Raw genomic sequence first — 922,746 nt, 5'->3', positions numbered from 1 at the left:
GATGTAAGTATAATTTTAGCGATTTTTGGCTACAATCAATTGTTGTATTTCTACGGATTTTATTTTGTGCTAATCTTCTTAGATTCTCTATTTCAGAATAAGAATTTGTATGTAGCTTTTTTAAGTATTTTTACTTCTTTAACCCAGTTTTTAGGATATGGATTAGGGTTCTTAGAATCGAAGTTTTATCCAATGAAAAATAAATAATTTTTATAAAGGTATCGACTGCGCTCGACCAGACATTGAATTTATTAAAAGAACAACATCAATTAAAGAGTTTTTAGATTTCTCTTTTTTTATTTAAAGAACTCCTTAGATTTTTCCCAATACACATCCATTTCAGATAAGGACATATCAGAAAGATCTTTGCCTTCTTCTTTAGCTGCTTTTTCTAAATATTGAAAACGATTAATAAACTTCTTATTCGTTTTTTCTAAAGCATTTTCAGGATTTACATCAATAAAACGAGCATAATTAATCATCGAAAATAAGACATCACCAAATTCTTTCTCAGTGTTCTCTTTGTTTCCTGCTTTAATTTCTTCGTTTAATTCAGTTAGTTCTTCTTGTACTTTTTCCCAAACTTGTTCGGGTTTTTCCCAATCGAAACCAACACCTGCTACTTTTTCTTGAATTCTACTTGCTTTTACAACAGCAGGTAACCTTTTAGGAACGCCTTCTAAAACAGATTTGTTTCCTTCTTTTAATTTTAGTTGTTCCCAATTACGTTTTACTTCTTCTTCCGTTTCTGCAACAACATCACCATAAATGTGAGGGTGTCTGTGTATTAGTTTATCGCAAATTGAATTGGCAACATCAGCAATATCAAAAGCTTTCTTTTCGCTTCCGATTTTAGAATAAAAAACGATGTGCAAAAGCACATCGCCTAATTCTTTTTTTATTTCTTGTAAATCATTATCTAGAATTGCATCAGCAAGTTCGTACGTTTCTTCAATAGTAAGATGACGTAAACTTTCTAAAGTTTGTTTTTTATCCCAAGGACACTTCTCTCGAAGATCATCCATAATATCTAACAATCTATTAAAAGCAGCTAACTGATCTTCTCTAGAATTCATAATTATGATTTAGCTTCAACTTCTTCAGTAGCTTTAGTTTCTTCAACTTTAGAAAAATCCATTCCAGCTTTGACTAATGCGTTAAACCATTGAATTACTTTTTTAATGTTAGAAGCATACACTCTTTCTTCATCATAACCAGGTAAAACTTCAGCGAAAAAAGCTGTTAATTTTTTGCTACTTTCTTTATGAGAAATTGCTTCTTTTCCTTCTGTTTTTTCATACATAGAAGTAAGAACGTCTAATAAAGGCACATCTTCTTCGTACGTGTAGATAGCAATGTTTTCTAATAAACTTACGTTTTGAGTAGCGTTAATTGCTAAACGTTTATTGTCTACTAAAGATTCTGCAATTACTGCATTTTTAGATTGAGAGATTACTTGAAATAATCCTGGTTTTCCTGTTACGCTTATAATTTTACTAAATTCCATTTTGTATATTTTTATGTCTTTTTAGACTATTTACCTTTTTTTGCATTTGGAAAACGCATTCTATAATCTGCGTTAATTTTCCCTTTAGAAATATTTTCTAATTTCTTTTTTATCAACCTTTTTTTAAGAGTTGAAAGTTTATCTGTAAACAAGATTCCATCAATATGATCATATTCATGTTGAAAAACTCTTGCAGCTAAACCATCTAAAACTTCAGTATGCGTTTTAAATTCTTCATCTTGATACTCAATTGTAATTTCTGGTTGACGAAAAACATCTTCTCTAACATCAGGTATACTTAAACACCCTTCGTTAAAAACCCATTCTTCACCTTCTTCTTTTATTATTTTAGCATTTATAAAAACTTTATTAAAGTTTTTTAAAGCCTCTCTATCTTTTTCAGATAAATCTTCATCATCAGCAAAAGGAGAAGCATCAATAATAAACAAACGAATTGCTTTACCAATCTGTGGTGCAGCTAAACCAACACCAGAAGCATTGTACATCGTTTCCTTCATATTAGAAATTAATTTTTCTAAATTTGGGTAATCTGCATCAATTTCAGTTCCTACTTTACGTAAAACTGGATCCCCATAAGCTACTATTGGTAATATCATTTTCTTTTTTTTAATGTCTGCAAAAGTACAATTTAGAATTACGAATTACGAATTTTGAATTAGGAATTTTGAACAGTTACACAATTAAACGATTCAACAATTACACAGTTTATTTATTATATAAATATGACTGTAATATGATAGTTGCACTAATTTCGTCAACTAAAGCCTTATTTCTACGTTGTTTTTTATTTAAACCACCATCAATCATTGTTTGAAAAGCCATTTTTGAAGTAAAACGTTCATCAATTCTTAGTAAAGGAATTTGAGGAATTTGTTTTTCAAGCTTTTTTAGAAAAGGAAGTATCAAAGCCTCACTTTCACTATCAGTATTATTCATTTGTTTTGGTTTACCAACTATAAATAATTCGACTTTGTTTTTAGAAATATATTCTTTTAGAAAAGAAATTAAATCATCGGTGTTTACTGTTGTTAAGCCAGAGGCAATAATCTGAAGTTCATCAGTTACTGCTATTCCTGTTCTTTTTTTACCAAAATCGATGGCGAGAATTCTACCCAAATTAAATGTTTTTTGCAAAAATAAAAAGTTATATTTTAATAATAACAGATTAATTAAAATATTATCAATTAGTTAACTAAGTTTTTTTTAAATAATACGCTGTAATTGTAGAATTGTATTTTAAACAACATGGAATAATCTGTTTAAAAAACGTATATTCGTCCCGCTTTTTGCGGATAGATTTATATTTGCAGAAATTAATTTATTAGTATGAAAGACATTAGAATAATCATAGAGTCAGCTTGGGAAAACCGTGAGTTGTTAAAAGAAGAAAATACAATTAATACCATTAGAAAAGTTATTGATTTATTAGATAAAGGAGAATTAAGAGTTGCAGAACCAATTGATGGTGGATGGCAAGTTAATGAATGGGTGAAAAAAGCCGTTGTTTTATATTTTCCAATTCAGAAAATGGAAACTTTAGAAGCTGGTATTTTTGAATATCATGATAAAATGCCTTTGAAAACAAATTATGCTGCACAAGGAGTTCGTGTTGTTCCTGGAGCATCTGCTCGTCAAGGTTCATATCTTTCTGCTGGTACTATTTTAATGCCAAGTTATGTAAATATTGGTGCTTACGTTGATGAAGGAACGATGATTGATACTTGGGCTACAGTTGGTTCTTGTGCTCAAATTGGTAAAAATGTTCATCTTTCTGGAGGTGTTGGTATTGGTGGTGTTTTAGAACCATTACAAGCTGCACCAGTAATTATAGAAGATGGCGCTTTTATAGGGTCTAGATGTATTGTTGTAGAAGGTGTAAGAGTAGGTAAAGAAGCTGTTTTAGGCGCGAATGTTGTATTAACAATGAGTACTAAAATTATAGATGTAACAGGTGATGTGCCAGTTGAAACAAAAGGTGCTGTACCACCTCGTTCTGTTGTAATTCCTGGAAGTTACACTAAAAAGTTTGCTGCTGGAGAATTTAATGTACCATGCGCATTAATTATTGGAAAAAGAAAAGAAAGTACCAACAAAAAGACATCTTTAAACGATGCTTTGCGTGAATACGACGTTGCAGTTTAAGATTTAAAATAGCTATGACAAAGATTACTGCAATTATACCAACTTTAAATGAAGAGATTCATATAGCTGATGCTATCGCATCAGTAAGTTTTGCTGATGAAATTATTGTTATAGATTCTTTTAGTACTGATAAAACTATAGAAATAGCTGAGAAGTTAAATGTAAAAATCATCAAACGAAAGTTTGATGATTTTTCTTCTCAAAAAAACTTTGCTATTGACCAAGCAAAGCATACATGGATTTATATTTTGGATGCTGATGAGAGAGTTACACCAGAAGTTGAAGTTGAAATTATAGAAGCTGTTAAGAATCCAAAAGATTTTGTTGGATTTTATGTAAGAAGAACTTTTTATTTTTGTGATAGAAAAGTAAATTATAGTGGGTTTCAGAGAGATAAAGTTATTCGTTTATTTCTAAAAGAAAAATGTAAATACAATGGTCTTGTTCATGAAAAAATTTCAGCAAATGGTAAATTAGGTTTTTTTAAACATAAAATTGACCATTTTTCATATAGGAGTTATGATCATTACATATCTAAAATGAATCATTATGCTGCTATAAGAGCAAAAGAATTACATGAAAAAAAGAGAAAAGTAAATATCTATCATGTAATGATAAAACCTGCTGCTAGGTTTTTTATACATTATGTAATTCGCCTTGGGTTTTTAGATGGATTTACAGGTTTCTTAGTGGCAAATACACAAGCTTATGGTGTTTTAACAAGATATATTAAGTTATGGTTTTTAAATAATAAGAAGCATTAATATGCAAGAAACTAAAGATATTATTGTTGATGCTGTTATTACTTGGGTAGATGGAAATGATCCTGTTCATAAAGCTAAAATGGCTAATTATATAGAGAATAAATCTTCTTTAAATAATAAGTCAGTTAGAATGCGTTATGACCAAGTAAATGAAATTGAATTTGCTGTAAAGTCAATTTTAAAAAATGCAAAATTTGTACGGAATATATTTATTGTTACAGATAATCAAACACCAGAATTTTTAAAAGATACAGAAAAAGCTGAAAAAGAGTTTCCTAATGTTTTTGTTATAGATCATAAAACAATTTTTGAAGGGCATCATCAATACTTGCCAACTTTTAACTCTATGTCTATAGAGTCTCTGCTTTATAAAATACCAAGTCTATCAGAGTGTTTTGTATACTTAAATGATGATTTTTTTCTAACAAGAGAAACAAGTAAGTCAGATTTTTTTATTGATGGTAAACCAATAATAAGAGGTGAATGGACTTCTTTTTATGAAGATATTTGGTATAAAAAATTGCAATTATTAATCTATAATTTAATAGGTAAAAATGAAAAAGTAAATGCTTTTGGTTTTAAGAAAAGTCAACAATTAATAGTGAAAAAGCTAGGTTTTAAAAAGTATGTTAGATTAGATCATACATTTACATCTTTAAGGAAATCTACATTTAATACGTATTATCAAGAAAACAAGAAGATGTTAGATAGTAATATTAAATATCGATTTAGAAATTCAAATCAATACGTACCCCAATCCTTAGCAGCTCATTTAGAAATAAAGAATAATACTTTTGTTCTAAAAAATGATTATCAACTTGTTTATTTTCAAAATTATAAAAAACCTTTTTTTTGGATTAAATATAAGCTTAGAAAAGCATTGAAAAGTGATAACAAACTATTTCTTTGTATGCAAAGTTTAGATCAGTGTCCTGAAGAAAAATTAAGCTTCATAAAAAAATGGCTTTCTAATAAATACAATTGATTTAATAGAAATTATAAATCAATTTAAAAAGGCTATTTAGATACTTTTTTATTGTTAAAATACAAATACTTTGTAGTGTGATAATAGGCAGATAAAAGGCTATCCATTTGCTGTGTAATATTCGGTTTATCTAGCTTAATATCTTTAATTATATTTGACTGTAAACTAAACAAACTTGCTTTTTTAGAGATGTTCGTTTTTTCATAGTAAAATCCATCTTTTATAAGACCGACAGCTTTTTCTCCTTTGCTTTGAATGTATACAAAAGCAGCAGTATTTATTGCAGTACTGTCTAATAGATTTCTTCCTAAAGTGTAGTTTGTATAATCGATTTTCGCTAAACCTGTAGCTGTAGGAAAAATATCAATTAATTTAGCATACTTATCTATAACTTGAGGTTTTATGTATTTTGGGGCATTAATAAAAAACGGAACATGATGTACTTGAATACCTAAATCATCTTCATTGTTTTTTAAGAAATTTAACTTTTTCATTCCTCCTCTATGATCTCCAAAAAAGACAAAAATAGAATTGTCGTAGTAACCAGATTCTTTTGCTCTTTCTAAAAAACGAGCAACATTAAAATCTAAATAACGAATTGCATTTAGTTGGCCTAAAGATCTAAAACCTCCTGTAAGTAATGTTTCTTCATCAATATCATCTTCTAAAATAGGTGTATAGCTTTCTTTTTTATCAGGTACTGTAAAAGGCATATGATTTGTAGCTGTTTGAATGTAAGTAACAAACGGCTTTCCTTCATCGTATAATTTTTTTAATCTTTTGTCAGCTTCTTTAAATAAGTCGTAATCATCAATTCCCCAAACATCAGCTCTATTTACTTCATCAAAACTGCCTTCTTCATAAATTTTCAATCCTTTTATGTTTGATTGAAAAACACCTCTAATATTTGCCCAATTTGCAGATCCTCCAATAAAATATGATTTTTCATATCCTTTAATTTGATCAAAAACAATACGTTGATCAATAATCATTGGGTTTCTAGAAGCTGTTTTAACATCTTCAATATCTGGCAAGCCTGTAATACTAGCAAAAACACTACCAGCAGTACCAGGTTTATGTACGTAAAATTTAGAAAAACTCAAACTTTCTTTAATAATTGAATCCATTTTAGGAGTACTATTCAATGGGTTTCCATAGAAACTCATTGGCGCTGTTCCTACTGACTCTAACATTACAAAAACAATATTCGGCTTTTCTTTATAAGGATTTTTAAAAGTTACTTTTTGCTCAAAATTAATAGTGTCTTGTGGTAAATTTAAGTGTTTTGCAATTACAGGGTAATAGGTTTTGAATTTCTCAATATCTACACCTTCGCTTCTAAAAGCAAAACTGTCGAAAAAATATAAAACAGGATTTAAAGCAAATTGATTTGCCGAATTATTTTTTGAGAAAAAAGCTTCACTCCAACGTAAAGGATAATGTGTTACACTATTATAAACACCAAAAGATAAGAGTAGAAATGTTGATGTAAAAAAAGCAAACTTTATTTTCTTTGTTATTTTTTGATGTGCTTTTGAAAAGAACTTATACAAGAAGCCCGAAAATTTATAAATGATAAAAGATAAAACTAATAAACCAAAAAGGCCTTTGTAAACAGGGTAGCTTTCAACCAAAACCTGACTAGATATTTTAAAATTACTTAAGAAGCGTAGTGAAGAAGCATCTAATCGAATGGCTAAATACTCATAATACCCAAAATCAAATATGTAAAAAAGGGTAAGAATTAAGTATATTGAAACTAGATAAAAATTTGCTATTTTCTTATAAATAGTGTTTTTGAAAAATTTATAGTTTGTAACTAAAACGAATATTGCTAATGGAAAGAAACTAAGAATAGCTAATTTTAGATCAAAACGTACACCTAGAAAAATTGCTTTTTGTATCTCTTTTGCTGAAGCACCGTCTAAATTAGTGAAAAATAGATAGAAAAAAAATCTAAATAAAAGAATAAAAATAAAAAGGGAAAATACATTTGTAAAGATGTATTTAATGTAATTAGGAATTTTTAAAAACATGTGTTTTGTATAAATTACAAATGTACTATTTTTACAATTACTTAAAATATAAATATTCATTTTAATAAATAGTAATTCCAATTTTGTGAGATGTTTATTATATAGTAAATTCGCGACAAAATAAAGTAAATACAAAATCATCAATTATTTTAAAGATTGATGTAAATACTATTTAGGTCTTAAGAGCGTAAAATAAATGCAAAAGCAATTCTATAAAGAAGCAATTTCTTCAGAAATATTTAATGTAATATCTAAAGCATCAAAAGAACTACAAGTTGATAGCTATGTAATTGGTGGTTTTGTGAGGGACTTTTTCCTGAAAAGAGGAACAGCAAAAGATATTGATGTTGTAGCAATTGGAAGTGGAATTGAGTTAGCTCAAAAAGTTTCTAAACTATTACCAAACAAACCAAAAGTACAAGTTTTTAAAACCTACGGAACAGCAATGTTACGTTATAAGGATGTAGAAATTGAGTTTGTTGGAGCAAGAAAAGAATCGTATTCTGAAGATAGTAGAAATCCTGATATAACTGAAGGAACTTTACAAGATGATCAAAATAGAAGAGATTTAACTATAAATGCTTTGGCATTAAGTTTAAATGAAGATAATTTTGGCGAATTATTAGATCCTTTTAATGGAATTGAAGACTTAGATAATAAGGTGATTAAAACACCTTTAAATCCTGATATTACCTATTCTGATGATCCTCTTAGAATGATGCGTGCAATTCGTTTTACAACGCAGTTAAATTTTAATATTGATGCTGAATCTTTAGAAGCAATTACTAGAAATGGTTACAGATTAAAAATAATTACTCGAGAAAGAATTATTGTTGAATTGAATAAAATTCTAGCATCACCAAAACCTTCAATTGGTTTTTTATTGTTAGAGAAAACAGGATTATTAAAACAAATTTTACCTGAATTAGTTGCTTTAAAGGGAGTAGAGGAAGTAGAAGGTCAAAAGCATAAAGATAATTTTTATCATTCATTAGAAGTTGTAGATAATATCTGTGAAAATACAGAAGATGTTTGGTTGCGTTGGGCAGCTTTATTACATGATATTGGAAAAGCACCAACAAAAAGGTTTAGCCAAAAAGTAGGTTGGACGTTTCATGCTCATGAGTTTGTAGGCTCTAAAATGGTATATAAATTATTCAAGCGTTTAAAAATGCCAATGAATAATAAAATGAAATTTGTTCAAAAAATGGTCATGCTAAGTTCAAGACCAATTGTTTTGGCAACTGAAGTTACAGACTCTGCTGTTAGACGTTTGGTTTTTGATGCTGGTGATGATATTAATTCTTTAATGACATTATGTGAAGCTGATATTACTACAAAGAATCCAAAGAAATTTAAACGTTACCATCAGAATTTTGAGATGGTAAGAACTAAAATTAAGGAAGTAGAAGAAAGAGATCAAGTTCGTAATTTTCAACCTCCAGTTACTGGTGAAGAAATTATGAAAGCTTTTAATTTAAAACCTTGTCGAGAAATTGGGCAAATAAAAGAAGCAATAAAAGAAGCCATTTTAGAAGGTGAAATACCAAATGAAAAAGTAGCTTCTTATAGTTTTATGATTGAAAAAGGAAAATCTTTAGGATTGAAAATTGATTAAGATATTTTAATTTCTATAAGAGTAAATTATAGACATAAAGAAAGACCAATACTTTTAAAGTATTGGTCTTTCTTTTTAAGATATATTCTTTTAACTTAAAGACTGCATTGTTACTAACTTAAAGTATTCTCCTTTTTTAGCTAGTAACTCTTCATGTTTTCCTTGTTCTACAATGGCACCTTTTTTCATTACAACAATCTTATCTGCGTTTTGAATAGTAGATAATCTGTGTGCAATTACTAAAGAAGTTCTGTTTTGCATCATTTTTTCTAATGCAGTTTGTACCAATTGTTCAGATTCTGTATCTAAAGCAGAAGTAGCTTCATCTAAAATCATAATTGGTGGATTCTTTAAAACGGCTCTTGCAATAGACAAACGTTGTTTTTGTCCGCCAGAAAGTGTTCCTCCTCCATCACCAATATTAGTGTTGAATTTTTCTGGTAAATCTTGGATAAACTCATTTGCATTTGCAATTATTGAAGCTTCTAAAATAGCTTCATCAGTTGCGTTTTGAGTTCCTAGTTTTATGTTGTTAGCTATTGTATCATTAAATAAAATAGAATCTTGAGAAACAATTCCCATTAAACCTCTCAAAGATTTTTTTGTAACGTCTTTAATGTTTTTGTTATCAATTAAAACAGCTCCTTTATTAACATCATAAAAACGAGTAATTAAATTTGCTAAGGTAGATTTTCCACTTCCAGATTGTCCAACTAAAGCAACAGTCTCCCCTTTTTTAACAGTTAAAGAAAAGTCCTTTAAAACATACTCATCTTTGTATTTAAAAGAGATGTTTTTAAATTCAATTTCGTTTTCAAAGTTCTCTTTCACAATAGCGTTTGGTTTGTCTTTAATACTGTTTTCAGTATTTAAAACTTCCATTATTCTTGCTGCAGATGCTTCTCCTTTCTTTATGTTGTAAAATGTTGTAGTGATTAATTTAATCGGATTTAAAACAGTGTAAAATAAGAGGATATAACCTAAAAACTTACTAGAATCTAAAGGACTCGTTTTGTTTAAAACTTCAACACCACCATACCATAGAATCGCAATAATTGTTGCAGATCCTAAAAATTCACTCATTGGTGATGCTAAGGTTTGTCGGTGAAAAACACTTGTTGTTAACTGTCTAAATTTCAATGTAGAATTATTGAATTTTTCTTCAATAATTTTTTCAGCATTAAAACCTTTTATGATCCTTAAACCAGTCAATGTTTCTTCAATAAAGGAAAGAAAATTACCTGTTTCTTTTTGAGCTTTTTCTGATTTAGATTTCAACTTTTTACTAATTGATGATATTATAAATCCAGAAACTGGTAATAAAATAAATACAAAGAGCGTTAGTTGTACACTCATAAAAAGCATAAGACTTATTGAGATAATAACAGTTAAAGGTTCTCTAACAATTACTTGTACCGAACTCAAAATTGAATTTTCAACTTCCTGAACATCAGATGTCATACGAGCAATAATATCTCCTTTTCTTTTTTCTGTAAAGTAAGATACAGGCAATTCTACAATTTTATTATAGAGTTTGTCACGTAAATCTTTTACAATTCCCGTTCTTAAAAAAGTAATTACATATGATGCTAAATACCTAAATAAGTTTTTTAGAAAAAAGAGTGAAAGTGCTAATAAGCAAATAAATAACAGTGTATTTATTTGCCCTTCATTTTCTATTTTTTGAGATATAAAATAATTAAAACTATTTTCAGCATAAGTACCAAAACTAGAAATACCTTCATAAATAGGTTTTGTAATTACTTTTTCTTCTTTACCAAATAGAATATTTAGAACAGGAATAAAGGCTAAAACAGATAGCACATTAAAGAGCGCATAAAAAATATTGAAAAGAATATTTAAAAGAGTAAACTTCCGATATTTCTTTTCATATTTTAAAATGTCTTTGAAATAACTCATTAATTCAATTCCATTTCTTTAATAATTCTTTGAATTTTAGCATCTAAAGCTGCTTCAGTTGTTTCAGCATTTTTTGCTGAATCTAAAGAAGTATTTACACTAAAATAGAATTTTATTTTTGGTTCTGTTCCACTTGGTCTTGCTGCAATTCTTGTTCCTGATTCAGTTTGATAAATTAAAACATTAGATTTTGGTAAATCAATGTTTGTTACTTCTCCAGTAATTAAGTTTTTTCTTGTTGAAGCTTGATAATCTGAAAGTGTTTCTACTTTTTCACCATCAATTTCAGTTAATGGATTGTTTCTCATATCACTCAACATTTGCTGAATTTCTGAAGCACCATTCATTCCTTTCTTAACGATAGAAATTAAGCTTTCTTTATAAAAGTTATTTCTAACATAGACTTTTAATAACTCTTCGTAAAAAGAACTTCCATTTTGTTTTGCATAGGCAGCAACTTCACAAGCTAACAATGTTGCAGTAACGGCATCTTTATCTCTTACGAAATCTCCAATCATATAACCAAAACTTTCTTCACCACCACCAATGAAATCCATAGATTCATTGTCTCTAATCATTTTAGCAATCCACTTAAAACCAGTTAAACCAACTTTAGTTTCTACTCCATAACTTTCTGCAGCTTTATTTACCAATTCTGTAGATACGATTGTAGAACCTACAAATTGATTGCCGTTAATTTTACCTTCTTCTTTCCATTTTTTTAGTAAGAATTCAGTCATAACAACCATAGTTTGGTTACCATTCATCAACTTCATGTTTCCATCTAAGTCTCTAACAGCAACACCTAATCGATCACAATCAGGGTCTGTACCAATAACAATATCAGCTCCAATTTTATTAGCTAACTCTGTGGCCATTTTTAATGCTTCTGGTTCTTCTGGGTTTGGAGATTTCACAGTTGGAAAATCACCATTAGGTACTCTTTGTTCTTCAACAATATGCACATCTGAATAACCTGCTTTAGCTAATGCATCAGGTACAGAAACAATTGATGTTCCGTGTAAAGAAGTAAATACTATTTTTAAGTTTTTTCTATCTATATCATTTGATAAACATCCGTTTTTAACAGATCCATCAATAAAAGCATCATCTACATCTTTACCAATAACTTCTATTAAATCTTCGTTTGCAGTAAACTTAATTTCAGAAAAATCTAATGAATTTACATTTCCAATAATTCCACCATCATGAGGAGGAACAATTTGTCCACCATCTGCCCAATATACTTTGTAACCATTATATTCTGGCGGATTATGAGAAGCTGTTAAAACAATACCAGCATCACAACCTAAATGACGAACTGCGAATGATAATTCTGGAGTTGCACGTAAATCTTCGAAAAGAAAAACTTTTATATTATTTGCAGATAAAACATCTGCTACAATTTTAGCAAACTTTTTACTATTATGTCTACAGTCAAAAGCAATTACAACGCTTCGTTGTTCTTTTTTTACATTATCTATTAAGTAATTAGATAAACCTTGAGTTGCTCTACCTAATGTATATTTATTAATTCTATTAGTTCCTGCGCCCATTACTCCACGCATTCCACCAGTTCCAAACTCCATGTCTTTGTAGAATCTATCTGCTAAGGCATCAGGGTTATTGTTGATTAAATCATTTACTTCAGCTTGAGTTTCAGCATCAAAAGTTGATGTTAGCCATTGTTTTGCTTTGTCTAAAAAATCTTTCATAGAATTAAAATATAGATTACTAAATTGAATTACAAATATACAGATTAGAAATTAATCTTTTCTTTAATAGTATAGTGTTTTTCGTTGCTTTTTGTTTTTATTATGAGTTCTCCAATAAAGCCTGCCAAAAATAATAAAGTCCCTAATATCATAGAAGTAAGTGCTATGTAAAACCAAGGATTATTAGTAACTAAAATCGTTTTTATACCATTAAAAACATTGTATAGTTTGTAGGCTCCAATGTAAAATGCAGAGGTAGTTCCGAATAGAAACATTAATGTTCCCCAAAGACCAAAAATGTGCATGGGTCTTTTTCCAAATTTGGATAAAAACGAAATCGTAATTAAATCTAAAAAACCGTTAACAAAACGATCTATTCCAAATTTAGTTTCTCCGTATTTTCTTGCTTGGTGTTGTACTACTTTTTCTCCAATTTTAGTAAAACCTTCATTTTTAGCTAAAACAGGAATGTATCTGTGCATTTCACCACTTACTTTTACCGATTTTATAACCTCATTTTTGTAAGCTTTTAATCCGCAATTAAAATCGTGTAATTTTAATCCTGAAGTTTTTCTCGCAGCAGCATTAAATAATTTTGAAGGAATATTTTTAGTGATAACGTTATCATAACGCTTCTTTTTCCAACCAGAAATTAAATCGAAATCCTCTTTTATAATTAAATCGTATAATTCAGGAATTTCATCTGGATTGTCTTGTAAGTCTGCATCCATGGTAATAACAACGCTTCCTTTTGCGAGTTCGAAACCAGCATCTAAAGCTTGAGATTTACCATAGTTTTTTTTAAAACGAATTCCTTTTACAGGTTCGTTTTTAGATGATAGTTCTTCAATAACTCCCCAAGAGTTGTCTGTGCTACCATCATCGATAAAAATAATTTCATATAAATAACGATTGGATTGCATAACTTTTGCAATCCAATCGTGTAATTCTTGTAAAGATTCATCTTCGTTAAGAAGTGGTATTACTACCGAAATATCCATGTTTATTTGTTCTAAAATTTAAAGTTGTAAAGTTAAAATTTTGAAAAGGATTATTACAAAAACTTTCAAATTTTATAAACGAATTAACTTTTAAATTTATTTAGTAGGCATCTTCTTCAGAATGTTTTTTTACAGCAGCAATAATTGCTGATACAACAAAACCAATAAAAGTCATAAATAAAAGACCAAGTGCGTCTCCAATTATTGTTCCTTGAAATTTACCTTGCATTTCTAATTGAGCATCAATTTGTTCTTCTGATAAACCACTATCTACTAAACCAGTTCTTGTAACTTCTTCTACTTGTTTGTAAAAGTCAGGTTCAATAAAACCAGTAAATATGTGCTGATAAATAAGACTAATTACAGTACCAATAAGAATAATTCCAATTCCAATTTTAACTCCTTGAGACCAGCTCATAAAACCGCCATTGTCTTTTTTAAATTTAGAGATACCAATTATTGGAAAAGCAATAACAATAACTACTAAGATAGCAAGACTGATATAACCAGCTGTTGGATCAAGATGCATGCCTAAAGCATACGTTATAAGACTCGTTAATACTAGGATTAATCCATAATATAGACCGTTGTTTAATATTATACTTTTACTACTTGCTTGATCTTCCATTTTATCTAATTTAGTTAGTTATACAAATATATTGATTTCATTTTGATAGTTTTTCTTTTTTATAAATTATTGTCAGCTATCAGAACAATACATTAGTATTCAGGATGTTGAAATTGTTACAAAAAAATTTTACTTTTTTTAATTGTTTTAATAAAAATGTGTTGTAAATTTGCAGCGGCAAGTCCTACACAACTAGCTCCCTTTGAATCCTCCAGGGCGGGAACGCAGCAAAGGTATTAGGTTGTAGCGGTGTGATGTAGGTAGCTTGCCATTTTTTATTTCTCTAATTTAATTCTGAATCTCTTCAGAATTTTTCTTTTTTATAGCAGTTATTAACTTTCTCCTTTTTAGTTTTCTTCAGTTACTTTTAAGATATTTGTAAATCTATTCAAAGATTAAACGATTGTTTATTTAAAGGTTAATTTTTGATTTTTTTAATAATTTAATTTATTTAATAATAACATGTCTAAAGTTGTATTAATTACTGGAGCTTCCTCAGGAATCGGAAAATCTATTGCTACTTTTTTATCTGAAAAAGGATATAAAGTTTACGGAACAAGTAGAAATCCTAAAAACACAGCAGATTTTTCTTTTGAACTGATTGCTTTAGATGTATTAAAAGTAGATACAATTAATAGTGCTATCGATTTAATAATCAAAAAAGAAGGAAGGTTAGATGTTTTAGTAAATAATGCAGGTATGGGAATTACAGGTCCTATAGAAGATACACCAACTGACGAAATGCGTGCCGTTTTTAACACCAATGTTTTTGGTGCAATTGATGTTATGAAAGCTGCTTTACCACAAATGCGCAAACAAAAATCGGGTACAATTATCAATGTAACTTCTATTGCAGGTTATATGGGTTTGCCTTTCAGGGGATTATATTCTGCTACAAAAGGAGCTTTAGAAACAATTACTGAAGCAACAAGTATGGAAGTAAAGCCTTTTGGAATTAAAGTTGTAAACGTTGCTCCTGGAGATTTTGCGACTAATATTGCAGCAGGAAGATATCACACGCCAGTTTTTGAAAAATCTGCTTATAAAGAGAATTATCAAATGAATTTAGATTTGATGGATGCTCATGTAAGTGGTGGTATGGATCCTTTAGAAATGGCAAAAGCGGTTCATAAAATTATAATTTCGAAAAATCCTAAGATTCATTATAAAGTTGGTGGATTTATGGAAAAATTTTCAATTGTTTTAAAACGTATTTTACCTGATAGAACGTATGAGAAAATTTTAATGAATCATTATAAATTATAAGTTACTTTGTTCATAAATGATAGAAAAATAGACATGATTAGCCTTAATTATAGATGATGTCTAACTATCTTTGCATACAGATTAATTAAAATAAGACAACAAAAATAATATTATGAAATTTTTTATTGACACTGCAAATTTAGAGCAAATAAAAGAAGCGCAAGCTTTAGGTATTTTAGACGGAGTAACTACAAACCCATCTTTAATGGCTAAAGAAGGAATTACTGGTGAAGCGAACATTATTAACCATTACAAAGAAATTTGTGAGTTGGTAGATGGTGATGTTTCTGCAGAAGTAATTTCTACAGATTTTGAAGGAATGGTAAGAGAAGGAGAGGCTTTAGCAGCTTTAAACCCTCAAATTGTGGTAAAATTACCAATGATAAAAGACGGTGTAAAAGCGTGTAAATATTTTTCTTCTAAAGGAATTAAAACAAACGTAACATTGGTGTTTTCTGTAGGTCAAGCTTTATTGGCGGCAAAGGCAGGTGCAACTTATGTTTCTCCTTTTTTAGGTCGTTTAGATGATATTTCTACAGACGGAATGAACTTAATTTCTGAAATGAGACTTGTATTTGATAACTATAAATTTGAAACTCAAATTTTAGCTGCATCTGTACGTAATACTATGCATATTGTTAATTGTGCAAAATTAGGATCGGACGTTATGACTGGACCTTTAAGTGCAATCGAAGGTTTGTTAAAACACCCTTTAACAGATAGTGGTTTGGCTCAATTTTTAGCAGATTACCAAAAAGGAAACTAACCAACGCAGTTGGTTTTTATATATTAAAGTCAGAATGTAGAAAAGTTGTTTTTTACTTTCTGACTTTTTTGTCTTCAATAATTTTTTAAGTTTGCAGCTTAGTCGCTTACCAATAATTTTAAATATAATTATTAGAAGCTATTTCCTGCTTTCCATTATATCTTTTTATTTCTGTCATTGCGAAGTTTACTTTTTGTAAACTGTGGCAATCTCTTAATTAAAAACAGATTACTTCGTTCCTCGTAATGACGCTTTTCTAAAAAGACTATAAAAAGGATGTCATTTCAATCAGGGCTAAACTTGTTTAGAAACGAATAGCTAATAAATAAAATTAAAGAGTCGTTAACTTTCTAAGTAATAAATGAAAGTTTGCGGCTTTTTTGTCTTCAATAAATTTTTGACTTTGTAACTTTGCAGCTTTGCAACTAGTTTTAAAAAATACAGTTGCAAAGTCGCAAAGTTTAAAATAGTTACAATTTGTAAATACTTTTAAACTTTAGGACTTTGTCACTTTGTAACTATAATATGTACCCAAAGAAACCTTTAGCACAAATTGTAATTTCAGCTTGTCGTCAATTTAATATTGATACCGTTGTTATTTCTCCAGGTTCACGTAATGCTCCTTTAACGGTTGGTTTTTCTAATCATCCAGAAATTGAAACATTAAGTGTTGTGGATGAGCGTTGTGCTGCTTTTTTTGCTTTGGGAATTGCGCAACAAACTCAGAAACCAGTTGCAATTGTTTGTACTTCGGGTTCTGCTTTGTTAAATTATTATCCTGCAATTACAGAAGCTTTTTATAGTAATATTCCGTTAGTTGTAATTTCTGCAGACAGACCAAAACATTTAATTGATATTGGCGACGGACAAACGATTCGTCAAGAGAATGTGTTTGAAAATCATATTTTGTTTTCTGCAAATTTGGTCGAAGACTCAAAACTCAAAACTCAAAACTCAAAACTTATTTGTGAAGCTTTACAAATTGCAGTTTCGCAAAAAGGACCTGTGCATATAAATGTTCCGTTTGATGAACCTTTGTATGAAACTGTAAGCGAGTTAGATACTGTCATTGCGAACAAAGTGAAGCAATCTGTAGATGAGATTACTTCGTCGTTTACTCCTCGTAATGACGATACAGATTATAATAAACTTGCTTCAATTTGGAATGCATCAACTAAAAAAATGATTTTAGTTGGGGTTAATTATCCGAATGAAGATTTACATAAATTAATAGATATTTATGCCAATGATGATGCTGTTTTAATATTAACAGAAACAACATCTAATTTACATCAAGAAAAGGGGGTAGATTCTATAGATCAATTAATTTTTTCTTTGGATGAGCAGCAGTTTGAGGCTTTAAAACCAGAAGTGTTAATCACTTTTGGAGGAATGATTGTCTCTAAAAAAATAAAACAATTTTTAAGAAAATATCAGCCAAAACATCATTGGAATATTGATGCGGAAAAGTCAATAAATACGTTTTTCTGTTTATCAGAATTTATTCAAATAAAACCAGTAGATTTTTTTAGAAATTTCAATTTGAAGATTACTGAAATTGAAAGTGATTATCAAAAGAATTGGTTGCAAATTCGTGATGAAAAACGTGAGAAACATTCAGCGTATTTATCAAAAGCACCACATTCCGATTTTAAAGTTTTTGAGCAAATTATAAAAAGTGTTCCTAATAAGAATCAGTTGCAAATTAGTAACAGTTCAATTATTAGATATGCACAATTGTTTAGTATCGATAAAACAAACAATGTTTTCTGTAATAGAGGTACAAGTGGAATTGACGGAAGTACTTCTACAGCAATTGGAGCAGCGTTTGCAAATAAAAATCAGACTGTTTTTATAACAGGAGATTTAAGTTTTTTCTATGATAGCAATGCTTTGTGGAATACTAATATACCTGCTAATTTTAGAATTATAGTCATTAATAATTCTGGAGGAGGAATTTTTAAAATTATTCCAGGACCAAAATCGACCAATGCTGCAAAATATTTTGAAACGCCACATTCTTTAACTGCAGCACATTTATGCAAAATGTATGGGCTAGATTATTTAAAAGCAACATCAACAGAAACAGTAACAGCACAATTAAAAGGTTTTTATGAAACATCAGAAAAACCAAAAATATTAGAAATCTTTACGCCAAGTGAAGAAAATGATTTAATTTTAAAAGAATATTTTAAATATATATAGTAATGGATTTACACGAGGACTTTAGAGAAGAAGACGATAATTTACAAGATGGAGAAGAGAATTCTCAAGAAGGAGAAGACAACTCTCAAGAACCAGAAATGTACTTGAAAGAAGGTGATAAAGTTAGCTTAGTAATCGAAACTGAAACAGGTTTGGGGTACACTGTTTTTATCAATGAAGAATTTGATGGTTTACTTTTTAGAAGTGAAGTTTTTCAGGAATTAGAAGAGAATATGGAAGTTACTGGTTACATCAAACAGATTCGTGAAGACGGGAAAATTGATGTTTCTCTTCGTCCACAAGGTTTTAGAAATGTAATTGATTCTGATGTAGATAAAGTACTTTCTAAGTTAAAAGATAGTAGAGAAGGTTTTCTGTTACTTACTGATAAAAGTTCTCCAGATTCTATTCGTTTTCACATGAAAATGAGCAAGAAAGCATTTAAAAAAGCAGTTGGTAATTTATACAAGCAAAAACTAATAACTATTGAATCTGATAGAATAGTATTAGTTAAATAATTAGTTTACAGTTTTCAGTAACAGTAAACAGTTTGACTGGAAACTGCTACTGAAAACTGCTGACTTTTTTTACATTCCACCAAGTCTTAAAATATTTTCATAAAAAGCGTCAGAATTTGGGTCAGCAGGATCCATTTTTCCATACCCGATTTTATAGTATTTTAAGGCTTTTTTAATTTGTTTTCCACTTTCATAATATCTACCAATATAGTAATCACCTAAAGGAGAACTCGGAAATAATTTTAAAATCATTTTACCAAACTCACGTAATTGATCTCCGTTTTCCTTTTCAATAATTATACTTTCTACAGCGTAAATATCACGTTCTCTAATTCCTAAATTACTTCCAAAAAGGAACTCAATTTCTAAATATTTATTTTCTAAATAAGAAATAGCATCAAGAGGAGAGAGGTCTTTTATATTTTTCTCAAATTCTTCTTTTGAAATTGCAGAATAAATTTCAAAGATTTTATTAATAGCTCTCGGAATTGCTTCACTCATCGCAGAAACACTACTCGAAGTTGCAATAGTATCATTTATAATATTAAAATTCTTTAATTTAAGAGATGATAAACCTGTTTGTAATTCCCCAATTTTAGTTTGCTTTTTTGCTGAAAAGGAAGTGGAATTATTCGTGTACAAATAAAAGGTATTATCTTCTTTTTGGAATTTTGTTAAATTATAAGACTGAAATTGTTGTCCTACAAAATCTGAAAAAGTTGGATTGATACAGATGTATGAATTGATAATCGGAAGAGATTCACTTAAATAATGACTAATTAAATTAGCGGAAGTTCCTTCTCCTACTAAAGAAATAAAAGGAGAAGTTCTGTAGTTACTTTCCATGTAAAAAATAACTTCATCTCTTACAAATTGATAAAAAGCAGTATTGCTTGCTGTTAAATTACCATTGTTTGTATTAAAATACGTGTCTTTTTTTCTGGTTTTCCCCATAGAAATACCTACAACAATTTGTTTTGGCGCTTTGTCTTTTGCCGCAAATAAAACGGAGTTGCCAACATAAGCGTCAAATAAGTATTCTGCATCAAAGACAACAGCAAGAGGGTAGTTTTTAGCATCCTCTTTTTCATACCCTTTTGGTAAATAAATTTTAAGGTTTCTTGTAGTTCCTAATATGTCTGATACTAAGTTTTTTTCAATTAATTTTTGTGAAAATCCACTAAAGAAAAAAAGTATACATATTAGGGTGAACGATTTCTTTATCATAAATTTGAATCTTTTATTTTTGTAACCAATTATTTTGTTCTTCTACAAGAACGTCCAAAATACAAAATTATGATACAACCCGAGTGGAAAACTGTGAAAGAATACGAAGATATTACGTATTCTAAATGCAATGGAGTTGCTAGAATAGCGTTTAACAGACCAAATGTTAGAAACGCTTTTAGGCCTAAAACTACCAAAGAATTATATGATGCTTTTTATGATGCTGGCGAAGATGTAAACATTGGAGTTGTACTACTTTCTGCGGAAGGACCAAGTACAAAAGACGGAGTGTACTCTTTCTGTTCTGGTGGAGATCAAAAAGCACGTGGTCATCAAGGTTATGTTGGTGATGATGGCTATCACAGACTAAATATATTAGAAGTTCAACGTTTAATTCGATTTATGCCAAAAGCAGTAATTGCTGTGGTTCCTGGTTGGGCAGTTGGTGGCGGACATAGTTTACACGTTGTTTGCGATTTAACTTTGGCTTCTAAAGAACATGCTATTTTTAAACAAACAGATGCAGATGTAACTTCTTTTGATGGAGGTTATGGTTCTGCTTATTTGGCAAAAATGGTTGGGCAAAAAAGAGCAAGAGAAATTTTCTTTTTAGGAAGAAATTATTCAGCGCAAGAAGCGTATGATATGGGAATGGTAAATGCTGTGATTCCTCATGACGAATTAGAGTCTACTGCTTATGAATGGGCACAAGAAATTTTAGAAAAATCGCCAACATCAATAAAAATGTTGAAATTCGCAATGAATTTAACGGATGATGGAATGGTTGGTCAGCAAGTTTTTGCTGGTGAAGCAACTCGTTTGGCATATATGACTGATGAAGCAAAAGAAGGAAGAGATGCTTTTCTTGAAAAAAGAAAACCAAACTTTCCTAAAAAATGGATACCATAGGTTTCAGTGGGCAGTGAATTAGTATTCAGTACACAGTCACAGTTTTCAGTAAAGTAATGGAGTATATTCCATTGTTAAAGAGTATTAAATAAACACAAGAGTATTTCCCCCCTTTGGGGAAATTAAAAGGGGCTTATATGAAATCACAAGTAGTTACTTTTTTAATAAAATGTCCAGATCAAAAAGGATTGGTAGCAAAAATTACCAGTTTCTTTTATGAAAAAGGATTCAATATTTTAAGTTGTCAGCAATACGTAAATTCTATTGAAGACACTTATTTTATGAGAGTTCGTTTAAATGCCGAAGGAACAAATATTTCTAAAGAAGATTTAGAAAATAACTTTTTAGAGTTGGCGACTCCTTTAAAATTCGATTGGTCTGTAAATTATGGAGATAAAAAACAAAATGTAGCTATTATGGTTTCTCATACAAGTCATAATTTATACGATTTGTTAGAGCGATCTAAAGAAGGACGTTTAAATTGTAATGTGACCATGATTATTAGTAATCATAATAAATTAAGACACATTGCAGATATGTTTAATGTGCCTTTTTATCATTTGCCAGTTACAAAAGACACAAAAGAAGATCAAGAAGCTCAGGTAATACAATTGCTAGACACAAATGAAGTTGATTTGGTAATTATGGCAAGGTATATGCAAATTTTATCTGCGGATTTTATCAACCATTATCCAGAGAAAATCATCAATATTCATCATTCTTTTTTACCCGCTTTTCAAGGAGCAAATCCTTATAAAAAAGCCTATGAAAGAGGAGTGAAGCTAATAGGAGCAACAGCACATTATGCAACAGTGGATTTAGATGAAGGTCCGATTATTGAGCAAGATGTAAAACCGGTAACACATGAAAGTACGCCAACAACTTTAAAGAGAATTGGTGCTGATATAGAAAAATTGGTATTGGCAAAAGCGGTTAAAAACCATTTAAACCATCAAATAATTGTTTCAGGAAATAGAGCAATTGTCTTCCCAGAAGCAGGTGAATAAACTAGTAAGCAGTTTTTAGTAGGCAGTTTACAGTCGAGAGTAAATCAGTTAACAGTTTTCAGTCAACAGTAATCAGTTAACCTAAATAAAATTTTAAGTTAATTAATTTTAAGAGTATAAAATTAACACAAGAGTGTTTCTTCCCTTCGGGAAGATTAAGATGGGCTTTTTTATGAAAATAATCTGTATTGGGCGCAACTACGCAAAACATATAGAAGAATTGGCAAATGAAAGACCAGAAAATCCTGTTGTTTTTTTAAAGCCAGATTCTGCTATTTTACCAAGGAAAAATCCGTTTTTTATTCCGCCATTTTCTGATGATGTTCATTATGAAGTAGAGGTTTTGGTGAAAATTAATAAAGTTGGTAAACATATAGATGCAAAGTTTGCACATAAATATTATGATGAAGTTGGTTTAGGAATCGATTTTACAGCAAGAGATGTACAAGCAAAATGTAAAGAAAAAGGATTGCCTTGGGAAAAAGCAAAAGCATTTGATGGAAGTGCAGTTGTAGGAGAGTTTTATCCGAAGGAACAATTCGATTTAGAAAATTTAAAGTTTCAATTATATAAGAATGATGAAATTGTTCAAGACGGAAACACAAATGCTATGTTGTGGACTACCGATGAACTAATTTCTTATGTTTCTCAATATTTTACCTTAAAAAAAGGAGATATTATTTTTACAGGAACGCCAGCAGGAGTTGGAAAAGTTGTAGAGAATGATGTTTTAAAAGGTATTATTGAAGGAAAAGAGGCTTTTAATATTAGAGTTAAATAAGTTAGAAAGTAGCAAAGTAGCAAAGTAGCAAAGTAGCAAAGTAGCAGAGGTGCAAAGTCAAAGTTTGTTCTTTTGATATTATAATAAAGAAAAAAAAATACACAAAAAGAAGATATTGATAGAATAGGGAAGTAAGTTTTCTATTTAGAATGACTTAATAACCAATCATAAATATCTTGTCCACCATAAACTCTTCTCCAAGTTTCTACATGATCTGTATCTTCATGAACAGTTAGTCTAACTTTATGATGACCCAACTCTTTTAATTTATTTACTCCAGTGTAAAAATATTCTGCTGGTACTGCTGTGTCTTTTCCGCCAGCAATATTCCAAATTGGTAGTTTCGCTTCTGCAATCGGTTTTATCAAATCTGGAAAAGCATATCCTACTACAGGATTTATTGCAGCAAATTTATCAGGATATTTACTCGCAGTTTGCCAAGTACCAAATCCACCAAAACTTAAACCAGATAAATAAACTCTTTTATCATCAGATTTATAGTCTTTTAGTGTATTGTCTATCATGTTTATTAAATCTTCTTGTACATTATTCCATCCATATTTATTAATGAAATTTATGGTGACTTCTGGTATTGAGTCATTTACAAGGCTATGTAGTTTTTTAGATGTAAACCTAGGTTCTGGTCTTGTAGGAACACCAACTTCTAATCGTCTCGGAATAGATGCTGTAGTTCTATTTGTAATATAATCGATTCCTAATTTATCCATATCAAACATATGTAATTGTGGAGCGATAATAATAAAAGGCAAATCTCTTTTTTGTACCCAAGCTTCATATAAAGGTCCGTGTATTTGTACATAATCTAATTCACTTTTACCATTTCCACGCTCACCATTTCCGTGTAGAAACATTAAAATTGGCCAATCTTTGTCAGATTCTTCATATCCTTTTGGTAAGTATAAAAAGTATTCACGTTCTGCATTGTCTAAAGAACTTGTGTAAGGAACACGTACTAATTGTTCTTCAGATTTTTTTAGATTAATTGAAGAACAAGAAGTTATAAAAACGGACATAATGATGAGTAAATAAGATGTGACTTTCATTTTTATTTTATTTATTCTCAAATTTAATTAAAATATTGATTCTTGTACCTACTTTTGTATGCATAATAATATAGTATGCAAGCAGAAATAATCACTATTGGAGATGAGATTTTAATTGGTCAAATTGTAGATACAAATTCTCAATTTATTGGTCAGCAATTGAATAAAATCGGAGTTTCAGTATATCAAGTAACTTCTATACAAGATGAAGAACAACACATTCTAAATGCTTTTAAAGAAGCGCAAGAAAGAGTGGATATTGTTATTATTACTGGAGGTTTAGGCCCTACAAAAGATGATATCACCAAAAAAACAATTGCAAAGTTTTTTAATGATGTTGAGGTTATAGAATATCCAGAAGTTGTAGATCATATAAAAGGACTCTTTAAAAAGATAAACCATCCTTTTAAAGAAATTCAAAGAACACAAGCGCAACTACCATCTAAAGCAACTTATTTACAAAACGATTTTGGTACAGCACCAGGAATGTGGTTTTATGAAAACGAGACTGTCTTTGTGTCACTACCAGGAGTTCCTTATGAAATGAAAGGTTTAATTACTAGTCAAGTTTTACCAAGAATTCAGAAGCAATTTAAATTACCTTTTATCATCCATAAAACAATTATGACTTATGGAGCAGGCGAAAGTATGATTGCAGAAAGAATTGAAGATTTTGAAAACAATTTACCATCCTATATAAAGTTAGCTTATTTGCCATCATTTGGTAAAGTTAGACTGCGTTTATCCGCCAAAGGCGAAAACAAAGAAATTCTAGAAAAGGCGTTAGATGAAAGAGTGGATGCTGTTTATAAAATAATACCAGAAATAATTACAGGTTTAGACGATGATAGTTCTTTAGAGAAAAGAGTCGGTGAGTTGTTAAAGAAAAGTAATACGACCATTTCTACGGCAGAAAGTTTAACAGGCGGACAGATTGCAGCTACTTTAGTTTCAGTAGCAGGTTCATCTGCTTATTATAAAGGGAGTATTGTAGCTTATTCTGCAGAAACAAAGATGAATCAATTAAATGTTTCACCAGAAACGATTAAAAAACATACCGTTGTTAGTAAAGAAGTAGCGTTAGAAATGGCAAGAGGAGTTAAAGAAAAGCTACAAACAGATTATGCAATTGCTGTAACTGGTAATGCAGGACCAACAACAGATGATACAGATAAAAGTGTAGGCGTTGTTTTTATTGCTTTTGTGTCTGATACTAAAGAGGTAGTACAAGAATTTAATTTTGGTCAACCAAGAGAAAAGGTTATCAATAGAACCGTAAGCAAATCACTAGAAATTCTACAAAAAGAAATTCTTTAAAAATATGTGAAATTGTTTTGTTCAAATTTAGAATTATTTGTACATTTGCACCTCGTTTAGAGATAACACTATAAATACTGTCGAAAAGATGTCTAGAGTTTGTGAATTAACAGGAAAAAAAGCAATGGTTGGGAACAATGTTTCTCATGCCTTAAATAGAACCAAGAGAAAGTTTGACGCTAATCTAATGACCAAGCGTTTTTACATTCCAGAAGAAGATAAATGGATTACTTTAAAAGTATCTGCATCAGCTTTAAAAAATATAAACAGAAAAGGTATTTCTGCAGTTATAAAAGAAGCTAGAGTTAACGGATTTTTAACTAAATAAGCTCAAGCGATTTAAAATTTTATACAGATGGCAAAAAAAGGAAACAGAGTTCAGGTAATTTTAGAATGTACGGAGCATAAAGCTTCAGGAGAAAGAGGTACATCTAGATACATTACAACAAAAAACAAAAAGAACACTCCAGATAGAATGGAAATTAAAAAATTCAACTCTATCTTAAAGAAAATGACTGTTCACAAAGAAATTAAATAATTAAACTATCTAGAACTCAGAAAAGAGCACATAGATTAAAAAACATAGACAATGGCAAAGAAAACAGTAGCATCGTTACAGACATCTTCAAAAAGATTAAGTAAAGCTATCAAAATGATAAAATCTCCAAAAACAGGAGCTTACACTTTTGTAGAATCAATCATGCAACCAGAAAAAGTAAACGACTTTTTAGCTAAAAAGTAAGTTTTACTACATAAAATATTGAAAACTACTTTCTAATTTAGAAAGTAGTTTTTTTTGCGTCTTATAATTATGTATTTTTGGGTATTACCTTAATGACAATTTGACCAAAACCAACAATTGGCACGTTTTTTAACGTACTGTTGTATAGCATAAAAAATAAAAATGAGTTTTTTAAAAAAAATATTTTCAAAAGAGAAAAAGGAAACCTTAGACAAAGGACTAGAAAAGTCTAAAGAAAGTTTCTTTGGTAAATTAACAAAAGCAGTTGCAGGTAAATCTAAAGTAGATGAAGATGTTTTAGATAATCTAGAAGAAATTTTAGTAGCTTCTGATGTTGGTGTAGATACAACTCTTAAAATTATTAATAGAATAGAAGCAAGAGTTGCTAAAGATAAATACGTTGGTACAGATGAACTGAATAAAATTCTTCGTGAAGAAATTGCAGGTTTATTGTCTGAAACCAATCTTGGTAATGAAACCGAATTTACGGTTCCAAATATTTCTGTAGATAAAGAGGGCAATAAAATGCCTTATGTAATAATGGTTGTTGGTGTAAATGGTGTTGGTAAAACAACGACTATTGGTAAATTAGCAAGCCAGTTTAAAAAACAAGGTTTAAAAGTAGTTTTAGGAGCAGCAGATACTTTTAGAGCAGCAGCAATAGATCAATTACAAGTTTGGGCAGATAGAACAGATGTACCAATTGTAAAGCAAGAAATGGGTTCTGATCCTGCTTCTGTAGCTTTTGATACGTTAACTTCTGCAGTTAAACAAAATGCAGATGTTGTTATTATAGATACAGCAGGTCGTTTACATAATAAGGTTAATTTAATGAATGAGTTGACAAAAATTAAACGTGTAATGCAGAAAGTAGTAGACAACTCTCCACACGATGTTTTATTAGTGTTAGATGGTTCTACAGGACAAAACGCATTTGAACAAGCAAAACAGTTTACATTAGCAACAGAAGTAACTTCTTTAGCAGTTACCAAATTAGATGGTACCGCAAAAGGTGGTGTTGTAATTGGTATTTCAGATCAGTTTAAAATACCCGTAAAATATATTGGTGTAGGAGAAGGAATAGACGATTTACAAGTGTTTAACAAACATGAGTTTGTAGATTCTTTTTTTAAGTAGCACTTTAAAATTTCATATAAAACTAAAAACTCCTTTTACAAATTGTAAAAGGAGTTTTTTTATGTTTAAAATTGATGAGAATTTTTACAGGTTGGCAAGAACTAGTAGATAATTAAATGCAGCTTAAGCTTGTCTTTTTTTGGTTTGATATGAAATAAAAACAGATAGAGTAAGAAAGTGCAAGTGTAATTATTAAAGAAATAATCCCTATTAAAAGATTTCTATTTTGTTCTTTTCGGAATTGAGTTTTAATACGTTTTCTAATTTCTAGTTTTTCAATTTTCAACATTTGAGTAATTTCAGTCTGCGTTTCAATCCGAAAACTTTTTCAATTCAGATTGAGTGAATAATTCCGCAACTTGCTAAATTCCGTACAATATTTTGTTTTAAAAGAAACTTCCGATTGTAATCACTGTACAAATAGCTAATGCTAAAACACTAAATGTTGTGATTAAATTTCTTTTATTTTTTATTAAATATTTTATTCCGATTACTAAAAAGACAATTTGAGCAAGAAGAAATGGTATTGTCAACATTTCTCTAAAAACTCCGATTAAAACAGAATCAATTTTATAAATCTTAATTAGCCAAATGAGTATAAAGTAAGATACAATTCCAAAATTCACAATTATCAAGTTTCTATTTGTTATTAATTTCCTCATTTTATTTGGTTTTGAGTTCGTTTTGCAGTGAATGGCAACGTGTTATAAAGCAATTTTTTATTCAAGTTATTGTGTGTTGTTAATGTTTTTTCATTCCCATAATCATTTCAGAACCTTGTTCTTTTATTGAAACAATTAACTTGTTTTTTGTTACCGAAATTAGTTTTTGTTCGGCAATTCCGTCTAAATCATTGGTTTTTATAACGTTGTTGTACCTCGTTATTTTTTAATTTCTCTCAACATTTTAGGTATTTCATCGTAATCGGTATACCAAATTATAGAAACACCTAATTCTCTCATAATTTCCTCATTTAGGTTATGGTGTCTATCTAAGAATTTTTTAGCTCCATCAATATTGTCAATTACTTGCTTTTCTTTGATATGAGTAAAACTATCAACAGTAAGACGTTTCATAAATGCAAAGTGACGTGTTTTGTCACTATTTCTCGATGCAATGTCTAGTAGTCTTCTCAAATTAGGATCTGTCATTGATAAGCCAACCATTAGACAATTATTATCTCTCAAATTTGATAGTTGAACTAAATTAGACCAATGATAGGAATCTGAATAAATTAAGTGATATCCTTCCTCTGAAAAAACTAAAGTGCTTTTGTCTAATGATTCATAAGTTTCTGTTTTTTTAGGTAAAAATCCGTGAACGTGAAAAACAGGTAATTCATCAGGGTCAATGAAATCATTGTCAGTATATATACTGTGATGTTGAATGGATTGAGATTCTAACTGTCTTTCTATAAGGTCGTCAAAATTATAAGTTACTACTGATTTAATTTTTGCACCTGTTCTTAGTGGCATACACATTTCCACAATTGACTTTATTAACTCTGAGTCAAGTCTTTTATTTTCATCTCGCAGTTTGTAAAGATTTTTCGTTATTGTTTTTGTAAACTCCTCAGATTCTGTGTTTCTATTATCTAAGCCTTTTCTTAAATATCTTGCAGCCATTAAAGCTGAAGGCTCATCAATTTCATTTAGTCTATTCACAATTTGATTAATGTCAGAATCCATAATTTTTGATTCGTTATCGAATTCATTCGTCAAGTAAGTTACAAAGAGAGAGTTTAGTAATGTATTCCAATCTGGCATTCCTGCGCTACTTGAAACGCCTGCTCCTAAAAAGAAAGAGAATTGTCCCTTTTTATATAATCTATTTAATAATTCAATTTTTTCTTGACGTTCTTTCTTCCAGTCTTTAGAACTTTGAACTACAGCAGATTCGATTCTTAATGAAAAAAGGTTATTCGCAATTTTATTAGCTTCTTTTCTGTTTTTAGCGACAATTTTATTAATTTCTTCTGGACCCCAAAAAAATATTTTGAATGATAGCTTGTGTTCCTTAAAACGACGAGTAAGAAAATCCCTGAATTTCGCTGATATTGGGCTAGATGTTATAAATAATAAATTAGAGAAAGGTTCTTTTTCCTGTATTTTCGATTGAACACGAATTATATGGTCAATTAATCGAAGTGGTGAAATTCTTTCTAAATTAAATTTTATTTCAATTTGTGTTGCATCTATTATTTCTTCGATTCCTAGTGGTGCGTATGCATCAAATCCAATTCTTCTCGGTTGAGATATAAAAGGTTTGTTTGTTTTTTCAAGATGTACTTTTAGAAGATTAAGTATGAATGTTTCAAATGTGTAATGTCCTCTGTGTCCATCATTAATGTCAATTTTTTTTAAAAGGTCATCTATTAGCATAGTTTGGATTTAATGAGGTACAACGTATTTGTGTTATGGAAAGTTGCGGTTTTGTGCGCGAGGATTTTCCACCGGAAAATCAAAGTGTGCAAAAATGTAACTACCTTTGGTAAAGCACTAACTTAGCAATTTTTTATACACGGTGTTGCCATTTCGTTGTTTTTTCAGTTTGTTATTATTCCGCAAAATTTCGTTTTACTATTTTCTACGTTTGAGTAAATTCGTTTAGTATCAAATTCTTATATTCTCAATTAATATTTATGTTAGTTTTAAGTAAATGGAAAAAAAGTTCCTTTAAAAAAATAGTAACTTATTTCTATTAAAAACAGCACAACAACTATTATTAAAACTTTTTTAAAATATTTTTTCATTTTATTTGTTTTCAGATTGTTATTATTTCAACAAAATTCGATTTCCCGATTTCCCGATTTTCTGCATTTGAGTAAATTTGGTTTGCATTTTATTCCGCAATATTTTTTCAATTCCGATTGAGTAAACAATTCCGAAACTTGCTAAAATTCTGATTATTTATTTTCTTTTTTCTTTATATCTCTAATTGTAATTAACATTGCTAAAATCAAAAGCACATTTGAAACAATTCCCGCAAAAGGTCCTTTTTTTAAATTATTAAAATCAAGTTCAGAAATATTATAAATCATAAGTGCAATACTCGAAATGATTATGAAATATATAAAATAAAATTTTTTCATTTTTCGTTCAATTTTTGTTTCAGTTTTGAGTGCGTTCCGCCAATGAATGGCAACTCGTTATATAACAAGTTTTTTATTCAAATTATTAAGTGCGGTTAATGTTTTTTCATTCCTATAATTATTTCAGAACTTTGTTCTTTTATTGAAACAATTAGCTTGTTTTTTGTTCATAAAATTGGCTTTTATTAGGAATTAATTTTATACTGTTAGCTGTAATTTTTTATTCATTTGGAATATTCTTTTCTTTGCAATATTTTTCAATTTCAGAATCGTTTTTAAAATAATCGTCACAAAATCCATCAAGTTCTTTTTCTGTTGATTCTGTGTATTTTTCATTAGCAGTTAAAAGTTTTTCAGTTTGAATAATGAATTTTTCAAAATCTGAATTTATTTTACAAAGCTTGTCAATTGTCTTAAAATCTAATTCTTTATATTTTGAAGGGAAGAGTATTTTACTTTCATATGGGTTATGTTTTAATTCGATTATTCCAATTCCAAAAGATTGATTTAATCTTTCCATTTCTTCATTTAAACTATCTGCAATTTCAAATGCAACTAAATAACCATAATTTGCCCAACTTGAATTTGATACCGCTTGAAAGAATGTTTTTTTTAGTTCATAATCAGTGTTTATTTCTTTTTTAACCTCATATGATGTGATTTTAAAAATATCAGCTCTATTGACAGCTTTTAAAAGTGTTTGACTTGCTTTTGATTGAAGGTTTAAAAAACTTATTCCAACTAAATCTGGATGAATCCATTTTTGATGATTATCCCTACTATTTTTCGATTGTTCATGAAATATTGTTTTGGAATAAACATTATTACTTTTCAAATATGTACTTAACAATAAATGTAAATCTCTTTCGGCGTATGAATTCTGTTTATTTATCCTTTTTACTGTAGGTTCAATTTGAGTCAGAACTTCAATTCCTATTTCAGGTTCGTTTTTTGTTAAATAATATGAAAATGTTCCGTTTTTTCCTTTGACTCTTTTTACGCGAGAATCTCCATTTCTTATAAAATCTCCTAATAAAGCGGAAACTGTTGCTGGAGGCGTTTTTGCATCTCCAAAATCATAGTAATTATTTTTAATTATATGTTTACAAACTTGATTTGAAATTGTCAAGCTTTTTAGATCACTTAAACTTTGTAAAATAGCTTCTTTTATTGTCATTCTTTATCGTTTCAGTTTAATTACTTAATTCTAATATGCAAACGTTTATAATGCTATATATCAGAAATTAGCCAAGTTCTTTCTTGCTACTAAATAAATCAACAATAAACTCCTCTTACTAAGTATAAGAAAATTATGTGTTTATTTTAAATGTGTTTATGAATTCTTTCATAGCATATAGAAGAATTAACCCCATAAATCTAATGAAAATACTTGAGCAAGAAGTATTTAAAGACAATTATTTTAAACACAAATAAAAAGGGCATTTATTATGTTTTCTAAGAGCCCTCAAAATTGTATGCGGACGAAACTTTTATCGCATCAGTATGCAACTCACATCTCATCAGCATCGGACATGTATTTCATCAGTATGTAATTCCGGTACTTATAAGTAATTGTTTTATAGGTAGTTATAGTGTGTGTTTTTAAAGGGTTTTTAAGCCACTTTTATACCGTGTTTCTAATCAATTACCGCATTTATTTTCGCCCATAAATCATCATCAAAATTAGACAATGCAAAATTGGAATTTTCAGCAGATGCTCCCATTCTAATAATTACTAATTTTTTAGAAGGAACAACATATATTTTTTGGTCGTTTTTACCCAAAGCAGCAAAAAGATCATTAGGTGCATTTGGTATTAATTTACCATTAAATTGAGCTTGTGTTGCAGGTAAATGATAGCTCTCTTTTCCGTTTAACCACCACAAATAACCATACGCTTTATTAATAGTTTGAGAGGTATTTGTTGCTTCGTTTAAAAAAGATTCAGAAACAATTTGTGTGTCTTCCCATTTTCCATCCGCAGAAATTAACAAACCAAAACGTGCCATACTTCTTGTGTTGCTCCAATAAACACTTAAATCGTTAACATTTGTCCAAAGACCAGACATTCCTATTTTGTCTTTTAACTTGGTGTTAAAATAATTTGTAAAAGTGGTTTTGCTTGCGTTTGCAACAACATCTTGCATTTTTACATATACATTATGATATGCCCAACGATTTTCTGCGTCTGCAACGTATTTTAAGTTTTCAGGAGAAACGTCATCACCCAAACTATCATCTAAACCAGAAGTCATCGATAATAGGTTTTTACAGGTAATTTGGTTTTCTTTTTCAAGAGAAGTGCTTGTCCAACCAGTTCCTAAATAATCAGAAACTTTATCATTTATATTCAATAAGTTTTCATCTTGTGCAATGCCAGAAACGGTTGCTGTTAATGTTTTACCTGCACTTGCCCAATACCAAGAAGCGGTAGCGGTATGATTGTTAAAATATTCTTCAACCACAATTTTACCGTTGTAAAGAATCATAAAACTTTTGGTGTTTTTTTCTTCTAGAAAATCGAGTAAAGGTTGCAATTGATTTTCATTCCAATTTAAAGCTGCTATTGATTTTGTTTCCCATTCCGAAGAATTTAATGGCGGAAAATAAGTCTCCTCTGTTAGGTTTTCATCAAGCATATCTGAATCAACATCTTTTTTTGAGCAAAAAGAAAACGTGAATAAAAATAAAAGTAATAACGAATAGACTTTGGTTGAATTCATTTATAAGATATTATGTAGCTTAAGACTTCTCTTTTTGCAAAAGGTTTAAAACATTATATTTGGATACTAAATGGAATATAATGAAAAAATTACTTTTATTAGGGTGTTCGCTTTTCTTTTTAATGGCTTGTAATGAGAAAAAAGCAACCGTTTTTTTTAAAAAATATGATGAAACTTCAGCATTAGAAATGCAGCAAGATCATGAAAAGGTTAGAATGCAATTTAAATTAATTCAGTCTAAGTATTTAGATATGAATGCCGTTTTTAAGCCTTTTGAAAAAGATTTAGCTTCTTTTTCAGAAGAAAGTTATACGAGCTTAAAGCCTTTAATTTTAGAACAAGATATTCCTACGCTTCAAAAAAGTATAAAAAAAGGAAAGCTTTCGTATGAGAAACTCACACTTTTTTATTTATATAGAATTAGAAAATTTGAAAGCGATAGCATTAAATCTTTAAATGCCATTATTGCATTGAACCCGAATGTTGTTATAGAAGCAAGAGAAAAAGATAAAAATTTAAAGGAGTTATCGTCTGATTATTCAGTGTACGGAATGCCAATTTTGTTAAAAGATAATATTAATACCAAAGAAATGCCTACAACTGCAGGAGCAATTGCTTTAGCAGAAAATAAGAATACAGAAGATGCTTTTATCGTAAAAAAGCTAAAAGAAAATGGCGCCTTAATTCTAGGGAAAGTTAATTTAAGTGAATGGGCCTATTTTTTCTGTTCTGGTTGTCCTTTAGGATATTCTGCTATTGGTGGCCAAACCTTAAATCCATATGGAAGAAAAATATTTGAAACAGGAGGCAGTTCTGCAGGAAGTGGCGTTGCAGTGGCAACTAATTATGCTGTAGCTGCTGTTGGTACAGAAACATCAGGTTCTATAACATCACCTTCAAGTCAGAATTCAGTTGTGGGTTTAAAACCAACAATTGGTGTTTTAAGTAGAAGTGGTATTGTTCCAATTTCTTCAACATTAGATACTCCAGGGCCAATGACAAAAAACGTTATAGATAATGCCATTTTTTTAGATGCAATGTTAGGTTATGATAAAGAGGATTCTAAATCAATAAAAAATAAATATGATTTTAATCTATTTGATGCCTATGAATTTAATTTTGTAAAAACGAGAATAGGAGTTTTAAAACCTTTATTAACAGACTCTATTTATGCTTCTACCATTGAAAAAATAAAAAAAGCCGGAGCAGAAATAGTTGAAATTACACCGCCAGAAATTACTTTTGATGGTTTTCTTACATTATTAAATATTGATATGAAACACGATTTGCCTAAGTATTTATCAAACAATACAGATACAGCTATTCATCTAAAAAGTGTAAGTGATATTATTGATTTTAATAAAAAAGATTCTATTTTAAGAGCGCCTTATGGCCAACAATTGTTTGACGGGATTGTAAAAGATTCAACAACATTAGAACAACTAGAAATTGTAAAAGTTACTTTAAAATTAGAAGGAGAAAAATATTTACAAGCTTTAAAGAACGATAAACTAGACGCAATTTTGTCGATTAATAATTATCATTCTGGTATTGCAGCTGTGTCAAAACACCCAACATTAACGGTTCCTATGGGATATAAGGAGTCTGGAGAACCAGTAAGTTTAACTTTTATTGGGCAACCTTTTTCTGAAAGAAAATTATTAGAAATTGGTTATGCCTTTGAACAATTAACCAAAGCAAGAAAAATGCCTGAAAACTATCAATAGAAATAATTTTTATTCATTTTAAAAGAACTATTTTTGCATCCGCTTAAAACACTATATCATGCGTACAAAAACCATCAAAAAAAATAAAATTAACGTTGTTACTTTAGGTTGTTCTAAGAACATTTACGATTCAGAAGTTTTAATGGGACAATTAAAAGCCAATGGAAAAGAGGTGGTTCATGAAGATCCAGAAGATGATGGTAACATTGTTGTAATCAATACTTGTGGATTTATTGGTAAAGCAAAAGAAGAATCTATTGATACTATTTTGCATTATGCGAAAAGAAAAGAAGCAGGTGAAATTGATAAAGTTTTTGTTTCTGGTTGTTTAAGTGAACGTTATAAACCAGATTTAGAAAAAGAGATTACAAACGTAGATCAGTATTTTGGTACGCACGATTTACCAAACTTATTACAAGCATTAGAAGCAGATTATAAGCACGAATTAATTGGTGAGCGTTTAACAACAACACCAAAACATTATGCATATTTAAAAATTGCAGAAGGTTGTGATAGACCTTGTTCATTTTGTGCAATTCCTTTAATGAGAGGGAAACATGTTTCTACTCCGATTGAAGATATTGTTACTGAAGCAACAAAATTAGCAGCAAAAGGAATTAAAGAAGTAATGTTAATCGCACAAGATTTAACGTATTACGGATTAGATATTTACAAGAAAAGGTCTCTAGCAGATTTACTTGAAGCGTTGGCAAAGGTTGAAGGAATTGAATGGATTCGTATGCATTATGCTTTTCCTACAGGTTTTCCAATGGATGTTTTAGAAGTGATGAAGCGTGAGCCTAAAGTATGTAACTATTTAGATATTCCTTTACAACACATTAATACTGAGTTGTTAAAATCTATGAAACGTGGTACAACGCATGAGAAAACGACTGCGTTAATTCATAAATTTAGAGAAACAGTGCCAGAAATGGCAATTAGAACTACGCTAATTGTTGGGTATCCTGGAGAAACAGAAGAAATGTTTCAAGAATTAAAAGATTGGGTAGAAGAAATGCGTTTTGAACGTATGGGCGCTTTCGAATATTCTCATGAAGAAAATACTGGAGCGTATGTTTTAGAAGATGATGTACCTGCAGAAGTTAAGTTTCAGAGAGTAAATGAAATTATGGAAATTCAATCTCAAATTTCTTGGGAATTGAATCAAGCAAAAGTAGGTAAGACTTTTAGATGCTTGTTTGATAGAAAGGACGGAGAGTTTTTCTACGGAAGAACAGAATCTGATTCACCAGATGTAGATAATGATGTTATTGTAGATGCTAAAGAACATTATATTAAAGTAGGTGAGTTTATCGATATTGAGATTCATGAAGCTGGAGATTACGATTTATATGGAACGCCAGTTGTGAAACAAGAAAAGCCAATTCCTTTAAATCAGAAAAGAAAATAAATAATTAAAAATCCTGCTTTAAGTAGGATTTTTTTATACAAATTGTTGTTATGAAAAAAACGTATTTTAATTGGAGTTCTGGTAAGGATTCTGCATTGGCACTTTATAAAATTTTACAAGATGCTGATTATAATGTAGATTTATTAGTCACCACTGTAAACAAAGATTTTAATAGAGTTTCTATGCATGGTCTTAGAAATGAGTTGTTATTTAAGCAAGCTGAATCTATTGGAATCAACTTAAAAACGATTGAGTTTCCTGCGGATGTTACCATGAGTTTGTATTCTGAAATCATGAAAGAAGCCATGGATTCTTTGGTTGAAAAAGAATATTCTCATACTATTTTTGGTGATATTTTTCTGGAAGATTTAAAAGCATACAGAGAAACCAAATTAGCAGAAGTAAATATTAAAGGCGTGTATCCGCTTTGGAAAAGAGATACAAAAGAAATATTACAAGAATTTTTAGACTTAGGTTTTAAAGCAATTACTGTTTGTGTAAATGCAAAGTTGTTAGGCGAGGAGTTTGTAGGTAGGGTTATAGATGAACAATTTATAAAAGACTTACCAGAAAATGTAGATGTTTGTGGGGAAAATGGTGAGTTTCACACCTTTGTTTTTGATGGGCCTATTTTTAAGAATCCAATTGATTTTACTGTAGGCGAAAAAACGCTTCGTTCATACACTTTGCATGACAATGATGATGACAATTGTTATCAAGCTAAAAAAGAAGATGCAAGCCACGATACAAGTTTTTGGTATTGTGATTTGACTTAGTTTTAATTTCGAATCTTTTTATAAAATATAAAAACCCGATCTATTGATCGGGTTTTCTTATGTTTAAAGCTAATTTATTTAGTACTTCCTGTTTTTTCTTGTATTACTTTTGTCATATAATCGGTTATTTGAAACAATTCATTATAAGCTGTTGTATGTTGTTGTGCAGCTTCTGCTAAAAATTGTTTATAAGGATCTAAGCTATTATCTACCTTAATATATTCATGATCTAAAGGACTTCCATCACCTAACAATTGTGTGTATTCACCTCCTTGAGATTTTGTTAAGGCACGTTGTGTAACATTGGTAATAAAAGGAGTCTTTTCTATTCCAAAAGGAACATATATGCTTGGTATTTTCTTAAGTAAAGAATCTTTCCAAGCATGAGGAACAATATCACTTGTATTCCAAAATCTTACTGAATCTGTAGCCATTATTTCATTGTAATGTTCTGCAAAAACGGCGTCACCAGGTGTTGGACCAGCTGTAGACATACAAGAAACATTACTAGCATAATTAGGATTATAATTTATAGAAGCAGGATTTGAAAATTCATCATTAATATATAATGCAATAGAAGGTGATAAAGCACCACCTAAACTATGACCAGTAACTTTTATAGAATTTTTTTGGTTTAAAAGTGGGCTAATAAACTCTATAAAGCTTTTACCTGTGGAAGTATCTTTCATATTAAATAAAATATTTATCCCAGAATAAGTTCCTTTTGATATTTTACCATAATTAGTACTGTCTTTATTTAGAGTTATTTTATTCCATGCAACCATTTCATCAGCTTCAACAGCACAATCTTCAACTTTCCAATCATATAATGATTTAGGGTTGGTGCCTGCAATAGCAATAATATATTTTGTTGGATCATCTACAGAGTTGGCAATAAACATAGAGTTTTTTGAAATCCCTTTTAAACCAGTAGCAACTTGAGGTCCCCAAACAATTTTCCATTCACCTATATCTGAAATTATTCTCGGGTCAGTTAGAATTTCTTGTGTTTTCTTTTTTGTCCATTCTTCAATAGTTTCTGATGTTTGTGTTGGGTCATAATTAGAACTAATACTAGATAACATTGATAGGGAAAAAGTTACTCTTTGTTCTTTGCTAATTTGAGTTTTCATAAATCTATTTATTTTATACCAAAACTACCTTTTAAAGATAAGTATTTAACAGGTAGAAGTACTTGAAATAAAAATAGGATGCTTGTACCTTGATATAGAGCAGTTTACTTGTGGGATTGTAATAAAAAAAAACCACTCAAACGAGCGGGTTTTATGTTTTATATAAATATTATTTACTTCAATTTATCAGAATTTAAAAGGAAAACTGCATTGGCTACAAATAGTTTTCCGTTTTCCCAAAAAGATCTAAATAACGGATTGTCTACCATATAGATAATGCTTCCGTTTCCAATTTTTTCTTCACCAAATAATAAAGATTCAGGAACATTTTTTACAGCCATACTACCTGCATAACCAGAAATGTTTTTTGAATTTTCGTTAAAGTACCCAATATTATTTCCGTCTTTTAAATACTCGTAAGAAGTTCCGCTTAATTTTAATGAAAAATAGGTTTTATCATAACCAAAAGCCAAAGGATGTGTATTGTCTAAAGTGCTATTAAAAACACTCCCAGTAATTAAGTTTGCAACACTTTTACGCTCTCTATCTGCAAAGGGAGTTAAGTTTGCTTTTATCGAATCTTTTTTTGATTTTTTCTTTTTTAGAGAGAATTCTTTATTATCAGCAAAACTATTTAATGCATTTCCTATAGCAATTAATGTTCCACCAGAACGCGTCCATTTTTTTAATTTCTCTAATGTAGTTTTTGTTAATACTTTACGATAAGAACCGCTAGGTATTATAATTACATCGTATTTAGAATAGTCTAAATAACCAAAAGCATCAGAATTTATGTTGGTAATTGGGTATTGTAATTGAGTTTCAAAGAAATGCCAAACTTCACCAAAATTTAAAGAAGAAGTTCCTTTACCAGACAATACTGCAATTTTTTGTTGGTTGATAGGTTTTACAGAAGCTGAACCAAAATCTACTCCAGAAGATACAAATCCTGAATTTACAGCAGCCATTTCTCTTTGATGTTTGTTTGCGATATCTACTAATTTTACATCAAAATCATTATTTCGATTATCATTTCTTAGAATAATTAAAGTTCCTCTTTTATAAGATTTACCTGCGATAGAAAAAGGTTTTTCAGAAAAACGAGGTGTAATATCAGCTTTTAATAAAGCACCTAAAAAAGTAGCATCTTCTAAACTATTCCATTTAGAAATGTATGCATAGGCGTTTTTATCAATAGTATTGGTAATCAAATTTGTTTGGTTGCTTTTTGATGAACTTACCTTGTTTTTAGAAGCAATTGCTTTAAAGCCATGAGCGTAAGGTAAAGACCAAGAAGTAATATCGTAGGTTAAAGAATCTACTAACTGTGTTTTAGGTTCAAACAATACTTTTACCATTTTTCCTTTTGACTGATTTGTATGAATCACCAAATCGGCAGCAGAAACAGTCATTTTCTCATCTTTTTGAGTTGAATAATCATACCCTTTTACGGTTCCATTTTTAGTGTTTTCGTATTTAATTTCATGCGTATCTAATAATGCTTTTAAACGATTTGTTTTGTCTTCATTTTCGTTTTTTAACACATAACTCTTGTATTTAAAGTTATTGTTGTCAAAGAATTTCACGAATTCAGTATTTAATTTATCAGCATTATTTGAAGAAATTTCTACAGTAGATAAACCTGTTGTTAAATGATGTGTTGCTCTATCTTTTAAGGTTAATACTTCGCCTTCGTCCGTATTAATTCCTAATCCTGCCATTCCATGACCAGCTTGTTCGTAGGTCATGCCAATTGCACCCATATACGTTGGGTACGTGTCTCCATAACTTGGGTACAATAAATCGAAACTTTCTTTTGTAAAATATAACCAACCTTCTTTATCGAAATACTTCGCGTGATTTTTTCCTACTTCTACTTGAAAATCACGTTGCCAATCAGAAATAATTTCATGAAAAGGTGCTGCTGCAGGAGCAAAATAATAAGGACTATTTATGTATTGTTCGTGAAAATCTACATGAACATGTGGCATCCATTTGTTATAAATAGCAATTCTTTGTTCAGATTCTACTTGTGTAGCCCAAGCCCAATCTCTATTTAAATCGAATAAATAATGATTTGGTCTTCCAGAAGGCCAAGGTTCTACATGTTCTTTTCCTTTTTGATCTGTATTAAAAGGTGTACTTTTTACTTGATTGTACCAATTTACATAACGGTCTCTTCCATCAGGATTTAAACAAGGGTCTATAATAACAATTGTATTTTCTAACCAAGCTTTTTTTGTAGTTACTAATTCGTAAAGTGTTAACATAGCTGCTTCTGAACTAGAAGCTTCGTTACCATGAACGTTATAACTTAACCAAACGATGGCTTTCTTATTTTTAGCATTTCCAGAAATGATACCTGTTTGAGAAAGATTATTTTTTCTGATATTCTCTAAATCCGCAATATTTTCTTTTGAAGAAATGTAACTCACATACAAAGGTCTGTGCTCATTGGTTTCTCCATATTTTTCTAATTTCACATTAGATAAAGTACTGCTTACATATTTAAAATAGTCTACAACCTTATGATGTCTTGTAAAACGAGCACCAATTTCATATCCTAAAAACTCGGAAGGAGATTGTAAAGTTTGAGAAAATAAGCTTCCGATTGTTAAGAAAGCAGTGATAAAAAGGACTTTAATTTTCATAAAAATGCGTTTGGAAATCAAAAGTAAGAATATATTTTTTTGTTTTTCAGCAGATTGATTCATTATCTTGTTAAAACTTTGTTAGATTGAATATTGATTTACGACTTAACATCAAAATTTAGTATTTTTGATATATGACTACAAACGAAAGTGATTGTAAAATTACTGATCCAGACATCAATTATAAAAAACATTGGAATACCGCTTATTTAACTAATTCTACAGAAAAATTAGGTTGGTATGAAGAAAACTCAGAGCAAACTTTAGCGTTAATTAAAGAAACAAGAATCTCTAAAAGAGCTACAATTTTAAATGTAGGTTCAGGTTCATCTACGTTAATTGATAACTTATTAGAAGCAGGTTTTACCAATATCATTGCAAATGATCTTTCTGATGAATCTCTAGATTCTCTTAAAAACAGAGTTGGTGATAATAATGAAATTCAGTTTTTGGTTGATGATATCATAAGTCCAACTAAATTGAATGAATTAAAAAATATTGATTTATGGAATGATAGAGCAGTGCTACATTTCTTTTTAAAAGACGAAGAAACGTCAACATATTTTAACTTATTAAAGAAAGTTTTAAGTCCTAATGGGTTTGTTATTATCGCTGTTTTTGCAAAAAATGGAGCAGAAAAATGTTGTGGTTTACCGCTAAAAAGATATGATATAGATATGTTGCAAAAAGAGTTAGGAAAAGAGTTTGAACTCTTAAAAACGTTTAATTATACATTTGTAAATCCTTTTGGAGGAGAAAGACCTTATATTTACACACTGTTTCAAAGAAAGAATTAAAAAAGAATGAAAGTAACACATATTCCTTTTAAAAACACGGGATTTTTCTCTAAAACAATGTTAGATTATTTAGAGAAGAATGTAGAGATCCAACCTTTTTACAACAACTTTCCAGATATTTCTGGTTTCCATAATCAGATAGAAGAGAAGCAAAAATCATTTCGTTTACAATCGAGATTGGTGTTAGTTGATGCTTTAAGAAATCAGTATAAAGACTTTACCGTTTCTGAAAAAACGAATGATTATATTGATAGTTTAAAGAAACAAAATACCTTTACAGTAACTACTGGTCACCAATTAAACCTTTTTACTGGACCTTTATATTTCTTATATAAAATTCTTTCTACCATTAATTTGTGTGAAGAATTATCAGAAAAATTTCCTGAGCAAAATTTTGTTCCAATTTATTGGATGGCAACAGAAGATCATGATTTTGAAGAAATTAATTATTTTAATTTCGACGGTAAAAAAGTATTGTGGAATAGAGAAGATGGGGGAGCAGTAGGGAGATTTTCGACAGATGGTTTAGAAGACGTTTTTGATGTTTTTTCGAATCATTTAGGAAATTCTAGAAATGCAGCATTTATAAGAAACTTGTTTTCTGAAGGATATTTAAAACATAATAATTTAGCCGATGCAACGCGTTACATTGCAAATGAATTGTTTAGTGAATACGGTTTGGTCATTATTGATGGTGATGATGCTAATTTAAAGCAATTATTTAATCCGATTGTAAAAGACGAATTAGAAAACCAAACTTCTTTTAAAGCAGTTTCTAAAACAATTACAGCTTTAGAAAAAAACTATAAAATTCAAGTAAACCCAAGAGAGATTAATTTGTTTTATTTGGGTGATGATTTTAGAGAACGCATCATTTTTGAAGACGGAATTTATAAAGTTAACAATACAGCGATTACTTTTTCGAAAGCTGAAATTTTAAAAGAGGTTGATGAAAACCCGAAAGCTTTTTCGCCAAACGTAATTATGAGACCTTTGTATCAAGAAGTTATTTTACCAAACCTTTGTTATTTAGGTGGAGGAGGAGAAATGGCGTATTGGTTAGAGTTGAAGGATTATTTTGAAGAAGTTCAAATTCCTTTTCCTATTTTATTGTTACGTAATTCTGTTCAAGTCGTTTCTGAAAAACAAGTAAGTAAGCTTAAAAAGTTAAATATTTCTTTTGAAGAGCTGTTTTTAAAGCAATATGATTTATTGTCAAATAAAGTAATTGAAAACTCTGAGATTAAGGTTAACTTTGACGCCAAGATTCAGTTCTTAGAAAAGCAGTTTTTAGAATTGAAAGAAATTGCAAAACAAACCGATGTTTCTTTTGGAAATGCAGTAAATGCACAAGAAAGAAAACAAGTTAAAGGATTGCAAAATCTGCAAAAACGTTTGTTAAAAGCAGAGAAAAAAAGACAAAAAGATTTAGTTGATAGAATTACTCAACTTCAAAATGAAATTTTACCAAACCAAAGTTTAGAAGAGCGACAACGTAACTTTTCTGAATATTATTTAGAGTATGGTTCTTCATTTATAAAAGCGTTAAAAGGTGCTTTAAAACCTTTACAATTAGAGTTTACAGTACTAGAATTATAATGAAAGAAAAAGGCCTACACCCAAAGAATAATTTCAAAAATGGATATAATTTTGATGAGTTAATTGTCAAAAACCCAGCATTAAAAGAGTTTGTTGCTAAAAACGAGTTTGGTACTGTAACCATAGATTTTTCAAATCCAGAAGGAGTAAGAGAGCTTAATAAAGCTTTAATATGTTCTTTAGATAAAATTTCTAATTGGAATTTTCCTAAAGAAAATTTATGTCCTCCAATTCCAGGACGTTTAGATTATATTCATTATTTGGCAGATTTACTTTCATTTAAAGGTGAAGCTAAAATTTTAGATATCGGTACAGGAGCAACGTGTATTTATCCACTTTTAGGTGTTTCTGCTTACGATTGGAACTTCGTAGCAACAGACATCGATTTAGATTCTTTAGATATTGCTCAAGATATTATTGATGATAATAAATTGAGAGGAAAAATTGAATTACGTCAACAATTAAAAGAAGAAAATATTTTAAAAGGTATTATCGTTGATGGAGATTCTTTTACAGCTGTAATGTGTAATCCGCCTTTTTATAAATCGGCAGAAGAAGCACAAGGAGCAAATGGTAGAAAATCTAAAAATTTAGGAAACAACGCTGTTAGAAACTTTGCTGGTAACAATAACGAATTATGGTACATTGGTGGAGAAAAAGCCTTTTTACATAATTATTTATATGAAAGTTCTTTATACAGAACGTCTAGTAAATGGTTTACAAGTTTAGTTTCTAAGAAAGACAATGTAAAAAGTTTAGAAAAGTCATCTAAGAAATTAGGTGCTACTGAATTTAAAGTAATTCCGATGCAACAAGGAAATAAAGTAACTAGAATTGTAGCTTGGAAGTTTTAGATTGATATAATTATGAGGAAGAATAACGAAGTAATCTGTTTTTAAATAGATTGATTTAATCTTCACTATAAAAATTAATATAGGCACATAGAAAACAGAATTTTGTTTTTTATGTGCCTATTTTTATGTTGAAAATTTTGGAAGTAATTTTTAAAGAGTTCAAAACTAGAAATTAATTGACTAGTTGTCGTAAGCAATTTTAGAAACTCTCGAACTGAAACGACATTCACTCATTCAAAAGGTGTGTTTACTAAATTATAGTTTTTTAAAAGAACTGAAAAAATTACTTTCGATTGAAATAAATCGAATTATGAATAACCAAATAAGACTGATTTCAATAATGTTACTTATGATTTTCGTTTGTTCGTGTGCAACTCAAAAACCCACTTACCGAGCAAATAATTCTAAAAGGATTATAATTGTTGAGAATGACTCAATATTGAGGTATACCGAATTAATCGGTTGTTTAGGAAACTCAAATACTCTGAATTATAAAAAAGAAAATGGTTTATTAAAAGTGTCTGGAATTGCAGACACAAAACAAATAGGAATTTTTAGTCTTGCAACAGACTTATATGGTTCTGAATTAAAAATTGAAACGGATAGTTTGATCATAAAACGAACAGGAGAAATTTTTTACGAAGACAAGTTTTTAAAAACAAAAGCTGATCGAAAATTTCAAGAGTTTTATATTGTTTTAAACGACAAAGATAAAAAAATCAAGAAATCAAATTTTAAACGAATTTTAACTAATCTAGATTTAGAAAATTACACAAGTGTAGAAATGGACAAAGATGATGCTAAAAGAGAATACGGAATTGACAAAAAATATAAAACATTAAAATTAGTGCGGAAATAAGAACTGCCTAGAACAATGAGTGTAATTCATTGCTAGGCTTAGTAATTGTCCGACAATATTTCTTTATTTTTAAACCTGATTTCTAGTCCGAAAATACTACTGGATTTGTCGCGACGAAATTATACTCTAACCTGTTAGGGCACGTTTTTTATTTCTGGCAGCATTTTATTCAATTCAGAATATTTTTCTAAATTAACTAAACTATCTCTTACCTTAATTAATTGTTCAACAAGCATTATATTAACCTTGAGTGCTTGGTTTTCATTTATTCTTTCATAAAAATCAAGTTCTTTAGAATCATCTAATATAATTTTTGATTTATTTATCAATAGAATCTCTTCTCTTAAAATCTTAAAAAGTTCTTTTGTTTCATATGATTCACTTTTAAAATAATTAATTTGTTTTAAAATATCTATAGGCAATGCATATTGCCAATTAACTAAAGTTCGAGAATCACCGTTATACCTATATCTGTCTCTTGCTTTTAAATTATGAATGATAATTTTTTGAAGAATAATTGTATCAATTGATACTTTTTTATCTTCTGCAAAAGATTGTTTTATATTCCAAATCTGTCGAGTTGAACTCCAAGTTTTTCTTTTTTTAATAGCCTCTATCGCTTTATTATTAAATTTGATACCATATTCCTTTTTAGATTTAGATATTATGTCTTGAGTATATTTAAAAGAGTTTTTATATCTACTAAAGTATGTTTCATTAAGTATGTTTTGGTCTACCGTAATTGTTTTATTTAATATAAAAATTGTTATTAATGAGATGATTAGAGAAAATAATACCCATTTTCCAGTTCGATATACAAGTCTAACTAAAAACCAATTTTGAGTAAAAATTACAATTGGTATAAGAATGAATAAAATAGAATGTTCTTCATATAAGTTTATTGGATCATCATAAAAACTTGAAACTTTACCTAAAATCAAGAATAAAAAAAGACAACCTAATTGAGCTGTTAGAAATAAAACTAACCAAAAAAATAATTGAGTATTAGTTCTAACTTGTTGTTTATAAATTTTATGCTTTCTCTTTTTATTTACCGAAGTTCCCATCCAAACCCAAATAGTAATAGAAAGCCCTAAAACAGTAGAAAGAGAAGCAAAAAAATAATTGAAGAAGGCTAATTCTTTACTTTCAAAAATTAATAAATCTTCTGATAAACTTGTTAAACATCGTATAAGTTCTCTTGTTTTATTAAAGATTAAAGAGATTGTATTAGCGAATATAAAACCAGAGATGACTCCAAACCAAAAACGTCGCTTTCCTATATTCTGAATTGAAATTTCATCTTTTTTGAAGTCTATTTTTTTCATTCAATTTCTAATTCGTATTTTTAAAGGAATATGTTTTTACATATTATATTACAAACAGTGTAGAATTAACAACCCTGTTTTTTTTAAAGAATATCTAATTAAAAACGATATCTTCAATTTTATACTTTTTACAAATAAAATGTAAAATAGTATAGACTAACATATGCACAAATACCAAGCAGATAAAAGCATATAAAGGCACTCCAAATATTTGATAGGGCCAATAGTACGTCCAAACACCTAAGTAAATTGTAATGACTTCACCAAAAGCAGGCAGAATTAATGCCAATACAATTGCCAAAAGAATCTTGTTTTTCTGAGTTTGCGCTGTTAATAGAGGAATTAAATTTCGTTCTAATTTATATAAGTAATGAAAAGCTAACATCCACGCAAAAGGCAACCACAAAGGTAGCTCTCTTGTCACTTCATGATATTCCCAATACCCATTTGCAACTCCCCAAGTTTCACCAACAATTCCACCAAAACCAGTAAGTAACATACCCACTAGAAGCAACCAATTTTTATTTGTCCTTGGCTGAATGATTTCTTTGTAAATATTATGTACAATTTTCAGGATTAAGATTCCTGCAATTATAGCATCATATTCTTTTAAAACCCCAATAAGGATTCCTGCAATAATTAACTTAACAAGCGCTTTAAGTGTTTCTGTAAAAAACTTTTTTTTATATGTGATCAAAGTTCTAGTCTTGTTTTTTTAATTTTTGATATTTTTTTTCATAGATATTATAAGAAACATAATAGGTAAGTAGAAAATAAACACTAAAAATAGTAAGAAATTTAAATGCGAAGTTTAAGGTTAAAAAACCTTGTAAACTTTCTATTGCTTGAAAAACAATACTAAAAGGAATTGCAAAATAAAGACTTTGTAGAATAGCGTATTTAACTCTATTGCCTCTTTTAGTTTCCCAATATTTTATAATGCTATCGTTTTTTTGTTGTTGTTTTTCTGTAGGATTCATATCTTATTTTTATAAGATTCCAAATATAAAAAAAACCGAAGGAAATTCCTTCGGTTTTAAAACGCTTATTTTTTTATAATTTCCTATAAATTAGGAATTACTAACTCTTGTCCTACTTTAATAAGATTTGGGTTCTCTAAGATGCTTGTATTAGCATCAAAGATTGCAGTGTATTTCATTGCATTTCCATAATAATGTTTTGATATTTTAGCTAGGGTCTCTCCACTTTTTACAGTATGTTTAGCAAAAATAGAAGTATCAGCTACTTCAATATTTGTCATGATATCAGTAGGGTTTTCTCCACCGATTTCTTTTATCTTATCCCAGAGAAGGTTTTTTTCATATTGGTTTTTAGCTCTTCCTGTAACGTGTAAAACTCCATTTTCTTCTTTTACATTTCCATTCTCAATAGCTAACTCTTCTCCTAAATCTAATACTCCTTGATACTTTATTTTCATGCCTTTATTTATGATTTAGTTCAAAAATAAAAAAATCGAAGCTACTAGCTTCGGTTTTTCGATAAATGGTTCCATTTTATAGTTGAACACCCTTTTTTTCAATCAGAATGACAAATAAAAAAATATTCTACAAATGTATCACTTCATCATAAGCATCTGCAACTGCTTCCATAACAGCTTCACTCATAGTTGGGTGAGGGTGAATTGTTTTTAAAACTTCATGTCCTGTAGTTTCTAATTTACGTCCTAAAACTGCTTCAGCAATCATATCAGTTACTCCAGCACCAATCATATGACAACCTAACCATTCTCCGTATTTTGCATCAAAAATTACTTTTACAAAACCATCTGTAGTTCCAGCTGCTGTAGCTTTACCAGATGCAGAAAAAGGAAATTTACCAACTTTTAATTCGTAACCTGCTTCTTTTGCTTTTGCCTCAGTCATACCAACAGAAGCAATTTCTGGAGTAGCATATGTACAACCAGGAACGTTTCCATAATCAATTGGTTCTGTATGTAAACCAGCTAATTTCTCAACACAAGTAATTCCTTCTGCAGAAGCAACGTGTGCTAAAGCTTGTCCAGGAACCACATCTCCAATTGCATAATAACCAGGAATATTAGTTTGATAAAAATCATTTACTAAGATTTTATCTCTGTCAACAATAATTCCAACATCTTCTAAACCGATGTTTTCTATATTCGATTTAATTCCAACTGCCGATAATAAAATATCTGCTGTTAAAGTTACTTCTCCTTTTTTAGTTTTTACAGTAGCAACAACTCCTTCACCAGAAGTGTCAACAGATTCTACAGAAGAATTTGTCATTACTTTAATACCCGATTTTTTAATTGATTTTTCAAATTGCTTAGAAATATCAATATCTTCTACAGGTACTACATTTGGCATAAATTCTACAATAGTAACATCAGTTCCCATTGAGTTATAAAAGTGTGCAAACTCAACACCAATAGCACCAGAACCTACAACAATCATAGATTTTGGTTGCGTTGGTAAACTCATTGCTTTTCTATAACCAATTACTTTAACACCATCTTGTGGTAAGTTTGGTAATTCTCTAGAACGAGCACCAGTTGCAATAATAATATTGTCTGCACTATATTCAGTTACTGTACCATCAGTAGCAGTAACATCAACTTTTTTACCGTTTTTAATTTTTCCAAAACCGTCAATAATATCGATTTTGTTTTTCTTCATCAAGAAAGCAACACCTTTGCTCATTCCATCTGCAACACCACGACTTCTTTTAATAACAGCTTCAAAATCTTTATCAATTGCTTCCGCTTTTAAACCATATTGGTCTACATGTTTTAAATAATCGTAAACCTGAGCAGATTTCAACAATGCTTTTGTTGGGATACACCCCCAGTTTAAGCAAATTCCACCTAAGTTTTCTTTTTCTACAATGGCAACTTTAAAGCCTAATTGAGAAGCTCTAATCCCAGTTACATATCCTCCAGGTCCACTTCCAATAATAATGATGTCGTATTTCATAATTGTAATTTATCTATGTTGATGTTGTTCTTTTTTGGGCGTTTTAACAGGCTTTCCGTTCTATCTTTTGCAGAAAAAGCAAAAGGATGCCACTTCAATCCTTAACGCGTGCTAATTTACTAACTTTTACGCTTACTGCCAACTGCATACTGCAACTGTTCACTAATTTTTACATTCTCTCAGGAACTTTTATTCCTAATAATAAAAATGCAGATTTTATAGTATCAGCAACTTTCTTAGACAATTGAATTCTAAATATTTTTTTATCTAAATTTTCTTCCCCTAAAATATGTACATTCTGATAAAAAGAATTGAATTCCTTTACCAAATCATACGTGTAATTTGCAATAATTGCTGGCGAATAATTTGCAGCAGCTTGTTGCACCGTTTCTGGGTATAACTCTAATTGTTTTAATAACTCTTTTTCCTTTTCGTGTAAGTCTATAGTTACAGGTTGTGAATAATCAAAATCTGCTTTTCTAATGATAGATTGAATTCTAGCATACGTATATTGAATAAAAGGACCTGTGTTTCCTTGAAAATCTACAGAAGATTTTGGGTCGAATAAGATTCTCTTTTTAGGATCTACTTTTAAAATGAAATATTTTAAAGCACCTAAACCAATTGTTTCGTACAATTCATTTTTTTCAACATCAGAATAACCATCTAATTTCCCTAACTCTTCAGAAATAGTTTTAGCCGTTTCTGTCATTTCTACCATTAAATCATCAGCATCTACAACAGTTCCTTCTCTAGATTTCATTTTTCCAGAAGGTAAATCTACCATTCCGTAACTTAAATGATGCAATTGCTTCGCCCAATCAAAACCTAACTTTTTCAAGATTAAAAACAATACTTGAAAATGATAATCTTGCTCATTACCAACAGTATAAACCATTCCTCCAACATCTGCATAATCTTTTACACGTTGTATGGCTGTACCAATATCTTGCGTCATATAAACTGCAGTTCCGTCTGAACGTAACACAATTTTTTCATCTAAACCATCTTCAGTTAAATCACACCAAACAGAACCGTCTTCTTTTTTATAGAAAACACCTTTCTCTATTCCTTGTGCAACCACATCTTTACCTAATAAATAGGTGTTACTTTCATAATATAGGTTGTCAAAATCTACACCCATACTTTTGTAAGTAACATCAAAACCAGCATAAACCCAAGCGTTCATCTTTTTCCAAAGTGCAACTACTTTTTCATCTCCAGCTTCCCATTTCAACAACATTTGTTGTGCTTCTAATATAAGTGGAGCTTGTTTTTTAGCATCTTCTTCAGAAATACCAGATGCAACTAAGTTGCCTATTTCTTTTTTATATTCTTGGTCGAATTTTACGTAGTAATTACCAACTAATTTATCACCTTTTAAACCTGTAGATTCTGGAGTTTCTCCGTTTCCAAACTTTTCCCAAGCCAACATAGATTTACAGATATGGATTCCTCTGTCATTAATAATCTGTGTTTTGTAGACCTTTTTACCTGCAGCTTTAATAATTTCTGCAACAGAATATCCTAATAAGTTATTACGAACATGCCCTAGATGTAAAGGTTTGTTGGTGTTTGGAGATGAATATTCTACCATCATTGCTTTTTCATCCGCCTTTGGCGAAACAAAACCGTACGTAGCATCTGTATAGATAGTATTGAAGAAGTTTGTGTAAAAAGAATCATCAACCACTAAGTTTAAGAACCCTTTTACTACGTTGTAATTTGTAATTTCTGGTACATTTTCTACAACGTATTTTCCTAAATCTTCACCAATTTGAACAGGATTTCCTTTCTTGTAGCGTAATAAAGGGAATACTACTACAGTAATATCTCCTTCAAACTCTTTTCTGGTTGCTTGAAATTCTACCGTTGGAATTTCTATATTGTATAAAGCTAAAAAACCTTCTTTTACTTTGGTTTCTATAATGTTTTGAATGCTCATCTAGTCTTGAAAATTGAAATGCAAAATTACATATTTTTATTTGTTTTTTAGAATGATTTTTGGTCAAGAATAATTGTATTTTTGCAGCATGGAAAAACGCTTGCAACAACTCCCAAAATTAGCAGAAGAAGCTAAAAAAGAAAGTCTTAAATATTTTTCGAACATAAAAAGAAGAGTTCCTAAGAACTTTGATTATGTTGTGCAAGAGTTGCATGATGCTGAGTTTGAAAAAACAGATTGTTTAGATTGTGGAAATTGTTGTAAAACTACGAGTCCAATTTTTACAGATAAAGACATAGAGCGTATTTCTAAGCATTTAAAGATGAAGGTTGCAAATTTTGAAAAGCAATATTTAGAAAGAGATGAAGATAATTTTATGGTGTTAAAAACGGCACCTTGTTCTTTCTTAGATGAAGCTGATAATAGTTGTACTATTTATGATGTTCGCCCAAAGGCTTGTGCAGAATATCCTCACACAAATAGAAAAAAGTTTATAAATATTTCTGATTTAACGGTTGCAAATACAGCTGTTTGTCCTGCTGCATATTCTATTGTAGAAGCATTAAAAAAAGCTTTACCAATGGTTTCTAAAGTAAAGAAGAGAAGGAGTTAAATTGTAAAAATGTTAATTATATCTAAAAATATAATTTATACCAATTTTGGCACACAATTTGCTAATATAAAAATGAAAACAAAGTAGTTAATTGTTTTTAGTTTGAAAAATTTGGTTAGTTGATTAAAAAAACCATCTCTTATGAGATGGTTTTTTAGTTTTTAGAAGTTTAGGGATCAATCAACTTAATATTATTTAAAATTACAATGTTACTTCTGCACTTTCATTTTTAATTGCTTTTTTAAACCACTTTGCAGATTTTTTAGGAATTCTTTCTAAAGTTTCAAAATCTACATAATGCAAACCGAATCGTTGTTCATAACCAGAAGACCACTCAAAATTGTCCATAAAAGACCAAGCAAAATATCCTTTTAAGTTTACGCCTTCATCAATTGCTTCTTTACAGGCAATTAAATATTTTTGGTAAAACTCTAATCTTTCTTGGTCATCAATCTCACCATTTATTAATTTATCGGGATATGCACAACCGTTTTCTGTAATGTAGATGTTTGGTTTATTGTAACGTTCATCGATCCATTTTAATAATTTTTTACAACCCCAAGGCACCACTGCCCAGTCCATTAAAGTTACTTTCCAATCTTTATCTACAGATAAATCTACATCTTGGTCTTCAGAAATACCACCATTTCCATTCACGGCTACTTCTTTTACAATTCCGTCTGAATTTTCAGCATACATGGTTGTGTAATGATTCAATCCAAAAAAGTCTGAAGTACCTTTTATCAATTCTTTTTCTTCATTAGAAAATTCAGGAAGACGTTCTTTTAGTCTTTCTTTCATCACTTTAGGGTAATCACCTTTATAAATAGGATCTGCAAACCAAGCAACAAAAAACTCAAGCGCTCTTTCTGCTGCATCTTTATCCTCTTTGCTATCAGTTAAAGGTTCTCTCCAATCACAATTATTTGAGATTCCGATTTCTCCATTTTGATACGAATATTTTTCTCGATATAATTGTACGGCTTTTGCATGTGCTAAAATTAAATGATGTGCCGCCAAATAAGGTTCTGAATTCGAAACTCTACCTGGAGCAAATGCACCTTGTCCGTAGCCTAAAATAGAAACTACCCAAGGTTCATTTAAGGTAATCCAGTTTTTTACGCGGTTACCAAAGCGATCAAAACATACATTTGCATATTCTTTAAAATATTCAGTAATATCTTTGCTTAACCAACCATCATTTTCTAGTTGTAAGGCCAAAGGTAAATCCCAATGATATAAAGTAACCCAAGGAACTATATCAGCTTTTAAAAGTTCGTCAATCAATTCTGAATAAAACTGAATTCCTTTTTCATTAACGGTGCCTTTTCCTGTTGGCATAATTCGAGACCAAGCAATTGAAAAACGATATGCTTTAACACCCATATCTTTCATTAATTGTATGTCTTCTTTAAATTTATGATAATGATCACAAGCAACATTACCCGTTTCACCATTATTTATTTTACCAGGAATGCTACAGAAAGCATCCCAAATAGAGGGACCTTTACCATCTAAATCACTCGCACCTTCAATTTGATAAGAAGATGTTGCTGTTCCCCAAACAAAATCTTTCGGAAATTTATTCATAAGTATATAATATCAATATTTTTAAAATCTATTTTTCTTGTAATCTTCTTGCATTTAGTTCTAATGTAATTTCATCTAACTTTGATTCTGTCAGCGGATAAAAGAACATTACAATAGCTGTTAAAATTGTAATTACTGAAGGAATCCAACTCATTAACATCACAACTCCTGGTAAAGCGCCTTCTATGGCAACTGAATCTTGACCACTATAATGAAATGCTGCTAAAACCAACCCTATAATTGCGCCTGCAATTCCTCCTCCAAATTTTGTTGCAAAAGAACCTGCGGAATATACTAAACCAGTTGCTCTTCGTCCGTTTTTAAATTCTGAATAATCTGCAGCATCACCTAACATTACAAAGAATAAAGTGGGTAGAATTGCAGCACCAAATTCAGAAATAATACCTAGCGTAAAAATCAGAGTAATATCATTTGGTCCACAAAAAATTAGTAATGCATTTACACCTCCAGAAAATAATAAAGCATAAATGAATAACATACGTTTCCCAAATCTTTTTCCTAACGAAGCGGTTGCCATTGCACCTGCTATAGAAGCCAACATTAAACCAACCATAAAACTTGCTGCTAATAATTGATCATTTAAATAATGGGTAAAATAGACCACAACGATTCCTTGTTTTATAGAATTGTAGACATTAAATAATAAACCAATAGCAAGTAAAAATAACCAAGGTTTATTAGAAATTAAATCTTTTAAATCTTGTTTTAAATTGGTTTTTTGCTCTTTTGGAGGTAATACTCTCTCTTTTGTTGAATAGAAAGTAATAATCATAAACAGGGTTAAGAAAATGGACATCACATACATAGAATTACTATACCCTTTTTTCTGATCAATAATTGAAAAAGAAGCTTCAGTAAGACCTTTTTCTCCTTCTACAATAAATGTGTAATTTTTATTGGCTTCTATGGTAAAACTTTTTCCTTTTGTTGGTGTATTTTCTTTTTTGTCAAGAGTATCCCAAGTGAATAAAGCAATACCATCTTCTGTTTTAATATTTGCATTTAATACATCTTTAGGAGCAGATATTTCAACTTTAAACCTTTCAGTATCTAATTTATCAACCTTAATAGTTGGGTTTACATTACCAAAATAGGCAACTAGAAAAAGTAAGGCTCCTTGTACCAACATTCCACCACCAAATGCACCCACCATTCTAAAAGAACCAATGCTTGTTCTTTCTTTATCATTACCAGTCATTACTGCCATTAAAGCTCCATAAGGAACATTATTTGCTGTATAAATTAATGTAAAAGCAATGTAGGTGATGTACGCATAGATAATTTTACCTGTCGGGTTTAAATCGGGACTAGAAAAAAGTAATGAAAGACTGATTCCTAATGGAACTGCGGTCCATAAAATCCAAGGTCTGAATTTTCCGTATTTTGATGTAGTTCTGTCTCCAATAATACCCATTAAAATATCACTTATTCCATCGCTAAAGCGGGAAACTAGCATTAAAAGTCCAACTGTTGCTGGATGCAAACCAAAAACATCCGTATAAAATATAAACAAAAAAGCAGCGACACCTCTCCAAGCTATATTGGCAGCACCATCACCTAGCGCATATCCTACTTTTTCTTTTAATGGAACTTTGTTTATATCTAGCATCTTCTAATTGTATAAGTTGTTTAGTGGTTAAGTAGTTGGTTTCTATTTATATAAAATAGGCAGTCGTAAATCTTTTTTTAGTTTTTGATTAATTCAATTTCTAATTCTTCCAAAGACTTCCCTTTAGTTTCTGGTAATATTTTTAACATGATAAAAAAGCCAACGAATGCGATAGCTCCAAACACGAAAAATGTAAAGGCATTTCCTAAATGAGATAATTCCCAAGGAAAAACGAGTTGTACTAAAGAACTAATTAATGAGTTGATGAAAGCAATAACTCCTATTGCCAAACCTCGATATTTTATTGGATATAATTCTGATAATAAAACCCACATTACTGGTCCTAATGAGAATGCAAAACAAGCAATAAAACCTAAAATCCCTATTAATATTAAGTTGGCATTAATTGTTGTTGCAGCTTCTAAAATAGCGCCGTCATTTTTACTATAAATCTTATTTCCTAAAGCAGCTTTTACTTCGTTCTTGAAGGTAATATCGTCTTTATATAATGTATCTGCTAAAGGCAATAATTTTTGAGAATCAGAAAACTCAAATTGATTAATTTTTTCTTTTGATAATTGATACGTTGCTTGATTAAAACCATAAGCACATAACAATAAACTAATAGCAATACCAGCTGTACCAATTAATAATAAAGGTCTTCTACCCATTCTATCAATTAAATAAATAGCTACAAAAGTAAAAATAACGGAAATTGTGCTTAATAAAACTCCAGAAGAAAAAGCAGCGTCTGTACCAATACCTGTCTGTTTAAAAATGGATGTTGCGTAAAAATATACAGCGTTAATACCAGTAATTTGCTGTAAAACACCAACAACCAAACCAACGACTAAAATAAAGCGTAAAGAAGGTTTTAAGATGTCTTTAATTTTTAACTCAGATTTGTTTTTTTCTTTTAGAATATTTTTTTCTATGGCAGCAATTTCTAGACTTCCTCTTTCTGAACCGTGAATTTTATTTAGAACTTTTTTAGCTTCTTCAAAGCTTCCTTTTAAATACAACCAACGTGGACTTTTAGGAACAAAAAACAATAAGATAAAATAGAAAACAGCAGGAATAAATTCTACACCCAACATCCATCTCCAAACATTTTCATCCGTTAAAAAAGCACTTTCTTGCGTATTGTATTTATTGAAAAAATAATTGCTTAAAAAAGCGGCAAAAAATCCAAAAACGATGTTCAGTTGTTGTAGAGAAACCAATTTCCCTCTATTTTCTGCTGTAGAAATTTCTGCAATATAAATGGGAGCTAAAACTAAGGCAGCACCAAAAGCAATACCACCAATAATTCTTGCTATATACAGCATTTCGTAAGAAATAGACAAAGCAGATAAAATAGCAGATATTGCATACAGGAAGGCTACAAAAATTAGTAGTTTTTTTCTTCCTATTTTATCACTTAATCTCCCGGAAAACAACATTGCAAACATTGCAGCAAATGAAGGAGCACTTACTACCCAACCAGATTGTATTTCATTTAAATTAAATTCTGGTCCTGCATAAGACATGACTCCAGATATAATTCCAGCATCAAAACCAAATAGAAAACCACCTAAAGCTACTATAAAACTGATAAAAATAGTATATGTTTTATTATTCATAATTGTTATTCAATCTTTAAAAATAAGTTTAATAAATTATTGATTGCATTGCACGTGGAGCGATTTCAACTTCCGTTTCACTATCTCCAACAATCAGTTTATAAACTATTTTGGAATCTGTTTTATTCATAACTACAGTTACAATTTGTCCATTTTTATTTTTAAAAGAAGTGCTTTCTATTGTTGTTCTACTCGTTGTTGTACTAACACGTAAAGCACCCGGTTTTATAAATTTAGAAAAGTGACCGATGTAATAATAAGTTGGTGTATATATTAACTCTCCAGTTTTTGTATTTGCATGAATTGGTGCAAAACAGAAGTTCTGAACGTGATTTGGCCCACCTCTTTCATCTAATAAGATATTCCAATCTGTCCATCCTACAACTCCGCTATTAAAATCATTTATCATAGAATTTCCATAACGTTCTGCATTTGGCCAAAACTGTAATTTTTCAATATCAAATTTTTCTTGACAACCTTCTGTAAACAATATGTTTTTAGTAGGATAAGATTCATTTATGTTTTTCAAGTTATCATATTTTGGCAAACCACCAGTCCAAGTTTCATACCAATGAAAACCAATTCCCCAAGCATATTTTGACGCTTCTGGATCTTCGAAAATAGTATTTGCTCTGTCGGAAATTAAATCTCTATTGTGATCCCAAACAACAATGTTTTTATCACCTAAACCTTCTTTTTCTAAGGTTGGTCCTAAATAATCCTTTAAAAAATCTCTTTCTTCTGCGGCAGTGTAAATACAAGATTCCCATCTTTGAACTGCCATTGGTTCATTTTGAATGGTTAACCCCCAAACAGGAATTCCTTCTTTTTCGTAAGCTTTAATAAATTTCGCATAATAATTTGCCCAAGATTGTCTAAACTCTGGAAGTAATTTACCACCATTTAACATGTTTTTATTAGTCTTCATAAAAGCTGGGGGACTCCAAGGACTTGCATAAAAAACGACATCGTCTTTAATTAATTCAATAGCTCTTTTAATTAAAGGAATTCTTTTTTTTCTATCTTTTTCTATTGAAAATGTTTTTAAATCTGCATCTCCTTCATCAATATACGTATGACTTCCCAAACCAAAATCACTACTGTGAATACTCGTTCTAATAATATTATAACCAATACCATCTTTACCATATAAGGATTGTAAAAATTTGTTTTGTTGAGAATCATTCAACTTAGAAAACACTTCAGAAGAAGCGTCAGTAATAGCACCTCCAATTCCTAAATATTTTTGAAAAGTCTTATTTGGATTTACAAAAACTGCAACTTCAGTTTCTAGGGGTTGTATTTTTTCTTTAAAAGTTAATTCATTTGTTTTAGTTAACCTTAAATTGGTGTTTCTTGCTGTTGTATAAACTTGAATTTTTTGATTCAAATAATTAATTTCAGGCAAGTTTTTTGTTTTATTCTCTTTTTTAACTGTCGGTTTTGAGCACCCAATTATTAAAACTAAGAGGATTATTATATAATTTTTAAAGTTCATATTATTTACACTTTTTAGAAATTATTGTTTTACTAAATTTATCTTTCTCTTTGGAAAAATCATTAATTAGTTCTTGATTTTGATGAATTTTTAATCATTATTATATAAGTACTAAAGTATTCTAAACTTGAAAACAACAAAAACTTATTTATGATACATCTAAAGCAAAAGATAGCTCTAATGTGTTATCAGCATGTAAAAAATTAGACTTTTAAAGGAATTGCAACAAATGTTATAATCTTAGTTGAATTAGTTTTATTCATATATCTTGTTAAAAAGTAGTTTTATCAAAAAACAGACAACAGTAAATTAATTATCAAATATGAGAGTAGCGTTTAAAAAAAATATTTCAATACTAACTTTTATTTTATGTCTTCATATTTCATTTATAAATGGACAAAATAAAATACCACAAATTCAATTAGAAAAAAATCAAACTAGTTCTGTATATATAGAGGCAAAAATAGATAGCATTATTGCTGTTTTAACGCTTGAAGAAAAAATAGCATTGACTCATGCACAATCTAAATTTAGTACAGAAGGAGTTTCTAGATTAGGGATACCAGAAGTATGGATGTCTGATGGACCTCTTGGAGTTAGAGAAGAAATTCTTTGGGATGATTGGGGAGAAGCAAATTGGACGAATGATGCAATTACAGCTTTTCCTGCTTTAACTTGTTTAGCTGCAAGTTTTAATCCTGATTTATCTGGAGAATATGGTTTTAGTTTGGGAGAAGAAGCTAGGTATAGAGAAAAAGATGTTTTATTGGGGCCAGGTGTAAATATTTACAGAACCCCATTCAATGGTAGAAACTTTGAATATTTAGGGGAAGATCCTTTTTTAGCTTCAACGATGGTTGTTCCTTATGTTAAAGGTGTTCAAAAAAATGGAGTTGCAGCTTGTGTAAAGCATTTTGTGTTAAACAATCAAGAACATTTAAGAGATAAAATTAATGTAGAAGTTAGTGATAGAGCATTACATGAAATTTATTTACCTGCATTTAAAGCCGCTGTACAAAAAGGAAAAGTTTGGTCTCTTATGGGGGCTTATAATAAATTTAGAGGTCAGTACACAACACATCATAAAATTTTGAATAAAATTTTAAAAACAGATTGGGGTTTTGATGGTGTTGTAATAAGTGATTGGGGGTCTGCACATAACACAAAAGAAGCAGCTTTATATGGCTTAGATATGGAGATGGGTACAGGAACTGATGGTTTAGGCGTAAGTAAAAAAGATAATTATAACTATTATTATTTAGCAAATCCATTTTTAGAAGCCATTAAAAAGGGGGAGTTAAGTGAAGATTTATTGGATGATAAAGTGCGTAGAATTTTAAGATTGGTGTATCGTACAAACTTAAATCCAAACAGATCTTTAGGAAAGTTAAACAATAAAGAACATCATGAAGTAGCAAGAAAAGTAGCTACAGAAGGGATTGTTTTATTAAAAAATGAAGATAATTTTTTCCCTATAGAAGACAAAAAAGGAGTAACAATTGCTGTTATAGGAGAAAATGCAACAAGAAATATGACAAGGGGTGGAGGATCATCTCAATTAAAACCTCTTTTTGAAATATCTCCCTTAGAAGGGATTAAAACAAGATATAAAAATGCCACTATAATTCATACAATGGGTTATGAGTCTGGTGCTTCTGCCTACAATGCAGCACTTCCTGCAACTTTAAATCAAGATTCTTTATATGTAAAGGCAATTGAAGTTGCTAAAAAAGCAGACATCGTTCTTTTTATAGGTGGTTTAAATAAAAGTTATCATCAAGATACAGAAGGAGGAGATAGAAAAGTTTTTAAATTGCCATTTGGACAAGAAAAATTATTAAACGGAATTTATGAAGTTAATAAAGAAGTCGGATTTTTATTAGTAACAGGAAATGCTGTAGAAATGCCTTGGGTTTCTAAAACGAAAGGAATTTTACAAACTTGGTATTTAGGAAGTATGGCAGGTCATGCAATTGCAGATATTGTTAGTGGAGATGTAAATCCTTCAGGGAAACTTCCTTTTTCTTTTCCGAAGAAATTAAAAGATAATGGAGCGCATTCTTTTGGCGAAACTTCGTATCCTGGAGATGGCGTAAATCAATATTATAAAGAAGATATTTTAGTTGGGTACAGATGGTTTGATACAAAGAAAATAGTACCTCAATATGCTTTTGGTTTTGGTTTGTCTTATACTGATTTTGAAATCTCTGATGTAAAAGTAAATCAGAAAAAATATGCTAATAAAGACCAAATAAAAGTAACTTTTAATGTTTCTAATACAGGAAATAGAGAAGGAGCTGAGGTTGTACAATTATATATTGGTAAACATAAATCGAAAGTAAAAAGAGCTTTAAAAGAATTGAAAGGTTTTACGAAAGTATATTTAGAAAAAGGTGAGCAAAAAACAGTTACAATTTCTATTGATGCATCAGAATTAGCATATTATAATACTGAAGTTTCTGATTGGTCTGTTGAGAAAGGAACTTATTATTTGTATGTAGGAAATGCATCAAATAACATAATAAAAAAGATAAAGTTTGATTTGGATTAATTTGAGTTAGTAAATGTGGAAAGCAGTATAAAGTTACTTTATATTGCTTTTTTTTAAACTTTTTAGAGTGAAAAATAAGAACTTAATAATAGTCATTTTTATTTCTTTTTGTTGTAGCTGTAAACCGGTAAAATCATCTACAATAACCTCAGAAATTGAACTTAAATCAGTTTTAGAAAATGTTGATAGCTTATTGATTAGAAATGCTTATAAAGCTACTAATAATTTAGAGTTACCTTATAGATTATTCACTCCAAGCATTCATCAAAATAAAAAGATTCCATTGGTTATTTTTCTTCACGGAAGAGGAGAAAGAGGTACAGAAAATGGCGCACGAATTTATAGAAACGCAGGAATAATTATGAACGAAAATTCATTAATAACTCCACAATCACAAGCAAATTATCCATGTTATATTTTAGTTCCCCAATGTTCTAATAAGACCGAAAATAAGAATGGGCAAAATGGATTGGAAATTCACCAAAAACACCATTTAAAGGTTTGGGTAAAGATGGTTCCTATATTATGAATCCAATACCATCAGAATCTGGTGAAGCTACATTAGAATTAATAGAAAAAATAATTTCAGAGAAGGCAATAGATACATCTCGAGTTTATATAACAGGTTTATCTATGGGAGGTTTTGGAACTTGGGATTTTATAGCAAGAAAGCCTAATTTATTTGCAGCAGCAATACCAATGGCAGGATATTCTGATCTTAATCAAATAAACAAAATAAAAGAAATTCCTATTTGGATTTTTCATGGAAATAAAGACAAATGGAATCCTGTTGAAGGTTCAAGAAAAATGTATTCTCTTTTATCTAATGTAAATAAAGATGTTAGATATTCAGAATATAGTCTTGGTCATAGAGACACATTTAAAAAAGCTTTTCAAGAGGCAGAATTAATTCCGTGGATGTTTTCAAAATCTAAAAAACAAAATTAAAAAATGATTAAAAAAGTATCGCTTTTAATTTTTTCAATTTTATTATTTGCTTGTAATTCTAATAAAGAACAAAAGGTGGACAAAGTAACAGCATCAAAAAAAGTAGCAACACTAGAGTATGAAATTGAAGCTACTTTGGGAGAAGGTGCTATATGGAATTATAAAACCCAAGAATTATATTGGATTGATATTGAAGGAAAGCAATTAAATATTTACAATCCAAAATCCAAAATTAATAGAACATTAAATACAAACTCTAGAATAGGTACCGTTGTTCCTTTTACTGAAATCGAAGCTTTGATTGCATTAGAAGATGGTGTTCATAAAATAAATCTAAAAACTGGTGAAAGTAATTTATTCACCGATATGAAAAGCGAATTACCTGATAGTAGATTAAATGACGGAAAATGTGATCCTGCAGGAAGGTTTTGGGTTGGCTCAATGCATTTTAATAAAGAAAAAGGAAAGGCAAATTTATATACAATAACATCAGAAAATATTTTAGAAAAGAAGATTGATAGTGTTACAATTTCTAACGGTATTGTTTGGACTTCGGATAAAAAAACAATGTATTACATCGATACACCAACTTCTACAATTAAAGAGTTTGATTATAATAATGAAACAGGTGAAATATCAAACGGAAAAATTGCAGTTGAAATTCCAGAATCTTTAGGTTTTCCTGATGGAATGACCATTGATGAAGAAAATATGCTTTGGGTTGGTATGTGGAATGGAAATGCGGTGATCAGATTTAATCCAAAGACAGGAAAAGTACTTTCTAAAATAGAAGTTCCTGCTCATAATATTACTTCTTGTGCTTTTGGAGGAGAAAACTTAGACATCTTATATATAACTACTGCAAGTGTAGATATGACTGAGAAAGAAATAAAAAAATATCCTTTAGCAGGATCTGTATATAAAGTGAATCCAGGTGTTAAAGGAGTACAAAGTAATTTTTATAAACAAAGTAAATAAACCAAACGATGAAAAAAACATTCCTTTTACTATTATTGGTAGTAGTTGTTTTAGGTTGTAAAGAAAGCAAACAGACGTTTGTGAAAGATACAACTCATGAAAAAAAGATTGATGCGTTAATTTCTAAAATGACGCTTGAAGAAAAAATAGGACAAACCAATTTAAGAGGCGTTTCTAGTAGAGCAAAATCGTTACCAGAAAATTTAAAAGAAGCTGTAAAAAAGGGGAATGTTGGAGCTTTTTTAAATATTATGAACCTAGATTATGTGGATGAATTACAAAGACTAGCTGTAGAAGAAAGTCCAAATGGAATTCCATTAATTTTTGGAAGAGATGTTATTCATGGTTTTAAAACTATTTTTCCAATACCATTGGGATTAGCAGCAACTTGGAATGCACAAATAGTAGAAAAAACTTCAGAAATTTCTGCTTTTGAAGCTTCAGCAGCAGGAATTAGATGGACGTTTGCACCGATGTTAGATATTGCTAGAGATAGTCGTTGGGGAAGAGTAGCAGAATCTCCAGGAGAAGATCCATATTTAGCTACAATTTTGGGAGCAGCATATGTTAAAGGGTTTCAAGGAGAAGACTTAAGTAATCCATTTAGAATGGCAGCTTCTGCAAAGCATTATATTGGTTATGGAGCAGCAATTGGTGGTAGAGATTATAATACGGTTAATTTAAATGAACCTCTTTTAAGAAATGTTTATTTACCTCCATTTAAAGCTGCTGTAGATGCTGGTTCTGCAACTGTAATGAGTGCTTTTAATGAGATAAACGGAATTCCTGCAACAGGTAATAAATATCTGCTAAAAGATGTTTTAAGAGATGAGTTACATTTTGATGGTTTTGTAGTTAGTGATTGGGATTCTGTTATAGAAATGGTCAGTCATGGTTTTGCAAGTGATGAAAAACACTCAGCAGAATTAGCCGCAAAAGCAGGATTAGATATGGAAATGACTAGTCAGGCTTATGAAAATCATTTAAAAGAGTTAATCGAAGAAAAGAAGGTAACTATAGAAGAATTAAATGAGTTTGTTCGAAATATTTTACGCGTTAAATTTAGATTAGGGCTTTTCGAAAATCCATATAGAAATAAAGAGCATACTGGTAATTTTTATGCTGAAAATCATATAAAAGAAGCTAAAAAAGCAGCAATAGAAAGTACAGTATTATTAAAAAATAAGAATTCTATTTTACCAATATCAGAAAAAACAAATGTTGCAATTATTGGTCCTTTGGCAAATGCGCCACATGAACAATTAGGTACTTGGGCTTTTGATGGAGAAAAAGAGCATACAAACACACCTTTAGATGCTTATCAAAAAGCAAATGCAAATTTTAAATTTGCAAAAGGGGTAGATTATAGTCGAGATAAATCAAAAAAAGGATTTAAGGAAGCGATTGATATTGCAAAAAAATCTGATGTTATTTTATTTTTTGGAGGTGAAGAAGCTATTCTTTCTGGTGAAGCACATAGTAGAGCAAATATGGATTTACCAGGAATTCAAGAAGAATTGATACATGAACTTGCAAAAACAGGAAAACCTATTGTTTTAATTATCATGGCAGGTAGACCAATTACAATTACGAATATTATAGATGAAACAGAAGCCGTTTTAATGGCATGGCATCCAGGAACAATGGGAGGTGAAGCTTTATATGAAATTATTAATGGAATAAAAGCTCCAGAAGGTAGATTGCCAGTTTCTTGGCCAAAAACAGCGGGACAATTACCGTATTTCTACAATCATAAAAATACAGGGAGACCTGCAGATAGTGTAACCTTTATTCCGATCGATAAAATTCCAGTTGCTGCTTGGCAAAGTTCTTTAGGAAATAAATCTCATTATTTAGATGCTGGTTTTACACCTCATTTTCCTTTTGGTTATGGTTTATCGTATACTACTTTTAGATATTCTGATTTGACAATTTCTAAGGATAATATCAATTTTAGTGAAGATTTAGAAGTGAAGTTTTCTTTAACAAATACAGGAACTAAAGACGGTAAAGAGATTACTCAATTATATATTCAAGATATTGTAGGTAGTATAACTAGACCTATAAAAGAATTAAAAAGGTTTCAACATGTTTTCTTAAAAAAGGGAGAAACAAAAGAAGTTTCTTTCAAAATATCATCTAAAGATTTAGAATTTGTGAATCATAAAATTGTGAAAGCAGCAGAAGAAGGTCAGTTTAATCTTTGGGTTGGCCCAAATGCAGCACAAGGTTTAAAAACATCTTTTACGCTTAAAAATAAATAAACTTTTTATTAAAAAATAACTGTCAAAAAGGAACTCTCTTTTTGACAGTTATTTTTTTTTAGACAAATACTATTATGATAGATTTTACTCTTATTTCTGCAGTTTTTATTGGAATAGCTATTTTACTTATCTTAATTCTTAAATTTAGAATTCCTGCTTTCATTGCACTTTTAATTGCAAGTATTTCTGTTGGAATATTTTCAGGAATGGATCCTTTAGATATTATCCGCACTATAATAGAAGGTATGGGAAATACTTTAGGTTTTGTAGCTACAGTTGTAGGATTAGGGGCAATGTTTGGAGCAATTTTAGAACACTCTGGTGGTGCTGAAGCTTTGGCGAATTATTTATTACATAAATTCGGAGAAAAAAATGCTTCTTGGGCACTGATGATAACAGGTTTTTTTATTGCAATTCCTGTTTTTTTCGATGTTGCATTTATCATTTTAGTCCCATTAATCTATTCACTGCAAAGGAAAACTAAAAAATCACTCTTGTTATATGCAATTCCTTTATTATCAGGTTTGGCAATTACGCATGCATTTATTCCTCCAACACCTGGACCAGTTGCTGTTGCAGATATTTTAAAAGCAGATTTAGGTTGGGTTATCTTCTTTGGTTTTATTGTAGGAATTCCTTCTGCTATTATTAGTGGACCATTATTTGCAAAATATATTTCAAAAAAAATATTTGTTGAAGCACCTAAAATAGATGACAAACAAAATCATAAAGAATCTCCTGCAGTAGGAATGATACTTGCTATAATTGGTATTCCTATTATTTTAATAGTGAGTAATACCGTTTTAAATAGCCCTTTATTCGATGAAGGTACTATTCCTGAAAATGTTAAAAACTGGTTGCAAATGATTGGGCATCCATTTACCGCATTAATAATTGCTAATTTAATTGCATGGTATTTATTAGGAATTAAAAGAGGTTATCATAAAGAAACGTTATTAAAAATAACAACAAAATCTATGGAAGCTGCAGGTATTATTATATTATTAACTGGAGCAGGTGGCGTTTTTAAACAAATTTTAATAAATACAGGAACAGGTACAATGCTTGCCAATTATTTTGCAGATAAAGGTATAAGTATTCTTGTCTTTGCCTTTTTAGCTGCAGTAATTGTAAGGGTTTTACAGGGTTCATCAACAGTTGCAATGATAACTTCTGCTGGTATTACAGCGCCTTTATTAGCGGATTCAATTACAGAAATAGACAAAGCACTTTTAGTAATTGCAATAGCAGCTGGAGCCTCAATAATGTCTCATGTAAATGATAGTGGCTTTTGGTTAGTAAGTAAATATTTAAATATTGACGAAAAACAAACGTTTAGAAGTTGGTCTGTAATGACAATTATTTTATCGCTCGTTGGTTTTAGTTGCGTAATGATATTATCATTTCTTCTCTAAATCTATTTTTCAATTTTTAAGTATTGTACTGCATCATTATTTTTACCAATGATAATGTAATGTTCATTATTAATTGTTATTTCAGACATTTCTTTTACATCACCAGAAGTATAAAAACCACTTTCTAAGACAGAAGTTGGTTTAAATGTTCCATCTCCTTTTCCTTTTAAAAACACTCCATAACTAGCGTCATTTCTTGGCGTTTCAACTTCTGAATTATGTAAGTTACCCGCAATAATAGCATCTAGTTTTCCATCTTTATCATAATCATTCACCAATATTTTTTGAATGCTAGAAAATTGAGCTTCAATAGGAAGTTTGTGAATTGCAAAAGTATCGCCTTTGTTTTCTAAATAAATACTTGCAAAAGATTTTACTTGATAATGTAAAGCATTTTCTAAATTTTGTTTTCCATAAACATCAACTAAAGTAGCTTGAGAAAATTCATTGTAATCTTTAAATTTATTCTTGATTCCTGGTATTTGTTGAGATGAACATTGTCTTCCACGAAGTGGATATTGTTTCCCTTCATTATAATAACTTAAAACAATGTCGCTTTTTTTATTGTTATCAAAATCATTGACATAAATATCAAAAGTTTCATTCTCAGTGGCTTTGTATTTATAGTTTAAGCCATTATTTCCTAAAATGTAGTCTATATCACCATCATTGTCAAAATCTCCTTGATTAATGCTCCACCACCAACCAGTAGTGTCTTTTGTTAATCTCATTTCTTCAGAAACTTCAGTAAAAGTTCCTTTGTTATTTTTGAAAACTCTTATGTTCATCCATTCGCCAACAATAATAATATCTTGCCAAGAATCATTATTAAAATCAGTAATAACAGCACTTGTTGCCATTCCTAAACCTGAAAATAGGGTAGTAGAGGTGTCTTCAAATTTAATGTTTGAAGGAGTCGAATTATTTTTAAGTAAATAACATGTTGCGGGTAAAGGGTATTTTCCAGAGACTTGTCTACCAAGAACTAAAACATCTTGTTTGCCATCTTTATTATAATCTAATTGATATGCTTTAGAGCCACTACTAGAAAATTTAGGTAAACTATTTACCAATTTTTTAAAACCACCTTTTCCATCATTTTCATAGAATCTATCTTGTAACATTGATGAGTTTTGAGCATATTCATAACCACCACTAACCACATATAAATCTTTATCACCATCTAAATCAGCATCAAAAAATAATGCTCCTAAATCTTCAGAAAGTTTGTCTTTTTCTATAGTTGGAATTTCAGCCTTTATAAAATTGCCTTCTTTTTGTAAATATAATTGTGATGGATTTCCAAAAGAACCACCGATAAAATAATCATCTAAACCATCATTATTTACATCTGCAACTGCTAGAGCAGGACCTAAAGTTGACATTTTGTGAGGCAATAAAACTTGTTTGTCAAAATCGTTAAGCTCGTTTTCTTTATGTTTTGGTTGTAGTAAATTATCTACTTCTGTAAATAAAGTTTTTTTTTTGTTGATTATTTTCTTGTTGAGGTTTGGCTTAGCATCAGCATAATTAATTGTCAATAATTGATTTGCTTTTACGTTCTTTAAAACTTGAATGTTTCCATTTTGCCAAATAATTTTTAAACTGTCAATTTTTTCATTTTTATTTAATCCGAAATGAATTTCTGGTGCTACTGAAGATTGATAACCTCTTGTTAGCGTTAATTCTTGCATTTGTTTTTTATCAGCAGTAAAAGCATAAATTCTGGTTCCTAATCCGAATTTATTTTTAGAAGATCCATTCAGTTTTATTTTTAAATAGTTAGCTTTTTCTGAATTATTGTTATTGAAGATAGTAGCTTTATCATCTATATTATTTACAATGATTTCTAAATCTCCATCATTATCTAAATCTGCATAAGCAGCTCCATTAGAAAAGCCTTTATGTTCTAAACCCCATTTTTTGCCAACATTATTAAAGTTGAGGTTTCCTAAGTTTTGAAAAGTGAAATTGTCAATCTTTTCACTCGGAATCATTTTGTTTTTTTCTAATAATGAATATTTATCATATTCTTTATGTCCAATTTTTTTGAAAAAATCTTTGTTATTAACTTCTCGTCTTGTTCCGTTTGTAATATATAAATCTTTAAATCCGTCATTATCAAAATCAGCAAATAAAGGACCCCAACTCCAATCTGTAGAAGACATTCCTGCTAATCTTGAGATATTTGAAAACTCAGGAATTCCATTTCTTATTAAACCCGAATTCAATTGTAAACAGTTGTGCATATATTGATTATGAAATCCATATAAAACCGTTTCATAAAACAATTCCGGATTCATACTTGCCATATTTGCTTTCTGACGACGGTTATTATTAGATTCCATATCAACTTGAAAAAGGTCTAAAAAACCATCATTATTAATATCAGAAACATCAATTCCCATTCCGTAAAAAGAAGTGTGAGAAGTCGCTTCTTTTACAATTTCTTTAAAAGTTCCATCTTTATTGTTGATGTAAAAAAAATCTGGAGTACTATAATCATTAGAAACATAGATGTCTTGCCAACCATCATTATTGATATCTGCAGCCGAAACACCTAATGACAAGCTATAATTTTTTACGCCTGCTTGTTCTGTAACATCTGTAAAAGTATTTCCATCATTTCTAAATAATTTATTAGATTCTGCAAGTGTTGCATTGTCCTTTTTGTTTTTATAAATAAAGTTAGATGTTGATTGATGTGTAATAGGGTAGTTTGCAATATAAAGATCTAAATCTCCATCATTATCATAATCAAAAAAAGTTGACTGCATTGAGTTCGCTGTGTCATCAATGTTATATTCTTTTGCTTTTTCTGTAAACGTATTATTTTGATTATTTATAAAAAGCTGATTGTTTTTAATGCCGTTTTTACCTGCAACCGAACAATAAATATCTAAATAACCATCGTTATTTACATCTGTCATTGTTGTACCTGTATACCATCTATTATCTCCAGAAATGTTTGCTTTTCCTGTAATATCTTCAAAAAGTAAGTTGCCTTTGTTTAAATATAATTTGTTTGGTACTTGGTTTCCTGTAAAGAAAAGGTCTATAAGACCATCATTATTAATATCACCAACAGAAACACCACCTCCAAGATAAATAGAAGCGTATTTAAAATAATTTAAAGAATCTGTTTCTGTTATATTATTACTAAAGTTGATATTGGTTTTATCTGATGAAATTTTAGAGAATAAAGTAGTTTCTCTATCTTTAGTTGAACAGCTAACGAAAATTACTATTAGAAATAAAAAACTGAATGCTCTTAACATTAGATTATTTTTTAGGTTGCTATAAAAATAAATAAAGCAGTATGAAATTACGATTCATACTGCTTTATTTTCCTTAATTCAAAATGAGGGACTTTAATATATTAATATCCAGGATTTTGATCTGCATCAGATAATTCTGAATTTTTATCAATTTCTGTAATAGGAATAGGAAATAAGTCATTTGTAGAAGTATAACCAGTTCCAGATAATTCTGTTGCAGCTTTACCCCAACGTACTAAATCCCAGAAACGTTGACCTTCATGAGCTAATTCTAAGAATTTTTCATTTACAATTGCGTCAAATAAATCGTCTCCAATTAAAGAAGTTGAAACATCTGCTAAACCTGCTCTAAACCTTACTTTGTTTAATTCAGTTCTTGCTTTAGCATCTTGTCCGTCTTTATTATAAGCCTCTGCAGCTAATAACAATACTTCTGCATAACGATATAATCTATAGTTAATTCCGTAGTTTAATTCTTTAACACCACCTTCACTTGTATCTTCTAATTTTGTACCGTATTTAATTCTTATAGCACCTTCATAATCCCAAATAACTCCTCCAGCAGCAGCAGTAGGGTCTACAGATCCACCAGCACTAATTAATTCAGCTTCTGTCATAAGAGTTGCAGCTTTTCTTTCAGTATCACCTGCTGCATCAAAAGCATCTACTAATTTACTAGTTGGTAAGTTAAATCCCCATCCATTAATAAGTCCAGAACCTGTAACGTCAAAAATACCATCACCTCTAGGTCCCATTAATTGTATGTGTAAATTACTTTCATTTCTACCTCCCCAAGCAAGGTTACCCCAATCTCTAGCAGATGTAGTTACAAATCCCATTTCAAATAATGATTCGATTCCGAATTCATGATCTACACTCCAAACATCTTCAGATTTTGCTTCTAAATCTACAGCAGGATTGCTAATTACAGATTCAAAGAAAGGTATTGCATCGCTATATTTTTCTTGAAAAACTAATACTTTACCCATTAATGCTTCTGCAGTTTCTTTAGAAGCTCTAAAGCTATCTGAAGCTCCTTTTCCAGGTAAACCATTAATTGCAGCAGTTAAGTCACTTTCAATTTGAGTATACACATCTGCTCTTGATGATTTTGCAATTCCAAAATCTTCTGCTTTTTCAGGTACTGTTAATCTTAATGGTATATCACCAAACATAGTTGTTAATTCAAAATAACACCAAGCTCTCATAAATTTTGCTTCCGCTAAAGCTCTATCTTTATTAGGTAAATTACCATCAGTAATATTATTAATAACTAAATTAGATAATGCAATCGTTCTGTAAAAAAGATCCCATACACTAGTGATAGACGGATTAGAAGAAGATACATTTGTATAATCATCTATGTTTTGAAGTTGAGTTTGATCTCCAGAATTACCACCAGCAGCATTTGCATCATCTCCAGGAAGTAATTTTACAAGAAAAGTACTACTCCAGTCCTTACTGTAATTATGCTGCATTAAATCATAGATACCTATAATAGCAGTTTCTACATTTTCTTCTTCAAGAAAGAATGTTTCTAGCTCTTCTACGTTTATTCTAGGGTTTTCTGTAAACTCATCATTACAAGAAATTATTCCTAGAAAAAGAACCACAATAATTGTTAAAAATGTTTTTTTCATAATATGTTATATTTTTTTATTAAAAGTCTAAAGAAAGTCCAAATACTGCTTTTGCAGCTGTAGGATAAAATCCTCTATCTACACCTATAGAATTATAGTTAAAATTCCCAATTTCAGGATCTAAACCTTTATATCCTGTAAAGGTAAAATAGTCATCTAGAGATACATACATTCTTAAGTTTTTTACATGTATTCTGTTTGTTATGTGCTCAGGTAAAGTATATCCAAATTGAATTTGTTTAATTCTCATGAAAGAACCATCTTCTACCATTAAATCTGTATCATAAGATGCAATTACACTTGCTGCTCCAGGAAAAGAAGCTACATCTCCAGGGTTTTGCCATCTTTCAGTAAAAAAGTGTACTGGTTTGTTTGTAATTGCTCTAGAAGGTTGGTGATAAGTTGAAATTATATCATTACCAATTGTACCTTGAAATTGTAAGTTAAAATCAAATGCTTTATAACCTAAGCTAATGTTACCACCAAATAATACATCTGGATGTGGAGAACCTATGTTTGTTTTATCAGCATTTGTAATACCTGCTACACCATCTGTATCTACAATTATAACTTCACCAGTAGCTGAATCTATTCCATTTGTTTTATATCCATGGAAATACCAAGAAGGTTGTCCTTCCATAAATCTTGTAATTCCATCTGCATTTTGAGGAGCACCAGCACCAGTAAGGTAAGAACCTTCTTCAACAATAAGAATTTCTGTTACTTTATTTTGTAGAGTTGATAAGTTTGCATTAATGTTATATCTAAGACCACCATCTGTAGTATCTCCATAACCAACTTCAAATTCAAAACCTTTGTTTTCTATAGTACCAGCATTAAATTCATTAGATACAAAACCTGCAGAACCAGGAGTAATTAATGATCCATCATTAACAATTGCATCTCTAGTTGTTTTTACATAATAATCCATAGAAAAACTTAATCTGTTATCGAATGCTCTTAAATCTACACCTAAATCTAATTGTTCTGATGTTTCCCAAACTAAATTTGTATTTGAATATCCTGTAATTTGTGCACCAGTAAACCCTAAATAATCAATGTTTTGACCATTAAGAGTTGAAGTAATATATGTTTTGTCTGAGTTACCACTTAAGTTACTTCTACTTCCGTTTTGTCCCCAACTTGCTCTTAATTTAAAATAATCGATTTTAGAATCATCACTCCAAAAATCTTCTTTTGAAGCTACCCAACCTGCTGAAAATGCAGGGAAAGAACCAACTTTATTAGCAGTAGGGAATTTATCTGATTTATCTCTTCTTATAGAAGCTTCAAATAAATATTTACCTAAATAATCATAAGATAATCTACCAAACATAGAAACCATGTTATCTGGAGAAGGATCTATTTGATTTACTTGTGTATTAAAGTCAGGTAAATCAAAATCAAAGCCTGTAAAATTAGCAATAGCAGTAGAACCACTTCTAGATGTTGGTGTTTTAACTCTTGTGTTTTCTGCTGAATATCCTGCTAATAATTTAAAATTATGATTACCCAGCGCTTTTTCATAAGAAGCAAAGTTTTCCCACAACCATCTTTTAGATTCTACAATACTTTGAGAACCACTATAAGTAGTGTTAGATGCTATAGATGATACATAGTAAGGGTTAATTGTATTTCTTGTATCCCATTGATTTTCATCATAACCAAATCTAGTAGTAAATGAAAAGCCTTCAAAAGGTTTAAACTTCAAATAAGCAGAAGTTAATAATTGATAAGAATCTACTGTTGTTTTAGTTATTTCATTTGCATACGCAACAGGGTTTATTACCTCTCCATTAGAATAACTCGGGTATCCATATACATTACCATTTCTATCTCTTAATAACGGCACTCCGTTATCGATTGAGTTTTGTCTAACGATAGCAGGTACTTGTCCGTTAGCATAAGTTAAGGGAGTTAATGGGTCTAAAATAAGCATGTTTTGTATTACACCTCTTGTATCACTATTTTCTGGGATTCCACTTTTATCAGAAGAAGAATATGTAGCGTTTACACCAACTTCTAACCATTTAGCAACATCACCTTTTAAATTTACTCTAAATGTAGATCTTTCGAAAGAAGAGTTTCCTCCGTCAATAATACCATCTTGGTTTAAGTGAGAAGCAGAAGTATAGTAAGAAAAATTATCTGTTGCTCCAGATAAATTAATATCATTTCTATGCATAATTGCAGGAGAAAATGTTTCGTCTATCCAATTTGTATCATATCCATTATCTACAACACTTGTTATACCAGCTTCATTCATGTAAGTAACAAATTGTGAAGCATTCATTAGCTCCATATCTGTTCTTAAAGTTTGAATACCTAATTGAGAATTAAAAGATACTTGTAATCCTCCTTTTTTTCCTCTTTTTGTTGTTATAATAACAACACCATTTGCACCTTCTGTACCATATATTGCAGCTGAAGCAGCATCTTTTAAGATTTCAATATTTGCAATATCTGATGGAGCAATATCTGCAATAGATGATGCTTTCATTCCATCAACTATAAATAAAGGTTGAGAATTTCCACTAGAACCAGTTCCACGAATTCTTATCTTTGCTCCAGAACCAGGAGAACCAGAAGAAGAAGATACTGTAACACCAGATGTTCTACCTTGTAAAACAGCTTCTACTCTTTGGTTTGAAGAACTTTTAATTTGTTTTGAGTCAATACTTGATATTGCTCCTGTAACCAAACTTTTTTTCTTGCTACCATAACCAACAACTACAATTTCATCTAAAGACTCTAGATTATCTTGTAAGACTGCATTAATTTTAGTTTTGTTTCCTACAAGAATTGTTAGGGAATTCATTCCTAAATAAGAAAAAATTAACTCGTTGTTAGGAGAAACACCAGATAAAGAATAGTTACCTTCAAAATCGGTATTTGCACCTTTGGTTGTTCCTTTAATAACAACTGATACTCCGGGTAAAATGTTTCCTGAGGAATCTGTTACCTGACCAGTAATTGTCTTGTTTTGCGAAAAAACATTCTGCATACATAATATTAGGCATGCAATAATCGTGACTTTAAATTTTATCATCATTCATATTAATTGGTTAATTAAAAATACTTTTTTGACTAACAGTACAAAGAAAAAGAAAGAACTTAATTAGATATTATTAAGTATTAATACTAGTAGCAATAACATAAATATTACTAGTAATAGCTCGTATAATAATTTTTTTTTTAAGTCTTTTTGCTTCATATGCATTGTTGTACTATCCAAATATATAAGAACAAAATCATCTTTTTTAACACAGAAAAAACAGAGTTTAGAACTATTGTTGCTATTTAACCTTTATTTAACACGGATGCTACATTTAATTCATTTGGCGCAACATCTGTACTATAGTGTTATTAGGAGTGTAACAAATTAATAATCAAACATATTTGTTATTTATACTGTAAAATAATTAGTACTAATAATTGTTTTCTAATTCTAGATCTCAGTGTCCTTTTTAGTTTCTATTTCAGAAGGTAAGACCCCAAAATGTGCTTTAAAGCATTTCGAAAAGTAAGATGGAGAAGAAAATCCAACACTAAAACAGGCTTCACTAATATTAGCGCTACCAGCATCTAGAATTTGCTTTGCTCTTTCTAATCTTATTTTTCTAATAAATTCATTAACAGTTTGTCCTGTTATGGCCTTAATTTTTCTATATAATTGACTCCTACTCAGTTTTAATTGAGAAGCCAATTCTTCTACACTTAAATTAGAGTCAGATATATTTTTATTTATATAATCTAATAATTTTTTTATGAATTCTTTGTCTATAGAACTTGAGTTTACTTTATCATCAGCACCACTTATTGCTCCAAAGAATTTATCAAAAATTAATTGTCTACTTGTTATTAATTGTGATAAACGGAGTTTCAATAATTTTAAATCAAAAGGTTTTACCATGTATGCATCAGCACCATTTTCTATCCCTTCAATTCTGTTTTCAATGGTAGTTCTTGCTGTTAACATAAGTACAGGAATATGACTTGTAGATGCATCCGTTTTTATGGATTTACAAAATTCAAATCCATCCATTTCTGGCATAACAACATCAGTAATTATAGCATCTGGTAAAGTTTCTTTTGCAATTTTAATTCCTTCTTTACCATTAGTTGCAACAAATACTTTGTATTCATTACTTAATTCATTTTTTAAGTAATCTATTAATTCTACATTATCTTCAACAATTAAAATTGTTTTTGTTTTATTAATAGCGGTATTATCTGTTGATTGCACTTCTGTTTCATCTGGAGTAATTAATAAGAATTGATCTTTTACATTATCTATTTTATCATTTTTATAAATAATTTGGTTTTCTGTATAATGATCTTTACCTATTGGTAATAGAATTCTAAAAGTAGTTCCAGAACCAACTTTACTTTCAACTTCAATTTCTCCTTTATGAAGATAAACAAAACTCTTTACTACTTCTAAACCAATTCCTGTACCACCTATATATGTTTTGTTTTGATCTTCTACTTGGTAAAAACGTTCAAATATTTTTTCAACTTCCTCTTCATTTAAACCTTTTCCAGTATCAGAAATTAATATTTCTATAGCCTTTACGGGTTCTTGTGAATTAAATAAAGGTAACTTATGTAATTTATCATTAGAAAATAATTCAATAGTAATAGCACCTCCTTTTGGAGTTGCTTTAATGGCATTAGATAAAAGATTAAAAATTATTTTTTCTAACATTTTCTCATCTGCCCAAACAGTTATGTCTAATACATCAGAATCTACACTTAATAATATGTTTTTTGTTCTTGTTTCTTCTTTAAAGTAGTTAGAAATATTTTTTGTAAACGGAATTAGATTAATTTTACTTGCTCTAATTTTCATTTTATTATGCTCTAACTTTCTAATATCCATCAACTCATTAATTAGTCTGTAGAGTCTGTTTGTGTTTTTGTAAATAATAGCATGTTTATTTTTAACACTTTGAGGAAGATTTAGCTCTTTGTTTCTGATAATGTCTTTAATCGGGTTAATAATTAGGGTTAAAGGAGTTCTAAATTCATGAGAAATATTCGTAAAAAACTGAAGTTTCTTTTTGTTTAATTCATCGTTTTGTACTTGTATTAAACGCTCATTTTTTAGTATTTCTTTTTCTTTTATTCTCTTTTGAGTTAAGCGATTTAAGAGGTAAACACAAAAAAGAAAAGCTAGCACATAAGAGATTACTGCCCAACTTGTTTTCCACCAGGGTGGAAGAATTATTATTTTTAATTCTAGTGGTACTTCGTTCCAAACGCCATCATTGTTAGAGGCTTTCAATTTAAAAATATAACTTCCTTGATCTAAATTTGTGTATGTTGCACTTCTTTTATGACCAACGTAGTTCCATGTTGTTTCATAACCTTCTAAATAATAAGCATAATTATTTTTTTCGGGTCTTGTGTAATTTAAACCTGTATACTCAATTGTAAAAACAGATTGTGTATGTGTTAAACTAATACTTTTAGTTTCTGAGATTACTTTATCTAAAGGTGAGTTTTCAGTTTGAGGAATCACTTTTTCATTAAACAATTTAAAATCTGTTAAATGTAATGATGGTATCGTCGAATTTGTTTCTAATTCTTTAGGTAAAAAGTAATCTAGCCCTTTATAATTACCAAAATATAGCGTTCCTTTTTCATCTTTTAATACAGCTCCAAAATTAAAATCATTAGATAACAAACCATCACTAGAAGTATAATTTGTAAACTTTTTATCCTTTAAAGATATTTTAGTTAAACCATCATTACCACTTACCCAAATATTATTTTCTTCATCTTCAATGATAGCAGAAACATTTTCTTCAACCAATCCTTTAGACTTATTAAACCAGGTAAAAGAATCTTCATTTTTGTTATATCTGCAGAGACCAGCACCTCTTGTACCAATCCAAATATTATTATCGGATGATTCATAAATGGAAAGTATATGGTTTACATCAGATAAATAACCATACTCTTTTTGCATCCTCGCTCCTAAAGCAATTATTTCAAATTCATCATTTTCTAAATCTTTTATTTTAAACAAACCATCTGCTGTACCAGCCCAAATAGTGTTGTCAGAAGAAACAAAGACCCTCATTATTTTACTATTTAAAGACTTATGTTTAAGAAATTGTTTAGAATCGTGTTTTTTAAATTTCTTTGAATTTAAATTATAAGAATAAAGTCCTTCAAAATAAGTAGCTATCCAGATATTACCTTTAGAATCTTCAGAAAAACTTCTAATTGTATTTGAGTTAAATTTTGATGCAGTATTGGTTTTATTATAATTGATAAATTTTTTAGACCCATTTTTTAAAAGAAAAATACCGTTATCCCAACTTGCAGCCCATAAATTATTTTTAGAATCTAAAAATAAACTTACAATATAATCTGACTTAAGACCAGAATAGGGTTTGTTTGTTTCTTTATTTATATGTGTTATTTTTGATGTTTTTGGGTTGTAAAGATCGATACCGCCACCATCTGTAGAAAGCCACAAATTACCTTTTTCATCTTTAACAACACTACTTACTGATGATATGTTTAATGAGTTGGTTTTATTTGGTGAACTTTCAATACTTTTAAATTTATCAAATAGTTTATCACTAACAGCAATACCGCTATTAAAATATCCCATCCAAATTCTATCATTTTTGTCGATAAAAAGTTCCCAAATAGAATTATGTAATATGCTGTTTTTTTCTGTTTTACTAGAAACATATTTTTTTATGATTTTATCATTTTCATCAATATGAAAAAGCCCATCATTCTCAGTACCAATCATTATTGTATTGTCTGGTAACTGAATAATTTCCATTATTTTTCGAGAAGTAAAATCAAACTTATTTAAACTTACAATATTATTGTTTCTGTCATTTGTTAAACCACATTTGTAAATACCTTCATCTACTTCAAAACCAATCCATAAATTATCTTTATTGTCTAAAAATAAAACTTCAATAGATTTGTTAATCGTTTTTTGATTGTCTGCAAACAATCGTGTGTTTATTAGCTTATTATGAATAATGTCAATTTCCTTTAAACCACGGTCTGTACCAACAAAAGTTTTTCCTTGTCTAGTATGTTTAATACTACGGATACTTATATCTTTAGTAACGTTATTTAAAATCTTATCGATTTTAAGTGTATTAATATTTAATTTATATAACCCTTTTCTATTTGTACCAATTAATAAGTTACCAAAAGAATCTTCTTCAATTGCAAAAACATTCTCTTTATAATTATTTTCTGAATTTAATCTTACTTTTATAAACTGATCTAAACCTCTAATGTAAAGATTTAAACCATCTTCTGTACCAAACCAAAGTCTTTGCTTACTATCTATAAAAGAACATTGAACAAGGTTATTACTTAAAGAATTAGTGTCTTCAAAGTTAAATTTATAGGGTGTATAATCGATGCCATCAAATTTATAAACCCCTGTACCGGTGGTTCCAATCCAAATAAAACCGTAATGATCTTGAATAATACAAGAAACTCCAACTTTTGGTATACCTTCTTTAATATTTACAAAATTATGCTCTTTGTAAGTTTTTTGTGCGTTGGTGTGTATGCATAAAAAAAAGAATAGTAAAGCAGATAATTTTTTCATAAAATAATAACTTTATTGCGTATTGTAATATTACATTTTTTAACCTAATTATCCCAAATAGATTCAAATTCTTCTAGAGATTTTCCTTTAGATTATGAAATAAATTTAATATTATTTTTTATTAAATTATTTAATTGACGTTTTATTAAAAATATGATTTCAATCTTTAAAGATAGTTTTACACATTAAAAACAACTACAACAGAATGAACATCTAATAGAAGAGATGTTGTTTTTAATACATAAAAAGGAGTGAAACCGAGAAAAGTAGTGGGTAGGACTAAGTAAAATTTAAATAGGAATTTTTTTATGGCGTTCCCTAAAGGTCGCGCTTTCATTACTCGCTTTTTTTTGTTTTTCGATAAATCTCAAACAAAAAAAGAGCTCAAACATACCATTCAATCGCTAACGCAAATTGTCTGCTAGCGAATCGTTTTGCTAAAAGTTTATAGAAAGTTTGCGTTAGCGATTACTCATCCTTTAATATTTTTGTTGAAATCGTGAATGCTATGCATTTGAAACGGCATCCTTTTTATGTTGAATTTTTTCAGTATAAAAAGATACAGTGGAAAGCGCGACCTTTTTGGGGAACGTCCAAATATTACGCAAATTTAATTGACTTCGAAGGATTGATTTTTGTAATGATGTAAGAAGGAATAATCAACATTAAAAAAGACATAATTAACGTACCAATATTTAGCAATAAAATGTAAGTAAACGAAATGTGAACTGGCATTGTAGTTACATAATATGTTTCAGGATTAAGCGTAATTATTTTAAAGTAATACTGAATAAAAATAATAGACAAACCAATAATATTTCCCCAGAAAAGTCCTTTTAAGATAAGGTAAGAAGCATTGTATAAAAATATTTTTCTAATACTTGTATTTGTGCTTCCTAATGCTTTTAAAATACCAATCATTTGTACGCGTTCTAGAATTAAAACCAGTAAAGCGGTTATCATATTAATACCAGCAACAAGAATCATAATGGCAATAATAAACCATACATTGTTATCGAAAAGTTTAATCCATTCAAAAACGGTTGGGTAGCTGTCTAAAATAGTTTTGCTATTTAAAGTTGCGCCAATATTACTGTAAATTTCTTCTCCTTTTTCTGTAATGTTATCAAAATTATCTAAAATAATTTCGAAACCACCAATTTCGTTTTCTGTCCATTTATTAAGCTTCTGAACCTCTCTAATATCACCAATCATCATGCTTTTATCGAATTCTGCAAAACCAGAATTGTAAATTCCTACAATGGTATATTTTCTATTTGATGGTAATTTACTTGTTGCAGTTTTTAAGAAAGTAGCTAAAATAGTGTCGTTTAATTTTAGTTGTAAACGATTTACAATTGTTTGTGATAAAAGAACTTCTTTAGTTCTTGGTAGTTTTAAATTTGGAGTTCTACCTTCTAATAAATACTCTTTAAAGAAAGTCCAATCATAATCTGTAGAAACTCCTTTAAAAATAATACCTTCAAATTCGGTTTTTGTTCTTAAAATTCCGCCTTTGTTTGCAAAAACCTGAATATTTTTAATTCCGTCTACATTTTTAAACTTCGGATAAAAATCTTGGTCTTTTTTTATAGGTACTGTAGAAACATCAGAATTATTGGCATCGTAATTGATAATTTGTACGTGGCCTTTAAAACCAGCCAGTTTATCGCGAATTTTATTTTGCAAGCCAGCACCAGTTGCCACAGCAATTAGCATAATAATAATTCCTAACGCAATTGCAGTGATTGCAATTTTTATTATTGGCGATGAAATGCTATTTTTATACTTTTTGCCAGCAATAATGCGTTTTGCAATAAATAACTCGTAATTCAAATTGATGATTGATTTTAAACCTTTCAAAAGTACATATTTATTCTTATTTCTAATGCTGAATTTTCAGCTGATTTCTTGCGCTCAAAGTTCTGGATTAAAAGTTAAAAAGTCGAACGTTAAAAAGGAAAAAGCTGAAAACCTAATAATTAAAACAGGAGCAGAAAGAACCAATTTATACGTAAACTTGCTAAAGGGGAAGTATGTTGCTGTGGTTGCAAACCAGACTTCAGTGTTGTCGCTTTTACAAAGAGCAGAAGTTGCGCCTAATATTATGGGGTCTAAAAAAGTTACACAACATTTAGTAGATTATTTGCATAATTATAATGGCATAAACGTAAAAAAAGTGTTTGCACCAGAACATGGTTTTCGTGGAAAAGCAGATGCTGCTGAACTTGTAAAAGATGGTTTTGATACTAAAACAGGTTTAAAAATTGTTTCTTTATATGGGAAAACTAAAAAACCTTCTGCTAAAGAATTAGAAGGAATTGATGTTGTGGTTTTTGATATTCAAGATGTTGGAGCGCGTTTTTACACTTATATTTCTTCTCTACATTATGTGATGGAAGCTTGTGCTGAACTCGGAATCCGAGTGATAATTTTAGACAGACCAAACCCAAATGGACATTATGTTGATGGGCCAGTTTTAGAAATGGAACATACCTCTTTTGTTGGTAAACATCCTGTTCCTGTTGTTTATGGAATGACAATTGGCGAATATGGACAAATGATAAATGGTGAAAAATGGCTTAAAAACGGAATTCAGTGTGATTTAACAGTAATTCCTTTGGCTAATTATACGCATGATTCTGAATACAGTTTAACGATAAGACCTTCACCAAATTTACCAAATGATAAATCTATAAACTTGTATCCCAGTTTAGGTTTTTTTGAAGGAACCATCATTAATGCAGGTAGAGGAACAGAGTTTCAGTTTCAAAGATATGGAGCTTCATTTTTTCCTAAAAGCAACTTTAATTATATTCCAAAACCAAACTTTGGTTCTAAATATCCAAAAGAAAAAGGTAAACTTTGTTATGGTGTAGATTTAAGTAATATAGAAAAATTAAGTGCTATAAATTTAGAATGGCTAATTGATGCGTATCAGAAAACACCAAAAACAGAAAAATTCTTTGGAAAAACGTTTACGATTCATGCAGGAAATACAAAACTTCAAAAACAAATTGAGCAAGGTTTGTCTGAATCAGATATTAGAAAAACTTGGGAGAAAGATTTGGAGGCTTTTAAATTAATTAGGAACAAATATTTGATTTATGAATAATTTTTTATTCTTGATTGCGCATGAATCCATACTTCAAAAATAAATGAAAACAATCCATCAATATTATGTTTATCTTTTGGCAAGCAAAATTAGAGGAACATTATATATTGGTGTAACAAATGATTTACAAAGAAGAGTTTACGAACATAAAATGGGAATCAAAAAAGGTTTTACTCAAAAATATGGTGTGAACAAATTGGTTTATTTTGAGACGTTCCAAAATATTGAAGAAGCAATTACAAGAGAAAATAATATGAAGAAATGGAAACGTGCTTGGAAAATTAAATTGATTGAAAAAGAGAATATTCAATGGTCGGATTTATCTAAAGATTGGTATGATACTATTTTATAATATATGTCATTCCTGCGTAGGCAGGAATCCAAACTAAGACTTTAGAATACCGAAAAGTTAATTTTTAAAATAAGTAATTGTTTTAAATGAATTTTTAAGTGCTGTTCTATTTACCAATTATAGATTCCTGCGTACGCAGGAATGACAAAATGGTGAGAAGAATTTTTATATAACAAACTCAGAAAACAAGATTAGAATAACCGTAAATTCAAATACTTTTGAGTTATTACTGATCATAAATTAGTAGATTAAATTATATCTATTTTTATATCTTTAATAATTTTGGAATCATATAAAGATGCAATATCAGAAATATCTCCAATTTTAATTGAAAAAGGTTCTAATTTACTCGTTTTTAAAAGGATTCGAAATTCTTTTTGAAATTCAAAATTTTTAGATTTATGAAATAAAGTCATTTCAGATTTATCAATACCAAAATCATGGTATTTTACTAAATCCCAATTAAAACTTACATTCTGTTTTTTTAATTCATTTTGAATTCTCTTTAAAAATTCTCCAACCTTTTCAATTAAAACACAATGTGTATAATCGTCATTCATCATTCGCTCATCTATTTTATATCTTTTTTCATTTATAATATTACTGTATCTTAAAGCATAAAGACAATAAACATTACCTTCTAAATTATTATAAAAACCTCTCATTTGAGCAGTCTTAATTTTCATTTTTATAGGTTTTTTACTTTTAGGATTAATAGTCAAAATATGATTTTTTTCTTCACTGAAATTTTTGATTGATATTGTTCCTTCTAGTTTATCAGCTATAAAACCGTCTTTATCTAATTTTTGAAAATAAGATAAAGGATTGCAATAAATTGTTCCATTTTTAAGTAAATCATTCATATTCTTTTCGGAACCAAATTTCATTAAAAAACCAATATCCATAATTTAATTTATTTCATCTAAGTTAGTTGGTTTTCTAGATCCTAGAAAAGGCTGCTTCAATAGTTCTTTTAAAGAAGAATTTTTAACTTCATCGGGAAAAGTATCTACTCCATAGATGATTTTTTCACGATCCATTTCCATATACGTTCCTAAAAGTCTGTCCCAAATAGAAAAGATATTTCCGTAGTTAGAATCTGTATAAGGCAACTTATAATGATGATGAATTTTGTGCATATCTGGAGACACAATAAAGTAACTTAGAAGCTTATCCACCTTTGGTGATATTTTAATATTTGCGTGTGTAAATTGTGTGAAAATTAAAGAGATAGATTGATACATCATAACAATTGCAATGGGAGTTCCTACTATAAAAACACCTAATAATGTAAATGCAAAACGGATGACACTTTCTATTGGGTGGTGTCTGTTTGCTGTTGTTGTATCTACTTTATGATCTGAATGATGTACCAAATGTACCATCCACAAAGGTGTTATTTTGTGTTCTGTAAAATGTGCTAAATAAGCACCGAAAAAATCTAAAAACAAAACTCCTAAAACAACATATAACCAAAGTGGCATTTCTGGTAACCAGTTAATCAAACCAAAATTATTGACCTGAACCCAATCTGCAGATTTTAATAATAAAAAAGCTAATGAAAAGTTGATGAGTATGGTTGTAAACGTAAAAAATAGATTAGGAAAAGCGTGTTTCCATTTTTTATAATCAAATTTAAATAACGGAATTGCGCCTTCTAAAAGCCAGAAAAAAGTAATTCCGCCGACTAAAATTAAACTTCTATGTGCAGAAGGAATTGTTTCGAAATAATTAAAGATGGTTTCCAAATTGATTTTTATTTTTTACTAAAATAGTGAAAATTGGGTAAGTCATAAATTCAAATGTGTTTTCGAGTTATATCAGTATTAAAATTTGTAATTTTGAAAACTAGAAATAAGCTACTCAAATTAATTCTAGTAACCCATGTACAAATCTATTGTAAGACCAATTTTCTTTTTATTCGATCCAGAAAAGATTCATTATTTCACTTTTTCTTTAGTAAAAACACTGTGTAAAATTCCTTTTGTTTCTTCAATTTTTAGAAGTTTATACGTTGTTGAAGACAAACGTTTAGAAAGAACTTTATTCGGAATTACTTTTAAAAACCCTGTTGGTTTAGCCGCTGGTTTTGATAAGAATGCTGTTTTATACAACGAATTAGCAAATTTTGGTTTCGGTTTTATTGAAATAGGAACTGTAACTCCAAAAGGACAAGCAGGGAATCCTAAGAAAAGATTATTTAGATTAAAGGATGATCAGGGAATTATTAATAGAATGGGTTTTAATAATGACGGAATGGAAGCTGCCATTAAAAACTTAAAGAATAATAAAGGCAAAGTTATTATTGGTGGAAACATTGGTAAAAATACAGCAACAACTCCAGAAAATTATACAGAAGATTATTGTGAGGTTTTTAAAGAATTACATCCTTATGTAGATTATTTTGTACTGAATGTGAGTTGCCCTAATGTTGGGAGTCATGCAAAACTGAACGATAAAGACTATTTATTAGAGTTGATTTCTGCTTGTAAAGAACTAAATTCTAAAGAAGAAATACAAAAACCAATCTTATTAAAAATTGCTCCGGATTTAAATAATATGCAATTAGATGAAATTATAGATTTGGTAAATGAAACAAAAATTGATGGAGTAATTGCTTCTAATACTTCTACAAATAGAGAAAATCTAACAGTTTCTAAAGAGCGTTTAGCAGAAATAGGAAATGGTGGAGTAAGTGGGCAACCTGTAAAAAATCAAAGTACAGCTGTTATTAAATATTTAGCGGATACTTCTAATAAATCTTTTCCTATTATTGGAGTAGGAGGTATTCATTCAGAAAAAGATGCTTTAGAAAAGCTGAATGCAGGTGCAGATTTAGTGCAAGTGTATACAGGTTTTATTTATGAAGGACCAGGTTTGGTGAAACGTATCAATAAAGCAATTTTACAACAATCTTAATTTCTAATAAATTATATTTATTTTGCAGTAAATAATAATACGCTTTTACTGAATGTTCGAAATTCTCATTTCATTTGCAATAGCAACTTCTATTTTATCACTTTCTCCAGGACCTGATAATATTTTTGTACTCACACAAAGTATTGTTAATGGCACAAAATATGGTTTGGCAACCGTTTTTGGATTAATGTCTGGTTGTTTGGTTCATACTACGTTGGTTGTTTTTGGTGTTTCTGCAATCATCAAAGAAAATGAAAGTCTTTTTTTTGTCATCAAACTAATAGGAGCAAGTTATTTGATTTTTCTGGCTTATAAAGTTTATAAAAGTGATTCTAAAATAGTATTGTCTAATGACTCTGTAAAAAAGGAATCTGTACTTCAGTTGTTTAAAAAAGGATTTATAATGAATGTTTTAAATCCTAAAGTTGCTTTATTCTTTTTAGCTTTTTTTCCTCAGTTTTTGTTTTCTAAAACTATTTCTACTGTCATTCAATTTTATACTTTAGGAGGAATATTTATTTTAGTTTCCTTTATTGTTTTTGGAATTATAGCCGTTTTAGCTGGAAGTATCTCTAATTATTTAAAAGAACATTCTAAAGTAGGTGTTTACTTAAAATGGGGACAAATAATTGTATTCTGTTTTATTGCAATTATGATTTTACTGTAAGTTTATTTTTTATTGCTGATACTTTATTACATATGTATTATCTAAGATTTGTAACAAAATTGAATTCAACTCGTCTTATATATGTAACCAACTAAATATATAAATGAGTTTTTTTAGAGTTTTATTCACCATTATTTTTCCTCCACTTTCTGTAATAGACAAAGGTTGTGGATCATTCTTTATTATCTTTTTACTAACACTTTGTGGATGGATTCCTGGAGTAATAGGAGCGTTGGTAATTTTAAATAATCCTAAGAATTAAGTTATTCTTTAATAAAACCAATTTCTTTTTTCGTTAAAAGAATTTCAGTTTCTTTATTTTTATTTAAAGGTATGTAATCGTAGAGAGCCTTATCTAAATTTATTTCTTTTGCTTTTTTATTTTTTTTACCTTTTTCTGTATTGGTAATTAAAAATTTTTGAGAACTAAAGGCTTTACTTTTTTCATTGTTTATTGTTAAAAAACCATTTAATTCAGATGTAAAGTAACTTAAAGAATATTTGTTTTTAAATTTCTTAAAAAATAGTTCAACTTTATGTTTCGTTGTTTCTGAGGTATAACTAATTTTTGATTTTCTTGAAAGACTAACCTTTTTATTGTCTTTATAGACCATATTTAGAAGTATGTATTTTATACTTTTTGTTTTATTATCTATAGAAATAATAGAGTTTTTATAGTTGAATAAATTTTTTCCATCTTCAAAATAATCAGCATCAAAATTAATATCTGTTGTTTGTATATTTTTATTAATGGAGTTTATATATACATCTTTGGTATGATGTGCCAATAGTATTAAATTGAAATTTAAATTTGAAAACTTTATTAGAGGAATGCTTTTAAGGAAGCCTCCATTTCTTTCATCTTTGTCTGATGAAGTTATTTTAGAATAGTCAACTTTTTCTAAAGATAATTTATTTTGTTTTTTTACTTCAGTATTTAATTCAAAGAAATTATATCTTGTCCACCATTTATATTGAGCTTGAAATAGCCTTACAATTTTGTCATTTATTTCAAAGTTTTCTTTGTAGGTAAGAGTATTTGTTAGTTGACCATTATAATAATACTTCTTATAATTATCTAATACTTGCTTTAATTTGTTCTTTAAATCATAATCATATAGAACAATTTCATCTAAAGTATTTAAAGTTGGATGAATAAAAAGGGTGTCTTTTGTAAATAAGTTTTTAGAAGAGTATACTCTATTTTTATAGTTAATATGACTAATGTAAATAGAGTCTTTTTGTAAGTTTATTTTTACAATTCCATCAGCATTACTAATATTTCCAGTAGATGAATTAGAGTAAGTAATATGAACTAAGTCTATAGGTTCTTTTGTTAGTGAATCTAAAATAGTAATTGTTTTAGATTGACAAAAACTACCGATAGAAAATAATAATAGAATAAAAGATAAGTTTTTCATATTTCTATTTTATCAAAAACAATACCAAGTTTAAGAAACCTGCTCTCCATTTTTAATACCTTTTGAAGCTTGTAATAAAACAACGTTTCCTTCAGTATTATAAACCCCAATTACCAAAACTTCACTCATAAAATTAGCGATTTGTCTAGGTTTAAAGTTGATAACAGCAGAAATCTGTTTATTCAGTAAATCCTCTTTAGAATATAAATCTGTTATTTGAGCACTCGATTTTTTAATTCCTAAATCTCCAAAATCAATAGTAAGTTGATATGCTGGTTTTCTTGCTTTCGGAAAATCATTGACTTCAATTATAGTTCCTATTCTAATATCAACCTTTAAAAAGTCTTCAAAAGTAATTTCTTCTTTCATCTTAATTTTTCTTTTTTCCTAATTTCTGAATTACCCACAAAGGACCAATTAATAAAAATTCTAAATCTTTTAAAAATGAAGGCTTTTTTCCTTCCACTTTATGTCCGTAAAATTGACCAATCCAAGCTAAAACAAAAATTGTAATTGATGCATATAGTAAGTTTACCTGGTTGCCTAACCAAAAATTAGCAATAATAGAAATTAGAATAACAAACAGCATTTCAATTAAATACCAAAACCCTAATCGTAAATAAAAAATAGAAATAACAAGACCAACAATTACTGCCCAATTTTCTAGTAATGGGTTAGATAAATTGAAGGTGTTTTCTAAAAACGTTGTTGGTATACTCATAAGCAAACCAATAACACTAAAGAAAATTAATGGAACACAAACATAATGTATGGCTTGGTTTGTTTCGTTTTGATGACTTACAGCATACTCATCAAAATATTCTTTGGCAGTTTTCATATATCTAAATTAAAGGTTGAAAGATAAGAGTTTTTATAAAAAGAATATTAAAACAGAAAATAACTGCTATTTCCAATTTTTTCTAATCATCAATTGTTCAATATGTGCATAATGATGTTGACAATGCCATGCATAAATTCCGATATTTTCTTTTAAACTAACTTCTTCATTTCCTGAAGGATGAATAAACGTTTTTTCTAAATCATTATCCGTTAAATCTCTTAAAAAATAGACCCATTTAGAATGCAACGCTTTTAAAGCATCAATAGATAAAAAGATAGGCGCAGATTTAGCATCATTTAATTCGGCCCAAATTTCTTCATAATAAGCCTTAATTACAGGTTTGTTTTCTGTTAAAGCCCATTTAAAACGTGTGTACGAATTATGATGACTATCATAACAATGATGTATCACTTGCCTAATTGTCCAACCACTTTCTCTGTAAGGAGTATCTAGTTGATTTTCTGATAAATCTCTGGTTAAAAATTCTAATTCTTGAGGAAATCGTTCTAAATCAGAAATCCAATCTTCAATATTTTTTTTAGTAATTTTTTCAGGGATATCTGCTTGTCCTATTGGGTATTTTAATTCTTCTATTGTCATTTATTTTTCAGTTATTTTCTTTAAGAAACGTTTAGAATTTCTGTTTTCTGGGTTTATAGACAAAGCTTTTTTAAAGTTAACAATTGCATTTACAGTATCTTTTTTTAGAAAATAAGCTTCACCTAAACTATCAAAAACGTTTGAGTTTTTTGGGTATAAGATAGCATTAATTTTAAAAATTTCTATAGCTGCATCAAAATTATCTTTTCTAATATATTTATATCCTAAACTATTTAAAGTACGTTGTTTTATAATTGGACTCAAAGAATCTTTTTCTTGGATCTTTTTAAAAGCGATTAAAGCTTTATCAAATTGGTTGGTTTCAAAATATTCATTGGGTGTTTTTTCTCCATTTTTCATTTGTCTAAAATGATATTTTACACCTTCATGTTCCGTTTTTGGAGCTAATTGAATATGCATTTCTGGTTGACTTACAAACATCATTTTTTCGTTCAATTCTTTCATGTAAAAAGAACTATCATTTACTTTTAATAGCTCAATGTCATCATTACCACGCCATTTTGCATGTAATGTTTGTTCTTTAAAGTAGATTTCTATTACTTCATTGGCATTAAATAAATAACGACCTTGAGTGGAGGTAATAAATTCTTCAGAATTTTTTTGTGATGTACAACTCGCTAATAATAAAAGTGCAAATAATGGATATAGAAATTTTTTCATAGTTATTGGTTTGTTAAAATGACTCTCTATTTTAGACGACTAATTTATAGGTTTTGTTACAAATTTTAACCTAAAATTAAACTATTACTTAATATCTAGGTCAAAGAATAAACTATTATATATGAAGTTATCTTCTTTTACAATCATTATACTCTGTCTGTTTTTAATAAGTTGTGGTTTATCAAGCATTAATACAGAAGACGAAATAGAGGAAATCGAAATACCTGTTACTTCTTCTAAACCCAATATTTTGTTAGTTATTGCAGATGATGTAAGCAAAGATGCAGTTCCTAATTATACAGAAGGTAGCACAAAAGCAAATATGCCAATTCTACAAGATTTAATGAATACCGGAATTACGTTTGATAATACTTGGTGATATTCAGTTTGCTCACCAACTAGAGCTTCTATTATTACTGGTAAATACGGAATTAATACGGGTGTTTTAAAAGTTGATGATCCTATTTCTACAAATGAAATATCTTTACAAAAATATATAAAGGATAATTCTAACGATGCATAATCAACGGCAATTATTGGTAAATGGCATTTATCAAAAGATGCAAACGATCCTATAAAAATGGGTGTAGATTATTATGCAGGGATTTTAAATGGAGGTGTTCCTGATTATAATAATTGGACGTTATATGAAAACGGAACAAGTTCACTTTCTACAGAATATGCAACCACAAAATTAACAGATTTAGCTATTGATTGGACAGCACAACAAACAAAGCCTTGGTTTTTATGGATGGCATACAATGCTCCTCATACACCTTTTCACTTAGCGCCAACAGATTTACATTCTCAAGGAAGTTTACCAACAGATGATGCTTCTATAAACGCAAATCCTTTACCTTATTATTTATCAGCTTTAGAAGCTTTAGATACAGAAATGGGGCGTTTTCTTAGTAGTTTATCCGCAGAAGAAAGAGCAAATACAATTATTATTTTTATTGGTGATAATGGCACGCCAAACAAAGTTGCTCAATTTCCTTATGAAAAAACCAAAGCAAAAGGAAGTTTATATCAAGGAGGAATTAATGTGTCAATGGTTGTGTCTGGAGTTGGAGTAGATAGAATTGGGATAAGAGAAACTGCATTGATAAGTTCTACAGATCTGTATACAACAATTGGGAATATCGCAAGCGTTACAACTACAGAAATTTATAACAGTACAAGTTTTTACGATTTATTTACTGATAAAAAGCAACCAAAAGAGAATTTGTCTATTCAGAAAAAGAAGATGTGTACACTATTAGAAGTGCTAATTATAAATACATAAAGTTTAATAATGGCACAGAAGAACTTTACCAACTGTCTATAGATGCTTATGAAGATTCTAATTTAATAGGAACAACGTTGTCTACAGAAGCTTCAACTGCAAAAACTTCTTTAATAACAGAAGCAGATAGTATTAGAAACTAAGGTTATTAGTAAACTAGAGTAACCTTAGATGTATACTGTTTGATTATTTTTATTATTAACTTAATTTATAAAAAGTAAAAACAGGCTAAGAAAATTCTTAGCCTGCTCTTTGTATTGATAAACCCCCTACAGTTTATCAAAAAGTTTAATAATTATTAATGTCTTCCTCTTTCAATAACGACTCTCCCTGTAAAAATTTCACCACCGGTTTTAATTTTTACAACATAAACACCTTCACGTAATCTATTACTCCCCATAGTTACGCTGTTTTCTCTTTTACAGTCTCTTACATATCTACGTTGAATAAGTCTACCATGTAAATCGTAAAGTAATACCTCTGCTTTATTTTCAAAGTTTTCTAATTTTACTCTAAAGTAACCAGTAGAAGGGTTTGGGTAAATATTCACATCCGTTACAATTTCAGGTTCTACATAAACTTCAGTAGCACAAGTAGCTTCACAACCACCTAATACATCACCATGTTTTAAATGACCGTATACAGCATTTTTACTCACAGTAAGTAAAATATCTTTACTGTCATGATATGTATGTCCTTGGTGATCATTATCATGTTTTCCTTTGCTTGATTTATGATGACCTTTTTGACCATGACCACAATGATGTGAATGACGATGATGTGTATGATGACAAATAATTACTTTACCATTAAATCTACCATGTCTGTCTTTCGCTCTAGCATCAATTACACAAACTTCTATAGAAGCAGTTGCTTGACAACCATTAGCATTGGTAACTACAACAGTGTAAGTTGATGTAATTTCTGGAGTAACTTTAGGATTTTTATCTGTTGAAATTACGTCACCAGATTCATCTGTCCATTCATAACTAAATCCAGATCCACCACTTACTTCAGTTTTTAAATACGTGCTATTTGAGTATCCTAAGAAAACAGTATTTTTCTTTTGTCCATTAGCAGTGTAAAAGTCGTCAATAGAAATTACCGGAGTATCTCCTAATACATTTACGATTACAGACTGTGTTGTTGTGTTACCACTTTGGTCTGTAACAGAAACTTGTACTGTGTTTTCCCCAAGGTTATCACACCCAAAAGTATCAATATCTAAACTCGTACTTGCTATACTACAATTGTCACTGCTAATTACAGTTCCTTCTGGTACGGGTAATTGCTCACAATTAGAGATATCAAAACTAAAAGAACCTTTTTCTTTTTTACCTTTCTTATTGATGTAGTAGAAAGAAGTATATAATCCATAATTACCGTTTTCTAAGTTAGCATTATCACCAACTTGAACACCATACTTTTTATATTTCTGAATAAGTAAAGTTTCATTACCAGCATTGTTACCAGCTCCTGTTAATTTACTTCCTTCAGCCAATTGATAATACATCCAATCTTTATAACTATATCTGATAGTTCTTTTCGATCCTTTGTACTTTCCTTTTTGAGCAGACCAATCTGTCCAGTTTTTAGGATTCTGTAAATTTAAAGTTACTTCCCAAATGTCATTAACATCCTCAGGATTAACAAGTGTTCCTGTAACAACCATTGAACCATCAAGGTTTTTAATTACACTACCTTGGTTTGCATCAAAAGAGAAACAAGCATCTTTTTTGTTGTATTTATCATCGTCATCGTCATCGTCATCATCATCATCATCATCATCATCATCATCATTTTTGGATTTCTTACCTTTTTTATGATAAGAATTATGTTTAGATTTATTGTAATCTTTTAAACACATTGCGTGTTCATCAGCATTTGTTACTGTACAGCTATCACCTCTTAGAACATCATCTTCTGTTAAGATTAAAACATCTTCTGGAGTAATGGTTGCACTTCCATTTGCATCTAAAGTTACAGATACACTTTGAGTACCAACAATAGGAGCAATGTTATCAATAACAGTTACAATCGCTTGATTAGAAGAAACATTACCATTCACATCTGTTACTGTTAAAATAACAGTATTCTCACCAAGATTAGCACAATCGAAACTAGTAATATCAAGCGCTACGCTTTGAATACCACACGCATCATTTGAACCATTGTCTATATCCGAAGGTACAATAGAAGTATTTCCGTTTTCATCTAAAAACACATTAATATTTTGTGTAATTACTTGAGCAGGCACCGTATCATAAACAGTTACTATTGCAGTTGTTGCATTTGTGTTTCCGCTAGCATCTCTAACAGTTAATGTTACTGTATTTTCTACATCTACATTGTTACAACCAAAAGTTGTAATATCTAAAGATGTTGTGAATGTACAATTGTCAAAAGAACCATTGTTTACATCTGAAGGAACAATTGTTGCCGCTCCATTTACATCTAATTGAACAGTAATGTCTTGAGCAATTGCAGTAGGATTGATAGTATCACTTACAGTAACAGTTGCTTGATTAGAAGCACTGTTTCCGTTAACATCGATTACTGTTAAAGTAACCACGTTAGCACCTACATTTGTACAATCGAAATTGTCTTTACTTAAAGATAAACTTGCAATAGCACAATTATCAAAAGAGCCATTATCAATCATAGCAGGTGTAATGCTTACATTACCATTTGCATCTAAAAGAACTGGAAGGTCTTGAGTAATTACAGCTGGATTCACATTATCTTCTACCGTTACAATTGCTGTTTGAGTTGAAACATTACCATTGTTATCAGTTACTGTTAATGTTACTGTATTATCACCAACATTTGCACACGTAAATGAAGTTGTGTCTAAAACTAAAGATTGAATACCACAAGCATCAGAAGAATCATTATTAACAAGTTCCGCAGTTGTCGTTCCGTTACCAGAAGGATCTAACTGAACCGTTACGTTCTGTGTATTCGCAATCGGGTTTACATTATCTTCTACCGTTACTATTGCAGTTTGAGTAGAAACATTATCATTATTATCAGTTACCGTTAATGTTACCGTATTTAAACCGATATCATTACAAGTAAAAGAAGTAGTATCTAAAACTAAAGATTGAATTCCACAAGCATCAGAAGAACCATTGTCAACAAGAACTGCTGTTGTAGTTCCGTTTCCTAAAGCATCTAACTGAACAGTAACGTTCTGTGTATTCGCAATCGGGTTTACATTATCTTCTACTGTTACAATTGCAGTTTCTGTTGAAACATTACCATTGTTATCAGTTACAGTTAAAGTTATCGTATTATCACCAACATTTGCACATGTAAAAGAAGTTGTATCTAAAGCTAAAGATTGAATTCCACACGCATCAGAAGAACCATTATTAACAAGTTCTGCTGTTGTAGTTCCATTACCAAGAGCATCTAACTGAACCGTTACGTTCTGTGTACTTGCTATTGGATTCACATTGTCTTCTACTGTAACATTTGCCGTTGCTGTAGATTCATTTCCATTAACATCTTTAACAAGTAGAGTTACTGTATTGTTGTTGCCAACGTTAGAGCAATTATAATCTTTTGTACTTGTTGATTCTGCACTATAAGTTGCAGTAACATAAAGTCTTTTATAAGTACCACCACAAGGATCTCCAAAAATTCCATTGTTTGCAGGAATTGTTACAGAGTTTTGCCCTAGAGCATAATTTTGTACAATAGATAAACTATTGCTTGCATGACAACTTCCAATTGTAAAATCTCCATGACTATCAACTGGTGTTCCATAACTTGCAAAAGTAATTCCATCAATTACACTACCATTAGGAGCTTGTAATATTAAGTTGTTACCTTCTAAAGTAGTAGCGTTAATAGTCCCTGATCCAGCAAAAGCAACACTTTCTATTTCACAATTATCAAAAGAACCATCATTAATCATATCTGGTGTAATTGAAGCATTTCCAGAAGCATCTAATTGAATGGTAATGTCTTGTGCAATAGCAGTAGGAGCAATATTATCTTGAACGGTTACTATTGCAGTTCCAGAAGCAGTGCTACCTAACGTACTTGTTGCAGTTAAAGTTACTGTAACTGGTATTCCAACATTAGAACAATTAAAAGATGAAATATCTAGTTCTAAACTTTCAAGACCTACAACTGAACTAGAGCCATTATCTATTTGCTCTGGTGTAATAGAAATATTTCCATTCTCATCTAATACAACTGTAATATTTTGCGTAATCACAACAGGTACAGGATCAATTACTGTAACTAGTAAAGGAACCGTAGTTGCGTTTCCACTTGCATCAGTTCCTGTTAATTGAACTGTTACTGGGCTGTTAATTGCATCCGTAGCTCCAAATGTATCTTGGTTAATCGTATAGGTTACAGTTCCACAATTGTCTGACCCATTATCTAACACATCTTCCGGTATAATTGAAACTGTTCCGCTAGCGGTTAAAGTAACAGAGACGTTTTGTCCAACAACTGTTGGTGCAAAAGTGTCGAGTACAATTATATTAGCGATTGCGGATGAAGCATTATTTGAAGCATCTGTAACTGTTAATGTCACTTCTATTGCTTTACTCTCTATTGGTGCTCCTTCAAATGACCATGAAGTTCCTGTTATTGTAAGGTGGTTTCCATTTCCTGAATAATCCGTAAGCGTGGTACCTTCATTGGCCTCAATTTTAAAATAAGCCTCAAGTCCAACAGAATTTGCATCAATACAAAAATCTTTGAAATCATTAATCTCAGCGTTAGTTCTTTCAGTGCTCCATATTCTCACATCATCAATAAGACCTGTAAAGCTCTGACCATATTCGGTTGAACCTCCAATACCCAAAGTAATATCGGGTGTAATAGAACGTGTTGTTCCTGAAACTACCGTTTCAACTCCATTAACATAGAACTTACCGGAACCATTATTCGCTTTATCAAAAGTAAAAGCTACATGAGACCATTCATTGTTTGAAACAGTAGGTCCAGTATATAAATATTGTGCGCTACTGGCTCTTCCTTCATACCATACCTCAGCATATATCGTATTATTAACGATATACAAGTCGTAATCACCAGCCTTTCTAATGATTGAATTAACTGCCCCACCGTTTTGTTTTACCCAAGCTTCCATGGTTAGCTGATTCAAACCTAGGTTTTGAATGTTATCTCCATTGGCACCAGAGGCAATACCTGTACCATTAAATGCAATTGATGAATCAGAGCATGAAACACTAAAATCACCACAATCAAAAGTATTTTTATCTATAGCATATGTTAATGTTCCTCCACAATTATCAAAAGAACCATTATCAATCATATCTGGAGTGATAGAAGCGTTTCCGTTTGCATCTAATTGTACAGTAATATCTTGTACGATTGCAGTTGGTACAGTAGTATCTTGTACAGTAACAACTTGCGTTTGAGAAGCAGTATTACCGCTTTCATCCGTAGCTGTCCAAGTTCTGGTTAACGTATAGTCGTTATTAGAAATACCGTCTGCTCTTGTTTCATTAAAAGTTACTAAAGGGTTCGGACAGTTATCCGTTGCAGTAATTGTAGCCGCATCTGGTACGGTATCACATTCAACCGTTACATCAGCAGGAATTGCAACTAAAACAGGTGCAATGTTGTCTACCACAGTTACAGTTGCTGTAGCATTGTTTCCTTGATATAAAGCAAGGACTTCTGCAGCTGATAATGTTTTATCAAAAATCATTGCTTCATCAATATGGGCATCTAAAGAACCAATTTGACTATTAGAACTATTAATAAAATGCCTTGCGCCAAATATAATCTCTGCATTATTTTCATACCAACTTGTTCTATTACCTATGTTGTAAGTACCATAAAAAGAACCATTTCTATATAATGATATTATAACACTTTTTTTACCTTTTTGATAAGTAATAGCAACCATTATTTTTTCATTAGCAGATGATTCTGCGAAACCTGGATTAAAATCGCTAGTTCGTAGAAAATTGGAGCTACCATTCATCCATCTGTTTGCTTGTCTTTCTGCATAAATAATACCATCAAACTCGTCAGAATTAATAGCGTCTAAGGTAATTGCAGAACCAGATCTTAAGTTTAAATCATCTAAAGAAAGAAAAGAAACTAATGTTTTGTCACTAATTGTTGGGCCAGAATACGAAGAAGTTCTAGCCATACCTCCATTATTAACATCTAATTCTCCATTAGATATAGAAGCATTCCCAGAAACAATTAAGTCTCCCCAGTTACCTGTTAAGTCTTTTAATTCATTACCAGTATCAAATTTCCAATGTCCTATTAAATTAGAAGGTATAGTTCTTACATTTCCAGAAGCATCATTTGCTGTTAAGGTTACTGTATTTTGACCAATATTTTCACAATTGAAGTCTGAAATATCAATTGACATGTCAGTAATACCACAATTATCAGAAGAACCATTGTTAATCATTTCTGGAGTAATAGAAGCATTACCATTTTCATCTAGTTCAACTATAATATCTTTAGTGATAACATTTGGAATAATAGTATCTTGAACAGTAATAACTTGGCTTCTAGAATTGGTATTTCCGCTTTCATCTGTAGCAGTCCAAGTTCTTGTTAATGTATAATCGTTATTAGAAACCCCATCTATTCTTGTTTCGGTAAAGTTTACTGTAAGATTTGTGCTGCAATTATCTGTTGCTGTTACATTTGGTATAGTTGGTACTAAATTACATTCAACAGTTACATCTTCTGGATCACTATTAAAAATTGGACCAGAATTGTCTTGTACAGTAACAATTTGAGTTTGAGAAGCAGTGTTTCCACTATCATCTGTAGCAGTCCAAGTTCTTGTTAATGTATAATCATTATTAGAAGTCCCATCTGTTCTTGTTTCTGTAAAAGTTACTGAAGGATTCGGACAGTTATCCGTTGCAGTAATTGTAGCTACATCTGGCACAGTATTACATTCAACAGTTACATCTGCAGGAATTGCAACTAGAGTAGGAGCAATGTTATCTTCAACGGTTACAATTGCTGTAGCAGTTGATTGATTGCCGTTTACATCTGTAACTGTTAGTGTTACTATATTACCAGAATTATTTAGTGTGTTCCCAGCTACCCAGTCAGAATTGGGGTCCATTTGATTTAATGTTCCAATATTTCCAGATTTTATATCTGTTGTTGTATTACCTGAACCGTCTTCTAAATTGAAATAATAAGATAAATCACTTTCTGAAACACTAACACAACTGTTGTAGTTGTCTTTAATTTCATTTGCAGAACGTTCCTTATTCCAAATTCTAATTTCATCTAATTGACCATTTAAGTTTCGACCACCAAGTGCAAACTGACCTAAGAAAGTTGCTGCATTGGTTTCTTGATTAACAACATTAAAAGCCTGAACAAAATCTCCATTGAAGTAAATTTTAGATCCACTTGAATTTTGAGTAACAGCAATATGTGTCCATGTATTTAAAGAAATAGTTGCATTAGTAGTTACTAAACCTATTCCTCCAAATCTGTATAAAGAAATTCCTCCTGAAGGAGCTAGCATAATTAATACGCCATTATTAGAAGATTCTTCATCTCCAAAAAGCCAAGAACCAATACCTGCTTGAATACTTCTGGGGTTTACCCAAAACTCTGCTGTATATTCGCCTGGAGTTCCAGTTGAAATATAATTAAGATCTCCAAGATTAACATCATCATCTATTCCGTCTAAATCTAAAGAGAAATTTGACGAACAAGAAATACCACCAGCACTTATATTGTCACAATCAAAAGTGTTTTTATCTATAGCATATGTTAATGTTCCTCCACAATTATCAGAAGAGCCATTGTTAATCATATCTGCAGTTATAACAGCGTTTCCGTTTGCATCTAATTCGACAGTTATGTCTTTTGCAATTGCAGTAGGTAAACTAGTATCTTGTACAGTAATAATTTGAGATTGAGACACTGTGTTACTACTTTCATCAGTAGCAGTCCAAGTTCTTGTTAAGATATAATTATCATTAGAAGAACCATCTATTCTTTCTTCATTAAAACTTACTTCTGGGGTTGTAGTAAAATCATCTGTTGCAGTAATTGTAGGCGCCGTTGGTACAACATTACATTCTACAATTGTATTAACAGGGATATCTATTAAAGTTGGTGGAGTAATATCTACAACAGTTACTACTCTAGTTATTGGGGCAGATGTGTTTCCAGAAGCATCTACTGCTGTGTATGTAAGTGTGTAATCACCTAGAACACTTGTATTAACTGTTCCAGAAACTAATACTGCAGGGTTATCATCACAAAGGTCTGTTGCTGTAGCTCCAAGATCTGTATAAGTTGAATTACCATTAACAGATTCAGTTGAATTACCATTTAAAGTTAAAGTTGGTGCAACTGTATCTGGAGAAGTTGTTGAGAAATCTGCCCCGAAAACAAAATTAACGTAGTTTTCATAAACTAAATAGTCAAATGAAAGACTAGAAAACGTACCATTCATTCTTACAATAGCATATCCCTCAGTACCTGTAATTTGAGTTGGTGAGTTTTGAACTACTGGTGTTACTCCTACATGTGTAGACCATAAAATTTCAACAGGTGCACTAAAATTAATAGGCACAGAAATTGGACCACCACCTATTGAAGAAAATACCAAAACTGGATTGGTCATTGGGCTCGCAAAAGTTAATGTATTAGAACTAGGTTCTATATTTTGAATAGTTGGATTACTATTAGGAACATTGTATGACGCTGGAAATGTACCATGAGAAAATAGATTAGTAGTAGTTCTTACATTTACAGAAGATGTATATGTATAGCCTACTCCGTTTATTGTTCCTGTAGCAACTTGTCCATTAACAGTTGGTGCATTAGACCAAAAGAAATTAGAATCTGTACAGCCATCAGTATTTACAACAGCAGTTTGTCCGTTTATTTTTACTTGTGCTCCAGTTAAGTTATTACCAGAAGGACAATCATCAAACTGAACAATTACAAGTCTGTTAATTTCTCCTGGCATAGCTAATGAAGCATAATTAGCAGTAACTGCTGTTTGACCTAGTTTAATTTCGCCAATAAAATCACCATTTGGATGCGCCGAATTAAAAATATAAGCTCTTGCTCCATCATCTGCAGCAGAGAAACTAATATTTAAATCAGAAACATTAAAATTTGAAGGTATGTTTAAAAAAGTTTCAAAATATGTGAAATCAAGTTGATTGAGACAACCTGTTAATATAGATCTAACAGAATAGTTTATTCCCCCAGTTGCGTTAACAGGAGCAAGTTCCCAGTTAGAATCTGATGCTTCAGGAATATTTGCTAAGCTATATGCTGCAGGGTTTCCATGAAAACCAACGGCATAAGAAATTGCTCCAGCTCCTTTATTCATTTTCCATGGTGATATTGTGACCTGAGAGGATATGGTGTAGATAAATGATAAAAAGAATAAAGTTAAAAATAACTTTAAATGTTTAGAAAGTAATATTTTGTTCATAATAGATAAGTTTGGTTAGTAATAATTTTGGGTTGATAATATTTGTTGTTAATTTTTTGGACGTATTTATCCTATTAAAAAATAGAAATAAAATTTTTTAAATCTAAATTAGAAATCAATTAATTCAATAATTGTAGGATGTTTATAATCTGTTAGAAAATAGCTAGAAGAATTGTGTATTCATTTATAAGATTTTAAAAGAATATAGGGATCACTTAGGTTAGTTTTTGGTTCGTTAGTGTAAAAGTATGTGTTAAATTCTGTTAAAAAAAGAATCTGTTTAAAAACGGGTATTAATACGCGGTGCTTAAAAACTGAATTATGGCACCTGCTTTTTACTTAAATACAAATATGTTAAATGAAAGTTGAATTTCCTAAAAACACTAGGGTGGTTTTTCCTACCCACCTACCTTAAGTATTTGTTTTTGAGTGCTTTGTTGTTTTTTTAATAAAGATGCTTTTTCTTTTAATTCATTTCTATTGCTCACGTTTAACTTATTGTAAATATTACGAACGTGATATTTAACCGTGTTTTTAGAGATAAATAATTTTTCACTAACCTGAGTATTATTTAAGCCTTCGAAAATTGCTTTTAAAATGTCAATTTCTCTTAAAGTAAGCGGATTAATTACTAACTTATTTTCCCTTAAAAGATAAAAATAAGTTTCTTTAGGTTGAGGTTCGTTTTTTAAAGGCAATTCAGTTTCAGGGTTTTCAATATGGTCTTGTAGACTTATTATTTTTTTATTTCCTTCTAATTCACTATTATCCATTTTAAAGCTAAGAGCATAAGTAAATACAAAAATATCTAACCAGCTTGCAATTTTTATAATGAGCATTTCTCCATGAACTTCCCAAAACCCAAAAGGAAAACCTATAATAAAAAATACGGCAAAAGGAACGATTAGTAAATAACCTAAAACATAAAAACGTGCATGTGGTATCTGTTTTAGATAATAAAACCCAAAAAACCACAAAATTGGGAATAGAGATATTCCTATAAAATCACCAATTGCAGAAAAAACAAAGTTATTTGTAGAAAAATATAATATGTAAAAGACAAGCACTAATGCTGGAAAAACAAAAAATAACCTTGTAATTAATGGATGTCTTTTGTTGAGGTCTAAGAACTTTATAGAGAATAATAAAAACCAAATTTCGTTAGAGAAATGAGTTAAAAACTCTAGTTTATAATAGAAAGAATTTCCTCTAAATAGGTTTATTAAAGAACCATCATATAATAAAAAAGTAATCATTAAAGACAAAAGAAACAGCATGTAGAATAAGTAGCTATTATCTTTTAACTTTAAATAGAAAAAGAAATTTAAAAAGATAATTACAATACAAGTACCGTAATAAAAACTATTAATTACTTGTTTGTTAGAAATATATGAAGTAAATTTTTTTTCTGAGATAATTTTTAAAGGAAAGTTAGCTTCTTTTTGGAAATTTACTTTCAGATAAAATATTCGGTTTTCTTCAGGATTAATTTTAAAAGCAGGAAACTTATAATCTACAGGAATTTCTTCTCTACCAATATTATTTCCTGTAGATACTAGATACTCTAATTTAGTATCTACAAATTTATAGATACCAATTTCACCTATATTATGTACTGGTAAATAGGCAATTAGTTCTTTGTTTTTTAATGATTTATTTACGGTTAATTCAAACCAGTATTCACCATTAGAAACACCAAAGCTATTGCTTTTTGGCATCTCTTTAAACTCATTTAGTAGCACATTCTTATGAAAATCATTATTGTTGTTTTCATAATATAACAACTTGAAATCTACTTGTTCATGTTTAATTTTTTGAGATTCAGAAATTTTTTGAGCGAAGTTTTTTTGAAAAAAAACAACACAAAATAGTATGAGTAAAAACCGTACTTTATTATTTATATACAAATTGGGGAATAATTTGATGGTTAAATTTTATGTAGCAATTTTTATCTAAATTTTTAATCTTTAAAATAATAACGATTAAAAAATAGGTTCAAAAAAAAAGTAATAAAAAATTATGCCCTAAAATTTAAAAAAAGTAAAGTTTTTAGTTTCTTGTAATTAAAAAAAAGTTTCATTTGGATAGTTTTGGTTATTGCAAAAGTAGTGAAAAAATTAACTATTTTTAACTTAAAACAAAAAGGGGGTATTAATACCTGTTTTTAAAACAGCTTTTATACGGTTTGTAATTGATTGTAGGTTAAGTATTTTTAAATAATATTAAAATTAATTAGTAACCATAAAAATTTTTAAAGTCATTTAAAAACTAGTAATAAAACAGGTTATTTATTAGCATTTATAAGACTTTGTATCACTTTAGAAGTAAGTTCTTGGTTATTTAATTGTGGCCAACCTTCCCAGACAACAATACCATCAGGATTAATAATAATACAATGTGGAATCCCTTTAATTTCTAACTCATTACTCGTTCTTCCTTTTGTGTCAATAGCACTATAATATTTAATGGTAGCCTTTTTAAATCTCTTAATCTTAAATTTAGACTCCTTACTAATACCAATAACAACCAAATCTTTTGCAAACTCTTTACTAAAAGCATTCATTTCTGAAATTCCTTTCACACAAGGCCCACACCAAGTTGCCCAAAAATCAATCAAAACAAATTTATCTTTAGTATTGGGTACTTTAGTTAACCATTTTTCTACCACTAAATCTGGTGCTTTTTTATTCATAAAAGACTTTGCCCATAATCGTTTCTCTTGAGCATAAGAAGTCATAAAAAAAAGGCTGATAAATAATAATGTAATTTTTTTCATAGATTTTTAAATATAGTGATTTTTATGTTTTTTTTTGAAAATTGGCTTTTATTAAGTTTTTATACTGCATAAGGTTCTTTTTTAATTCATAATCAGAAAGAATAAAAGAGAGAATTTATAAATACGCAAAGTGTGTTTTTAAAAGTACACACGACTTTATTGGTTAGTTAAAATACGGTTACAAGAAGAAATTGAAAGTCTTTTTAAGAATTAAATTATATATTGACATCTAAAAAGTACATAGTTACCCTCCATAATAGCAGTGTTTTAAAGGAAAAATTAAAAGTAAAAATATTTTCATTTTTTTTTTTGCTTTTGTTTTTTGTATTCAAAAATAATTTACATTTGATTAACTTATTTAAGTCAAATGTTACGTTTTTCTTATTTCGGAAGTAACTCTCAATCGGAGAATGATAGTTACATGGCATTTTGGAAATGCAACGAAAAAATTAAGGTATCTCCATTTTCAATTCTTCAAGAATTGCAGCTTTTCTCAAAGTTGCACGTAGTTTACTTGCAAATATTACAGTGATAACATCCTTTTTATTAGGGTTATAATTTCTATTCTAAAACTTTTTTTTGTTTTAGTTCAGACGGATTTATCGTACAATTAATTTAAAAGTAAAAGTGAACACAAAATATATAGATTTAGTCGAGCAAACGTTCGATTTTCCTCAGGAAGAATTCAAAACAGAAAATAATAAATTGTTTTGGCACGGAATTAATTTAATGGAATTAATAGAAGAATATGGCTCTCCATTAAAATTTACTTATTTGCCAAAAATTTCAGAAAATATCAATAAAGCAAAAGATTGGTTTCAAGAAAGTATCAATAAACATAACTATAAAGGAAAATATTTTTATAGCTATTGTACAAAAAGCTCTCATTTTAAACACATTTTACATGAAGCTTTAAAAAATGATATTCATATAGAAACATCTTCTGCTTTTGACATAGATATTGTAAATAATCTTAAAAAAGAAGGTAAAATAAAAGACGATACGTTTATTATTTGTAACGGATTTAAGCGTGATCAATACATCAAAAATATTGGAGGTTTAATAAACTCTGGTCACAAAAATGTAATTCCGATTATTGATAATTACGAAGAAATAAATCTATTGTTAGATGAAACAGATAAAAAAATAAATGTTGGTATTAGAATCGCTTCAGAAGAAGAACCAAAATTTGAGTTTTACACATCTAGACTTGGTATTGGCTATAAAAACATCGTTTCTTTTTATGAGCGCGAAATAGCTGGTAACAAACAAGTAGATTTAAAAATGCTTCATTTTTTTATCAATACAGGCATCAAAGACAACGCATATTATTGGAACGAATTGATGAAATGTTTAAACGTTTACATCAACCTAAAAAAAGTTTGTCCAACTTTAGATAGTTTAAATATTGGAGGCGGATTTCCTATAAAAAATTCATTGGGTTTTGATTATGATTATCAATATATGATTGATGAAATTATCAACCAAATAAAACAAGCTTGTGATGAAGCAGGAGTAGAGGTGCCAAATATTTTTACAGAGTTCGGAAGCTTTACAGTGGGAGAATCTGGCGCAGCTATTTATGAGATTTTGTATCAAAAGAAACAAAATGACAGAGAACGTTGGAACATGATAAACTCTTCATTTATAACTACTTTACCAGATGCTTGGGCAATTAATAAACGTTTTATTATGCTGCCAATTAATAAATGGAATAAACAATACGAACGTGTTTTATTGGGTGGTTTAACATGTGATAGCGATGATTATTACAACTCAGAGCAACATGTAAACGGAATCTATTTGCCTGTTTTTGAAAAAGAAAAACCATTATATATCGGCTTTTTTAACACAGGTGCGTATCAAGAATCTGTTGGAGGTTTTGGAGGATTACAACACTGTTTAATTCCGCATCCAAAACATTTAATCATAGACAGAGATGAAAACGGAAATATCACAACAAGAATATTTAAAGAGCAACAAAAAAGTAGTGAAATGCTTTCTATCTTAGGATATGGAGAACCAGTTAAAGAAGAAAAAAATACAGTAGCATTAACAAAATAAGAAGTAGTATAATACTTCAATAAATAAAATGGCAACAAATAAAACCTATGCAGGAATTCCACAAGAATATGGAAACCTACCAACATCAAAAATAGTATTAATTCCAGTTCCTTATGATGGAACAAGTACTTGGCAAAAAGGAGCAGATAAAGGGCCACAAGCTTTTTTAGATGCATCAGAAAATATGGAATTGTATGATATTGAAACAGATTCTGAAGTTTATAAAGAAGGGGTGTATTTAGCACATCCAATTTATGAGAATTCTTCGCCAGAGAAAATGGTAGAGAAGGTACATGAGATTACTAAAAAATATATCAACAGAAATAAGTTTGTGACTGTTTTTGGTGGAGAACATTCCGTTTCTATAGGAACTATTAGAGCATTTAATGAATGTTTCAATAATATTTCTGTGTTGCATATAGATGCGCATGCAGATTTAAGAAAAGAATATGAAGGCTCTTCTTGCAATCATGCTTGTGCTGTTTATGAAGCAAATGAAAATACTAATTTAGTACAAGTTGGTATTAGAAGTATGGATGTTTCTGAGAAAAGAGTAATGAATCTTGACAAAGTGTTTTTTGCACATGATATGGCTGTAAATGAAGATTGGATGGATGATGTTTTAGATCAACTTACTGGTAATGTTTTTATTACGTTTGATTTAGATGCGTTAGATCCTTCAATTATGCCAAGTACAGGAACTCCAGAACCAGGAGGTTTATTATACTATGAAACATTAGAATTCTTAAAAAAAGTGTTTACAGAACGTAATGTGGTCGGTTTTGATATGGTTGAACTTTGCCCAAATTCTAAAGAAAAATCTTCAGACTTTTTAGCAGCAAAATTGTATTACAAAATGTTAAGCTATAAATTTTCTTCAAAAATGGAAGATGAAGAAGATTATGATAATTCTAAAGATGCATTTAGCAAATTATCAAAATTTAAAGATAATGACGACGATTTTTAATTTCTGATGAAAATAGAAAATATAGAAAATATTGAATTGCAGTATTTAACAATTCACGATTATCAAGAGTTAAAACAAGCAATGATTGAGGTGTATTCTAATATGCAAAGTACCTATTGGGAAGAATCTCAAATACAATCATTAATTACAAAATTTCCTGAAGGGCAGGTTGTTATAAAAATAAACGGCGAGCTTGCAGGTTGTGCTTTGTCTTTAATGGTAGATTATGATAAGTTTGATGATCATCACACATACAAAGAAATTACAGGAGATTATACGTTTAGTACGCACAGTAATTCTGGAGATGTTTTATACGGAATAGATGTTTTTATAAAACCAGAATTTAGAGGTTTACGTTTAGGACGAAGATTGTATGATTATAGAAAAGAATTGTGTGAAAAATTAAATTTAAGAGGAATCGCCTTTGGAGGAAGAATTCCTAATTATCACAAACATTCAGATTCAATTTCACCTAAAGAATACATAGAAAAGGTAAAACGTAAAGAAATTCATGATCCTGTTTTAAACTTTCAAATCTCTAATGATTTTCATCCCTCAAAAGTGATGAAAGGCTATATAGAAGGAGATGCAGATTCTAATGACTTTGCCGTTTTATTAGAATGGGACAATGTGTATTATAAAAAAGAAACTGTAAAAGCGGTTATAAAGAAAAAAGTAGTTCGTTTAGGTTTAATACAATGGCAAATGCGTTTGTATAAAGATTTAGAAGAATTAATGCAGCAAGCAGAATATTTTGTGGATGCAGTTTCTGCCTATAGATCTGACTTTGCCTTGTTTCCAGAGTTTTTTAATGCGCCTTTAATGGCGGATAATAATCATCTTCCAGAATCTGAGGCAATTAGAGAATTGGCAAAATATACACCAATAATTGTTCAGAAATTTTCTGAGTTGGCAATTACCTATAACATTAATATTATTACAGGTAGTATGCCAGAATTAAAAGATGGTTTGTTGTATAATGTTGGTTATATCTGTAAAAGAGATGGAACCACAGATAGATATGAAAAACTACACGTAACGCCAGATGAAGCTAAAGTTTGGGGAATGCAAGGAGGAAATGAGTTAAAAACCTTTGATACAGATTGTGGTAAAATTGGTGTTTTAATTTGTTACGATTCTGAGTTTCCTGAGTTAAGTAGAATTTTGGCAGAAGAAGGAATGGATATTTTATTTATCCCGTTTTTAACGGATACACAAAACGGATATTCTAGAGTACGACATTGTGCACAAGCAAGGGCTATAGAAAACGAATGTTATGTTGCCATTGCGGGTAGTGTTGGTAATTTACCAAAAGTAAATAATATGGACATTCAGTTTGCGCAATCTATGGTATTTACACCGTGTGATTTTTCTTTTCCTGCAAACGGAATAAAAGCAGAAGCAACCACAAATACAGAAATGATTTTAATTGCTGATGTAGATTTAGACTTATTAAAAGATTTAAATCAATTTGGAAGTGTACGTAACTTAAAAGATAGAAGAACAGATCTTTTTGAATTAAAAAAGATAAATAAAATTAAAAATGATTAATACAAATACAAAACCAATTTCAGAATTTATAGAAAAATACTTTTTACACTTTAATGCAGCAGCTTTAGTAGATGCAGCAAAAGGGTACGAAGCACAATTAAACAAAGGTTCTAAAATGTTAGTTTCTTTAGCAGGAGCAATGAGTACTGCTGAATTAGGGAAAATTTTTGCAGAAATGATTCGTAAAGATAAAGTGCAAATTATTTCTTGTACAGGCGCAAACTTAGAAGAAGATATTATGAATTTGGTAGCACATTCTCACTACAAACGGGTTCCTAATTATAGAGATTTAACGCCTCAAGATGAGTGGGATTTATTAGAAAAAGGACTAAATAGAGTTACAGATACGTGCATACCAGAAGAAGAAGCGTTTAGACGTTTGCAAAAACATATTGTAAAAATATGGAAAGATGCAGAAGCTAAAGGAGAACGTTATTTACCTCATGAATACATGTATAAATTATTACTTTCTGGCGTTTTAGAAGAGTATTATGAAATAGATATTAAAGATTCTTGGATGTATGCTGCTGCAGAAAAAAACTTGCCAATTATTTGTCCTGGTTGGGAAGATTCTACAATGGGTAACATTTTTGCTTCGTATGTTTTAAAAGGAGAATTAAAAGCAAGTACTGTAAAATCTGGAATTGAATACATGACATTTTTAGCAGATTGGTATACAGATAATTCAGAAAACGGAATTGGATTTTTTCAAATAGGAGGAGGAATTGCAGGAGATTTCCCTATCTGTGTGGTACCAATGTTATACCAAGATATGGAAAAACCAGAAACTCCTTTTTGGAGCTATTTCTGTCAGATTTCAGATTCTACAACCAGTTATGGATCGTATTCTGGAGCTGTACCAAATGAGAAAATTACTTGGGGTAAATTAGATATTGATACGCCTAAGTTTATTATAGAAAGTGATGCAACGATTGTTGCTCCATTAATATTTGCTTATTTATTAGAAATGTAGCATCGCAGATGTTTTTATTATAAAAGCTGAATTGCTAATTTTTAACTTATAATTAAAAAATCACAAAAAATGTCTTAGAAAGGCAGATGAGATATTTTTAGGCGATTGAGGAATCTTAATAGAGATTTCTCTTCGCTCATTCTTTTCTCATTAGAAATAACAAGTTGAATATTAATTTTAAAGCGGAGTGTTATTCCGAAATGAGTCTTTTTTGACGATTGAGGAATCTCATACTAATTGAATAAATTATTATAAAATGAAAAGAGTAATCGTAGAGTACGCAAAGTTAACCACTGATATATTAGATATGTTGGTAGATAAATATCCTGATGGATATGATTATAGCGATATTATTTCCTTTAAAAATGCCAAAGGAGAAACCATAAAAGCGGTTGAGGTTAAAACTGAAGACACCGTGTATTTAGTTAAAATTAGTTCTAAGTTAGAACAAGTTATGGAAGATTATGTAGAAGATGAAGATTCTTTTGATGACAATGATGATTTTGATGTAAATGATTTAGAAGATTAACTTTAAGTAATGAAAAAGCTCGGAAATTATTCCGAGCTTTTATTTTGATAACTTCAGAAAGATATGTGTTGTTTTAATTTCTTAGAATCGACGTTTATTGAAGTTAGGTTTTATTAAATTGATCAATTGTTTAAAAGCGAAATTTACTTTTTTATTTCGTTATACGTTCCCATTCTTTTTCAATCTTATTTAGTTTCAATAAAAAAGGTATTAATAATGCTAGTTCAAGTCTAATTTGGATATTAAAGCCATCATTTAAGTATGGTAAAATCAGCATTGAAATTGCGCAAATTATGATGCCGACGATTGCATCTATTTTTCCAAGTTTAATTGCAAAATCTTTTTCAAACCAAAGAGAAAATGCGGTAATTCCTTTTAAGATTCCAACTGTAATTACTAACATTCCGATAACTGAAAAAGGTTCGTTAGTTTCAAACCCATAAAATGCTAAAGATGGTTTTATATTAGTAAAGCCAAGGAGTAAGCAAACAAAAGCTAGAAGACCAAAAATCATAAATATCCAGCAAAATACTTTTATCCACCAAGGAAGCAATTTTTTCCTTCTTTTATTCGTTTCAAATTCATCAAATGAGTTTTCATTTATGTTGTTTTCGTTCATCGTTTTTTGAGTCTTTTGTAATAACTTGAATGTTGTTATGTTATGGGTAATAGGAGAGAATAAAAAAGCTACTACTTTGATTAAGTTAAAATTAAGCGTTTTTTTACACGTCTTAAGTGTCGTGGTTTTAATTCGGATTAAACTCAATGTTGAAATGAGTCTTTAAATAATCCTCTATTGTTCCCATTCCCATTTCCTTTCTTCTTTCGTTTACAGTTTCAGGATTTTCTAACTTATACAATTTACCGTTTTTTATCTGTGAACCATATATTTGAGGTTCACCTTCATCCATTAAGATTCTATCTTTCATCAATGCATATTGCTGTTTAGATAAATCTCCATTTTTTACAGCTTTCTCTATCTGAGGAAAATACTTTTTTCTATGCTTTTCAGTAGTATGTTGTAGCCCTAACCATATTGCAGTCATATGTTTTTGAGTTACTTCCTTTAATGTTGGCATACCACACTTTTCAATAATGCTAATTACTAATTCTTGATTCTTGTGATCTTCTTTAGCGTATTTTATGAGTTTATTTGACTTTCTAATCCTTTGATCACTTTCATAAACTTCGTTTAAAATTTGACGTTTTTTACTACAATCTACTTCAATAATATTTACTGACCCTACATAGACAAATTTATCTCTATTCATATAAAGGAATATTGATATCATTAAAACAAGAGCGGTTAATATGCTAAAGAATATTTTTCTTTTTTTCATTTCTATTTTTTAAAAATATTAAATTCAGAGTGATTTTTTTAGCTTTTACCCAACGTTTTGTATATGATTTGTTGCGTGGTTAAGCACGTAATTTAGCAAATAAAAACCGAATAGAAAATCCGCGAGGATTTTCGTAAGTAGGCTAGAACTAGCAATAAATTATATACGGTGTTGTAGTGCGTTTTTATTTCGTTATTTCCTTAAATCTCTTTATTAATCTCTTATATGAATTCGGTAAATTTTGATGTGGTAAATTTGTAATAACATACAAAAGCAATTCTAATTTCTTTAAGCCACCTTCAAAGTTTGTTAAAAGGTTATTTGTATTTCTATCTGCTTGTGGAATATTTAGTTTTTGAAAAATTAGATTTTTGGCAGTTGTTGAAGCAACTAAATCCATTTCCATATTATATTTCATACATAGTACGTCAAATTCCAAAGTTAAATCAAGTGCGCGACTATGATTTGATGTTAATAAACCTTCAATCTGTGTTCTTTTAGTTTGATTGTTTAAAATCTCAGAAATTAATGTCTCTGTCTTAAATGTATTTTTATAGTTGAAAAAACCATTTGCATAACGACTATTTGCTTTACTTCCATTTTGATAGTCAAAGAAAAAATCTTTGTCAATTATCATTGTTTTGGGAATCTTTAAATCTCTTAAAAGATAAAAAGCGTATTTTAAAGAAGATATTCCACTAAGTTCAAGAACAGAAATTCCGTTTCTTTCAATGATAACATCTTTTAATTTAAGAAGGTTTCTGAAAACTTCAGAATCAGTAGGGCTTTCAGTTACAATTACGTGATTAGCAAAAAAGAATTCTGAATTTCTAAATTTGTGAAATTTATCATATTGTAAAGTATGTAAATTGTAATTCGACCAAAACTGAGAATTTAATTGATGTATTGTAGTTTTAAAACTTCTTTTTTCATCTTTCTCCTTTCTTACTAATACAATTTTTGTGTGGTCTAATTCATCTATTAATACAGTTGAGTGAGTTGTGAAAATTAATTGTAAATCATTATTATCTGTTTCATCTAAAAGTGCAAAAATTAATTCTTTTTGTGCTTGAGGATGAAGATTTATTTCGGGTTCTTCAATTCCAATTATAAAATTAGTGTGATTTAATTTGGCTAAATATCTATAAATTGAAATAGCAACTAAACTTTGTATTCCACTTCCACATTCTTCAAGTTTGAAGTTTTGTCCTTCTTCAACTATTTTTATGGCAAGGTCATTAATAAAAAGTTCATAATTTAAAGGAAATCGACTGTCAATTTCTAAACTAAAACCTTTCTTAGCAAGATACATATCTTCAATTCCTTTAGAGACTTTACTAAGAGCATTCTTTTTGAAATACTTAAAAGCATCTTTAACTTTAGGGCTTAATGTATCTCTTTTGGCTGTATGATTTGTGAAAAAGTTGTCTAAAAGTCTTTTAAGAATTGTTATTTCATCTTGACCTTTATGTTTTGCTCCTCTTTCAGTTGGTATTAAAACGAATTGGACATCTATAAATAGTTCTTTTACAAAATCTTCACTTGCTATTTGAAAACTTCCATTGTTTTTTACTGAATATTCTAATCTATTTCGTTGCTTATTAAATTCTTGTTTAATACATATTTCTCCATTGTTAGAGAAAGTATTATAAATTGCTTTATTTGGTACAGATTCAAAGTCAATTATAATTCTGGGAACTGCTCTTGTAGGTGAGTACAAGTTAGTTCCGTTTATAAAATTGTGAATTTCAATATCTGGGTTAAAAAATGAATTAAGTGCGCGCATTAACGCAGACTTTCCCGAATTATTTTGTCCGACAATTCCAGTTATTTGATTAAAATGAAATTTTCCATTTTCTACTGACCGAAATTTTGATATGTGAATGTCCTTTATTTTCATCGTTTCTCAAATGCACTACAACTAGCTTATATACATACTTTAATTACTCATATTCTCCATCTACAGGAAAATATGAATATAATATCATTTATTTTGTGGAAATTCTTTCATAGCAAAAAGGAAGAATTTGTCTCTATAAAGATAGTAAAATAAAGAGTTTGTTAAAGATTAACTTATCAACAACAACGGTTTATAAGTTATAGGTTTTGTTGTCTAAAGAAAAGATTGTTTCAGTAGCTGTCAATGGAAAAGAATAAAGAATACTAAAAAGCACGTTTGTGTTTTTTATTAAAGGTTTAATGATGTGTAGTAATTATGTACTAAACACGTCTACATTTTATGAATGTTTGTGCTGTTTTTACTTTAGCATATATCAATAGAAAAGATAGACCGCAAAAGTGAAACATATTTTCATTTTAAGGAATCTTAAAAAAGGATGCTAAAGCAATCACAATAAGGTAAATTAAAAAACTCCTTTTAAAGTTTAAATAACTTCAAAGGAGTTTTATGGTTTTTAATTCAAGAAAAGGTCTAACTCCTCTGAGTTCGTTTTATCAGAAAATTCTTTAATCTTAAAGGTTAATTTTTTTAGCTTAGTTTGCACTAAAGGATCTATTTCAGATTCGGGAGTTTTGTTTAATAACTCTTTTATTTCAAGCTGTCTTTTTAATATAGATCGAAGATATATTTTGTTTAGAGAAACTTTCTTATTAATTTCTATTAATAAAAGTCCAACATTAACAGTTACTAAAGAGTCTTGATCTTTCACTTTCTTTTTTGCGCTCATTTTATATTTGTTTTAAATGTTTATAATTCAGGTTATTAATGAGTGGTTAAAGCAGGCTAGTTTGCATACATATTTTTTATTATTCAAATCTTCCATATATAGGAAAATATGATAACAATATAATTTCTTAGTAGAAATTCGTTTATTGCAAAAAGAAAGAGTTGGTGGTACATAAAGATAGTAAAATAAACGGTTTTTTAAAAAGTTTTTTAAAGATTATTTTATCAACAAACAACGGTTTATAAGTTGTTGGTTTTGTTACCTAAAGAAAAGATTGCTTCGTTACTGAATCAAGTTCAGCATAAACCCTTGTAATGACGAAATAAACTTCCTGCGCTAACCCGACATACTTATACTTTTCTAAAAATTCAATTTTTACGGAATGGCAAGTATCCAAAGCTTGTCCTCAACTCGATTGTGCTGAACTTGTTTCAGTATTCATCAATGGAAAAGAAAAAAGAATAAAAGCACGTCTACATTTTTATTAAAGGTTTAATGCTTTATAGTAGTTCTGTTCTAAACCCGACCTACTTTTATTATTCGTAAAAATTCAATTTTTATGGAATGGCAAGTGTCCAAAGAGCTTTTGCGGTCTGGACACGGGAATGAAATAAAAAGTAGAATTTGAGAATAATAAAATAAGTCTAGATTTTTGGTTCTTTTCATCAATGGAAAAGAATAAAGAATAAAAGCACGTCTACATTTTTATTAAAGGTTTAATGTTTTATATAAGTTCTATACTAAACCCGACCTACTTTTATTATTCGTAATAATTCAATTTTTACGGAAGGGCAAGTATCCAAAGCTTGTCCTCAACTATTTTGTGCTGAACTTGTTTCAGCAGCAGTCATTGGAAAAGAATAAAGAATAATAAAAAACACGACTATATTTTTATTAAAAGTTTGTGTAAAATTTGATTCAATATTCATCAATCAAAAAGAAAATAAGATAAATTCAAACTATCTTTACAATACAAATTAAAAGAAAAATGAAAGTAGTTACACTTACCATCAATCCTGCTTTAGACAAAAGCGCTACAGTAAAAGAAATGATACCTTTTGATAAGTTAGAATGCGATGATATTACGTATCATCCAGGAGGTGGGGGAATTAATATTTCGAGAGTTTTACACAGATTAGCAATAGAAAGTCATTGTGTGTTTCCTTATGGAGGTAAAACTGGTGAACATTTAAAAGAATTGTTACAAGAGCAACATATAGAAGTGTATGCAACACCAATTTCTATTTGGACACGAGAAAATTTTGCGATTTTTAATACAGCAACAGGTTTACAATACAGGTTTGGAATGCCAACAGATTCGTTTTCTGAAAGCGAAATGAAACAATTAGAAGCCTTGGTAAATGAGCAAGTTGCCGATGGAGATATTTTTGTAATTAGCGGAAGTTTGCCAAAAGGATTGCCTGTAAATTATTATTCTAAAATAATAAAACAATTAACTGCTAAAGGAGTAAAAGTAATTGTAGATACTTCTGGACCGGTGTTTAACGAAGTATTAAAAAACGAGTTGTTTTTAATAAAACCAAATCAAAAAGAATTGGCACGTTTAGCAGGCGTAGAAAGTCAAACAAAAGAAGAACAAGAAGCTTTTGCTTTAAAAATGGTTGCTGATAATATTGCACAATATGTAGTTGTTTCTTTAGGAAAAGATGGCGCATTTATAGCGCACAAAAACGGCGTAGATTATGTTGAAGCACCTGTAATTTCTGTAAAAAGTACCATTGGAGCAGGAGATAGTATGGTTGCAGGTTTAATTTACGGAATTGTAAAAAATGAAACTCCAAAAAATATGTTACGTTGGGGAGTTGCTTGTGGTGTTTCGGCTACTTTAAGCGAAGGATCAGATTTAGCACACAAGCACAATATAGATGCTGTTTTAAAACAATTGTAATTGTCATTGCGAGGAAACGAAGCAATCTCCTTAAAATTAAAACTAAAATAATAGTTTGTCATTCCCGTGAAAACGGGAATCCATACAAATCTAATAAACGAGTAAGTAATAAGATTGCTTACTCGTTTCTTATTTATAATGAAGTTTTTAAATTTTGATTGAAAGATTAATTATTAGGAAACTTCTGCACTAAACCCGACCTATTTTTATTATTCGTAGGAATTCAATTTTTATGCAATAAAAAGTAGCATTTCAGAAAAATAAATAAGTCTAGATTTTTGGTGAAGCTTGTGCTTAACTTGATTCAGTATTCATCAATGGAAAAGAATAAAGAATAATAAAAAACAGATCTACATTTTTTTTAAAGCTTTATTGATGTGTAGTATTTCTGTACTAAACCCGACATACTTTTACTATTCGTAATAATTCAATTTTTGATGGAATGGCAAGTGTCCAAAGAGCTTTTGCGGTCTGGACACGGGAATGAAATAAAAAGTAGAATTTCAGAATAATAAAATAAGTCTAGATTTTTGGTTCTTTTCATCAATGGAAAAGAATAAAGAGAAATAAAACACGTCTACATTTTTATTAAAGTTCATACTTAATTTGATTCAGTATTTATCAATAGAAAAGATAGATCGAAAAGTAATAAATATCTACTTCTTATTGATACTTAAGAAAGCTTTCTAAAGCAACTATAATTAGAAAAATTAAATAGATTAAATACCTCAAAACAAGAATAATTTTTAGATTTGTAATGCGTATAATGCAAAACAAAATAGAATATGTTTAAAGGAGTAATTTTTGATTTAGATGGTACACTTGTAAATTCTTTAGAAGATTTAACAAGCGCAATAAATGTAGTATTAAAACAACATAGTTTTCCTACACATAGTGTTGCAGCTTGTCAGAGTTTTATAGGGCATGGACTTAGAGATCTTGTTGTTAAGTCTTTGCCTAAAGAGTATCAAAATGAAGAATGGGTGAATCGTTGTTTTAATGAAATGATGGTAGAATATCGTGTTAACTGTACCGTAAAAACCAAAATGTACGATGGTATTAGTGATTTATTAGATGAGTTAACGGCACGTGGATTAAAATTGGCAGTATTTTCTAATAAGGCAGATGAATTAACCAAGAAAGTAGTAAAAGAGGTAATGCCTAAATGGAATTTTGAAGTTGTTGCTGGTTTAAAAATAGAAGCGCTAAAAAAACCAAATCCTACAGTTGCATTAGAAATTAGTGAAAAGACAGCAATAGCTGTAGAAGACTTCATTTTTGTTGGTGATACAGATGTAGATATGATAACAGCTAAAAGTGCAGGTATGCATCCAATAGGAGTCGTTTGGGGTTACAGAACAAAAGAAGAGTTAACTGCTAGTGGCGCAAAATTCATTTTAGAAACTCCGTTAGATTTAATCAAAGCTTTATAAGTAAAGTAAGGTAAATTTCAAAAATTATAGAGAGACTTCATCGTAAAACTGATTTCTTAAGTAAGATAAAAAATACTGTTTTTATAAAATAATAATACTTCATAAAATTAATAGACATCGTATTTTTTTGTAAGTTAATTAATTGTATATCAATACAATAAGAATGTGTTTGAGAGTTGGGTATAATGTATCGAAACGCTTTTAGTCTAATGCAACTCTATAAAATCTTATTTTTGGTAACTGATTATAATTTGAATAATTAAAGAATATAAAAATGGCAAATACATTATTTGACAAAGTATGGGATTCACACGTTGTTCGTCAGGTTAAAGACGGACCAGATGTGTTTTTTATAGACCGTCATTTTATCCACGAAGTTACAAGCCCTGTAGCTTTTTTAGGATTAGAAAGTAGAGGAAACAGTGTTGTATATCCTGCACGTACATTCGCAACGGCAGATCACAACACACCAACAATAAATCAACATTTACCTGTAGCAGATCCTTTATCTGCAAATCAGTTAGATGCTTTAGAAAACAACGCTGCTAAACACGGTATTTCACACTGGGGTTTAGGAGATGTAAATAACGGAATTGTACACGTTGTTGGTCCAGAAAACGGAATTACGTTACCTGGAGCTACAATTGTTTGTGGAGATTCTCATACATCTACTCATGGTGCTTTTGGTGCTATTGCTTTTGGTATCGGTACTTCTGAAGTAGAAATGGTATTGTCTACACAATGTATCATGCAAATGAAACCTAAAAGTATGCGTATTAACGTAAACGGAAAATTAGGTTTAGGTGTAACGCCTAAAGATGTTGCTTTATACATTATTGCAAAACAAACTACTTCTGGTGCAACTGGATATTTTGTTGAATATGCAGGTGATGTTTTTAAAGACATGTCTATGGAAGGTCGTATGACTGTGTGTAACTTATCTATTGAGATGGGAGCACGTGGAGGTATGATTGCTCCAGATAGTAAAACTTACGAATATTTAGAAGGTCGTGCTCAAACTCCTAAGGGAGCAGATTGGGACACCGCAATGAAATATTGGGAAACTCTTTATACAGAAGAAGGAGCAGAATTTGATGTAGAATTTAATTACGAAGCATCAGATATTGAACCAATGATTACGTATGGAACAAACCCAGGAATGGGAATGGGCGTAACAAAATCGATTCCTACTGCAGAAAGTTTAGAAGGTGGAGTAGATACTTACAGAAAATCTTTAGGATATATGTCTTTTAATGAAGGAGATTCTATGATTGGTAAACCTATTGACTTTGTATTTTTAGGTTCATGTACAAACGGACGTATAGAAGATTTTAGAGGATTTTGTTCTATTGTAAAAGGAAGACAAAAAGCTGCTAATGTTACAGCATGGTTAGTTCCAGGATCTCATAAAGTAGTAGATCAAATAAAAGCAGAAGGTTTAGATAAGATTATTACAGACGCAGGTTTTGTTTTAAGAGAACCAGGTTGTTCGGCTTGTTTGGCAATGAATGATGATAAAATTCCAGCAGGAAAATTATCTGTTTCAACATCAAACAGAAACTTCGAAGGAAGACAAGGACCAGGATCTAGAACATTATTAGCATCACCTTTAGTTGCTGCAGCATCTGCAGTAGAAGGAGTTGTTACAGATCCTAGAACAATTTTAAATCCTAACGCTTAATTATAAAAAACATGGCTTACGATAAATTTGACGTACTAACAAGTACAGCATATCCTTTACCTACAGAGAATGTAGATACAGATCAAATAATTCCTGCTCGTTTCTTAAAAGCAACTGAGCGTAAAGATTTTGATATTAACTTTTTCCGTGATTGGAGATTTGAACAAGATGGAACGCCAAAAGCAGATTTTCCTTTAAACAAAGAAATTTATGCAGGTTCTAAAATATTAGTTGGAGGTAGAAACTTTGGTTCTGGTTCTTCTAGAGAGCACGCAGCTTGGTCTGTGTACGATTTTGGATTACGTTGTGTAATTTCATCAGCATTTGCAGATATCTTTAAAAATAACTGTTTAAACGTTGGGGTTTTACCTGTACAAGTTTCAGCTGAATTTGCAGATACTTTATTTGCAGCAATTATGGCAGACGCTAAAACAGAAATTAAAGTTGATTTACCAAACCAAACTGTAACTTTAGTTGCAACTGGTGAGTCTGAATCTTTTGTAATTAATACTTACAAAAAAGACAATATGTTAAACGGTTTTGATGATATTGATTATTTAAAAAACATCGAAGACGAGATTACTGCTTTTGCTAAAACAAGACCATTTTAAAAAATATTTTTTAAGATTGCAATATGGCAAGAAGAAAGATTGAAATAATGGATACGACACTGCGTGATGGAGAGCAAACATCAGGAGTGTCGTTTTCAGTTTCTGAAAAATTAACAATCGCAAAATTATTACTTGAAGAATTAAAGGTAGATCGTCTAGAAATAGCATCTGCAAGAGTTTCTGAAGGAGAATTACAAGCCGTTAAAAAAATAACTTCTTGGGCTATTGAACATGATTTTTTAGACAAAATAGAAGTGTTAACTTTTGTTGATGGAGGAAAATCTATAGATTGGATGATTGATGCTGGCGCTAAAGTTCAGAATTTATTAACCAAAGGTTCTTTAAATCACTTAACACATCAACTTAAAAAAACACCAACACAACATTTTGAAGATGTAAAAGCTACTATTGATTTAGCAGCAAAGCATGATATTAAAACCAATGTGTATTTAGAAGATTGGTCTAACGGAATGCGAAATTCAAAAGCCTATGTTTTTGAATATTTAGATTTCTTAACTTCTCAAAATGTAGAACGTGTTTTATTACCAGATACTTTAGGAGTTTTAACTCCTGAAGAAACGGCGAATTTTATTACTGAAGTTCGTGAGAAATACCCAACAACTCATTTCGATTTTCATGGTCATAATGATTATGATTTAGGAGTTGCCAATGTTATGGAAGCTGTAAAAGCAGGTGCAAACGGTTTGCATTTAACCATAAATGGGATGGGAGAGCGTGCTGGAAACGCACCAATGGCAAGTGTAATTGCAGTAATCAACGATTTTTTAAAAGAGATTGAAATTTCTGTAAATGAAACTGCTTTAAATAAAGTAAGTAAATTGGTAGAAACATTTTCAGGATTTAGAATTCCTGTAAATAAGCCAGTTGTTGGCGCAAATGTTTTTACACAAACTGCAGGGATTCATGCCGATGGAGATAATAAAAACAATCTCTATTTTAATGATTTAATGCCTGAGCGTTTTGGAAGAAAACGTAAATATGCTTTAGGAAAAACATCTGGGAAAGCAAATATTCAAAAGAACTTACAAGATTTAGGTCTAAGTTTAAATGATGAAGAGCTTAAGAAAGTTACCCAAAGAATCATTGAATTAGGAGACAAAAAAGAAGTCGTTTCTCAAGAGGATTTACCTTATATAATTTCTGATGTTTTAGATAGTGAAACTATTGAAAGACGTGTAGTTGTAGAAAACTACGTTTTAGGTCATGCTAAAGGAATGAAACCATCAACAACTTTACAATTAAAAGTTGAAGGAGTACTATATGAAGCACACGCACAAGGAGATGGGCAATTTGATGCTTTTATGAATGCGTTGCGTAAATTATATAAAAGACATAGTAAAAGAGATTTACCTGCTTTAATAGATTACGCAGTAAGAATACCACCAGGAAGTAATTCAGACGCTTTGTGTGAAACAATTATTACTTGGAAATTAGAAGAAAAAGAATTTTTAACACGTGGTTTAGATTTAGATCAAACAGTATCTGCAATTAAAGCCACAGAGAAAATGCTTAATATTATTTAAAAATTAAACATTAAAAGATTTAATAATTGAATCTTTTAATCATTCAATAAACAATAAACAAATGAAATTAAATATCGCATTATTAGCAGGAGATGGTATTGGACCAGAAGTAATTGATCAGGCAGTAAAAGTATCAGATGCAATTGCTAAGAAATTCAATCACGAAATTACTTGGAAACCAGCTTTAACTGGTGCTGCTGCAATTGATGCAGTTGGTGAACCTTATCCAGATGCAACACATGATATTTGTGTGGCTTCTGATGCTGTATTATTTGGAGCAATTGGGCATCCAAAATACGATAATGATCCTTCAGCGACAGTTCGTCCAGAACAAGGATTGTTAAAAATGCGTAAGAAATTAGGTTTATTTGCAAATGTAAGACCAACATTTACGTTTCCTTCTTTATTAGATAAATCTCCTTTAAAAAGAGAAAGAATTGAAGGAACTGATTTGGTTTTTTTACGTGAATTAACTGGAGGTATTTACTTTGGTGAAAAAGGTAGAAGAGATGGTGGAGAAACTGCTTTTGACAATTGTGTTTACACAAGAGCAGAAGTACAAAGATTAGCTGTAAAAGGTTTTGAATTGGCAATGACTCGTGGTAAGAAATTATGTTGTGTTGATAAAGCGAATGTTTTAGAAACTTCAAGATTATGGAGAGAAACTGTACAAGCTATGGAAAAAGATTATCCAGAAGTAACTGTTTCTTATGAATTTGTTGATGCAGTTGCAATGCGTTTGGTACAATGGCCAAATAGTTACGATGTTTTAATTACTGAAAACTTATTCGGAGATATTTTAACAGATGAAGCTTCTGTAATTTCTGGTTCTATGGGATTAATGCCTTCGGCTTCTGTAGGAACTGAGAATGCTTTATTTGAGCCAATACATGGTTCTTACCCACAAGCAACAGGATTAAATATTGCAAACCCAATGGCTACAGTTTTATCTGCAGCAATGATGTTTGAAAACTTTGGTTTACAAGAAGAAGGAAAAGCAATTAGAGCAGCTGTAAACAGTGCTTTAGATGCAGGTTTTGTTACTGAAGATTTAGCAGACGGAGGAAAAGCTTACGGAACTAAAGAAGTAGGAGACTGGTTAGCAAAAAATATCTAGTATTTACTAGTTTATATATATTTAAAAAGGTTCGCATTTTGCGAACCTTTTTAAGTTTTATAGAATTTCTTTTGGGAGTATTTTTCGCGTCCAAGTTTTTATACGTTTGTATTTACTGACTTCAGAATCTGGGTTGAATTTTAATGTTGTTTCCCAAGAATTTTCTGGTTTAAATTCTATTTCCATTCCTTTTAATACTCCTTTAGATATCTCGTCAGAATTAACGACTACAATACATTCTGTGTTTAGGTTAGCGCTTCTAGGATCTAAATTAAAAGTTCCAATTACTGTTATTTGGTTATCAATAACCATAGACTTTGCATGCAGACCAAAAATGGGTTTGTGGTTTAGTTTTTCTTGTAATTCGCCTGTCATTATTTTTGTTCGCTCTGCAGCATCAGGTCTAAATTCAAAGATTCTAATTCCTGTTTTAAGTAATTTATTTCTATCGGTTTGATAACTACTAAAAGCTTCTACATTATCTGTTGAAGCTAAACTATTTGTCAATATTCTAATTTTTACTCCACGTTTAACAGCTTCTTTAAATAAGTTTTGAGCCAATTCTGTAGTAATCAAATAGGGTGTTTGAATGTCTATGGATGTTTTTGCTTTTTTAATCAAATTAATTAAAGCAGTTGTAGAAATACCTCCACCGCCTAAACCATTAGAACCGTCATTTTTACCTGGAAGATCTGAAATAAAAGAAATATCGTCTAACCAAATTAAATTTCCAGATTCTTGAATGTTCTTAAATGTAGTTGGTAAAGTTGCTATTCTTTGTCGTATTTGCGGCCAAAAATTATCTGGATTACAAGCGTATTCATGTAGATTTTTAAACTTATTTGTTGAATAGATGTTTTTAGGTCTTTCATCTACAACCGTTGTTACGTTTTTACTTAAATAACTTTCCCAGAATTGATTAAATGAACTTTGTACTTTTTTAGATTCTTTACCAATTAATAAAATATCTCTATCTCTAAAATTATATTCGTGATCATAATCAAAGTATTCATCCGCAATATTTCGTCCACCAGTAATCACAACTTTACTGTCTACAATAAACGTTTTGTTATGCATTCGTTGATTTGAGCCTCTAAAATCTGTTGAGAATTTATGAATCTTATTAAAAATATTCTTCCCTAAATTAACTCCTGGGTTATATATTTTTACTGAAATGTTTTTGTGAGAAGCAAATGTTAAAATATCTTCTATGTCAGAATCCACCATAATATCATCTACAATGATTCTTATTTTAACACCTCTGTCTGCAGCTCTAATTAGATAATCACAGGCAATTAAACCAACATTATCCGTAGAAAAAATAAAGTATTGAATGTCAATCGTTTTTTCTGCATATTCTGTTAACCATGCTCTAGCAACCATAGAACCACTCCCGTCTTCTAAAACATAAACGCCTGTTTTCTTTTTCAGAAGTTCGGCAACATCTTTTAGTTCTTTTGAAAGTGTTGTACTGTCATTTCTATGAATATTAGAACAGAAATCATTTTCTGATGCTAATTGTTTAGTTTTATTACAAGAAAAAAATAATAGTAAAGTAACTATATAACAATATTTAAATTTTAAAGTTAACATGATGTTTTTATGTAAAATGAAAGGTTAATATTGCTAGGGTATTGGTAAGTGACTTGAATCAGTATTTAGCGAAGTTATATTTTTTAAACTTATAAACCCAAAAGATAAATGGGTGTTCTTTAATTAGAATCGTTTAATGCTCCTTTTGATTATAAATTATTATTTTATCAGAATAAGTAAATGAATAATAATCTTTATCTATTTTTTAGCATCAACATAAAATATAAAGTTTTTTTTATTAGTATTTTATAATTTATGCTACCCATTCAATTGAGTTAATACTTATTACGTTGAAGTTATTCTTTATTGTAAATATAAAGGAAGTATTAAGTAAATTAACACTTGTTATAAAAAGAACAAGGACTAATTTTTTCTTCTTAACTTATTTGTAATCTGTTAAGATTAATCCATAAAAAAAGCTCTCTAATTTAGAGAGCCTTTAGCATTAATTTTATCTTTTTCCTTTATTTTTCTATAATGAATGTAAGTACCAAATACAATTGCTGCGAAGAACAAAAAGATGATACCATTATCAATTGGTAATGTAGGTAATCCAGGTGCTCCTGGTCCTCCAGCTCCGGGTGGTGGAGGGATAGACGAGGTCATCGCCTTTAAAAAAGTAATCATTAGGGGTAGGGGATTAGGGGTTACTTTATAATTATTTTTTTCGAAATTTTTCCTTTGTTAGTAGTTATTTTACATATATATACTGATTTTGAAATTGAATTTATTTTTAATTTTATTTGTTTTTCATTATTTTTTAAAATTTTCCATGAGTTTATTTTTTGACCTAAAATAGAGTATAATTCAATTTTAGAGATTGTAATGTCATCGTTAAGTTTGATGTTAATTTCTTTATCTAAGTTGTCGTAAAAGAGAGATAGATTTGTTGAAAGAATATTGTCATCTATTCCTAAAACATATTGTTGTTTGTCTGTAAATGTGATAAAGAATCGACCACCATATTCTCCTTTTTCTAGGTCTATAATTGCTTTTTCATCATGTAAAGGATAGAATTTATTTTCTAATTTATCAAACAAGTATATTCTTTGGTTATTTATATTTGATTCATCAATTTCTATCGAAATTTCATTATCTTTTTCTAAAACAATCTCTAAAGGAACACTTAAATTTAGAGAGATTTCTTGTACTCCAGTAATAATATATTTATAATCATAATTTGGGAATTTCCAGTAAATATCTGTACTTGATAAGTCAAAAGTTTGGCTATCATAACCATTATCATAGTCAAAGCTATTATTAGAGTTAAATGAAATACCAATTTGACGATGCATTTTTTTATCTTCAGAATTGGTAAAATTCATTCCAAATTTAATAATAGGTAAGTTAGGTGTGTTTGTTTTTTCAGATTTAAAAAACACAGATTCTGCACCTTTAGTTTTGTACTCTCTTTGACTATTATTGAATACTACTGGTCCACCATCTGAATCACCATTAATAAAAAAACTTTGTCCTATTGGAATGTAGTTTTCAGGCGCAGTGTAATTATCAATACTACCTAATCCTGGTAGAGAATTTTCCGAGTTAGTCGCTAAATTAAAGGCTGAAACACCCATCGCTATGTTTCTTGATGCAAAACCACCATTATAACCATCATATAAGTGACCGGCAGTTGCTGAACTTACTGTATCTTCTTCTCCAACATGTTGCCAGAAATATACAGTTCCCTCTATTGAATTTTCATTATCTTCTATAAACTTCTTTACACTCATTGATGAAGGGTAAGGATTACCTACCAAATAAGCTTCTTCAGCTCCAATGGCTGTAGTTAATTCCCCATCATTTGGTGTGCCTACAAAAGTGTAGTTTTGTGCAATACCAGGACCTTTTAAAGTAAAACCATCCGTATTAGGTATGATTCCTGAACTTGTTTTTTGAACCCAATTAGAATAAGATCCATCTGCACTTGCATAAGAATATATCCAATAATTCGCGATTTTTATAGGGCTACCACTTCCTCCATCATAACCAGAAACAAAATCGATATCTAGTGGATTAGAAGTAGCAGAAGTTGGTATAGTACCATCTTTTAAAACATTTGCAACTGTATAGGATCCACTTCCATTTCCAACAGGAGAACTCATGTAATTATATCTATAGATACTTGCTTGTAAAGAGTTTTGGTCTACATACAAATTACCAGATCCTGATGTTTTTGTAGTAGAATTATGTAGTTGTATTAATTGTGATGTACCTGCTAAACGAATTTCACTTGAGGAATCTAAAAATATAATATCATCTGTAACACGTAAAAAATTATCTGTAATTGTAAGCTTTTTTCCAGAATCTATGATTAATTCATTTGCACTTAATACAGTAGATGTTGTTAGATCTTCTAATATTAGAACTCTTCTAGTAATATCAGGAAAACCATTACTCCAACTTCCTGCAAATCTACTAGTAGGGTTTATTCTATGTTTTCCTAATGACATATTAGATTCTGCATTTGCACTTGTAATTTCTGATAATAATGGAGCATGTGGGTGTCTTTCTGCACCACCAATTTTATAGGGATCTAAATTGTCGTCTATAAATGCAATCCATTCTGTTTCTGTATAATCTTCATTTGTAATTTTTACGTCATCAGTTCTAACGTATGATGTATTGTTCGAAATACTGTTTGTAGTGTCATACCTATTTTTCCAAGAGGTTGTTGTTGTAGATTTTGGGTGTGTAAGTAGTAAGATATCATCTCCATCTCCATCATCAATATTTATAATATTAGTGTTAGAAATTAAAACTGATTCTCCAGGAAGTATGTCTGCAGGAATTGTATAAATTTCATCCGGAACAAGATTTGTTTCAGATCCATCTTTATTAGAAAATAATGAAAATCTTATGGTATTTGCTAGAATAGAATTTGTAGTATGAATATTTGTTACTTCAATAACTTTATTAGATACTGTTTGATGTATTTGTGTAATCATTGGGGTACCAGAAACATGTGCATCTCTATAATCTACGTCTCCAATTGTAAATACATCTTCATCAGCGTCTAAAAGTGTTGTAGGATCATCTATACTTGCATTTATATCTGTAAAATCGTCTGCTGGAAATAATGAATTGTCTAATCCATTATCACCAAAAGTTCCATTAGATATCCCATCATCATCTATGTCAATTGTATAACCTACTTCCTTTGTATCCCATTCACCATCTTCATCCGAATCTAAATCAGTATAATCTGCGTTTCCAAATCCATCAGTATTAACAGTTGACAAACCAGTACCATAAGCTGTATCTAATCCATTTAATGTGTAAATCTTATTTGGAGCAATATAATCTATAGTTGTTTGTGCTTCAATATTATCTGGTATTCCATCGTTATCAGAATCTAGATCTCTTTCGTTTGGTATACCGTCTCCATCAAAATCTAAGCTATCAGAAAAACAAGAAATATCTTCAGTGCTCCAAACAAAATTGTCCATACCATGTAGATCAACATAGGTGCCACTAACAGTACCGTTTAAAACTTTGTGAACAATAGATACTTTTTGAATTTTTGTAGAAGAAATAAAACCTATAGTAGATTCTGTGTTTTGGCCAACCACCATAGTACCTCTACTAATATCATTACCATCAAAAATGTTCACACTTGCCACTGCATCATCTCCAATAAAACCGCTTTCAAAATAAGCAACAAGTTTTGAGTCTGCAAAAACTTCATATCTAACGACTAAATCTGCTGGGTCTTGAGTTGTATCTAAAATGTCTGTTAAATCGAAACTGAATGCATGTACAGATGTGGTAAAGTTAATGTCAATAGAGTAAACCTCTCCCGTAGCTAATTCAATTGATGGTTTTATGTATAAAGCATCTCCAGTAGTACCAGATATAAATGCCCCCCCAGTTGTTCTTCTAAATTCATTTCTACGTGTTGTTGGGTTTGCTGCATTGGTATTATATGATAGGGATCCATTTGTAAAAGTAGCTGCACTTGTTGTAGCGTATCCTTCTGCGCCAGTGCTAGAAAAGTTAAAATCGTTATTACCATTTAAAACAGTTAAATTTAATCCTTTTGCATAAGCTCCTTTTTCAAAGCCAGATTCTATGTAACCAATTCCGTTATTAGAATTCCCACCGATAACGTATATATCGTAACCTTCATCTGAATACTTAATTCTATCTATTTCTGGTTCTGCAGCTCCTTGTTTTATACAGCTTTCATCATCATTTAAGATTCCATCGTTATCAATATCAACATCAACATCATCAGGATAAGAATCACCATCAGTATCTTTTGAGTTTATGGTAAATATTGCAGAAATAAAAGTAATATTATATTTAGGATTGTTTACGTTTAGTAAGCTTCCTTGATTTATATTGTAATCAGCTACTATCTCACCTGCATCTCTAGTTAATTCCCCAATTAAAGTATCACCACTGTCTAAAGCTCCAGATGTAATTGTATAAGTTAAAGTTGGATCTGTATCTCCAAAGTCTTTGGATTGTCCAGAATCTGCAGTTATTGTAATTGGTATTCTAGGTGTTCCAGGATTACTACCGATTACTACATTGTCTATTGATATATCAGATCTGTAATCTGTTCCACAAATACCTTCATATCTAAGAATAATACTCTGACCATCATAAGCTCTTAAATCTATGATTTCTGATAACCAACCATTACCTTGATTTCCAGAAATAGAATGAATATCAGCAAACGATACTCCGCTATCAGTACTTACTGAAATATTTAGCGTTCCCATTGTTGTACTTCCTCCAGTAGAATACATATGGTAGTCAAAAGAAATTTGTGCGTCTATTTCACCTGAAAAATCGACTATTTTTTGAAAGTATGCATTATCTCCTGAAATTCTTGGATCAGATCCTTCTATGTACATAAACCAAGTACCATCTGAAGCACCACTTTGTGGTCCAGTTCCACCAGAAGGAGTATTGGTTTCTCTATTTGTCCAATTAAAAATATCTCCAGTAGTATTTGTCCAGCCATCTAAGGAGTCCTCAAAACTATAACCTATAGTATTTGTAGGAACAGGAAGAGGTATCGTTGGAGCAACGGTGTAAATTGTAGCTTCCCAACCAGATTCTGTAACAGATGTATCTGAATAGAATTCGAAATGTAATGCATTATCTGTATTAGTGGATGTAATAGTACCTGGTGAATTTGAACAAAAAGTACCTAATAAGGTTGCACTATTAGTAAGTCCATCATATATTCTTAAGCCATCATAACTACAAGATGCATTGTCTTCTACATTCCAAGATGTAAAGTTAATCTCAATTGGGTTACCATCTGAAGATTTAAATGTAACGGAATAGTTTTCATTATCACCATAAGATCCTCCTGTATTTCCAGAGTCAAAAAAGTTACCTGAATTAGTAGTAATAGTTTGCCCATTAGAGAAATTATTATTTAAAAAATAATTAGTTTGTGCTAAACTATTAAGGCTAATGAAAAAGAATATAAATGGTAACAACAACCATTTACTTTTAGATTTAGGGATCATAAAGTAATTAATTTAGGGTATTAAAAAACTTAAAGTATTTTAATATTTATGCTAATATATGAAAATATTTTAAGTTCGTAAAAAAAGTAATACTAGTTTTTTATATTATTTTTTAGCTTTTTCAACCAATTCTATCTTTTCGAGAGAAGTTTTTGTTGTAAAAATACCATAATTAATAGTGACACTTTTTCTTTCAATTTTATCAATAGTACCTATAGAATTAGAATCTATAATTCGAACTCGGTCGTTAATTTGGTAAATGTATAAAGACTTTTCTTTAGCTATTTTAGCTTCCTCTATTTTCTTTTCTTTTCTAACTTCTACTACCTTTTGTAAAACCTCTTTTTCTACTTTTTTAATAATTTCTTGCTGTTTTTTTTCTTCAACTTTAGCTTTTTGTTTTTGAGCTTTGGTTTTAAGTTCTAAAGGTTTTTTCTTTATCTGCTTAACTTTTAAATCTGCAACCCATTTATTAAAATTAGTATTTAACTCCTTTTTGTTATTGGTTTGAAAGTATTTATTAAGCAGTTCATTTGTTTTTCTACCTAATGAAAGCATTTTTTGGTTTTGGTCATACAATTCTTGAAAACCAGATAATTTATCTTGCATACGTTGCTCTTTTTCTTGCAAATTATCTATATGCTTTTGACCTTTTGAATGTTGGTTCTCTAAATTATCAGAGTTTTTTTGCAGTCTATTACGTTCCTTTTGTAATTTAGAAATCGTTTTATCTAAGCGTATTTTTTCTGTTTCTACACGTTTTTTTGCTTTGTTGATAATACTAAACGGAATTCCGTTTTTCTGTGCAACTTCAAAAGTAAAAGAGCTACCTGCTTGTCCAATAAAAAGTTTGTACAAAGGCTCTAAACTGCGTTCGTCAAATTGCATGTTTGCATTGGTAACGTTTTCTAATTCGTTTGCTAACACTTTTAAATTAGAGTAGTGGGTTGTTATAATTCCGAATGCTTTTTTATGATAAAACTCTTCTAAGAAAATTTCTGCCAAAGCACCACCTAATTCAGGGTCAGATCCTGTACCGAATTCATCAATTAAAAACAAAGTACTCTCATTACATCTACGTAAAAAATTACGCATATTTTTCAATCTATAACTATAAGTACTTAATTGATTTTCAATAGATTGGTTATCTCCGATATCTGTTAAAATAGCATCGAAAATATAAGTTTGACTGCGTTCATCTACAGGGATTAAGATTCCACTTTGTATCATTACTTGTAGTAAACCAATTGTTTTAAGCGTAATACTTTTTCCACCAGCATTAGGACCAGAAATAACAATAATTTGTTGTTTCTCATTCAATTCTATAGATTGAGCAACTGTATTTAAGTTTTGCTCTTTATTTTTTTTCCATAAAATGGGATGATACGCATTTTTAAATAATATTTTCTTTTCATTTGATATTTTTGGTAAAATAGCATTCATTTCTTGTGCATATTTTGCCTTAGCACCAACAATATCAGTATGAATTAAAAAAGCAATATATTCTTCAATTAAAAAAACAGAAGGACGAATTGTAGCTGATAAATCACGTAAAATTTTTACAATCTCCTGTTTTTCATCATAAATTAAGTTTTGATATTCTCTTGAATAAGAAAGTGTTGCTTGTGGAGCAATATAAACGATGTTTCCAGACTTTGAAGCGCCTAGTAAACTACCAGCAACTTTTTTTCTATGCATTGCAGAAACGGCTAAAACACGTTGATTGTCTACAACAGTTTCTTTAATATCATCTAAATAACCAGAAGCAATAGATTTAGATAAAGCACTAGAAAAACTAGCCCCAATTTTTCCTCTAACGTTATTTATATCTTTTCTTATTTGTTTTAAGGTTTCTGATGCATTGTTTTTTACTTCTCCAGAAATGTCAATAACCTTTTTTATTTCATCATCGACAAAAGTGGTGAATTCTATTTCTTGTGAAAGCTCAAAAAATGTAGGAAACTGAATTTTGAATTTTTTAAAAAACTTAATTAGTTCGTTAACAGTAAGAGAAGTAGTTGCTATTTTTAAAAAAGCGTCTGTTTCTATAAAACTATTTTCTATAGCTAAGCGTTTTACACTTTCTATAATATTATCAAAATTATGATTTGGAACTCTATTTTCGCTTTCGAAAGAAGATACATATTCATTAACTAAATATAACTCTTTAAACAACGTTTTTTTATTGCTAATTGGTTCAATTTCGAGCACCTGTTCTTTCCCTAAACCAGAGATACAATATTCTGCAACATGTTTTAAAACTGTTGTAAATTCGAGATCTTGTAATGTTTTTTTTGATATACTTTTGTTCAATGTACTATCTTTGAGATTCATGCAAAAATAACAAAGAATGCAAAGAAACCTTTCAGAATCTTGGAAAAATATTTTACAGCAGGAATTTGATAAACCCTATTTTAAAGATTTAACCAATTTTGTGGTTTCTGAATATGCAAATCAGGAGTGTTTTCCAAAAGAAGACGAAATTTTTGCTGCGTTTAATTTTTGTTTTCTCGATGATTTAAAAGTGGTTATTATTGGTCAAGATCCTTATCATGACAAAAACCAAGCAAATGGATTGTGTTTTTCTGTAAAAGACGGAATAAAACATCCTCCTTCTTTAAAAAATATTTTTAAAGAGATTGCGACTGATTTAAATCAAGAAATTCCAGAAAGTGGAAACTTAGAAAAATGGGCAGAACAAGGCGTTTTATTGTTAAATGCAACATTGACAGTAAGAGCACATGAAGCTGGAAGTCATCAGAAAAAAGGTTGGGAAACTTTTACAGACGAAGTGATTAAACAGATTTCTAAAGAAAAAGAAAATGTTGTTTTTTTACTTTGGGGTAAATTTGCTGAAAGTAAAACGAAATTGATTGATGTTGAAAAACATACAATTCTTACAGCTCCACATCCATCACCATTAGGAGCTTGGAGAGGTTGGTTTGGAAGTAAACATTTTTCTAAAACGAATGCGTTTTTACAAAAATCACAAAAAGCTACGATAAAATGGTAGGTAAAACTGTTTGATTGTAATAGGGTAATAAAATTGCTTCTATGATTTCTTCTGTGGTGTCTGGATATGCGACCTCAATAAAAGAATTTGAATGAATCCATTTTGCAATTTCAAGAATTCTCCTTCTATTTAATTTTTTGATGACAGAAACGCCCATTTCTTTTAAAGCTAATGCATTACATTGTTGTTCATATTGGTTTTTCATTGGTATAACCATCAGTTTTTTCTTAAGATACAAAGCTTCAGAAGGTGTTTCAAAACCTGCACCACAAAGAACACCTGCAGAAGAACTCATACTTTTTATAAAATCGAATTCATTAATTGGGTAGATTATAATGTTTTTTTTAAAGATTAAACGGTTAACTTCTTTAGAAAATATATGCCATTTTACAATAGGTATTTTAGATAATATTTTTACAATTTTATCAACTTTATAAGAAGGTAGATAAACAGTAATATGGCCTTTGTTACTTATTTTTGTAGTTCTAATCTTCTTCCTAATAATTGGTGTAAAAGTTGCTGAACTATAAGGTTTAAAGTGAAAACCAAAACGTACATTAGAAGGTGCGTAGTATTTTAAAATATATTTTTCAAACTTATATTTTCCATATTTAGGAGAGGCAGCATCTAAAACAGCATTTTGGTGACTTAAAGAAATAATATTTACTTTGTTTAATTTTGCTGCCCAAGCTGAAATTGGTTCAAAATCGTTTATAATTAAGTCATAATCTTTTATTGGTAGCTTCTTTATTTCTTTGTAAAAACGGCGTAATTTCATCTTCTTAAAACTTTGCAAAAAGTCAATGCCTCCTTTTTTACCAAATGTAAAATTTAAACCTTTTAAATTGTATTTGACATAGAAACCTAATTCTAAATTATTTTCATTTCCGCTAATTAAAATATCTAATTCACCTTTTTCTTGAAGAATAGGTATAATTTCTTTAGCTCTTGTTAAATGACCATTTCCAGTACCTTGAATCGCATATAGTATTTTCATAAATATTATTTTAGTGGTTTTTGAATATCAAACTCCTTTAATAACTCTTCAAATAGAAAATTACTTTTTCCTTCTTTGTTTAAAATCTTTAATTCTTTTTTGCTTAACTTTTTTTCATTTTTTTTGGCTATTTCATCATTTGCATATTCATACAAATTCCACTTTTGATCTGTATATTCTAATGCTGTTAAATTCTCTACCCAATCTCCAGAATTTAAATACATCGTTTTTCCTTTTGGAGTTGTAATTTCTTTTATTTCTGGTTGATGAATATGTCCACAGATTACATAGTTATAATCATTTTCAATAGCAATATCCGAAGCCGTTTTTTCAAAATTATTAATAAACTTAACGGCGCTTTTTACACTGTTTTTTATCTTTTTAGAAAGGGATAATTTACCATAACCTAAAAGATTGCTTAACCAGTTTATGCAAGTGTTTATAAGGATTAAAACATCGTATCCTTTTCCACCTAATTTTGCCAGCCATTTAGAATGTTGCATGGTTACATCAAAAACATCTCCGTGAAATATCCATGCTTTTTTATCATCAATATTTAAAATGAGTTTGTTTAAAATTTTAAAGTTTCCTAATTGGAAACCTTTAAACTTCCGTAACATTTCATCATGATTTCCTGTGATGTAATAAACTTCAGTTCCTTTAGATAATAGTGTGGTAATATGCTTAATTACACTCATATGAGACTTAGGAAAGTAATGTTTGTTAAATTGCCAAATGTCAATAATGTCGCCATTTAAAATCAATACTTTTGGTTGAATTGTTTTTAAGTAATTTAATAACTCAGTAGCTCTACAGCCATAAGTACCTAAATGTACATCTGAAATTACGACATAATCTAACGTACGTTTTTTTTGTTTTTTCATTTAAAAAAAAAGATTAGTAAAGAGGTTTATTCTTTCCTTATTAATACTTGTGTTATTAATAATTTTTATAAGAATGATAATTTTTGAGGAAACAGTAGACAAAAGTATTTGTATTAAAGTTTCTCAAACATACAAGTCTAATGTTTTGTTTGGGTAAAATAATTATGAAAAAAAGGTAAGGTGAGTTTTATGAAATTGTTTACTTAAAGTTAGTTTAATGTTTTGCTTTTCAGTAAATTAAAGCATAAAAAAAATCCGCTAAAAAGCGGATTCATTGAATTTGAAATTAAGAATCAAGTAGGTTTTAAGAAAAATCTATCTGATTTAATGTTGTTTGAATAGTTGTTGTATTATCTGCTAACCCACAAGAGCTAGAAGTGCTTCTACAAGAAGAAAAACAAAGGATTCCTAAAATACAAACTGCAATAAATACTACTTTTTTCATTGATAATGGTTTTATAGGCTAAATGTACATATTTTTTATGAACTCACCTGAATTTTTCTTCTCTTCGATAACGTTAAACTGCACCATTTTATTTTGTATGCGAGTAACTAAATTTTTTGTGATTGGTTTGCCATCATTCCATTCTGTAATTTTTAACCATTGCTGAATGTCTTCTAATTGTTGCTCGTATCTTTTTGCTAGAATTTCATCAATAGTATTAATTTTTTTGAAGTCTTTTGTTTGATAATTTATAATATCTAAAACTTTTTTTACTTCGTCAAAATTATTTTCTAAAACTTCATTTCTAACAGCAACCACAAAACAAGGCCATGGAGTAGGGCAGTCATCAACTCTTCTAAAAGTACCATTATCTACCAATGGTTTTGTAGTAAAATGTTCCCACATAAAATAATCTGCTTCACCATTTGTAAGTGCATCAATTCCGCCTTGTAAATTACCAATTACTTTAAACTTTAACTTTGAAACATCCCAACCTTGGTTGTGTGCATTTACAATTGCCATTAAGTGAGATCCAGAACCGAATCTACTAATCGCAATTGTTGCATGCTCTAAGTCTTCAATATTTTTAAAAGTTGATTTTGCACCTACATGAATTCCCCAAATTAAAGGAGATTTTACAAATGTTTGTACAATTTTAGATGGATTTCCTGCAGCAATATCTTTAATAATACCTTCTGTTAAAACAATAGCAATATCTACTTCGCCACTTCTTAAGGCTTTACACATTTGACCGGTTCCACCAGGGAAATCTTGCCAACGTAGGTTGATATTTTGCTTACTATATTCTTTGTTTTTTAAGGTTAAATACCAAGGATAATTAAAGTGTTCTGGAACTCCACCAACTTTTAAGTTAGTCATTTATTCAACTAATTTTTCAAGTGCATATTCTATTAACTCTGCCACAACTTTTCCTGGGTTTTCACTAAAAGTACCATCGGCTCTATTTGCAATAATTGCATTGATAGAACATGAATTATGACCTAATAATTTTGACAACCCATAAATAGCAGATGTTTCCATTTCTAAATTGGTAATTCTGTGTTCATTAAATTTGAAACTATCAATTTTATGGTTTAAATCATTGTCTTGTATCGCTAAACGTAAAATTCTTCCTTGAGGACCGTAAAAACCACCTGCAGTGGCAGTTATCCCCTGAAAAGTTTTGTCAGATTTTAATTTATTTTCTAACTCTTTACTATTCTCAATTATAATTGGATATGATTTTTTAGCACTCCAATTGGTGTGTTTTACAAATGCATCTTCAATATCAGGATTCGAAATTGTATCAATCTGGTAGGAGTGAAGCATTCCATTTAAATCTAAACCATGAGAACCAATAACAAAAGAATCTACAGGAATATCTGCTTGTAATGAACCCGAAGTTCCGATTCTAACAATATTTAAAGAAGTCAGCTTCTCTTTTGGTTTTCTTGTTTCTAAATCGATGTTTACAAGTGCATCTAATTCATTAACAACAATATCAATATTATCTGGCCCAATACCAGTAGAAATTACTGAAAATCGTTTGTTTTTATAAGTTCCTGTTGTGGTTTTAAATTCACGTTTTTGAGTTGTAAACTCTATAGAATCAAAGTGTTTCGAAATTTTATCAACTCTATCTTGATCGCCAACAAATATTATATTTTTAGCAATATGCTCTGGTCTTAAATTTAGATGATAAACACTTCCATCAGGATTTAAGATAAGTTCGGATTGTTTTATAGACATTTTTATGATGTAATTTGTAATAGTTTTTCGGATTGATTATTGAATAAAAAACTATATTTTTTTGCTCCACCAAGATACGAATTTTCATCACGAAGTTCACTATAAAAATTCATTTGGTTTTCTAATACTTTTTTGCCTTTTCGAGATAATTTTACAGGATTAAAAGAAGTAAATAACTTTTGTAATTGTTCTATTTGGTGTTCGTATTGGATATCTCCAAAACCATAGGTAGTTTGGTTTTTTAATAATTTATGAACTAATTCATCTTTAGATGAAAGTTGGTGTGTATTTGCAGTTTCTAAAATTGTATTTTCAATTGAATTTAAGCCATTTTTAATGGAAGGAAATCTTAATAAATGTGCTTCTATAGCTGCTGCTAAATATTGAAATGGTGACATTGGGTTAAACTTATAAACAGCTTCTAACCTTAATGGACTATCAGAACAATATAATTCCCAAATATAGTCTGCGTACTCAATATCATCTTGTGTTAAATCTACTCTATTTTTGTAATGTTGATGAATTTGATTCTCAGTAAGTTCAGACAAACCTTTTAGTTTTTTTGAACCTTTTATTTTTCCACTACAAACTAAAGAAATATGATATCCTTTTCTGTATTTTTTTAACCAACTAATAACAGCAATCATGTTAATTTGACAAAATAAATCGTGCTCAAACCACAACACTATTTCTTTGGTTTCTTTTTTATTACAGAGGTTTCTGTATTCTTTAAGTGTGTAATTAATAAACTTTTTTTTACTAATATTATAGGAAGATTTTAAAAAAGAAAATCTGTTTTTCCAGAAGGTTTCACTACCAACATCTGTTGTTGTTTTTCCTTCACACAACATTTCTCTCCAGGTAATAAAATCTCCTGAAAAATGAAGTTTTTTTAGATAGTTTGTAGTACTATCTCCATTGGTTATATGTAGAATAGAAGAACTCATAATTAAAAAAGAACGTTATTAATGATTTTTTATTGTAGTGTTGATTAATTTTTAACCGCCTACACGTTTCACCTTGAAACCTTTATCTTTTAACATTGTCATTATTCGGTCTCTAAAATCTCCTTGAATAATGATTTTATCGTCTTTAAAACTTCCTCCAACAGAAAGTTTTGTTTTTATTTCTTTTGCCAACATTTTAAAGTCTGATGTTGCACCAGTATAACCTTCTAAAATAGTAATTGGTTTTCCTTTTCGCTTTTCGTATTTGCAAATAATTGGGTCGTCTTGTAACCAAATATTCGACTTTTCTTTTACAGGTTCAGCAGTTTCTTCGTGCTCAGGAAAAAGGTTTTTTAGTTGATCTTTAAAATCCATTCTGTTCAGTTTGCAGTATTCAGTTCTCAGTTTTCAGTGAGTAACTAACTGTAAATTTTAATTATTTATTATTCTATTTGTTGGCAATTAAGTCTAGCCCTGATTGAAACGGCATCCTTTTTTTATTTTTCTTAAAAAAAGATATAGTGAAAAGCAGGAAATAGCTACTTATAAAAATAGTTTGCAGTAGCAGTATTCAGTCAGTTTTGTACTGTAAACTGCGCCTGCTAACTGATTACTATTTTTTCAATCCTAATTCTCTTAAACGTTGATCTAGAAATTCTCCTGCAGTAATATCATCAAACTGTTTTGGGTTTTCAGCATCAATACAATTTTCTAAAACATCTAGTTTCATATCTGATATTGGATGCATAAAAAACGGAATTGAATAACGAGAAGTTCCCCACATTTCTTTTGGCGGATTTACAACTCTATGAATGGTAGATTTTAGTTTGTTATTACTGTGGCGAGATAACATATCACCAACATTTATCATAATTTCATCTGGTTCTGCCATGGCATCAATCCAATCTCCTTTATGATTTTGTACTTGTAATCCTTTTCCTTGTGCGCCCATTAATAAAGTAATTAAATTAATGTCTCCATGAGCAGCTGCTCTTTCTGCACCTTTAGGTTCTGTTTCTATTGGTGGATAATGAATTGGGCGTAAAATACTATTCCCGTTTTTAATATAATTATCAAAATACGTTTCTTCTAAACCTAAGTGTAATGCTAAAGAACGCAATACGTATTTAGCTGTTTTCTCTAACATTTGATACGTTTCTTTACCAACTTCATTAAACTTAGCTAATTCGTTTACAGTAACGTTTTCTGGATACTCTTTTGCGTATTTAGAATCACTGTCTACATATTGTCCGAAATGCCAAAATTCTTTTAAATCGCCTTCTTTTTTACCTTTGGCAGATTCTTTACCAAAAGAAACATAACCACGTTGACCACCAATTCCAGGAATCTCGTATTTCTCTTTTGTTTCAACTGGTAAATCAAAAAAGTTTTTTATTTCGGTATATAAACTTTCTACTAATTTATCATCTAAAAAATGACCTTTTAAAGCTACAAAACCAATATTTTCGTAGGCATGACCAATTTCATCAATAAATTGTTGCTTTTTGCTTTTATCTGAAGATAAGAAATCTGCTAAATTTACACTAGGTATTTTATTCATACTATTATTTTTTATAAAAAACGGATGATAAAGTTACTAAAAATTCAATAAACCTGAATTTTTATTTCTTTTTAAAAGGAATTAAGTAGGTAAGTGTATAGTTAAATCCAAAACCGGTTCCGGTTTCAAATATTCTATTAAACCCTGGAGAATACAATGTTTTAAAATTATCTGGTTCTTTTACACTCATCATAACTTTGTAAGAACCACTAAATGTGATAAAGAAATTTTTAAATGTTTCTACTTTTAAACCAAAAACTAATTCTGACCAATGTGCACTTAAATCGGATGTTGTTAAAGGAGTCGTAATGCTATTTGCAGGGAAATATTGCGAATTAACATTAGGAGTGTAGCTATTTAAAGTTTGCTCAAAAAGACTAAAACCATAACGATATCCTATAAAGATTTCGTTGTTCATATCTAGCCAGTTTTGGTAAGCATTATAATTGAAACCAAGTCTTATATAATTTCCTTTTGAGGTTGAGTTTGTATAATCTTCTTCGCTAGTTTCTTCTTCATAACCAACTTCTGCAGCGATATATAGATTTTTTTTAATTCTATAATCTCCTACAATTTCTAAACCACTATAAGTACCACTAAATTGTGATTTTATAGGTTTGCTAATATCTATACCTAACCTTAATCCGTAATTCGTCTTATAAGTAATAGAATCTGTTTTAGAATCTATAAGTGTGTCCTTTTTTTGTTCTTGTGAGAATCCATCAACAAAAACAAAAAGTAAACAAATGCTAATGATATATTTGTACATGTGCTTCATCTTGATTTTCTATTGTTGTTAATGTCTCTGGAGTAAAACTTTTAATCCAAGTATTATCTGATGAAAAAGTAACCTCATTAAAAACTACTTTGTAACCGCAAGATCTAGAAACGTATTCTTCTACAGGAGTGTAGGTTATTGTAAACTGATTTATAACACCCTCTTTTGAAAAATTATAGACAGTTTCTGTTGTAAGACTATTTAATGGTATGGTAATCGTATTTATAGTCTGATTTTCATAAATAAAGTCTGTTTTTCCTTCTGCCCAAACAGATAATTCTGTAACATTCTTTAAAGTTTCTTTATTTGAATCATCATAAAAGTTTATAACTAAACTTTCAGTTACAGGGTTTTTTAAACAAAAATCATCTTTTTCACAAGACGTATTTATGAGTAAAAGGATACCTAAAAGAAACATTATTTTTCTCATATTACTCTTCAACTTCTACAATTATATTAATAGCTTCTGCTAATTTAAAATCTAATTCAGTAACACCATAAGCATCGTGTGTTTTTAGTGTGATGTCTAAAGTATTATAATTATTTGTCCATTCTGGATGATGATTTAAAGCCTCGCATTCAAAAGCAATTCTATTCATTGCAGACATACAATCTTTAAAATTGTCGAATTCAAAATCAGTATGTAAAGCATCATCATAATACTCCCAATCAATAAGGTTTTCTAATCGAGTTTCAATTTCTTTATCTGAGAGTTTTTTCATTTTTGAAAAGTTAATGATTTTCAATCGGTTTAATGTTTATTTGTTAAATCGTTTATGCGTTCAGTTGTGAGTTGCGTAAAGAGTTTAACATATTTGTAATTTTTTCTAATTTTTGTCTTGCTAAAATATAATCATTTTCAGAAATATAACTTAATTCTGTATAAATTAATAGTTCTTTAACTCTTCTCAAACAAAACAACAGTCTCAATATGAGAAGTATGAGGAAATTGATCTACCAAACTAATTTTTTTCATTTGATAACCAGCTTCTCTTAACAATTCTGTATCTCTTGCCTGCGTTGCAGGATTACAAGAAACATAGACCATTCTGTCTGCGTTTAAATTGATTATTTTTTGCAATGTTTTTGGTGCTATTCCTGCTCTAGCAGGATCTAAAATGATGGTTTTTATTTTATCTTGATATTCAGGATGTGCAATTAAGAACTTACCAACATCTGCAGCATAAAACTGTAAACCTTCTATATTATTTCTTTTTGCATTTTTTTCTGCATCTTCAATTGCCGAAGCAACAATATCTACACCAACAATTTTTGCGTTTTCACTTTTAGAAGCTACAATCTGACCAATAGTCCCTGTTCCACAGAATAAATCCATAACAACCGTATTGTCTACTTTAGATTTGTCTTCTAAAACATATTCTACAACCTTATTGTATAGCTTTTCTGCACATTTTGGGTTTGTTTGAAAAAAGCTTTTCATACTAATTTCAAAATTTAAACCTAACAACTCTTCTACAACTTTATCTTTTCCATACACTAAATCGATAGTTCCAGAAGTAGCAATTGTTCTATCGCCAGTTTCATCGTTAATGGTATGCAATAAACCTGCTAAACGTTCTCCAAAAATGTCTTTTAGAAAAGAAGCGAATTTCTGTAAATCGAAATTTTCTAATTCGGGTGATGTTGTTACTAAGTTGCATAATAACTCATCTGTTTTAAAAGATTTTCTAACAACAAAATATCTGAAGAAACCTGTCTTTTTTGGTCCATGCCAAGGTTCTAAACCTGTTTCAATACAATATTGTCTAATATCTTTTAGACTGTCTTCCATTTGCTTGTCAAACAAACCAGAATCTTTCTCTAAATTATCTCCCATCCACCAAACTCCACGTCTTTTAAAACCTAAAGTGAATTCGTCTTTATCGCGTTTTGTAACTCTATCATACCCAATAGCAGAAAAACCATATTCCATTTTATTTCTATAGTGAAATACATTTGGCGAGGTTACAAACTCATCAAAAAGATCTTCAATATTTTCTACTTTTCCTATTTTTTTGAATAGTGTAAGCGTACTTTCTTTTTTATATTGATGTTGTAATTCTATAGGTAGCTGAATGTAAGGCGCTCCAGGAATGTCTTGAAACGGAACTTCAACTTCATCTTCAGAAGGTTCTAAAACATCTATTAATTTAGCTTCCGCATAGTTTTTACTCGATTTATTAATTTGTGCTTTTACCAATTGACCTGGTAAAGTATTTGGAACAAAAATGACAAAACTACCTTCTTCAGATTTTATTCTTGCAATTCCTTTTCCTCCAAAAGCGTAATCCTCAATTCTTAATTCTAAAACTTGATTCTTCTTTACAAATTTATTTCGTTCTCTACGTGGCATTTTTAATTGTTTAGGAGTTGCAAAATTAAGTAAAATATGGTTTGATGAAACAAAAAAGACCACTCATTTGAGTAGTCTTTTTTATAAAGTAACAATTCTATTTATTGTCCTGCTTCTTTTTCTGCTTGTTTTACCATTTCTTCATTTGCTACAATCGCAAATTCTACACGTCTATTTTTACTTCTTCCTTCTTCTGTTTCGTTAGAAGCAATAGGATCATTTACACCTAAACCTTTGGTTTCAATTCTTGCAATATCAATTCCTTTAGCTCCTAAATAACTTTTTACAGAACTAGCTCTTTTAGCAGAAAGTGCTTGGTTGTATTCAACTTTACCAGTGCTATCTGTATAACCATAAATAACAATATTAGTGTTTTTATAATTACTAAGAACAGGAACCAATTTGTCTAAATTAGTTTTTGCAGTTGCAGATAAAGTAGATTTATTTGTGTTAAAACGAACGGCATTTTCACCTAAAGTCAACATAATACCCTCACCAACTCTTTCTACTTGAGCTCCAGGTAATGCTTCTTCAATTTCTCTTGCTTGCTTATCCATTTTGTTACCAATAACACCACCAGTAACACCACCAATTACACCTCCTAAAATAGCACCTAATTCAGAATTTTTACCATTTCCGACATTATTACCAATTACAGCGCCCAAAATTGCACCTGCTGCTGTACCAATAGTAGCACCTTTTTGAGTATTACTTGCGTTTTTAACAGCTTCACAAGATATAATGCTTGTAGATAAAAGTAATATTGATAAACTATAAATTATTGTTTTTTTCATTGTATATTTTTTTATGATTATTTTCTTTGAAATGAGTACGTAATGTTTTTTGTTTCTCCTGCAACGTTAATTCTGTCAACTAAATCGAAACTTGTTTCTGTAATGTTATTTATGCTTAAAACAAAACCATTAGTAACTTCTTTAGCTTTATAATTATTGATAAACTTAAAAACAAAATTTCCATCTTTATTAATGTACCAAGTAATTGGTGAACTAAAATCTTTACAAGTAGTATCTGGATTGTTAATTTTCATTTCACCTTTATTGTTGTTAGAAATAAAGCTCCAATTACTTCCAATAAGACATTTAGAATCCCCTAAATTAAAAGAAGTGACTTTCAAATAATCTGATCCTGGGAAACTTACAGAAGTAATTGTAAAATTTCCTTTTAACATTCTTTCTGTTTTGTTGTCTAATTTTGTATTAACTATCGATGTGGATTTACATCCAATCATAGCAGTTAAAAATAAGAGAATACATAAGGTTTTTTTCATAATATATTAAATTGTTTTATATGTAAAGTTACGAAAACTATAACGTGATATTTTATTATAGTTCCATTTTTTAGACACAAAAAGTAACTAAAGGGTCACTATTATTTGTGGAATTATTTTTGTCGTAAAAGATTGCATCTGATAACTAAAAATGTATATAATATTTCATTTATCTTTAAAAGTGAAAATAAATTGAACCTTTTCATTTTAGAAACGTCTATGTAGTGTAATTGATTATGAAAAACACCAATAACTTATCAGATGTAACTTTGATTGAAAAATATCAAAAAGGAGATACAAAGGCATTTAAAATTATGTAATCTGGCTTTTTTTATTGTAAAAGATGCGGATGTTGCTAAAGACATCGCGCAAGAAAGTTGGATCATCATTATTCATAAATTAGAAACTTTACAAGAGACAAGTAAATTTAAAAGTTGGGCAATTAGTATTGTAAACAGAAGAGCAATAGATTGGATAAGAACTAATAACAGAGAACGAATTAAATTAGAAAAAAGTTTTAATGAAAGTGAAAAAGAAGATTCATTTTCTAAGGTTGACGATACTACTGCTATTAAAAAAGTGCTTTTAGAAGCTATTGAAAAACTATCCGTAGAACATCAAATGGTGCTTCGTTTGTTTTATAAGGAAAGTTATAGTTTAAAAGAAATTAGTGATTTGCTACAGATTTCAATCGGAACCACAAAATCAAGATTATTTCACGCAAGAGAAAAATTAAAAACAAAATTAAAACATTCACGTCATGAAAGATAATATAGAAGAAATAGACCAATTAATTAAAGAAACGTTAACCCAAGAAGAATCTAAATTTTACGATGGTTTAGAAGAACAAGATTTGTTTGCAAGTGTAAAAGGATTGTTTAATGGCAAACTAAAATGGATGATAAGCCTCTTATTCTTTGTCAACTTTATCATATTAGGTTTTTTAATTTATTCAATGATGCAGTTTTTTGAAGCAACAACAACTTTCGAATTGATAAAATGGGCAGCTGCAAGTTTTTTATGCATATTAATGATGTCTATGTTAAAACTTTTTTCTTGGATGCAAATGAACAAGAATGCCTTACTTAGAGAAATAAAGAGATTAGAATTATTGATGATTTCTTCTCAAAAAAAGTAAGTAAAGAAAGTTTGTTTTTTAGTGATTTTGGTTCTCGATGAAAAGTTAAACCTAGAATAGAAATGCTTCTTTGTTGTGAAGAAATTAAAACGAAAAAAAAAGAGTTTCTCCTTATTACGGAAAAAACTCTTTTGCACTGTAGGGGGAATGGGGGTAACTACTCGATACTCATAATGTATTCAGAAATAGCTTTTAAATTTTCTACTTTCATTGGTTTCGTAATGCTAAGGTTTGCTTGCATAATTGCTGTCTGACCAGGCTTTGTGTCTACAATAGGTTTGCTTTTTCCTTGTAAAAAAGTGACAATATTACCTTCTTCAATTTTGTATTTTGCAGCGATATCTTTTAAAGCAGGACCTATTACTTTTACTTGTTCTTTATGACAAGTATTGCAGGTATTGCTATTAAAAAGTTTTTTTCCTTTTTCAATAGCAGTAAGTGTTATTTTATTTGAAGTCTTTTTATCCTTCTTTTCAGTACAACTGAAAAGAGTTAAGGAAACCAAAGCAATACCAAGTATAATTTTTTTCAAGATGATGGTTAGGTTGAAAAATCCAAGTCCAAATTTAAAAGAATAATTATTTTATTAACATGATAAAAGTCACATTAATTAATTTCACTACTTTTGTAAAACTTCGGGGATGATTTCTTTCCCACGCTGAATTTTCGAATCTTTCGAAAGGATAAAGGTAGAACAGGAATGGTTATTTAATTATAAACATTTAAAACAAAAACAATGGCTGTTTTAGGCAAACTGACTTCGCAAGAAGCAATCGAATTAGAGAACAAATATGGCGCACATAATTATCATCCACTTCCAGTGGTTTTGAGTAAAGGTGAAGGCGTGTATGTTTGGGATGCTGAAGGAAAAAGATATTATGATTTCTTGTCAGCATATTCTGCTGTAAATCAAGGGCATTGTCATCCGAAAATTGTGGATGCAATGGTAAATCAAGCAAAAACGTTAACATTAACTTCTCGCGCATTTTACAATGACGTGTTAGGTAAATATGAAAAATTTGCTACAGAGCTTTTTGGGTTCGATAAATTATTACCAATGAATACTGGTGCAGAAGCTGTAGAAACGGCATTGAAACTAGCAAGAAAATGGGCGTATGAAGTAAAAGGAATTGATGAAAATAAAGCAGAGATAATTGTTTGTGAAAACAACTTTCATGGAAGAACAACTACTATTATTTCTTTTTCTAATGATCCTGTTGCTAGAAAAAACTTTGGTCCTTATACAAAAGGATTTATTAAAATTGAATATGATAATCTACAAGCTTTACAAGAGGCTTTAGAAAGTAATAAAAACATTGCTGCATTTTTAGTAGAACCTATTCAAGGTGAAGCTGGAGTTTATGTTCCTTCTGAAGGATATTTAGCCGCTGCAAAAGAATTATGTGTAAAACACAATGTATTGTTTATTGCTGATGAAGTACAAACAGGAATTGCAAGAACAGGACGATTATTAGCCACTTGTGGAAATTGCTCTTGTACAGAGAAAAATTGTTCTGGAACTCCTGAGGTAAAAGCAGATATTTTAATTCTTGGTAAAGCATTGAGTGGTGGAGCATATCCTGTTTCTGCTGTTTTGGCAAATGATAGTATTATGAATGTGATTCAACCAGGAAATCATGGTTCTACGTTTGGTGGAAACCCAATTGCTGCTGCTGTTGCTATTGCTGCTTTAGAAGTGGTTGCTGACGAAAAATTAGCAGAAAATGCAGATTATTTAGGGAATATCTTTAGAACGGAATTAGCTGCTTTTGCAAATGAAAATGAGTTAGTAAAATCTGTAAGAGGTAAAGGGTTGTTAAATGCTGTTTTAATTAACGATACAGAAGATAGTTCTACTGCTTGGGATATTTGTATGAAACTTCGTGATAACGGATTATTAGCAAAACCTACACATGGAAACATTATTCGTTTTGCGCCACCTTTGGTCATGAATGAAGCTCAATTAATGGATTGTATTTCAATTATTAAGAACACAATTTCTGAGTTTAAGAAATAGATATTTATAGTTACTATTTAAGCCACAAAATCACAAATATAAACTTGTGATTTCGTGGCTTCTTTTTTTTGTTTATTTTTGATGAGAACTAAACGACTATAGTAACATTATGATAAATAATCCTATTACACAATTAGAGCAGCTAACGTTAACTGGTGCTTCAAAAAACTTTTTAAAAGAAACTGCTAGATGGGCAAAATTCTTAGCTATTATAGGTTTTATTTTAATCGGATTGATGTTGGTTTTTGCCGCTTTTTCTACCACAATTTTTGATATGGCTGCGAAAATGCAACCAGGAATTCCAGATAATTTAGGGTTAATAATGGCAATTACGTATTTAGTTTTAGCAATTATCTACTTTTTTCCTGTGTATTATTTACTACAGTTTTCTAACAAAATGAAAAAAGCAATTTCTACAAAAAATGATGAAACATTAGCAAACGCTTTTGAGATGTTAAAATCACATTATAAGTTTATTGGTGTGTTTACCGTTATAACATTGTCTTTATATGTTTTGTTATTTATTGTTTCTTTAATGGGAGCTTTATAAAATATTGAATCTAATTGATAAAAATAGAGCACTCTATTTTCTATCTGTTATAAAAGTAAAATAAAAAAGGGAAGCATTCAGCTTCCCTTTTTTTATGATTTAAAGAACTTTAATCTTTTTTCTTCTTACCAAATAATCCACCTAAAACATCTTTTACTTTATCGGTAACTTTATCTTTTGCATCTCCTTGTTTGGTAGAATCTTTCTTTGTTGTTCCGATTCCTATAAGATCTTTTATTTTGTCTTTTCCTTGGTTTATCAAGCTGTTTTTTTGTTTTTCTACTAAATCTTTTATTAAAGTAGCAGTAGCATCTTTCATGTTTGATGAAAAACTAGGACTTCCAAAACTACCGGTTAAACTTCCTTTTACAGGAATACTCTTTACTGAAGCAGCATCTGAAGGCGTTAATTTTGCAATTAAATTGGTAACATCTGTACCTAAATATTTTACAGGAACATCAAAAACAATATCATAATTCATCGAATTATCAAAACTATGGTTTCCTGATACTAATACACCAATATCCTTATATTTTAATGGAATCGGTTTTACGTTTACTTGTCCGTTTTCAAAGGATAGTATTGCATTAATTCCATCTAAATTTAATTTATCTAAACTGATAAAATCAACCTTATCTCCTAATAAAGAAAGTACTTTAGAGTTACTACTGTTTAATTGTGGATTTAATAATTTTCCAAATAAATCACCAGTAATGGTTTTTAAATTAGGAGTCATATCATCATTCAAATTACCAGAAACTTTAATGGTAGAATTTATTTTACCTTCAATTGTTTTTGCAATAGGAGCAATCGATTTTAACATGTCTAAAGTTCCAAAAGAATCACTAATATTTAATTGTTTTAAATCTAAATCCATGTTGAATTTAGAAGTCGTTCCTTTTGTAGAAACAGTTCCATTAAAACCAATATTTCCACCAAATACATCCGTTTTTAAGTTTTTAAGATCAACAGTTTCATCATGAATATAAAGGTCTCCAGAAACGTTAGCAAGGTTGATGTTATCATACACCACTTTTTTAGCATTTGCTGAAAATTTTACATCTAAAAAAGCAGGGATTTTTAACGTAGAAGAAGGTGCTTTATTGGTATTTGTGCTTTTATCAGCAGCAATAAAATCTGCCACAATAAGGTTGTTAGAATTTAGGTTGAAATTTCCTTTTAAGACTTCATCTTTAAAAATAAACGCATAAAAATTATCAAGGTTTCCTTTTATAGAAAGATCAGAAGTACCTGTTTTTGCTTCAAATTCATTTAACTTTATGGTATTTGAATTAAAAGAAACCGAAGTTTTGTTGATAAAAAACGGATTCGCAACATCTGTTCCTTCATATTTAAAATCGCTAACCGTAATTTTTCCTGAGTTTTTTATGTTTTCATATTTCCCTTTTTCAACAGAATTCATATCAAAATTGGTGGCAACATCAGCATGTAAAATACCCGCCAATTCTTTTTCTAAAGGCGCAGGATACACTTTACCAATGTTCGCTAAATTAAGAGTTCCTTTTGCTGTGATATCTATTTTTGGATTGGTCGTAATATTTTTAACGCTTCCATTTGCAGAAAATACATCTTCATCAATTTTAAAATTCAGTTTATTAATAGCAATATAGGTGTCTTTAATAAGACCTGTTTTGTTTACTATTTTAGAATCGATGTTTATATTCTGAACAGCTTTTGGTAAATCTGCATATTTAAAGAAGGCGTTTTTAGAAGAAATGTTAATGTCAAAAGCAGGAATTGTTTTATTAGACAAAGTTCCTTTTACAAGACCATTTACTTCAAAATTTCCTTCCGTTTTTATGGTGTTTAAATTACCTGCATATTGTTTAGGCAACAAAGCCAAGGCATTTTTAAAAGAAGAAGTTGGCGTTTTAAAACGAAGATCATATAATTGATTTTCATCAACTAATTGAATAAAACCATCAAACTCTAAAGGCAATTGATTAATGTAACCCGTATTTTCTTTAAAGGTGTATTTGCTGTTTTTTAAATCGATTCCAAGAACAGCATCTAGAGAAATTTTTACTTTACTGATGTAATTCGTTTTGTCTAAATCGAAAGATAAAAAACCAGTAGTTTTTGTGTCTAAATTAAAAATATCTTCTGCAAAATTTCCTTTTCCAGTATGGTTTATGTTCTCTAAACTTAGTTTTGTGTTGTTACTTCTGTCTATGTAGTTAAAATTGATATTGGCAAACTCATAATCTTCAATATTTAAAGAGAATGAACTGTCTGAAGTAGTCGTTGTCGTTTCTTCATTGGCGATGGCAATATCAAAATTTCCATCTCCTTTTTTATTGAAAATGATATTTATATTTCCATCATTAGAAGCAATACTTTTAATGGCAATTGTTTCATCCGATTTTTTAAAAAGCTCCGTAATTTTCATTGCTAAACTCAGTTCTTTTGCATTGAATAAAGTATCACCCACAAAAGGAGCTTTGTTGGCAACAGCGATATCATTTACAGTTAAACTAACTAAAGGGAAATTCTTTAAAAGGCTAAGGTTTGCGTCCTTAAAAGTTACATTCGCATTAATGTTATTATTAATGGTTTTAGCAACCATTTCTACAATTTTATCCTTAAAAAAATAAGGAATAGAAATTAGCGCAATCATTAAAATCAATACAATTGAAACTCCCCATTTAAGGACTTTTTTCCCTAAAGATTTTTTCTTCTTTTCAATATTCTCCATCTTTCTTTCCTTGATTTTTTATCGATTGCAAAAATACACTATAGCAATTAGTTACTATGTTTATAGAACGTTAAATATAAAGTGTCTGCTAAAAAAAAATAGGATATATCTTAAAAAGAAGTATCCTATTTATATGTTTGTTTTTTGTTACTTATTGACCAAAAATTTCATCGACCCTTTGCTCCATTAGAGCTGGATCTTGAATTGCATCCCAACCAATTTTGTATAAAATCCATACAATTGTTAAAATGAAAATGGTGTTTATAATAATTCCTATAATTCCCATTATTTTTCCAGTAGAAGCATTTCCTACGCTATTATAATTTTCAGGATTCTCATTAAACTCTTTCGTTGCTTTGTTACCTAGAACAACTGCGATTATTCCTAAAGGCAATCCAATAACTCCGTAACAAATACAGGTTACTAATGATAAAATTCCGAGTACTAATGCCGTTTTTCCGTTTGGTAATTCTTGTCTTTCCATTTTCTTTTTTTATTAAATAGTAAATATTGGTTTCATTTTAATGTAATAACTAACAATAATTATTAAGACGTTTATAATAGCGAATGTTACTATTATTTTGCGGCTGTTTTTCAGTTTCAATTTTCTATTGATCAATAAAAAAAAACCAAATAATAGCAAGGTGTAAATTGCAGGATACATTTTATATGCAAGCAAAAATTCACCACGAATTAAAAGCATAAAAGCTCTTTGAATTCCACAACCTAAACAATCGACTCCAAAGAGCGATTTGTTTAAACAAGGTAATAAAAAATCGTCTGTTAGTAAAAACATGCGCGTTATTTAAACATGTCCATTCCTGGTATGTTTGGCATACCGCTTTTAGCAGCAACAGCCATTTCTGCTTCATTAATTTTTGTTGCTTTTTCTATCGCTTTATTTAAAGCAAGAATTAAGTAGTCTTCTAATTCTTCAGCATCAGAAAGTAGTGCGTTATCAATAGAAATCGCTTTAATTTCTCTATTTGCAGTTAGTGTTATTTTTAGTTTTCCATCAGCAGCAACTTCATCAACCAAAACCGAGTTTAATCTAGTTTTTGTTTCTTCTACTCTTTTCTGCGCATCTTTAATGCTGTCCATCATTCCAGATAAGTCTCCAAACATAGTTTTTTGTATTTTATAATTTACTACAAATTTAGTGCTTTATAAGGAATTGAAATCACCTAAAAATGAGAAAAATAGTTATTCTTTTCTTTGTTTAAGTCTTACATTTGCAACCGCTTGTAAAAATGAGACCATGAAAAGTACGGATGCAAAAATTCCTGTAGCAATTAAAGAAGCTACAAAATTAGAGAAACACGGAGATGTAAGAGTAGATGATTATTTTTGGATGCGTTTGTCTGATGAACAAAAAAATGCAGCAGAAAAGGATGCGCATGCTCAAAAAGTAGTTAGCTATTTAGAAGAAGAGAATGCTTATTATGAAGAGGTTACAAAGCTAACCAAACCATTTGAAGGAGAATTGTTCGAGGAAATGAAAGGTAGAATTAAAGAAGATGATTCTTCTGTGCCTTATAAAGACAATGGTTATTTTTATATTACAAGCTATAAGATTGGGAATCAATATCCTATATATAGCCGTAAAAAAGAAAACTTAGAAGCAAAAGAAGAAGTGCTTTTTGATGTAAACGAAATGGCAAAAGATTTCGATTACTATCAATTAGGAGGATTAAATATTTCTAATGATAATAAACTCGTGGTTTTTGCAACAGATACTGTAAGTAGAAGACAGTATTTTTTACGAATTAAAAACCTTGAAACTGGCGAAATTTATAAAGATATTATAGACAATACATCAGGTGGTTCTGTTTGGGCAAATGATAATAAAACTATTTTTTATACCAAAAAAGATCCTGTAACTTTACGTAGTTCTAGTGTGTATAGACATGTTTTAGGTACACCAACCTCTGAAGATGTAGAAGTGTATCATGAAAAAGACGATACCTTTGGTACCTATGTAACAAAATCTAAATCAGATAAATATATTATCATCGGTTCTTACAATACGATTTCTACAGAATCTCAATATTTAGATGCTGATACTCCAACGGGCGAATTTACAATGATTCAGCCAAGAGAAAGAGATTTAGAATACAATGTATCACATTTTGGAGAGCATTTTTACTTGTTAACCAATAAAGACAATGCCATCAATTTTAAGTTGATGAAAACGCCAATTGCTAAAACAAGTAAAGAAAATTGGGTAGATGTAATACCCCATAGAGAGGATACCTTATTAGAAGATTTTTCGATTTTTAAAGACTATTTAGTATTAGAAGAACGAACTAATGGTTTAAATAAAATAAGAATAAAACGTTGGGACAATAAAGAGGATTATTATTTGCCTTTTAACGAAGAAACCTATTCGGTAGGCGTATATGCAAACCCAGATTTTGATACCGATATTATTCGTTATTCCTACAATTCTTTTACTACACCAAGTTCGGTGATCGATTTTAATATGAACGATCAATCAAAAGAGGTTAAAAAAGAGCAAGAGGTTTTAGGAGGTAAATTTGATAAAGAAAATTATATAGGAAAACGTGTTTGGGCAACAACTAGAGACGGCAAAAAAGTAGCAATTTCTTTGGTGTACCATAAAGATACAGAGCTTACTAGTAACACACCTGTATTACAATATGCGTATGGTTCTTACGGATATACCATACCAGATAGTTTTTCTACCACACGTTTAAGTTTGTTAGACAGAGGTTTTGTATATGCTTTAGCACATATTCGTGGAAGCGAGTATTTAGGTAGAGAATGGTATGATGATGGTAAAATGTTGCACAAGAAAAATACCTTTAACGACTTTGTAGATTGTTCTCAATATTTAATTGATAACAACTACACATCACCAAAACATTTATATGCAATGGGTGGTTCTGCAGGAGGTTTGTTAATGGGCGCAATTGTAAATATGAACCCAGAATTGTATAACGGAATTATAGCTTCTGTACCTTTTGTTGATGTTGTTTCTACCATGTTAGATGATAGTATTCCTTTAACAACAGGTGAATATGACGAATGGGGAAACCCAAATGACAAGGAATATTACGATTATATAAAATCGTATTCACCTTATGATCAAGTGGTACCTAAAGACTACCCGAATATTTTGGTAACTACTGGTTTTCATGATTCACAAGTACAATATTGGGAGCCTGCAAAATGGGTTGCCAAACTACGTGACTTAAAAACGGATACTAATTTATTGATGCTAGATACCAATATGGATGCTGGCCATGGAGGCGCTTCTGGTCGTTTTGATGCCTTAAAAGAAACCGCTAAAATGTACACCTTCTTTTTAGCTTTAGAGGATAAAATAGGCGCTGTAAAAATTAAGTCTTAAAAACAGTTTACATATTTAAGTATTAAACGTACTTTTGCGTTTGAAATCAAAGAAAAAATAAGTGTCATTGCAAGCGTAACGAAGGCGTTTTTTATATTAATAACAGCCATTTTAGTATCGTTTACTTGTAATGACATTTACTTTGAGAATCGTTTTAGAATGACTAGAAATAACGGAATTACAAATTCAATATTAGATTTAGTAGGTGAAACTCCGCTAATAAAACTCCATCAGATTACTAAAAATCTACCGGGTAATTATTACGCAAAGTTTGAAGCTTTTAATCCAGGACATTCATCAAAAGATAGAATTGCTATACATATTGTAGAGGATGCAGAAAAAAAAGGCATTCTTAAAAAAGGAGCTACTATTGTAGAAACTACTTCTGGTAATACAGGTTTTAGTTTGGCTATGATTAGTATTGTTAAAGGATACAAATGTATTTTAGCAGTGAGCGATAAATCTTCCAGAGATAAAATAGATTTACTAAAATCAATGGGGGCAGAGGTGCATGTATGTCCTGCAAACGTGCCGCCAGAAGATCCTAGATCTTATTACGAAGTTGCGAAAACTATCCACAGAAAAACAAAAAACTCAGTTTACATCAATCAGTATTTTAATGAGCTTAATATAGAAGCACATTATAGAACTACAGGCCCTGAAATTTGGGAACAAACAGCTGGTGAAATTACGCATTTAGTTGTGGCAAGTGGTACAGGAGGTACTATTTCTGGTACAGGGAAATACTTAAAAGAGCAAAACCCAAACGTTAAAGTTTTAGGAGTAGATGCGATTGGTTCTGTGTTAAAAAAATATCATGAAACCAAAGAGCTCGATTTAAATGAGGTAAGTCCTTATAAAATTGAAGGATTGGGTAAAAACTTAATTCCTACAGCTACCGATTTTGATGTTATTGATATCTATGAAAAAGTATCTGATAAAGATGCTGCCTTAGAAGCAAGAAATATTGTTAAAAAAGAAGGGATGTTTCCTGGCTATACAAGTGGCGCTGTAATGCAAGCTGCCAAACAATATGCTGCGAAAAATATGTTTACAGAAGATAGTTTTGTCGTCTTAATTTTCCCAGATCATGGGTCTCGTTATATGAATAAAATTTATAGCGATGAATGGATGAAAGAAAACGATTTCTTATAAGTAGAATTCAATCGTTCACAATTTGATAAACTGCAAAAAAAGCGGTTACTTTGCAGTTCGAAGAAAAACAAAAAAAAGAGAACATGGCGATAGATTTATTTGAAAGAATAGAAGCTGATAAAGGACCTTTAGGTAAATGGGCAAAACAAGCTGAAGGCTATTATGTTTTTCCTAAACTAGAAGGACCTATTTCTAATAGAATGTCTTTTAATGGTAAAAAAGTAGTTACTTGGAGTATCAATGATTATTTAGGTTTAGCAAATCATCCAGAAGTTTTAAAAGTAGATGGTGCTGCGGCTTCAGAACATGGTATGGCATACCCAATGGGTGCTAGAATGATGTCTGGTCATACAGCGTTTCATGAACAACTAGAGAAAGAATGTGCAGAGTTTGTTGAAAAAGATGCTGCTTATTTAGTGAATTTCGGATATCAAGGAATGGTATCTGCAATTGATGCTTTGGTTACTAAAAATGATATTATTGTGTACGATATGGATACGCATGCATGTATTATAGACGGTGTTCGTCTGCATGCTGGTAAACGTTTTGTGTACAAGCATAATGACATGGAGAGCTTTGAGAAAAACATTAAGCGTGCTCAAAGAATGGCAGAAAAAACTGGAGGAGGAATTTTAGTAATTTCTGAAGGAGTTTTTGGAATGCGTGGAGAGCAAGGTCGTTTAAAAGAAATTGTAGCTTTTAAAAAAGAATATAACTTTAGACTTTTAGTAGATGATGCTCATGGATTTGGAACGCTTGGAAAAGACGGAAAAGGAACAGGAGTAGAGCAAGGGGTACAAGACGAAATAGATGTTTATTTTGCAACGTTTGCAAAATCTATGGCAGGTATTGGAGCTTTCTTTGCAGGTAATAAAGAAGTAATACAGTATTTACAATACAACATGCGTTCTCAAATGTTTGCAAAGTCGTTGCCAATGGCAATGGTAAAAGGAGCATTAAAACGTTTAGATATGTTGCGTACAATGCCAGAATTAAAAGAAACTTTGTGGAGAAACACAAATGCTTTACAATCTGGTTTACGTACTGCTGGTTTCGATTTAGGAACAACACAAACATGTATTACACCGGTGTTTTTAAAAGGAGATATTCCAGAAGCAATGGCAATGGTAAATGATTTACGTGAAAACCACGGAATCTTTTGTTCTATTGTAGTGTATCCTGTAATACCTAAAGGATTAATCATTTTAAGATTGATACCAACTACCACACATACACAAGAAGATATAGATGAAACAATTACTGCTTTTTCTGCAATTAGAGAATTGTTAGAAAACGGTACTTACAAAAAGGTTGCAGCTTCAATGATGTAATTCAATTTGATAAAATATTTTTTTAAAACCTCACAGCAATGTGAGGTTTTTTTTGTGCTCTTGTAATTACATTATCCTGTCATTGCGAGTTTACGAAGCAATCTCATGAAGCGAACTGTCATTCCGAGCGAGTTTACGACGAGGAATCTCGTTATTAAGAAACTAGAATCAAAGAGATTTCTCAATCGTTCCTATGGTCACTCATTTCGAAATGACATTTTGGTGGATTTCATATTTACTGTCATTTCGAGGCTACTTGAAAGCAAAATGCATTTTGATTGAAAGTAACTAGTGTAGCTATGGACGTGGCAATCTTATGAAGAGTATGGGCAACGATAGACAGATTGTTTTAGCTAAAAGCTTCGAAATGACTTTAATTATCATCAGATTGGTATTCCTACAAATACCTTTTACAAAAAGTTTATAAATTTTTATTTAACCTGATGTGAGTCATTGTGTTATGTGGTTTTTATGTGTTCTTTTATGTAAAAATAAAATGATGTTTTTAACGGTTGTTTTACTTCTTTTTTTTGCCCTTGTATTGTACCTATTATTTATGCCAATGCAACTTTTTATAGATACAAGTACACAACAATATTATGCAGAAATAAAAGGCCTTACTAAAGTTAGTATAGAACCTCATAAAGAAGATGTCTTGCGAATAAAGCTTCGCGTTATTTTTTTTACCTTTTATGTGTATCCCTTTAAAAGTAAACCGATAAAAAAAAAGGGAGTAGTTGTAAAAGAAAAGGCAAAAAAGAAACCTAATAAAGTTGCTTTTAGGAAGGTTTTGAAGCTATTACAAACCTTTACCATAAAACAGTTTCGGTTACAATTAGATACTGGAGATTGTATTTTAAATGCCAAGTTGTATCCAGTAGTTGCATTTTTAAATTTTTATACAAAAGGGAATGCAAACATCAATTTTCAAAATATAAATGCGTTGACTTTAGAAATAGAAAATCGACCATACGATATTATAAAATTATTTATAAACCATTAAAAATAAAATATTATGGAATTACATTTCGAAGAATTATTAGAAAAAATTACAGATTTTATGAAATCTGAAGCAAACACCAATACTGTAATAGGTGAGCAGTTTGATTTAGGAGAATTTAAATGTGTACCTGTTATTAAAGTAGGTATGGGATTTGGTTCTGGTGGAGGAGAAGGAACAGATCCAAAAACAAAAGGAAAAGGGCAAGGTATAGGAGCAGGCGCTGGAGTTGGTATAGAACCTATTGGTTTTTTAGTTACAAAGGGTGATCAAATTTCTTTTGTTGAAGCTGGAAAAACTCACGGGTTGGCGGCAGCATTTGAAAAAATACCAGATTTAATTGAAAAAGTTGTTCAAAATAAAAAGGAGCAAACTGTTTAAAAGCTAGTTTGTGAGTGCTTTTTAAAAACTGAATATGAATTTCTCACATTCAGTTTTTTTATGGAAAAGAATTTCTAAGAACTATTTTAAGACTTTTTTTATAACTCTAAACCGCTACATGATTCATTATAAATTCGTTTAAAAGTGTTTTTAGTTGTTGAAGAAAAATGTCATAATAATTAGAATTTTTTAACATCAGTATACTCATTATTAAGAACTAAAATCACTGAGATTTCTCAATCGCTCCTATGGTCACTCATTTCGAAATGACATTTTGGTAGATTTCATATTTACTGTCATTCCGAGCTAGTTTGCGACGAGGAATCTCATGGTTAAGAACGATTAAAAAACAAATCACACCTTGTACATCATTAGACTATTTTAATAAAATAGTAGCAGAAAATAAAACATGTTTTTTTACATGTAAAAGTGTTTTTTTTTTTTTTTAGCTGTAATTATTAGGTAATGAGTTTTTTATGATGTATATGGTTCAGTAATTATATCAACAAAATGATGATAACCTGTTAAAATATTTCTTCCAAAACTATACGAAGAAGTTTTAAAATCTGACACCTATAGAAAAGGGGAGGGAGCAAAAGTTGCTAAAGATATTGATGGATCTCTTTATGATAAAAAACTTACAGGAATGGCAGGAGTAAGTAATATTGGAAGTGATAGAAACTGGACAGGTAATGTTTTTTTACAAGCCAATTGGTATGGATTTGGAAGACTAGCTTGGAATCCCAATTTAAAAGCCAAAGAGATTGCTGATGAATGGTTAAAATCAACTTTTTCTAATGATGATAACTTTGTAAAACCTATTCAGAAAATGATGTTAGACTCTAGAGAAGCTGTTGTAAATTATATGACACCTCTAGGATTACATCATATCATGGCTACAGGTCATCATTATGGACCTGGACCTTGGGTTGCTAATCTTTCTAGACCAGAATGGAATCCTGTTTATTATCACAAAGCAGATGCTTTTGGTTTCGATAGAACACCTTCTGGTAGTAATGCTACCTCACAATATGCTTTAGAAGTTGCAGAAATGTATAATGACCTTGCAACTTGTCCGGAAGAATATTTACTATGGTTTCATCATGTTTCATGGAATTATAAACTTAAAAATGGAAAGACTCTTTGGAATGGAATGGCCTTAAAATATCAAGAAGGAGTAGATCAAGTGGCACATATGGTTGATACTTGGCAAAGAATGGAGACTTATGTAGATGCGCAACGTTTTAAGGAAATAAATATGTTGTTAAACATTCAATTTAAAGAAGCCAAATGGTGGCGTGATGCGTGTCTTCTTTATTTTCAACAATTTTCTAAAATGCCTTTACCTAAAGATGTAGAAAAACCAACTAAAACCTTAGACTATTATAAGAGTTTAAAGTTTCCTTTTGCGCCAGGTAATTAATCAGATAGAAAAAATAGGTAGTAGCTAATTCTGAAGAATGCACATTGTATTTGAAAGAAAATCTTATGGCAACTGAAAGCAGATTTTTGAATATTTAATAGATGAAATTTCTTTAAATTATTCTTTCTAGTAGCCAATCATGCTACTTACATTTTTAAGAAATTTATCACATTTATCTAATAAATGGCCATAAAAAAACCTCATCATTTTAAAATGATGAGGTTTATATATTTTGTACTTAAGTTTTCTAACTTTCTCTACGTTTTCTTCCGAAACCACCAGATGATCTTCTTTCTCCAGAACCACCACCAGAACTTCTGTCTGCTCTATCAGGTCTATCAGAAGAAGGACGTCTGTCAGATCTTCCTCTACTAGAAGAATCTCCGCCTCTTGGAGAAGAAGAACCGCCTTCTCTACGTCTTCCAAATCCACCACCTTCTTTTTTACCAAATGGTTTTCTACCACCACCGCCACCTCTTCGGCCGCCACCGCCACCAGAACGTTCTTTCTTCGTAATCTCAATGTTTACTGAGCGTCCGTCAAAATCAGGTTGGTTGCTTGCAAAAGCTTCTAATGTTTTGTCTTCGTAATCTTTATCTAGTTCAAAGAAAGAAAAAGTATCTAAAATATCAATAGATCCAATTTCTACTTTATCACCAATATTCTGTTCGTTAATTAAACCAATTAACTTACCAGGATTTAAATTGTCTTTTCTACCAATATTGATAAAGAAACGAGTCATGTTTTCATTAACCGTTCTAGCTCTAGAGTTTTCTCTAGAAGATAAATCGTTTAAATCTTTAGAGTTTTCATAATACTTTAACATCGTATTAAATTCTAAAGAAACAAACTTTTTGATGATATCTTCTCTATCTAAGTCTTCTAGTTTTTCGTAAATACTTGGTAAAAACTCCTCCATTTCAGATTCGTTTATTTCAGTATTATGAACTTTATCAATTAAATTCATTAATTGATTTTTAACGATTTCTTTTCCAGAAGGAACTTTACCTTCTACAAATTTCTTTTGAATGATTTTTTCGATCTGGCGTAATTTACCTTTCTCTTTTCCATTCGCTAAAACTATAGAGATACCTTTGTTACCAGCTCTACCAGTTCTACCACTTCTGTGTGTGTAGTTTTCTATTTGATCTGGTAATTTATGGTTTATAACGTGTGTTAATTCAGTAACATCTAATCCACGAGCAGCAACATCTGTAGCTACTAATATTTGAATTGTTTTCTTTCTAAATTTACCCATTACAGAATCTCTCTGTTGTTGAGATAAATCTCCATGTAAAGAATCTGCACTGTAACCATCCTTAATTAAGTTATCTGCAACTTCTTGAGTCTCTCTACGAGTTCTACAAAAGATAATTGCATAAATATCAGGATTTAAATCTGCGATTCTTTTTAATGCTGGGTAACGAGTTCTTTCTGTTACAGAATAATACTCATGACTTACATTTTCTGAACCTGCATTTTTTTGACCAGAAGTAATTTCTATTGGGTTGGTCATATAGTTTCTAGCAATAGACTCTACTTCTCTAGGAAAAGTTGCTGAAAACAATAATGTTTGTTTAGTATCTGGAGTTGCTTCTAAGACTTTATCTAATTCGTCTTTAAAACCCATGTTTAACATTTCATCAGCTTCATCTAAGACTAACCATTGAACGTTTCCTAATTTTAAAGCTCTTCTTTTAATTAAATCTACTGTTCTACCAGGAGTTCCAACAACAATTTGAGATCCTTTTTTTAAAGATCTAATTTGGTCTTCCATACTAGAACCTCCATAAACTGTAGTTACCTTAATTTTAGGTAAATATTTACAAAAGTCTTTAATGTTATTACCAATTTGAACTGCAAGTTCTCTAGTTGGCGATAAAATAATTGCTTGTACATTACCACTATTATCATCTAAAAGTTCTAATATTGGTAAACTAAAAGCAGCAGTTTTACCTGTACCTGTTTGTGCAAATGCTTTTAAATCGTCTGTTGAAGAGATAATTTGAGGAATTGCTTTTTCTTGAATAACAGTTGGCTTTTCATATCCTAAATCTGTTAATGCTTTGTTGATAGGTTCTTTTAAACCTAATTCTAAAAATGTTGACATACTGTGTTTTTTTGTAGATTCACAGAACGCCCACCTGCAAACCCGATTATAAATTGGACTTGATTTTTAATGAGTTAGACTCAAATTAAAAATCCTGCAAATATACAGTATTATTCTAAAGTATGGTGAGTAAATGTTATTTACTTAAATTTTTTAATTCTGAAGATAGTTTTTTAGAAGTAATAGAAGCAAAACCATTTGTTATAATTCCTTTTTTATTGATCAATATAGATCTAGGCATCTTACTAGTTAAGAAATTATTAGCCTCACTTTTTGGGGTGATAAAAAACTGGGTTTTAATATCTAATTTATGAATTCTATCAGTACTATTTCCATCAATTTTTATTTGAAGAAACTGAATGTCTGGAAATTTTTGTGATAAATAATTTATTCTAGAGGCTATATAAGTAGGACTTACATATTCTGGATTCCAAAAGAATAAAAAAGAATCCTTATTTTTAGTAAGATCTTTTATAGAGTGAATTCCGTTGTTTAAGTCATTAATAATAAAGTCTGTTATTTTCTGACCTTTATGCAACGCTTTACTGTCTAATAAAAGTTGTCTTACATGGTCTTTATCTTTTTTACTTGTGCTAGTATCAAAATACGCATTAAAAGCATCTTTATTGGCAGCACAACTAGATTTTTTAAAGAAATGCCCAATAACAGTTTGTTTTAGAAAAGCATTTTTTGAAGCTTCAGATTTTATGTTATTATCTATCGTTTTTAATAAATCTATTGTAAAATCTGATGAATATTCATTGGTCATTGGTTTATGACCTAAAGAATACGTTGTGTTGTACAAGAAGTTTCTAACATATATAGAATAAGGTGGGTAATACATTAGAGAATCATTACTTGTGCTAACCATTTTTCTATGATTGTAGAAAGAAGGATCAACGTTATGAAAATCTGTTTTATTACTATATTTTACATGTGCTATAGGGTACCTTTCTACCCTTGCATAAATGGGGAAGGTGAGTGCTACTTTTAAAACATGATTAAAGCCATCCGTTTCATCTGGATGATTTAAAATATATTCTTGATAGGTTTGTTTTTTTAAGGAAATTAGAGAATCTATTTTTACATGAAACTCATTAGGTTCTAATTTATTTAACAGATAAAACATTTTATTGTCTTTTTCTTCTTCTAAAAAACAATCAATTAAAATATTATTTCTTTCAGCTCCTTTTCCTGCAAAAACGATTGATTCATCAAAATCCCAGGTATTTAAACGTAACATTAAACTGTCTTGTGGTTCTAAATAGATGTATTGGTTTTCATCACCATGCTTAAAATAATACAAACCTTCATTGGCATTATTTAGTTTTCCTATAAACTTATTGTCTTTTCCTAAATACATGGTATCTATGACTTTATCCATAGAATATAAAACAACAAAATTAGATTTTGGATTTATAATTTTACCTCCAAAATAAGTAGCTGTACTTTTAGAAGTAGCATCGCAGCTTACAAAGGTTGTAACTGCAAATAATATAATAAAATAAAATAAATATTTAAGCATACATTTTGGGAATCATTACTTTTATTACAAATTTAGGGATTCATGTGAGCTCTTGTTGTTAATTCATTGTTAAAAAAGTTCTTAAAAAAGGCATAAAAAAAGGAAATAATATTTATTAAAATGCATTGAATATCAAGGGGGAAAGATAAATCAAATTTGTACTTTTGCAGAAATTTTAAAAAAATAGAGTATGTTATCAGTTTCTAACTTATCTGTACAATTCGGAAAACGAATTTTGTTCGATGATGTAAATACCAAATTTCAATCAGGAAATTGTTATGGAATTATTGGCGCAAATGGAGCAGGAAAATCCACTTTCTTAAAGATTATTTCTGGTGTTCAAGAACCAACTTCTGGTCAGGTTCATTTAGAGAAAGGAAAAAGAATGTCTGTTTTAACGCAAGATCATTATGCTTTTGATGAATTTCCGGTTTTAGAAACAGTGGTTATGGGTAACACAGAGCTGTTTAAAATTAAAAAGCAAATAGATGATTTATATGCTGATTATACTGATGAAAACGCAGAAAAGATTGGTGAGCTTCAAATAATTTTTGAAGAAATGAATGGTTGGAATGCAGATTCTGATGCAGCAGCAATGTTATCTAACTTAGGGATCTCTGAAGATTTACATTATACATTAATGAAAGATTTAGATGGTAAACAAAAAGTACGTGTATTAATTGCACAAGCACTTTTTGGAAACCCTGATGTTTTAATAATGGATGAGCCTACCAATGATTTAGATTTTGAAACAATTGCTTGGTTAGAAAACTTTATTGCAAACTTTGACAACTGTGTAATTGTGGTTTCGCATGATAGACACTTTTTAGATGCAGTTTGTACACATATTTCTGATATTGATTATAGTAAAATAAACCATTATTCTGGTAATTATACTTTTTGGTATGAATCTAGTCAGTTAGCAACAAGACAGAGAGCACAACAGAATAAAAAAGCAGAAGAGAAAAAGAAGGAATTAGAAGAATTTATCCGTCGTTTTTCTGCAAATATGGCAAAATCAAAGCAAGCAACTTCTCGTAAGAAAATGATCGAGAAATTAAATGTTGATGAAATTAGACCATCAAGTAGACGTTATCCTGCTATTATTTATAAAAGCGATAGAGAAGCTGGTGATCAAATTTTAAATGTAGAAGAATTATCAAAAGAATTTGAAGGAGAAAAATTATTTGATAAAGTGCATATCAATTTAAATAAAGGAGATAAAATTGCTGTAATCTCTAAAAACTCTAGAGCAGTTACTGCTTTTTATCAAATTATTACCGGTAATGAAAAAGCTGATTCTGGTAAATTTGATTGGGGAGTTACAACAACACAGTCTTACTTACCTTTAGATAACTCTTCTTTTTTCCAAGACGGAGAATTAAATTTAGTTGATTGGTTAAGACAATACGCACAAACTGAAGAAGAACGTGAAGAAGTTTTCTTAAGAGGGTTTTTAGGAAAAATGATTTTCTCTGGAGAAGAAGCTTTAAAGAAAAGTAATGTACTTTCTGGAGGAGAAAAAGTACGTTGTATGTTATCTAGAATGATGATGAAAAGAGCGAATATCTTAATTTTAGATGAGCCAACAAATCACTTAGATTTAGAATCGATACAAGCATTAAATAACTCATTAATTAACTTTACAGGAACTGTTTTGTTTACGACTCATGATCATGAGTTTGCACAAACGGTTGCTAACAGAGTAATTGAGTTAACACCAAAAGGAGTAATTGATAGACATACTTCTTTTGATGATTATTTATCAGATCCAAAAATTAAAGAATTAAGAGACAAAATGTATTCTTAATAATTTATATTATTCATAAAAAAAAAGGAAGCTATTTAGCTTCCTTTTTTTTGTTTTAATGATGTGTGTTTTTACAATGTCTTCCATGACTATTGTTGTGTTTATTTCCATGATGACTAGAACCATGACCACGCCCACGACCGTTTTTCTTTTTAATTAACTTTTTATAAATAACTTGTTTTTTAGATTTAATTTTTAAGAAATATCTACCAGATCTTAACCAATCAAAATTAAATGTATTCACTCCTTTTTCTAAGCGATGTTTAAAAACGAGCGCTCCGTACTTATTAAAAACAAACAGTCTTCCTTTTAAATTAACTTCAATATTTGCAATATCTCTGGTAGGATTAGGATAAACAGATGCTATTAAATCATCAATAGGTGTAACAATAGGTTCTGGTATTTGGGTTTGATATGTATTGGTAATTACTGGCGGATTAAAGTCGAAATAAATATTTGCGGTATTATCTATAACATCACCAATGGCAAAACTACTTTTGGGTTTAATTTTATAATAAATCCAACCATGACTCCCTGGTTCGTTAGAAGTACTGTCTGCTAAATGAATGTTTTCAAAAATAAAATCTATTTTATTGTTGTCTGTAATTGAGATTCTATAAGTATGACTTGCAGTTATTGGTTGAAAAGTATCCCAATCTAAATCTGAATCTAATTCGTTATTCACAACAATATTTATTGCTGATGCAGTACCCGTATTTTGAAAACGAATTCTATAGTTTAAATAATTTGGCACTTCATTTTCATCGATGAAGTTTCCTTCTAAAGCAATAATATCATTTGGGTCATAAGAACCAATTGTAGTATCTTCATAATTAATAGTATTGTCTGTTGGGTTTGCATCTCCTGTAGTTGGGTTTATTGTGCAATTATAAGATAACACATCTCCATTGTTAACGGGGTTTATGAGATCTGTTGGTCTATTAATTTCGAAAATAACATCAATATATTTTTTCTCAAAAGGGTTTAAGTTTGAATAATTCCAACTTAATGAGTTGGTGGTTTGATTTATTAAGGTTTCTGAAGAATTGATAAATATTTCTTTAGAATCATCAAAAGTTAAATTAATATCTCCGCTTAAAATAGTGGACCCTAAATTTTCGTAAAAAACTCTAACGGTAGTTTGAAATCCTGGTCTAGATTCTGTTAGTGGTAAAATACTTACTTTAACATCATTAACTACGGAATTTGCTGTGATACAAAAATCTACATTTTGAGTTGTTCCAGAACCTGTAAAGTTTACATTTTGAGAGGTTGGTGTTACTGAAAAGAAACTAGGTAAATTTGGGGAGATATCTACGGTGTTATTAGCTTCTTGAGTATACATTAAATATTGACCATTGTTATTGGTAAATGTAACATTAGAAGTATTCGTACTTATATTCGTTAGCTTTGTATTGATAGATTTGGTATCTGAAGGATCGCATCCATCAGCATTAAAATCGAAAGAAACGGTACCAGTTATTGTATTAGAATTTGTTGGTATGAATGAGCAAGTATCTGAATAATAAGATTGTACATCTTTATTAATAAAAGTAGAATTCGCATACGTAATATCATCAACACAAATTAAGTTTAGGTTGGGGTTATTATTAGCATTAAATCTACTTGATAACATTGATGTGTTATTTCCATTTTTTAAGTTTAAACTAGTTAACTGGTTGTTATTAGCATATAAAGTGTGTAAACTTGTTTGTCTAGATACATCTAAGTCAGTAATAGCATTACTACCACAAGCTAATGTATTTAGTAATGTATTGTTGGTTAAATCTAAGCTTACCAGTTGTGTACTAGCACAATTTAAAGTTGTTAAAGCAGTATTATTTAATACATCTAATCCATTTGTAAAAGGGTTATTTCTACAATCAAAATGTGTTAAACCAGAATTATTAGAAATATCTAAATTTGGTATTTGATTTACAAAACACTTAAGAGTTGTTAATGTATTCGTATTAGGTAATGAAAGCGTATTGATATAATTATTATCACAAACTAAACTGATTAGCGCTGTATAAGGAGAAGCATCTAATGTAGTTAATTGATTTCTACTACAGTTTAAAGATGTTATGGTATTAGTATTAGGTAAAAGTAAGTTACTTAGATTATTACTTGCTAAATTTAGATTTGTTAGTGATGTATAAGTAGATAAATCAAGTAATGATAAGTAGTTTCCAGAAGAATTAAGTGAACTTAGAGCACTTGATGTTGGTAAAATTAAGGATGTAATTCCATTTGAGAACCCCATATAATTTATATTGTTGGAACAATTTAGATACGTTAATTGTGTTAATGCAGAAACATCCAATGTGGTTAAATCATTTTCAATACAAGTTAAAGACGTTAGATTTACAAAAGCTTCAATACCAGTAAAATCATAAATTCCTTCTTGGACAAATATTCCTCCACCAATACCAAAAGGATCATTTGGATCTGGCATAAAATGTTCTTCTCTGTGATGATAGGAAACATCAAGAGTTGTTATAGCTGCTGCTTCTGTTATAGATATTTCATAATCGAAGTTAGTATCTATTCTTGGAGAATAGTTTAGTAATGCTTGTTTAAATTCATTGTCAGGAATAGTAACATTTTGTGAACTTGAAATTGAAGCAAACAATACTGCTAAAATTATTAATAGATGTTTTAGTACTAATGTTTTCATAGTAAATGGTTTTAGTTTTTAACAAAAGTATTGCTAACACTAATAAAAACTATCAGGATAAACACCCTTAATTATTTAGTAAAACACTAAAAAAGAGGAAGCTTTTGGCTTCCTCTTTTTTTATAATAAGTAAAACTAGTATGTTTTATTTCTTCTGTAAAGGACTTATAATCTTCACATCAGAAAAAGAAATAGCGCCTCTAATAACACCATCAATAGTCTTTTTTAAAGCTTCTATTAATTGCATTTTTAATTGCGATTTATGATAAATCAAACTCACTTCTCTTGCAGGAGGAGGGTTTGTAAATTCGCGTAAATGGCTTTTATCAACATCATTTAAATCTAAGGTATGTAAATAAGGTAATAACGTCATTCCTAAACCTTCTTTAGAAAGTTTAATTAAGGTATCAAAACTTCCGCTTTCTAACTGAAATCCTTTTTTATTATCAATTTTATGAGTTGTGCATAAATTAATTACACTGTCTTTAAAACAATGCCCATCTTCTAATAACAAAATATCTCCCATTTCTAATTCATCCGCAGTTATTTTTGTGTTCTTAAAAAGTCTATGATTTTGTGGTACTAAGCCTACAAAAGGTTCGTAATACAAAGGTCTTTCTATAATAGTTTCGTTTTCTAAAGGAGTAGCAGCAAGAGCAGCATCAATATGACCGTCAGATAATTTTCTTATAATTTCTTCAGTCGTTAATTCTTCTATAATCAACTTTACTTTTGGGTATTTTTTAGTGAAGTTTTGTAGAAACATCGGTAATAAAGTAGGCATAACTGTTGGTATTATTCCTAATTTAAATTCACCTCCTATATATCCTTTTTGTTGGTGTACAATATCTAAAATTCGATTGCTTTCATCAACAATAACTTTAGCCTGTTCAACAATCTTTTTTCCTACTTCGGTCAATTCAATTGGTTTTTTAGAACGATTGAATATTTTAATACTTAACTCCTCTTCTAATTTTTGTATTTGCATACTCAGAGTAGGTTGAGTTACATAACTATGCTCTGCAGCAACCGTGAAATTTTGATATTCTGCAACAGATAAAACATATTTTAATTGAGTAATTGTCATGTCGTATAAAATTTTTTGATAAAGATATTAAAACTATCAATAATAATTATAGGTTATCGTGTTTAATTTCTTATAAATTTGAAGTATCAAATAAAACAAGCAAAAATGAATAAAACGATATTAGGATTAGACAAACAAGAAACGGCTAATTTAGTTACTGAATTAAACGGATTACTAGCAAATTTTCAAATTTATTATCAAAATTTAAGAGGTTTACATTGGAATATTAAAGGTAAGAATTTTTTTGAATTACACGTAAAGTTTGAAGAATTTTATACAGATTCTCAAATTAAGATTGATGAAATTGCAGAACGTATTTTAACCTTACAAGGAAAGCCATTACATACATTTACAGATTATTTAGAAAAAGCAACTGTAGTAATTGGTAAAGATATTTCTAATGATGTAGAAGGAGTCGTTTTGGTGGTGAATTCACTTTCAGAATTATTAAAAAACGAACGTTTAATTTTAGAATTATCTGATAAAGCAGCAGATGAAGGTACAAACTCAATGATGAGTGATTTTATAGCTGAACAAGAAAAAACAATTTGGATGTTAAACTCTTGGTTGGGTAAATAAAATTAATGTCTGTTCGAGCGCAGTCGAGAACTATTAAGTTTTCTATTGCGCTCAAAGAGATAAAAATCAGTTTTTATTTTAATAAGTATGTTATTCCAACTTCAAAACCTAGAAACGTATATCCGTTATTTGGTGTTTTAAAATCAAGATTAGAAACGTGTCCAATATTGCTGCCAATATATAGAGCTGTTTTTTTAGTAGTTTTATAAGACAATCCTAAAGATCCATTTTCTATAAAAGTAAATCCTTTTGCCAACCGTTCTGTCCTAGTTTCTATTTTTGCCACCCCTAAACCTGCTGTAATTCGAACATCTAAATTTTTAAAAATCTCTCTTTTTAACGCAAATCCTAATTCAAAAGCATATAAACGGATCGTTTTAGGTGTTGTAAATTCAGTTCTTTTGTTTTTATAATCTTCTTCAGAAGGCAAAACAAAGTGAATGTTTGTCAACTGATGTTTAATAATTTGAATTTGAGGTTGAACAATTAATTCAATTCCCCAATTTTTCCAAGTTCCTAAATCATAAAAAGCTTGTAACTTATAAATGTATGTTGCATAGGTGTAATCTAAATCATCAAACAAAATATTGTCTTCATTCGCATAATTATAAAGAAATCCAATTTTTTTAATGTTTAGGATTCCTTTTTTTGTCTCTTGAGCAGACAAAAAAGATACAGTAAAAATAAAGGAAATAGTTAAAAATATATTTCTCATGTTGACTAGTTTTCCTGAGGAAAACTTATGAATTAATTGTTAATATCATATAAGAATTTACCCACAACTTCACCACCATTATAAACCTTTTCAACAATATAAATAGCTGAAAAAACAATGATGCTTAAATTAATCATTAATTTTTCTTTTTTTGATAAAGCTTGGTATTTCGCAATAGCTTTATCAACAAAAAAATCATTTTCTTGGGTTTTCATATTATAGTTTTTTTATATTAACTTTTTCTAAATAAACATTTTTGCTACTTTTTCAGCCTTTCTACTTTCTGAATAATCGTAAAAACCTTCACCAGATTTTATACCAAGTTTTCCTGCCATTACCATATTTACTAACAACGGACAAGGAGCGTATTTTGGGTTTTTAAATCCGTCATGTAAAACATTTAGAATTGACAAACACACATCTAAACCAATAAAGTCTGCTAATTGCAAAGGTCCCATTGGATGCGCCATACCTAACTTCATAACCGTGTCAATTTCTTCAACACCAGCAACATTATTATACAGCGTTTCAATAGATTCGTTAATCATTGGCATTAAAATTCTGTTTGCCACAAAACCAGGGTAATCATTTACTTCAACCGGAATTTTATGCACCTTTTTAGAAAGTCCAACAATTGTTTCCATCACTTCATCAGAAGTATTATAGCCTCTAATAATCTCTACCAATTTCATAATCGGAACAGGATTCATAAAATGCATTCCAATTACTTTTTCGGGTCTGTTTGTTGCAGCCGCAATTTGAGTAATAGAAATAGAAGAAGTATTGGTTGCTAGAATTGTATGTTCAGCACAAACTTCATCCAACTCTTTAAAAATTTTAGTTTTTAAAACAGAATTTTCAGTGGCAGCTTCAACAACCAAATCAGCATTTTTAACACCTTCTTTAATAGAAGTAAATGTGCTAATATTTTGCAACGTTTGAGTTTTATCAGCTTCAGAAATTTTTTCTTTAGACACCATTCTGTCTAAATTTTTAGCAATAGTTGCCATTCCTTTTTCTAAAGAAGCTTCAGAGATATCGATTAAACGAACCTTATAATTAAATTGTGCAAATGTGTGAGCAATACCATTTCCCATGGTTCCTGCTCCAATTACTGCTATGTTTTTCATACTAAAAGCCCATCCTAACCTTCCCGAAGGGAAGGAATTTTTACTCGGGCGAATAAAAAATTTGTGATTAAAAAGTTTTACTAAATTCCAAAAACGGTAATTCTTATAGTTTGTTTATAATTAACTTCTATCCTTAAGAGTGTTTCCTTCCCTTTGGGAAGGATTAAGGATGGGCTTTTAAAAACAATCAATAATCATTTGGGCTACTCTTAATGCTTCTGTAGCTTGGTTTAATGTAACTACAGGAGTAGTCTTATTATTAATAGCATCTGCAAAAGTTTCCAACTCATCTAAAATAGCATTGTTGTTTTCTACTTCAGGATTTTCAAAATAGATTTGTTTTTTAACACCTTCTGCATTTTGTAAAATCATTGCAAATTCATCTGGGTTTTTAGGAACATCTTTCATTCTTACAACTTCAGATTCTTTACTTAAAAAGTTAACAGAAATATAAGCATCCTTTTGAAAAAATCTTGTTTTACGCATGTTCTTCATTGAAATTCTGCTTGCCGTTAAATTAGCAACACAACCGTTTTCAAATTCAATTCTTGCGTTTGCAATATCTGGAGTGTCAGAAATAACAGCAACTCCACTAGCATGAACATTTTTAACTTCAGATTTTACAACAGAAAGAATAATATCAATATCATGAATCATTAAATCTAACACCACAGGAACATCCGTTCCTCTAGGATTAAACTCAGCTAATCGGTGACATTCTATAAACATTGGGCTTTCAATCTTATCTTTTACTGCTGTAAATGCAGGATTAAAACGCTCTACATGACCAACCTGACCTAAAATGTGGTATTGGCTTGCCAATGTTTTTATTGCTTCTGCTTCAGAAACTGTTTTTGTAATTGGTTTTTCAATAAAAATATGTCTTCCTTTTTCAATAGACTTTTTCGCACAATCAAAATGTGATAATGTAGGAGTTACAATATCAACAACTTCAACAGCTTCAATTAAAGCTTCTATGGTTTCAAAAGAAGTGTAACCAAATTCTTTGGCAACATTTTTAGCGTTTTCTTTAGAAGGATCATAAAACCCTACTAATTCATATTTATCAGATTGTTGTAACAAACGTAAATGAATTTTCCCTAAGTGACCAGCACCTAATACTCCAACTTTAAGCATATAATATATTTATAAGTCTTTGAGAACAAGGCGAAATAATCTTTTTTTGAGTCGAGATTATTTCTCCGTAAAGACTTTGAATTAGTGTATTCCGATTTTTAAAAATCAGCCAAAAACAAAGATACAATTTTATGCCTATTTATATGGATTAATTACTATTTTACACTCCAGAAATTTGTTAAAATTGAGAGATACATCTAAACACCAAGGACTTAGAAACCAACTTGCTAACGTATTAAACGCAAAAGGTATTGTTGATGAAAACGTACTGAATGCAGTACGTAAAATTCCACGCCATTTATTTATTGACAGTAGTTTTGAGTCACACGCTTATCAAGACAAAGCTTTTCCTATTGCTGCAGAGCAAACCATTTCTATGCCATATACAGTTGCCTTTCAGTCGCAAACTTTAGAAGTTAAGTCAGGTGAAAAGGTTTTAGAAATTGGTACAGGTTCAGGGTATCAAACAGCGGTTTTGTTAGAGTTAAAGGCAGAAGTGTATTCGATTGAAAGACAACGTGAGTTGTTTAAAAAAACATCTCTTTTTCTTCCAAAGTTAGGTTATAATCCTAAGAAATTTATTTTTGGTGATGGTTATAAAGGTTTGCCAGAACAAGCACCTTTTGATAAAATTATTGTGACTGCTGGTGCGCCCTATGTACCAAAACCATTATTAAGTCAATTAAAAGTAGGAGGTAGATTATTGATTCCTGTTGGTGATAAAACACAAATAATGACGTTGTTTATTCGTAAATCTGCAAAAGAATTCGAAAAACACGAATTAGGAGATTTTGCTTTTGTACCAATGTTAGAAGAGAGAAATTGATATTAGGTTCAAAGGTTCAAAGGTTCAAAGTTGCAAAGGTACAAAGGTGAAGAGTTTCAATGTTTTCATTTTTGCTAAAAACTAAAAACTAAAAACTAAAAACTAAAAACCAAAATTTCCTAGTGTTCTTTTTTGACGTTTCCTATAGAACCATTTTTAGTAGGAGTGAGCTCATAGATAAAATTAGGTTGTAATTTTTCTATTTCTCGATGAGAAACAAATAAGATTGTTGTAGTACTTTCTGCTACAATTTTATTAATTAAATTCACAATAATTGTAGTTCCTTTATGGTCTAGGTTGATAAGAGGTTCGTCTAAAATTAACAAAGGCGGATGTTTAATCATGGCTCTCGCAATTAAAACCAATCTTTCTTCTGCAGTCGTTAAGTTGTTAAATGGAGTGTTTCTTTTATTTTCTAAATTTAATAACATCAACCATTCATCAGCTAATTTAATTTGTAGCGTAGATGGTGTTTTGTATAAACCAACACTATCAAAAAAACCAGAGAGCACCATGTCAATTACGGAAAATCTCCTTTTAAACAACTCTAATAGGCTAGGACTAAAATAGCCTATTTTCTCTTTTATTTCCCAAACACTTTCTCCAGAACCTTTTTTCTTGCCAAATAAATAAATTTCTTGTCGAAATGCTTTTACGTTATTTCCATAAATCATCGATAAAATTGTGGTCTTTCCAGACCCATTGGGTCCTGTTAAAAGCCAAAATTCATTTTTATTGATGGTCCAATTTATGTTGTTTAAAATGTTTTTATCATCATAATCGACGCATACATTTTGGAATGATATTAACTGTTCTGGTATATTCTTATAAAAAGTGATTGGTTTAGGAATCTCTCCTTTAAAGATAAAGTTAGTTTCTTCAAAAGGATATTTATCTAAAGGAATAGTTGTGGTAATTTCATTATTTTCAATTTCTAAAACATGCGTAATTATTGGCAATATTTCATCTTTTCGATTGAAAATTTGAATTAAAACAATATCTGAAGATAATGCAATAAGACTTTCTTTTAAATTAGAAACAGCTAAAGTATCTAAGCTTTCAAAAGGACTGTCTAAAATTAAAAAAGCTGGTTTTTGTTGCAGTAGGTAATTGAGTAATGCTTTTTTTTGCTCACCACTAGACAACGTTCTAATACTTCTGTTTTCTTTAATCGTTAGCGTTTGAATGCTGTGTCTGGCCTCTTCTTCTATATAATTATCTAAAACAGTATTTGAAAATAAAAGACCTTTTTTGTTTTCCAAATTAGGTAAACAATGAAGGCCTTTTAAAATGTTTGCTACTAATTTACTGTTAGCAGAAATATTTCTATTATTAATAGTGAAGTGGAGTTGCTTCATGTTTTTTATATTCGTATTGATACGGTATTTGTAATTAATAGTAAAAGCTATTCAATTGCACGATACCAGTTTTGTGTACGATATAAAAAGGCAATATAACCTCTTACATTCAGCTTGTTCTTATTGTCTTCGTCTAACCAAATTTTACAATCATATTCTTTTCCTTTTTGAGGATCTAAAATTGTACCATTTTTATATTCGTCACCTTTCTTTTTCATCCCTTCAACAATTACCATCCCTAAGATCAATTTATCTTTTTTATCTCCTTCACATTTATCACAAACAGCATCTTGACGATCTTTGTTTAATACTTTAAGAACCTTACCATAAATTTCACCGTTTTCTTCATAAAGGTTAACGATAGATTTAGTTTCACCAGTTTCATCATCAACTGTTTTCCAATTACCTAAAATTGATTGTGCATTTATTGTTACTGCAAACATTAATAGTGCTAAAGTAAAAATTGATTTTTTCATAATTTTTTATTGTTTTGTATTCGTATTGATAATGTGTTTATAAAAAATTGTAATATTGGTTATTGAACTCTTTCCCAATAAATAGTTTTACCAAAAAGAGGAATACCTGCATACCCTCTTACTTTTAACTTATTCGGTTTTACTAATTTTATATAAACATTAAAATAATTTCCTTTTCTAGGGTCTAAGCCATAACCACCAGACCATTTATTATTGCTTTTTTGCTCTAATTTATACAAAATATGCATACCTAATGCTGGTTTGTCTTTTTTACTTCCTGTGCATAAAGTACAAAGAGCAACTTTCTTTTTAGGGTCAGTAATGTCAATTATTTTTGCAAAAACTTTTTCGTTTTTTTCATAGATTTCAACAACAGAATCTATTTCTCCGGTTTTTTCATCTCTTGAGTTCCATTTTCCAACAACTGTTTGAGCATTCATAAAAACTGTAATTAACAATATTAATATAGTAGTAATTTTTGTTTTCATATTAATCGTACTGAGCATTAAAATTATTTTCCCATTTACCTTGTACTCTTAGAACTTGTTCAATAACATCTCTAACACAACCTTCACCACCTTTTTTGTAAGAAATATATTTAGAAATTCCTTGTATTTCTGGAGCAGCATCATTTGGGCAAGAAGGTAAACCTACTAATTTCATTACTGGATAATCAGGAATATCATCTCCCATATACAACACATTTTCAGGTTTTAAATTATACTTTTCTACCAATTCTTTGTATTGTTTAATCTTATCATGAGCGCCTAAATAAATATCCTTTATTCCTAAATTTGCCAATCGAGTTCTTACTCCTTCATTTTTTCCGCCAGAAATAATACAAACATTAAGGCCTTTGTCTACTGCCGTTTTTAAAGCGTAACCATCCTTAATATTCATATGTCTAACCAACTCACCATCTGGCATAATAGTTACCATTCCGTTTGTAAGAACTCCATCTACATCAAAAATTAAAGTGTTTATTTTAGGTAATAACTGTTTGTAACTAATTTCCATTCTGGATTGATTTTGTAATGATTTTATAGATTTTTTGTTGCTCGTTATTTAGCAAATCTAAATGATTTTTTATTGTTCTTTTATCGTTTCTAATTGCAGGTCCTGTTTGTGCTTTTTCTGGTGATAAAGTTTCAATTTTTAAAGCTGTTTCTTTAATTAAAGGTTGCAGAATTTCAAAGGGCACATGATATTCATTGCAAACATCGTTCCCAATTTTATACATATGATTTGTAAAGTTATTTACAAACACAGCGGCAACATGCAATGCTTTACGTTGTTCCGAATTTACAGCGTATATTTTTTTACCAATTAATTTCGCTAATTCTTCAAGTAATAAGTAATTACTTTCATTATCAGCTTCTAAACAAAAGGGAACTTCATTAAAATCGACTTTTTTATCTTTAGAAAAAGTTTGTAGCATATAAAAAACACCTTTGTTTGTTGCGTTTTTTAATTCATTGATAGAGCAAGATCCAGATGTATGCACAACAAAAGGGTTTTTAATTTTTGATGAAACTTCGGCAATTGCATCATCAGAAACTGCAATAATTGTAATGTCTGCTTTCGGAATATGTTCTAACTTCCTAGAACTGATTTGTGTAAACACAATAGTATCAACACTTAAAAAAGTATTGTATAAATGTGTGGCAACATTTCCTTTCCCGACGAGTAAAACTGATATCATAAAACGAAGATATTGAAATTATAGATAATATATAGATTTGATTTTCTTAATTTGGCAGATGTAAAAAAGTTTATTTGTGAAAAAGTTTATTTGTTTGTTGGTTGTGGCTTTGTCTCTTTCTTCTTGTGAGAAAAAACAAATTTCTATTTTGCCTTTTGAAGTAACTAAAGATGTTTCTTGTGGTGATTTGTATGATGGCGGTTATAAAAGAAGTTTTGGTGTTGATGTTATTTTGATTGGTAAGAAAATGAATGACACAACAATTTATTATCAAATTGATATTCCTCCAATAAACCCTGAAGAAATTATTTTTTATAATTCTAATGAAAACATTTTAACTGTAATTGATACTTTAGATAGGGTGACTAAGTATGACAAATATTTAGAAAAGGATGCTTTAGAATTAAGTGATTCAATTTATGAATTGGTTTGGCAAGATATAAATCTGCAGAAAAACGATGTTTGTGATGAAGGAAATGTAAGTTGGAGGAATTTTATCTTAGGGTTAAAAAAATCTGAAACAATAAATTATAGAAATACTATTGATACAACAAAATATAAAATTTTGGATGTAGAAAAAGAATCTCAATATTTAATAGACCAATTTGATGTGGTTAATTTAATTACAAAAGACACTTTTAATTGTTCAGTGTATAAACAGAATAAAAAATATTATTTTTCATCAACTTTTACATTAATAGAATATGAATAAAAAACTAGGAATAAACACAACTTGTGTTCACGTTGGCGAAGTAAAGGATGAACAGTTTAAAGGAGCAGTTTCTCCAATATATACTTCAACTTCCTATGCGTTTGATGGTGTAGATGTAAAACGTTATCCACGTTATTTTAATACGCCAAATCAAGAAATGTTGCACAAGAAAATTGCGGCTTTAGAAAAAACGGAAGATGCATTGATTTTTGGTTCTGGAATGGCAGCTATTTCGGCAGCTTTATTTGCTTTTTTACAAAAAGGAGATCATGTTGTGGTACAGCAAGTTATTTATGGAGGAACGTATAATTTTATTGTTTCTGAATTTGAAAAATTCGGGATTGAATATTCTTTTACAGAATCTGATAAAGTGGAAGATTTTAGGTCTTTAATTAAAGAAAATACCAAAGTTTTATATATAGAAACGCCTTCGAATCCGTTATTAGGAATTACAGATATGAAAGCTATTTCTGGGTTGGCTAAAGAACACGGAATTCTAACGATGATTGACAACACGTTTGCGTCACCCATCAATCAGAATCCAGTAGATTTCGGAATTGATATTATGTTACATTCTGCAACGAAATATATGGGAGGTCATTCAGATATTTCTGCAGGAGCAATAGCTGCATCCAAAGAACATATTGAACAAATTTGGAAAACTGCTATCAATTTTGGAGGTAATTTAAGCGATCAAACAGTTTGGTTATTAGAAAGAAGTCTAAAAACATTAAACTTACGTGTAAAAGAGCAGACGAAAAATGCGCAAGAAATGGCGAATTATTTAGATAGAAACGAGAATATAGATACAGTATATTATCCTGGTCTAACAAATCATCCAGGTTTTGAAATTGCGGCAAAACAAATGCTAGGTTTTGGTGCAATGTTGTCTTTTGAGTTATCAGAAGGAATTGATGCTATGGAATTTCAGAATAATTTAAAACTGATAAAACCATCAATGAGTTTAGCCGGATTAGAAAGTACTACAGTAAGTCCTGTACAAACAACGCATGCCTTATTAAGTGAAGAAGAGCGTTTGGCAAGAGGAATTAAAGATGGATTAATTCGTTTTTCTGTAGGTATAGAAGAAACGAAAGATTTAATTGCCGATATAGAACAAGCCATAAAAAAAGGCAAAGAGTTAGACTCTTTGCTTTTATAGTATAAAATTATACGAAAACTTACATGTGACTTAATTGATGATGTTCATCAATTAATGGACCACCTTCTATTATCTGATCTGAAGCTTCATTTGCAAATTTTTCGAAGTTTAAGTGGAAGAAATGTGCTAAATGAATTGCTTTGCCAATGTAAGCTCCTTTTTGTAACCAAGTGTTCATTGGATCTAATATTTCAATTGGTACATTAGGACAGTATTTTGGCATAAATAAACCAAAGATTGGATGTTGTTCGAATTCAACATTGTCTAAACTACCTTTTAATATTTCAGAAATCATTGTTCTCGTATATTTTAATTTTATTCTAGAACCTACGCCATATGGTCCACCAGACCAACCTGTATTAATTAGCCAAACATTAACGCCTGCATCGGTCATTTTAGAACTTAGCATTTCTGCATATTTTGTTGGATGTAATGGCATAAAAGGTTCGCCAAAACAAGCAGAAAATGATGGTACAGGTTCTGTAATACCAGCCTCAGTACCCGCTACTTTTGCAGTATAACCAGATATAAAGTGGTACGCAGCTTGCCCAGGAGTTAATTTAGATATTGGAGGTAAAACACCAAAAGCATCACAAGTTAAAAAGAAAATGTTTTTAGGGTTGTCTGCAAAAGAAGGTTTTGCAATGTTATCTATGTGATAAATTGGGTAACTAACACGTGTGTTTTGTGTAATTGTTCCATCCATAAAATCGATATCACCATCTTCGTTAAAAACTACATTTTCTAATAAAGCACCTGGCTTAATCGCTCTAAAAATATCGGGTTCTTTTTCTTCTGATAAATCGATGACTTTTGCATAACAGCCACCTTCAAAATTAAAAATGTTGTTTTCTGCGGTCCAACCATGTTCATCATCACCAATTAATTTTCTTGAAGGATCTGCAGATAAAGTTGTTTTTCCTGTACCTGATAATCCAAAGAAAATGGCAGTATCTCCATCTTCACCAACATTTGCAGAACAATGCATTGGTAAAACATTTTTTTCAATTGGTAAAATTAAATTTAAAGCAGAAAATACTCCTTTTTTTATTTCACCTGTATACCCAGAACCACCTACTAAAACTGTTTTTTTTGTAAAGTTGATAATAGAAAAATTTCCTTGACGAATACCATAGGCTTTTGGATCGTCACAAACATAACCAGGAGCACATAAAACCAACCAATCTTCCTCAAAATTTTCTAACTCTTCATCTGAAGGTCTTAAGAACATGTTAAAGACAAAAGAAATAGACCAAGGTAACTCTGCTATTGTTCTAATATCTGTTCTATAAACCGGGTCTGCACATACATAACCATCTCTTATATACAGTTCTTTATTAGATAAATAGTCTACAATATTATTTTGTAGTTTATCGAAATTTTCAGATGAAACGGGTTTGTTTGTTTTTCCCCACCAAACTTTATTTTCCGTATAATCATCTTTTACAATAAACCTATCTTGTGGAGATCTCCCCGTAAATTTACCTGTATTAATAGCTAAAGTTCCGTTATTGGTTTCTCTACCCATTCCTTTTTCTAAGGTAATTTGCTGTAACTCTTCTGGGGATTGATTCCAATGAGAAGTTACATTTTTAATACCGTAAATTCCTAAATCTGATTTTTTTGGAATAATTGCACACTCTGTCATAATCGAATTTTTTAAAAATTATTTATTTAAAATCGCCAAATTATTGGCACTAATATTAAAATTCACAATAATATTAAATTAGGAACGCTACGTTTTTAGGTTCCTGATTATTTTAGAACCTCTAGAATTTATAATCATTCTATTTGCAATGGTTCTAATAGATTTAAAAAATGTTGTTGATGTTGAGGGATTACAAAGAAATATACCCGTTATTGAGTTTGTAGCTATTGCATTTGGGGAGTGTTTACTCCCAATAAATAAATGAATAGTAACTGTAAGAATAATGATCATTAAAATCATAATCTTTCCCTTTTAGAGTAAAAAATATTTGTTTTTGTGAAGTAAATTTAAAGCCTTTTTTAATTGATAAAAATGATTAAGATCAGCTAATTTTTACAATCTTTTTCGTATTTTAAAAAACAATAATAAATTGATTTAGAAGCTTTCTATATAATCTTTTTAAAAAGGTTATTTTTGACTTTAAGAACAAAGATTAAAAGTTGTTTTTATTTTTTAAAATACCAATGCTAATTTGTAAGTTTAGGAGTTAGTTATTGACTTTATTTTAAGTGAAAAGCAAGAAAGTAAAAAACATAAGAATTATATGAAATTAGATATTTTAGCATTTGGAGCTCATCCTGATGATGTAGAATTAGGTTGTGGAGGAACTATTGCAAAAGAAATTTCTTTAGGTAAAAAAGTTGGTATTGTAGATTTAACCAGAGGTGAATTAGGAACACGAGGTTCTGCAGCCATAAGAGATCAGGAAGCAGCAAATTCAGCTAAGATTTTAGGAGTTTCTGTTCGTGAAAACTTACGTTTTGCAGATGGGTTTTTTATCAACGACAAGCAACATCAATTAGAAATTGTAAAAATGATACGAAAGTATCAACCAGAAATAGTTTTATGTAATGCTATTGATGATAGACATATTGATCATCCAAAAGGAAGTAATTTGGTTTCTGACGCTTGTTTTTTAAGTGGATTATTAAAAATAGAAACTGAAACAGGAGGAGAGCAACAAGAAAAATGGAGACCAAAATTGGTGTATCATTACATTCAATGGAAAAATATTGAACCAGATTTTGTAGTTAATGTTACTGGTTTTATGGATGTTAAAAAGAAATCGGTATTAGCATATACTTCTCAGTTCTATGACCCGACTAGTAATGAGCCCGAAACACTGATTACAAGTAAGAATTTTACAGAAAGTATTGATTATAGAGCAAAAGATTTAGGTAGGCTGATTGGAGTAGATTATGCAGAAGGTTTTACCTCAGAACGTTACGTAGCGGTTGAAAAATTAAGTGAATTAATTTAAAGATTTATTTTTGTATATTGAAAATAAGAATTATATTTGCAGCCGCAATTATATGGTGGTTGTAGCTCAGTTGGTTAGAGTATCGGTTTGTGGTACCGAGTGTCGCGGGTTCGAGTCCCGTCTTCCACCCAAAAAACAAAGCTTCTTAGAAATAAGAAGCTTTTTTTGTTTCTATACTTTTTTTTAAGATTAAAAAGGGAAGAGTAGTTTATCTTGAGCGCAGTCGAAAGAAGTCTCGTCTTCCATCCAAAAATAGAATCCTTCTCATTAGAGAAGGATTCTATTTTTGTACTAGACGTTTTTAATAAGAATTTAGAACTTCTAAAACTTCATTTCGTTTTCTTACAGAAACAGGAACATTAGAATTGTCCGTAAGAATTAAGTAGCCACCATCAGATTTTATAAACTCTTTAATGTATTTTGTGTTTACTAAATGACTCTGATGTACTCTTAAAAAATTGACTTCCTTTAACATATCTGCATAATGTTTCAGTGTTTTAGAAACTAATATTTTAGACTTGTCTTTAAAGTGAAAAGTAGTATAATTATTATCGGATTTACAACGAATAATATCATCAATATTAACAACAATTATTTTTTCTGAAGTATGTAAAGAAATTTTACTAGGCTTGTTGTTTGGAGCTGTTACAGCTTCTTGTAATACATTTAATTGTTGCTTATCTGGTTGAATTTGACTTTGTGCTTTTTCTATTGAAATGGCTAAATCTTCGTCAGAATAAGGTTTTAGAATATAATCTATCGCAGCAAATTTAAAAGCTTTTATAGCAAAAGCATCACTTGCAGTTACAAAGATAATTTTCGATCTTAAATCAGGGAAAATTTCTAAAATATCAAATCCTGTTCCATCGCCTAACATAATATCTAGAAACAGAATGTCAGGTTGATTTTTTCGTAATAATTTTGCAGCTTCAACAACAGATTTTGCTTTTCCTGTAATTTTAATTTCTGGATGATTGTTAACAATGTCATTTTCTAACATTTCTAATGCAATAGGCATGTCATCTACTAAAACAGCTGTTAATTCTTTCATATTATTTTTCTTCTTCTAATTCAAATATTGTAATTTCTGGTCTTACATTAAACCGAACCTGGAATAAATTACCAAGCGCTCTATTTATGTAAAGTGTTCTGCCGTCATGTAAATCAAATTCGCCAGAAGAATACCTTTTATTTTTTACAGGAAGAATAGGAGGGTTTAAAAACGGAGGTTTTACTTGTCCTCCATGCGTATGTCCAGACAAAATCCAACCTTTATAATTATTCCAAACATTTAAATCACAAACATCAGGATTGTGGCATAAAACTAAATTTGCTTTTTTAGCATCGTATTTATTCATGATCTTTACGGGATTAAAATTTGATCCCCAATAATCATCAATACCTAATATGTTTAAACCACTAAAACTTACTTCTTCATTTCTAAGAATTGTAACATTCGCTTTGTCTAAAATTGATGAAATTCTATCAGCCACATCTGGTTCTAGCCAATCAACACCGTAATCATGGTTACCTAAAACACCAGCAGTTCCTAATTTTCCATTTACAGCATATTTAAATACTTTTTCTAGTTGATCAAATTGTTCTGGAGTTTCATAAGAAACAAAATCTCCTGTATAAACAACAAAATCGGGATTGTAAAGACGTGCTTTTTTAAAGGAGTCTATAATATATTCATAGTCAAATTTATTTCCAACATGTACATCACTAATTTGCATCAGCGTTTTACCAATTAAGTCTTTTGGTAAATTTTTGATAGGCATTTTTACTTTTACAAACTCCAACCAAAAAGGTTCTATTTGCCAAGAATAAAATCCGCCTACAAGACTTGCTCCGATTCCTGTAATTAAAGTGTTTTTTATAAATTTTCTTCTTTCCATACTCTCTTAATAATCTGTTTTTAAAGGAATTTTGAAACTAATTATTGTTCCAGAAATTTCTTTTTCATTTTTTATTTCTTCAATAGAAAATGAGTTGTGTTTTGATATATGCTGAATTCGCTCTTTCGTTACTGCTAACGCAACTGAATGATGATTCGTTTTTACTTTTTCTTTTTTAGATTGATGATATCCAATGCCATTATCTTCAATCACAAAATGTAAGAAATTGTTCTTTACTTCAAATAAAATTTTAATTCTTGGGTCTTTTGTGTTTGGTTGAAAAGCATGTTTTATACAGTTTTCTACAAAAGGTTGTAATAACATTGGTGGAATTAAAATCTCTTCTGAATCTATATTATTTAGTAATGTTTCAATGCTAAATTCAAAATATTTAGAATTCATTTTTTGTTCTAATTCTAAATAGTTTTTTAAAGTTTCAATTTCATCTTTTAAGCTAATTTTTTCTAAACGTGAATTGTTTAAAACACTTCTTAAAAGTATTGAAAACTGAGAAATAATCTTATTTAATTCTTTTGGTTTTCCTGAATTACCAAGTGCTTTTATTCCGTTTAAAACATTAAAAATAAAATGCGGATTCATTTGTAATTGCAACGCTTTCTGCTCTAAAGTTAGCAAGTGATTTGCTGTTTTTAAAGCATTTACTTTTTGTTGATTTTTCTTATTCAGTTTTCTAATATACAAATCGATAAAACCTGCTAATAAGAGGCATAATAAAACGCCACTTAAAATAAGAAACCACATTTTTTTATAAATAGGTGTTTCAATAAAAAAATGAAAAGCCACCTTTTTACTAAGTGTTTTTCCATTTTTAGATTGAACGATAAAAGTGTATTTACCAGCTTTAAGGTTTGCAAAATCTACGTTGTTTTGATGAGTCCAAGGAGTAAAACCCTTTTTTAGTTGATAACGATATTGAATGTTTTTAGCATTCTTTAAATCGACTGATTTAAATGTAAAAGAAATATTATTCTCATCTGGTTTTAATTCTAAATTATTAACATTTAAAGAACCAATTTTTTTATAATTGATAGATATATTCTCAATATAAACTGCAGTATTAACTGTTTCTTCAATTGAAGTGTATTTATACAAACCTTTGTTTGAACTTGCAATCCAAATAGAATTTTGAGTGTCTTTAAAAACAGTATTTATTTCACTTGAAATAGCTGAATTATACTTGTTTATTTTTCTTTGGAAAGTGAAATTCGGTAAATTGTAAATGTGAATTCCATCTCCATTTGTTGTTATCCAAAGTTCTTTATCAATAGTGTTGATAGAAGTAATATCTTCTAAAACATCAATGTTAGACACAATTTTATTGTTCTTGTAAAATTGTATTTTATTTTTAAGTTGAATTGCTAATTGGTTATTGATTACTAATAAAGATTCAATATTTGTATCTATAATTTTCTGAACTTTTGAAGGATCAATTAGTTTGTCTAATTTCCATAAACCATTGTTACTCGCAATATAGATGGCGTTTTCAAATTGAATAACATCATTAATTATAGAAAAATCAATTTTCGATTGTATTTTTAAAGGTGTTATATTATGATCAATGAATTGATAGATTCCTTCATTTGTTCCAAGGAGAATTTTATCATTTAAAGAAACAATTTTATTTACTTTTTCTTTTCCTAAATATAAAGTTGAATCATTTCTTCTTAAAAAAAGACCAGAAGTATGAGCAACTAATAATTGATTGTTTTTAGAAAATAAAATGGTTGCTTCAGACTGACTATGAATCGTATGGTTTTTAAAATTAACACCATCAAATTGTACCAAACCTTTGTCTGTTGCCAACCATAAATAGCCAATTTTATCTTGAATAATATCATTTATTGAGATACTAGATAATCCATCCGAAGTTGTGAAATTTTGAAGATTATTCTCTTGAGAATTTACATCAACAGAGATCATCCAAAATAATAGAAATAATATTTTAAAAAATGTATCCATCTTTACAAACTTAACTAATTAAAACGTCATTACACCATTTTTAATTTAGTGTAATAACGTTTATCACAATTTCCATTCCAATTTACTTCATCGCATACAAACGCTTGTTGCTGGTATCTGGCTCAATGTGTTTTAAATTTCCATAAGGCTTAATTAAAGGTTTTAATACACACAAGGCAGATGTTCTACCTCTAATTACTAATGTGCTGTTTTTTACGTTCCAATTCCATCTAAATTTTTCTAAAGGAATATTATATTTATTAATCTCTACCATTAATTCTTCATGTTGTTCAATCCAATCCATTACTTCTTCTTGCGATGTAAATATTGGCATTTCATCATCTGTATTGTGGTAACCAAACTCCCATTTAATAGGAATACTAAACTGAGTTGTATAAGCTTCACCAACATATCTTTCTTCTTCATTATTTAAAGCGTCATACCAATCTATATCTTTTTCTTCTGGATATTTCTTTGCAATTTCTTTGGATAAATCCATTTTCCCAGGAGAATGTGCTGTTGGATAAAACACGTAATAAGGTTGTGCTAAATAAAGGCTCGAAAACTTTCCGCCAAAAACCGTGTGATATGGAGATGCGATAACTTTTGGTAAGTTTTTAGCTGAAAATGCATCTTTTAATGTTTTTAAAAGCGCTTTGTTTTCTACCAATCCAGAAGCATGAAAAACAATTTTAGTGTTATTGTTTACTACATTTTTAAGTGATGGTAAAGTACCTTGTGAAATGCTTCTTCTTAAAGTTTCTGTCGTTATTTTTTCTCCTCTAACAACCGTTTCTAAGTTCATTCCTTTATAAGGATTACTTTGGTTTACAATATGAACTTCGCCATAAGGATTTTGATTTGAGTTTTCGTTTAACCACACAATAATTTCTTCTAAGGAATATTGCCCGTCAATAACTTTTAACCCTTTTTCTTGAAAATAAGTTCTGGCATTTGAGTAAAAGGTTTCGTTACCTTTATCAAAACCTGCAATAAATACAATTGGTTTTCTTGCGATAACTTCTATATCAACTTCTTCGTGAATAGGAATGACATTTTCTGCTAAAGTGATAACGTCTTTTTCTTTTTTTATTTCGTTGTTGTCACAACTGATAAAAGGATTGCTTAAAACGATTAAACCTGCTACGAATACTGATTTTTTTAGGAATGTTCTCATGATTTCTACTTTTTTAAATGTTAATACACTGTAAAAGTAAATGAGAAGTTGAGGTTAATTTTGCCTGTATTAGAATTCGGATACTATGAATTAGAATTCGTTAAAAAAGATCAATCTTGATTATAAACAACCAGTTTTGTCAATCCTTCTTCTTGTGGGTTTTTAGCAAAAGAACGTAAATAGACATCCATATATTTAACAATTCGTTCTTCAGGATAAAACAATACTTTATTGTCTGACTGTGCCCATTCATTCATTTGAATGTATGCTTTTCCGTTTTCAAAACGATAAAAACGCTGAATATCATCAGGTAAAGTATCTTCTAATTCTTCATTGATAAAAATATTATAATAGTTTAAATCTGCCGTAAAAAAATGGAATGACAACAAGCTATCATAAAAACCAGTAAGATTATTTGCAAGCGGTAAGGCAATTGTAAAAATTAAGATTGCTATTTTTTGTTTGTTGAAAAACTGAATGAAAAATTCAAATGCATTTGTTGTTTTTAAAGTCCAAAATAAGATAACAACACTAAACATATTCTGAATATTCCAAGGTACAACATTGTAGCCATACCCTAAATAAAATAATAGAAACGTAATTGTACCGTGCATTGCTAAAATAAATAAAACACCAAATTTTCTAGTTTTATTAAATAACAATAAAACACCCATTAATGCTTCTAACCAAGGAACTGCATAGGTGAAAACGTGTAAAAACCATTGTGGTAAAAAGCTAAAATGTTTGTTTAGAGCACTCAACCATTGTATGTAAAAAGCTTCGTTTACTTTTTGAATTCCACTCCAAAAATAAGTTGCAAAAAAGATAAGAATGATTGCATACAATATTTTTTTAGGATTTGCTTTTCTGTTGAAAATTTCAATAGCGAAAATGGTTAAAAAACTCTGGTAGAAATAGGGTTGTAGCCTGTTTTGATCAACCAAAGCTAAGAAAACGTAGAGCAAAATAATGGCCCAACCTTGCCATCTTTTATTCTGAAAAATGTATACAATTTGAATTAGAAAGAAGAAACTTCCTAAAATATAATCGAAAGGATATTTAAGAATTGGCCACCAATCAAACAACGGAATTGTAGGAAAACCTTTAGTGGAAACCCATAATCTTGGAGCGTACATCATTAAAATAAGTACGGGAATAAGTGCAATTATTCTTACCCAATTAATTTTTTGTTTGTCTGTTAAATTCGTAATCATTTTACTTTTTTTATTTTCTAACGGTTGTCATTTAGAAATGAGCTTTTTCAGCGATTGAGAAATCTCATTTTTATTAAATGGCACTTACTTAATTTTTTTACTATTTGTTCATAAACAAGTCTAGCCCTGATTGAAACGACATCCTTTTTTTTATTTTCGAAAAAAAGATATAGTGTAAAGCAGGAAATAGCTTCTACTAAACCAATTTTTCCGCCAAATATTTAGCAGTATATGATTCCTTGTTTTTAGCTAACTCTTCAGGAACTCCTTGAAAAATAAGGTTTCCTCCATTTTTCCCACCCTCTAAACCTAAGTCAATAATATAATCTGCACATTTAATCAACTCTATATTATGTTCAATTACAATAATGGAATGTCCTTTGTCAATTAACGCATTAAAAGAAGCTAATAATTTCTGAATATCGTGAAAATGTAGACCAGTAGTTGGTTCATCAAAAATAAATAAAGCCTTGTCTTTTGTATTTCCTTTTACTAAAAAGGAAGCCAATTTTATACGTTGCGCTTCACCACCAGAAAGGGTAGAAGAAGATTGCCCTAATTTTACATACCCTAAACCAACATCTTGCAATGGTTTTAATTTGCTTGCAATTTTGGTGACTAAATTTTCAGAGAAAAACTGAACAGCATCATCAATGGTAAGGTTTAAAATATCATCAATAGATTTTCCATCGAATTTGACTTCTAAAACTTCTTTCTTGAAACGTTTTCCATTACAAACATCGCATTCTAAATGCACATCTGCCATAAATTGCATTTCAATTGTAACTTCACCTTCACCTTTACAAACCTCACAACGACCTCCTTCAACATTAAAAGAAAAGTGTTTTGGTTTGTAGTTTCTTATGGATGATAATTTCTGATTAGAAAACAGTGCTCTAATATCATCATAAGCCTTAATATACGTTACTGGATTTGAACGAGAAGAGCGTCCAATAGGATTTTGATCTATAAACTCTACGTGTTTTATGTTCTCGAAATTTCCTTTAACTTCTGTATGTTGACCGATTTTATCTCCATAACCAATCAATTTTTTTTGCATTGTTGGATACAAAATATTTTTAACCAATGTACTTTTTCCAGAACCAGAAACTCCTGTAATTACAGTTAAACAATTTAAAGGAAAGGTAACATCAACATTTTTTAAATTGTTTTCTCTTGCTCCAATAATTTGGATGCTATTTTTTGAAGTTCTACGTTTTCTAGGAACTTCAATTTTTAATTCTTCGTTTAAATATTTTGCAGTTAAAGAATCCGATTTTAAAATGGCATCAAAATCACCTTCCGCAACAACATGTCCACCAAAAGTCCCCGCTTCCGGACCAATATCTATAATATAATCGGCCTCTCGCATGATATCTTCATCATGTTCTACCACAACAACGGTGTTTCCTAAATTTCGTAAATCTTTTAAAACACCGATTAAACGTTCTGTATCTTTTGGATGCAAACCAATACTAGGTTCATCTAAAATATACATAGAACCAACCAGAGAACTTCCTAAAGAAGTCGCCAGATTTATACGCTGACTTTCACCACCAGAAAGTGTGTTTGATGTTCTGTTGATTGTTAAATATGACAAACCAACATCAGTTAAAAACTGCAAACGATTATTGATTTCTGTCAACAAACGTTTCCCGATTTTGGCTTCGTATTTATCTAATTCTATATTTTTGAAAAACACTGATAATTCATCCAAAGGAAGCGTTACTAAATCAGAAATTGTTTTCTCATTTATTTTAACAAAATTGGTTTCATGTCTTAATCGTTTTCCGTTACAAGAAGTACATTTTGTTTTTCCTCGATAGCGAGAAAGCATCACTCTATTTTGTATTTTATAACTTTTTTCTTCTAAAACAGTAAAGAAATGATGAATTCCGTGAAAGCTTTCATTTCCATCCCAAACTAATGCTTTTTGTTCTTCGGTTAATTCAAACCAAGGTTTATGAATAGGAATATCAAATTGATATGCAACCTCAATTAAGTCTTCTTTATAATGAATGTAAGAAGGTGTTTTAAAAGGAAAAATAGCATCTTCAAAAATGGATAAACCCGTATTTGGAATGACTAAATCATCATCAATACCAATTACACTTCCGTAACCTTCACAAGTTGGGCAAGCTCCATAAGGATTGTTAAAGCTGAATAAATGTGTGTTTGGTTCTAAGAAAGACATTCCGTCTAAATCGAATTTATTACTAAATTCAGCAACTTTATGATCTTCTAAATTTTCAACAAAACAGATTCCTTTTCCTTCAAAAAAAGCAGTCTGAATTGCATCTGCTAATCTGTTGTAAAAATCTTCATCATCTTTTGTGATAATTCTATCAACCACTAAAAATAAATCCTCATTTTTAAAATCCGCTTGTGGGAAATCGGATATTCTATATACTTTATCATTCCATTTTAAACGCGCATAACCTTGTTGTTCTAAAACCTGTAAAACAGTTTTTAAATCTCGGTTTTCATCAATTGAAATAGGCGCCAATAATAATAGTTTTGTTCTCTCGTCAAACTTTTTTATAAAGTTCACAACATCAGAAACGGTGTCTTTTTTTACTTCATTTCCAGAAATAGGAGAGAAGGTTCTACCAATTCTGGCATATAATAATTTAATATAATCGTAAATTTCTGTAGAAGTCCCCACTGTAGAACGAGGATTCGTAGAATTTACTTTTTGCTCAATAGCAATTGCAGGTGCAATACCTTTTATGTAATCTACTTTTGGTTTGTGTAATTTTCCTAAAAACTGACGCGCATAAGAAGATAAACTTTCTACATAACGCCTTTGACCTTCTGCATACAAAGTATCAAACGCTAAAGAAGATTTTCCAGAACCAGAAAGACCAGTAATTACAACCAGTTTGTTTCTTGGAATAACAACATCTATATTCTTTAAATTGTGGAGTCTAGCTCCTTTAATTATAATGTTTTCTTTAGGGTTTACTTCAGAAATGTCTAACTTCATGTATCAATTATATGAGGGCTAAAAATACCATTTTTTTTATCATTTAAAAACCTATAAATAATAAACTATTTAATGCGTTAAATTTTTATTTAAAAAAAAAATTATATATTGAAAGACCTTGTAAATTACGAATTTCATAATGAGAAATAATACTACACTATTTATAGTACTACTAATTCTATTTTTTTCAACTTGTTCTAATATATTATTCGCTCAAACATTTAAAAAAAATGAAAGAGTAGCTAACATTGACTTTGTGGAAAAAAATAACGGAGCAGCTGTTGCTGATTATGATAATGATGGTGATTTAGATTTATTTGTTGTTGCTCGGGAAATGGATAAAGATGGTGTTGAAGAAAGTCATAGTAGATTATTAAGTAACAATGCTAACGGTACTTTTAAAGATGTTACTAATGAATCTGGTCTATATAATTTATTACCTTTTAATGATAAAATAAAACCGCATAGTGGGTTTAATGGTTCTAAAAGTGGAGTCTCTTGGGGAGACTATGATAATGATGGTTATCCAGATTTGTTTTTAACCTACACATCTTCTGTTCAATTATTCCATAATGAAGGAGATGGAACTTTTTTAGAAAAAACGAATCAAGCTGGTATAAAAAAGGTGAACAATTGTTTTAACACTACTTCAACTTGGTTTGATGTTAATAATGATGGTTTTTTAGATTTATATATTTCTGAATGGGGAGAATGTAATGAAAATTATTTTTATTTAAATAAAGGAGATGGAACATTTACAGATGTAACAGAGCAATTTGGAGTTAATTCAAGTAATAACTCATATATGACAATACCATTTGATTTCAATGAAGATGGATGGATGGATTTATATCTTTCTAATGATGGGCAAGCTAATATGTTACTTATAAATCAGGAAGGAAAAAGTTTTGTAAATGAAGCTGATAAATTTGGATTGAATAGTAATATTAATGATATGGGAATGACTGTTGGAGATTATAATTTAGATGGGAAATTTGATATTTTTATTACAGGAATTTATAAGAATATTCTTTTTGAAAATAAAGGTAATTCTACTTTTAAAGACTCTGCATTAGAAGAAAAAATTAATAACACTAAATGGGCTTGGGGAACGTTGTTTGCTGATTTTGATTTAGATGGTGATGAGGATTTATTTATAGTAAATGGATATCATTTAGATTTTGCACCTATTCAAAACGGAGATGTGAAAATTCAGAATAATGTTTATTATAAAAATTTATATCAGGAAGGTGAAAATACTTTTACAGATTTTTCAAATGCATCTAATTTAGGTGATAAAACAATTAGTGTTAGCTCTGTTGGGTTTGATTATGATAATGATGGTGATTTAGATTTGTATGTAACTAATAATGATAGAACCTCTTTCCTATATGAAAATACAACAACTAGTTTAAATTCTAATAACCCTAATAATTGGTTTAAAGTAGACCTTGAAGGAACAACATCTAATAGAGATGCAATAGGAACTATTGTTAAAGTTTACACGGAGAACAAAGAATTATTACGATACTATAGTGGAGTTAGTTTTTTCTCTCAAAGTTTGCAATCTATTAATTTCGGATTAGGTAATGAAAATAAAATTAGTAAAGTAACAATTAAATGGCCTTCAGGTTTAGAAGAAGTTTATAATAATTTTGACTCTAATTTACGGATTAAATTTATTGAAGGAAATGGATTTGAAATTGTAGAAGAAGTAAAAGTTGTTAAGCTTATTGGTTGTACAGATCCTAATTCTTGTAATTATAATCCAGAAGCTGTTATAGATGATGGTTCTTGTGAATATTTATCAAAAAAAGAAATTACAGGCCCAAAAACTAGTGGTTATTTTAAAATAGAAAAGTATTCTTATAAAGGTGATGATAATTCAAGTTATATATGGGAATTAGAAGGCGGAGAAATTATTAGTGGTCGTGGTACATCTCAAATCGACGTAAAATGGGAGTTTAATGATATTGGTAAAATTAGAGTAGTTGAAAAAGGGGAGAATTGTAGTAGTGAAATTGTTGAATTAAACGTTACTCTTTCATCTAAAAAAATGTCAGAAAATAATTCAATTGCTCGTATTTGGAATGAAGCACTACTAATAGCTATAAGAGGAGATTATGCTAGACCAACAGTTCATGCTCGAAATTTATTTCATACAAGTATCGCTTTTTATGATTCTTGGGCTATTTATAATCAAGTAGCTAAAACCTATTTAATTGGTAATAAATTACAGAACTATTCTAACGATTTTGAAGGTTTTAATTCTAATGAGAATATAGAAGAATCGAGGATCAAAACAATAAGTTATGCAGCTTATAGATTATTAAATCATAGGTTTAAAAACTCTCCAAAGTATAATAATTCAAAGCGTTTTTTTGATTTAATTATGAATGAATATGGGTATGATAGAAATTTTATATCAACAGATTATTCAAATGGAGATCCAGCTGCTTTAGGTAATTTTATAGCAGAAAGTATTATTAATTATGGTTTTACAGATAATTCTAATGAAGAATTAAAGTATGAAAATAAATTTTATACTCCAATAAATGAACCGTTAGCTCCTAAAATACCAGGTAACAAGTCATTAACAAATCCTAATAGATGGCAACCTTTAAGTTTAGATGAATATATAGATCAAAGTGGAAATCTAATAGAAGGAACTACTCCAGAATTTTTAAGTCCAGAATGGGGTTTAGTTTCTCCTTTTGCTTTAGTAGAGGAATCTAAAGAAACGTTTTTAAGAAATGATAATGAGTATATTGTGTATCACAACCCAAAAGATCCACCACAATTAAATATTGATAGTTCAAATGATTCTAATGATAATTATAAATGGGGTTTTTCATTGGTATCAATTTGGGGGTCACATTTAGATACAAGTGATGGTGTTTTATGGGATATTTCACCAAAATCAATTGGAAATTTAAATATTAAAGATTTTCCGAACAATTTTAACGATTTTTCAAAATTTTATAATGAAACAGATGGAGGTGATTTTGGGAAAGGACGTACTTTAAACCCTTATACAAAAAAACCATACGAAGAAGAAATTGTTCCTAGGGGAGATTATACTCGAGTTTTGGCTGAATTTTGGGCTGATGGTCCAGATTCAGAAACTCCACCAGGGCATTGGTTTACGTTATTAAATTATGTGAATGATCATAGTTTATTAGAAAAGAAGTTTAATGGAAAAGGTGAGGGGTTAAATGCTTTAGAATGGGATGTTAAATCGTATTTTATTCTTGGAGGAGCAATGCATGACGCAGCAATTTCTGCTTGGGGAATAAAAGGATGGCATGATTATATAAGACCAATTTCTGCTATAAGATACATGGCAGAGTTGGGGCAAAGTTCTAATTCTAATTTATCTAATTATCATGTTGAAGGAATTCCTTTAAAAGAAGGATTTATTGAAGTTGTTCAAGAAAATGATCCTCTAGAAGGAAATAATGGTGAGCATATTGGAAAAATTAAATTATATAGTTGGAAAGGACATAAAAGTATTACAAACCCGATAGAAGATGCAGCAGGAGTAGGTTGGATTCTCGCAGAGGAATGGTGGCCATACCAAAGACCAAGTTTTGTTACCCCTCCATTTGCTGGGTATGTTTCTGGGCACTCAACCTATTCAAGAGCAGCTGCAGAAGTTTTAACACTAATTACTGGAGATGAGTTCTTTCCTGGTGGGATGGGGGAATTTGTAGCTATAAAAAACGAGTTTTTAGTGTTCGAGAATGGACCAAGTGTTGATGTTAAGTTACAATGGGCAACTTATAGAGACGCTTCAGATCAATGTAGTTTATCACGAATATGGGGTGGTATTCATCCACCTGCAGATGATATTCCTGGTAGAATAATTGGGGAAAACATTGGGAAAGATGCTTTTAATTTTGGTGTAAACTATTTTACAGGAAAAAATAGTAATAAATCTTTAAGTACTGAAAGAATAGCATATCCAAACCCAGTTTTTAATAAGGAATTTTATGTGTTAAACACTATCGAAAGTGATGTATTTCGTTTAATCGATGTAAAAGGAACTAGTATAATTCTAAGTAATGTGTCATTTGACACTTCATCAAAAATAACAAAAATTAATTGTCCAGCTAACTTAGCTTCTGGCGTCTATTTTTTACAAATAAATAATGAATCAATACTATTGTTTATAAAGTAAAAACATAATCATAAAATAAAAAAAATAGATTATTCTTGTTGTTTTCAAAAAAATAAAGGATATTTGGACTTCATAAGAATCACAAAATTAGACGCATATAGTAAAAAAACTACTTTTTAGAATATTAATTTAATGTTAATTTAGAAGAACTTCTTGTTCTTCGAAAAGTAGTTATGGTGCAAAAAAAGACAATTACAGACAGTACTTTAGTAAGTGATTATATACAAGGAAAAGAAGCAGCTTTAGGCGTTTTAATAAAAAGACACCAACAAAGATTGTTCAGTTTTATATACAGCAAAGTACAAGATAGAGATATAACAGAAGACGTTTTTCAGGATACTTTTATTAAAGTAATTAAAACTTTAAAGAAGGGTAACTATAATGAAGAAGGTAAATTTTTACCTTGGGTTATGAGAATTGCTCATAATTTAGTGATAGATCATTTTAGAAAGTCTAATAGAATGCCAACATTTAAAAATACAGATGAGTTCGATATTTTTTCTGTTTTAGGTGATGGTAACTTAAATGCTGAGAAAAAAATTATACAAGAACAGATTTATAATGACGTAAGAGAGCTTGTAAAAGAGTTGCCAGAAGAACAAAAAGAAGTTTTGGTAATGCGTATGTATAAAGATATGAGTTTCAAAGAAATAAGCGAAAACACTGGTGTTAGCATCAACACAGCATTAGGTAGAATGCGTTATGCTTTAATCAATATGAGAAAATTAATAGAAAAACATAATATTATTTTAGTAAATTAACAATAAAGTAAAAAAAACATCGTTACTACTTTAGAACCAAGATACTAAATTAGATATATGATGCAACTTTACTCAAGAAAGTCATCTGAAATTCAGATGCAACCCAAAAAAGAAACAGTTCAATTTTTGATTAATTTTTCAAAATCGCTAACTTTTGTTAAAACCAAATCAGAAGACTTCATTGAATTGAATTTGAATTAAGAGAGGAAAAAGCTTCAACATTGTTGGAGCTTTTTTTTGTTTGGGCGTTTCCTAAAAAGGTCGGGCTTTACACTATATCTTTTTTTAGTCTGTCATTGCGAAGAAAGTTTTTTTACTTTCTGTGGCAACCTCAATTTTAAAAAGAGATTGCTTCGTTCCTCGCAATGACGTTTCAAAAAAAAAGGATGTCGTTTCAATCCCTAACGCAAATGTTTGCTAGCGATAATAATTTTGTCGTTTCGAAGTTTATTTTTTTATAAACTGTAGTAATCTCAATTTTAGTAAGAGACTACTTTGTAGTTTTTATTTTAATGACTTGTTTCTATTTCTTGGTTTTAAAATAATCTTCTAAAACAGATTTTCTACCAATTGTACTCGTAATAATATCTTTATCTAAATCCCACCCTCTTGCAGGCGAATATTCTCTTCCATACCAAATGATTTGTAAATGTAAATCGTTCCATAATTCTTTAGGAAACAAACGTTTTGCATCTTTTTCTGTCTGAGTAACATTTTTACCGTTTGTTAAATTCCAACGCCACATTAATCTATGAATATGAGTATCCACAGGAAAAGCAGGAACTCCAAAAGCCTGACTCATAACAACACTTGCAGTTTTATGTCCAACAGCAGGTAATTCTTCTAAACCTTCAAAAGATTGCGGAACTTCGCCATTGTATTTTTCAATCAAGATTTTAGACAATCCATAAATTCCTTTACTTTTCATTGGCGATAATCCACAAGGACGAATAATTTCCTTAATTTCTTCTACCGTCATTTTTACCATATCAAAAGGATTATCCGCTTTAGCGAACAATAAAGGCGTAATTTTATTTACACGAACATCAGTACATTGTGCAGACAATAAAACAGCGATTAATAAAGTATATGGATCTTTATGATCTAAAGGAATCGGTATTTCTGGATATTTTTCTTCAAGTGTATCAATTACAAACTGTACTTTTTCTTGTTTATTCATTTTTCAATTTTGATCGTAACAAAGATACAACGTTGCAAAGTAATTTTTTAAGTAAGTTAATAGGATTTATTTGAAGACTTTGTAACTTGCCTACTTTGTAACTTTCAAACTCAATAAATATGACATCACTAAAAATAGGAGATAATGCTCCACAATTTGAAGCAAAAGACAATGCTGGAAATACTATAAAACTATCAGATTATGCTGGTAAAAAGTTAGTGTTATTCTTTTATCCAAAGGCAAGTACACCTGGTTGTACAAATGAAGCGTGTGATTTAAGAGACAATTATCAAACTTTTTTAGCAAAAGGTTATGATGTTTTAGGTGTGAGTGCAGATTCTGCAAAAAGACAACAAAACTGGATTAATAAACACGAACTTCCTTTTCCTTTATTAGCAGATGAAGACAAAGCTGTAATTGAAGCATTTAATGTTTGGGGACCAAAGAAATTTATGGGTAAAGAATATGATGGAATTCACAGAACAACTTTTGTAATTGATGAACACGGAGTTATTGAAGATATTATTCTAAAAGTAAAAACAAAAGCACATTCTGCTCAGATATTAGAGTAAAAGTGTTCTTTATAAGAAGATGATTAAAACGAGTTGATAAAAATCAACTCGTTTTTTGTTTGTTATTAAAAATAACTGATAGCCGGTTTTTAACTATTTCTGATTTTTTTATACGTATAATTACCTCTTTCTACCTCCGAAACTATAGATAACTTAAAGCCTAAATTGTAATCACGTTGAGTACGCTTCTTTCTTGGTTTTTTTGATGAACTTATAATTAAGTAGATTTTATGTCAACATATTTTATGAATGGACAATTATTTTTAAAAAAAGCAGCTAATTTTATTAGCTGCTTTTTTAGTTTACAATAGTTTTATCACCTTCTTCTGTGAAAACATATTTATTGATAATGTATTCTGTAATTGGGTCTAATTCTTTTAAAGTTTCTGGATGAATTCCTCTTTGTGTAAAATAGTCCATTTTTCTTTTAGATGATTTTCCATACCATATTTGAGGCTTTCCATTTTTAAAAAAGGCAGTTTCTTTTGTTATTTTAATTTTCTTGAAATTTTTGAGATCAATCTTATAAAGAGAATTATCTATTGCATGTTTTATTCTACAAGTACTTTCTTCAAAATGAGTTTCTTTCCAAACAATACACGTTTCAGAATTATTGGTATTGTTTTTAATGATAAAAAATAGTAATAAAAAAGTTACTAAGCTTGAGCCAATAACAACCCTTTTTTTATGCTCTTTTAAAAATGATTGTTTTTCATTATTTTTAGTAATAATATTTACTCCCTTTTTAATTATTTCTTTTGTTGGTTCTTTTTTAGTTTGATAATCTTCAAAATCTTTATAACCTAAATATAGAGACATAAAATCTAAAAGATATTTATTTGGCTCTTTAACAATTACTTGTTCTCTTTCCTCAACATACTTATTATATAAACGGGTTGCTTTTTTAACACTGATATAATTTTTATCAATAGATGTAACTTCTTGTAGTTCTTCTACCCAAAAAGTGGCTTGTGCATTTTTATTTTTCTTAAGCTCCTTTTTTTCAATCTCATAAAAAAAATCAGTTATAAGTACTTTAATCATAGTAAGTTGTTTGGTTGTCCAAAAGTAGACATTTTAGACAGACCATTGTTAAAACTGTCTACAATTAGACAAGTTATGGCTGTTTATAAATTGTCCAAATATTGGCTATTGCTAATTTTAAATCACTTCCGATATTTGCAGTAGAAACAGTTCTCTGAAAAAAAGAAAGAGAATTATTACTAAAAAAACAGAATGACCTAGTAGTGTTTTTTTGATTGGGAAAACAAGATTATAACGCTATTTCATTCTACAACTTCCCGCAAAAGAGGCGCGCGACTCTTTTAAATTTTAATGTGTTGTGAACAACAAATAATCTGAATTCTAAAATTCGGAGGGCAACACTATTGTTTAATTTTTAAAGGAAAGTAACATGAAAAAAGTATTTTTAGTATTCGCAATATTAGTAGCAAACATTGTTTTTACATCTTGTACAGATTTAGATGAAAATTTAGAAAATGAACCTGTAAAATTAGAAACGTTAGCAACTGGAGGAGAAGAAGAACAGGATCCAGAAGTTGGTGATGATGATGGTGAAAATGGAGAATAAATTTTAGTTAATAAAGGAGGGAACTAAAGTTATTTTAATTAATAATTATAGTATTTTAGAGGAATGAAACTTAAAAGTTTATTCCTCTTTTTTTTAATTTTAAGTGTAAAAGTTTTTTCATTCCAGAAAGATAATAATGAAATTTCTTTTGATAGTATTTATAAAACTATTAGTTTTTATAGTAAACAAAAAAAAAATAGTAAAGCATTATTGTTTTCGAAAATAATGCTTCAAAAATCTTTGAATGAAAACAATGAAGTTCAAGAAGCAAAATCATATTATAAAATTGCTGAATTTCAAAGAAAGCTTAATAATAAAGATAGCGCTTTCTATTTTTATAATAAATCTAGACTATTATACTTTAATCAAAAGGACAGTATTCAACTAGGAATGAGTTTATTTCAATTAGCTTTAATTGAATCTAATTATGGAAGTTTTTCAAATAGTGATTCAACTGCTGTACAAGCTTTAAAAATATTAAAAGGCAGGAAGCGAAGTGTTATTGCGGCAACGTATAATTGTTTAGCTATTAATTCTAAAAAAAGATCTTTGTATGTAGATGCAATTTCTTATTTTAAATCTGCTGTTAATATTTCTAAACGTAAAGGTTCTATAATTAAATATAAGAATAATATTGCCATTCTTTATGGAGAATTAGGTAATTATTCAGAATCAACCTCAATTTTAGAAGATTTACTAAAAGATACAATTACTAGTAGAAAAACAAAAACTAGAATTATTGATAATTTGGCATATATAAAATGGTTGCAAAACCCTGAGGTAAATGTTCTAAAAGAATTATTATTAGCAAATTCAATAAAAGATAAACAAAAAGATAATTACGGATTAATCGCAAGTTACAGTCATTTATCAGAATATTTCAATAAGAAAAATAAAAGTAAATCACTGTTTTATGCAAATAAGATGTATGAAGTAGCAAAAAAAGAAAGTAGCTCACAAGATTTATTAGAAGCAATAGATAAAATTTTAGCACTTGAAAAACCTCAAAACTCTTTAAAATATTATAAGGAAAGTATTCGGTTAAGAGATAGTATTCGAGTAGAAGAAACAAAGCAACAATATAAGTTTGCCAAAATTAAATACAATTATGAGGAAGAAGAAAAACAAAAACTAAAATTTAAATCACAGGCTACAGAAAATAAACTCGTTGCAGAGCAAGAACATAATCAGAAAAAAAATATTGTAATTATTGGAATTCTATTAACATCTGGTCTTTTGTTTTTAATTTACAGAAGAAAGCAACAACATAAAAAAAGAATTCTACAAGAGAGCTATAATACTGAAACAAGAATAGCTAAAAAGTTACATGACGAATTAGGAAATGATATTTTTAATACACTCACAAAAGTTCAAAACCCTAATGTTAAAACGGAAGAAATTATTAACGATTTAGATAAAATATACCTGCAAACTCGAGCAATTTCTCATGAAAATGACTCTATAGAAACTGGTGCCGATTTTGAAAATTATTTTAGAGACTTAGTTGCAGGTTATAATTCGGATGCTTGTAAGATTATTTTAAAAGATTTATCTTCTTTAGATTTAAATAACTTAAACAAAGATAAACAGATTGTAATATATCGAATTTTCAATGAATTGTTTGTAAATATGAAAAAGCATAGTAAAGCGAGTTTAGTGGTTTTATCTTGTAAGAAAACAAACAACGATTTAGAAATAATTTATGCTGATAATGGCGTAGGATTTAAAGAGAATACAATTATTTTAAAAAACGGACTTAAAAATATGGAAACCCGTATAAAAATGATTAATGGAACAGTTAATTTTGAAAATAAACCTAACAGAGGTTTAAGAGTCAGTATACATTTTAAAAATTAAGCATGTTTGAGAAAATTTTAGTTGTTGAAGATTTAGATGTTAATAAAAACGGAATTAAAACTGCTTTAGATGAGCTTCATATAGAAGAAGTAGAATCTATTTCTTATTGTGATGAAGCTTTTTTAAAAATTAAAAATGCTTTTCTAAAAGGGGAACCTTATCATTTAATTATTTCTGACTTATCTTTTGAAAATGATGGAACACCACAGCAATTAAAATCTGGTGATGAACTTATAGAAAAAATAAGAACAGAATTTCCTGATTTAAAAATTATTGTTTTTTCTGTGGAAGACAAACCGTATCGAATTCAAAATTTATATAAGAATTTAAAAATTCAAGGGTATGTTTGGAAAGGTAGAAACGGATTAAAAGAGTTAAAAGAAGCAATTCATTTAGTTGCTACTTCAAATAAATTTTATATTTCGCCTGATTTAAAGAATGCAATTCATCCACAAAAAGCGATTGAAATTACAGATTCTGATATTTTTTTAATCACAAAATTATCAGAAGGTCTTTTGCAGGAAGCTATCAGTGAAAAGTTGAAAGAAAAAGGAATAACACCTTCTAGTGTTAGTGCTGTAGAAAAAAGATTAAAATTTTTAAAAGAACATTTTAATGCCAATAATCCTGCGCATTTGGTTGCTATTGCTAAAGATTTCGGACTTATTTAAAACATTATTTATCATAAATTATTTAAACTACAGAAACCCGTATTATTTTTGTTTTAATGGTTTAGTTTTGAAGTATAAAACTAAAACTGATTATAATCAATTTATAGATAGTGATAAATCTTTAAATAAAAATAAAGATTTAAAAGAAAAACGGAGTCAGAAAATAAAGTTTCTGAAGACGGTTCAATTTTAGAATAAAAAATATCACTTATCTTCTTTTAGAATGGTAGAAAATGTTTCAAATAAATTATTAGGAAGCATTGATATTTCTAAATATAATTTAACTCCGTGTAAAATTTGTAAACCATAAGTTTTTAAAGATGTGGATAAAATGTATAATTCTACGAACAAAGCTGTAGAAGAATCTAAATCGGTTAGATGTAAAGGCATTGCCCAAAAAGGAACAAGATGCAAACATTTTACCCAAATAGCGAATGGTTATTGTTATCAGCATAAATAAAATGGAGTTAAAAAGAGTAATAAACTTTAAGTCTTACGTGAAACCGTAAGGTTTTGTTTTTTAGAGCTTTTACTTTTGAATAGATATTAATTAAAACTTATAGTTATTATGGCAGTAAAACATACACCAACACAAGAAGTTCATAAAGGACAAAGAGGAGGAACTACAGGTTGTGGTTTTGATACAACAGAACACTCAAACCATTGGGTTAGTTCTAATAATAAAATTACTTGTGATAAAAATGGTTGTAAAAATTAAGTAATATGAAAAAATTACTATCAGTACTATTAGTTATATTTTTACTAACCGCTTTTCAAACCAAAGAAAAAGAGGCTTTTATTTGTACTACGAAGTCAAGTAAAACCTATCATTTAAAAAAAGACTGTAGTGGTTTAAAAAGATGTAAATCTAAAATTAAAAAAATCACTAAAATAAAGGCTGAAAATGTTGGAAGGGTTTTGTGTAAATTAGAAGTGAAAAAAAAATATAGAAAATTAATCTGATAATTACATTTTTTTTATTGAGTTAGTACTGCTTTTTATGACAATAGTCATAGTTGAAATAAGTGGTTATATATACTTTTAATTAATTGTTTAATTTACAATTTAGAGAGTACTAATTTAATCTTAAAATTATGAATAAAAATTTTTTAAAACTTGCGTTTCTAATGCTATCAGCATTAGTTTACGGACAAGCAGGCCATGTTATGCAAGGTGTTGGAGCAGTAAATATGTCAATGGGTGGAGCAGCAACTGCACAACCATTAGATATTTCTGGAGCGCTACAATGGAATCCTGCAGCAATATCTACATTTGACAATAAAATAATAGATTTTAATATTGGAGCTTTCTTCTCTTCTCCGGAATTAAGTTCTACATATGGTACTATGTCAGGTGTAACTGAAGATGATAGAGGTGTTTCTCCTATGCCAGCCTTTGCTATGGTTTGGGGAAAAGAAGATAGTAAGCATACTTTTGGAGTTTCAGCATTTGGAATTAGTGGTTTTGGAGTTACATTTCCAGAAAATTCTAATTACCCTCAAGATCGTATGGGAAATGGAAACCCAAATTTTGATCAAACAATACCAGTAAATCCAATTAGTTTTCCTCAAATGGCAGGAGGTTTTGGTCATTTAGAGTCTGATTACATGTTGTTACAAGTTGGTTTCACTTGGGCTTATGAGATTACTGATAATCTATCAATTGGTGTGCAGCCAACAATTAATTATGGAGCTTTAGAATTAGCACCGAGTCCAATTTCAGCCCCAAGTCAAACACTTGGATATCCAACTACTGATAAAGCATCTGCTTTAGGTTTTGGAGCACAATTTGGTATGTTTTATAATTCACCAGGAGGAATTAAGTTAGGAGCATCTTATAAAACAGGACAATCATTTGGGGATTTAGAATTTAATAATACTTATTTAGATGGATCAGAAGCACCTGAAACAGCTTTTAATATGGATTACCCAGCAATATTATCATTTGGTTTAGGGTACTCAAAAGCAGATTTCGATTTTGCAATTGATTATAGAATGGTTGATTATGAAAACACTGATGGTTTTTCAGAAAAAGGTTGGGTTATTGCTGAAGAAGGTCCTACTGCTGGTTTTCCTACAGGAGCTGTAAAAGGTTTTGGATGGAAAAATATTAACATACTTTCTGTAGGACTTCAATACAAAGGAATCGAAAAGTTACCTTTAAGAGTTGGTTATACATATAGTAGCAATCCTATTGATGATGAATTGGCATTTTTCTCAATTCCTGCAACAGCCATTATAGCGAATGCTTTTCAATTTGGTTTTAGCTACCCATTAACTGATAGTTTAATGTTGAATGGTGTTTATCATTATGGTACGAGTGATGGGAAAACTGAAGGTACCTTGTTAAATCCAACTCCAGACCAAGATTTTAATCAAGATGGGCAACCTGATGGACCTTGGAATGCTGCTACAAACCCACTTGGAATTATTCCAGGATCAAAAGTTGGCTATGAAATGACAACAAGTATGGTAATGTTTGGTGTTAGCTATACATTTAATAAATAATAAAAAGTATAATTTTAGTAATTAAAAAGCCTCATTTCCATAAAGAAATGAGGCTTTTAACTTCTACTTTTTCTATCACAATTAACTTCTTAATTAGATAATTTTCTGTTCAAATAATTTTATAACAAATTTAGAAAACTACCCTGAATTAAAATCACGTATAAATACCTGTTTTTTTAATTTCTTCTACTTCTTACAGTTTTATTTTTTGTTGTATTTTCTACATTTCTTTTAACGGAATTCGATTTTCTATTAGTACTCGTAGTGTTTCTTTTTACAGGTGTAACACTTCTCTTAGTCACAGAAGATCTAGTCCTATTAGAAGTATTAGCACTTCTTTTTGTTGGTGTTGCAACTCTTTTCGTGCTTACATTAGAAGGTTTTCTATAAGAAGTATTTGTACTTCTTTTTGTTGTTGTATTGTTTCTCGTTGTATTTACAGAAGATGGTCTTCTATAAGTAGTATTATTTCGTCTTGTATTTGCATTACTCTTTAAAGTTGTTGAAGCCGGTTTTCTTCTTCTTAAAGTTTTACTTCTTTTACCAATTTTAGCATTAGGGTTTGCTCTGTAGTAATAGTAGTTCTTATCTTCTCTAATTCTTCTATAGTTTGTTCTAAAGTCATTTCTATGGAAATATGCATCATTATAACTAAAGATATCTCCAATGTTTAAATTAATTCTAAAACCATTATAATTGTAATAATTGTTTTTTACATTTCCGTAAAAAGTAGGATTTCCCCAATGATCATATCTAACTTTTAAATTACCAACATCTGTTAATTTACCTCTATAATATCTCATAAAAACGTTTCCAATTCTGGTTACATTTCCATATCTATCATAGTTTACAAATGAGTTTCCTATTCGTGCAATTCTACCTTTGTAATCTCTATCAATATTTATTCCTCTTTCTCTTGTAGTACGATTACCATTGTAGTCGTAATATGTGTTATTAAAATTTGTATTAAAATCAAATTCACCGTTTGTGAAAATAAAGAATTCAATTCCTCGTTCTTCAAAATTCACAGAGTTTTCGTAAGAGTAATTAAACCCAATTCTGTTTGGTGATTTTTTGCCTTGATTGGCTTCAACAGTTGAAACCATCATGAACATTCCTAATATTATAAGTATACCTTTTTTCATAATGTATGGTTTTAGGGTTTTGCCTACTCTAATTTACTTTTCGGCTTCCGTATTTGATTAGTATAATTTCAAAGACTGTGCCAGAAAAGTATTTAGTTGATATGTTTTTGTTTGAATTATTGAATTATTCGTTTTTAAAACCTTGTTTTTTAGTTGCTTATATTTTCTTCAAATAATTCATAAAAAAGAGAAATAACTCGTAAATTGTAACCGTTTTTAACGACAAAAAAAGAAATATTTTTTATGATTGATGCTATTGAGAAAAACCTAGAAAGAGGAATAAGTTTATTAAGTTCTATTTCTGATGAACAATATTCAGACGCTTCTGTTGCGCCATATAATTCGAGTATAGGTTGTCATATGCGTCACGTTTTAGATGTTTTTTCTTGTATATTTAAAGGATTAGAAAATAATTTTGTAGATTTTTCTGTAAGAGAAAGAAATGAATGTGCAGAACAACAAACGAATGTAGGAATCGAATATTTTGAATCAATAATTCATCAACTTAAAACAATAGAAAAGGAAGATTTTAATACTGTAATTAAAGTTTCTGATGATATGGGTTTAGGTAATGAAATTGCTACCTACACAATTGGATCTGCATTAATGCAAGCACAAAGTCATGCAATTCATCATTATGCAAGTATAGGTTATCTTGTTTATCAATTAGGTATTGAGTTACCAGATGCAGCTTTTGGTTTTAATCCAACGACTCCAAAAATTAATTTACAGAAAAATTAAGAAGGATTACCGCTAATCTATTTGTAAAGTGTACACCTTGTTATTTTGATTAACGATAGCTTCTCTACAATTTGTAGGATGAAGAAATTGATGTTCTTTTTGATGATTAAAGCATGTTTTATCGATTACAAAATTTGCTTCAAAATCTTTTACTCCTTCAGGATTATATCTTGAAATTTTATAAGTTTCTGTTTCAATTTGTTCTTCAATTTTAAACCAAGCTCCACTTCCAATTCCACCTAACCAAGTTCCGTTTTCTAATTCGAAAACTTTTTTATTAGGCAATTCTGTTCCAATTAAGTTAGGTCCACCTACAAATTTTTTTAAAAAAGAAGCTTTATATTCTTTAACTATAGATCTATTTTTATAGTGATTAAAAGATTGATTGTGAATTATATGTATGTTATTGTTTGTAGTTCCCTTAATTACATTTCCAATAGGACTAGGCGTTAAAAAATTTGATTTTTTTAATTGTTTACCAATCTTTTTATTTACTGAAGAAGCAATAATGGTATCTGTAACAAACCTTGCACAATTAGTTCCTAGTTTTATAAAAGCTCCATAAGGAATTTCTTTTTCATCGATTAGTTGATGGATAAAATCGTTCGCTTTCTCAAAATCGATTTCATCATGCATGCTTGCAACTAATCTACCATCACCATGTGTTTTTTCTGGGTGATTTTCTATCCAAAGTAAAATTTCTTTTAAGTTGATTAGTTTCCCATCTTCAAACTTAGCTTTTATCGATATAGAAACATCAGGATCTGTTTCTTTACAGCGAACCCGACCATTTCCATAAGTAGTAATATATCTTCCAAAATCGAAATAATTAATTTCAGATTGCTCTTTTTTTATCAATAATAATGCAGCATGACCAGCTTGTACAGCATGTTTACCTCCAATACCAATTAGTGGCCAAATTTTACTTGAAGGTTCCCAATATGCAGGTCTTACAATTGTATCAGGATATGATAGTATGATAATGATTCCATCAGAATTTTGCATTCTCATTAATTATTAAAAAGTGCTTTTAGTAATATTTGAAAGGTTTTAAAAGCGAAATAAATAGTGAAGATTATTAAAAAAACTGCAACCGATAAAAGAATATAAGAGATATATTCTTTAGGAGTATTTTCAAACTTCTTTAAAGCCTTAAACCCCATAGTAAGAGTTATTGGTGAAGCAAAAAAAAGAAAAACTAAAAGACCTAAGTACTTTAATCCTTTTCCTAATAAATCTAGATTAGTACTCATTTCTGATAATTTTTAATTGCATTTCTAACGTTTCCAAACTGAACTAACAATTCACTTGCTTCAGCTAAGTCGATATTTAATTCTTTAGCTAACATTTTTTGCCCTCTTTCTACCAACTTATTGTTAGAAAGCTGCATATCAACCATTTTATTCCCTTTTATTTTTCCTAACTGAATCATTGTAGCAGTAGAAAGCATGTTTAAAACTAATTTCTGTGCAGTTCCTGCCTTCATTCTAGAGCTTCCTGTAACAAATTCTGGACCAACAATAACTTCTATTGGATATTTAGAAACTTGTGCTAACGGACTGTTTTTATTACACGCAATACAACCTGTAATAATACCATTTTCATTACATTTTTCTAATGCAGAAATCACATAAGGAGTTGTACCAGAAGCAGCAATACCAACAACAACATCTTTATCTGTAATGTTGTGTTCTTGTAAATCTAACCAACCTTGATTTGTAGAATCTTCTGCAAATTCAACCGCTTTTCTAATTGCTATATCTCCACCAGCAATAATACCTACAACTAATTCATGAGGAACACCAAAAGTTGGCGGACATTCAGAAGCATCCACAACACCTAATCTACCAGAAGTACCAGCACCTAAATAGAAAAGTCTTCCTCCGTTTTGTAATTTATTTACAATTTGTTCGGTTAAAGCTTCAATTTGAGGTAAAGATTTTTCTACAGCTAAAGGCACTGTTTTGTCTTCGTTATTTATGTTGCTTAATAGCTCAGATACAGACATCTTTTCTAGATGATTGTATTTAGAATCTTGCTCTGTAGTTTTTATAAAAGTCATCTTTCAAAAATACAGAATTCTATGTTATAATTGCAATTATCTTTTGGGCGTTTTAACGGGCTTTACACTATATCTTTTTTTATGAAAAATAAAAAAAGGATGCCGTTTCAATCCCTAACGCAAAGGTTAATTTATAAAGATATTTTAGTTTTTTTCCACTAATTCTATTGTTAAAGTGTCCGTTTCAGAAATATGAAAATATCCTAAAGGAAAATTATCTTCATTGGTTGTATTTATCATATTACCTAATAAAGATGAAGGTACAGCTTGAAAAGGTCCACCAGAATTTTGTCCACTTTGATTTTGTAATATTCTAAAATAAGTAAAATATTCTTTAGTTATACCATAAAGTCTTACAGTTCTAGTAGAAGGTAAAGTTACTTCTTCTCTATCTAAATAAAAGGAAAAAGGATATACAGAACCATTAAAATAGCGATCTTCTATAGATACAAATTGCTGATTATTAAAATCAAACAAGTAATAATTTTCTAGAGAACCATCATCAGTAAATATAACCTCTAATTCTATTTCATCACCAGAAAATAAAGTGTCATCTCCTTGAATAATACTATTTATTTTTGTTCCTTTTACTTTTGTCGCTTTTCCTTTATAGGTTTCATTATTATAAATTACAGTTAATTCATATTCAATATTATCTTCTGGTAAAAATTCTGAAGTAAGGTTTGGATCAAAACTAGGTTTATAATTGCCTAAAATGCTAGATTCAGAGAAGTTAATAGTTTTATCGTTCGATAAGTTTGTTAAAAAAACTGTTGCATTAGAAACAGTTGGTATCGTTTCTTCAAAATAATCTGCAGACAAACTTAGTTTTACAATTGTATTTGTAACTACTGGGTTTTCATCAAACAATACTTCAAAAGAAGCGTCTATAATTAGTTTAGGTTCAATTGAAGGAACATCAATATCTATTACTTTTTCACAACTAGTAAAAAAGAGTATTGCTAAAATTGGAAATAAATAGATCTTTTTCATCGGTTTAAAATTTAAAATTATAAGTAACAGAAGGCACCATTCCAAAAATAGAAGTTTGAATAGCTTCGTTTCTATAGGTTTCTCTGTTTTGTGTAAAGTTTATAGAAGCAGCATTTTGACGTCCGTACAAATTGTAAATACCAAAAACCCATTCTCCTTGTAATTTTCTGTTTTTGTTCTTTCTAGGAGTTAAAGTTGCAGAAATATCTAATCTGTGATATGTTGGTAATCTATCAGCGTTTCTTCTATTATCATCATAAATTGGTACGTTTAAACCTTGCACTTCATATTGCCCAACAGGATAGTTTGTCGGTTGCCCAGTTTGAAAAACAAAATTTGTATTGAATTTCCATTTTTCATTTAATTCATAACTAGCATTTATAGAAAAATCGTGGGTTTTATCATAAGGAGTGTTGTACCATTCTCCGCTATTAATTCCTGGTTCATTTGCTGTTCTACCTGCAGTTAATTGTTCAGATCTAGATAATGTATACGCTATCCAACCTTTAAATTTCCCTTCATTTTTCTTCAATAAAACTTCTAAACCATAAGCTCTTGCTTTTCCATTTAAAATTACAGTTTCAATTTCATTATTTGCTACCAAATTTGCACCATTTATATAATCGATTCTATTCTGAATATCTTTGTAAAAAACTTCAGTTTCTAAAGAGTAATCTCCATCTTTTATAGATTTAAAATAACCGATTGCATATTGATCTAATAATTGTGGTTTTATGTATTTTCCACTTGGCGCCCAAACGTCTAATGGAGTAGGAGAAGCCGTGTTAGATAATAAATGTAAGTACTGCGCCATTCTGTTATAACTGGCTTTTATAGAAGTATTATTATCTAAAAGATAAGAAGCAGAAACTCTTGGTTCTAAGTTGTTGAAATTACTAATAGCATTGCTTCTTTTAAAAGATTCTGTACCAATTGCATCTGCAGATTCATACTTTTTGAATTCACTATTATAGATTACAGCTTCATCATTTGTGTACATATTTAATTCATCTTGCCCTAATCTTGTAAAATTACTAAAACGAATACCGTATTGTAATTGAAGTTTATCACTAATTTTATGTTCAGCATCAATGTATGCAGCAAATTCGTTGGCATATTTGTCAGTTAATTTCTCAGCAATAATTCCAGAATCGTCTCTGTTTGGCTTTATTTCTCCAGGATTAAATTTACTGTAGATATTGTTAACACCATAACTCAATTTAATTTTATTACTCAAATAATGCTTAAAATCGTATTTAATATTATAGTTTGTAATTCCAGAATCCCATTCGAAACCAACAAAATCTAAGGTTAATCCATAGAAATAATCAGAATAAATTAAAGATAAGTTAGAGAAGAGTTTGTCTGAAAACAGGTGATTCCAACGTAAATTACCAACTTTATTTCCGTATGTATTTACAAAATTATCACTAATTCCAAACACATCTTTTCCAAAATAACCAGAGAAGAAAATGCTGTTTCTATCGTTAACACGATAATTTACTTTAGTGTTTAAATCGTAAAAATAAGCTTTGTTGTCATTATCAAACAACGGTAAAAATAAATGAGCATAAGAAGATCTACCACCAACTAAAAATGAAATTTTCTCTTTTTTTATTGGACCTTCAATTAATAATCTTGAAGAAACTAAGCCAATTCCACCAGTAACATTAAGCTCTTTACTATTTCCTTCTTTTTGATAAATATCTAAAACAGAAGACAATCTTCCTCCGTATTTTGCAGGAATTCCACCTTTATACAATTTTACATTTTTTATTACATCAGGATTAAAAACGGAGAAGAACCCGAATAAGTGTGAAGAGTTAAAAACAATTGCTTCATCTAATAAAATTAGATTTTGGTCTGCTGCACCACCTCTTACATTAAAGCCAGAAGCACCCTCACCGGCACTTGTAACACCAGGAAGTAAAATTAGAGACTTAATAATATCTGCTTCACCAAGAACTACAGGGATTTGTTTAATAGATGCTGATGTTAGTTTGTTCACACTCATTTGAGGTGTTCTAACATTTAAGTTTTCGATATTAGCTTCTATGAGAATTTCATCTAAACTTTCTGCTTCCTCTTTCAATTTAAAGTTTTTTGATAGCTTTTCTTGTAGGTCGATTGTTTCAATAATGGTAGCATAACCTAAGTAGCTTAACTGTATTTTGTAAGTTCCTTCTGGCAATGTAACAGAATAGAATCCGTATTCATTTGTAGTAGTTCCTATGTTTAAATCTGGAAAGTAAATGGAAACTCCTATTAAAGTTTCATTATTACTATCGTCATAAATTGTTCCGCTAATCGTTTGTTTTTCCTGACTGAATGCAGTAAAACTGATTAAGAATAATAATGACAGAATTTTTTTAAAATGAAGCATTCTTTTGTCTTTTTTATAATTTTAATAACTAAATGTTTTGTTTAGATATTTATTGATTTAGATAAACAAAATTACAATTCTTAATTTTAATATAAGGTTAAAATTGAGGATTTTTAATTGTAAATAATATCTTTAACTTCTATTTTTTTATTTTTAATAAAATCATATAAAGTTAGTCTTCTTAGGGTATAGTAATCAGTCCAAAAATTTTCTAAAGAATTTAAGTATTGTAAAACAGATCTGTCTTTTTCTTGAAGCGCTAAATTTAAATCTGTAATTGTAATTTTACCAAGAACAAATCTTTTTTTAGTGATATCGTATCTTCTAATAGCAATTTCTTGGGCTTTTTTAGCAGTCTCTAAAAAATTACGTTGATTTTGCCAATTCAAAACATGCAAATAAATTTCTTGGTCAAACTCTTGTTTGTCTTGCTCAATATTTGTGTTTACTAAATCTTTACTTGCCTCAACTAACTTTCTTCTAGATTTAGAAACTCCCCAATCTAAAATTGGCATTCCTATAGATATCGAAACATTTTGTTGTTGATTATAATTTTGAAATAAATTATTAAAAACTTGTCCCTGTTGAGAGATACCAAAGTTTGCATTTAATCTTAATTGTAAACGATTACTACCTTTTACTTCTGCAACATCTTGTTCTGCTTGTAATCTTTTTCTTCTAAATTCTATAACTGCTTTTCTGTTTGATTTAGCTTCTTCAATTGCTTTCTTTACAGTAACCTTAAATATGGATAATTCCTTAGGTACATTTAGTAAAATATTTTCTGTGTCTAAAGATAAATATCTAGATAAATTTTGTGAAGTTCTTTTAAAATTAATCTCATTTGTGGTAAGACTATTTTTAGAGTTTAAAACTGAAAGCTCTATCTGAAGTAAATCATTTTCTGCTATTTTCCCCATTTTAAACCTTCCTTTAGATATTTGAAATAATGTATCTTGATTAGATAAGTTTGATTTGGCAATTTTAGATTGAACTTGAGCTTTTAATAAGGCAAAATATCTTCTTGAAGTATTTAATGAAATTTGCTCCATATTTTCGATGAATTCTCTTTTTGCTTCTTCATAAATTAAAGGCTCTATCTTTTTATCCCATTTAAATTGATTGTAAAAAATTGAATTTTGATTATAATTTATTGAAAAAGGAATAACTGAAAAACCTGTTGAAGAATTATCCCCAAAAACATCAACTCTTTCTAACTGAGAACTTAAAGAAATAGTTCCACCTGTTAAAGCAATATTCTGATTTAAAGACAAATTACCTTGTAATCTAGCTTGATTTGATCTAACAAATTCATACTGACCATCATCATTGATTTGACCATTTATAGAATTAGAATAGGAAGGTAAAGTTGCGTTTAAGCGTAACTGTGGTAAAAAACCTGCTTTGTAGTTTTTAAACCTCCAAAAACTTGCTTGGTTTTTATTTAAAAGTGTTTTATAATCTGGTGAGTTTTTTTGAGCAATTTTAATAGCTTCTTCTAATGTAATTTCTCTTTGACTATAAAGAGAAATAGATAGTAAAAAACAAAATAGTATAATTATCTTTTTCATTAATTTAATTTCTTAAACGATTATTTTTATAATTGATATTACTTGTTAAATGCCAATTATTGGCTCTCTATAGTTTATTCGTGTCTTATAGCTTCAATAGGACTCTTACTTGCAGCAGATTTTGCAGGTGCAATTCCAAAAATTAAACCAATTAAGGTTGCCACAAAAAATGATAGTAAAATAGAACTTAGCGTTAAAATAGTTTCAATTCCGGTTGTAATCTCTAGAATATAGGAGGCAAAAATACCTAAGACGATTCCTATAATTCCGCCACCAATACTTACTAAAATAGATTCAGTTAAAAACTGAAGTATAACATCTTCTTGTGTTGCTCCAATTGCTCTTATAATTCCAATTTCTTTTGTTCTTTCTAGAACAGATGCTAACATGATATTCATAATACCAATACCGCCAATTAATAAAGAAATACCAGCAATTATACTAAGTACAATATTAAATATCTGTTTGGTTTTTTGCTGTTGCTTTAATAATTGAATTGGAATTGAAATCTCAAAGTCTAACATATCATTATGTCTTCTTTTTAACATTCTACTCAACACATCTGCAGTTGCGTTTAATTCTGTTGAATTATTTACTTGTACAATTAATTTATCAATTTGATGATAATTACCTCTAGGTATTCTCTTTTTAGGACCTTGGTTATTACCCCCAACCATTATCATTCCTCCACCACTTAAATCTATTTGTTTATCACTTATTATTTTACGGTCTTTATAACGGACTAAAAAGGTTTTTATAGGTATATAAACATCTTTATTTAAATCTCTAATACCTAGGTTTTCTTGTGCGTTTTCTGAAATAATTTTTTCTTCAATTATGCCAATTACTTGTAACCAAACATCTTTTACTTTTATCTGTTTACCAATTGCGCTTTCTCCTGTAAATAATTTTTTTTCTATTTTCTTACCAATAACACAAACAGGAAGTGAGTTTTCTAGTTGTGCATTAGAAAAGTTTTTACCACTTTCTATAGTAATGTTTGCAGTTGCAAAATAATCTGTAGAAACACCAATTAATTTTACTGCACTTTGTCTTCCTTTTTTAATAACATAAGTTTCTAAAACTATTTCTGGACTTACAGTTTTAACAGAAGGAATGTTTTTTCTAATGCTAATTACATCTAGCATATCTAATCCCTTAGAAAAACGTTTAGCGGCTATTGCTCCATCATCTGCAGCATCTTCGTTTTCATTCTCCGTTTCATCTGGTATAGGAGTAATAACAATATTATTAACACCTACTAATTCTAACTGTGCTAAAATTTCTTTTTCTGCACCACTACCAATAGCAAGCATTGTTATTACAGCAGCAACACCAAAAATAATTCCTAAAGAGGTAAGTAAGGTTCTAATTTTATTAGCTAAAATTACACGAACAGCTTCACTAAAATTAGATTTTAGTTTTTCAATATAAATTTTGTCTATCATAATAGAACTAATTTAATTTGGCTATTTGTTCTTTGTCGTATCCTTCTGGTTTGTTTAAATAAACAACATCGTTTTCTGCTAAACCTTCAGTTATTATAACTGAATCATTATTTGAATCTCCAATTAGTATTTCCTTTTTGATAACAGAAAAGCCAGATTTTTTATAAACATAAGTTATAGAATCTTTAGAGAAAACGGCTTCTAAAGGAATGCTTAAAACATCTTTTCTTTCAAAAGTTAATATCTTATTTGAAGTTGTCATTCCTGGTCTAATATTAGAATTAGAACCATCTAGTTTTATTAAAACCTGAAAAACTTTAATATCAGAACCTCTTTTCTTTTCACCAACATTAGCAACATTAGTAACAATTCCTTCCATTTCTATATCAGGAAAAGCGTCAAATCCTATTTTTACAGGCAATCCTTTTTTTATTTTTCTAATATCAACTTCATTTGCATAAGTTTTAGATTCCATTTTAGTTAAATCTGGCAAACTTGCAATTGTAGGATTCCATGGACTTATTGAAGAACCTACTTTCTTTTTAGTACCATCCCAATTTTTATCATAAGTAATCATTCCATTTCCATCAGAATAAATTGTAAAAGACTTTAATAGTTTTAATAAGTCGTTCAGTTTTTTATTAATTTTAGATACAGATGTTCCAACTTCTACCATTTTTGCATTCGCTTGTCTCTTTTTTATGGTATAGTTTTCTAACTTTTCTTTTAAACCTCTTTCTGCTTTTTCTAAATTAATTTCTAATTTTTTTATGGTTGCAGGTGGTTCATAAATAGATTGTTCTAATTCTAATTTGGTTTCTTGCATGGTAAAACGCAAATCTTTAATAGAATTTCTTTCTTGCTTTAAAGATAGTGTGGTATCTAATTGCTGTTGTGTGTATTTAGATTGAGCTGTTTCTAAGTTTAAACGAGCATCTAGTATTTGTTCATTTACACTACTAGGGTCTAATCTACCAACGTAATCTCCTTCTTTTACAATGGTTCCTTCTGCTACTAAATCTTGTATTTTTAGATTGTTTAATCTAAATTTTCTAAGATTGTTAGGCCCATTAATTTTTTTAGAACTTGTAGATTGTGCTTCACCAGAAGTGATTACTTCACTTACAAAATTTCCTTTTGATACTTTTGATTCTAAGTATACTTTATCGTCTGTTGGAGATGAAAAATAATTGTAAATTAAGTAGAGAACAATTAGTGATGCTACAGAAATAAGCGCAATTTTTTTCTTAGTCATTAGTTTTCAGTTTGTTTAGCAACCAAATCTAATGAAAAAAGAGTGCCATAAAGCACTCTTTTTGTTAATGTTTTAAGAAAATTTAGCTTATTTTTAACTTAAAATACTGTTTAAAGTACTGTTAGGTCTCATTGCTGCATCTGCTAAACTATCAGTTGGTTGGTAATAACCACCAATGTTGTTCTCGTTTCCTTGAATTTCATTTAATTCAGCAATTATTTTATCTTCATTTGCTTTTAAATCATTTGCTATTTTAGAGAAAGAAGCTTTTAATTCTGCATCTTTATCTTGATTAGCTAAACCTTCTGCCCAGTACATTGCTAAGTAAAAATGGCTTCCTCTATTATCTAATTCACCTACTTTTCTTGAAGGTGATTTATCATTTTCTAAGAACTTATCTGTAGCGTCCTCTAAAGTTTCAGCTAAAACTAAAGCTTTCGAGTTATTAGTAGTAGTTCCTAAATGTTCTAAAGAAACTGCTAATGCTAAAAACTCTCCTAAAGAATCCCAACGTAAATGATTTTCTTCTAAAAATTGTTGAACATGTTTTGGAGCAGAACCACCAGCACCAGTTTCAAACAATCCTCCACCATTCATTAATGGAACAATTGATAACATTTTTGCAGAAGTACCAACTTCTAATATTGGAAATAAATCTGTTAAGTAATCACGTAAAACGTTACCAGAAACAGAAATAGTATCTTCTCCTTTTACAATTCTTTCTAAAGTGAATTCTGTTGCTTTTATTGGTGATAAAATTCTGATATCCAATCCAGAAGTATCGTGTGTAGGTAAATATAAATTTACTTTTTTAATGATTTCTGTATCATGAGCTCTTTTTTCATCTAACCAGAAAACTGCTGGTGTTTGTGAGGCTCTTGCTCTTGTAACTGCTAATTTAATCCAATCTTGAATTGGTAAATCTTTAGCTTGACACATTCTCCAAATATCACCTTTCTCAACAGTATGTTCTAAAAGTGTATTTCCAGAAACATCTTCAACGATTACTTTTCCAGCAGAAGCAATTTCAAAAGTTTTATCATGAGAACCATATTCTTCTGCTTTTTGAGCCATTAAACCAACATTAGGAACAGTTCCCATTGTTGTAGGATCAAAAGCACCATTCTTTTTACAGAAATCGATTGTAGCAGAGTAAATACCTGCATAAGAACTATCAGGTATTACTGCTTTAGTATCTTGTAACTCTCCTTTAGCATTCCACATTTTTCCAGAAGTTCTAATCATTGCTGGCATAGAAGCATCAATAATTACATCAGAAGGAACATGTAGATTAGTAATTCCTTTATCAGAATTTACCATTGCTAAATCTGCATTTTTTTCAAAAGCAGCATCAATATCTTTTAAAATTTCAGCTTTCTTTTCAGCAGAAACTTCATCAAGATTACTTATTAAATTTCCAAAACCATTATTTACATCAACTCCAATTTCATCAAAAGTTGCTTGATGCTTATCAAATAATTCCTTGAAATATGTTTTTACAGCATGACCAAAAATAATAGGGTCAGAAACCTTCATCATTGTTGCTTTCATGTGTAAAGAAAGTAATACACCACTGTTTGCAGCGTCTGTAAATTCTTTATCTAAGAAGGTAAGTAAAGCTTTTTTACTTAATACAGTTGCATCTATAATTTCACCATCAATTAAAGGTAAATTCCCTTTTAATGTAGTTTTTATACCATCAGTTGCAATATGGTTAATGCTAACACTTGTTGCTTTTTCTACCGTAACAGATTTTTCGTTATTAGCAAAATCTCCTTCACTCATAGTTGCTACATGAGTTTTAGAGTCAGCACTCCAAGCACCCATAGAATGTGGGTTTTTACGAGCGTAATTTTTAATTGCTTTTGGTGCTCTTCTGTCAGAATTTCCTTCTCTTAAAACAGGATTAACAGCAGAACCTTTTACTTTATTATATAACGCTAATACAGCTTTATCATCATCAGTATTTGCTTCTTCTGGATAATTAGGTAATTTGTAACCTAAAGTTTGTAATTCAGAAATTGCAGCTTTTAATTGAGGTACAGAAGCACTAATATTTGGTAATTTAATAATATTTGCTTCTGGCTTTTTAGCTAAATCACCTAGAAATGCTAAAGCATCTTCAACTTTTTGATCTTCAGTTAAATATTCTGAAAAATTAGCAAGAATTCTAGAGGCTAAAGAAATATCCTTCACTTCAATCTCTATATTAGAAGATTTTGTAAAAGCTTTTACAATAGGTAAGAAAGAACGGGTTGCTAAAGCAGGAGCTTCATCCGTTTTTGTGTATACAATTTTAGCTATTTTGCTCATTTTAAGTTATATTTTTTAGATGTTATTTATTTTCAACGAAATGGTTTTCGTAAAAAAAGCGAAGCAAATTTATGAATTTAAAGTGGTATTTATATTGATTAAAAAGTATTAATTGTGTTGTTTTTATAGGTATTTAATAATAAATCACGGGTATTAATACGAATATGAGTTTATAGGAAGATTAATGGCCTATTACGTAAAATTAAGCTTCTTACAAAAAGTATTCTGTACTATTAAAATTGCTAAAAGATTTGAATAAAGGGTGTTTTTTACGTTTCAATATTAAATCTCAAATAAGTATATTTTGGGCATAAAAAAAAGCGTTGTGAAAATTCACAACGCTTTTTTTAAATTTATGTAAAAAGAGATTATTTTCTTCTTTTTTCAGTAATTCTAGCTTTTTTACCAGTAAGACCTCTAAAGTAGAAAATACGAGCTCTACGTACTTTACCTCTTTTGTTAACTTCAATTTTTTGAATAGAAGGTAAGTTTACAGGAAAAATTCTTTCTACACCTACAGTACCAGACATTTTTCTGATTGTAAACGTTTCAGAAGCTGCAACTCCTTTTCTTTGAATAACTACACCTCTAAAAAACTGAGTACGTACTTTTTCACCCTCTTTAATTTCGTAATAAACAGTGATTGTATCACCAGCTGCAAATTCTGCAAATTCTTTTCTTGCTACAAATTCTTCTTGAACAAACTTTATTAAAGCTTCCATATCTTAATATTTATAATTTTTTGTAAAGCAACATTCACGATTTCTTCGTCAGAGGTTATTTTAGCGTTTGCAAAAGTAATCATTATTTTTTATTGAAAAAACTAAAACTAATTATTTTTTACTTGATAATTAGTACAGTAGAAAACCCAGAACTTACGAGACTCTTTCCCATTAATCTTAATAATGATTGGTGTTAGTTCTGTAACTTTATCAAAATGATTATTTAATAATGGATGAAAGTTTCCTTTTCTATCTTTATTCTTAAAACGTTTATCAGAATCTATAAACAATGCATTTTTAGTATTTAAGGTTGATAAATCATCACCTAAATAATCGAAATGTAAAGCGTGTAAACCTATGATGTTTTGAGCATAGACTTTATCATCCATAAAAAAGTTTAAACAAGCAGACGTTTTATAATTATCATCAGAAAACACAAATGTGTTTGGATATTTCTCCTGTAATTTTTCTGTTTCTAAAGCTAATTCTTCCCAACCAACCCAAGTATCATCGCTTTTAATAGGAACTAAATAGAATAGGATTTGAAGGCTTACCAATACGTGAAAGACAATTGAAAATATAATTTGAATTTTCAATAACTTCTTATTGATAAACATTCCTGCTAAAATGATTCCTGTAATATAAGAAGGCATCATCCAATTTAGTTTTACCCAATAAATAGGAGTAAGGCTAAAGAAACCAACAAAAGTTGGAATAAAAAACGCCAATAAAAATAAGGTTTTAACTTGTGGAATTTTAAACTTTAACAACGCTCTTTTTACATATTTATAAGTAAACGTTATAAAAATTAAAAATAAAACTGGTAATAATAAGAACATTTGATGACCAATTGCACCAAAGAAATTTGAAGGTGATATTTTAAATTCTGAGATAGAACTTGTTCTTTCTGATGATTGAAAAGCAAATGATGCAAACTCGTTTTGGTAGTTCCAATACCAAACAGGAAAAGTTACTGCTACTGATATTATCAGCGAAAGCCAAAACCAAGGAGAAAGTAATAGTTTTCTGTATTTGTTAGAAAACATAACGAATGCAATTAATCCTATTTGCAATAGTAATGAGGTGTATTTGCTATCGAAAGCAAGTCCCATTGCAATTCCGCCTAAAATCCAAAACCATTTTTTTTCTTCAAAAATTGCTTTGTACAAACAAATTAAACTCAATGTCCAGAATAATAAAAGTGGAACATCTGGTGTAGAATTAAAAGATAAAATAGAAATAAAAATAGTAGAAGCTAATAAAACAATTGCTCTTTGTAGTTTCTGTTTTGATAAAAAGTAAGAAGCTAATTTGTAAAAACTTAATATGGTTAAAGAGGTAACAACAAAATCAGCAAATTTAATTGCAAAAATAGAGTGTCCAAAAACATCTGTAAAGACCCTTAAAATGTATCCAATCATTCCTGGATGATCAAAATAAGAAAGAGATAAATTCTGTCCGTATAAATAATAATACGCATCTTGAGGCATTAAACCCATAAATGGGAGTAATATCAATCGAAATAATTGAAATCCTAAAACCCAAGAAATGGCTTTATTATTTTTTATAAATGTTTTTATCTTATTCAAAGTTTTGCGTTCTGAAATTTATATTAAAAAGGCTAAGAGTTTTCATCTTCTAATAAATCGGGTCTTATTTCTTCTGTTCTTTTGTAAGCTTGGTCACTTCTCCAATCATCAATTTTAGGAAAATTACCAGATAATAAAACATCAGGGACTTTCATTCCTTCAAACTCAGAAGGTCTAGTGTATACAGGAGGTGATAATAAATTATCTTGAAAAGAATCTGTTAAAGCAGATTGTTCATCACCAATAACACCAGGAATTAAACGAACAATAGCATCTACTAAAACGGCAGCTGCTAATTCTCCGCCAGTTAAAACATAATCGCCAATAGAAATTTCTTTTGTAATATATTTATCACGAATTCTTTGATCTACACCTTTATAATGACCTGTTAAAATAAGGATGTTTTCTCTTAAAGAAAGTGTGTTTGCAGTTCCTTGATTTAATGTTTGTGCATCTGGAGTCATATAAATAACTTCATCATACGTTCTCTCAGATTGTAGTTTTTTAATACAATTTGCAATGGGTTCAATCATCATAACCATACCAGCACCACCACCAAACTGTGTGTCGTCAATTTGTTTGTAATTGCCCAAACCATACTCACGTAAATCATGAATTACAATTTCTGCTAAACCTTTATCTTTGGCTCTTTTAATAATAGAATGATTAAACGGACTTTCTAATAAATTTGGGGCAACTGAAATAATATCTATTCGCATGTTTGCAAATGTAACATTTTTGTTGGGTTTAGAAATACGAGATTTTCTAGAATTTTCTTAAATAAATAACACTAAAATTTTGATGTTAATTTTTTAATTTGATGATAATTATTACTTAATTTTGATGTTTATATGGAAGAATTAACATTAACAACACCGGCAGTTTTATTTTCAGCAATTTCTTTAATTATGTTGGCATATACCAATCGATTTTTAGCGTATGCAGCAGTTATTAGAAATTTGCATGGTATTTATTTAGAGAAGAAAGATACTTCATTATTAAGACAAATTAAGAATTTAAAACTCCGTTTAACGTTAACAAAATGGATGCAGATTTTCGGTATTTCTAGTTTGTTGTTTTGTGTTGTAACCATGTTTCTAATTTATGTACATCTAAACACAATGGCAGTTTGGGTTTTTGGTTTTGCCTTAATATTGTTGATTATTTCTCTGTCTTTGTTGATAAAAGAAATACAAATTTCTACAAAAGCATTGCAACATCATATTGCAGATATCGAAGACCATTTAGAAAAGAAGTAGCTAAATTAATGTGTACTTAGCTTCATTGTTTTTCCGTAGGTTATTTTTTCTCGGATTAATGAGTTTACAGGTTTACTATCAATTAGCATTGGTGTCCAATTACCTTTCATTTTTTCGATGATTTTAGTAACCTTTTTTTGATCATTTTTAAGACAACTAATACTACCTTTTGGATTTAATATTTCTCCATTTTTTGAAACGATAAATTGAAATTGTGCCACACAATCGGGTTTATTGAAGTAAGGAAGTTTTTTGTAAAAATAGGAATGATAACTCTCGTAGTTTTTTAGTTTAGGAGCATTATATTCCGTTGTAAAGTACACAGTATCTCCATTGTGCATAAAATGTTTATAAGCTTGCTTCTTAATTATTTCAGCTTTTACTTGTTGAGTTGCAGATTTTGTTAGGAATAAATATTTTACACATCGTTTAGAGTTCTCTAATAAAATTAATGAGTCCTTTGTAATTTTTGATATTTTATAATTAACATTCGCTAAGTTAATATTATCTCCATTAATTTTAAAAGGAGTTTCTTTTTTTAAGTCTTTATTGATTATAAAAGTAGCGAATCCGTTTGCCTTAAAAGTTACATTCCAATGGTTTTCTTGAGAACGTTTAAGCTTTTTTCCAGAACAATCAACTGCGGAATTCATTACCCAGTTTTTATTAATGTTCAATTCTTGTGAAGATGTTATTTGAAATATTAAAAAGAATGTAAAAAGTAAAATTTTATTCATGTCAATTTTTTTTTAACCAAATTTAGTTTTTTTGAAGTAAAAAATCATGAATGAAAACACTTATTTTTACAAAAAGAATAGCTCCCTGAAACCAGAGAGCTATTCTTATAAAAATATATAGTATTAAAATTCCTTGTAAAAACTAGGAATGATATTTTTACTTTACTGCCATTAATTCAACATCAAAGATTAAAGTAGCATCAGGTGGAATTACTCCTCCTGCACCAGCAGAACCATATGCTAAATTAGAAGGTATTACAAAACGAGCTTTATCACCAACTTGTAATAATAAAATTCCTTCATCCCAACCAGCAATTACTTGACCAACACCAACATTAAAATCGATTGGCTCTTTTCTCTTATAAGAAGAATCAAATACGGTACCATCTAATAACTGACCTTTATAATGTACAGAAACTCCAGCTCCTTTTGTCGCTTTTTTTCCATCACCTTTTTGTAAAATTTGGTAACGTAATCCGCTTGCAGTTTCATCATAACCAGCAGCAACAGTATCTAATAAAGCTTTTTGTTTTGCTATTTCACTAGCTTCACGTTTTTCTCTAGAACCTTCAAAAGTTCTAAAAGATTCAACCGCGTTAAAAGCTTCTGCTTCTGCACCAACTTTAATAATTTCTACAGCTGTTAATTCATCACCTTGAGCAATAGCATCTACGATATCTTGTCCTTCAATTACAGAACCAAAAACAGTATGTTTACCATCTAACCATGGAGTAGGAACGTGCGTAATATAAAACTGACTTCCGTTTGTAGCTGGACCAGAGTTAGCCATTGCTAATTTTCCTGGTGCATCATGTTTTAAATCTGGATGAAATTCATCATCAAATTTATAACCTGGGTTTCCTGTTCCTGTTCCTTGTGGGCAACCACCTTGAATCATAAAATCTGGAATTACTCTGTGGAATTTTAATCCATTATAATATGGAGTCCCTTGGTCTTTTACAGAGTTTTCTAAATTTCCTTCTGCTAAAGCAATAAAGTTTCCAACAGTTCCAGGAGCTTTTTCTTGTTCTAATTGTACTAAAATATCACCTTTTGATGTAGTGAATTTTGCGTAGATTCCGTTATTCATTGTATTCTTATTTAATCGTTGTTATATTTATTATTTACTGAAACAAGTTCAGTGAAAATTATTTTTTTGCATTTAAAATTGATAAACCATAAGATAAACCTATGTTTATGTTTGATGAATTTACATTTCCATATGGAGACCACATTTGTCCACCTGCAATATTAAAAGAAAAATCGTCATTTACATGATAATTGATTCCTACAGTTGGTCTTACTAAAATACCTTCACCAGAATCTACTCTTCCTCCACCAGCAACTCCTGCAGCAGCTTCTGCAAATAATGATAATTTGTCGTTTGCAAATTTATTAGATTTAATTCCTAAGCCAAAAATTCCATGAGCATAACCTCCAGATTTTCCTTCGTAGGCAAAAGAAGCTTCACCGGCTATGTAAAATCTTTTATTTAAATCATAATTTACTTTTAAAGCAATTAATTGCAGGTCACTTGCAGGGATTCCAAATTTTGCAACATCAAAATAAGTTTGATTTTGAGCAGAAATTTGAATTCCTTGAGTTTTAATTTTTGTAACTTTTTCATCTGTAAAAGGATGAGAAGTACCGCCACTTAAGCCATAATATTTTAAACTAAAACCAGCAGTTATAGCTTCGAAACTAGCTATTCCTCCAACTGATTTATGGTAACCAGCATGTGTACTTAAACCAAATTGTTTCGTTAGTTTTACATCAAATCCTGCACTTGGGTATATTGCCAAGCCTCCTTCAGGAAAAATTCTACCACCAGCAGCTCCAATACCAAATTTACCAAAGAAGTTTACGTGCTTTGTTTCTATAAAGTTTTTTCCTGCTCCAAAAAATACATCCATAAAACCAGCTGTTAAACCGCTGTACATTGCATCTACATGTGCATAGATAAAAGTATTTTTATTTAAATAACGTTGATATTCGAAACCTAAAACAGATAATGTGTGTTCTATTTGTTTGTAGCTTGGAGTAGTACTTGCATCAGTTCTAGAATTTCCAAAAGGAAAAAAGTAATCAAATGTAATTTGTTGTACACTTTTTACAGCAGGCTTTTTCCAAAATTTATCTTTAGATTTGTTATTAACGATAAAGGTCTTTTGAGCATCCGCATAAGAAGAAGTCCTTAATAGAGTAGGTATTTCTACAAAAACGGAAACATTATCATTTTTTTGTATCCCAGTAAAAAAGTTTACATAAGTATATTGAACTCCAAAGGAATATCCTTTTTTCTTAAATTGTAAACCTATATTTGGAATTATAATTCCACCACCGTTCACAAGACTTCTATAACCACCTCCGCCACCAAAATGAACGTTCGCATCAAAATATAAATTTTTATAAATAGGTAAATTAACACCTAAATTAACACCTAAAGTAAATAATCCTCCTTGATCTCCTGTAATTGCACCGTGAAAACCTGCTCCTGTATACAACCAATCATTAATAGGAATGTTATAGTTGAAACCAACAAACCCCATAGTTGGATCTAAGCCATAACTCACTTGATTAACTGGTTGATGAATTAAAACATAACTTAAACGAATGCTATTATGCATTTCTTTAGGTTCAAAATCTGAAAGATTATAAGTTTGAGAAAAACTATGTAATCCTAAAAATGTAAAAAGTACTAAAAAAAACTTTTTCATAATGACTAGTTTTTAAACTCACTTGTAAAATGTAATTTTACTGTAGGGTATTTACTTTGAGTCATTTGTATTGTAAACTCAGAATCGGCTAAAAACACTAACTGACCTTGTTTGTCTTTTGCTAAATAACGTTGTTTAACGCGTTTAAATTCTTTAAACTCATCGTTTTTAATGTCTTCTGGCTCTACCCAACATGCTTTATGAACATTTAAATTTTCATAAGAACATTTTGCACCATATTCATGCTCTAATCTGTATTGAATAACTTCATATTGTAAAGCACCAACAGTACCAATTATTTTACGACCATTCATGTCTAACGTAAATAATTGCGCAACACCCTCATCCATTAATTGGTCTAAACCTTTATAAAGTTGTTTAGATTTCATTGGATCTGCATTGTTTACATATCTAAAATGTTCTGGTGAGAAACTCGGAATTCCTTTAAAATTCAATTGTTCGCCTTCAGTTAAAGTATCACCAATTTTAAAGTTACCAGTATCGTGTATACCAACAATATCTCCAGGAAATGATTCGTCTACAATTTCTTTCTTTTCAGCAAAAAAAGCATTCGGACTAGAGAACTTTACTTTTTTACCGTTTCTAACATGTAAATAAGGAGCGTTTCTTTTAAAAGTACCTGAAACAATTTTGATAAAAGCCAATCTATCTCTGTGTTTAGGATCCATATTTGCATGAATTTTAAACACAAAACCAGTTAATTTCGTTTCCTTTGAATCTACTAAACGCTCTTCAGCCTTTTTAGGTTGAGGAGAAGGAGCAATTTCAATAAATGCATCTAACAATTCTTTTACTCCAAAGTTATTTAAAGCAGAACCAAAAAATACAGGTTGGAGCGAACCGCTCAGGTATTCATCTCTATTAAATTCAGGATACACTTCATCGATCAATTCTATTTCTTCACGTAAAGTATCAGCAGCAGTTTTACCAACTATTTTGTCTAATTCAGGGTTTGATAAATCATCAAACTGAACACCATCAGAAATGGTTGTTTTATTATCACCAGAAAAAAGATTTAATTTCTTTTCCCAAATATTGTAAATTCCTTTAAAGTCATATCCCATTCCAATAGGGAAACTCATAGGTGTAACGCGTAAACCTAATTTTTGTTCAACTTCATCTAATAAATCAAAAGCATCTTTACCTTCTCTATCCAATTTATTGATAAAAACCAACATTGGTATGCTTCTCATTCTACAAACTTCAACCAGTTTTTCGGTTTGAGGTTCTACACCTTTTGCGACATCAATTACAACAATAACACTATCTACAGCAGTTAAAGTTCTAAAGGTGTCTTCAGCAAAATCCTTGTGACCTGGTGTATCTAAAATGTTTATCTTTTTGTCTTGATAAATAAAAGCCAAAACAGAAGTAGCAACAGAAATTCCACGCTGACGTTCAATTTCCATAAAATCGGAAGTTGCACCCTTTTTAATCTTATTATTTTTTACAGCTCCAGCTTCCTGAATTGCGCCACCAAACAGTAATAATTTCTCTGTTAAAGTGGTTTTACCAGCATCTGGATGCGATATAATACCAAAGGTTCTTCTACGTGCTATTTCTTCTAAAAAAGTCATCTACAAAATTTGAGGTGCAAAGATAGGTTTTACTAAGAGAAATATCAATCTAAAATTTCGATCGTCATTTTTACATCATCAATAGGCCATTCATCTTCACCAACTCTTACTTTAGAGATTTTTGTCATCGTATCAAAACCAGAAATTACTTCCCCAAAAACAGTATGTTCATTATCTAAATGATAAGCGCCACTTTTTTTCTGAACCATATAAAACTCAAAAGGACTAGATAATTTATTTGGATTTCGTTTCCATTCTCTAGCAGCAGCTAAAGCTCCGTATTTATGTCTTCTATTTTTTCTAAATTCAGGTTTTAGAAGATAGTTTCCGTATTTGTTACGTTCTTTTTGAGTGTACATTTCATCAGAATTACCACCTTGAATTACAAAGTTTTTTGCAACTCTGTAAAAAACGGTTGTATTAAAATATTTAATCTTAGTTAAAAAAATAAAATTAGCTCTATGAATAGGAACGTCTTCGTATAAACGGATTTTTATATTACCAAAATCGGTTTTAATAAGCACTAATGTTTCTGGATTCTGTTTGCCAAATTCAGTCAAAAAAGCTTCCGTATTATGTCTGTTTAAACTATCCCAAGTTTTTACTATTTCCTTTTCTTTTACAGCTTCTATTTTAATTTTAGACTCCTTTTTCTTTTCAATCGTAGGTTTTATCACCTTATTTTCCTTTTTCTCTTTGCATTGATAAAAGGTGATAAATACTGCAAGTAAAAATAATATTCGAAAAATTTTCATGAATGAAATACAGTTAAGTAAGTTACAAATATATAGCATCACAATAAAAGAATAGAAAAGTCTTATAGGTTTCTAAATATTTTATGATTTATTACTCTTTGATTTTACTATTTTTGTAATTATGGAAGAACAAGTTGTTTTAGTAGATGAAAAAGACAATCCTATTGGATTGATGGAAAAAATGGAAGCGCATGAGAAAGCACTTTTACATAGAGCTTTTTCTGTATTCATTTTTAATAAAAAAGGAGAATTAATGTTGCAACAAAGAGCTGCAAGTAAATACCATTCACCTTTATTATGGACAAATACTTGCTGTTCTCATCAAAGAGATGGAGAAACTAATTTAGAAGCTGGTAAAAGAAGATTACAAGAAGAAATGGGGTTTGTTACCGAAATAAAGGAAGTTTTTTCGTTTATTTACAAAGCACCTTTTGATAACGGCTTAACAGAACACGAATTAGATCATGTTATGGTTGGCTCTTATGAAGATGTGCCAAAGATTAATAAAGAAGAAGTAGAATCATATAAATGGATGACTTTAATTGATGTTAAGAATGACATGGAAAAGAATCCACAAGAATATACTGCCTGGTTTAAGATTATATTTGATAAATCTTTTGAAAAATTAACAAATGCCTAAAGTAAAAGTTTATAGAAGAGCACATTTTAATGCAGCTCACAGGTTATTTAATCCAAAATGGTCTGATGAGAAAAATTTAGAGGTTTTTGGTAAATGTAGCAACCCAAATTATCATGGCCATAATTATGAAATGATTGTTGCTTTGTTTGGTGAAGTAGATCCAGTAACTGGTTTTGTGTACGATTTAGGTATTTTAAGAGAGTTGATAAAAAAAGAAGTTGAAGATCCTTTAGATCATAAAAACTTAAATATTGAAGTAGCTGAGTTTAAAGATTTAAATCCAACTGCAGAGAATATCTCAATTGTTATTTATGATAAATTGAGACCTCATATTCCAGCACATTTAGAAATAGAAGTAACTTTATACGAAACACGAAGAAACTTTGTACGTTATTCTGGAGAATAATAACTTTTACAAGTACTTATTAAATATAATTTATGAAAATAATTGCCATGATTCCTGCACGTTATAGTGCATCTCGTTTTCCTGGAAAGTTAATGAAAGATTTAGGAGGGAAACCTGTTATTTTAAGAACTTACGAAGCAGCATTACATACAAATTTGTTTGATGATGTTTATATCGTAACAGATTCTGATGTTATTTTTAAAACGATAGATAACTTAGGTGGAAAAGCAATAATGAGTAAAACAGCACACGAATGTGGTTCGGATAGAATTGCAGAGGCTGTAGAGAATATAGAAGCAGATATTGTAATTAATGTACAAGGTGATGAACCTTTTATTGATGAAGTTTCATTAACTAAATTAATTGATGTCTTTAAAAAAGACACTAAAAAAGAAATTGATTTAGCTTCTTTAAAAGTACAAATTACCAATAAAGAAGATATTGAAAATCCTAATAACGTTAAAGTTATAACAGATGTAGATAATTTAGCAATTTACTTTTCTAGAAGTGTAATTCCGTTTCATAGAGATAAAGATGTAAATGTAAAATACTATAAGCACAAAGGAGTGTATGCGTTTAGAAAACAAGCGTTGTTAGATTTTTATAAAACACCAATGACGCCTTTAGAAGCTGCCGAAAAAATTGAAGCAATTCGATATCAAGAAATTGGTAAGAAAATTAAAATGGTAGAAACTGATGTTGAAGCTGTAGGTATTGATACTCCAGAAGATTTAGAAAAAGCAATTCAATTTTTAAAATCATAAAAAATGAATAAAATAAGTGAAAATATAAAGGTAATAGCTTTTGATGCTGATGATACTTTATGGGTAAATGAAACTTATTTTAGAGATGCAGAACATCAATTTGCAAAGTTATTAGCAAAGTACGAAACCGAAAATAAAATTGATCAAGAGATATTTAAGACAGAAGTAAAGAACTTAAAATTGTATGGTTATGGCGTAAAAGGTTTTATTTTATCCATGGTAGAGTGTGCTTTAGAATTGTCTAATTACCAAGTAAATCAAAAGACAATTGAAGCTATTCTAAATATTGGTAAACAAATGTTAGACGAGCCAATAGAATTGTTGGATGGAGTAGAAGAGGTGTTACAATCCTTAGAAGGAAAATATAAATTGATTGTTGCTACAAAAGGAGATTTATTAGATCAAGAACGAAAATTAGAGAAATCTAATTTGTTATCTTACTTTCATCATATAGAAGTGATGAGTGATAAAAAGGAGAAAGATTATCTGAAGTTGATTAAACACTTAGATATTCATCCGTCAGAACTTTTAATGATTGGAAATTCTTTAAAATCTGATGTTTTACCATTAATAGAAATAGGTGCTTCTGCAATACATGTTCCTTTTCACACTACTTGGATTCATGAAGAAGTAACAGAAGAAGAAAAATCGCAATCAGATTACAAAACCGTAAATAATATAAAGGATATTTTAAATTTCTGATGAAAAAATATTTAGACATTGATTCTTGGAATAGAAAGGAATTGTATCAGCACTTTAGAACTTTGTCTGATCCTTCTTTTGCTGTTGTTGTAGATGTTGATGTAACGATTGCTTATAATTTAGCTAAAAAAACAGACGCTTCTTTTTTTGTAAAATACTTGCATTCTTGTATGAAAGCAATAAATGCTATTGAAAATTTTAGATATAGAATTGAAGATAATAAAATTGCTATTTATGATGTAATTAATGCATCAGCAACGATTGCAAGAGAAGATACTACCTATGGTTTTTCTTTTATCAACTTTTCTGAAGATTTTACTGTTTTTAATGAAAATTTTCGAAAAGAGAAGGAAAGAATTCAAAATTCGACCAATTTATTTCCTCAAATATACTCTTTAGGATGCATTCATTGTTCTGCATTACCTTGGATCTCTTTTACAAGTCATAAAGAACCAAATTCTGGTAATAAAGATCATAGCGTACCACAACTAGCTTTCGGAGGATTAAAAGAAGAAAAAGACAAAATTTTAATGCCAGTTTCAGTAAATGTTAACCACGCTTTAGTAGATGGATATCATATTGGGCAGTTTTTTAAGAAATTTCAGTTAGAATTAGATAAATTGAATTAGTTTTGCAACATTAAAATTTATAATAAGTTATGGCAAGTATAAAAAACTTAAAAAAAGATATCAATTACGTTTTAGGTGATGTTATCGAATATGCATTAGATGTTTCAATCTTAAAAAACGCACCAGAAAAAGGTGATGCTATTATTGATGAAGCTATCTCAACTTTTGATACTTTAGTTTCTAAAGTAAACGATAAAAAAGTTGAAAATAAGAAAGCTCACTTTAAAGCGATTAATGTTGAATTAGAAGAAAAAGCTAAAGGTTTAGTAGAAAAGATTAATACTTTATAATCTTAACAAATTTTTAAGCAAAATTTAAGACCATCATTTTATAAATGATGGTTTTTTTTTATTAAATTTGAATGAACATACTAAAACGATTTAGTATTCGTTCTATATTGTAGAATTTAATAATAAAAAATGGCTAGAGCAATGTTTGAGTACACTAAAACGGTACTAAAAAAGGTGAGTTTTAATTCAGATTTGTTTTGTAAAGAAGTAGAAAAGGCTTTGAGTAGATTGTTACCTTATGAAATAGATGAGCTAACAATTTGGTTAAAACAATTTACTTCTAATAAACCAGAATTATATCCTTACATGGCGTTAATTAAACAATAAAAAAAAAGGAAGCACTTTAGCTTCCTTTTTTTATTGTCTTTAGTTTTTTTAATTTCCTCTTTTATGTTTGTACTTTCTCATTAGTTTTCTACCAAATTCTCTCTCTGCAATATGTAGTTTTAATATCTTTTTAAATGATATTATTTTTTCTAATTTAGATATATATATTTTACTGTCTTCGTATTTTTTTTTCTCTAAAGATCTTATCATATTGTAAAGAACTTTAGCTCTATCTTCATTTAAAGCATCTATGCTTTCAGCTTTAGAGATCTCTTTTTTAATTTCACCAATCTTTTCTCTAATATACTTATTCGTATTATTCTCATGATTATTATAAATAGGCCAAAATTTTTGAGCTTCTTCAGAAGTTAAGCTTAACTGTTCTGTTATGTAAGAGATTTTAAGAGCCTTAATTTTTCCTCTACTTCCTTTTTTTTCTTGAGCAGAAATAGAAAGAGTACAAAAAATGATAATACATATAAAGGTTATTAGTTTTTTCATAATCTTAGTTTTAATTTAATTCTTCTAAAATAGAACTGTTATCAATAGAGTTGATGTAGTCTTCAATGTTTTCATCTTCTAATGTAGCAAAATAAAAATCATCATCATCTAAAACATCATCTTGTAAAATAAGAGTAACATCATTTGTATTTAAGGTATTTGAGTCTAACCAATATTCAATGTCAACGTCAGATAGAGAATCTAACGTTAGTTCTTCCGTTTTATTAAAAACAAAAGAATTTAGTCCAATAAATAGAATAACAGAGGCAGCAGCAGCAATAGGAATAAATTTTAAAACTCTTTCTTTAAAAGAAATAACTTTTGTTTCTTTTTTTGTTGATGTAACTTTCGCTAAAATATCATTTTCTAATTCTTTAAAATAAGAATCAGGAATCGTAAATCCTTTTTCTTTTGTAAACGTTTCTTCAGCTAATTTAGCTTCAATAGCATCTTCAGTTGTGCTAAAATAGTTTTTAGGAATAGAAAAACCACTTTTCTTTCCTAAAATTGAGCTTAAATACTCTTCGCTATTTTTAATTTTGTTTTCCATGATACTATTTAGACCTTTTTTTTATTGAAAGGTTTAATTTGTTCTGTTTTTTATATACTGTTCAATTTTTTTAACTGCATGAAAATAAGAGGCTTTCAATGCTCCGACGGATGTTTCTAAAATCTCAGACATTTCATTGTATTTTAATTCCTCAAAGTATTTCATGTTAAAAACGAGTTGCTGTTTTTGTGGCAAAGTAGCAATTGCTTTTTGTAAAATAAGTTGAATTTCATCACCAGTAAAAAAATCGTCACTAGCTAAAGTAGAAGCTAATTCTTGCTGATAATCTGTAATATCTACATTTCGTTGTTTTGCTCTTTTATTGATAAAAGTAATAGATTCATTTGTTGCAATTCTGTACATCCAAGAAAACAACTTGCTTTCTTGATTAAATTTATCAATGTTTTTAAAAATCTTGATAAATGTGTTTTGTAGCACATCATCTGTATCATCATGAGATATCACAATTTTACGAATATGCCAATACAGGCGTTCTTTATAGAGTGTTATTAATTCTCTGAACGCTTTTTCTTTAGTCTGAACATTTTTTAATTGTTCTATTAAAAGAGTTTCATCTGTCAACTATATAGTTTATGAATTTTAGACTCAATAAATGTAAAAAGGTTTAACGTTTATTTTTTATTCTTGGTCTTGAGTAACCAAAAAGCCTTTTTTGCTTAATTATTTCAGAAATTCCTTCTGGCAGCATTTCTTCCCAACCTTCTTCTCCTTTAACGATCATTTTTAAGACAGTTCTAGAAAAGATATCAAGAATTTCTTTATTAGTTACATCAATATCTACAAGTTTACCATTGTGTTTAAAGAATTTGTATAATTCTTTCATTCTTGGGTGAACTATTAGGTTGTCACTAGTAATATACTCTCCTGTAACAGGGTCGTGAGAAGGATACATATATACTTTTAAGTCTTTGTAGAATAATTTTCCAAAAGCTTCTAAAATTCCTCCACTTAAATTACGATAATATTTTTCGTCAAAGATTTGTACAAGGTTTTGTGCACCCATTGCTAATGCCATTCTCTCTTTAGTAAATTCACTAAAGTATTCAACTAATTTAAAATACTGTTGAAAGTTAGTAATCATTACATTTTGACCAAGAGAACATAATAATTCTGCTCTATCTAGAAAATCTCTTTCATTAATTTTTCCTTCAGATGTAAGGTTACTTAATGTAATTTCAAATATGACTTTAGTTTTATGCTCTTCAACTTTTTTTTCTGCTAAAAAGAGTTGTTTAGATTTTTCAAACATGTCCATATTTACCATAGTAACAGGTCTAAAGCTACCACGAAGCGTAAGAATATTTTTCTTATAAAGGACTTGTGCAGGTAAAAGGTTGTTTCCATCAGGTCCAAACATTACTGCATTTGTCATACCGTTTTTAAGCAATTGTAAGCTCATTAAACGATTGTCTACATACATAAAACGAGGTCCAGAGAAATTTATCATATCAATTTCTAACTGGTCATTATTTAGATTATCATAAAAAGATTTTACTAAATCTTTAGGATTATCATTTAAATAAAATGCACCGTAAATTAAATTTACACCTAAAATACCTAAGGTTTCTTGTTGTAAACGAGCATCTGTTTCTTTAAAACGTAAGTGTAAAACAATTTCATTATAATCCTCTAAAGGATCTAGTTGAAAACGAATACCAACCCAACCATGACCTTTAAATTTTTTAGCAAAATCGATAGTTGTTACCGTATTTGCATAACTAAAAAATAATTTATCAGGATGTTTTTGTCTGCTTAAACGGTCTTCCATTAAGTCAATTTCATGACCTAACATTTTTTTCAAACGTGGTTGTGTTACATAGCGATTATCTTCTTCGGTACCATAAATTGCATCAGAAAAATCTTTATCATAAGCACTCATTGCTTTTGCAATGGTTCCAGAAGCAGCACCAGATCTAAAGAAATTACGAGCAGTTTCTTGTCCTGCTCCAATTTCGGCAAAAGTTCCGTAAATATCTGTGTTTAAATTAATTCTTAGCGCCTTATTTTTAGTTGTAGGTACATTACTAATTATTTTGTCTCCTTTTAAAGAAATTGCCATGTATTACTGTTTAACGTTTAAACAAATGTACTAAAATAGACTGCTATCAGTCAATTTTTATGTTATTTTTGTTCTAATGAACTTTACCAAGAAACAACTTAATATTACCTTTTTAGGAACAGGTACTTCTCAAGGAATTCCTATGATAGCAAATGATGATCCAGTTTGCTTGTCTAAAGACTTAAAAGATAAGAGATTAAGGTCGTCTATTTTAATTTCCTGGGATGATGTTTCTTACACGGTAGATTGTAGTTTAGACTTTAGACAACAAATATTAAGAGAAAATGTGCACTCTTTAAATGGTGTTTTTTTTACACATGAACATGCAGATCATATTGGAGGGTTAGACGATTTAAGAGCTTTTTGTTATAAAATAGGAGAGATGCCTATTTATTTAAATCAGAGAACTTTACTAAGTCTAGAAAAGCGATTTGAATATATTTTTAAGTTAGAAAATAGGTATCCAGGAGCGCCAAGTGTTTTACCAAAAGTGATAGGTAAAACTCCTTTTATTGTTGATGATTTAGAAGTTACGCCAATAGAAGTTATACATGGAAACATTCCTATTACAGCTTATAGATTTGCTGATTTTGCTTATTTAACAGATGTAAAATCGATTTCTGATGAAGAAAAACGAAAACTAGAAAACTTAGATGTTTTAGTTGTAAACGCGTTAAGAATAGCCGAACATCCTACACATTTTAATCTGCAGGAAGCTTTAGATTTTGTAGCAGAAATTAAGCCTAAAAAAGCCTATTTTACACATATAAGTCATATGTTAGGTTTTCATGAAGCTGTATCTAAAACACTGCCAAATAACGTTTTTTTAGCTTTTGATGGCCTAAAAATTACCGTTTAGATTTTTATAAACTAGATTTTAATGTATATTTGTTAGAAGTGCTTAATTTTTAAGTACTTCTAAACAACATAACAATTACTTATAATAACCAACTTTTAGTATAAATGGAAAAAAATTCAGAAAAAAAACAACCTGTAGTTGAAAGTCAAAAAGAGGTAGATAGAATTGCAGCCGTAAGGGAATTGATTTTCGGTGAAAATATGGTGCAATATAGTACTGAGTTTGCTGATGTTTACGATCAAATTAAAACACTTAAAGATCAAACGAATAAAAATTTATCAGAATCTGTTACAAATATTGAAAACAAATTAGCTGATTTAGAAAGTTTGATGGATCATAAGTTTCAAGACTTAAATGATGATTTAGATAAAAAATTGGCTGATTTAGATGATGAAAAAACAGATAGAAAAAAACTTGGTAAAGCTTTAGAGAAAATTGCATTGATGTTGCAAGAATAGATGAAAAAAACACCTGCAGATAACAATAAAGACAATCGTTTTGAGTTGCTCAGAGATCTTTTATTAGCTGAAGATAGAGAAAAGTTTGATTCACTTAGTCAAGAAATTATTATAAGAGAAAAATTATCTAAAAGTGTTAATCCTCTTATAGATGAGAAAATCTTAGACCTTCGTGAAAATTTTCCAGAATATTTTGGGGATACAATTACAGAAACTATTAAAATTCAAATTAGAGACTCTCAAGACGAAGTTGTAGAAGCCTTGTACCCAATTATGGGTAAAATGGTTAAGAAATTTATTGTGGCAGAAATTACCAAATTGTCTGATAGTATTAATAAAACGATCAAAGAAAAATTCTCTTTTAAAGAAATTCTTAAAAGATATTTTAAAGGAAAAAGAAATGATTCAGGTATTGTTTTAGAAGAAGTTTTTGAGTTTGTTGTAGAAGAAGTTTTTATTATAGAGAAAGATTCTGGTATACTTTCTGGTAGTTACTCTAGAGGTAGTATTGCAGATAAAGATATGATTTCTGGTATGTTAACTGCTATTAAATCTTTTGCAGAAGATGCTTTTTCTAAAGAAGGACAAGATTTAGAGAGTATTAAATTTGAAACTTTTCAGTTATCCATCAGAAACTATAAAACCATTTATATTGCCATTGCAACTTCTGGGGTATTAACAGAAGAATTAAAGGAAGAATTGTCAGAGAATATAAGTAATTTATCAGAAACCATTTTAAGAGATCGTTCTTATTTGTCTGAAGAAGAGCGTTTAAATGAGCTGATACTTAAAGAATTAATCGAAAAGGAATAATCATTATATTTTATGATTGCAAAAAAAGTACTACTTGTTGGTAATTTTGGTGTTGGTAAAACTTCATTAATTAGAAGATTCGTTTTAAACGAATTTTCTGAAGATTACATTAGTACAATTGGTGTTAGAGTAAGTAAGAAAGTAGTTGAGTATAAAAATGAAACTATTAAATTAATGATTTGGGATGTTGCTGGTACAAGTGGTAGCGAAAAAATACCCAAAGCCTACTTTTTAGGATCTAGTGCAGCAATGTTTGTTTTTGATTTAAGCAGAGAAGAAACCTATTTAACTATTGATGAAAATCTTAAGATGGTTAAAGAACTTTCTGGTTTAAAGAATATTACGATTGTTGGTAATAAAAAAGATTTACTTTCTGAAGAAGAATTAGAAAATGTTTTACAGAAAATTTCTATTGATATTGATTTGATTACCAGTGCGAAAGATGATGAAAATGTAGCAGATGCTTTTATGCAATTAACAACCCAAGCTTTAAAATAAGACTTATTGATACCTGCAAAAATAGAAGATGTTTTTATCCAATTAACTACTGATTATTCAGGAGTTATTACAAACATTGTTGCAGGGAAATTTACCAAAACAGAATTTACTATTCAAGAATCTATCTACGATTCTTGTCCTTTTTTAGAAGGAACTCTAGAGGCTTTAACTTTAAATGAATCTTTCCTTTTAGAAGGAATGGTTATTGAGTCTGAATCTAAAGAATACAATATAGATTTAGAGCTTTTTAAGAAAGATGATGTTATTGAAATCTTGATTCATAACAGAACAAGTGTCTATAAATATGTAGACCAGCTTAATCAAAATAGAAACGATATTTTCTTTATCAAAAGAGAAATTGCTGAGAAAAATATAGAGCTAGATAAACTGAGAAAGATTGCTGATAAAGCAAATAAAGAAAAATCACGTTTTTTAGCAATGATGAGTCATGAAATTAGAAATCCTTTGAATTCAATTCTTGGATATGCTGAAATGATTTCATCAGAAACACTAAATGATCAAGTCATAAAATACATAAAAAACTTATCATCCGCAGGAAAAAATTTAAAAGTTATTGTTGATGATATTTTAGATTTATCTCGAATTGAAGCCGGTAAATTAGAACTCGTTTCCGAAGAAATTTCCGTCAAAGAAATTGTACAAAATTGCGAAAATGATTTTCAGCATTTAAATACAAATGAAGATGTAAGTCTTGTTTTTTCAATTTCTAAACAAATCCCAGAATTTATTTTAGGAGATGCTGTAAGAATGCAACAGATATTAGCTAATTTAATTAATAATGCTATAAAATTTACAGATAAAGGAACTGTTACTGCACTTGTAAATGTACTTTCTGAAACTAAAAATGACCTAAAACTTATTTTTGAAGTTACTGATACTGGTAGAGGGATGTCTAAGGAGCAAGGTTTAAAAATATTTGAAGAATATCAGCAAAATGAATTGAATGATAATAGAATTCATGGTGGCGCAGGTTTAGGATTAGCAATCGTAAGTCGTTTGGTTAACGCAATGAATGGAATCATTTCTGTTGAAAGTGAACTAAATGCTGGGACCTCATTTTTTGTTGAAATACCTTTTTCTAAAACGGTTAAAATAGGACAATTTGTAGCTAAAGAAATACTTCAAGAAAAAAATATTGATTTAAAAAATAAAAAGGTTTTAGTTGCTGATGATGATATTTTAAATCAAACAATAGTTTCACATATTTTAAATAAGGAAAAAGCAAATGTTACCCTTGTAAATGATGGTTTAGAGGCACTTTCTAAAATACAGGAAGAAAATTTTGATGTTATTTTGTTAGATATTAACATGCCAAATATGACTGGTGAAGAGTTAATGAAGCAAAAAAATATGTTCATAAAATATAACGCTAATACTCCTTTTTTAGCATTAACAGCAAATACTTCTAATGAAGATATTGAAAGGTATTTAGAGCTAGGTTTTTCTGATGTAATTTCTAAACCTTATACAATTGCAGATTTTGTACTAAAAATTAAAAGTGTTTTAGTAAGAGCTTAATTAAAGTAGGGCTTAAAAAGAAAGTTCTTGTTTTTATTTGTTTTTTACATAGACTAATTTATGTCTGCTTTTAGAGGTTTCTCTTTTGTCTAATTCAAATTTACCAGTAGATTTAATTAATGGAGTCAGTTTGTCGAAACCATAATTTCTTGAGTCAAAATTAGGTTGTTTCTTTTGTAGTAAACTTCCAACATCTCCTAAAAACGCCCAACCATCTTCGTCTGATAAATCTGAAATAGTTGTGGAAATTAGTTTGATAACTTTTGATGTTATTTTATCTACACTGTCTTTTTCTGTATCTTTTTGATGAACATTTTCTTTCCTTTCAGTTTGCTTTCTAATAATTTCGATATAAATAAATTTATCACAAGCAACAATAAAAGGGTTTGGAGTTTTTTTCTCTCCAATGCCTATAACTTGTTTACCAGCTTCTCTTAATCTAGTCGCTAGTTTTGTAAAATCACTATCGCTAGAAACCAAGCAAAAGCCATCTACTTTTTCAGAATAAAGAATATCCATTGCATCAATAATCATTGCTGAATCTGTCGCGTTTTTACCTGTAGTATATGCGTATTGCTGAATTGGAGTAATTGCGTTTTGGAGCAATAAGTTTTTCCATTTAGACAAATGTGGACTCGTCCAGTCTCCATAGATTCTTTTAATAGTTGGGTTGCCATATTTTGCAATTTCCTCCATCATTTCTTTTACGTGAGCTGAAGGTATATTGTCTCCATCTATAAGTACTGCGATATTCATGTTATTTTGCGCCATTTTATTAGTTTAAGAATTGCTTTTGTTGAGCAATAATAGATATGTAGCTAAGTTAGGTTTTTGGTTTCATTAAATCAACTTGTAAAAACTATTGTTTTTGTTATACAAAAAATCCCAAACTTTCGTTTGGGATTTTTATTTATTCAGTTTCTGTTTCAGGCTCTGTTCTTGTTTCGGGTTTCTTTTTACCTTTTTTTATTTTAATAGTGAGCTTGTTTTCTTTCTCATCTAAATCCATATTTATAGTGTCACCTTCATAGAGTTTAGAATTTACAATTTCTTCTGCCAAGGCATCTTCAATGTATTTCTGTATTGCTCTTTTAAGTGGTCTTGCACCGTACTTTTTATCAAAACCTTTGTCTGCTATATAATCTTTTGCTTTTTCGCTTAAGTTTAAAGTATAACCTAAATCTGATATTCTTTGTAATAACTTATCTAGCTCAATATCTATAATTTTATGAATATCTTCTCTTTCTAAAGCATTAAACACAATTACATCATCAATTCTATTTAAAAACTCAGGAGCAAAAGATTTCTTTAAAGCACCTTCAATTACAGATTTTGCATGTGCATCTGCTTGTTCTTTTTTAGAGGAAGTACCAAAACCTACACCACCACCAAAGTCTTTTAATTGACGAGCTCCAATATTAGAGGTCATAATTATTATGGTGTTTCTAAAATCGATTTTTCTACCTAAACTGTCAGTAATATGTCCGTCATCTAAAATTTGTAATAACATATTAAACACATCTGGATGTGCTTTTTCAATTTCATCTAATAAGATAACTGAATAAGGTTTTCTTCTAACTTTTTCTGTTAATTGTCCACCTTCTTCATAACCAACATAACCTGGAGGTGCTCCAATTAAACGAGAAATAGCGAATTTTTCCATGTATTCACTCATGTCAATTCTAATTAAAGAATCGTCAGAATCGAATAATTCACGTGCTAAAACTTTTGCCAATTGTGTTTTACCAACACCAGTTTGTCCTAAGAAAATAAAAGAACCAATTGGTTTGTTTGGGTCTTTTAAACCAACTCTATTACGTTGAATTGCTTTTACAACCTTGGTTACGGCTTCATCTTGCCCAACTACTTTTCCTTTAATTAGTTGTGGTAATTCGTGTAATCTATTTGTTTCTGCTTCAGCAACTCTGTTTACAGGAATCCCTGTCATCATAGAAACTACTTCAGCAACATTATCTTCTGTTACAATTTCTCTATTTAATTTAGAATCTTCTTCCCACTGATTTTGAGCAGAAGTTAAAGCAGATTCCATGTTTTTTTCATCATCACGCAATTTGGCAGCTTCTTCATATTTTTGACCGTTTACAGCTTTTGTTTTACGCTCTTTAATAATTGCTAACTGAGTTTCTAATTCTATTACTTGTTGAGGAACAACAATATTTGTGATATGAATTCTAGAACCAGCCTCATCTAAAGCATCAATAGCTTTGTCTGGTAGAAAACGATCGGTCATATATCTGTTCGTTAATTTTACACAAGCTTCAATAGCATCATCTGTATAATCTACATGATGATGTTCTTCGTATTTACTTTTTATATTGTGTAAAATTTGTATCGTTTCTTCTACAGAAGTTGGGTCTATAATTACCTTTTGAAAACGACGTTCTAAAGCGCCATCTTTTTCTATATTAGTTCTAAACTCATCCAACGTAGTTGCGCCAATACATTGTATTTCTCCTCTTGCAAGCGCAGGTTTTAACATGTTTGAAGCATCTAAAGAACCTGTTGCTCCACCAGCACCAACAATGGTGTGAATTTCGTCTATGAATAAAATAATATCATCATTTTTTTCAAGCTCATTCATTAAGGCTTTCATGCGTTCTTCAAACTGTCCACGATATTTTGTACCTGCAACTAAACTAGCTAAATCTAAAGAAACAATACGTTTGTCAAATAAAATTCTTGACACTTTTCTTTCAATAATACGTAAAGCTAAACCTTCTGCAATGGCAGATTTACCAACACCAGGTTCACCAATTAACATTGGGTTATTTTTCTTTCTTCTACTTAAAATTTGAGAAACTCTTTCAATTTCTTTTTGTCTACCAACAACAGGGTCTAATTTTCCTTTTATAGCTAAATCTGTTAAATCTCTACCAAAATTATCTAACACCGGAGTTTTAGATTTTTTAACGTTTTTTCCTTTTTGAGGTTGATCAAAAGGATTCGTTTTTTCTGAAGGAAACTCATCGTCAGAAGGTGTTTCTGCAATTGGGTTTGATGGTAAATCTACATCTTCTTCCTCTTCAACATGTAGTTGTTTATAAAGCGATTTTGCTTCATCGTAATTTACATGATATTTATGAATCAGTTTTGTAGTTGGGTCATTCTCATTTCTTAAAATGCACAATAATAAGTGTGCAGTATCAATGGAATCACTTTGATATAACTTTGCTTCTAAAAAAGTTGTTTTTAAGGCTTTTTCAGCTTGTCTTGTTAATCGTAAACTCGGTTTGTCTGTGCTTTCTATAAAAGTAGGATTCGCGGGATTTAGTTGCTCTAATTTTTTACGCAATAAAATTAAATCAACATCAAATGCTGTTAGTATTTCTATTGCTTTTCCTTCTCCTTTTCTTATTAAGCCAAGTAAAAGATGTTCCGTTCCAATAAATTCGTGCCCTAAACGCAGCGCTTCTTCTTTACTGAAAGTAATTACATCTCTGACCTTTGGTGAAAAATTATCGTCCATATTTTTTTCTGTCTAAAATTGATGTGTTGTAAATTTAGTCCTTTTTTTTTGTAGGTTATTACAAAAAAGATGCCAATGATAAAATATTGACAGTTTAACAGACACACTAAGGTAGAAAACTCTTGTAAATGAGGCAAATAAAAAACTGTTAAAAATTATCAAAAAATGTTGATAACTCTACTCAATTACAGTAGTTAAAATCTTTGTAAATAATATAAGAAATAGTATCTTGCCTTGTTTTTAAAAAATGACTAAAAATTAATCAAATATATATATGGCAGACGGAGAAAAGTTAATTCCGATTAACATTGAAGAGCAAATGAAAGCTGCGTACATCGATTACTCGATGTCAGTAATTGTTTCTAGAGCATTACCAGATGTAAGAGATGGTTTAAAACCCGTTCATAGAAGGGTCTTATTTGGTATGCATGAGTTAGGGATTAAAGCAACTGGGTCTTATAAAAAATCAGCAAGAATTGTTGGGGAAGTTTTAGGTAAGTTTCACCCACATGGTGATACTTCTGTTTACGACTCAATGGTTAGAATGGCACAACACTGGAGTGTACGTTATATGATGGTTGATGGTCAAGGGAATTTTGGTTCTGTTGATGGAGATTCGCCAGCAGCAATGCGTTATACTGAGGTTAGAATGCAAAAGATATCGGAAGATATGTTAGCTGATATTGAAAAAGAAACGGTAGATCATCGTTTAAATTTTGATGATACTTTACAAGAACCAACCGTTTTACCAACTCGTATTCCTAATTTATTAGTAAACGGAGCTTCTGGTATTGCAGTAGGTATGGCTACAAATATGGCACCACATAACTTAACAGAAGTTATTAATGGTACAATGGCCTATATTGATAACAGAGATATTGAGATTGATGAGTTGATGCAACACATAAAAGCGCCAGATTTTCCTACAGGAGGAATTATTTATGGTTATGATGGTGTTAAGGACGCTTTTCATACAGGTCGTGGACGTATTGTAATGCGTGCAAAAGCCATTATTGAGGAAGTTAAAGGACGTGAGTGTATCATTGTTACTGAGATTCCTTACCAAGTGAACAAAGCAGAAATGATTAAAAAAACTGCTGAACTTGTAAATGATAAGAAAATTGAAGGTATTTCTAATATTAGAGATGAATCTGATAGAAACGGAATGCGTATCGTTTATATTTTAAAACGTGATGCAATACCTAATATTGTTTTAAATAAATTATTTAAATACACACAATTACAAACTTCTTTTAGTGTAAATAATATTGCACTAGTAAAAGGAAGACCAGAGCAATTAAACTTAAAGCAATTAATTCATTATTTTGTTGAACATAGACATGAAGTTATTGTTCGTAGAACAGAATTTGATCTTAAGAAAGCGGAAGCAAGAGCTCATATTTTAGAAGGATTAATTATTGCATCTGATAATATTGACGAAGTAATAAAAATTATTAGAGCTTCTAATAATGCTGATGAAGCAAGAGAAAGTTTAATTGAACGTTTTGCTTTAAGTGAAATTCAAGCAAAAGCAATTGTAGAAATGCGTTTGCGTCAATTAACAGGACTAGAGCAAGATAAATTACGTGCAGAGTTTGATGCAATTATGTTAACAATTATCGATTTAAAAGATATTCTTGCTAACGAACCTAGACGTTACGAAATTATAAAAGCAGAATTACTTCATATTAGAGATAAATATGGTGATGACCGTAGATCTGTAATTGAGTATGCGGGTGGAGATATGAGTATTGAAGATATGATACCAGATACGAAAGTTGTGGTTACTATTTCTAATGCTGGTTACCTAAAACGTACAAATCTTGAAGAATATAAAGTTCAGAATAGAGGAGGAAGAGGTCAGAAAGGTGCAACTACTAGAAATGAAGATTTCTTAGAGCATTTATTTGTGGGTACAAACCACCAATATATGATGTTCTTCACTCAAAAAGGTAAAGTATTCTGGATGCGTGTTTATGAAATTCCTGAAGGTGGTAAAAATACCAAAGGTAGAGCAATGCAAAACTTAATCAACATTGAACAAGATGATAAAGTTAAAGCATTCTTAGTAACTCAAGATTTAAAAGACGAAGAGTATATTAATAGCCATTACGTAATTATGGCAACTAAAAAAGGTCAAGTTAAAAAGACTTCTTTAGAGCAATATTCTCGTCCAAGAACAAATGGTATTAATGCAATTACTATTAAGGAAGGTGATGAATTATTAGAAGCTAAATTAACAACTGGAGACAGTCAAGTAATGTTAGCATTAAAATCTGGTAAATCAATTCGTTTCGAAGAAGCAAAAACGCGCCCAATGGGAAGAACTGCTTCTGGAGTAAGAGGTATTACACTTCAACATGACAAGGATGAAGTTATTGGTATGGTTGCTGTAAATGATATGGAAAGCAACATCTTAGTAGTTTCAGAAAAAGGATATGGAAAACGTTCTAAATTAGAAGACTATAGAGTTACTAATAGAGGAGGTAAAGGAGTTAAAACTTTAAATATTTCTGAAAAAACTGGTGGTTTGGTAGCTATTAAGAATGTAGATGATTCTAACGATTTAATGATTATCAATAAATCTGGTTTAACTATTAGAATGGCTGTTGAAGATTTAAGAGTTATGGGGCGTGCAACACAAGGTGTTCGTTTAATAAATATTAAAGATTCTGACAGTATTGCTGCTGTTGCTAAAGTGATGCATGAAGAGGAAGTTGTTGAAGAAGAAAATGTTGAAGAAAATGCTGAGGATTTAGACAATGGCACGGAAATTGATAAGGATTCAAATGATAATCAAGAATAACAATAAATTAATAATTAGTAAAATGAAAAATCAAATATTAGCGTTAACTGTAGGCTTATTATCTATAGCTTCTTTTGCGCAAAAAAATGAACTAAAAGCTGTTGAAAAGGCTATTAAAAAAGGTCTATTTAAAGAAGCAAAAGCTACTATAACTACTTTAGAGGCTACTGAAGATTCGATGGATCCTAAATACAAAGCAAAGTATTTCTATTTAAAAGGATCTGCTTATGGTAAATCTAATGTTGAAAAAGCTGCAGATGCATATGATAAGTTATTTGAATATGAAAAAACAAGTGGTAAGCTTAAGTATACAAAGTTAGCTAAACCTCAATTAAATGAGCTAATCCAATTTGTTTCTCAAAAAGCAATTGCACAATATGGTGAGAAAAATTATAAACAAGCAACAAATAATTTTTATTTAACCTATAAATTAAGTCCTACTGATACTACATTTTTATATAATGCAGCTATAAGTGCATCGATAGCAAAAGACTATGATGCTTCTTTGAAATATTATAAGGAATTGCAGGAAATTAAATATACTGGTATCACTACTCAATATTTTGCTGTAAATAAGGCTACAAGTAAAGAAGAAGATTTAGGTACTAAAACTAATAGAGATGCAATGGTTAAGTTTGGTAAGTATATTAAACCAACTGTTAAATCGTCAAAATCTAAGCAAGCAGATATTATTAAGAACATAGGTTATATTTATGTTAGTCAAGGAAAACCCGAATTAGCAGTTGCTGCTTTAGAAGAAGCTAGAAAAACAGATCCAAAAAATTTAAACTTACTTTTAAATCAAGCTGATATGTACATCAAGCTAAAAAGAATGGATAAATTTGAAGAACTTATGGTAGAAGCTGTAAAATTAGATCCTACTAACGCAAATTTATTTTTTAATTTAGGTGTAGTAAATGCAGGTGAAAATAAAACAGAAGAAGCAATTGGTTATTATAAGAAAGCAATAGAGTTAAACCCAGAGTATGCTGATGCTTATATGAATTTACACGTTGCTTTAATGAGCGAAGAAAAGGCTATTATTGATGAAATGAATGAAAATCTTAGTAACTTTAAGAAGTATACAGAGTTAGAGGGTAAACAAAAAGCATTATATAGAAAAGCTTTACCATCTTTAGAAAATGCCGATCGTTTTGGTAGATCTATAGAATCTGTAAGAGCTCTTTTAAATCTTTATGATATTCTTGAAATGACTGAAAAAGCAGATGCTTTAAGACCAATTTATAAAGAAATGAGAACTAAAGAATAAGTTTTTACATCGTATAAAAAAAACCGAAACTTTATAAAGTTTCGGTTTTTTTTTATGCCTTTAATTTAAGGAGTATTGCTAAATCATTTTTTTTATAATCCTTAATTTATGAGTGTGTTTTTGTATATCTGCATTAAAAATTCCACTATGATCTAAGGTATCAATTCTTACCTTACCATAACAATGTATAATGTGATAATCATTTAAAATGATACCAACATGTATAATTTCACCTTCTTCATTATCAAAAAAAGCTAAATCACCAGGTTCACTTTCTTCAATAAAACTTAATACTTCACCTTGTGTCGCTTGTTCTTTAGCGTCTCTTAGAAGACGATGCCCACAAAGTTTATATACCATTTGTGTAAAGCCAGAACAATCAATACCAAAAGGCGTTTTTCCTCCCCATAAAAAAGGAGTGTTTAAATAAGTAAAAGCAATTTGTGAAATCTCTCTTTTAGTTTTCTTTTCTGATAATACTGCGCCTTCGTATACATAAGTTTGTGGTGTAATTTGTAGTTTACCGTTGTTGTAAAAAGGTAAGTTAGCACCTAAAGGAATTGTTGTTAATTCGTTTTTCTCATTTGTAATAAAATCAATAATCTCACCAGAAATATATTGTTTTTCAGATTTTAATTCTGAAAAGATATTTTCTGTAATATTCGTATATTGTTTATTATCAATAAAGCCTTCATAGTTGTCAAAAGTTAAACGAATTTTACTCCATTCTTTTTCCTTTTCAATAACTTCAAAAGTTTCACCAAACAAAACCTGACTCACCATTTCTGATGTGTCAGAAGTTGTTGCTCTAAGAGGAGCAATACTTAAATTACAAATGCCATACAGCATAAAATTTGATCGTATTTTTTATTAATAAAATTAAATTCTTTCTAAAACTAATGCACTTGCACCACCACCACCATTACAAATCGCAGCTGCTCCAATTTTAGCATTATTTTGTTTTAAAATTGATGTTAAAGCAATCACAATTCTTGCTCCAGAAACACCTAAAGGATGTCCTAAAGAAACGGCACCACCATTAACATTCACTTTATCATCAGTGATACCTAAAATCTTCATATTAGCTAAACCAACAATAGAAAATGCTTCGTTTAATTCAAAATAATCTACATCATCTATTGAAATATTTGCTTTCGCTAAAGCTTTTGGTAATGCTTTTGCAGGTGCAGTTGTAAACCATTCTGGTTCGTGAGCAGCATCAGCAAAACTCTTTATTTTTGCAATTGGAGTTATATTTAATTCTTTTGCTTTTTCTGCTGACATCAAAACCAATGCAGCACCACCATCATTTATAGTAGAAGCATTTGCAGCAGTAACAGTTCCGTCTTTTGTAAACGCAGCTCTTAATGCAGGGATTTTCTCCATTTTCACATTCTTGTATTCTTCATCTTCAGAGAAAATAATAGGCTCTCCACGTCTTTGTGGAATTTCTACAGGTACAATTTCATCAGCAAATTTTCCTTCGCTCCAAGCTTTTGCAGAACGATTATAAGATTGAATAGCAAAATTATCTTGATCTTCTCTTGAAAAATTATATTCAGTAGCACAAGCGTCTGCACAAACACCCATTGGTTGCTTGTCATATGCATCTACTAAACCATCTTTTTGTAAACCATCTTCCATGATTATTGGTCCAAATTTAGAACCTTTTCTTGCATTTTGATAATGAGGAATAGAACTCATATTTTCCATACCACCAGCAACTATAACATCTGCATCACCTAAAGCAATTGTTTGAGCAGCCAACATGATAGATTTCATACCAGAAGCGCAAACTTTATTTACAGTTGTACAAGGTACAGTATTAGGAATTCCAGCATATATTGCTGCTTGTCTTGCTGGAGCTTGACCTAAGCCAGCAGAAACAACGTTACCCATAAAAACTTCTTCTACTAAACTTGGATCTAAATTTATTTTTTCTAAAGCACCTTTTATGGCAATTGCTCCTAATTTTGGAGCTGGAATTGTAGATAAACTTCCCATGAAACTTCCAATAGGAGTCCTTGCTACAGATACAATTACGACTTCTTTCATAAATATATATAGTTTACTTTGTGTATGATTTGTTATGCTAAATTAACTATTTTAAATCAATTTTAGTTTTATTATTCAACTTGAATTTTTGACCTTGAATATTTTATGGTAAGTTTGTTGTAAGAAGATAAAATCTATGAGTAATATAGTTAATAAATTGTACCAAAATAACACCATTATTTATAAGGTGATTTTGTTTTTAGTTGCCACAACTGCAATTGTTTATTTGTTTCCTAAAGGAGGACAATTTAAATATGATTTTAATAATGGACAGCTTTGGAAATATGATAATTTATACGCGCCTTTTGATTTTGCTATACAGAAAACAGAAGAAGAAATTATTATAGAAAAAAAGGAAATTGAAGTAAATTCAAAACTATATTTTTTGCATGATTTTGATGTTGAAAATAGCGTTAAAGCAAATTATAATAGAAGAATTTCTTTTGTAAAAGAATCCGATTCTTTAAGCTTAGAGCAGATTAAAAATTTATCACTAATTGGGCAAAAAGTGATTAATGATGTCTATCAGAAAGGTTTTTTAGAAGATATAAGTCAAGATAGAATTGCCAATAAAAATGAAATAGTTGCTATAAGAAAAGGAAATGAAGTTGAAGATTTTGTTTTTAAAAGTTTATTAACTTCTAAAGAGGTATTAGAAATAATAAGTAATAATTTAGAAAAAGAAGAAGCTTTTTATGGTAAAAAAATAATGTTAGATTTATTATCTGAGGTTATAAAACCAAATGTGTCTTTTGATAATGAATATACAGAAAAGGTAATTGACAATGAAATTAAGAACATTTCTTATACTAAAGGTAGAGTAGAAGCTGGTAAACTAATTATTTTAAAAGGAGATTTTGTAGAAGGTAAAAAATTAGCAATTTTAAATTCTTTAAAAAGTGAATCTGAGTCTCAAGTTTGGACAGAGTCAAACTATAATTGGATTATCTTAGGTTACACCATTTTAGTGTCTCTTGCATTATTAATGCTTTTATTATTTCTAAAAAAATACAGAATAGAAATTTACGAAAACAACAACAAAGTTACTTTTATCTTTTTCAATGTTTTTTCAATGATTTTTATCCAAACATTGGTTATAAAGTATAATTCAGATTACTTATATGTAGTGCCTTTAAGTATACTTCCAATTGTTTTAAAAGCCTTTTTTGATGCACGTTTAGGTTTGTTTACCCATGTTTTAACTGTCTTGCTTTTAGGATATATTGTACCTGATAGTTTTGAGTTTATTTATTTACATATTATTGCAGGTATTGTAACGATACTTACTGTTTCAGAATTATATAAAAGGGCAAGTCTATTTATTTCAGTAGCTCAAATAACGCTGATTTATATGGTAACGTATTTCGCTTTTTCTATTATAAAAGAAGGAAATGCTTCTCAAATCAATTGGACTTATTTTATGCTTTTTGCAGCAAATGGATTGTTATCATTCTTATCAATCATCATCATATATATGTATGAGAAAGTTTTTGGTTTGGTCTCTGATGTAACCTTATTAGAGCTTTCTAATACAAATACAAAGCTTTTAAGAGAGCTAAATGAAAAAGCCCCAGGTACATTTCAACATTCAATGCAAGTAGCTAATTTAGCAGAAGCAGCTGCAAATGAAATAGGAGCTAATTCTATGCTAGTTAGAACAGGAGCATTGTATCATGATATAGGTAAAATGTTAAATCCGATGTATTTTACAGAAAACCAATCTACAGGTGTTAATCCTCATAATGATTTATCCCCAAGAGATAGTTCGAGAATTATTACAGATCATGTTATAAAAGGAGTGGAGTTGGCAAAGAAATACAAGCTGCCAGATAGAATTATAGACTTTATTAGAACGCATCATGGTACAAGTTCTACGTACTATTTTTATATGAAAGAGAAAGAATTAAACCCCGATACAGAAGTAGATATTAAGAAGTTTCAGTATCAAGGACCAATTCCTTTTTCAAAAGAGACTGCAATTTTAATGATGTGTGATTCTGCAGAGGCAGCATCAAAAAGTTTAAAAATACCAACAGCTTTATCTGTAAGTAATTTGATAGATAAAATTATAGCAAAACAAATGGCTGATAATCAGTTTTTAAATTCAAATATTACTTTCCGAGAAATTGAAATAATAAAGAAAGTTATCAAGAAAAAATTGATGAATATTTATCATTTAAGAGTAGAATATCCTGAGTAAAAAAAATAATTAAAAAAAAGTTTTAAAAAGTTTGCTACATCAGTAATGTAGTACTATATTTGCACTCGCATTTGAAATATGTGCGAATAAGTTCTAAAAAAGGAGAGGTGCCAGAGTGGTAATGGAGCAGATTGCTAATCTGTCGACGGGTAACTGTCGCCAGGGTTCGAGTCCCTGTCTCTCCGCAATTTTTTAGTAAACTCGGGGTGTAGCGTAGCCCGGTCATCGCGCCTCGTTTGGGACGAGGAGGTCGCAGGTTCGAATCCTGCCACCCCGACACAGTTGTACGTAGCAACTTTAAAACTACGGGCTCTTAGCTCAGCTGGATAGAGCACCTCCCTTCTAAGGAGGCGGTCGGAGGTTCGAATCCTCCAGGGCTCACTTAAACCTTACTAGAAATAGTAAGGTTTTTTGTTTTTAATAATATCATCAAAATGAAAAAAGGAACTATTATTTTTATTTTATCATTATTGTTTAGTTCTTCTAGTTTTGGACAATCATCAATAAAATACTTTGTTAAAGGAGGTCTTAATTTATCTAATACAAATTACAATGTTATAGTTAAAGGTGTTTCTTCTAGTAGAGAATTTGATTCTAGGAAATCTTTTTATGTATCAACTGGTTTTAACCTTTCATTGACTCAAAAAAAGGATAATACCTTACTTCAAATTGAATTGGTTTATTCTGAGCAAGGGTGGGTTTATAATTATACAGATCCAGGTGATTATACAACACATGAAATCAATCAAATCAATTTACCTTTTTACATAAAAAAAAGAATTTTCAAGAATTTCTATTCTAATATTGGTGCTTATTTTGGGTATGTAGTACATTCAAAAGAGAAAAGCAGCAATAATCCTAATAAGTTTGAAATAGAAGGATATAAAAATTTTGATTCAGGTTTGCTTATAGGATTTGATTATCATTTTAATTTAGGAATTTTTATAGAAATGAAATATATGTATGGATTATCTGATATCTCTAAGGTGTCATATCCTTCTTCATTTATAGAACATTCATATAAAAATAGAGTACTACAAATCGGATTAGGTTATCAGTTTTAAATCCTTCAATATTGATTAATACTATTGCTTCCTTTTTACTTTTATGAGTTTTTGTTTTAGACACACTAATGAAACTTAAATTCTAAAGCTGAGCAATGTCTTACTTATTTGGTATTTCTTCTAACAGTGCTTATTTTACATGTTTTCGAATATGTAAAGGATAAACTGAACTAGATAGAATAGTTTTACTAAAATAGTGTCTATCAAAAATGTTATTACTTCATTATTAAATGAAAATTCAATTAATAACTTAACCATCAATAATTAACGATTCATTCTAGTTTTTCTATTTAATAATGGTGCTTAATTCAACAAGAATAAACATCTAAAAGTATATATTCGCATTCGATTTTTTATTAAAACTACTAACTACGAATTCTAAAATAATACATGAGCAACTTAAAAAACTGGTTGAATTATTATAAAAATAGTTTAACAGACAGTGAAAATTTAGCTGTTGACATTTCTAGAATTAAAAACTTATTTAATCAAAATTATTGCGATTTAAGTACGGCAACTATTAACTCAAAGAATGCTGCTGACATGCTTGATATTGAAGAGAAAAGAATCAATAGACTAAAAGGAATCACCAAAAAAGATAGTGATAATTGGTACAAAGTTTTTGATACTGAGATTATTATTGCTCCTTTTCAGTTAGATTTTCAATCGAATGATCCTAAATTCAAACAAAAATCAATTCATCCATTTTGGATAACGGCTAGAGTAAATCGCTTAGGTCAATTAACTGCTCCAAGAGAAATATTTCCATTAATAGTTCGTAATTATTTAGATCCAATTGCTGAGGTTGGAAACGATTTTATCTTTTCATCAATTGAAACAATATCAGAAACGAGAGAAATAGAAAAACCTGAAATTGAAAATGAAGAAGAAGGATTAGCGTGGAGCTCCTATTGGGAGTATATTAATTTAGTTTTTTCAGAAATTACTTATGGAGATATAAGTGATTATAGAGCTGAAGGATATAAGACCAATCATAACATTACTTATTTTGCTAGAAGTTCTAAGATTTCAGCAGCAAAAAGCATTCTCTTTTTGTATGAAAATTTAATAAATGAGACTGAAGAGTTACCGTTAATTTCAAAAATAATAAATCCTATTAATAGAGAGCGAAGAGATCCGATTACCGATAAAGGTTTTTTAGATTTTAATCATTTACATTTAGGACAAATGTCTAATGAGTTTCCTCTTTCTATTAGTCAACGAAAAACGTTATTATCTTATTTTACAGCTGAAGAAAATGCTATTACAGCAGTAAATGGACCTCCAGGAACTGGTAAAACTACTTTATTACAAAGTTTAGTAGCTACAGAGGTTGTTAGAGCAGCTATTAGAGGTGAAGATGCGCCAGTTATTTTAGCGTGTTCAACAAATAACCAAGCAGTAACAAATATTATAGATAGTTTTATTAACTCTAAAAGTGACATGGGCAATTTAGCAGAACGCTGGATTCCTGGTTTTAATGGGTATGCAACTTATTTACCATCTAGTTCTAAAAGTGAAAAATCTTTAAAAAACATAAATTACCTAAAAGGGAATATGTTTGGTAACGAAGGAACTTTATGTGATCTAGAAAATGAAGAATATTTATTGAATGCTGAGCATTTTTATTATAGTAAATATCATGAATATTTTGGTTTTGGAGCTAGTTCATTAGATGATGTTTGTCAACACCTTCAGGAAGAAATTACTGTAATGGAAGATAATTTGATAGAAGGAGTTCAGATTTCTCAAAACTATTTATTTTCTATTGAAAAAGTTAATAATTTACTGCTTGATAAGAATAATCACATTAAAAAAAATGTGATTAAAATTTCTAAATTACAAGAATGGAGAGATATTATTGTCAAGATAAAGGTACTTGCTAAAGGAGATGGTTTTATTAATGAGATAAAGCGTTATTTTAAAATTGATTCAGAAGAAAATACATCCAATTCTGAACATCTTTTTATTATTGATAAAGAAACACTTATTAGCGATGAAAAAGCGTTAGTTTTTATAAAAAAATGTATTGCAGATCTTAATTTGGCTTTGTCATCAAACTTAAAATTAAAAAACTGGAAACATCAAAATAATATTACAGGATATCCTTTTATTTCAGAAGCTCAAATGTGGGAATTTGAATATGAAAAAATGGAATCTAATGATAAAACACATCGATTCTTTTATGACGAAATAGATTTAAGTTTACGTCATAAAGCTTTTTTATTAGCGACACATTATTGGGAAGCAAGATGGATTTTAGAAACACAAGATGTACTAGAAAATGAAACAGAAAAAGGAACAGGGGAGAAGATTGTAATTGCAAAATGGAAACGTAGAGCAATGCTAACACCTTGTTTTGTGGCAACTTTATATACTGCTCCGACACATTTTTTATTCAGTCAATTTCAAGGAGAAAATGAACACGGAAAGCCTATTTTCGAATACTTACCATTATTCAATTTTTTAGATTTATTGATTATTGATGAAGCAGGACAAGTAACTCCCGAGGTTAGTATTCCTATATTTTCATTAGCACAAAAAGCAATTGTTGTTGGAGATTTAAAACAGATAGAACCAATTTGGTCTATTCCTCCAAAAATTGATTTTGGAAATTTAATCAACCAAAATATTGTTACAGACCATTCACAAAATGAATATTTAAATGAAATTGGTTTTTTAGCTTCTAGTGGAAGTATCATGAAAATGGCTCAAAATGCTTGTGAATATCAAACACCTTTAGTTACCAAAAAGGAAAATGGCTTGTTATTATTAGAACACAGAAGGTGTAATGATGAAATTATTGGTTTTTGTAATGAATTAGCGTACGATGGTATTTTAAAACCAATGAAAGGGAAGGCGCATAAAGATCAATTATTTGCTTCTATGATGGCGTACCACGTAGATGGTTTTAGTGAACGTAAATTTAATAGTCGTCATAATTTAAACGAAGTTAAAGCGATTATTTTGTGGCTGAATATGCATAAAGGAGATATAGAAAAAGCCTATAATGTAGATTCTATTGAAAGTGTTTTAGGCATTATAACACCATTTGCTAGTCAGAAAACAGAACTTTCTAAAGCTTTAATAGAATCTGGTTTTAAAGTGAATAAGATAAAGTTAGGAACTGTACATGCGCTTCAAGGAGCAGAACGTAGTATTGTATTGTTTAGTTCTGTTTATAGCAATAAAGATGAAGGTGTTTTGTTTTTTGATAGAGATAATAAGCCAAATATGTTGAATGTTGCTGTTTCAAGAGCTAGAGATAGCTTTATTTTATTTGGAGATACTAGAATTTTTGATGAAACAAAAAATATCCCTTCAGGGATATTAAAAAAACATTTAAATATGTTTGAAATGCCAACATAAAACAAACGCTTAATAGTTAAGAATTGATTGAAATAAATATAAAAATATTCAATTTTGGACAAAAAAAAGTAGCTTAGGTTTAACCTAAGCTACTTTTTTTATCTATTAATAATAAAATTATACTCTATATATTTTATCGAATAAATCTTGATAAATTTCTCTTATAATTTTACGTTTCATTTTCATTGTAGGCGTTAAATGTCCACCTTCAATAGACCAAACATCTGGCGTAAGTTCAAAACGCTTAATTTGTTCCCATTTACCAAAGTTTTTATTGCACTTATCAACTTCTTTTTGAATACGTTTTATAACTCTATCAGAACTAATAATATCTTGGTTTGAATCTCCTATATCTAATTTTTTATGATGAATCCATTCTCTAATAAACTCAAAATTAGGTTGAATAAAAGCAGCTGGCATTTTCTCTCCTTCACCAATTACCATTACTTGTTCTATAAATAAAGATTGTTTTAATTCTCCTTCTAATAATGGTGGTACAACATATTTACCTCCAGAAGTTTTAAACATTTCTTTAGTTCTTCCAGTAATCTTTAAGAAACCATCTTTATCAAATTCTCCTTTATCACCTGTATAAAAATAACCACCTTTAATAACACTAGCTGTTTTTTCTGGATCTTTAAAATAACCTAACATTACATTTGGTCCTTTTACTATAATTTCTCCATTTTCTGCTATTTTTACTTCAACATCATCAATAACTTTACCTACAGTACCAATTCTAAAACCATTATTTCGTTCGTCATTTACAGCAATAACAGGTGATGTTTCTGATAAACCATAACCTTCCATAATTGGCATACCTGCTGCTGCAAAGACTCTTGCTAATCTTGGTTGTAAAGCAGCACTTCCAGAAACCATTATTTTTAATTCACCACCTAAAGCAGCTTGCCATTTAGAGAAAATTAATTTTCTAGCTAAACTTAATTTTTTTTCATACCACCAACCATTTGCGCCATTTGGTTCGTACCTTAAACCTAAATTTAAAGCCCAAAAGAATAAACCTTTTTTAATACCGGTTAATGTTTCTCCTTTTAAAACTATTTTATCATAAATTTTCTCATACAAACGTGGTACAGCAGTCATTACATGAGGTTTAATTTCTTGTGCATTTTCTGAAAGTTTTTCAATAGATTCTGCAAAATAAATTGAGACTCCACAATATTGATATAGATATAAAATCATACGTTCAAAAATGTGACAAACAGGTAAGAAACTTAATCCTTTAGATTTACCATAATCAAACGGAACACATTTTTCAGAACTTAAAACATTAGAAACAATGTTTTTATGAGAAAGCATAACACCTTTAGGTCTTCCTGTTGTTCCAGATGTATAGATTAAAGTAGCTAAATCATCTTCTTTTACATCGTTTTTTCTTTCTTCAACAGCATTTTGATTGCTATCATCTTTTCCTAATTCTAATACTTCATTCCAGCTTTCTTCACCTTTAATATCATCAAAAGTAAAAACTTTTATTAATTTAGTCTTCTTTTTTATTTTGTTAATCTTTTTTAAGACTTCTTTATCTGAAACAAAACAGTAAATAGATTCTGAATGGTTTAATACATATTCATAATCTTCCTTACTAATAGTAGGATAAATAGGAACATTTTGAGCACCTGTTTGTAAAATACCTATATCGCAAATATTCCATTCTGTTCTATTGGTAGAAGAAATTATAGCAATCTTATCGTTAGGTTTTATACCCAATCTTATTAATCCTCTACTAATTTGATTGGCTTGGTCAATATATTCTTGGGTAGTAATTGATTGCCAACTACCACTCGTTTTTGATATAAACGCTTTCTCTAAACTATAAGACTCCAATTGATAATAAGGGAAATCGAATAACCTTTTAACTTCTATTGCCATAAATATTTATTTGAAGTAGGCAAAGTATGAATTTTACATCGATTTCGCAAATACTTATTATAAGAGTTTTTTATTAAGAATAATATAATATTTATAATGTATTAAATCTTTTTTGATAAATTTCTTTGTGTTTATTTAAAATGAATTTTTTGAAGATTTACTTGTAGGAATTAAGTGTCCTTCATTAATAGATCCTAAAGTTTTTTTTTATTATAAACGAATACTTAAAAGATCAAATTAATAAAAACGATTTGTGGAAAAAATTCATCAGTTTAAAGTAAATAAGAAAGCTAGCTTCTTTTAAAAAGAAGCTAGCTTAACTTGATTGGTTTTAGTTAGCCCCTAATCTAACCTATCCCATTATGAGTGCAATTTATAACTTATTGAGTAATAAAAAACAGGTATAAATACCTATTTTTTGTCAATTAAGTATTTACTGAAGCTTTTTCCATTAATTTTAGTGTACTTAGAGTCTATGTCATAAGATACATTCATATTTGTAATGTTAAACTCGCCAGAAACTTTCATATATTTAATGTTTAAGTCTTCTTCAAATTTTGTATTTTTAAAGGAAACACCATCAGAAAAATTAGTATACTTAAATGTTGCAGAGTCTTTAAATACAGCATTATAGAAGCTTACGTTATTATTGAATTTAGCATATTTAAAAGTAGCAATTTCATCAAAAGTTGTATTTTCAAAACTAATATTTTTATCAAATTTGGCATATTTAAAAGTACTATCATCATTGAATGAAGAACCAGAAAAATCTGAATTTCTTTCAAAGCGAGAGTATTTAAACATTGCTTTACGTTCAAATTTACAATTTTTAAAAACTGCAATATCTTCAAAACTAGCTGTAAATGTATATCCAGAATCTTCATCTGGTATATAAGCTAAAACATCGTCTTTAAATATACAGTTTGTAAAAGAAATCTTTACATCTATCATTTTTTTGATTTCGTTTGAAGAATTACCAGAACTCCAATTAAACCAACTTTTTTTCTTTTTGCTTGGAAGTTTTTCCATAGCATTATCCATATATGTAAAATCTAAAACACCTACAATTGTTGTATTGTTAATAGAAATTGATTTTCCAGCTTTAATGTCTTTCATAATACTAGAAGCTTCCACTTTTTTCTGAGCAAAAGAAATAGAGGATACTAAAAATAAACTGAATGCTATAAGAGTAATTTTATTTTTCATCGTTTTGAGTTTTAATTTGTTTACATATTAATGACATCTCAAAATTTAAGTTGTGACACTTTGTAAATTATTTTTATTTTTAAAACGCTCATAAAATGACTTGCATCATTTTTAAATTTTTAGTTAAAAGGTATCTTTAGTCATGCTTTTTTTAAGCATAGATAAAAAATAATTTAAAAACATATTATGGAAGTATTACAAAATGTAAAACCCCGTGTATATAAATTTGGGGGTAAACAAGCTGAAGGAAACAGCAAAATGAAAAACCTATTAGGTGGTAAAGGAGCTAATTTAGCTGAAATGAGTGCAATCGGTATCCCTGTGCCTCCAGGATTTACAATAACTACAGAAGTTTGTACAGAATATAACTTATTAGGAAAAGAAAAAGTTGTTGAGATGATTCTACATGATGTAGAATCATCAATTGAAAACATTGAAACCTTAATGGGAACAAAATTTGGAGATAAAGAAAATCCGCTTTTAGTTTCTGTGCGCTCAGGAGCAAGAGTTTCTATGCCAGGAATGATGGATACTGTACTAAATTTAGGAATGAATGATGACGTTGTTTTAGGGTTGGTAAAAAAAACAAATAACGAGCAATTTGCTTGGGATTCTTACCGTCGGTTTATTCAAATGTATGGTAGTGTTGTTTTAGGTATGAAGCCAGCTTCAAAAGAAGATATAGATCCATTTGAGGAAATAATGGAGAACTTAAAAGAAAAAAGAAAAATTGAATTAGATACAGAATTTACTATTCAAGATTTAAAAGATTTAGTATTCGATTTTAAAGTAGCTGTAAAGAAAAATACAGGTCATGATTTTCCTACAAATCCTTGGGAACAACTTTGGGGAGCAATAGTTGCTGTTTTTAATAGCTGGAATGGAAATAGAGCAGTGTATTACAGAAATATGCATGGTTACCCTGCAGATTGGGGAACTGCCGTAAATGTGCAAGCAATGGTTTATGGAAACATGAGTGAAAATTCTGGGACAGGAGTTTGTTTTACTCGTGATGCAGGTACTGGCGAAAATGTTTTTAATGGAGAATATTTAATTAATGCACAAGGAGAAGATGTTGTTTCTGGTGTTAGAACTCCTCAACAAATTACAAAACTTGGTTCTAAACGTTGGGCAGAATTAGCAAAAGTTGAAGAAGAAGATAGACTTGAAAATTATCCTTCTTTAGAAGAATTAATGCCTTCAATTTTTAAGGAATTAAATTCATATCAAAATACGTTAGAAAAGCATTATAGAGATATGCAAGATATGGAGTTTACAATGCAAGATGGAAAACTTTGGATTCTTCAAACCAGAAACGGTAAGCGTACAGGTGCTGCAATGGTGAAAATTGCAATAGATTTATTAAAAGAAGGAATGATTGATGAAAAAGAAGCTCTATTAATTGTTGAACCCAATAAATTGGATGAATTATTACACCCAATATTCGATTTAAAAGCATTAAAAAAAGCCAATGTTATAGCACAAGGTTTACCTGCTTCTCCCGGAGCTGCAACTGGTAAAATTGTATTTTTTGCTGATGAAGCAAATAAATATAAGAGTAGTATTTTAGTAAGAATAGAAACTTCTCCTGAAGATTTAGAAGGAATGAATATCGCAAAAGGTATTTTAACTGCAAGAGGAGGAATGACATCTCATGCTGCAGTTGTTGCACGTGGAATGGGTAAATGTTGTATTTCTGGAGCAGGAGCTTTAAAAATAAATTATAAAAAAAGAACTTTAACTGTAGGAGATCATGAATACCATGAAGGAGATTGGATTTCTTTAAACGGTTCTACAGGTAATATTATTGAAGGGAAAGTTGCTACAATGGAACCAGGATTAAGTGGTGAATTTGCCGAATTGATGAAGCTTTCTGACAAATACTCAGTAATGAAAGTAAGAACAAATGCTGATAGTCCAAAAGATGCAAAAATTGCTAGAAGTTTTGGAGCTCAAGGAATAGGGTTAACAAGAACAGAGCACATGTTTTTCGAATTAGACAGAATAAAAGCGATGAGAGAAATGATCCTTTCTGAAACGGTTAAAGGAAGAAAACAAGCTTTAGAAGATTTATTACCTATGCAGCGAGAAGATTTTGAAGGAATTTTTGAAGCTATGCAAGGTTTCCCTGTAACGATTCGTTTACTAGATCCTCCATTACACGAATTTGTTCCTCATCAATTAGCGACACAGAAAGATTTAGCAGAAGATATGCATATTACTTTACAAGCTGTTAAAAGTAAAGTTTCTGAGTTAGAAGAATTCAATCCTATGTTAGGTCATAGAGGTTGCAGATTAGGAAATACATATCCAGAAATTACAGAAATGCAGACGCGAGCAATTATAGAAGCTGCATTAAATTTAAAAGAAAAAGGTATTATTTGTAAACCAGAAATTATGGTTCCTTTAGTGGGTACTGTTAAAGAGTATGAATTTCAAGAAGAAATAATTAGAACTACTGCAGCAACTATTTTTGATGAAAGAAATAATACTATTGAGTTTTCTGTAGGAACTATGATCGAAATACCAAGAGCAGCTTTAATGGCAGATAAAATAGCAGAAAAAGCAGATTTCTTTTCTTTTGGTACAAATGATTTAACACAAATGACATTTGGATATTCTAGAGATGATGCTGGTAAATTTTTGCCAATCTATTTAGAAAAAGGAATTTTAAAAGTAGATCCTTTTGAAGTCTTAGATCAAGAAGGAGTAGGGCAATTAATAATCTTAGGTACAGAAAGAGGTAGAAGTACAAAACCAAACTTAAAAGTTGGTATTTGTGGCGAACATGGAGGTGAACCAAGTTCTATTGAATTCTGTTATAATGTTGGTATGGATTATGTGAGTTGTTCTCCTTATAGAGTACCAATTGCAAGATTAGTTTCTGCACAAGCAACCATTAAATCAATTGAGTAAAACTTCCATAATTTACTTTGATTAGAAAACCCAGAAATGTAATGTTTCTGGGTTTTTATATTAAAAAATTTATTTTTTAAGTGTTGTAAAAGTAAAAAGACCAAATAATTAAATTTGATCTTTTTAAACTTCATAACAAATGTCATTCTCTTTAACATTATAAATTAATCCCCCGAAAAATTTAACAATGTCATAATAAGGCATTTATCAAATTTAGTTATGTTGTAATTAAAATTATTGTAAAAAATCGTAAAAAACTTACTCTTTTAAGTATTTCTTTAAAAAAGAGTAGTCTTGTTTAAAAAATGAATTAAAATCTTGATTCATAAATAATTTAAAATCTTTTGCAAAATGAGATGAATCGTAATAGTTATATTTATAAATTAATTCATTAATTTCAATTTCTGTAGAAATATAATTTTTCATTAAGTTTAAAAAACGGAATTGCCTTATATACTTACCAGGAGTTATTCCTACAATCTTTTTAAACTGAATTTCTAATGTTTTTTGTGAAACGGATATTTCATCTACGATGTCTAATACAGTTAATAATCCATTTTTTTCTCTAATTAAAGAAATAGCACGGTCAATTTGTTTCGTGTTTTTATTAATATGCAGTGATGCGTTTAAAAAAAATAGATTTAAAGTATCAATCAAATCTATAGAATTTTTAGAATCTTGAAAAATTGGTAAAAGTTTATTATGAAAAGTTTTATTAATTTGTTCTAAAGGTGTGTGTTTGTTTTCTAGTTCAGAAACATCAATATTTAGTAATTTATGGAGTGCCGTTGGATGTAAATTTGCACCTATTGATGTTGTAATAGAATTTGTAGAAAATTTATATGATCTAAAGTACTGACCAGTAATTATAAGATCTTCTAAAAGTATTTCATCACCATTAACTTTAACTTTTTGAGTACCAGCCTCAATATAAAATAAATGTGTTAATCCAATAGGTAAAATAACGGATTTAAAAGGAATGTCATTTTCATCAAAAGAAAGATGAAAATATTCCTCAATTAAATGAATTACTTTATTATTGGGTTCAAAATATTTATGATTCATATCTAATCAAATGTAACTATGTTAAATTATAATTAGTTGTAAAAAATCGTAAATAACTGGTTTTACCTTAATAGTATTGAGAATACTGGTTTGTAAACATTTTGTGATTTCTTCGCAATAATTGGCAAGACGATAATTATGATAGCTCTAAATTAAATATTTTGGGCGTTACCAAAGGTCGGGCTTTCACTACTCGCTTTTTTTATGCTCAATTTATTTAAGCATCTGTAATTAATTATAAGAATTTTATTTTTTAAATGAGATACTGAAATGAGTTAAGTATAAAAAAGAGCTCAAACAAACCGTTCTATCCCTAACGCAAAAAAAAAAAAACAGCTTTTAGATAACTCTAAAAGCTGTTTTTTTATATAAAATAAGTAGTTTATTTTTTTATTATGCCTCCAATTTTTCTAGGCTTTCTTTCTCTAAAAGTACCAGCAAAAAGAAGTCCACCAATAATTCCCATAAGTATAAAAGCAACTTGCTCAAATAAATTTGCAGAACCTGTAGTAGTCGATGGGTTAAAAAATGAGTTACTTAAACCCATAAAAGATTTACTTCCTGGTACTAACATTACAACTCCCTGAATTAAATAAACTGTTTTTGGAGTTTTAGAAATCATCCCAAATAAACGACTCACTCCAACTACAGCCAAAGTACCAATAAAGGTACTAACTAATACACCATATCCAGAGAATAAAACAGTCGTAAAAAATGCAATAACACCTGTTAAAGCACCAAAAACCATGTCTTTTTTTCTTACTTGAAATATTGGTAAAAGAGCAATTGAAAATATTGGAACAGCACAAAATATTGTCCATTTTGGCATCTCAGAAACATGATACGTTAAATCGATATCAACCAAAGATGTCATTAACCCTAAACCAAGTAAAACTCCAAAAAACTGTTTAAATAATAAGAGAATGGAATCAAAAAGTTTTGCACCTCCAGAAACGAGACTTTTAGAAGTTATTTCTTCTAAAGCAGTTGTAATTGCTAATCCTGGAATAAAAATAATAATAGAAGCTAATATGGTTAAGCCTAAATTAAAGTTTGGGAAAACTAAGGTTAATGAGCAACAGATAATAGTTACAACTAATGCACTTAAAGATTCGAATACGTTTTGTATATAATTAGATTTAGTTGATAAAAACACCAAAAAATAGATAAGAGCTCCTAATAATAATGAAAAAGCAAAAGAGATCCAATTGGTACCAATCATTATGCTAAAACAACCCGCAGAAAAAGCATATGCTAATGTTAAATGCAAGTGATTTACTGTTTTGGTTTTTGCATGAATAATGTTCAATTCTTTATTTATAGCGCTATTATCAATTTTAGAATCAATAACCTTATTTGTTAGTTCTGCAATTCTAGAAAAAGCACCTAAATTTAATGATCCAGGAGGAATACATTCAATATAATTAAAAGAATTTTCATCCTCATAAAAAACATAATTTATCCAAGTCGGAGAATCCATAAAGCTACCAGTAATACCTTGTGTACTGGCAACTTCTGTTAGGTAAGATTGAATTTTATAGGAAGGAATACCATATATATGTAGTGCTTTTCCTAATTCAACTATAAATTGATATTTTTCTGGAACTTTCATTTTTTTTATTAAATAGTGCTGTTTTATTGATTATTAGAGCCAAAAAAAGGGCTTTAAAAAAAGCCCTTTTTGAGATACTTTTTTTGTAAAATTATTTTGTTAACCAGGTTTTAGCATTTACAAAAGCTTCTAACCAAGGTGAAACTTCATCTTGCCTTCCGTCTGGGTAATTTGCCCAGTTCCATTGAAAAGTAGAACGCTCAATGTGTGGCATTGTAACTAAATGACGTCCAGATTTATCACACATCATAGCTGTGTTAAAATCAGAACCATTTGGGTTATTTGGGTATCCTTCATAACCATATTTTGCAACAATATTATAGTTTTCTTCAGCTTCTGGTAAGTTAAATTTACCTTCTCCATGAGAAATCCAAACTCCTAATTCTGTTCCTGCTAAACTAGATAACATTACAGAATCATTTTCTTGAATTTTTACAGAAGTAAAAGAACTTTCATGTTTCTGAGAATCATTATGAACTAATTTACCATGTACTTTATGATCAGGATTAATTAAATCTAATTCCATCCATAATTGTGCTCCATTACAAATACCAACAGATAAAGTATCTTCTCTTTTAAAGAAGTTCTTTAACGCTTTCTTAGCTTTTGCATTGTATAAAAATGCTCCAGCCCAACCTTTTGCAGAACCTAAAACATCAGAATTAGAGAAACCTCCAACAGCGCCAATAAACTGAATATCTTCTAAAGTTTCACGACCAGAAATTAAATCTGTCATATGAACATCTTTTACGTCAAAACCAGCTAAATACATTGCATTTGCCATTTCACGTTCAGAGTTAGAACCTTTTTCACGAATAATAGCCGCTTTTGGTTTTGTTCCTTTTGAATTTATTTTTGGTAATTTTCCTTTAAAGTTTTTAGGGAAAGTATATTGTAAAGGCTGATTTTTATAGTTATCAAAACGATCTTGAGCTAAATTATTAGCTGTTTGTTTTTGATCTAATAAGAAAGAAGTTTTATACCAAATATCTCTCATTTCAGCAACATCAAACGTAAAGTTTTCTTCACAGTTTTGAATATTTACAGTTCCTGAATTATTTGCAGTTCCAATATTGAAGAACTCAATGTTATTTTCTGATAAAATTGCTTCTACAGAAGCATCTGCTTGAAAAACAATTCCTGAATTTTCAGAAAATAAAACTTTGATAGAATCTTCTTCATTTAAAGCAGAAATATTAAAATCTGCTCCTAAATTTACATCAGCAAAACACATTTCTAATAACGTTGTAATTAAACCACCAGAAGCAACATCGTGTCCTGCAGTAATTTTATCACCTTTAATTAACTCTTGAATTGTATTAAAAGTATTCTTTACAAAAGCAGAATTCTTTACATCAGGAGCTTGATTTCCAATTGTATTTAAAACTTGGTGGAAAGAACTTCCTCCTAATTTAAATTCATCTTGAGAAATATTAATATAATAGATGTTTCCTCCATCAATTTTTAAAAGAGGTTCCACAACTTTACTGATTTCATTACAGTTACCTGCAGCAGAAATAATAACAGTTCCTGGAGCAATAACTTCATCATCAGCATATTTTTGCTTCATTGATAAAGAATCTTTTCCTGTTGGTACATTGATACCTAAATCTATAGAAAATTCTGAAACCGCTTTTACAGCTTTATATAAACGAGCGTCTTCACCTTCGTTTTTACAAGGCCACATCCAGTTGGCTGACAATGAAATTGAATCTAAATTATCCTTTAAAGGAGCCCAAATAATATTGGTTAAAGATTCTGTAATTGCATTTCTACTTCCTGCAGCAGGATCAATTAATCCAGAAATAGGAGAGTGACCAATTGAAGTTGCAACTCCTTCTTTTCCTTTATAATCTAATGCCATTACACCAACGTTATTCAACGGAATTTGTAACGGACCAACACATTGTTGTTTGGCAACTTTACCACCAACACAACGGTCTACTTTATTTGTTAACCAATCTTTACAAGCAACAGCTTCTAACTGTAAAACTTGCGTTAAATAGTTTTTAAAATTCTTAATTTTATATCTAGAATTCTTGTAGTTTCTTTTTACAGTTTTATCTGTTAAAACAGTTTTAGGAGAAGAACCAAACATATCTTCTAAAGCTAAATCCATTGGTTTTTCACCTGTTGATTTAGATTCAAAAGTAAAACGGTCATTTCCTGTAACTTCACCAACATCATAAATAGGAGAACGTTCTCTATCTGCAATTTTATGTAAAGTTTCTAAATGTTCTTCTGCAATAACTAATCCCATTCTTTCTTGAGATTCGTTACCGATTATTTCTTTTGCAGATAAAGTAGGATCTCCAACAGGTAATGCATCTAAATTGATTTTACCTCCAGTATCTTCTACTAATTCTGATAAACAATTTAAATGTCCTCCAGCACCATGATCGTGAATAGAAACAATAAAGTTTTCTTCACTTTCTACCATTCCACGAACTGCGTTTGCAGCACGTTTTTGCATTTCTGGATTAGAACGTTGTACAGCATTTAATTCAATTCCTGAATCTAAAGCACCTGTGTCTGCAGAAGAAACTGCAGCTCCACCCATTCCAATTCTGTAGTTTTCACCACCAAGAATTACAATTTTATCACCTTCTTTAGGTGTGTCTTTTAAAGCTTGTTCTGCTTTTCCATAACCAATTCCACCAGCTTGCATAATCACTTTATCAAATCCAAGTTTTCTTGGTTTAGATTCACTTGAAGAAGAATTTTCTTCATGCTCAAAAGTTAATACAGAACCTGTAATTAAAGGTTGTCCGAATTTGTTTCCAAAATCTGAAGCTCCATTAGATGCTTTAATTAAAATATCCATCGGAGTTTGGTATAACCAATCTCTTGCTTCAAATTTATTTTCCCAATATCTTGTATTCTTAACGGAATCGATAGAAGCTTCTAAACGAGAGTAAGAAGTCATATAAACAGCCGTTCCTGCTAAAGGTAAAGAACCTTTTCCTCCTGCAAGTCTATCTCTAATTTCTCCACCAGAACCAGTTGCAGCACCATTAAAAGGCTCAACAGTTGTTGGGAAATTATGAGTTTCTGCTTTTAATGAAATTACAGAATCAAAAAGAGATGTTTGATAAAAGTCTGGTTTGTCTGCTGTTTTAGGAGCAAATTGTTCCACTTTTGGTCCTTTTACAAAGGCAACGTTGTCTTTATATGCTGAAACAATATCATTAGGAAATTGTTTAGACGTTTCTTTTATCAATTTGAATAATGATGTTGGCATTTCTTCACCATCAATAACAAAAGTTCCGTTAAATATTTTATGTCTACAGTGTTCAGAATTTACTTGGCTAAAACCAAATACTTCAGAATCTGTTAATTTTCTTCCAATTTTAGTTGCAACACTTTCTAAGTATTCAACTTCTTCATCACTTAAAGATAAACCTTCTTTATCGTTATATTCTGCAATGTTTTCAATATCTAAAATAGCTTCTGGTTGAATATGTACATCAAAAGATTCTTGATGTAAACCATTAAATTTTTCAGAAATCATTGGGTCAAAGTCAGAAAATTCTTCAGTAGAAGTAATAAATTCTTCAATTCTGATGATATCTTTAATACCCATATTCTGAGTAATTTCAACTGCATTTGTACTCCAAGGAGTAATCATAGCTGCTCTTGGACCAACAAAAAAAGCATCGATTGATGTTTCTTCTATTTTTGGTTGATTAGCAAATAACCAAGTCAGTTTAGAAATTGTTGTTTTTGCTAAATCTTTTGTTGTTTGAACGGCGAATACTTTACTGTCCTTATTTCCAAAGAAATGAATCATTATAGTGTTATTTTTGGGTATTGTTGTAAAAAGTGCAAATTTACTTTTTTTCAAATTAAAATGTGAGTTTATTTTAATTGAAATTTAATAGTTGTTCACGTGTTTATTAACCATAAAAAAAGACTGTCTAGTTAGACAGTCTTTTTTTATAATTTAAAAATAAGAAATTAATTCTTTATCAGTTTTTTAGTGATAAATTGTTTTCTGGAATTAATCTTTACTAAATAGATTCCTTTAGCTAATTGAGAAATATCAATATTATTTTTATTTTTTGTTACTTCTGATATTGAAATCAATTTACCTAAAACATTATATATGTTAATTGTTACATCTTCTGTAACATTAAAATAAACGCTGTTTCCATTTGCTGGATTTGGATACATTTTAAAAGAGTTGAAAATTTCATTTTCAATATTTAAAACACCATCAAACACACCAATACCGTTAAATGTGTCTTCAGAGAAAGTTTCCCATTCATTAAGATTCCATTCTGGTAGATTTTTATCTGAACCAATGTTTGGTTCTAAAACTGATAATTTTCTTCTTAATGTAACGTTTTCTGCAAAATTTCCTCCGCCACTATTAAAAACTCCAATAATATCTATTAATGATCCATTTTTGAATAATCCAATAGGGTCATTTCCATTAAAATTAATTGGTGCTCCAGAAGATAAATCAGCTTGAGAGTTTAAACTATCATCTTCTGCTTGACTATTTATAATTACAAATACATCATTAATATTTATGGTTCCAGACAAAGGCAATTCACTAATCCATCCACCAGCTCCATTAGTTTGTTTTTTTATACTATAATTAGCCATATCAATGGTATTACCTGTAAGGTTTACAATTTCAATTGCATTATTACCATTAAATGTTCCTTCAACATATTCAGAGAAAAATAATTCATTTGCATTATTAGTCCCATCAGTAGTTGTTGCGTCTACTGGAGTACTTTGTGCAGATTCGTTATTTGCTGAATCTTTTGCTAAAACTGTTACGCTATAAGTAGTTGAAATATTTAAATTAGTAATAGTAGTAGCAGTATTTATTGTGTTCGTGTTAAAAGTTCCGTCTAAATATACATCATAACTTGTTACTGCTGTGTTATCTGTAGATTCTGTCCAACTTACTCTAAAAGAATTACCAATTTCATTAGTTACAATTAAATTTGTAGGTGTAGTAGGAGCATCATTGTCAACTAAAGTTGTACCATTAACTGCTGTTGTTTGATTAGATTTATTATTTGAAATATCTTTTGCTAAAACAGTAACTGCATATGTTGTACTAGAAGATAGTCCGGTTATTGTATAATTTGTACTTGTAGAGTTTCCTTTTAAATTTCCGTCAACAAATATATCATAGCTTGTTACTCCAATATTATCTGTAGCAGCTGTCCAAGAAGCATCTATAGAATAAGTCGTTATATTACTTAAAGAAACTGAAGTTGGAACTGTTGGAGCTTCATTATCATTAGTTGTATAAGTTCCCCAAGTATCTTCTGCTTCTGCTCCTCCCCAAATAACAGTTGCTAAATAAGGATTGTCTATAAATGGATTCCTGTTTCCTTGTGCATATGTATTTGAGGTATTTTCATGAAATGTATTTCTTCCTTTTTCAAATTCAGAAACAGGATCTTCAACATTCCATTGTAAGAATAAATCAATCATATCATCTGGAGTAGAGGTAGAATTACCAACACCAACAGCTGTTGGTAAACATTGATCGCCATAACGTACGTACATATACATCATCATTCTAGCAACATCACCTTTCCATTCATCTCCTGGATACCAACCTCTTGTATTTGCTCCTTCAGGACCATTATAAGTTACTGAAGAACGATTAGAATTACCAGATCCAGATGCAAATTTATAATTACTTCTAGTTGAATTTCTTGTTTTATCTGCAGGTCTTAAATGATGTGCATCAGTTCCAGGACCAGGATTAGTAGTTATTAAAATAGGATCTGCTAATGATTTTGAAAAAACATGTTCTCTATTCCAAACAAAAGAAGCACCACCACCACTATCTTGCAAACTATTATCTCTAGTACTGTCGTTTGTAATATCTCCATCAGAGCCATCTTCCCAACCATAAATTAAAACCACTTCAGAGCTATTCGAAGGGTTAGCATCTGTTATTTTTGATGCTTCCCATACTCCAGGAGTATATGTTAGCATGTTTGTATGTGTAGCTATAATTTTAGTAGCTAATTCATTTTTTAGATCGATTCCAATCAAAGCTAAATTGACATCATCATAATATGATTCAACTTGAGAAAATGAGATTGAGAATGATGTAATAAAAATTAATAAAAGTAGTTTTTTCACCATTTATATTGTTGTTAAATTAAAAAATAGATACTTTCTTTTTCAGTAATAGCAACTCTAATATCAGCAATAAATATAGAGTTTTATTTTCTTTCTAAAAGTGCCATGTAAAACCCGTCGAAACCAGAAATATGTGCTAATACTTTTTTGTCTGAAACAAAGGTAAAATCTTTTCCTGATTCTGATGTTAAGAAATGATTAACTTGATCTTGATTTTCTGAGGGTAAAACTGAACATGTAGCATACACTAATTTTCCTCCTGGTTTTACCATTTTAGAATATTGTTGTAAAACATCTTGTTGTATTTTTTTTATATTCTCAATAAATTCTGGCTGTAGTTTCCATTTAGAATCTGGGTTTCTACGAATAACACCTAATCCAGAACAAGGAGCATCAATTAAAACTCTATCTGCTTTACCGTGTAATTTTTTAATTGGTTTTGTAGAATCAATTACACGCATATCAATATTGTGTGCTTTGTTTCTTTTGGCTCTAACTTTAAGTTTACGAAGTTTACTTTCATAAATATCCATGGCAATAATTTGCCCTTTGTTTTCCATTAAAGCAGATAAATGTAAGGTTTTACCACCAGCACCAGCACAAGTGTCTACTACTTTCATACCAGGTTTAACATCTAAATACGCTGCTACTAATTGAGAAGAGGCGTCTTGTACTTCAAAATAACCATTATGAAAAGCTTCTGTTTTAAATACATTTGCTCTTTCTGGTAATATCAATGCATCTGGATGATCAGGAACAAACTCTGTAATTACATTTTCTGCATGTAATTTTTTCTGAAGAATTTCTCTAGAAATGTTTAATGTATTTGTTCTTAAAATTACACTTGCTTGTACATTTAAAGCAGCAATTTCTTTCGTCCAAATTTCTTCACCTAATTCTTTTTCACACATTTCATCCATCCAATCAGGAATAGATTCTCTGTATTTTCTAGTTCTAGACAATTCATCAAAACGACCTTTAATCTTTCTTTCTGGGACATCACCAACTTGATTCCAATCTGGTAATGGAATTCCTCTTAAAATACACCATACAGAGAATAATCTCCAAATGTTATCTCTATCAAAAGGAGCTTTTACTTCAGCAATTTCTGAATATAACCTGTTCCAACGTACAATATCGTATATGGTTTCTGCAACAAATTTTCGATCTCTTGCACCCCAACGTTTATCACGTTTTAATGCTTTTTCTACGGCTTTATCAGCGTAAACACCTTCGTTAAATATATCTCTAATGCTGTCTATAACCGCAAAAGTTAAGTTTCTATGTAATCTCATTTTTTTCTTTGGAATGGGGCGCAAAGATACGAAATCTGCTTTATGTATACTGAATTTTGGATTGTTTTTAATAAAGCACCAATTTTTGATAGAAGAAGCCTAGGTGTATAGTTTTAGAAGGAAAGGAAATGTATTCAAATTAGGAATTTATTATAAAACCAATTTTCATTGTACTTAAAACCCCATCACTTTAAATTTGATGGGGTAAATTCTTTAATATTGTGTTTTACTTTTAATATTGTTGATAATAATAAAAGAACCATACAGTATTGCTACTATAAAGAGTATTATTATTCCATTATCAATTGGGAGTCCTGGTGGCGGGGGAGGTGGTGCAGGTGGTGGAACTATTTGTATTAAAGCCATTTTATAATTCTTATAAATAAAATTATCTATTTCTTTTGAATTTGATAATTAACATTTTGTTTTTACTAAAAGATATTAAAATTAAATAGAAAAGGGTTTCATATAGCTGGGGGGCAATCTGAAAATTATTGTTAGAGCTAAAATGTTTTTGTAAAACTCATATTAACCTTTTCTATAAACTATCTTATTATTCAATCACGATTTTCTTATTAATTTCACCTTTACTAGTGTTTAGTCTAACTATATAAATACCTGTTGGTATTTGTTTTTTAATGTCTAATTTGTAAGAATTATTTTGTTTTTTAATTTTCCAAAGACTCACTTTTTCACCTAATATATTGTAGAGTTCAACATTTGTAATATCAACTTCTAAATTTTTAGAGATCACTAACGTATGATTTTTATTATCTGCATAAACGTTTGTGTATGCATTATCAATAATATCATCTGTAGATAAAGCGGTGTTGGGTTTAAATCCTAAAACAAATCTATCTGTGTATACACCTTCATTTAGATTTAATACAGCTTTAGTATTTATAATCTCATAAAAGATACCAGTTGTTTTATCTATAATATATACGTTTTCACTTACATTTTTTATTTCATCTACAGTAATTGAAACCTCACCAGAATATCCCATTGTTATTTCTAACGGTACTTCTAAATCACTAGTTATATCTTGTATACCAGAGATTACATATTTAGTGTCATCAGTTGGAAATTTCCAATAAAAGTCAGTGGTACTTATGTCATAGATACCTGCATCATATCCTTTTTCATACTCAAAAGTATTGTTAGGATTAAACGAGATTCCGATTTGACGGTGAATACTTATTGCTTGCTCGTTTAAGTAATCCATACCTAATTTAATGATTGGTACAGTGTTTTCATAATTTCCGGTATTTTTAGAAGCAGTTTCTTCTCCTTTAAAGAATACAGAAACGCCTGCCGCTTCATCAATAAATTCTCTTTGACTATTGTTAAATACAACAGCACCTCCGGTTGCATCACCTTCTATAAAGAAACCTTGACCGATAGGAATATAGAGCCCTGGAGCATCATACGTATGACCTGTTCCTGTACCACTAGTTCCATTACTTTGATTTACAGTATAAGCATTTGCCGCAACACCTAAATCAATAGTTCTAGTAGCATACCCACCAATATATCCTGCAAAATTATGTCCTGTAGAAGTACCTGCTTGGGAATTTACTTCAGAAGCATGTTGCCAAAAATAAAGTGTTCCTGTTAATGAGCTGTCATTATCTTCTATAAATTTTTTAACACTTATAGCAGAAGAAAAAGGATTTCCTACTAAATAAGATTGTCCTGCACCAATGTTAGAAGCATCAAGATTACCATCATTAGGGATTCCAGTAAATGTATAATTTTGTGCAACACCCGGACCTTTAAATATAAATCCATCTCCTGCAGCAATAGTTCCTGTTTCAGACCTTTGTGCCCAATTAGAACGACCATCAGTAGAAGGTGAATAGGTATAAATCCAATAGCTAGCTAAAGAAATAGGATTTGTATTATGATTACCATCATAACCACCTACAAAAGTAATGTCTTGAATAGTATTTGAAGCAGCTAAAGGGGTTGTACCATCTTTAAAAACAGTTTCTAAGCTATATGTTGTACCGTTAGAAGTAACAGGCGAACTCATGTAATTATATCTATAAAAACTTGGTACTGTAGAGTTTTGATCTACTAAAAGTTTTCCAAGTCCAGATACCTTCGTAGCATCTGTATGAGTTTGTACTAATTGTGAGGTACCTACCAAACGAATTTCATCATTAGCATTGGTTAAGTTTACATCATTAGTAACAACCAATAGATTATTAGTAACAACTAATTTACTATTGTTGTCTATTTCTAGTTTTCTGGCACTTAATCTTGCTGTAGAATGGTCATAATCTTCATCTATCACTACAAAACGTGAACGGTCAGGGAAACCATTAGACCAAGCAGAACCTGTTCTAGTTGTAATATCTACTCTGTGCAAACCTAACATTGTATTTGCGTCTGTATTAGAACTTATAATTTCAGAAATAAGTGGGTCATGAGGATGTCTTTCAGTACCTCCTGCTCCTAATAATCTGTATGGATCTAGAGCATCGTCTACAAAAACTACCCATTCTGATGGTGTATAGTTCTTATTTCCTGTTAGAGTTTCGTCTATTCTTACAAAAGAGGTTTTATCTGTAACGCTGGTAATTTCATCATATCTAAACTTGTAAGAATTAGAATTAATTTTTGATGATAACGTAATAATATCATTCCCTCCAGAAATTTCTGTTAAATTATCATCTACTACTACAGTGGCATTTGCCCCTAAATTAGTGATGAGATTTGCAGAATTTTTAAACAATACAGATTTACCAGGAGCAAGGGTTGTTACTACAGTATATAATGCATTTGGAACTTCGCCTGTTTGGTCTCCTGTTTTATCTTTATATAACTGAATATTAATTAAATTTGGATTTACACTAGCAGTGGTACTAATATTTGTTATTTCTATCCATTTTTCATCACCAAATTGATATACTTGTGTAATGATTGGTAAACCATTGGCTCCAGTATCTCTATAATCTAAATCTCCAATTGAGTTAAAATCATTATCAACATCGCCTAAATTACCAGGTGCTGGTGGATTATGATTATCATTTACGGTAGCTCCTGCAATACCAGAATCGTCATTATCATCAAAATTATCATCTAAACCATCTCCATCTGTATCTACACCAGAGGTTACATTATTTACATTTCCGTTTTCTGAAATATCATCTATAAAATCATTATCAGAATCTAAATCTGTATAGTCTGGGTTGTCTGTACCGTCTGTATTTTCTGGGTTTATACCTACAAAACCACCTGTTTCATAATTATCATCTAAACCATTATTATTGTCATCTGTAATTCCGCCAACTCCAGAACCAACACCACTTGGTGCTACATAGGTTTTAGAAGGTTGTCCTTCTATATTATCTGGAATACCATCATTATCTGCATCGATATCTAAATAATCTGGTATGGTATCAAAATCTGAATTGGTTGGTGTATTTCCTGTACCACCAGTAGTAGAACTTGGAACACCTAATGTATTACCAGAAGTACCTACTGTACCATCTGCTCTACCATCTCTATCTGCATCTGTACCTCCAGATTCTATAACATCTGGAATACCATCGTTATCTGAATCTATATCTAAGTGATTTGGTATACCATCTCCATCTGAATCTGTAGTTGTTTCAGTAGTTACACAATTTGACTCTACTGTAACCTCTGTTATTTCAATTCTACTTGAATTTCTAACTGTCATATCTATTAATAAATACTGAGTAGGTGCATTTAATGTGTAAATAAAAGATCCGCTCGTACCAAAACCTTGGTAATTGATAACTAAAGGATTTGTACCAGGTGTGTTAGTGGTGCTTGTTGCGACTTGTGTTATGGTTTGCTGGTTGACATTTGCAGAGACATTTTGCCACCAATTGAAACGAACTGTACTAGATGATTCTCTTAAACTACCTAAGTCAATTACAGCATAGTGAGCCAGATTATTCATTGCTAAACCTTCATTATCTATCGCAACACCGTCATTGATTTCCGTAAATGGAGCTATTGCATGCCCTGATTGTACATTACTGCCACCTACACCAGCTACGGGTGTGTTAACTGTTGTACACGTAGTACTTTCTGGTGTGTGCCCTTCATCCACATCTAAAATACCATCATTATCATCATCTAAATCGTTTACATCAAGAATTCCATCGTTGTCAGTATCTGTTCCTGGTACATCTCTATAATCTACGTTTCCTCCGTTTGAGAAATCATTGTCGTCATCTCCTAAATTTCCTGGAGCTGGTGGGTTATGATTGTCGTTTACTGTAGAGCCATTTGTAGCAGAATCGTCTGTGTCATCAAAATTATCATCTAAACCATCTCCGTCTAAATCTGTATTTGCCAAAGTATTTCCATCTCCATTTTCATTAATATCTGTAATTCCATCATTATCTGAATCTGTGTCTTTATAATCTGGGTTATCTGCATTATCTGTATTTGTAGGATCTAAACCAACAAGTGCACCTGTTTCGTAATTATCATCTACACCATTATTATTTAAATCTGTAATTCCTCCAACTCCAGAACCTATACCACTTGGTGCCACCCAGCCACTTGTGGTTTGTCCTTCTATATTGTCTGGAATTCCATCGTTATCTGCATCTATGTCTAAAAAGTCTGGAAGATCTTCTGTAACAGAACCATCTGTATCTGTTGGTGTATTACCAGTACCTGCAGAACTTGGTATACCATTAGTAGTTGGTGCAGTACCTACTGGATCATCTGCTCTACCATCTCTATTTGCATCTGTACCTCCAGATTCTATAACATCTGGAATACCATCGTTATCTGAATCTAAATCTAATGAGTTTATAATACCATCTCCATCAGGGTCAATTACAGATGATGGACATTGTAGTACACCAAATACAATATTATCTATTCCTACATCATTACCCTGTCCACCAGCAGGTTGTTCATTTATAATAACAATATCAATACTATTAGTAGTTGCTGTAAAATTTAACACTACTCTTCTCCAATTATCATCATTTCCAACAACAGGGGCTAAAGTAGTCGAAGAAATTGTTTGTAAAGCAGTTCCTCCACCACTAGGCTGGATTTCTAACAAAAATTCAGGCTTATCTGGACATCCATCACATAAACCCGCCATATCTAATCGATATCTATAATCTGCACCAATAATTAAATTTGATAACGATTGACGGAAAAACTCTGTTGGAGCCGTATTTATCATGTTAATTGCTAAATACCTACCATTAGAAGAACCTCCAACATTAGGATCTGAAAATTGATCTATGTTTGCATCTTTATCTCCGTTAGTATCTGTTCGATTATAATATTGTAATCCTGAATCAAGAGATGAAACTACTGCGTAAGAACCATCTGGAATTGATCCAGCTGTATCATACAAATGATTCACAACATTTGCATTTGTTGTTCTATTATCTGTCCCAGTACCAAAGTCTTCACTGTAAAGAACAGCTATTTCTTCCTTAGATGAAACATCACAATTACCATTTTCTATAAGATCTAGTATACCATCATTATCATCATCCAAATCGTCAGCATCTGCAATACCATCGTTATCTGTATCTACAACACCAAATATATCTCTGTAATCTACATCTCCCCCTGTGCCTATATCTCCATCTGAATCTGTAAAGTTATCTGTTTGTGTTTCATCAAAAGAACCATTTGGATCAGTATAATTGTCTCCATTATCTAAAGAATTAATTAATCCGTTTGTACCAAAAGCAGCAGGAGCGCCATCTACAACTCCACCTGTATGTGCTAATCCGCTTCCAGATTCTGCTACATCAAAAAGACCATCATTATCTGAATCTAAATCTTTATAATCTGCATTGTCTGTACCATCTGTATTTTGAGGAATTAATCCTAAAGAACCTGTTCCATCTGAATTACCATTTGGTGTACTATCGTAAGCATCGTCTAAACCATCATTATCTGAATCTGTTCCAGAAGGAGTTATATACCCAATTGTAGATTGTGCTTCTATATTGTCTGGAATACCATCATTATCTGTATCTAAATCTCTACAGTTTGAAATACCATCTCCGTCTAAATCATCTATAACTGTACTAAATTCAACATTAAAAGTATTTAAATCAAATTCATCCGATTGTCCATAAAATGAGTTGTCTACATAATAATCTGAACCATTAGCATCAACAGTACTTGTATATTCTAACGTTCCATTGACTAAATAGGTAATTTGTGCACTTACTTTTCTTATGGTTAAAATATTACCACTTGTTCCAGTAATACCCAAACTTCCTCTATCCGTTCCATTTTCGTAAACTCTAATTCCTGTACCACTTGCTCTAATACGAAAAGCATAATCCACATCTGCAGTACCAATGCTTGCTTCTGTACCTGCTTCGTTAATACCAATATAAACATCCCTATCATTATTATTTGTATAGGTGCCATCTAAAGTAAAGTCTAATTCGAAATCACCAGTTACACCATAGGTTGAGAAATTAGGAGAATGTGTACTATTTACAAAATTATCTGAACCGAGACCAAATGCAGGGTTATTATATGTAATGTTATTACTGCTGTAAGTAAAACCAGAACCACTTACCGTTGTAAAAGATAAATTTTCTGTAAATGTACCTGTTGCAGGTGTACAACCTTCTTCTGTATCTAAAATACCATCATTATCATCATCTATATCTATAGAATCTGGTATACCATCGTTATCTGTATCTGTAATAGATGGATTATCTCTATAATCTACATCACCTCCTAATGAGAAATCATTGTCATCATCTCCTAAATTGAGATTACTTGGTGGATTAATTCCGTCATTTACAGTAGCTCCTTGAATTGCAGAATCGTCTGTATCGTCAAAAATATCATTTAAACCATCTCCATCAGCATCTGCATTTACATCTACTATTGCGTTATCTGTATCTCCATTTTCTACGATATCTGCAATTCCGTCGTTATCTGAATCTGCATCTAAATAGTCTGGGTTGTCTGTGCCATCTGTATTGGTTGGGGTAAAACCGATAATACCAGAAAATTCAAAAGCATCATCAACTCCATTACCATTGGAGTCTATAAATATACCTCCATTTTGTAGACTTGGTGGTATGTAGCCACTTGTAGGTTGCCCTTCTATGTTATCTGGAATACCATCATTATCTGAATCTATATCTAAATAGTTTGGCAGCGTATCTCCATCTGATGAAGCTGGTGTGATACCTGCGCCAGAAGAACTTGGTACACCTGTTGGCCCTGAAGCTCCATCTGCTAAACCATCTCTATTTATATCTTGCCCACCAGATTCTATAACATCTGCTAAACCATCGTTGTCTGAATCTAAATCTAAATGATTAGGTACACCATCTCCATCTGCATCATATACATCAGGAATACCATCTCCATTAGAATCTGTGTAATTTGTTAACCCTTGGTCACCATCTACAGGAGTAAGATCAGAATTATCTAAATAGTTTAGAGTTCCATCACCATCTTCGTCTCCATAAGGATCAAATCCACCACTTTCTATAGTATCTAAAATACCGTCATTATCATTATCTAAATCACAAGTATCAGAAATACCATCATTATCTCTATCTGGGTTACCTGTAGCTACTGCATCACAGGCATCACCAGCACATAACAAACTTAAAACAGTACCAATATTACTATCTACAACAATTTTACCATCTGCAGCTGCTTTAGCACCGTTACCTGCTGTAATTGCTCCTTTTGTAACTAATTTAGTTGTTATTGGCACTGTACTGATGATAAAACCACCACCACCAGGACCACCATATTCTATAAATGTTGGTGAAGCTGGGGCAGTTTGTACAGTTGCTGTACCACCTCTTGCATAGGCTCTTACAGTCGAATTAATGATATTTGCTTTTATAGCTATATACCCAGCACCTCCAGCACCTCCAGTAACTCTAGACCCAAAACTTCCATAAGTAAAAGTACCTGTATTTGGCCCAGCATCACCATCACTAAGAATGTCTCTATTTGCTCCGCCTGTAGTAATATTATCAGCTAAAATTATAACAATTCCACCTCCATTACCAGTTGCTGGAGCCCATTCTGCTTCAGAACCACCAGTAGCTCCCATAAAAAAACGTAAGTTATTAGCAGTATCAAAAATGTTTGCAGTAGCTGTTGCGTCAAAACCACCAACAGAGGTACCATTACCACCACCAGTACCACCACCACCGTAACCACCACCACCACCACCAGAACTAAGTATTGCTGAAGTTGAATTTGCTCCATCACCACCAACACCAGCACCACCATCTGGTGATCCTTGAGTATCGTCGCAACCACCATGACCACCTCTACCAGTACCTCCTGAATTGGCTACAAAGTTTGGATAGTTATTTCCATAATAAGCTGGGTTTGTACCCCAGTTTTCCTCAGGTGTATTTAAAAAAGATAGTGCTTGTCCACAAAACGTAGAAGTTTCGTTTCCATTGGTGTTTCTTCCAAAAAAACCAGCACCACTTGCACTAATATCTGCATTTAATGTAATGTTGTTTTGGCATGCATCAATAAAAATAACTCCTCCAGTACTTCCGTCCCAAGGTTGCGCAGTTACATTACCAAGAACATTTACATCATTTGTATATCTGGCAATTCTTACTAATTGAACTTTTTCTGTAGAAGGGGTAAAAGTTTTTACAACAGGTTTATCTATTGTAATACCAGAACCAAAAACACCTGTAATTGTAGCAATATGAAAATTACCTGCACCATTGTCTGTTCCACCAGTATTACCACCACCACTTATTCCTGTCATTTGAATAATCATTACAGGGTCATCTATAGCCAAACCAGTTGCATCTCCTAATGTGATGTTTACACCACTAATAGCAGAAACTGTTTTATATGTGTTTACAACACCAGCAATATTAGTTTGTGCGCTACTGTTTAAAGCTAATACAAAAGAAAATGTAAGTAGCAGTAATATGTTTTTGAAAGTAATTGTTTTCATTTAAAAAGCTTTTATTTGATGATATTTATAATAGATGAAACCATTTTTGTAGAGGTAACCCTATATAATTCTTTTTTATTTTTGTTAAAAAAATATCCGCTAAGGTTTATTTTATGTTCAATTTCAACCTTATCTTTTAAATCGTATGTTTCGCCATTTTTGCCATCACAATTATATACGATTGGCATTTTAATGCTAATTTCAGCATTAGCTGGTAAAGAAAAAGTAGCTCTACCTGCATTAATGTAATTAAAAAAAGATTCTGAATGTGTTTTAGATAGTTGAATAACTTCTCTATCATTATATGGGTAATTAATTAATGAATTAGGCAATAACTCTAACTCCCCATTAATTCTATAATTATTTTTGTTTTTTACTTTAATGATAATTTCATCATTAAACTTTTTACAAATAGTAATTTTTTTATTTAGTTGCGTTTCAACAGAAATAAAGTCGTTTATATCATTTACCATATAGACATAAACAGGTAGTTTACGCATATATCTTTCCCATCTCTTATGCGCTTCGTGTTTTTTATCTCTACTGGTTTCAATGGCTTTTTGCTCCATTGGATAATCTTCTAGATTCTCTAAAACATGTTGTCTTAAATCTGCAATACTATTTAAAAAGGGTTGTATAACTTTAAAAGAGACTAGTTTATCGGAAGTAGATTTATCTAATTTTAAAGTCTGTACATCATAAATAGTTCTATTATTTTGAGCGTAAGTTGACTCAAATGCTATACAAATAAGAAAGAATAGAACAAGAAAACGGGTAGAAATATGCAATTTAAAACGATGTATTCCCCCAAATACATTCGTTTCTTTTACATAATTAATCATATATTAAGAAACATTTTATTGCTACAAAAGTAGTGTTTATTTTATTGTGTATAAATATTTTGACACTATTTGTTCTCAATAGTCACATACTTGTTCTAAAAAATTATTTATTTTAAATTTTTTAGACAAAATAAACAATAAAATTATTATTTAAGTAGTATGAAATTAAAAGATGAGTTGCTCATTTTTAGGCATCTTTCTAAGGTTTTACTTAGAAAATTATGTTTTATAGGTTGCTGTAATATATTGTTGTTTTAAAGTTTTGAATATATAAAAAAGAACAGTTGCAAAACGATTATTTACTTGTTTGTGTTTAGATACTAAATAGTCTATTTTTTTTAATATTTATTTCTCATTATAAAAAGTAATCTATTAAATTAATCTGTATTTTCGTTTTTCATTATTATAAAATTGAAGTTAAGTTATCCAATTACATATATAAAAGGAGTCAGTGTACAAAGAGCAACGCTTTTGTACACAGAATTGGGGTTAAAAACATGTAATGATTTATTAAATTTTTTCCCTTTTAGATATATTGATAAAACTGCTTTCTATAAAATAAAGGAGCTACAACCAAATTCTTCTGAAGTGCAAATTGTTGGTAAAATAACAAGAGTTAAATCTGTTGCACAAAAAAGAGGAAGTAGGTTAGTGGCAACTTTTCAAGATGCTACAGGAACCATGGAATTGGTTTGGTTTAAAGGGCAAAAATGGATTAAAGATGCTCTTAAAATTAATGAACCTTATGTGGTTTATGGGAAGTTGAATCATTATAATGGGTTTTTTAGCATTCCACACCCAGAATTAGAATTAGTAACAGAATACAAGAAAAAGTTGCAAACCAAAATGCAACCTGTATATCCATCCACAGAAAGATTAACAAACTCTGGGGTTTCTAATAAATTAATGAGAACGTATGTTCAATATTTATTGGAACAGGTTTTTGATGGAATTCAAGAAAGCTTATCACAAGAAATTATTAATGATTTTAAATTGATGAGTAAACGTGATGCATTATTAAATGCTCACTTTCCTAAAAGTCAAGAAAATTTAGCAAAAGCGCAAAACCGATTAAAGTTTGAAGAATTATTTTTCATTCAATTACAATTATTAAGGAAGAAACTCATCAATAAAACAAAAATACAAGGATTTATTTTTGAGAATGTAGGTGAAAACTTTAATACTTTTTATAAAGACCATTTACCTTTCGATTTAACGAACGCTCAAAAAAGAGTGTTAAAAGAAATTCGAAAAGATGTTGCTTCTGGTGCGCACATGAATCGTCTTTTACAAGGTGATGTTGGATCTGGAAAAACAATTGTTGCACTGTTAGCAATGCTTTTGGCGTTAGATAATGGTTTTCAGGCAACAATTATGGCGCCTACTGAGATTTTAGCAAATCAGCATTTTATAGCAGTCTCAGAACTTTTAAAAGGTATGAATATTAATGTTGATATTCTAACGGGTTCTGTAAAAATAAAAAAGAGAAGAGAAATTCATGCGAATTTAGAAGATGGAACTTTACATATTTTAATAGGAACGCATGCTTTGTTGGAAGATAAAGTAAAGTTTAAAAGTTTAGGAATTGCAATTATTGATGAACAACATCGATTTGGAGTTGCGCAGAGAGCTAAATTATGGGGGAAGAATAGCCCATCCCTAGCCCTTCCCAAAGAGAAGGGAATTGAAGTGCGGAATCGTTATGAAACTGCTCGTCCTTCTGTTTATAAATTGATGAAAGAATTACAGAAAGACAGAAAAAAACAGACTACCGAAGCGGAACAAATTCTTTGGGAGCAATTAAAAACGAAGAAATTAGATATTAAATTTAGAAGACAGCATGTTGTAGATGAATTTATTGTTGATTTTGTTTCAACTTCTAAACGATTAATTATTGAAGTTGATGGTAAATATCACAACACAAAAGAACAAATAGAAGCTGACGAATTAAGAACACAAATTTTAACAGAATTAGGTTTTAAAGTCATCAGATTCACTAATGAGGAAGTAATAGGAAATATTGAAAATGTAACCAAGAAGATAACACAAGAATTACACAACAGTGAGAAAAGCCTCCCCTTCGGGGAGGTTGGAGGGGCTTCTTTACCTCCTCACATTTTAGTAATGACAGCAACACCAATACCAAGAACTTTGGCAATGTCTGTTTATGGCGATTTAGATATTTCTGTTATTGATGAATTACCTCCAGGAAGAAAAGAAGTAAAAACGGTGCATCGTTTTGATAGCAATCGTTTGTCGGTTTTTAAATTTATGAGAGATGAAATTGAAAAAGGGAGACAAGTGTATGTTGTGTATCCTTTAATTCAAGAATCTGAAGCTATGGATTATAAAGACTTAATGGATGGTTATGAAAGTATTTCTCGTGATTTTCCAACACCAAAATATCAAATTAGTATTGTTCATGGACAAATGAAACCTGCTGATAAAGAACATGAAATGCAGCGTTTTGTAAAAGGTGAAACTCAAATTATGGTTGCTACAACGGTAATAGAAGTTGGTGTAAATGTACCCAATGCAAGTGTTATGATTATTGAGAGTTCAGAGCGTTTTGGACTTTCGCAATTACATCAATTAAGAGGAAGAGTTGGGCGAGGAGCAGACCAAAGTTATTGTATTTTGCTTTCTAGTTATAAATTATCACCAGAAGCTAAAACACGTTTAGAAACGATGGTAGAAACTACCGATGGTTTTAAAATAGCAGAAGTAGATTTAAAATTACGTGGACCAGGAAATATAATGGGCACACAACAAAGTGGTGTTTTAGATCTTAAAATTGCCGATGTTGTTAGAGATTCTAAAATTTTAGTAGCAGCAAGAAATACTGCTATTGCTTTATTGCAAGAGGATTCTAATTTATCGAAACCAGAAAATAAAAATATTAAAAGCGCATATTTAGAAATGTCTAAAACCTCTAAAATTTGGTCTAATATTAGTTAAGAACGTCCAATTTATCTATGTTTTTGGTTGAAGCCTAAAGTTCTAATTGTTTTTCTTCTTTTATTAAATCAACCACTCCGTTATATAAATCTTGAATCGCTTCAATTTCTGTAATACCTAAACGTCTTTGATTACTGATATCAAAAATGGAGTTTTCACTTTCAGAATGTTCACCATGAATACCTCTTATCTGTAAATGATGATTTTTTGTGATTTCTTCTAATTTATTTTTACTTAGTAGAGGCAAAGATATGTGTACACTCGCTCTCATGGCTGTTCCTAAATTAGTCGGGCAAGAAGAAATATACCCTAAATGGTTGCTATAAGAAAAGCTTAATTGTTTTTCTAGTTGATTTAAAGCCATCGTTAATCGTGTAAAAACCTCTTTAATATTTCCACCTTTTTGCATGGAAATGATTCTCATTTGGTCTTCTTCGTTTATCCAAACTAAGAAATCTTTTTTGATATTATGATAGATTCCTCTTCCATGTGGCCAATTTCTATTTAAACCCGCTTCTTCTAAAAAACGATCTCCTTGTTTGAATAAAAAATGATTATTTGTCATTTCTTCTCTCTTTACTTCAGGCATATTATTCAGGGGATAATAATCACCTGCTAAATTACCAGAAAGTGTCATTAATGCAGTTTTAATAAGGGTTTCTACTTCATTTCTTTCTTTATCAGAAATTAAAGAACCAAGAGGCGTGTCTTTTAGATTTCTACCAACTCTAATTCTTGTAGATAAAATATATTTTCCTGTTGGGTCAGGATTATTGATGTCTAAATCGGCTATATTTAAATTACTTTGATGTTTATTACTTTCAGTAAAATTATGATACTCTTTAATTATTGGATTGAATAATTCCTTAAAAACTTCATAAGATTCTTTATCTCCTGCATAAACTCCAATGCTACTATCTGTATTTATTAAACCAGATTTAATTGCTTGTGGAAGTGAATATCCTAGCTTCGTTTTTTTATGGATAAGTACATTAAACACATCTTCCGTTAAATACTTTTTTAATAGAGAATTGCTATTAGATTTAAAATTAGGAAAGTGTGTCATGTAATTTATTCTTTAAAAGATATGGAAGTCAAAATTATGCGTTTCTGTTGTTAATTGTTATAAAACAGACAGTAATTCGCTAATTTATCTTTTTAAAATTTAAAAACAAACTTAATTACAATTTCAGTAACTTTTTAGTTGAATAAAAAGGAATAAGCTTCTTTAATGTTAAGAAACTCATTCCTTATTATTGATTTTTTTCTTACGAATTTTTTTGTTTGTCTATGTGATAAAACCTAAAATCGTGTTCGTTTTGTCGTTCTGAGCTAAAGCTAGAAATACGCTTTAAATATCCAATAACACGTGTTCCATAGTCGATATTTTTAGAATTACATTTATTACATTTTTGAAGTGTTTTCTTTTCAATATGGTCACAATCATTACAAATAGTAATTTTCACATTAAAACAAAAGTAATTACATCCAGCTTTAGCTGTAGCATCAATTAATTTTAAAAATCCTTCTTTATTTGGAGCTTCTTCTAAATTTAAATGAAGCGCAGAACCACCGTCTAAATATTTAATAATATCTGTACCATGTAAAATTATTTTATCTAAAGTGTTTACCGAAGTACTTTCTACAGGGTAGAAATAAGAATTATAACAATCTCTAGGTACAAATAAGCCATCTTCTTTATCCCATTTCGCATTTTTAACGCCTAAATTTTCTGCGGGTACAAACTCTGTGTTAAACATGTAACCATATTTTGCTTTCGCTTCTTTATTAGCATCATAAATTACCTTTAATTGTTTTGCAACAAAGTATTTATAAAGAGTACTATTTTCTGCTTTTATTCCTTGGCTTTCTGCAGCTTCTACCATTCCATTAATTCCGATGGTTAAAAATTGTTTGTCAAGTGATATAAAACCAGCATCGTAAACAGGAAGCATTCCTGCATCTTTATATTCTTCAATTAATTTTCGGTAAGCAATTTGGTATTTCTGAATTTTAATTATTTCACATTTAAGGTTTTTTCCTTGCTGAATTATGCGATTCATATTTAATGTAATCACGTTAATAGAACCTGTTGAAACTCCACCAGCACCAAGTGAATAACTAAACGTATTATCGCTAATTTCATTTCTTAATCTACAGCAAGAAGCTAAACTATCTGCACTTTCAGATTGATATATAAAAAATGAATTTCCTTCGCTTAATTCAGTAGCGCACATATCTGCAAATTCAGTATCCACAGGCTTGCCATCTTTTACTAACATTGCAGCAGTAACAACAGGAAAAGTTAATACTGCTTTTTCTCTTTCTTTGTTGAACCATTTCATAAAGAATTGTTGCAGTTTTTTAAGACTTTCCCATTCAGGTTTTGACATATCAGGAAAAACAAATTCACCAAACAAACTATCAAAATACTTTTCATCATAAAGAGAAATATTCCAAAATACAGATTGGTAACCTCTTGCAGCAGCAGGCTGATTAATAGCATAAACGGCATGTTGTAAGTGGTTAGAAACTGTTTTTGTATTCGTGTTTAAATAATCATTTCCAAAATCTTTTCTTGCAAAATAATCGAAGTACAATAAAAACTCTACCGTTGCCAAAGCACCTGCAAATTGAGAACTTACCGCAAAAACAAGATTTACAAATTCACCACAATAACTCTCTAAATGTTGAGGAGCTCTGCTTTCTCCACCAAGTTTTGTAAGTCCATCAAATAAAAACGGATACATACTAATAGAAACACAATAAGGTTTTAAAGATGTTTCATCATGTACATAAATTTCATGAGCCTCAATCTGTCTCACATATTCGTTAGCCAAGTCTTTATCGAACAATTGTTCAATTTTATTTTTTACTAATTGCCTATTCACTTGAACATTAATGTCTTTATTTAATTCAGCTTCCATAGTTGCAATATTTTTTGAGGAAACATTAGCATTGGCATCTAATTTAGAACCATCAGCAGCATTGTTAGCATTAATGTAATTGTCAATAAAATCAATTTTTTGATCTATTTGTTTCTGAGTTAATCTAATCATAGGGCATTAGTTTTTTAGGAATAAATGATTTAAAATAGTATTTGTTTGTACTTCTATAAATTGCTGATTTGTTTTATGGGTTTCTAAACCTCCTTTTTTAGCGTTCCATTTTCCGGTTTTAGCCCAAGTAAGGTGTTTTAGGAGATTTTTATCAATGGAATCTCTACCAGAATAAAGGCAGGTTTTATATCCTTCTTTTTGGGCGTATTTAAGGTGATGACTTAGCTCTTTTTGATGCCATTCTCCTCCCATAAATAAAACACAACTTGCAAAGCCTTTGTATTTTTTTAATGTTTCTTGGTATGTTTTTGTAGAGAGTTGTTGTCCGTTTTCTTCTTTCCAAAGAAAGGGAGAATGACAGCCTTTACAACGAATTTGACAACCACAAATACTAAAACAAATACTGATTTCACCAGGAACTTCTTGGAGAACAATCTGGATGTTAGAATAATTCATTTTCACGAATATTATAATCAATAAGACCTACTTATTGATGGTTAATAATGTGTCAAAAAGGTACGATAACCCAAAAATTAAGTAGATACATCGTGCCATAACTTTTATCCCGAAAGTTTGACTAATTTGAAATTGGCAGGTCTTCTGACTTACTCCAGATTTTACGTCTTCCCATTTATAAAATAATAAACAGTGACAAAGAATGAAAAACTTTTAATAGAGCTCACAGCTGCGGGAACAGTATAGGTTTTTCACCTATTTCCCTTTTAATTTTAACAATTGATATTGTTATTAAAACCAAATTCTATTCAAATTTAGAAATCATTTAGCTCGTATGTCTGTAGTTTAGAATAACTTGTTAAGAAACTTATGAACACATTATTTTAGTGTTAAATATGTGGTGTTTTTAGTTTCAAAAACCTAATGTGTATAATGGTTTTGAGTTGTTTTAAAACTTAATTACGTAGTTTAAGTCTGAAGTTAATTTAGAAGCGAATTATTAATTTAAAAGTAAACTTAATTACAATTCTAACAGCTTTTTAGCAGCATTAAAAGGTGTTGTTTTTCCGTTTTCTAAATTATTTATTTCTTTTGCCAAAGCATCCTTAATTTTCGGGTTTTTATAAAAATTATCTTTTAATTGTTGTTCAATAGTTGCTAAAAGCCAATATTTATTTTGAGTATTTCTTTTTTTGATGAAATAATTATTTTCTTTTGTTGATGCAATATAATCAGTAATCATTGTATCAATTTCTGAGATTCCAGAATTATGTAACGCGCTTGCAGTAAGTACTTTTGGTTGCCATTTACTTTCTTTTATAGGATAAAGATGTAATGCTCTATTAAATGCTACTTTGGCAATTTTAGCATTTTTCTCATTATCGCCATCTGCTTTATTAATAACAATAGCATCTGCCATTTCTATAATTCCGCGTTTAATGCCTTGTAACTCATCACCAGCGCCAGCTAATTTTAATAATAAAAAGAAATCTACCATAGAATGAACAACGATTTCAGACTGCCCAACACCAACAGTTTCTATAATTATCGTATCAAAACCAGCAGCTTCACAAAGTATAATACTTTCGCGTGTTTTTTGTGCAACACCACCTAAAGAAGTTCCAGAAGGAGAAGGTCTAATAAAAGCATTTTTATCAGTTACTAATTCTTCCATTCTTGTTTTATCACCTAAAATAGAACCTTTATTTACAGAGCTACTTGGATCTACCGCTAAAACGGCTATTTTTTTTCCTTGGCTAGTTAAATGCTTTCCAAAAGATTCTATAAACGTACTTTTTCCAACACCAGGAACTCCTGTAATTCCTATTCTTACAGAATTATTAGCATAAGGCAAACAACGTTCTAAAATTTCGTTAGCTTTTTGTTGATGTTTTGGGTTTGTACTTTCTACCAAAGTAATAGCACGACTCAAAAAAGTAATGTTTCCTTCTAAAATTTGAGAAACAAAAGTGTCTACAGAACTTTGTTTAGCTCTGTTTAATTTTATTTTTTCTGCAGCAGATTTACTGGTTGTTTCTGGTTGAGAAACACCTTCTTTTTCATGTAATGCTGATGATTTTTTATCCATTGTAAAAGTTAATATGTAAATTTAATCATAAATATTTTGCATTTTGCAACATAACCAAAAATGTATCGTCTTTAGTGTAAGAAAGTTTTAATGAGATCAACCAAACAACTACATCAACCAATTATTGACCAATGCAAAAAAGACTGCAGCAAAGCACAAATGCAGTTGTATAATTTGTATTGCAAGGCAATGTTCTTGGTCGCTTTTAGATATGTAAAAGACAAATTTGTAGCAGAAGATGTTATGCAAGATGCTTTTATAAAGGCGTTTAAGAATATCGAAAATTATAAAAATGAAGTCGCTTTTGGGGCTTGGTTAAAAAGAATTGTGATCAACCAAAGTATAGATCAATTAAAGAAAAATAAACTGGAATTGGTTTCTATAAATGAAGAAGTAATTGCAAAAGCAGATGAAGATGATTGGAATGTTGATAGTGATATTTCAATTGAAGGAATTGTAGAAGAGATTAACGGTTTAAAAGAGAAATATAGATTGGTTTTAACGCTTTATTTGTTGGAAGGCTATGATCATCAAGAAATATCGGAAGTTTTAAAAATTACAGAAACTACTTCTCGAACACATTTATTAAGAGGGAAAAAAATACTGAAAGAAGCATTAAAAAATACGAGTTATGCAGCAAGATATTAGAAATTCATTAAAAGGTTATCAGGAAGAAAATGTAGAATTATCTGCAAATCATTCTAATAAGTTTGAAGCTTTATTACAGTCAGAAATGCATCAACAAAAAACCAAAAAGAAAAATTATAAATGGTTGTCTGTAGCAGCTTCGATTGTGTTGTTAATTAGTTTGGCTATTAAATTTTATCCAACAGAAAATGCAACGAATATAAAAGATGTTGAAACAAGTTCTGTACAAAAGGAAATTAGTTTAGGTAGTATTTCTCCGGAATTTCAAACCATAGAGACATATTATATAAAGAGTATCGATTTAGAAATTAGTCAGTTAGATTTAACTGAGGAGAATAAAGAAATCGTTGATGGTTATTTATTTAAAATAGCAGAACTCACCAAAAATTACAAATCGTTAACGCTAGAGCTCAATACAAATGGGGTTAATGATTCAATAATAGATGCATTGATTAGTAATTTACAATTACGCTTACAGCTGTTAAAACGCTTGCAAAAGCAATTAAAACAACTTAAAAATTTAAACACAAAACAAAATGAAACACAAATTATATAAACCAATATTAACTTTAATTGCCATCTGTTTTTTAGGAACAACTTTTGCCCAAAAGTTTGATGAAAAGTTTACAGAAAAATTTAAAGTAAATAAAGACGTAGAAGTTGCCATAAATGCTTCTAACACTGAAATAAATGTAAGTACTTGGAATAAAAATGAAGTGCAAGTTGAGGCATTTATAGAAATTGAAGGACTTTCTAAAGAAGAAGCAGAAAAGTATTTTAAAAATTGGAATTTTGAAGCTTTAGGGAATAAAAGTAAAGTAAAAATTACTTCTCAGGGTAACAATTCTTTAGGTTTTAGAAACGATTTTATCATTTTTAATGATACAGATTTTAACTTTCCTGATATTGAAATGCCTGATATTGAAATGCCAGATATTGAAATGCCAAATTTTGAAGCGATTGTAATCCCTGAAATGGATTTTGATTTTGACTTCGATTTTGATGGAATGCACATCTTAGAAGACTTAGAAAATCTTGATGAGATAGTTGGTAAAGATGGAGATTATTCTTTTGAATGGAATGATGGTGAAGATAAAATTAGTATAAAATCTAAAAAGGAATGGGACGCTTTTAAGAAAAGTAAAAAATACAAAGAGTTAAAAGAGAAAATGTCTGTTGCAAAGATTAAAATGAGAAAGAATCTTATTGAGTCTAAGAAAAGTCTTAGGAAAATTAAGATGAAAGAAATTAAAGAAGGTTTGGCTAAAGCAAGGCTAGAAATCAAAAAAATAGACAAAGAGAAGATTAAAAAGGAGTTAGCAGAAGCTAAGAAACATATAATGGAAATGAAGTTAAATTTTAATTCGAATTCAAATGATTTAACCATCAATGGAAAGAAAATTAAGATTAAAAAAAGACTAGAAATTAAAGTTCCAAAAAATGCAACTTTCAACTTAAATACACGTCATTGTAAAGTCAAATTACCAAACACAAAAGCTTTTGGTAAAGTAAGTTATGGTGGTTTTGATGCGAGTAATTTAAATGGAGGAAGACTAACGATAGATTATTCTAAGGTTTCTATAAACGATTTAAACGGGTGTACTTTATTCTTAAATAATGTAACTGATGCAAAAATTGCATCAGTTACAAATACAACATTATCTAATAATTCTTCAGGCTTAAATATTAGCCTTATTAATGAAAACGTACACCTTTCTGATAAGTTTGGTGAATTGACGATTAATCGTTTTAATCCTAATTTTGGCAAGTTTGTATTAAACTTAAGTAACTCAGATGCTTCTATTCTTTTGGGTGATGTAAAAACATCTTTTATATATAATATCAACACGAGTAAATTAGATAACAAAACATCTTTTGGTGTTATAAATAAAGTAATAAAGACGAATGAGATAAGTACAACATCAAATATATCAAACGAAAACACAAAAAATAAAATTGAATTGAATGCAGAATATAGTACTATAGTTATCAAATAAATTAGATACATTTTATTTACCAAACTTCTAACAAATTCCATTTCGCTATTCTTTTTAAAGTGCCTATCTTTATCGGCTGTAAATAGTAATTTTTTTAATGGAACTCTACAAAGAAAATCAACTTAAAGTATATAACTCTTTAACCAAAACTAAAGAGGATTTTAAAACCATAACAGACGGATACGTAGGTATGTACGTTTGTGGTCCCACAGTTTATAGCAACGCACATTTAGGTAATGTTAGAACCTTTATGTTCTTCGATGTTGTGTATAGATACCTATTACATTTAGGCTATAAAGTGCGTTATGTGCGTAATATTACAGATGCTGGTCATTTAGAAAACGATGCAGATGAAGGTGAAGACCGAATTGCGAAGAAAGCACGTATCGAAAAAATTGAGCCAATGGAAGTTGTACAGCGTTACACTGTAGACTTTCATGATGTATTAAAAAACTACAACTTTTTACCACCAAGTATAGAGCCAACTGCAACAGGTCATATTGTTGAGCAGATAGAAATGATTAAAGAAATCATGGATAAAGGTTTTGCTTATGAAGTAAATGGTTCTGTATATTTTGATGTTTTAGAATACAATAAAAAAGAAAATTACGGAATCCTTTCTGGAAGAAAAGTGGAAGATTTAATTCACAATACCAGAACTTTAGACGGACAATCAGATAAGAAAAACCCACAAGATTTTGCACTTTGGAAAAAAGCAGACGAGCGTCATATTATGCGTTGGCCTTCACCTTGGAGTGATGGTTTTCCTGGTTGGCATTTAGAATGTTCTGTAATGAGTACAAAATATTTAGGCGAAAGTTTTGATATTCATGGAGGTGGAATGGATTTAAAATTCCCTCATCACGAATGTGAAATTGCACAATCTAAAACGTGTAGTGGTAAAACGCCCGTTAATTATTGGATGCACACAAATATGCTGTTGTTAAATAGCCAGAAAATGGCAAAATCTACAGGAAATTTTATTTTACCAAATGAAATTTTAAGTGGAGAAAACGACCTTTTACCAAAAGCATTTTCTGCAAGTGTAGTTCGTTTCTTTAATTTGCAAGCCAATTATAGAAGCATCTTAGATTTTTCTGGAGACGCTTTAGAAGCATCAGAAAAAGGACATTCTAAACTGATGGAAGCTGTTAATTTTATTCCTAAAATTGAAGCAGGAAAAACATCTACGTTTGATGTTCAAAAATGGAAAAAAGCATGTTATTCAGCAATGAATGACGATTTTAATACACCTATTTTAATTGCAAATTTATTTGATGCTGTTAAAGTTATCAACCTAATAAAAGAGCAAAAAGCAAGTTTAACTTCGGATGATTTAGAAGAACTTAAAACAACTATAAATGCCTTTGTATTTGATGTTTTAGGATTGATGAATGAAAATTCTCAAGACAATTCAGAAAAAATAAATGGAGTCGTAGAATTGTTAATCAAATTAAGAAAAGAGGCAAGAGAAAATAAAGATTGGGCATTGTCAGATCAAATTAGAGACGAGTTAATTGCATTAGGAATTCAATTAAAAGACGGTAAAGAAGGCACCACTTTTTTAATAAATTAATTATAAATTACGAGTCTGTCAGTTCGAGTGATTTCGATTTTTTATTGAAATTGTATCGAGAACTTTTAGAAATAAATAGGGTTTAGTTTTTGAAAAAAATACTTTCATTTCCATTCATATTGTTGGTACGCTTTTATCAAACCGCAATTTCACCATTTACACCATCAACTTGTAGATACAGTCCTACGTGTTCACATTATACTATAGAGGCGTTACAAAAACATGGTTTATTTAAAGGAGGTTGGTTAGCGTTAAAAAGAATATTTAGTTGCCATCCTTGGGGTGGAAGTGGTTATGATCCAGTGCCAGATAAGAAAGAATAAAAATTGTCACCTCGAGCGCAGTCGAGAGGTTTTTTAAAATTACGTTTTAATAATTAGGTCTCGACTGCGCTTGACCAGACATATAAAGAAGTATATGAGTTTTTTAGCAATAGAGTGGAATCCTTCAATAGGGATTGATTTAGGTTTTTTTGTGATTCGTTGGTACAGTTTAATGTTCGTTGCAGCATTTTTATTGGGCTTAAGATTGATGAAAAAAATCTATATAGAAGATAAAATTCCAGAAGAAAAACTAGATATTTTATTTATGTATGTTTTTGTTTCTATGCTTGTAGGTATGCGTTTAGGAGATGTATTTTTCTATAGCTGGTCTTATTATCAAAATCATTTATTAGAAATATTTTTACCAATAAAAGAAAGTGCAAACGATTCTTTATTCGGAATAATAAAAGGATGGAAATTTACAGGTTTTACTGGTTTTGCAAGTCATGGAGCAGCAATAGGAATCCCGATTGCATTGTACTTTTATTCAAAAAAACACTTACAAAAACCTTGGTTGTTTATTTTAGATAGATTGGCAATTATGGTTGCTTTAGCAGGATTTTTTATCCGTTTTGGAAACTTTTTCAATTCAGAAATTTATGGAAAAGAAACTGGTTCTAATTTTGGAGTAATCTTTAAAGCTGCAGGAGAAACAACAGCAAGACATCCAACGCAATTATATGAAGCTTTTAGTTATTTAGCCTTGTTTTTTGTAATGTGGCACTTGTATTGGAAAACAAATAAAAAGAAGCAAACTGGTTACCTTTTTGGGTTATTTATGGTGGTTTTATGGTCTTTACGTTTCATCATAGAATTTTTAAAAGAACCACAAGTAGAAATTAGGGGAGAAGAATGGCTTTTTAGTCCTTTAAATACAGGGCAAGTTTTAAGCATTCCTTTAGTTTTAATTGGTATTTGGTTAATGTTTAGAAAAAAATAAGATTTTTAAAAGTTTTTTTTCTCTAAACCCCCTTATATTTATCATCTAATTTATTTTAAATCTCACTAAAAATATAATTAGCTATGACAAAAAAAAATATTGCTATATTTTTATTTTTTTCTTTAATACAAGTGTCTTATAATGCACAAAGTTTAGCGTATTCTGGTACAAACTCTTTTGATATTTCTACTTCTACACATATTGGAGCATACGGAATTCCTAGACAAGAGGCTAGTCCTACCGGTATGATTTATGGTGATGCTGGTAAAAAGTTATTTCTTGTTGGTACGGGGGGAGATTATGTTTTGCAATATTCATTAAGCACAGATTATGATGTATCAACTAAAGGAGCCATTCAAAGTTACTTTAGGGTGAACCCAAGTGAAAGTAATCCTGAAGATGTTTTTTTTAATAGTACTGGTACAAAAATGTATATTTTAGGTGGAGCAGGAGATGATGTTACAGAATTTGTGCTAAATACACCATGGGATCTTTTTAGTATAGACATAACTTTAGATACACCAGTTGTATTTAATGCCGAAGCAGCTATAGATACTTACTTAAGCCCAACAACTAGTCATGGAGACAATTTAACGGGTTTTAGGTTTAATAATGATGGTTCTAAATTATTTATTTTAGATAGAAGTGCAGATCATGTTTTTGAGTTTAGCCTAGATACAAATTACGATATTAGTACTGCCGGAAGTGTAGATGCAGATATTGATGTTGTAGGATTAGAAAATAATGGTAGAGCAATAGAATTTAATAATGATGGCACAAAACTATACATAATGGGTGCTGCAGGAGATGATGTAAATACTTATAATTTAGCAACTGGTTATTCTCTATCATCGGTTACAGTTATTACATCAACATCAATTTCACTACCTGAAACTGTTCCTAATGCATTATTAATTAATAATGACGGTACAAAATTCTATATTGCAGGTAATACTGATGAAGAAATAAAAGAATACACATTAAGTACACCTTATGATTTTGCACTTTCAACATTTACAGTAACACCAGATGATACCTATATATTTACTACAATTGAAAGAACTCCACATGGTATGGTTTTTAATAATGATGGTACAAAACTATTTGTTATAGGTTCCTCTTCAGACACAGTACTAGAAATTCACCTTTCTGTACCTTATGATATTGGTACAGGTTCTTTAGAAAGTGTTTTATCCATTGCTTCTGAAGAAGCAGCACCTTTAGGATTAGCTTTTAACGGTGATGGTTCAACTTTATTTATAGTTGGTAATGATGATGATGGAATTAATCAATATGCACTTTCCACTAATTTCGACTTATCTTCTACGGTAACAAAATCTGGTCCTTTTTCCGTTAATATTACTGAAACAAATAACGAAAATAGTCCAAGAGATATGGTTTTTAATGATGATGGATCTAAACTATTTTTACTGGGAAATAGAAGAGATAGAGTTTTTCAATTTTCATTATCTACTAATTATGATTTATCAACACTTGCAGCCGACTATGATGGAAATTATAATATAACTTCTATAGATAACTCCCCGCAAGGAATTGCTTTTAATAGTGATGGAAGTAAGTTTTATATAGCTGGTAATACAGGAGATACTATTTACGAATTTACTTTAGAAAATAATTTTGATGTAACTACAGGTACAATATCAAATACAAATTCTTTTTCTATAGCTACAGAAGAAATCACAGTTACAGATATTCTTTTAAATGATGATGGTTCAAGATTTTATATCTCTGGTAGTGCTGGTGATGATATGAATCAATATTATATGAAATCATTATTACCAGAAACACCAAATGATGGTACTATAGATGATACTACAAATCCTGTTTTAATAACATTAACAGGAGATACTTTTTTCGCTAGTTCAGGTACATTTTCAGATTCTGAGGTTACTATTGGTAATGTACCAGAAGGACTAACAGTAGTTTTAACTCTTAACTCAAATACAGAAGCCCAATTAAGTTTTATAGGAAAAGCAAATAGTCATATAAATAGTGATGAGGCTGCAGCAAATTTAGAATTTACATTTACAGATTTAGCTTTTACAGTTAATGATGCCGAAGATGTATTATATGCAGTTGCACATACAGATGTTCTTAGTTTTGACTTTATAGAATGTGCAGATAATGAAATTGTATATAACGGAAGTTGGTCTGGTGGAAATAATTCTGGTGTGCCCGATGACAGTGCTACAGATTTACTTTTAGGAATAAGAGTACAAGGCGATATAACAATTACATCAGATACAAACTGTGATTGTTTAAATGTAGAAAACGGTCAAACTTTAACAATTGTAGATGGAGTAAACTTAACAGTTACAAATGCTCTAGAGTTAGGTGGAGATTTACGTTTGTTAGGCTCTGCACAACTATTACAAACACATACTGGAGTTAAAAATGCATCTGGGACAGGTAATTTGTATAAAGACGTAAAAGGTACTTTATCAAACGTTTATCAAAGTGGTTATTGGACATCTCCTGTTACTACCGATGGTTTAACATATAATTTATTTGGTGTTTTAAAAGATGGGTCAACTGCATTAACAGCATCTAATACGCCTTTAGATATTACTTTTACAGGAGGTTTTGATGGTGATGATTCGACTTCTCCAGTTACTTTAAGTAGAAAATGGTTAGCTAAACTGACAAACTCAGGAGATTGGTCAAGAGATATGACAGAAACTTCAACGCTAAACCCTACAGAAGGTTTTAATAAAAAAAGCACAGGAAATGCTTCTGGACAAAATTATACTTTTGTTGGTAGGCCAAATGATGGTGAATATACAACTGATATATCTGCTGGAAATTATAGTTTGTTAGGAAACCCTTACCCTTCACCAATTGATATAGATGTTTTTACAACTGAAAATTCCACTGCCATAAATGGAACTATATATTTTTATGAAGCAGGTAATGAAATAGATCATTCTAGAGGTACCTATTTAGGTGGTTATGCAACCCGTTTTATGTCTGCCGGTAATTCAGCTACTTCAATAGATGCAGCTTTAATTGGTCTTAATAAAGTTCCAGGGCAATATGTTGGTGTTGGTCAAGGTTTTTTTGTAGAAGCTTCTGCTACTGGTGGTGCAATTACATTTAATAATAATACTCAAAGAGATTTTAATACACCAAATGTTTTCTTTAGTAAAAACCAGAAAAAGAAAAAATCATCAGACTTTCCAATTATAAGATTAGGTTTCGAGTTTTTATATAATGGAAAAATTTACCATAGACCAATTTCAGTTGGTTTTAGAGATTTTATAAGTTCTTCTAGTGAATATAAAGGAGCAGAAATGTGGGATTATAACCCAACCGATATGGCTTTAAAATTAGAAGAGAATGACTTACCCTATGTTATTACTATGGTTGAAAAATTCAACTCTAATTTGGTGATTCCATTAAAGGTTAAAAGTGATGTAAATAGAAATGTTACATTTAATATTGATGAAATTAATAGTTTAGATACAAACGTTTATATATATGATAAAATTACTAAAATCTATCATAATATCACTTCTAACAAAGCAATAATTAATCTTGATTCAGGTGAGTATAATGATCGTTTCTTTATCACTTTTAATGAAACTGTATTAGGGTTAGATAATGAAGAGTTAAATGAGTTTTCAATTCTAAATAAAAATAATAAATTATTAATTTCATCTAAATATTTAATAGATGAGGTTTTTATTTATAATTTATTAGGTCAAAATGTTATAACCATAAATAATTCTTTAAAAGAATCAAAGATGAAAATAAATACTACTAATTTAAAGAAAGGTATTTATGTTGTAAAGGTTAAAAGCTTAAAAGGTAGTTTTACTCAAAAAATTATTATCAACTAAATTTTCTTTATTGGTTTCCTAATTGTAGTTTTGCCAAATATGGAGAAATTAAAACAACGTTGGGGAGTAAAAAGTAATTGGTCAATTTTGGCAATATTATTAGTTTTTTCTATAAATGGTTCTTTTGCCACTTTAGTTGCAAAACCAATTACCGCTTATTTAGGAATATCACCAGAAACAACAAGTGCATGGGTGTATTGGCCATTAAGAATTTTATTAATTTTTCCGATTTATCAAGCTACGCTTCCAATTGTTGGTTGGTTTTTTGGTCAGTTTAAATTCTTTTGGGCTTTCGAAAAAAAGTTTTTAAGTAGATTAGGTTTAGGTTTTTTATTTAAAAAAGAAGCTTAAATTTCTATAATTTCTTCCGTTTTTTCTTTGTTTACAACGTACGTATAAATCCACATTATTGTAAATGTTGGTATTACATCTAAAGGTAGAATTTCTTCTACAAAACTGATAATACCCGCTATTTTACCTTCTTTTCCTTTATACATTCTTGTCATTAAATATGCAGAAAGAGGTGCCCACGCAAAATCTAAAAAAGGAATTGGTATAAATCCAAAAGCATCTAAAACAATGCTTAAAGCTAATTTTTTGTATTTTTTATTCATGTAGTGTTTTAATTATACTAAATTAATCAAAATTCTTGCCAAATAATATTTATTTAAATCTGAAATTGATAATTTTGTTTCATCTAAAAAGATTCTGAGTGGATTTTAATAACTTCAAAAAAAAAATAGAACAACTAAAAACTACTGAATTAGGTGGTTTAGATGCACAATTTAAATTAGCTCCTAAATTGCGTTTAAAATACGACGCAGATAAAATAAGAGCAAATAACCCAAGAAGAGCTGCTGTATTGGCTTTGTTTTATTCGAATGAATATAATAAAACTTGTTTCCTTTTAACGCAAAGAGCGAGCTATAAAGGAACGCATTCTGCACAAATAAGTTTTCCTGGAGGAAAGATTGAGGAAACAGATGAAAATCTTCAGAAAACAGCATTAAGAGAAACTTTTGAAGAAGTTGGTATTATAGAATCATCAATTAACGTAATTAGAGAATTAACAGATGTTTACATACCTCCAAGTAATTTTTTAGCAACGCCGTTTATTGGTTTTGTTGATCAAAAACCAGATTTTGACTTAAATTACGAAGTAGATAAAACAATTGAGGTTTTAGTAAGTGATTTATTGAATGATACAAATATAACTTCAGTAAATATGAATACTTCATATATGGGAAATATAGAAGTACCTTGCTTTAAATTAAATGATTACATTGTTTGGGGAGCCACAGCAATGATGCTTTCTGAAATTAAAGAACTGTTAAAATAGTATCTTTATTAATTGTTTTTGTAAGTTTGTTATCAACTCACTAAAAATTAAAAGAGAATGCCTTTATTTAAAAGGAATATATTTGGTCAGATTTTATTTATAAAAAAAATAATCATAAGAATTTTCGGGCTTATTTCTCACGGGAGATATCGTAAATTTAATAACTTACAAATTGAAGGATCCGAAATTTTAAGAAACTTACCAGATAGAAATGTGTTGTTTATTTCTAATCATCAAACTTATTTTGCTGATGTAGCTGCTATGTTTCATGTTTTTAATGCGTCTTTAAAAGGTAGAGATGATAATATTAAAAATGTAGGTTATATTTGGAATCCTAAATTAAACATTTACTTTGTTGCAGCAGGAGAAACCATGCGTTCTGGTATTTTACCAAAACTAATGGCTTATGGTGGTTCTGTTTCTATTGATAGAACATGGAGAAGTGCTGGTAAAAATGTAAACAGACAAGTTAAAAATTCTGATATTTCTAATATTGGTAAAGCAATAAAAGATGGTTGGGTAATTACGTTTCCACAAGGTACAACAACTCCTTTTAAGCCAATTAGAAGAGGTACAGCTCATATTATTAAAACCTATAAGCCAATTGTAGTGCCAATTGTAATAGATGGTTTTAGACGTTCTTTTGATAAAAAAGGATTGAGTATTAAAAAACGAAATGTGTTGCAATCTATGGTTATTAAAGAACCGTTAGAAATAGATTATGAAAACGAAGAAATTGCAGATATCATTACTAAGATAGAGTATTCTATAGAACAACATAAATCGTTCTTAAAAGTACTTTCACCTAAAGAAGCGGAAGAATATCTTAAAGAAGAAGAAGTGCTAAACAAGAAAAGAGAATTTTGGACTTCTTAATCTTAAAAGCATAATTATTTTATATAAAAAAGTCTCGAAGAAATTTCGAGGCTTTTTTTTGATTCGCTAACGTTTTTGTGTATAAAAAGTTGCGATTTTTATGAACGGCTATTTTCCGCAGGAAAATAGGAGTGAGTAAAAAAGCAACAACTTTGATTAAGCTAAAATTAAGCAATTTTTTTTACACGGTGTTAGCATATGTATTTATTCAATTTTTTGATATTCTTCTCCGTTTTCGAAAATCAGATTATTAATGTTTAATTCACGAATCGGTTCAAAGTTTTGTCCTGCCATTCCAATAAAAAGAATTCCAAACTTTTCTTTATAATAAACTAATTCAGGGACTGGTTGACAAGAAGTTATTGTTTCCCAATCATCATTAAAAGACTTTTCCTCAAGAGAATAATATCCTTTTCCATTATCAAATTCATAAGTTGTTTCTGAATAATAATTTGCTTTTTTTCTTTTTCCGTCTGCTAATTCAAATATAATTCCATTTTCAACTATAACTGTAGTCTTTTTGTTATTACTAAAACTTACATTTAATGTATCGTTCAAAATTCCTCCTTTTCTTTTTCCAAGATACTTCCACTTTCCAGTCAATCTTTCTCCAATATTTTTCAACGTGTCAGAATGTTTAATCTGAAGTTTTGAATCAATTTTTATTTCACCAAAATCTTGTGAATAAGTTTGGGTAAAAAACAATGTAAATAATATTATCAAAAGTTTGTTTCTCATATGTATGCTAACTTAAACATGTTTAAACAATGTTTTGATGTTTTATATAGTAGTTAGCGAAGTTAGTTTTTTGAGTCAAAAAAACTACAGTAAATACAACTGTTTTTCATTAAAATAAAATCAAAAATGTGTTCGTTTTTACTAATGTTTTCAAACAAAAAAACCGAAACTATTAAGTTTCGGTTTGTAATAAAAAATCTAAGAATGTTGTGGGTTTAATTAAACCCTTTATTTTACTCTTTTACCATGTGTTGTAAAAGACAACCCTTGTTGGCTCATTGTAGAGCTCATTATAGCTTCAAATAATGGTTCAGAAGTGTTTTTTGGTACTTTCCATTCAAAAATGAAGTTAGAGCCTGTTCCTCCTGTAAGATCCATTTCATCTATTATAATTTCAATAGTTTCTAAAGGAGCTAAATAAATTGGGTAATTAAAGTATTTTCTAATCGATTTTCCATGAGTGTCATAATACTCAGCTTTTAAAAGATAGATACTATCTAAATCGCTAGTATTTCTTAAACTAACCATTGCAGTTAAACTTTGTTTTTTATGTTCTGAATAACTATAAATTTCTGAATAAATAGAAAGATATGTTTTTCCGTATTCTAGAGAATCTTTAGAAGTTAAATTAATTTTTCTTTTCGACCAATTCTCTTCATTTATAGAACTAATTTCTTTTTTCTTTTCACAATTGAAAAACAGAAAAACGATTAGTATTGAGATGTATTTTAGTTTCATATAGTGTGTTTAATGTATTATAATGGTAGTTAGCGAAGTTAGTTTTTTTGAATTAAAAAATCAAGAAGAGTAACACCAGTTTTTTATTAAAATTAGCTTATAATAAATGCTTAATATCTTGTCTGTAACTTCTGCCAATTGGTAAATCCTTATCATTAATTGTTATATAATTACTAGCATAGGAAAAGATGTTTTCTTTGTTGACAATAAATGAGCGATGTATTCTTATAAAAGAATGTGGTAAACGTTTTTGTATTTTACTGATACGTTCTTTACTCTGATATTCTTTTTTAGTTGTGTGAATTATAATGTAATCACTTAAACTTTCAATGTACAGTATTGTATCAAATTGTATGTTAACTTTCTTTCTATTACTAATAACTTCAAGTAAAACTTTACTCTCATTTTTTTGTTTTTCATCATAAATATCAATCTTTTGATTGGCTAAAGAAAGGTGTTTAAACAAAATAAAGGTACTTGTTGCAAATACAAATAAATATAGAACAACAAATAATAGAATTGTATCAGAAGCATTTGGCGCTACTTTATGAAAATCAAAGTGGCCAAGTAAAATAAAAGAGAAAACAATTAAGTATGATTCTAGCAAAAGAGAAATAGCTACCGTTAAGCAACTATATAATAAAAATTTAAAATATTGATGAGTTATTAAATAACGTGGTACCAAATAAAAATTAAATAAATATACAACACTAATTACTATAGGTGTTAAAATGGCTACATAAGTGAATGCTGCAAATATATTACCCCAAGAATGCCCAAAGACCAAAGAGATAGATATCAGCACAACTCCCCAAAATGCTAAATGATATTTTATTTTTTTTAACTTCAGAACCATTTTTTTTATAAATTTATATCATTTTTGTGCTAAAATAATCATTTTTAAGAATGTCTACTATAAACACAAGGATACAGCAGCTTAACAACAGTTTTCGACATTGTAGAATTGACTGTATTTTTCTTTATTTGTTTCATTATTAATCATTTAAAAACATATTATTATGAAAGAATTATTTGTGTCAGGTGGAGCGTTATTTATGTCAATATTATCAATATTTCTATTGATTATTATTGTGGGAATCATTTTTTCAATGATCTCGAAGTCTGAAGAAAAACTTATTGAAAGACTTCATCAAATTAAGTATGTGGGAATACTAGCGCTTACATTTGGTATTTTAGGGCAAGTTATTGGTCTTCATCAAGCATTCTCTTATTTAGGTGAGGTTGGAAGTGTTAAGCCACAAATTATGTATAATGGACTTAAAGTTTCTACAATTACAACTATTTATGGAATGATTATTTTTATTATTTCTTTACTACCACTCATTTTGATAAAGAGGAAATCTACATTGAAAAGCAATTAAAAAACAATAGTAGCAACTACTGTTTTAAACAAATAAAAGCCTCACAAATTAAATTTGTGAGGCTTTTTGTAAAATAAGAATTCTTAAAAAAAGTTTATTCTTTTACTTTATTTTTAAAAGTATCAAATTTATTAGATTCTTTCTTTGGCCAACTGTTGTTAGAAGTATCTACATCTGCAGTTTCAAAATCTGGATCTACTTTTATACTTGTTATTTCTTGTGTTGAAGCAAATACTCTTTTTACGGTAGTATCATCTTTCATCCAAATTTGAGCAGGAAAAGTTTGTTTTTCTTTAGTTCCATCAGCATACGTTAACTCAACGATTAATGGCATAATTAAACCTCCTGGTTTTTCAAATTCAACAGAATAAATAAATGAAGGTACTTCTTTACCATCTGCATAAGTATCCATAGCATTAGAGTTTGCATCTTCTTTTTTATCAGTGATATAAACTAAGTCTCCTAAACCATCAAAATATTGCTTGTATTTCTCTTTTAATTTAGCAACTCTTTCACCAGGTTTATCAGTTAAATATAATGGTTTAACTTCTTTAATACCAATATCATTAACATCAGTTGTATAGAACCAACCTCTCCAAAACCAATCTAAATCCATACCAGAAGCATCTTCCATAGATCTAAAGAAATCTGCTGGTGTTGGGTGCTTAAACATCCATCTTTTAGAATAACTTCTAAACGCGTGGTCAAATAATTCTGGTCCCATAATAGTTTGTCTTAAAATGTACAAACCAGCAGCTGGTTTTGCATACGCATTAGAACCAAACTGTTTTACATAATCTCCTTGAGACATTATAGGAGAGATGTTACTTTGATCTCCACCCATATATCTTGTGATTTTTTTTGCAGGATTTTGATCAAATAACTCTTTATCATATTTGAATTCTGCTAAAATTTCAACAAATGAATTTAAACCTTCATCCATCCAAGTCCATTGTCTTTCATCAGAATTTACAATCATAGGAAAAAAGTTATGACCAACCTCATGTATAATTACACCAAGCATTCCTTTTTTAGTTCTATCAGAATACGTTCCATCAGGATTTGGACGACCAAAGTTGAAACAAATCATTGGGTATTCCATTCCTTGGCTTTTTGCGTGTACAGAAATTGCTTTTGGATACGGATAATCGAACGTTAATTTAGAATATTCAATAAGTGTTGTTGCAACAGCTCTTGTAGAATGCTCTTCCCATAAAGGATTTCCTTCTTTTGGATATAAAGAAACTGCCATTACACTTTTACCATTTATATTGGTAGCCATTGCATCCCAAATATATTTTCTAGAAGAAGCAAAAGCAAAATCTCTAACTCTTTTTGCTTTAAATTGCCACGTTTTTGTATTTGTAGCACGTCCTTTTTCAGCTTTTTCAGCTTCAGCTTGTGTTACAATTAATACAGGATTGTCAAAAGTTTTTCTAGCTTTTTCCCAACGTTTGCGTTGTGTTTTAGTCAACACCTTTTTTTCGTTTTGTAAAACACCAGTTGCGTCTACAATATGATCTGAAGGTACTGTTAAGTTTACTTCATAATCTCCAAATTCTAGAGCGAATTCACTTCGTCCCCAAAATTGCATATTTTGCCATCCTTCAACGTTATTATATACTGCCAATCTTGGAAAAAATTGAGCAATTACGTAATTGTTATTTCCATCAGGAAATTTTTCATAACCAGAACGTCCTCCATCTTCTATATAGTTGTTTACTTTATAATTCCATTTTATTCTGAATTTAAAAGTTTCTCCAGAAGCAAGTGGTTTTGGTAAATCAATACGCATCATGGTACTGTTTACAAAGTGAGATAAAGGTATACCTTCACTTTCTACTTTTTCTATATTAAAACCAAAGCCATTACTTTCTTTCATAAAAGAAGTTTTAAACTTTTTAGGAGAAAGATAAGTAGAAACTCTAGAAGACTTCGTTAAAGGAGTTTTAGAATCATCTGCTCTCATGTTTTGGTCTAACTGAACCCATAAATAATCTAATTGGTCTTTAGAATTATTGTGATACGTAATTTTTTCATCACCATAGATATGATTTTTATTTTCGTCTAAACGAATGTCCATTACATAATCTACTTTCTGCTGAGTATACTGACTTCCAGGAGCACCAGATGCAGCATGTTGATCGTTAGGAGTAGCCAAAACATCTTTTAGTTGTCTAAATTTGTTTTGATCTATGTGACCTTGTTGTATTTTATTCTCCTCTTTTTTTTCTTGTGCAATAGTACCTGCAACAACAAAGAATAGTGAAAAAAGTAATAAAGAGATTTTTTTCATTTTTTTATTTGAATTAATTGGGAGCGAAGCTATGAATATCGTCGCAGAAAAGTTAAAAATGGTTAAAACTTTAACAAATCTTTATAAAATATTAACTTTAGATGATAAAAAAAGCGACATTATTAAATGTCGCTTCTATATTTTTTTGAGAGATTTTAACTCTTCATTTTACTTTTAAATTTTTCAAATTTATTCTCACTTTCTTTAGGCCAGCTATTATTAGATGTATCTACATCTGCTGTTTCTTCATAAGGATCTATAGTAATCTTAGAAAGTTCTTTAGTTGTAGAAAAAACTTTTGTTACTTCTTTGTCATTATATCTCCAAATTTGTGCAGGATACACTTTTCTTTCACTTGTACCATCTTTATAACTAAATTGAACAATAATTGGCATTACCAATCCACCAGGTTTATTGTATGTAATTTCATAGTGATATTTTGAATCTGCATCTTTATCAGAACCAAAACCTAATCCTGTTGTTTTATCTTCAATAAAGCTAACGTTAATTCCGTTAGACCTTGTGTGGTATTTTTTTACACTTTTAATACCAATATCATTAACATCAGTTGTATAAAACCAACCTCTCCAAAACCAGTCTAAATCTACACCAGAAGCATCTTCCATTGTTCTAAAGAAATCTGCAGGAGTTGGGTGTTTAAACATCCATCTTTGAGAATATGTTCTAAAAGCATGATCAAATAATTCTTTGCCCATAATAGTTTCTCTTAAAATCCATAATGCTGTTGCGGGTTTACCATATGCATTGTTTCCAAATTCATATACATTATCTCCTTTCGTCATAATTGGCGCAATTCTAGATTGATCTCCGCTCATATATTTTACAATATTTTTAGGATATCCTCTTGTTACAGGAAAGTTTTCATCATATGCTAATTCTGCTAACATTTCTACATAAGAATTTAAACCTTCATCCATCCAAGTCCATTGTCTTTCATCAGAATTTACAATCATTGGAAAAAAGTTATGACCAACTTCATGAATCGTTACTTTTATCATTCTATATTTTACTCTATTAGAATAGGTTCCATCTGCATCTGGTCTTCCAGGATTGAAACAAATCTGTGGATATTCCATTCCCATTTGTCCATCAACAGAAATTGCTTTGTGGTAAGGATAATCAAACGTGTATTTAGAATATGTTTTTAAAGTTTGTGCAACTGCTCTTGTAGAATGTTCACCATATAAAGGATTTGCTTCTTTAGAATATAAAGAATATGCCATTACAGTTTTACCATTGATGTCTACTGCCATTGCATCCCAAATAAACTTTCTAGAAGTTGCAAATGCGTAATCTCTCACGTTTTTAGCAACAAATTTCCAAGTTTTAGTTTCTTTAGATTTTCTTTTTTCAATTTTTGTAGCTTCTTTTTGAGAACGAATTACAACAGGGTTGTCAAACGTTTTTCTTGCTTTTGCTAATCTATTTAATTCAGTTTCTGTTAGTACTTCTGTTTCGTTTTGTAAAACTCCAGTTGCACCTAACATATGGTCTTTTGGTGTTGTAATATTTACAGTATAATCTCCAAATTCTAAAGCAAATTCACTTCTTCCCCAAAATTGGTCGTTTTGCCAACCTTCTACATTATCATACACACATAATCTTGGAAAAAATTGAGCAATTACATAATTATTATTGTCATTCTCTGTAAAATGTTCAAAACCAGATCTTCCTCCAATTGTTCTGTGATTATTGATGTTATACCACCATTTAATTTTAAATGAAAACGTTTCACCAGAAGCCAAAGGTTTTGGTAAATCGATACGCATCATTGTTTGGTTTACTGTGTGAGATAGTTTACTCCCGTCATTATTTGTTACGCTTGTGATATTAAAACCACCATCAAAAGGCTTCTCAGGAAAGCTACGTTCAAATCTTTTTAGACCAATTACTTTCGGAATTTTGTTTGGTTGAATATCTGGAGTTTTAGAGTCTGCTGCACGCATGTTTTGATCTAATTGTACCCACAAATAAGTTAACTCATCTTTAGAGTTATTATGATAAAGAATCGTCTCGTTACCAGTTATTTTTTGGTTTTCGTCATCTAAAATGATGTCCATTATATAATCTACCTTTTGTTGCGTATAATTTACACCAGGAGCACCAGAAGCAGTTCTTTGACTATTAGGAGTTGCTAGTTCATCTTTAAGTTGTTTAAACTTATTTTGGTTTGTATGACTTTGTTTTGTCTTTTCTTGAGCAAGTGCGGATGCTCCAATAAAAAAAACGGTTAATAAGTGTAAAGTAATTTTCTTCATTTGTGCCTGGTTTTTATTTGTGCACAAATTAAGGATAAGTGAGTAAAAAAGTTAAAAATTGTTAAAATTTTAACAAACCTTTATCGTTTTTAGCAGTTAATAGAATACTTTTATGCTTTTTCCCTACTTTAGATTTGATTAAGTTTTTCTGCTCCGGAAAATGCTTTGTTAAAATTTTATTTTCAATTTCGATGCTATTTACTTCTTTTATGTTTTCTATTTCTAAATAAAAATAAACAAGATCTCCATCATATTCTTTTCCTATATAATTGAATTCCTTAGAAATATCATCAATTTTAAAATGTAGTTTCTCTTTTAAATACTTTATAAAATAAACATCATTGTCTTTTAATTCCTTTTTTGTGTGAAGTCTTAAATCGATATTATAATCTTTATTTAAAGCAACTTCTATATCATTCATAAAAACATTAATTGTTATTTGAACGGATTTTTTTTCGCTTCTATATTCAATTTGAGTAAGACTCAAATAATACTTGTGAGCAGAGAAGGAGAGTAGTGGGATAATAAAAAGAATTAAATTAGCTTTTTTAATTTTCATGTTGATATTAAAACAATTATTGCGCCAAATTACTCTTTTTTTATGATTTTTAAATAGGGCACACTTTCTTTCTGAAAGATTTTTATCAGTTCTAAAATTTTATTTTTTTTATGAAGATCTTCTATACCCAAAGGATTGCAGTATTCTAAAAAGTGAAAATAGTTGTCTTTAGGAATCTTTAATTCTTCAAAGAAAAATTGTTCACCAAGTTCTGTTAGTATTTTATTTGGAACCGCTTTTTTACGGTTTAACTCTTTACGTAATATACTTTCATGATCTTTAAAAGGTATTGTAGCACTTGCTCCTGCGCCACCAAAGGAATTTGGAACCGTATTTACAATTGGTGGTTTCGATTTATCTATTTCATCAATTTGTAAGTCTTTTTTCTTAAAATCAACATTAGAAAAATCCATTACATTTCTTAATAATGAGTCTTTTACATCTGTTGGTACGGCATTCACATCTACACCCAATCTACCCATTAAATGATTTCTCTTTAATTCAAACTCCTCTAAAACATACGTGTTTGGTATTAGTTTGATTTTTAGTGATTTGTTTTCGATATTTTTTTTAGAAATAGTTATTTTTCTTGTAATATGTTGAATGGATGAAATTTGTATAGCATCTCCTATAGAAACAAAAATGCCAAAATTACCATTGTCAGATGAAAACGTACCTTGGTTTGTTTTTAAGTTGATAATATTTGCATTCTTAACAATGCCTAAAGAATCTACAATTTGTCCAGTAATCAGCGTTCCTTTTTCTTGTGATAAAGAAATACATGTAAAAAGCAATAAAAAGAGTTGAAGTAGTTTTTTTGCCATAAATTACTTTGTTTTTATGATTTTTAAATATCCTGTACTTTCTTTTTTTAAGACTGTTATGAGTTCTAAAATTCTATTTTCTCTATAAAGTTTCTCAAGAGTGAAAGGATTACAATATTCAATAAAATGAGAGTAATTTTCAACGGGAATTTTTAATGTTTTAAAAAAGTAATCTTCACCTAATTCAGCTAATATTTTTTTGGGTATAGCTTCTCTATCTATTAATTTTTTAAGCAATTCTTTTTCTTTTTTTTCCTTTTTAGTGCCAAATAAAAATCCAAACCCCATTTTTAGACCTTCATAAGAGTTAGAAACTGTGTTTACAACACGAGCTTCAGATCGATCATTTTCATCTATTCGATAATCTTTTTGTGTAAAATCTACGTTAGAAAAATCCATTACAATTCCTAATAACGAATCTTTTTTATTTGTTGGTACAGCGTTAACATCTACACCTAATATACCACTTAAATGATTTCTTTTTAATTCAAACTCCTCTAAAACATACGTGTTTTGTTTTAGTTTTATTTTTACTGATTCGTTTTCGAGATTCTTTCTAGAAATAGTTATTTTTCTAGTAATGTGTTGAATGGATGAGATTTGTAAAGAATCTCCAACAGAAACAAAAATTTCAAAATTACCATTGTCAGATGAAAACGTACCTTGGTTTGTTTTTAAGTTGATAATATTTGCATTTTTAACAATGCCTAAAGAATCTACAATTTGTCCAGTAACCAGCGTTCCTTTTTCTTGTGATAAAGAAATACATGTAAAAAGCAATAAAAAGAGTTGGAGTAGTTTTTTTGCCATTCAGTCCTTTTAATGGTTAGATAAAAATGAGTCTTCGTCTATTATTTTTTTAGGGTATAGTTTACTTTCTTTAATTAATAATTTTGTCAGTTTAAGCACATCATCACTCTTAAAAATACGGATTATATTTTTATCAATACAATCATTTAAAAACTGATTAATGTATTCTTTTTTAATTTTTAAGTCTGTTACAAAAAAGTCGTCTGTAAATCTTTTTCTAATTTTTTCTAGCTGCACATCTTCAGCAGACATTTTTTTTAGTTGTTTCTCTCTTTTATTATTACCGTTAAGACTATTTATTAAATTATCTAAACTAACTAAGCCTCCAGCTCTAAACTTAACTAAAGATTTATCTTTTTCTACAGTTGTGTTTGCGTAAGATAAATTCAATTTTTTTGCATTTACAGTAGGTCCTTTATAGGTAGTTGTTTCTGGATCTTGATAAAAAATACTTTGTTTTTTTTCTAATACAAAACCGCTTAAAGTAACGGTGTCTTCATCTAAATTAATTATAAAACCTTTACCAGAGAGTAATTCTTCGGTAATAACAATAAGTTTGTCTTGTAGTGTTAGGTGTGATACAAACAAGCGATCACCAACTTTTACAGGAATTTCAAAAACGCCATTATCATTGGTAATTGTTCCAATTTTGGTATTCTGATTTATAATATGCACATCAACAACACCAATACTATCTAAAACAGCTTTTCCTATAGTAACAATTCTTTTTTCTTGAGCATTAAGAGAAACGAAAGTTATAAGAAAGGTTAATAAAACAAGTAGTTTTTTCATCAATACAAAGAAAACAGAAGTGCTTCTTAAAAATGTATTAAGAGAATTATAAACTTGTGTTAAATAAAAAAAGCATCACGTTTTAGTGATGGTTTTTTTAAGTTATTATATGCTTTTTATTTTTCTAAAGTTAAAAATATTTCACCAGAAATATCTGCATTTATTCCGCTAATATTTTGAGACTCATCTATAGCAATTTTTAATTTTAGCTTTGATCCTGTAAATTCAACAATTTCTGCAGTATTACTTTGTCCGCTTGAATCTGATATTGTAATTGAATTACCATCAAGACTCCATATTCCAGAGTCAAAACCTTCAATTGAGTTTAATTCAATTTCTTGATCAATATCTTGTTGACCAGGTATACTACTAGTTGTAGTTGTTACAGATGTGTAGCTTCCAGTTGCAGCAACAATATTTGGGTTTTCAGCAAAAGTATAAATAAAATCAAAATCTTTTCCATAACCACTACTATTTGATGTTATCGTAACCCCGTTAATTGTAAAAGAAGAAGCTAATTCCATAGTTTGTTCTGTAGCATTCCATGTACCAATTAAATCAGCATTTGTAATATTAATGTCTAGATTGTCATTTGATTCACATGCTGTTAAAAAAGTAATAACAGTAAGTAATAATAAAATTTTCTTTTTCATAATTTTCATTTTTTTTTTCAAAAGTACATTTAATAAATCACTAAATTTGGTTTATGAAAAAAATGATTATTGCAAGTACATCAACAGTTCATGGAAGTAGCTATTTAGCATATTTAACACCAACCTTAAAAGTTCATTTTAAAGGTGTTAAAGAGTTGTTATTTATTCCTTATGCAAGACCAGGAGGAATTTCTTATGATGAATATACAGCAATAGCCAATAAAGCATTTTCTAAGCTGAATATTAATGTAAAAGGGATTCACGAATTTGAAAATCCTAAAGAAGCAATTAAAAAATATGAAGCAATTTTTACTGGTGGAGGAAATACATTCGAACTCGTAAATCAAATTTACAAAAACGACGTTTTAACTACTTTACAGGAAATAATTAATGCGGGAACTCCTTATTTAGGAACAAGTGCAGGAAGTAACATTTGTGGTGTAAATATGATGAATACCAATGATATGCCAATTGTGTATCCGCCAAGTTTTACAACGCTAAATAGTATTCCTTTTAATATCAACGCACATTATTTAGACCCAATTGAAGGCTCTACACATATGGGGGAAACAAGAGAAACTCGTATTAAGGAATTTCATGTTTTTAATGAAACTCCTGTTTTAGGTTTGCGTGAAGGGAGTTGGTTAGAAGTTGCTGGTAATACAATTACTTTAAAAGGAAATCATACAGCTCGTTTGTTTTTACAAAACCAAAACCCAAAAGAATTAGAGAGTGGAGTAGAAGTAAAGCTTTAAAATTTACGTTTAAAATAATCGTTTTTTCTTGTTCTAGAATCTCTAGATTTTGTTTTATTTAAATATTTAACAAAAAAGAAAACTGCAATTAAAAATCCAATCCAAAGTATCATTAGTACTTCACATAATCTACAATCTCTAAACCATAACCAATCATACCAACACGTTTTGTTTGTTGTGTATTTGTAATTAGTTTTAATTTACGGATGTTTAAATCGTGTAAGATTTGAGCACCAATGCCGAAATCTTTATTGTCCATTTTAATATCTGGAGCTTTAATATTTCCGTTTTTTTGATTTTCTTTTAAAACAGATAATCTACTTAATAAATTTTGAGATTGATTTTGTTGATTTACAAAAATTACAGCACCTTTTCCTTCTTCATTAATCACTTGAAACATTCTATCTAACTTCTTGTCAGCATTATTTGTTAATGTACCTAAAATATCATTATTTACTAAAGTAGAATTTACCCTAGTTAAAATAGGTTCGTCTTTAGACCAAGATCCTTTAGATAAAGCAATGTGAACTTGGTTATTGGTTGTTTGTTGATAAGCTCTCAATCTGAATTCTCCAAATCTAGTTTTTATTTCAAAATCTTCTTTTATTTCAATTAAAGAATCATGTTCCATTCTATAAGCAACCAAATCTTCAATAGAAACAATCTTAATATCAAACTTTTTTGCAACTTCTAAAAGTTGAGGTAAACGTGCCATTGTACCATCTTCATTCATGATTTCTACAATAACACCTGCAGGTTGTAAACCGGCTAAACGAGCAAAATCAATTGCTGCTTCTGTATGACCAGTTCTTCTTAAAACACCTCCTTCTTTTGCTTTTAATGGAAAAATATGACCAGGTCTTGCTAGATCGAAAGGTTTTGTGTCTTTTTCAATTAAAGCTTTAATCGTTAGAGCTCTATCTGCAGCAGAAATACCAGTAGTAACTCCTTTACCACGTAAATCTACAGAAACTGTAAATGCCGTTTCCATTGGATCTGTGTTGTTATTTACCATCATACCTAAGTCTAACTCTTTACAACGAGTTTCTGTTAATGGTGCACAAATTAATCCTCTACCATGAGTTGCCATGAAATTAATCATTTCTGGAGTAACTTTTTCAGCAGCTGCTAAAAAATCTCCTTCATTTTCTCTATTTTCATCATCTACAACAATAATAACTTTACCATTTCTAATGTCTTCAATAGCTTCAGAAATAGTGTTTAATTGAGTGTTATTTTTAGTGTTTTTAGTTGTCATAATAGTTATGCTTCTTTTTTTGAAAATAATTTTTTAAAGAAATTGGTTATTGGTTGTGTAATTGCATCAACATTAAAAATACCTTTATCTCTAGTGGCTCTTCTTGTTAATAATATTCCAATAGGAATCATAATAAAAGCAGCAATCCAAGATCCTAAAAAGGATGTTATAGAACTTTCTTCCGCTAAGTTTTTACCAAACGTGTTACTAAAGAAATAGGTAACGTAAATTGCAATTGCTAGTATCATCGGTAATCCAAATCCTCCTTTTCTAATAATAGAACCCAAAGGAGCACCTATAAAAAAGAGAATTAAGCAGGAAAGTGAAAATGAAATTCTGTTATAATACTCTGTGTCAAAAAAGTTTAGGTTTTTCCGCTTCCATTTAATAGAAGCCTTGTTGTTTTTTATTGAAGCTAATGCTCTTCCAGACTTAGTTGAAGCAGCGTTTAGAATATTAATCTTACTTTTTAAATCAAAGTTTTCTAAAATATCTGGTTTGATATTTTCTGTTTTTAGAGAATCTGGATATTTATATAAATCTCTAGCATGTACTGTCGCAAATATATTTTTAGATTTTAAAAGCAATACTTCATCGTAACTAGCTTTTAAATTAGGAATTGTATCTCCTAACTGATTTAAACTTAGCATCATAAAGTTCTTTGTATGACGTTCTTTATCTAAATCACCATCACCACTAACTTCAGAAATATCTATATTAAATTCATATTCTTTAAAAGTAGCATTAGATGCTGCCATTTTTTTCTTTTTTATGGCAGTATTAGCAGATTTTACATGCTCTTCATAATAGTACCCATCGTATAGAATAAAGGTCATATAACGACTTCCTTCTTCAGAAATAATTTTACCTCTTTTTGCTGTAATTACTTTTTGGTTTCCTTTACCAGCTGTTAAATCGTAAATTAAAACTTTCTTTAATAGGTTTTCTTCTTCACCATATTTTTCATCAAATTTAATCTGAAACCCAGGGATATCACTGTTAAAACTACCAGGAACTAAAGCCATAGCAGGTTTTTTCTTTTTAATATTTAAATATAAATTCTTTTGCTTTAAAACAGCATAAGGATAAATATTATTTAAAAATAAAAAGTTTATTCCGCTAAGAATAATTGTTAAGAAAACTAATGGTCTTACTAAACGTTGTAAAGAAATACCGGCAGATTTTGCTGCTGCAAACTCGTAGTTTTCACCTAAATTACCTAATGCCATTATAGAAGATAAAAGCACTCCAATTGGTAAAGCTTGTGGTGTAATAATTAACGTAGTATAATAAAGAAATTTAAAGATAAAAGGCATGCTAATTCCTTTACCAGCAATGCTTTCGAAGGTTTGCCATAAAACTTGCATCACCAAAACAAAAAGCACAATTAGAAATGTAGCTACAAAAGGTACTAAAAATGTTTTTAGGATGTATTTATCTAAAATCTTCATCGAGGCAAAAGTAGTTTCTTAAGATGAAAGAAGCTACTAAATTTCTGTTAATTGAAAAAAAATTAGTCTATTGTAAATTTCAGCTTTTTATATTTTTCTTCATTAAAAGAAAAGTAATTGCTAGACAAAGCTTGATTGCTTTTAAATTCTGTAATTGTAAATGTTGTTTTAGAACCATTAGATCCTGTTTGAATTAACTTATATATGTGCAATGTTTTTGCATCTATAGCGAGTTCTACCTTAACAATATCAGATTCACTATCAATAGGATTTAAGGTTACAAATTGTATTTTTCTACCTTTTAAATTCTTTAAATTACCCATTTCAAAATTGTAACCTTCTTTGTAAAAAGTTAGTAATTTAGAAGGGTAAATAAAACCATCATCTCCACTCATATCACCATCTGTAATGGTAATTTCTTTTTCATCATTATTAATTACGTACAGTTTTTTTCCATCGAAGATGAATTTATTACCTAAGTAATTTAAACTATATTTTTCTCCATGTAATGAAATCTGACCTCTAATTGGTGGTTCATCACCTTCCATAATACCAGCATCTTCATTACTTAAAGTTTGACTAAAATCGATAGACATATTTTTATAAGCTCCCATTTTTGTAGAAACTTCGTCTAAAAGTGATTTTGCTTTTTCTGAATTTTGTGAAAAAGTAATTGTTGTTAAAAATATACTTAAAAATAAGATTGTTATTTTTTTCATTTCTATTGTTTCTTTTCGTTTTCTAATAATTGATCTAATGCAACAAAATCTGGCACTAAAACCTGTCTTGCTTTACTACCTTCAAAACCTCCTACAATACCTGCAGCTTCTAATTGATCTATTAAACGACCAGCTCTATTGTAACCTAATTTTAATTTTCTCTGTAAAAGAGAAGCCGAACCTTGTTGTGCTGTTACAATAATTTCTGCAGCATCTCTAAATAGTTTATCTCTGTCTGAAATATCTATATCAATACTTGTGCCACTTTCATCATCTACATACTCTGGTAATTGATGTGCTTCTGCATATGCTTTTTGTGAACCAATAAAGTCTGTGATCTTTTCAACCTCAGGAGTGTCTACAAAAGCACACTGAATTCTATTAATTTCATTACCAGCAGTGTATAATAAATCTCCACGACCAATTAATTGATCTGCACCACCAGCATCTAAAATTGTTCTAGAATCTATTTTTGATGTTACTCTAAATGCAACTCTTGCAGGGAAATTGGCTTTTATAATACCTGTAATTACATTTACAGATGGTCTTTGAGTAGCTACAATTAAATGGATTCCAATTGCTCTAGCTAACTGAGCTAAACGTGCAATTGGTGTTTCTACTTCTTTACCAGCAGTCATAATTAAATCTGCAAATTCATCAATTACCAAAACAATATATGGTAAATATTGATGCCCATCATTTGGGTTTAATTTACGTTGTTTAAACTTTGTATTGTATTCTTTAATGTTACGAACCATTGCATTCTTTAACAAATCGTAACGATTGTCCATTTCTATACAAAGTGAATTTAAAGTATGTACAACTTTAGTTGTATCTGTAATAATTGCGTCTTCACTATCTGGTAATTTGGCTAAATAATGACGCTCAATTTTATTGAATAATGTTAATTCTACTTTCTTAGGATCTACCAAAACAAACTTTACTTCAGCAGGATGTTTTTTATATAAAAGCGATGTTAAAACCGCATTTAAACCAACAGATTTTCCTTGCCCTGTTGCACCTGCCATTAATAAGTGAGGCATTTTAGCTAAATCTACCACAAAGGTTTCATTAGAAATTGTTTTACCTAAAGCGATAGGCAATTCCATCGTTGACTCTTGAAATTTCTTTGATGAAATAACAGAATGCATAGAAACAATGGTCGATTTTTTATTAGGCACTTCAATACCAATAGTTCCTTTTCCTGGAATAGGAGCGATAATTCTAATTCCTAATGCAGATAAAGAAAGTGCAATATCATCTTCTAAATTTTTAATTTTAGAAATTCTAATTCCTGCTTCTGGTACAATTTCATATAATGTAATTGTTGGTCCAACAGTTGCTTTAATTTCTGCAATACCAATCTTGTAGTTTTTTAATGTATCAACAATTCTATCTTTATTAGCTTCTAATTCTTCTGGGTCGATAGAAATAGATTCATTGTATTGTTTTAAAAGATTAAAAGTTGGGAATTTGAAATTACCTAATTCTAGTGTTGGGTCAAACTCACCAAATTCCTTTACCAATTGATTTGATAAGTTCTCTGTAGAAGTTTCTTCTTCTCTACCAATGGCAACATCAATTTCTACTTCAATTCCTTTTTCTTCTTCTTTAGGTATTTCAGTTTTTAATACAGGTCCTGATTCTTTTTCAACTTTTAAAGTAATTTCTTCTTTTTTGTTTGAAACATCAGAATGTTTAGAAATTGTTGGTTGTAAATTTTCTAAAGAAAGTTCAACGACAGATTTTTCTTTTTTATCCGTTTTTAATGTGATCGTTTTAGTTTCTTCTTTTGTCTCTGTTTTTAGAGCTTCATTAGTTGATGTTGAGGATACAATATCGTTTACACTTTCTTTTTCAATTAATTCTTCGGCTCTTCTTTTTTCTCTATTTTTTTTGTAATTCTCTAAATATTTATCAAAAGTTACTTTGTAACGTAAAACGATATAAGCTATAAAAAAGAAGCTTAGAAGAATTACTAAACCAGTTTTACCTATAAAAGCTTGTAAGTATTCATTAATTTCAAAACCAATAATTCCTGAGAGAAGTGCATAATTACTATGAGAAAACCCTAAACAAACAGAAAGCCATAACATGGCTATAAGTGCCCAATTCCAAGAAATGATTGCTTTAGAAAGTTTCTTTTTAAGAAGAATATGTGCTCCTGATAAAAATACTTGAAAAGCAATAATAAATGCGCCAATTCCAAAACCTTTATAAATAAAAAAGTGACTTAAATTTGCACCAATTTTACCGAGTAAGTTTTTACTTCTAACTGTTTTATCAGTTAATTGAGTAAGTGTACTTTGATCTTCTTGCCAATTAAAGAAAAAGGAAATAAAAGCAATACACAAAAAAACAGAGAACAAAATTAAGAAAATTCCTAAAATAGTCTGTGCTTGTCTTGTTTTAAAATAGGCAAAAATAGACGGTTTTTTATCCAAAGAATCTATTATTGTTTTTGTGCTTGTTTTCCTTTTAGCCATTAATGTTTTTGGTGAAATTTAGTAGTAAATATACGTTTTTGTCTAAAATAGTAAAGTTATTTTAGGAATGTATATAAAACCAGCAATAATTAGTGAAATAAAAGCAGCAAAACTTGGTGCGCCTGCTGCTATATCTTTTATTAATCCTATTTTTTCATGATAATCTGGGTGAATAAAATCTGCAACTTCTTCTACAGCAGTATTTACAGCTTCAGCAACTAAAACCAACCCAATTGCTAAAAATTGAATCATCCATTCTACATTAGATATATCAAAATAAAAACCTAAAATAGTCGCAATTATAGCAACAAAAAGTTGTGCTTTTATACTATCTTCAGTCGTTATTAAAAGCCACATTCCTCTTAATGCAAACTTTAAACTACGAAGTCTTCCTCTTAAAAAGCTATCGTTAGGATTTTTCATAAATTATAGTGCGTTTAAAGCTGCTGTATAATTAGGTTCATCAACAATTTCAGAAACTTGTTCAGTATAAGCTACGTTTCCGTTTTCATCAACAATAACAATTGCTCTAGAGTGTAAGTGCGCTAAAGGACCATCTGCAATTTCTAATTGGTAAGATGTACCAAAGTTACCATCAGCAAAATCAGATAACATAACGACATTATCAATTCCTTCTGCACCACAAAAACGAGCTTGAGCAAAAGGTAAATCTTTAGAAATACATAATACAACCGTGTTTTCTAAATCTGCAGCTTTTTTGTTGAATTCTCTAACAGACGTTGCACATGTACCAGTATCTACACTAGGAAAAATATTTAAAATTACTTTTTTACCAGCAAAATCTGATAAACTCTTTTGAGATAAATCTACAGCAGTTAGCTTAAAATCAGAAGCTTTTGTTCCTGTTGTTGGTAAATTACCTATTGTATTTATTGCATTTCCTTTTAATGTAATACTTGCCATTATAGTGTGTTTTTTAGTTTGTCAAAAGTAACTATTTTTATTGAAAAAACTTTATCAGAAAATGGATTACTTCTACATAAAAACATCTTGCTTTAATACTTATCTTCGCAGTCTGAAAAACTAATTTTACATTGAATATTTCTCAATACACATCAGAATTTAAATACAACTGGAAACTTGCAGCACCTGTAATGTTAGGTATGTTAGGTCATACATTTGTTAGTTTTGTTGATAATATTATGGTTGGGCAAATGGGAACAGCAGAATTAGCTGCGGTTTCTCTAGGAAACAGTTTTATGTTTATTGCGATGTCTATTGGTATTGGTTTTTCTACAGCAATAACACCATTAATTGCAGAAGCAGATTCTTCAGATAATTTAAAACAAGCAAGATCTACTTATAAAAGCGGTTTGTTTTTATGTACAACATTAGGTATTGCGTTATTTTTAGGAATCTATTTCTCTAAACCTTTAATGTATTTAATGAAACAACCAAAAGAGGTTGTAGAATTGGCGATTCCGTATTTAGATTTGGTTGCTTTTTCATTAATTCCAATGATAATTTTTCAAGCAATAAAACAATTTAGTGATGGAATGTCGATGACTAAATACCCGATGTACGCTACGTTATTATCAAACATTATAAATATAATTTTAAACTATTTATTGATTTTCGGAAAGTTTGGTTTTCCAGAAATGGGTATTGTTGGTGCAGCTTATGGAACTTTAATTTCTCGTATTGTAATGGTTGTTTATTTATGGCTATTATTACGTTATAAAGAAAGGTCGAAACAAATAGTTAGAGATATAAAATTCTTTGTTTTAGATTTTCTAATGATAAAGAGAATCATCAATTTAGGCTCTTTAAGTGCAATGCAAATGTTTTTTGAAGTAGCTATTTTTACAGCTGCTATTTGGTTAAGTGGTTTGTTGGGTAAAAATCCACAAGCAGCAAATCAAATTGCATTAAACTTGTCTTCTATGGCGTTTATGGTTGCTATGGGATTAAGTGTAGCATCTATGATTAGAGTAGGAAATCAAAAAGGATTAAAAAATTATAAAGAGTTGCGTAGAATTGCTTTTTCACTCTTTTTATTAGGAGTATTACTAGCAGTTTTCTTTGCATTGTTATTCTTTATTTTTCATAAAAGCTTACCAAAAATCTATGTAGATTTAAGTGATACTGCAAATTATGCAGACAATATAGAAGTAATTTCTATTGCATCAAAATTATTAATTGCAGCAGCATTTTTTCAAATTTCAGATAGTATACAAGTTGTAGTTTTAGGAGCTTTACGTGGTTTACAAGACGTGAAAATTCCAACAATTCTTACTTTTATTTCTTATTGGGTTGTAGGTTTTCCTGTATCCTATTTTTTAGGAAAAGAAGAAATGTATGGTAGTTTTGGTATTTGGTTAGGCTTGCTTGCAGGATTAACTACCGCTTCCATTTTATTATTTATTAGATTTAATTCGTTAACTTTAAAACTCATTAAGCAAAAACATGACCTTACCTAAATTTTTATTAGCAGATAACAGTAATTTTCCTGAAGATATTTTTGTGTTACATACAGAATTTCCTCGTTTTTTAATCAATTTAAAAGATGATGATATCGAATGGTTCGAAGATTTAACAGGAGAAACTGAAGAAGATATTGCTACAGAATTAGCCGATTTAATGGATAAAGCTGGTGCTTTTTACGATTTAGAAATGAAAGATTACGAGTAATTAATTTACTTTAAATTTTGTTTCATTTTTAATGGTTTGATCAATTATATTGATTAATTCATCTTTCAGAACTTTTAAAGTAGCTATATAATCTCTATGTAGGCTTATACAAATGCCTATTTTATTTTGAATATTATTCCTAGTTTCTAAATTAGGAATAGTATTTAATAATACTTCTGCAAATTCCTTTTCTAAATTCCCTTTTTTATGATCTAATTCATAAATGTTAAGAATTGTTTCATTGATTTTTATTTGGATTTCTTTTATGTGAATTGAGTCAATTTCAATTTTATTGATGAGTTCGTTAAAATTAAGGTTAGCAGATGAATGTGCACAACCTAATCTCTTTTTTCTTAGTTTAGAGTTGCATAAATCTATTCTTAAGAATTGATTCTCTCCAATAATATTCGTTTTTAAAGGAAGTTTTGTTTTGGGGTCTAATCTTACTTTTTCATGATACATGCCACATTGAAACAATTCAAAATCTTCTAAATTACTTTTAATATCGTGTAAAGTCATGCTTTTTAAATTGGCTATGCTATTTTACGTAAAAATAATCGTTTAGAAAATTGATTACTATAAGGGTAAATACCTGTTTTTTAATAAAAAGAAACCTCATAACTTAATAGAAAGTTATGAGGTTTTTATATGTTGAAAACAAACGAGATAATTAATACCAGCGTTTTTTCTTCTTTTTAGAAGCTTCGGATTTTCTTCCTTTTTTATTTTTACTAATTGTATTCGGTTGTTGTTTTCTATGCTTAGGAGGATTGATAATATACGGGTGATCCGTTATAACTTTAATTGGTTTTTCAATTAAAGCTTCAATCAATTTAATATATGCGTTTTCGTCAGGAGAACAGAAAGATAATGCAATTCCAGATTTTCCTGCTCTACCAGTTCTACCAATTCTATGTACGTATGTTTCAGGTACATTAGAAATGTCGAAATTAATAATAGCGTCTACATTTGTAATATCAATTCCACGAGCAGCAACATCTGTTGCAATTAAGATATTAGATTTCTTATCTTTAAAATCTTCAATCGCTTTATTTCTTATTGCTTGTGTTTTATCACCATGAATACTAGTAACCTTGTAATCGTTTTTAAGTAAACTCTGTTCTAATTTGTCAACACCGAGTTTTGTACGTCTAAAAATAATTATTTTCCCATTTAATGTGTGTCTTAATAAATGCAGACACAAATCTGTTTTGTTCTTTTTTGGAAGATAATATAATAATTGACCAATATTTTTAGCAGTTGTTTCCTCTGGGTTTATTTCAATTTTTATAGGATTTTTTAGAATTCTATTCGCTAATTGATCTATTTTTTCTGGTATTGTTGCAGAAAAAAGTAGTGTTTGTTTTTTCTTAGGACATAAAGCTTCTATTTTCTTAACATCAGCAATAAAGCCCATATCTAGCATTAAATCAGCTTCATCTAAAACAAAAATTTCAACAGCGCTTAAATCGATGTTTCCTTGCATTTGAAGATCAATTAATCTTCCTGGAGTTGCAACTAATACATCTACACCAGTTTTTAATATCTCTTTCTGAGGATCTAATGAAACACCACCAAAAACTGCGGTAGTTGTTAAATCTGTGTGTTTTGTATAGCTTACAAAATTCTCTAAAATCTGTATTGCTAACTCACGAGTTGGCGTAATAATTAATGACTTTATCTTTTTTGTACCTTTTTCTTCTTCTTGTTTTTCTAATAACAATTGAATAATAGGCAACGCAAAAGCAGCAGTTTTTCCTGTACCAGTTTGTGCAGAAACAATTATATTTTTTTTAGCTAAAACTAAAGGAATTGCTTTTTCTTGTACTTGGGTTGGTGTATGAAATCGCTCTTCAGCAACTGCTTTTAAGATTGATTTATGTAATGGTAATTCAGAAAACTGCATTTAAATATTTTTATGCAAAGGTAGTTTAAAAGAAACTATATTTTTTGATGAATTTTGTATTTTAAAAAGTAGTTGTTTTGGTTTTTTTTGTAAAATGTATTATTCTAGTTTATTCTAGTTTATTCTAGTTTATTCTAGTTTATTCTTTTACTGTTTTAATTATTTTCATTCCTTTCTCTGTATGGATTTGAAAAAAATAAATTCCTGCAGATAGATTATTAACATTAATGTTTCTTTCTTTTGTTTCAAGAACAAGTTTGCCCAAGACATCGTAAGCTCTAATGTTTTTTATTGGAGCAATACTTCGAACTGAGAGTGTATTCTGCATAGGATTAGGAAAGACACTTACTACTTCTTTTACTTCTTGAATGTTAGTTGATAGGGTTGTATCTGTATCTTTGAGATCGGTATAAGTGAAATATGTAAAATCAATTAAATTGATGTTATTTGCCCAAATAGATGATGCATTCCTCCAATCATCGATAAAAATATTTTCAGCAGCGATTATTGAGTTACTACTTAGCCAATCACTCATAAATTCAGGTTCGGATGAAAAAATAATGGAGACATCTATATCTGGGTTTCCATTTGCAAAATCTATAAGTCTATTTTCTAAATAACTAAAAGCAGAATTTGGGTTACTTACATATGCGTGTATTCGAACTCTGTCTAAATTGGCGCCTATTGTACTTGCTTCTGTTTCGGTTGGCCAACCTACATATGCTTCTGTAGTTATTGGATGGGAATTATTGATAGCTAAATTTTTAATTGTTTGTAAAACAGAAATATAAAACTCAAAGGCTCCTTCTATGGTGCATGGAAGGTTATTTGGTGTTAAATAAGTATTACAATAATAACCGCCTGGACCAGTTGCATAGTTGCTCCAATATTCAAATTCTAAATTATAGATATCAAATTTTTCTAAAGGATCACTTCTGCTATTATTATAAGTGTCAATTGTATTGGTGAAAAAATTTCCGTTTTCGGCAGTTGCTCCAACCGATATAACACCATAAATGGTTTTAGCCTTATATATAAAATTTGCTAAAACATAATTTGTCTCAGTATTTGAGAGGTTGTTATTGGCGTTAAAAATATGAAGACCATATAGCAATAACGTCTCAATATTATTAGCTTGAGCATATTCTAACAATATATTTTCGGCAGTAGTATTACCTATTATTAATTCGAAATCATCAACATACATCGTACGATTTGCATTTGATTCGAGATTAAAGAATAGAGTTATTAGACTAAATATAAGTGCAGTTCTTTTTAGGGTAATGTTTTTTGTTGGTTTAATAATAATTATACTTTTTTATGAAAAACAAAATTTTAAGTTCTAATGTTCTTTCTTAAATGGTTAATAGCTTTGTTGTAAAAGTTTTGTTGAGTTGGTTTAGCGGCAAAGCTACTAAATAATTACTAATCAGGAAAGTCTGTGGTGATTTTTGTGAATAATCTAGAATCATACCGTTTTATTTTACGGTGTTTTAGCCCTTTTTTTATCTCATTCAATCTTCCGTAACGTAATTTCTTTCAGTTTTTTTTTTCTAAATATTGTTGTTTTGGGTGTTTCAGAAAAGTGAATTTTCTGCAGAAAAAAGAAATAAGTATAAATGCAACAACTTTAGGTTCAGCTAAAATTAAGTGATTTTTCATACACGATGTTGTGCGTAGTTGTTTTTAAAATGGTGTGAAGCAGGGGACTCGAACCCCTTTAACCCTCAGTCCTAATAAAATTTAATTTTCGTCAGTTACTAACATTCCAAAGCAAAGGCTCCATTCTTCACACGAGGGTCGCTTCACGAATAATCATTTTCAATTTTTCCATAATTACAGATTTTATCAGTTCTACAAACACTATTGCTAATGCGAAGAATAGAAATTGACTGAGGTCAAATAGATAACTGGTTACTAATTCTACTTTGTTACATAGGCTCTTAAATATCTTTAGAACGGTAATTCTTCCCAATTAACCGTTTTTGTTTCTTCTTTTTTATTTTCTTGTTCTATTGTCTTTTCAATGGTTTCAATAAATTTTATCGAGTTAGTAACATTATTAAATATTAAAACACTTTCAGAATAATTCAAAATTTGATTGTCGTGAGCAAAACTTCTATTGTTTCTAATGTCATTAAATGCTTCTAAGACGTGGATAGAATATTTTAAAATTCTTTCAGTCATTTGAGATTCGATTTTCTCATTTGCTACAATGAACTTTACATATTTACCAAATATAGCATTTAGTGATTCTTCTTTTTTAATTTCAACCTTATGGTTTTTACATAATTGTCGGATAAATTTCATTACATATGTATGCAATCTATCTAAAGCAACTTCAGGTTCATTTTTATCTATACTTTCTCGGATAGATTTAGCTAGTAAGCTAAAGTCTCTATCATCAGAAACTTCTTTAATTACGCCAATTTCTTCAATAATTGTGTCCTCTAATAGTTTTCCTGCTATTTTTTGACACTCGTCAAATAGATTTTGCTCAGGTTGAGTTATTTCTCCATAAGACATAAGTTTTTTGTCCTTCCAATAATCTAGCATTTCAGAGATTAATTTTCCTACTGTATAGTTTTTTTCTTTATGCCAAATTGCTCTTAGTCTGTTGGCTTTAGAATCTCCAAAATCAGAGTAATTATCTGAATATAATTCTAAATTCAATGTTTCAAAAACAAAATTACTTAAAGTCCTATTTGAAAAATCAAGTACATAACCGCCTTCCATTTCAAAGAACTTTTCTAATTTCAACTTTTCACTTCTATTTAGGTCTGCCATTCGGTTTTTCTTAATTATGCCAACTTCAGGATATAAACACCTTTTGTACAGTTTTTTTCAACCTACAAACGTTCTTGAATCCATTTTCTAAAACTATAAAAGTTTTGTGGAGCAACTCCATGACCAACTGGGTATTCAGAATACTCGTAGTTAAGTCCTAAATTTTCTAGAAAAGGTTTGTTTTTTCTAGCCCATTCTACAGGTAAAACTTGATCTACAGAACCATGAGAACCATAATATTCCGTTTTAATATCTTTAGAAATAGTTTCTGGTAATAATTCAGCATTTACATAACCGCTTAAAGCAATTACATTTTGTACTTTATTCGGGTAAAAGAAGCTTAAAGAGTAGCTTAAAATTGCACCTTGACTAAAACCTAGTAAAAACGTTTTTTCAGGGTCTGTCTTGTATTTTTCTTTTATTTCATCAATAAAAACAGCTATTTTATCAATAGATTCTTTTGCTTGTACTAAGTCTGAAAATTTACCGTTTATGTCATCAAAATTAATAGAATACCAAGCATAACTTCCACCTCCCATTGGTAAAGGTGCTTGTGCGCTAATAATTAAAAATTCGTCTGGTAATTCTTCTGCAAAAGAAAATAAATCTTGTTCATTACTACCATAACCATGTAATAAAATTAATAAAGGTGGGTTTTCAACAGCTGTTACTGGTTGTCTTACTAGGTACTGTAAATTGCTCATTTTTTATGCTACTTTATTATTTTACTATATATTTTTAAACCAATCTTGAAATTGATCTCCAATTACTGGTACTCTTTTCTCTTCTCCTTTAACAGCTCCAATGATTCCAATAATCCAAAGAACAAAAATGACAATACCAAAAGCCCAACCAGCTGTAGAACCAATAAATTTATAGATTATCCATTGGTTTGTAAAGTATAGTACGTTTAAACCAATCATTTGCCTAATATGAAAACTAGTAAAACTGTTTTTTGTGTTATTGTTTGATATGAATGCAATTAAGGTTCCAACGATAGTTATATAGCTAATAATTGCCATTGTTTTTCCATCGTTTACAGTTTGATTTTCCATGATGTTTAATTTATGATTAATTGGTTGTTAGCGTAAATTCCATATGCTTTTCCTTTTAAATTTTTATTTAAAAAAGCACTGTTTTTTGATGTTGATAAAATATCTTTCTTTGTAAAAGTGTAGTTGTTTTCCGGATTGAATAAAGTGATTTCTGCTTTATTGTTTTCTTGGATAGTATAATTTTCTATTCCGAAAATTGTTCTAGGTTTAGTGGTTATATTTTCTATGAAATCTTCTAAATTTAAAACTGAATTTATTGCTCCAAAAGCACTTTCTAAACCAATAGTTCCGTCTTTTGCTTCGCTAAATTCTACTTTTTTATGTTCTATATCAATAGGGTTGTGGTCTGATGTAATAATATCTATAACGCCAGATTTAATTCCTTTTTGCAAGGCTTTTATGTCAGCAACAGTTCTTAAAGGTGGGTTTGTTTTAAAATTACTGTCAAAACCATGTAATTCATCATCAGTCAATGTTAAATGATGTGTAGAAACGCTACAAGTTACTTGCAAACCTTTCTTTTTAGCTTCTTTAATTAAGTCAACAGATTTTGCCGAAGAAATAGTCGGAATGTGTAGTTTTCCGCCAGTATATTCTAATAAATAGATGTCTCTAGCAATTTGTATGTGTTCTGCTAAAGCAGGATTTCCTTTGAGCCCTAATTTTGTACTGTTAATTCCTTCATTTGCAATTCCTTCACCAGCAATTGAGTTGTTTTTAGGAAAACTAAATACCAAACCATCAAAGTTCTGAGCATATAAAAGAGCAACTTTCATTAAGTTGTCATTTTCAATTGGTTTTTTGTAATCACTAAAAGCAATTGCGCCAGATTGTTGCATATCATACAATTCTGCCATGTCTACACCTTTGCTTTTTTGTGTTAAAGCAGCAATAGGATATAAGTTTGTAGCAAATCCGTTAGATTTATGAATTAAAAACTCAACTGCAGACTTATTGTCAATTACAGGATTTGAGTTTGCATTTACAGCTACGGATGTAAAACCGCTTTTTGCAGCAACATTTAATCCGTTTTTAATAGTTTCTCTTTCTTCAAAACCTGGTTCTCCAAAAGAAACACTCGTATCAAACCAACCACAAGAAACGTGTAAATTATCTAGTTCTACAACTTGATAATTGTCTTCTGTTGTAATGGAATCAGCGATTTTACCAATAATTCCGTTGGTAATTAAAATGTCTTTTTGTTGATTATGATATGGGCTTGAAGAGTCTATAATCGTTGCCGATTTTATAAGCGTAGTCATGGTTTATAGAATTTTAATATCAAAATTTCTAAAAGCAAAGATACAATTGCCAATGATAAAAACCATTTCCAAAGCCAATGAACTTCATTTTTTTTGTTGATTTCTTTAAAAGTGTTAGCAATAGAGTTAGAAATAGTAATTTTTTTGTTCGATTTTTTTAGTTCGTTTAAATCTAGAAAGTTTAATAAACTTTCTTCTTTTTGGTAATTATATGCTAATTGTTGAATTGTATCTGTGTCTTTTAGAACAGAGTAAATTCCTGCTTTTAAAGGTTGAATTTTTGAAGTAAGACTAACTTTGTTTTGAAATTTCTGTTGTAAAGGAATGAAAGAGTTTTCTGAATTTACGATTCTTAAAACCTTGTCTTTATCAATATTTGTTTTAATATCAATCTTATTTTCAGCATCAATTCTATAGAAAAGTTGTGCGTGTTTAAAGCTTAATTTACCAAAATTATAAAAAACGGGTACAATTAAAGGTGAATTAATGAAGTTACTATTTTTTCTGTCTAAAGAACTTGAGATCCAATAAATGCTGCTCTTAGCGTTCTTAATTTGAGATATAAATGAAGTGTTGTTTTCAAACGAAACAATATTGCTTGCGTTTTTAGATGAAATAGGGAAGTGGCTCTGAACAGTTGGATATTGAAAGTTGGTTACTTTTTTAGAAAATACATTTTGAAATAATGGATGGGTGTAATTGATATTTGTAATTTTTAAAGTATCAATTTTTTTAGGTTGAATTTTACCTGCATTTAAATTTTTAAGTAAAGAATTGTAGGAGTTGATATCTAGTTTTTCATTTGGAATAATAACTAAATTTCCACCGTTTTTAGAAAACTCAATAATTTTTTTTGATACAATTTCAGAAATATTTTCAACTTCATTTAGTATAATTAATTGTTGTTTTGATATACTATTATAGTTGGTATTTTGAACGGTAGATTGTGTAAAATTAAATTCCTTTTTATTGTAAATTTTAGAAAGAAAATCTACGTCTTTTCCTATGGATAAAACATTGATTTTTTGATCGTTTTTTAAGGTGAAATAAAACACGTTGTCAAAAGGAAAAGTGTCGTTAAAATTGATGGCTATTTTTCCTTTAAATTCTTTTTGGTTTTGAATTTTAAATTGAATCGTTTTTTGAGTATCTTTTTCAAAAGAGGAGGAGAGCTTGCTAATTAGTTTTGAGTCGTTGTAAATAGCAATAGGAATGTTGTTTTTTGCTTCGCCTTGATTTTTTACAAGGACGTTAAGTATAAAATTAGTTGCGTTAGAATTACTGATAAAAACACTGTCTATAGAAATGTTTGTTTTTGTTGAAGATGCTAGTTTTATGGCTGAAAAAGGGGGTGTTACATTTGTAAACATATTTATGTAAGTGTTCTGAAAATCAGATACTAAAATAACTTTACTTAAATCGTTGGTTTTATTCTCTAATTTTGACTGAAATTTCAATAAAACTGTGGGTAATTCTATTTTTTTTGAAGTTTCTTTAATGTCTAGTAGTACATTTTTAAGTTCAGTTTTTGTAATTTCATCGTAGAAATCTGAATTTGTCTGTAGCGAATATACATCTTTTTCTGAAACATTTTCTATAATTTCTTGAGCTGCTATTTGTAACAAATTTCCCTTTTCACCTGTTGTATTTGTGCTTAAAGAATTATCTAAATAGATAAAGTTATGCTGTTTTAAATTAGATTTTTTATCGCTAAAATAAGGTTGTGAAAAGGCAAGAATTATCGCTGTAAATAATAGTAACCTTGTGGCTAAAATTAACCACTTTTTTATGCGGGAACTTTTACGTGTTTGTTGCACTAATTTTTGTAAAAATGCAACGTTTGAAAAAGGGACTTTTACAAACTTTTGTAATTGAAAAAGATGCACTAAAATAGGAATAATTAGTAGTGCTAAAAAGTATAAAACTGCTGGGTTTTTAAACTGCATTTATTTTTTTTAGTAATTTTAAAAACACTAATTTATTATAAAAATTACAAAGAGAAGACTCCTTGTTAATTACTAATTAAAACTTTTCGAAAACACCCAAACCAAATAATGCAAAATCGTATTTTACAGGATCGTTTTTGTCTAACTTTCGTAAGTTGTTATCTAATTCAGAAAGTGCTTTCCAGTCATTTTGTTTTCTTAAAAGTAGTTTTAACTTTCTTGCTACGTTGCCAGAATGTACATCTAAAGGACAAGATAAGTTGGCTGCCTTGTGTGTTTGCCAAAGTCCAAAATCAACTCCTGCATTATCGTTTCTAACCATCCAACGTAAAAACATATTTATACGTTTTGCAGCAGAATTTTTTAATGGATCAGAAATATGCTTTTGAGTTCTTTGTTGATGAGAAACTTCAAAAAACACTTGTTTCAAGTGATGAATTGCATCTTTATAGGTTGTAGCATTATCTTTAATAGATAATACATTTTCTAAGCCTTGGTGATTGTTATAGATGTGTTGTAATGATTTTATAAACTGTTGTAAATCGATGGCGTTAAAGGTTCTGTGAACAAAGCCTTCTAAAGATTTTAAATCGCTTTCTTGATGGTTTAAAACAAAATCATGAGGAGCATTATCAAACAAAGCCATCATTTTAGAGGCGTTTCTTATAATCATCGTTCTATTTCCCCAAGAAATGGTTGCTGTTAAAAATGCAGCAATTTCAATATCTTCTTTTTTAGAAAATAAATGTGGAATTTGAATAGGATCAGACTCAATAAACTTAGGATTGTTATATAGAATAACCTTTTCATCTAAAAATTCTTTAAGCTCAGATTTATTCATTTAAAACTCTATTAAAGTACTTATTAATAAGAAAAAACAGTTGTATGTTCCATGTAAAAGTATAGACCATTGTAAGCCAAAACGAACTCTTATATAGCCCAAATAGCCTCCTAAAAGTATTTGAGGAAGTACTAGTATAGGTGATAATAATAAGACATTTGTTGTGAATTCAAAATTTGAAAGATGTACAAATCCAAAGATTAAAGCAAAAAAGTAAAAAGCAATTTTAAAAGACTTAGGCTTTTTAAAGAGTGTTATTGGTCCTCTAAAGATTGCTTCTTCAATAGCAGGAACAACAATTGCTCCTATTAATAGCATTAGAGGAATTCCCATTTCTTTAAATTGATCTGCTAGCTTATGGTTTTCCATATTTACCAAATCTAATTCTTGAATAAGTGCAAAAATGGGAGTTATAATAAATCCGGTTAAAATACCAATTACAAGAATCTGAAAAAATATTTTAAATCGATATTTTAGATCTGTATTTGTGTCTTTTTCTAAAACTGGATTTTTTAAGTATGCGACAAGGTTTAGGAATATTTCTTTCATAATAGCGTTTATACATTAGTTGTATAAAATTGAAGAATGTTACATAATTAAATTATTTTTCCATCTTTCATGGTCAGTTTTCTGTCTGCCATATTTGCCAATTCTTCATTATGAGTAATGAGTACAAAGGTTTGTCCAAATTCATCACGAAGTTTAAAAAATAGTTCGTGTAAGTTTTTTGCAGATTCACTATCTAAATTTCCACTTGGTTCATCTGCTAAAATAACAGAAGGATCGTTAATTAACGCTCTTGCAACCGCAACTCTTTGTTGCTCTCCACCAGATAATTCGTTTGGTTTGTGATCTATTCTGTGTGATAATCCTAAAAAGTTAAGAATCTTTTTTGCTTTTTCTTCTGTTTCTTGTTTTCCTTTTTTTGCGATAAAAGCAGGAATACATACGTTTTCTAAAGCGGTAAATTCTGGTAACAATTGATGAAATTGAAAAATAAAACCAATATGCTTGTTTCTAAAAATAGATAATTCTTTGTCAGCTAGATTTTTAAGAGAAACGTTGTTTAGTTTTAATTCGAAGTTTTCTTCTTTTAAAGGTTTATCTAAAGTACCTAAAATTTGAAGTAAAGTTGTTTTTCCTGCTCCAGAAGGACCAACAATAGCAACAATTTCTCCTTTTTTTATATGTAAATCTACTCCTTTTAAAACTTCTACATCCCCGTAATATTTGTGAATGTTTTTACCAATTATCATACTTGAAACTTTGTAACGAATGTATAAAAAAGACTTGAATTGAATTAATAAAAAACCGGATATCCTTATAAGTGAAGAATATCCGGTTTAAAAAAATGGGGAAATAAATTTTAAAAGATATTTTTAAGCTTATTGTAATCAATAAAATAAACCAATCTAACAGAAAAAGTGTGTCTTTGTGATTGATCGAATAAATTATCTAAATTTTTGAAGAAATTTAAATCAGACTTTGTGTCTTCATTAAAAATTGAATTTCTGTAAAAAGCAATTAATTGACTTCCAGGAGCAAATTGCCAGATATAGTTTAAATCTAAATTCCAACTATTAAAGTTTACGTTGTCACCAGTATAAGTTGTGTTTGGGTCTAAATTTCCTTCAGAATTTAAATTGTGATATCCATTATAATTTACAGATCCCCAATAGTGTCTAAAACTTAAAGATAATGATGAGTTTGTACTAAAATTATATTTTCCAGAAATGGTATTTGTGTAGTTTTTTCTATCTCTCATACCAAAAACGATATTTGATCCTTCTTCATCTACAAAACCTTGATCGTTCTTTGTTTTATTATAATTTAATCTATATCTCAAAGAAAATTGATTTGTAAAACGATAACGAGGAGCAATACTAAAACCGTAGCTAGATTTTGGATTGTCACTGTAACCTGTGTAATATCCGTTTACATTTAATTCTAATTTCTTTTGTGAATTTGTGGATATCCAACCATTTATGTTTGTTCTTTCAGGTTGTAAAAAATAGATTCCGCTTGTAGATCCTTGTCTTGGCTCAAAAAAATCTTTACTCTCTGTACCGTAATTATAATTACCTCCAAAAGAAAATCGTTCTTTTGTTTGTGCATTAAAGTTTAAACCAGAATTATAACCTGTGTAAACGCCAGAATAATGCTGAAAATTTAATTGGTTATAAAAGTTAAAACTATAGTTGTTAAACTTTTTTGTTGGTTGTAAAGTTCTCCAGCCAGCACTTCCATAAATTGTTTGTTCATTGTTACTAAATAGAATTCCAAAATCATTAGGATTAAAATCCTTGTTTTCAAAATTGTAACCAATTTCCCAATTCCAATGTCCAGAATTATATCCAAAGCTATTATCAAAAGTATAACCAGTATTTGGGTTGTTTACATCATCAGAAATGTTACTCATTCTAACAGAGCCATCTGCATTGTATTTACTGTCTTTCGTTTCTATATGCCAATCTAAAGCGGTTACATTTGCGTCTCTAAATCTCCCATCTCTAGTAACATTTGTATTGATTAACGTTACTGTAGAGTTTTGGTTAAATTGTTGATCTAATACCAATATGTTATAATTTGTAAAAGGATCTATAACTTCTTTTCTAGTTTTACCAGTTGAAGTGTTTTTTATAGTAGCGTCCGTTTTTTCGGTAAGAGCATTAAAAAAACCAATTCCTAAACCGCCTTTGGTTCTTCCTGAAACTTTTATAGCATTTAACATTGTTACTTTGCCTGGGTAATCTGTAATTTCTTCTTCTGAAGATAATGTACTTTCAATATCAAATTGATCAATAGGAGAGCTCCCAATTCTTCTTGAATAAAATAGGTTTCCTTTGTTAAAAAGCTCTGTTCCTTCAGTAAAAAACTGTCGTTGTTCAGTAAATTGTTGTTCAAATGGACCTAGGTTTAATTCTACATCATCAAAACCAACTTGACTAAAGTCTGGAATTAGAGTTGCATCTAGCGTAAAATTTTCTGTTAAACCATATTTTATATCCATACCAACACTCCAATCAAAATCGGTTTGTCCTTCAAAAGTATTTGCAGTTGCAGATGCATAAGGATATAAGTTTAACCTTGTAGGAGGTTTAATATCTCTAAAGTCTGTAATTAAACCATCATATTGTGTCCAGCGTCCAACAGAATTATCAATGTGTGTCCAAGTGTGTTGTTCGTTTAATTTTTCTAATCTTCTGTGAAAGTTAAATCCCCAAGACTGTATAGGTCTATTAGCAAAACGTAAAGCTCTGTAAGGAATTTTCATTTCTACATTCCAGCCTTTAGCATCCGTAGAAACAGCACTTTTCCAAACGGCACTCCAATCAAAATCTTCATTTCCATTAGAAACTTTAGAATCTGCTTGATTTCCCGTAGCTTGAACAACAAATTCAAATGGATTTTGACCATCGTCATTTGGGTTTATAGTTACCAAAAAGAAATCTGCAACACTAAAATTATCTCTTGTAGAGAACTCTTTAGGGATTCCTTCAGGATCAGGATCCTTCATTTGAGCAGAGATATAAATAGCATCATCATCATAAATAACTTTAACAATAGATTGGTATTCTGAAGAAACTGGTTTGCCATTACTAGGTCTAAAAACCACAAAATCTGTAATTAATTCAGCATTTTTCCATGCTTCATCATTTAATACACCATCTATTTTAGGCGCATTTTTTACTCTTGTAGTTTTAATTTTTTTTCGTTTTTCTTTATCTTGTGCTGATAACTGATTGAGTGATAGTAAAGCAATCAGTAGTAAAATGGTTTTTTTTAACATGTAATTTTTGGTTGGTTATGTGTAAACACGATGCTAAAGCATTTATCTTTATTAATATAATAAGTCTTTGAATCATGTTAATTAATAGAAAGACTTCTTAAAAATTGGAGTGTTACACTTGTTAAATGTTAAAATTTTCTTAAAGAAAATTGGGTGTAAAATTTTCGATATTTTTTTTAATGAAAACTATGCAATGTTTTGTTTATGAATTTGTATGTTTGTTTTCCGTATTAAACATTTACACATGAACTTACACGAATATCAAGGAAAAGAAATTTTAAACAGTTTTGGCGTTAGAATTCAACGTGGAATTGTTGCAAGTACTCCTGCTGAAGCAGTAGAAGCTGCAAAAAAGCTTACAGAAGAAACAGGAACAGGTTGGCACGTAATTAAAGCACAAGTACACGCAGGTGGTCGTGGAAAAGGTGGTGGAGTTAAGTTGGCTAAAAACTTAGACCAAGTAAAAAGTATTTCTGATGATATTTTAGGAATGATGTTAATTACGCCTCAAACTTCTGCAGAAGGAAAATTAGTAAATCAAGTTTTAATTTGTGAGGATGTATATTATCCTGGAGATTCTGAGCCAGATGAATATTATATGTCTGTTTTATTAAACAGAGCTACTGGTAAAAATATGATTATGTATTCTACTGAAGGTGGAATGGATATTGAAATTGTTGCTGAAGAAACTCCACATTTAATTTTTACAGAAGAAATAGATCCTTTATTAGGTATCATGCCTTTTCAAGCACGTAAAGTTGCTTTTAATTTAGGTTTATCTGGTGTTGCTTTTAAAGAAATGACAAAGTTTGTTACTAATTTATACAAAGCATACATTGGTTCTGATTCTGCAATGTTTGAAATCAATCCGGTTTTAAAAACATCTGACTCTAAAATAATGGCAGTTGATGCTAAAGTATCTTTAGATGAAAATGCTTTATTTAGACATAAAGATTATGCAGCAATGCGTGATTTAAGAGAAGAAAACCCAATTGAAGTTGAAGCTAAAGCTGCAGGATTAAACTATGTAGATTTAGACGGAAACGTTGGTTGTATGGTAAACGGAGCTGGTTTAGCAATGGGAACTATGGATTTAATTAAAGAATCTGGAGGAGAACCTGCTAACTTTTTAGACGTTGGTGGTACTGCTGATGCAGCAAGAGTTGAAACTGCATTTGGTATTATCTTAAAAGATACGAATGTAAAAGCAATTTTAGTTAACATTTTTGGTGGTATTGTTCGTTGTGATAGAGTAGCACAAGGAGTTGTTGATGCTTATAAGAGTATGGGAGATAAAATTACTGTACCAATTATCTGTCGTTTACAAGGAACAAATGCTAAAGAAGCAAAAGAATTAATTGATAATTCTGGAATGGAAATTATTTCTGCAACAGAATTTCAAGAAGCTGCTGATAAAGTACAAGAAGTTTTAGAAGCATCTTAGTTTAAAGTTTAAATATATTTAAAACGCCTCATGAAAATGAGGCGTTTTTTTTATGACTTTTAATTAAGTTATAATAGCAGTATTAATCTTTTAATTTAAAAGACCTTCAATAGATAGGTAGCGTTCTCCAGTATCATAATTCATCGTTAATATTGTTTCTTCTCCATTTAAAGTCTGTAATTGTTTTCTAACTGCAGCTAATGATGCTCCTGTAGAAATACCTACTAAGATTCCTTCTGTTTTTGCTATGTTTTTAACTTCAGCAAATGCTTCTTCCTTGGTTATTCTAATGGCTCCATCTATTGTTTCAGTATTAAATACATCAGGTATAAATCCTGGTCCTATTCCTTGTAAAGGATGAGGTCCTGGTTTTTCTCCAGAAATTACAGCAGAACTATCAGGCTCAACAGCAAATACTTTTAAACTAGGAAATTTCTCTTTTAAAACTTCAGACATACCTGTAATATGACCACCCGTTCCAACTCCGGTAATTAAATAGTCTATTCCTTCAGGAAAGTCATTAATAACCTCTAAAGCAGTAGTTTTTCTGTGTATTTCTGGGTTTGCTGGATTTTTGAATTGAGAAGGCATCCACGAATTTTTATTATTGGCAACCATTTCATCTGCTTTAGCAATTGTTCCTCCTAAGCCTAGTTCTTTCGGAGTTAAAACAATATTAGCACCATAAGCTGTCATTAAAGCTCTTCGTTCAACAGACATTGATTCTGGCATAACTAAAGTCAGTTTGTAGCCTTTTATAGCAGCAATCATTGCTAAACCTATTCCTGTGTTTCCAGAAGTTGGTTCAATTATTTCAGTATCGTTTGTTAGTATTCCACTTTTTTCAGCATCTTCAATCATTGCTAATGCAATTCTGTCTTTAATGCTTCCTCCTGGATTTGCTTTTTCGAGTTTCATCCAAACATTTGCATTTGGAAATAATTTACTTAATCTTACGGTTGGTGTGTTGCCAATGGTTTCTAAGATATTATTGAATTTCATAATGATGTGGTTTTAATAAGTCGGTTTTATTTCTATGAATATGTGTTGTTAAAAATCCCTTTAATAGGTGTCTAGCTAAGTTACTGTTTTTTCATTTTTATTCGTATTAACTTAACATAAACTTCACTTAAAGTTTCGTTAAAAGAAGTTTTAAAAAACAATTTTTGTTAAAAAAAGAATGGAATTATTTATAACAATTTTTGGAGCATTATTCTCTGTTATGAACCCTTTTGGAACTGTACCTATATTTGTTGGGTTAACAAAAGAACACAATAAGTTAGAACGTAATAAAATAGCGTTTTGGACATCTATAAATGTTTTATTAATATTACTAATCTCATTTTTTGTAGGTAAATTTATCTTACTATTTTTTGGAATTACATTAAATTCTCTAAAAATAGCAGGTGGATTAATTATTGTTTCCTCTGGTTTTGCATTATTAACAGGCGAGTATAATAAGCATAAAGGAATGAAGAAAGATAAGGTTAAGAAAGATCTTAAAAGTCGTTCAGAATTTTCTTTAACACCTTTAGCAATACCAATGATTGCAGGTCCAGGAACAATTTCTTTATTGATAACTTATAATCAAGAATTTAAAGGATTGGACAAAGTTTTAATTATTCTTGGTGCAATTGTTTTATCTACAATATGTATTTATCTAATATTAAAAAGTTCATTTAATATCGTTAAAAAATTGGGAGCTTCAGGAATAAATGCGTTGTCAAGAATTATTGGATTTATTGTGATTGCAATAGGTGTTGAATTTATTATTTCTGCTGTTGTAAGTGTTTTAAAAATTGCCTAACTTAATGATGATATACTGTTGTTTATATATATAAACAATTTAGTGATTTTGTCTTTATGAAGTTAAATTATTAATAAGAAAACGAATTTGATTAATTTTATAATTTTTCTCTCAATAAAGCAATTTCATCACGCAGTTTAGCAGCTACAATAAAGTCTAAATCTTTAGCTGCAGCTTCCATGTGTTTGCGTTTTTCTCTAATTCGTTTTTCTATTTCTTCTTTTGGTAAATATTGTAAGTCTTGTTCTGCTGCCACTTGTTTAGCATTGTCATAATGATAACTAGAAACTGCAGATTTAGACAAAGTATCATCTATTTTTTTATTAATCTGAGTAGGTGTGATGTTATGTTTTGTATTATATGCAATCTGTTTTTCTCTTCTTCTATCTGTTTCATCAATCGTTTTTTGCATACTTTTTGTCATTTTATCAGCATATAAAATAGCCAAACCATTAACGTTTCTTGCAGCTCTACCAACAGTTTGTGTTATAGAACGATGACTTCTTAAAAAACCTTCTTTATCAGCATCTAAAATAGCAACTAAAGAAACTTCGGGTAAATCTAAACCTTCTCTTAAAAGGTTTACGCCAATTAAAACATCAAAAATACCCTTACGTAAATCTTGCATAATTTCTACACGTTCTAAAGTGTCTACATCAGAATGAATGTATCTACAACGTATGCTTACTCTTGTTAGGTATTTTGTGAGTTCTTCTGCCATTCTTTTGGTTAAAGTTGTCACCAAAGTACGTTCGTCTTTTTCTACTCGAATTTGTATTTCTTCAATTAAATCATCAATCTGATTTAAACTTGGTCTAATTTCTATAATTGGATCTAATAAACCTGTGGGTCTAATAATTTGCTCAACAAAAACACCTTCTGTTTTTTGAAGTTCGTAATCTGCAGGAGTTGCAGAAACGTAAATAACTTGGTTTTGAACGCCTTCAAACTCTTCAAACTTTAAAGGACGGTTGTCCATTGCAGCAGGCAGTCGAAAACCATATTCTACTAAGTTCTCTTTTCTACTTCTATCGCCACCATACATTGCGTGTGTTTGTGGAATTGTAACATGGCTTTCATCAATAACCATTAAATAATCATCAGGGAAATAATCTAATAAACAGAAAGGTCTTGTTCCTGGTGCTCTTCCATCTAAATAACGAGAATAATTCTCAATACCTGAACAATACCCTAATTCACGAATCATTTCTAAATCGAATTCTGTACGTTCTTTTAAGCGTTTTGCTTCTAAATGTTTGCCGATTTCTTTAAAATAATCTACTTGTAACATCATATCATCTTGAATTTGATGAATGGCGTTTTGTAAAACATCTGGAGAGGTTACAAACAAGTTTGCAGGATAAATAGTAAGCTCTTCGAACTTTTCTAAAACGGTATTACTTTCTAAATCGAACGATTCTATTTCTTCAATTTCATCACCAAAAAAATGGATTCTATAGCCATTATCTCCATAAGATGGATAAATAGTTACAACATCACCTTTTACTTTAAAGGTTCCACTTTTTATTTCGTGTTCTGTTCTAGAATATAAACTTTGCACCAATTGATGTAAAAATTTTGTCCTTGCAATTTGTTGATTAACATGAATAGGAATTACGTTTTTCTTAAATTCTACAGGGTTTCCAATACCATATAAGCAAGAAACGGAAGCAACAACTAAAACATCTCGTCTACCAGAAAGTAGGGAAGAGGTTGTGCTTAAACGTAGTCTTTCAATATCTTCATTTATAGATAAATCTTTTTCTATAAAAGTACCTGTTACAGGGATGTATGCTTCTGGTTGATAATAATCGTAATAAGAGACAAAATATTCTACTGCATTTTCAGGAAAGAATTGTTTAAATTCAGAATATAACTGAGCTGCTAATGTTTTATTATGAGCTAAAACTAACGTTGGTTTTCTTACTTCTTTTACAACATTTGCAACCGTAAAAGTTTTTCCAGAACCAGTTACACCTAATAACGTTTGAAACTTTTCTCCTTCAATAATATTTTGTGTAAGCTCTTTTATTGCTTGTGGTTGATCTCCTGTTGGAGAAAATTCTGATACCAATTTAAATTCCATGTTGTAAAAATACGGATAGAAAAAAGATTATTACTTTCTAATTAAACTAAAGTTTCCAGATTTCTTAATTAGGTGATCTTCTAAGTCAACAATTTCTGCCATAAACCAGTAACTATTAGAACCTAGAACTTTTCCATTATAATTACCATCCCAACCAAGAGAATTAAAATCTGTTATTGAATGGAGAATTTTTCCATATCTATCAAACACGATTATTTTTATTGATTTAAAGAAAGCAGCGTCTAAACCTTTAAGATTCCAATAATCATTTTCTCCATCACCATTTGGTGTAAAATAACTTTTAAAACCAATAACAGACGCATTTGTTTGTATTGATGGCTCACAATTATTGATGTCTTTAACGTAAATAGTTCTTAAACCTGGAGTAACGTTACTAAATGTATAATCTGTTCCGTCTCCAAAAAAAGTAATATTATCTAAAGAAAATTCATAATTACTATCTCCATTAAGGGTTACAGAAATTGTGTTGTTCTCTGTTTCTGTATCAACAGTTATTTGATTAAATTCTGCTGATTTAGGATATGCTACAGTAAATTCTTTATAATTAGAACATTCTAGTCCATTTTCAGTTTTATAAGCAGTTAAACTAAAGGTTCCTATAGAATTTAAGAGAAAATCTTTATTTGTACTTATAATTTTATCTGCACTATTTCTCCATTCATATCTATCATTAAAAGAATTACCATCTAAAAATATTGGTAAATGTGCTGTTGGCACTGCACAAATGGTGTAATTATCATCTAGATTTATAATAGGTGTACTATTTACAACTAAATTAAAAGGTTCTATTCCTCCACAGCCTAAAGAAGTATCTACTCTAACATAAATAGTTGTAGATGTTGAATTAAATTTATTAACAATTTCGTTTTCAGTTGTTTGAGCTTCTATTAATGATGGGTAAAATCTAATCGTATTTGTGTCATCTAAATTAAAATCATCTTTAATTTGAGCTCTTTTCGCTTTTAAATCAAAATAACCGTTTAAATCACCATTTATATTATCAGAACTATCACATCTATAGATGTTAGGAATCGTACCAAGTTTAACAAATTTAGATTCAATAAAAAAGTTAGTAATACTAGGACACCCTTTATCGGAAATAACTCTTACAAATAGTTCTTGAGGATTGCTTTCGTTTTCGAATATTTCTGGATTTTCAATTCTATTTTCATCATTTTCTACATCTAATTTGTTTCTATAAAAAATGAAATCTTTGTTAAAAGCATCGTCAACAATTTTATAGCCAATATCAAATAAATCAAAATAATCTACACCGTCATTATTTGTGTCACATTGTATTAATTCTTGATCTGGAGTTACAACAGGAAGTGGATGTACTATTATTTTTTTGTAAAAAGGAACATTCACACTATCCATATTTACTATTGAAGTTACAATATAGGTTCCTGGAGTTGTGTATTGATGATTGGTAGTAAGACCTGTTGCTGTATTTCCATCTCCAAAATCCCATTTTGCAGCTGTAATTGTTTGATAAGCATCAAGATTAAAATCAAAAACATCTGTAATGCATTTTTCATCATTTATAATTCTATTTCTAAAATAAGATTGAATAAAATTAGGAAGACCTCTATTGGATATTCCACTTTCTAGCGTTATTGCATCATGCTGATAATCACATGCTGTACCTAACTTATCAGGTTCATTAATAACTCCTAAATTTTTAGTAGAAATTATATCATAACCAATATAATATCCATCATCATCATAAAGGTTTTTAGCAGACATTTGTACAACATATATTTTACCATCTGAAGCTAAACTTATTGCAGCTGCATTTCTAGTTGGTTTCATCGAAAATATAGATTCACCTAAATAATTTTCATCAGGATTGTCTAATGTCATCTGCATTATATTGTAACTACTCCCATTTCTATCTCCATAATTAGCAGTATAATATATTAATTTAGAATTAGGAGAAAAGCTTACACCATAACTACTATAACCTGATGTAAAACTTAGTAATATTGTTATGTATTTAAATCGAGATAAAATCCCTGTAACATTATCAAAATCATATATGTAAATATTAAAATTAGTCGATAAAACAATTTTACTACCATCAGGAGAAGCTTTCATTTCTCCAAATAAAGGTATTTCTACTTCTCTAAGTTTTGTTTTTACTGCTGGTTTTACACCTTCTTCTGTAACTTTAAAAGCAGAAAAAATATCGTTAGCTCCTTTGTCTACCTCACTACCATATGTAATAACCCAAATGTCTTTTCCGTTTTTATGATGTACGGCTGTAATTCTTTGTGCTTTAGAATATGTTAATCTTTGGTTTTTATATTTTACTCTTCCTAAAGGATAAGTGCTAGAAATTTCTATTTCTGAATAATAGATACCTGCATAAAATAGCGGATTATTTAATTCATTTTGTCTTGTTGTAAAAATATAATAAGTTGAGGTGCTGTTTGGTTTAGGAATTATGATGGATGCTTGGGTGTTTTCTAATTCACCAAATAAGCCTTCACCATTTATCATAATTTCATGATTTTTATTCCAAATAGTTTCTCCATTAGAATAAAATAATAAATTTCCTTGAGCATCAGAAATTGTAGACGAACCTTGTAATACTTCCATTTCACTATCGTCTAAGTGATCTATGTTTCCTTTGTTAAAATGTAAGCCAGCTTTACCACCAAAATACCAATGATCTGTTTCTCTTTGAGAAAAAGTATTGATACTTAGTATAAAAAATAATATATAAAGCTTCGTTTTCAATTTTTTTTAATTTTAAAGAGGTATTAATTTTACAGAAAATAGGGTATAGTAAATATACTATTACTTTCTAATTAAACTAAATGATCCTGATTTCTTAATAAGGTTATCTTCTAAATCAATAATTTCTGCTGTAAACCAGTAACTATTAGATGCTAAAACTTTTCCGTTATAAATTCCATTCCAACCTAGAGAATTAAAACCTGTTATAGAATGGAGAACTTTTCCATATCTATCAAACACAATTATTTTTATAGATTTAAAGAAAGCAGCATCTATACCATTAAGATTCCAGTAATCATTATTTCCATCGCCATTTGGACTAAAAAATCTTTTAAAACCAATAACAGATGCATTTGTTTGTATTGATGGTTCACAATTATTGATGTCTTTAACGTATATAGTTCTTAAACCAGGAGTAACATTGTTAAAGGTGTAATCTGTTCCATTACCAAAAAAAGTTTTGTTATCTAAAGAAAACTCATAATTACTATCTCCATTAAGATTTACAGAGATTGTGTTATTCTCTGTTTCTGTATCAACAATTATTTGATTGAATTCTGCTGATTTAGGATATGCTACAGTAAATTCTTTATAGCTAGAGCATTCTAGTCCGTTTTCAGTTTTAAAAGCAGTTAAACTAAAGGTTCCAATAGAATTTAAAAGAAAATCTTTATTTGTACTTATAATTTGATCAGCACTGGTTCTCCATTCATATCTATCATTAAAAGAATTACCATCTATAATTATTGTAGAATGTTCTGACGTTTCTACACAAATTATATAAGAATCGTTTATGTTTATAATAGGTTTCGTATTTACTACTAAATTAAAAGGTTCTATACCACCACAGCCTAAAGGTGTATCTACTCTTACATAAATTGTTGTTGTTGGTGATGTAAAATCATCCTCAATTAAGTTTGTTGTGGTTTGTGCTTCAATTAAAGATGGATAAAATTGAATTGTATTATCATCATTTAGGTTGAATTCTTGTTTAATTTGATTTCTTTTTTCATCAAGATTAAAAACACCTTTTAAGCTTTCGATTGTATTGGTGGAATTATCACAGGCATAAATTGTACTAATATTTCCAAGAGAAACAAACTTAGATTCAATAAAAAAGTTAGTAATATTTCTACAACCTTTTTCAGATATTACACTTACAAATAATTCTTGACGGATACTTTCGTTTTGAAATAATTCAGGATTATTTATCCTGTTTTCATCGTTTTCTGCTTCTAAATAACTTTTATAGAAAATAAAATTTTTGTCTAAAGTTTCAATTACAACTTTACTACTGATATCATATAAATCGAAAAAATCTACACCGTCATTATTTGTATCACATTGAATTAATTCTTGATTTGGAATTACTTCTGGAAGAGGATATACAATTACTTCTTTGTAAAAAGGAACTTCAACACTATCCATAGTTACAAGGCTAGTTACTATGTAAGTTCCTGCAGTTGTGTATTTGTGATTCGTATTTAGACTTGTAGCTGTATTACCATCTCCAAAATCCCATTTTGCAGCTGTAATTGTTTTATAAGCATCAAGATTAAAATCAAAAACTTCAGAAACACATTTATTTTCAGTGATTATTCTATTTCTAAAATAAGATTGAATAAAATTAGGAAGTCCTCTATGTGAATTACCATTTTCTAAATTTAAAACCTGGTCTTGATAATTAGAGTCTTCTCCAAACTTGTTTGGTTCATTTATAACTCCAATATTTTTAAAAGGAATAGATTCAGATCCAGTAAGTTGACCATTATTATCGTAAAAGTTATTAACTTTAACTTGAGCTACATATATTTTACCATCAGATGCTAATTGAATTGAGGCTGCACTTCTATTTGGTGAGCCAGTAAATATTGGTATTCCTCGATAATCACTTGAAGCATTTAGCTTATCTATTTCAGCTTGAAAAATTTTATAGTGTTCTTTTCCTCCTGTATATCTATAAGCAGGATAATATAGGTATTTAGAATTAGGAGAAAAGGTTAATCCGTAACCTAAATATCCTTGAGTAATATTAGTTCTTAAAAAAATAGAAGAGTATTCTGATAGGCTACCTGTAATATTATTAAATTTATAAAGATGAATTCTTTCATGAGTGCTAGATAATGCAACTTTACTGCCATTAGGAGAAACTTTTAATTTACCCAATAATGTTTCATCTATTTCATTTAGTTCTGTTTTAATTCCACTATTTATACCAAACTCAGTAACTTTAAAAGTGTAAAAAAGTTGATTAGTTTCTTCATAAACATCCTTACCATAAGTAATAACCCAAATATCTTTACCATTTTTATGGTGAACAGCTGTAATTTTTTGTGATATTAAACCTTCTAATCTTTCATTCTTCTTAATTACTTTTCCTGAAGGATAAGTGCTAGATATTTCTATTTCAGAATAATAAATTCCAGGATATAATAACGGTGTGTTTGTTAATGTTTGTCTTGTGTTGAAAATGTAGAAGTTGGTTTCACTATTGGGTTTAGGAATTATTATAGACGATTGTGTGTTGGTAAGTTCTCCTGCTAAATTTTCACCATCTTCAATTATCTGATGATTTTTATTCCAAACAGTTTGTCCGTTTGTGTAGAAAATTAAGTTTCCTTGTTTGTCAGAAATACTAGAAGAACCAGTAAAAGTACTCATTTTACTATCGTTTAATATATCTAAACGACCAGCGTTAAAGTGCAATCCAGCTTTATCACCAAAATACCAATGATCTGCTTCTCTTTGAGAAAAAACATTGATACTTAATAATATAAATAATATATAAATCTTTTTTTTCAAGTTCTTTTTTTAGTTATTAAAATATGTATGCTTTAATTTTTTCTTAACTTTTTTTTATAATTCAGTTAGTTCGTTAAATATGTCAAAATAATGTTTTTCAGTTCTCAATTCAATTTTCAATTTGTCATCTTGATGGTTAATTTTATAAATTTCTTTAGATTTAAAAAGAGGTTCTAAAATTTTAGTCAGTTTAGATATTAGTTGAGATTTATTATTTTCTGTTTCGATAATGTATTTGTCATAAATATTAAATTTTGACAATGATTTATTGAACATTAATTTTATGAAATCAGTTTTTTTTTTTTCTAATCAGAAATTCAGAATTATGAGTTCCTTTTTTTTCTGCAACAAAATGCTTAAATTGAGAACAAAATTCCTCATTCCTTTTGTAGAAAGGAGAACTTTTTTCGTCTAGGGAAGCATTTGTTTTTATTTTCATTTTATTGGTTTGGGCAATAAAGTGTAACTGTTTTTTATGACGCTATCTCCTTAATAATGAAAAATGACCTTTTTTAAGTATTGGAGATCTATTTGTATCAGCAGGAATAAGTTGAACATTAAACCAATAATCATTGGAAGGCAATTTTTTACCATTATAAGTTCCGTCCCAACCTTGATTATCAATTGGTAATTGTGCAACTAACTTTCCATATCTGTTAAATATATTGATGCTACTATTAGGGTAAAAAGTTTTATTAGCACCTTTAATTATCCAAGTATCATTTTTTCCATCGCCATTTGGCGTAAAGAATTTTGGGAATTGAATGACAGATATTTGCAATTCAGTATCCGGAGAACAACCATTTTTATCATTTACAATTATGGTATAAATACCACCTTCAAGATTCTCGAAAAGTGGTTCATCTTGAAATCCAATTATAGGAAAACGATCTCCATTATCATCATTTCTAAGAGCAAATTGATAATCTCCAGGACCTAAATCATTACTTATAGTATCTATGGAAATAGAAATATTATCATTGCTACTAATAGTATTAGATTCATCGATTATGGTGATAAAACTTTCTTTTAATAGTGCAATATTAGACTCATTCACCACTATTGTTCTTTTTCTAGAACAACCATTAGGAGATTGATCAGCAGCTGTTACGGTATATTTTCCACCAGTTGTAACGTCTAAAGTTACGTCAGTTCCTAAAGTTGTTCCAGCTTGATCAGTCCAAGTATAATCATATGTTGCAGCAGGATTTTCAGCTTCTAAAGTAAGCGGAGTGTCATTTAAACAAACAATTTGTGGCGTATCAATATCTTCTTCCCCCATTACTGTAAAATTCGGAATTGGTTTTATGTTGATATTAAAAGACAAACCAGTATACACACAAGCAATTGGTGTGTTTTTTGTGTTTTCTACATGCACATAAATCGTTTGGTTGTTCGCGTTATTCTCAAAGATGTTTTCATCAAGCGCTAAAGCCATGTTTCCAGCTTCAGCATCTGCTAAAGAAGTATAAAAAGTAACAGAGAAATCTGCAAATTCAGAAGGCAAATAATTAACCAGAATTTCTGGTATTTTATTTTTTAGAGTGATGTCTCCATTAATCCCATTTGCATCATCAGCAAAACTATCTGAAGTATTATCACAATCAGAATAATCAGAAATATTGATAGGAATATTAGGTTCTGGATAGATTAATAATTGAAAAGTAGCAAAGACAGATTCACACATATTTCCTCCTAAATCAAATACTTTAAAGAAGATGGTTTCTATACCAGGATCATCCGTAGAAAAATCAGCAGGAAAATTAGTTTCACTTGTAATATTTTGAAAAACAGTAGGATTTGATATTTCGTTACCATCTTGTGCATCTTGTTGTGTTGCGTAATAAGCAACTCTATGATTTATTTTACCATCTAAAATTTCAATGTCTTTAGAAGTTAAATCAATATTTTGAGCAACTCTATTTCGAGGATCACTATCAGAAGGAGTAATAATATCACAAACAGCAAAAGGAGTGATTGTATTAGAAACTGTTGGAACAGGATTCACAATTATTTTAAAAGATACATGATCATTAAAACATTGTGTAGCTCCATTTCTGTTTTGAACACGGACATAAATAATTTGTTCACTAATATCCCCCAAAGCAAAACCAGTTTGAGCAGCATTTGTAAAATTAGTATCGTTTGTAATAATATCTGTATTTGTATTTGCACCTGTTGCAGAAGTGTGAAAAGAAACAATATAATCTGTTTCAGTTTGTGTAGCTCCTAAAATTTCATCAACATTATCTCTAAGATTAATGCCAGAATTTTCACCATCTACAGTACTTCCAGATGCATCATCATCACACAGATTAAGATCTATTGGTGCATTTGCTAAAGGAGTAGAATTTACAGTTAAAGTAAATTGGCCAATACCAGTACAATCGTTATTTACTTTGTTTTTTATTCTTACAAAAATAGTTTGAGTGTTTGCATATGCAGGATCATTGTTATTTCTATGATTTGATATGTCAGGAATTTCATTTATAGAGGCAGTTCTATCTGCAGTTGACTCGTAGAATAATACTTCTAAATTTGGTTGGATTAATACAGGAAATAGGTCTAAAATTTCTTGTTCAGCTTCACTAAAATCAAAGAATGAAATTCCATCAGTATCAGAGTTTGCAGCAGTATTATTTCCATCAGCATCTAATAAATCATCACATTCAATAAAACTTCTGGAGTAATTAACGTCACCTGCAAAAGAAACAATCAATTCTATTTTAGAAATTCTGTAACAACCAAATTCTGAGATTGTTCTAACCCAAGCTTCTCCAGTATTAGAAACAGGATATCTTAATTTATCAGCAACTTCTGGAGTACCTGCAATAGCTTCAGCTTGTGAAGCATAATATTCAAAAGTTTCATTAGCTCTATTATCAGAAATACTAATTTCAGCTTCTGTTAAGTTGAAAGTTGTTATTAAATCAGGGTTATCATCACATTGTTTGATGATAACAGGGTTTGTTTTTATAATAGGTAAAGCATCTACAATTAATTGAAAAGACATAAATAAACTACCAGCAGTATCATCTGAAACAGTATTACAATTTGCATTGTCTATGTTTTCTACTCTTACATAAATATTTTGTGAGTTATTAACCTGATAATCTGTATTTTTATCAATTGCATTTGTTGTGCTACTAGTTTGAGCATCTGCTAAAAGAGTATGATAAGAAACAGCATATTGCGTTGCGCTTAAGGTTCCTAAAATTTCAGCATCTTTAGAGCTTAATATAAAGTTGTTTTTAATACCATCTGTATTACCACCAGCACTTGCAGTATCATCACATAATCTGTAAACTGTTGGTTGAATAGGTTCTGGTTCATTTGTTACTTCTAATTCAAATTCTGTAAGAGCAAAACAAGCATTAGGTGCGTTTTTGTTATCTACTCTTACATAAATTGTTTGTAAACTAGCTGTGTTTACTTCATAAGGATTAGGTAATTCTGAGCCTGTAACATTTCCTGTTGCTTTTGCTAAAGTATCATAATACTTAACATTAAAAATTGTTGGGTCTAATCCATCTAAAATCTCTGTGTTTTTTAGAGTGGATAAATCAAAACTGTTTGGAGTAGTAAGGTCTGTATCACAAAAATTAATAGAATCAGGTGTTCCTTTTGCTCTAGAGGCTTCAAATACACCGATATTAAAAGTACCATTATATTGTGTTATATTAGCACAATTGTCTGTTAATTTTACTGTTAGTGTATATTTTCCACTATCTATTTTTGTTAGATTATTTAGTGATAAATTTTCTGTTGTAGCTTTTAGCGTTGATGTTATACCATCATCAAAAAACCATTCATAAGTTATATTATTACCAGAAACAGTTGCAGGCTTTATGGTTATATTGTCGCCAATACAAAGCTCTAAATCTTGATTGTTTATTACTTCATTAGTATTTAAATCTGAAACTTCAATTGGTAATAAAAGAGATGATAAAAAAGGAGGTAAACCTTGACTAGCCAATACACCAGTACCCAAATTTACGCTTTGATGTGAATAATTAACAGCAGCTCCTATTTCATTTGGATTATTAATTACACTAATATTATTAGAGTTTTCACTAGACCAATAAATTTTACCATTAGGACCAAGTTGTAAAGCGCCCCTCGTATTAAAATAACTATGTACACTAAATCTTGAGTTATTAATTTCAGAAAAAGTTGGCAATGTTAAATCGAATTGATATAAATTTTCTTGAGTTGCACTAGAATTTCCAGTAGATACATATAGTCTTTCACTAGAAGTAGAAAACTCAACTCCATAACCATTCCCGTTTAGAGATAATTGGTTTGCATTACTAGAATTATTAAAATTAGTTACTATACCTGTCTCATCATCAAAATCAAATATAAAAGTACCATTACTCATATTAGCAGCTGCTAATTTTGTACCATCTGGAGATACTTTTAAATACCCACGTACATCATTAGTTCTAAAATTATTTATTTCACTTATAACAGGATTTGCGGTATCTACTCCTGTATCACTAACTTTATAAGCATAAAATTCATTATTACCACTAACACTCGATTGTTGAGACATTGAAATTACCCAAACAGTATTACATTGTTTCGCTCTAACAGCAGTTACTTTTTCCGTCCATTGATTGTCTTTTCCATCTGAAATATTTGTAGCACCGGTAACATCTCCAATAGTTGTGTTTATGTCGCCCATACTTCCGTTTAAATTCATATCTATTTCATATAGAAAAAACCCAGCAATTCCCCCACCACTAATTCCTGTAGCAGTGGTTCCTACCGTAAATAGATAATAAATATTTGGTTTTCCAGGAGCAGGAACTGTTAAAGCAGATTGAGCACTAGAAGAGTCTCCTCTTAACCCAACACCATTTGGCATTGGGTTGTTGTTTTTATCCCAAACGGTAAGTGATCGAGCATTACTATCTGGTGCTCCAACATAAAATAATAAATTACCATTAGAGTCTGAAAATGAAGAACAGCCTTCTGTAGTATTTAGTTTACTTCCAGTAACAGGAACTGGAGTGCCGGAATTAAAATTTAGCGCTGCATTTCTTCCAAAATACCAAAAGTTAGCTTCTTTTTGAGAAAATGAATTTAATGCAATAAAAAGGAGTAAAAAAGGTGTTAATTTCTTCATTTGATGTTATTTCTATTCTAAAACATCAAATATATTTAAAAAGTATTATAAATCTCTCTTTTTTAACAGTGCATAAGACAAATAAATTAAGATAAAAGTCCAAACTGTAACAATTAGGATTGAAGAGAAATCTACATCGTAACTTTTTGTGAAATTTTCACCTATTTGATTTGCAACAGATCTAACAGCACCTAATCTAGAAAAAGGCTCTTTTATTAAGTTTGCCATCGCTTCAAATGGTAAAAATTGCATAATTGAATCTACAGATTCTGTTGTGTTAGTTGCATCTTTAAAGGTCCAAAAAAGATATCCTTTAAACATACTTTCTGCAATAAACCAAACAACCATGGCGCCAACTGCAAATGCAGAACGTTTTACTAAAATTCCGAAGAATAGTCCCATAGAAAAGAAACCTACTAACTTAATAAAGAAAGCAACTAAATATTTTAAATCAGAAACGATGATAGCAAATTCATTATAGTCTGAATAAACGAGTCCTAAAATTAAAGAAACTACAAAAACAAATAGAGTAGAAATTAATGCAAAAGCAACTACAGTATAAAATTTAGAAAGGATAAACTCTTTTTTGCTTAAACCATCAATTAAATTTTGTTTTAAGGTTTTATAGCTGTATTCATTGGCCATCATTGAGACAATTACCAATAATAAAAAGAATTTTAGAATGGCGGCCATGTATGTGTTAAAATGCCAAATGTATGGAAAATTGAAAATTCCCATTTCAGCTAAATGAAATTTTATAGGCCCAACATCAAATTTTATTGCTGCGATTAATGCAATAGAAGTCAGTAATCCAAAGTAAATAATTGATAATACTTTACTGGCTGTATTGTGTTTTAATTTATGAAATTCTATAGTAAGTAGTCTTAACATGACGTTATATGTTTTTAATTTGAATTTGTTCTCAACTTTGCTCGAACTGACATTCTAATGATTAGTTGTTGTTTGTTAAATCTAAGAATTGTTGTTCTAAACTAGGTTTACGTTTTACCAAGTGAGATAAAATAATACCCTTTTTGAATAGAAATTCATTGATTTCTGTTGCAGAAATAGAATTGTTTAATGTAGCAATAATAGTTTCGTGATCTTTATTTACTTTGCCAATTGCAGGATGTTCTTCTAAAAGTGATAATAGTTTATCTTCATCAGATTCAACTTTTAGTTCAAATAAACCATTTGAAGCTGTCATTTCATCAACACGACCACTATATAATTTTATGCCATTTCTTATTACAACAACGTGAGAACACACTTTTTCAACTTCATCTAGAAGGTGTGAAGCTAATAAAATTGTAGTTCCATTTGCAGCAATATTTTGTATAATTTGGCGAATTTCATGAATTCCTTGAGGATCTAAACCATTTGTAGGCTCATCTAAAATTAAAATCTCAGGATCATTTAATAGGGCAGAAGCAATCGCTAAACGTTGTTTCATACCTAAAGAGAAGGTACTAAACTTACTATCTCTTCTATCAAAAAGATTTACTGTTGTAAGTTTTTCGTTAATTTTTTCTGTGGATATTCCTTTAATCTTACATATCAAAGCTAAATTCTGATTAGCAGTCATGTAAGGGTAAAAATTAGGTCGCTCAATAATTGCGCCTACTTTTTTTAATGCTTCATGAGTGGATAGTTTTCCGTTAAACCAAGAAAACTCACCAGAAGTTCTATTAACAACATTTAAAATGATTCCTAAAGTGGTAGATTTTCCACTTCCATTAGGACCTAAAATTCCATAAACATTTCCTCTTTGTATATCAAAAGAAAGATTGTTTACTGCGTGAACTTTTCCGTATTTTTTATCGAGATTTTTAAGTGATAAGATAGTTTCCAAAGAAATTGATTTAGTCGGTTATGTCTGTAAGACGACTAAAATACAAATTTGTTACTTCTTTAATGTGTAATTGTTTAAAAGTGTAATTGTTTAATTGTAGAAAAGCTATTAACAGTTAAACAATTAACCAGTTACACGCTTAAATATATTTTCTAATATTCGTTATAATCGAAATCATCAAAATGACCAAATTCGTCATCAATGTCACCATCGTCTCCAAAGCCGTCATCTAATTTTTCTGCAACAAATTCTTTTTCTGGAGCTTCACTAGGCACTTCACCAACTGTTAATATAATCTGTGGTAAATTCTCATTTTTATCAGCAGAAATTTCAATAACTTCTACATAAAAAGTCCACATTTTTAAGAAATCATACACGTAAATTAATTTGTTGTTTTCTTCAGATAAAGTATCATTCAAAATACAAGTTTGCATAGAAATACCTTCTCCAACTTCTTCCATATTGAATAACGGAATTTCTTCATCTTGATTCCATTCATCATCAGTTCTGTAAAAAGAAGCCATTTCTTTTCCTCCAAAACCAAAGGCTTTAGCAATTGTAGAGTGTAAATCTTCTAAATTTAAGTTGTCATCAACTAAAATAGTTCTGATTACATCTTCTTTGGTGTCTAAAATTACGCGTATTTTGTACATAAAATGGTTTAACTTTTCTGCTGCAAAAATACAAAATTTTATATGTACTTTTACATTATAATCTGAATGATATGGATACAATTGCTATTTTAAAAGCCTTTAACGAGCATTCTAAAGGGACTTTAATGGAAACGCTTGATATTGAATATGTTGCTCTTGGCGATGATTTTTTAACAGCAAAAATGCCTGTAAACTCTAAAGTTCATCAACCTTATGGACAATTACATGGAGGTGCAACTGCAGCTTTAGCAGAAAGTGTAGGTAGTGCAGCGTCAAACTTTTTTATCGATAGTAAAAGTCAATTTATTAACGGAATTCAGTTATCTATAAACCATATAAAAAGCAAAAGAGAAGGTGTTGTTTTTGCTACTGCAAAGAATATTCATAAAGGGAGAACCACGCATTTATGGGAAGTTACTATTGTCGATGAAAATGACGATTTAATTTCTGTTGCAAAAATGACAAATATCGTTTTAAATAAAAAATAAATTATAACATACATTGAATATCATTTTTAATAAAATTGAAGAAAATTTTAAAGGAAATAAACCTTTTGTAGCCTATAGAAAACCAAATTCATCAACAATTTCTGGTTTTTTTATGGATGACAATACATTAAATTTCACTTCAGAATTTACAGAAACCGGATTTGTATTTGCACCTTTTAATAGTGAAGAAAATGCTATTTTATTTCCTCTTGAAAATGCAGCGTTTATCAATGAGGATATCTTAATTGAAGAAGATTTTTCTTTCAATACTATTTTTGAAGATGCGACTAATTCTGATAAAGAAAAACACATTCATCTTGTAGAAAAAACGCTCGATGAAATTAATAATAACGAGCTTAAGAAAGTTGTAGTTTCTAGAAAAGAAGAAGTTTTATTAAGTGAATTTGATGTACTAATCACGTTTAAAAAACTTTTAAAAACCTATAAAAATGCATTTGTTTATGTATGGTTTCATCCAAAAGTTGGTTTGTGGTTTGGTGCAACTCCAGAAACATTATTAACTATTTCTGATGCTGATTTTACAACAATGTCTTTGGCAGGAACTCAAGTATATGTGGATTCTGATGAAGTTATCTGGAAATCGAAAGAGTTAGAAGAACAACAATTAGTTACAGATTTTATTCAAAATCAATTAGAACCAATATCAAGTAATTTAAAAATTGATAAAACAGAAACTGTAAAAGCAGGAAACTTATTGCATTTAAGAAGTAGGGTAGAGGGTAATTTAAATAAAAAATCGAACTTAAAAGAGTTGATAAGAAAATTACATCCAACGCCTGCAGTTTGTGGCTTACCAAGGGAACAAGCAAAAAGGTTTATCAACCAAAATGAAAACTATAGTAGAAGCTTTTATACAGGTTTTTTAGGTGAATTAAATCTTGAAAATAAAAATTCATCACTCTTTGTAAATTTAAGATGTATGAATATTGAAGAGAAAACAGCTTCTATTTATGTTGGTGGTGGTATTACAAAAGAGAGTAATGCTAAAAAGGAATGGGAAGAAACCATTGCTAAAAGTAAGACGATGAAAAAAGTATTGTAAAAATGTTGATAAATGCTTTGTTGCGTTGGATTTTGTAAGTTATCTAAAACAAAGCAATTAATTTTGTATGTTCTTAGCTTTAGTTTTTCTTTTTTTCCAAATTATTTTAATATCAGTATACAAAAAAGCAACAGCTATTAGAACTCCAAAAAATCCTCTAAAAAAAGTGCCTTTGTAAATACCATAACAAGATATGAAAATTATAAATAAAGCAAATGGATAAATAAAAACTCTCAAAAGTATTCTTTTCAAAGTCCACTCACTTTTTTTATTCTCTTTTTCTTCAATAGTTTCTTTTGAGTCTAATCCAACAAGTATTTTTAATTCATTTAATAAGTTTTTTGTTTCATTCTCATAAAATTTTTTAAAGACCCAAATAAAACCAAAAGCTAAAAGACTAAATACTCCGAGAATTATTAGCATTGAAAAATCAAAGTTTTTGAAATTTTCAATTATTGGAATTATTAGAAAAAAAACAAAAAATAATATAAGTAAACTACTCAAAATTACTCTCCATAATTTCCCATTCAAGCTTAATTCAGATTTAATATTTGTTATTTCTCCGTCTTTATCGAAGTTTATCTTAAAAATTGGATAAAAAAATCCAACCCAATAATTACTTGTCCATATAATATATTCGTTCGTGTTTTTTTTAGCTATAGTTTTTCCTTTATTGAATAAACTTGTCAAAATATGATTCACTAAATTATTCTCTTTTTCAAGTGTTATTAATTTATCAATTTTTTCTTTATGAAATTTCATAGGTTTGACAGGGTAATTAAAGCCAACTAGCATTAAAAAAAAGAACCATAAATATAAAACTTATGGTTCTTTTTGAGTAAAATTAATTTGAATTAAAATTCTTTTAAGTAAAATTTTTCTGTTTTATATAGAAAATATTCTACAAAACCAGTCTATGGTTAGTGTTATATATCGTCAAAAGAAACATCTGTAAAACTTTCAGTTGATTTAATTTCATCAGTAATTTCGGTTTCTTCTTCCTTTTTAAAATCTTTTTGATGACGTTCACTAATTACTTCGCTACCTTTTTCGTTTAAAATATAATCAGTTGCTTTACCTAACATTTCTTGAAAATCAGTGAAATCTTCTTTATATAAGTAAATTTTGTGTTTTTGGTAGTGGAAGCTTCCATCATCATGTGTAAACTTTTTACTTTCTGTAACAGTTAAGTAATAATCATCTGCCTTTGTAGCTCTTACATCAAAAAAGTAAGTTCTTCTTCCTGCTCTTAATACTTGTGAAAAAATTTCTTCTTGCTCAATTCTCTCTGCTCTCTCTGCCATAATTCTTTTAAAATAGTAATTATAAAATGTTTGTTATACTTAACAAATCTAACAAAATATTTAATGTAGCAATGTTAAAGATTAAATTTCTTTTTCTAAAAGTTGTTGATCATACAAACCTTTATAGTAACCTTCTTGCGTTATTAACTGATTATGAGTTCCTTGTTGTGTAATTTCACCTTCGTCTAAAACAATGATTTTATCAGCATTTTTGGCTGATGAAACTCTGTGGCTAATAATAAATGTTGTGATGTTTTTAGAGATTCTTTCTAAATTTGATAATATTTTTTCTTCAGTTTCTGTATCTACAGCAGATAAACAATCGTCAAAAATTAAGATTTTAGGGTTTTTAATAATTGCTCTTGCAATAGAAACACGCTGTTTTTGTCCGCCAGAAAGTGTAACACCACGTTCTCCTAAAATGGTTTTGTAACCATTAGGGAAATCGATAATGTTTTTATGAACATCAGCATTTTTTGCTGCTGCTATAATTTCTTCTTCTGTAGCATCTTCTTTTCCGAATTTAATATTGTCTTCGATACTTTCAGAGAATAAAAAAGGATCTTGAGGTACAAAACCAATCTGACTTCTAACATCATCTAAATTAGCTTCTTTTATTGGTTTTCCGTCTAATAAGATAGTTCCTATGTCTGTATCATATAATCTAGAAATAAGTTCAATAATTGTAGATTTTCCAGAACCTGTTTTTCCTAAAATAGCTATTGTTTCTCCAGATTTTACAGAGAAATTTACGTTTTTTAAGGCAGTAATATTTGTATCATCATAGGTAAAAGTAACATCCTTAAAAGTAACATTTCCTTTTAATTCTGTAGACGATGTGTTTGTATTAACAATTTCTGGCACTTGTTGTAAAAATTCATTAATTCTTGCTTGAGAAGCTTCTGCTTGCTGTATCATAGAAGTTACCCAACCTACAACTGCTACTGGCCAAGTAAGAATGTTAACATACAACATGAACTCAATAATGGTCCCTATTTTTATTTCGTTATTAATATATTGTTGTCCACCAACATAAATAACAATGATGTTACTAATACCAATTAAAAATACCATTAAAGGAAAAAATAATGCATTTGCTTTTTGAAGGTGGATGTTTTTATCCTTGCTTTCATCAGCTATTTTATCAAAATCCTTTATAATTGAAGCTTCAATTCCGTACGATTTTACAACATTAATTCCTGAGAAAAACTCTTGATTAAATGTTGTTAATTTTGATAAATATTCTTGAACAACGGTACTTCTTTTATGAATAACTTTACTTAAAATAAAGATTGAAATTGATAATAAAGGAAAAGGAATTAATGTATACATGGTTAGTTTTACATCGATACTCATCATTTGTGTAAAACCAACAGTAAACAATACAATCATATTCATACTGTACATAATTGCTGGTCCAACATACATTCTTACTTTAGAAACATCTTCAGAGATTCTATTCATTAAATCACCTGTTCTATTCTTCTTGTAGAAATTAAGCGATAATCTTTGGTATTGCTCATAAATCTCGTTTTTAAGATCAAATTCTATCAATCTAGAAGTAACAATTATTGTTTGTCTCATTAAAAAAGTGAAAACTCCAGATAATACGGTTACACCAATTATAATAAGTACATTTATTAATAATTGGTGATTTACTTCTTCTAAATTCGTTACAATTCCGTTTTGATAATCTTCAACAACGTTTAAAGAATCACCAATTATTTGAGGGATTTTTAAAGCCAAGAATTTAGCAGAAAAGGTCATTATAATACCGATTATTAATCGCCATTTATATTTAGAAAAGTACTTATTAATGTGTCGTAGTTCTTTCAACGAATATTTATTTTTAAAAAAATAAAATTACAATTAATATAGCCTCTGTAAATTATTTTTTTGTTAAAAAAGAGAAAGCGCAAAGGTACAAGTTTAAGTGCAAAATTAATTCTTAAAAAAGAATTAAAAACTTGATAGGATAAAACTAAAATAACACTATTTTTGCACCGCAATTTATATATAAGTTCTTTAGAAAATGATAAACAGAAGACATATTAGAGTTAAAGTAATGCAGTCTGTATACGCTATGTTACAATCTCACAATGATGATATCATTAGAGAAGAAAAGTTTTTAAAACATAGTATTTTAAAAATGTACGACTTGTATGTTTTAAACATACAATTGTTAGTAGAAGTACAAAAATTAGCAGCTAAAAAAATTGCGCTTTCAAAAAAGAAGATTCTTGCAACAAAAGAAGATCTAAACCCAAACAACAAATTTTTAAACAATAAAGTTATAAATACTTTTGCAGAAAGCATTAGTATAGAAGGCTATATTGAATTAAATGGTTTAAATAATTGGGAAGAAAATGAAGAGTATGTAAAAATTATTTATGATGAATTACAAAAAAGTGATTTATATAAAAAATATTTAGATACTGTAGACGATTCTTATAAAGTAGATAAAGCCTTTGTAATAGATTTCTTTAAAGAAATTATTGCTCCAAATGATAAATTAGGAGAATTGTTTGAAGACACAATGATTTCTTGGGTAGATGATATTCCTTTTGTAAATACTTGGGTTGTAAAAACATTAAGTAAGCAAAAAGAGGATGTTACATTTATTTTAAGTAGTCTTTATAAGGATAAAGATGATGAAGAATTTGTATCTAAAATGTTTAGAAAAACAGTCTTAAAACATAAAGAATACGAATTAGATATTGAAGAAAAAACACCGAACTGGGAAACAGAAAGAATTGCTGGTATAGATATGATTCTTATCAAAATGGCAATTTCAGAATTTTTAAATTTCCCATCAATACCAACAAGAGTTACTATTAATGAGTATATCGAAATTTCTAAAGATTATTCTACAGAGAAAAGTAGCTATTTTATTAATGGTGTTTTAGATAAAATTTCTAAAGAATTTATAGAAAATAAAAGAATCGTAAAAATAGGTAGAGGATTACTATAATTTATTTATTATTTTTACATAAAATTAAATCAGAATGAAAAAAACAACAATTTTATTAGCTTTAGTAATTACTGCATCATTTTTTACAGCATGTAAGGATGGTGGAAATGTAACAACAAAAATTAACAAAGAAAATTTAGAGAAAGCTGCATCAAGAGATTTAGAAATAAAGAAAGGAACAGCTTTAATAACTTTAGACAAAAAAGTCTATGATTTTGGTACTGTTAATGAAGGTGATATTGTAGAAACTAGTTTTATGGTTACCAATTCTGGTAAAACAGATTTAGTAATTACAAATGCACAAGCAACTTGTGGTTGTACAATTCCTGTTTGGCCAAAAGCACCAATAAAACCAGGAGAAACAGGAGAGGTTAAAGTAAAATTTAACACAAATGGTAAACCAAATAGACAACAAAAATCTATAACTCTAACTACTAACACAGAATCTGGTAGAGAAATATTAACATTAAAAGGTTCTGTAACACCAAAAGCAAAAATATAATTATGTATACTGTAATGTTTTTACAAGAAGGAGGATTAGGATCTTTAGCGAGTATGTTACCTTTCTTAGCAATTATTGTAGTGTTTTATTTCTTTATGATAAGACCACAAATGAGTCGTACAAAAAAGGAAAAAGCATTTCAAGCTGAAATTAAAAAAGGAGCGAAAGTTGTAACTTCTAGCGGAATTCATGGTAAGATTGCAGAAATTAATTCTGCAGACAATACTATTACTATTGAAACAGGAGCAGGAAAAATTAAATTTGAAAGCTCTGCAATTTCAATGGAATTGAGCAAAAAATATTCAGCTCCAGCAAAAAAATAAAAATTAAGTTTTTAAAATATTAAGTGAGCATTGTCTTTTAAGATACTGCTCACTTTTTTGTTTACAAGCTTTTGTGTAAATTGCATAGAAATTATTTATTGCCTTGAAAAATAATAAAAAAATATCGAAAAGTTTTATAAGTTTTCTAATAGCATCTGTTTTAATATGGTTGTTAATAACGCTATCTAAAGAATATACTACAACTTTAACATTACCAGTAAAGTATACGAATATCTCTCAAGATAAGTTATTGCAAAAAGAACCTACAAAAGAAATAGACATTTTAGTAAAATCGACTGGTTTTAATATTATAAGATCAAGGTTTGGCAATAAAAGTTTAGCTTTAAGTGCTCATAAATTGATTAGAAAATCTTCAAGTAAATATTACTTTTTAACCAAAAATCAATTTATTGCAATTCAAAAACAATTACGATCAGGTGTTCAATTACAAGATATAGCTTTAGATACAATCTACTTAGAAATAGGTAGTTTAATCTCTAAAAAAGTTGCTTTAAAACCTAATTTAGAGATCAAATATCATATTGGTTATGATATTTTAGAGACTGTTTTAATTAAACCAGATAGTATTTTAATTTCTGGGCCAGAAGCTCAAATAGAAAACATAAAAACAATTAATTTAGAATTGTTAAAATTAGAAGATGTGAAGTCTAGTTTTTCTGAAAAGGTTAAAATTATATTACCAGAAAACTCAAGTAATATTAAAGTGAATTCAAGCTTTACTACCGTTAGTGGAAAAGTAGAGAAGTTTACTGAAGGCTCTTTTCAAATTCCTTTTATAGTTGATAATCTTCCTGAAGGTGTGGAGTTAACTACATTAAATAAAACTGTTGAAGTTGTTTTTGTAGTTGGTCTTTCTAATTTTGATAAAATTGATAAAAACTTTTTTAAAGTTGTTTGTGATTACAATATTTCTAAAGAAAATAACCTTAGTTATTTATTACCAAAAGTGACTTCAAATTCTAGCTTAATCAAAAGTTTTAAATTGATACCTAATAAAATAGATTTTTTAATTCAGAAATAAGATGATAGTAGGTTTAACAGGAGGAATAGGAAGTGGTAAAACTACGGTTGCTAACTTTTTTGCAGAATTTGAAAATGTTATTATTTATAACGCAGATTCTGAAGCAAAAAAATTAATGAACTCTTCGTTAATCATCAAATCTAAAATTATTGAAGAATTTGGAGAAGAATCGTACCAAAATAACCAATTAAATAGACTTTTTATAGCCAACCTTGTTTTTAAAGATAAGAGCAAGTTAGAAGCGTTAAACGCAATTGTACACCCAGAAGTAAAAAAACATTTTCAACAATTTGTTAATCAACATAAAAACAAGGATTATATCGTTTATGAAAATGCAATTCTCTTTGAAAGTAAGAGTAATTTAAAATGCGATATTATCATTTCTGTTTATGCACCTATAAAGGTTAGAATAGATAGAACTGTGTTAAGAGATGGAAGCTCTAAAACAGCTGTAGAAAATAGAATAAAAAGTCAATGGTTAGAAGATAAAAAGCTACTGCAGTCTAATTATGTTATTTCTAATTTTAATAGAGAAGATACTCGTTCTCAGGTTATTAGAATTCATAATATTTTAACAGAAAAAATAGGTCGAATTTAATTAAATTCATGTTTTTTGTTAAAATAATCTTAAAATTAAAATAATACCGTTAATTTAGGTTAAAAACAATAATTCCAACTTTTGAAAGCCGTAACTTTGGTTTATGGGGAAGAAAATGTTTGTTCTTATTGTTGCTTTAATGAGCATTTCTTTAGTAGGGATTATTACTGTACAGTTGTATTGGATTAACAATGCAGTTGAAAGTAAAAAAGAACAATTTAAGAATGATGTTCAGAAATCTTTAGGAAGTGTTTCTCAGGTGATTAATGAAAAAGAAGAGACTTTTTTTGATAAAAAAATTGAAGGATTAACCGATAATGTAGGTTTGGCAAATGCAGCTAAAATTAGAAATTACCTTTTTCAAGAAATAGACACCCTTAAAAAAGAGAGAGTAACATTTGGATCTACATTTTTAGAAGAAAACTTTAAATTACCTACAGATTTTTTAGACAATGATTCTATAATTGTAAAGAGAGTTTCGGGAAAACAAGATTTTTTTCATTCAAGATTAATTAAAGGTGTAGATAATGCTTTTTCTTCTACAGATGAAAAAAGATATTCGTTTACAAAAAGGTTTACAGATATAGAGAAAATGTATTATTCTCCATATTTTGAGTATTATAAAAAAACAAAACCTATTCATCAAAGAGTAAGAAATAATGAATTAAATACTACGATAAGAGAAGAGTTAGATAAGAGAAATATATACTTAGATTTTAAATATGGTGTATATAGTAAAGATGGTTTAGCTACAAAGTTAAAATCTGGTTATTATACAATTAATCAAAAAGAGAGTTACCAATATCCATTATTTTTTAACACAAATGGAGATGTAGATTACGAATTATTTATAACTTTTCCGTCAGAAAAGGAACATATACTTTCAGGAATTTCAAATATTTTATTGCTGTCTTTATTCTTTATTTTAATTATTATAATAGCTTTTTCAAGTTCATTATATCAATTGATTAGACAAAAGAAAATATCAGAAATTAAAACTGATTTTATAAATAACATGACGCATGAGTTTAAAACGCCAATCGCGACCATTAATCTAGCTTTAGATTCTATAAAGAACCCAAAGGTGATAAATGATAACGAAAAAGTTTTACGTTATGTACAAATGATTAGAGATGAGAATAAGAGAATGCATTCTCAAGTAGAAAATGTTTTAAGAATTTCTAGGTTAGAAAAAAACCAAGTAGAAATTAGTAAGGAAAGTATTGATATGCACGACATAATAGATGATGCAATATCTCACACTAGTTTATTGATTGAAGATAGAAAAGGAAGTTTAGATACTCATTTTGAAGCAATAATTACAGAAGTTCCAGGAAATCAATTTCATTTAACAAATGTAATTGTGAATATATTAGAAAATGCTTTAAAGTATTCTGAAGGATCTCCAAAAATTGATGTCTATACAGAAAGTACAAATAAATTCTTTGTTTTAAAAGTAAAAGATGAAGGAATAGGAATGAGTAAAGCTGTTCAAAAAAATGTTTTTGATAAGTTTTATAGAGAACAAAAAGGAAACATACATGATGTTAAAGGCCATGGACTTGGTTTAGCGTATGTAAAAGAAATAGTAGAAAAACATCATGGTTCTGTTATTGTAGAAAGTGAAAAAGGAGTAGGAAGCATATTTACGGTAAAATTACCTTTAATTTAAAAAATATAACAATGGGAAGTAAGAAAATATTATTAGTTGAGGATGATCCTAATTTTGGAACAGTTTTAAAAGATTATTTAGCATTACACGATTATAATGTAACACATGCAAAAGATGGTATAGAAGGTTTAATCATGTTTAAAAACAGTGATTATGACTTATGTATTTTAGATGTAATGATGCCTCGTAAAGATGGTTTTTCATTAGCACAAGACATTAGAGGAACCAATAAAGAAGTGCCAATTATTTTTTTAACAGCTAAAACTTTAAAAGAAGACGTTTTAAGAGGATATTCTGTTGGTGCAGATGATTACTTAAATAAACCATTCGATTCTGAAGTGTTATTACATAAAATTAAAGCAATTTTACAACGTAAAGACATCGATAAATCTACAGAATCAGAGCAATTTGAATTTAAAATAGGTGGTTTTTTCTTTAATTCTAAATTAAGACACTTATCTGTAGGAGAAGACGGAGAACCAATAAAACTTTCACCAAAAGAAAGTAAATTGTTACGCATGTTAGCAATTCACAAAAACGATTTAATGCCAAGAGAATTAGCATTGACGAAGATTTGGAGAGACGATAACTACTTTACATCAAGAAGTATGGATGTTTACATTGCAAAGCTTCGTAAATATTTAAAACCAGATGAACATGTTGAGATTTTAAATATTCATGGTGAAGGATTTAGAATGGTAGATAAGTCTTAATAAAAAATAACTTCCTTAAAAATAAAACTCAGCATGATTGTTAATCAAGTTGAGTTTTTGTACATTTATAATATGGCTGAATTCATTAAAATATATAATGATAACCCCAATCAAAAGGCAATAGATAAAGTTGTTGCCGTTTTAAAACGTGGAGGTTTGGTAATTTACCCAACAGATACTGTTTATGGTTTAGGTTGCGATATTACGAACACCAAAGCTTTAGAAAAGATAGCTCAGATAAAAGGTGTTAAACTAGAAAAAGCTAAGTTTTCTTTTATTTGCAATAATTTAAGCCATTTATCTGATTATGTGAAGCAAATAGATAGCGCTACTTTTAAAATTCTTAAAAAAGCTTTACCAGGACCTTATACGTTCATTTTACCAGGAAGTAACAACTTACCAAAAGTGTTTAAAAAGAAAAAAGCAGTTGGTATTCGTATTCCTGATAATAATATTACGAGAACTTTAGTAGAAAGTTTAGGAAACCCAATTGTAACAACATCAATTAGAGATGATGATGAAGTTTTAGAATATACTACAGACCCAGAATTAATTTTCGAAAAATGGGGAAAACTAGTAGATATCGTAATTGATGGTGGTTATGGAGATAACCAAGCATCAACTGTTATCGATTTTACTGAAGGTTATCCAGAAGTTATTAGAGAAGGTAAAGGAAGCTTAGATATTCTATAATGGCTAAAATTGAATTAGAAACTATTATTAATATTAATGATATTACTATTGTTTTTGATTTAATAAGAAGTATTGATTTGCATAAAATTTCTACAGAAAAATCTAAGGAAGAAGCAATAGCAGGAAGAACTTCTGGTTTGATTAAACTCAGTGAAACCGTAACTTGGCGAGCAAAACATTTAGGATTTACACAAGAATTAACCTCTATAATTACAGATTTTGAATCTCCATTCTTTTTTGCTGATGAAATGGTTAAAGGAGCCTTTAAAAGTTTTAGACATGAACATTATCTTCATCAAAAAGATAATAGAGTTATAGTAAAAGATATTTTTAAATACGAATCGCCATTGGGTTTCTTAGGTAAAATTGCAGATTTTCTATTTTTAAAAAGATATATGCATCATTTTCTCCTTGAAAGAAATATTGTAATTAAAGAATATGCTGAGTCTGGTAAATGGAAAGAAGTTTTAAAAAGAAAATTATTTTAAGTCTTTAAACTCTTTTCTACCTAAAGCAAAGTATTGCCAAACAATACTTGTATGTAGGTTGTAATCTTGTTTTTTTGATAATTTCTTACGCTTCTTTAGAAATTTATTAAAGTTTTTATAAAAACTAAAATGTGCTTTTATGATTGCCCAAGTATGAATTGGTCTTAATTCTATCATAAACTTGATTCCTGCAACTCCATCTAAAACTAAACGAGAAAATATTACGAATAAGAACCATTTCTTTGGAACATTCTTAACCACATTAAATAAACTATTTCTAAAGTTTAAAAATGTTTTATGAGGATTTGTTTCTTGTAAAGTAGCACCACCAACATGATAAACTGTAGATTCTCCTACATATTTAATTTTGTAACCATTATTTTGAGTTCTCCAACATAAATCAATTTCTTCTTGATGTGCAAAATAGTCTTCATCAAAACCTTCTAGTTTGTGATATACTTTAGAACGTATAAACAAACAAGCACCTGAAGCCCAAAAAACATCCGTTGTATCATTAAATTGACCTTTATCTGTTTCTAAATGATTAAAAACGCGTCCTCTACAATAAGGATATCCATATAAATCAATAAAACCACCAGCAGCACCAGCGTATTCAAACTTAGTTTTGTCTTTAAAATCTAATAATTTTGGTTGAATAATAGCTGTTTCTTCATCCGTTTTAAAAACATCAATTATTGGTTTTAACCAATTTTCAGTAACCTCAACATCAGAATTTAATAAGCAATAAATATCTGCATCAATAGATTGTAAAGCATCGTTATAACCTTTTGCATAACCACCATTTACAGCGTTTTCAACTATTTTTATAGAAGGAAAATATTCTTTTACATATGAAATTGAAGAATCTGTGGAAGCATTGTCTGCTATATAAACGGCAGCATCTTTCGAACTAAAATCTACAACAGATGGCAAGAACTGTTCTAACAGTTTTTGACCATTCCAATTTAATATGACGATTGCTATTTTCAAGAGGGCAAAATTACATTTTATAAATTAGTTTAGACCTAATTTTTTACTAATAAAATATAAGGTTTGTTATTTATAATCAGGAATATCTTTTAAGAAAATATAAGTTTCATTTTCAAAGTCCATTTTGCAGAAGAAATGCTCTAATCCATTGGTTACAATCAAATAATTAGCTTTTAATTTTAAATTATAACGTGCAATTTGATCAAAAGTATCTTGAGTAATCTTAATAGAGGGGGCTTTACATTCTACAATTATTTCATGATTTCCTTCTTTATTAAAAACTAAAATGTCAGTTCTCTTCTTGCGATTATTAATCGTTAATTGTTTTTCTAAAGCAATTAACGAAATCGGATATTTTTTTTCTTCAATCAAAAAATAAACATAATGTTGACGAACCCATTCTTCTGGAGTTAGAACCATATATTTTTTTCTCAATTTATCAAAAATAAGCGTCTTATTTTCGCTACTTTTGAGTTTGAAATTATAAGTTGGTAGGTTGAGTCTTTGCATCAATCAAAAGTAAGAAAATGAACGAAATAAGAAACATTGTTTCAGATATAAAGAAAGGAAATATAAAACCTATCTATTTTTTAATGGGTGATGAGCCTTATTACATTGATAAAATTTCTGATTTTATTGAAGAAAATATTTTGGATGAAGCGGAAAAAGGCTTCAATCAGCAGGTTATGTATGGTAGAGATGCTAGTATAGAAGATATTGTTTCTTCTGCAAAAAGGTATCCAATGATGGCTGAAAGACAAGTTATTATTGTAAAAGAGGCGCAAGATTTAAGTAGAAATATTGAAAAATTGGTTTCTTATGCAGAGAATCCACAACCAACTACTGTTTTAGTGTTAAATTATAAATATAAAAAACTTGATAAGCGTAAGAAGTTGCACAAAGCAATTGCAAAAACAGGTTTTATTTATGAGAGCAAAAAATTATACGAGAATCAAGTTTCAGATTGGATTCGTAGAGTTTTAAGCGGAAAAAAGTATCAGATAGAACCAAAAGCATCACAAATGTTAGTGGAGTTTTTAGGAACTGATTTGAGTAAGATTTCTAATGAATTAGATAAGTTAATGCTAATTTTACCCAAAGAAACAATTATAGATGATACTCATATTGAAGAAAATATAGGTATTTCTAAAGACTTTAATAATTTCGAATTACGAAAAGCAGTAGGAGAGAAGAATATTGTAAAAGCGAATAGAATTATAAATTATTTTGCAGAAAACCCAAAAAATAATCCTTTGGTAATGACTATTTCTTTGTTAAATGGTTTTTTTACACAGTTACTTTCATTTCATGGTTTACAAGATAAATCTAAAAATTCAGTTGCTAAATCTATAGGTGTTAGTCCTTATTTTGTTGATGAATATTTTTTAGCTGCCAGAAATTATCCGATGCGAAAAGTAGCGCAAGTAATTGCAACTTTAAGAGACGCAGATGTAAAGAGTAAAGGAGTAGGAGCGAGTCAATCTCAGAAAGATATTTTAAAAGAATTATTATTTAAAATTTTACATTAAGATGAAAAACATATTTACCAAAGAAATTACTGATGAAGTAATTGCAAGAATAGAAAAGTTAACTGCTACTTCGCAACCAAATTGGGGTAAAATGTCTGTTGGTCAAATGTTAGCACATTGTTCTGTAACCTATGAAATGGTTTATACAGACAGGCATAGAAAACCAAATGCGTTTGCAAGGTTTATTTTAAAGATGTTTGTAAAAAATATAGTTGTTTCTGAAAAACCATATTCTAAAAATGGTAAAACTGCACCTCAATTTATAATGAAAGAGGATAAGAATTTTGATGATGAAAAGAAACGCTTGATCGATTATATTGTTAAAACTCAAGAATTAGGAGAAGGGTATTTTGAAGGTAAAGAATCTCATTCTTTTGGAAAACTAACAGCAATAGAATGGAATAATTCATTTTATAAACACCTAGATCATCATTTAAATCAGTTTGGAGTATAGGAGTTGATAATATATTAAAAAAAAAAAGAGCAGTTATAAACTGCTCTTTTTTTTGTTTTAATGAAGGACTATAAAATTAATCTATCATTATTTTCTTAGTAAGGTTTCCTTGTTCTGTTTGTACTTTAACTATATATATTGTAGATGATAATGCATCAACTTTTAGTTTATGCAAGTTTGTGTTTTCAAGGTTTTTCCATTCTTTTACTTTTTGACCAAGAATATTGAATAACTCAACTTTTGTGATAATTTTAGGACCTTTATTTTTAATTACAAGCTCCTTTAAATTGTTGTCTACATAAGTTGAAATATCGTTTCCTAATTCTATATCTTTTAGATTTAATGTTAATGCATTAAAAACAATAGCAAAACGATTTACATATTCTCCTTTAGGAAGATTTAATTCTACAGGTTTTTGTAAATTATGAATTTGACCATTAAATAAATCTACAAGGTAAAGTTTATATGAATCCATATTTACCTTTTCATCAACTAGAATATAAACAGGTTTATCAGAATCTATATTCAAAGCTATGGGGATTTGCATCTCTTTAGTAATTTCTCCTAAACCAGCAATAGCTAAGTTTTTGCCGTCTTCAAATTGCCAATATGCATCTGTTGGTTGTATATCAAAAATTTGACTATCGAAACCATTGTCATAATTAAACGTATTTCCACTTTTAAAATTGACACCCAATTGCCTATGAATATTTATATTATTTTTATTGATGTAATTAAAACCTACTTTAAAAGAAGATAATGCTACTATTTTAGTTTTCGCAGCACCTTTTAATAGAGTATTGTTGTCGCTATAAACTCTTTGTGAATTTTCAAAAGAAAAAGTTCCACCATTAAGGGCTTCAACGAAAAAAGCTTGCCCTACAGGAATAAACTGTGAAGGTGAGGTGTAACTTCCATCACCACCACTAAGGCCTGCTGTTCCGGTTACAATAGTGTTTGCAGCTATTCCTTGTGCTTGGTTTCTTATAGAATACCCACCAATATATCCATATGTACCATGTCCTTCTACAGAAGCTGTGGTTGTACTTTCTCCTAAATGCTCCCAAAAATAAAGCGTACCATCGAGTATTGGATTATTATCTGTAATGAATAAATCTGCATCAATAGCGCTAGGGTAGGGATTTCCTACTAGATAAACGTCTCCAGGAGTAATTGTTTTGTTAATTGTACCATCATTAGGTGTACCAACAAATGTAAAGTTTTGAGGAACTCTTCCTGTACTTTTCATTGTATAACCATCTCCAATTGCAATTAAACCATCATTTTTTTTGTGAATCCAAGCATTTCTATCTCCGCCATTACCATCACTGGTATAAGAATAAATCCAATGGCTAGCAATTTTTATTGGATTATCAGTAGTTCCATTTGTATTTGTAATATCACTTAAGTCACCATCCCATTGTAGGAAAGTAATTGGATTAATACTTGAGTTTTCTGAGGTTGGTGTTGTACCATCATTCATAACACCTTCTACAGTAAACTGTGAATCTCCTAAAGCAGGAACAACAGGTGAAGACCAATAATTATATCTATATATATTAGGTACAGATGTTTTCTGGTCTCTATAAAGTTTACCGTTTCCACTAACATTTGTAAATCCTAAATGAGATTGTACTAAATGAGCATTACCAATTAACTTAATTTCACCTTCCAATTTGAGTTCGCCATCAAATTCTAAAAATTTAGTGTTATTTACTATTAATTTAGAATTGGGTTTTATCCAAACACACTCTACATTTGCGCTACTTGATAAAATGGCACTTGTTTCAGAGGTTTCTCCATCAATAATTAATACTTTAGTACCATCTTCATTTAATACATCATCATCTATAGTTGGAGGAAAGCTACTACCATCAGAGGCTCCTGTCCATTTTGTTGTTGCATCTCCATTCCAAAAAATGGCGTTAATTACAGCATAAGTGAAGTATTTTGTGCCATTAAAATCTATATTTGCTACTAAGTGATCACTTGATCCGTCTATTTGTCTTATAGTTAGTGGTATATGTCTAACATTGGTAGTGAAACTAGGGTCATCAGCAACGATTATTACTGGAATTTCGTTTGTAAGACCAAGATCAAGAACTGTATCAAAAACAAAACCACTTCCATTGTCTTTAATAATAGCAACTTCAACAGTTCCAATAGTACCTGTTTCTACTATTTTCCAAACACGATCTAATTGTTTTTTTTCTGAACAAAGAATTGGTGTAGAAGAGTTATTTGTTAAGCTAGCTCCGTTATTACCCCAAACTAAGAAAGATTTATTACCAGTTATATTATTAGTATTAGCAAAATTAGAGTTATTAACACTAGTATTGGAAATAGCACCTAAACCAATTGTTATTACAGCATCTGAGTTGATAGATTTAGATTGTTTTTGTAAGAACTCCATAGCCATATCTTTACCAATACCCGCTACATCATTATGGTAGGTTTTTACGATATCATTATCCCAAATAACAGTTAAATCTTCTGTTACATAATTTCCTTCAATAATTCCTCCAGCGACTTCTGTTCCGTTTAAAGTAAACCCATATTTTAGAGCTAAATAACTTTCTATTTGCTGTCTTTGTATATCTGTATGAGCAACACTAAACAACATTATTTCTGCAATACTACCAATTATACCTCTTGTATTGTCTGTTCTATCTCTACCTACGTAGTAGGTATGACTAGCGTTAGGCAGATTATTGGCGAAAACTCTTGAATGTAATTCATAATTATCGGGTCTATCTCTAGTTAAAAAATTATCTTCAAAACCACTAACATATTCAACTCCATTTCTAACATCTGAAGGTGTGTCAGGGTCGTTATAAATTTGATCTTCTGATGTATGACCAAACCCAATACCATTTCCATCATTATTTGTAAATGGTGTTGTAGATGATGCCGTAGAAACATCATTATACACAATATACATAGTTCTTGGATCTAAGTCATTGGTATTTGTTAAAACATCGTTCCCACTGTTAAAAGTTACTACTGGATTAAAGTTTAGGTTGTTGGCTGCAACAGTATTGTCTGGTGAATTAGTACCTCCAGTACCTGTAAAATCTAAGCCTGTAGTTTGATCTACCCAACTAGTAACAGTTGCATCTCCAGTTACATCCATATCTGCTCTTAACCATAGCGTAGCATCATCAAGAGAAACAAGAACAGTATCATCTGAATCATCTCTGTAATCCAAATCTCCACCAGAACCAGAGTCTCCGTCAGTGTCAGGTAAAATACTTGAAAGTGGATTGTTTATACTATCATTAGAATCCCAAGGTTCTGTTGTATTATCTACGGTGTCAAAAATATCAACTAAACCATCTCCATCTGTATCTGTAGCATTGAATGTATCTCCATTTCCATTTTCGTCGATATCTGGAGTTCCATCGTTATCTGAATCTAAATCTAAAAAATCTGGGGTATCTGTACCATCTGTGTTTTCTATTGGGAAACTGGTTGCAGCTAAGTCGTTATCATCACTTCCATAAATATTATACAATCCATTAGCACCAACTGGGCCAGAAGGAGCAAAGTAAGTAGCTGTTGGTTGTGCTTCTATATTATCAGGTATACCATCGTTATCTGAATCGATATCTAAATGATTTGCAACACCATCTCCATCTAAATCAAAATAATCTTGAACACCGTCTCCATTCAGATCGCCTAAAGTACCTCCTCCATTATCATCAACATCTAAATAATTTGGAATACCATCACCATCAGAATCTGCATTTGGGTTAATTCCACCAACATTTTCTAATGTGTCTAAAATTCCATCATTATCATCATCTATATCTATACTGTCTATAATTGAATCGCCATCTGTATCAGGACTGTTTATTGCATCTCTATAGTCTAAATCTCCTGCTCCATTTTTATCTCCATCTGCATCTGGTAATATACTAAGTAATGGGTCATCAATTTCGTCATTAGCATCTATATCGCCGGTATTTGCGCCTTCAAAATTATCGTCTAAACCATCTCCATCAGTATCAGTTCCGCTAATACTATTACTACCTCCATTTTCTTCGATGTCTGGAGTTCCATCATTATCTGAATCATTATCTCTATAATCAGGTAAATTAGGAACCGTATTGTCAAAATCTAAAGGTGTTAGACCTGTTACACTTGTATAAGTGTCATTATTTTCATAGGCAGCATCTACACCATTTACACCAACATTGCCAGAAGGAGGAACATAACCTTGTGTAGTTTGTGCTTCTATATTATCTGGAATACCATCATTATCTGAATCTATATCTATATAATCTGGTAAATTAAAACCTAGAGCATCAGTATCTGAGTTTATTGGTGCTGTTGATATATCAGCCCCAACAGTATTACTAATACCACAAGGACTACCTATTGTACAATCTGTATCATAAGCATCATTTAAACCATCATTATCTGCATCATTATCTGTATCTGTAGAAGGAGCAACATAGCCAACTGTTGATTGTGCTTCTATATTGTCTAAAATACCGTCGTTATCTGAATCTAAATCTAAAGAGTTTATAATACCATCTCCATCTGTATCTAAACCACAAGGATCTGTATAAGAATCATAGGTTATTCCATCAATTCTTAGATTACTATTATCTCTTATCATTGAGATTCTTATATATCTAGCATCAGCAACTAGTGTATATTGTTGATTTATATATGCGTTGATTGTAATATAAGAGAAAGAGGCATTATTTGCAAACCCAGAAGTTCCAATAGAAGATTGAACTTCCATTGTGTTAATCGTATTACCTACTGAAGAACGAATTGTAATAATTGTACCCATTACAATTGTTCTACCTAAATCTATGATTAAAAAATCATTATTATTATTTAAAACAGCATTACCTGTTATTTCTAATAAAGCATTAGTAGGATTACTAACATCATTAGAGATTGGAGCTGCAGTTGCATTTCCTATAGGGAATACAACAGAACCACATTCATCTATGTCTAAAATACCATCATTATCATCATCAATATCAGTACTGTCGGCTATACCGTCTCCATCTGTATCTATGCCATCAAAATCGTCTCTATAATCTACATCTCCACCTGAATTTACATCTGCATCTGTATCTGGTAAATGTATTGAAGGGGTGTCTTTATCATCATTTACATCAAAAGCTAAATTACCAAATGCATCAAAATTATCATCAATACCATTGTTGTTTAAATCATTACCACTTAATGTGTTGTCTGTATCTCCATTTTCTTCAATATCTGGCTTTAAATCACCATCTGAATTATCGTCTCTATAATCTGGATTGTCAACTCCATCAGTATTTACAGGAGTTAAACCTGCTGAGTTATAATTATCTGTAAAGTCGTAACGACTATCTAAACCGTTTACTCCAGGAACAAGGTTTGGTGCTTCATAGCCAGATGTTGTTTGCGCTTCTACATTATCTGGAATACCATCATCATCTGAATCTAAATCTAAATAATCTGGAATAATATCTAGATCTGTGTTTTCTAATGGAAAATTGTAAGTGCCTCCATCTGTTCCATTTTCATAGATATCATACAATCCATTTGCTCCAACACTTCCTGTTGGAAGTACATAAGTATTGTCTTGAGCTTCTCTATTGTCTATAATTCCATCATTATCTGAATCAATATCTAAAGAATCTGGAATGCCATCACTATCTGTATCTTGGCAATCTACTAAAGTAAATGCTGCATATGTAACATTGTCTATTTGTAAAGAACCAGCTCCATCATCTACGCTTAGTTTTATTCGAATAAATCTTGAAGTTCCTACTAATGTATATGTTTTTGCTACTTCAGTATTATTACCAAAAGTGTCATTTTGTAAGTTACTAAAGGTAACTCCATCTAGAGATTGCTCAACAGACATTTCATGGTTAGGAGAATTATTAGATTTTGCTCTTATAGAAATAACTATATTATTTGGAATGATATACCCTAAATCTACTATTAAATAATCATTAACACTATTTAACGATGCTCTTTGATTATTATTTCCATTTATTGCATTTTGAGGATTCCCTACACTGCTATAATCTGCTATGCCAGATGCAGTTCCAGTAGGAATTACGGTATTTATTAAAGGACATTCTGTAGTATCTAAAATACCATCATTATCATCATCTATATCTACGATATCTGGTATTCCATCACCATCGGTATCTTTACCAGTTACATCATCTCTATAATCTACTTCTGCATCTTCTAAAGGATCTGAGTTAAATAAATTTGTTGGTAGCACTTCAATTTCATCGTTTACATCCCAATTAGAAGGAGTGTTAACATCATTATCAAAATTATTGTCTAAACCATCATTATCATCATCAAAACCAGAAAGAGCATCTGGTTGAACATTATTACTAGTAATACCATCTGTAGAACGATTATTTTCTTCAATATCTGGCGTTTCATCTCCATCAGAATCAGAATCTCTATAATCTGGTATTGTATCTGAATTGTTTAACGCACTATCTGTATTTACAGGTAAGTTTGTTGCTGGGGAATAAGAATCGTTATTTTCATATAAATTGTCTAAACCGTTTTCTCCGACAATACCACTTGGGGCAATATATCCTGCAGTGGTTTGGAACTCTACATTATCTGGAATACCATCATTATCTGCATCGATATCTAAATAATCTGGTAATGTTATTAAATCTGTATTTATTGGAGAAATTGTATAAACGCCTCCTTCTGTATTACTTTCATAAACATCATATAAACCATTTGCACCCACAGAACCAGTTGGGAGTATACGAGTAGTACTTGGTTGTGCTTCAATATTATCTATAATACCATCGTTATCTGAATCTATATCTAAATGATTGGCAATACCATCTCCATCAAAATCAAAATAATCTTGGACACCATCTCCATTTAGATCGCCTAAAGTACCACCACCATTATTATCTACATCTAAATAATTTGGAATTCCATCTGCATCTGCATCTGCATTTGGGTTGATTCCACCAATATTTTCTAATGTGTCTAAAATACCATCATTATCATCGTCAATATCTGTTCCATCATCTATACCATCACCATCAGAATCTAAAAGAACTATAGCGTCTACAGTACCAACAGCTACGTGTAAAGATTCAGCTTCAACAGGTGTTGCTAAATTATCTCCACCACCTGCACCTACTCCTGGAAATAGTGTGAATTTATGACTAGTTGCAGTTGCAATAAAAACAATGGTTGTTTGGCCCCAAACATCTTGAGTTATATTAAAAACATCTCTTCTAGGTTGACCTTCTACTGTGTAGGCAAATTGATCTAAATAAGTTCCTGAGTAATATTCATTTGTACCAGATCCACCATCTTCCATTGATCTGGCGGTAAGTGTGTAAAGTTTTATTTTGTATAGTTTACCTATTACTAAATCAGTAATCGTTGTAGCAACATTTTCTTCAAATTGCCCACTTCCACTTACATCACCAATATCTCTAATCGTAATCCAACGTACATTAATAGCTGTTGGTGGTGAAGGAAGATCTCCTGTAGCTCCACTAATATTCCATGTAGCGTTATAACCTACAGAACCACCTGTTAGTGGAGGTAAAAAATTACCCCCCGCCTTCTCTTTGTTAGAGACGTCTGGTGTACCATCTTCTGCAATGTCTGCATCTTGCCAGTTAGTGGGGTTACAATCTCCACAAATTTCTGAAGTACTACTTGTAGGAGGTATAGATTGAGAATATGTTTCATTACAAAAAGCCAAAAGTAGCGTAATACTTAGAACAGTAATGTGGGTGAAATTATTTTTTAAGTATTGAATTCCCCAAAATTCAAAAATCTTAGAAATATTTTTTCTCATAAAATTTTTTTATAGTAAAGTAGGGAGGATTTATTACAAATATACATTTTTAAAATAAAAAAAGAAGGTTAGATGCTTGATAGCACCTAACCTTCTTAAAATAATAATTATAACTTTTATATCTAGAATCCAGTTCCAGGAGTTTCTGGACTTTGTGCTTGCGCTTTTTGTGGACTTAATATTGGATAAGTACCCAATGCAGTTAAAGCAGCATATTTACCGTAATTCCCAATCTTTTTTAGAGGGTCTTTACGAGAAATTTCTTGCCCATTATTCTTTGTATTTTTATTTGTAATGATTTATGTTAATGAACCTATTACTATTAAAAATACACCAATTTTAATAATAACAGGATTACTATTATTGCTGGTAAAATTATTGAAATTGTAAGACCATATAAACAGATAATTGCTAAAAAGTATTTAGTTAATAATTAATTTTTTTGTCTGTATTTGATTGTTCTTATCCTTAATTCGGATAAAATAAATCCCTTTATTTAAGTTATTTACCTCGTAAGTGTTGTTTTTTATAACGTTTTTACTAAAATTTTGAACTAGTTTACCTGTTACATCAAAAAGACGAACTTCTTGTACTTCTTGTGATAATGTAAAAGAAGTAGAAGTAGGGTTTGGATATAGTTGTAAGAAATCTTTTGCTAAACTGATGTTTTCAGTTGAAAGTGTTCCTGGTTTATTTGCAAATACTTTAAATTCTCCTGGAGCTAAAGATATTGCTGCTGTTGTATTGGTAACAGTTATTGTAGCATTGTCTTCTAATAAATTATACCAAGTACCAGTTTGTTGAAAAAACGGAGAAATACTTTGAGTAGTTGTGCCAAAGTTACCAATTACTACAACGTTTTGAATATCTGCTGCTGTTGGATCTGTTAAATGAATTTTATTTAATCCGTTAGAATTACCAACATCTAAGGTAAAGTCTGATGTTTTAAAAATATCATATTTTAACTTTAGTTTAATTAGTTTAGACCAAGTGCTTTTAATATCTCTTCTGCCTTCATTTGATAGGTAATTCCATAAAATAGGTTTATTACCAGTTCTACCACCTTGATCAATCGAGATATCATATCCTAATTCACCAAATTGCCAAATCATTTTCGGACCAGGAATTGTAAAGAAGAATGCACCTGCCAATTCTTCTCTTTCTAAAGCTGTATCTAAATTTTTAACGTTATAACTTCCATTAGACCCCCCAAATTGAAGGTTTTTGTACATTAAACGTTCTTCATCATGACTTTCCATATAACTTACATTTGCTGGTACAGACCAATTTCTGTTTTTATAAGAAATCCAAGAAAAATCTGCCTCACTACCAAAGCCCATTGTTGCTTGGTTATATTGATGATTGTGATTTCCCCAAACCATAATTCCTTTTCCTTCATTAAGTCTATAATTTACCCACTGAGTTTCTTCGTTATTGGTACCCAAATGTTCGAAAATAATGTAGAAATTTGGGTCTATTTCCCATTGATCATCTGCGTATTCTTTTAAAATATCAACTCTGTCTTGTTGATATTCGTTTGTACATGCATCACCAGAAGAACAGTTTTGAGTGAATCCTTTTGTTAAATCCCATCTAAAACCATCTATTTTGTATTCATCAATCCAATATTGAGAAACTCTTTTTACGTAATCTTTAGTAGCTTGTTTAGAGTGATTAAAATCGTTAAAAACACTATAAGAGTGTGTTGCTGTTTGATTAAAGAATGGGTTATCTGCACTTGCTTGACCACCATAACCTCCATTGTCACTATTCCACATTCTATAATATGGGTTTTGTCCACTTGCGTGATTAAAGGCAACATCTATAATAACAGCGATTCCTCTTTTATGGCATTCATCAATAAATTGCTTAAAAGAAGTAGCATTACCATAGTATTTATCTAATGCCATATGAAAAGAAGGGTTATAACCCCAAGATTCATTACCATCAAATTCCATTACTGGCATAAATTCTATTGCGTTTATACCTAATTCTTCTAAATAATCTAACCTTGCTTTTACAGCATCATAAGTATGAAGTGCATCAAAATCTCTAATTAAAATTTCGTAAACAACTAAATCTGTTTTTGCAGGTTTTGTAAATGAAGTGTTTTGCCAAACATAAGTAGCATCACCAGTTCTTAATAAAGTTACTGCATGATTTGTTTTTTCTGTAGGGTAACTTGGTAAGTTAGGGTATGTAGTTGCATTTATATATTGATCATTAGATTCTGTTAAAACAACAGTAGAGTAAGGGTCTGCAACTCTTAAATTTGCATCAATTATATATTGATAAGAATAATCTGTTTGTGGTGTTAAACCAGTAAGTTCAATCCAAAAACGATTTTTAGCAGTGTCTTTTTTTAGTAAATAAGTATCATTTATCTCCCAATTATTAAAACTACCAATTAAATGAATAAAATCTTTACCAGGAGCATAAAAAACTAAAGTAGCTTTTGTGTTGTCTAAAGTGTTTAAATTAATTCCATCTTTCATTCCTGAAGGAAGAGTTGCTTCTGTAACAGTTGGTTTTACAACTGCCTGAAAAGTTGTGCTTTTTGTTTCTCCGTTATTAATAGCTTCTAAAATATACGTTGTATTTTGAGTTACAGTAGGAGAGAAGCTATATGCAGTTGCATTTGTTTTTTGATTAATAACAGCACCATTTGCTTTTAAAGTGAAGTTTGCAATTAATGAAGTGTTTGCACTTATTGATAAACTTTGTCCTGAGTTTAAGACTGTTGTTGCAGTTGTAGGTGCGTTTAAAGTTAATTGAAATGAACCAACATTAATAATAAAATCAGAACAACCATTATCTTTCATTTCTTGATTACCAGTTGCGTTTCTAAAAACCATTCCCATATTGGTAATGCTAGTTGCTTGTGCATCTGTTAAAGAAAAATATGTTTTTGGTACAATTGTAATTTCCCAACGATTGTTAGATGAATTTAAAGTCATTAATCCAACTCCGTCATCTTTTCCCCAGTTACCAATTGCTTTTGTACCCCAAGCATTGGTAGCGTTTCCAACACCAGAGTGCATGTATACTTTTGTTGGGTTGCTAAGACCATTACAATCTGTAGCAGAACTATTAGCGTCTATACTAATAGTTATAGATTCTGTTATTTCAAAAGGGTTTGGAGTAATCGTAACTTGACTAAACCCTAAAGAAGTTATAAATAATAATAGTAAAGTAATTTTTTTCATAAAAATAGTTTGTTAAAAGACAAAGGCTATCCTTTTATAGATAGCCTTTGTTTAGTTTTAAAAAATTATTGAACAGTTACTGTTCCTTTATTGTAATCTACTGTAACCTTATATATTCCATCTCCAGGAGATTTCACATTGTTCTCATCATCTCTAACGATCATTCCAGGATATTTTTTACTTTCTCCCCAATCATTGTCCCAAGAACCTTGCACAGGTAAGAATTTAAATTCATCACTTGAAGTTAAAGTTTGAGTTAATTCAAACAATCCTTCAGATACTTTTGTAAAAGCAGGGGCTGTTGTATTGTCCCAGCCATTTGGTGAACCTACTAAATGTAATGCATCAGGAGCTTCTAAAAGGTTAAAAGAAAGTGTATTAAAATCGACAGTTACCATATAAGTGCCAGTAGTTTCAATTTTAATATTTTGCTCATCATCTTGTTCTAATCTACCAGAAGTGGTTTTATTTTCTCCCCAGTCTCCAGCCCAATCGCCAGAAGTAGGAAGCATTTTAAATTCATCTCCTTGAGTAAATGCTTGAAGTTTTGTGAAAACACCGTTTCCTGAAGTATATAATTCTTGAGTTGCATCAGCATTATTCCAACTATTATGAGAACCAACCATAAACAATGTGTCTATGTTTTCTAACTTAAAGCTTAGTGTATTAAAATCAATAATAACTACATAAGTTCCGGCTGTGGCTATTTGGATGTTTTTTTCATCATCCTGAACTATTTTTCCAGCGTTGTTTTTGTCTTCACCATAATCACCATCCCAAGAACCAGAAGTAGGTAACAATTTAAATTCTTGACCTGCATCAAATGCTTGTACTTTTACAAATACACCATTTCCATCATTATAGAATTGTTGTGTTGGATCGGCATTATTCCATCCATTATGAGCTCCTACCATAAATAAATTGTCTGGTATTGCTGCTTTAAATGCAGTTAATGCAATTGTAATTGCGTCTGAAGTTCTTGTTAAATCTCCCGATGCAGATTTTGCAATTGCTTTAATTCTGTAATCAAAATCTGTTGCTATATCAGCTTTTCCTCCGTTTGCAATTACTAAATCATTTAAATCATTATGAGAAACTTCAAACATAGTTGTTGCACTTGTACCAATGTTAGTTGGAGTTGCAAAACTTGTTCCTCCTAAAGCCATTTCTATTTCATAGCTAATATCTAAACTACTAGTTGCTCCAATTTCTGAATCGTCCCACGTAATTGTTAATGCAGTATCATCTGGATTAACATCCGACAATACTTGTGAAAAAGAATTATCTGGGCTAGAAATTACTGGAGGATTTACAGCAAATTTTGATACTTGAAATAAAATTATATTAGAAGTAGAACTTCCTGTGTTTAATCTTAAGTAAATAGGTGTATCTGTATAAGACTGTACAGAAGCGTCATCTAATACTTGATTAAGTTCAGCAACAGTCATTGTAAAATTCTTTTTGTCTGTGCTTCCTAATAATACAGGAGCTGCAAAAGTATCTTCTAAAGACATTTCTACATTGTAAGTTGCAGAAGTATTAATTTCATCTTTCCATGTAATTGTAAATGCTGGATTATCTTGCAAAGCAAAGTTTAAAAATACATTGCTAATTCCTGGTGTTATTAACTCAAAAACAGGATCTGGACTTGTTATTGTTAAGCTTTCTTCAGTTTCACAGGCACTTAATAAAAGTGTCAATGATAAAAATAAGTAGCTTAATGTTTTTAAATAAGTTTTCATTTTATATCTATTATTAAGTTATTATAAATTTAAAGGAATGAAGATATAACGACCAGTTAAATCATTAAACCATACATCATAATCATCTTCTACAATTACAGGTACGGCACCACCACCATCAGTAGCTACACCAGAAAAAGAAGTAGTGCTTCCCCATTTAGCGCTAGCTCCAGTAACAAATTCTATATTACCGGGTGTTAAGTGTATTGCAGTTGCAAACCAAATATGACCATCAAAAGCCAATGGTGTCATTGCTACATTTGCAGTACTAGATCCTTGAATTTCTAATGAAGCAGGACTTGTTTTTCCTGTTGCATCATATGCCTCAAAAGTAAAAGTCTTACTTGCAAAATTCATTTTTAAAGTATAGAACCCTCCAGGAATACCATTTCCACCTCCATAAGGAAGTCTTTCTGGTTCTGGTGATGAACTTGTTAAAGTAGTTCCCCAAAATTTAACGCCATCATCTGTACCTAATTGTGGATGCCACAAACCTTTTGTTTCTAGAACTTTAAAGTGTCCGTTATCTGCCCATAAACCAGTGTAATAAAAAGTATTACTATCTGTTTCATCTCTAAAAAGAGCTGGATTATTGTTATTATTATTCCAACCTGGAGCAGTTGCGTCTCCAACTAAATAATAATCGTCATATACATAATTATAGTAAGGATAAACACTAAACATAATTGCATTTGAAGCAGCTGTTTCACTGTTTTGAGTTCCTAAAGAAGAAACAATTCTTACATAAATATTAGACCAATTAAAAGGATTTAGTCCTGCATTTCCTGCAGCAGCATTTACTTCATTTATAGATAATGTAACTGACGTTTTACCAGTAATGGTAGATGCGATTACTGTTTCAGCAAAAGTATCATCCTTAGAAAATTGAATAGTATAATTTACAGCGGCTTGAATACCGTAATCTGCTTCATCCCAATTTAATGTTAAAGCAGGGTTTGACGTGTTAACAGCATCTAATTCTAATTGCGTGAAATTTAATTCAGCTAAAATAGGAGCTGTTGGTTGTGATATCGTGAATTTTTCAGTAGTGTCATCACAAGATTGTATGAACAACAGTACTAAACCAATAATACCAATTACTGAAAATCTTTTAATATTTTTCATCATTTGTAATTTGTTTTTAAAATTAATACCCAGCATTTTGAGTTAAATTTGGATTAGAAGCTAAACTTGCAGTTGGTATTGGGTAAATACTCATGTGAGCAGGTAAAGAAATACCATTACTACCATTACCTTTCCAAGCCCAATTATAGTTACCTCCTGTAAAACGGTTGTAACGAATTAAATCTTGTCTTCTGTGTGCTTCCCAATGTAATTCTCTTGCTCTTTCATCAAGAATAAAATCTAAACTGATATCTGCTGTTGTTAAATTATTTTGAGGATTATTTGCTCTTGTTCTTAATGCATTTACATAGGTTTCCATATCTGCATTTGAACCACCAGAACCACCTCTTAAATGAGCTTCTGCATACATTAAGTATACATCTGCTAATCTAAATAAAGGGAAATCTGTATCAACAAAAGTTTGATCTGATCCAAATGCTCCTGTTGAGGTTGCATTAGAATACTTTTCTATTACATATCCTTGATCTTTATCAGAAATATCAGAAATATCGATACTTCGAGTTCCAGAAATAATTGTATTTCTTGTATCTCCAGAAAAGATACCTCCATCAAATAATTGAGCAAATTGCTTTCTAACTCTTAAAGCGCCTCCCCAACCAGATGCACCAACACCTAAAGCAGTACCATTAACTTCTAAACTTCCAACTTCACCATTAATCATAATAGTTGTTGGTCCGTAGTTTTGTGTAATTAAACCATCAGAAATTAAAGGAAAAATAATCTCATTAGTAGCAGAGTTTGTATTGTTGTCTGCCATAAATAAATGTGCATAATCAGTTGCTAATGTGAAACCACCTGTTATTATTTTTTTAGTAGCGTCTATACATTCAGTATATTTATCTTGTCCGATATAAATTTCTGCATTTAAATACATTTTAGCTAAAATCATCCACGCAACTGCTTTGTCTGCTCTACCATGCTGATTTGTTTTTGGAGCCATTAAATCTACATCAATTGCAAGTAATTCGCTTTCTATAAATGTAAATAATTCTGCTCTTTCTACTTGAGGAGGATTAAAACCTGCGGTTGGATCTGATTCTAACACCATAGGTGCTTTACCATATAAATCCATAAGATTGTAATATGCTAAAGCTCTTAATAATCTTGCTTCAGCTCTATATGTTACAATTTCTGCTCTGGTAGCTGTAGTTACATTTCTAGCATCTAATTTTGCTGCAGTTGTTTCTCTAAGAAAATTATTAGAAAAAGCAACAGAAACCATTGCTCTACTAAACATACCTAAGATTAAAGGATTTTGAGCTGTCCAAACATTACGTTGTATTTCTCTTGTTCCAGGATCATTTTCATAAGACCATATCATTTGATCTGCAGAAAGTGTTTGTAAATACAGTAAAACTCTACCATATTGACTTGTACCTGCGTCTAATCCTTGAATATTTGAACTTCCTGGTCCATCAACTCCTGTTAAAGATAAGTTAGCATAAACTCCTGCTAAAACATCTAAATAAGCACTTTCATTTTCAAAAAGAGCCTCACTTAAAACAGTTTGATCATCTTCTGGTACAATATTTAAATCTTTTGTACAAGAAGCAACTATTGATGTTAAAAAGATAACAACGAATAGATTTTTAATTGTTTTTATATATTTTTTCATCTTGTTTTTATTAGAATTTAATGTTAGCTCCAACTAAGAAGTTTCTAGATCTTGGATAAATTAAATTATCAATTCCGTTAAACACTTCTGGATCTAAACCACTATAGTTTGTTATAGTAAATACGTTTTGAACACCAGCCCATACTCTAATACTACTGTAAGAGAATTTTTTAATTGGGTTGTCAAATGTATATCCTAAAGTAACATTGTCCATTCTTAAGTAAGAAGCATCTTCTATATAAATATCGGAATTAATAACATCTGATGTTCTTAAGAAATCTGTGTCTAATGCTGCTGTTGGTATGTTTCCTAAAACGGCATTGTCTTTTAATAATTCGAATTGAGATCTAGAAGAGTTTACGTTATTATATACATAATTTCCTAAACTTGCTCTTAAGTTAAAAGCTAAATCAAAATTTTTGTAATTAAAATTAGATTGAAAACCGAAAGTAACATCTGCATTTGGGTTTTCTTTTAAATATCTATCATCATCATTAATAATTCCATCACCATTTAAATCTGCATAAGCACCTTCAATTGGTTTTCCTGCTGTGTCGTATAATTGTTTATATACATGGAAAGAGTTTGGTGCAAAACCTTCTCTTAATAATTGAATTGTATTACCTGTTCCTCCAGAAGTTCCACCAGTTCTAACATCTTGATTGTTTGATAGTTCTGTAATTTCTCTATCTAAATACGTAGCGTTAAAGGTAAAGTTCCAATTATAATCTTCGCTTTTAAGAATATCTCCATTAATAGTAAATTCTAAACCTTTAATCTGTAATTGACCAATGTTTTGAATTGCGCTGTTTCCGAAATTTGTTCCATCAGCTAAAGCTGCATCAAATAATAAATCGTCAGATGTTTTTTGGAAAGCACTTATAGCTCCAGTAAATTTATTATCAAATAAACCATAATCTACACCAAATTCAATAGTTGTTGTTTCTTCCCATTTTAAATTTGGGTTTACAACAGAAGGAATAGTAGATTGTACTGGAGTATTACCAAATATGTATCTTGAGTTTACGTTTCCAAAACGGTATCTATCTAAATATAGGTCATTTACTCCTGGTAAATTTTGTTGACCCGTTAAACCATAACTTGCTCTTAATTTTAAATTAGATACAACTTTAGAATCTTTTAAGAAATCTTCATCACTAATATTCCAAGCAATTGCTGCACCACCAAAGTTACCCCATCTGTTATCATCACTAAAACGAGAAGTACCATCTCTTCTAAAGTTAAGCGTTAATAAATATTTTTTAAGGTATGAGAATTTTGCTCTACCAAAGAAACCAATATTTACAACATCTGGATCTGCAAAAGTAGTTGAAAAAGAATCTGGGTTTTTTAAGTTTCCAGTATCTGTTCCAAAGTTTTCAAAACGTTGGTAAGAATAACCAGTAGTTAAATCTAATTTAAGGTCTTTGAATTCTTTAACATAATTTAAGTAAGTGTCAAATAATTCATTAGATCTTTCTTGAGTTCCTCTTGATTCTGTACCTGCATAACGTAAAACAGCATCAGCGTTTCCTACATCAAATCTATTTAAATTTTGAGTAGAACCTTTAGTTTTATCAAAACCTGCATTTACAACAGCTCTTAATTCTGGTAAAAAGTGAAACTTATAATCGAAGTTTAAGTTACCATATTGTCTAAAGTTATAACCAGTATTATTGGCTAATAATAAAGAAGCTACAGGGTTTTGTGTTCCGTTTGAAACGATATCACCAGTTCTGTGTTGATAATATCCACCAAAAGGAGAACTAGAATCATATACTGGTTGAGTAGGATCGTAACGTAAAGCTGCACCAATTTGTCCAGAATCACCAAAACGACTGTCTTCAAAAGCTCTATTATAGTTTAAGTTAATTTTTAAATGATCTTTAAACAAAGAAGGGTTCATAGAAAGAGAAATTGTTTTTCTATCAAATTGAGATGTTAATACAGCTCCTTCTTGACTAGCAAATCCCATAGATAATCTAGTAGGTATTGCTCCAAATATTTGACCTTTTGCAGTAATATTATATAAAGAAGATACTGTAGAGCGTAAAACTTCATCTTGCCAATTTGTATTAGTAGCACCTAATAAACCAACATCGCCTGGTAATTTTTGAGTAACTATATTTCTAAATTCATCAGCAGAAAAAACATTTATTCTGTCTTGTACTTCTCCAAAAGTATATTGCATGTCTAAATCTAAAGTATACTCTTTTCTACCTTTCTTAGTAGTAATGATAATTACACCATTAGAAGCTCTAGAACCATAAATAGCGGTTGCAGAAGCATCTTTTAATACTGAGAATGATTCAATATCATTTGGATTAATACTTGCTAACACACCTCTAGACCCAGCAACTCCGCTTTCCTCAATAGGTAAACCATCAATAATAATTAATGGATTGTTTGAAGCTCCAATAGAAGAACCACCACGAATTGTAATTTGAGATCCAGAACCAGGAGCACCACTTGTAGTAACACTAACACCAGAAACTCTACCACTTAGTAAATTTTCAGGAGTTACAATATTACCTTTAGTAAAGTCCTTTGCTGTAATAGACTCAACAGAACCTGTTGCATCTTTTACAGTAGTTGTACCATAACCTACAATAATGATCTCTTCTAAAGATTCTGCAGATTCATCTAATTCAACTTTAATGTTGAAGTTACTTCTAATTGTAACTTCTTTATCGGCAAATCCTAGATATCTAAATACAAGAACATCTCCTGTGTTTACTTTCTCTAAAGAAAATTGCCCATCAAAATCGGTTTCAGCACCTCTTGTTGTGCCTTTAACCACTACACTAACACCAGGTAAAGGTTCACCTGTTGCTTTTTCTTTTACTACACCATTAACTGTTTGTTGTGCAAACATCGTAAACGAAGTAGATAAAAGAATTCCAATTAATAATAATTTAAATTTTTTCATGTATAATTTGTTATAATAACTGTAAATTTGATTTGGACTTAACAATAAACTTACATTCCACCTTGTAAATGTAGCTATAAGGCATAGATTTTCAATATGATAAAAGTCACGAAATCGGTTTCGTGTTGACAACTTTTTCATTAAATTTTTACTAAATTGGTAAAAATTAACCTTAATATTTGTCTTTTAATAAAATATGAAGCAAAAAATTACAATTAAAACAATCGCCAAAGAATTAGGTGTTTCTACTTCAACGGTTTCTAAGGCTTTAAAAGATAGTCATGAGATTAGTAAAGAAACGAAAGAGAAAATTCAAGCTTATGCAGATTTTTATAACTATAAACCTAATAGTTTAGCGCTTCAGCTTCGAAATCAAAAAACAAAAGTTATTGGTGTTATTTTACCAAAGATTGTACATCATTTCTTCTCTACAGTTATAATGGGAATAGAAGAAGGTGCAATTGAAAAAGGGTATCATATAATGGTTTGTTTTTCTAATGAATCTTATGAGAAAGAAGTTGAAACGTTAAGAGTTTTATCTAATGGAAGTGTAGATGGTTTAATTGTCTCTATAGCAAATGGAACCCTTAAGAATAAAGACTACAAACATTTTACAGATTTAGTAGCAGAAGAGATTCCATTGGTATTATTTGATAGAGTTGTAGATGAAATTTTATGTGATAAAGTAGTTGTAGATGATGTTGGTGCAGGCTATAAGGCTACTAAACATTTACTAGAAAATGGTCGAAAAAAGATCGCTTTAATAACAACTCCAAATCATGTAAATGTAGGGGCTTTAAGAAGGCAAGGTTATGAGAAAGCGTTAATAGAAGGGTATATTAAAGCTGATAAAAACCTTATTGTAGAGATTGACGAAAGTTTAGATATAAAAAAACAAATAGAAAAGGTTTTTGTAGAAGGTATTGATGGTGTATTTGCAGTAAATGAAATTTATGCTGCAAACGCTATGAGAATAGCTAAAGAAAAAGGCTTAAAAGTACCTGAAGACCTTTCTATAATTGGCTTTACAGATGGTTTAATTTCTGAATATTCATCACCATCTATCACAACAATGGCACAACATGGTTTTACGATGGGTAAACAGGCTGTTGAACTTTTAATTGAAAGAATTGATAAAGAATCTGAAGTTTATAAACCTAAAAAAATTGTCATTTCTAGTGACTTAAAATTACGAGAATCTACGAAACCGTCGTCGTAGATTTTACATTTACTTTTTATCAAATAGGTAAAAAATAGATATATTTGTCTTATTAATCTGATTTATCAATAAATTACATTCCACAAAATTTATTAATTGATAAGTCTAATACACTTATCGTAATATTCATTTTATAATATTCGATAATGGAGAAACGTAAATTAAGTTTCTGGCAAATCTGGAACATGAGTTTTGGATTTCTAGGAATTCAAATGGGTTTTGCACTGCAAAATGCAAACGCAAGTAGAATTTTACAAATTTTTGGAGCAGATGTTCACGAACTTTCTTGGTTTTGGATTATAGCACCTTTAATGGGATTGATTGTTCAGCCCATAATTGGTTATTATAGCGATAAAACTTGGGGAAAATTTGGACGAAGAAAACCTTACTTTTTAGTGGGTGCAATTTTAGCATCTATTGGCTTAGTTTTAATGCCACAAGCAGATATTTTTATTGCCTTTTTACCAGCACTTTGGGTTGGAGCAGGTTTCTTAATGATTATGGATGCTTCTTTTAATATTGCTATGGAGCCCTTTAGAGCTCTAGTTGGCGATAATTTAAGAACAGATCAAAGAACAGCAGGTTTTAGTATACAAACTGCTTTAATTGGTTTTGGAGCTGTAATTGGTTCTTGGCTTCCTTATGCTTTAACAAATTGGTTTGGCGTTTCTAATGAAACTTCACAAGGTGTTGTACCAGCAAATTTAATTTGGTCTTTTATTATCGGAGCAATTATTTTAATTATTTCAATTTTAGTAACGATTACAACCACAACAGAATATTCTCCAGAAGAATTAGCAAGTTTTGATAATGATTCTGTTGATACTGAAGAAGAGGAAAAAAGTTCTAGTTTGATGGATATTTTTGAAGATTTCAAAAAAATGCCTACAACAATGCGTCAATTAAGTTGGGTGCAATTTTTTTCTTGGTTTGGTCTTTTTGGAATGTGGGTTTTTGCTACACCTGCAATTGCGCAACACATTTATGGTTTGCCACACACAGATAGTAGTAGTAGTTCGTATCAAGATGCAGGAGATTGGGTAGGAATTCTTTTTGGAATTTACAATTTAGTATCAGCATTCTACGCTTTTGCTTTACCATATATCGCAAAGAAAATTGGTAGAAAGAGAACGCATTCTATTTCGTTAATTATTGGAGGTTTAGGGCTTTTATCAATTTATATTATGCCAGATGAAAATTGGTTAATAGTATCTATGATTGGTATAGGTATTGCTTGGGCTAGTATTTTAGCGATGCCTTATGCAATTTTAGCAGGTTCTATATCAGCTAAAAAAATGGGAGTTTACATGGGGATTTTTAATTTCTTTATTGTAATTCCACAAATCATCAATGCTTTAATTGGTGGTCCGTTAGTAAAATACGCTTATAATAATGAAGCAATATTTGCTTTAATGATAAGTGGATTTAGTTTTTTAATTGCTGCAGCTTTAGTCTACAAAGTAAAAGATGTAGATGATGTAGTACAAACAAATTAGAATGAAAAAAGGATTTATATTTGATTTGGATGGTGTTATTGTTGACACTGCCAAATATCATTACTTAGCTTGGAAAAAATTAGCTAATCATTTAGGCTTCGAATTTACCAAAGAACAAAACGAATTATTTAAAGGCGTTAGTAGAAAACGTTGTTTAGAAATTTTGTTAGAAATTGGTAATAGAGAAGCAACACAAGAAGAATTTGATACTTGGATGGTCGAAAAAAATGTTGACTATTTACAGTATATAGAAAATATGGATGAATCAGAAATTCTTCCAGATGTTCCTAGAGTATTAGAATTTTTGAAAGAAAATAACATTCCAATAGCTTTAGGATCAGCAAGTAAAAATGCACAACCAATTTTAGAGAAAGTAAATTTATTGCATTATTTCGATACAATTGTAGACGGAAATAATGTAACAAAAGCAAAACCAGATCCAGAAGTTTTTCTGCTTGCAGCAAAACAATTAGGTGTAGATGCTAGTGATTGTGTCGTTTTTGAAGATGCTGTAGCAGGTGTAGAAGCCGCAAATGCAGCGAAAATGATGAGTATTGGTATTGGAGAAAAAGATGTGCTTTCTGAAGCGCAATTTATCTTTAAAGATTTCACAGAAATCAGTACCAATTTTATTAAAGATTTAATAAAGAATTAAGATGAATCAAGAATATATAAAACCAAATGAATGGTCGATCCTAGAAGAAGGATTTGATGCAGAAATGGTGAAATCTTCAGAAAGTTTGTTTAGTATTGGTAATGGTGTCATGGGACAACGTGCTAATTTTGAAGAACAATATACTGGAGCTACGTTTCAAGGAAGTTATATTGGAGGTGTTTATTATCCCGATAAAACACGTGTTGGATGGTGGAAAAACGGTTATCCAGAGTATTTTGCGAAAGTATTAAATGCACCAAATTGGATAGGAATTAACGTTTTAATTAACGATGAAAAACTAGATTTAAATACCTGTAAAGAAGTCTCAGATTTTAAACGAGAACTAAACATGAAAGAAGGTTGGTTGTCTAGAAGTTTTGAAGCTATTTTACAAAACGGAATCAAAATTAAAGTGGATACCAAACGTTTTTTAAGTTTAGATATCGATGAGGTTGGTGCCATTAATTACAATGTTACTCCTTTAAATTCTGATGCAAAAATCACCTATATTCCATATATAGACGCAGGAATTACGAATGAAGATACCAATTGGGATGACCAATTTTGGGATGTTTTAGAAGTTTCTAATAGCAACCAACAATCTTACATTCAGGCAAGAACCATGAAAACACATTTTTATACGTGTACGTTTATGGAATCTAGATTATTTATAGATAATAGTGAAGTTATTACAGGTTGTAATAATGAGCAAACTTCAAATTATACATCTTGCACATATCAACAAGAAATTAAACAAAATCAAACATTTACCATTCATAAATTTGGTGGTTATGTGGTTGATAGAAATCATAAAAAAGACGAATTAGTTGCTGCTGCAAAAGAAGCTTTAGACAAAGCTGTAAGTCTTGGTTTTGATGCTTTATTAGAAATGCAAAAGCAATCTTGGGCACAAATCTGGAAAATGTCTGACATTACCATAGAAGGTGATGTGAAAGCACAACAAGGAATTCGTTTTAATATTTTTCAACTAAATCAAACCTATTTAGGAACTGATGCTACTTTAAACATCGGCCCAAAAGGTTTTACAGGAGAAAAATATGGAGGAAGTACTTATTGGGATACAGAAGCGTATTGTATTCCTTTTTACATGGCTACAAAAGATCAATCTGTTGCAAGAAAGTTATTAGAATACAGATATTATCATTTAGATAAAGCTATTGAAAATGCGGGTAAACTTGGTTTTACCAACGGAGCAGCATTATATCCAATGGTTACTATGAATGGTGAAGAATGCCATAACGAATGGGAAATCACTTTTGAAGAAATTCATAGAAATGGAGCCATCGCTTTTGCAATTTTTAACTATTACAGATTTACTGGCGATTATTCTTACATTCCAGAAAAAGGATTGGAAGTTTTAATTGGTATTGCTCGTTTTTGGCAACAAAGAGCTACTTTATCTTCTGATAAAAATAAATTCATGATTTTGGGTGTAACAGGTCCAAATGAATATGAAAACAATATCAACAATAACTTTTACACGAACTACATTGCAAAATGGTGTATTAATTATGCGTTAGAAAATATTGAGCTTGTAAAAATAGACCATGTTTCAGATTATATCAGAATTAAAGAAAAAGTAAATTTCTCTGATGAAGAATTATCTAAATGGAAAAATGTTGCAGACAATATGTATTTTCCATATTCAGAAAAGAAAGGTGTTTTCTTACAGCAAGATGGTTTCTTAGATAAAGAATTAATTACAGTTGAAAACTTAGATAAAAGTCAAAGACCGATTAATCAAAAATGGAGTTGGGACAGAATTTTACGTTCTCCATATATTAAACAGGCAGATGTTTTACAAGGTTTTTACATGTTTGAAGATGATTTTTCTACAGAAGAATTAGAAAAACATTTCGATTTTTACGAACCATTTACAGTGCATGAAAGTTCACTTTCTCCTTGTGTACATAGTATTCAGGCTGCAAAGTTAGACAGAATGGATCAAGCGTACACATTCTATTTAAGAACATCTCGTTTAGATTTAGACGATTATAATCACGAAGTAGAAGAAGGATTACATATTACTTCTATGGCAGGAACTTGGATGAGTATTGTTGAAGGTTTTGGAGGAATGAGAGTGCTAAATAATTCACTTTCTTTTTCACCAAAAATTCCTAAAGGATGGGATTCTTATTCATTCAAAGTAAACTTTAGAAATCAAGTTATTACTGTAAATGTTTCTCAAAATGGAACTCATTTTGAATTAGATGGAACTCAAGAAATCAACATTTTAGTAAACGGAGAAAAAGTAACAGTCTCTCCAAATAATTTATTAACTGTTTAAAACAGAAATTATGAAACTTATCAGAAACATTTTATTATTATTTATCATAGCTTTATTCTCATGTAACACTACAGAGACCCCAAAAAATGTTTCTGAGGTTTCAATTTCTAATACTTTTTTAGAAAGAGTAGAACCAACAAATTGGTGGGTTGGATTAAAAAATACTTCTTTACAATTATTGGTAAAAGAAGATAAAATAGGAAACTCAAAACCATCAATTTCTTATGCTGGCGTTTCTATTGAAAAGGTACATAAGGCAAGAAGTGAAAACTATCTTTTTTTAGATTTAAAAATTGATAAATCTACAAAAGCAGGGAAATTTGATATTGTTTTTACTTTTGATGATAGCACAAAAAAAACTCATACTTATGAGTTAAAATCTAGAGAAAAATCGGCAGAATATTATGTTGGTTTTAATAGTTCTGATGCTATTTATTTAATTACTCCAGATCGTTTTTCGAATGCGGATGAAAGTAATGACATCAACAAAAAATTAAAAGAAACCTCTTTAGATAGAGCAGATGATTACAAACGTCATGGAGGAGATTTACAAGGAATTATAAATCATGTAGATTACATTTCAGATTTAGGCTTTACTACAGTTTGGCCAACTCCTGTATTAACAAATGATATGCCAAAAGGTTCATATCATGGTTATGCAATTACAGATTATTATCAGGTTGATCCTCGTTTTGGAACACTAGATGATTATAAAAAATTAGCTCAAAAATTAAAAGAAAAAGGCATGAAATTAATTATGGATCAAGTTGCGAACCATTGTGGTTTAGAACATTGGTGGATGAAAGATATTCCTTTTAAAGATTGGGTGAATTATCAAAAGAACTACGAAGAAAATATAGAAAATTGGAATTGGGAAACAAACATCAATTCTAATCATAGAAGAACTACAAATCAAGATTCTTATGCTTCAGAAATTGATAGAAAAGAAAATAATGAAGGTTGGTTTGTTGCAGGAATGCCAGATTTAAATCAGCGTAATCCGTTTATGGCGAATTACATCATTCAAAATAGTATTTGGTGGATAGAAACTTTAGGTTTAGGCGGAATTAGACAAGACACATATCCTTATCCAGACAAAGAATTTATGTCTAATTGGGCTGGATCAATTATGAATGAATATCCTAATTTTTCAATCGTTGGAGAAGAATGGAGTTACAATCCGTTGTTAGTTGGTTATTGGCAAAAAGGTGCGAAAAATAAAGATGGATATGAATCTAATTTAAGATCAACAATGGATTTTCCGATGCAGAAAAACATTATAGATGGACTTAATGAAGAAGAATCTTGGGATAAAGGTTTGGTGAAAATCTATGAAGGTTTAGCGAATGATTTTTATTACGCAACACCAAAAGATATTATGGTATTCTTAGATAATCATGATAAAAGTAGGTTGTACACAGAGGTAAAAGAAGATGTAACAAAAGCTAAAATGGCGTTGGGTTATATGTTGATGATGCCAAGAATTCCACAAGTTTATTACGGAACAGAAATTTTAATGGATGATACTGCAAACCCTGGCGATCATGGTTTAATTAGAACAGATTTTCCTGGAGGTTTTAAAGGTGATAAAATAAATGCTTTTACAAGTGAAGGTTTAAATGCTGAACAAAAAGAGATGCAATCTTTTGTGAGTAAAGTTTTAAATTATCGTAAAAAGAGTGAAGCAATTCAAGATGGAAAAACGATTCATTTTGCTCCATTTATGGGAACTTATTTTCTGTTTAGAACAAAAGGAGATGAAACAGTTGTACATATTATCAACAAAAACGAAGCACCAATTACAATCGATTTAAAGCGTTTTAAAGAAGTTGGTTTAGCAGGTAAGAAACTGAAAAACATTATTACTGGAGAAGATTTTCTTTGGAATGATGAAATTCAATTATCAGAAAAAGGTAGCGTTATTTTAACAACAAAAAAGTAGACTATAAAATTAAAAACCTGTCAGTTCGAGTAATTCTGATTTTTTATCAGAATTGTATCGAGAACTTTTAAAGAACAAAATATGAAAAATATAATTATTCTTTGTTTAATGCTGTTTATTATTTCTTGTAAATCAGAAAGTAAAGAGAATAAGAAAGAAGAAAAAAAGGTTGATAATATTTCTGCAAAAGTATTAGAAGATGCTGTATTAACCGCAGGAAAATTAATAAGAGTAGATTCTTTTCCCACAAAACACATAACTCCAAGACCTGTTGATGTTTGGTTGCCAGAGAACTATTCGTCAAAAAAAAAATATGCAGTTTTATACATGCATGATGGACAAATGTTGTTTGATGAAACTACTACTTGGAATAAGCAAGAATGGAAAATAGATGAAGTTGCTTCAAAATTAATGAAAGAAGGTACTACTAAAGATTTTATAGTTGTTGGTATTCACAATATTGCAGCATTAAGATGGTTGGATTTGTACCCAGAAAAAGCAATGAGTTTTCTAACAAATGAAGAGTTAGGAAGTGTAAAAAGTCTTTCGAATAATGATGTTGCTTTAGAAGATTTAACTGGTGACGAATATTTAAAATTTTTAGTCGAAGATTTAAAACCTTATATAGACAAAACATATTCGGTTTACACAAATAAAGAAAACACATTTGTGGCTGGTTCTTCAATGGGTGGCTTAATGTCTATGTACGCAATTTCTCAATATCCAGACGTTTTTGAAGGTGCAGCATGTCTTTCTACACATTGGGTTGGTGCTCAACCTATAAAAAATAATCCATTGCCAAATGCAATTCTCACTTATTTAGAAAAGAATGTTCCAGATGCAAAAACACATAAAATGTATTTTGATTATGGTAATAAAACTTTAGATCAGTTTTATTCTGAATATGCACCTAAAGTTGATTCTATTTTTCTAAATAATGGATTTACTGATGCAAATTTCAAAAACTTATTTTTCGAAGGAACAGATCATTCAGAAATTTCTTGGCAAAATAGAGTAAGTATTCCATTAACATTTTTATTGAAAAAATAAACTGATTCTAAAAGATTTTTTAAAATTTATTTTCCAAAAGATGAAAGAAATCAAAACAAATAAAATAATAGATTCATATTTCTACTTATGTAGTTTTGTGTCTATTTTATTGCTGATTTCTTGTAATTCTGCTATAAATCAACAAAATGTTGTAGGTCCTACTTTAAGGACCAATAAAGAGATTAATGCTAATAATTTTGCTTTTCCTGAGGGTAAATTAAAAAGTTTAGTAATGAGTTTTGATGATGGGCCAGAACACGATAGAATTTTGCTCGATAAACTAAACAAAGCGAAAATCGTTGGTACTTTTCATCTAAATTCTGGCAGACTTGGTAAAAGAGCAAATTGGTTAAGTTCTGAATTGGGTTATGACGTATTTTTTGTCAAAGAATCAGAAGTAAATAGTATATATAAAGGTCATGAAATTTCTAGTCATACTGTAAATCATTTAGGTTTAAATAACCAAAAAGATTCAATAATTAGGGCTGAGGTTTTTGCTGATTTTCAAAAATTAAATAGCTTAATTAAGAATACAAATCATAATGCAGTTCAAGGTTTGGCTTATCCTTTTGGCGCTTTTGATGAGAAAACGTTACAATCTTTAAAAGCTTTAGATGTTAAATATGCAAGAACAACTGTTGCCACAAAAAACTTTGAATTACCTGCTAATAATTTTTTAGAATTAAACCCAACTTGTCATATCAATGATGCTATAAATTATGGTAATTATTTTTCCAATTTAAAGGCAACTAAAATGCAGTTATTGAATGTTTGGGGACATAGTTATGAGTTTCATAATAATTGGAAATTAGCTGATTCTATTTGCAATTTATTAGGCAACAAAAAAGATATTTGGTATGCCAAAACCATAGAAATGGTTGAGTATTTAAATGCAATTAAAGCTTTAGAATATAAAAATGATTCTGTTTTTAATCCTTCAGAAAATAGTGCAGTTTGGATTAAAAATAAAGCTGATGAATTTATAGAATTAAAACCAAAACAAACTTTATCTATTCATTTTAAAAGTTCTTTTGTACAAATAAATGCTATTGATAGTCTGTATCCTGATGCATCAAAAGATATAAAATTTCACGGAGATTGGACAAAAGTTAATTACAAACATCGTATTGAATCTTTTAAAAAGAATCCTTTAAATTTTGGTGATATTATTTTTATTGGAAACAGCATTACAGAACAAGGTGGTAATTGGGCTGAAAAAGTTGGCATCAAAAATGTAAAAAATCGAGGAATTGCAGGTGATGTTACTGATGGGGTTTTAAAAAGACTTGATGAAATAACTCACTTTAAACCTAAAACGGTTTTTTTATTAATTGGTATTAACGATTTGTTCAATTTGCACTATCAAAAACAAATTCCGTCTACAGAATATGTTGCAAAAAATATCATTAAAATAACGGATTCAATTTATCAAAAATCGCCAGAAACAACAATTTATTTGCAAACAATTTTGCCAACAGCAGAAGCGTATATGGCAAATTACATCAATCAAGTGAATAACATCATTAGAAATACTAAAATTGATGTGAATTACAAGTTGATAGATTTACATAACGAATTTGTTAACGAAAATGGATTAATAAAATCAGAATTGACTTCAGATGGAACGCATTTAAATGAATTAGGATACGAAGTTTGGGTGAAAACGATAAAAGATAAAATATAGGTTTAGAAACCTAAATAGATACAGAATAAAACACATTATGAAATATTTTAAAATAGTAATTTTCCTTCTTTTTATAACACAAATTTCTATTGCTCAAAATTCAAATAGAATTTTTAAAAACGTAAAACAAAATGAAAACGGATTAGAAATTAACGTAAATGATGGCAAATATCTTTTAAAATTTTATTCGGATCAAATTGTAGAAACTTCATTTATTCCAAAAGGAGAAGAGTTTTTAGACACATCACATGCAGTTGTTTTAGAGTCTGAAAAAGTTGATATAAATTCAGTTATTTCAAAAAACGAAAGTATTTTTTCTACGAATGGAATATCTGTACATATTCAACATAATCCTTTTCAAATTATTTATAAATACAATAACGAAATTGTTACATCAGAAAAGCAAGGTTATTTTAAGTCTAAACACCAACCGATGGATATGGTGAATGGGAATATTGTTGCTGATGAAACAGAAAAAATTGAATTCAATTTAACTTCTGATGAAGTTTTATATGGAGGAGGAGCAAGAGCTTTAGAAATGAATAGAAGAGGGTATAGATTGCCTCTTTTTAATAGAGCTCAGTATGGTTATGAAACACATGCAGAATTGATGAATTTTACATTGCCAATTGTAATTTCTTCTAAGAAATACATGATTCATTTTGATAATGCGCCAATTGGGTATTTAGATTTAGATAGTAAAAAAGACAATTCTTTAACCTACGAAACTATTTCTGGTAGAAAAACATATCAAGTTATTGTTGGTGACTCTTGGATGGATTTAGTTGAGAATTATACAGATTTAACAGGGAAACAACCTTTGCCTCCAAGATGGGCTTTAGGTAATTTTTCAAGTAGGTTTGGTTATCATTCACAAAAAGAAACAGAAGCAACTATAGATAAGTTTCAAGAAGAAAATATACCTGTAGATGCAGTAATTTTAGACTTGTATTGGTTTGGTAAAACGGTACAAGGAACTATGGGGAATCTAGAAGTTGATAAAGATTCTTTCCCAGATATGAAAGGAATGATTTCTCGATTAAAAGACAAAGGAGTTAAAACGGTTTTAATTACAGAACCATTTATTTTATCAAACTCAAAAAAATGGAATGAAGCTGTAGAAAAAGATGTTTTGGCGAAAGATTCTGTTGGAAATCCTGCTAAATACGATTTTTATTTTGGAAATACAGGAATTGTAGATATTTACAAACCTGAAGGAAAAGAGTGGTTTTGGAACATTTATAAAGACATTATAAATTTAGGTGCAAAAGGACTTTGGGGAGATTTAGGAGAGCCAGAAGTACACCCAACTTGGGTGCAACACGCAACAGGTTCTGCAAGTGAAGTTCATAATATTTATGGACATGATTGGGCACGTTTAATTTTTGAAGGGTATCAAAAAGAATTGCCAAATGAAAGACCTTTCATTTTAATGAGAGCAGGAGCTGCTGGCTCGCAGCGATTTGGTATGATTCCTTGGTCTGGAGATGTAAATAGAACTTGGGGAGGTTTGCAGTCTCAACCAGAAATTGCGCTACAAATGGGAATGCAAGGTTTGGGGTATATGCATTCTGATTTAGGTGGTTTTGCAGGTGCAAATTTAGATGATAACTTATACACACGTTGGTTACAATATGGCGTTTTTCAACCAATATTTAGACCTCATGCACAGGAAGATGTGCCAAGTGAGCCTGTTTTTAGAAGTGCTAAAGCAAAGAAATTAGCAAAAAAGGCAATTGAGTTACGTTACAAATTATTGCCTTACAATTACAATTTGGCATTCGAAAATAATCAAAAAGGAACACCTTTAATGCGTCCAATTTTCTTTGAAGAAGATGATGATAAATTAATGACAAATTCATCAACCTATTTATGGGGAAAAGATTTTTTAATTACACCAATTCTTAAAGATTCAGTTAAAACGAAAGAGATTTACTTCCCAAAAACTGCAAATTGGTTCAACTTTTATTTTGATGAAAAAATAGAAGGAGGACAAACAAAAACGGTAAAAGTAAAAGGGAAATCAATTCCTACGTATGTTAGAGGAGGCGCTTTTATTTTGATGACAGATTTGGTACAAACTACAGATGATTATAAAGCAGATAAATTAGAACTTCATTACTATTATGATGCTTCTGTAAAAGAAAGCAAAAGAGAATTTTATAATGATGATGGAATTACAGCAAATGCTTTTGAAAAAGGAAAATATGAAATTTTAGAATTTGAATCAGAATTAACTAAACGTTGTTTAGAAATTGATTTTGAAGCAGAATTTGGTAAAGAATGGAATTCTTCAGAAAAAGATATCACTTTGATTATTCACAACATAAACTGGAAACCAAGAAAAGTAAAAGTTGATGGAAAAAGAACACGAGTTTCATCAGAAAATAATACACTTACGATTCCTGTGAAATGGAATCCTAAAAAAGAATTAAAAGTAATAATAACATTAAAATAGAAATCAATTATGAGGAAAATAAATAGCGTTTTATCCGTCTTAGTTTTATCAATAGTAATTGGTTGTTCAACAGATAAAGTATCAGAAAAGAAGATGATGAGTACAAGTACAAAGAAAAAAACAGTTGTTTATCAGGTTTTTACACGTTTGTTTGGGAATACAAATACCACAAATAAACCTTGGGGAACTATTGAAGAAAACGGAGTTGGTAAGTTTAATGATTTTACAGACAAAGCATTAACAGAAATTAAAGATTTAGGAGTTACTCATATTTGGTATACAGGTGTTCCTCATCATGATGTAATTCGTGATTATACCAAATTCGGGATTTCAAATGATGATCCAGATGTTGTTAAAGGTAGAGCAGGATCTCCATATGCTGTTAAAGATTATTACAATGTAAACCCAGATTTGGCTGAAAATGTGGCAAATCGTCTAAAAGAATTTGAAGCTTTAATTGCACGTTCTCATAAAAATGAATTAAAAGTGATTATTGATATTGTTCCTAATCACGTTGCAAGAAATTATGAAAGTGTATCAAACCCTGAAGGAACTAAAGATTTTGGAGCAGATGATGATAAAACAGTTATTTATGATGTAAATAATAATTTTTATTACAATCCGAAGAAAGAATTTGAAGTTCCTGATTATTTAAATGACTATTCACCTTTAGGAGGTGAAAGTCATCCTTTATCTGATAGAGAATTTGATGAAAACCCTGCAAAATGGACAGGGAATGGTTCGCGATCTCCAAAGCCTAATTTTTATGATTGGTACGAAACTGTAAAAGTAAATTATGGTATTTCTCCAGAAGGGAAAAAAGATTTTGATGAATTACCATCAGGTTTTGAAAATGAAGATTATAAAAAGCATTTTGCTTTTTGGCAAGATAAAACAGTACCCAATTCTTGGGTGAAGTTTAGAGATATTGCTTTGTATTGGTTAGAAAAAGGAGTTGATGGTTTTAGATATGACATGGCAGAAATGGTGCCTGTTGAGTTTTGGAGTTTTATGAACTCAGCTATAAAAATGAAAAATCCAAATGCTTTTTTATTAGCAGAAGTGTATAATCCACAAATGTATAGAGATTACATTAGAAAAGGAAAAATGGATTATTTATATGATAAAGTTCAGTTGTATGATACTATAAAACACATTATGCAAGGTGATGGATTAACGGATCATATTCCTCCAATTCAAGAAGATTTAAAAGATATTGAGCATAATATGTTGCACTTTTTAGAAAATCATGATGAGCAAAGAATTGCTAGTCCTGAGTTTGCAGGAAGTGCTGTTAAAGCCAAACCAGCAATGGTTGTTTCTACAACTATTTCTACTGCACCAACGATGGTTTATTTTGGACAAGAATTTGGTGAAGATGGATCTGAAGACGCAGGTTTTGGAACACCATCTAGAACTTCAATTTTTGATTATGTTGGGGTTCCTTCTTTTCAAAGATGGGTAAATGATAAAAAGTTTGATGGAGGACAGTCTACTAAGGAAGAATTAGAATTAAGAGATTTTTACAAGCGTTTGTTAAACTTTACAATTAAAAGCGATGCTTTGATGGGTGAATATCAAGATATTCATCAATTTAATAGTGAAAATACAGAATGGTACAATGATAAAGTATTGTCTTTTGTACGTTGGAGTGCTGATGAGAAATTAATTATTGTTTCTAACTTTAACTCAGAAAATACGTACGGTTTCGATTTAGGTTTACCACAAGATATTATTGAAAAATGGAACTTAAAAGATGGTGAATATACGTTAGAAGATCAATTGTATAAAAGATATGTTACCACTTTAGTTGTTAAAAATAATCAAGCGAAACTTAGAGTAGATGTTAAACCATTAGAATCGTTCATTTTAAAAGTTAAAAAATAAAAAAAGTAATTATGAAAAATATCATTTTTATTATCAGTTTAATAGCATTAATTAGCTGTAAAGAAACTACATCAACAAAAAAAATAGCTAAAATGGAAACAAAAGAGTTTGTCTGGGAAGGAGCAAACATTTATTTCTTGTTAACAGACCGTTTTAATAATGGAGACACAAGCAATGATATTAATTTTGATAGAACTAAAGAAACTGGAAAACTTCGTGGTTTTGAAGGTGGAGATATAAAAGGTATTACCCAAAAAATTAAAGAAGGTTATTTTACAAAACTAGGAATTAATGCCATTTGGATGACGCCAATTGTAGAGCAGATTCATGGTGGAGTAGACGAAGGAACTGGTTTATCTTATGGTTTTCATGGGTATTGGACTAGAGATTGGTCTAAAATCGATCCAAATTTTGGAACAAAAGAAGACTTAAAAGAATTGGTTACAATTGCTCATAAAAACGGAATTAGAGTTTTGTTAGATGCTGTAATTAATCACACGGGTCCTGTAACAAGTAAAGATCCTGTTTGGCCAAGTGATTGGGTAAGAACTGGCCCACAATGTTCTTACAATAATTACGAAAACACCGTAAGCTGTACGTTGGTTAAAAATTTACCAGATATTAAAACAGAAAGTGATGAAAGTGTAGCGTTACCAAAAGAATTAATTGCAAAATGGAAAGCTGAAGGACGTTATAAACAAGAAGTTCAAGAGTTAGAAGAATTCTTTGCAAGAACTGGTCACCCTAGAGCGCCACGTTTCTATATAATGAAATGGTTAACAGATTATATTACAGAATTTGGTATTGATGGTTACAGAGTAGATACAGTAAAACATACAGAAGAATTTGTGTGGCAAGAATTTAAACAAGAATGTGATTATGCTTTTGCAGAATACAAAAAAAATAACAGAGACAAAGTATTAGATAATAATAACTTTTATTTGGTTGGTGAAGTGTATAATTATGCCATTTCTGATGGAAAAGCATTTAATTTTGGAAACAAAAAGGTTAATTATTTTGACAAAGCATTTAATAGTTTAATCAATTTTGAAATTAAATGGAATGCGAAACAAATGTCTGAAAAAGATGTATTTCATAAATATGATACAATTCTTCAAAACGGTTTAAAAGGGTATGGTGTATTAAATTATATGACTTCACATGATGATGGTCAACCGTTTGATAAAGAAAGAAAATTACCATACAAAACAGCAACAATGTTATTGTTAACTCCTGGAACTTCACAAGTTTATTATGGCGATGAATCTTCAAGAAATTTAACGATAAAAGGTACAGTTGGAGATGCAACTTTACGTTCTTTTATGAATTGGGATGATATTAACAATAATGAAGAAACAAAGAATATTCTAAATTATTGGCAAAAATTGGGTCAATTTAGAGCAAATCATATGGCTGTTGGAGCAGGAAAACATGAATTAATTTCTGAAGAAAATGGATTGGTTTTTTCTAGAGTTCGGAATAATGATAAAGTTGTAATCGGACTTAATTTGCCAAAAGGGAATAAAGAAATTACTGTTTCTTCAATCTTTGAGAATGGCGAAAAAGTAAATGATTTTTATTCTAATCAAACTTTAGAAGTTAAAGACGGTAAAGTTCGTTTTTCATCAAAAGATACGGTTGTTTTATTAGAAAAGAAATAAGTTATGAAAATCAGATTTTTTTTGATTGTTATTTGTGCAAGTTTATCATCTTGTTGGGCTGAACCAGAAACAGTTTTGGTTTCTCCGGATGAAGCAATTTCTCTAGAGTTTTCTTTAGATGAAAAAGGAAAACCTTTTTATACCGTTTTATTTAAAGATAAATCGATTATAAAAAAATCGTCTTTAGGTTTTGATTTTGAAAAGAGTAAGTCATTTGTTGATAATTTTGAAGTCATTAAATCGTCAACAAAAGCATTTAATGAAACCTGGCAAATGCCTTGGGGAGAACAGTTAGATGTTGTTAATTATTACAATGAATTACGAGTTGAGCTTCAAGAAAAATCAGACTTAAAAAGAAAGTTAAACATTGTTTTTAAAGTCTATAATGATGGAGTTGGTTTTAGATATGAATTTCCAAAACAAGACAATTTTAAAGAAGCTTTCATAACAGAAGAGAATACACAATTCAATTTAACAGAAGACTATAAAACCTTCTGGATTCCTGGAGATTGGGATATTTATGAGCATTTGTATAGTACAACAATGTTATCAGAAATTGACGCAAAAAATTATAAAGTAAATAGTGCCTTAGCGCAGACAAGTATTCCAGAAAACGCTGTTAATACACCTGTAACTTTAGTTAGTAAAGATGGTATTCATTTAAGTTTTCATGAAGCGGCTTTGGTAGATTATTCTGGGATGACTTTAAAAGTAGATCCTAAAAATCTATCTTTTAAAAGTAGTTTAGTTGGTTCTAGAAATACAACTTATAAAGTAAAAAGAACTTTGCCTTTTAATACTCCTTGGAGAACGATTCAGATTACAGAAAATGCGCCCGATTTAATTGAATCGAACTTAATTGTAAATTTAAACGAGCCTAATAAATTAGGAGATGTTTCTTGGTTTAAGCCAATGAAATATACAGGTGTTTGGTGGGAAATGCATTTAGGGAAATCTTCTTGGGATTATGGTATGGAAATGGTTGATGGAAAATGGACAGATACAGGTAAAGCACATGGAAAACATGGAGCAACAACAGAAAATGTAAAACGTTTTATTGATTTTTCTGCAAAAAATAATATTGGAGGTGTTTTAGTAGAAGGTTGGAATACTGGTTGGGAACGTTGGATTGGTTTTGAAGATAGAGAAGGAGTTTTCGATTTTGTTACACCTTATCCAGATTATAATTTTGATGAAATTTCTAAATATGCAAAATCTAAAGGTGTAGAAATTATTATGCATCATGAAACTTCTGCAGCAACAAAAACATATGAAAAGCAACAAGACGCTGCATACGCTTTAATGCAGAAATATGGAATGCATGCAGTGAAATCTGGTTATGTTGGTAAGATTTTACCAAAAGGCGAATACCATCATGGACAATATATGGTAAATCAATATAACAATGCAGCTATAAAAGCGGCAAAATATCAAGTTGCTGTAAATGCACATGAACCTATAAAAGCAACTGGTTTAAGAAGAACATATCCTAATATTATTTCTAGAGAAGGTTTACGTGGACAAGAGTTTAATGCTTGGTCTGGAGATGGAGGGAACCCGCCAGAGCACCTGCCAATTGTAGCTTTTACACGAATGTTAGCAGGACCTATAGATTTTACTCCAGGAATCTTTAATATTAAATTTGATGCGTATAAAAAGGAGAATCAAGTAAATACAACTTTGGCGCATCAACTTGCTTTATACGTCGTTATTTATAGTCCTGTTCAAATGGCTGCAGATTTAGTAGAACATTATGAAGCAAACCCAAAACCGTTACAATTTATTAAAGATGTTGGTGTAGATTGGTCTAAAACAAAAGTTTTAGGAGGAGAAGTTGGCGAGTTTGTTACAATCGCAAGAAAAGAACGTACAACTGGTAATTGGTTTTTAGGGAGTATTACAGATGAAAACTCAAGAGAAATAGAAGTCGATTTTAGCTTTTTAGATGCTGATCAATTGTATGAAGCTAAGATTTATAAAGATGGGAAAAATGCTCATTGGGATAAAAATCCATTAGATATTGAGTTTCAAACTATAGAATTACAAAACACTTCTAAACTAAATTTTCATTTAGCTGAAGGAGGAGGAATTGCTATTAGTATTAAGCAAAAGAGTTAGTTTGTTAATTTTGAATGGGTCTTTCTTACCTATACAAAAACCATACAAGTCGTAAATTTTATCTTTATTTTGTGATATTTTGTGTAAATTGGTAACTGAACATTGAGTTACCAATTATGTATAGAATTATTTTTTTATTTCTTTTAATTTCTTTTTCAAGTATTGCTCAAGAATTACCGCCAATTAAGACCTATACAGCTAAAGATTATAAAGCTGAAAACCAAAACTGGGCAATATCACAATCTGAAAATAAATTTATTTATGTAGCCAATAATAAAGGTTTATTAGAATTTAATGGTGCAATTTGGCAGTTATATCCTACGCCAAATGAAACCATAATGAGGTCTGTTAAGGTTTTGGGTGATAAAATCTACACTGGTTTTTACATGGATTTTGGTTTTTGGAAAAAAAACGATTATGGAGAATTGGTGTTTAATTCTATTGTAAAGAAGCAGCATATCCAAATGCTAGAAGATGAGCAGATTTGGAGTATCTTAGAAATTGATGGTTGGGTACTTTTTAAATCTTTAGAAAGGATTTATCTCTACAATTTAGAAACAAATGAAGTTAAGATTATAAATTCAGAATTTAGACTTTATATTTTATCAAAAGTAAATGATGTTATTTATTTTCAAGAAGGTAATAAAGGTGTTTTTAAAATTGAAAATGGTGTTCCGAAGTTAGTTTCTGATCATCAAATTTTAAAAGAAAATATTATAGTAGAAATCTTTAAAAAAGAAGGTAAATTACTATTTCTTACTCAAAAATCAGGGTTCTTCTATTTAGAAGGAAATGAACTCTCAAAATGGGAAACTCCATCTGAATCAATTCTTAAAAATGTAACAGTTTATAGCGCAAAATTGTTAAAAAATAATGATTATGCCTTAGGTACAATTTCTGATGGTTTTATATATTTAAATAGTGATGGTGCTGTTAATTACCAAATAACACAAGGATCGGGTTTAAATAATAATACGTTGCTATCTGTTTTTGAGGATAATGATAGTAATATTTGGTTAGGTTTAGATAATGGAATTAACTGTATTAATAGTAATTCTCCTTTCAGAATTTATAATAAGAAAAGTGATTTTATTGGTACTGTTTATTCGTCAATAGTCTTTGAGGGTAATTTATACTTAGGTACAAATCAAGGTTTGTTTTACCGAAATAATGAATCTAAAGACAGTTTTAAACTTATTGAAAATACACAAGGACAAGTTTGGAGTTTAGATATTATTGATAATTCACTTTTTTGTGGACATGATTCAGGTACTTTTTTGATTGATAAAAATAAATCAAAACTAATTTTTAATAAGCAAGGTACTTGGAGGTTAAAACAAATTGATGAAAATAAGATTATTCAAGGTTGTTATGATGGATTGTATATCCTTGAAAAAAAGAATAATACTTGGAGATTAAGAAATAAAATAGCTGGTTTTAATAATTCTAGTAAGTATTTTGTTAATTATGATTCAAATAAATTTTTTGTAAATCATGAATATAAAGGGGTTTTTAAGTTAACCTTAGATCAAGATTATAGAAAAGTTGTGGCTATTAGTAAAGAGGAGTCTCTTGCTAAAGGGCTTCATTCCTGTTTAATTTCTTATCAAGATAAAATTTTATATTCAAGTAAGAGAGGTGTTTTCTTATATGATAAAAAAAAGGATGTTTTTATAAGAGACAATATATATAGTCAATTGATTTCTGAAGACAACTTTATTTCTGGTGAATTGGCTTTTAATAAATCAAATAATATGCTTTGGTCTTTTTCAAAGGAAGATATTAAATATTTAATACCAGGAAAATTAAGTGATAAGCCAACAATAAAAAGTATACCAGTTTCAGCTTCTATGCCCAGAGCAACGTATGGTTATGAAAATATTATTCATATTGAAAATGAAAAATATCTTATAGGGACTTCTAATGGGTATGTTTTAGTTAACTTAAACAACTTAAATGGTCCAGGAGGTTTTAATGTAGAAATTAATAATGTAAATAACTTTATTTTTGATAACCCCAAAACGAAAGTGAACTTGTCTTTAAAGAAGAAATTTTCATCTAATGAAAATAACTTTCAATTCTTTTATAGTGTTCCAAATTATAATAAAATAACAAACATAAAGTACCAGTATCGTTTATTAGGTAAAAGTAAACAGTGGAGTATTCCTACAGATTCTAATTCAGTTTTATTTGAAAACGTTTCTTATGGTAGTTATACTTTTAAAGTTAGAGCTATTGTTGGGGGAGAAGTAAGTGTAAATGAAGCTGCTTTTAGTTTTATAATAGAAAGACCTTGGTATCTATCGAATACATTAATAACGCTTTATGTCATATTATCATTATTAGCGTTTTATTTAGTACACATTGCATCAAAAAGATATTATAAAAAGCAAAGAGAAGAATTACTCGAAAAAGCCCAAAAAGATTCAGAATTAAAAGAATTAGAAAGCTCACAGCAGATTATAAAACTAAATAACGATAAGTTAAGGAGTGATATAGAAAGTAAGAATAGAGAACTAGCAACCTCTACGATGAATATTATAAAGAAAAATGATTTCTTAAATACGATAAAATTAGAACTAATTAACGGTGGAGATAAAAGTATAACATCTGTAGTTAAGATTATTGATAAGAACTTAAACAATACAGATGACTGGAAAATGTTTCAAGAGGCATTTAACAATGCTGACAAGAACTTTCTTAAGAAAGTAAAAGATAAGCACCCAGGGTTAACACCAAACGATTTAAGGCTCTGTGCATACCTAAGGTTAAATTTATCTTCAAAAGAAATAGCTCCTTTACTTAATATATCTCCAAGAAGTGTAGAGGTAAAAAGGTACAGATTAAGAAAAAAGATGGACTTGCCTCATGATTCTAACTTAACAAATTACATCTTAGAAATATAATTCCCCAACACCCGCTTATTTAACCACTACATTACCACAACAAGGTTAAAAATGTATACTTTTTAGTTAATTAATTACACGTTGTAGAGCCCTATATTTATTGTTGATTTGGTGTTTTTATCCTTTTTTCTTTAAGATGTATACTTTTTGTATTGGTTGTTTTTATCATTTAACTAATAATTAACTATAATTTTAATCTCAAATAATAAATACCTTAATTCATGAGAAAAAAAATCACATTGTTATTCCTTCTATTCGTAGGTTTTTGTGCAACTGCACAAACTCTAAATGTAAAGGGAGTTGTAAAGGATGCTAAAACAGGCGATCCATTGCCTGGAGTAAGTATAATAATTAAAGGAACAGTCGTTGGTACTGAAACTGATTTTGATGGGCTGTATAGTCTATCTAAAGTAGATAGGGGAGTAACTCTTGTCTTTAATTATTTAGGATATGCCATTAAAGAAGTGGTAGTTAATAGTCAAACGTTAAATGTTTCTTTAGAAGAGTCGGCAGAATCGTTAGACGAGATTATTGTAGTTGGATATGGTAAACAAAAGAGAAAGGACGTTACGGGATCTGTATCTATTGTAGGTGAAGAAACTCTAGAAGCTTTAAAACCAATTGATGCTACAAGTGCATTACAGGGTACAACATCTGGTGTTGCAGTAAACCTTTCTTCTGGTGCACCTGGAGCAAAAGTTAATATTTTGATTAGGGGTGTTAGTTCTAACACAAATAACCAGCCATTAACTATTGTTGATGGTTATGAAGGTGATTTAAATAGTATCAACCCAAATGATATTGAATCAATAACTGTATTAAAAGATGCACAAGCAGCTATTTATGGTATAAAAGGTGCAAATGGAGTTGTGTTAGTTACTACTAAGATTGGAAAGAAAAATAAAAAAGCAACTATAAAGTATGATACATATGCTGCTTTTCAACAAACAACAAAAAAACTTGATTATTTAAATGCAACTGAGTATGCTTTAATTTTAAATGAAGCTTATTCAGCAAGTGGTCAAACATTACCATTTAATAATATTGGTCAATTAGGTAAAGGTTCAGATTTTCAAGATGAATTATTTAATGATGCATTGTTAATGAACCACAATATTAGTTTATCTGGTGGTGGAGAAAATTTCAGATATTTTATAAGTGCATCTCGTACAGAACAAGATGGTATTATTGCTAAAGATAAATCTAACTTTATTAGAAATAATATTAAATTAAATTTAGCCGTTGATATTAATGAAAAGCTTAATTTTTCAATTATTGCTAATTATTTTACATCGGCTTCTCAAGGGTTTGATGGTTCATTATTATTTAATGGATTAAATTATGCTCCAACATTTGGTCTAGATGAAAATGATACTAATAATTTTTTAGGAATTGAAATTGTAAATCCATTGTCATTATTACAAAATACATTTGGAGAGAATAATGGAAATGGTATTGAGGGTAATTTTAAGTTAGAATATAAACCAATTGAAGGTTTAAATATAGTTTCACGTGTTGGTTATAAAATTTATAACGAAAAACAACGTTCATTTACACCAATTCAAGAGTATGGTTCAAGTAAGGTTTATAACAAAACTCAAAGTTCTGTCTATCAATTTAAAGCAACCTCAACTCGTGTAAATTGGGAAACATTTGCAACGTATCAAAAAACATTTGCAGAAGATCATAATGCAACTTTTACTGCAGGTACAAGTGTTCAGAATGATTTGTTTGATGGTATTTATGCTACAGGTTTTGATGTGCCAAATAACTCATATGAGTTTGCAGACATTAGTTTAACAAATACACAAAGTGAACAAAGAAGTTTTAATACTGGTAACGGAGATATAAGATTAACATCTTTCTTTGGTAGAGCTCAGTATGATTATAAAGGAAAATATTTATTTTCTGGATTAATAAGAAGAGATGGAGCTTCGGTATTTGCTGAAGATAAAAGAGTTGATAACTTTTGGTCTGTAACAACAGGTTGGAAAGTTTCTGATGAAGATTTCTTAAAAGATAGTGATGTAATTAGTTTCTTAAAATTAAGAGGAAGTTATGGTACATTAGGAAACTTAGTTGGAGATAATTTATATAGATCTTTATTAAGTGGAGAAGGAACTTATGTTTTAGATGGTTCTTTAGTAGATGGTACTGCACAAGGTGGTTTACCAAACCCACAGGCAACATGGGAAACTGCAGAGAAATTAGATATTGGTTTAGATCTTAATTTATTTGATGATAAATTATCATTTGTAGCAGATTACTTTGTAGAAACAAGAAAAGATTTATTAATTCAAAACTTTCCAGTTTCAGGATTGTTAGGTTCTGGAGCTCCTGGAGGCGCAAATCCTACAGTAAACGCAGGTACATCTAAAAATATAGGTGGTGAATTAGCAATTAATTATAATGCTATTTCTAAAGAAGATGTTTCATTAAACTTAGCTTACAACGTAACTTATGTTAAAAATGAGGTTACAGAAGTTTTAGATGATGCTTTTGTTGAAGGTGGTGGTTTTGCTATTGGTAATCCTGCACCATCAAGAATGGAAGTAGGGCAACCAATTGGATATTTTTACGGTCTTGTTTCTGATGGAATATTTCAAACACAGGCAGAGGTAAACTCACACCCATCACAATCTGGTCTTGGGTCTAATGTAACATCACCAGGAGATATTAGATATAAAGATACAAATGGAGATGGAGTTGTAGATTTTGAGGATAGGGTTAATATCGGTAAGCCTCAAGCAGATTTTTATATGGGATTCAATATTTCTGGAACTTATAAAAATTGGGATTTTGCTACTTATTTATATGCAGAAGTTGGTAAAGATATGGTTAGAAACTTCGAACGTTTTTTACCAAATGTTAACAAACCTGCTTATTATTTAGATAGATGGACAGGAGCAGGAACAAGTAATTCTGTACCTAGAGTAACAAATGACGCAACTAACAATAAATTGTTTTCAGATTTCTTTGTAGAAGATGCTTCTTTTTTACGTCTTCAAAATATTCAAGTTGGATATAATTTTTCTTCAGACTTATTAGAAAAAGTTGGCCTTACTAAATTAAGATTATATACATCTATCAATAATTTATTCATATTAACTAAATATACAGGTTTTGATCCTACAGTTAATGGAGGTGCAATTGGTGCAGGTATTGATTATGGTACATATCCATCTGCAAGACAGTTCTTATTAGGTTTAAATGTTACATTTTAAAAAATAAAAGATGAGAAATTACAATAAAAAAATAAAATTAGGATTCATCTTTATGGCAAGCTTATTTATTTTAAGCGCCTGTTCAGATGATTACTTAAATAATTCTAAGATTTATGCAGAAGATTCTGAATCTTTTTTCAATTCAGAAGCAGATTACTATAATGCATTAGTAGCTGCATATGACCCATTACAATCTACATTTATAAATGTATTAATGGGCGAGATTGCATCAAACAACACACTTTGTGGTGGTGAGAGCGCAACTGATGTTCCTGGATATCAACAAGTAGATGATATGACACATTCTCCTATAAATGCTCAACTTCAAAATTTATGGAGTTGGATGTATGGAGGTGTAAATAGAGCATCTTATATAATTGAATTTAAAGATAAAACAGATTTTACAGGTAAAAATGTAATGCTTGGAGAAGCTTATTTCTTAAGAGCATATTACAATTTCGAATTAGTTAAATGGTTTGGTGATATTCCTATTAAACCAGAAGGACGTTTTGTTTTAGGTGATGAAAAAACATTACCAAGATCACCAAAAGCAGATGTTTATGCTTTAATTGAAGCAGATTTAAAATATGCTGTTGCTAACTTATCTTACACAGCTCCACAAACTGGTAGAGCTACAAAAGGTGCTGCAGAAGCATTGTTAGGTAAAGTTTACTTATATCAAGATAAATTTACAGAAGCTGCATCAATTTTAGAAAGTGTGATTAACAATGGAGGTTACGTTTTAGAGTCTGATTATAATAAAATTTTCGAATTTGCTGGTGAAAACGGAACTGGATCTGTTTTTGAAGTGCAATATACAGATGTAGAAGGAGCAGGATTTGGTTGTTTACAATGTAGTGAAGGTAATGTAGCTGTAGGTTTTCAGGGTGTAAGAGGGTATCAAGGTACTTTATTTACTTCTGGGTTTAGTTTTAATGTTCCAACTCAAGAAGTTGTAGATGAATTTGAAGCTGGTGATAATCGTAAAGATGTAGCAATTTTAGATATAAATGCTTGGGCTGCATCAACTGGAGCAGAATTTACTACAGGTTATGAACACACAGGGTATTTTAATAGAAAATACATTCCTAGAGTTAGAAGTGCAGATGCTGCAGGAGATTTAAATATTACAAATCCAAATAACTACAGAGCAATTCGTTTTGCAGATGTATTATTAATGGCTGCAGAAGCAAACAATAGAAAATCAACTCCAAATGATACTAAAGCTAAAACTTTTTTAAATAGAGTTAGAGAAAGAGCTTTTGGTAATGCAGACAATAACATTACTACAACAGGGTCTAATTTAACTTCTGCAATTTATAAAGAACGTAGAGTTGAATTAGTAGGTGAAGGTCACCAGTTTTTTGACTTGGTTAGAACAGGTAGAGGGGCTCAAATTGCTGGTTTTACAACTGGTAAAAACGAAGTTTTCCCAATTCCTTTAGAAGAAATACAGTTTTCACAAGGAAATTGGTCACAAAATCCACAATACTAATATAAAAAAGTATGAAAAAAATTAAAACAATATATAAGGCATTAATTATATTTTTAATTATTAGCGCTTGTACAGAAGAAGATAGAAGCCTAGACTTCTTAAATAACATAGCACCTCCAACTAATGTTGCGGCTGCTTATAATTTAACACAAGACAATTCTGGGTTGGTAACAATTATACCAACTGCAGATGGAGCAACTTTGTTTGATGTTGATTTAGGAGATTCATCTCCAGTAGAAAAAGATATTGAATTAGGAAAGAATGTTCAGCATACTTATGCTGAAGGTAACTACACTGTAAAAATTGTAGCTTACAATATTAAAGGAGATGCTGTAGAAGCAACTCAAGAATTGGTAGTTTCTTTTAAGGCGCCTCAAAATTTAGTAGCAGCTTTAGATAATGATGCAGCAGTTTCAAAGCAAGTAAATATTACTGCAACAGCAGATTATGCAGCTACTTATGAGTTTTATTCTGGTGAAGCAGATATAACTCAACCAGCTGCAACTGGAAATATTGGAGATGTTGTTAATTATCAATATGCTGAATCAGGGATATATTCAGTAAAAGTAATAGCAAAAGGTGGGGCAATTGAAACTACAGAATACACTGAAGATTTTGAAGTAACTGAAATTTTAGCACCTGTAACATCAACTGTTACACCACCAGCTAGAAATGATGTAGATGTTATTTCTATATTTAGTGATGCTTATACAGATGTTGCTGGAACCGAATTTAATCCAAATTGGAGTCAGAATACAATTTATACTGCTTTCGATTTAAATGGAGATGCAATGTTACAATATAGTAACTTAAATTATCAAGGAATAGTCATAGGATCAGAAATTGATGCTTCATCTATGGAAATATTACACTTAGATATTTGGACACCAGATGCAACAAGTATAGATATTTATCCATTACCAAATGGTGTGCAACCTGCAGACGAAAAGTTTGTAACGAAAGTTTTAACAGCAAATAGTTGGACAACGATTAACATCCCAATGTCAGATTTTACAGATCAAGGTTTACCAGTTGACATGCTTAAACAATTTAAGTTTGTAGGAGCTGGAACAGTATTTATAGATAATATTTATTTCTATAAAGCACCATCACCTACAGGAACTCCAATCGTTTTTGATGATTTTGAAGGAAATGGAAATATTTCAACTTGGGCTGGAGATGATTGTGGAATGGATAATGCATTTGCAAATCCATTTAAAGATGCTTTAAATGATTCTGATACAGTTTTAGAATACAATGATACAGGTGGACAATATGCAAATGTACGTTTTGATAAAGATTCTGATTTTGATTTATCTGGAGGTAATAGTGTATTTACATTAAAAATTTATGTGCCTTCTTCTAGTGTAACTGGAAGTCAACCAAATCAACTTTCTTTAAAATTACAAGATTCTGATTCAAACCCTTGGGAAAGACAATCAGAAATTATTAAAGAAATCGCATTAGATACTTGGCAAACAGTTTCTTTTGATTTTGAAAATGATGATGTATTAGGTGTTACTAATCCATTAAGTATTACAAACTTTAGAAGAGTAGTTTTACAGGTTAATTCAGAAAATAATAATGATAATGTTATTGCTTACTTAGATGATTTATCTTATGGTAATGAAACAGCTGTAGACACAGCTCCATTCGTAAAAGATAGTTTTGAAGGAGATGGTACAATTACAACTTGGGCAGGAGATGATTGTGGAATGAATAATACTTTTGCAAACCCATTTAAAGATGCTTTAAATGATTCTGATACAGTTTTAGAATACAATGATACTGGAGGACAATATGCAAATGTTCGTTTTGATATTTCACCAGATTACGATTTGAATGCAAAATCTAAATTTTCATTAAAAATTTATGTGCCATCATCTAGTATTTCAGGCAGTCAACCAAATCAAATTTCTTTAAAATTACAAGATTCAGATGGAAATCCTTGGGAAAGACAATCAGAAATTATTAAAGAAATTGCATTAGACACTTGGCAAGAAGTAACGTTCGATTTTGCAAGTGATACTGTTTTAGGAGTGACTGATGCATTAAGTATCACAAACTTTAGTAGAGTTGTTCTTCAAGTAAATTCTGAGAATAACAATGATACAGTAATTGCTTATATAGACGATATAAATTATTATAATTAAAATATAAAAAAAATGAAAAAATTTAAAAATATTTATATAATTTTATTTTCTGTAATGACTGCTTTCTTTAGTTGTCAAGAAAATGATTATCAATTTGGAGAAATTATTTCTCCTTCAGACATCGTTATTACTGCAGAAATTGTAGGGGTTGATACAAATAATCCTTTTGGAGACGGGAGTGGTTCTGTAAACTTTTCTGCAACTGCAAATAATGCGTCTTCGTATGTTTATTATTTTGATGGAGTTGCATCTGCTTCACCTACTGGTGAATTAGCAAAAAGGTTTTCTAAAGTTGGTGTAAACATTTATACAGTTGTTGTAAAAGCAAATGGTACAGGAGGTGTTTCATCAACAAAAACAATTGACGTAGAAGTGTTTAGTTCTTTTTCTGATATTGAAGCAGAGAATTTATTAAGTGGTGCTAACGTTGGTGATAATAAAAAATGGTACTGGCAAGCTGACAAAGATGTTCATGTTGGTTTAGGCCCAGTTACTGATGATTATGGAAATGGTGAGTTTGGATATGAAGCTTGGTGGAATGGTATTAAAGCTTGGGATGCTGAAAAAGGATGTATGTATGATAATGAATTTGTTTTTACTAGAACAGCAAATGGTCTTACGTTTGAACAAACTGTTGGTCCTGCTTTTATTCCTGCTACTTATGCTGGAGATCTAGGTGTTGGAGGAGACCAATGTCATGATGAAACAGTAGCTACTTCTATGTTTGGTGTAAAAACAGTTTCTTTTGGACCTTCAACTTCTAAAGCGGCCTTAGAAGGTTCTTATGATAATGTACCATATAGAGGTACAAGTTTTGAAATTTCTGATGGAGGTTTTATGGGATGGTTCGTAGGTTCTGGAACTTATGATATTATTTCTATTTCTAAAGATGAAATGATTGTTAGAATAATTCAAGCTGGAGATGGATTTGCTTGGTATCATAAATTTACATCTACAAAACCTGTTCAAGGCACAAGCTATACTTATAATAACTTAGTATGGGAAGATGATTTTAATACAGATGGAGCTCCTGATGCTACAAATTGGACTTACGACCTAGGTGCAGGTGGTTGGGGTAATGGAGAGTTACAAACATATACTGATACAGCAGATAATGCTAAAGTAGAAGGTGGTTCTTTAATTATTACAGCTAAAGCTGATGGTAGTGGTGGTTATACTTCTGCAAGATTAAAATCTCAAGGGTTACGTAAGTTTACTTATGGTAGAATTGAAGTGAAAGCAAAATTACCTGCAGCTGCAGGTACTTGGCCAGCAATTTGGATGTTAGGGTCTAATTTTCCAACTGCTAATTGGCCACATTGTGGAGAGATAGATATTATGGAGCAAACTGGAGCTGATAAAAATACCACTTTAGGTACTTGTCATTGGTTTGATACTGCAAGTTCTTCTAATGCAAGTTATGGTGAAACTACTGCAGTTGCAGATGCATCTTCAGAATTTCATTTATATACAGTAGAATGGACAGATACAGCAGTTAAAATTTATTTAGATGATGTTAAATTTTATGAGTTAGCAAATAGTGCTGATTTACCATTTAATGCTGATTTCTTTTTAATTCTTAATGTAGCAATGGGAGGATCTCTTGGAGGAACTGTTGATGCAGCATTTACAGAAGATACAATGGAAATTGATTACGTAAAAGTATACCAAGAATAATAGATTTTTGAATTTGATTTAATAAGGTCAGTTAAAAGTTGCTGGCCTTATTTTTCAAATCTTAACGATTTCTAATAAAATTTTTATAACGTAAGTTTTTTGCTCACTTCAATTCTTTGTTGTGGTAGCTTAATAGAAAATTTACGTCTTAATATTAATGCTTAATAGAACAAACTAATAAAGAAGAACGAGTGTTAAATACACTGTTTTCAAATCAAATAATATTTCAGGTTTTACAATCTAAAAACTAAATTTATGAATAACATTTTCTTAAAATTTATACTTATCCTATTTGTGTTCAATTCTTGTGCGCAAAAAAACGAAGTAACTGTTTTAAGTAATGAACAAGGAATAAAGTTACTTGTAAATGGAGAAGATTTTATAATTAATGGAATGAATTGGGACTATTTTCCAATAGGGACTAATTATTCTTACAGTTTATGGGAACAACCTGATGCTTTAATTAAAGAAGCGTTAGATGCTGAAATGAACTTATTAAAAAGTATGGGCGTAAACACAATACGTGTCTATACAAGTATTCAACCTAAATGGATTACTTACATCTATGAAAAGTATGGTATTTACACTATGTTAAATCATTCTTTTGGTAGATATGGAGTTTCCGTTAATGGAAATTGGATACCTGTAACAGATTACAGAAATGTTGAAACTCAGAAAGCTTTAATAAAAGAGGTTTCAAAAATGGCAGAAGCCTATAAAAATACTCCAGGTTTATTATTATTCCTTTTAGGAAATGAAAATAACTATGGTCTTTTTTGGGCAGGAAGCGAAACGGAAGACTTTCCGGATAATGAAAAAGAAATAGCAGCAAAAGGCGAAAAGTTAGGACGACCAATGTATCGCCTAATGAATGAAGCTGCAAAAAAAATAAAATCAATAGATACTTCGCATCCAGTTGCAATTTGTAATGGAGATTTAGGCTTCCTAGATATTATAGCAGAAGAATGTACAGATGTAGATATTTATGGTACGAATATGTATCGTGGAAAATCTTTTGGAGATGCTTTTGAAAAAGTGAAAGCAAAATTAAATATGCCAATTTTATTTACGGAGTTTGGTGCAGATGCATTTAATTCAATTGAAAATAAAGAAGACCAAAAAATGCAAGCGTTTTATATGGTTGAAAATTGGAAAGAGATTTATCAAAATGCTGCAGGTTTAGGAAAAGCAGAAAACTCTATAGGAGGATTTACTTTTCAATTTAGTGATGGTTGGTGGAAATTTGGACAGACAATAAATTTAGATAAACATGATGATAACGCTTCCTGGGTTGGAGGAGGTTATGATTTAGATCTTATCAAAGGAAATAAAAATATGAACGAAGAGTGGTTTGGTATCTGTGCAAAAGGACCTACAAACGAAAAAGGTTTGTACACATTACAACCTAGAGCTGCTTATTATGCTTTAAAAGAAGCACATCAAATAAACCCATATTCAAAAGGAGTAACTGCAGATTTAATTGCAAAACATTTTAGTAAAATTAAATTATCAGAAGCACTTTTAAAATCAACAAAAAATAAGACTTCCTTAGATTAAGGAATGATATAAATATACAGCGTAGTAAAATATTCTGAAGAAATAAAATATTAATTAGAACCTCTTATAAATCGTTGCAGAGGTTTTTAGAATACCAATTTTAATGACAAACAAGACCATCTTTTTAGGAAAAAATAAAGCAGACTTTCAAACCCAAGAAGTGAAAGGAGAAATGATAAATTTTGAGAATGAAGTTTATTATAAAATTGCAAACAGTAATGAAATGAGACCATTTTTTATGAGTATTGTTTCAGACTCAAACCACTGGATGTTTATTTCTAGTAATGGAGGACTTACGGCTGGTAGAAAGAATAGTGAATATTCACTTTTTCCTTATTATACTGATGATAAAATTACAGAATCTGCAGATGTAACAGGTAGTAAATCTATTTTTCAAGTTTCAAAAAACGGAAATATTTATTTATGGGAACCTTTTTCTCAGAGACAAATTGGGTTATATCAAACAAGACAAAATTTATATAAAAACAGTTTTGGAAATAAAGTTATTTTCGAAGAAGTTAATGAGGATTTAGAAGTTACTTTCAGATATCAATGGAGTTCATCTGATAAATTTGGGTTTGTAAAAAAATCAACTTTAATTAATAATTCTTCTGATAAAATTCAAATTACATTTTTAGACGGTTTACAAAATATTATTCCTTCGGATGTAGAAACAGATTTACAAAACTCTAGAAGTAATTTAGTTGATGCTTACAAGAAAAGTGAATTACAAGCAGAAGCTGGTTTAGGTATTTATGCTTTAAGTGCAATTATTGTTGATAAAGCAGAACCAAGTGAAGCATTAAAAGCAAATATCGTTTGGTCTTTAGGTATTGAAAATCCAACTCATTTATTATCATCATTACAATTAGATAATTTTAGAAGAGGAAAAGATATACATCAAGAAGTAGATGTTAAAGCAGAAAAAGGTGCTTATTTTATTAGTGCAGATTTAGATTTATCAGCAAATGAAACTAAAGAATGGAGTTTTATAGCGAATGTAAATCAAACAATTGGAGATATTGAACGTATTTCTAAAGCAATTATAAATGATGAAAATTTAGAAGAAAGTATCCTTGAAGATATTGAATTAGGAACTAAAAACTTAATTGCTTTAACGGGTGCTGCAGATGGTTTGCAAGTAACAAACGATCCTTTAGTAAACACAAGACACTTTGCAAACACACTTTTTAACTTAATGAGAGGTGGTACTTTTGATGATGATTATAAAATTGAAAAAGAAGATTTTATAAAATACATTGGAAAAGCAAATAAAAAAGTAATCAAGAAAAAAGAGGAATTGTTAAATGACTTACCAGAGGAATTTACATTAAATACGATTCTTGAAATTGCAGAGAAAGATGAAGATAAAAACTTCAAAAGACTTTGTTTTGAATATTTACCATTAAAATTTAGTAGAAGACACGGTGATCCAAGTAGACCTTGGAACAAGTTTTCTATTAACACAAAAAATGAAATTGATGGTTCTAAAATTTTAGATTATGAAGGTAACTGGCGTGATATTTTCCAGAATTGGGAAACGTTAGCACATTCATACCCTGAGTTTATAGAAAGTATGATTCATAAGTTTTTAAATGCAACAACTTTTGATGGTTACAATCCTTACAGAGTAACAAAAGATGGTTTCGATTGGGAAATTATTGAAGAAAATGATCCTTGGTCTTACATTGGTTATTGGGGAGATCATCAAATAATTTACTTATTAAAATTCTTAGAATTTATAGAAAACCATTACCCTAATCAATTAGAAAAACGTTTTTCTGAAGACATATTTGTATACGCAAATGTGCCTTATAAGATAAAAGATTACAAAAGTATTCTTGTCAATCCTAAAGATACTATAGAATTCGACTATGAATTAGATGCTAAAATTCACGAAAAGAGAGATGAATTAGGAGCAGATGGCGCTTTATTAAGAGATGAAAATTTCTTTATTTATAAAGTGAATTTAATTGAAAAATTATTAGCAACTGTATTAGCAAAAGTATCTAATTTTATACCAGAAGGAGGTATTTGGATGAATACACAACGTCCGGAATGGAATGACGCTAACAACGCTTTAGTTGGTAATGGAGTTTCTATGGTAACGTTAAATTACTTAAATAGATTTATAAATTTCTTCGAAAAAGTAGTTGCTAAATCAACAACTGAAGAAGTTGAAATTTCATCAGAATTGGCAACCTTCTTTAATGAAGTTGTGGCAACCTTTAACCAAAATAAAAATATCCTTTCTGGTTCTGTTTCAGATACTGAGAGAAAAACAGTTTTAGATGGTTTAGGTGAAGCAGCAAGTACATTTAGAACTGCTATTTATGAAAACGGATTTTCTAGTGATAGAAGTACAATTTCTAAAACAGAATTGTTAGCATTCTTTACAATTACAAAACAATATTTAGAGCATACAATTAAAGCAAATAAGCGTTCAGATAATTTATTCCATGCGTATAATTTAATGACGGTTGAGAATGATACGGAAGTATCTATTTCTTATTTACCAGAAATGTTAGAAGGGCAAGTTGCTGTTTTAAGTGCTGGATATTTATCGCCAAAAGAAGCTTTAAAAGTTTTAGACGGTATGAAAGCGAGTGCTTTGTTTAGAGAAGATCAATACAGTTATATTTTATATCCAAATAAAGATTTACCACGTTTCGATCAAAAAAATGTGATTTCTAAAGAGGCTGTAAATAACTCTAAATTATTATCAAAATTGATTAGTGATGGAAACACACAAATCATTAATAAAGATGTTTTAGGCAATTACCATTTTAATGCAAACTTTAACAATGCAAATAGCTTAAAAGAAGCTTTTGAAGAATTACCAGAAAACTATTCAGATTTAATTGAAAACGAATCTAGTTTGTTATTAGAAACTTTTGAAGAAGTCTTTAATCACAAGGCATTTACTGGTCGTTCTGGAACTTTCTTCGGATATGAAGGATTAGGTTCTATTTATTGGCACATGGTTTCTAAATTATTATTAGCGGTTCAAGAAAATTGCTTGTTAGCTGTAAAAAACAATGAAGATGAAGCTGTAATTGGTCAATTATTAGATCATTATTATGAGATTCAAGCAGGAATTGGTGTGCACAAATCACCAGAATTATATGGGGCTTTTCCAACAGATCCATATTCTCATACACCAGGAGGAAAAGGAGCACAACAACCAGGAATGACAGGTCAGGTTAAAGAAGACGTGTTAAGTAGAATTGGTGAGTTAGGTGTTTTTGTAAAGGAAGGGAAAATCATTTTCAATCCAAGGTTATTAAGAGGAAGTGAGTTTATTAAAACTCCAAAAACTTTTAATTATACAGCAATTAGTAAAGAAGCAAAATCAATTGAATTAAAAGAAGATTCACTTTGTTTTACGTATTGTCAAGTACCAGTTGTTTATAAAAATTCGAATGTAGAAAGTATAAAAATATTTTTTATTGATGGTCGTGTTGAAGAAGTTAAAGACTTAACGCTTGATACAACTATTTCAAAAATGATTTTTGAAAGAACAGGACAAATAAGTGAAATCGAAGTTTCAGTAATAAAATAACAAGTATTGATGACCAATAGCTTTTATAAATATCTTCTTTTTATTCCTTTATTATTTACCGTTTTTAGTTGCAAAAAAACTGTAGAAACTAAAGTAGATAAAGAGGTTGCTATTGAGAAAAAAGTAGATTCCCTTCTAAAGTTAATGACTTTAGAAGAGAAAATTGGTCAAATGTCTCAAGTAAGACACTTTTGGGATATTTCTAAAAATGATATTGCTACTAAGTTTATTGGCTCCGTTATTCATACACAAGGAGTAAATCCAGGTGAAACGGCAAAAGAATGGCAACAGAAATTTATCAATTTACAAAAGGAAGCCCTTTCTACACGATTAGGAATTCCGTTGTTGTTTGGTGTTGATGCAATTCATGGTCAGAATACATTTAATGGAGCAACAATTTTTCCACATAATATTGGTTTAGGAGCAACAGCAAACCCAAAATTGGTTGAAGAAGTTGCGGCAATTACAGCAATAGAAGCACAAGCAACAGGTTTTAACTGGGTTTTTTCTCCATGTGTTGCAATTCCTTATAATGAAAAATGGGGGAGAGTTTATGAAGCCTTTTCAGAAAGTACTGAGCTAACATCTATTTTAACTAAAGCTTCTATAAAAGGACATCAAGGAGATTTGTCAGATTCTAAAACGGTGATGGCAACAGCCAAACATTTTATTGGAGATGGAGCAACAGAATTTGGTGTGGAAGGAGGAGAAACATCTCTTTCTAATGATGAAATAAACAAAAGATTAATGCCTCCTTATAAAGTTGCCGTAAATGAGAAAGTTGGAGCAATAATGGCATCATTTAATACTTTAAAAAGGAAACCAATGCATGCTAATAAAGCATATCTCACAGATACTTTAAAGCAGAAAATGAAGTTCGATGGAATTGTAGTTTCAGATTGGAAAGGCTATACAAGATTTGGTAGAAATAATATTATTAATGCTGGTGTAGATATGATAATGGCAGTTGATGGCGATTTAGATTATTTTCAAAATAATTTAAGGAAAGCTGTTGATTCTAGTTATGTTTCAAATGCAAGAATTGATGATGCTGTAAAAAGAATTTTACGTCAGAAATTTAGATTGAATTTGTTTGAAAATCCGTTTCCAGACTCAACATTCGTTTCTGAAATAGGAAGTAAGGAATATAGAAATAAAGCAAAACAAGCGGTAAGAGAATCGTTAGTTTTATTAAAAAACTCGAATAATGCTTTGCCTTTATCAAAAGAAACAAAGAAAATTGTGGTTGTTGGTGAACATGCAAACTCATCTGGCTTACAATCTGGAGGTTGGACAATTAATTGGCAAGGAACTTTAGAAAATTATAAAGGAGCGACCACTATTTTAGATGGAATTAAACAGCAATCAAAAGGAGATGTTGTTTATGATAAAGACGCAACAGGAAATCATTTTGATGCAGATGTTGCAATTGTAATTGTTGGAGAAACTCCTTATGCAGAGTTCTTTGGAGATATCGGTCATGAATCAAATACTAGAAAATTAACACTTACCAAAGAGCATAAAAAGTATCTAAAAACGTATTCAGAAAAAGGAATAAAAACGATTGTTGTTTTAATTTCAGGAAGACCTTTAGTGGTAACAAAACAGATAAAAAAATCAGATGCATTTGTTGCAGCTTGGTTGCCAGGTTCTGAAGGAGATGGAATTGCAGAAGTTTTGTTTGGAGATTTTAATTTCTCTGGAAAATTGCCTCATTCTTGGCCAAATGCAGTAAAAGATTTTAAAGGAAAATATGGACCTAATTTTTGGGACAAAAGCATAAAACCATTATATCCTTTTGGATATGGTTTAAAATATTAAATAATTATAAAGAGTAAGAACATGAATTTCAAATTTCAAATTTTAGTAACGATTTTAGTATTGTTTATTGGTTTTGGATGTAGCTCTAAGAAAGATAATAAAGAAGTAAAAAAAGAAATTAAAGAAGAAATGACAGCAGCCAAAATTTTAGGAAATCCAGAATATTTAGCCATTTCTTATGGAGGATATAGAGAAAAATCAAGAGAAGATAATCAACCTACAATTCCACAATTAAAAGAAGACTTAAAGTTGATGCACGCTATGGGTATTCGCATTATTAGAACCTATAACGTACAACCAAAATTACCACATGCAGCAAATATTTTAGAAGCAATTAGTCAACTTAAAAAAGAAGATTCAAACTTCGAAATGTATGTAATGTTAGGTGCTTGGATGGATTGTTTAAATGCTTGGACAGACAAAGAACCAAATCACGATATAGAAAGTGCTCAAAATGGAGAGGAGATTGCAAGAGCAGTTGCTTTGGCTAATAAATATCCAGATATCGTAAAAGTGATTGCCGTTGGTAATGAAGCGATGATAAAATGGGCAACCAGTTATTATGTTCAACCAAGTGTCATTTTAAAATGGGTAAACCATCTTCAAAATTTAAAGAAAGAAGGAAAGCTGTCTAAAGATTTATGGATTACTTGTTCAGATGATTTTGCTTCTTGGGGTGGAGGAGATCCAAGTTATAGAGTAAAAGATTTAGAAGATATCATAAAATCTGTAGACTATGTTTCTATGCATACCTATGCTTATCATAACTCTCATTACAATCCTGGGTTTTGGAAAGTACCAGAAAACGAACAACAATTCTCAGACATAGAAAAAATAGACAATGCAATGTTACGTGCTTTAGAATTTGCAAAAAAACAATATAAAGATGTGTCAGATTATGTAAAAAGTATCGATTCTACAAAAACAATTCATATTGGTGAAACGGGTTGGGCAACTATTTCTAGCGGACATTATGGCGAGAATGGTTCTAGAGCTACAGATGAATACAAACAAGGGCTTTACTATAATCAATTAAGAGAATGGACGAATAAAGAAGGAATTTCTTGTTTCTATTTTGAAGCTTTTGATGAACAATGGAAAGATGCTCAAAATGCAAATGGATCTGAAAATCATTTTGGATTATTCACTTTAAAAGGAGAAGCAAAATACCCAATTTGGAATTTAGTTGATAAGGGAAATTTTAAAGGTTTAACGAGAAATGGAGCGCCAATTATAAAGACATTTAATGGAAACAAAGAAACACTAATGGATGGTGTTTTAGTACCTAATACAGACTATAATAGATAAAATTAATACAATGAAAACGAACTATTTTTATTCAATCCTTTTTTTATTAGTGATGATGAGTTGTAATAAAACAGATAATAAATTGGTGGCAGATGTTTATGAAACTTCAGCAAGTGGAAATAAACTAACCAAAATCACTGAGTTTACTGCTGATGATAATCCATCAATAATTAAGTTGAACCCTAGCCAAGAATTTCAAACGATTACTGGTTTTGGAGGAGCTTTTACAGAATCATCTGCTTATTTACTAAATAAGATAAGTAAAAAAAATAGAGATACTATTATACAAGCTTATTTCTCTGAAGAAGGCGCAAATTATTCGCTAACAAGAACACATATGAACTCTTGTGATTTTTCTTTAGGACAATATTCGTATTCTCCTGTAGAAGGTGATGTTAATTTAGAACACTTTACAATTCAAGAAGATAAAGACGATTTAATTCCGATGATAAAAGATGCAATGAAAGCATCTAAAGATGGATTTAAAATATTTGGTTCACCTTGGACAGCTGCTCCTTGGATGAAGGATAATAATAAATGGGTAGGTGGAAAATTATTACCTAAATATTATGATACTTGGGCATTATTCTTCTCAAAATATATTGATGCTTACAAAGAAGAAGGAATTGATATTTGGGGTTTTACTGTAGAAAATGAACCTATGGGAAATGGAAATAATTGGGAAAGCATGCATTTTTCTCCAGATGAAATGACAAATTTTGTACAGAATTATTTAGGACCACAATTAGAAAAAGATGGTAAAGGCGACATTAAAATTTTAGGCTATGACCAAAATAGAGAGCATCTAAACGAATGGGTAGATTCACAATTTCAAAATGAAGAATCTACAAAATATTTTGATGGTACAGCGATTCATTGGTATGCAAGTACGTACGAGGTTTTCCCTAAAGAATTACAATATGCACATCATAAAGCACCAAATAAATACTTAATTCAAGCAGAAGCTTGTGTAGATTCTCAAGTTCCGGTTTGGCAAGATGATGCTTGGTATTGGAAAAAAGAAGCAACAGATTGGGGTTGGGATTGGGCGCCAGAAAAAGACAAACATTTACACCCAAAATATTCTCCTGTAAATAGATATGCAAGAGATATAATTGGTTGCCTAAATAATTGGGTAGATGGTTGGGTAGATTGGAATATGGTTTTAGATACAAAAGGAGGACCTAACTGGTTTGAGAATTGGTGTATTGCTCCAGTAATTGTCGATCCAGAAAAAGATGAAGTGTATTTTACGCCACTTTATTACACAATGTCACATTTTAGCAAATACATAAGACCAGAAGCTAAAGTAATTGGTTTAGAAAATTCTGATAATGAATTACAAGTTACTGCCGCACAAAATACAGATGGATCAATTGCTGTAGTTGTTTTTAATGAAGGGAAAATAAAAAAGAGTTTCAAATTGCTTTTAGGAGATAAAGAAACACTTGTAAATATAAATGCACAAGCATTACAAACGATTATGGTATCAACTATTAAAAACTAAAAACTATGTCTAAAGTAAGTACGTCTTCTAAAGTTCCAATGGGTCAAAAAATTGCATTTGGTTTAGGAATGTTAGCGAATCAAATGTTTCCTGCAGCTATGGCAATTTTTATGGTTGTGTTGGTTCAAGATTATAGTTTTCCAACTTGGATGTGGGGAATTTTATTTTTTTTACCTCGAATTTTTGATGCTTTTACAGATCCAATAATGGGTTTCATTTCTGATAACACAAAATCTATTTGGGGAAGACGAAGGCAGTATGTACTTTTAGGTGCTTTGGTTATGGGAGTTTCTTTTGCGTTATTATGGCAATTATATATAGAAGATGGTGTAAGTTATAATTTTATTTATTTCTTAATATGGTCCTTGGTTTTTTATTTAGGGCTTACTATATTTTCAGTGCCATATGTAGCTATGGGCTATGAAATGAGTGATGATTTTCATGAACGTACAAATATCATGGCAGTTGCTCAGTGGATAGGTCAGTGGGCTTGGGTCATTGCACCTTGGTTTTGGGTTGTTATGTATGATGATAACTGGTTTGGAGTTACAACGGAAACAACAAGGGTTTTAGGTATTTGGGTAGCTGTTATTTTTGCTTTTTTAGCAATGGTTCCTGCTCTTTTTATTAAAAGTAAATCAACTAAAGAAGATGTAAGTTTAACGCCTTTAACATTAAAAACTATTGGAGGAAGTTTAAAACAGATTCTAGAAAATTTTAAAGAAGCTTTCAAAATTGAACAGTTTAAGAAATTGTGTTTTTCAACATTTTTAATCTATAATGCATTTAATGTTGTTGCTGGTTTTTCATTTTTTATTGTAGTTTATTATCTATTTAATGGTGATGCAGCTGCTGCAGGCCTTTGGCCAACACTATTAGGTAGTATAGGTGCTTTATCAACGACTTTTTTAGTAATACCTATTGTAGCTAAGATGTCTAAGATTATGGGGAAAAAGAAAGCTTTTATGGTTTCTCAAGGAATTTCTGTATTGGGATATATTATGCTTTGGTTCTTATTTATTCCTGGTAAACCTTATATGTTTTTATTTGCATTGCCTTTTTTCTCTTTTGGTATTGGAAGTTTGTTTACCCTAATGATGTCTATGACTTCAGATGTTATAGATATTGATGAATTAAATACAGGAAAACGAAGAGAAGGAGTTTTTGGAGCTATTTATTGGTGGATGGTAAAGTTTGGTTTTGCAATTGCTGGATTATTAACAGGTGCTATTATGACATTAGTAGGGTTTGTTCCTGATACTGAAAATACAGAAGCTTCAATAACAGGAATAAGAATATTCTACTCGGGTTTACCAATATTAGGAACACTTGTAGCTATGTGGATAATGCGTAATTATGATCTTACAGAGGAAAAAGCTTTAGAAATAAGTGCAGAATTGGCAAAACGAAAAAAGAAAAACAAAAAGGCATCTTCTGCTTATGGAGCCGGTCATTTAACTTCAATCTCGAATAGTAATTTAAAACTTGAAAATTTCACTGAAATTAATTTTACAGACAAAACTTTATCAGAAGTAAAAGGATTATTCAAAGAAAAATTGAAGAATCAAATACATGGACTTTGTTTTAGCCCTTATGTAGAAGGTCAGGATATCAATGATATACTTTCGGAATCACAAATTCGTTTACGTATGGATGTTATTTCGCCTTATACAAAATGGGTAAGATCGTTTTCATGTATAGAAGGAAATGAATTAATACCAAAAGTTGCTCATGATAAAGGACTGAAATCAATAGCTGGTGCTTGGATTAGTGATGATAAAGAACGAAATGAAAGAGAAATTAACAAGTTGATTGCACTTGCCAAGTCTGGTAAAGTTGATATTGCTGCTGTTGGTAATGAGGTATTACTTCGTGAAGAATTAACAGAGAAAGAGCTTATAGAATATATTAATAGAGTAAAAGAAGCATTGGCAGGTTTAGATATACCAGTTGGTTATGTAGATACTTATTACGAATATTATAAGCATGAAAAATTAGTAAACGCTTGTGATGTTATTTTAGTAAATTGTTATCCGTTTTGGGAAGGATTTGGTATCGAAGATTCGTTAAAACATTTAAGAGAAATGTATGAAGTTACGAAACAAATATCAAAAGGTAAGAAAATAATAATTTCTGAAACAGGTTGGCCAAGTCAAGGGCAAACTGTTGATGATGCGCATCCATCTCAATTAAATGCTATGAGATATTTTATTCAAACTCAAGAATGGGCAACTGCTGAGAATATAGAAATATTTTATTTCTCCTCTTTCGATGAATCATGGAAAGTACGTGTTGAAGGAGAATTAGGAGCTCGTTGGGGAATTTGGGATAAAAATGAAAAATTAAAATATTAGATTATGTCATACAGAAAAGAGCATCATTTTTCTTTAAAGCCTAAAATAGGTTCGGAAGATATTGGAGTAGATTTTAACAAATATTCATTTGATGAATTAAAAACACTTTGGAGAGATACTCTAAATAAAGGAATGCATGGAATCTGTTTCAGTTTGTATGAAGATGGTCAAGAACCAGGAGATATTATTACAGAAAAACAGGTAGAAAGAAGGATTAAGATACTTAAAACTCATACAAAATGGATTCGCTCTTTTTCTTGCATAGAAGGAAATGAAAATATACCAAGAATTGCTCATAAACATGGCTTAAAAACAATGGTTGGAGCTTGGTTGGGAGATGATTTAGAAAAGAACGAAGAAGAAATAGAAGCACTAATTAAATTAGGAAATGAAGGATGTGTAGATATTGCAGCTGTTGGAAATGAAGTTTTGTATAGAAATGAATTATCAATAGAACAACTAATAACATATATAAATAGAGTAAAAGAGGCTATTCCTAATGTTGAAGTTGGTTATGTAGATGCTTATTATAAGTTTTCAACATATCCAGAATTAGTAGAAGTTTGTGATGTTATTTTAGCAAACTGTTATCCTTTTTGGGAAGGATGCCCCATAGATTACTCATTAAATCACATGCAAAAAATGTTTAACCAAGCAAGTGATTTTAGTCAAGGTAAAAAAGTTATTATTACAGAAACTGGTTGGCCAAATCAAGGGGGTAGTGAAGGAGGAGCAGATCCATCTGATGAAAATGCAATCAAATACTTTATCGACACTCAAATCTGGTCTTCAAAAAACAATATTGAAACCTTTTATTTTTCTTCTTTTGATGAGTCTTGGAAAGTTGGAAATGAAGGTAGTGTTGGTGCTTATTGGGGATTATGGGATAAGAAAGAGCATTTAAAGTACTAATTATATAAAAAAGGTTTCTTTTAAGAAGCCTTTTTTTTCTATTATAATTGTTTTTCTTATAAATTACTTTTTTAAATAAATTTTCATAAAACATGAAATTTCACAAATATATTTTTCTTTTTTTATTAAGTATCTTAATCTTTAATTCTTGTACAAAAGAACAAAGAGATAATAATCCTAAAGAATTAATAGGTGGATTAGAATTATTGTCTTCAGAACAAACAGGGATAGATTTTAACAATTCAATTAAAGAATCTGAAAAGGTAAATCATATTTATTACAGTCAAATTTATAATGGAGCAGGAGTTGCTGTAGGAGATATTAATAATGATGGATTGCCAGATGTTTTCTTCTGTGGAAATCAAGTGACTGATAAACTATATTTAAACCAAGGAGATTTTAAGTTTGAAGATATTTCTAAAAAATCTAAGATTACCAGAAGTCCAGGTTGGTCTTGGGGAGTAACAATGGTAGATATTAATAATGACGGTTTTTTAGATATTTATGTCAGTAGAAATGGAGAGTCTATGAATTCTTCAGACAGAACAAATAAACTTTTTATCAACAATAAAGATTTAACTTTTACAGAATCAGCTAAAGAGTATGGTTTAGATGATTCAGGATTTTCTTCGCAAGCTGTATTTTTTGATATGGATAATGATGGCGATTTAGATATGTATCAAGTTAATCAACTCCCAGATTCTAGATTATTTCAACGGTATAAAAACATACCAAAAAAGAGGTTTCAATTGTATATGGATAAATTGTACAAAAATGAAGGTGGGAAATACATAGAAGTATCAAAAAATGCCGGATTAATAGATAGACATACTTATGGATTAAGTGTAAGCGCCAGCGATTTAAATAACGATGGCTTCACAGATTTATATGTTGCAAATGATTATGATGAGCCTGATTTCATGTATTATAACAATGGAGATGGAACTTTTACCAATGTAATTAATTCAAAATTAAAGCACATTTCTAGATTTAGTATGGGCTCAGATACTGGAGATATTAATAATGATGGGAAAATTGATTTAATTACTCTAGATATGGCTGCAGAAGATCATTATCGTTCTAAAACCAATATGAAATCTATGAACCCAATAGAGTTTCAACAAATGATTCAAAAAGGAAATCATTATCAATATATGTTTAACACCTTACAGATTAATAACGGACTTGGTGAGTTTTCTGATATTGCAAATATTGCAGGTATAGGAAAAACAGATTGGAGTTGGGGAGGTTTGTTAGTAGATTTAGATAATGATGGTTTTAAAGATATTGTTATAAGTAATGGTATCAAAAAAGACATTAGAAATAACGACTTTTTAAATGGCTTGTATTCAAAACTAAAAACAGATTCACAAGAATTTTACGATATGGCAAAATTGGCGCCTTCAAATCCTTTGCCTAATTATGTTTTTAAAAATAAAAATGGTTATGAATACGAAAACGTAACAAAAAAATGGAATTTTGATACACCAACTTTTTCACATGGTATATCCTATGCAGATTTAGATAATGATGGAGATCTTGATATTGTTATCAATAATATGGAAAGCAAAGCATCAATCTATAAAAATAAAGCCAATGGTAATTTTCTGAAAATTAAACTTCAAGGTTCTGATAAAAATAAATTTGGATATGGAGCAAAAGTAAAAATTTATTATGATGATAATAAATCTCAAATTGCAGAAAACACAGTTACTCGTGGTTATTTTTCATCAATAGAACCTAAAGTGTTTTTTGGTTTAGGTAAAATAAAAATAATTGATAAGGTAGAAATTACTTGGTCAGATGGTAAGCAGAATAATTTAACAAACGTAAAAGTAAATCAAGAATTAGTTGCTAAATATTCATCAGCAAGTAAAATTCAAAAAACTCAATCACAGCCAAAACCATTTTTAAATTTATTGAATGCTCAAGAATTAGGGATAACTTATAAACACAAGGAAAATACTTTTGACGAATTTAAAAAAGAAATATTATTACCACACAATATTTCTCAAAACGGACCATTTACAGCAGTAGCAGATGTAAATGGAGATGATTTAGAAGATATGTTTATTGGTGGAGCTTTAGGGCAAGAAGGTGTTTTATATCTTCAAACTAAAGAAGGTAAGTTTCATAAAAGTAATTCTCAACCCTGGGTTAATGATAAAGCATCAGAAGATTTAGTAGGTTTGTTTTTTGATGTTGATAGTGATACTGATTTAGATTTATACATTACAAGTGGAGGTAGTGAATATGAGCAAGGTAATGTCTTACTAAAAGATAGATTATATATAAATGATGGATTAGGTAATTTTATTAAAACACCAAAAGCTTTGCCAAATATATATGAAAGTTCACAGACAGTGAAAACGTCAGATATTGATGGAGATGGAGATTTAGATTTATTTGTTGGTACACGATTAATTTCAGGTAAATATATTTTTCCAGCAACTAGTTATTTATTAATTAATGAAAACGGAAATTTTAAAAAAGCAGCTAAAAAAACTGCTCCAGATCTCGAAAAAATAGGGATGGTAACAGACGCTGTCTTTTCTGATATAGATAATGATGGAGATGATGATTTATTAGTTGTAGGTGAATGGATGAAAATTATAATTCTAGAAAACAACAATGGGGATTTTAAGGATAGTTCAGCAAAATTCGGAATCAAAGATGATAGTAGAGGTTTGTGGTGGTCTATAACTGCTAATGATATAGATAATGATGGTGATGATGATTATGTATTAGGTAATTTAGGAAGAAATAATAAGTTTAAAGCGACAAAAGAACACCCTTTTAAAGTGTATGCAAATGATTTTGATAATAATGGTACAAATGATGTTGTGTTAGCCAAATACTATAAAAATAATTATGTTCCTATGAGAGGAAAAGAATGTTCTACCCAACAAATGCCTTATCTTTCAAAGAAATATAAAGATTATCATAGTTTTGCTTCATCAACCTTAATAGACATTTTACCTAAAGATAAAATGAATGATGCTGTTGTATATGAGGTTAGTAATTTTGAAAGTATAGTTTTAATTAATGAAAATAATATTCTAAAAAGAACTTCTTTACCTATACAAGCACAAGTTAGCCCAATAAAAGATGCGTTAATTGAAGATTTTAATAGAGATGGCTTTAAAGATATTATGTTAGTAGGTAATCATTATGGTGTAGAAGTAGAAACCACTCGTTATGATGCAGGTTCCGGATTATTACTTCTTGGAGATGGTAGAAATAACTTTAAAGCTACTCCTTTAGAAAATAGTGGGTTAAATATTTCTTCAGATTTTAGATCGTTAAAAATTATAAAAAGAAAAGTTAAAAAGGATAACTTAATCATTGTTACTAGTAACAATGATTCTTTAAAAGTAATCTCATTTTAAACAAATTTATTCTGCTTTTTGTGTATTTCTAAATTTTAATATTCAAAAAAACCTATAATCCTCATTATCAAACACAACATTGCCTATACATTATAAATAGTAAGGTATTTTATTCTATAATTTTATTATTTTTTTAAAGTTTTTTTTTAAGCTATTACTGATTATTCATAAATAAAACACATTTATATTTATGATGTATGTATTTTGTTTGGGTGTTATTTGTCGATTTAACAATTATTCTAAGATATATTGCAGATAATATAATTGTATATTATCAATATAGTTTCTTTATTGATAATTACTCAAAATAAAATATTAATCTATACAAAACTATTTATGATGAAAAAAATTACTTTATTATTAACGCTATTTGTAGCGACTTTTGGGTTCTCTCAAAACTTACCTTTCGATTTTAGTTCAGCAAACCAATTAATGCCCGGTGGTGATGGTGCTGTAACAACAATTGTACAAGATGGTGCAAACGATGTTTTACAAATAGTTGGCGCACAAAATGCATGGGATCATGCAGCAATCACTTTTAAAGATAATATTGATTTATCAGATGATGCAAATAACACAATTACATTTAAAATTAAACCAATGAATGGTACTGGAAATGGTAATCATTTATTGAAGTTTGAAGGTGGAGTTGCAGGTCCTGCGATTGCAGAAATGCCTTACACAACAACAGGCACAGACTGGCAAACGGTTACTGTAGATTTTGGAACTGGACTTGGGAATTATTCTAAAATGGTTTTATTCGTAGATTCAGGAGCAGATAATGCTGGTGTTTCAGATACGTATTTAGTCGATGATATTTCTGGAGCTAAGCATACAACAGTTGTTATTGAAGCGCCTAATTTACCATTTGATTTTAGTTCAGCAAACCAATTAATGCCTGGTGGTGATGGTGCTGTAACAACAATTGTACAAGATGGTGCAAACGATGTTTTACAAATAGTTGGCGCACAAAATGCATGGGATCATGCAGCAATCACTTTTAAAGATAATATTGATTTATCAGATGATGCAAATAACACAATTACATTTAAAATTAAACCAATGAATGGTACTGGAAATGGTAATCATTTATTGAAGTTTGAAGGTGGAGTTGCAGGTCCTGCGATTGCAGAAATGCCTTACACAACAACAGGAACAGACTGGCAAACAATTACTGTAGATTTTGGAACTGGACTTGGGAATTATTCTAAAATGGTTTTATTCGTAGATTCAGGAGCAGATAATGCTGGTGTTTCAGATACGTATTTAGTCGATGATATAGCTTTAACTACTTCTTCTACAGGAGGAGGTGGAGGAGGAACTTCTGATGATGCATACTGTGAAAAAGTAGTAACTCATTTAAATATTGGTGCAGCTTTAGTAGCATCAGAAATTAAACTTACTGTAGAGAATTCTGGAGAGAAATCAATGAAAGTTACTATAGAATCTAACAATGATGATGCTGTTGATTTTATCTTGATACCAGGAGATGTTACAGGTTCACCAACACAATCAGCTGTAGATTCATCTGTTGTAGGTAAATTGAGCATAACTCTTACTTGGGAAGAAACAGCACCTACTGACGTAGCTTTAAATATACTTTGGAGTAAAGTTTCTACAGAAGGTAATTGGCAATTAGGTGATGCTCCAACAACATTTAAGTTTGATGCAAGTTGTGAGACTGCAAGTGTTCGTGATAACACATTATTAAATGTTACTATGTATCCTAACCCTACTTCAAGTAGATTAAATATTTCAGCTAAAAGTACTATTAAAAGTGCTGCTATCTTCAATCTTTTAGGTAAACAAGTAATGAGTTTAGAGATAAATAAAACGAGTGAGTCAATAGATGTTTCTAACTTATCTTCTGGTATTTATTTAATTAAATACACTGTTAATAATGCAGTTGGAACAGCAAAATTTATCAAAGAATAATTTAATTCTTTATAATAATTTAAGAGGGATGCTATTTTAGCATCCCTTTTTTTGTTATTTTTTTAGCATATTAACAATTCAAAAAAATAAAGTATTAACTTAAGAAATATATATAAACTGAATAAAAACGTACGCGATTTTCGACTATTGAAGTCAATATTCTAGATTAGAAACTTTAAATAAAATAGTGAAAACGTCCAAAATTTAATTTTTGGACATTTTTTTTGGCAAATTTTTTTAATAAAAATTTTTCCTAAAAGCCAGTTCAAGCATTATTGAGATCAAAATATTGATTGAAAGTAGCAAACTAAGTTGCCTTTCTTAAAACAAAACATCCTATAAATTGTAAGAAAGGGTAATTGATTTTGGGCGTTACCTAAAGGTCGGACTTTACGCACTCACTTTTTTTCTTAAAAATAAAAAAGAGCTCAAACAAATGCGTCAATCCCTAATGCATGCATACTTATCGACTAAGAGCTAAAAACCAAAATTAAATAGTAAGTTTAAATTAACATGAAAACCAAAATGAAAAATGAGTAAGAGTTCCTTCTCTTTGGGAAGGTTAGTATATCAAAATAATACAAATCTCAGCAGGAATAAAAAAAAGCATTCACTTTTATAAAGTTGCAAAAGACCATACTTATAGTTAAGAATTTATTGAAATCATAAATGAAGAAAAAAAACGTATTAGAAAGAAGAAATCAAATCATGTAAAAAAGATAGAAAATCAAAGAAAAATAAGAAATATTATTGTCTAATAACTAGTAATAGTTGTTAGTCTAAGCTAATATCTATTTTATTTAAAAAGAGCATCTAAAGTTAAAATATCTAAAGAACCATCAGCAAAAAGGGTGTTTTTTTCTTCAAAACTCTTAATAGCATTCAATGTTTCAATTTTATAAACACCATCTAATGCAATTTCAAAACCATTTGCAATTAATCTTTTTTGAACTTCATATATTAAAGCACTTTTCTGTCCGTAAACTAACTTTTTATTGGCATTGAACATGCTTTTAATTTTATTGTTAGCTAATAACTTATTGAAAGATTTTAAATCTGTTCCTGTTTCTTCTATGTATTTTACTTCTGAATTAGATAAACCTTTTGCCTTTAAAGTAGATGACTTTTCTAACTTGGTTTCATAATAGTTTATTGTTGCTAATTTCTCAGTATATTTTGTAACTGCCAATTTAGTTTCTTCATCATCATCTTCTGGAGTTCTAACATCAATATTGTTTGCAGTCCATTGCGTCATCACATAACTATTTAAGTTTTCAATAGCTTTGTAATAATTTAGAACCAAGTCTTGATTATGATATTCAAAATCTAATATTTTTTCTGTTCTATAATTAACATTTTGAGAGTTGTATCTTTTGTATTGATTGTATTTCCCGAAACCAATAATAAATGCAATAATCAAAAGCAATAAAATAATTAATTGTTTCATAAGAAATCGTTTGGATAATTTTGGGTTTTTAACAAAAATAGGTAAAAGTTTCTAAAAAGTGAAAAGGATATTCTTAGCTTTCTTTTCTGTTAGAAGAATCTCTTATTAAAAGATTTACATCTAGTATTTTTTTAGTTAGAGTTTGCTTTACAACATCTTTTTTAATGTGTTCTAAAAAAACATAAGCAGCTTGTTTTCCAATTTCGTCACTATGTTGTTCTATACTAGAAATACTAGGAGTCACCATAGAGCTAAAAGGTTCATTTCCAAAACCAACTAAAGCAATTTCATTTGGAATGTTAATCTTTTTTTCATTTAAAATCTGTAGAGCACCAAGAGCAGCATAATCTCCCGCAACGTAAACTGCATCAGGTCTATTTTCTAAAGAAAGTAATTGAAGCATTTTTTCCCTACCATCTTCTATAGTTAAGTTACTTTCTACTAATAACTCATCGTTAAGAGGTAAATTGTGTTTTTCTAACGCGTCTATATATCCTTTAATTCTATTATTAAATATTCTAGTACGTTTATATCCACCAATATGTGCAATTCTTTTACATCCTTGATCTACAAGGTGTTTTACGATTATATGACTGCTGTTGTAATCATCAATTCCAATATAATCTACATTTAAATCATTTTCTCCACGATCAAACAATATTAAAGGAATCCCTGCTGATTTTATTTTCTCATAATGTGTTAAATCGACAGTTTGGTTTGCCATAGAAGCTATAATTCCATCAACTTGTGTATATAATAAAGTATCAATACTATCACATTCCTTTTTATAAGATTCATTAGATTGGGTAATAATTATATTATAACCTTCTTTATTTAATACTTCTTCTAAGTTCTGAATAACAGAAGAGAAAAAATTACTATTTGTTCTTGGTACAATTACACCAACTAGTTTACTTTTTCCACTTCTAAGAGCACTTGCTAGATGGTTTCGTTGATAATTTAAATTTTTTGCAACTTGTCTAACGGCCTTTTTAGTTTTTTCGCTAATTCTAGTGTCGTTATGTAATGCTTTAGAAACAGCTGCTGGAGAGATGTTTAAAACATTTGCAATATCTTTTATGGTGGTTTTCTTTTTGATAATAATATTTTTTATATCTTTGCTTAAACGTTATAGCAAATATAATGCGATATTTCATAATAATCAAAAAGATACTGTAAAGATGTCCTTTTGATTTTATTTTATCAAACTGCTTAAACGTTTAACCAATTAACTAAAAATATTAAATAAGAATTAAAATGGCAAAAGTAGTAACATTCGGAGAGATCATGTTAAGATTAGCTCCTCAAGGATTTTTAAGATTTTCACAAGCAAATAACTTTGACGCTATTTATGGTGGTGGAGAATCTAACGTAGCAGTATCATTAGCAAATTACGGAGTAGATGTAGATTTTGTAACTCGTTTACCTAAAAATGATATTGGTGAGTGTGCAATGATGGAAATGCGTAAAAGAGGTGTTGGTGTAGATAAGATTGTTTATGGTGGAGACCGTTTAGGTATTTACTTTTTAGAAACTGGTGCAGTATCTAGAGGATCTAAAGTTGTTTATGATAGAGCGCATTCTGCAATTGCTGAAATTGAATCAGGAATGATCGATTGGGATGCAGTTTTTGAAGGATGTGAATGGTTTCACTGGACTGGTATTACTCCTGCAATTTCTCAAGGTTCTGCAGATGTTTGTTTAGAAGCTGTAAAAGCTGCTAGTGCAAAAGGAATTACTATTTCTACAGATTTAAACTATCGTGCTAAATTATGGAATTTCTGTGATAATGCTCATAGAGAAGCTATTATGACAGAATTAACTTCTTACTGTGATATCGTTTTAGGAAATGAAGAAGATGCAGAAATGCACTTTGGAATTAAGCCTGCAGGTGCAGCAGTACAAACAGCTGGACATGATGTAAAAGCGGAAGCTTTCTTATCTGTATGTCAACAAATGACAGAAAAATTTCCAAGAGCTAAAAAAGTAATTACTACTTTAAGAGGTTCTATTTCTGCTTCTCATAACACATGGGCAGGAGTTTTATATGATGGAAAAGAAATGTTACAAACTCGTCAATACCAAATTACTGATATCGTAGATAGAGTAGGTGGAGGAGATTCATTTATGGGAGGTTTAATCTACGGATTATTAAAATACCCAGAAGATGATCAAAATGCATTAGACTTTGCAGTTGCTGCATCTTGTTTAAAACACACTATTAAAGGTGATGCAAACTTAGTTACTGTTGCTGAGGTTGAAAAACTAATGGGTGGTGATGCTTCAGGTAGAGTTGCTAGATAATATATTTATAAAATCTACAAGGTTTTTTTTAGCCTTGTAGATTTTAAATTAAATCTTAAAATCAACAATTTTATATGAAAAAATCGATTGCAATAATGTGTGGTGGTGGTCCTGCACCAGGTATAAATACTGTTATAAGTACATTGGCCAAAACTTTCTTAAAGGATGGTTATGATGTTATTGGTGTTCACCATGGTTATAAAGGATTACTTTCTGATGATCCATCATTAGTGTTTTTTGATTTTCATCGTGCAGATCGTATTTTTAGTCTTGGAGGTTCTACTTTAATAATGAGTAGATTTAAACCAAAAGACAGCGATTTCAGAGCAGATTTTTTTAAGAAACATAATGTAAAATTATTAGTTACTATTGGAGGAGATGATACAGCTTCAACTGCTAATAGATTAACTAAATATGTGAATAGTCAGGACTTGGATGTGAAACATGTTCATGTTCCAAAAACGATTGATAACGATTTACCTTTACCTGATAGAAATCCAACTTTTGGTTTTCACACAGCCAAAGATGAAGGAGTTCGTATTGGTAATACAATTTATGAAGATGCTAGAACTAGTGAAAACTGGTTTATAGTTGCTGCAATGGGGCGTTCTGCTGGACATTTAGCATTCGGAATTGCATCTGCTTGTCATTATCAAATGATGATTATTCCAGAAATGTTTGACAAAACCAACATTACATTCGAAAAGATAATTAATATGATTATTTCTTCGATTGTTAAATGTAAAATTCAAGGTATTGAATATGGTGTTGCTTTAGTTAGTGAAGGTGTTTTTCATTTTATGGAAGAAGAAGAAATTATCAACTCTGGAATAAATTTCACGTATGATGATCATGGACATCCTGAATTAGGAAACGTTAGTAAGTCTCATATATTCAATTATTTACTACAAACTAAATTAAAAGAACTTGGGTTAGATATTAAATCTAGACCTGTAGAACTTGGATATGAATTAAGGTGTTGTAAACCAATTGCATTTGATTTAACGCTATGCACATTATTGGGTATAGGCGTTAAAAAATTATATGACCAAGGAGTTTCTGGTTGTATTGTTAGTGCAAATTCAAAGGGTGATATAATGCCATTGTATTTAAAGGATTTTGAAGATAATGAAGGTAAAATTCCACCTAGATTAGTCGACATTAATTCTGATATGGCACAACTGTTTATAAACAACCTTTTTTATATTAAAGAAAAGGATTATGAAGAGGCTAAAAAATATTTACCAAATCCAGAAGCGTACGATTTCAAAAAAATATTAAATTGGAATTAAACGATTAAATAAAATAAATTCGTTTTCCTGTTTATTTTTATATAGCAGTTAAACAAATACAATATTAAACAAAAAACATTTTTAAAATGGCACAATTTTCAAGATTAGAAGTAGCACAAGTAATGAAAGAAACAGGAATGATTCCTTTATTTTTTCATAACGATATAGAATTAAGTAAAAAAGTATTAAAAGCATGTTATGATGGTGGGGCTCGTTTAATGGAGTTTACTGCACGTGGAGATTTCGCTCACGAAGTTTTTGGTGAATTAACAAAATATGCTATTGCTGAATTACCAGGAATGATAATGGGTGTTGGTTCTGTAACAGATGCAGGTGCAGCTTCATTATATATGGCTTTAGGAGCAAACTTTATTGTAACTCCTGTTTTAAGAGAAGACATTGCAATTGCATGTAACCGTAAAAAAGTATTATGGTCTCCTGGATGTGGTACTTTAACAGAAATAACTAGAGCTGAGGAATTAGGATGTGAAATCGTAAAATTATTCCCTGGTGACATTTATGGACCACAATTTGTAAAAGGAGTTAAAGGTCCACAACCTTGGACTAGTTTAATGCCTACAGGTGGAGTTTCTCCAACTGAAGAAAACTTAAAAGGTTGGTTTGATGCAGGTGTAACTTGTGTTGGAATGGGATCTAAATTAATTTCAAAAGAAATTATTGCGAATCAAGATTATGCAAAATTAGAGAAAGATGTAAGAGCAGCTTTAGCTATTGTAAAAGCAGTTAGAAAATAAAAATATTATTTATTACTATTATTTATTTATTTATTTATTTATGAGAGCTCCAACTGAAAAGTTGGAGTTTTCTTTGTTTTATATAAAAATATTTAATCTTCACTTTTTTGCATTTCGTCGACACTTTTATTTAGCTGACCAATACTCTATGTATGTTTTTGATTAAATAGACTAATATTGTATTATAATAAGGTAAAACATTAAAGATGGCTAAAAATTTGAAAGTATTGTTAATTGAAGACAATCTAATTGAAATAATGAAAATGAAGAGAACAATCTCTTTATTAAAATTAGGTCACACAATGCATGAAGCTAAGAATGGTGAAGAAGCATTAAAAATTTTAGAAGATAAAAGCAAATTTCCTGATATTATTTTATTAGATTTAAACATGCCAAGAATGAGTGGTATAGAATTTCTAACAATCATAAAAGAGAGCGATGAATTTAAACACATTCCTATTATTATTTTAACAACATCAGATAATCAAAAAGATTTATTAGAATGTTATAGAATAGGTATTTCTGGTTATATTTTAAAACCATTAAAGTATGATGATTATGTTAAAAAAATCGAAGCTGTTTTGGGGTATTGGAGTATAAATGAATTAAAAAAAATATAAATGAAAGGTATTGTTTTTACAGAGTTTTTAGATTTAGTAGAAGATAAATTTGGTTTAGAAATGGTTGATGAAATTATTTCTCAATCTAATCTTGAGTCTGAAGGAGTTTATACAGCCATTGGTACATATAGTTTTTCTGAAATGCTACAATTGGTTACAAATTTAAGTGGTAATACAGGTATTTCTACAGATGACTTATTATTAGTATATGGAGAACACTTTTTCTCTATTATAGAAAGAAGCTACCCAGGTCTTTTGGCTACTTATAATGATCCTATAGAAATGTTAGCCTCTATTGAAGATCATATACATGTAGAAGTTCAAAAAATATACCCTAAAGCTGAATTACCTACTTTTATTGTAGAAGAGAAAACAGAAAACTCTATAATAATGGTTTATAAATCTAGTAGATCAATGCATCATTTTGGACTAGGTTTAATGAATAAAACTTTTGAACATTTTAATAGTTCTGCAACTATTGTGTTAGAAAAAATTAAAGAAGACGGTACCGAAGTAAGGTTTATTGTTAATAAAAACTAATGAGTCAAGATCAAATAGAAATATTAAAACGTGCTCTAAAACGAGAAAAAGCTGCAAGGAAATCTGCAGAAAAAATTCTTGAAGATAAATCTAGAGAATTATATGATATATCTGTAGAACTAAAAAGTTCAAATATAAAGTTGAATGATCTTGTAGAAGAAAAATCATCTACGATAAAAGGTATTTTTGAAAACATAAATGATGCGTATTTAGTAATAGATATGTTTGGTAATGTTTTAAAAATGAATGACGTTGCTATATATGTTTTTGGTTATGATATAGATAAAGAAAATTTTAATACAACAGATATTATCTATAAAGAGGATGTAGAGTATACTTATAACGCTTTTAAAGAATTATACCAAAATGGCTTTTTTAATGATTTTACTGCAAGAATCGTTACAAAATTTAAAGAAGTTAAATGGGTGCAAATAAATGCAACTCTAATTTATAACAAAGAAGGAAAAGCCGTTGCTGCACAAGGTATTGTAAGAGATATTACCAAAGAAAAAGAAGCCGCAAATTTACTAATAGAATCTAAAAACAGGTTATCTGCTCTTGTTTTAAACCTAAATAGTGGTATTATTTTAGAAGATGAACATCGAAAAATAGTTTCATCAAATACAAAATTTTGTGAGTTATTTAAAGTAGATGCGCAGCCTCATGAATTATTTGGGATGGATTGCAGATTAGCTTCAGAACAAAATAAATTGATGTTTAAAGATCCTTCTTCTTTTATAGAAAGAATGGATGAAATCCTTGAAAAAAAAGTTGCAGTATTTGGAGATCAATTAGAAATGATTGACGGGACAATTCTAGAAAGAAATTATACACCAATAATAGTTGCTGGAAAAATGAAAGGCTATTTATGGACATTTAGAGATATTACGCTAGAAAAAAATTATAGTTTAAGTTTAGAAGCTCAAAAAGAAAAGTACAGTAATATTATTGCCAATATGAATTTAGGATTGGTAGAATTGAATACAAACAATGAAATTTTGATGGTAAATCAAAGTTTTACAGAAATGTCTGGTTATACCGAAGAACAATTATTAGGTAAGGTTGAAAGTGATATTTTTCCTGTAGAAAACGATTCAGATATTATAGTAAAAGAAAATTTAAAACGACTTAAAGGAGAATCTAATTCATACGAATTAAAAACAAAATGTAGTAAAGGTAATTTTAAGCATTGGCTTGTAAGTAGTGCCCCAAACTATAATTTATCTGGAGTAGTTGTAGGTTCTATTGGTATTCATTTAGATATTACAGAGTTTAAAAAATTAGAACTACAAAAAGAAAGCATTTTAAAAGAATTAGAAAGTAGTAATAATCAATTACATGAGTATGCGCATATAGTATCTCATGATTTAAAATCTCCTTTGAGAAGTATTGATGCTTTAACATCTTGGATTAAAGCAGACAATGAAGGTAAATTTGATGAAATGACACTTCAAAATTTTGAACTTTTAGATACTACTTTAGAAACTATGGAGAAACTTATCTCTAATGTATTAGAATATTCTAGTGCAGGTTCAAAATCACAAGAAGATGAAGATGTAGATTTAAATAGGACTTTAAGCGATTTAAAAAAGATATTATTTGTTCCAGAAAATATATCTATTAATATATTAAATAAATTGCCTATAGTTAAAGGAGATGCCACTAAATTTCAGCAATTATTTCAAAATTTTATAAGTAATGCTATTAAGTTTTCTGATAAAGAAATAGGAATAATAGAAATAGATTATAAGGACAACAATACTTTTCATCAATTTTCTATTAAGGATAATGGAATTGGTATTGAAAAAAAATATCATGATAAAATTTTTAAAATTTTCACTTCATTAAATAAAAGAGAAGATTCAACAGGAATAGGACTATCTATAGTAAAAAAATTAATTGATTTAAACGAAGGGGATATTTGGTTAGAAAGTGAGCCAAATGTAGGAACCACTTTTTTCTTCACCTTAAAAAAAAGATAAATGAAAACCGTACAACTTAAAAAACATAAAAATTCTGATTGGAAATATTTATCAGAAAATATAAGCTTAAAAGCACCTTTAGTATTAGTTTTTGGTAATAGATATTTATTGGAAGATGAAGGAATTTACGAAGAAGTAAAAGATATTTTTAAAGACGGACATATTGTATTTGGTTCTGCTTGTGGTGATATCTCTTCAGAATCTATTGATGATGAATCGATAACTATTACAGCGATAGAATTTGAGAAAAGTAGTTTTGTAATTAAGACATCAAATGTTTTAAGTGAAGGTTTAGACGCTAAAATAGATAGTTTCGCAATTGGTAAAGAATTAATTAGCCAATTACCAGAAGAAGGTTTAAAACACGTTTTTGTACTTTCTGAAGGAAGTTTTGTAAACGGAAGCCAATTAGCAAAAGGAATGAATGCTGCAACAGATAACAATTTGTTAATAACAGGTGCTTTGTGTGGTGATGATGCAAGATTCGAAAAAACAATTTCTTCTTATAATGAGAATCCAAAACAAGGAGAAATGGTTGCTATTGGTTTGTATGGAGAATCTTTAGAAGTTACATTTTCTATTAATGGAGGTTGGACACCATTTGGTCCTGAAAGAGTTGTAACAAAATCTGAAGGAAACATCTTATATGAATTAGATAATTTACCTGCATTAGATTTATATAAAAAATATTTAGGAGAGAAAGCAAAAGAATTACCAGGTGCCGCTTTATTATATCCAATGAATGTAAAATCTGATGATGGTAATGATTATATTGTTAGAACCATTTTAAATATAGATGAAGAAGAAAACTCTATGATTTTGGCTGGAGATATTTTTGAGGAATCAAGAGTTCAGTTGATGATGACACATGTAGATAACATCGTAAACGCAGCAGAAAAAGCAGCTATTAGTGCATCAGAATTTAGAAAAAAGAAAGCCGAATTAGCTATCTTAGTAAGTTGTATTGGTAGAAAATTAGTTTTAGATCAAAGAGTAGAAGAAGAAGTAGAAGAAGTTATGGAAGTTGTTGGAGATGCTACAACAATTACAGGTTTGTATTCTTATGGAGAGATTGCACCTCTTGCTGGAGAAAGCAAATGCCATTTACATAACCAAACAATGACAATTACACTAATTAGCGAATAATGAATTCTTTATTAAAAAGACAAATAAGAAAGTATGTTTCTCAAGAATTGCAGTCTAATGGAGAGTTAGATAATTTTTTTGAGGCAATAGATAAGTCGTATACAGTGGCTGATGATCAATTTGGAATGCTTCAGAGAGCAACTAAAATTAGCTCAGAAGAACTGTTTCAAGCCAATAAGCAATTAATAGAAGAAACCGCTTCTCAGAAAAGAATCATCAGAAAATTAGAAAGTGTAATTGATAAATTACAATTCTATGATTTAAAGAATGATCGTCCGATTGAAAGTTCTGATTCATTAAAGTTAGTAGATTTTATTGATAATCAAACGAATGAAATAATTAAAATAAATCAACAAAAAGATAAGTTATTAAAAAACTTAGAGCGTCAAAATCAAGAATTAAATGATTATGCTCATATGGTTTCTCATGATTTAAAATCGCCATTGCAAAGTATTGAAGCATTAACAGCATGGGTTTTAGCAGATTATTCAGCTATATTAGATGCTACTGGTAAAGAAAGTTTAGAGCTTATAAGAGAAAATGTTGAAAAGATGGACACGCTTGTAAAAGGGATCTTACAATATTCTACAATTGGTAAATCTGAAAAAGAATTATATGATGTTAGTTTAGATTCTTTAGTTAGCGAAATATTAATAAATAGAGAAGAACCTGAGAATGTTACTTTTCTTATCCCTGAAAAATTACCAGTTATTAAAGGAGATAGATTTAGGTTAGAACAATTGTTTATGCATTTAATAAACAATGCAGTTAAATTTAATGATAAAGAAGAAATTATTGTCGAGATTGGTTTCAAAGAAGAAATAGATTTTTGGAAATTTTATATAAAAGACAATGGTAATGGAATTGAAAAAAGATATTTTGAGAAAATATTTGTTGCATTTCAAAAATTAGAAGATGATTATAAGTCTACAGGAATTGGTTTGTCTATTGTAGAAAAAATAATTGAAGTTTATAATGGAGATATTTATTTAGAATCTGAGCCAAAAGTAGGTTCTACTTTTCATTTTAGCATAAAAAAATAAGAATGGAACAACCAAATTTAGAGTACATAAATCAGTTAGCTAGAGGAGATGAATCTATTAAGAATGAGCTTATTAATGTTATAAAAACAGAGTTCCCTGAAGAAAAAAAAGAGTACTATGATAGCTTAGAAAATAAGGAATTTAAAAAAATTGAAGAAAATGTTCATAAACTTAAGCATAAAATTAGTATTTTAGGACTTGAAAAAAGTTATGAAATAGCTAATGAGTTTGAACACAATCTTCGAGAACTAAGTTTAGAGAAACAACAAGATTTTGAGAACATTTTAAAAGCCATTTCAGACTATATAGAAACTATATAAGTCTTCTTATGGATTGTATTATTATTGATGATGAAAAAATGGCTAGGGTTATTCTTAGAACCCTGTGTAATGAAATAGATTCTCTAAATATTTTAGAAGAATTTCCTAGTGCTATACAAGCCATTAAATATTTAAACGAAAATAAAGTAGATTTAATTTTCTTAGATATTCACATGCCAGATTTTAGTGGTTTAGATTTTATTAGAAGTTTAAAAAACCCACCAAATATCATCTTAATAACCTCAGATCCTAAATTTGCAATAGAAGCTTTCGAGTATGATTTTATTGTAGATTACTTATTAAAACCATTAGAATTAACACGTTTTAGAAAAGCAGTTGATAAGGCTGAGAAAAAAGAAGTATCTGTTGCTACTAAATCTGAGCAAACGCCTAAACCTATAGATATAGAAAATGATTTTTATGTAAATATAGATCGTAGGTTAATAAAAATAGATTTACCAAGTGTTTATTTAATAGAAGCTAAAGGAGATTATATTAAAATAAAGACTGAAAATAAAGATTATACAGTGCATTCTACACTTAAAAAGATCGAAGAAAAACTACCAGACTCTTTATTCCTAAAAATACATCGTTCTTATATTATCAATATTAAAAAGATTATCGATATTGAAGATAATAGTGTCTTAATAAAGAAAGACGTAATACCTGTTAGTCGTTCTAAAAGACCCGAATTAATGAAACGATTAGACTTATTATAATAGTTCGTCTAAACAAATGGTACACTTCGTCTATAGTTAAAGTGTAGGAAACGAAAGTTATAAATCTATTGTCTTTTTGGGAGTATTTTTGCAGGATGCAGAAGTATATTGTAAAAACGTTATTGTTCATTCTAACTTTTATAGGAGTTATAAACTTAAACGCTCAATCATATCAGATTAAAGAGTTTGGTAGTAAAAATAGCGCAAAAGAAAATCAAACAAAATTTAGCGAAAACCAAGATAATAGAGTTGTTAATTATAGCTCTTTAATAAACTATTTACCAGAATCTGGTCTGTATAATTCTAAAGTTGAAAACGTTTCGATCTCTAAAGAATTATTAGAATTAAAAAACATAAAAGAAATTTTATCTTTTAACTATTATCAAGAAAGTGAAATTGTTTCATCCGTTTTAGCAACCAAAACACAAGGTTTAATTTACAATCATTCTAAAGTTATTTGTGATCGATTAAATGGTGATCGATTAGATGATATTAGCACAGTTTTAATAAAAGGTCATCAAATAATAAAATCTACAATAAAAAAAGCTTCAGGTAAAACAACATATAGTTTGAGGTTCTCCATAAAAAGTGGAGATACAAAAAAGGAATTATTTAGTTTTTGGACTATTGATCAATATCCTACTGGGTTTTATCAGAATTATCAAATTTGGGGAACTTCTTTCACACAAATTTTAGCAATAGTAAACTACACAATAGATAAACACACAATAGAAAAAGGTTTAATTAGTAAAAAAGTAGAAAACATTTTACCAAATGTATTTGTTAGATCAGGCGTTTATTCTAACGGAATTTTAAGGTTAAATATTATCAACAAAACAAATGAAAGAGAAATTAACTTTGATGGGAATATTGCGGAAACAGAAATCTCAAACCATAATAAGGTTACAGATTCTTATTCTTTATCGGGCGATTATTATGACACTTTATCAATAGAAACAGGCGTATTATTTGATATTGGTTTTTCCATACAAGTAGATAATTCTAATCAGAAAGACGTTCTATACATTGCGGAAGGACCTTGGGGATTAGATTATTTAAATACTTACGCAACTGTAAATAGTTTTGATATTGATACTGCTGAAAGAAGATATTTAGATGATGTATATGAAGTTGATAGAAATGCAATTGCTTCTGGAGAAGTAAAAGGAAATATTAATTTATTTAGACATCTTTTACCAGAATTGAAAGCGTTAAATGTTGAAGAATATAATTTTATAAACTTTAAAATTATAAATAATGAACCTATAGAAATTGTAATTATGCAAGATGAAGATAGAGCTTGGGAAAATAGAATTAGATATACAGTTCTTGCAAACTCAGATGAAAAAGAATATAATATCTCTTTTAATGATTTTACAGATGCTGCAGGAAATTCAGTTGAAATTAGCAACATTAAAACTGTAGTATTTTCTATAATTGGAGATTATACAAATTACAAACCATTTAATATCAACTTAAAACAACTATCGTTTAGAACAAACACCGTATTAGCTGTTGATAAATTAAATTCAATAGGAAATTCAAAACTGATGAATTATCCAAATCCATTTACAAGTTCTACTACAATTCAATTACCAACAACCTCAGAATATGTTCAAATACAGGTTTACGATTTAATTGGTAGAGTAGTAGATGCTAAAAGAATTAATACCAAATCTTCTTCTTCTAAAAAAGTAGAATACAATGCTCCTCAATTAAAAAATGGAGTATATAAATACAGATTGATTGACGATAAGAACAATCAACATTCCGGAACTTTTATCGTCAATTAGTCCCTCAATTCATTTGGAATGTTGATTTTAGGCAAAAGTTAATTCTTTTGCCTTTATTTTTTATACAAAGGTTTACTTAAAAAATACCATTTAAATCTTAAACCAAATTCTGTATAGGTAAAGCCATTTGAACCTGCATTGGCAACAGCAGAAGCAATGTTACTTTGAAGTCCGTATAAGTTTATAAGTGCTCTCTCAGAAAATTTATATCCTAAATTAGCTTGAACTCTATAAGTACTTAAACCATCATCATCTTCTATATATTGTAAACCTGTAGCAGCTGTTAATCCGTAAAACCATTCTTTGTTTTTAGCAGCAGACTCATCTTTTATAAGATTGACAAATACTTCTAACGCATTAAATTTACTTGGACTAAAGTAAATTGATGGAACTTGATTTTTAAAAGATAGGTTTTGATAATTAATACCAGCTTTTATAGAAGGTTTTGCCAAAATATTATAATACAAAGAAGTAAATAACAAGTTTCTTGCATTTTCATCACTTTGCCATGTATAATAATACTGTGTAAACCAACCTAAATTAAAGTTCGTATTTAAACTGTAATTTAGAATAATGTTGTTTTGTACAATTTCTTCATTTAATAAGGCAGCATTAAAATTTTGAACATCTCTTTTGTAACCTAACTCTAAATTTTGAAGTTTAAAAGGTTTTATGTTCACCGAAATATCTGTTAGAAGCTGATTGTATTTACTTTCTTCAGATTTTGAAGATGTAACTCCTAAACTTCCTTTTACAGTTAAATTATTTAATAATTGATAAGAAGCACCTAAGGTTAAATTATTTGTTGTCGCTTTCTTATTAGTAGGACTAACACTATTAGATGTTGTTCTATAATTATAATTGGCTAAAATTTTAAATTTAGTAGAAAACGGAATTTCTGTTTTTACATCGTATGCATTCGCTTCATTACTTCCATTATCAAAAGAATGATAGTATTTTGTTTCTACAAAAGGAGTAAAACTTAAATCTAATTGTTTTATAAAGTTCGTTGCATCTTTTTGTTTTTCATAAAAAGTTAAAGTGTTTTCTGCACTTTTATAAGCTTCATTAATATAACCAGAAGCTTTTAAAACATTTGCTTTACCAAGATTACCATCAAAAGAAGCACTGTCTTTTTCTAAGATTAAGTTATAATCTTTCAAACTCTTTTTAAAATCACTTTTATAAACATTTAGCGTTGCTCTTAAAGAAAGCATCCAGTTTTCAGTTTCTTTACGAGTATCGAATAATTTATTAATTTCTGCGTCTGCTAAAGAGTATTTTTTATTCCAAATTAAAGCTTGAACATATCTTTCTATAGCTTGATTATTTACAGCTTTAGGAGTCTCATTAGTTACACTATCTAAAGCTTTTTTAGCATAAACTAAAGCAGTTTTATCATCCTCATCTAAATGATACACTAAAGATGTTCCTATTATAGAGCTTAGTTTGCTTCCTGGTATTTTTCCAATTACTTCATATGTTTTTAACGCTTTATCTATTTGTTTAGATATTAAATACAAATTAGCAAGGTTTAACAATGTTTCTTTATCGTCTTTAAAAGAAGTGAAATTTTCATTTAAAATAGTTTCAGCTTCATCATATTTTTGATCTGTTACTTTCGTACTAGCCAAACCTAATCTCATATATTTTTTAGAAACCAAAGCATTTGGGTTTCCAGGTAATACTGCTAAAGCTTTATCTACGGTAATTAAAGCATCTTCAAACTCTTTTAAGTTAGATAACGTATTTGCATAACCTAAGAGTGCCGCAAAGCTTTTATCGTTCTCCTTTAGTAATGTTTGATAATAAACTTTTGCATCAGGATAATTTTTACTCCAAAGTAATGACTCTGCATAATTTAATTTTACTTCAAAATCTGTAGGATAATCTTTTAGAAGATTTGTAAAAAGAGTTACAGCATCTGTTGCATTTCCATTTAGTCCAATTGCTCTTCCGTAACAAAGTCTTGCTGTTTTATTTGTAGGATATTCTTTTAAAATGTTATTAAAAAAAACTTCTGCTTGTTGGTATTTACCTGTTTCTAAGTAAGTAAAGCCCTCTTTCATATCTTGTCCAAAAGCTTGTAAACTAAAGAAAAGAAAGACTAAAAGAGTAGAATATATTAATCTCATATAAGTGTTGTTTTGCGAATGCAAGTTAAGCAATAGTAACTAATCATTAAACGATATAAAATGGTTTTTCAACGACAGTTACAATTATTATTAAAGTAACTAGATGATATTTGTAGTAGCAGATATTAACAAAAAAAGTATATTTTATATAATTGATTAATGTTGTGAAAAAAAATATGACTATTTTCAAATCATATAAAGAGCTTAATAATAAAAAGAAATATGCAAGGAATTATAAAATTTGTAAAAAACAGTATTAAACCTGAGCAGTTATTTATGTTAAGTGTTTTACTGGTAAATGGAGGGAATTATATCTATAATTTAGTTTTAGGAAGAGTTTTAGGTCCAGAAAAATTTGCAGATGCTGCAATCTTAATTACTTTTTTATTGGTACTATCTTTTGTTGCAATGACTTTTCAGCTTGTTACTGCTAAATTTTCTGTCCTTTTTGAAGATTCAATATTTAGTGGATTTATTTCCAAAATATATAAGAATGCATTATTTACAGGAATCTTTTTAGGAATTGCAATTATTGTTTTTTCAACTCAATTGCAGCATTTCTTTAGAACGACTTCTTCTACAATGTTTGTTATTTTCGGATTTGGAGTGCCATTTTATTTTTTAATGAGTGTAAATAGAGGTGTTTTTCAAGGAAAACAGGAATTAAAATCTTTATCGATAACGTATCAATCAGAAATGATTAGTCGTTTATTGTTAACGTTTACATTATTGTATTTATTAGATATAGATTCTTCTTTAATAATTGCAATTGGTATTTTTTGCTCTTTTGTATTTGGATTAATTCCCTTTAAAAGCAGCAACTTTTCAATATTTAAACCTTTTAGCTTAGAAGCGGATAATAAAAAATTAGTAAAGAATTTCTTTATAATTACTGCTTTTTATGAGTTGACTCAAATCATTATTAATAACAGTGATATTTTATTAGTAAAACATTATTTTGAATCTTACGAAGCGGGTTTATACGCCTCTTTAGCCTTAATTGGTAGAGTGGTTTACTTTATTGCTTGGATGTTTGTAATGTTGTTATTACCAACTGTTGTTCAACTTAAAAAGGATGGAAAGGATACATTACCAATTTTATTAAAGTACGTTAGTTATATTGCTGTTATTGCAATTACAATTGTTGTTAGTTGTTTTCTTTTTCCTGATCAAATTATAAAAGTATTATTTGGTAGCGAATATTTATCAATTTCGTCATTATTATGGAAATATGCTTCTGCAACAGGAATTTTTGCCATCTCAAACATCTTTGCATACTATTATTTATCATTAGATAAATATGTACCTGTAGTTCTTTCTGGAATTTTTGGAATGTTACAAATCGTTTTAGTTGTTCTTTTTCATGAAACATTAGAGCAAGTAGTACACGTACAAATTATTGCAATGGTTTTACTTTTAATAGTACAACTTAGTTTCTTCTTTTTTAAAGATTCTAAAAAAGCAACAGTAATTAAGGAAACAATAGATAAGTAATGTCTAAACTTTTTTTCCAGTCATCTATATATAATTGCATTTGAGCAAATTATTATAAAAAATAAAAGTAAAAATCTGAAATTTGAATTATAATTAAAAAAAATATTATGAAATTAGCCATCGTAACAGCATATCCACCAAGTAAAGTAACTTTAAACGAATACGCATATCACTTAGTAAAAAGTTTTAGACAAAACGAAAAAGTGACAGAGTTAATCTTACTTACTGATGAAACTCCAGAAGGAAAAGATATTAACTTTACAGAGAATGGATGTAAAATTACAGTGAAAGAATGTTGGAAGTTTAATAGCTATACAAACATTATAAATGTTACGAAAGCGATCAACAAAACAAAACCAGACGCAATATTGTTTAATTTACAATTTATGAAGTTTGGTGATAAAAAATTAGCAGCAGCTTTAGGTTTGGCTTTACCAATGGTTTGTAGAGCTAAAAAAATACCAACAATCGTTTTATTGCATAATATTTTAGAACAAGTAGATTTAGAAAGTGCAGGTTTTACATCAAATAAATTAGCACAAAAAATATATAACTTTATCGGTACAACTTTAACGAAGCTAATTTTAAGAGCAGATCTTGTTACAGTAACTATGGATAAATATGTAACAACTTTAGAAGATAAATATAAAGTTGATAATGTTAAGATGATTCCTCATGGTACTTTCGAAATACCAGCGAATCCATCACAAGAATTACCAGAAGGACCTTTAAAAGTTATGACTTTTGGTAAATTTGGAACTTACAAAAAAGTGGAATCTATGATTGAAGCTGTAGAAATTGTAAGAAAAGAAACGGGCTTAGATTTAGAGATTGTAATTGCAGGAACTGACAACCCAAATGTACCAGGTTATTTAGCGAATGCTAAAGAAACATATAAAAATGTACCACAACTTACTTTTACAGGATATGTAGAAGAAGTAGAAGTAGAGCCTTTATTTACAGAAAGTGCTGTAGTTGTTTTCCCTTATACTTCTACAACAGGAAGTTCTGGAGTATTACACCAAGCCGGAAGTTATGGTAGAGCAGTAGTAATGCCAAACTTAGGAGATTTAGCAACTTTAATTGAAGATGAAGGGTATAGAGGTGAGTTTTTTGAACCAGAAAGTGTAGCTAGTTTGGCAAATGCAATTAAAGCAATTGTTACTAATGATGCCTATAGAATTCAATTAGGTGAAGCTAATTATAAAGCTGCAACAGCTTTTCCTATGGAAAGAATTACAGGTATTTACTTAGACGAGTTTACTAAAATTATTAATAAAAAGAAATAATTAGATATTTAATTTATTACTTAGAAATATATTGATAAGATAATTTCTTCTTACCATCACTAGTAATAAATCCGAATTTTTTCTGAGGATTTGTACGCCAAGGAAGTCTACCTAATACTTCTTTTGGTACATTATCAAAATCATATAAAGTCCATGACATAAAAGGAATCGTATCCTTAGTCATGGATTTTTGTATTTCTTTATAATAGTTGGCTTGTTTTTCTTCTGAACCAACAAAAGGTCTCCACATACCACCATAAGATGATAAACCAAATTCTTGTAAAATAATAGGTTTGTTATTTTTAATCTTGTCTTTTAATTTATGATATTCTGTTTCAAAATCTGCGAGTTTATCATAATAATGAAAAGAAACTACATCTACTTTATCTTGTAAAATAGTAGCGCTTTTTGTGTTAGACCAACCAATTGTTACAGGGTGTTTTTGATCAATAGACTTTATTAAAATAATCATAAAATCTAACCAAGCAGTTACATTTTCTTCACCTCTAGAATCAAAATCTAAGTTCGGTTCATTTTTAACATCCCAAGCTAAAATAGCTTCATGATCTTTAAACATTTCTACAACTTTTTCCGCATGTCTTTGGTTTAAAGTCCAATCTAAAACATCATAATTTCCATAAAAATCAAACAAAGTAATTACTACTTTTAAATCTAATTTTAAGGCTGTGTCTAATACCTTTTTTAATTTTTCTAGTTTTTCGTATTTTACTTCTGCTTTTCCAAAATCTTCATAAGGCACAAAGATTCTAATAGAATTTAAACCCGCTTTTTTTATAATTCTAAAATCGTTTTTTATAATATTGATGTCAAATTCATCTCCATACATATTCCAAGGAGTTGCTTGAGGATAATAATTAATACCTTTTATGTTTGTAAAAGCTATTGCTGTTTTTACAGGTGTGTTTTTATATTTTTTTGATGCTTCTTTCACCATATGTCTAATGCGCCAAAAACCATCTTCTAATAACAAAACATATTTATAAGTTGAAACTTCAGTAGATTCTAAAATCAATTTATTGTCTTTAAAAACCTTCTTATATTCTAAAGCATCAGTATCTGTTAAAACAATTAATTGTCCATCTTCGCTAAAAAACTCAATATCTAGGTTATGTTCTAAAGTGGTAGATTCTACAGATATTTTATTAAGTTTATTATAATCTAAAATATTGTAAATGTTTTCCCTAGCACTTTCTGTAAAGTAATCTTCTATACCGACTCTTGTATTGGTTTTGTAAGCAATATGTTTTACGTACCATGCATCTAAATAATCATTTCTGATAGCATTTACTTTTTGTTGACTAATTGTTCTACCTTCATTACCATCATTTTTCCAAGTTACTTTTGGCGAATATTGTTCAACCTTTTTAACTTCTGTATGTAACATCTTACTTCTATCTGCACCCGTATTTAAAAAACTATATAAAGAGCTAATTAAGAATAAAAGAATACCAATTATAATAAGGTAGGTGAGCATTAAAACACCTCTAAGAATTCGTTTATTAGTTTTTACCATAATTTAAAACTTTTAAATTCTTTTTTAATTCCTGCAGATTCAATATCAATTTTATACAAACCGTTTTCATAAATATTTGCATCTAAATAAAAGCTAGCAAATCCATTATTCGATTCTTTAAAGAGTTCATTAACGGGTACATTATTTTTGTAAATAGTTAGTTTTACAGATAATCCATCAGGAATAATTTGTCCCATAAAACTTTTTAAAGGTCCAACTTTTATGCTGCGATTATGCTCATTAAAGGAAACATTATAATCTTCTATTACTTTTTTGTATTTAATTGTTATGGTATTGCTTTCTGAAATACCAATAAAGTAAGCCTTTACTTTCCATGTTTCTTCAAAATCTGGATGCACAATTTTTGAATGTGCAACACCATTTAAAGTCGTTCCAGAAGTTTTTAAAATTCCTCCTTCTTTATTTGTAATGTAAAATTCAATGTAACTACCATCACTAATAATATTATTATTTCTGTCTTTTATGGTTGATGTAAAAAATGTTGTAATTTGATTTCCATCTGCATATTCATGATTTCTATGCATAAAAACTTTAAAACCTATAGCAATTGCAGGCATAATATTCACATCAAATTCTTTAGAACTTAAACCAAATGATTCTGATGAAATAATCATTCTTCCGCTTTTTTTAGGAGAATAAATATTTTTATATCCAATTAACTTATCAGTTAAAATATCTTCTGATTTTTCTAGTTTTAAAAATTGATGTTTAACTGCAACTTTACTATCATCTCTAATAGGATTGTCTAAGCTATCTGTTGGTATTACAACTAACATTGTGTAATCTAAACCACCAGCATCTATACTTGGTGGACCTAAATAAGTTTCTATACTTGTTGGTTGTTGTTGAGAAAGAATAGAAATATTACCAGAAACAGATTCATCTATATAGATGAAATTCCAAGATAATATGCCTCTTTTTTTTGATAAAAAATCAGGAATTTTAAAAGCTATTTTCTTATTTGAAGCTTTAGATTCTACCAATGAAGATCCATAACTATTAGAACAGTATAACTGATAAACAGTATCTTTTTTTACTTCAAATTCTAGTATGATTTCATCTCCAACAATAAATGCTGTTTTTGTTGATAATAAAGAAATATAAGATTGCTTTATAGTTGTTTCTTGAGCGAGAAAAGAAACAATTATCAATTGAAAAAATAGTAGAAAAAAACATTGTTTTAACTTCATTATTTGGGGTTACCTATATAAAAATTTAACTCTATTCTAACATAACTAAAAAGTGGATGATCTACTTTTTGTAATTTGGCATTCGTGTGATTTTTAATCCTATTTGGTACTATTTTAAATGCAATATCTTCATTTGGTAAACCATTCACAAAACAGTAACTCATATCATCACTAACAGTTCTTATCGCTGGATTTAAAGGAATTGGATACTTAAAACGTAACTTTCTTTCTTGTCGTATTCCTTCTTTTAAAAACAAGTTATCTACCCAAATCATTTCTTTGTCATCATTGTAAAAAGTAATAATCATTTGTGGTACCGTAATTTCTTGAATTCCACTATTAAATAAGGTTCCACTAATAGTATTAGGAGTTATATTAATTTCACTTAAAACAATGTCTTTATATAAATCTGAATTAGAAGTGTTTCCTGCAGCTTGTAAATTAAACTTTGTAGGTTGTTCACTTAATTCTATGGGTGTAAATTCATCTGGGTTGAAGGTTTTAGGAATAGAGTCTTTTGTTTTAGACCAGGCAATACCTTCAAAGTTAATTCTAAAAGCACTAATTTCTTTCGGCATTAATTTATGCTTTAAAATGTGCTTTGCATTATAAGTAGCTAACTCTTTATTATCATCATTGTAAAGAGTTCCTTTTAAAACAACATCAGAAGGAACATTATCTATATTTTGCACTTCACCAATAATAGAATATCTCTTATTAAATTTTATCAATTTTGCAGAAACAATTTCTAAAACAGGTTGTTTTAAAACATCTTCGTGATGAGTTTGTTCTGTTGTAATTCGTCTTCTTCCTTGATTAAAATAACCTGTAGTGTTTTTAGAATACAGTTGGTCTGGAGGTAAATCTATAGATTTTCTTGTTGGCTTTAAATACCATTTTCCATTTCTCTGAACAGTAGTTTTAAATTCTGTTTTCGATAATTTTTCAAGTGGAGTAATCCATTTAGTTTCTACTTTTAAAGTTGTTAAACTATCAGTTTCTTTTATAATTTCTGTAGTAATCGCATCTAACTTTGCATAAGAACTCAGTAAACCATCGGTAACGGATATTTCTAATAGATATTGAGCACGAGAAACATCACTTTTAGGATCTATATAACTGTAACTTTTATTTAATTCTTTAAAATCGACTGCATCATAATATGCTTTTACTACGTTTTCTGGTGATCTTTGAGTATCATTTTTTATATAAAACATATAGCAAGCATAGCCAATCACAATAATTAAAACTACTGCCCATATATGAAATGCCTTTAAAACAGTTCTAGAAAACTTACTGTAATCGTTTTGAAATTTAAAATATGCAGGTTTAGGTTTTATTCTTGTTTTTAAACCATTAACAAATAAGGATTGTATATTTAAAATAAATGCAATTAGTACCGTTAAAAACGGAATTGTTCCCCATATAATTTTTACCCAAGCAGGTACATCTTCTTTTGGTAAAATAGAGGAAACAGGAGGTACGTTTAATTTTTCCCAAACCATAATACCATTTTCTAATTGTGATAAACGCTGCCATCCGCAGAAAAATAAAACGGGATCATAAAATTTATCGTTAGAAAAAATATACTTTAAATTATACTTTTCGGGTGTTGTTAGAAATTGCTGTAAAGAACCGATACCTGCAACTCCTTTAAATTTAGAGTTCTCTAGGCGTTCTATTGGTCTTGTTGTTAACTCAGGTAAACGCCTTGCAGAATGGTAGTTTCCATCTACACTCATCGCGTTAGATTGTGCCGCTAACCATGCCATTTGATCACCAAAACCTAAGGTTAAATATCTCCAATGATCATGAGAATCTTGACTCAAGAAATTCACAATAGGAAGCATTTTTATTTTTTGAGGTTGAGAAGGTCTAAAATATCCTAAACTCATCGTAAATATTACCATAGCAACATAGAATGCTGCTAACATTCCGCCTAATAACCTGTGATAAACTGCGCCAAATCTTTCTTGTATTAAATCTTTTAAATCTCCTTCTACAAATCGGTAAATAAATTCACCAAATATGGGAATCGACATAATAGAACCCCAAAGTGTAAATCTATCTAATGTTAAAATATTAAAAGCATGTTCACCTAAAATTATTTTTGGTATTGGTGTTGTTCCACCAGTCCCTAAAATAACTAACATTGTAAAAGACAATCCAAAGAACAAATACCTTTTACTAAAATATCTGTAAAAAATATAGGGCATTATAAATAGTAAAATCCCCCAAGGAATTGTGAAAAAGACTAATCCGGAAGAAGTTACATCTATAAAGCTATCTCTAGATCCATGAGGAATTGGAACTTGAGTAATTGGGTTTAATTTAGAATTCATCCAATAAGGAAAAATGCAAAATATAATAAGAAACAATGAAGAAAACCCAAAAGCTAAGTTTCGTTTTAATTGTTTCATAAATGTTCTTAGAAATAGAGGAAATGTGACTTCTTTGTAAGAGTCTACTTCTTCTCTAGCAACATCCATAATTACAGTACCAATTAGTGGGAAAATAAAAAATAACATTCCAAAAATAGGAGTTACATGATGAGAAGTAACCGTAACAGCAATTAAAGAAAGAGATGTAAAAAAGAATTTGAACTTACCTGTTTTAAGCCATAAATAAATTTCGGGGAGTGAATGCATTAGAATGGAGACGCCAATAATACTGGGCAACTGACCAAAAATATGCAAGGTTTCTACAAAAGACGAAGAAAAAACAGCTAAAATAGCAGCATAACCAGCAACAGTTCTATTAGATGTTATTAATAAAGAATACCTATAAGCCCCTGTAACAAAAAGTATAATTGCGATTAAGGCAACTGTAAACATCCCAAATTTTAAACCACCTATTAAAGATAAAGCTCCAATTGTTTGATGCACTAAAGGAGGATAACTCTGTACAGTAAAACCTGTATACCATTTATAATTCCAAGGTTCAAACCAGCTATTCGCATAATGATCTGCAAAAAATAAATGAATTAATGCATCATAAGTTGATTCTAATGTAAAGAAAATAGTAGAGCCATGAAATGTTATAGCTAGTAATATTGCAGTAATTAAGTATTTATTCGATTTTTCTTTCATTAACAGATTGCTCGCTTATATTAATGTAAATATAAAATATTTTTAAGGATAGTTTTTTTTTATTTATCTAAAGCAAACTACCTTTCATCTAAGGTTAACTACCTTTAGAGCTATAATCATTTTATTAAAGATAAAACAGAAGTATTTTTACATCACAGAGTAACCAAAAAAAACTTATTATGAAAATATTAGCCATTGACGATCAAAAATTAGTATTAATTCCATTAGAGGTTCGTTTAAAAGAAATGGGATATGAAGTTATTACGGAAACGGATGGTTTAAAAGGAATTGAATTATACGATTCTTTTGAGCCAGATTTAGTAATTGTTGATATTAATATGCCAACTATTTCGGGGTTAGAAATTGTAAAACATATTAGAGATGTAAAAAAATCTGATACACCAATTATGATTTTATCTGGTAATACAGATGATGAAATGATTACAGAAGGTTTTGAGTTAGGAGTTAATGATTACATGAAAAAGCCATTAAGTTTAACCGAAGTTGGTTTAAGAACAAAAAAATTAATTGGAGTTCCTGCTAATGTTTCTTCTGATAAGAAATACACAAATACTATTATTCAACAAAGGTGTGTAGGGGTTGTAATACCTTGTTATAATGAAGAAGAAAGATTAATGAGTAAAGAATTTACAGATTATATTGATAAACATACTGGATATCATTTATGTTTTGTAAATGATGGAAGTAAGGATAAAACATTAGAAGTTTTAAACAACTTAAGAAAAGGTAGAGAAGATTTTATCACTGTTTACGATTGTGAGAAAAACGGGGGTAAAGCAGAAGCTGTAAGACAAGGAATGTTATATATGGCTAAACAAGAAGATTTAGATTATATAGGATTTTTAGATGCAGATTTATCTACAGATTTAGCAGATTTTGATGATTTAGTGATAACTATTGAAAACAATGCTAAATATAAAATAGTAAGTGGTTCTAGAATTAGTAGAATGGGCGCTAACATTACTAAAGAATCTGCAAGAAAAATTATTAGTATGACTATTAATTTTATCATTAGAAAGATTCTTTCTATGGACTTTAAAGACACACAATGTGGCGCTAAAATTTTCCATAAAGATGTTATTGATATTTCTTTTGGTGAAAAATTTGTAACACAATGGATTTTTGATGTTGAAATTTTTAGAAGAATAGCACTTCATTTTGGTTTAGAAAAAGCAAAAGAAATGTTATGCGAACAACCATTAAAAAGATGGATTCATGCAGATGGTTCTAAATTATCAATGAAAGATTCAGTGAAAATTGTTGGTCAATTAGGTCAGATTGCATGGCATTATAGAAAAAGTAAAAAGAAATAATTAATTAAATTTGTTAGCAAGTATTGTGGAATGCTGTGTTAGTTTACTATTTAAAATTTTTAAAACACAACATTATGAAAAAAGGTGTAATTATAATTTTTGGGAAGAATGATCTTACTATTTCAAAAAATCTGTCTTTTAAATCTTCTTTTAGTAAAAAAGTTAAAATATGCCTTGTTAATAATGGTAATGATACTAAAGGACTAAACTTTTTATATAAGTTAAAAGAGTCGTCAAAGTGTGATGTTTCTATCTTAAACTTAAGAAAAGAGAAAGAATCAATGTTAGCAGTAAAAGCTGGTGTACGATTTTTAACAAATACAGAAGATATTAATATATTTGTATACGCAAATCCAAAAAACATTCTTGATAAGAATCTAATAAAGAAAATTTTAAAGATATCTGATGAAGATTTGGAAAATAAAGATGATGAAAGAGTGTTGTTAAGAAGAGTATATTCTTTTGATGAATTGATTAATTGCTAAGATAAGTATAATGGAAGATTTAGGTAAAAAATTTTATAGAATAGAAGGTCAAGTTCAGAATTACGATTGGGGAGGAAATAGCTTTATTCCTAATTTAATTTCTGAAAAGGCTGAAGAAAATACTGCGTATGCAGAATATTGGTTAGGAGCTCATTTAAAAGCACCATCAAAAGTAATTACAGAAAATGGAAGTATATCTTTAGAACTATTTTTAAATCAAAATCCAGTAGAGAAATTAGGAGAAGACGTTGCTAGTACTTTTGGTAAATTACCTTATCTTTTTAAAGTTTTAGATGTTAAAGAAATGCTTTCTATACAAGTACATCCAAGTATAGAAGCTGCTAAAATAGGCTACAAAAAAGAAAACGAAAAAGGAATTCCATTAACTGCAAGTAACAGAAATTTTAAAGACGAAAATCACAAACCAGAAATAATGGTTGCCTTAACTGATTTTTGGTTGTTACATGGTTTTTTAGAACGAGAAAAATTAATAAAAAATATAAAAGAAACACCTGAGTTAAGTTTCTTATTAAATATTTTTTTAGAAGATGGTTATTTAGGTCTTTATAAAAAAGTGATGGAATATAGTCAAGAGGAAGTAAATGAAGTTTTACAACCTTTGGTTGATAGAATTCTTCCTAAATTTTTATCGAATGAATTAGAAAAATCTTCACCAGCATTTTGGGCCGCTAAATCATTAGCAAATAGTGATTCTAAAAATATTGATAAAGGGATATTTTCTATTTACTTTTTTAACATATTAAACTTATCTAGGGGAGAAGCCATTTTTCAGGATGCAGGAGTTCCACATGCTTATTTAGAAGGAGTAAATATGGAGTTAATGGCAAATTCTGATAATGTTTTAAGAGCAGGTTTAACAAGTAAACATATTGATGTTGTAGAACTGATTAAAAGCACAAAGTTTGAAGAAACCATTCCTGATATTTTACATGGAGTTGAAAACAAAGCAAATGGAGAAGTTGTTTTTAAAACCATAGCTAAAGATTTTGAACTAAGTAAAATAGAACTAACAAAGTCTATAACACATAGTTCTATTTCAAATTCTGTAGAAATATTGATGCTTTTAAAAGGAAGTGCAAATTTTACACAAAACAACGAATCGATGTCTTTAGAAAAAGGACAATCAATTCTAATTAAAGCTGATACAGCTTATAAAGTTCAAACGAATTCTGAAGCTGAAATTTATAAAGCAAGTGTACCAAAATAAATTAATTTAAAACTGTTTTAGAGTTCAAAACTCTAAAACAGTTTTCTGTTCCTAGAAACTTAGGGTCTGCAAGTTCTTCAGACCAAAAACCTTCTAAAATATCTTTGTTTAAGCATTTGTAAACTACAATTCCTTTGTAGATTTTATCTTCAAAACCTTTGTAATTAAAATTGATAACGAGAATGTTATTTTTAAAGAAACCTGTACCTAATTGTTCTTGATTATTGTTGATCTTCCATTTGGCAATAATTCGTTCATTACTATCTAAAGATAAACTGAGTTCTCCTTTATAAGAATCTTCATCAGCATCTTGATTGCTACCAATAATAGAAAATGTACCAACTAAATCTTTAACTGTCATTTATTTACTTATAAAATAGTATGAATTTATAATGTAAGATAAGTTTATTACAGAATTATCATATTATAATTTGTTACAAACATAAGTAAAAGAAATATATTAAATTTTAGAAAGAGTATATTCTTATAAATAGAATATACTCTTCTTAAAATAGATGATTTTTATTTTTTTATAAACCTTAAAATCTTTTTCCAATTCCAATTCCAATACCCCAAGTACTAGAACTGTTAGAACGATGATCGTAAATAACTGTAGGAGAGACATCCCAATGATTACCAAATTCTACTTCATATTCTAAACCAGCTCTTATGATAAAAAGGTCTTCGTTTTTTTCAAATTCAACTCCAGTACCAACAACTAAAACCCAATGTTCTTTATACTTATAAAGAGCATCAAAAGTTATAACTAAAGGAAACTCTTTTTCAACAAAAATTTCATGTCCCCTTTCTATTTCAAAAGTTTCAAGTTCTAAATCGTTATGGAAACCAAATCCCCATTTTTCATTAACCCAATATTCTATATCCAAACCAAAAGTAGGTACAATAACTGTTTGTTCTCCTTCACTCGTAGTTGTAGGAATAAACGTGTGACTTATAACTGGACTGATTCTAAAATGTTTAAAATTTTCATGTTCTTGAGAAATAGCGATAAAACTAGTTAAAATAAACACAATTATTAAGATACTTTTTTTCAAAATTATTTTTATTAAAGATTATTTATCAAGCAAAAGTATCTAATTGCTTTTTTTCAAAACAAGATAAATGTCAATTAATATCAAAAAAAAATGATTTAATAAACATTAAAAATGAATACATTTTTTTTAAATTAGAAATTAAAATAGGTTGTCTATAATAAGTGTATAATCAGTAAAAAAAGATAATTACAATCAAATGAAATAATAATATTTTTAAAAATTAGCTTTATAGGAATAAATAAGATTTAATCTTTACTAACTTTATTAAATTCGTTTATCATAACGTAAGCCCAAATAAAGACGCATATACCAACAAAAATAGAAAGATAGAGAACTATATTATCTGCGCTCATGATTTATTAATTTTAAGTAAATCATTACTCCTAATAATGTAGGAGCCCAAAGGCCAAGAAAAATTCCATGCAATTTATCACCAGTTAGAAAAAGATATTCTGCTACAAGAATAATAAGAATGCATAATACTAACATTAAGGAGTTAGCTATACCCAGTTTTTTAATAAAATTCATTTGGTACATATAAGTTTTTATAAAGTTACTGATTTTCTTAATATTAAATTTTATTTTATTAGAAAAATGAATAAAATATTTAAAACAGTAATGTAGACTTTATAAACTATTAGAAGTTAAGATTAATTTTATTCTCCTTTTAAATAAACCCAATAATTATTCTCTTTGCAAAAATTAGAGTTTTCTTGTATATTTTCTAAATTTCCATTTTCTATAAAAAAAGCATTAAAATGGACAGTGTCTTTTGTCGTATTTATTATTTCTAATTTAACCCATTTTACAGATTTTGTCCACTTTTCTAATTCTTTGTATTCTTTTTTAGAAAGTCTTGTAGAACTATGATGACTTTTGTGCAAGTATTTAATATCAGCAAAAACAAAAGCGCTATATCTAGAACGCATTAATTGTTCTGCAGTGGTAACACTTTCTATGTTATTGTGTGCTTTTTGACAACACTCTTTGTATAGTTTTGAAGGATTACAAGGACAATTCATAGTGGATTATAAGTTTATTATTTGTGTTTACTTCCAGATACAAAAAACAACAAATATTGATAATCAACTATTTGTGTTTTTTAGATGCAAATCAGGGTACAGGTATATTCTGAATACTACAAATCAAACATATAATATTATAGGTATAAATGTTTGATCATATACCTAATCTACACTACCATTTTCCTGTGCGAATCTAATGAAAGAAATCTAAAAAAACACTACGCTCTCTGCCCCCAAAAGTAAAAATTATGTAATTAACCTAACTTAAATCTTCTATATAGTTTTACTTCCCCATAATTTGGGGGTGGGTGTATCAGCAGATTTACGTTTTTCATGCTCTTAATAAAACAATATCCTGTTAAAATATCATTATCTGCATATAAAAAGGCATCAACAACTGATAAAAATGATGGTATTATATAATATTGTTGAAATAAGTACCATAAGTAGTTCTAATTAGAGTCCTTTAAAGATAACCAAGAGTAAAACTATTATATCATTATTCGCTAAAAGTTGCGTTTATATGTTCAATTCAATATTAAAAAATTATTGAAGATGTATTTTTTTTGTTAAAACAGAAATTGAATTGATATACATATATGTATATCAATTCAATTTGAACATAAATTAAAAAGAATAAGTAGCGAATTAAACATCTAAATTTGTACTTAAAAATTTATTTAGGGGATATAATCAATCATAATTGATTAAATAAAAAAATCTATTTATGCTTTTCTGTGATAAAAATTCTCTATTTAAGTATAAATTATTCTGATTAGGTAGGGTTTTTTATTTTTTTTGTGCTTAATAAATGATGATTAATACAACGATTTCGCTGGCTTAAGTATTTGTATATTAGTTTTTTACGGTGTTTTTTAGCATGTGTTTTAAATAATTGCTAAATTGATTTTTTTTCTAAAAAAAATGTATTAATCGTTTATTATTTGAGGTATTATTAACAATATATAGCAAATTTGTCAACGATTTTGTCAACTTATTAAAAATTAAATAAAAATGAAACTTTAGAAAGGAATAATTGTGCTAGATAAATGAGTAATAATTATCTTTATCTGGTAGAAAATGATATAATTTTATAAATAAATATGACAGTAGCTGAGAAAATTGCTCTTTTAAAACAAAAAAGAGAAGAAGCCAAAAAAATGGGTGGAGTAGAGCGACTTGCGAAACAAAAAGCAAAAGGGAAGTTAAATGCTAGAGAACGTTTAGACTTACTTTTTGATGAAGGAACTTTTAAAGAAGTTGATACTTTCGTAAAGCATCGTTCGGTTAATTTTGGAATGGAAAAAGTAGATATAATCTCTGATGGTGTTATTGTAGGACATGGATTAGTAAATGGTCGTCCTGTATTTGCATTTTCACAAGATTTTACTTCTCGTGGAGGTTCTCTAGGTGAAATGCATGCTGCTAAAATCTGTAAAATAATGGATTTAGCATTAAAGGCAGGTGCGCCTGTAGTAGGACTAAATGATTCTGGAGGAGCTAGAGTAGAAGAAGGTGTAGACGCTCTTAGAGGATATGGAGATATTTTCTTTAGAAACTCTCGTGCATCAGGTGTTATACCTCAAATATCTGCTATTATGGGCCCTTGTGCTGGTGGAGCAGTATATTCTCCTGCAATGACAGATTATATATTTATGGTAAAGAAGACTAGTCATATGTTTATTACTAGTCCATATGTAATTAAAACTGTTACTGGAGAAGAAACAACTTTTGAGGACTTAGGTGGAGCAATGGTTCACAATTCAAAGAGTGGTAATTCTCATTTTGCATGTGAAAATGATGAAGACACTATTGAACAAATTCGTGAATTGTTAGAGTTTATGCCTTCTAATAATATGGAGCGTGCTCCAATGATCCCTATGGGGGATGATCCTGAAAGATTATGTGATTCTTTAGATACAATCATTCCTGATGATGCTAGAACTCCTTATAATATGAAAGATATTATAACTGAGGTTTTAGATGATGAATACTTTATGGAAGTTCATGAACACTTTGCAGAAAACTGTATTGTTGGTTATGGTAGATTAAACAACCATAGTGTTGGTATTATTGCTAATCAGCCTATGATTTCTGCAGGTTGTCTTGATATTGATGCTTCAGATAAAATTTCACGTTTCATTCGTACTTGTGATGCTTTTAATATTCCTATTGTAACTTTTGTTGATGTTCCAGGATTCTTACCAGGAGTTAACCAAGAATGGGGTGGTATTATTCGTCATGGTGCAAAATTATTATGGAGTTACTCAGAAGCTACTGTTCCAAAAATGACAGTTGTTTGCCGTAAAGATTATGGCGGAGCTTATTTAGCAATGAGTTCTAAATCTTTAGGTGCAGATATGGTGTTTGCATGGCCAACAGCAGAAATTGCTGTAATGGGAGCTAAAGGTGCTGTAGAAGTAATTTCTAGTTACCGTAAAGATATTGCAAATGCAGAAGATAAGGTTGCTAAAACACAAGAGAAAATAGATGAGTACGAAAAGGCATTTAGTGTACCATACCTTGCTGCTGAAAGAGGTTATATAGATGATGTTATTCTTCCTTCTGAAACTAGAAGAAGATTAATAGCTAGTTTAGATATTCTTTGCAATAAAACAGAGTTACTTCCTGCTAAGAAACATGGAAATATTTCATTGTAAAAGATATATCTTATGACAAGAGAAGATAAAAAACGTAAAGCTGCTGCTATCGGTGCTGCAATAATGATTAGCCGAATGCAGAATATGACTCATGACGAGTATCACGAGAACCGTTGGATGTTAATGGGACTTAATAGAGCAATGAGTGCAAGAAATGTTGCTCATTTGCATGGTAGAGCCTTTGGTGGCCATAAGTGGTAATACAAGTTTATTTATAAAAACGAAAAAAATATAATATAGTGAAATACGATAAGCACGGTGTCTTAGAAATGACACAACTAAAATTCGAAGCAGATAGACCAAAAGCTGCTAATCCAATTAAAATTAATGACGTTAGTTTACGTGATGGTCATCAGTCTTTATTTGCGACTAGAGGTCGTACTGAAGATATGTTACACGTAGCTGAAATGATTGATGATGCAGGTTATAACGCTGTGGAAACATGGGGTGGAGCTACATTTGATACAATGCACCGTTTTTTAGGAGAAGATCCTTGGGAGCGTTTACGTACCTTAAAAAAACATATGCCAAAAACACCATTTTCAATGTTGTTACGTGGGCAAAATGTAGTAGGTTACCGTAATTATGCTGATGATGTTGTTCAATCTTTTGTACAACGTTCTATTGATAATGGAATGGATATTTTCCGTTGTTTTGATGCATTAAATGATTTCCGTAATTTTGAAACTGCTGCAAAAGTAATCAAAGATAATGGTAAGCATTTTCAAGGTGTAGTTTGTTATACATTAAACCAACCTCGTTTAGGTGGTGATGTTTATAACCAAGAATACTATATCAATAAAGTTAAAGATTTAATCGCGTTTGGTGTAGATTCTATTTGCCTTAAAGATATGGCAGGTTTAATTGCTCCTTATGATATTTACAATTTAGTACGTGAGATTAAATCAATAACTGATATTCCATTAAACCTACATACTCACTTTACTTCAGGTATGGCAGATTTATCTATATTAAAGGCTATTGAAGCAGGTGTTGATATTGTTGATACTTGTATCGGACCATACGCTTACCGTACTTCTCATCCAGCTGTTGAACCTCTTATTATGACTTTACTCGGTACTAACCGTGATACAGGAATGGATATTAAGAAGATTACAGCTATTGCAAGCGAAATGGAAAAAGACATTCCTAAGTATAAGCATTTAGATAATACTCCTAATTATGCTATTACTGATATTAATGTTTTATTACACCAAACTCCGGGTGGTATGCTTTCTAATCTAGTGAACCAGCTTAAAGCAATGGACAAGTTAGATAAATTAGATGAGGTATTCCGTTTATTACCAAAAGTTCGTAAAGACTTAGGAAATATTCCTTTAGTAACTCCAACTTCTCAGATTGTAGGTGTTCAAACTGTAAACAATGTATTATTTGATACTTACGAAGGTGAGTATTCTAATATTACTAAAGAGGTTAAGGATCTTTGCTATGGTTTATACGGAAAAACAACTCATCCAATAAATCCTGAAGTTCAGAAAAAAGCCTTAATCGGATACGAAAGAGGTGAAACTCCAATTACAGTTAGACCAGGGTCTATTTTAGAGCCTGAAATGGATGCTGTAAAAGAGAAATTTGGTACGCTTGCTAAAGACATAGATGATGAAGTACTTTGTGCATTATATCCAGTTACTGGAAAACGTTTCTTAAAATGGAAATATGACCTTGAGCCAATTCCTGCAGACGTTAAGCCTAAAACATTAGAACAAGTTAAAAAAGAAGATGAATTAGTTGCTAAAGCGCTTTCTGGTGAACTTACTGCTAAATCTGGTGATTCTAACTTACAAGATATCGAAGTATTAGTAGATGGTGAAAAATTCACTGTTTCTGTACCTATGATGGCTGGTGCTAGCTTAAATGCTGGTGGAGCATCTCCTAGACGTAAGAAGAAGAAGAAAGGTAAAAAAGCTGAAAGTAATGACAATGAAGGTACTGTAAGAGCTCCAATACCAGGAATGGTAGTTGAGTACAAAGTGAAAAAAGGTGACAAAGTGAAAGTTGGTGATGCACTTGTAGTTGTTGAAGCAATGAAAATGATGAATAGTTTAGAATCTAAAGTTAATGGTGTTGTTACTGAAATAACATTAGAATCTGGTGATTCTGTAGGTAAAGACGACGTTTTATTGGTAATTGAACCAAAGAAATAATACAAAACGTTCATATTATAAGAGGATGTCTATTTATTTAGACATCCTTTTTTTTTTGTGCTTTAGATTAATTTATTATGATAAGATTATATTCTTCTTAATAAGATTGTGTTTGGTGTATTTAAGCTGAAATTAATAATGAGTTATAAGAACTGTTTTTATCGATTTATAGACGCTTTTATGTAAGTATTAACCTATTTCCCGATACAAAAATTCCCAAAAATATGTCCAAGAATATCTTTATCAACATCATATTCACCAGTAATATTACCTAAATGACGTAAGCATTCACGTATATCAATAGAAAACAAATCAGTCCCAATTTCTAGGTCAATACCTTGCTGAACAGAAGTAATTGCTGTTAATGCATTGTTTAAAGCCTCAAAATGACGTGAATTGGTAACAATTGTTTCATTATTACTCAAAGCACCAATATTAACTAAAGAAGTTAATTCAGCTTTTAAAGCCTCAATTCCAGTTTTGTTTTTTGCAGAAAGTAAAATTAAATTATCAATTTCAGATTCTAAAATAGAAGTGTCGTGGCAAGATAAAGTATCAACTTTATTCGCAATAACTAACAAACGTTTATTAGGAAAACGAATTTTAATAGTTTCAATTTCTTCTAAAAATTCTTCACTAGAATAAATATATTTATTAGCATCAATTAAGAAAATAATTAACTGCGCATTATCCGCTTTTTCATAAGCTTTTCTAATTCCGATACTTTCAATAACATCTTCAGTTTCTCTAATTCCTGCAGTATCAATAAAACGAAATGCGACACCATCAATAATAATTTCATCTTCAATAGCATCTCTAGTTGTACCTGCAATATCAGATACAATTGCTTTTTCTTCGTTTAAAAGCGTATTTAACAAAGTTGATTTTCCAACATTTGGTTCTCCAATAATTGCAACCGGAATTCCATATTTCATAGCGTTTCCAAAAGAAAAAGAATCAATCAAACGTTTTAAAACAAAAGTGATTTTTGCCACTAATTCTTTAAATTTAGTTCTGTCTGCAAACTCAACATCTTCACCAGAAAAATCTAATTCAAGCTCTATTAAAGCAGCAAAATCTAATAACTGAACACGCAATTCTTTCAATTCATTGGTAATTCCACCACGCATTTGCTGAATTGCCATTTGATGACTCGCTGCAGAATTCGATGCAATAACATCAGCAACAGCTTCAGCTTGCGATAAATCCATTTTACCATTCAAAAAAGCACGCATTGTAAACTCACCATTATCAGCCATTCTACAGCCATTTTTTAAAAAAAGTTGAATAATTTCTTGCTGAATAAAGCTAGATCCATGACAAGAAATTTCAATGACATTTTCACCAGTATAAGAATTCGGATCTTTAAAAACGGACACTAAAACTTCATCTAAAAGAATATCATTCTGTACAATATGACCCAAATGAATCGTATGAGATTTCTGATTCTTCAGCGTTTTACCTTTTCTAACAGATTTAAAAAAAGCATCAACAATAGTAATCGCATTTTCACCAGAAAGTCTAATCACAGAAATAGCTCCAACACCAGCAGGAGTTGCCAAAGCAATAATAGTATCGTTTTTAATCATACTGCAAATATACACAGCTTAATTTATTCTAAATACCATTTTTATCTTAAAATTATTTGGTATTTTTATAGTGCAATTCCTTTAAATCATTAATTGTTGTAACAAAACAAGAATTTCAGCGTCAAATAAGTACACAATTAAAATTGAATAGATAATCATGAAAGAAGACAAACAATTATTAGTACTTACACATTTAAGTCAATTACTAGATTTTGTAACTGGTATTGGAGGTTTTATCGTTCCTTTGGTTTTGTGGCTTACTAAGAAAGATGAAGTCTTAGGTATGGATCAACACGGTAAAGCAATTCTAAACTTTAGAATATCGATGTTTATCTACATCTTAATCTGTATTCCTTTAATTTTATTGGTAGGATTAGGCATTTTAGGCTTAATCGCAATAGGTTTTTTCTATCTAATATTCCCAATCATAAATGCAATAAAAGCAAGTAATAATGAACCACCAAGTTACCCTTTCAGTATTACTTTTATAAAATAGTTGAAAAGAGAGAAGTAAGAATTTAAGAATCGCTCATTTGGGCGATTTTTTTTGTTTTCAGTATTTTATCAGAATAAATTGTAGTGATAATTTGGGCGTTACCTTTCAGGTCAGGCTTTCCACTATATCTTTTTAATTTTTTCATTGCTAAGTTTACTTTTTTGTAAACTGTGGCAATCTCTTTATTAATAAACAATAATAACTCTTATAAAGTAAAAATAAAAAAGGATGCCGTTTCAATCCTTAACGCGGGCTTTTTAGTAAACAATTAGCACGAGAAGTATTTAGATACTTTTTATAACATCTTCATATTCGTAGAAAAAATTTTCAAATTTTGGCATTGTTTCCATATAAAACTCAAAACAATCTCTCCACGTATTTTTATTATGGACACTAAATTTTCCTTCAAACGGGACATAAATTCTATGAATTTTTTTGCCACTTTCAAGCTCATAATCATCATTAAAAATAACTTCAGGAAGTTCATTTTCTAACAACGTTTTTAAAGAAATCATTTTATCAAAATAGAGTAGGTTTACCAATTCCTCAGGATTTTCAATATCCAAACAAACCATTGCTTTTTTTCTATCCGCCACAAATTTAAAAGAGAATCCTTTTATTTTTGTGTTGTACAACAACCATTTCTTTGGAAACGATTTTCCAAAACTTGTCCAAAATTCCTTACGTAATAATGCAGCTTCGTCTTTAGAGAACATATTTTTAAATTAGTTGCAAAGTTACAGAGTTGTAAAGTTGCAAAGTTTTAGGATAAGAGTTTCTTCCCTTTGGGAAGATTAAGTTGGGATTTCTAACCGTGAATTGTCGCTTTTTTTCCACGTTCTTTCATTAATTCAGCTTCAAAAGCTAATAAGTCATTCCATTTTTTATCAACAATCTCTCTATCTTGATATTCTCTGGCAAACTTTAAAAAAGTAGTATAATGTCCAGCTTCAGAAATCATTAAATTATTATAGAATTTAGACAATTCTTCATCTTCCATATTTTCAGAAAACACTTTAAAACGCTCACAACTTCTAGCTTCAATTAAAGCAGCAACTAATAAACGCTGAATTAAAGCATCTGTTCTATCGCCTGTTTTCTTAAAAAATTTTTGCAATCGAATAGCATAATCATTCTTTTGCTCACGACCTAAAACCATTCCACGTTTTACCATTAACAAATGCACCATTTTAAAGTGTTGCATTTCTTCAATAGCAATATTACTCATCTCTTTTACAAGCTCTGTTTCTTCAGAATAATTAATAATTATAGAAACAGCGTTAGAAGCTGCTTTTTGCTCTAAAAAAGCATGATCTGTAAGTATTTGTTGTAAATTATCTTTGGCAATTTCTGCCCAAGAAGTTTCGGTTTCAAATTGTAATCCTAACATACTAATTATATTGTTTTTTGTAATCCCATACCAAAATAAGCAAGTGCTTTAATTTCTTTAACACTCGATAAACGTTCGTTCCCAAATATTAAAATTCCGTTTTCGGTAGCAGAAATATGATATTGTTTATTGCTTTCAAAGAACAAAATTAGTTCATCTGTGAAAAATGCTCTAATTTTTTCTTCGTTTTTTCCAGCTAAATAAAAACGTTTGCTAAAATCTGGATGATTACTAATATCAATATCTTTATAACCAGCAAATTCTAAGAGATATTCAAAAATACCTTCTCTGTCTAATGTAAAATTAGGAACTGGTTTTAAAGTATGAATATGCAACATAGTTGTTTTAATCACTTGTTTCGCAATCATTTCACCTTCAGTAAAATGAACATCAAAAATGGTGCAATCTTCGTTAGAAAGTACGTTAGAAACTTTGTTTATTTTACGTGTTTTAAAATAACCAAAAGTCGGTAACTCTTGCATTTCTTGTGCAGAAAAGGCATAATATTTCCAATGCATTTTTTCACTAATATTTTGAATAGATTTTTGCCTTTTAGTTAAAACACCTTCTTTTGGAATAATTTGTTTTGGCAATATCTTACGTAGTGCAAAAGGATGTTCACTTCCAGATTTAGAATCATCTAAACCAATTACTTCAAAATGTCCGCCTTTTCTAGTAAAAGAAGCTGCGTAATTACTCATGTTTTCCATCACAGAATGATCTACAAAATCACACATCGAAAAATCGATAATTGCTTCTTCTGTTTCAGGAATTTGATCGAGTTTCGTTTTCAGTTTTGTATAGTTTAAAAAACTAGAAAAGTTCTTTACACTCACATAATAGGTACCTTCTTCTTTAAACATTAAAACATTTGGTTTTAAAATGTTTTTTATAAATAAAAGGATGTTTTTATTGATAATAACATGAATAATAAACGTGACTAAAATACCAACAATTATTCCTGTAATTAAGCTTGTTGCAATGGTTGTAAGTAGTGTAACTAAAAAGATAATTAATTGCTCAGAACCAATACTAAGTACTTTTTTTAGATTTTCTGGTGATGCTAATTTATACCCTGTAAATACTAAAATAGCAGCTAAAGCTGGCAATGGAATTTTACGTAATTCAGTTGCAAATAATAAAATAAAAGCAACTAAAAACGCTGCATGAAAAAAGTTTGCAGATCTATTTGTTCCTTTATTATTAACGTTTACAGAACTTCTTGCAATTACAGTAACAACATTTAATCCTCCTAAAAAACCACTAATAACTGTTGCTAAGCCTAAGGCACGAATATCCTTATTTACGTTAGACCTTCTTTTTAAAGGATCTAATTTATCAACAGCTTTAATACTTAATAAACTTTCTATACTTGCAATTAAAGTAATGGCAATTACTGCATTTATAAAATCTCCATGATATACTTTACCAAAATCAGGAAAAGCAAAATTCGATAATATATCATCAGGCAATGCAATCAATAAACTTTTATCAATAGGATATGGAGTTGCAGAAACCAATTCAAAATAATAATACATACCAACACTTAAAACCACAATCCACATAGGAGCAGGAATTAATTGAAAATATCGATTTCTTATTTTACTGTAAAAAATCATAATTAATAAACTTACAATTCCGACTAAACCTGCATAAAACATGCTTGAATTATCCGTTTTTATCAAGTTTATAATTCCTTCAGGAATCTGTATTAGAAGTTCAATAATGCTTCCTTTGGCTTCTAAATTACCAAACATAACATGAATCTGTTTTGCGAAAATTCCAATTCCAATGGCAGCTAACATTCCTTGTATAGCAGAACCAGGAAAGAAATCACCTAAAGAGCCCATTCTTAGAAAACCAAGAATAATCATGATAATTCCGGAGATTACAATAGCAGCCAAAGTATATAAAAATCCTTGTTGCATATCGCCTTCACCCAAAGTTGTAATTGCTGCTAAAATAACAACTACCAAACCATTTCCAGGACCTGTAATAGTAACGTTAGAGCCACCAATTATAGAAACAACAATACCACCAATAATGGCTGCAATAACTCCAGAAATAGGAGGTGCGCCAGATGCTAATGCAAGTCCTAAACCTAAAGGAAGTGCAATTAATGAAACGACAAAACCAGAAAATAAATTTTTTGGAATGTCACTTACAAACGTTTTAAATGTATTTTTTTTCGGCATCTATTTTACAATTAAAACATCAGTTGGTAATTCAGATAAAATATATTCAATATCATGAGGGAAAATCCGATCGAAGAAACCTAATTTGTTAGGAGCATTCATTATTAATAAATCGGCTCTTTTTACTTTTGCATAATGTCCAATAGAGTATCCTCTTTTTCCAAAAATACTTTGCGTTTTTACAGTAATATCTTTATTATTAATCGTTTCTAAAATATGTTTTACACGTTGATCTTCTCTAGTACTTAATCTTTCTCTTGCAATATTTGCTTTACGTAAAGTCTTGTCATCACTTACTTTAACATGCAATTCATCTTGACTAACTTCTTCTACAATTGTAATTTTACTACATTTTAAATGTTCAGAGAAAAGAAAAGCTGTTTTTATAGTTTCTTCTGTTCTTTCGTCTTTTAAACCATTTACAACAATGTGTTTACAAGGAACTCTTTTTATAGATGGTTTTATGAGCAATAAGACAGAACAAGGTGATTTTCTAGTAATTTTTCTAGCAATTGAACCTACATAGTATTTTAGTAAATTTTCTTTTTGAATTGCACCTAAAATAAGTAAATCTATATTTTCTTGCGTACAAGTTTCTAGAATTACATCTACTGGATTACCTTCTTTCCAGATAGTTGTACCTGGTTTTTTTAGAGCATCTCCTTCCGTTAAAATAGCCTTTAAATCCGATTTTTTTTTATCTGATTTTGTTCCAACATGAACGCCAACCAATTCAGCATCAAATATATTAGCCAATCTAATAGCTTCAAATATGTTTGCTTTTAAGTTTGGTGAAAATGCAACACCGATTAATATTTTATCAATTTTCTGCAAAAAAAGTCTTTTAAAGTTAAGTTATTGCGACAATATAGGGAACTTTACAAGAAATAAAAAAACTATAAATTAATTTTTATGATGGTAAAACATTCTTAAATTTACTTTCTTAATAATAAAAAAATATGTTAGAGCTCGCAGGAATTATCATTTTAGGAATATTAGCACAATGGTTTGCATGGAAATTTAAAATCCCTGCAATTCTACCTTTAATTTTAATTGGATTACTTGTTGGTCCAATTGCTGCTGAGTTTTTAAGTGAAGATGGCACAAAATGGATAGAACCAATTTGGAATGGTAAAAAAGGACTTTTTCCTGGAGATGGATTGTATTACTTTGTTTCTTTAGCCATAAGTATTGTACTTTTTGAAGGTGGATTAACGCTAAAAAGAAGTGAAATTAAAAATGTAGGTCCTGTTATTACAAAATTAATAACCTTGGGTTCTGCAATTACTTTCTTTGGAGCAGGAATTGTTGCCCATTATATTTTTAACTTAAATTGGGATCTTTCTTTTCTGTTTTCAGGATTAATCATTGTTACAGGACCGACTGTAATTACACCAATTTTAAGAAATATTCCATTAAAAAAAGATGTCTCAACCGTTTTAAAATGGGAAGGAATTTTAATAGACCCAATAGGAGCATTGGTTGCAGTATTGGTTTTCGAATTTATAAGCGTTGGTGGTGGAAGTGGTTTTACAAAAGTGGCTTTAATGGAGTTTGGTAAAATTTTACTTTTTGGTACAACCTTTGGTTTTACTTTTGCACACGCTTTAGCGTATGCAATTAATAAAAAACTGATTCCTCATTATTTGCTAAATGTAGTATCTCTTTCAACAGTTTTATTAGTGTTTGTAGAATCTGAAGTTTTTGCACATGAATCTGGTTTATTGGCAGTTGTAGTTATGGGAATGGTTTTAGGAAACGGAAAACTAGCAAACTTAAAAGAGTTGCTCTATTTTAAAGAATCTTTAAGTGTTTTATTAATTTCTATTCTTTTTATTTTATTATCAGCAAACATAAATATCGAAGATTTAATGTTGTTGTATACTTGGAAAACGGCAGCACTTTTTGCAATCGTTGTGTTTGTAATTAGACCTTTAGCAGTTTTTGCAAGTACAAGAAATTCTAAATTAAAACTAAATGAAAAACTATTTATAAGTTGGGTTGGACCTCGTGGAATTGTAGCTGCGGGTATTGCTTCTTTATTTGGAAGTAAGTTAATGAAACAAGGAGTAGAAGGAGCAGAGTACATTACACCTTTGGTTTTTATGATTGTTTTAGGAACCGTTTTATTCAATGCAACAACAGCGAGATTGTTTGCGAAAATGGTGGGTGTTTTTCTAAAAAGTTCGAATGCAATTTTAATTATTGGAGCTTCTAGTCCTGCTAGATTAATAGCTAAATATTTAAAAGATAATGGCAAAAGAGTTATTTTGATTGATGCAAATAATGATTATGTTGATCAAGCTGTGAAATCTGATTTAGAGGCTTTTAGAATTGATATTTATAATGAAGATTTAACTGATAATATAGAATTAAACGATGTTGGTTATTTATTAGCAATGACCAGTAGTGAAACAGTAAACCAATATGCACTCGATAATTTTTCAAAATCTTTCGGAGAACATGGGGCTTACAGATTGGCAACTTCTGATGAAATTACTTTAGGTGATGCCTCTTTAAATAATAACTTCTTAACACCTAAAGACGATTATATAAATTTAAGTGAAGCGTTTAGAGACAATCCTAAAATTTATGAAGTAGCTATTACTTCTGAAGAAGAGTACAAGGAAATGGTTTCTAAATTGTTTAACGAACTAAAATCGGTGCCTTTATTTGTTAAGAAAGATGATAAATTATTCTTACTGCCAGAATTTGAAAAATTAGAAGGAAACAAAGAGAACTGTACCTTAATTTACTTAGGGAAAAGCGTATAAAATTATTTTTAAGCAAAATAAGTAGCCTCTATTTCTTTTGCTTCTTTAATTATTTCTGAAGGATATTTATATAAGTCTAGAATTTTAATCGCATTTCTAGTCTTTAGTTTTCCTGGTTTTATTTTGTGATCGAAAAAGAGATTATTGTCTTCAATTTTTTCACTAAAGTGATATAAATCGTAGTTGTCTTTTACTAATAACTCTGTCAATTCTATATCGTGTGTAGAAACTAAAACAGTATGATTTTCCTTATTTAAATAGGATAAAATAGCTTTTCCACCAGAAATTCTTTCTATTGTATTGGTGCCTTTAAAAATCTCATCCAATACAAATAAACAAGGATTGGTGTCTTTAGAAGCTTCTATTAACTCCTTTATGGTAAGTACTTCTTGTAAATAATAACTTGTATTATCTAACAAATCATCTGTAATTCTAATAGAAGAATGTATTTTGTAAAAAGGAGCAGCATATGCATCAGCAAAACAAAGATGAAGTGTTTGAGCCAAAATACTATTAATAGCAACCGTTCTTATAAAAGTAGTTTTCCCAGACATATTAGAACCAGTTAAAAGCATACTTTTATGTAATAAGTGTGTGTCGTTAGTAATACAATTTTCAATTAAAGGATGATAAATTCCGTTTACTTTTAACTCATTATTATCATTAAAAGTAGGTGTACAAATTTTTAAGTTTCCAGATTTTAAAGAAGCTGTAGAAATAGCAGCATCAATTTCTCCTATAAAAAGGAACATATCTTCGATACTTTTTCGTTTTTTAGTAATAGCATCTAAAAAGCTATAAAAAACTAAATACTCGACATTAAATAGTATTTTAATACTTTCTGCCAAAAACCATAGAAAGAATAAAACCTCATCAGTTATGTTTTTTTCAAAAGCTATAAACTCTGTTTTAAATTTAATAGACCTCATGTCCTTTATAAAAGAAAGATCTTTAAAATGAGCTGCTATTTCTCGGTTTTTAGCTAATTTTTGACTCACTTTTAATGTTCTAGATAATTGAGTTACTCCATTTAAATAATAGGCAACACTATGTTTGTTTTTATAGTGAAAAAAAAGATTCGCAGAAAAAACAGGAACCAATAAAAGACTAAATATTGGATAGAAAAATAAGAGTATAATCGAAGAAATTGCAGTAATTGTTAAGCCCCTAACAATCCATAAATGTTTTGGTTTTTCTAATTGTTTGTCGTTGATTAATTCTTCTAAATAATAAGAGTTATTGTTATTTAATTTAGAAAGTTCTATTTGGCAAGAAATACTTAAGTCTTTATTTTTTTGAAATAAAGTCGTTAAATCATCAAATTTTTTTAACTCTTTAAGAGTACCAATTGTTCTTAATTTAAAGTATAAATATTGTTGTCCTATTTTAGAAGAAGTTCTATCTACAAATTTAAAAATATCATCAATATCAAAATCGACTTTACTTTTTTCTGATAAAATATGATGTGCTTTCTCTTTGTGTCTGTTGTTATTAAAATACTTAGAAATTACAAAGAAATTATAAATTTCTTTCTTTTTTGGAGTTCCCCAGTTTTTATAAAGTGAAGTTTTAAATTTCTTTAGACGTTTCTTTTTACGGAAGTTGTGAATCAAAAACCAGACAATACATATAAAAGCAAAAAATATAAAGTAATCCATAATTAAATAATAATTAATGTACTTATAAGTAGTATTCGTAAGTATAATGTTACATATCTAACCCAAATGCGTTTTTTAATTTTTCTAAAAGAGGGTTTATTTCTTTCATCTTATTGTATTTTTCAAGTGGAGTATACGCAAACTTTTTCTCCACAGTTTCATTTAATACAACAATAATTTTAATTCCGTAATTATTAAGTTTTTCTCTTAAGTAGTTGATTAATTTTGGTCGTCCTTTTCTAAACTGATCTTCCATTAATTTATTAGGCACGGTAAAAGTAATTTTAAAGTCTTGGCCTAATTTTGGTAAATCTGTACCTACAATAGAAGCCATACTTCGTTCTCCTTTTGTAATTAATAAAGCAACATACTCTTTCCAAAGTCCTTGTAAAACTTCTTCTGTAAAAACGTCTTTTGGGTGATTGTCGAAGTTTTCTTCTTCAGCTACTTTTTTAACTACTTTTTTCTCGTGAATACTTTTTAGTGATAAAGAAGAAGTACGTCTTTGTGCCGATTTTAAAACAGGAGGTTTCAATTTAGGTTTAGGTGGTTCTACTTTTTGAGGTTGCGCAACCACAGCCTTTTTTTGACTCAGTTTTGCAATCTCTTTTACAGCAGGAGAAAGTGCTTGAAAAAATGTAGCAGGAATTATGTAGTTAGCTGATTTTTTTTTTTCTCCATCAAAAGTGATAGAGGCAATCTGCATGATGGTTAATTCTACCAGCAATCGCTGATTTTTACTAACCCTATAATTTAAATCGCAATCATTTGCTTTTTCTATAGCTTGCATTAAAAAAGGAATACTTGCCTTTGTGGCTTGTTCTAAATATTTCTTTTTAGCAGCATCACCAACTTCTAACAACTCTAAAGTAGCTTTGTCTTTGGCAACTAATAAGTCTCTAAAGTGACTTGCTAATCCGTTTATAAAATGATGCCCTTCAAAACCTTTACCTAACACCACATTAAAAGCATTTAATACTTGTGGTATTTTGTTTGATAACATTAAATCTGTCATATTAAAATACGTTTCGTAGTCTAATACATTCAGGTTTTCTGTAACAGCTTCTCTCGTTAATGTATTTCCAGAAAAACTAACAACTCTATCAAAAATAGACAACGCATCACGCATTGCTCCATCCGCTTTTTGAGCGATAATATGCAACGCATCATCATCTGCTGTAATATTTTCCTTTTCACAAATTACTTTTAGGTAATTTTTAGCATCTAAAACGCCAATTCTTTTAAAATCGAAAATTTGACAACGCGATAATATCGTCGGAATAATTTTGTGTTTTTCAGTAGTTGCTAAAATAAAAATAGCATGTGCAGGTGGTTCTTCTAACGTCTTTAAAAAAGCATTAAAAGCTGCTTGAGATAACATGTGTACCTCATCAATAATATATACTTTGTATTTACCAGTTTGAGGCGGAATACGAACTTGATCTGTTAAACTTCTAATATCATCAACAGAATTATTAGAAGCAGCATCTAATTCAAAAATATTAAAGGCAAAATCTTCGTCTGCAGAAATTTCTGCATCTTGTTGATTAATATTTTTTGCCAATATTCTTGCACAAGATGTTTTACCAACTCCACGTGGACCTGTAAATAACAACGCTTGCGCTAAATGGTTATTTTCTATAGCCTTTTCTAACGTGTTTGTAATGGCTTGTTGCCCAATAACATCCGCAAAATTTTGAGGACGGTATTTACGTGCAGAAACTATAAAATGCTCCATTTATTAATCTATATTTTATACTATTAATGTCTGTTTGAGCGCAGTCGAGAACTATAAACAAACCTTCCGACTGCACTCAAAGAGACAAGTTTGTTTTTCATAAAATTATGAAACAAAAATAGGTGTCTACTTCTTTTTTTACAAGTCGGTTTCTTAAAAAAATGCTAAAGTTGTAAACAACTTGTAAATAGTTGTAATTTGATACGACTATATCAATAATTGTAAAACATTTTAGATTCCCGTTTTCATGGGAATGACAGTTTCAGTAGAAACCTCGAAGTAAAACTTCTCGGAAATGTTTTTAATTAAAAGTTCTTAAAATTGTACTATGAATAGCAACACTGTTCTTAGTGCAATTTTTTAAAAATCTAACAAAATTATATTAATGAAAATATTAAAATCTATTGCAGTTCTAACCTTATCACTCGTATTAATTTCATTTTTTGCGTTTTCTACTAAAAAGGAAGTAAAACCAAAAGTGCCATTTATTATGAAAGAAAATACCAAAATCGCATATTTTGCAAGCGGATGTTTTTGGTGTGTAGAAGCAATTTTCGAAAGTGTAAGTGGAGTAGAAGAAGCTGTTTCTGGTTATGCTGGCGGACATACATTAAATCCAACATACAAATCAATAGGAACAGGAAAAACGGGGCATTCAGAAACTGTTGCGGTGTATTATAACCCAGATAAAGTAAGTTTCGAAACTTTGGTAACTGTATTTTTTGGTTCTCATGATCCAACTACAAAAAACGGACAACACCCAGATTATGGTTCGCAATATAGATCTATTGCTTTTTATACGAATGATGCAGAAAAGGTAATTATTGATACTGCCATTGCCAAATTAAACAAAGAGGTTTATAAAAAAAATATTGAAACGGAAGTTACAAAACTTAAAAAGTTTTACAAAGCAGAAGAATTTCATCAAGATTTTGAACGTTTAAATCCAAACCAAGGCTATGTAAAAGCGGTTTCTGTACCAAGATTAAATAAATTTAAAAAGAAGTTTCCTGAGTTATTAAAAAAAGGGAAACATTAAAAAAAGTTTTATAAATTAAAAAAACAACTCATTGAGTTGTTTTTTTTTATACAGAAGGATTGTAAAACGTGTTTCTTTAATTACGTGTTTTAAGTACTAATGTTAGTAAGTAAATCACAAATGGTAAATCTGTTAAGGCTTTCATAAATTAGTTTTTACTATTAATTCTTTTTAAACGGCTTAAGTTATCAGTAGTTTTATATACATTCGAGTTATGTTTCTCCATATAAAATTCAGGATTAGATAAGTCCGTAAACCCAAACTTTTTATAAAGCCATTCAGCTGTATCTGTTAATAAAATCCAACGTCTTAATCCTTGAAGATTTGGGTGTTCCATTATTTCATTTATCAGCCATTTACTTAATCCTTTTCCTCTATATTCCTTTAGAATATAAACATCTCCTAAATATGCAATCGTTGAATAATCTGAAATTATTCTAGCAAAGCCAATTTGCTTGTTTTCGTAAAAAAGCCCAAAATTTAAAGAGTTTTCAATTGATGTTTTCAAAGTATTGATTGGAATTCCTTTAGCCCAATCAGTTTCGTTAGCAAGGAATTTGTGAATACTCAAAATATCTAATCTATCCTTGTCAGTTGAAATGGTATAATCATTTCTATGTGCTTCTCTAATTTTCATTTCAATTTTCTTAATGAATGCCAATGTGTTTTATAGCTAGTTGCGTTTAAAATGAACGGCTATTTTTCCGCAGGAAAATAGAAGTTTATAGAAATGCAACTAATTTTAATGAAGCTAAAATTAATCAATTTTTATAAACGGTGTTATCTAGCGCTTTTTATTCAATTCTTATTTCTTTATAAATTTCATTTATTGAGTTGCTATATTTTTCTTTTAGAAATTTATCTACTAATTCATTATAACAAATCATTTTAGATTGAATCATACAACCCATTCCGAAAGTTTCAATTTTATATTTATCGTCTAATATTTTTGCCAATTCCGTATCATAACCAATTCCGAAAAAGAAATACTTTATTTCTCCTTTTTTTAAGTCACTTGCAAATCGAGTTTCCATTTCTTTACAAGTTTTTAATTCATAATATTCAGAAAGAATTTTATTCCTTTTATTCATTTGATACTTATAAAATCCAACGTAAGAATTTATTACCAATGAAATAAAAACCAATCCAATAGTAATATTTTTAATTTTCCTACTTTCTTTAGCTATTAAATAAATAATAAACCCGATAATTCCAATTAATATTAAAATGGCAGAAATATTCAGTAATAAATTGAATTTATTAATATTCCTAACATCTGAATTGGAAAACAATAAATATATTCCTAAAAAAGAAAGAATTGAAAATATTATTGATGTTTTGAGTTTCATTTTCTATGTTGGGTAAGTTTTATGTATAAGAATAGTTGCGGTTTTTATAGCGAGAATTTACCAAAGAAAAAAAATAGCGTTAGTAAAAAGTAACTAATTTTGGTTCCGTATTCATTTAGTTATTCTTTATCTAATTTCAAATAATAAAGCTTTGCAGCTTCTTGAATTTCTGTATCTAAGCTGTCGTCAAGCGCATAGGAATATAATACCCATTTATCGTTTGGTTTATAAAATTTAAAAATAAACCGAATAGGTTGTCTATCATATTTTATCATATATGAGTATAATTCAAAGCTTTCAGCAAACTTTTTCTTTGTGATAATTTCATATCCGTAATATTTACCCATATAACTTTCAGTAAAACTATTTACCGTACCAATTATTTTATCAATATCATCTTTTATTCTTTCTGTCCATTTATTGGTTGCATATAATTCCTTTACAGCTTTTCCGGCATCTATTTTATAAGTAGCAAAGAAATTGTCAATTAAATCTTGTGGGTTATCTTGTGCAAATAAGGTACTTGATGTTGAAATCAATAATACAATTAATAGTTTTTTCATTCTGTTTTTAGTTTTATATGTTCTGTTTAATTATCTATAAGTGTTGTTATTTGTTTAATTTATAAAGGTTTTTTAAAAACTTAACCTTTTCAATCTCGCTCCATTTATTTGTATACACCAGAAGGTTTATAAAATTATCTTTTACAGATCCGAATAAAAACACGTTGTCCAGTTTTCCATCATTAAATTTCCAAATGATGTATTCTAATTTTTTGTTTTTTTGAATTTCATCAGTTTTAAATTTGAGTTCTCTTCTATAATCAGAATCCCATTTGTAAAATTCTTGTACATTCTTAAAATCAGAGTTTTTACTTTTATAAAAAGAATATGCCTTTTTAGGGTTTTGAGCAATGGCAATTATTACTTCATCTTCATTTTGTAAATATGTTTGACCCGAGTCATCCATTGTATTTAGTTGCGTCCATTTACCAGGAATCCGAACATTTGTAGTTTGAGTTTTAACAATTGAGTATTTATCTGTCTCTTGACTAAATGCAAGAATAGGAATCATTAAAAGAAGGGCAACTATAATTTTTTTCATTTTTTTTTGTTTAATTAGACACAACTTGTTTTATAAAAAGCTTTTATTATATTTAAAAACCTACTCTTTGGTAAGTGTGTTTACATCTGTATGTGCAAAAGTTTTACCATAAATGTCTAACATCATTTCTTGCGTATAACTCAATGTGTTGTTTTTTAATGTAAACGATCTTTTAAAAGATAACGTCTTTGCTTTTTTTAGCATAAAAGGCGATTGTACAATGCCCCATTTTGTATCATTTTCTGCTACTGCAACCTCTAGTTTTAACTCGTTGTTTATAAAGGTTACTTCTCCACCAGCTAAAATATTTACACCTCTAGGAATCGAAAAAGAATTCATAATTGTATGTTCATTTTTATCCCACAACCAATAACCAGTTTCACTATGAGAAACTTTATCGTTTGCCTTTTCTCTAACTACTTGATGATATCTAACAGCATCTAACTCTTGCTCTTCTGCATTTTCAACTTCTAATTCTATAGGTTCTATGGTTAAAACTTCATAATAAGGGTTGTTTTCATCTTCTTCTGGTTTTGGCGCAATATCTACACCCATTTCACCTTTCCAAACACCAATTAATTGTACCAAAGGATTCTCTATATTTTCACTCATTTTTTATTGTTTATTTTTTGATGATAGTATTACTTTCTTAACTTGTAAATGTATTTTTTTTATGAAAGAATTTCGCTGACTATTATCATGGTTTTACTTTTTTTAGAATGTTATTTTTTAGTTTTTGTTTGTTGAAATATTAAATGATTTTACTATAGTTTTAAAATCACTAGAGAATTTCTCACTTAATATTTTACTGTCTTTGTGATTATTGTAATCTATCACATTTATTGTGTCAGTGTTTTTGTATTTGTCAGTTGCATATTCTTCTGATTTTAATGTTGAACTTATAATTACTTGTTTCCCTATATGTTCATAAATTTCAATCATTTTTCTTTCTTTGTTAGAAGATATTTCTCCGCTTCTAAAACTATCAATGATAATTGGGAATTTATGTTTTAGGATAGTATTAAGTGCAATTAATTTACAGAAATAAAATTCTTGACCTTCACTTCCTGAAAAAGTTCGGTCCTTTTTAGGAAATAACTCATTAAAAGTAAGGTTTCCGTTAGGGTCAATAATTCTATAAAGACGATTCATTTCGTTAGTTATTTTTCCTATTAGGTCATTTCGCTCTTTTGTGTTATCTGAAGAAGTAGTCGTAAAAGACGAAATAATCTGGATAGCTTTATCAATTGAAATTTGCTTGGAATAGATTTCTTCATCGATTGAAGTTGCATCAATTATTTCATCTTTAAATAAAATATATTCTCCTAAATCAGGGGAAAGAACTTCTATTTCTTTTTTAAATTGGTCTTGTTCATTTTGAATTTGTAAGTCATATTCTTGGATTATTTCTTCTTTTATTTCAATGTTTTCATTTATTGAATTAATAATCCTTGATCTAACATCTTTATTGCTGATTTCAAAATCAAACTCATCATTAGTGAACATAATTTTATCACTTCCACATTCTCCACAATGAGTTTTTCCTTGATTTAAATTAATATTTAAAGAACTTAATTCAAAACGCAGTGATTCTAGTTTTATTTTTCGATTGAATTCACGATTTCTATCTTTCTTTAAATCAAGTATTGATTTATTTATTTTTTCTAATTCTATTTTCTTTTTATTGAATTGTTCCTTATCAATACTTTTTTGGGTAAACTTTGCAACATTCGTATTCTGTTTTGCAATTTTAAGCTTCTTTAATAGGTTTTTTTTATCTTGTTTAAGTATTTCTAATTTTTTCTTTTCGTTTTTTAAGTCATATTTTTCAGGTTCTTTATTCTCAATTCCATTAAGAGAATATACCATACTTAAAAAATCGTTTTTATTGTATTGTCCTTTTACAATTAGATTTGATGGTACCCTATTGTCTTGACCAAGAAAAAATAATTCATATAGCAGATGAACATCTACTATTTTATTTTTAGCATCTTTAATTATAATAGGTAATGAAGTAATTATTTTATTAAAAAAGTGCTTAAATTCAGATATAGTATTACAAATTTGAAAGAATTTTTCATTACGAATTATTATACTGTTTCCGTGTCTTAAAAATTCATAGTCTATGTTTTGAATTTGAACTAGAGAATAAAAATGATAATCTTTAAAATTAAAACCGCTTGGAAAAACTGGCTCATTTCCAATTGAGTACATTAATCCTTGAATTAATAAAGTCTTTCCTTTATTATTTCCTTCACTATAAATAATATTGACATTTTCTTTAAAACGAGATTCAATATATGCCTCATTTCCATTACCAAAGGCTACTTTTTTAATTTTCATCATTCCATCCATTTTTTATTGTTGAAATAAGGAAGAGAAGACTTTCCTTATCTAAAAAAGGTAATTTTAATTTATCACCGTTAATCTGATTATAGATATTCTTAATTCCTTGTTTAGAGTCAGAGTTAAGTTCTGAAATAATGCTTTCAGTTACTCTCCAAAATCGTTTATTATCATTTTTATTAAAAAAGGATTTACAAATATTAGAATTACATTCTACAATCAAATCTTGCTGATCTTGAAAATCGGTATATTCATTAAGGATTTCTAAAAATGGAATAGGAACAGTATTTATTGCAAATAAATCTCCTCCTACAAATCGATTAATGATTAAAGTATGAATGTCTTTTTTATGTAAATGTCTATTGAAAAGCAATACATCCGAAATAGTTTTAATCGAACTGCCTTCTATAAAAGAGTTTTTCTTAGATGCTTGAACGTTTCTTATTTCGTCAAATATTGATTTATAAAACTCTTCACTTTTAATTGTGTTGCTTTTGAATTTAGTGATTTGCTTGATATATGAGTTTACTCTTTTAAAATCTTGAACATATATAACTAAATCCATAAATTTTTTTAGACTAGTTACATCAGGTTGGTTGCTGTGAACTCTTTCGAATTCAGCTTTTAGGCCATTTTCAACTCTAACTAATGTCTTTTTTACAATGTTTGAAGAGCCATAGGAATTAAGAGTTGAGTCAATTAAATATGTGGGTTTCAATTTTGGAATAAATAAAATATACTCTAAAAAATTAACGCTTGATTCAAAATTATCAAATAGCGTAAATAATGATTTTCCAATTTTTTGGGGATTCATTACAGAATGATTTTTTGATTGAATATCCCAAAGGTTATTTTCAACAGTATTTATTCCTGTAACATCATTAAAACAATCCACAACAATTGTCTCGATTTGTTCCTTTTCTTTATGCATCCCAATAAGGTATAGCATAGATTTTGTTTCTAAATCTGAAGCTTTGTAATTGTTTTGTTCAGTATTTTTAAAAGTGTACAAATTTGATTTGGTTTTAATTAACGCCAACTTAATCCGATTATGATGTCGTTTTAATGACTTATAATCGGCGTTAGCGAATTTTGTTTTTTTAAATTTAAAAATCAAGAGTATAAACACCTGTTTTTTAAAATATAAATTTCCAATAAAGGTTTTAGTTTTTAGTACGGGTTTCCGTAATAAATGCAATTTTTTGTTAAAAGTAATTCTTAAAAGAAGTGATTAACGTGATTATTATCATGCATTGCTAGTTATAAAAGTTATAATTATCAACATTTAAAATCATTTTACCTTTTTAAACAACAATTAATTGTACCAAAGGATTCGTTATAATTTGACTTATTTTTTATTTATCGCTTTAATTATTCTATCTTCTTTTATTAATACATCTTTCATTAAGAGTTGATATGGAAACTGTTTATGTTTCGAACTCTTAAAAGCTTCTAGTATTTTTAAAAGAGAAGAAGCTGTTATTAAAGATAGGTTTAACTCAAAATCTAGGTCGCAATCATTTACAAATTCATCACTAAAATCGGGTGCAACTAATAAAGATTTTACCACATTGTGTCCGTTACCAGTAGCCAAATTAATGTACGATTTCATTTGGCGAGTTACAGAACTAAATTTATTGTAACCGCTTTCTTTTACTGTTTTACATTCAATTATTATTAAGCCATCATCTCCCAAATTTAAAACCAAATCAATTTTATTTTTAGCAGTATTTAATTTCTTCTTTAAGTTTTCATCAACATTAAAACCTAATTTTTCAAAAACAGCTTTTGTAACGTCCTCAAATTTTAAACCTAACTCAGCTTCTTTTATGGTAATTCCATTTTCTTTTAATGAATTTAAATCTCTAAAGCCAATGTTTTCATAATTCTCGATAAATAAGTTTTCAGAATCTTTATAAGCATCAAGAATATTTAAAATTACATTTCCTCTTTTTTTAAGATCGAACTTCTCGCAAAATTCTAAAAGTTGTTTTTTCTCGATAATGTCAATAATATCTCTAGGTTTTATATTGTAATCTAATAAATACTCACTTTTTAGAACAAACTCGTTTTGCATTTCAAATTCATTCCGAATTTGATTATTAAGTTTTGGAAAGGTTTCATTTAAATCTGAGAGTAATTTTCCATAACCATCAATAGAAATACCAACCTTTTCATCTTTTTCAATTTCATCAAAATATGATATTAAATTTTCAATTTTTTCTTCAAGAGTTGTTCCTTTAAGGTTGCCAGACATTTCAAAACCTTTTTCCCAAATTTCATTTACAAATTTTTTCTTCTCCGTTAAGTTAGTTCCTTCTTTATGCAGTTCATTTGACAATAAATTAGAGAAAGAAATACCTTCATTAATAATTTTTTTTATTTTTTCATCAAGCGGAAGCTTAATATCAATATTATGGTTCCTACAAACAATATTAATTTGTGGTTCTCTTAATAGTTTTAAAAATCTACGGTAAAATTTATCTGCAACTTGTTTCTTTCGTATTTTTCTTAAAACTCTAACAATTTCATCAGCTACATAAACTTGTCTATTTTTCTTTGAATAAAAAATTACTCCAATTACTTTTAAATCGTTAATTACTTGTTCAATTTGTAATTTAACAGGTGGAATAACAATGTAGTTTATTAGTTTTATTTCTTCTTGCGATAGTTTAAGCTCATTTGATAAGGTTAACAAAATAGATAATTCATCATTGGTAATTTTCGTATCTCGATTACTTACATTGTCATTAAAATATGCTGTATTTACGCATGCTTTATAAATTAAATAATCACGTTTCCTTTGATTGTCAATTTCAGATTTCTCACTATCAAGTTGTTTAATTAAATCACTCGTTTTTTTCTTTATGCTTTTAATTTCTTTTTGATAAAGATTTACAAACCAATCCTCTTTAATTAAATTATGACCATCTTGTATGATAATGTCAATTAAAATATCAAGTTGAGAACTTGTATCAACAAACTCTTGTTTTATAACTTCGGTAAATTCATCTGTAATAAGATTAAAAACTTTTGCGATATTAATATTATCGATACCTTTTAAGTTGTTATTATTATCTGATAATATTTTTTCAATTTCTCTTTGATTTTTAGGGTTATTTGAAATGATATTATCAATTATCTTTAAGAAGGAATTTTTTTCAAGTGAGTTAACATTATCTAATATTTTTTCTAATTTCATAGCTTTTGTTGTTTAGTAAGTAACCTATCAAGTTTTTTATCTATTAATTCTATTTTCTTTTCAAGTTCATCATTATTATCACTAACCATTGCATCAACAAAAATTGAGTTTACAAGGGATAACCCAAGTATACCTCCTGATGTTACCACGAATATAAAATAGATATATGTAAAAAATGAAGCTGTCGAAGATAGCCCTTTTGTTAATTGTTCTGGTATTTCATACCAACCTTCAACCGTGAATATTTTGAATATTGAGTATAATGAGTTCAAAGGGTTCCCAAAGTGTTCAGGTGATATTTCCTTAAAAAGGTTGAAGGAGAAAATACCAATTATAAAAATGTAAATTACAAATCCAATTAAAACGACAATAGAGGTTTTTAAAGCTCTGCTAATTCCTTTTACCAGATGTTCAATTCCTGGAATAAATTTTAAAAATCTAAATGATTTAAAAACTCGTAAAACTCTAAATACAAGAAGATAACTAAAAGTTGTAATTTCAATATTTCCAATAAATGAAATCAAAGTTGGTATTGATAATACAATTAAAATAAAATCAAATTTTCTCCAATTCGATTTAAAATAACCTGAAATTCCAAATTCGATAAATTTTACAAATAATTCTAAAATAAAAAGCCCTGTAATAAAGTTGTCAGTTACCGTAAGAAGGTATTTGTTATTTTGTGAGATATCAAATCCGCTTAGAAATATAGTTACTGCATTCAACAAGATTAATAGCAGTATGAATTTATCGTTTATAAATAACTTCTTAATCATTATTTGTTTTCAATTATTGAAATTCAGTTAAATTTATTAATAGTAATTATAGGGTTCCATAATTCTACCAATTATTCTTATGTTTTATGATTACGATGATATTCATTGATATGACTTCGTTTTTATAACTAAACTATCCGAAGTTAAACAAGCTCTCTTGTTATTTATAAAAAAAAAATAATAGGCAAAACACCTGTTTTTAAAAACTTAAATTTCTAACAAAGATTTTAGTTTTTATTACGGGTTTCCATAATTAATGCGATTTTTTGTTAAAACTCATTTTTAAAAGCAGTCATTAACGTAAGTTTTATAATGCATTACTAATTATAAAAGTTATAATTATCAATATTTAAAAGTAGGAGGTAAGTCCTCAAAAATAAATGCATAAAAAAAAACCTCACAAAAATGTGAGGTCTCTTAAAAAAAAAATAGCAATAAACTTATTTCCCTCCATTGTTTTGCTACTTCATATATTTTGTTTTCTTTAAAATTTTAGGATCCTTTAAAGAAGAATAGCATTAATGAATAAAATACCTTTCTAATTATTCAATAAATTTAATGTTTTTTTGTATTAAGTTTAATGACAATTGTCATGATTTTATTTTTTATAAAAACACTTAAATACTTAAAAATAAGTAAGATAATTCAATATGAAAAGCATTAATAAACAAGGCAATTTGTAAGGTTTCTGAGCGATTATAGTATTAAGATTAAGAGTTAATACTCCCAAATTTTACGCATTTTATTTTTATCTCTGGTTACTTTTGTGCCAACTAAACTTTCCCAAAGAAACAAACCAGAAATTTTTTCAATCTTATTTGTAGGTACTTGAAACGCTTCTATTTCTTCATCCGTTTCTTCATTTGGTATAATAAAAGACCATAAATGTAAAGCGCCTCTGTGGTTTTCTGTAAGTATAGATTTGTAATACGCATGTGGTATTGGCAAAGTTACGCCGGTTTCTTTTGTAGATTCGACTACTTTTATTTCTTTATCAAACATAAATAGCGGTCCGGAGATTACATAGGTTTCTAAAATGTTTTTTTGAGCATTTAAAACCCTTATGGCGCTTTCTAACTTTTTCCAGATTCCTCTATTAAAATTGGGGTTTTGTGGCGACATGTTAGAGAGTAAAAACGTTTCGCTATTTTGTATTTTAGTTTCTATTTGGTTTGCACTAGAAACAAGATGACCTCTATCGAAGCCAGAGTTTACATAATCTGCTAAATCTGCTCTAAACCTTTCTGGAATTCTATCATCTGGTCTAAAATTATCTAATCTTTCTACATCTGTTCTGTCTTTATCTACAATTTCTAAAGCCCATTTAGCTTGTCTAAAATAGTAGGAATACCCTAATACATAATGTCTGTTAAAAAGAATTTGATCTGCAGCAGGAACTCCATATCTGGTTTCTCGCTTTAAGTTAGATTGATTAATCATGGCTTTATTTTTTGCAAAAGTTAGCAATTCTAAATTTATGTAGCCTTGTTTTAAGCCAAAAAAAAGCCTCACAAAATGTGAAGCTTTTAAAAATATTTTTAGCATTAAAACTTATTTAGTAGGAGTTTTATCTACAACCAATCTTGTTTTTCTATTGGCAACTTCCCAAGCTGTATAAAAAACCAAACGTGTTCTTTTTGCTAATAAATCGTATTCAATTTTGTCTGGTGTATCTGTTGGTTTGTGGTAATCATCATGCGTACCATTAAAATAAAAGATAACTGGTATATTGTGTTTTGCAAAGTTATAATGATCCGATCTGTAGTAAAAACGATTTGGGTCGTCTTCATCATTATATTTATAATCTAAATGAATGTTGGTGTATTTTGTATTTACGCTATCCGAAACTTGTTGTAGTTCTGTACTTAACTTATCTGCACCAATTACATACACGTAATTCGGGTTTTTTTCATGCGCTTTATCAACTCTACCAATCATGTCTATATTTAAATTACACACCGTATTTGCTAACGGAAAAATTGGATTTTCTGTATAATATTTAGAACCTAACAATCCTTTTTCTTCACCAGTAACATGTAAAAATAAAATAGATCTCTTAGGACCATTTCCGTCTTTTACTGCCGCTTTAAAAGCTTCAGCAATTTCTAAAATTGCCATAGAACCAGAACCATCATCATCTGCACCATTGTAAATTTTACCGTCTTTTATACCTTCGTGATCTAAATGTGCGGAAATAACAACAATTTCATCTGGTTTTTCTGTTCCTTTTATAAAAGCCAATACATTTTCTGAATCTTTTAATACAGCACCTCCTGCATTTTTATTTAAAAATTCTGCGGGCACTTCTTGGTAATAATCATCGCCACCTAAAGGTGAAATAATTTGTTGACTTACATAAAAGTCTTTTAAATACTTAATGGCTTTTTTCTGACCAGGTTCTCCTGTATTTCTTCCTTCAAACTCATCCGAAGCAAAAATATATAAATGTGTTTTTAAGTTTTCTGCTGTAATAGTTGCTGCGTATTTTGTTGGATCTCCTGTGTTTTCAATTTCTTTAGAAGCATTCTGACTAGAACTACATGCTATAAAAAAGAGAAGACCAAGAGTGTATAGAGATGTTTTCATTGATTTCGTAATTTGAATTGGTGTTAAAAATAATGACATTTAAGCCATCGCAATATTAATCATTTTTTACTAATGACAAATTGTTGCAACTCCTTATTGAAGTTAATCAATTCTTTTGGAAATAAAGTATCGAAAGCATTTTCTTCAATTAATTTTTCTGGTGTACCTGCATGAAACGTGTTTTCTGTTAAAAGAATAATTTCATCAGCCAATTGAATAGATAAATTAACTTCGTGAGAAGAAATGATAACTGTTTTCTGAGTTTCTGCCACTAACTTTTGCAATAAAGAAAATATTTTAATGGTGTGATGCATGTCTAAATGTGCGGTAGGCTCATCTAAAATAATAATTTCTGTGTCTTGCGCCAACGCTCTAGCAATAAGAACTCTTTGTAATTGACCATCACTCAATTCGTAAAAACGATTGTTTTTAAGGTGTTCTATTTCTGTTTGATGAATCGCTGTTTCTACCTTTTCGATATCCTTGTCAGAAAGTTTGTCAATCCAATTTGTGTAAGGTTGTCTCCCTAAGGCAATTAATTCGTACACCGTTAATTGACTTTCTGGTAAACGTTCTGTTAACACCAAACTTAACTGTGTAGAAAGTTCTTTTTCTGTAAGTTCGTTTAGTTTTTTCTGATGGATAAATATGTCGCCAGAAATAGGATCTTGTACTTTAGAAATTGTTCTTAATAAAGTAGATTTCCCAATTCCGTTTTTACCTAAAACAGTAACTAGTTTTCCTTTTTCAATTTCTAAATTGATATTAGAAGCGATAACTTTATGGTCCTTTTTCTGCTGATAACCTATGGATAGGTTTTCAGTTCTTAGAATGATATGTTTTGACTTGTTTAAAATGATCTTAGTTTTTCTGAAGTTCGAATTTTACTTTTCTAACTCCATGATTTGTATCCCATTGTTTTGTTTCTATAAAACCAAATCTTCTATATAAATTAGATGCAGGCTCGTTTTTAACACCTGTTTCTACTATAAATAGACTAGAATTATAGTTGCTTAAAGCAAAATTCATTAAAGCACTTGCAATGCCTTGTCTAAAGTTTAGTGGATTTACAACTAAACTTTGTATGTGAGTATACTCACTATTATGATTAATTTCAATAACTCCTGCTAATTTATCATCTTTTAAATACCCAAAGAAATCTGTATTACTATTTCTATAATTTTCTAATTCCCTTTTTAAAGGCGGAAAATCGATAGCATTTAATAACTCAGCTTCAATTTTATAAGATTCTTGAAAAACAGCACGAATTTCCTCAGAAACAAGTTCGTTTTTATTGTCAAGTTTTTCAATCATCTTTTATTCATTTCTATTTCCTTTAAACAAATATCCTTTTCTTTCTAACTAACAACCAAATTACAACTGGCGCTCCAAATAGTGAGGTAATTGCATTAATTGGTAGTGTAAATTCGCTTGTTGGTAATTGTGCAATCATATCGCAAATTAATAAAACAATTGCGCCAATTATGGCAACAGCAGGTAATAGTATTTTATGATTTGAACTAGAAAATAACATTCTCGCTATGTGAGGAACCGCCAAACCTACAAATGCAATTGGTCCAGAAAAAGCAGTAATAACTCCTGTTAAAAGACTGGTAATTAATAAAATGATATTTCTACTTCTCTTTACATTTATTCCTAAGCTTTTTGCATAGTTTTCACCTAATAAAAAACTGTTTAGTGGTTTTATTACAGAAATGGTTCCTAAAATTCCGACTGCATAAATAATGATAAACACAGTTATTTCATTCCAAGATAAATTTCCTAAACTTCCAAAACTCCAAAATAAGTATTGTTGTATTTGAGCAGCTTCACTAAAATAAGCTAAAACACTAATTATAGCCGAAGTTAATGAACCAAACATTAAACCTATGATTAGAATTGACATGGTGTTTCTAACTCTATTTGCAGCAATAATAACTGCTGATAAAACTAAAAAAGCACCTAAACTTGCAGCAATTGGTAAAGACCAATTAGAAAGAGAACTCGTTAATAAAAAGCCTCCAAAAACAGAAGAACCTAAAATTAAAATAGCAACTCCTAAACTTGCACCAGAAGAAATACCTAATACAAAAGGACCTGCTAAAGGATTTCTAAATAAGGTTTGCATTAACAAACCACAAATAGACAAACCAGAACCCACTAAAACAGCAGTTATTGCTTTCGGAATTCTAAAATTGATGACAATTGTTTCCCAACTATCTTTGGCAACATTGCCACCAAAAACGCTATTAAAGATGTCTTTAAACGGAATAGAAACAGACCCAAAACTGATGTTCAAGAAGAACAAGATTACCAGTAAAACTGATAAAAAAATAAAGTGTTTTGTATAAAATTTGTTTTCCATTCTGTCATTCCTGCGTTGGCAGGAATCTATTTTTTTATAATTTTAACTTATTTTGGATTCCTACCTTCGCAGGAATGGCAAGCTTACGAATAATTTTTCTCTAAAAAAGCGACTAATTTCTGTATTGCAATTCCTCTATGAGAAATCGTGTTTTTTTCTTCTGAAGTCATTTCTGCAAAAGATTGATCAAAACCTTCTGGTTTAAAAATTGGGTCGTAACCAAAACCTTTTTCTCCGTGTTTTCTTTTTAAAATTTCACCTTTACAAATTCCTTCAAAAAGAAATTTTTCATCATTTATATTTAAAGCAACCGCAGTTCTAAATTGTGCTTTTCTGTTTTGCTTATGCTCTAAGTTGACTAATAGTTTTTGCATATTATTTTCTGAGTTAGCAGGTTCACCAGCAAAACGAGCAGAATATACTCCAGGTTTACCATCTAAACTTTCTACTTCAAGGCCAGTATCATCAGCAAAACAATTAAAACCGAACTTCTTAGTAATGTAATCTGCTTTTAATTTTGCATTTCCTTCTAAAGTAATTTCAGTTTCGTCAATCTCATCAAAACAATTAATGTCTTTTAAACTCAATAATTCAATTGAATCTGGTAACATTTCTTGTACTTCTTTTAGTTTATTTAAATTGTTGGTTGCAAAGACGAGTTTCATATTTTTAATTGCAATTTTTTTAAAGCAAGGAACAAAGTTACAAAGTTTTTAAGGTTTCGAAGTAGCAACCTTTAAAAGTTATAAAGTTTTTTGTGTTACAATTTTTCATAAGTAAATGTAAAAATGTGATAAAAATCATTGTTTTAAAACATATAAAAATCTGCTTTATTATTCTATGTAAAAATCGCTGTAATGTAGGCTATATGTCATAATTGTTACACATAAAGATTTTATAAGTTTGTTAATTTGTAGCTGAAAATAGATTTCTAAATTTTGAGTGAAACTCAATAAAAAATATTAAATAAATGAAGTACGTTATTGTAGGAGGTGTTGCCGGTGGAGCAACTACAGCAGCTCGTTTGAGAAGAATTGATGAAAACGCAGAAATTATCATGTTAGAAAAAGGGCCACATATTTCTTATGCAAATTGTGGATTGCCTTATTATATTGGAGGAATTATTAAAGATAGAGATAAACTTTTAGTGCAAACACCAGAGAGTTTTAATGCACGTTTTAATATTGATATTCGTATACATTCTGAAGTTGTTTCTGTAAATTCTGCTGATAAAAGTCTTGAGGTTAAAAAGATGCAAACAGGTGAAGTTTATACAGAAACCTATGATAAATTAATTCTATCTCCTGGTGCTTCACCAATTAAGCCGCCAATACCTGGTATTAATTCTCCTAACATTTTTACGTTACGTAATGTTCTGGATACTGATAAAATTAAAGCTTTTGTAGATGATGAATATCCAAGAACAGCAGTTGTTGTTGGAGCTGGATTTATTGGTTTAGAAATGGCAGAAAACTTGCATCATATTGGTGTTAAAGTTACTGTTGTAGAGGCTGCTAGTCAGGTAATGAATATGATGGATAGCGAAATTGCTGCACCTTTACATCAGCATTTTAAAGAGAAAAATGTTGGTTTGTTTTTAGAAGATGCTGTAAAAGAGTTTGTGCCTAATGGTGAGCTTACAGAAGTTCATTTATCTAGCGAAAGAATCATTAAAGCAGATTTTGTAATATTATCAATAGGTGTTAGACCAGATACGTTTTTAGCGAAATCAGCAGGAATTAAAATTGGTGAAACAGGAGGTATTTGGGTAGATGAATACTTGCAAACTTCTAAAGAAGATATTTATGCTGTTGGTGATGCAATTGAATTTCCTCATCCTATTTCTGGTAAACCAAGTTTAGCTTTTTTAGCTGGTCCAGCAAATAAACAAGGACGTATTTTGGCTGATAATATGGTTTTTGGTCATAAAAGAAAATACCAAGGTTCAATTGGTACTGCAATTGCAAAAGTATTCGATTTAACTGCAGGTATTACTGGGTTAACACATAAAGGTTTAAAAGCTTTAGGCATTAAGCATGAAAGTACAATTGTAAATGCAGGTTCGCATGCAGGTTATTATCCTGGAGCGAAACAAATGATAATTAAAATAAGTTTTAACCCAGAAAATGGTAAGTTGTTAGGTGGGCAAGTTGTTGGTTATGATGGTGTTGATAAACGATTAGATTTGTTAGCAACTACGATTAAAAATGGAGGAACAATTTACGATTTAGAAGAAATAGAGCATGCCTATGCGCCTCCTTTTAGTTCTGCAAAAGACCCTGTAAATCAAGCAGGTTTTAATGCAGAAAATATAATCAATGGTTTTTTTAAACCATTATCTCCTTTTCAATTTAAAAAACTAAGTATTGAAGATTCTTTTGTACTTGATGTTCGTACACCAAAAGAATATGATTTAGGAGCCATAGTTGGTGCTGTTAATATTGAAGTTGATGATTTAAGAAATCATTTAAATGAAATTCCAAAAAATAAAAAATTATTAATTTATTGTGCTGCAGGATTGCGTGGTTATATAGCTGCACGTATTCTTCGTCAAAACGGATTTGATGATGTTTACAATCTTTCTGGAGGTTTAAAAGTTTATAATCAAACAATGGCAGAACAGTCTAATGCTATTTTTTATGAAGTAAACTAGTTTGTATAAGTTTATTTATTTAAAATAATTACTCATGATGATAAGGTTCATTCTTTAAAATAGTAAAACCTCTGTATAATTGTTCAACAATAAATAAACGAATCATTTGATGGGAAAATGTCATTTTAGATAATGATATTTTTCCAATAGATTTTTTATAAACAGCATCAGAAAAGCCATAAGGTCCTCCAATAACCAAAACAAGTTGTTTAATTCCAGAATTCATTTTCTTTTGTAAATACTGAGAAAATTCAATAGAAGTAAAGTGTTTTCCTTTATCATCTAACAAAACCAATTGATCTGTGTTTTGTAGTTTGGATAAAATTAAATCGCCTTCTTTTTCTTTTTGCTGAACTTCACTTAAATTCTTAACATTTTTAATATCAGGAATAATTTCTAATTCGAACTTTATATAATGTTTTAATCGGTTTTGATATTCATCAATTAACTGAATCAAGTTTTTATTATCAGTTTTACCAATAGCGAGTAATTTAATTTTCATAGTTCAAAATTACGAATTATCAATGTATAATTATGAATTAATTAGCGTAATTGATAATTCGTAATTCATAATTAAATTGTTATTTTTACATCAGAATAAACAAGAAATATGATATCAAAAGAACAATTTGAAAAAGAACTAGAACTTATTATAAAAAATGCCATCAGAGAAGATATTGGAGATGGAGATCATACCTCACTTTCTTGTATTCCTGAAGATGCAATAGGGAAAGCAAAATTGTTAGTGAAAGATGATGGAATTATAGCAGGAGTTGAGTTTGCAAAACAAGTTTTTTCTTACGTAGATAAAGATTTACAAGTAGAAACATTTATAAATGATGGAGAAAAAGTAAAATATGGAGATATCGTTTTTCATGTTTCAGGAAAATCTCAATCTATTTTAATGGCAGAACGTTTGGTTTTAAATGCAATGCAAAGAATGTCTGCAATTGCAACTAAAACAGCTTTTTTTGCTGATTTATTAAAAGGAACAAAAACAAAAGTATTAGATACAAGAAAAACAACTCCAGGAATTAGAGCTTTAGAAAAATGGGCTGTAAAAATTGGAGGAGGAGAAAACCACCGTTTTGCGTTGTACGATATGGTAATGATTAAAGACAATCATATAGATTTTGCTGGCGGAATTACAGCTGCAATTACAAAAACGAAGAAATATTTAGCTGACAAAAAGTTAGATATTAAGATTATTGTAGAAGCGAGAAGTTTAGAGGAAATTAAAGAAATTTTGTCTAACGAAGGTGTTTATAGAATTCTAATTGACAACTTTAATTATGAAGATACTAGAAAAGCAGTTGCTTTAATTGGTGATACTTGTTTAACAGAGTCTTCTGGTGGAATTAATGAAGATACTATTAGAAAATATGCAGATTGTGGAGTAGATTTTATTTCTTCTGGCGCATTAACGCATTCTGTTTATAATTTAGATTTGAGTTTAAAAGCGATTGATTAATTTAATTCAACATAAATAATGAAAAAATATATAATAATAGTAGCCGCATTAGTATTTGTAATTTCTTGCGATACTAAAGAAGCAAAAAAAGAAAATATGATGGATATTTCTAAAAATCCTTTATTAACTAAAAGCACGTTGGAGTATGGTACTCCAGATTTTACTAAAATAAAAACAGCTCATTTTTTACCTGCAATTTTAGAAGGTATGAAATTACAAAATGAAGCAATTGCAAAAATCACATCAAATAAAGAAGCGCCAACTTTTAAAAATACCATTTTAGCTTTAGAAGAAAGTAGTAAGGTTTTAGATGATGTAACTTCTGTTTTTTACGGTCTTGCTGGTGCACATACAAATGATACTATAAAAGCGAATCAAACAGAATTAGCTCCGAAATTTTCTAAACACAGTGATGAGATTTTATTGAACACAAAGTTGTTTGGAAAAATTAAAACGGTTTATAATAATTTGTCTGAAGCTAATTTAGATGCTGAATCAAATCACTTAGTAAAAGAGTATTTTAAAAACTTCTCTAAAGCAGGTGCAAATTTATCCGAAGAGAAAAAGGAAAAGTTAAAAGAAATAAATTCTGAAATAGCTAGTTTGTCAAATGATTTTGGAAAGAAATTATTAGACGCAAGTAAAAAAGGCGGAATTGTAGTTTCTGATAAAACTCAGTTAAAAGGTTTTTCTGAAGAAAAAATTAAGTCTTTAGAAAAAGATGGGAAGTATGAAATTCAGTTAATAAATACAACGCAACAACCTTCTTTACAAACTTTAGAAAATAGAGAAATTAGAAAACAATTATTCGAGAAATCAATACATAGAGCTGATGCTGGAGAATACAATACTAGTGATTTAGTTAAGAAAATGGTTTTGTTACGTGCTGAAAAAGCACAGATTTTAGGTTTTGATAATTATGCAAGTTGGAGTTTACAAGGAACAATGGCTGCAACACCAGATAAAGTTTTTAACATGTTTAAAAACTTAATTCCTGGTTCTTTAGAAAAAGCAGCATCTGAAGTAAAAGAAATTCAGGCAGAAATTAAAAAGGAAGGAAAAGACTTTAAATTATCGCCATACGATTGGAATCATTACGCAGAAAAAGTTCGTAAATCTAAATATAATTTAGATGAAGATGAAGTAAAGCAGTATTTTGAAATAACGAATGTTTTAGAAAAAGGAGTTTTTTATGCAGCGACAAAGTTATACGGAATTACTTTTAAAAAACGTACAGACATTCCAACGTATCATCCTGACGTAGTTGTTTATGAATTGTTTGAAGAAGATGGAAGTAAATTAGGATTGTACTTTGGTGATTTCTTTGCAAGAGACAGCAAACGTGGCGGTGCGTGGATGAGTAGTTTTGTAAAACAATCTAAATTACGTAACCAAAAACCTGTAATTTATAATGTTTGTAACTCGCCAAAACCAGCAGCAGGAGAACCAGCATTAATCAGTTTTGATGGAGTTGAAACAATGTTTCACGAATTTGGTCATGCATTGCATGGTTTTTTCGGAAATCAAAAATATGCTTCAATTTCAGGAACAAGTACAGCGAGAGATTTTGTAGAATTTCCATCACAGTTTAACGAGAACTGGTCTACACATCCAGAAATATTAAAAAACTACGCTTTACATTATAAAACAGGAAAAGTAATTCCTGCTGAATTATTGAAGAAAATTAAAGATGCAGGTACTTTTAATCAAGGATATTCTATGATTGAAAACTTATGTTCTTCTAGCTTAGATATGAAATGGCACACAATTTCTGCCGATGAAAAAATTGAAGATGTAGCTAAATTTGAAGCAGGAGCTTTAAAAAGTATGAAATTAAATGTTGATGAAATTCCACCAAGATATCGTTCAACTTATTTTGCACACATTTTTAGTGGTGGATATGCAGCAGGTTATTACTCATATTTATGGACAGAAATGTTAAGTCATGATGCGTATGACTGGTTTAAAGACAATGGATTATTAACTCGTGAAAACGGACAAAAATTCCGTGAACAAGTTTTATCAAAAGGAAATACAATGGATTATGCAGAAATGTATAAAACCTTTGCAGGTAGAAATCCAGAAGCAGCACCAATGTTAAAAGCGAGAGGATTAAAATAAATGGATGATTATTTTGACAGTGAAGAATATTCTAAAATTGATTTCAGTAAAACGAAAATTAAGAAAGGAGAATATGAGAATTGTACATTTGTAAATTGTAATTTCGAAGGAATTCACGCATCAAACATTCAGTTTGTAGAATGTGAGTTTATTGAATGTAACTTTAGCAATACAATTGTAAAAGATACTGCATTTAAAGATGTGAATTTTATCAATTGTAAAATGATAGGAGTGAAGTTCAATGAATGTGATCCTTTTTTATTGCAGTTTACATTTAAAGATTGTCAATTAAATTTTTCGTCTTTTTATCAATTAAAAATTCCGAATACAAAATTTATAAACTGTAATTTACAGGAAGTAGATTTTACAGAAGCGATTTTAACAAGTTCGGTTTTTGATAATTGTGATTTAAAATTAGCTGTTTTTGGTAGAACAAATCTTGAGAAATCAGATTTTAGAACAGCGTTTAATTTTAATATTAATCCTGAAGAAAGCAAGTTAAAAGGAGCAAAGTTTAGTAAAGATAATATTATTGGACTTTTATCAGAATATAAAATCATTATCGAGTAAGTTTTTCCCTTCGGGGAAATGTCTGAAAGACAAAGGGGCTTATGAGTAAAGAAATAGAAGATAAATTAGAGAAAATACCAGTTGTGAATATTTTGGTAAGATTTGGGAAGAAAATAAAAGTTCCAGGTTTAGAAGGTATGTCTTTATATGATGTATTAGAAATGTACATTATTGGTATTGTTGAAGGAGCTTTAACAACAAGAGCAGGAGGAATTGCTTTTAGTTTTTTTATGGCAGTTTTTCCTTTTATGCTTTTCATTTTAACCTTAATTCCATACATTCCAATAGAAGGCTTTCAAGATGGTTTGTTTTCTTTTATCAAAGAAATTTTACCACCACAAACCTTTGAGGCTGTAAATACAGTTTTGGGAGATATTATTAATAATCAATATGGAGGTTTGCTTTCGTTTGGTTTTTTATTGTCCATATTTTTAATGACAAATGGTGTGAATGCAATTTTTGGTGGTTTTGAATATTCGTATCACATTACTGATGTTAGAAATGTTTTTAAATCTTATTTTGTGTCATTAGGAGTTTCTTTATTAATGTCTTTTTTCTTAATAGTAACCATTACTACGCTTATTTTATATCAAGTAGCACTGTCTAAAATAGATGAACAAGGTTGGTTAAATACTAGCGATTTAAATTTATTCCTTTTAGGAAAAAATGTCGTTTTTCTAGTCATGATTTTTACTATTGTCTCACTACTTTTTAGATATGGAACAAAACAAGGAAAAGAAACAAGATTCTTTTCTGCAGGCGCACTTTTAACAACTATAGTTTCTTTGTTTACTTTTTATTTATTCGGAATTTACGTTGTAAAATTTGCACAATACAATCAATTATATGGTTCTATTGGTACGCTTTTAATATTGATGTTATTTGTTTGGTTAAACGCAATTATTCTGCTTTTAGGATTTGAATTAAATGCTTCTTTACACGTATTAAGACAAAGAAATAAAATTGATTCAACTTTATAACATTTATAAGTTTTTAACGATATTTGCCAACGAAGTTGGATTAGGTTTTTCACTCTTGTGAAAAATTAAATTCGAGCTATAAAAAACGAATGTATAAAAGATTACTGATTTTTGATTTTGAGTAAGATAACTCATAATTTAAAATTCATAATTTATAATTAAATATATGAAACCAAGCATCCCAAAAGGAACAAGAGATTTTTCGCCAACAGAAGTAGCAAATCGTACCTATATAATGAATACGATTAAAACTAGTTTTGAAACATTTGGTTTTCAACCAATTGAAACTCCAAGTTTTGAAAATTCATCAACCTTAATGGGGAAATACGGTGAAGAAGGAGATCGATTGATTTTTAAAATTTTAAATTCTGGAGACTTTTTAAAGAAAGCAGATGATCAGCTTTTATCAGAAAAGAACAGTTTAAAAGTTACTTCTCAAATATCAGAAAAAGCTTTAAGATATGATCTTACAGTGCCTTTTGCAAGATACGTTGTACAACATCAAAATGAAATTACATTTCCTTTTAAAAGATATCAAGTACAACCAGTTTGGAGAGCAGATAGACCGCAAAAAGGGCGTTTTAGAGAATTTTTTCAATGTGATGCAGATGTTGTAGGAAGTAAGTCTTTATGGCAAGAAGTTGAGTTTGTTCAGTTGTATGATACTGTTTTTAACAAGTTAGGTTTAGCAGGAACAACTATCAAAATAAATAACAGAAAAATATTATCTGGAATTGCAGAAGTTATTGGCGCACAAGATAAATTAATCGATTTTACAGTCGCTTTAGACAAATTAGATAAAATTGGTAAAGAAGGTGTTGTAAAAGAAATGTTAGTTAAAGGAATTACTGAAGATGCCATTGAAAAAGTACAACCTTTGTTCGATTTTACAGGTTCTAATACAGATAAGTTAGCTTCTTTAGAAAGTATGTTATCGACTTCTGAAGAAGGAACAAGTGGAGTAGAGGAGTTACGTTTTGTTATTAATTCGGTTGAAGAATTAGGTTTAGAAACTGCGGCTTTAGAAGTAGATGTAACTTTAGCAAGAGGATTAAATTATTACACAGGTGCTATTTTTGAAGTTTCTGCACCAGAAGGTGTAAAAATGGGTTCTATTGGTGGTGGTGGAAGATATGACGACTTAACAGGAATCTTTGGTTTAAAAGATGTTTCTGGAGTTGGTATCTCTTTTGGATTGGATAGAATTTACTTAGTTTTAGAAGAATTAGGGTTGTTTAAAGCTGTTGATTTGCCAAAACCGAAAGTTATTTTCTTAAACTTTGATGCAACTACAGATGTTGCAAAAATGAAAGCAATTAAAACTTTAAGAGAAAATAATGTTAAATCAGAATTTTATCCTGATTTAGGTGCAAGTAATAAGCAACAAAAACGACAATGGAAGTATGTTTCTTCTAGAGAAATAGAGTTTGTGGTTTCTAAAGTTGAAAACGATGTTTTTACGTTAAAAAATATGATTTCTAGTGAGCAAACAGATTGTTCATTAATAGAATTAGTAAATAAATTAAATTCATAATAAATTATAACTTTATAAGTTTAATTTATTGATATATTATAATAATACGTTGCAAACACGTAAATTTGCACTTTAATATATAGATTGAAATGTTTGAATTGAGCAGCAAAATGAATGACGAAAGAAGTGAAGAAATAGGAGAGAATCACGTTGGTACATCAGCCAAAACTCCATTAAGAGCAGATGCTTTTGATATTTCTGACGAAGTAAAAATTGAAAGAATCCAGGAAAGTGTTAAAGATATTTTAACCACTTTAGGAATGGATTTAACAGACGATAGTTTACAAGGAACTCCTAAAAGAGTTGCTAAAGCTTTTGTAAATGAGTTGTTTATGGGATTAAACCCTAAAAACATGCCAAAAGCATCTACGTTTGATAATAATTACAATTATGGTGAAATGTTGGTAGAGAAGAATATCGTTGTATATTCTACTTGCGAGCATCATTTATTACCAATAATTGGTAGAGCACACGTTGCTTATATTTCTGACGGAAAAGTAATCGGACTTTCTAAAATGAATCGTATTGTTGAGTATTTTGCAAAAAGGCCTCAAGTTCAAGAGCGTTTAACAATGCAAGTTGTACAAGCAATGCAAGAAGCTTTAGGCGTACAAGATGTTGCTTGTGTTATCGATGCAAAACATTTATGTGTAAATTCTAGAGGAATTAAAGATATTGAAAGCTCTACTGTTACTGCAGAGTTTGGTGGTAAATTTAAAGAAAAAGAAACTAAAAGAGAGTTTTTAGATTATCTAAAAATGAATACTGATTTCGATTAGTTCTGAACTAGATTCAGAATTTTATTATAAAAACTTAAAACCGTTTAGAAATTTTCTAAACGGTTTTTTTTTGTAAATAGGATCAAGTAATTTAATTAGTATGGTTTTTGTATAGGTGTTTTGTGTGTTTAAATGATAAATTGATAATTCTGTATTGTTTATTGTGCGTTTTTTTTAATGTTTTAAAAAGAATGTAATCTTAGATTTATAAAAAAAAATCTGGTATTATGTATAAAACTTTTAGAAAAGCTTTTTTATCATTTATTGCACTAACTTTTTCTTTGGTAGTATTTTCTCAAACAACACAAGTTGGTAGCGGAAGTTCTATCATTAGTAATCCTATCACAGATGCACCATCACCACCTGCTCGTGAAACTTTAGATGTTATTTCAGTTTTTAGTGATTCATATAATAATATAACTGGTGTAAATTATAATCCAAATTGGCAACAAAGTGGTTTAGCTTCTGCAAATGTAGATTTTCAACCTTCAGGTCCAGAAAATGAAGTACTTGCTTACACTAACTTTAATTATCAAGGAATAGAATTTAATTCTGAGCAAGATTTAACTTCTATGGAGTTTTTACATTTAGATATTTGGACTGTTGATGGTGTAACTCCAACCATAACTGTAATTAGCTCAGGAACAGAAATTCCTCATACAATTACAAATGGAGATGATACTTGGCAAAGTATAGATATTCCTGTTGAAGGTATAACAGGCGATATTACAAAAGCAATTCAATTAAAGTTTGCAGGAGGTAATGGTTCATCTCATGCTATTTATGTAGATAATATATATTTTTATAAAAGTCCAACAGCTACAGGAAAGGATGCAACTTTAAGTACTTTAGAAGTAGATGGTAATTCAGTTATAGGTTTTACACCAAATAAAAGCTCTTATTCAATTGAACTATTAGGGGGAACAACACAAGTACCTCAAGTTACTTTGGCTACAACTTCAGATACCTCTGCATCAAGAGTAATCACACAGGCGTCTTCTATTCCAGGTGAAGCTTCTATTTTAGTAACTTCAAAAGATGGTTCTACTACTAAAGCATATACTTTATCTTATTATATTGGTGCACCAAATGTAAATGCGCCAACTCCACCTGTTCGTGAAACACTAGATGTAATTTCAATATTTAGTGATGCTTATGATAATATTTCTGGAGCAAATTATAATCCGGATTGGCAACAAACAGGTTTTGTCTCTGCAAATGCTGGCTTTCAACCAAATGGTTCTGGAAATGCAGTATTAGCTTATCCAAATTTTAATTATCAGGGAATAGAATTTAATTCTATTCAAGATATATCTGCTATGGAATTTTTACATCTAGATATTTGGACTGTTAATGGTGTAATACCTACAGTTTCAGTAATTAGTTCAGGTACAGCAATTCCTCATACAATTACAAATGGAGATGGTGCATGGCAAAGTATAGAAATTTCTGTTGCTGGCATAACTGGTGATTTTACAAAAGCTATTCAATTAATGTTTAATGGAGGTAATGGTTCTTCAACTGCCATTTATGTTGATAATATATATTTTTATAAAAAACCAACAGCTTCAGGTAAAGATGCAACTTTAAGTACTTTAAAAGTAGATGCAAATACAGTTGCAGGTTTTTCACCAAATTCAGCATCTTATTTAATGCCTTTACCAGGAGGAACAACAGTAGTACCTCAAATTACTTTAGCAACAACATCTGATGCATCAGCTTCAAAGGTAATTACACAAGCTACTACAATACCTGGTGATGCAACTGTTTTGGTAACGGCTCAAGATGGTACAACTAAAAAAACATACAAGGTTTCCTTTTTTATTGGTCCACCAAATGTAAATGCACCAACACCACCTTCTCGTAATTCTTTAGATGTAATTTCGATTTTTAGTGATACTTATAATAATATATCTGGCGCAAATTACAATCCAGATTGGCAACAAAGTGGTTTTGGTTCTGCAAATCCAGCATTTCAACCTACTGGTTTTGGTAATGCAGTACTTGCTTATCCAAATTTCAGTTATCAAGGAATAGAATTTAATTCTGTTCAAGATATATCTGCTATGGAGTTTTTACATTTAGATATTTGGACTGTTAAAGGTGTATTACCTACAATTTCTGTAATTAGTTCAGGTACAGCAATTCCTAAAACAATACCAAATGGAGATGGGCAATGGCAAAGTATAGATATTCCTGTTGCAGGTATTACAGGTGATATTACAAGAGCTATTCAATTAATGTTTAATGGAGGTAATGGTTCACCTGGTGCTATCTATGTTGATAATATATATTTTTATAAAAGCCCAGTAATTGCAGGAAAGGATGCAACTTTAAATGTTTTAGAAGTAGATGGTACTTCAGTTGTAGAATTTACACCTAACTCAGAGTCTTATTTGATGGCTTTACCAGGAGGAACAACAATAGTACCTCAAATTACTATGGCAACAACAACAGATGCTTTAGCTTCAAGAGTAATAACACAAGCTACCTCAATTCCTGGTGAAGCTTCTATAGTTGTAACATCACAAGATGGTTCAATAATAAAAACGTATACAGTATCTTTTTATATTGGAGCACCAAATGTAAATGCGCCAACACCAACTGTTCGTGTAAATTCAGATGTAATTTCAATTTTTAGTGATGCTTATAACAATATCATAGGTGCAAATTACAATCCAGATTGGCAACAAAGTGGTCTTAGTTCTGCAGATACAGAGTATCAACCTACAAGTTCTGGAAATGCAGTACTAGCATACACAAATTTTAGTTATCAAGGAATAGAGTTTAATTCAGTTCAAAATTTAACTTCTATGGAATTTTTACATTTAGATATTTGGACTGTTAATGGAGTAATTCCTAGTATAGCCGTCCTGAGTTCAGGTACAGAAATTCCTCATGCAATTCCAAACGGAGATGGTATTTGGCAAAGCATAGATATCCCTGTTGCAGGTATAACAGCAGATATTACAAAAGTTATTCATTTAAAATTCATTGGAGGTAATGGTTTTTCAAATGATATTTATGTAGATAATATCTATTTCTGGAAAGCAGCATCACTTGGAACCAATGATGTTGAAGTTTTGACGTTTAAAGCTTTTCCAAATCCAAGTCAGAATAGTTGGACAATTAAAACTGATAATGTGAATATTAATTCTATTAAAGTATTTGATTTGCAAGGTAAAAATGTGTTTTCATCAATACCAAATACAAACATAACAGTTATTGATGGATCTAATTTAAAAGTTGGATTTTATTTTGCTCAAATAAAAACAGCATCTGGTGTTAAAATTATGAAGCTTGTTAAAAAGTAGATTGCTTAATTAGAATACTTCTAATTTAAGAAAATTAAAAATTAAAATATGACATTTAAAAATCAGATTGCGACAAAAACATTTTCCTTTTTTTTAATACTGTTTTGCGCTTTTTCCTTTTCTGCCCAAACAACACAAGTTGGTAGTGCAAGTTATACCAACAATCATCCAGGAAGAGATGCTGCTGGTAGAAACGATTTCCCTTCAGGTTCTCCACAATTATCAGGAAATGCTTTAGGAAAACCTGTTCCAACTAACGATTGGTGGTCTAAATTAGTAAAAGAAGATCACGCAGATAATTTATTTAATTATCCTATGACAATGAAAACCACAAATACAGGTTTAATTGTTACCTATATTCCTTGGGGAGTTATTGGAGATTCTGCACCAATTGAAGTTGGTTTAACAGGTTTAAATACAACAAAAACAACCGTTTCAGATTATTCTGATTGGACAGTTACTATGAACTGGAAAGATGGAGACAACGAGTTAAAAGCTACTTCTGGTATTGGAATGCCTTTTTTATATTTTGAAAAAGATGCAGATGATGTTGTAGAAATAAAAGTGAATTCAGGCTCTGTAACAATTTCTAATGAAATGTTGATCATAGAAAATGCTTCTGCTGATCAAGATTTTGTTTTTTATGCACCAACAGGAAGTACATGGTCTAATTCAGGAAGCATATATACTTCAACTTTAAATGGAAAGGACTATTGGTCTATGGCTATGTTACCACAAAATACAAGCAATGTCAGTTCAGTAGCACAAGACTTTAAAAAATATGCGTATGTTTTTCCAACAAATACAACTACTTCATGGAATTATAATGAAACTAATTCAAAATTAACAACAACTTTTTCAGTAACAACAGCTTTAAAAGAAGGATCAAATTCTAATATGCTTTTGGGCTTGTTGCCACATCAATGGTATAATTCAAGTTCAAATTCTCCTGTGCCAAGTTCATATACTTATGGTTCTGTTCGAGGAGAATTAAAAATGTTAGAAGGAAATAGTTTTACTGTTGAAAACACATTTAAAGGAATTTTACCAACTTTACCCTATTTGGCAAATTATAGTACAGGTTTTAGTCCTGCTGATTTAGGTACTAAAATTTCTCAAATAAAAAATGATGGTTTAGCTACTTGGACAGACTCTTATAATGAAGGTCAAGTTATGAATCGTTTAATTCAGACTGCAAGAATCGCAGATCAAACAGGCGATATTACAGCAAGAGATAAAATGATTGCTACTGTTAAAGAACGTTTAGAAGATTGGTTATCACATGAATCTGGGGAAGTTGCGTTCTTGTTTTATTACAATTCAACTTGGTCTGCAATGTTAGGTTATCCTGCAGGTCATGGACAAGATGGTAATTTAAATGATCATCATTTTCACTGGGGTTATTTTATTCATGCGGCAGCATTTATGGAGCAATTTGAACCTGGTTGGGCTTCTAAATGGGGAGATATGATTAATATCTTAATAAGAGATGCGGCTTCTACTGACAGAAATGATGTTAAATTTCCTTTTTTAAGAAATTTCAGTCCTTATGCAGGCCATAGTTGGGCAAACGGATTTGCAACTTTTCCACAAGGAAATGACCAAGAATCAACTTCAGAAAGTATGCAATTTGCTTCTTCATTAATTCATTGGGGTACTATAACTGATAATAAATCCATAAGAGATTTAGGAATTTATATTTATACAACAGAACAAACAGCAGTAGAAGAATATTGGTTTGATATATATGATCGTAATTTTAAACCAGAACAACAATTTAGTTTAGTTTCTAGAGTTTGGGGAAACTCTTCTGATAATGGAACATTTTGGACAGCAGATATTGCCGCTTCTTATGGTATAGAAATGTATCCTATTCATGCAGGTTCTTTTTATTTAGGTCACAATCAAGAATATTCTAAAAAACTTTGGAATGAAATTGCATCTAATACAGGTGTTTTAAGTAAAGAAAATAATGATAATTTATGGCATGATACTTATTGGAAATATTTGTCATTTACAGACCCACAAGCTGCAGTAGATTTATACAATGCGTATCCAGAAAGAAATTTAAAGTTTGGTATTTCTGATGCACAAACTTATCATTGGCTGCATAGTGCAAATGCTTTAGGTGTTGTAGATGCTAGTATTACAGCGAATTACCCAATAGCAATCGCTTTTAAGAAAAATGGAGAAACTACTTATGTAGCCCATAACTATTCGAATTCAGCAATTACAGTTACTTTTTCTGATGGATTTCAATTAAATGTACCTGCAAATGAAATGAAAACTAGTAAAGATGCAAGTGCTACTGGAGTTTTGTCTTCTGATTTTGAGCAAGCTTTTGCAAACGGCAGTGTAAATTTATCAGTTGTTACTTCTGGAACAGGAATTTCTAAAGTCGAATTTTTTGATGGAACAGAATTAATAGGTGAAGATACAACTGCTCCTTATGAAATTAAGGTAACTAATTTAAGCTTAGGTGTACATGGTGTGTATGCAAAAGTATATGTGAATAATCAATTTAATATTACCAATATTATTAAGGTTCAAGTTGGAGAGCAAGTACCATATTCTGGAACACCAATATCAATCCCTGGAATTATTGAGCCAGGTTTATATGATAAGTTTGAAGGAGGTATAGGTCAAAATATTGCTTATGTTGATACTTCTATTGGTAACAATGGAGATTTTAGAACTGAAGAAAACGTAGATGCAGAATCAAATAATCAAGAAGGAGCTATTGTTGGTTGGATTGGAGCTGGAGAATGGATGGAATATACAATTGATGTTCAAACTGCAGGGGTTTATGATCTAAGTTTTAGATATGCATCAGGAAATTCAAGTGGAGGTGGACCATTTCATTTTGAGGTTGAAGGTAAAAAAATAAGTCCAGATATTGCTGTGCCAAATTCTAATGATTGGGGAAATTGGGCAACAAAAACAGTATCAAACATCGAACTTACAAAAGGAGAACAAGTCTTAAGATTATTTTTACAAAACGGTGAGTTTAATCTTGGTAAAATGACATTTTCATATAAAAGTACTTTAAGTTATGTGCCTCCAATAGCAAATGCAGGTGAAAATATTTCTATAATTTCTCCAACAACAACAGCAAGTTTAAATGGTACTGCTAGTAATGATCCAGAAGGACAAACAATTTCTTACAGTTGGGAACAAGTTTATGGACCTTCAATCATTAGTTTTAGTAGTAAAACAATTGCATCACCAAACATTTCAAATTTAGAGAATGGTGTTTATAAATGTAAATTAACTGTAAATGATGGTACTTATTCAGCTTCAGATGAGGTTTTAATTATTGTTTCAGATTCTGGAAATTTAAGTCCTACTATAGGAATTACATCTCCAAATGAAGGAGCAGCATTTAGAGAAGGAGAAGAAATTACAATAGTTACAGTTGCTAATGATTTAGATGGTACTGTTTCATTAGTAGAGTTTTTTGATGGAACTACAAAAATAGGAGAGAAGGCTTCTGCGCCATTTAATTTTATTTTGAAAAATGCAATTGTTGGTAGTCATGAAATTACGGCAGTAGCAACAGATAATAATGATGCAAAAACTAGTTCTAAACCAGTTACAGTTTCTGTATCAGAGGTTATGTTATGTAAAGAAACTTCTACAGAATCTCAGCAAGGTAATTTCTCTACAGGATATGAAGTTTCTTATGAAACTGTTGGTACAAGTGTAACCATTTCTTTTACATTATTAGATACAGATAAAGCAGGTGTTGTAGCTTATTTATGGAAACAATCTCCTTTTGGGGAGAGTCAATTAGAAAATGTATCAGGTTTAACCTTTTCTAAAACCATTAGTGGTTTTACAATCGGTGAGACTATTAGTTACGCTTGTAAATTTGCTTATTCAGGTGGTTCATCAGCAACAAAATACTTTAGTTATGTAGTAGGTGATAATTGTACAGGTAGTACTTCTGATGTGTTAGCTCCTGAAAACCTAGCAGTTAGTATTGGTGTAATAACTTCATCATCAGTTGAAATTTTATTAAATGCTACAGATAATTCAGGAAAAGTGGTGTATTCTATAACAAATGGGAATTCTACTGAATCTGTTAATGGAGATTCTGGAACGCAAAAATCACATATTATAAATGGTTTAACTGCAGAAACAGCTTATACATTTAGTGTTCAGGTAAAAGATTTATCAGGTAATATAGCTAGTAGTAGCTCAATTTCTGTGCAAGCAACAACTACAGAAAATATGAATTCAGAATGTTCTGGAATAGATAATAAATCAATACAAGGTGCATTTGCAACCGGTTATAATTATGCCTTTACTTCAAATGGTACAGATGTTACATTAACATTTGAATTATTAGATTCAGACAAAACAGGTGTTGTTGCTTATTTATGGAAAGAAGCTCCATTTGCAGAAACACAAATGAATAATGCTGGAGGTAAAAAATTCACAAAAACTTTAAGTGGTTTTACAAATGGTCAAACAATTAGTTATGCATGTAAATTTGCTTATGCTGGAGGTTTGTCAGTAACAAAATATTTTTCTTATAAAGTAGGTACTAATTGTACGTTAAATGTTAATAATGATGTTTTAGCAGCAACTATAAAATTATATCCAAATCCTGTAAAAAATATTTTGAAATTAAATTCACCAATTAAGACGATAACTAAGGTTGAAATTTATTCAGTAATTGGAAAAAAGGTAATTGAATTTCATCAAGATTTAGATAAAATGAATATAGAAGAATTATCAAGTGGACTTTATGTGATAAAAATTATTTCGAATGATGTGTCTTTTACAACCAAATTTATAAAAGAGTAATTTACAAGTCATTTTTAAGTATAAAAAAATCCGTTTAGAATTTCTAAACGGATTTTTAATTTGTTATTATTCCTAAGAAACAATTTTTATTGATTTACCACAACCCATTCTCCTTTTTCAATTAAAGGAATAGCTTGTTTAAATTTTACTTCTTTTTCTTCACCACTCATTACATTTTTAATTGTAACACGTTCATTTCTACCAATTTTTGGTTGATCGCGTACAATTGTTTCAACAGGTTCTTGTTGTTGTCTAGAGTTTTTAATTGCTTGTTCTGTAGAGTTTTGAACATCTGCTTTACTTGTGTTCAAATTTTCTCTTTTTTGTTGACGTGCTTCAGAAATTTGATTTTTATCTTGCTTTGGTAATTCTCCTTTAAATAAGAAAGATAAAACCTCTTTATTTATATTATCAACAGTAAGTTTAAATAATTCAAAAGCTTCAAACTTATAGATTAGTAAAGGATCTTTTTGCTCATAAGATGCATTCTGAACAGATTGTTTTAAATCATCCATTTTACGTAAATGATCTTTCCAATTTTCATCAATAATTGCTAAAGTGATGTTTTTCTCGAAATCTGTAATTAAACTTTTTCCTTCACTTTCATAAGCTTCTTTTAAGTTGGTAACAACTTGTAAAGATTTAGTTCCGTCTGTAAAAGGAACTACAATTCGCTCATATCTATCACCTTCATTTTCAAAAACATCTTTAATTACAGGAAATGCTAAAACCGCATTCCTTTCAATCTTGTTTTTGTAATGTTCAGCAACGATATCATATAATTTATCAGCGATTTCTTTTTCTGTTAATTTATTAAATTCATTCTCAGAAATAGGAGAAGCCATTGATGAAAAACGAATCAATTCGAATTCGAAATTTTGAAAATCTTTTGCCAGTTTATTAGCACCGATTATAGATTCAAGTGTATCATAAATCATATTTGCAATATCAACTTGCAAACGTTTACCATCCAAAGCATGTCTTCTTCTTTGGTATACAAACTCACGTTGAGAGTTCATAATATCATCATATTCTAATAAACGTTTACGAATACCAAAGTTGTTTTCTTCAACTTTCTTTTGTGCTCTTTCAATAGATTTGGTAATCATAGAATGCTGAATTACTTCACCTTCTTTTAATCCCATTCTATCCATCATTTTGGCAATTCTATCAGAACCAAAAAGACGCATTAAATTGTCATCTAAAGCAACATAAAACTGAGTAGAACCAACATCACCTTGTCTTCCTGCACGTCCTCTTAACTGTCTATCTACTCTTCGAGAATCGTGTCTTTCTGTACCAATAATAGCTAAACCACCAGAACCTTTTACTTCATCAGATAATTTAATATCTGTACCACGACCAGCCATATTTGTTGCAATTGTTACAACACCAGGTTTACCTGCTTGAGCAACAACATCAGCTTCACGTTTGTGTAATTTTGCATTTAATATATTATGAGGAATCTTACGCATTTGTAACATTCTACCTAATAATTCTGATATTTCTACAGAAGTTGTACCAACTAAAACAGGTCTGTTTTGTTCAACTAGTTTTACGATATCTTCAATAACTGCATTGTATTTTTCACGTGCCGTTTTGTAGATTAAATCTTCTTTATCATCTCTTTGAATTGGTTTGTTAGTAGGAATTTCAACTACGTCTAACTTGTAGATTTCCCATAATTCACCTGCTTCAGTAATTGCAGTACCCGTCATACCAGACAGTTTTCTGTACATTCTAAAGTAATTCTGTAGCGTTACAGTTGCAAAAGTTTGAGTAGCATCTTCAATTTTTACATTTTCTTTTGCTTCAATTGCTTGGTGTAACCCATCAGAATAACGACGACCATCCATAATACGACCAGTCTGCTCATCAACAATCATTACTTTATTTTCCATCACAACATATTCAACATCTTTTTCGAAAACAGTGTATGCTTTCAATAGTTGATTCATTGTATGAATACGTTCACTTTTAATACTAAAGTCTTTATATAATTCTTCCTTTTGAGAAATTTTTTCTTCTGATGTACTTTCTGATGCATCAATCTCACCAATTTTTACACCAATATCTGGTAAAACAAAGAAGTTGTCATTATCTGTACTTTTTGATAAATCTGCAATTCCTTTATCTGTTAAATCAATTTGATTATTTTTTTCTTCAACAACAAACCATAAATCTTCATCGACTTCTGGCATTAATTTGTTGTTATCTTGCATGTAATAGTTCTCTGTTTTTTGCAAGATTTGTTTGATTCCTTCTTGAGATAAATATTTTATTAAAGCTTTGTTTTTAGGCAAACCTCTATAAACTCTTAATAATAAGAATCCACCATCTTTATCATTTCCATCAGCAATTAATTTTTTAGCTTCTGCAAAAACACCAACTAAATGTTGTTTTTGTAAAGTAACTAAATCAGATACTAAAGGTTTTAATTCTGTAAACTCATGTCTATCTCCTTGAGGAACTGCTCCAGAAATAATTAATGGAGTTCTAGCATCATCAATTAAAACTGAATCTACTTCATCAATAATCGCATAATTTGGTGCTCTTTGAACTAAATCGTCTTTAGAACTTGCCATATTATCACGCAAATAATCGAAACCAAATTCGTTATTTGTTCCATAAGTAATGTCTGCGTTGTATGCTTTTCTACGTTCGTCAGAATTTGGTTGATGATAATCAATACAGTCTGTTGTAAAACCGTGAAACTCAAAAATTGGTCCCATCCACGCTTTATCACGTTTTGCTAAATAATCATTTACAGTTACTAAGTGAACTCCATTTCCTGTTAAAGCATTTAAATAAACGGGTAGGGTAGAAACTAATGTTTTCCCTTCACCAGTCATCATTTCTGCAACTTTACCTTGATGTAAAACAGAACCACCAATTAATTGAACATCGTAATGAACCATATCCCAAGTAACGGGTTTTCCTGATGCATCCCAAGAATTTGCCCAAAGTGCTTTATCGCCTTCTAAAGTAACATTGTCTCTTTCTGCTGATAATTCTCTATCAAAAGGAGAGGCAGTTACTTCAATTTCTGTGTTTTCTACAAAGCGTTTTGCAGTTTCTTTTACTACAGCAAAAGCTTCTGGCATAATTTGAAGTAAAGTTGCTTCAGAAACAGTATAAGCTTCATCTTTTAAAGAATCTATTTCTGTATAAATATCTTCTTGACGATCTATTTCTGCAGTTTTAGCTTCTTCTTCTAAAGTAATAATTTTATCATTAAACTCTTTTGTAGCATCTTTTATCCTCTCTTTAAACTCTATTGTTTTTGCACGTAATTCATCGTGAGAAAGTTTTGAGAAGGCAAGTTCGAATTTTCTTACGTCTTCTACTACAGGTTGTAATCCTTTTAAATCTTTCTGTTGTTTATCTCCTACAAAAAGTTTAATTACTGAATTTAAAATATTCATTATATATATGTATGTTTTACAGTTACTTATGTAACTATGTTATTTCAATTTGAATTCAAGTTTTATCAACTTAAAAAGAACATTTTATCGATTAAAAAAAAAACAAAAAAAAAGCCTCCTTAGAGACTTTATATTTTTATTCTGATTTAGTATTCATCCTCATTCCAAAGATAATCATCTTCAGTCGGATAATCAGGCCAAATCTCAACAATTGAGTCATACGAATCACCTTCATCTTCTATATCTTGTAGGTTTTCTACTACTTCTAAAGGAGATCCAGTTCTAATAGCGTAATCTATTAACTCATCTTTGGTTGCTGGCCAAGGCGCATCTGCTAAATAAGATGCTAATTCTAATGTCCAATACATTTCTTATTGTTTAATTTTGTGCAAAAATAATTTTTTTACTGAATTATGCAAGTCTTTTTTAAGAAATTTATTGTGAAGTAAATATTAAATTTTGTTATGTCTTTAAAATCAGTGATTTATAAGTTAAATAAAATTTAATAATTTCTTCGAATCGATAAAAAAAGAACTTATTAATTTTTTTCAGGAATCCATTTAATTTCCTCTACTGCTAAGTCTTTCGACAATTTTCGTGCCAACGTAAAAAGGTAGTCAGAAAGGCGGTTTAAGTATTTTATGATGTCATTATTAATTGCTTCTTGATCATTTAACTCAACAGATAAACGTTCTGCACGTCTACAAACACATCTTGCTATGTGACAAAATGACACTGCTTGATGTCCTCCAGGAAGAATAAAATGAGTCATTTGAGGAAGCTCTAAATCCATTTTATCAATTTCATTTTCTAAAAACAGAATAGAATCTTCATCAATCTTTGGTATGTTAAGTCTTTCTTTACCGTTTTTTAATGTTTCTTTTTCAGGTGGAGTTGCTAACATTGATCCTAAAGTGAACAATTCATTCTGAATAACAAGTAAAGGTTCTTTAATAGAATTACCTATTTCTTGGTCTTTTATTAAACCAATGTAAGAATTTAATTCATCTACAGTTCCATAACTTTCAATACGTAAATTGTATTTTTTAACTCTAGTTCCTCCAAAAAGAGCCGTTGTACCAGTATCACCAGTTTTTGTATATATTTTCATTTAAATAAGTTTCTAATTTTAAAGTATCAAAGTTACAAAGTTTCTTTTCTAATAAAGTGTTAAACTCTTATCTTAAAATGCTCTTTTTCTTGTTCTTTTCTGAAGAAAACAATTCCCCAGTGAAAAACATCTACAGTAACCGTTACTTTTGGATGATTTTTTATTTCTGACCAAGCTTCTTTCATTTCCTGACTCCAATAAATATCATCAAAAATCCAAACAGAATTGTTGTTAATAGCCGGTAAACACATATCGAAATAATCTAAAGTTGCTTTTTTATTATGATTTCCATCAAAATATATGAAATCGAATTGTTGGTTTTTTATAACTTTTGGAAGAGTTTCATTAAAATCACCCGTAATTATATTGATTTTATTAAAGTCGTTTTTTTTGAATAATTCTTGAGCTACTTTACTCGTTTCTGGGCAACCTTCTAGTGTTGTAATTAGAGATTCATTATTACCAATTTTAATAGAGGAAGTTCCTAAACCTATCGAGGTTCCAATTTCTAAAATATTTACTGGTTTAAAGTAAGCTACTAAACGAATTAATAATTTTGCTTTTTTATTTGAAATTCCTGCAACTTTAGTAATTTTTGAAACTTCTCGGTTGTTGGATTTAAAAATTTTAGAACCAGCACCAAAATCAGTGACTTTTATTACCGTTTTGTTGTCTAACAACTGTTGCTTTATGTTTGAAAAGTATTTCCATAAACTAATATCTGTTTTTTTGTAAAAACATTTAGTTACCAAATTAAATACAAAAGGAGAGTGTACTCCATGTTGATTTGATGATTTGGAAAGGAATTTTAAATATTCTAATATTAGATGAATCATTGTCTTTATAAAAAAAACGAAAGTAAAATAAAATTATAGCAAATCACTTTTAAAAAGTATATTTGTATTTATTGATGACTAAAATTAAAATGAAAAAACACTTTTTACTACTCTTATCTATAGTTTTTCTTTCTTCATGTGTTCCTAGTAAAGATTTAATTTATTTACAAGGAGAACCTATCCAAAAAAAGGAAATAAAAAGAATAAATGACATTCCTTATAAACTACAAGTTGATGATATTTTAAATATTGATATTAAATCCACAGATATTAAATCTTCTAATGAAGATATGGTATCAATTTTTGTAAAACAATCTGGAGGTAATAATTCTGGAGGGAATTCAAGTCAAAGTTTTGGTTCTGGTGCTAGCTACCTTTCTGGTTATAGTATTGATAGTTATGGTAACATAAGAATGCCAACTTTAGGAGAAATTAATGTTTTAGGTTATACAACAGTTGAAGTTAGAAAAAAAATTGAAAATGAATTAAATAAATATCTAAAGAATAAAGATGATATTTTTGTTTCTGTAAAATTATCAGGAATTAAATATACTATTATCGGAGAAATTTCTAGCCCAGGACCTAAGGTTATCTTTCAAAATAAAGTTTCTGTTATCGATGCAATTGCAAACTCAGGTGATATTACTACAGTTGGTAATAGAAAAAAAGTAGAAATTATTAGAAATTCGATTTCTGGAACTGAAAAATTCACCATTGATTTAACTGATATAAATGCTTTTAATTCTGATGTTTTTTATATCAAACCCAATGATATTATTAATATTATTCCATTAAAGCAAAAAACGTGGGGTACTGGAACTACGGGACTTCAGACTTTTACAACAGTAATATCAGTCTTTACATTGTTATATTCTACAGTTATTTTAGCTAAAAATTTATAATATTTATGGATAATAAAATAAATTTTACAACACCTACAATTCAAAATAATATAGATTTTAAAGGCTATGTTTTTAAAATTATTTCTTATTGGAAACTTTTTTTAGCGACTATTATTATTGCTTTGATTATAGCTAAGTTTATGAATGGTTATAAGCAAAAAAGGTTTAGTTTAAGTACTACAATTTCTGTGAAAGAAGAAAATAATCCTTTGTTTTCTACAGGAACTAATATTGCATTTAATTGGGGTGGAGCAAGTGATGAAATAGAAACGATAAAAGTTATTATTGGTTCTAGGTCTCACAATGAAAAAGTAGTGAAAAAATTAAATTTCTTTGTTAATTACCTTAAAGAAGGAAGGTACAGAAAGGAAGATGTTTATGGTTATACCCCATTCACTGTAAATTTTCAAACAGATGAACCACAATTATATAACAAACTTTTAAAAATTGAAATAACAGGAGATAATAAATATAAACTATCTTTTGACTTTAATGAGTTAGGTTCAGATCAATTAATTGTATATGAAGATAATACTGTAAGTCAATTTATATCTGATAAATCCAATTTTTCAAAAGAGTATAATGTTGATGAAGTAATAAAGACACCTTTTTTAAATTTTTCTTTGAGAAAGAATAACAAATTCAATATTGGTGAAACTTATTTTATAAGGTTTGCAAGTTTTGACGGGACAGTAGGTGCTTATAGAGGTGTGAGTGTTAGGACTATAACTGCTGCTGCATCTCTTTTAGGTTTATCTATGAGTGGACCGAATAAGAGAAGAATAGTAACATATTTAAACGCAACAGTTCAGGTTTTAGAGGCTGAAAAACAAGAGCAGAAAATTCTATATGCTAGAAAAACGAAAAAGTATATTGACGAATTATTTGTAAGAGAGCAAGACAGTTTAAATAAAATAGAAAGAGAATTAGGAATTTATAAAGAAGTTCATAATATTTTTGATTTATCTACTGAAGGTTCTCAAGTTTTTGATGAAATCATTGAACTTGAAAAAGAGAAAAAAACTCTATTAGAATTTAATGATTACTTAAAGAACTTAAGGAGTTATATTTTAACGCATAACCAATATTCTGAAAATATTCCAGTGCCTGCTTTAATTGATATACAAGATGTTAAAATAGCCGAAGAAATTACGATACTTATCCAAAAGTCAACTTTAAGAGAGACTTTAAAAAGAAATGTTACAGAAAATTACCCTGGATTAAAAAAACTTAACGATGAGATTTCTATTGCTAAAAATAATTTATTTGAGAATATAGCGAATTTAAGAAACATAAATAATAATAAAATTAGTAAGATTAAAAAAAGACTATCACTCACTAATTCTAAATTAAAAAAAATACCGTCTAGAGAACAAGGTTTATTAAAATATCAAAGAAATTTCGAAATTTCAGAAGCGAATTATAATTACTTAAAACAGAAAAGTTATGAAGCAGGTACTGCTATTGCAGCGAATGTGTCTGATGTTAAGATAATTGATGAAGCGAAAGATTTAGGGGAAGGGCCAAATTATCCTAAACCACAATTTAATTACTTAGTAGGGTTAATGATGGGGATCGTAATTCCGTTGTTTTATATAATAATTAGAGAAATCTTAGACACAAAAATACACACAGCTGAAGAAATTCAAAATAATTATGCAATCCCTGTTTTAGGAGTTGTTGGAAGAAATCAAGGGAAAAATAATTTAGCTGTTTTTGATAGACCGAAATCTTCAGTTTCAGAATCTTTTAGGGCCTTAAGATCTAATATTCAGTTTATGTTTAAAAATGCTTCTGATAAAGATGCATCAAAAACTTTAATTTTGACTTCCTCTGTTAGTGGTGAAGGAAAAACAATGGTTTCTATAAATATGGCAACTGTTTTTGCTTTGAGTGGAAAGAAAACCGTTTTAATAGGTTTAGATTTAAGAAAACCAAAAATTTATGATGACTTTGATTTAACCAATGATATTGGTGTTGTAAATCATTTAATTAACCAAAAAACATTAGATGAAATTATAATTCCGACTAAAATACCAAATTTAGATCTTATTTTATCCGGACCAATTCCTCCTAACCCATCAGAGCTTCTCTTAAACGACACTGCAGATAAAATGATTAAAAGTCTTCAGGAAAGATATGATTATGTTATTATTGATACACCTCCAGTTGGTTTAGTTTCTGACGCATTAGAATTGTTTAAATATGGTGATGCAATTATTTATGTTATTCGTCAAGATTATTCTGAAAGAGGAATGATGAAAATGATAGATGATAAATACAAGAATAAAGAAGTTACAAATATCAGTTATGTCTTAAATGACTTTTCTATTAAGAATAATTATGGCTATGGTTATGGATACGGTTATGGCTATGGTTACGGCTATGGTTATGGGAAATACGGTTATGGTTATCATGAAAATGAAGAACCAAAAGGTGTGTTTTCAAAAATATTAAGTTTCTTAAAAATAAAATAAAGATTTAAAAAAGTATCGTTAATTCGATACTTTTTTTCCTTTTAGATAAACAGATTCTATTTGGTTATTTCCAAAACTATATGGAATAACATTATAACTTGGTATTTCTTTTGTTATAAAAAAATTTGCTAATTTTCCTTTTGTAATACTACCTACTTTTTCAATTAAATTCATTGCATATGCTCCATTAATAGTTGCAGCATTTATTGCTTCATTAGGAGTCATTTTCATTTTAATACACGCAGTTGCAACAACAAAATTCATGTTTCCTGAAGGAGTAGAACCAGGATTGTAGTCTGTAGCTAAGGCAAGCGCTAAATCATTATCAATTATTTTTCTTGCTGGAGTATAAGGAATGCTTAAAAAATATGAGCAAGAAGGAAGTGCTACTGGCATTGTCTCAGAATTCTTTAATACTTCTAAATCATTCTCAGATAATACCTCTAAATGATCTACAGATAATGCATTGTGTTTAGTTGATATTTCTATTCCACCAATAGAATTAAATTGATTAACATGTGTTTTTGGTATTAATCCATACTTTTTTCCTGCGGATAAAATTCTATCAGTATCATCAACAGAAAAATAACCTACTTCACAGAAAATATCTATAAAATCTGCTAAATTTTCTTTAGTAATTTGAGGCAACATTTCATCAATAATTAAATTGAGATATCCGTCTTTATTGTTTTTAAATTCTTTTGGAATTGCATGAGCTCCTAAAAAAGTTGCTTTTATAGGTAGATCATAATTTTCTTTTAATTTTTTGATGACGCGCAACATTTTCAATTCAGAAGAAACGGTTAATCCATAACCAGATTTTATTTCTATAGCACCTGTGCCTAAAGCAATAACTTCTTCTAATCTTTTTGCAGATTGATTGTATAAATCATCTTCTGTAGTTGCTTGTAATTTTTTAGCTGAATTTAAGATTCCTCCTCCATTATTTGCAATTTCCTCATAAGATAAACCGTTTATTCTATCTACAAATTCTTGTTCTCTATTACCTGCATAAACAATGTGTGTATGAGAATCACACCAAGTAGGTAATATCATTTTATCTGTACAATCTGTTTTTTTATCAAAACTAGATCCATGTAAATCAGACATCTTTCCATAATCATAAATCAGACCATCTTTAACTAATAAAAATGCATTCTTAATAGAAGGCAAGATGTTCATTTCTTTACCAGAAATTTTTTTTACTGATGCATCTCTTACTTGAATTAATTCTTTGATATTGATAAATAAATGAGTCATAAAAAATGATTAAATTCGCTTTAACAAAAATACATAAATCTATTGTAATGATTCCAAAAAATGAATACGCTCCTTATTTTGAACAATACATTCAACTTGTTTCTCAAGAGAATACATCTATCATTGAAAATTTAGAAAAATCACAAAATGATTTTGATGTTTTATTGAGAGATTTACCAATTCAAAAACATGATTTTTCTTATGCAGAAGGTAAATGGACATTGAAAGAATTGATTCAGCATATTATTGATACAGAACGTATTTTTTGTTACAGAGCTTTGTGTTTTGCAAGAAATGATAAAACTTCTTTACCAGGTTTTGATCAAGATATTTTTGCTGATAATGATACTGCAAATGAAAGAGATTATTATGATTTGTTAGACGAAATGTCAACGTTAAGAAAATCTTCAATTCAATTATATAAAAGTTTTTCTGAAGAATCCTTGTTAAGGATTGGAGTAGCTTCTGAAAACAAAATGTCTGTTAGAGCTTTAGGTTATTTGTTTTCTGGACATCAAATACATCATTTAAATGTTGTAAAAGAAAGATATTTATAATAAAAAATCCGAAGTTTAAACTTCGGATTTTTTTATGAATCTAATATGCTGTTTTGTCTTCTTTTTCAGACCATGTATTAAAAGGTTCTAAAGCAATTTCTCTTCCAACTTGTTCAAAAGGAATACTTCTTTTTTCATAAGGTAAAGGAATTTCTTTGTAAATAAATTCATCATCAAAACCAATATTAGCTGCGTCTTGTTGATTACTTCCATAATATACTTTGTCGGGTCTTGCCCAGTAAATTGCACCTAAACACATAGGGCAAGGTTCACAAGAAGTATAAACGATACATCCATCTAACTGAAAAGATTCAATATTTTTACATGCATCTCTAATTGCTGTTACTTCTGCATGAGCTGTTGGGTCATTTGTAGATGTAACTTTGTTATTTCCGTGTCCAATAATTTTACCATCTTTTACAACAATACAACCAAAAGGTCCGCCTTCATTATTATTCATTCCTTTTAAAGCCGCTTTTACAGCTTCACTCATAAATTCTTCGTGTGTGTTCATCTTCATTTTCTATTATTATGATTACTTCTTTTAGCTAAAAAAAAGCTGCATGAAGCATGCAGCTTTTTAGAATTTATAAAAATAATGTTTTTTATTTTAAAGTTCCAATCATTTCTTCTGGTTTTACCCATTCATCATATTGTTCTGGAGTTACATAACCTAAACGTACAGCTTCTTCCTTTAAAGTAGTTCCGTTTGCGTGAGCAGTGTTTGCAATTTCAGCAGATTTGTAATAACCAATCTTTGTATTTAAAGCTGTAACTAACATTAAAGAATTATTAACTAATTCAGTAATTCTTGCGTGATTAGGTTCAATACCAACAGCACAATTTTCATCAAAAGATTTACAAACATCACCAATTAATTGAGCAGATTGTAAAACATTCGAAGCCATTACTGGTTTAAATACGTTTAATTCATAATGTCCTTGAGCACCACCAAAAGTAACAGCAACATCATTACCCATAACTTGTGCACAAACCATTGTCATAGCTTCACATTGAGTAGGATTTACTTTACCTGGCATAATAGAAGAACCTGGTTCGTTTGCTGGAATAATGATTTCTCCAATTCCAGATCTTGGTCCTGAAGCCATCATTCTAACATCATTTGCTATTTTATTTAAAGAAACAGCAATTTGTTTTAAAGCTCCATGAGTTTCTACAAAAGCATCATGTGCAGCTAAAGCTTCAAACTTATTTTCTGCCGTTATAAAAGGCATTCCTGTAAATTCTGCAATATATTTAGCAACTAAAACATCATAGCCTGCAGGAGTATTTAATCCTGTACCTACTGCTGTTCCTCCCAAAGCTAATTGAGATAAATGTTCTAAAGTATTATTTAATGCTTTTAAACCAAAGCTTAATTGCGCTACATAACCAGAAAATTCTTGACCTAAAGTAAGTGGAGTAGCATCCATTAAATGCGTACGACCAATTTTTACTACGTCATTAAATGCTTCTGATTTTGCTTTTAAAGTATCTCTTAATTGCGTAATACCAGGAATTGTAGTTTCTACAATTTTCTTATAAGCAGCAATATGCATTCCTGTTGGAAATGTGTCATTTGATGATTGTGATTTATTTACATCATCATTTGGTTGAATTGTTTTTTCTCCTTCACCAATTACTTTTCCAGCAATTTCGTGTGCTCTGTTAGCAATTACTTCGTTCACATTCATATTAGATTGTGTACCAGAACCTGTTTGCCAAATTACCAAAGGAAATTGATCATCTAATTTTCCTTCTAAAATTTCATCACAAACTTGTGCAATTAAATCTCTTTTTTCGGTTGTTAAAGCACCTAAATCAGCATTTGTATAAGCTGCTGCTTTTTTAAGATATGCAAAACCATAAACAATTTCTAATGGCATTGACCCTGCAGCACCAATTTTAAAGTTGTTTTTAGAACGTTCTGTTTGAGCTCCCCAATATTTATCTGCAGGAACTTCTACGTTACCCATAGTATCTTTTTCGATTCTATATTTCATAATTATGATGTAAATTTTAGATGAAACAAATTTACAAAAAACAATTATTACATGTAGTTGATAATTATCATTTTTAGATAACTTAAAAAAATATTTTTTTGATGCTATTTTTTTTGAAAATAAGTATTATTTTTGCATTAATAATTTTTCAAAATATACAAATGTTAGATTTTTCACAATTTTCAGGATTAGTTTTATTTATGTTTATTTTTACAGCTGGTTTCTGGTTGTTAATATTCTTATTAACATTTGTGGTTCCTTATTGGATTGGAGGAACTATTTGGGAAAATATGAAATTAAAGAAAGAAGCGAAAAGAGCTGCGGAAGGAAAGTAGTTTTTAAAATATTATGTGACGTCCTGAAATAGCGTTACAGAATTAATAATCTAAAGGTAGTGATTTTATATCACTGCCTTTTTTTGTTTTATATTGTTTTCTTTTGATGCTATTTTGTTGATACATTTGATTAGGAGTCAACATATAATTAGATAAATGTGGTCTAAAATTATAATATATTTTTATAGCGTTTTGATCTAGTTTTCTTTTGATTTTTAAATTAGTATCGAATTTATCAATATCAAATTCTTGTTTTAAGATCCCATTTATTCTTTCTGAAATTGCATTTTCATAAGGATCATATTGTTCAGTCATACTTGGTGAAATTTCATTTTTATCTAATATTTTTTGATATTCATTAGAGCAGTATTGTAAATCGCTATCTGAATGATGAATGATAGGTTCATTTTAGTAAACTCTATTTTTAAGTGCCATTTCTAAGGCAATTAGAGATCCTTTTACGTTTAAACTATCACTAACATTATAACCTACAATTTTCTTAGAATAGGCATCTGTTGTTAATGCTAAATACTTGGGTTTGATTTTTATGTTTTCTAAATTGATGATGAGAATTTGTGGTAACATGATATTTGTTTTAAGGTCCTATTAATAGGTTATTAGCCTTTAGTATTTCAAATAATTCATCTTCTAACAAATAATAAAGTTTTCTTGTGCCTATTTTTGGCATTAGAATTCGTTTTGATTTTACTAAACCGATTACATTAAAGCTCAATTTTAGTTTTTCTCTGGTGGATTTTTATTTCACGGTAGTAAACCTGTCTATCAAGCCCAAGTAAATCACAAGTAATAGTTATACTTTGTTTGTGTTCATTTGAGAAGTATGCCATTACTTGGGTTCTTGCTTTTTTCTAATAGGAATATTGAACTCTTTTTCTGTATAATCAATCATCATATCAAAAAGAATTGCTTTTTTATCCGCTCTATCAGCTAGATGTACTGCTCTGTTTTTTTGCTTCTCAAGTAATAGAACCTGTTGTTCTAAGTCTAAAATTCGTTGTTCGGGTGTTTTAGACATATCTTTTCTGATTGTGTATTGATAATCAAAGTTACCATATTTCTTCAACCAAGTCCTAACAGTAGAAGTTGCTTGAACTCCATACTTACCTAAAGTTCCTGTTGGAGTTAATAATCCTTGTTTTATTTCTTGAACAACCTGTAGTTTTAAACTTAAACTGTAATCCTTTTGTGTTCGCTTTTTGTAATTTGAACCTTGTATTTCCATAACTAAATAGTGTTAACTGTGACACTATTTCAGGACGAGACATTTTTATTTATAATAATCTTTTTACTTCATTTTTTATAAATGAAATTGCAGTATCCGTTGGAGGTAATGATTTAGAATAATGTATTATTACATTTTCCCGTAAGCTATTTGCAGAGTCTGATGTTTCTGCAACTTGTTTTAACTTGTTGATAATTGCGTTTTTAGTCGCTAAAATAGCAGTCCAAGAATCATTAGAAATGTAAATTTGTTGTACTAAATTGTGTTCGAATTCTTGTTCTACACTTGCAATTAGTAACTGTAAATAATCTTGAGTATTTTCTGAAACAGGTTTTACTCTAACCAGCATTTTTACAGGGTTAATGCGCTCACAAAACAATAACATTCGCTCATAAGCTTGTAATTTAATTGGTAAAGATTCTTTCTTTTTCTGCGCTAAAAGTTCTAAACTCTTTTCAGAATTTTGTTGCCTTATAAATCCGTTAAACATATAATAAGCAACCAAACCAGTAACTGCAGCAGGTAAAATATAACCAATACTTTCTAAGATTATATCTTCCATAAATTAGATAATACTTTTTAAATGCGAATATAGGATTCCTATAATAATTGCCAACCCGAAACTTAATAAAGTACCAATAAAGTAATATTCTGTTAAGTTTCTTTTTTTGTCAGTATTTAACCCACTAAACCTAAAAGATTTGGCAGCAATCAAGAAACCTATTAATTCCCATTGTTTTATTATAATAAATATAAAAATTAATAGCCTTTCAATTATTCCAATATATGTTCCAGCTTTTGCTAATGATTCATCATTATTCTCTTTGTTTTTAGGAGTCCATTCATTGATAATTACTTTTATTATGATGGCAGAAACATTTGTTAATAATACTATTGTTATTAATAAAATTAGTGTTTCACTATTAAATAATGAAGCGGTTGATAAATTGAAATCTGTATAAATAGAAGTTGTTAGAAATAATATTGATAAGTGTAATATTTGATCTAGAAAAAACCACTTACTCTTTGTTTTTTTATTCTGAAGATAGATTTTTGAAACATCAAAAATAAAATGAGAAACAATAATAATTATAAATCCTAGCCAATATTCTTGTAAATTAAATTGCAGAAAAATCAGTAATAATAAGGAATGAATACCTATATGTAAATAGAGTTTAGAAGATTTAATTTTCTTCTCTTCTTTGTTTTTTACGTCTTTTTTAGATTGAAAAACAAAATCACCTAAAATATGTGCCAATAAAATCTTTAAAAATAGTAACATTCTATTCGTTTATTTTTTTGTTAATTATTTTTCTAAAACGTTTTTCTAACTTCATTATAGGTTCTAGTCCTGCGCGTTTTTGTCTTTCACTAACTCGACCTTGTGTAATTCCTAATATTGCTCCAATTTCCTTTTGTGTAACATCTTGTTTTTCTAAAGATATTTTAAAAACTTCTGCTGAATTTTTTGTCCAAGAATCTATCGTTAATAAAGCTAAATTGAATGCAATATTTAATTCTTCGTCAATTTCTTTCCAGGGAGTTTTTATGGCTAAATTCTGTTTTTTTAAATAATTATCAAAAGCAAAACCAGAATTGACAAAAGCTTCTCCGTTAGATTCTGTAATTCTATCAACATTAAATTCTTTTTCACCTATTCCAATGCTTAGTCTAACATCAACATTTGCAGTGCTTTTTAAATGAGATTTAATTCTTAAGACAGTATTTAAAGCACTTTCACAATTTTCTATTTCTAATTGAAAACTATCACCTCTATAAACCTGCCAATATTTAGGAGATGTACCAAAAAATGATAGAACTAGCTTTAATTCTGACAACCATTTTTGGTTAGAAGATTTTCTAGAATTAATTATGTCTCCTGTTATAATGGTAATCATTCCTTTTTTTAGTAAATATAATATATTTCATAGTTATTTATTAGTTGTGAATAAAAAATAGCTTTCTTACTTTACATAAACGAATAGATTGGTTAATTTCACACTTTCAAATTCTTTTAAAACAAACTATTGAATACATATTTAGATTCTTTAAACGACGCACAAAAGCAAGCTGTCTTACAAAAAGACGGACCAATGATTATTATAGCAGGTGCAGGCTCTGGTAAAACACGTGTATTAACTTACAGAATTGCGCATTTAATGCAGCAAGGTGTAGATTCTTTTAATATTCTGTCGCTTACATTTACAAATAAAGCTGCAAAAGAAATGAAGGCAAGAATTGCTGGAGTTGTTGGTAATAGTGAGTCAAAAAACTTATGGATGGGAACTTTCCACTCCGTTTTTGCAAGAATTTTAAGGTCAGAAGCAGACAAGTTAGGTTTTCCAACCAATTTTACAATTTACGATTCGCAAGATTCAGTTCGTTTAATATCAGCAATTATTAAAGAAATGGGGTTAGATAGAGAACGCTATAAACCAAAACAGGTTTTAGGTCGTATTTCATCTTTCAAAAACAGTTTGGTAACCGTAAAAGCGTACAGAAATAATCCTGAATATCTTAAACAAGATACAGAAGCAAGTAGACCAAAAGTAGGAGATATTTATAAAATATATGTAGACAGATGTTTTAAAGCAGGAGCAATGGATTTTGATGATTTATTGTTAAGAACCAATGAGTTATTGGCTCGTTTTCCAGAAGTTTTAGCAAAATATCAAGATCGTTTTAGATATATTATGGTTGATGAGTATCAAGATACAAATCACTCACAATATATAATTGTTAGAGCTTTAGCAGATAAATTTGGAAACATTTGTGTTGTTGGTGATGATTCGCAAAGTATCTATAGTTTTAGGGGAGCAAATATCAAAAATATCTTAAACTTTCAGAAGGATTATCCTGATGTAAAAACGTTTAAATTAGAACAGAATTACCGTTCAACAAGTAATATTGTAAACGCTGCAAATTCTGTAATAGAAAAAAATAAAACCAAGTTGGATAAAGAAGTTTGGACTTCTAATGACGCTGGTGAACCTATAAATGTAATGCGTACAATTTCCGATGGAGAGGAGGGTAGGTTTGTGGCACAATCAATTTGGGAAAACCAAATGAATCATCAATTAACACCAGATGATTTTTGTGTTTTATATAGAACGAATTCGCAATCTAGAGCTATTGAAGATGCTTTACGTAAAAAAGGAATCGATTATAAGATTTATGGAGGAATGTCTTTTTATCAAAGGAAAGAAATTAAAGATATTTTGTCTTATTTACGTATTTTAATCAATCCAAATGATGAAGAAGCGTTAAAAAGAATTATCAATTATCCTGCTCGTGGTATTGGTGCAACAACGATTGATAGGTTAACAATAGCAGCAAATCATTATAAAAAATCAATTTTTGAAGTTTTAAAATATATTGATAAAATCGATTTAAAAATAAATTCTGGGACAAAAAACAAGCTTAAGAATTTTATGGTGATGATAGAAAGTTTGCAAATACAAGCGCAAACTAAAAATGCATTCGAAATAGCAGAAATAGTTGTAAAAAAGACACAGTTAATTAAAGATTTAGAAAAAGACGGAACTCCAGAAGCAGTTAGTAAAGTTGAGAATGTTCAAGAATTATTAAATGGAATTAAAGATTTTATTACCGATAAAATTGAAGAAGGTGAAGATACCTCTTTAACTACATTTTTAGAAGATGTTGCTTTGGCTACAGATTTTGATGCTAAAAAAGATGATGATAAACCAAGTGTTTCTTTAATGACGATTCACCAATCTAAAGGATTGGAATATATGTACGTTTATGTTGTAGGTTTAGAGGAAAATTTATTTCCATCTGCAATGAGTATGACTACAAGAAGCGAGCTTGAGGAAGAACGCAGGTTGTTTTATGTGGCAATAACTAGAGCAGAAAAAGTAGCCTACTTAACGTACGCTCAAACACGTTATAGATGGGGTAAATTGGTAGATGCAGAACCAAGTAGATTTTTAGAGGAAATAGATGAAAAATATTTAAGTTACATCACTCCAAAATCTACAAACCCGACAATAAATAACTTTCTTGATAAAAGTATTTTTGATGACGCTCCAAAAGGAATTCGTTTTCAGAAACCGATTCAACGTAAAAAAATGGAACGTGATTTGGTGAAAAAGAAAGATATCATCATTCCTAAAAACTTAAAAAAAGTATCTCAAGCAACCTCAAAAGCTAATTTATTTGATGGTAAAATTGTTGTTGGTAACATTGTAGAACACAATAGATTTGGTACAGGTGAAGTAATTGCCTTAGAAGGAAATGGGCCAAATAAAAAGGCGGAAATTAAATTTGGTACTGTTGGAAAAAAGAAATTGTTATTGCAATTTGCAAAATTAAAAGTGATTGGTTAAAAATCATTCATAAAACTAAAAATAAATTACTATTTTGCAACGTTAAATAACTACAAATTATAAATTGTCAGTTCTAGTGTTTTCTTTTGATTATAAATGAAGAAAGAAAATGTATAGAGAACACTTCTCAAAAATAAATAAATGACATTCGATTTAGAGTACAATTCAGAAAGACCGTTAATGATAATACCAGAATACGGCAGACATATTCAAAAACTAGTAGACCATTGCTTAGCTTTAGAAACTAAAGAAGAACGCGATAAAATGGCGAAAGCTATTGTAGATGTAATGGGTAATTTACAACCACATTTACGTGATGTTCCAGATTTTAAACACAAACTTTGGGATCAATTATACATCATGGCAGATTTTAAATTAGATGTAGAATCTCCTTATCCTCAGCCATCTAAAGAAGAATTACAAGAAAAACCAGAAGGATTGCCTTATCCAAAATCGGCATCTAGATATCGTTATTACGGTAACAATATTCAAACAATGATTGATATTGCTTTGAGTTGGGAAGATGGTGATAAAAAAGAAGCATTGGTATTTACTATTGCGAATCATATGAAAAAATGTTATTTAAATTGGAATAAAGATACAGTTGATGATGCTGTTATTTTTAAGCATTTATATGATTTATCTGACGGAAAAATAGATTTAAGAGAAACTGAAGAAGCACTTTCTGAAAGTAAAAATTTATTAAGAAAACCGCGTACACAAGGGCAAGGTCAGAGTACTTCTAAAAGTAGCAACTACAAGAAACCACAACACAGCAATCAAAACAAACCTAGAAAAAGATATTAGTAAATGGCGTCATTTAAAATTGAAGGAGGACATAAATTAAGCGGAACAATTACTCCTCAAGGAGCAAAAAACGAAGTATTACAAATACTTTGTGCAGTTTTGTTAACTCCAGAAAGAGTAGTAGTAAATAACGTACCTGATATTATCGACGTAAATAAATTAATTTTTATTCTAGGAGAGTTAGGTGTAAAAGTAGAAAAATTAAGTAAAAACGCTTACGCTTTTCAAGCGGATGAAGTAAATCTTGATTATTTAGAATCTGCAGATTTTAAAAGAGATGGAAGTTCTTTACGTGGTTCAATTATGATTGTTGGTCCACTTTTAGCTCGTTTTGGAAGAGGATATATTCCACGTCCTGGAGGAGATAAAATTGGTCGTAGACGTTTAGACACCCATTTTGAAGGTTTTATTAGATTAGGCGCAAAATTTAGATATAACAGAGAAGAACATTTTTACGGAGTTGAAGCAGAAGAGTTACATGGGGTAGAAATGTTGTTAGATGAAGCTTCTGTAACAGGAACTGCAAATATTTTAATGGCAGCTGTTTTAGCAACAGGAACCACAAAAATTTACAACGCAGCTTGTGAACCTTATATTCAACAATTATCAAAAATGTTGAATTCTATGGGAGCAAAAATCTCTGGAGTTGGTTCTAACCTATTAATTGTTGAAGGAGTAGATTCTTTAGGAGGTTGTGAGCATACCGTTTTACCAGATATGATTGAAATTGGTTCTTGGATTGGTGTTGCAGTGATGACGCGATCTGAGTTAACGATTAAAAATGTTAGTTGGGAAAACCTTGGACAAATTCCAAATGTATTTAGAAAATTAGGAATTCAATTAGAGAAAAGAGGAGATGATATTTACATTCCAGAACAAGAATCTTACGAAATTCAGAACTACATAGATGGTTCAGTTTTAACAGTTGCAGATGCACCTTGGCCAGGTTTTACACCAGATTTATTGAGTATTGTTTTGGTAATTGCAACACAAGCAAAAGGAACTGTTTTAATACATCAAAAGATGTTTGAAAGTCGTTTGTTTTTTGTTGATAAATTGATTGATATGGGCGCAAAAGTTATTTTATGTGATCCACACAGAGCTACAGTAATTGGAATGAATTTTGAAAGCTCATTAAAAGCGACCAAAATGACTTCTCCAGATATTAGAGCAGGAATCTCTTTATTAATAGCAGCATTATCTGCAACAGGTACAAGTGTTATTAATAATATAGAACAAATTGATAGAGGTTATGAGAATATTGAAGCTCGTTTAAAATCTATTGGTGCTAAAATTGAAAGAATAGAAGATTAAAGTTAGGCTTTAGTCTAAAAAAAAATGCTGATTGTGAAAAAGGTTTATTAATAATTTAATAAAACTTTTAGAATATGATACGAGATTTAAGAAATGAAGAGTGGAAAGAAATTAAATTTGATGAAAAAATTTCTAAAGTAAAAATTTTTAAAATTTCAAATTTTGGAAGGGTTCTTTATTATAAAGATGATAAAGCGTTTTTAAGAAAAAAGAGTTTTATTAATGGATATGAAACAATTTCATTAAAACAATTAGAAAATAATAAAGGAACAAGTAGGTATGTTCATAAGATTGTGGCTCAACATTTTTTAGAAAAAGAAAATGAAGATCAAACTTTTGTTTTACATCTAAATTACGATAAAAAAGATAACAGTTTAGAGAACTTAAAATGGGCTACAAAACGGGAAAAAGAATTGCATCAATTTAAAAACCCTGTTTTTATAGAATCTAAAAAAAACAAAAAGACCAGTTATAAACTTACCGAAGGAAAAGTGAAAATAATAAAAAGGCAGCTTCAAAATAAAAGAACAAGAATAACCATGATTGCCAAACGATTTGGAGTTTCAGATATGCAGATTCATAGAATTAAATCAGGCGAAAATTGGGGACATGTTAAAATATAAAGAGATAAAAAATAGTGTCAATCTGACACTATTTTTTTGTTGGCAACGTTTTTGCAAATTAATTGTAGACAAATTTAAGATTACAAAAAAAATGAGTACGAAAGATAATATAAACGAAGAGGAAATAATAAACGAACAAGAAACTGTTCAAACTGAAGAAAATCAAGAGGTTGAAGCAGAAGTTGTAAAGGAAGAACCTACTACAGAAGAATTACTTCAAGCTGAAAAAGATAAGTTTTTACGTTTATTTGCTGAGTTCGAAAACTATAAAAAAAGAACATCTAGAGAGAGAATAGAATTATTCAAAACTGCTGGACAAGAATTAATGACATCTTTACTGCCAATTATTGATGATTTTGAGCGTGCTCTGACACATATTGAAGATGACAAAGAAGCTGAAGAATTAAGAAAAGGTGTTTTATTAATTTATCAAAAATTCTATAATACTTTAGAGCTAAAAGGGTTATCAAAAATAGAAACTAGAGAAGGTGATGTTTTTGATGCTGAGCATCATGAAGCAATTACACAAATTCCTGCTCCATCAGAAGATTTAAAAGGAAAGATAATTGACTGTGTAGAAAAAGGATACAAGTTAGGTGATAAAATTATTCGTTATCCAAAAGTAGTTATCGGACAATAAAAAGAATTATCAATTACGAATTATTAATTTCAGATTTTTAATCTTTTAATTTTTAATTTTTCAATAATAAAAATGGCAAAACAGGACTTTTACGAAATATTAGGACTTTCTAAGTCTGCAACTCAAGCAGAAATTAAGAAAGGATATAGAAAAATGGCTATTAAATATCATCCAGATAAAAATCCAGATGATACAACAGCTGAAGAAAACTTTAAAAAAGCAGCAGAAGCTTACGAAGTATTAAGTGACGAAAACAAAAAAGCACGTTATGACCAATATGGTCATCAAGCTTTTGATGGTCCTCAAGGTGGCGGCGGTTTCGGCGGCGGCGGAATGAATATGGATGACATATTCAGTCAGTTTGGAGATATCTTTGGAGGAGGCGGAGGCGGCTTTGGTGGTTTTGGTGGCGGTGGTGGTCGCCAACGTCAAGCAAGAGTTAAAGGAAGTAATATGCGAATTCGTGTAAAACTTACTTTAGAAGAAATTGCCAAAGGTGTTGAGAAAAAAGTAAAAGTTAGACGTAAAGTTCAAGCTGAAGGAGTTTCTTATAAAACGTGTACAACTTGTAATGGTTCTGGTCAACAAATGCGAGTTACCAATACTATTTTAGGTAGAATGCAAACTGCAACTACTTGTGGTACATGTTCTGGAGCAGGAGAAATTATTAGTAGTAAACCTAGTGGTGCAGATGCACAAGGTTTAATTACTAAAGAAGAAACTGTTTCAATTAACATTCCTGAAGGAGTTACAGAAGGAGTTCAATTAAAAGTAGGAGGTAAAGGAAACGAAGCTCCAGGTAAAAACTCAATTGCGGGTGATTTATTAGTATTAATTGAAGAAGTACCTCACGAAACTTTAAAAAGAGAAGGAACGAATATTCATTATGATTTATATGTTAATTTCTCTGAAGCAGTTTTAGGAACAAGTAAAGAAGTTGAAACTGTTACTGGTAAAGTTAAAATTAAAATTGATGCAGGTACTCAATCTGGTAAAATTTTAAGATTAAAAGGAAAAGGTTTACCAAGTATAGAACGTTATGGAACAGGAGATTTCTTAATTCACATTAATGTTTGGACACCACAAGAATTAAACAAAGAACAAAAGCAATTTTTTGAAAAAATGTCTGATAATGAGAACTTTAAACCAAGTCCAAACAAATCTGATAAATCGTTTTTCGAGAAAGTAAAAGATATGTTTTCTTAAAAAGATGTTAAGATTATTAAAAAAGTAGTTTTTTAATAAAAAAATGTTTTTTTGTAAGACAATTTGATATATATTTGCAGTGTTACCGAGAAATTGGTAACACTTTTTCTTTTTCATAGCAATTTTTCCCACTCATTTATGAGTGGGTTTTTTTATGACTTAAGAATGAATTTAAAATAGTATAGAAATTGCAGACTTATCTTATCGACTTGTTTTAACAAGTAGGAAAGTCCGGACACCAAAGAGTAATCATAGCGGATAACATCCGTCCAACGTGAGTTGAGGACCAGTGCAACAGAAAGAATGTACAGTTCGGCTGTAGTGAAACCAGGTAAACTCTATGAGGTGCAATGCCATGTAAATTAGAGCTTGAGGGCTACTCGCTCGATTCTAAAGGGTAGGCAGGTAGATTCTAAGAGTAATTTTAGAACTAGATAAATGATAAGAGCCTTTTTAAGGAACAGGATTCGGCTTATTAGTCTGCATTTTCTATATTTTTATTAAATTTTCATTTAAATGTTATAATACTTCCTTTTTGTTGATTTAAATTCAACGTTTTACGTAATAACTTTTTTTTATTCATTAATTAGAGCAATCTATTATTTATCTTTTAATATTAATATAAAAAATGTAAGTTTGTCACACTAAAATTAACAAAAACTTATACAGTAAATTCTTTGGTTTTAATATGATCAAAAAGACGAACTGTAACTAAAGATTTCTTTCATGAGCATTTATAAAGATTACCTTAAGCAGATAGAAGAACGAAAAGAACAAGGACTTCATCCACAGCCAATTGATGGTGCTGAATTAGTAAGCAAAATCATTGAGCAAATTAAAGATTTAGATAATGAGTACAGAGAAGGTTCTGTAAACTTTTTTATCTATAATGTTTTACCTGGAACTACCAGTGCTGCTGGTGTAAAAGCTAAATTTTTAAAGGAGATCATTTTAGGTGAATCAGTTGTAAAAGAAATTACACCTTCTTTTGCTTTTGAACAATTATCACACATGAAGGGAGGACCTTCTATAGAAGTTTTACTTGATTTAGCTTTAGGAGAAGATGCTGTTATTGCTACTGATGCTGCAAAAGTATTAAAAACACAAGTGTTTTTATATGAAGCAGATATGGAACTTTTAGAAAATGCTTTTAAAACAGGGAATTCTATAGCAAAAGAATTGTTAGAAAGTTATGCGCAAGCAGAATTCTTTACAAAACTTCCAGAAGTTGAAGAAAAAATAGAAATTGTGACTTTTGTCGCTGGAGTGGGTGATATCTCTACAGATTTATTATCTCCAGGCGCAGATGCACATTCAAGATCCGATCGTGAATTACATGGTCAGTGTATGTTTGAGCATAATAAAGATATGCAAAATGAATTGTTAGCTTTAAAAGAGAAACACCCTGATAAGCGTGTAATGTTAATTGCTGATAAAGGAACAATGGGAGTTGGTTCTTCAAGAATGTCAGGTGTAAATAACGTGGCATTATGGACAGGAGTACCTTTTAGCCCATATGTACCTTTTATTAACTTTGCTCCAGTAATTGCTGGTACTAATGGTATAGCACCAATTTTCTTAACAACTGTTGGGGTAACTGGTGGTATTGGTATCGATTTGAAAAACTGGGTAAAGCAAAAAGATGCTGATGGAAATAATGTAGTTGATGAAGATGGAGAAGCAATCTTAAAAGAAGAGTATTCTGTTGCTACAGGTACAGTGCTTACTATAAATACAAAAACAAAGAAATTATATAATGGAGACAAAGAGTTAAAAGATATCTCTACAGCTTTAACGCCACCAAAAATGGAGTTTATTAAAGCAGGAGGTTCTTATGCAGTTGTTTTCGGTAAAAAACTACAAACAATAGCTTGTAAAATTTTAGGAATGGATATTCCTCAAGTATATGCTACTTCAAAAGAAGTATCTATAGAAGGACAAGGTTTAACTGCTGTTGAGAAAATTTTTAACAGAAACGCAGTAGGAAATACACCGGGTAAAACACTACATGCTGGTTCTAACGTTAGAGTTGAAGTAAACATTGTAGGTTCTCAAGATACTACAGGATTAATGACTTCTCAAGAATTAGAGATGATGGCTGCTACAGTTATTTCTCCAATTGTTGATACAGGTTATCAATCAGGATGTCATACGGCTTCTGTATGGGATGACAAGTCTAAAGCTAACATTCCAAGATTAATGAAGTTTATGAATGACTTCGGATTAGTTACTGCACGTGATCCAAAAGGGAAATATCATGCAATGACTGATGTAATTCATAAAGTATTAAATGATTTAGCAGTAGATGATTGGGATGTAATCATAGGTGGAGATTCACATACACGTATGGCAAAAGGAGTTGCTTTTGGAGCAGATTCAGGAACCGTTGCTTTAGCATTAGCTACAGGAGAGGCTACTATGCCAATTCCAGAATCTGTAAAGGTTACTTTTAAAGGAGAAATGAAATCTTATATGGATTTCCGTGATGTAGTGCATGCTACGCAAGAACAAATGTTAAATCAATTTGATGGAGAGAATGTTTTTCAAGGAAAGATTATTGAAGTGCATATTGGTACTTTAACTTCTGACCAAGCATTTACATTTACAGATTGGACGGCTGAGATGAAAGCAAAAGCATCTATTTGTATTTCAGAAGATGAGACTTTAATAGAATCACTAGAAATCTCTAGAGATCGTATTCAAATTATGATTGATAAGGGGATGGATAATCCAAAGCAAGATCTAAAAGGATTAGTTGATAAAGCCAATGATCGTATTATAGAAATTAAAACAGGAACTAAATCGGCTTTAAAGCCAGATTCAGATGCTAAGTATTATGCAGATGTTGTTATTGATTTAGATAAGATTGTAGAACCAATGATCGCTGATCCTGATGTAAATAATGAAGATGTATCTAAGCGTTATACACACGATAATATACAACCATTATCTTTCTACGGAGGTACTAAAAAAGTAGATTTAGGATTTATTGGATCTTGTATGATTCATAAAGGAGATATGCAAATTTTAGCTCAAATGCTAAAGAATATTGAAGAGCAACATGGTAAAGTAGAGTTTAAGGCTCCTTTAGTAGTTGCGCCTCCAACATATAACATTGTTGATGAGTTGAAAGCAGAAGGAGATTGGGATATATTAGTAAAATACTCAGGTTTCGAATTTGACGATAACGCGCCAAAAGGAGCTGCACGTACAAAATATGAGAATATGTTGTACTTAGAGCGTCCAGGATGTAACTTATGTATGGGTAACCAAGAAAAAGCAGAAGCAGGAGATACTGTAATGGCTACTTCTACTCGTTTATTCCAAGGTCGTGTAGTAAGAGACACAAATGAGAAAAAAGGTGAGTCTTTATTAGCTTCTACTCCAGTTGTAGTGTTATCTACAATATTAGGTAGAACTCCAACAATAGAAGAGTATCAAGCTGCTGTTAAAGGTATTGTCTTAACTAAATTTAAGCCTTCTACTAAGAAGTTAGTGAGCTAATTTTAAAAAATAATTTAATTTTAAAATCCTGAGTCTTAGACTCAGGATTTTTTTTGCTCTTTAGTTAATTTTTTATCAATCAAAAAAATCTATTTTACTATTTGTATTAAAAGCTTTTAATGCAAAAAAGTATTTATAAAAGAATAATATATTTTGTATATTTAGGTACTTCTAATATAATAACAATAAAATATAAATCTTATGGCTTTTGATATTGATATGATCAAGAAAGTATATTCAAACGTTGTTAAACGTGTTGATGCTGCTCGTGAACTTACAGGGAAACCTTTAACTTTAGCAGAAAAAATCTTGTATTCCCATTTATGGGATGAAACTTCTAACAAAGCATTTGTAAGAGGTAAAGATTATGTAGATTTTGCCCCAGATAGAATTGCATTACAAGATGCAACTGCTCAAATGGCATTATTACAATTTATGCAAGCAGGTAAAACTAAAGTTGCTGTTCCTACAACAACACATTGTGATCATTTAATTCAAGCTAAAAACGGAGCAAGTTCAGATTTACAAACGGCTTTAAATACAAGTAACGAAGTTTTTAATTTCTTAGAATCAGTATCTAATAAATACGGATTAGGTTTTTGGAAACCAGGAGCAGGAATTATTCACCAAGTAGTTTTAGAAAATTATGCATTTCCAGGAGGAATGATGATTGGTACAGATTCTCACACAGTAAATGCTGGTGGTTTAGGTATGGTAGCTATTGGAGTTGGTGGTGCAGATGCCGTAGATGTGATGGCAGGAATGCCTTGGGAATTAAAATTCCCTAAATTAATAGGTGTTAAGTTAACAGGAAAACTTTCTGGTTGGACTGCGCCAAAAGATGTTATTTTAAAAGTTGCTGGTATTGTTTCTGCAAAAGGAGGAACAGGAGCAATTGTAGAATATTTTGGAGAAGGAGCAATTTCTATGTCTTGTACTGGTAAAGGTACAATTTGTAATATGGGAGCAGAAATAGGTGCTACAACATCAACTTTTGGATACGATGCTTCTATGGAGCGTTATTTACGTGCTACAGATAGAAGTGATGTTGCAGATGCTGCAAATGAAGTAAAAGATTATTTAACGGGTGATGCTGAAGTATATGAAAACCCAGAGCAATATTTTGATCAAGTAATTGAAATTGATTTATCAGAATTAAGTCCTTTATTAAATGGACCTTTTACTCCAGATTTATCTACAAAAGCAGGAGCTGATATGACAAAAGCAGCGAATGATAATGGTTGGCCGTTAAAAGTAGAATGGGGATTAATTGGTTCTTGTACAAACTCTTCTTATGAAGATTTATCTAGAGCTTCATCAATTGCACAACAAGCAATTGATAAAGGATTAAAAATGAAATCTGAATTAGGAATTAATCCTGGTTCTGAAAAAGTAAGATATACTGCGGATAGAGATGGTATTATAGGAATATTTGAAAAATTAGATGCTAAGATATTTACAAATGCTTGTGGACCTTGTATTGGTCAATGGGCACGTTATGATGATCCAAAAAATGCACCTAAGAACTCAATAATTCATTCGTTTAATAGAAACTTTGCAAAACGTGCAGATGGTAATCCAAATACACACGCTTTTGTTGCATCACCAGAAATGGTTGCAGCAGTTGCAATTGCTGGTCGTTTAGATTTTAATCCGATGAAGGATACATTAATCAATGAAAACGGAGAAGAAGTACTATTAGATGAACCAACAGGATGGGAGTTACCACCAAAAGGTTTTGAAGTAAAAGATGATGGGTATTTAGCACCAGAAAAAGATGGAAGTCACGTAAAAATAACTGTAGATGTTACTTCTGAAAGATTACAATTATTAGAGCCCTTTACTCCGTTAGGAAATGATTTAACAGGCGTAAAACTATTAATAAAAGCTTTTGGTAAATGTACAACAGATCATATTTCTATGGCAGGACCATGGCTACGATATAGAGGTCATTTAGATAATATTTCTAACAATTGTTTAATTGGAGCTGTAAATGCTTATGGTAAAAAAACAAATTTTGTAAAAAACCAATTAACTGGAGAGTTTGGTGGTGTACCAGATACAGCAAGAGCTTATAAAGCTGCAGGTGTAAAATCGATTGTTGTTGGTGATCATAATTATGGTGAAGGTTCTTCTAGAGAACATGCTGCTATGGAACCTAGACATCTTGGTGTTGCTGCTGTTTTAGTAAAATCTTTTGCTAGAATTCATGAAACAAATTTAAAGAAACAAGGAATGTTAGGTTTAACATTTGCAAATGAAGCAGATTACGATTTAATTCAAGAAGATGATACATTTAATTTTTTAGATTTAAATGAATTTGCTCCAAATAAACCTTTAACAATAGAAATTGTTCATGCAGATGGAAGTAAAGATGTAATTGTTACAAACCATACGTATAACCAAGGCCAAATAGAATGGTATAATGAAGGTTCTGCCTTAAACTTAATTAAAAAAGAAAACGCTTAATATATAAGTGATTCATATAAAACTCCTGAATTTATTCAGGAGTTTTTTTATTACATACAACTATGGATACAACAAAATTCACTCAATTTTTGAATCAACTATCAGAACATCCTTTACCAGTAATTGATGTTAGAATTTCATTGGATTCATATATTCCAATTACAATTTCTGATAAAAATAAAGACTTATTAAATTTTGATATTTCTTCATCTTTAGCTTGGGAAAAATATATCAATTCATTTTTAGAAGATAATAATGCTGAAGTTGCTTTTGGTGGATATTTTGAAAAAAGAAATATCTATGATAGAAGTGATTATTTTAAAAACTTAGCAGAGAATAAGAAAAGAAATATTCATTTAGGAATCGACTTATGGTGTAATGCGAATACAAAAGTATTGGCGGTTTTAGATGGAGAAATTCATAGTTTTAAAAATAATACCAATTATGGTGATTATGGTCCAACGATTATCATAAAACATCAAATAGAAGAAGATGTTTTTTATACTTTATATGGACATTTATCTTTATCATCAATAGAAAACTTAAAAGTTGGAGATGCTGTTTTACAAGGAAATGTAATTGGTTTTTTAGGAGATTCATCAGTAAATGGCGATTATGCACCACATTTACATTTTCAAATAATTAAAGATTTAGAAGATAATTTTGGAGATTATCCAGGAGTTTCATCCGAAGAAAATATAGAGTTTTACAGTAGAAATTGCCCTAATCCAAATTTATTATTAAAATTATCAATTTAATTTATAAGTTTTTGTAAGCTATTGCTCAGTTTTTAGACTTTTATAATAACTAATTTAATAGCAATCTATTATGGCAAACTTATGGTTCTTTGATAACGTAAATTTATTCAATCTTCTTTGTCCGCATAAATTTAAAGAATACAAAGAATGTCACACTTTTGATGCTTATAAAAAAAGTGATTATATCTATTTTGAAGAAGACTCTGCGAGCAAAGTTTATCTAATAGAAAAAGGAAAAGTAAAATTAGGATATTATAATGAGGATGGTACAGAAGTAGTAAAAGCAATTTTAACTAAAGGAGAATTGTTTGGAGAAAAAGCCATTTTAGGAGAAGAAATAAGAAATGAATTTGCACAATCTGTAGATGCATCAACTTCAATTTGCCCAATAGGAGTAGAGATTATGCACGATTTAATGCGTGATAATAAAACTTTTAGTTTAAAAGTTTATAAATTTCTAGGACTTCGTTTTAAAAAATTAGAACGAAGATTGCAATTAATATTGTTTAAAGATACAAGAACTCGATTTTTAGAATTTACAAAAGAATTGTGTGAAGAATATGGTTACGATTGCGAAAAAACAGGAGATAAAGTAATCATGCATCCTTATACACAAAAAGATATTGCTTCATTAATAGGAACTTCTAGATCTAACTTAAACGTATTAATGAATGAGTTAAAAGAGGAAAATTTGATCACTTTTAATAGAAAAGAATTAAGATTACTTCAAAAAACTGCATAAGTGTTCGCTAGCTAACATTTCATGATTCTTTAAGCTCATAACTTTGTCATCAACATTAACATAAAAAATAATAAGATGAAAAAAGTTTTAAATTTAGCATTAGCATTTACAATCGCAACATTATTTGTTGCTTGTAGTGATGACAACGAGACAGTAGCAACAACAGGAGATTTAACAGTAGATCTAACAGGTTTAGAAGAATTAGGATCAGATTTCGTTTACGAAGGATGGTTAATCGTAAATGGAAGTCCAGTAAGTACAGGTACTTTTACAAGCGTTTCTTTTCCACAAACTTATACTGTAGGAATTAGTGATTTACAAACAGCAACAACATTTGTTTTATCTATTGAACCAGCAGGAGAAACAGGAGCTGAAGCTTTAGCACCAGCAGCAACAAAAATTTTAGCAGGAGATTTTTCTGGAAGTTCAGCAAGTGTATCTTCAACAGGAATAGTAGGAGACTTTAGTGCTTCTTGGGGTAAATATATTTTAGCAACACCAACAGATGCAGATGATACAAATGAAGCAAGTGGAGTATGGTTTTTAGATAATTCTGTTGCAGCAGCAGTTGCAGGTTTAGGTTTACCAACTTTAGCTGATGGATGGAAATATGAAGGTTGGGTTGTTTTAAACGGAACACCAGTAAGTACAGGGACATTTTCTGCAGTTGATGCAGCTGATGATAACGCAGCAACTTCACCTTTTAAAGGATCAGTAGGAAATGGACCAGGTTTTCCAGGAGAAGATTATGTAACAGGTTCTGCAGCAGGAGTTGATTTTCCAACAGATTTAAAAGGAGCTACTATTGTAATTTCAGTAGAACCAAGTCCAGATAACAGTTCAGCACCTTTTACTTTAAAGCCATTAGCTCATGTTGTACCAGCAGATGCAATGAACCATTCAGTAATATCTATGGGAGCAGGACCATTAGCAACTTTATCAGGAAGTGTATCAAGATAAGCTAACAGAAAAGAATACAATCTACTATTATGTTAATGGTTGATTTATTTGAAGGGCAATTATATTTATATAATTGCTCTTTTCTGTATAAAAAAAATACCCAATACAGTATAAAACTAATATTGGGTACCAACTAACCAACAAGTTGGATTTTTTATTTTTTATTAATTTTTATTGGCATTCTATAAACTTCTCCTTTTTTAATATTTTTAGTATTGACTTTTTTATAGTTTAACCTAGTTTTTGCATATTTAATAAAACTAGAAACTTTAGAATCTACTGAAATAACAATTACTTCATTATCGTTGTTTACTATAAATGAAATTTCTGCAGAATATGATTTATCTATTTCTAAAGGAATATTATTTCCTAATAAAGAGACGAGTTCTGTTCTTAATTTTTTATTTGTACTTGTAGGATTGTTTTCTGTAGCTGTAACAGAAAAAACAGTTGATAAACTAATTGCAATAACAGTAATAATAGTTTTTAAGGTTTTCATAATAAGTATTTTAGGTTGAAATTATATAGTAAAGACGACCAATTTTAAAATGAGTTACAGTATATATCCATTTTAATATAACCTTAACGTTATTTAACTGAAATTAAGAAATTATTGAACCTTATAGATAGGTTTTGTGAAAATAAAAAAGAAATAATAGTATGTTTATGCTTTATTAAAAAGCTGATTAACCATTAATTTCATCAATAGAATTTAAAAGAATTTTGCAACCTTTTATGATTTCTTCATCAGAAATTGTAAGTGGAGGTGTAATTCTTAAAGCTCTTAATTCAATTAATAAGAAGAATAGAATTAATCCGTTTTCTAAACATTTATGAATCACTTTTGCAGCCAATTCTGGAGTTTCTAAAATGGGAGCTAACATTAATCCTTTTCCTCTAATTTCTTTAATTGAAGGATGTTTTAAATGTTTTCTAATAAGTGCTTCTTTCTTTAAAGATGTTGCAATTAAGTTATTGTCTTTAATTTCTTTTAAGGTTGCAACTCCTGCTGCAGCAATTACAGGATGACCTGCAAACGTAGAAATATGTCCTAATTTAGGATTGTCTTTTAATAAATCCATTTTTTCAAATGATGAAATAAAAGCACCAACAGGCATTCCGCCTCCTAAACCTTTTCCAGTAATTATAATATCAGGAATCACATTGTAGTTTTCAAACCCCCAAAAAGTTCCTGTTCTACCAATTCCTGTTTGTATTTCATCCAAAATTAATAATGCACCAACTTCTAAACAACGTTGTTTTACTTTTGATAAATAGTCATTTTTAGGTTCAATAAAACCTGCGCCACCTTGCATGGTTTCTAATATTACTGCAGCAGTTTTAGTAGTAATTTTACTAAGTTCTGTTTCATCATTAAATGTGATAAATCTTGTACCAGGAATTAAAGGTCTAAATGCTGATTTTTGACTTTCAGCTCCAGAAACGCTCATAGAACCCATTGTGTTTCCATGATAAGAGTTTTTTGCTGCTATAATTTCTGACCTATTTGTAACTCTTTTAGCTAGTTTTAAAGCACCTTCTGTAGCTTCTGTACCAGAATTAGTGATGTAAACAGAATTTAAATTTTCTGGAGAATTTTCTGCTAATAATTTACACAATTCAACTTGTGGTTGCTGTACAAACTCGCCATAAACCATTACATGAGCATAAGAATCTAGTTGATTTTTAATAGCATCTGTAACATTATCGTTATTATGTCCAACACTATTTGCAGAAACACCTGCAACAAAGTCTAAATATTTTTTACCTGAAGTGTCATAAATATAACTCCCTTTTGCTTTAGAAATTTCTATTGCAAGTGGGTAAGGAGAGGTTTGTGCTTGATATTTAAAAAAATCTTTTTTCAAGATTATTGCTTTTTAGGAGAAACATCTGACTTCATTAATTTAAGATCTACTTTAGATTTCTTTTTTTTATCAAGAATAATAGCAGTCTTATTTTCTTTTTTACCTTTTTTTGGAGGAACCTTCTTTTTATCATCTTTAATAAAAATATCTTCCTTCTTTTTAGGTTGTTCATCTTCTCGCCAAATAAAACCTTTTAATTGTCTAACATCATCTGGTAATTTTGAAGGAGGATATGTATTACCATCAGATTTTTTTAAATACTTAACCGTTTCTATTTGTCCTTTAACTAAAGTAAATTCAATATTACTAGAAATTTCTTTTGTAATAGTTTCTAAAACTTGGGTTTCTTCATTTCTATTAAAATAAACAGATTCTGCATTTCCTTTTACTAAAAGTAGATTCAGTTTATTGTTTTTAAATTTCCCAAACATATTTCTACCTCTAATCTGGTTGAAATCCTTATTAGAAATTGTGTCTTTTGTAATGATAAATGAATTGTTTAATACTTTTAAGGAATCTAATTTTTCTGTTTCTACATTAGAAATTAAATGAATTGTGTCTCCAGTAATTTGATTTTGTTCTGACCAAATTACAGGGTTTTTAAACATTCTAGTTAAACCATTAGCTTGGTTTGTATGTATTGAATCACATTTTCCTTGTAAGTCTGATTTAAAGATTTTTACATTATGATATGTTCTTACAATTCTTTTTTCAGGTTTACCTGTTATTAATATGGTGTCTCCATGAATAAACATAGAGTCTTTTTCTACAATTGAAATAGCAACTGCTCTTTTAATAATAAAAAGTGAATCTTTTAATTCAAAGATTTCTGCATAGTTTCCTTTTGTTATAAAATTCTGAACAGTGTCTATAACTTGAATATTATTTGTTGCAGAAGCAAAACCTTTTCTCTTGTCATAATACAAACTATCACCTTCAACAGTTCTTTCTTTTAAAAAGAGTTTGGCATTTTTAACAAAATGAGAAATATCGGTTTTTGTATTATAAAAACCTCTTTCGCAATAAATTTTATTTTCGTTTTGAGTGTTTGTAATTGTCGTTGGCCCGTATAAATACGTAAGACCAGAGTTTGTGTAATAATCTAAATGATTAGATTCTAAATAATGTTCTGGGTTTACGACTGTAACTCTAGTGGTTGCTGTAAATTTTTTAGTTTCTAAATAGAAGTTACCGTTTTTACTTTTAAGTGTATTTGTTGGGTCTTTAATAGTTGCATAACTATTGTAATACAATTTCTGATTCAGTCTATCAAAATGAAGTGTATCTGAAGTTAACGTCATTGTTGGGTCTTTTAAAACCACATTTCCCCAAGATAACGCTTGTTTAGAATTTGCGTCATAATCAGTATAATTACTTGTCTGTGTAATTGTATCTCCTTGTTTTATAATAACTTTTCCAATAGCTTTAAAGAAGTTTTTTTCTTTGTAGAATAATGCTTGTTGACTTGTTAAAATAATTCCATCATGGGTCATTTTTACATTACCAATTAAGATAGTAGCACCAGGGTACTTCTCTTCATCGGCTTCTTGAATTTCAGCTTCATAATTAATCTTTTTTGTTTGCGAAAAAACAAATGAAGTGATAAATAGAAAAAATAGAATCAGTATTCTTTTCAAAATGATGTATTTGTCGCAAAAATAATGAAAAGAATATAGCAACCTATTAAAGAAAAGTGAAATTTAATTTTAATATGCTTTACTAAAGATTAGAAAAGGACCTTTCTAATTTTTTTGCTTTCGGAAATAAAATATTATTCTCTATATGAATGTGTTTATGTAGCTCTTCTTCAAACTGTTGTAGTTTAAGATATAAAATCTTAAAAGAAACACAAGCATCTTCTGGTATAAAATAGTTATTGGTTAATTTAGAAATGCGTTTAAAAGTTTTTCCAACTTGCTCATGATCATCTTCTAAAGAATCAATAGGATCATTTAAAGGTGAATCTTTTATATCGATGTGGGTATTTTTATTTTTTGCGTTAATAAGTTTCTTTATATAAGGAAAAAGAATTCTTTCTTCGTTCTTCATATGTTCAAGAATATCGTCTGTAACTTCTTGAATTAAATTATTAATCTCTTTCAGTTCTTTATACTCTCTACCATAAATATTAGCAACTTTTTCTCCATATTCTTTTAAGAATAGAATGTTTTCTTCTTCATATTCATGATGAATATTTATCAAAAAATCAATAAGAAAATCTAGTTTCCAAGAATTGTAATCTTTTAGATAATATACATTATCATTTATAGCATTTAATTCTTTAACGACTTGTTTATAGTCAACTTTTTTCTCTTCACAAGCTTTTGATAATAACATATCACCATGAAAACAAAAATCAATTTTAAACTTTCTAAATATTGAAGATGTATTAATATTTTTTGAAACGATATTAGCAACACTTTTATCCAATAAATCCTTCATAATATATGACTTAGAATTTATTACAAATGTGATGTAGTTTTTGAGTATAAAAAATGACTTTTGTCACTATTTTGAATTTTCTTAAATAAAATTAATAATTTTATGTGATTTTCGGAAAAGGAAGCGATAAATGATGAAGAACTATTAGTAGAATTTTTAAGTATTAAGAAGTAACTTTAACTTCATTAGATTTTTGTATAATTAATGATTATTTATAATAAAACATCCTTTTTTTTATCGATATCATTTTAAGTTCTTGTAATTTGCGGAAAAATTACAAATTAATGAAATCGCCCTTTCACTTATCAAAAAAAGAAATGCAATCTTATGGTTATAAAATTGTTGATATTATAGTAGACCATTACGCAGATGAAGAAAGTAAAAAGCCTGTAAGTAAGGCTTCTCGTCAAGAAATGGATTCAATTTTTTTAAGTGAAGCACCAGATCACGCATCTCCTGCAGATGAAGTTTTAGATTTTGTTACAGAAAATGTATTGCCAAATAGTAATATATCATCGCACCCAAAATCTTTTTCTTTTGTGCCTGGACCCAGTAATTTTATTAGTGCAATGGCAGATTCATTAGCAACAGGATTTAATATATTTTCTGGTGGATGGATTGTTTCCCCAGCAGCAGCAGAATTAGAAATTGTTACTTTAAACTGGTTGTTAAAAATGTTTAATTTTCCTGTAACAAAAGGAGGAGGAATTTTTACAAGTGGTGGTTCTATGGCAAATTTAACTGCTTTGGTTACTGCTAGAAGAATAAAATGTGGATCTGATTTTTCTGATGCAGTTATTTATTTATCAGACCAAGCCCATTCTTCAAATATTAAGGCAATTAGAGTTATCGGTTTTAAAGAAGAACAGGTAAAAATAATTCCAACAGATTTAGAGTTTAAGTTTAGTATAAATAAACTTAAAAACGAAATTGCAAGAGACAAGTTAGAAGGAAAAAAACCTTTTTGTATTATCGCTTCAGCAGGTACTACAAATACAGGAACTGTAGATCCTTTAGATACCTTGGCAGATATTTGTGAAAAAGAAAACCTTTGGTTTCATATTGATGGCGCTTATGGAGGAGCTGCAATTTTATCAAAAAAAGGAAGTAAAATTTTACAAGGAATTGAACGAGCAGATTCTTTAACTGTAGATCCTCATAAATGGTTTTTTCAACCTTATGAAATTGGTTGTTTATTGGTAAAAGATGCTTCTTGGTTAAGTAATACTTTTAGTGAAAAACCAGAATATTTAAGAGATATAGAAGGAAATGAATCAGAAATTAATTTTTATGATTATGGTATTCAATTAACCAGAAGATTTAGAGCTTTAAAATTCTACATGTCTATAAAAACGTATGGATTAAATGCTTTTAAAAAGGCAATTACTTATAATATAGATTTAACAGAAGAAACAGAAGATATTCTTAGAAAAAGTAAAAATTGGGAAATTGTTTCTCCAGCAACATTAGCAATCATAAATTTTAGATTTAACCCTATTGGTAAGAATTTAAAAGAAGAAGAACTAGATAAATTAAATCAAGAAATTTCTTCTAGAGTAGTAGCGTCTAAGGAAGCTCTTTTAGTAACCACAGTGTTACAAAATCAGGTGGTTATTAGAATGTGTTTAATCAACCCAAAAACGACTATAAAGCATGTTAAAGACACTTTAAGTCAATGTGAAGCGTTTGCTAAAGAGGTTTTTTTAGAGTGGAAAATGTAGTTCTTAAATTAGAAGCAAATATTCCTAAGATTCCAATAGGCATTAGGGCAGAAATAAGTACTAAAACAATGTAATAGTTATCTATTACTGAAATCTGTTGCCAATTGCAAAAAACTTTGTAAAAAATAAATATTTCTGAAAGTATGAAACCTATCAAATAGATAATCGTAAACCTTTTAGAAACGTTTAATAGTTTATTTTGATGAAGGAAAAACAAAATACTCAGACTTGTAATTCCTAAAAAGACAAGGTGTAAATATCCAATTACAAAACCTTTAATTTGAAAGGATAATGCTGCAAAATAAGGAATTGCAGTAATAGATTGCATGGCTATTTTTAAAGAGAAAAAGATAAAAACTAAATTTATTATTTTGTAAAAAAAGAATGAGGTTCTCTTTTTTATAATTGCCTTATACTTTTTAATTATTTGATAAAACTTTAAATAAGCAAACAGCTGATAAAATACGCCCATTATAGCTAAAAAGTAAATAATAAAAGGAGGCTCTGTCCATAAAAAGGATGAAAATACAGTTAGAATACAACTGAATATCATCAGCCTATAAAAATCAGAACTCACTTTTTTAGGTATGGCAATAGCATTCTTTTCTAAAAAGTTGAAAAAGATTCCAAGTAAACAAAAAATAAACCATCCATTATATTGAAAATGTAAATAGAAATAAATTGCATTTTTATACCAATGTGATGTACTGCCAAGAGTATTCATTATTATTCCTAAAGCCCAAGGACCAATACTGGAAAGGATCATAAATAGTAAGGACGCATTTATAAACTTTGAAGCGTAGCTATTTTTATTAAAATTATTGTTTTTTCTATAAAAAGCATAAAACCAATAAGAACAAATTATAAAAAGTGTAGAAAAAATAATAGAAAACAAAGCATAACCAGTAATAGGGAAACTTATAAGCATTCCAATAATGGTGATTTGAGTAACTAAAAATATTTTTGAATACCTTTTTTTAGCTTCGTCTTTTATAAATAAATGAAAAATTAAAGTCGTTAAACCTATATAAACCCATCCTAAAAGTGCAATATGAGAGTGGGTGTGTACAATAAATTTATAATTTGCATTGATGTTTGCTGTAGGGAAAAGTCGAAGAACAATACCTAATGAAGAAGCAATTAAAAAGTAAGCGAGCGCTATTAAACTTTGTGTTTTTGCTTTTATCATTTATTAATTATAAAATTCAGACGAATTATCATTATTCGCATATTCATTAGCCATTTCTAAAATTGTTTTTTCCTCTAGTTTTTTTATCAATTCTTTCTTAAAAGGTTTATACAGATGATGAACAACACATGGTTTATCATCACTACAATCTGGTTGCCCTAAATAACATTGATTAAATTTTTCAATATCATCTAAACAATCTATAATATTATATAGTGACTTTTTTTCATTTTCTTTAGAAAGGTAAAAACCACCATGTGGACCTTTTATAGAAGATATTATGCCCTTTTTTGTTAATTCTTGTAACGTTTTTGCCAAAAAGGGGGCAGGTATATTTAGTAGTTCTGCTAATTGTTTTGAACCTAGTTTATTTTCTTTAGAAGCTTTATTTGCTAAATGCAATACTGCTGTAATTGCATATTTACTTGCTTTCGATAACATAATTTCTTTTTTGACAAAATAAAAGGACAAATGTGTCTTTTTATATGATAATTATCATAATTCATACTTTAAAAGTAACATAAATTTGTAACAATAAAAGACTATTTAGTATTTTATTGTGAAATAACTAACTTAAACTAAAGAATATGAGGCTTTTAAAAACGGTATGTTTAATTTTTATTGCAAGCTTGTTGCTTACAAGTTGTCAAAATAAAGAGAAAAAAGAAGTAAAAAAAGAAAGTGAAGTACAAAAAAAAGAAATAATTTCTAAAGGACAGTCTTCTGTTATAGATGAAGATTCTGATCCTAACGCATTACAAGTTGCAAAATCTTTAGATGATTTTAAAACATTAGTAGTTGCTATAAAAGCTGCAGGAGTAGAGGATGCTCTTGTAAATGCTGGTCCATTAACTGTTTTTGCTCCTGTAAATAGTGCTTTTGATAAACTTCCTGAAGGAACAGTTGCGACACTTTTAAAGCCAGAGAATAAGACAAATTTAGGTTTTATTTTAAAAAACCATGTTGCTCCAGCTAACTACCACTTAAAGCAATTAAAAAAAGAAGCTAAAAAAGGGCGTAAGTTATATATGGCATCAGGAAAGTACTTAGTTGTAGAGAACAAAGAGGGTAAAATATTTGTTGGAGGAACTGAAATATTGAAGACAGTAAAAGTTAGTAATGGTTGGGTACATGTAATTGGAGATGTATTGGTGCCAAGTGATAAATAATAATTATAATCAATCAAAAGATGAAATTACAAAACGTATTATTAATAATGTTAGTTGCATTATTTATTAATTGTGGAGGGAAAGAAAAGAAAGGACCTTCATACAGTAAAGCACCAGTAAAAAAAGAGGTTGTTAAAAAAGTTGATACTAAAAAAGCATCTTTAGACAATAAAGGAATTGGACCTATAAAAACTTTAAAACTAGAAGCAATTAACGATGCATTAGTTACTAAAGGAAAAGCTATTTACAAAACAAATTGTACTGCTTGTCATAAATTTAGTAAAAAATACATTGGACCTGGTTTAAAAGGAGTTACTGAAAGACGTTCACCAGAATGGATTATGAACTTAATCTTAAATACGGAAGAAATGCTTGCAAAAGATCCTGTTGCAAAAGCTTTAATTGCAGAATACAATGCACCAATGGCTAATCAACAATTATCTGAAGAGGATGCAAGAGCAATTTTAGAATATTTTAGAACAAAAAATTAATAAATCAACTAAACTATAAATATGAAAACAATTTTAAAATCAATTTTTTCATTAACTATTGCAGCTGCTTTTTTAGTAAGTTGTGGTGGGCCTTCGAAAAAAAGTAATAAAGGAGCTGTTTCTGGAAATGCAGCAGAAAAAGTATATGTTGCTCCAGGAGAACATGATTCACACTACGCTTTTGTATCTGGTGGATTTAGTGGACAATTAGCTGTTTATGGTTTACCTTCTGGTAGATTATTTAGAGTAATACCAGTTTTTTCACAAGATCCAGAAAAAGCGTATGGATATAGTGAAGAAACAAAACCAATGTTACAAACATCACATGGTTTTGTGCCTTGGGGAGATTCGCATCACCCAGATATTTCGCAAACTAATGGTAGTGTAGATGGTCGTTGGGTATTTATCAACGAAAATAATACACCTCGTATTGCTAGAATTAGTTTAGAAACTTTCGAAACGGAAGAAATTATTGAGATTCCTAATTCAGCAGGAAATCACAGCTCTTCTTTTGTTACTGAAAACTCTGAGTATGTTGTTGCAGGAACTCGTTTTGCGGTACCATTTCCACAGAGAGACATGTCTATTAGTGATATGAAAGGGAATTTTAGTGGAGCATTATCATTCTTAAGTATAGATCCAGATCATGGAAATATGGAAATTAAATTCCAAATTAAAATGCCTGGTTTCAATTATGATTTATCTCACCCTGGTCGTGGAAAATCTCATGGATGGTTTTTCTTCTCAACTTATAATACTGAGGAAGCAAATACTTTAATGGAAGTAAATGCATCTCAAAATGATAAAGATTTTATTGCAGCGATAAACTGGAAAAAAATTGAAGAATATGTGAATAATGGTGGTGGGAAAAAAATGCCAGCGAAATATGCACATAATACTTGGAGTGACGAAACACACACTGCAACACACGTAATGCAAAAAGAAGTTTTAGTTGTAGAACCTAAAGATGTTCCTGGTGCAATTTACTTTTTACCAACAGCAAAATCACCTCATGGTTGTGATGTAGATCCAACAGGAGAATACATTATTGGTAATGGTAAATTAGCAGCTGCAATGACAGTTCACTCATTTACTAAAATGCAAAAAGCAATTGAGGATAAAGCATTTGACGGAGAAGCATATGGAATTCCAATTATTAAATTTGATGCAGTAAACTATGGTACTTTAGATCAACCAGGTTTAGGTCCATTACATACAGAGTTTGATACAAGAGGAAATGGATATACTACATTCTTTATCTCTTCTGAAGTTGTAAAATGGAACATAAAAGACTTAAAAGTAATTGACAGACATCCTGTTTACTATTCTGTTGGTCACTTAATGATTCCTGGAGGAAACTCTAGAACACCAGATGATAAGTATATGGTTGCAATGAATAAAATTACTAAGGATAGATATTTACCTACAGGTCCTGAAGTATGTCAATCAGCACAATTATTTGATATTAGTGGAGAAAAAATGGAATTACTTCTAGATTTCCCTACTATTGGTGAGCCACATTATGCAGCAGGTATTGCAGCAGAAAAAATAGCTCCTAAATCTAAAAAGATTTACAAATTAAATGAAAACAAACACCATTATGCTGTAACAAATGAAGGTGAAACAAACGTTGTAAGAAAAGGAAACGAAGTACATATTAAAATGTCAATGATTCGTTCTCATTTTTCACCAGATAATATAGAAGGTGTAAAAGTTGGAGATAAAGTGTTTTTCCATGTTACAAACTTAGAGCAAGATTATGATGTACCTCATGGTATCTCAATGATTGGTGCAAATACATCTGAGCTTTTAATTATGCCAGGTAGAACAGCAACTTTTACTTGGGAACCTAAACAAGTAGGAGTATGGCCATTTTACTGTACAGATTTCTGTTCTGCATTACACCAAGAAATGCAAGGTTACATTAGAGTTTCTCCAAAAAGTTCTGATATTAAAATATCTTATACTTTAGATGGAGATGTTCCTGGAGAAGACGAAGAAGAATAAAACGATTTTTGTTTGAGAGTAAGAAAGCGGGCAATTATTTAATGATTGTCCGTTTTTTTTAATAGAAGATTTAATTGTTTTACATATAGTTTTTTATTAACAAGGTTTTATTACATCAAGTTAAATATTAAAAAATGAAAAAATCAAGATTATTAATGATGGTAGGTTCTTTTCTACTATTGGGCTTATTTATTTTTCCTCTTTGGAATATTACATTAGAAGCTCCACAATATCCTATTCCATTAGGAATGGATATTTACATTACAAAATTTCAAGACACACATGAGTTTGATATTAAAAATATCAACTTAATGAATCATTATGTTGGAATGCAGTATATTCCAGATACAATACCAGAATTTAAAATATTCCCTATTGTAATTGGAGTTATGGCTTTTTTAGGAATGTTTATCGGTTTTAAAGCAAATTATAAATGGTTTTTAGGTTGGTTTGTTCTGATGTCGATCTTAGGAATTGCAGGAATGTATGATTTTTACTTGTGGGAATATGATTATGGACATAATCTAGATCCTAAAGCAATCATGAATTTTAAAAACCCTGATGGCTCTGTAATGGGCTTTCAACCACCTTTGTTTGGTACAAAAGATATTCTAAACTTTACAGCACATTCCTATCCTTTAGTAGGAGCATATTTTATGTTTGTTGGTATGTTTATGACATTTATAGCTTTCTTTTTAGGTAAAAAAGAAGCAAGTAACTAAAAGTAAGTTTTTAATAAGAACGAGCATTTACTTGCTCGTTTTTCATATATTCAAAACATGAAAAAAATAATAAGTCTTTTAATATTAATGTTTTTCATATTTATTTCTTGTTCTGTAGAGCCTAAAGTTATTAAATATGGTGATGATCATTGTTTTCATTGTGATATGACTGTGGTAGATAAAACACATTCTGCACAATATGTTACTAAAAAAGGGAAAGCATATATGTTTGATGCTGTAGAGTGTTTAACTATGAAAATTAACCAAGAAAATAACGAACGAGACTTAGCATTTATATTAGTTGCAGATTACATAACTCCAGGGAAATTAGTGGATGCCAAAAAAGCAACTTATTTAATAAGTAAAAAAATAAAAAGTCCAATGGGAGCAAATTTATCAGCTTTTTTTGATAAAAAAATAGCAGATGAATATCTAGAAAAACATGGAGGGAAACTCTACACTTGGAATTCACTAAAGCAACATTTTTCTAAATGAGAATAGGAGTATTATTACTTTTTCTAATTTACAGTTTTACAGGAAATGCACAAACTTCTAGAATAGATGTTTGCAGTTCTTGTAAAGTAAAATCCATTAAAGATGCAATTAAACTTGCAAAAGATGGAGATACAATTCTTGTAAAAAAAGGGATCTATAAAGAGTCTAAATTATTTATTGATAAAAGTATACATTTAATTGGTGAAGATTACCCAGTTATAGATGCCGAAAATAAAACAGATAGTGTAATAGCTATTAAAGCTGATAACTTTAGTTTATCTGGTTTTAAAATTAAGAATATAGGCATGAGCTATATCAAAGAAGTAGCTGGTGTTTTTATTTCATATTCTAAAAATTTTACCATAAAAGATAATATTTTTGATAATGTTTTTTACGGAATAATTCTTCAAAGAGTAAAATACGGACTCATAAAAGATAATATAATTAGTGGAAATGCAAAAAATGAATCAAGCTCTGGTAATGGTGTTCATGTTTGGAAAAGTAAGAATATGAGAATTGAAAATAATACTGTTTCTGGTATGAGAGATGGTATTTATTTAGAGTTTGTAAATAATAGTTATGTATCTAATAATACTAGTAAAAATAATATTAGATACGGATTACACTTTATGTTTTCTCATTATAATGAATATCATCACAATGAGTTTAGAGAAAATGGAGCTGGTGTTGCTGTTATGTTTTCTAAACATATAAAAATGTATTTTAATACATTTCACTACAATTGGGGAACAGCATCTTATGGCTTATTATTAAAAGAAATTAATGATGCAGAGATAAACGACAATATTTTTGAACAAAATACAATTGCAATAAATATTGATGGTTGTAACCGAATTAATTACAAAAACAACCATTTTATTCGTAATGGATGGGCGTTAAAATTTACAGGTGGTTGTTATGCTAATATTTTTGAATACAATAACTTTCAAAGTAATGCTTTCGATTTATCATACAATAGTCGATTAAATGATAACAAATTCGAGGCTAATTATTGGAGTGAATATTCTGGTTACGATTTAAATAAAGATGGTATTGGTGATGTAGCGCATAGACCTGTAAAACTATTTTCTTATGTGGTAAACAAAACACCAGAAACCTTAGTTTTATTAAGAAGTCTATTTGTAGATATTATTAACTTTTCAGAAAAAGTTTCTCCAATATTTACACCAGATAATTTACTAGATCAAAAACCTTTAATGAAAGCAATAAATTCCTTAGATTAAGATGATTAAAATACAAAATCTACATAAAAAATTTGGGAAACTAACTGTCTTAGATGGTTTAAATCTCAACATAAATAAAGGCGGTATTTTTGCTGTACTTGGTCCTAATGGCTCAGGAAAAACAACATTGATAAAAAGTATTTTAGGGATGGTAATCCCAGAAGAAGGAACTATAAATATTGGTGGAGAAGAGATTTTAAAAAAACATGAGTATCGTAATAATGTAAATTATTTACCTCAAATAGCAAACTTTCCTGGTAATCTTTCAGTGTCTGAATTAATTCAGATGATTAAAGATATCAGAACAAAAAAAGCGAATGATTTAGAATTAATAGAGCTTTTTGATTTGCAACCTTTTTTAAAGAAAAAATTAAGCAACTTATCTGGTGGAACAAAACAAAAAGTAAACCTAGTACTAACTTTTATGTTTGACAGTGAGTTGATTATTTTAGACGAACCTACAACAGGTTTAGATCCTGTTTCGTTAATACGATTAAAAGAAATTATTCAATCAGAAAAACAAAAAGGAAAAACGATTTTGATAACGTCTCACATTATGAGTTTTGTAGAAGAAATGTCTGATGAAATTGTATTTCTTTTAGATGGGAAAATCCATTTTAAAGGAAAGATTGAGACGCTAAAAGAACAAACAAATCAAACGGATTTAGAACACGCAATAGCCACTATTTTATCTAAAGATTATGCTTAAAATATTAAAATATAGTTTTTACGATTTATTAAGAAGTAGATGGAGTTATGTATACTTTGTTTTCTATTTAGTTATTGGTTTTTCATTATTGTTTTTAAATAATGATACTTCTAAAGCAGTTATTACTTTGATGAATATTATTGTGGTGTTAACACCTTTAATTGGTACCATTTTTGGAATTATGTATTATTATAATTCACGAGAATTTACCGAACTTTTATTAGCACAACCTTTAAAAAGAAGTACTATTTTTTTAGGACAATATATCGGTGTTTCTTTATCACTTTCATTAAGTTTGGTTTTAGGATTAGGAATTCCTTTTTTAGCATATGGAGTTACACAATCTACTGCAATTTTTGACTTTATTTCCTTACTCTTTGTAGGTGCTTTTCTAACCTTTATTTTTGTCGCTTTAGCGTTTAACATCGCTTTATCAAACGAAAATAAAATTAAAGGATTTGGTTATGCTATTTTATTATGGTTGTTTTTAGCGGTTATCTATGATGGATTATTTTTAATTTCATTAATTGTTTTTCAAGAATATCCATTAGACCAATTTTCTTTATTTGCTACTATGTTTAACCCAATTGATTTATCTAGAATTTTAATTTTATTAAAATTAGATATCTCAGCTCTTTTAGGATATACAGGTGCTGTTTTTCAACAGTTTTTTGGTACAAACCTAGGTATGATATTGTCATCTTCTGTTTTGATTTTATGGACTGTTATACCAACTTTGAGAATCATTTCTAAAGCAAAAAAGAAAGACTTTTAATTTTTCTGATAATTATCATAATTTAATATTATTTGCTAATGTACTTTTGTGTCGATTAAAAGACCTTTTTGTCTTTTATTAAAATTAAATAGATTCTGAAAAATATTTTTTTTAGATTTATTAAAGTAAGAGTGAATAAAATAATAGCAACAATAAGATTAAATTATGAATATTACAGAAAACAATACAGTAGCAGAAATTGTAACAAACAACATAAAAACTGCAGATGTTTTTAAAAAAAATGGAATAGATTTTTGCTGTGGAGGTGGAATTTCTATTAAAAGAGCATGTGAAAAGAAGGATCTTCCTTTAGAAGAAATATTAAATGAATTAGCTAATATTAACAATCCTGTTTCTAATGCTTATAATTATGATAACTGGAAACTAGATTTCTTAGTAGATCATATTGTAAACATTCATCATACGTATGTTACAGAAAGTATTCCTTTAATTTTACAATATGCAGCAAGAGTAGCAAAAGTTCATGGCCATCATTATACTGAGGTTGTAGAAATCAATAGACTTTTTATTGATGTTGCTAATGAATTATCATCTCACCTTAAAAAAGAGGAACAAGTTTTATTTCCTTTTATAAAAGAACTACTTAAAGCAGATTCAATTGGAGAGAAAGCAGCGAAACAACATTTTGGTACGGTAAATAATCCGATTAGAATGATGGAAGAAGAGCATGAAAATGCAGGAGATATTATGAAAGAAATTAAAAAATTATCTAATAATTTTACTCCCCCAGAATCAGCTTGTAATACTTTTAAAGCTTTGTATGCAAAGTTAGAAGAGTTTGAACAAGATTTACACCAACACATACATTTAGAAAATAATATTTTATTTCCGAAAGCAATTTTATTAGAGAAAAAAAATAATCAATAAATAGTGTAGTATTTCCCACTAAAATTTAGAAAAAGAGCGTTAATTTATTTTTAACGCTCTTTTTGTTGTCAATCAATCAATTAGTTAGATAAATAATTCTCTTTATTGTATTAAACAATACTTCTATAATTTATCAAATTCATTAATATTATCGTTTTCTATTAAATACTAGCATAAAAAAATCTCATTTGTTGTTTTATATGTATTAAAAAAGCATTTTTTATGCATATAGTTTAGTTATTTTTTTACTTTTCTGCTCATTCTTTAATGATAATAATCATATTTTATAAAATGTTTTAAGAATATATTGCGAGCTTAATTAAAATTAATTAAACATTTATATTAAATGGCAAAAAAGGCACATTCATTTCACATTCCTGTTATGGGAATAGGATTTACAATAGATTCACCTTTAAAAGTAGCTCAATTTGGTATCGACTCTGTTATTTCTTTAGTAGACGATATTTTAGTAGAAAAAATGCGAAAAGTTTATAGCGATAAATTTGAAATTCCGTATAAAGAAATTTCAGATAAAGTTGATGATTTTAGAGCAAAGAGAATTACTTCTTACTTGAATTTATTACATGACCAAACAGAAGAAAAATTTAACCAACTAAAGAATATAACATCAGAAAAAAGTAAAGCATTAAAAGATTATATTCATATGTTACCTGAATATTCTTCTTTAAAGAAAGAGTTTACAAAGCTTACTGAAGATGGTGTAGACTTTTCTAAAATTAAAGATTGGGCAAATAAAAATTTATCAATGGGTAGTATTGACGTCAATATTATGACCAAGATTGATAAAGGAAATTACCTTAATAAAGAATTACTACCAATAGAATATAACGATGCTCATGCAGCGTTAAGAGGTTTTTCTGAAAGTAAGCTATCTTCTTCTTTAGTACTTTCTGCAGGTATGAATCCAAGATTATACTCTTATATGAGTAATTTTAAAGATTTTTTTCCTGATGCAAATGGAAACATTAAAAAGAAAATTATTTTAAAAGTATCTGATTACAGATCTGCATTTATCCAAGGAAAATTTTTGGCTAAAAAAGGATTATGGGTTTCAGAATACAGAATTGAATCTGGATTAAATTGTGGAGGTCACGCTTTCGCTACTGAAGGATTTTTAATGGGACCTGTTTTAAAGGAGTTTAAAGAGAATAAAGAAGTTTTAAAAAGCCAAACTCAAGAGTTATTGATAGCGGCTTTAAAAGAAGCTGACAAAGTTTTACCTATAAACGATTTAGAGTTGAAAATTACAACTCAAGGTGGGGTAGGTACAGATGAAGAACATACTTTCTTAATGGAAGAATACCAATTAGATTCAGTAGGTTGGGGAAGTCCTTTTTTATTAGTTCCAGAAGCAACAAGTGTTGATGAAAAAACAATGGAATTATTATCAAATTCTAAAGAGAAAGATTTGTATTTAAGTGATAGCTCTCCTTTAGGAGTTCCTTTTAATACACTTAGAGGAAACACAAAAGATATTCACAGACAAGAGTTAATAGATAAAGGAAGACCAGGTACTTCTTGTCCGAATAAATTTATAGCATTAAATCATGAATTTAAAGAAACAGGTTTATGTACTGCTTCTAGAGAATATCAGCATTTAAAATTAAAAGAAATAGATGCTTTAGAAATCTCTTCTGAAGAAAAAGAGAAAAAAGTAAATAAGGTTACCGAAAAATCTTGTATTTGTGTTGGTTTAGGTACTTCTACATTGCTTTTAAATAATGTAAGTACAAAGAAAACAGGAGATGGGGTTTCAGTCTGTCCTGGTCCTAATATGGCTTATTATGATAAAATAATGAGTTTACGTGGAATTACAGATCACATTTATGGTAGAGGTAATATGTTAACTAGAAATGATAGACCTAATGTGTTTATTAAAGAATTATCTCTTTATATTACTCATTTACAAGATAAAGTAGATGATGTTAAGGCTACTATTGATAAAAAACAATTGAGATCTTTAACGAAGTTTAAAAAGAATTTAGAAGAAGGAATTCGTTATTATAATGAAATATTTACTACACAGAAGCAATTTTTTGTAGAACATAAAGAAGCTCTTTTAAATGCACTTCAGGCAGAACAAAACAAATTAGTTTTAATAGGTGTTGAGATTGAAAATCTTAAGTAAAATATAGAAATTATTAAGCATAAAAAAAGCATCTTTCATTTTGAAAGATGCTTTTTAATTTATTAATTATTGAGAATTATCTCGTAATTGTTTGTTTTCTATCCGGACCAACAGATACAATAGATACAGGAACTCCAGTTTCTTTTTCAATAAAAGCAACATAGTCTAGTAAATTTTGTGGTAATTGATCTGCAGAAGTCATTTGTGTTAAATCATCTTCCCATCCTTTAAATTCGGTATAGTTTACAGAAACGTTTTCTGGTTCAATGTTATAAGGTAAATGGCTAATTTCTTCTCCTTTATAGTTGTAAGAAGTACAAACTTTTAAAGTATCAAATCCAGATAAAACATCACCCTTCATCATCATTAATTGTGTAACTCCGTTTACATCTACAGCATATTTTAATGCTACTAGATCTAACCAACCACAACGTCTTGCTCTTCCAGTTGTTGCTCCAAATTCATGACCAATTCTAGCCATATCTTCACCATCTTTATCAAATAATTCAGTAGGAAAAGGACCAGAACCAACTCGAGTTGTGTATGCTTTAAAGATTCCAAAAACTTCACCAATTCTATTTGGAGCAACTCCTAAACCTGTACAAGCACCTGCTGCTGTAGTATTAGAAGATGTTACAAAAGGATATGTACCAAAGTCAATATCTAATAAAGAACCTTGAGCTCCTTCTGCTAAAATTGTTTTTTTATCTTTTATTGCTTGGTTTAAAAACTCTTCACTATCAATAAAAGCTAAAGTTCTTAATTTGTCAATTCCTCTACAAAATTCTGCTTCTAATTCTTTTAAATCATATTCAACCTGAACATCAAAGAATTCTAACATTTTAATATGTTTTGCTGTTAAAGCATCATATTTTTCTTTCCAGTTTTCTAATTCTAAATCTCCAACTCTCATTCCGTTTCTACCAGTCTTGTCCATATAAGTTGGACCAATTCCTTTTAATGTAGAACCAATTTTAGCTTTTCCTTTAGAAGTTTCTGAAGCAGCATCTAATAATCTATGTGTTGGTAAGATTAAGTGCGCTTTTCTAGAAATTAATAATTTAGAAGTATAATCTATATCATGTTGATCAAGATTTTCTAATTCTTTCTGAAAAATAACAGGGTCAATTACAACACCATTTCCAACTACATTTAAAGCTGTTTTATGGAAAATTCCAGACGGAATTGTATGTAAAACGTGTTTACGTCCATCAAAAATTAAAGTGTGTCCTGCATTTGGGCCACCTTGAAAACGAGCAATGATATCATAGTTTTTGGTAAGTACGTCTACTATTTTACCTTTACCTTCATCTCCCCATTGTAATCCTAGTAATAAATCTACAGCCATTATAGTTGTTGTTAATTAGTTGTTTTTTGTTGTATTGTTGTTAATTAAGATTTGTTCTTTTTTGTTCCATAAAAATAAAGTGAATGATTATGTATGTCAATATCAAAAACTTCTTCTATGGTTTTTTTGATGATTTGAATTCGTGGATCACAAAATTCTTTTACTTCTCCAGAATCAGTAAAAATTACGTGGTCATGATTTTTATCAAAATAACTTTTTTCATAACGTGCCATAGATTGTCCATCAAATTGATGTTTTCTAACTAAACCGCAATCTAAAAGTAAATCTATTGTATTATAGAGTGTAGCTCTACTAACACGATAGTTTTTATTTTTCATTTTGATATAGAGAGATTCTATGTCAAAATGCTCATCAGCTACATATATTTCTTGAAGAATAGCATAACGTTCTGGCGTTTTTCTATGTTTATTTTCCCCTAAATATGTAGTGAAAACTTTTTTTACTATTTCTTGATTTTCAAGAGAATTACTCATTTATGAATGATTTTTACAAAAAAACAAATTTACAGTTATTTCTGAATAAAAGAATACTTTTAATCAAATGATATTTACAAAGTATTAACACGTTCTACTTTTTTGATTCCTTCTATTTTAAGTAGGTTTTTTATCAACTTGTCTAACTGCGAGCTGTTCTTAACACTTAAAGAGATTTTACCATCAAATACACCTTCGTGTCCTTTGATATTAATACTGTTAATAAAAACGCCCATATTATTAGAAATAATACGAGTTACATCATTTGCCATTCCTTGATTGTCAACTCCTGAGATTTCTAAAATCACTTTAAAATCTTGTTTAGTAGAGTCAATCCATTTTGCTTGCATAACTCTATATGCATAGTTAGATTGTAAAGAAATAGCATTCGGGCAGTTCATTTTATGAACTTTTATACCTTCATTAATCGTTAAAAAGCCAAAAACTTTATCTCCAGGAATTGGATTACAACATTTAGAAAGTTTATAATCTAATTTTTGTTCATCCTTACCAAAAACTAAGGCATCATATTTTTCAGTAATTTCAGTTGCTTCCGGATGTTCTTTTTCTGCTGTATTTCTTCTTAATTTTGTTTTAAAGAAGTTAAAAATTTTACTATTTCGTTGAGATACAAAAGCTTTTAATTGTGTATTGTCTATTGCTCCATTACCAAATCTAAAAAATAAATCAAAACTAGTTCTTAATTTAAAATAGTTGACTAATTCATTTGTAGTCTTATCGTTAAAAGCAATTTTTAAATGACGGAGTTTTCGCATTAAAACAGCCTTTCCTTCTTCTGCAATTTCCTTTTCTTCTTCATTTAAAGCAGCTCTAATTTTTGCTTTAGCTCTTGCTGTAATTACAAAATCTAACCATCTAGAATTTGGTTTGTTAGAAGTAGTTGTAATTACTTCTATTTGGTCTCCACTTTTTAGTTGATGGCTTAATGGCATTAATTTTCCATTAACTTTTGCGCCTCTACATTTTAAGCCAACATCTGTATGAATAGAAAATGCAAAATCTAAAGCAGTTGCGTTTTTTGGAAGCGATTTTAAATCCCCTTTTGGGGTAAAAACATAAATCTCTTTTGAATATAAATTTAACTTAAAATTTTCTACAAAATCTACCGCATTTAAATTCTGAGTTTCTAAAGTTTCTTTTAATTTATTTAACCAACCTTCTAAACCATTGTCTTTACCTTCTCCTTGTTTATATTTAAAATGTGCAGCATATCCTTTTTCTGCAATTTCATTCATTCTACTAGAACGAATTTGTACTTCTACCCATTGAGAATCTGGACCGACAACAGTAATGTGTAAGGCTTCATAACCGGTAGATTTAGGTTGAGAAATCCAATCTCTTAAACGAGTTGGGTTTGGTTTAAAATAATCTGTAACAATGGTATAAATTTTCCAAGCATCAAACTTGTCATCATTAGAATTAGGATTGTAAATAATTCTAATTGCATATTTATCATAAACTTCATCAAAAGTTACATTTTGACTGATCATTTTTTTACGAATCGAATAAATGGATTTAAAACGTCCTTTTATTTCATAATCAAAGTTCTCTTTATCTAAACCTGCCTTTAAAGTTTCTTCAAATCGGTCTAAATAATTTTGTTGATCTTCTTTACTCTTTTTTATTTTATTTAAAATACCGTTATAAGCCTCCGGTTCTGTATATTTTAAGCCTAAATCTTCTAATTCAGTTTTAATATTATATAAACCTAAACGATGTGCTAAAGGCGCATAAATATATAAAGTTTCTGAAGCAATTTTAACCTGTTTGTGAGCGGGCATAGAATCCATAGTTTGCATATTATGAAGCCTATCTGCAATTTTTATCAATATAACTCGAACATCATCATTTAATGTTAAGAGCATTTTTCTAAAATTTTCTGCTTGTATAGAAGCATCTTGCTCTTTATTTAAACGAGATATTTTAGTCAATCCGTTTACAATTCTTGCAATAGTTTTACCAAAAAGACGTTCCATATCGTCTGTGGTATATTCTGTATCTTCAACAACATCATGCAATAGGGCAGATGCAATAGAAACCGCATCTAAACCAATTTCATAAGCAACAATTTTTGCAACTGCAATTGGATGATAAATATAAGGTTCACCACTTTTTCTTCGCTGTTTAGAATGTGCATCTACAGCAATATCAAAAGCTTTTCTTATAAGTTCTTTATCTTCTTTTGATAAAACCTCATAAGTTCCTTTTAGTAAATCTTTGTAACGATTTGCTATTTCTTTATTCTCTTCTTCTATGGTTGCTGTATATTCCAAATGTGTTTTTCAGATTAAGTTTTAAACATAAAGTGAAATTAGGAATAAGAATTTTAAGAAACAAGAAATTAAGATTCTAAATTAGAGATATTTTTCATTAATTTTGTGAGATGAAAAAAGCGTATTTAGTATTTGTATTACTTTTAATTAGTAGCAGTATTCAATCTCAACACTCTAAAGAAATTGATGCTCATCTTAATCACACCGTAAAAGAAGTTAAAGTAGATATCGATGCTACTGTTTTTTCTAAAGTAAGTGATAATACGTATATGTCTGGAGAACCTAAAGTTCTGTTTTTATCGGCATTTGTTGTAGATTCTTATAAGAATCAAAAAGTAAAAATGTTGAAATTTTTTACAGAAAAAAAGTTCAATAAAAAAGCAGAAAAGGAAATTTCTGGTAAAAAAGTTTTTTTTATTGAAGGACCTATAAATAAAGACGATACAGATTTTATAAATAGAAATTATTGTATTAAATATGATAATGAATCTGTTATTATGATAACTACTTTAGTTGAAGCTACTGAAGATGGTAACTACAAAGTTATGTTAGAAAAAGCAGTACAATCTGTAATTGATAAAAATTAAAATTATTTTTCTAAGTTCTTAATTCTTTCCAACAAAGTTGGATGTGAATAATGGGCGAAAACATAGGCTGGATGAGGAGTTAAATTACTCAAACTATTTTTAGATAAGTTTTTAAGTGATGTTATCAAGGCTTTTCCTTCAAAAGTTTCTTTAGCATAATTATCTGCTTGATATTCGAATTTTCTAGACATATAATTCATAAACAACCCAGTAACTTCAGAAATTGGTGAATATAAAATTCCAAAAGCAATTAAACCAATATGAAAACTGGGTATAGAAACACCTAAAGCTTCTGATAAAACAGGCGAATTAACGAATAATGATAAAATAAACAGTGTTAATCCTGTAAGTAAGATTGATGAAATTAGATTAAAAATAATATGTTTTCTTTTATAATGACCAACTTCGTGTGCTAAAACAGCTACAATTTCATCAGTATCTAAATCATTTATTAATGTATCATATAGAGTAATTCTTTTCTGAGAACCAAAGCCAGAGAAATACGCATTTGCTTTTGTAGAACGTTTAGAACCATCAATCACAAAAATATTGTTGATTGTAAAACCAACATTTTTTGCATATTTTTCTATAGCAGATTTTAATTCTCCATCTTCTAAAGGACTCTGTTTATTAAACAAAGGAACAATCAATTTTGCATGAAACATATTGATGAATAAAGAAAATACAGCAACGGATATCCAAGCATAAATCCAGAAATTTTTACCTGTTAATTGATAAAACCAAATAACTAATGATAAAATTCCAAGACCTAATAAAACACTTATAAACAATCCTTTAATTTTATCTAACCAAAATATTTTTTTTGTTGATTTATTAAAACCAAATTTTTCTTCTATTACAAATGTGCTGTAATAGGAGAGAGGAGTAGACACAATTTCTGAACCCAAAATAATTACTCCAAAGAAAATTAAAGCGACTAGAATAGGATTATCAGTATACGTTCTTGCAAAATTATCTAAGTATTTAAATCCATCAGCTAAAAAGAAAATCAACGTTAAAATGGTTGTTACAAATGATGTTATATTCGAAAATTTTGCGCTTGTTTTTTTGTAGGCTTGAGATTTTTTGTATTCATCTGCATCGTAAACATCCTTTAGTTTCTCAGGTATTTCATCATCAAAATGTTTTTCGTTTAATGTGTCTAAAATTTTATCAACAATAAAATTGATGATTAAAATTGCGATAATTATGTAGAATAGAATTGTTGGGTTCATTTATTTTTAGAGGTTTCGCCAACGTTATCATGTTTATTCAACGTTTAAATGTTTCATAAACATAGTTAGCTAATTTATCGAAATTTAGGTTTAGAAACAAACTAAATTATTTTAATACTCTTTTTCTTTTGTTTATTTCTTACGCTTTTTACCAGCAAAAATTGCAGCCCCAATAATACCTGCATTATTTCCGAATTTTGCAGGTTCTACAGTAACATCTACAGTTAAATATTCTTTAAATTTATCAAACTTTTTACTGATTCCTCCACCTATAATAAATAATTTAGGAGTATGTAATGTTTTAACATGATTTAAGAATATATCTACTCTTTTTGCCCATTCTTCTAATGATAAGTTTTCTCTTTTTCTAGCAGAATCTGCAGCAAAACTTTCTATAATCTCTCCATTTGTATGGTAAATTCTACCTAGTTCTACATTCGGAATTAGTTTACCGTTATAAAAAAGTCCTGACCCTATTCCTGTACCTAAAGTAATAACAAAAATTTTTCCTTTTACACCTTTACCAGCACCTAAACTTATTTCTGCTACTCCAGCTAAATCTGCATCATTACTAACATAAAAACGATTTCCATCACATTCCTTTTTAAAGAGTTTATCTACTTTTACGCCTACCCATTCTTCACTTAAATTACCATGATGTTTACATTGTCCATCAACAATAATTGTAGGAAAACAACAACCAACAGTACCTTTCCAATCAAAATGATTTACCATTTCTTTTACAACTTTTGCTACCGCTTTTGGAGTTGCTGGTTTTGGAGTGTCAATTCTATGCCTTTCAGAAAGTAATTGTCCGTTTTTTGTGTTTACAATTGCAGCTTTAATTCCTGACCCTCCAATGTCAATTCCTAATACTTTCATTCTTTATATTTTAAATTTTCTTTGTCTTTTTGCTTCAAACAAAATAATAGCAGCAGAAACAGAAACATTCATAGAATCTATTTGTCCTTGCATGGGGATATTTACGTTTTGGGTTGCAGCTTCTCTCCAAACTTCAGTTAAACCAGTAGCTTCTGTACCAACAACGATAGCCGAACCTTCTGTATAATTTTCTTGGTGATATTCATTAGAATTTTGCAAAGTGGCAGCATATATTTTAATATTCTTTTTTTGTAAAAAAGCAATTATTTCTTCGGAAGTTCCTGTAGCAATTTGATTTGTAAAAACACAACCAACACTAGATCTAATAATATTTGAATTGTACAAATCACTTTTAGGATTTGCTATAAAAACAGCATCTACATTTGCAGCATCTGCAGTTCTTAATAAAGCACCAATATTACCTGGTTTTTCAACACCTTCAGCTACTAAGATTAGTGGTTCTTTAGATTTAAATTGAATATCTTCTAGAGAGAATTCTTTTGCTTTTGTAATAGCAATAATGCCTTCTGTAGAACCTCTGTAAGCTAATTTATAATACACTTCTTTAGATATTTCTATTCTATTTACATTTGCATTAAAAAGGTGTAAAACTTCATCTTCTGAGATTAAATCAGGATAAAACAGAATTGTATCAAACTCATATTTAGAAGAAATAGCTAAACTAATTTCGCGTTTTCCTTCAATAATAAACAAACCTTGTTTTTTTCTTTCTCTTGCCTTTTCTTGCAGTTTAAGCAAGTTTTTAACATACGAATTTTGAATACTTGTAATTTCTTTCATCTGAAGCAAATATACTTATTTGTAGGTATTTTACGAATTTAATATTTAATCAATATTTGCATTGTACTAATCTTAAAATATAAAAAGATGAAAAAACTGAATTTATTATTAGCAATAACGATGATCGCTTTATCTACGATGTCTTTTACTGTAAATGAAGAAAAGATAGCAAGCGATGATTATTTAAAGATAGAAATTCCTTTGACTGAAATTGATAGTCAAGGTTGGGGGAATTGGAACACAACTGATTGTTTAAGGGGGTTAGATTTTAGAGTTAAAAATGATGGATATAATAAGTATGCTAAAAAATACAGATGGTCTATACAATTTAGAAATAGATACAAACAGAAGATACATTTTTCATACAAAGCAGTTTCCCCAAATGAAAAATATGAAATTAAACAATCAGGAAAAACTACAGATAGAATACATGTTGATGGAAATAATGGTACAAAAGGGAGTTACTATTTAGTTAAATCGGGTTCTTCAATATATGTTTACGTTAACAAAATAAGAATAGGAGCCAAAGATTATGGCTATGATTATTATAATTGTGATAATTAATTTCTCCTTATAGAGAAAAAGAAAAAGTGATTTTTATAGTTTAATTTTGAAATTTATTTCAATTAAAAAGGCTCGCAATTGCGAGCCTTTTTATTGTTGTGTAAAATAGAATTAATTTGTTTTGTATTTATTAGAATAACGTTTCCAAAGTTTTGTTTGATGTGTTTCTAAACTAATTTTTCTACCTTGTATAAAAGCATCTGTTAAAATATTTCCTCTCATGTCTAAAGCATCACCTTCAGAAATAAATAGAGTAGCATCTTTACCTACTTCTAAGGTTCCTACTAAATGATCAATACCTAATATTTTTGCATTGTTAGAAGTAATCATTTTTAAAGCTTCTTCTTTATCAACACCAAAAGCAGCATAAGTTCCTGCATAAAACGGTAAGTTTCTAGTATTCATACGTTCCATTTGTCCTTCCATTCCTAAACCAACAATGATTCCTTTATCAATTAAAATCTTCGCATTTCTGTATGATAAATCATAATCATCATCTTCTCCATTAGGAATTCTATGAGATCTGTCTATAATAACAGAAATGTTATTTTTAACTAATAAATCGGCAACATTTTCAGCGCCTTTAGCATGAACTAACACCATGTTATTTATGCCTAGTTTTTTAAATGATTTTATAGCGTCTGTAATTTCTCTTTCGCCATTTATATGAATAAATATTTTTTGAGAACCATCAAATAACCCTTTTGTAGCTTTAAAAGGTAGGTTTTCTGTTGAAGTGTTACTTGCTAAATATCTTTTTGCTTCAGAAAAGAAAGTTGTGATTTTCTCAATTTTTTTAGCGTAGTTTTTATCTTCTTTTAAAGCAGGATCTTCTCCCATCCACCAACGACCACGAGTTAAACTCCCTGGCCAATTAATATGAATTGCATCATCTTTTTTAATCGCAGCATCTTCCCAGTTCCAAGCATCAAATTGCATAATAGAAGAAGTACCAGAAATTGTTCCTCCTCGAGGTGTTATTTGCCCCATGAAAACACCATTTGGTCTCATCGATTCTACAACTTTACTTTCTGCATTGTATGCAATTAAACTTCTAATATGTGGCAACATTGACCCAACTTCATCTTCATCATCAGTTGCTCTTACAGCATCAATTTCTACCAAACCTAAAGATGCATTTGCAGCAATAAAACCTGGGTAAATATGTTTTCCTTTTGCGTTTATAATGGTTCCTGATCTTGCAATTTTCATCATTGCACTACCAACAAATGTAATTTTACCATCAGCAAACATAATTAGTGAATTTTCAATCACTTTTCCATTTCCTAAATGTGCTGTTGCTCCTTCAATAGAAAAAGCAGTGATTTGTTTTGGAGCAGGTGTTTGTTGTGCAGATACGTTTCCTAAAAGGAATAAGAAACATACCAAACTATATATATATTGTTTTTTCATTTTGTCTGTTTTTAGGTTCTTATTCTGAATCACAATGAAAGTTTTGGTTACGTTTTTTCTTTGGCATCACCGTTTTTCCACCTTTCATTTTTTCTGAAAGCATCATTTTTAACAATTTGCTTTTCTCGTTTTTGATGGATTCACGTTTTTCTAAATCTTTTTCGATATCAAAATAAATTGTTCCATCTATAATTGTCTTTTCTGCTTTTGCATAAATTGAAAGTGGATTATGACTCCATAAAACAACATCACCATCTTTACCAACTTTAATAGAACCAGTTCTGTTATCTAAATGCAATAATTTTGCAGGATTAATAGTCACCATTTTCCATGCTTCTAACTCAGACATTCCACCATATTTAATAGTTTTAGCAGCTTCTTGATTCAATCTTCTAGACATTTCTCTGTCATCAGAATTAATAGCAACTGTAATTCCTTGGTTTGCTAAAATTGCAGCATTATAAGGTATTGCATCTAAAACTTCGTATTTATATGCCCACCAATCAGAAAAAGTAGAAGCACCAACACCATGTTCTTTCATTTTATCAGCAACTTTATATCCTTCTAAAATGTGTGTAAATGTGTTGATGTTAAAATTGAATTTATCAGCAACTTTCATCAACATATTAATTTCTGATTGCACATAAGAATGACAAGAAATAAAACGCTCTTTATTAATAATTTCAGCTAAAGTTTCTAATTCAATGTCTTTTCTATACGGTTTTCCGCTTTTCTTTAAAGCATCATATTCTTTTGCTCTTTGAAAATAATCTATAAAAACCTGTTCTGTTCCCATTCTTGTTTGTGGAAAACGAATGTTATTATTTTCTCCCCAATTAGATTGTTTTACGTTTTCACCCAAAGCAAATTTGATAAACTTAGGCGAATCTTTGTAAATTAAACCCTCAGCATTTTCTCCCCATTTTAGTTTGATGATTGCAGAACGCCCACCAATAGGATTTGCAGAACCATGTAAAATTTGAATAGAAGTAACTCCACCAGCTAAATTTCGGTAGATATTCATATCAGTAGGATTTACAACATCTTCTATAGATACTTCTGCAGTTGAGTTATGACCTGCCTCATTTACTGCCGATGTAGCAATGTGAGAATGCTCATCAATGATTCCTGCAGTTAAATATTTTCCAGTTCCATCAATTACTTTTGCTCTGCTAGATTTTAAATTTTGACCAATTTTTTCAATTTTTCCGTCTTTAATTAAAACGTCTGTATTTTCTAAGATTCCTTCGTCTTCAGAAGTCCAAACTGTTGCGTTCTTAATTAAAATAGTTTCTTGTTTTGGCAATGTAAAATTACCATAACCAACATTCGGATAACTTACAGGTAAAAGAGTTACAGCATCTTCTTTCTTTTTATCCTCTTTTTTCTTTTTACTGTCTTTTCTAAATGTTTTTGATGCCGACCAATTAGATTCATTACCAGCTTCATCATAAGCAGTTCCTTGCATTACATTAGAAGCATTAATTATTTGACCAATTAATCTTGTATAACCATTGTCCATAATTGTTAAGTGAATCCATCCATCTTTAAAAGAAAATTTCGATTTCACTTTTTCATCATTCAATTTTACAGCACCAATTTGTTTCGTTCCTTTACCAGTAATTGAAAGCGCATAGTTTTTTCCATTAACACTTACGTTGTAATCACCAGTAATATCTTTGAGATTCATATCATTTATTACATTTTTATCACCTTGAACCCAGTTTTCATAAATAGTTGTTTTGCTGTCAAAAACGTCACCTGATGTAATAATAAAATTCGCATAACTACCAATATTTAAATTACCAATTGTAGTTTTACTTAATAATTTAGCAGGAGTTGTTGTTAAAGATTCTAAAGCTTTTTCCTTATTAAAACCATACTTTATAGCTTTCTGTAGATTTTTATGGAAAGAATTTACTGATTTTAATTTGTGAGTTGTTAAGGCAAAATTAATTCCGTTTTTAGCTAAAACACTTAAGTTAGATGGTTCTTGATTCCACTTACGCATATCACTTAAAGGAATCTGTTTTGCAATTAAAGGATTGCTAACATCATAAGCATCTTGAAAATTAATCGGAATAATTAAACTCGCATTTGTTTTCTTAATCTCATTGATTCTTTCATATTCATCTCCACCACCAAGAATTGTATATTGAATATTAAATTCATCACCAATTTTATCAGCTCTTAAAACATCTAACCAACTACTAGCTTCAAAAATTTGCAGCAAATTTTTATTTGTATTTAAAGCTTCTAAAGATTGGTCTGAGTTTTTTGTATTTCCATCTGCATACCATTTTGCATCTAAATACATTTGACGCAATAAAGCCATAGCACCCATTTTAGAAGTTGGGTAAGATTGTTTTGATAAAGCACTTTTACTAAATGATAAATATTGTGCAGACGTATTTTCTAAAATCCGATACGCATCTGAAGAATTAGAATTTAGTGCAACTAATAGTCCATTTCCACGAACAATTCCGTCTTGTAAATGTGTATTTACAACGCCAAAACCAGCTTTTAAATAATCGGTTGCTTTTTTATCATCAAATTTAAATGAATTTGCAGCTTTGGTTTCTGGTCTAATATGATCGTTCCAATAAAAACCTTTTCTAGAAGCATCATATTGTGGTTTTCCACTTCGTCTACTTGTAGGGTTACTTTTAGGTTTTGTGATTCCAAAACTTGAATAGATATCTATAAAAGAAGGGTAGATTGTTTTTCCTGCCAAATCAATGATTTCTGTTCCTTTTGGAATAGATACAGATTTACCAACAGCTACAACTTTGCCGTCTTTTACTAATAAAGTTCCTTTTTTAATAACTTTTTTCGGAGTTACATAAATAGTAGCGTTTTTAAAAGCGACTACTTTATTCATAGTTGTTTTTACACCTGTATTTGTTGGGAAATACTCTTGCGAATGCATAGAAAATGCGACAAATAAGGAGAAAAATAAGAGTAATTTTCTCATAAAAGTTTGAATTAGTTGTTTAGTTTAGGTCTGTAAATTAACTAGAACCATTTTGTAAAATGTTAAAAGTAGTTATTTTAACATAATTTTAAGAAGTTTAAGTTTTTGAAGAAGTTTCAAAATAACTGATAAACAAATCAACAACATAATTATAAGATTGCACACCTTTGTCTTGTTTATTTGCCTTTAAGTAAGCGTTGTATCCTTTTTTCACCAAAGGTTCGAAAGGATTTTTATAGGCTTGCCAAAACTGATAACTCGCATTAAAATCTTTAGAAACTCCTCTGTTTACAGTTTTCCAAAGTTCTTTGGATACGTTTTTGTCTCGTTTTCTTAATTCAGAAATACAATAGCCAAAAGCCATTCTATAACTTGCATATTTAAAATAAACGTCGTCATTATAATTAGCCGCTAAAAAACCAATAAAATTGGCTTCGTTTTCTGCTGCAAATCCAATTTGATGCGCCATTTCATGACAGGTAGTTGTAGGATAACCAGATTTAGGAATCCGATCATTTACTTGCGCTTCACCAGTTAACGGATTTAAATATCCACCAGTACCATTATAGGTTTGTAACAAACTCATTAAAGAACTTTTTACGGATGGATGTTGATATTTTAACTGCGGAAAATCTTCAGATAAATGATTATAACCGGAAATTGCCATTTGATACATTTCCTTTTGAGAATAAGGGTTTTCAATTTTTAAAGTATCGTTTTTTGTGATTTTTAGTTGATAATAATTCAGGTTTTCAACAATATGTTCAGTAACTTTTTGAAGTTGTGCAGTTGTATACTTTTTTTGTTGATAGTTTAAGTTTTTAGCTAATGGTTCTCTATAATAATTCAGTCCCCAAAAAAGATAAAAACAGAAATAAATAACAGAAAAGACAGCAATTAAATGAATGATTTTAGGAATAAAATTTTTGAATCTCGTTTTTATTAATCGAAACAGGAAACGGATAAAAAGAAAGAGTCCAAAAGCCAATAATAAATCCCCAACGGAAAAAGGAATCCAACCTAAAAGGATTCTAAAAAAGGATGAAATGGTTGGATAGATTCCGTTTGAATAATAACGTTCAATAAAAGCAGGATTTTCTGCCACCAATTTCATCAAAAGTATTTGAATTGGTAAGAAAATTGCTAAAAAAATGTGGGTCTTATTCCATTTCATTGATGTAAAAATAATGTTTCATTTTGGAAGTTAGGTAGTTATTAACATATTAATAACAATTCTTATACAGTTTTGTGAACAAAGAAAATTGCACATCAAAGTACAATTTAACATGTAAAAAAAGTACATTTGTAATAATGGAAAAAACGAGTCCTGTTGCAGGAAAAAAGATAGACAAATCAAGATTAGTAAATCTTGAAAAAGGGAAGATTCCGCCACAGGCAGTAGAATTAGAGGAAGCTGTATTGGGCGCAATGATGATTGATAAGAAGGGAATTGATGACGTTATTGACGTCTTAAGTTCAGATGCTTTTTACGATCAGAAGCACCAAGAAATTTATGCAGCAATTTATGAATTGTTCCAAAATTCTGAACCTATTGACCTTTTAACAGTATCAAACTTGTTAAAAAAGAATGGAAAGTTAGAATTTGTTGGTGGTGATTTTTCTTTGATTCGTTTAACTCAAAAAGTAGCCTCTTCTGCACACATTGAGTTCCATGCTAGAATCATTTTACAAAAATATATACAGCGTAAATTAATCTCAATTTCATCAGAAATTATAGAAAATGCGTATGATGAAAGCACAGATGTTTTCGAATTATTAGATGATGCTGAAGCAAAACTTTTTGAAGTTACCCAAGGGAATTTAAAGAAAAGTTCTGAAGCTGCAGGTTCACTTGTAAAACAAGCTTTAAAAAAGATTCAAGAAATTGGTAACTCAGAAGGAATGTCTGGTTTAGAGACAGGTTTTACCAAACTAGATGCATTAACTTCTGGTTGGCAACCATCCGATTTAGTTATTATAGCTGCACGTCCTGGTATGGGAAAAACGGCATTTGTAATTTCGATGGCAAAAAATATGGCAATCGATTTTGGACATGGAGTTGCAGTATTCTCATTAGAGATGTCTTCTGTACAGTTAATTACACGTATGATTTCTTCAGAAACGGGTTTAACTTCAGAAAAATTAAGAAAAGGAAATTTAGAAGCACATGAATGGGAACAATTAAATGTAAAAGTTAAGAAATTATCTGATGCTCCTATTTTTATTGATGATACACCATCACTTTCTGTTTTCGATTTACGTGCAAAAGCCCGAAGATTGGTATCGCAACACGGTGTAAAAATTATTGTAATTGATTATTTACAATTAATGACAGCAGGTGGAAAAGCAGGTGGAAATCGTGAACAAGAAATCTCTATGATTTCGAGAAACTTAAAAGCTTTAGCAAAAGAATTAGAAGTGCCAGTAATTGCACTTTCTCAATTATCTCGTGCTGTAGAAACACGTGGAGGATCTAAAAGACCTTTACTTTCTGATTTACGTGAATCTGGAGCAATTGAGCAAGATGCAGATATTGTATCTTTTATTTTCCGTCCAGAATATTATGGAATGACAGAATGGGATGATGATGAACACACGCCATGTGAAGGACAAGGTGAATTTATTGTTGCAAAACATAGAAATGGTGGTTTAGATAATATTCGTTTGAAATTTACAGGTCATTTAGCAAAATTCTCAGATTTAGAAGAAGGCTTTAGCTCCGAATTTCAATCATCTATGAATGCAGATTTTCCAGATGATGTTTTTCCTGGAGAAAGCATACAGCCTAAAGATGCTTTTGGTGATGATGTTCCTTTCTAAGCTGATAAAGAAATTATAAAATTATAGAAATACACAATTGCGTTAAAGTAATTGTGTATTTCTGTTTTTAGATTCCAATAAAGAATAAAAACTACTTATATTGACCTCTTTTTTTAGGATTTATTAACTTTTAATTTTCGTAACTTTGAAATTAAACAATTTTTTATGAGTTTACAAGCAAGGAAATTGAGTTTAATAGAATATTTAATATCTCTTAAAGATGAAAAACTTTTTAAGAAAATAGAAAGTTCTGTTTTAGAATTAAAAGAAGAATTCCTTGTTTTTTCTGAAGAAGAATTAATTTTAAGAGCAGAGGAGTCTAATAGTGATTATTTAAAAGGGAATTATAAAACTCAAGATGAATTAGAGAAGGAAAGTGAAAACTGGTAAATTATGAAAGTAATTTGGTCTGATTTCGCAATAAGAATGATTAAAGAAATTCATTTTTATCACAAAGAAAAAGTTTCAATTAAAATTGCTAATAAAATAAAAAAAGATATTTTTTCTACTACAAAACAACTTCTTAAACACCCTTTTTCTGGTTCAGAAGAAAAAGCTCTAAAAAAGTTAAATCAAAATTATAGATATTTAGTAAAAGGAAATTATAAAATAATTTATAAACCCGTAAAAGAAGGTTTATTGATTACTGATGTTTTTGATACTAGACAAAATTCAGATAAAATCAATATTCAAAATAGATACTAAATTTGAAAAAACTCTTAATAATACTTACGTTTCTTTTAGTATCAAACTCAATTTGGGCATCTTTTATTTATGTACCAATGAATCATGATAATCAGAAAAACCATTTAAAAGCATACGGAATTGTCTTTTTTTCATTAGAAGCAGGTTTAAAATCCAAATGGTTGTTAAATTACGATGGAGGTGCTTTTTTAATAGAAAACAATAAAATTGTAGAAAATGAATGTAAAATACGTGGCGTTTCTTATCAAATAATTTCTGATGCAAAATCTCAAATAATATTACAAGAAATTGCTGCTCCATCTTCTAATCAAGATGCTGTAACATTAGAAAAAGCTCCAAAAATTGCAGTGTATTCTCCAAAAGATAAAATGCCTTGGGATGATGCTGTTACTATGGTTTTAACCTACGCAGAAATTCCTTTTGACGTAATTTATGACAAAGATGTTTTAGCAGATAAGCTACTAATATATGAGTGGGTACATTTACATCATGAAGATTTTACTGGTCAATATGGGCGTTTTTATGGTTCTTTTAGAACTGCACCTTGGTATATTGAAGGAAAACTAAGAGCAGAAAAATTAGCAACAGAATTAGGATATTCTAAAGTATCACAAGAAAAATTAGCGGTTGCCAAAAAAATTAGAGACTTTGTAATTGGTGGCGGATTTATGTTTGCAATGTGTTCTGCAACTGATAGTTTTGATATTGCATTGTCTGCAGAAGGAACAGATATTGCTGAAGCAATGTTCGATGGAGATGCCTCTGAACCTAATTATCAATCAAAAATTAATTACAATAAAACATTAGCTTTTAAAGACTTTCAATTAATCAGAAACCCAACTACGTATGAGTTTTCTACAATTGATATGACTCGTAAACGTAAAATTCCAAAAACATCAGATTATTTTTCTTTGGTAGAGTTTTCTGCAAAGTGGGATCCTGTTCCAACAATGTTAACGCAAAACCATACAACTTTAGTTAAAGGATTTATGGGACAAACTACTTCTTTTGATCGTAATACTGTTAAAACAAATGTATTGGTTTTAGGTGAAAATAAAACCAATAGAGAAGCACGTTATATTCATGGTACAAAAGGAAAAGGAATGTTTACTTTTTATGGAGGTCATGATCCTGAAGATTATACACATCGAGTAGGAGACCCTAAAACGGAATTAGATTTACATCCAACTTCACCTGGATATCGTTTAATTTTGAATAATGTTTTGTTTCCTGCAGCAAAGAAAAAGAAGCAAAAAACTTAAGCTACTTTTCGATTTTCTAATTCTTTTATATAAAAAGAAGGTTTCAATTTTGTTTCTTTAAAAAAGGCTTTAGAAAAAGATTCTGTACTTTTAAAACCAACTTCAGTTGCTATTGCAGCAATTGTATATTTTCTTATTACTTCGTTTTCTTCTAATAAAGAGAGTGTATAATTGATTCTTAACTTATTTAGATACGTAGAGAAGTTTATACCTTTATATTGATTTATTATTTTTGATAAGTAATTAGAGTTTGTGTTTAATTCCTTTGCTAATATACTTAGAGTGATACTAGAATTTGTAAAACCTTCTGATTTTTCAAAAGAAATTAATTTGCTTAAAATGTCTTTAGTAACCTCTTTAGATATGTTATTACTTTCAATTTTATTTTCATTTATAATAGGTAATGCTGTTTTTTTGTTTTTTAAATCAGATATAACTTTATTAAAGTTCTTTTTTTGAACTTTTCTTTTATTATACTGATAAAAGGAAAATAAAATTGCAACAATTGAAAAGAAAATTAAATAAGTTTTTGTTTTTTTAAAAACAGAAATATTTCCTTTTAGCTCAGTAATAATTGCTTCTTTTTCAGCAATTAATTTTGGTTTGTAATATTCTTCAGAATAAATTTTTAAAATATTATTATTTCTACTATTTAATATACTATCAGTTTTTAAATATTTTTCAATATATTTTAATTGATTTTTTAAATCATTTTCCTCTTTGTAATGATTCATTAAATAAGTATAACTACTCAATTGAGATTTATGTGTTATATGAGTTTTATTATATAAAGAGTCTATTAGAAAATTGTATTTCAAGGAATTTTTAGAATCATTTAATTTTGAAAAAGATTTAGCAATTAGATTATATGTTTTAAACAAAACTCTATAATTCTCATCTTTAACAATATATGGAAGAGAACTAGTGCTTTTTTCTATAGCTTTTTGAAAATTTTTAGAAAGGTACTCTATATCACCTTTTCTATTTAAACAAAATCCTATAAATATGCTGTCTTTCATTTTTGAGGCATAATGAAGTGCTTTATCATTGTAAATTATGGTTGAATCAATATCATTTAAATTTAAATATACTTTAGAAGTATTAAATAACAGAGAGAAGTAGTTATAATAATCTATTTTGTTATTGTTTTTTTCATAGTAACTTAAACATTCTAAATATAACTCTTTAGTTTTTGAAAACTCTTTATTACTAAAATTTAAAGATCCAATATTTTTTTTAATGATATACTTTAAGCTATCATTTGGATTTAAATTAGTGTGTTTTAAAGCAAGAATCCAATTTTTTAAAGATTTAGTTTTAATTTCTTTATGAAAATAGAAAAGCCCCTTTTCCATATATGAAAAAGCAGGAAACATTTTGTTAGGTTTCGTTTTTGTTAATAATATTATTGAATCAAGATAGTTAATATAAATCGAGTATTTTTTATATACTTCACTTAAAAAATATTTACCATCAATAGCATTTATAGTATCTTTTTCTCTTATTGACTTATTAAAAATAGCATGTGCATACGCTTTCGATTTTATAGAATCTGTAAATTTATATTCATAATACTTATCAGCTAATTCATCAAAATTAAGTGTGCTTAATGAATCTTTTGTTTGACTTGAAAGATTTATCGAATAAATTAATAAAAAAATAGTAATAAAAGTAGGGTAATATTTCAATTTTATAGAATTTTTCACGAAAATACTCTATTCTATAAGTCTTTAAAGCACTTTTCTTTAATTTTTAATTGTCAGGTGTTTAGCTTTCCCATTTGTACCTAATAGTTCTAGATTCATGAATTACGACATATCAATTTTTTATTAGCTCCTTTTTTAAAATATATTTACGGAACAAAGTAAAAAAGAAGGGTTTAAATTATCAGTAGATAATATTAGTGGGAAATTTATGTGAAAAAGAAATAACCAAACCTTTCTTTTACTTTCGTTTTTATTTTGTCCATTGTTTATAAAAAATTACTTTTGTCAACAAAATAAAATAACAAAATGCCAACAACTCAACAATTACAAGATTTTACCCAACAAGTTCGTAGAGATATTTTACGTATGGTTCATAAAGTAAGCTCTGGTCACCCAGGAGGATCTTTAGGATGTGCAGAATTTATTACTTGCTTATACCAAGAAGTAATGGATTACTCTACTGAATTTACGATGGATGGAAAAAATGAAGATTTATTTTTCCTTTCTAACGGACATATTTCTCCAGTATTTTATAGTGTTTTGGCTCACAGTGGATTTTTTCCTGTAGAAGAACTAAATACTTTTAGATTATTAAATTCTCGTTTACAAGGACACCCAACTACACATGAAGGTTTACCTGGGATAAGAATTGCTTCTGGATCTTTAGGTCAAGGAATGTCTGTTGGTATTGGAGCTGCACAAGCTAAAAAATTAAATGGAGATGATAAAATAGTATACACTTTACATGGTGATGGTGAATTGCAAGAAGGTCAAAACTGGGAAGCAATTATGTATGCATCAGCAAAAAAAGTTGATAATATTATTTGTACAATCGATTTAAATGAAAAACAAATTGACGGTACTACTGATGAAGTTTTAGCAATGGGAAGCATCAAAGCCAAATTTGAAGCTTTTGATTGGGATGTTTTAGAAGTAAAAAAAGGAAATGATGTTGAAGCAATTTTAGCTGGTTTAGCTGAAGCAAAAGCATTAACAGGAAAAGGAAAGCCAGTTTGTATCTTATTATATACAGAAATGGGTAATGGAGTAGATTTTATGATGCATACACATGCTTGGCATGGTAAAGCACCTAGTGATGAGCAATTAGAAAATGCTTTATCTCAAAATCCTGAAACTTTAGGAGATTACTAGAAAATTAAATTAAAAGATTCAAAAATTAAAATAGTAAAGAGTTTTTCATGAAGATGAAAAACTCTTTTTTTATGCTTTTATTTAGATTTCTAATGTAAGAATACCTTTATCTTTACAACTAAGAAGTAAAATAGAAATTATCTAATTAACTTTAGATTCATTTAATCTTTTCAACATTTTATGAAAATAGGAATTGTTTGTTATCCAACATTTGGAGGAAGTGGAGTAGTAGCTACAGAATTAGGAATGGCATTGGCAGATAAAGGGCATGAAGTACACTTTATCACTTATAATCAACCTGTTCGTTTAGATTTTTTGTCACATCATTTACATTTTCATCAAGTAGTTATTGAAGAATATCCACTTTTTGAATATCAACCTTATGAATTGGCTTTATCAAGTAAAATGGTTGAAGTTGTAGAAAAGCATCAATTAGAAGTTTTACACGTACATTATGCAATTCCTCATGCATATGCAGCTTATATGGCAAAACAAATGCTGAAAGAAAAAGGTCTTTCGGTAAAAGTAGTTACAACTTTACACGGAACAGATATTACTTTAGTAGGTAGTCATCCAACGTATAAAACAGCTGTAGAATTTAGTATTAATAATTCTGATGTAGTAACTGCAGTGTCAAATGATTTAAAAAAGACAACCAACAGGCTTTTTAATATTAAAAATGATATTCAGGTTATATATAATTTTATTGATGTAGAAAAGTACGATAACGCACATAACCAAAAGTGTAATAGAATTGCAATTGCAAAACCTCATGAACGTATTTTAACCCACATAAGTAATTTTAGACCTGTTAAAAGAGTAGAAGATGTAATCAAGATTTTTTATGAAGTTCAAAAAGAAATTCCATCTAAATTATTAATGATTGGTGAAGGTCCTGATAGATTAAAAGCTGAAAATTTAGTAAATAAATTAAAAATTTCTGATGATGTACTATTCTTAGGAAATAGTTCTGAAGTAACAAAAGTACTTTGTTATTCAGATATCTTTTTATTACCGTCTCAAACAGAAAGTTTTGGTTTAGCTGCTTTGGAAGCTATGGCAGCAAAAACAGCTGTAATTTCTACCAATACAGGAGGTTTACCTGAGGTTAATATACCAGGAGTAACGGGTTATTTAAGTGATTTGGGTGATGTACAAGACATGGCAAAAAATGCGATTTCAATTTTAAAGGATGATAAAACATTAGAAACCTTTAAAGAGAATGCAAGAGAGCATACAAAAAGATTTTCATTAGAAAATATTCTTCCAGTTTATGAAGATATTTACAAATCTTGTTATAAAAGTAAGGTTCAATAAAAAGAAAAAGCTCAAACAAATGTTTGAGCTTTTTTATGTTTAATATTTGTCTCGTCCTGAAACAGTATCCTATGTAGTTTTATTTCAGTAGGTTACAAATAATGATTATTTTAAATCAATTTTAGAGTTACTGTCTTTTAGTAAATCTAAATAATCTTCAGTTTTAAAGACTTTACTACTAAATCTAGAAACTCTATGACTACTTTCATTTTGTCTAGTAATGCTTCTAGCAAAACGCCTAACCTCACTTTTAGTTGTTAAAACAATACCCGGAACAGGTACACTTTTACCTTCTTCATCTTTTGCAACCATGGTAAAATATGAAGAATTACAATGCTTAATCTCACCAGTTCTAATATTTTCAGATTCTACACGTAAACCAACAACCATAGAGGTTCTACCTGTATAATTAACAGAAGCTTTCATTGTAACAAGTTCTCCTACTTCAATAGGATTTAAAAAATCTACTTTATTTACAGAAGCAGTTACACAATAGTTTCCTGAATGCTTAGAAGCACAGGCAAATGCAATTTGATCCATTAGGTTTAAAATATGTCCCCCATGAATCTTACCGCTAAAATTAGAGTTAATAGGTTTCATTAACTCTGTAATTTTAAGCTGTGATTCTGATATGTGTTTAAACGTTTTCATTTAATTAATTTTGTTAGTAAAATGTGGTGATTGTTCTTGTTCAACCTTTGTTATAAAATATTCTGTATCTCCTAACCAAAAGAAAGTTTTATATCGCTCTTTGTAAGTTAGCTTAACGTAATTTCCTTGAAATTTCTGTAAATTTTCTATGACTTTTTCGTTTTTATCTTCTACAGAAAAAGTAAAAATTTGTGCACCAGAAATACCTTGACTTATTTCTCCTTCCCAAGTTTTAACGAGAACTCCTTTCCTGCTAATTTTTATTAACTCACCAGATCTTACTCCGGTACTATAGGTTATAAAATAGATAAAAAGATAATACAAAACTGCTCCTATAATAGCAACACTAATTAAAACGCCAATGATTTTTTTCATGTTTCAAAAATACAATTATAATTTTTACAGTTCTTTTATTGAAAATTCAAGCTCATTTTTTCCTTTTTGAGCATCATTTTTTCCTTTTCAAATGATTTTAATTTTCTAGCTGCGAAATTATAGTTTTATTTACTGTATTGAATAAAAAACAGTGCTTTTTAAGTATTATTAGTAGTTTCATAAAAAAAGATTATAATTATTGTAAATTACATGTAATTGTATAAGGAAAATTACGACAACCATTTAACTATCATTAACTAAAACCAAATTAAGATGAAAAAACATTACTTTTTAAAATTTTTATTATTGTTAATTCCAGTTTCAGCATTTTTATTAATGTCAAGTGCTAGTGGAAGAGATGGAAATACTACAGGTTCTCCTGGTGATGGAGGAAATACATGTACTCAATGTCATAGTGGTGGTAATTTTGGATTAACTCCTAGTATTACTACAAATATCCCTGTTGATGGTTATGAGTTGAATAAAACATATACAATAAATGTAAACTCAACATCATCATCATCAAAATTAGGTTTTCAATTGACCGCAGAAAATAATTCGAAAAGTAAAATTGGTAGTTTTACAGAAGGTTCTGGATCTAGAGTTAGTGGTCAAAGAATTACACAATTATCTCCATCTTCTAGCGGTAATTGGTCTTTTACATGGACATCACCCGCTACAAATGAAGGAGAAGTTACTTTTTATACTGCAGTAAATGCGACAAATGGTGATGGAATGACTTCTGGAGATCAAGTTGTAACAGCAAGTACATCTGCTCAAGTATTAGGTATTTCAGAAGCAAAACGTTTAAAATTTGATGTGTTTCCAAACCCAGCAACAGAAAGTTTAACAATACAATTGCCTTCTGGATCAGAAAAAGCAACGGTTCAGTTTTATGATTATGTTGGTAGATTAGCCTTATCAAAAACAATTTCTACAGTTGATAATAATATTGATGTGTATAGTTTAAGTAAAGGTGTTTATATCTTAAAAGTATTAACTGATGATAAAATAGGAAGTCAGAAGTTCATCAAAAAATAATCTTTTATTATTCAAATTGATAAAAATCGGTTGTAATTATTACAATCGGTTTTTTTTGTGCTCATTTTAAAGTAAATTTGTATTACTTCAAAAAAGAAAAAATGAATTATATTCTATTTGATGGAGATGTTAGAAACGCTCTATTACCATTTACATATACAAAACCAGTTGCAGACATAAGAATAGGGATTTTAACCATTAGAGAAAAATGGGAAAATCATTTAGGTTTAACGACAACAACCGTTACTGAGGAATATTTAGAAGAAAAATATCCGATGGTAGAAATGGAAGAAAATATTTTGATAAACGCTTCTTTTTGTCCTACTGAAAGCTTGGTTGATAAAATCAAAGAATTATCAAAAAATGAAGCTATTTTTAAAGGGGAAGATGTAATTGCATTTTATACTTCAGATTCTCAAGAAGAAGTAAATTTTGATGAATACAAACAAATTGAATTTGAAGAAGCTATTTTACAAGTAAAAAATACTTGGGATATATTCTCTTTAAATGCAGAAGCGATTCAACAAGATTTCGATTTAATTACAGAAGGAAGAACATCTCAACCAATACCAGAAGGAACTCGTTGTATTAATAAAGAGAATATCTTTATTGAAGAAGGTGCAGAAATTACTTTTGCAACTTTAAATGCATCCGAAGGTCCAATTTATATTGGTAAAGACGCTGTTATTTTAGAAAACTCTGCTGTAAAAGGTCCATTTGCAATGTGTGAACATTCAGTGCTAAAAATGGGAGCTAAAATTTATGGAGGAACAACATTAGGTCCTTATTGTAAAGTAGGAGGTGAGGTTAGTAATTCCGTTTTATTTGGGTATTCGAGTAAAGGTCACGATGGTTATTTAGGGAATTCGGTTTTAGGAGAATGGTGTAATTTAGGTGCGGATACAAACAATTCTAATCTTAAAAATAATTACGCAGAAGTAAAACTGTGGAATTATGAAACTGGTCGTTTTGCAAAAACAGGATTACAATTTTGTGGTTTAATGATGGGAGATCATTCTAAATGTGGAATAAATACCATGTTTAATACAGGAACAGTAGTTGGTGTAAGTGCTAATCTTTTTGGAAGCGGATTTCCAAGAAACTTTGTTCCCTCTTTTAGTTGGGGAGGAGCATCAGGATTTACAGAATACAAAACCAATAAAGTTTTTGAGGTTGCAGAAGTTGTAATGAAACGTAGAGACATTGTTTTTGATGAAAAAGAACAAAAAATCTTAGAACACGTTTTTGAAGAAACGAAAAAATATAGAAATTATTAAATCAGTTTAGATTTTTCATCGTTCGTTTCTCTCTCTGATGAAATGACAATTTTTGTGAAATCATCATTTCATTTTTTGATTGAAAAAAGAACAATTTAATTAATACGGATCAACATCAGTAATAAATCTGATTGGTCTAAAATCTTTAACAACTTCAAAAGTATCTTTTATCTTTTGAAGTTGTTTTTTTGTGTTTGCTAAACTCTGTTTTGGCGGAATCTTAATCACAATATTCTTAATATATTGATTTCTAATTCTAGAAACTGCAGGAGCAGTCGGACCTAAAACATGTTCTCCAAAAGAGTTTTCCAATGCTTTTGCTAACCAATTAACACCACTATCAACTTTGTTATAATCTTTGTGTTTTAGTGTTATTTTAATCAATCTATAATAAGGAGGATATTTATATTGCCAACGTTCTTGCAACTGTTCTTTATACATTTCTACATAATTTGTAGTAGAAACTTGTTGTAATATTTGATGATGAGGATTAAAGGTTTGTATGGCAACATTTCCTTGTTTTTTACTTCTACCAGCTCTACCAGAAACTTGTACCATCATATCATACGCACGTTCATGTGCTCTAAAATCGGGGAAATTAAGCATCGAATCTGCACTTAAAACACCAACTAAAGAAACATTTTCAAAATCTAACCCTTTAGATAACATTTGTGTTCCTACTAAAACATCAATTTCTTTTGCTTCAAAAGCGCCAATTATTTTCTGATATCCATATTTACCACGCGTTGTATCTAAATCCATTCTTCCGATTTTAAAATCGGGAAAAAGTTCTTTTAATTCCAACTCAATTTGTTCTGTTCCAAAACCTTTATTATCTAAAGTATTGCTTCCACAAGCGCCACAACTATTTGGCATTGCTCTTTGATAATTACAATAATGACAACGTAATTCGTGTCTAAATTTATGAAACGTTAAACTCACATCACAATTAGGACATTGAGGCGAAACTCCACAGGTTTTACACTCTACAACTGGTGAAAACCCACGTCTATTTTGAAATAAGATTACTTGTTCTTTTAAATCTAAAGCTTCTTGAATCAATTTTAGCAATCTATCAGAAAAATGACCTTTCATTTCCTTTTTCCGTTGCTTTTCTTTAACATCTATCAATTCAATTGTTGGCAATTGCACATTTCCATGACGTCTATTTAATTCAACAAAACCATATTTGTTTTGTTGCGCATTAAAATAAGTTTCTAAAGATGGAGTGGCAGATCCTAACAAGATTTTTGCTTTATGAATTTTTGCTAAAACAATAGCAGAATCACGAGCATTGTATCGTGGTGAAGGTTCAAATTGCTTGTAAGAAGTTTCATGCTCTTCATCTACAACAATTAATCCTAGATTAGAAAACGGTAAAAATATGGAAGAACGAGCTCCTAAAATGATTCTCGCTTTTGGTTTATTCTCTAAAACGTTATTCCAAACTTCTACACGTTCATTCATTGAGTATTTTGAATGAAAAACAGAAATCTGCTCCCCAAAATAAAACTGTAAACGTGTAATAATTTGCGTTGTTAAAGCAATTTCTGGTAACAAGAATAAAACTTGTTTTCCTTCATCTAAAACTTCCTGAATTAACTTTGTATATACTTCTGTTTTACCAGAACTTGTAATTCCGTGTAAAAGCGTAACATCTTTTTCTTTAAAGGTTTCTTTGATCTCTAGAAGTGCTTTTTCTTGAAACTCATTTAGTACTTTTAAATCATTTGTATCTCCTTTATATTGAATTCTGTCTGTTTGAATATGATAAAATTCAAAGATATTTTTATCGACTAACGATTTTAAAATGGTGGATGAAACAGCAGCTTTTTCTTCTAATTCTTTCGATTTTATTGGTTTCTTAGAAGTTGATAACTGAAAAAATCCTAAAACGGCTTCACGTTGTTTTTTTGCTCTAGATAATTCTTCTAGTAATTTACCTAAAGAATCATCAGAAGAATAATCAGCATGTAAACGAACATATTTTACCAACTTGGGTTTGTATTGCTCGTAAATTTCTTCTTTAATTGTAATTGCAGATTTTTTAATCAATCCATTTACAATTGGCATTACTTTTTTCTTTCCTAAAATATCTGCAACTTGATGAATCGTTAACTGAGATTGATGTTGTAACGCTTCAAAAATTAAGAACTCATCATCAGCTAAAATGTCATCTTCCGTAAACGTTTCATTTTTATTAATAATTGTTTCACTTTCTAACAAAAAAGCAGAAGGTAAAGAAGCTCTATAAACATCACCTAAAGAACAGATGTAATAATCAGAAATCCATTGCCAATGTTGTAATTGCCTCTCATTTACCAAAGGTGTTTCATCTAAAATCTGATGAATTTCTTTAGCTTCATATAGCGTCGGTTTTGTTTGATGAATATTTAGAACCAATGCAGAATACATTTTTGATTTTCCGAAAGAAACTGCAACACGCATTCCTTTCTGTAGAAAATTAGCTTCTTCTTCTGTAACAGAATACGTAAATGTTTTCTGAATAGGAATTGGTAATATGACGTCTATATAATGTAACAAATAAAATTATTTTATGTTTTTTATTCCGACAATAGCAGGGATCTCATCATAAAAAGAAGATTTCACCATTGCTTAAAAAAGCTTATTTCGATATGTATGTAAAGATTCAAAATTACATAAAATTCACTACAATGTATTCAGAAATTTATAAACAATATTTTCTGTAAAATGAGTTTCATAAAAAACATATTTAGTCACCTTTTTCATTCAGACTTAAAGACGATAGAAAAAAAATAGTATTACTATAATTGATTTTGATGCAAAGAAAGTTCAAGTAATAAGGATGTCTAAAAGAAATGATGAATCTTTTAAAATTACTAATTGGTTTTTATAGTAGGAAATTCTATTCAGAAAAATAACATTATTTGTGAACTTGAAAGTGATATAATAACTATAAAATATGAAAACTTTGTTTCTGGAAAGCTTGTGGAAATTACCAATAAAAATGAAATATTACTTCATATTCCTTTAGATTTTAGTCATTCTGTTTCTGTAGAAAAAGAAGAAGTAATGTACTATGTTTGAATAGATTTTTAGTCGAATTTTAAAAAAGCCAATTACTGAATTCAGTTTAACTGGAGTTTTTTTATGCTTTTTTATGAATGAGTCCATTTCTATGATAAGAACATTTTCCTTTTTAATAAATGGCTTTTCTTGTAAAATGGTTGCTTTTTAAGGTTAATTTATCGACATAAATAACTAATTTTACTCAATAGAATTATAAGTAATAAACTCTTGAAATATTTAATAGCTTCTCTATATAATTTGAAAAAACAAAATGTTTAGACACCAAGGTAAGAGCCGAACTTTAAAACATAATTTGCAAATTGCTACCGTTTTATCTTTTGTAGCAGGTATTGTTAATGTTACTGGTTTTTTAGCTTTTAAACAGTTAACAACAAATGTTACAGGGCATTTTGCATTATTTATGAGTGATGTTGCTGAATTCAAATTTTGGAAAGGCACCATTTATTTCCTTTATATATTCTCTTTTCTTTTTGGTTCATTTTTATCAAGTTACCTTATAGAAAAGTATAAAGAAAACAAACGACTTAATGTATTTGTAATACCTACAATAATTGAATGTATTATCTTAATTTCAATTGGGGTTTTAAGTAATATTATTGAAATAGAATTTCCTAACTTAATTGTCTGTTTACTACTTGTTGCCATGGGAATTCAGAATTCTTTTGTAACAAAAATTTCAAATGCTATTGTAAGAACGACACATTTAACAGGTCTTTTTACCGATTTAGGTATTGATATTTCTCATTTATTATTCCCTAAGTTACTTGAGCAAAGAGATAAGCTTAAGGAAAATATTAAACTTCGACTTTATATTATTTCCTTCTTCTTTGTAGGTGGTTTAGTTGGGGTTATTTTTTATTCTAATTTTCAATTAAAATTAAATACTTTAATTTTTGCAGCATTAATTCTTCTTCTAAGTTTATTCTATGATGATTTTAGATATTCACTTATAAAAACTAAAAGAAAATACAAACAAAGAAATCTGTAAAAAAAAGTTAATTTAATCGATGAAATAGGTGGTGTACATTTGATAATTTAAAGATAAGTACTGCTAGTTTTTTTTAATAAAATGATACATTTAATTCTCTTTTTTTTTAATTAATACATGTGTTTTTAACGTTTTAATTCTTAACTTGTTATACTCATTTAGTTGTCTCTAAGTTTTAAAAAAAGAGCTTAGTTATTTCGAATTATATTATTATATCTGTGTTAACGCTGGCAAACATTAAGTGCACGTAATACTATGTTAAAAATAAGACCTCTTAATAATTTATCTGTTCATTTAGACCATTTAATAAAAGGTCGCTTATGGCTTAAAGTTATTATTGGTTTAATTTTAGGTGCTGTTTTAGGGATGTTTCTAAATCCATCTGCAGGATTCGTTTCAGAGAGTTTTAGTTTGTCATTAGCGAATTGGTTAGACTTACCAGGTCAAGTATTTATGAGACTTGTACAAATGATTATGATTCCTTTGATATTTGCTTCTATAATTTCAGGAATTGTAGGTAACTCATCAGATAATCTTAAAACCTTTGGCTTAAAACTGTTGTTATATTTTGTTTTTACAACTGCTGTTTCTATCATTATTGGTTTAACTGTAACGCTAATTATGAAACCGGGAGAATATATTTTTAAACTCGGTGGATTTCCTAATAATAGTGGAGAAATTTCTGTTGCTAAAGAAGTTCCTAATCTTATGGAAAACATTCCTGATACTATTTCTAATCTTATTCCGAATAACCCACTAGAATCTATTTTAACAGGAGAAATGTTGGGCGTTGTAATTTTTACAATTATTATAGGTGTTGCCATTACGCAGTTAAATAATAAAACAGCAAAACCCATTATTCGCTTTACAGAAGCAGTACAAAAAATTTGTATGATTGTAGTTTCTTGGGCAATGATTCTTATTCCTTATGCGGTTTTTGGTTTAATGGCGGCTTTATTATCTAGAACAGGTTTAGATATATTTTTAGGCTTGGGCTATTATATGCTTGTCGTAATTATTGGTTTATTATTATTGATTTCTTTTTATTTATTGATGGTACTCTTAGTTGTGAAAAAAAATCCTCTAAAATTTTTACAAGCGATAAAAGAACCTCAATTGTTGGCGTTTTCAACTGCAAGTTCTGCAGCAGTGATGCCAATTTCAATGAAAACTGCGGATGAAAAATTAGGAGTTTCCTCTAACATTAGTGATTTTGTGATTCCTATTGGAGCAACTATTAATATGGATGGAACGGCATTGTTTCAGTGTGTTACTACTATTTTTATGGCACAAGCTTACGGAATTGAATTATCTCTTATCAATTTAGTATTAATCACTTTTACAGTAGTTGCAGCTTCTATTGGAACACCTGCTATTCCTGGAGGTGGTGTTATTATTCTAGCATCCGTATTACAAGGTGCAGGAATTCCTATTGATGGTTTAATTGTAATTGTTGGTATAGATCGTATTTTAGGAATGTTTAGAACAGCTGTTAATGTTACTGGAGATTTAGTTGCTTGTATGATTTTTAATAAGTTTTACGGTGTTGTTTCAAATGTAAAAACATTTGCTAAAAAAGTATCTAAAACTTAGCGAATCACTTTTAATATTCCCTTTATTATAAACAAAAAACAGGTATTTACACGCTTGTCTTACTTATTAAACATATCTAAGTTTGTTAATAATTCAAATAAGTTCTCAAAACGAAACTATTTAAGAATTCATATTTTAACAAATCTAAAAATGAAAAGACAGTATCTACAGCTAATTATTTTTGGTTTTCTATTCATTTTTTCTTGTAAAGAAAAAGTGAAACAAGAAACAAAAAAGGAAAACCACAAAGCGATTGTAACACCAGAAAAACCATTTGTTTTTGGAATCGATATTTCTCATTTTAATAATAATGAAGTTGATTTACTCGTAAAAAGAAAAGATAGTTTACAGTTTGTAATTTGTAAAGCCACAGAAGGAGTAACGTATACCGATCCAAAATTTATGATGAATTGGCGAGATATAAAAGAAAAGGGTTTTATAAGAGGTGCTTATCATTTTTACAGAACTCAAGATGATCCTTTGGTACAAGCTAACTTCTTTTTAAACGCGATTAGTGATATTACAACAAACGATATTCCGCCAATAGTAGATTTTGAGCAAGGAGGAATTGATACCTCTCAATCTGCTGAAACCATACAGAAAAACCTTTTAATCTTTATAAAAGAGATTGAAAAAAAGGGAAACGTAACGCCAATAATATATACGAGTCTTAATTGTGGAAACACTTATTTAAACAATTCCGTTTTTAGTAAATACCCACTTTGGATTGCTGATTATAATGGCAAACAAAAACCAGATATACCAAATAATTGGAAAACCCAAAGTTATTTAATTTGGCAAAAAACAGACAATTATAAAATTGTGAATGCTACAGATGATGCTGATCTATTTAATGGTGATATTACAAAGTTTAAAACATTTATAAAGAATAGTTATCACAGATAAAAATTGATTTTAAAATTTACGGTTATTCTAATCGTTAGAAAATAAATCTCTAATTTCTGAATTAAATTCAGTTTAATTGGAGGTTTTTATGAGTATAAGACAACATTTATTTTTTAACGCAGCTTTTTTGATGAAATTTAAAGCTTTAATTTTCTATTATAATTCATTTAAAAGAGTTTAAAACTTTGAAAAACAGGTATAATTACTTGTAGATTTTTTGCTTCAAAAAAACTAACTTCGATTATAAGTCATTAAAACGACATCATAATCTTCTTAAGTTGGGTTTAATACAGAACATCTAATTAAAATTAAAAACTTCAGTGTTTTAAGAATAAAAAAAGAAGTAACTTACGGAATTCAAAAAGATGAATATGAAAAGAATTTTAGTTTTATTATTAATTATAGGGTCGGTGTCGTTTGTTACTGCTCAAGAAACATTAGATATATTAACCGTATCAGGTCATTTTGGTACACCACAACCTTTTAAAGACCAATCTCCTTATACTGGAGAAACAACTGAAAGAGGAGCTATGGTTAACTTGACTGTTCCAATTGTTTTGAATGAAAAACAGATTTGGTATAACAGTCTTAATTATATGCAGTGGAATGTAAATAATAATATAGATATGACTGATAATATAGCTAACCCAATAAAAGTACATGGACTTATTTTAAGAACTGGATTGATTCAGAAACTTTCAAACGGAAATTCTATTCAAGCATTTTTTACACCTAGGTTAATGAGTGATTTTAAAAATATAGGTTCTAAACACTTTCAATTTGGTGGTACATTTATTTATGAAAAAGTGTTTCACGAGAGATTGAAAATTGGTTATGGAATCTTGTATAACCAAGAAGCATTTGGTCCTAATATAGTTCCTTTGGTGAACCTAGAATGGAAAATGTCTGAAAGATGGTCTATGTCAGGTTTACTTCCAATTTATTCTAAAATCAAATACAAAGTAAACGAAAAGTTAAATGTAGGAATACATCATTTCGGATTGGTAACTTCATATCGTTTAGGAGAAGAAGCTTATCAGAATGACTATATAGAAAGAAGAAGTATTGATTTAGGTTTGTTCGCTAGATATAATATTTCAGGTGGAATTCATATAGAAGGTAGATATGGATATTCTTTTGGAAGAAGTTACGCTCAATATAATCAAGATGACAAAATTGATTTAGCTTTGCCACTTGCAACAATTGGAGACGATAGAACTCAGCTAAACGAAAGCTCTAATTTTAGTAATGGAGCATATGCACACGTAAGATTAGTTTACGCAATTAAATTATAAATTGATTTTTTATAGATTGTTTTCCTATTATAAAATTTACTATTTCAAATTAAAAAGACTAAACCCAACATTTTGTATTATTAATTGCTGCAGAATTCCCTATCGGAAATTCATTCTAATAAATTATCTTTCCACAACGACGGAAAGTACATCGCACTTTTAACCGCAAAAAAATATACACAAAAACGTTCGCGAAAAAAAAACTAAGCAAACAAGTTTAGCCCTGATTGAAACGGAATCCTTTTTTTAACTTAATTAATAAGTGTCATTACGAATGAAGTAATCTGTATTTGGATAAAAAGATTGCTTCGTAAACTCGCAATGACATTTAAGAATAGAAAAAAAAGATATAGTGAAAAGCAGGAAACCTGCCTGCCGCAGGCAAGTAGCTTCAAAAAAAATTTAATAAAGCGCGTAAGCAATTTCTTCTTCAGCAACTACTGGAAATAATTTTTCAGCTTCTGCTAAATCGAGAATTGTATCTACTTCGTACCAAGGTTTTTCATCGAAAGAAACCGCTGTAAATTCTAAACTTTTTTCATCTACTAATGCAGAAAAAACAGTTTCATAATAAGCGTTTACGCTTCCTTCTGTAATGTATTGATTCAGTTTTTTAGCAATTGTTCTCCAAGATTCTAATGAAAAACTATAAATATTTACGGTTTTATAACGCGTTTCTGTATACGGTTCTATAGTACCTGGTTGAAACTGGGTAACCTTGTTTTGGCTATTTAAAGTTACGGTGGTTCCGTTCAACCAAGGTTGCATTTTAGCGACAGCAATTCTGTCTGGATACATCATATCTGTTAGCAAATCGGTTTCTAAAACTAAATCGCTTTCTAAGAGTACAAAAGGTTCGTTTATGATGTTACGAGCCATCCAAAGTGAATAAATATTATTGGTGGTTTTGTATAACGGACTGTGTATATATTCGATACTTAAACCTTCATTTTGGTTGCCTAAAAAATCTACAATACATTCTTGTTTATAACCTGTTACAATTACCAAACGTGTAAAACCTTGGTCTTTTAAATTGGTTACCAAACGCGCTAACATTGATGTTTCATTAACGAGTGTTAAGCATTTTGGCGATTCTTTTGTTAATGGATATAAACGACTACCTGTACCTGCTGCTAATAATAATGCGGTTGTAATGCGTTTGTTGTTCTTAGGGTTTTCTGAAGTACTATTCATTTATTGTTGATTTCTTCACATTAAAAAAAATAGAAAAGCGTTGTTATAAACCTTTCCTTTTAATGAGGAGATATGTAATCTATTTTATTGGGATTTAAATAAAAGTATGAGATCTGTTACAATGATAATTGATGTATCAAATTCTAAAATAAGTTTGCAAATTTACGCTCTTAACAGCCTATTGACAAGAGTTATTTAGCTTAATTATTGTTTATGATATTGATGAATAAATACCTGTTTTAGTGAAAAATAGTTGTTTAATGTATATATTACTTGATAGTTTCTAACTAACTAGCCTTTAATATTGGGCATTTTAAATACTTCTTATTATATTTTATTATAATTGAGTTTGATCGAATAATTAATGAAAGTAAAAATGAGCTAATTTTAGAGCTTTAATAATATTTAAAAAATGAAAAAACATTTCTTTTTTTTATTTACTGTAGTCTTTACAATTACATCTTGTACCGATACATCCAAAAAAAATAGCATAGTTGGTGTTTACCAAAGTTCAAAATTAAATTTTATAGAAAAAATAAAATATAACACCTATAAGGATATTAAAGGCTTAAAATTAATTTTAAAAAAAGACAGTAGTTTTCACTATGAAACTTGTGGTTTATTAATAAAAGGAGGGTGGAATACTAAAAATGATAGCTTAAGGTTAAATGTGAGCGATATAAAATTTGTGAATGATTCCATTAACAAAATTAAAAAACCTGAGACTAGAAAAGATTTTTTAGTTTATAAGATGGAAGGAAATTCCTTTTTTGGTTTTGTAAATGACACCAATGGATTTAGAATTAATAAACTTAAACGAAACGAATAAAAAGACAACAGTTTATGTTTGTTGAAATAGGTTTATTTATTTGATATTTAGTTGATTATAAGTGGTTTTTTGAAATTACCTATTTCTAGGTATTGACTAAATTATGTAGTTGAAATATATTTGAATCATAATTTAAAACCAACTATCATGAAAAAAACAAAAATTTTACTGTTGTCAATTTTAACGATTATTTAAATATCATTTTTAAGTTGTGAAGAACTTTTTGGAGAAGAGGAGGAAAGTGCTGTAGATTCTATTTCTTGTACTGGATATGTAGGACCTAGTAATATTGATAAACAATATGATTATCAATGTCAGGCTGCTTACGCTTATAAATGTAACGGTGACGCAGAAGCATTAAAACAACAATGTGCTTATTACAAGCAATTGCAGCAACAATTAAATTTACCAGATTGTGATTATTGTGACTAAATAAAAAAAGCCTCTCAATATTGAGAGGCTTTTTAAATTATGCTAATTTCTTAGCATTTTTTACTTTTTGCTTTGTCAGCGCTAATTCTATTACTTCTTTCATATCTGTAACATAATGAAAAGTCATGCCTTTTAAATAGCTTTCTTTTATTTCTAAAATGTCTTTTTCATTTTCTTTACACAGAATGATTTCTTTAATATTTGCTCTTTTAGCAGCTAATATTTTTTCTTTAATTCCACCAACTGGTAACACTTTTCCACGTAAAGTAATTTCACCCGTCATTGCTAACTTGTTTTTAACTTTACGTTGTGTAAAAGAAGATACTAAAGAGGTTAACATTGTAATACCAGCACTTGGTCCGTCTTTTGGAGTTGCTCCTTCTGGTACGTGAATATGTACATTGTACTTTTCTAAAGTTTCTGGTTTAATACCAAATTCTTCAGCATTCGATTTAATGAATTGTAGTGCAATGGTTGCAGATTCTTTCATTACAGTTCCTAAATTACCAGTAATAGAAAGTGTTCCTTTTCCTTTTGATAAAATAGATTCTATAAATAAAATATCTCCACCAACTTGTGTCCAAGCTAAACCTGTAACAACACCAGCAACATCATTATTTTCGTATTTATCTCTGTTTCTTGGCGTTCCTAAAATTTCTTCTATTTTTTCTGAAGAAATATTAATATCATATTCTTCTTCTAAAGCAATAGATTTTGCTGCGAAACGTACCACTTTTGCAATTTTCTTTTCTAAACCACGAACTCCAGATTCACGCGTATACCCTTCAACAATTTGTTCTAATTGTTTTTTACCTAACTTTAAATGCTTCACAGTTAAACCGTGTTCTTTTAATTGTTTTGGTAATAAATGTCTTTTAGCAATTTCTATTTTTTCTTCAATTGTATAACCAGAAACGTTTATAATTTCCATTCTATCGCGTAATGCCCAAGGAATCTCTCCTAAATTGTTAGCTGTTGCAATAAAAAGAACTTTTGATAAATCGTAACCAACTTCTAAATAGTTGTCGTAAAAGGCTTCGTTTTGTTCAGGATCTAAAACTTCTAACATTGCAGAAGAAGGATCTCCTTGATGACTTTGACCTAATTTATCAATTTCATCTAAAACAAAAACTGGGTTTGAAGTTCCGGCTTTTTTCAAATTCTGAATTAAACGCCCTGGCATTGCACCAATATACGTTTTTCTGTGTCCTCTAATTTCAGCTTCATCACGCAAACCACCTAAAGACATACGTACATATTTACGTCCTAATGCTTCTGCAACAGATTTCCCTAAAGATGTTTTACCAACTCCTGGAGGTCCGTATAAACAGATAATTGGCGATTTCATATCTCCTCTTAACTTTAAAACGGCTAAGTGTTCTATAATTCTTTCCTTCACTTTTTCTAAACCAAAGTGATCTCTATCTAAAACCTTTGTAGCAAATTTTAGGTCGAATTTATCTTCAGAGTAAATTCCCCAAGGTAATTCTAATAACAATTCTAAATAGCTTCTCTGAACACCATATTCAGCAGCTTGTGGATTCATTCTTTTTAAGCGGTTAATTTCTTTTTCGAAAGTTTCACCAACTTCTTTACCCCACTTTTTAGTTTTTGCTTGTACACGCATTTCCTCTAACTCTTCGTCGTTAGAAGCGCCACCCAATTCTTCTTGAATGGTTTTTAATTGCTGGTGTAAATAATATTCACGTTGTTGTTGGTCTAAATCTTCACGAGTTTTAGACTGAATATCATTACGTAATTGTAATTTCTGAAGTTCTTTATTCAAGCTTTTTAAAGCTAATAAAGCACGTTCTTTTAGATTATTTGTCTCTAAAATTATTTGTTTTTGAGCAACTGTTAAATCCATATTTGATGAAATAAAATTCACCAAAAACGAATCTGACTTTATATTTTTAATCGCAAAAGATGCTTCAGTAGGTAACATAGGGTTTTCCTTAATTACTTCTAAAGCTTGTTCTTTAATCGATTCTATAATTGCTTCAAATTCTTTTTTATCATCAACGTCTTTATCATCAATAGCTTCTTTTACAGATGCTTTTAAATACGGTTCATCTTGAATAATTGTATCAATTTCGAAACGTTTTTTACCTTGAATAATAACTGTTGTGTTACCATCAGGCATTTTTAAAACACGTAAAATTTGTGCAACAACTCCTGTTGTATGAATATCTTTTAAACCAGGTTTTTCAACATCCTCGTTTTTTTGTGCAACAACTCCAATTACTTTATCGCCTTTGTTAGCGTCTTTTATTAATTGAATAGAAGCATCTCTACCTGCTGTAATAGGAATTACAACTCCAGGAAATAAAACGGTATTTCTTAAAGGTAAAATTGGTAAAACTTCTGGTACACTTTCCTTATTAATAATTTCCTCATCTTCTGGCGTCATTAAAGGAATTAATTCAGAATCTTCATTTAACATATTTTGAAGCGACAAATTGTCTAAATGCATTATTTTTGGTTTGCTCATGTGTTTATATCTGTCATACTGACACCGATTTATTTTAACTACAAAATAAATGTCAATGTTATAATTTTAATTTACTGATAATCAGTTAAGTGAAAAACACTTTACTTAATTACTAATATATAAAAACAATTGTTGTGCCAAGGTTATAATGCTGTAATTCCTTTTCAGTTTTTTTAACTTTTTAAAAATTATAGTAACTTTGGTTAAATTCAAAAATATGAAAGATACCAGTCATCATGATGAACGAATTGCAAATATGAAATTCTTTTCTGTATATCCTCATTATGTAACTAAAATTGAAAAGAAGGGTAGAAGTAAAGCTGAATTACATCAAGTAATTGAATGGTTAACTGGTTATGATGAAAACAAATTAAATGAGTTAATTGAAAATAAAGTAACCTTTAAAACCTTTTTTGAAAACGCAACAATGAATCCAAATGTTCATTTGATAAAAGGAGTAATTTGTGGTTATAGAGTTGAAGAAATTACAAACACGTTAACCCAACAAACTCGTTATTTAGATAAGTTGGTTGATGAATTAGCAAAAGGTCGTAAAATGGAAAAAATATTACGAGTTTAATTTAGTAAATAGTATAAAGTGTTGTTACAATTACTCCTTTGTTTTTATTTAAAGGATAAGATAATAATTGTTTTTCTTGAATCACTTTTAAATTAAATGGCGCTGCTAATAAATCAATTCCGCTTTGTTTTTTTAGCCGAATTCCTTGTCCTGATATAATATCTTTATTGGGTGTAAAAGTACCTTCAGGCAAATGTTCTGTTAGAATTATATATTTAAAGTTGATGATTTTTTCTACTACATTTTGAACTTCAGTATTTGATAAATGTTGCAGTACTTGTCTTAATAAAACACAATCTACAGAAGGCAAATTATCAACAGCAATATCTAAACAATGGAATTCTAAATTATCAGCTTTAAACGTTTCTTTATTATGTTCAATTAAGTTTGATACAATGTCTACAGCAATATATTTCTTAGTGCTTTCAACTAATTCTTTACCAATGTTAAAATCTCCACAACCTAAATCGCACACAGAAATAGGGTTTTTAAAAGATGTTAGAAAAGAGGTTACAACATCAATATATGGTTCTACAATTTCTGGTTGATGTGAGCCATCTCCTGAATAAAACTCAGCGTTATTGCTTCCCCAAAGATTCATTTCATAAATTTGTTCCATTGCCTTTTTAGTTGGCCAAGGTTTTTTTGTTTTTTTTTCCATAGAAATTAATGAAACATCATAATTTATATTCAAAAATACTATTAAAACAATTAATTTACCATGGATAATTTGAATAATACTTCAAAAATTTTCATCATTTTTGCAATAGAAAATAAAAGAGATGTCTGCTATAAAAATTAATAATATCGTTTATAAAGGTTGGAAAGAAACAATAGAGATTTTAAATTCTGAAATTAAGGTTTTAGTAGTTCCAGAAACTGGAAGAATTATGCATTTCAGTTTTATAAACGGAGAAAATATCTTGTATGAAAACCCAGATTTAGAAGGTGTAGTATTTTCAACCGGAGAATTTTATAAAAAAGACCATAAAATTAAAGCTCCGAATGTTGGTGGAAATAGAGTTTTACCTTGTTCTGAAGATTATTTTCATTTGATAACAGGAAGCAGACACGTACCAGATCCTTTTATAAACGCAAGTTCTTATGCAGTTACGTTTTTATCCAACGGAGTTGTTTTAGAAAGTCCGATTAGTAAATTATTAGGGATTCAAATAAAAAGAACAATTACTATTTCTGAAGTAGGAACTGGAGTTAAAATTCAGCAAGAATTAGTAAAAATAATACCTGCTAAAAACGATGAGTTAGAAAAAATTCCATTTACAATTTGGAGTTTATCAAAAATTAAAACACCAAATATTAGTTATTCAAAAATTGCTGAAAAGAGTATTTTTAAAGATGGATTTACAATCTCTAAATGGCCAGATGCAACCAATTATGCAGAAGAAAATGTTATTGTAAATGATACGATTCTTAAATTAAAATCATCCGAAGAATTTCCTCAAAAAATAGGTTTAGATGCTAAAAAATGGGTTGCAGGTTATTTAAAAAACACCTTATTTATAGAACAATTTAAATTTGATGACAATGCTACATATCCAGATAATGGAACTTCTGTTACTATTTTTGGGAATCATTTGTTTACAGAACTAGAATGTTTAAGTCCAGAAAAAACTTTATCAATTGGTGAAAGTATTCAATATGATTTACATTGGAATTTATGTAAAGTAAATGATGAAAGTGAAGTGAATAGTTTGTTAGAAAATCTATAAAAATAATAACAAATGGAAATAAAACTTGCTGATAATATTCAAGAGTTACATCAAATACTAGTTGTACAAAAAGAAAATTATTTTGGTAATTTATCAGAAAAAAGTATAAATGATAAAGGTTTTGTTACTGTAAAACATAGTTTTGGTATTATTGAAAAAATGAATTCAAAAGCGCCTCAAGTTATTGCTAAAGACAATGATATTGTTGTCGCTTATGCATTGGTAATGCTAATTGAATTTAAAAATCTAATACCAGTACTTGTGCCAATGTTTTCTATCTTAGAAACGATTAAATTTAAAGGAAAAAATCTTTCAGAATTTAGTTTTTATGTAATGGGACAAATTTGTGTAAAAGACAATTATAAAAGAAAAGGAATCTTTAAAAAGTTATACCTAAAGCATAAAGAAGTGTATTCTGGCTTATATGAATATTGCATTACAGAAGTTTCATCAAGCAATAAACCTTCTATGTTAGCGCATCATAAAATTGGTTTTAAAACCATTCATACTTTTAAAGACGCAACAGATGAGTGGAATATTCTCTTATGGGATTGGACAGAAAATAATATTTCTTCTTAAAATAATAAGTCCGTTTTAAAGGAAATACGGGTAAAACTCTACCTCAATTTAAACTCTCAATAAAAAAAGAGTATTTTTATTTCTACAAACTGTCACAAATCAAAAATCATTTTGTCTCTAGAATAGATACGTTTTATTGGAAACCAACCAACCACATATAACCAACCTTATAAAACGCTGCAAAAAGTCGGATAAAAACGCGCAGTTAGATTTATACAAAGCTTATTACAAAGCAATGTATAATACTGCATACCGTATTTTAAAAGATAATTTTGAAGCTGAAGATATTATGCAAGAAGCGTTTTTAACGGTTTTTACAAAAATGGATACCTATAAAGGAGAAGTAACGTTTGGAGCGTGGTTAAAAAGAATCGTAATCAATAAAAGTTTAACACAGTTAAAAAAGAACAATCGATACAACGAAGTAAAAATGGAAGTAATTCCTAATGATGATGTTGAAGAGGAAACGATCGATTATACTGGTTTAAAAGCGAAAAGTGTGTTAACGTGTTTACAAAGTTTAAAAGAAAATTACAGATTGGTTTTAACCTTACATTTAGTAGAAGGTTATGATTATGAAGAAATAGCTCAGATTTTAGAGTACACAAATGAAAATGTTAGAACAACAGTTTCTAGAGCAAAAAAGAAATTAAAGCAAGTATTACTTGCAGAAAATATAGAAGCACAAGCGTATGGAAGATAAATTAGATCAATTTTTTTCTGAAAATGAATTCGATTTTCAAGAACCACATTCTGGTCATTTAGAAAGATTCGAACGAAAATTAAATCAACCAAAAAAAGTAGTTAAAACTTCTTGGAAATGGTTGTCAGTTGCAGCATCAGTAGTTTTAATTATTGGTTTTTGGTTAGGTAGTAGTCATCAAAAAAGTCAGTTAGACTTGGCAGATATTTCACCTAAAATGGAAGAAGTTCAAACGTATTTTGTTTCAACAATAAGACAAGAATTACAAACTTTAGAAAAAAATAGAAACTTAGACACAGAAAGTATTATAGAAAATGCTTTAGAAGAATTAGAAGAGTTAGAAGATGAATACACTGCTTTTGTAAGTGAATTGACAAAAAATGGTGAGCAAAGAAAAATTATAAATGCAATGATTAGAAATTATCAACAGCGTTTAGATGTTTTAGAGAATACTTTAAAACAAATAGAACAAATTAAAAACCCTAACACATTAAACAATGAAATCTATATATAAAATTACATTCTTATTTCTTTTAATTCCTTTATTGGCAGCAGCCAATCCAGGTAAAAAGAAACATGAAAAAAACAGGGTTATTAAAAAGGTTTTCTCTGTAAATGCTGATGCTAAAGTATCTTTAGATAATAGATATGGTAATTTAAACATTACAACTTGGGATAAAAACAGTGTAGAAATTGAAGTAACAATTACCGTACAAGGTGATGATTTAGACGATGTACGAGACAGAATTTCATCTATAAACGTCGTTTTTAATGCAAGTGCAGATTTTATTGAAGCAAAAACAATTCTTGGAGACAATAAAAGTAGTTGGTCTTCTTGGTTTAAAAAGAGTAAAAACATGAACTACAAAATTAATTATGTAGTTAAAATGCCAAAATCTAATTCTGTAGATTTAGATAATGATTATGGTAATATATATTTAGATGAATTAGAAGGTAGGGCAGCTATTAATTGCGATTATGGTAAGATTTCTATAGGTAATTTATTAGCAAATGATAATGATATTAATTTAGATTATTGTTCTACATCAACAATTAATTATATGAAAAGTGGTGCTGTAAATATTGATTATTCAAAATTAAATATTGACACATCAGAAGAAATAAGAGTAAATGCAGATTACTCAACTTTAAAGTTTGAAAAAGCAGGTAGCGTTGATTTTAATTGCGATTATGGTTCAATTTCTATTGACGAAGCAAATGATATAAAAGGAAATTCAGACTATTTAAGCATGCGTTTTGGAACCGTAAAGAAAAACTTATACATAAAAACAGATTATGGTGCTTTAACAGTTAAAAACTTAGCAAAAGGTTTTGAAAATGTAACTATTGATGGAGAATATGCAGGAATAAGAATAGGTGTTGATCCAGCTGCTGTTTTTGATTTTGAAATTGATTTACAATATGCCGGTTTTAGTAGAGATGATGATAAAATGGAATTCTATAAAAGTATTTCTAAACCTACAAAAAAATATTACGAAGGGAAATTCGGTAAAGGAAAAACCAGTTCTAAACTTAAAATCACATCACAATATGGTGGTGTAAGTATCAAAGAAAATTAAGATAAAATCAACCAAAAAAATAAATATCATGAACAAAAAAATACTTTTTACCAGTTTAATTTTAATGCTAACTTTTACAGTAAACGCTCAAGATTGGTTTGGAAATAAAAAAATAAAAGGAAACGGAAATGTTGTAACTGTAAATAGAACAACATCTGATTTTGATGGCGTTTCTGCAGGAGGTTCTTTTGATGTAATTCTTGTTAAAGGAAAAGAAGGAAAAATTACAATTGAAGGAGAAGAAAACATTATTCCTTATATAGAAACAGAAGTTTCAGGAAATACTTTAAAAATTCAGTTTCAGAAGAACATAAATATTAGAACAACAAAAAGGTTAACAGTTACTGTTACTTATAATAGTATAGAAAGTGTTGCTTTAGGTGGTTCTGGAAATATTTCTTGTAAAAATTTAATTAAAGCAGACGATTTTAAAGTTAGCTTAGGTGGTTCTGGAAACATCAATCTAAAAGTAGATGCAGATACTGTAAAAGCTTCAATTGGAGGTTCTGGTAATATAGATTTAGAAGGAAATTCGAATGAGTTTACTTGTTCTATTGCAGGTTCTGGAAGTATTAGAGCTTATGAGTTAAAAACAGATGAAGTGTATGTAAATGTTGCTGGTTCTGGAAGTGTTAAAACAACTGTAAAAACAAAAATTAAAGCAAAATTAGTAGGTTCTGGTAGTGTTTATTATAAGGGAAACCCTACACATATAGATAATAAATCTGTTGGTTCTGGTGATATTATTGATAGAAACTAAATTCTAAAGAGATTAATTACCACCATACTAAAAATATTTTTACAAGTTCACCATTTTGCTTTTTCAACCAGCAAAGTGGTGAACTTTTTTTTTGAAAATAATCTTCAGAAATTGTACAAAATTCTTCAAAATTTAACCAGTTTACATTTTTATGAGGAACAACAATCCAATCTTTTTTAATTGGGATAAAAAATTTACAATCTTTAAATTGATTCAATTCTTTTTGGTTGATGTAAAACCCAGAAATACAATCATTGTTTAATACAGTTAATTGAATGTCTTTATTAGAATATGGAACAAATAACTGTCCTTTAAAATGGACTTGTTGTTTTATTTCAGAAGCTTTTAAATTGATAGATTCTAAATACATAGAGCATTCGTTAGCGTAGAGAAGAGGCAACTGTTTGTCTTTTAATTTATTCAGTTTTTCTACCAAAGAATCTTTTCTATTCGGGCCAATAAGATGTTCAATTTCTGTTTGTCCTACAGAAGCATCATACAAGTAAAACTTATAAATAATTTCTAAATGAATTGGTTTATCCTCTTTTAAAATAATGCAATCAAGTTCTCCAAGAGTGATTTTATCTTTCGGTATTTGAATGTTTTCACACAGAATAGAAATTGATTTTTCTTGTTCTAGTTGAAAAGAAACTAAACGTTCAATATATTTACCTAATCTAAGTTTCTCATTGATTTCTAAGTCAATTTTAGAAGAAATAGGTTCAATTTCTAATTGATCTAATTCATAAACAGCATCATTTTTCCACAAACAATTTGTTTGTAAAAAGCCTTCATATCGTTTTTGAATGTCTTTTGTCTTTTGATGCATTTGTATCAACTTAATTCTTCAAATTTACGGATTTATAATTTTCATTTATAGAATAATTTGTACATTGAAAATCTAAAAAATTTATTACAATGCAATTTCAAAAAAACAGTTTCCAGTTTTTAAAGGATTTACAAAAAAATAACAATAGAGATTGGTTTACAGAACACAAACCAACCTTTGTAGAAATTCAAAAACAAGTAAAAGAATTGTTTTTAGAAATGCAGGCTAACTTAGAGAAACATGATGATATAGATAAAATGAAAATCTATAGAATTTATAGAGATGTTCGTTTTTCTAAAGATAAAACACCTTACAACCCAAGATTGGCAGTTTCCTTTTCTAGACTAGGAAAAGAATTACGTGGTGGTTATTTTTTAGAAATAAAACCAGGAGGTGCTTTATTAGGTGGCGGATTTTGGCAACCTGAAAAAGAAGATTTATTACGAATTAGAAAAGAAATTGAGCAAGACGCTACAGAATTTCGTGATATTTTAGAAGACAAAGACTATGTAAAATACTTTGGTGGTCAGTTTGAAGGAGATGAATTAAAATCTGCACCAAGAGGTTTTGATAAAGAACATAAAGATATCGATTTGTTGCGTAAAAAAGGATTTATAGCAATTAGAACCTTTACAGAAGCAGAAGTGTTATCTCCTAATTTTCTTGAAGAATTAGATGATAGCTTTAAAGCTTTACGCCCGTTTTTTAATTTGTTTAGTGATGTTTTAACGACGAATTTAAATGGGGAATCGTTGATTTAGTTTTAAAGTTTTAAAGTTTCAAAGTTATAAGGTCTAAAGTCATAAAGGAGCAAAGTTGAAAAGTTTTAACTAATGTCAAACTGAGCTTGTCGAAGTCTTTCTAATTTCACTAACAACTAACAACTATTTTACTAATTCAAATTCTTCTTCATTTCTCGTTTTAGAACGATATAAGTAATAATTGTAGCTAACACATCACCAATAGCAAACGAATACCAAACACCATCTACTCCAAAATATAAAGGTAAAATATACGCTAAAGGAATTAAGAAAACTCCTTGTTTTAAAAGTGTTAAAAATAAAGCAGGCATTGCTTTTCCTGCTGCTTGAAAATAAGCAGAACCCACTAATTGAATTGCTATAATTGGTGAAACAAGAAATACTAAAATCATTGCTCTTGGTGTTTCTGCTAGTAATCTTGCATCCGTTGTAAAAATTCCTATAATTTCTTGAGAAAAGATAATGATTACCACATAAATTGCCGCTGCAATTATACATCCATAAATAATCGCTTTATTAATAGTTTCTTTAACTCTGTCGTATTTTTTTGCACCATAATTATAACCCGCAATTGGTAAAAATCCTTGCGTAATTCCCATTATAGGAAAGAGAGCAAACATCATCACTCTATTCACAATTCCAAAAATTGAGATTGAAATTTCTCCACCATATTTATAAAGTGAGTAATTTAGAACAATCATTAAAATACTAATTGTTCCTTGTCTTACTATAGAAACGCCACCTAATTCAACAATTTCACGAACTATTTTAGCGTCTAACTTAAAGTTTTTAGGAATAATTTTCAATTCACTTTTAGAAGATAAAAAGAAATATAAAATATATAAACCACAACTTGCATAAGCGATTGAAGTTGCTAAACCTGCTCCAAACATGCCTAAATCCATATATTTAATGAAGATAATGTCTAAAACTATATTTGCAACAGCCGGAATCATCATTGCATACATTGCAAATTTTGGTTTTCCTTCTGCTCTAATTGTAGGATTTCCCATCATTGCAAAAGCTAAAAACGGAACACCATAAATAATGACATCAAAATATTCTTTTGCAGGAATTAGAATATCTCCTTTGGCGCCAAATAAAGTTAAAATTTCTGTGCTAAAAATGTTTCCTAAGAGAACAAAAAGAATTGCTAAAACGGTTGTTAAACTAATCTGATTTCCAAAAGTTAAAAAAGCTTTTTCAGTATCATTTTTCCCTAAAGCTCTAGATATAATAGAACTTCCTCCAATTCCAATTCCCATTCCAATAGAAGAAATTAGAAATGCAATTGGTAAAACCACAGTAATTGCTGCAATTGCTAAAACACCAATCCATTGACCTACAAAAATAGTATCAACAATCATGTTTAAAGACATTACAAGAATCCCAATAGAAGCAGGACCCGCTTGTTTGATCAATAATTTACTAATATTTTCTGTACCTAACTCTCCTGCTACCTGTTTCATAAAAAAATAAGAAAGATCAAAGATGAACATTATTCGTTAGTTTTTTATAAATCAATCACCAATTATTGTTATAGAAATATTAAAATTTTTAAGTTTGCCAAAAGGAATAAAAATGAATTCAGTTTTTAGTTTAAAATTTATAGTAAAATCGTCTGATATAGATGATTTAAACCACGTAAACAATGTTTCTTACGTACAATGGATGGATACTGTTGCCTTTGAACATTTGGCGCATTTAACAAAAGACAATCCTTTACCAGAGTATGTTTGGGTTGTAATGAGGCATGAAATAGATTATTTAAAACAAGCAGTTTTAGGTGATGAAGTTATTGCAAAAACATGGGTTGGTAAAACAAGAGGTTTTACTTCTGAACGTTTAATGGAGTTTTATAAAGACGATGTTTTAATTTTAAAAGCGAAAACTATTTGGGCAATGTTAGACTCAAAAACATATAAGCCAGCAAGAATTAGAGAAAAAGTTTTAAATATATTACAACCTATAAAATAAAAGTATCTTTGCAGAAAATTAAGATACAAAATGTCAACTTTTTCTACATTAGGAATTAACAACGATTACATTAAAGCAATTAAAGAATTAGGGATTTCTACGCCTTCAGAAATTCAAGAGAAAGCAATTCCAATTTTATTGGGAGAAGCTACTGATTTTATTGGTTTAGCACAAACTGGTACTGGAAAAACTGCAGCTTTTGGCTTGCCAGTTTTAAATAAAATAGATGCTAGTTCAGATAATATTCAAGCTTTAATTTTATCGCCTACAAGAGAACTTGTTCAACAAATTAAAAAACAATTGTTTAAATTCACGAAGTTTAGTGAAAAACAAATCTTTGTTGAAGCTGTTTTTGGTGGAGAAAAGATTGACAGACAAATGAACAATCTTAAGAGAACTACGCATATTGTTGTAGCAACTCCTGGTAGGTTGATTGATTTAATCGAAAGAGGAAGCATTGATGTAAGTCATGTGAAAACTGTTATTTTAGACGAAGCTGACGAAATGTTAAGCATGGGTTTTAAACAAGATTTAAATAGAATCTTAAAGTTTACAACGGAGTCTGATAGAAAAACATGGTTATTCTCTGCAACAATGCCAGAAGAAATCAAAAGGATAGTAAAGACTTATATGGATTCTAATGCTCCTAGAGTAGAAATTAATAGAAGTTCTTTAGTAAACGCTAATATTCGTCATCATTTTGCAAAAACTACTTTAAAAGAAAAAGCAAATGATATTGTTGCCTTTTTAGAGAAAAGACAAGATCAAAGAGGAATTATTTTCTGTAGAACTAAAGCAGGTGCTCAGAACTTAGCAAATTTTTTAATTGAAGAAGGTTTTTCTGCAGCTGCATTAGAAGGAGATATGCAACAAAAAGAACGTGATAAAGTAATGCGTGCTTTTAAGAAAGAAAATTTACAATATTTAGTATCTACAGATGTTTCTGCACGTGGTATTGATGTAAGTGGCTTAGAGTTTATAATTCACCACCAATTACCAGAACAATTAGAATATTACACACACAGAAGTGGTAGAACTGCAAGAGCAGGAAAAACAGGTGTTTCATTAGCTTTTATTTTACCTTCTGAAATTACAAGAATTCATGAAATTCAGAAAGAATTGAATATCAAGTTTTCTGAAGTTACCGTATAAAACCAATTCAAGTTTTAAATTGATGTAAATGGAACTCATTTATGTTTTAGATATATTAGGAACCTTCGCTTTTGCAATTAGTGGTGCATTAGTTGCTTCAGATAAAAAATTTGATTTATTTGGAGTACTAATTATTGCATTTGTGACTGCAGTTGGTGGAGGAATGTTACGTGATGTTTTAATTGATGCACATCCTATAAATTGGATTGGCGATTTAAATTATCTATACACTATTTTTGTAGCCGTTGTTTTTACCTTTCTTTTTAAAAGTAAAATAGCACATTTAAGTAAAACCATGTTTTTATTTGATACCATTGGTATAAGTGTATTTACATTATTAGGTTTACAAAAAGGATTGTCTTTAAATTTACATCCAATTATTGCTTTAATAATGGGAATGATTTCTGCCGTATTTGGTGGAGTTTTACGTGATGTTTTAACAAATAAAATTCCATTAATTTTTGAAAAAGAAATTTATGCTTCCGCTTGTTTAGCAGGTGGAATTACCTATTTAACTTTAAATCATTTTAAGATTTCTGAAAATATCATTTTTGTAATTTCTGCAGCTGTAATTGTTTTTATTAGAGTAATTTCTGTTAAATTTCATTTGCAATTGCCAAAAATTAAGGATGATCTATTCACTAAAAATTAAGAGATGAAACCATTAGTATTTACAAATTTCGAAGAATTTAGAAAGATAAAAGGGCAACAATTACCTATTGGAGATTGGTATACGATTACTCAAGAAATGATTTCTGATTTTGCAAATGCTACTTTAGATAAACAGTGGATTCATGTTGATGAAAAAAGGGCAGAGCAGGAGAGTCCTTTTAAAAGTACAGTTGCACATGGCTTTATGTCTGTTGCAATGATTTCTAAATTATTAGAAGATTCTTTTTCTATAAAAAGTGTGAAAATGGGTTTAAACTATGGATTGAACAAAGTCCGTTTTCCAAATCCTGTTCCAGTAAACAGTCAGTTAAGAATGCTTTCTGTGGTAAAAAATATTGAAGAAATGTCTAACAACGGAATTAAAATTACTTTTTCATGTACAATAGAAATTAAAGGACAAGAAAAACCTGCTTGTGTTGCAGAATTTATTGCAGCTTTATTTGAATAAAATCTCTAATTATCAGTATTTTATATTATTTACTAAGATATAAGTCCATCATCTGCACATTTTTTAGAATACCAGAATAAGAAAACAGAAAACAATGGAATCATTATTAACATTGAATACTCCATAGATCCATATAGTTCTTTTCCAGGGTTTAAAAACGCATTATAAGTCGTTTGAACTATTACTGCAATCAATCCTATTAAAAAGAATGCTTTTGCTAATTTTTTTCTTAATAATAATAAAATACAAGCAAAAACGGATGAAAAAACTGCAATTGCAAAAGCTGCAGTGACCCAAGTTGGTAGATTAAAAATAATATCTAATTGCTCTTCAGTATACATTAATTTAAAACGATCTGTTTGATATGCTTGGTTTATATATCCATCTACACCCATAGAATTCCATATTAATCCAATAATACCTATAACCCAAAAAGCAGTACTTGGTTTATCCATTTTGTCTGTCATAATATTTACGTTTATCGTTTAGATATCTTAAATGTACAAAAAACTTGTAGAATAATAAAATGTAAAGTATATTTGTCATTATATAAAATATACTTGTCTAATTGTAAAATAAAAATACCATGTCTAAACTATCAATTTGCGAAAGAGAAAGAAAACAACTAGAAAAATTAAATAAATTTCAACTTGGTAATCAGTATAAAAGAATAGGGTATATTATTGCCATTGGAACTTTTGTTTTAATGATTGCAAGAAAATATATTGAAGATTCTCATTGGTTAAAACCAGTTTTACATGGAGTATTATTAATCGGTTTACTTTTAATTTCTTTATCCAAAGAAAAAGTAGAAGACGAGTTTATAGATAGTTTACGTTCACAATCTTATAGACTGGCATTTATAATGGCAATTGTGTATTCTTTAGGTCAACCATTAGTAAATTACGCAGTAGCAACTTTATTTAATCAAGATGATGAATTACAGGGATTTAGTTATTTTCAAGTATTATTTTTTATGTTGATCGTACAATTGATGTTTTTTTGGCAATTAAGAAGAATGAATAAATAAGATGAAAAATACTTTAAAAGTACAAAGAGCCATCTTAGATTTAACACAAGATGAATTAGCTAAATCGATTGGTGTGTCTAGACAAACCATAAATTCTATTGAAAAAAACAGATATGTTCCTTCAACAGTTTTAGCGTTAAAATTATCTAAAGTATTTAACATCTCTGTAAATGAGTTTTTTACTTTAGAAGACGATGATTAAATTATTCTATTCTTTAATTATTTTAGTGGTAACTCTAATAATCAACCTTTTTATTGAGCAATAGAAATAACAGCTACTTTAAACAAATTTGCTTTCGTTTTAAAGAAAGAACTCTCTAAATCAATCGCTTTTAATTTAGCTTCAATCAATTTAACTTCTCTGTAATTTACTAAGAATAAAGAGCTTTCACCTAAGAAAAACTTACGGTTTTCTGCTTTTAATAACGTTCCATAATCACGAACAATATCAACCGTTAAATTATTTTGTAAAACATAAGAAGCTAATTCTTGCTGAATGGCATTTACTTTGTTTTTAATAGTAACTTTTGCTACTTCGTTTTCAAACTTTTTATCTTGTAATTTAATTTTAGACAGTTTAAGATCTCCTCTTTCTTTTCTTAAAAATAAACGGATTTTAAAGTTCATTCCTGCTTTATAATTTTGAGTATTTAAAGAGTTTAATTGATTGCTATTTTGAGTTAAAAAATTATACTGAACATCCAATTTAGGAAGTAAGTTGTTTGTTTTTAGTTTTTTATCAATATTTAAATTCTTTATTTTAAACTCTAAAGATTTTATTTTTGGATGCTTATTAATATCAAAATCAGCATTGTTGAATAAAGCAATGTTAAAAGTTGCATCAATATTATTTACTGTGTTTGTATTTGGTATGATATTACTTTGTAATTCTACAGGTGTATTATCTTTCAACCATAAAAAGTTAGACAATTCTAAAGAAGATTTTACTAATTTAATTCTAGCTTTTTCTAAGTTTAGTTTTCTATTGTTTAATGTAATTTTTGCTTCAGTAGTATCTATTGCAGGTTTTTCTCCTTCTATAAAAGCTCTTTTTGTTGCTTTAAAACGAATTTTTGCATTTGTAAGAAACTCATCATATACTACTTTCTCATTATAGGTTTTTAACCAATTAAAATAGGAGAGAGAAGCGTTGTATAAAATTTCATTGACTAGAATTTGTTGATCTTCTTTTGCTTGATCTAAAAAGAGTTTTGCTTGTTTTAAAGAAGCCATTCTCTTGTTTATTAAAAGTCCGTTTAACAATGACGCAGAAATACCAGCACTATATAAACCATCTGTTGGAACCGTATTTTCTGGGTTTAAATAAATTCCATCATTATTTTCAAAGTTTGCTTTAAACTCAATACCATAATAGGTCGGTATCTTAAAAGCGGCATTTAATTTATTATAATATTCTTTATCTTTAAATTGCTTCTTATCAAAATCGATTTCAATTTTTGGATCAAAAGCACCTCTAGCTTTTAATAATTTTGCTTCACTTTTATTGATAACAAGATTTGCTTGTTTTACAATAGGATGATAGTTTTTTACATATCCTAAATACTCAGATAAAGTCATCACAGATTCAACTTTATCCTGAGCAAAATATCCTGAAGTAAAAAATAAGAATGTTATTAAAATGTATTTTTTCATATTTGTTTTTCTAATGAAATCATAAATATTACTTCTTTTTAGCATCGCCTTTACTTTTCTTTCCATTTTCTGGTTGATAATAGTTAGGAGGGAAGCTGTTTAATTGTCTCCAAAGTTCAAACCAAATTGGCACATCTTCTAACAATGCAATTGTTCTTGCACCAGAACCAACTCTAATGGCTTTTGGCCAAGTATTATCTGTATTATCAGGAGCTAATAAAACTCGGTATTTGCCATTATCACTAATAAAATTCTGAATAGCAACTACTTTTGCACCATAAGTTCCGTAAGAAGCATTTGGCCATCCACTAAATACAATTGCAGGCCAACCATCAAACTGAACACGTACCTTTTCACCAATATGTAATAAGGGTAAATCAATTGGTCTTACATAGGTTTCTACAGCTAAATCATATTTTTCTGGCATAATACCAACAAGATCTTCACCGGCTTTAAATGCACCTCCAATTCCGCCTTTTATAGCTTTATTGATAAAACCATTTTGAGGAGCTGTAATAAATAACAAACTATTTCTAACGCTATAATTACTTTTACTATTCTCTAATTTTGATACTTGTGCTTTTGCATCAAATCCACTTGATTGTGCAGTAAACATATCACTCTGAGACTTAGAAATTTTATCTGTGTATGAAACTGATATTCTAGATAATTCTAATTGAGCATTTAAAATATTGTTTCTACTTACTAATAATTTGTTTTCTTGTGAAATTAATTTAGCCTGTGTAGCTTGTAATTTTATTCGTTTTTCTTCAACATCTTTTACGGCTTTTAAGCCTTCACTTTGTAAAGTTAGCGTACGATTGAATTGTCTTTCTGCTATAGAAATGTTTGTTTTAGCTGCTTCAAAATCGATACTATCACTTTTTACTTTTAGTTTTGATTGCAATAGTTTATTTCTAGTTTGTTCTGTTTTTAATCGTTGTTCTTGTTTTAAAGCTACTACTTGTCTTTTTAAAGCATCTACTTTTCCTTTATAAGCATCAACAGAAGAGGACTTAGCATTAATTTGGTCATTTGTTCTTTCAATTAAACGACTGTCAAAATAATCACTTTTTACTTCAGAAATTCTTAGAATTGTATCACCTTTTTTAACAAAATCTCCTTCTGTTACAAACCATTCTTCTATTCTACCAGGAATTTGAGACTGAATAGTTTGTGGTCTCTGATTTGGCGTTAAAGTGGTTACTAATCCTTGACTTGTTATATTCTGTGTCCAAGGTAAAAAGAGTGTTATAAAACCAATAATCGCGAATACCAAAAGGAATTTATTTAACGATTTGTAGTAGTTTTTATTAAAAATTATTTTACCAGATTTAAATTCTGATAAATCAACTTTTTTATGTATTTGATTGTTAGATATATTTAACATTTCGAATTATTTTATTGATTTTATTTCTCCTTTTTCTAACGTAATTGTCTCGCTACATTGAGTTCTCCAACTTTTCTTACTACTGACTACAATTAAAGCCCAAGGTCTTTTTACATCCGTTAAATAGTCAATGATTTTTATAGTTTCATCTAAGTTAAATTGATCTAACGGGTCTTCTAAAATCAATATTTTTGGTTGTTTAATAATCGCTCTTGCTAAAATTAATTTCTTTGCAATTGTAAAAGATATTTGTTTTCCTTCGGGATATAAAACTGTTTCTAAACCATTAGGTTGCTCTTTTAAAAATTGCGTTAAACCAACAATATCTAAAGCATTGTAAATTATTTCGTCTTTAATATTTTTGTTTCCAAAAACTAAGTTGTCTTTTATACTACCTTCAAAAGGTGTTTCATCAGAAAGAGATAAACCTAGTTGAGAACGATAATGATTTAAATGCAAACTACTTAAAGATAGATTATTGATATAAATGTTTCCAGAAGTTGGTTCTATAACTCCAGAAATTAAACGAAGTAAAGTAGATTTTCCAGAGCCACTTTCTCCCGTAACCAAAATTCTGCTTTTCGGTTGTAGCGTTAAAGAAATATTCTTAAGAATGTGTTTTTCTCTATTTTCTACTCCGTAAGAAACATCTTCTAGTTCAACAGTTAAACCCTCTTTAAATATTGGTCTTTCTCCTTCTTGTGGCTCTAGTTCTTTATCAACAACTTGTCCTATTTTTTCTATAGATGTTAGCACATCATAAAATGATTCTAAACCGATCATTAATTTTTCTACAGACTGAATTACCAAAAGAATAATAATTTCTGCTGCAACAAATTGACCAATATTCATTTCTTGGTTCAACACTAACGCTCCACCAATTAATAATAAACTTGCAGTTACAATTACCTTAAAAGTAATCATTTGTATAAACTGAATAATTAAAATTCTAAAGTGACTTTCTCTTGCTTCTAGATATTTATCAACTAAATCGTCATTTTTTTGAAGCGCTAAATTAGTATTTCCTGATAATTTAAAACTGACAACTGTTCTTGCAACTTCTTGAATCCAATGTGCAACCTTATATTTTATTTTAGATTCTATCAAACTTGTTTGTAAACCTTTTTGAGCAGTATACTTAAATACTACATAGATTAGCACCAATAAAAGAAAGCCAAAAATTATAAAAAATGGATGATAAAATGATAACAAAATCAAAGCAAAAATAATTTGTAATAATGCTGTTGGTACATCAAGCAATATTTTTGACAATCCTTTTTGAATGGTTAATGTATCAAAAAAACGATTTGCTAATTCTGGTGGATAATAATTAATTAATTCATTCATTTTTATCTTTGGAAACCGATAGCTCAGCTCAAAAGAGGCTCTTGTAAAAATTCTTTGCTGAATTGTTTCTATAATTCTTAGTTGCATTAATTGCAATGCGCCAGAAAAAATAACACCTATTGTTACTATAATTACCAATACAATCCAAGATGTAGAAATTTGTGCTCCTTGAATTAAATTGATAATTGCCTGAATACCTAGAGGAAGAGATAAGGTTACAATACCTCCAAAAATAGCATAATAGAATACCTGAAAGATGTCTTTTTTTTCTAATTTTAATAAGCCTACAAATCTTTGCCAGGGAGTTAATTGTTTGTTTTCCATACTTATTTGATTGTACTTTTAACTAAATGAATAAAAAAATTGGTTGGTGATTTTCCTTCTTTACAATTGGTAATAGAAGGGAAGTGCTCTCTCAAATAATGCTGATGCAAACCTCCTTCAATAATAGAACTAGCTAAACTTAAAGCAAAAGAATACTCTTTGTTTACCTCTAAAATCATATCACTAATTCGGGTAATAACCCTCTTGTATACTTCAAAATAGCCTTCTTTGTTTTCTAGGTCTACTTCTTTGGTTAAAAAGGATTTAGAGTTTTCGTTCACGATAATTTTATATAAAATAATTTCATTAATATGTGAAAAATTACTATCTTCTTTTACCGTTCTTGTCGCTACTGTAATTGCCTTTTCTAACTTTTCATTAGCATCAGTAATACTAAATGTTTCAATAACTAATTGATATTCTAACCAGGCCCAATACCAAGAAGAAAGATACAAAAGTAATTTGTGTTTACTTTCAAAATATCTATAAATTGAACTCTCATTAGAACCAATCTTGTTTCCAAGTTTTTTAAATGTAAAACCTTCAAACCCTATTTCATTTATTAATAAAATACTGTGTTCTACAATACGCTTCCCTAAATTTGATGTTTCAGGATCTTTGATAAAAACTTTATCAGAAACAGAAATCTTTAAGACGGATAATAAATTTTTCATATTTTTTTATTGAATTGCAAATGTAATAGTAATACTATTAATAAATGATAGTTTTACTAATATTTAATGTTTTTTTAACATCTACGCTATTTCAATGAAGAATAGTTAATGAATAATTACTATATTTGCAAAATAAGACAGAATACACTCCAGTCATTACACTAGTTAGCATTAGTTAGATTTTGAATTTCCAGTTAGGTATTTTTTCTTATCAGAAACAATAATTTAAAACTCTTATATTTTTAATGGCAAAGTCGCAACAAACATTTAGTAAAAGTGAAAAAGAAAAAAAACGTTTAAAAAAACGTTTAGATAAACAAAAGAAAATGGACGCTAGAAAAGCGGACAAAGATGAACACGGGTCAACTGGTATACAGTTTGCTTACGTAGATCATAATGGAAACTTAACTGATACTCCACCAGATCCAGATTTAAAAGTAGAAGTTGAATTGGAAGATATTCAAATTTCTGTAACTAAGAAAGAAGATTTACCAGAAGAAGATCCTGTTAGAAAAGGAAAAGTATCTTTCTTTGATTCATCTAAAGGTTTTGGTTTTATTATCGATTTAGAGAACAACGAAAAATATTTTACGCACGTTAGTGGTTTAATTGATGAAATTGCTGAAAACGATAAAGTTTCTTTCGAATTAGAAAGAGGAATGCGTGGTATGAACGCTGTTAAAGTAACAAAAATTTAATATTTTCTTTATAAAATATATAAAATCCTTCTGAAAAGAAGGATTTTTTTTTGATATCAATAAAAATTTTTCTCCTATTAAACCTTCTTTACATTTTTAGTCTAATAAGCTGAATAAATGTAAGTTTACCAACTTAAATTTTAGATAAAACCTATTTCTATGAAATTAAAAAAATGGCTATTTTTATTACTGACTTTAACCTTGTGTCAGTTTGCAACAGCTCAATTAACAGGAAAAGTTGTAGATAATGAAGATAGTTATCCGCTAGAATATGCTAGTGTAGCAATCTATAAAACTTTAAATAATAAATTAGTTGTTGGTACCGTAACAAACAAAGACGGTATTTTTTCTATTTCTGATATAAAACCAGGTAATTATTACTTAGAAGCTTCTTTTTTGGGTTATCAAAAAAATACAATTAAGTCTATTGTTGTCAATAAAAAAGATGAGAAGAAAGATATTGGAATCGTAAAATTAATTTTAGGTTCTGGTAATCAATTAAATGAAGTTGTTGTTAGAACTGAGAAACAAACCGTTATACATAAAATTGATAGACAAGTATTTGATACAAAGAAATATCAAAGTACTGTTGGTGGTAATGCTGTAGATGTTGTTAAAAATTTACCTTCTGTAACTATTGATGGTTTAGGAGATATTAGTGTAAGAGGAAGTAAAGGTTTTACTGTTTTAATCAACGGAAAACCAACGCAAGGTGATGCAAGTACAATTCTAGCTCAATTACCTGCAAATGCATTAGAAAGTGTAGAGTTAATTACAGCGCCTTCTGCAAAATACGATCCTGAAGGAAAAGGTGGTATTTTAAATATTATCACTAAAAAAGGAGCTATTAATGGAACGTTTGCACAAGTTAATGTTCGTGGTGGATTTCCTTCAATTGAAGATTATGACGCTAAAGTAGCTGCGAAAAGATACGGAATTGATGCAACTGTCAATAAAAGAACTGATAATTGGAACTTTTCTTTTGGAGCAAGTTACCAAAGAAATGATAAAGCGGGTAGAAGAGAAGGTGAAATGTTTATCGTAAATACTCCAGAAAATAAAACTACTTTTTTACCTTCTGATGGTGAGCGTAGTTTTGATGAAGTTACTTATAATGGACGTTTCAATGTAGATTATACACCAAATAAATCTGATACTTACTCTTTAGGTTTTTTCGCCGGAAAACGTACAAAAGAGCGTTTAGCAGATATTGTATATTATGATAATCATGCGATTTCTCCAATTGGTGGTTCTAATCGTGATTATACATTTGCGTATTACAATCATAATTTAAGAATTAGAAAAGGAGATTTTGCTTTAGGAAGTTTTGATTATTCACATAAATTTGATGATGAATCTAAAATATCTACATCCATTTTATATGAATATACATTTTTAGGTGGTCCAACAGAAAACGATAATTTAGGGCATCCTGATAATAATATTGTGTATCAAAGAGAATATAATACCAATGACAATCCTTTATATGGAACACGTTTTAACTTAGATTATCAATGGAAACCTTTTTCTTTTGGAACTTTAGAAACGGGTTATCAATATCGTGATTTAGATCACACAGGAGAGTTCGTTTATGAAAGAGATGGAGTTCAAGTTCCTGAATTTTCTAGTGATGTTAGCTTAAAAAGAAAAATTCATTCTGGATATGCACAAGTTACAGGTTCTAAAAGTAAGTGGAATTATAACGCTGGTGTACGTATAGAATCTATGGATAGAGTTTATAAAGAAGCTTTACAAAGTGAAACAACAGAAAACGTATATAAGTACGATTTTGTAAAGTTATTTCCTTCAGCATCTTTACAGTATAAGATTAATGATAAAACGAATATAAAAACTGCGTATAGTAAAAGAGTTGAGAGAACTACTACTTTTAAAATGAACAGTTTTGCAGAACGTGAGCATTCTGAAGTTTTTGAACAAGGTGACAATACTTTATCACCAGAATTTATAGATTTAGTAGAATTAGGAATTACAAAGAAATTAAAAGGAGGGAATTCTATTTATGCTACTGCTTATTTTAGACATGTAGACAATGTGATTAATCGTGTAAATACGTTGGCTTATGAAGCAAATGGAGCAGTAATAGATACAATTATTAATAGAGTGTATTCTAACGTTGGTAAAAGTAATTCTATTGGTTTAGAAGTTGGCGCAGTTATTAAACCAACAAATAACTGGACTAATTTTATCGGTCTAAACGTGTATAATTACGCAATTGATGGAGTTCTTAACTTTAGACACAGAGATGGAATAGAAAGAAATTATGATATCGATTCTAAATCGACTATTTATTCTTTCAACTTAAATTCTACCTATAATTTCTGGGAAAATGCTTCCGTACAATTCACTTTTAATTACTTATCTGATAGAAATACTGCAATGGGAGAAGATTCTCGTTTTTACTCACCAAACTTAACATTCAGAAAAAAGTTTATGGATGATAAATTGACCGCTACTTTACAATGGCAAAATATTGATATGGGACTATTTAAAACCAATGAGCAACGTATAACAACATCAAGAGCAAATCAATTTTATACAAGTACAAATTATGTTTATGAAGTAGATGCAGTTTCGTTAAACCTATCTTATACCTTTAATGCTGCTAAAAATAAATCGAAATTTATTGATAGTGAGTTTGGAAAACGTGAGTTTTAAAAACGAACATATTTTAAAGAAGAAACCCTATCATTTAAAATGATAGGGTTTCTTTTTATGTTTAATTTGAAGGTTTGTCTATGAGTTATAAAACTCCATACTTTCAATAATCAGCTCTTCAGAAACTTTACAATCTAATTTATGGCTTTCGTAATCGTCTAATAAAACAAAGTTTACTTGTCCGTTTACATTTTTCTTATCGTGTTTTAACAACTCCATAATGTCAGAAAAATCTTCTTTTAAAAGATTCGTTTTATTATAGATTGATAAAATAACATCTTTTATTTCACTTACGTTCTCTGTAGGAAATCCTAATAATTTAGAAGACATAAAACTTTCACAAACCATTCCGATTGCAATTGCTTCACCATGAGTTAGGTTCTCTTTATCTTCAGATTCTAGATAAAAAGATTCAATAGCATGACCTAAAGTATGACCGAAATTTAAAATCTTTCTTAAGTTTTGTTCTTTAGGATCTTGTAATACAACTTCGTTTTTAATCTCTATAGAACGATATATTAAATCGTTAATTTCTAAACCTTTATTGTCTTTTATCTCATTGAATAGTTTAAGGTCGTACGTAATACCGTATTTAATGATTTCTGCTGTTCCAGATTTAATTTCTCTGTCTGTAACTGTCGTTAAATAATCAGTATCAACAATTACCATTTGAGGATTTGCAAACAAACCAATCTGATTTTTTAACACACCTAAATCAACTCCAGTTTTTCCTCCAACAGAAGCATCAACCATAGATAATAAAGTAGTAGGTATGTTTACAAAATCGATTCCACGTTTAAAACAAGAAGCAACAAAACCACCTAAATCTGTAATTACGCCACCACCTAAAGTGATTACTAAACTTTTTCTATCTCCACCTAATTCAGTGATTGCATTCCAAACACCAATACACGTTTCAATGTTCTTATTTATTTCTCCAGATTCAATTTCTATTACCTCAATACGTTTATCTGTAGCAAAATTTGGAATAAATTTCGGATAACAATGCTCCATAGTATTCTCATCTACCAGAATAAAGATGGTAGAATAGTTGTTTTCTTCAACTAAATTAGAAAGTTTTTCGTATGCTTTGTGTTGAAAATGAACAGGATACGTTACGGCTTGAATAGATTTCATTTATAATTTATTAGGAGTGCAAATTAAAAATAAATTATTCAATTATTACCAATCAATCGCTATATTTGTTTTACTAAATCGTTATAGTATGAAACTTTTTGATAATACAGAAATAGCTTTTTCCTTAAAGTCAGATTCAGAGTTAGAACGCGCTTATTTTCTTTTTAGAATGATTCAAAATGAACCTATGGTAAGAATTGGTACAGCAGTAACCAATTTTGCTTTAAAAGCGCATTTACCAGTAGAAGGTTTAATAAGGTCAACCGTATTCGACCATTTTTGTGGTGGAGTTACAGAAGAAGATTGTTTACCAACTATTGAGAGGATGTACACGAAAGGAGTTTCTTCTGTGCTAGATTACTCTGTAGAAGGGAAGGAGAACGAAGAAGAATTTGATCTTACTTTAAAAAAGATTTTAAAAATCATCAACTTTGGTCAAGAGAAAATATCAATTCCGTTTGCAGTTTTTAAACCTACAGGCTTTGGTAGATTTGCTTTATATCAAAAAGTAACAGAAAAAAAGGAGTTAACTGTAGATGAAAAATCAGAATGGTTAAGAGTTGTAGAACGTTATCATACAGTTTGTAAATCAGCTTTAGAAAAAGATGTTCCTATTTTAATTGATGCAGAAGAAAGTTGGATGCAAACTGCTGCAGATGAATTAATCGAAAGCTTAATGGAAATCTACAATAAAGACAAAGCTCTTATTTTTAGTACTTTGCAAATGTATCGTCATGACAGAATGGTTTACCTAAAAGCATTGCATCAAAAAGCAAAAGAAAAAGGTTTTTACATTGGAATGAAGATCGTTAGAGGTGCTTATATGGAAAAAGAGCGCGAAAGAGCTGAAGAAAAAGGATATCCTTCTACCATTTGTACAGACAAGCAAGCTACAGATGACAATTATGATGATGCCATTAAATATATGATGGAACATCCTAAAATGAGTCTATTTGCCGGAACTCATAATGAAAATAGCTCTCTTTTAGTAAAAGAACTTGCAGAAGAAAAAGGAATTGCAGTAAACGATGAACGCTTGTGGTTTGGGCAATTATATGGCATGAGTGATCATATTAGTTACAATTTATCTAAAGATGGTTTTAATGTTGCTAAATACGTTCCTTTTGGCCCTGTAAGAGATGTTATGCCATATTTAATAAGAAGAGCAGAAGAAAATACTTCAGTTGCAGGACAAACAAGTAGAGAATTAAATCTTATTAAAACGGAAAGAAAGAGAAGAAAATTATTATAATGAATACTCTAGACGAAATAAAACTTTTATTAATTAGAAACAAGCAAAGACTTGGTCAAGAGCTTAGAGAAAGTAAAGAAGCTGTTTCATTAATTAAAAAAGCGACTCATTCTAATTTATCCGAAGAAGAAAAAGTAAAAGTTAAAGAACAATTACTAGATATTTGTAAAGCGATTCCTTCATTAACAGTCTTTTTACTTCCTGGAGGCGCTTTGCTATTACCACTTTTAATTAAACTAATACCAGATATTTTACCTTCAGCATTTAAAGAAGATTATAAAGAAAAATAAGCGCATTTTCTATCAGGTAGCGCTTAAGATTTATCTTGCGAAAAGTCGAAAGGTTATATCTTTCTATCATTCTTCAAAAAAGGATGCTATTTCAATCGCTAACGTCACTATTTAATAGCATTTAGCCAATCAATAATTTATTGCAATCTAAAATTTATATATAGAATTGCGATAAATCACAAATAATCAACTACTTTTGCACGAAATTTAAGAATACACAAATGCAACCAATTAGAAATATCGCTATTATAGCCCATGTCGATCACGGTAAGACAACCTTAGTAGATAAAATTATAGATCAAGCAAAAATTTTAGACGAACGTAAAGAACGTACAGATTTATTGTTAGATAATAACGATTTAGAACGTGAAAGAGGAATTACAATTCTTTCTAAAAACGTTTCTATTCAGTACAAAGGAACAAAAATCAACGTAATTGATACTCCTGGTCACGCCGATTTTGGTGGTGAAGTAGAGCGTGTTTTAAAAATGGCTGATGGTGTTTTATTATTAGTTGATGCATTTGAAGGGCCAATGCCACAAACTCGTTTTGTATTAGGTAAAGCCTTAGCTTTAGGATTAACTCCTATTGTTGTTGTAAATAAAGTAGATAAAGAAAACTGTACTCCTGATATCGTTCATGAAAAAGTTTTCGATTTAATGTTTGCATTAGAAGCTACTGAAGATCAATTAGATTTTGCAACTGTTTATGGTTCTGCAAAAAACAATTGGATGAGTACTGATTGGAGAAACGAAACTGATAACATTATTCCATTATTGGATGCTGTTTTAGAATCTATACCAGCAACTAAATACAATGAAGGTACACCACAAATGCAAATTACTTCTTTAGATTTTTCTAAATTTACAGGAAGAATTGCTATTGGACGTATTTTCCGTGGAGATTTAGAAGTTGGTAAAGAATACATGTTATGTAAAGCTGACGGAACTAATAAAAAAGTGAGAATTAAAGAATTGCACGTATTCGAAGGAATGGGTAAAGTTCAAGTAGAAAAAGTTCCTTGTGGGGATATTTGTGCTATTACAGGTCTTGAAGGATTTGAAATTGGTGATACAATTGCAGATTTAGAAAACCCAGAAGCATTACCAAGAACAGAAATTGACCAACCTACAATGAGTATGTTGTTTACAATTAACAATTCTCCTTTCTTTGGTAAAGAAGGTAAATTTGTAACATCTCGTCATATTCGTGACAGACTGTTCAAAGAATTAGAAAAAAATCTTGCATTAAAAGTTGAAACTACTGATTCTGAGGATAAATTTAACGTTTTCGGACGTGGAGTTTTACACTTATCAGTATTGATTGAAACAATGCGTAGAGAAGGATATGAATTACAAGTGGGAAGACCACAAGTAATTATTAAAATGGTAGATGGTAAGAAACATGAGCCAATGGAAACATTGTCTATCGATGTACCTGAAGACATGGCTTCTAAAGCAATTAACTTAGTATCTCTTAGAAAAGGAGATATGTTAATTATGGAACCTAAAGGTGATTTACAACATTTAGAGTTTTCTATACCTTCTAGAGGTTTAATTGGTTTAAGAAACAGAATTTTAACAGCAACGGCTGGTACTGCAATTATTAACCACAGATTTAGTGAATATGGTCCTTATAAAGGAGATTTTACTGAAGAAGTAAAAGGAGCAATTGTTTCTTCTGCAGCTGGTAAAGCAACTGCTTATGCATTAAACCGTTTACAAGACAGAGGGCGTTTCTTTATCGATGTAAATCAAGAGATTTATATTGGTCAAGTAATTGGAGAAAACAGTAAATCTGATGAGATGGCTGTTAACTTAATTAAAGGAAAGCAATTAACAAACATGCGTAAATCTGGTACAGATGAAGCTATGAAAATTGCACCGAAAGTAGATTTCTCTTTAGAGGAAAATATGGAATATATTAAAGCAGATGAGTATTTAGAAGTTACTCCAGCAAGTTTACGTATGCGTAAAATTGTTTTTAAAGGATAATTACTATTGCATTCATTCTGATAAAGAATGAAACTTATATAAAATTAAAAAGCTCAAGTTTAAAACTTGAGCTTTTTTTGTTTTATATAAGATTCAATTAATAATTTACATCTATACCAGCTGAAACTGCCATTTGGCCTATATCAGTTCTAATAAAAAAACCTATCGTTTCATAACCAGTAGTTATTGGGAAAACAATTACTTTAAATGTTAGATTTTTAGAAGTAATAAGTTTGTTTTTTGTTAATCCTTCTATTTTTATATTTTTTATGTCTCCAGAAATTTCATAATCAAAAATGGTATAATTAGCATCACATTCATTTAAAATTTCAAATTCTATTTCATTAGCTTCATTTACTTTTAACATTTTAGGAGGAAATGTTTTATCTACTTTATCAACAGAAACGCAAGAAAGCGCAGTATTTTCTTTATCACAAGAAATAAAAGTAAAAGCGGATAGGATGATAATGAGGAAAATATATTTTTCTTTCATAGTTTTTTTATTTACTGATAATCAAAAATTATACCAATACAAAAAAGCTTAAGTTTTTAAACTTGAGCTTTTTATTTGTGATAAAAATTAATTTGAAATAGTTTCTATAAAATATCAACTACACTAACTCCATTGTTCTTTTTTGTAATTTGTATTTGAGTAGGAATACGTTCTTTTAAGTTTTCTACGTGTGATATAATTCCAATCATCTTTCCTTGAGATTGCAACGTTTCTAAGGTAGAAATTACGGTTTCTAACGTATTGCTATCTAAAGTCCCGAAACCTTCATCAATAAACAAGGAATCAATTTTTACGTTTTTACTCGCTAAATCAGACAATCCTAATGCCAACGCCAAACTAATTATAAATTTTTCTCCTCCACTAGAAGTATCTACCAATCTCGCTTGATCCGTTTGATAATGGTCGATTAAATTAAAATTAAGTTCTTCTTTTGGTTTGTAATTATCTTCCATTTTTAAAGAATACCGCTTATTCAATTTATATAAATGAACATTCGCCAAGTCTAATAAATGTTTCAACGTTAAACGCTGTACATATACATTAAATGCATCTTTAGAGTTACCGATAATTGCAAAAAGTTCTTTCCAAACTTTACAAATTTCGTTTTGTGCATCAATCTTTATGGATACCTCTTTATTTCGATCTCTAATTTCTTGGTCTTTTCTAAACGCTTCTTTTACTTCTCCTTTTTCAGCGGATAAAGTGTCTTTTTGTATTTTAAAATTTACTAAATCGACTTTACTTTCTGATTCTAAAGTTTCAAAGTTTTTAGATGCATTTAAAGCTGATATTGCTTTTACATTAGCCTCTTTTAAAGCTTTTAATTTAAGCTTCGCTTCGTTTATTCTTTCTTTGTATTGAGTATATTTTAATTTAGCTTCTTGTGGTAATAATGCTTTCTCAATTGCTTGTTTAGATTCAAAAGCACTTGTTTTTATTTTAGCTTCTAATTCTGAATTTAAAGCAATTAACTCTTCACCTAATTCCTTTTGCTCATTTATACTTTTAGCTTTTAAAGTGTCTTTTTCTGTTTTTGAATCTAATAATTTCTGTAATTCTTTTTTGCTTCTCTCAACTTTTTCAATCAATTGTTTATTGAGTAATTGTAAACTTTCTCTTTTACTTTCTACAGAAATATTGATTGGTAAAATACCAATACGTTTCGTTTTTAGTTGCTCTAATTTAATATCAGCCTCACAGATAGATTTGTTTAAATCATTTTGAGTTTTCAAGTAGGTTTCTAGTTGTTTTTTAATATTGTTATCATTTGTATGAATAACAGTAATACTTGCCTTTAAAGCCTCTAAATTCTTCTCCTTTTGATTAAAATTGGTCGTTAATTCTTTTAATTGCTGAATAAATACATTTGTTTCTTCAACCAAAGGCAATTCGTAGTTGAATTTTGCCAGTTTCGTTTTTAAATCATTTTCTAAAACCGAACACGTTGTGGTTAAATTGATAATTGATTCATTTTTCGTTTCAATTGTAGCATTTGAGTTTTTATTCTTCTCATTAAGTGTTGCAATTATTGTTTTCAACGCACTTTCTTCTTTTTGATGTAACTCAAGACTATTTAATAATGTATCTTTTTCAGCTTGTAATTTCTGTGTCGTTTTTAAAGTTTCATCAACAATTTCAATCTGTTCTTTTACTGATTTTAAACAAGCTTCAATTTGAGTTGTATTTGTTAATTCACAATTCAATTCTAATTGTTTTGCTGATAATTGAATCGTTTTTAATTCTTCAATTATTGAATTTATTTGAGTCTTTAAATGCTCTATTTTTGTACTTAATTCGACTTCCTTTTTATCTAATTCCGTTTTAGAATCAATGAATAACTTTAATTTTTCTTGACGAGATTTTAGTTCTAATTCAGCTTTAGAAACATCAATTATTTTTGAGTGTTCAGTAAATGGATGTTCTGTAGAACCGCACAAACCACAAGGTTCTCCTTCAATTAAGTTTTTACGATCAGCTTCATATTTTAAAACACTTTTTTCTAACTCTAATATTTTAGTAGCATCTAATACAGACTTTTCTTGCAAATCAATGGCTGCTTTTTTTACCTTTATTTTTTCTGATGTTGCTTTTAAATCAACTACAAAGACTTTTTGTTTTTCTAATAATTCAGTCTGACTTTTCTCTAATTTTACTGCGTGTTCTGCAAAGTTTTTAAATTGTTTCCAATTTGATTCTTCTTTAGTTAATACTTCTTTTTGAGCTAATAAATCCGTTAATTTATTTTTTGATAATACTTCTGTAACCTTTGAGACCTCTGTTTCAATTACTTTTAGTTCAGCTACTTTTTTATCAAGAATTTCTTGCTGATTTTTTAAGTCAGAAGTAGTTGTTTCAACTTCTTTCTTTTTACTAATAATAAATTGGGAGTCTAATTTTAGCGTTTCTTTACTCCCTTTTAAAGTAGTTAATTCACTTGCCCAATTTGATATTTCTGAATCTACTTCCTTTAAAAATTTGTTTTTAAGTACAAATGCTTCGTCAATTTTAAGTGTAGCTTCTGTTTGAGTTAATGTAGCTACTAATTTTTTCTTCTCAATTTTACTTGTCTCAATTTGCTCATTTAATTCAACTAATTTCTGAGTTGATTTTTGCATATTTTCGTTTTCATTTTTAAATTGATTGTCTAAAGTAGTAATCAATTCAAGTTTTGGCAACCAAGACGAAAATTCTTTATCTGCAGTTTCTAATTCAGTAACTTGTTTTTTAGAAAGTGCTGTTAAGCGTTCAATTTCTGGTTTAAGTAATATTAATTGAGCTTCTAATTCTTTTAATTGATTTGCTTTTTCAACAGTACTTTTTTCATTTCGATTAAAATTCTGAATCAGCTCTTTAAAAGGTTCTGCCTTTTCATTTAAATCTAATAACGCTATTTCAGCACGATGCTTTTCAATAAAAAGACCTAATTTCTCGTAGTTTGAATTTAAATTTTCAGATTCCTTTGTTAACTCTTGAAATTTCTGATACCAACTAACAATCAAATTAATTTTGGCAATTTCTTTTTCTGCTGCTATAATTTTAGCATCAATCTCTTTATCTTTTGTTGTTAATTCCGTTTTTCTTTCTTCGGATAAAACATCATCAGCATTAATTTTAGATTGAATTTCTCTCAGTTTAGCATCTTCGCTAGATTTTCTATCTAAAATACCTTGACCAATTTTTTTATAAATCTGCTCTCCTGTAATTTGTTCTAATAAGCGTCCTTTTTCTGGCCCTTTAGCCGTTAAAAAAGAAGCAAATTCACCTTGTGCTAACATTACAGATCTCAAAAACTGATTGTAATTCAATTGCGTTACGTTAATAACTTCAACAAGTAAATTCCTTTTTTGATCTGCTAAAATTTCACCTGTTGTTAGGTTCTTTAAACTTACTTTTTCTTGCGGATTTAAAAGTTTCTTACCCGTACTAGATCCTAAACGAATACTCCAACTTGCTTCGTAAACAATATCATTATTTTCAAATGTTATTCTACTAAAAGCGTCATTTGCACCGTGACTAACCACATTATGCAAGGTTCCTTTTGTGCCATTAAAACGAGGTACATTATGATATAAAGCAATAGTAACAGCATCTAAAACAGTTGTTTTTCCTGCGCCAGTTGCACCTGTAATTGCATATAAACCAACATCTTTAAATTGATCGTTTTCAAAATCGATAACAATAGGAGCTGCCGATTTTAATGAATTTATATTTTGTAATTCTATTTTTAAAATTTTCATAACGAGCTGCCTTTATTGTTTTTTAACAGATTGTAAAACTTCATTAAAAGCATCCCAAATTTTGGGGTTCTTTTCTAAATCATAATTCATTTCCTCACATTTCAGTTTAAAAACTTCAGTAGGCAACAACTCTTTAATCGATTTAGTTTCTGCTAACAACTCTTCAATTCCTTTATATCTTCTTTGGTTTTTTAAAGCAATTTTTAAGATATCAAAATCATATTTTTCAGCTTCAATTTTTAAATCATCTGTATTTACAGTAGATGCTTCCTTTAAAGCAATTTCTATCCAAGGCATTAATCCGTAGGAATTAGAACTAATAGTCGGAAACTTAGTAATACATTCATCAATAGTACCTGTTAACTTATAGAAATTTCTAAAACACGGAATTACAGCATCCTGAACATCAATAATCTCATTGTTTTCTATTGTTAAAACAAGGACTTTTTTATCATAATTAATTTCACTGAAACTTAAAATATTCGGAGAACCAGAATATCGAATTTTATCATTTTCGCCAATTATTTGTGGTCTGTGTAAATGCCCTAAAGCGATATAATCAAAATAAGTAGGAAAATCATCAGCACCAATATGTCCCAAAGTACCAACATAAATATTTTGTTCACTATCTGAAACAGAACCACCAATTGCAAATAAATGTCCCATACCAATCACAGGCGCTTGAGTTGTATTTATCAATTTACATTGGTTGGCAGCAGCTTCGTAATGGTTTATTAAAGCCATTTTATACTTATCCGTTAATTCATCAAAAGATTCACCTGCAACAGCACGTCTAATATCTCCATCGCGTAAATAAGGAACTGCAGCAACAATTACTTCTTCGTTATTCAATTCAATTTTAAAAACTTCATCTTCTATGTTTTCAGTCGCTTTTCCAACAACTTTTATAGACAACACATCTAATATGTGTTTTGGCGCATTTAAAGTTCCTGGAGAATCGTGATTTCCACCTGTAATAATGATCGATTTACAAGAAGTTGCTTTTAACTTTACCAAAAAACTATAATACATTTCTAAACTTTGGTTCGATGGAGAACCAGTATCAAAAACATCGCCAGAAATTAAAAGCACATCAATATTTTGGTCAATGATATACGTTTCAATCCAACTTAAAAACAACATTTGTTCTTCTATTTGAGATTGATCGTGTAATCTATGTCCTAAATGCCAATCGGCTGTGTGCAGTATTTTCATTCCTTTTCAATTTTTGGGTTTATGAATTTTGTTATCAAACTTTAAAAATCAGTTTCTATAACAAGTAAATCACCTAAAAGCTAAATTAACTTTTTTGAGTTAAAAACACATCAACTGAAAAGATCAATTTTAAAATGTTATCACTAAAAATTAGTTCGTTTAGAAAGAAAAAAAAATTGAAGTATAATTATTGAAAGTAGAAGATGAGTATAGGCTATAATTAAAAAGGGCAAGTAGATACTTGCCCTTTATTTTGTAAAAAAAATGTGTTCTTTTTATTTTAAATCAAATCTATCAGCATTCATTACTTTACTCCAAGCTTTTATAAAATCGATAACAAATTTTTCTTTGTTATCATCTTGAGCATAGACTTCTGCATAAGAACGTAAAATAGAATTAGAACCAAATACTAGATCCATACGTGTCGCTGTCCAAATAACTTTACCTGTTTTGCGATCACAAATTTCATATAAATTATCAGCAACAGGTTTCCAAGTATATTTCATATCTGTCAAATTCACAAAAAAGTCATTTGTTAAGTGACCAACGTTGTCTGTAAGAATACCGTGTTTTGTATTATTATAATTAGTATCTAACATTCTCATACCACCAACAAGCACTGTCATTTCTGGTGCTGTTAAGCCCATAAGTTGTGTTCTATCTAACATTAATTCTTCCGGACTTACAACATAGTCTTTTTTACTCCAGTTTCTATATCCATCAGCCAAAGGCTCTAAAGGCTCAAAAGATTCGGCATCTGTCATTTCATCAGTAGCGTCTCCACGTCCTGCTGAAAAAGGAACAGTAATATCAAAACCTGCATCTTTTGCAGCTTGTTCTATACCAACATTACCTGCTAAAACAATCGTATCAGCAACACTAATTTCAAATTCAGAAGCAATAGGTTCTAATATTGATATTACTTTTGCCAAACGTTTTGGTTCATTTCCTTCCCAATCTTTTTGAGGTGCTAAACGAATACGAGCTCCGTTTGCGCCACCACGTTTGTCAGAACCTCTATAAGTACGAGCACTATCCCAAGCAGTAGTTACCATTTCTGAAACTGATAATCCAGATGCAGCAATTTTATCCTTTACATCAATAATATGATAATCAGTATTTCCTGTAGGTATAGGATCTTGCCAAATTAAATCTTCTTTTGGTACGTCTACACCAAAATAATTTGCTTTAGGTCCTAAATCTCTATGTGTTAATTTAAACCAAGCACGTGCAAAAGTATCTGAAAAATAGTCTTGATCTTTCATGAATTTTAATGAAATTTCCTTGTAAATAGGATCCATTTTCATTGCCATATCAGCATCAGTCATCATTGGGTTTTGATGAATACTAGCATCTTCTACATCTACTGGTCTGTCTTCTTCTTTAATTTGTACTGGTTCCCATTGCCAAGCACCAGCAGGACTTTTAACAGATTCCCATTCATGTTTAAATAACATGTCGAAAAAACCATTATCCCATTTGGTTGGGTGAGTTGTCCATGCACCTTCTAAACCACTTGTTACTGTATAACGTCCTTTACCAGATTTATTAGGATTATGCCAACCAAAACCTTGTTCTTCTACATTTGCATTTTCTGGATCTGGTCCTAAAACACTAGCATCACCATTACCATGTGCTTTACCAACGGTATGTCCACCAGCAGTTAAAGCAACTGTTTCTTCATCATTCATTGCCATACGTGCAAAAGTTTCTCTTACTTGAGCGGCTGTTTTTAAAGGATCTGGTTTTCCATTAACTCCTTCTGGATTTACATAAATTAACCCCATTTGCACAGCTGCTAAAGGATTTTCCATTGTTGTTGGATCTTCTACATCAGCATAACGTTCATCACTTGGTGCTAACCATTCTTTTTCTGCTCCCCAATAAGTATCTTTTTCTGGATGCCAAATATCTTCACGACCAAAACCAAATCCAAAGGTTTTTAAGCCCATATTTTCATAAGCAATCGTTCCTGCCAAAACAATTAAATCTGCCCAACTTACTTTGTTTCCATATTTTTTCTTGATAGGCCACAATAATCTTCTAGCCTTATCTAAACTAACATTATCTGGCCAAGAATTTAACGGTGCAAAACGTTGATTTCCAGAACCACCACCACCACGACCATCTGAAGTACGGTAAGACCCAGCAGAATGCCAAGACATACGTATTAACAAACCGCCATAATGTCCCCAATCTGCAGGCCACCATTCTTGACTATCTGTCATTAATGCATGCATGTCTTTTTTAAGAGCATCAATATCTAATTTCTTAAGTTCTTCATGATAGTTGAAATTTGGTCCTAAAGGGTTTGTTTTTGTATCATGTTGATGTAAAATATCTAAATTAAGTGCGTTTGGCCACCAATCCATAACAGATGAATTAGTTGCTGTATTTGCACCATGCATTACTGGACATTTACCTGAAGATGTTGTTTTTTCTGGTACAACACCACCATCTTGTTCTTGATGATGTGGACACTTATTTTGATTGTTTGCTGTGTTAGAATTTGTATCGTTTTCCATTTTAAAAGGTTTAAAGATTTCGTGCCAACTAATTTAACGAATTCTGATGATTAAAATGGTCTATTTTATTTTTATACTTTATCTCGGTATAATATTTTTTTTTATAAATAAAAAAGTATAGTTTTTGAGTATGAAAAAGGTAATTGTTGAACAAGTGAATTTAAAGACCATTATTTAGCTGAATCCCTTTTTTGTTCGCTCTTAAATCTTTAGTGAAGATATAGGGGAAGCTTCATTCAGTTTATTATTTGTTTTTATTAAAAAGAACAGGTTATTGATTTAGACTATAGTAAGTTCAATGCCTAATTCTACCAGTCTATTTTTTGTTTTAGTATCAATGTCAGAATCGGTAATAATTTGATCAACTTCATCAAGTCCACAAATTCTTCCAAATCCCTTTCTATTAAATTTTGAGGAATCTGTTAAGACAATTATTTTTTGTGCTGCTTTAATCATTTCTTTATTTAAAGAAGCTTCAAGTGAACTCGTAGTTGTGAGTCCGTATTCTAAATCGATACCATCTACCCCTAAAAACAATTTTGTAAATGTAAATTCTGCTAACATTTTTTCTCCAATAGGACCTACTACAGAAGAGGAGCTAGATCTAACTATTCCTCCTAATTGTATTACGTCAATATCTTTGTGTTCAGCTAGAATAATCGAAGTGTTTAAGGAAGCTGTCAATACAGTCAGTCCTTCTATAGGTTTTATATGTCTTGCAAATTCAATAACAGAGGTTCCAGAAGCAATTATAATACTATCATGAGGCATTAAAGTTTCGATAGCTGCAATCGCAATTTTGTTTTTTTCCTTCGGATGTAGTTTTTCTTTATAATTTACATGATGTTCTTTGATGTATGGATTTACACTAATAGCTTTCCCATGTGATCTAAACAATAATTTTCTTTCCTCAAGCAGTTTTAAATCCTTTCGAATAGTAACCAATGAAACATTAAACTCTTTACCCAGATCATTAACATTTACAAAACCATTTTCTTCAAGTTTGTTTAAAATAAGTTTGTGACGATCAACAATATTTAGTGTCATTATGTTTCGTTTTATACAAATGTACGTGATGTTCTGATCAAAATGAAGCTAAAAATGGACTTTTGTTGAAATATTTTTGTTGAAACGAAACCGATTTGTTTGTAATAGAAAGAATAAGAAAAGAAAAACAACCTAAAATCAGGTTAAACTAGTTCTTTTTCATGACAAATGTCATAGTATAATAAAAATAACCAAAAACAATCAAAAATAACTAAAAAAAACCTTTGTTTTGTTTCGTTTTGTTATACTTTTATATCAGAAATAAAGAAATATTAAAATTAAAAAATAAAATTATGAACAGAAAGGTAATGATGGATAAGTTAAGAAGTGACTCTAAGACTTACGATTTCATAATTATAGGAGGTGGTGCAACAGGTATAGGTATAGCACTTGAAGCATCAGCAAGAGGGTACTCAGTTGTTTTGCTTGAAAAATCAGATTTCACAAAATCAACATCAAGTAAAGCTACAAAGTTACTACATGGTGGTGTAAGATATTTAGCACAAGGTAATATAGGTTTAGTAAGAGAAGCTGTTGTAGAAAGAGGGTTAATGTTAAAGAATGCTCCTCACATTACTAAAAGCCAGTCATTTATTATTCCTACACATGGTTTATATGATGAGATTTTATATACCGTTGGTTTAACTTTTTATGATTTATTAGCAGGAAAACTAAGCTTGGGAAGATCTAGACGTATTTCTAAAGCAAAAACTTTAGAGCGAATTTCGCTTATCAATCCAGATAAAATTTCAGCAGGTGTTGTTTATTATGACGGTCAATTTGATGATTCACGTATGGCAATAAACGTATTACAGAGTTCTGTGGAAATGGGGGCAATAGCCCTTAATTATTGTTCTGTAGACGGTTTGATAAAAGATAGTAATGGCAACCTTTCAGGTGTTAAGGTATTTGATGAAGAAGGAGATACATCTTTTGAAATAAAAGGAAAGCAAGTTGTGAATGCAACTGGAGTATTTGCTGATGACGTGTTGCAAATGGATTCTCCAGGAGCGGAAAAAACTATTGCGCCTAGTCAAGGTGTACATTTAATATTAGATAAGTCTTTCTTACCTGGTGATGATGCAATTACAATTCCTAAAACGGATGACGGTCGTGTTTTATTCTTAGTTCCATGGCACAATAAAGTAATTGTAGGTACAACAGATACACCTCTTAAGCAAGAATCATTAGAGCCTGTAGCTCTTGAGGAAGAGATTGGGTTTATTTTAAGTACTGCTAGTAGATACTTAACAAAGGCACCAAAAAGAAGTGACGTATTAAGTGCTTTTGCGGGCTTACGTCCTTTAGCAGCAACCAAAGGAAAAGGAAATAAAACGAAAGAAATTTCTCGAAGTCATAAAATCTTTACTTCAAAATCTGGACTATTAACTATGGTAGGTGGTAAATGGACCACTTTTAGAAAAATGGGTGAAGATTTAGTTGATAAAGCAGAGAAAAACCATAATTGGTCACATGTTTCCACAAAAACGAAACATTTAAAAATACATGGTTACAAAGAAAATGTAAACTATGATAATCCTTTGCACTTCTATGGAAGTGATGAAGAACCTTTATTAGAGTTATCTAAACAAAACGGATGGGATAAATCCATAAGTGATTCTATGGGAGTAATACAAGCGCAAGTAGTTTGGGCGGTAAGAAATGAAATGGCTTTAAACGTAGAAGATTTTCTTGCGCGTAGAGTTCGTTGTCAATTATTAGATGCAAAAGAGAGTGTTAAAATGGCTCCAGAAGTAGCAAAAATAATGGCAAAGGAACTTGAAAAAGATGAAGCATGGCAAACAGAACAAGTAGCAAACTATCTAGAAGTAACGTCTAATTATATTTTATAAACAATAGTTTTAATTGAATCTAGAGACAATTAAAACCACCTAAACGAATACTTATGAAAAATAAACTAATTTTAGCCTTTGATCAAGGAACAACATCTTCTCGCGCAATTTTATTTAATCACAACGGAGAGATTGTAAGAGTTTCTCAAAAACCTTTCGAACAAATTTTCCCCAAACCAGGTTGGGTAGAGCATTGCCCTAATGAAATCTGGTCTTCACAAATTTCGGTAGCTGCCGAAGTAGTTGCTCAACAAGGTATTACTGGCGATGAAATTGCGGCTATTGGTATAACCAACCAAAGAGAAACCGTTATTGTTTGGGATCGTGAAACTAGCGAACCTATTTATAATGCAATTGTATGGCAAGATAGAAGAACAGCCAAATATTGTGATGAATTAAAAGAAGATGGTCATATAGATATGATCAAAAAGAAAACAGGATTGGTTATTGATGCTTATTTTTCTGCAACTAAACTAAAATGGATTTTAGACAATGTAGAAGGTGCAAGAGAGAAAGCTGAAGCAGGAAAACTATGTTTTGGTACAGTAGATACATGGATTATCTGGAAACTTACTCGAGGAAAAATGTTTATTACTGATGTTTCTAATGCAAGTAGAACTATGTTGTTCAATATTCACACCATGGCTTGGGATGAAGAGTTAATGGCATTATTCAATATCCCTAAAGCCATATTACCAGAAGTTAAAGAAAGTAGTGAAGTTTACGGTACTACAGCAACCACTTTATTTTCTTCTAAAATTCCAATTGCAGGTATTGCAGGAGATCAACAAGCAGCATTATTCGGACAAATGTGTACAAAACCTGGAATGGTTAAAAACACTTATGGTACAGGATGTTTCCTTTTAATGAATACCGGAGAAGAAGCGGTGTATTCAGAAAATAATTTATTAACAACTGTTGCATGGAAAATTAATGGAAAAACTACTTATGCGCTAGAAGGAAGTGTGTTTGTTGGTGGAGCAGCTGTACAATGGTTACGTGATGGAGCAAAGATGGTAAAAACAGCGCCAGGTATCAGTTATTTAGCTGAAACAGTTGAAGATAATGGTGGTGTTTACTTTGTACCTGCCTTAACAGGTTTAGGAGCTCCGTATTGGGATCAATATGCGCGTGGTGCAATGTTAGGTATTACAAGAGGTACTACGGATGCACATATTGCTCGTGCCACTTTAGAAGGAATTGCTTTTCAAGTATATGACATTGTAAAAGCAATGGAAGCAGATGCAGGTAAAAAAAGTATAGAATTAAGAGTTGATGGTGGTGCTGCTGCTAGTAATTTATTAATGCAAATTCAATCTGATTTATTCGGATTTAAAATTATAAGACCTAAAACACTAGAAACTACAGCAATGGGTGCTGCTTACTTAGCAGGTTTAGCTGTTGGTTATTGGGATAGTATAGATGATATTCAATCTCAATGGGTTGTTGATAAAGAATTCTATCCAGAAGCTCCAAAAGAAAAAGTGGACAACATGTTACATTACTGGCATAAAGCAGTGAAGTGTGCACAAAATTGGATTGAAGAATAAATACGTATCAATAATCATAAAAATAGAAAATTATGTCAATTTTAGTAGCAGAAATATTAGGAACCATGTTATTGATTTTATTAGGTAATGGGGTGGTAGCTAATGTGGTTTTAAAAGACACAAAGGCTGGTGGTGCCGGATGGATAGAAATTACTACAGCATGGGCATTAGCCGTATTTGTAGGTGTTATAGTAGCAGGGCCTTATAGTGGCGCACATTTAAATCCAGCGGTAACTATCGCTTTAGCCGTTGCAGGTAAAGTTTCTTGGGCTTTAGTTCCAGAATATATTGCAGGGGAAATGATAGGAGCAATGATAGGTGCATTTTTAGTGTGGGTATTTTATAAAGATCACTTTAAAGCAACTGATGATGAAGCGGGTAAATTAGCTTGTTTTAGTACAGGACCAGCAATTAAAAACACCTTTTCAAACTTAATGAGTGAGATTATAGGAACCTTCGTTTTGGTCTTTGTTATATTCTATATAACGGGTCCTAGTATGGATTTAGGAATTGAAGGAAGTCCTGAAGCTCTTGTAGGTTTAGGTTCTGTTGGAGCATTACCTGTAGCTTTCCTTGTTTGGGTAATTGGTTTGTCTTTGGGTGGTACCACAGGTTATGCTATTAATCCAGCGAGAGATTTAGGTCCGAGAATTATGCACGCTATTTTACCTGTAAAAGGGTCAAGTGATTGGGGTTATGCATGGATTCCTGTAGTAGGTCCTTTAGTTGGTTGTGTAATTGCAGCTTTGTTATATACTTATTTAATGTAAAATATTAGTTTTTTAGAATTACACAATGAAAAAAATATTAGTAGTAGTATTCGTAGCACTTATGACAGTGCAAATAGGTTTAGCCCAAGAAGTTGAACTAAAAGATAGTCCTATCGACTTTCATGTTGATGTAAAAACAAACCATTTATGGAGAGGTTTGGTAATTACTGATAAACCAATGGTGGCTGTGTTTTCAAAATTAAAACTAAATAAGTCTGCTAGTTTTACAACTGGGTTTTGGGGAGGAATGTCTTTTTCAAATGAAAGTGATGGAACGTCGTATAAAGAAATAAATTACTATGTTCAATATGCAAAAAATGGTTTTTCTATTGGCTTGTGGGATTTATTTAATACTCGTTCTGTGGCAACTCCAGATGTTTGGGATTATGATAAGAACACATCTACACATTTAATTGATTTACGAACTTCTTATACATTCAATGAAAGTTTTCCATTACGTTTGGAGGCTGATGTATTGTTATTCGGTAGCGGAGATTCTCAATTAGACAATGGTGACTTTGAACAACGTTATTCTACGTATATAGAACTGTCTTATCCTCTAATTAGTAAATCTAAGGTTGATTTAAAAGGTTTTGTGGGAGCAGGTTTTTCTTTTAACGGAGATACACATTTATATGGTGATGGTGCTCAAAACTTTGACTTAGTTAATGTTGGTTTAACAGCAACAAAAACACTTAAGTTTTTAGATTTAACAATTCCTGTATCAGCAACAACTTTTTGGAATCCCTCACAAAGAATCGCAAGAGTACAATTAGCAGTTAGCTTGTTTTAAATTAGATTTTTTATCAAAAAGTTACTTCCCTTTGATTCTTATATGTGTCAAAGGGAATTTTTTTTTTAAATTGTATAGAGAATCTATTAAAATAACTAAATTTTTAAACCCAATACAAAGGCTTCTCATTTCATTTTGAATCCCCAATCAAATTGACAAAATTATAAAAGTAATAACTTCTATCAAAAAGGAAAATAAATATCTAATTGAATCCTATTTCAGTGTAGTAAGTTTCCAAATAAAAATACAACTCAAAGTATCTTTTAACAAAATCTCCCTAAACTTGATGACGTAATTCAGTTTCTCTAGAATCATCAACAAAAAAGAATCATAAAGAAAGAAAAAGTAGCGACTGTACCCTTACATAATTGTCATAAAAACAGTCCAAGTTTTTATGAAAACTGACAAAATTACTGATGAAATAATTATTATTTGAGTCGATTTTTAAAAAACAAAAACACTGCTATTTGTTGTTATAATAGAGGTGAAGTGCTATTTGTACGTTTACTGCCAATTTACAAACTGATTTATTACCTTTTCTGTCAGTTTTTCACTCCTTTGGCTTGATTATGGCAGCTATTGAACAAGTAAGTAAAAATTAAAACATTTTTTAAATTAATATAGTATGAGTCAAGTAAAAGTAAACAGTACAATTAAAGTAAATTATACAGGTAAATTAGCTAACGGACAAGTTTTTGATACTTCTGAAGGAAAAGAGCCAATCGAATTTGTTTTAGGACAAGAAAGATTGATTCCTGGTTTTGAAAAAGGTTTAATTGACATGAAATTAAACGAAAAGAAAACGATCGAAATTACAAAAGACCAAGCTTATGGAGAGCCTAACCCTAGTTTAATACAAGAAGTTAAGAAAGCTGAACTTCCTCAAGATATGGAGCCTCAAGTTGGTATGGGATTAGTTTCTAAATCTCCTGACGGACAAGAAATTAACTTAATGGTAATTGAAGTAAAAGAAGAAAGTATAGTAATTGATGGTAATCATCCTTTAGCTGGTCATGATCTTGTTTTTGACGTAGAAGTTGTTGAAATTAAAGAAACAGTAATTACAGAATAAAAGAAAATATTTCTTTTTAAAACATAAAAAAACCTTTGTTAGATGAATTTAACAAAGGTTTTTTGCTTTTTATAATTTGTTATGGATGCTACTTAAAATCTGTAATTTGTTTTTCAAATTTTTAGCGATCCTTAAAAGCACAAAGATTTCCATCTGGGTCTAAAAACTTGGCAACTGTTCTAGTCTAACCAAAATTGGGTTTGGTTATTGCAATTGTCGTTTATAAAATAATAAAATTAGAATTAAAAAATATTGCATTTAGTAAAAATCTACAATTTTGATGAAACGTTGTTATAGTGAGTTTATTTCATTTTTGAGGTAAATATATTCCTAATTCTATCTAATTCTTTTTTGTATTTCAAATCTGTTCTTGATGCAAAAAATAAGGTGTTTTCCGTTTTCACTTTTCCTTCCCAAACTAAATTTATTTCGTTTCTTAAAATTTGTTCTTGACATAAAAAATCTGGAACTAATGCAAGCCCGTTTTCATTGTTTAGACATCTAATAATGGAAGTAATATTCGGTAAAATATAGTTTGGTTTGAAAGCAGGTTTTTTATTAAAATTTTCAAACCAAAAACGTCTAAAATGTTCCATCTCGTTTGATGAACTATACCAAATATTTTTAAGTAGTTCATCTTCTAACTTCTTAAAATTGTTAGATTTAATGTGTTTTTGTATTTTAGTTGTATCTGTTTTATTTCCGGCTATTAAAATGATTCTTTCTTTTGAAAACGGAACATATTCAACTAATGATTTTTTTTTATTCTGTTTTTTAGGTGTTATTACTAAATCTAAAATACCATTATTTAAGTCTTTTATTAAATCTGTATGTGCTCCAAATCTAGCTACTAAGTCAAAGTTCAATTTCGGAATTTCGGGTTCAATAATAAGCTGAAACATTTCTGAACACATTCCAATATTTAGAGAAGGATTTTTTTCTTGAGTAGTTTTTTTAAAATGCTGTTCTGCTATTTCAAGTTTGTTTAAAGATTCAATAATATATTCATATAAAAATTTCCCGTCTTCTGTTGGAATCATTTTTCTTGAAGTTCGTTCAAATAACTTTTTGCCAACATATGCTTCTAAAGCGTTTAAGTGTACACTAACCCCTGGTTGGGACGCATATAAAGCAACAGAAGCTTTGGTTAAAGTTCCGTTTTCATATATTTCTTTAAATGTTCTATACCATTCTAAATTTACCATAACTATTAAAATATTGATACAAAGGTATGATTTGTATTATTTTTACAATAATAAAAGTTACTTTAATTTTGTCCTAAATAAAATAATAGACAGATGAAAAATATATTTATAATTAATGGAAGCCATCCATTTGCACATTCTGGTGGAAAATTTAATGAAACTCTTTTTAATAATACTATTTCATATTTTGATACGCTTGAAGGATTTGATGTTAAGTGTACTCAAGTTGGTGAAAATTATAAAGCAAAGGAAGAAGTTGAAAAATTTAAATGGGCGGATATAGTGATTTATCATACTCCAATTTGGTGGTTTCAAATTCCTTTTGGGTTTAAAAAATATATAGATGAAGTTTTTACGGAAGGTCATCAAAATGGAATTTATAAAAGCGATGGAAGAAGTAGAAAAAATCCAAACATCAATTACGGAACAGGTGGTTTAATGCACGGAAAAAAATATATACTTACTACAAGTTGGAATGCACCTAAAACCGCATTTACTTTAGAAAATGAATTTTTCAATCAAAAAAGTGTGGATGATGGTGTAATGTTTGGGTTTCACAGAATGAATGCTTTTACAGGAATGGAATTGTTAGGCACACATCATTTTCATGATATGGAAAAAAATGCAGATGTTCCTTTTGAATTGAATAATTACAGTACTTTTTTAAATGATTTAATGATTAACTTGTAATTATTTGGTTTCGTAGTGAAAATGCAGTACAACTAGTTATAAGATAGTATTACCTTGTTTTATTTTATTAAAACAAGGTAATATTATCTGTTTTTTAAGTTGTTTTCTTTTCTTTATTGAAAATCGTCTTACCAAAAACTAATATAATAATTCCAACAGCTAAAAGTAAACCAGTGATAAAATCGGTGAAATCATTTTCCAAATTAGCGTGAATTGTTATTCCTACTAACATTATCATCAATCCTATTATTCTAGTTTTATTCATAGTTCTTTTTTGATATAATTATTCTACAATAAGTTTTATATATTTTGAAAATAGTTAGCAATTTATTTTTCAATCTGCACGAAATTTAAATAAAAAGTTAAAAAAGAAACGTGACAATTATCACCCTTCAAATTATTTACTGAACAAGAGAAACCAATAGAAAGTAAATTTTGTATGTTAATAAGAAAAACGTATAAACACCTGATTTTTAGATATAGAACTTTCACGCTTACATAATAATAAGATTCTAAATAGATTTGGAGGAGTATAAAAACACTTAAAATCAGAATTTTATGAAAAAATTAATTCCAAATCACATACCTGCAAAAGGTTGGAAAGGTGGATTTCTAAAAAAGAATCCAGAAATGAAATATCCAACTCCAGATTTAGGCGCTTTAAAGTTTAATGACAACTTAGATAAAATTCATAATATCACCAGACAACAACGTGTATTATGGCCAGAATTTACTTGGGAAACTCAAAAAGGTAAAACCGACCCGAAAAGATGTTTTCAAATGTTTGCTCCAGACATTTCTAGAGTTGGGTATGATAACACAGGTCAATCTTGGTCTATTATTTGTCCACAACAAGGTACATTTATACCAGGTGTAGGTACTTTTAATGTAGAAGTTACAGTTACAGGACAAAAAGGTTGGGTAGATGAATCTAATAAAAGTTTAGCTGTAGATATGATGGTAAAACCTAAAATTTGGTTTAGTCCTGCTGCAAATGAATCTTCTTTGGGTAAAATATTGTGGTCTATTTTCGAATTAAATCATCTTGGGTATTGTTTTCCTTCCGAAAAGAAAAAAGCAATAGAATTAAATACATATCAAACAACAAAACAAAAATCTACTACAATTGCATTACGAGATGGATTGTTTATGGAAGGTAATTTACCGCCATTTACAATACATAAAGAAGCATGGAGTCATGCAAATGTTGAAGTTGAAATTGGTGAAATTGATTTAAATCATAGTCATTTAGTGAATGAATTTAACACTATTATAATGAAAGCATTTAATATTGGATCTGGAAATATGTTACAGCAAGGTAACATATTAGCTTGGAATGTTTGGTTTGATGCACCAAGTTTAGTGAAACAAAGTGAGTGGAGAAATCATGCAGATGTGTGGCGTAGATCTATTGATATAGATCATTGTAGCCCTGATGGACCTGGAACTGATCCTAGATTTGCTAATGGAACTCCTTTTAAGCCAGAAAAAGAATTATTTGATGAAGTGATAACTGATATCAAAAACTTTATAAAGAAACATATATAATCCTTTTGAGGTGAAAAAAAATATTCTAACTTTTCTAAGGAAGCTTCATTTAGTTATTGTTTTACTAAAAGAATAGGAGGAATCATAACTATAATTAAAAAGGGTACGTTTAAAACGTATCTTTTTTTTTGTATCATTTTCAAAAAAATTAAGACCAAAAGGTTATATAAAACTAAATTTATTCATTTTTATGAAAAACAGCTCTTTTTTCTATGAATAAATGTTTCTCAATTTAATTTGACAAAATTGTCAATAATCAATAAGTTTATTGGTTAAAACGAAAAATCTATTTGAATGTAAAATTAGCACACTCAATTTGAGTTTATTGTGCCTATCTTTTTTGAATTAAATAGCTAATAAAACTTTTAGGTGATTCTTGTATTCAAAAGAGAATATAATAGCTTCAATATCTTTTTTAGGTACTATTTTTGTTGTGTGAACAATAAATTTTTTGGGTAAAATGTCTATATCTATTTCCACATCTTTAATGCCATCTAAAGTCATTATTTTAGTTTTAATAAGATATAAAGCATAATTGTTAGTTGTATTTGTAGAGAATACTTTTACTTGATTAATAGGGATTACTTTTTTTGGGCGAAAATTCATATCTCTTAAATTTGAATTTATATAAAGTTTGGTTGTATTTATAATTGTAAATAACAATATAATACTTAGCTAAAGTACATTTGATAAAAAGAAAAATCAATAAGCAAAATACCTATTTATGATCTGTATTAATTTTTCACCAAAATATATTAAAGCATAAAATATTAAAGCCCTTTTTTTAAAGTCCTTAAAATCAGTTTAATTAAGTAAAAAAAGTAGAAAGTGAGAGATATTCTTTGAAGTAAAAATAGCATTGGACTTCTAATTTACAGAACTCCTTTTTCAATTTAAAATAAACGAAGTTTGGTTTATTTTTCTCTATTTTTATAAGCACGTCAAAATTTCAAAACAACAGATATCGTTGGATAATTGTAAAAATTAGGCACAACAATTCTTCAAAATACAATTACTAATAATTTAGACAAATAGAAACGCTCATTTCTGTGTCAAATTATTAATTGATTAAAGCTCAAAAAGATCTTTTGGAATAGCGTGAAAGCCCGTAGTAATTACAAGATCTTCTATATCTTTAACGGTAACTACTTTTGATGTATAAATAACAAACTCTTTTGGAAAAACATCAGCATTAATAAGTACTTCTTTAATGCCGTCTAAAGACAATAGTTTTAATCTAATTCTTTGTAGGTCGTAATTGTTTGTTGCATTCGTTCCGAATACTTTTCCGTGATTTCCAGGAATCACATTGTCTGATAAGAAACTCATATCTAGTGATTTTAATTAATATATGCTTGTATATATTTTTATATAAAAAAACACACAGAACTAAGTTACCGATTTTAAAGATAAAATCAAAGAATTTAAACACCTTTTTTAGTTAAAATAAATGTTTTAAAAAAGATCAATCTACCAAAGAAGTTTCGGGTATTTTAGATTCTAAATTGTCAAAATCATATAAGTTTTTATCTAATAAATGAGAAGGAAATACATTCTGTAAAGCATTCATCATAATTGCATTTCTATTTGGGAATTCAGTTTCCCAATCGGTAATCATTTGTTTTACCTTTTTACGTTGTAAATTTTCTTGAGAACCGCATAAATTACAAGGTATAATAGGGAAATCCATAAAATCTGCATACGCTTCAATATCACTTTCATTACAGAAAGCCAAAGGTCTTAAAACAACGATATCGCCAGCATCATTTCTGAATTTAGGCGGCATTGTTTCCATTTTTCCTGCAAAAAAGAAGTTTAAGAAAAAGGTTTCTATAATGTCATTTTTGTGATGTCCTAAAGCCAATTTATTACAACCTAAATCTTTGGCTGCTTCATATAAAGTTCCTCTACGTAAACGAGAACATAAACTACATGTAGTTTTACCTTCAGGCGTTTTGTCCATAACAATCTTGTAGGTATTCTTTTCAATAATTTTAAAATCGACACCTAAATTTTGTAAATAATTTGGTAAAACTTCCTCAGGAAAACCAGGTTGTTTTTGATCTAAATTTACAGCAACAATTCCAAAATTAATAGGCGCAACTTTCTGAAAATACAATAACATATTTAGCATTGCATAACTATCTTTTCCCCCAGAAAGACAAACCATAATTTTATCTCCTTCGGCAATCATTGTAAATTGCTGTATCGCTTCTGCTACTGAACGCTGTAATTTTTTAGTAACCTTTTTTTTGTTCTCCATAAATGCAAAAATAGTACTAAAATCATTCCTATTCAATGAGTTTTTTACGTTTCAGCATTTCATTTTACAAATGGTTGTAAAAACTTGGTTTTTAGTTTTAGAAAGTACTATAAATGTTTTTAGAGATTTCATTTACGGTGTTTTTATTTTTTGAAAGTTCGTTTAGATTTATTTCCAACAATCTTATGCATCTATTGTTAGTGGAAGCTTTATTCTATTTTCATTTTTGTTAGATAATTTTAAATTATTAGCAATTTTTTTCATTTCAAGCCAATTATTTTTACTGAAAGAATTACTACTTGTTACCAATGGAATATTATATTCACCTATATTCTCTTCTTTGAGAGAAAACTTTTCTTTTTCTTGAAATAATTCTGTTCCTTTTAATAACATTAAAGGAAATGCTATAATTTTTTCACATCCATTTTCAATTAAGAAAGAAATACTTTTTTTAAACGAAGTAACAGTTTGCGTTGGTAGACCATATATTAAACTTACTTCATAGCTTATATTTCTTTTATTTAATTGATGCATAACTGATTTTATTTTGGAAGGGTTGTTTTTTCTATTGATAAGAATACTTTCCTTTATAATTGCAGTTTGCAATCCAAATTCAAGATGTATATTAAGTTTTTCACAGAGATCTAAAAAACGTAAACCTTTATCTCCAATTATAGTTTCAAATCTTACTTGGATACTTATTAATGATTTGTAATTCATTTTTACAAGTTCATTTAAAATATTAAGGTAATTCGAACCTATATTGAAAATTGGGTCAAGAACATTTACTTTTTCAACTTTTTTATATCTAAAATATTTGAATTCAGATATCGTTTTCTCAAAACTTTGTTTGTAAACTTTGTTATTAGTTAAATCTCGATGCGCACAAAAATTACACCTATAAGGACAACCTCTTTGTGTTTCAACCCTTACTTTTTCTTGATTATCATCAACTTGTATTTCGTCTGTTAGATATGGAGAAGGAATATTAGAAAAATCAAAATTAGATTTTAATACTTTTGAATTGTTTTCATTTTTTAAAATTGATAATAAAGCATTTTCAGCATAACCATCTATAAAATAATGGCAATTCGGGTATTCTAGAACAGGATTATTTGAGTATGATATTTGATAACCACCAAGAATTACCTTTCCTGTGAAATTATACTTGTTGATTATAAGATTAATGAAGCTATTTGTAATAAATTCATTCCAAACATAAGCTGATATTGCGATATAATCTATTTCATTGAAATTATAATTTGATAAATATTTATTCAAATCGGAAACCTCAAAGTTTTCATTAAATTCTAATACATTTATGGGTAAATGTGATGCTTTAAATTTAATCCCGTAATCTATATCATTTTTAATATATGATAATATTGAACCTATAGCCAATGAAGTTTCACTTTCTCCTTCTCTAATGAAGTCAAATGAAATAATTAATAAATTTTTCAAACAATCTTATCTTTTTCCGTTTATTTTAAACCCAGTTAACACTTAGGTGTTTGTGCTTTTTTACTTGACATTAGTTGTGAGTTTATTTTTTACAATTAGTTTTTCAAAATCTTCATCTTTTTAAAAATAGAGTTAACGTGTTTCTAAATAGGCTAGAATAAATTATATAGAGTGTTTTACACAGTATTTATTTCATTAATTCTATTTGAAATTTAGTAGCATCAAAAGCCATTTTTAAACCTCTAAAATTTGACGTACTTTTATTCTTTTCAAATAGCTCTGTTAAATATTCAGTTTGCTTCGTTACATTTTCGCTCTCTTTTTTAAAAATTTGGTATTTCAAGAGAATTAAATTTGCCATAATCTTATCTGACTTACTTAAATCACTTTGATTTAGAGATTCGTTTATTGTATTTTTTATTTTAGAATCGTTATCAGATAATTCGTCGAATAGATAAGCATTCGCCAAGTCATTTTTATTTATGGTTGCGTAATCATTCTTATCAGACATGTCTTTTCTGTAAGTCATTTTGTTTCCATTTAAAAAATACCATCTTGTATAGGAATCATTTTCTATTTTAATGTCTTTTTCAAATTTCTTTTTCTTTACATTCCAATTGGTAAAAGCAATTAGAAGTTTAGTCCCATCTTCTTTCTTTAAAATTGTAAATCGGATTAAGTAATTTCTTTTTCCTGGTTTTTCAATTTCAATGTCTAATTTGTTTTCTACTGAAACATATTTTTTAAGAGCTTTTATTATTGAAGAAACCTCTTCTGGTTTGGCTTGAGGAAACAGATTTTCCCTTAAAAATAGATCTATGTACAAATAATGAGTTAAATAAAAATTATCCATTTTTAGATAATTTACTTCTGTTAAATGGCCTGTTTTAATATTGATTTTTTCAGATTGAGCATATCCAAAATTCATGAATATGACTAATAGTAATAGTGTAATTATTTTTCTTTGCATTCTGTTGGTTTAGAATATGAAATTTGCGGATTTGCATACGCAATTTTCCGATGTTTTAATTTAAGGTGTTTTAAAATAAAATCACAATATTTATATTTGATTAGCCGTTAATAACATGTGTTTTTACACTTTATTAATTTCTTCTTTTCCTAATCCTCTTCATATATTCTTCCAAAATTTTCAAGTCCGCAAGAAATTCATCAGAGTCAGGCATTTCTTCAATTAAAGTTCCTGCTGTATCGTGTCCAGTAAAATAAGTTGAACATTTACTCATATTCGTATCTACAAGATTGTAATCATCATCTGTCAAATCTACAATTTTTGATAAACGTTGAGTTTGTATTGCCCTTCCAAATCTTTGAATTGCGCCATTTAAGAATACTTCCTCAATAAAACGTTCCCAAGTTTCTCGAAGTTTACCATATAAGATTTTTGCTCTTTCTTTATAAACTTCTTCGGTTTCATTGTTTTCAATTTTTTTCAACTCTTGATGAGCGCTTTTTAAAATACCAATTCTAATACTAACTTTCAGAGCGTCCCAAGGTGGATTGCTTGCAATCAATCCTGTTTCCTTTTTCTTTCTTGTAAGGCTCTTTATGTCTAAATCACAATTTAATTTATTAGAATGTTCTTGAATCATTAGTAGAAAAGTAATATCGTGAGTAAAAACGATTACTTGTCTATCTAAAGATTCTTCTGCAATTCTTTTTGATATTTTATTTCTCCATTTGTGGTCGAGAGATGAAACTGGGTCGTCAAAAACTATAGCGCTTTTATGCTCTGAAATGGATAATTCAGACAAGAATGTTGCTAAAGAAATACACCTATGTTCTCCTTCGCTTAAAACATCTTTTAATGCTATTCCGTTTGCATTTTGTTCATCAAGTCTTAAATAGTGATATTGTTTTCCTCTTTGTCCTTTCGTTTCGGTCTCTATTTTGATATTTTTAAAACCTAGTTTGGTCAGTTCGGTTTTGAAATTCTGTTTAAGGCTTTGACTTATATAATTTGTAGCTAACTCGTTACTATGTGTTGTAATAGTCCGAGTATTACATTTACTAATGCATTGATTAAGTAATTTTATTTTTTTTTGTCGATAAATTTCACGACCTAGTTTTGGTTTAAAATCAAAAATCTTTTTTTCTCCTTTTAATTGATTCAATTCTTTATTAAGTGGTTTTAAATCTTCTTCAATTGATTGGACTTTTAATTTCTCATTTGTTTCCTTTAAGGTTTTAATGAGTTCTTGAATTTGTGTTTTTGGTGTCTTCTCAATTTCAATTTTATTAAAATCTTCAATAGTTTTTTTAACATTAAAAAGAGTTACTAAACTCTCTTTCTGTTTAGAAAGTAATTCTAAATATTGTTCTTGATTTTGAGAATAATCCTCAATCAATTCATTTAATTCTATTGTTGAAGGTTTTTGCTCCTCAAAAGAAAAGTCTAGACTATTCAAATCTTCAATCGCTAAATCAAATTTATTAGATGCTTCGTCAAAAGTTTTTTGAATATCATTTTTTATAAATTCCTCAAAGGAAGTAAACCTATTCTTTGCATCCTCATCTAAATCTTGAAGACAAAGAGGACAATTACTATCTTTATTTATTTCTGGAAAGTTCTTCGTTCCCGTACTTTCATTATAGAATTTACGAGCACTTTCCCAAAGTAATTTCCACGAACTATTACCAACACCTTCAATTGGTAAATCAGAAAATGCTTTTTCAGAAGATTCTTTTAAAGCTTTACTTGTTGTTACAAAATTATTTAACGTTTGTTTCAAATCTATTAAGATTTGACCTGTTAAATTATCTTCTAGCGTTTGAAATTTCTTTTGCAAAATTTCAAAACGTTTTATCTTTTCTTCATTTTCTTTTAAGTTTTTCTTTGGGTCTGTCGAATTTAATTTCTCAATTTCTTTAATTAACTTTTCAATTCTAGAATCTTTAGTTGAATTCCAAATAGATTCTGCTCTTAATTCATCTAGTTTTGTATCTGCGTTTAAGTTGTCGAGAAAGGTTTTAGCTGTTGAACATTCGGAAACATCTAAAAGTGAATAGTCAAATCCTTTTAAAACTGGACTTAATAATTCTGAATTTAGTTTGCTCTCAACTTTTTTTATGCCAATTGCTAATTTTTCTACAATAGATAAACCTTGAGGAATGAAAGCAATTTCATCTTGTTCTTCAATATAATGGTTTGCACTAAATGTATCGAAAACATCCACACTTTTTAAAACAGCACTACTTACTTCTTCGTTAACAAGATTTACTGTATTAAAGTTTGTTCCATCAATTGTATATTCAATATCAGCTTTTTTATCGTTTCCAAAACAAGTTGGGTCGTATAAATTATCATTGATTTTTGGCTTATGTCCTCTTGTATTACAAGCGTGTTTTAAAATACTCACATAGCTTGATTTTCCCGAACCATTATCGCCATAGACTACCGTGATTCCTTTTGGGGAAAATTCTAATTCACAAGTCTTTGAGAGTGCGTTTACATTATCAATATTAGAAATTTTTGAAAGTATAATATCATCACTACTTGTTGCATTATTAGCGAAATTTCTTAAATCATTAAAATCTACTTTAGTAAAATTAAATTTCGATAATCCATAATCTATTTTACTAATTTCTGTTAATTCTGTAATGTCATTATCAGTAAGTTCATTATTTCTAATTAAGCGGTCAATTGCGACTTGCCAGAAGTCAGATTTATTTTCAACCCAGTCAATTATATCATTAAGTATTGGCATTGTCTATCTATTTATAGTTTTTTTTAATAAAGTACAACTAATTACAAGGTAATAACACCTCATTTCATCCCAAAGAAAACAACCAATTAAAGCCATCCTTTCAGGAATTATTAATAAATAAAGATTTTGAAAACGTCTAGCAATTTATTTTTTCATCAATCTGTCTCAAATTTAGAGTATTAAAACTATAAAAACGTGACAATTATCACTTTAAATAAAACTATTGTCAACTTTACTAAAGTTATTTTATGATAGAAACAAAACAACCCGTATAAATTCCTGTTTTAATTAAACAATAAAGCCCAAGTTTTAAACTTGGGCTTTATTATTACTATTTCATGTTTTTCTTTATTGCGTAAGTAACATCAACATGTTGTCAAAAACTTGTTTTTGAATATCACGATCTTTTTGAGTAACATTGTCACGACCTTCTAATCTGGTTACTACGTGTAGCTCAGAATCTATCATTTCAACATCAATAGCAGTTTTATCACTGTTTTTAAGTCCTTTGTAAATAAGAACAGCGCTTACAGCATCTGCAGTATCATCTTTTATAGATTTATATATTTTCATTTGAGTACCTGTTGGTAATTGATATCCTTTTTGCAAATCTTTACGAACAATATCTATTAAATCTAATAATTCGTTTAAGGTTTCTTGTGGTTTAAAATGATACCAATATTTGTCTTCTGTAGTTGTATTTGTAGATTCAAAATATCCCAACATTGGGCCAACAGTTCCTATAAGCGTTAATAATTTATCCGAAGGAATAATTATTGGGTCTATTAAAAAGATATTTTTTATACTATTATCTGCTATTTTGCCATTTTTAATTAAGTCTAAAACCAACGGACATGCAGTGGATGATAACGCAAAATTTATATTGGTATATCCTTTTTCTAGAAGTGCGTTATATTCTGCTGTAATTGGTTCTTGCCAGTTTTTCCAAGTAGCATTTTTAAAATCTTCATAGCTACGTCCATGTCCGCCTAAAAGCACTTGTGACATTAAAATATTGGCATTCGCATCGCTATAAGTTCTAAACTCATCCCATTCAAAAGTAGATGCAGAATAACCATGAACTGTTATAATAACGGGTGTGTTTTTTTGAACAGTTGTGGGATTGGTAATTGCGTGTGAAACTAAGTATGTAGTAGGGTTGTAAAGCGATGCATCAAAAATTTGATCTCCGTCTAACATGGTTGCATTGTCAATTTCTGGTTCACTAGAACAGCCAGAAAGTATCAATAAAAAAATAACAGATAATTTTAAAAGTATGTTTTTAGTTTTCATATTATTTCTTTTTTAAAATGGTGTAGAAAATGCTCATTTGGTAAAAAACGGGATACAAAGTTCCTGGTCCTGAAGATCCGTTTCCTGTATTTAAATTATAGCCTGCACTTAAATGAACTGTAAATGGAGCATCAAATTTATAAGAGATTCCTGCGTCTATAGCAAAAAGGAAAGCTGTGTTAGGAATTTCATCAAAAATATCAGATTCATAATCCGCATAAAAAAAACCTGTGTTTAGTCTTGTAAAAGGTTGTAGCTTCTTTTGATGACGAAAATAATAGCCCATATTTACTAAGAAGTTATCTTGTTTAATAGCGTTGGTGCCCATTGCGCTACCAAGTCTTGTAGTTACATAACTAAAACCAAGACGAATATGTTTGTTCGAAATTTTAGGACTTGTAAAATCTACAGCAAAGCCATTTTCCCAATAGAGTTTTTGTGCTTTTTGAGTTCGGATACCTAGTTTTAATTCTCCAATCCAATCCGTTTTTGCGTCTGGTGTTTGAGCTTGAAAACTTATCATCGAGGTGATAAAAATAAAGGCAAATACATGTTTTTTGATCATTTTAGTAATTTATTAAGTTAGGTAAGTAGTTAAAGAAAAGGGTAAAGGAATAGTATCTTTAGAAAGTATTTTTACAGTTGTTTCGTTTATTGTTATAATAAGTTGTTTTTATTCAGAAGTCTATTAAGATGTAATTGAGTTTTAGAAAACAACACAACTTGTAATGTAAGATAATTTGATATTGGTGAAATTAACCTTTTATTTATTAAAACAACCCGTATAAATTCCTGTATTATGAATTGAAAAACTAAAAATTTAAACAGATACTAAGAATTTGATAAATATTTCACTTAATCTTTTTTTTTATTCAAATCATTTGGTTTATTAATTATTTAATTTAGATATTTGCATAGAAATAAAAAAGAACATGAACTTTATTCAAAACCATCATCATCATTTTTACAATTGCAGTCAAGCGATTTAAAAGTGTATTGAATAAAATCAAGATATTTATAAACCCGTTTGAGCAAATCAAACGGGTTTTCTATTTTTAAAAATAGAAATAGTTCCGATTTGATATCGGAATCTAAAAAAAATAATAAGATCCGTATTTGTTCAAGCAACAAACAAAAACAAAATGAGTAAATTAAGAATTGCAGTACAGAAATCAGGAAGATTAAACGACGATTCAATGAGAATCTTAAAAAACATTGGTATTTCTATCGAGAATGGAAAAGATCAATTAAAAGCATCTGCAAGGAATTTTCCTTTAGAAGTTTTTTATCTTAGAAATGGCGATATTCCTCAATATTTAAGAGATGGAGTAGTAGATGTAGCCATTATTGGAGAAAATGTTTTAATCGAAAAAGGAAACGATATTGACTTTGTAGAGCGTTTAGGTTTTTCTAAATGTAAAGTTTCTATTGCAGTACCAAAAGAATCGAAAGCAAATACATTAAAAGATTTAGACGGAAAAAGAATTGCAACTTCGTATCCAGAAACCGTAAAAAAATATTTAAAAGAATACAATATTGATGCACAATTACACACCATTAGTGGTTCTGTAGAAATTGCACCAAATATTGGTTTAGCAGATGGTATTTGCGATATTGTTTCTAGTGGATCTACATTATTTAAAAACGGTTTAAAAGAAATTGAAGTCTTATTTAAATCGGAAGCTGTTTTAGCAGTTTCGCCTTTAATTTCTGAAGAAAGAAGAGCAATTTTAGAGAAAATACAATTTAGAATTCAGTCTGTTTTAAAAGGACAAAATTCTAAATACATTTTGTTAAATGCGCCAAATGATAAATTAGAAAACATCTTAAAGTTATTACCAGGTATGAGAAGTCCTACTGTTTTGCCTTTGGCAGAAGAAGGTTGGAGTTCTGTGCACACTGTAATTAGCAAGAATGCTTTTTGGGAAATTATAGATGAGTTAAAAGCAAATGGAGCAGAAGGTATTTTAGTTTGCCCAATTGAAAAAATGGTGCTTTAAATTATAATTATAAGCATTAATAAAATGTCAGGTCGAGCGCAGTCGAGACCTTATAAATAGTTCTCGACTGCGCTCGAACGGACATCGTTTAAAGTATTTTGATAGTTTTAAATAATTAAAAAATAATAGATTGAAATCACTTCTTTAATATTTTAATCTTTAAATTTTTGAATAGTAATCATGAAAAACATAAACAATCCACAAAGAAAAGACTGGAATCAGATCTTACAAAGACCTACAAAAACGGTTGATGATATCGAGAAAACAGTCAACCAAATTTTTGATGATGTACAAAGAAATGGAGATGCTGCAGTACATAAATATACTGAGTTGTTTGATGGTGTTACTTTGGATAACAATATTGTTTCTATTGAAGAAATTAATGAAGCCGTTGCAGAAGTTTCTAACGAATTAAAGGATGCTATTAATCTTGCAAAAGAAAATATCACCAAGTTTCATACTGCACAAAAAACGGAAAAAGTATTTGTAGAAACTGCAGTTGGCGTTTCTTGTTGGCAAGAAAAAAGACCGATTCAGAAAGTTGGTTTATATATTCCTGGAGGAACAGCACCTTTGTTTTCAACAGTATTAATGTTGGCAATTCCTGCTAATATTGCAGGTTGTAAAGAGATTGTTTTATGTTCTCCTCCTAATAAAGAAGGAAAAATTCATCCAGCTATTTTGTATGCTGCCAATTTATGTGGCGTTACAAAAATTATTAAAGTTGGTGGAATTCAAGCCATTGCTGGTTATACATTTGGTACAGAAACGGTTCCTAAAGTGTATAAAATATTCGGACCCGGAAATCAGTTTGTAACGGTTGCAAAACAATTGTCTACAAAACATGGCGTTGCTATTGATATGCCTGCTGGCCCAAGTGAATTATTAGTGGTTGCCGATGATTCTGCAAATGCGAGTTATGTGGCTTCAGATCTATTAAGTCAAGCAGAACATGGAGCTGATAGTCAAGTTATTTTGGTTTCAACATCAAAAGAACTAATTGACGAAGTTTCTTTAGAAATAGACAAACAACTTTTAGATCTGCCAAGGGTTGAAATTGCTCAGAAAGCAATTGATAATTCTAAATCTATTTTGGTTGAAAACGATGAAATAGCCTTAGAATTGATCAACGAATATGGTCCTGAACACTTTATTGTTTGTACAAATAACAATGATTTTTATGTGGATAATATAGAAAATGCAGGTTCTGTTTTTATTGGTAATTATACTCCAGAAAGCGCAGGAGATTATGCTTCAGGAACGAATCATACATTACCAACAAATGGTTTTTCTAAATCGTATTCAGGTGTAAATTTAGATAGTTTTACAAAGAGTATTACTTTTCAGAAAATTACAAAAGAAGGCATACAAACCATAGGAAGATCTATTGAGCTAATGGCAGCAGCAGAAGGATTAGATGCACATAAAAATGCAGTTTCAATTCGTTTAAAAGATTTAAAATAATATACTAAATGTCATTCCTGCGAAGGCAGGAATCCATAGAAAGATTATTGAATAAAATAAAGTAAGTATAGATTCCCGTTTTCACGGGAATGACAAAAGTAAAAGTAATAATGAAAACAAACTTTAACTTAAATAGCCTAATTAGAGAAAACATAAAATCTCTAAAGCCATATTCTTCTGCAAGAGATGAGTATAAAGATGCAACAACTGATGCAATGATTTTCTTAGATGCTAATGAGAATCCTTTCGAAAATGGTGTAAATCGATATCCAGATCCGCAGCAAAATAACGTAAAGGATTTACTTTCTGATATTAAAGGAGTTTCTAAAGAAAACATCTTATTAGGAAACGGAAGTGATGAAGTTTTAGATTTAATTTTCAGAGCTTTTTGTGAGCCAAAAGAAGATAATATTATCACTTTGCCACCAACTTATGGAATGTATTCTGTATTGGCAAACATAAATGCTATTGAAAACAGAACCGTATTATTAAGTGATGATTTTCAGCCAAAAGTAAAACAGATTTTAGAAGCTACAGATGCAAATAGTAAAATTTTGTTTCTATGTTCACCTAATAATCCAACAGGAAATAGTTTTTCAATTGCGTCTGTTAGAGAGTTATTGATGAAATTTAAAGGATTAGTTGTTTTAGATGAAGCGTATATCGATTTTTCTGATCAGAAAAGTTGGTTAGAGAGTTTAGATAAATATCCGAATTTAATAATTACGCAGACTTTATCTAAAGCCTATGGTTTAGCAGGTATTCGTTTGGGAGTTTGTTATGCATCCAAAGAAATTATTAAAGTTTTAAATAACATAAAACCACCATATAACGTAAACGAATTAACCCAACAAAGAGCAATTACTAGACTTCAAAATTTGGACGAAGTTAAAAATGAAATTGCACAGTTAATTAGTGAACGAAAACGCTTAAAAGAAGAATTAGAATGTTGTGTAGGTTATATTGAAAAAGTATATCCTTCAGATGGTAATTTTCTTTTGTTAAAGGTTGATGACGCTACAAAACGTTACAATCAATTAATAGAATTAGGTGTTGTCATTAGAAATAGAACCACACAACCTTTATGTGAAAATTGCTTGCGTATAAGTGTTGGTATTTGTGAAGAAAATCAAAAATTATTAAGGGCTTTAAAAAGTTTATCCTGAACTTGATTCAGGATCTTTTAATTAAATATAAAATGATTAAAGAAAAATATTATTGTTATATTTTATCAAATAAAAATAGAACAGTTTTATATATTGGCTTTACAAAAAAATTAATTTTAAGAATAAATCAACATAAAAAAGGAGTTGGAGCATTATTTACAAAAAAATATAATGTATATGAACTGGTTTATTTTGAAGAGTTTTTTGAAAAGAAAAAAGCAAGAAAAAGAGAATTACAATTAAAGAATTGGAAGAAAGATTGGAAGTGGGATTTGGTGAAGGAAATCAATCCTAGTTTAAAAACATTAGAAATATATTAAAAAGATCCTGAATCAAGTTCAGGATTGATTAACAAGTTAATCATGAAAAAAGTATTATTTATAGACAGAGATGGAACTTTAGTATTAGAACCGCCTGTAGATTATCAATTAGATAGTTTAGAAAAGTTAGAATTTTACCCAAAAGTATTTCAATACATGGCAAAAATTGCTTCAGAATTGGATTACGAATTGGTAATGGTTACAAACCAAGATGGTTTAGGTACAGATTCTTTTCCTGAAGATACTTTTTGGCCTGCTCAAAATAAAGTGATGTCTGCTTTCGAAAAAGAAGGAGTTGTTTTTACGGAAGTTCATATAGATAAAACATTTCCGCATGAAAATGCAGAAACTCGTAAACCAAGAACCGGTTTATTAACAAAGTATTTTTCTGAGGAATATGATTTAGAAAATTCATTTGTTTTAGGAGACAGAATTACAGATATGGAATTGGCTAAAAACCTTGGTTCTAAAGGAATATTTTTATCTGAAGACCCAGAGTTAGGTGCTGATGAAATAGAAACCTCTAAACAAGAAATTTTAGACTGTATTGCTTTAACAAGTACAGATTGGTCAGCAATCTATGAGTTTTTAAAGTTAGAAGATAGAGTCTCAGAAATTACTAGAAATACAAATGAAACTAAGATTTACATCAAATTAAATTTAGATGGTTCTGGTAAAAATGATATTTCTACCGGTGTAAAGTTTTTTGACCACATGTTAGATCAAATTGGTCGTCATGGAGCCATGGATTTAACCGTAAAAGTTGATGGAGATTTAGAGGTTGATGAGCATCACACTATAGAAGATACCATGATTACTTTGGGAGAATTATTCCACAAAGCATTAGGAAATAAATTAGGAATAGAACGTTATGGTTTCTGTTTGCCAATGGATGATTGCTTAGCACAAGCTGCAGTAGATTTCGGAGGAAGACCTTGGTTGGTTTGGGAAGCAGATTTTAAACGTGAAATGGTTGGTGATATGCCAACAGAGATGTTTTTACATTTGTTTAAATCTTTTACAGATGGCGCAAAATGTAACTTAAATATTAAAGCAGAAGGAGCAAACGAACATCATAAAATTGAAGGAATTTTCAAAGCATTTGCAAAAGCAATGAAAATGGCCGTTAAAAGAGATGCGAATAAGATGTTTTTACCATCTACAAAAGGAGTGCTTTAAAAAAAAGCCCATCTTAATCTTCCCGAAGGGAAGAAACACTCTTGCGAAAGTTAAGTGTTACTAATTGGGTTTTATAAACGAGAATTAAATAAAAAAATGTCATTCCTGCGTAGGCAGGAATCCATAAATATTATGATTGATAATAATAAAAATAACAGTGAGGGTTCTTCCCCTGTGGGGAAGTTAGAAGAGACTTCAGTTGTAATTATAGATTACGGAGCAGGAAATATTAAAAGTATTCAGTTTGCTTTTAAACGTTTAGGTGTAGAGGCTGTTTTATCAAATAATATTGATGAAATAAGAGCTGCTGATAAAATTATTTTCCCAGGAGTTGGAGAAGCGAGTTCTGCAATGCAAATGTTGCAAGAAAGCGGATTAGATAAGGTGATTCCTACTTTAACACAACCTGTTTTGGGTATTTGTTTGGGAATGCAGTTAATGTGTAATTCTTCTGCAGAAGGAAATACAAAAGGATTAGGTATTTTTGATGTAGATGTAAAAAAGTTTTCTAAAGCTGTAAAAGTTCCACAAATGGGATGGAATGTAGTTTATGATTTAAAATCTGATTTATTTGCAGGAGTTAAAGAAAGAGAATTTATGTATTTAGTTCATAGTTTCTATGCTGAGAGTTGTGCTGAAGCAATTGCAACAACAGATTATGAAATTGAATATGCATCAGCATTACAAAAGGATAATTTTTACGGTGTACAGTTTCACCCAGAAAAAAGTGGAGTAGAAGGAGCACATTTGCTTAAAAACTTCCTCAATTTATAAACAAAGTTGAATGTCATTCCGAAATGAGCCTTTTTTAGGTGATTGAAGAATCTCGTTTTTAATAATGAGATTACTTTGTTCCTCGCAATGACAGAGAAAAAGATACAATAAAAAGATCCTGAAATAAAATCAGGGTACTTAATAAGAAATTAATTATGGCAAGAAAATTAATAAGTTCAGGTTCTTCATTCGAAAAAGAAATGGGATATTCAAGAGCTGTAGTAGAAGGTGATTGGGTTTTTGTTTCAGGAACAACAGGTTTCAATTATGATGATATGACGATTGCTGATGATGTTGTAAATCAAACTGAGCAATGTTTAAAAAATATTGAAGGCGTTTTAGAACAAGCAGGTTCTAATATGAGTAAAATTGTACGTGTTACATATATTTTACCAGATGCTTCAGAATTTGAACAATGTTGGCCAGTTTTAAAAAAATATTTAGGAGATGTAAGACCTGCAGCAACCATGTTTGCCGCTGGATTGTCTGATCCTCGTATGAAAATTGAAATTCAAGTTACTGCATTAAATAAATAATTTTTAGAAAGATAAAATAAAGACCCTGAAATAAATTCAGGGTTGATTAATAAATTAATCAATGAGAATAATTCCAGCCATAGATATTATAGACGGAAAGTGTGTTCGTTTAACAAAAGGCGATTATAACACGAAGAAAATTTATAATGAAAGTCCGTTAGAAGTTGCCAAAGAATTTGAAGCAGCTGGTATCGAATATTTGCATGTTGTTGATTTAGATGGTGCAAAAGCGAGTCAGATTATCAACCATAAAGTATTAGAGCAAATTGCTAGTAAAACCAATCTAAAGATTGATTTTGGTGGTGGTTTAAAATCTGATAAAGATTTAGAAATTGCTTTTAATTCTGGTGCGAATCAAATTACTGGAGGAAGTATTGCTGTTAAAAACAGTGAAATTTTTGAAAGTTGGATTGAAAAATATGGTTCGGAAAAAATTATTTTAGGAGCAGATTTTTATCCTGATAATTCTGGTGGAAAGATTGCTACAAATGGTTGGCAAGAAGAAAGTTCTTTAGAATTGATTCCGTTTATTAATGGATATCAGCAAAAAGGAATTCAGTATATAATTTGTACAGACATTTCTAAAGACGGAATGTTACAAGGACCAAGTTTCGATATTTATCAGCAGATTTTATCTGAAGTAAATAACTTGAAACTAATTGCTTCTGGAGGAATTTCAGCATTTGATGAGCTTCCAAGATTAGCAGAAAATGGTTGCGAAGGTGTTATTATAGGAAAAGCAATTTATGAGAATAAAATTAGCTTAAAACAATTAGAACAATTTATATTAACAAAATAAATGTCATTGCGAGGAACGAAGCAATCTCTTAATTAATAGACAGATTGCTTCGTACCTCGCAATGACGAATTAGAATAAAATGTTAACAAAAAGAATAATACCTTGTTTAGATATTAAAAACGGAAGAACTGTAAAAGGTGTGAATTTCGTAAATTTAATTGATGCAGGAGACCCTGTTGTTTTAGCAAAACAATACGCAGATTTAGGCGCAGACGAATTGGTTTTTTTAGATATTTCTGCAACGTTAGAAGGCAGAAAAACCATGATAGAAATGGTGCATCAAGTTGCGGAACAAGTAAATATTCCGTTTACAGTTGGTGGTGGAATTTCATCTGTAGAAAATGTAAATGAATTATTAAAATGGGGAGCAGATAAGGTTTCTATTAATTCATCCGCAGTAAAAAGACCCGATTTAGTAAACGAATTAGCAGAGAAATTCGGAAGTCAATGTGTAGTTGTTGCTATTGATGCAAAGCAAATTGATGGAGAATGGTTTGTGCATTTAGCAGGTGGAACAATTCCGACTGAGCTTAATTTATTTGAATGGGCAAAAGAAGTTGAAAATCGTGGAGCAGGAGAAATTTTATTTACTTCTATGAATCATGATGGTACAAAAGCAGGTTTTGCAAATGAAGCTTTAGCGAAGTTATCAGAAGAATTGAATATACCAATTATTGCTTCTGGTGGCGCAGGAACTGTACAGCATTTTGTAGATACTTTTAAAGAAGGAAAAGCAGATGCAGCTTTAGCGGCAAGTGTATTTCACTTTGGAGAAATTCCGATTTTAGAATTAAAAGAAGAATTAAAAAAGAATAATATTCCTGTTAGGATATAAATGTCAGTTAGAGCGCAGTCGAGAACAATAACCTCTCGACTGCGCTCGAGGAGACAGACAAAATAAAAAGTTCTCGATACAATTTCGATAAAAATTCGAAATCACTCGAACTGACAGGAATTAATAAAAATAAAGATGTCATTACGAGGAAGAATGACGAAGTAATCTTATTATAATAAAACAGATTGCCACAGCAAATTATCATTTGCTTCGCAATGACAGCAAAATAAAAAATTATGAATATCGATTTCAATAAAAATAACGACGGATTAGTACCAGCAATCATTCAAGATGCAACCACAAAAAATGTTTTGATGTTGGGTTATATGAATGAAGAAGCGTTTGCTAAAACTCAAGAAACAAAATTAGTTACTTTTTTCAGCAGAACTAAAAAACGTCTTTGGACTAAAGGGGAAGAAAGTGGAAATGTATTAAATCTTGTTGATATAAAACTAGATTGTGATAATGATACTTTATTAATCTCTGTAAACCCAAATGGACCAACATGTCATAAAGGTTCAGATACTTGTTGGAATGAAGAAAACAAGCAGAATTACGGTTTCTTTACTACGTTAGAAGATGTTATTACAGAACGTGTTGCTAATAAAGACACTCAAAAATCTTACGTAGCAAGTTTATTTGCAAAAGGAATTAACAAAGTTGCTCAAAAAGTAGGTGAGGAGGCAGTAGAAACTGTTATTGAAGCAATGGACAATAATGATGAGCTATTCTTGTATGAATCGGCAGATTTGTTATTCCACTATTTAATGTTATTACAAGCAAAAGGATTCACTTTAAAAGATATTGAAGCTGAATTAAAAGGAAGACATAAATAATTTGTTATACTTTTATAAAGTCTAACTCATAATTTCAAAGAATATGAACAAAGTCAAAACAATATTTCGTGTTTTTTTATTAATATCAATTTTCAGTTTGACTAGTTGTTCTAGTGAAAAAACTATTGTTGAAGAAATAGTTGAAGAAGAGGAAGAAGTAATTGAGGAAGAAGTGGTCGTAGTTGATGAAGACACTAATTTTGTTTGGAAAAACTGGTATTTATCTGTACCAATTGATAGAGCAGATGGTTCTAAAAAAGCTACTTCAATTTATTCAGACGAAATTATAAGTGGAAGTCTTTCATCCGAAGAGAAAAAATATTTTTATAAAAATGCTGATGATAGCTACACTTTTTATACAAAATTTACTGGTTTTACAACTTCTGGTGGAGCAGCATTAGACGCAGGTAAATATTGTAGAACTGAGTTAAGAGAATATTGGAAAGGAGTAAAAGATACTGATGATAACTGGTACATGAGTTCTGGAACTCATGAAATGGAATCTACGATCAAAGTAAATTATTGTGAAGGAAATGGGCAAACGTACGTTGCTCAAATTCATGGTAAACAAAGTGCTACTTTATCTGGTTCTCCTGCTACAGTAAAGGTTCAATGGAAAAATGGTGATATTGTTATAGAATATTATGAAAAACCTGCAAATGGTGTTTGGACGAGCGATTATGATGAAAAAATAACAATTGGTAAAGTTGATAACGAGAAATTTACAATTAAACTTCGTGTTAAAGGAGGTAAACTAGAATATGGTTTAATTTGTGAAACTAAAAGTATCAATATTGAGTATACATTTTTATATGACTATGTAAGCAACGGTTATAATTTTGATAATTATTTTAAAACCGGTAATTACTTTAAATGGAATGATGATTACACCAAAGCTTCTGAAGTGGTACTTTATGGAGTTAAAACTGCTCATTACTAAAGAAATAAATAACATATTAAAGAGCCCAAATAATAGATTTATTTGGGCTCTTTTTATTTAAATATCTTTTAACGATAGGAGTTCTTTAAGATTATAAGTTCTCGACTGCGCTCGAACAGACAAAACTTATCCTTTTATCAGATCTAGAGTAACCAAATACACATCTTGTTTGTTCATTTTTGCTTTTAACCAAGCATAGAAACTCATCATAAAGACATCTTCTTTATTTCTATCAATCCAATTAAAAGATTTTTCTACTTTGTCATAAAATTCTTTTGAGGTTGCTATTTCTGGATTTTTATAATAGATTTCTACTAGTTGTAAATATGCAATTACTCTTTCTTGATTGAATTCAGTTAAATTCAAGAAATAGTTTCTTTTAAAACTTTTTAATCTAGAATCAACCAAATCAATGTTTCCTAAATCTATTTGCAATAAAATTTCTATCAAATTTTTTTTGATGGTCCAAACAATTCCTGCTTTTTCAATATACCACTTGTCAGTATGGTAAAATTTAGAAAACAAATTTTGTGCTTTTTCTAATGCGTTATGCTGATAATAAAAAACAATTAAAGTAAGTGAAAGATCTAATTGTGATACAATATCAATATTTTTCTTTTTAATATAAGGTTCTAATAATTCAATTGCTACAACTTGATTTTTAGAATAATTAAGGTTTAAAGACAATAATAAATCATGTTTAGTAGCAAAATCATTAAAATACTTCTGCTTGTTTTCTTTCATGTAAAACAGCATTAATTCTAAGTATTGCTGAGATTCTTTAAACTTCTTGTTTCTAAAAAGAACATTTGAAATAAGATACAGCGTTTCTATATGATAATAAACTTGTTTGTCTTTAGAAGAATGGTTTTTAATAATTTGATAGGTATCAATTAGAAATTGTTCAATATTCCAATAATCAAATTTTTGAGCTGAAGAAATACTTGTAATCTGAATAATTTGATATAACGATTTGAAGGATAATGAACTTGAAATTGTAATATTTTGTTTCAATAAAACATCCTCAATAAGCTTCTTAATATCTAAATTCGATTTTTTATGCTGATAATCTATTAGTGATTTTCTAATTTGTGCATACGCAATATTCAAATTCTCTTCCACTAAAAGTTGCTGTTGGTTTTCTTTAAATAGAACAATTACTTCTTCCAAATTCAAATTCTGATTTAAATGTGCAAACTGGATCTTTGTGTGATAAATTTCATTTAGAATAGGGAATAACTGATGTTCATTGGCTATAATAATCGTTTTATCCAAAATCTGATATCCAACTTTAATTTGTCCTTTTTGTAAAAAGTTTCTAGCAGAAAGAATGTATTTTATCAACTTTATATCAATTGAATTTTCTTCTTTCATACTCATGTTTGCCGTAAAATCAATTAAAGACTGAAACAAACGCTTTCTTAAAGCATGCAAAGCGGCTTTATTTTGTTTTCCGTAGAGTTTATTAGAAATTTCTACTGATGATAAATTATCAGATACAATCAGTTTTACTAACTGACAGTTCTTAGCATCTTTCCTTTTGTTCTTTTTATCAAGATATAATAGCAAGTCTTGTTGCTGTTCATCAGAAAAAGTATTTAATATTTCTTTTAAATTTATCATTATATCGTCAGTAAAATATACGTAAATATAATTATTTAATGATAATTATATGTAATATATCATTTTTAGTCGTCAGTAATTATTAAAAATAGAGTTTTCAAAACTTTAAAAGTGTCGCAAATTTGTATCATAATTATTAAACTAAATATTATGAATTATCAAACTAATGTTTCATCAAACGAAGAAACTAAAAAAGAAAGTAAAAAGAGTACGTCGAAAAAAGAATTCAATGAAAAACCAACATCAGCATATGTTGGCGCAAGTTGGGGAGTTGTTCTAATAGGATTACTTTCTTATTGTATTGGTTTATGGAATGCAACAATGTTATTAAATGAAAAAGGATACTATTTTGCCATTCTTTTAATGGGGATTTATGCTGTAATTTCATTACAGAAAGTAATAAGAGATAAAGCAGAAAACATTAAAGTAAGTGAAATGTATTATAGTATAAGTTGGGTAATTGTTATTGCATCGCTTTTGTTATTAATAGTCGGACTTAGAAATGCTGATTTAGAATTAAGTGAAAAAGGATTCTATGCAATTTCATATTTATTAAGTTTATTTGGTGCAATTACAATACAGAAAAACACAAGAGATATTGATTTTATCAACACTAAAACTGAAGAAGAAAATAGTTAGTTTGATAATGGTTTTTAAACCAAAACCTCACAGGAATTAATTCTTGTGAGGTTTAAACGTTTTTATTCAATTTAATAGTAATTTTGCAAGCAAAATAAAACAGATGCAATCTAAAAATTCTAAATTCATTATCATTATAGCATTTATTGCTATTTATGTTATTTGGGGTTCTACTTATTTATTTAATAAAATTGCAGTTACAGAATTACCTCCGTTTTATATAGCAGGAATTCGTTTTTTTACAGCAGGAGTTTTAATGCTGTTTTTAGCAATACTTTTAAAACATAATTTATCCATTTCTAAAAAACAATTTATAAATTCAAGTATCGCTTCATTCTTTTTTTTAATTTATGGAAATGGTGTTTTTGTTTGGGCTTTAAAATATGTTGACAGTGGTTTTGGAGCTTTATTAGCATCTACACAACCTTTATTTGTGCTGTTTTTATTACGATTAATTGACAGGAAGCCTTTTCAGAAAAAATCAATGATTGGTGTCGGATTGGGTATTTTAGGAATGTATTTATTAGTAAGTCAACAAGAATTAACTACTTCTGAAGGAAGTTTACTAGGAATTTTTATGATACTAACTTGTGTATTAAGTTGGAGTTATGGTAGCGTTTTTGTATCAAAAGTAGATTTACCAAAAAGTTTTATGGTAAGTACTGCTTATCAAATGTTAGTTGCAGGCTTGGTTTTATTACTAATCAGTTTAAGTTTTAATGAAACCTGGAGTACACCATTAACTTGGAGTACTAATGTTCAAATATCAATGTCAGTTTTAATACTATTTGGAGGTATTATTGCTTTTACAGCATTTAATTTTTTACTAAAAGTAGTGGCTACAGAAAAAGTAGCAACTTCTGCTTATGTAAATCCTGTTATTGCGTTGTTTATGGGATGGTACTTTTTAGACGAAAATTTAACGACTCAATCTATAGTTGCTTCAATTGTACTATTAACTGGTGTTTATTTTATTACTTCAAGAAAGAGGAAATAATATTATTTCTTTATAAAATCTTAGGAATACTATAAAAAATTAGCATTCATTTTTCAATAGTTATTTATATCTTTCACAATAAATAAAAATCATTGCAAATAACCACAGTTATATATATCGCTTTTGCCCTGTTATTGAGTCTTTCAATAGCATTCTTTCAGTATTTTTATAAAACAAAGAATAAAGCTAAAATCAATATTTTACTATTTTCGTTAAAGACAATCAGTCTTTTTTTATTGATTTTACTACTGATAAACCCAACAATCAAAAAAACTGAACTACAAGAAACAAAACCTGCTTTGGCTGTTTTGGTTGATAATTCTAAATCAATTTCCTTTTTTAAAGAGGATAAAAATATCAAGATTTTTTTACAAGAAATTAAGGCTGATAAAAGCATTAATGAGAAATTTGAACTCAATGAATTTACTTTTGGAAGTAAATTAAGTCATTTAGATTCACTTTCATTTACTGATTCTGAAACTAATATTTCTAATGCTATTTCTTCTGTAAATCAATTACATGAAGGTAATATTGCTCCAATCGTCTTATTAACAGACGGAAATCAAACGATTGGTAATGATTATGAATTCACCAATTCTAATCAAAAAATATATCCAATTGTTTTTGGTGATACAACTCAATACAAAGATTTAAAAATTAGTCAGTTAAACGTAAATAAGTACAGTTATATCAAAAATAAGTTCCCTGTTGAAGTTTTATTGAACTATGAAGGGAAAGAAAATGTTACTACTCAATTTTCGATTTACAAAAATGGCAAAACTATTTTCACGAAGAAAGTACAGTTTTCAACCGAAGAAAAATCTAAAACAATTGCTACAAATTTAACTTCAACCAAAGAAGGATTACATTATTATACTGCTTCTATTCGTAAAATAGAAGGTGAGAAAAACACAAAGAATAATACTAAAAGTTTCTCTGTAGAAGTAATCGATGAACAAACAAAAGTATTGATTTTAACCTCCTTTTTACATCCAGATTTAGGCGCTTTAAAAAAAGCTATAGAAAGCAATAAACAACGTTCTGTTACTGTTGTTTTAATTGATAATTTAAAGAAACAACTAAATGATTGTCAATTAGTTATTTTGTATCAACCAAACAATAGGTTCAATAAGGTTTTAAGTAAAATTAAATCGAAAAATAGTAATTATTTTTTAATTTTAGGTGCAAATACAGATTGGAAATTCATCAACAAACAACAATTAGGAATTACAAAAAATGCCATTAATCAAACAGAAAATTATGGCGCAGTTTTGAGTAATTCATTTTTAACTTTTTTACAAAAAGATATTGGTTTTAATCAATTTCCTCCATTAAAAGATAAGTTTGGTGAAGTTGCTATTTCTAAAGAACATCAAACATTATTATTTCAGAATATAAACGGATTAGAAACTCAGCAACCATTATTAGCAACGTTTGAAGAAAACAATCAGAAATTTGGAGTTTTACTAGGTGAAGGACTTTGGAAATGGAGAGCTGCTAGTTTTTTAAATACAAATTCGTTTCAAGAATTTGATGAATTTACGGGGAATTTAGTACAATATTTAGCATCAACCAAAAAGAGAAACCGATTAGAAGTAAATGCAGAAAGTTTGTATCCTGCTAATTCAACGATTAATATATCAGCATTTTACACAGATAAAAATTATCAGTTTGATGCACGAGCTTCCTTAGAAATTACGATTACTAATACAGAAACTAAGAAAGTAACAAAAATTCCTTTTTCATTAATCAGCAATTCTTATCAGACTGAAATTGAAAACCTTACATCAGGAAATTATAGTTATAAAGTTTCTGTAATTGGACAGAATATCAATAAATATGGAAAGTTTAAAATAACAGATTTTCAAATTGAAGAACAGTTTACCAATGCAAATTCTAAGAAACTACAAAAACTAGCTGATAAAACAGGAGGGAAGCTGTATTATAAAAATCAAATTGAGCAATTAAAGAAAAGCCTTTTAGAAAATAAATCGTTTTACACAACGCAAAAATCAATTGTTAAAGAACAAAACTTAATAGACTGGAAATGGATATTATTTATTGTAATTTCCTTATTTACAGCAGAATGGTTTATTAGAAAATATTATGGTAAGATTTAATCTTTAAAATTTATGAAATTTCACACAAGAAAATGGGTAAAACCACAAGATTTAAATCCGAACGGAACTTTATTTGGAGGTAGATTGTTAGAATGGATTGATGAAGAAATGGGGATTTATGCCATTATTCAATTAGAAATTCCAAGAACGGTTACTAAATACATGTCTGAAATAGATTTTGTAAGTTCTGCAAAACTGGGTGATATCATAGAAATTGGTATGGTAGTTTTAGCTTTTGGTAATTCTTCAATAACCCTTAAATGTAGTGTTAGAAACAAATTAACACATAAAACTATTATTGAAATTGAGAAAATTGTAATGGTTTCTTTAGACGAAAACGGTAATCCGAAAAGTCATGGTAAAACGGAAGTTGAATATGTTAAAGATCGATTAAATAAATAATTCTTAGAATTAGTTTATTTACCTTTGTAAAACATCATTATTATCTTGAAAAATATCATTATCATTTTTATTAGTTTTTTGTTGCTAGCACCACCAATGCAAGCTCATACTGATGTTGTTGTATATTCTGATGTAATTGAAAATCATTTAGAAATTGATGATACTCATGAAGAAGATCAACATAAAAATGATTCTGATGATGAAAAAAATACAGAACATCATCACCATTGTACTTCAATAAGCCTTGTAAATGTATTTATTCCGATAGAAAATCAAATAAACTTCACTGATTTTTATCAACATAAAGAGATAATTATTTTTAAAGAAAACGCGAACTACTTTTCTTATCTAAAAGGTGTTTTTCAGCCACCTAAGAATTCTTAAATTATAACGATACCATTTCTTTTTTAAATGGTATAAAATTCATCTTTTTATAAAAAAGGATGTCTACTTACTACGCAGTTTATAATTTAAAAATCAATTTATAATGATTAAAAATATATGTATACTCCTATTTTTAGGAGCATTTACCAACACAACACTGGCACAAAATAAAGTACAAATTAAAGTAATATCTAAAGAAACGAAAGACGTCATTTTTGGAGCAAATGTATTATTGAAAAATACAACAAAAGGAAATACAACTGATTTTGATGGTTTTACAACTTTAAATAATATTTCTAACGGAAATAAAACACTCATAATTTCTTATCTAGGTTTTAAAACGGTTGCAAAAGAGATTGTTTTTCCGAGGGATAATTCATTAATTATTATTGAGTTACATGAAGACGAGGAAACATTAGAAACGATCGTAATTCAATCTACAAGAAGTAAAAGATCTATTGCTAAAACCCCCACAAGAATAGAAGTTGTAGGTTTAGAAGAATTAGGAGAAAAAGCAATAATGAATTCTGCTAATATTGCAATGATATTAAGGGAAAGTACAGGAATTCAAATGCAACAAACTTCTGCAAATTCTGCAAATCAAAGCATTAGAATTCAAGGTTTAGATGGAAGATTTACTCAACTTTTAAAAGATGGTTTTCCTTTATTTGGAGGCTTTTCTAGCGGGTTAAGTATTATGCAAATTCCACCTTTAGATTTACAACAAGTAGAAATTATTAAAGGAAGTTCGTCTACATTGTATGGTGGAGGCGCAATTGCTGGTTTGGTAAATTTAGTTTCTAAAACGCCAAAGGAAGAGCGAGAATTAGCTGTTATGTTAGATGTTACTTCTAGAAACGGAAAGACATTAAATGCTTTTTACAGTAATAGAAATGACAAATTCGGACTTACTTTATACGCTTCAGGGAATTTACAAAAAGTAACGGATGTAAATTCAGATCATTTTTCTGATATTCCTAAAGTGAAGAGTTTTAGTTTTAATCCATCTTTTTTCTATTATCCAAATGAACAAGAAACCTGGAGATTGAATTTAAATTCATCTATAGAAAATAGAATAGGAGGCGATATAAATGTTATCAATAAAGAGGCAAGTATCGATCATTCCTTTTTTGAAGAAAATAAATCTGAACGCTATGCAACTCAATTAACGTATCACAAGAATATTTCAGAAAATAAGACCTTCAACTTTAAGAATAGTATTAGTTATTTTAAAAGGGATTTATTATTACCAAATTATCAGTTTTTGGGAAAACAATTTGCAACTTTTTCAGAAGCAACATACAACGTTTTTTCAGAAACTTCAGAATGGATTTTTGGAGGAAACATTATTACTGAAAACTTTAAAGAAAACCCAACTAATTTAATTGATAGAAGTTATACTCAAAACACTTTTGGAAGTTTTGTTCAAAATAGTTATCAATTGAAAGAAAATATGACATTAGAAAGTGGTTTAAGAACAGATTATGCTTCTAATTATGGTGTTTTTCTATTACCTAGAGCTTCTATTTTTATTGAGTATAACGATAAAGTTACCTCTAGAATAGGAGGAGGATTGGGCTATAAAATTCCTACTATTTTTACCGAAGATGCAGAGTTGCGTTCCTATAAAAATGTATTACCAATAAACACAACTAATTTTAAAGCCGAAACATCATTAGGTTTTAATGCTGATGTAAATTATAAAACAAAAATTATAAACGATAATGTTGCACTTTCTTTTAATCAGTTGTTTTTTTATACACAGTTAAAGAATTCATTAATTTTAGAACAGCAAGGAAGTAATTATCAATTTATAAATGCTGATGAGAGCTTGAATAGCATTGGTTTTGAAACGAATCTAAAATTGAAATATAATGATTTCGTTTTGTTTACAAATTATGCTTTTAATGATGTTAAAATGAATAAAAATCAGAAAGCGTTAACACCAAGACATAGTTTTGGTGGTGTTTTAATGTATGAAGTTGAAGATTCTTGGAGAATTGGGTATGAAGCCTATTATAAAAGCTCTCAATTAAGAAATGACTTTACAGAAACGCCTCATTTTTGGACAATGGGTTTTATGGTAATGAAAACATTTGATAAAATTAGTCTCTATGCAAATTTCGAAAATTTTACGGATACAAAACAACAAAATTATCAATCTATGTTTGAAGAACCTCACAACAACCCAACATTTACAGATATTTGGGCACCAACAGATGGGTTTATTTTTAATACCGGGATTTTAATAAAATTATAGTCTAAAATAGACCAATTATTTGCACCTTTATACGTAGTAATTGGTCTATTAAGAAAAATATATAATGGCACATAATCATTCACATGATCATTCATCAACAGAAAATATAAAAGTTGCTTTTTTTCTGAACTTATTCTTCACGATTATAGAGTTTATTGGAGGGGTTTATACGAATAGTTTAGCAATTACATCAGATGCTATTCATGATTTAGGAGATAGTATTAGCTTAGGAATGGCTTGGTATTTTCAAAATATATCCGACAAAAAGCCAACAAAAACGTATTCTTATGGCTTTAAAAGATTTTCACTTTTAGGAGCTATTATCAATTCTGTAATTTTACTAGTAGGATCTATTTTTATAATTATAGAATCAATTCCAAGAATTATAAATCCAGAACATGCAGATGCAAAAGGAATGATGTGGTTTGCTATTTTAGGTATTATAGTAAATGGTGCTGCAGTTTTAAAATTACAAAAAGGAACTTCAATTAATGAACGAGTGGTTTCTTTACACATGTTAGAAGACGTTTTAGGTTGGGTTGCAGTATTAATTGCAAGTATTGTTATGCAATTCTGGAATGTGCCAATTTTAGATCCAATTTTATCTTTATTAATTGCTTTGTATATTTTAATGAACGTTTTTAAAAACGGAAAAGAAAGTATCAGAATAATTCTACAAGGAACACCTATTCAGATTTCTTCAGATGAAGTTAGAGCACAAGTTTTAAAATTTGATGAAGTTAAAAACATACATGATTGTCATTTATGGACAATGGATGGAGAATACAACGTTTTAACAATGCATTTAATTGTTGATGATACTTTGTCTTGGAAAAAGGGAGAAAACCTTAAAAGAAGTGTTAGAAAGCTTTTACATGATGATTTTTACTTAGAACATGTAACATTAGAGTTAGAAAAATCAAATGAAGATTGTGGTTATATTGATTGTGTTTGATAAAGTTATATTGTAAATTTGAAAGAATTTAAAAATAAAAATTTATGAGTAATCAACAATTAGATATTAAATTCCCTAAAGGAGGGATTTTCTTTATAATAATAGCAGTAATTGCAATTATAATAGTTTCTAAATCTGCAGTAACTATTGGTTCTGGAGAAAGAGGTGTTTTATATAAATTAATGGGAGGAGTTGTAACAGATGAAGCTCCATTAGATGAAGGTTTTAACTTAGTAATGCCATGGAATAAGGTATTTAAATACAATGTAAGACAACAAGAGTTATTTGAGAAAAAGATGGCTGTATTGTCTTCTAACGGATTAGAAATTCAATTAGACGCTTCTGTTTTATATCAAGCAACTACAAAAACAGTTGCATTATTACATCAAACAAGAGGTGAGGGGTATTTACAAAGTGTAATTATTCCTGCAATTCGTTCTGCGACTAGAAGTGTAGTTGGTAGATATACACCAGAACAATTGTATTCTTCTAAAAGAGATGCAATTCAAACAGAGATTTTTGAAGAAACAAAAAAAATTCTTGAACCACAATACATTCAATTAAACTCTGTACTTGTGAGAGATGTTACATTACCTCCTACAATTAAAACAGCAATTGAACGTAAATTAAAACAAGAGCAAGAATCTTTAGAGTATGAGTTTAGATTAGTTACAGCTCAAAAAGAAGCTCAAAAACAAATTATTGAAGCACAAGGTAAAGCAGATGCAAATAAAATTTTAAGCGCATCTTTAACTGATAAAATTTTACAAGATAAAGGTATTGAGGCAACGATTAAATTGTCTGAATCTCCAAACAGTAAAGTAATAGTTATTGGTTCTGGTAAATCTGGAATGCCTATTATTTTAGGAAACCAATAAGAACTAAACCTTACAATAGATTCCTGTTTTTATGGGAATGATTATTTTTAATTAAAATCCAGCTTCTGCTGGATTTTTTTTATGACCATTTTTAGGTTTCTTAAAGTTCTGTTAAACTCATTTTTGATTGTAACTAATGAATCTTCTTGTCGTCATATAGATGTAATTAAAAATAAAAATGATAAAAAGTATAAACATAAATAACGAAGAGAAAAAAGAAAATACTACAGGAACAATTCAATCTAAAAGGATGACTTGGAACTCTAGAAGAAAGTATAACTACAAATACATTACAACCATATTTTAGTTAGTTAGTTAGTTAGTTAGTTAGTTAGTTAGTTAGTTAGTTAGTTAGTTAGTTAGTTAGTTTTTAATAGTTGATTTGGGTCATAAGCATTGCTTACGACCCTTTTTTAATATAAAAAAACCTTGAGGGATTTTCCTCAAGGTTTTAAAAATATTGTCATTACTATAACTTGAATCCAATTTTATTAGAAATTGGTAATCTGAAATACTTAATTTTTTACTGGTATTTTGTTTCGTTCAATCTTACCTTTCTTAAGTGCTTTGTAATTTTCGTAACAATCTAAAACAGCTTCAATCATTTGTAAATCAGAAGCTTTTTTAATAAAATATTCAGAATAATTACAATCTGTTAATAAATCTGTAAGCTCTTGTCTGTCCATTTGTAGGTACTCCATCATTACCTCTCTATCAAACTTACCTGCTAACATTTTACGTAAATCATCTTCACCTTTAAGCTTTTGTAATTTTTTTAACTGTTTAGGATTTTTTCCAAAAAGATTATATAAAAAATCTACTGGTTGAAACAATGCTGCAATAGGAGAGGAGTAGTCTTTCCCTTTAGGTTTACCTACTTCGTATGTTTGTGGTAACCCATTAATTTTAATTCGAGTAAATCGATCTTTAGGTACTTGTTTTACATCAATCTCTAAAACACCAATTAGATTTGTAGATTTTATAACAACTTCTCTAATTTCCTCTGGTTTTTCATAAAGTGCAATTAACAATTCGTTTCCTTTTAACAAATCATTTGTAATTTTTAACTTTATAGATGCATATCCTAAATATGAAACTAAAATGGTGTCATTTGCTCTAGTTGGTATTTCAAAAAAACCTTTATCGTTTGTAATGGTACCTTGTACCGTATTTAAGTTTAAAATATGAGCAGCGCTTAAAACTTTTTTGCTTTCAGCATGAATAATCTGCCCTTTTAAATGATTAATACGAATGGTATCTTTTTGAGAAAAAGTACTTAAAGAAACTAATAAGCACAAAATAAATAATAGTCTTTGCATATTGCAATATTAGTAATAAAAGCTTTTAGAAAGGTTAATTATTTGTGAAACCATTCAGTTTTTTTTAACAGATGGTAAATAAAAATAAGTAATAAAGTGCGCACGAGAAGAGTCGAACTTCCACGAACTTGCGTTCACAGCCCCCTCAAGGCTGCGCGTCTACCAATTTCGCCACGTGCGCATTTGTATAAAAAACAAAAATGTTAAGCAAATAGCTTAACATTTTTTTTGTGACCGGGCTGGGGCTCGAACCCAGGACCCTCTCCTTAAAAGGGAGATGCTCTACCAACTGAGCTACCAGGTCAATTTTGTAATTCGACTGCAAATATACTATCAAACATTGGAATTATTAGCATTAAAATGAAATTATTTTACAGATATTTGTAAAAAATATAAAATCAATGAAAATCGTATTATTAGGTTACATGGCTTCAGGAAAATCAAGTATTGGAAAACGACTTTCTAAAAAATTGTCTATGAGGTTTTTAGACTTAGATGACTATATTATTGAACAAGAAAAAATGTCTATTTCTAAAATATTTGAACTGAAAGGTGAAGTGTATTTTAGATTGATAGAACACAAATATTTGAAAGAAATCCTTGCTAAAGATGAAGGATTCATCCTTGCATTGGGCGGAGGGACACCTTGTTATGCTAATAATATGGAAGAAATTAACAAAGGAGACACCTTATCTATCTATTTACAAGGAAGTACAGCAACTATGATAGAGCGTTTAATAAGAAAAAAAGCAAAAAGACCTTTAATAGCTTCTTTAGGAGATGATAAAATTCCTGAGTTTGTGGCAAAACATTTATTTGAAAGACGTCCTTTTTACGAACAAGCAAAAACGACAATAAAAATAGATGATAAAACTAAAAAGGAAATTGCTGAAGAATTAGAAATATTTTTATATTAAATAAGCTACCGTTTCTGCTTCAGAAAATTCTACTTGAATATGTTCTTTTATAGAAGTTGATAAAGAAATTCCTTTAAAATCTGCTTTTACTGGATACTTTTTATGATTTCTATTTACTAGAACAGCTGTTTTAAATTTTTTCAATGGAACATCTAAGAAATGCTTTATTCCGTATATTAATGTCGTTCCAGAGCTAAGTACATCATCTACCAAAACCAAAGATTTGTTTTTGTAATCTTTAACCTCTAAAGAGGTCGTAATTGAGTTTAAAGGATTTTTCTTATCTATATTAACTTTACAGATAATTACATTTAAAGGTGAAATTTCGTTTAAAACTTCCATTAACTTTTCGGCAAAAATAAAACCATTACCTACAATTCCTGCTAGTATAATTTCTTTTTCTGAGCTATTTGTTTCGTAAATCTGATACGCAATTCTTCTAATTTTTTGAGAAATCTGTACTTGATTTAAAATAATACTACCTGATGTTGTCATATTTCTTCTGTTGTATCCTCTTGATAATTATCTATATCTCTTCTATCTTTTTTTGTTGGTCTACCAGCTCCTTTTTGTCTGTAATAATCTTTTGCAAATTTTAAAAGCTCTGTTTTTTCAAAGGCCTCTTTTGGTGTTACATCTTTTCTATAAAGATCAACTATTTTTGCACCAACTCTACTTTCTGGTAAATCTAAAACTTTTATTTGATAATTGATTTGATTTTTTCTGACTAAAATTAACTCATCCCCAAAGATATCTTTAGACGGTTTTATACTTTTATCATTCATCTTAACCTGTCCTTTTTTACAAGCCGTAGTTGCTAAACTTCTCGTTTTAAAAATACGAATACACCACAAATATTTATCAATTCTCATAAAAATAGTTAAAATATAACGTTTGTCTTTTTACAAAGGTATAAAATTGGTAAATTGCACGCTCAAATTTATAAGATTAAATGAATAAAATAAAAAATATTGTTGCATTTGCAATTGTTGCCTTACTAATATACTCTTGCAGTAGCAATAGTTCTACGGCTGTAGATGATTTTGATCATGAAGCACAAGCATTAATTGATAATGATACATTAGTACAATTTTTAAAGAATCATTATTATGATACTACTGTAGATTCTGTAAAAGCGATAGTTTCTGGGCAAACAGATTTATATCAAGATATAAAATCGATGAGTATTACAGAAAATGACATTGATTATACTTTATATTATTATGTAAACAGTGTAGGTAACCCTAAAGTAGACAAGGGAAACCCCACTGTTATGGATTCTGTTTTTGTAAAATATTATGGACAAAGAATTGTAGAAACAGATAGTATTAGTACTACTTTTGATAATAATGATGGTCTTTGGTTTACACTTAATGGTGTAATAAGAGGTTGGTCTCATGGTTTTACCAATTTTAAAGGAGGTGATAATATTACCGATAATGGACCAATTACTTATGAAAATGGAGGTAAAGGAATTTTATTTATTCCTTCTGGTTTAGGTTATTTAAATATTGGTAGTGGATCTATATTACCAAATGAATGTTTACTTTTCTATATTGATTTATATGATTTTACAAAAGACACAGATCATGATAATGATGGTGTTGCTTCAATTTTTGAAGATGCTGATGGAGATGGAGAACCTAGAAATGATGATACAGATTTAGATGGTGTACCAAATTATTTTGATACTGATGATGATGGAGATGGAGTTTTAACGATAAATGAAGATGCTAATGGAGATGGAAACCCAGCAAATGATTTTAGTGATACAATTAACAACCCAACTTTAGCTGATTATTTAAATCCTGATATTAAATAATATCTTTATAACTTTTACAAAAGCTCTTTCTAAATTTAGAAAGAGCTTTTTTGTTTTATATAAGTACGTGAAAATTAAAATGAAGTTATATTAGCTGTTTTTTAAAGCTCTTTACTTATAACGTGTTATAAAGTAAACAAGTATTTAATAACTTCTATAAACTCTTTAAACAAGCATTTGTTTCTTTAAATCTTAATTTTAAGAGTTGATTAAAAATTAAGCAACCAATCTACTCTGTTTATTACAATCATTTATTAAAGAGAAAATTACGCATAAAAAAAAAGGGTAGTAATTTTAAATTACTACCCTTTTATAATTATTATAGTAACGTTTTATTAAAACGATTCCAAATTGTTTTATTTATAATCTGTAAGATAAACCAATAATGATTTGGTTAACTCTTGTATCAAAGTTAACATCACTAGCTCCAACACCTCTTGCAAAAGTACTTTCTATCCCAGAGAAAGCTCTTTCCCAACGTACATCAATTCCTAATTTACCTAATTCAATACCTCCTCCAAATTGTACACCAACAGTAAATCCATCAGTTTTAACATCAGAAATATCATTAAAACTAAAGTCAGAATCTAAAATGTATTGAAAAGAAGGACCAACATAAACATTACCAATTCCAAAAATCTTTTTTCCTATTAATACAGGAATATCTATTTTTTGAAAACTGTATGTTGTTGCTGTCGCAGTTGAACTTCCTCCACTATAAGTTACCTCATTTTCTAAATTGGTATATACTAATTCAGGTCTTAAGTAAAAACCTATAACCGGAATTTTAAAACGTAACCAAATACCTGCATGATAACCAGTTTTACTTTTTGCTCCATCAAAAACATTAGCACCAACTTCTTTAATAGAGTTTGAATTGTAATTAAGACCACCTTTAATACCAAATGCAACTTGAGCATTAGATATTTGACTAAATCCAAAAGCCAAACATATAACTAAAATTATTTTTTTTATCATTTTTATTTAAATTTAATATAAAGACGCTTTAAAATGGTAAAACGAACTTATTTTCTTAAAATTACTTTTTTAACAGCAGCAACAACTGCATCTGCAGTTAAACCATATTTTTCCATTAATTGAGCAGGAGTTCCAGATTCTCCAAAAGTATCATTTGTTCCAATAAATTCTTGAGGAGTTGGGTTATTTGTAGCTAAAGTTCTAGCAACACTTTCTCCTAAGCCACCTAAAATATTATGCTCTTCTGCAGTAACAATACAACCTGTTTTTGCAACAGACTTTAAGATAATTTCTTCATCTAAAGGTTTAATTGTATGAATATTTATTACTTCAGCAGAAATTCCTTGTTCTTCTAATTTTTCTGACGCTTGTAAAGCTTCCCAAACTAAATGACCAGTTGCAACAATAGTTACATCAGTTCCTTCAGTTAATTGAATTCCTTTTCCAATTTCAAATTTTTCTTCTTTATAATCAGGCATAAAAATTGGAACAACTGGTCTTCCAAAACGTAAATAAACAGGTCCATCAAAGTCTGCAATTGCAATTGTAGCAGCTTTGGTTTGGTTGTAATCACAAGTGTTAATTACAGTCATACCAGGTAACATTTTCATCAACCCAATATCTTCTAAAATTTGGTGTGTCGCTCCATCTTCTCCTAAAGTTAAACCTGCATGAGAAGCACAAATTTTAACATTTTTACCAGAATATGCAACAGATTGACGAATTTGATCATACACTCTTCCTGTAGAAAAGTTTGCAAAAGTTCCAGTAAAAGGAATTTTACCTCCAATTGTTAAACCAGCAGCAATACCAATCATATTTGCTTCTGCAATACCAATTTGGAAAAATCTTTCAGGATTTTCTTTAATAAATTGACCCATTTTTAAAGAACCAATTAAATCTGCACATAAAGCTACTACGTTTGGATTTGTTCTTCCTAATTCTGTTAAACCATCACCAAAACCTGAACGTGTGTCTTTTTTTTCTGTGTACGTGTATTTCTTCATTATATTGTTGTGTTGTATTGTGTTGTAAAATTTGTGTAAAAATAAACTTTTATTTTACTTTAGAGAAGATAAAAGTTTATTAAGAAGTAAGACTTTTTAAAATCGTATAATAAAGCCTGTTAAAAGTATACTAAAATAGTTTAATGGTGAGTTGTAAAGTATATTAAAAACAGATAGTTATATTCTAGAATAGGTTAAAAAAAATAAGCTCTTTTTATTAAAAAAAAAGAGCTTATTTATACTTAATTGATTGACTTTATTTATCTGTAACGTCTTTTTAAGTTCCAAACTATAGAACTTGTTTGACTAAAATTTTTTGTTGGTGTTCCAACTTTACTTTCTCCGTTTGTTTTTTTGTTACTTGTGATCATAATGATTTTTATTTTGCGACTGCAAAAATAGTTGGTTTATAAGCTTTGAAAAACAACAGTTTTAAAGTGTTTATATAGTATATTATCCTTTTCAATGATTAATAAATAATGAGCAATAATAGTTAGTTAATAAGTTTCAAAATGTACTTTGAGTTTATGGGTTCATCAACTCTTTATAAAGTTTATGAATAGGTATAGTATCTCGAACTAAAAAAATTATTACACTTAACACTTTTTACTTATTGAAATTCAATATTCCTATTACAAAAAAGCAAGAGCCCAATTAATAACATACTTACCAAATGAACACAAACAAAGTATAAGAACTACCTGTAATATACTAGGGGTTGATAGGCAAGGTTTATTCACGTGAGATAAAATTGACCAGAGAGAAGCTGATATTGAGTTTTAAAGTAATAACTTTAGTAAAATCAAAACATTTTATAATCCCTAGAATAGGCACAATAAAATTATATTATTTGTTAGAGGATGAATTGAAAAAACTGAAAATTGGCAGAGATAAATTATTCCTAATCAAATGCATCAATAAAATAAAATCAAAAGAAAACAATATAAAAGTAAAAAAGGTAATGATATAAAATCACTACCTTTAAATTATTAATTCTGTAACGCTATTTCTAGACATCACATATTTTAGAAATCTTATTTTCCAAAAAGTCCACCAAGTAAACTTCCAATACCGCCAGATTTTTTATTACCTCCTAAGAGCATACCAGCAACATCATCTACAATACTACCATCACCATCTGCATCTAGAATTTTTTCTAAGAAATTTTGCTCATTTGCAGTTTCATTTCCACCTAACATTCCGCCTAATAAACCTCCTAATCCAGAAGAATCAGTAACATTATTTTGACGAGATTCTTTTCCTAAAACCCCCATTAATAAAGGAGCAGCTACTTTAAGAATGTTTGCTACAGCACCAGCATCTAAACCAGATTTCTGACCAATTACTTGCTCTACACCTTGTTGCTTACTACCTAAAATATGACCTAAAATACCAGCACCTTCTTGTTTTACAGACTCATCAACTCCACCATCAAACAAACCACCAAGGTTGTCTAAAATACTTCCATCATGTTTACCTGATAAAGCACCCATTAATCCTGCGGCACCTTCTGGTGTAGAAGAATTTCTTTGCATAGCTTTCATTAAAACTGGCAAAGCCATTGTTAAAACACTACTTGTTTTATTAGAGTCATTTCCTGTAGAACCAGAAACTCCTGAAATAATTTGTTTTCCTAAATCACTATTTAATAAGTCTAAAATACCTGCCATTTTTATTGTTTTAATAATTAATATGTTTGTTTTCTAAAAATATGACACAATATACAAATAAAGTCACATCAGCTTATAAATATTTTATTTACCTTTCAAAATCTTAATATTTTAAACTATTTAATGAAAAAACTAGCACTACACTGGAAAATCTTAATAGGAATGGTTCTTGGAATCCTTTTTGGTTTTATAATGAATACTATTGATGGAGGTAAAGGGTTCGTTACTGATTGGATTAAACCTTTTGGAACGATTTTTATAAATTTATTAAAATTGATTGCTGTACCCTTAATATTAGCCTCTTTAATTAAAGGTATTTCTGATTTAAAAGACATTTCTAAAATTAAAAAAATGGGTTTTAGAACCATGGTTATTTATATGCTAACAACTTTAGTTGCTATCGTTATTGGTTTAGGAATTGTAAATGTAGTAAAACCTGGAGCAGGTATGTCTGCAGATACTATTGAGAAAATTAAAATAAAATATGAGACTTCTTCTGGTGTTGTAGATAAATTAGCAAAAGCATCTGCACAGAATGACGCAGGTCCTTTACAAGCACTTGTAGATATATTTCCGAGTAATATTTTTCAGTCATTAGGTAACGCAAGTATGCTTCAAATTATCTTTTTTGCATTATTTGTAGGAATTTCTTTATTGCTAATTCCTGAGAAAAAAGCAAAACCATTAATGGATTTCTTTGATTCATTAAATGAAGTAGTGATGAAAATGGTAGATTTAATTATGCTTTTTGCACCTTATGCTGTTTTTGCACTATTGGCAAATGTTATTATTGCTTTTGATGATACTGAGATACTTTTAAAACTTTTAGTATATGCACTTTGTGTTGTTGGAGGTTTACTATTAATGATTGGTTTCTATTTAATTTTAGTAAGTGTTTACGTAAAAAAATCACCTCTTTGGTTTTTGAAAAACATAAGTCCAGCTCAATTATTAGCATTTTCTACAAGTTCGAGTGCTGCAACTTTACCGATTACAATGGAAAGAGTAGAAGAACATTTAGGTGTAGACCCAGAAGTAGCCGGTTTTGTTTTACCCGTTGGGGCAACTATAAATATGGATGGTACAAGTTTATACCAAGCAATCGCTGCAGTATTTATTATGCAAGTTATTTGGCCAGAAGGATTAACTTTTTCTAATCAGATAATAATTGTTGCAACAGCATTGTTAGCATCTATTGGTTCTGCTGCTGTACCAAGTGCAGGAATGGTAATGTTAGTTATTGTGTTAGAATCTATTGGTTTTCCAGAAGAATTATTACCAATTGGTTTAGCACTTATTTTTGCAGTAGACAGACCTTTAGATATGTGTAGAACTACTGTTAATGTTACAGGAGATGCAACTGTATCAATGATTATTGCAAAATCTTTAGGTAAATTACATGATCCTAAACCAAAAGAATGGGATGATAATTATGAAGTTGTAAAATAAGTACACAAATAATGTCTTTAAAAATAACCAAACCGATAGTTTCAGTAGATTGGTTGCATTCTAATTTAGAAAATGAACAACTAATTATTTTAGATTGTACAATTCCTAAAGCGACAGCAAAATCTAAAGCATCAATTTCTGATGATAAAAAACAAATTATAGGTGCTGTTTTTTTTGATATTAAAAAGACATTTTCTGATGTAAATGCTCCATTTCCGAATACAATTTTATCACCAGAAGCATTTGAAGAGAAAGTTCAAGATTTTGGGATAAATAAAGATAGTATTATTGTTTGTTATGATGATTTAGGAATATATTCTTCACCAAGAGTTTGGTGGATGTTTCAACTAATGGGCTTTAAGAATATTGCTATTTTAGATGGAGGTTTCCCTAAATGGGAAGAAAATAAATATCCTGTTGAAAAACAGCAGAAAAATGTATTTTTAAAAGGGAATTTTAAAGTTGATTATCAACCAGAAAAAATAAAATTTACGAATGATGTGCTTTCTGCGATAGATAATGAAGCTATTTTAATTGCTGATGCACGTTCTAAAGGACGTTTTTATGCAACATTACCAGAACCAAGAAGTGATGTAAAAGGAGGTCATATTCCTAATTCTGTGAGTTTGCCTTTTTCTGAAGTTCTAGAAAATGGAATGTTAAAATCGGAAGATGATTTAAAAGCGATCTTTAGTGAAATGAACCCTAAAAATAAAGAACTTATTTTTTCTTGTGGAACAGGAATTACAGCTTCGGTATTAGCTTTAAGTGCAGAAATTACAGGAATAAAAGAATATGCTGTTTATGATGGATCTTGGACAGAGTGGGGAAGTACAAAGAATTTACCAATAGAAAAATAAGATGGGAACACTAAAATGGACTAGAGAGGAATTTGAAGCATATGTACTTTTATATGCTGCTCATTGTAATTATTTTGAAACTAAAGAAGAAGAAGAGTACATTCTTTCTAAAGTAGATGAAACCACATTTCATAAAATTCATACAGAAGTGGTTATAGATTCTGATGAAGATAATTTAAATAAAATTCAGCAATATATTTCTGAGAATAAGCTGAATCAAGAAGAGAAAGAGGCATTATTAAAAGATATAAAAAATGTCTTTTTTGCAGATGGTTCTGTAGATGTAATCGAAAAAAAGGTATTTGGCTTATTAAAGAAAATTATAAGTTAATAGCGTAAAATTAATTCGTCATTATAAAGTGAATTTAAAGATTTATAAATAATTAGTTGTTGAACTTTGATTCTTTGTTCTCTTAATTAGTTTTACAATTTCAAACCAAATTACTGAAATAAAACCAATTGCAATACAGCTTAATAATTGTGATAAATTCAATGTTTTAAATTCAAAAAAAGTTGTTAATGGTTTTACATAAAGAATAAGACCTACAATAGCAATAGTAATAAAAATGATAAACAGAACCATATTATTCTTATACTTTAAAGTCGTTAAAATTGAATAATAAAAAGAGCGGTTTATTAAAGTAAGAAAAATATTTGCGGCTATCAAAACAGTAAAAGTCATTGTTCTTGTCAGCTCTTCATCATAACCACTAATCACCGAATACTGGTAAATAAACAATGTTCCTAATGTTATCATTAATCCCTGTACAATACTTATGGATAATTCTTTCCAATTAAAAAAAGTAGTTGTTAATGCTTTAGGTTTCTGCGACATTGTATTTTTTTCCATTGGTTCATTTTCATAAATAATAGAACAAGTAGGTCCCATAATTATTTCTAAAAATATAATGTGAATTGGAGAAAAAATATTAGGGTAAATCCATCCTAAAGCTAAAGGAATAAATACAGTTAGTATTATAGGAATGTGTATAGAAATAATGTATTGTATTGCCTTTTTTAGATTCGTATATATTTTTCTGCCCATTGCTATTGCATCAACCATTTTTGATAAATCATCTTCTAATAAAATTAATGATGCAGCTTGTTTTGCAATTTCAGTACCTTTTTCACCCATTGCAATACCAATATGTGCTGCTTTTAAGGCTGGTCCATCATTAACACCATCTCCAGTCATTGCAACTATTTGATTCGAAGATTTTAAAGCATTGATAATTTTTAATTTTGCTTCTGGAAACATACGAGTAAAAATTGTAGTGTTCATTACGCAGGTTTTTAATTCATCATCTTTTAACTTCATTAATTCGTCACCAGTAATATTTTTTTCATAACCTCTAAATCCAATTTGTTTTGCAATTGCTTCAGTTGTTACTGCATTGTCACCTGTTATAATTTTTACAGCAATACCTGCAGTATAAAAATCTTCTAAAACTTTTTGAATGTTCTTTTTTGGTGGATCATAAAAGGCAACAATACCTTTAAATTGAAATAGCAAATCTTGTTGTTTTGAAGGGTAAATATTTTCTGTAAAATTTGAGACACCTATACCTAATACTCTATAACCATCATTTGCTATAAGTTGAATGGCGTCATATATTTTTTGTTTCTCTATTTCTGTGAGGTTTGAAACATTTATCAAAGCTTCAGGAGCACCTTTTGCAGCTATAATTCTGTTGCCTTTATCGTCTTCAAATATATGTGTCATCATAGGTGGTTTGCCACTTAATGGGTATTCATGAATGAATTTGTAATTTGGTCGTTCATCATTTTTTGCAATATTTTTATAAGCTTGGTGTAATGCTATTTCCATTGGGTCAAAAGGAATAGGTTCACTTGCCCACATTGCCAGATTTATAAGTTGTTTTTCGTCATCTGTTAATTGTTCGTTGGGTTGAAATATTTTATTTGATGATAGCAAAAATAGTTTTGCTAGACTCATCTTGTTTTCAGTAATTGTTCCTGTTTTATCAGTACAAATAACAGTTGCACTACCTAATGTTTCAACAGTTTTCATTTGCTTAACTACAATTCCCATTTTCATTAAACGCCATGCACCTAAAGCCATAAAGGTTGTAAAAGCAACAGGGATTTCTTCAGGAAAAATACTCATTGCTAAAGTAAGGGACTGCAATAAGCTATTCAATAAACTTTGAGAACCCCAAAAATTAATTGCCCAAACTAAGACAAAAGCTATAGTACCTATGATAGCCATCTTCTTTACAAAATTTGTAATTTGTATTTCTAATGGTGTTTTTTCATCAATGATACTTTCTAGACTCGTTCCAATTTTTCCTAATTTGGTTTGCTTACCTATAGCAGTAATTATTGCAATGGCCAAACCACTTGCAACAGTAGTACCACTATAAATAAAATTATCTTCTTGTGTTTTATCTTTAAAAACAGCGAACGACTCGCCTGTTAGTATAGATTGGTTTACCGAAAAGTCGTTGGAATGAATAATACGTCCATCTGCTGAAATAAATGTTCCTTCTTCCACCATTAAATTATCACCAATTACTAAATCATGGCTTTTTATTTCTTCTATTTTACCATTGCGAATAACTTTGCAATTGGGTTGAGAAAAATCTTTTAGTTTTTCTAGTACGTTCTTACTTCTAGAATCTTGGTATAATGAAATTGAAGTAATGAATAAAATAGCAGCTACTAAGAAAAAACCGTCAGCTATTTCGCCACTAATAAAATAGATAGAAGCTGCAACCAATAATAAAATTGTCATTGGTTCTTTAACAATATGTTTCAAGGTATTTAAGAAACCGTTTTCTTTTTTATAGTCTAATGTGTTTTGTCCAAATTTATTCCTTGCAAGAGTTACTTGCTCGTTTGTTAAGCCTAATATGTTGAAGTTATTTGTAGACATTTTCAAAGATAGTTTAACTATGTAAGGTTCGTTAGTGTTGAATCTAACGTGTCCATGTAATTTTTTTTGTTTTTTAAGTACTAAAGTTAGTGAAAAAATTACAGATAAAGTGGGAGAGGACTTTTGTAAATTAGCTTTTAATAGCAATTAATTATTTATGGTTTTGCTTGTTGTTTTTTTACAACAAAAAGCCTCACAAATTTGTGAGGCTTTCTAATATAATAAGATTATAATATTTATTTTATCAATAAATATTTAACAGAAACTAATTCAACAGAATTAATAATTTCAACATATAAAGAAACTTCTTTTGTGAAGCTAAAGGTACACGTTTTATTAGCATTAATCGTATTACAGCTTCCATTATTACCTGTATAATTTTCGCTTGATTCTAGACCATCTGTTCTCATTAAAAAAACAGGAACTCCTTCTACTGCAAAATTATTATTGTTTTTTAAAGCAACTTCAAATTCTAATTTAGAAGTATTATTACCTGTATCAGGATTAAAATTAAAGCTAATCATTTCATAAGAGAAATTTTGTAAAACTTCAGAAACATCAAGTAATGTTGTTACATCATAATCACAAGGAAGATCAATCCAATAGGAAGGCTCAAACGTGTAACCTGTACTTGTTTTTATAACATTATCTGGCACAGTTATTCTTTCTGCACAATTATTTCCTTCTGAACACCCAAAGTTGAAAGCAACAAAAAATATTAAAAACAGAGTGTTAACAAATTTCATAAAACGATTATTTTGCTGGTAATATTTTACCCACACATTCACCAAAACCAATACGTACTTCATCATTTTTACAATATGCACGCATAATTACAGTATCGTTATCATTTATAAATTTACGTTCTGTACCATCTTTTAATTTGATAGGATTTTGTCCTCGCCAAGTTAATTCTAAAAGAGAACCATAACTATCCTTTGTTGGGCCAGAAATTGTTCCAGATCCCATTAAATCTCCAGCTTCAACAGGGCAACCATTTACAGTATGATGTGCTAATTGTTGCGCCATTGTCCAATACATATATTTAAAATTAGAGTTGGCAAGTATTGTTTCTTCTCCGTTTTCTGGTTGAAGACCTACTTGTAAATGAATATCGTAGCTTCCTTTTCCTTCTTGTTTTAGATAAGGTAAAGGTTCATGAACTTGTTTCGGGTTGTCTACTCTAAAAGGCTCTAAAGCGTCTAAAGTAACAATCCAAGAAGAAATAGTTGAGGCAAAGTTTTTTCCTAAAAACGGACCTAAAGGCACATATTCCCAAGCTTGAATGTCTCTAGCAGACCAATCATTAAATTGTACCAAACCAAAAATATATTCTTCAGTTTCTTCAATCGGAATTCTATCACCTAAAACGTTAGCATCTGTTGTTATAAAAGCCATTTCAAGTTCGAAATCTAATAATTTTGTTGGTCCAAATCCTGGAGTATTGCTTCCTTCTGAAGGTTTTGTTTGTCCATAAGGTCTTCTAATTGGTGTTCCAGAAGGAATGATAGAAGAACTTCTACCATGATAACCAATTGGTACATGCAACCAATTTGGTAACAAAGCATTTTCTGGATCTCTAAATAAAGAACCAACATTTGTTGCGTGTTCTTTACTCGCGTAGAAATCTGTATAATCACCCACAGCAACAGGTAACAACATTTCTACTTCATCCATTCTAAAGATAATTTTGTCTTTATGATTTGCATTATCTCTTAAATTACCATTGGTAACATCAAAAACTTCTGCAATTCTATTTCTAACTAAACGCCATGTTTTACGACCATCAGCAATAAAATCATTTAAATTATCTTGTAGAAAAATATCGTCAGTAAGTGGTATTCCTTTAAAATAGCCTAATTGATGAAAAGCACCTAAATCTATGGCGAAATTTCCAATTCTACTTCCAATGGTAATAATGTCATCTCTTGTAATAAAAACACCAAAAGGAATGTTCTGTATTGGGAAGTCTGAGTCTTTATCTACTTTTAACCAAGATTTTCTATTAGGATTATTTGCTGTTATGATCATTCTAGTTCGATTTATTTTTATCAAACCTACATAATTTTTTTGCATTTTGAAATAAAAAAACCACGAAAAATGCATTTTTAACAGTACTTTTTTCTTTAAAATACAATAATTGCAAAAAATAATAAAATATCGTTAAAACATGTTTTTTACAAAAAGGATTTTGTTATTTTTGGAACTTCTTTAAAAACAACAACAATGCAATTAGACAATCAAATTTTTGACCTTATTCAGGAAGAAAAAGAAAGACAATTAAATGGTTTAGAGTTAATCGCTTCAGAAAACTTTGTAAGTGATGACGTAATGAGAGCCCAAGGTTCTATTTTAACCAATAAATATGCTGAAGGATATCCTGGTAAAAGATATTATGGAGGTTGTGAAGTAGTTGATGTTATAGAGCAAATTGCAATAGACAGAGCTAAAGAATTATTTGGTGCAGAATATGTAAATGTGCAACCACATTCTGGTTCTCAGGCAAATACAGCTGTATTTTTTGCATGTTTAAAACCTGGTGATACTATTTTAGGTTTCGATTTATCTCATGGTGGGCATTTAACACATGGTTCTCCAGTAAATTTTTCTGGTAAATTATACAACCCAGTTTTTTACGGTGTAGATAGAGCAACAGGAAGAATAGATTACGATCATGTAGCTAAACAAGCACAAGAGCATAAACCAAAATTGATTATTGCTGGTGCTTCTGCATATTCTAGAGATATAGATTTTGAAAAATTTAGAGAGATTGCTGATAGTGTTGGTGCTATTTTAATGGCAGATATTTCTCATCCTGCAGGTTTAATTGCTAAAGGAATTTTAAATGATCCATTGCCTCATTGTCATATTGTTACCACTACAACTCACAAAACTTTACGTGGACCAAGAGGTGGAATGATTATGATTGGTAAAGATTTTGAAAATCCTTTTGGATTAAAATTAAAATCAGGAAAATTAAAGAAAATGTCTACTTTAATTAATTCTTCAGTTTTCCCAGGAAACCAAGGTGGACCTTTAGAGCATGTTATTGCTGCTAAAGCTGTTGCTTTTGGAGAAGCTTTAACAGATGAGTTTTTAGAATATCAATTACAAGTAAAAGCGAATGCAGCTGAAATGGCAAAAGAATTTGTTGCAAAAGGATATGATATTATATCTGGAGGAACAGACAACCATTGTATGTTAATCGATTTACGTAATAAAGATATTTCTGGTAAAGATGCTGAAATTGCTCTTGGTAAAGCAGATATTACTGTAAACAAAAATATGGTTCCTTTTGATGATAAAAGCCCATTTGTAACTTCAGGAATCCGTATTGGAACTGCTGCTATAACTACTCGTGGTTTAGAAGAAGAAGATATGAAAGCTGTTGTTAACTTTATTGATGAAGCAATACAAAATGCAGAAAATGAAGAAGCATTACATGAAATAGGTGAACGTGTTTCTCATATGATGAGCGCAAGAAGATTATTCGTAATGTAATTACATTAAGTTTTAAGGATTTCACTTTTGTGAATGAAAATAAAAATTTTAAAAGCATCAAGTTAATTCTTGATGCTTTTTTTTGCTTAAAACTGGTACTGACAATTATCATATTTAATTTATAGATAATTTACGTACTTCGTTGTAATACAATGCCTTCGTTATGGGTTCACAATCTGTTATTGCAATTAAAACACAAAAAGATCGTAAAGATTTTGTACTTCATTTGCTCAATGATATTGAAGCTTTTGAATATATGATTGAGAATAATTTATTCGAAACTGGTATTCAAAGAGTAGGAGCAGAACAAGAAATCTGTATTGTAGATAAAGATTTTAGACCTTCTACAAAAGCGCTAGAAATTCTAGAAAAGATAAACGACACTCATTATACAACAGAGTTGGCTTTATTCAATTTAGAGATTAATTTAGATCCAATTGAATTAAAAAATAATTGCTTTTCTGATATAGAACAACAACTAACAACGTTATTAGATAAAGGATATAAAGTTGCTGATGATATTGAAAATAATAAATTAATCCTTACAGGAATCTTACCTACCTTAAGAAAAAAAGATCTTGATTTTAAAAATGTGACTCCTTTTAAACGTTATAAAACACTGAATAAGGTGTTGAAAAAAATAAGAGGAAATGATTTTAAATTACATATTCTAGGTGTAGATGAACTCATTTTAAGGCATGAATCTATCTTATTTGAAGCATGTAATACTAGTTTTCAAGTGCATTTACAAATTAGCCCAGAAGAAGCTATAGATAAGTATAATTGGTCTCAAGTAATTGCGGGGCCTTTATTATCTATTATGACGAATTCGCCACTTTTATTTGGCAAAGAATTATGGAGCGAAACAAGAATTGCTCTTTTTCAGCAAAGCGTAGATTTAAGAAATGTTACCCATTTTTCTAGAGAACAAAAACCAAGAGTTTCTTTTGGTAATAATTGGGTTAAAGACTCAATTTTAGAATTATATACAGATGATATTTCTAGTTATCCACCATTAGTTACATCAAAGTTTGATGAAAATTCTATGGAGTCTGTTAAAAAAGGAATTATGCCCAAATTAACGGCATTGAACTTACACAATGGTACTTTGTATAAATGGAATCGATTGTGTTATGGTGTTCATGAAAATACAGCACATTTACGTATAGAAAATAGATATATTCCTTCAGGGCCAAGTGTTAAAGATGAAATAGCAAACGCACTTTTATGGGTTGGCGTTATGCAAGGTATGCCAAAACAGTATGAAAAAATTTGGAGGAAAATGGCTTTTCGTGATGCTCGTGGTAATTTTGTAAATGCTGCAAGAACTGGTATTGACACTTATTTTAATTGGTTTGGAAAAGGGATTTCTGCAAAAAAGTTGATGGAAAATATTTTAATTCCGATGGCAAAAGAAGGTTTGCTAAAATCGAATATTGATGAATCTGAAATCGATTATTATTTAGGAATTATTCAAGATAGAATTGATACAACTACAACAGGTAGTAAATGGTTGATTAGAAATAAACGTAAACTTAGAAAAGAGGTTTCTAATTATGAAGCGAATGTAATTTTAACGGAGCATATTTATTTAAATCAACAACTAAATAAAACTGTTTCAGAATGGGAATCTGTTGTTTTTTATGAGAATAAAAGTGATAAAAAATACGATAAAGTCTACAAGATAATGTCTACAAGTCTTTTTGTTGTTCATGAAAATGATTTATTGAAACTGGTTTATAAAATAATGGAATGGAAACAAATACACCATATTCCTGTAGTTGATAAACACAATAATATTGTTGGTATTATTGAGAAAGTTCAATTAGAAAAATTAGATTTTTCATCAACAAAAGTGATGAATGAGGTTGCAAAAAATATTATGAATACAGATTTTGATATTACGCATCCAGAAACATCATATGAAGCAGCAAAAGAATTAATTATAAATACAAAGAACACCTGTGTAGTGGTTCTTAAAGAAGATAAATTAGTAGGTATTTTAACTAAAAGTGATTTAGATAAAATAGAAAAAATCAACAAAAATTAATGGTCAATCTGATAGAATTAGAATCTTTTAATGAAAAAATTCTTGTGCAAAGAATTTTAGGTAGGGCAGAAGGTGTAAAAAAATCTCCGACAGTTATTGCAATCGGAGGAATTCATGGTAACGAACGAGCAGGAATAAATGCACTATTAAAAGTTTTTAAAACCATTGAAGATGAGAACATTAATTTAAAAGGAAATTTTTATGGAATCGCTGGAAATATCAACGCTATTTCAGAAAATATTCGTTTTAAGAATGTTGATTTAAATAGAATTTGGACAAAAAAGGAAATTTTAAAATTATATTTAGAAAATGACTTTGAAATAGAATCTAAAGAACAGCATGAAATATACATTGTTATAAAAGATATTTTAAAGAAAGAAAAAGGACCTTTTTATTTTTTAGATTTACATACCACTTCCTCAGATACACAACCATTTATTACGATAAGTGATTCTTTAAATAATAGAAAATATTCATCAAATTTTACGATTCCAACTATTTTAGGAATTGAAGAGTATTTAGATGGACCTTTACTGACTTATATTAACGAATTTGGTCATATTGCTTTAGGTTTTGAAGCTGGTCAGCATGATAGTGAAGTGTCTGTAGATAATTGTGTTGCATTTCTTTGGTTAGCTTTGGTTGCTGCAAAATGTATCAATCAAAAAGATGTGAAGAAGTATGCTTTCTACAAAAACTCATTAACCTTATTTAATGAAGATCAAGATTTTTATAAAATTGATTATAAGTACACGATAAAGCCTTTTGAAAACTTTAAAATGGTGAGCGGCTATCAAAACTTTCAAGAAATTGTAAAACATGAGTTGTTAGCTTATAGTAACGAAAGGGAAGTAGATGCAATACAAAAGGGGAAAATATTTATGCCTTTGTATCAAGAAAAGGGTGATGATGGCTTTTTTATTATTACAAGGATTTCTAAGTTTTGGTTAAAAGCATCAAGGTTGGCTAGAAAACTTCGTTTTCATCAGTTTTTAAAGTTATTACCAGGCGTAAAATCAGATAAAAGAAAACCTTATACATTAATTGTAAACCCAAGAACAGCAAAGTTTTTGGCAATAGAAATTTTTCATTTATTTGGATATAGAAAAAAAGTAATAAAAGACGATAAGTTTCATTTTATTAAAAGAGATCGAAAAATTAGTGAGTTTATTTAATCTTCTAAACTTGCGCGATCAATAATATTTTCTGGAATTGCTTTTTTAGCTTTTGCGCCCATTTTTTTCAATTTTTCAACACTATTGATTAAGTTTCCTCTGCCGTCAAAAAGTTTATTCATGGCGCTAGAGTATTCTTTTTTGCTATCATCAATTCGTTTTCCAATATTTACTAAATCACCTAAAAGACCTTGAAATTTATCATACAAAGCTCCTGCTTGTCTCGCAATTTCTATGGCGTTTTTTTGTTGTTTTTCATTATTCCACATAGAATCTATAGTTCTTAAAGTGGCTAATAGGGTAGAAGGAGTAACAATTACAATGTTTTTTTCAAATGCTTTATTGTACAAATGATTATCAGTATTTATTGCAACCGCAAAAGCGGGTTCTATTGGAACAAATAATAACACAAAATCTGGAGATTCAATTTTATAAATATCTTCATATTTTTTCTCACTCAATTGGCTTACATGTCTACTTAATGAAGCTATATGTTCTTTTAAAAATAGTGCTTTTAAAGTTTCATCTTCTTCATTTACAAATTGCTCATAAGCAGTTAATGAAACCTTAGAATCTACAATCATTTTTTTATTATCTGGCAAATGAATTACAACATCTGGCAATACTCTTTTACCTTGATCATTTGTAAAGCTTTGCTGAACAAAATACTCTCTATCTTTCTCTAAACCAGATTTTTCTAAAACACGTTCTAAAACTAATTCGCCCCAGTTTCCTTGTGTTTTGTTATCACCTTTTAGTGCTTTTGTAAGATTTAAAGTTTCTTTACTCATTTGTTGGTTCAACTCTTTTAAACCTAAAATTTGCTGACGTAAAGCTGCATGATAATCAATACTTTCTTTGTGTGTTTTATCTACTTTGTCTTCAAAAACTTTAATCTTTTCTTGAAGTGGATTTAAAATTATTTTTAAGTTTTCTTTGTTTTGAAGTGTGAATTTAGATGATTTTTCTTCTAAAATTTTGTTAGCAAGCACTTCAAAATCATTGGTAAATTTTTCTTGCAGTTTTTCTACTTCACTTTTATTAGTTTCTAGTTTTTCTGATGTATTTTTAAATTCAGTTTCTAAACGTGTCTTATCAGAAATTAAGTTTTCTTTTTCTTTTTGAATAAACTTTAATTCACTTTGTAAATCTTCAATTTTATTTTCTGCATTTTTTACAGTTTCATTAAGCTTCGAAATTTCAAATTCTAAGGTAGATTTTTCTTTTTCGGTGTTTCCTTTCTCTTTTTCGAAATTTAATTTGGTTAAAATCTTACCAATAAATAAACCTATAAAGCTAAAAATCAGTGCAATTAATAAGTAAATAATCAATTCGTTCATCATGTCAATTTAAGTTCATAAATTTATCACTTTAAATGTTAGCATAAAATCTTTAAATAACGATTTTATAAACGCTTACGATAATCAAATTAATGAAAAGAATTGCAAGATTTATATTATTTACCCTTTTAGGATGGAAACTGGAAAATGATTTTCCTAAAACACCTTTAAAATATGTTGTTATAGCAGCGCCACACACAAGTTGGATAGATTTTCCTATTGCAATTTTATCTAGAATGGCTTCTGGAACAATGATTCATTTTATTGGGAAAGATTCTTTATTTAAACCACCTTTTGGTTTTTTCTTTAGAGCTTTAGGAGGTACACCAGTAGATAGAACAAAGAGTAACAACTTGGTAGATGCAGTTGTTGATGTTTTTAATTCTAAAGAAAAGTTTATACTTGGTTTGTCTCCAGAAGGAACAAGAAAAAAGGTTGATAAATGGAAAACAGGTTTTTATTATATTGCTAAAGGAGCGAATGTACCCATTGTAATGGCAACGTTAGATTTTGGGAATAAGAAAATAAAAATATCAGAACCTTATTATACAACATCCAATAAAGATAAGGACTTTGAGGTGTTTCATGCTTTTTATAAGAACGTAAAAGGAAAAAATCCTGAATTATTTTAAGAATTTTGTATAGAATACAATAAAAAAGACTAAATTTGTATCGTAGACAATATTTTCTAATAGAGATTAGGGGCTTTATTTTAAATGAGTTTACAAAATAGCATACGCTATGATAATAAGTCTCCAGTTTACTGGAGACTTTTTTTTGTGCCCTATATTATTTCTCTGTAACCTTTTGTGCAATACCAACAATTACTTCTGTAGCTTTCATCATAGATTCTATTGGTACATACTCAAAACGTCCATGAAAATTATGTCCACCTGCAAAAATATTAGGACAAGGTAATCCTTTGTAAGATAATTGAGAACCATCTGTTCCTCCACGAATTGCTTTAATTAAAGGAGTAATTCCTAAATCTTTCATCACTTCTTCTGCAATATCTACAATGTGCATTACAGGAGTAATTTTTTCTTTCATATTAAAGTATTGATCTTTAATTTCCACTTTAATGATTTCTTGATTATGCTTTTTATTAAAATCAACTGCAATTTTTTGCATTAATTTTTTTCTCTCTTCAAACAAGTCTAAGTCATGGTCTCTTATAATGTATTCTAAGACAGTTTCTTCTACATTACCATTTATATCATGTAAATGGAAAAAACCTTCATAACCTTCTGTTTTTTCAGGAACTTCTTGTGCAGGAAGTGTATTCATAAACTCATTTGCAATTAGCATAGAATTAACCATTTTTCCTTTTGCGTAACCTGGGTGTACAATTTTACCAGTAATCGTAACTTTTGCACCTGCAGCATTAAAGTTTTCGTACTCTAATTCACCAATCTGACTTCCATCCATTGTGTACGCCCATTCTGCACCGAATTTTTCAACATCAAATAAATGAGCTCCTTTACCAACTTCTTCATCTGGCGTAAAACAAATTCTAATTTTACCATGTTTAATTTCTGGATGCTGAATTAAATATTCCATCGCAGTAACTATTTCTGTAATACCAGCTTTATCATCTGCTCCTAAAAGCGTTGTTCCATCTGTAGTTATAATCGTTTGCCCTTTATATTGCAATAAATCATCAAAATAAGAAGAAGATAAAATAATATTCTTCTCTTTATTTAAAACGATGTCTTTTCCATCATAATTCTCAGTAATTTGAGGATTTACGTTTTTACCTGTAAAATCTGGACTTGTATCAATGTGTGCAACAAAACCAATTGTAGGTACTTCGTAATCAATATTACTTGGTAAAGTTGCCATGATGTAGCAATTATCATCTAAATCTACATCTTGCATACCAATTTGATTTAGTTCTTCAACTAAAACCTTGGCTAAATCCCATTGTTTTTCTGTACTTGGAAAAGCTGGATTGTTTGGGTCTGACTCAGTATCTATGGTAATGTATTTTACAAATCTGTCGGTAATGTGTTTTTTATCAATCATTTTAAATGTTTGTTTTAATGTTTTCTATAAAACTGAAAGCTTTACATAATCTTTTGTTTACTAAAGAATCTCCATATACTTCTGCTTTAGCGAGTATAAAATTTTGTTCATTTACTTTGATAAAAAAATGACAAACTTGATAATCGTAACGTCCCTTTTTTCCTTTAGAAATAGTGAAATAAGTTGGTTTATTGATTATTGAGGTTTCTTTAGACTTAATTTTGATCAACTTTTTAGTTAAATTCTCTTGCTCTTGTTTTAATTTAAAAGCGGTATCAAATTTAATGTTTTTGTTGATAATAGTAAAGTCTAAAAGCAATGTTTCTGTTAATTGTTTTGTAGTATCTGCAGTGTAAATTGAAGATTGAATTTGATCATAATATAAATTTGTTTTCCATGTTTTAGGAATTTGAACCGAAAACAGTTTTTTAACGTCGTTTACTTCTTCTAAATCTTTAAAACTTGAAGTTTTACAATTAAAATCTGAACTAATTTCAGATTGTTGAGAACAGGACAAAAATAGGAGTGAAGCTCCAATTAACACGATAAGTTTCTTCATTTTATTTTAAAACCAATTTGCCTAATTTATTATTACCAGATAACCATGCTATGTTTCTATCTACAAATTGAATTGCATAATAAGAGTCTTTAGAAACTTCGTTCCATGTAATTCCACCATCGTTAGAGTATGAAATTCCTGTTTTACCAACAGCAAAAATTTCCTTTCCATTTGTTTTTGGTACATATTGCACACAACTTTTGTAATTAGGGTTTTGTCCATCAGCAACTATCGTCCAAGTTTTTCCACCATCATTTGTAATTGCTTTATTTGCTTTGTTTGCTAATGGTTTTGAGTAATCACCTCCAATTGCAATTCCGTTGTTTTTATCAAAAAAATCTATAGAATAAATTCCTTGAGGACCTTCACCTTGAATAAAAGGTGTTTCAAAAATTTGCCAAGTCTTTCCAAAATCATCAGATTTTAAAATACGTGCTTTTTTTCCTCCGGATGCAATCCAAACAGTACTTCCGATTGTTTTAATATTTGTGTTACTTGCAGCGAAAAATGCTTCATCTTCTTCGGATTTTGGTAATTCCGAACACGGAATTTTATGCCAAGTATTTCCTCCATCCGAAGTTAAAATAATAGAAGCACAATCTTCTGTTGGATCTCCAACTGCAATTCCATGTTTATTGTCATCAAAAAACTGCATCGCATCATAAAACACTTTTTCATGATTTTCTGAATATTTTAATTCAGCTTTTCCACCAGAAATACGATATAATAATGCAGGATTACTAATACTTAAAGCAAATACAGCTTTACTATTTGAAGCAATACTTCTAAAATTTGGACGAATAGAATCTTGGTATTTAATTTCTATGGGTGTAAAAGTTGTTTTTTCATCATCAGAAAAGAAACCAACGTCTCCATTAGAACCAGCGTAAATTACTTTATGTGCGTTTACAACCTGAATTGCACGTATGCTAACACTGTCCATTTTAAACTCTTGCACAGTAATCGTATTGATTTCTCTAGGTTGATAATTGTCCTTACAAGAGACAAAAACTAGGAAAGCAAAAATAATTACGTTTATTCTTTTCATTTTTGATACTTTTATAGCACTAAAATAAACAAATCATTTTTAGATAATGAAAAAAGCGTTGGTAATTTCTGGAGGAGGAAGTAAAGGAGCATTTGCAGGTGGAGTTGCTCAATATTTAATGAAGAAAGAAAACAAAGATTACGATTTGTTTATAGGTACTTCTACAGGAAGTTTAATGGTTTCTCATTTGGCTTTAGGTAGATTAGATGCTTTAAAAAAGCTATATACCAATGTAAACCAGAAAACTATTTTTAGTAATAATCCTTTTAAAATTAAAAGAGTTGCAGGAGAAAAAGTGATTAGTATTCGTCACTTAAATACACTTTGGAATTTTTTAAACGGAAGAAAAACTTTTGGAGAAAGTAAAAATCTTAGAAGTTTAATTAAAAAAAATGTTACAGAAGAAATGTACCACGAAATTAGAGAAAACAACAAAGAAGTTGTGGTTACTGTTTCAAATTTAACGGCAAACCAAATTGAATATAAATCGATAAATGATTGTACTTATGATGATTTTTGCGATTGGATTTGGGGTTCTTGTAACTATGTGCCTTTTATGAGTTTGTTAGAAAAAAATAATTGTCAATATGCAGATGGTGGTTTTGGTTCTTTAGTACCAATTAGAGAAGCTATTTTAAGAGGAGCAACAGAAATTGATGCTATTATCTTAGAAACCGAGGTTACTCAATTTAATAGATTACCTGCTAAAAACCCGTTTTCATTACTGTTTGATGTGTTTGATTTTATGTTAACACATGTAGAAAGACATAATATTACGATTGGAAAATTAGCAGCAAATAACAAAGACATAAAATTAAATCTTTATTATACACCAACAGTTTTAACGACTAATTCTTTAGTTTTTGATGAAACTTTAATGCGTAAATGGTGGAAATCTGGTTATAAATATGCAAAATCTAAACGAGAAGAATTAATGAGTGAGTTTAGGCCAGATGTTTTAACGGATAAAGAAATAGAAGAGTTTATAGAAAAAACTGATTTAGGTTAACCGAATCTTAAGCATAAAAAAAATCCAGTTTAAAAACTGGATTTTTTTTGTGCTCTATTTTTTATCTCTTAAATTCTGAATACATATTATTACTTGCAGGAGTTGCTAATTTTGAATTATAAATTTCAGAATATTCTTGAATGCTATTTTTAAAAGTTCCTCTTGCTCCAGTTGTTATATAAATTATAGTTCTGTCTAATAATGGATCAGAACGTTCTCCTAAAACACCTAAATTACCATAATCTTCTGCTAATTGTATTCCTGGTACTGTTACTCCAGGTACAAAACCTCCAGCTTCATTTTTATTGTCTTTATTAGATATTTCTAAAACGATAGGTTGCATTGCGTACGTATGTTCTGTACTTAAATTATCGCCACTTCTAGATAAATTATCAGAATCATACAATGTAATAGAACCAACTTGTTTACCAACAGTTGTTGTACCTACTATTTTTACATCTATATAAGCTCTTAAAGAATTAATGACCAATTCTGATGCAGATGCAGTACTACCAGAAACAATAAAATAAACTGTAGAAAGGTTTAAACTGTTTATAGATTCTTGAAGAATAATATTTCCATTTTGATCTGTATTTCTAATTTCATTTGTAAAATAGTTTAAAAATAGATCAGGATCAAGAGCGGCTTGTACTTTATCATTCCAAACTTCTTTAGAATACAATTCACCATTAAATTGACCAGTAATCATACTTCCTAAATAAGTAGCAGTACTAACAGCACCACCTCCATTATATCTTAAATCGATAATTAATTCATTTACACCTTCAGCTTTAAAAGAATTAAAAGCAGTATTTAATTGTCCGTCATAAGAACTAGAAAACTGATTGTATAGTAAATATCCTATTTTTTTAGTTCCTTCATCTATTACTTTAGAAATTGCAACAGGGTTTTCTGATACTTGTTCTTTTGTTAATGTAACAGTTGTACCGTTAGAAGTTGGATTTCCACTATTATAATCAGCAAAACCAACATTTAAACTAGTGTTATCACTAAATAATAAATTGGTGTAATTACTATCGGTTATTTGTGTTCCGTTAACTGTATTAAAAATCATACCACGAGTTACTCCTTTAGAAGCTGCATCTGTATTAGGTATTACATATCTTATGTAGCCAAAAACATTTGTATTGCTATCACTATTTCGTTTTAAACCAAATTCCATTCCTGTACTTTGGTTAATTCCTTCAAAAGAATTTTCTAAAGCTACATAATCATCAACAATCCAAGAAAAACGATCAGAAATTCCATCTTGATAAATTAAACTATTAAAAGAGTCTTCTGGTGAAGAATATCCTCTAAAATGAGCATATACATCATCAAAGTCAGAAAAACGATTGTTAGCTAAATCAGGAACCTCCTTTTGCCAAAAGTAGTAGGAGTTCATTCCTTTCCATATAAAATAGTTGATATCATCTGTAACATTAGGTTCTATACTACTATCATCACTTTTAGAACAAGAAGCTACAAAAAGTACAATAGACAATAGACTTAGCTTTATAATTTTTCTCATATTAATTATTCGTGTTTGGTAAATCTTGGTTTATAAATACACCATTATCAATTTCTCTTTGAGCATTGATACTGTTATATAAATACTCAAAATTATTAGGATTACAATTTGTGTTAGAAACTGCTGTACCTGTTGATATATAATTTAAAACGCTATTTAAAATTGGGTCTGAGGTTTCACCTAAAAGGCCTAAATCTAATACATCTTCATTTGTACAAGTTCTTAAGTTTGATGTAAATCCGTTTTCATAAGTTTGGTCGTCTTTATTTAAAAAACTTAACACAATGGGTTGTAAAGCAATTGTATGTGTCATTTTTCTAAACTCAAAGTCATAATCTTCAGAATTATACAAAGTAATTGAACCTGTATTGTTTCCTGCAGTTGTGTTACCAATAACGTGAACATTAATATAAGGTTTTAGACTATTTATTAATAATTCAATTGCAGAAGAACCAGTGTAGTTTTCTCCATTTAAAATGATATAAACATCCGTTAAATTTAAACTATTAATGTTTGTTGTTGCATCCAACTTTGTTGGAAATTTTGTAATTAAAGAATCTGGTTGATTCACCTGAAACCAAGCTTGTGCTTTTGTATTCCATTGTTCTTTTATCAATACTTCATCAGGAAACTGCCCAGTAATCATACTTGCAATTTGTGAAATATTTTTCGCAAAACTTCCGCCACTAATATTATATCTTAAATCTAAAACCAATTCGTTAACGGATTGATTTTTAAAATTTAAGAAGGTGTTATTTAAATCATTAATGTAGTTTATAGAAAGATCGTTATTGTACATTAAATAACCAACATTATCCGTATTTACAGCAATGGTTTTTTCTAAAAAAGTAGCAGGATAATTATAGTTCAGTTTTTCTAAACTGACAGTTATCGTATTTGGAGTAACTGTTGTTCCATCAAAATCTGCCATTGCTAACGTGAAAGTAGCGTCACCATTTAATAGTAAATCTTCATAATTTGTTCTCGTTAATTGAACACCATTTACTGCATGAAAAAATTGACCTCTTTCTATCGTTTTGTTGGATGCATCAGAGTTTGGTAAAATATGAGTTACATACCCTAAAACATTATCTGGGTCATTTTCTTCTGCAATAATTCCGAATTCTAAACCATTTGTAAAACCAGTTCTTAATTCTGGTTCTATAATTGTATTATAATCTTCAACTAAAGTTGATTTTACATCACCAGAAATTAATAAACTAGTAAATAAAGAATTGTAATCTGGAAAAGAATTTAAATAGGCATTTAATTGTTGATCAGAATTAAAACGAGTATCAGCTAAGTCTGCAATTTGATCTTGATGCAAGTAATAAGCGTTTAAACCTTTCCAAACAAAATCTTGTTCAACAATATCAGCAGGAACTTCGTATTCCTTAGAACAGTTAGATAAAATCAGTACAGAAAAAAGAAAGCAAGTAATTTTAAAGAAGTTTTTCATCAAAAGAAATAAGTGTGTTTATAGTAAAACTAACGCAATATAAAGAGAATTAGTATTATTTTTAAAATATCTTGTAACAAAATATATTGTGCCTCGTCTTAATTATGTAAACCTGTTATAAAGCATTGTATTTATGAGATGTTTACAAGACAAATCAACCAAACCAAATGAACCAGTCAGACTTTTTAAAAGTTGTTTTACCATTTAAAGATAAGGTCTTTCGTTTAGCAAAAAGACTTTTAGTTTCTAGAGAAGAAGCTGAAGATGCTACGCAAGAACTACTCTTTAAACTATGGAAAAGCAGAGAAAAGATTGCTGATTACAAAAACGTTGAAGCATTTGCAATGACAATGACTAAAAACTATTGTTATGATCGTTTAAAATCGAAGCAGGCAAGTAATTTAACATTAGTACACAGTAATTATAAGGAAAAAGATACTAGTTTAGATAAGAAAATTGAACATCGAGACAGTGTAAACCAAGTACACGAGTTGATAAAAGACTTACCTGAACAACAAAAAATTATTATTCAATTAAGAGATGTTGAACAATATGATTTTGATGAAATATGCAAAATGGTAGATATGAAACCAACTGCAGTTAGAGTAGCCTTGTCTAGAGCAAGAAAAACAATAAGAGAAGCATTAATTAAAAAACACAACTATGGAGTTAGCTAACATAGAAATATTAGTAGAAAAATACGAAAACGCGGAAACGTCTTTGCAAGAGGAAACAACCTTAAGAAACTATTTTACAGGAGGTAATGTTGCGCCACATTTGCAAGAGTATGAATACATGTTTAACTATTTTGCTGCTTCAAAAGACGAAACCTATACAAAACCAATTGAGTTAGAACCTAAGAAATCTAAAAAGAGAAACTTTAAATGGTTATCTGTAGCAGCGTCAGTAGTCTTATTATTTAGCGTATTTATTGGAAAACATGAATATGAAAGATATCAAGCAGAAAAACAATTTGCACAAATTAGTAAAGGTTTAAGGCTTTTATCGTCAAATCTTCAAAAAGGAGAACAGGCAGTAGCAACCTTACATATTTATGAAAACACAGTAAACAAAATATTAAAATAAACCAAGTAAAATAGTAAAACCAAGTAAACACAGAAATTATGAAAAAAATAGCAATATTAATAGCGTTAGTCGTTGCACCAATGGTAACAAGCGCACAGTCATTTTTTGACACTTTAGAAGATATGGACGGAGTAGATATGGTAGTAGTTACCAAAGATGCTTTCGAATTAATATCTAAATTCAAAAACATTAAAATAGATGATAATGAAGGAATGAAAGTCTTTCAGATGATTCAAGATTTAAAAGAGTTTAAAATGTTTTCTACTAATGATGCTGGCATTGCAGATAAAATGGATGCAATGGTTCAATCAGCAATTAAGAAACAGAACTTAACGCAGTTAATGCGAATTAAAGAAGATGGATCTCGTATTAAAATCTATGTAAAATCTACAAAGAATAAAGATTTTGTGAGTGAAGTGCTAATGTTTATAAAAGGACTTGACAAAAAAACTAAAGGTAATTCTGAAGCAGTAGTTGTGTCTTTAACAGGTAGTATAGACATTAATAAAATGTCTGAATTAGCAGATACGTTCACTAGCGGGAACGAGAAGTAAACAAAGATGTAAAAGTCGGGTTTTATAAATCCGACTTTTATTTTATCAACTAAAACTAAAAAATAATGAAAAATATAACTAAAATACTTTCTCTTTTATTGCTTGTATTGATGATTACTTCATGTAAAAATGAAAAATCGTTACAAGGATATTTAGTAGAAAGTCAAGAAAAAACTGGATTTATTTCAGTTGATATTCCCACAAGCTTTTTACAATTAAAGTCTGATGATGTTTCAGCAGATGTAAAAGCTACTTTAAAAAGCATTCGTAAAGTAAATGTAGTTGCATTGCCAATTAAAGGAAATGAAGCAGCGTATGAAGTAGAAAAAGCAACATTAAAAGAACTTTTTAAAGATAATAAAGAGTATAAATCTTTAATGTCTATGAAAGCAAAAGGAATGCATGTTAACTTGTATTATACAGGAGATACAGATTCTATAGATGAAGTAATTGCTTTTGGTTATGGTAAAGAAGCAGGAGTAGGAGTTGCAAGATTGTTAGGCGATAATATGAATCCGGCAAAGATTATAGAAATGATGAACAATGTGAAAATTGATGGCGACAATGTTAATTTAGAACAGTTTAGCGCAATTTTTAAAGGAAAATAAATCTTTTTAATAGTTAGTTTAAAGCTGTAATCTCTTATGAGGTTACAGCTTTTTTATGTTATTATAATTAGAAAAGGTGAGAAGTGGATTTAGTTAATATGAAAAAACGATTATCATTATTTTGACTGCATTGAAACATCATAATTCAATTTAAAAATCAACTTTATGCTACTTTTTAACTGATTTACTGCTAACTTAAAACTGTTTACTGAATATTAACTGCTCATTAACAACTAAAGTGTTAATATTTCTTACTTTTGAAGCTTATGAATACGATGTTTATGATGATTAAAAAAATGCTCTTTTTTGTTTTAGTAATGCTGAGTTTGGTAAGTTTTTCTCAAACCCATACAGGTTATAAACCAGAAAGAGAGAAAATTCACGATTTAGTGCACACAAAACTAAAAATGGATTTTAATTTTAAAGAAAAGCAATTAAATGGTGAAGCTTGGATTACTGCAAAACCTCATTTTTATGCAACCAACAAATTTACGTTAGATGCAAAAGCAATGGTTATTCATCAAGTTTCTATAAATAGCCAGAAATTAGATTTTAATTATGATGATGCTCAGATTGTTATAGACTTACCAAAAGAATATACAAAAGAGGAAGCATTTACAGTTTATATTAAATATACTGCGCGTCCAGAAAAAGTAAAACAAAAAGGATCTGCAGCAATAACAGATGCAAAAGGTTTGTATTTTATAAATGCAGATGGTTTTGATAAAAACAAACCCACTCAAATCTGGACTCAAGGAGAAACGGAAGCAAATAGTTGCTGGTTTCCAACAATAGACAGTCCGAATCAGAAAACAACGCAAGAAATTTACATTACAGTTCCTAATAAGTTTCAAACACTTTCTAACGGAAAATTGATAAGTCAAACTAATAACGGAACCAACAGAACTGATTACTGGAAAATGGATCAGAAACACGCTCCGTATTTGGTTTTTATGGGAATTGGCGAGTATGAGATTATTAAAGATTCGTATAAAAATATTCCTGTAAACTATTATGTAGAAAAAGAATATGCACCTTATGCAAAGGCTATTTTTGGCTTAACACCAGAAATGATGGGCTTCTTTTCTACTGTTTTAGGCGTGGAATATCCTTGGAACAAATACCATCAGATTGTTGGTAGAGATTACGTTTCTGGAGCTATGGAAAACACAACAGCTGTAATTCATGGAGAAAAAGCATATCAAACTCCTGGTCAATTAATTGATGAAAATGTACAAGAAAATACCATTGCACATGAATTATTTCATCATTGGTTTGGAGATTTAGTAACATCAGAAAGTTGGTCTAATCTTACTTTAAACGAATCTTTTGCTAATTATAGCGAATATTTATGGAGAGAACATAAATACGGAAAATTAGATGCAGACATGCATTTGTTTGAAGATAGAGATGCGTATAAAAACGGACAGAATAACGATAAACATTTAGTGCGTTTTAATTATACTGATAAAGAAGATATGTTCGATTTAGTGAGCTACAATAAAGGTGGCGCTATTTTACACATGTTGCGTAATTATGTTGGTGATGAAGCTTTTTTCTTAGGCTTAAAAACCTATTTAACAGAGAATAAATACAAAGCGGCAGAAGTACATCAATTGCGATTAGTTTTCGAAAGAATCACAGGTAAAGACTTAAATTGGTTCTTTAATCAATGGTACTTTAATGCAGGGCATCCAAAAATTGATGTTACTTACGATTACAATACAATTCAGAAAAAAGTAACTGTAAACTTGCAACAATTAAATGTTACTGAGTTTAAATTTCCTTTAGCGATTGATATTTATGAAGATGGACAAAGAACAAGACACAACGTTTTTGTAAATGAGAATGATGCTTCTTTTACTTTCCCTTATACAAAACAACCAACCTTAATTCAAGTTAATGGAGATGGAGTATTATTATGTGAAATAACAGAAAATAAAGTGTTGAGCGATTATATCTTTCAATTAAAAAATGCAGTGAATTATGCACATAGAAGAGAAGCATTGTTAGAAGTCGCTAAAAAGCAAGAAGACAAAACAGCTTTTAATGCAGTCGCAAATGCAATGAGCGATCCTTCTTACAGAATTAGAATGCTGGCTTTACAAAAGATAGATTTAATTAATAAATTTTCTAAAAAATATGCAATTCAAAAAATAATGGATATTGCGAATACGGATGAAAAAACATTGGTACAAGCAACAGCAATTGAAACGTTAGGGAAATTAACAGATCCTGAGTTAAAAGCAATATTTGCAAAAGGATTAGAAAGCAAATCGTATTCTGTAATAGGTAAAGCCTTAGTTGCTATGTATTATGTGGATAAACAAGCTGCAATTGCCAAATCTAGCCAATTGCCAGATGCCATTAGAAAAATATTAGCAACGCCTTTAACACGTATTTATATTGAAGAAAAGGACGAAAAAGAATTGCCTTTTATCGCTAAAAGTGTCTTGTCTGGTATGTTTTTAACAGGTGATGATAGTACAAAAGCAATTTACCAAAAAGCATTTACTCAAATTTCTGAAAGTAATAACGCAGAAGCAATTCAGAATTTAGTAGATGATATGGTTGTAAAAGGAACGCAATACAAATCATTTAATTTTGATAAAGTAGTGATTAACTTAATGCGTAGAATGGTACAAGATCAAAAAACGAAGAATACGCCTAATAGAGCTAGAAACACTGCTATTATTAAAGAAGCAATGGCGAAGTTATTATAAGTTTTCGTTTCTATTTTAGTTAGCTGTAATTTTGACATTTTCTAAAAAATTAACAACAAAATCACAATGAATAAAATTATAAAACACACTTGTATTCTCCTTTTATTCTCTTTTGTTTTTGTCGGTTGTAAAAGCAATCAAAAAAATAATAATTTTGAATTAAAACAAGGAGATTTACTGTTTCAAAATACAGGAACAGGTGAAATAGATAATGCAATTAAAGATGTAACAGCAACTTCATTGTCTAAAAACTATTCGCATGTTGGGTTGGCAATGCAAGAAGATGACAAATGGTTTGTTGTAGAAGCGATTCCGAAAGAAGGAATTTGCCAAACTCCTTTAAAAAAGTTTCTAAACAGGAATAAAAATAAATTCAACAAATCTCAAACTACGGTTGCAAGATTACATAGCTATTACCAACCTTATATTTCTAAAGCCATAGCGTATGGAATCGAAAGAATAGATACACCTTATGATGAGATTTTTTTATGGGACGACAATTCTTATTATTGCTCAGAATTGGTTTATAAAATGTTTTCTTCTCAAGATTTATCGAAAGATGCGATTCCTTTTTTAACGCATCCAATGACGTTTAACGACAGTACAGGAAACCCAATGCCAAGTTGGAAAGCTTATTATAAAACACGCAATCAGCCAATTCCTGAGGGAATTGAAGGAACAAATCCTAATTTGATGGCTAGCAGTCCTCGTATTAAATTTGTGCATGATTATGAGAATGAATAAACGTATTTCATATAAACGACTGCAACAGTAGTTGTAATTAATACGGGTTTTAAATTTCTACTTTAAAAAGAATCAATGTTATATATTATTGCGATTGCCGTACTTCTTGTTGTTTTGTTTGTGGGTTTAAAACCAAAGAAAAAAGCATCCGAAATTCCGTTAGAAAAAGTGGTTATTCCCGAGCATTGGCATCAACTGTTGTTAGATAACATCCTTTTTTATAAAAAGTTAACTACGGATGAGCAAAAGTTATTCTCTACAAAGATGTTTCATTTCTTAGCAACAAAAAATATTGAAGCTGTTCATTTTGAGTTAGAAGAATTAGACAGATTGTTAATTGCTGCAAGTGCTGTAATTCCTGTTTTTAGATTTAAAAATTGGAATTATGCTAATTTAACAACTGTTTTAATTTATCCTGATGATTTTGATGATGATTTACAGTTTGATTCTAAAGTTGACGGGAGAACTATTGGTGGTTTGGTGGGTACAGGAAGATTCGAAAATCAAATGATTTTATCTAGAAAAGCGTTACATCACGGTTTTAGTAATAAAACGGACAAAGGAAATACGGCAATTCACGAATTTATTCACCTTTTAGACAAAACAGATGGTGTTATCGATGGAATTCCTGCTGCTTTGTTAGACAAACAATACACAATTCCTTATTTGCAATTGGTTCATAAAGAAATGGAAGCCATTAATAATGATGCTTCAGATATTAGAAATTATGGTGGAACCTCACAAATTGAATTCTTAGCAGTTGCAGGAGAATACTTTTTCGAAAGACCAAAGTTGTTTAAAAGAAAACATCCAGAATTGTATAAAATGCTGGATGCTTGTTTTATTAAGTAAAAAAGTTATTTACTAAATCTTTTCCTGTTCAAAAATAATAGTTCTTTCTGTCTTTTTCTTATACAGGTTTTTAGGCATAATTTCTTTGTTCCCCGAAGTTAAATAGTATTTACTATTCGGATTTAAAATATAATCGAGTTGATGCGCAATCATTTTTTCAAAAGGAAGTAAAAAGTCCTTTGTATCACAGTTTTCTAAGTCACCTTCATTTAATAAATTTAAAACTGTATAAACCGATTCAATAGTACTCAAACAAAGAGGTTCTGGTTGTTGCTTTATAATAAATTTCGATTTTATTTTATTATCAAAACTTACTCTTTTTAGTGTTTGCAAGTTTTTACTCAGTTTCAACATTTTACGAGCGCAAGGCCAAGTTCCATCGAGAATGAAAAGGTATGGACTTGTACCCATAACAGTATTTATTTCAGCACTTTTTCCTGTCGATAAATTGAAACTCTCTTTTCCTGGATACAATAAAAATGAAGTACTGTTTTCTTGATTCAGTATTTCATTGATACGTTTATTATTGGTAAAATCGACACCAACGATTATTTCTGAATTTTCAAGTTGAAGATTTGTCATCGTTCCCGTTCCGTTTTTTTCTTTTTTGTACTCTTTCGGGTGCATCAAAATAATAAAACGAGTCTTCGTCTGCAAAGTATTAATGTGTTTGCAAATACAAGTGCTTAAAGGTCGCATACATTTGTAACATTTTACTCTTGGATTTTCTATTTCTACTTGCAAGGTGAATCTCTTTTTGTTTTTCTAATAAGGATAACTAAATACGTTTACGCAACGTTTTAAACTGTTGATAATCGTAGCCGACAAAGTTAGATTTTTAGAATCAAAAAATGGACAAGTATAAAAAGGAATAAGTGTTGTTTGAGTTAATTAAGCTTACATTCTACTAAAATGTCGTTGCTTTTTGGTCGGTTGGGGTGGTTTTGTATTTAAGTACACTGACTTTTCAGTTAATTAAGATGACTTTGTATTAAAACATCGTTGCTTTTTGGTTCATCAAGGTGGTTTTGTAGTTAAACAGACTGACTTTTCAATTAATTGAGGTGACTTTGTATTAAAACGTAGTTGCTTTTCATAAAATCAGGATTTCCTTTTCGTCCTGCTGCAATTTTAGCATCTGTTTGTTCTCTTAAGTTTTTCATTGTTTTCTGAGTATTCCTTTTTCTGAGACATCAAATGTAAATATTTACGACACTGCTTTATGTGAAATAAATATTAAAGTTATTAGAAGTTACAGAAGAATGCTTTTTTGTAATGCTAAAGTTATTTTAAAAGAAAACACCCAGCATTATTTAAAATGCTGGATGCTAGGGGAAATGTTATTTCCTTTTATGGTTAACTCTTAAGCCAAATAAACCTTCTGAAAAACTTGAAATGTAATCTTTTCGTTTCAAATTTGTCAATAGTTCTCTGTTATCAGGATTGTCTTGAATTTTTGCCCTTTTATCTCTATTTGTAATTTTTTCATAACTGCTATCTAAGTTGTTTAAGAATTTTTCTATGAAAGCTTCATCAGTGCTAAAAAGATTCTTATTGAATAGTTTAATTCTATTTACAATCGGTACATTTTTGTTTATTATTAAATCATTGAAAAGCAGCTCATTTATTCGAAATGAATTATCATTTAATAAAATTTGACTTATTAACTTAAAATTCTCAAAGTTTGATGCAATGGTATTATTAGAACAAGATTCTAAAAATTTGAGTTTTTCTATATTGTTTAAAACTGTAGATTTCAAGATTAACTCTAAATCATTTTCATCTAAAACAAGCTCTTCAATTAGTTTTATAAATTCAGACTTATGTTTCTCTAACAACTCAATGGCTGCCGTCTGATATTTTTCTTTTAAAATATTAAAACTTTCAATTGTTGGACTAATTATTCTATTCTTGATTAATGAGTTAACTTTTTCTTTATCAAGATTATCAATATTTAATCCGCTATACTTCCAAGGAACTGAATTTGTAATTAAATCAAAGGATTTATTTTCGATATCGTTTGATAGGATTAAAAGTTTACAGAATACACCAAAAATGTTTTCATCATTAACTTCAGTTGGTATTTTTACTTTTGCTAATTTGTTAGCATTTTCAATATTATTAATAAAGCCAATAGATGAGTCTAATAATTTATCTTCGGATTTTTTGAAAAAGAAGAATAAATTTCCCCACTTAGCTTCTATTTTATTATTTTCAATAATATATGACAACAAATTATCATTTTCAATAAGTGAAATATCAGATATTTTTGTACCTACTTTTTTAATGACTTCTTTTTTAAGTTTTAAACTTAAATCTGAGTGATTTAATAGTTCTAAATATGATTTTTGCTCCTCATTAATATTCGTATCAAGCTTTAAGTAAATGTTTTGTATGTAGTCATTTATGTTAGCTTCTAAATAATCAATGAGATTCTTAGATTTTGAATTTTTAAGTGAAGAGTAATTAGAATTATCAAAACTTACTTGTTCAAATTCACCATATTTTTTTACAATTTTACGAACTATTTTTTCGTTAAAATCATAATGATTATTCTCGTAAATAAAGTCTAGAATGTTTTCTGGGGAATTTTCAAAGTCTAAATCAATAAATTTTAATTGTAAATCAGAGATGATACTTATTAGTTTATCATTGTTAGAAATGATATTTAAAATTTCTGGGTCTTTTGTTAGATGATTTTTTATATTAGATTGTTTATCTATCTTAATAATAGCTTCAATATCTGCATATTCTATGATGTATTTTAATGTTTTATTTACTTGTTCATCAGAATACAAAACATCATTCACATAATATCCCCAAATACCATTCCAATAGCTACATAACGTTTTAATAAATAGATTTAAATTTTCTGTTCTCTCAATAAAACCATTTATGAATAGAATAGAAGTAGAGGATTCATCTTTTAATTTGGTGAAAATATATTCTAAAGGAATATTATTCGTTTTATGATTTTTAAGTAAACAGTCTAATAAATCATAATTTAAGATATATTCAGAGTTAAAATCAATTGGATTTATTTTTGAAATTACTTTATCAATTTTTGAAAGTTTATATTCAAACTCTAATTTTTGTCTATTTCTTACATTGATAACGAATTTATGGTCATTTCTTGTTATACTACCTTCGTGAAATAAAGAAATGTAATCAATATAATCTTCCGATATATATCCATTTCTAATTAATATTGTAATAAAATCCTTGTCTAAATCTTCATTTATATTTAAATTAATTTCTTTATTTGATTGTAATAATTCAGAAATGTTTAAATTTCTAGTTATATTTTTTTGTTTTTCAAGTTTTTGTATTTCTTGCCTTAAAGAGTTTGATTTATTTGATTTAATATCAATAATTTCTTGCTCCTTAATATCATATGATTTTTCAGGGTTTACTAATTTTTCAATTTCAGAGAAAGAAGTTGGTACTTTTTTTATTGGATAATCAAGTCTGTAGTGACGATTATTAAAAACAGGAGCTTTGTAATGAATTTTATTATCTTTTAAATATTCAAATTTTTCGTCTTTTAATATATCATCAATAGTTACAGGTTCGCTATTAATGATAAAAGAATTAAAATCACCTAATGTTTCGATTATTCGAATTATATATAATTGGCGAAGTTCTTTAATACTTTTTATATTTACCAATTCTAGATTTTTAATCTCTTCTTTCAAAACAGATGTTTTTTCTTCTATTCGATTGACCTCTTGATTTACATATTTTGATTTGGAGTTTAGAATATTATATAAATGCCCTTCATTTTTACTTAAACAAACAAAATCGTTAGGATAGATGTTTTTATAAGTAATTATAGCAAATAATTTATCTTGATTTAATGGTGTTTCACCTTGTTTCACTTTATATAAATAAAATTCATTAGTTATATTATGAAGTAAACGCATATCGTCAATAAAAAAGGATATATCATCAATAAAAACCTCTGATAAATCATAATTGTACTTTTCCTTTTTCTGTAGAATAATTTCACTTGAGTTTGAAGAATTAATTACAGGAATAACGGGAATAATAAAGTCAAAAAACTTTATTCTTTCGTTATCTGAAAACATATCATCTCTAACGGCATATAAGAAGACAATATTTTTTTTCTTTGTTTTTTCGGAGTTATTTAAAAGGAGATTAATTTCTCTAAGTTTTGTAAAGATTTCAGTTTCTTCAAAACGGTCAAGGTCTTCTATAATTACAACATTATAAGGTCTTATTGAAAAGAAATAAAGGATTTCATCTAAGTGATGGTTCAATATAGACTTGTTAATACTTTCTCCAATTCCTATTTCAGCATTTTGAAATTTAAGTTTATTAATTGTTAATGAGCTAATAATCCTAATTGATTTATAAACTAAAAAGAAAACACCAATTATAATTATTAAAATACTACTGTAATGTAATGCATCACAAGTAAAAGTGCTTAAAGGATTATCTTTAAAAATACTTTGTATAAGATTTGGGTTAAAATAATTAAATAAAGCTATTATGAATAGCAAAATACCAACAGAGGTTGATATAAGTCTTTTTCCACTATAACTCTTAATTTTTTTAAATCTGGAATCTGGAATATTTTTATCTTCTTCGTGATAAAAAATCTGTTGTAATATACTTGTTTCTATTAGTCTTAAAAGTTCATCTTTGTCTTTTTCAATAGTTTTACCGTTATCATCTTTTTTTATTTTCTCTTCTTTAAATGTTGCTAAAGAAATATTTAGAAATTCTAATTCAGATCCTTTGTAGTTTTTTCGAAAAGTTTTCAGAATTGTACTTTTACCTGAGCCATAAGACCCTGTAAGTGCAATGTTTTTTATATCCTCTTCTTCACGATTTTCAAGAGACCACTGTAAAGCTTTTGTGTAATGACCATCTTTATCTCCATTGGCAATTGGAGAAAGAGATGAATAATCTAATTCTATTTGATTTTTTTTAGATAGTTTATAATGTAATTCTTCTATTTTTTTTGAAGTAATTAATAAGAGATCAAGTAGTTTTTCTTTCATAGTTGGATTTTTCTCATAATTAATTGTGTCTAACTCGATATTGATATGACATCGTTTCAATAGATTTATATAGCAAGTCAACGAAGTTAAAGTTTTTAAATCACTAAATCACAAACACAACCATTCCTTATCAACCAACTTATCAACCAAAAAATCACCTTTCAAAACCCCATCAACAAAAACCAACCAAAGTTTTTAACTGTAATCCTAAATGAGATAGTATCTTTGCACTTTACGTAAAATTTATGTCTGTAAACACGCTTTTAATAACTCCACCTTTTACTCAGTTAAATACTGCGTATCCTGCAACTGCGTACATTAAAGGTTTCTTAGATTCTAAAAATGTACCAACAACTCAAATAGATTTAAGTATCGAGTTGTTTACGGCGGTTTTTACCAAAGAATTTATAGATGCTATTTTTAAACAAGCAGAAATGCTTGGTAATAAAGAGTATGCGTTGGTGTATCAACAAAAGGAAGACTACATTAATAAAGTAGATTCTGTAATGAATTATTTGCGTGTACAAGAAGTTACGGCAGCGTATCAAATTGTACATAAAGATTATTTACCACACGGACACAGACGTATAAAATTAGACAAAGATTTAAGTACCGAATTTGGGTTGTTAGGAATCTTAGACAAAGCAAAACACATTGCAACCTTGTTTGTAGAAGAATTGGGCGATTTTATAAACGCCAATGTAGATGAGTTTTTCTCGTTTACACGCTATGCAGAACAAATTGCTAGAGCAGCCTCTAGTTTCGATGAGTTAGACGAATGTTTACAGTTCGAAACTACCTTGGTAGAAGATGAAATGTTGTATTTGTTAGACCAAGAATTACAAGAAAACGAGTACGATTTAATCTGTTTTACAGTTCCTTTTCCTGGTAATTTATTTTCCGCTTTGCGATGTGCACAGTTTATAAAACAAAATTATCCTACCATTAAAATAGGAATGGGTGGTGGTTATTGCAATACAGAATTAAGACGTTTGTCTGATGTTCGAATTTTCGATTTTGTAGATTTCATAACGCTAGATGATGGCGAAGGTCCGTTGCTTAGAATTACCGAATTTTTAGACGGTAAAATAGGCGAGGAGCAACTAGAAAGAACATATATCTGTAGAAACAACGAGGTTGTGTATGCAAATAAAATACCCAACACCATTTTTCATCATAAAAACTTACCGGCGCCAAGTTATATTGGTTTGCCAACAGCAAAGTATTTGTCTTTTTTAGATGTAATGAATCCGATGCACAGAATGTGGTCTGACGGAAAATGGAATAAACTCACCATTTCTCACGGTTGTTATTGGAAAAAATGTACTTTTTGTGATGTAAATCTAGATTATATCAGCAATTACCAAAACACCACTGCAGATGATTTGGTTGATAAAATTGAACAAATAATATCAGAAACCGGTATTACAGGTTTTCATTTTGTAGATGAAGCTGCGCCACCTAAAATGTTAAGAGCATTGGCAAACAAGTTGATGGAACGTAAAGTGTACATTACTTGGTGGACAAACATTCGTTTCGAAAAAACCTTTAATGCAGAATTGTGTGCCTTATTATCAAAATCTGGTTGTATTGCAGTTACAGGAGGTTTAGAAGTTGCGTCTGACAGATTATTGAGTAAAATGAAAAAAGGTGTTGATATTGGTCAGGTTGCGAGAGTTACCAAAGCTTTTGCTGACCAAAATATTATGACGCACGCGTATTTAATGTTTGGTTTCCCAACAGAAACAGCGCAAGAAACCATCGATTCTTTAGAAGTTGTACGTCAGTTGTTTCAGAACAATTGTATTCAGTCTGCTTTTTGGCATCAATTTGCGTGTACAAGTCATAGTCCTGTAGGTAAAAATCCCGATGAATTTCAGATTAAAATTACGGGTCCAGAATTTAAAGGATTTGCAGAAAACGATTTGTATCACGAAGATCCAACAGGAGCAGAGCACCATTTATACAGCGAAGGATTAAATTTGGCTTTAAATAAGTACTTAAATCACAAAGGATTTGAAATTCCGATTCACGAATATTTCAATTTTAAAGTTCCAAGAATAACTTTAGAAAGTAATATGATTGAAAAATGTTTGAAAGAGTAGTTTAGTTTTTTTTATTTGAAGCTATTTCCAGCTTTCCACTATATCTTTTTTTGTGAAAAACAAAAAAAGGATGCCGTTTCAATCTGGGCTAGACTTGTTTGCTAGCTTTATTTTCTTGCCTAGGAACTAATTAATATTTTATGTCATTGCGAGGTTACGAAGCAATCTCATAATGTGTAACTCAAAACAAACAGATTACTTCGTCCTATCGTCCTCGTAATGACAGCACATTTGTCATTGCGAGGAACGAAGTAATCTCATAATATGTAACTCAAAACAAACAGATTACTTCGTCCTACCGTCCTCGTAATGACAGTGCATTTGTCATTGCGAGGAACGAAGCAATCTCTTAATTGTAAACTCAAAACAAACAGATTACTTTGTCCTAACGTCCTCGTAATGACAGTGCATTTGTCATTGCGAGGTTACGAACCAATCTCATAATTTGTAACTTTAAACAAACAGATTACTTCGTCCTATCGTCCTCGTAATGACAGTGCATTTGTCATTGCGAGGAACGAAGCAATCTCTTAATATGTACCTCAAAACAAACAGATTACTTTGTCCTATCGTTCTCGTAATGACAGTACTTTTGTCATCCTATGTTTGTAAAAATAAGGATCTGTTTTTAAAAAGCTTAAATTAGATTTAATATTTAACAAGAAAAGTAAGGATAAAGGAAAAGATTATAGTCCGTCATTTGTCATTAAAGACCGTTCGCAATGCTAATCACTTTACCCCTTACTACATAAACTTGAACAGATCATTAGACCATCAAGTCTGTATTTAGGATTGATAAGTAAATGTAGTAATTTTTCTATAAAAACATTTGATATGAGTAAAATTATAGGAATTGATATTAGTAAGCAAACCTTTGATGTTTCTTATTTAGAAAAAGATAAATGGATTCACAAAATTTTTAAGAATCAAAATACAGGTTTTGAGCAATTTATTAAATTGATTAGTGCATCAGACTGGATTGTAATGGAGGCTAGTGGTCCTTATTATGTTCAGTTAGCAACTTTTTTACATGCATCTAGTTTTAATGTATGTGTATTAAATCCTTTGATAATTAGAAGATATAGTCAAACAAGATTATATAGAGCAAAAACAGATAAAAAAGACGCAAAGACAATTGCCGAATATGGTGCTCAATATGAGTTAAAAAGATGGTGTCCAGAGAGTAAACCTAGTATAGAAATTAAACAACTTTACACAGCTTTAGAATTACTAAAAAAACAAAAACATCAAACAAAAAGACAATTAGAATCCTTTGAAGCAACAGGTTTGTTGAGTTCGGATCTTAGAAAAGAATTAAAACAAGTACTAATATTATTAATAAGACGTATTGATAAGTTTGAAAAAAAGATAGAGCAAATAGGAAGATTAGCTTATAAAGACACGGTTGAAAGAATAAAAACGATACCAGGAATCGGGCTAAAAACGGCTATTATGATGAGTGTTATTACAGATAATTTCACAAAATTTGATAACTATAAACAACTGACTGCTTTTGTAGGATTTAGTCCAAGGCTATATCAATCAGGAACAAGTGTAAAAGGTAAAGGACATATTTGTAAAATGGGCAAACCTCAAATTAGAAAACTTTTGTATTTATGTAGTTGGTCTGCAAAAAGAGTAAATAAAAATTGTATCGAAATGTATGAACGACTTAAAGAAAAAGGAAAACCCGAGAGAGTAATTAAAATTGCAATAGCTAATAAATTAATAAAGCAAATTTTTTCTATTGCGACTAACAAACAAATTTACAATGAAAATCATCAAAACTTATATTTTCTGAAATAAAAGAAATTTTAACAATAAATAATAGTTTTTTAACACAGATCATTGCGAGGTTACGAAGCAATCTCTTAATTAGTAACTCAAAACAAACAGATTACTTCGTCCTATCGTCCTCGTAATGACAGCACATTTGTCATTGCGAGGTTACGAAGCAATCTCATAATATGTAACTCAAAACAAGCAGATTACTTCGTCCTATCGTCCTCGTAATGACAGTACGTTTGTCATTGCGAGGAACGAAGCAATCTCTTAATTTGTAACTCAATATAAACAGATTACTTCGTCCTATTTCCTCATAATGACAAAATCATTTATCTTTAGAGAGAAAAAAGTATGAAAAAATACCACATTTACTTTTTAACCAATAAAAATAATGCTGTTCTATATATTGGAGTCACTAGTAATTTATTAAAAAGAATTTATCAGCATAAAACGAAAGAATATAAAGGTTTTACGGCAAATTACAATTGTGATAAATTATTGTATTTTGAAGAATATGATGATATAAGTTCAGCCATAGCAAGAGAGAAACAATTAAAAGCTGGAAGTAGAAAACGTAAAAATGATATAGTAAATTTAGAAAATCCTAATTGGAATGATTTGTCTGAAGGTTGGTTATTTCAGTTCTAATTATCATTGCGAGGAACGGAAATCACATAATTGTAACTCAAAATAAACAGATTACTTCGTCCTATCGTCCTCGTAATGACAGTACTTTTGTCATCCTATGTTTGTAAAAATAAGGATCTGTTTTTAAAAAGCTTAAATTAGATTTAATATTTAACAAGAAAAGTAAGGGTAAAGGAAAAGATTATAGTCCGTCATTTGTCATTAAAGACCGTTCGCAATGCTAATCACTTTACCCCTTACTACATAAACTTGAACAGATCATTAGACCATCAAGTCTGTATTTAGGATTGATAAGTAAATGTAGTAATTTTTCTATAAAAACATTTGATATGAGTAAAATTATAGGAATTGATATTAGTAAGCAAACCTTTGATGTTTCTTATTTAGAAAAAGATAAATGGATTCACAAAATTTTTAAGAATCAAAATACAGGTTTTGAGCAATTTATTAAATTGATTAGTGCATCAGACTGGATTGTAATGGAGGCTAGTGGTCCTTATTATGTTCAGTTAGCAACTTTTTTACATGCATCTAGTTTTAATGTATGTGTATTAAATCCTTTGATAATTAGAAGATATAGTCAAACAAGATTATATAGAGCAAAAACAGATAAAAAAGACGCAAAGACAATTGCCGAATATGGTGCTCAATATGAGTTAAAAAGATGGTGTCCAGAGAGTAAACCTAGTATAGAAATTAAACAACTTTACACAGCTTTAGAATTACTAAAAAAACAAAAACATCAAACAAAAAGACAATTAGAATCCTTTGAAGCAACAGGTTTGTTGAGTTCGGATCTTAGAAAAGAATTAAAACAAGTACTAATATTATTAATAAGACGTATTGATAAGTTTGAAAAAAAGATAGAGCAAATAGGAAGATTAGCTTATAAAGACACGGTTGAAAGAATAAAAACGATACCAGGAATCGGGCTAAAAACGGCTATTATGATGAGTGTTATTACAGATAATTTCACAAAATTTGATAACTATAAACAACTGACAGCTTTTGTAGGATTTAGTCCAAGGCTATATCAATCAGGAACAAGTGTAAAAGGTAAAGGACATATTTGTAAAATGGGCAAACCTCAAATTAGAAAACTTTTGTATTTATGTAGTTGGTCTGCAAAAAGAGTAAATAAAAATTGTATCGAAATGTATGAACGACTTAAAGAAAAAGGAAAACCCGAGAGAGTAATTAAAATTGCAATAGCTAATAAATTAATAAAGCAAATTTTTTCTATTGCGACTAACAAACAAATTTACAATGAAAATCATCAAAACTTATATTTTCTGAAATAAAAGAAATTTTAACAATAAATAATAGTTTTTTAACACAGATCATTGCGAGGAACGAAGCAATCTCATTATCAAGATGCAGATTACTTAATTCGTACCACATTCATAATGACAACTAATTACTATTCAAAATCCAATTCATTAAATTCTCTTTATCAATAATAGACCAACTATGTGGATGTCTATTTCCGTTTGCTCTGTAGCCTTTATTTTCTGTAGGAATATAAGTAACGTTTTTAAAATCACGTTTTTTTAAAGATTCAGATAGTTTTTGAATGTAGTATGCGTTTGTTTGCTCAAAATTAGTCTTTCTATTTACTTTCCACCAATTAACATCAGGCTCCGTGTACAATCTAATTTTTGTGTTTTTTAAATTGCTGAGGTTTTCTGTGTAATTAGATGCTGATGTAAATACTGCATACTTTTCGTAATTTGAAATTCCGTCTTTTGGGTTTCCTAATTGTTTGTCCAATAGATTAATAATCCAATTACTTTCTTGAATAGCAACATCAGAGAAGTTTCTTTCTATGTTAATTTCAGAAGCTCTATACAGTGCTAACAAATCGATAGGAGAATCTACAATAAAAACTCCTTTAGGATCAATATAAAACTCTTTTTTACCAGTAATATAATCACTGATTAATAAGCTTACAATTCCTCCGCTAGAAAAACCACCAATATAAATGTCTTTCTTATTTAGGTTGTGTTTCTCTAAAGTGTTTTGTAAAAGTGTTGCGAGTTCTTTTTTGTCATTCTCTTCCAACCAAAGTTTGTCGCTATAATTCATTAAAACCAAACTGATTTCGTTCTTTTTAGCAATTTCTAAAATTTGGAATTCCCTTTTTATATCCGCAGGTTTTTCTCCAAAACCACCAAATAAAACCAAAACAGCTTTAGAATCTGTAGTCGATTTTATAATTTCGAATTGATCAGTAACAATTGTTTCTGTTAAAACCTCTTTTGTAATTTCTTTAGGTTCTGAGTTCTTCTTTTCTGATTTACAAGAAATCAGAATAGTTAAAAGTAGTATTATAAGTATGTTGTTGTATTTCATTCTTAGCGGTGTAAAACTTTACGTTGAATAATTCAACGTAAAGCAGCTAAGTTAATTGTTTTTTATTTTGTGTAAGCGCCAGAAGAATAGGTTAGCTCATAACTATGAGTGTAAATTTCAAATACGATTCCGAATGGATCTTCTACATAACACATTTTAAAAGGTTTGTCTTTTGGGTAATATTCACGAATTGGCATTCTTTGTTTTCCTCCGTAAGAAATTATTTTTTCAATCAATTCCTCAATATTTGGATCTTGTATGCAAAAGTGAAAAAGACCTGTATTAAAAGGATTAAATTCAGGCGCTTCTTTTATTCCGTTCGGGAAAGAGAATAACTCAATACCAACGCCATCTGAAGTTGATAAATGCGCAATTTCAAATTCGGTCCAATCGTTTCCAAAAACATCAATACACATTTGACCAATGGCAGTTTCTGTTTCTTTTTTAACAGTAGAAGGTTCCATAATAATGTACCAACCCATTACTTCTGAATAGAATTTTACAGCTTCTTTAATATTAGGAACTGTAAGACCAATATGTGAGAATGATTTTGGGTAATTTTTATTTTCAGTCATGATATTTAATTTAGACTTCAAAATTAAGCTATATTTGCCATATAGACAATAACTTACCAAAAAGTAGTATAGTTACCAAAACGAGTAAAATAATGATTATCAATATTTTAAATTTAATCTTTTGATCGAAAAAAATGTATGCCCGTTAAATTACACGATGAATTTAATAGGCACAAAATGGAAACCTTTAATCTTATTTCATTTATTAGAAGGCGGTTTGCGTTCTGGAGTATTGCAAAAACACATTGCAGGAATTTCTAACAAAATGTTTACACAAACTGTTAGAGAGTTAGAAAAAGACGGACTTATTTCTAGAAAAGTGTATCCTGTTGTTCCTCCAAAAGTAGAGTACACCCTAACTAAAAGAGGACAATCTCTAGAAAATATTTTAAGAAGCTTAGATGCTTGGGGTTTAAAAGATCTTGAACATTAATTAGCTCAATTTGTCTTTTATACAAACAATAGAATAATTGTTAAAACAAATCCTCCAACGGCAAAATACATTCCTTTCTTAAAAACGGGCATTTTTGGTGTGTACATCCAAAAAGCAGAAAAAACAAAGAATAATAAGGCAACGCCAAAAAAGACATTCAAAAAGTAAATCGGACTTTTTGTACTCGATTTATGAAGATGTTCCATTTTATCAAGAATAAAAGGAAGTTGCTTTCTCTTAATGTTTGCAACACCTGTTTCTTGGTTATAATCACCATTTCTTAGGTATAAAATAGCACCATCTTTTTTTATAACTTTTGCGCCTTTTTTAAATATAGGAGCTAGGTCTCTAGCTGTTAAATTAGGTGCTAACGTTCGTTTTGTAACAACTTCGGTTTTTAAAAAGTCAGTATCTCTAAAAACCATTAAAATTCCACTTAATGCATATACAAACATAATTCCAGCTAAAAAGAAGCCTAAATATCTGTGAATAACTCTAATTTGAAATGAGAACGGAGTCTTTTTTTTTGCCATGATAATGTATCGTTTAAATATGTATAAGTTTAGACTTTTATTTTAGTGAAAGGTTTAATGAAAAAAGCCACTTTTTTTAATTCGTTTTTGTTTAGAAACTCAATTTTAAGAAACCCATTCTTTATTACTTATAATGTAATAAAATACAGCAGCTACTAAGGTAAAAATTAAGATGCTAATAATCGCATTTTTAATTTTATCTGCTTTATACTTTTTTCTAATTTTTTCCTTTAAAATTTTCATTTCAGTATTAGAAATCTCAGGGAATTCTAACTCTTGCTCAGGTTTGCCTTTAAAATAACTTTCTCTTCTTTTTTGAAGCTCGTATTTTAAAGCGGTTTTTCTGTTTTTAGCAGCTTCCTGTCTTTTGATTAACATTGTTAAAGATCCCCAACCATCCATACTTATAAGTGAGTTTTAAAATTACGCATCTTATAGAACATTCTTATATAGAAACCCATTCTTTATTACTTATGATGTAATAAAATACAGCAACTACAAAAGTAAAAATTAAGATGCTAATAATCGCATTTTTAATTTGATCAGTTTTATACTTTTTTCTGATTTTTTCCTTTAATACTTTCATTTCAGCATTAGAAATCTCAGGGAATTTTAACTCTTGTGCAGGTTTGCCTTTTAGTAAGCTTTCTCTTCTTTTTTGAAGTTCGTATTTTAAAGTGGCTTTTCTGTATTTAGCAGCTTCCTGTTTTTTAATTAATGACGTTATTGCTCCGAAAGCTCCATGCATATTTAAAGTAGTTTTTTATAAAACGTATTTATTAAAAATATCTTCTAATTCTGCTTCGGGATTTTCACACAAACCAGGATGCGTTTTAGAACTCTGTATTATGGTACTTCTACAAGCTGCTAACCATCTAAAACGATCAGAAACTTCAAACTCACCAATTTTACCACCAGAAGCTTTTCCTTCGCAAATTAATTTCCAAGCGTTTAAATAATCATTTATGAATTCTAGTTCCAGTTCTGGCGCTAGTGCTTTTAACTTATCTGCATTGATGTGGTATTTTATCCCTAAGAACTTTTTACGTTTCGAAAATAGAATGACACCAACATTAAAGAACTCTTCGCGTTCCACTTTTGGTACAAGCCTAATAATGGCGTATTCAAATGTAACTTTATCTTGCATCTTCCGCTTCTTTAACTAATTCATCAATCATAGAAAGTTTTGCACTTAAAAAAGAAATGTATGCAGCTCTCATTTCATCAGGACTTAATACTTCTCCTTCGCTTAACAACCAATCTTCAGGAATGTTCGCAACAACTTCTGTAATTACATCAATATTTATAAGTTGTTTTATTTCTTCGGATGCTTTTTTAAGACTCGTTGCTTTTGGTAACAACACATGGTCTTTTATTAAAGGAAACGTTCTTGTTAAGTGGTTTTCCCAAGTTGCCCAATTATGATGAAAGTATAAACTTGCACCATTATCAATAACCCACAGTTCATTATTCCAATTTAATAAATTGGTGTTTTTTGCTGTTCTATCAATATTACTAATTAAGCTGTCTAATATAACGACTTTAGAAGCTGTTGAAGAATCTACTTTAGAAATTAAAGGATCGTACGTAATTGCACTTGATAAAAAATGAAGCCCGAGATTTAAACCAACGCTAAATTTTAATAAATCCTGAATTTCTTCATCGGGCTCTGTTTTGCTAAAAGAATCGTCTAGATTCATAAAAACCAACTCAGGTACATTTAAACCAATTGCTCTGGCAAGTTCTCCGCCAATAAATTCTGAAATCAATGCTTTTTTACCTTGACCTGCACCTCTAAATTTAAGGACGTATAAAAAACCATCATCTGCTTTTACAATTGCAGGTAAAGAGCCACCTTCTCGAAGAGGTTGTAAATATTGTGTAACATTTACGGTTCGAATATCAATTTTGTTCATAAAGACTAAATTATGCTATTTTAATAAAATCAGATAAAATTTTGTCAATTTAATTTATATAAATGTCCGTTCGAGCGCAGTCGAGAACTTATTTAGGTTTCGACTACGCTCAACCAGACATAATTACTTAATCAGATTTGCTTGTTACTTTTTAATATTACTTTTTGATATATAATATAGGTCTCTATTTTTTGAAAGAGGAGAAATTTATTTTTTTTGATAATTGATAATTGATAATTGATATCGATGTCCGTTCGAGCGAAATCGAGAACTTTATTTAGAATTCAATTTCACTTGATCAACTATTTTGACTTTTAAAAAATCCTTCCAACTTTTTTAAGATCAATTTTTGACTACTTTTTGTATTCTCCAAAAGTTCCATCATTATAAAAAACGACAATACGTTCAATTTTTTTTCCTCCAGTTTCAGGATTGGAATCAGAAAAAGATGGAGTAGAAGTTGGGGTAGAAGTTGGAGTACTTAATCCATTTTTAGGAAAATTTCCATTTCCATTTAGCAACCAATACATATCCACATCCTTAAATTCTGTAGTTACTTTTAGTATAAAATCTAAACTAGGTTTGTTTCTACCAGATAGAATATGAGAAATACTAGAGCGTTGAACACCCACTTTATCTGCGAACATAGAGGCAGATAGTTGATGAAAATCCATTACTTTTTTAAGTCGAGTTGTAAATTCTGCGATGTTTACCATTGTAATATTATTGCTTTATACAAATGTAACCAATCTAAAAACAGTAGCAAAGGATATATTTGTAAATAGTTTATCTGTGTATTTTTGTATTAAACTAAAACTTCACTTAATCATTGTAATAATCTGATTTTAAGAATATTTAATATTAATTAGTATTTAAATATTTTTACTAACCTAGTGTTATTTAGTACTGCTGCTATTTTGGTGTTTACAATTTACAATCGTAACAATTGTAATCTGTTTACAAAGTTACAATTGTAATCTGTATACTTATTACAATTGTAACTTTGTAGTTTGGTGACAATTGTAACCTGTAAATTCGAGAAATAAATCGCCATTTAAAAGGGCTGTTGTTACACGAGTAGCTTGTTCTTTTTTGGTTTGATTTTATTTTGATTGTAGTTTTAGTTTGTTAAAATTTAATTCACTTTTAATGTATGTGTTATTATTATAAAGTGACTCACTTTATATGATTGTTGGCTTTCATAAATTCTTTATTTTTGAATAAATATTTCACCTTATAGATATGAATAATTTACGCATCAATTTTTTAGAAACTATTTATGCTGTGCAAAAAGAAAATACTTTGCACGGAAAATGGATTACTTATAAAGACATCGAAAACCTATTTTCTAAATATGAATCTAAGTTTGTAGTTTCTCAAATTGGTACTTCGGAAGAAAACAGACCAATTATGCAATTGAAAATTGGGAACGGTTCTAAGAAAATATTGTTGTGGTCTCAAATGCATGGAAATGAAAGTACAGGCACAAGAGCCTTGTTTGACCTTTTTAATTGTATTCTAAATTCATCAGAAGCTGTATTTTCTAAAATATTAGAAGAATGTACGTTAGTTTTTATCCCAATGTTGAATCCTGATGGAGCGCAAGCGTATACAAGGGTAAATGCAAATGATGTAGATTTAAACAGAGATGCTGTAAATAGATTAGCGAAAGAAAGTATTCTTTTACGTAGTGTTTTAGAGGAGTTTGATCCTCAGTTTTGTTTCAACTTACATGATCAAAGAACTATTTTTAGTGTAGAAGGGACTAAAAACCCAGCTACAATCTCTTTTTTAGCACCTTCAGAAGAAGTTACAAGAGCGCTGACTAGAGGGAGAACAGAAACGATGAATGTTATTGTAAGTATGAATAAAATGCTGCAAAACGTAATTCCGAACTTTGTTGGTAGATATACGGATGAGTTTTATCCAACTGCAACAGGAGATAACTTTCAAAAACTAGGGTTTAATACCATTTTAATAGAATCTGGTCATTATACGGATGATTATGATAGAGAAGAGTCTAGAAAATATACTTTCTTTTCAATTTTACAAGGAATTCATCATATTGCAAATGCAGCTTCTTTTGATGATTATGAAGCGTATTTCGAAATTCCTAATAACGATAAAATTTTCTACGACATTATTCACAGATATTCTGACTCAAAAAATGACATTGCCTTTCAATATGAAGATAAAATTATTGACGGAAAGTTTGTTACAAAATTAAACAAAGTGGATGAAAATAGTGTAAAAAGCAAAATTGGCCATTGCGAAATCGTTTTCGAGAGTAATATTATTTAAGTATTTATCAGTTTTATGCTATTTTAATTAAATTAAATTCATAAATTTGCACTGTAAATTGAATAATACACAAAACATGAAAAAATTTATCCTAGACGAAATTGACCACCAAATTTTAGATGTCTTAATAGAAAATGCAAGAACACCATTTACTGATATAGCAAAACAATTATTAGTATCTGCAGGTACAATTCACGTACGTGTTAAAAAGATGGAAGATGAAGGTATTATTCAGGGATCTACTCTTACATTAAATTATGAGAAAATGGGCTATTCTTTTATAGCACATGTTGGTGTTTATTTAGAAAAAACGTCTATGACTCAAAATGTTATTGAAGATTTAAGAAGTATTCCTAATGTTACTGTTGCTTATGTAACTGCTGGTAAATACAATATTTTCTGTAAAGTAAGAGCTAAGGGAACGAATGATGCTAAAGACATTATCTATAGAATAGACGATATTCCTGGAGTAAACAGAACAGAAACAATGATTGCTTTAGAAGAAAGTATCAATGATAAAAAGAGAATGATGCACGCAATTTTTCAAGAATTGTAAAAAGCGTTTCTTAATAATATTAAAAAATCCTTATCAATAAAATGATAAGGATTTTTTTGTGCACTTTATGTATTTATCGTTATGTTTGTGTGTTATAATTATGAAATATATAATTTATGCATGCTAAAATTGATTTTATCAAAAATTCTATTGATAACGAAACGTTATTAAACTTATACAAAAACATGCTAAAGCCTCGATTAATTGAGGAAAAGATGCTAATTCTTTTAAGACAAGGAAAAATTTCTAAATGGTTTTCTGGTATTGGGCAAGAAGCAATTTCTATTGGTGTTACAATGGCTTTAGAAAAAGACGAGTACATTTTACCAATGCATAGAAACTTAGGTGTTTTTACTACAAAAGAGATTCCTTTGTATAGATTGTTTTCGCAGTGGCAAGGTAAAATGAATGGTTTTACGAAAGGTAGAGACAGAAGTTTTCATTTTGGTACACAAGAATATAATATTGTTGGCATGATTTCTCACTTAGGTCCGCAATTAGGTGTTGCAGATGGAATTGCATTAGCCAATAAACTAAAGAATAATAAAAAGGTTTGTGCTGTTTTTTCTGGAGAAGGAGGAACGAGCGAAGGCGATTTTCATGAAGCTTTAAATGTAGCTGCTGTTTGGGATTTACCTGTTTTGTTTTGTATTGAAAACAATGGTTATGGATTGTCGACACCTGTTTCTGAGCAGTTTAAATGTGAAAATATTGCTGATAAAGGAATTGGTTACGGAATGGAAAGTTATGTTATTGATGGTAATAATGTGCTAGAAGTATATGCTAAAGTTGATGAATTGGCTAAAAGTGTTCGTGAAAATCCAAGACCTATTTTGTTGGAATTCAAGACGTTTAGAATGCGTGGCCATGAAGAAGCAAGTGGTACAAAATATGTTCCTCAAGACGTTTTAGATTTTTGGGGGGCAAAAGATCCTTTAGAAAATTATCAAGAGTTTTTAAAGAATGAAGGCATTCTTACAGAAGAATTAGAGGTTTCTCTAAAAAAAGATATCGTTCACGAAATAAATGAACATCTTCAAATTGCTTTTAATGAAGACAATGTTACTCCTGATTTAGAGACGGAATTAAAAGATGTTTTTAAAGAACATCAATATAAAGAAGTAAAACCATCAAAAGAAAAGAAAAGGATTCGTTTGGTAGATGCTATTTCTGAAGGATTGTATCAATCTATGGAAAAATACGATGATTTGGTAATCATGGGGCAAGATGTTGCTGAATATGGTGGTGTTTTTAAGATTACTGATGGTTTTCTAGAGAAATTTGGTAAAGAACGCGTGAGAAATACACCAATTTGTGAATCTGCAATTGTTTCTGCAGCTTATGGTTTGTCTATAAATGGAATAAAATCAGTGATGGAAATGCAATTTGCAGATTTTGCTTCTTCAGGTTTTAATCCGATTGTAAATTTGTTAGCAAAATCGCATTATAGATGGGGGCAAAACGCTGATATTGTGGTAAGAATGCCTTGTGGGGCAGGAGTTGGAGCAGGTCCTTTTCATAGTCAGACAAATGAAGCTTGGTTTACTAAAGTGCCAGGTTTAAAGGTGGTGTATCCAGCATTTCCTCAGGATGCGAAGGGTTTGCTTATTGAAGCGATTAACGACCCGAATCCTGTGCTTTTTTTCGAACACAAAGCATTGTATCGTTCTGTTTATCAAGAAGTTTCTGATAATTATTTTACAACAGAAATTGGTAAAGCAGCAATTATAAAAGAAGGAACTCAACTTACAATCGTAAGTTACGGAGCAGCAATTCATTGGGTTTTAGAGGTTTTAGAAAAAAACACTACTTTTTCTGTAGATGTCATTGATTTAAGAACATTACAGCCTTTAGATGTCGAAACGATTTATACATCTGTTAAAAAAACAGGAAAAGCACTTATTGTACAAGAAGATTCGCTTTTTGGGGGAATTGCCAGTGATGTTTCTGCTTTAATCAATGAAAATTGCTTCGAATATTTAGACGCTCCTGTAAAGAGAATTGCGAGTATAGAAACCCCAATTCCTTTTGATAAAGAGCTAGAAAAACAATATTTAGGAAAAAATAATATAGAAAAAAGTATTTTAGCCCTAATTAATTATTAAAATTACTATTTTTAAGACTTAAAATTTTACAATGACTACGAATAAGCAAATCATCTTAAAAAATCGTCCTCAAGGAACACCAGATAAAAATACTTGGCAATTAGAGGAAAACCCAATTCCTGAACTTCAAGAAGGAGAAATTTTAATTCAACAACATTATATTTCATTAGACCCTGCAATGCGTGGTTGGATGAATGATACCAAATCTTATATTCCGCCAGTTGCGTTAGATAGTGTAATGCGTGCAGGTTCAATTGGTAAAGTTGTTCAGAATAACAATAATCCGAATTTTCAGGTTGGAGATTGTGTTTCTGGTTGGGGTGGTGTGCAACAATATATTGTTTCAGATGGTGAAGGTTGTTTTAAGGTTGATGAAAAAGTTGCAGCGATGCCTACTTTTTTAGGTACTTTAGGAATGCCGGGAATGACAGCATATTTTGGAATTCTTGAAGTGGCAAATATTAAAGAAGGAGATATTGTATTGGTTTCTGGTGCTGCGGGTGCAGTTGGAAGCATTGTTGGTCAGATTGCTAAAATTAAAGGTTGTAGGGTAATCGGAATTGCTGGAGGAAAAGAGAAATGCGATTATGTTGTAAATGAATTGGGTTTTGATGAAGCAATAGATTACAAATCAGAAAATATTTATTCTGCTTTAAAAAAGAAATGCCCAAAAGGTGTTGATGTTTATTTCGATAATGTTGGTGGCGTTATTTTAGACGCTGCGTTAAGTAAATTAAGAATGCATGCAACAGTGGTTATTTGTGGAGCAATTTCTCAATATAATACCAAGAAAAAAATAAATGGTCCAAGTAATTATTTGTCATTATTAGTAACGCGTTCTACAATGAAAGGAATGGTAGTAATGGATTACACGAAAGATTTCGGAAAAGCTGCCAGACAAATGGCTGTTTGGATGCAAGAAGGAAAATTAAAATCTCGTGAAGATATTTATGAAGGAATAGAAAACTTTCAAGAAACGTATAATAGATTATTTTCTGGAGAAAAAAACGGAAAATTAATTCTAAAAGTAATAGAATAATGGAGTTGGAGCACTTTTTTCAATGTCCACATTGTTGGTCAGAAATCTCAATGATTTTAGATAAAAGTGTTTATCAGCAAACCTATATAGAAGATTGTGAGGTTTGCTGTAATCCTATAGAAATTACACCTGTTTTTGATGAAGGAGAATTGATTAGTTTCAACGTTCAATCAATTGAACAATAGTTGTTTGTTTTTAATTATCTGAAGCTATTTCCTGCTTTCACTACTCGCTTTTTTTATCCTAAAAAGGAATAAAAAAGAGCTCAAACAAACCGTTCAATCAGGGCTAACCTTGTTTGTTGATTTTTTGTTGTACCAACGAATTTTTGTTTACAAGTAAGTTGTCATTTCTGCGAAGGCTTGTATTTTTTTACTGTCATTGCGAAGTTTACTTTTGTGTAAACTGTGGCAATCTCATTATTTGAAAGAGATTACTTCGTTGTTACTCGTAATGACGCTTTTTTTTAAATCACTTGGAAGAACGTATTTCTATAAAAGTTGATTTAATCTAATGGATTTCCCCATTTAAACTCTTCAAACAAAGCAATCCAATCTGTTGGAAAAGGAGCTTTTAAAGTCAGTTCTTCAGAAGTAAAAGGATGTTTAAATTCTAACTTCCCAGCATGTAAAAACATATTTTTCCAACCAAATTTTTCATCAAACATCATATCGTGATTTTTATCACCATATTTAGCATCACCAATTAAAGGGTGACTAATTTTATTAGAATGGACACGTAATTGGTGCATTCTTCCTGTTTTAGGCGATAATTCAACCAGACTATAACGAGAAGAATCATAAGGCTTTACAGGAATTTCTAGTAAAACTTGTTCTAATGTTTTTAAGTGTGTTAAAGCTTCTTTGTGCACATTTGCATCTCTTCCTTTTACAGGAGAGTCAATTACTTTTGTTTCGGGAGAAAACCCACGAACAACGCCATAATATGTTTTCTGAATTTCATCAGCAGTAAACAAATCTTGAAATTTAGAAACGTGTTCAGTTTCTTTAGCGAGTAATATGATTCCAGATGTTTTTCTATCTAACCGATGAATAGGATACACTTTTAAGCCTGTTTCTTCAATTATTAATTGTAATAATGAAGTTTCATCTGCAACATTTCTAGAATGTTTTGCATGATGTACTAACATATTATTTGGTTTATGAACACACAGAATGTATTCGTCTTCAAAAATAACTTCTAAACTCATTTTTTATCAGAAAATTTTAAATACTGAATTAATAAAATTGCTATAACTCCACAAACAAAAAAACCAATAAATAGCGGTAAAGCTGTTTTGTCTAAAAAACTACCAATATATGTTGCGATTGGTACAGCCATAATTGTAGAAACAAAACCGTTAATTGCTGCTCCAATACCTGCAATATGACCAATTGGTTCCATTGCTAATGCTCTTGTATTCCCGAATAAAAACCCTAAAGCGAAAAATTCTAAAACGAAGAATCCTATTAGAATTGTACTGCTTGGATTTGGTTCTCCATAATATAAAATTATATATACAATCGGAATTATGGTGAACATTACAGTAAAGATAGAAACGAGTTTAAACATTCCTAATTTCATTACAAATGTTCCGTTTAAAAAGGTTGCCAAACCAATACCAATTGCTAAACCTGCAAAAATATATGGAAACTCTTCAACCAAATTGTATTGTACTTGAAAGATTTGCTGACTAGCACTTAAGTACACCATAAAAGAACCAGTTATAAAACCAGAAAATATGGTAAAAACAACAGCGTATTTATGTTTAGCGAATTCTTTTATTCCGTCTATAAAGAGTGAAGATGTAATTTTTTTTCTATCTGCTTTTTTTAATGTTTCTGGTTGGCGTTTCCAAACCCAAATCATTACGAAAAACCCAAATATAAGTTGACTGTAAAAAATGAATCTCCATCCATATAAATTAAGCATTACTTTACCAATAGCAGGAGCAACAACAGGGACAAGAAGAAAAATTACAACAACGAAGGACATTACTTTAGCCATGTGATTTCCGCTAAAACGGTCTCTAACCATTGCAATACTTATGGTTCTGGGAGCAGACAAACCAACTCCTTGTAAGATTCGTCCAATAACCATCATTTCTATACTTGTTGAAAAAACACAAACCAAACTAGCAAGAGCAAAAACAATAAAACCAACATAAATTATTGGTTTTCTTCCAAAACTATCAGATAATGGACCAGAAATTAATTGTCCAAAACCTAAACCTAGAAAAATCATAGTTATAAGCAGTTGGTTGTCTTTAGGATCTGTAATTCCGACTGATAAACCAATATCTTTTAATGCAGGTAATAGCGCATCTATAGATAATGCCACTAAAGACATTAACGACGCCATTACGATGATAAATTCTGTTTCAGATTTTTTTCTAATTTGCATTTGGCAAAAGTAGTTTTTATTGATTTGGTTTTAGGTTTTATAACGCATAAAAAAAGGCTACAAAATTTGCAACCTTTTATGTTATTTTGATATTGTATTGTTTATTCTCTACCGATCTGGTTGATAGCAATATCATTTCCTGTTCCCTTAGGGTTTTCGCCCCATTTATTGGGTTTATTTTCACCATCCATACATGCAAATATTAATAAAATAAATCCACCAATATAGGGTACGAAGTTAATTAAGTAGAACCATCCGCTTTTACCTACGTCATGTAAACGTCTTACTGATAATGCTAAAAAAGGTAAAAATGTTGCCAGTATATAAATACCTAAAATAATGAAAACAGAATAACCTGGATCTTCACTAGAGGCAAAAAGTGCTGATGCAAAAGCTAAGATGAAAATTATGATAACATGGAATAGGGTAAACATCCAATATTCTTGACGTCTAGCTCTTCCAGAAAAATCTGCGTACTGTTTTAATACTTTTAAATACCAATTCATTTTTTTTAAAGTTTATTATTGTAGAAGTAAATGTAAGGTATTCTTTAAAAAAGACCTCTCGATTTTAATTCTAAATACTTGTTAATTGTATCTCCTGTTAAGTTTTCTGGTTTGGTTAAAACAGACTGAATTCCGTATTTTTTTAACTCTTTTACAATACTTTTCTTTTCGTACATAAATTTTTCAGCAATAATACTGTCATAAACACCTAAAACATCTTCTTTTTTGGAAGTTATCAATGTGTCTAGTTCTGTATTTTCGAAAAATACAATTAGCACTAAATGGTTTTTAGCCAACGCTCTCAAATAAGGGAGTTGTCTTTTTAAACCATCCATAGTTTCGAAGTTTGTGTATAAAATTAATAAACTTCTATGTGTTATTTTTCTTTTAACAACTGCGTATAAAGTACTGAAATCAGATTCTGAAAAATCTGTTTTTATATTATGCAATGCTTCAGAAATTAAACTCATTTGAGAGTTTCTTTTTTCTGCAACTACCCAGTCTTCCAACTTTGTTGAAAAAGATAGCATTCCTGCTTTGTCTTGTTTTCTTAGGATCACATTGCTAATTGCTAGCGTTGCATTGATTGCATAATCTAATAAGCTTAAATTATTGAAGTGCATTTGCATCGCGCGTCCTTTATCGATAATTGAATAAACGGGTTGCGATTTTTCTTCTACATATTGATTGATCATTAACTGATTTCTCTTTGCAGTAGCTTTCCAATTTAGAGAACGAATATCATCTCCAGAAACATATTCTTTAATTTGTTCAAACTCTAAAGAGTGACCAATTCTTCTCACCTTTTTTGTTCCGTAAGAAATAGCGTCATTGTTAAATGCTCTAAAATCGAATTCTCTTAATTTTAAAAATGAAGGATAACATTTAAGTTCTTTTTGTTTTCCTAAAACGTACTTTTTAGTTGCTAGTTGTAGTGGTGAGCTTGAAAATACATTGATGTTCCCAAATAAATAAACACCTCTTTCTGTAGGAGTTAAGTCGTAATGAATTGTTTTTTCTTCCTTGTTGGATAAAATCAACTTAAAAATGAAGTCTCTTTTTTGAAATTGATATGGAATCTCTTCAATAATAGAAAGATGTGCAGGAAATCCGTATAGATTCTTTAATTGCATGGAGATTTTATTCACATCTCCATTTGACAACCTTTCTGGTAAATGACGATTTATGGTTATTGCATCTTTAGTATTGTATAAAATAAAAATATCAACCAAAACTAAAACAGCTAAAATGAAAAGCAACACTTTAGAAACCTCAAAAAAGAAGGGAATAAAGAAACCAACGACAAAAAGGAGTGCGATTCCTCCTAAAAAGTAGAAAAACCGGTTGTTTAAGAATAAAGTGTTGTATAAATGTTTCAAAAAATGTGTAATTGTTTATTTGTTTAATCGTGTAATTGTACTCGTTTCTTTTTGTCATTGCGAGGTACGAAGCAATCTCTACTTTACTAGAACTAGACAATGAACAGATTGCTTCGTTCCTCGCAATGATCTGTGTTAAAAAACTATTATTTATTGTTAAAATTTCTTTTATTTCAGAAAATATAAGTTTTGATGATTTTCATTGTAAATTTGTTTGTTAGTCGCAATAGAAAAAATTTGCTTTATTAATTTATTAGCTATTGCAATTTTAATTACTCTCTCGGGTTTTCCTTTTTCTTTAAGTCGTTCATACATTTCGATACAATTTTTATTTACTCTTTTTGCAGACCAACTACATAAATACAAAAGTTTTCTAATTTGAGGTTTGCCCATTTTACAAATATGTCCTTTACCTTTTACACTTGTTCCTGATTGATATAGCCTTGGACTAAATCCTACAAAAGCTGTCAGTTGTTTATAGTTATCAAATTTTGTGAAATTATCTGTAATAACACTCATCATAATAGCCGTTTTTAGCCCGATTCCTGGTATCGTTTTTATTCTTTCAACCGTGTCTTTATAAGCTAATCTTCCTATTTGCTCTATCTTTTTTTCAAACTTATCAATACGTCTTATTAATAATATTAGTACTTGTTTTAATTCTTTTCTAAGATCCGAACTCAACAAACCTGTTGCTTCAAAGGATTCTAATTGTCTTTTTGTTTGATGTTTTTGTTTTTTTAGTAATTCTAAAGCTGTGTAAAGTTGTTTAATTTCTATACTAGGTTTACTCTCTGGACACCATCTTTTTAACTCATATTGAGCACCATATTCGGCAATTGTCTTTGCGTCTTTTTTATCTGTTTTTGCTCTATATAATCTTGTTTGACTATATCTTCTAATTATCAAAGGATTTAATACACATACATTAAAACTAGATGCATGTAAAAAAGTTGCTAACTGAACATAATAAGGACCACTAGCCTCCATTACAATCCAGTCTGATGCACTAATCAATTTAATAAATTGCTCAAAACCTGTATTTTGATTCTTAAAAATTTTGTGAATCCATTTATCTTTTTCTAAATAAGAAACATCAAAGGTTTGCTTACTAATATCAATTCCTATAATTTTACTCATATCAAATGTTTTTATAGAAAAATTACTACATTTACTTATCAATCCTAAATACAGACTTGATGGTCTAATGATCTGTTCAAGTTTATGTAGTAAGGGGTAAAGTGATTAGCATTGCGAACGGTCTTTAATGACAAATGACGGACTATAATCTTTTCCTTTACCCTTACTTTTCTTGTTAAATATTAAATCTAATTTAAGCTTTTTAAAAACAGATCCTTATTTTTACAAACATAGGATGACGTGAATGTTTATCTAGGAATTTCCACAGCTTCAATAATCTGTACTATTATCTGTTTACTAGTTAAACCTTCCATTTCTCTTTCTGGTGTTACGATAACTCTGTGTTCTAAAACAGGAATTGTAGCTCTTTTAATATCTTCTGGAGTTACAAAATCGCGTCCTTCAATAGCTGCAAAAGCTTTAGAAGCGCCTAAAATAGCAATACTTGCTCTTGGTGAAGCGCCTAAATATAAAAACGAGTTAGAACGTGTGTTTACTACAATGTTTGCAATGTATTTTAGTAAATTTCCTTCAATTTTAATCTGATTGACTAAATTTCTAAATTCAACAATTTTCTCACCAGTAATAACCGTTTCTATTTTACTTGCTTTTGTTGTGTTTTCTAAGGCTTGTTCTTTTAAAAGGATTTCTAATTCCTCATCAGCGTTTGGGTATGCTACGTTTATTTTGAATAAAAAACGATCTAATTGTGCTTCTGGTAATCTATAGGTTCCTTCTTGTTCAATAGGGTTTTGGGTTGCTAAAACTACAAAAGGCTCATCCATTTTAAAGGTTTGTCCGTCAATTGTAATTTGTTTTTCTTCCATAACCTCAAACAAAGCAGCTTGTGTTTTTGCAGGTGCTCTATTAATTTCATCAATTAAAATCATGCTTGAAAAAATAGGACCTTTTTTAAACTCAAAATCAGAGGTTTTTACATTAAAAACAGAAGTTCCTAAAATATCTGAAGGCATTAAATCTGGTGTAAACTGAATTCTGCTAAAACCAACATCAATTGTTCTTGCTAGTAATTTAGCAGTAATTGTTTTTGCTACTCCAGGTACACCTTCAATTAAAACATGACCATCTGCAAGGAGGGAAACGATTAACAAATCCATCATATCTTTTTGACCAACAATGACTTTTTTTAATTCCTTTTTTATCTTGAAAACACTCTCTTGTAATTCAGATAAATCAATTCTATTTTCGAATTCTAAATTCTCTTGTACTTCCTCGTTATTTGGTGTTTCCATATCTTAGTTATTTAAGAAATTTTCTATCATTTTATGTAATACAACTAATTCTTCCTCAGAGCATTCTGACCTTTTATTTAAAGTAATGATTGTATTAACTAAATATTTTGTTCTTTGTAATTCGTTTCCAGATTTAGCGGCTAATTTTTCTATAAAATCAGCATTTAAATTAGAGGTGTCTAATAAAAATTTAGCACGTACTTTTTCTAAGAAATAAGTGATTTTTTTATCAACCAAATTCTTATGATCTTGTTCTTTTAAATACAAGTTTGCAATGGTTTGTGTAAATGCTACTGTTGAGTTTTTAAAAGGCTCAATAATAGGAATCGGACGTTGTTTTCTTCGGGCGTTAAAAAGCATAAACAATAATAAACCAATAAGTGAGACCAATAAAAACCACGTTAATGTTTGATGTTCTAGAAAAAACTTAAAAACATTATTATCATCTTCTTTTGCATCTGAATATTTACTCGATTTTATGTGTGGATCCCAAATGATATCGTTATTTGGTAAATAGGATAATACATTTGCGGCATATTCTTCAGTACCATTTAATAAATAGTAATTGGTAAACGCAATTGGTTGTGTATGTAGGTAGAAAGCACCTTTACCATGATGTATTTTAATGAAATTGGGGACTTTCTCTCCATCAATTTCCATGGTTCCTAAAACGCTAGTACTATTCTCATTGTATTCTAAAAAGTAGTTTCTACGGATGTTTCTATCAAATGAAAATTCCCTTTTAGAAAATTGTTTATTATTCAATTCGAAAGTTCCTTTTAATTTCTTTAGACCTCTAATAGAATTTACCTTTTTATCTAAATTATTGGTGGTGAATTTTAAAGAAGACTGTAAAGTATCTTTAAAATGATTAAAAGCTAAAAAAACGTTATTCCCTTGAGATACAAAGTCTAAAAGCTCTGAAACACCATTATTAGTATGCTTATAACCACTATGTTTTATACAAATGTAGTTTTGAAGCTCTGTGCTATCAATAACTGAATTGAATAGTAAATGATCGTAAATATTTTGTTTTAATAAAGTAACATGATTGTCTTTAAAAAGCTCTTTTGCTTCATTATAAATAATATAAGTACCAAACGGAGTTTTCTTTTTCTCTTTAAAATTCTCTCCCCAATCTGTTTTATTACAGCCGATTAAAGCGAATAAAAGTAGGAGCGGAGCGTATTTTTTTAAATATTGGAGTGTCATCATTTTAAAGAAGATTTAAAAGATGAATACTTGTTTTCTGCCAATTTATAGTTGGTTTCATCGATTGGGAAATCTCCATACCAAACATAAGAATACACATAAGATAAATACGAAAAATCGGTTCTTGTAGTGCTGTTCTCAATTTCAAAAAGGTATTCCGAATTGGTTTTATCTTTATGATAATCAATGAGTTTCTTATTCGATAATATTTTTAAAGCTGATAAATAATGGTAGCGAATTGCTAATCTATATTCTTTATTATGAATTGCATCTTGTAGCAATCCATCAATATCTGTTTCATGAATGTCTTCATCTTCATAAATTAATTGTTCTGCAACTTTCTTTTTCGTCTTTTTAAAGTTCCAAAAGTTCGTTTCTGTACCTAAGAACGTTTTCAGAATAATAAAGATGATAAGTCCACCTAATAAGAAAGGAAAGACTTTGCTTATAAAGAATAGGAACCCTTTAGCAAATGCAAGACCTACAGCAGAATCTTTTTCTTCTTTTTCCTCTTCTATTTTTTCTTCTGTATAAATAAACTCTTTATCGTTGTATTTTTCTTTTAAATCGTCCTCAAAAGCTCTTTTATCAGCATATTCAATAGATTTTTCATGATGGATAGTATCTATCGCTATTACTTTCTTTTGTTCTGGCTCTTTTTCAACAGCAGTAGTTTCATCTATCATAAACTGCCCAAAGCCAATATTCGCATAGAAAAACAACAAGAGGAATAGTGTTTTTTTCATTAACGTAAATTGTATTTATTAGCCACCTTAAAAGGTAAAACCAAGTAATAATAACTAATAGAAACCAAGCTAAACCCAATAATAGCAAAACAAATAATTGTTGGCATTGCGTTAGAATATCGAGTAACATATCCTTCTAAAAAAGCTGCTGCTAAAGTAAAAGGAATGGTACTTATAAAGATATAGAACGCAGATTTCATACCACGTTTAAAAGATTCGAAACGTTTAAAAGCACCTGGAAATAAGATGCTTGCGCCAATAATATAACCTGCTGCAGCTTCTATAATCATACCAAAAATCTCATACGTTCCATGAATCCAAATTCCTTTTATACTATCAAAAAAACTGTTATTTTGATAAAAGAAAGCCTGAAAAACCGCGACCATAATTGCGTTATGAACCACGTAAAAACCAGTTCCGATTCCTATAAACAATCCCGAAAGAAACATGTTTAATCCAACACGTTGGTTGTTATCATAAATACCGATAAAAGTTCCCCAATTGCTACCGCCTTTATAAATTGCCATTGCATCACCGCTTTCTATGTTTTCGAGAGTTTGATTTATATAATTGTCTCCTAAAATCTGTCTCGCAAAAGAATCATCATTAAAAGTGGATAACAATCCGATTAAAAAGAACGCGAAAAAGAGAATAAACGATACATAAATATATTTTCTGTATTGGTAGCAGAGTAGTGGCACTTTATCAAAAAAGAAATATAAAAAGACATTTTTACTTCGTCTTTTAGAATGGTAAACCTTGTCGAAGCTTGACTTAGCGAGCTTATTTAAATAGAGCGTAACCTTACTTTTTGGGTAATAGGTTTGTGCATATACCAAATCATTCATGATCTTTATATGTAGGTTGGCTATGTCGTCAGGACTTTTTTTCTCTTTATTTGAAATTACTTGTTCAAATTCAAGCCATTTTTCTTTATTTTGCTTTATAAAAGCGACTTCTCTCATTCAGAGCGAATTTAACCATTGCATGAAAAGACTCCAAATAAAAACAGCACAAAATGTAAACATCAATTTCACCCTTGCAAATGTGGGGCAAAGACTATTGGCGTTTGGTATAGACAACATTTTAAAGTTTGCATATATCTATTTTGCAATGAAATTTTTAGACTTTAAAATGTTTGATACTGCTGTAGGAGGAGATTCTTGGTCTTTACGAGCTATAGATGTTATGGTTTTTTTACCTGTAACGTTCTATTCTTTGTACACAGAACTATTATTAGGCGGACAAACAGTAGGTAAAAAACTATTGCATTTAAAAGTAATAAATACGGAAGGTTTTAAACCTTCTACAACAGATTTTGTAATTCGTTGGTTTTTAAGAATCGTAGATTTTAACCTATTTATGCTATTGTTTATCTATGTTTCTTCTTTAGGTTTAGGAGATGAGTTAGGTTTGTTAGTCACCTTAGGCTTATTCGGAAAAATGGTTGGTTTCTTTTTAATCCTTTTTACAAAGGATAATCAACGTTTTGGAGATCTAATAGCCAATACTGTAGTTATTTACTTAAAAGATGATGTAAAGTTCTCAGAAACCATTCTAGAGAACATTTCTAATAAATATGTACCTACGTATCCAAATGTGATTAAATTGTCTGATAATGATGCTCGTATTATTAAAAACACGTTTCAATCTGCAATGAAATTAAACGATTACAAAACATTGATTAAGCTACGTTCTAAAATACAAGAAGTAACTCAAATTAAATCGGTTCATAAAAGCGATAAAGAGTTTATAGACATTGTGTTAAAAGATTACAATTTCTATACACAGAACATGTAATTTATTTTAAAACCTAACATAAATCATATTTTTGGTGTTTTTATATTTTTAAATTTATAGGGTAATCTTATAAATCGACAAGTATGAAAATATATGATGATAAACACATAAAAAATGTGGTGTTTGTAGGTGCCCATAATAGTGGTAAAACCACTTTAGCAGAAACCATGCTGTATGAGGCAGAAATTATTAAAAGAAGAGGAAACATAGAGAGTAAAAACACGGTTTCTGATTATCATGATATAGAGCATGAAAGGCTATCTTCTGTTTTTGCAACCCCTTTACATACAGAATGGCGAAATTATAAGATTAATATTATTGATACCCCAGGTTTAGACGATTTTATAGGAGAAATTATTTCATCTATAAGAGTTTCAGATACTATAACAACAGTTATCAATGCCAAATATGGCGTAGAAATTGGTACAGAAATTATCTGGAATTATATTGATAAATACCACAAACCAACACTTTTTGTGGTAAATCAAATAGATCACGAACAAGCCAACTTCGAAAACAGTTTTAATAGTATAAAAGAACTCGTTGGTAACAACGCTATAAAAATTCAATATCCTTTAATTGTTGATGGAAGCCAATGTATCATTGATGTTTTAAAGATGAAAATGTACAAATTTGGTGAAGCGGGAGGAAAGCCTGAAAAATTGCCAATCCCAAATGAACAAATTGAATTAGCCAACAAGCTCCATAATGAACTCGTAGAAAAAGCAGCAGAAAACGACGAGGAATTAATGGAGCTTTTTTTTGATAAAGGTACTTTGAATGAAGATGAAATGCGAAAAGGAATCAAAGCAGGAATGTTAAATCACGATGTTTTTCCTGTTTTCTGTGTTTCTGCTTTAAATGATATGGGTACAGGTCGTTTAATGGGCTTTATAGATAATGTGGCTCCTGCAGCAGCAGATTTAAAACCAGAACAAAGTGTAGAAGGCAATGAAATAAAACGAAACAAAGATGCAGATCCTGTTTTGTTTGTTTTTAAATCGATCTATCAACCAAATTTAGGGCAAATTACGTTCTTTAAAGTAAAATCTGGAGAAGTTCGTGTAAATGATAAACTGATCAATAGTAGAAACGGAGAAACAGAAACGATCAATCAATTGTACATAATGGATGGTAAAAATAAAGAAGCTGTTAATAAATTGTCTACAGGTGATATTGGCGCAACTACCAAACTAAAATTTACAGAAACGAATGATACTTTATCCACGAAAGAAGAAGGTTTCACGATAAAACCAATTCAGTATCCAGATGCAAGAATTACCAAAGTTATTTTTGCGGAAAATGTAAAGGAAGAAGAAAAACTAAGTGAGTCTTTAAAACGTTTGCAAAGTCAAGATCCAACAATTATTGTAAGCTATTCTAACGAAACAAAAGAAACTTTATTAAGTTGTCAGGGAGAATTGCATTTAGCAACCATTACTTGGACTTTGGATAACATTTATGGTATAAAAGTAGGGTTTAAAAGACCTAAAATTCATTATAGAGAAACCATTCAGCGTTCTGCTACAGCAAATTACAGACATAAAAAACAATCTGGTGGTTCTGGGCAATTTGCACAAGTACATCTAAAAATTGAACCTTGGTTTGAAGATATGCCAGAACCCGAAGGCTTTAATATAAGAGGTAAAGAGGTCGTAGAATTACCTTGGGGAGGAAAACTCGTATTCTACAACTGTATTGTTGGTGGCGCAATAGACACTCGTTATTTACCATCTGTAATGAAAGGAATTTTAGAAGTGATGGAAGCAGGGCCTTTAACAAACTCTTTTGCAAGAGATATTAGAGTGATGGTGTATGATGGAAAAATGCATGCTGTAGATTCTAATGATATTTCTTTTAAAATAGCAGCTGCACACGCATTTAAAGAAGCCTTTTTAAACGCAAATCCTAGATTATTAGAACCTACAAAAGAAATTTCTGTAAAAGTACCAGAACAAATGGTGGGTGCAGTAATGACAGAATTACAATCTAGAAGATCTATAATTTTAGGAATCGAAACACAAGGTAATTATCAGGTTTTAAAATGCATCACACCTGCTGCAGAATTGTTTGGTTTTTCTACTGTATTACGTTCTATAACACAAGGTAAAGCAACTTTTAGCGCAGTGTTTTCATCGTATCAAACAGTTCCTGTAAATGTGCAAGCAGCCTTAGTATCACAAGAAGTTTAATTTAAATAATTTATAATATGCAAACCAAAGTATCACGTTTAAGCGATCTAAAGTTTAATTTAGAAACTTGGAGAAGAGAATTGCGTTTTCATTTTGATGAAATGGATACGTTTGAAGAAAAACTAGAAGAAATTGCTGCCAGAGAATACAACAAAAGCGCATCAATTCTTTTAGAACAATTTCAAAACAGGATTTTAATTGAGAAAGATGTTATTTCTAAATTAAAGCACCGTTGTAAAAATAAAATAACGCTTTTAAACAGTGCTAATTCTTATGATGAGTTAGATAAAAAATATCATACTGAAGATAAACCTTTAATGGAAGATATGAGAACTTATATTAAAATGCATTATGAGTTAAAAGAAGAAATGATGACCTATTTTTTAAACTGGCTAGAATAATTTTATTTGTATTGATATTTATATAAATAAACGTTCATTTTTACACATAAAACTGGTAATTGTGAATACCTTAAAAACTAGATTTTATTGTATTTATTACGATTCTCTAAAATTTTTATTGTTATCATAATTTAGTGTAGTACTTTTTAATTTATCTCTAAGTATTTAAGAAGTCATTCATAGTATCTTTATTTTCTTATAAAATAATAGATTCAATTTATGAGTGCATTAGGCAGTATTACAGTAGAACAACCCCAATTAATAAACGCAATAGATACTATTTGGGTAGCTATTTGTGCAGCAATTATCTTCTTTATGGAAGGTGGTTTTGCACTGCTAGAAGCTGGTTTTGTGAGATCAAAAAATGCAATGAGTATTATTGCAAAAGTTTTTATAGACATTACTTTTGGAGGAATCGCTTTTTATATCGTTGGTTTCGGAATTGCGTATGGTAATTCTAATGGTTGGTTTGCTTTTGATACAGGCATCATGACCACAGATTTAGGTTTAGGATTAACCGTTTCTAATAAATTGTTCTGGTTTATACAATTAGGTTTTGCTATTGCAGCCATTTCAATTGTATCTGGAGCAGTCGCAGAACGTATGAAAATTTGGAGTTATGCCATTTATGTATTTATATTCTGTGCTATAATGTATCCTTTAGTTGCCAATTGGGTTTGGAACCCGAATGGATGGTTAGCTTTAAGAGGTTTTAATGATTTTGCAGGTTCTGCAGCTGTACATGCAATGGGTGGTTTTTCTGCTTTAGCAGCAGCCATTGTTTTAGGCCCAAGAATTGGTAAATACAAGAAAAATGGAGAAGTAAACGCAATACCAGGTCATAATTTACCTTTAGCTGCCGTTGGTGCTTTTATTTTATGGTTCGGTTGGTTTGGTTTTAATCCAGGTTCTACCTTAGGTGCTGTTGGTAATTGGGAATTGATTGGTACCGTTGCAACAAATACATTTTTAGCATCTGCTGCAGGTGGAATTTCAACCATGTTTTATACGTACTTTAGATACGGACAAATAGATATTACCATGACTATAAATGGTGTTTTAGCAGGTTTAGTTGCTATTACAGCAGGTTGTAATGTGGTTGGACCAAATGCTGCCATTGTAATTGGTTTAATTGCGGGTGTTTTGGTTGATGTTGCTGTTTTATATATTGATAAATTAAAAATTGACGATCCAGTAGGAGCAATTGCTGTACATGGTGTTAATGGATTATTTGGTGCTTTAGCTGTTGGTTTATTTGCAACAGATGGAGGTTTATTTTTTGGAGGTGGAGCTGCAATGTTAGGTACACAAGCATTGGGTGTTTTTGTAATAGGAAGTTTTTCTTTTATTCTTACTTTTATAATTATGAAAATAATGCAGAAAACTTTTGGAATCAGAATTTCGAAACAAGAGGAATCAGCAGGTATAGATGCAGTTTCATTTGGTGTAGAAGCATATTCTACTTTTGAGTAATTTTTAACCAACTAAATTTAAAGACATGAAAAAAATAGAAGCAATTATAAGACCCTCAAAATTAAAAGATGTTCAATTAGGGTTAAGAGATGCAGGCATTCCTTGTAACACAGTAATTCCTGTAAAAGGTGCTGGTTTGCAAAAAACATATACAGAACGTTATCGTGGTACAGAACAATCTATGATCATGAAAACACGAATTATGATTATTTGTGTTGTGAGTGATGATAACTTAGAAACTTGTTTAGACGTTATTCTTGATAACGCTTCAGAAGGTTTGGTAGGTGATGGAAAAATATTTGTCTACCATGTAGAAGATGCTATTCGTATTCGTACAAGAACTCGTGGAATCGAAGCTATTAAATAATAAAACTGATTAAGAGTAAGATCGTATTTATATACGCTCTTAAAAATTCTATTTAACATAATATAAATTATAATACAAATAAATACCTTTAGGTTTATATCGATAGATATTATGTTAAAAGAAATTACAGCTTAATTAAGTTCTAGATTTATTTGATAGCTATAATTCTCTATTATGTAAAATATCCAAGAAAGTCTAGAACACACAATAAACATTGTTATTGGGGTATTCTAAAATTCGTCAACAAGTGTTAATTACAATTATGTAGAATCTCATATTTGGTATTATTCAATAACATTTTTTAAATACGCTATCCTAATAAACATTAGAACTATAATAATTTGTAGCTATAATTCGCCATTATGTTAAATTGCCTTTTGCAAAAAAGGCTTGATTGCTTTTTAAAAATAATTATGCTACGCAGTAATTTTTTTAAACACAATTTACCAACGCTTACCAACTCACAAAAGCTAATTTTTATAATTCTTCAAAATTTGTAATATCAATTAAAATTGTGCTGTAATTTTTTTCCAATAACATTTTCGTTAACTTTCCACAAGAGCATAAATTTTATGAAATCGAGTTTTTACGAGATTCACGAACTCCTTTAAAATCTTAAGAATTAATTAAAAAAGTGAGTAAATATAAAATTCTATGCACTTGTTCTATTTGGAACTATTATAGAAGTTTCTTTTGGTTAGTACTTTTAATATTATGTTAAATAGATAATTTAGGATTTAGCTATTTTAAAAATTTATCCACTGGATTAATTCTTTAAAATAATATGTTAAATAGATATTATAATCCTTACTATTAATCATTTATTACTTTCTTTTTTTCCTTGATGAAAAAAGAAACAAAAAAATAAAGACTTACATATAATTTGGAAACAATTACGGTTCGTTTCTCTATATTTTAGGATAGATTCTAACTAATAATATTGTTTTTAGAAGTGTTTTATAATTGGAAAACTTAATTATACGTATTGCAAAAACCCTAAAATATTACGTTCCTCTCTCCTATTGTTTTGCCAAAATTCTATGAGGTCGATAAATATAGAAACATGTATTACTTGTTTGGGGTTGTTTTTTTAACGAGAAGCATTATTTTATTCTTAATATTGCTAGAAGAGGGTTCTTAAAAAATAAACGATTAAAACAACAACAAATGTTAAAAAAAACGTATTCAAGAGTTGTATTTCTTACGATAATGATTAGTGCATTTATTTTGACACAATGTAAAGTTAAAGAACAAACCATTTCTAAACATTGGGAGTATAACAACAATCGCATAGCGGTGAGTTATGACGGTAATAGTGAGGCAGATAATGCCTACAAATGGCCTACAGGAGACCCAGATGATTGGGGCGCTGCGGCTGCTTCCTTAGCAATTGTTGCTAAATTACAATTACAACACAAATTGGTACATTGTTCTTACAATAACTTTATTGATGCTCCTGCGGGTCCTGATGCCGAAAATCAGCTTAAAATAAGTTGCGATGGCGCTATTGAAAGATGGGGATTTGATGGAAGTACATTTTTTGATGTCACCACACAACCTGAAGCTTCTAAACTTAATTTAGCTTCAGAAATGGGTAAATCTACTGCTGCGGATCCTTTATATTTTATACACGCAGGCCTTTCAGAATTTTTATATAAAGTGGTAGAAGAAGTTATAAAACAGGGTAACATTGAAGCATTGAACCACGTGTATCTTTTATCTCATAGTGGGTTTAATGAAGGTGAGAAAAGACGCGATTATCATAGAACTTGGAATGATGTTAAAGAATTATGTGGCAATCGTATTAAATATAAGAAAATTAAAGATCAAAATAATAAAACCGTTCCAACCGATTTATGGCATTCACAAAAAGACTTTACGGTTTGGTATTGGATGCGCAATCATAAAGACCCCGATGTAAAATGGTTGTATTCTCGTCTAGAAGCGCATAGTGGTGGCGTTGCAGATATTTCTGATTGTGGGTTATTCTATTATCTTTTAACCGGAGATGATAATGGGAGTCCTTCTAAATTCGAAAAATTCATTGGAGAGGGTATTATGAATTAGTTTGTCGGGTTGATGATTCGTTATTAATTGATGAGATTGCTTTGATTATTCCTTTTTTGCAAAAACAAAATATAAATATCATTACGAGGACGTTAGTACTTGGTAATCTGTTTATTGAGTAGTTTTAATTTATGAGATTACTTCAATCGTTCTTCTTTAAATGTTTTGTTTCTTGTTCTTTTCCATTGATGAAAAGAAACAAAAATATAGACTTCCTATAATTTCATTGAATTTTATAAGAAACTTCACCATCGTGTCCAGACTTTTTATTTGGTTCCCCAATCTAGTTGAGGACAAGCTTTAGACACTTGCCGTTTCATTCCTTTTGAATTCTTACTGAAATTATAGTATGTCGGGTTGGTGATTTTTGTTAATATTATGTTTCTTGCTTTAATGGTTTCTTTTTTTTACAATAACATAATATAAATTTCATTACGAGGACGTTAGGACGTCGTAATCTGTTTGTTGGGTAGTTTTAATTGATGAGATTTCTTCAATCGTTCTTCTTTGAATGTTTTATATTCTTTTCTTTTTTCCATTGATGAAAAAAGAAATCAACTTTTTAGAAGATTCACGAATACCAAAGAAAATAGAAACGCGTGAGCTAAATTACGGCTTATGAAGCTCTAATTTTATTTGATAGCTATAATTCTCTATGGAGTTTATGTTGAGCGAAGTCGAAATATAAAATATCCAAGGAAGCTTTGAATACACAATAACCATTGGTTTAGGGTGTTTTAACATTCGTCAATAAGTTTTAACTATATTATTGTAGAGTCTCTTATTAGGTAATATCCAATAACATTTTTAAAATACGCTATTATAAGAAACATTAGAACTATAAATTTGTAGCTATAATTCGATATTACGCCTTTACTAAACCTGATGAAGTATTAAACTACCTCTTGCCAAAAATGGCAGATGATTAAATATTAAAACCATGAGAACATACAAATATGAAAGAACCTATAATTTATTTTTAAATAAAAACATCCTCAGGGTCTTCTTATTTAAAAAGTATATAAAATAGCCGCATGCCAATGCGCTCTCTTGTTTTATAAAATCAAATTGCTCTGGCAATTAAATATTGTGTATTATTATTTTTTGTGATACACTTAGATTTTCAGCTTGTATTTTAACAATATAAATTCCATCTTTCAAGTCTTTGAATGAAATGGATTTAAAATCGCTACTAATCTCTTTAACTTTTTGCCCCAATACAGAATAAATTTCAATTTTTGTTATTGCAATCTCAGAATCAATAAATAAAATATCGCTTACAGGATTTGGATACAACACAATGGATTGTGTCAATATTTCATCATCAATGCTTAATGAATTTGTGTAATCAGAATAGAAAAATAGCATTTTCATGTTATCTTCCCAAATCTGGTTAACAGATTCATATCCTCTGTAACCAATAACCATGTTACTAAAATAAACTGAAGTATCATCAATTTCTTCCCCATAATTAAAGGGTACTATTAAGTCACTAAAACTATAATTCAAATCAAAAATAAACTCATCCTTATAATATTGAGCCCATTCTCCGGGCGTTTCAATCCAATTAAAATAGGATGCTGTAGTTCGGTTATAGTTGTTATCATATTGATATTCATCCTTATAATAGTTTTGCCAATTGCCCTTTTCGGGATCCCAAATAAAGGCTGTTTCAATAGTTAAGATAGGCATCGCATTAAGACCTATTCCATATTCATATAAAAATCTAGATTCTTGAACCCATTCATTTTCAAATGCATCCCTCCAGTAAAAAACTTCTTCAGCTAATGCGAACATATCATAAAAATAGTCCCATTTAGAATTAAGAACCCATTCACTAGTGTCATTATTCCAGTAAGAATTAATTTCAGAAGATAATATGCCACTTGTATAGTAATAATCATCTATATACATACTTATCCATTCATCCTTTCCAGAATCCCATTCAGAACCAATCTCCTGGACTACCATTATTTCAGATGCATCATAAATCAATTCAAATTTATAGGTATTAATCCATTGATTATTAAGAGTATAATTAGCAAAGTTTTCCTCAATCAATAATTTATAAACACCATCCTTGTTAAGAAAGTAGGTATAATCAGTTTTCTGTTGTAATGCCCAATCGAGTGTTAAGCCTGTAGTAGATTGAATTTTTGAAATTAGGTTTCCATAGTCATCAAACGTGTATTCGATTTTTAGAATTGGTGTCAATTTTAATTCTGAGCCATTCCATGTATAAACTGTTTCTGTTTTTATTCTGTTATTTTCATAGATAAATTCCTGTTTAGTTGTGAATCTCCATGTGTTGAAATCGTTATCCCATTCCTGGTATGTTAAACTATCCAAGTACCTTTTTTCTAAAGAACTGGATTTAAGACTTTCTATTTTTTTTTGCACCCTGATATCTCGGGTTTTAAAGTTTTTATCTTTTTTATGTTTTCTAACCAAAGGGTTAAAGAAGTTAGTGGTCATTTCTAATTCTAATTCCTGATCTTTCTGATGAAGCGTTTGCCCGCTAACCGGAACAGAAACAAGAATAATTAACAGTAGTGTAGTAAATTTCTTCATGATACATCCTTTTTAATTTCATTTTTAAATGATTTTATTCAACACATTAAGTTCAATAATGTATATAAATCTTGCAATGATGCTAGTCATTAATGAATTTTAATTTATCAACTTTTAAAAGTTAAAAGGATTTTGAAAATTTTTATTAGGTAGATTTAAAGAAAGACAAGAATTTTCTGAATACTTTAGAAAGAGAAGTATAATTAAAGAAGAGAACATACTAACTTATCTGTCATTCCACACACATTACACTTCCTTCATACGTTGTCGCATATTAACATTTTAGAAGAAACATTTGAGAATAAATTTAAAAGTTCCAAGCTAACCTAACAAAAAGACTATTCCCTAAAGTTTGATAATCTTCAAATTCAAAAAAAGATTGCCCTGTAAAATTAAGCTCCCAATTTGTAGCTATTGAATAATCTAAACTGGGTATTACAATAACTGAATGATTTGTAGGTGAATAAATAGTACTCAAGGTTCCTTTAAAAATAGGATTGAATTCTTTGGCTAACTGAAGAAATCCTGAATATTTATAAGGCATTAAATTCTTCGCACTTAAATTGTTATATGACAAACCACCAATGCTACCTGAAGCATCGTTTGCATTACTATTATATAAAACAGACCCATTCATGTACAGCCCATTTTTGAACCCATAATCAACAGAAAAAGAGGTGCTTAAAATATTCTGTGAGTTAAAATATTTCTCATAGGGAACAAAATAAGACACTTCTCCTTTAAAACCAGCATTCTTTAAATTTCCTGCCCAACCTGCTCCAACCACCCAATCTTTTTGATAAACACCAGTAATTAATTGAATATCATACGACCCTTTGTTAAACTTATACATCCCTGCCACAATATAATCATCTTTACCTCTACCCTTTTTTGCTGTTATCTCCATTTTAGTAAAATCATCTAAATAATATTGTACCCTTATAGCATCACTACCTGGACGTTCTTCATAATCAAAATCTAAAAAATTGTAAGTATTAAAGATATCATTCGGATTCCAAATTAGATTCATTCCCCAGTTAACACGTTGTCTTCCTAAGGTAATGTCCCAATCTCCTTTTGTATAATTAATTAAAACCCTATCAATAGTCGTATTTAAAAGCATGTCTTTGTTGTTGATTATATTCCAGGAAAAATCTATAATGCCATTGTCTTGAGAAATGAACTCTGAAAAACCGAATATGTTTTTAACATTGTCACCGTAAATCAACCTGTTTCTAATTTCTAACCTTACAGTAAGTTCTTCTGATGGAAGATATTTAAAATTGAATCTGTTGTGTAATAAGGTAGTCCACTGTAATTGATCAAAGTTGTTAATAAAGCTAAATTCATTTAAGTTTTTTATATATCCTGTCAGAAATAGTTTTTCTTCCTTTTCTTGAGCATTGATAAAAGTTAGAGTAAATAATAACAGATATGTAAACCATGCTTTTTTCATGTTAAGAAGGTGTTTGCTCTACATCTGAAGCAATTTTACCATCTACCAATGTTATAACGCGTCTTGCCTTTTTAATGACTCTTTGGTCGTGCGTAGAAAACAAAAAGGTAATTTTTTCTTCCTTATTCAATTTTGCCATAATATCCAGCAAATTAGCAGCAGATTTCGAGTCTAAATTTGCTGTTGGCTCATCTGCTAATATTATTTTTGGTTTAGAGGCTAAGGCTCTTGCAACGGCTACACGTTGTTGTTGTCCGCCAGACAACTCACGAGGTTTGCTATTTATTTTATCCTCAAGTCCAACTTCTTTCAATAACGTTAACACACGTTTTTCACGTTCAGCTTTTGGCATTTTTTGTAGCTGCAATACAAAACCTACATTTTCTTTAGCTGTAAGCACTGGAATTAAGTTGAACGACTGAAAAACAAATCCGATATTATGCAATCTGAAATCTATTAACTTGTTTTCTGATAGCTTTGTAATTTCTACGCCATTAATAAAAACAGTGCCTTCTGTAGGTTCATCCAAGCCACCCATCAAATTCAAAAGTGTTGATTTCCCCGAACCAGAAGGTCCAACTAATGCTACAAACTCCCCTTCTTCAATATGAACGTGTACATCTTGAACCGCATGAACCGGAATTGTTTTTGGGTTAAATGTTTTACTTACATTATGTGCGTCTATAATAGTTTTTCCCATAACTCTAAATTTTACGTATTGCTTCTGATGGATTTAATTGTAGTGCTTTATAAGCGGGATAAATAGCCGATACTATAGCTGTTATTAAACACATTGTTACAATGATTACATATTTATCATGATCTAGAGCTGGATAGATCATAGAACTGAATCCGTAGGATGCTAAACCTTCAGAAAACATGGCTAAATTAATACCTGTTTTTCCTAATGTTGCTACCGTTAACCAACCTGTTAACAAACCAAGTGGAGCCCCAATTTGGGTTAAATAAAACGCCTCTAGCATAATCATAATAAAGATTTTACGCTTGTTTAACCCAATGGCCATCAACATACCTAGTTCTCTAACACGTTCTAAAACAGACATTAACATTGTATTTATAATTCCGAACATTAGTGCTAACAGTATAATACCACTAATAATATAGGTGTATAAATTAAAGGATTCTATAATCATATTTAACTCTGGCGAAAGTTCTTTCCAATCTTCAATTATTCCTTTTGGCACTACTCTAACACTCAATTGTTTTAGCGCATCTAACTGCGCTTCATCTTTTACTAATATTGCTATTTCATTACTTTCCGTTGGTTTTAGTTCTAATAGTTCTTGTAAATGTTTTTGTTGCACATACACATTAACTTCATCTAATGAAATGTTTTTAGATCTGTAAATCCCTCCTATTCTAAAGGCTCCAGAAATAATTTCAGATTCAACATTTGTAAAGGTTAATACCACTTTACTTTTTAGTTTAACCTTTAGTTTTTTAGCTAATTTTTTACCTATCAAGATTTCATTGTCTTTTTCAGATTTAAAGTATGCTCCTTCTCTTACATATTCATTCAATCTAATTTGAGTAATTTCTGACGCTGGATTGATTCCGTAGATTTTTACGCCACTTGCCGTTGTTGGTGATGTAATCATTCCTGTTGAAATTACGCGAGAACTTATAGAAGCAATTCGATTATCTGATTGAAATTGCTTTATTTTTTCATCTGTATTTGTAATGGTGAATTTTGAGTCGTTCTCTTCATTAAAAGTTGGATGATGAATTTGAATGTGAGATAACTGTCTATAAACCGATTCATCAATATTGTTTTGATACAATCCCCAAGCGAAGGACAGAATAAAAATACCTGCCCAAACACCAATAATTATTGAGCTTATAACTACTAAGCTTCGGGCTTTATTCCGCCAAATATTTCTCCAAGCAATTTGTAACAACATAATTAACTATTTATAGCTTCTACAGGTTTTAACTTCATCACTTTATACCACGGATAAAAGGCTATTAGTGTAGCTAATATTAAAATGATTAACGTTTGAGTAATAAAAATTTTCTCATGATTAGAAAAGTAGATAATCGATTCTATGCCATACTCTTCATAAACTTCTTTTAGCTCGCCAGTAAAATGAACAGGATGAATGGTAAACCATTTTACAATTAGAATTCCTCCTAGAACCCCCATAAAACAGCCTAATAAGGATATCATAATTGATTCTAACAGCAACATTAAAGCCAATAATCTTTTTTTCATTCCGATAGCAATCAAAATGCCCAGTTCGTGTTTACGTTCAAAAATCATCATCAATATGGTGCCAAACAATCCGAAGGAAATAATAAAATATAAAATTCCGATAATGATATAATGCCCTGTGCTGTCTGCTTCTATAAATTGATCCATTTCGGGCATCATTTCTTTCCAACTCATTATTTCGTAGGTATCAGTATCAATAGATGCTTGTAAAGACTTTTTTAGTTTTTCTAAATTAGAAGCTTTATCTAACATTACCGAAACGGAGGTGACCCTATTTTCAGCGCCATGCATATATTGCGATTGTTGTAAAGGCATATACACCACATTGTTATTCAGCTCAATAGCTCCTAGTTTTATCAGTCCTTTTACTCTGAATTTTGCAGCAGCACTACTTGCATGATAGCCTTGACCTAACAATACCAAGGTGTCATTTACTTTTAGTTTTAACTGAGAGGCTAATCCTTCACCTAAAACAACTGCATTATCGTTAACACTTTCTATGTATTTACCAGATACAATTTTATCATGCAGATTATTTACTTCTTTTTCTTTAACAGGATCTATACCTAAAATTAGAACGCCTTTTGTTTTATTAGAATAAGAAGCCAATGCAAATGTTTGCAAACGTGGCATAATGTGCATCACCTTAGGGTTATCAAGTAATGCTTTATACAATTGCCTATCTTCTGCAAAAGTGTTATCAATTGATTGCTCATCCCAATAGCCCTTTTGATGAATTTGCAAATAGCCAGAAGAATAACTCACCACATTGTGAATCATATTGTCATAAACACCATCGGTTAACGAACGGAAAACTATTGCCAACAACACTGCAAAAAATACAGAGGTAGCAGTAATAATTGTTCTCCGCTTATTACGCCATATATTTAACCAAGCTAGTTTTAGTAGCATTATTTTAATTGTTTTATATTTCTTGTGGTAAAAAAATTATCTTTAATAGGGGTATCAAAAATGATATCATTATATATAATCACAGTACTATTTCCTTCTTTATCAACAGGGAACATTTCAATTTTTGAAGTTATTTTTCTGCCTCCTACTTCTTTAACTTCACTAGCATTCATGATATTAACCAATTCACCATCTTCATCATAGAATTCTGTTTTTAGCTGTAAAAAGTCTTTAGTATCTATCCAAACAATCACCTTTTCCCATACAATAGCTGCAGAAGGCTTTGGTATCATTTCAATTTTATAACAGTCTTTATCAGAAATGGTTTCTTTTTTTAAGAGTTTATGGTTGTAATCTGAAACTGAAGACGCTTCTTTAACCAAATCATCATTGGTAAAATCAGTTCCCATCCAACTCTGAGACATCATAGATGGTGGTAATTTTATATTCCGTTCAATAGATGGTATCCAATTCCAAACCTCTTTTACACGTTTTAAAAACACGGTTCCTTTTTCTTTAGCTGGTGATGTCACTAAAATTATGGAATAATCGTCTCCCTTGGTCCATGCTTTCATTTTCATTTCTCTACTCCAAGTAGGCCTAATTATTTTAATAGTAATATCTGCTTGCGATGTTTTACCACGCATATTACTATCTGCCTTCTTTACAATGTCTTTTGCTAAAAGACCTTGTTGAGAATACATTGAGGTAAATGGTAAAGTACAAACAACAACACCAATAATAAATTGTAAGAATTGTTTTTTCTTCATAATATCAAAGTTAGCTGATCGTATGAAGAAGTAAAATGATAATTATCAATCAGTTAAATAATTAGACAATTATAAATATTAAGAAATGCCATTTGTAAAAGAAACCATTCTACACATATTATACTTCCTTTATGGTTCTACTCCCATCACCACAGGATAGTCGCATAAACAGCGTTTTTACTCGTGTTCTTATATTTAAGAAATAAGAGCTCGTGAATCTCAGGTACTTTAAACAGTCGTATTTGCTTCTCGTTTAATTTTATATTCTGTACTTTAAAGGTTGTAATTTGTTGCTTTTTTACAATAACATAATATAAATGAAATGTCATTACGGGGACGTTAGGACGTGGTAATCTAAATTATAGAATGTCGAGTTGGTGATTCGTTATTAATTGATGAGATTTAGGTTGATATTGAAGGTTTTATCTTTTGTTCAAAAAAGAATTAATTGTAAGAATGTCTTTCTGAGCTTGTCGAAGAATTGTTGTTTATTATAATATAAGTTATAGTGTTTTCTAAATAAGGTGTTATGGATTCCTGCCTGCGCAGGAATGACAAGTAGCTTGGTGATTTTTGTTAATATTATGCTTCCTGTCTCCTGTTTTCTGTTTCCTTTTTTGCAAAAACATAATATAAATATCATTATGAGACGTTAGGACGTGGTAATCTGTTTATTGGATTGTTCTAATTGATGAGATTGCTTCAATTGTTCTTTTTTGAATGCTTTTTTATTCTTTTCTTTTTTCCATTGATTGATACTGAAACAAGTTCAGTACATGCTTTGCATGAAATCTAGACTTCCTATAATTTCATTGAATTCTACAAGAAATTCCACTATCGTGTCCAGACTTTTTATTTGGTTCCCCAATCTAGTTGAGGACAAGCTTTGGACACTTGCCGTTACATTCCTTTTGAATTCTTACTGAAATTATAGTATGTCGAGTTGAGATTTTGTTTAACATGAAGTTTTTTAAATATTATTCATAAAAACAATTAATTGTAAGTATGTCCTTCTGAGCTTGTCGAAGAATTGTTGTTTATTATAGTTGATATAGAAGCACACGTGAACATCCCGGATTATATGATTTACATCATTTATTTCTAATCAAAAATTGGTTACATTAATTATTATTTAAAGCCATGAAAAATTCCATTTTATTTATTCTAATAAGTCTACTAACTTTTAATTTGTTAAATTCTCAAAATGAAATCCATTTATCAAAAGTTGAGGTAGAAGATGTTAACGGACAATTTATATATCTTTTGAATGGAGAAAAATTGGACGGTATTATTTATCATAATCATCCAAATAACAAGCTAAAAGTAAAATTTCATATAAAAGATGGATTAAAAGAAGGTCCATCACAAGAGTATTATAGTAATGGTCAATTAAAAGTTAAAACATCATTTAAAGACGGTCAACAAAGTGGACTTTACGAGAGTTACTTTGAAAATGGACAACTTCATGCAAGATATATATGGAAAGACATTTCACCAGATGGTATTTCTGAAGAATATTACGATAATGGTAATTTACATTTCAAATTTATCTGGAAGGATGGTTCACCCCAAGACACAATAAAATCATTTTTCAAGAATGGCCAATTAAAAGATCTTGTCATATACAAAGAAGGTAAACGTGAAGGTTTATATGAAGAATATTATGAAAACGGACAATTACTCGAAACGTTTGTGTATAAAGCGGGTAAAATTGATGGACCCTATACAGCATATTTTGAAAATGGTCAATTAAAAGAGGAATCAAATTATAAGGAAGGGAAAATAGATGGCTCTGCTAAGGGGTATTATGAGAATGGACAATTGGAGGAAGTATCGACGTATAAAGCCGGTGTTAGGAATGGTTCATTGCTTAAGTATTATATCGATGGACAATTGTTCGCTAAAACTACTTATAAAAATGGCAAGCTAAATGGACACTTTGAAACCTATTTTGAAAACGGTAAATTAAGCATAAGAGGAAATTTTATAAACGATATAAAAGACGGCGTCTATGAAACTTATCATGAAAATGGCAACTTAAAGTTGAAAGGAAATTACATTAATGGAAAAAATAATGGTGTATTTGAAATATATTTTGAAAACGGTGAATTGTCATGGATTCAAACCTATAAAAATGACAAATTGAATGGACGTTGTGATAGTTACTATGAAAACGGTAAAATTAAGAAGAAAGGAAACTTTAAAAATGGCTTAAAAGATGGACTTTTCGAGAATTATAATAAAAAAGGAAAATTGACAAAAAAAGTAATCTACAAAGATGATAAAGAAATCAAAGGATAAACTAACGAAAGCCCAACAACCAACCAACCCAACAAACAACTCTTTTCTTCATTAATTGTACGCACTGTATTATAAGCTCATAATGCTATCAATTAGTTTTTTGAGCTTTTATTTTTTATTAAATTACTATTTATTTTGATAAAACAGAAACCTATGTTTCGTTATATGGTAAACCAGATTTTACAATAGCAAAACGCTGTTTTATCAGTTTATTCGCAACCGCTATTAAAGCCAATTTCTTACGCTTACCCATGTTAACAATTCGCTCATAAATCTCACAGTATCCTTTATTGTGCTTACAAGCTTTAAAAGCACAGAGAAACAAGAGGTTTCGTAACTTCCTATTTTCAAACACATACCACTTCTCTCCTATCGTCTGTTTCGTAAAAAGCGTATTTCATTGCATTTTTAAATAACCATTATAAAAATACAATTAACCGAAAAACTAAAGTAAAAATGAAAAAAAATATCTTATCCAGAAAATTAATACCAAAATGCGATATATTTGATTGCATATAAACCGTTGGCAACAATATAACGACAAACATTTACAAAAGTAAAAGCATACTTCTATTTTTATTTTTGTACCTTTAATAAACAATAATTAAAGTAAGACATGGCTACTTTAAAAACTCTTAAATCATGGTTCTATCCTGTTACACCGTTAACTGTTGTAACACCTTTTAGCATTGTTATTGCTATTTATGCTATCTATCTTGGTTTTACTCTTGAGAGTCCTGCAATTATTTATCCCATTATAGTTGTGCCTATCACAGCGCTTATTGTTGGGTTGTACGTTTTAGACCGAAGCCTTATAAAAAAACTTTTTTCATATTACATACTTATTATAGCAGAAATGGTATTGCTGTCAGGTGGTTATTTACTAATTAATTATGCGAATAGTACAAGCGATATTCATATAACAACTGATGAAGATTATATTATTGTACTGTATGATGCCCATGAGAATTCCATAGATCGCTTCAAAAAAAAAGGCTTATTTAGCAAAGAGCTGCTGATTAACGGTAACATTATACACTTGGATTCATCACTGCTTTATAGAAACGATATACGTATCTTACCTCCCGATATTTGGATGGGGGATTATGAAGATCGTGGTAACTACTTTTATAAAGGAGAGACAATACCTTACGTATACAAGTTAAGAAGCCGACAAGCGAACGAATATGCACGAACTCAACAAACATATATTGACAGCTTGCTGACTCAGGCATTGCAAAAATAAGTAAGAAAAACACTACACCACAACACCCAACCAACCTAAAAACCAACTCTTTTCTTCATTAAATGTACACACTATTATTATAGGCTCATCATACTATCAATTAGTATTTTGAGGGTTTATTTTTTATGGGTTTACTATTTATTTTGATAAAACAGAAACGTACGTTTCGTTATATGGTAAACCAGATTTTGCGATAGCAAAACGCTGTTTTATCAGTTTATTAGCAACCGCTATTAAAGCCAATTTATTACACTTACCCTTGTTAACAATTCGCTCATAAACCGCACAACATCCTTTATTGTGCTTATAAGCAGTAAAAGCACAGAGAAACAAGAGGTTTTGTAACTTCCTATTTTTACAATAACATAATATAAATGTCATTACGAGGACGATAGGACGTGGTAATCTCTTTGTCGGTTAAGTTTTATCTCTTGTTCTTTTCCATTGCTGAATACTGAATCAAGTTCAGCACAGGCTTCACCAAAAATCTAGACTTCCTATAATTTCATTGAATTCTACAAGAAACTCCACTATCGTGTCCAGACTCTTTATTTGGTTCCTCAATCTAGTTGAGAACAAGCTTTGGACACTAAGCCGTTACATTCCTTTTGAATTCTTACTGAAATTATAGTATGTCGGTTGGTGATTTTGGTTAATATTATGTCTCTTGTCTCTTGTCTCCTATTTCCTTTTTTTACAAAAACATGATATAAATGTCATTACGAGGACGTTAGGACGTGGTAATCTGTTTGTTGAATAGTTTTAATTATGAGATTGCTTCAATCGTTCCTCTTTCGCAATGACGTTTTTAATGATAGTAGCCGTTACATTCCTTTTGAATTCTTACTGAAATTATAGTATGTCGGGCAAATGATTTGTGATTAATAGATGAGATTGTTTTAATTATTCTTTTATTGTGCTTACAAGCTTGTAAAAGCACAGAGAAACAAGAGGTTTCGTAACTTCCTATTTCCAATCACATTCCACGTCTCTCGTATCTTAGTTGTGTAAAAAGCGTATACCATTGCATTTTTAAATAACCATTATAAAAATACAATTAACCGAAAAACTAAAGTAAAAATGAAAAAAGTTATCTTATCCAGAAAATTAATACCAAAATGCGATATATTTGATTACATATAACTCGTTGTAGGTAATTAACGAAATGAATACTGAAGACAAAAATAAATTAAGAAAACAAGATAAAGAAATAAGGAAAAATCTTGCGTTTGTCTTTATTCCAATTCTTATATTTCTTATTATAGTTATTACAATTCAAGACAATTCTGAAAGTTATCTTAAAAAGGAATATAATAGAATAAAAAACGAATCATACTCTGGAAAAATAACGAGTCTTTTGTTAGACAGAATGCAAGGAAGAATGAGACCAATTTTAATAAATAATAAATTTGAAAAACAAATCCCTTATTTTATTCACGAAAAACTGAATGTTGGAGACTCTTTGTTTAAAAAAAGTGAATCCGATTTTGAATATTATATTTTGAATTCAAAAGCAGACACAATTGAAAGAGATGTGAATAAATTTCATCGTGAAAAATATTTTGAAAAGTTAAACGAGAAATAAAAACTAAATGGAATTTGAACCAGAATATATTAATGGAATAAGTAAAGTTTTAATGTTAACTTTATTAATTTCTATTTTCCCTATTTACTTTTTGGAAATTGAAAACCCATATATACTATTTACAATAACATTAATTGTATTTATAATTATTCTAATTCTGAAAAATAAAAAGTGGATTAAAAGAGTGAAAATTAACTCTAAGAAAGAAGAATTTATAATTGAATATCCAATAAATCTTATTGGGAATAAAAAAATGAACCTTTCGTTTTCTGAAATCGGAAAAGCCACATATTATGAATATATGAGTAGAACACCAGCTCACTATAAAATTGAATTTAAAAGGGAAAAATTACGATTTAACTGTAGTGGTAAAGAATCTGAAAAATTGAATTTTATATTAAATGAAAAAGGAATCAAAACGAATTTTTATCATAAAAAAGAAAATGTAGGATTTAGATAAAACTACCTACAACACCGTGTATATTTTATTGCTTTCTTTTAGCCAATTTACGAAAATCCTCGCGGATTTTCTATTCAGTAATTATTTGCTAACTTTACGCTAAACCAACGCAACAAAGCATACACAAACACGTTGTAAAACATTAAAACGTTGAATAAACGTACTTACGTTAGCAGTAATTAAAAAAATGAAATTTTATTAACACAAAATATTTTATTCTTTAAATTTGTTTTTTAAATAATTTCTTATGAAAAAAATCTTACTACTTTTAGTTATTATATTGAGCTCATGCGAAAAAAATATTACTAACATATATGAATATGAAGAACCTTTAGGAACAGGTTTGTACATGTATGGTACCACATATGAGGGAGGAGCAAATGGTCTTGGAACTATTTATAGAGTTGATCAAAATGGTCAAAACATTCAGAAACTATTTGATTTCACAACCACAACTGGAGGTAATCCCACGGCAGGTTTAACATTAGCTGGTAATGGTAAACTTTACGGATTTACAAACTCTGATGGACAAATTGTTAATGCCGGAGCAGTATTTGCCACAGGTTCTTTTTATGAATTTGATCCTCTAACAAATGATCTGCAAGTAATACAATACTTCGATGATTTATCTCCGACAGGGTACTTGCACAATATCAGCCCATTACTTCACACTAATGGTTTATTGTATTCCACTAGTGAAATAACAGGTACGGGTAATGATGGAAAAATTTGGTCTTATGATATAAATACGAGTACAATTTCAATTTTAGGCACTTTAGATGCCAATATATATGGTCCAAATAAAAGTAAATTAATGGAGGCATCTGACGCTCATATATACTTCACAACGGCTAGCGGCTCAACAAACGGTTATGGTGCAATAATTAGATTTAACACCGCTACAAACTCACTTGAGTTAGTTTATGCATCGCCTGGAGGTTTCCCCAACAGTAATCAATTTGAAGGGGCTATCAATAATACATTATTTGAAGCTTCAGATGGCTACCTTTATGGTGCTTCAAAATTAGGTGGATCTAATAATAAAGGAAACCTTTTTAAAATTGACAAAAATGGTAATAACTATCAAAACCTTTGGAGTTTTGAATGGATTGTAGCAATTGAAGGTTGGGATCCACAAGGTGGTTTTATAGAAAAAAATGGTTTCTTATATTCAGCTACTGCACAACACAATCAACTAGATGCAAATTCAGGTACGTTTTATAAGGTAGAGTTGGCAACAGGAAACCTTACATTTACTAACTTCCTAGATTTTGAAGGGTATAGACCAATAGGAACATTTATAGAATCATCAAATGGAAGGTTTTATATAACCTGTTCTGGTGGTACTATTACCGATGGTAGCATTGTTGAATATAATCCCTTAAATGGCAATATAACTCAAAGACATGATTTTAATATAAGGAATAATGGAGCAAACCCACTGCGAAACTCTCTATGCCTTGTAGACTTAGGAGCACTTTAGGGCGAAAATAGTGTTTATAAGAGATTAAGAGTGAAAAACTAATGACAACAAAGAACTGAGTGTAATATTCGTCAAAATAAAATTAATAAATATGAAATCAATTAAAGTTACACTTATTTTATTAATCATTACAACAGTTGCAAATGCTCAGTTAAAAGTTGGAGGAAAACTATCATATGGTTCGGAAATAGAAAGTTTAGGTATTGGTGCTAAAGCAATTTATGAATTAAATGAAAACTTTTCTTTGTCAGGAGAATTAAATTACTTTTTTGGAATTACTACAACAACGACTAACAGTTTTATGGGTCAAAATTTCAGCAGTTCTAAAGTTGATACAGGTTTGGTAACATTAAATACAGATTTACATTATAATATAAATATATCAAACTCAAATGACTTAAGATTTTATGGTATAGGTGGTTTGAACTTTTCGTTTTACGGAACAGATATAACAGCTCATAATAGCATCACTAGTTCGACAAATGCTGACAATAATGAAACTTTTATTGGTTTAAATTTAGGTTTTGGTGGCGGATTTTCTATAACAGATAAATTAGACTTAATATCTGAACTTAAATATATAATTAGTGAATTAAACCAAATAGTTTTTAGCGCAGGAGTAGTTTATAACTTAAATTAAAACTACGAATTGAAAACGTTTTACAACACCGTGTATAATTAATTGCTACTTTTAGCTTAATCAAAGTTAGTTGCTTTTTTGCCAACTTCTGAATTTCCTATGGAAATTCCTCGTTCACAAAATCGCAACTTTCCATAACACAACAACGTTGGCATTAATTAGAGAAATGGACAAACTCAAAATCATCTTACTATTTACAATTGTCTTTTTGAGTTGTAAAAATGAAAACTATAATACCAAAATGAATTTTTTAGCCGGCGAAATTCCGAATAATATACCTTTTGAATTCAAGCAAAATTTAGTTCCTGAAAATGAACTCATTCATAAGGGAATGTTTAGCCCTGACTTAAAAGAATATTATTATACTATTTCAGATAATAGCTTTGAAAAATTTGATGTTTTCGTAATAAAAAATAAAAACGGAAATTGGTCTGAACCAAAGAAAGCGTTTTTCAATAGTAAATATAACGAACACGGAATGAGTTTTTCACCTGATGGAAATTCTATCTATTTTAGTTCAACAAGACCGACAAATATTCAAGGTGTTTTTCAAACTTGGCATATTTGGAAATCAGATAAAGTTAACGGAGAATGGAAAGAACCTATTTTTGTTGATATCCCAAACTTAAGAGACAAATTAGTTTCGCATCCAACAATTACAAATTCGGAAACTCTATATTTTCACACAAGTAATTTGGATTATAGTGGAATGGATATTTATCATTCAAAAAAAGTGAACGGTAAATTTGAAAACGCCGAAAAAACTACAATCTCGACAAATTCCAAAGCTGGAAAATGCACACCATATGTTTCCCCAAAAGAAGACTATTTAATTTTTGCCTCAATTGGAAACGAACTTGACTTAATGATTAGCTATAATGATGGAAAAGGAGGATGGATAAACACAAAAAAACTAAATGATAAAATCAATAATAAAGGACAAGGAAATCCATATGTAACACCCAATAATAGATTTCTTTTTTATACAACTGGAGGACATTTAGAAAAAAAATGGAAAGTGAAATGGGTAAATATAGAATCTGAAATAAACAATAACTAATGCTAACTTAAGCCGTGTAGTAAAAATTGCTAAATTAGTGCTTAACTAAAAGCTGTTGCATTTTTGCTCACTTCAATTTTCCTGCGGAAAATAGCCGTTCACAAAAATCGCAACTTTCATTACACGTTGTAGCACATTAAAAAAAATGGTACAGAAAGATTATTCTGTGATTACCATACAATTTATAAACACATAATGAAGATACTTAAATCAATTATTCTATTACTAAGCATATCATTTGCAACCAACGCCAGAGATTTTAACATATCTGATTACAATGCAATTAATGATGGAAAAACACTGAATACAAAAGCAATTCAACAAGCTATTGATGAATGCACTTTATCAGGAGGTGGAACAGTAAAAATTGATGGAGGTGGTATTTATGTATCTGGTACTATTTACCTAAAAGATAATGTTTCATTACACATTGAGGGAGGTACAACATTGCAGGGAAGTCCAAATTATAACGATTACACACAGGGCACTTATAAAATGATGTATCAGCACAGTACAAACATGGACCGCTGTTTCATATATGCTGAAAACTCAAAAAACATCAGTATTGTAGGGTTAGGAACAATAGATGGAAATGGACATTTAGAAAACTTTGCCCATGGTGCAGGTCGCCCAATGCTAATGCGTATGTTAAAATGCCAAAATATTCACCTAAACAATATTAATTTAATCAATCCCGCAAGTTGGACTTCCGTTTTTTTATACTGCGATAATATTGAAGTTTCAGGAATTAACATCTATAGTCGTGCTAATTATAATGGTGATGGACTGGACTTTGATGGCTGTACCAGGGTTCGAGTATCAAACAGTAACTTCGATAACAGTGACGACTGCATCTGTCTTCAAGCTTCACGCTCTGATAAGCCTTGTAAAGACATTGTTATTACCAATAATATCTTTCGTTCTAAATGGGCAGGCATTAGAATTGGTTTACTTTCAAAAGGAGACATTGAATCAGTTGCTGTCAGTAATTGCATATTTAGAGATATTGAAGATGCTGGTATAAAAATACAACAAAACGAGGGTGGTGAAATGAAAAACATGACCTTTTCAAACCTAGTAATGGAAAATGTTCCGAGACCAATTTTTATGACATTTTGCCAACAACGAATGAGTGTAGATACTCCTAACGGTGAAATAGAACCTCTTAAGCGAATGCATGGTTTCTATTTTAACAATATAATAGCTGATAATTCTAAAGGTGATAAAAATTCAGCAATTTTTATTACGGGACTACCTAATCATAAAATAGAGGATATTTCTATTAAAGATGTTAGATTCATAGTTTCTGGCGGAGGGACAAAAAAGGATGCTGCAAAAATTGATTCTGTAAAGGAATTTACATCTGAGGTTATGGGTGTTCATTCCCCTGAATTTTATTCGATTGGAACTTTACCAGCATCTGGAATATACGTTCGTCATACTGCGGGGCTTCACCTTGAAAATATTAATCTAATAACAATAAATGAAGATGAAAGACCTTCTATAATTTTAGATGATGTGACAGATTTTTACAGTAGTTTTCTAAAAAATAACAGGAAAAAAATTGAAGATATTGAGATTATAAATACCAGTAAAAAAGAATAACGTGCTACAACAACTGGTATATTTTATTGTTTGGTTCTAGCACACTTACAAAAATCCTCACAGATTTTCTTGGTCAGTAATTATTTACTAAATTTAATGCTTAAACACGCAACAAAACATACCAAAAACCGCTACACTCTTTAAACACTTGCCGTTACATTCCTTTTGAATTCTTACTGAAATTATAGTATGTCGGGCAAATGATTTGTGATTAATAGATGAGATTGTTTTAATTATTCTTTTATTGTGTTTACAAGCTGTAAAAGTACAGAGAAACAAGTGGTTTCGTAACTTTCTATTTTTACAATAACATAATATAAATGTCATTACGAGGACGATAGGGCGTGGTAATCTCTTTGTCGGTTAAGTTTTATCTCTTATTCTTTTCCATTGATGAAAAGAACCAAAAATCTAGACTTATTTTAGTTTTCTTGAATTCTACTTTTTATTGCATTATCGTGTCCAGACCGTTGCACTCTTTGGACACTAGCCATTCCATAAAAATTGAATTCCTACAAAAACGAAAAGTATGTCGGGTTTGTGATTTTTGTTAATATTATGTTTCTATTTTCATGTTTCCTGTCTCTTATTTCCTTTTTTTATAAAAACATGATATAAATGTCATTACGAGGACGTTAGGACGTGGTAATCTGTTTATTGAATAGTTTTAATTATGAGATTGCTTCAATCGTTCCTCTTTCGCAATGACGTTTTTAATGTTAGTAGCCGTTACATTCCTTTTGAATTACTACTGAAATTATAGTATGTCGGGGAGATGATTTGTTTTACCCAGTCATACCTGTAATAAAGATGTCTATATACTTTTTCATCTTTAATATAATTCTATCACCAATCTCACGCGCTTTTAAGATGCTTGGTCTATTGTCTAAACATTTAAAAACGTCTTGTCTAATTGGTTCTTGGCCATTATAAGTATAACTTTGTATCAAAGAATTAAATTGTTGTTGGTCTAAATTTTCTTCATTACAAATTTTAGAAAGTGCTTTTACTTTTTCTTCTTTCCAAAAGTTTTCAAATTCATCTGTAATACGGTCTGAATCTTTAATATTTGGTAAATTTTCTTCAATAAACTTTTCTATCAGTTCTCGTTTACTTCTTAACTTCACATCACCACCTAATAAATCAATGATTGCTTTTTTCTGTTTTGCAGCTTCAGACTTATCCTTGGTTTTTAAATTTGCTAATAATTGTAAGATATATATTACATTAATCTGGTCTCTATGAATCAATTCTAATTCAAAATCGATATCATCTAATATTGAAACTTTTTGAGTTTGATTGTTGTTTTTTACTTTATCGTGTAAATCCCAATATTCGCTTTGATAATTTGCAAAAGTTTGTTCGTCTATTCCTAAAGTTTCCCAATCAAAATCTACATAAGATTCTAAAACATTTTTTGCTCTTAATAATCTTCTAAATGCTTGTACAAATTGTAGTTCCTGGTCTTCTCCTACTAAATCGTCTACACTTTGATAACTAGGTGTTATTTTTAATAGGTGTTCTAGTGCTTCATCAAACTTTTCTGCAATGTTTTCATAAGGCGGAATAAATATGGTTTCATCTGCATTCTTGTTAGAAAACAACGTAATAGCATCATCTGTAGCCTTTTTTAAGTTTCTAAAGCACACGATGTTTCCTTGTGATTTCTTTTCTCCTAAAATTCTATTGGTTCTAGAAAAAGCCTGAATTAATCCATGTTGTTTTAAGTTTTTATCTACATATAATGTATTTACTTTCTTAGCATCAAAACCTGTTAACATCATATTTACCACAATAACAATGTCTAAACGGTCTTTGGCATCATTAAAGTTTTTCTTTTCTCTATCTTTTAAACGTCTTGAAATATCTTTAAAATAATCTTCAAATAATTTGCTGTCTTTTGTAGAAAAACTAACGTTATACATTTTGTTATAATCTGCAATAAAAGCATCTAGTTTTTCTCTAGAGTGGCTTGTGGTATAGTCACTTTCAGGTTCTGCAGCTTGTGAAGTTTCATTGTCTGGTAAATAATCTTGTGCATCTTCATTGGCTTCATTTGCGCCATAAGAAAAGATAGTAGCAATTCTTAAATTGTGTTCTCCTGCCCTTTTCTTTTCTTGAAAAATATCGTAATATTTAATCAAGGTTTTAATATCATTGACTGCAAATAAGGCAGAATATTCTTTATCAAAAGTTTTAGCATTATGATATGCAATAATATAATCTGCAATTTTACCTAACCTTTTTTCATCTTTAAAAACGGCTGCTTTATCAATGTCTTCAACATCTATATCTAATAAAGTTCTTCCTTTTTGTTTGTATCTACCAATATATTCGATTCCAAATTTTAAAACATTATCATCTGCAATGGCATCTGTAATTACATATTTGTGTAAACATTCGCCAAACAAATCTTTGGTTGTTCTTTTTCCTAAATCGTTTTTAGACGCATTGTCTGCAAAAATGGGGGTTCCTGTAAAGCCAAACAACTGACTATTTGTAAAATAATCTGTTATTTTTTGGTGTGTATCTCCAAACTGACTTCTATGGCATTCATCAAAAATAAGTACCACTCTCCTATTCTTTAAACCTGATAATTTTTTATCATATTGATTTTTAGTAATCGCATTGTTTAATTTTTGAATGGTTGTTAATACCAATTTAGAATCGTCTGCTAATTGATTTACCAAACTATTTGTGTTATTGGTAACATCTACACTGTCTTTTTTAAAAGAATTAAATTCTTTCATTGTTTGATAGTCTAAATCTTTTCTATCTACCACAAAAAGCACTTTATCTACAGAAGGCAAATCCATAATAATCTGACTTGCTTTAAACGAAGTTAAAGTTTTACCAGAACCTGTTGTATGCCATATATACGCATTGTCTGTTGTGGTTTTTACCTGTTTTACTAACTTTTCTACTGCATAATATTGATACGGTCTTAACACCATTAAAATTTTATGCGTTTCGCTTCTTACAATATACTTTGCAATCATTAACCCTAAATGATCTGGATTTAAAAAAGCAGTAGTAAAGTCTGTTAATTCTTTAATGTTTTTATTATGTACATCAGACCAGAAAAAGGTTTGTTTTACAGATTGTAAGGCATTATTTGCCAAATATTTGGTAATTGTACCATTACTAATTATAAATAACTGTACGTATTGAAATAACCCGTGATTAGACCAAAAAGAATGTCTTTGATAACGGTTTATTTGATTAAAAGCTTCTTTGATTTCTAAACCTCTGCGCTTTAACTCTATTTGTACCAATGGTAAACCATTGACTAATAAAGTAACATCGTATCTGTTTTTATACGTGCCTTCTTGTGTTATTTGGTTTGTAACTTGAAACAAGTTCGCATTCCAATCTTCACTATCAAAAAAACGAATATAAGTAGCTTCTCCATTGTCATTTACAAACTGAAAACGACCTCTTAATGTTTTAGACTTTTCAAAAACATTGCCCTTTTCTAAATGATTTAAAATTTTGTCAAATTCTTTAGTTGAAAAAACACAATCATTAAACGCTTCTAACTGCCTTTTTAAATTAGAAACCAATGTATCACCATCTAAAACGGTTATTTTATGGTATCCTAAACCTACTAATTGTTTAATTAGGTTATTTTCTAATTGAAGTTCTGATTGTTTGCTCATATTAATTTCTTTTTAACACCTCTAACAGTATTAGCGTTTAATAGCTGACTTTTATATTTTTGAACTAAAAAAGTTTCAACGTCTAATCTTCCAAAAGGAACTGCATAATGGGTGTATCGTTTCTTTTTTTATTTCTTCTAACTCTTTCATAATTATCTAAATTTTCTAAAAGCTTGAATTGTTTGATAAATCCCATAACCTACAAATATTCTTCCTAAATAATCAAAAATGTATGGAATTCCATAAAATGGATACAATCCATCTATATAATCTATACTATGTAACGGATTTAAGAAATTTACAAATTGTTTAAGAGTGTAACCAATAACATTTAAATCAAATTCACACTTAAAACAAAGCCTATTCCAAAACTCTTTTGTACTCAATAATGTTAATAAAATAAACAGAAATGCTATTTTTAGAGTAAAACAAACACCTATTAACCAAGATTTCTTATGCTCATTTGATAAATTATTAAGGGTAAACATAAAACTATCCTCATTATTATACCATTTTTTGTTTTGAACCTCTAGCTGTTGTTGGTAAGATATTTTTTCTAGAATATTATACTTAAACGCGTCTATATTATTACCAGATTTTTCTAATTGACTTTTAATTATTCTAAAAGTTTCTATTTTGTTAATAATAGGAATATCGCCTTTATTTAAACTATTATTATACTGGCTTTCAATTTCATTAAAAGATGAATTAAAATTTTTAAGACTAATGCTAAAAAAATTATATTCCCCAGAATTTAAGGCCAGTGATAAATCTAAACCTTTTAAAAACGTTACTCTACTAAAAATAATTTTACTGTTAAAAGAAGCATACGGGAATAATACATTCTCATAAAAAGTAGCTGCAGAAAAAGTAACATTACCAACAAAATTGGTTTGAAAAAAAGCTACTGGAATATAAAAATCAGAATTCCAAAATGAAATAAGTTTATTGAAGGTAATATTATGGAAATTAAAATTATTAGTTATTTCCCCTGAAGAAGGTAAACTACTTTTAACTTCTTTGAACTTGCAATTGAAAAAACTAACCTTAATATCAATAATTTTTTCTATAAAACTTACTCCATAGAATGTACAATTTTCGAAAGTTATATCTAATTTTATAAATTTTTCTTCATCTTTATGACTAGTATTTCTAAATTGGAAGCCTTTTGAAAACTCACAATTAGTAAAATAAATTATATTATTTGTTAAAGGAATTCTGTGGCCAATTAAATCTTCAAAAACAATTTTACCATATTCAAAATAATAGTTAAAAATATAATCTTCAATATATGGATCAATTATTGAATCCTTAATACATTGATAAAAATCATGCTTACTATTTATTATTTTTTTTTCTTCTTCTTCCATTCTATTAATTTTTAAAATTCTTATATTAATATAATACAGAACTTTAAAACTGTTTTATTTTCTAAACAAACATTTGCTGTAACAAACCTTTTTTAAACGCTTGTGTTTTTTCTATTTGTATTTGTACATTTTCTATTTTTGTATCGATTGCACTTAAATAATTGGCTATTTTTTGTTGTTCTTTTATGGATGGTCTAAATAATTTAGTACTATAAACAATTTCACTACTAATATTCTGAACTACACCTCCTGTAGATAATCGTAAATATTGCTTTTGTAAATAATGAGAATTTAAAATATGTAATAAGAATTCTTTATTAAAAGAATCTTCATATTCTCTTAAAACAAACCAACCATCATATATGCAACCTTCAATCTCTAATAAATAAGATTTTCCAAAACTCATTGAATTTGCTAAAATAATTTCACCTTTTTTAACAAATCTAGATTTTAGTGAACCCTCTTCTGTTATTTTTTCTGAAACTTTATTTATCCTATAATTTTTTGATTTTTTTGTATCTCCAATTTTAATCCAATTAACTCCATTTTCATTTGAAGTAGTATATCTTATAATTGGTCTTGGTGAACTTCCTCTATATAATTTTATGAATTTTGAAAACTTCTTCTCTTCCCAATCAGGAAAATCTAAACCATCATCATTTTTAAAACGCAATTGCTGACTAAACAATTGTTGCATTACACCTTTTTTGTAGTTTTCTAATAACTGCTTTTTTGTGGTGAGTTGTTGTATTTGGGTATCTACTGATGTTAAAAAAGAAGCTATTTTTTGTTGTTCTTTTACAGAAGGAAATGGAATATTGGTTTCTCTAAGAGTTTTAAGAGATAGGTTTTTAATTGTTGAACCAGTCAATTCAGATATAAAAAATCTTTGAATTTTTGGTGATTTCAGAACATGATAATAATAATTAGAGTTTTCTTTAAAATTAAAATAACCAACACTTTTGCCTAACATCACTTTTTCATTATTATATCTAGCAATATTACCTATTGTGCCATTTAAAGAGATTAGTAAAGTGTTTGTCCTTAGGTTTTTATCATTTTTAAGAAAGATTGTTTTATCAACTTTTTTTGTTTTTTCTGTAATAAAAACTTTTCCATCGATTAAATTATTACCATTTATGAAACTTATTTCAGAATTATCTGCATATTTAGGTGTGCCATGTAAACCATCACCTATTCTTTCTGATAAATCAATCATTTTCTTTTTATCCCAATCACCTTCAAACTCTTTAAAACGAAGTTTAGGTATTAAAGAAACAGATTGCTTCGTGCCTCGCAATGACGTTATGTTTTTTTGTTCTGTCATTAAAAAGGAGTTTCAATATTTAATTGGTTGCAGAAATCTGCAATGGTTTTCTCAGTAGTAGCAATGTCTTTTTCTAATGCTTTTAAATCTGTAGAAACACTTAAAAGATCTATAGCCTCTTCTTCTTCAAACGTATCTACATAACGCGGTATGTTTAAATTGTAATCGTTTTCTTTTACTTCTTCTAAAGTGGCCTTAAAACTATATTTGTCTTTTGTTTGCCTTGTTCTATAGGTTTCAATGATGTTTGCTAAATGACTATCCGTCAATACGTTTTGAGTTTTTACTTTTTCAAAATCGTTACTAGCATCAATAAATAAAATGTCTTTTGTAGTTCTGTTTTTCTTCAACACTAAAATACACGTTGGTATGCTTGTTCCATAAAAAATATTAGAAGGCAAACCAATAACGGCATCTAATTGGTTTTTATCTTCAATTAAATATTTTCTAATATGTCCTTCTGCTGCACCTCTAAACAAAACACCATGTGGTAATACACAGGCCATTGTTCCGTTTTCATCTAATTGATGTATCATGTGCTGTACAAAAGCAAAATCTGCTTTACTTTTTGGCGCCATTTTACCATAAGGCGAAAAACGCTCGTCACTAATAATGGCATCAGGATTCCAATTCGCAGAAAAAGGTGGATTTGCTACAATGGCTTCAAAACGTTTGTCTATGTGTTTTGGTGATGGATTTACTAAGGTATCTTCATTATAAATATCGAATTTTTTATAATGTACATCGTGCATAATCATATTCATTCTACACAAGTTGTACGTAGTTGGGTTGCTTTCTTGTCCAAAAAAACTACCCACTTCTTTTACTTCTTTAGAAACTCTTAACAATAAAGAACCAGAACCACAGGTTGGGTCGTACACCGATTTTAGTCGTTCTTTATCTGAAGTAACAATTTTTGCTAATATTTTAGAAACTTGTTGCGGCGTATAGAATTCACCTGCTTTTTTTCCTGCTCCAGAAGCAAACTGACCAATTAAATATTCATAGGCATCCCCTAATAAATCATTTTCATTGTTTTCTAAATCGAAATCAATGCCTTCTAAATGCATCAATACTTTTACAATCAATTCGTTTTTAGCTTCTTCTGTTTTACCAAGTTTACTACTCGTTAAATCTAAATCTTCAAAAAGGTTTCCAAAATCGTCTTCACTTTCACTTCCCATAGTGCTTTGCTCTATGTTGGTCAATACTTTTTGTAAATCTTCTAAAATGAATTTATTTGTTCCGCCAGAATTACCTCTTTTGGCTAATTCGCTAAATAATTCTGTAGGTTTTAAAAAATACCCCAAGGCATCTAAAGCATCTAGTTTTATTTCTTCTAATAACAAAGCTTCACTTTCATGACCAATAACTTGGCTATATTCTAAACCATCTGGTTTTAAAATAATGTTTGCATGTAGCGACATTTTTTTACTTAAATACTTGTAAAAGATAAAGCCTAGTATATAATCTCTAAAATCATCTGCGTCCATATTACCACGTAAATCGTTGGCAATATTCCATAAAGTTTGATGTAATTGTAATTGGTTTTCTGACATATATGAGTTGTAAATGCTTATGAAATGAGTTTCATAAACAAGCAATTTGTTTTTTGTTTAAAATTAGCAAATTTGATAGAACTACCAAGGGAATAATGCATACATTTTAAAACAATTATACAACTGTCATTACGAAGAAGGAACGACTGAAGTAATCTGTTGGTTATTAAACTTAGATTTTGCTTTGTTTCTCGTAATGGCTAACTTACAATTACGAGCGTATGAGTGTCAATAAGTAGTATTGTATTTACTTATATCTAGCAATAAATAGAAAGAAGTGGTATGTATTTGATGGATATAAAAAGGTACATTGTGGGGAGAGCAGGATTCGAACCTGCGAAGACGTAGTCAACGGAGTTACAGTCCGTCCTCGTTGGCCGCTTGAGTATCTCCCCTTTTTATTTACTATTTTAAAGAACCTAAAATTGCTTTCACAATTTTTGTTGTTTTGAGCCGCTTTTAAGACTCGAAATCTACAACGTACTGATTACAAGTGAACTGCTTTAGTCAGCGGGTTTGCAACCGTTTTTGTTGTAAAAAACACCCCTTTTTTCTAAGGGTCAGCGAATATACAAAGTTTTTATAAATGTCCTAAAAAAAGTGTTATTTTTTTTTAATTGAATGTTCTTATTTAATATAATGAGATTGCCACGTCGTATCCTCCTCGCAATGACAGTGGTGCTCTTACTCTTGTGGGTTACTCTTTGCGTGGGATTGTTACGTCGTATCCTCCTCACAATGACAGTAGTGTTCTTACTCTTGTGGGATACTCTTTGCGTGAGATTGCCACGTCGTACCTCCTCACAATGACAGTATTGCGTTTGTCATTGCGAGGCGCTTTTTAGCCGTGGCAATCTGTTTGTTGATAGTTTTAATCATTCTACTTTGAATGTTTGTTTCTTGTTCTTTTCCATTGATGAAAAGAACCAAAAATCTAGACTTATTTTAGTTTTCTTGAATTCTACTTTTTATTCCATTATCGTGTCCAGACTTTTTATTTGGTTCCCCAATCGAGTTGAGGACAAGCTTTGGACACTAGCCATTCCATAAAAATTGAATTCCTACAAAAACGAAAAGTATGTCGGGGTTAGTGATTTTTGTTAATATTATGATTACTGCTACTGCCTACTGCTACTGCCTACTGCTACTGCCTACTATTTACTGTTTACTTGCTACTTTTTGTGTGTTCTTACTCTTGTGGGATACTCTTTGCGTGGGATTGCCACGTCGTACCTCCTCGCAATGACAGTAGTGCGTTTGTCATTGCGAGGCGCTTTTTAGACGTGGCAATCTGTTTGTTGGGGAGTTTTAATCATTCTTCTTTGAATGTTTGTTTCTTGTTCTTTTCCATTGATGAATACTGAATCAAGTTCAGCACAGGCTTCACCAAAAATCTAGACTTATTTTAGTTTTCTTGAATTCTACTTTTTATTGCATTATCATGTCCAGACTTTTTATTTGGTTCCCCAATCGAGTTGAGGACAAGCTTTGGACACTTAGCCGTTTCATTCCTTTTGAATTACTACTGAAATTATAGTATGTCGGGGTTGTGATTTTTGTTAGTATTATGTTTCTTGTTTCTTGTTTCTTGTCTCCTTTTTCTTTTTTTACGATAACATAATATAACTGTCATTACGAGGACGTTAGGACTTGGTAATCTGTTTGATTGATAGTTTTAATAATTTTTCTTTAAATGTTTTATGCTGTTCTTTTTTCCATTGATGAAAAAAGAACCAAAAAAATCTAGACTTTCTATAATTTCATTGAATTCTACAAGAAACTCCACTATCGTGTCCAGACCGTTGCACTCTTTGGACACTTAGCCGTTTCATTCCTTTTGAATTACTACTGAAATTATAGTATGTCGGGTTAGTGATTTTTGTTAGTATTATGATTACTGCTACTGCTACTGCTACTGCTACTGCTACTGCTACTGTTTACTTGCTACTTTTTGTGTGTGCATACTCTTTGAGATTGCTACGTCGTTCCTCCTCACAATAACAATCCACTACCCTTTCTACGAGTCTGCTTCGGGTTTCCTCCTAAAAAAGTCCATTTTTAAAAAAAAGCCCCTTCCCGTTCCCGAACAAACCCCGAACCAAACCCGAACAAAACCCCCTAAAAAACGAGTTTGTGGGTCAGGGTGTGTCAGCATAGATCAGGGTGTGTCATCATGTGTCACCATGTGTCATGATGTGTCAGCACAGGTCAGGAGCGTTCACAAACGGTCAGTTTGTGTCAATACGGGTCAGCACGTGTCAAGTATTTGGTTTTATGGGTTTTAGGCTTTATGTTTGACATCTATTAATCATAAAAAACAACAATTATGGCAACATTTCAAAAAGGAATCCTTGGTGGATTTTCAGGAAAAGTAGGTAACGTAGTAGGTGCTCGATGGCGAGGGAAAAATGTAATGCGTAGTTTACCACAGCGTGGTAGTTATACGGCTACTGCAAAACAGGAAGAACAACGTTTAAAATTTAAAACCGTGATTGGTTTTTTAAGTCCGCTTGTAGATATTTTAAACCGTTATTTCGGGAGTCCACAGGGCGATAAATCGCGTGCTAACCTGGCAACATCGTATCATCTTAAAAATGCAGTGGTGAACCTCCCTACCGGCACAGTTATGGACTATGCCAAAGTATTAATTAGCAAAGGCGATTTAAGAGGTATTGATGGTGGTACGGTTGCAGCCGCAGCGGCACAAACCCTAAATTTTGGTTGGCAAGACAATAGCGGACAAGGAAAAGCCACTGCCACTGATGAATTGATGGTGGTGGTCTATGCACCCGAACTAAATTTGTTTTATACCAACGTAGCGGTTGCCACTCGTGATGCTACAACGGCAAGTGTAACGCTGCCTAACTTTATGGCAAGTTTAGAGGTTGAAGTTTGGGCTTCTTTTAGCAAGCCAGAAACCAATTTTGCAGCAATTAGTACGTATATGGGTGCGGTTACGGTGTTGTAAAAAAGGAAAGCGTTGTAAAGCGCAAACCAAGAACCAAAAACTAAAACCCAGGTACCAAGAACCAGAAACCAAAAAAGGTTTCATAATAACGTGTTTGCATATAACATTAAATTTGTTAATTGTAAACATGTTTTTTAATGCTTCTTTGGCGCCACTCTTTTTTAAAAAAGGCTGCTCAGGGTATCATGTTTTATTTACATTATCAAGTGCCTTCCCCATTAACATCTTGTTTAATAAGAATTTTGGATATATTGGGATATGACCTAGTTGAAAACTAGGAATGTACTTTTGTTTGCGCAATCGGTATATGGTACTGCGGCTTACTTTTAAAAGTTTCATAGCTTCTTCTGTATTGAGCCATACTTCATTTTTTATTATAAAGGGATCGAATTTTACATGGGTGTTTTGTAATGCTGGTTTGTGGTTTTTTTTATTTTTCATAATCGCTTTTTTTTAACAATATACTCCTTTGAAATAGAGTGTATTACCTCTAATATAGGTCTTTTTTTATGAAGTATGTTTTTATAGGTATAAATACGGGGTGCTATAATCTTGATAAAAGAGCCTAAAAAAACACTAAAACTTAAAATTTCAGCGATACTTTATCAGGGGTTTGTCCTTACAGAAAATAGCGCTATTAAAAAGATAATTTTGAATTACTAAACAAAGCTGTTGCTGTACCTTTTTGGTTTCCTTTTTCTATAAGCATCGCTTTTTATAGCGTTCCTATTTATTTTAAAATCGATACTTTAAAAGATAAAGATGGCTTTTAGTAAAAGTGTTTTTACGGATGTTGATACTATAAACAAATATGTAAATGGAAATTGAAAAACACAGGGCATTTTTTAAAGAAAGGGGTAAGAAGAAAAAAGAACAAAAAAAATGGGAATAATAATTTCGGTTTTATAAAATGATAATACTATAAAACAGCGCTTTATAATACATTTTTAAGGAGCGTTTATCCTGATGATGATTCCTAATAAAAAGCCATTGATAACAAACTTTATAGAAGTTCTAATGCGCTATCATGGTAAAATAAATAGGAAGTACTAAAACATAGTTACTCCTATTATTTTTTTAATTCACTGGGTAGATACCCCAATTTTTTTTTGAATGCAACCGTAAAATGTTGTGCGTTTTTATACCCTACTTCATACGACGCTTGAGAAATTGTATAAGATTTTTGTTGAATTAAAGTTTTCGCTTTTTCAATTCTTAAAGAAGTGATGTATTTAAAAACAGTGGTTCCGTACAATTGCTTAAAACTTTTTTTAAACTTAGAGGTATTCATACCTGCCAAAACAGACAACTCAGTAATGTTTAGCTCTTTTTTTAAATTTAATTTCATATAGTTTTCAACACTCTGCAATGCTTCTTTGGTAGCAATGATCTCTTCATCTTCATGATAATGATCCATATAAATAGCCAATGCTACAATGGTTAATTCTTTAATTTTTAACTCAAGAAAAACACTTCTTTTAGCACCTGCATATGCACAATTTTTAATCGAATTTATAATATTAATAAGGTCGTCAGTAATAAATACACCATAATTAATAAAGGCTTTTTCTTTAGAATTTACTTTTAAAATAACCAATAACTGGGTAAACTCAGTACTTATAATATTCCGCAAATAAGACTCTTCAAAATAAAGTTCTACCGCGTTTTTAGTTTCTTTAGTACGCTTTATGATACTATTTTCTTGCGGATTAAAAAGCAACTCAAACCTTCCTTTTTTAACATGGATGCCTTCCTTTGTTCCGCTTTTACTTGTATCTTTTAGTTCATCATCAAACTCAAAATGCAATTTATATAAGGGCGCATCATGAGAAACAATTATTTTATTTTTTTGATAACAATTTAAATTATAAGCAAAAAAACACATTCCGTTACCTCTAATATCTTTTATACCCCCACACGCCTTCTCATCTTTTAAAAACCAGTTGCACTCGCTAAATCCTTTAGAATCAACGTTTTTGTCTAACGTATTTTTGATTGCTTTCTTGCTAAAAACCTGACTATCTATATCAATCTTCATTAATTCCTTTTGCGTATTTAAAAATTCCTTTTGCGTTATATCAACTATTTCTTAATACAATAGTTTTGCAAAAGTATGTTATTTATATTAAATCTAAATAAGAATAATGAAAAATATTGTATCAATCGTATTGCTATTCCTTACAACAGCATCTCTGTATTCACAAAACTCAGAACAGATCATTACTGGAAAAGTAAAAGATGATAATGGAACACCTTTAATGGGCGCTACTATTGCTATTGATGATAATGCGATGGTAACAATTACCAATGATAAGGGTACCTATCAATTTCATGAAATTAGTACAGGTAAACATACCATTACGGTTTCTTACTTAGGGTTTAAAACAAAAACGAAAGAAGTAATCATATTAAAAAACCAGCAGCAGCAACTAAATTTTACGTTAGAAGAAACAAGTGAATCTTTAGATGAGATAAAGATTATAAGTGCTAGTAAAAAAACGATACAAGAAACCAAAGGGTTTGCTGTTAATGTAATAGAAACCAAAGAAGCTAGCCTTAGAAATGTACAAACAAATGAATTATTAAATTCTACTGTGGGTGTAAAAATAAGACAAAATGGAGGTTTAGGTTCTCAAGTCGAATACTCTTTAAACGGTTTATCAGGGAGATCTATTAGCATTTTTATTGATGGAATTCCTATTTCTATGTATGGTTCGTCATTTAATTTAAATAGCATCCCTCCTTCACTAATTAAAAATATAGAAGTTTATAAAGGCGTGGTTCCAGGTCATTTAGCAGATGATGCATTAGGAGGCGCTATCAATATAATACTTAAAAAAGGGACCAAAACTAATTTAAATGCCGCTATTTCTTATGGTTCTTTTAACACCCTACAAGCAACTATAAATGGGCTGTATAGATTTGATAAATCTGGTTTTACCATTAAGGCATCTAGTTTTTATAATTATTCAGATAATGATTATAAAATTAGTGGCCCCACTATTGTTGATATAGGTTTAGGGGGTGTAGAAACACCTATTACTGCAAAAAGATTTCACGATGCATACAGGTCATCTGGTGGTATATTACAAGTTGGTTATACCAATGTTACATGGGCAGATCAATTTTTAATAGGACTTACAAGTTCTGATGATTATAAAGAGCTACAACATGGTGCGTTTGTAAATAAGATACCTTATAAAGGTAGATTTTTAGAATCTAATGTGCGCTTATTAAACTTAATGTACCTTAAAAAGGATTTATTTACCAAAGGTTTAGAGGTGAATATAAATGGATTGTATGGAAAAAGACATCGTGTATTAAATGATACTACTGCCATTGCTTATAGTTGGACAGGTAAAAGAGCCATAGACTTTAGAGGTGATGAATTTGAATACACATGGGGCGCACAAAGTGAAAACGGCCCTACGCTACTTACCATTGATAGAAAAGTAGTTTCTATAAGATCTGGTATTTCATATCAAGTAAATACACAGCATAAAGTGTTGTTTAATCATGTGTATAGCGGTCTTGATAGAGAAGATAGAGATGAAGAAATTCCGCTTTTACAAAATACTTTTCAAAAAACAAGTGATTTATATAAGAGCATTTATTCTTTAAGTTATGAGTTTAATGCCTTTAATAAAAAATTGAAAGCTAATTTATTTGGGAAACAGTATCACCAAGAAGTATTAAATACAGCCCCCGTATTTAACGATGATGAAACAGCTATCATTAATGAAGTGTACGAGAGTAATAAAAAATACAACGGGTATGGATTCGCTACTTCTTATGCCATTTTACCTAACATAGCGGTATTAGCTTCTGCAGAAAAAGCAATTAGATTACCTAGTGAAACGGAAGTATTTGGCGATTTAGGAGATAACACCCTTCAAAACTTAACAATCAAACCAGAAATAAGTAATAATTACAATTTAGGTTTTCGCTTCGGAAAATTTGACATTCAAAAACATGGCTTTTCTGTATCTGCAAACTTGTTTTCTAGAAACATTAAAAATTTAATTGGTTTTGATGCAGAAGGATATGAAAATGATGAACTCGTGCAATATGCGAATAATAATGAAAAAACAACATCCAAAGGTTTAGAAGCCCAATTAAGCTATAACTATAATAACAATTTTGGCTTTAATTTTAATTTTTCTCGCTTAAGCTTAGATACAAAAAATGAAGCAGGTTACATTATTGATGTGCCTAACACCCCTTTGTTTACAATGAATGCATCCGTACGCTATTCTATTAAAAATAGCATTCAAAAAAACGCACGTTTAAACCTATTCTACAACGCATATTTTACAGATGAATTTTCTTACATCGTAGCAAAAGGAACCAATACAGTTGGGCTAGAAGAGTTTTTAATACCCCAACAATTCATTCAAGATGCTGGGTTCAGTTATTCTTTTCCAAATAAAAAACTAGTAGCAAGTTTCGATATTAAAAACATTTTTAACAAAGCAGCATACGATAATCAATCCGTACAAAAACCAGGTAGGGCTTTTTACTTAAAATTAAATTACACAATAAATAAATAATTAAATCATAAAAAACGATCACAATGAAAAACCAAATTTTAACACTTAAACATGCAAGCTTAGTGCTTTTTTCTGCACTCTTAATAACCAGTTGTAATAAAGAGGATATCAACGAAGAACCTATCGTAGACCCCGTAGTTGAAAAAGAAAATAGATGGATTACAATTGCAGGTGCTGCAATGGGAGATATTCCTGGAGATGGTAATGGAGGTACTCTTATTTATGCTATAGACTCTGAAGATGCAAAAGACCCAGAATATGCTGTAGATGTATTTAATAATGGCTTTATAGCGCCCTCTAATAGAACGGCAAGATTACAATCTTCTGAAGATGGTACTACCATTTTTAATATTAGTTATGCAGGTGATACAGGTGGTAACTATACGAAATATACTGTAGAAGGCGGACAAACATTTACACCAACAGGTTCAGAAATTAGTATTGCTCCTTATGTAGGAACAGCACCAAGATGGATTAAATTATTTGATGGAGACCAAACAGGTGCTGCGGTATATGTATCTACAGAAAATATTGTAGATGATAATGGAACTGCAGATGATGTTACAGACGATGTTTACCAATATACACAAGCTACTATGGGGATTGTAACCTTAGATTTAGAAAACTCTAGAATCAATAATTTTCAAGAACATGAAATTTCATTGAGTGATGCGTTAAAAGCACAAGGTTATTATATTGGTAGAATAGACATGCCTACTTTAAATGCTGCTGGAAATAAAATATACATTGGCGCTAACATTAGAAAAACAGATACATCAACGCTAGAAAGAGATAGAGAGGCGGCGGCTATAGAAGCAGTAACTATTGTTTTAGACTACCCTACATTATTCAACCCAGAAATAATTACTTCTAGCGTAGGTTTAGGTGATACTAACGGATACCGTAGTATTAATGCTTTTTTAGCTGAAGACGGATATGTGTATCAAGCAAACCAAAACGACCCTAATGGTTCTCATCTTTTAAGAATTGGAACCGATAATAAATATGATGATTCTTATGAGTTTAAATTAGATGATGCCTTAGGGATTAATGGAACCTACATTCGTGCTTGGAAATATGCTGGTAATGGTAAAGCAATTATTGGGTATAGTCATGATGGGTCTGCAAATGGAACAGAATCTGGTAAGCCAGAAGCCTTTTTTGCATTGGCAGATTTAGACGCCAGAACAGCTACTTTAATAAATTTACCATACGAACTAGATGCAAACTTAACGCAATATCAACACTATGTTGTTAATGGTGATGAAGTATATATTACCTATGCTCCTGTAGGTAAAGACGGAAACATTTATGTGGTAAATGTAGAAACGGGAGCAGTTACTAAAGGGGCTCAATTAATAAATGCAATAGGGAGTCATTTTATTGGAAGCTGGTAATTCTTAATAATATAAAAATAATTTGAAGTCTCTTTTCTGTATCAAAACAGAAAGGGACTTTCTTAATACAATAAAAATGAAAAAAATAGTATTGCTACTACTCGTATTCCCTTGCATATTTTTTGCACAGCGAAGAGGCCCCAAAAGTGAAAACGTTTTTCACGATCGCGCTTTTTGGAAAACAAAACCAACCGTTAAAGTTGTAAAACAAAAAATTAAAGAAGGTAATGATGCTACAAAATCAAATAAAGCAGCCTTTGATGCCGTAAGTAATGCTATCATGGCAAAAGCTCCTATAGAAACGATAGCATACCTACTCTCTCTACCCGGAAACCCCATTAACAAACCAACACATGATGGAAGAACCTACTTAATATGGGCAGGTTATGCAGGTGAAATTCCTGTTATGGAACTCTTATTAAAAAAAGGGGCAGATGTAAACCATACAGGTAGCCATGGATTCAATTGGTTTACTTTTACACTAAATGCAGGCCATGAAAATACAAAGATCTACGATTTAATGCTTGCCAATGGTGTCGATTTAAAAAGTACTACTAGAAATAATGCCAATGCTATTTTGTTATTAGCTCCCAATGTAAAAGACTTAAAAACTATTGAATACTTTCAGCAAAAAGGGGTAGATATCCATGCTACGGATACAGATGGAAATGACATTTTATTTTATGCTGCTAAAAAAGGAAATATCAATATAATTAAAAACTATATTTCTCAAGGTTTCGACTATAAAAAAGTGAATAAACAAGGGGAAAACTTAGTACTTACCGCAAGTCATGGAAGCAGACAAGGTAGCAACCCTATAGAAGTGTATCAATATTTTGATCATTTAAAGTTAGACATGACTTTTAGTAATTTAGCAGGACAAACGGCTTTACATAACATTGCTAAAAACACCAAAGATCTTACCGTTATAGATTTCTTTATCAATAAAGGAGTTGACATACACCAAAAAGATAACGAAGGAAATACCGCTTTTTTAAATGCAGTTAAAAGAAATAATGTTTTAGTGATGAAAAAATTACTCCCACTTGTTGCGGATATCAACCACCAAAATAAAAAAGGGTTTGCTGCCTTAACTTTTGCTACACAAGGTATAAACACAAAAGCTTTTCAGCTATTAAAAGAAAAAGGAAGTAATGTACATGTTGTTGATAGCGATGGTAATAATTTATTTTACCATCTATTTAATAGCTATAGCAGACGAAACAGTAAAGATTTTGAAGCTTTTTCAAATGAATTAACAGCGGCGGGTGTGTCTTTTAAAAATGCTTCTAAAAAAGAATCGCCTTTACATATTGCCATTTCTAAAAGAGAACAAAAACTAATAGCCAAAGCTTTAACCTTAGGCGCAGATGTAAATCAAAAAAATAGTGATGGTATTACGCCTTTGCATTTAGCGGCCATGAAATTAAAGAATGTAAGAACCTTAAAAATGCTGATAAAAAAAGGAGCTGATAAAAGTATTTTAACAGAATTTGAAGAAAGTGCTTATGATTTGGCTAAGGAAAATGAATTATTAAAAAATGAAAACATTTCCTTTTTAAAATAATAATAAACTAAAATTTATGAAATCTTTTAAATATCTATGTCTAGCAACCTGCTTATCCTTAATGGCGTTTTCTAGTTTAAAAAAGAGTGAAGCATCACAAAAATATAAGTGCATGATTCAAATGAAAAATTATGAAGGAGAAGGTGCTTATATTATTATTTCATTAGTAAACCCTAAAGGGGAATATGAAAAAACATTATACGTACAGGGTGATGATGAAAAATGGTATCACGACATTAAAGAATGGTGGAATTTTCAAAGTAAAGTTGATGAAAGTATAGATGCTATTACTGGAGCAACCATAAGTGGAGGTAATAGAACCATTAGTATTATTGAAATTCCGAATGACAAATTAAACAAAGGATACAAAATCCGTTTTGAAAGTGCGGTAGAACAACAAAAACACTACAGTGATGATGTTGAATTTGGACTTACAACAGAGACTGTAGATAGTAAAGTTGATGGAAAAGGGTTTATTCGTTATATTAGAATTTTACCTCAATAAAAAAGTAAAAAATGACCATTTCTATATGGAGATATAGCCACCTAACCTTGGCTATATCTTCTTTCTTTTTTATATTGATAGCTTCCGTTACAGGAATAATTTTAGCTTTCGAACCAATTTCGAATCAGCTACAACCGCATGCTATAAACACCAATGAAGTTACCATAGCTACTACCTTAACTTCTTTACAAAAAGAATATGATGAGGTAATTACCTTAGCAGTGAATGAACATCATTTTGTAACCGCTTCAGTAATTACAAAAGACGGAAAAAGTGAGACTTTTTATATCAATCCTACCTCCGGAAAAAAGATACATACTGTGGTTTCTAAAGCAGCTATCTATAAATTTGCAACCAACTTACACCGCTCTTTATTTTTAAAGTCTACAGGGCGAATTTTAGTTGCTTTTTTCTCTTTTTTAGTATTCTTAATTACAATTACAGGTATTTTACTTTTAACCAAACGCCAAGGCGGATTTAAAAAAATATTTTCCAAAGTTATTTATGAAGATTTCAATCAGTTTTTTCATGTTGTTTTAAGCAGATACTTTTTACTACCTATTGTAATTGTTACGTTAACAGGCGTTTATTTATCCTTAGAAAAATTCTCTTTACTTCCTAAAACTAAAATCAAACATACTTATAGCTCCTCTATAAAAAATGATACTAAAATCCCTATTACTGAATTTGAGTTTTTTAAAACAACAAAACTAAGCGAACTTAAAAGTTTAGAATTTCCTTTTTCTGATGATGAAGAGGAGTATTTCTTTTTAAAACTAAAAAACAAAGAACTTTTAGTACATCAATATTCTGGAGCAATTATGAGCAACCAAAAATACTCTTGGGTAAAAACGGTTTCCTATTGGAGTTTGTTTTTACATACAGGAAGAGGTTCAATCCTTTGGTCTTTAGTTTTATTATTGTCTTGCTTTGCCCTACTTTTCTTTAGTTATTCTGGTTTTGCAATCGCTATAAATAGAAGACAAAAACGGGTTCAGTTTAAAAATAAATTCAATAAAGACACTGCCGAATTTATAATTTTAGTGGGGTCAGAAACAGGAAACACCTTTCATACAGCAAACTCATTTTTTAAGGCATTGTTACAACAAAACAAAACTGTTTTTATAGACCACTTAAATAACTATACTACGTATTCAAAAGCAAAACATTTAATCATTTTTGCAGCAACTTACGGAGAAGGAGAAGCAACTACAAATGCAACTAAGTTTCTAAAATTAGTACATACAATTCAACCTATACATCCTTTACAATATGCAGTGGTTGGTTTTGGTTCATTGGCCTATAAAGAATATTGCAAATTTGCGATTGCTATTGAGAATCAGCTGAAAAAGAACAACCACTTCACTCCTATTTTACCCTTAACTAAAATCAATAATCAGAATTTTACTGATTTTAAAACTTGGGTTTTAGAGTGGAATAAGAAAACGAAGCTTTCTTTAGAAGTGATAGAGCAACTGATTAAACCAATACATCAGAACAATTTTAAGGTAATTAGTAGAACCAATTTAAATAAAGATGCTACTTTTTTAATTCGTTTACAACCTGATAAAAAACTACAATTTACTTCTGGTGATTTATTAGCGATAACACCAGAAAAAGACAATGTAAAACGTTTATATTCTATCGGAAAAATAGAAGATGATATTTTATTGAGTATTAAAAAACATGAGTTCGGTGTTTGTTCAAAACTTCTTTTAGGCTTCAATAAAAATGAGATACTAAAAGCCAGTATTGAAAAAAACAAAAGCTTTCATTTTCCTAAAAAGGCGAAAGAAGTAATTTTAATTGCAAACGGTACAGGGATTGCTCCGTATTTAGGAATGTTAAATACAACGATAGAAACACATGTTTTTTGTGGATTAAGAACAAAAGCTTCTAGTGATATTTACAAACCATATTTAAATTCGGGTAAAGTTCATTTTGCTTTTTCTCAAGAAGAAAACCAAGAATACGTTCAAGATAGTATTGCAAAACAAGAAGCATTAGTTACTTCCGTTTTAAAAAACAAAGGGGTTATTATGATTTGTGGTTCTGTGGCTATGATGAATGAAGTTGTATCAGTACTAGAAAATATTTCTAGAAAACATCTAAACAAAGATTTACATCATTTTAAAAACCAAATAAAAACAGATTGCTATTAATATGAAATAATTTTGTGCTATACCTCTTTCCTTAAAACCTCTAAAGGCGGACTTCTCAACACAGATTTTAAATTACTAAGTCCTATAACCACTACCAAAATTGTAATGACAGGTAAAAAAACTAAAAACGGAATTAAGGACGGTATAAATGGCTCTTTAAACAATAATGTAGCCAACAATTGGCTACCAACTAAAGACAATAAAATTCCTGTTAAACTTCCTAACAATCCTAAATACACATATTCTAAAGCTGTAATTTGTAAAATTTGTTTGCTCTTTGCCCCTAAAGTTCTTAGTAAAACACTTTCTTTTATTCGTTGATATTTACTGTTTCTTACAGAACCAATCAACACTATAAAACCAGTAAGAATGCTAAAAAATGCCATAAAATTAATAATCCAAGAAATTTTATCTAAAATATCTTCTACAATTGTAAATACTTGACGCAAATCTAAAATGGTAACATTTGGAAATTTTTGTACTACATCTCTTTGTAAATCAGCAGAACGTTCTTCATTGGGTACAAAAGTGGTGATGACATTAAATTGAGGGGCTTTTTCTAAAACTCCTTCTGGAAATAAGATCATAAAATTAACCTTCATACTACTCCAATCTACTTTTCGAATACTACCAATAATCGTTTCCATTAATACCCCTTGAATATTAAAAGTAACAGCATCTCCTAATTTTAAATTGGCATCTTTGGCCATATTATCTGCAATGGAAACGTAAATAGGTTTCCCTTTTTCAGCTTTGCCAAAAAACTCCCCTTCTAGTAATTCTTCAGTTGCAACCAAATGATTTCTATAGCTAACTCTAAACTCTCGATTTAGCATCCATTTACGCATTTTTATAAGGGTGTCTTTTCTAATTTCATTTACAGTTTTCCCTTTTATTTTTTCCATACGCATTGTTATAATGGGTATGTTATCAATCACCTCTAAACCTTTACTTTTAAAAGTGTTTACAAGTGCAGATGCTTGCGCTTTTTGTACATCCATTAAAATGATATTCGCATCTGTTTTTTTGTTTTCTAAAGACGTTTTTGCTAATAAAATATCTTTGGTAAAATACAACGTACTTATTAAAAATGTACCTAAACCAATAGCTAAAACCAACACCATCGTTTGGTTATTGGGTCTAAATAAATTTAACAAACTTTGACGTTTTGTAAAACCCCAAGAACTTGGGAAAAACCTTTTAATTCCTTTGATAAATAAAGTGGAAACTCCTGCCATTATTGCAAAAGTGATGAAAATTCCGATCGTAAAAATGAGGCCATTTAGGGCGCTTTTTAAGATCCAAAAAGAGAATAAAAAGATGAAAAGTAAAATGGCAATTGATACTAGTATTCTTGCCTTTTTTGGTTTTTGTAAATTGTCTTCTGCCCCTCTTAATACTTCTAAAGGAGATACATACCAAGTGTTTAATAAAGGTAATAATGCAAATAAAATAGACATTAAAACACCCAATATAATTCCCATAATTATGGGTTGAAAAGAAATGGTTATGGCGACATCAAAAGGTAAAAAATCTTGTAAAATATAAGGAAAAGCAAATTGTAGTGCAGTACCAATGGCAGCACCAATAATACCTCCTACAAACCCGATTCCTATAATTTGAATTAAATAAATATAAAAAGATTGTTTTCTAGAAGCTCCCAAGCATTTTAATACTGCTACATTTTTTAATTTTTCTTTGATATAAATATGTACAGAACTTGCAATACCAATACAACCTAACAACAAAGCAATAAAAGCCACTAAATTTAAAAACCGACTAATATTATCATACCTTCTTCCTAATTGTTTACTTGTACTAGTATGGGTATCTAAATCTGCATTTTCTGCATCTAAAACAGGCCCTATTTTTTCGGCTAACAACTCCAAATCCATTTCAGGAGCTTTAAAGAAATATTGATATTCTTTTCTACTGCCTAGTTGTAATAATTCCGTTTGTTGTAAAAAACGATACGGAATTAAAACCGAGGGTGCTATTGATGAAGAAATAGCAGTACTTCCTGGAATTGATTTTAAAGCACCAATTATTGGAAAAGTAACTTTACCCAATTTTATAGAATCTCCTGGGTTTAAATTATACTGTAATAATAAAGTAGCATCCACTAAAGCACCTCCTAATTCTTGGTAGGTTTTTCCTGCATTTTGGGGTACAGTTGTTAAATCTCCATAAAAAGGAAAAAGACCTTCTAAGGCTCTTACTTTTACTAGTTTAGTTCCTTTGTTTTTAGGGAAAGCAGCCATAGAAACAAAATTGACTTCAGAAGCATCAGCACCTAGAGAATCAATTATTTTAAGCACTTTTTCTGATAGTAATTTTTTGCTATCAATAATAAAATCTGCACCCATTAAGGATTTAGATTGTTTCTGAATATTTTGTTTTAAATTATCGCTAAATAATTGAATAGAAACTACAGCAGCAATACCTAAAATGATGGATGCCATAAAAAGCATCAATCTAGAAAGACTTGCTTTTCCATCTCTCCAAGCCATTTTTAAAAGCCAATTAAAGTTTGCTTTAGATGTTAATTTGCTCATTAAATAATTGCTGTTTTTTCGTTAGAAATGATCTTCCCTCCTTTTAACCTTAAAATTTGTTGTGTTCTGTTGGCTAAATCTAAATCGTGCGTAATAATAACCAATGTTGTGCCTGCTTCTTTATTGAGTTCAAATAGCAATTGAATTACTTTTTCACCAGTTTCTTCATCTAAATTTCCTGTAGGCTCATCAGCAAATAAAATAGAGGGTTTGTTAGAAAATGCTCTAGCCAATGCAACTCTTTGCTGTTCTCCTCCAGATAACTGTGAAGGATAATGGTGCATACGATCTGCCAATCCAACTTTTTCTAACAACTCTTTTCCAAACTTTGCAGCATTTTTTTCTCCTTGTAATTCTAAAGGAACAATTACATTTTCTAAGGCGGTTAATGTTGGTAATAATTGAAAATTCTGAAAAATAAAACCAACTTCTTTGTTTCTTAATGCGGCACGTTCATCTTCATTTAAATCTTGTAATGGTGTATCACAAAGTTCAATAGTACCAGATGTAGGGTAATCTAACCCTGCACATAAACCCAACAAGGTTGTTTTACCACTTCCTGAAGGTCCGACTATTGAGAAGATACTCCCCTTTTCTACTTCAAAAGAAATATTACTAATTACTGTTAATTGTTTAGAACCACTTGTATAAGTTTTCTCTAAATCATTAATCTTTAATATCTTTGACATTAATTTCTATTTAATTTTTTACTTAAATATGCTGATGCTGAAAAATAATCATTTGAAGATGAATATCCACAATCAAACCAAAACAATTTTCTTAAAATTCTGTTATTTTTCTTTAGCAATGCTGTTATTTTCTTGTAAAGCGGATACTCCTAAAAAAGAAACACCATTAGAAATAAATAATAATACGATTGAAATTGAGAAAACTAAAAAAAATACCACTAAAAAAATTATATTTTTTGGCGATAGTTTAACTGCTGGTTATGGTCTAGATGATGTGGAGAACGCATTCCCAGGAATCATACAAAGAAATATAGATTCTCTTAAACTGAATTATACAGTGGTAAATTCTGGTGTTAGTGGAGAAACTTCTTCTGGTGGAAAAAATAGAATTGATTGGGTTTTAAATGAAAAACCTGCTGTTTTTGTTTTAGAGTTAGGTGCAAATGATGGTTTAAGAGGTGTGCCTTTAGTAGCAACTAAAAAAAATCTACAATTTATAATTGATGCTGTAAAAACTAAATATCCTACAACCAAAATTGTTTTAGCAGGAATGCAAATTCCACCCAATATGGGGCAAGAATATACTGCCGAATTTAAAAGTATATTTCCTGATTTAGCTCAAAAAAATGAGATTGTGTTAGTTCCTTTTTTACTAGAAAATGTGGGTGGTATTACGGGTTTAAATCAATCTGATGGGATTCATCCAACAAAAGAAGGTCATTCAATTTTGGCTAAAAATGTTTGGTCTATTTTAGCTCCGTTATTATATTAATATCTTTATAATTATTAGAATATAATCAATAATATAAATGTCATTACGAGGATGATAGGACGTGGTAATCTGTTTGTTGGTTAGTTTTAAATTATGAGATTGCTTTAATCATTCTTACTTTAATGTTTTATTATTTGTTCTTTTCCATTGATGAAAAGAACCAAAAATCTAGACTTCCTATAATTTCATTGAATTCTACAAGAAATTCCACTTACGTGTCCAGACCGTTGCACTCTTTGGACACTTTCCATTCCATAAAAATTGAATTCCAGCAAAAACTAAAAGTATGTCGGGGTGGTGATTCGTTGTTAATTTATGAGCTTGCTTTTATCGTTGCTCTTTCTCAATAACAAAATATAAATGTCATTACGAGGACGTTAGGACTTGGTAATCTGTTTGTTGGTTAGTTTTAAATTATGAGATTGCTTTAATCATTCTTACTTTAATGTTTTATTATTTGTTCTTTTCCATTGATGAAAAGAACCAAAAATCTAGACTTATTTTAGTTTTCTTGAATTCTACTTTTTATTGCATTATCGTGTCCAGACCGTTGCACTCTTTGGACACTTGCCATTCCATAAAAATTGAATTTCTACAAAAACTAAAAGTATGTCGGGGTGGTGATTCGTTGTTAATTTATGAGCTTGCTTTTATCGTTGCTCTTTCTCAACAACAAAATATAAATGTCATTACGAGAACGTTAGGACGTGGTAATCTGTTTGTTGGTTAGTTTTAAATTATGAGATTGCTTTAATCATTCTTACTTTAATGTTTTATTATTTGTTCTTTTCCATTGATGAAAAGAATCAAAAATCTAGACTTCCTATAATTTTATTGAATTCTACAAGAAATTCCACTATCGTGTCCAGACTTTTTATTTGGTTCCCCAATCGAGTTGAGAACAAGCTTTGGACACTTAGCCGTTTCATTCCTTTTGAATTCTAGCTGAAATTATAGTATGTCGAGTGAGATTCGTGATTAATTGATGAGATTGCTTTTATCGTTGCTTTTTCTCAATAATAAAATTAATGTCATTAAGAGAACGATAGGACGTGGTAATCTGTTTGTTGGTTAGTTTTAAATTATGAGATTGCTTTAATCATTCTTACTTTAATGTTTTATTATTTGTTCTTTTCCATTGATGAAAAGAATGAAAAATCTAGACTTCCTATAATTTCATTGAATTCTACAAGAAACTCCACTATCGTGTCCAGACCGTTGCACTCTTTGGACACTTGCCATTCCATAAAAATTGAATTTCTACAAAAACTAAAAGTATGTCGGGGTGGTGATTCGTTGTTAATTTATGAGCTTGCTTTTATCGTTGCTCTTTCTCAACAACAAAATATAAATGTCATTACGAGAACGTTAGGACGTGGTAATCTGTTTGTTGGTTAGTTTTAAATTATGAGATTGCTTTAATCATTCTTACTTTAATGTTTTATTATTTGTTCTTTTCCATTGATGAAAAGAACCAAAAATCTAGACTTCCTATAATTTCATTGAATTCTACAAGAAATTCCACTATCGTGTCCAGACTTTTTATTTGGTTCCCCAATCGAGTTGAGAACAAGCTTTGGACACTAAGCCGTTTCATTCCTTTTGAATTCTAGCTGAAATTATAGTATGTCGAGTGAGATTCGTGATTAATTGATGAGCTTGCTTTTATCGTTGCTTTTTCTCAATAATAAAATTAATGTCATTAAGAGGACAATAGGACGTGGTAATCTGTTTGTTGGTTAGTTTTAAATTATGAGATTGCTTTAATCATTCTTACTTTAATGTTTTATTATTTGTTCTTTTCCATTGATTGATACTGAAACAAGTTCAGCACATGCTTTGCATGAAATCTAGACTTCCTATAATTTCATTGAATTCTACAAGAAATTCCACTATTGTGTCCAGACTTTTTATTTGGTTCCCCAATCGAGTTGAGGACAAGCTTTGGACACTTAGCCGTTTCATTCCTTTTGAATTCTAGCTGAAATTATAGTATGTCGAATGAGATTCGTGATTAATTGATGAGATTGCTTTTATCGTTGCTCTTTCTCAATAACAAAATATAAATGTCATTACGAGGACGATAGGACGTGGTAATCTGTTTATTAGATAGTTTTAATTGATGAGATTTCTTCAATCATTCTTCTTTTGAATTTTTTAATTCTTGTTATTTTCCATTGATTGATACTGAAACAAGTTCAGCACATACTTTGCATGAAATCTAGACTTCCTATAATTTTATTGAATTCTACAAGAAATTCCACTATCGTGTCCAGACTTTTTATTTGGTTCCCCAATCGAGTTGAGAACAAGCTTTGGACACTTAGCCGTTTCATTCCTTTTGAATTCTAGCTGAAATTATAGTATGTCGAGTGAGATTCGTGATTAATTGATGAGATTGCTTTTATCGTTGCTTTTTCTCAATAATAAAATTAATGTCATTAAGAGAACGATAGGACGTGGTAATCTGTTTGTTGGTTAGTTTTAAATTATGAGATTGCTTTAATCATTCTTACTTTAATGTTTTATTATTTGTTCTTTTCCATTGATGAAAAGAACCAAAAATCTAGACTTCCTATAATTTCATTGAATTCTACAAGAAGCTCCACTATCGTGTCCAGACCGTTGCAATCTTTGGACACTTGCCATTCCATAAAAGTTGAATTACTACAAAAACTAAAAGTATGTCGGGGTGTTGATTCGTTGTTAATTGATGAGCTTGTCGAAGAATTATGTGCTAATGTATTTGATCTATTAAATGGCTACAAAGTCCTTTTTAAGTGCTTTTGTTTAATAATAAGTAATAAACGTTAAACATTTTGTATATTTGCATACTATTATTTAATATTTAACCCTCTTAAAATTTACTATGATGTTTGGATTATTTAAAAAGAAATCAAAAAAAGACAAGTTGTACGAAGCATATAAAAAGTTAACAAAAGATGCACATAGCCTCTCTTCAACGAATAGAAAACTAAGTGATCAAAAGGTTTATGAAGCTGAAGAAATTATGAAACAAATAGAGACGTTAAAATAAAATGACAGAAGAAAAGAAACCTGATAATGTTGTTTATAATACAGAAACTCAAAAGTACGATGCATATTTAAAACCATATGCAACAAGTGTTGGAGCGCCTGTTATTACTACTACAGATACTGTTGCTTGGAAAAAAAGAAGTGTTAATAAGCTAAACCATAAAGTAAAAACGAGGTTTAAAGAAATTAAAGAACAATATGAACTCTTAATGCAAGAGTTTGAGGATAATAGATTAATAAACGAAGCTAAATTCACTTTTGAACCCATTATAGGTCAACATTATCATTTGTACGAACGTGAAAATGGCGATCATTTTTTGTCTATTATCGCACCCAACGAATGCAACTTTAATTCATTAGGAAGTTTCTATTTAAATGCAGATCAAATATGGGAAAAAGTAGTTTAGATATTTATGTAAGAAAATTACTTCCTAGAAAAAGAAATTAATATAGTACGAAATAGATGAAATCTATTTTTAATAATAATTTAATAAATAATAAAAAAATGAAAGAAATAATTTTAAAATGGTATCCTGTTATTTTAGCATTCCTATGTTTGTTATACTCTGTAGGGCTAGGGATTTTTGGTATGACATATGAGGCGCAATATTCTGCACATTGGCCAGGTACTATATTATTGTTTGCAATAGCAATTAGACAAAGAAGGACATCATGAATATATTCTTTTTAATAGTAGGTTTTATAATATTTGCCATATATATGGCATTAACAATTTGGAACATTATCTACTCAAACAAAAAACAAAGAGAAGAAAACTACCCAAATTGGAAACAAGATTAGTAAAAGAAAGACAATTAAGTGTTAAAGTAGTGTACTTACAAAACACTTAGAAAAACTAAGCCAAAATATTACTCGTTTTAAATGTATTAAACAACTTGATATTTCTGGGAATAAAATTAGCAAACGTTAATGCAAAATGATACAAATAAAAGAAACCATTTTCCAACAGAATATTATACTATATTAGATAGAATAGCTACTATAGATCCTGTTGGTTATGGCAAATCTAGAAATTATTTAGATGGTGCGGTAAGTTATTTGTCACCTTACATTTCTCGTGGTGTTATTTCTACAAAATTTGTTTATCAAGAATTATTAAAACGTGGTTTTCATTCAAGCCCAATCCTAAAATTTATTCAAGAACTGGCGTGGAGAGACTACTGGCAACAGGTTTGGATATCTAAAGGAGATGCTATAAATAAAGATTTAAAGAACATTCAAGAACCAGTTGTAACTAATGGGATTTCGGCAGTTATTAATAGAGCAAAAACAGGAATAGATGTTATAGATACTGCTATTAATCAATTTTACAAAACGGGTTATCTACATAATCACATGCGAATGTACATTGCATCTATTGCATGTAATATAGGTCAAAACCATTGGAAAATGCCTGCTCAATGGATGTATTATTATCTGCTAGATGCAGACTGGGCTAGCAATGCATTAAGCTGGCAATGGGTTGCTGGCACAAATAGTAATAAGAAGTATTACGCAAATCAAGAAAACATTAATAATTATTGTCATAGTAATCAAACAGAAACTTTTGTTGATGTATCTTATGATGATTTTGAAAGCTTACCAATACCAGAAACCTTATTTCTTTCAGAAATATTAAAATTAAGAACACCACTTCCAAAGCAAAGTGAAATAAAAATAAATACAAAACTTACAACGCTTATTTACAATTTTTATAATTTGGATCCTCTCTGGAGAAAACAATTGTCTGCAAATCGTATTCTCTTATTAGAACCATCACATTTTAAACAATATCCGGTATCTCAAAAGTCTATTGACTTTATAATTGGCCTTGCAAAAAATATAGAAAAAATTCAAATTTTTGTAGGTGAATTTAATGAACTTACAACTACGTATAATTTAGAACGTATTTATTACAAAGAGCATCCTTTAAACAATCATTATAAAGGTATCGAAGAACAAAGAGATTGGCTGTTTTCTGTGAAAGGCTACTACCCTTCTTTCTTTTCTTTTTGGAAAAAATGTAAAAAGGAAATTACATTTTGAATTCAAAAAACATAAATATAGTTTGGTTAAAACGAGACCTTAGATTACAAGATCACGAACCTTTACATAAAGCAGAACAAGCAGGTATTCCGTATCTAATTATCTATCTTTTTGAACCCAGTATTATCGAATATCCAGATACAAGTCCAAGGCATTTACAATTTGTATATCATTCTATAAAATCACTTCAAAAAGGTTTAAAAGGCTATAATCGTACTGTGGATGTATTTTATGGAGAAGCTATTGAAATCTTCAACTTTCTCAACAAAAATTATAGCATTCAACAGCTTTTTAGTTATCAAGAAAGTGGAACAAAAACGACTTGGAAACGTGATAAACGAATCAATGAACTTTGTATTAAAAACAATATTGTTTGGAGAGAAAGTCAACGCGATGGCATTATAAGAGGTCTTAAAAATAGAGATATTTGGAACAAGAGATGGCACGCTACAATGCACTCGCCTATTTTAAAAAATAACTATTCAGTTTTAGAACTAAATAAATTAGAACATCCATATATATTACCTCAACAATTAGTTTCTAAGTTAGAGAATTATCCGAAACAATATCAACCTGCAGGAGAAGAAAATGCGTGGCGTTATCTTAACTCTTTCACTCAAAAAAGAGGATTTAATTACCATAGACATATTTCTAAACCTACAGAAAGCAGAATAGCTTGTAGTCGATTATCTCCTTATTTTGCTTGGGGAAATATAAGTATTAAGCAAGTTTTTCAGTTTGTAGGTACACATCCTAATGGAACTGCTAACAATCGTGCTTTTTCTGGAATGCTCACACGTTTGCATTGGCATTGTCATTTTATTCAAAAATTTGAAGTAGAATGTACGTATGAAACACATTGTGTAAACAAGGGATATGAATTGTTAGCACATAAAAAGAACGAGGCATTTATTAAAGCTTGGAAAACAGGACAAACAGGGTATCCGCTAATAGATGCGTGTATGCGTGCTGTTGAACAAACTGGTTGGATTAATTTTAGAATGCGTGCCATGGTGGTTTCTTTTTTAACCTTAAATCTAGATCAAGATTGGCGCGATGGTGCATATCATTTAGCTTGTCAATTTTTAGATTACGAACCAGGTATTCATTATCCGCAATTTCAAATGCAAGCAGGAACAACGGGTATTAATACTGTACGACTTTACAATCCTGTAAAAAACTCAGAAGAACATGACCCTAAAGGTGTATTCATTAAAAAATGGATTCCTGAATTAGAAAATGTTCCGGAAGCATACATACATGAACCTTGGACAATGAGTATTATGGAGCAAACCTTTTGTGGTGTTACTATAGGTGAAGATTATCCGTTGCCAATAGTAGATCTTAAAGCAAGTGCTAAATTAGCAAGAGATAAAATTTGGGGACATAAAAAGCATCCAGCAGTTACTGCTGAAAAAAATAGAATTTTAGCAACACACGTAAATAAAAGACGATGAAAAAACAGCATTTACCAGAAAAAATATGTCAGGTTTGCGACAAACCTTTTACTTGGCGTAAAAAATGGGAAAAGAATTGGGAAAATGTAAAATATTGTAGTGAACGTTGTCGAAGAAATAAAGCCTAAATGAAAACAGTAAATCTAATTTTTCCGCACCAACTTTTTGAAGCTTCTCCGCTTTTAGAGAATGGTTTTCCTGTTTATATTATTGAAGAATTTCTATTTTTTAAGCAATTCAACTTTCATAAACAGAAAATAGCCTATCATAGAGCAACAATGAAACATTACGAAGCTTTTTTAGTTTCTAAAAAGATTGAAGTTACTTATGTAGAATCATTAGAAAGTATTTCTGATATCCGAGAATTGATTCCGTTTCTAAAATCAAAAGGGATTACCAATATTAACTATATAGACCCTGTTGATAATTGGCTTCAGAAAAGAATAGAGAAAGGTTGTACTACAAATTCTATTGATTGCACCGTTTTTGATTCTCCTTTATTTTTGAATACAAAAGAAGATTTACAACCCTTTTTTCGAAGTGATAAAAAGAAATATCACCAAACAACATTCTATAAAGACCAAAGAAATAAAAGAGATATTCTGATTGATCCAAATGGAAATCCAACTGGTGGAAAATGGACGTTTGATGCTGAAAACAGAAAAAAATATCCAGCAAAAAAGATACCTCCAGCAATTCAATTTCCTGATGTTGATTCTTTTTATAAAGAAGCTTTGAGTTATGTAAAAAAGAACTATTCTAATAACATTGGGCAACTCAGTAAAAACTCATTATACCCAACAAATTTTGAAACCAGTAAACAATGGTTTCAACAATTTTTAGAACAACGTTTTTTAGAGTTTGGAACTTATGAAGACGCTATTGTTGCAGAGAATTCTATCTTAAATCATAGTGTATTAACGCCTATGTTAAACGTTGGTTTAATCACTCCAACAGCTATTATAGCACAAAGTCTCTCTTTTGCAAAAGCGAATAATATCCCTATCAATTCATTAGAAGGTTTTGTGCGTCAAGTAATTGGTTGGCGAGAGTTTATTCGTGGTATTTATGAAAGTAGAGGAAGTGATGAACGGACACGTAATTTTTGGGGATTCACTAAAAAAATACCTAAATCTTTTTATGATGGTACAACAGGTATTTACCCAATAGATCAAACCATTAAAAAAATACTAGAAACAGGTTATTGTCATCACATAGAACGCTTAATGGTGTTGGGCAATTTTATGATGCTTTGCGAATTTGACCCAGATGAAGTTTACCGTTGGTTTATGGAACTTTTTATAGATAGCTATGATTGGGTTATGGTACCCAATGTATATGGAATGAGTCAGTTTGCAGATGGCGGATTAATGGCTACAAAACCATACATAAGTGGTAGTAATTACTTAATGAAAATGAGTAATTATAAAAAAGGCGAATGGCAAGCAATTTGGGATGGTCTTTTTTGGCGATTTATGGATACACACCGTATTTTTTTTAGAAAAACCCAAGGTTAAGTATGTTAGTTGCTATGTTTGATAAAATGCCACAAGAAAAAAGACAACAGCATATTGAAAATGCAGCAAATTATTTAGCTAAACTTTAATAATTGTTTATTCTTTTTTTTTTATGATGTTGTTTAGCTCTTTCAATATACATCTAAGAGATATTACAAAACTTTCTAGATTATTTTATTGTGCAAAATAATTGTAATCAGTATTTTACCTATTTAATTCTGATCTTAAATATACTTCTCTAAATTATCAAAAACGCCATTGATATCATCGATACTTACAGGTTTTATAAAATAATCGGAGATTTGATTTGTTTTATTTGCTCTTTCGATATCATTAGGATCTACTGAAGAACTTACCATAAAAATTAACACCTTTTTTTTAATTTTAGTTTCCATTTTTGCATATTCTTCTATAAACTGCCACCCATCCATAATTGGCATGTTATTATCTAAAAAAATGACATCAGGAATATTTTCTTCGATCGATATATTATCTGTAAGGTATTCAATAGCTTTTTCTCCATCAAAAAAAGAAAGCGTCTTGTTGGCTAATTTATATCGACTTATAATTCTAGTTAACGTAAATTGATAAATTTCATCATCATCTATAATACCTATTAAAAGGGGCTTATTCATAATTTTATATTTTTCTTAGCATTACTTTAAAGGTAGTTCCTTTTTCTACTTCACTTTCTACGTCTATAGAACCACCTATTGTTTCTATTTGAATTTTGGTCATAAAAAGTCCAACGCCTTTAGAATCTGGATGTCTATGAAACGTATTGTTGAGTTTAAAAAGGCGGTGCCTATGTTTTTTTAAATCGATTCCAAGTCCATTATCCGTAACTATAAGCGTTATTTCATTGTTATTTATTTCTGTAGACAGATGTATCTTAGCAATACGATTAGGAGATCTATATCGAATGGAATTAGACAAGAGGTTTAGTATGATACTTTCTAAATAAAGTTTAGGATATTCAATATTTGGTACTTCAGCAAAATTTGAGGTTATCACAGCGCTAGACTCCAATATTTTGCCTTCTAAAATTCCCATTGTTTTACTTAAAATCACATCAAAAATTACAGGATCGTGCTTTATATTTACATCCATCTGAATTTTTACAGACGCTATTAATTCATTTAATGTTTCTGTGAGATGCCCTATCACTATTTCGAATTTAGTAAAAAGCATTGCCTTATCATCTATATCTGTACTTTCATTGTAGAAATCCATTAACGAGTTAAGGTTACTAACAGGAGCTCTTAAATTATGAGAGGCTATATGTGTGAAGTTTGAGAGTTGTTTATTCTTATTTTCTAACTCTTGATTGAATTTTTCTAATTGTAATTTTTGTTGTAAAATTAATTCAGAACCAATTTGTAATTCTTTATTTCTAAGTGTCAATTCATTAGAGAGTTCTTCCGATTTCTTTTTGGCAATTAGAAGCTCTGTTTCATACTTTTTCCTTTGTGAGATATTGAATACTGTTGATTGTGTAAAAATGTGATGCCCTTCTTTACTTTTTATTTCGACTGAATTAATCAGAACAGGAAATTTAGTTCCGTCTTTTTTAATAAAATCAAAATTTATTTCTTCTACAGTACCCGTTAAATTTAACTTTTGAGAATAGATCGTTTGAAAGTATATTTTACCTCCAATAGAAAGAAAATCTGTAACTTTTTTTATATTGATGACCTCTTTTCTTTTATAGTTGGTAAATTCTAAAAAACGTTTGTTAGAATCAATGATGGTGCCATCTGGTAATGAGCAAAAATAACCGTAAGGAGAAGTGTTATAAAGTTCTTTATAGTCTATGTTATAATTCATTAAGATTTGTAGCTCGTTTATTAGAATTTATATTAAATAGCTTTTCATTGCTTCGATCGTTTGGTTAGGAGCACTAAGGTGTGGACAATGACCTGTTGCGTCTAATAAAACAAATTTACTATTAGAAACATGTTTATGTACATACTGCCCTACTTCTATTGATGCTATAACATCTGAGTTGCATTGTAATATAAGAGTATCTGTAGTAAGTTTATCAAGGTCACTTCTGTTATCTCCTAAGAAAGTAACTTTTGCGAAGTGCTTTGCTATTTCAGGATTGGTTTGACAAAAACTTTGTTCTAATTCTTCTGCTAGTTCTGGTTTTTCATCATTCCCCATAATAGCAGGTGCCATAGCACTAGACCAACCTAAGTAGTTAGATTCTAAAGTAGCTATAAGCTCATCAATATCATTTTGAGAAAAACCTCCATAATAATTATTATCATTAATGTATCTTGGAGATGGACCAATCATAATTAATTTTTCGAAAATAGCAGGTCTTTTTAAATTAGCAAGTACGCCTATCATTGCACTTACAGAATGTCCAACAAAAGTTAGATTCTTTAAATCTAAGGCATCACAAATTTCAACGATGTCGTCTGCATAACCATCTAGCGAACTATATTTATCAAAATCATACGCATTTTCATCAGATTTCCCTGAACCAACAAGATCAATAAGAATTATTTTGTAATCCTTTTTAAATTGGGGAGTAATAAACCGCCACATATTCTGATCGCATCCATAACCATGAACAAATAACATCGATTTGTTACCATCACCATGAATTGTTATATTATTTCTTGAAATTAATTTTTCTAACATATAAGGGGGATTTATTCTGTTAATGCCACCAAGTTTTGTGGCTTAAAGCTAAAAGTACTATTTTTTTGACTAAACTACTTGTTTATTATAATATAACCTATTTTTAATAGCTATTTGAAACATTGGTTATGAATTTATTTAATAGATAATACGATTACACACAGATTCCACTTCACACCTATTTTTGCTACTTAAAAAAGAGTGTTCTATTAATGTTACAGATGAAGATTATTTAATAAAATTTTAAAGAAACTGTAGTAACAACTTTTGTTTTTAACCAAAAGTAATGTTTATATATTCAGTGATTTCTGTATATCTTAACTGATGTTTTTTAAAATAAATAAGGCGTATTATGAACTGAAATTCTACACGATATTCAGTACCTTGGCGGAGTACTATTCTAAATTAACATCAATGGTTCTAAACACCTTTATTTTTGATATGGATGGTGTTATTATTGACTCTGAACCTTTTTGGAGACAAGCACAAATTAACATCTTATTAAAATACAATACACCGATTACTGTAGCAGATTGTATACAATATACAATGGGGAAAAGAATTGATGATGTTGCACTTACTTGGTGTCAATTACATTCGTTAAAAGTTTCTCCACAATTATTAGAGCAAGAAATTATTACTGCAGTTGCAAGTTTAATTAATGAAAAAGGGAACGCTAAAACAGGCTTGTATGAATTGTTAGATTTTTTAAAAGAAAACAACTATCAGATTGCTTTAGCTACCTCATCTAGTCCACAAATTATTAAAGCTGTTTTTAATAGATTGTCTATAGCGCATTATTTTGATGTTGTTTGTAGTGCCGATAATGAAGTTTATGGGAAACCTCATCCTGCAGTGTATTTAAAAGTTGCTAAAAAACTAGGCGTACAACCTAGTAATTGTTTGGTGCTAGAAGATAGTGTTACAGGTTTAATTGCTGCAAAAGCTGCTTCTATGAAAACAATTGTAATTCCGGAAGATAAAACAGATGCTCGGTTTTCTTTGGCAGATACTGTTTTGACTTCTATGTTAGAAGTTGTTGAATATTTAAAGGCTCATTAAATACTATTTTAAATTTAACGAGTTTATTTATTTTACACACTTTATACTACTATTATTTTACATCCTTAAATTTAAAAGCATTTATAAATCATAAATAACTAAAAATGAATAATAGAATACAATCAATATCCGTTTTAGACTTAGATGGATTTGCTGTAGATTTAATGAAAAAATATTCTGATAAAGTGCTGCTACTTATTATTTATAATAATGATTGTTTAGGTTGTACAGGACGCGCAATTCCTTTGGCTTATCAATTTCAGCAACAATATCCAGCTATTCAAGTTTTAGGTATTCATGCTAATTTTGTAAATAGAGAAGCAACAAAAGCGTCCATTAAAAGTGTTTTTACCAGTGGCGAGAATCCGTTTCCGATTTATATTGATGAACATCACCAAGTTTTTGACCAATTTAAGGCAGAAGGAACGCCTCAATGGGTTTTAATTTCAGAAAAAGGTGAATTGTTTCGATCCTTTTTTGGGTCGCAAGATAATGCTCAGAATCGTTTGTTTTATGCTATTGAGAGTCTTGTTAAGAATAATGAATAAGTATAATACTATTTCGTATTAACAAAATGTAAATGTCATTACGAGGACTTTAGGACGTGGTAATCTGTTTATTTATTCTTTTCTTTTTTCCATTGATGAAAAAAGAAACAAAAAAATCTAGACTTCCTATAATTTCATTGAATTCTACAAGAAACTCCACTATCGTGTCCAGACTTTTTATTTGGTTCCCCAATCGAGTTGAGGACAAGCTTTGGACACTTGCCGTTTCATTCCTTTTGAATTCTTACTGAAATTATAGCATGTCGGGTTGGTGATTTTAGTTTGATTAATAATTATTTTTCAGCAAACTTTTCTAGTCTACCCATCCTGCAGTATATTTAAAAGTTACTAATAAATCAGGAGTAAAACCACTAATTATTTAGTTCTTTAAGATAGTGTTATTAGTTTAATTACTGCTATAACGGCGTCTATAAAAACAATCGTAATTCCTGAAGATACAACCGCCCCTCTTTTTTTGGCTGACAAAATATTACCTTCTATGTTAAAAGTTATTGAATATTTAAAGGTTTAATAAAGAATTCTATTCATCTGCCCAAATAGTAAGGTTACATCCTGAACTACTTAGTCTGTCATGTAAAATTACTAGTAGTTTTTCTACATTTGTCATGTTATCTTTAAAAACAGCTGATTTAGAAAGACCTGGTTGAACCAAACAAACTTTATAATCCCAATCTGTAGGGATAAAATCCTCATTTAATTCATTTAATTCATCAAATTTATCATCTAGAATTCTTGAATTTTTAGTTCTATTTACTCTATTCAATAATTGTTTAATTATGAAACTAGACCTTATCCAAATACAATTTCTCATGGCTTGTTGTAATAATTCCGTTATATTACTCATATTTGCTCCTGATTTATCTGTATAAGAAAATTTGCAATGAAAAAAGTGAATGATTTTTTTCTCTACTGAAAACCATATTATATCAGCCATTTCTCCTGCACCATCATCAATAACTATAATGTCATCATCTAAATAATCCGGACTATCAGTTATTACTTTAATAGTCTTTTGTTGTACATTATAAATTTTCCCTGGCTCTGTAGGTTCTTCTGCTTCTTTCCTTATATCTGTTTCATCCCAACCGCCATCTATCGCTTTAAATAAGGTCCTATCAAATTTTTGTTCCTTAATTTTTGGCTCAAACAATGTAGAACCTCTTAAACTTTTTGCATTTTGAAATATTATTAATGGTGGATATCCATTTATAAAGTCATCAAGGCTAGTATTTATTGGATCTTTGTCAGGAATATCCATAAATATATTAATTTCTGTATCTGAGTTAACAACCCATTTTTTTTCATTATCAAAGTCAAAGTAAATTTTTGCAAGCTCATCTTTTTCTACAAATAATGAACATTCAATTTTTTTATTATTATTTGATAAATTATCAAAAATAATTTCAGGAATGAAGCTTTTGTAAACTTTATCACCTTTTGTAATAATAGCTATTGCCATTTGGAAACAAACACTATCTAATTGAATAGAAACAGGTGTATCTTCGAATTTTTCAACAGTTTTAAAATTAGCTAAATTCGACATCCTAGGAATTTTCGATTCATTATTGCCTAATTTAATTAGGGAATGAATATGTTGACACCAAATCGAAAATTCTTTAATATTTTTTCTTTTAATAGCCCATATTCGACCATTATTTACAGCAATACCTCTAGTTTCATTTTCGTCTATTCTTGATAATGCATGGCCAAAAGAAAATACAGCACCATCAGAATGTTTAACTGCAGACTCCACTTCTAGTCCCATTAACATCTTATATGTTGGATTTGATGCCCCACTTCCATAAATATTTGACATACCAACCATAAAGTACTGACCAATAGTGTTATCACTTAATCCATTTCTTATATATGATGCTGGGACAATTTCATATTTTTTTGTATCAAATAGTTTAGATTTCATATGATTTAAAATCAAATCAGAAGTCGTACTTTCAAATAAAAAATCATCAATTAAATATAAAATATGTAAATCATAATTATCTTGAAATAATGCTGAGTCTTTTCCCCAAGGCAATGTTTTCTTATGCTTTGTAATTAATATCAAAGGAGAATTAAAATTTTCTTGATGAGTAAAGACTAATTTAATTCCTGAAGGCATTTTTTTATGAAAACCTTTTTTAAATTCAAAACCAACTTTTGTCTTATAGATTTTTGTACTAAAGAATGGTTTTAAATCATCAGGAGATATACCTAATGGATTTAACTCACTTGGTTCTAAATCAGGAAATAATGGTGAGTTTGTTTTAATTTTACTAACTAAATCAGGAATTAATAAATCCCATGATTTATCAAAATAATATAGCTTCTTAACTTCTCCTTTTACATAGTTTCTATCTGCAATTAAAATTGCATTTCCTGTTTGATTTTTATGTACTCTTGAAATTCTACCAATAAATTGAATAGTTGTAGGTAAGGTTCTCGGTATATCATGTAGTACACTTATTTTCAATGTTGGTATATCTAAACCTTCACCAATCATACCTAAAGCTATTAAACTTTCTAATTCACCTTTTTTACACTTAATCAAACAATCTTCGTTTTGTTTATTTGTATTCCTACTATGTATTAAACCAACCGATACTCCTTTAGCTTCATATATTTTTTTTAATTCTTCTGCAGAATTAATCTTTCTAGTTTTGATCAATAATTGAGCATTTGGATTATTTTTTTGCTCATTTCTCAAATTTTCTATCGCAGCATTTGCTAAAAGAGAATCTTTTTCTTGACTTTTTCCATTGTTTGTATCTATATTTTTAAAGGTAACAGGTCTATATATATCATGTTCTATCGCTTCAGCTATAGGGTAGTGATAAATCAACTCACCTTTAATTCTTTTTCGATCTCTCCTAAAAGGAGTTGCTGTTAATAAAATAATTTTTGAGTCTTTAAAATCTTTAAAAGCACTTTCATAAATTTTAGCAGGTGTATGATGAGCTTCATCAATAATTATTAAATCAAATAAATCTTTTGGAGAAGCTATGTTATCTTTCATTTCAGAAGAACAACTGTGTGGTGTAGAAACAACCACATCATATGATTTTGTTGCTTTTATCCAATCATTTTCATTTTTTAAATACCCAATATGATTATTTACTTTTGGCTTTTCTTCACTATTAAAGACCCCTAAAGTTTTTAATATTTCCATTTCACTAAAAACATCAAAAATCTGTTTTCTAATAACAACTGAAGGTGTTATTATTAATACCTTTTTTGTTTTTAACTCAAAGCATAATGCTATCATTAAAGCAGTTTTACCTGACCCAGTTGGCATGCTTATTAGAGCAGGTGATTTACTCTTTGTATAATGACTTTTAACAGCCCAAACAGCTCCTAATTGGCACTTTCGAAATCCTATTTTATCCCTATCAACTTCTAAGTTGAATTGTTGTTTGTTATCAATAAAAAACGCCATTACTTATATTATTTATTTGATTCTGAAATGATATTTTTAACTTTTATTTAGAATATTCAATTAGTTAAGGGAAAGAAAAGTTTAAATATACTGAATTATACCAAGTCATTAGCTACGAATAACAATATGAAATAAAGAGAATATGCTATTACATACACATTATGCTTCTCTCCTATTTTCGTTTGGTAAAAAACGAAAAGAAAAATGAAGAGATAACCTCACTTCTATCCAAAACAAAGTATCCAATCTGTTTAAAATACAAATAGATTAATCCATTTCTCTTCTTTAGTATAAATAATCTTATTAAGTCGCAGTTTTACAGTTGTTTAAGGTGAAAACACAAGCTAATATATTCGTCTTTTTTGACACGTCCTGACACACGATGACACACGGTGACACATCCTGACCTCTCCTGACACAAGATAGCTATTTTTAGGGGGTTTTGTTCGAGTCTTGTTCGGGGTTTGTTCGGGGACGCTAGTAGTCTATTTTTGAAAAATAGGTCATTTTCCGAAGGAGACCAGAACCAAACCAAAATAAGACAGAATGAAGGCCTGTTTTTTAGTGCTGAAAATAATTATACGTGCTTTGTAGGAATAACAAGTATAGAGGTGTTTGGAACATTAATTTAGCAGATTGCTTCAATCGTTCCTCTTTGAATGTTTTTTTAATTCTTTATTCTTTTCCATTGATGAATACTGAATCAAGTTCAGCACAGGCTTCATCAAAAATCTAGACTTCCTATAATTTCATTGAATTCTACAAGAAATTCCACTATCGTGTCCAGACTTTTTATTTAGTTCCCCAATCGAGTTGAGGACAAGCTTTGGACACTTGCAGTTTCATTCCTTTTGAATTCTTACTGAAATTATAGTATGTCGGGTTGTGATTCTTTATTAACTGATGAGATTGCTTCAATCGTTCCTCTTTCGCAATGACAAAATGTAAATGTCATTACGAGGACGTTAGGACGTGGTAATCTGTTTATCGGATAGTTACAATTTATGAGATTGCTTCAATCGTTCCTCTTTAGCAATGACAGATTGTTTTAAATCTTTTTTAAATGATTGAATACACTTATTGTTAAAGGAATAAATAGAAACCCACCAATTATAAATACAATAAACGCTTTTTGCAACCCGAAAGACTCTGCTAAATACCCAATTATAGGAGGGCCTAAAAACATACCCACTGTAGAATAAGTCCCTACGATTGAAATAACGATTCCTGTAGAATACTTTTTTGCTTTACCTGCCAATATAAATGTCATAGGAAAAAGACCTGAAACACCTATTCCTACCAAACAAAAACCAATAAGTGCAGGCCAGAATTCAGGTATCATTACAGCGATTGAAACTCCACTCATTATTAAAATGGAACTTAAAAAATATAACTTTTTCATTCCAAAATAATCGATCAATTTGTCTATCGTTAATCTATAAATAGACATACAAATCATAAAAAGTAAATATCCGTACGTAAAAACTTCTTCTTTTACTACATCTTTAAAGTAAACGCCATTCCAATCATACATTCCGCCTTCACAAACAGCAGCAAGAAATACCATTAAACCTAAAAGCATAATGTATTTGTTGGGCTTCTCTAACTTAAATTTATTTCCAGCTTTCGCTTTATCATTTTTTATTAAATAAGGATATGCAATAAAAATGGTAATCAATGTAAAAATAGCAACCATCAAAAAATGCATTTGAATAGAAATGTTTAGTTTCAACATTAAGGTTGTAAATAAAACACCTATTACGCCACCAATACTCCATAAACCATGAAAAGCACCAACTATGCGTTTTTCAAATTTTTCTTGTAAAAAAATAGATTGTGTATTTATAGATATGTTTAAGATTCTTAAACTTACCGCAAATAGAAACAGCGCAAAAATAAGTAAGGGTAAACTCGTTGAAAAACCAATTAACAGAAGTGCTATAGAAAAGAATACATAGGCAAATTGTTGCGGTATTCTACTATCGTATTTTGAGACCAACCAACCAGAAAGCGGAATACCAATAATAGCACTTGCAGGCATTATCATTAGCATATTACCTAATTGCTCTTCACTAAAATTAAAATTGTCTTTTATTGTTGGAATTCTTGATGCCCAAGAAGAAAAACAAATACCTGATAATAAAAAATAAGTTGAGAGTGAAATTCGTTGTAAACTTCTTTCTTGCATTTGTAAAAATATTTGAATACAAAAATAATTCTTTTCAAGTATTGTAAGGTCTTTTAAGTTTAATTTTTAATCATTAACTATTAAAACTTTCTACTCATAACGTAAAGCATCAATAGGATTTAATCTAGCTGCTTTTCTAGCAGGAAAATAGCCAAAAACAATACCTACCAATACCGAAAAACCAAAACCTATTAAGATAGAATTTACTGCTGTTGGTATATAGAAATCAGTTGCTTTATAAATAATTTGGTTGCCAATAATACCTAATACAATACCTATAACACCACCAACTAAACTCAGTACAATCGCTTCAATTAAAAACTGGGTTAAAATATCACTTTCTCTTGCTCCGATTGCCAAACGAGTTCCTATTTCTCTTGTACGTTCTGTAACAGAAACCAACATAATATTCATAATACCAATACCACCAACAATAAGAGAAATACTTGCAATGGCACCTAATATTAACGTTAAAATACCTGTAACATTCCCTGTTATTTCTTGTAGTTCAATTTGAGTTGTCACTTCAAAATCATCCTCTTCACTTTCTAAAATACGATGCGATTCTCTTAAAAGTTCGGTTACTTCAATTTCTGCATCTACAATATGATCTTCACTTATAGCGCTTGCCATTATCATATTATAGCCTCTTCTATGTCCGTACAATCTGTTTTGTATTGTTGTATAAGGTGCAATTAACATATCATCCTGATCTTGCCCCATTGTACCTTTTCCTTCTTCTTTTAAGAGGCCAACAATAGTAAACGGTACTTTGTTAATTCTAATTTGTCGCCCTATAGGATCTTCTCCTATAAAGAGTTCTTTTTTAATGGTTTCGCCAATTACACAAACTTTACGCGCTGCTTTTACATCTTCATCAGTAAAAATATCTCCTGAAACAATTTCTCGACTTAAAATGTCGAAATAATCTGATGATACTCCATAAATTGTGGTCGATTTATTTCCTTGCGGACCAATAGCTCTTACTCCATTTGCTATTAATGGTGATAATTTTAACATCCAAACCGAGTTTTTCTGTAAAATATTAAAGTCTTTTTCATCAACAGGTCTTCCCATTCTTACATCAATACCTGCTCTGTGTTCTGTTTTAGTGGTGATCATTAACAAGTTGGTGCCTAACCCAGATATTTGACTTTGTACTGCTTGCGTTGCTCCTTCTCCTGCAGAAATGGTCATAATAACAGCAGCAACACCAATAATAATACCAAGCGCTGTAAGCAAACTTCGCGTTCTATTTTTATTAATAGATTGAAAAGCGACTTTAAATGTTTTTAGTAATTGCTTCATTATATTAGGTTAAGTAGTTAACTCTAAATCTTTTAAAGCACTTTCTTTAGTACTTCTATTTTTAATTTGCTCGTCGGTTAAAACGCGACCATCTCTTAAATAAATCATCCGTTTTGCAAAATTTGCAATTTCGGGTTCGTGTGTAATCATTAAAATTGTTTTTCCTTCGTTATTTAAACGGACAAACAAATCTGCAATATCAATACTGGTTTTACTATCTAAATTACCTGTGGCTTCATCAGAAAGAATTAACGCAGGGTTGTTTACCAAAGCTCTAGCAATAGCAACACGCTGTTGTTGTCCTCCAGAAAGTTCATTCGTTTTATGGTGTATGCGATTTCCCAATCCTACTTGTTCTAATGCTTTTTTTGCGAGCTCTTTAGAATTTGTAAAACGATCTGTTCTGTCATAAACCAATGGTAATTCTACGTTTTCGAGCGCTGTTGTTCGTGATAGTAGATTATAACTTTGAAAAATGAATCCGATTTTTTGATTCCGAATATCTGCTAGTTGATTTTTATTCAAAGTATTTACAAACACTCCGTCTAAATAATACTCGCCAGAAGTAGGTTGATCCAAGCAGCCTAAAATATGTAGTAAGGTTGATTTTCCTGAACCAGAAGATCCCATAAGAGCAACAAATTCTCCTTCTTCAATAACAATATTAATGTTAGAAAGTGCATGTACTTCTATGTCCCCCGTTTTAAATACACGATTTAATTTCCTAGTTTCTATGACTTTCTTTTTTGGCATAATCATTTCTATTTTTTTGATTTAATACCATTGATTGCTTTTATACCTTCTGATACTTCAGAACCATCATAAAATCGTTTAATTTGTGATTGCAACCCTGTTTTTATACCAATTTCAATGAATTTAAAACTGATATTTCCGTTCGTATTTTTATAGAAAAAACCATCTATACTCGAGGGTAAACCTTTTTTAAACCTTGTAGGGATATATGTTTCATCATTATTAATTGCTTTTGTAAACTTTTGATAAATAGAATCTGGAAGATTTTTTTTAGCTTTTTCTTCTAAAACAGGTTTTAAATTTTTAAGCATTAATTCGTTAGGTCTAAAACGTAAGGCAGAATTATTGATAAGAAATACATTGTTTGCTTTCTGGGTAATAAACTCAAGGTTTGTTGTCATACCTGGTAATAATAAGCCATCAGTATTATCAACATTAACAACTACTTGGTAATTTACTACGTTATTAACTTGAATAGGTTGCAATCTAATTTGGCTTACAACTCCCAAAAACTCTTTCTCTGGATACGTTTGTACACTAAAACGAACCTTCATTTTATTATGAACATAACCAATATCGCTTTCATCTACATCTGCTAAGATTTGCATTTTAGAAAGATCTTCTGCAATAATAAACATTCTTGGTGTTGCAAATGAAGCTGCTACTGTTTGTCCTTCTTCTACACTTCTTTCTGTAATTGTACCACTTATTGGTGAAGTAATACGTGCAAACTGCATGGTAACCTGAATGTTATTCACATTAGCAGCAGCGGCTTTATTTGTACCTGTAGCTTGCTCATAAGTATATTTTATGTTCGAAAATTCTTGTTGTGCAATCACTCCTTTTTCAAACAATATTTTACTTCTGTCGTATTCTTCTTTTGCCTGATTTAATTGTGCTTTACTTACCGCTAAATTAGCTTGAGCACTAATTAAGTTTGTTTTTAATAATTTTAAATCCATTTCAGCTAACAGTTGTCCAGCCTTTACCTTCTCATTATAATCAACATAAATCTTTTTTATCGTTCCAGAAATTTGTGTCCCAATTTCAACCGTATTAATAGCCTCTAAAGTTCCTGTACTTGAAACGATGGATTCAATGTTTCCTTTTTTTAATGAAGTATAGGTAAATTCTATATTTTTGGTATCTAATTGTGGTTTTATAACAATAAAATAAGCTAAAATTCCTATTGCTAAAATTAACGGTATAATCCATTTTAATCTTTTCATAATTAAATACTTGACAAAATTTTATACTCTTAAATGTAGGTAGAAGAAAATTAAAAAACAATGACCTAAATCAATAATAAACAGTTAAATAAAAAAATTTTAGTGTTGTTTACGATTACACTTTCTTTCTGTTTTTATGATGTATAATCGTTGTTAACAAACTAATGTGATACAATAATTTTGTAGTATATAAAATAATCTAGTTCGCTTTCTTTTACTAATTTAGTTCCGAGATAATAAGCTTACTAAAGATTCATCAAATTTTAAAAAAAATGAACAGTAAAAACAGTGTATTTATTGCAACAAGTTTAGATGGTTATATCGCAGACAAAAATGGTGGAATTGATTGGCTTTATTCAATCCAAAATCCTACTAATGACGACATGGGATATGTAGAATTCACCAACAATATTGATGCACTTGTTATGGGACGCACAACATTTGAAACTGTCTGTGGCTTTGATGTTGATTGGCCTTATGATAAACCCGTATTTGTATTGAGTACTACTTTAAACGAAATACCTGAAAGTTATAAAGGAAAAGCCTTTTTGGTTAATGGAACATTGACAGAAATTTTAGAGCAGATTCATAAAAAAGGATATCATCGACTTTACATTGATGGAGGAACTATGATAAGAAGTTTTTTAAAAGACGATTTAATTGACGAAATGAGAATTACTACAATTCCGATTTTATTAGGTGGTGGTTCTCCTTTGTTTTCAAACCTTCCAAAAGAACTGAGTTTTGAACTTGTGAAAGCGAAAACATTTTTGAATCAATTGACACAAAATCATTACAAGCGAAAGAAATAAATTGTTTTTTTAACATTGCTACTACTATTCTATTTGAATTTTTTTATCAAAAAAAAACCACTCATAAAGAGTGGATTTTAATAAATATGAGTTGAAAAAAATTACTTCCAAGTAACGATATCTTCCATGTTTCTTCTAGATTTTTCATGTGCTGGATCTTCTTTTCTATATCCAAAAGCAACCATAAATGATAAACCATATTTATTAGTATCAATACCAAATTTATCTTTTAATAAAGCCTCTGCTTTTTCTTGATGAAATCCTTCAATAGGGCAACTATCAATGCCTGTTAATGCAGCAGCAGTCATCATATTACCTAAAGCAATGTAGGTTTGTTTCGCAGACCAATCGAATAATTTTTTATCAGTATCTAAATCAAAATCACGCTCTTGAAATTCTCTATAAAATTTAGAATACATTTCAATAACATCTTCTGGTAATTGCTTTACCTCTTTCATCATGTGCATAATGTAAGCCGCATCATGTTTTACCATGGGGGCTTTCATACTTAAACCCAATACAAAATGACTAGCAGTATCTAATTTTAAAGGCGCTCCCCAAGCTACAGGTTTTAACAACTCACGTAATTCTTTATCTTGAACAACCACAAAATGCCAAGGTTCAAAACCAAATGAACTTGGAGATAAGTTTGCCGTTTTTAAGATGAAATTAATATCCTCATCTGATACTTTTTTAGTAGCATCAAATTCTTTTGTTGCATGTCTAAAGTTGAATGCATTTATAATGTCTTCTTTTAAAATGTTTGGTGTTTTCATAATTATATATTGTTTCTCTATTATTGCTTTATAAACATACTATCAAAAGTATAGGTGCAAAAGTAGATATAGTTTTAGTTTCTTACAATAACGGTCGAAAAGTATAGTATAAAATTAATTACTTAAAATACTGAAAATGAGGTTTTTGAATATATATTTATTTACTATAAAAAGTATAGTTGTATAATTAAGTATAGTATTATACCTTTGCATTATATATAAATAATAATCGTATCATTTTTAAAACTGTATTATGTATAAATTTAAAGGAAAAGAATACCCTTGTTGCGCAAGTTTAACCATGGGTGTAATTGGTGGAAAATGGAAAACTGTTATTTTATTTCATTTGATAAATCGCACGCTTAGATACAACGAATTAAGAAAGGAAATGCCAACTGTTACAGAGCGCACTTTAAGCTTACAATTAAAGAATCTGGAAGAAGATGGAATTGTAAAAAGAAAAGTATATACCTCTAAGCCTCCTTTAAAAGTGGAATATTCGTTATCCGATTTTGGAAAAACGTTAATTCCGTTAATTAAGTCTATTGCAGACTGGGGTGTTTTTGTTGTTGAGAAAAAGGGGGGAATTGTAGTATAAAAATTAATATGTATTTTTAGTGATACAACTGTATTATAAATAAATGTGTAGTTAAAGTAGTATCAAAAATATAGTAACTTAAACTCAATTACGAATTCAACTCTTTCATAATTTCAGCAAATAATTCATAAGATCGTATTCTGTCTTTACCATCATAAATATTAGTTACAGCAATCAATTCATCTGCTTTTGTTTGCGCTATAAATTCTTTTATTCCTGCTTTAACAGTGGCTTTACTTCCTATAAAAGAATATTTTAACATTTGATGTACTTGTGGGTTTTGCAAAACACCTTCTAACTCATTTGTCATATCTATAGGTGGTTGTACAAAATCTCGTTTTCCAGTAAATATGCCAATAATCATACGTATTAAAGAGGTTGATAAACGTTGGGCTTCTTCATCAGTATCAGCAACAATAATATTTACACCTGTTATTAAATACGGTTTTTGTAAATCGTTTGATGGTTTAAATTCTTTGCGATAAATTTCTATAGCATCCCATAAATGAGTCGTTGCAAAATGGCTTGCAAATGCATAAGGCAATCCTTTTTTTGCCGCTAAATGAGCACTATCTGTACTAGAACCTAGTATATAAATAGGTACATCTACTCCTTCTGCTACAGTAGCTCGTACTTTAGAGTTTTTATTTTCTGCAGAAAAGTATTGTTGTATTTTATTAACTTCTTCAGGAAAAGATTGTGCAGCTTTCATAAAATCTGAACGTATTGCTTGTGCTGTTTCTCTGTCTGTTCCTGGTGCTCTACCTAAGCCTAAGTCAATTCGGTTTTCATAAATAGACGCTAACGTACCAAATTGTTCGGCTATGATTAATGGAGAATGATTTGGCAACATAATACCACCAGAACCAATGCGAATTGAGTTTGTACCTGCAGCAACATAACCGATTAATACAGAGGTTGCACTACTTGCAATATTTGACGAATTATGATGTTCTGCCAACCAATATCGTGCATACCCAAACCTTTCAGCATTTTGCGCCAAATTTAGCACGTTATTATAAGTTTGTTTTAGTGTATGATCTTTAGAAACTAAAGCAAGATCTAATATGGAATATAGTGTAGGTTGCGTTTTCATAAATGTGCCTTTTTCCTTGTAAATGGAATCGAGATTAAATGTAATAGTTATCTGCTAATTACGCGTCTTTTTATCATATATAATAACACAAAAATACGGTCTTATCTTCATTGCTCTGTCAAGTTAGTTTTTTGGTGAATATTTAATGATATTTTCAAAATAAATTAGGTTGTTTTAACTTCAAAATCTTTACATTTATTCTCTGTTAGCAACGTTTTAACAAAAAATAAGTTTAATCATTATATATCAAATTAATAATTTAAAAATAGTAGATTATGAAACATTTAATCATCGTATTTTCAGCCCTTTGTATAAGCGCAATTTCTTATGGGCAATTTAATGTCTCAGTTAGTTCAGGATATTCAATTGGAAGTGCTGGAATGAAATTGGGAGAGAAAGTTAATTCTACACAAACAGAAAACACTTATGGTAGTTATGGTGAAGGATTAAATTTACAAGTAAGAGGAACTTATTTCTTTAATGATAAGTTTGGTATAGATTTAGCATTAGGATATCTTAATGGTGCAGATCAAACAATTTCTAAAGGTTACGAGTTTAAAGAAGATGGAACCTTAGATACCAGTGTTGATATAAATGCAATTGCAAGAGCGCGTGCATTTGGAGCAGCAGTTTCTATGGTTTATAAATTTAATGATAATTTTTATGGACGCTTAGGAGCTCTAGTCAAAGTTGGTGGAAAAACAGAAGCAGTTGTGTATAAAAAAGATGTTTTTTCAGATCCTGAAGTAGCCTATTTTAATTCTATAAACATTCCTTTAAATAGTGGTTCTTACACAGAAACAAATTATGTAGAAGATTATCACGGACATTTTCCTTTAGGTGTTGTGGCAGCTCTTGGTTATAAATTCGATTTAGACACTAACTTTTCTCTTTTTGTTGAAGCAGAATATTATGGAATTAGTTTAAAAAGAAAAGATTCTGAAATTACAGAATTCAATACAGACATCGTTTTACCTGATGGTACTGTTGCTGTACCTAGTTTTTATTCTTTAGATAATTTACCTTCAGGTATTTATAAAGAATCTACTTATGTTGATGAATTATCACATACAAATACTGATGGTTCAAAGAAATTATCACAAAAAGTACCTTATTCTTCTTTCGGGATTAATTTTGGTATTTCTTATAAATTTGAAGGTTCTAATAAAAAATAATAATTCGATTTTTACTTAAGGAGCTATAATGCGTATGTGTTATAGCTCTTTTTTTATGCTTATTTTTATTAAACTAAATTGGTTAACCAGTTTTAATGTATCTTAGCAAAAGGTCGATAATAAAACAACAATCAATAAAAAAAGATAAAATGAGTAACCATTCAGAGAACTATTCTAGAAGAGAATTTGCAAAACTATCTGCCATGGCTTTAACAGCCATTCCATTTATGTCTTTTGTAAACCCATTGTTACAGAAATCTTTTATGGCAGAAGATAATGATCTAAATGTGCATTTGTTTTCAAAACATCTACAATTTCTTAATTATAATGATATGTCTGCAGCTACTGTAGAAATGGGTTTTGATGGATTAGATTTAACGGTACGTCCAAAAGGACATGTATTACCAGAAAATGTAATTGATGATTTGCCAAAAGCAGTGGAAGCTATGAAAAAACATGGTCTTGCTCCAAAAATGATGTCTACCAATGTTTGGGATGCTCATAATAATTTGCAAAAAACTGTTTTGGAAACTGCTAGTAAGTTAGGTTTTACAAATTATCGCACAGATTGGTTAAAGTATCCAGAAGATACCCCAATTACTGAAAGTCAGGCTTTATATGGAAAACAGGCAAGAGATTTAGAAATTCTGAATGAAAGCTTAGGTCTTATTGGAGGTTATCAAAATAATTCGGGTATGAATGTTGGCGCACCAGTTTGGGACTTACTTCCTATTTTAGAAGAAACTAAAGGGAAGTTTATGGGAAGTCAATATGATATTAGACATGCTGTAATAGAAGGTGGTGAGAGTTGGGAACTTGGGCTAAGACGAATTAAACCGTATATAAATTCTATCGTATTAAAAGATGTTAAATGGGGAGTTGTAGATGGAAAATGGCAACCAGTTAATGTTCCTTTAGGTGAAGGTATGGTAGATTTTAATCGTTACTTTTCTTTGCTTAAAAAATATAAAATAAATGTTCCTGTTTCTTTGCATGTGGAATATGATTTAGGTGGTGCAGAAAAGGGATCAAATAAAATAACAATTCCTAAAAAAGAGGTTTTTAAGCGTATTAAAAAAGACTTGGTATTTTTAAAAGAAGCATGGAAAAATGCAGAATAGTAATCTAAAATAAGTACCAAAAGCATCAGGAATTCTTTCCTTTTGATAAAGAAATTAATTATTAAATAGCGCTTGTTATCTGTTTAATAACTAGTATAAATTTTCGATTACAAAAGTTACAATAGAAAAAATAAGTACATCAATTAAATTGTATCTTTGCCTTCATTTTTATGCTTAATAATTACGTTTTTACACTATGCCTTTTAAAAAATTACATTTCGAAATCAAAGAGAAGTTAGAGTCTCATGAAATATCAACTCCTACTCCATTTCAGATTAAAAGTATTCCTGTTATAAAAAGTGGAGCAAATCTATTTTGTACTGCTCCAAAAGGTAGTGGGAAAACGACAGCAATGATATTAACTACCATGCAAAAACTTAAATGTGAGGAAGTTGGTACTGCGCCAAGAGCTGTTGTTCTTGTAGAAAGTAGTGAAAAAGCAATGGAATTATATGATGCTTTTTTAGCATATACAAGGCATACTACGTTGCGTCTTTATGGATGTGATGAAAGACAGCATATTGAATTATTGAAATCAGAAATATTTGAAGGTGTAGACATTCTAATCTGTACACCTATCACTATGAATAAGTTACTTTTATTAGAAGGAGTAAATACAACTCAATTAAAGATTTTTAATATTGATGATGCAGAATTTTTAGTTGATAAAAAATCGTATGCTGCTTTAATGGCAATTACACAAAGTGCTCCTAAATGTCAGTATGTGTTGTATTCCGAAAAACTGCATCCAATTCTAAAACGTTTTGAAGATTATTTTATGCAATACGCTAAAAAAGTGTCTACTAAGTAGTATTACTTGTTTTATAAGTGATAAAGAAGTCTCTATTGTGCTAAACTGAATCTTGATAATTAAAGAATAAAATTTAGGTTGAAAATACTGTTTTCAACTAAAAACGAAGAATAATGATACCTAAACTACATTACATATCTCAAGGAGCTTCTCCAAAAGAACATTTAGAAAATATTCAAAAAGCGTGTTCATCTGGTGCAGAATTAGTGCAATTAAACATACATAATATTTCAGAAAAAAAATATTTAAAATTTGCAAATGAAGCTAGAGAAATTACGTCTCATTTTCAAACTAGATTAATTCTAAAAGATCATTATAAAATAGCAAAACAAGTAAAAGCAGATGGTGTTCATTTAGAAAATACAGATTTTTGCGCTACAACTGCTTTAGAGCATTTATATACTTGGCAAATTATTGGTGGAACAGCAAATACTTTACAAGATTGTGAAAGCTTAATTAGTAAAAAAGTAGATTATATTACTTTAAGTCCTTTTAGAGTTTCTTCTAATGAAGATAATGAATCAAAAGTTTTAGGGGTAAATGGTTTTTCTTTAATTGTTGATGCTTTAAAAACTGAAACTCCAATTATTGGTGCTGGTAGTATTACTACAGATGATGTTACTGGTATTTTAGAAACAGGAATTTCTGGAGTTGCAGTATCTGAAGAAATTACGCGTAATTTTGATAGTATTAAACTGTTTAATAAATTATTGAGCGCTTCTTCTATAGATGAGCAACGACATACTTTTTAATAAAAGTTGTAAACTTTATAACGATATAGCTTTAGGCTAAGGATAAAAGACAAAAAAAAGCCCATCAATTAATTGATGGGCTTTTATAAAACTTAAAGTATATTTCTTAGATAACTTTTACGTTAACTGCGTTTAATCCTTTGTTTCCTTCTTGTAAATCGAATTCAACTTCGTCACCTTCTCTGATTTCATCTATTAAACCTGAAACGTGTACAAAATGATCTTTGCTTACTCCTTCTTCAGTTATAAAACCAAATCCTTTTGTTTCGTTGAAAAACTTTACTGTACCTTTACTCATAATAATGTTATTAAATTTATATTACTAATTATAAGGCAAATATAGTGCCATTATTTTTTAACAACCAAGAAATATTGTTTTTTTTAAATAAAAAAAGAGCATAATTATTAAATTACACTCTTTTTGTCAACATTTAACAAACCTAAACTTTATTTCATTTCTATGATACCTACAACCTCATAAGCTCTAGTGCCATTCACTTGTATTTTTTCATATAATATATTTGCAAACTCATAATAGGTTTGTCCATCTATAATTACTTTTTCATAATCGTTAGGCAATTCATAAACAATTGTACCAACTTCTGGGTCTACTACTTCGTACTCGTTGTTTATTTGCATGTAAAAGACGCCTTCTACATTATAATAATTACGGTTATTAAATCGTATCGTTCTATAATTTCTTGGTAGCATATTTATTCTAAACCCTAATTTAGGAGTAATTACAATATAACGACCTCTAGAATATGTATAAAATTTATTATTAGAATAGTAATAATTATGTCCTTTATGAGTAACCGTTTTTCTATTTGGTATATTTCTTACAGATGCAACTTTTCGTTTTTGTTTCTTGTAAGTTACTTTTGTTCTTGGTACTCTTTTACTAACTGTTCTTTTACTCGTGTTTCTTTTTACAGTTGTCGTTTTTTCTTTTGTACTCCTTCTTGTTTGAGCAGAAGTTTCTAGTGTAAGAGAAACTAAAAGTATAGCTGCTATTCCGTATGTTTTTATAAGTAATTTCATAATATCTTTATTTTTTAAATTTTTTGTTTACTACTAGTTTGACCCTATTTTGTTTGGATAGTTTAAAGTGATAGTTGTTAAAAATATATTAAAAGAAAGAAAAGAAACTATTCTGTGTTTTCTAATTTTAAAGCTAATTGAAGATTATACAGCTATAAAAGCAATCTATAAAGTGAATTATAAATATCACTTTTTAGAAAGCCTCTATAAATATAAAATGATATTATTTTAACAACGCAAGTAAGCCTTTTAATTCAGTAAGGTTTAAGTTAGCACTATTATCTGTATCTAAAACCTTAAAGTTTTCTGCTACAGATTCAATAGCTTCTGTAGAACGTACATGAAAATCATCTTCTTCTGTAGCTGTTAATTTATGTTGTGTTCGTAAAATTTCTGTGACTTGTAGTACTGCGTTTGGTGCTTTTTCTTCACTTACAGCAGACGCCATAATCTGATTTAAATGATCTATTGCTAAAATACGTTTTTGTACAGTTGTATATGGAGCAATCACTACATCATCCTGGTCTTGACCAAAAGTGTTTTCTCCTTTTTCCTCTAATACCCCAATAATTTTAAAAGGAATATTATTAAAACGAATCATTTGCCCCACAGGATCTTTACCATCAGGAAATACATTATCTACAACAGTTTGTCCTATTAAAGCAACTTTAGAAGCAGTTTTTACTTCAGCATCTGTAAACATACTACCACTCTGTAAATCGACAACTTTTATTTTTAAATAATCTGGGTTTACACCATAAATAGTACTTGGCCAATTATTAGAACCATTAATAACTTGTCCGCCTCCATTAACCATTGGTGTCGTATAACTTAACAATGTTGCTTGCTTTTTTATAGCTTTATAATCGTTTAAAGTAAGTGACTCCATAATACTTGCTGCTTGTCTAACTCCACCTCGTGTATCCGCTCCTGCTTTAATGGTAATCATGTTAGAACCCATTGCAGAAATAGTAGTACGAATACTTTCTTTAGAACCTTCTCCAATTGCTAACATTGTAATTACAGAAGCAACACCAATAATAATACCTAACATGGTTAATAAGGTTCTTGTTTTATTAAGAATGATGGCTTTTGTTGCGATTTTAAATAAATTGAATACTCTCATAATTAATCGTCTTGTTTAGGTAATTTTGCTAATTCTTGCGCTGCAGACAGTACTTTATTATTTTTATAATCTTGAATTATATGTCCATCTTTCAAAACAATAGTTCTATTACTAAATGTTGCAATATCTGGCTCGTGTGTTACAAAAGTAATTGTGATTCCTTTTTTATTTAACTCTTGAAAAAGTGACATAATTTCGTAAGACGTTCTTGTATCTAAATTTCCTGTGGCTTCATCGGCAAGAATCATTACTGGGTTATTTACTAAAGATCTTGCAATGGCAACACGCTGTTGTTGTCCTCCAGAAAGTTGCGAAGGTGTGTGATCCATTCTATCTGCCAAACCAACCATTTGTAATGCTTTTATAGCACGTTCTCTTCGTTCTTCAGTAGAAACCTTGCTATTATATAATAAAGGCAATTCTACGTTTTCTAAAGCAGATGTTCTGGCTAATAAATTATAAGATTGAAAAATGAATCCTATTTTTTCGTTTCTTATGGTTGCCAATTCATTTCGACTTAAATCCTTCACTTTTACAGCATCAATTTGATACGTTCCAGAAGTAGGTTGGTCTAAACATCCTAAGATATTTAACAACGTACTTTTACCAGAACCACTCGATCCCATAATAGTTACAAACTCCCCTTCTTTTATGTCAAACGAGATACCTCTTAGTGCATGAACCGTTTCAGTTCCCATGGTAAACTCACGTTTTAAAGCGTCTATTTTAATGATTTCTTTACTCATGGCTCTTTATTTTTTTTTCGCTCCTGGTCTTTGTGGCATAAAAGGACTTTCACTTTTAGCAGAATTACTTGCTTGTGATCTTGCAACACCTTTTAAACTGTAAACTAACTTTTCATCTTGTTGAACACCACTTAATATTTGAACATTTACACCATCACTTGCTCCTAGACTCACTATTTTTGGAGTGATTGCTCCATTTTTTTCTAATACCCAAAGTGTTGTTGCATCTTTAGATAAACTGCTATTATTGTCTGATAATTGATGTTGTAAATTATAAGTTGCTAAGGTTGCAGTTTCAGGTTTAAAGTTGATAGCTTTTGCTTCTGCAGTTAACACATCATTCAATTCTAAAGTATAAATAGAAATAGTTGCAGTTAATCCTGGTTTTAATTTTAAATCTGGATTATCAGCTTTTATAACCACAGTATACGTTACCACATTTGATGTTACTGTTGGATCTAAACGCACTTGTGTTACTACACCTTCAAAAGTTTGACCTATGTAAGCATCTACTGTAAATTCGACTCTTTGTCCTTCTTTTACTTGTCCAATATCTGCTTCATCAACATCTGCCTCTACTTGCATTTCTTTTAAATCTTGTGCAATTGTAAATAAAGTTGGAGTGCTTAAACTTGCAGCAACAGTCTGACCTTCATCAATAGCTCTCGATAAAACAACTCCGTTTATTGGTGAATAGATATTTGCATATCCTAAGTTTGTTTTTGCTGATTGTAAATCAGATAAACGTTGTGTAACTGTCCCTTTTGAGGTTTGATAATTGAATTGAGCTTCATCAAAATCTGATTTACTAATTACTTGATTATCGTACAGTTTTTGCTGTCTATCAAAAATAGTTTTCATATAACTTCTTTGAAATAACGCATTGTCATATGCTGCTTGTGCTTGTGTTTTAGAAGCGTTTAAATTGGTTTTATCCAATTCAGCAATCAATTGCCCTTCTTTTACAGCACTGTTATAATCTACATATATTTTTTCTACAACTCCAGAAACTTGTGTCCCTACTTCTACTTGTGTAATTGGTTCTATAGTACCTGTTGCTGTAACCATTGTAGTTACATTTTCTGTTTTTGCTAACACTGTTTTAGCTTCTATAATGATAGCATCGTCGCTATTAAAAAAAGAATAACCTACAATTGCAAGTACTACAATTACAATGCTACTTATGATGATGTTTTTATTTTTTTTCATGATGATTTTGATTAAAGTTTGATATCATTTCCTTGATAAAATTGTAATAATTGGTGGTATAAAATATTTAAGTATTTTGCTTGTAAATAGTTTTGTTGTGCATTGGTAAATGTATTTTGACTAATCACTAAATCGGTTGTGCTTAAATCTCCCAATTCATACTTTTTTTGTGCTAGTTTATAACTTTGTTCCGCAGTAACTTTAGAAGCCTCTGCAGCAATTACTTGCTCTTGAGCAGATATTGCATTTTGATAAGCAGTTTCTACTTTTTTATACACATCTTTTTCTGTAGATAGTTTTTGTATTTCCGCTTTTTCAATATTGATGGAAGCAGTTTGTACAGCACTTTTAGTTTGATTTCTATTAAAAATCGGAATCGTTAATGACAATCCTAATTTCTGATTGAAATTCACATCAAACTGATCAGAAAATGTATTTGTATTGATACTTGTATAACCAGAACCCATACTTCCTGATAAAGCTAGTATTGGTAAAAAACCACCTTTAGCAATGTCTAATTCTTTTTCGTTTGCTTCAATATTTAAATTACTTGCTTTAATTTCTGGTAAAAAACCTAATGCTTTACTATAGACATCAACCTTGTTCAATTCTAGGTTTACTAAATCCATATTTTCATCAATAGTTTCAATTTCTATATCTTGTAATGGAGAGATTTCTAATAATTGTTTTAGTCCAATTATGTATTGTTGATATTCATTTTTTGCTCTAATAACATTGTATTTGTTAGTTGCTGCCTGACTTTGAGCTTCCGTATAATCACTTAATGCAATTGTACCTGCATCTAAACGAGATTTTGCTCTTAAAACTTCTTTTTCTGAAGCTGCTAAGTTATTTTCTGATATAGAAATACTTTCTTTACTGTAAAGCGTTTGTAAATACGTTTCTAAAAGATTTAAAACAATGTTATTTTTTTCTACTTCTTCTAAAAAAATACTCTGATCTAACAGTAACTTATTTTGTTTAATCTGATTATTAATTTGGTTTCCCTGAAATAACATCATAGAACTATTGATACCAACATTTGTACTATGTATTTGATCTGTTACATAATCACTACTAATTGGATCAATGGTATTTCCGTTAGAAAAACTTTGAGAAGCACTCCCGAATAAATTGGGTAATCTTGCATATTTAGCTTTGTTATAATCTATTTCAGCAATACTTTTATTAAGTGATGCATCTTTTACCGTAATATTATTTTCTAGTGCGTATGTAATACAATCTTGTAAAGACCATATTTTTGGTGAAGTGTTCGCTGTTTCTTGTGCGAAAGAAATTTGCACAAATAAGAAACTTGCTATGATGATGATGTATAATTTCATTTTTAAGGTGTTTTAATTGAACACTTCAAAGGTGAAACTATACGTATTCTTATAAAAAAGTAATAGAAGTTTGGGGCAATTGACTATACAGAAAGTCCTTTTTTATCGATGAGTTTTTTTTCATTTGATGAAAGAAAACGAACTTCAAAAAAAAAAGGGAGAACTCAATGTGTTTGAATTCTCCCTTTAAAATGTCATTTAATTCCAATTATAATTCAAGCAACCTTTCTAATTTGTTGTTAGATTTTACGAAACCTGTTTCAATCATTGACTTTTGATGAAATCTCTTCCAAAAAAGACTTTCCTTCCAACGTTGTTCAGAAGCATAATAATGTGCACGCTCAAGTATGTAATTGCTATAGTTTTTAGAAACATAATTATCAAAATTAACTAATGAATCTAAATTATTATTCAGTTTTTCAACAATACATTCTGCAGCATATTGTCCGTCAGTTAATGACTTATAAATTCCTCTAGATGTTATAGGATCATAAGCAGATGCAGCATCACCAATTGCTAACCAGTTGTTACCCGTAATTTTATCCAAACAAAAAGAACGGACAGGAAATCCTTTTATATTTTTGTCTAAAGCCATTGTTTCTTGTACTCCTTTTTTAATACTAACCGTTTTATTTAAAGCATCCATCCAATGATTTACCTGAGATAATTTTGTTCTTTTTAAGGTTTCTTGATTGGTATAAAAAGTAATTAACACCTCATTATTTGGAAGTTTTGCGCCATACCACCAACCATTTTCAACAGCTTCAATTCTTGTTAAAGAAGATATTTTATCAGTATCATTGATTTTAAAACGTCTTATCAAACAAATTAAAGATTCTCCTTCAATAGGAATACTTCCTTGCTGTTTTGCAAAAAGACTACGAGTTCCTGAAGCGTCAACAACAAATTTTGAAGTTACTTGTACTTCTTTATCATCCTTAATATAACTCACAATAAAGTTTCCATTTTTAAGCTGTGAGCTTTTCTTAAAAGTTGCGTTGGTTTTTACTACAACTCCATTCTTTTGAGCTTGCTCAGAGAAAAATTGATTAAATCGTCGTCTATCTAAATGCCAACCATGTCCAAACGGACTTAAAACAGTATCATTATAACCTCTTTTATCATCTCCCCAATAAGAACAAACTCCAAAACAAGGAAGATGGTTTTCTTTTAAAAAATCTTTAAAGACACCTAAAGAATTCAAGACCCTTTTTGAATTTGGAGGAATACTTTCTCCAATTACAAACTTAGAATAATCACCAGCTTCAACCACCAAAATATCTTTTACACCTTGTTTCGCTAATGCTAATGCACAAGAAATTCCAGCAGGCCCACCACCAATAATAATTACAGAATATGAATTCATTTTAGATGTATCTTAAATTAAAATGTTTTATTTATTCTTCATTTTTGCCATATGTGGACAAACAGCTGCAGGTTCTGTCACTGCATGGTTTTCTGGTATTGGTCCTGGTATAACTTTATTACTATCGTCTTCTATAAATTTACTTTGTACTTCTAAAAACGATTCTTTTAGTAATTCTGATGATATATTTTTTGCTTTTTCATCATCTGTTTGTTGAATTGATGATCCTTGAATAATCGTACCTACATTATGCCAATTGTTCACAAAATTAATATATTCTTGATATCTACCTACTCTTGCAGAAGCAGTTCCTGTATTTTGAACATTAATATGATTTGGTGCAGATGCATCATAATAAGCATTTGTTCCTTCACCTCTAACAGAATAACGTTGAAAATCTAAAGTATTTGTTTCACTACAAACTAAATCTTCAAATGTATAAACAGCTACTGGTCTTTGTGCAGGCCAAGACCAATAGGTCATTTTACTATTTTGTTCATTTGGTACTGGTGTATGTGTTGCACACGAATTGTAATCTGAATGCCAAGGAATCGACATAAATTTACAAATATCACCTGGTTCTACTTTTGCAGAATTTGTTGGTGTATACCCAACTCCTAATGCTGGTGTCTGTAAATTATTATAATTTATAGTTTCCATATCAATTCTAAAAGGACCAGCAGGTAAATAGCTAGAACCGTCTTTCCAATTTTGATATAACTGTTTATCACGAATAATAAACGTCATTTCAATTCCAGGGCTAAATCTACCTCCAAGGCAGTTTCCTAAGATATTTCTATCTAATAATTCACCAGGACCTAAAGTATCTCCAGAATCGATAACACCTCTAATTAACCATTGATATAAAAAGAAATATTGTGTTCTTGAAATGGCTAAAAAATTATCTGCAGGAGTTCCTGAATCACCTAAAGACAAAGGCATGCGTGTTGCATTTTGTGGGTCATCATTATTGTTTTCTGCATTCGGATTTCTAATAAAATCCATAATTTCTTTCCATTTAGGATTTTTCATAGTCTGTTTTGCAACAGCTTTATGTGCTCCTTCTCCTTTTGAAACTAAGTTAGTTGCCCACATTTGTAAATTAGCAGCATTTAACATCGGTTTTACCTGACTTTCAAATTTTGGAACGTAATTTTCATTATATCCTTTACCTAAAGTATAAGCTTTGTTATTAACTGGAGTTTCAGTTCCATTTGGAGTGTATAAACTAGGTTCTAATTCAAAATTTTCTACCCAAGTATTGTACAAATCTTCCCAAAGAGAAACAACATTTGCAATTTGTGGTGCATATGATGGATCTGAACTCACAACCCAAGAACTTCCTTCTACAGCATGCGAAGTTTCATCTGTAAATACAAGAACCGCTGTAACAGGTCCATCCGCAGTATCATCATACCAACAATCATTATTTACAGCATCTTCTAAATCTGCATTTGGATCATAAACACCCGCACCTTTAAAACCTGAAGCTTTACCAAAAGCACCAATTACAAGTAAACGTCCAAATTGATCAATTTCCATGTCGCCTAATGATTCTATAGTCTCGTTTTCTGGAGTGTCATTATTGTATACCGGAAATTGTTTTGGATACTTTACAGCTTCTGTCGCTAATCCTGTATTGCTTATTATTTTGTTTTGTCCTGTTGAATTAAAAGAAACAGTTTCTTGTCCTCCTTTACTAACAACATGAGGTCCTGCATCTAAAACAAGTGTTTCTCTACGTACTTTTTCGGTAAGTATTTCATGAGAATTTGTACATGTTTTTTCTTCTTCATTTACACCTGCCATTGGTGTAGAATTAGGAAAGTTTGGGTTTCTAATAAAAGGTGTTTGCCCTAAATTATTGTAGGCAGAAATACCCTGTTCTGGTTCTACCCAACTATTTGCTTTTTTGTTCGCTAAATGAACTTGCCATAAAATTGTTTTTACAACTTTTGTAGTTCCATTAATTTTAATACTACTTCCTACCTTTATTTCGGAACCCGCTTGTGTAGGATATTGTTGTATTTCAAGATTACTATATCCATAGATTTTAAACCTAGCAGCTTGTCTTTTTAATCTACCTTCTGCATCTCTTAAATCATCACTAGTAATTGTTTGGCTTTCTTGCCCTTCTTTAATAGGAAGTCCTCCCATTGGTTCTGAGGTTGTTAAACCATCCATTCCTGCCATTGTTTCAGGACCTAAATAATATTCGTTACTGTTTCCAACGCGTGCGATTCCTATTGAAGGATGTATTCTAAATATATTGTTGTTTGACATGTTTTTTAATTTTGTTTATGAGAATTAAGGGCTTATTTATTTCTATTTACCAATTCTATAGTTGGTGAATCATTTTGAGCATTGATATAGTTTTTAAGTAATATATGGCTCGTTAATACATTTTTACCATCTATAGGAATTCCCTTTACAGGATTGTATTGTGTTGTATTATGACAAGAAAAACAACTGTTTTGACTGAAAGCATCTTGTGTAAAAGTTTCAATAACAGAATTAGATAATGTTTTTGAACCTGTTTGAATACTATCATTTTTAGCAAGAGACCAATCTGGTATAAGTGCATCTGTTTGATTAAACCAAACAGCACCAACTTCATGATAGTTTTGGGCAAAAGAATTATTTGAAAGAGTATCTTTAACAATGAGATTTAAGTTTGCAATATTATTTTGATTTGTAGCGTTTCCTCCTCCATATTGATGTACCCTTAAAACTTGAGTTGTAGGACTATCAACATAATCTTGAGAAATTATTTGTGTTTCTGCAACAACAGATAACGCACCAGTATTACTTACATTAAAACTAGAATCATTAAAAAAGCTATAATTCGATGGCGCATTCTGATTTTTTGTTCCATAATTAATCGTGTTATCATTGTGCTCAAAAGTTGCCCAAATAAATTCTGGATGCCCTTCTACTACAACTGCAATATGAAAACCAACTAAAGCAACAGTCTCTTCAATAGTTTTTCTTTTAGATTCATCTTTATAATTATCAGAAGTTGTTAAGTTTCCATCAATCTTAACAACAGTATAAAGTTTTGATGTTCTTGTATAAGCTCCTTTAGGCGCTTTTTTACCTTTTGGTACAATTTTCCAAGCAGCTTTCATAGACATTGAACCATTAGGAAAATTTGTTGTACCAGGAAAGTCTCTTAAGTTTTTTGGGATATTCAAATTATTTCCTACCACAAAATTTCTGTAATTAGGATCAATCATCATCGTTGTATAAACAGCTCTAAAGTTTTCATCTACTAAAACACTATTAGACCCAGCTTGCTGAATACCACCAAGGATATGCTCCTTCCCATCTGGACTGTTAGGATCTTTTATATTAATTGCTTCATCATTATACATCGTTTCAAAACGCAACATTTTTTCTGAGTTTATGGTTACTTCTTCTGTCAACCAAAGAAAGTATTGCCATGAAATTTCATGAAACGCCATATTTGTTACATCTCCATCATTATCTAAAGTATAACCACATGGAAAATTAGCATAATTTGGTATTGGAATGGGGTTTTCACCAAGCCAACTTAAAGGCTTAGGACAGTTACTTTCTGGAATAGGAATATACGCGCTTGCTACATTGTATTTGTTACTACAACTTGTAATAAATGCAGCAACGAGTATACTAATGATTAGTATAGAAATTTTTGTAAAAGGAGTTTTCATAATTAGTTGGTTTTTAAAGATGTTGATCTATATTATAGGTTCTCAAAGGTATAGACATCACTTATTTCTTAAGAGCGTACAAACACCTGTCTTTTCATTCAGGTGTTTACATTTTTTAAGCACTTATATATTAATGACTTAGTAGTCATCACTTCATATTGATAAATGGAAAAATATTACGAATAAGTAGAGGTAATAAAACAGCTTTTTTAGAGTGTTTTACGACTCATAATCAAAGTAAAAAAACAATTAATTAAAAAAAACATATATTTTCGGAAGCTATTCTTTTTACTTTACTTCAAAAAAAAAGCGAGAACTCAATGTGTTTGAGTTCTCGCTTTAAAGTTTTAGAAACTTTAGATTTTTAAGTAAGTTATGCTACAACAGTCACTAATTCTTTCATTGGTTTTCTAACTTTTACTAAACTAGCTAACCAATCTTTATCAACATCCTTATAACCTAAAGGTAATAATAAAGTACTACGTAAACCTTTTTCACGTAAACCTAAAATTTTGTCTAATGCAGCAGGATCAAAACCTTCCATTGGTGTATTATCTACGCCTTCGTATGCAGCTTGTGCAATTGCAGCCATAAATGCAATATAGGTTTGCCTTGCAGCATGTTCGAAATTTGTTTCTGCATCGCGTTGCGGATAAGATGATAATAACATTTTACGATAATCTTCCCAACCTTCGTTTTTAAAACCTCTTATTTCATTGGTTAAATCAAACATATGATTGATTCTGTCTTCTGTATAATTATCCCAAGCAGCAAAAACTAATAAATGAGAACAGTCTGTTACTTGTTCTTGATTCCAAGCAATTTCTTTAATACTTGCTTTAATTTTATCATTGGTAACTACAAAAACTTCAAAAGGTTGTAATCCGCTAGATGTTGGCGCCAATCGAATAGCTTCTAAAATGGTGTCTATTTTTTCTTGAGGCACTACTTCACCATTCATGGCTTTTGTAGCGTAACGTTCGTTTAATTTATCTATAAAACTCATTGTATGTTTTTTTATTTAGAACAAAGATAAATAGGATCAACAAAAAGAAAATTGATTTATGATAAGAAATTATTTTTTAATTCTTTCTTTTCGAACTCTACTTAAACTCTCTGGAGTGATGCCTAAAAAGGAAGCTATTTGATAATTTGGTATTAGTTTTTCGAAAGCAGCATAATTATGAACATACTGATTGTATTTTTCGGCTGCTGTTTGTGTTAATAAACCTAGAATTCTCTTTTGAAGTGCAGCAATACGTTTTTCGAAATTTTTACGCTGAAAAGCTTCAAATTGAGGAAATTCTGTATATAACTCATCCATTTTAGCATTTTCGATAACCAAAATTTTAGAATGTGTTACACTTTCTATGGATACAATAGATTTATTGTCTGTGTATAAAGTTATATAATCACTGATCCACCAGTTTTTAATAGCGAATTGTATAGTGTGTTCTTTTCCGTTATCTGTGGTATAAAAAGAACGTAAACAACCACTTACTACAAAAATATGCTCCTTTTTTAGTGAATCATTAGAAAGGATAATCTCTCCTTTTATGACTTTTTTTTCTACAATTATTGACTTTAATTTATTTTCAATTTCCTCTGAAAAAAGAATACTTTTTTTAAAATAATCTAAAAGTTCGTCCATGATATCAAAGGTATTATATTCTTCTTTTATTTATTCTTTTCTATTGATGAAAGATTGAAATTTCAAATACTATTTTATCAATAAAAACAATTAATTGTGAGAATGTCTTTCTGAGCTTGTCGAAGAATTGTTATTCTTTATTCTTTTCCATTGATGAAAAGAACCAAAAATCTAGACTTCATATAATTTCATTGAATTCTAAAAAGATATTTCATTAACGTGTCCAGACCGTTGCACTCTTTGGACACTTGCCATTTCTTATCTTTTGAATTCTTACTGAAATTATAGTATGTCAGGATGAGATTTGGGTTAATATGTAGTTTTTTAGATTTTATTCATAAAAACAATTAATTGTGAGAATGTCATTCTGAACTTGTCGAAGAATTGTTATTTTTTTCTATTTATGAATCAGACCTCAATAAAAAATCAGTATTTTTTTAATTCTTTATTCTTTTCTATTGATAGATGCGGTATTAAGTCAAGCACATCCTTTGCTTAAAATTTATACTTCTGAAATTTTCTTGAATTCTAAAAACCTACTCACTACCAACAAGCCTTAACTCTTCCACCAAAAACAATGGATTCTTATTAAAAGCTTTCCAATCTTTTAAAAGTAATTTATAGAGTTTGTCAATAGCTTCAGTATCTATATTCTCTTGTAATTCAGCATCCTTTTTTAAATCTAAAATATAATCTAGCAATTTATAGCAGGTTGTAAACTGCCCGCAAGCAATAAGTGTGTCCATTCTATTTTTAGAAATATCAGTTTTATCCCACCATAAAGTGGTAGGCGTTTCAGAAGCTGTTAAACCAATACTTTTTTTCTATTAATGGATGCTGAAACAAGTTTACGACAGACTTTTTTTGCGATTTATGAATACACATCATGATTTCTTTTTATTAAACCCTATATTAGGGATGATTGTAAGAATATTTGATAAAACACCTATTTAAATACAACAATCAGACAGAGAAAACGGAGAAATATATCTATTTTAAATAGTTAATTATGATTCATAAAAAGAAAATATTACTTACTGGAGCAACAGGATATATTGGTAAACGTTTGTTGCCGATTCTTGTTGATAAGGGATATCATGTTGTATGTTGTGTAAGAGATTTAAACAGGTTTTCGCCTCCAGAATCATTAAAGGCATTTATAAGTGTTATAAAATTAGATTTACTAGATACAGAAACTTTAAAAAATATTCCAACAGATATTGATGGGGCTTTTTACTTGGTGCACTCTATGTCTAGTTCTGGTGATTACGAAGCGTTAGAATTACAATGTGCTACTAATTTTAAAGAAGCACTGCAAAAAACAAACTGTGAACATCTTATTTATTTAAGCGGTATTGTAAATGATGAGAATTTATCTAAACATCTTTCTTCTAGAAAAAATGTAGAAAATGAGTTGTCTAAAGGTACGTATCATTGTACAACTTTAAGAGCAGGTATTATAATAGGTTCTGGTAGTGCTTCTTTTGAAATTATAAGAGACATTGTAGAAAAATTACCACTTATGGTTACGCCTAAATGGTTAGATACAAAGTGTCAGCCTATTGGTATTGTAAATGTTGTAGAATTCTTATCAAAGTCATTACTTAACCCTGAAGTGTATGATGATAGTTTTGATATTGGTGGGCCAGATATTCTGACTTATAAAGAGATGTTACTTGAGTTTGGTAAAAAAAGAAACTTAAAACGGACTATAATTACCTTACCGGTAATGACTCCTAAATTATCTTCTTATTGGTTATATTTTGTAACTTCTACATCCTTTAAATTGGCATCTGCATTAGTAAGTAGTATGAAAGTTGAAGTTATTTGTAAAGACAATCGATTATCAGAAATCTTAAATGTGCAACCACTTTCTTACAGAGAATCTCTTGATAAAGCGTTTTTAAAAATAGAAAGCAATCAAATTACATCGAGTTGGAAAGATGCTTTTATTAGTGGTGAAATGGATATTGAAATTTCAGATTTTATAAAAGTTCCAACCTTTGGATGTTTTATAGATAAAAGATCTAAATCTTATAGAGATAAAAATGAATGTCTTTCTAAAATATGGCGTATTGGTGGAAAAACGGGTTGGTATTATGGTACTTGGTTATGGCAATTAAGAGGACATGTTGATAAGCTTTTTGGCGGTGTTGGTTTACGAAGAGGAAGAACAAATGAAAGTTCATTAATTGCAGGAGATTCTATTGATTTCTGGCGAGTAATCTATGTGAATAAAGAAGAAGGAAGATTGTTGCTATTTGCAGAAATGAAGTTACCTGGTGAAGCTTGGCTTGAATTTAAGATTGAAAAAGATCAATTAATACAAACAGCTACATTTAGACCTTTAGGATTATCAGGAAGATTGTATTGGTATGCGGTACTTCCTTTTCATGGGTTTATTTTTAAAGGAATGCTACGTAAGTTAACGAGCTAGATAAAACACAAATTATGAAATCTATAATTCTAATTATTTTAATATCGATTACAATGCAATCAAATATAATTTTTAATTTTAATAAAGCATCTGACATTTCTAACTGGTCTGTTGTTGATGATGTTGTTATGGGAGGTAAATCATTAGGTAAATTTCATCTAAATAAAGAAGGTATTGGTGTTTTTGAAGGACGTGTTTCTTTAGATAATAATGGTGGATTTTCTTCTTTAAGATATGAATTTATTGAAATGAGTACAAAAACGTATTCTAAAATAATTTTAAAAGTAAGAGGAGATGACAAAAAATATCAATTTAGAATAAAAGAAAAGATTTCTGATTCTCATTCTTATATAGCATCATTTGAAGCTACCAAACATTGGCAATCAATCGAAATTCCTTTATCAAAAATGTATCCAGCATTTAGAGGTCGTACATTAGATATTTCAAATTTTAATGGAAATAGTATAGAAACAATCGCCTTTTTAATAGGAAATAAAAAAGCCGAAAATTTTAAGTTAGAAATAGCATCTATCGTTTTAGAGTAAAAAAATTAGTTTTCTTATTTTACTCGTTGTTCTCTTCTTTTGATGACAGGCTTCAATAAAGAACTTTCTATAACATATTTCCAGCCTTTTTAACTTCATCATCTTTGTAACGACCAAGTATCGAACCAGTCACCATTCCTCCTATTAGTCCAAGAGAAATACCTAAAGAGCGTTCTAAGTTTGATAAAAATACAACACCAAATAACAATCCGAATGATAAACCTAAACCGCCCATTAATTTGGTATAATATCCTTTAGAAGTTAAAGAAAAAGTATCTTTTAAAAACTTTTCGAATTCACTTAAAGCCTTCTTATACTGTTTTTTGTTGCTTTCTGGATTTGAATCTAATTGCAAATGATCAAGTTCTGTTTCTAATAATTTAATTTCTTCTTTAGAAAATGATCTTTCTTTCAGTTTGGTCAAAATATCAAGAAATTTTTCATAAATCTTAATTTCTGATTTATTGGATGATTTACTTGCTAAATTTTCTAATAAAAGATACGCTTTTTGAATGGTCATAATAATTAATGTTTTCTTAGTTAGTGACTTAAAAGATGAATTATTACACCTGAAACTTATTTTTATTTAAAATTAATTATTTAGATGCTCCATATCAGTCAATAATACTTTTAGTTTTTTAAAAACTCTACCATAAACAATATTCACATCCCATTGGTAAATTTTACCACCAAAAAGTGCTAATAGAGTACAAATTAGAATTATAATAACAATTACTAGTAACGGAACACCATTTATAAGATATACATCTGGAAAACCGATTAAAACCTCGTTTACAAGTTTTTTTCCTAAAAAGAGTCCATCTTCATCTTTAAACCAAAAACCAATAATAAAAGACATAAATATAATTGGGTATAAAAACGTAGCTATTTTCTTATTAATAGAAACCTGGCTATTTATCCATAAATTAAATGCTTTTAGATATTGATAACTACTATTACCTTTATTAATTTTCTCTAAACCATTTAATAATTTTTTGTTGATGACAACGAGTGAATTTAATGTTATAAAAAAGATGATTCCCATCCAAGGTATTCCTACAAAATAGGATATAACAAGAAAAATAAAAGAGAATACAACAATTGCGATCAAATTAATTTTAAACATCCTTTTAAATTTATCAATAATATGAATCGACTTTTGATTATAAAGGTTGTTTATTTTTGGTGCTAATAATGCATCACTTTTAAGAAAACCTTCTTTCCAAATATTCTCAATTGATTTTTCCATCTAATATTTTTTTTAAACGTTCTTTTATTCTTTTTATCCTTACTCCAATATTATTGGTATTGGTCCCCATAATTTCTGCAATTTCATTATATGATTTCTCTTCTAAATAAAGAAGAATTACACCTCTATCTACTTCCGATAATTGACGAATTGCACTGTATAATTCATTTAAATTTTCATCAGAAAAAGCATGATTTTCTTCAATTAAATCAACAGGGTTAGCATCTGAAGTAAATTGTTGTCCTTTTCTTTTGTTTTTCTTCAATAAGGTTAAACAAACATTTAAAGAAATTCGATATACCCATGTACTCCACTGAGATTCTTCTCTAAAATTATTTTTACTGCGCCAAATCTGTAAACAGACTTCCTGATAATAATCTTCAAAATCTTCTTGCGAATTTGTATATGCTCTACACAATTTTATAATGATGCCTGCATAAGGTAAAATAGATATGTTGTAAAAATCGCTACTCAATATGGTGTTTTATTAGTTAGTGGCTGTTCTTTTTAATTTATTACACCCTTAAGTAAAAATATATTATTTTTTATAGAACAAAAAAAAGCCCATCAATTAATTGATGGGCTTTTTGTAAAACTTTAAGTATATTTCTTAGATAACTTTTACGTTAACTGCGTTTAAACCTTTGTTTCCTTCTTGTAAGTCAAATTCTACATTGTCACCTTCTCTGATTTCGTCGATTAAACCTGAAACGTGTACAAAATGATCTTTGTCTACTCCTTCTTCAGTGATAAAACCAAATCCTTTAGTTTCATTGAAAAACTTTACTGTTCCGTTACTCATAATATTGTAATTAAATTTATTATACTAATTATTAAACAAAGATGGTGCCATTTTTATGATATACAACACTTTAATCGTCTTCTTTTCTATTTATTAAAAAAATAATCAATTAAAAATCAAGTTATTAGTGTTTTTAGTGTAAAAAGTATGATATTTCTAACCAGCCAATCTATTGGAAAATAGTTGTTTAATAATTTACTAAACTAAGTTTTAGCTGTATTAACTATTTACTCTTTCAAAATAAACGGCTAAAAAAGCATCTACTTTTTCTTTTAAAATATTAATTGAAGTATCTTCTTTTCTAAAAACGGTTACATTTTCTTCAGCTCTATTTCTACTGATACTTTCTTGTACCTCAACCATACGAACTCCATTAATGGTGTCTAGTAGATTTTTTAATTCTTCATCTAATGAAATATCAGTTAAATAGATTTTTAAGGTTTGTTCTATTGGAGAGTTTCTAATTTCGGTTCTATATGGCAACATAATTATATAAATTTAAAAGGTTCATAAATAATGTTACACTAAAGTAACTGTTGTAAATTACTATTTTAGTTTCATTAAAACAAAAAAACTTACTAGATGAAGTCTAATAGTCTTTATTTTAGACCATAAACTTCATCTGAAAGTCAATCTTTAAACTTAAAAATCTATTTATTTTAGGACTACCAATCAATAGGAAAGTAATCTTTTAAGAACTTACCACACCAATGTTTACCTGTGTTTATTCCATCAATTAAAGGATCCATCACTCTTGCTGCACCATCTACAATATCTAAAGGTGGTTGAAAATCGTGTGTTTCTACTTTTTTCTTTGATAATTCAGCAGGATCTTCATCTGTAACCCAACCTGTATCAACAGCATTCATGTAAATACCCGATTTAGCAAACGTAGATGCAGAAGTATGTGTTAACATATTTAAGGCTGCTTTTGCCATATTTGTATGTGGATGTCTGTCTACCTTTTTAAATCGGTGAAACTTCCCTTCCATCGCAGTTACATTAATAATATGTTTTTTACCAGTATTTTCTTTCATCATTAAATTAGACAAACGATTACATAAAACAAAAGGAGCTACAGCATTTACCAACTGTACTTCTACCATTTCTGTAGTTTCAATTTCACCTAATTTTAAACGCCAACTGTTGGTTTTTCTTAAATCTACTTGTTGTAAATCGGCATCTAATTCTCCTTCAGGAAAAACTTCTGCAGTTTGTAACGAGTTGTCAAAACTATATGGAATTTGAGATAGTTCAGCTGAATTACGCAAACCTATTCCTGGTTCTGGACCATGCCAAGTAACCGGTAATACATTGTTTTTATCTGTTTTTGCAGTAGACACACTTAAGCTAGATAACTCCTCTAAACAGCTTGTATGATCTTTTAATAATCTTTGAGCGAGTTTCGGAAGTTTATCTACAGGTAATTTTTCATTTTCCATTAAATGGAAATAAAAACCTGATGGTCTTCTTACCGTTTGTGCTGCATTATTGATTAAAATATCTAATCGATCGTATTTTTGTTCTATATAATTACAGAAAATCTCTACACTTGGTATGTGTCTTAAATCAAGACCATGAATGTGTAAACGATCAGACCAATCTTTATAATCTTCTTCTTTAGAAAAACGAATTGCAGAATCTGCAGGAAAACGTGTGGTTGCCACAACAGTTGCTCCAGAACGCAATAACATTAAGGTAATATGATATCCGATTTTTAATCGAGAACCTGTAATTACAGCTACTTGATCTTTTAAATCAGTCGTTTGAAAACGTTTTGCATAATTTAAATCGCCACAAGCTTTACACATTGTATCGTAAAAATGATGTAATTTGGTAAATACAGTTTTACAAACATAACAGTTTCTTGGTGATTCTAATTCAGGAGTATCTTCATCTATTGCTGCAGCTCCTAACAATTTAGGCGCAACAAATAATGCAGCTTCTCTAGCAGAACGAATTCCGGTTGATTTTCGTGCATGTTTATCACCTTCTATCATTTTACGTTTTGCCGCTTTCTTAGCATCCTTTCTTCTACGCTGAAATTCATCACGATTGGGTCTAGACAATGCTCCAGCTGCTTTAAAAAGCGCTACTCTTTGTTCCTCAGGAATTTCGAATAACTGATCGGTGTCGTCTAATAATTGCTGTAATGTATTGATGCAAGCTGCAACGTCTATATGTTGTCTTTCTTCACTCATAAACTTATAATACTGTTACTCTTACTTTTTTCTTTTTTAATCGTGTATTGTTTAGTTTTTCTACCAAATCATCTGCTAATGCTAATGGAATAGCAACAAATGCACAATCTGGTTTTAACTCAATAGCGCCTAATTGTTCTTTAGAAATACCACCTTGTTTAAAGAATAAACCAGCAATATCTCCTTTAGATATTTTATCTTTTCGTCCACCAGAAATAAATAACGTTTCCCAATATTGTGGAACGTGTGGTGCTTTTTTAGAAATATTAATTCCTTTACTAGGTTTGATAAAATCTGGTAAACGTTCGTTTTCCCATTTCAAAATATATGCAGTTCCTTTTTCATTTACCCTTGCAGTTCTTCCATTTCTGTGGATGAATTCTTCTTCATGCTTAGGTAATTCATAATGAATGATAAACTTCATTTCTGGAATATCAATTCCTCTTGCAGCTAAATCTGTTGCAATTAACAATTGACACGTTCCGTTTCTAAATTTTATTAAAGCTCGTTCTCTGTCTTTTTGTTCCATTCCTCCAGAAAAACAAGCGTGACTTATTTCTTTTTTTTCTAAAAAAGTACTTAATTGAGTAATGGTATCTTTTAAATTACAGAAAACAATACCAGGTTCATTCCCAATATGTTCTACTAAATCTACCAATGTTTTTAATTTACTTTTATTAGGAGAAACTACAGTCTGAAAATTTAATTGAGAAGTTCTTTTTCCTTTTAAGTAATTGATGATTCTTGGTTCTACTAATTTTACGAATTCAGGTATTTCAACTCCCTGTGTAGCAGATGTTAAGATGCGTTTATCTAAAGTAGGTAATTGATTGATAATGTTACGCATTTCGTATTCAAAACCAACTTCTAAAGACTTATCAAACTCGTCTAAAATTAACGTTTTTATGTGGTCTTTAGAAAAACGATCATTTGCAAAATGGTCAGATATTCTACCTGGTGTTCCTATTAAAATAGCAGGAATATGTTTTAATTCTATCTTGTCTTTAGACATTGGTCTACCTCCATAAACAGCGTTTACTTTGTAACCAGAACCCATAGAACGAATTACTTGTTCTATTTGTATTGCCAATTCTCTAGATGGTACTAATATTAACGCTTGTACTTCTTTAGATTCAGGATCTAAAGTATCTAATAAAGGTAAAGAAAAAGCCAATGTTTTTCCGGTTCCTGTTGGCGATAATAAGATGGTATTTATGTTCTTTTTAATAACAGAAACAGCTTCTATCTGCATCGGATTTAAAGCTTCAATCTGTAATTTTGCTAAAATATCCTCTTGAGTTTTTATAATATTTGCCATGCTTATTTCTTTTTCTTCTTTTTAGAAGCTTCAGGTTTAATCTTTGCATTAGCCGTTTGTGCTAAGTAATCTGCAAATATTTTATCTACCAGTTCTTCCTTTGTTAAATGATGAAATATTGTTTTTATCTGAGATTTATAATCTTCAGAAACTGTACGATTTGGTTTTATTTTAAATATTTTTTTAGCCCACAACAAACCATTATTTTCTTCAATACTTTGTGCGTCTGCTTTTTTATATTCTTTAAAAACAATTCCTAAATCTTCTTCAAACTCAGGAATTTCTTCCAATTCTTCTTGTTGAATTATACTTAATGAAAGTCCGGTTGCTCCTGCTCTTGCTGTACGTCCACTTCTGTGAACATACGTGCCATAAGTATCAGGTAAATGATAATTAACCACATAAGATATTTCTTTTACATCAATTCCACGAGCGGCTAAATCTGTAGCTACTAAAATATCGATATTACCTTCTCTAAATTGCCCCATAATTCGATCACGAATTCCTTGAGTTAAACTACCATGAATCGCTCCTGAAGAGAATTTATTAATGGCTAAGTTTTTTGCTAATTTATTAACGGCAGCTTTTGTTTTACAAAATATAATTCCACGTTCTCCTTCTTTAGAAGCTAAAAAGTGAAGTAATACATTTAGTTTTTCAATGGGTTCTACCACCACATATTGATGATCTATACCTTGATGACCAACAGTTTCCATATCTGCTTCAACATGTACAACATGTTTAGACATATAATTCTGTACCAATTGTTTAATCGTTCCTGGCATTGTAGCAGTAAACAATAAAGTCCTTCTCGTTTTCGGAATTTCTTTAATAATAGCATCTACCTCTTCTTTTAAGGCACTTACCATTTCGTCTGCTTCATCTAAAATAAAGTAGTTAATATCCTTTATATTGATAGCTTCACGTTTTACTAAATCTACTAAACGACCTGGAGTTGAAACTACAATATGAGTTGTTTCTTTTAAACGTTCTATCTGAGGTTTTATAGGTATTCCACCACATATTGATGCAATGGTTGCTTTTTGACTTTCTGTAGCAAAAGACACTAAATTAGCATGAATCTGTTGCCCTAATTCTCTTGTAGGCGCTAATATTAGTGCTTGTATATTTTTGTTTTCTGCATCTATTAATTGCAGTAAAGGCAATCCAAAAGCAGCAGTTTTACCTGTTCCTGTTTTTGCTAAAACCACTACATCATCCTTTTTATTTAAAATTAAAGGAATGGTTTTTTCTTGAACATTTGTAGGAACAGAAATTTGTAATTTAGCTAAACTTTCTTGCAATTCTGCATGAATACCTAACTCTGAAAACGTTTTTGACATTAAATAAAAATTTTTGCAAAGGTAACAATATCGTTCTTGTTAATTGAATAATAATTACTTGTGAATTTAAAATGTTTAATTTCAATTAAAATTGGCAATTATATATGAATATTAACCCTAAAATAGCTTTTTTGAATTCGTATATTTGCAATCTAATTCATTAGCAATAAAAGATTTGCAGCAAATAAAAGCATACTTAGATCAAATAGCAACTATATCTGACTCAGATTGGGAGTTTTTTACATCAAAATTACAGCCTCGAAAGATTAAAAAGAAAACAGTCTTTTTAAAATTGAATGAGATAGAAAATCATATTTCTTTTATTGAATCAGGTGTTGTACGCTTATTTATTCCCAAAGAAAATCCAGAGAAAGAAATTACTTTTGGTTTTAGTTTTAAAGATCAATTTATAAGTGCTTATGATTCTTTCTTAACACAAAAACCATCTGCATATGAATTACAAGCACTTACGGATACTACGCTATTAAGTATTTCATATGCTGATTTACAGGCTGTTTACAAAACAACTCAAATTGGTAATTTAATTGGAAGATTAACTGCAGAACGTCTTTTTTTAATAAAATCTAAACGAGAACAAAATCTTTTGAATCTTACTGCAGAAGAGCGTTATATGAAGTTATTTAAAGAACGCCCAGAACTTTTAAAAGTGATTCCGTTAAAATACATCAGCTCTTATATTGGTGTTACAGCTCAAGCATTAAGCAGAATTAGAAAGCGTATTTAATGGTAAGTAATTAGATAATTCTTACCTTATTATATGTTCTAAAAATCTATCCCGCGAAAGCGGATATAAAAAAAAGAATACGTTTTAGAAAGGATTTTAATTGATTTAGGTTCATTGTTTTGCTTCTAATAGGCATCTATCTTTGCAAAAATATAAAGATATGATTGTTATTATTTTCATTTTAGTGCTTTGGTATGGAGGATTGTTTTTTCAATCTTTCTTTTTACATCGTTATGCAGCACATCAAGTATTTACGATGTCTAAAACCATGGAGAAAATCACATTTATTTTAACTTGGTTTTTTCAAGGATCTAGTTACTTAAGTGCTTATGGTTATGGTATTATGCACAGAATGCACCACGCATATACAGATACAGAAAAAGACCCACATTCTCCATCTTACGACGCAAATATGTTTGCGATGATGTGGAAAACAAAAACTATTTATCAAGATATTAATGAACAACGTATTGCAATAGACGAACGTTTTACTAAAAATGTACCACAATGGAAAGTGTTTGATTCTTTTGCTGGTTCTCGTTTTTCTCGTTTACTTTGGATGACATTCTACGTTTTATTTTTTGTCTTTTTTGTTACTTCTTGGTGGCAATGGTTGTTATTACCAGTCGCTTTTTTAATGGCTCCTATCCATGGAGTTATTATTAATTGGTTTGGTCATATTTATGGCTATGTTAATTTTAAAATGAAAAACACCAGTAAAAATCTTTTCCGTTTCGATTTCTTAATGATGGGTGAAGGTTATCACAACAATCATCATAAATATGCAAGTAGCCCTAACTTTGGTGTAAAATGGCATGAAATAGACATGACTTATTTAATTATTAAATTATTGAATGCTGTTGGTTTTATCAAATTGAAACCAGTTAAGGTAAAGGATTAATTACTGCTCATTATTTTTTTTACAGCAAACTTATTTATTGTATTTAATAGTTTTTTTTATAAAAAATTCTATAAAATAAATTAGAAAAAATCATTTAAAAACACCACTTAATTAGTGGTGTTTTTTTCATTATTAGTATCTTTGAAGTACAAAAACTCTAATATAAACTTAGCTTTTTATTTCTAAAATGAAAAATTACAAACGAAAAAGAAGATTACCCGTACAAGATTATATCGATGGTATTTTAAGAGGTGATAGAGTTATTTTATCTAGAGCAATTACAATTATTGAAAGTAATCTAGAAGGAGATAAAATATTAGCCAAAGAAATAGTTCAACAAATATTACCTAGTTCAGGTAAATCGATTCGTATTGGTATTACAGGTGTTCCGGGTGTTGGAAAAAGTACTTTTATAGAAGTATTTGGTTTGCATTTAGTAAAAGAAGGGCATAAAGTTGCTATTTTATCTATAGATCCAAGTAGCCAACGTTCTAGAGGTAGTATTTTGGGTGATAAAACTCGAATGGAACAATTAGCTATTTTGCAAGAAGCGTACATTAGACCTTCTGCATCTGGCGATACTTTAGGTGGTGTTTCTAATAAAACAGGAGAAACAATGTTGCTTTGTGAAGCTGCTGGTTATGATGTTATTTTAATTGAAACTGTTGGTGTAGGGCAATCTGAAACGGCCGTACATGGTATGACAGATTTCTTTTTATTATTGATGTTATCTGGTGCTGGTGATGAATTACAAGGAATCAAAAAAGGAATTATGGAAATGGCTGATATGGTAGTCATTAATAAAGCCGATGGAGATAATGTAAGAATGAGTAAAATGGCGAGATTACAATATCAAAATGCACTTCATATTTTTCCACAATCTGAATCTGGTTGGAGTCCTGTTGTTTCTACTGCTTCTGCATTAAAAAATACAGGAATTTCTAATGTTTGGGATGAAATTTTAAAATTTAAAGAATTGATTGAAGAAAATGGTTATTTCTTAAAAAACAGAAATCATCAACAAATAAAATGGATGTATAATAATATTAATGAAGAATTAAAACAGTTGTTTTATGGTTCAAAAGATATTAAAAGTCAATTAAACGAATTAGAAGAAGATATTGTTTCTGCAAAAATTTCGCCTGTTAAAGCTGCACAAAAAATACTTGAGGATTTTAAAAAATCTTTTTAGAAAATAACGGATTTAAACCTTCAAAATATAAAATATGACATTTGATAATTATTTTGAGAAGCAATTTGAATTACGTTATTTTGAAATGAATAAATTTGGATTAGCAACGCCTACAATCATTTTAGGATTGCTAGAAGAGACAGCGGCAGATCATTCTTATTCAATAGGCCATAGTTTATTTGATCTTGTAAAGAAAAATGTAGGTTGGGTTTTAGTTTCTGGTATTTTACAAATGGATCGTTACCCTAACTATAAAGAAAAAATTACGGTTAAAACATGGTTGTCTAGTTACTCCTCTATTAAAGGTTATAGAGAAAATATTATTTATGATGAAAATAAAAATATCATTGGTCGCGCTAAGGGTTTATGGGTTTTCTTTGATATAGAAAAAAGAAGACCAATACCTATTTTTAATGAAATTAAAGAAAAATGGTCTTACCTTAATGAAGAATCTATTTCTAGCGATATTAAGAAAAAAATAAGTGCAGTAGATTACGCTGACATTACAAATCAATTTAGGGTGAATCGGTATGATACAGATATGAATAAACACGTAAATAATATTAGATATTTACAATGGGTTATTGAATCTATCCCTGAAGAAATTTCTGAGAATTATTTTTTACATAAAATAGATGGTCGTTTTATATCTGAAGCACAATATGGTGATACAGTTTTATCGTTAACTGAGAAAAACAAAGCAGAAAACTCTTTTATACATACCATAAAAATTGAAGGCAGTGGTAAAGTTTGTGCAACGGCTACAACCCTTTGGAATAAATATTGATGATTAGCTTTTTCTACGTTAATCTTCAAAATTAGCGGGATAACTTATCTGTTTTCCGAAAATAATCGCCGTTTTTTTAGCTATTATGAATGAAAGCCGATTTATAAAAAACTTAAATATTGTATCATTTCACTTTTCTAATAAGTTCAAGATAAACTCTAGGAGTAGTTTCATTCTAATAGAAAACTAAAATTATTTGGCTTCATGTGATTTCCCCTAACGTCTAAAAGACAAAGTTGTGGGTAACTATTTCTTTTTATATGATTTCTTTAAAGAACTAAAAAAAGCCCAAACATTAAAATGTTTGGGCTTTTTAATCTGAAATTTAGAACTTATTCTTGCTCTAAATATTTTTCCATAATAGTAATCGCAGATTCAGAAATTACAGTACCAGGACCAAAAATGGCTGCTACTTTTCTTTCTAATAAATAATCATAATCTTGTGCAGGTATTACTCCTCCAGCAAAAACCATAATATCTGGTCTTCCCATTTTTTCTAATTCACCAATTAATTGAGGAATTAAAGTTTTGTGACCAGCAGCTAAACTAGATGCTCCAACAAAATGTACATCGTTTTCAACAGCTTGTTTTGCAACTTCTTCAGGAGTTTGGAATAACCCCCCCATATCAACATCAAAACCTAAATCAGCAAAACTAGAAGCAACAACTTTTGCACCTCTATCATGCCCATCTTGACCCATTTTTGCAATCATAACTCTTGGACGACGACCTTCAATTTCTGCAAATTTATCAGTCATTTTTTGCGCTTTCGCAAACGTACTATCGTCATTTACTTCTTTTCCGTACACACCACTTATCAATTTAGTATCTGCTTTATGTCTTCCAAAATGAACTTCTAAAGCATCAGATATTTCACCCAATGTAGCAAAATTTTCTGCAGCTTCAACAGCTAAAGCTAATAAATTACCTTCTCCACCTCCAGCACAATTTTCTAATGCTTTTAAGTTTGCGGCAACTACGTGAGAATCACGTTCAGCTTTCATTTTATTTAAACGTGCAATTTGAGAATCTCTTACAACTGTATTATCAACATCTAAGATTTCAATATTCGTTTTTTCAGTAGTTTTAAATTTATTAACTCCTACTAAAATATCTTGAGCTGAATCTAATCGAGCTTGTTTACGTGCAGATGCTTCTTCAATACGTAATTTCGGAACTCCAGTTTCAATAGCTTTTGCCATTCCACCTAATTCTTCAACTTCTTCAATTAATTTCCAAGCTTTCTTAGCTATTTCTTGAGTTAAGTACTCAACATAGTAAGATCCAGCCCAAGGGTCAACTGATTTCGTTGTTTGCGTTTCATCTTGAATAAAGATTTGCGTATTACGCGCAATTCTTGCAGAGAAATCTGTTGGTAAAGCAATTGCTTCATCCAATGCATTTGTGTGTAAAGATTGCGTTCCTCCTAATGTAGCTGCCATTGCCTCTACACAAGTACGTGCTACGTTATTAAAAGGATCTTGCTCACTTAAACTCCATCCAGATGTCTGACTATGCGTACGCAATGCCATTGATTTTGGATTTGTTGGGTTGAAAGATTTAATGATTTTTGCCCAAAGCATACGTGCAGCACGCATTTTAGCAATTTCCATAAAATGATTCATTCCTACAGCCCAGAAGAAAGATAAACGAGGTGCGAATTCATCAATTTTTAAACCAGATTTTAATCCAGTTCTAATGTATTCCATCCCATCGGCTAAAGTGTATGCTAATTCAATATCTGCAGTTGCACCAGCTTCTTGCATATGGTAACCACTAATAGAAATAGAGTTAAACTTAGGCATCAATTTAGTAGTGTAATCAAAAATATCACCAATAATCTTCATTGAAGGAGCTGGTGGATAAATATATGTATTACGTACCATGAATTCTTTTAAAATATCATTCTGAATCGTACCAGAAAGTTGATCTAAAGGAACTCCTTGTTTTCTTGCTGCTGCAATGTAAAAAGCCATAATTGGTAAAACTGCACCATTCATTGTCATAGAAACAGACATTTTATCCAATGGAATTTGATCGAACAAAATTTCCATATCTAAAATAGAATCTATAGCAACACCTGCTTTACCAACATCACCAGTTACACGTGGGTGATCTGAATCGTAACCACGGTGTGTAGCTAAATCAAAAGCAACTGAAAGTCCTTTTTGACCTGCTGCTAAGTTTCTTCTATAGAACGCATTAGATTCTTCTGCAGTAGAAAAACCTGCATATTGTCTAATTGTCCAAGGACGCATTGCATACATTGCGCTATATGGTCCTCTTAAAAAAGGAGGTACACCCGCTGCAAAACCTAAATGTTCTGCTTCTGAAATATCTTCTTTTGTAAATTGTTTTTTTACTGGGATCCCTTCAGGAGTATTCCAAACGTCTTGATTCTCTGAAGTTGCAACTGTTTGCTTAACAGCTGAATTTAATTTTATATCTGAAAAATCTGGTTTCATACTTCTTAAGATTTTAATGTTTTTTGAACTTTTTTCTGAATGCTAGAAAGTGCTACAAGAACATCTGTTCTCATATTTACAACACCGTCTAAACCAGCTTCAGTTAATTCGTCCATATTTTTTGGAGCACCTGCTAATAATAATACTTTATCAGTATTAATAGCTCTAAATGCTTTTATAAAGTCAACAGCAGTTTCATCGTAATCTTTATCAGAACTACAAATAACAACAACGTGAGCCTCACCTTTTGCACTTTCTGAAGCCGCTATTTCTGCATTTTCAAAACTTTCTTCTTGATGAACGTCAAAACCACTTACACCAATAAAATCATACGCAAAAGCAGCTCTTGCTTTACGCATATTTAAATTACCATAACTAGCTAATTGTACAATTGGACGCACATTTGTATCTGCAACTAATTCTTCAGTAACTCTTCTCATAGCTTCAATTTCTAAAGAAGCTCTTCTTGGAGTTAATACTTTTGAATTATCATCACTTCCTTTAGAAAGTAGTTCTGTAGGAACAGTTTCCATTAAGTTAGGGTATTTATTAATACCTACCATTGGAGTTCTACGTTGACTAATTAATTTTAATTTTTTTAAACGAATTTCAGCAATTTGTTGTTGAATAGTTTCGTTTTCAAAAGCAGTATAAAAACCACCATTAGCTTCAATTGTTTGAAACAACTCTAAAGCTTTTTCTGCAATTTTAGAACTTACTTCTTCAATATAGTAAGATCCATCAACTGGATTAGATACTTTACCAAAGTAAGATTCTTCTCTTAAAATAGTAGTAATGTTTCCTGCTACTCTACTTGAAAAATCTGAAGGGTTTTTAAACTCTTTATCGTAAGCATCAATTAAAACACCATCTACATTACCTAATATTGCAGCCATTGCTTCTGTAGTACAACGTAACAAATTAGTTTCTGCATCAGTTATTGATTTGCTCCAAATAGACGTTTTTGCTGTAATTGTATTTGCAAATTCTGCTACACCATATTTATTAGCTACTTCTGCTAATAAATTATTAAATGCTCTAAATTTTCCAATTTCAACAAAATATTCTAAACCAATTGCTAATTGAAAGTTTAGGTTATCGAATATTGATTGAACTGATACATTTTTTTCTACTAGTTTTTCAGTTAAGAAAACTAAAGAGTTTAAAGTATATGCAATTTCTTGAACTTGGTTTGCACCAGAATCTAAATATTCTGTTCCAGAAATTGTAATCGCTTTAAAGTTTGGGAAATTTGCTGTTAATTTCACTAATTCTACAACAGTTTCAATTTGACTATCATCAAAAGAACCTGTTGTTACATAGTTAGAAATAATTGCTGTATTGATGTACCCTTTTAAATCGCTATCTTTTGCATAAGCAACTAAATTTTTAGTAAAATCAATAGCATCAGTTACTATTTCAAAAGAAACAGTTGTTGTGTTTAAATCTAATCCGTTTAAAAGAGTTTCAACAGATACATTTTCTTGCATTTGGAAAATGATTCCGTTCATTCCTTCTTCAACAGCTTTAACAGCTAGTTTATTACCTGTTTCAGCATTTGCAACTTTAACACTTCGATAATTCACTAATGATTGTGAGTTTTCTCCTGTATTTTTAAGCTGTGTAATTTTGTTTTCAGTATTGTAGCAAGGTTGAATATCGATACCAGTTAGGTTTTTCCAAACTAGTTTTTTATCAAAATCAGCTCCTTTTAAATCTGCGGTCACTCTTTCCATCCACTGTTCAGTAGAAACTGAAGGGAAATCAGAAAAAAGTGCTTTATTTTTATCGCTCATTATATTTGAATTTATGAAATATTTTAAAAGTTAAAGTTCTTTAAAATTTTACTTATAAAGAACTATAACTTCAATAAATTTATTTTGTCATTAAACTACTTTTGAATCTTTCGAAAATAGCTTTATCTAATTCTTCTCTATGATCTGGGTGTGCAATATCTCTTAGAGCCTGAGCACGTTGTTTTAAGTTTCTACCAAATAATTCAGCAACACCATATTCTGTAACTACAAGACGAGCATGTGCACGTGTAGTTACTACACCAGCTCCTTGTTTTAACATAGGTGTAATTTTAGAAACTCCTTTACCTGTAGTAGAAGTAATTGCGCAAATTGGTTTACCACCTTCAGAAAGAGCTGCACCACGCATAAAGTCCATTTGACCACCAACACCAGAGAACATTCTTGGTCCAATTGAATCAGCACAAATTTGACCAGTTAAATCTACTTCAATAGCAGAGTTAATAGCAGTTACTTTTGGGTTTTGGCGAATTATAGATGTATCATTTACATAAGCAATATCTAACATTTCAATTTCAGGATTGTCATCCATAAAATCATACAAATTACGAGTTCCCATTGCAAATCCTGATACAATTTTGTAAGGATTTACTTTCTTTTGAGAACCATTTACAACTCCTTTTTTTACTAAATCTACAATTCCTTCAGAAAACATTTCTGTATGTACTCCTAAATTTTTGTGATTATGTAAGAACGTTAATACTGCGTTTGGAATACCTCCAATACCCATTTGTAATGTTGCTCCATCTTCAATAATACCAGCAATATTTTTACCAATTGCTTTTTCAGTTTCAGAAGGGGCTACAAATTTCATTTCGTATATTTCTTCTGAAATTTCAACACATGCATCAAATTTATTGATATCAATTTGTGCATCTCCAAAAGTACGTGGCATACGAGGGTTAATTTGAGCAATTATCTTTTTCCCTTGTTCAATACCAGAAAGTACAATATCTACAGATACTCCTAAAGAACAAAAACCATGTTTATCTGGAGGTGAAACATTTACCATTACTACGTCTAAATCCATATATCCTTGACGAAATAAACTTGGAATATCACTTAAGAAAATTGGAATGTAATCTACTGTGTTTCCAATCATTTTACGAACATTTCCACCAATGAAAAAAGCATTAGTATGGAAACTTTCTCTTAGTTCTGGAGCTGTATAACCACAAGCACCTTCTGTGTGTAAATGTACAATTTCAACATTTCTTAATTCAGGTGCTCTATCAACCATAGCATGTATCAATGCTTGTGGCGTTGCTGAACCTCCTTGAATTAAAACCCTGTCTCCAGATTTAATAATTTTAACAGCATCTGCGGCTGTCATTTTGTTTGGTATTTTCATTTTATTAAAATTTAAAACTTATTGTTTTAATTATATACTTATTTTCATTTTTTATCCTAAGAAACTTAATATAATACCAGCAGCAATTGCAGAACCTATTACCCCAGAAACGTTTGGAGCCATAGCGTGCATTAATAAATAATTACTAGAATCATATTTTAAACCTTCAGTATGTACAACCCTTGCGCTATCAGGAACGGCTGAAACTCCCGCCGCACCAATTAATGGGTTAATTCTATTATCTCCTTTTAAGAATAGATTCATAAATTTAGCAAATAATAAACCTCCACAAGTTGCAATTACAAATGATATTGCTCCTAGCCCAAAAATTAACATAGAATCTTTAGTAATAAAGATGTCTGCTTGTGTTGATGCTCCTACTGTAACACCTAATAATATAGTTACAATATCAATTAACTTAGTACGTGCAGTATCTGCTAATCTTTCTGTTCTACCAGATTCTTTTAATAAGTTACCGAAGAATAACATACCTAGTAAAGGCAGTGCACTTGGAGAAATAAATGTTGTTAAAATTAAAGCTACCACAGGAAAAATCATTTTTTCTTTTTGAGTTACCGCTCTTGGTGGTTTCATTTTAATCTTTCTATCTTCTTTAGAAACTAACAAACGCATTAAAGGAGGTTGAATTACAGGAACCAAAGCCATATAAGAATATGCAGCAATTGCAATAGGACCAATTAAGTTTTTTACGGTTGTACCATCAGGTAATATATTTATACCATTTGCTAATTTAGATGAAAGAAAAATAGCTGTTGGTCCATCTGCACCACCAATAATTCCAATTGCACCAGCCTCAGGAAGGGTAAACCCTAAATATAAAGCTCCCATAAAAGTTGCAAATACACCAATTTGAGCAGCTGCTCCTAAAAGCATTAATTTAGGATTTGCAATTAATGAAGAGAAATCTGTCATTGCTCCAATTCCTAAGAAAATTAATGGCGGATAAATTCCTTTTACTACCCCAAAATAAAGATAGTTTAATACAGATCCTGTTTCATAAATACCCGTTTGATTTCCGGCTACAAAAGGAATATTACCTAATATAACACCTGTACCAATTGGGATTAGTAGTAAGGGTTCATAATCATATTTAATTCCTAAATAAATGAATACAATTCCGATTATAATCATTATTAAGTTTCCTGAAGTTGCATTTGCAAAACCAGTATAACTATAAAATTTTGATATTCCTTTAAATGCGCCTGCAAAAACACTCACACTTTCCTGTGGAGCATTATCAACTTGTATAGTAGTTACTGTACTGTTGTCTATGGAATCAGTATTTGTGTCAAATGCTAATATTGGTCTAATAAATATTAATAATGATAAAACACAAAATATTAAAATTACTTTTTTCATGTTTATGATTTTATTCTAATTCTATCATTAATTCGTCTTGTAATACTTGTTGTCCAACAACAATATTTATAGCAGTAATTGTACCTGCTTTTTCACAAACAATGTTGTTTTCCATTTTCATAGCCTCTAAAACAAGCATTCTATCACCAACTTTAAGTGTATCACCAACCTTTACATCAATAGATAATACAACACCAGGAATTGGAGCAACAATTTTTGTTTTTTGAGATTTAGGATTTACTTTTAAAGGTTCTGCAGGTCTTTTTGATGCAGCACGAACTAAAGTAGGTGTTTTTGTTTTTTTAATATCCTCCTTCATTTTCACCTCATATGAAGTACCATTAACCTCTAAGTTAATAATATTGCCTTCATGTGATTTTATATTAACAGTATATCCGTTATCGTTTACTTTAAATTTATAGCTTTTCATTTGTTATAATCTATTTTGAATTCCGTAAATTTTAGAGCTCCAAGGTGAATATGCTTTTTTAACTTGTTTAATGGTTAAAATTGCGCTTTCGTGGTCATGTTGTTCACTCATATACATATGAACTGTAGCACCAATTGCCGCAGCAATTTCTCCCGTAAAATCACTATCTCTTTTTACTTTAATTTCGCTAACTTTTTTATCTTTTCTTTTTGTAATTACTTTATATACATAAAGCATTACAGGTAATCCATAATTAAAGAAAAGTGCGAGTGTTACTAAAGCACTAAAAACAATTAGTAATCCAGTAATTAAAATAACATAACCTTCACTTATTATGTCTGGATTTGCAGTTAGATATATCATTATAATGGAATATTTGAGTGTTTTTTTGGAGGATTTACATCTTTTTTATTTTGAAGTAACTCTAGCGCTCTAATAATTCTGAAACGTGTATTTCTTGGCTCAATTACATCATCAATAAACCCATATTTTGCTGCTTGATAAGGATTTGCAAATTTTTGAGTGTACTCATCCTCTTTTTTCTGAATATAATCTTGTTTTTCAGTAGCATCTTCAATTTTTCTAATATTAGATCCTTCTAAAACTTCAACAGCACCTTTAGCTCCCATTACTGCAATTTCTGCAGTTGGCCATGCATAATTTACATCACCTCTTAATTGTTTACAGCTCATTACATCGTGAGCACCACCATAAGATTTACGTAAAGTAATCGTTACTTTTGGCACTGTAGCTTCACCATAAGCAAATAATAGTTTTGCTCCGTGTAAAATAATTCCACCATATTCTTGACCTGTTCCTGGTAAAAAACCTGGTACATCAACAAGTGTTACAATTGGAATATTGAAAGCATCACAAAAACGAACAAATCTTGCAGCTTTTCTTGAAGCATCAATATCTAAAACACCAGCATAATATTTTGGTTGATTGGCAACAATACCGACAGGACGACCATTAAATCTTGCAAAACCTACACAAATATTTCTTGCATAATTTCTGTGAACTTCAGTGAATTCGCTATTATCAGCAAGTGTTGATATTACATCAACAATATCATAAGGTTGATTTGGGTTTTCAGGAATAATTTCATTTAAAGAATCCTCTAATCTATCAATAGGATCATTACATTTAAGCATTGGAGCTTCTTCTAAGTTATTAGAAGGCAAGTAACTTAATAACTTACGAACTAATAATAGATTTTCTTCGTCATCTTTTGCTAAGAAATGAGAAACACCTGATCTAGTTGAATGAATTTTAGCTCCTCCAAGTTGTTCTGCTGTTACTACTTCACCAGTTACTGTTTTTACTACTTTTGGCCCAGTAACAAACATATAACTTGTGTTTTCTGTCATAATAGTAAAATCTGTTAAAGCCGGAGAATAAACTGCTCCACCTGCACAAGGTCCTAATATTGAAGAAATTTGAGGAATAACCCCTGAAGCCATAATATTTCGTTGAAAAATCTCAGCATAACCAGCTAATGATCTTACACCTTCTTGAATACGAGCTCCACCAGAATCATTTAGTCCAATTAATGGAACACCAATCTTCATGGCCATATCCATTACTTTACAAATTTTTAATGCATAAGTTTCAGATAACGAACCTCCAAAAACGGTAAAATCTTGAGCAAAAAGATACACTATTCTACCATCAATTGTTCCGTGACCAGTTACAACACCATCAGAAAGATAAATTTGTTTGTCTAAGCCGAAAGATTTTGTTCTGTGAGTAACAAACATGTCAAACTCTTCAAAACTATCTTCATCTAAAAGAATATCAATACGTTCTCTTGCTGTTAACTTACCTTTTGCATGTTGCGAATCAATACGTTTTTCTCCACCACCTAACTTAGCTTGAGCTCTTTTTTCAATAAGCTCATTAATTTTATCTTGGTTTGCCATAAACTAAAGTGTTTTTACTGGTCAATATTTTTTAACTATAAAAAAATTATTTTTCTTTAGAACAAAGCTCTGTAAGAACTCCTAAAGTTGATTTTGGGTGTAAAAAACCAATGTCTAATCCTTCTGCTCCTTTTCTAGAAACTTTATCAACAAGTCTAACACCTCTTTCTTCTGCAGTCTTTAATGCTTCAGTAGCATTGTCAACAGCAAATGCAATATGATGAATACCTTGTCCTTTTTTCTCAATAAATTTACCTATTGGTCCATCTGGAGATGTACTTTCTAATAATTCAATTTTAGTACCACCTACCATAAAAAAAGCTGTTTTTACTTTTTGATCTGCAACTTCTTCTACAGAGTAGCATTTTAAACCTAAAACTTCTTCATAATATTTAATTGATTCGTCTAAATTCTCAACTGCAATACCTAAATGTTCTATGTGTGAAATGTTCATATCTTAATGTTTATTTTTCAACAAATTTAGGACAGAACTCTATTTTATTATATGATAGATATCATATCAACTTAACAGATAACTATATCGATGTAAATTTTTAAAATCGTTCATTTTGCTTTGATACATGTTATAATTAAGTGGTTTATTACCAGTGATTAATGTTTTCTTTTAATGCATTTTTTGATACAAAGTATTTTATTATTTTCTATTAAAATATATTTTATTGATCTATAATTTAGAAAGATTATAGCTGATGAAAAAGGAAGAATTATAGTTTAAAAAACTAAGTTTTACATTTTTCCAACCTTTTACTATTTAGTTTTTTCCATTCTATTATCTTCGCGCGCATTATGTGGATGTACTTAGGACTTTTAGCGGCTTTATTTTTAGGATTACACAATTTATGTAAAAAACATGCTGTACAAGGCAATGAAGTTTTTCCTGTTTTATTCGGAACTATTTCTGCCGGTTTTTTACTCTTATTACCCTTCTACTTAGGATCTGTTTTTTATCCAGAATATATGCAGAAAATAGGTTTTTATGTTACAGATATTTCTTGGGGAACTCATGGTTTTATAATTATAAAATCTATGATAATGGCTTCTTCTTGGGTTTTAGCTTATCAAGCATTAAAACATTTACCTATAACAATTGTAACTCCAATTCGTTCTGCAGGACCTTTTTTCACCTTTATAGGTGCTATTTTTATCTATCATGAGAAACCTAATTTTTATCAATGGATTGGTTTCTTTTTGATCATTTTATCAGTATTATTATATTCTAGAATTGGAAAAAAAGAAGGAATTATTTTCAAAAAAAATAAATGGATATTTGCTATTATAGGAGCTACTTTTTTAGGTGCTTCTAGTGGTTTGTATGATAAATTTTTAATTCAGAGTTTAATTTTAAATCCACAAACACTACAATTTTGGTTTTGTTTTTATACTGTTCTTATCTTATTAATAATCTTATCGATTACCTGGTTTCCTTATTCAGTAAAAAGGAAAGCTTTTAAATTTAGATGGTCTATTCCTGTTGTTGGAATATTATTACAAACTGCAGATTATTTTTATTTTAAAGCATTACAAGATCCTGATGCGTTAATCATGTTATTGTCTGCTATTAAAAGAAGTCAGATATTAATTGCTGTTGTTGTTGGTGGTTTAATTTTTAAAGAACAAAACAAACGTAAAAAACTAGTTCCTCTTGTTGGTATTTTGTTAGGTGTCTTTTTAATTCTGTATTCATAATCTTTACTCCTCTTTCGTTTTGTTTAGATTATTTTAACGTATAAAAATGAATGTTCATTCTTTTTTATATTACATTTGCACTCTAAATAGATAGTATTGAAATTAGCAAAGAGTATTATAAAGCGACAAGCATTGGTTGATGCAACTATTCAATTAGTAAATGAAGATGGTTTTCATAATTCACCTATGTCAAAAATCGCAAAAATGGCGGGTGTTTCTCCTGCTACAATCTATCTCTATTTTGAAAACAAACAAGATTTAATTAACAAAGTTTTTATAGAAGTTAAAGAGATATTCACAAGATATATTTTTGAAACTTATGAAGAAGAAATGACTGTTGAAGGAGGTTTTGAACTTATTTGGAGAAGAATTTCGTTTTTTAAATTAGATCAATGTAAAGAAGCGATGTTTTTAATGCATTGTGATTTTAATCCTATTATTGATAAAAAAATCAGAAAAGAGGGAATAACACATTTGCAACCCCTACTCGACCTTTGGCAACGTGGAAAAGAGGAAGGAATTATAAAACCAATTTCAAATTATTTGCTCTTCGCATATGCCATCAATCCAATATCAACATTATTAATAATGCAACAACAAGGTATTTATACAATTCAGACTTCAGATATAAATGAAGCTTACAATGCAGCATGGGATGCTATTAAATTATCAAAATAAATAAAAATACAAATCAAGAATAAAAAAATAAAAATGAATAATTTTCAATTTAAAAACCCGGTAAAAATCATTTTTGGAAAAGAAACTATTGCTAATGTAGCAGATGAAATTCCTAAAGATGCAAATGTACTTCTACTTTATGGTGGGGGAAGTATCAAAAAGAATGGAGTTTATAATCAAGTTAAAGACGCTTTAAAAGAGTATTCTATTACAGAGTTTGGCGGAATTCCTGCAAATCCTGAATATGAAGTTCTATTAGAAGCTTTACAAGTAATTAAAGACAACGACATTAATTATTTGTTAGCTGTTGGTGGTGGTTCTGTAATTGATGGAACAAAATTTTTATCTGCTGCTGCTCTTTATACAGGTGATACACCTTGGGATATTCTTAAAAACAGTATTAGAACAGAAGTAGGTATGCCTTTTGGAACGGTATTAACTTTACCTGCAACAGGTTCTGAAATGAATTCTGGAGCAGTAATTACTAGAAGAGAAACGAAAGAGAAATTAGGAATGGGTGGTCCAGGATTGTTTCCTCAATTTTCAATTTTAGATCCTAGAGTTATTTCTTCTATTCCACAAAGACAATTAGCAAACGGAATTGCAGATGCATTTACACATGTGTTAGAACAATATATGACTTATTCAGTTGGAGCATTGTTACAAGATCGTTTTGCAGAAAGTGTATTACAAACTTTATTAGAAGTTGCTCCTAAGGTTTTAAAAGATCCAACAGATTATGAAGCTATTTCTAATTATATGTGGTCTTGTACAATGGCCTTAAATGGATTATTAATGCAAGGTGTACCTACAGATTGGGCAGTTCATGCAATCGGACATGAATTAACTGCACTTTATGGAATTGATCATGCAAGAACGTTAGCTATTATTGCACCAAGTCATTATGAGTATAATTTTGAAACTAAGAAAGATAAATTAGCTCAATATGCAGAAAGAATCTGGAATGTAACTGAAGGAACTTTAGAAGAGAAAGCTAGAATTGGAATTGAAAAAACTGAAAGCTTTTATAAAGGTTTAGGAATTGACACTAAATTATCTGATTATACTTCAGAATATGAAGGAACAGCAGAAACAATTGCAAATCGTTTTAAAGAAAGAGGTTGGACAGGTTTAGGTGAACATAAATCTATAACTCCAGAAAAAGTTGAAGAAATAGTAAAAATGTCTTACTAATAATATCAAACAAAAAAGAACCTACAAAATGTAGGTTCTTTTTTTTATAAATATATTTAGCATATTACTATGTTAACATTCCTCCATCTACAGATAAAGTTTGACCTGTAATGTAAGCAGACATGTCTGAAGCTAAAAAGACACATGCATTTGCAATATCAATTGGCTGCCCTCCTCTTTTTAAAGGAATTCCATCTCTCCAACTTTGTACAGTCGCTTCATCTAATTTTGCAGTCATTTCAGTTTCTATAAAACCAGGAGCAACTACGTTACTTCTAATATTTCTAGAACCTAATTCTAAAGCAACTGATTTAGAAAACCCAACAATACCAGCTTTTGATGCAGCATAGTTAGATTGACCAGCATTACCTTTTAAACCAACTACAGAACTCATATTAATAATAGAACCTTTTCGTTGTTTCATCATCGGACGAATCACTGCTTTGGTTAAATTAAATACAGACTTTAAGTTTACTTCTATTACTTTATCAAAATCATCTTCAGAAATACGCATTAACAAATTGTCTTTTGTTATACCTGCATTATTTACTAAAATATCAATAGCACCAAATTCTTTTAAAACTTCTTTTGCTAATTCTTGAGCAGCATCAAAATTTGCTGCATTAGATTGATATCCTTTAGCTGATACTCCAAAAGTTTTTAATTCTTCTTCTAAAGCATTAGCAGCATCAACAGATGAACTATATGTAAAAGCCACATTTGCTCCTTGCTTAGCAAATTCAATAGCAATTCCACGACCTATACCTCTTGTAGCTCCTGTTATAATTGCTGATTTATTTTCTAATAATTTCATGTTTTTTGGTTGTTTTTCGAGGTGCAAATATACTAAAATAAAAAAACTCGTAAAACAAATTTGTCTTACGAGTTTTTAATATCTAAAAAACTAAAACTTATAGTTTTACTTCTTTTTTGTCTACATAATTGAATAAATAATCGATGTCTAATTCTTTTATTTTTCCTAGTTTTTGTAATGACTCAACATTTAAATCTTTCTTATTACCAATTACCATTACATTATAAGATTCTCCTTTAATGTTTTTATTGAAAAATGCCTTTAAATCTTCCATTGTCATTCCTTTAATGGTATTGTACATTGCTTCTCTATTATCATTATCAATTCCTAATTTTTGTAATCTTTCATAAGACCAAAAGATATTAGATTTTGTAATTCTTTGAGCTGCTAATTTCTTTAAAGTTGCTTCTTTTGCTGCATTAAATTGTTTTTCAGCTTCTGGCATATTATTCATTAATTCCATCATTGCATCTACAGCTTGCTCTAATTTGTTAGCTTGTGTACCAACATAAGCCATCACATAATTAGGTGAATCTTTTTTAGAAGCTCCTCTATAAGCAGCAAATGCTGAATATGCTAAAGATTTAGATTCTCTAATTTCTTGAAATACAATTGATGATAAACCACTTCCAAAATACGTATTGAACAATGTTGAAGCTGCCATATTTTCTGGTTTAAAAGGTTCTCCTTTTGCTAAAAACATCAATTCAGTTTGTACCATATCATAATTTGTAAAGAATACATTTCCTCCTGTTTCAGATTCTTTATATTCTTTTGCAACAGGATATTCTTTTAAATCTCCATATACTTTATGATTTGTATTTAATGAAGCTACTGCTGCATCAACATCTTTACCATAATAGAAAATACGTTGTTTGTAATTCTTCATATCTTTTATCAGAGCAACTAATTCTTCTGGATTTATCGCTTTTAATTCATCAATTTGCATGATGTCTCTTAAAGGAGAATCTTCACCATATTTACCATAATTCATTAGACCATTCCAAAGAATATTTCCTTTTTGAGTTTTTCCATCTTGACGCCCTTTGTAAATTTTTTCTACATATTTGTTATAAGCATCTTTATCCGCTTTAGCATTATCCCAAAGATGTTCTAATAACTCTAATCCTTTTGGTAAGTTTTCTTTCAATCCGTTTAAACCAACATACGTTTTATCGCTAGCAGTACTTACATAATAAGAAATTCCTAATTTGTAAAACTCTTTTTTAATTTCTTCGTTTGTGTATTTATCAGTTCCAATGTATTCTAAATATCCAGCCGCTAACGTTAATTTCTTATCATTATCACTACCCATGTCAAAAATGATATTCATATCGAATAAATCATTTTTCTCATTTAAAACGTAAGAAACTTTAATTCCATTATCCGTTTTTGTTTCTTTAATGGCAGTTTTATAATCAATAAATTTTGGCTGTAAAGATTCAGATTCCTTTTTGTTGAATGCTTTTATATATTCTGAACTCTTATCTCTGTTTAAGTTTACTGGCGTAATTCCTGGGTTTGCTACTTTTACAATATTGGTATCCTCCCCTTTTCTTTTGTAGGTTACTACATAGTTATCTTGATAAAAAGTCTTTGCAAAAGCAACTAATTGTTCTTTTGTTATTTTCTTTAAATCATCTAAAAATTGAACTCTTTTAGACCAGTCTTGTTGATAAATAAAAGCATTCACATAGGTGTCAGCTAAAGCTGAATTACTTTCGTATTGTTTCGTCTGACTTAATTTTAAGTCATTCACAACAGCCTCAATCATCCAATCTTCAAACTCACCATTTTTTAATTTTTCAATTTGAGCTAATAATAATTCTTTAACTTCATCTAATGTTTGACCAGATTTTGGAGAACCTGTAAAAGAATGATATCCATAATCATTTAAAAAAGTAGGAGAACAACTTGCTCTTTGTACTAATTGCTTCTGATTTAAATTTAAATCGATAATACCAGCATTTCCATTTGCCATAATCATATCACAAAGAGTAACAAACTTTTCTTCATCTGTATTTATACCTTCAGCTCTAAAAGCTATAGAAATTGATTCTGATGTTGGACCAAATACTTCATTTATAATTGGTGTAGTAATTTTTTCTTCTTTAGGTAAAGTAGGATGTGTTAATTCTTTTCTTTCGAATTTACCAAAAGCATCATTTACTTTTTTGATTGTTGGTTCAAATTCAAAATCACCAACTAAAACAACTGCCATATTATTTGGCACATAATATTTGTTGAAATAATTATGAATATCAATCATTGAAGGATTCTTTAAATGATCTCCTGTTCCAATTGTAGTTTGTTGTCCATAAGGATGATTAGGAAATAAACCATCTAACATTGCTGCATAACGTTTTCTAAAATCATTGTCTTGTCCACGATTAAATTCTTCAAAAACAGCTTCTAATTCTGTGTGAAATAAACGTAAAACTAATGTACCAAAACGTTCTGCTTCTAAGTTTACCCATTTATCTAATTCATTTGCAGGAATTTTATTAGTATAAACTGTTTGCTCAAACCAAGTATATGCGTTTGTACCAGTTGCTCCTAATGAAGCAGTCATTTTATCATATTCATTGGCAATAGAATAATTAGACGCCTCTAAAGAAACTTTATCAATCTCTTTATACAATGCTAATTTCTTGTCAGCATCTTTTTCTGCTCTATGTTGTTCATATAAAGACGAAATTTTGTCTAAATACGTTTTTTCAGTTTCCCAATCTGCAGTACCTACTTTATGGGTTCCTTTAAAAACCATATGCTCTAAATAGTGGGCTAAACCTGTAGATTCTTTAGGATCATAATTAGAACCTGCTCTTACGGCAATGTAAGTTTGAATTTTTGGTTCATCAGAATTCTGACTTAAATATACTTTTAGACCATTGTCTAAAGTATATAAACGTAAACCTGTTGGATCATTTTCTACAGCTTCGTAGGCTAATCCATTTGTGTCCTTCTTAGAAGTAACTTCATAACTCTTTTTTGTATCAGTTTTACAACTTACTGCTGTAACTAATAGAAAACTAATAAATAGCAATTTAATTTTTTTCATAATTATAAATTTGGGTTAAAATAGAAAATCCGTTGAATTTACGAATTCAACGGATTTTAATCTATTTTATTATAAAACTTTAACAGTTTTTTAATGTAAGTCTTCTTATTTTAAGACTTTTGCAATCATTTCACCAATTTTAGCTGGAGAACTCACAACGTGAATTCCATTTTCTGCTAAAATTTTCATTTTTGCTTGTGCTGTATCATCAGCACCACCAACAATTGCACCTGCATGCCCCATTGTTCTTCCTGCTGGAGCAGTTTGACCTGCTATAAAACCAACAACTGGCTTTCTGTTTCCATCAGCTTTAATCCATTGTGCAGCTTCTGCTTCTAGATTTCCACCAATTTCACCAATCATTACAATTGCTTCTGTTTCATCATCATTCATTAATAACTCTACAGCTTCTTTTGTTGTAGTTCCAATAATTGGATCTCCACCAATACCAATTGCAGTTGTAATTCCATATCCTTGTTTTACAACTTGATCAGCAGCTTCATATGTTAATGTTCCTGATTTAGAAACGATACCTACTCTACCTTTTTTGAAGATAAAACCTGGCATAATACCAACTTTAGCTTCATCTGGAGTAATTACTCCTGGACAGTTAGGTCCAACTAATCTACAATCTCTATTATCAATATATGCTTTCACTTTTACCATATCAGCAGTAGGAATTCCTTCAGTAATACAAATAATTACTTTAATTCCTGCATCTGCAGATTCCATAATTGCGTCAGCAGCAAAAGCTGGTGGTACAAATATTATAGAAGTATCAGCTCCAACTTTTTCTACAGATTCTAAAACTGTATTAAAAACTGGTTTTCCTAAATGTATTTGACCTCCTTTTCCTGGAGTTACACCTCCAACAACATTCGTTCCATAATCAATCATTTGACCAGCGTGAAAAGTACCTTCACTACCTGTAAAACCTTGAACTATAATTTTTGAATTTTTATTTACTAAAACACTCATTGGTTTGATTTTTATATTAGTTGTAAAGCAAAAATAGTTTATTGATTGTTTTTAAAAAAGTATTTTAAGAATTCTTTCTATCTTTTAAAAAACGTTTTATTTCTGCCATTTCTTTTAATTTTTCTCTTGATTCTGATACTGGAGTTCCAAAATAACTTTTTCCTCCTGCAACAGATTTTGTAACTCCTGTTTGACCAAGTATTACAGCTCCCTTACCTATTGTAATTCCACTATTTGTACCAACTTGTCCCCAAATTGTTACTTCATCTTCAATAATTACACAACCAGCAATTCCTGTTTGTGAAGCTATTAAACATTTTTTTCCGATTTTCGTATCATGACCAACATGAACTTGATTATCTATTTTTGTACCTTTTCCAATAGTTGTATCTCCAGAAACACCTTTATCAATTGTACAAGATGCACCTAAATCTACATTGTCTTCTAAAACAACTCTTCCTCCTGAAATTAATTTATCAAATCCTTCTACTCTGTTTTTATAGTAAAAAGCATCTGCTCCTAAAACAGTGTTTGCATGAATGGTAACATTATTTCCAATTACTGAATTGTCATAAATAGTTACATTTGGATGAATTACACAGTTTTTACCAATTGAAACATTATTTCCAATAAATACATTTGGTTGAATGATTGTGTTTTCTCCAATTAATGCAGAGTCAGAAATGCTAACTTTAGATGTTATAAAAGGATTAAAATGATTTGTTATTTTATTGAAATCACGAAAAGGGTCATCAGAAATTAATAAAGACTTTCCTTCTGGGCATTCTACTTTCTTGTTGATTAATATTGTAGTTGCAGCAGAATTTAATGCTTTATCATAATATTTTGGATGATCGACAAAAACGATATCTCCTTTTTCTACAACATGAATTTCATTAATTCCTGAAATTTCAAAATCAGCATCACCAATATATTCAGTGTTAATTAATTTTGCTATTTGTTGAAGTGTTTGGGATTTGTTAAATTTCATATTTCAATGGGTAATTTTCATAAAAGAGCCTTCAGAACTTATTTTATCTGAAGACTCTTTTATAAAGACTATTCTTTACTCTTTAATTCTTTCTTGATAAGTACCCTTAGTAGTTTCTACTTTAATTTTATCTCCTTCATTAATAAATAAAGGAACATTTACAGTAGCTCCACTTTCTACAGTTGCAGGTTTTGTTGCATTAGTAGCAGTATTTCCTTTAACACCAGGTTCTGTATGAGTAACTTCTAATATAACACTTGCTGGCATTTCTACAGATAAAGGCATTTCATCTTCTGAGTTGATAATAATGGTTACAACTTCTCCTTCTTTCATTAACTCTGGAGAATCTAAAACATTTTTCTCTAATTGAATCTGAGAATAATCTTTTTGATTCATAAAATGATACGTTTCTCCTTCATTATATAAGTATTGAAATTTATGAGTTTCAACACGAATATCTTCAATTTTTCTACCTGCAGGAAATGTGTTATCTACTACTTTTCCATTAGTAACACTTTTTAATTTTGTTCTTACAAAAGCGGGGCCTTTTCCAGGCTTTACATGTAAGAATTCAATTACTTTGTAGATGTCATTATTATACTTAATACACAATCCGTTTCTAATGTCTGATGTTGTTGCCATTTTTATCTTTTAATTAGCTTTATAATATCCTTTCATAATTCCTCTATGCGAATCTTTAATAAATTGAACGATTTCATCGCGTTCTGGAGTAGCCTCCATCTCTGCTTCAATGATATCAATTGCTTGGGAATTGTTATAATTTTTTTGAAATAAAATTCTATATATATTCTGAATTTCTCTAATTTTTTCTGTAGAAAATCCTCTTCTTCTTAAACCTACAGAGTTAATACCAACATAAGATAAAGGCTCTCTTGCAGCTTTTACAAATGGTGGAACATCTTTTCTTACTAAAGAACCTCCAGTAACAAATGCATGATTACCAACAGATGCAAATTGATGTACAGCAACCATACCTGCTAAAACAACATTGTCTCCAATGGTTACATGCCCCGCTAAAGTAGTGTTGTTAGAAAAAATACAATTATCTCCAACAAAAGTATCATGAGCAACATGACAATAGGCCATAATTAAACAATTATCACCAATTTTGGTTTTCATTCTATCTGTTGTACCTCTATTTATAGTAACACATTCTCTAATTGTAACGTTATCACCAATTTCTACAGTAGTTTCTTCATCATCATATTTTAAATCTTGTGGAATTGCAGAAATAACTGCTCCAGGAAAGATTCTACAATTTTTACCGATTTTTGCACCTTCCATTATGGTAACATTAGAACCAATCCATGTTCCAGAACCGATTGTTACGTTGTTATGAATTGTAGTAAAAGGTTCAATTACTACGTTTCTTGCTATTTTTGCTTGCGGATGTACATACGCTAATGGTTGATTCATAATTTATTTTTTTCTAGCAATTTGTGCCATTAATTCAGCTTCTGCAACTATTCTTCCGTTTGCATAAGCATACGCTTGCATATGACAAATACCTCTTCTAATTGGCGTGATTAATTCACATTTGAATATAATAGTATCACCAGGTAAAACTTTTTGCTTAAATTTTACTTTATCCATCTTCATAAAATAAGTTAGATAATTTTCTGGATCTGGTACTGTATTTAGTACTAAAACTCCACCACACTGCGCCATTGCTTCAACTTGTAAAACTCCTGGCATTACTGGAGAACCTGGAAAGTGACCAACGAAAAAGTTTTCATTCATTGTCACATTCTTCATACCCACAACATGCTTGTCAGAAAGTTCTAAAATTCTATCAATCAATAAAAACGGTGGTCTATGAGGAAGAATGTCCATAATTTGATGAATGTCCAATAATGGAGGTTGATTCAAATCATAAGAAGGAACATTATTTCTTTTTTCTGTCTTAATAATTTTTGCTAACTTTTTAGCAAACTGAGTATTAATTAAATGTCCTGGTTTATTTGCAATTACTTTTCCTTTAATTCTAATTCCAACTAAAGCTAAATCACCAATTACATCTAATAATTTATGTCTAGCAGCTTCATTAGCCCAATGTAAAGTAAGGTTATCTAAAATACCATTTGGTTTAACAGTAATATCGTCTTTCTTAAATGCTTTTTTCAATTTTTCCATTGTTCCAGAAGACAATTCTTTGTCTACATAAACAATAGCGTTATTTAAATCACCACCTTTAATTAGGTCGTTTTCTAAAAGCATTTCAATTTCATGTAAAAAACTGAAAGTTCTAGCGTCTGCAATTTCGTCTTTAAAATCAGACATTTTATCTAAAGTAGCATTCTGAGTTCCTAGAATTTTTGTTCCAAAATCTACCATTGCTGTTACTTCATATTTATCTGAAGGCATTAAAATTATTTCGCTTCCAGTAGCTTCATCTTTATATGAGATGATTTCTTTAACAACATACTCTTCAATATCTGCATCTTGTTCTTCAATTCCTGCTTTTTCTAAAGCTTCTACAAAGTATTTAGAAGAACCATCCATAATTGGTGGCTCAGAAGAATCTAGTTCTATTAAAAGGTTATCGATATCTAAACCAACAGCTGCAGCTAATACATGTTCTGAAGTCTGAATTTGAACACCATTTTTCTCTAAATTTGTTCCTCTCTGTGTATTTACAACATATTCTGCTTTTGCACCTATAATTGGTGATCCTTCTAAATCTATTCTACTAAAAGCAAAACCATGATTTACAGGTGCAGGTTTTATGGTCATATTTACTGTTCTACCTGTGTGAATTCCTACACCAGATAAACTAACTTCTTTCTGTATTGTTTTTTGTTTCTTACTCATTTATTGTTGGTTTTTGAGTCTTCAACTCTTTTTCTATATTATTAATTTTTGATGCTATTTTAGGTAAATTTTTAAAATAGACATAACTTTTATTAAAATCTTGTACTTTAAAAGCAGGTGTTCCGTTCACTATTTCATCATCTTTAATGCTTTTAGAAATACCAGCTTGAGCAAGTATTTTAACATTATTTCCAATTTTTAAATGACCTGAAATTCCTACTTGACCACCTATCATACAATTCTTACCAATTTTTGTAGAACCAGCAATACCGGTTTGAGAAGCAATAACAGTATTACTTCCTATTTCTACATTATGGGCTACTTGTATTTGGTTATCTAATTTAACTCCTTTTCTTATAATGGTAGATCCCATTGTAGCTCTATCAATAGTGCATGCAGAGCCTATATCTACATTATCTTCAATAATTACATTACCAATCTGTGGTATTGCTGTATATTCTCCATTTTCACTTGGCGCAAATCCAAATCCGTCAGAACCAATGATGGCACCTGAATGAATTTTACAATTATGACCGATACTCGTTTCTGAATAAATTTTAACACCAGAAAATATAACACAATTATCACCAATAGTTGTATTGTCTCCAATATAAGAACTAGGATAAATTTTAACATTATCTCCTAAAATTACATTTTCACCAATATATGAGAATGCACCAATATATTCATTTTCGCCAATTTTTGCTGAATCTGACATAAAATGTGGATTTTCTCTACCCGTTTTATTATTCTTTACTTCGTTATAAAACGCTAATATTTTAGAAAATGCTTCATAAGCGTTTTCTACTTTTATTAAAGTTGTAGTAATTACTTTTTCTGGCTGAAAAGTATTGCTAACTATAGCAACTGAAGCATTTGTAGTGTATAAAAAAGAGTTGTATTTCGGGTTTGAAAGAAAGGTTAATGAACCTTTTTCTCCTTCTTCTATTTTAGATAATTTAGAAACTTCTTCATTGGGGTTTCCCACAATTTCACCTTCTAAAATATCTGCTATTTGTTTTGCTGTGAATTTCATTAGACGCAAAAATATAAAATTTATAGTGATTTGGCTAATCTCATTGCTACTTTGGGTAACAAATAAAATGTTTTATGACTGGATTTGTAAGTGCCTGTAAATTTAATTGGTCAGATGCTTTTGCAATATCCTTTAGATTTCCTTTTTTATCAAGGATATAAATAGGTTTTTCTTGCTGATAAGCCTGATTTATAATCCTTTTTGTAAAAACAAAGAATTTTGCTTCACTCTCAGAAAGTGCTAATTCTTGAGAAACTATTTTTATTTTTTTATTTATAACTACTTCATCAAATTCTTTTTGTTGAATTTCAATTCTAAGTAATTTTCTATCAATTATCATTTTTGATAATAAAGAAAGCACTTTATCTTCGTGATTAGACCATTCTTTAATTGCAGAAAGAACATCATAATCATCTAATTTAGAAAACATCTCTAATGTTTTATCATCAAAATTATCTTCAGATATTTGATTGTACAAGAAATATTTTAAAGAGGAATTAGCATATAGCTCCACTCCTTTTTCAGCCAACTCCTTAGCTCTTTTTAAAACATTAACCAACATGTTTTCAGCAACTAAACCTGTTTTATGTAAATAGACTTGCCAATACATTAAACGTCTAGCAATCAAGAATTTTTCTACAGAATAAATCCCTTTTTCTTCAATAACTAGCTCATCATCTTTCACATTCATCATTGCAATTAATCTGTCTGATGAAATATTTCCTTCTGTTACACCTGTATAAAAACTGTCTCTTTTTAAATAATCTAATCGATCAATATCTAACTGACTAGAAATTAATTGACATAAAAATTTACGTGGATATTTTCCTTCAAAAATTTCAATAGCTAAATCAAGTTTCCCATCAAACTCATCATTTAACTTTTTCATAAACTTCAGAGAAATTTCTTCATGAGAAATTCCACTAACAATACTGTGTTCTAAAGCATGAGAAAATGCTCCATGGCCAATATCATGTAATAAAATAGCAATGTACAATGCATTTTCTTCTTCTTTAGAAATTGCAATTTGTTTAAAATGTAAAACTCTAACGGCTTTTTGCATTAAATGCATACAACCAATTGCGTGATGAAAACGCGTGTGATTTGCACCAGGATACACTAAATTAGAAAATCCCATTTGTGTAATCCTTCTTAAACGCTGAAAATAAGGATGTTCAATAATATCAAAAATTAAAGTACTTGGTATTTGTATGAAACCATAAATGGGATCATTTAGAATCTTTAATTTATTAGGCTTTTTAGTATTCAAAAGAAAAAATTTATCAATCTATCGCAAAGTACAAACATTATTTTTTTTGGCAATATTTTATCATTTTTAAAACTCAAAAAGTATAACAATTAGTTACTTTTATCGTTAAATGTTAAAATTACAAACGAAATATGAGCCGTATACAGATTTTATGGGTTGATGATGAGATAGAATTACTAAAACCTCACATTCTTTTTTTAGAACGCAAAAACTACAAAGTAACAACTTGTACAAATGGTGCAGATGCAATTGATTTAGTAGATGAAGAAAATTTTGATATTGTTTTTTTAGATGAAAATATGCCTGGTTTAACGGGTTTAGATACACTTGCAGAAATTAAACAGAAACAAGCAAATTTGCCTGTGGTTATGATTACTAAAAGTGAGGAAGAATATATAATGGAAGAAGCAATTGGCTCTAAAATTGCCGATTATTTAATTAAACCTGTAAACCCGAGTCAGATTTTATTGAGTTTAAAAAAGAACTTAGATCATTCTCGTTTAGTTACTGAAAAAACAACATCTAGTTATCAGCAAGAATTTAGAAAAATCTCTATGGATTTAGCGATGGTAAATTCTTATGAAGAATGGATTGAACTGTATAAAAAGTTAGTTCACTGGGAACTTGAATTAGAAAACATTAGTGATCCAGGAATGTTAGGTATTTTAGAAAGTCAGAAACAAGAAGCGAATAATCAGTTTTTTAAGTTTATCAAAAAGAACTATGAAGATTTTTTAACTTCTAACGACAAACCTACTTTTTCACATACATTATTTAAAGATTATGTAGTTCCGGAATTAAGTAAAGACCAAGGAGTTTTATGGGTTGTAATTGATAATTTACGTTACGATCAATACAGAATTTTAGAACCTTTAATTAATAATCATTACAAAAAAGACGAAGAATATTCTTACTTCTCTATTTTACCTACGGCAACTCAATATGCAAGAAATGCTATTTTCTCTGGATTAATGCCGTCTGAAATGGAAAAACGTCATCCAAATTTTTGGAAAAATGACACAGATGAAGGTGGAATGAATTTGTTTGAAAACGACTTTTTATCAGCACAAATAAAACGCTTAGGTTTAGATATAAAACATGAATATTATAAAATTACGAATCTAAAAAATGGTAAAGATTTAGCAGATAATTATAACGGAACAAAACAAAACGATTTAACAGCTGTTGTTTATAATTTTGTGGATATGCTTTCTCATTCTAAAACAGAAATGGAAGTTATTAAAGAATTGGCTGGTGATGACAAGGCTTACAGAAGTTTAACATTAAGTTGGTTTAGAAATTCTCCTTTGTTCGAAATTATACAAAAAGCACAACAATTAGGTCAGAAATTAATTATTACAACAGATCATGGTACTATTAATTGTAAACACCCAACAAAAGTAATTGGTGATAAAAATATTAGTGCAAACCTTCGTTATAAAACAGGTAGAAGTCTCTCTTATGAAGACAAAGACGTTTATGCGGTAAGAAACCCGAAAGACATTTTTTTACCAACAATAGCGATGAATAGTTCATTTATTTTTGCAAAAGAAGATTTATTTTTTGCGTATCCAAATAACTTTAATCACTTTGTAAAATACTATAAAAACACGTATCAACATGGTGGAATTTCTTTGGAAGAAGTGATTATTCCTTGTGCTGTTTATAGTCCGAAGTAAAATAATAAGAAGCTATTTCCTGCTTTCACTACTCGCTTTTTTGTCAAAAAACAAAAAGAGCTCAAACAAACCGTTCAATCAGGGCTAAAATTGTTTGCCAGCTGAATTTCATAAATTAAAATAATCTGACAGACTTTAAAAATCTGTCAGATTATTTTTTTCTATTTATAAACTATGCTATCTACTGTTTCTATGTGATCAAAATTTCACTATTTTTGTTAAATGAACAAAAACTATTCTTTAGAAGATTTATCTTCTATTGCTTCAGAACTTATTTCATCTGTAGAAAATAAAACATTACTATTTTACGGACAAATGGGCGTTGGTAAAACAACACTTATTAAAGAAATTTGTAAGCAACTTGGTGTTTTAGATAACATCTCCTCTCCTACTTTTTCTTTGGTAAATGAATATCAAACGTCAAAAGAAGAAAGAGTTTTCCATTTTGATTTTTACAGAATTGAAGAAGAAGAAGAAGCTTTAGACATGGGAATTGAAGAATATTTCGATAATAACGCTTGGTGTTTGGTAGAATGGCCAGAAAACATAGAAAATTTATTACCTTTAGAAGCTGTTCAAATCCATTTATCTATTTTAGATGATGAACAACGCAATATTCAACTAAAATAAACAAACTATGAGTTCATTTTCTCCTTTCAGTAAAGAAGAATTACTTCCGCAAGAAGAAATGTTAGAGATTAAAAGACAAAAAGGAGAATTGTTTATTGGTTTGCCCAAAGAAACTTATTTAAGTGAAAAACGTGTTTGTTTAACGCCAGATGCTGTTTCTGCTTTGTGTACTCATGGACATAGAATTGTTATAGAAACTGGTGCTGGAGACAATGCAAATTACTCGGATAGAGAATATTCTGAAGCTGGTGCAAAAATTTCTTACGATATTGAAGAAGCTTTTAAATGTAATATTATTTTAAAAGTTGCTCCACCAACAGAAACAGAAATTGGATACATGAATCCACAAGCAATTTTAATTTCTTCTTTACAGTTAAAAACACAATGTAAAAAATACTTTGAAAGTTTAGCGAAAAAGCGAATTACTGCTGTTTCTTTCGATTATATAAAAGATGATCACGATACCTATCCGATTGTAAAATCGTTAAGTGAAATTGCAGGAACAGCTTCTGTATTAATTGCTGCAGAATTAATGAGCGGAATTAATAAAGGAAATGGTTTGTTATTAGGAAACATTGGTGGTGTTCCTCCTTCTAGTGTTGTTATTTTTGGAGCTGGAACTGTTGGTGAATATGCTGCAAGAACTGCTTTAGGATTAGGTGCAAGAGTTAAGGTTTTTGATAATTCTATTAGTAAATTAAGAAAATTACAACATTCTTTAAATTCGCCAATTTATACATCTACTTTACAACCAAAATCTGTTGCAAAAGCATTAATGCGTGCAGATGTTGCTATTGGAGCAATTAGAGGTAAAAATAGATCTCCTATTTGTGCTACTGAAGAAATGGTAGAAACGATGAAAGAAGGCGCAGTAATTATTGATGTAAGTATCGATAGAGGTGGTTGTTTTGAAACTTCAAATGTAACCACACATAAAACACCAACTTTTATAAAACATGGTGTTGTACATTACTGTGTTCCTAATATTCCTGCGCGTTACGCAAGAACTGCTTCATTATCTATAAGTAATATTCTTACTCCGTATTTATTAAATATTGCTGAAGAAGGCGGATTCGAAAATGCTGCTCGTTTTGATAAAAGTTTACGAAACGGAATGTATTTTTACCACGGAATTCTAACAAATAGAACTGTTGCAGAATGGTTTGATTTACCTTTTAGAGATATTAATTTATTGATATTATAAAGCTATTTTTAAATTCAAAAAAGTACATTTGCACTTCAAAATTTTACAATGCTGATTAAAAGAATAGGATATTATTTAGTAGGTTTATCATTAGGTTGTATTGCTGTATATTTTTTCTGGCAAAAGAAAAAAGCTACATTCGATTACGGAATGGATGCAAGAACATTAAAAACAATCAGATTAAAAAAACGTTTGTTTTCTGAGGATGCTAAAAATGCGATGCATAAATTTGATATTGATACTTTAAATATATCTACAATTTTATATACAGGTGATGTTGATTTCGGTAAAAGTAATCCGAGACAAAAACCTTGTGCAGAATATTATATTACAGGTTCTAAAGAGTTAGAAAATGTAAGTTTATTAGTAAAACGTTGCGATTCTTCGGCTACTATTGAGAAAGTAATTGTAGAGTAGATTTATCTTTTTAGAAAGTTTGTCATTCCTGCGCAGGCAGGAATACATAATAAGCTTATCAAAAAAAAGTTGGCACCTATTTGTCTACTACTTATTTAAAATCATAAAAATATTTTTTTAGAGTAGTTTTGAATCTCACTAATACTCATCAACTTTAAAAGTTATTTCTCTAAATTTTGATGATAATGCTCTTCTATTTTATCTACATTTTTAATGGTCTTTTTAACCCAATCATAATATAAGTCTTCTTTTTCTTCTTGTGATAATTGCCAATCAACATCAGAGTTTCTCAATTTAGTGGTTACATCTTGTAAAACAATTGCTGCTGCTACAGAAATATTTAAACTCTCTGTAAAACCTACCATTGGTATTTTTAAAAAACCGTCTGCCTGTTCTTTAACAAAGTCTGAAACGCCTTCTGCTTCTACTCCAAATACAAATGCTGATTTTTTAGTAACATCAAAATCTTGCAATAAACAAGAATCGTTATGAGGTGTTGTTGCAATAATTTGATATCCTTTTTCACGTAAATTATCTAAACAAATTTTGGTATTATCTCCATCAGATTTATAGCGCTTAGAGGTTATCCATTTTTGAGAACCTTTTGCAACATGTCTAGAAACCTTATTAGTATATTTATTTTCAATAGCATACACATCTTGAACTCCAAAAATGTCTGCAGTTCTTACAACTGCACTTGCATTATGAGGTTGAAAAATATCTTCTAAAACCACTGCAAAATGTCTAGTTCTATTTTCTAAAACTTTTTTAAAAAGACTTTTTCTATTGTCGGTTAAAAAGCCTTCAAAGTAATTTAATAGTTTTTCATCAATCATAATTGCAAACTTAAAATTATTATTTTTATCTTCATTGAAGATTTATGTAAAAATACTCAATCCTATTATCTAATGAAAAAAATAGTTGTTTTAACTGGTGCAGGAATTTCCGCTGAAAGCGGAATACAAACGTTTAGAGATGCTGATGGTTTATGGGAAGGACATGATGTGATGTCCGTTGCTTCTCCAGAAGGTTTTGCTGCAAATCCTGAATTGGTGTTAGATTTCTACAATCAGCGTAGAAAACAATTGTTAGAAGTTTTGCCAAATAAAGCACATTATAATTTAGTGGAATTAGAAAAACATTTTAATGTAGAAATTGTTACACAGAATGTTGATGATTTACATGAGCGTTCTGGAAGTAAAAATGTTACGCATTTGCATGGGGAACTTTTAAAAGTTAGAAGTTCTGCAAACGAGCAGAATGTATTAAATTGGAAGAAAGATTTATTCTTAGGTGATTTATGCGCAAAAAAGAGTCAATTAAGACCACATATTGTTTGGTTTGGAGAAATGGTGCCAATGTTAGATAAAGCAATTGAAATTACGCAAAAAGCAGATATATTGGTCATTATTGGTACTTCTATGCAAGTGTATCCTGCAGCAAGTTTAATTGATTTTGTAAAAACCAATACACCAATTTATTTTATAGATCCTATACCTTATGTTTCTGAAAGCAATTTTAATAATCTAACGATTATAAAAGAGGTTGCAAGTTCTGGTACTGATAAATTATTGGAATTATTGAGTTAAATTATCTTTTCGACTGTATCTTAAAATATCCAAAATAAAGATTTCTCAACTTCACTGCGTTGCATTCGAAATGATCTGTGTTAAAAAACTATTATTTATTGTTAAAATTTCTTTTATTTCAGAAAATATAAGTTTTGATGATTTTCATTGTAAATTTGTTTGTTAGTCGCAATAGAAAAAATTTGCTTTATTAATTTATTAGCTATTGCAATTTTAATTACTCTCTCGGGTTTTCCTTTTTCTTTAAGTCGTTCATACATTTCGATACAATTTTTATTTACTCTTTTTGCAGACCAACTACATAAATACAAAAGTTTTCTAATTTGAGGTTTGCCCATTTTACAAATATGTCCTTTACCTTTTACACTTGTTCCTGATTGATATAGCCTTGGGCTAAATCCTACAAAAGCTGTCAGTTGTTTATAGTTATCAAATTTTGTGAAATTATCTGTAATAACACTCATCATAATAGCCGTTTTTAGCCCGATTCCTGGTATCGTTTTTATTCTTTCAACCGTGTCTTTATAAGCTAATCTTCCTATTTGCTCTATCTTTTTTTCAAACTTATCAATACGTCTTATTAATAATATTAGTACTTGTTTTAATTCTTTTCTAAGATCCGAACTCAACAAACCTGTTGCTTCAAAGGATTCTAATTGTCTTTTTGTTTGATGTTTTTGTTTTTTTAGTAATTCTAAAGCTGTGTAAAGTTGTTTAATTTCTATACTAGGTTTACTCTCTGGACACCATCTTTTTAACTCATATTGAGCACCATATTCGGCAATTGTCTTTGCGTCTTTTTTATCTGTTTTTGCTCTATATAATCTTGTTTGACTATATCTTCTAATTATCAAAGGATTTAATACACATACATTAAAACTAGATGCATGTAAAAAAGTTGCTAACTGAACATAATAAGGACCACTAGCCTCCATTACAATCCAGTCTGATGCACTAATCAATTTAATAAATTGCTCAAAACCTGTATTTTGATTCTTAAAAATTTTGTGCATCCATTTATCTTTTTCTAAATAAGAAACATCAAAGGTTTGCTTACTAATATCAATTCCTATAATTTTACTCATATCAAATGTTTTTATAGAAAAATTACTACATTTACTTATCAATCCTAAATACAGACTTGATGGTCTAATGATCTGTTCAAGTTTATGTAGTAAGGGGTAAAGTGATTAGCATTGCGAACGGTCTTTAATGACAAATGACGGACTATAATCTTTTCCTTTACCCTTACTTTTCTTGTTAAATATTAAATCTAATTTAAGCTTTTTAAAAACAGATCCTTATTTTTACAAACATAGGATGACTAAGAAACCAATTGATTAAAATACTCAAAGATTTCTCCTTTAGAAATTGAGCTTCCTTTTTCTATCAAATCAAAAATTTCAGGATTTCTTTCTGAATTATAAGGTTTTGTACCTTTAAAAATTTCAACAGAGTTGTCCATAGGGTTTTGCATTAACCACTCAAAACCTTTTTGTTCTAGTAAATTAATATCCCAAGTTATTTTAATTGCAATTCTATGAATTTCTTCTTTATCGCACTTAAACAGATTTACAGAAGTCTTAGAAAAATGCTCAACATAATTGGTTTTTGTTAAAACATCATCCCAAACAACATCAGAAAAAACATTCATTTCATCTTCTGCAACTTTAGGTGTTTCTTCTTTAATTTGCTTCCATTCTTTAGCGTCAATACTTTGTGTAGCTAAAAAACGTGCAAAATCTTCATGTAAACTTTCAAATTGTTCTTTGGTAAGTTGTCTGTACTTCATGTTTTATTAATTCTAATGTAAAAATAAAAAAGCTCGTTATTTCTAACGAGCTTTTTATAAATTATTTAAAGATAATTACTTATCAGAAACAACTTCAAAAGTAATATCAGCAACTACTGCTCTGTGTAATCTTACAGATGCATCGTATTTACCTAATCTTTTTACAGAACCACCAACAACCTTGATAAATTTCTTATCTAAGTCTGTTCCTGCTTTTGCAAGTGCTGCAGCTAAATCGATGTTGTTTACAGAACCAAATAATTTGTCTCCTGAACCAACTTTAGATGCAATCTTAATTTCATATCCTTTAATTGCTTCAGCTATAACATTAGCGTCTTCAATTAATTTAGCTTCTTTATAAGCACGTTGTTTTACATTCTCTGCTAAAACTTTCTTTGCAGATGATGTAGCTAAAACTGCTTTTTTTGTAGGTATTAAATAGTTTCTACCGTAACCGTTTTTCACAGATACAACATCATCTTTAAATCCTAAATTTTCTACGTCTTGTCTTAATATTAATTCCATTTCCTACGTATATATTATTTTAACAAATCTCCAACGTATGGCATTAACGCCAAGTGACGAGACCTTTTAATTGCTTGCGCAACTTTACGTTGATATTTTAATGATGTTCCTGTTAAACGTCTTGGTAAAATTTTACCTTGTTCGTTTACTAAATACATTAAGAAGTCTGCATCTTTAAAGTCGATATACTTGATATCTTTCTTTTTAAATCTACAGTATTTTGCTTCTTTTTTAGTGTCTATATCTAACGGCGTTAAATATCTAACGTCAGCAGATTTACCACCTTTTGATTGTTGTTCTATTGATGCCATTTATTATTTTTTTGTAGATTTAACACGTTCAGTTCTAATTTTTGCCCAAGCAGCTGCATGTTTGTCTAATTTAACAGTAAGGTAACGCATAACGCTATCATCTCTCCTAAATTCTAACTCGTATGCAGAGATTTCTTCTCCGGCAACTTTAAACTCTAATAAGTGATAAAAACCACTTTTTTTCTTTTGAATTGGATAAGCTAATTTCTTTAAGCCCCAATCTTCTTTTGAGATCATTTCAGCTCCTTTGGAAACCAAATAATCTTCGAATTTTTGTACTGTCTCCTTTATCTGAGTATCAGATAAAACGGGATTCAAAATGAAAACAGTTTCGTAATGATTCATAAATTAAATTTTATTGTTTATTTTTAATGGCTGCAAATGTACGAACTTTTTTATATTTAATAGACTTTTCTTTAGATTAAAAATTAAAGAATTTTATATGTACTTTAACTCTTTAAAATACTGATATGCAAATACCTGAAATTCCGAATTTAATCTATTATGCCATTCCTTTTTTTTTAATTACAGTTATTATAGAAGTAATTCTTACTGTAAAAGTAAAATTAGAAGATTATGAGTTTAAAGATGCTGGTACCTCTATTACAATGGGTTTAGGTAATGTTGCCATTGGCATTATTACAAAAGGAATTGTTTTAGCTGTTTTTATATTTGTTTATGAGTATCGAGTTTTTACAATCTCTTTTGCTTGGTATTCTTGGGCCATTTTATTATTTGCAGAAGACTTTGTTTATTATTGGAATCATAGAATTGCGCATGAAAGTAGATTATTTTGGGCAAGTCATGTTGTACATCATTCTTCTAAAAAATACAATTTAAGTACTGCCTTAAGACAAACTTGGACTGGTGGTTTCTACACCTTTATTTTTTGGATTCCATTAATTCTAATTGGCTTCCACCCTATTATGGTTTTAACTCAAATGTCTATTAGTTTGTTATATCAATATTGGATTCATACTGAATTGATTAAAAAAATGCCTAATTGGTTTGAAGCTATTTTTAATACACCAAGTCATCATAGAGTTCATCATGCTACAAATCCTCAATATTTAGATAGAAATCATGCAGGTATTTTTATTATTTGGGATAGACTCTTTGGAACTTTTGAGCCTGAAGTTGAGAAACCGAGATATGGTTTGGTTACAAATTTAGAAACTCACAATCCTGTAAAAGTTGCATTTACTGAATGGTATTATTTGCTTACCGATTTCATATCTTCTAAAACATCGATATTAAATAAGTTTAAATACTTGATAAAACCTCCAGGTTGGAAACATGACAACACTGGAGTTTTATCAAAAGATTTAAGAAAAGAATGGGAACAAAAAAATTAAGATTGAAACGCTTCTAAATGAAATATTTCGCTAATTTCTTTATAAACAATTTTTCCTTTTACAATATTTAATCCTTTAGCAAGAGATTCATCAGAAGAACAAGCTTCTTCCCAACCTTTGTTCGCTAAATTTACAATGTAAGGCAATGTTACATTTGTTAAAGCAATTGTAGATGTATAAGGCACTGCACCTGGCATATTTGCTACACAATAGTGAACCACATCATCTATAATATAGGTAGGATCTTCATGTGTAGTTGCTTTTGTGGTTTCAAAACAACCACCTTGATCTACTGCAACATCAACAATAACGGTTCCTGGTCGCATTTCTTTTAACATATCTCTTGTAATTAACTTTGGCGCCTTTCCTCCTTTTACTAAAACTCCACCAATAATTAAATCGTGTGTTTTTATAAGTTGTCTAATACTATATTCATTAGAAAAAGCTGTTGTAACGTGGTTTGGTAAAACATCATTTACATAACGTAAACGTTTCATGTTAATATCTAATATGGTTACATGTGCTCCTAAACCTGCTGCCATTTTAGCTGCTTGTACACCAACAACTCCTGCTCCTAAAACTAAGACTTTTCCTGGAGCAACTCCTGGAACTCCTCCTAATAAAATACCACGTCCTTTAATTGGTTTTTCTAGATATTTTGCTCCTTGTTGAATAGACATTCTTCCTGCAACTTCAGACATCGGAGTTAATAAAGGTAATTCTCCATCTTTATCTTCAACCGTTTCGTAAGCAATACAAATAGATTTACTTTCTATCATTGCTTTTGTAAGCGGTTCACTTGATGCAAAATGAAAATATGTAAAAACAATTTGATTTTCTTTAATCAATGGATATTCTGATGCAATTGGTTCTTTTACTTTTACAATCATATCACTCTGGCTGTAAACATCTTCTATTCTAGGTAGAATAGTTGCTCCTACTTTTTCGTAATCGGTATCAAAAAAACCACTTCCTTCTCCTGCTGTAGATTGAACAAAAACAGTATGATTTTTTTTAGTCAATTCAAATACACCTGCAGGTGTCATTCCAACTCTACTCTCGTTATTCTTAATTTCTTTAGGAATACCTACTTTCATTTTCGCTTAAATTTAGATGTTTTAAGCAAGTAAATTTACACTGTTTTTGTTTGTAATTTAACAAAAAAATAAAGATTTGTTATTTTTACTGATGTGCTATTTTTTACTAATTAAAAATGATTTTATAGAAAATTCTATTTGTTTTTATTATCAGATGTTTAATAATTAACATAAAAAATTAACTCCAATAATATATTATTTAACATTCTAATTCAAATCTAAACGAATTCCCATAGAAATGTTTCTAGTATTCGTGTTTTTGAACAGTGGATTCAAATCATATTTTACATATAAACTTGTAGATCTATATCCTAAATAAGCACTTAAACCATAATTTATAGTATTCATATTATAGTTGTCTTTTTGAACCACTTTTTGATCAACTCCATTTATATCCTTGTATTCAAGATATTGTCTTGTTCCTAATTTAAAACCAGCAAAACCTCCAACTCCTAAACGAAATGATTTATTTGTTCTGTCAGATGTTCTATTGTCTGAATATTTATTATTTCTTGATAAATCCCACTCAAAATGGATTGGAAAATTCATTTGTACATGACGCAACCTACTTTCTGTTAATTGATCTCCAAAAGTCTGAATTTCTGTAATATCACCATTTTTTATGTGATATTGATTGTTGTCTAATCGTAAGTTATTCCACAGAAAAGAAACACCGTATTTAAAATAAAAGATTCCAGGGTTTTTGTTCATACGAGATTTCCAAGTCCAACCAACTTCATAAAAATGAGATTGCCAAAGTTTGTATTCAGAATCATTTAAAGACTCTATTTGTCCATGATCTAGTACATTATTTACTCCCATTGCAAATACAAACTGACTTGTTGTTCTTCTACTTCTTTTATTCTTTTTTCTTCTATTAGAATCAGAATCATTTTTAGAATCATTCTCGTCGTCTCGATTGTTATTATTAATATTAAGACGAAACGTTTTATTACCAATAGTAAACGTGTTGTTATCATCTTCAGTTACAATAGTATCATCAGAACTTGCAATTTTTCCATTCGTTTTATCCTGAACCAATAATTGCAACAAAAGTTCTTGTTCACCAACTAATTTTTCAATTCTTCTTGCGTGATACGAAGCAACTTCTTTTTTTAAAGTATTTGCAGTCGTTTTTGTAATTTCACCTTTTTCGAATCTTTTATCAATAGCAACAACTTTTACCTTTAAAGAATCTTTCTGAGTTTTTGTAATATGTTCTATTCTTTTAGATATTTTGCTAACCTCTGTCTCAAATGTTTTCTCTTGAGATAAGGCAATAGTTGTACTAAACAACACTAATATTAGTAGTATTCTTTTCATTTTGTATGTTTTTAAATTTATGTTATTTTGTTTAAGTTGTCATTGCGAGGACGAAAGGACGAAATAATATGCTTGTTAATTATAAGATTGCTTCATTCTTCGCAATGACATTTATTTTTAATCATTTCTACTTGCAAGGGCAGTTGCAATACCAGAGACTCTTCTTTTTATCGATTTTAAGAAATTATTTTCAAAATCTTCTTCACCAATAGTACGTTCTACTTCGGCCAAAATAGAATTTGGGTTTACTTTAATATTCGTTTTTTGAAGCTCACTTTTAATGGTTCTTAATACATCTTCTCTTGTTAAATTATGTTTTGCATAATATGCTTTTACTTCGTTTGATGAGTGTGTTACCGCGAATAACAAATCATCACTATTAATCTTAATTTTACTATTTGGGTCTTGTTTAAAGGTATTCTCTTTTAGTTTTTTCTCCTTCGTCGGATGATCATTCTTACTCTTATTTGTAATTTCAACTTTTACGATTGCTATTTCAGTGTTGTCATTACGAGGAGTTTGCGACGAAGTAATCTCTTTATTTAGATGAGATTGCTTCACTTTGTTCGCAATGACATTTTTATTATAATTTACTTTTTGCTTCTCTTCTACTTCATCAATTTTTACGATGGCTTTTTCAGTAGGAATTTCATTAATAAATTGCTCTATTTTTTCATCAATAGAATTTGTATCAATTTTAGTATCAACGATAATCTCATTTGTTTTAATTTCTTCTTTATCAGAAGATAAAAGCTGAATTCCGATTGAAACCAATAACAAAATACTTGCTGCAGCTCCTATATAAAAAAACCAGCCTCTTTTCTTTTGCTTCGGTTGTTCATCTAATTGTGTAGATAAACGTTCCCAAGCAGAAGCTGATGGCTCAAAAGTTCTGTTTTGTAACTTTTGTTTTATGTTGTTGTCTAACTTATTTGTTTTCATGAATTGTTTTATTCATTTTGTAATAATTTTCTTGCAATAATTTACGTGCTTTAAATAATTGCGATTTTGATGTACTTTCAGAAACGCCTAATTTCTCTGCAATTTCTGAATGTTTATAACCTTCTATGGCGAATAAATTAAACACCATTTTGTATCCTTCTGGTAATTTATCTATCAGTTTTTGAATGTCTTCTACAGAAGTGTTTTCTAAACTTTCTGTGGCTGCATCATTAAAAACATAATCTTCGTCAGATAAATCTACCAAATTCTTTTTACGGAGATAAGAAATACAAGTATTTACCATAATTCTACGAATCCAACCTTCAAAACTACCTTCGTGTTTAAACTTGTGTAAGTTGGTAAAAACCTTTAAAAAACCTGATAATAATAAATCTTCTGCATGATGTAAATCTTTAACATATTGCCTACAAACTCCCAACATTTTAGGTGAATGCTGCTCAAACAATTGTTGTTGCGCTTCCCTATTGTTGTCTATCGCTTTTTTAATAAGCGATTTTTGTTTGTTATGCAATGGTATAATTTTCAAGCCTCTCGTTTCGTTTTTAACTGCCTTACAAATATATAGACTACAGATGTTTTAAAAAGGTTGCCTTGGATAAAAAAGTTTTTTAAAATTAAATATTTAATTTTAAAATGATTAATTTTAATTCTATGAAGAAAAAGAAAGAATCAAATTATAATGCGTGGAATGAATACCTAAATAATACTAAAGAAAGAACAAATTATGCCATTAGAAGATTTGACTTATTAATTATCTCAATTAGTGGTGGGGGAATTTATATTTTATTTGAAACCTTAAGAGAATTTAAAACTAACAATATTATAATTGAAAATCCAAAACTATTATTATACTCGGGTTTACTTTTAATTATTGCAATAGTAATAAATTTATTTTCTCAATATACTGGATATTGGTCTAATAATTTTGAAGAAAAATATATTAATTTAGAATTATCTAAAATTAAAGGCGAAGAAATTGATAAGGAACAACAAAAGAAATTAAACAGAAAAGTAAAGACATTAAATTTTTGGACAGAGCTTTTTAATATCTCATCCTTACTATTAATGATTATAGGAATTATTTTATTAACAGTATTTAATTTTTCTCTTTTCTAGTTGGTCTATTTCCTGCTCCTGAACCTTTTGTGTTTTCAGCTCCAGATCTTTTTACATTAGAACCTAATCCTACATTAGATCCTTTAGATTCATTTGCACTATTAGAATTATTACTTTTATTATTTTCTTTTTTAACCATTTTGTATGCTTCATTATATGAATAACAAATATAATCTTTAATTAGATTGAGAATAATTAAAGAATAGCTAATCTATCAACTAATTATTAACAAGTTAGTCAACTATAAAATAATAAATCGAGATAAAAAAACACCTACAATCCCAAAGAAACCCTACTCTTCTCCAATTCAACATCAAACAATTCTTTTGTAACCTCGGTCTTATAAAAAGGAACAATTTCTTTTAAAAGTTGTTTTCCTTTTTTAGAATTTATCAATTCTGGAAATGCTTTTTCTACTACTTGTAACATGATTGAAGTTGCAGTAGAAGCTCCTGGAGAAGCACCTAATAAGCAAGTTATACTTCCATCTTTACTCGATATTACTTCTGTTCCAAATTGTAATTTTCCGCCTTCAAACTCATCCTTTTTAATAATTTGAACACGTTGTCCTGCTTTTACAACTTCCCAATCATCAGAATTTGCGTTTTTCATAAACTTACGTAAAGAATCCATTCTGTCTTCTTTACTCATCATTACTTGTTCAACTAAATACTGAGTTAAAGGTAAATTGTGCCAAAATGCGCCCAACATAGAAGGAATATTATCAAACTGAATCGATTTAAACAAATCTAAATGAGAACCTTCTTTTAAAAACTTCGGACTAAAACCTGCAAAAGGACCAAACATTAATTGACGTTTTCCATCAATATAACGCGTGTCTAAATGTGGTGTAGACATTGGTGGATCTCCCAAACCAGCTTTAGAATATACTTTAGCATTGTGTTGTTTTATAATTTCTTCATTGGTACAAACCAACCATTCTCCACTTACAGGGAAACCTCCATAACCTTCTTTTTCGTCAATTTCTACTTTCTGTAATAATAGTAAACTTCCTCCTCCTGCTCCAATAAAAACATGTTCTGCTTCTAATTGATGCACTTTTTTTGTTTTTAGATTTTTTATTTCAACAGTCCAATCTAAATCTGTATCAGGATCAATATCTAATACTTCCATATTACAATGAACTGGCGTGTTAAATTCGGTTTTTAAAATATGAAATAACTTTTCTGTTAACGAACCATAATTCATTTCTGTTCCTCTATCAATTCTAGAAGCCGCCATAATTTCGTCTTCTGTTCTATCTTTAGCAATTAAAGGAAACCATTCTTTCATTTTGTCGATTTCTCTAGTAAATTCAATAGAATCGAACATAAAATGATCTTTCATTTCATTGAATCTATTTTCTAAATAATCGGCATTTTCTTTTCCTAAAACCCAACTATAATGATTTACAGAAGCAATAAAATCTTCAGGATTTTCTAACAAACCTTCATTCGTTAAATAAGACCAAAATTGTTTCGAGGTTTCATATTGTGTACAAATATGAATTGCCTTTTTAATAGAAACGTCACCATTTTTTTCTGGACAATAATTTAATTCACACAAAGCAGAATGACCGGTTCCTGCATTATTCCAAGCAGCAGAACTTTCTTGAGCAACTTTATTTAAACGTTCTACAATTAAAATATTCATTTCTGGCTTTAGTAATTTTGTGATCAATGCTAAAGTTGCACTCATAATTCCTCCACCAACACATATTAAATCGTATTCTTTTTTAAATCTCATAGTTGTCCTTATTTAATCATATTTCATCAAAAAAGATGATTTATAAAACCACCTTTTAAGTATTTTGAATTTGATAAAAATAAAAAAAGGAACTCAAATTGAGTTCCTTTTTCTAAAATTTTAAAATTAAATATTTTTAATCCTCTTTTTTCTTATCATCTTTAGACGCTTTGTTCCAAACTTTAATTTCGTCTTCTTCAGTAACACCCTCTAAAATTTCAACATTTATTCCATCAGAAGTTCCTAATTTAAGTGTTTTCTTTTCAAAAGTTCCATCAGCCATTTTTACTTCTACATAAGGCTCTTCCGTTTTTTTATCAAACTTTAATAACGCTTCTTTTATAGATAAAACACTGTCCTTTTTTTCTAAAACAATATCAGCATTTGCACTATAACCGGCTCTAATAAAGAATTTATCGTCTAAAGAAACATCTGCTTTTATTTTAAATTGTACAGCTCCGTTTTCTTCAGTTCCTTTTGGTGCAATAAAGTTTAATTTTGCAGGAAATTTTGTTCCTTCAATAGCTCCAATTGAAACTTCAATATCACTACCACTTACTAATTTACCAACTTCAGATTCATCAACTTTTCCTTCAAAAATCATTTTATTCATATCTGCAATAGAAGCAATAGTTGTTCCTGCATTAAAGTTATTAGACTGAATTACTTGATCTCCTTCTTTAACAGGAATCTCTAAAATTGTACCAGACATTTGTGCTAAAATGTTTGTATTCGCAGAAGCTCCAGAACCAGAAGATCCTTTTTTAATGATTTGGTAATTATTTTGAGCGTTTTTTAAATCTTGAGTTGCTTGATCATAAGATAATTCTACAGCTTCATATTCAGCTCTAGAAATCACTCCTTTTTCAAATAGATTTTTATTTCTTAGATAAGAAACCTTTGCATTACTTAAACGAAGTTTTACGTTATCTACTGTACCTTTTGCACTAATTAAAGATTGCTCGTTAGGTACAACTCTTACAGTTGCAATTAAATCTCCCTTTTTAACTTTAGCACCTTCTAGTAACATAATTTTATCTATGATACCAGTAATCTGAGGCTTAATGTCAATTTCTTCTAAAGGTGTTACTTTACCTGTAGCAACCGTTTTCTTAACAATAGTTGTTTTAAAAGGTGTTTCAGTTTCGTATTCTACGATACTCTTTTTGTTCTTTTTACCGAACCAAACTAAAGCAACAATAAATAATACTGCTATAATTCCTAAAATGATTTTTGCTCTTTTGCTCATGATTTGTTGATTGTTTTATTCTTCTCTTAATGCTTCTATTGGTTTCACTGTTGTTGCCATGTGGGCAGGAATTAATCCTATTAATGTTCCTAAAATAATTAATGTTATAAATGCTATTAAAATAATAGGAATATTTACTGTTGGGTTTATTAATGCTGCATCTGGTCCTTGTCCGAATGCTGAATCAATACCGAACAAAACTAATGCTCCAAAGATAATTCCTAACATACCAGCAACTGTTGTTAAAAACACAGATTCTAATATTATTTGTTGTCTTATGCTTTTTGGAGTTGCTCCTAATGCTCTTCTAATTCCTATTTCTTTTGTTCTTTCTTTTACAGTAATTAAAAGAATATTACCAATAGCAAATATTCCTGCTATTAAAGTTGCAATACCTACAAACCAAGTAAGAAATTGCATTCCTGTTAAGAAACCTGTAATTTTCCCAATTTCTTTCCCTAAGTTGGCACTACCAAAAGCTCTTTTATCATCTGGATGAACTTTATGTAAACTTTTAAGAGTTAATAAAATATCTCTCTCCATTTGCTCTATATCGGTTCCTTCATGAGCAGTAATCATCATCCAATCTATTTTATTGGCTGTATTATATACTTTCTTAAAAGTTGTAAAAGGAATATACGCTGCATCTCCATCAAAATTAATAGTGTTAGATGGTTCATAAACACCAATAACTTTATAGTTTATAGCATTTATTTTAATGTACTCGCCAATTGGCATTGCATTTTTATCAAATAATTGTTTGTACATATCTTCTGATATGACTGCAACTTTTGCTGTGGATAAAATGTCGTTTTCGTTTAAAAAACGTCCGTAGATTAGTTTCTTTTTCTGAATTTGATCTAACACAGGGTAATCTCCACTTACATTAAAACTACCAGATTTAAAATTATGAGTTATTAAGTTGTTTGTTTGATTACGAGGTGCTAATAATTTAATTTCTTTAGAATACTCTGCGGTTAAAGCATCAATATCATTTGTATTTAAACTAAATCTTCTTCCCTTTTGAAAACCTTTAAATGGTGTGTCTGTAGATTGTGTCCAAACAAAAACACTATTTGTTGCAAAGTTCCCGAAGAGTTTATTAAACCCATTTTCCATTCCTCTTGCAGCTCCTAATAAAACTACTAATAAGAAAATTCCCCATAGAACACCAATTATAGTAATTGCGGTTCTTACTTTGTTTTTACGGATACTACCGTAAATTTCTTGCCATGTATCTGAATCGAATAAAAACTTCATAATTAGTCTGCTCTTAGTGCTACAATTGGTTTAATATTCGCTGCTCTTTTTGCTGGTAAATACCCTGCAATTAATCCTGAAAGAATTAAAACAATAGTTGCTCCAATTACAATGCCTGGGCTTACACTTGGGTCTTTAATAAAATAATCTTCTTCTAAACTATCTCCTATTAAAGTTAAAATATAAGTTCCTAGTGATAATCCTAAATACCCCGCTATTGTTGTAATTAAAACGGATTCTTGTACAACCATACCAACAATTGATCCTGGTTTTGCTCCTAAAGCTTTTCTAATTCCGAATTCTTTTGTTCTTTCTTTAATAACGAAAATCATAATGTTACTAATACCAATAATACCAGCAATTAAAGTTCCTGATCCAACAAAAATTACGATTAAATAAAGTACAAACATAAACTGACCAACACCTTTGTTTGCTTCTGCCATATTTCTAACAGAAAGTGCACTTTGATCATCTGGATGAACGTTCATTCTTTTACGTAAATCACGCTCCATTTTATTTCCAAATGCAATTGCTGCATCTAAACTTAAATCAGGATTGTAACCTAGATTTATCTGACTAATATAATCGTTATTACCATACATCATTTGTGCTGTAGAAACTGGCATGTATGCTTGTCTTTCTTCATTGTCTCCTCCTTCATCAGAGAAAATACCAATTACTAAAAAAGAACTTCCATTAACATTAACACGTTTGTTTAAAGCGGGTTTATTACCAAATAAATCTTCTTTTATTAAGCGACCAATAACAATTACTTTCGATTTTTCTTTAATATCTCTATCATTTAAATAACGTCCTTCATCAATAATTGTTTTTTCTAAAAATTGATGATCTGGATGCACAGCCCTTAAACGATAACTGTCTGCGTTATTTTTATATTTTATAGCTACGTTTTTGTAAATTCTAGCAGATTGATATTGAATCTTATTCTCGTACTCTTCTTTTACAAAATTGTAATCTTTATTTTTAAGTTGAACTCTTCTTCCTGTTTGTAGACCTTTATATGGTTTTGATGTTTTCCAAACACGAACCATCATTGAATTTTGAGCATCATCATTAAAAGCACTCTTAAAAGAATTACTTAATCCGCTAACAATACCAAAAAGTAACGTGAATAATAATATTGCAAAAGCAACCGTAAAACCAGACATTACAGAACGTAACCTGTTTTTATTGATACTTTGAAATATTTCTCTCCAACGATCTAAATCAAACATAATTAAACTGCTTTAGCTGCATTTGTAAATTCATCACTTATAATAACACCGTCTTTTAAACGTACAATTCTTTTAGTTTGTTCTGCAACTTCTTCTTCATGCGTAATTACAAAAACCGTCATTCCTTCATCATTAATGTCTTTTAATAAGTCCATTACAGAATCTGTAGTTGTCGAATCTAATGCTCCTGTTGGTTCATCGGCTAAAACTACTTTTGGTTTTGTTACCAATGCTCTTGCAATTGCAACACGTTGTTTTTGTCCACCTGAAAGTTCGTTTGGTAAATGGTTTGCCCAATCTTTTAAACCTACTTTATCTAAATATTCTAAAGCAATTTTTAAACGTTCTTTTCTTGCTATTCCTTTATAGTATAAAGGCAATGCAACATTTTCTAAAGCAGATTTGTATGAAATTAGGTTGAATGATTGAAAAACGAACCCTAAAAATTTATTTCTTAGAATGGCTGCTTTTTTCTCATTTAAGTTTTTAATTAACTGTCCATTTAAAAAGTAATCTCCTTCATCATGTTCGTCTAATAAACCAACAATATTTAATAAAGTAGATTTTCCTGAACCAGAAGATCCCATAATAGAAACGAATTCGCCTTCTTTTATATGTAAATCGATTCCCTTTAAAACGTGTAAAGAATCTTTACCAATTGGGTAAGATTTGTGTAGTTTTTCTATTCTAATCATAGTTGGTTAATTTATTACTAAAGTACCTAATGCTATCGAATGCTTTTATTAATTTTATGTTAAAACAAAGATTCAATAACCCTAATTACATCCATAAGACGCCTAATTAAAATAAATGTTACAAGAAATATAAAAAAAAGATAAAGTATCTTTGTAATCCTAAATTCTGATGGTCGTAAAATGGTTGATTTACCGAAAAACAAAAAGATTATTTTATTTGATGGCGTTTGTAATTTGTGCAATGATTCTGTACTAAAAGTCATTAAATACGATAGAAATAACGTTTTCTTATTTACAGCATTACAATCTGAAAAAGGCAAAGAAATTATCAAGTATTTAGGAATTGATATTTCTAAAATTGATTCAATAATTTTATATGAACCTGGTGTTTCTTATGAGATAAAATCTACTGCTGCTTTAAAAGTTATGCAAGGTTTTACAGGAATATGGAATCTCAGTAGTCTCTTTCTATTGTTACCAGAAGGTTTTAGAAATTCAATCTATGATTATATTGCTAAAAACCGATATAAATGGTTTGGTAAAAAAGAAAGTTGCATGATACCAACACCAGAATTAAAAGCCAAGTTTTTAGATTAATACTTTAAAGATTTACAAATTAAAGAAACAATAATATTTAAAAATAATTAATGAAAACAAACTTACCAACAGAAATAAAATGTGTCATTTTTGACATGGATGGTGTAATTATAGATTCTGAAGAAATCCATAAAAAAGCCTATTATGAAACCTTTACTTCTATTGGAGTTAATGTTTCTGATGATTTGTACAAAACCTTAACAGGAGCTTCTACAATTAATGCTTTTCAGAAATTAGTAGCACATTTTAAGTTAGATTTAAATCCTGAAGAGTTGGTTTTGAATAAAAGAAAGAGATATGTAAATTTCTTTGAAAACGACCCAAAATTACATTTAGTAAAAGGTGTTGAAGAGTTGGTAAAACATTGTTATGATAAAGGTTTAACTTTAGTTTTAGCTTCTTCTTCTGCAATGGTTAATATTGATAGAGTTTTTAATAGATTTAATTTAAATCAATACTTTACAGCTAAAATTAGTGGAGCAGATTTAACGGAATCAAAACCACATCCAGAAATTTTTGAAAAAGCAGCTATTTTAGGAAATACACCTAAAGAGAATTGTATTGTTATTGAGGATTCTGATAATGGTGTAAAAGCAGCAAATGATGCTGGTATTTTTGTTGTTGGATTCAAAAATCCAATGGCAGAAGATCAGACTTTAAAAAATGCAGATTTTATTATCAATAATTTTAAAAGATTGAAAAAACTCATCTAAAAACAGGTGTTTTTACTCTTGACTTTTAAATTTTAAAAAACGAATTTAGCTAAAGCCGATTATAATTTATTAAAAGGATGTCATAATCTTCTTAAGTTAACAGCGATAAACAAAAAAATAAAAAAAACATGTTCAACTTAAATTTAAACAATTTCAGAAGCTTTAAAGATCAGTCTTTTAACTTTTCTAAAATAAACATTTTAATTGGTGAAAATAGTGGAGGAAAGAGTTCATTGTTAAAATTTTTATTAGCTTTAAAACAAACGGTGGATAATCCGCAAGAATCAAACTTTAAATTAATTGGTGATTATACCGATTTGGGGAATTACGATGAAGTGATATATAACAAAGTTAGTGACAACCTTTTATCATTTAAATTTTCAAATAACACTACATACCCTGACTTCTTTTTAAAAATATGGAATGATCAAGAAATACCGAAAGAAAAATCTGAGGTTATTATCAATACCATTACACCTTATATTGACAATGAAACGAAAATTGAATTTACTTTAAGTAATAAATTAAACGATCATTCGTCAATTAAGACAATAATAAGTAATGAAGCACTGGGTGACCTTGAAATTATTCAAACTGATGAGAAACATGAAGATTCTCATCGAGAGTTTACTTGCACAATAAAATTAAATTTTAATTTTTACCAAGGAGAATTAAACAATGTAAGCGCATACAAAGAAGGGTTTTTTACATATGTAAGTGATCTTAAAGAACAAGTCAAAGAAAATGTCGATGAGGAAAACTTTGAAAAAGTATATTACTCAATAACATATCTATTATTAATGCAAAATTTTATTAATCAAGAAATTGACAAAATTCGTTTTGTAAACCCTATTGGAAACAACCCCAAAAGATTTTATTTTCAAGAAGATAAAAAGTCATCTTACAAATTAATTGACATTGAAAAATTTATCAATATTCTAGGAGATAAAAACCTTACTAATAAAGAACAAAAGGAAAGAATAGATTTAATAAACAAAACAATAAATGAATTTGGTATTGCGGAAGAAATAAAAGTTATTAAAGAGAAAAACATTCCAGTTTTAACACTAGCTGTAAAAACAAAAGGATATTGGTCTAATATTACAGATGTGGGATACGGAGTATCTCTTCAAATTCCAATACTTTTTCAAGCATTGCTTTCCGAAAACTATACAAGAGATGGTCAAACCATATTAATTGAACAGCCTGAAGTACATTTACACCCCTCATTACAAGCAAAATTTATAGAAACACTTCTAGGTATTGGAAAAAAGAATTCATATTTCATTGAAACTCATTCTGAACACATACTAAGAAAGCTACAAGTTCTTGTGAAAAATAACGTAAATGGACTTAAACCAGATGATGTATCTATTTATTACTTTAAAAGAAAAGAAGATAAATTTGATATTACTGAGCATAAAATATTGTCCTCTGGTAAATTATCAAAACCTTTCCCTAATGGCTTTTTTGACACTTCGTATAATCTAGTAAAAGAGTTGTTTTAATGAATATCCTACCAGAATTAGACTTTTATGTCACTTCATTTTCTAGTAATAACAATTCTAGAAATAGAGACTTTCAAAATATATTATTTAATAAAAGAAATTCTTTCATTTTAAATAAAGTCATTTTGAATTACATTGAAAAAAATATTAGTTCAGATTATATTGAATATTTCAGAGCATTCACAAGAGAAATTTATGATCAAAATAGATATATAACAGAAAACAGTTTAAGCATCTCAAATTATAAATCAGATTCATTATCTTATTATAAGTTATCAAGAGATTCATACATTATACCAATAAAAACAAAATCTGATTCTGAATTTAATATATCTGATTTTAAAAACATTTTAGATTTTACAAATATTGCGGAGAATAATTACGACTATATCTTAAAAGAACTAATTTGTACAAATTTAATTAGTTTCAATTTTAGCAATTTTAGTTGTAATCAAGATATTGATAAACTGTTTAAAAACATATATAAAATACCCAAACAGATTGATGTCGTATATTGTTTTAATCGTGATTATTCACATAGATTCTTAAAACCGTTAGCCAATAATAAAATTTTGTATTATTCTCTTGTATCTAGAAGTTTTCCATCGAATATTCACGAATACAAAGGTTATAAGCAAGATTTGATAAATGAACTAGGAAATCGATTTCAACTGTTTACTACAAAGAAAAAAACTATTATTCATGAAAGAAAAATATTTGTTAATGGATTGTGCATTACATTCGATAATGCATTTGACAATATCTTAATTGAAGAACCAACTTGGGAAATAATGATAGAATACTGTGAAGATAAATTTAATAATTGGACAAAAAAAACTAGGCAATTTAATAAACTAAATTAGTACAACAGCTAGCACTGCATAAATTAATGTGTTTTTTTAAAGCCAAAATTTTTGGTTTATTTACAAGATCGCTTTTACTTATTTTGAGTATTTTAGATTGATAAAGTAAAAACACTAATCTTATACAAAACCGTTAGCTAAAATATTAAAAAAGAGCTTGAATTTAAATTCAAGCTCTTTTTTAATATTTTATTTTTAAATACTATTCTTCAATTGGTGGATGACCGTGAATTTCTTCAAAATCTTCATCAAAATTAGTTCTTAAGTATGCATTTAATTTTTTTCTATAATCGTCTTTTAACCAAGTAACAAAGTTGTGTGTACTTTTAGAAATGCATTTTGCATATCGGTTTATTCTATCATCAATCTCTTCACCTAGTAATTTTACAAGAATTAAGGCATCAAAGACATCTTCACTATTTTCAATACACATTTTTGCATGGTGAATAATAGATTTTTCTAAAACTCTTTTAGAAGATTCTCCTTGTCTAATAGTGTCTATATAAACACTTTTCATATCGAAATAAGTATCTGTAGATTTAGCAAATTCCTTTTTAACATCAGCCGTTAGTTCATATCTAAAAGTACTTTCTATATCTTCATCAGAAAGAATTGCATTTAAATAATAGTCTGGTGCTCTAAACATTTTCTCCCAGTCTAAATCTGCTCCCCAGGGGCCAAATCTATGGAAGTTGTTCCCTAAATCAATTACATCAAACGTACTCTTATTGTTTAAAACCCTAGAACCACGACCAATCATTTGGTAGTATAAAGTTAAAGATTTTGTTGCTCTATTTAATATAATAGCTTCAATAGTTGGCTCATCAAAACCTGTTGTTAAAATACTTACAGAGGTAATAATTGCATTTGGTGTTTTATGAAACCATTTTAAAATAAGCTCTCGCTCACTTCTTGTATTTGTATTATCTAAATGCGCAATAGGATACCCTGCCTTTTTAAACGCATGAAACACTTGTATAGAGGTGTTAATACCGTTATTAAAGATTAAGGTTTTCTTTCCTTTTGCAGTTTCTTCATATGCAGAAACTAATTTAGAAAGCATGTCTGAATTTGTGTATAAATCTTCAGAAGATTTTACAGTATAATCTCCATTTGCTCCTACTTCTAATGATGTTAACCCAACATTATAAGAATATAAATTTGCGCTCGCTAAGTACTCATTATCAATTAAATGCTGAATAGTTTCACCAACAAATAATTCTTGATAATTCTCATACATTGGTAATTTAATGTTAGAACTTAAAGGAGTTGCTGTTACACCAAGTATAAAAGCTTCATCAAAAAACTTGAATATTTTTGTAAATGAATTGTAGTGTGCCTCATCAACAATTACTAAACCAATGTCAGAAATATCTAATTTTCCGTCATTTAACCTATTTTTTAAGGTTTCAACCATCGCAACAAAACAACTAAAGTCATCTTGATCATCTAATACAGCTGTAGAATTAATAATTTTATTAGAAACACCAAACTCACTCAACATTCTAGAAGTTTGTTTACTAAGCTCTATTCTGTGTGTTAATACTAAAACCTTTTTTTGATATTTCTCTAAATAACGCCTTACAATTTCAGAAAAAATCACAGTCTTACCACCACCTGTTGGTAATTGGTATAATAAATGGAAATCTTTAGGAGCATCTTCAAATCTTCTGAAGATTTCTTGAAGTGCATCTTTTTGATATCCGTATAACTCTTTACCTGATGTGTTTACTGAAGTTTTTATTTCTGCCAAAATAATATAAAATTTGAATAGCAAAAATAAGACTTAAAATAGGTTTATCACAAATTTAAGCTATATAAATATTGATAAATCTGTAATTGTTATGTCATAATGAGATGCATTATGTACTGAAACACCATTTTTCACTATTAATAATTGAGGAGATTGATGCATTACTTGAAAAGTATATCCTACTTCATCAGAAATATCTCTATAATTTAATAAGTCTAAATAATAGACTTTTAAATTTTGATGCTCTTCTTTAAAAAGTGCTTCAAATCTTTTTATAACCATACTACTAATACCACAGCGAGTAGAATGTTTAAAGATAAATACGGGTTCAGTTTTAGAAATTTCTTTAATTTCTTCTAATTGTTCTATTGTAGTTAAAGGAAGCCAATTTAAATATGATTTTTTTTCTGGTTTTGAAACCTTCTCCTTTTCACCTTTTCCTCCAAACATGCTACTTAATATACCCATTTTGTTTTTTTATTCTTTGTCGATGTAAATATAGGAAACTTTCACGAGTCAAAAAGTCATTAAAAACAGGGCTTTAACAGACAATTTGGCTTCTTTTAAGTCAAATTCGCAGATGGTATTAAAATTGCGATATAATTATAAAAAAAAAGATAGAAAATGAACTTTAATAATTATACAACAAAATCGCAAGAGACCATACAAATGGCGCAACAAATTGCGCAAGGTTTTGGTCATAATCAAATAGAAAATGAGCATATATTTAAAGCATTAACTCAAGTTGATGAAAATGTGTTGCCTTTTTTATTGAAAAAACTGAACATCAATTTAAATATTGTAGAACAAATTTTAGACAAACAATTAGAAAGTTTGCCTAAAGTTTCTGGTGCAGAATTAATGCTTTCTCGAGAAGCAAGTAAAACTTTAACAGAAGCAGCTGTTATTGCTAAAAAAATGAAGGATGATTATGTTTCAATAGAACATTTAATTTTAGCAATTTTTAAATCGAAAAGTAATATTAGTCAGGTTTTAAAAGACCAAGGAGTTACAGAAAAGCATTTAAAAGCAGCTATTGAAGAATTAAGAAAAGGAGAAAGAGTAACTTCTCAAAGTCAAGAAGAAACATATAACTCTTTAAATAAATATGCGAAGAATTTAAACCAATTAGCAGAAGATGGTAAGCTAGATCCTGTAATTGGTAGAGATGAAGAAATTCGTAGATTATTACAAATTTTATCACGTAGAACAAAAAATAATCCACTTTTAGTTGGGGAGCCAGGAACTGGTAAAACAGCTATTGCAGAAGGTTTAGCGCACAGAATTGTAGATGGGGATGTACCAGAAAACCTAAAAAACAAATTGATTTTCTCTTTAGATATGGGAGCGTTAATTGCTGGAGCAAAATATAAAGGGGAATTTGAAGAACGTTTAAAAGCGGTTATTAAAGAAGTAACAGGTTCTGATGGAGACATTGTACTTTTTATTGATGAAATTCACACTTTAGTTGGTGCTGGAGGTGGACAAGGTGCAATGGATGCAGCAAATATTTTAAAACCTGCTTTGGCTCGTGGAGAATTGCGTGCAATTGGTGCAACTACGTTGGATGAATATCAAAAATACTTTGAAAAAGACAAAGCTTTAGAAAGACGTTTTCAAAAAGTACAAGTAAATGAACCTGATACTGAAAGTGCAATTTCTATTTTAAGAGGAATTAAAGATAAGTATGAAACACATCATAAAGTTCGAATTAAAGATGAAGCAATAATTGGTGCTGTAGAATTATCTCAGCGTTATATTACCAATCGTTTTTTACCAGATAAAGCAATTGATTTAATGGATGAAGCAATGGCAAAACTGCGTATGGAAATTAATTCTAAACCAGAAGAGCTTGATGTTTTAGACAGAAAAGTGATGCAATTAGAAATTGAAATTGAAGCAATTAAACGAGAAAAAGACGAAACGAAGTTAAAATCTTTACGTTCTGATTTAGCAAATCTAAAAGAAGAGCGTAATGAAATGAATGCTAAGTGGAAATCTGAAAAAGAAGTTGTAGATAATATTCAGAATGCAAAAGCAGCCATTGAAGATTTTAAAATGGAAGCTGAAAAAGCAGAACGTGATGGAGATTATGGTAAAGTTGCTGAAATTAGATATGGTAAAATTAAAAAAGCAGAAGAAGATTTAAACGAATTGCAAAATGATTTGAAAGAAAATCAATCTGAAACTTCTTTAATTAAAGAAGAAGTAACGTATGATGATATTGCTGAAGTTGTTGCAAAATGGACAGGAGTTCCTGTTACAAAAATGATTCAGTCTGAACGTGAAAAATTGTTAAAATTAGAAGCGCAATTACATAAAAGAGTTGTTGGTCAAGAAGAAGCAATTATTGCTGTTTCAGATGCAGTTAGACGTTCTAGAGCTGGTTTGCAAAACCCAAATAAACCAATTGGTAGTTTCTTGTTTTTAGGAACAACAGGTGTTGGTAAAACAGAGTTGGCAAAAGCATTAGCAGAATATCTTTTTGATGATGAAAACGCAATGACACGTATTGATATGAGTGAATATCAAGAAAAACATTCTGTAAGTAGATTGGTTGGAGCGCCTCCTGGTTATGTTGGTTATGATGAAGGCGGACAATTAACAGAAGCTGTTAGAAGAAGACCTTATTCTGTAGTGCTTTTAGATGAAATTGAAAAAGCGCATCCAGATACTTTTAATATTTTGTTACAGGTTTTAGATGAAGGAAGATTAACGGATAATAAAGGTCGTGTTGCAGATTTTAAAAACACAATTATTGTGATGACATCTAATATGGGAAGTCATATAATTCAAGAGAAATTCGAGAATTTAAAAGGTGATGTTGAAACAACAATGGAGCTTGCTAAAGTAGAAGTTTTAGGGTTATTAAAACAATCTGTAAGACCTGAGTTTTTAAACAGAATTGATGATATTATTATGTTTGCACCATTATCTAAAGAAAACATTCAAGAAATTGTAAAAATACAATTGAATAATGTTAAAAAAATGGCTGCAGCACAAAATATAACTTTAGATGCTACAGATGAAGCTATTTCTTATTTAGCAATAAAAGGATATCAGCCAGAATTTGGAGCGAGACCTGTAAAAAGAGTAATTCAGAAAGAGGTTTTAAATCAACTTTCTAAAGAAATTTTATCAGCAAAAGTTACAACGGATAGCATTGTTTTATTAGATGCTTTTGATGATAAATTAGTTTTTAGAAATCAGTCTGATTTAGTTGAGAACTAATAAAAATTAATGTCATCCTATGTTTGTAAAAATAAGGATCTGTTTTTAAAAAGCTTAAATTAGATTTAATATTTAACAAGAAAAGTAAGGATAAAGGAAAAGATTATAGTCCGTCATTTGTCATTAAAGACCGTTCGCAATGCTAATCACTTTACCCCTTACTACATAAACTTGAACAGATCATTAGACCATCAAGTCTGTATTTAGGATTGATAAGTAAATGTAGTAATTTTTCTATAAAAACATTTGATATGAGTAAAATTATAGGAATTGATATTAGTAAGCAAACCTTTGATGTTTCTTATTTAGAAAAAGATAAATGGATTCACAAAATTTTTAAGAATCAAAATACAGGTTTTGAGCAATTTATTAAATTGATTAGTGCATCAGACTGGATTGTAATGGAGGCTAGTGGTCCTTATTATGTTCAGTTAGCAACTTTTTTACATGCATCTAGTTTTAATGTATGTGTATTAAATCCTTTGATAATTAGAAGATATAGTCAAACAAGATTATATAGAGCAAAAACAGATAAAAAAGACGCAAAGACAATTGCCGAATATGGTGCTCAATATGAGTTAAAAAGATGGTGTCCAGAGAGTAAACCTAGTATAGAAATTAAACAACTTTACACAGCTTTAGAATTACTAAAAAAACAAAAACATCAAACAAAAAGACAATTAGAATCCTTTGAAGCAACAGGTTTGTTGAGTTCGGATCTTAGAAAAGAATTAAAACAAGTACTAATATTATTAATAAGACGTATTGATAAGTTTGAAAAAAAGATAGAGCAAATAGGAAGATTAGCTTATAAAGACACGGTTGAAAGAATAAAAACGATACCAGGAATCGGGCTAAAAACGGCTATTATGATGAGTGTTATTACAGATAATTTCACAAAATTTGATAACTATAAACAACTGACTGCTTTTGTAGGATTTAGTCCAAGGCTATATCAATCAGGAACAAGTGTAAAAGGTAAAGGACATATTTGTAAAATGGGCAAACCTCAAATTAGAAAACTTTTGTATTTATGTAGTTGGTCTGCAAAAAGAGTAAATAAAAATTGTATCGAAATGTATGAACGACTTAAAGAAAAAGGAAAACCCGAGAGAGTAATTAAAATTGCAATAGCTAATAAATTAATAAAGCAAATTTTTTCTATTGCGACTAACAAACAAATTTACAATGAAAATCATCAAAACTTATATTTTCTGAAATAAAAGAAATTTTAACAATAAATAATAGTTTTTTAACACAGATCATTGCGAGGAACGAAGCAATCTCTTATTTAATTAACAGATTGCTTCGTCATTCTTCCTCGCAATGACATTTTTAATCACTCTTTCTTTTTTGGAGTATATTCGTGTTTAAATTCAAATTTAATGAAGAAATTTATATTCCTTTTTGTTTTCGCTTTCAGTTTTTTAAGTTCTTGTACTTCAGATGAAACTACTACGTATTATTTAATTCGTCACTCAGAAAAAGACAGAACTGACAAAACAAATAGAAACCCAAACTTAAATGAGAAAGGACAAGAAAGAGCAAGAAAATGGGCAGTATATTTTAAAAACATTGATTTAGATGCTGTGTATTCTACGAAGTATAATAGAACAAAACAAACAGCAAAACCAACTGCAGAAAGTAAAAAGTTAGAAATTTTAAGTTATAATCCTAGTAATTTATATGATTCTATATTTCAATCAGAAACTAAAGGAAAGACTGTTTTGGTTATTGGACATAGTAATACAACACCTGCTTTTGTTAATAAAATTTTAGGAGAAAAGAAGTATGAAAATATGGATGATCACAACAATGCTAGTTTATACATTGTAACTATTAATGGTGATAAAAAAACGAGTATTATAGAGTAAATAAAAATGAAATTAATTGTTAAGTGATATAAAGCTAACAAATAATTCTAGCCCTGATTGTAGCATTTGTTTGAGCTCTTTTTTATTCTTTTTCTGAATAAAAAAAGCGAGTGCGAAAAGCAGGAAATAGCTTCAAAAAAAATAACTATGATGCTTATTTTACTTCAGTAATCTTTACCTCAATATCTTTTAAGACGATTTCAGATACTTTTTTAAGCTCATTATTTTCGAAAGATTTATCAATATCTACTAAAGAAATATCTTTGTTTAAAGGCTTGTAATTATGGAAATCTACAAAACGAATTCCGTTTTTTACACATTGTTCTTTTAAAACTCTAAAACGCTTTCCTCCACCATTTGTGTGATAAGAATAGGCTAAATAATCAACTAGAAAATCTTCTTTACCAATCCAATAAATAAAAACATCTTCGAAGTCTTCTCCTCCTCCATTTTCAGAAAAAGTGATTTCAATTTTATAATATTCTTTTCCTTTTATGGTTGATGATGGCAATAGTTTTTTGCGAACAGCTTTGTCATTTAATCCAAATGGTAACACAGAAAAATAATGTACAGAATTTACTGAATTCGAATATTTTGCTGCATCAGCTTCAGATAATGTTTGTTTTTCTAAATTGATAAACCTTTCAAAACCATCATTTGTTAAGCCATCTATAATTGAATCAAATTCTCTAATCAACTTAAAATTTCCATTATCTCTGTAAGCAAAATAGGCTTTATCTCTAAATTTAAAAGAAATCTCTGAATTTTCAACTTTATCAGCGCCAGAATACATAATTGTTTTATCAACAATTTGTTGCGCAGTAATCTTAGGTTCAGAAGGTTTACACGAAATTAAGAAAGCTATAAAAAATATAGAAATATATTTCATTGGTTTTTGTTTAGTTTGGTCGAGAATAGATTTCAAAATTACATTTCTTTGAACAAAGTAAAAATGTATCTTTGTTAAAATTTATAAATTAAAAATCAGTCAATGGCTGTACAGAAAAAAATAAACATACAGAATAAAAAAGCACGTTTCGAATTCGAAATTCTAGACAAATACGTTGCTGGAATTCAATTAACTGGAACAGAAATAAAGTCTATTCGTTTAAGTCAAGCTAGAATTACAGAGAGTTTTTGTGAATTTAATGAAGGTGGAGAATTGTTTATTGTAAATATGTACATTCAAGAATATTTGTTTGGTCATCAATATAATCACAAACCAAAAAGTGAGCGTAGATTGTTAATGAATAAACGCGAATTACGTAGTTTAAGAAAAGATGTTGAAGCTAAAGGAAATACAATTGTTCCTTTACGTTTGTTTATTAATGATAGAGGTTTTGCTAAATTAGAAATTGCTTTAGCCAAAGGAAAACAAACGCATGACAAACGTGAAGTGATAAAAGATAGAGATAATAAACGTGATTTATCAAGAATTAAAAAGAATTTTAACGCATAATGGATTTTTTAAAACTAATTCGTTACAAAAACCTTTTGATGGTTTTACTAACAATGGTTTTAACGAAGTATGCTTTGATACATTCATTTCTTAAAAGCAGTTATTTATCTGACTTTGAATTCTCAATTTTAACTTTAAGTGTACTTTTAATTACAGCTGGAGGTTATATTATAAATGATATTTATGATGTAGAAGCTGATAAACTAAATAAACCCAACAAGATATTTATTGATAAAACTATTTCTAAAAAAAGCGCTTGGAAAAGTTATTTTCTTTTAACTTTTTTGGGATTGATTTTGGGTGTTTTTTTATCTATTTCTAAGCTTTTACCTTTTCATTCATTATACTTTTTTATTACAATTATTGGACTTTACTTTTATTCAAAGCACTTAAAAAAACAAATTTTAATTGGAAATATTTTAGTTTCATTTTTTTGTTTTTTAGCTATTTATATGGTTTATGTGTTTGATTTTTATGTTGATAAAGAAACGTTTGTAGAAAATATTAGTATAGAAACCATACATAACTTACAATTTGGAAAAACATTTTTAAAATTTTATTTTATATTTTCATTTCTAACAACGCTAATAAGAGAAATTATAAAAGACATTGAAGATGTAAATGGAGATTTGAAACTTAAAGCCAAAACATTGCCCATTTTATTTGGTAGAAAAAGAGCTTCTAAAGTCGCTTTTTTCTTTAGCTGTATTTTGTTTTTACTAATTCTAATTGAATTTCAAATTATACAACTGCAAAGTAATTATTATATATTTTTAAGTTATGTAATTCTCTTTTTATTATTACCACTACTCTATTTTATGTATAAATTATGGTTTTCAAAATCTAAAAAAGAGTATTCAAAACTAAGTAGCAAAATGAAAATCATTATGTTATTCGGAATATTATCAATGTTACTATTTTTAATCTAAAATGTCTCCTCGAGTGCAGTCGAGAGGTCTTTTAAAATATTAAATTTATAGGTTTCGACTGCGTTCAACCAGACAATAAACACAAATGTTAAGAGAAAAATTAAAAGAATACAACGTAATTTTAGCTTCAAAATCTCCAAGAAGACAACAATTTTTTAAAGATTTAGATATCGATTTTACGATTCAATTAAAAGAAGTTGAAGAAATTTATCCACCAGAATTAAAAGGAATTGAAATTACAGACTTCTTAGCTGATTTAAAATCGCAAGCATTTACAGACTTATCAGAAAAAGATTTGTTAATCACATCAGATACTATTGTTTGGCTAGATGATATTGCTTTAGGAAAACCAAAAGATGCTGAAGATGCATTTAATATGTTGAGATCTTTATCTGGTAGAAAACACAAAGTAATTACATCTATAAGTATTAAGAATAAGAGTTTCCAAAAGATAATTAACGATGTAACTACTGTTTCTTTTAAGGAGCTCTCTGATGATGAAATTAATTATTACATCAAAAATTATAAACCATTTGATAAAGCTGGCGCTTATGGAATTCAAGAATGGATTGGTTTTATAGCGATTGATAATTTAGAAGGAAGTTACTTTAATGTTGTTGGTTTACCTGTTCATAAACTTTATAAAGAACTGATGAATCTATAAATTAAAACATTAGTTTATAGGTTGTTAACGAACCATTGTTTTTAATTATTTAATAAATATTGTGAAAGGTAATATACTATACAAACTCATTAAAATTGTTGTTTTCAAATGGTTATAAACTAACTATTTTTGCACTCGCAAAATAAAAACCATTATGATTACAAGTAACAAAAAAACAAACGCAGAAAGTAAAGTTGGAACACCAGCAAAAAATTTTAGTCAAACAAGTTCTATCGTTTGGAACTTAAAAAGACGTTATAGATAAATAAATTCTATCAGTTAAATATTAATAAGCTCTTTTTTTATAAAAAGAGCTTATTTTTTTATTACTATTTAGAAGAAAACTGTTTTATTTCTTATATGTAATTCTATATTAATTTTAACTTACTCCTATTTCGTTAATTACATCTGTTGATGGATTCTTCTGTTCCTTTATATCGTAATAAATAAACACTGTAACTACTAATGTTACTATATACAAAACGAACTTAATCAAGTTGGATATAATTAATAAAATCAGATAAATTGGGTCTTTATAAATATTAAAAAGTTCATTAGGATCTTCACCTAATAAGTCACTACCTAGAGAACCTCCTGAATATAAACTCACAGGAAAATCCACAAAAAAACCGATAATTCCAATAATTATTTGAACAACTAATAAGATTCCAAAAGTTTCTAACCAATGACCTTTTATAAAATTAAAAGAATCACCTATAGAATCCATAACGCCTTTATTCTGAAAAATAAGTAAACACATCGATAATGATAAAACAATACCTAGATATATTCCTGGTAAAAAACAAAATAATAACCCAAAAAATACAATAATACCGTTTAGAATAAATAATCCTACATAAGCTCCAAATTTATCTTTGGTTAAAGCACTTACTTCTTCAAAATTTACAACACCATTATTTGAAATATATGATTTGATATATGATAACGCAGAAACCGAGATTAATGCATAGGCAATTAAATAAGAGAAGATAAATCCGAAAACTGGAAGAATTAACTCTGAAAAATTAAAATCAAACACATTATCAACATTAGCTGTTTCTGCTATTCCTCCAAATACCTGAGTAGATGAAATTAAATAATAAATCATTATACAAATAGCAATTAAAACAGGAATAATTGCTGTTTTAAAAATAGTGTAAAAGAATGGTTTCCATTCAACACTAAGAAACTTAAAAGCGTCAGAAAGCATTGTTCCTAAATCTCTTTTTTTCTTAAATTGTATAAAGTTTTGATCGTTCATTTCTTAGGGATGTTTAAATAAATTATCTTCTACTGTAATTAGGTGATTCTTTAGTAATTACAACATCATGAGGATGACTTTCATTAATACCACTTGCAGTGATTCTTATAAACCTACCTGTTTCTTTTAATGTTTCAACATCTTTTGCTCCACAATATCCCATTCCTGCACGTAAACCTCCAATAAATTGGTGAATACTTTCAGATAATTCACCTTTATAAGGAACACGACCTACAATTCCTTCTGGAACTAATTTTTTAAGATCATCTTCTACATCTTGAAAGTATCTGTCTTTAGAACCTTGTTTCATAGCTTCTACAGATCCCATACCTCTATAAGACTTAAATTTTCTTCCTTCGTAAATAATAGTTTCTCCTGGAGATTCTTTTGTTCCTGCTAATAAAGAACCTAGCATTACACAATCTGCACCAGCAGCAATTGCTTTAGGAATATCTCCTGTATAACGAATTCCTCCATCTGCAATCACAGGAACTCCACTTCCTTTTATCGCTGCAGCAACTTCTAAAACTGCAGAAAACTGAGGAAAACCAACTCCTGCAACAATTCTTGTTGTACAAATAGAACCTGGACCAATACCAACTTTTACAGCATCTGCACCAGCTTCAACTAAATATTTAGCAGCTTCACCTGTTGCAATATTACCTACAACAACATCTAATTCTGGAAACTTAGCTTTAACGGCTTTTAAAACAGTTACTACACCTTTTGTATGTCCATGAGCGGTATCAATAATAACTGCATCTACACCAGATTTCACTAACGCTTCTGCTCTCTCTACTGCATCTGCAGTAACACCTAAAGCAGCTGCAACTCTTAATCTTCCAAAAGAATCTTTATTTGCAATTGGTTTTTGAGTTACTTTAGTAATATCTCTAAAAGTAATTAACCCTTTTAATTTATAATTTTCATCAACAATTAAAAGTTTCTCAATTTTATAATTTTGAAGAATTTTTTCTGCATCATTTAAAGAAGTTCCAACTGCTGCAGTAACTAGGTTTTCGCTAGTCATTACATCTACAATTGGTTTATCATTATCATGCTCAAAACGTAAATCTCTATTGGTAACAATTCCTTTTAAAATTCCATTGTCATCAACAATAGGAATTCCTCCAATACCATGTTCTTTCATATTTGCTTTCGCATCAAAAACAACAGCAGTTAAAGGCAAAGTAACTGGGTCTAAAATCATTCCGCTTTCAGCACGTTTTACTTTTCTAACTTCTTTTGCTTGTTGCTCAATAGTCATGTTTTTATGTAAAACACCAATACCTCCTTCTCTAGCAATAGCAATTGCTAAAGCAGATTCTGTAACAGTATCCATTGCAGCTGATGCAATTGGTACGTTAATCGTTATGTTTTTAGTAAATTTTGTTTGAATGCTTACTTCTCTTGGAAGTACTTCGGAAAAGGCTGGGACTAATAATACGTCGTCATATGTTAATCCTTCTCCTAAAATTTTGTTGTCGTGTGCTGTCATGTTGCAATTAAGGTATAATTGCGTGCAAATTTACAAATAATATATGAACTATTAGCTATATATATCCCCTGTTATATTTTAATAACAATTTGTTTACGTTCAAAAATAGCTGCATTTCATTAAAAATCAGAATACCATACTTTTATTCGAACTAAACTTCATCAGGTTTATTTTAGATTGATTAAAATTAAGAATTATAAATCAATCTAAAATAAAAACGAACAAAATTGTACTTCAATAATATCTATTTAAACTTACTTATACCACAATAAGAAAAATCAATAAGTAATATATTTATATTTTATATAATAATATTATAAATTAATTAGAAAGAAATTTAAAAATTTACAAAACAGGTTTTCATCCTCACATTTTATAATCTAAAACACTGAATGTAAATAATTTAATTATTTTATTTAATGATTAAAATTCTCTTCATAAGAAAATGTTCTTTTGGATTATTTTGAGTGATATTTAGATAAAAAAAAATAAAACTTATTAACATTTTGTTTTATTTAGCTTCTTAAGTTAGTAAAAAGCCTTTTCAATGCCTAATTTATAAGTGATTAATATTAAATTTTTATTGTAAATATATTGTTCATAATTGAAATACGTAAAAAAGACTATTTTCTGCGTTTTAGGGTAAGTTTGGGGCTTAATTTTAACTTAATATAATGAAAAAATTTATTCCCCTTTTTGCTTTTTTTACGGTTATCACTTTAAGTGCTCAAAATTTTCAAGGTCACTATGATTTAGATCGTGAACATGTTACTTTAACTTTCGAAATGTTTAAGCCAGATAAGTACGGAAATATTTACACTTTTACTGATTTTGATTTTAATGGAGATAATGGAATTAGTCAAGCATATTTTGAAATTGCGCGTGTTTTAAAAACTGAAAAAATGCCAGTTGGTTTACACGTTGAATACAATGGTGGATTAGGAAATTTTAAAATTGGTGAATCTTTAAATGGTTACACAATAAATAGCGCTTGGATTTTTGGAGCTAATTATGGAAAATCAAATGCCGTTTGGGGATTTTCAACGTATGCTGGTTACAAAACTTTTAAAGGTACAAGTAAAGGAAATTACCAAGCAACAGGAACTTGGTATTGGAATATTATTGCTGACAAATTAACTTTTTCTGGTTTTGCAGATCTATGGTCTGAAAATGGATTAAGTGAGAAAACTATATTCTTATCAGAACCTCAATTATGGTATCATTTAAATAAATCTTTTTCTGTAGGAGGTGAACTTGAATTGTCAAATAATTTTGCAGGTAGTGATACATTTAAAGGAAGACCTACTTTAGGCGTTAAGTGGAACCTATAATTAAATAACTAAAAGATGTTAGATAAATATTTTAAAATCACCGAAAATAAATCAACCTTAAGAACTGAGATTATTGCGGGTATCACTACGTTTATGACAATGGTGTATATTTTAGCTGTAAATCCAAGTATTTTAAGTGCGGCAGGTATGGATAAAGATGCTGTTTTTACCGCAACTGCATTGTCTGCTATAATTGCAACATTAGTAATGGCTTTGGTAGCTAAATTGCCTTTTGCATTAGCACCGGGAATGGGGCTGAACGCATTTTTTGCATTCACTGTCGTTTTAGGAATGGGTTATACTTGGGAATTTGCTTTAACAGCTGTATTCTTAGAAGGAATTGTATTCTTATTATTAACAGCATTTAATATTCGTGAACTTATCGTAAATTCTATTCCTTTGAATTTAAAACACGCAGTATCTGTTGGTATTGGGTTATTTATTGCTTTTATAGGTTTAAAAGGAACTGGTGTAGTTGTTGATAATTCTGCAACATTAGTAACTTTAGGTAATATGAAAAATCCTGCAGTTTGGGTTGGATTAGCTGGTGTTTTAATTATTGGCGTTTTATTAGTAAAAAAAGTTAAAGGAGCAATTTTAATCGGAATTTTATCTTCTACAATTATAGGTCTAATTGTTGGAGTTACTGTAATTCCAGAAGATTTTACATTTGTTAGCTTACCTCCATCAATAGAGCCTATCTTTTTTAAGTTTGATTTTTCTCAGGTATTTACAATAGATATGTTAATTGTATTATTCACATTCTTATTTGTTGATATGTTTGATACAGTTGGAACCTTAGTAGGTGTATCTTCTAAATCGGGAATGTTAGATGAACAAGGAAGAGTACCTAGAGTAAAGCAAGCATTATTTGCCGATTCTATTGGTACATTTGTAGGTGCTATTTTAGGAACTTCAACCGTAACAACGTATGTAGAAAGTGCTGCAGGTGTTGCTGAAGGTGGAAAAACGGGTATGACAGCTTTAACAGTTGCAATTATGTTTGCGCTTTCATTATTTTTTGCACCTGTGTTTATGATTATTCCTGCTGCTGCAACAGCTCCAGCTTTAATAATTGTTGGTTTAATGATGATCACTCCTATTACAAAAATTGATTTGGATGATTATACTGAAGCGATTCCTGCATTTTTCACTATTATTATGATGCCTTTAACGTATAGTATTGCGGAAGGAATTGTATTTGGTATGTTATCTTTTGTACTATTAAAATTATTTACAGGAAGATATAAAGAAATAAAACCTATTATGTATGTAATTGCAGTATTATTTATAATTAAGTTTATGATGTAATTCTAAACATTTTATATAAAAAAAAGCCTTTTTGAATGATTCAAAAAGGCTTTTTTTTATATGAACTAAATTGTATTTATTCTTCGTGACTTCCTTTTATTGGTGTTGATTTGTTTGGTAAAATTAAGTTTAATATTACACCTACAATTGAAGCTAATCCAATTCCTGCTAAAGAAAAATTACCATAAGAAATTTCAGCTCCTCCAATACCAATGGTTAAAATAATAGAAACAATTACTTGATTTCTAGTTTTACCAAAATCTGTTTTAGCATCTACCAATGTTTTAATTCCAATACTCGCAATCATACCAAATAAAAGTAGCATAATTCCTCCTAAAACAGCTTGTGGAATCGTTTTTAATATTGCGCTTACCTTTCCTACTAATGAAAATACTATTGCCGTTACAGCAGCAATTCGCAACACACGAGGATCCACAATTTTAGTTAAAGCAACAGCTCCAGTTACTTCAGAATAAGTAGTGTTTGGAGGTCCTCCAAAAAAACCTGCAAAAGCGGTAGCAACACCATCACCTAATAATGTTCTATGCAATCCCGGGTCTTTTACAAACTTTTTGTTTGCTACTCCACCGATAGCGTACATATCACCAATATGTTCAATAATTGGAGCTACAGCAACGGGAATCATATAAATGATGGCTCCCCAATTAAATTCGGGTCTTGTAAATTTTGGTAGTACAAACCAAGCAGCTTCATTAACGGATGAAAAATCAACAAGCCCAGAAATTATAGAAATAATGTAACCAACAACAATTCCAATAAAAATTGGAATTAGTTTTACAAGTCCTTTTGAGTATACAACAATAACAATAGCTGTAATTAATACAGAAAGTGCAATAAGCCAGTTTGTTTTAGCCATATTAACTCCAACAGGAGCTAGAGATAATCCAATAATCATAATTACAGGACCAACTACTATAGAAGGAAATATTTTTTCAATAACTCGTAATCCCCAAAGCTTGATAATTGCTGATACAATTCCATATACCAAACCAACAGCAATTAAACCACCTAAAGTTCCGGCATAACCATATAATTTAGTAGCAGCTATAATAGGTGCAATAAAAGCAAAACTACTTCCTAAAAATACAGGAACTTTCCCTTTTGTAATTAAATGAAAAATTAGTGTTCCAACACCTGCTGTAAATAAAGCAACAGACGGGTCAATATCTATTAAAAGTGGTACTAAAACAGTTGCTCCAAAGGCAACAAATAAAAATTGAATTCCAACAAGAGTTCTCTTGATGGGGTTGTCTAAATTAATGGTTTCTTGTTCTTCCGTTTTTTGCATTATGAGGGTTTTAAATAATTTTTAAAAGTAATCATAAAAATCAAATTAAAGAAATAGAATTTATAAGATAAGAACAGATTTTAGGAAGTAATATTACTAGATAAAAATGGAATTTCACCAAGTATGATCGAATAAAATAACTCTTAAGAAATTAAAATTGTAGAAAGAATTAATAGCCTATTATTTATGGTCTAAGTTTATCCTTATTAGATGCAAGCACTCAATTACTTGCTAAGTATTTGTTGTAATAAAAGAATATTTAACGTGATTAGCATTAAAACTTAATTAGCTTTTTTTAATGCTTGTTTTAAAATGATGAAAATTGAAGCTGTATAGGTTGCTGTCATTAAGAAACCAGAAATCATAATTACATACTTCATAAAGTGTAAATCTTTCCAAAGTAAGTAAATACCTCCAAAGGTAAAAACTAGAGAGAAGAAAGGTTCTATCATTAAAAATAATTTCAATTTTTGAGGAATATCTGTTGTAGCTATAAGTAATGCAACCATAAAAAAGATTACTGATAGCGATAAAATATGACTGTGAACTGTCGTCATAATTTCTCCTTCAGACTTCTTAAACATCATTTTTGTGGCATTTTCATCCTCTTCATTACCTAAATAACGTTGCTCAATTCCTATAGGATTTGCATTTGTAGTAGATCTTACAAACGAAATTCCGCTATAAAAACCAATACTTAATGTACAAATGAAAGCAACAATAAGTAATTTTATTTCTTTTGGAAATTGATAAATAAGTCCTTTTAAAACCATTATAGTATTTTGTTTGTATGTAAAATATCCAAATCTAATAAAAATGAATTTACAGCTTTGGTCATAGAAAGTGCAGAAATTGTTGCTCCAGAAATTGGAATAATATCTTTTTCGTATTGTAATGTATCCGAAGAAGATTTTCCTATAAATTGTTTTAACCAACGTTTACTGCCTATTTCTCCACCATAATCTTCTCTATATACTAACACCTTGGTTTTAGCTATAATTAGATTCTTGTCTAATAAAATTAGATAATCAAATTCATCTGTTTTACTAGCAGCTTTATCTACAAAAGCGTAACCAATTAACTGTGAGTTACTTTCAATTTTAAAAAGATGATCATTTCCAATTCTTTTTGGCAATAGATTATTTATAGAATCTTCAATTTTTATTAACTTAAATTCAAAATCAGTAACCTCAAAAACGCTTTTTACTTCCTTATTAACTTTCTTTAAAAGCTTTGTTGGTAACGTAAAAGAAAACAATAGAAAGCTTAGCCCTATTATTGATAAAGAAAAAAATCTTTTTAATATCATATTGCAAAAATAATTAGAATTAATCTAAATAAAAAGAAAAGCCAATTCAAATTAAAAATTTGAACTGACTTCACTACATTTAATAAAATATATTTTTTAGAACCATACTCCGATTCCTAAGTTTAATTGGTTTACTGTAGAACCACCAACAACTGCATTGTTCTTAAATTGATAATCTCCCTTAACAACTGCACCTGGAGCAATTTTATAACTTAAACCTACTGTCCATTCTTGTCTGTCATAGCTTAAATCTTTAGCTAAACTACCATCAACTGAAGCATGTGTATCAAAATCTTCAAATCTTACAAAACCGAATAATTGTTGTCTTTTATTTTGTGGTAATAAATTATATGCAGCTTCTAAATAATATCCTTTTAAAGCGCTTCCTAATTTAGAACCAGTAGCATTATTATATGCTTCTGTATCCGTTAAACTACCATGAATAAATTGACCTCTTGCAGTAAAACGTTGGTATGCATAACGTGCATCTAAACCAATCATAGCAAGACCTACATCTGCTCCATCAATATCTTCTACATCAGCAGGAGATTGAGTTCTTCCAAAATAACCAGACAATCCTAAACGTAAACCTGGTAAACCATAATAATCTAATTTTCCAGAGAAATTAAGATTGTTCATTGTAGATTTTGCTCCTTTTTGTCTTCCTCCTCTTAAACCATTACTTCCGCCAATTTTTCCTCCGGTAATATTTCCTTCACCATCTGAAGTTGTTGAAGAAAATCCGTTAAAAATATAAGCTTGGTAACGTAATGAAGCTTCATTATATCTACCAGAAACTCCAACTCCTAATTCTCTCCAAGTTGTTGGTATAATAGAACCATCGATACTTGGTCTTTCTACTCCGTTAAAAGTTGTTGGCTCATGATATTCATTGATAATTCCCATTGGAACTAACATTAAACCAGCTCTTAAATTTACATTATCGCTTACAGAATACTGTAAAAATGCTTGTTCTACATATACTTCTTTTACGTGCTCAAACTCTACTTCTGTAATAAACTGTGTTCTATCGTCAAATTTATAACCAAATAATAAAACCAAACGTTGCACATCTAATTCAGCATTTTGACCTTCTTTTCTGTTGTAAGTTAATTCTCCATAACCTCCAACTGTAACACCTTTTGTGTTTATATTTCCATTTAAAATACGTTGCGCAGTATTTACTTGGTTGTTAGGGTTGTTAATTGAATCTTTTTGTGTGTTGTTTTGTGCTGAAAAACTTAAAGTTGTGGCTACAGCAATTGCAAAAGTAAAAAACGCTTTCATTTTATTTAGATTGATTATAAACAATTTGTTAATTTTCGTGCAAATATACAATTGATATTTACATATGCAATTCTTATTTAGATTTAATTTAAATAAAAATTAACAAATAACTTTTTACAATTCAATAAAAAAACTTATAATGATTTTAAATAAGCAACTACAGCCTTTCTAATATCGTGAGAAATTTCTGTTTCTTTAGGTTGATAGACAGAAAGCACATCTTTATTATCTATTGTTAAAAAAGGAATATCAAAACCTTTTAATAAATAATCAGAAAATGCCACTTTATAATTTTTCTTAGGGTCTAATTCTTTATTATTAATCATCCATTTAGCATCTACTTTTTCAGCATTATAACGATGTAAGTAGGCCCCTGTTCCTTTTGCTAAAACACCATAATCTAAAACTCTTTTTAATAGTATTCCTTTAATTTCAACCTTTAAAATATCACCTCCATAAGGCAAAACTCTAAAAATATCTACAGCAGTAATATTACCACTTAATTGATCATCAATTCTAATAGAACCACCATTTACCAAAGCACAATCTACTTTATCATCATACCCAAAAGACATTGCTTTTGTAATGATCTGTCCTAAATTTGTTTGTCTACTTCTAATTGGTGTATCCCTTCCATCTAAAGGAGTATTAGCTACAAAAATAACTTCTTCTGGATTTTCAATAACATTTTTAATCTTAGAAGATAATATTGTTTGCCATTTATTTACAATTTTAGCAACTTTTTCATCAGATTTTATGGTAGCATTTATTTCTTTTAATTCTGATTTTACAATCGCTTTTTTGGTGATTTTATCATAAGAAATTCTATGCACATACACCGTTTTTGCATTTGCATCTGCTTTAGAAATAATTACGGTTCCTATTGTATCTAGGGAGTTTGTGTGTTCATGACCTCCCATTATTAATGGTAAATCAGGAATTAACTTTGCAATTCTTTTATCATTTGCAAGTTTAACATGTGTTAATCCAAAAACAACATCTACAGAATCTTTTAAAGCTGCATAAGAAGCTCTAGCCTTTACAAACATGTTTCCATATTCTACAAATTCTTTTGGATTAGAAGGAATACAAACACTTATAAAACCAATTTTAACTTTTGTACCATCTTTATCAATAAAATCTTTTACAAAGGTCTCTCCTACTGAATGTTTTACACCATCTACTTCTTTATAAAAAGGAATTGAAGCTTCTTTTGTTTTTAGTTTTACGTTTGCAGAAATCCAAGGAAAATTACTTTCATTTAAACGTTTTTGAAGATCTTTTTCTGAAACATCAAACTCATGGTTACCAAAAGCTACTAAATCGAAATTCATAGCATTCATTACTTCTACCATTTGCTTTCCACGTACTCTTTCTCCATCAACTTTTATGGTTCCTAATAAAGAAGGATTCAAAAAATCGCCAGCTAAAAAGAGCATTGTATTTGGATTTTCTTCTAACAATTCTTTATGAACAGTTTCTACTCTTGCCATTCCTCCGAATTCTCCACCTTGAATTGGTGCAATTTCATAAACATCATTCAATTGTAAAAATGTGAAGTCAATTTTGTTATCGTCTTTATTACAAGATGATAAAAATAGAATTGATAATAAATAGAATACTGATTTTGTGAATTTCATTTTGATTCAATTATAATTTATAATGAGAGATAAGAATAACCTTTCGATTGAGCTCAAGGTAATTTTTCAATTTGAAAAAAAATTGAGACTTTATTTTTAATATGATTTTGAAACTTTATATAAAAACCTCTAAAGCTTTATTATATGCACTTTCAAAACTCATTGGTTTTACACCTGTATCAGCTTTATGTACTGTAAAATAACTTAGTAATTTTTCTGTAGGCATATTACCTGTCAATTCATCTTTTGCCATTGGACAACCACCATAACCTTTAATTGCACCATCAAAACGATTACAACCTGCTCTAAAAGCTGCATCCACTTTTTCGTGCCATTTATCTGGAGTTGTATGCAAATGTGCACCAAATTCGATATCCTTATAATGAGAAATTAAATTCGAAAATAAATAATCAATTACTTCTGGTGTAGAACTACCAACTGTATCTGAAAGTGATAAAATTTTCACTCCCATTTTAGACAATTTTTCTGTCCACTCACCTACTATTTCAACATTCCAAGGATCTCCATAAGGATTTCCAAATCCCATAGATAAATAAGCAACCACTTCTTTATTTGTTTTATCAGCTATATTTAAAATTGCATCTAAAGTTTCTATGGATTCTTCTATTGTTTTATGCGTGTTACGCATTTGAAAGTTTTCCGAAATTGAAAAAGGATATCCTAAATAATCAATTTCTTCAAATTGAGAAGCGTCATTTGCGCCTCTTACATTCGCTATAATTGCTAATAATTTACTTGTTGTTCTAGATAAATCTAATTTTGATAAAACAGCAGCAGTATCTCGCATTTGCGGAATTGCTTTTGGAGAAACAAAACTGCCAAAATCAATGGTATCAAACCCCACTTTTAATAAAGAGTTTATGTACAATGCTTTTTTCTCTGTAGAAATAAAATGAGATTTTATTCCTTGCATTGCATCACGTGGGCATTCTATGATTTTTACTTTTTTCATCAATATCAAAGATAGAAATTCTAATGAAGTGGCAAAACATTTTTAATTGATTATTGTATCCTTTTTGGTACTTTCGTTTTTTGTATGAGCAAATCAAAAATCATTCTTCCTGTAATTATTATTTCTCAGTTTTGTTGCACCTCTTTATGGTTTGCAGGAAATGGAGTTATGAGCGATTTAGTAACCAATTATAATTTAGAAGAAAGTGCTTTAGGGCATTTAACTTCTGCGGTTCAATTTGGTTTTATAATTGGTACACTTTTATTTGCTTTATTTACAATTGCAGATCGATTTCCACCTTCTAAAGTATTCTTTTTAAGCGCATTATTTGGCGCTATTTTTAACGCAAGTTTAATTATAGAAAACCAAACCTTATTCAGTTTAATCAGTTTACGTTTTTTAACAGGATTTTTCTTGGCAGGAATTTATCCTGTAGGAATGAAAATTGCAACCGATTATTATCAAAAAGGATTAGGGAAATCTTTAGGTTTTTTAGTGGGCGCTTTAGTTTTAGGAACTGCTCTACCTCATTTATTAAAAGATATGATGCATGCATATTCTTGGAAAACGATACTAACATCAATTTCTATTCTAGCTGCTTTTGGAGGATTCATAATGTATGTTTTTGTGCCAAATGGACCTTTTAGAAAAGCAGGAAAAAAACTTGATTTTACCATTTGTTTCTCCATTTTTAAAACTACCAATTTTAGAAAAGCTGCTTTTGGTTATTTTGGACACATGTGGGAATTGTATACTTTTTGGACTTTTGTACCTATTCTTTTAAAAATCTATCAAAATTCACATTCTGACATTCATTTTAATATTCCTTTATTATCATTCTTTATTATTGCAATAGGAAGTATCGCTTGTATTATTGGAGGTTATTTATCAGAAAAATATGGCCCAAAAAGAATTGCTTTTTTAGCCTTACTATTCTCTTGTGCTTGCTGCATAATTTCTCCTTTAATGTTTAAATTAACAAATGAAAACTTATTTATTGCTTTTTTACTTTTTTGGGGAATGGTAGTTATTGCAGATTCTCCCTTATTTTCCACTTTAGTGGCTCAAAATGTTGAAGCTAAAAACAAAGGAACTGCACTGACTATTGTTAATTCTATTGGTTTTGCAATAACAATTATTAGTATTCAGTTAATCAGTAATCTTATTGATACTACAGATTCTAATTTCGTTTATTTACTCTTAGCAATTGGTCCTATAATAGGTTTAATTGCTTTTTCTAAAAAGTCTTTTACACAAAAAACGGCATAAAAAAACACCTAAATAATTCAGGTATTCTTTATGTTATTTTTAAAAGTGGTGTATTTTATTTCTTAACTAAAACCCAAAGTTCTACTTCTTCAATTCCACGCCAATTTTGATCTCTTTTTGTTTTATCAGAAGCCTTTTTTACCGTTTTCTTCAAACACTTTTCTAGTTTAAAACGAACTCCTTTTGCAAGTTCTTTTTCTATAGGATGTTCTTTAGAAGTTTTTGTTATTTGTGCTAAATTAGAGAATAAGATCACCAATTTTCCATCTTTAGACAATCTGTTATTTGCTTCTGCAAAAAACTTAGGAAATAAGTTTTTATTGTAATAAATAGCTTCGTCAATATTTTCTAAATTAGAAACTGCTGGCAACCAAGGTGGATTAAAAACAATCAATTCTACTTCTTTTTCTATTGTAGCAAAAAGATTCCCGTGATTTAATTCGATTTTACGAGATAACTTTGTGTCTCCCATAAATTCTTTTAAACCAACAATTGCATTCGGATTTGTATCTGTACCAAACACTTTCTGAAAACCATGTTGTATCATCTGAAAAGAAAGTACACCACTACCAATACCAACATCGATTGCAGATTTTTTAGCACCTTCATAACGTTTTAACCAATTATCGAACAATATTAAATGATCGAAACGAGTTGGAAAATACGTACCATAATATGGATGAATTTTATTTCTTAATACGGGCACTGAAATTCCGTTCTTATACCATTGCCAAGCACTATTTAATCCTTGAACTTGCGAAAAGGTTAAAAAGAATTGATCATTTTCTGGATATAATATTTTTATCCAACCAATTTTAGGTGCTTTTTTAAGAGCAACTTCAAAATCTGTAATTTCTACTAAAATTTGATTAGACAGTTTATGATATTCTCCTCTAAACTCACGTTGTTCAGAAAACGTTTTGTTGGGCAATCTATTTTTTAAATGTTTATGCAACTCTTTTAAAAGTAACATTCCGTTGTTATAAAATTCAGTAATTACAACAGTTGCACCGCCTTTCATTGCATAGATCGTTTCTCTTACATCTGTAGAACGATCAAATTTTATTATTTTTTCACCAGGAATAATTGGTGTTGGTTTGTTTATTTGTATATCTGAATTCATCAATTAACGTTTCATTATAACGAATTGCAGACAAATAAAATTTGCAACGCGTAAATTTAAAATTGTGTTATAAAAATTATTTAAGAACAATCTGACTTCAATTGTTTGGTAAATAATGTTTGGCAAAGATACTTTTTAAAACCTAGTATATATACAATTATCAGAAATAGCGTAGATTTATAAATATACTTTTCAAACCTCTCAAATCATCAGTTTTTTAAATCATTTTTTATAGAATCAATAAAAATATTCAAAGAAGTTTTTTTGATAGAAATAATGAATTTTTTATTCGGATATTTGTCTCTATATTTTTACTTTTTCAATAGTCAATAATGATAAATAGTACAACTTTAGACAACTTACATAATTCACTTTCTGGTGATGTTCTTTTTGATAATTTACACAAAACTTTGTATGCAACAGATGCTTCTGTTTATCGTAAAATTCCTTTAGCGGTTGCTTTTCCAAAGGATAAAAAAGACATTAAAACCTTAATTGATTTTGCTACAAAAAATAACATCACTTTAATACCAAGAACTGCAGGAACTTCTTTGGCAGGACAATGTGTTGGAGATGGAATTGTAGTTGATGTTTCTAAACATTTTACCAATATTATTTCTTTTGATGAAAAAGCAAAAACAATTACGTTAGAACCAGGAATTGTAAGAGATTCTTTAAATATTTACTTAAAACCTCATGGTTTATTTTTCGGTCCAAATACATCAACATCTAACAGATGTATGATGGGTGGAATGGTTGGTAACAATTCATCTGGAAGTACTTCTATTAAATACGGAGTTACGCGTGATAAAGTATTAGAAATTGATGCCATTTTAAGTGATGGAAGTTTTGTTACTTTTAAAGAAATTACGTCTGCAGAATTCATCAAAAAGACAAAAGAAGATTCGCAAGAAGGAAAGATTTATCAATCTATTTACTCTGAACTTGTTTCAGAGTCTGCCCAAAAAGAAATTAAAGAACAGTTTCCTAAAGAAACAATTCATAGACGTTGTACAGGTTATGCGGTTGATGAATTTTTAAAATCAGATTTATTTGGCGGAACTTCACCAACTATAAACGTTGCAAAACTATTATCTGGAAGTGAAGGAACATTGGCTTTTTCTACATCAATTAAATTACAGTTAGATGATGTAGCTCCTAAAGAGAGCATCATGGTTTGTACTCATTTTAAGAGTATCAATGAAAGCTTAAAAGCGACTGTAATTGCAATGAATCACAATTTATATAATTGTGAATTGATGGATAAAACCATTTTAGATTGTACAAAAAACAATCGTGAATTGGCAAAAAACAGGTTCTTTTTACAAGGAGATCCAGAAGCTGTTTTAATGTTAGAAGTTTCTGCAAATTCATTAGAAGAAGCAGAAGTTTTAGCGGATAATTTAATTGCTGATTTAGAAAAAAACAACTTTGGCTATCATCATCCAAAAGTATACGGAAAAGACCTTGCTAAGGTTCATTATTTAAGAAAAGCAGGTTTAGGTGCTTTGGCAAATATTATTGGTGATAAAAAAGCCGTTGCATGTATAGAAGATACTGCTGTTGCTTTAGAAGACTTGCCAAGTTATATTGAAGAGTTTACCCAAATTATGGATAAATATCAGCAAAACGCTGTGTATTATGCACATGCAGGAGCTGGTGAATTGCATTTACGACCTATTTTGAATATTAAGAAAGGTGAAGATGTTGTTTTATTTAGAAAAATTACGACAGAAACTGCTGAGTTAGTCAAAAAATATAAAGGTTCTTTTTCTGGTGAACATGGAGATGGAATTGTGCGTGCAGAGTTTATTCCTTTAATGATTGGTGATAAAAATTATCAACTATTAAGAAGAATTAAAAAGGCATTTGACCCTAATAACGTTTTTAATCAAGGGAAAATTACGGATGCTTTTTCTATGGATGAAAGCCTTCGTTATGAAGTTGACAGAAATGAACCAACAATTGAAACAATTCAAGATTTTTCTGATAGTGAAGGAATTTTAAAATTAGCAGAAAAATGTAACGGTTCTGGAGATTGTAGAAAACCTGTAGAAGCTGGTGGAACAATGTGCCCAAGTTACAGAGCTACAAAAGACGAAAAAGATACTACAAGAGCAAGAGCAAATACGTTACGTGAATTTTTAACAAATTCTGATAAAGCGAATAAGTTTAATCATAAAGAATTAAAACAAGTTTTTGACCTTTGTTTAAGTTGTAAAGCTTGTGCATCAGAATGCCCAAGTAATGTGGATATTGCAACGATGAAGGCTGAGTTTTTATACCAATATCAAGAAGCAAATGGGTATTCTTTTAGAAATAAATTATTTGCAAATAATGCCAAATACAATAAATTAGGAAGTGCTTTTCCTAAAATCACAAACTTTTTTACCAATTCAATTATTGCTAAAAAAGTTTTAGGTGTGGCTGTTGAACGTTCAGTGCCAAAATTAGCAAATCAGACTTTAGAGAGTTGGTTAAAAAAACATCACCCAAAAACATCTAAAAAAGCGGTTTATTTATTTAATGATGAATTCACAAATTTCTACGATGCTGAAATCGGGCAAGATGCCGTTATTTTATTAGAAAAATTAGGGTACGAAGTAAAAACAGTGAACCACGATGAAAGTGGAAGAAGCCATATTTCTAAAGGATTTTTAAAAGAAGCGAAACAAATTTGTAATAATAATGTTGCTATTTTTAAAGATATTATAACAGATGAAACTCCGCTATTAGGAATAGAACCTTCTGCAATTTTAGGTTTTAGAGACGAATATATTCGTTTAGCTGATGATAAAACATCCGCAGAAAAAATTGCTGAAAACAGTTTTACATTTGAAGAGTTTTTATCAAAAGAATTAGAAAAAGGAAACATTGATACTTCTTTATTTACAACAGCTGCTAAAACCTTAAAAATACACGGACATTGTCATCAAAAAGCATTGTCTGGAACGCATGCAAGTTTTCAAGTTTTAAATATTCCAACAAATTATTCGGTAACGATTATTAATTCTGGTTGTTGTGGAATGGCAGGTTCTTTTGGATATGAAAAAGAACATTATAAAGTTTCTATGCAAGTTGGTGAAGATACTTTATTCCCGAAGGTGAGAAATACACCAAAAGAGACTCAGATTGTTGCTGCAGGAACAAGTTGTAGACATCAAATTTATGATGGAACAAAACGTATTGCAAAACACCCAATCACTATTTTAAAAGAAGCATTAGTTTAGAACTTCCTGTAGATATATTATATAAAAAAAGTATCGATTTTTAAAAATCGATACTTTTATGTTTTATAGTGATAATAATTATTTTTCTATTACTCCTTCTTCAGCTAACAAAGCAAAAAACTTATTTAAATTCGGTAATAAAATAATTTTGGTTCTTCTATTCTTTGCTCTATTTGCACTACTTGTGTTTGGTAATAAAGGCATCGTATCTCCCCTACCTGAAGCGATTAATCTACTTCCTTCAATTTCGAATTTATTTTGAAGTAATCGAACTATAGATGTCGCTCTTTTTACACTTAAATCCCAATTGTCATTTACACTTTCATTTTTAATTGTTTTAGAATCTGCATGACCTTCAATCATTACATCTATACTAGGTTCAGATTGAATAATATCTGCCAATTTGGTAATCAACTTTAAAGCGCTTTTTTTAACTTGATAACTACCAGAATTAAATAGTAATTTATCTGAAACAGAAATCATAACTACCGTTTCTTCGATATCAATATGTATATCTTCAGAATTATTAAACTCAGATTTACCCAACGCTTTTCTTACCAAGGAATAAGAAACCGCTAAATCTAAAGAATCTTTTAATGTTTTTGCCGTTGCTAATTTTTTAGGATCAATTTTCGACAATGTTTTATTCATTAACATTCTTGTTTCTTTAGAAACCACAACCTTACCATCAACCATGTCTAGTTTTAAAGCATTTTCTCTTTCTAAAGTAACATTTTCTCCTTTTAAAGAATTAATTTTTTTATTATAAATTTCAACTCTTCTATCAATTTTTTCGAATTTTAATTCCAATTTCTGCAAATTCCCTCTAGCATCGGTATACCTAGTTTCTAGATCTGCATACTTTTTTTTAGACACACAAGAGGCTGTCATCAAAATAATAATTGATAATGGTAAGATTAAATTCTTCATTTTCTTGTTTTTATTTACCTCAATATTACGCATTTAAAGTATTTAATCCAATAAAAAGGATAAGAAAAAAGGTCTTCTTCAGCATCATTTATTACAATTATAAAAGAAACCTTATTTTAGACAAATGCAAAAACAACGAAAAATTACGTCAATGTTTCTTCTCATTATTGCTGGAGAAGCTATTTTTCTATTACCATTTATTTTGATGCGTGTTTTTAAACCAGTAATTAGAGAAGCCTTTTTAATTTCTGATGCTCAAATTGGTGAAGCACAAGCTTTATATGGTATTACAGCAGTCCTCTCCTACTTTTTTGGTGGTTTTATTGCAGATAAATGGGAAGCTAGAAAGCTATTATCCATCTCTTTATTTTTAACAGCAATTGGTGGTTTTTGGATGCTTATGATTCCTTCAATTTTTACATTAAAAATATTGTATTCCTTTTGGGGGATTTCAACAATTCTATTGTTTTGGGCTTCTTTGGTAAAAGCAACAAGACAATGGGGAAATGAACATAACCAAGGATTGTCTTTTGGGTTATTAGATGGTGGAAGAGGATTTTTTGCAGCAACAATTGCTTTATCTGGAGCTGGAATTTTAACGTTCTTTTTTCCTGAAAAAGGAATAGAAATTACATCTGAACATAAAATTGAAACCTTGCAATATATTATTGGAACCATCACTTTTATCGTTTTTGTAGTTTCATTCTTAATTTGGAAAATTTTACCAAAAGAAGATGATAATTTCGAATCAGGAAAAGAGTTTCAATTCAATTTTAAGAAAGCATTTTCTTTAATGAAACAAAAGAAAGTAATCTTTCATTCTTTAATTATTTTCTGTGGATATTGTTCTTATAAATTAACAGGCGTTTATGGAACGTATGCCAAAGATGTTTGGAATTATTCTTTAGAAGAAGCCACCTATTTTGCTGTGTTTATTCAGTATTTAAGACCAATTGCAGCAATTTCTATTGGTTGGGTTGCAGATAGATTTATTCCATCGAAAATCATTATACCTAGTTTTTCTATATTGATTTTAGCATCAGCAATATTAGGCTTTGGAATTTTTAACGAACAACCTATCTTTTTATCATTTACAAGCTTTATCTTTATGGCATTAGGAACCTATTCTTTAAGAGGTTTGTATTTTGCTATTATTGAAGAAACAAAAACGCCCTTGCAAATGACAGGAACTTTAGTCGGAATTATTTCTGTAGTAGGGTTTACTCCAGACATTTTTATGTCATTATTTATAGGTTATATGTTAGGCGAAAACCCTACAATTATTGAGTATCAACATTTATTTACAACATTTACAATAATCCCTATTGTTGGTTTATTAGCTGCTTTAGGATTTAGAAAAAGTATATCAAAATTATGAGTAAAAAAGGCAAATATGTAGCAGATGAAAATCGCTATAAAAAGATGAATTACAGAAGAACAGGAAATAGTGGATTATTGTTACCTGAACTTTCTTTAGGCTTATGGCACAATTTCGGTGATAATGACAGTTTTAAAAACGCTAGAAACTTATTAAAATGTGCTTTCGATAATGGAATTACACATTTTGATTTGGCTAATAATTACGGACCTTCGCCTGGTTCTGCAGAAAAAAACTTAGGTAAAATATTAAAAAAAGATTTTAAAAACTACAGAGATGAAATGATTATTTCATCTAAAGCGGGTTATGGAATGTGGGATGGACCTTATGGAGATAATGGTTCTAAAAAGTATTTAGTTTCTAGTTTAGATCAAAGTTTACAAAGAATGAACTTAGATTATGTTGATATTTTTTATCATCACAGACCAGATAACGATACACCTTTAGAAGAAACAATGGGCACATTAGATTTAATGGTAAGACAAGGAAAAGCTTTGTATGTTGGTCTTTCTAATTACAGACCAGAAAGAGCAAAAGAAGCTTTTAAAATATTGAAAGATTTAGGAACACCTTGTTTAATTCATCAACCAAGATATAGTTTGTTTGATCGTTGGATTGAAGATGGATTGTTAGATTTATTAGGAAATTCTGGTGTTGGTGCAATTTGTTTTTCTCCTTTAGCGCAAGGAATGTTAACTGACAAATACATAAACGGATTGCCAAAAGATTCTAGAGCCGTAAAAGATAGTCCGTTTTTAAATACGGATACAGTACTAGAAATGCTTCCTAAAATTAAAGGTTTAAATG

763 protein-coding genes, 7 tRNA genes, 2 other RNA genes, 2 pseudogenes and 1 riboswitch (2 of these 775 only partly in view) are annotated in these 922,746 nt (G+C 29.6%); of the genes and pseudogenes, 373 read left to right on the top strand and 401 right to left on the bottom strand.

Annotated features, from left to right (window positions below; translation table 11 throughout):
* Positions 1–207, top strand: partial view of a glycosyltransferase gene (locus tag BTO07_RS05960; RefSeq protein WP_087520362.1) — the 3' end only. The gene continues 756 nt to the left of window position 1, outside the view; the window shows 207 of its 963 coding nt (coding positions 757–963); its start codon lies off the left edge, out of view; the stop codon is at positions 205–207.
* An 89-nt stretch (positions 208–296) separates the two neighbouring features.
* On the opposite strand, the gene mazG is transcribed toward BTO07_RS05960, so the two are convergent.
* The 4 genes from mazG to ruvX form a co-directional block, all read right to left on the bottom strand.
* A complete protein-coding gene (mazG, locus tag BTO07_RS05955) occupies positions 297–1,076 on the bottom strand; it encodes a nucleoside triphosphate pyrophosphohydrolase (RefSeq protein WP_087520361.1) in 780 nt (259 codons plus the stop codon).
* Between the two features lie 2 nt (positions 1,077–1,078).
* Entirely contained in the window at positions 1,079–1,507 is a 429-nt protein-coding gene (locus BTO07_RS05950) for a DUF5606 family protein (protein ID WP_087520360.1), read from the bottom strand.
* Positions 1,508–1,533: 26 nt separating this feature from the next.
* A complete protein-coding gene (gene def / locus BTO07_RS05945; protein ID WP_087520359.1) occupies positions 1,534–2,124 on the bottom strand; it encodes a peptide deformylase in 591 nt (196 codons plus the stop codon).
* A gap of 109 nt (positions 2,125–2,233) precedes the next feature.
* The gene (gene ruvX, locus BTO07_RS05940; protein ID WP_087520358.1) at positions 2,234–2,644 is read right to left on the bottom strand and encodes a Holliday junction resolvase RuvX; all 411 of its coding nucleotides are present in this window, start codon (positions 2,642–2,644) and stop codon (positions 2,234–2,236) included.
* Positions 2,645–2,854: 210 nt separating this feature from the next.
* On the opposite strand from ruvX, the gene BTO07_RS05935 reads away from it, so the two are divergent.
* Genes BTO07_RS05935 through BTO07_RS05925 form a run of 3 tightly spaced genes read left to right on the top strand, consistent with a single transcriptional unit; the run spans position 2,855 to position 5,419 of the window.
* Positions 2,855–3,670 (top strand): 2,3,4,5-tetrahydropyridine-2,6-dicarboxylate N-succinyltransferase, encoded by an 816-nt coding sequence (locus BTO07_RS05935; protein WP_087520357.1) that lies wholly within the window; start codon positions 2,855–2,857, stop codon positions 3,668–3,670.
* Between the two features lie 14 nt (positions 3,671–3,684).
* Complete coding sequence (locus BTO07_RS05930) at positions 3,685–4,434, top strand: glycosyltransferase family 2 protein (RefSeq protein ID WP_087520356.1); 750 nt, start codon at positions 3,685–3,687, stop codon at positions 4,432–4,434.
* A gap of 1 nt (position 4,435) precedes the next feature.
* On the top strand, positions 4,436–5,419 hold the full coding sequence (locus BTO07_RS05925; RefSeq protein ID WP_087520355.1) for a Stealth CR1 domain-containing protein: 984 nt from the start codon (positions 4,436–4,438) through the stop codon (positions 5,417–5,419).
* Between the two features lie 32 nt (positions 5,420–5,451).
* Here BTO07_RS05925 and BTO07_RS05920 read toward each other — a convergent pair whose 3' ends face one another.
* On the bottom strand, positions 5,452–7,515 hold the full coding sequence (locus BTO07_RS05920; RefSeq protein ID WP_232457094.1) for an LTA synthase family protein: 2,064 nt from the start codon (positions 7,513–7,515) through the stop codon (positions 5,452–5,454).
* 136 nt (positions 7,516–7,651) lie between these two features.
* Between BTO07_RS05920 and BTO07_RS05915 the strand changes: the two genes are divergently transcribed.
* On the top strand, positions 7,652–9,073 hold the full coding sequence (locus BTO07_RS05915; protein ID WP_087520354.1) for a CCA tRNA nucleotidyltransferase: 1,422 nt from the start codon (positions 7,652–7,654) through the stop codon (positions 9,071–9,073).
* Positions 9,074–9,163: 90 nt separating this feature from the next.
* On the opposite strand, the gene BTO07_RS05910 is transcribed toward BTO07_RS05915, so the two are convergent.
* The 4 genes from BTO07_RS05910 to BTO07_RS05895 all read right to left on the bottom strand — a co-directional run bounded on the left by BTO07_RS05910 (position 9,164) and on the right by BTO07_RS05895 (position 14,337).
* A complete protein-coding gene (locus BTO07_RS05910) occupies positions 9,164–10,993 on the bottom strand; it encodes an ABC transporter ATP-binding protein (protein WP_087520353.1) in 1,830 nt (609 codons plus the stop codon).
* Positions 10,993–12,708, bottom strand: coding sequence for a phospho-sugar mutase (locus tag BTO07_RS05905; protein ID WP_087520352.1), 1,716 nt, complete (start codon positions 12,706–12,708; stop codon positions 10,993–10,995). The genes BTO07_RS05910 and BTO07_RS05905 overlap by 1 nt, the downstream gene beginning before the upstream one ends.
* A 44-nt stretch (positions 12,709–12,752) precedes the next feature.
* A complete protein-coding gene (locus BTO07_RS05900; protein ID WP_087520351.1) occupies positions 12,753–13,709 on the bottom strand; it encodes a glycosyltransferase family 2 protein in 957 nt (318 codons plus the stop codon).
* A 100-nt stretch (positions 13,710–13,809) separates the two neighbouring features.
* The gene (locus BTO07_RS05895) at positions 13,810–14,337 is read right to left on the bottom strand and encodes a DUF4199 domain-containing protein (protein WP_087520350.1); all 528 of its coding nucleotides are present in this window, start codon (positions 14,335–14,337) and stop codon (positions 13,810–13,812) included.
* A 175-nt stretch (positions 14,338–14,512) separates the two neighbouring features.
* On the opposite strand from BTO07_RS05895, the gene ffs reads away from it, so the two are divergent.
* The 5 genes from ffs (at position 14,513) to BTO07_RS05870 (ending at position 19,092) form a co-directional block, all read left to right on the top strand.
* An RNA gene (ffs, locus tag BTO07_RS05890) (signal recognition particle sRNA small type) lies at positions 14,513–14,611 on the top strand.
* A gap of 188 nt (positions 14,612–14,799) precedes the next feature.
* The gene (locus tag BTO07_RS05885) at positions 14,800–15,603 is read left to right on the top strand and encodes an SDR family oxidoreductase (protein ID WP_087520349.1); all 804 of its coding nucleotides are present in this window, start codon (positions 14,800–14,802) and stop codon (positions 15,601–15,603) included.
* A gap of 112 nt (positions 15,604–15,715) precedes the next feature.
* Entirely contained in the window at positions 15,716–16,369 is a 654-nt protein-coding gene (fsa, locus tag BTO07_RS05880; protein ID WP_087520348.1) for a fructose-6-phosphate aldolase, read from the top strand.
* A 525-nt stretch (positions 16,370–16,894) separates the two neighbouring features.
* Entirely contained in the window at positions 16,895–18,574 is a 1,680-nt protein-coding gene (gene menD / locus BTO07_RS05875; RefSeq protein WP_087520347.1) for a 2-succinyl-5-enolpyruvyl-6-hydroxy-3-cyclohexene-1-carboxylic-acid synthase, read from the top strand.
* 2 nt (positions 18,575–18,576) lie between these two features.
* Positions 18,577–19,092, top strand: coding sequence for a DNA-binding protein (locus BTO07_RS05870; RefSeq protein WP_232457093.1), 516 nt, complete (start codon positions 18,577–18,579; stop codon positions 19,090–19,092).
* A gap of 69 nt (positions 19,093–19,161) precedes the next feature.
* Here the strand turns inward: BTO07_RS05870 and BTO07_RS05865 are convergent, their stop codons facing one another.
* Positions 19,162–20,319: an alpha/beta hydrolase-fold protein gene (locus BTO07_RS05865; protein ID WP_087520346.1), complete on the bottom strand. Its 1,158-nt coding sequence runs from the start codon at positions 20,317–20,319 to the stop codon at positions 19,162–19,164.
* A 69-nt stretch (positions 20,320–20,388) separates the two neighbouring features.
* On the opposite strand from BTO07_RS05865, the gene BTO07_RS05860 reads away from it, so the two are divergent.
* From BTO07_RS05860 to BTO07_RS05850, 3 genes are all read left to right on the top strand, one after another.
* Positions 20,389–21,228, top strand: a complete 840-nt coding sequence (locus tag BTO07_RS05860; protein WP_087520345.1) for a 1,4-dihydroxy-2-naphthoyl-CoA synthase — start codon at positions 20,389–20,391, stop codon at positions 21,226–21,228.
* A gap of 137 nt (positions 21,229–21,365) precedes the next feature.
* Positions 21,366–22,235 (top strand): formyltetrahydrofolate deformylase, encoded by an 870-nt coding sequence (gene purU, locus BTO07_RS05855; RefSeq protein WP_087520344.1) that lies wholly within the window; start codon positions 21,366–21,368, stop codon positions 22,233–22,235.
* 172 nt (positions 22,236–22,407) lie between these two features.
* Positions 22,408–23,016, top strand: coding sequence for a fumarylacetoacetate hydrolase family protein (locus BTO07_RS05850; protein WP_087522563.1), 609 nt, complete (start codon positions 22,408–22,410; stop codon positions 23,014–23,016).
* A 140-nt stretch (positions 23,017–23,156) separates the two neighbouring features.
* Here BTO07_RS05850 and BTO07_RS05845 read toward each other — a convergent pair whose 3' ends face one another.
* Positions 23,157–24,080, bottom strand: coding sequence for a dienelactone hydrolase family protein (locus BTO07_RS05845; RefSeq protein ID WP_087520343.1), 924 nt, complete (start codon positions 24,078–24,080; stop codon positions 23,157–23,159).
* Positions 24,081–24,155: 75 nt separating this feature from the next.
* Here BTO07_RS05845 and BTO07_RS05840 point away from each other — a divergent pair, with 75 nt between their 5' ends.
* The 5 genes from BTO07_RS05840 to ftsY all read left to right on the top strand — a co-directional run bounded on the left by BTO07_RS05840 (position 24,156) and on the right by ftsY (position 27,276).
* Complete coding sequence (locus BTO07_RS05840) at positions 24,156–25,397, top strand: competence/damage-inducible protein A (protein WP_087520342.1); 1,242 nt, start codon at positions 24,156–24,158, stop codon at positions 25,395–25,397.
* 88 nt (positions 25,398–25,485) lie between these two features.
* Entirely contained in the window at positions 25,486–25,725 is a 240-nt protein-coding gene (rpmB, locus tag BTO07_RS05835) for a 50S ribosomal protein L28 (RefSeq protein WP_087520341.1), read from the top strand.
* A 27-nt stretch (positions 25,726–25,752) separates the two neighbouring features.
* Positions 25,753–25,935, top strand: coding sequence for a 50S ribosomal protein L33 (gene rpmG, locus BTO07_RS05830; protein WP_036785601.1), 183 nt, complete (start codon positions 25,753–25,755; stop codon positions 25,933–25,935).
* 51 nt (positions 25,936–25,986) lie between these two features.
* Positions 25,987–26,139 carry a DUF4295 domain-containing protein gene (locus BTO07_RS05825; protein ID WP_087520340.1) on the top strand — a complete coding sequence of 51 codons (153 nt, stop codon included), beginning with the start codon at positions 25,987–25,989 and terminating at the stop codon, positions 26,137–26,139.
* 162 nt (positions 26,140–26,301) lie between these two features.
* Positions 26,302–27,276 carry a signal recognition particle-docking protein FtsY gene (gene ftsY / locus BTO07_RS05820; RefSeq protein WP_087520339.1) on the top strand — a complete coding sequence of 325 codons (975 nt, stop codon included), beginning with the start codon at positions 26,302–26,304 and terminating at the stop codon, positions 27,274–27,276.
* A 386-nt stretch (positions 27,277–27,662) separates the two neighbouring features.
* Here ftsY and BTO07_RS05815 read toward each other — a convergent pair whose 3' ends face one another.
* The 5 genes from BTO07_RS05815 to BTO07_RS05800 form a co-directional block, all read right to left on the bottom strand.
* The gene (locus tag BTO07_RS05815) at positions 27,663–27,938 is read right to left on the bottom strand and encodes a hypothetical protein (protein ID WP_087520338.1); all 276 of its coding nucleotides are present in this window, start codon (positions 27,936–27,938) and stop codon (positions 27,663–27,665) included.
* Positions 27,939–28,157: 219 nt separating this feature from the next.
* Positions 28,158–29,657 (bottom strand): SIR2 family protein, encoded by a 1,500-nt coding sequence (locus tag BTO07_RS05810; protein ID WP_087520337.1) that lies wholly within the window; start codon positions 29,655–29,657, stop codon positions 28,158–28,160.
* A 524-nt stretch (positions 29,658–30,181) separates the two neighbouring features.
* Positions 30,182–30,367, bottom strand: a complete 186-nt coding sequence (locus tag BTO07_RS17290; protein WP_157663296.1) for a hypothetical protein — start codon at positions 30,365–30,367, stop codon at positions 30,182–30,184.
* A gap of 220 nt (positions 30,368–30,587) precedes the next feature.
* Entirely contained in the window at positions 30,588–31,544 is a 957-nt protein-coding gene (locus BTO07_RS05805; protein ID WP_087520336.1) for a hypothetical protein, read from the bottom strand.
* 460 nt (positions 31,545–32,004) lie between these two features.
* On the bottom strand, positions 32,005–33,090 hold the full coding sequence (locus BTO07_RS05800) for a serine hydrolase domain-containing protein (RefSeq protein WP_087520335.1): 1,086 nt from the start codon (positions 33,088–33,090) through the stop codon (positions 32,005–32,007).
* Positions 33,091–33,170: 80 nt separating this feature from the next.
* Here BTO07_RS05800 and BTO07_RS05795 point away from each other — a divergent pair, with 80 nt between their 5' ends.
* From BTO07_RS05795 to BTO07_RS05785, 3 genes are read left to right on the top strand one after another with little or no spacing between them, the layout of a single operon-like run.
* On the top strand, positions 33,171–34,817 hold the full coding sequence (locus BTO07_RS05795; protein WP_087522562.1) for an amidase family protein: 1,647 nt from the start codon (positions 33,171–33,173) through the stop codon (positions 34,815–34,817).
* A gap of 58 nt (positions 34,818–34,875) precedes the next feature.
* Positions 34,876–36,228 carry a 30S ribosomal protein S12 methylthiotransferase RimO gene (rimO, locus tag BTO07_RS05790; protein ID WP_087520334.1) on the top strand — a complete coding sequence of 451 codons (1,353 nt, stop codon included), beginning with the start codon at positions 34,876–34,878 and terminating at the stop codon, positions 36,226–36,228.
* Positions 36,229–36,278: 50 nt separating this feature from the next.
* On the top strand, positions 36,279–37,004 hold the full coding sequence (locus BTO07_RS05785) for a diphthine--ammonia ligase (RefSeq protein ID WP_087520333.1): 726 nt from the start codon (positions 36,279–36,281) through the stop codon (positions 37,002–37,004).
* A gap of 74 nt (positions 37,005–37,078) precedes the next feature.
* On the opposite strand, the gene BTO07_RS05780 is transcribed toward BTO07_RS05785, so the two are convergent.
* Both BTO07_RS05780 and BTO07_RS05775 read right to left on the bottom strand, forming a co-directional pair.
* The gene (locus BTO07_RS05780) at positions 37,079–38,137 is read right to left on the bottom strand and encodes a lipase family protein (RefSeq protein ID WP_087520332.1); all 1,059 of its coding nucleotides are present in this window, start codon (positions 38,135–38,137) and stop codon (positions 37,079–37,081) included.
* A 173-nt stretch (positions 38,138–38,310) separates the two neighbouring features.
* Positions 38,311–40,788, bottom strand: coding sequence for a M14 family metallopeptidase (locus BTO07_RS05775; protein WP_087520331.1), 2,478 nt, complete (start codon positions 40,786–40,788; stop codon positions 38,311–38,313).
* 134 nt (positions 40,789–40,922) lie between these two features.
* On the opposite strand from BTO07_RS05775, the gene BTO07_RS05770 reads away from it, so the two are divergent.
* From BTO07_RS05770 to BTO07_RS05755, 4 genes are all read left to right on the top strand, one after another.
* Entirely contained in the window at positions 40,923–41,585 is a 663-nt protein-coding gene (locus BTO07_RS05770) for a class I SAM-dependent methyltransferase (protein WP_087520330.1), read from the top strand.
* 6 nt (positions 41,586–41,591) lie between these two features.
* Positions 41,592–43,184: a bacillithiol biosynthesis cysteine-adding enzyme BshC gene (gene bshC / locus BTO07_RS05765; protein WP_087520329.1), complete on the top strand. Its 1,593-nt coding sequence runs from the start codon at positions 41,592–41,594 to the stop codon at positions 43,182–43,184.
* Entirely contained in the window at positions 43,184–44,038 is an 855-nt protein-coding gene (gene rlmF, locus BTO07_RS05760) for a 23S rRNA (adenine(1618)-N(6))-methyltransferase RlmF (protein WP_087520328.1), read from the top strand. Before bshC ends, rlmF begins: the two co-directional genes overlap by 1 nt.
* A gap of 349 nt (positions 44,039–44,387) precedes the next feature.
* Positions 44,388–44,897: a hypothetical protein gene (locus tag BTO07_RS05755; protein ID WP_157663295.1), complete on the top strand. Its 510-nt coding sequence runs from the start codon at positions 44,388–44,390 to the stop codon at positions 44,895–44,897.
* A 134-nt stretch (positions 44,898–45,031) separates the two neighbouring features.
* On the opposite strand, the gene BTO07_RS05750 is transcribed toward BTO07_RS05755, so the two are convergent.
* The 6 genes from BTO07_RS05750 to argS all read right to left on the bottom strand — a co-directional run bounded on the left by BTO07_RS05750 (position 45,032) and on the right by argS (position 51,124).
* Entirely contained in the window at positions 45,032–46,225 is a 1,194-nt protein-coding gene (locus BTO07_RS05750) for a hypothetical protein (protein WP_087520326.1), read from the bottom strand.
* 94 nt (positions 46,226–46,319) lie between these two features.
* Positions 46,320–46,922 carry a hypothetical protein gene (locus BTO07_RS05745; protein WP_087520325.1) on the bottom strand — a complete coding sequence of 201 codons (603 nt, stop codon included), beginning with the start codon at positions 46,920–46,922 and terminating at the stop codon, positions 46,320–46,322.
* Positions 46,923–46,926: 4 nt separating this feature from the next.
* The gene (locus BTO07_RS05740; RefSeq protein WP_087520324.1) at positions 46,927–47,205 is read right to left on the bottom strand and encodes a hypothetical protein; all 279 of its coding nucleotides are present in this window, start codon (positions 47,203–47,205) and stop codon (positions 46,927–46,929) included.
* A gap of 83 nt (positions 47,206–47,288) precedes the next feature.
* Positions 47,289–47,663 (bottom strand): LysM peptidoglycan-binding domain-containing protein, encoded by a 375-nt coding sequence (locus tag BTO07_RS05735; RefSeq protein WP_087520323.1) that lies wholly within the window; start codon positions 47,661–47,663, stop codon positions 47,289–47,291.
* A gap of 127 nt (positions 47,664–47,790) precedes the next feature.
* Positions 47,791–49,179: a dihydrolipoyl dehydrogenase gene (lpdA, locus tag BTO07_RS05730; protein WP_087520322.1), complete on the bottom strand. Its 1,389-nt coding sequence runs from the start codon at positions 49,177–49,179 to the stop codon at positions 47,791–47,793.
* Between the two features lie 169 nt (positions 49,180–49,348).
* Positions 49,349–51,124, bottom strand: coding sequence for an arginine--tRNA ligase (argS, locus tag BTO07_RS05725; RefSeq protein ID WP_087520321.1), 1,776 nt, complete (start codon positions 51,122–51,124; stop codon positions 49,349–49,351).
* Between the two features lie 88 nt (positions 51,125–51,212).
* On the opposite strand from argS, the gene BTO07_RS05720 reads away from it, so the two are divergent.
* Complete coding sequence (locus BTO07_RS05720) at positions 51,213–51,737, top strand: YkgJ family cysteine cluster protein (RefSeq protein ID WP_087520320.1); 525 nt, start codon at positions 51,213–51,215, stop codon at positions 51,735–51,737.
* A gap of 201 nt (positions 51,738–51,938) precedes the next feature.
* Here the strand turns inward: BTO07_RS05720 and BTO07_RS05715 are convergent, their stop codons facing one another.
* The 4 genes from BTO07_RS05715 to BTO07_RS05700 all read right to left on the bottom strand — a co-directional run bounded on the left by BTO07_RS05715 (position 51,939) and on the right by BTO07_RS05700 (position 58,077).
* Positions 51,939–53,327 (bottom strand): GH1 family beta-glucosidase, encoded by a 1,389-nt coding sequence (locus tag BTO07_RS05715; RefSeq protein WP_087520319.1) that lies wholly within the window; start codon positions 53,325–53,327, stop codon positions 51,939–51,941.
* A 28-nt stretch (positions 53,328–53,355) separates the two neighbouring features.
* Positions 53,356–54,957 (bottom strand): MFS transporter, encoded by a 1,602-nt coding sequence (locus BTO07_RS05710; RefSeq protein ID WP_087520318.1) that lies wholly within the window; start codon positions 54,955–54,957, stop codon positions 53,356–53,358.
* Positions 54,958–55,034: 77 nt separating this feature from the next.
* A complete protein-coding gene (locus tag BTO07_RS05705) occupies positions 55,035–56,579 on the bottom strand; it encodes a sugar porter family MFS transporter (protein ID WP_087520317.1) in 1,545 nt (514 codons plus the stop codon).
* 28 nt (positions 56,580–56,607) lie between these two features.
* Positions 56,608–58,077, bottom strand: coding sequence for a glycoside hydrolase family 30 protein (locus tag BTO07_RS05700; RefSeq protein WP_087520316.1), 1,470 nt, complete (start codon positions 58,075–58,077; stop codon positions 56,608–56,610).
* Positions 58,078–58,399: 322 nt separating this feature from the next.
* Between BTO07_RS05700 and BTO07_RS05695 the strand changes: the two genes are divergently transcribed.
* From BTO07_RS05695 to BTO07_RS05670, 6 genes are all read left to right on the top strand, one after another.
* A complete protein-coding gene (locus BTO07_RS05695; protein ID WP_087520315.1) occupies positions 58,400–60,628 on the top strand; it encodes a glycoside hydrolase family 3 C-terminal domain-containing protein in 2,229 nt (742 codons plus the stop codon).
* Between the two features lie 67 nt (positions 60,629–60,695).
* A complete protein-coding gene (locus BTO07_RS05690; RefSeq protein WP_087520314.1) occupies positions 60,696–61,157 on the top strand; it encodes a hypothetical protein in 462 nt (153 codons plus the stop codon).
* Positions 61,154–61,576: a prolyl oligopeptidase family serine peptidase gene (locus BTO07_RS05685; protein ID WP_087520313.1), complete on the top strand. Its 423-nt coding sequence runs from the start codon at positions 61,154–61,156 to the stop codon at positions 61,574–61,576. Before BTO07_RS05690 ends, BTO07_RS05685 begins: the two co-directional genes overlap by 4 nt.
* 3 nt (positions 61,577–61,579) lie before the next feature.
* Positions 61,580–62,554 carry an SMP-30/gluconolactonase/LRE family protein gene (locus tag BTO07_RS05680; RefSeq protein ID WP_087520312.1) on the top strand — a complete coding sequence of 325 codons (975 nt, stop codon included), beginning with the start codon at positions 61,580–61,582 and terminating at the stop codon, positions 62,552–62,554.
* Between the two features lie 8 nt (positions 62,555–62,562).
* The gene (bglX, locus tag BTO07_RS05675; protein ID WP_087520311.1) at positions 62,563–64,818 is read left to right on the top strand and encodes a beta-glucosidase BglX; all 2,256 of its coding nucleotides are present in this window, start codon (positions 62,563–62,565) and stop codon (positions 64,816–64,818) included.
* A gap of 74 nt (positions 64,819–64,892) precedes the next feature.
* The gene (locus tag BTO07_RS05670) at positions 64,893–66,233 is read left to right on the top strand and encodes a GntP family permease (RefSeq protein WP_087520310.1); all 1,341 of its coding nucleotides are present in this window, start codon (positions 64,893–64,895) and stop codon (positions 66,231–66,233) included.
* A gap of 2 nt (positions 66,234–66,235) precedes the next feature.
* On the opposite strand, the gene BTO07_RS05665 is transcribed toward BTO07_RS05670, so the two are convergent.
* The 5 genes from BTO07_RS05665 to BTO07_RS05645 all read right to left on the bottom strand — a co-directional run bounded on the left by BTO07_RS05665 (position 66,236) and on the right by BTO07_RS05645 (position 80,590).
* Entirely contained in the window at positions 66,236–69,511 is a 3,276-nt protein-coding gene (locus BTO07_RS05665) for a VCBS repeat-containing protein (RefSeq protein WP_087520309.1), read from the bottom strand.
* Between the two features lie 101 nt (positions 69,512–69,612).
* Complete coding sequence (locus BTO07_RS05660) at positions 69,613–71,151, bottom strand: RagB/SusD family nutrient uptake outer membrane protein (protein ID WP_087520308.1); 1,539 nt, start codon at positions 71,149–71,151, stop codon at positions 69,613–69,615.
* A 19-nt stretch (positions 71,152–71,170) separates the two neighbouring features.
* On the bottom strand, positions 71,171–74,155 hold the full coding sequence (locus BTO07_RS05655; RefSeq protein WP_232457092.1) for a SusC/RagA family TonB-linked outer membrane protein: 2,985 nt from the start codon (positions 74,153–74,155) through the stop codon (positions 71,171–71,173).
* Between the two features lie 444 nt (positions 74,156–74,599).
* Entirely contained in the window at positions 74,600–78,754 is a 4,155-nt protein-coding gene (locus tag BTO07_RS05650) for a hybrid sensor histidine kinase/response regulator transcription factor (RefSeq protein WP_087520306.1), read from the bottom strand.
* A 600-nt stretch (positions 78,755–79,354) separates the two neighbouring features.
* On the bottom strand, positions 79,355–80,590 hold the full coding sequence (locus BTO07_RS05645) for an ABC transporter permease (RefSeq protein WP_087522561.1): 1,236 nt from the start codon (positions 80,588–80,590) through the stop codon (positions 79,355–79,357).
* 4 nt (positions 80,591–80,594) lie between these two features.
* On the opposite strand from BTO07_RS05645, the gene BTO07_RS05640 reads away from it, so the two are divergent.
* Together BTO07_RS05640 and BTO07_RS05635 are read left to right on the top strand one after the other, a co-directional pair.
* The gene (locus tag BTO07_RS05640; RefSeq protein WP_087520305.1) at positions 80,595–81,869 is read left to right on the top strand and encodes an exo-beta-N-acetylmuramidase NamZ family protein; all 1,275 of its coding nucleotides are present in this window, start codon (positions 80,595–80,597) and stop codon (positions 81,867–81,869) included.
* A 43-nt stretch (positions 81,870–81,912) separates the two neighbouring features.
* Complete coding sequence (locus BTO07_RS05635; RefSeq protein ID WP_087520304.1) at positions 81,913–82,221, top strand: GIY-YIG nuclease family protein; 309 nt, start codon at positions 81,913–81,915, stop codon at positions 82,219–82,221.
* A gap of 248 nt (positions 82,222–82,469) precedes the next feature.
* Here BTO07_RS05635 and BTO07_RS05630 read toward each other — a convergent pair whose 3' ends face one another.
* Together BTO07_RS05630 and BTO07_RS05625 are read right to left on the bottom strand one after the other, a co-directional pair.
* Positions 82,470–83,126 carry a hypothetical protein gene (locus BTO07_RS05630; RefSeq protein WP_087520303.1) on the bottom strand — a complete coding sequence of 219 codons (657 nt, stop codon included), beginning with the start codon at positions 83,124–83,126 and terminating at the stop codon, positions 82,470–82,472.
* 3 nt (positions 83,127–83,129) lie between these two features.
* Complete coding sequence (locus BTO07_RS05625) at positions 83,130–83,969, bottom strand: sterol desaturase family protein (protein ID WP_087520302.1); 840 nt, start codon at positions 83,967–83,969, stop codon at positions 83,130–83,132.
* 136 nt (positions 83,970–84,105) lie between these two features.
* On the opposite strand from BTO07_RS05625, the gene BTO07_RS05620 reads away from it, so the two are divergent.
* From BTO07_RS05620 to BTO07_RS05610, 3 genes are all read left to right on the top strand, one after another.
* Positions 84,106–85,140, top strand: a complete 1,035-nt coding sequence (locus BTO07_RS05620; protein ID WP_087520301.1) for a quinone-dependent dihydroorotate dehydrogenase — start codon at positions 84,106–84,108, stop codon at positions 85,138–85,140.
* A 52-nt stretch (positions 85,141–85,192) separates the two neighbouring features.
* Positions 85,193–85,807 carry a LysE family translocator gene (locus tag BTO07_RS05615; RefSeq protein WP_087520300.1) on the top strand — a complete coding sequence of 205 codons (615 nt, stop codon included), beginning with the start codon at positions 85,193–85,195 and terminating at the stop codon, positions 85,805–85,807.
* Between the two features lie 103 nt (positions 85,808–85,910).
* Positions 85,911–86,069, top strand: a complete 159-nt coding sequence (locus BTO07_RS05610; protein ID WP_087520299.1) for a YqaE/Pmp3 family membrane protein — start codon at positions 85,911–85,913, stop codon at positions 86,067–86,069.
* Between the two features lies 1 nt (position 86,070).
* Here BTO07_RS05610 and BTO07_RS05605 read toward each other — a convergent pair whose 3' ends face one another.
* From BTO07_RS05605 to BTO07_RS05585, 5 genes are all read right to left on the bottom strand, one after another.
* A complete protein-coding gene (locus tag BTO07_RS05605) occupies positions 86,071–87,228 on the bottom strand; it encodes a hypothetical protein (protein ID WP_087520298.1) in 1,158 nt (385 codons plus the stop codon).
* A gap of 30 nt (positions 87,229–87,258) precedes the next feature.
* Positions 87,259–87,597 carry a tRNA-binding protein gene (locus BTO07_RS05600; protein WP_087520297.1) on the bottom strand — a complete coding sequence of 113 codons (339 nt, stop codon included), beginning with the start codon at positions 87,595–87,597 and terminating at the stop codon, positions 87,259–87,261.
* A gap of 1 nt (position 87,598) precedes the next feature.
* A complete protein-coding gene (locus BTO07_RS05595; RefSeq protein ID WP_087520296.1) occupies positions 87,599–88,066 on the bottom strand; it encodes an Mpo1 family 2-hydroxy fatty acid dioxygenase in 468 nt (155 codons plus the stop codon).
* 66 nt (positions 88,067–88,132) lie between these two features.
* Entirely contained in the window at positions 88,133–88,669 is a 537-nt protein-coding gene (locus tag BTO07_RS05590; protein ID WP_087520295.1) for a YfiT family bacillithiol transferase, read from the bottom strand.
* Complete coding sequence (locus BTO07_RS05585) at positions 88,670–89,350, bottom strand: tetratricopeptide repeat protein (protein WP_087520294.1); 681 nt, start codon at positions 89,348–89,350, stop codon at positions 88,670–88,672.
* Positions 89,351–89,471: 121 nt separating this feature from the next.
* Between BTO07_RS05585 and BTO07_RS17395 the strand changes: the two genes are divergently transcribed.
* The 3 genes from BTO07_RS17395 (at position 89,472) to BTO07_RS17385 (ending at position 90,778) form a co-directional block, all read left to right on the top strand.
* Complete coding sequence (locus BTO07_RS17395) at positions 89,472–89,729, top strand: hypothetical protein (protein ID WP_198342515.1); 258 nt, start codon at positions 89,472–89,474, stop codon at positions 89,727–89,729.
* Between the two features lie 201 nt (positions 89,730–89,930).
* A complete protein-coding gene (locus BTO07_RS17390) occupies positions 89,931–90,635 on the top strand; it encodes a sulfatase-like hydrolase/transferase (protein ID WP_232457091.1) in 705 nt (234 codons plus the stop codon).
* Positions 90,599–90,778: a hypothetical protein gene (locus BTO07_RS17385; protein WP_198342514.1), complete on the top strand. Its 180-nt coding sequence runs from the start codon at positions 90,599–90,601 to the stop codon at positions 90,776–90,778. The genes BTO07_RS17390 and BTO07_RS17385 overlap by 37 nt, the downstream gene beginning before the upstream one ends.
* 155 nt (positions 90,779–90,933) lie before the next feature.
* On the opposite strand, the gene BTO07_RS05575 is transcribed toward BTO07_RS17385, so the two are convergent.
* The 3 genes from BTO07_RS05575 to BTO07_RS05565 all read right to left on the bottom strand — a co-directional run bounded on the left by BTO07_RS05575 (position 90,934) and on the right by BTO07_RS05565 (position 102,862).
* Positions 90,934–100,086 (bottom strand): LamG-like jellyroll fold domain-containing protein, encoded by a 9,153-nt coding sequence (locus BTO07_RS05575; RefSeq protein WP_087520293.1) that lies wholly within the window; start codon positions 100,084–100,086, stop codon positions 90,934–90,936.
* Positions 100,087–100,484: 398 nt separating this feature from the next.
* Entirely contained in the window at positions 100,485–101,804 is a 1,320-nt protein-coding gene (locus BTO07_RS05570) for a LuxR C-terminal-related transcriptional regulator (protein ID WP_157663294.1), read from the bottom strand.
* Between the two features lie 566 nt (positions 101,805–102,370).
* Positions 102,371–102,862 carry a TlpA family protein disulfide reductase gene (locus BTO07_RS05565; RefSeq protein WP_087520291.1) on the bottom strand — a complete coding sequence of 164 codons (492 nt, stop codon included), beginning with the start codon at positions 102,860–102,862 and terminating at the stop codon, positions 102,371–102,373.
* A gap of 627 nt (positions 102,863–103,489) precedes the next feature.
* Here BTO07_RS05565 and BTO07_RS05560 point away from each other — a divergent pair.
* The 5 genes from BTO07_RS05560 to BTO07_RS05540 all read left to right on the top strand — a co-directional run bounded on the left by BTO07_RS05560 (position 103,490) and on the right by BTO07_RS05540 (position 108,946).
* The gene (locus tag BTO07_RS05560; RefSeq protein WP_087520290.1) at positions 103,490–104,926 is read left to right on the top strand and encodes an arginine decarboxylase; all 1,437 of its coding nucleotides are present in this window, start codon (positions 103,490–103,492) and stop codon (positions 104,924–104,926) included.
* Positions 104,927–104,954: 28 nt separating this feature from the next.
* Positions 104,955–105,893 (top strand): agmatinase, encoded by a 939-nt coding sequence (gene speB, locus BTO07_RS05555; protein WP_087520289.1) that lies wholly within the window; start codon positions 104,955–104,957, stop codon positions 105,891–105,893.
* 6 nt (positions 105,894–105,899) lie between these two features.
* Positions 105,900–107,444 (top strand): carbon-nitrogen hydrolase family protein, encoded by a 1,545-nt coding sequence (locus tag BTO07_RS05550; RefSeq protein ID WP_087520288.1) that lies wholly within the window; start codon positions 105,900–105,902, stop codon positions 107,442–107,444.
* A complete protein-coding gene (locus BTO07_RS05545; protein WP_087520287.1) occupies positions 107,437–108,417 on the top strand; it encodes a deoxyhypusine synthase family protein in 981 nt (326 codons plus the stop codon). Before BTO07_RS05550 ends, BTO07_RS05545 begins: the two co-directional genes overlap by 8 nt.
* A 256-nt stretch (positions 108,418–108,673) precedes the next feature.
* Positions 108,674–108,946, top strand: a complete 273-nt coding sequence (locus BTO07_RS05540) for a hypothetical protein (protein ID WP_087520286.1) — start codon at positions 108,674–108,676, stop codon at positions 108,944–108,946.
* A 151-nt stretch (positions 108,947–109,097) separates the two neighbouring features.
* Here the strand turns inward: BTO07_RS05540 and BTO07_RS05535 are convergent, their stop codons facing one another.
* From BTO07_RS05535 to BTO07_RS05520, 4 genes are all read right to left on the bottom strand, one after another.
* On the bottom strand, positions 109,098–109,565 hold the full coding sequence (locus tag BTO07_RS05535) for a hypothetical protein (RefSeq protein ID WP_157663293.1): 468 nt from the start codon (positions 109,563–109,565) through the stop codon (positions 109,098–109,100).
* Between the two features lie 127 nt (positions 109,566–109,692).
* The gene (locus tag BTO07_RS05530) at positions 109,693–110,217 is read right to left on the bottom strand and encodes a DUF6624 domain-containing protein (RefSeq protein ID WP_087520284.1); all 525 of its coding nucleotides are present in this window, start codon (positions 110,215–110,217) and stop codon (positions 109,693–109,695) included.
* 253 nt (positions 110,218–110,470) lie between these two features.
* The gene (locus BTO07_RS05525) at positions 110,471–112,186 is read right to left on the bottom strand and encodes an ATP-dependent nuclease (RefSeq protein WP_087520283.1); all 1,716 of its coding nucleotides are present in this window, start codon (positions 112,184–112,186) and stop codon (positions 110,471–110,473) included.
* Between the two features lie 514 nt (positions 112,187–112,700).
* The gene (locus BTO07_RS05520) at positions 112,701–112,973 is read right to left on the bottom strand and encodes a hypothetical protein (RefSeq protein WP_087520282.1); all 273 of its coding nucleotides are present in this window, start codon (positions 112,971–112,973) and stop codon (positions 112,701–112,703) included.
* 988 nt (positions 112,974–113,961) lie between these two features.
* On the opposite strand from BTO07_RS05520, the gene BTO07_RS05515 reads away from it, so the two are divergent.
* The 6 genes from BTO07_RS05515 (at position 113,962) to leuB (ending at position 121,268) form a co-directional block, all read left to right on the top strand.
* A complete protein-coding gene (locus tag BTO07_RS05515; protein ID WP_087520281.1) occupies positions 113,962–114,882 on the top strand; it encodes a 1-phosphofructokinase family hexose kinase in 921 nt (306 codons plus the stop codon).
* Positions 114,883–115,667: 785 nt separating this feature from the next.
* On the top strand, positions 115,668–116,315 hold the full coding sequence (locus BTO07_RS05510; protein ID WP_087520280.1) for an HAD family hydrolase: 648 nt from the start codon (positions 115,668–115,670) through the stop codon (positions 116,313–116,315).
* Positions 116,316–116,589: 274 nt separating this feature from the next.
* Positions 116,590–117,996, top strand: a complete 1,407-nt coding sequence (gene leuC, locus BTO07_RS05505; protein WP_087520279.1) for a 3-isopropylmalate dehydratase large subunit — start codon at positions 116,590–116,592, stop codon at positions 117,994–117,996.
* A gap of 11 nt (positions 117,997–118,007) precedes the next feature.
* Positions 118,008–118,607, top strand: a complete 600-nt coding sequence (leuD, locus tag BTO07_RS05500; protein WP_087520278.1) for a 3-isopropylmalate dehydratase small subunit — start codon at positions 118,008–118,010, stop codon at positions 118,605–118,607.
* Positions 118,608–118,630: 23 nt separating this feature from the next.
* Complete coding sequence (locus BTO07_RS05495; protein ID WP_087520277.1) at positions 118,631–120,151, top strand: alpha-isopropylmalate synthase regulatory domain-containing protein; 1,521 nt, start codon at positions 118,631–118,633, stop codon at positions 120,149–120,151.
* 61 nt (positions 120,152–120,212) lie between these two features.
* Positions 120,213–121,268, top strand: a complete 1,056-nt coding sequence (gene leuB, locus BTO07_RS05490) for a 3-isopropylmalate dehydrogenase (protein ID WP_087520276.1) — start codon at positions 120,213–120,215, stop codon at positions 121,266–121,268.
* Between the two features lie 57 nt (positions 121,269–121,325).
* Here leuB and BTO07_RS05485 read toward each other — a convergent pair whose 3' ends face one another.
* From BTO07_RS05485 to BTO07_RS05475, 4 genes are all read right to left on the bottom strand, one after another.
* Positions 121,326–122,861 (bottom strand): phospholipase D family protein, encoded by a 1,536-nt coding sequence (locus BTO07_RS05485; RefSeq protein ID WP_087520275.1) that lies wholly within the window; start codon positions 122,859–122,861, stop codon positions 121,326–121,328.
* A gap of 423 nt (positions 122,862–123,284) precedes the next feature.
* Complete coding sequence (locus BTO07_RS17285) at positions 123,285–123,488, bottom strand: hypothetical protein (RefSeq protein ID WP_157663292.1); 204 nt, start codon at positions 123,486–123,488, stop codon at positions 123,285–123,287.
* A 20-nt stretch (positions 123,489–123,508) separates the two neighbouring features.
* Positions 123,509–128,353 carry a CUB domain-containing protein gene (locus tag BTO07_RS05480; RefSeq protein ID WP_087520274.1) on the bottom strand — a complete coding sequence of 1,615 codons (4,845 nt, stop codon included), beginning with the start codon at positions 128,351–128,353 and terminating at the stop codon, positions 123,509–123,511.
* A gap of 105 nt (positions 128,354–128,458) precedes the next feature.
* On the bottom strand, positions 128,459–130,666 hold the full coding sequence (locus tag BTO07_RS05475; protein WP_087522560.1) for an endonuclease MutS2: 2,208 nt from the start codon (positions 130,664–130,666) through the stop codon (positions 128,459–128,461).
* A gap of 37 nt (positions 130,667–130,703) precedes the next feature.
* On the opposite strand from BTO07_RS05475, the gene ung reads away from it, so the two are divergent.
* On the top strand, positions 130,704–131,366 hold the full coding sequence (gene ung / locus BTO07_RS05470) for a uracil-DNA glycosylase (RefSeq protein ID WP_087520273.1): 663 nt from the start codon (positions 130,704–130,706) through the stop codon (positions 131,364–131,366).
* On the opposite strand, the gene BTO07_RS05465 is transcribed toward ung, so the two are convergent.
* From BTO07_RS05465 to BTO07_RS05405, 14 genes are all read right to left on the bottom strand, one after another.
* Positions 131,350–132,363, bottom strand: a complete 1,014-nt coding sequence (locus BTO07_RS05465; protein WP_087520272.1) for a glycosyltransferase family protein — start codon at positions 132,361–132,363, stop codon at positions 131,350–131,352. The genes ung and BTO07_RS05465 overlap by 17 nt on opposite strands.
* Before the next feature lie 5 nt (positions 132,364–132,368).
* On the bottom strand, positions 132,369–133,247 hold the full coding sequence (locus BTO07_RS05460) for a UDP-2,3-diacylglucosamine diphosphatase (RefSeq protein ID WP_087520271.1): 879 nt from the start codon (positions 133,245–133,247) through the stop codon (positions 132,369–132,371).
* Between the two features lie 304 nt (positions 133,248–133,551).
* On the bottom strand, positions 133,552–133,692 hold the full coding sequence (locus BTO07_RS17280) for a hypothetical protein (RefSeq protein WP_157663291.1): 141 nt from the start codon (positions 133,690–133,692) through the stop codon (positions 133,552–133,554).
* Positions 133,693–133,710: 18 nt separating this feature from the next.
* On the bottom strand, positions 133,711–134,571 hold the full coding sequence (locus BTO07_RS05455) for a substrate-binding domain-containing protein (RefSeq protein ID WP_087520270.1): 861 nt from the start codon (positions 134,569–134,571) through the stop codon (positions 133,711–133,713).
* Entirely contained in the window at positions 134,572–135,441 is an 870-nt protein-coding gene (locus tag BTO07_RS05450; protein WP_087520269.1) for a nucleoside phosphorylase, read from the bottom strand. It lies immediately after the preceding gene.
* 2 nt (positions 135,442–135,443) lie between these two features.
* Positions 135,444–136,388: a DUF1835 domain-containing protein gene (locus tag BTO07_RS05445; RefSeq protein WP_087520268.1), complete on the bottom strand. Its 945-nt coding sequence runs from the start codon at positions 136,386–136,388 to the stop codon at positions 135,444–135,446.
* Positions 136,389–136,439: 51 nt separating this feature from the next.
* Positions 136,440–136,763, bottom strand: a complete 324-nt coding sequence (locus BTO07_RS05440) for a translation initiation factor (protein WP_087520267.1) — start codon at positions 136,761–136,763, stop codon at positions 136,440–136,442.
* A 238-nt stretch (positions 136,764–137,001) separates the two neighbouring features.
* The gene (locus tag BTO07_RS05435) at positions 137,002–137,949 is read right to left on the bottom strand and encodes an isopenicillin N synthase family dioxygenase (protein ID WP_087520266.1); all 948 of its coding nucleotides are present in this window, start codon (positions 137,947–137,949) and stop codon (positions 137,002–137,004) included.
* A 61-nt stretch (positions 137,950–138,010) separates the two neighbouring features.
* Positions 138,011–138,718 carry a DUF6048 family protein gene (locus BTO07_RS05430; protein WP_087520265.1) on the bottom strand — a complete coding sequence of 236 codons (708 nt, stop codon included), beginning with the start codon at positions 138,716–138,718 and terminating at the stop codon, positions 138,011–138,013.
* Entirely contained in the window at positions 138,699–139,157 is a 459-nt protein-coding gene (locus tag BTO07_RS05425; RefSeq protein WP_087520264.1) for a DUF6452 family protein, read from the bottom strand. Before BTO07_RS05425 ends, BTO07_RS05430 begins: the two co-directional genes overlap by 20 nt.
* Position 139,158: 1 nt before the next feature.
* Positions 139,159–139,449: a 4a-hydroxytetrahydrobiopterin dehydratase gene (locus tag BTO07_RS05420; RefSeq protein ID WP_087520263.1), complete on the bottom strand. Its 291-nt coding sequence runs from the start codon at positions 139,447–139,449 to the stop codon at positions 139,159–139,161.
* A gap of 176 nt (positions 139,450–139,625) precedes the next feature.
* Entirely contained in the window at positions 139,626–141,080 is a 1,455-nt protein-coding gene (gene rlmD / locus BTO07_RS05415; RefSeq protein WP_087520262.1) for a 23S rRNA (uracil(1939)-C(5))-methyltransferase RlmD, read from the bottom strand.
* A 101-nt stretch (positions 141,081–141,181) separates the two neighbouring features.
* Positions 141,182–141,874: an OmpA family protein gene (locus BTO07_RS05410; protein ID WP_087520261.1), complete on the bottom strand. Its 693-nt coding sequence runs from the start codon at positions 141,872–141,874 to the stop codon at positions 141,182–141,184.
* A 17-nt stretch (positions 141,875–141,891) separates the two neighbouring features.
* Positions 141,892–142,368, bottom strand: coding sequence for a hypothetical protein (locus tag BTO07_RS05405; RefSeq protein ID WP_232457090.1), 477 nt, complete (start codon positions 142,366–142,368; stop codon positions 141,892–141,894).
* Between the two features lie 273 nt (positions 142,369–142,641).
* Here BTO07_RS05405 and BTO07_RS05400 point away from each other — a divergent pair, with 273 nt between their 5' ends.
* Both BTO07_RS05400 and BTO07_RS05395 read left to right on the top strand, forming a co-directional pair.
* The gene (locus tag BTO07_RS05400; RefSeq protein WP_087520260.1) at positions 142,642–143,139 is read left to right on the top strand and encodes an RNA polymerase sigma factor; all 498 of its coding nucleotides are present in this window, start codon (positions 142,642–142,644) and stop codon (positions 143,137–143,139) included.
* Complete coding sequence (locus BTO07_RS05395) at positions 143,129–143,506, top strand: DUF6768 family protein (RefSeq protein ID WP_087520259.1); 378 nt, start codon at positions 143,129–143,131, stop codon at positions 143,504–143,506. Before BTO07_RS05400 ends, BTO07_RS05395 begins: the two co-directional genes overlap by 11 nt.
* A 157-nt stretch (positions 143,507–143,663) precedes the next feature.
* On the opposite strand, the gene BTO07_RS05390 is transcribed toward BTO07_RS05395, so the two are convergent.
* Entirely contained in the window at positions 143,664–144,038 is a 375-nt protein-coding gene (locus BTO07_RS05390; protein WP_087520258.1) for a c-type cytochrome, read from the bottom strand.
* Between the two features lie 204 nt (positions 144,039–144,242).
* Here BTO07_RS05390 and rocD point away from each other — a divergent pair, with 204 nt between their 5' ends.
* Positions 144,243–145,523, top strand: coding sequence for an ornithine--oxo-acid transaminase (rocD, locus tag BTO07_RS05385; RefSeq protein WP_087520257.1), 1,281 nt, complete (start codon positions 144,243–144,245; stop codon positions 145,521–145,523).
* A 109-nt stretch (positions 145,524–145,632) separates the two neighbouring features.
* Positions 145,633–146,073 (top strand): DUF5362 family protein, encoded by a 441-nt coding sequence (locus BTO07_RS05380; RefSeq protein WP_232457089.1) that lies wholly within the window; start codon positions 145,633–145,635, stop codon positions 146,071–146,073.
* A gap of 109 nt (positions 146,074–146,182) precedes the next feature.
* Here the strand turns inward: BTO07_RS05380 and BTO07_RS05375 are convergent, their stop codons facing one another.
* From BTO07_RS05375 to BTO07_RS05360, 4 genes are all read right to left on the bottom strand, one after another.
* Entirely contained in the window at positions 146,183–148,789 is a 2,607-nt protein-coding gene (locus tag BTO07_RS05375; protein WP_087520256.1) for an AsmA-like C-terminal region-containing protein, read from the bottom strand.
* A 151-nt stretch (positions 148,790–148,940) separates the two neighbouring features.
* A complete protein-coding gene (locus BTO07_RS05370; protein WP_087520255.1) occupies positions 148,941–149,273 on the bottom strand; it encodes a CCC motif membrane protein in 333 nt (110 codons plus the stop codon).
* A 12-nt stretch (positions 149,274–149,285) separates the two neighbouring features.
* Positions 149,286–149,492 carry a DUF2752 domain-containing protein gene (locus BTO07_RS05365; protein ID WP_442956817.1) on the bottom strand — a complete coding sequence of 69 codons (207 nt, stop codon included), beginning with the start codon at positions 149,490–149,492 and terminating at the stop codon, positions 149,286–149,288.
* A gap of 98 nt (positions 149,493–149,590) precedes the next feature.
* Positions 149,591–149,914 carry a YbaB/EbfC family nucleoid-associated protein gene (locus BTO07_RS05360; RefSeq protein WP_087520253.1) on the bottom strand — a complete coding sequence of 108 codons (324 nt, stop codon included), beginning with the start codon at positions 149,912–149,914 and terminating at the stop codon, positions 149,591–149,593.
* A 133-nt stretch (positions 149,915–150,047) separates the two neighbouring features.
* On the opposite strand from BTO07_RS05360, the gene BTO07_RS05355 reads away from it, so the two are divergent.
* The 6 genes from BTO07_RS05355 to BTO07_RS05330 all read left to right on the top strand — a co-directional run bounded on the left by BTO07_RS05355 (position 150,048) and on the right by BTO07_RS05330 (position 157,452).
* Entirely contained in the window at positions 150,048–152,162 is a 2,115-nt protein-coding gene (locus BTO07_RS05355) for a S9 family peptidase (RefSeq protein WP_087520252.1), read from the top strand.
* A gap of 159 nt (positions 152,163–152,321) precedes the next feature.
* Positions 152,322–153,317 carry a PLP-dependent cysteine synthase family protein gene (locus tag BTO07_RS05350; protein ID WP_087520251.1) on the top strand — a complete coding sequence of 332 codons (996 nt, stop codon included), beginning with the start codon at positions 152,322–152,324 and terminating at the stop codon, positions 153,315–153,317.
* Between the two features lie 83 nt (positions 153,318–153,400).
* The gene (locus BTO07_RS05345) at positions 153,401–154,648 is read left to right on the top strand and encodes an aminotransferase class I/II-fold pyridoxal phosphate-dependent enzyme (RefSeq protein ID WP_087520250.1); all 1,248 of its coding nucleotides are present in this window, start codon (positions 153,401–153,403) and stop codon (positions 154,646–154,648) included.
* A gap of 499 nt (positions 154,649–155,147) precedes the next feature.
* Positions 155,148–155,651 (top strand): hypothetical protein, encoded by a 504-nt coding sequence (locus tag BTO07_RS05340; protein WP_157663290.1) that lies wholly within the window; start codon positions 155,148–155,150, stop codon positions 155,649–155,651.
* A 12-nt stretch (positions 155,652–155,663) separates the two neighbouring features.
* The gene (locus tag BTO07_RS05335; RefSeq protein WP_087520248.1) at positions 155,664–156,029 is read left to right on the top strand and encodes a GerW family sporulation protein; all 366 of its coding nucleotides are present in this window, start codon (positions 155,664–155,666) and stop codon (positions 156,027–156,029) included.
* A gap of 529 nt (positions 156,030–156,558) precedes the next feature.
* Positions 156,559–157,452: a hypothetical protein gene (locus tag BTO07_RS05330; RefSeq protein ID WP_087520247.1), complete on the top strand. Its 894-nt coding sequence runs from the start codon at positions 156,559–156,561 to the stop codon at positions 157,450–157,452.
* A gap of 247 nt (positions 157,453–157,699) precedes the next feature.
* On the opposite strand, the gene BTO07_RS05325 is transcribed toward BTO07_RS05330, so the two are convergent.
* Together BTO07_RS05325 and BTO07_RS05320 are read right to left on the bottom strand one after the other, a co-directional pair.
* Positions 157,700–159,562, bottom strand: coding sequence for a DEAD/DEAH box helicase (locus BTO07_RS05325; RefSeq protein ID WP_087520246.1), 1,863 nt, complete (start codon positions 159,560–159,562; stop codon positions 157,700–157,702).
* A gap of 136 nt (positions 159,563–159,698) precedes the next feature.
* On the bottom strand, positions 159,699–161,087 hold the full coding sequence (locus tag BTO07_RS05320) for a TlpA family protein disulfide reductase (RefSeq protein ID WP_087520245.1): 1,389 nt from the start codon (positions 161,085–161,087) through the stop codon (positions 159,699–159,701).
* 190 nt (positions 161,088–161,277) lie between these two features.
* On the opposite strand from BTO07_RS05320, the gene BTO07_RS05315 reads away from it, so the two are divergent.
* Positions 161,278–162,897, top strand: coding sequence for an ABC-F family ATP-binding cassette domain-containing protein (locus BTO07_RS05315; protein WP_087520244.1), 1,620 nt, complete (start codon positions 161,278–161,280; stop codon positions 162,895–162,897).
* A 55-nt stretch (positions 162,898–162,952) separates the two neighbouring features.
* Here the strand turns inward: BTO07_RS05315 and BTO07_RS05310 are convergent, their stop codons facing one another.
* Together BTO07_RS05310 and BTO07_RS05305 are read right to left on the bottom strand one after the other, a co-directional pair.
* A complete protein-coding gene (locus tag BTO07_RS05310; RefSeq protein ID WP_087520243.1) occupies positions 162,953–165,574 on the bottom strand; it encodes a T9SS type A sorting domain-containing protein in 2,622 nt (873 codons plus the stop codon).
* A 145-nt stretch (positions 165,575–165,719) separates the two neighbouring features.
* A complete protein-coding gene (locus tag BTO07_RS05305) occupies positions 165,720–166,661 on the bottom strand; it encodes a hydrogen peroxide-inducible genes activator (RefSeq protein WP_087520242.1) in 942 nt (313 codons plus the stop codon).
* A 105-nt stretch (positions 166,662–166,766) separates the two neighbouring features.
* On the opposite strand from BTO07_RS05305, the gene BTO07_RS05300 reads away from it, so the two are divergent.
* Positions 166,767–167,240, top strand: coding sequence for a Dps family protein (locus BTO07_RS05300; protein ID WP_087520241.1), 474 nt, complete (start codon positions 166,767–166,769; stop codon positions 167,238–167,240).
* Between the two features lie 73 nt (positions 167,241–167,313).
* Here the strand turns inward: BTO07_RS05300 and BTO07_RS17500 are convergent, their stop codons facing one another.
* The 4 genes from BTO07_RS17500 to BTO07_RS05280 form a co-directional block, all read right to left on the bottom strand.
* Positions 167,314–167,955: an acyloxyacyl hydrolase gene (locus BTO07_RS17500; RefSeq protein ID WP_087520240.1), complete on the bottom strand. Its 642-nt coding sequence runs from the start codon at positions 167,953–167,955 to the stop codon at positions 167,314–167,316.
* 32 nt (positions 167,956–167,987) lie between these two features.
* The gene (locus BTO07_RS05290; protein ID WP_087520239.1) at positions 167,988–168,170 is read right to left on the bottom strand and encodes a hypothetical protein; all 183 of its coding nucleotides are present in this window, start codon (positions 168,168–168,170) and stop codon (positions 167,988–167,990) included.
* A gap of 27 nt (positions 168,171–168,197) precedes the next feature.
* On the bottom strand, positions 168,198–169,085 hold the full coding sequence (locus BTO07_RS05285; protein WP_087520238.1) for a 3-hydroxybutyryl-CoA dehydrogenase: 888 nt from the start codon (positions 169,083–169,085) through the stop codon (positions 168,198–168,200).
* Positions 169,086–169,262: 177 nt separating this feature from the next.
* Complete coding sequence (locus tag BTO07_RS05280; RefSeq protein WP_087520237.1) at positions 169,263–170,222, bottom strand: Gfo/Idh/MocA family protein; 960 nt, start codon at positions 170,220–170,222, stop codon at positions 169,263–169,265.
* A 184-nt stretch (positions 170,223–170,406) separates the two neighbouring features.
* Between BTO07_RS05280 and BTO07_RS05275 the strand changes: the two genes are divergently transcribed.
* Positions 170,407–171,048, top strand: a complete 642-nt coding sequence (locus BTO07_RS05275) for a protein-L-isoaspartate(D-aspartate) O-methyltransferase (RefSeq protein WP_087520236.1) — start codon at positions 170,407–170,409, stop codon at positions 171,046–171,048.
* Positions 171,049–171,167: 119 nt separating this feature from the next.
* Here BTO07_RS05275 and BTO07_RS05270 read toward each other — a convergent pair whose 3' ends face one another.
* Genes BTO07_RS05270 through BTO07_RS05250 form a run of 5 tightly spaced genes read right to left on the bottom strand, consistent with a single transcriptional unit; the run spans position 171,168 to position 174,584 of the window.
* A complete protein-coding gene (locus tag BTO07_RS05270) occupies positions 171,168–172,406 on the bottom strand; it encodes an ATP-binding cassette domain-containing protein (protein WP_087520235.1) in 1,239 nt (412 codons plus the stop codon).
* Positions 172,407–172,453: 47 nt separating this feature from the next.
* A complete protein-coding gene (locus tag BTO07_RS05265) occupies positions 172,454–172,882 on the bottom strand; it encodes a DUF2147 domain-containing protein (RefSeq protein ID WP_087520234.1) in 429 nt (142 codons plus the stop codon).
* 59 nt (positions 172,883–172,941) lie between these two features.
* Complete coding sequence (locus BTO07_RS05260) at positions 172,942–173,370, bottom strand: DUF2147 domain-containing protein (RefSeq protein WP_087520233.1); 429 nt, start codon at positions 173,368–173,370, stop codon at positions 172,942–172,944.
* A gap of 1 nt (position 173,371) precedes the next feature.
* A complete protein-coding gene (locus tag BTO07_RS05255) occupies positions 173,372–173,899 on the bottom strand; it encodes a KdsC family phosphatase (RefSeq protein ID WP_087520232.1) in 528 nt (175 codons plus the stop codon).
* On the bottom strand, positions 173,889–174,584 hold the full coding sequence (locus BTO07_RS05250) for a Rossmann-like and DUF2520 domain-containing protein (RefSeq protein WP_087520231.1): 696 nt from the start codon (positions 174,582–174,584) through the stop codon (positions 173,889–173,891). The genes BTO07_RS05255 and BTO07_RS05250 overlap by 11 nt, the downstream gene beginning before the upstream one ends.
* A gap of 76 nt (positions 174,585–174,660) precedes the next feature.
* Here BTO07_RS05250 and BTO07_RS05245 point away from each other — a divergent pair, with 76 nt between their 5' ends.
* Positions 174,661–175,296 (top strand): hypothetical protein, encoded by a 636-nt coding sequence (locus BTO07_RS05245; protein WP_157663289.1) that lies wholly within the window; start codon positions 174,661–174,663, stop codon positions 175,294–175,296.
* The gene (locus BTO07_RS05240) at positions 175,289–176,458 is read left to right on the top strand and encodes a trans-sulfuration enzyme family protein (RefSeq protein WP_087520229.1); all 1,170 of its coding nucleotides are present in this window, start codon (positions 175,289–175,291) and stop codon (positions 176,456–176,458) included. Before BTO07_RS05245 ends, BTO07_RS05240 begins: the two co-directional genes overlap by 8 nt.
* A gap of 19 nt (positions 176,459–176,477) precedes the next feature.
* Here the strand turns inward: BTO07_RS05240 and pckA are convergent, their stop codons facing one another.
* Positions 176,478–178,106: a phosphoenolpyruvate carboxykinase (ATP) gene (gene pckA, locus BTO07_RS05235; RefSeq protein WP_087520228.1), complete on the bottom strand. Its 1,629-nt coding sequence runs from the start codon at positions 178,104–178,106 to the stop codon at positions 176,478–176,480.
* 87 nt (positions 178,107–178,193) lie between these two features.
* A complete protein-coding gene (locus tag BTO07_RS17275; RefSeq protein WP_157663288.1) occupies positions 178,194–178,406 on the bottom strand; it encodes a hypothetical protein in 213 nt (70 codons plus the stop codon).
* A 304-nt stretch (positions 178,407–178,710) separates the two neighbouring features.
* On the opposite strand from BTO07_RS17275, the gene bshB1 reads away from it, so the two are divergent.
* On the top strand, positions 178,711–179,427 hold the full coding sequence (gene bshB1 / locus BTO07_RS05230) for a bacillithiol biosynthesis deacetylase BshB1 (protein ID WP_087520227.1): 717 nt from the start codon (positions 178,711–178,713) through the stop codon (positions 179,425–179,427).
* Between the two features lie 54 nt (positions 179,428–179,481).
* Positions 179,482–179,557 (top strand) — tRNA-His (locus BTO07_RS05225).
* Positions 179,558–179,728: 171 nt separating this feature from the next.
* Here BTO07_RS05225 and BTO07_RS05220 read toward each other — a convergent pair.
* The 6 genes from BTO07_RS05220 to uvrA all read right to left on the bottom strand — a co-directional run bounded on the left by BTO07_RS05220 (position 179,729) and on the right by uvrA (position 188,682).
* Positions 179,729–180,478, bottom strand: a complete 750-nt coding sequence (locus BTO07_RS05220; RefSeq protein ID WP_087520226.1) for a LytR/AlgR family response regulator transcription factor — start codon at positions 180,476–180,478, stop codon at positions 179,729–179,731.
* Position 180,479: 1 nt separating this feature from the next.
* Positions 180,480–181,325, bottom strand: coding sequence for a metallophosphoesterase (locus BTO07_RS05215; RefSeq protein ID WP_087520225.1), 846 nt, complete (start codon positions 181,323–181,325; stop codon positions 180,480–180,482).
* Between the two features lie 6 nt (positions 181,326–181,331).
* Positions 181,332–183,305 (bottom strand): sensor histidine kinase, encoded by a 1,974-nt coding sequence (locus BTO07_RS05210; protein ID WP_087520224.1) that lies wholly within the window; start codon positions 183,303–183,305, stop codon positions 181,332–181,334.
* A gap of 82 nt (positions 183,306–183,387) precedes the next feature.
* Positions 183,388–184,482, bottom strand: a complete 1,095-nt coding sequence (locus tag BTO07_RS05205) for a hypothetical protein (protein ID WP_087520223.1) — start codon at positions 184,480–184,482, stop codon at positions 183,388–183,390.
* Between the two features lie 110 nt (positions 184,483–184,592).
* Positions 184,593–185,696, bottom strand: coding sequence for a MauE/DoxX family redox-associated membrane protein (locus BTO07_RS05200; protein ID WP_087520222.1), 1,104 nt, complete (start codon positions 185,694–185,696; stop codon positions 184,593–184,595).
* 196 nt (positions 185,697–185,892) lie between these two features.
* Positions 185,893–188,682 (bottom strand): excinuclease ABC subunit UvrA, encoded by a 2,790-nt coding sequence (gene uvrA, locus BTO07_RS05195; protein ID WP_087520221.1) that lies wholly within the window; start codon positions 188,680–188,682, stop codon positions 185,893–185,895.
* A 256-nt stretch (positions 188,683–188,938) separates the two neighbouring features.
* On the opposite strand from uvrA, the gene BTO07_RS05190 reads away from it, so the two are divergent.
* Positions 188,939–192,862 (top strand): FG-GAP-like repeat-containing protein, encoded by a 3,924-nt coding sequence (locus BTO07_RS05190; RefSeq protein WP_232457088.1) that lies wholly within the window; start codon positions 188,939–188,941, stop codon positions 192,860–192,862.
* Positions 192,863–193,035: 173 nt separating this feature from the next.
* On the top strand, positions 193,036–193,623 hold the full coding sequence (locus BTO07_RS05185; protein WP_087520219.1) for an RNA polymerase sigma factor: 588 nt from the start codon (positions 193,036–193,038) through the stop codon (positions 193,621–193,623).
* A gap of 523 nt (positions 193,624–194,146) precedes the next feature.
* Here the strand turns inward: BTO07_RS05185 and BTO07_RS05180 are convergent.
* Entirely contained in the window at positions 194,147–194,803 is a 657-nt protein-coding gene (locus BTO07_RS05180; RefSeq protein WP_087520218.1) for an endonuclease III domain-containing protein, read from the bottom strand.
* Positions 194,804–194,922: 119 nt separating this feature from the next.
* On the opposite strand from BTO07_RS05180, the gene bcp reads away from it, so the two are divergent.
* On the top strand, positions 194,923–195,375 hold the full coding sequence (gene bcp / locus BTO07_RS05175; protein WP_087520217.1) for a thioredoxin-dependent thiol peroxidase: 453 nt from the start codon (positions 194,923–194,925) through the stop codon (positions 195,373–195,375).
* 297 nt (positions 195,376–195,672) lie between these two features.
* Here the strand turns inward: bcp and BTO07_RS05170 are convergent, their stop codons facing one another.
* The gene (locus tag BTO07_RS05170) at positions 195,673–196,419 is read right to left on the bottom strand and encodes a hypothetical protein (protein WP_087520216.1); all 747 of its coding nucleotides are present in this window, start codon (positions 196,417–196,419) and stop codon (positions 195,673–195,675) included.
* Positions 196,420–196,789: 370 nt separating this feature from the next.
* Between BTO07_RS05170 and BTO07_RS17270 the strand changes: the two genes are divergently transcribed.
* The 3 genes from BTO07_RS17270 to BTO07_RS05160 all read left to right on the top strand — a co-directional run bounded on the left by BTO07_RS17270 (position 196,790) and on the right by BTO07_RS05160 (position 199,494).
* Positions 196,790–196,966 (top strand): hypothetical protein, encoded by a 177-nt coding sequence (locus BTO07_RS17270; protein ID WP_157663287.1) that lies wholly within the window; start codon positions 196,790–196,792, stop codon positions 196,964–196,966.
* A 225-nt stretch (positions 196,967–197,191) separates the two neighbouring features.
* Positions 197,192–198,823, top strand: a complete 1,632-nt coding sequence (locus BTO07_RS05165; protein ID WP_157663286.1) for a sensor histidine kinase — start codon at positions 197,192–197,194, stop codon at positions 198,821–198,823.
* A gap of 2 nt (positions 198,824–198,825) precedes the next feature.
* A complete protein-coding gene (locus BTO07_RS05160; protein WP_087520214.1) occupies positions 198,826–199,494 on the top strand; it encodes a DNA-binding response regulator in 669 nt (222 codons plus the stop codon).
* 204 nt (positions 199,495–199,698) lie between these two features.
* Here BTO07_RS05160 and BTO07_RS05155 read toward each other — a convergent pair whose 3' ends face one another.
* Positions 199,699–199,908 carry a hypothetical protein gene (locus BTO07_RS05155; RefSeq protein ID WP_157663285.1) on the bottom strand — a complete coding sequence of 70 codons (210 nt, stop codon included), beginning with the start codon at positions 199,906–199,908 and terminating at the stop codon, positions 199,699–199,701.
* Here BTO07_RS05155 and BTO07_RS17680 point away from each other — a divergent pair.
* The 4 genes from BTO07_RS17680 to BTO07_RS05140 all read left to right on the top strand — a co-directional run bounded on the left by BTO07_RS17680 (position 199,883) and on the right by BTO07_RS05140 (position 202,001).
* On the top strand, positions 199,883–199,954 hold the full coding sequence (locus BTO07_RS17680; RefSeq protein WP_442956816.1) for a hypothetical protein: 72 nt from the start codon (positions 199,883–199,885) through the stop codon (positions 199,952–199,954). The two genes, BTO07_RS05155 and BTO07_RS17680, sit on opposite strands and share 26 nt — an antisense overlap.
* A 108-nt stretch (positions 199,955–200,062) precedes the next feature.
* Positions 200,063–200,212 (top strand): hypothetical protein, encoded by a 150-nt coding sequence (locus BTO07_RS05150; RefSeq protein WP_087520212.1) that lies wholly within the window; start codon positions 200,063–200,065, stop codon positions 200,210–200,212.
* 5 nt (positions 200,213–200,217) lie between these two features.
* Positions 200,218–200,457, top strand: a complete 240-nt coding sequence (locus BTO07_RS05145) for a hypothetical protein (RefSeq protein ID WP_087520211.1) — start codon at positions 200,218–200,220, stop codon at positions 200,455–200,457.
* A gap of 131 nt (positions 200,458–200,588) precedes the next feature.
* On the top strand, positions 200,589–202,001 hold the full coding sequence (locus BTO07_RS05140) for an OmpP1/FadL family transporter (protein ID WP_087520210.1): 1,413 nt from the start codon (positions 200,589–200,591) through the stop codon (positions 201,999–202,001).
* A 176-nt stretch (positions 202,002–202,177) separates the two neighbouring features.
* Here BTO07_RS05140 and BTO07_RS05135 read toward each other — a convergent pair whose 3' ends face one another.
* Positions 202,178–203,146, bottom strand: coding sequence for a hypothetical protein (locus tag BTO07_RS05135; RefSeq protein WP_198342513.1), 969 nt, complete (start codon positions 203,144–203,146; stop codon positions 202,178–202,180).
* 243 nt (positions 203,147–203,389) lie between these two features.
* Between BTO07_RS05135 and BTO07_RS05130 the strand changes: the two genes are divergently transcribed.
* Complete coding sequence (locus BTO07_RS05130) at positions 203,390–203,887, top strand: DinB family protein (protein WP_087520209.1); 498 nt, start codon at positions 203,390–203,392, stop codon at positions 203,885–203,887.
* A 12-nt stretch (positions 203,888–203,899) separates the two neighbouring features.
* On the opposite strand, the gene BTO07_RS05125 is transcribed toward BTO07_RS05130, so the two are convergent.
* From BTO07_RS05125 to trmD, 12 genes are all read right to left on the bottom strand, one after another.
* Positions 203,900–204,892: a DUF6695 family protein gene (locus BTO07_RS05125; protein ID WP_157663284.1), complete on the bottom strand. Its 993-nt coding sequence runs from the start codon at positions 204,890–204,892 to the stop codon at positions 203,900–203,902.
* Between the two features lie 5 nt (positions 204,893–204,897).
* On the bottom strand, positions 204,898–205,140 hold the full coding sequence (locus tag BTO07_RS05120) for a DUF6095 family protein (RefSeq protein WP_087520207.1): 243 nt from the start codon (positions 205,138–205,140) through the stop codon (positions 204,898–204,900).
* Positions 205,137–205,949 (bottom strand): N-acetylmuramic acid 6-phosphate etherase, encoded by an 813-nt coding sequence (murQ, locus tag BTO07_RS05115; RefSeq protein ID WP_087520206.1) that lies wholly within the window; start codon positions 205,947–205,949, stop codon positions 205,137–205,139. Before murQ ends, BTO07_RS05120 begins: the two co-directional genes overlap by 4 nt.
* Before the next feature lie 144 nt (positions 205,950–206,093).
* Positions 206,094–206,942 (bottom strand): DUF4249 family protein, encoded by an 849-nt coding sequence (locus BTO07_RS05110; protein ID WP_087520205.1) that lies wholly within the window; start codon positions 206,940–206,942, stop codon positions 206,094–206,096.
* 4 nt (positions 206,943–206,946) lie between these two features.
* Positions 206,947–209,325, bottom strand: a complete 2,379-nt coding sequence (locus tag BTO07_RS05105) for a TonB-dependent receptor (protein ID WP_087520204.1) — start codon at positions 209,323–209,325, stop codon at positions 206,947–206,949.
* A 113-nt stretch (positions 209,326–209,438) separates the two neighbouring features.
* Positions 209,439–210,896 carry a TolC family protein gene (locus tag BTO07_RS05100; protein ID WP_087520203.1) on the bottom strand — a complete coding sequence of 486 codons (1,458 nt, stop codon included), beginning with the start codon at positions 210,894–210,896 and terminating at the stop codon, positions 209,439–209,441.
* 74 nt (positions 210,897–210,970) lie between these two features.
* Positions 210,971–212,344, bottom strand: coding sequence for an ABC transporter permease (locus BTO07_RS05095; protein WP_087520202.1), 1,374 nt, complete (start codon positions 212,342–212,344; stop codon positions 210,971–210,973).
* A 7-nt stretch (positions 212,345–212,351) separates the two neighbouring features.
* Positions 212,352–213,599 (bottom strand): efflux RND transporter periplasmic adaptor subunit, encoded by a 1,248-nt coding sequence (locus BTO07_RS05090; RefSeq protein ID WP_087520201.1) that lies wholly within the window; start codon positions 213,597–213,599, stop codon positions 212,352–212,354.
* A 93-nt stretch (positions 213,600–213,692) separates the two neighbouring features.
* A complete protein-coding gene (locus BTO07_RS05085) occupies positions 213,693–215,912 on the bottom strand; it encodes an NADP-dependent isocitrate dehydrogenase (RefSeq protein WP_087520200.1) in 2,220 nt (739 codons plus the stop codon).
* A gap of 368 nt (positions 215,913–216,280) precedes the next feature.
* On the bottom strand, positions 216,281–216,634 hold the full coding sequence (gene rplS, locus BTO07_RS05080; RefSeq protein ID WP_087520199.1) for a 50S ribosomal protein L19: 354 nt from the start codon (positions 216,632–216,634) through the stop codon (positions 216,281–216,283).
* A 107-nt stretch (positions 216,635–216,741) separates the two neighbouring features.
* Positions 216,742–218,223, bottom strand: coding sequence for a glycosyltransferase family 39 protein (locus tag BTO07_RS05075; protein ID WP_087520198.1), 1,482 nt, complete (start codon positions 218,221–218,223; stop codon positions 216,742–216,744).
* Between the two features lie 32 nt (positions 218,224–218,255).
* On the bottom strand, positions 218,256–218,942 hold the full coding sequence (gene trmD / locus BTO07_RS05070; RefSeq protein ID WP_087520197.1) for a tRNA (guanosine(37)-N1)-methyltransferase TrmD: 687 nt from the start codon (positions 218,940–218,942) through the stop codon (positions 218,256–218,258).
* A gap of 132 nt (positions 218,943–219,074) precedes the next feature.
* On the opposite strand from trmD, the gene BTO07_RS05065 reads away from it, so the two are divergent.
* A complete protein-coding gene (locus BTO07_RS05065) occupies positions 219,075–219,482 on the top strand; it encodes a DUF2721 domain-containing protein (protein ID WP_087520196.1) in 408 nt (135 codons plus the stop codon).
* A gap of 5 nt (positions 219,483–219,487) precedes the next feature.
* On the opposite strand, the gene BTO07_RS05060 is transcribed toward BTO07_RS05065, so the two are convergent.
* The 5 genes from BTO07_RS05060 to BTO07_RS05040 all read right to left on the bottom strand — a co-directional run bounded on the left by BTO07_RS05060 (position 219,488) and on the right by BTO07_RS05040 (position 225,211).
* Positions 219,488–220,219 (bottom strand): hypothetical protein, encoded by a 732-nt coding sequence (locus BTO07_RS05060; RefSeq protein ID WP_087520195.1) that lies wholly within the window; start codon positions 220,217–220,219, stop codon positions 219,488–219,490.
* A 157-nt stretch (positions 220,220–220,376) separates the two neighbouring features.
* A complete protein-coding gene (locus BTO07_RS05055; RefSeq protein WP_087520194.1) occupies positions 220,377–221,309 on the bottom strand; it encodes a peptidylprolyl isomerase in 933 nt (310 codons plus the stop codon).
* 58 nt (positions 221,310–221,367) lie between these two features.
* Complete coding sequence (locus tag BTO07_RS05050) at positions 221,368–222,936, bottom strand: hypothetical protein (protein WP_087520193.1); 1,569 nt, start codon at positions 222,934–222,936, stop codon at positions 221,368–221,370.
* Positions 222,937–222,941: 5 nt separating this feature from the next.
* Positions 222,942–224,534, bottom strand: coding sequence for a peptide chain release factor 3 (locus BTO07_RS05045; protein ID WP_087520192.1), 1,593 nt, complete (start codon positions 224,532–224,534; stop codon positions 222,942–222,944).
* A 44-nt stretch (positions 224,535–224,578) separates the two neighbouring features.
* Complete coding sequence (locus BTO07_RS05040) at positions 224,579–225,211, bottom strand: peptidylprolyl isomerase (protein WP_232457087.1); 633 nt, start codon at positions 225,209–225,211, stop codon at positions 224,579–224,581.
* A gap of 199 nt (positions 225,212–225,410) precedes the next feature.
* Here BTO07_RS05040 and idi point away from each other — a divergent pair, with 199 nt between their 5' ends.
* The 7 genes from idi (at position 225,411) to BTO07_RS05005 (ending at position 229,047) form a co-directional block, all read left to right on the top strand.
* Entirely contained in the window at positions 225,411–225,929 is a 519-nt protein-coding gene (gene idi, locus BTO07_RS05035; protein ID WP_087520190.1) for an isopentenyl-diphosphate Delta-isomerase, read from the top strand.
* A complete protein-coding gene (locus BTO07_RS05030) occupies positions 225,922–226,335 on the top strand; it encodes a 6-pyruvoyl trahydropterin synthase family protein (protein ID WP_087520189.1) in 414 nt (137 codons plus the stop codon). The genes idi and BTO07_RS05030 overlap by 8 nt, the downstream gene beginning before the upstream one ends.
* A 32-nt stretch (positions 226,336–226,367) precedes the next feature.
* Positions 226,368–227,099, top strand: a complete 732-nt coding sequence (kdsB, locus tag BTO07_RS05025) for a 3-deoxy-manno-octulosonate cytidylyltransferase (protein WP_087520188.1) — start codon at positions 226,368–226,370, stop codon at positions 227,097–227,099.
* Positions 227,100–227,102: 3 nt separating this feature from the next.
* Entirely contained in the window at positions 227,103–227,801 is a 699-nt protein-coding gene (locus BTO07_RS05020) for an HAD family hydrolase (protein ID WP_198342512.1), read from the top strand.
* Positions 227,801–228,430 carry a CatA-like O-acetyltransferase gene (locus BTO07_RS05015; RefSeq protein ID WP_087520187.1) on the top strand — a complete coding sequence of 210 codons (630 nt, stop codon included), beginning with the start codon at positions 227,801–227,803 and terminating at the stop codon, positions 228,428–228,430. The genes BTO07_RS05020 and BTO07_RS05015 overlap by 1 nt, the downstream gene beginning before the upstream one ends.
* A gap of 29 nt (positions 228,431–228,459) precedes the next feature.
* Positions 228,460–228,720 (top strand): hypothetical protein, encoded by a 261-nt coding sequence (locus BTO07_RS05010; protein ID WP_087520186.1) that lies wholly within the window; start codon positions 228,460–228,462, stop codon positions 228,718–228,720.
* A 129-nt stretch (positions 228,721–228,849) separates the two neighbouring features.
* Entirely contained in the window at positions 228,850–229,047 is a 198-nt protein-coding gene (locus BTO07_RS05005; RefSeq protein ID WP_087520185.1) for a hypothetical protein, read from the top strand.
* A 48-nt stretch (positions 229,048–229,095) separates the two neighbouring features.
* Here the strand turns inward: BTO07_RS05005 and BTO07_RS05000 are convergent, their stop codons facing one another.
* Genes BTO07_RS05000 through BTO07_RS04985 form a run of 4 tightly spaced genes read right to left on the bottom strand, consistent with a single transcriptional unit; the run spans position 229,096 to position 232,178 of the window.
* Positions 229,096–229,548: a hypothetical protein gene (locus BTO07_RS05000; RefSeq protein WP_087520184.1), complete on the bottom strand. Its 453-nt coding sequence runs from the start codon at positions 229,546–229,548 to the stop codon at positions 229,096–229,098.
* 10 nt (positions 229,549–229,558) lie between these two features.
* Positions 229,559–230,098, bottom strand: a complete 540-nt coding sequence (locus BTO07_RS04995) for a hypothetical protein (RefSeq protein WP_087520183.1) — start codon at positions 230,096–230,098, stop codon at positions 229,559–229,561.
* Positions 230,099–230,131: 33 nt separating this feature from the next.
* On the bottom strand, positions 230,132–230,680 hold the full coding sequence (locus BTO07_RS04990) for an RNA polymerase sigma factor (protein WP_087520182.1): 549 nt from the start codon (positions 230,678–230,680) through the stop codon (positions 230,132–230,134).
* A gap of 43 nt (positions 230,681–230,723) precedes the next feature.
* Positions 230,724–232,178 carry a nicotinate-nucleotide adenylyltransferase gene (locus tag BTO07_RS04985; protein ID WP_087520181.1) on the bottom strand — a complete coding sequence of 485 codons (1,455 nt, stop codon included), beginning with the start codon at positions 232,176–232,178 and terminating at the stop codon, positions 230,724–230,726.
* 76 nt (positions 232,179–232,254) lie between these two features.
* Between BTO07_RS04985 and BTO07_RS04980 the strand changes: the two genes are divergently transcribed.
* The 5 genes from BTO07_RS04980 to BTO07_RS04960 all read left to right on the top strand — a co-directional run bounded on the left by BTO07_RS04980 (position 232,255) and on the right by BTO07_RS04960 (position 236,345).
* Positions 232,255–233,037: an MBL fold metallo-hydrolase gene (locus BTO07_RS04980; protein WP_087520180.1), complete on the top strand. Its 783-nt coding sequence runs from the start codon at positions 232,255–232,257 to the stop codon at positions 233,035–233,037.
* Positions 233,038–233,141: 104 nt separating this feature from the next.
* The gene (locus BTO07_RS04975) at positions 233,142–233,495 is read left to right on the top strand and encodes a hypothetical protein (RefSeq protein WP_087520179.1); all 354 of its coding nucleotides are present in this window, start codon (positions 233,142–233,144) and stop codon (positions 233,493–233,495) included.
* Complete coding sequence (locus BTO07_RS04970; protein ID WP_087520178.1) at positions 233,496–234,308, top strand: hypothetical protein; 813 nt, start codon at positions 233,496–233,498, stop codon at positions 234,306–234,308.
* 12 nt (positions 234,309–234,320) lie between these two features.
* Positions 234,321–234,806 (top strand): Rab family GTPase, encoded by a 486-nt coding sequence (locus tag BTO07_RS04965; RefSeq protein ID WP_087520177.1) that lies wholly within the window; start codon positions 234,321–234,323, stop codon positions 234,804–234,806.
* A gap of 6 nt (positions 234,807–234,812) precedes the next feature.
* The gene (locus tag BTO07_RS04960; protein WP_087520176.1) at positions 234,813–236,345 is read left to right on the top strand and encodes an ATP-binding response regulator; all 1,533 of its coding nucleotides are present in this window, start codon (positions 234,813–234,815) and stop codon (positions 236,343–236,345) included.
* A 33-nt stretch (positions 236,346–236,378) separates the two neighbouring features.
* Here BTO07_RS04960 and BTO07_RS04955 read toward each other — a convergent pair whose 3' ends face one another.
* On the bottom strand, positions 236,379–237,116 hold the full coding sequence (locus BTO07_RS04955) for an NYN domain-containing protein (protein ID WP_087520175.1): 738 nt from the start codon (positions 237,114–237,116) through the stop codon (positions 236,379–236,381).
* A 139-nt stretch (positions 237,117–237,255) separates the two neighbouring features.
* Positions 237,256–239,832, bottom strand: a complete 2,577-nt coding sequence (locus BTO07_RS04950; RefSeq protein ID WP_087520174.1) for an ATP-dependent Clp protease ATP-binding subunit — start codon at positions 239,830–239,832, stop codon at positions 237,256–237,258.
* Positions 239,833–240,106: 274 nt separating this feature from the next.
* Here BTO07_RS04950 and gyrA point away from each other — a divergent pair, with 274 nt between their 5' ends.
* Together gyrA and BTO07_RS04940 are read left to right on the top strand one after the other, a co-directional pair.
* On the top strand, positions 240,107–242,638 hold the full coding sequence (gene gyrA / locus BTO07_RS04945) for a DNA gyrase subunit A (protein WP_087520173.1): 2,532 nt from the start codon (positions 240,107–240,109) through the stop codon (positions 242,636–242,638).
* Positions 242,639–242,660: 22 nt separating this feature from the next.
* Positions 242,661–243,908, top strand: a complete 1,248-nt coding sequence (locus tag BTO07_RS04940) for a tetratricopeptide repeat protein (protein ID WP_087522556.1) — start codon at positions 242,661–242,663, stop codon at positions 243,906–243,908.
* 78 nt (positions 243,909–243,986) lie between these two features.
* Here BTO07_RS04940 and BTO07_RS04935 read toward each other — a convergent pair whose 3' ends face one another.
* Positions 243,987–244,757 (bottom strand): C40 family peptidase, encoded by a 771-nt coding sequence (locus BTO07_RS04935; RefSeq protein WP_087520172.1) that lies wholly within the window; start codon positions 244,755–244,757, stop codon positions 243,987–243,989.
* Between the two features lie 30 nt (positions 244,758–244,787).
* Entirely contained in the window at positions 244,788–245,963 is a 1,176-nt protein-coding gene (locus BTO07_RS04930; protein ID WP_087520171.1) for an acetyl-CoA C-acyltransferase, read from the bottom strand.
* Positions 245,964–246,099: 136 nt separating this feature from the next.
* On the opposite strand from BTO07_RS04930, the gene BTO07_RS04925 reads away from it, so the two are divergent.
* The 6 genes from BTO07_RS04925 to BTO07_RS04900 all read left to right on the top strand — a co-directional run bounded on the left by BTO07_RS04925 (position 246,100) and on the right by BTO07_RS04900 (position 252,596).
* Entirely contained in the window at positions 246,100–248,163 is a 2,064-nt protein-coding gene (locus BTO07_RS04925) for an HD family phosphohydrolase (protein WP_087520170.1), read from the top strand.
* A gap of 101 nt (positions 248,164–248,264) precedes the next feature.
* Positions 248,265–248,348: transfer RNA gene (locus BTO07_RS04920), tRNA-Ser, on the top strand.
* Positions 248,349–248,365: 17 nt separating this feature from the next.
* Positions 248,366–248,440 (top strand) — tRNA-Pro (locus tag BTO07_RS04915).
* Between the two features lie 30 nt (positions 248,441–248,470).
* Positions 248,471–248,544 (top strand) — tRNA-Arg (locus tag BTO07_RS04910).
* Between the two features lie 53 nt (positions 248,545–248,597).
* Positions 248,598–249,227 (top strand): porin family protein, encoded by a 630-nt coding sequence (locus BTO07_RS04905; RefSeq protein ID WP_087520169.1) that lies wholly within the window; start codon positions 248,598–248,600, stop codon positions 249,225–249,227.
* A 390-nt stretch (positions 249,228–249,617) separates the two neighbouring features.
* The gene (locus BTO07_RS04900) at positions 249,618–252,596 is read left to right on the top strand and encodes a DEAD/DEAH box helicase (RefSeq protein WP_087520168.1); all 2,979 of its coding nucleotides are present in this window, start codon (positions 249,618–249,620) and stop codon (positions 252,594–252,596) included.
* Between the two features lie 117 nt (positions 252,597–252,713).
* Here the strand turns inward: BTO07_RS04900 and BTO07_RS04895 are convergent, their stop codons facing one another.
* A complete protein-coding gene (locus BTO07_RS04895) occupies positions 252,714–254,489 on the bottom strand; it encodes an AMP-dependent synthetase/ligase (RefSeq protein WP_087520167.1) in 1,776 nt (591 codons plus the stop codon).
* Between the two features lie 411 nt (positions 254,490–254,900).
* Entirely contained in the window at positions 254,901–255,695 is a 795-nt protein-coding gene (locus BTO07_RS04890; RefSeq protein ID WP_087520166.1) for a pentapeptide repeat-containing protein, read from the bottom strand.
* Between the two features lie 186 nt (positions 255,696–255,881).
* Between BTO07_RS04890 and ppdK the strand changes: the two genes are divergently transcribed.
* A complete protein-coding gene (gene ppdK / locus BTO07_RS04885; RefSeq protein WP_087520165.1) occupies positions 255,882–258,611 on the top strand; it encodes a pyruvate, phosphate dikinase in 2,730 nt (909 codons plus the stop codon).
* A gap of 258 nt (positions 258,612–258,869) precedes the next feature.
* Here ppdK and BTO07_RS04880 read toward each other — a convergent pair whose 3' ends face one another.
* The 5 genes from BTO07_RS04880 to BTO07_RS04860 all read right to left on the bottom strand — a co-directional run bounded on the left by BTO07_RS04880 (position 258,870) and on the right by BTO07_RS04860 (position 268,706).
* The gene (locus BTO07_RS04880) at positions 258,870–259,676 is read right to left on the bottom strand and encodes a helix-turn-helix transcriptional regulator (RefSeq protein ID WP_087520164.1); all 807 of its coding nucleotides are present in this window, start codon (positions 259,674–259,676) and stop codon (positions 258,870–258,872) included.
* A 382-nt stretch (positions 259,677–260,058) separates the two neighbouring features.
* Complete coding sequence (locus BTO07_RS04875; RefSeq protein ID WP_087520163.1) at positions 260,059–261,288, bottom strand: threonine/serine ThrE exporter family protein; 1,230 nt, start codon at positions 261,286–261,288, stop codon at positions 260,059–260,061.
* A 91-nt stretch (positions 261,289–261,379) separates the two neighbouring features.
* Positions 261,380–265,078, bottom strand: coding sequence for a phosphoribosylformylglycinamidine synthase (gene purL / locus BTO07_RS04870; RefSeq protein ID WP_087520162.1), 3,699 nt, complete (start codon positions 265,076–265,078; stop codon positions 261,380–261,382).
* A gap of 167 nt (positions 265,079–265,245) precedes the next feature.
* Positions 265,246–267,414, bottom strand: coding sequence for an endonuclease (locus BTO07_RS04865; protein WP_087520161.1), 2,169 nt, complete (start codon positions 267,412–267,414; stop codon positions 265,246–265,248).
* An 80-nt stretch (positions 267,415–267,494) separates the two neighbouring features.
* The gene (locus BTO07_RS04860; RefSeq protein WP_087520160.1) at positions 267,495–268,706 is read right to left on the bottom strand and encodes an RsmB/NOP family class I SAM-dependent RNA methyltransferase; all 1,212 of its coding nucleotides are present in this window, start codon (positions 268,704–268,706) and stop codon (positions 267,495–267,497) included.
* A 241-nt stretch (positions 268,707–268,947) separates the two neighbouring features.
* Between BTO07_RS04860 and BTO07_RS17625 the strand changes: the two genes are divergently transcribed.
* Positions 268,948–269,079, top strand: coding sequence for a hypothetical protein (locus BTO07_RS17625; RefSeq protein ID WP_257789764.1), 132 nt, complete (start codon positions 268,948–268,950; stop codon positions 269,077–269,079).
* Positions 269,080–269,259: 180 nt separating this feature from the next.
* Here BTO07_RS17625 and BTO07_RS04855 read toward each other — a convergent pair whose 3' ends face one another.
* Both BTO07_RS04855 and BTO07_RS04850 read right to left on the bottom strand, forming a co-directional pair.
* Positions 269,260–277,659 carry a T9SS type A sorting domain-containing protein gene (locus tag BTO07_RS04855; RefSeq protein WP_087520159.1) on the bottom strand — a complete coding sequence of 2,800 codons (8,400 nt, stop codon included), beginning with the start codon at positions 277,657–277,659 and terminating at the stop codon, positions 269,260–269,262.
* Between the two features lie 11 nt (positions 277,660–277,670).
* Positions 277,671–278,501, bottom strand: a complete 831-nt coding sequence (locus BTO07_RS04850; RefSeq protein ID WP_087520158.1) for a hypothetical protein — start codon at positions 278,499–278,501, stop codon at positions 277,671–277,673.
* 411 nt (positions 278,502–278,912) lie between these two features.
* On the opposite strand from BTO07_RS04850, the gene BTO07_RS04845 reads away from it, so the two are divergent.
* Positions 278,913–281,459, top strand: a complete 2,547-nt coding sequence (locus BTO07_RS04845; RefSeq protein ID WP_087520157.1) for a DUF559 domain-containing protein — start codon at positions 278,913–278,915, stop codon at positions 281,457–281,459.
* Positions 281,460–281,493: 34 nt separating this feature from the next.
* Here the strand turns inward: BTO07_RS04845 and BTO07_RS04840 are convergent, their stop codons facing one another.
* The 4 genes from BTO07_RS04840 to meaB (BTO07_RS04825) all read right to left on the bottom strand — a co-directional run bounded on the left by BTO07_RS04840 (position 281,494) and on the right by meaB (BTO07_RS04825) (position 286,562).
* Positions 281,494–282,525 carry a phosphagen kinase gene (locus BTO07_RS04840; protein ID WP_087520156.1) on the bottom strand — a complete coding sequence of 344 codons (1,032 nt, stop codon included), beginning with the start codon at positions 282,523–282,525 and terminating at the stop codon, positions 281,494–281,496.
* 202 nt (positions 282,526–282,727) lie between these two features.
* The gene (nrdD, locus tag BTO07_RS04835) at positions 282,728–284,518 is read right to left on the bottom strand and encodes an anaerobic ribonucleoside-triphosphate reductase (RefSeq protein WP_087520155.1); all 1,791 of its coding nucleotides are present in this window, start codon (positions 284,516–284,518) and stop codon (positions 282,728–282,730) included.
* A 6-nt stretch (positions 284,519–284,524) separates the two neighbouring features.
* A complete protein-coding gene (nrdG, locus tag BTO07_RS04830) occupies positions 284,525–284,974 on the bottom strand; it encodes an anaerobic ribonucleoside-triphosphate reductase activating protein (protein ID WP_087520154.1) in 450 nt (149 codons plus the stop codon).
* Between the two features lie 117 nt (positions 284,975–285,091).
* A riboswitch (cobalamin riboswitch) is annotated at positions 285,092–285,291 on the bottom strand.
* Between the two features lie 203 nt (positions 285,292–285,494).
* A complete protein-coding gene (gene meaB, locus BTO07_RS04825) occupies positions 285,495–286,562 on the bottom strand; it encodes a methylmalonyl Co-A mutase-associated GTPase MeaB (RefSeq protein ID WP_087520153.1) in 1,068 nt (355 codons plus the stop codon).
* Between the two features lie 90 nt (positions 286,563–286,652).
* Here meaB (BTO07_RS04825) and BTO07_RS04820 point away from each other — a divergent pair, with 90 nt between their 5' ends.
* The 8 genes from BTO07_RS04820 (at position 286,653) to BTO07_RS04785 (ending at position 296,257) form a co-directional block, all read left to right on the top strand.
* Positions 286,653–287,210 (top strand): RNA polymerase sigma factor, encoded by a 558-nt coding sequence (locus BTO07_RS04820; RefSeq protein WP_087520152.1) that lies wholly within the window; start codon positions 286,653–286,655, stop codon positions 287,208–287,210.
* Entirely contained in the window at positions 287,194–287,766 is a 573-nt protein-coding gene (locus BTO07_RS04815; RefSeq protein WP_087520151.1) for a hypothetical protein, read from the top strand. Before BTO07_RS04820 ends, BTO07_RS04815 begins: the two co-directional genes overlap by 17 nt.
* Positions 287,747–289,207 carry a hypothetical protein gene (locus tag BTO07_RS04810; RefSeq protein ID WP_087520150.1) on the top strand — a complete coding sequence of 487 codons (1,461 nt, stop codon included), beginning with the start codon at positions 287,747–287,749 and terminating at the stop codon, positions 289,205–289,207. Before BTO07_RS04815 ends, BTO07_RS04810 begins: the two co-directional genes overlap by 20 nt.
* A 97-nt stretch (positions 289,208–289,304) precedes the next feature.
* A complete protein-coding gene (gene cysS, locus BTO07_RS04805; RefSeq protein ID WP_087520149.1) occupies positions 289,305–290,783 on the top strand; it encodes a cysteine--tRNA ligase in 1,479 nt (492 codons plus the stop codon).
* A gap of 89 nt (positions 290,784–290,872) precedes the next feature.
* Positions 290,873–291,106, top strand: a complete 234-nt coding sequence (gene yidD, locus BTO07_RS04800) for a membrane protein insertion efficiency factor YidD (protein WP_087520148.1) — start codon at positions 290,873–290,875, stop codon at positions 291,104–291,106.
* A gap of 94 nt (positions 291,107–291,200) precedes the next feature.
* The gene (gene lgt, locus BTO07_RS04795; protein WP_087520147.1) at positions 291,201–292,046 is read left to right on the top strand and encodes a prolipoprotein diacylglyceryl transferase; all 846 of its coding nucleotides are present in this window, start codon (positions 291,201–291,203) and stop codon (positions 292,044–292,046) included.
* A gap of 83 nt (positions 292,047–292,129) precedes the next feature.
* Positions 292,130–295,906, top strand: coding sequence for a T9SS type A sorting domain-containing protein (locus BTO07_RS04790; RefSeq protein WP_087520146.1), 3,777 nt, complete (start codon positions 292,130–292,132; stop codon positions 295,904–295,906).
* A 39-nt stretch (positions 295,907–295,945) separates the two neighbouring features.
* Positions 295,946–296,257: a DUF6787 family protein gene (locus BTO07_RS04785; protein WP_087520145.1), complete on the top strand. Its 312-nt coding sequence runs from the start codon at positions 295,946–295,948 to the stop codon at positions 296,255–296,257.
* Here BTO07_RS04785 and BTO07_RS04780 read toward each other — a convergent pair.
* Complete coding sequence (locus BTO07_RS04780) at positions 296,254–296,520, bottom strand: hypothetical protein (protein ID WP_087520144.1); 267 nt, start codon at positions 296,518–296,520, stop codon at positions 296,254–296,256. The genes BTO07_RS04785 and BTO07_RS04780 overlap by 4 nt on opposite strands.
* Positions 296,521–296,618: 98 nt before the next feature.
* Here BTO07_RS04780 and BTO07_RS04775 point away from each other — a divergent pair, with 98 nt between their 5' ends.
* On the top strand, positions 296,619–297,245 hold the full coding sequence (locus BTO07_RS04775) for an NUDIX hydrolase (RefSeq protein ID WP_087520143.1): 627 nt from the start codon (positions 296,619–296,621) through the stop codon (positions 297,243–297,245).
* A gap of 57 nt (positions 297,246–297,302) precedes the next feature.
* The gene (locus BTO07_RS04770; RefSeq protein ID WP_087520142.1) at positions 297,303–298,121 is read left to right on the top strand and encodes a lysophospholipid acyltransferase family protein; all 819 of its coding nucleotides are present in this window, start codon (positions 297,303–297,305) and stop codon (positions 298,119–298,121) included.
* 204 nt (positions 298,122–298,325) lie between these two features.
* Here BTO07_RS04770 and BTO07_RS04765 read toward each other — a convergent pair whose 3' ends face one another.
* The 3 genes from BTO07_RS04765 to BTO07_RS04755 form a co-directional block, all read right to left on the bottom strand.
* Positions 298,326–298,859, bottom strand: coding sequence for a hypothetical protein (locus BTO07_RS04765; protein ID WP_157663283.1), 534 nt, complete (start codon positions 298,857–298,859; stop codon positions 298,326–298,328).
* 228 nt (positions 298,860–299,087) lie between these two features.
* Positions 299,088–299,597, bottom strand: a complete 510-nt coding sequence (locus BTO07_RS04760) for a DUF3124 domain-containing protein (protein WP_087520140.1) — start codon at positions 299,595–299,597, stop codon at positions 299,088–299,090.
* A 97-nt stretch (positions 299,598–299,694) separates the two neighbouring features.
* Positions 299,695–300,453, bottom strand: a complete 759-nt coding sequence (locus BTO07_RS04755) for a LytR/AlgR family response regulator transcription factor (RefSeq protein WP_087520139.1) — start codon at positions 300,451–300,453, stop codon at positions 299,695–299,697.
* Positions 300,454–300,616: 163 nt separating this feature from the next.
* Between BTO07_RS04755 and BTO07_RS04750 the strand changes: the two genes are divergently transcribed.
* Positions 300,617–300,979, top strand: a complete 363-nt coding sequence (locus tag BTO07_RS04750) for a MotA/TolQ/ExbB proton channel family protein (RefSeq protein ID WP_087520138.1) — start codon at positions 300,617–300,619, stop codon at positions 300,977–300,979.
* A gap of 94 nt (positions 300,980–301,073) precedes the next feature.
* On the opposite strand, the gene BTO07_RS04745 is transcribed toward BTO07_RS04750, so the two are convergent.
* The 7 genes from BTO07_RS04745 to BTO07_RS04715 form a co-directional block, all read right to left on the bottom strand.
* Positions 301,074–303,275, bottom strand: coding sequence for a M1 family metallopeptidase (locus BTO07_RS04745; protein ID WP_087520137.1), 2,202 nt, complete (start codon positions 303,273–303,275; stop codon positions 301,074–301,076).
* Between the two features lie 155 nt (positions 303,276–303,430).
* Positions 303,431–305,554 (bottom strand): M1 family metallopeptidase, encoded by a 2,124-nt coding sequence (locus BTO07_RS04740; protein WP_087520136.1) that lies wholly within the window; start codon positions 305,552–305,554, stop codon positions 303,431–303,433.
* 61 nt (positions 305,555–305,615) lie between these two features.
* Positions 305,616–306,113 carry a DUF6702 family protein gene (locus BTO07_RS04735; protein ID WP_087520135.1) on the bottom strand — a complete coding sequence of 166 codons (498 nt, stop codon included), beginning with the start codon at positions 306,111–306,113 and terminating at the stop codon, positions 305,616–305,618.
* Positions 306,114–306,142: 29 nt separating this feature from the next.
* Entirely contained in the window at positions 306,143–306,937 is a 795-nt protein-coding gene (locus tag BTO07_RS04730) for a hypothetical protein (protein WP_087520134.1), read from the bottom strand.
* 3 nt (positions 306,938–306,940) lie between these two features.
* Positions 306,941–307,747 carry a carboxypeptidase-like regulatory domain-containing protein gene (locus tag BTO07_RS04725; RefSeq protein ID WP_087520133.1) on the bottom strand — a complete coding sequence of 269 codons (807 nt, stop codon included), beginning with the start codon at positions 307,745–307,747 and terminating at the stop codon, positions 306,941–306,943.
* Between the two features lie 9 nt (positions 307,748–307,756).
* Positions 307,757–308,539: a hypothetical protein gene (locus BTO07_RS04720; protein WP_087520132.1), complete on the bottom strand. Its 783-nt coding sequence runs from the start codon at positions 308,537–308,539 to the stop codon at positions 307,757–307,759.
* A 116-nt stretch (positions 308,540–308,655) separates the two neighbouring features.
* A complete protein-coding gene (locus tag BTO07_RS04715) occupies positions 308,656–309,192 on the bottom strand; it encodes a lipocalin family protein (protein WP_087520131.1) in 537 nt (178 codons plus the stop codon).
* Positions 309,193–309,245: 53 nt separating this feature from the next.
* On the opposite strand from BTO07_RS04715, the gene pepE reads away from it, so the two are divergent.
* On the top strand, positions 309,246–309,947 hold the full coding sequence (gene pepE / locus BTO07_RS04710; RefSeq protein ID WP_087520130.1) for a dipeptidase PepE: 702 nt from the start codon (positions 309,246–309,248) through the stop codon (positions 309,945–309,947).
* Positions 309,948–310,059: 112 nt separating this feature from the next.
* Here pepE and ribB read toward each other — a convergent pair whose 3' ends face one another.
* The 6 genes from ribB to tpx all read right to left on the bottom strand — a co-directional run bounded on the left by ribB (position 310,060) and on the right by tpx (position 316,785).
* Positions 310,060–311,205, bottom strand: coding sequence for a 3,4-dihydroxy-2-butanone-4-phosphate synthase (gene ribB / locus BTO07_RS04705; protein WP_087520129.1), 1,146 nt, complete (start codon positions 311,203–311,205; stop codon positions 310,060–310,062).
* A 5-nt stretch (positions 311,206–311,210) separates the two neighbouring features.
* On the bottom strand, positions 311,211–312,656 hold the full coding sequence (locus BTO07_RS04700) for an LptF/LptG family permease (RefSeq protein ID WP_087520128.1): 1,446 nt from the start codon (positions 312,654–312,656) through the stop codon (positions 311,211–311,213).
* 62 nt (positions 312,657–312,718) lie between these two features.
* Positions 312,719–313,375 (bottom strand): LolA family protein, encoded by a 657-nt coding sequence (locus BTO07_RS04695; RefSeq protein ID WP_087520127.1) that lies wholly within the window; start codon positions 313,373–313,375, stop codon positions 312,719–312,721.
* A gap of 2 nt (positions 313,376–313,377) precedes the next feature.
* Positions 313,378–315,861: a DNA translocase FtsK gene (locus BTO07_RS04690; protein ID WP_087520126.1), complete on the bottom strand. Its 2,484-nt coding sequence runs from the start codon at positions 315,859–315,861 to the stop codon at positions 313,378–313,380.
* A 42-nt stretch (positions 315,862–315,903) separates the two neighbouring features.
* Positions 315,904–316,284, bottom strand: a complete 381-nt coding sequence (locus BTO07_RS04685) for a diacylglycerol kinase family protein (RefSeq protein ID WP_087520125.1) — start codon at positions 316,282–316,284, stop codon at positions 315,904–315,906.
* A 3-nt stretch (positions 316,285–316,287) separates the two neighbouring features.
* Positions 316,288–316,785: a thiol peroxidase gene (tpx, locus tag BTO07_RS04680; RefSeq protein WP_087520124.1), complete on the bottom strand. Its 498-nt coding sequence runs from the start codon at positions 316,783–316,785 to the stop codon at positions 316,288–316,290.
* Between the two features lie 131 nt (positions 316,786–316,916).
* Between tpx and BTO07_RS04675 the strand changes: the two genes are divergently transcribed.
* Together BTO07_RS04675 and BTO07_RS04670 are read left to right on the top strand one after the other, a co-directional pair.
* On the top strand, positions 316,917–318,302 hold the full coding sequence (locus BTO07_RS04675; protein ID WP_087520123.1) for an MATE family efflux transporter: 1,386 nt from the start codon (positions 316,917–316,919) through the stop codon (positions 318,300–318,302).
* Positions 318,289–318,513, top strand: a complete 225-nt coding sequence (locus BTO07_RS04670; protein ID WP_087520122.1) for a hypothetical protein — start codon at positions 318,289–318,291, stop codon at positions 318,511–318,513. Before BTO07_RS04675 ends, BTO07_RS04670 begins: the two co-directional genes overlap by 14 nt.
* On the opposite strand, the gene BTO07_RS04665 is transcribed toward BTO07_RS04670, so the two are convergent.
* The 12 genes from BTO07_RS04665 to BTO07_RS04610 form a co-directional block, all read right to left on the bottom strand.
* On the bottom strand, positions 318,514–319,032 hold the full coding sequence (locus tag BTO07_RS04665; protein WP_087520121.1) for a hypothetical protein: 519 nt from the start codon (positions 319,030–319,032) through the stop codon (positions 318,514–318,516).
* 151 nt (positions 319,033–319,183) lie between these two features.
* Positions 319,184–320,419 (bottom strand): DEAD/DEAH box helicase, encoded by a 1,236-nt coding sequence (locus BTO07_RS04660; RefSeq protein ID WP_087520120.1) that lies wholly within the window; start codon positions 320,417–320,419, stop codon positions 319,184–319,186.
* Positions 320,420–320,558: 139 nt separating this feature from the next.
* The gene (locus tag BTO07_RS04655; protein ID WP_087520119.1) at positions 320,559–321,626 is read right to left on the bottom strand and encodes a T9SS type A sorting domain-containing protein; all 1,068 of its coding nucleotides are present in this window, start codon (positions 321,624–321,626) and stop codon (positions 320,559–320,561) included.
* Positions 321,627–322,372: 746 nt separating this feature from the next.
* Positions 322,373–323,206, bottom strand: coding sequence for an abortive infection family protein (locus BTO07_RS04650; protein ID WP_087520118.1), 834 nt, complete (start codon positions 323,204–323,206; stop codon positions 322,373–322,375).
* Positions 323,207–323,268: 62 nt separating this feature from the next.
* Positions 323,269–323,910, bottom strand: a complete 642-nt coding sequence (locus BTO07_RS04645; RefSeq protein WP_087520117.1) for an alpha/beta hydrolase — start codon at positions 323,908–323,910, stop codon at positions 323,269–323,271.
* Positions 323,911–323,934: 24 nt separating this feature from the next.
* Complete coding sequence (locus BTO07_RS04640; RefSeq protein ID WP_087520116.1) at positions 323,935–324,261, bottom strand: DUF4870 domain-containing protein; 327 nt, start codon at positions 324,259–324,261, stop codon at positions 323,935–323,937.
* Positions 324,262–324,266: 5 nt separating this feature from the next.
* Positions 324,267–325,523: a dihydroorotase gene (locus BTO07_RS04635; RefSeq protein ID WP_087520115.1), complete on the bottom strand. Its 1,257-nt coding sequence runs from the start codon at positions 325,521–325,523 to the stop codon at positions 324,267–324,269.
* Positions 325,520–327,469 (bottom strand): BatA domain-containing protein, encoded by a 1,950-nt coding sequence (locus BTO07_RS04630; RefSeq protein WP_087520114.1) that lies wholly within the window; start codon positions 327,467–327,469, stop codon positions 325,520–325,522. Before BTO07_RS04630 ends, BTO07_RS04635 begins: the two co-directional genes overlap by 4 nt.
* Positions 327,470–327,545: 76 nt before the next feature.
* Entirely contained in the window at positions 327,546–328,310 is a 765-nt protein-coding gene (locus BTO07_RS04625; RefSeq protein WP_087520113.1) for a TIGR02757 family protein, read from the bottom strand.
* Positions 328,311–328,859, bottom strand: a complete 549-nt coding sequence (locus BTO07_RS04620) for a CPBP family intramembrane glutamic endopeptidase (protein ID WP_087520112.1) — start codon at positions 328,857–328,859, stop codon at positions 328,311–328,313.
* 47 nt (positions 328,860–328,906) lie between these two features.
* On the bottom strand, positions 328,907–329,566 hold the full coding sequence (locus tag BTO07_RS04615) for an ABC transporter ATP-binding protein (protein ID WP_087520111.1): 660 nt from the start codon (positions 329,564–329,566) through the stop codon (positions 328,907–328,909).
* 110 nt (positions 329,567–329,676) lie between these two features.
* On the bottom strand, positions 329,677–332,100 hold the full coding sequence (locus BTO07_RS04610) for a DUF5916 domain-containing protein (RefSeq protein WP_087520110.1): 2,424 nt from the start codon (positions 332,098–332,100) through the stop codon (positions 329,677–329,679).
* Positions 332,101–332,344: 244 nt separating this feature from the next.
* Between BTO07_RS04610 and sucC the strand changes: the two genes are divergently transcribed.
* Positions 332,345–333,544 carry an ADP-forming succinate--CoA ligase subunit beta gene (sucC, locus tag BTO07_RS04605; protein WP_087520109.1) on the top strand — a complete coding sequence of 400 codons (1,200 nt, stop codon included), beginning with the start codon at positions 332,345–332,347 and terminating at the stop codon, positions 333,542–333,544.
* A 90-nt stretch (positions 333,545–333,634) separates the two neighbouring features.
* Here sucC and cysK read toward each other — a convergent pair whose 3' ends face one another.
* Positions 333,635–334,546, bottom strand: a complete 912-nt coding sequence (gene cysK / locus BTO07_RS04600; protein WP_087520108.1) for a cysteine synthase A — start codon at positions 334,544–334,546, stop codon at positions 333,635–333,637.
* 178 nt (positions 334,547–334,724) lie between these two features.
* Here cysK and BTO07_RS04595 point away from each other — a divergent pair, with 178 nt between their 5' ends.
* Positions 334,725–335,351 carry a MarC family protein gene (locus BTO07_RS04595; protein ID WP_087520107.1) on the top strand — a complete coding sequence of 209 codons (627 nt, stop codon included), beginning with the start codon at positions 334,725–334,727 and terminating at the stop codon, positions 335,349–335,351.
* A gap of 97 nt (positions 335,352–335,448) precedes the next feature.
* On the opposite strand, the gene uvrB is transcribed toward BTO07_RS04595, so the two are convergent.
* From uvrB to BTO07_RS04555, 7 genes are all read right to left on the bottom strand, one after another.
* On the bottom strand, positions 335,449–337,437 hold the full coding sequence (uvrB, locus tag BTO07_RS04590; RefSeq protein ID WP_087520106.1) for an excinuclease ABC subunit UvrB: 1,989 nt from the start codon (positions 337,435–337,437) through the stop codon (positions 335,449–335,451).
* A 30-nt stretch (positions 337,438–337,467) separates the two neighbouring features.
* Positions 337,468–340,200, bottom strand: a complete 2,733-nt coding sequence (locus BTO07_RS04585; RefSeq protein WP_087520105.1) for a T9SS type B sorting domain-containing protein — start codon at positions 340,198–340,200, stop codon at positions 337,468–337,470.
* A gap of 60 nt (positions 340,201–340,260) precedes the next feature.
* On the bottom strand, positions 340,261–343,002 hold the full coding sequence (locus BTO07_RS04580; protein ID WP_087520104.1) for a T9SS type B sorting domain-containing protein: 2,742 nt from the start codon (positions 343,000–343,002) through the stop codon (positions 340,261–340,263).
* Positions 343,003–343,483: 481 nt separating this feature from the next.
* Positions 343,484–348,133 carry a T9SS type B sorting domain-containing protein gene (locus BTO07_RS04570; protein WP_087520103.1) on the bottom strand — a complete coding sequence of 1,550 codons (4,650 nt, stop codon included), beginning with the start codon at positions 348,131–348,133 and terminating at the stop codon, positions 343,484–343,486.
* Between the two features lie 45 nt (positions 348,134–348,178).
* Positions 348,179–349,024 (bottom strand): ABC transporter permease, encoded by an 846-nt coding sequence (locus BTO07_RS04565; RefSeq protein WP_087520102.1) that lies wholly within the window; start codon positions 349,022–349,024, stop codon positions 348,179–348,181.
* A 61-nt stretch (positions 349,025–349,085) separates the two neighbouring features.
* Complete coding sequence (locus tag BTO07_RS04560) at positions 349,086–349,985, bottom strand: ABC transporter ATP-binding protein (RefSeq protein WP_087520101.1); 900 nt, start codon at positions 349,983–349,985, stop codon at positions 349,086–349,088.
* 152 nt (positions 349,986–350,137) lie between these two features.
* A complete protein-coding gene (locus BTO07_RS04555; RefSeq protein WP_087522555.1) occupies positions 350,138–350,638 on the bottom strand; it encodes an IS1096 element passenger TnpR family protein in 501 nt (166 codons plus the stop codon).
* Between the two features lie 71 nt (positions 350,639–350,709).
* Between BTO07_RS04555 and BTO07_RS04550 the strand changes: the two genes are divergently transcribed.
* Both BTO07_RS04550 and BTO07_RS04545 read left to right on the top strand, forming a co-directional pair.
* Positions 350,710–351,126 (top strand): PaaI family thioesterase, encoded by a 417-nt coding sequence (locus tag BTO07_RS04550; protein WP_087520100.1) that lies wholly within the window; start codon positions 350,710–350,712, stop codon positions 351,124–351,126.
* Between the two features lie 13 nt (positions 351,127–351,139).
* Positions 351,140–352,189, top strand: coding sequence for a chorismate-binding protein (locus BTO07_RS04545; protein WP_232457086.1), 1,050 nt, complete (start codon positions 351,140–351,142; stop codon positions 352,187–352,189).
* A gap of 57 nt (positions 352,190–352,246) precedes the next feature.
* Here the strand turns inward: BTO07_RS04545 and BTO07_RS04540 are convergent, their stop codons facing one another.
* The 3 genes from BTO07_RS04540 to BTO07_RS04530 form a co-directional block, all read right to left on the bottom strand.
* Positions 352,247–352,951, bottom strand: coding sequence for a hypothetical protein (locus tag BTO07_RS04540; RefSeq protein WP_157663282.1), 705 nt, complete (start codon positions 352,949–352,951; stop codon positions 352,247–352,249).
* A gap of 164 nt (positions 352,952–353,115) precedes the next feature.
* On the bottom strand, positions 353,116–353,493 hold the full coding sequence (locus BTO07_RS04535) for a PUR family DNA/RNA-binding protein (protein WP_087520098.1): 378 nt from the start codon (positions 353,491–353,493) through the stop codon (positions 353,116–353,118).
* An 81-nt stretch (positions 353,494–353,574) separates the two neighbouring features.
* Positions 353,575–355,329, bottom strand: coding sequence for an ABC transporter ATP-binding protein (locus BTO07_RS04530; protein WP_087520097.1), 1,755 nt, complete (start codon positions 355,327–355,329; stop codon positions 353,575–353,577).
* 196 nt (positions 355,330–355,525) lie between these two features.
* On the opposite strand from BTO07_RS04530, the gene nusB reads away from it, so the two are divergent.
* The 9 genes from nusB to BTO07_RS04485 all read left to right on the top strand — a co-directional run bounded on the left by nusB (position 355,526) and on the right by BTO07_RS04485 (position 362,495).
* Positions 355,526–356,464, top strand: coding sequence for a transcription antitermination factor NusB (nusB, locus tag BTO07_RS04525; protein WP_087520096.1), 939 nt, complete (start codon positions 355,526–355,528; stop codon positions 356,462–356,464).
* Positions 356,465–356,498: 34 nt separating this feature from the next.
* Positions 356,499–356,966, top strand: a complete 468-nt coding sequence (locus tag BTO07_RS04520) for a DUF1573 domain-containing protein (RefSeq protein ID WP_087520095.1) — start codon at positions 356,499–356,501, stop codon at positions 356,964–356,966.
* Between the two features lie 2 nt (positions 356,967–356,968).
* Positions 356,969–357,289 carry a preprotein translocase subunit YajC gene (gene yajC / locus BTO07_RS04515; protein WP_087520094.1) on the top strand — a complete coding sequence of 107 codons (321 nt, stop codon included), beginning with the start codon at positions 356,969–356,971 and terminating at the stop codon, positions 357,287–357,289.
* Between the two features lie 103 nt (positions 357,290–357,392).
* Positions 357,393–358,331, top strand: coding sequence for a CdaR family protein (locus BTO07_RS04510; protein WP_087520093.1), 939 nt, complete (start codon positions 357,393–357,395; stop codon positions 358,329–358,331).
* A gap of 1 nt (position 358,332) precedes the next feature.
* Positions 358,333–358,929, top strand: a complete 597-nt coding sequence (gene coaE / locus BTO07_RS04505) for a dephospho-CoA kinase (RefSeq protein ID WP_087520092.1) — start codon at positions 358,333–358,335, stop codon at positions 358,927–358,929.
* 103 nt (positions 358,930–359,032) lie between these two features.
* The gene (locus BTO07_RS04500; protein ID WP_087520091.1) at positions 359,033–360,601 is read left to right on the top strand and encodes a sensor histidine kinase; all 1,569 of its coding nucleotides are present in this window, start codon (positions 359,033–359,035) and stop codon (positions 360,599–360,601) included.
* An 11-nt stretch (positions 360,602–360,612) separates the two neighbouring features.
* Complete coding sequence (locus tag BTO07_RS04495) at positions 360,613–361,314, top strand: response regulator transcription factor (protein ID WP_087520090.1); 702 nt, start codon at positions 360,613–360,615, stop codon at positions 361,312–361,314.
* Between the two features lie 72 nt (positions 361,315–361,386).
* Positions 361,387–362,007, top strand: a complete 621-nt coding sequence (locus BTO07_RS04490) for an L-threonylcarbamoyladenylate synthase (RefSeq protein WP_087520089.1) — start codon at positions 361,387–361,389, stop codon at positions 362,005–362,007.
* Positions 362,007–362,495 carry an SRPBCC family protein gene (locus BTO07_RS04485; protein WP_087520088.1) on the top strand — a complete coding sequence of 163 codons (489 nt, stop codon included), beginning with the start codon at positions 362,007–362,009 and terminating at the stop codon, positions 362,493–362,495. The genes BTO07_RS04490 and BTO07_RS04485 overlap by 1 nt, the downstream gene beginning before the upstream one ends.
* On the opposite strand, the gene BTO07_RS04480 is transcribed toward BTO07_RS04485, so the two are convergent.
* Both BTO07_RS04480 and BTO07_RS04475 read right to left on the bottom strand, forming a co-directional pair.
* On the bottom strand, positions 362,487–363,485 hold the full coding sequence (locus BTO07_RS04480; RefSeq protein ID WP_087520087.1) for a glycosyltransferase family 2 protein: 999 nt from the start codon (positions 363,483–363,485) through the stop codon (positions 362,487–362,489). The genes BTO07_RS04485 and BTO07_RS04480 overlap by 9 nt on opposite strands.
* A 66-nt stretch (positions 363,486–363,551) precedes the next feature.
* Complete coding sequence (locus BTO07_RS04475) at positions 363,552–363,995, bottom strand: type I restriction enzyme HsdR N-terminal domain-containing protein (protein WP_087520086.1); 444 nt, start codon at positions 363,993–363,995, stop codon at positions 363,552–363,554.
* A 17-nt stretch (positions 363,996–364,012) separates the two neighbouring features.
* Between BTO07_RS04475 and holA the strand changes: the two genes are divergently transcribed.
* Both holA and BTO07_RS04465 read left to right on the top strand, forming a co-directional pair.
* Positions 364,013–365,014, top strand: a complete 1,002-nt coding sequence (gene holA, locus BTO07_RS04470; RefSeq protein WP_087520085.1) for a DNA polymerase III subunit delta — start codon at positions 364,013–364,015, stop codon at positions 365,012–365,014.
* A 1-nt stretch (position 365,015) separates the two neighbouring features.
* A complete protein-coding gene (locus BTO07_RS04465) occupies positions 365,016–365,468 on the top strand; it encodes a DUF1569 domain-containing protein (RefSeq protein ID WP_087520084.1) in 453 nt (150 codons plus the stop codon).
* Between the two features lie 76 nt (positions 365,469–365,544).
* On the opposite strand, the gene BTO07_RS04460 is transcribed toward BTO07_RS04465, so the two are convergent.
* From BTO07_RS04460 to BTO07_RS04435, 6 genes are all read right to left on the bottom strand, one after another.
* Positions 365,545–373,293 (bottom strand): T9SS type A sorting domain-containing protein, encoded by a 7,749-nt coding sequence (locus BTO07_RS04460; protein WP_087520083.1) that lies wholly within the window; start codon positions 373,291–373,293, stop codon positions 365,545–365,547.
* 422 nt (positions 373,294–373,715) lie between these two features.
* Positions 373,716–376,499 carry an alpha-amylase family glycosyl hydrolase gene (locus BTO07_RS04455; protein ID WP_087520082.1) on the bottom strand — a complete coding sequence of 928 codons (2,784 nt, stop codon included), beginning with the start codon at positions 376,497–376,499 and terminating at the stop codon, positions 373,716–373,718.
* 65 nt (positions 376,500–376,564) lie between these two features.
* A complete protein-coding gene (locus BTO07_RS04450; protein ID WP_087520081.1) occupies positions 376,565–378,241 on the bottom strand; it encodes a SusE domain-containing protein in 1,677 nt (558 codons plus the stop codon).
* Between the two features lie 21 nt (positions 378,242–378,262).
* Positions 378,263–379,369, bottom strand: coding sequence for a SusE domain-containing protein (locus tag BTO07_RS04445; protein WP_087522553.1), 1,107 nt, complete (start codon positions 379,367–379,369; stop codon positions 378,263–378,265).
* Between the two features lie 19 nt (positions 379,370–379,388).
* Positions 379,389–381,002, bottom strand: a complete 1,614-nt coding sequence (locus tag BTO07_RS04440) for a RagB/SusD family nutrient uptake outer membrane protein (protein WP_087522552.1) — start codon at positions 381,000–381,002, stop codon at positions 379,389–379,391.
* Positions 381,003–381,012: 10 nt separating this feature from the next.
* On the bottom strand, positions 381,013–383,931 hold the full coding sequence (locus tag BTO07_RS04435) for a SusC/RagA family TonB-linked outer membrane protein (RefSeq protein ID WP_087520080.1): 2,919 nt from the start codon (positions 383,929–383,931) through the stop codon (positions 381,013–381,015).
* Between the two features lie 196 nt (positions 383,932–384,127).
* Between BTO07_RS04435 and BTO07_RS04430 the strand changes: the two genes are divergently transcribed.
* The 25 genes from BTO07_RS04430 to BTO07_RS04310 all read left to right on the top strand — a co-directional run bounded on the left by BTO07_RS04430 (position 384,128) and on the right by BTO07_RS04310 (position 432,209).
* Positions 384,128–385,150 (top strand): LacI family DNA-binding transcriptional regulator, encoded by a 1,023-nt coding sequence (locus tag BTO07_RS04430; RefSeq protein ID WP_087520079.1) that lies wholly within the window; start codon positions 384,128–384,130, stop codon positions 385,148–385,150.
* 146 nt (positions 385,151–385,296) lie between these two features.
* Positions 385,297–386,646, top strand: a complete 1,350-nt coding sequence (locus BTO07_RS04425; protein WP_087520078.1) for an MFS transporter — start codon at positions 385,297–385,299, stop codon at positions 386,644–386,646.
* 1 nt (position 386,647) lies between these two features.
* Positions 386,648–387,301, top strand: a complete 654-nt coding sequence (pgmB, locus tag BTO07_RS04420; RefSeq protein ID WP_087520077.1) for a beta-phosphoglucomutase — start codon at positions 386,648–386,650, stop codon at positions 387,299–387,301.
* Between the two features lies 1 nt (position 387,302).
* Entirely contained in the window at positions 387,303–389,609 is a 2,307-nt protein-coding gene (locus BTO07_RS04415; RefSeq protein WP_087520076.1) for a glycoside hydrolase family 65 protein, read from the top strand.
* A 10-nt stretch (positions 389,610–389,619) separates the two neighbouring features.
* Positions 389,620–391,551, top strand: a complete 1,932-nt coding sequence (locus tag BTO07_RS04410; RefSeq protein ID WP_087520075.1) for a glycoside hydrolase family 13 protein — start codon at positions 389,620–389,622, stop codon at positions 391,549–391,551.
* A gap of 81 nt (positions 391,552–391,632) precedes the next feature.
* Positions 391,633–392,601: an alpha/beta hydrolase gene (locus tag BTO07_RS04405; RefSeq protein WP_087520074.1), complete on the top strand. Its 969-nt coding sequence runs from the start codon at positions 391,633–391,635 to the stop codon at positions 392,599–392,601.
* 40 nt (positions 392,602–392,641) lie between these two features.
* Positions 392,642–394,285 (top strand): GDSL-type esterase/lipase family protein, encoded by a 1,644-nt coding sequence (locus BTO07_RS04400; RefSeq protein WP_087520073.1) that lies wholly within the window; start codon positions 392,642–392,644, stop codon positions 394,283–394,285.
* A gap of 37 nt (positions 394,286–394,322) precedes the next feature.
* A complete protein-coding gene (locus BTO07_RS04395) occupies positions 394,323–396,743 on the top strand; it encodes a glycoside hydrolase family 31 protein (RefSeq protein WP_087520072.1) in 2,421 nt (806 codons plus the stop codon).
* Positions 396,744–396,752: 9 nt separating this feature from the next.
* Entirely contained in the window at positions 396,753–398,630 is a 1,878-nt protein-coding gene (locus tag BTO07_RS04390; RefSeq protein WP_087520071.1) for an alpha-amylase family glycosyl hydrolase, read from the top strand.
* An 11-nt stretch (positions 398,631–398,641) separates the two neighbouring features.
* Positions 398,642–400,291 carry an alpha-amylase family glycosyl hydrolase gene (locus BTO07_RS04385; RefSeq protein WP_087520070.1) on the top strand — a complete coding sequence of 550 codons (1,650 nt, stop codon included), beginning with the start codon at positions 398,642–398,644 and terminating at the stop codon, positions 400,289–400,291.
* A 3-nt stretch (positions 400,292–400,294) separates the two neighbouring features.
* Positions 400,295–402,409: a glycoside hydrolase family 97 protein gene (locus BTO07_RS04380; RefSeq protein ID WP_087520069.1), complete on the top strand. Its 2,115-nt coding sequence runs from the start codon at positions 400,295–400,297 to the stop codon at positions 402,407–402,409.
* A gap of 116 nt (positions 402,410–402,525) precedes the next feature.
* Positions 402,526–405,315, top strand: a complete 2,790-nt coding sequence (locus BTO07_RS04375) for a helix-turn-helix and ligand-binding sensor domain-containing protein (protein ID WP_087520068.1) — start codon at positions 402,526–402,528, stop codon at positions 405,313–405,315.
* Positions 405,316–405,536: 221 nt separating this feature from the next.
* The gene (locus tag BTO07_RS04370) at positions 405,537–408,539 is read left to right on the top strand and encodes a SusC/RagA family TonB-linked outer membrane protein (protein ID WP_087520067.1); all 3,003 of its coding nucleotides are present in this window, start codon (positions 405,537–405,539) and stop codon (positions 408,537–408,539) included.
* Positions 408,540–408,549: 10 nt separating this feature from the next.
* Entirely contained in the window at positions 408,550–410,034 is a 1,485-nt protein-coding gene (locus tag BTO07_RS04365; protein WP_087520066.1) for a RagB/SusD family nutrient uptake outer membrane protein, read from the top strand.
* Positions 410,035–410,045: 11 nt separating this feature from the next.
* Complete coding sequence (locus tag BTO07_RS04360) at positions 410,046–412,187, top strand: hypothetical protein (protein WP_087520065.1); 2,142 nt, start codon at positions 410,046–410,048, stop codon at positions 412,185–412,187.
* A 12-nt stretch (positions 412,188–412,199) separates the two neighbouring features.
* The gene (locus tag BTO07_RS04355) at positions 412,200–413,864 is read left to right on the top strand and encodes a family 16 glycosylhydrolase (protein ID WP_087520064.1); all 1,665 of its coding nucleotides are present in this window, start codon (positions 412,200–412,202) and stop codon (positions 413,862–413,864) included.
* A gap of 255 nt (positions 413,865–414,119) precedes the next feature.
* A complete protein-coding gene (locus tag BTO07_RS04350; protein ID WP_087520063.1) occupies positions 414,120–415,421 on the top strand; it encodes a glycoside hydrolase family 2 TIM barrel-domain containing protein in 1,302 nt (433 codons plus the stop codon).
* A gap of 103 nt (positions 415,422–415,524) precedes the next feature.
* The gene (locus BTO07_RS04345; protein WP_087520062.1) at positions 415,525–418,983 is read left to right on the top strand and encodes a hypothetical protein; all 3,459 of its coding nucleotides are present in this window, start codon (positions 415,525–415,527) and stop codon (positions 418,981–418,983) included.
* Between the two features lie 9 nt (positions 418,984–418,992).
* Positions 418,993–420,804 carry a glycoside hydrolase family 3 protein gene (locus tag BTO07_RS04340; protein ID WP_087520061.1) on the top strand — a complete coding sequence of 604 codons (1,812 nt, stop codon included), beginning with the start codon at positions 418,993–418,995 and terminating at the stop codon, positions 420,802–420,804.
* A 21-nt stretch (positions 420,805–420,825) separates the two neighbouring features.
* Positions 420,826–422,112 (top strand): glycosyl hydrolase family 17 protein, encoded by a 1,287-nt coding sequence (locus tag BTO07_RS04335; RefSeq protein ID WP_087520060.1) that lies wholly within the window; start codon positions 420,826–420,828, stop codon positions 422,110–422,112.
* A gap of 10 nt (positions 422,113–422,122) precedes the next feature.
* Positions 422,123–423,619 carry a glycoside hydrolase family 30 protein gene (locus BTO07_RS04330; protein ID WP_087520059.1) on the top strand — a complete coding sequence of 499 codons (1,497 nt, stop codon included), beginning with the start codon at positions 422,123–422,125 and terminating at the stop codon, positions 423,617–423,619.
* 5 nt (positions 423,620–423,624) lie between these two features.
* Positions 423,625–425,973, top strand: coding sequence for an MFS transporter (locus tag BTO07_RS04325; RefSeq protein ID WP_232457085.1), 2,349 nt, complete (start codon positions 423,625–423,627; stop codon positions 425,971–425,973).
* A gap of 3 nt (positions 425,974–425,976) precedes the next feature.
* On the top strand, positions 425,977–426,885 hold the full coding sequence (locus BTO07_RS04320; protein ID WP_087520058.1) for a glycoside hydrolase family 17 protein: 909 nt from the start codon (positions 425,977–425,979) through the stop codon (positions 426,883–426,885).
* Between the two features lie 92 nt (positions 426,886–426,977).
* Complete coding sequence (locus BTO07_RS04315) at positions 426,978–430,274, top strand: CRTAC1 family protein (RefSeq protein ID WP_087520057.1); 3,297 nt, start codon at positions 426,978–426,980, stop codon at positions 430,272–430,274.
* A 339-nt stretch (positions 430,275–430,613) separates the two neighbouring features.
* A complete protein-coding gene (locus BTO07_RS04310) occupies positions 430,614–432,209 on the top strand; it encodes a T9SS type A sorting domain-containing protein (protein WP_157663281.1) in 1,596 nt (531 codons plus the stop codon).
* Positions 432,210–433,005: 796 nt separating this feature from the next.
* On the opposite strand, the gene BTO07_RS04305 is transcribed toward BTO07_RS04310, so the two are convergent.
* Together BTO07_RS04305 and BTO07_RS04300 are read right to left on the bottom strand one after the other, a co-directional pair.
* Complete coding sequence (locus BTO07_RS04305) at positions 433,006–433,656, bottom strand: peptidoglycan-binding domain-containing protein (RefSeq protein ID WP_087520055.1); 651 nt, start codon at positions 433,654–433,656, stop codon at positions 433,006–433,008.
* 73 nt (positions 433,657–433,729) lie between these two features.
* Complete coding sequence (locus tag BTO07_RS04300) at positions 433,730–434,758, bottom strand: LacI family DNA-binding transcriptional regulator (RefSeq protein ID WP_087520054.1); 1,029 nt, start codon at positions 434,756–434,758, stop codon at positions 433,730–433,732.
* A gap of 155 nt (positions 434,759–434,913) precedes the next feature.
* Here BTO07_RS04300 and BTO07_RS04295 point away from each other — a divergent pair, with 155 nt between their 5' ends.
* The 11 genes from BTO07_RS04295 (at position 434,914) to BTO07_RS04245 (ending at position 446,170) form a co-directional block, all read left to right on the top strand.
* Positions 434,914–435,960 (top strand): sugar kinase, encoded by a 1,047-nt coding sequence (locus BTO07_RS04295; protein ID WP_087520053.1) that lies wholly within the window; start codon positions 434,914–434,916, stop codon positions 435,958–435,960.
* A 74-nt stretch (positions 435,961–436,034) separates the two neighbouring features.
* A complete protein-coding gene (locus BTO07_RS04290) occupies positions 436,035–437,252 on the top strand; it encodes a 6-phosphofructokinase (protein ID WP_087520052.1) in 1,218 nt (405 codons plus the stop codon).
* Between the two features lie 86 nt (positions 437,253–437,338).
* Entirely contained in the window at positions 437,339–438,007 is a 669-nt protein-coding gene (locus tag BTO07_RS04285; RefSeq protein WP_087520051.1) for a bifunctional 4-hydroxy-2-oxoglutarate aldolase/2-dehydro-3-deoxy-phosphogluconate aldolase, read from the top strand.
* A 206-nt stretch (positions 438,008–438,213) separates the two neighbouring features.
* Positions 438,214–438,627 (top strand): response regulator, encoded by a 414-nt coding sequence (locus BTO07_RS04280; protein WP_087520050.1) that lies wholly within the window; start codon positions 438,214–438,216, stop codon positions 438,625–438,627.
* Entirely contained in the window at positions 438,628–439,167 is a 540-nt protein-coding gene (locus BTO07_RS04275; RefSeq protein WP_087520049.1) for a heme NO-binding domain-containing protein, read from the top strand.
* The gene (locus BTO07_RS04270) at positions 439,167–441,149 is read left to right on the top strand and encodes a PAS domain-containing sensor histidine kinase (protein ID WP_087520048.1); all 1,983 of its coding nucleotides are present in this window, start codon (positions 439,167–439,169) and stop codon (positions 441,147–441,149) included. Before BTO07_RS04275 ends, BTO07_RS04270 begins: the two co-directional genes overlap by 1 nt.
* Positions 441,150–442,295, top strand: a complete 1,146-nt coding sequence (locus tag BTO07_RS04265; protein ID WP_087520047.1) for an FIST signal transduction protein — start codon at positions 441,150–441,152, stop codon at positions 442,293–442,295.
* On the top strand, positions 442,295–443,338 hold the full coding sequence (locus BTO07_RS04260; protein ID WP_087520046.1) for a sensor histidine kinase: 1,044 nt from the start codon (positions 442,295–442,297) through the stop codon (positions 443,336–443,338). The genes BTO07_RS04265 and BTO07_RS04260 overlap by 1 nt, the downstream gene beginning before the upstream one ends.
* Positions 443,339–443,340: 2 nt before the next feature.
* The gene (locus BTO07_RS04255) at positions 443,341–443,658 is read left to right on the top strand and encodes an Hpt domain-containing protein (protein ID WP_087520045.1); all 318 of its coding nucleotides are present in this window, start codon (positions 443,341–443,343) and stop codon (positions 443,656–443,658) included.
* An 8-nt stretch (positions 443,659–443,666) separates the two neighbouring features.
* Positions 443,667–444,377 carry a LytR/AlgR family response regulator transcription factor gene (locus BTO07_RS04250; protein WP_087520044.1) on the top strand — a complete coding sequence of 237 codons (711 nt, stop codon included), beginning with the start codon at positions 443,667–443,669 and terminating at the stop codon, positions 444,375–444,377.
* Between the two features lie 95 nt (positions 444,378–444,472).
* Positions 444,473–446,170, top strand: coding sequence for a T9SS type A sorting domain-containing protein (locus BTO07_RS04245; protein WP_087520043.1), 1,698 nt, complete (start codon positions 444,473–444,475; stop codon positions 446,168–446,170).
* Positions 446,171–446,223: 53 nt separating this feature from the next.
* Here BTO07_RS04245 and BTO07_RS04240 read toward each other — a convergent pair whose 3' ends face one another.
* Complete coding sequence (locus tag BTO07_RS04240; protein ID WP_198342511.1) at positions 446,224–448,305, bottom strand: tetratricopeptide repeat protein; 2,082 nt, start codon at positions 448,303–448,305, stop codon at positions 446,224–446,226.
* A 222-nt stretch (positions 448,306–448,527) separates the two neighbouring features.
* Between BTO07_RS04240 and BTO07_RS04235 the strand changes: the two genes are divergently transcribed.
* Entirely contained in the window at positions 448,528–449,799 is a 1,272-nt protein-coding gene (locus BTO07_RS04235; RefSeq protein ID WP_087520042.1) for an oligosaccharide flippase family protein, read from the top strand.
* 107 nt (positions 449,800–449,906) lie between these two features.
* Positions 449,907–451,088, top strand: coding sequence for a glycosyltransferase (locus BTO07_RS04230; RefSeq protein WP_087520041.1), 1,182 nt, complete (start codon positions 449,907–449,909; stop codon positions 451,086–451,088).
* A 16-nt stretch (positions 451,089–451,104) separates the two neighbouring features.
* Here the strand turns inward: BTO07_RS04230 and BTO07_RS04225 are convergent, their stop codons facing one another.
* Genes BTO07_RS04225 through BTO07_RS04215 form a run of 3 tightly spaced genes read right to left on the bottom strand, consistent with a single transcriptional unit; the run spans position 451,105 to position 456,922 of the window.
* Positions 451,105–452,622: a glycoside hydrolase family 2 TIM barrel-domain containing protein gene (locus BTO07_RS04225; protein WP_087520040.1), complete on the bottom strand. Its 1,518-nt coding sequence runs from the start codon at positions 452,620–452,622 to the stop codon at positions 451,105–451,107.
* Positions 452,616–453,833, bottom strand: coding sequence for a hypothetical protein (locus tag BTO07_RS04220; protein ID WP_087520039.1), 1,218 nt, complete (start codon positions 453,831–453,833; stop codon positions 452,616–452,618). The genes BTO07_RS04225 and BTO07_RS04220 overlap by 7 nt, the downstream gene beginning before the upstream one ends.
* Complete coding sequence (locus tag BTO07_RS04215; protein WP_087520038.1) at positions 453,833–456,922, bottom strand: hypothetical protein; 3,090 nt, start codon at positions 456,920–456,922, stop codon at positions 453,833–453,835. Before BTO07_RS04215 ends, BTO07_RS04220 begins: the two co-directional genes overlap by 1 nt.
* A 179-nt stretch (positions 456,923–457,101) precedes the next feature.
* Here BTO07_RS04215 and BTO07_RS04210 point away from each other — a divergent pair, with 179 nt between their 5' ends.
* From BTO07_RS04210 to manA, 3 genes are all read left to right on the top strand, one after another.
* On the top strand, positions 457,102–458,256 hold the full coding sequence (locus tag BTO07_RS04210) for a response regulator (RefSeq protein WP_087520037.1): 1,155 nt from the start codon (positions 457,102–457,104) through the stop codon (positions 458,254–458,256).
* Between the two features lie 74 nt (positions 458,257–458,330).
* Positions 458,331–458,741, top strand: coding sequence for a hypothetical protein (locus BTO07_RS04205; protein WP_157663280.1), 411 nt, complete (start codon positions 458,331–458,333; stop codon positions 458,739–458,741).
* A 10-nt stretch (positions 458,742–458,751) separates the two neighbouring features.
* Entirely contained in the window at positions 458,752–459,969 is a 1,218-nt protein-coding gene (gene manA / locus BTO07_RS04200) for a mannose-6-phosphate isomerase, class I (protein ID WP_087520035.1), read from the top strand.
* A gap of 1 nt (position 459,970) precedes the next feature.
* On the opposite strand, the gene BTO07_RS04195 is transcribed toward manA, so the two are convergent.
* From BTO07_RS04195 to BTO07_RS04180, 3 genes are all read right to left on the bottom strand, one after another.
* Positions 459,971–460,330 (bottom strand): hypothetical protein, encoded by a 360-nt coding sequence (locus BTO07_RS04195; protein ID WP_087520034.1) that lies wholly within the window; start codon positions 460,328–460,330, stop codon positions 459,971–459,973.
* A gap of 178 nt (positions 460,331–460,508) precedes the next feature.
* Complete coding sequence (locus BTO07_RS04190; RefSeq protein ID WP_087520033.1) at positions 460,509–461,024, bottom strand: hypothetical protein; 516 nt, start codon at positions 461,022–461,024, stop codon at positions 460,509–460,511.
* A 656-nt stretch (positions 461,025–461,680) separates the two neighbouring features.
* Entirely contained in the window at positions 461,681–462,046 is a 366-nt protein-coding gene (locus BTO07_RS04180) for a YchJ family protein (RefSeq protein WP_087520032.1), read from the bottom strand.
* Positions 462,047–463,152: 1,106 nt separating this feature from the next.
* Between BTO07_RS04180 and BTO07_RS04175 the strand changes: the two genes are divergently transcribed.
* Genes BTO07_RS04175 through BTO07_RS04165 form a run of 3 tightly spaced genes read left to right on the top strand, consistent with a single transcriptional unit; the run spans position 463,153 to position 466,874 of the window.
* Positions 463,153–464,709: an acyl-CoA carboxylase subunit beta gene (locus BTO07_RS04175; protein ID WP_087520031.1), complete on the top strand. Its 1,557-nt coding sequence runs from the start codon at positions 463,153–463,155 to the stop codon at positions 464,707–464,709.
* Positions 464,710–464,721: 12 nt separating this feature from the next.
* Entirely contained in the window at positions 464,722–464,910 is a 189-nt protein-coding gene (locus tag BTO07_RS04170; protein ID WP_087520030.1) for a hypothetical protein, read from the top strand.
* A 38-nt stretch (positions 464,911–464,948) separates the two neighbouring features.
* The gene (locus tag BTO07_RS04165; protein WP_198342510.1) at positions 464,949–466,874 is read left to right on the top strand and encodes a pyruvate carboxylase subunit B; all 1,926 of its coding nucleotides are present in this window, start codon (positions 464,949–464,951) and stop codon (positions 466,872–466,874) included.
* A gap of 194 nt (positions 466,875–467,068) precedes the next feature.
* Here the strand turns inward: BTO07_RS04165 and mnmE are convergent, their stop codons facing one another.
* Complete coding sequence (mnmE, locus tag BTO07_RS04160) at positions 467,069–468,463, bottom strand: tRNA uridine-5-carboxymethylaminomethyl(34) synthesis GTPase MnmE (RefSeq protein ID WP_087520029.1); 1,395 nt, start codon at positions 468,461–468,463, stop codon at positions 467,069–467,071.
* Positions 468,464–468,620: 157 nt separating this feature from the next.
* On the opposite strand from mnmE, the gene BTO07_RS04155 reads away from it, so the two are divergent.
* Entirely contained in the window at positions 468,621–468,959 is a 339-nt protein-coding gene (locus tag BTO07_RS04155) for a DUF4870 domain-containing protein (protein ID WP_087520028.1), read from the top strand.
* Positions 468,960–469,243: 284 nt separating this feature from the next.
* Here the strand turns inward: BTO07_RS04155 and BTO07_RS04150 are convergent, their stop codons facing one another.
* From BTO07_RS04150 to BTO07_RS04135, 4 genes are all read right to left on the bottom strand, one after another.
* The gene (locus BTO07_RS04150) at positions 469,244–469,675 is read right to left on the bottom strand and encodes a DUF4268 domain-containing protein (protein WP_087520027.1); all 432 of its coding nucleotides are present in this window, start codon (positions 469,673–469,675) and stop codon (positions 469,244–469,246) included.
* Between the two features lie 92 nt (positions 469,676–469,767).
* Complete coding sequence (locus BTO07_RS04145) at positions 469,768–470,349, bottom strand: tRNA-(ms[2]io[6]A)-hydroxylase (RefSeq protein ID WP_087520026.1); 582 nt, start codon at positions 470,347–470,349, stop codon at positions 469,768–469,770.
* Positions 470,350–470,354: 5 nt separating this feature from the next.
* The gene (locus BTO07_RS04140) at positions 470,355–472,544 is read right to left on the bottom strand and encodes a SulP family inorganic anion transporter (RefSeq protein ID WP_087520025.1); all 2,190 of its coding nucleotides are present in this window, start codon (positions 472,542–472,544) and stop codon (positions 470,355–470,357) included.
* Positions 472,545–473,378: a universal stress protein gene (locus tag BTO07_RS04135; protein WP_087520024.1), complete on the bottom strand. Its 834-nt coding sequence runs from the start codon at positions 473,376–473,378 to the stop codon at positions 472,545–472,547.
* A 125-nt stretch (positions 473,379–473,503) separates the two neighbouring features.
* Here BTO07_RS04135 and BTO07_RS04130 point away from each other — a divergent pair, with 125 nt between their 5' ends.
* Positions 473,504–475,318 carry a cation:proton antiporter gene (locus tag BTO07_RS04130; protein WP_087520023.1) on the top strand — a complete coding sequence of 605 codons (1,815 nt, stop codon included), beginning with the start codon at positions 473,504–473,506 and terminating at the stop codon, positions 475,316–475,318.
* 8 nt (positions 475,319–475,326) lie between these two features.
* Here BTO07_RS04130 and BTO07_RS04125 read toward each other — a convergent pair whose 3' ends face one another.
* Both BTO07_RS04125 and dnaX read right to left on the bottom strand, forming a co-directional pair.
* Complete coding sequence (locus BTO07_RS04125) at positions 475,327–476,976, bottom strand: MutS-related protein (RefSeq protein WP_087520022.1); 1,650 nt, start codon at positions 476,974–476,976, stop codon at positions 475,327–475,329.
* A 49-nt stretch (positions 476,977–477,025) separates the two neighbouring features.
* The gene (gene dnaX, locus BTO07_RS04120; RefSeq protein WP_087520021.1) at positions 477,026–478,714 is read right to left on the bottom strand and encodes a DNA polymerase III subunit gamma/tau; all 1,689 of its coding nucleotides are present in this window, start codon (positions 478,712–478,714) and stop codon (positions 477,026–477,028) included.
* Positions 478,715–479,099: 385 nt separating this feature from the next.
* Here dnaX and msrA point away from each other — a divergent pair, with 385 nt between their 5' ends.
* Complete coding sequence (gene msrA, locus BTO07_RS04115; RefSeq protein WP_087520020.1) at positions 479,100–479,753, top strand: peptide-methionine (S)-S-oxide reductase MsrA; 654 nt, start codon at positions 479,100–479,102, stop codon at positions 479,751–479,753.
* Positions 479,754–479,901: 148 nt separating this feature from the next.
* On the opposite strand, the gene BTO07_RS04110 is transcribed toward msrA, so the two are convergent.
* From BTO07_RS04110 to BTO07_RS04055, 12 genes are all read right to left on the bottom strand, one after another.
* The gene (locus BTO07_RS04110) at positions 479,902–480,390 is read right to left on the bottom strand and encodes a GNAT family N-acetyltransferase (protein ID WP_087522547.1); all 489 of its coding nucleotides are present in this window, start codon (positions 480,388–480,390) and stop codon (positions 479,902–479,904) included.
* 157 nt (positions 480,391–480,547) lie between these two features.
* On the bottom strand, positions 480,548–481,102 hold the full coding sequence (locus tag BTO07_RS04105; protein ID WP_157663279.1) for an FEKKY domain-containing protein: 555 nt from the start codon (positions 481,100–481,102) through the stop codon (positions 480,548–480,550).
* Between the two features lie 119 nt (positions 481,103–481,221).
* Positions 481,222–481,665, bottom strand: coding sequence for a hypothetical protein (locus BTO07_RS04100; RefSeq protein ID WP_087520018.1), 444 nt, complete (start codon positions 481,663–481,665; stop codon positions 481,222–481,224).
* A gap of 46 nt (positions 481,666–481,711) precedes the next feature.
* Positions 481,712–482,206, bottom strand: coding sequence for a hypothetical protein (locus BTO07_RS04095; RefSeq protein ID WP_087520017.1), 495 nt, complete (start codon positions 482,204–482,206; stop codon positions 481,712–481,714).
* A 60-nt stretch (positions 482,207–482,266) separates the two neighbouring features.
* Positions 482,267–482,818 carry a heme-binding beta-barrel domain-containing protein gene (locus BTO07_RS04090; RefSeq protein WP_087520016.1) on the bottom strand — a complete coding sequence of 184 codons (552 nt, stop codon included), beginning with the start codon at positions 482,816–482,818 and terminating at the stop codon, positions 482,267–482,269.
* A 117-nt stretch (positions 482,819–482,935) separates the two neighbouring features.
* Complete coding sequence (locus BTO07_RS04085; RefSeq protein ID WP_157663278.1) at positions 482,936–484,552, bottom strand: hypothetical protein; 1,617 nt, start codon at positions 484,550–484,552, stop codon at positions 482,936–482,938.
* Positions 484,539–485,564, bottom strand: coding sequence for a hypothetical protein (locus BTO07_RS04080; RefSeq protein WP_198342509.1), 1,026 nt, complete (start codon positions 485,562–485,564; stop codon positions 484,539–484,541). Before BTO07_RS04080 ends, BTO07_RS04085 begins: the two co-directional genes overlap by 14 nt.
* A 336-nt stretch (positions 485,565–485,900) precedes the next feature.
* Positions 485,901–487,754 (bottom strand): hypothetical protein, encoded by a 1,854-nt coding sequence (locus BTO07_RS04075; protein WP_087520013.1) that lies wholly within the window; start codon positions 487,752–487,754, stop codon positions 485,901–485,903.
* Positions 487,751–488,530: an ion transporter gene (locus tag BTO07_RS04070; RefSeq protein WP_087520012.1), complete on the bottom strand. Its 780-nt coding sequence runs from the start codon at positions 488,528–488,530 to the stop codon at positions 487,751–487,753. Before BTO07_RS04070 ends, BTO07_RS04075 begins: the two co-directional genes overlap by 4 nt.
* Before the next feature lie 717 nt (positions 488,531–489,247).
* On the bottom strand, positions 489,248–489,970 hold the full coding sequence (locus tag BTO07_RS04065) for a DNA/RNA non-specific endonuclease (protein WP_157663277.1): 723 nt from the start codon (positions 489,968–489,970) through the stop codon (positions 489,248–489,250).
* A 111-nt stretch (positions 489,971–490,081) separates the two neighbouring features.
* The gene (locus BTO07_RS04060; protein ID WP_087522546.1) at positions 490,082–491,116 is read right to left on the bottom strand and encodes a M28 family metallopeptidase; all 1,035 of its coding nucleotides are present in this window, start codon (positions 491,114–491,116) and stop codon (positions 490,082–490,084) included.
* Positions 491,117–491,175: 59 nt separating this feature from the next.
* On the bottom strand, positions 491,176–491,826 hold the full coding sequence (locus tag BTO07_RS04055) for an ABC transporter ATP-binding protein (protein ID WP_335682129.1): 651 nt from the start codon (positions 491,824–491,826) through the stop codon (positions 491,176–491,178).
* On the opposite strand from BTO07_RS04055, the gene BTO07_RS17660 reads away from it, so the two are divergent.
* Positions 491,765–491,917, top strand: coding sequence for a hypothetical protein (locus tag BTO07_RS17660; protein WP_335682126.1), 153 nt, complete (start codon positions 491,765–491,767; stop codon positions 491,915–491,917). The two genes, BTO07_RS04055 and BTO07_RS17660, sit on opposite strands and share 62 nt — an antisense overlap.
* A gap of 60 nt (positions 491,918–491,977) precedes the next feature.
* Here BTO07_RS17660 and BTO07_RS04050 read toward each other — a convergent pair whose 3' ends face one another.
* From BTO07_RS04050 to BTO07_RS04040, 3 genes are all read right to left on the bottom strand, one after another.
* Positions 491,978–492,430 carry a GNAT family N-acetyltransferase gene (locus BTO07_RS04050; RefSeq protein ID WP_087520009.1) on the bottom strand — a complete coding sequence of 151 codons (453 nt, stop codon included), beginning with the start codon at positions 492,428–492,430 and terminating at the stop codon, positions 491,978–491,980.
* Between the two features lie 22 nt (positions 492,431–492,452).
* Entirely contained in the window at positions 492,453–493,481 is a 1,029-nt protein-coding gene (locus BTO07_RS04045) for a FecCD family ABC transporter permease (protein ID WP_087520008.1), read from the bottom strand.
* A gap of 83 nt (positions 493,482–493,564) precedes the next feature.
* Positions 493,565–494,146 carry a non-canonical purine NTP diphosphatase gene (locus BTO07_RS04040; protein WP_087520007.1) on the bottom strand — a complete coding sequence of 194 codons (582 nt, stop codon included), beginning with the start codon at positions 494,144–494,146 and terminating at the stop codon, positions 493,565–493,567.
* A gap of 305 nt (positions 494,147–494,451) precedes the next feature.
* On the opposite strand from BTO07_RS04040, the gene BTO07_RS04035 reads away from it, so the two are divergent.
* Positions 494,452–496,134, top strand: coding sequence for an FAD-dependent oxidoreductase (locus BTO07_RS04035; protein ID WP_087520006.1), 1,683 nt, complete (start codon positions 494,452–494,454; stop codon positions 496,132–496,134).
* A gap of 28 nt (positions 496,135–496,162) precedes the next feature.
* Here the strand turns inward: BTO07_RS04035 and rlmH are convergent, their stop codons facing one another.
* Complete coding sequence (gene rlmH / locus BTO07_RS04030) at positions 496,163–496,636, bottom strand: 23S rRNA (pseudouridine(1915)-N(3))-methyltransferase RlmH (RefSeq protein WP_087520005.1); 474 nt, start codon at positions 496,634–496,636, stop codon at positions 496,163–496,165.
* Positions 496,637–496,744: 108 nt separating this feature from the next.
* Between rlmH and nadC the strand changes: the two genes are divergently transcribed.
* The 8 genes from nadC (at position 496,745) to BTO07_RS03990 (ending at position 511,715) form a co-directional block, all read left to right on the top strand.
* The gene (gene nadC / locus BTO07_RS04025; protein ID WP_087520004.1) at positions 496,745–497,605 is read left to right on the top strand and encodes a carboxylating nicotinate-nucleotide diphosphorylase; all 861 of its coding nucleotides are present in this window, start codon (positions 496,745–496,747) and stop codon (positions 497,603–497,605) included.
* A gap of 18 nt (positions 497,606–497,623) precedes the next feature.
* Positions 497,624–499,726, top strand: a complete 2,103-nt coding sequence (locus tag BTO07_RS04020; RefSeq protein WP_087520003.1) for a M3 family metallopeptidase — start codon at positions 497,624–497,626, stop codon at positions 499,724–499,726.
* Positions 499,727–500,296, top strand: a complete 570-nt coding sequence (locus BTO07_RS04015) for a pentapeptide repeat-containing protein (protein ID WP_087520002.1) — start codon at positions 499,727–499,729, stop codon at positions 500,294–500,296.
* A 41-nt stretch (positions 500,297–500,337) separates the two neighbouring features.
* Positions 500,338–501,276, top strand: coding sequence for a YihY/virulence factor BrkB family protein (locus tag BTO07_RS04010; RefSeq protein ID WP_087520001.1), 939 nt, complete (start codon positions 500,338–500,340; stop codon positions 501,274–501,276).
* 166 nt (positions 501,277–501,442) lie between these two features.
* A complete protein-coding gene (gene hisS / locus BTO07_RS04005; RefSeq protein ID WP_087520000.1) occupies positions 501,443–502,810 on the top strand; it encodes a histidine--tRNA ligase in 1,368 nt (455 codons plus the stop codon).
* An 89-nt stretch (positions 502,811–502,899) separates the two neighbouring features.
* Complete coding sequence (gene folE / locus BTO07_RS04000; RefSeq protein WP_087519999.1) at positions 502,900–503,589, top strand: GTP cyclohydrolase I FolE; 690 nt, start codon at positions 502,900–502,902, stop codon at positions 503,587–503,589.
* A 227-nt stretch (positions 503,590–503,816) separates the two neighbouring features.
* Positions 503,817–506,903: a T9SS type A sorting domain-containing protein gene (locus BTO07_RS03995; RefSeq protein WP_087519998.1), complete on the top strand. Its 3,087-nt coding sequence runs from the start codon at positions 503,817–503,819 to the stop codon at positions 506,901–506,903.
* Between the two features lie 48 nt (positions 506,904–506,951).
* The gene (locus BTO07_RS03990; RefSeq protein ID WP_087519997.1) at positions 506,952–511,715 is read left to right on the top strand and encodes a glycosyl hydrolase; all 4,764 of its coding nucleotides are present in this window, start codon (positions 506,952–506,954) and stop codon (positions 511,713–511,715) included.
* An 86-nt stretch (positions 511,716–511,801) separates the two neighbouring features.
* Here the strand turns inward: BTO07_RS03990 and secA are convergent, their stop codons facing one another.
* The 4 genes from secA to BTO07_RS03970 all read right to left on the bottom strand — a co-directional run bounded on the left by secA (position 511,802) and on the right by BTO07_RS03970 (position 517,087).
* Positions 511,802–515,140, bottom strand: a complete 3,339-nt coding sequence (secA, locus tag BTO07_RS03985) for a preprotein translocase subunit SecA (RefSeq protein WP_087519996.1) — start codon at positions 515,138–515,140, stop codon at positions 511,802–511,804.
* Between the two features lie 146 nt (positions 515,141–515,286).
* Positions 515,287–515,508: a DUF2795 domain-containing protein gene (locus tag BTO07_RS03980; RefSeq protein WP_004571063.1), complete on the bottom strand. Its 222-nt coding sequence runs from the start codon at positions 515,506–515,508 to the stop codon at positions 515,287–515,289.
* Positions 515,509–515,678: 170 nt separating this feature from the next.
* A complete protein-coding gene (locus BTO07_RS03975) occupies positions 515,679–516,251 on the bottom strand; it encodes a cob(I)yrinic acid a,c-diamide adenosyltransferase (RefSeq protein WP_087519995.1) in 573 nt (190 codons plus the stop codon).
* A gap of 59 nt (positions 516,252–516,310) precedes the next feature.
* A complete protein-coding gene (locus BTO07_RS03970; RefSeq protein WP_087519994.1) occupies positions 516,311–517,087 on the bottom strand; it encodes an O-methyltransferase in 777 nt (258 codons plus the stop codon).
* Between the two features lie 89 nt (positions 517,088–517,176).
* Between BTO07_RS03970 and BTO07_RS03965 the strand changes: the two genes are divergently transcribed.
* Positions 517,177–517,989 (top strand): polysaccharide biosynthesis/export family protein, encoded by an 813-nt coding sequence (locus BTO07_RS03965; RefSeq protein WP_087522545.1) that lies wholly within the window; start codon positions 517,177–517,179, stop codon positions 517,987–517,989.
* Positions 517,990–517,994: 5 nt separating this feature from the next.
* On the top strand, positions 517,995–520,466 hold the full coding sequence (locus BTO07_RS03960; protein WP_087519993.1) for an exopolysaccharide transport family protein: 2,472 nt from the start codon (positions 517,995–517,997) through the stop codon (positions 520,464–520,466).
* An 18-nt stretch (positions 520,467–520,484) separates the two neighbouring features.
* Here BTO07_RS03960 and hutI read toward each other — a convergent pair whose 3' ends face one another.
* Positions 520,485–521,726 carry an imidazolonepropionase gene (hutI, locus tag BTO07_RS03955; RefSeq protein ID WP_087519992.1) on the bottom strand — a complete coding sequence of 414 codons (1,242 nt, stop codon included), beginning with the start codon at positions 521,724–521,726 and terminating at the stop codon, positions 520,485–520,487.
* A gap of 5 nt (positions 521,727–521,731) precedes the next feature.
* Between hutI and BTO07_RS03950 the strand changes: the two genes are divergently transcribed.
* Entirely contained in the window at positions 521,732–522,283 is a 552-nt protein-coding gene (locus BTO07_RS03950) for a DinB family protein (protein ID WP_232457084.1), read from the top strand.
* Between the two features lie 40 nt (positions 522,284–522,323).
* On the opposite strand, the gene BTO07_RS03945 is transcribed toward BTO07_RS03950, so the two are convergent.
* A complete protein-coding gene (locus tag BTO07_RS03945) occupies positions 522,324–522,797 on the bottom strand; it encodes a nucleoside deaminase (RefSeq protein ID WP_087522543.1) in 474 nt (157 codons plus the stop codon).
* Between the two features lie 91 nt (positions 522,798–522,888).
* Positions 522,889–524,286: a class II fumarate hydratase gene (gene fumC, locus BTO07_RS03940; RefSeq protein ID WP_087519991.1), complete on the bottom strand. Its 1,398-nt coding sequence runs from the start codon at positions 524,284–524,286 to the stop codon at positions 522,889–522,891.
* A gap of 161 nt (positions 524,287–524,447) precedes the next feature.
* On the opposite strand from fumC, the gene BTO07_RS17375 reads away from it, so the two are divergent.
* Complete coding sequence (locus BTO07_RS17375; protein WP_198342508.1) at positions 524,448–524,621, top strand: hypothetical protein; 174 nt, start codon at positions 524,448–524,450, stop codon at positions 524,619–524,621.
* Positions 524,622–524,663: 42 nt separating this feature from the next.
* On the opposite strand, the gene BTO07_RS17370 is transcribed toward BTO07_RS17375, so the two are convergent.
* From BTO07_RS17370 to BTO07_RS03920, 6 genes are all read right to left on the bottom strand, one after another.
* Positions 524,664–524,948, bottom strand: coding sequence for an integrase core domain-containing protein (locus BTO07_RS17370; protein WP_257789771.1), 285 nt, complete (start codon positions 524,946–524,948; stop codon positions 524,664–524,666).
* 81 nt (positions 524,949–525,029) lie between these two features.
* Positions 525,030–525,206, bottom strand: coding sequence for a hypothetical protein (locus BTO07_RS17365; protein WP_198342506.1), 177 nt, complete (start codon positions 525,204–525,206; stop codon positions 525,030–525,032).
* A gap of 262 nt (positions 525,207–525,468) precedes the next feature.
* The gene (locus BTO07_RS17360) at positions 525,469–525,864 is read right to left on the bottom strand and encodes a hypothetical protein (RefSeq protein WP_198342505.1); all 396 of its coding nucleotides are present in this window, start codon (positions 525,862–525,864) and stop codon (positions 525,469–525,471) included.
* Positions 525,865–525,913: 49 nt separating this feature from the next.
* Positions 525,914–526,426, bottom strand: a complete 513-nt coding sequence (locus BTO07_RS03930) for a DUF7935 family protein (protein ID WP_087519990.1) — start codon at positions 526,424–526,426, stop codon at positions 525,914–525,916.
* Between the two features lie 3 nt (positions 526,427–526,429).
* Positions 526,430–527,146, bottom strand: coding sequence for a DUF3307 domain-containing protein (locus tag BTO07_RS03925; RefSeq protein WP_087519989.1), 717 nt, complete (start codon positions 527,144–527,146; stop codon positions 526,430–526,432).
* A 1-nt stretch (position 527,147) separates the two neighbouring features.
* Complete coding sequence (locus tag BTO07_RS03920; protein WP_087519988.1) at positions 527,148–527,762, bottom strand: sigma factor-like helix-turn-helix DNA-binding protein; 615 nt, start codon at positions 527,760–527,762, stop codon at positions 527,148–527,150.
* A 129-nt stretch (positions 527,763–527,891) separates the two neighbouring features.
* Here BTO07_RS03920 and BTO07_RS03915 point away from each other — a divergent pair, with 129 nt between their 5' ends.
* From BTO07_RS03915 to BTO07_RS03860, 12 genes are all read left to right on the top strand, one after another.
* A complete protein-coding gene (locus tag BTO07_RS03915) occupies positions 527,892–530,213 on the top strand; it encodes an ATP-dependent helicase (protein ID WP_087519987.1) in 2,322 nt (773 codons plus the stop codon).
* Between the two features lie 141 nt (positions 530,214–530,354).
* Positions 530,355–531,020, top strand: a complete 666-nt coding sequence (locus BTO07_RS03910) for a DUF4290 domain-containing protein (RefSeq protein WP_087519986.1) — start codon at positions 530,355–530,357, stop codon at positions 531,018–531,020.
* A gap of 3 nt (positions 531,021–531,023) precedes the next feature.
* Positions 531,024–532,334, top strand: coding sequence for a UDP-N-acetylglucosamine 1-carboxyvinyltransferase (gene murA / locus BTO07_RS03905; RefSeq protein ID WP_087519985.1), 1,311 nt, complete (start codon positions 531,024–531,026; stop codon positions 532,332–532,334).
* A gap of 74 nt (positions 532,335–532,408) precedes the next feature.
* The gene (locus BTO07_RS03900) at positions 532,409–532,957 is read left to right on the top strand and encodes an HNH endonuclease (protein WP_087519984.1); all 549 of its coding nucleotides are present in this window, start codon (positions 532,409–532,411) and stop codon (positions 532,955–532,957) included.
* 91 nt (positions 532,958–533,048) lie between these two features.
* Positions 533,049–533,597 carry a nucleotide exchange factor GrpE gene (locus BTO07_RS03895; protein ID WP_087522542.1) on the top strand — a complete coding sequence of 183 codons (549 nt, stop codon included), beginning with the start codon at positions 533,049–533,051 and terminating at the stop codon, positions 533,595–533,597.
* Between the two features lie 72 nt (positions 533,598–533,669).
* The gene (gene dnaJ / locus BTO07_RS03890; protein ID WP_087519983.1) at positions 533,670–534,803 is read left to right on the top strand and encodes a molecular chaperone DnaJ; all 1,134 of its coding nucleotides are present in this window, start codon (positions 533,670–533,672) and stop codon (positions 534,801–534,803) included.
* A gap of 187 nt (positions 534,804–534,990) precedes the next feature.
* Positions 534,991–535,294: RNase P RNA component class A (rnpB, locus tag BTO07_RS03885), an RNA gene on the top strand.
* 235 nt (positions 535,295–535,529) lie between these two features.
* On the top strand, positions 535,530–538,307 hold the full coding sequence (locus BTO07_RS03880; RefSeq protein ID WP_087519982.1) for a bifunctional aconitate hydratase 2/2-methylisocitrate dehydratase: 2,778 nt from the start codon (positions 535,530–535,532) through the stop codon (positions 538,305–538,307).
* A gap of 201 nt (positions 538,308–538,508) precedes the next feature.
* Positions 538,509–540,776 (top strand): aconitate hydratase, encoded by a 2,268-nt coding sequence (locus BTO07_RS03875; RefSeq protein WP_087519981.1) that lies wholly within the window; start codon positions 538,509–538,511, stop codon positions 540,774–540,776.
* Between the two features lie 62 nt (positions 540,777–540,838).
* Positions 540,839–541,534, top strand: a complete 696-nt coding sequence (locus BTO07_RS03870; RefSeq protein ID WP_087519980.1) for a peptidoglycan DD-metalloendopeptidase family protein — start codon at positions 540,839–540,841, stop codon at positions 541,532–541,534.
* 70 nt (positions 541,535–541,604) lie between these two features.
* On the top strand, positions 541,605–542,276 hold the full coding sequence (locus BTO07_RS03865; RefSeq protein WP_087519979.1) for a Crp/Fnr family transcriptional regulator: 672 nt from the start codon (positions 541,605–541,607) through the stop codon (positions 542,274–542,276).
* A 75-nt stretch (positions 542,277–542,351) separates the two neighbouring features.
* Positions 542,352–543,236: an anti-sigma factor gene (locus BTO07_RS03860; RefSeq protein ID WP_087519978.1), complete on the top strand. Its 885-nt coding sequence runs from the start codon at positions 542,352–542,354 to the stop codon at positions 543,234–543,236.
* Between the two features lie 154 nt (positions 543,237–543,390).
* On the opposite strand, the gene BTO07_RS03855 is transcribed toward BTO07_RS03860, so the two are convergent.
* From BTO07_RS03855 to ric (BTO07_RS03840), 4 genes are all read right to left on the bottom strand, one after another.
* The gene (locus BTO07_RS03855; protein WP_087519977.1) at positions 543,391–543,735 is read right to left on the bottom strand and encodes a hypothetical protein; all 345 of its coding nucleotides are present in this window, start codon (positions 543,733–543,735) and stop codon (positions 543,391–543,393) included.
* A gap of 187 nt (positions 543,736–543,922) precedes the next feature.
* A complete protein-coding gene (locus BTO07_RS03850) occupies positions 543,923–545,104 on the bottom strand; it encodes an aspartate aminotransferase family protein (protein WP_087519976.1) in 1,182 nt (393 codons plus the stop codon).
* A gap of 2 nt (positions 545,105–545,106) precedes the next feature.
* The gene (locus tag BTO07_RS03845; RefSeq protein ID WP_232457083.1) at positions 545,107–546,741 is read right to left on the bottom strand and encodes an OstA-like protein; all 1,635 of its coding nucleotides are present in this window, start codon (positions 546,739–546,741) and stop codon (positions 545,107–545,109) included.
* Between the two features lie 82 nt (positions 546,742–546,823).
* Entirely contained in the window at positions 546,824–547,546 is a 723-nt protein-coding gene (gene ric, locus BTO07_RS03840; protein ID WP_087519975.1) for an iron-sulfur cluster repair di-iron protein, read from the bottom strand.
* A gap of 284 nt (positions 547,547–547,830) precedes the next feature.
* Here ric (BTO07_RS03840) and BTO07_RS03835 point away from each other — a divergent pair, with 284 nt between their 5' ends.
* A complete protein-coding gene (locus tag BTO07_RS03835) occupies positions 547,831–549,267 on the top strand; it encodes a pyridoxal phosphate-dependent decarboxylase family protein (RefSeq protein ID WP_087519974.1) in 1,437 nt (478 codons plus the stop codon).
* Here the strand turns inward: BTO07_RS03835 and BTO07_RS03830 are convergent.
* Positions 549,236–550,456: a hypothetical protein gene (locus BTO07_RS03830; protein WP_087519973.1), complete on the bottom strand. Its 1,221-nt coding sequence runs from the start codon at positions 550,454–550,456 to the stop codon at positions 549,236–549,238. The genes BTO07_RS03835 and BTO07_RS03830 overlap by 32 nt on opposite strands.
* 3 nt (positions 550,457–550,459) lie before the next feature.
* Complete coding sequence (locus tag BTO07_RS03825; RefSeq protein ID WP_087519972.1) at positions 550,460–550,897, bottom strand: RrF2 family transcriptional regulator; 438 nt, start codon at positions 550,895–550,897, stop codon at positions 550,460–550,462.
* 146 nt (positions 550,898–551,043) lie between these two features.
* On the opposite strand from BTO07_RS03825, the gene BTO07_RS03820 reads away from it, so the two are divergent.
* From BTO07_RS03820 to BTO07_RS03775, 10 genes are all read left to right on the top strand, one after another.
* Complete coding sequence (locus tag BTO07_RS03820) at positions 551,044–551,625, top strand: fasciclin domain-containing protein (RefSeq protein ID WP_087519971.1); 582 nt, start codon at positions 551,044–551,046, stop codon at positions 551,623–551,625.
* A 20-nt stretch (positions 551,626–551,645) separates the two neighbouring features.
* Positions 551,646–552,116: a c-type cytochrome gene (locus tag BTO07_RS03815; protein ID WP_087519970.1), complete on the top strand. Its 471-nt coding sequence runs from the start codon at positions 551,646–551,648 to the stop codon at positions 552,114–552,116.
* A gap of 21 nt (positions 552,117–552,137) precedes the next feature.
* On the top strand, positions 552,138–554,123 hold the full coding sequence (nosZ, locus tag BTO07_RS03810) for a Sec-dependent nitrous-oxide reductase (protein WP_087519969.1): 1,986 nt from the start codon (positions 552,138–552,140) through the stop codon (positions 554,121–554,123).
* Positions 554,124–554,257: 134 nt separating this feature from the next.
* Positions 554,258–554,845, top strand: coding sequence for a hypothetical protein (locus BTO07_RS03805; protein WP_087519968.1), 588 nt, complete (start codon positions 554,258–554,260; stop codon positions 554,843–554,845).
* Positions 554,846–554,902: 57 nt separating this feature from the next.
* Positions 554,903–555,340: a nitrous oxide reductase accessory protein NosL gene (locus tag BTO07_RS03800; RefSeq protein ID WP_087519967.1), complete on the top strand. Its 438-nt coding sequence runs from the start codon at positions 554,903–554,905 to the stop codon at positions 555,338–555,340.
* Complete coding sequence (locus BTO07_RS03795) at positions 555,337–556,584, top strand: nitrous oxide reductase family maturation protein NosD (protein ID WP_087519966.1); 1,248 nt, start codon at positions 555,337–555,339, stop codon at positions 556,582–556,584. The genes BTO07_RS03800 and BTO07_RS03795 overlap by 4 nt, the downstream gene beginning before the upstream one ends.
* 1 nt (position 556,585) lies before the next feature.
* Positions 556,586–557,293 carry an ABC transporter ATP-binding protein gene (locus BTO07_RS03790; protein ID WP_087519965.1) on the top strand — a complete coding sequence of 236 codons (708 nt, stop codon included), beginning with the start codon at positions 556,586–556,588 and terminating at the stop codon, positions 557,291–557,293.
* Complete coding sequence (locus BTO07_RS03785; RefSeq protein ID WP_087519964.1) at positions 557,286–558,068, top strand: ABC transporter permease; 783 nt, start codon at positions 557,286–557,288, stop codon at positions 558,066–558,068. Before BTO07_RS03790 ends, BTO07_RS03785 begins: the two co-directional genes overlap by 8 nt.
* A 165-nt stretch (positions 558,069–558,233) precedes the next feature.
* Positions 558,234–558,956 carry an iron-sulfur cluster repair di-iron protein gene (gene ric, locus BTO07_RS03780; protein ID WP_087519963.1) on the top strand — a complete coding sequence of 241 codons (723 nt, stop codon included), beginning with the start codon at positions 558,234–558,236 and terminating at the stop codon, positions 558,954–558,956.
* 346 nt (positions 558,957–559,302) lie between these two features.
* Entirely contained in the window at positions 559,303–561,105 is a 1,803-nt protein-coding gene (locus BTO07_RS03775; protein ID WP_087519962.1) for a hypothetical protein, read from the top strand.
* Positions 561,106–561,181: 76 nt separating this feature from the next.
* Here BTO07_RS03775 and BTO07_RS03770 read toward each other — a convergent pair whose 3' ends face one another.
* The 3 genes from BTO07_RS03770 to BTO07_RS03760 all read right to left on the bottom strand — a co-directional run bounded on the left by BTO07_RS03770 (position 561,182) and on the right by BTO07_RS03760 (position 565,241).
* Entirely contained in the window at positions 561,182–562,453 is a 1,272-nt protein-coding gene (locus BTO07_RS03770; protein ID WP_087519961.1) for an adenylosuccinate synthase, read from the bottom strand.
* A 44-nt stretch (positions 562,454–562,497) separates the two neighbouring features.
* The gene (locus BTO07_RS03765; protein WP_087519960.1) at positions 562,498–562,947 is read right to left on the bottom strand and encodes a Fur family transcriptional regulator; all 450 of its coding nucleotides are present in this window, start codon (positions 562,945–562,947) and stop codon (positions 562,498–562,500) included.
* A gap of 74 nt (positions 562,948–563,021) precedes the next feature.
* Positions 563,022–565,241: a RelA/SpoT family protein gene (locus BTO07_RS03760; protein ID WP_087519959.1), complete on the bottom strand. Its 2,220-nt coding sequence runs from the start codon at positions 565,239–565,241 to the stop codon at positions 563,022–563,024.
* A 110-nt stretch (positions 565,242–565,351) separates the two neighbouring features.
* Between BTO07_RS03760 and BTO07_RS03755 the strand changes: the two genes are divergently transcribed.
* Positions 565,352–565,828: a hypothetical protein gene (locus BTO07_RS03755; RefSeq protein WP_087519958.1), complete on the top strand. Its 477-nt coding sequence runs from the start codon at positions 565,352–565,354 to the stop codon at positions 565,826–565,828.
* 2 nt (positions 565,829–565,830) lie between these two features.
* Here the strand turns inward: BTO07_RS03755 and BTO07_RS03750 are convergent, their stop codons facing one another.
* From BTO07_RS03750 to BTO07_RS03740, 3 genes are all read right to left on the bottom strand, one after another.
* Positions 565,831–567,063: a M48 family metallopeptidase gene (locus BTO07_RS03750; protein ID WP_087519957.1), complete on the bottom strand. Its 1,233-nt coding sequence runs from the start codon at positions 567,061–567,063 to the stop codon at positions 565,831–565,833.
* Positions 567,064–567,195: 132 nt separating this feature from the next.
* Entirely contained in the window at positions 567,196–567,945 is a 750-nt protein-coding gene (gene ppgK / locus BTO07_RS03745; protein WP_087519956.1) for a polyphosphate--glucose phosphotransferase, read from the bottom strand.
* Between the two features lie 3 nt (positions 567,946–567,948).
* The gene (locus tag BTO07_RS03740; RefSeq protein WP_087519955.1) at positions 567,949–568,746 is read right to left on the bottom strand and encodes a TrmH family RNA methyltransferase; all 798 of its coding nucleotides are present in this window, start codon (positions 568,744–568,746) and stop codon (positions 567,949–567,951) included.
* 87 nt (positions 568,747–568,833) lie between these two features.
* Here BTO07_RS03740 and BTO07_RS03735 point away from each other — a divergent pair, with 87 nt between their 5' ends.
* Positions 568,834–569,310, top strand: coding sequence for a hypothetical protein (locus tag BTO07_RS03735; RefSeq protein ID WP_087519954.1), 477 nt, complete (start codon positions 568,834–568,836; stop codon positions 569,308–569,310).
* A 111-nt stretch (positions 569,311–569,421) separates the two neighbouring features.
* On the opposite strand, the gene BTO07_RS03730 is transcribed toward BTO07_RS03735, so the two are convergent.
* The 3 genes from BTO07_RS03730 to BTO07_RS03720 form a co-directional block, all read right to left on the bottom strand.
* On the bottom strand, positions 569,422–570,723 hold the full coding sequence (locus BTO07_RS03730; protein WP_087519953.1) for an amidohydrolase family protein: 1,302 nt from the start codon (positions 570,721–570,723) through the stop codon (positions 569,422–569,424).
* A gap of 19 nt (positions 570,724–570,742) precedes the next feature.
* Positions 570,743–573,697 (bottom strand): amidohydrolase family protein, encoded by a 2,955-nt coding sequence (locus tag BTO07_RS03725; RefSeq protein WP_087519952.1) that lies wholly within the window; start codon positions 573,695–573,697, stop codon positions 570,743–570,745.
* A gap of 97 nt (positions 573,698–573,794) precedes the next feature.
* Positions 573,795–574,871 carry a DUF3810 domain-containing protein gene (locus tag BTO07_RS03720; protein WP_087519951.1) on the bottom strand — a complete coding sequence of 359 codons (1,077 nt, stop codon included), beginning with the start codon at positions 574,869–574,871 and terminating at the stop codon, positions 573,795–573,797.
* Between the two features lie 137 nt (positions 574,872–575,008).
* On the opposite strand from BTO07_RS03720, the gene dnaB reads away from it, so the two are divergent.
* From dnaB to BTO07_RS03700, 4 genes are all read left to right on the top strand, one after another.
* Complete coding sequence (gene dnaB / locus BTO07_RS03715) at positions 575,009–576,517, top strand: replicative DNA helicase (RefSeq protein WP_087519950.1); 1,509 nt, start codon at positions 575,009–575,011, stop codon at positions 576,515–576,517.
* 165 nt (positions 576,518–576,682) lie between these two features.
* Positions 576,683–576,907 carry a hypothetical protein gene (locus BTO07_RS03710; protein WP_087519949.1) on the top strand — a complete coding sequence of 75 codons (225 nt, stop codon included), beginning with the start codon at positions 576,683–576,685 and terminating at the stop codon, positions 576,905–576,907.
* A 3-nt stretch (positions 576,908–576,910) separates the two neighbouring features.
* The gene (locus BTO07_RS03705) at positions 576,911–577,222 is read left to right on the top strand and encodes a type II toxin-antitoxin system RelE/ParE family toxin (RefSeq protein WP_087519948.1); all 312 of its coding nucleotides are present in this window, start codon (positions 576,911–576,913) and stop codon (positions 577,220–577,222) included.
* A gap of 77 nt (positions 577,223–577,299) precedes the next feature.
* Positions 577,300–578,484 carry an asparagine synthetase B gene (locus BTO07_RS03700; RefSeq protein WP_087519947.1) on the top strand — a complete coding sequence of 395 codons (1,185 nt, stop codon included), beginning with the start codon at positions 577,300–577,302 and terminating at the stop codon, positions 578,482–578,484.
* Here the strand turns inward: BTO07_RS03700 and BTO07_RS03695 are convergent.
* Positions 578,481–580,190 (bottom strand): helix-turn-helix domain-containing protein, encoded by a 1,710-nt coding sequence (locus BTO07_RS03695; protein WP_157663276.1) that lies wholly within the window; start codon positions 580,188–580,190, stop codon positions 578,481–578,483. The two genes, BTO07_RS03700 and BTO07_RS03695, sit on opposite strands and share 4 nt — an antisense overlap.
* Positions 580,191–580,496: 306 nt before the next feature.
* Here BTO07_RS03695 and BTO07_RS03690 point away from each other — a divergent pair, with 306 nt between their 5' ends.
* Both BTO07_RS03690 and bshA read left to right on the top strand, forming a co-directional pair.
* Positions 580,497–581,342: a transketolase gene (locus tag BTO07_RS03690; RefSeq protein ID WP_087519945.1), complete on the top strand. Its 846-nt coding sequence runs from the start codon at positions 580,497–580,499 to the stop codon at positions 581,340–581,342.
* A gap of 180 nt (positions 581,343–581,522) precedes the next feature.
* The gene (gene bshA / locus BTO07_RS03685; protein ID WP_087519944.1) at positions 581,523–582,659 is read left to right on the top strand and encodes an N-acetyl-alpha-D-glucosaminyl L-malate synthase BshA; all 1,137 of its coding nucleotides are present in this window, start codon (positions 581,523–581,525) and stop codon (positions 582,657–582,659) included.
* 105 nt (positions 582,660–582,764) lie between these two features.
* Here bshA and BTO07_RS03680 read toward each other — a convergent pair whose 3' ends face one another.
* Together BTO07_RS03680 and BTO07_RS03675 are read right to left on the bottom strand one after the other, a co-directional pair.
* The gene (locus tag BTO07_RS03680) at positions 582,765–583,310 is read right to left on the bottom strand and encodes an acyl-CoA thioesterase (RefSeq protein ID WP_087519943.1); all 546 of its coding nucleotides are present in this window, start codon (positions 583,308–583,310) and stop codon (positions 582,765–582,767) included.
* Positions 583,311–583,685, bottom strand: a complete 375-nt coding sequence (locus BTO07_RS03675; RefSeq protein WP_087519942.1) for a 6-phosphogluconate dehydrogenase — start codon at positions 583,683–583,685, stop codon at positions 583,311–583,313.
* Positions 583,686–583,958: 273 nt separating this feature from the next.
* On the opposite strand from BTO07_RS03675, the gene BTO07_RS03670 reads away from it, so the two are divergent.
* Together BTO07_RS03670 and BTO07_RS03665 are read left to right on the top strand one after the other, a co-directional pair.
* Positions 583,959–584,726: a choice-of-anchor V domain-containing protein gene (locus BTO07_RS03670; protein WP_087519941.1), complete on the top strand. Its 768-nt coding sequence runs from the start codon at positions 583,959–583,961 to the stop codon at positions 584,724–584,726.
* A gap of 101 nt (positions 584,727–584,827) precedes the next feature.
* A complete protein-coding gene (locus BTO07_RS03665; RefSeq protein WP_087519940.1) occupies positions 584,828–586,003 on the top strand; it encodes a GlmU family protein in 1,176 nt (391 codons plus the stop codon).
* A gap of 99 nt (positions 586,004–586,102) precedes the next feature.
* Here the strand turns inward: BTO07_RS03665 and priA are convergent, their stop codons facing one another.
* On the bottom strand, positions 586,103–588,547 hold the full coding sequence (priA, locus tag BTO07_RS03660) for a replication restart helicase PriA (protein ID WP_198342504.1): 2,445 nt from the start codon (positions 588,545–588,547) through the stop codon (positions 586,103–586,105).
* A 321-nt stretch (positions 588,548–588,868) separates the two neighbouring features.
* On the opposite strand from priA, the gene BTO07_RS03655 reads away from it, so the two are divergent.
* From BTO07_RS03655 to BTO07_RS03635, 5 genes are all read left to right on the top strand, one after another.
* Positions 588,869–589,072: a hypothetical protein gene (locus tag BTO07_RS03655; RefSeq protein ID WP_087519939.1), complete on the top strand. Its 204-nt coding sequence runs from the start codon at positions 588,869–588,871 to the stop codon at positions 589,070–589,072.
* A gap of 253 nt (positions 589,073–589,325) precedes the next feature.
* Positions 589,326–590,063, top strand: coding sequence for a YoaK family protein (locus tag BTO07_RS03650; RefSeq protein WP_087519938.1), 738 nt, complete (start codon positions 589,326–589,328; stop codon positions 590,061–590,063).
* A 255-nt stretch (positions 590,064–590,318) separates the two neighbouring features.
* Entirely contained in the window at positions 590,319–591,656 is a 1,338-nt protein-coding gene (locus tag BTO07_RS03645; RefSeq protein WP_087519937.1) for a dicarboxylate/amino acid:cation symporter, read from the top strand.
* Between the two features lie 150 nt (positions 591,657–591,806).
* Positions 591,807–592,562, top strand: coding sequence for a GH25 family lysozyme (locus BTO07_RS03640; protein ID WP_087519936.1), 756 nt, complete (start codon positions 591,807–591,809; stop codon positions 592,560–592,562).
* A 371-nt stretch (positions 592,563–592,933) separates the two neighbouring features.
* Positions 592,934–593,857, top strand: a complete 924-nt coding sequence (locus tag BTO07_RS03635; RefSeq protein WP_087519935.1) for a DUF6268 family outer membrane beta-barrel protein — start codon at positions 592,934–592,936, stop codon at positions 593,855–593,857.
* A 402-nt stretch (positions 593,858–594,259) separates the two neighbouring features.
* Here the strand turns inward: BTO07_RS03635 and BTO07_RS03630 are convergent, their stop codons facing one another.
* Positions 594,260–595,051 carry a phosphocholine cytidylyltransferase family protein gene (locus BTO07_RS03630; RefSeq protein WP_087519934.1) on the bottom strand — a complete coding sequence of 264 codons (792 nt, stop codon included), beginning with the start codon at positions 595,049–595,051 and terminating at the stop codon, positions 594,260–594,262.
* Between the two features lie 412 nt (positions 595,052–595,463).
* Between BTO07_RS03630 and BTO07_RS03625 the strand changes: the two genes are divergently transcribed.
* Positions 595,464–595,880, top strand: coding sequence for a hypothetical protein (locus BTO07_RS03625; RefSeq protein WP_087519933.1), 417 nt, complete (start codon positions 595,464–595,466; stop codon positions 595,878–595,880).
* Between the two features lie 469 nt (positions 595,881–596,349).
* Here BTO07_RS03625 and lon read toward each other — a convergent pair whose 3' ends face one another.
* On the bottom strand, positions 596,350–598,803 hold the full coding sequence (lon, locus tag BTO07_RS03620; protein WP_087519932.1) for an endopeptidase La: 2,454 nt from the start codon (positions 598,801–598,803) through the stop codon (positions 596,350–596,352).
* 217 nt (positions 598,804–599,020) lie between these two features.
* Here lon and BTO07_RS03615 point away from each other — a divergent pair, with 217 nt between their 5' ends.
* Positions 599,021–599,383, top strand: a complete 363-nt coding sequence (locus BTO07_RS03615) for a DUF2200 domain-containing protein (protein ID WP_087519931.1) — start codon at positions 599,021–599,023, stop codon at positions 599,381–599,383.
* Position 599,384: 1 nt separating this feature from the next.
* Here BTO07_RS03615 and BTO07_RS03610 read toward each other — a convergent pair whose 3' ends face one another.
* Complete coding sequence (locus BTO07_RS03610) at positions 599,385–600,044, bottom strand: class I SAM-dependent methyltransferase (protein ID WP_087519930.1); 660 nt, start codon at positions 600,042–600,044, stop codon at positions 599,385–599,387.
* A 121-nt stretch (positions 600,045–600,165) separates the two neighbouring features.
* Here BTO07_RS03610 and BTO07_RS03605 point away from each other — a divergent pair, with 121 nt between their 5' ends.
* The 6 genes from BTO07_RS03605 to BTO07_RS03580 all read left to right on the top strand — a co-directional run bounded on the left by BTO07_RS03605 (position 600,166) and on the right by BTO07_RS03580 (position 604,735).
* Positions 600,166–601,113: a hypothetical protein gene (locus BTO07_RS03605; protein WP_087519929.1), complete on the top strand. Its 948-nt coding sequence runs from the start codon at positions 600,166–600,168 to the stop codon at positions 601,111–601,113.
* 12 nt (positions 601,114–601,125) lie between these two features.
* Positions 601,126–601,692: a GNAT family N-acetyltransferase gene (locus BTO07_RS03600; protein WP_087519928.1), complete on the top strand. Its 567-nt coding sequence runs from the start codon at positions 601,126–601,128 to the stop codon at positions 601,690–601,692.
* Positions 601,693–601,828: 136 nt separating this feature from the next.
* The gene (locus BTO07_RS03595; protein WP_198342503.1) at positions 601,829–602,395 is read left to right on the top strand and encodes an RNA polymerase sigma factor; all 567 of its coding nucleotides are present in this window, start codon (positions 601,829–601,831) and stop codon (positions 602,393–602,395) included.
* Positions 602,385–602,909 carry a hypothetical protein gene (locus BTO07_RS03590; protein WP_087519927.1) on the top strand — a complete coding sequence of 175 codons (525 nt, stop codon included), beginning with the start codon at positions 602,385–602,387 and terminating at the stop codon, positions 602,907–602,909. The genes BTO07_RS03595 and BTO07_RS03590 overlap by 11 nt, the downstream gene beginning before the upstream one ends.
* A complete protein-coding gene (locus tag BTO07_RS03585; RefSeq protein ID WP_087519926.1) occupies positions 602,893–603,975 on the top strand; it encodes a hypothetical protein in 1,083 nt (360 codons plus the stop codon). Before BTO07_RS03590 ends, BTO07_RS03585 begins: the two co-directional genes overlap by 17 nt.
* A gap of 28 nt (positions 603,976–604,003) precedes the next feature.
* Positions 604,004–604,735 (top strand): head GIN domain-containing protein, encoded by a 732-nt coding sequence (locus tag BTO07_RS03580; protein WP_087519925.1) that lies wholly within the window; start codon positions 604,004–604,006, stop codon positions 604,733–604,735.
* 16 nt (positions 604,736–604,751) lie between these two features.
* Here BTO07_RS03580 and BTO07_RS03575 read toward each other — a convergent pair whose 3' ends face one another.
* A complete protein-coding gene (locus tag BTO07_RS03575) occupies positions 604,752–605,564 on the bottom strand; it encodes a DUF1853 family protein (RefSeq protein WP_087519924.1) in 813 nt (270 codons plus the stop codon).
* 89 nt (positions 605,565–605,653) lie between these two features.
* Between BTO07_RS03575 and BTO07_RS03570 the strand changes: the two genes are divergently transcribed.
* Entirely contained in the window at positions 605,654–606,325 is a 672-nt protein-coding gene (locus tag BTO07_RS03570) for a DUF2461 domain-containing protein (protein WP_087519923.1), read from the top strand.
* 131 nt (positions 606,326–606,456) lie between these two features.
* Here BTO07_RS03570 and BTO07_RS03565 read toward each other — a convergent pair whose 3' ends face one another.
* Positions 606,457–607,794 (bottom strand): MATE family efflux transporter, encoded by a 1,338-nt coding sequence (locus BTO07_RS03565; protein ID WP_087519922.1) that lies wholly within the window; start codon positions 607,792–607,794, stop codon positions 606,457–606,459.
* A gap of 112 nt (positions 607,795–607,906) precedes the next feature.
* On the opposite strand from BTO07_RS03565, the gene BTO07_RS03560 reads away from it, so the two are divergent.
* From BTO07_RS03560 to BTO07_RS03545, 4 genes are read left to right on the top strand one after another with little or no spacing between them, the layout of a single operon-like run.
* Positions 607,907–608,302, top strand: a complete 396-nt coding sequence (locus tag BTO07_RS03560) for an acyl-CoA thioesterase (RefSeq protein ID WP_087519921.1) — start codon at positions 607,907–607,909, stop codon at positions 608,300–608,302.
* A 30-nt stretch (positions 608,303–608,332) separates the two neighbouring features.
* The gene (locus tag BTO07_RS03555) at positions 608,333–609,454 is read left to right on the top strand and encodes a DEAD/DEAH box helicase (RefSeq protein ID WP_087519920.1); all 1,122 of its coding nucleotides are present in this window, start codon (positions 608,333–608,335) and stop codon (positions 609,452–609,454) included.
* A 28-nt stretch (positions 609,455–609,482) separates the two neighbouring features.
* Complete coding sequence (locus tag BTO07_RS03550; protein ID WP_087519919.1) at positions 609,483–610,106, top strand: trimeric intracellular cation channel family protein; 624 nt, start codon at positions 609,483–609,485, stop codon at positions 610,104–610,106.
* A 3-nt stretch (positions 610,107–610,109) separates the two neighbouring features.
* Positions 610,110–610,574, top strand: a complete 465-nt coding sequence (locus BTO07_RS03545) for a MaoC family dehydratase (protein WP_087519918.1) — start codon at positions 610,110–610,112, stop codon at positions 610,572–610,574.
* 32 nt (positions 610,575–610,606) lie between these two features.
* On the opposite strand, the gene BTO07_RS03540 is transcribed toward BTO07_RS03545, so the two are convergent.
* Complete coding sequence (locus tag BTO07_RS03540) at positions 610,607–611,041, bottom strand: hypothetical protein (protein WP_087519917.1); 435 nt, start codon at positions 611,039–611,041, stop codon at positions 610,607–610,609.
* 119 nt (positions 611,042–611,160) lie between these two features.
* Here BTO07_RS03540 and BTO07_RS03535 point away from each other — a divergent pair, with 119 nt between their 5' ends.
* Together BTO07_RS03535 and BTO07_RS03530 are read left to right on the top strand one after the other, a co-directional pair.
* Positions 611,161–611,604 carry a hypothetical protein gene (locus BTO07_RS03535; protein ID WP_087519916.1) on the top strand — a complete coding sequence of 148 codons (444 nt, stop codon included), beginning with the start codon at positions 611,161–611,163 and terminating at the stop codon, positions 611,602–611,604.
* Between the two features lies 1 nt (position 611,605).
* Positions 611,606–611,806 (top strand): helix-turn-helix transcriptional regulator, encoded by a 201-nt coding sequence (locus BTO07_RS03530; protein ID WP_087519915.1) that lies wholly within the window; start codon positions 611,606–611,608, stop codon positions 611,804–611,806.
* A gap of 50 nt (positions 611,807–611,856) precedes the next feature.
* Here BTO07_RS03530 and BTO07_RS03525 read toward each other — a convergent pair whose 3' ends face one another.
* From BTO07_RS03525 to BTO07_RS03510, 4 genes are read right to left on the bottom strand one after another with little or no spacing between them, the layout of a single operon-like run.
* Complete coding sequence (locus BTO07_RS03525) at positions 611,857–613,257, bottom strand: TolC family protein (protein WP_087522538.1); 1,401 nt, start codon at positions 613,255–613,257, stop codon at positions 611,857–611,859.
* Between the two features lie 28 nt (positions 613,258–613,285).
* On the bottom strand, positions 613,286–614,647 hold the full coding sequence (locus tag BTO07_RS03520; protein WP_087519914.1) for an HlyD family secretion protein: 1,362 nt from the start codon (positions 614,645–614,647) through the stop codon (positions 613,286–613,288).
* A gap of 6 nt (positions 614,648–614,653) precedes the next feature.
* The gene (locus BTO07_RS03515) at positions 614,654–616,318 is read right to left on the bottom strand and encodes a peptidase domain-containing ABC transporter (protein WP_087519913.1); all 1,665 of its coding nucleotides are present in this window, start codon (positions 616,316–616,318) and stop codon (positions 614,654–614,656) included.
* 2 nt (positions 616,319–616,320) lie between these two features.
* Positions 616,321–616,992 carry a TetR/AcrR family transcriptional regulator gene (locus tag BTO07_RS03510; protein WP_087519912.1) on the bottom strand — a complete coding sequence of 224 codons (672 nt, stop codon included), beginning with the start codon at positions 616,990–616,992 and terminating at the stop codon, positions 616,321–616,323.
* Positions 616,993–617,237: 245 nt separating this feature from the next.
* Here BTO07_RS03510 and BTO07_RS03505 point away from each other — a divergent pair, with 245 nt between their 5' ends.
* Both BTO07_RS03505 and BTO07_RS03500 read left to right on the top strand, forming a co-directional pair.
* Entirely contained in the window at positions 617,238–617,690 is a 453-nt protein-coding gene (locus tag BTO07_RS03505; protein WP_087519911.1) for a cold-shock protein, read from the top strand.
* 159 nt (positions 617,691–617,849) lie between these two features.
* Entirely contained in the window at positions 617,850–620,366 is a 2,517-nt protein-coding gene (locus tag BTO07_RS03500) for an outer membrane beta-barrel family protein (RefSeq protein WP_087519910.1), read from the top strand.
* Positions 620,367–620,444: 78 nt separating this feature from the next.
* Here BTO07_RS03500 and aroB read toward each other — a convergent pair whose 3' ends face one another.
* A complete protein-coding gene (gene aroB / locus BTO07_RS03495; RefSeq protein WP_087519909.1) occupies positions 620,445–621,503 on the bottom strand; it encodes a 3-dehydroquinate synthase in 1,059 nt (352 codons plus the stop codon).
* A gap of 88 nt (positions 621,504–621,591) precedes the next feature.
* Between aroB and BTO07_RS03490 the strand changes: the two genes are divergently transcribed.
* The 3 genes from BTO07_RS03490 to typA all read left to right on the top strand — a co-directional run bounded on the left by BTO07_RS03490 (position 621,592) and on the right by typA (position 625,039).
* Complete coding sequence (locus BTO07_RS03490) at positions 621,592–622,755, top strand: proline dehydrogenase family protein (protein ID WP_087519908.1); 1,164 nt, start codon at positions 621,592–621,594, stop codon at positions 622,753–622,755.
* Entirely contained in the window at positions 622,755–623,045 is a 291-nt protein-coding gene (locus tag BTO07_RS03485) for an LETM1 domain-containing protein (protein ID WP_087519907.1), read from the top strand. Before BTO07_RS03490 ends, BTO07_RS03485 begins: the two co-directional genes overlap by 1 nt.
* Before the next feature lie 221 nt (positions 623,046–623,266).
* On the top strand, positions 623,267–625,039 hold the full coding sequence (typA, locus tag BTO07_RS03480; protein ID WP_087519906.1) for a translational GTPase TypA: 1,773 nt from the start codon (positions 623,267–623,269) through the stop codon (positions 625,037–625,039).
* A 97-nt stretch (positions 625,040–625,136) separates the two neighbouring features.
* Here the strand turns inward: typA and BTO07_RS03475 are convergent, their stop codons facing one another.
* From BTO07_RS03475 to BTO07_RS03455, 5 genes are all read right to left on the bottom strand, one after another.
* Positions 625,137–625,532 (bottom strand): hypothetical protein, encoded by a 396-nt coding sequence (locus BTO07_RS03475; protein ID WP_087519905.1) that lies wholly within the window; start codon positions 625,530–625,532, stop codon positions 625,137–625,139.
* Positions 625,533–625,636: 104 nt separating this feature from the next.
* Positions 625,637–629,290, bottom strand: coding sequence for an SbcC/MukB-like Walker B domain-containing protein (locus BTO07_RS03470; protein WP_087519904.1), 3,654 nt, complete (start codon positions 629,288–629,290; stop codon positions 625,637–625,639).
* 12 nt (positions 629,291–629,302) lie between these two features.
* A complete protein-coding gene (gene sbcD / locus BTO07_RS03465; RefSeq protein ID WP_087519903.1) occupies positions 629,303–630,505 on the bottom strand; it encodes an exonuclease subunit SbcD in 1,203 nt (400 codons plus the stop codon).
* Between the two features lie 275 nt (positions 630,506–630,780).
* A complete protein-coding gene (katG, locus tag BTO07_RS03460) occupies positions 630,781–633,030 on the bottom strand; it encodes a catalase/peroxidase HPI (RefSeq protein WP_087519902.1) in 2,250 nt (749 codons plus the stop codon).
* Between the two features lie 279 nt (positions 633,031–633,309).
* Positions 633,310–634,077, bottom strand: a complete 768-nt coding sequence (locus BTO07_RS03455; protein ID WP_087519901.1) for a DeoR/GlpR family DNA-binding transcription regulator — start codon at positions 634,075–634,077, stop codon at positions 633,310–633,312.
* 293 nt (positions 634,078–634,370) lie between these two features.
* Here BTO07_RS03455 and BTO07_RS03450 point away from each other — a divergent pair, with 293 nt between their 5' ends.
* From BTO07_RS03450 to BTO07_RS03430, 5 genes are all read left to right on the top strand, one after another.
* The gene (locus BTO07_RS03450) at positions 634,371–635,930 is read left to right on the top strand and encodes a glycerol-3-phosphate dehydrogenase/oxidase (RefSeq protein WP_087522537.1); all 1,560 of its coding nucleotides are present in this window, start codon (positions 634,371–634,373) and stop codon (positions 635,928–635,930) included.
* A 53-nt stretch (positions 635,931–635,983) separates the two neighbouring features.
* Positions 635,984–637,480, top strand: coding sequence for a glycerol kinase GlpK (gene glpK / locus BTO07_RS03445; protein WP_087519900.1), 1,497 nt, complete (start codon positions 635,984–635,986; stop codon positions 637,478–637,480).
* 32 nt (positions 637,481–637,512) lie between these two features.
* Complete coding sequence (locus BTO07_RS03440; protein ID WP_087519899.1) at positions 637,513–638,250, top strand: MIP/aquaporin family protein; 738 nt, start codon at positions 637,513–637,515, stop codon at positions 638,248–638,250.
* Positions 638,251–638,275: 25 nt separating this feature from the next.
* A complete protein-coding gene (locus tag BTO07_RS03435) occupies positions 638,276–639,043 on the top strand; it encodes a hypothetical protein (protein WP_087519898.1) in 768 nt (255 codons plus the stop codon).
* Positions 639,044–639,668: 625 nt separating this feature from the next.
* Positions 639,669–640,115: an FKBP-type peptidyl-prolyl cis-trans isomerase gene (locus BTO07_RS03430; protein ID WP_087519897.1), complete on the top strand. Its 447-nt coding sequence runs from the start codon at positions 639,669–639,671 to the stop codon at positions 640,113–640,115.
* A 302-nt stretch (positions 640,116–640,417) separates the two neighbouring features.
* Here BTO07_RS03430 and BTO07_RS03425 read toward each other — a convergent pair whose 3' ends face one another.
* Positions 640,418–641,320 carry a LysR family transcriptional regulator gene (locus BTO07_RS03425; protein WP_087519896.1) on the bottom strand — a complete coding sequence of 301 codons (903 nt, stop codon included), beginning with the start codon at positions 641,318–641,320 and terminating at the stop codon, positions 640,418–640,420.
* Between the two features lie 93 nt (positions 641,321–641,413).
* Here BTO07_RS03425 and BTO07_RS03420 point away from each other — a divergent pair, with 93 nt between their 5' ends.
* The gene (locus tag BTO07_RS03420) at positions 641,414–642,010 is read left to right on the top strand and encodes an NAD(P)H-dependent oxidoreductase (RefSeq protein WP_087519895.1); all 597 of its coding nucleotides are present in this window, start codon (positions 641,414–641,416) and stop codon (positions 642,008–642,010) included.
* 94 nt (positions 642,011–642,104) lie between these two features.
* On the opposite strand, the gene BTO07_RS17265 is transcribed toward BTO07_RS03420, so the two are convergent.
* Positions 642,105–642,275 (bottom strand): hypothetical protein, encoded by a 171-nt coding sequence (locus BTO07_RS17265; RefSeq protein ID WP_157663275.1) that lies wholly within the window; start codon positions 642,273–642,275, stop codon positions 642,105–642,107.
* 293 nt (positions 642,276–642,568) lie between these two features.
* On the opposite strand from BTO07_RS17265, the gene BTO07_RS03415 reads away from it, so the two are divergent.
* Entirely contained in the window at positions 642,569–643,558 is a 990-nt protein-coding gene (locus BTO07_RS03415; RefSeq protein WP_087519894.1) for a hypothetical protein, read from the top strand.
* 345 nt (positions 643,559–643,903) lie between these two features.
* On the opposite strand, the gene BTO07_RS03410 is transcribed toward BTO07_RS03415, so the two are convergent.
* The 8 genes from BTO07_RS03410 to BTO07_RS03375 form a co-directional block, all read right to left on the bottom strand.
* A complete protein-coding gene (locus BTO07_RS03410; protein WP_157663274.1) occupies positions 643,904–644,164 on the bottom strand; it encodes a heavy-metal-associated domain-containing protein in 261 nt (86 codons plus the stop codon).
* A gap of 462 nt (positions 644,165–644,626) precedes the next feature.
* The gene (locus tag BTO07_RS03405) at positions 644,627–644,887 is read right to left on the bottom strand and encodes a hypothetical protein (protein ID WP_087519892.1); all 261 of its coding nucleotides are present in this window, start codon (positions 644,885–644,887) and stop codon (positions 644,627–644,629) included.
* Between the two features lie 136 nt (positions 644,888–645,023).
* Complete coding sequence (gene ttcA / locus BTO07_RS03400) at positions 645,024–645,821, bottom strand: tRNA 2-thiocytidine(32) synthetase TtcA (protein ID WP_087519891.1); 798 nt, start codon at positions 645,819–645,821, stop codon at positions 645,024–645,026.
* Positions 645,822–646,004: 183 nt separating this feature from the next.
* Complete coding sequence (locus tag BTO07_RS03395; protein WP_087519890.1) at positions 646,005–647,282, bottom strand: B12-binding domain-containing radical SAM protein; 1,278 nt, start codon at positions 647,280–647,282, stop codon at positions 646,005–646,007.
* A 187-nt stretch (positions 647,283–647,469) separates the two neighbouring features.
* The gene (locus tag BTO07_RS03390) at positions 647,470–648,252 is read right to left on the bottom strand and encodes a hypothetical protein (protein ID WP_157663273.1); all 783 of its coding nucleotides are present in this window, start codon (positions 648,250–648,252) and stop codon (positions 647,470–647,472) included.
* Between the two features lie 133 nt (positions 648,253–648,385).
* Positions 648,386–651,007 carry an AAA family ATPase gene (locus tag BTO07_RS03385; protein WP_087519888.1) on the bottom strand — a complete coding sequence of 874 codons (2,622 nt, stop codon included), beginning with the start codon at positions 651,005–651,007 and terminating at the stop codon, positions 648,386–648,388.
* A 348-nt stretch (positions 651,008–651,355) separates the two neighbouring features.
* A complete protein-coding gene (locus BTO07_RS03380) occupies positions 651,356–652,300 on the bottom strand; it encodes an alpha/beta hydrolase (RefSeq protein ID WP_087519887.1) in 945 nt (314 codons plus the stop codon).
* A gap of 1 nt (position 652,301) precedes the next feature.
* The gene (locus tag BTO07_RS03375; protein WP_157663272.1) at positions 652,302–652,865 is read right to left on the bottom strand and encodes a hypothetical protein; all 564 of its coding nucleotides are present in this window, start codon (positions 652,863–652,865) and stop codon (positions 652,302–652,304) included.
* A gap of 577 nt (positions 652,866–653,442) precedes the next feature.
* Here BTO07_RS03375 and hisG point away from each other — a divergent pair.
* The 11 genes from hisG to BTO07_RS03320 all read left to right on the top strand — a co-directional run bounded on the left by hisG (position 653,443) and on the right by BTO07_RS03320 (position 663,149).
* Positions 653,443–654,300: an ATP phosphoribosyltransferase gene (gene hisG, locus BTO07_RS03370; protein ID WP_087519885.1), complete on the top strand. Its 858-nt coding sequence runs from the start codon at positions 653,443–653,445 to the stop codon at positions 654,298–654,300.
* A 180-nt stretch (positions 654,301–654,480) separates the two neighbouring features.
* Entirely contained in the window at positions 654,481–655,764 is a 1,284-nt protein-coding gene (hisD, locus tag BTO07_RS03365) for a histidinol dehydrogenase (protein ID WP_087519884.1), read from the top strand.
* A 110-nt stretch (positions 655,765–655,874) separates the two neighbouring features.
* Complete coding sequence (gene hisC, locus BTO07_RS03360) at positions 655,875–656,930, top strand: histidinol-phosphate transaminase (protein WP_087522536.1); 1,056 nt, start codon at positions 655,875–655,877, stop codon at positions 656,928–656,930.
* 32 nt (positions 656,931–656,962) lie between these two features.
* Positions 656,963–657,250 carry a GIY-YIG nuclease family protein gene (locus BTO07_RS03355; protein WP_087519883.1) on the top strand — a complete coding sequence of 96 codons (288 nt, stop codon included), beginning with the start codon at positions 656,963–656,965 and terminating at the stop codon, positions 657,248–657,250.
* Between the two features lie 42 nt (positions 657,251–657,292).
* The gene (gene hisB, locus BTO07_RS03350; RefSeq protein ID WP_087519882.1) at positions 657,293–658,429 is read left to right on the top strand and encodes a bifunctional histidinol-phosphatase/imidazoleglycerol-phosphate dehydratase HisB; all 1,137 of its coding nucleotides are present in this window, start codon (positions 657,293–657,295) and stop codon (positions 658,427–658,429) included.
* A gap of 96 nt (positions 658,430–658,525) precedes the next feature.
* Positions 658,526–659,203 (top strand): imidazole glycerol phosphate synthase subunit HisH, encoded by a 678-nt coding sequence (hisH, locus tag BTO07_RS03345; RefSeq protein WP_232457082.1) that lies wholly within the window; start codon positions 658,526–658,528, stop codon positions 659,201–659,203.
* A 155-nt stretch (positions 659,204–659,358) separates the two neighbouring features.
* On the top strand, positions 659,359–659,739 hold the full coding sequence (locus BTO07_RS03340) for a RidA family protein (RefSeq protein WP_087519881.1): 381 nt from the start codon (positions 659,359–659,361) through the stop codon (positions 659,737–659,739).
* Positions 659,740–659,800: 61 nt separating this feature from the next.
* Complete coding sequence (gene hisA, locus BTO07_RS03335) at positions 659,801–660,538, top strand: 1-(5-phosphoribosyl)-5-[(5-phosphoribosylamino)methylideneamino]imidazole-4-carboxamide isomerase (protein WP_087519880.1); 738 nt, start codon at positions 659,801–659,803, stop codon at positions 660,536–660,538.
* Between the two features lie 79 nt (positions 660,539–660,617).
* On the top strand, positions 660,618–661,373 hold the full coding sequence (hisF, locus tag BTO07_RS03330) for an imidazole glycerol phosphate synthase subunit HisF (protein ID WP_087519879.1): 756 nt from the start codon (positions 660,618–660,620) through the stop codon (positions 661,371–661,373).
* 236 nt (positions 661,374–661,609) lie between these two features.
* Positions 661,610–662,209, top strand: a complete 600-nt coding sequence (hisIE, locus tag BTO07_RS03325; protein WP_087519878.1) for a bifunctional phosphoribosyl-AMP cyclohydrolase/phosphoribosyl-ATP diphosphatase HisIE — start codon at positions 661,610–661,612, stop codon at positions 662,207–662,209.
* Positions 662,210–662,252: 43 nt separating this feature from the next.
* On the top strand, positions 662,253–663,149 hold the full coding sequence (locus BTO07_RS03320) for a polysaccharide lyase family 7 protein (protein WP_087519877.1): 897 nt from the start codon (positions 662,253–662,255) through the stop codon (positions 663,147–663,149).
* Positions 663,150–663,275: 126 nt separating this feature from the next.
* On the opposite strand, the gene BTO07_RS03315 is transcribed toward BTO07_RS03320, so the two are convergent.
* Positions 663,276–664,772 carry a hypothetical protein gene (locus BTO07_RS03315; RefSeq protein WP_087519876.1) on the bottom strand — a complete coding sequence of 499 codons (1,497 nt, stop codon included), beginning with the start codon at positions 664,770–664,772 and terminating at the stop codon, positions 663,276–663,278.
* Between the two features lie 150 nt (positions 664,773–664,922).
* On the opposite strand from BTO07_RS03315, the gene yiaA reads away from it, so the two are divergent.
* The 9 genes from yiaA to BTO07_RS17620 all read left to right on the top strand — a co-directional run bounded on the left by yiaA (position 664,923) and on the right by BTO07_RS17620 (position 673,714).
* Positions 664,923–665,411, top strand: a complete 489-nt coding sequence (yiaA, locus tag BTO07_RS03310; RefSeq protein WP_087519875.1) for an inner membrane protein YiaA — start codon at positions 664,923–664,925, stop codon at positions 665,409–665,411.
* A 103-nt stretch (positions 665,412–665,514) separates the two neighbouring features.
* Entirely contained in the window at positions 665,515–666,408 is an 894-nt protein-coding gene (locus BTO07_RS03305) for an EamA family transporter (protein WP_087519874.1), read from the top strand.
* Between the two features lie 236 nt (positions 666,409–666,644).
* A complete protein-coding gene (locus BTO07_RS03300) occupies positions 666,645–668,528 on the top strand; it encodes a VWA domain-containing protein (RefSeq protein ID WP_232457081.1) in 1,884 nt (627 codons plus the stop codon).
* Between the two features lie 12 nt (positions 668,529–668,540).
* Positions 668,541–668,930, top strand: coding sequence for an acyl-CoA thioesterase (locus BTO07_RS03295; RefSeq protein ID WP_087519873.1), 390 nt, complete (start codon positions 668,541–668,543; stop codon positions 668,928–668,930).
* Positions 668,931–668,975: 45 nt separating this feature from the next.
* Positions 668,976–669,314 carry a hypothetical protein gene (locus BTO07_RS03290; protein ID WP_087519872.1) on the top strand — a complete coding sequence of 113 codons (339 nt, stop codon included), beginning with the start codon at positions 668,976–668,978 and terminating at the stop codon, positions 669,312–669,314.
* Positions 669,315–669,417: 103 nt separating this feature from the next.
* Complete coding sequence (locus BTO07_RS03285) at positions 669,418–671,574, top strand: TonB-dependent receptor (protein WP_087519871.1); 2,157 nt, start codon at positions 669,418–669,420, stop codon at positions 671,572–671,574.
* Positions 671,575–671,638: 64 nt separating this feature from the next.
* The gene (locus BTO07_RS03280) at positions 671,639–672,529 is read left to right on the top strand and encodes a cation diffusion facilitator family transporter (protein ID WP_087519870.1); all 891 of its coding nucleotides are present in this window, start codon (positions 671,639–671,641) and stop codon (positions 672,527–672,529) included.
* A 44-nt stretch (positions 672,530–672,573) separates the two neighbouring features.
* A complete protein-coding gene (locus BTO07_RS03275; RefSeq protein WP_087519869.1) occupies positions 672,574–673,407 on the top strand; it encodes a prohibitin family protein in 834 nt (277 codons plus the stop codon).
* Between the two features lie 178 nt (positions 673,408–673,585).
* The gene (locus BTO07_RS17620; protein ID WP_257789762.1) at positions 673,586–673,714 is read left to right on the top strand and encodes a hypothetical protein; all 129 of its coding nucleotides are present in this window, start codon (positions 673,586–673,588) and stop codon (positions 673,712–673,714) included.
* A 208-nt stretch (positions 673,715–673,922) separates the two neighbouring features.
* On the opposite strand, the gene BTO07_RS03270 is transcribed toward BTO07_RS17620, so the two are convergent.
* The 3 genes from BTO07_RS03270 to BTO07_RS03260 form a co-directional block, all read right to left on the bottom strand.
* Positions 673,923–674,726 carry a carboxypeptidase-like regulatory domain-containing protein gene (locus tag BTO07_RS03270; protein ID WP_087519868.1) on the bottom strand — a complete coding sequence of 268 codons (804 nt, stop codon included), beginning with the start codon at positions 674,724–674,726 and terminating at the stop codon, positions 673,923–673,925.
* Between the two features lie 97 nt (positions 674,727–674,823).
* A tRNA-Leu gene (locus BTO07_RS03265) sits at positions 674,824–674,907 on the bottom strand.
* A 50-nt stretch (positions 674,908–674,957) separates the two neighbouring features.
* Positions 674,958–675,030, bottom strand: a tRNA-Lys gene (locus BTO07_RS03260).
* Between the two features lie 97 nt (positions 675,031–675,127).
* On the opposite strand from BTO07_RS03260, the gene BTO07_RS03255 reads away from it, so the two are divergent.
* A complete protein-coding gene (locus tag BTO07_RS03255) occupies positions 675,128–675,643 on the top strand; it encodes a shikimate kinase (RefSeq protein WP_087519867.1) in 516 nt (171 codons plus the stop codon).
* Here the strand turns inward: BTO07_RS03255 and BTO07_RS03250 are convergent.
* Both BTO07_RS03250 and BTO07_RS03245 read right to left on the bottom strand, forming a co-directional pair.
* Positions 675,635–676,138: a phosphoribosyltransferase family protein gene (locus tag BTO07_RS03250; protein ID WP_087519866.1), complete on the bottom strand. Its 504-nt coding sequence runs from the start codon at positions 676,136–676,138 to the stop codon at positions 675,635–675,637. The two genes, BTO07_RS03255 and BTO07_RS03250, sit on opposite strands and share 9 nt — an antisense overlap.
* On the bottom strand, positions 676,135–676,515 hold the full coding sequence (locus BTO07_RS03245; protein ID WP_087519865.1) for an RNA-binding S4 domain-containing protein: 381 nt from the start codon (positions 676,513–676,515) through the stop codon (positions 676,135–676,137). The genes BTO07_RS03250 and BTO07_RS03245 overlap by 4 nt, the downstream gene beginning before the upstream one ends.
* A gap of 80 nt (positions 676,516–676,595) precedes the next feature.
* Here BTO07_RS03245 and BTO07_RS03240 point away from each other — a divergent pair, with 80 nt between their 5' ends.
* Positions 676,596–677,465: an FKBP-type peptidyl-prolyl cis-trans isomerase gene (locus BTO07_RS03240; protein WP_087519864.1), complete on the top strand. Its 870-nt coding sequence runs from the start codon at positions 676,596–676,598 to the stop codon at positions 677,463–677,465.
* Positions 677,466–677,825: 360 nt separating this feature from the next.
* Here the strand turns inward: BTO07_RS03240 and BTO07_RS03235 are convergent, their stop codons facing one another.
* From BTO07_RS03235 to BTO07_RS03225, 3 genes are all read right to left on the bottom strand, one after another.
* The gene (locus BTO07_RS03235; RefSeq protein WP_087522533.1) at positions 677,826–678,440 is read right to left on the bottom strand and encodes a porin family protein; all 615 of its coding nucleotides are present in this window, start codon (positions 678,438–678,440) and stop codon (positions 677,826–677,828) included.
* A 50-nt stretch (positions 678,441–678,490) separates the two neighbouring features.
* On the bottom strand, positions 678,491–679,450 hold the full coding sequence (locus BTO07_RS03230; protein WP_087519863.1) for a transketolase family protein: 960 nt from the start codon (positions 679,448–679,450) through the stop codon (positions 678,491–678,493).
* 1,034 nt (positions 679,451–680,484) lie between these two features.
* The gene (locus tag BTO07_RS03225) at positions 680,485–681,120 is read right to left on the bottom strand and encodes a DUF937 domain-containing protein (RefSeq protein ID WP_087519862.1); all 636 of its coding nucleotides are present in this window, start codon (positions 681,118–681,120) and stop codon (positions 680,485–680,487) included.
* Between the two features lie 123 nt (positions 681,121–681,243).
* Here BTO07_RS03225 and BTO07_RS03220 point away from each other — a divergent pair, with 123 nt between their 5' ends.
* Genes BTO07_RS03220 through BTO07_RS03210 form a run of 3 tightly spaced genes read left to right on the top strand, consistent with a single transcriptional unit; the run spans position 681,244 to position 683,760 of the window.
* A complete protein-coding gene (locus tag BTO07_RS03220) occupies positions 681,244–682,569 on the top strand; it encodes a dicarboxylate/amino acid:cation symporter (protein WP_087519861.1) in 1,326 nt (441 codons plus the stop codon).
* 11 nt (positions 682,570–682,580) lie between these two features.
* Positions 682,581–683,429 (top strand): sulfurtransferase, encoded by an 849-nt coding sequence (locus BTO07_RS03215; RefSeq protein ID WP_087519860.1) that lies wholly within the window; start codon positions 682,581–682,583, stop codon positions 683,427–683,429.
* Between the two features lies 1 nt (position 683,430).
* A complete protein-coding gene (locus BTO07_RS03210) occupies positions 683,431–683,760 on the top strand; it encodes a hypothetical protein (RefSeq protein ID WP_087519859.1) in 330 nt (109 codons plus the stop codon).
* A 42-nt stretch (positions 683,761–683,802) separates the two neighbouring features.
* On the opposite strand, the gene BTO07_RS03205 is transcribed toward BTO07_RS03210, so the two are convergent.
* The 3 genes from BTO07_RS03205 to fahA form a co-directional block, all read right to left on the bottom strand.
* Positions 683,803–686,325: a cation-translocating P-type ATPase gene (locus tag BTO07_RS03205; RefSeq protein WP_087519858.1), complete on the bottom strand. Its 2,523-nt coding sequence runs from the start codon at positions 686,323–686,325 to the stop codon at positions 683,803–683,805.
* A gap of 236 nt (positions 686,326–686,561) precedes the next feature.
* Entirely contained in the window at positions 686,562–687,071 is a 510-nt protein-coding gene (locus BTO07_RS03200) for a hypothetical protein (protein WP_157663271.1), read from the bottom strand.
* A gap of 7 nt (positions 687,072–687,078) precedes the next feature.
* On the bottom strand, positions 687,079–688,356 hold the full coding sequence (gene fahA / locus BTO07_RS03195; protein WP_087522532.1) for a fumarylacetoacetase: 1,278 nt from the start codon (positions 688,354–688,356) through the stop codon (positions 687,079–687,081).
* A 195-nt stretch (positions 688,357–688,551) separates the two neighbouring features.
* Between fahA and glyA the strand changes: the two genes are divergently transcribed.
* The 3 genes from glyA to BTO07_RS03180 all read left to right on the top strand — a co-directional run bounded on the left by glyA (position 688,552) and on the right by BTO07_RS03180 (position 693,051).
* Positions 688,552–689,826, top strand: coding sequence for a serine hydroxymethyltransferase (gene glyA / locus BTO07_RS03190; RefSeq protein WP_087519856.1), 1,275 nt, complete (start codon positions 688,552–688,554; stop codon positions 689,824–689,826).
* A 163-nt stretch (positions 689,827–689,989) separates the two neighbouring features.
* Positions 689,990–691,876 carry a CBS domain-containing protein gene (locus BTO07_RS03185; RefSeq protein ID WP_087519855.1) on the top strand — a complete coding sequence of 629 codons (1,887 nt, stop codon included), beginning with the start codon at positions 689,990–689,992 and terminating at the stop codon, positions 691,874–691,876.
* 44 nt (positions 691,877–691,920) lie between these two features.
* Complete coding sequence (locus BTO07_RS03180) at positions 691,921–693,051, top strand: succinylglutamate desuccinylase/aspartoacylase domain-containing protein (protein WP_157663270.1); 1,131 nt, start codon at positions 691,921–691,923, stop codon at positions 693,049–693,051.
* Here BTO07_RS03180 and rmuC read toward each other — a convergent pair.
* Positions 693,048–694,391: a DNA recombination protein RmuC gene (rmuC, locus tag BTO07_RS03175; RefSeq protein ID WP_087519853.1), complete on the bottom strand. Its 1,344-nt coding sequence runs from the start codon at positions 694,389–694,391 to the stop codon at positions 693,048–693,050. The two genes, BTO07_RS03180 and rmuC, sit on opposite strands and share 4 nt — an antisense overlap.
* A 92-nt stretch (positions 694,392–694,483) precedes the next feature.
* On the opposite strand from rmuC, the gene BTO07_RS03170 reads away from it, so the two are divergent.
* Complete coding sequence (locus tag BTO07_RS03170) at positions 694,484–695,023, top strand: 1-acyl-sn-glycerol-3-phosphate acyltransferase (RefSeq protein ID WP_087519852.1); 540 nt, start codon at positions 694,484–694,486, stop codon at positions 695,021–695,023.
* A 157-nt stretch (positions 695,024–695,180) separates the two neighbouring features.
* On the opposite strand, the gene pepT is transcribed toward BTO07_RS03170, so the two are convergent.
* Genes pepT through BTO07_RS03155 form a run of 3 tightly spaced genes read right to left on the bottom strand, consistent with a single transcriptional unit; the run spans position 695,181 to position 698,023 of the window.
* Complete coding sequence (pepT, locus tag BTO07_RS03165; protein WP_087519851.1) at positions 695,181–696,416, bottom strand: peptidase T; 1,236 nt, start codon at positions 696,414–696,416, stop codon at positions 695,181–695,183.
* Position 696,417: 1 nt separating this feature from the next.
* Positions 696,418–696,975, bottom strand: coding sequence for a hypothetical protein (locus BTO07_RS03160; RefSeq protein WP_087519850.1), 558 nt, complete (start codon positions 696,973–696,975; stop codon positions 696,418–696,420).
* A 1-nt stretch (position 696,976) separates the two neighbouring features.
* Entirely contained in the window at positions 696,977–698,023 is a 1,047-nt protein-coding gene (locus tag BTO07_RS03155; RefSeq protein ID WP_087519849.1) for a WD40/YVTN/BNR-like repeat-containing protein, read from the bottom strand.
* A 46-nt stretch (positions 698,024–698,069) separates the two neighbouring features.
* Between BTO07_RS03155 and BTO07_RS03150 the strand changes: the two genes are divergently transcribed.
* Positions 698,070–699,032 (top strand): patatin-like phospholipase family protein, encoded by a 963-nt coding sequence (locus BTO07_RS03150; protein ID WP_087519848.1) that lies wholly within the window; start codon positions 698,070–698,072, stop codon positions 699,030–699,032.
* A 61-nt stretch (positions 699,033–699,093) separates the two neighbouring features.
* Here BTO07_RS03150 and BTO07_RS03145 read toward each other — a convergent pair whose 3' ends face one another.
* Both BTO07_RS03145 and BTO07_RS03140 read right to left on the bottom strand, forming a co-directional pair.
* Positions 699,094–700,563, bottom strand: coding sequence for a S41 family peptidase (locus BTO07_RS03145; RefSeq protein ID WP_087519847.1), 1,470 nt, complete (start codon positions 700,561–700,563; stop codon positions 699,094–699,096).
* A gap of 1 nt (position 700,564) precedes the next feature.
* Positions 700,565–702,022 carry a S41 family peptidase gene (locus BTO07_RS03140; protein ID WP_087519846.1) on the bottom strand — a complete coding sequence of 486 codons (1,458 nt, stop codon included), beginning with the start codon at positions 702,020–702,022 and terminating at the stop codon, positions 700,565–700,567.
* Positions 702,023–702,189: 167 nt separating this feature from the next.
* On the opposite strand from BTO07_RS03140, the gene BTO07_RS03135 reads away from it, so the two are divergent.
* The 7 genes from BTO07_RS03135 (at position 702,190) to BTO07_RS03105 (ending at position 708,589) form a co-directional block, all read left to right on the top strand.
* Positions 702,190–702,699 (top strand): RNA polymerase sigma factor, encoded by a 510-nt coding sequence (locus BTO07_RS03135; protein WP_087519845.1) that lies wholly within the window; start codon positions 702,190–702,192, stop codon positions 702,697–702,699.
* On the top strand, positions 702,686–703,108 hold the full coding sequence (locus BTO07_RS03130; RefSeq protein WP_087519844.1) for a hypothetical protein: 423 nt from the start codon (positions 702,686–702,688) through the stop codon (positions 703,106–703,108). Before BTO07_RS03135 ends, BTO07_RS03130 begins: the two co-directional genes overlap by 14 nt.
* A gap of 38 nt (positions 703,109–703,146) precedes the next feature.
* Positions 703,147–703,662: a DUF4252 domain-containing protein gene (locus BTO07_RS03125; protein ID WP_087519843.1), complete on the top strand. Its 516-nt coding sequence runs from the start codon at positions 703,147–703,149 to the stop codon at positions 703,660–703,662.
* Between the two features lie 65 nt (positions 703,663–703,727).
* Positions 703,728–704,270: a DUF4252 domain-containing protein gene (locus BTO07_RS03120; RefSeq protein WP_087519842.1), complete on the top strand. Its 543-nt coding sequence runs from the start codon at positions 703,728–703,730 to the stop codon at positions 704,268–704,270.
* Between the two features lie 281 nt (positions 704,271–704,551).
* Positions 704,552–706,993: a M1 family aminopeptidase gene (locus BTO07_RS03115; RefSeq protein ID WP_087519841.1), complete on the top strand. Its 2,442-nt coding sequence runs from the start codon at positions 704,552–704,554 to the stop codon at positions 706,991–706,993.
* Positions 706,994–707,059: 66 nt separating this feature from the next.
* Positions 707,060–707,737: a YiiX/YebB-like N1pC/P60 family cysteine hydrolase gene (locus BTO07_RS03110; RefSeq protein WP_232457079.1), complete on the top strand. Its 678-nt coding sequence runs from the start codon at positions 707,060–707,062 to the stop codon at positions 707,735–707,737.
* Positions 707,738–707,812: 75 nt separating this feature from the next.
* Entirely contained in the window at positions 707,813–708,589 is a 777-nt protein-coding gene (locus BTO07_RS03105) for a zinc-dependent peptidase (protein ID WP_087519839.1), read from the top strand.
* Between the two features lie 12 nt (positions 708,590–708,601).
* Here BTO07_RS03105 and BTO07_RS03100 read toward each other — a convergent pair whose 3' ends face one another.
* Entirely contained in the window at positions 708,602–709,333 is a 732-nt protein-coding gene (locus tag BTO07_RS03100; protein WP_257789760.1) for a tRNA-uridine aminocarboxypropyltransferase, read from the bottom strand.
* A gap of 596 nt (positions 709,334–709,929) precedes the next feature.
* Positions 709,930–713,616, bottom strand: a complete 3,687-nt coding sequence (locus BTO07_RS03095) for a YobI family P-loop NTPase (RefSeq protein WP_087519837.1) — start codon at positions 713,614–713,616, stop codon at positions 709,930–709,932.
* A 245-nt stretch (positions 713,617–713,861) separates the two neighbouring features.
* Between BTO07_RS03095 and BTO07_RS03090 the strand changes: the two genes are divergently transcribed.
* The 4 genes from BTO07_RS03090 (at position 713,862) to BTO07_RS03075 (ending at position 719,455) form a co-directional block, all read left to right on the top strand.
* Complete coding sequence (locus BTO07_RS03090; RefSeq protein ID WP_087519836.1) at positions 713,862–715,721, top strand: B12-binding domain-containing radical SAM protein; 1,860 nt, start codon at positions 713,862–713,864, stop codon at positions 715,719–715,721.
* Positions 715,722–716,555: 834 nt separating this feature from the next.
* The gene (locus BTO07_RS03085) at positions 716,556–717,527 is read left to right on the top strand and encodes an IS110 family transposase (protein ID WP_087519519.1); all 972 of its coding nucleotides are present in this window, start codon (positions 716,556–716,558) and stop codon (positions 717,525–717,527) included.
* 330 nt (positions 717,528–717,857) lie between these two features.
* Positions 717,858–718,154, top strand: coding sequence for a GIY-YIG nuclease family protein (locus BTO07_RS03080; protein ID WP_087519835.1), 297 nt, complete (start codon positions 717,858–717,860; stop codon positions 718,152–718,154).
* A 329-nt stretch (positions 718,155–718,483) separates the two neighbouring features.
* Positions 718,484–719,455 carry an IS110 family transposase gene (locus BTO07_RS03075; protein ID WP_087519519.1) on the top strand — a complete coding sequence of 324 codons (972 nt, stop codon included), beginning with the start codon at positions 718,484–718,486 and terminating at the stop codon, positions 719,453–719,455.
* A 112-nt stretch (positions 719,456–719,567) separates the two neighbouring features.
* Here the strand turns inward: BTO07_RS03075 and BTO07_RS03070 are convergent, their stop codons facing one another.
* Together BTO07_RS03070 and BTO07_RS03065 are read right to left on the bottom strand one after the other, a co-directional pair.
* Positions 719,568–720,506: a hypothetical protein gene (locus tag BTO07_RS03070; RefSeq protein ID WP_087519834.1), complete on the bottom strand. Its 939-nt coding sequence runs from the start codon at positions 720,504–720,506 to the stop codon at positions 719,568–719,570.
* 62 nt (positions 720,507–720,568) lie between these two features.
* Complete coding sequence (locus BTO07_RS03065; RefSeq protein WP_087519833.1) at positions 720,569–721,081, bottom strand: VOC family protein; 513 nt, start codon at positions 721,079–721,081, stop codon at positions 720,569–720,571.
* A gap of 157 nt (positions 721,082–721,238) precedes the next feature.
* Here BTO07_RS03065 and BTO07_RS03060 point away from each other — a divergent pair, with 157 nt between their 5' ends.
* A complete protein-coding gene (locus BTO07_RS03060) occupies positions 721,239–721,514 on the top strand; it encodes a winged helix-turn-helix transcriptional regulator (RefSeq protein WP_087519832.1) in 276 nt (91 codons plus the stop codon).
* A 17-nt stretch (positions 721,515–721,531) separates the two neighbouring features.
* Here the strand turns inward: BTO07_RS03060 and BTO07_RS03055 are convergent, their stop codons facing one another.
* The 6 genes from BTO07_RS03055 to BTO07_RS03030 all read right to left on the bottom strand — a co-directional run bounded on the left by BTO07_RS03055 (position 721,532) and on the right by BTO07_RS03030 (position 724,679).
* On the bottom strand, positions 721,532–722,047 hold the full coding sequence (locus BTO07_RS03055) for a PepSY domain-containing protein (protein ID WP_087519831.1): 516 nt from the start codon (positions 722,045–722,047) through the stop codon (positions 721,532–721,534).
* A 105-nt stretch (positions 722,048–722,152) separates the two neighbouring features.
* Positions 722,153–722,449, bottom strand: coding sequence for a hypothetical protein (locus BTO07_RS03050; protein WP_087519830.1), 297 nt, complete (start codon positions 722,447–722,449; stop codon positions 722,153–722,155).
* A 43-nt stretch (positions 722,450–722,492) separates the two neighbouring features.
* On the bottom strand, positions 722,493–722,795 hold the full coding sequence (locus tag BTO07_RS03045) for a hypothetical protein (protein WP_087519829.1): 303 nt from the start codon (positions 722,793–722,795) through the stop codon (positions 722,493–722,495).
* Between the two features lie 15 nt (positions 722,796–722,810).
* Positions 722,811–723,194, bottom strand: a complete 384-nt coding sequence (locus BTO07_RS03040) for a DUF3037 domain-containing protein (RefSeq protein WP_087519828.1) — start codon at positions 723,192–723,194, stop codon at positions 722,811–722,813.
* Complete coding sequence (locus BTO07_RS03035; RefSeq protein WP_087519827.1) at positions 723,184–723,963, bottom strand: HipA family kinase; 780 nt, start codon at positions 723,961–723,963, stop codon at positions 723,184–723,186. Before BTO07_RS03035 ends, BTO07_RS03040 begins: the two co-directional genes overlap by 11 nt.
* 353 nt (positions 723,964–724,316) lie before the next feature.
* Positions 724,317–724,679, bottom strand: a complete 363-nt coding sequence (locus BTO07_RS03030) for a helix-turn-helix domain-containing protein (protein WP_087519826.1) — start codon at positions 724,677–724,679, stop codon at positions 724,317–724,319.
* 526 nt (positions 724,680–725,205) lie between these two features.
* Here BTO07_RS03030 and BTO07_RS03025 point away from each other — a divergent pair.
* The 5 genes from BTO07_RS03025 to BTO07_RS03005 all read left to right on the top strand — a co-directional run bounded on the left by BTO07_RS03025 (position 725,206) and on the right by BTO07_RS03005 (position 730,149).
* On the top strand, positions 725,206–726,264 hold the full coding sequence (locus BTO07_RS03025) for a M14 family zinc carboxypeptidase (RefSeq protein WP_087519825.1): 1,059 nt from the start codon (positions 725,206–725,208) through the stop codon (positions 726,262–726,264).
* 76 nt (positions 726,265–726,340) lie between these two features.
* Entirely contained in the window at positions 726,341–726,820 is a 480-nt protein-coding gene (locus BTO07_RS03020; RefSeq protein ID WP_087519824.1) for an Lrp/AsnC family transcriptional regulator, read from the top strand.
* 116 nt (positions 726,821–726,936) lie between these two features.
* Positions 726,937–728,925, top strand: coding sequence for an alpha-ketoacid dehydrogenase subunit alpha/beta (locus tag BTO07_RS03015; RefSeq protein WP_087519823.1), 1,989 nt, complete (start codon positions 726,937–726,939; stop codon positions 728,923–728,925).
* A gap of 31 nt (positions 728,926–728,956) precedes the next feature.
* Positions 728,957–729,964: an NADP-dependent oxidoreductase gene (locus BTO07_RS03010; protein ID WP_087519822.1), complete on the top strand. Its 1,008-nt coding sequence runs from the start codon at positions 728,957–728,959 to the stop codon at positions 729,962–729,964.
* Positions 729,964–730,149: a CPXCG motif-containing cysteine-rich protein gene (locus BTO07_RS03005; RefSeq protein ID WP_087519821.1), complete on the top strand. Its 186-nt coding sequence runs from the start codon at positions 729,964–729,966 to the stop codon at positions 730,147–730,149. The genes BTO07_RS03010 and BTO07_RS03005 overlap by 1 nt, the downstream gene beginning before the upstream one ends.
* Before the next feature lie 320 nt (positions 730,150–730,469).
* On the opposite strand, the gene BTO07_RS03000 is transcribed toward BTO07_RS03005, so the two are convergent.
* From BTO07_RS03000 to BTO07_RS02960, 9 genes are all read right to left on the bottom strand, one after another.
* Positions 730,470–731,174: a pseudouridine synthase gene (locus BTO07_RS03000; RefSeq protein ID WP_087519820.1), complete on the bottom strand. Its 705-nt coding sequence runs from the start codon at positions 731,172–731,174 to the stop codon at positions 730,470–730,472.
* A complete protein-coding gene (locus tag BTO07_RS02995; protein ID WP_087519819.1) occupies positions 731,171–732,367 on the bottom strand; it encodes a multidrug effflux MFS transporter in 1,197 nt (398 codons plus the stop codon). The genes BTO07_RS03000 and BTO07_RS02995 overlap by 4 nt, the downstream gene beginning before the upstream one ends.
* A gap of 101 nt (positions 732,368–732,468) precedes the next feature.
* Positions 732,469–732,873, bottom strand: a complete 405-nt coding sequence (locus tag BTO07_RS02990; protein WP_087519818.1) for a DUF805 domain-containing protein — start codon at positions 732,871–732,873, stop codon at positions 732,469–732,471.
* Between the two features lie 44 nt (positions 732,874–732,917).
* Positions 732,918–734,252 (bottom strand): DUF58 domain-containing protein, encoded by a 1,335-nt coding sequence (locus tag BTO07_RS02985; protein ID WP_087519817.1) that lies wholly within the window; start codon positions 734,250–734,252, stop codon positions 732,918–732,920.
* Positions 734,253–734,420: 168 nt separating this feature from the next.
* Positions 734,421–735,392 (bottom strand): IS110 family transposase, encoded by a 972-nt coding sequence (locus tag BTO07_RS02980; protein WP_087519519.1) that lies wholly within the window; start codon positions 735,390–735,392, stop codon positions 734,421–734,423.
* A 248-nt stretch (positions 735,393–735,640) separates the two neighbouring features.
* Positions 735,641–736,645 carry an AAA family ATPase gene (locus BTO07_RS02975; RefSeq protein WP_087519816.1) on the bottom strand — a complete coding sequence of 335 codons (1,005 nt, stop codon included), beginning with the start codon at positions 736,643–736,645 and terminating at the stop codon, positions 735,641–735,643.
* 3 nt (positions 736,646–736,648) lie between these two features.
* A complete protein-coding gene (locus tag BTO07_RS02970; protein ID WP_232457078.1) occupies positions 736,649–737,860 on the bottom strand; it encodes a DUF4350 domain-containing protein in 1,212 nt (403 codons plus the stop codon).
* Positions 737,857–738,603 (bottom strand): DUF4129 domain-containing protein, encoded by a 747-nt coding sequence (locus BTO07_RS02965; RefSeq protein ID WP_157663269.1) that lies wholly within the window; start codon positions 738,601–738,603, stop codon positions 737,857–737,859. Before BTO07_RS02965 ends, BTO07_RS02970 begins: the two co-directional genes overlap by 4 nt.
* Positions 738,603–739,568: a stage II sporulation protein M gene (locus BTO07_RS02960; protein ID WP_087519813.1), complete on the bottom strand. Its 966-nt coding sequence runs from the start codon at positions 739,566–739,568 to the stop codon at positions 738,603–738,605. The genes BTO07_RS02965 and BTO07_RS02960 overlap by 1 nt, the downstream gene beginning before the upstream one ends.
* A 22-nt stretch (positions 739,569–739,590) precedes the next feature.
* On the opposite strand from BTO07_RS02960, the gene BTO07_RS02955 reads away from it, so the two are divergent.
* The 6 genes from BTO07_RS02955 to BTO07_RS02930 all read left to right on the top strand — a co-directional run bounded on the left by BTO07_RS02955 (position 739,591) and on the right by BTO07_RS02930 (position 746,903).
* Positions 739,591–740,403 carry an RDD family protein gene (locus tag BTO07_RS02955; RefSeq protein ID WP_087519812.1) on the top strand — a complete coding sequence of 271 codons (813 nt, stop codon included), beginning with the start codon at positions 739,591–739,593 and terminating at the stop codon, positions 740,401–740,403.
* An 83-nt stretch (positions 740,404–740,486) separates the two neighbouring features.
* On the top strand, positions 740,487–742,595 hold the full coding sequence (locus BTO07_RS02950) for an elongation factor G (protein WP_087519811.1): 2,109 nt from the start codon (positions 740,487–740,489) through the stop codon (positions 742,593–742,595).
* Positions 742,596–742,612: 17 nt separating this feature from the next.
* Entirely contained in the window at positions 742,613–742,996 is a 384-nt protein-coding gene (locus BTO07_RS02945) for a hypothetical protein (protein WP_087519810.1), read from the top strand.
* 219 nt (positions 742,997–743,215) lie between these two features.
* Positions 743,216–744,469 (top strand): ammonium transporter, encoded by a 1,254-nt coding sequence (locus BTO07_RS02940; RefSeq protein WP_087519809.1) that lies wholly within the window; start codon positions 743,216–743,218, stop codon positions 744,467–744,469.
* A 25-nt stretch (positions 744,470–744,494) separates the two neighbouring features.
* Entirely contained in the window at positions 744,495–744,836 is a 342-nt protein-coding gene (locus tag BTO07_RS02935) for a P-II family nitrogen regulator (protein WP_087519808.1), read from the top strand.
* Between the two features lie 1,167 nt (positions 744,837–746,003).
* Positions 746,004–746,903, top strand: coding sequence for a hypothetical protein (locus tag BTO07_RS02930; RefSeq protein WP_157663268.1), 900 nt, complete (start codon positions 746,004–746,006; stop codon positions 746,901–746,903).
* Between the two features lie 1,080 nt (positions 746,904–747,983).
* Here the strand turns inward: BTO07_RS02930 and BTO07_RS02925 are convergent.
* The 6 genes from BTO07_RS02925 to BTO07_RS02900 form a co-directional block, all read right to left on the bottom strand.
* Complete coding sequence (locus tag BTO07_RS02925) at positions 747,984–749,474, bottom strand: T9SS type A sorting domain-containing protein (RefSeq protein ID WP_087519806.1); 1,491 nt, start codon at positions 749,472–749,474, stop codon at positions 747,984–747,986.
* A gap of 307 nt (positions 749,475–749,781) precedes the next feature.
* Entirely contained in the window at positions 749,782–750,930 is a 1,149-nt protein-coding gene (locus BTO07_RS02920; protein ID WP_087519805.1) for a hypothetical protein, read from the bottom strand.
* A gap of 1 nt (position 750,931) precedes the next feature.
* Complete coding sequence (locus BTO07_RS02915; RefSeq protein WP_087519804.1) at positions 750,932–751,630, bottom strand: ABC transporter ATP-binding protein; 699 nt, start codon at positions 751,628–751,630, stop codon at positions 750,932–750,934.
* Positions 751,631–751,634: 4 nt separating this feature from the next.
* Positions 751,635–752,852 (bottom strand): ABC transporter permease, encoded by a 1,218-nt coding sequence (locus tag BTO07_RS02910; protein WP_087519803.1) that lies wholly within the window; start codon positions 752,850–752,852, stop codon positions 751,635–751,637.
* A gap of 2 nt (positions 752,853–752,854) precedes the next feature.
* Entirely contained in the window at positions 752,855–754,075 is a 1,221-nt protein-coding gene (locus BTO07_RS02905; RefSeq protein ID WP_087519802.1) for an ABC transporter permease, read from the bottom strand.
* On the bottom strand, positions 754,075–754,845 hold the full coding sequence (locus tag BTO07_RS02900) for an outer membrane lipoprotein-sorting protein (RefSeq protein ID WP_087519801.1): 771 nt from the start codon (positions 754,843–754,845) through the stop codon (positions 754,075–754,077). The genes BTO07_RS02905 and BTO07_RS02900 overlap by 1 nt, the downstream gene beginning before the upstream one ends.
* Before the next feature lie 1,140 nt (positions 754,846–755,985).
* Between BTO07_RS02900 and BTO07_RS02895 the strand changes: the two genes are divergently transcribed.
* A complete protein-coding gene (locus BTO07_RS02895; protein WP_087519800.1) occupies positions 755,986–757,146 on the top strand; it encodes a toxin-antitoxin system YwqK family antitoxin in 1,161 nt (386 codons plus the stop codon).
* A 151-nt stretch (positions 757,147–757,297) separates the two neighbouring features.
* On the opposite strand, the pseudogene BTO07_RS17495 reads toward BTO07_RS02895, so the two are convergent.
* Positions 757,298–757,492: pseudogene (locus tag BTO07_RS17495) on the bottom strand (IS110 family transposase); the annotation flags it as partial.
* Between the two features lie 270 nt (positions 757,493–757,762).
* Here BTO07_RS17495 and BTO07_RS02885 point away from each other — a divergent pair.
* The gene (locus tag BTO07_RS02885) at positions 757,763–758,392 is read left to right on the top strand and encodes a hypothetical protein (protein WP_087519799.1); all 630 of its coding nucleotides are present in this window, start codon (positions 757,763–757,765) and stop codon (positions 758,390–758,392) included.
* A 138-nt stretch (positions 758,393–758,530) separates the two neighbouring features.
* Here BTO07_RS02885 and BTO07_RS17490 read toward each other — a convergent pair.
* Positions 758,531–758,746: pseudogene (locus tag BTO07_RS17490) on the bottom strand (IS110 family transposase); the annotation flags it as partial.
* An 811-nt stretch (positions 758,747–759,557) separates the two neighbouring features.
* On the opposite strand from BTO07_RS17490, the gene BTO07_RS02875 reads away from it, so the two are divergent.
* The 6 genes from BTO07_RS02875 to BTO07_RS02850 all read left to right on the top strand — a co-directional run bounded on the left by BTO07_RS02875 (position 759,558) and on the right by BTO07_RS02850 (position 765,225).
* A complete protein-coding gene (locus BTO07_RS02875; RefSeq protein ID WP_087519798.1) occupies positions 759,558–759,977 on the top strand; it encodes a hypothetical protein in 420 nt (139 codons plus the stop codon).
* Positions 759,978–759,984: 7 nt separating this feature from the next.
* The gene (locus BTO07_RS02870; RefSeq protein WP_087519797.1) at positions 759,985–760,437 is read left to right on the top strand and encodes a hypothetical protein; all 453 of its coding nucleotides are present in this window, start codon (positions 759,985–759,987) and stop codon (positions 760,435–760,437) included.
* Between the two features lie 247 nt (positions 760,438–760,684).
* Complete coding sequence (locus BTO07_RS02865) at positions 760,685–761,920, top strand: choice-of-anchor tandem repeat GloVer-containing protein (protein WP_087519796.1); 1,236 nt, start codon at positions 760,685–760,687, stop codon at positions 761,918–761,920.
* 91 nt (positions 761,921–762,011) lie between these two features.
* On the top strand, positions 762,012–762,560 hold the full coding sequence (locus BTO07_RS02860; RefSeq protein WP_087519795.1) for an outer membrane beta-barrel protein: 549 nt from the start codon (positions 762,012–762,014) through the stop codon (positions 762,558–762,560).
* Positions 762,561–762,801: 241 nt separating this feature from the next.
* The gene (locus BTO07_RS02855) at positions 762,802–763,620 is read left to right on the top strand and encodes a PD40 domain-containing protein (RefSeq protein ID WP_157663267.1); all 819 of its coding nucleotides are present in this window, start codon (positions 762,802–762,804) and stop codon (positions 763,618–763,620) included.
* Positions 763,621–763,815: 195 nt separating this feature from the next.
* On the top strand, positions 763,816–765,225 hold the full coding sequence (locus BTO07_RS02850) for a glycoside hydrolase family 28 protein (RefSeq protein ID WP_087519793.1): 1,410 nt from the start codon (positions 763,816–763,818) through the stop codon (positions 765,223–765,225).
* A gap of 785 nt (positions 765,226–766,010) precedes the next feature.
* On the opposite strand, the gene BTO07_RS02845 is transcribed toward BTO07_RS02850, so the two are convergent.
* From BTO07_RS02845 to BTO07_RS02825, 5 genes are all read right to left on the bottom strand, one after another.
* Complete coding sequence (locus BTO07_RS02845; RefSeq protein ID WP_087519792.1) at positions 766,011–768,884, bottom strand: type I restriction endonuclease subunit R; 2,874 nt, start codon at positions 768,882–768,884, stop codon at positions 766,011–766,013.
* 152 nt (positions 768,885–769,036) lie between these two features.
* Positions 769,037–770,254 (bottom strand): hypothetical protein, encoded by a 1,218-nt coding sequence (locus tag BTO07_RS02840; RefSeq protein WP_087519791.1) that lies wholly within the window; start codon positions 770,252–770,254, stop codon positions 769,037–769,039.
* A gap of 61 nt (positions 770,255–770,315) precedes the next feature.
* Entirely contained in the window at positions 770,316–771,581 is a 1,266-nt protein-coding gene (locus BTO07_RS02835) for a restriction endonuclease subunit S (protein WP_087519790.1), read from the bottom strand.
* On the bottom strand, positions 771,581–773,140 hold the full coding sequence (locus BTO07_RS02830) for a type I restriction-modification system subunit M (RefSeq protein ID WP_087519789.1): 1,560 nt from the start codon (positions 773,138–773,140) through the stop codon (positions 771,581–771,583). Before BTO07_RS02830 ends, BTO07_RS02835 begins: the two co-directional genes overlap by 1 nt.
* 313 nt (positions 773,141–773,453) lie before the next feature.
* Positions 773,454–773,535: transfer RNA gene (locus BTO07_RS02825), tRNA-Tyr, on the bottom strand.
* Between the two features lie 1,931 nt (positions 773,536–775,466).
* On the opposite strand from BTO07_RS02825, the gene BTO07_RS02820 reads away from it, so the two are divergent.
* Positions 775,467–776,108 carry a DUF6266 family protein gene (locus BTO07_RS02820; protein ID WP_087519788.1) on the top strand — a complete coding sequence of 214 codons (642 nt, stop codon included), beginning with the start codon at positions 775,467–775,469 and terminating at the stop codon, positions 776,106–776,108.
* Positions 776,109–776,291: 183 nt separating this feature from the next.
* Here the strand turns inward: BTO07_RS02820 and BTO07_RS02815 are convergent, their stop codons facing one another.
* Entirely contained in the window at positions 776,292–776,549 is a 258-nt protein-coding gene (locus tag BTO07_RS02815; protein ID WP_087519787.1) for a helix-turn-helix domain-containing protein, read from the bottom strand.
* 628 nt (positions 776,550–777,177) lie between these two features.
* Entirely contained in the window at positions 777,178–778,146 is a 969-nt protein-coding gene (locus BTO07_RS02810; RefSeq protein WP_087519786.1) for a helix-turn-helix domain-containing protein, read from the bottom strand.
* Between the two features lie 106 nt (positions 778,147–778,252).
* On the opposite strand from BTO07_RS02810, the gene BTO07_RS02805 reads away from it, so the two are divergent.
* The 5 genes from BTO07_RS02805 to BTO07_RS02785 all read left to right on the top strand — a co-directional run bounded on the left by BTO07_RS02805 (position 778,253) and on the right by BTO07_RS02785 (position 786,289).
* Positions 778,253–780,658, top strand: a complete 2,406-nt coding sequence (locus BTO07_RS02805) for a TonB-dependent receptor (protein ID WP_087519785.1) — start codon at positions 778,253–778,255, stop codon at positions 780,656–780,658.
* 23 nt (positions 780,659–780,681) lie between these two features.
* The gene (locus BTO07_RS02800) at positions 780,682–782,055 is read left to right on the top strand and encodes a hypothetical protein (RefSeq protein ID WP_087519784.1); all 1,374 of its coding nucleotides are present in this window, start codon (positions 780,682–780,684) and stop codon (positions 782,053–782,055) included.
* A gap of 76 nt (positions 782,056–782,131) precedes the next feature.
* Positions 782,132–783,622 (top strand): ankyrin repeat domain-containing protein, encoded by a 1,491-nt coding sequence (locus tag BTO07_RS02795; protein ID WP_087519783.1) that lies wholly within the window; start codon positions 782,132–782,134, stop codon positions 783,620–783,622.
* 16 nt (positions 783,623–783,638) lie between these two features.
* Positions 783,639–784,127: a DUF2271 domain-containing protein gene (locus tag BTO07_RS02790; RefSeq protein ID WP_087519782.1), complete on the top strand. Its 489-nt coding sequence runs from the start codon at positions 783,639–783,641 to the stop codon at positions 784,125–784,127.
* An 11-nt stretch (positions 784,128–784,138) separates the two neighbouring features.
* Complete coding sequence (locus BTO07_RS02785) at positions 784,139–786,289, top strand: PepSY domain-containing protein (RefSeq protein WP_198342502.1); 2,151 nt, start codon at positions 784,139–784,141, stop codon at positions 786,287–786,289.
* A 17-nt stretch (positions 786,290–786,306) separates the two neighbouring features.
* On the opposite strand, the gene BTO07_RS02780 is transcribed toward BTO07_RS02785, so the two are convergent.
* Both BTO07_RS02780 and BTO07_RS02775 read right to left on the bottom strand, forming a co-directional pair.
* Complete coding sequence (locus tag BTO07_RS02780; protein WP_087522531.1) at positions 786,307–788,799, bottom strand: ABC transporter permease; 2,493 nt, start codon at positions 788,797–788,799, stop codon at positions 786,307–786,309.
* A 44-nt stretch (positions 788,800–788,843) separates the two neighbouring features.
* Positions 788,844–789,533 (bottom strand): ABC transporter ATP-binding protein, encoded by a 690-nt coding sequence (locus BTO07_RS02775; RefSeq protein WP_087519780.1) that lies wholly within the window; start codon positions 789,531–789,533, stop codon positions 788,844–788,846.
* Between the two features lie 58 nt (positions 789,534–789,591).
* Between BTO07_RS02775 and BTO07_RS02770 the strand changes: the two genes are divergently transcribed.
* The 7 genes from BTO07_RS02770 (at position 789,592) to BTO07_RS02740 (ending at position 798,361) form a co-directional block, all read left to right on the top strand.
* Entirely contained in the window at positions 789,592–790,305 is a 714-nt protein-coding gene (locus tag BTO07_RS02770; RefSeq protein ID WP_232457076.1) for an arylesterase, read from the top strand.
* 2,872 nt (positions 790,306–793,177) lie between these two features.
* A complete protein-coding gene (locus tag BTO07_RS17255; RefSeq protein WP_157663370.1) occupies positions 793,178–793,342 on the top strand; it encodes a Lacal_2735 family protein in 165 nt (54 codons plus the stop codon).
* Position 793,343: 1 nt separating this feature from the next.
* Entirely contained in the window at positions 793,344–793,748 is a 405-nt protein-coding gene (locus BTO07_RS02765) for a DUF2452 domain-containing protein (protein WP_087519778.1), read from the top strand.
* Between the two features lie 523 nt (positions 793,749–794,271).
* Complete coding sequence (locus tag BTO07_RS02755) at positions 794,272–795,387, top strand: FAD-binding domain-containing protein (RefSeq protein ID WP_087519776.1); 1,116 nt, start codon at positions 794,272–794,274, stop codon at positions 795,385–795,387.
* Entirely contained in the window at positions 795,384–796,844 is a 1,461-nt protein-coding gene (locus BTO07_RS02750) for a cryptochrome/deoxyribodipyrimidine photo-lyase family protein (RefSeq protein WP_087519775.1), read from the top strand. Before BTO07_RS02755 ends, BTO07_RS02750 begins: the two co-directional genes overlap by 4 nt.
* Positions 796,841–796,972: a DUF2256 domain-containing protein gene (locus BTO07_RS02745; RefSeq protein WP_087519774.1), complete on the top strand. Its 132-nt coding sequence runs from the start codon at positions 796,841–796,843 to the stop codon at positions 796,970–796,972. The genes BTO07_RS02750 and BTO07_RS02745 overlap by 4 nt, the downstream gene beginning before the upstream one ends.
* Positions 796,973–798,361: a cryptochrome/photolyase family protein gene (locus tag BTO07_RS02740; protein WP_335682125.1), complete on the top strand. Its 1,389-nt coding sequence runs from the start codon at positions 796,973–796,975 to the stop codon at positions 798,359–798,361. It begins immediately after the preceding gene.
* A 224-nt stretch (positions 798,362–798,585) separates the two neighbouring features.
* Here BTO07_RS02740 and BTO07_RS02735 read toward each other — a convergent pair whose 3' ends face one another.
* The 3 genes from BTO07_RS02735 to BTO07_RS02725 are packed head-to-tail and all read right to left on the bottom strand — an operon-like array spanning position 798,586 to position 801,013.
* Positions 798,586–798,996, bottom strand: a complete 411-nt coding sequence (locus BTO07_RS02735) for a response regulator (RefSeq protein WP_198342501.1) — start codon at positions 798,994–798,996, stop codon at positions 798,586–798,588.
* 4 nt (positions 798,997–799,000) lie between these two features.
* Complete coding sequence (locus BTO07_RS02730) at positions 799,001–800,188, bottom strand: PAS domain-containing sensor histidine kinase (RefSeq protein ID WP_087519772.1); 1,188 nt, start codon at positions 800,186–800,188, stop codon at positions 799,001–799,003.
* Positions 800,189–800,215: 27 nt separating this feature from the next.
* Complete coding sequence (locus BTO07_RS02725) at positions 800,216–801,013, bottom strand: alpha/beta fold hydrolase (protein ID WP_087519771.1); 798 nt, start codon at positions 801,011–801,013, stop codon at positions 800,216–800,218.
* Between the two features lie 414 nt (positions 801,014–801,427).
* Here BTO07_RS02725 and hxpB point away from each other — a divergent pair, with 414 nt between their 5' ends.
* Both hxpB and BTO07_RS02715 read left to right on the top strand, forming a co-directional pair.
* Positions 801,428–802,075, top strand: a complete 648-nt coding sequence (gene hxpB, locus BTO07_RS02720; RefSeq protein WP_087519770.1) for a hexitol phosphatase HxpB — start codon at positions 801,428–801,430, stop codon at positions 802,073–802,075.
* Positions 802,076–802,179: 104 nt separating this feature from the next.
* A complete protein-coding gene (locus BTO07_RS02715) occupies positions 802,180–802,623 on the top strand; it encodes a TlpA family protein disulfide reductase (protein ID WP_087519769.1) in 444 nt (147 codons plus the stop codon).
* A gap of 541 nt (positions 802,624–803,164) precedes the next feature.
* Here BTO07_RS02715 and BTO07_RS02710 read toward each other — a convergent pair.
* The 5 genes from BTO07_RS02710 to BTO07_RS02690 all read right to left on the bottom strand — a co-directional run bounded on the left by BTO07_RS02710 (position 803,165) and on the right by BTO07_RS02690 (position 811,555).
* Positions 803,165–806,077: a DEAD/DEAH box helicase gene (locus BTO07_RS02710; RefSeq protein ID WP_087519768.1), complete on the bottom strand. Its 2,913-nt coding sequence runs from the start codon at positions 806,075–806,077 to the stop codon at positions 803,165–803,167.
* 1,048 nt (positions 806,078–807,125) lie between these two features.
* A complete protein-coding gene (locus BTO07_RS02705) occupies positions 807,126–808,265 on the bottom strand; it encodes an MFS transporter (protein ID WP_087519767.1) in 1,140 nt (379 codons plus the stop codon).
* 90 nt (positions 808,266–808,355) lie between these two features.
* Positions 808,356–809,573, bottom strand: coding sequence for an ABC transporter permease (locus BTO07_RS02700; protein WP_087519766.1), 1,218 nt, complete (start codon positions 809,571–809,573; stop codon positions 808,356–808,358).
* Between the two features lie 9 nt (positions 809,574–809,582).
* Positions 809,583–810,326 (bottom strand): ABC transporter ATP-binding protein, encoded by a 744-nt coding sequence (locus BTO07_RS02695; RefSeq protein ID WP_087522530.1) that lies wholly within the window; start codon positions 810,324–810,326, stop codon positions 809,583–809,585.
* An 8-nt stretch (positions 810,327–810,334) separates the two neighbouring features.
* A complete protein-coding gene (locus BTO07_RS02690) occupies positions 810,335–811,555 on the bottom strand; it encodes an efflux RND transporter periplasmic adaptor subunit (protein WP_087519765.1) in 1,221 nt (406 codons plus the stop codon).
* 272 nt (positions 811,556–811,827) lie between these two features.
* Between BTO07_RS02690 and BTO07_RS02685 the strand changes: the two genes are divergently transcribed.
* Complete coding sequence (locus BTO07_RS02685) at positions 811,828–812,367, top strand: dihydrofolate reductase family protein (protein ID WP_087519764.1); 540 nt, start codon at positions 811,828–811,830, stop codon at positions 812,365–812,367.
* 101 nt (positions 812,368–812,468) lie between these two features.
* Here BTO07_RS02685 and BTO07_RS02680 read toward each other — a convergent pair whose 3' ends face one another.
* Positions 812,469–813,143 (bottom strand): NAD(P)H-dependent oxidoreductase, encoded by a 675-nt coding sequence (locus BTO07_RS02680; protein WP_087519763.1) that lies wholly within the window; start codon positions 813,141–813,143, stop codon positions 812,469–812,471.
* 253 nt (positions 813,144–813,396) lie between these two features.
* Here BTO07_RS02680 and BTO07_RS02675 point away from each other — a divergent pair, with 253 nt between their 5' ends.
* Entirely contained in the window at positions 813,397–813,741 is a 345-nt protein-coding gene (locus BTO07_RS02675) for a winged helix-turn-helix transcriptional regulator (RefSeq protein WP_087519762.1), read from the top strand.
* Positions 813,742–813,829: 88 nt separating this feature from the next.
* On the opposite strand, the gene BTO07_RS02670 is transcribed toward BTO07_RS02675, so the two are convergent.
* Entirely contained in the window at positions 813,830–814,837 is a 1,008-nt protein-coding gene (locus tag BTO07_RS02670; protein WP_087519761.1) for an LLM class flavin-dependent oxidoreductase, read from the bottom strand.
* A gap of 275 nt (positions 814,838–815,112) precedes the next feature.
* Between BTO07_RS02670 and BTO07_RS02665 the strand changes: the two genes are divergently transcribed.
* The 4 genes from BTO07_RS02665 (at position 815,113) to BTO07_RS02650 (ending at position 818,696) form a co-directional block, all read left to right on the top strand.
* Positions 815,113–816,012 carry an outer membrane beta-barrel protein gene (locus BTO07_RS02665; protein ID WP_087519760.1) on the top strand — a complete coding sequence of 300 codons (900 nt, stop codon included), beginning with the start codon at positions 815,113–815,115 and terminating at the stop codon, positions 816,010–816,012.
* 149 nt (positions 816,013–816,161) lie between these two features.
* The gene (locus BTO07_RS02660) at positions 816,162–817,133 is read left to right on the top strand and encodes a sugar phosphate isomerase/epimerase family protein (RefSeq protein ID WP_087522529.1); all 972 of its coding nucleotides are present in this window, start codon (positions 816,162–816,164) and stop codon (positions 817,131–817,133) included.
* Positions 817,134–817,329: 196 nt separating this feature from the next.
* Positions 817,330–817,944, top strand: coding sequence for a DEAD/DEAH box helicase (locus BTO07_RS02655; protein ID WP_087519759.1), 615 nt, complete (start codon positions 817,330–817,332; stop codon positions 817,942–817,944).
* 113 nt (positions 817,945–818,057) lie between these two features.
* A complete protein-coding gene (locus BTO07_RS02650; RefSeq protein ID WP_087519758.1) occupies positions 818,058–818,696 on the top strand; it encodes a thiamine phosphate synthase in 639 nt (212 codons plus the stop codon).
* A gap of 106 nt (positions 818,697–818,802) precedes the next feature.
* Here the strand turns inward: BTO07_RS02650 and BTO07_RS02645 are convergent, their stop codons facing one another.
* From BTO07_RS02645 to BTO07_RS02590, 12 genes are all read right to left on the bottom strand, one after another.
* Positions 818,803–818,994: a cold-shock protein gene (locus tag BTO07_RS02645; RefSeq protein ID WP_087519757.1), complete on the bottom strand. Its 192-nt coding sequence runs from the start codon at positions 818,992–818,994 to the stop codon at positions 818,803–818,805.
* Positions 818,995–819,143: 149 nt separating this feature from the next.
* Complete coding sequence (locus tag BTO07_RS02640) at positions 819,144–819,737, bottom strand: DUF6515 family protein (RefSeq protein WP_087519756.1); 594 nt, start codon at positions 819,735–819,737, stop codon at positions 819,144–819,146.
* 223 nt (positions 819,738–819,960) lie between these two features.
* The gene (locus BTO07_RS02635; RefSeq protein WP_232457075.1) at positions 819,961–820,863 is read right to left on the bottom strand and encodes an ABC transporter permease; all 903 of its coding nucleotides are present in this window, start codon (positions 820,861–820,863) and stop codon (positions 819,961–819,963) included.
* A gap of 2 nt (positions 820,864–820,865) precedes the next feature.
* A complete protein-coding gene (locus tag BTO07_RS02630; protein ID WP_087519755.1) occupies positions 820,866–821,609 on the bottom strand; it encodes an ABC transporter ATP-binding protein in 744 nt (247 codons plus the stop codon).
* Positions 821,610–821,615: 6 nt separating this feature from the next.
* The gene (locus BTO07_RS02625) at positions 821,616–822,818 is read right to left on the bottom strand and encodes an efflux RND transporter periplasmic adaptor subunit (RefSeq protein WP_087519754.1); all 1,203 of its coding nucleotides are present in this window, start codon (positions 822,816–822,818) and stop codon (positions 821,616–821,618) included.
* An 11-nt stretch (positions 822,819–822,829) separates the two neighbouring features.
* Entirely contained in the window at positions 822,830–824,161 is a 1,332-nt protein-coding gene (locus BTO07_RS02620) for a TolC family protein (protein ID WP_087519753.1), read from the bottom strand.
* A 208-nt stretch (positions 824,162–824,369) separates the two neighbouring features.
* On the bottom strand, positions 824,370–825,527 hold the full coding sequence (locus tag BTO07_RS02615) for a tryptophan 7-halogenase (RefSeq protein ID WP_087519752.1): 1,158 nt from the start codon (positions 825,525–825,527) through the stop codon (positions 824,370–824,372).
* A 27-nt stretch (positions 825,528–825,554) separates the two neighbouring features.
* On the bottom strand, positions 825,555–827,810 hold the full coding sequence (locus tag BTO07_RS02610) for a LodA/GoxA family CTQ-dependent oxidase (RefSeq protein ID WP_198342500.1): 2,256 nt from the start codon (positions 827,808–827,810) through the stop codon (positions 825,555–825,557).
* A gap of 32 nt (positions 827,811–827,842) precedes the next feature.
* A complete protein-coding gene (locus BTO07_RS02605; protein ID WP_087519751.1) occupies positions 827,843–829,219 on the bottom strand; it encodes a hypothetical protein in 1,377 nt (458 codons plus the stop codon).
* 373 nt (positions 829,220–829,592) lie between these two features.
* A complete protein-coding gene (locus BTO07_RS02600; RefSeq protein ID WP_087519750.1) occupies positions 829,593–830,225 on the bottom strand; it encodes a nitroreductase family protein in 633 nt (210 codons plus the stop codon).
* Between the two features lie 69 nt (positions 830,226–830,294).
* Positions 830,295–830,870 (bottom strand): Crp/Fnr family transcriptional regulator, encoded by a 576-nt coding sequence (locus BTO07_RS02595; RefSeq protein ID WP_087519749.1) that lies wholly within the window; start codon positions 830,868–830,870, stop codon positions 830,295–830,297.
* A 536-nt stretch (positions 830,871–831,406) separates the two neighbouring features.
* Positions 831,407–831,616: a hypothetical protein gene (locus BTO07_RS02590; RefSeq protein ID WP_087519748.1), complete on the bottom strand. Its 210-nt coding sequence runs from the start codon at positions 831,614–831,616 to the stop codon at positions 831,407–831,409.
* A gap of 263 nt (positions 831,617–831,879) precedes the next feature.
* On the opposite strand from BTO07_RS02590, the gene BTO07_RS02585 reads away from it, so the two are divergent.
* Positions 831,880–833,307 (top strand): SDR family oxidoreductase, encoded by a 1,428-nt coding sequence (locus BTO07_RS02585; RefSeq protein WP_087519747.1) that lies wholly within the window; start codon positions 831,880–831,882, stop codon positions 833,305–833,307.
* Positions 833,308–833,321: 14 nt separating this feature from the next.
* Complete coding sequence (locus BTO07_RS02580) at positions 833,322–833,852, top strand: CIA30 family protein (RefSeq protein WP_232457074.1); 531 nt, start codon at positions 833,322–833,324, stop codon at positions 833,850–833,852.
* A 67-nt stretch (positions 833,853–833,919) separates the two neighbouring features.
* Here the strand turns inward: BTO07_RS02580 and BTO07_RS02575 are convergent, their stop codons facing one another.
* From BTO07_RS02575 to BTO07_RS02540, 8 genes are all read right to left on the bottom strand, one after another.
* Positions 833,920–834,372, bottom strand: coding sequence for a hypothetical protein (locus BTO07_RS02575; RefSeq protein WP_087519745.1), 453 nt, complete (start codon positions 834,370–834,372; stop codon positions 833,920–833,922).
* 72 nt (positions 834,373–834,444) lie between these two features.
* Entirely contained in the window at positions 834,445–835,101 is a 657-nt protein-coding gene (locus BTO07_RS02570; RefSeq protein ID WP_087519744.1) for a hypothetical protein, read from the bottom strand.
* The gene (locus BTO07_RS02565) at positions 835,085–835,576 is read right to left on the bottom strand and encodes an RNA polymerase sigma factor (protein ID WP_087519743.1); all 492 of its coding nucleotides are present in this window, start codon (positions 835,574–835,576) and stop codon (positions 835,085–835,087) included. The genes BTO07_RS02570 and BTO07_RS02565 overlap by 17 nt, the downstream gene beginning before the upstream one ends.
* A 135-nt stretch (positions 835,577–835,711) precedes the next feature.
* Entirely contained in the window at positions 835,712–835,903 is a 192-nt protein-coding gene (locus BTO07_RS02560) for a cold-shock protein (RefSeq protein ID WP_087519742.1), read from the bottom strand.
* A 219-nt stretch (positions 835,904–836,122) separates the two neighbouring features.
* A complete protein-coding gene (locus tag BTO07_RS02555; protein ID WP_087519741.1) occupies positions 836,123–836,389 on the bottom strand; it encodes a hypothetical protein in 267 nt (88 codons plus the stop codon).
* A gap of 179 nt (positions 836,390–836,568) precedes the next feature.
* A complete protein-coding gene (locus tag BTO07_RS02550; protein ID WP_087519740.1) occupies positions 836,569–838,104 on the bottom strand; it encodes an SDR family NAD(P)-dependent oxidoreductase in 1,536 nt (511 codons plus the stop codon).
* A gap of 4 nt (positions 838,105–838,108) precedes the next feature.
* Positions 838,109–839,422, bottom strand: coding sequence for a DEAD/DEAH box helicase (locus tag BTO07_RS02545; protein WP_087519739.1), 1,314 nt, complete (start codon positions 839,420–839,422; stop codon positions 838,109–838,111).
* 2 nt (positions 839,423–839,424) lie between these two features.
* Positions 839,425–840,765 carry a DEAD/DEAH box helicase gene (locus BTO07_RS02540; protein ID WP_087519738.1) on the bottom strand — a complete coding sequence of 447 codons (1,341 nt, stop codon included), beginning with the start codon at positions 840,763–840,765 and terminating at the stop codon, positions 839,425–839,427.
* A gap of 175 nt (positions 840,766–840,940) precedes the next feature.
* On the opposite strand from BTO07_RS02540, the gene BTO07_RS02535 reads away from it, so the two are divergent.
* From BTO07_RS02535 to BTO07_RS02520, 4 genes are all read left to right on the top strand, one after another.
* Entirely contained in the window at positions 840,941–841,510 is a 570-nt protein-coding gene (locus BTO07_RS02535; protein ID WP_087522528.1) for a Crp/Fnr family transcriptional regulator, read from the top strand.
* Positions 841,511–841,670: 160 nt separating this feature from the next.
* Positions 841,671–842,411 (top strand): acyl-CoA desaturase, encoded by a 741-nt coding sequence (locus tag BTO07_RS02530; protein WP_087519737.1) that lies wholly within the window; start codon positions 841,671–841,673, stop codon positions 842,409–842,411.
* 187 nt (positions 842,412–842,598) lie between these two features.
* The gene (meaB, locus tag BTO07_RS02525) at positions 842,599–843,603 is read left to right on the top strand and encodes a methylmalonyl Co-A mutase-associated GTPase MeaB (protein WP_087519736.1); all 1,005 of its coding nucleotides are present in this window, start codon (positions 842,599–842,601) and stop codon (positions 843,601–843,603) included.
* A gap of 34 nt (positions 843,604–843,637) precedes the next feature.
* Positions 843,638–844,390 carry an acyl-[acyl-carrier-protein] thioesterase gene (locus tag BTO07_RS02520; protein WP_087519735.1) on the top strand — a complete coding sequence of 251 codons (753 nt, stop codon included), beginning with the start codon at positions 843,638–843,640 and terminating at the stop codon, positions 844,388–844,390.
* A 332-nt stretch (positions 844,391–844,722) separates the two neighbouring features.
* Here BTO07_RS02520 and scpA read toward each other — a convergent pair whose 3' ends face one another.
* The 8 genes from scpA to mce all read right to left on the bottom strand — a co-directional run bounded on the left by scpA (position 844,723) and on the right by mce (position 854,206).
* Positions 844,723–846,855 carry a methylmalonyl-CoA mutase gene (scpA, locus tag BTO07_RS02515; protein ID WP_087519734.1) on the bottom strand — a complete coding sequence of 711 codons (2,133 nt, stop codon included), beginning with the start codon at positions 846,853–846,855 and terminating at the stop codon, positions 844,723–844,725.
* 5 nt (positions 846,856–846,860) lie between these two features.
* The gene (locus BTO07_RS02510) at positions 846,861–848,651 is read right to left on the bottom strand and encodes a methylmalonyl-CoA mutase family protein (RefSeq protein WP_087519733.1); all 1,791 of its coding nucleotides are present in this window, start codon (positions 848,649–848,651) and stop codon (positions 846,861–846,863) included.
* 79 nt (positions 848,652–848,730) lie between these two features.
* Positions 848,731–850,020, bottom strand: coding sequence for an acetyl-CoA hydrolase/transferase family protein (locus tag BTO07_RS02505; protein WP_087519732.1), 1,290 nt, complete (start codon positions 850,018–850,020; stop codon positions 848,731–848,733).
* A gap of 51 nt (positions 850,021–850,071) precedes the next feature.
* Positions 850,072–851,400: a sodium ion-translocating decarboxylase subunit beta gene (locus BTO07_RS02500; RefSeq protein ID WP_087519731.1), complete on the bottom strand. Its 1,329-nt coding sequence runs from the start codon at positions 851,398–851,400 to the stop codon at positions 850,072–850,074.
* Positions 851,401–851,410: 10 nt separating this feature from the next.
* Complete coding sequence (locus BTO07_RS02495; protein WP_087519730.1) at positions 851,411–851,830, bottom strand: biotin/lipoyl-containing protein; 420 nt, start codon at positions 851,828–851,830, stop codon at positions 851,411–851,413.
* Positions 851,831–851,833: 3 nt separating this feature from the next.
* The gene (locus BTO07_RS02490; protein ID WP_087519729.1) at positions 851,834–852,193 is read right to left on the bottom strand and encodes an OadG family protein; all 360 of its coding nucleotides are present in this window, start codon (positions 852,191–852,193) and stop codon (positions 851,834–851,836) included.
* Complete coding sequence (locus tag BTO07_RS02485) at positions 852,193–853,752, bottom strand: acyl-CoA carboxylase subunit beta (RefSeq protein WP_087519728.1); 1,560 nt, start codon at positions 853,750–853,752, stop codon at positions 852,193–852,195. Before BTO07_RS02485 ends, BTO07_RS02490 begins: the two co-directional genes overlap by 1 nt.
* Positions 853,753–853,798: 46 nt before the next feature.
* On the bottom strand, positions 853,799–854,206 hold the full coding sequence (gene mce, locus BTO07_RS02480) for a methylmalonyl-CoA epimerase (RefSeq protein WP_087519727.1): 408 nt from the start codon (positions 854,204–854,206) through the stop codon (positions 853,799–853,801).
* 353 nt (positions 854,207–854,559) lie between these two features.
* Here mce and BTO07_RS02475 point away from each other — a divergent pair, with 353 nt between their 5' ends.
* The 3 genes from BTO07_RS02475 (at position 854,560) to BTO07_RS02465 (ending at position 857,331) form a co-directional block, all read left to right on the top strand.
* Positions 854,560–855,459 carry a DMT family transporter gene (locus BTO07_RS02475; RefSeq protein ID WP_087519726.1) on the top strand — a complete coding sequence of 300 codons (900 nt, stop codon included), beginning with the start codon at positions 854,560–854,562 and terminating at the stop codon, positions 855,457–855,459.
* A 96-nt stretch (positions 855,460–855,555) separates the two neighbouring features.
* Positions 855,556–856,137 (top strand): TetR/AcrR family transcriptional regulator, encoded by a 582-nt coding sequence (locus BTO07_RS02470; RefSeq protein ID WP_335682124.1) that lies wholly within the window; start codon positions 855,556–855,558, stop codon positions 856,135–856,137.
* Positions 856,138–856,170: 33 nt separating this feature from the next.
* On the top strand, positions 856,171–857,331 hold the full coding sequence (locus BTO07_RS02465; RefSeq protein ID WP_087519724.1) for an iron-containing alcohol dehydrogenase: 1,161 nt from the start codon (positions 856,171–856,173) through the stop codon (positions 857,329–857,331).
* 67 nt (positions 857,332–857,398) lie between these two features.
* Here the strand turns inward: BTO07_RS02465 and fabG are convergent, their stop codons facing one another.
* The 9 genes from fabG to BTO07_RS02420 form a co-directional block, all read right to left on the bottom strand.
* Positions 857,399–858,145 carry a 3-oxoacyl-[acyl-carrier-protein] reductase gene (gene fabG, locus BTO07_RS02460; protein ID WP_087519723.1) on the bottom strand — a complete coding sequence of 249 codons (747 nt, stop codon included), beginning with the start codon at positions 858,143–858,145 and terminating at the stop codon, positions 857,399–857,401.
* 97 nt (positions 858,146–858,242) lie between these two features.
* On the bottom strand, positions 858,243–861,206 hold the full coding sequence (locus tag BTO07_RS02455) for a M16 family metallopeptidase (RefSeq protein WP_087519722.1): 2,964 nt from the start codon (positions 861,204–861,206) through the stop codon (positions 858,243–858,245).
* 105 nt (positions 861,207–861,311) lie between these two features.
* Positions 861,312–862,184: a succinate--CoA ligase subunit alpha gene (gene sucD / locus BTO07_RS02450; RefSeq protein ID WP_087519721.1), complete on the bottom strand. Its 873-nt coding sequence runs from the start codon at positions 862,182–862,184 to the stop codon at positions 861,312–861,314.
* 64 nt (positions 862,185–862,248) lie between these two features.
* Entirely contained in the window at positions 862,249–863,175 is a 927-nt protein-coding gene (locus BTO07_RS02445; RefSeq protein ID WP_087519720.1) for a UDP-3-O-(3-hydroxymyristoyl)glucosamine N-acyltransferase, read from the bottom strand.
* Between the two features lie 75 nt (positions 863,176–863,250).
* Positions 863,251–863,817: an elongation factor P gene (gene efp / locus BTO07_RS02440; protein WP_087519719.1), complete on the bottom strand. Its 567-nt coding sequence runs from the start codon at positions 863,815–863,817 to the stop codon at positions 863,251–863,253.
* A gap of 9 nt (positions 863,818–863,826) precedes the next feature.
* Positions 863,827–864,612 (bottom strand): acyl-ACP--UDP-N-acetylglucosamine O-acyltransferase, encoded by a 786-nt coding sequence (gene lpxA, locus BTO07_RS02435; RefSeq protein ID WP_087519718.1) that lies wholly within the window; start codon positions 864,610–864,612, stop codon positions 863,827–863,829.
* 3 nt (positions 864,613–864,615) lie between these two features.
* Positions 864,616–866,007 carry a bifunctional UDP-3-O-[3-hydroxymyristoyl] N-acetylglucosamine deacetylase/3-hydroxyacyl-ACP dehydratase gene (locus BTO07_RS02430; RefSeq protein WP_087519717.1) on the bottom strand — a complete coding sequence of 464 codons (1,392 nt, stop codon included), beginning with the start codon at positions 866,005–866,007 and terminating at the stop codon, positions 864,616–864,618.
* Positions 866,000–867,043: a UDP-3-O-(3-hydroxymyristoyl)glucosamine N-acyltransferase gene (gene lpxD / locus BTO07_RS02425; RefSeq protein WP_087519716.1), complete on the bottom strand. Its 1,044-nt coding sequence runs from the start codon at positions 867,041–867,043 to the stop codon at positions 866,000–866,002. The genes BTO07_RS02430 and lpxD overlap by 8 nt, the downstream gene beginning before the upstream one ends.
* A 46-nt stretch (positions 867,044–867,089) precedes the next feature.
* Positions 867,090–868,313, bottom strand: a complete 1,224-nt coding sequence (locus BTO07_RS02420) for an HD domain-containing protein (protein ID WP_087519715.1) — start codon at positions 868,311–868,313, stop codon at positions 867,090–867,092.
* Positions 868,314–868,444: 131 nt separating this feature from the next.
* Between BTO07_RS02420 and BTO07_RS02415 the strand changes: the two genes are divergently transcribed.
* The 4 genes from BTO07_RS02415 to BTO07_RS02400 all read left to right on the top strand — a co-directional run bounded on the left by BTO07_RS02415 (position 868,445) and on the right by BTO07_RS02400 (position 872,243).
* Complete coding sequence (locus BTO07_RS02415) at positions 868,445–869,992, top strand: T9SS response regulator signal transducer PorX (RefSeq protein WP_087519714.1); 1,548 nt, start codon at positions 868,445–868,447, stop codon at positions 869,990–869,992.
* Between the two features lie 222 nt (positions 869,993–870,214).
* A complete protein-coding gene (gene tsaE, locus BTO07_RS02410; RefSeq protein WP_087519713.1) occupies positions 870,215–870,622 on the top strand; it encodes a tRNA (adenosine(37)-N6)-threonylcarbamoyltransferase complex ATPase subunit type 1 TsaE in 408 nt (135 codons plus the stop codon).
* A gap of 7 nt (positions 870,623–870,629) precedes the next feature.
* Positions 870,630–871,826, top strand: coding sequence for an alanine dehydrogenase (locus BTO07_RS02405; RefSeq protein ID WP_087519712.1), 1,197 nt, complete (start codon positions 870,630–870,632; stop codon positions 871,824–871,826).
* Between the two features lie 48 nt (positions 871,827–871,874).
* The gene (locus BTO07_RS02400) at positions 871,875–872,243 is read left to right on the top strand and encodes a DUF4258 domain-containing protein (protein ID WP_087519711.1); all 369 of its coding nucleotides are present in this window, start codon (positions 871,875–871,877) and stop codon (positions 872,241–872,243) included.
* A 161-nt stretch (positions 872,244–872,404) separates the two neighbouring features.
* Here the strand turns inward: BTO07_RS02400 and BTO07_RS02395 are convergent, their stop codons facing one another.
* Entirely contained in the window at positions 872,405–873,079 is a 675-nt protein-coding gene (locus BTO07_RS02395; RefSeq protein ID WP_087519710.1) for a TrmH family RNA methyltransferase, read from the bottom strand.
* Positions 873,080–873,151: 72 nt separating this feature from the next.
* On the opposite strand from BTO07_RS02395, the gene BTO07_RS02390 reads away from it, so the two are divergent.
* A complete protein-coding gene (locus tag BTO07_RS02390) occupies positions 873,152–873,832 on the top strand; it encodes an SIR2 family NAD-dependent protein deacylase (RefSeq protein ID WP_087519709.1) in 681 nt (226 codons plus the stop codon).
* Between the two features lie 113 nt (positions 873,833–873,945).
* On the opposite strand, the gene BTO07_RS02385 is transcribed toward BTO07_RS02390, so the two are convergent.
* The 5 genes from BTO07_RS02385 to rpsF form a co-directional block, all read right to left on the bottom strand.
* Positions 873,946–874,917 (bottom strand): IS110 family transposase, encoded by a 972-nt coding sequence (locus BTO07_RS02385; protein ID WP_087519708.1) that lies wholly within the window; start codon positions 874,915–874,917, stop codon positions 873,946–873,948.
* A 239-nt stretch (positions 874,918–875,156) separates the two neighbouring features.
* Positions 875,157–875,624 carry a DUF6495 family protein gene (locus BTO07_RS02380; RefSeq protein WP_087519707.1) on the bottom strand — a complete coding sequence of 156 codons (468 nt, stop codon included), beginning with the start codon at positions 875,622–875,624 and terminating at the stop codon, positions 875,157–875,159.
* Positions 875,625–875,699: 75 nt separating this feature from the next.
* Positions 875,700–876,149 carry a 50S ribosomal protein L9 gene (gene rplI / locus BTO07_RS02375; protein WP_087519706.1) on the bottom strand — a complete coding sequence of 150 codons (450 nt, stop codon included), beginning with the start codon at positions 876,147–876,149 and terminating at the stop codon, positions 875,700–875,702.
* A 14-nt stretch (positions 876,150–876,163) separates the two neighbouring features.
* Complete coding sequence (gene rpsR, locus BTO07_RS02370) at positions 876,164–876,460, bottom strand: 30S ribosomal protein S18 (protein WP_087519705.1); 297 nt, start codon at positions 876,458–876,460, stop codon at positions 876,164–876,166.
* A 3-nt stretch (positions 876,461–876,463) separates the two neighbouring features.
* Positions 876,464–876,805 carry a 30S ribosomal protein S6 gene (gene rpsF, locus BTO07_RS02365; RefSeq protein WP_036820272.1) on the bottom strand — a complete coding sequence of 114 codons (342 nt, stop codon included), beginning with the start codon at positions 876,803–876,805 and terminating at the stop codon, positions 876,464–876,466.
* Positions 876,806–876,930: 125 nt separating this feature from the next.
* Here rpsF and BTO07_RS02360 point away from each other — a divergent pair, with 125 nt between their 5' ends.
* Positions 876,931–877,815, top strand: coding sequence for a sterol desaturase family protein (locus tag BTO07_RS02360; RefSeq protein ID WP_087519704.1), 885 nt, complete (start codon positions 876,931–876,933; stop codon positions 877,813–877,815).
* Here BTO07_RS02360 and ald read toward each other — a convergent pair.
* The 4 genes from ald to BTO07_RS02340 all read right to left on the bottom strand — a co-directional run bounded on the left by ald (position 877,812) and on the right by BTO07_RS02340 (position 881,724).
* Entirely contained in the window at positions 877,812–878,912 is a 1,101-nt protein-coding gene (gene ald / locus BTO07_RS02355; protein WP_087519703.1) for an alanine dehydrogenase, read from the bottom strand. The two genes, BTO07_RS02360 and ald, sit on opposite strands and share 4 nt — an antisense overlap.
* Before the next feature lie 207 nt (positions 878,913–879,119).
* Entirely contained in the window at positions 879,120–880,235 is a 1,116-nt protein-coding gene (locus tag BTO07_RS02350) for a hypothetical protein (protein WP_087519702.1), read from the bottom strand.
* A gap of 117 nt (positions 880,236–880,352) precedes the next feature.
* Positions 880,353–881,177, bottom strand: a complete 825-nt coding sequence (locus BTO07_RS02345) for a hypothetical protein (protein ID WP_087519701.1) — start codon at positions 881,175–881,177, stop codon at positions 880,353–880,355.
* Positions 881,164–881,724 carry an RNA polymerase sigma factor gene (locus BTO07_RS02340; RefSeq protein ID WP_087519700.1) on the bottom strand — a complete coding sequence of 187 codons (561 nt, stop codon included), beginning with the start codon at positions 881,722–881,724 and terminating at the stop codon, positions 881,164–881,166. Before BTO07_RS02340 ends, BTO07_RS02345 begins: the two co-directional genes overlap by 14 nt.
* A 125-nt stretch (positions 881,725–881,849) precedes the next feature.
* On the opposite strand from BTO07_RS02340, the gene BTO07_RS02335 reads away from it, so the two are divergent.
* A complete protein-coding gene (locus BTO07_RS02335; RefSeq protein WP_157663266.1) occupies positions 881,850–882,314 on the top strand; it encodes a hypothetical protein in 465 nt (154 codons plus the stop codon).
* Here BTO07_RS02335 and BTO07_RS17250 read toward each other — a convergent pair.
* From BTO07_RS17250 to BTO07_RS02310, 6 genes are all read right to left on the bottom strand, one after another.
* Positions 882,295–882,453, bottom strand: a complete 159-nt coding sequence (locus BTO07_RS17250) for a hypothetical protein (RefSeq protein ID WP_157663265.1) — start codon at positions 882,451–882,453, stop codon at positions 882,295–882,297. The genes BTO07_RS02335 and BTO07_RS17250 overlap by 20 nt on opposite strands.
* Positions 882,454–882,587: 134 nt before the next feature.
* Positions 882,588–884,060: a malate dehydrogenase (quinone) gene (mqo, locus tag BTO07_RS02330; RefSeq protein WP_087519698.1), complete on the bottom strand. Its 1,473-nt coding sequence runs from the start codon at positions 884,058–884,060 to the stop codon at positions 882,588–882,590.
* 136 nt (positions 884,061–884,196) lie between these two features.
* Positions 884,197–885,309 carry an efflux RND transporter periplasmic adaptor subunit gene (locus tag BTO07_RS02325; protein ID WP_087519697.1) on the bottom strand — a complete coding sequence of 371 codons (1,113 nt, stop codon included), beginning with the start codon at positions 885,307–885,309 and terminating at the stop codon, positions 884,197–884,199.
* A gap of 15 nt (positions 885,310–885,324) precedes the next feature.
* Positions 885,325–886,569, bottom strand: coding sequence for an ABC transporter permease (locus BTO07_RS02320; protein ID WP_087519696.1), 1,245 nt, complete (start codon positions 886,567–886,569; stop codon positions 885,325–885,327).
* 2 nt (positions 886,570–886,571) lie between these two features.
* Entirely contained in the window at positions 886,572–887,804 is a 1,233-nt protein-coding gene (locus BTO07_RS02315) for an ABC transporter permease (protein WP_087519695.1), read from the bottom strand.
* 2 nt (positions 887,805–887,806) lie between these two features.
* A complete protein-coding gene (locus BTO07_RS02310) occupies positions 887,807–888,499 on the bottom strand; it encodes an ABC transporter ATP-binding protein (protein WP_087519694.1) in 693 nt (230 codons plus the stop codon).
* 180 nt (positions 888,500–888,679) lie between these two features.
* Between BTO07_RS02310 and BTO07_RS02305 the strand changes: the two genes are divergently transcribed.
* The 4 genes from BTO07_RS02305 (at position 888,680) to BTO07_RS02290 (ending at position 892,180) form a co-directional block, all read left to right on the top strand.
* Complete coding sequence (locus BTO07_RS02305) at positions 888,680–889,096, top strand: thiol-disulfide oxidoreductase DCC family protein (RefSeq protein WP_087519693.1); 417 nt, start codon at positions 888,680–888,682, stop codon at positions 889,094–889,096.
* Between the two features lie 50 nt (positions 889,097–889,146).
* Positions 889,147–889,809, top strand: a complete 663-nt coding sequence (locus tag BTO07_RS02300; RefSeq protein WP_087519692.1) for an HAD family hydrolase — start codon at positions 889,147–889,149, stop codon at positions 889,807–889,809.
* 128 nt (positions 889,810–889,937) lie between these two features.
* Positions 889,938–891,317, top strand: coding sequence for a DUF3696 domain-containing protein (locus tag BTO07_RS02295; RefSeq protein WP_087519691.1), 1,380 nt, complete (start codon positions 889,938–889,940; stop codon positions 891,315–891,317).
* Positions 891,317–892,180, top strand: coding sequence for a hypothetical protein (locus BTO07_RS02290; protein WP_087519690.1), 864 nt, complete (start codon positions 891,317–891,319; stop codon positions 892,178–892,180). Before BTO07_RS02295 ends, BTO07_RS02290 begins: the two co-directional genes overlap by 1 nt.
* Positions 892,181–892,382: 202 nt before the next feature.
* Here the strand turns inward: BTO07_RS02290 and BTO07_RS02285 are convergent, their stop codons facing one another.
* Positions 892,383–893,933: a DEAD/DEAH box helicase gene (locus BTO07_RS02285; RefSeq protein WP_087519689.1), complete on the bottom strand. Its 1,551-nt coding sequence runs from the start codon at positions 893,931–893,933 to the stop codon at positions 892,383–892,385.
* Positions 893,934–893,993: 60 nt separating this feature from the next.
* Entirely contained in the window at positions 893,994–894,401 is a 408-nt protein-coding gene (ytxJ, locus tag BTO07_RS02280) for a bacillithiol system redox-active protein YtxJ (protein ID WP_087519688.1), read from the bottom strand.
* 156 nt (positions 894,402–894,557) lie between these two features.
* On the opposite strand from ytxJ, the gene clpB reads away from it, so the two are divergent.
* The 3 genes from clpB (at position 894,558) to BTO07_RS02265 (ending at position 899,038) form a co-directional block, all read left to right on the top strand.
* Positions 894,558–897,164, top strand: coding sequence for an ATP-dependent chaperone ClpB (clpB, locus tag BTO07_RS02275; protein ID WP_087519687.1), 2,607 nt, complete (start codon positions 894,558–894,560; stop codon positions 897,162–897,164).
* 251 nt (positions 897,165–897,415) lie between these two features.
* Positions 897,416–898,387: an IS110 family transposase gene (locus BTO07_RS02270; RefSeq protein ID WP_087519519.1), complete on the top strand. Its 972-nt coding sequence runs from the start codon at positions 897,416–897,418 to the stop codon at positions 898,385–898,387.
* A gap of 162 nt (positions 898,388–898,549) precedes the next feature.
* Complete coding sequence (locus BTO07_RS02265; RefSeq protein WP_087519686.1) at positions 898,550–899,038, top strand: SixA phosphatase family protein; 489 nt, start codon at positions 898,550–898,552, stop codon at positions 899,036–899,038.
* A 154-nt stretch (positions 899,039–899,192) separates the two neighbouring features.
* Here the strand turns inward: BTO07_RS02265 and BTO07_RS02260 are convergent, their stop codons facing one another.
* Entirely contained in the window at positions 899,193–899,927 is a 735-nt protein-coding gene (locus BTO07_RS02260; protein WP_087519685.1) for a DUF6503 family protein, read from the bottom strand.
* Between the two features lie 102 nt (positions 899,928–900,029).
* Between BTO07_RS02260 and smpB the strand changes: the two genes are divergently transcribed.
* The 3 genes from smpB to BTO07_RS02245 all read left to right on the top strand — a co-directional run bounded on the left by smpB (position 900,030) and on the right by BTO07_RS02245 (position 902,090).
* Positions 900,030–900,497, top strand: a complete 468-nt coding sequence (smpB, locus tag BTO07_RS02255; RefSeq protein ID WP_087519684.1) for an SsrA-binding protein SmpB — start codon at positions 900,030–900,032, stop codon at positions 900,495–900,497.
* A 38-nt stretch (positions 900,498–900,535) separates the two neighbouring features.
* Positions 900,536–901,426: a geranylgeranylglycerol-phosphate geranylgeranyltransferase gene (locus BTO07_RS02250; RefSeq protein WP_157663264.1), complete on the top strand. Its 891-nt coding sequence runs from the start codon at positions 900,536–900,538 to the stop codon at positions 901,424–901,426.
* Positions 901,427–901,511: 85 nt separating this feature from the next.
* Positions 901,512–902,090, top strand: coding sequence for a Maf-like protein (locus tag BTO07_RS02245; protein ID WP_087519682.1), 579 nt, complete (start codon positions 901,512–901,514; stop codon positions 902,088–902,090).
* A 379-nt stretch (positions 902,091–902,469) separates the two neighbouring features.
* Here BTO07_RS02245 and BTO07_RS02240 read toward each other — a convergent pair whose 3' ends face one another.
* Both BTO07_RS02240 and guaB read right to left on the bottom strand, forming a co-directional pair.
* Entirely contained in the window at positions 902,470–903,351 is an 882-nt protein-coding gene (locus tag BTO07_RS02240; protein WP_087519681.1) for a hypothetical protein, read from the bottom strand.
* 22 nt (positions 903,352–903,373) lie between these two features.
* Positions 903,374–904,849: an IMP dehydrogenase gene (gene guaB, locus BTO07_RS02235; protein WP_087519680.1), complete on the bottom strand. Its 1,476-nt coding sequence runs from the start codon at positions 904,847–904,849 to the stop codon at positions 903,374–903,376.
* 674 nt (positions 904,850–905,523) lie between these two features.
* Here guaB and BTO07_RS02230 point away from each other — a divergent pair.
* Both BTO07_RS02230 and BTO07_RS02225 read left to right on the top strand, forming a co-directional pair.
* Positions 905,524–906,180: a DUF5020 family protein gene (locus BTO07_RS02230; RefSeq protein ID WP_087519679.1), complete on the top strand. Its 657-nt coding sequence runs from the start codon at positions 905,524–905,526 to the stop codon at positions 906,178–906,180.
* A gap of 15 nt (positions 906,181–906,195) precedes the next feature.
* Entirely contained in the window at positions 906,196–907,491 is a 1,296-nt protein-coding gene (locus BTO07_RS02225) for an NCS2 family permease (RefSeq protein WP_087519678.1), read from the top strand.
* Between the two features lie 76 nt (positions 907,492–907,567).
* On the opposite strand, the gene BTO07_RS02220 is transcribed toward BTO07_RS02225, so the two are convergent.
* The 6 genes from BTO07_RS02220 to BTO07_RS02195 all read right to left on the bottom strand — a co-directional run bounded on the left by BTO07_RS02220 (position 907,568) and on the right by BTO07_RS02195 (position 914,009).
* On the bottom strand, positions 907,568–908,800 hold the full coding sequence (locus BTO07_RS02220) for a uracil-xanthine permease family protein (RefSeq protein ID WP_087519677.1): 1,233 nt from the start codon (positions 908,798–908,800) through the stop codon (positions 907,568–907,570).
* 281 nt (positions 908,801–909,081) lie between these two features.
* Positions 909,082–909,573, bottom strand: coding sequence for a hypothetical protein (locus tag BTO07_RS02215; protein ID WP_087519676.1), 492 nt, complete (start codon positions 909,571–909,573; stop codon positions 909,082–909,084).
* The gene (locus BTO07_RS02210; RefSeq protein ID WP_087519675.1) at positions 909,573–910,109 is read right to left on the bottom strand and encodes an FMN-binding protein; all 537 of its coding nucleotides are present in this window, start codon (positions 910,107–910,109) and stop codon (positions 909,573–909,575) included. Before BTO07_RS02210 ends, BTO07_RS02215 begins: the two co-directional genes overlap by 1 nt.
* A gap of 96 nt (positions 910,110–910,205) precedes the next feature.
* Positions 910,206–911,396: a porin gene (locus tag BTO07_RS02205; RefSeq protein ID WP_087519674.1), complete on the bottom strand. Its 1,191-nt coding sequence runs from the start codon at positions 911,394–911,396 to the stop codon at positions 910,206–910,208.
* A gap of 134 nt (positions 911,397–911,530) precedes the next feature.
* Entirely contained in the window at positions 911,531–913,036 is a 1,506-nt protein-coding gene (locus BTO07_RS02200) for a bifunctional metallophosphatase/5'-nucleotidase (protein WP_087519673.1), read from the bottom strand.
* A 115-nt stretch (positions 913,037–913,151) separates the two neighbouring features.
* Positions 913,152–914,009 carry a hydroxymethylglutaryl-CoA lyase gene (locus BTO07_RS02195; protein WP_087519672.1) on the bottom strand — a complete coding sequence of 286 codons (858 nt, stop codon included), beginning with the start codon at positions 914,007–914,009 and terminating at the stop codon, positions 913,152–913,154.
* 84 nt (positions 914,010–914,093) lie between these two features.
* On the opposite strand from BTO07_RS02195, the gene BTO07_RS02190 reads away from it, so the two are divergent.
* The gene (locus BTO07_RS02190) at positions 914,094–915,278 is read left to right on the top strand and encodes an MFS transporter (protein ID WP_087519671.1); all 1,185 of its coding nucleotides are present in this window, start codon (positions 914,094–914,096) and stop codon (positions 915,276–915,278) included.
* Between the two features lie 55 nt (positions 915,279–915,333).
* Here the strand turns inward: BTO07_RS02190 and BTO07_RS02185 are convergent, their stop codons facing one another.
* Entirely contained in the window at positions 915,334–916,401 is a 1,068-nt protein-coding gene (locus BTO07_RS02185; protein WP_087519670.1) for a methyltransferase, read from the bottom strand.
* Between the two features lie 332 nt (positions 916,402–916,733).
* Between BTO07_RS02185 and BTO07_RS02180 the strand changes: the two genes are divergently transcribed.
* The gene (locus BTO07_RS02180; RefSeq protein ID WP_087519669.1) at positions 916,734–919,631 is read left to right on the top strand and encodes an FAD-binding and (Fe-S)-binding domain-containing protein; all 2,898 of its coding nucleotides are present in this window, start codon (positions 916,734–916,736) and stop codon (positions 919,629–919,631) included.
* Between the two features lie 78 nt (positions 919,632–919,709).
* Here BTO07_RS02180 and BTO07_RS02175 read toward each other — a convergent pair whose 3' ends face one another.
* Positions 919,710–920,561 carry an OmpA/MotB family protein gene (locus BTO07_RS02175; RefSeq protein ID WP_087522527.1) on the bottom strand — a complete coding sequence of 284 codons (852 nt, stop codon included), beginning with the start codon at positions 920,559–920,561 and terminating at the stop codon, positions 919,710–919,712.
* A 151-nt stretch (positions 920,562–920,712) separates the two neighbouring features.
* Here BTO07_RS02175 and BTO07_RS02170 point away from each other — a divergent pair, with 151 nt between their 5' ends.
* Positions 920,713–921,939 carry an MFS transporter gene (locus BTO07_RS02170; protein WP_232457073.1) on the top strand — a complete coding sequence of 409 codons (1,227 nt, stop codon included), beginning with the start codon at positions 920,713–920,715 and terminating at the stop codon, positions 921,937–921,939.
* Positions 921,936–922,746: the 5' portion of an aldo/keto reductase gene (locus BTO07_RS02165; protein WP_087519667.1), read on the top strand. The gene runs 188 nt beyond the window's last position; 811 of the gene's 999 nt are visible here — the first part of the coding sequence; the start codon lies at positions 921,936–921,938; the stop codon falls past the right edge of the window. The genes BTO07_RS02170 and BTO07_RS02165 overlap by 4 nt, the downstream gene beginning before the upstream one ends.

Origin of the sequence: Polaribacter sp. SA4-12 (genome assembly GCF_002163675.1) — a bacterium.
Classification (GTDB): Bacteria; Bacteroidota; Bacteroidia; order Flavobacteriales; family Flavobacteriaceae; genus Polaribacter.
This window is presented reverse-complemented; position numbering and strand designations above follow the sequence as displayed.

Excerpts from the sequence above, each read along its gene's own strand:
- mazG (WP_087520361.1), bottom strand. The coding sequence starts at position 1,076 with ATGAATTCTAGAGAAGATCAGTTAGCTGCTTTTAATAGATTGTTAGAT.
- BTO07_RS05950 (WP_087520360.1), bottom strand. The coding sequence starts at position 1,507 with ATGGAATTTAGTAAAATTATAAGCGTAACAGGAAAACCAGGATTATTT.
- def (WP_087520359.1), bottom strand. The coding sequence starts at position 2,124 with ATGATATTACCAATAGTAGCTTATGGGGATCCAGTTTTACGTAAAGTA.
- BTO07_RS05935 (WP_087520357.1), top strand. The coding sequence starts at position 2,855 with ATGAAAGACATTAGAATAATCATAGAGTCAGCTTGGGAAAACCGTGAG.
- BTO07_RS05930 (WP_087520356.1), top strand. The coding sequence starts at position 3,685 with ATGACAAAGATTACTGCAATTATACCAACTTTAAATGAAGAGATTCAT.
- BTO07_RS05925 (WP_087520355.1), top strand. The coding sequence starts at position 4,436 with ATGCAAGAAACTAAAGATATTATTGTTGATGCTGTTATTACTTGGGTA.
- BTO07_RS05920 (WP_232457094.1), bottom strand. The coding sequence starts at position 7,515 with ATGAATATTTATATTTTAAGTAATTGTAAAAATAGTACATTTGTAATT.
- BTO07_RS05915 (WP_087520354.1), top strand. The coding sequence starts at position 7,652 with ATGCAAAAGCAATTCTATAAAGAAGCAATTTCTTCAGAAATATTTAAT.
- BTO07_RS05910 (WP_087520353.1), bottom strand. The coding sequence starts at position 10,993 with ATGAGTTATTTCAAAGACATTTTAAAATATGAAAAGAAATATCGGAAG.
- BTO07_RS05905 (WP_087520352.1), bottom strand. The coding sequence starts at position 12,708 with ATGAAAGATTTTTTAGACAAAGCAAAACAATGGCTAACATCAACTTTT.
- BTO07_RS05900 (WP_087520351.1), bottom strand. The coding sequence starts at position 13,709 with ATGGATATTTCGGTAGTAATACCACTTCTTAACGAAGATGAATCTTTA.
- BTO07_RS05895 (WP_087520350.1), bottom strand. The coding sequence starts at position 14,337 with ATGGAAGATCAAGCAAGTAGTAAAAGTATAATATTAAACAACGGTCTA.
- BTO07_RS05885 (WP_087520349.1), top strand. The coding sequence starts at position 14,800 with ATGTCTAAAGTTGTATTAATTACTGGAGCTTCCTCAGGAATCGGAAAA.
- fsa (WP_087520348.1), top strand. The coding sequence starts at position 15,716 with ATGAAATTTTTTATTGACACTGCAAATTTAGAGCAAATAAAAGAAGCG.
- menD (WP_087520347.1), top strand. The coding sequence starts at position 16,895 with ATGTACCCAAAGAAACCTTTAGCACAAATTGTAATTTCAGCTTGTCGT.
- BTO07_RS05870 (WP_232457093.1), top strand. The coding sequence starts at position 18,577 with ATGGATTTACACGAGGACTTTAGAGAAGAAGACGATAATTTACAAGAT.
- BTO07_RS05865 (WP_087520346.1), bottom strand. The coding sequence starts at position 20,319 with ATGATAAAGAAATCGTTCACCCTAATATGTATACTTTTTTTCTTTAGT.
- BTO07_RS05860 (WP_087520345.1), top strand. The coding sequence starts at position 20,389 with ATGATACAACCCGAGTGGAAAACTGTGAAAGAATACGAAGATATTACG.
- purU (WP_087520344.1), top strand. The coding sequence starts at position 21,366 with ATGAAATCACAAGTAGTTACTTTTTTAATAAAATGTCCAGATCAAAAA.
- BTO07_RS05850 (WP_087522563.1), top strand. The coding sequence starts at position 22,408 with ATGAAAATAATCTGTATTGGGCGCAACTACGCAAAACATATAGAAGAA.
- BTO07_RS05845 (WP_087520343.1), bottom strand. The coding sequence starts at position 24,080 with ATGAAAGTCACATCTTATTTACTCATCATTATGTCCGTTTTTATAACT.
- BTO07_RS05840 (WP_087520342.1), top strand. The coding sequence starts at position 24,156 with ATGCAAGCAGAAATAATCACTATTGGAGATGAGATTTTAATTGGTCAA.
- rpmB (WP_087520341.1), top strand. The coding sequence starts at position 25,486 with ATGTCTAGAGTTTGTGAATTAACAGGAAAAAAAGCAATGGTTGGGAAC.
- rpmG (WP_036785601.1), top strand. The coding sequence starts at position 25,753 with ATGGCAAAAAAAGGAAACAGAGTTCAGGTAATTTTAGAATGTACGGAG.
- BTO07_RS05825 (WP_087520340.1), top strand. The coding sequence starts at position 25,987 with ATGGCAAAGAAAACAGTAGCATCGTTACAGACATCTTCAAAAAGATTA.
- ftsY (WP_087520339.1), top strand. The coding sequence starts at position 26,302 with ATGAGTTTTTTAAAAAAAATATTTTCAAAAGAGAAAAAGGAAACCTTA.
- BTO07_RS05815 (WP_087520338.1), bottom strand. The coding sequence starts at position 27,938 with ATGAGGAAATTAATAACAAATAGAAACTTGATAATTGTGAATTTTGGA.
- BTO07_RS05810 (WP_087520337.1), bottom strand. The coding sequence starts at position 29,657 with ATGCTAATAGATGACCTTTTAAAAAAAATTGACATTAATGATGGACAC.
- BTO07_RS17290 (WP_157663296.1), bottom strand. The coding sequence starts at position 30,367 with ATGAAAAAATTTTATTTTATATATTTCATAATCATTTCGAGTATTGCA.
- BTO07_RS05805 (WP_087520336.1), bottom strand. The coding sequence starts at position 31,544 with ATGACAATAAAAGAAGCTATTTTACAAAGTTTAAGTGATCTAAAAAGC.
- BTO07_RS05800 (WP_087520335.1), bottom strand. The coding sequence starts at position 33,090 with ATGAATTCAACCAAAGTCTATTCGTTATTACTTTTATTTTTATTCACG.
- BTO07_RS05795 (WP_087522562.1), top strand. The coding sequence starts at position 33,171 with ATGAAAAAATTACTTTTATTAGGGTGTTCGCTTTTCTTTTTAATGGCT.
- rimO (WP_087520334.1), top strand. The coding sequence starts at position 34,876 with ATGCGTACAAAAACCATCAAAAAAAATAAAATTAACGTTGTTACTTTA.
- BTO07_RS05785 (WP_087520333.1), top strand. The coding sequence starts at position 36,279 with ATGAAAAAAACGTATTTTAATTGGAGTTCTGGTAAGGATTCTGCATTG.
- BTO07_RS05780 (WP_087520332.1), bottom strand. The coding sequence starts at position 38,137 with ATGAAAACTCAAATTAGCAAAGAACAAAGAGTAACTTTTTCCCTATCA.
- BTO07_RS05775 (WP_087520331.1), bottom strand. The coding sequence starts at position 40,788 with ATGAAAATTAAAGTCCTTTTTATCACTGCTTTCTTAACAATCGGAAGC.
- BTO07_RS05770 (WP_087520330.1), top strand. The coding sequence starts at position 40,923 with ATGACTACAAACGAAAGTGATTGTAAAATTACTGATCCAGACATCAAT.
- bshC (WP_087520329.1), top strand. The coding sequence starts at position 41,592 with ATGAAAGTAACACATATTCCTTTTAAAAACACGGGATTTTTCTCTAAA.
- rlmF (WP_087520328.1), top strand. The coding sequence starts at position 43,184 with ATGAAAGAAAAAGGCCTACACCCAAAGAATAATTTCAAAAATGGATAT.
- BTO07_RS05755 (WP_157663295.1), top strand. The coding sequence starts at position 44,388 with ATGATTTTCGTTTGTTCGTGTGCAACTCAAAAACCCACTTACCGAGCA.
- BTO07_RS05750 (WP_087520326.1), bottom strand. The coding sequence starts at position 46,225 with ATGAAAAAAATAGACTTCAAAAAAGATGAAATTTCAATTCAGAATATA.
- BTO07_RS05740 (WP_087520324.1), bottom strand. The coding sequence starts at position 47,205 with ATGAATCCTACAGAAAAACAACAACAAAAAAACGATAGCATTATAAAA.
- BTO07_RS05735 (WP_087520323.1), bottom strand. The coding sequence starts at position 47,663 with ATGAAAATAAAGTATCAAGGAGTATTAGATTTAGGAGAAGAGTTAGCT.
- lpdA (WP_087520322.1), bottom strand. The coding sequence starts at position 49,179 with ATGAAATACGACATCATTATTATTGGAAGTGGACCTGGAGGATATGTA.
- argS (WP_087520321.1), bottom strand. The coding sequence starts at position 51,124 with ATGAGCATTCAAAACATTATAGAAACCAAAGTAAAAGAAGGTTTTTTA.
- BTO07_RS05720 (WP_087520320.1), top strand. The coding sequence starts at position 51,213 with ATGGAAAAACGCTTGCAACAACTCCCAAAATTAGCAGAAGAAGCTAAA.
- BTO07_RS05715 (WP_087520319.1), bottom strand. The coding sequence starts at position 53,327 with ATGAATAAATTTCCGAAAGATTTTGTTTGGGGAACAGCAACATCTTCT.
- BTO07_RS05710 (WP_087520318.1), bottom strand. The coding sequence starts at position 54,957 with ATGCTAGATATAAACAAAGTTCCATTAAAAGAAAAAGTAGGATATGCG.
- BTO07_RS05705 (WP_087520317.1), bottom strand. The coding sequence starts at position 56,579 with ATGAATAATAAAACATATACTATTTTTATCAGTTTTATAGTAGCTTTA.
- BTO07_RS05700 (WP_087520316.1), bottom strand. The coding sequence starts at position 58,077 with ATGAACTTTAAAAATTATATAATAATCCTCTTAGTTTTAATAATTGGG.
- BTO07_RS05695 (WP_087520315.1), top strand. The coding sequence starts at position 58,400 with ATGAGAGTAGCGTTTAAAAAAAATATTTCAATACTAACTTTTATTTTA.
- BTO07_RS05685 (WP_087520313.1), top strand. The coding sequence starts at position 61,154 with ATGAATCCAATACCATCAGAATCTGGTGAAGCTACATTAGAATTAATA.
- BTO07_RS05680 (WP_087520312.1), top strand. The coding sequence starts at position 61,580 with ATGATTAAAAAAGTATCGCTTTTAATTTTTTCAATTTTATTATTTGCT.
- bglX (WP_087520311.1), top strand. The coding sequence starts at position 62,563 with ATGAAAAAAACATTCCTTTTACTATTATTGGTAGTAGTTGTTTTAGGT.
- BTO07_RS05670 (WP_087520310.1), top strand. The coding sequence starts at position 64,893 with ATGATAGATTTTACTCTTATTTCTGCAGTTTTTATTGGAATAGCTATT.
- BTO07_RS05665 (WP_087520309.1), bottom strand. The coding sequence starts at position 69,511 with ATGTTAAGAGCATTCAGTTTTTTATTTCTAATAGTAATTTTCGTTAGC.
- BTO07_RS05660 (WP_087520308.1), bottom strand. The coding sequence starts at position 71,151 with ATGAAAAAAACATTTTTAACAATTATTGTGGTTCTTTTTCTAGGAATA.
- BTO07_RS05655 (WP_232457092.1), bottom strand. The coding sequence starts at position 74,155 with ATGCAGAATGTTTTTTCGCAAAACAAGACAATTACTGGTCAGGTAACA.
- BTO07_RS05650 (WP_087520306.1), bottom strand. The coding sequence starts at position 78,754 with ATGAAAAAATTATCTGCTTTACTATTCTTTTTTTTATGCATACACACC.
- BTO07_RS05640 (WP_087520305.1), top strand. The coding sequence starts at position 80,595 with ATGATTGATTTTAAACCTTTCAAAAGTACATATTTATTCTTATTTCTA.
- BTO07_RS05635 (WP_087520304.1), top strand. The coding sequence starts at position 81,913 with ATGAAAACAATCCATCAATATTATGTTTATCTTTTGGCAAGCAAAATT.
- BTO07_RS05630 (WP_087520303.1), bottom strand. The coding sequence starts at position 83,126 with ATGGATATTGGTTTTTTAATGAAATTTGGTTCCGAAAAGAATATGAAT.
- BTO07_RS05620 (WP_087520301.1), top strand. The coding sequence starts at position 84,106 with ATGTACAAATCTATTGTAAGACCAATTTTCTTTTTATTCGATCCAGAA.
- BTO07_RS05615 (WP_087520300.1), top strand. The coding sequence starts at position 85,193 with ATGTTCGAAATTCTCATTTCATTTGCAATAGCAACTTCTATTTTATCA.
- BTO07_RS05610 (WP_087520299.1), top strand. The coding sequence starts at position 85,911 with ATGAGTTTTTTTAGAGTTTTATTCACCATTATTTTTCCTCCACTTTCT.
- BTO07_RS05605 (WP_087520298.1), bottom strand. The coding sequence starts at position 87,228 with ATGAAAAACTTATCTTTTATTCTATTATTATTTTCTATCGGTAGTTTT.
- BTO07_RS05600 (WP_087520297.1), bottom strand. The coding sequence starts at position 87,597 with ATGAAAGAAGAAATTACTTTTGAAGACTTTTTAAAGGTTGATATTAGA.
- BTO07_RS05595 (WP_087520296.1), bottom strand. The coding sequence starts at position 88,066 with ATGAAAACTGCCAAAGAATATTTTGATGAGTATGCTGTAAGTCATCAA.
- BTO07_RS05590 (WP_087520295.1), bottom strand. The coding sequence starts at position 88,669 with ATGACAATAGAAGAATTAAAATACCCAATAGGACAAGCAGATATCCCT.
- BTO07_RS05585 (WP_087520294.1), bottom strand. The coding sequence starts at position 89,350 with ATGAAAAAATTTCTATATCCATTATTTGCACTTTTATTATTAGCGAGT.
- BTO07_RS17395 (WP_198342515.1), top strand. The coding sequence starts at position 89,472 with ATGAAGTTATCTTCTTTTACAATCATTATACTCTGTCTGTTTTTAATA.
- BTO07_RS17390 (WP_232457091.1), top strand. The coding sequence starts at position 89,931 with ATGGGTGTAGATTATTATGCAGGGATTTTAAATGGAGGTGTTCCTGAT.
- BTO07_RS05575 (WP_087520293.1), bottom strand. The coding sequence starts at position 100,086 with ATGAACAAAATATTACTTTCTAAACATTTAAAGTTATTTTTAACTTTA.
- BTO07_RS05570 (WP_157663294.1), bottom strand. The coding sequence starts at position 101,804 with ATGCCAAAAAGCAATAGCTTTGGTGTTTCTAATGGTGAATACTGGTTT.
- BTO07_RS05565 (WP_087520291.1), bottom strand. The coding sequence starts at position 102,862 with ATGAAAAAAATTACATTATTATTTATCAGCCTTTTTTTTATGACTTCT.
- speB (WP_087520289.1), top strand. The coding sequence starts at position 104,955 with ATGGCAACAAATAAAACCTATGCAGGAATTCCACAAGAATATGGAAAC.
- BTO07_RS05550 (WP_087520288.1), top strand. The coding sequence starts at position 105,900 with ATGAAAATAGAAAATATAGAAAATATTGAATTGCAGTATTTAACAATT.
- BTO07_RS05545 (WP_087520287.1), top strand. The coding sequence starts at position 107,437 with ATGATTAATACAAATACAAAACCAATTTCAGAATTTATAGAAAAATAC.
- BTO07_RS05540 (WP_087520286.1), top strand. The coding sequence starts at position 108,674 with ATGAAAAGAGTAATCGTAGAGTACGCAAAGTTAACCACTGATATATTA.
- BTO07_RS05535 (WP_157663293.1), bottom strand. The coding sequence starts at position 109,565 with ATGAACGAAAACAACATAAATGAAAACTCATTTGATGAATTTGAAACG.
- BTO07_RS05530 (WP_087520284.1), bottom strand. The coding sequence starts at position 110,217 with ATGAATAGAGATAAATTTGTCTATGTAGGGTCAGTAAATATTATTGAA.
- BTO07_RS05525 (WP_087520283.1), bottom strand. The coding sequence starts at position 112,186 with ATGAAAATAAAGGACATTCACATATCAAAATTTCGGTCAGTAGAAAAT.
- BTO07_RS05520 (WP_087520282.1), bottom strand. The coding sequence starts at position 112,973 with ATGAGCGCAAAAAAGAAAGTGAAAGATCAAGACTCTTTAGTAACTGTT.
- BTO07_RS05515 (WP_087520281.1), top strand. The coding sequence starts at position 113,962 with ATGAAAGTAGTTACACTTACCATCAATCCTGCTTTAGACAAAAGCGCT.
- BTO07_RS05510 (WP_087520280.1), top strand. The coding sequence starts at position 115,668 with ATGTTTAAAGGAGTAATTTTTGATTTAGATGGTACACTTGTAAATTCT.
- leuC (WP_087520279.1), top strand. The coding sequence starts at position 116,590 with ATGGCAAATACATTATTTGACAAAGTATGGGATTCACACGTTGTTCGT.
- leuD (WP_087520278.1), top strand. The coding sequence starts at position 118,008 with ATGGCTTACGATAAATTTGACGTACTAACAAGTACAGCATATCCTTTA.
- BTO07_RS05495 (WP_087520277.1), top strand. The coding sequence starts at position 118,631 with ATGGCAAGAAGAAAGATTGAAATAATGGATACGACACTGCGTGATGGA.
- leuB (WP_087520276.1), top strand. The coding sequence starts at position 120,213 with ATGAAATTAAATATCGCATTATTAGCAGGAGATGGTATTGGACCAGAA.
- BTO07_RS05485 (WP_087520275.1), bottom strand. The coding sequence starts at position 122,861 with ATGTTAACTTTAAAATTTAAATATTGTTATATAGTTACTTTACTATTA.
- BTO07_RS17285 (WP_157663292.1), bottom strand. The coding sequence starts at position 123,488 with ATGATTACTTTTTTAAAGGCGATGACCTCGTCTATCCCTCCACCACCC.
- BTO07_RS05480 (WP_087520274.1), bottom strand. The coding sequence starts at position 128,353 with ATGATCCCTAAATCTAAAAGTAAATGGTTGTTGTTACCATTTATATTC.
- ung (WP_087520273.1), top strand. The coding sequence starts at position 130,704 with ATGCAAAGAAACCTTTCAGAATCTTGGAAAAATATTTTACAGCAGGAA.
- BTO07_RS05465 (WP_087520272.1), bottom strand. The coding sequence starts at position 132,363 with ATGAAAATACTATATGCGATTCAAGGTACTGGAAATGGTCATTTAACA.
- BTO07_RS05460 (WP_087520271.1), bottom strand. The coding sequence starts at position 133,247 with ATGAAAAAACAAAAAAAACGTACGTTAGATTATGTCGTAATTTCAGAT.
- BTO07_RS17280 (WP_157663291.1), bottom strand. The coding sequence starts at position 133,692 with ATGAAAAAAGTAGTATTTATTGCAGTTTGTATTTTAGGAATCCTTTGT.
- BTO07_RS05455 (WP_087520270.1), bottom strand. The coding sequence starts at position 134,571 with ATGACTAACTTAAAAGTTGGTGGAGTTCCAGAACACTTTAATTATCCT.
- BTO07_RS05450 (WP_087520269.1), bottom strand. The coding sequence starts at position 135,441 with ATGTCTATAAAACAATCCGAACTTATCTTAAATCCTGATGGAAGTGTT.
- BTO07_RS05445 (WP_087520268.1), bottom strand. The coding sequence starts at position 136,388 with ATGAGTTCTTCTATTCTACATATAACCAATGGAGATAGTACTACAAAC.
- BTO07_RS05440 (WP_087520267.1), bottom strand. The coding sequence starts at position 136,763 with ATGGATTTTAAAGATCAACTAAAAAACCTTTTTCCTGAGCACGAAGAA.
- BTO07_RS05435 (WP_087520266.1), bottom strand. The coding sequence starts at position 137,949 with ATGAATAAAATACCTAGTGTAAATTTAGCAGATTTCTTATCTTCAGAT.
- BTO07_RS05430 (WP_087520265.1), bottom strand. The coding sequence starts at position 138,718 with ATGTACAAATATATCATTAGCATTTGTTTACTTTTTGTTTTTGTTGAT.
- BTO07_RS05425 (WP_087520264.1), bottom strand. The coding sequence starts at position 139,157 with ATGAGAAAAATAATGTTTCTTTTAGGTATCCTTTTACTCATAAATACG.
- BTO07_RS05420 (WP_087520263.1), bottom strand. The coding sequence starts at position 139,449 with ATGAAAAAACTCTCAGATAAAGAAATTGAAACTCGATTAGAAAACCTT.
- rlmD (WP_087520262.1), bottom strand. The coding sequence starts at position 141,080 with ATGCCACGTAGAGAACGAAATAAATTTGTAAAGAAGAATCAAGTTTTA.
- BTO07_RS05410 (WP_087520261.1), bottom strand. The coding sequence starts at position 141,874 with ATGAAAAAAACAATAATTTATAGTTTATCAATATTACTTTTATCTACA.
- BTO07_RS05405 (WP_232457090.1), bottom strand. The coding sequence starts at position 142,368 with ATGAAAAAAACCTTATGTATTCTCTTATTTTTAACTGCTATGATTGGA.
- BTO07_RS05395 (WP_087520259.1), top strand. The coding sequence starts at position 143,129 with ATGAAAGATAATATAGAAGAAATAGACCAATTAATTAAAGAAACGTTA.
- rocD (WP_087520257.1), top strand. The coding sequence starts at position 144,243 with ATGGCTGTTTTAGGCAAACTGACTTCGCAAGAAGCAATCGAATTAGAG.
- BTO07_RS05380 (WP_232457089.1), top strand. The coding sequence starts at position 145,633 with ATGATAAATAATCCTATTACACAATTAGAGCAGCTAACGTTAACTGGT.
- BTO07_RS05375 (WP_087520256.1), bottom strand. The coding sequence starts at position 148,789 with ATGGAGAATATTGAAAAGAAGAAAAAATCTTTAGGGAAAAAAGTCCTT.
- BTO07_RS05370 (WP_087520255.1), bottom strand. The coding sequence starts at position 149,273 with ATGGAAAGACAAGAATTACCAAACGGAAAAACGGCATTAGTACTCGGA.
- BTO07_RS05365 (WP_442956817.1), bottom strand. The coding sequence starts at position 149,492 with ATGCTTTTAATTCGTGGTGAATTTTTGCTTGCATATAAAATGTATCCT.
- BTO07_RS05360 (WP_087520253.1), bottom strand. The coding sequence starts at position 149,914 with ATGTTTGGAGACTTATCTGGAATGATGGACAGCATTAAAGATGCGCAG.
- BTO07_RS05355 (WP_087520252.1), top strand. The coding sequence starts at position 150,048 with ATGAAAAGTACGGATGCAAAAATTCCTGTAGCAATTAAAGAAGCTACA.
- BTO07_RS05350 (WP_087520251.1), top strand. The coding sequence starts at position 152,322 with ATGACTAGAAATAACGGAATTACAAATTCAATATTAGATTTAGTAGGT.
- BTO07_RS05345 (WP_087520250.1), top strand. The coding sequence starts at position 153,401 with ATGGCGATAGATTTATTTGAAAGAATAGAAGCTGATAAAGGACCTTTA.
- BTO07_RS05340 (WP_157663290.1), top strand. The coding sequence starts at position 155,148 with ATGTTTTTAACGGTTGTTTTACTTCTTTTTTTTGCCCTTGTATTGTAC.
- BTO07_RS05335 (WP_087520248.1), top strand. The coding sequence starts at position 155,664 with ATGGAATTACATTTCGAAGAATTATTAGAAAAAATTACAGATTTTATG.
- BTO07_RS05325 (WP_087520246.1), bottom strand. The coding sequence starts at position 159,562 with ATGTCAACATTTTTAGAATTAGGTTTAAAAGAACCTATCAACAAAGCA.
- BTO07_RS05320 (WP_087520245.1), bottom strand. The coding sequence starts at position 161,087 with ATGCTTAAATATTTATTTTATTTTATTATATTATTTGCAGTTACAACC.
- BTO07_RS05315 (WP_087520244.1), top strand. The coding sequence starts at position 161,278 with ATGTTATCAGTTTCTAACTTATCTGTACAATTCGGAAAACGAATTTTG.
- BTO07_RS05310 (WP_087520243.1), bottom strand. The coding sequence starts at position 165,574 with ATGAAAACATTAGTACTAAAACATCTATTAATAATTTTAGCAGTATTG.
- BTO07_RS05305 (WP_087520242.1), bottom strand. The coding sequence starts at position 166,661 with ATGACAATTACTCAATTAAAATATGTTTTATCTGTTGCAGAATATCAA.
- BTO07_RS05300 (WP_087520241.1), top strand. The coding sequence starts at position 166,767 with ATGAATAAAACGATATTAGGATTAGACAAACAAGAAACGGCTAATTTA.
- BTO07_RS17500 (WP_087520240.1), bottom strand. The coding sequence starts at position 167,955 with ATGAGAAATATATTTTTAACTATTTCCTTTATTTTTACTGTATCTTTT.
- BTO07_RS05290 (WP_087520239.1), bottom strand. The coding sequence starts at position 168,170 with ATGAAAACCCAAGAAAATGATTTTTTTGTTGATAAAGCTATTGCGAAA.
- BTO07_RS05285 (WP_087520238.1), bottom strand. The coding sequence starts at position 169,085 with ATGAAAAACATAGCAGTAATTGGAGCAGGAACCATGGGAAATGGTATT.
- BTO07_RS05280 (WP_087520237.1), bottom strand. The coding sequence starts at position 170,222 with ATGCTTAAAGTTGGAGTATTAGGTGCTGGTCACTTAGGGAAAATTCAT.
- BTO07_RS05270 (WP_087520235.1), bottom strand. The coding sequence starts at position 172,406 with ATGAAGCAACTCCACTTCACTATTAATAATAGAAATATTTCTGCTAAC.
- BTO07_RS05265 (WP_087520234.1), bottom strand. The coding sequence starts at position 172,882 with ATGAAAAAATCAATTTTTACTTTAGCACTATTAATGTTTGCAGTAACA.
- BTO07_RS05260 (WP_087520233.1), bottom strand. The coding sequence starts at position 173,370 with ATGAAAACAAAAATTACTACTATATTAATATTGTTAATTACAGTTTTT.
- BTO07_RS05255 (WP_087520232.1), bottom strand. The coding sequence starts at position 173,899 with ATGGAAATTAGTTACAAACAGTTATTACCTAAAATAAACACTTTAATT.
- BTO07_RS05250 (WP_087520231.1), bottom strand. The coding sequence starts at position 174,584 with ATGATATCAGTTTTACTCGTCGGGAAAGGAAATGTTGCCACACATTTA.
- BTO07_RS05240 (WP_087520229.1), top strand. The coding sequence starts at position 175,289 with ATGAATAAAAAACTAGGAATAAACACAACTTGTGTTCACGTTGGCGAA.
- pckA (WP_087520228.1), bottom strand. The coding sequence starts at position 178,106 with ATGACAGAGTGTGCAATTATTCCAAAAAAATCAGATTTAGGAATTTAC.
- BTO07_RS17275 (WP_157663288.1), bottom strand. The coding sequence starts at position 178,406 with ATGATTTTAATGATCATTATTCTTACAGTTACTATTCATTTATTTATT.
- bshB1 (WP_087520227.1), top strand. The coding sequence starts at position 178,711 with ATGAAATTAGATATTTTAGCATTTGGAGCTCATCCTGATGATGTAGAA.
- BTO07_RS05220 (WP_087520226.1), bottom strand. The coding sequence starts at position 180,478 with ATGAAAGAATTAACAGCTGTTTTAGTAGATGACATGCCTATTGCATTA.
- BTO07_RS05215 (WP_087520225.1), bottom strand. The coding sequence starts at position 181,325 with ATGGAAAGAAGAAAATTTATAAAAAACACTTTAATTACAGGAATCGGA.
- BTO07_RS05210 (WP_087520224.1), bottom strand. The coding sequence starts at position 183,305 with ATGGATACATTTTTTAAAATATTATTTCTATTATTTTGGATGATCTCT.
- BTO07_RS05205 (WP_087520223.1), bottom strand. The coding sequence starts at position 184,482 with ATGAGAACATTCCTAAAAAAATCAGTATTCGTAGCAGGTTTAATCGTT.
- BTO07_RS05200 (WP_087520222.1), bottom strand. The coding sequence starts at position 185,696 with ATGATTACGAATTTAACAGACAAACAAAAAATTAATTGGGTAAGAATA.
- uvrA (WP_087520221.1), bottom strand. The coding sequence starts at position 188,682 with ATGAAGTTAGACATTTCTGAAGTAAACCCTAAAGAAAACATTATAATT.
- BTO07_RS05185 (WP_087520219.1), top strand. The coding sequence starts at position 193,036 with ATGGTGCAAAAAAAGACAATTACAGACAGTACTTTAGTAAGTGATTAT.
- BTO07_RS05180 (WP_087520218.1), bottom strand. The coding sequence starts at position 194,803 with ATGAATAAACAAGAAAAAGTACAGTTTGTAATTGATACACTTGAAGAA.
- bcp (WP_087520217.1), top strand. The coding sequence starts at position 194,923 with ATGACATCACTAAAAATAGGAGATAATGCTCCACAATTTGAAGCAAAA.
- BTO07_RS05170 (WP_087520216.1), bottom strand. The coding sequence starts at position 196,419 with ATGATTAAAGTACTTATAACTGATTTTTTTTATGAGATTGAAAAAAAG.
- BTO07_RS17270 (WP_157663287.1), top strand. The coding sequence starts at position 196,790 with ATGAAAAAAGTATTTTTAGTATTCGCAATATTAGTAGCAAACATTGTT.
- BTO07_RS05165 (WP_157663286.1), top strand. The coding sequence starts at position 197,192 with ATGCTTCAAAAATCTTTGAATGAAAACAATGAAGTTCAAGAAGCAAAA.
- BTO07_RS05160 (WP_087520214.1), top strand. The coding sequence starts at position 198,826 with ATGTTTGAGAAAATTTTAGTTGTTGAAGATTTAGATGTTAATAAAAAC.
- BTO07_RS05150 (WP_087520212.1), top strand. The coding sequence starts at position 200,063 with ATGGCAGTAAAACATACACCAACACAAGAAGTTCATAAAGGACAAAGA.
- BTO07_RS05145 (WP_087520211.1), top strand. The coding sequence starts at position 200,218 with ATGAAAAAATTACTATCAGTACTATTAGTTATATTTTTACTAACCGCT.
- BTO07_RS05140 (WP_087520210.1), top strand. The coding sequence starts at position 200,589 with ATGAATAAAAATTTTTTAAAACTTGCGTTTCTAATGCTATCAGCATTA.
- BTO07_RS05135 (WP_198342513.1), bottom strand. The coding sequence starts at position 203,146 with ATGAAAAAAGGTATACTTATAATATTAGGAATGTTCATGATGGTTTCA.
- BTO07_RS05130 (WP_087520209.1), top strand. The coding sequence starts at position 203,390 with ATGATTGATGCTATTGAGAAAAACCTAGAAAGAGGAATAAGTTTATTA.
- BTO07_RS05125 (WP_157663284.1), bottom strand. The coding sequence starts at position 204,892 with ATGCAAAATTCTGATGGAATCATTATCATACTATCATATCCTGATACA.
- BTO07_RS05120 (WP_087520207.1), bottom strand. The coding sequence starts at position 205,140 with ATGAGTACTAATCTAGATTTATTAGGAAAAGGATTAAAGTACTTAGGT.
- murQ (WP_087520206.1), bottom strand. The coding sequence starts at position 205,949 with ATGACTTTTATAAAAACTACAGAGCAAGATTCTAAATACAATCATCTA.
- BTO07_RS05110 (WP_087520205.1), bottom strand. The coding sequence starts at position 206,942 with ATGAAAAAGATCTATTTATTTCCAATTTTAGCAATACTCTTTTTTACT.
- BTO07_RS05105 (WP_087520204.1), bottom strand. The coding sequence starts at position 209,325 with ATGCTTCATTTTAAAAAAATTCTGTCATTATTATTCTTAATCAGTTTT.
- BTO07_RS05100 (WP_087520203.1), bottom strand. The coding sequence starts at position 210,896 with ATGAAAAAGATAATTATACTATTTTGTTTTTTACTATCTATTTCTCTT.
- BTO07_RS05095 (WP_087520202.1), bottom strand. The coding sequence starts at position 212,344 with ATGATAGACAAAATTTATATTGAAAAACTAAAATCTAATTTTAGTGAA.
- BTO07_RS05090 (WP_087520201.1), bottom strand. The coding sequence starts at position 213,599 with ATGACTAAGAAAAAAATTGCGCTTATTTCTGTAGCATCACTAATTGTT.
- BTO07_RS05085 (WP_087520200.1), bottom strand. The coding sequence starts at position 215,912 with ATGAGCAAAATAGCTAAAATTGTATACACAAAAACGGATGAAGCTCCT.
- rplS (WP_087520199.1), bottom strand. The coding sequence starts at position 216,634 with ATGGAAGCTTTAATAAAGTTTGTTCAAGAAGAATTTGTAGCAAGAAAA.
- trmD (WP_087520197.1), bottom strand. The coding sequence starts at position 218,942 with ATGCGAATAGATATTATTTCAGTTGCCCCAAATTTATTAGAAAGTCCG.
- BTO07_RS05065 (WP_087520196.1), top strand. The coding sequence starts at position 219,075 with ATGGAAGAATTAACATTAACAACACCGGCAGTTTTATTTTCAGCAATT.
- BTO07_RS05060 (WP_087520195.1), bottom strand. The coding sequence starts at position 220,219 with ATGAATAAAATTTTACTTTTTACATTCTTTTTAATATTTCAAATAACA.
- BTO07_RS05055 (WP_087520194.1), bottom strand. The coding sequence starts at position 221,309 with ATGAATAACGGAATCTACGCAAAATTCACTACATCAAAAGGTGATATT.
- BTO07_RS05050 (WP_087520193.1), bottom strand. The coding sequence starts at position 222,936 with ATGAAAAAGTTTTTTTTAGTACTTTTTACATTTTTAGGATTACATAGT.
- BTO07_RS05045 (WP_087520192.1), bottom strand. The coding sequence starts at position 224,534 with ATGACTTTTTTAGAAGAAATAGCACGTAGAAGAACCTTTGGTATTATA.
- idi (WP_087520190.1), top strand. The coding sequence starts at position 225,411 with ATGGAAGAACAAGTTGTTTTAGTAGATGAAAAAGACAATCCTATTGGA.
- BTO07_RS05030 (WP_087520189.1), top strand. The coding sequence starts at position 225,922 with ATGCCTAAAGTAAAAGTTTATAGAAGAGCACATTTTAATGCAGCTCAC.
- kdsB (WP_087520188.1), top strand. The coding sequence starts at position 226,368 with ATGAAAATAATTGCCATGATTCCTGCACGTTATAGTGCATCTCGTTTT.
- BTO07_RS05020 (WP_198342512.1), top strand. The coding sequence starts at position 227,103 with ATGAATAAAATAAGTGAAAATATAAAGGTAATAGCTTTTGATGCTGAT.
- BTO07_RS05015 (WP_087520187.1), top strand. The coding sequence starts at position 227,801 with ATGAAAAAATATTTAGACATTGATTCTTGGAATAGAAAGGAATTGTAT.
- BTO07_RS05010 (WP_087520186.1), top strand. The coding sequence starts at position 228,460 with ATGGCAAGTATAAAAAACTTAAAAAAAGATATCAATTACGTTTTAGGT.
- BTO07_RS05005 (WP_087520185.1), top strand. The coding sequence starts at position 228,850 with ATGGCTAGAGCAATGTTTGAGTACACTAAAACGGTACTAAAAAAGGTG.
- BTO07_RS05000 (WP_087520184.1), bottom strand. The coding sequence starts at position 229,548 with ATGAAAAAACTAATAACCTTTATATGTATTATCATTTTTTGTACTCTT.
- BTO07_RS04995 (WP_087520183.1), bottom strand. The coding sequence starts at position 230,098 with ATGGAAAACAAAATTAAAAATAGCGAAGAGTATTTAAGCTCAATTTTA.
- BTO07_RS04985 (WP_087520181.1), bottom strand. The coding sequence starts at position 232,178 with ATGGCAATTTCTTTAAAAGGAGACAAAATAATTAGTAATGTACCTACA.
- BTO07_RS04980 (WP_087520180.1), top strand. The coding sequence starts at position 232,255 with ATGAACTTTACCAAGAAACAACTTAATATTACCTTTTTAGGAACAGGT.
- BTO07_RS04975 (WP_087520179.1), top strand. The coding sequence starts at position 233,142 with ATGGAAAAAAATTCAGAAAAAAAACAACCTGTAGTTGAAAGTCAAAAA.
- BTO07_RS04970 (WP_087520178.1), top strand. The coding sequence starts at position 233,496 with ATGAAAAAAACACCTGCAGATAACAATAAAGACAATCGTTTTGAGTTG.
- BTO07_RS04965 (WP_087520177.1), top strand. The coding sequence starts at position 234,321 with ATGATTGCAAAAAAAGTACTACTTGTTGGTAATTTTGGTGTTGGTAAA.
- BTO07_RS04955 (WP_087520175.1), bottom strand. The coding sequence starts at position 237,116 with ATGGCGCAAAATAACATGAATATCGCAGTACTTATAGATGGAGACAAT.
- BTO07_RS04950 (WP_087520174.1), bottom strand. The coding sequence starts at position 239,832 with ATGGACGATAATTTTTCACCAAAGGTCAGAGATGTAATTACTTTCAGT.
- gyrA (WP_087520173.1), top strand. The coding sequence starts at position 240,107 with ATGGCAGACGGAGAAAAGTTAATTCCGATTAACATTGAAGAGCAAATG.
- BTO07_RS04940 (WP_087522556.1), top strand. The coding sequence starts at position 242,661 with ATGAAAAATCAAATATTAGCGTTAACTGTAGGCTTATTATCTATAGCT.
- BTO07_RS04935 (WP_087520172.1), bottom strand. The coding sequence starts at position 244,757 with ATGCTGTATGGCATTTGTAATTTAAGTATTGCTCCTCTTAGAGCAACA.
- BTO07_RS04930 (WP_087520171.1), bottom strand. The coding sequence starts at position 245,963 with ATGAAAGAAGTCGTAATTGTATCTGTAGCAAGGACTCCTATTGGAAGT.
- BTO07_RS04925 (WP_087520170.1), top strand. The coding sequence starts at position 246,100 with ATGAGTAATATAGTTAATAAATTGTACCAAAATAACACCATTATTTAT.
- BTO07_RS04905 (WP_087520169.1), top strand. The coding sequence starts at position 248,598 with ATGAAAAAAGGAACTATTATTTTTATTTTATCATTATTGTTTAGTTCT.
- BTO07_RS04900 (WP_087520168.1), top strand. The coding sequence starts at position 249,618 with ATGAGCAACTTAAAAAACTGGTTGAATTATTATAAAAATAGTTTAACA.
- BTO07_RS04895 (WP_087520167.1), bottom strand. The coding sequence starts at position 254,489 with ATGGCAATAGAAGTTAAAAGGTTATTCGATTTCCCTTATTATCAATTG.
- BTO07_RS04890 (WP_087520166.1), bottom strand. The coding sequence starts at position 255,695 with ATGAAAAATAAAATTACTCTTATAGCATTCAGTTTATTTTTAGTATCC.
- ppdK (WP_087520165.1), top strand. The coding sequence starts at position 255,882 with ATGGAAGTATTACAAAATGTAAAACCCCGTGTATATAAATTTGGGGGT.
- BTO07_RS04880 (WP_087520164.1), bottom strand. The coding sequence starts at position 259,676 with ATGAATCATAAATATTTTGAACCCAATAATAAAGTAATTCATTTAATT.
- BTO07_RS04875 (WP_087520163.1), bottom strand. The coding sequence starts at position 261,288 with ATGAAAGTTCCAGAAAAATATCAATTTATAGTTGAATTAGGAAAAGCA.
- purL (WP_087520162.1), bottom strand. The coding sequence starts at position 265,078 with ATGATTCATTTCTTTGGAAATAAGGACAGTAAAGTATTCGCCGTTCAA.
- BTO07_RS04865 (WP_087520161.1), bottom strand. The coding sequence starts at position 267,414 with ATGGTGAAAAAACTACTTTTATTAATTTTTATTACATCATTCTCAATC.
- BTO07_RS04860 (WP_087520160.1), bottom strand. The coding sequence starts at position 268,706 with ATGAGATTACATAGAAACTTAACTTTTGCGGTTATAGACAGCATTAGA.
- BTO07_RS04855 (WP_087520159.1), bottom strand. The coding sequence starts at position 277,659 with ATGAAAACAATTACTTTCAAAAACATATTACTGCTACTTACATTTTCT.
- BTO07_RS04850 (WP_087520158.1), bottom strand. The coding sequence starts at position 278,501 with ATGATTAATTATGTAAAAGAAACGAATGTATTTGGGGGAATACATCGT.
- BTO07_RS04840 (WP_087520156.1), bottom strand. The coding sequence starts at position 282,525 with ATGACACACTTTCCTAATTTTAAATCTAATAGCAATTCTCTATTAAAA.
- nrdD (WP_087520155.1), bottom strand. The coding sequence starts at position 284,518 with ATGATTAGATTAACTCAGAAACAAATAGATCAAAAAATTGATTTTATT.
- nrdG (WP_087520154.1), bottom strand. The coding sequence starts at position 284,974 with ATGAATTATTCTAACATCCAGATTGTTCTCCAAGAAGTTCCTGGTGAA.
- meaB (WP_087520153.1), bottom strand. The coding sequence starts at position 286,562 with ATGGATAAAAAATCATCAGCATTACATGAAAAAGAAGGTGTTTCTCAA.
- BTO07_RS04820 (WP_087520152.1), top strand. The coding sequence starts at position 286,653 with ATGAGATCAACCAAACAACTACATCAACCAATTATTGACCAATGCAAA.
- BTO07_RS04815 (WP_087520151.1), top strand. The coding sequence starts at position 287,194 with ATGCAGCAAGATATTAGAAATTCATTAAAAGGTTATCAGGAAGAAAAT.
- BTO07_RS04810 (WP_087520150.1), top strand. The coding sequence starts at position 287,747 with ATGAAACACAAATTATATAAACCAATATTAACTTTAATTGCCATCTGT.
- cysS (WP_087520149.1), top strand. The coding sequence starts at position 289,305 with ATGGAACTCTACAAAGAAAATCAACTTAAAGTATATAACTCTTTAACC.
- lgt (WP_087520147.1), top strand. The coding sequence starts at position 291,201 with ATGAGTTTTTTAGCAATAGAGTGGAATCCTTCAATAGGGATTGATTTA.
- BTO07_RS04790 (WP_087520146.1), top strand. The coding sequence starts at position 292,130 with ATGACAAAAAAAAATATTGCTATATTTTTATTTTTTTCTTTAATACAA.
- BTO07_RS04785 (WP_087520145.1), top strand. The coding sequence starts at position 295,946 with ATGGAGAAATTAAAACAACGTTGGGGAGTAAAAAGTAATTGGTCAATT.
- BTO07_RS04780 (WP_087520144.1), bottom strand. The coding sequence starts at position 296,520 with ATGAATAAAAAATACAAAAAATTAGCTTTAAGCATTGTTTTAGATGCT.
- BTO07_RS04770 (WP_087520142.1), top strand. The coding sequence starts at position 297,303 with ATGCCTTTATTTAAAAGGAATATATTTGGTCAGATTTTATTTATAAAA.
- BTO07_RS04765 (WP_157663283.1), bottom strand. The coding sequence starts at position 298,859 with ATGAGAAACAAACTTTTGATAATATTATTTACATTGTTTTTTACCCAA.
- BTO07_RS04760 (WP_087520140.1), bottom strand. The coding sequence starts at position 299,597 with ATGAAACTAAAATACATCTCAATACTAATCGTTTTTCTGTTTTTCAAT.
- BTO07_RS04755 (WP_087520139.1), bottom strand. The coding sequence starts at position 300,453 with ATGGTTCTGAAGTTAAAAAAAATAAAATATCATTTAGCATTTTGGGGA.
- BTO07_RS04750 (WP_087520138.1), top strand. The coding sequence starts at position 300,617 with ATGAAAGAATTATTTGTGTCAGGTGGAGCGTTATTTATGTCAATATTA.
- BTO07_RS04745 (WP_087520137.1), bottom strand. The coding sequence starts at position 303,275 with ATGAAAAAAATCTCTTTATTACTTTTTTCACTATTCTTTGTTGTTGCA.
- BTO07_RS04740 (WP_087520136.1), bottom strand. The coding sequence starts at position 305,554 with ATGAAGAAAATTACTTTACACTTATTAACCGTTTTTTTTATTGGAGCA.
- BTO07_RS04735 (WP_087520135.1), bottom strand. The coding sequence starts at position 306,113 with ATGAAAATTAAAAAAGCTAATTTAATTCTTTTTATTATCCCACTACTC.
- BTO07_RS04730 (WP_087520134.1), bottom strand. The coding sequence starts at position 306,937 with ATGGCAAAAAAACTACTTCAACTCTTTTTATTGCTTTTTACATGTATT.
- BTO07_RS04725 (WP_087520133.1), bottom strand. The coding sequence starts at position 307,747 with ATGGCAAAAAAACTACTCCAACTCTTTTTATTGCTTTTTACATGTATT.
- BTO07_RS04720 (WP_087520132.1), bottom strand. The coding sequence starts at position 308,539 with ATGAAAAAACTACTTGTTTTATTAACCTTTCTTATAACTTTCGTTTCT.
- BTO07_RS04715 (WP_087520131.1), bottom strand. The coding sequence starts at position 309,192 with ATGAAAAAGAAAATTTTATTATTACTTACTGTTATTACTTTTTTAACA.
- pepE (WP_087520130.1), top strand. The coding sequence starts at position 309,246 with ATGAAAAAAATGATTATTGCAAGTACATCAACAGTTCATGGAAGTAGC.
- ribB (WP_087520129.1), bottom strand. The coding sequence starts at position 311,205 with ATGACAACTAAAAACACTAAAAATAACACTCAATTAAACACTATTTCT.
- BTO07_RS04700 (WP_087520128.1), bottom strand. The coding sequence starts at position 312,656 with ATGAAGATTTTAGATAAATACATCCTAAAAACATTTTTAGTACCTTTT.
- BTO07_RS04695 (WP_087520127.1), bottom strand. The coding sequence starts at position 313,375 with ATGAAAAAAATAACAATCTTATTTTTAAGTATATTTTTAACAACAATT.
- BTO07_RS04690 (WP_087520126.1), bottom strand. The coding sequence starts at position 315,861 with ATGGCTAAAAGGAAAACAAGCACAAAAACAATAATAGATTCTTTGGAT.
- BTO07_RS04685 (WP_087520125.1), bottom strand. The coding sequence starts at position 316,284 with ATGAAAAATCCTAACGATAGCTTTTTAAGAGGAAGACTTCGTAGTTTA.
- tpx (WP_087520124.1), bottom strand. The coding sequence starts at position 316,785 with ATGGCAAGTATTACATTAAAAGGAAATGCAATAAATACAATAGGTAAT.
- BTO07_RS04670 (WP_087520122.1), top strand. The coding sequence starts at position 318,289 with ATGACCTTACCTAAATTTTTATTAGCAGATAACAGTAATTTTCCTGAA.
- BTO07_RS04665 (WP_087520121.1), bottom strand. The coding sequence starts at position 319,032 with ATGACTTTACACGATATTAAAAGTAATTTAGAAGATTTTGAATTGTTT.
- BTO07_RS04660 (WP_087520120.1), bottom strand. The coding sequence starts at position 320,419 with ATGCAGTTTTCTGAATTACCATTACATAAATCAATCTTAAAAGCAGTT.
- BTO07_RS04655 (WP_087520119.1), bottom strand. The coding sequence starts at position 321,626 with ATGTATGTTGATGATTTCGAATTAATAATAGGTAATACTACTGCCGAA.
- BTO07_RS04650 (WP_087520118.1), bottom strand. The coding sequence starts at position 323,206 with ATGGCAGACCTAAATAGAAGTGAAAAGTTGAAATTAGAAAAGTTCTTT.
- BTO07_RS04645 (WP_087520117.1), bottom strand. The coding sequence starts at position 323,910 with ATGAGCAATTTACAGTACCTAGTAAGACAACCAGTAACAGCTGTTGAA.
- BTO07_RS04640 (WP_087520116.1), bottom strand. The coding sequence starts at position 324,261 with ATGGAAAATCAAACTGTAAACGATGGAAAAACAATGGCAATTATTAGC.
- BTO07_RS04635 (WP_087520115.1), bottom strand. The coding sequence starts at position 325,523 with ATGACTACGCTTATAAAATCGGCAACGATTATAGACTCTTCAAGCCCA.
- BTO07_RS04630 (WP_087520114.1), bottom strand. The coding sequence starts at position 327,469 with ATGCAGTTTAAAAACCCAGCAGTTTTATACTTTTTAGCACTACTAATT.
- BTO07_RS04625 (WP_087520113.1), bottom strand. The coding sequence starts at position 328,310 with ATGAATAAATCTGAGCTTAAAGAATTTTTAGATGAAAAGGTTATTCTA.
- BTO07_RS04620 (WP_087520112.1), bottom strand. The coding sequence starts at position 328,859 with ATGAAAGAAATATTCCTAAACCTTGTCGCATACTTAAAAAATCCAGTT.
- BTO07_RS04615 (WP_087520111.1), bottom strand. The coding sequence starts at position 329,566 with ATGATAATTGGTAAAAACATTCACAAATATTACGGGGATGTAGAAGTT.
- BTO07_RS04610 (WP_087520110.1), bottom strand. The coding sequence starts at position 332,100 with ATGTTAAAAAAAACCATTTTACTACTGATTGCTTTACTATCACTCAAT.
- sucC (WP_087520109.1), top strand. The coding sequence starts at position 332,345 with ATGAACTTACACGAATATCAAGGAAAAGAAATTTTAAACAGTTTTGGC.
- cysK (WP_087520108.1), bottom strand. The coding sequence starts at position 334,546 with ATGAAATTCAATAATATCTTAGAAACCATTGGCAACACACCAACCGTA.
- BTO07_RS04595 (WP_087520107.1), top strand. The coding sequence starts at position 334,725 with ATGGAATTATTTATAACAATTTTTGGAGCATTATTCTCTGTTATGAAC.
- uvrB (WP_087520106.1), bottom strand. The coding sequence starts at position 337,437 with ATGGAATTTAAATTGGTATCAGAATTTTCTCCAACAGGAGATCAACCA.
- BTO07_RS04570 (WP_087520103.1), bottom strand. The coding sequence starts at position 348,133 with ATGAAGAAATTAACACCTTTTTTACTCCTTTTTATTGCATTAAATTCA.
- BTO07_RS04565 (WP_087520102.1), bottom strand. The coding sequence starts at position 349,024 with ATGTTAAGACTACTTACTATAGAATTTCATAAATTAAAACACAATACA.
- BTO07_RS04555 (WP_087522555.1), bottom strand. The coding sequence starts at position 350,638 with ATGTACAAAATACGCGTAATTTTAGACACCAAAGAAGATGTAATCAGA.
- BTO07_RS04550 (WP_087520100.1), top strand. The coding sequence starts at position 350,710 with ATGGATACAATTGCTATTTTAAAAGCCTTTAACGAGCATTCTAAAGGG.
- BTO07_RS04540 (WP_157663282.1), bottom strand. The coding sequence starts at position 352,951 with ATGAAATTTCATAAAGAAAAAATTGATAAATTAATAACACTTGAAAAA.
- BTO07_RS04535 (WP_087520098.1), bottom strand. The coding sequence starts at position 353,493 with ATGGCAGAGAGAGCAGAGAGAATTGAGCAAGAAGAAATTTTTTCACAA.
- nusB (WP_087520096.1), top strand. The coding sequence starts at position 355,526 with ATGATAAACAGAAGACATATTAGAGTTAAAGTAATGCAGTCTGTATAC.
- BTO07_RS04520 (WP_087520095.1), top strand. The coding sequence starts at position 356,499 with ATGAAAAAAACAACAATTTTATTAGCTTTAGTAATTACTGCATCATTT.
- yajC (WP_087520094.1), top strand. The coding sequence starts at position 356,969 with ATGTATACTGTAATGTTTTTACAAGAAGGAGGATTAGGATCTTTAGCG.
- coaE (WP_087520092.1), top strand. The coding sequence starts at position 358,333 with ATGATAGTAGGTTTAACAGGAGGAATAGGAAGTGGTAAAACTACGGTT.
- BTO07_RS04500 (WP_087520091.1), top strand. The coding sequence starts at position 359,033 with ATGGGGAAGAAAATGTTTGTTCTTATTGTTGCTTTAATGAGCATTTCT.
- BTO07_RS04495 (WP_087520090.1), top strand. The coding sequence starts at position 360,613 with ATGGGAAGTAAGAAAATATTATTAGTTGAGGATGATCCTAATTTTGGA.
- BTO07_RS04490 (WP_087520089.1), top strand. The coding sequence starts at position 361,387 with ATGGCTGAATTCATTAAAATATATAATGATAACCCCAATCAAAAGGCA.
- BTO07_RS04485 (WP_087520088.1), top strand. The coding sequence starts at position 362,007 with ATGGCTAAAATTGAATTAGAAACTATTATTAATATTAATGATATTACT.
- BTO07_RS04475 (WP_087520086.1), bottom strand. The coding sequence starts at position 363,995 with ATGCAAAGACTCAACCTACCAACTTATAATTTCAAACTCAAAAGTAGC.
- holA (WP_087520085.1), top strand. The coding sequence starts at position 364,013 with ATGAACGAAATAAGAAACATTGTTTCAGATATAAAGAAAGGAAATATA.
- BTO07_RS04465 (WP_087520084.1), top strand. The coding sequence starts at position 365,016 with ATGAAAAACATATTTACCAAAGAAATTACTGATGAAGTAATTGCAAGA.
- BTO07_RS04460 (WP_087520083.1), bottom strand. The coding sequence starts at position 373,293 with ATGAGAAAAAATATTTCTAAGATTTTTGAATTTTGGGGAATTCAATAC.
- BTO07_RS04455 (WP_087520082.1), bottom strand. The coding sequence starts at position 376,499 with ATGAAAAAAATTACTTTACTATTATTATTTATAACTTCTTTAGGGTTT.
- BTO07_RS04450 (WP_087520081.1), bottom strand. The coding sequence starts at position 378,241 with ATGAAAACTTATTTAAAAACATTAAGCTACTTATTTTTATCATTGACA.
- BTO07_RS04445 (WP_087522553.1), bottom strand. The coding sequence starts at position 379,369 with ATGATGAAAAATATTAAAAGATTTTCAGTAATTGGTATTATTGGTTTA.
- BTO07_RS04440 (WP_087522552.1), bottom strand. The coding sequence starts at position 381,002 with ATGAAAAAATATATAAAAACAATTAAAAATCTATTCGTTGTTATCTTT.
- BTO07_RS04435 (WP_087520080.1), bottom strand. The coding sequence starts at position 383,931 with ATGAAAAAATTTAAATTATTATTAATTGGAATTCTTTTATCTACTTCG.
- BTO07_RS04430 (WP_087520079.1), top strand. The coding sequence starts at position 384,128 with ATGAAGCAAAAAATTACAATTAAAACAATCGCCAAAGAATTAGGTGTT.
- BTO07_RS04425 (WP_087520078.1), top strand. The coding sequence starts at position 385,297 with ATGGAGAAACGTAAATTAAGTTTCTGGCAAATCTGGAACATGAGTTTT.
- pgmB (WP_087520077.1), top strand. The coding sequence starts at position 386,648 with ATGAAAAAAGGATTTATATTTGATTTGGATGGTGTTATTGTTGACACT.
- BTO07_RS04415 (WP_087520076.1), top strand. The coding sequence starts at position 387,303 with ATGAATCAAGAATATATAAAACCAAATGAATGGTCGATCCTAGAAGAA.
- BTO07_RS04410 (WP_087520075.1), top strand. The coding sequence starts at position 389,620 with ATGAAACTTATCAGAAACATTTTATTATTATTTATCATAGCTTTATTC.
- BTO07_RS04405 (WP_087520074.1), top strand. The coding sequence starts at position 391,633 with ATGAAAAATATAATTATTCTTTGTTTAATGCTGTTTATTATTTCTTGT.
- BTO07_RS04400 (WP_087520073.1), top strand. The coding sequence starts at position 392,642 with ATGAAAGAAATCAAAACAAATAAAATAATAGATTCATATTTCTACTTA.
- BTO07_RS04395 (WP_087520072.1), top strand. The coding sequence starts at position 394,323 with ATGAAATATTTTAAAATAGTAATTTTCCTTCTTTTTATAACACAAATT.
- BTO07_RS04390 (WP_087520071.1), top strand. The coding sequence starts at position 396,753 with ATGAGGAAAATAAATAGCGTTTTATCCGTCTTAGTTTTATCAATAGTA.
- BTO07_RS04385 (WP_087520070.1), top strand. The coding sequence starts at position 398,642 with ATGAAAAATATCATTTTTATTATCAGTTTAATAGCATTAATTAGCTGT.
- BTO07_RS04380 (WP_087520069.1), top strand. The coding sequence starts at position 400,295 with ATGAAAATCAGATTTTTTTTGATTGTTATTTGTGCAAGTTTATCATCT.
- BTO07_RS04375 (WP_087520068.1), top strand. The coding sequence starts at position 402,526 with ATGTATAGAATTATTTTTTTATTTCTTTTAATTTCTTTTTCAAGTATT.
- BTO07_RS04370 (WP_087520067.1), top strand. The coding sequence starts at position 405,537 with ATGAGAAAAAAAATCACATTGTTATTCCTTCTATTCGTAGGTTTTTGT.
- BTO07_RS04365 (WP_087520066.1), top strand. The coding sequence starts at position 408,550 with ATGAGAAATTACAATAAAAAAATAAAATTAGGATTCATCTTTATGGCA.
- BTO07_RS04360 (WP_087520065.1), top strand. The coding sequence starts at position 410,046 with ATGAAAAAAATTAAAACAATATATAAGGCATTAATTATATTTTTAATT.
- BTO07_RS04355 (WP_087520064.1), top strand. The coding sequence starts at position 412,200 with ATGAAAAAATTTAAAAATATTTATATAATTTTATTTTCTGTAATGACT.
- BTO07_RS04350 (WP_087520063.1), top strand. The coding sequence starts at position 414,120 with ATGAATAACATTTTCTTAAAATTTATACTTATCCTATTTGTGTTCAAT.
- BTO07_RS04345 (WP_087520062.1), top strand. The coding sequence starts at position 415,525 with ATGACAAACAAGACCATCTTTTTAGGAAAAAATAAAGCAGACTTTCAA.
- BTO07_RS04340 (WP_087520061.1), top strand. The coding sequence starts at position 418,993 with ATGACCAATAGCTTTTATAAATATCTTCTTTTTATTCCTTTATTATTT.
- BTO07_RS04335 (WP_087520060.1), top strand. The coding sequence starts at position 420,826 with ATGAATTTCAAATTTCAAATTTTAGTAACGATTTTAGTATTGTTTATT.
- BTO07_RS04330 (WP_087520059.1), top strand. The coding sequence starts at position 422,123 with ATGAAAACGAACTATTTTTATTCAATCCTTTTTTTATTAGTGATGATG.
- BTO07_RS04325 (WP_232457085.1), top strand. The coding sequence starts at position 423,625 with ATGTCTAAAGTAAGTACGTCTTCTAAAGTTCCAATGGGTCAAAAAATT.
- BTO07_RS04320 (WP_087520058.1), top strand. The coding sequence starts at position 425,977 with ATGTCATACAGAAAAGAGCATCATTTTTCTTTAAAGCCTAAAATAGGT.
- BTO07_RS04315 (WP_087520057.1), top strand. The coding sequence starts at position 426,978 with ATGAAATTTCACAAATATATTTTTCTTTTTTTATTAAGTATCTTAATC.
- BTO07_RS04310 (WP_157663281.1), top strand. The coding sequence starts at position 430,614 with ATGAAAAAAATTACTTTATTATTAACGCTATTTGTAGCGACTTTTGGG.
- BTO07_RS04305 (WP_087520055.1), bottom strand. The coding sequence starts at position 433,656 with ATGAAACAATTAATTATTTTATTGCTTTTGATTATTGCATTTATTATT.
- BTO07_RS04295 (WP_087520053.1), top strand. The coding sequence starts at position 434,914 with ATGGCAAAAGTAGTAACATTCGGAGAGATCATGTTAAGATTAGCTCCT.
- BTO07_RS04290 (WP_087520052.1), top strand. The coding sequence starts at position 436,035 with ATGAAAAAATCGATTGCAATAATGTGTGGTGGTGGTCCTGCACCAGGT.
- BTO07_RS04285 (WP_087520051.1), top strand. The coding sequence starts at position 437,339 with ATGGCACAATTTTCAAGATTAGAAGTAGCACAAGTAATGAAAGAAACA.
- BTO07_RS04280 (WP_087520050.1), top strand. The coding sequence starts at position 438,214 with ATGGCTAAAAATTTGAAAGTATTGTTAATTGAAGACAATCTAATTGAA.
- BTO07_RS04275 (WP_087520049.1), top strand. The coding sequence starts at position 438,628 with ATGAAAGGTATTGTTTTTACAGAGTTTTTAGATTTAGTAGAAGATAAA.
- BTO07_RS04270 (WP_087520048.1), top strand. The coding sequence starts at position 439,167 with ATGAGTCAAGATCAAATAGAAATATTAAAACGTGCTCTAAAACGAGAA.
- BTO07_RS04265 (WP_087520047.1), top strand. The coding sequence starts at position 441,150 with ATGAAAACCGTACAACTTAAAAAACATAAAAATTCTGATTGGAAATAT.
- BTO07_RS04260 (WP_087520046.1), top strand. The coding sequence starts at position 442,295 with ATGAATTCTTTATTAAAAAGACAAATAAGAAAGTATGTTTCTCAAGAA.
- BTO07_RS04255 (WP_087520045.1), top strand. The coding sequence starts at position 443,341 with ATGGAACAACCAAATTTAGAGTACATAAATCAGTTAGCTAGAGGAGAT.
- BTO07_RS04250 (WP_087520044.1), top strand. The coding sequence starts at position 443,667 with ATGGATTGTATTATTATTGATGATGAAAAAATGGCTAGGGTTATTCTT.
- BTO07_RS04245 (WP_087520043.1), top strand. The coding sequence starts at position 444,473 with ATGCAGAAGTATATTGTAAAAACGTTATTGTTCATTCTAACTTTTATA.
- BTO07_RS04240 (WP_198342511.1), bottom strand. The coding sequence starts at position 448,305 with ATGAGATTAATATATTCTACTCTTTTAGTCTTTCTTTTCTTTAGTTTA.
- BTO07_RS04235 (WP_087520042.1), top strand. The coding sequence starts at position 448,528 with ATGCAAGGAATTATAAAATTTGTAAAAAACAGTATTAAACCTGAGCAG.
- BTO07_RS04230 (WP_087520041.1), top strand. The coding sequence starts at position 449,907 with ATGAAATTAGCCATCGTAACAGCATATCCACCAAGTAAAGTAACTTTA.
- BTO07_RS04225 (WP_087520040.1), bottom strand. The coding sequence starts at position 452,622 with ATGGTAAAAACTAATAAACGAATTCTTAGAGGTGTTTTAATGCTCACC.
- BTO07_RS04220 (WP_087520039.1), bottom strand. The coding sequence starts at position 453,833 with ATGAAGTTAAAACAATGTTTTTTTCTACTATTTTTTCAATTGATAATT.
- BTO07_RS04215 (WP_087520038.1), bottom strand. The coding sequence starts at position 456,922 with ATGAAAGAAAAATCGAATAAATACTTAATTACTGCAATATTACTAGCT.
- BTO07_RS04210 (WP_087520037.1), top strand. The coding sequence starts at position 457,102 with ATGAAAATATTAGCCATTGACGATCAAAAATTAGTATTAATTCCATTA.
- BTO07_RS04205 (WP_157663280.1), top strand. The coding sequence starts at position 458,331 with ATGAAAAAAGGTGTAATTATAATTTTTGGGAAGAATGATCTTACTATT.
- manA (WP_087520035.1), top strand. The coding sequence starts at position 458,752 with ATGGAAGATTTAGGTAAAAAATTTTATAGAATAGAAGGTCAAGTTCAG.
- BTO07_RS04195 (WP_087520034.1), bottom strand. The coding sequence starts at position 460,330 with ATGACAGTTAAAGATTTAGTTGGTACATTTTCTATTATTGGTAGCAAT.
- BTO07_RS04180 (WP_087520032.1), bottom strand. The coding sequence starts at position 462,046 with ATGAATTGTCCTTGTAATCCTTCAAAACTATACAAAGAGTGTTGTCAA.
- BTO07_RS04175 (WP_087520031.1), top strand. The coding sequence starts at position 463,153 with ATGACAGTAGCTGAGAAAATTGCTCTTTTAAAACAAAAAAGAGAAGAA.
- BTO07_RS04170 (WP_087520030.1), top strand. The coding sequence starts at position 464,722 with ATGACAAGAGAAGATAAAAAACGTAAAGCTGCTGCTATCGGTGCTGCA.
- mnmE (WP_087520029.1), bottom strand. The coding sequence starts at position 468,463 with ATGATTAAAAACGATACTATTATTGCTTTGGCAACTCCTGCTGGTGTT.
- BTO07_RS04155 (WP_087520028.1), top strand. The coding sequence starts at position 468,621 with ATGAAAGAAGACAAACAATTATTAGTACTTACACATTTAAGTCAATTA.
- BTO07_RS04150 (WP_087520027.1), bottom strand. The coding sequence starts at position 469,675 with ATGTTCTCTAAAGACGAAGCTGCATTATTACGTAAGGAATTTTGGACA.
- BTO07_RS04145 (WP_087520026.1), bottom strand. The coding sequence starts at position 470,349 with ATGTTAGGATTACAATTTGAAACCGAAACTTCTTGGGCAGAAATTGCC.
- BTO07_RS04140 (WP_087520025.1), bottom strand. The coding sequence starts at position 472,544 with ATGCCGAAAAAAAATACATTTAAAACGTTTGTAAGTGACATTCCAAAA.
- BTO07_RS04130 (WP_087520023.1), top strand. The coding sequence starts at position 473,504 with ATGTTAGAGCTCGCAGGAATTATCATTTTAGGAATATTAGCACAATGG.
- BTO07_RS04125 (WP_087520022.1), bottom strand. The coding sequence starts at position 476,976 with ATGGATTACTTTATATTTTTTGCTTTTATATGTATTGTCTGGTTTTTG.
- dnaX (WP_087520021.1), bottom strand. The coding sequence starts at position 478,714 with ATGGAGCATTTTATAGTTTCTGCACGTAAATACCGTCCTCAAAATTTT.
- msrA (WP_087520020.1), top strand. The coding sequence starts at position 479,100 with ATGAAAATATTAAAATCTATTGCAGTTCTAACCTTATCACTCGTATTA.
- BTO07_RS04110 (WP_087522547.1), bottom strand. The coding sequence starts at position 480,390 with ATGAAAATTAGAGAAGCACATAGAAATGATTATACCATTTCAACTGAC.
- BTO07_RS04105 (WP_157663279.1), bottom strand. The coding sequence starts at position 481,102 with ATGAAACTCAAAACATCAATAATATTTTCAATTCTTTCTTTTTTAGGA.
- BTO07_RS04100 (WP_087520018.1), bottom strand. The coding sequence starts at position 481,665 with ATGAAAAAACTATTAATTGTATTATTGATTTCAACATCAAGTACCTTA.
- BTO07_RS04095 (WP_087520017.1), bottom strand. The coding sequence starts at position 482,206 with ATGAAAAAAATTATAGTTGCCCTTCTTTTAATGATTCCTATTCTTGCA.
- BTO07_RS04090 (WP_087520016.1), bottom strand. The coding sequence starts at position 482,818 with ATGAGTGAAAATATAGAGAATCCTTTGGTACAATTAATTGGTGTTTGG.
- BTO07_RS04085 (WP_157663278.1), bottom strand. The coding sequence starts at position 484,552 with ATGATGAAAATTAAAAAAGTAGCCTTTGGTAATGGAAATGAGGCATAT.
- BTO07_RS04075 (WP_087520013.1), bottom strand. The coding sequence starts at position 487,754 with ATGAAATTAGAAAAAATATTAGATAATGTTAACTCACTTGAAAAAAAT.
- BTO07_RS04070 (WP_087520012.1), bottom strand. The coding sequence starts at position 488,530 with ATGATTAAGAAGTTATTTATAAACGATAAATTCATACTGCTATTAATC.
- BTO07_RS04065 (WP_157663277.1), bottom strand. The coding sequence starts at position 489,970 with ATGATTAATCAATCTAACTTAAAGCGAGAAACCAGATATGGAGTTCCT.
- BTO07_RS04060 (WP_087522546.1), bottom strand. The coding sequence starts at position 491,116 with ATGAAAACATCTCTATACACTCTTGGTCTTCTCTTTTTTATAGCATGT.
- BTO07_RS17660 (WP_335682126.1), top strand. The coding sequence starts at position 491,765 with ATGTCGCCAGAAATAGGATCTTGTACTTTAGAAATTGTTCTTAATAAA.
- BTO07_RS04050 (WP_087520009.1), bottom strand. The coding sequence starts at position 492,430 with ATGATTGAAAAACTTGACAATAAAAACGAACTTGTTTCTGAGGAAATT.
- BTO07_RS04045 (WP_087520008.1), bottom strand. The coding sequence starts at position 493,481 with ATGGAAAACAAATTTTATACAAAACACTTTATTTTTTTATCAGTTTTA.
- BTO07_RS04040 (WP_087520007.1), bottom strand. The coding sequence starts at position 494,146 with ATGAAACTCGTCTTTGCAACCAACAATTTAAATAAACTAAAAGAAGTA.
- BTO07_RS04035 (WP_087520006.1), top strand. The coding sequence starts at position 494,452 with ATGAAGTACGTTATTGTAGGAGGTGTTGCCGGTGGAGCAACTACAGCA.
- rlmH (WP_087520005.1), bottom strand. The coding sequence starts at position 496,636 with ATGAAAATTAAATTACTCGCTATTGGTAAAACTGATAATAAAAACTTG.
- nadC (WP_087520004.1), top strand. The coding sequence starts at position 496,745 with ATGATATCAAAAGAACAATTTGAAAAAGAACTAGAACTTATTATAAAA.
- BTO07_RS04020 (WP_087520003.1), top strand. The coding sequence starts at position 497,624 with ATGAAAAAATATATAATAATAGTAGCCGCATTAGTATTTGTAATTTCT.
- BTO07_RS04015 (WP_087520002.1), top strand. The coding sequence starts at position 499,727 with ATGGATGATTATTTTGACAGTGAAGAATATTCTAAAATTGATTTCAGT.
- BTO07_RS04010 (WP_087520001.1), top strand. The coding sequence starts at position 500,338 with ATGAGTAAAGAAATAGAAGATAAATTAGAGAAAATACCAGTTGTGAAT.
- hisS (WP_087520000.1), top strand. The coding sequence starts at position 501,443 with ATGAAACCAAGCATCCCAAAAGGAACAAGAGATTTTTCGCCAACAGAA.
- folE (WP_087519999.1), top strand. The coding sequence starts at position 502,900 with ATGTTTGAATTGAGCAGCAAAATGAATGACGAAAGAAGTGAAGAAATA.
- BTO07_RS03995 (WP_087519998.1), top strand. The coding sequence starts at position 503,817 with ATGTATAAAACTTTTAGAAAAGCTTTTTTATCATTTATTGCACTAACT.
- BTO07_RS03990 (WP_087519997.1), top strand. The coding sequence starts at position 506,952 with ATGACATTTAAAAATCAGATTGCGACAAAAACATTTTCCTTTTTTTTA.
- secA (WP_087519996.1), bottom strand. The coding sequence starts at position 515,140 with ATGAATATTTTAAATTCAGTAATTAAACTTTTTGTAGGAGATAAACAA.
- BTO07_RS03980 (WP_004571063.1), bottom strand. The coding sequence starts at position 515,508 with ATGTATTGGACATTAGAATTAGCATCTTATTTAGCAGATGCGCCTTGG.
- BTO07_RS03975 (WP_087519995.1), bottom strand. The coding sequence starts at position 516,251 with ATGAAAATATATACAAAAACTGGTGATACTGGTACAACGGCTCTTTTT.
- BTO07_RS03970 (WP_087519994.1), bottom strand. The coding sequence starts at position 517,087 with ATGATTCATCTAATATTAGAATATTTAAAATTCCTTTCCAAATCATCA.
- BTO07_RS03965 (WP_087522545.1), top strand. The coding sequence starts at position 517,177 with ATGAAAAAACACTTTTTACTACTCTTATCTATAGTTTTTCTTTCTTCA.
- BTO07_RS03960 (WP_087519993.1), top strand. The coding sequence starts at position 517,995 with ATGGATAATAAAATAAATTTTACAACACCTACAATTCAAAATAATATA.
- hutI (WP_087519992.1), bottom strand. The coding sequence starts at position 521,726 with ATGACTCATTTATTTATCAATATCAAAGAATTAATTCAAGTAAGAGAT.
- BTO07_RS03950 (WP_232457084.1), top strand. The coding sequence starts at position 521,732 with ATGATTAAATTCGCTTTAACAAAAATACATAAATCTATTGTAATGATT.
- BTO07_RS03945 (WP_087522543.1), bottom strand. The coding sequence starts at position 522,797 with ATGAACACACACGAAGAATTTATGAGTGAAGCTGTAAAAGCGGCTTTA.
- fumC (WP_087519991.1), bottom strand. The coding sequence starts at position 524,286 with ATGAAATATAGAATCGAAAAAGATACTATGGGTAACGTAGAAGTTCCT.
- BTO07_RS17375 (WP_198342508.1), top strand. The coding sequence starts at position 524,448 with ATGTTAGATTTTTCACAATTTTCAGGATTAGTTTTATTTATGTTTATT.
- BTO07_RS17365 (WP_198342506.1), bottom strand. The coding sequence starts at position 525,206 with ATGTTACCACAAATTCTCATCATCAATTTAGAAAACATAAAAATCAAA.
- BTO07_RS17360 (WP_198342505.1), bottom strand. The coding sequence starts at position 525,864 with ATGGAAATACAAGGTTCAAATTACAAAAAGCGAACACAAAAGGATTAC.
- BTO07_RS03930 (WP_087519990.1), bottom strand. The coding sequence starts at position 526,426 with ATGGAAGATATAATCTTAGAAAGTATTGGTTATATTTTACCTGCTGCA.
- BTO07_RS03925 (WP_087519989.1), bottom strand. The coding sequence starts at position 527,146 with ATGTTACTATTTTTAAAGATTTTATTGGCACATATTTTAGGTGATTTT.
- BTO07_RS03920 (WP_087519988.1), bottom strand. The coding sequence starts at position 527,762 with ATGATTACCATTATAACAGGAGACATAATTAATTCTAGAAAATCTTCT.
- BTO07_RS03910 (WP_087519986.1), top strand. The coding sequence starts at position 530,355 with ATGACATTCGATTTAGAGTACAATTCAGAAAGACCGTTAATGATAATA.
- murA (WP_087519985.1), top strand. The coding sequence starts at position 531,024 with ATGGCGTCATTTAAAATTGAAGGAGGACATAAATTAAGCGGAACAATT.
- BTO07_RS03900 (WP_087519984.1), top strand. The coding sequence starts at position 532,409 with ATGATACGAGATTTAAGAAATGAAGAGTGGAAAGAAATTAAATTTGAT.
- BTO07_RS03895 (WP_087522542.1), top strand. The coding sequence starts at position 533,049 with ATGAGTACGAAAGATAATATAAACGAAGAGGAAATAATAAACGAACAA.
- dnaJ (WP_087519983.1), top strand. The coding sequence starts at position 533,670 with ATGGCAAAACAGGACTTTTACGAAATATTAGGACTTTCTAAGTCTGCA.
- BTO07_RS03880 (WP_087519982.1), top strand. The coding sequence starts at position 535,530 with ATGAGCATTTATAAAGATTACCTTAAGCAGATAGAAGAACGAAAAGAA.
- BTO07_RS03875 (WP_087519981.1), top strand. The coding sequence starts at position 538,509 with ATGGCTTTTGATATTGATATGATCAAGAAAGTATATTCAAACGTTGTT.
- BTO07_RS03870 (WP_087519980.1), top strand. The coding sequence starts at position 540,839 with ATGGATACAACAAAATTCACTCAATTTTTGAATCAACTATCAGAACAT.
- BTO07_RS03865 (WP_087519979.1), top strand. The coding sequence starts at position 541,605 with ATGGCAAACTTATGGTTCTTTGATAACGTAAATTTATTCAATCTTCTT.
- BTO07_RS03860 (WP_087519978.1), top strand. The coding sequence starts at position 542,352 with ATGAAAAAAGTTTTAAATTTAGCATTAGCATTTACAATCGCAACATTA.
- BTO07_RS03855 (WP_087519977.1), bottom strand. The coding sequence starts at position 543,735 with ATGAAAACCTTAAAAACTATTATTACTGTTATTGCAATTAGTTTATCA.
- ric (WP_087519975.1), bottom strand. The coding sequence starts at position 547,546 with ATGAAGGATTTATTGGATAAAAGTGTTGCTAATATCGTTTCAAAAAAT.
- BTO07_RS03835 (WP_087519974.1), top strand. The coding sequence starts at position 547,831 with ATGAAATCGCCCTTTCACTTATCAAAAAAAGAAATGCAATCTTATGGT.
- BTO07_RS03830 (WP_087519973.1), bottom strand. The coding sequence starts at position 550,456 with ATGATAAAAGCAAAAACACAAAGTTTAATAGCGCTCGCTTACTTTTTA.
- BTO07_RS03825 (WP_087519972.1), bottom strand. The coding sequence starts at position 550,897 with ATGTTATCGAAAGCAAGTAAATATGCAATTACAGCAGTATTGCATTTA.
- BTO07_RS03820 (WP_087519971.1), top strand. The coding sequence starts at position 551,044 with ATGAGGCTTTTAAAAACGGTATGTTTAATTTTTATTGCAAGCTTGTTG.
- BTO07_RS03815 (WP_087519970.1), top strand. The coding sequence starts at position 551,646 with ATGAAATTACAAAACGTATTATTAATAATGTTAGTTGCATTATTTATT.
- nosZ (WP_087519969.1), top strand. The coding sequence starts at position 552,138 with ATGAAAACAATTTTAAAATCAATTTTTTCATTAACTATTGCAGCTGCT.
- BTO07_RS03805 (WP_087519968.1), top strand. The coding sequence starts at position 554,258 with ATGAAAAAATCAAGATTATTAATGATGGTAGGTTCTTTTCTACTATTG.
- BTO07_RS03800 (WP_087519967.1), top strand. The coding sequence starts at position 554,903 with ATGAAAAAAATAATAAGTCTTTTAATATTAATGTTTTTCATATTTATT.
- BTO07_RS03795 (WP_087519966.1), top strand. The coding sequence starts at position 555,337 with ATGAGAATAGGAGTATTATTACTTTTTCTAATTTACAGTTTTACAGGA.
- BTO07_RS03790 (WP_087519965.1), top strand. The coding sequence starts at position 556,586 with ATGATTAAAATACAAAATCTACATAAAAAATTTGGGAAACTAACTGTC.
- BTO07_RS03785 (WP_087519964.1), top strand. The coding sequence starts at position 557,286 with ATGCTTAAAATATTAAAATATAGTTTTTACGATTTATTAAGAAGTAGA.
- ric (WP_087519963.1), top strand. The coding sequence starts at position 558,234 with ATGAATATTACAGAAAACAATACAGTAGCAGAAATTGTAACAAACAAC.
- BTO07_RS03775 (WP_087519962.1), top strand. The coding sequence starts at position 559,303 with ATGGCAAAAAAGGCACATTCATTTCACATTCCTGTTATGGGAATAGGA.
- BTO07_RS03770 (WP_087519961.1), bottom strand. The coding sequence starts at position 562,453 with ATGGCTGTAGATTTATTACTAGGATTACAATGGGGAGATGAAGGTAAA.
- BTO07_RS03765 (WP_087519960.1), bottom strand. The coding sequence starts at position 562,947 with ATGAGTAATTCTCTTGAAAATCAAGAAATAGTAAAAAAAGTTTTCACT.
- BTO07_RS03755 (WP_087519958.1), top strand. The coding sequence starts at position 565,352 with ATGAAAAAAGCGTATTTAGTATTTGTATTACTTTTAATTAGTAGCAGT.
- BTO07_RS03750 (WP_087519957.1), bottom strand. The coding sequence starts at position 567,063 with ATGAACCCAACAATTCTATTCTACATAATTATCGCAATTTTAATCATC.
- ppgK (WP_087519956.1), bottom strand. The coding sequence starts at position 567,945 with ATGAAAGTATTAGGAATTGACATTGGAGGGTCAGGAATTAAAGCTGCA.
- BTO07_RS03740 (WP_087519955.1), bottom strand. The coding sequence starts at position 568,746 with ATGAAAGAAATTACAAGTATTCAAAATTCGTATGTTAAAAACTTGCTT.
- BTO07_RS03735 (WP_087519954.1), top strand. The coding sequence starts at position 568,834 with ATGAAAAAACTGAATTTATTATTAGCAATAACGATGATCGCTTTATCT.
- BTO07_RS03730 (WP_087519953.1), bottom strand. The coding sequence starts at position 570,723 with ATGAAAAAACAATATATATATAGTTTGGTATGTTTCTTATTCCTTTTA.
- BTO07_RS03725 (WP_087519952.1), bottom strand. The coding sequence starts at position 573,697 with ATGAGAAAATTACTCTTATTTTTCTCCTTATTTGTCGCATTTTCTATG.
- BTO07_RS03720 (WP_087519951.1), bottom strand. The coding sequence starts at position 574,871 with ATGAAATGGAATAAGACCCACATTTTTTTAGCAATTTTCTTACCAATT.
- dnaB (WP_087519950.1), top strand. The coding sequence starts at position 575,009 with ATGGAAAAAACGAGTCCTGTTGCAGGAAAAAAGATAGACAAATCAAGA.
- BTO07_RS03710 (WP_087519949.1), top strand. The coding sequence starts at position 576,683 with ATGAGTTTACAAGCAAGGAAATTGAGTTTAATAGAATATTTAATATCT.
- BTO07_RS03705 (WP_087519948.1), top strand. The coding sequence starts at position 576,911 with ATGAAAGTAATTTGGTCTGATTTCGCAATAAGAATGATTAAAGAAATT.
- BTO07_RS03700 (WP_087519947.1), top strand. The coding sequence starts at position 577,300 with ATGAATCATGATAATCAGAAAAACCATTTAAAAGCATACGGAATTGTC.
- BTO07_RS03690 (WP_087519945.1), top strand. The coding sequence starts at position 580,497 with ATGCCAACAACTCAACAATTACAAGATTTTACCCAACAAGTTCGTAGA.
- bshA (WP_087519944.1), top strand. The coding sequence starts at position 581,523 with ATGAAAATAGGAATTGTTTGTTATCCAACATTTGGAGGAAGTGGAGTA.
- BTO07_RS03680 (WP_087519943.1), bottom strand. The coding sequence starts at position 583,310 with ATGAAAACGTTTAAACACATATCAGAATCACAGCTTAAAATTACAGAG.
- BTO07_RS03675 (WP_087519942.1), bottom strand. The coding sequence starts at position 583,685 with ATGAAAAAAATCATTGGCGTTTTAATTAGTGTTGCTATTATAGGAGCA.
- BTO07_RS03670 (WP_087519941.1), top strand. The coding sequence starts at position 583,959 with ATGAAAAAACATTACTTTTTAAAATTTTTATTATTGTTAATTCCAGTT.
- BTO07_RS03665 (WP_087519940.1), top strand. The coding sequence starts at position 584,828 with ATGAATTATATTCTATTTGATGGAGATGTTAGAAACGCTCTATTACCA.
- BTO07_RS03650 (WP_087519938.1), top strand. The coding sequence starts at position 589,326 with ATGTTTAGACACCAAGGTAAGAGCCGAACTTTAAAACATAATTTGCAA.
- BTO07_RS03645 (WP_087519937.1), top strand. The coding sequence starts at position 590,319 with ATGTTAAAAATAAGACCTCTTAATAATTTATCTGTTCATTTAGACCAT.
- BTO07_RS03640 (WP_087519936.1), top strand. The coding sequence starts at position 591,807 with ATGAAAAGACAGTATCTACAGCTAATTATTTTTGGTTTTCTATTCATT.
- BTO07_RS03635 (WP_087519935.1), top strand. The coding sequence starts at position 592,934 with ATGAAAAGAATTTTAGTTTTATTATTAATTATAGGGTCGGTGTCGTTT.
- BTO07_RS03630 (WP_087519934.1), bottom strand. The coding sequence starts at position 595,051 with ATGAATAGTACTTCAGAAAACCCTAAGAACAACAAACGCATTACAACC.
- BTO07_RS03625 (WP_087519933.1), top strand. The coding sequence starts at position 595,464 with ATGAAAAAACATTTCTTTTTTTTATTTACTGTAGTCTTTACAATTACA.
- lon (WP_087519932.1), bottom strand. The coding sequence starts at position 598,803 with ATGAGCAAACCAAAAATAATGCATTTAGACAATTTGTCGCTTCAAAAT.
- BTO07_RS03615 (WP_087519931.1), top strand. The coding sequence starts at position 599,021 with ATGAAAGATACCAGTCATCATGATGAACGAATTGCAAATATGAAATTC.
- BTO07_RS03610 (WP_087519930.1), bottom strand. The coding sequence starts at position 600,044 with ATGGAAAAAAAAACAAAAAAACCTTGGCCAACTAAAAAGGCAATGGAA.
- BTO07_RS03605 (WP_087519929.1), top strand. The coding sequence starts at position 600,166 with ATGTCTGCTATAAAAATTAATAATATCGTTTATAAAGGTTGGAAAGAA.
- BTO07_RS03600 (WP_087519928.1), top strand. The coding sequence starts at position 601,126 with ATGGAAATAAAACTTGCTGATAATATTCAAGAGTTACATCAAATACTA.
- BTO07_RS03590 (WP_087519927.1), top strand. The coding sequence starts at position 602,385 with ATGGAAGATAAATTAGATCAATTTTTTTCTGAAAATGAATTCGATTTT.
- BTO07_RS03585 (WP_087519926.1), top strand. The coding sequence starts at position 602,893 with ATGAAATCTATATATAAAATTACATTCTTATTTCTTTTAATTCCTTTA.
- BTO07_RS03580 (WP_087519925.1), top strand. The coding sequence starts at position 604,004 with ATGAACAAAAAAATACTTTTTACCAGTTTAATTTTAATGCTAACTTTT.
- BTO07_RS03575 (WP_087519924.1), bottom strand. The coding sequence starts at position 605,564 with ATGCATCAAAAGACAAAAGACATTCAAAAACGATATGAAGGCTTTTTA.
- BTO07_RS03570 (WP_087519923.1), top strand. The coding sequence starts at position 605,654 with ATGCAATTTCAAAAAAACAGTTTCCAGTTTTTAAAGGATTTACAAAAA.
- BTO07_RS03565 (WP_087519922.1), bottom strand. The coding sequence starts at position 607,794 with ATGAAACAGGTAGCAGGAGAGTTAGGTACAGAAAATATTAGTAAATTA.
- BTO07_RS03560 (WP_087519921.1), top strand. The coding sequence starts at position 607,907 with ATGAATTCAGTTTTTAGTTTAAAATTTATAGTAAAATCGTCTGATATA.
- BTO07_RS03555 (WP_087519920.1), top strand. The coding sequence starts at position 608,333 with ATGTCAACTTTTTCTACATTAGGAATTAACAACGATTACATTAAAGCA.
- BTO07_RS03550 (WP_087519919.1), top strand. The coding sequence starts at position 609,483 with ATGGAACTCATTTATGTTTTAGATATATTAGGAACCTTCGCTTTTGCA.
- BTO07_RS03545 (WP_087519918.1), top strand. The coding sequence starts at position 610,110 with ATGAAACCATTAGTATTTACAAATTTCGAAGAATTTAGAAAGATAAAA.
- BTO07_RS03540 (WP_087519917.1), bottom strand. The coding sequence starts at position 611,041 with ATGACAGACAAAATGGATAAACCAAGTACTGCTTTTTGGGTTATAGGT.
- BTO07_RS03535 (WP_087519916.1), top strand. The coding sequence starts at position 611,161 with ATGTCTAAACTATCAATTTGCGAAAGAGAAAGAAAACAACTAGAAAAA.
- BTO07_RS03530 (WP_087519915.1), top strand. The coding sequence starts at position 611,606 with ATGAAAAATACTTTAAAAGTACAAAGAGCCATCTTAGATTTAACACAA.
- BTO07_RS03525 (WP_087522538.1), bottom strand. The coding sequence starts at position 613,257 with ATGAAAAAATACATTTTAATAACATTCTTATTTTTTACTTCAGGATAT.
- BTO07_RS03520 (WP_087519914.1), bottom strand. The coding sequence starts at position 614,647 with ATGTTAAATATATCTAACAATCAAATACATAAAAAAGTTGATTTATCA.
- BTO07_RS03515 (WP_087519913.1), bottom strand. The coding sequence starts at position 616,318 with ATGGAAAACAAACAATTAACTCCCTGGCAAAGATTTGTAGGCTTATTA.
- BTO07_RS03510 (WP_087519912.1), bottom strand. The coding sequence starts at position 616,992 with ATGAAAAATTTATTATCCGTCTTAAAGATTTCTGTTTCTGATAAAGTT.
- BTO07_RS03505 (WP_087519911.1), top strand. The coding sequence starts at position 617,238 with ATGGCAAAGTCGCAACAAACATTTAGTAAAAGTGAAAAAGAAAAAAAA.
- BTO07_RS03500 (WP_087519910.1), top strand. The coding sequence starts at position 617,850 with ATGAAATTAAAAAAATGGCTATTTTTATTACTGACTTTAACCTTGTGT.
- aroB (WP_087519909.1), bottom strand. The coding sequence starts at position 621,503 with ATGAAATCTATTCAAGCCGTAACGTATCCTGTTCATTTTCAACACAAA.
- BTO07_RS03490 (WP_087519908.1), top strand. The coding sequence starts at position 621,592 with ATGAAACTTTTTGATAATACAGAAATAGCTTTTTCCTTAAAGTCAGAT.
- BTO07_RS03485 (WP_087519907.1), top strand. The coding sequence starts at position 622,755 with ATGAATACTCTAGACGAAATAAAACTTTTATTAATTAGAAACAAGCAA.
- typA (WP_087519906.1), top strand. The coding sequence starts at position 623,267 with ATGCAACCAATTAGAAATATCGCTATTATAGCCCATGTCGATCACGGT.
- BTO07_RS03475 (WP_087519905.1), bottom strand. The coding sequence starts at position 625,532 with ATGAAAGAAAAATATATTTTCCTCATTATCATCCTATCCGCTTTTACT.
- BTO07_RS03470 (WP_087519904.1), bottom strand. The coding sequence starts at position 629,290 with ATGAAAATTTTAAAAATAGAATTACAAAATATAAATTCATTAAAATCG.
- sbcD (WP_087519903.1), bottom strand. The coding sequence starts at position 630,505 with ATGAAAATACTGCACACAGCCGATTGGCATTTAGGACATAGATTACAC.
- katG (WP_087519902.1), bottom strand. The coding sequence starts at position 633,030 with ATGGAAAACGATACAAATTCTAACACAGCAAACAATCAAAATAAGTGT.
- BTO07_RS03455 (WP_087519901.1), bottom strand. The coding sequence starts at position 634,077 with ATGACACTAAATATTGTTGATCGTCACAAACTTATTTTAAACAAACTT.
- BTO07_RS03450 (WP_087522537.1), top strand. The coding sequence starts at position 634,371 with ATGAACAGAAAGGTAATGATGGATAAGTTAAGAAGTGACTCTAAGACT.
- glpK (WP_087519900.1), top strand. The coding sequence starts at position 635,984 with ATGAAAAATAAACTAATTTTAGCCTTTGATCAAGGAACAACATCTTCT.
- BTO07_RS03440 (WP_087519899.1), top strand. The coding sequence starts at position 637,513 with ATGTCAATTTTAGTAGCAGAAATATTAGGAACCATGTTATTGATTTTA.
- BTO07_RS03435 (WP_087519898.1), top strand. The coding sequence starts at position 638,276 with ATGAAAAAAATATTAGTAGTAGTATTCGTAGCACTTATGACAGTGCAA.
- BTO07_RS03430 (WP_087519897.1), top strand. The coding sequence starts at position 639,669 with ATGAGTCAAGTAAAAGTAAACAGTACAATTAAAGTAAATTATACAGGT.
- BTO07_RS03425 (WP_087519896.1), bottom strand. The coding sequence starts at position 641,320 with ATGGTAAATTTAGAATGGTATAGAACATTTAAAGAAATATATGAAAAC.
- BTO07_RS03420 (WP_087519895.1), top strand. The coding sequence starts at position 641,414 with ATGAAAAATATATTTATAATTAATGGAAGCCATCCATTTGCACATTCT.
- BTO07_RS17265 (WP_157663275.1), bottom strand. The coding sequence starts at position 642,275 with ATGAATAAAACTAGAATAATAGGATTGATGATAATGTTAGTAGGAATA.
- BTO07_RS03415 (WP_087519894.1), top strand. The coding sequence starts at position 642,569 with ATGAAAAAATTAATTCCAAATCACATACCTGCAAAAGGTTGGAAAGGT.
- BTO07_RS03410 (WP_157663274.1), bottom strand. The coding sequence starts at position 644,164 with ATGAATTTTCGCCCAAAAAAAGTAATCCCTATTAATCAAGTAAAAGTA.
- BTO07_RS03405 (WP_087519892.1), bottom strand. The coding sequence starts at position 644,887 with ATGAGTTTCTTATCAGACAATGTGATTCCTGGAAATCACGGAAAAGTA.
- ttcA (WP_087519891.1), bottom strand. The coding sequence starts at position 645,821 with ATGGAGAACAAAAAAAAGGTTACTAAAAAATTACAGCGTTCAGTAGCA.
- BTO07_RS03390 (WP_157663273.1), bottom strand. The coding sequence starts at position 648,252 with ATGCAAAGAAAAATAATTACACTATTACTATTAGTCATATTCATGAAT.
- BTO07_RS03385 (WP_087519888.1), bottom strand. The coding sequence starts at position 651,007 with ATGCCAATACTTAATGATATAATTGACTGGGTTGAAAATAAATCTGAC.
- BTO07_RS03380 (WP_087519887.1), bottom strand. The coding sequence starts at position 652,300 with ATGAAAACTAAAAACATACTTTTAAAATTATCTGTTATTTTTTTATTG.
- BTO07_RS03375 (WP_157663272.1), bottom strand. The coding sequence starts at position 652,865 with ATGATCAAAAAACATGTATTTGCCTTTATTTTTATCACCTCGATGATA.
- hisG (WP_087519885.1), top strand. The coding sequence starts at position 653,443 with ATGAGTAAATTAAGAATTGCAGTACAGAAATCAGGAAGATTAAACGAC.
- hisD (WP_087519884.1), top strand. The coding sequence starts at position 654,481 with ATGAAAAACATAAACAATCCACAAAGAAAAGACTGGAATCAGATCTTA.
- hisC (WP_087522536.1), top strand. The coding sequence starts at position 655,875 with ATGAAAACAAACTTTAACTTAAATAGCCTAATTAGAGAAAACATAAAA.
- BTO07_RS03355 (WP_087519883.1), top strand. The coding sequence starts at position 656,963 with ATGATTAAAGAAAAATATTATTGTTATATTTTATCAAATAAAAATAGA.
- hisB (WP_087519882.1), top strand. The coding sequence starts at position 657,293 with ATGAAAAAAGTATTATTTATAGACAGAGATGGAACTTTAGTATTAGAA.
- hisH (WP_232457082.1), top strand. The coding sequence starts at position 658,526 with ATGTCATTCCTGCGTAGGCAGGAATCCATAAATATTATGATTGATAAT.
- BTO07_RS03340 (WP_087519881.1), top strand. The coding sequence starts at position 659,359 with ATGGCAAGAAAATTAATAAGTTCAGGTTCTTCATTCGAAAAAGAAATG.
- hisA (WP_087519880.1), top strand. The coding sequence starts at position 659,801 with ATGAGAATAATTCCAGCCATAGATATTATAGACGGAAAGTGTGTTCGT.
- hisF (WP_087519879.1), top strand. The coding sequence starts at position 660,618 with ATGTTAACAAAAAGAATAATACCTTGTTTAGATATTAAAAACGGAAGA.
- hisIE (WP_087519878.1), top strand. The coding sequence starts at position 661,610 with ATGAATATCGATTTCAATAAAAATAACGACGGATTAGTACCAGCAATC.
- BTO07_RS03320 (WP_087519877.1), top strand. The coding sequence starts at position 662,253 with ATGAACAAAGTCAAAACAATATTTCGTGTTTTTTTATTAATATCAATT.
- BTO07_RS03315 (WP_087519876.1), bottom strand. The coding sequence starts at position 664,772 with ATGATAAATTTAAAAGAAATATTAAATACTTTTTCTGATGAACAGCAA.
- yiaA (WP_087519875.1), top strand. The coding sequence starts at position 664,923 with ATGAATTATCAAACTAATGTTTCATCAAACGAAGAAACTAAAAAAGAA.
- BTO07_RS03305 (WP_087519874.1), top strand. The coding sequence starts at position 665,515 with ATGCAATCTAAAAATTCTAAATTCATTATCATTATAGCATTTATTGCT.
- BTO07_RS03295 (WP_087519873.1), top strand. The coding sequence starts at position 668,541 with ATGAAATTTCACACAAGAAAATGGGTAAAACCACAAGATTTAAATCCG.
- BTO07_RS03285 (WP_087519871.1), top strand. The coding sequence starts at position 669,418 with ATGATTAAAAATATATGTATACTCCTATTTTTAGGAGCATTTACCAAC.
- BTO07_RS03280 (WP_087519870.1), top strand. The coding sequence starts at position 671,639 with ATGGCACATAATCATTCACATGATCATTCATCAACAGAAAATATAAAA.
- BTO07_RS03275 (WP_087519869.1), top strand. The coding sequence starts at position 672,574 with ATGAGTAATCAACAATTAGATATTAAATTCCCTAAAGGAGGGATTTTC.
- BTO07_RS17620 (WP_257789762.1), top strand. The coding sequence starts at position 673,586 with ATGATAAAAAGTATAAACATAAATAACGAAGAGAAAAAAGAAAATACT.
- BTO07_RS03270 (WP_087519868.1), bottom strand. The coding sequence starts at position 674,726 with ATGCAAAGACTATTATTTATTTTGTGCTTATTAGTTTCTTTAAGTACT.
- BTO07_RS03255 (WP_087519867.1), top strand. The coding sequence starts at position 675,128 with ATGAAAATCGTATTATTAGGTTACATGGCTTCAGGAAAATCAAGTATT.
- BTO07_RS03250 (WP_087519866.1), bottom strand. The coding sequence starts at position 676,138 with ATGACAACATCAGGTAGTATTATTTTAAATCAAGTACAGATTTCTCAA.
- BTO07_RS03245 (WP_087519865.1), bottom strand. The coding sequence starts at position 676,515 with ATGAGAATTGATAAATATTTGTGGTGTATTCGTATTTTTAAAACGAGA.
- BTO07_RS03240 (WP_087519864.1), top strand. The coding sequence starts at position 676,596 with ATGAATAAAATAAAAAATATTGTTGCATTTGCAATTGTTGCCTTACTA.
- BTO07_RS03230 (WP_087519863.1), bottom strand. The coding sequence starts at position 679,450 with ATGAAGAAATACACGTACACAGAAAAAAAAGACACACGTTCAGGTTTT.
- BTO07_RS03225 (WP_087519862.1), bottom strand. The coding sequence starts at position 681,120 with ATGGCAGGTATTTTAGACTTATTAAATAGTGATTTAGGAAAACAAATT.
- BTO07_RS03220 (WP_087519861.1), top strand. The coding sequence starts at position 681,244 with ATGAAAAAACTAGCACTACACTGGAAAATCTTAATAGGAATGGTTCTT.
- BTO07_RS03215 (WP_087519860.1), top strand. The coding sequence starts at position 682,581 with ATGTCTTTAAAAATAACCAAACCGATAGTTTCAGTAGATTGGTTGCAT.
- BTO07_RS03210 (WP_087519859.1), top strand. The coding sequence starts at position 683,431 with ATGGGAACACTAAAATGGACTAGAGAGGAATTTGAAGCATATGTACTT.
- BTO07_RS03205 (WP_087519858.1), bottom strand. The coding sequence starts at position 686,325 with ATGTCTACAAATAACTTCAACATATTAGGCTTAACAAACGAGCAAGTA.
- BTO07_RS03200 (WP_157663271.1), bottom strand. The coding sequence starts at position 687,071 with ATGAAATTTGTTAACACTCTGTTTTTAATATTTTTTGTTGCTTTCAAC.
- fahA (WP_087522532.1), bottom strand. The coding sequence starts at position 688,356 with ATGATCATAACAGCAAATAATCCTAATAGAAAATCTTGGTTAAAAGTA.
- glyA (WP_087519856.1), top strand. The coding sequence starts at position 688,552 with ATGCAATTAGACAATCAAATTTTTGACCTTATTCAGGAAGAAAAAGAA.
- BTO07_RS03185 (WP_087519855.1), top strand. The coding sequence starts at position 689,990 with ATGGGTTCACAATCTGTTATTGCAATTAAAACACAAAAAGATCGTAAA.
- rmuC (WP_087519853.1), bottom strand. The coding sequence starts at position 694,391 with ATGAACGAATTGATTATTTACTTATTAATTGCACTGATTTTTAGCTTT.
- BTO07_RS03170 (WP_087519852.1), top strand. The coding sequence starts at position 694,484 with ATGAAAAGAATTGCAAGATTTATATTATTTACCCTTTTAGGATGGAAA.
- pepT (WP_087519851.1), bottom strand. The coding sequence starts at position 696,416 with ATGATTGATAAAAAACACATTACCGACAGATTTGTAAAATACATTACC.
- BTO07_RS03160 (WP_087519850.1), bottom strand. The coding sequence starts at position 696,975 with ATGAAGAAACTTATCGTGTTAATTGGAGCTTCACTCCTATTTTTGTCC.
- BTO07_RS03155 (WP_087519849.1), bottom strand. The coding sequence starts at position 698,023 with ATGAAAAGAATAAACGTAATTATTTTTGCTTTCCTAGTTTTTGTCTCT.
- BTO07_RS03150 (WP_087519848.1), top strand. The coding sequence starts at position 698,070 with ATGAAAAAAGCGTTGGTAATTTCTGGAGGAGGAAGTAAAGGAGCATTT.
- BTO07_RS03145 (WP_087519847.1), bottom strand. The coding sequence starts at position 700,563 with ATGAGAAAAATTATAAAGCTAAGTCTATTGTCTATTGTACTTTTTGTA.
- BTO07_RS03140 (WP_087519846.1), bottom strand. The coding sequence starts at position 702,022 with ATGAAAAACTTCTTTAAAATTACTTGCTTTCTTTTTTCTGTACTGATT.
- BTO07_RS03135 (WP_087519845.1), top strand. The coding sequence starts at position 702,190 with ATGAACCAGTCAGACTTTTTAAAAGTTGTTTTACCATTTAAAGATAAG.
- BTO07_RS03130 (WP_087519844.1), top strand. The coding sequence starts at position 702,686 with ATGGAGTTAGCTAACATAGAAATATTAGTAGAAAAATACGAAAACGCG.
- BTO07_RS03125 (WP_087519843.1), top strand. The coding sequence starts at position 703,147 with ATGAAAAAAATAGCAATATTAATAGCGTTAGTCGTTGCACCAATGGTA.
- BTO07_RS03120 (WP_087519842.1), top strand. The coding sequence starts at position 703,728 with ATGAAAAATATAACTAAAATACTTTCTCTTTTATTGCTTGTATTGATG.
- BTO07_RS03115 (WP_087519841.1), top strand. The coding sequence starts at position 704,552 with ATGATGATTAAAAAAATGCTCTTTTTTGTTTTAGTAATGCTGAGTTTG.
- BTO07_RS03110 (WP_232457079.1), top strand. The coding sequence starts at position 707,060 with ATGAATAAAATTATAAAACACACTTGTATTCTCCTTTTATTCTCTTTT.
- BTO07_RS03105 (WP_087519839.1), top strand. The coding sequence starts at position 707,813 with ATGTTATATATTATTGCGATTGCCGTACTTCTTGTTGTTTTGTTTGTG.
- BTO07_RS03095 (WP_087519837.1), bottom strand. The coding sequence starts at position 713,616 with ATGAAAGAAAAACTACTTGATCTCTTATTAATTACTTCAAAAAAAATA.
- BTO07_RS03090 (WP_087519836.1), top strand. The coding sequence starts at position 713,862 with ATGTCTGTAAACACGCTTTTAATAACTCCACCTTTTACTCAGTTAAAT.
- BTO07_RS03085 (WP_087519519.1), top strand. The coding sequence starts at position 716,556 with ATGAGTAAAATTATAGGAATTGATATTAGTAAGCAAACCTTTGATGTT.
- BTO07_RS03080 (WP_087519835.1), top strand. The coding sequence starts at position 717,858 with ATGAAAAAATACCACATTTACTTTTTAACCAATAAAAATAATGCTGTT.
- BTO07_RS03075 (WP_087519519.1), top strand. The coding sequence starts at position 718,484 with ATGAGTAAAATTATAGGAATTGATATTAGTAAGCAAACCTTTGATGTT.
- BTO07_RS03070 (WP_087519834.1), bottom strand. The coding sequence starts at position 720,506 with ATGAAATACAACAACATACTTATAATACTACTTTTAACTATTCTGATT.
- BTO07_RS03065 (WP_087519833.1), bottom strand. The coding sequence starts at position 721,081 with ATGACTGAAAATAAAAATTACCCAAAATCATTCTCACATATTGGTCTT.
- BTO07_RS03060 (WP_087519832.1), top strand. The coding sequence starts at position 721,239 with ATGAATTTAATAGGCACAAAATGGAAACCTTTAATCTTATTTCATTTA.
- BTO07_RS03055 (WP_087519831.1), bottom strand. The coding sequence starts at position 722,047 with ATGGCAAAAAAAAAGACTCCGTTCTCATTTCAAATTAGAGTTATTCAC.
- BTO07_RS03050 (WP_087519830.1), bottom strand. The coding sequence starts at position 722,449 with ATGGATGGTTGGGGATCTTTAACAATGTTAATCAAAAGACAGGAAGCT.
- BTO07_RS03045 (WP_087519829.1), bottom strand. The coding sequence starts at position 722,795 with ATGCATGGAGCTTTCGGAGCAATAACGTCATTAATTAAAAAACAGGAA.
- BTO07_RS03040 (WP_087519828.1), bottom strand. The coding sequence starts at position 723,194 with ATGCAAGATAAAGTTACATTTGAATACGCCATTATTAGGCTTGTACCA.
- BTO07_RS03035 (WP_087519827.1), bottom strand. The coding sequence starts at position 723,963 with ATGAACAAAATTGATATTCGAACCGTAAATGTTACACAATATTTACAA.
- BTO07_RS03030 (WP_087519826.1), bottom strand. The coding sequence starts at position 724,679 with ATGGTAAACATCGCAGAATTTACAACTCGACTTAAAAAAGTAATGGAT.
- BTO07_RS03025 (WP_087519825.1), top strand. The coding sequence starts at position 725,206 with ATGAATAATTTACGCATCAATTTTTTAGAAACTATTTATGCTGTGCAA.
- BTO07_RS03020 (WP_087519824.1), top strand. The coding sequence starts at position 726,341 with ATGAAAAAATTTATCCTAGACGAAATTGACCACCAAATTTTAGATGTC.
- BTO07_RS03015 (WP_087519823.1), top strand. The coding sequence starts at position 726,937 with ATGCATGCTAAAATTGATTTTATCAAAAATTCTATTGATAACGAAACG.
- BTO07_RS03010 (WP_087519822.1), top strand. The coding sequence starts at position 728,957 with ATGACTACGAATAAGCAAATCATCTTAAAAAATCGTCCTCAAGGAACA.
- BTO07_RS03005 (WP_087519821.1), top strand. The coding sequence starts at position 729,964 with ATGGAGTTGGAGCACTTTTTTCAATGTCCACATTGTTGGTCAGAAATC.
- BTO07_RS03000 (WP_087519820.1), bottom strand. The coding sequence starts at position 731,174 with ATGAGTTTAGAAGTTATTTTTGAAGACGAATACATTCTGTGTGTTCAT.
- BTO07_RS02995 (WP_087519819.1), bottom strand. The coding sequence starts at position 732,367 with ATGCAAATTAGAAAAAAATCTGAAACAGAATTTATCATCGTAATGGCG.
- BTO07_RS02990 (WP_087519818.1), bottom strand. The coding sequence starts at position 732,873 with ATGAATTGGTATTTAAAAGTATTAAAACAGTACGCAGATTTTTCTGGA.
- BTO07_RS02980 (WP_087519519.1), bottom strand. The coding sequence starts at position 735,392 with ATGAGTAAAATTATAGGAATTGATATTAGTAAGCAAACCTTTGATGTT.
- BTO07_RS02975 (WP_087519816.1), bottom strand. The coding sequence starts at position 736,645 with ATGGAAACACCAAATAACGAGGAAGTACAAGAGAATTTAGAATTCGAA.
- BTO07_RS02970 (WP_232457078.1), bottom strand. The coding sequence starts at position 737,860 with ATGATGACACTCCAATATTTAAAAAAATACGCTCCGCTCCTACTTTTA.
- BTO07_RS02965 (WP_157663269.1), bottom strand. The coding sequence starts at position 738,603 with ATGAAAAAAACACTATTCCTCTTGTTGTTTTTCTATGCGAATATTGGC.
- BTO07_RS02960 (WP_087519813.1), bottom strand. The coding sequence starts at position 739,568 with ATGAGAGAAGTCGCTTTTATAAAGCAAAATAAAGAAAAATGGCTTGAA.
- BTO07_RS02955 (WP_087519812.1), top strand. The coding sequence starts at position 739,591 with ATGAAAAGACTCCAAATAAAAACAGCACAAAATGTAAACATCAATTTC.
- BTO07_RS02950 (WP_087519811.1), top strand. The coding sequence starts at position 740,487 with ATGAAAATATATGATGATAAACACATAAAAAATGTGGTGTTTGTAGGT.
- BTO07_RS02945 (WP_087519810.1), top strand. The coding sequence starts at position 742,613 with ATGCAAACCAAAGTATCACGTTTAAGCGATCTAAAGTTTAATTTAGAA.
- BTO07_RS02940 (WP_087519809.1), top strand. The coding sequence starts at position 743,216 with ATGAGTGCATTAGGCAGTATTACAGTAGAACAACCCCAATTAATAAAC.
- BTO07_RS02935 (WP_087519808.1), top strand. The coding sequence starts at position 744,495 with ATGAAAAAAATAGAAGCAATTATAAGACCCTCAAAATTAAAAGATGTT.
- BTO07_RS02930 (WP_157663268.1), top strand. The coding sequence starts at position 746,004 with ATGTTAAAAAAAACGTATTCAAGAGTTGTATTTCTTACGATAATGATT.
- BTO07_RS02925 (WP_087519806.1), bottom strand. The coding sequence starts at position 749,474 with ATGAAGAAATTTACTACACTACTGTTAATTATTCTTGTTTCTGTTCCG.
- BTO07_RS02920 (WP_087519805.1), bottom strand. The coding sequence starts at position 750,930 with ATGAAAAAAGCATGGTTTACATATCTGTTATTATTTACTCTAACTTTT.
- BTO07_RS02915 (WP_087519804.1), bottom strand. The coding sequence starts at position 751,630 with ATGGGAAAAACTATTATAGACGCACATAATGTAAGTAAAACATTTAAC.
- BTO07_RS02910 (WP_087519803.1), bottom strand. The coding sequence starts at position 752,852 with ATGTTGTTACAAATTGCTTGGAGAAATATTTGGCGGAATAAAGCCCGA.
- BTO07_RS02905 (WP_087519802.1), bottom strand. The coding sequence starts at position 754,075 with ATGCTACTAAAACTAGCTTGGTTAAATATATGGCGTAATAAGCGGAGA.
- BTO07_RS02900 (WP_087519801.1), bottom strand. The coding sequence starts at position 754,845 with ATGAAGAAAAAACAATTCTTACAATTTATTATTGGTGTTGTTGTTTGT.
- BTO07_RS02895 (WP_087519800.1), top strand. The coding sequence starts at position 755,986 with ATGAAAAATTCCATTTTATTTATTCTAATAAGTCTACTAACTTTTAAT.
- BTO07_RS02885 (WP_087519799.1), top strand. The coding sequence starts at position 757,763 with ATGGCTACTTTAAAAACTCTTAAATCATGGTTCTATCCTGTTACACCG.
- BTO07_RS02875 (WP_087519798.1), top strand. The coding sequence starts at position 759,558 with ATGAATACTGAAGACAAAAATAAATTAAGAAAACAAGATAAAGAAATA.
- BTO07_RS02870 (WP_087519797.1), top strand. The coding sequence starts at position 759,985 with ATGGAATTTGAACCAGAATATATTAATGGAATAAGTAAAGTTTTAATG.
- BTO07_RS02865 (WP_087519796.1), top strand. The coding sequence starts at position 760,685 with ATGAAAAAAATCTTACTACTTTTAGTTATTATATTGAGCTCATGCGAA.
- BTO07_RS02860 (WP_087519795.1), top strand. The coding sequence starts at position 762,012 with ATGAAATCAATTAAAGTTACACTTATTTTATTAATCATTACAACAGTT.
- BTO07_RS02855 (WP_157663267.1), top strand. The coding sequence starts at position 762,802 with ATGAATTTTTTAGCCGGCGAAATTCCGAATAATATACCTTTTGAATTC.
- BTO07_RS02850 (WP_087519793.1), top strand. The coding sequence starts at position 763,816 with ATGAAGATACTTAAATCAATTATTCTATTACTAAGCATATCATTTGCA.
- BTO07_RS02845 (WP_087519792.1), bottom strand. The coding sequence starts at position 768,884 with ATGAGCAAACAATCAGAACTTCAATTAGAAAATAACCTAATTAAACAA.
- BTO07_RS02840 (WP_087519791.1), bottom strand. The coding sequence starts at position 770,254 with ATGGAAGAAGAAGAAAAAAAAATAATAAATAGTAAGCATGATTTTTAT.
- BTO07_RS02835 (WP_087519790.1), bottom strand. The coding sequence starts at position 771,581 with ATGACAGAACAAAAAAACATAACGTCATTGCGAGGCACGAAGCAATCT.
- BTO07_RS02830 (WP_087519789.1), bottom strand. The coding sequence starts at position 773,140 with ATGTCAGAAAACCAATTACAATTACATCAAACTTTATGGAATATTGCC.
- BTO07_RS02820 (WP_087519788.1), top strand. The coding sequence starts at position 775,467 with ATGGCAACATTTCAAAAAGGAATCCTTGGTGGATTTTCAGGAAAAGTA.
- BTO07_RS02815 (WP_087519787.1), bottom strand. The coding sequence starts at position 776,549 with ATGAAAAATAAAAAAAACCACAAACCAGCATTACAAAACACCCATGTA.
- BTO07_RS02810 (WP_087519786.1), bottom strand. The coding sequence starts at position 778,146 with ATGAAGATTGATATAGATAGTCAGGTTTTTAGCAAGAAAGCAATCAAA.
- BTO07_RS02805 (WP_087519785.1), top strand. The coding sequence starts at position 778,253 with ATGAAAAATATTGTATCAATCGTATTGCTATTCCTTACAACAGCATCT.
- BTO07_RS02800 (WP_087519784.1), top strand. The coding sequence starts at position 780,682 with ATGAAAAACCAAATTTTAACACTTAAACATGCAAGCTTAGTGCTTTTT.
- BTO07_RS02795 (WP_087519783.1), top strand. The coding sequence starts at position 782,132 with ATGAAAAAAATAGTATTGCTACTACTCGTATTCCCTTGCATATTTTTT.
- BTO07_RS02790 (WP_087519782.1), top strand. The coding sequence starts at position 783,639 with ATGAAATCTTTTAAATATCTATGTCTAGCAACCTGCTTATCCTTAATG.
- BTO07_RS02785 (WP_198342502.1), top strand. The coding sequence starts at position 784,139 with ATGACCATTTCTATATGGAGATATAGCCACCTAACCTTGGCTATATCT.
- BTO07_RS02780 (WP_087522531.1), bottom strand. The coding sequence starts at position 788,799 with ATGGCTTGGAGAGATGGAAAAGCAAGTCTTTCTAGATTGATGCTTTTT.
- BTO07_RS02775 (WP_087519780.1), bottom strand. The coding sequence starts at position 789,533 with ATGTCAAAGATATTAAAGATTAATGATTTAGAGAAAACTTATACAAGT.
- BTO07_RS02770 (WP_232457076.1), top strand. The coding sequence starts at position 789,592 with ATGAATATCCACAATCAAACCAAAACAATTTTCTTAAAATTCTGTTAT.
- BTO07_RS17255 (WP_157663370.1), top strand. The coding sequence starts at position 793,178 with ATGTTTGGATTATTTAAAAAGAAATCAAAAAAAGACAAGTTGTACGAA.
- BTO07_RS02765 (WP_087519778.1), top strand. The coding sequence starts at position 793,344 with ATGACAGAAGAAAAGAAACCTGATAATGTTGTTTATAATACAGAAACT.
- BTO07_RS02755 (WP_087519776.1), top strand. The coding sequence starts at position 794,272 with ATGCAAAATGATACAAATAAAAGAAACCATTTTCCAACAGAATATTAT.
- BTO07_RS02745 (WP_087519774.1), top strand. The coding sequence starts at position 796,841 with ATGAAAAAACAGCATTTACCAGAAAAAATATGTCAGGTTTGCGACAAA.
- BTO07_RS02740 (WP_335682125.1), top strand. The coding sequence starts at position 796,973 with ATGAAAACAGTAAATCTAATTTTTCCGCACCAACTTTTTGAAGCTTCT.
- BTO07_RS02735 (WP_198342501.1), bottom strand. The coding sequence starts at position 798,996 with ATGAATAAGCCCCTTTTAATAGGTATTATAGATGATGATGAAATTTAT.
- BTO07_RS02730 (WP_087519772.1), bottom strand. The coding sequence starts at position 800,188 with ATGAATTATAACATAGACTATAAAGAACTTTATAACACTTCTCCTTAC.
- BTO07_RS02725 (WP_087519771.1), bottom strand. The coding sequence starts at position 801,013 with ATGTTAGAAAAATTAATTTCAAGAAATAATATAACAATTCATGGTGAT.
- hxpB (WP_087519770.1), top strand. The coding sequence starts at position 801,428 with ATGGTTCTAAACACCTTTATTTTTGATATGGATGGTGTTATTATTGAC.
- BTO07_RS02715 (WP_087519769.1), top strand. The coding sequence starts at position 802,180 with ATGAATAATAGAATACAATCAATATCCGTTTTAGACTTAGATGGATTT.
- BTO07_RS02710 (WP_087519768.1), bottom strand. The coding sequence starts at position 806,077 with ATGGCGTTTTTTATTGATAACAAACAACAATTCAACTTAGAAGTTGAT.
- BTO07_RS02705 (WP_087519767.1), bottom strand. The coding sequence starts at position 808,265 with ATGCAAGAAAGAAGTTTACAACGAATTTCACTCTCAACTTATTTTTTA.
- BTO07_RS02700 (WP_087519766.1), bottom strand. The coding sequence starts at position 809,573 with ATGAAGCAATTACTAAAAACATTTAAAGTCGCTTTTCAATCTATTAAT.
- BTO07_RS02695 (WP_087522530.1), bottom strand. The coding sequence starts at position 810,326 with ATGCCAAAAAAGAAAGTCATAGAAACTAGGAAATTAAATCGTGTATTT.
- BTO07_RS02690 (WP_087519765.1), bottom strand. The coding sequence starts at position 811,555 with ATGAAAAGATTAAAATGGATTATACCGTTAATTTTAGCAATAGGAATT.
- BTO07_RS02685 (WP_087519764.1), top strand. The coding sequence starts at position 811,828 with ATGAACAGTAAAAACAGTGTATTTATTGCAACAAGTTTAGATGGTTAT.
- BTO07_RS02680 (WP_087519763.1), bottom strand. The coding sequence starts at position 813,143 with ATGAAAACACCAAACATTTTAAAAGAAGACATTATAAATGCATTCAAC.
- BTO07_RS02675 (WP_087519762.1), top strand. The coding sequence starts at position 813,397 with ATGTATAAATTTAAAGGAAAAGAATACCCTTGTTGCGCAAGTTTAACC.
- BTO07_RS02670 (WP_087519761.1), bottom strand. The coding sequence starts at position 814,837 with ATGAAAACGCAACCTACACTATATTCCATATTAGATCTTGCTTTAGTT.
- BTO07_RS02665 (WP_087519760.1), top strand. The coding sequence starts at position 815,113 with ATGAAACATTTAATCATCGTATTTTCAGCCCTTTGTATAAGCGCAATT.
- BTO07_RS02660 (WP_087522529.1), top strand. The coding sequence starts at position 816,162 with ATGAGTAACCATTCAGAGAACTATTCTAGAAGAGAATTTGCAAAACTA.
- BTO07_RS02655 (WP_087519759.1), top strand. The coding sequence starts at position 817,330 with ATGCCTTTTAAAAAATTACATTTCGAAATCAAAGAGAAGTTAGAGTCT.
- BTO07_RS02650 (WP_087519758.1), top strand. The coding sequence starts at position 818,058 with ATGATACCTAAACTACATTACATATCTCAAGGAGCTTCTCCAAAAGAA.
- BTO07_RS02645 (WP_087519757.1), bottom strand. The coding sequence starts at position 818,994 with ATGAGTAAAGGTACAGTAAAGTTTTTCAACGAAACAAAAGGATTTGGT.
- BTO07_RS02640 (WP_087519756.1), bottom strand. The coding sequence starts at position 819,737 with ATGAAATTACTTATAAAAACATACGGAATAGCAGCTATACTTTTAGTT.
- BTO07_RS02635 (WP_232457075.1), bottom strand. The coding sequence starts at position 820,863 with ATGAGAGTATTCAATTTATTTAAAATCGCAACAAAAGCCATCATTCTT.
- BTO07_RS02630 (WP_087519755.1), bottom strand. The coding sequence starts at position 821,609 with ATGAGTAAAGAAATCATTAAAATAGACGCTTTAAAACGTGAGTTTACC.
- BTO07_RS02625 (WP_087519754.1), bottom strand. The coding sequence starts at position 822,818 with ATGAAAAAAAATAAAAACATCATCATAAGTAGCATTGTAATTGTAGTA.
- BTO07_RS02620 (WP_087519753.1), bottom strand. The coding sequence starts at position 824,161 with ATGAAATTATACATCATCATCATAGCAAGTTTCTTATTTGTGCAAATT.
- BTO07_RS02615 (WP_087519752.1), bottom strand. The coding sequence starts at position 825,527 with ATGAATTCATATTCTGTAATTATTATTGGTGGTGGGCCTGCTGGAATT.
- BTO07_RS02610 (WP_198342500.1), bottom strand. The coding sequence starts at position 827,810 with ATGTCAAACAACAATATATTTAGAATACATCCTTCAATAGGAATCGCA.
- BTO07_RS02605 (WP_087519751.1), bottom strand. The coding sequence starts at position 829,219 with ATGAAAACTCCTTTTACAAAAATTTCTATACTAATCATTAGTATACTC.
- BTO07_RS02600 (WP_087519750.1), bottom strand. The coding sequence starts at position 830,225 with ATGAGTTTTATAGATAAATTAAACGAACGTTACGCTACAAAAGCCATG.
- BTO07_RS02595 (WP_087519749.1), bottom strand. The coding sequence starts at position 830,870 with ATGGACGAACTTTTAGATTATTTTAAAAAAAGTATTCTTTTTTCAGAG.
- BTO07_RS02590 (WP_087519748.1), bottom strand. The coding sequence starts at position 831,616 with ATGGACACACTTATTGCTTGCGGGCAGTTTACAACCTGCTATAAATTG.
- BTO07_RS02585 (WP_087519747.1), top strand. The coding sequence starts at position 831,880 with ATGATTCATAAAAAGAAAATATTACTTACTGGAGCAACAGGATATATT.
- BTO07_RS02580 (WP_232457074.1), top strand. The coding sequence starts at position 833,322 with ATGAAATCTATAATTCTAATTATTTTAATATCGATTACAATGCAATCA.
- BTO07_RS02575 (WP_087519745.1), bottom strand. The coding sequence starts at position 834,372 with ATGACCATTCAAAAAGCGTATCTTTTATTAGAAAATTTAGCAAGTAAA.
- BTO07_RS02570 (WP_087519744.1), bottom strand. The coding sequence starts at position 835,101 with ATGGAAAAATCAATTGAGAATATTTGGAAAGAAGGTTTTCTTAAAAGT.
- BTO07_RS02560 (WP_087519742.1), bottom strand. The coding sequence starts at position 835,903 with ATGAGTAACGGAACAGTAAAGTTTTTCAATGAAACTAAAGGATTTGGT.
- BTO07_RS02555 (WP_087519741.1), bottom strand. The coding sequence starts at position 836,389 with ATGTTGCCATATAGAACCGAAATTAGAAACTCTCCAATAGAACAAACC.
- BTO07_RS02550 (WP_087519740.1), bottom strand. The coding sequence starts at position 838,104 with ATGAGTGAAGAAAGACAACATATAGACGTTGCAGCTTGCATCAATACA.
- BTO07_RS02545 (WP_087519739.1), bottom strand. The coding sequence starts at position 839,422 with ATGGCAAATATTATAAAAACTCAAGAGGATATTTTAGCAAAATTACAG.
- BTO07_RS02540 (WP_087519738.1), bottom strand. The coding sequence starts at position 840,765 with ATGTCAAAAACGTTTTCAGAGTTAGGTATTCATGCAGAATTGCAAGAA.
- BTO07_RS02530 (WP_087519737.1), top strand. The coding sequence starts at position 841,671 with ATGATTGTTATTATTTTCATTTTAGTGCTTTGGTATGGAGGATTGTTT.
- meaB (WP_087519736.1), top strand. The coding sequence starts at position 842,599 with ATGAAAAATTACAAACGAAAAAGAAGATTACCCGTACAAGATTATATC.
- BTO07_RS02520 (WP_087519735.1), top strand. The coding sequence starts at position 843,638 with ATGACATTTGATAATTATTTTGAGAAGCAATTTGAATTACGTTATTTT.
- scpA (WP_087519734.1), bottom strand. The coding sequence starts at position 846,855 with ATGAAACCAGATTTTTCAGATATAAAATTAAATTCAGCTGTTAAGCAA.
- BTO07_RS02510 (WP_087519733.1), bottom strand. The coding sequence starts at position 848,651 with ATGAGCGATAAAAATAAAGCACTTTTTTCTGATTTCCCTTCAGTTTCT.
- BTO07_RS02505 (WP_087519732.1), bottom strand. The coding sequence starts at position 850,020 with ATGAAAATACCAAACAAAATGACAGCCGCAGATGCTGTTAAAATTATT.
- BTO07_RS02500 (WP_087519731.1), bottom strand. The coding sequence starts at position 851,400 with ATGAAAAAAGTAATTTTAATATTTTGTGTTTTATCATTATTAATATTT.
- BTO07_RS02495 (WP_087519730.1), bottom strand. The coding sequence starts at position 851,830 with ATGAAAAGCTATAAATTTAAAGTAAACGATAACGGATATACTGTTAAT.
- BTO07_RS02490 (WP_087519729.1), bottom strand. The coding sequence starts at position 852,193 with ATGATATATCTAACTGCAAATCCAGACATAATAAGTGAAGGTTATGTT.
- BTO07_RS02485 (WP_087519728.1), bottom strand. The coding sequence starts at position 853,752 with ATGGCAAACCAAGATAAAATTAATGAGCTTATTGAAAAAAGAGCTCAA.
- mce (WP_087519727.1), bottom strand. The coding sequence starts at position 854,206 with ATGAACATTTCACACATAGAACATTTAGGTATTGCAGTTGAGAATTTA.
- BTO07_RS02475 (WP_087519726.1), top strand. The coding sequence starts at position 854,560 with ATGTGGATGTACTTAGGACTTTTAGCGGCTTTATTTTTAGGATTACAC.
- BTO07_RS02465 (WP_087519724.1), top strand. The coding sequence starts at position 856,171 with ATGAATAATTTTCAATTTAAAAACCCGGTAAAAATCATTTTTGGAAAA.
- fabG (WP_087519723.1), bottom strand. The coding sequence starts at position 858,145 with ATGAAATTATTAGAAAATAAATCAGCAATTATAACAGGAGCTACAAGA.
- BTO07_RS02455 (WP_087519722.1), bottom strand. The coding sequence starts at position 861,206 with ATGAAAAAAATTAAATTGCTATTTATTAGTTTTCTATTAGTTACAGCA.
- sucD (WP_087519721.1), bottom strand. The coding sequence starts at position 862,184 with ATGAGTGTTTTAGTAAATAAAAATTCAAAAATTATAGTTCAAGGTTTT.
- BTO07_RS02445 (WP_087519720.1), bottom strand. The coding sequence starts at position 863,175 with ATGAAATTTAACAAATCCCAAACACTTCAACAAATAGCAAAATTAATT.
- efp (WP_087519719.1), bottom strand. The coding sequence starts at position 863,817 with ATGGCAACAACATCAGACATTAGAAACGGATTGTGTATTAAGTATAAT.
- lpxA (WP_087519718.1), bottom strand. The coding sequence starts at position 864,612 with ATGAATCAACCATTAGCGTATGTACATCCGCAAGCAAAAATAGCAAGA.
- BTO07_RS02430 (WP_087519717.1), bottom strand. The coding sequence starts at position 866,007 with ATGAGTAAGAAACAAAAAACAATACAGAAAGAAGTTAGTTTATCTGGT.
- lpxD (WP_087519716.1), bottom strand. The coding sequence starts at position 867,043 with ATGAAATTCACAGCAAAACAAATAGCAGATATTTTAGAAGGTGAAATT.
- BTO07_RS02415 (WP_087519714.1), top strand. The coding sequence starts at position 868,445 with ATGAGCCGTATACAGATTTTATGGGTTGATGATGAGATAGAATTACTA.
- tsaE (WP_087519713.1), top strand. The coding sequence starts at position 870,215 with ATGAACAAAAACTATTCTTTAGAAGATTTATCTTCTATTGCTTCAGAA.
- BTO07_RS02405 (WP_087519712.1), top strand. The coding sequence starts at position 870,630 with ATGAGTTCATTTTCTCCTTTCAGTAAAGAAGAATTACTTCCGCAAGAA.
- BTO07_RS02400 (WP_087519711.1), top strand. The coding sequence starts at position 871,875 with ATGCTGATTAAAAGAATAGGATATTATTTAGTAGGTTTATCATTAGGT.
- BTO07_RS02395 (WP_087519710.1), bottom strand. The coding sequence starts at position 873,079 with ATGATTGATGAAAAACTATTAAATTACTTTGAAGGCTTTTTAACCGAC.
- BTO07_RS02390 (WP_087519709.1), top strand. The coding sequence starts at position 873,152 with ATGAAAAAAATAGTTGTTTTAACTGGTGCAGGAATTTCCGCTGAAAGC.
- BTO07_RS02385 (WP_087519708.1), bottom strand. The coding sequence starts at position 874,917 with ATGAGTAAAATTATAGGAATTGATATTAGTAAGCAAACCTTTGATGTT.
- BTO07_RS02380 (WP_087519707.1), bottom strand. The coding sequence starts at position 875,624 with ATGAAGTACAGACAACTTACCAAAGAACAATTTGAAAGTTTACATGAA.
- rplI (WP_087519706.1), bottom strand. The coding sequence starts at position 876,149 with ATGGAATTAATATTAAGACAAGACGTAGAAAATTTAGGATTTAAAGAT.
- rpsR (WP_087519705.1), bottom strand. The coding sequence starts at position 876,460 with ATGGCATCAATAGAACAACAATCAAAAGGTGGTAAATCTGCTGACGTT.
- rpsF (WP_036820272.1), bottom strand. The coding sequence starts at position 876,805 with ATGAATCATTACGAAACTGTTTTCATTTTGAATCCCGTTTTATCTGAT.
- BTO07_RS02360 (WP_087519704.1), top strand. The coding sequence starts at position 876,931 with ATGCAAATACCTGAAATTCCGAATTTAATCTATTATGCCATTCCTTTT.
- ald (WP_087519703.1), bottom strand. The coding sequence starts at position 878,912 with ATGAAAGTAGGTATTCCTAAAGAAATTAAGAATAACGAGAGTAGAGTT.
- BTO07_RS02350 (WP_087519702.1), bottom strand. The coding sequence starts at position 880,235 with ATGAAAAGAATACTACTAATATTAGTGTTGTTTAGTACAACTATTGCC.
- BTO07_RS02345 (WP_087519701.1), bottom strand. The coding sequence starts at position 881,177 with ATGAAAACAAATAAGTTAGACAACAACATAAAACAAAAGTTACAAAAC.
- BTO07_RS02335 (WP_157663266.1), top strand. The coding sequence starts at position 881,850 with ATGAAGAAAAAGAAAGAATCAAATTATAATGCGTGGAATGAATACCTA.
- BTO07_RS17250 (WP_157663265.1), bottom strand. The coding sequence starts at position 882,453 with ATGGTTAAAAAAGAAAATAATAAAAGTAATAATTCTAATAGTGCAAAT.
- mqo (WP_087519698.1), bottom strand. The coding sequence starts at position 884,060 with ATGAGATTTAAAAAAGAATACGATTTAATATGTGTTGGTGGAGGAATT.
- BTO07_RS02325 (WP_087519697.1), bottom strand. The coding sequence starts at position 885,309 with ATGAGCAAAAGAGCAAAAATCATTTTAGGAATTATAGCAGTATTATTT.
- BTO07_RS02320 (WP_087519696.1), bottom strand. The coding sequence starts at position 886,569 with ATGAAGTTTTTATTCGATTCAGATACATGGCAAGAAATTTACGGTAGT.
- BTO07_RS02315 (WP_087519695.1), bottom strand. The coding sequence starts at position 887,804 with ATGTTTGATTTAGATCGTTGGAGAGAAATATTTCAAAGTATCAATAAA.
- BTO07_RS02310 (WP_087519694.1), bottom strand. The coding sequence starts at position 888,499 with ATGATTAGAATAGAAAAACTACACAAATCTTACCCAATTGGTAAAGAT.
- BTO07_RS02305 (WP_087519693.1), top strand. The coding sequence starts at position 888,680 with ATGGTTGATTTACCGAAAAACAAAAAGATTATTTTATTTGATGGCGTT.
- BTO07_RS02300 (WP_087519692.1), top strand. The coding sequence starts at position 889,147 with ATGAAAACAAACTTACCAACAGAAATAAAATGTGTCATTTTTGACATG.
- BTO07_RS02295 (WP_087519691.1), top strand. The coding sequence starts at position 889,938 with ATGTTCAACTTAAATTTAAACAATTTCAGAAGCTTTAAAGATCAGTCT.
- BTO07_RS02290 (WP_087519690.1), top strand. The coding sequence starts at position 891,317 with ATGAATATCCTACCAGAATTAGACTTTTATGTCACTTCATTTTCTAGT.
- ytxJ (WP_087519688.1), bottom strand. The coding sequence starts at position 894,401 with ATGGGTATATTAAGTAGCATGTTTGGAGGAAAAGGTGAAAAGGAGAAG.
- clpB (WP_087519687.1), top strand. The coding sequence starts at position 894,558 with ATGAACTTTAATAATTATACAACAAAATCGCAAGAGACCATACAAATG.
- BTO07_RS02270 (WP_087519519.1), top strand. The coding sequence starts at position 897,416 with ATGAGTAAAATTATAGGAATTGATATTAGTAAGCAAACCTTTGATGTT.
- BTO07_RS02265 (WP_087519686.1), top strand. The coding sequence starts at position 898,550 with ATGAAGAAATTTATATTCCTTTTTGTTTTCGCTTTCAGTTTTTTAAGT.
- BTO07_RS02260 (WP_087519685.1), bottom strand. The coding sequence starts at position 899,927 with ATGAAATATATTTCTATATTTTTTATAGCTTTCTTAATTTCGTGTAAA.
- smpB (WP_087519684.1), top strand. The coding sequence starts at position 900,030 with ATGGCTGTACAGAAAAAAATAAACATACAGAATAAAAAAGCACGTTTC.
- BTO07_RS02250 (WP_157663264.1), top strand. The coding sequence starts at position 900,536 with ATGGTTTTACTAACAATGGTTTTAACGAAGTATGCTTTGATACATTCA.
- BTO07_RS02245 (WP_087519682.1), top strand. The coding sequence starts at position 901,512 with ATGTTAAGAGAAAAATTAAAAGAATACAACGTAATTTTAGCTTCAAAA.
- BTO07_RS02240 (WP_087519681.1), bottom strand. The coding sequence starts at position 903,351 with ATGAACGATCAAAACTTTATACAATTTAAGAAAAAAAGAGATTTAGGA.
- guaB (WP_087519680.1), bottom strand. The coding sequence starts at position 904,849 with ATGACAGCACACGACAACAAAATTTTAGGAGAAGGATTAACATATGAC.
- BTO07_RS02230 (WP_087519679.1), top strand. The coding sequence starts at position 905,524 with ATGAAAAAATTTATTCCCCTTTTTGCTTTTTTTACGGTTATCACTTTA.
- BTO07_RS02225 (WP_087519678.1), top strand. The coding sequence starts at position 906,196 with ATGTTAGATAAATATTTTAAAATCACCGAAAATAAATCAACCTTAAGA.
- BTO07_RS02220 (WP_087519677.1), bottom strand. The coding sequence starts at position 908,800 with ATGCAAAAAACGGAAGAACAAGAAACCATTAATTTAGACAACCCCATC.
- BTO07_RS02215 (WP_087519676.1), bottom strand. The coding sequence starts at position 909,573 with ATGGTTTTAAAAGGACTTATTTATCAATTTCCAAAAGAAATAAAATTA.
- BTO07_RS02210 (WP_087519675.1), bottom strand. The coding sequence starts at position 910,109 with ATGATATTAAAAAGATTTTTTTCTTTATCAATAATAGGGCTAAGCTTT.
- BTO07_RS02205 (WP_087519674.1), bottom strand. The coding sequence starts at position 911,396 with ATGAAAGCGTTTTTTACTTTTGCAATTGCTGTAGCCACAACTTTAAGT.
- BTO07_RS02200 (WP_087519673.1), bottom strand. The coding sequence starts at position 913,036 with ATGAAATTCACAAAATCAGTATTCTATTTATTATCAATTCTATTTTTA.
- BTO07_RS02195 (WP_087519672.1), bottom strand. The coding sequence starts at position 914,009 with ATGAAAAAAGTAAAAATCATAGAATGCCCACGTGATGCAATGCAAGGA.
- BTO07_RS02190 (WP_087519671.1), top strand. The coding sequence starts at position 914,094 with ATGAGCAAATCAAAAATCATTCTTCCTGTAATTATTATTTCTCAGTTT.
- BTO07_RS02185 (WP_087519670.1), bottom strand. The coding sequence starts at position 916,401 with ATGAATTCAGATATACAAATAAACAAACCAACACCAATTATTCCTGGT.
- BTO07_RS02180 (WP_087519669.1), top strand. The coding sequence starts at position 916,734 with ATGATAAATAGTACAACTTTAGACAACTTACATAATTCACTTTCTGGT.
- BTO07_RS02175 (WP_087522527.1), bottom strand. The coding sequence starts at position 920,561 with ATGAAGAATTTAATCTTACCATTATCAATTATTATTTTGATGACAGCC.
- BTO07_RS02170 (WP_232457073.1), top strand. The coding sequence starts at position 920,713 with ATGTTTCTTCTCATTATTGCTGGAGAAGCTATTTTTCTATTACCATTT.